Here is a 922,746-nt window from a genome sequence, read left to right on the forward strand (position 1 = left end):
TGACCAATGCCAAACGCATTGACAAAGACGGAGAAAAACCAGTCGACCAATTTAACCGAAACGAAAACGGCACAATAACCGACAACCTGATTATTAAAGGCAACAACCTTTTAGCCTTGCACACGCTGAAAGAAGAATTTGCAGGAAAAGTAAAACTGATTTATATAGACCCGCCATATAACACAGGTAATGACAGTTTTCAATACAATGATTCATTCAATGAAAGCACTTGGTTAACCTTTATGAAAAATCGGCTTGAAATTGCAAGGGACTTGTTATCGAAAGATGGGAAAATGTTTATACAGTGTGATGATAATGAACAAGCATATCTTAAGATTTTGATGGACGAAGTCTTTAAACCACAGAATTTTGTGGAAACATTTGTTTGGAAGAATACTGATAATGCACCAGCTCTTTCAAAGAAGACACGTAAAAATCTTGAATTTATACATTGCTATGAAAAGGTTCTTGATACAAGTAAAGGATATGTTGGAAGAGATAGTGATAATGATGATGCACCATTGTTAAATAGTGGTAACCCAATAACTGTTTTGAAATTCGAACCAGAAATTATACAGTTTAGAATTCCCGATGGTAATTATCCCAAAGGAAGTTATGATAAAGTTGAGCTACTTGATGACTTGGTCGTTAAAAAAGGAAAAAACGAGGACACAATTAGATTGAAAGGTCGATTCAAATGGCAACAATCATTTTTGGATACCGAAGTTAGCAATGGAACGTATTTTTTAATCAAATCAAATAAATTTTCTATTAGGTATCAAAGGGAAATCGCTTCGAATATGGCACCTGATAAATTAATTGATGAGATTTATCTCTCAAAAGCCATAGGTGTAGAAACAAATGAAGATTCAAAAAAGCACATTGATTCTCTTAATCTTAATTTTAATTCTTATCCCAAGCCCGAATCTTTGATTGGCTTTTTAATAAAGGCAGTTACAGAAGAAGGAGACCTTATTTTGGACTATCATTTAGGAAGTGGAACTACGGCATCTACAGCCCACAAAATGAAACGCCAATATATAGGCATAGAGCAAATGGATTACATTGAAACAGTTGCAGTCGAAAGGCTTAAAAAGGTAATGGATGGAGAACAAGGCGGTATTTCAAAATCCGTCAATTGGCAAGGTGGTGGTTCATTCGTCTATCTCGAACTCAAGAAATACAATCAAAATTTCATTGAGCAGATTGAAGATGCCAAAGACACCAAAGCACTTTTGAATGTTTGGGAACAGATGAAAACCAAAAGTTTCTTGAATTACAATGTGGACATTAAGAAGCAAGACGAGCATTTGGAAGAATTTAAAGCCTTGAGCCTTGCTGAGCAGAAACAACACCTTTGCGAACTATTGGACAAAAACCAATTGTATGTAAATCTTACTTCGCTCAATGATACCGACTTTGCTTGTACCGAAGACGAAAAGAAAGTAACCAAAGATTTTTACCAAATTAAAAAGTAAGCAAATGGCATTTCTACACGAAATATTCAATAATCCATTTGCTAAAAGAGCTTTAGCACAGGTTGATTTACCCAATTGGATAAGTGACAATTTAAAACCCGGATTTGGTCAAAGACCATATCAGATTGAAGCTTTTAAGCGATACATATACTTAGACCAAGAAGATTTAGAAGAAAAGCCCAAAAGACCTTACCATTTGCTTTACAATATGGCAACGGGTAGCGGAAAGACTTTAATAATGGCAGGTTTGATGTTGCACCTTTACCAAAAAGGCTATCGCAACTTTTTGTTTTTCGTAAACAGCAATAATATCATTCAGAAAACCAAAGACAATTTTCTCAATCCGCAGGCTTCAAAATACTTGTTCAATAACAAAATTGTGATTGACGGAAAAGAAGTGCTAATCAAAGAGATTGACAACTTCGAAGAAGCCGACAATGAGAATATCAATTTGAAGTTTACCACCATTCAACAGCTTCATATTGACCTGAACAACACCAAAGAAAACAGCGTAACCTACGAAGATTTTAAGGACAAGAAATTGGTTTTAATTGCTGACGAAGCTCACCACTTGGTAGCAGGAACAAAATCGGGGAATATGTTCGGCAGTTGGGAAGACACCGTGAAGAAAATTCACGATTCTAATTTTGAAAATATCTTATTGGAGTTTACGGCAACCATTGACACTGACACGGCAGAATTAGTCAAACACTATCAAGATAAGGTAATTTTTAAATACGACCTTGCTCAATTCCGTATTGACAAATATTCCAAAGAAATTAACCTTATTCGTTCCTTATATAACGAACAAGATAGAATTATCCAAGCCGTAATTTTGAACTTGTATAGGCAAGAATTGGCTACTTCAAACAATATCAATTTGAAGCCAGTAATTCTATTCAAAGCCAAAAGAACTATTAAAGAATCGGAACAAAATAAAGAGAACTTTCACCAATTGATTGATGATTTTTCGGTGGCAATGGTAGAGAAAATTCAAAAGACTTCTACCGTTCCAATCGTTCAAAAGGCTTTCCGTTTTTTTGAATCCAAAGGGATTTCAGCCAACGAAATTGTTAAACGCATTCAAGCAAATTTCAGATTTGAAAATTGCCTAAGTGCAAACAATGACGCAGAAGCCGAGAAAAACCAAATTTTGCTCAACACATTGGAAGATGAAAACAATCCTATCCGTGCCGTTTTTGCCGTTCAAAAATTAAATGAAGGTTGGGACGTTTTGAATTTATTTGACATTGTTCGCCTTTATGAAGACCGAGACGGAAAAGATGGCAAACCAGGAAAGACAACACTTTCAGAAGCCCAGTTAATTGGTCGTGGTGCGAGATATTATCCGTTTGCCTTAGAAGAAGGACAAGACAAGTTTACCCGAAAATTTGATGATGATATTTCAAACGATTTAAAGGTGTTAGAAGAATTATATTACCATACCAAAGAAGATAGCCGTTACATTTCGGAATTGAAGAAAGCTCTTGTAGATTCGGGTATTTATGAAGATGAAGCAAATTTGGTTCAGCTCAATTTATTCTTAAAGCCTGATTTTAAGAAAACAGATTTTTACAAAGACGGACACGTTTTCTTCAATAAGAAAATTCCAAAGAGTTTTGACAATATTAAATCGTTTGCCGATTTAGGAGTTACGAAAACCAACTATCGTCACACATTATCTTCGGGAGTTGGCAGAATGTCAAGTGCCTTTTTTGAAATGGAGCCGACACAATCCAATGATGAAGTAATTAAAACCAAAGATGTTAAGCTGACTGAAATTCCGAAAAACACAATCCGTTTTGCATTAAGCCAAAACCCGTTTTTCTACTTTGACGGTTTAACACATTACTTTCCAAGCGTTGGTTCACTTTCAAACTTCATTGATAGCAATGACTTTTTAGCAGGTTTAGAAATCACCTTTAGCGGAACACCTGACCGACTAAAAGAAATTAGCCATTTTGACTATTTGCAAGCGTTAAACGGACTTTTGCAAAACATTGAAGCAGACATAAAAGGCAATTCAACAGAATATGAAGGTTCAGACTATATCAAAGAACCAATTCATAAAGTATTCAAAGACAAAGAAATCAAGGTTTATAAAGACAGCGAACGAGCAAACGGCCAAGAAACATTGGTAGCCAACGAGCCTTGGTACGTTTATAATGCCAATTATGGCACAAGTGAAGAAAAGAAATTTGTAGAACTGTTTTCCAGACGATTTGAAGGACTGAATCAAAAGTTTGAAAACATTTACCTAATCCGAAACGAAAGAGAAATTAAAATCTTCGACAAATTCGGAAGAGCTTTTGAGCCAGACTTTTTACTATTCTGTAAACAACGTGACGGAGAACAAATGACTTTTCAAGTTTTCATAGAGCCAAAAGGAGAACATTTAAAAGGATACGACAAATGGAAAGAAGACTTTTTGAATGAAATCAGAGCAGAACAAAAGACAGTCAAAATCCATACAGACACTTATTTGATAACAGCCGTTCCATTCTATAATTACAATAACGAAAATGAATTTAAGACAACATTAGAAAACACATTAAACGAATAGAAATGCCAACGCTAAAAGCCATACACATTTGCAATTCGCACCAGCCAACACACAAGCCAAAAATTGCAAAAGAGTATGTCTTTGCCAACGCTGACAGACGACCGAAAAAGAAGTACGACCGCACAACACTGTATAAGCGTAATGCGGGCTGAACAGCTAAAAATGAGCATTTTTGCTCCTAAGAAACTTTGCGGTGGGCGGACAGTGAATTGCTCCGAAATCCCGCACTACGCTTATACTTGACCGTTATCGGTCAGGCTAAAAACCAACACCAATATTATTACTAAGTAAAAGGGTTAAATTTTAGAATGAAAGTACAAATTTATAAAGTCAAAAATCCGATCAGTTGTGTTTCAGAAATCGTAGAAATAAACTCAGATCTAGCAACTGATACTTTGACACACTTTGTACCACCTTTTGGGAGCCCTGAAATTATTCTATTCATTGGGCATGAGCATCAAATAAAAAATGTTTCCATTACTAATGGACTAATCAAAGGATTGTACAACATTTCTCAAAAAATTGAATTTTCACCAAATTATCATTTTATTACTATTCGATTACAGCCCTATGGATTAAGGCAATTATTCAATATAAATACAACAGAGTTAAATAATTCAGTAATAGATATTCAAAGTCATCCAATTGGAGAAGTACTGTTAAATATCACAAAAGCAATAGACAAACTAGAAGTTTCTACAGCAAATAATTTAGTTAATATTATAGAGCAATTTTCTATCTATCCCGTGTCCACATCAACAAAAACATTTATCAAAAATACTTCTGAAACAATCTACACAACTGTAAAAGACATAATTTTTGAAAGCGGTATTGGTCTAAGAACCTTACAACGCAATTTTAAAAAAGAAGTGGGTTTGACACCAAAAGAATACTTGAGAATAAAACGTCTGAACGCAATAGAGCAAAAATTGTCGCAGAATGTAAATGTTTTTGAGATTATTTCCGATTTTGATTTTACAGACCAAGCCCATTTCATTAAAGATTTCAAGCAACTACGAAATATCACACCAGCAGAAATTGTAAAAAAGAAATTATTGCTTTCCGATCAACTCGCTATTCCTGATGTAATATCAATCTAACTTTGTCGCTTTTCTACAATGAAATGTCACTTCTTGCAAAGACCTTTGCAACAAAATATCATTATATTAATAGTATGAAAAGAATTCACGCTCTTGAATGGGAAGATTTGCAATGGTTTCCTGCAAATTGGAGAGATTTTGGCACAGACTTTTTAAAGTTTATAGCTACTAAGTTTAACATATACAAACCCATTTTACCTTTAATGCAAAAGTGTTTTGACAAAAGTGGACAAAATCATTGGGTTGACTTGGCATCAGGCGGTGGCAGTGGTCTGATAGGTTTAGCTCGGGATTTAAAACAAACCAATCCAAGCTTGAAAATCACATTGACAGACTTCTATCCAAATATAAAGGCGTTTGAAAGTTTAACAAAAGAAGATCCTAATACATTCTATTATGAAAAATCATCAGTTGATGCCACAATGGTGCCTAAGCATTTACAAAATTCAGTACAGACCCTATTTGGAGCATTTCATCATTTTCGCCCTGACAAAGCTAAACAAATTTTACAAAATGCGGTCAATTCTCATTCAACTATAGCCATCTTTGAACCCGTAGGAAGAAACTTCGGAAGTTGGTTTGCCATGTTTTTTACACCGCTAAACGTGTTACTATTCACCCCATTTATCCGTCCTATTCGTTGGAGTGTTTTACCTTTTATTTATCTGATTCCAATTGTACCTTTATACATTGTATGGGATGGAATTGCCTCTATTTTAAGAATGTACTCTAAAAATGAATTGAAAGAACTTGTTAGTTCATTAGAAAATGTCGACTCCTATGAATGGGAAATTGGCAAAACATCAGGGCAAATGCCCGTATATTATATTATTGGTTATAAACAAGACAAAAAATGAATTGGGCACAAGAAATTGATAAAATAACATTGGTTGCGGAAATGCTGTTTAGCGGACTAAGCAGTGAACAACTAAATTGGAAACCAAATTCAGAAACTTGGAGCATTGCACAAAATTTGGAACATTTGATAGTAGTTAATGAAACTTATTATCCTGTTTTGAGTTCTTTAAAAAAAGGAACTTACAAAAAGCCCTTTTTGGCAAATTTTGGTTTTATTGTTTCATTTTTTGGGAAAACAGTTTTAAATGCCGTTAAACCTGACAGAAAGAAAAAAATGAAAACTTTTTCAATTTGGGAGCCAGGACAAAGCAGGGTAGGTATTGATATAATATCTCGTTTTAAAAAACATCAGTCCGAACTACAAAAACAAATAAACGAAGCCAAGGAACTCCTTACTAATCGAATTGTAATTTCATCACCTGCGAGTAAAATTGTAGTTTACAGGTTAGAAATTGCATTTGACATTGTTGTAAATCACGAACAACGTCATTTGGAACAGGCTAAAGAAATCCTAAGGGAATTAAAAAAATGAAAAACAATTTATAAAAGCCCGAACCGATAACAGGCGTTTGGCTCAATGGCGGGTGACGTGGTTAATTGAACATTCTACCTCGCATCAACTTTTGTGGTGTATTGACAGTTTGGTGCTCCGAAGTCCGCCACTGCGCCAAGCGCCAAACCGTTGGCAGTAATAAAAATAAATGAAATACGTCGATACATATGAAACCAAAGACAAAGTGAAATTTGAAGCTGTTATAGACATCTTTGAATCTAAGAAAATACGTTACAAAAAGCTTCATGAATACAGATTAAAAGAAGAGAATGATTTTGGAGAAATATATGGCGGAGCAATAATAAGAGTAGCCCAAGACGATTTTTTGAATGCAAATCATCTATTAATTTCAAAAGGATTCAAAGAACAAATAGATTATGAAAGTGCAGAATTTAAATTAATAAGGAAGTTTAAAGAAGTCTCAAATAAAATTCCAATCTTAAATAAACTATCAAATCAAACTCAATTAATTTTGGTTGCTTTCATTTTGATATGTATATCGATTTTTTCTTTTGGAATTTTTGTTGTTAATAAATTGGAAACACCCCTAATTGGAGCAACATGGTGTGTGGGAAAAATCAAAACAGAAGAAAGAGAATTTTATCCGAACACAGATGAATTAATAATTTTTATTGGAGCTGGTTGTAAAGAAAATCTATTTTTTCATCTGGATGGTACTGTAGTATTACCTGGATTTAAAACTCCAAAAACTAAGGGCAATTGGGCATTTATTGACGATACAAAACAAGAAGTGAAGATATTTAATACTGATAAATTCGGAGATATTTATGAAGGTGTTTATAAGGTGAAAAAGAAAAAAATGAAACATGAAATCGAACTAATTTCAAAGCATTCTAAAATCATATTAAATAGATAAAACTACTGCCAACAATATGGATGTCGGTCATACTTTTTTGCCGCAGGCGCAACACAAAAAAGTACGCCGCATCCACTGGACGTTAGTAGAGATTTTCATAAAAATAACGCCGGCGCACTTGGAAGACCGAAAATTAGAGGAGTTTAAGATGTAGTAATCATGTAAAACAACAAGTTGCAAAGCATTATTTATTTCAAAGGGTTTCTTAATTTTCGTGTGGGAATATGGGAATAAGAGAATAAGAGTGTGTTAGCAGGGCTTCTCCCCTATTGGTGCAAATATCCTCAGAGGTCGTGTGGGGCTAAGAAGTTAAGGGTTAAGGGTGTGAAAAAACCTCTACTAACACTGGCTATAGGTAATAGCTGCTGAAATTGAAAGGCAAAGACATTAACTTTAAGCAACGGGATTGTTTACGGGAAGGAAGCTACCATTTGGCCGCTACTACCCATAGCCGAGACCGTTAGGGGCAATGAAAATGAAATAATAATTCATTAATCCATAAAAAGGATATTAAACTAGAATAATAATACAACTCAAAAAAAAAGTAATTGAAATCAATAATTGTTTTGTTTTTATGTTTTTTGACAATCGGGGGCAAAGGACAAGAAAGGTGTGATTTGTCAAAATTGGAAAAAGATTCAATTAGAATCCATGCAGAAACTCGAATAAATAAATATCTAGAAATTAAAAATAGCATTCAGGACCAATCAATGTATAATTTGATTTGTGGATATATTTTACGAAGTGAGAATTTTGACAAAATGCTTATTATAGATACATGTGGTCACATAACAGCAAATCAAACGTGTTATTCTGGAGATATGATTCTTTATAATTTAAACACTCAAGATTTAGTCAGAGCTAATGAATTGTTTTCAAAAGAATTGCAGCCAGGTATTTATGAACTATATTGGAGTGCTTGGCCTTCAGGAATAAATGAAAATATGGCTAAAATGAAAGAGGAGCCCTTATGGGTTCTTTTTATAGAATAATCTTGGAAAAATTAACCAAAGCCCCTAACAATGTGGATGTCGATCATACTTTTTTGCCGCAGGCGCAACACAAAAAAGTCCGCCGCATCCACTGAACGTTGGGCACAATATGAAAAAAATGAAAATGAAGAACTTAATCATAGGAATTCTATTTATCTCAACTTCTGCCGTTGGACAGGAGTTTAATTTTGACATTCACAATACGTCTCTCAATGAATATTTGAAAATGGAAGAAGAGATAAGAGGAGAAAGAATTCCAACAACCTCAAATCATGTATCTTTTGGAGGGAATGCGCAGCCAATCAAGTTCCGAAGAAAGGAGAAAATAATTCCTGATTTGACTGCCTTCTATTTCTTCAAAAAAGCAGACTCTACAATGTCATATATTCTTTACGAATGGGACGTTTCAAACTTTGAGAAAAAAGACAATAACCAAAAATCAGAAAAATTTCAAAAAACCTTAATCAAAAAATATAAAGAACTTAAGGCAGATATTACAGAGGATTTCGGAGAACCAAAAGTAAAAAAGAATTATTCGAATATTAGCCAATTAGATTCCATTAACACATTTGTCGAAAATTCAACTTGGATACCTGATGACAGCACCGAAATAGAACTGTATGTAACTGCATCAAATTATTTTGAGAAGAAAGGTGCAATGACAATTAATCCAGTTCATCGAATAAGGCTTTATATTAGAAATCAACCCAAAGAAAAAGAAATTCCAAAATTAGATAATAAAAGATTGGTTAAATTGGAGGAGATTAAAATCGACTTTTTTGAAGCATTAAAAGGAAGAGATTTGCCAAGGTCAAAAGAATTTTTATCAGACTTAATTCTTGAAAAGGTTACAGATGAGCAAATCAATATGCTAATCGGTAATATTAATTTTGAGAAAGAAAATGAATTGATTTATAGTGGAATTCAAATAGGATTTGGTGGGAATGTATTCACGCTTCTTCAATATAAATATTCGGACGACAAATCAAATCCCCCAATTGAAATAATAAAATTGATTTTTGACGACAAGGATAAAGTGGTAGGAATACAACCAATTAAATTGCAAAATAAAGGTATCGATTAAAAAAGAATACTGTGCCCAATATTAAAGGCTGAATAGTCTGGTGCAACCGACTATTCGGACTTTGTTGAACGAAGCGCAGCCGGAAGTGAAAGAAAAATTCTTTATGGGTTTTCGATTCAAGGCAGGAATTTTATAGAGGAAGGTTTATAGAGATTTATTGGGATTACTTGCCCTGTTGGGGTTAAAAAGAGTGGTTTATCATTAAATATTAGAGAAAGTTATTTACAAAATACAGCACTTTTTTAAGCCTTTTGCCTGTGATTTCTGCCAGGTAAACATAAAGATGCCAGGGCAGGTTAAGCTGCCAAAGTGAAAGAGGGTTGTTACTTTGAATGAGTAATGGCTGTATGGTAAACCGGCGGATCTTTATTTGCAATAAAAGCATAAACAAGGATCATTTTACCTTTTTGACAACAGGGACAACGATCCACTTTTTGACTAAAGAGTCGAAGTTTAGCCAGTACTTTTCGTTCGGCCCGTTGGAGTAATTGTTTGTGTTTTCGCCCCAGAGCCTTACGGGCTGCAGCTATGTCTTTGGTTTTAGAGGCATTGGCAAGAAAACCGTACTGCCGGACTTTTCGGAATCCCGGGGGAAGGATGTGGAGGCAAAACCTCTGGATAAAATCCTTTCCGGATAACGTCATCACTTTTTTCAGACCACGATCAGCATAGTCTTTGTAGTCGAATTGGACAGATTGCTGATCGATTTGTTTGATCCTGTGATTGGTGATGGCCACGCGGTGAGAATACCGGGCGAGGTATTTAACCACATGTTGAACTCCGGCAAAAGGCTTTTTGGTGTGTACCACCCAATCCTTAGCATAAAGGTTTTCTTTCCAGGGATGATAGCGGGCAGGCTTGGAAGGAAAGTCAGGGGGTAATATTAAAAGGCCCTGCTCAAGTGCCAATCGCATTTGTTTGAGGAAAAAAACTTTGAATACTTTTTTCAGGGCCTTTACCGGATAAAGGAATTTGGCATTGCCGCGTTTGGGGAGTTGCCACTCGTCCTTCGACGTAAGGCCACCATTGGGTACGATACAATGCACATGAGGATGAAGTACCAAAGTTTGTCCCCAGGTGTGCAAAACCATAGTGGCAGCAGATTTAGCGCCTAGCCATTTGGGATCCCTGGCAAAAGTGTTCAGGGTGTACCAGGAGGAACGTAGCAACAAATCATACATGAACCGGGGATTGTGTAAACACAATCCGTTGAGTTCATGTGGCAGTGTAAAAACGACATGGAAGTAGGTCGTTGGCAGGAGTTGATCCTCTTGTTGTATCGTCCACATTTCCTTGTTGAGGCCTTGACATTTTGGACAATGTCGATTGCGGCAACTGTTGTAACTTATACGCAAATGACCGCAGCTATCACAAGCATCGACATGCCCGCCCAGAGAAGCAGTTCGGCAAGCCTGAATAGCCTTAAGCGTGCGTCGGTGGTACTTCGTCAGTTTATGGTCAGGCAGTTGATGTAAAAAACGATCAATTACCTGAGCGACTTCCAGTTGGGGCCTCATTTTGTTTGCAATAAGTTGTCCAGCAAAGAAATAGCTGCCATTCCGGGAATATGAGCATACTTCAGATAGTGTAAAGTAGTGGTGATATGCTCATGTCCCAGCAGGCGTTGAAGCTGTGGCAACGTACCACTGAGGTTGAGATAATGCACCGCAAAAGTGTGGCGCAGGGTATGCGGATGAATGCGTTTTTTTAGCCCGCTGCGACGTACCGCTTCTTTGACAATGAATTGCACACCGCGAATCCTAAGTGGGGTGCCGGGTTCCTTAATACTTTCAATGATTGTGTTTGTGGGAACACTACCTCGAACGATGCAGTATTGACGCAAGGTATTCCGCAACTGATCACCATAAGGAACAGTCCTGGTTTTGCGACCTTTACTATTACGGATGGTGATGATACGCAGGTTTTTGTCGAAGTCGCTTACGCGAAGCCTGACCAGCTCCCGGGTACGAATACCGGTCTCGTAGATAAGTTGAAGGACCAGTAGTTGGCGCATATCGCGGCAGGCTCCAAAAAGTCGCTCCACTTCCTGAAAAGTCAGGACCTCGGTAAAATACTTTTGGAGGCGCGGGTTGGGAATTTTCACTACCAGGTCCAGTCGGCGAATGACTTCCCGGCAATAATACTTGACACCGCATACGCGAAGATTGACAGAAGAAGAACTGAGTTGTTGGTGATCGCGGGCAAAAACGAGGTAGGCTTTAATCTCATCGGCAGAGCAGTCTTCTGGTCGTTTGTCCAGGTGCAGCATTAAATCACGAAGACCACGAAGGTAATTTTGTCGGGTAGCCCAGGCATTATTGGCAAGAGCCATATGGTTATCCATGCGCTGGAGCGCGTCATCAAATTCAGTTACGCCCGTGGGCTTCCAGGTTTTTTTTAACAATCATAATTGATTACTTTAGTGAAACAATGAAAAGAAAATAGTAATTTAATCGGTGCAAAGCAAGTGGGGAGTTAGTTGCTCCGTAGGAGCTTTGTTCAACAAAGGCTAAAACGTTCATAGCCAGCAAAAGCTGGCTACGCCGTTTAGCCAGACCGTTACCACCTATTAAAAAGACAGTGCATAGTAAGAACAACATATTGACAATTCTTCTGACTTTATTTCTAAGCACAGCTTGGGGACAAACGGAAATGACTGTGAACTTCAGAAAAAATGATCACGTTTCTAAAACAGATGGTTTCCGTTTTTCAATTGTGACTCCAATGGACACCATAATTGTTTTCAATAGTCTTATGAATTCAGAAATGAAGAAGAATAGCCTCGAATTACTACTTACGAGCGATTCCCCTCAGGGTTTATTCGAATACAGAACAGGAATGGACAACTGGAAAACAGTGCAATATTCTTTTGACTCAGACACTACTGAATTAAAAAGAATCGAAATAGACTTATACTTCTCAGTTAACGATAGTAAGACAGAGTTTTTGCAAGATTTCACAGTCAATAAATACTATCAAACGAATTCAGTTTCACTAAAGAGCGGTAAATTAAAAGTTGGGTCTCAACCTGTCTTTATGTTAATAAGCAACTCGGACACGACATTTTATGGTGCAAGTCCTACCAATCATTTTTACGGTACAATTAAAACCAAGATAGAAAATGGTTGGTACGACTTCTCTGGTTCTTATTGTATGTCGACAGTTCCAGAGAAGCCATTAATCAAATCCGATACGGTTTATTCGTGGATTCCAAATTATAGTCCTGGAGACGAATACATTATTAAAAGACCTGGAACTTATAAATATGTTGTACCAATGGGACTGGAAAGGTATTCGGACGGAACTCCAACGAGATTGATTGACAACGGAGAAACAAGAATGAGAACTCGAACTTTTATAGAACTTGAAACTGAATTTAAAATAGAATAAAAAAAACAGGTGGTAACAACGCATATAGCTTATGGCGGGTAAACGGCTGCCAGCAAGGTTTTCGCTCCGTAGCCAAGTTTAGTTTCGGTGGACAGGAAAGTGCTTCTAAACCGCCACAAGCCATATGCAAACCGTTACTGGTCAGCTACAAAAAAGATGATCAGACATACAAGCAGAATCTTAGAATTCCAAAAAGCACTTTGACAAGAAATAAATCAGAAAAAAATCGATTCAGAAATCTGTAGTTTTTAGTTGCGAGATCCACAAATAGTATCTGGAATTTTGAGTTGCGACGTTGAACAAAGGTAAAAGTGATCAGAATTTTGTAACTGGATTTTTAGGTAGATATCCCAAAAAATAAGTAAATTGAATTTCTAAAATCATCCCAATATTTTTAGAAAGTAAACCTGGAACAAAAAACTATGTCTGGAAAACGATTTTCAAATAAGAAAAATACGAAGCGGGAGCTGAATCGAAAAAGCCGAACCAGTAACACTGGCTATAGGTAATAGCTGCTGAAATTGAAAGGCAAAGACATTAACTTTAAGCAACGGGATTGTTTACGGGAAGGAAGCTACCATTTGGCCGCTACTACCCATAGCCGAGACCGTTGGCGTGCATTAAAAAATGAAAGACCGCATTAACGATATAGATGATTTGTTTTCCATGTTTCACGACTTTGAAATCGTGGGACTGAACCTTGACGATAACATATTAACCATAGAAATCCTTCTTCCTTGGAGTGAAATGTGGGACATTGAAAATTATAAGATGACAATTCGTTTTCACGGGTGCCAGAATTTAAAATGCCATTATTGGAAGCGGACAAGTAATGAACTTAAAGAATGGGAAAAAGGAGTTTATTATCCAAGTGAAGAACATGAAACGACTGACCCGAATGAAATTGTTAACCTTGGGTTAGACGTTCAAAGCCATGACTTCAATGAACCTGACAATTTTATACTTCATTGCAACAGTTCAAGCTCTCATGGAAACCAAATCGGACAAATAGAATTCGGGAGAATAGAACTTAAAGCAACAGACTACCAAATATTTGACAACGAAATGAATGAAATGACCCTTGATAAAATGAAAAGTTGGGGAACGGAATGGTGGGACAGCATCCAGAAAATGTGGGACGAACAAAAGGAAAAAAAATAACGACACGCCAACATCGGCTATAGCAAATGCGGGCTGACTGCTTAAAAATGAAGATATTGCAACTAAATAACATTCGGTCTGGCGGACAAAGATTCGGTTTCAAAATCCCGCACTTGCCATAGCCAGGGCCGTTGGCTGCAATTAAAAATCATGCAAAAAAAATTTATTATATTATTGCTTCTACTATTTCTAGGCTATCAATTAGGATATACTCAAAACATTGGAGACACCTTAATAATTGAAGGCGAATTTTATAGTGGCTTTAATTTGTCATCAACAAATAGAATTAAGCCTACTGAACGCAATAACTGGTTAGAATCAATCAAACCAATTTCTAATAAACTAAATGAAATTGATCATTATTTGCATGCTTTGAATGAAGGGGATACTTTAACAGCGAATGAACTTGTTAGAAAGGATAGTTCTGTATTACAAATACGAAGTTTTGAAGGAAGTTATTATTATATTATGGCTAAGATGAATAACCTCAACATCTTATTTAAACCACTTCTACAGTGTGATTATTTTGATAGATCTGAAGGGTTTCATTTGCTTTCCAGTACTGAAAAGCAATTAACCTCTTTAGAAAAAAGCATGGCTAAAAATAAGCCCTTGAAAGTAAAAATTGTAAAAATAGATTACTGGGAAATGGATAAGACTCATGTATATAAACTCCTTGAAATATTAAAATAAAAAGCAGCCAACATCGCGTATATGCCATGGGCTGTGATTTATCTAAAAACTTTAAAGGTACAGCCCACGTCATATACGCTAAACGTTACCTGCAAGCTGAAAACAGACTATATAAAACGTAAAGACGAACCTAAATTGAAAAAATGGCAAAGTAACTTATGTTACAAACTGTAATAAAACACCAATATAACTTCACATAAATAACTTGAACAATAAAAATCATAAAAAATGGACAATACAAATCAAATCGGACTTGACAACAACAAAGCAAAACATTTAGCCGAAAAACTGAATGAGCTTTTGGCTAACTATTCAATCTTTTATCAAAATACTCGTGGGTATCATTGGAACATTAAGGGTGAAAAATTCTTTGAACTTCATTTGAAATTTGAAGAACTTTATAATGACCTAATCTTGAAAATAGATGAAGTTGCAGAAAGGATTTTAACCTTGGGACATACCCCAAAACACAACTATGCTGACTACCGCACTTCTTCTAAAATTAAGGAAAGTGTTCAAGTGAGTGATGGAATAAAAGCAGTAGAAGATATTCTGTTCTCATTTCAAACAATAATAGTACTACAACGAGAACTTCTGACGATTTCGGCAGACGCAGAAGACGAAGGAACTAATGCCTTAATGAGCGATTATATTCGCTTACAAGAAAAATTAGTTTGGATGTATTCTTCATTTTTAAACAAATAACTTTTAAACAATAAAATTATGAACGGTAAAAATAATATTGCAATCGGCTTTTTAACAATGGGCTTATTTATGGCTTATGGATTTTTATTAATCTACCTTCGAGACTTTGCACCAGGAAAAGAAGAATGGGTAAACTCTTATTCCTTTGGCAAACATTTTGAAACAAGATTAGCACACGTACACGGTAATTTATTTGCTTTCTTAAACATTCTTATTGGTTACTTGCTTTTAAGATTTAGCGATACATTGAGTAATGTTAAAACAATTTCTTGGTTAGCATTAATTGGGCTTCTTATGCCATTGGGCATTTTATCAGAAGTATATTTTGGACTTCCACCAATTTTTGTTTTGATAGGTGCTATCTCAATGACAGTTTCAGTTGTTTGGTTAGGAATTTCCTTTTGGAAAATGAAACAAATAAATACAAATTGAGATGGACATTAGAAAAGTACTTCGCTATCTATCAGCCATTATATTAGTTGGTTTTGGACTACTTACTTTGTTTTTGAGTACGTCTATAATATTTGACCTATTTGGCATACGAGCAAAAGAAGGTAATTATGTCTTATTTGTTGTTTGGTCAAATTTTGTCAGTAGCATTCTCTATTTGTGTTCGGCTTATGGATTTTTAAAATTCAAAAGTTGGACAACTATTATACTTTCAGTAGCTTCCGTAATTTTAATCATTTCGTTTGTTTCATTAAAAATCCATATAAGTAATGGCGGTATTTATGAAACCAAAACAGTTGGTGCAATGATTTTTAGAATAAGCTTGACAATTGCATTTACACTAATTGCATATTTTACCATAACGAACAATAAAGACAATGAACTTAAAAAGTAATCATTCAATCGACAAACCAGTTTCTGCAGTTCCATTCTTTAAAGGAGAAGGTATTGCAACGGCTCTTCAAATATTACAAAATCAGGAACTCAAAGAACACGTAACAAAAGTGCCGGCATTATTAATTTGTGTTGAAGGTGAGGTTGTTTTTGAAAACGAAAAAGGTATTAAAGAAACACTGAAAAGCGGAGAATATGTAAATATTGAACCACTCGTAAAACATTGGGTAATTAGTAAAGTAGACAGCCAGCTCTTACTGCTAAAATAGAAAGAAATGAAAAAAGCCAGCAGGTAACAATGTATATAAAAAATAGGCGAAACAGTAATAGATTCAAGGGTTTTGGCTCGTATCAAACTTTGTGCTTAACCGAAAATTTGGTGCTTCGTAGTCGCCTACTTTTCATATACTAACCGTTATGTATAAGGCCGGGTTAAGTCTAACATTGTCGTAATTGAGGATTATTAATTTTCTGGAAGGACGTCAAAAATGCGCTTACAAAAAATAGCATGTTCCACCCAGGTAGAAAAAATAGAGTTAGAATTAGAATTACGTCAAAAGATAAAAGATCAGAATTTGGACAAATTTATGTGGAATAAAACGATTTCCAAATTAACCGAATCCAAAAAAGAATCGAGCAGAAATTGAGAAGAATTAGATTTCCAAAATTAGGAATGAAATAGAAATTAGAAAAGCGCATTTTGACTTTTTCTAAACGGGACAGAAACCGACTTTTGGAATAAAAAATTACAGATACAGGTAGAAGATTGCTCTGAATCACGGCCCAAATACATAACACTGGCTATAGGTAATAGCTGCTGAAATTGTAAACGCAAAAAATATTAACTTTAAGCAACGGAATTGTTTACGGGAAGGAAGTTACCATTTGGCCGCTACTACCCATAGCCCGGACCGTTACTGGTCAGCTACAAAAAAGATGATCAGACATACAAGCAGAATCTTAGAATTCCAAAAAGCACTTTGACAAGAAATAAATCAGAAAAAAATCGATTCAGAAATCTGTAGTTTTTTAGTTGCGAGATCCACAAATAGTATCTGGAATTTTGAGTTGCGACGTTGAACAAAGGTAAAAGTGATCAGAATTTTGTAACTGGATTTTTAGGTAGATATCCCAAAAAATAAGTAAATTGAATTTCTAAAATCATCCCAATATTTTTAGAAAGTAAACCTGGAACAAAAAACTATGTCTGGAAAACGATTTTCAAATAAGAAAAATACGAAGCGGGAGCTGAATCGAAAAAGCCGAACCAGTAACACTGGCTATAGGTAATAGCTGCTGAAATTGAAAGGCAAAGACATTAACTTTAAGCAACGGGATTGTTTACGGGAAGGAAGCTACCATTTGGCCGCTACTACCCATAGCCGAGACCGTTACTGGTCAGCTACAAAAAAGATGATCAGACATACAAGCAGAATCTTAGAATTCCAAAAAGCACTTTGACAAGAAATAAATCAGAAAAAAATCGATTCAGAAATCTGTAGTTTTTAGTTGCGAGATCCACAAATAGTATCTGGAATTTTGAGTTGCGACGTTGAACAAAGGTAAAAGTGATCAGAATTTTGTAACTGGATTTTTAGGTAGATATCCCAAAAAATAAGTAAATTGAATTTCTAAAATCATCCCAATATTTTTAGAAAGTAAACCTGGAACAAAAAACTATGTCTGGAAAACGATTTTCAAATAAGAAAAATACGAAGCGGGAGCTGAATCGAAAAAGCCGAACCAGTAACACTGGCTATAGGTAATAGCTACTGAAATTGAAAGGCAAAATTATTAACTTTAAGCAACGGGATTACTTACGGGAAGGAAGTTACCATTTGGCCGCTACTACCCATAGCCCGGACCGTTATGTATAAGGCCGGGTTAAGTCTAACATTGTCGTAATTGAGGATTATTAATTTTCTGGAAGGACGTCAAAAATGCGCTTACAAAAAATAGCATGTTCCACCCAGGTAGAAAAAATAGAGTTAGAATTAGAATTACGTCAAAAGATAAAAGATCAGAATTTGGACAAATTTATGTGGAATAAAACGATTTCCAAATTAACCGAATCCAAAAAAGAATCGAGCAGAAATTGAGAAGAATTAGATTTCCAAAATTAGGAATGAAATAGAAATTAGAAAAGCGCATTTTGACTTTTTCTAAACGGGACAGAAACCGACTTTTGGAATAAAAAATTACAGATACAGGTAGAAGATTGCTCTGAATCACGGCCCAAATACATAACACTGGCTATAGGTAATAGCTGCTGAAATTGTAAACGCAAAAAATATTAACTTTAAGCAACGGAATTGTTTACGGGAAGGAAGTTACCATTTGGCCGCTACTACCCATAGCCCGGACCGTTATGGCCAATTATCATTGAGGAAATGAACAAAGAATCAAATACGAATTTTATGACCGGCAAATATTTTATACTTGCAATTTTGGTTATTGTTGCAGGGTATAATATTTATTCGGGATTGGGTGATTTAGTCAGCTCCAGAAATGAAAGGCAAAAGTGGACAGATGAAGAACGAAGTTTGCTAGTTAATAAGTGTATCCAAGAAATCGGAGAAAAAGGAGTTTTATTCCCAGAATTAACAAAAGTTTATTGTGAATGCTCGAATGACAAGATGTTTGCACATTTCACTAAATCTGAATACTTGAAGATATTAAAGAAGCCGAAAGAAGAAAAAATTAGAATTTCAAAACCTGTATTTCAAGAATGTTTGACAGAATATCAAAATTCTATAAAATCGAAAGCCTCAGAAGAATGGAGTGAAAATGAATATGCACTTATGTTAAAGAAATGCATGCAAAATTTAGGAGAAGATGGAGCTGATTATCCAGCTTTGTCAAAAACCTATTGTGAATGTTCATTAACCAAGCTCATTGAATCATACTCAAAGTCCGAATTTGCAGAGGTATTAGAAAAACCAAAAGAAGAATTGGAGGAATTTTCATCATCTTTAGTTCAAGATTGTTTGATCGAATTTAAGAGGGCAATTAAACAAAAAGAAAGGTAAAAAAGATGGAGGGATTTTATAGGACTTTTTCGGACATTATCCAAACTATTGAAGAAGCTTTAGAAAAGGAGCGAATAGTTCCATGTTTAATATTAATTTTTTCGGCTATTGACAGTTTTAGCTTTTTAGCAGAAAAATCTGATCGAACTGGAAGGAGTGTATTTAAATCATGGGTAAAAAAGTGGATGCTTACAAAATATCCTTTACCCTGCAATGAGAATGATATATATGCCGCAAGGTGTGGATTACTTCATCAACAAGTAAGTGAATCTAATTTATCCAAGGAAGGTAGAGCTAAGCAAATTTATTACTCCTGGGGTAATTCTAATCATGAAATCCTAGAAAGTGCGATAAGCAAATCAAACAAAAGAGCTAATGTTGTTGCAGTAAAAGTCGAAGATTTGTTTTGGTCATTCAGAAAAGGATTAACTGATTGTAAAATCGAAATAGGAAAAGATAAAAATTGGGAATGTATATTTAAAGAAAAAGCTAAGAAACTATTTATCAATGTTTCATCTTAAGATAGAAACTGGCCATAATATTAAAGGCTGAATAGTCTGGTGCAACCGACTATTCGGACTTTGTTGAACGAAGCGTAGCCGGAAGTGAAAGAAAAATTCTTTATGGGTTTTCGATTCAAGGCAGGAATTTTATAGAGGAAGGTTTATAAAGATTTATTGGGATTACTTGCCCTGTTGGGGTTAAAAAGAGTGGTTTATCCTTAAATATTAGAGAAAGTTATTTACAAAATACAGCACTTTTTTAAGCCTTTTGCCTGTGATTTCTGCCAGGTAAACATAAAGATGCCAGGGCAGGTTAAGCTGCCAAAGTGAAAGAGGGTTGTTACTTTGAATGAGTAATGGCTGTATGGTAAACCGGCGGATCTTTATTTGCAATAAAAGCATAAACAAGGATCATTTTACCTTTTTGACAACAGGGACAACGATCCACTTTTTGACTAAAGAGTCGAAGTTTAGCCAGTACTTTTCGTTCGGCCCGTTGGAGTAATTGTTTGTGTTTTCGCCCCAGAGCCTTACGGGCTGCAGCTATGTCTTTGGTTTTAGAGGCATTGGCAAGAAAACCGTACTGCCGGACTTTTCGGAATCCCGGGGGAAGGATGTGGAGGCAAAACCTCTGGATAAAATCCTTTCCGGATAACGTCATCACTTTTTTCAGACCACGATCAGCATAGTCTTTGTAGTCGAATTGGACAGATTGCTGATCGATTTGTTTGATCCTGTGATTGGTGATGGCCACGCGGTGAGAATACCGGGCGAGGTATTTAACCACATGTTGAACTCCGGCAAAAGGCTTTTTGGTGTGTACCACCCAATCCTTAGCATAAAGGTTTTCTTTCCAGGGATGATAGCGGGCAGGCTTGGAAGGAAAGTCAGGGGGTAATATTAAAAGGCCCTGCTCAAGTGCCAATCGCATTTGTTTGAGGAAAAAAACTTTGAATACTTTTTTCAGGGCCTTTACCGGATAAAGGAATTTGGCATTGCCGCGTTTGGGGAGTTGCCACTCGTCCTTCGACGTAAGGCCACCATTGGGTACGATACAATGCACATGAGGATGAAGTACCAAAGTTTGTCCCCAGGTGTGCAAAACCATAGTGGCAGCAGATTTAGCGCCTAGCCATTTGGGATCCCTGGCAAAAGTGTTCAGGGTGTACCAGGAGGAACGTAGCAACAAATCATACATGAACCGGGGATTGTGTAAACACAATCCGTTGAGTTCATGTGGCAGTGTAAAAACGACATGGAAGTAGGTCGTTGGCAGGAGTTGATCCTCTTGTTGTATCGTCCACATTTCCTTGTTGAGGCCTTGACATTTTGGACAATGTCGATTGCGGCAACTGTTGTAACTTATACGCAAATGACCGCAGCTATCACAAGCATCGACATGCCCGCCCAGAGAAGCAGTTCGGCAAGCCTGAATAGCCTTAAGCGTGCGTCGGTGGTACTTCGTCAGTTTATGGTCAGGCAGTTGATGTAAAAAACGATCAATTACCTGAGCGACTTCCAGTTGGGGCCTCATTTTGTTTGCAATAAGTTGTCCAGCAAAGAAATAGCTGCCATTCCGGGAATATGAGCATACTTCAGATAGTGTAAAGTAGTGGTGATATGCTCATGTCCCAGCAGGCGTTGAAGCTGTGGCAACGTACCACTGAGGTTGAGATAATGCACCGCAAAAGTGTGGCGCAGGGTATGCGGATGAATGCGTTTTTTTAGCCCGCTGCGACGTACCGCTTCTTTGACAATGAATTGCACACCGCGAATCCTAAGTGGGGTGCCGGGTTCCTTAATACTTTCAATGATTGTGTTTGTGGGAACACTACCTCGAACGATGCAGTATTGACGCAAGGTATTCCGCAACTGATCACCATAAGGAACAGTCCTGGTTTTGCGACCTTTACTATTACGGATGGTGATGATACGCAGGTTTTTGTCGAAGTCGCTTACGCGAAGCCTGACCAGCTCCCGGGTACGAATACCGGTCTCGTAGATAAGTTGAAGGACCAGTAGTTGGCGCATATCGCGGCAGGCTCCAAAAAGTCGCTCCACTTCCTGAAAAGTCAGGACCTCGGTAAAATACTTTTGGAGGCGCGGGTTGGGAATTTTCACTACCAGGTCCAGTCGGCGAATGACTTCCCGGCAATAATACTTGACACCGCATACGCGAAGATTGACAGAAGAAGAACTGAGTTGTTGGTGATCGCGGGCAAAAACGAGGTAGGCTTTAATCTCATCGGCAGAGCAGTCTTCTGGTCGTTTGTCCAGGTGCAGCATTAAATCACGAAGACCACGAAGGTAATTTTGTCGGGTAGCCCAGGCATTATTGGCAAGAGCCATATGGTTATCCATGCGCTGGAGCGCGTCATCAAATTCAGTTACGCCCGTGGGCTTCCAGGTTTTTTTTAACAATCATAATTGATTACTTTAGTGAAACAATGAAAAGAAAATAGTAATTTAATCGGTGCAAAGCAAGTGGGGAGGGATTAGTTGCTCCGTAGGAGCTTTGTTCAACAAAATGGATGTCGATCATACTTTTTTGCCGCGGGCGCAACACAAAAAAGTACGACGCATCCACTGACCGTTGTGTGTAAGTGAAAAAAACAGTAACTGCTCAATGAATAAAGAGATATTTGATAGAGAAATAGTTGAATTAGACAATGTAACTTATGAAGTTAAAGGTCTTCGAAAGGGTGAATATGATTCTCAAGCAATTCAATATGACAAATTAATAAGCAATTATTTTTAAGTAATTGTTCAAAATAAAATATAACTAAAAGGAGTATTTTGAAAAGTTTATGAACAAGGAACTACCGATTGCTGAACAAACTCTATTTACAGCATAGAATAAATCATCAGCAGAATGGTAATCGGAAGGTTTCAGCCATCCTTGTTTCATTTCTTTCCAAAGCCTTTCAATAATATTGAGATGTGGCGAGTATGGAGGTAAGTAAAAAATAAACAAACCTCTTTGCTGCCATACCTCGAAAAGTTGTTTGACTTTACGGGCAGTATGTATTCTTGCATTATCCAGGACCACAAAAGTAAACTTGGTTATACGCAAGGATAAGTTATCCAGGATTTCAATTACAAGATCTGAGTTGATATTTTGCGTTGTCATTTTGTAGATGAATTGATTGGTTCTTGAAAGCAATCCGAAGCAGTTCAGTGATTTGCCTTTGCATGCTTCAATAGCTACATCTTCATCATTAAATTGCCAGCCGTAAGGAACATAGCCTTGTTGAGAAAATTGCGTTTCATCAGCATAATACAGGTCAATGTTTCCAAGTTCAGCTTGCTGTTCTATCAAACTCAAAGATTCTTTTCGAACTTCATATAGTTCTTTATTAGGTTTTCCTTTGGGTCTTAAACGGATTCGTTTCCATCGGCACCCAAGTTTTTTAAAAATCGTTTTAGGGTTAAAACACTGAAGCTTTTTCCTAAATCTTTTTCTAAGTCTTCTTTCGCTAACTTAATTCGTTGCCGTTCATTTTTGATAGCTGCTTTTACTTTGGCTTCATCCTGTTCTTTGTTTAAAATGGGCTTTCTTCCCTGACCAGATTTTGTTTTCAAACCTTCGATCCCATCGGAAAGATACCTTTTGATCCAACTATTTACCGGTTGAAAAGTAACGCCAAAAATATCAGCAATCTGTTGTGAGGTCAACCCTTGATTCTTCAATAAAATCATGTGACATCGCTGGGAAAACACTTTTGATCCAGAATATTTGAATCCTTTTTCCAATTCAGCTTTCTCTGCCGCCGTTAAGTCTAGCTTCTTTGATTTTCGACCCATCTTTTTGGGTACAAATATAACTTATAAATAAATTTGAACAATTACTTACAATAAAATAATGTGGGGTAATTCCCCACAAGACTATTCCAATTTTTGTAAAAAGGGGATTAAACACAGTAGCAATGGAATAATTGTAGATATTGGCTGTGGAACACTTGGCTTTACAAGCAAAATATATGCAGAGACTATCTTACAAGACCTTTATCTTTGTGACCTTTCGTTAGAAATGTTACGACTTGGACGGATTAAACTTGAAAATAAATCAAAAGATATGTCTTCAGTAACTTTTATGCGCTCAGATGCTCTTCATATGCCATTTAAGGATAACATTGTTCAAACAGTTTTGAGTTTTGGTGTATTTCATATTTTTGATAACCCTTCGAGATTATTAGAAGAAATTGTAAGGATATTGAATCCTGATGGTAAATTGTTTATTTCAAGTTTATGTACAGACAGAAAATGGAGTGCTAAATATTTAAAGTTTCTTCATAAAAAAGGACACGTAGCAAAACCACTTAATTCATCTGAAATAATGATTATTGTTGAAAAAAGTGGAATAATTATAAATGAGAGCAAAGTGAAAGGCGGTATGATATATATATCAGGCACGAAAAACACCAACACACAATATTAAAGGCTGAATAGTCTGGTGCAACCGACTATTCGGACTTTGTTGAACGAAGCGTAGCCGGAAGTGAAAGAAAAATTCTTTATGGGTTTTCGATTCAAGGCAGGAATTTTATAGAGGAAGGTTTATAAAGATTTATTGGGATTACTTGCCCTGTTGGGGTTAAAAAGAGTGGTTTATCCTTAAATATTAGAGAAAGTTATTTACAAAATACAGCACTTTTTTAAGCCTTTTGCCTGTGATTTCTGCCAGGTAAACATAAAGATGCCAGGGCAGGTTAAGCTGCCAAAGTGAAAGAGGGTTGTTACTTTGAATGAGTAATGGCTGTATGGTAAACCGGCGGATCTTTATTTGCAATAAAAGCATAAACAAGGATCATTTTACCTTTTTGACAACAGGGACAACGATCCACTTTTTGACTAAAGAGTCGAAGTTTAGCCAGTACTTTTCGTTCGGCCCGTTGGAGTAATTGTTTGTGTTTTCGCCCCAGAGCCTTACGGGCTGCAGCTATGTCTTTGGTTTTAGAGGCATTGGCAAGAAAACCGTACTGCCGGACTTTTCGGAATCCCGGGGGAAGGATGTGGAGGCAAAACCTCTGGATAAAATCCTTTCCGGATAACGTCATCACTTTTTTCAGACCACGATCAGCATAGTCTTTGTAGTCGAATTGGACAGATTGCTGATCGATTTGTTTGATCCTGTGATTGGTGATGGCCACGCGGTGAGAATACCGGGCGAGGTATTTAACCACATGTTGAACTCCGGCAAAAGGCTTTTTGGTGTGTACCACCCAATCCTTAGCATAAAGGTTTTCTTTCCAGGGATGATAGCGGGCAGGCTTGGAAGGAAAGTCAGGGGGTAATATTAAAAGGCCCTGCTCAAGTGCCAATCGCATTTGTTTGAGGAAAAAAACTTTGAATACTTTTTTCAGGGCCTTTACCGGATAAAGGAATTTGGCATTGCCGCGTTTGGGGAGTTGCCACTCGTCCTTCGACGTAAGGCCACCATTGGGTACGATACAATGCACATGAGGATGAAGTACCAAAGTTTGTCCCCAGGTGTGCAAAACCATAGTGGCAGCAGATTTAGCGCCTAGCCATTTGGGATCCCTGGCAAAAGTGTTCAGGGTGTACCAGGAGGAACGTAGCAACAAATCATACATGAACCGGGGATTGTGTAAACACAATCCGTTGAGTTCATGTGGCAGTGTAAAAACGACATGGAAGTAGGTCGTTGGCAGGAGTTGATCCTCTTGTTGTATCGTCCACATTTCCTTGTTGAGGCCTTGACATTTTGGACAATGTCGATTGCGGCAACTGTTGTAACTTATACGCAAATGACCGCAGCTATCACAAGCATCGACATGCCCGCCCAGAGAAGCAGTTCGGCAAGCCTGAATAGCCTTAAGCGTGCGTCGGTGGTACTTCGTCAGTTTATGGTCAGGCAGTTGATGTAAAAAACGATCAATTACCTGAGCGACTTCCAGTTGGGGCCTCATTTTGTTTGCAATAAGTTGTCCAGCAAAGAAATAGCTGCCATTCCGGGAATATGAGCATACTTCAGATAGTGTAAAGTAGTGGTGATATGCTCATGTCCCAGCAGGCGTTGAAGCTGTGGCAACGTACCACTGAGGTTGAGATAATGCACCGCAAAAGTGTGGCGCAGGGTATGCGGATGAATGCGTTTTTTTAGCCCGCTGCGACGTACCGCTTCTTTGACAATGAATTGCACACCGCGAATCCTAAGTGGGGTGCCGGGTTCCTTAATACTTTCAATGATTGTGTTTGTGGGAACACTACCTCGAACGATGCAGTATTGACGCAAGGTATTCCGCAACTGATCACCATAAGGAACAGTCCTGGTTTTGCGACCTTTACTATTACGGATGGTGATGATACGCAGGTTTTTGTCGAAGTCGCTTACGCGAAGCCTGACCAGCTCCCGGGTACGAATACCGGTCTCGTAGATAAGTTGAAGGACCAGTAGTTGGCGCATATCGCGGCAGGCTCCAAAAAGTCGCTCCACTTCCTGAAAAGTCAGGACCTCGGTAAAATACTTTTGGAGGCGCGGGTTGGGAATTTTCACTACCAGGTCCAGTCGGCGAATGACTTCCCGGCAATAATACTTGACACCGCATACGCGAAGATTGACAGAAGAAGAACTGAGTTGTTGGTGATCGCGGGCAAAAACGAGGTAGGCTTTAATCTCATCGGCAGAGCAGTCTTCTGGTCGTTTGTCCAGGTGCAGCATTAAATCACGAAGACCACGAAGGTAATTTTGTCGGGTAGCCCAGGCATTATTGGCAAGAGCCATATGGTTATCCATGCGCTGGAGCGCGTCATCAAATTCAGTTACGCCCGTGGGCTTCCAGGTTTTTTTTAACAATCATAATTGATTACTTTAGTGAAACAATGAAAAGAAAATAGTAATTTAATCGGTGCAAAGCAAGTGGGGAGGGATTAGTTGCTCCGTAGGAGCTTTGTTCAACAATGTATATGCGATAATGCTCCCTAGGCGGTCGCACTACGCATATACTGACCGTTGGCACCAATAACTAATTATACAACCTACTTCTTTCCAATTATCTTGGTTGAAGAAATAGACAGCATTTATGCTGAGAGAAGAAGAATTTTGCTAACCAAATCATACCATCTTTCTTTTATGCCATTCAAAAATAACTACTTTATGAACCGAATAACTCAACTATTTATATTTCTAGTACTTGGTTTCTTGTTCATCCCCACCGGGATGCAGGCACAGCCCTTATCCTGTCCCATAAATCATGGCGGTTTAGTTTTCAGCATATAACCTAATTTCATGGCTCGTAGTAATTTTAAACTTTGCCATAATAATTTTTCTCCAGGCAAAGGTTGAACTTTTGATTTTGCAAAACCTGATAAAGAACCTAAGGCTAAAATAAAATCTGTTACTGTTTTTATTTTTACTCCAGTATATTGTTTCAAAATTTCAATTTCAATTGTATCAAAGACCTCTGCTGCTATTGCATTGGGCTTAGCTTTCCCTATATATGCTAACCACAATAGCTGCCAGGCGACTAAAGAACAAACTTCTAAAGCATGTTTTAACCTAATGAAAACATCAAATTGCAAACGCTCCACTTTTAACCCTGATTTGAGTACTAAATGAAACCGTTCGATAGGCCAGCGTAAAACATAAAAATGTAATACTTCATATGCCTCATCAAAATTATTTACTTCTAAAGTCGTCAATAAATACCATTCAACAGGTGATTTTATTCCTTCCTTTTCTATTTCTTTAACATGGACTAATGTTAAGGAATGGGTTTTACCTTTTTTATGATAAGCAGGGGGATATTCTATTTTTGCTACTCGAAGGGATAACTGCGCCTTCCTTTTTTTTCTGTTTTTTTGACGAGGAATGGTTACTTCTAGCTTCCCTAATTCTTCTACCAATTCTGGGATTTTTGATACTTTAGTTTTATTTCCCTTATAAAAAATATTGCGATTAAGGTGTTGTGCTCGAATTAAAAGTTCAATCGACTGTTTTCGTGACCATGAAAAATGTTCATAAAAATCAGCCTCCCTGTCTCCAACTACAATTACCTGGCCGTGATAGTCCTCAAACCATTCATTAACCCAGTTTTTTGTTCGAATCCATTTGAAACTTTCCTTTTCTTGTATTGAATAGTTATGGTTTTTCTTCTTTCTCCCTGAAGCTCTAGGAGCCCAAATATATTGACCAATCAATCCTAATGGCTCTGCTTCTGTAGTCAGAACCATCGCAGAATGAATATTTAGCCCTTTTGTATTTTTTCCACCAAGACCACCAAGACCTTTAGTGCTTTTGTGGCTACTATAATTCAAATCAGCTGTATCCTCAATTACTAAAATCCGGTTGTGATTTTTACACCGCTCTAGCGTTTTGTGCCGATGCCCAAGTTGAATATCAATTGATTCTTCTTTTGAAAAAAGACGATGTGCTGATTTTCTCACGACTTCTCCACATGCAGATGAAAAAGAATGTTCTGGCTTCTCTTGCAAAGAATGGCACATCTTTACCAAGTTTGATCGAAAACGTTCATCAGGTAATTTTGAATACTCGAGTTCTTCGCTCCAAAATTCTAAACTAGCCGTATTTTTATGCATAATAAACACTTGTATTTGACATAAAAATAAACTTTTTTAAATTTATGGGACAGGATAAGGGCACAGCCTTGTATGGAACTGATCTGGTCCGATGAATTTGACGGCATGGCCCTGGACACCACCCGGTGGAGTCAGCAAATCGGAAACGGCTGTCCGGAACTCTGTGGTTGGGGGAATAATGAACAGCAGTACTATACAGACGCTCCCGAAAATATCAAGGTAGAAAATGGCCTGCTGGTCATTACCGGACGGGAGGATAGCGTGGGAGGAGAGGACTATTCTTCCGCCAGAATCAAAAGCCAGGGAAAAGCCGACTTCCGGTACGGCCGCTTTGAAGCCCGAATGAGGTTTCCCACGACACAGGGGGTTTGGCCCGCCTTCTGGATGCTCCCGACGGAATCCGTCTACGGCGTATGGCCCGGAAGCGGGGAAATAGATATCGCAGAGATGATTGGGAGCAATCCTGGTCAGGCCGTCGGAACCGTACACACCGGCATGCCTTATGACTACAATTCCGGGTATTATGATTTGCCTCCGGGCGAAACCTTCGCCGACGACTTTCACGTGTTTGCCATGGAATGGGAACCCGATTCCATCACCTGGTTTGTGGATGGCATCCAATACCATCAATTGACTGCGGATGATATTGGCCCCTGGGAACCTTTCCAAGAAGACTTTTATCTCATCTTGAATCTGGCCTTGGGGGGGAATTGGCCAGGAGATGTGGACGCCACCACCGTACTGCCTCAGACCCTGGAGGTGGATTACGTACGGGTGTATAACCGGCCGGATAGACTCCCTATAAGGGGTGTTCAACCCGTGGTGGAGGCGGTTGGCCTTCAATACCGCACCTTTGACATTGCTGGAGCCAATTATATCTGGACGGTCCCTCCTGATGCTGAGATTACCTCCGGACAGGGCACCCATGAAATTACAGTGGACTGGGGCTGTACCCCCGGAAATATTTCCCTCGAATTACAAACCGCTTGCGATACTGCGACCCTTTCCTACGATGTGCCCAGCTTTGCGCTTCCGACCCTCTCTGGTCCGGGCACCGTCACAGGAAATCAAGCCGGCATCACCTATAGCCTTTCACAGGCAAGCTCGGGCTCCTTGACATGGGAAGTGCCGAATGGGGCCAGTATTGTCTCGGGACAAGGCACCAACCAAATTGAAGTGGACTGGGGATGTGAATACGGTGATGTGATCGTCACTTACGCCGGCTCCTGCGGCTCCTCTTTTAGTGATACCCTGTCGGTAGCTATCCAAACATATACCATTAGCGGTCAGCCATCCATACCCCCCAATACTACAAACCGCACCTATTCCATTGGTGAGGTACCTAATGCCACCTATATCTGGTCTGTTCCCTCCGATGTTAGTATCATTTCAGGACAAGGTACCTCTACCATAGAGGTCGACTTCGGAACTATGGACGGGGTCATCAGCGTAATAGTTGAGACGACTTGCGGGACGAACAGCTACGATTTCCCTTTTGCGGTTGAAGCATCTTTTCTGTATGCAGATTTTGATGTCGTGGATTTGGAATTCATACCCTATGAAGGTGTAGTATTCGAAGAGGTCGACAACCCTTCACCTTCCGGGATCAATACGAGCAATCGCGTAGGCCGTGTAAACAAAACGTTTGGATCCGCCCCGTTTGCGGGAATTGAAGCAGATGTGTATGAAATAGCCTTTGACCTCAGACCCGTTATGAGTCAAAAAGTATTTTCCAGTGCAACCGGCGTGGTTCGATTCATGCTGGACGACGAGACAACGGGAATGGAAAGAATCAAGGTAGAGCTAGACTACGGCCCCAACGATGTCAATCAATGGGTCCAACTCGTCTATGACTTCACAGGAATACCCTCCGAAGTCTATGACCAACTAAGATTGACTTATAATCACGGGAGTACAACCACAGAATTCTGGTACTTTGATGATGTGATGGGGCACACTGAGGCGATTTTAAGCACCAGTTTGGTCGAATCAATCACAAAGACGATAAAGGTCTATCCCAACCCCTCCTCAGATCTGTTTTTTGTGGATACAAAAGACATTTTCCCAGTGGGCAGCAACTACGATCTCGAGATTCTGGATACACAGGGAAGACTTGTATTAAGGCAACAAGATATTGCTCAGGGGCAACCGGTAGCCTTTGATCTCGGTGCACAACCAACAGGCATGTACTTCCTGCACTTGAGCGGTCAATCACTGCACTATGTCAAGGCCATCGTGAAAAAGGAATAATCGGATTCACCATCTGAGGGCACCCTCTTATGGGAGCTGGGATTACAGTGGTTCCTTTTATTGGAAGAAAATTGACGTTACTTACAATTTTGAAATTGAAAATAGAATTTTAAAAAGGAATATTAAGAACAAACAATCAATGGAAGATTCTACTTATAGTGAAATTGACCAATTCACAGTGGAGTTAGGACTATTAAGGTTTCAAAGAACGGATGGTCAAATTTCAGGCTTTAAGTTTGACTCTGATAGGCTGAAAAATTTAACGTTCCGAAAAATAACTGGTGCCAACAATGTGGATAATGTCCAGTGCCTCCACAAGGTCGGCACCCTCATATCCACCCACGTTATGTATAAGGCCGGGTTAAGTCTAACATTGTCGTAATTGAGGATTATTAATTTTCTGGAAGGACGTCAAAAATGCGCTTACAAAAAATAGCATGTTCCACCCAGGTAGAAAAAATAGAGTTAGAATTAGAATTACGTCAAAAGATAAAAGATCAGAATTTGGACAAAATTATGTGGAATAAAACGATTTCCAAATTAACCGAATCCAAAAAAGAATCGAGCAGAAATTGAGAAGAATTAGATTTCCAAAATTAGGAATGAAATAGAAATTAGAAAAGCGCATTTTGACTTTTTCTAAACGGGACAGAAACCGACTTTTGGAATAAAAAATTACAGATGCAGGTAGAAGATTGCTCTGAATCACGGCCCAAATACATAACACTGGCTATAGGTAATAGCTGCTGAAATTGAAAAGGCAAAGACATTAACTTTAAGCAACGGAATTGTTTACGGGAAGGAAGCTACCATTTGGCCGCTACTACCCATAGCCCGGACCGTTACCAGCCATTGAAATGAAGAGCAGATTCAAAATATTGACACTTTTATTTCTATTTGTAATTGGTTGTAATTCCAAGCAGAATAACAATACCTCTGTCATTGAGAAAACTGACGACGATTCTGTGACTTTTGAAAAATTAACTAAGAATAACAATTCTGCAATTGACTCTAACATTAGTAAAGTTCTTGACTCTCTGAAAATTGATACCGAAATTAAAAGTGCCAAATATTTTATTTACGCTTGTGAGCATTTATTTGACTTTAACTCATTGCAATTTGAATTCAACAATTTATCAACAGGATTTTTAAAGGACAACATAAAAATCAAATCTTATAATAGTGATTTTCTAATTACAATAAATTATGAACAATGGTCAACTAATGGAAATTCAATCAAACTATTTCTTTATAACAATAATTTAAAGGAATTAGGGAATGGAGAATTAATGGGTTGTCACTATCATAATGATGTAATAAAAATTTATGATTGGAACAATGATTCAATTGATGAGATTCAATATAGAATAGATTGGCCGACACAGTCAGTAGCATACATTGAGCATATTGAAGAAATTTATAGATTTACTGAATCATTTGATTTTGAGAATATATTTTGCATTTCTTTGGAAACAAGAGATTGTAGTCCCACGAGAGAAGAAAAAGGTGAAGTTGTAGAAAGGCACTATAAATTTATGAATCAGAAAGAGATAAAAGTAACAGAACTCGTTTTCTCCTTTGACTGTGAAAACTTTGAATGGCACGATAGAATTAATAAGAAGAAAAAAGTAAATTCCAATGAATATTTAATGAAATGGAATGAGAATAAAAAAACATTTGAAAAACAACAGGCTGGTAACAAAGGCTATACCCAATAAGGGTTTTAGTAGTAAACTGAAATTAAGCGCAAGTAATGAACATTAGTAATAAATTGAAACGGAAGCGCTTCGTAATCCCTTACTGGGCATAGCCAAACCGTTAGCAAACATTATAAAAAATTACTCATTAAACTGTAACATTTTACTTCGTCTTGTATCTAAAGGATATAAACACAAAAAACAAGAAAATGTGCACTAAAAGAAAATCAAAATGGTTTCCATTAATTTCAATAGGACTATTAATGGTGGTACTTCCAAATTTCATTGAGCGGATAAGTTCTTTGCATATTACGGATTTCTATAAAAACATATTGATGATAAGCGGAATAATTGTTGAACTTATTGGCGTAATATTAATGAGTAAAGAAAAAAGACAAGCTAAACATCAATAAATAGTTTTAGCAGTATTTTATTAAAACTACGTTATGGATTTTGACGAAATATATAAAAGCTATTCATCAAAAATATTTCGTATTTGTCTAGGATTTTTTAATGACTTTGAATTAGCAAAAGACATAACACAAGAAACATTCATTGCAGTTTGGGTGAATTTGAAAAAATTTGAAAACCGCTCTTCCATTGGAACTTGGATTTATAGAATAGCTACTAATAAATGTCTACGTCAAATTCAAAAAGAAAATTCTCATCCAACTGTAGAACTTCCTGCAAATTTAAAGAATATAGCACCAAGTTTTGAAGAAGATGAAAAACTATCAAGATTACACCAATACATTTCTGAACTTCCAGAATTGGAAAGAATAATTATCACGTTATCATTAGAAGACGTTCCGCAAGAAAAAATTGCAGAAATTATTGGGATTTCACACGCTAATATTCGAGTGAAATTTCATAGAATTAAAGCAAAACTCACAAAAAAATTCAAAGAGAATGGACAATTTTGAAGACATTAAACAACTTTGGAATTCCAAAAACACTTTGGATATTCCTAATTTAGAACATATACAAAATGTTGTAAAAAAATACCAACGCAAGAGAAAACGTAATGCTTTTTTAGTAACTTCTTTATTTGTTTTATGTGGTATAGCTTTTATTTTGATTATTATTCTTCACAAGCCATTACATTGGTCAACCAGTTTAGGAGAAATTCTAATTGCAATAGGATTTTTATCAGGATTAGTTCTGAAGTTAAAATCATTAAAAAATATTTCAAAAAACGAATTGAAATCTAATAGCGATTTCCTTAAAGATTTAATCAAAGACTTCAATAAAAAAAAATCAAAAGCAAATTGGCATTTAATATTTTCAGTTCTTTTGTTAGCAATTGGATATGGATTTTTCATCTATGAAGAGATTAAGGATAACCAACTTGAATTAATTTTAAGTTACCTTGGAATTACACTTTTTGCAGTTGGAATGTATTTTATTTTCAGACCTTTTATGAAAAGAAAATCAAAAAAGAAAATTCAAATAATAATTGATGAAATAGAAAAAACGTTTGCTAACAATGTATATAAAAAATAGGCGAAACAGTAATAAATTCAAAGACAGTATCCTATTAAGTGTGTAAATAAAAAATAGAGGGCTTCGCCCGAATTTTTAGATTTTGACTCTTTCGTCAAAAATAGCAATAAATTGGTTAAGAATAATGGGCCAGTTGCGAATCGGCATGGTCCATTTTTTCGTTATTTCAAAAATCGCTAGATAAACCGACTTTTTCAATGCATTATCCGTTGGAAAAGACATTTTGTTTTTGGTGTATTTTCTGATTTTTCCGTTGAGATTTTCAATCAAATTTGTGGTATAAATGATCGTTCTAATTTCAAGAGGGAAGTCAAAAAAAGTGGTCAGCTCATCCCAGTTATTATACCATGATTTAATAGCGTAAGGATACTTGTGATTCCATTTTTCATCAAAGTCCTTTAGAGCTGCCTGGGCGGCTTCTTTGGTCGGTGCTCCATAAATGGTTTTCATGTCTTTGGCAAAAACCTTACGATCTTTCCAGACAACGTATTTGGAAGCATTCCTGATTTGGTGCACGACACAAATTTGAGTGCTCGTTTCAGGAAAAACACTTTTAATAGTCTGGGTAAAACCGTTGAGATTATCCGTCACGGTAATTAAGATATCTTCTACGCCCCGAGCTTTGATATCGGTCAGTACGCCCATCCAAAAACTGGCGGCTTCACTTTTACCCAACCACATGCCCAAAACCTCTTTCCTCCCGTCTTTCTTGAGTCCTACGGCCAAATAGACTGTTTTATTGGTCACTCTGGAGTTCTCACGGACTTTAAAAACAATCCCATCCATCCACACGATTAGATACTGAGATTCCAGGGGGCGATTTTGCCAGGCAATGATATCCTCGGTCACCTTATCGGTGATTTTGGAGATGGTAGACGTAGAGATGTTGAAGTCATACAAATCCCGAATTTGTTCCTCAATATCGGCATTGCTCATCCCTTTGGCATAAAGTGAAATTACGATCGATTCAATGCCTTTAGCCAGCCTGGATCGTTTAGGAACAATCTGAGGTGTAAAACTTCCATCCCGGTCTCTGGGCACCTCGATTTCAGATTCGCCATAGGAGGTTTTGATTACTTTTTTAGAATTGCCGTTCCGGGCATTTGGATTGTCGCTCCTCTGGTGTTTGGCATAATCCAGATGGGCATCAATTTCTCCTTCCAGCATTTTTTCAATGCCGCGTTTGTGAAGCTCACTGAGGAAAGATTCTAACTCATCCCCAGTCTTAAATTGCTTCAGGAAATCATCGTTTAATAGATCTTCTTTTTTCATCATCAGTAAAGTATGTTTTAAAATTACAAAAAATTAAAATAGGGGGCCATGGCCCCCTATTTTAAAACTTACACACTTTACTGGATACTACCAATTCAAAGCTTGTTGCTCGTATCAAACTTTCTGCTTAACCGAAAGTTTCGTGCTTAATAACCGCCTACTTTTCATATACTAACCGTTAGCCACCATTAAAATAGAAGAATCCTGATCTCAATAATCAATCACAACCATCATTGAAGAAAGAAAAGCATAGCATACTGTAATTTTAGGACCGTATCTTAAAACTTCCATTCCACACCCATATTCAAGTTGAACTGATGTACCCCTACTTTTAAATCATCATCGCTGAATAACTGGTTGTTGCTCCAATTCCATTGAGGGCGAAAAGCAAGTTTGATATGTTCTGATAAATGATAATTAATAAATGGGCTCATTCTAAGACTTAGGCCAAACTTTTCAAAAATAGCAGCTGGATCAGATTGTGAAAAATTGATAACTGAAGATTGGTCATCCAATGTTTTGCCAGACTGATAAATACGGAAATTAAATGCCACTCCACCTGAAATACCATAACTCCATTTATTATTATGTTGAATAAATCCAACCTCCACCGGAATGCTTAATAAGCGGTATTTATTGTAATGTTCTATTTGTCGTATAATTCTAGCACCAACTATTGTATCGCCAAACTGCTCACTGACCGTATTCCCTAAACTGTCAATGAACACAGCTAACAAGGCCTGGGGTTTGAATATTTGACTGTCCCTTTGGGTGCTATATGTGAATTTAGAGTGCAATTGGTGATATTCCAATCCGCTGGAAACCTGCCATTTTTTATTGATGCTCAGGGCGGTAAGAAGTCCGATACTATACCCGGTTTTTCCTTTTTCTGTTTTTTCTTTTAAGGTTGCTGTTTCGTCTTGAGAATGAAAATAAAAATATGGTTGATTAAATCCACTAATAACAGTAAAGCTCCAAGAAAGAGGGATGCCGGAAGAAAGGCCATCCGGCAATAATTTATCCTTGGGTAGCAGCTCCAGGTTGGGAAGGGGGCTTTCCTTTAATAGCGAATATGGCTTTAAAGGCAGTGTTGCCAATTCCAAAGTGTCGCTCAAGGAACGAATGTTTCCATTCAAAACTATGCCGTCATCTGGCAATTTGTCTGTCGCTTCGTTTGGAATACTAAGTTGTGTTTCTTTATTTGTTTGATTATTAGCATTATCTGTAGTTGCTGATATGACTGCGTCATTTACTGCCTGATTTATGTAGTCTTTATTATCTTCGAGTGATGATTTTTTTTTGGTTTGCGATAAAGAGTTTGATGTTTTTTCTTCGCTATTATTTAAATCGGATGGTGAGGAAAATAAAGTCTCTCTTTCCTGGTTATCATGTATACGTAAAGCATTTTTTTTACCTGAAAAATTCTCATTCCTCGTCCTGCTTAATTCATGCGAATTAGATTTTTCGATGTCGATTGGAGCGTTTGGAGAATTAACTTTATTTTCTTTTCCGATTACTTTTGTAGTTTCAGTAATATCATGAGCGTGGTTATTTTCATTGAAGGAAAGGGAGTCCGCAGGTTTAATTTCCGTTATACCATCAATGGACAGTTCATCATTCTGATTGGTTAAGACTGTACTATTTTCAATCTCACCAGGATTTTGTTTAATATGATAGACCACAAGGATGGAAACAGGCACTAACAATAAAAGCAGTAAGCCATGTTTCCAATTAAACGACCACCAACCAGTTTTTCTACCAGTATCATCCAACTCTGAGGCAATCTCCCCCCAAAGACCTTCTACATCAAAGTCATCGCCAGGTAATTCCTGGTTGTTAAATCTATTGGTATATTCTTCTTCTAGATTTTCCATGTTTTAAATATTTAGAAGTACAGGGTACTCATGCCCCGATCTGATTTATTTTAATTGTCTATTAACATTGGTTTGGCTTTTTGAAACCATGCTTTTGCCCTTGAAAGGTTCTTTCTGGACAATGCCTCGCTGATCCCAAGAAAAGAAGCAATTTCCTTATGATTGTAACCTTCAATAACAAAAAGGTTGAAGACTTCAAAATAACCTTTCGGCATCTTTTTTAAAATAGCCAACAATTTGTCATCTGTTACTTGTTCAAGTGCAGTCGGCCTTTGCGTTCCTTCGTGGTTGACAACCAGGAGCTCTTCCGTCGGTGCACCTATAACCCTCTCGTTATAATTAAGGCAAGTATTGATAATTATCCGGCTTGCCCAACTTTTTAAGGGTGCTTTCTTAGAGTCGTAGGTATTTATACTCTTAAAAATTTTGACAAAGCTTTCTTGCAGTACATCTTTCTCATAAGAAGTGTTTCGCAAATACCTATTCGCAACAGCTCTCAGATAAGGAAGAAGTATTAAATACAATTCCTTTTGATCCTTTCGGTTATTAGAAATGCAGCCTTCTAATATGCCTGGAGCTAATTCCATCTATAGCTATGTTAGTTTTTTGAAATCGTTGAAACAACTCTAGTAAACAATTATTTTATGAATTAAGGAGTCCATCAAAGGATGACTAATTTTTGCAAAGTATATTCCTCTTGCCCAGTTGGATACATCTATTTGAAAAACACCTTTATTGTTTAACTTATGAGTATTGACCAATTTCCCAAGTTCATCAAAAATATTCAATAGATAAGTATCGGCAACACTTGTATTTTCTTCAATGTTTATATTCAAAATTGTTGAAACTGGATTAGGGAACACCTTAAATGTGGTAGTTATAATCTGAGCTTCGGAATTGCCGGTAGAAATCATTTTATTGGTTGCGTTGGGAGTAGGAATTTGAAAAACAACCCAATCCAAACCACCATCAGGTAGTCTGCCATAAGAGGTGTTTTGGGACAATAGCGAAAATTCTATGGCATCAATTTCGGAAATCTCATCTGTTTGATTTTTATAAAATAACCCGACAACTTCCCCTTGCGCCTTTAATTTGAAATTCAAATGCAATACTCCCTGCTCTGGATCATCATCAGCAAAAAAAGTAATATACTCCCCAGGCAGCAGATTGGTTTTATCTGGTTCCGAACTGGGTATCTCCCATTTTAGGGGATCATCCAAATCATCAGTTAAATATAATTCTGCAAGGTTGACAGGAGTATCTCCTCCATTATAGATTTCAATCCAGTCTTCAAAGGCACCTGAATCATCAGGGTACAAGCTATTATTGGAAGCCATGATTTCATTAATATATAATGATGGAAGTTGAGTACTTTCATCCGGTCCAAATACTGCCTGTAACATTATATCTTCTGTTAAGGCCAAGGTCAAAGAAGGGTCGTCCGAATTAATATCCCCTTCCCAGTATAAAAATTGAAATCCCGGTTTGGCTATAGCTGTTACGTTAATTTCAAAACCCTCATAATATTTACCATTCCAAGGGTATGGTCGTTTTTGCCAGCCCAGAGTGTTTTCATCAATAATTATCGTATTAATCTTAATATTTCCTGCCTGAGTATCAGAGACATTTAATTCGATGTCATGAAGGGTTGGATTTAGGTCAAATTCACTGGCAATATGGACCCTATTGTAATATTGACGTTGCTCCAAAAAGTTTCTCGTATGATCTAAATCCGTATTCCATTGACTAACAGAACTTCCCCATCTGGAAAATTGTTTTTGCATATCAGACTCGATGGAACTGGCCAAATAATCAAATTGATAGAGGGTGTATTCTGGTTGGAAAGTGGTATTTAAGAGGTCTAAAAATCGAGTGATAAATTGTCTTTTAAAATCTTCATTCTCTACAATATTGCGAAACATCCACGTCCAATCATCATTTCCCCAACCTCCCCAACTGGTAACCATATGCATAAAGTCAAAGTCAGGATGTCCAACTGGATAATTTTTCTGAGTACCTAAAGCATAATCGGTATCCCAAAGTACCCATTTCCATTTTCCTGACGGTGTTTTTGGCCTCCAAAATTTAGTATTATTGTTTATCCAATCCTGATTGCCTATGAAAATTTCAAAAATTTGATAATCAATATAGTTATCAACATCTATCCAGTCTTCAACAACCTGGTAATTTTGGCTGACACTTAAATCTTTTTCCACCACGTAAGCATTTAATGCGTTCCAGTCATTCCAATCCCCGCAAACTGTTTTCATTCGACCGGGTTCAGCGTAATCATACTCCAGAAAATCAACCTCATCTTTAGCATATCCAAAATTGGATTCAATGTAGTGCTCGTCCTGCCGTTCTCTTAAATTATAAACCCCCCAATAATTGCCGTTTATGTAAACATGAACGGGTTGATAAGCAGCTATCCCGTATTCTATATCTTGCAATTGATAAACTCGATGAGTAAATGCATCTCTGATGTGTGTTTTTTGTGATTGGGCTCCATCATTTCCTCCGTTTCTCAACACTAAGGTTTTAAAACTGTCAATATCCTTATCTTCAAAAATTTTGTAATTGATGATCTTTGTACCATAACTTTCCCGTGCATATAATCGCAGTGATTTTTGCTGAAGACTACTTGGTGAATGAATTTTTACGCCAAGATCAATTTTAAATCCCAGAGATTGATCTAACTCATAGTACTCTAAATGAATTGGACGTTCTTCCCCAGAATTGTAGTTTTGATAAATGCCATTGCTTCCAAATAAATTATCAGGATCGGTCGCAAGACTTATCACCCTCAAATTCAGATCATTGTCGAAAAGGTAGCTATTGGTTGTTATTCTGCTTGGCAATGCGTCTTGACGATATGCTTTTACTCTCAAAACGGTATTTGTACTTATCGTGATAGGGCTGGAATAAAGCGGTGAACTTTCGTTGGGGGAAGAACCATCAATAGTATACCTGAGTTGATCATCAGGATGATTGGGGTTGAGGGTAATGGTAACTGACGTAGTGTAAATTCCCCCCTCTTGAGATAATCCTGGCACCTTTGCTCTATCAGAAAAATGATTAGTATTATTTTCACTTTCAGGAGTTGGGACATTAAAATAATACCAATTAATTAGATCCGAAGGAATTCTACCGATAGATATATCCGGGGCCAATTGGATGGAAGGACTTTCATCTAATAATTCCCTTGACGGGGAGAATAGAAAAAGTGATTCTCCTGTTGATTTAATTTTAAAATTACAATGAATTTCTCCAGATGTAGTTACTGTGTTTTTACCACTTGCCCAAATAAGTAAATATCCATTAGCGGGGATTTCCACATCTGGAAAGATCCATTTGTCTGGATATTCCAAATCATCCGATAAGGAGTAATTGGATAATAATATTTCAGTGTTTTGATTGTTGAATAATTCTATCCAATCGGAATATTCATTTTCAAAATCAGTTATCGTATTTGCATTGGAAGACATATACTCATTAATTATAAGGCTGGATTGAGCGAAATTATAACCAACGCAGAAATGTACCAGTATTCCTATTATGATTTTATTCATTTATTTAAGTTTTTAAAATTTACTTAACAAGCCCTTCATTACGTGCTTATCTAAGCACGGCAAACTTCTTGACAAGTCGTTCTTCGTTGTGTAATGTTGTAAGAAGATATAACCCCGAGGGGAGTTCTGAAATATCAGCAACAATGTTGTTCTCCCCAGCATGGTAATAAGTCGTACCAAATGATTTGATTATTTGCCCGGTTAGGTTAGAAATAGCCAATTCCAAACTAACAGGATGGGCGAGGTGGAAATCTACAATGAGCTCTTCACCAATTGCCGGGTTCGGATAAATAGACAATGAATTAAGGTTTAGAAAATGACCAGTACTGGTAGTAGGTTCAGCAACGGCATGGAAAGGGTTGGACTCGATTGCGCCAAAATGGCCGCCCTCAAAAATTACGTTTCCACTGATATCCCTCACCTTGTAATAACCTACACCGAGTTCACAACACATCCCGTCACCATAATAATCAGTAATAACAAAATCGTAGCAACCTTCGTGGGGGAGCACTACCTGAATATTGTATTGTTCAGTAAATGAGTAAGCATTGGGGTCAGCGGGAGGCGGGGAGGTGTTGGTGCCAATATTGGTCAAACCAACTCCATGATTCCCCCCTTCTGCAACGACCGTGTTGCCATTGTCCACATCCAATATGGCCCAGTACGTTTCCCGGCCCGCCTGGTCGGTCATGATTTCAATGTCCAATGTGAGCATTTCTATATAATGACTGACTTTTCTTGTGGTCAGGTTGTTGGCAGGGCTCTCATCCCCTGCAGCCACAATATTGAAAGTTATTTCTGTCCCCGTTGAAATCGGTAAAGGTTCGAAGCTTAGGGTTTCTTCCTCAAAAGTTGCCAAATTGCCTGTCCACTCCATTGAAGAGACTATGTTTCCATTTACCAAAGCCTCGATTGTTGCCGATGTAAGCGGTTGTGTGCCTGCATTGAATATTTCAAGGTCGAACTTGGCTTCTGAATCGGGGCAAGAAAAACCGGATACCTCTCGACAGCCGAAGGACGCATCTTTTGTTTTTGAAGGAACTGTACATTGGTCATTAAGCAAAGCTGCTTTTACGGTTTCAAATGGCACGATTCCCAATTCATAGATGGTCTTGTCAATTGGACAGATTTTATAAATTGTCGGATAAAAATTGATTTGCAGAACCGAAGCTAAAGAGGCATTATCAACAAAAGGGTAAGGGGTCTCCGCCAACCAATCCCCCCTGGTGGTTCCTGTGTTGCCCATCAGATCGTCAAGGGTAGTTCCAGGGTCAACTTCAATGGCAAACACCATGACATTTCCTGTTCCTTCTGGGCCATAGCAATTATAAATATCCCTGAGTATATGTGAATTATGAAAGGCCCAACAAGGTCCACACCAAGTGGTGAAGACATCGAGTATAACGCCTCTACCTGAGTCAAGAACTTCATATAAATCATAATTATTCCCATTTATATCAGTCAAGGTCATATTAGGCACCACACTTCCGTCAGGAAGCTGAGATGCTGCCTTTTCCACAAAACCAGAAAAAAATAAAACAACCAAAAAAATATGGATGAAGATATTACTACTACTTTTCATTTTGTATCTGTATTATATTAGGGAGTAAGAGAAACCGACCAAAGGGTTTACCTGCCTAAGAAACAGCCCCTATAGCTAAAAAATATTGGTTATCAAAAAGTAACAACCATTTTTGAATCAATTTTCGACAATAATACTCCGGTAAGAATTTAGGCCTGAACCTTCACCGAAGTATTGATTACTTAAACATTATTTTATAAACAAAATAACCATTTTCATCTTGAATTTTAACAAAATAAATTCCTGTCGCAATGCCATATTTTTGCATATCGACATTAAGGTTATTTCCATTTGCTTTAATTTTATCAATAACTCGCCCAGATGGAGAAATAATGGTTATATCCGCTTTATCAGAAATAATATCTGAAATGTATATTATCCCACTGGTCGGGTTTGGATAAATTTTTATATTATTGGAAGTGTTGAGATCAGCTACATCAGTAGTACCTCCACCAGCGACAAATTGATAAACACCATCCGGCGCAACAAATGGCTTTGAAATAGTCTTAAGGTTATTATCTGTCGCAGCGATGTAATAATAGATCGTTGTATTTGCGGACTGGTGTGGGATATCTGCAACATACTTATCACCAGACGTATAACTCATAGCAACATCCTGATACGGACCATTGGGATCTGTACTCCAAAACATGCTTACATTACTTAGCCCTAAGTTGGACATTACCGTAGCTTCGACCGGGTAGTCTCCACCGATGTACACCGTGTCTTCATACCAAGCATGTTTTATATAGATCGGATCATTAGCATATATCTCCTTCGTCATGCAATGGATAGTACCGGCGCTTTCCTGGAATTGACGACAGTTGACACCAACAATGTTGTATCCGGGCATTGCCGCTTCATAAGCATCGAGTGCAAGTTGGTCATAGGGCTGAGAGAGATATTGAGGTACCAGCACCGTTTTATTGATGATCAGAGAGTTGGTGTAAGTGGCAAAGTTGGTAAGCGTTGTTACATTAAGAGGGATGCTATTGTCACTCGGAGCATTTTGAATCGGTATAATCTCAAAGTCCCTTCCAAATGCGCTTTGCAAATGGTTGCCGATCATGCTCATTGTTGTGTCAATTTTATGCTGCCACGCTTCCAACTCTCCAGGGACCGGATTAACATCCGGGTGAGCATTGGACGGAGGTATGTAGCTTACAACAAGAGTCTCCTCGTCAAGCAGTTTCAAGTAATAGTCAATATGCCAATCCATTCCAAGTACATTTAGAGTTTGTGATACTCCTAAATAATTTGATTGGGGTATGGAATTGTTGATCATTCCCAATGGGGTATTGTTGTCAATGATATCAAGTTCGTGTACTGCGGCAATATTAAAAGTGCCGTGACCATCAGACAGCCAATTTCCCCCATCATAGTAAAATTCCGAATTGTTGGCTGTATAGGGCATTTGCGCCAGTGGAAGATTCAGCCTGCTACTAATTGAATCACCATAACTGTTGTCATCAGCATACTTGTACAAATGCAGATCTCCTACTTGATTTTCATAAACGCTGAACATACCGTGGTCTCTTAACCAAGGATTAACATCATAATCCACTTCGATAATTTCAACTAATGGCGAATTAATTCCCCTATTCGAGAACACCGTATCAAGAATTATATCTCCAACCCCATATAGCTCATCATTACCATCGAAAATGTAGAATTTGATGTTTTCATTTATGCATGCCTCTGCAACTTTTACGAAGGGGTCAACACTTTCATCCCACGGTAGATCGGGATGTGAGCTTACTGGAACGAATCCCATGACTATTGCTTGTTGTTCTTCCCATTCAGCAGGTGAACGAGGATTAGAAACCTGAGCTTGACTCAAAATGGTCATACTCATGAGAACGAAAAATATGATTGCTGTCTTTTTCATTAAAATTTAGTTTTAAATTCAAAATCTATAATACACTGTTTTCGATTTTTTGGCTTATGAAGGTTTTGAGTGAAAAAGAATAAAAGCCTGAGTGAATTCACAATTTGCATATCATTGGTTTAGGCTTATTGCTTTATCAACATTTCGGCAACACCCCCCTCACCCATCCATGTTTTCAGGACATATGTCCCCTTTGCCAGTAGGACCGTAGGGGTTAGGACAATGGCTTCCCCTGCATTCACGTGTTTTCTTTTTTCGGAAAAAACCAATCTTCCGCTTACATCGAAAAGCTGAAACTCAAGTCCTCTCTTCAAACTTGCATCGCCGTTTAATCGCAAAGCAATCTGCTCAGAAAAAGGGTTGTTGACTACGTTGATGAAATTTTCGGAAGCAATGACCTCCCTTGAAGAAGTAGGGGAAATGGGGAACTTATACAATCGGTATTCACCAAAACCAGTTCTTCCGAGTACCCAAATCCCTTTGCCTGGCACATAAGAATTCGCAACATAATATCCGAATGCGCCTGTAGCCGGGCTTTCAAAATCAACTGGTTCCCATGTTTGTCCTCTATCTTCTGTTTTATAACTTGTGGAATTAGCTTGTAAACTCCAGCCCCTGTTTTCGTCAATAAAAAATGGGGCGTATGCATTGTTCGGCAGGCTCAGATCAGACCAGGTCTGTCCACCGTCATTTGTAATTTTCATGTGATCACTACTATTGGCAGAAGCCCACCCAAAATCCCCGAAAATCTGAATATTTGCAAAAGAAAAGGCATCGTCAGTCACTATGTTTTCCCAGGTCTGTCCACCGTCTGTTGAGCGGGCAACGAAACCGCCGTCATTGCCTGAAACCGAATTTCCACATACCCATACTTCCTGGGCGCTCTTTAAAAAAATATCCTGGCCAACTAAGTAATCAGTCCCTGATGGGAATATCGCCGTATAATCCCAATCAGCACCTGAGTTCTGACTTTGGTAGACCCTGGCCTCCGGAGTGGACTCCGTAGCAAAAACAGTGGAGCCATCATAAGATTTGACCGCTCCCACAAGGCCGTCATTATCCATATTGTCGTAAGGGCTGACATCCGTCCAAGTCGCCCCCCCATCGCTGGTCTTGTATAACACTCCGTTTTCACCACCTGCCCAGCCGGTCATTTCATCATAGAAAAACAATTCAGATAAAGTGCTTGGATAAGGTGACGCTATGGGCAATGGTGATATATCCGTCCATGTTAGTCCCCCGTCCGTTGTTTTCCACACGGCAGAACGAGGTTCTCCCAAAGGATTATTTTTCAAGCCAGATACCCAGCCTATATTTTCGTCGAGCATTTGAAGCGCAACCACTTCAAATGTCTCTGATGACGGCAGGTCGGCAACCACTTCAAATGTATCCTGTGCCGAAACGGGAGCGGTGGAAAACAGGTAAAAGCTCAAAAGAGCCATCATTGAATAGTCTAATAAACATTTTTTCATGATCAAGAATTTTAAGGTCATGTCAAAAACTGAATCGGCATAACCTGTAGTTAAAAAATATGGATTTTCTATGTCAGTACCAGGTTGGGGTGTCCTGCCCCTTCCGGTCGCCCTATTCAAGTCGAAGTACCAGCGGTTCGTTTTCGCTGAACCTTTAGCGCACCACCGTTATCCCGCCTTTCAATTCCTTTGCAACAAAGTTTTCGGGGCCACTGCCAATGTTGAATACAAGGTGATAGACATACAGCCCTGGCACTACTGCCTTACCTTTCCAAGAGCCGTCCCAGCCAGTGCTGATGTCGTATGTCTCAAAAACATGGCCGCCCCAACGGTCAAAAACCGATAAGTGGAAGCTGGACAGATTGCAGTCGCTGGAGAGATAAGCCTGGAAAGTATCATTGAACCCATCACCGTTGGGGGAGAAGGCATTTGGAACATAGATGCAGGAGGGGCAATCCTGTGCATTTTTCTCACGGATGTTCAAGCTGTCTACTTGGTGGCAGCCCTGATAGGTCAACTCAACAGCATACACGCCCGGTGCGAACACCTCGATGACAGGGTCTTCTGCCCCGGTGTTCCACTTGTAGCTACTGGCCCCTGGGAAATGGGCGTCCAACTGCAGGGAATATCCCGGACACAAGGTCGTGTCCGAAAGTAAATCGTCAAAGAATCGGAACTCCGTTACCTCCACTGAACCTTCGGTGGTACAGCCCTTATCGTCAGTTACTACCAGGCTATACGAACCTTTTGCTGCGTTTTCCAAAAAGGGCTGGTCAGATTGGTTGCTCCACAGGTACTGATATGGAGGGGTGCCCCCGTTGACTTGTGCAGTTGCCCCGCCGCCGCCGTTACAATTGGCAGGCACGAGGTCAGAAATGGAAAGTTCAGGCCATTCGGCCACTGGTATGCTAAAGGTATCCGAAATGGCACAACCGTTTGGGTATTCAATCTTCACCTGATAAACGTCGTTGACGTCGTAGCTGTCGAAATTGCCCAGGGTGCTTCCCGTTTCGCCCGGGACGGCCACCCCGTTTTTGTACCATTGGAAACTTGCCCCCGACACCTCGACCGAGAAGGCAACGTCATTGGTGCACGGGTACCCTGTAGTGTAGGAGTTAGTGTCTTTCCCGTACAGCTTGAGGTCGTCCAAAAACATATAAGTCTTGTTTGATGAAGCGGGGGCAAGGGGGCAAGCAGGCCCGATAGCAAAACCAAAGATGTCTATGCCTGGGGTGAAGGATATGCTTCCTTCCACCCACCCTTCCGAACCGGCAATGGTGTCGAGGCCCAACTGTACCCAATTGGGGTTTGCGGTCGGACAAACACCGGGGCTGGTCACTTCGAAAGGGATTTCCCCACAATCTGAAGTACCGAAAATGCCGACCACATAGGGGGACGGTGACTGGTTGGGAGTCATGGGATCCACACAATTCCAATCGTTGGCGAACCCAAGTTGAAAAGTAAGGTTGTATTCATTGCCGGCTTCCAATATTCCGTTCAAACAAACTGCAGCATATTCCTTTTGTACAGGAGAAGAAATGTCGGGGTCATTTACGTCATGAAAACCGATATATCCATTCCCATCGGGTAGTGAACCGCTGGGGAACAAGCAGTTGTAATTTAGCCCGTCGGTGTGGAAATAATCTGTCGTGCCGGGAGCAGGTTGTTCCCAATCGGTCACGCAGAACAGTTGGGACAGAGAATTGGGGGTGCAAAGTTTTTCCTCAAATGATGGATTGGGAATGTTGTCCAGCAAGGTCCATATTTCCTGCCCACAGGAACAGTCCGGGTCGTTCAGATCAACCAACCCATCACTGTCATCGTCTATGCCGTTGTCGCAGATTTCTTGGCTGAAGCAGTGTGCAACCCCCATGATAAGAAAAGCAAGTGTAAAAAGGGAATTTTGAATATGCATGCTTATTCTTTGCAGAAACACAGAAGATTTTTTAATTGGTTGAGAATGTATTTGAATAGAGTACCCGGAGGACAGCCACATTGTGACACTGACTCCTCTGTTTTTTTTACAGTGTAATTACTTCCTCGTCCGTACAGCCCTCGTTATCCGTCACCGTCACCGAATAGGTATCGGACACATCGGTCACTAAGGTCTCTACGGTCGAGCCTTCCGACCATAAATAATAGAAGGGAGCAGTGCCCCCCATCAACTGAGGAGTTAGGGAGTAGGTAGTTGGGAAACTATCCGTTACCACCTGAATAGAAGTGATCTGGAATCCAGCACAAGGGTCAGGTGATTCGTAGTCAAAATCGGCGGTGGAGGTACATTGGTTATTGTCGGTTACAGTAACCGAATACGTACCATTGGCAATGACAAGCAAAGTATCAGCTTTAGTACTATCCGACCAGAGATAATTAAAAGGGGCAGTCCCGCCTTGCAAATCCACCCATAGAAAAGGCATATCCATGCTGTCTTCCTCTTGAAAAATAGTTACCAAAAGGTCACAAAGGATAGTATCCACCGGAACCTCTTCCTCGATTATTGTCATATCTATATTTTCCTTTGTGCAGGCTTGGCACAAGGCCAAGAGCATGAACACGAATGAACCAAAAATTAATAGTTTATTTTCTTTCATTATCTTTTGATATTTTAGGAAGGTTTCAGAAATAATACCCACATTTTTTGCTGAATGTGACACAACGCTAAAAAAATGCTAAAAAAAGTAGTAAATTATGAACGAGGCCGAATTAAAATGACAATACAAGTTATAAAAGGTCATTATCTTGGTCTGGCCAAAGCCTTTTTATCTTTCAAATACCAAATCTGGGTTTCCCACTATTTTGACTATAAAGAATAATGGAATGCATATAAACTAAATCTATAAAATTGAATGAAGACAAGTAAAACGGTGGCTAACAATGTGGATAATGTCCAGTGCCTCCACAAGGTCGGCACCGTCATATCCACTCACGTTGTGTGCCATGCTAAATGAAACTCAAACTAACATTTTGAAGGAATGAAAAAATCGACTAAAATTCTTATTGCTATCTTAATATGTGGAATTATTTATTCGGTAGTATCCAGTAAAGTGTGTAAGTTTTAAAATAGGGGGCCATGGCCCCCTATTTTAATTTTTTGTAATTTTAAAACATACTTTACTGATGATGAAAAAAGAAGATCTATTAAACGATGATTTCCTGAAGCAATTTAAGACTGGGGATGAGTTAGAATCTTTCCTCAGTGAGCTTCACAAACGCGGCATTGAAAAAATGCTGGAAGGAGAAATTGATGCCCATCTGGATTATGCCAAACACCAGAGGAGCGACAATCCAAATGCCCGGAACGGCAATTCTAAAAAAGTAATCAAAACCTCCTATGGCGAATCTGAAATCGAGGTGCCCAGAGACCGGGATGGAAGTTTTACACCTCAGATTGTTCCTAAACGATCCAGGCTGGCTAAAGGCATTGAATCGATCGTAATTTCACTTTATGCCAAAGGGATGAGCAATGCCGATATTGAGGAACAAATTCGGGATTTGTATGACTTCAACATCTCTACGTCTACCATCTCCAAAATCACCGATAAGGTGACCGAGGATATCATTGCCTGGCAAAATCGCCCCCTGGAATCTCAGTATCTAATCGTGTGGATGGATGGGATTGTTTTTAAAGTCCGTGAGAACTCCAGAGTGACCAATAAAACAGTCTATTTGGCCGTAGGACTCAAGAAAGACGGGAGGAAAGAGGTTTTGGGCATGTGGTTGGGTAAAAGTGAAGCCGCCAGTTTTTGGATGGGCGTACTGACCGATATCAAAGCTCGGGGCGTAGAAGATATCTTAATTACCGTGACGGATAATCTCAACGGTTTTACCCAGACTATTAAAAGTGTTTTTCCTGAAACGAGCACTCAAATTTGTGTCGTGCACCAAATCAGGAATGCTTCCAAATACGTTGTCTGGAAAGATCGTAAGGTTTTTGCCAAAGACATGAAAACCATTTATGGAGCACCGACCAAAGAAGCCGCCCAGGCAGCTCTAAAGGACTTTGATGAAAAATGGAATCACAAGTATCCTTACGCTATTAAATCATGGTATAATAACTGGGATGAGCTGACCACTTTTTTTGACTTCCCTCTTGAAATTAGAACGATCATTTATACCACAAATTTGATTGAAAATCTCAACGGAAAAATCAGAAAATACACCAAAAACAAAATGTCTTTTCCAACGGATAATGCATTGAAAAAGTCGGTTTATCTGGCGATTTTTGAAATAACGAAAAAATGGACCATGCCGATTCGCAACTGGCCCATTATTCTTAACCAATTTATTGCTATTTTTGACGAAAGAGTCAAAATCTAAAAATTCGGGCGAAGCCCTCTATTTTTTATTTACACACTTAATAGGATACTGTCAATTAAACCTACCTCCTGGTATTTACTTTTTAAATCTGAAAAGTAAGAGTAAAATTCATTCTGTCCATAAATTAGTTAAAATGTAACCCTGCTGCCAATGTATATGAAATCATAGCACCCTTCAGATGCTACGCTTTATATACTCACCGTTCGCGGGCATTGTGAGAAAGATAACTGCAAAACAAAGACGACCTATTCCAAACGAAACATTATTTGGAATTACAAATCTGAAATCAAATAAATGATAATCAATTAATTACAGGAACATACTAATGTAGTTCAGTAAATATTTTTTTAACATCAATAAATATTTATTGTTTATCAATAAATAAATTTTATCTTTGCGACATCAATTTTAACTCATTAATAGATATGTCAAAAAGAAACAACTTCATTTGGAAAGGAATTCAGGTCATTTGTTGGCTGATTTTCTTCGGTTACTGCATCCAAACAGGTGCATTGTTATTCAACTACGTTTTTAGTTTGTTTAAACCCATTGCAACTCATAATCTTCATCTTGGGCTTGACCTTTCGGAACTCTATTTAAAAAGTAAGTCAATCTACACATTGGTATTTGCTCTAATTGTAGCAATTTCAGCATTAAAAGCTTACCTCTTCTTTGTTGTACTCAAGCTTTTCAAAACACTAAACATTACAAAGCCATTTAGTGAGAATGTAAGTGGAGTTATCACAAAAATCACTTACTACACTCTTTCAATTGGAATAATCAGCATCATAGCACAAGAAGTTGTCAGCCAACTATCTGATAAAGGCTATAATGTTGGAATTGTTGAAAGATATTGGAATGACGGTGGAGCTTATTTGCTAATGACGGCAATACTATTTGTGATTGCTTTCATATTCAAGAAAGGTATTGAATTACAAAACGAAAACGACTTAACCGTATAAGCTATGCCAATCATTGTAAACCTTGATGTAATGATGGCAAAGCGAAAAATGTCGCTTAATGAGCTATCCGATAAAGTAGGGTTAACCCTATCAAACCTTTCCATTTTAAAAACAGGAAAAGCAAAAGCTATTCGCTTTAGCACTTTAGAAGCCATTTGTAAAGTTTTAGACTGCCAGCCTGCTGACATTCTTGAATATGTTGAAGAATCCGAAAATTAAAACAATTATGAAAACAATATTTATATATGGCAAGATGGAAAAATCCACTGCCAGAAAATGAGCGAATTGAATGGAAGGAGATTTCTGTTAAAAGTAAAGCAGGTGCAAATATTAAATTAAATTTAGGATTGTGAATTTAAATAAACATTGTAAATTGAAAGTTAGGTGCATTAAATATAAGTTATCGGAAAAGTAATACACCCGGACAGCTACAGTGCAACCAAAAATATATAAATATGAAACGAAATTTAGCTTTAACAATCACTTTATTTCTTTGTGCAACCATCCTTGGGTATTCACAAACAAAAATTGAAATAAAAGACAACTGGTACTATCTTGAAGGAGAAAAGTTCTTTATAAAAGCTATCGGTTATGAAATAGGGGCACGTCCAGGACAACATCCTTATGAGGACGAAAAACAAGATTACCTGGAATTAATGAAATTCGATCTGGAAAACATTAAAGAGGGTGGCTACAACGCCATTAGAACCTGGAGTCAATATTCTGAAGCTCAATTGAAACTTGTTCAAGAATCGGGTTTAAAACTTATTATGGGTTTAGAGGTAAATCCGAAAGGAGATTACGGTGATCCTGAATTTTTAAATCGTATTAAAAAAGACATGAAAAAACTCATGACGTATGCTCCAAAATACGATTGTATAATATCCTACCTGGTTATCAATGAACCACAAACAGACCATATCCACCACGTTTCAGGAAAAGCATTTGTAAATTTTATGCAACTCCTTAAAGATATTATTCATGAAAAACATCCTGGAGTTCCGGTAACGCTTTCGGCAAATGCTATGATTAGTGATTACATGGATCAAAGTATCTTTGATGTATACGCATACAATTGTTACGACCATATCGAGGGTCAAACAGCAACAATGGGATTTAGAGATTATATTAAAGGCTTGAATGAATTAAACGGATTAGATAAGCCTTTTATAACGACCGAATTTGGATATTCCGTATCACCAAAAGGTGGTTCTGGTCGATACGGCAGCAATACACTACAAGAACAAAGTGATGGTCTAATTGCTAACTATAGAGACCTTCTTGATGCTGGTGCTGTTGGTATGTGTCCATTTTATTATGCCGACGGATGGTGGAAAGGCGGTGAAAAAAGTGTTCACAATATAACTCAACCAGAAGAGTGGTTTGGGTTTTGGGGGTATAGCGATTTAAACGACCATTATGGTTCGCCTCGTCCGGTTTGGTTTGCTATGAGAGATTATATGAAAGGCTTGATTTTAAGTCCAAAGAACAAATCGATACATACCAATACTAAAATACCTTTAGAACTCTATAATAACGAAGATGTAAAAAAAGTGGTTGTAAAATACCGTGATAAAGTTATCTATGAAAAAAACATAATAAGCAAAGGCTATTTTGCGGATGAATTGACAATTAATCCAGATGGAATTGAGGATATAGAACTTGCTTTTGAGTTTTACGATAAGGACAATACCATTGTTAAAACTGAATCTATCTTTATTTTAGCTTCAAAAACACCTTTCGAATTACCTAAATTGAGCATTGAAGTTACTCCTGAAAAAGATCTGAATAAAGGAAAAATCGGAAGCATCAAAACTAAAATAGAGCCCAACGAAAATTTTAAATTGGTCGGGGATTTAGTAGTGAGCTATAACACGCACCTAGGGTGGGATGTTGGACCACAAATATCAGTTTCTATAAAAGACCAATTGAATAATGACGTAATTACATCTGAAAATTTCTTTCATATCCCTGATAATTGTTGGATTGTAAATGCATCTGCCGGAATTTCAGTTCAGTATGGTAAGTTTATTTTTAAAATTCACGACCAAAAAATAGTTTATAGAGGTGATTGGGCTAAGGAAGTTGGTCGAAAATAAGGCTGCTCACTCATGGTATAGATAAGCCAGGAGGCTGTTTTGACAGCCATACCTTTAACCCCATTACCCCCTGTAAAAAAGGACATCAGGGAAGTGAAAGAAATATCCATTGACCGGAAGCCCATCGGATCAGGAATAGAAAATCCGGTGGCATCCCAAAACGTCGATATGGAAAAGGCAAAAACCAAAGAAAAACCATTGATCCTGCTTGTTGAGGACAACCCTGATGTCGTGGCCTATGTGGCCTCCTGCCTTGGGGGCTACAGGCTGGCCGTCGCCAAAAATGGGCAGGAAGGGTATGACATTGCCACCGAGATCATTCCCGACCTGATCATCAGCGATGTGATGATGCCCGTGATGGACGGGTTTGAATTTTGCCGGAAAGTCAAGTCCGATGAACGAACGGATCACATCCCCGTGATCATGCTCACCGCACGTGCCGACATGGACAGTAAAATAGAAGGGCTGGAACTGGGAGCCAACGCCTATCTGCCCAAACCTTACGAAAAGCAGGAATTGTTGCTGACCATCAGGAACCTGTTCGAGCTGAGAGATAATATGCGGAGGCGCCATCAAAATATTGCCGGTTTGGTTGATGCATCTGAACCAAAAAATATGAAGGAAGCAGCCATCGAAGATCCATTTGTTGCCAGAGTCCGGGAGATGATTGAAGAACACATAACCGATTTCAATCTGAATGTCGATCAGCTGGCCAAAGAGCTGTACCTCAGCCCTTCCCAGTTCCGGCGAAAGCTGGATGCATTGACCGGTTTTTCTCCCAACAGCTTCATCCGTTTCCTGAGGTTGAAAAAAGCAAAAACATTGTTGCAGGATCCGGAATTGAGCATCACCGCCGTTGCTTTTGACAGTGGATTTAGTGATCCCAGTTATTTTACCAGGGTGTTTAAGCAGGAGTTTGGGAAGACGCCAGTGGATTGGCGGATGGAAAATCCAAGCGAGGCGTTACCTTGACAAGGTGACACACTGGATTAAAGTACTTACCTTTGACATATGAAAAAACCACTGAGGTACCGCAACGGCATCCCATTCTTTTACGATAAAACTGCAACAGATTTTAAAAAGGATATCTACGAACGGTATGATGATATGGTGGTTCGGCAAACGGCCCTTCATCTCGCCGATGCTTTATGGGGGCACTATCCGATACAGGCCGTTTTGGATTTCGCTGAAGAACACTATCAAAATTACCCGGAACACAATATCCTGGAGGTCGGGTGTGGTGTAGGGCGCTGGATTGGCAGTCTGGCAAAGAGCTTTCCAAAATCAAAATGCCATGGAATTGATTACAGTTACCAGATGCTGAAGCGGGCGCGTGAATTTTGGGTGGACGGTAAAGAATTGATCATTGACTTGAGAAGTAAGGGGTTTTCGGACCGGCTGAAGATACAGGGGCATCAACTGGAGAATTTACAATTGGGTTTAGCGAAAGCATCAGATCTGCCCTTTGCAAAGGAGAGCCAGGATCTGGTACTGAGCAGTTTTTTATTGGACAGACTGGAAAACCCGGGAGAAGGTTTGCTGGAAATGCATCGTGTTCTAAAACCCAATGGCCTGCTCATTTTAATCACCCCGCTCAATTTCAAACAGGCTGAACACTGGGCGGCCTATTATCCTCCTGTTAAACTTGTCGAATTATTGACGAAAATCGGCTTTGCCATAATAGACTGGCAGGAAGAAATCATCATCCGGGAGCCCATTGATTTCCGGGACAATGCGGTGACCTGGAAATGTTTAGGGGTTATTGCGAGTAAAGCGAAATGATTACTTATTACGGTGTAACAAAAGATTCATTATAGTTTTTCAATAGGGGGATTTTACAGATTTTTCCTGGGAATTAAATTTCAATTAGCGAAGGAAACACAAAAACCAACACTACAAGGCTTTTAGCCCTTTTTTATGGTCGTTTTTTGGAGGCCTAAAGGCCTGGGGTTTGATGATATTTTTTACCCAGCGCTAAAGCACTGGGCAATCAAAATTTTATTTAAAGACATTATTTTTGTTATACGGCCATAAGTAGTTCGTCTGGAATAAGGAATGAACACCCTGAATGTTAATTTCTGCCTCACCAGGTTCATTTTTACCATCCCATAAAATAATACCTGCCCGTTTTTCATTATGTCTTTAGGTTAAAGTAATAAAGCTAAACATCCCAGGGAAAATTAATCCAACTTCTTTCAAAAACACCTAAATGTTATCCCGAAAATGATTAGACTTTATTTATCTACTTGTTTTATTGTATTTACTTTTCTTCAGGCAAATGCCAGTTTTTTTACTACATTTTATTCCAAAAACACCCCTGCAAGGCAACTTTCAGGAACGAAAGCCCCATGGGTGAAAAATGCCGGGCAGTGGGATGGGGACATTTTGTATGTAGCCCATACCTTTTCAGGAAATATCATCATTAATAAGGCAGGTGAAATCCTTTACGCCTTGCCCGTGGATAGTACCTCAGGTTATGTATTGAAAGAAAGATTTGCAGGAAATACAACAAAATATTCCCGGAAGATGCCCTCCGGCGAGCAAAAAGCGCTTTCAGTTTTCAACTATTTCATCGGCAATGACCCATCGTCCTGGAAAACGAATATACCCAGCTATGAGATGCTGAACCTGGGGGAGATCTGGCCGGGTGTTGACCTCAAACTCAACGCTTATAACGATAATGTGGAGAAGCTGTTTTATGTAAAACCCAACATTGATCCACGATCCATTCAAATGGCCATTGACGGGGCGGATAAACTGGAAATATCCCCCAACGGCAATTTGATCGTGTTCACACCCGCCGGGAAATTATCATATTCTGCTCCTGTGGCCTACCAGTGGATCAATGGCAGGAAACGTTTCGCGAAAGCGCAATATAAAATAGAGGAAACGGAAAAAAATACCTATGCTTTCCTGGTGGAAGATTATGATCCGAATTACGAACTGATCATCGATCCATTATTGGCTTCTACCTTTATGGGGGATGGCGGCAATGACTGGGGCAATGCCCTGACCGTGGACGAAAGTGGAAACGTTTTTATTACCGGCTACTCCTGGTCCGATAACTTTCCCACTACGGCGGGGAGTTTCGACGAAAGTTTTAATGGCGTAAAGGAGGCCTTTGTGTCGAAATTCAACAATGATCTTTCCACTTTACTGGTTTCCACTTTTATTGGGGGCAGCAGCTGGGACAACGGACTTTCAGTGATTGTGGAAGCAACGGGGGAGGTGATCATTTCCGGAGCGACCGGCTCCTCCAATTTCCCGATGGCGGGGGCCTCTTACGATAATAGTTATAATGGGGGCAGCAATGATGTTTTTGTCTGCAAACTCGACAATGACCTTTCTACCCTCATCGTCTCCACTTTTATCGGCGGCGGGGATGATGATTACGGTTATGACCTGACCCTTGATAATGCGGGAAATATTTTTGTGACAGGGAGAACAGAATCGACTGATTATCCTGCCAATGGCGGATTTGACAATACTTTTAACGGCGGTTTTGAAGATGTATTTGTTTCAAAACTGAACAATGGGCTCTCTGCCTTACTGGCTTCCACCTACATTGGCGGGAGCACAGATGAAGGAGCCGATGCGATCATTACCGATAATGCCGGCAATGTTTTTATTTCGGGATTTACCTACTCTGGTGATTTTCCCTTCGCCGGAATGCCTTATGATTCCACCCACAATGGTTCGGGAGATATTTTTGTAGCGAAATTTGACAATGATCTTTCTATGCTTTCCGCCGCCACTTTTATAGGTGGAAGCAATTTTGAGGAGAGCCATGCCATTACGCTGGATTCGGCGCAAAATGTGTTTATAGCAGGTTATACAGGTTCTCCGGAGTTTCCGACGACTACCGGGGTTTACGACGCTACTTTTAATGGCAACCACGATGCAATCATTACGAAACTGGATAATGATCTGTCCGGCATCATTGCTTCCACTTTCATTGGCGGAGCAGACGATGATGACTGTTACGGGCTGGTCATTGAAGGAGCGGAAAATGTTTTCATCACAGGGATCAGTTTTTCAACCGATTATCCGGTGACCGCCAATGCGTTTGATCAGACGCACAATGGCGACAGGGATATTTTTGTCTCGCGTTTTTCTTTCGATCTTTCAGCACTACTGGAATCGACCTACATTGGAGGCGCTGACAATGACTGGGCCCTGGATCTCGCCATCGACGAAACAGGAAGTGTTTTTGTCGGCGGTGGAACGTATTCCAGTGATTTCCCCATTGAAGGCAGTCCGTATGATGATTCCTATAACGGCGGAGAGGATGTTATCATCGCCAAAATAGTGGGTTGCGGAGTCAATGACCTTTGTAATCCGGATAATTCATTCGGCTCCATATTTTTGGATATCAAACGGGATACGATCTGCAGCATGGGATGCAGTGCCTCAGCCACGCCCGGCCCGACAAATATAGGAGGATGTTTTGATTTTCAATATGCAACGGTCTGGTACACTTTTACCCCCGAGGTGGACAGGGATTGTATAAAGATCACGATCGACAGTGAAGATCTGCCCCAGCCTCAAATGGCTGTTTTCCAGGGGGATTGTCCCGGTATTACTTCTTCTATTCCGTTCACTTGTGATACGGGTTCCGGCGGCGAATTATCGATCCATATGGGCGTGGAAGCCAATACTACCTATTTTATTGCCGTCTCGGATGCTACAGGAGCAGAAGGGTATTTTGACATTTGCATAGAAAACAGCCCTGAAGATGCGATTGCGTTGGATGTTGTCGCCAGCGACCTCCACTGTTTTGAAAGTAATGACGGAAGCATTCAAATTACGGTAAATAATGGAACGGGGTTTATTGATTATGACTGGAATGAAGATGCTTTGGATGGGATGGAGGATCAAAATACTTTATCAATCGGAGCTTACCTCGTTACGGTTACTGACGAGAACAATTGCACGGCTCAGAGCGACTCGATCATCATTTCGCAGCCAGACCAGATCTTTGTCGACCTGGCATTGCAAGCCGAGGATAATGTAATCCTGTATGGTGATACAGTATTGGCCATTGCGTTGCCATCTATCGATGAAGAGGCTATTGCAAATACAATCTGGTCGCCTCAACAAATTTTGACGAATCCAACCTCAGGAGATTTCTTTGAGCAATATGTTTCTCCACTTTCGAGAACCGAACTGATGGTTATGATTGAGGACACATCGGGTTGTTTTGCGATGGATTCTATCCTGATCGCGGTGAGTAAGGATTTTCCTTTTTACATTCCCAATGCGTTCGCTCCCCAAAGTGCCAATGCACCAAATGCCATCTTCCGTCCTTTTGTTACCAATAAAGTAAAGGTCATAAACTTTTTTAGAATCTTTAATCGCTGGGGCGACCTGGTTTATGAAAGAACTAATTTCCCCATAGGCGATACATCCGCCGGTTGGGATGGTACCTTTAACGGGAAATTACTCAACTCCGGTGTTTTCCTGTTTTTCCTGGAAGCGGAATTTATTGACGGATCTGTTGAATCTTTTTCGGGGGATGTAACGCTTGTTAGGTGATTGAGGGTTCATTGGCTTTGTTTCATGGGGTTTGACTTTATTTGAAGGTTTGAAATGGTTTAATTGAACAGTCAAATCCAACAAGATATGCAAAAAAAGCAGAACCGCAGAATAATGGATAACCAATAACGAATTTCGAAGTTTGCCCTATTTTAAACTTCTGTGTTCGATATTCAGTATTCGATATTCTGCGGTTCTAGCTTGATGCTCATTATTCCAATTTCATTTTTTTTTGCATCATTCCACCTTCACAATCTTAACCCTCCTGACCAGATCAAGTTGCTGTAAACTCAAAATATAACTTCCTGCCACGATCGGCAATGAACTGATGTCCAGTTCCACCTCATTGGATACCGGGGTGATCTCCCCGCTTTTTATTGTTTTACCTGAAATGTCCCGGATGGAATAATAGATCGTAGCATTACTGCAATGGGAGGAAATAATAGCTTTTGAGGCTTCCGTGACCGGATTGGGAAATATACTGGCGGAAAGACAGCCGGGATCAACCGGTTCGTCAACACCTACAATGGGGGCATCCGCCACATCAATTCTTATTTCGCTCAACCCAAAGCAGGAACCGCCGTGATTGCTCAGCCCGGTGATCAGGACATACTGAGCGCTTGCTCCTTCAAAGTCAAAAAGATCCAGTCCTTCATAAATGGAAGTCCCGTCGGCCATCGGAATCTGAAACACCCCTGCTTCCGTCCAGCTAACGCCATCATTCGAAATATCAATCACGATGTTATTCATCCCGTCGGTCAAATACTCCGGTGCATTCGCATTCCAGATATGCATTTGAAACAATTCATACGCGTCATTCAAATTATACATTATCCAATGCGACTCCCCCCGGACAGGATTCGGATTCATCGACGCAGTACACGAGATCCATGAATCAAACCAGGTCGTATTATGCCTGTCGAGAAAACATTGGGCTGAAATATTCGCGCCAGCAAAAGCGAAAAACAGGGCTATTAATATAGATTTATTCATTTGTTTAAAAATTTACTAATGTTTTGAAAATAGTGAGCTAAAATAACCTCAAATTCATTTCAACATTCAAGCATATTGTCATTCCAGTTCAGTGATAGCATAATAATTCAGCTACATCGGAATAGCACCTTTTCAATGCACATGATCGATAGGTGCCGTTCAGGTGGAACTAGGATATAAGGTTGTCTTTTTCCGGAGACTATGTCTCACGGAAAAAAGGTTTCATGCCTACGGCATTAAGTGAGACTGTTCAAAAAAGTGTATCAAAGTAAATAGTTAAACTCTTTAATTGCTTGATAATCAAACCTTTGCGTTAAATGCGTAATTTTGAACACCCTCCATCAAGTAAAGAAAATCTTAATTCCCGACTACCCTCACCAAAGCAGGGATCTTTAAACGCGCAAAGCCCACAAAAAACGCTGCTTATCTCCCTATGTCCTTTATCTCCTTTATCTCCTTATCTCCTTATCTCCTTTTTCCCTTAAAGGTTCATAAACCCCATAGGCCCCGCCGAAGACCCCGTATCGTAAAAATTGCCGATATTCGGAAACAGCGTACTTAAATCCGACGGACTAACACCAAACCACAAAGCCAGTTCAGCGAAATATTCATCATTGGAGGTAGTGGGGATCAGTACGCCATTATGAATTTCATACGGTCCTCCCAGCGCCAATGAAGGATAGGTCCCATACATATCCCCTCCCTTGATATCACCGCCCATCACCAATGCGTTGCCGCCCCAGGCATGATCACTTCCGTTGCCGTTGGAGGTTAACGTTCTTGCAAAATCTGATATCGTAAAGGTCGTCACCCCATCGAACATACCTATTTCATTCAATCCATTGGAAAATTCAAATAAAGCCTTATCAACAATCTTAAGGTTCCTTTCGTGGGAATCAATTAATTCTCCATGCATATCCCAACCACCCATTTGCACGAAAAATATCTGTCGTTTAAAGCCGAGAATATCCCGGGCCATGATCACCTCGGTGATTCGCTTGAAGCTTTGTGAAATACGGTTGTCGGAAAAGAAGGTATTCAAATTGCCGATCTGCTCCATGGCGGCCCTGAATTCAATACTGCCGTCAAGGCTTCTTTTCAGAATATCGGTGTATGACTTTTTAAACATATCGGGATGATCTACTCCGAGCAAAAGATCGATTCCTTCGGTCCTTTTTGCATTAAAACCTGTCGACAATGGATCATACCCGTCAATTCCAGGACTTCCGTCATACGGGTCAATGGCAAATTCAACCAGCGTCTCTCCGTATTGAAAAATATTCGTACCAGAGAGGGAAATATTCATCGACACATTTTGATTCGTATTCATGGAGTTGAGCAAATCCGCCATTCTCCCTCCCCAACCGATATGGGTTCTGACATGGGGCAAACCCGTCTGACAGTTCTTCAACTGATCCGAATGGGAAAACAACCCCAGGGGTATGGGCGCACTATTATTTTGATAGGTAATTTTTGTGGTCGGCTCTATCAATGGACCCACATTATTGATAAAGGAGACTTTGCCTGTGTTGAACAATTGATGGATGTTGGTCATCGCAGGATTCAGACCATACTGTTTTCCATCGCTGGTAACCGGGGTGATCGGCAGCAGTTCATTTTGGGAAATGGCCAGGTCAGAGCGTGTCACGGCGTATTCGTCGTATTCCGGATTGCCACGGGGAACCACCATATTAAAAGAGTCGTTTCCGCCATTGAGAAAGAAACAGACTATCGCTTTATAATCGCCATATGGATTGTAAACCAGGTTATTAAGATAAGCGGCATTAATGGCTTTAAGTTGAGTAATGGTCGAAGCAGTGGTCACACCCAACGCCCCTAAACCGAATTGTCTTATAAATTTTCTTCTTGAGTTCATTATTATTAGAGTGTTTTTCTTTATGTTAGGAGAAAATTCCGTAGAAGGATTTACCTTGAACTTTGAAAGGATTATTTGCGAACTCTGCGCCTTCTCCCGACCTATCGGTACGGGATGTGCCATTTGCGCCCTTGCGGTTAAAAAAGACTTCCATTTTTCGTTAGCTCCGGGAGCCTATCCTTCTAAATCCAATCTCCACCTTTATTTCAGAATATTATAATCAGAGCTGATTACCATCAGGTAAATAGTCAATTTCACTTTTTCAAACATATCTTCTATCGGGTCTACAATGGTCGTTATGATTTGTCGCGTATCGTCTTTGAGCATGCCATTGGTCAGTAGAATATCCAGCTCATTGATCAGGATCTCGGTGTCTTCCGCATAGGTCAGCAGATCATCCAGATTGGTGTAAACAATATTATCAGGATTCTCCCTTGTTCTTAAAAGGGTTTCGTTAACGGCCCATTCATTGACAAAATTCACAAATCCGATGCTGGTCCTTGAATTGTAAACCTGGAATTCGGGTGCAAAAAACCCCTGGTCGCCAATAGGTCCAATGGGCTGAAAATCAGGCCAGTAAAAGTTAAAAACCGAATAGGAATACATGGGATGCTGTCCGGCATCGTCGTTGTAATCAAAGCCGTAATTCCAGAAATTTCCGTTCTCACTGAAACCGCCGAGTGCCCTGGCAAAATGGGTGTATCGGATAATCGGCTCTTTAAGTTTCCCCTGAACAGGGTCATTGTACCATTCACAAGTTCGCGCTTCTTCATCCAGCAAAACAGCCTTGATAACTGCTTTCATATCGCCTCTGACGCCGGCACCATTATCATTGAATGCCGCAGCCACCCGTGAGACATATGCAGGCGATGGATTTGATTTCACCAATCGCTGTATCAGTTGTTTTCCAATGAAAGGCCCTGTATTAGGATGATTGAACAGATGATCGATGGCAGCATTTATGTCTTCCATACCTGTTTGACCGGCGGGCACTACAAAACCGTTTAACAAGTATTTGGGGCCGGGTTCGTGGTAATTTTCATACATCACCATCGGTTCCGCCATATCTATTATTTGGATGCCCCTGCCAAACGCAGGCACGATTACCGTATCCGGCAGCGAAATGGTAGCTCCGCCTCCAAGCCCGGTATATATTTTGGCAAACTCCTTGATATCATCATTATCATAAGTCGGAATATCGTGACCTTGATTGTCCTGCACCCTTGTGCCATCCTGGTTCAGTTCATACAACCCTATGGTCATCAACTGCATCATCTCTCTCGCAAAATTTTCATCGGGATGAATGTAATGGGCGGGATCGGATTTAGGATTATTCAGGTGTGTCAGGTAAAATCCCATACACGGATGCAGGGTCACATCGGTCAGAATATCCTTAAAATTCCCAAAGGCATTTTCAATCAGCATGTCGTAATAACTCGCCACGCCTTCGCCGTACTTGTCCAGTTCTGAATAAAACGAGATCACAAAAATTTCGCTCAGGGCAAAAGCGATCCTTTGCCTTAACAGATCCTCATTCGTCATGTTGGCTTGCCACCAGGCGTAGTCAAAATGCACATTGGAAGGGATTTGCGGATAATCCATGGTATCCCCTCCGGCCGCGAGAAAGCGTTGAAAGGTCGTATCATAAATTTCCTGGATAAGTGGTCGGACAAACGTCGGTGGCAAAGCATACTGTTGATTGATCCAGGCTCCAAAGTCCATTTTCGCAACGGAATCGATGGTACTTCTGTTGGCTCCCAAAGTGGCCTGGGCCAAAAAGCGGCCGGCATCGATAAGCTTTCCCGTAAGTCCTGAAATGGTCAGCGTGTTGGAGCCTTCTGCAATCTCTTCCCATCCCGGAGGCTGGAAATCACTACTCGTGGTCACGGTAATATTCTGATCATGACCGCCACCGATGTAGTCCCCATAGGTTTGGGAGCTTAGCAGAATGGAATAGCATAAAAAGGGTAATAGGAATAATACTCTCATAAGGATAATGCTTGGAAAATGTAAAACGCAAAATGTAAAAACCGGGGAATGAAGCAAAAATTGGGGAACAGTTTAGAAGGGGCCTAATTGTAATGGAGTTGAAACATTTATTTTTTGCTTCCTCCTTATTAATGTTTTATTTTGGGAATTTATTTTATGAAGGTGTTTTTATTTGCCTGCTTACGCGAAAAACAGGGATTTTTGACGAAGTCAGATCGATGTGGAAAATTTGGATTTTCGAAATAATATTGATTTGTGTATTTGCGGTAGACGCCGCAGGAAGGCAGGCTAAAGCACTGAGCAATCGAAATTTTATTTAAAGCGATTATTTTTGTTGCGCGGTACTAATAATAAATACGATGGAATTGAAATCCCAATTAATAAAGTGACCCTGATCTTCAAAGCATTCCGTCAAAAAACAAAAAAAGCCGTGGTCAACGCTTCCGTTGTAATTTTAAAAATCGGAGCTATTCCGTTTGATTCATCTCCTTTTGGGGAAATATTTTCTGTTCGATATACTTTCCGATTGATTTAATCGCATCTGGATTTTGAGTGACAAGTTTGGTAAGTCCAAACTGTAAAATATATCCAAAAAGTTTTTTGAGTTTAGTATTTGACTTGCCTTTGGCGGCTTTTTGAGCAATATACCTGGTAGTCAGACCAATGAAAGTGATCAATATATTATTGACCAGGTAGGGAGATGAGGCAACTTCTTTCAAGGCGCTCTCGATGAGTCTCGCAGGTTTTAAACTCTCGTAGGAAAGGAAAAACTGTTCTCTCAAATTTTGCAAATGAATAACCTGCTCTGTTTCTAATAACAGCACCGCATTTTTAAGATCGGCAGGTGTGGTAATATTTCCCATAACCTTTTAATTAAATATCTGTTTGACCATATAATTGTAAATTTTCTGTTTAAGCCATTTATGAATAAACAAGTGAATCAAAAGTGCTGCAACGCCATAAAAAGCAGCCACCACAAAAAAACCCAAAAAGAGATTTTCAGTAATTTCTCCAAGCCAGAAAGCCAATCCCAAATTAAAAAAAAGCGTAAACAAAACAATGATGACAAAAACAACAGCATGAGGAATTAAAGTGGACAGCACATCCGATGTTTTGTCCAGGGTCTTTAGTCTTATCAGCTCGTAGCTTGTTTTACCATATTTTCCAGCGCTTTCCAGCATTGATTCGATTAACTTAACATTGTCTTCCAAAGTTTCTGACATGATAATAATGGTTTACGAAAGTTCCTTCAAATTTCTATAGGTGAATCTCCATTTGTGAGGGTTATCAGGAACTCGGTTCCTAATGCTTCTTTAGGCGGAAGCATATATGTTCATTCATTGCATCCTCGTAAAAAATGGTTAGTGCAATCTGTCTATCTGGCCCGTTCATTTTGTCGTAGGGATTGATTTTCAATGGTCCTGTGAACATGATGAACTGATTGCACTAACCTGAAACATTTTTACACTTCAGCTTTTTTTCCGTTTTTTGCAGCTACTTCCGGGTTAGACAGTGTTTTTTCAGCGTAGCCGGCCATTTCTTCTTTTACTTTTTCAAATTGCCCGGTAACTTCATCGAGTAATTCATCAAATTTTCCCTTTAACGCATCGACGTAATTCTCCCCTTTCTTTAATATCCTTTTCCTTGTTTTTGTTCCTTTTGCAGGGGCAAACAATATTCCTGCCAATGCACCTGCGGCAACGCCGGCGAGCAATCCTAATACCACTTTTCCTGATTTCATAATTTTATTATTTAAATGTTTGTTGATAAATTTAACTGATTAAAAGGTCAGCCTTCCTTTGGCAATTTTTAATACACCAATACAAATTCTCAAAAGGATTTTAACTGAAAATCAAAAAATTGAGGGTTGTAATTTGTAGTTTGAACTTTCCCCAGGTTGCATCGCATCTTGGGTTAAATAGTAATGCTCTTTAAACTATCCAACACGCCAAATACATTCAGCAGCCAAATTACAAGAATGATTATGACCACTGCATTGAGAATTTTTTTAACTGAACCTTGCATTGGAATAAAATTGTTTATCAACCAGAGGATAACTCCGACGACAATTATCGCGATAAGAATATTTAAGATTGGCATGATGATAATTTTTAATTTGTACTAAATTATACGATGTAAAGATCGGGCTCCCTGGCCAACAAAGTGTTACATTATTCCTTTTAAGAGTTGCATCATTCACACATTCAAACGATTAATTTCCTCCTTTTGAAATCAACTTCTCCCTGCCTGATGAATCGAGAAAAGATAGGAAGGGAATGGGCACAAAACAAAACAGGCAGATGAAGATCATCTGCCTGATATGGTTTTTTGTGAGGAGGTAATTCCTTGATTTGTTTTTCAACGCATGGATTCCCCTCATTTTGTTTCAATGAGAACTGAAAGGGAAAAATTCAATGGATTAAACCAAAAGGATAATTAAGATAATAATCAAAATCAGTGCGCCACTTCCAATATAAATGGCTCCACTTTGGCTAGCCAAATTCTTGTCAATTCCTCTGGCTTCTTTCTTAAGCTCACGTTTCTCTCTAATAGTCATGTTTGTTTTATCCATATTATGGATTTCTTCAGAGCGATTTTCTAAACGGCTTAATTCTACTTCAGAAAGCTTATTCTCAGTGGGTTCTGGAACTGTAGGAAGCTCTGAATTCGATTTTCTATCACCATTATTTGCAAAGGCAAAAGTCGAGCTCAAAGTGAAAATCATCACGATAACAAAAACAATAGTCTTTTTCATTTTCTTTCTTTTTAAAATTTAAAATCAGATTAAAGTAATTCAATAATTTTGTGTAACTCTTCTTTTGTTTTACCAAGTTTTATTTGAAGTTTACCATACATTTCATCTTTTTTGCCTTCTTCAAACAAAAGATCACTGTCTGTTAAGATTGCAAATTTCTGTTTGAGCAGACCTTTATGCTCATCCCAGTTTCCTTTTACTTCTGTAATGTTCATTACGTTTAATAATTTATTTCCTCAACTGGAGGACCAGGTGTGAAATAATTTTCACGATGTAAATTTCATACCTTAATTGCTGCAACGAATTACACCATTCCTTAAAAATAAGTCATCATTAATGCATTGAGCAACGCCAACCCGATTTCCTGTAATGGCTACGAGAGAGCCTTTTTCTTATCAAGTACAATTACAATAATGCCCCCGACAATTAACACCAACCCAACCAGCGGCGGCCATTGTACAGTGTGATTTTTTTCTGCATTTATTTCAATCGGACCTATATCAACTACTTTTTCAGTGGTTACATAATTGAATCCGGTATAGGCCATCATAATTATTCCGATAGCGAGCAGCACAAATCCAAAAGTTTTTTTCATCCTATTTTTTTTTAGTGAACTAAATATCAAAGTAGTTAAAACCGGTACCCAATTGAAATTCCATAACCTGTATTTTTAAGCGTTGAACTATCATCGGGGGTGAGATAATGATCGGGCTTTATATTGATCATGCCGAGTTGTGCATTCAGCAGCACAAACAACCCGCCTGCCATTTCATATCCGAAGAAGATATTACCCCCGGCATCAAATGGTTTAATATATGTTGTAGTTAAAGGATCGCCGGACACCACCTCTTTTTTGAATTTAATATCAGACTCAGAAGATACAGAACCATCTTCATAAAGAGCTTTGCCCACTATACCGTATCCCACATAAGGCCCTAATCCTATCATAAAATAACCAGAGCCCAACAGGCCTTTATACACAAAATTCAGAGGCAGTTCAATATAAGAAAGCCTGGTTGTATTGGTTAAAGTGCTAATGGTGCTTTTCGCCCCCTTTGTTGAGAACAGTAAACCTGGCTGAAAGTAAAACTCGGGCGCAACGGGAATCTGAGCATTTACCCCAAAGTGATAGCCGATAATTAAATCGTTTTCGAGTTTGTCACCACTCAAATTTTCCCCGTTTAAATTTTGAAAGTTAACACCTCCCAGAATGGCAATGGATGTTTTTCCATTTCCAACGGTTTGGGCTATTGCAGCAGAAACAAAAAGTGCAAAAACCAGAATCAAAGAAATTTTTCTTGCTTTCATAATAAATATTTTAAGTAGTGGCAATTAATTTTGGGCATCCTTTTCCGCATCTGCTTTCATTTTTTCGTTGGCAGTGATCAAAAACTCTACCCTGCGGTTTTGGGCGCGGCCACTATCTGTTTTATTCTCGTATTTGGGCAAAGTTTCGCCAAATCCTTTTACAGCAAGCCGGCTTCCCCTTATCCCTTTATCTGTTAAATAATAAGAAACCTGGCGAGCCCGTTGAACAGATAAGTCCTGGTTGTATGCTTCGCTCCCTTTGCTGTCGGTATGTCCCTGTATTTCAATATCTGTGTCCGCATAACTATTCAACACAACAACTAATTTATCGAGGTTTGTTTTTGCGTCCGCTGAAAGGTTCGATTTATCGAAACCAAATAATATACTACTGTTAAATTCAACAACAATGCCTTCACCAACACGTTCCACTTTTGCACCGGGAACAGTTTTCTCAATTTCCTCAGCTTGTTTGTCCATTTGACGGCCAATTACAGCGCCCGAAGCCCCCCCCACAGCTGCACCAATAATGGTGCCCAGGGCAGTATTGCCCGAAGCCCTGCCGATAACGGCGCCAGCTGCGCTGCCGGCTGCTGTTCCAATAACAGCCCCCTTCTGGGTTTTACTCCATGAAGCACAGCTCGGAAAAATTAAAGCAGTCCCTAAAAATATCAGTAAAATCATTCTTAAATTATTCATAGTAAATGTTTTTAAAATTTGAACAAAGGTCGGCTTAATTAAATAGAGAAGTGTTACACAACTTTCGATAAGGTTTGTATTATTCACACATTTTCAGCTTTGATTTTGTTTCAAAAAAAGAGCCATCACAAATTTTGGGTGACACCAAAATTTGTGATGGCTTCTGTTAACAAGTAAATACTTGCGGGCTAAGAATATGAATACTTATCAGAGATTACATCCGATCCATATACCAACTTAACTCTTTCTCCATTTTGTTGAAGCGCAAAACGTTGGTAATAATTTTTTGAAGGCGGATAAAAGCGGTTTCACTTTTTACCACATAATCGACAGCTTTATGATGCATACAATTTATTGCCACATCAATTTTATCCTGGGCAGATAACACTATAACCGGTATATCTTGATTAAAGGCTTTTATTTTATCCAGCGTTTCAATTCCGTTCATCGCGTTTTTATCAACGCTGTCAAGATGATAATCCAGGATGACTATATCAGGTTGATGAGATAAATTCGCAATACAAAGTTCTCCTGTGATAAAGGTTTCAATGTCAAAATCGGCCTGTTGCAAAAAATCAATTTCCAGTGATTTTAAAAACAATTCATCGTCATCCACCAGGAAAAGTTTTATCTTATTTTTATTGTTCAATTTTTGGCGTTTTTAATGGTGATGAGTTCTTCTTTCAATTCTTCTAATGACTGTGTAAAAACCCCTTCGAGTTGTTGAATCATTTCCGATATTCCTGCTGATTGCTGCTGGTTTTTGGCATAATCCTGTACTTTATGGGCCATTTTTTCGAAATCGGAGCTAATGCCCATAATGGAAAATGAGGGAATCATTTTATGGAGGGCGGTATGCAACCTGCTCCAATTTTTATCTTTAAACCCTTGTTTCATTTCCGAAACTAAAACTGGGGTTTGTTCTAAAAAAAGCGAAATCATTTCCATCATTAAAATTGGATTCGATTTGGTACGCGTGTTTAAATAATCGAGGTTGGTACATTTGATTTTAATTTCTTGAGGTTGAACATCCAAATGAGGTTCAATAACTGCTGATGTTTTTTTCACCGACCCAATTATTTTACTGTACAACACTCTTTCATCCACTGGTTTTGCAATGTAATCATTCATGCCAACGACCGTACATTTGGCCAGATCAACCGTAGTGACATCGGCCGTTAAGGCAATAATGGGGATATTGGATTTCATTTTATTCCGAATAAAATCGGTAGCCTCAAAGCCGTTCATTTCGGGCATTTGCAAATCCATTAAAATAACATCGTACTCTTGTGTTTGTAATTTCTCAATGGCTATTCTCCCGTTATCGGCAATATCACATTCAAATCCAAAATCCTCTAAAAGTGTTCTCATCAGTAATTGATTGAGTATAATGTCTTCCACAACCAAAACCTTAATATCCGTTATATCTGTATCTATTTCTATTGATTCAGTTTCAAAATCAACTTCAGCATTTGTCTTCTGAAATTTTAACACAAAACTGAAAGTTGAGCCTTCGTTCAGTTTACTGTATACTTGAATGCTGCCGCCTTGTGGTTCTACTAAATTTTTAACAATCGAAAGACCTAATCCTGTTCCCCCGTACAATCGGGAAGTGCCGCTTGATGCCTGCTGGAAATTTTCGAAAATCTGTTCTAATTTAGATTCCGCGATGCCAATTCCTGTATCTTTTACGGCAAATTCAATGCTTGCTTCATTATCATCTTCTTCCAATAATTTTATACTCACTATAATTTCCCCCTTCGTAGTAAATTTTAGTGCATTACTCACCAGGTTTATAATGATTTGATGCAATCGAACCGGGTCGCCAAGCAACACCTCCGGTATTCTATCGTCGTATTCCTTAATTAATTTCAAATTCTTTTCCTGAATTTTGGGCTCGAACAAATGAAGGATAGCTGATATCGATAAAACCAATTTGAAGGGTATTTGCTCAAATACCATTTTCCCGGCTTCAACTTTTGCCAGGTCCAGAATATCGTTGATGAGTACGATTAATGCATTGCCACTTAATTTTATGGCTTGTAAATATTCTTTTTGTTGTGCCGACAAATTTGTTTTTAACAACACTTTGGTAAATCCGATAATCGCATTCATTGGGGTGCGAATTTCGTGGCTCATGTTCGATAGAAATTGCTGCTTTGCTTTCACGGCATCTGTTGCAATAATGGTTGCACTTTCAGCTTTAAGTTTCGCTTCTTCGGCAATCAAAGTGGCCATTTCCGCAAAAACGATGGCCTCTGTCAGTTCCATTTCAATTCTTTTTTGATCCGTAACATCGCGGGCAACAATTACGACTCCTTGTACATTTTCCAGATCATCTTTATATACCGAACCGTTAAATAATACATCAGTCAGTTTACCATCAATATGCCTCAGCGTAAGGGGTGAGTCCGTGACAGAACCCATTGCAAATACTTTCTGATAAACATCCCGGGCTTTTTGTGGTTCGGTAAAATAATCGAAGAAATCAGTTCCGGTGAGTTTTTCGCGTGTTACCCCCGTAATATTAACGGTGGCTTCATTCATGTCTGTTATCTTACCTTCAGCGCTTATGGTTACCAGCGGATCTAAACTGGCTTCAATTAAACTTCGGGCATACTGAGAATCTCCCGTTTTTTCTGATTCCAATATTTCTATGGGAAAAATATCAGGAGATTCGGAAGCAATATGATTGTCCGTCCGTTTTCCAATTTCTTCAATTGGGCTGCGCCTTTTGTCTTTTAGCCGCTTAAAATGAGAAGGGGAAAGACCTGTAATTTTTTTAAACTGATTGGATAAATGGGAAACACTTGAATAATTCATTTTCCAGGCTATTTCCGAAATAGATAATTCATCATAAATCATCAATTCCTTTATCCGTTCTATTTTATGCAAAATCATAAAATGCTCAATGGTAGTTCCCTGGACTTCTGAAAATAAATTTGACAGATAGGTGTACTGGTGATGGAGTTTTTCGCTTAGAAAATCGGAGAAGTTTGTTTTAAGTACACCGTCGGTATGGTGAATTGTTTCAACAATCGCTGTCTTGATTTTTTCAATCAAAACAGCTTTTTTATCATCAATCAGTTCAAGCCCGGATTCCAGTAAATTCATTTTTAACTGCTCCCGCTGTTCGGTAGAAATATTTTCCATTATTTCAACCTCGCCCAAATCAACCACAATAAAATGCAGCCCGAGTTTTTTCAACTCTTCTTTTACTGCAATTTTACAGCGGTTACTTACCATATTTTTAATAAATACTTTCAAATTTAAATTTTTAAGTTCAGTGTAAAGATCATCACTTATGAAGTATAAATTCTTATATAATTTTAGGAATTAGTTGCATAATTCACACATTTTCAGATAATTCCCTGTCCATAATAGCGGCAATGATAACCTTGGTTAGACTTTTATTGGCTAGGGCATTCGATAACAGGTTGCCCTGCAGTGTCTCTATTTTTTCGGGATCAAAATCCAATTCCAGAGTGCCGGGCCAATCCATGAGCTGAATCCGGCTGTTTTGCCTTTCCGCCAAACGATGATAAGGTTCAAAGAAATATAAAAGGCAGGGGACGATATCGCCCATCTGATGTCCGAAGGTTACCGAAAAAAAAGCCGATGGTTATCGTTTAAAGATTTGACTGAAATAGGCTTTTAAGGCTTTCTGCCTGTTCTATAATTTCACCCCGGCACGTCCGTTACAAGCTTATACCCTATGCCCCGGATATTTACGATTTTTACACTTGTATCGGCTTCGAGCTTCTTGCGTAATTTTGAAATATAAACATCCAAAGTCCTCCCCACATAATCCCCTTCGTCTCCCCATACGTTTTGGAGTATAACCTCCCGCGCTACGGGCGTATTCGCAGCGGTACAAAGTAAATAAAGCAGTTCAGCTTCCTTATTGGATAATTCAACGCTATTATTTTCAAAAGATAGTGCCCTGTTTTTTTGATCAAACTTAGACGCACCGATCATGATCAAACTCGGGTCCTGATCTGCAGCGTTCTTTTTCCAGATAAAGAAACCTGCAAAACCAATGAGGGCAAGCAATAAAAAGATTAAAAAAGCAGGTTTAAAAGGATTTGCTTTTTTACCCTCCGGAGCGGTTAAAGACGAAGCCGACAAACTCGCAATAGGCCCGGCATTCTCAAAAAGAGTAACCCAAAGGCTATAACAATCCCTGGGCAGCGGTCTCCCTTCACATGGAATCAGGTCGGGATTCGCCGCATAACGCCGAATCTCAAAGCTGTACACCACGTCTTTCGTTTCACATTGCTGCACTTCAACCAGGTAGTCGGAAGCAATGCTGTTTTCCATCATAACCCGACCAATGGTGGAGACGATATCATCCGGATCAAACCCAAACTCAGATTCAAAAGAGATCTTGTATTGTCCACCGACCTTCTCAATCGGCAGGATACGCGACTCCCTATCCCCCAAACACAACAAAACCTCATGTCCGATCATTCTCATCGCCACCCCGATACGCTTTTCACCTATCCCCTCCTCCACAGTGCTATTTGCAACGAATGGAAGCATACAGGCAAAAACAAAAAAAATGGATTTTTGATACACTTGTATGAATGGTCTGAAAGTCATGCCACAAATCTATTGGATTATTACACTATTTGACCTTTTTTGCAATCATTTTGCACACAATTTACACTAATTTACATTCATTAAGGCGGTAAACAGGGGTGCTGACTTACCTTTAACCCGTGACAGGAGGTCGGTGTATTTCCCATTTTTACAACATTAATAAATTTTTAAACAAATGAAAAATAACTTCGCGACGTTGATTTTACTACTCCTGGCTTTTTCCGGCTTTTCCCAGGAAATGGGCTATGACGTTTTTGGCACTAAAACAAACCCCTATGCAGGTCCGTATTCCATATTAACGCTGGATACCCTGAAAGAGGCGAAAACACTCAGTGATATCAATGCAAAGTATCGGTCATCCTGGGTCGCCAGGTATATTTCTGTCGAAGTTTCTTCGATCTGCGAGGAAGTGATCAAAAAGGCAGTAAGCCAAAACGACACCCTGACCCATGAACAGATGGGCCTTTTGAAAAAGGCTGAAGAGGGCTGCCTAATCAGTGTCGAAGTGGATTACATCCCTTTGAACAACCTGAAATATAATCCTCCCAGGAAGATGGATTTTACATTGACGACGATTCCCATATTCGAAGCCAAATACCCTGGTGGTTACGGAAATTTGAAGGCATACCTTAAGGAAAATATCATGGATAAAATTCCCGAAACATCTCCTGGATCTGTAAAATTTGCAAAAGTAAAATTCAATATTACCGGAAAAGGTCAGGTATCCGACGCTCAAATTTCCAGGACATCCGAAAATGATAAAGTGGATAAATTAATCCTTGAAGCCATTGGCAATATGCCCAAATGGATCCCGGCCCAAGATTCAAAAGGCATGAAAATTACCCAGGCATTTGAGTTTAGCATGGGGACCGACCTGCTTAGGTGCGATTATCAATATTAACATTTCGTATTGCACTCCAACAGATCATTTTCCTCCTCCTGCCAATGATATTAAAAAGGGGTTGTTAGCTATGGCTAATGAAAGCCAAGGAGAGCGTCCCACCCAAAACCATACCTGCCGGGAATTTGCTTCCGAATAGAATGGTTGAAGCTAAACTCCATTCTGATTGGGGTTTGGTTTATACAGGCGTTGAGGGAGCGAGGATACCTCTGAATGCAGACTACGGCAGTTCAATTGATCTACAATTTGGGATGAAACAAAGTAGAACCTATCCTTTTTTACAGCCTAAATTCGATTCCGGAATTATTTTTTTTTTAAAACTTTGCCATTTCTTACCTAACTTTCCGGCTTTTAAATATGCTTGTGATAAAGAGAACCTACCTTTGTTTCCATTTAAAATTCAAGCCAGCTTAACCTGATATTAATGCAAAAATTTTTAAACCTCCCCCTGATCTGTATTTTAATGTCAACGATCATCCCTTCGAAAATAAATTCGCAGGTGGTCATCAACGAATTCATGGCAGCTAATTCCTCTGCCATATACGACCCTGAAAATGGAGAAAGCGCAGACTGGATAGAACTTTACAACACCGCCGACAGCACCGTTGACCTAAGCGGGTATTACCTGACCGATAACCTGAGTGACGAGACCAAATGGCCCATCCCCGCAGGTACGATCATTCCTGCGAATGGTTTCCTGATTTTCTGGGCCGACGGAACCGATTCGGGAATGCATACCCTTTACAAACTGAGCAGTGCGGGAGAAGAAATCGGGCTCTACGATCATGATCTCAACCTGGTGGATGGATTCGTTTATGCATTGCAGGAAACCAATATCAGTTATGGCCGGGAGACTGACGGCAGTCTAAACTGGGCCTGGTTTTCCGAATCAACCCCAAATGCTTCCAATAGCAGCTCAACACCCTATGCCGGGATCACCTATAATGAACCTTACTTTTCCGTTAAAGGAGGATTTTACCAATCGCCTCAATCGGTAGCGCTCTCCACTCTCGACGGTGAAATCCATTATACCTTAGACGGCCGAACCCCTACCATCAATGATCCCATTTACACTGCGCCTATCAGCTTTAACGAATCCACCTTTATCAGGGCGAGGGTCTTTATTCCCGGTTTTATTCCGGGGCCAACGAAAACACATTCTTACTTTTTTGAGGCCACGTTCGCGGAACGAGGCCTTCCTGTGGTTTCCCTGGTCACCGATCCTGATCTGTTTTGGGATCCGGTTATTGGCATTTATGTCCAGAATTTCAAACCCGATTGGGAACAACCGGTGAATATAGAATTCTTTGAAAATGACGGCAACAACCGGGCCGTTTTCAACGAAAGAGCCGGGGTAAAAATCAACGGCCAAAACAGCTGGGAACTGCCGCAGAAAATGCTGGGCATTTATTTTAGAGGAGAATACGGTGTAGGAAAACTGGACTACCCGCTATTCCATGACAGGTCGCGGTCGTCATTCGATGATATTATCCTGCGCGCGGGAGGAAGTGACTGGTCATTCACCCTCATGCGGGATGCCCTCTGCCAATCCCTAACCCAGGAAAATGCCCCGATCGCCTACCAGGGATTCAGACAAAGCATCATGTTTCTGAATGGAGAATATATGGGCATTCACAATTTGAGATCCAGGACAAATGATGGGTTTATTGAAGAAAATTATGGTCTGGAATCAGGAACTTACGACCTGATCGCCAACGACGGACAGGTGGAAGAAGGATCAGACGCTCAATACCACCTCATGGATTCACTTTTTAATCTGGACTTGAGTATCCAAAGCAATTTCGATTCCCTTAGCAACATAGTAGACGTCCAGAATTATACCGACTACTGGATCAGTGAAATATGGAGCAGCAACAGCAGCTGGGGACATAATGTGAAACTTTGGAAACCCAAAAACGGAGGCAAATGGCAGTTCATTTTCGGAGATCTCGATCGGGGATTTTCCGGAAGCACCAACGACCCCATTGAAGGATTTTCAAACCCGGTAGGAAACAGCAGTTATGATTACGCCCGGATATGGCTGCAACACATGTTGGCCAACCAGGCGTATGCCGCCTACTTTGCCCAAAGATTCAATGACCATGTTTATACCTCTTTTCACCCGGTAAGGGTCAATCAGGTTATTGATGCTTTTGTCAGCCCGTTATTGCCGGAAATAGCTTATCACGTCGACAGATGGAGCGGTACCACTTCCAATTACGGGAACGGCATCTCTTCGGTATCTTTTTGGGAACAGGAAGTGCTTAAATTGCGTGATTTCGCGAACCAGCGCCAGGGATTCATCATGTCCAATATCCAGTCCAGGTTCGGACTCGGTCAGTTGGCTACCCTTGGAGCAAACAGTACTCCCATTGAAGGGGGCGGAATAAAAATCAATACCTTTAAAATTCCGGAACTTCCATGGAGCGGCCCCTATTTCGAGGACATGCCCCTTACATTCACAGCCGTTCCCAATCCGGGGTACGAATTTACTGGCTGGTCGGCAAACGAGTTTCAGCAAATCATCTCCCTGGAAGAAGCCTGGAAATACAATGATCTCGGCGAGGATCTTGGTACTTCCTGGACAGGGTTGGGCTACAACGACAGCTCATGGTCGGAAGGAAATGCTGAATTAGGATACGGCGATGGGGATGAAACGACCGTCGTCTCTTATGGCAGCAACTCCAACAACAAACAGATCACCACCTATTTCAGAAAGGCTTTCGAATATAGCGGTACGGAGGAAACTCTTCCCTCTCTGCTTAAAATTCGTCGGGATGACGGAGCCGTAATTTACCTTAATGGAACCGAAATTGCCAGGACCAATATGCCCTCAGGATCTGTAACCTATAACACACAAGCGACCACAGCCGTTAGCGGAACCGATGAATCCAACTTACAGGAATTTCTTGTGGAAGTGCCCCTTTTGAATGGTACCAATGTGATTGCTGTCGAAATTCATCAAGCCAATGGCCAAAGTTCAGACATCAGTTTTGACCTCTCCTTTTCCCTCCAAACCCCTACAACCAATATCATTTCCACCAACTTAACCCTACCCATCAACCTAACGGGAAATGCTTCCTATACGGCTCATTACGAAACTACCGGAGCATGCCTGCTGCCCGCACAAATTACCCAAAACACCACGCTAACCATTGATTGCTCCCCTTATTTGACCAGTGGTGATGTGGTGGTAATGCCGGAAGTTTCTCTAAATATAGATCCGGGGGTCGAAATATGGTTCCCGGAAAAGGCACGCCTCATCATCCGGGGAGCCCTCCAGGTGAATGGAACGGAAGACCTGGGCGTCCTATTAAAAGAGAATGCCGAATACGGAGCATCTTCCTGGGGCAACATCACCTTCCAAAATGCCACCGGCGCCAGCCATCTCAATTACCTCGAAGTGCGCAATGCCACCCAGGGAATACACCCGGTGCATAACCATGCCGCAATAACCGGATGGTACAGTGAAGTGGTTATGGATCACGTGACATTGGTAAATAATTTCAGCAATCCTATTTTTGCCGAGTATTCCGACATTACGCTGACCAATAGCACTCTACATTCCGACGTGATCGGTGACCTGATCAACGTCAAGTATGGGGATGCTTATGTCAGTGATTGTACTTTCACCGGAAATGACCGACCCGATACCGATGCGGTGGACTACGATGAAGTGGTGGACGGGGTCATCAGAAATTCATCCATTGAAGGATTTTATGGTTTCAATAGCGACGGTGTGGACCTGGGAGAGGAAAGTCAAAATATATTGATTGAAAATTGTTTCATCAATGATTGCACCGACAAAGGCATTTCGATAGGGCAACGCTCTGATGCCGTGATTCAAAACAACACCATTGTCAATTGCAACCTCGGGATCGGCATCAAAGACCTGGGAGCGGCAGTGGTGGACCATACTACTTTTTATTCCAATGTCAGGGCCTTATCAGCTTTCGAAAAAAATCCAGGCTTTGGGGGAGGGTACGTTTCCGTAAAAAATTCCATCCTGTCGAACTCCAGCGATTCGCCCATGTTTGTGGATGACAAGTCGACCGGAACGGCTGAAAACAACTTATACGATACAGACATATTATTCGGTACCAACAATACCTGGGCAGATCCAATATTCGAAGCTCCTACCAATTACCATTTTCAATTACAGCCTACCTCCCCTGCCCTGTCGGCCGGGTTGGACGGAGAAAATGTGGGCACCCTCGATTTCCGTTTTTATGCTTCCCCGAAAATAATGATCTCCGATATTCAGTATTTCCATCCCGAGGATGCCGACAAGGAATTCATCAGGATTCTGAATTCCGGTTCAGAATTTACGGATATCGGAGGTTATATGATCTCCGTGGGCATCTATTTCATTTTTCCGGAAGGAACCATGATCGCCCCCGGTGAAAAGGTAACCCTGGTCCGTGACCTTAATCTTTTCCCCGATCTGGCAGGTCAGGTTTTTGAATGGACTTCCGGGCAGCTGGCCAACGAAGGAGAGTTGCTTTTGTTGAGCGATAACTATGGTATCATTTTGGATCATGTTTACTTCAGTCCGATAGCCCCGTGGCCATCGTCCACTTTTCCTGACGAATATATTACCCTCAAATCGCCCTTGCTGGACAACCACTTTGGCACAAGCTGGAAGCTGGAAAGTCCAATAGTAAGCCTTGAAGAACCCGAAAATTCCACCGTGAACATTTCCCCCAACCCGGTTAGTACCTGGTTAACCTGTTCTGCAACAGAAAGGATCAGGGAGATCAAAGTCTACAATAGCCTGGGGCAATTGATCATGGAACGGAAATCAAATTCAATGGTGCTGGAATTGAACGTCAGTGCGTTGAGCCCTGGCCTGTTTACGATTCTGATCAATGGGCAGGTTACCTCAAGGTTCGTTAAATATTAAGGGTCAAAATTCATTCGGGAAAATCATGGATAAAACCTTATATTGCTCAAAATTTTTAAATTAAATACCTTTTTGTTATGACAAAAAACAACAAATTTCCTTTTAGCAGATACCATTTTATTTTCCTGATGGTTATCGCCGTTATTTCGCCTTTTTGTAAAACAGCCCAAAAAGCTGTTAGTACGACGACGACTCCGACGCTCTCCTTTGAGCAAAATATTTTGCCTATTATGACTCAAAGTTGCACCCCTTGCCATTTCCCTGAAACGGGACGCAAAAAAATGCTCGACACCTATGATGCAGTAAAAGATAATATCGTCGATATTATGGCCCGTGTTCAGCTCCCGCAGGATGATCCAAAGTTTATGCCTTTCAAAGGGAAAAAACCGGCTTTAACAGAAGCGGAAATCAACCAGTTTAAAGAATGGGTGGCTCAGGGTATGCCGAAATAGAAGCAACCTAGGTAAATCTGACTTTGCTTTGAGCCTGTCTCAATAGTCATTTAGAAGAATGGTGATCAAATGTCAATTCATCAATGCGTTTCCAACGGTTGAATCAGTTGGGATAGCGTTCCATTTTTATTGAAATTGAATAATATTTTAAGCTATTTTTCACTAAGCTACTTTTGAGACGGTCTCAAAGGCTATTTCCTTTGGGATGGTTAACCAACCTGCTTGAAAAAAGAAAAACCGGCTTGAATTTAGTTCACTTCAATTTTTCTTTCTAATTGCAAGGTATAACATTCATTGGAAACCCTTTGTATAATCAGGTACGATCCATTTTCATTGTAGACATGTTTGGGATCCGTTTCCTCGGTGGTATCCCCATCTCCAAAATGCCATTGAATTGACCGATAATTTTGGGCTCTGTTGACCAATTCCAGTGCCTTATTTTGGAGAATCAAATCAAAACCCGTTTGCATTTCAGGGTATATGGGGGCCCACCTCCATTTATTCAAATTATTCAGAACCACCTGTGAGGCACTCAGCTCAATTACCCTTCTTTCTTCATCAGGTAACTGCATTTTAAGCGGACAATTCATCGGGCTAACCCCAAAAATACTGGCATAAAATGTACAGGCTGATAAATAGGAACCTAACAAGGAAGGATGATGAAGATCCGCATTGTATAAATTAAGCCCTGGGTTTTTAAAAAAAACGTCTTCCCAAACCATTCCTACAGGAGCAATACTCGCCGAAAAAATATCTGAAAACCGAAGGTATTCTTTTTCAATCACTTCCTGCATCAATTGATAAGAAGAGATAGGTTGCCAACGAGGATTACCATTCTTATACCCCCAGGTCATATAAAAAATAATTTTTGCACATGGGTTATTGTCCATAATGCTGTCAATGATCTGTCTTGCGAAAGGCAACGTCTTTTGGTTAATCACAGACTCAGGTTGAGCAAATTCATCACTATGGCCCTGGATAACCACAAAGTCCCATTTTCGTGATTTTATTTTGTCGTAAGTGCCTTTTTGACGGGCATGATAAGATAGATTTTGCCCCTGCTTAACCAGTGTGTCGACAAAGACTTTTTTTCCAAATGAATCGGAAATGTCTCTGAATATAAAGGGCATATCATTGAAAAAAGTAAAACTGTTTCCGATAAATAAAACCGATTTTTCATGCTGATTTTGCCCAAATCCAAAGGTCAGAAAAGTCAGGAAAAAAATAGTAAACACATACCTCATAAGTGGATAATAATCGTAAAATAAAATGAAATTATTCTAAATCTGATCATAATAAGGGAAAAGGTAAACAAAAAAAGGCCAATGTTTTAGTCGTATTTAATCAGCCCAAAAAATAATTTCTTTAAGACTCCCGGGCCACCTTTATTTTCCTTGAATGTACCCACACAGGTACAAAAACGAGGAAAAACATAAAAAGGCAGATCAGCTCACAAATCAGCAGGTACCAGGGCCACGGTCCAAGAAAATCGAGCAAAGAGGCCGTTGGAGGTTTGCCCAATACATATACATAATTCGATCCGATCAACAGGTTGATAATAAGAATGAATACGACATACCCCTGAAGCGCCAAAAAGGCTCTCCAAATGCTGCGGAAGGTGGGTTTAAGATCAAAAACGACCGTGGTGTAAACGGCAAAGACCACCAGCCCCGCATGAACAAACCAATATTTAAAAAAGATGAAATTGGGAAAACCGTTATACAGATAAGGTGTGATAATGGCCTGAACGGTCCCTGCCAAAATCCAGAAGTAAAGTACCTCATGGATTTTCCGGGTAGGGTTCCACATCAAAAAAGGAAGCAAAAAAGCCGTAATATTACATATATCCAGCGGCAGGTCCGTTTTGTAATTGAAATCTCCCAGCCACCACAGGATAACAGTAGAAAGTAATACCCAAAACGAAATCGTTATAGCCATGGCTCTCGACAACATGAGCTGCTGAGGGGCATTGATAAATCGTTTGGCAAACCAGGGAAGGATGACCGCCAAAGAGATCATCAGTAAAATCACCGCAAGGTGTTGCGGGCCAAAAAGCGAAAAATCCTGGTTGTATGCAATGAAATCAGTGTGCTCCATTTCTGAAGTTTTTACAATTCCAGAACAAAATAGTAAATAAATCGAAAAAAGTCTGCTTTGCATGGCAAAACAGCCCCGGCCAATAAAATAACTTGTATTTTGAACCCGAATCAGGAAAGGACCTTTTAACCTTTCACTAATACAATACAATACAATACAATACAATACAATACAATATGTACAGGACAGGAGCCATCGGGGCACTACTTGATATATACCAACAATCTATTTCATCCCTAAAAGAGGTCATCTCTGCCATTCCCGATGAGGAATTAACCATTGTTTACGATCCTCACACCGCCGATGAAGATTGCAGGTCGATCCAGACCATTTTAACCCATGTGGTATATTCGGGATTGGGCTATGCCACCAGCATCAGTAACCATAAAGGAGACGCCCATTCCAGGCCGGAAAAAGCCTTCCATTTGAGTGTAAAGGAATATTTGGATGATTTGGATCAGGTTTTTCAATTTACCGAAAAAGTTTTCAGTAGATTACATGACAATGAACTGGAACAGGCGGATCCCTCCCAAAAGATCAAAACCGGTTGGGGGCAATTCTACGATATTGAACAATTAACAGAACACGCCATCGTACATATTTTACGCCACAAGAGACAAATTGAGCGTTTTTTAATTAAATAAATAATAATATTGTCCCCACCCTAGTGGAAATCCAGAGACATTTTTATTTCTTGTGCTTTATTGGTTGACTGTGCACACTTTTCTGAACCAATACCCCTAAATAAAACCTTTTTTAAGCTTTTCAATTATCCTAAATACCATGATCAAAATTTATGAAATTAACCATAGGTAGAGTTGACAAGGCCGATTTTCCTGAATTACATCTAACTGAAATAGATATAAAAGTGGATACCGGCGCCTATACTTCTGCCATACACTGTAACCAAATTGAAGAGGTGGAAGGAGAAAATGGAGATAAATACATCAAATTTACACTTTTAGACCCCTCACATTCCCACTATAATGAAAAAGAATTCATTGTAAAAAAGTACAAAAAGAAAAAAGTAAAAAGTTCCTTTGGCACTTCTGAACAGCGATTTGTCATAAGCACTGAAATTCAGCTTTTTAATGAAACCTTTCCAATTGAACTAACCCTAAGCGAAAGAGGTGAAATGAAGTATCCTGTTTTACTCGGAAGAAAGCTTTTGGCGAGAAAATTTATTGTTGATCCATCAAAAAGAAATCTTTCCTTTAAATCGAAAAATAAAAAGACATGAAAATTGCGATTTTATCCAGAAATCCAAATTTGTATTCGACCAGGAGGCTTTTGGAAGCAGCCGAAAAAAGAGGCCATGAAGCAATTGTCGTGGATCACCTGAAATGTATCATAGAAATCGAAAAAAAAAGCCCGAAAGTTTACTATAAAGGTGCCTACCTGGATGATATTGATGCCATTGTCCCAAGAATAGGCGCCTCTGTTACTTTTTACGGAACAGCAGTAGTTCGTCAATTTGAAATGATGAAGGTATTTTCTGCGGTTGAATCCCAGGCCCTGGTAAGGTCCAGAGATAAACTTCGTAGTTTACAGATATTGGCCCGGGCAGGAGTAGGTTTACCTAAAACCGTATTCACCAATTATAGCAAAGAGGTCGACCACCTGGTGGACTCTGTTGGTGGAGTACCCATCGTTTTAAAGCTTTTGGAAGGAACACAGGGGTTAGGCGTTGTTTTAGCAGAAACACAAAATGCAGCCACTTCTATTCTGGAAGCATTTAATGGGCTGAACGCCAGAGTTATCGCCCAGGAGTTTATAAAAGAAGCCGGAGGAGCTGATATTAGGGTATTTATTGTTGATGGCAAAATAGTAGGCGCCATGAAACGCCAGGGAAAAAAAGGAGAATTCCGCTCGAATCTTCACAGGGGAGGCAGTGCTTCCATTATTGAACTAACCGATGAAGAAGAGAAAGCGGCCCTCAAAGCAGCCAAAGCGATGGGCTTAGGCATTGCAGGCGTGGATATGTTGCAATCGTCACATGGGCCCCTGATCCTCGAGGTCAATTCATCTCCAGGTTTAGAAGGGATTGAAACGGCCACCAAAACCGATATTGCCAAGGAAATAATCCGGTATTTAGAATTAAATGTAGAATAAGATGTTCAAAATACTGGGGAAAGAAATTAAAAGAGGAACCAGCACAGTAATTGATTTAGAAGTAGCCAAACTCCATACTCGCACCCCTTTAAAAATACCGGTCATTGTAGAACGAGCTAAAAAAGACGGACCCGTTTTACTTTTAATAGCCGGCATTCATGGGGACGAAGTTAACGGAGTTGGAATTATTCGGGAAATTATTCGCAAAAAATACAATAAACCTTCCCGGGGCATTGTGATTTGTATTCCCGTGTTTAACATTTTCGGTTATCTTATCCAAACGCGCGAATTTCCGGATGGAAGAGACTTAAACAGGGTATTTCCCGGTACAGAATCCGGATCTTTGGCAAGCCAGTTCGCTTATGCGTTCTCAAAAGAAATAGCTCCCCTGGTAGATTATGTAATTGATTTTCACACCGGAGGAGCTGACAGAGAAAATGCCCCCCAGGTGAGGTGTGTACTTTCCGAAACAAAAGCATTTGAACTGGCTAAAATATTTGGTGCCCCCTTTATCATACAATCCAATTATATTGCCAAATCTGTTAGAGAAATGGTCAATAAATTAGGGAAAACCTCTTTGCTTTTTGAAGGAGGTAAATCAAAGGAATTAGATGATAAAATCATTAGTTGTGGCGTTAATGGCACCTACAATGTGATGAAATACCTGGGTATGCATGAAGGCAAGCTGACTGTTCCTTTAGATTCTATTATTGTGTCCAAATCAAAATGGATCAGAGCCCCTTTTTCCGGGATGTTCAAATTAAAGGTGGCTAATGGAAGCAGAGTCCATAAGAAGGATGTTTTGGGAGTGATCCAGGATCCATTCGGATCATTTGAAAAAAACGTCAAAGCTCCTTTTGATTGTTTTGTCTTTTGTGTTAACACCTCACCCGTAATCAATAAAGGAGATGCCCTATTTCATGTGAGTGTCGAGAGTGAATCAAAAGTATCAGCAGATGAATAAAAAACTATCCCCTCAGTACTGTCACCGACCCTGAGAATTGTCTTTCTTTGCCATCGTCCATAACGATACGGACCACATAAACAAACACGCCCGGATTCACAACTACTCCTCTGTTTTTGCCATCCCAGGCAGTGCCGTTGAAGATTTTTGCCCCCCATCTGTCATAAATGGTGAGGTCAAGGGATTCAATTTCTCCGAGCGGACCATTTACCGTAAACAGGTCATTAATGCCGTCATCATTCGGTGAAAATACATTTGGTATGAAAATATTGTAAAATTCAAGTTGCAAAAGCACCAGGCTGTCACACCCAAAATAAGAAACCAGGGTAGCCCAATGATCCCCTTCCTGATCAAAATTATAATGATCCAGTTGATAACTTTCTCCTTCAAATATTTTGGCACTGATGGTGTCTGAAAGGGCCTCCAGCACTGAAAGGTCCAATGAAACAATGCTGTCGCAATTGTCGGCCGTTTTCAGGGTATCAATATAAAAGCCACTCTCAGTGAGTTGTTTGTTGCCAAAGGTGTAGAACTCTTCGTTACAGATCGTTTCGGTAAGGTGTTCCGTAAACACGGGGATATCGTGCAGGTAAGCCTTGGTTACGCGGCACAAGCCATCCTCATCTTCAATTTTGACCTGGTAAGTGCCTTCTCCATACATTTGGGTGATTTGTGGAAAGGTCTCACCGATCAGGGCGATTCCGTCTTTAAACCATTGGTAAGAAAGTTCCGGGTTATCCGGAACCTCCAACAGGAATGTCTCCGAGCAAGGATGGGCGATTTCATTTATTTTAAATTCAAATGACCGGATGTCTGCCAATATCAAATGATCAAAAAAGTAATAGGTACTAACAGGATTATTCACCGCGGGGCAGGCAGGTCCAATGGCAATTGCGGCAATATCTTCATTTGGCGTAACTTCAATAAAAGTCTTGACCCATTTGTTTCCCGTGCCGCCATTAACGTAAACAGCCCCCAATTTCACCCAATCAGGTCCATTGGTCGGGCATCCAAAAGCATCATTTCCTGTTCCAAAAGGAAGGTAGTCACAACTGCCGGTTCCAAAAAAAGTAATATCAATAGGGGGCGAAATAGCGGCATTGACGAAACCTACATAAAATTCAAACCGATAAGAGGTTCCTGCTTCCAGCGGCCCAAGCAGGCAGGCTCCAGCGTATTCCTTCCAGTTTCGTTCAGGCGTGTTATCATTTCTCACCCTCCCGTCCCGAAACCCCATAGCTCCCTCCCCGTCCGGGAAAGGAAGCGGCGGCGGAAATTCATCCCACCCCATCCAACCGCACGTATGCAGATAATCGGTAGTAGGTTCAGATGCCTGGATCCAGCCTGTGGCACAATCCAACTGGCTGCGGTCGTGCGGGCAACAATCCATCTCTTCAAAAGAAGGGTTGGGAATCAGGGATACAGGTTCAATCTCCTGGCATTCACAATCTGGATCATTCAGGTCGATCAGGCCATCCCCATCATCATCGATCGCATTATCGCAGATTTCTTCCACAAATGGTTTTAGGCCTGCATCCATTGAGATGAAACCCCAATAGCTAAAAGCCAACAAGGTGATCAGGACTTTTATGCCCGGGCTGGTGTTTTGTGGAAAATTCATTATTCAATTTACGAAAAATTTGATGAAACGAAAAAATATATTTTATCCCTATATCGGGTTGCCGACTGATTTCAAGGAAAAGACTTGATCACTCAACCCTTGTCAATAGAGTTAGGATTAACAATTATTGGAAAAATGAAAAGTGAACTATTGAAAATTAAGTGTAATTTGAACCTGAATCCCGTGAAGTCCCATGAAACTCATCCCGTTCAAAAGTTTCAAATCACACAAACGTTAAAAAAATAAACTGATGAAACGCAGAAATTTTCTTTCCGGGGCAATGGCATTGTACCACATCTCCATTTTTACAAAAATAAAAACAGCTATCTTTATGAGAACAGACAAAGGATTTAAAGTAAAGGCAGGCGAAGCAAGATTCGGCGAGCACTATAAAATGAAGGGCGTCACCCTGAATACACTGGACATAAAAATATCCACTGAGGATACTGAAGGTGATCTGGCTGTTTTTGAACAAACGGGATTAACCCCCAATGGTGGACCGCCTTTGCACATTCACCCTTTTCAGGACGAATGGTTTTATGTTATTGAAGGAGAATATTTGTTCCAGGTGGGTGAGGATAGATACGAAATGAAAGCAGGAGACACCATTTTTTTGCCAAGAAACGTTCAACATGCCTTTCTTCAATTGACAGAGACCGGTAAAATGATCGTTTCATACCTGCCCGCCGGAAAAATGGAAGCTTTTTTTCAGACCACAGACCAATGGAATACGCCACCTTCAAGGGAGGAAATTGCACAAGTATTTCTGGACCATGATATGAAAGTGGTAGGGCCACCATTAAAAATGAATTAAGTTTTGATCAGATATTATTGCACAAAAGACAGGGAGGAACTTATTGAACTGATGCAGCTCAACATTCCACATTATTTTGCCCTTTCCGAATTAGAAGATTTCATCACCTATCTGGATAAAAACGTGGAAGATTATTTTGTGGTCGAAGACTCAGCAAAGATTATCGCCTGCGGAGGAATCAACTATTTTCCGGATCAAAGGCAGGCCCGTTTTTCCTGGGATGTTGTCCATCCCGACCAACATGGGAAAGGTATTGGGAAAAAGCTGGCCCGGCATCGTATGGACCATATCCGGCAAAAAACCGGTATTGACCTCGCAGTGGTAAGAACCTCCCAAATGGCTTATGGATTTTATCAAAAAATGGGCTTTGAGCTAAAAAAAATTGAAAAAAATTATTGGGAGGAAGGGTTTGACTTGTATCTGATGACCCAAGAGGTAAATAAAAAACCATTATCAAAAAAATAAATATGTTTCTTTTATATTGAAAATATTAAGAAAATAATAGAAAAAGTTAGCTATAATGCTTAATTTTCAGAATTAAATATGTTATTTTTTCACAAAATCAATTAAAAATGAATACCAACAAAATTCTTTTGGCGGGGCTCGTCGGCGGAGTCGCTGCATTTTTACTTGGATGGCTAGTATGGGGCATACTACTAAGTGGTTTTTATGCTAACAATGCAGGACCTGCCGCTGAAGCTGCGATGAGAGGTGATAAGGACATGCTTTGGATTCCCCTGATCCTGGGAAATCTGGCATGGGGTTATTTCTTTGCCGTTATCTTTGGCCGCTGGGCCAACATCAGTACGTTTGTCACCGGCGCCAAAGCAGGTGCAGTTTTGGGCCTTTTGGTTGCCCTCTTTTATGACCTGATGAACCTGGGAACAACCTACCTGATGACCACCACGGGAGCTATTGTTGACATCATCGCTTCGGCGCTTGTTTCAGCTATTATCGGAGGTGTAGTAGGCTGGATGTTGGGAAGAAACGGCGGAAAATAACTTTTACCATTCTTGAGCGGTAATTGATTTAATTCTTTTCTTTAACCAACGAAAATCGAAACAACATCGTGGGCTAAGCTCATAAATTTCCTTGTTTCCGAGCTTAGCCCATTTTTTTGATCCACTTTAAGACAAAACAACGAAGGATCTCCCCCCCCTAATAAATATTTTTCATTAAGGTAGCACTAAATTCCTTTTTGCCCTTGTCGAAATTACAATCAGATGAAGATTTTCAGATTTGTTTACTTTGCAAGAATACTTACCAACATCAATATCTTTTTTGCATTTTTGACTTCCATACCGGCTTATGTATGGTGGGCAATTTCGGTTCCGCAGAACGGATGGATTACACCATCATAGGAGAAGCTGTAAACATGGCTTCCCGACTGGAGTCCAATTCCCATCCCGGAAAAATCCAGATCTCCCAAAACACTTATGATTTGGTAAAAGATAAAATGTGAACCCAGAGGACTGGTCAAAGTCAAAGGATTTGACCGGGAGATCATGACTTATTGGGTTTGAAAATAAAATAAAAATAAAATATGCGAGAATCGAATATCAAAACCCCGGGAGTGTACATTACCGAAGTCAATGCATTTCCAAGTTCGGTAGTTCCGGTGGCCACTGCCGTCCCTGCCTTTTTCGGCTATACTCCGCAGGCTTCATACGAAGGCAAAACTTTGACCAATGTACCTCAAAAGATAACTTCTTTTGCAGAATTTCAGGCTATTTATTGCTTCCCTGATCCTCCCCCCCCTTCAGATCCGGCTAAACAATATTCCCCACAATATTACCTGGTAAAAGAAAATGGTCAACCCGAAAAAGGCAATTTTCTGCTTATAGAGGGTAGCTATTATTCCGTTGTACCGGACCCAAATACCATTTATTACCTCTACAACAGCATCCGGCTTTTTTATCAAAATGGAGGAGGCGATGCCTATATAGTTTCTGTTGGAGGGTATGGTCCGCCTTCCGGCAACCCTATGGTTCCAGGTGCTCAAATTGTAAATCCGAATGTTAAACTCAATGACTTGCTGGCAGGCCTTGCCCTTTTGAAAAAAGAGGAAGAACCTACCATGTATATTTGCCCGGAGGCCACCTTACTTTCTGTGGATAATAATGCTACCTTAATGCAGGCCATGCTGCTACAGAATACGGAAATGCAAACGGCCATCAGTATTTTTGATGTCATTGGTGGAAGAAACCCGGATCCCATTCTTTTTTACAACGACATAGAAACCTTTAGAAACAATACCGGATCTATAGGTTTGAATTATGGCACCGTTTATTACCCGTTTGTGGGAACGACTATCATGCAAAAGTCAGCTATTGATTATACCAACTTGTTTGGAGGAGACCTCAAACAACTGGAGTCTGTATTAAATCCACCTGACCATCCAAATCCAAGCGTGGCCGATATTATCGCCAACATACTGGATGCTTCCTCAAAATTGACCATAGCGCAAAATAACAACGCTCTGCTTATTGCCAGTAATACCTATGGTACAATCATTCAATACGTTTTGGAAGATGCCAATATGCTGCCGGCAAGTGGAGGGATGGCAGGAATAATTACCACAGTCGATAATCTGCAAGGCGTTTGGAAGGCCCCGGCCAATACTTCCATGAGCGGAGTGGCCCGTTTGCCCATCCATTTGTCTGAAAGCCAGCAAGGCCCTTTGAATATGGATGCCGTATCCGGGAAATCGATTAATGCAATTCGGCCTTTCCCCGGGTTAGGCATTTTGATTTGGGGCGCCCGGACGCTGGATGGCAATAGCCAGGACTGGAAGTACCTGTCGGTGAGAAGGACGATGATATTTTTGGAGCAGTCTGTTAAAATGGCTGCCCATGCCTATGTTTTTAATCCAAACGATAAGAACACCTGGGAGGCAGTAAAATCCATGATCAGTAGTTTTTTAACTACCTTTTGGAAACAAGGTGGCCTATGTGGGGCAAGTGCAGCGGATGCCTTTTCAGTGGAATGCGGATTGGGAACGACCATGACAGGAGAGGATATTTTGAATGGAATGATGAGGGTCTCGGTTAAAGTGGCCGTAGCACATCCGGCAGAATTTATTGTGATCACTTTTGAACAGGCTATGGCAACTTCAAGTTAATTAATGAACAAATGATGGTTTTATGAAAATGATATTGGCGATAATATTGGTCTTATTCCTGGTTTTCTATTGGCTTTTTGCCCAATCAGACAGGCATTTAAACAGGAACAAACACAACCAATTGCCGAAAGGCAGATTGAAGCATCTCCAGGACAATTATTACGAGGATGAGGTCGGGTTGATTTGGGAATTACAACCCCAAATAAAAAATAAATTTCACCAGCCCGACCATGAAGTTGAAATAATAAATAACCATTATCCTAATGTTGACGGGACATTTTCCCTGGATCCCAAAAATCCAAATTTTAAATTTTTATCCAAAAACAATAATAGGGGATCATTTGAAGCTATCTTACAACCTGATGGAACTTACCTTACCGAAGGCCTTAAGCAGGGAACCTATAATTATGGTCACCCCGATGGACTTTGGGGCAGCATTAAACATGTATTCCTGGATGTAATTCCTCACTTTTTCAATTCAAATTACAAAAGTTAAAAGGTTACTATGATTCATAAAATATTACCAACAATAGTTGAAGAACTCAATGCTTATATTTCAAGAGTTTATGGATTTCACGCTACGGAAAAGAAAGTACTCCTCGGCAATTTGATCGACCAAAACGGACGTCCGAACGGACAGGGAATGGACAAAGTTATCTGCTCCCTCGTCAATATCCAAAAAGAACAATCGATTCAAAATATAGGAAGGATGCCCTCTCCTTCTCCCCCACATTTAAATATCAGCGTTTTGTTTGCTGCCAATTTCAATGATTATATAACAGGATTAAAATTGATCAGCGGCATATTAGCCTATTTTGAAGGCAAGCCTGTTTTTACCGATCAAAATACTCCAGGCCTGCCCCTGAACACCCAAAAGGTTACCGCTGAAATGGTCAACCTGAATACAGAAGAACTCAGCGATTTATGGTCTGTTTTAGGGGGAAAATACTTACCAGGCATCCTCTATCAATTCAGATTTTCCTATTCATCGGATGAGTTGACACTGGAAGAATTACCCCAGGTGGTCACATTGGTATCCCCTCCTGTTAATGGTTAAATGAGGTGATTTTTTTTGCTTAAATTTTTAAAATGCCATTATGAAAAAATTGAGAATCTTATTTTTCATTGCCCTCCTGTTAGGTTGGGCAAGCTGTAATGATCAAAAATCCGACAACGAATCAGGCCCTACAGGGGATAAAACGGCCTATCTCGATTATTCAAAAAATGACGATAAGCTAACGGGAGGAGTGAAAATGATTCCGGTTACAACTCCTGCAGGCACCTTCAACGTTTGGACAAAACGAGTGGGTAACAACCCAAAAATGAAGGTACTTTTATTGCATGGAGGCCCCGGTGCTACTCATGAATACTTTGAATGTTTCGATTCCTATTTCCCCAATGCCGGGATTGAATATTATTATTACGACCAACTGGAATCAGCTTATAGCGACCAGCCATCCGACAGCAGTCTTTGGGAAGTGGACAGATTTGTAGAGGAGGTGGAACAGGTCCGAAAAGCACTTAACCTGGACAGCAGTAATTTCTATTTGCTCGGGCATTCGTGGGGAGGAATACTGGCTATGGAATACGCGCTGAAATACCAGGACAACCTCAAAGGACTGATCATTTCCAACATGATGTCCTCGATTCCTGAATACATCACCTATGCCAATGAAGTATTGGGGCCTCAACTTGACCCCGAAGTCCTGGCCGAAATCAGGGCGCTTGAAGCGGCCGGGGATTATGCCAATTCAAGATACAGCGAACTCATTTACACCCACTATTACCCGGAACATGTGCTCCGTATGCCGCTCGACCAATGGCCGAACCCGGTCAACAGGGCCTTTGCACACATCAATGGCGATATGTATGTCACCATGCAGGGACCCAGTGAATTTGGGGTCGTCGGAGATGCCAAATTAAAAAACTGGGACAGGAAGGCCGATCTGGCAAAAATAACCGTCCCTACCCTGACCATCGGGGGCGCTTACGATACCATGGATCCTAAACATATGGAATGGATGGCCACAGCAGTGCAAAAAGGAAGGTATGTACATTGCCCGACAGGTAGCCATTTTTCCATGTATGATGGCCAGGAAGATTATTTTGATGGACTGATAAAATTTGTCCGGGATGTGGATGCAGGAGATTTCCAATAAACCATTCCATTGGAACTATTTGCCCGCACCCGATAAATTTCATTAAACATGAATCATCCCGAATTTTTTAATTCAAATGGATGCTGAAAATATATTAACAATATTTATCTGCAATATATTCAACTCCTTCAAACCTGTCTTCCGGCGACGCCAGGTAGAGTTGAGATTGTTTTTGTTTGATTTCCAATGGATTACATCCATTGCCATTAATACCTGCCGGCAGGCAGGTTAATTCCCTTCGGGAAATGGATTAAGAATAGAGTTAATTTTTAAAAAGAAGATTAAATTTATCCCCGAATGGGGATAAATATCAATATCGCAGTATGAAATACTGCCAAAAAAGGGACAAAACCCAACTCTGAAAGGGTTGAATGTAACCTGTTTCAAATTAAAAAAAAACTTAAAAAGTTATAATTATCTGACAATCAATTTATTGAAAAAAATCCAGGCAAGGAGGAAGGCGTTAAATCGCCTCCAAGTCCAGTAATTCGAGTTTCTCAAATTTTTCGTATCCAGGAAACTGATCTCTGCCTTGCTGCAGGGTTTCTACAAAGTGAACATCATCTCTCAGCTGGTAATGGCAAAGCGCCTGGTTATAAAAAATATCTGCCTTAGGGCCGAATAATTTAGCGGAATGCCCGAAATAAAGCAGGGCATCCCCGTAAAAGCCAAGATCGTAAAAGATTCCCCCTATTTCATAAGCAAGGTCAAAGGATTCATATATGGTAAAATACATCTCCCATGTTTGATGCATCGTTTGGGCCAGGCGGGTTCGTTCGTTGAAGGTAACCTGTTTACATATCTTCTTCAGCCATGGAAGCAGATTTTTAAATATGGTAGAATCATACCCGAATAATCTCAGGATGGCAATCAGTTCCATCAGGTTCATTTGCCTGAAATTCTGATAAGTAAAACGTTTCAATCCATTGAGATCGTCCGGGCCAAAATCATTCACGAACCGCTGGTAGGCTGCACCAGTCTCCCTGTAGGTTTCGCCATCAGGCAAAAATTGCAGGCACCCTAATTGCAGATACAGTGAAGCAAATGCCGGGAACATCGCATTACCACCTTGTTTTTTGCAAAAAGCCCCGAGGGCATGATAATTGACCCAGACAGAAAAACTTCCATGGGTGATGATCTCCGGCTTATCGGAACCTTCCAGATCATGCACTTCTGCATATCCTTTATCCATAGTAAGCAGCATCAGCCCTTTGGAGGAAAGTCCCTGTAGGTTCTTGATGCATTGAAGGCCTTTTTCCGGGAACAGGATATAGGATTCCTGAACCAACTCCTTGTAATCCCCGAGGATCTCGTCGATCACCGGATCTTCGTAAAAAGGGATATTCAGGGGAGCTTTATCATACACCAATTCCAGGTTTTTGAGCAGGGTGGCTTCATCCATTCCTTCCGGATCAAGAGCTGATTCAAGTGCTATGGAACAATTGTAAATTTCACCATCCTTAACCTGAAAAAGAGCATTGGGCAGAGAATCAAAAAAGTAATTGGCAATGGCAATCAGTGGCTGATCCAGCTGCTGCGGCAGGAGGATGGTTTTTGAATGACGCAATAACAACTCTTTGCTCTCCAAACCGTCAAAATAGGCCATATCCAACAGTCCCTTTGAGAACCACTCCTGAAATTGTGGGTGAGCATGAAAAAAGTCGAGATTGGATTCTACTATATCGCTCAGCACATAACAAAAATCAGGAAGCACCGTATCCACCATTCCAATCAGTCGTTGCAGGTGTTTGATAACGTGAAAGGACAGCCGGCCATGTCCCGCGCCCAATTCAAGGATGTAAATTTTTTCACGGGTTACGCCTTTAGAAGCCAGATCTTTAAGAAACCCAAAGATCAACTCAGCATAAGCCCTGCCTACCATGACATTGCTCGTCAAATGGTGGGGAACGTCATTGTCCCGCCAGGCATTCAATCCGGCTTTTTGATAATATCCCCGATTAATCTCCCAGATCATGCTTTCTGAAAAGGGCTTCGAAGATTCGACCTGGTATTTTTTTTGCTCCATAGGACAAGCTTATTATGTGAATAAAACCATCCTATAACTCGGCCAGCTTATACTAAATAAGGAGTGAAGTAGAAACAAACGAAGATTCAAATGTTAGGTAAAGATACGTTTTCTTACGCAACAACCTTGCGTCCCCCTAAAAACCCCCACAATTTCCTGACTTTAGCAAAATTGTAGCCGATTCCATTTCCGCAGCGGTCCCTTTCTTGATAATCATTTAAAGCTGACTTCAACTGCTTCTCCCCGGTAAACAATACTCAGGCCTGTTTTTAACTCCGGATCAAAACCCATGGGTGTTTCCTGGCTGATGTAAACAATATTAAACCGTTGCTCCGCAGGCATTCCGTCATAACGACCTTCCCGCTGCCCGATCTTCAGCATGCCGTTTTTTTCATCGTAGGAAATGATGACTTTGGAACAGGAACCATTTTCATAGTTATAGTTGATTCCTTCATCGTTATACAACATAAAAACAGCATCGTCACCCGCATACACAAACAAGGTGATCAGGGTATCCGGTTTTTGATTGGTAAACTGAATCTCCTGTCCTGCCGGAATGATCGAACCGGCTTTGACAAAAAGTGGAATCCGGGTATAATCAGCTTGGGCTTCAACAGTTTGCCCTCCTTCCAGGTAGGCACCGGTATAAAAATCATACCACCCCTGCCCTGCCGGCAGATAAACGTCCCTTTTCCTGGCACCGTATTCCGTTACGGGATTTACCAGTAAGGAAGGACCAAACATGAACTGGTTATCGATATTTAGGACCTTTTTATCATTCGGAAAGTCCATTACCAATCCGCGCATGATGGTATAGTCATCAAAATAAGTTTTAGCGGCGATAGCATAAATATAAGGCATCAGGCGATAGCGTAATTTGTTGTAATAAAGCATAGACTGGTAGGCCGGATGATCTTCCTGCGCTATGTTAAAGACTTCCCTGTAGGGAAACTGCCCATGAACCCTGAAAACAGGGCAAAAGCTTCCAAATTGAAACCATCTGGTATTCAATTCTCTCCATTCATCCAGGTTTTCTTTTGTAGGCGTATCTCCATAAGCACCATACCTTGTTTCCAGCGCAAATCCCCCGATATCCATTGTCCAGTATGGAATTCCGGAGAGGCAAAAATTCACTCCTGCTGAAATCTGATCCCGCATATCACTCCACCTTGAGACAATGTCTCCGCTCCAGGTAACGGCTCCGTAGCGCTGCTGGCCCGCATAAGCCGAACGGGTGAGAATGAAGGCCCGCTGATTCGGAGCGGCCTGCCGTTGCGATTCATAAATACCCCTGGAGTTCATCAGGGAAAATCCATTGAAAAATAGTTCTCCCGGGCCAAGGGCGGTAGGGTTCATGTTGAGTTTGCGCTCGGCAATACTTATATTGGAATGCATATCGGGTTCTGTTGCGTCCAGCCACCAGGCATCAAAGCCTTTGCTGAACAACTGCTCATTGATCTGGCTCCAGAACATATCTCTCGCTCCAGCATTGAAAGCATCGTAAAATGTACTCTCATAACCGGGGCCTACCCAGTCTTTGCGCGCTTTTTCGATGTTGCGCCGGTACAAATATCCTTTTTCATTCATTTCATTGAAGTGATCCGTCCCCTTGTAATATTTGGGCCATACCGAAATCATGATGTGGGCATTAAGGTCATCATGTAACGTCTGTGTCATAGCTGCCGCATCAGGGAAGCGAGAAAGATCCATCTCATGCGACCCCCATTGGTCTTCGGGCCAGTAAAACCAATCGAGCACTATATTGTCAATAGGAATCTGCTTTTGTCTGAAGGTGCGCACCACATCCAGTAATTCTTCCTGGGTTTTATACCGCTCCCGGCTCTGCCAGAAACCCAGTGCCCATTTCGGCAAAATGGGGGCTTTGCCCGTCACTTTACGGTAACCGCTGACAACCTCATCAGCATTATTGCCATGAATAAAATAATAGTCGATCTCCCGACCGGATTCCGAAGCAAGGGAAAGCTGGTTTTGTTCATTACCTTCCATCGGATCGAGGTGGGTCAAACTCATGTAACCCGCATCAGGTATCCATTCCACTTTTACCTGGTGCTGCTCGCCATTTTTTATATTGATCTCAAAGGGATTTGACCACGGATTCCAGTTTTGCCGCCACTTATCCATAACCAGTTTACCATCAACCCACAATTTAAAATAACTGGAGGCGTACAGCAGGAATTTGTGAAGCCCTTCTTCCTCAGCAGCAATGGCGCCTTCCCAAACAATTTTGGTGGCCTCTTTAGGCAATTGCTCATAACTTTCCGTCTCCAGAAACCGGAAGTCGATTTTATTTTCAACCTGTTTTTTCATTATCTTTTCACCTTGGAAATAAGTAGTGGTAAATCCACCGGGGTGGCCTTCAGCATCAAATAATAGCATATCCGATATCTGTCGATAATCCCTTGGATCTCCGAATTTGGTGATGGAATAATTGTCCCAAAGAATACCGTAATTTTTACTGGAATAAAGAAATGGCACGACGGAAACGATATTGTGCTGGGCAAGATCCACGTCTTTGCCTTTGTAATTCATATAACCGTGCTGGTGCTGCCCCAATCCGTAAAAAGCTTCATCGTCCGGAGCATTAAACATTTGTCTAACCCTGAACAGCCCGTCATTGATCCCGGAAGGAGTAAAAGTTTTTCCTCCCTCCGAAAGTTCTTCGAGCAGCACATTCCCATCCTGGTCTTCAAAAATGATGGCTCCGGTAGCCGTGGAGATTTTAGCCTTAATAGAAGGCGTGGACAGAACGACCATACCTTCCTTTTCCTCCGCCTTCCAGTCGTTGTAGTCGCTTTCCGGTAAAACAGACATCAGGCTTTCCACTTCCGAAAAAGCGGAAACGGGGCTGGCGGTCACCCTGATGATGTTTTCGTCGATCACGTTGAGGCGAAGTTTTTGAGCCTGGTTTTCAACCCCAAAGTCTATGGTCACGCCGTTCCCGGATTTTTGAAAGGAGGGCTGATGCAACGAACAACTGCAAAGGGATATCATTATTATGATAGCTGAAAAGAAAACATTCAAGTTGGTTTTCATGATAATGTAATACGTTGGTTAAAAAATGGTGCTATTTTATCGTCAGTCAGGAGTAAGGGATTTGAATTTGTAACTTTAATAAACGAAACAACTTTACAATAATCCCGGGCTGTCGTTCTAGGAAAACAACTTCGGAAAAAATGGCAACCCGGTAAATCAAGTCAGATCAACGCTTCAAAAAATTGTGTTTGAAATTTGAGCTAAAATAACAAAATGAATTCGAAACGAAAAACCATGCCTCATCCCGCATTTTTTAATTTAGCAAATTACTGAAAGTATTTAAAGTATATTGATCTCCAATTTGAATGCTTCCGGATTTAGAAGAAAAAAATAATGCCCTCCAAATCATTTTTATATTTGATAATTCTAAAAGTCAAGCTACATTTGCTGTGCAAAACGAAAAAACCTTGCTCCTACCCAAGAACATTCATTTAAACCGGGCAACTCCAGATCTTTATTCAATATTTTTTCCGGGCAGACCATTTTCCTTTAAAACCTCTGTGGATTTAAAGTTAAAAAGTCGACTCACCATGTAAAACAACAAAATTAAAGCACATTAGAAATGACGAGAAAAATTTTGATCTTGATGTTATCCTTCGGCTTATGGACCAGTTCCGTTGACGCTCAGGATTTTCCTTTGAAATTAAAAAACGGAGACATCCCTTTACGCCAGCTCGTAAACCCCAAATTACAGGAAAACCTGGAAAAAACCTTAGGCGGTCACGATCATTGGAAAACACTCATCAGCCAGAAAAAAATGGCCGTTGGCGTGGTGGATCTAAGGGACCTGAACAACATTAAGTTTGCAAGCATCAACGGCAATGAAATGATGTATGCCGCCAGCTTGCCCAAAATTGCTGTTTTACTGGCCGCCATGGATGCCATGGATAAGGGCGAGCTCGCCGAAACACCCGAGATAAAAACCGATCTCAAACTGATGATCAGCAAATCCGACAACCAGGCGACCACCAGAATGATCGACCGATTGGGATACCAAAAAATCGAAGACGTCCTCACTAGTGAACGTTATGCCCTATACGACGAAAATTACGGGGGCGGACTCTGGGTAGGAAAACGTTATGCAGCAGGAGGCCCCACCAACCGAGAGCCAATGAAAAACCTGAGCCACGCCGCTACCGTGACACAAGTTTGCCGTTTTTATTATCTCATGTTCCAGGGCAAATTGGTGAATGAGAAACGATCCAAACAAATGATGAGCATCATGGAAAACCCTGCACTGCATCATAAGTTCGTCAATACCCTCGACCAGATTGCGCCCCAGGCAAGATTATACCGCAAATCGGGTTCATGGAAAACCTATCATTCCGATTCTATTCTCGTGTGGGGGAATTCCCCAAACAGGAGATACATCCTTGTGGCCCTTATCGATGCCCCTGATGGTGAACAGATCATAAGAGATTTGGTGATCCCCATAGAAAAAGTACTCAATACCAGCAATTAGGCTAAAAAAGCCTACCTTTAAGACCTAAGGATTTTTTAAGCATTACCTCTAAACCTCATGTAAAACTTATGTAGCCAGGAAGTTTTACCGCTTCTACAGGGGTCAAGCGGCACCAAATTAGCTGTCATCGATGATTAGAAATACGGTCAAAAAGTTGTTCGATATCAGGGACGGGGAGTTAAGAATTACCTTTCTGATGCTGACCTATATCTTTTTGATTATAGCCACCTTGCTGATCATTAAGCCAACCGTAAATTCATTATTCGTCTCTGAACTGGGGGCTGACAGCCTTCCTTTCGGATATTTACTCGTGGCCGTAAGTGCCGTATTTTCTTCCTATTTCTATACCCGGGCCACCGAATATTTTTCCCTGTATTACATCATTCGTTTTTTCCTGGGATTTACCATTATTTCCCTGATATTTTTGGGTGTTTTCCTGCACCTCGGAAAAATGCAGGGATGGGTGCTTTATGTATTTTATGTGGGCGTTGCCATTTACGCGGTATTAGTCACCTCCCAGTTTTGGGTACTGGCCAACCTTGTTTTTAACGTAAGAGAAGCCAAAAGACTCTTTGGCTTTATTGGGGCAGGAGCCATAACCGGTGGCATTTTTGGCGGGTACCTTACGACGATTCTGGCCCCCCTGATCGGCAATGAAAACCTGGTATTTTTGGCGGCTTTGCTCATTCTATTGTGTTTTCCCATCCTAAAAATTATATGGCATGAAAAAGTGGGGGACCTCAACAGTTTCAAGCAGAGAAAAAGGATGCCTGAAAAAACGGAGTACCCCTTCAAGCTCATCCGGAATTCAAAACACCTCAGTTACCTCGCCGGGATCATCGGAATAGGAGTCATTACCGCCAGGTTGATCGACTACCAATTCAGCGATATTGCCGTACAAAAAATACCCGATAGTGATGAACTTACTTCCTTTTTCGCCTTCTGGTTATCCACTTTCAATGTCATTTCATTATTGATCCAACTCTTTATCACCCGGAGGATCGTTGGTGTTTGGGGAGTGGGATTTTCCCTGTTATTACTACCCGCTGCTATTTTTCTGGGGGTTTTACTATTTTTTGTTTTTCCTGAATTATGGGTGGTCATTTTGCTTAAAGCAGCTGACGGAAGCCTCAAACAATCAATCAATAAATCCGCTGTGGAATTATTGGTACTGCCATTGCCTTTTCAACTAAAAAACAAAACCAAATCTTTCATTGATGTGGTGGTTGACAGCGTGGCCACGGGGATTGCAGGGTTCCTGCTCATATTTTTCATTAAAGGACTAGAGGTGCCCACTTTTTATATAACTGCTTTAATTTTACTGCTCTCTCTCGTCTGGGGTTACTTTGTCATGAAAGCCAGGAAGGAATACTTCGTCTCTTTTAGAAAAAACCTGGACAACCTTTCTTCCAGGGTGGTCAAAAAAACCAAACAAGTCTCCAAAGAATCCTTTCTCAACGGCATGATCAATGTTTTTAATAACGGAACCGAAAGAGAAATCCTTTTCATGTTGGGCAAAACCCAGGAAATTAACGATAAACGGTTCACGGATACCATCACAAAATTGTTGCATCATCCCTCTAACGCCGTGAAGGCCGAGGCCCTGCGCAACCTTTATTTCCTGAATGATCAAAGCATAGTCATGGAGGTACAGGAACTCCTTTTTATCCAGGATGAGGAAGTTGTCCTGGCCGCTTTGGAGTATTTATTACTGCATGCGGTTAAAAACGAAGATGTGGTCTTTGACGCTTATCTCGATCATCCCAACCCTTACATTTCAGGGGCGGCGTTGTTTTGCCTGGCCAAAGAAACACGCGGCAACAACACCTTAAAAAAGAAATACAAGCTAAAAAAACGGCTGAAAGAAAAGGCGCTTGAATTAGAAAAATTACCCGAGGAAGAAAAACTTACTTCCTTGAAAAACCTAATTTCAATGGTGGGGTTCGCCGATCAAAAGGAAGGTTATTCCTATATTTTTGATGGATTGGATCACCCGGATTCTGGAGTAAGGGCCGCAGCTATACAGGCTGCAGGAAACACCCTGAACCCCATTTTTATCGACAAATTACTTTTACTGCTTGAAAATAAAAAATTTAGGGTAGAGGCGACTTCTGCTTTAACATTTTACGGAAAAGAAATGTTGAATGTGCTGAGTGATAAGGTACTGAATAATGAAGTATCCATGGAAGTCAGCAGATTGATCCCCCCCGTAATAGCCAAATTTAAAAATCAGGAAGCCATCAAAATGCTCCTTTCCATGCTCATTCACGCTGAAGATCTAACCGTGCGACTGGAATGTCTTCGCGCTTTGACCGGTTTGAAAAAGGAAGCACCCGCTCTTCACTTTGACAAAAAACAAATTGCCAAAACCATCCTGGAAGAATGTCAGCTTTATAATAAGACATTGAATGCCATGCATACTCAAATCATTGTTTATTACCTGAAACAAAAAAAACTTAAAAAAGCCTTTTACGGCAAGGAAATGGAAGCAAGAGAAAGCCTGCTGGAACTCCTGGAACGCCGACTCGACGCAGGACTCGAGCGAATTTTTAAACTTTTGGAATTACAGTACACTCCCAGGGATGTACAAATGGCTTACAATGGGATATTAAGCAGCGAACAGGAAAAAAGAACCCAGGCCATAGAATTTTTGGACAACCTGCTCAACCCAAACTTAAAAAGCATCCTCATTCCCATTATCGAATCCAGCGTGCTCGACACCTCCTCTGAAGAAGTGATAGAAATGATCCGCAAAAACAGGCATTCCGAATTTGAGTGTCTCCAGGATATTTTAAACGGAAGAGACCAGAAACTTAAATTGGCTGTCTTATTCCTTATTGAACAAAAAGCGGATCCTAAATATACCCGGCTAATCGAAAGCCTTCTCACGAATGATGACCCAAAGATCCGTAGTTTTGCCCAAAAAGCTTACGAGGCTTTGAATCCCACCACTTAATATTCAGTAGTCAGGAACAGGTTTTCAATACCCTTTGCTTCAGGTAAAGCAGGGTGGCTAATTCCCGTCACTTTTTGTTTCTGATGATTTTATCGATATTTCCCGCCAGGGACATGTGATCATTTGCCGAATTCTTACCTAATACATTGGTCATCAGGCAAACCATGTATTTCGTTCCGTCAGGATGCTCGACGATGGCTACGGAATTCATATAATTATACACGTTTCCCTGGTATTTGCCGCAATCGGGATTCTTGGTCTTGTCACATTTGTACAGGCTCCCCGACTTAAAATACACGGCCGCTTCCTTGAGTTGAGGGGCCTGAGCATACCGGATTCTCCTGTCAGTCATATACATCAGTCGCTTCATCTCAAGGCTTGACGCTTCGTCCACAATTTTGCCTTGCTCCAGTTGCACCAGCCATTTCATCAACCCGAAAGGGGTACCGATACTGCCACCTTTATCTCCTACGTAGTTGTTGGCCCCTTTTGTAAAAAAGCTACCCAGGCGCCATTCGTTTTCCGTGATACCCAGGTCACGAAGCGGAAGGTTTACTACATCATTGGCCAGGTCGGTGAGTTCCTTTCTTGGAGTTGTCTTAAAATAAGCATCCGCCTCACTTTCCGTAAGTTCCTCATAACGTTCCCCAAACGCTGCCATCAGCAGGACCTCGCGCCAAACCACACTGGCTGCCCCGTTATTGCTAACGGACAACATATGATCCACCCATTCATAAAGGGTGAACACATCGCTGGCCACCACCTGGCGTTTCACCAGTTTGTTGGTCTTAATGTCAAAAACAGGTACCGTATGCTCATCCGTCAGGGCCCATTGGCCTGCCCGGACTGATTTTGATTTCAAAATTTCGGTGCGATCCCTAAAGGAATCAGGACATATTTTTTCCAGCTGAACAAATAATCCCGTGAGCACGGCCAGTTTGCCGACACTTCCAGGCTGATATCCCCTTGTTTCATTTTGCTGGGCATAAAGCAGGGTATCCGGACGGGTCATATCGAGGACGGTTATCGAGTAACTTTTGTCCAGCCTTGGAAATAAAGCCTCAATTTTCTTTTGGAAGGCAGCATCCTTCACCAAAATGTATTGGAGCGAATCCTCGCTTCTTGAGGTGAGCTGGAGCTTGATGTCATTGATTGATTTAAAGGCTCCCTTGGGTAATCCGGCATCCGGCAGATCACCGGAGACGGAAAGCTGTAAGCGTTTCAGCCTTCTGATCCCGGTACTTTCGTAGCCATCAATGGGGTAATCAGTCGGTATGGAAAAGGCCATACAAACAAGCGCAAGGACCGCTATTTTTATTATTTTAGTAATCATGGTTATAATTTACCGGATAATTGAATTTCTTTCGATTTGTCCACTTTTGGCGTAATGGATTCGAGATATTCCGAGCCCAATGCCTTTTTATTCTCCACAAAAGGACGAATCTGGAACAACCACAATTTGTCCTCTTTAAAACCCAGTTCCACATCATAGGCTCCTGCATAGGAGGAACCCGTTCGTTCGGCATAAGTTCTCCTGATTTCGCCGGCAAATTCCTGGATTTCCTGGATATTTTTTTCACTGAGAATAGGTTTTTCAAAAGTGGAAAGTTTCTTAGCTGTTCCGCCTTTTTCGGGAAGTCGGTTGTGATAAGGTTCCCTGGCCGGAGCAATCAGTTGAAAACCACCACTTTCTTTTACCAGGTAAGATTCTGCCGCCTGACCGTCAACGGCTCCGCCAGCTCCCCGGCTGAAGGCAATGGTCAGGTCATTATCATTTCCCGATACAATACCTTTTGTGATCATAACCCCTGAAAAATCGACATCCACAGAAGGAATAACGAGGATTGACGGAAATACGTTTTCAGGATTCAACAGGTATTTTTGTCTCCATTTAAAACTGCGTTCCGTATAAGGAGAAGCCCAGACATCTTTAATGCCCTGTAAGATTTTTTCTTTTTCAACGACATTGAATATCGTTAAATTGAGCCCGGCTCCGGTAAAATCCTTCAGGTCCTCCATATTGGTATCACTTCGGAGAAAAACGGGTACTGTTCCTAAAGGTTTTCCGAAGATGGATTGAAAATCCTTTTCTATTTCAGCCATAAAGTCCGGATTTAAAGGCATTTTTTTAATGGCTGCCCGTAAAATTTCCAGTTGCCCCAGTTGAAAAAGCTCTATTTCATTTTCTGCAATGCCCTGGTTACTTTGTGCATCAGCCTCAATGAACATATCGCTTAAGAACTGCCAGTAGGATTTATCCTGACCCGGCATAATCTGATCCATATGTTCCCTGAATATCCCGAAAGGAATGACAAAACCTTCGACCACTTTGTCCGGGAACATTTGCTTTAATTGCCCGAGGTTGGCCGCTTTGGGTCCGCAAAGTTTTCCTGAGTCTTTCGCATTCACCTCGCGCAGGTTCAAGGTCTTTTTTTGATCGAGCCGGATGGCTTCTACGGGCACGGCGATCTTTTCTTCCTTTCTCGATTGTTTGGCAAACAAGGACAATTCCTCCGGGGACATTTCCGTAGCCGGTTTTAGGATCACATTACCTTTATTGGACACTGCATAGAAAACTTTTGTCCCGTTAAAAGCCATTAAATCCTTAAGATTTTCATCAGACAATGCCGCGTTGGGAATGCCAAGATTCCGGGCCAACAGCTGCACATGGGAAACAATATTTCCCTCGGCCACCGTGGCAATGCCTGCTACCGGTTTTAAGTCCGAAGGGGGACGTTCAAATACGTAAATTTTATCCCCGTCGATTTTCACGCCTTCGGGAGAACCATTCACCACTACCAGTTCGCCATAGGCGTAACCAGGGTTTAGCCCCCGGAAAGAACTCTGGTTCCCCAGGTCCATCACTTTGTTGGTCAGGGAGGACTCCCTGGCAATAAAAGCCCCCAGTTCGCCGACACTTTTCCCCAATTGCAGAGAGACCGTAGAGCGAATGCGATCATCAATAAAACTATAGGCCTTTGGTTCAAAGCCGGTATACGTATTGACTTCCTCCTGATAAACGGCCTTTACCATACCAGTGCTCCATTCCACAAGACTCCTGGCTGCTTCGAGTTTATCGGTCAGTTCACCAAGTGTAAGACTCTCGGTGGAAGAGGGTTTTAAAACTCCTTTCACCTGGTCCCATTCCCAAAATTCAATGGATCCAGATCCCGTAGCGGCCATACTTAAAGCATAGATTTTTTCCAATTGCTGACGTACGGTGGTCGGATTCCACAAGGCAGCCTGTTTAAAGACAATGGTCTCCAGCTGCGTTGCAATATCAAGTATCCGTAACCGCTGAACAGTATTTTTTTCATTGGGGAGTTGCTGGCGAATCTGAAAAAGTAAGCCCCCTGTTGCCGTAGTGAGCGAAGCAGGGGTTGTGTTTTCGCTATACTCTTGAACATAGGATTTAAGGGTTTCCACAAGGGGTGTTTTAACCCTGAGAGCATTGACCTTTTTTCCGATGGATTTAAGATCAACAGGTTGGTGAAACTTCGTCATGGTCGCCACCAGCTCATCCATTTTTTTGGAAATATCGGTGTTCAACCTCGATTCATGCTCTTTCCTGAACTGGATAACCTTCTCAATATCAACCGCCTCGGGATTGTTGTGGATCTTTACCCTGAGGTCCATAAATTTGGGATAAAGATCTGAGATCACTTTGGATTGTGCCCGCATCAATTGGGAGGTATTATCATCTGCCTGGTGTGGAATATCCTTAAGGGATTGCATGACCATAAAATATTCACTCCGGATCACCTCATCTTTGGCCAGCAACCAGGAAAAAAAGTTCATTCCCCACTCCTGTTCATCTTCAATCTGCACCGCACCCCGGTAAAATTGTCCTTTTTGATTGACCCAGCCATCATCTATGGAGGCCAGGTATTTACCCAGTTGATATTGTTTCAACCTTGAATGGTTATTGGAAGCATCCCAGAATGCCTCCTTTTCCGTAGGGGTCAGAATTTGTCCTAAAAAAATATGGTTGCTTTTCCAAAGAGAAGTCACCTCATCCTTGTAGGTAGCGTGCTGAACACCTCCCCCCAGCGAATCAGGACAGGGATCTTTTGGCTGCCGGATGCTGCCGTCTTTGCAGAACCACCTAATGCTTTTGTAGGTTCCGCGAGTATCGAGTTTATAAGCCGCGATCCGCGCTGCGATCTTTTCATTGGTTACAGGAGTCTGTCCGTTGATGACGTTTGAAAATCCAGGGGCAAAACCTGCAATTAAAAGGAATAATAGTATTTTTCTCATGGTATATTTTTTATCCACTTATAAGACTCCACTTATGGTCCACAGTAACCTTAAATAGAATTTATTATTTTCCAGGGATTGCTTCCAGGAAAGAAACCTTTGAACGCACCCGGCGATCAAGGCTTTTTTGTGATCAGTAAAAATTCATCCCTCGCCTCCTTCCGAATGCCGGGGAGGACGTCATGTGATTTTTGTTGATCCCTAGTTTGACTGCAAAAAATCGGATTAAGAGGTATCGTCTTAATTAAGCAACACTACGATGCCCGTAACCCCGAATTTTGGGCAAGTATCCCTCAAATAGTTGTTGGCCTCGTACTGGGTTTTGAAGGGCCCCAAAAACATCCTTGTGACCGATTCATTCGGGCGGGTGGATCCTTTTTGCAGGTAAAGGTATTTCATGCCCTTCCTTTGAAGGTCCACAAGGGTCCGCTGCGCATTGGATTCCAAAGTATAGGCGCCCAATTGGATAAAATAGCCTGTTTGTCCCAAGGGTAAATATTTTACGGCTTCAGTCTCCTGTGTGGTGGCAACATTATTTACCGCAGGCGGGGCCGAATAAGTTCTAGGGCTTTCTTTTGGCACCTGTTGGGCTTGCCGGGGCTGTGGTGTTACCTGGGTATTAGCCGGCGAAGTTTCCCCCTTGGCTACGAGTTTATCCCGGGGGGTAGCAATAATCTTACGGGGGGCATTATCATAACTAACCGGATCACGTCCCGTAACATCTGACCAGGTACTCAATACTTTTGGGTTGGTTCGGGAAAACCCCACCACCTGAACATTAACCATCTTTTTTCCCGCTTTGATCAGGTCTAACCTTTCTGCCGCAATCCTGGAAATATCCACTACACAACCTTCACAGAAAGTACCCCGGTCGTTGACCCGAACAATTACAGACATATCGTTATCCTGTCGGGTGACCTTTAACAAGGTGCCAAAGGGATGCGTCTTATGAGCACAGGTAAGTTCCTGCTGGCTGAAGACCTCGCCGGAGGCTGTTTGCCGGCCATTGAGATAATCAGCATAATAAATGGCATAGCCTGTTTCGTAATTGGATTGTGCGGTAAGGTTATAAAAAAACACCCCCGCCAAAAGAAAAGAAAAAAAATATTTCATAGATCGGTAATTGAAGTAATGTTCTTACATAGTTTAACAGGATGGCAAACCTGAATTTTATATAAAACCAGAATCGGCAGCCTTTTAGCTACACATAAGGTAAGCCCCTGACTTACAAAGTTACACAATAAGCATTCAAGATGCAAAACAAGAATTATCTTTAGGCTTTTTACCGAAATAAAGATTGATCAGAAAAGAATAAATGCTCGAATTTACGCCGAATATTATAGATCACATTCTCATTTTCATTATTGGCATTCTTCTGCCTTTAAGGTCTGTGAAGGCCCAGGATATGTTGAAAAAAATAACCTTCACCCCCATAATGAAAAGCAGATTGTACCTGGGTAATAGCCTGAGTTTATGGATCATGGCAGGCATTCTGGCGGGCATCAACTGGTTTATGGGCCGGCCTCCCGTCGATTTTGGTTTACACTGGCCGCCAGCGTCCTTGAATTCCTATGCTTTCTGGGCCCTTGGAGGATTTGTCCTTTTATACGGTTTTGACCTGGTTTATGAAACGAGCTTCCCGAAAACACGAAAAAAAACCATAACCGAGTGGCAGGAAAATATTCCTTTTTTGCCGGTTTCATTCGGGGAATTCAAGCAATTCATCCCGTTGGCGCTCACGGCCGGAATTTGCGAGGAATTTATCTTCCGAGGTTATTTTATTACCTATTTTTATAATCTGGTCGGCCAGAATTTCGCCTATCTCGCCATTATCATCCCTACCCTCATTTTTGCGCTGGTGCACCAATACCAGGGCAAAAAAGCCATGATCAAAATATTTTTTATGGCCATTTTTTTTGGACTGATCTACTATTTTACAGGCTCATTGTGGCAAGTGATGCTCCTCCATTTTTTCGTCGATCTGATCGGTGGTTTTTTAGCTTGGCAACTGCTGAAAAATGCTCCCGCACCTTCGAAACCCGTCATGGACGATGAAGGATTCCAGGAATATCCTCCCGAAATTTCCGATGAAAACTCCGGATTCCCGGAAAATGAGGAAGACTAAAAAAGGTTTCCACATGCCAGGAGGAAAAGAAAACCACATTTTAGTTCATATTCCATTTCATCCTTGTGTCCTGCTATCCTTTCACTCCTTCCAAAATTTCGCTTCAATTTTCTCAGCCAATACCCGCGCATGCCCTTCCCTGGATTCAAAAGACCATCCCCCGATATGGGGCGAAAGCACCACGTTCTCCGCCTGTTGCAGATAATGAAAAGGGGCAGGCAAATGATCAAAGTCCAGGAATTCGAAGGAAGTTTCCTCATACTCCAGCACATCCAGTGCGGCTCCCCTCACCTTACCGGTTTTCAGGTGCTCCACCAAAGCGGCCGTATCTAACACCAAGCCACGAGCGGTATTCACCAGGAAAATGGGTTTTTTAAAATTATGCAAAAAAGCATCATCCACAAAATGGTGATTGGAGGGCATATACGGAATGTGAAGGCTCAGTATATCACTTTTTTCAAAGAGCGTCTCCAGGCTTACCTCTCGAGCATTTTCGTCCCCATAACCGGTAAGATACTTATCGTAAGCGATCACCTCAGCTTCGAATCCTTTCAATCGCCGGGCAAAGGCGCGGCCCATATTTCCGTAACCCAAAATGCCAACGGTTTTGCCCTTGATCTCCCAGGCCCGGTTGGCTTCACGGAACCAATGACCTTCCCGAATCTGCCGGTCCCCCCTGGCCAGGTTGGCCATTAAAGCGATCAGCAAACCAATAGTATGTTCCCCTACCGCATCGCGGCTGCCCTCAGGAGAAGTGATCACCGTAATCCCCTTTTCCGCAGCGTATTCCAGGTCGATATGTTCGGTACCGACTCCTTCGCGGGCGACAAAGGAAAGATTTTTGGCTTGTTCCAGAAGAGACCTGTCCACCGCTACCCTGCTGCGGATCACAATACCGAAATAGGCATTTATTTTGGCTTCGAGCTCGGTTTTTGAACTTTCCTCATCCAGTTCACATTCAAAGCCCAGCTGGGTGAGTCTTTGCTCCAGGTAAGGATGGGCCTTATTGATAAACAGCACTTTACGCTTCATATTCATTTTTTTCATAAAAGGAAGTCAAGGTTTTTTTTGTCCAAATTTTCAAACAGTAATCCGGCTGTTCATCACTATTTAATTTCAAACCTGTCATTGTTAACAAAAAAATAACATCACTATTGGAGAATAAAATTATTAAAGTGTATATTTGTTTTCACCTTTTAAAAGATAAGGTTTTTTTACCAATGCAATATTTTGGAAATTAACTTTATCCCACAGCAACTTATCTCAATGGAAAACTTCATTTTGCGTGGATCAATCTCTGATTGAAGCGACACTCATAAATGCAAGTACCTGCTTATCTCCAAAACGATTACCCACAGTTTTCGGCGTATGCAAATATGCCCGTAATCATAATTAATCTGAAATAAAAACACGCCTTATTTTTTAATGTTTTAAAAAATAAGATTATGAGGTTGTTTTACACCATTATTCCAATTGTTTGCCTATTGGCCAACGTCGCTTTTTCACAAAACAATGACTGCATCAATGCCGAAGTTATTTGCAGCAGCAGTCAGATCGCCTACAATCCTGCCGGTCCCGGTGTGGATGATTTTGCTGACCCTGACAATGATTCCGGTTGTCTCATCGCGGATGAACACCAAAGTGCCTGGTACTATTTTGAATTCCGGTCGGACATGCCGCCCAACAGTATCCTCGAGTTTGTCATCAGCCCTTTAGCCGGAGCCGGTGAAGATTATGATTTCGCCATTTATGGCCCCGACCCGCATTGTGATAACCTGGGCGCGCCGGTTCGTTGTTCTTTTGCCAACAGCTTTTGTTTCTACTGTCCTGTGACCGGCCTCGGTAATGGCACCGTTGACGTCAGCGAACCACCCTCAGGAGATGGTTTTGTTGCACCTCTGGTCGTCCAGCCCGGCGAGGGGTATTACCTACTAGTGGATAATTACGACAACAGTTCCGAGGGATTTGAACTCACCTGGGGCGGTGGAGCCTCCGTTTATCTCGACTGTACCGCTACTCCGGAATGTAACATCCAGTTGTCACAGGAAGGGCCGCTCGATCTTTGCCCCTCACCTGCCGATGTAGCCATGCCCGTTTCCATCAGCGGGCTGGATGGCAATGAAACCTATCTATGGACCGCCACTGGCGGCGGATCGGCCTTTCTCTCGGCCACCAATGTGGGTGTACCTATGCTCAGTATTCCTCCCGGAACTTCAGGAAGTTTTGTTTATACGCTGACCGTTTCCAATCCGGCGTGCCAGAAGAGCATCGATATTACCGTCAACGTCACCGCATCCATTGGAATTACCATTACCGGTGATACGGAAGCCTGTGCCGGCGAACAAATATCACTATCCGTTCCCGGAACCTTTTCTTCCTACAATTGGTCATCCGGAGGGGCCGGATCAGGCATCAACGTCAACACTTCGGGTAGTTATTCGGTGCAGGTGACTGATGCCGCCGGTTGCGTGGGTTCCCAGTCGGTTACTGTCGTTTTCCACCCCTTGCCGACGCCACAAATTACTGGGGATCAGACCATTTGTGAAGGAGAGGTCGCTGCTTTCGATGCGGGCCCCGGGTATTCAGGGTATTCCTGGAGCAGCGGAGGCAACCAGCAAACCCTCTCTACCTCCGCGCCGGGGAACTTTTCGGTCACCGTCACAGATGACAACGGATGCCAGGGAAGTGATGCCATTTCCCTTCAGGTTTCCCCTCCACCGGCGGTGACCATAAGTGGAGACGCCTTCCTTTGCAAAGGGGAAAGCACGTCCCTTACCGCGACCCCGGGGATGGCGGCCTATTTATGGAGCACAGGAGCACAAACCCCCTCCATTGCCGTAACGAATGGAGGAACCTATGAGGTTGAAGTGACTGATCCAAACGGATGTTCAGGCAGTGGAGAAGTTGTGGTACAAATCTCAGACATCCAGGTGGAACTCACCAGGGAAGACCCTACCTGTTACGGGGATGCAAATGGTTTTATCCGCATCGATGATGTAAAAGGAGGTTTTCCTCCTTATCAGTATAGCTGGGATGGAGGATTATTCGGCCATACAAACATGTTGTCATCTCTTGGTTCCGGGGTTTACGCCCTTAACGTGGTAGATGCCGCCGGTTGTGAAGTGGAGCAGGACATCAACATTTTTGAAGGATTTGATCTTATCCTCGACCTTGGAGAAGACCGCTTTATCAAACTTGGAGAGGAAGTACACGTCAGTGCCCAGCTCAACATCCAGGAAGCAGAAATTTCAACCCTCACCTGGTCACCGGAAGGTCTTTTTGACTGCACAGGTTGTCTCGAGTTCGATTATTTTCCCCTGGGCACCACCACCATCAATGCTTTTGTGGAAGACCTTAGGGGCTGTAAAACCGAACACGAGGTCACTATTTTTGTAGACAAAGAGCGGGAAGTTTTTATTCCCAACGCCTTTTCCCCCAATGACGACGGGGTGAATGATATACTTATGATCTATGCAGGTAAGGATGTAGCCGAGATCAAAAGTTTTCGCATCTTCAACCGCTGGGGCAGCCCTGTTTTCGACCTCACAGGATTCCAGCCCAACGATCCGGCTTACGGCTGGAACGGAAAAACGACGGCAGAAATGAACTCCGCCACTTTCATCTACGCCGCTGAAGTGGAATTCATCGACGGAGCCACTAAGTTGTTTACCGGGGATTTTGTGTTGTTGCGGTAAACTGTATCCCAGACATTTGCCTGACTAAAACCGCGGAAGCTTAACACATAGTCACATAGTGCACATAGCCTTATAACAAAAACTATATGCACTATGTGACTATGTGTTTTGAATACCCCCCTACCTTGCCGATATTCGCAACATGTCAGAAAGAAAATTCGTTGGTTACGGGGGATTTTGTGTTGTTGCAGTAAAATCTATCCCAGGCATTTGCCTGACTAAAACCGCGGAAGCTTAACACATAGGCACATAGTGCACATAGCCTTATAACAAAAACTATATGCACTATGTGACTATGTGTTTTGAATCCTTCCCTACATTTCCGATATTCGCAACATGTCAGAAAGAAAATTTTATGCCCTGGGTACTGCGCCACAGGTACCCACGCGAAAACGAAACCAGAACGGTTACTTCCTGAGATGGGATGATCAGGGTTTTCTGTTTGATCCGGGAGAAGGCACCCAGCGACAGATGATCTATGCCAGTATTTCTGCCCATGAAATCACCAAAATTTTCATCACCCATTTTCATGGAGATCATTGCCTGGGGTTGCCCGGCATATTGCAACGCATTTCCCTGGATAATGTATCCCACCCGGTGGAAGTATATTTTCCGGCTTCCGGGATGGAATATTTCAACCGGATGAGGCAGGCCTCTATTTTCCACGACCGGGCCGACATCCGGCCGATGCCTTTTAAAGAAGCCGGGGTTCTTTTTGAAAATGAAAAAATTTCCATCACTACCCTACCCCTGGATCATACGGTGGATTGCTGGGGTTATAGGTTACAGGAACGTGACGGGATTAGCTTTGTTCCCGAAAAGTTGAAGGCACTGGGGCTGGAAGGACCGATAGTCGGACAACTAAAAAAAGAGGGCAGCATTACAGTGAGCGGAAAGCAGATATCGCTGGAAGCCGTGAGTGTGCCAAAGCCTGGTCAATCCTTTGCCTTTATACTCGACACCAGGGTTTGTGACAATGCCGTGCGTTTGGCGCAGAATGTCGACCTAATGGTCTGCGAAGCCACTTTTTTGAACGAACACCGACAGGAGGCACATGATTTCGGGCACCTTACCGCAGCACAAGCCGCAAAGATCGCCGCGAATGCCGGAGCCCGGTGGCTGACGCTCACCCATTTTTCACAACGGTACCAGGATGAGGAAGCTTTTGCCAGGGAAGCCAAACCATTATTCGAGCATGTTGTTTGTATGAAGGACGGCGATATCGTTGAAATGCCCAAAAGAAAAACATGAAGGATATGATCAGAAAATATATTTTAGTCTCAGTCTTTATGATGGCCGTATCCATGGCTATCGGGCAATACGATTTTTCCATCAACGGAAAATCCATCCTGGATCTGCAAAATGAATCTTCGGCTCCTTTAAAAATTACCCTCCCCATTTTTCATGCCATGCCTTTATTGGAGGACGATCCTCAGCGGGTTGATTTCCCCGGATTGGAACAACAGTTACTGGCGCCTTATAATATCGATGAAATTCCTTTTTTCTGCCGGTTGGAAGTCAAAATTGAAAAGAGACTTCGTGTTCCATTTAAATTCAGGCTCGGCGAGGTGCATTATACCGAAAGTATGGAAGGAAAATACTGATTTTCATCCTTAGCTGAAAAAATTATTTTTTTTATTATTTTATTTTTTACTGCAAATTTTCATTAAAAACGCTACATTTGACTTCAAATTTAGGTTCAACTTTAGATTTTTGACCTGTTTTTTCGAAATTACCGTGTAAAAATCGATAATTTCTTAAAAATTAAAAAAAACTAATATGTTGTTCTTTTGCATCTAACCAATCATAAACCGGCTTCCAGGTCACGATGAAATAAGACCATCTTTTTTTACAATTTTGAATTAATCAACCCCTTAATTTCCATTTTCGAGGATAAGTTTTCGAATATTTCCAGTTTTTCCTGACCAAATTAACCGTAAAAAAAATGAGGTTGTTAAGCCACCTCGTATAAGGTTTCATTTTTCATTTACTTCAATCAACATTCAAACATCAATGAGTCATTCAAGATTTAGTGCAATTGAAAACATTCTCACCAGGACGGAGGATGATTTCGTTCAGATCAACGATCCTAAAGAAAAAATTTCTTCTTATTTCGGCAGTCTTGTTTTTAATGACGCTAAAATGAAGGAATATCTTACAGAAAAATCATACAAAAACGTAAAACAGGCCATTGATTCGGGAGCAAAGATTTCCCGAAAAGATGCCGACATTGTGGCGGAAGCCATGAAACGTTGGGCTATGGATCATGGAGCTACCCACTTTACCCACTGGTTTCAGCCCCTTACCGGAAGGACCGCTGAAAAACACGATTCCTTTTTTACGCTAAAGCCTGACGGCAGCTTTTTGGAAACCTTCAGCGGGGACAGGCTGGCTCAGCAGGAACCTGACGGCTCGAGTTTCCCGGGCGGTGGACTGCGTTCCACTTTTGAGGCGCGCGGTTATACGGCATGGGATCCTTCTTCTCCTGCCTTTATCATTGAAATGAGTGACGGGAAAACGCTGTGTATCCCCACCATATTTGTAACCTACAGCGGGGAAGCCCTCGATTACAAACTTCCACTGCTCAAATCCCAGGCCTTCCTGGAACAGGCTGCTGTTCCTGTATGTAAATTATTCGATCGAAAAGTAGATAAGGTCTTTGTTACCCTGGGATGGGAGCAGGAATACTTCCTGGTAGATGAAGCTTTGTACCACGCCCGACCCGACCTCGTCATGACCGGCCGCACCCTGCTGGGCAAACACAGCCCGAAAGGACAGCAGCTCGATGATCATTATTTTGGAACCATTCCACAGCGGGCCTACGCTTTCATGCGCGACCTGGAGATCGAATGTCACAAACTGGCCATTCCGATCACTACCCGGCACAATGAAGTAGGTCCCGGCCAGTACGAGTTTGCTCCGATTTTCGAGGATGTCAATGTTGCCGTAGACCACAACCAGCTGCTGATGGATTTGATGGACCGGGTGGCCCAGCGTCATAGGCTGAGGGTATTGTTGCACGAAAAGCCATTCGCCGGAGTGAACGGTTCCGGGAAACACAACAACTGGTCAATGGCCACGAATACAGGTAAGAACCTCTTGTCTCCTGGAGAAATCCCTGGCAAAAACCTGATGTTCCTGACATTCTTTGTCAATACCATCATGGCTGTTTACAAACATGCCAATCTACTCAGGGCCAGTGTAGCTTCAGCTTCCAACGACCATCGTCTTGGAGCCAATGAAGCGCCTCCTGCGATCATTTCTGTTTTCCTTGGAGAAACTTTGACCAGGGTATTGAATGACGTTTTGAAAGGAGGGGCAGTAGACTCTGCCGATGTTAAAAAAGTACTCGATTTACTGAGCAAGGTGCCGAGCCTGGAAAAAGATAATACGGACCGTAACAGAACTTCTCCATTTGCGTTCACCGGTAATAAATTTGAGATCAGGATGGTCGGTTCTTCCATGAACTGCGCCGCCCCGATGACGATCATGAATACCATCGTTGGTAAACAACTGGAGGAATTCTATGCCGATGTACAGTCTATTGTGGATAAGGAGGGTGTCAAAGTGAACACAGCTGCCCTTAAAGTCATCAAAAAATACATCAAAGAATTCCAGCCCATTCTTTTTGAAGGGGACGGTTACAGCGATGAGTGGAAAAAAGAAGCTGCCAAACGCGGCCTCGCCAACACACCAAACACCCCTGACGCCCTCGAAGCTTATATGTCTGAAAGTTCAAAGGCATTGTTTAAACACAGCCAGGTTTTTTCCGAAAAGGAACTGGAAGCTCACTATGATGTGATGTGTGAAAACTATACGCTTAAGGTACAGATTGAAGCCAGGGTCATGGGAGAACTGACGTTAAACCATATTGTACCTGCTGCTGTGAAGTACCAAAACGTACTCCTTGATAATGTACTCAGTATGAAGGAACTCGGCTTACCGGAAGCTGATTATGCGGGCCAGCTGGATGATATCAAGCGCATTTCACATCACGTCAGAGAAATCAGAAAAGAGGTGGAAGCCATGATCAACGAGCGTAAGAAAGCGAACAAAATCGAACATGCTCCTGAAATGGCAAAGGCTTACTGCAATAAGGTGAAACCTTACATGGAAACGATTCGTTACAACGCTGACAAATTAGAATATATCATTGACGATCAGGATTGGCCAATGGTTAAGTACCGTGAGTTGATGTTTGTGAAATAAATTCCCCTTCTCTCATTAACGTGAAACGACCCGAATTTTGCCTAAAAGTAAAGTCCGGGTCGTTTTTTTTCTGTTCCGGGGTTGAAGGAATGTGGACTTTGCCAATTTTACCGCTTTAAAATGGCATTTAATCCGGCATAGCCTCCGGCATTATAAACCTCTACCCCTCTGCGCTTTAGTAAATTGGTCGCCATTTCACTTCTCCGCCCGCTACGGCAATAGGCCAGCACCACCTTTTTTTGTTTTTTTATGTCCTCAGCCACCTCGTTGATCATTCCCAAAGGGATATTTACGGCACCGAGAATGTGGCCCGATTCAAACTCCTGTTCTGTACGAACATCCAGGATCAATGCCCCTTTTTTTACTTTGGCTCTGATCGACTCGGCAGATTCGATTTCAGGGCCGCCAAATAATTTTTTCAGAAAACTCATTGGTGTTAATTTTTTGTGCTGCAAAGTTCATCATTCTACAACTGAACTCCGGTGACCTTTGTCACATGGTCAACAATTGATGGAACGATAATGCCGTACTGCAGGTCGGGTTGTTCAAAGTAGTTCAAATGGTTCCAGGTGTTCAAGTTGAGCGAAGCAGTATCCCTTACCGGTGGTCTGGAAAGTTCAATCTTTCTAATCCCCTTTCGCTGACTCAAAGCAATTAAATGGTTGTAATACCGGCTGTTCAGAGCAGTCAAAAAATTGGTATTTGTGACAATTATCACCGATTTAAGGTTAAAAATGCCTGTTTTTTGCCTTTGAACTTATTCCGAAAAGAAAAACGATTTCATAAAAAAGAATACAATGGGTTACGTCGTACATTTAACATTAGGATTTGGAATGGCATTTTTGGGGCTGGTGCCTCCGGGTATGCTCAATATGACAGCTGTGAGGACCAGCATTGAAAAAGGAATGAAATGCGGACTTCGGTTTTCTGCTGGGGCCGCTTCAATAGTGATCATACAGGCATTTACGGCCCTTACCTTTGCGAAATACCTCAATGCACACCCCGAAATATTTGATGTACTGAAAAAAGTCGCCACAGGCATTTTCATCCTGCTGGCTGTTTTTTTCTTTACCCAGGCAAGAAAACAATTCAAGGCTCAGGGCAAGCAAAAAAAAGGCAACAGTTTTTACACCGGCATGCTGATGTCATCTTTGAATGCACTGGCCATTCCCTTTTATTTTGGTTACAGCTCGATCATGGAAGCCAAAGGGCTGATCATTTTGCAACACCCCTATATTACCGTTTTTGTATTAGGAGCTGTGATCGGGGCCTTCGCGCTTTTTGCTACTTATGCCAAATTCGCTGAAGTCATTGTAAAACGTGCCCAATTCATTGCCAAAAACATCAATTATATCCTTAGTGCCTTGTTTGTTGCTTTAGCGGTAATTCAAGCAATCAGCTTTTTTTGATAATTTTTTTTAAAAAATATACAAATTCCTTGCATTACGTTTATTTAATCCATACGTTTGCAACAGCGAAACAAAAATAATTTTGATGAAAGCTCATTTGAACAATAACTATTTTTTTGGTTTTTACTTTTACGCTCAACCGTAAGGGACTACCAAATTTTGTTCATCTGAGAAAAGATATAAAATAGGAAGTCCCGTTCAACCGGGACTTTTTTTTTGTGCTCAAATCAATTAAAACCATGCTTAAAAAATCAAGTTTTTTTAATTATTTCTTTTTTTACTTTTTTAGCAATGCGTAGCAGGGCTTGATTTGCTGTACAATTAACACAAATAAAGGCCCCGCACATGGGGCTTTTTTTTTATCTAAAAATAAACAAAATGGTAAGGCCGGAACAAGACATTGAGATCATAACAAAAACAAAGCCCTCCCTAAGGGTAGCCATCCAGGGTTATGCCGGGGCATTTCACGACATCGCCTCCAGGCTTTGTTTCAAAGACCACGATATTGATGTGGTGCCGGCACATACCTTTGAAGAGCTGGTGGAAAAGCTGGAAACAGACACCACCATTGATGCCGCCCTGATGGCCATCGAAAATACCCTGGCAGGAAGCCTTATGCACAATTACTCTTTGCTCAATGAATCGCAACTGACCATCTCCGGGGAAGTTTTCCTACGCATCAAACAAAACCTCATGGTGCTGCCAGGTGTCAAACTCGAAGACCTCAAGGAAGTGCACTCCCACCCGGTAGCCATTGAGCAATGTCGCAAATTTTTCATACAACACCCTCACATCCGACTCGTCGAAACCGTGGATACCGCCCTGAGCGCCAAAAACATCCTGGACCATAACCTCACCGATACAGGAGCCATTGCCAGCACCCTGGCGGCCGATCTATACGGTATGGAAATCATCGCGGAAAGTATTGAAACGCATCATAAAAATCATACCCGTTTTTTGGTTCTCAGGCGTAACAGCCATTTCATGGAAGATCAAAAAGCCAATAAAGTTTCCATCAGTTTTTCTCTCACTCACGAAGTGGGAAGCCTGCATAGCGTTTTAGCCCTGATGGCTGCCTATAATCTTAACCTGACCAAAATCCAGTCCACTCCCATAATAGGTAAACCCTGGGAATACATGTTTTTCGTGGATTTTGTAATGGGCGGGAAGATCAGTTTTGAACAAGGGATCGGAGCCATTCGCCCCATCACCCAAAATTTAAAGGTCCTCGGTGCTTATCCTATTGGTCAGCATCATGATTATTGACCCTGCATAATCAACCAGAAAAATCATAAGATAATACCACTAAAATTTATCAAACCATGACTCAACCGAATCTGCATATTTTGCCCCCCATACCTGAAATTAAAACAGCAAGCCGGCTAGGAGAAGTGAAAGAATACTATTTTTCCCAAAAATTACGCCAGATCGCACAAATGAGGGGAGAAGGGAAAAACATACTCAACTTAGGCATTGGCAGTCCGGACCTGTCTCCTGCGCCGGAAGTGATCGATGAATTTACAACCCGGATCAGGCAGGAGGATAATCACGGATACCAAAGTTATAATGGCATCCCGGAATTGAGGCATGCCTTTTCCAGTTGGTACGCCCAATGGTTCAGTGTGCAGCTCGATCCTGAAAATGAAATCCTGCCTTTGATCGGTTCCAAGGAAGGTATCATGCATATTGCCATGACTTTCCTGGAAGCGGGCGATGAAACTTTGGTACCCAATCCGGGATACCCGTCCTACAGCGCCGTTTCGAAACTTGCCGGGGCCACCCTCCGCGAATACAAACTCGAAGAGCACAATGGATGGATGCCCGATCTCGATGCCCTGGAGCAGCAAGACCTGAGCAAAGTAAAAATCATGTGGGTCAGTTACCCGAATATGCCTACCGGGGCAAATGCCGACGATGATTTTTTCACCAGGCTGATCCGGATCGCCCGAAAAAATGCTTTCCTGATCGTCAATGACAATCCCTATGCTTTCATTCTCAATGAAAATCAAAAAAGCATACTGAGTATTCCCGGCGCCAAGGATGTATGCCTGGAACTGAACTCTTTGAGTAAATCCCACAACATGGCAGGATGGCGTATTGGAATGCTGGCCGGCAAAGCCTCCTTTCTCAGCAATATTATGAGATTTAAAAGCAATATGGATTCCGGAATGTTCAAACCGGCGCAGCTGGCGGCGGCCAAAGCACTGACCAGCCCAGCCTCATGGTACCGGGAACTGAACGAAATTTACAAAGAAAGAAGGGGCATCGTATTTGAATTGCTGGATCAGCTCAACTGCACCTACGATACGAAACAGGTAGGAATGTTCGTATGGGCCAGAATTCCTGAAAAATACAGAAGTTCCTACGAACTTTCTGATGAAGTCCTGGACAAGGCTCATGTATTTATCACTCCCGGGGGCATCTTCGGTTCACAAGGCGAATCATTTGTGCGTATTGCCCTGTGCAGCAAAAAAGAAGTATTCAGGGAAGCCATCAACCGAATACAAACAAGCAACAAGTAAAAGCAACATGACCATTACCATAATAGGCATAGGATTAATCGGAGGTTCGCTCGCCATTACCTTGAAAGAGAATGGTTTTGCACAACACATTATCGGAGTTGACATCAATCCTGAAAATATTAACAAAGCCTACCGAAGACGTTTGATCGATGAAGATCTGCCCATGAAAGAAGCGATTGACAAATCTGACATTGTCGTACTGTCAACGCCGGTTGACATCATGCTCCATTTACTGCCCACCGTACTGGATATGGTTGAGCACCAGGTGGTCATGGATGTGGGATCGACAAAGGAGAAGTTACATGCTGTGGTGGCCCATCACCCTAAAAGGGGCAATTTTGTTTCCACCCACCCTATGGCGGGAACCGAATATTCAGGACCAGAGGCTGCCGTGCCGAACTTGTTCGACAACAAGTGCTGCGTGATCTGTGAACCCGAAAAAAGCAACCCCGTGGCATTGGATAAGGTGTATAGCCTGTATGGCTCTATTCCGATGACAAAAATATACCTCGACCCCAAACCACACGATGTCCATGCAGCCTATGTTTCCCATATTTCGCACATAAGTTCTTTTGCCCTGGCCCTGACGGTTTTGGCCAAAGAAAAAGACGAAGACAGGATTTTCGAACTGGCCAGCGGTGGTTTTGCCTCAACGGTACGCCTGGCCAAAAGTTCTCCGGATATGTGGATTCCCATTTTCCGACAAAACCGGGACAATGTGCTGGATGTTTTAGATGAACACATTAACCAACTGGCCCATTTTCGCAGTTTATTGATCAAAAAAGACTTTGATGCCTTTTACGAACAGATCAAAGCGTCGAATGAGATTAGAAGGATCATAAAATAAGAGGACGGTGGAAGGGTCACTTACAACAAAATAAAGCCTCCCGACCTACGGATGAATACATTGAATTATTGAATACTGGATCATATGATCCCTTTAATGAAAAAATAAACTATAAAATACCATGCAAATTGAATCCATTTTAGACACGCCACATAAACGTCCTATCATCATTGCAGGACCTTGTAGTGCCGAAACAGAAGAACAGGTCCTCGAAACAGCCCGCGGACTGGTCAATATGAACGTTGATTTTTTTCGTGCGGGCATCTGGAAGCCACGTACCCGGCCGGGAAGTTTTGAAGGATCAGGACGCCCGGGACTGGAATGGCTCCGGAAAGTCAAAGAAGAGACAGGACTGAAAGTGACCACGGAAGTCGCCAACAGTAACCACGTATTTGAAGCCATCAAACATGGGATCGATGCCTTATGGATCGGAGCCAGAACCACCGTCAATCCGTTTGCCGTACAGGAGATCGCCGATGCCCTGGCCGGCATTGATATTCCTGTTATGATCAAAAATCCTGTCAACCCGGATCTCAGCCTTTGGATCGGGGCCATAGAACGTATTTATAAGGCAGGGATCCATAGGATTGCCGTCATCCATCGTGGTTTTTCCTATCATGGAGAAACAAAGTTCAGAAATATCCCCCACTGGCAGATTCCTATTGAACTGAAGCGCAAGTTTCCCAATATTGAGATCATCTGCGACAACAGCCATATTTGCGGGGAGCGGACGATGCTTCAGGAGGTTGCACAAATTGCCATGGACCTTAGCTTCGACGGTCTGATGACCGAGGTTCACCCAAACCCTGACGAGGCATGGAGCGATGCCAAACAACAAATTACGCCCGTTATTTTTGAAAACCTGGTCAAAACCCTCGTTTTAAGGCAACCTTCCACTGATGACGTGGAATACCTGGATACTATTGAGCAACTCAGAAGTCAGATCGATGAAGTGGATGGGGAATTGCTCAATCTACTAGGCAAAAGGATGCAACTCGCTGAAAATATCGGGCGGTATAAAAAACGTAACAATATCGCAATTCTTCAGGCAGAACGCTGGAATGAGATCCTTGAAAAAACTCAGGCATTAGGACAAATGAGGGGGCTGAGTCCAGAGTTTATACGCACCTTTCTTCGTGCCGTGCACCAGGAGTCAATCAACCACCAGGAGAGTATTATGAACGAGGTGGAGGCTAAATAAAAATTTTGTTTTCATTCCGCTCTTCTGAAGGAAAGGAAAAAGTAATTCTAGTTAATGCCGTAAAATCCATAAAAACAAGGGGCCGGATGTAATTACATCTAGCCCCTTTGTTATTATTTGAATTTATATTTCTATAAATTCTGTAGTGGTATTGTATTCAATTTATTTTACCAAATTATAGGACAGACCAACAGAAAAATCCCTTCCCGGTCTGTAACTCTGGAACAAATAAGTATTGCCTGCAAATTCACTGGAGCGATCAAAAGTATCATCCAGGATATTCTTAACGGCAAAGCTTACTTTGAACTGTTTGCTGGTTCCGAATTGCTGAGACACTTTAAAGTTCAGTGAATGGAAAGGCTGCTCGTAAACATCCGGTTGCGCACCGATCTCCACAAGGTATAATTTTTCACCCAGCACATTGTAGCTCAGGTTAGCCTGCGTACCGATCTGATTTTGGTAATTGATAAAGGCATTGATGATGTACGGCGACTGGCTGTATAAAGGTCTTACATCAGAAGCGTTGGGATACACCGCACGGATGTCCTGCAACTCCGATGGTTTGATGGCAGCCTCAGATTTGATCAAAGTGACGTTTGACCCAACCGTGAAATTTTTCAGCGGTGCTATAAAGTCAAGTTGTTTGCGAAACTCGAATTCTATCCCGTAAACATTGGCTCTTGCTACATTTTCAAAGACCCATTCCCCGTTTTTGGCTTGTGGATTGTTGGTCAGCTCAATAGGATCCTTGAAGTTTTTGTAAAACAGGCTGAATGAAATCAACTCTCCTGGTTTCATGAAGTATTCCCAACGCAAATCGAGGTTATCAACAGTGGTACGATTCAGGTCAGGGTTCCCCAAAAGGAAGCTGTTGTTCAGAAATTCAAAGAATACCACCGGCGCCAGCTCTTTGAAAGTAGGCCGGGCAATGGTACGGTTATATGACATACGGATGTTCATCTTATCTTTTACCGGCTCATAGATCAATCCAAAAGCAGGCAGGAGATCAGCATTGTCCAGCAATTTGATATCATTGAAATCGATATTGGTAAAATTCACGGTTCCCAATTCGAAACGGGCTCCGAAAACAGACTTCAACCGGTTCGTCAAAGGCATTTCAACCATCGAATAGGCACTGATCACATTCGAACTTGCATCGTACTGATTGCCGCTAAGGGTAGCTTCATCCAGGAATACCCCGTTAGAATTTTCGCTGCTGATGATATTGCTGTCCGCAAAATAATCGTCAAAATTTCCCGGGAACACATTACTGTTTGAGTTGAACTGGTAGATCTGCTCTCCAAAGGAACGGGATTTGTAATTGTAGGCTCCTCCCGCACTAACGGTAGTGTTTTTGGAAGTCCAGTTCTGGAAAGTATACCCCAGGTCAATCTTACCGTTGAAGGTGATTTCATCCAGGTTTCTCCAGTAGCGGGTAGGAATCAATCCGATAGAAGGCTGGATCGAATATTCTTTGTCTCCGTTGCTGTTTATTTCATAGGCATTGTTCAAAAATCTGAGGTCAGGTTGTTCCATGTGGGCAAAACTCAGGGCACCGGCCCAATCCACACTAAACTTACCGTTTTCTCCTAAAGCATGCTTTCCGTTAATTTGGGTAACGTCCAGCCTGCGCTGCATGTAAGCAAGCGTTTTTTCCTGGTAGCCAATAGCCTCGAGGTAACGGGGGCCTTCCTGGAAACGTGTTTCTTTCATCCCTGACTGGTTATGCAGGTAGGAAATACTGATCTTGTTGGCATTGTCTAGTTTCAAAGTTGCGGCAGCAATGGCTGACCACAATACTTCATCTTCGCTTTTATTGTCTTTGAAAATACGGTCTAGTTTCAGGCTGTCCGAATCCGCAGAAATGAACTGGTAGCGGCCGGTAACCCCGTTTTCGTAGAAGTTATAGCTGTGCTTGTAAGTCATCCCTGCAATAAATCCAAGGCTCTTGCCAAACAGATCTACCTGGTTTCCCACGGATAAAGAAATTCCGTGATCCAGAGGTGCAGGCGAATTTTGGGTCTCCACCACTTTATTAAACGCTTTAGTCAGTTCTGCGCTTGCATTAGGGTTGGTGGCGGCTAACACAAAATCAGGATGAATGCTGCTATTTTCAATAGAGGCAGGAATGGTTCTTGAACCATCGTCATACCCGAGCCAGTCGGTTTTACTCCCCTGGTGGGTGATAAAGTTGGAATTCAAATTGACATTAGGATTCATACCAACACTAACACTGGCATTAAAGGTCATCGTTTCAGGAAAATCTTTTGTGCTGATGTCAACCAATCCTCCGGTAAAAGTACCGGGTAGATTTGGCGTAAATGTTTTGTAAACGATGATATTTTCGATCAGGTTGGTCGGGAAAATGTCCATTTGCACGCTGTTCCGGTCAGGGTCAAGACCAGGGATTTCCAGGCCATTCAAAGTCGTCTTGGAATAACGGCCTCCCAACCCGCGGACGAAAACGTATTTTCCTCCGTCAACGGAAACACCTGTTACTCTCTTCATGGCTGCTCCCGCATCGCTGTCCCCGGTATTGGTGAACGCCTGGCTGGAAATACCGTCGATGGCGCCAATGCTTTTACGTTTAAGCGTCTGAACAGAGTTTTCTGTATTTTGAAGTGCTTTGGCGGACACGATAACGCTTCCCAGCTCCACGGCTGCGGAAGTCATCTTGATGTCGCCCAACACAACGGTTTCGTCACCAACAACTACATCGGAAATGGTTTGTGTAGTGTAGGAAAGATAAGAAATGACGATGGAATAGGTACCTTTTTCGAGATTAAGCAACTCAAAACGACCGTCGAAGTCGGTCACGGTACCGGTTCCGGTAGCTTCAATCATTACGTTGGCCCCGAATACTTCCAGGCCATCTTCATCAATGACACGCCCTTTTATGACCCCAGCCAGGGCATTGAGCGAAAAGGAAGATCCAAGAATAAAAATAAAAAGAAGTTTTAAAATTGTTTGTTTTGTATACATTACCACTGTGATTTAAAAAATTCAAAAAGGTGTCAGGGGATTTTTTTTATCATCACCTGACACCTGGTTAATAAAGTTCAAAAGAGCACGTTAATCAATCGTATCAATGAAGTTTAAAAGGCTTTGATTACAATTTGGAAATCAAAGTCCAGCCATCGGTCCAGCGTGGTGCGCCAGGTGCAAAAGCTCCTTTGTAGTTGGTTGTTTCGAAGAAAGAATCTGATGGAGTTGAAGCCGTTCCAATAGTGTTAGAAGGAACATAATTAGCATCCAGTCCCGGATCCTGGTCAGCAATGTTACCGGCAGCTGTCAATTCTGATTCAACGGTCAAAGCCTCAGCAGTGAAAGGGGCCGCAACATTCCAAAGGATATTGTTTTCCAGCACCATGCGACCAGCATTGTATTGTGCCAGTGTTTCAGCATCCAGAATTTCAAGTCCTTTTGCATAGTTGGTAAAAATACTATTGTAGTAAGATCCTGCAGAATTTTCACGGAGACGCACAGCCCTGTTGCTGCCATTTCCGACGAAGGTTGCATTGTAAGTTACCCATGCAGCGAAAGGCTCGCAGAGAAGACAGTCACTTGGACCACCATCATTCTCAGAACCATTGTCACCGGCATCGTCCTGAATAGCAAACCAGAACTGGTTTTTTCCACGGTATCCTTCGTCAGTGTCGAAACAGTCGTCACCACAGTAAGCTACAGCGATGTGTTTTGTATTTACAGTACCGCCGAAGAACTCAACACCGTCGTCTTTGTTGGCGATGATCTCTACGTAATCGATGGTAGTACCACTACCTACTGCACCGAGAGTCAAACCGTTGATCTCGTTGTTGGCACCGATATTGGATCCACCGTGACGGATGGAAACATACTTTACGATTCCTGAATTGTCGGTATCATTAGTCCCTCCATAAAGGCCTCTTGGTTCCGTAGTCGGAATACCTTCAATAGCCAACTCTGCCTGAGGAGCATTGGTCGCAGCATTACCCAAAAGGATTAAACCACCCCAAAGACCACGGAAAGAAGGCTCAAGGTTCCCGCCTGCACAATTGAGCGATCCGTTTTCATCACGGGCGATTTCATCAGCAGCTGAAGTGAATACAATAGGATTAGCAGCCGTTCCTTCTGCTTTGATCTGACCGCCTCTTGCAACGATCAATGCCGCAGCATTTTCTGCCTGTCCTGCTGCACCTTTAATAATCGTACCTGCCTCGATGGTCAACACCTGGCCATCATTTACAAAAACGCGACCATTCAGGATGTAGGTTTTGTTTTTTGTCCAGGTAATGGTTCCTGTTCCTTCCCCTCTGTCCGTAACGGATACCAGGTCATAATTCTCAATAGTTCCATCGCCATCACAATCGTTAGTGATCCTTTGCTCCTCATACAGGGTAGAAGTTGTATCCGGAGGAGTAACCACGGGATCTTCATTACAGCCCGAAAAGACAAATACCAAAACCATTGAAGCGAATAAGACCAGATTCTGAATTTTCATAATTTTTTAAATTTCTATTAGATAAAATAGTGTGTTAAAAGTTCTGATTTAGCTGGATTTATAAAACCCTGTTTAAAATTTCACTGCAAAGGAACCGATCAAGCTTAAAGTGAAATCGATTTTCAGATTAACTTTAGGTTAAAAAAATATGAGTATGTTAACTCATTGTAAACAAGTGTCGAATAACCCTTTATTTATCAAAGAATTAGCCTCGTGAAAACTTATTGATAATGGAAAATAACCGGAAGAAAAAAGTAGATCCTATTTTTTAACAAGGAAAATTCTAAGGTCTGATGTCCTGATTTTGTGGTTGGCAAATATTGAAAGGTTAAAACTTAAATTCCTGTTGCATCTTTTTTCCATTTTTCGTACCTTGCGAAGGATATCACGCAAGTATCAAAAAGTTCTGACTCAACATTATAAACTTTAGAGTATGACTCAAAGTGACTAGGGCGGGCCTCAATCTTCAGTACTGGGGATTTTCCGAAAGGAACAAGGGGATTACCGATCCACAATGGCGACTCTAACCATGTCTTCAGGGGCCAGAACTCCCTGATACTTGTGTGATTTTTTTTGGTTTCTTTTGAGAAACCCGAAGTTTTAATATTACTTTTCTACTGGAATTTTTTTCTTTTCACTTTTGTATTATTCTGTAAGCAATTACCGTTATATATCTGTTTAGAAAAAAAGTCCTCTGCCTTCCGAGTTATTACAGTTATATCTTAACTTTATGGTTATTCCCTGTCCGTTTTTTTGTTCAGTGCCCCCCGAGCAGACGAACGAATTCCGGGATGACTCCTTTTTTAATTATTCTCAAAATTAACGACCCTATGTCATTCATTAAAAAAATCAACTTAACTGCCGTGCTCCTGCTCGCCGGCCTGATGTTTTTTGTCACCAATTGCAAGAAAAAGGACAACAGGGCTGCAGAAATGTCTCAAAGTGTAAGCGCTTATGTTTATGGCTATACTTCGGGCATCATCTCAAAAGCTTCTCCCATCCGGGTACAATTTACCAGCACCATAGCCGCCCCGGAAATGGTGGGTGAAGCTGCAGAGAAGGGAATACTCAGCTTTAGTCCATCTGTAAGCGGCACCCTGGTTTGGGAAAACGAGCAGACGCTGCGTTTCGATCCGGATCCCTCCTTTGAGTCCGGAACGACCTATATTGGGACCGTCAACCTAAAAAAACTCATTTCCAATGTACCGGCAGAAGCCAATAGTTTTGAATTTGACTTTCGTACCCGAGACCAGTTCCTCGAAGTGAGTTTTAAGGGATTTTCTACAGAAGACCCCAATTCACTTATAAAACAGCGTCTGGCCGGAGAGATCAGGCTGGCTGATATTGCCGACGCTGAAAAAATCGAACAACTGCTTACCGCCAACCAGAAAGGAAACAACCTCAACATTACATGGAACCACGACCCGGGCCAGATGACCAGTGAATTTTGGGTGGAAGGCATCAACCGGGGCGATAACCCCTCTGAAATGGAAGTCAAATGGAACGGTAACTCCCTGGATGTTGATTTAAAAGACAAAAGGACTTTTGAAATCCCCTCGCTTTCCGATTTCAAAGTAACCGATGTAAATATTGTCAATGATGCTGAAAAATACATCCTGCTCAATTTTTCCGATCCTTTACTTGAAACTCAAAACCTTGACGGGTTGATTACGATTTCGGATTTTTCGGGCAATTTGCGCTACCTTATCGAAGGAAACTTCGTCCGCGTTTATCCGGCCGGCTACCTGGTAGGCGAGCACAGGATTAATATTTCCACCGGCATTAAAAATATTCAGAACAGGAAGATGAAAACCCCGGGCAACTGGGTATTTACCTTCGAATCGGCCAAACCTGAAGTGCAACTTGTCGGGAATGGTGTCATACTGCCCAATTCGGACGGCCTGATCTTTCCTTTCCAGGCCATCGGCCTCAATGCCGTGGATGTGGAAGTTTTTAAAATTTTCAATAATAATATTCTCCAGTTTTTACAAAGCAACAACATTGATTATGGCCAGGGTGACCTTTATATGGTTGGCCGTATCGTTATGCGCAAACAGGTTTCCCTCCAACACCTGAATGCGGATGCCACTTCGGATGGCTGGTCAAATTACGCCCTGGACCTAAGCAAATTAGTCGCCCAGGACAACCAGGCCATTTACCAGATTCGGATCGGTTTCAAACCGGAATACGCAACCTATTTTTGTAACAATGACAAAGAAAAAGAAAACCTTACCGTTGTAGGCGAGGAAGAGGATCTGGAAAATAGTATCATGGATAACTGGTACGGTCCTGAAGGATGGTACCCGGATTATTCCTGGGCGGACCGCGAAGATCCGTGCAAACCAGCCTATTACAACGCCGATCGTTTTGTGAGTCGCAATGTAATTGCCTCCAACCTTGGGATAATCGTTAAAGGCAATAATGATAAAACGTATTTCACCGTGGTCACCGACCTGCGGGATGCGAAGCCGGTCTCCGGCGTTACCGTTCAGTTTTTCGACTTCCAGCAGCAGCCTATCGGCCTGGGCCAGACGGATGCAAAAGGAATGGCCACTGTCAGGCTTGAACGTGAGCCTTTTGTAGTGGTGGCAAAAAGTGGCGGCGACCAGGGGTATTTGAAACTCCAGGAAGGATACACCCTTTCTATGAGCAGGTTTGATGTTTCCGGCGCACAGGCACAGAAAGGCCTTAAAGGGTTCATCTACGGGGAACGCGGTGTTTGGCGGCCCGGGGATTCCATCTACCTCAACTTTATCCTTGAAGATGAAAAAGGCGCCCTTCCGGCCAATTACCCAATCAGTATGGAAGTCACTGACCCCCGTGGACAGGTCATTGAAAAACGCAATACCTCCGGGAATGTCCGTGGCATTTATCCATTGTTTTTTGAAACTTCTCCCGATGCTCCCACCGGTAACTATGCCGTCAACATTAAGGCAGGTGGAGCCTATTTTCACAAAAATCTTAAAATAGAAACCGTAAAACCCAACAGGCTTAAGATCGACCTGGATTTCGGCTCCGAAGTGTTACGTTCCTCCAACGAGCCCCTGCAAGGTACCATTCAGGCAAGATGGCTCCACGGAGCCCCGGCTTCCGACCTGAAGGCCATCGTTGAGGTTGAGGTGCGCTCCACAAAAACTACCTTTGAAAAATATGCCGATTTTGTTTTTGATGATCCTGCCCGTCGCCTCAACATGGAAGCCCGCACCATTTTTGACGGTCCCCTCAATGGCGAAGGAAAAGCCACCATCAATACAACATTACTCAACAACAAACTCGTTCCCGGAAAATTAAGCGCCTCCTTCAAATCCAGGGTTTTTGAAAAAGGCGGCGATTTCAGTACCGACAATTTCTCACTCCCCTACTCTCCTTTTGAGGTTTATGCGGGGATTGCCATTCCTGAAGATACCTACGGAGGCAAGGAACTGGAATTGAAAAAAGACGAGTCTCTGTCTTTTGTTGCCGTGGATGAACAAGGTAAACCCAAAGCCAACAGGAAACTGGAAGTTGGCCTGTACCGCATCAATTGGCGTTGGTGGTGGGATTATGGCTACGACGATGTATCTCGCTATAATTCAGGCAGCCACTATGATGCCAATGAAAAGGCTACCCTCACCACCAATAGTAAAGGGGAAGCCAAATGGACGGTCAATGTCAAGGAATGGGGAAGATACCTCGTCCGCGTCTGTGATCCGGAAAGCGGCCACTGCTCCGGAGACTTTTTTTATGCAGGTTACCCATACGGAGAAGATGAAGGCCAAAACAAGGAGGCTGCCGCCATGTTGAATTTCAGCTCCGACAAATCAAAATACAACATTGGAGAGAAGGTAAAACTGACCATTCCAATGGGCAAGACCGGAAGAGCACTGATCACCATCGAAAACGGTTCAAAAGTATTGCAATCGTTCTGGGCTGAAGCCAAAGAAGGAGAAAATGTATTCTACTTTGAAACCACTTCCGAAATGGCGCCCAATGTTTATGCTCATGTGGCCTTGTTGCAGGAGCACGCCCAGGTGAACAATGACCTTCCTATCCGTCTTTATGGCATCATTCCGATCTTGGTCGAAGATAAAAATACCCACCTGATGCCCAAATTGAAGATCGCCGATGAATTGCGGCCGGAAGAAAAATTTGAAATGGAGGTTAGCGAATCCAATGGCAAGGAAATGGCCTATACCATTGATATTGTTGATGAAGGGCTGCTGGGACTCACCCGCTACAAGACCCCCGATCCATGGAATACTTTTTATGCCAAGGAAGCCCTGGGCATTCGCACCTGGGATATGTACAACTATGTGCTTGGTGCTTATGGCGGCAAACTCGAACAAATACTGAGTATAGGGGGAGACGGAGAAGTGATCAATCCGGATGTGGAAGAATCCGCCAACCGTTTCAAACCTGTTGTGATGCACCTCGGGCCCTTTACCCTCAAAAAAGGCAAAAAGGCCAAACATACACTCATTATGCCAAACTATGTTGGCGCAGTCAGGGCGATGGTCGTGGCCGCCAATACAGAAAAGGCTTACGGAAGTTTCGAGAAAACCATACCTGTTAAGAAACCGCTGATGGTGCTGGCCACCTTACCGAGGGTGCTTAGCCCCGGGGAGGAAGTACTGCTTCCTGTCAATGTTTTTGCCATGGACAAAAAAGTGAGCAAGGCCACCATCACGGTAGAAGAATCCAGCGGACTCGCACTTCTGGAAGGTGGCAATAGCCAGTCGATATCCTTCTCAAAGCCGGGAGACAAACTGGTCACCTTCCGCATCAGGATGAAAGAAAGTGTTGGTGTGGCCAAATTTAAAATATCAGCTAGCGGCGGTGGCGAACAAACTTCACAGGAAATTGAAATCCAGGTGAGGAACCCTAATCCTTATTCCACCCAGGTGTACAATAAAGTGCTGGCCGCCGGAGAAAGCTGGAAAGTGAGCTTCGATCCCGTGGGTATGACCGGTACCAATGAAGGCGTTTTGGAGGTTTCCAGCATTCCTCCGATCAACCTTGGGGAGCGACTGGAATACCTGTTGCAATATCCCTACGGTTGTATTGAACAAACCCTCTCAGGAGGTTTCCCACAGTTGTACGTCAATAAACTCCTTGAGCTGGATGGCGATCAGAAAGAAAGCGTTCCGAAACACATAAAAGCTACCATCGACAGGCTGAAACTCTTCCAGACTTCCACCGGAGGATTTGCCTACTGGCCGGGCAATTCCAGCCCCGACCACTGGTCTACCAGTTATGCAGGTCATTTCCTTTTGGAAGCCAAAGCCCTTGGTTATACTGTACCTAACGGACTTCTTGACAACTGGGTGAAATTCCAGAAAAAGGTGGCAAAAATGTGGCGCGTGGATGAAAAGGATTATGGTTTTTACAATTACCAGAGCAATGAGTTGAGCCAGGCCTATCGTCTTTATACCCTGGCGCTTTATGGCGAACCGGATCTCGGAGCGATGAACCGACTACGGGAATCCAAAAACCTGGGACTTCAGGCACGCTGGAGACTCGCCGCTGCCTACGCCCTGAGCGGCAAAAAAGACATTGCCAAACAACTCGTCAATAAAGCCAGTACGGAAGTGGCAGATTACCAGGAGTTGTCTTACACCTATGGCTCGGGCATCCGCGACCGTGCGATGATCCTGGAAACCCTGGTGCTGTTGGATGATCAGGTAAAAGCTGCCACGGTGGTGAAATACCTGTCGGAACAATTGAGCAACTCACGCTGGCAAAGTACGCAAACCATTGCTTTTTCCCTTTTGGCCATCGGTAAATACGTTGGCGAAGGCGATATACCTAAAAACCTGAATTTTGCCTATAAGGTGGCCAATGGCAAAATGACCAATACCGGAAGCAAAAGCCCGGTCATGCAAATTGGCCTCAATATTGATCAAGGTGATCACAGTGCAGAGGTGAAGAATCCGGGCAATTCCCCATTGTTTGCAAGGGTGATCCTGAGAGGACAACCGGTTTCCGGTCAGGAACAGGCCCTTTCCAATGATCTGAAGATTACCGTGAATTATTCCACAATGGAAGGCAAAACGCTCAACCCGGAAAGCATTGCACAGGGAACGGACTTCATCGCTGAGGTGCGCATTTCCCACCCGGACAGCCGGCCAATTGATTTTGACGAGCTGGCCCTGAGCCAGGTATTCCCCTCAGGATGGGAGATCACCAATACACGGATGGATGGCCTTCAGGCCTTCAATCCCGGTGACGCGTCCGATTATCAGGACTTCCGGGATGATCGGGTGAACACTTTCTTTGATATCGGAAGAGGCAAAACAAAGATTTATCGCGTACAACTGAATGCCGCCTACCAGGGTAAATTTTATCTCCCGGCGGTATCGTGTGAAGCCATGTACGATCATTCCATCAATGCCAATACTCAGGGCATGTGGGTGGAAGTAGGCGTGCCGAAGACGATATAACCGGTTGCTGGTTAATCTTTGCTCGTTGCTGGTTTTTTAGCTGGCAACGAGCATTTTTTTTAAGTATTGAGGTATTTCGACGCCGTTTAAAAATCTACACAATTATGAAAATTTACACATCGGAAGAAATAACAAACCAATTAACAAGTTTACCCGGGTGGGCATTCAGGGAAAATGCCATTGAGAAAAACTTTCAGTTCGTCAGCTTCATCGAAGCCTTTGCTTTTATGACCAAAGTGGCGTTTTGGTCAGAAAAAATGAACCACCATCCCGACTGGAGTAATGTTTACAATAAGGTCAGCATCCGTTTAAACACGCATGACGTGGGCAGTGTAACGGAGAAAGATTTTGAGTTGGCGAAAAAAATTGAGGGCGTGCGCTAACCCATGATTGGTGATTTAGGCGAATCAGGATTTGGAAAAAATGGGTGACCGTCCAGTTTCTATGAAATTAATCCAAGTTGCGATGCATTAGGATGATCAAATCAATAAATTCCAGGTTATCGAAACAAGTTATTTGCAACGCAAGGAAGTCAGGCAGGGAAGTATATCGCAACTAACGTTAATTAATTTTTCCATCCTAAATCATATAATTTACAATTGCTCATTCACCCAATCCAGGGTAAATTCAAAAACCTCCTGTTGTTGTTTTTCATTGTGGATTTCATGGAACATCCCGTCCCATTTTTTAAAGGTCGTTCGGGGGCCCATTTTAAAAGCGAAAGCCTGGGTAGAAGCACAGGAAGTGATCTGGTCGGCCCCGCCATGCATCAGCAGGATTGGCACCGGAGGATCGCCCTTAAAATCGTGGAGCCAGACGCCTGCCTCTAACAATCCTATCCCCAAAGAAGCCGAAACTTTATTGTGAACGAGTGGGTCTGCTATATATTTTTTGACCTCTTCAGGATCCCTGGAAATGTGGTTGGGATCCAGTCCGTTGGGCTGGGTGAGTTTAGGATAAATATTTCTCATAAACTTACCCAAGCCAACCACGAAAGGAGAAGGATTATTGTCCAGAATGATAGGTGGCGCAGAGGCTATGGTGCCAGCGATAGCAGATTTTCTTCTAAGGGTATGGTTGAGTACTATTGTAGCGCCCATACTATGCCCGTATAAAAAAACGGGTACGCCTTTGTATTTTCCATGAATGTCTTCCAGCAGCACATCAACGTCATTCATCATCATGTCAATACTTGGACTATGACCACGCTTTCCACCAGACTGCCCGTGTCCCCTGTGGTCAAAACCTACAATGGCAATGCCGTTTTTATTAAAAAATTCCGCCAGGTGATCATAACGATTGATATGCTCGCCAAGACCATGAACCAAAGCAAAAACAGCTCTTGGTTTTTCGACAGACCATTCTTTTGCGTAAAGCTTTAATCCGTCTTTTGCCTGAAGTGAATAGGATGTGGTCATGCTGGTTACTGGTTACTGGTTTGCTGGTTGCTGGTTTGCTGGTTTGCTGGTTGCTGTTTGTCAAATGCCCGAAATATATTGCCAAAAAATTGGGATTAGAGGTACCGTTCATTGATTATTTTAAAATGGTGTATTTCATGCCCGGCAATGATATAGGCCATGGCCAGGGACGTGACGGAAGTACCACTGGCCAGTCCGTGTCTCAGCCACATTTTTTCACTGAAATTTCTAAACAGACAAATGGTGGACCGTCGAACAGCCTCGTATTCCTCGATAATGGATTCTATGGTACGATCGGCAGCATTCATGTAAGGAGCATAGGCATTTTGATCAAAACCTGGAAGCGGAGTTCTGTCATGCCTGGCAATACGAAGGGCCCTGTTGCTAAAAATACGCTCTCCATCTATAATGTGAATGAGAATTTCCTTGATATTCCATTTATCCTCCGCATATTTATAATCCCATTTTTCACGTGGAATGGATTTTAAAAAGCCAAGATTTAATGGCAAGGATTGTTCCAAAGTGGAAACAATATCATTACTGGTGATCTTACTGACGTAAGGTTCGTAAAAAGCAGCATAATCGCCTGACGCAGGTCGTGAATTTTTCATAGATACCCTAATATGTGATTTAACAATATGGTCTAAAATTTATTTCGTAAATTTGTTATTCTTCCGTTTTTCAATTCAATAGCGGAAGCGGTTGAAAAATACGCAAAAGTTATATTATGAACAAATCATTTCACCTCTTAATTGCTTTTATTTTTATCCTGCCAATAGGGATACATGCACAACCCCCCACTCCTCCTAAAGATACCTTGCGGAGTTTGAATGTAGGTGACCTTGAAGATGAATTTGCCTCTTCCCTGGAAAGGTCTAAAAAGGTTATCATCGTGGATCAGAAGGATCTTTTGGTTCCAAAGGAGTACGTCCAAAAGGAAAAGCGCTTTTTTTACGAGCAGGTTCCTGTAATGGAAAACGAAAACTTTGCGATTGTAGATTTACCCAAAGGATACACCGGCTTCAGGGTAGAATTGATAAAAGTACATGACGAACCATTGGCTGACAATGACATTATCTTTTTCCGTCACGGAAATGTGGTCGAGGAAACGATTGGAGAAAAAGAATACGCCTATTCCATCGGGGATTTTAAAACCGAAGCCGAAGCCAACGAATTCATGGAGACTTTTATCCTCGAACTTTATCCGGCAGCCAGGGTCATTCCCTACCAGGACGGCATGAGATATTAGTGCCTGCAAAAAGTAACCAGCAATACGCAACAACATGAACACCTACGAAAAAAATGCACGGAACACCATTAAGCGCGTTCCAAAAAGAGGAGATTACGATAAAGAAACCGTTTATAAAATCCTGGATGCTACCTATGTGTGTCAGGTGGCTTTTGTGGTGGACGGACAACCCTTTATCATTCCCACCGTTTTCGGAAGAAAGGATGATACCATTTTTCTTCACGGATCGGTCAAAAGCAGGATGATGACCAGCCTCGAAGAAGGCATTCCTGTCTGTATTAATGTGACTTTTACCGACGGAATCGTGCTGGCGAGAAGCGCCTTTCACCATTCCCTGAATTACCGGTCTGTGAGTATCTTCGGAAAAGCCAGGGCCGTTGCACATGAACAAAAAAACGAAGCCTTCCAGGTCATCATGGACCAAATTTTAAAAGGCCGGTGGGAGGAAGCCCGGAAGCCATCCGAAAAAGAACTGCAAGTCACCTCCGTACTTGCCATTGAGATCGAAGATGCGGCTGCCAAGATTCGGACCGGACCGCCGGTGGATGATAAAGAAGACCTGGAGTTGCCCATCTGGGGCGGTGTAGTCCCATTGGTTACCCAGATCGGGAATCCCATTCCGGATGAATATACGCCCGAGGACATGGGATTGCCGGCAAGCATTCTCCACTTGATTCGGTCGTAATTAAATGAATGAAGTGACAAAACAAATTGAAGCATTAGGGGGCAGACTCCTCTTTTAGGTTGGGGCAAGTTCAGGCAATTATTCAATTTATTTTTGTGTCATTACTAAGTTCAAACCATGAAATATTTAAAAATCGCGTTCTCCATATTTATCCTTACAACCACTACCTGGTCGTGCAATCCAAAATTGCAAAGCTGGTATTATTCCGTTGAAGGAAACGGTGTCGAAGTTCCTGAGTCGTATGAAGGAAGACCCGGATCTCGCCCGGGAAAATCACTTTGTCGCGACCAACTCAACTATATCCCGGACACTACCCGGATGGACGAATTCCCGATGCGATACGTAAGGGTAAATTTTCATTGGATGAACTCTGCCGATACAGCCTTTTCCTTCACGCCAGGCAAAGATTTCAGCGAAAAAGATGCCATAAAGTTTACGGAAGGTTTTATGCATGCCTGCAATTACGATCTTACAAAAAATCGAAAATTATGGCTCCCTCATGTCAACGATATTCCCGTGCTGCCTATCAATTACAGGCTCGTTCTCACCGGCCGGCCGGAAGACCCGAGCGATAATGGGATTTACTTCCACTACGATGATGAACTTTATTATTACGTCGACAGGGGAAAAAATGCCAATTTATACAAACAGGATGTCTTCAAAACCTATGCGGTGCAGCCCGATACAGTACTGAATATTTTTGTCATGCCGCATCATCCGGATAGTGTCGCTTCCAAAACCTATCCTGTAAATCGGGTGGGCATTGCCCTGGGTACTTTTATCAAAATCAGCGGCATTTTTGGAAAAAAGGGCAGTTTCTGGGATTACCGCGGGTTGATCAATCACGAGGTTGGTCACATTTTCAGCCTGTCCCACACCTGGAAATACAACGACGGCTGCGATGATACGGTCATGCACCCGGGAAATTGCTACAGCCCGGATTCCGGCCCGGGTTGCGATACCCTTACCTCCAACAATATGATGGATTACGGTTATCTGCAACATGCCCTCTCCCCATGCCAGATCGGCAAAGTGCACAATACAATGTCCAATATCCAATCAAAGAAAAGGAAACTGCTTATCCCGGTATGGTGCGAATTAAAAGAGGACAGTACCGTTATCATCCGCGACAGCATCGACTGGAAATGCGATAAGGATATCGAAGGACACATCATCCTGGAACAGGGGGCCATTCTGACCCTGCATTGTCGGCTGGCGATGCCTTCAGGAGCAAAAATCGTTGTTAAACCGGGGGCCAAACTGGTACTGGACAATTGTCGGTTGCATAATGATTGTGGCGAAAAATGGCAAGGGATAGAATTACAACAACGGGGAGAACTCAAAGGGGAAGTGATCCGTATAGGCAACACGATCCTGGAGGACGTTGAAAAGGGAGGATGGGGTGAATGATGCGGGTACCGGGAGGACACCTTTTGCTTTCCCGCACTATCTTACCTGCGAAGATGTCACCTCTCTGTATAATAAAATTTCTCAGCGCCCATTGCGTCAACTTTGCCTCCATTGCTGTTAAATCTTTTGAAATAAACTACCCTACCTCACTCGGGGGCACCCCAAAATGATCGCGGTAACATTTGGAAAAATAAGCCAGGCTGTTGAAGCCCACCATGAAAGCGATCTCTGAAGCATTACCCGCCTTTTTCTCCAGCAATTCCTTTGCCCGAAGTAGCCGCATAACCCGGATGATCTCGTTGGGGGATTGATTGGTCATCGCTTTCAGTTTTCGGTGCAGTTGACTACGGCTCATGCCTACCGACTGGCTTAAATCTTCCACGCTGAAAGTTTCGTCGTCCAGGTTTTCCTCAATGGTCGATTTGACTTTTAACAAGAACGTTTCATCCACCGAACTTACCTCCACTGATTCCGGGTGGAACGTAAATTCGGTCCCAAAACTCTTTTGCAACCGCCTTCGCTGTTCGATGAGATTTTGTATGCGTACATTGAGTTCCCGGGCGTCAAAGGGCTTCATCAGGTAATCATCCGCTCCTAATTGCAGCCCTTCTATCTTGTCTTCCTGCTCCGCCTTCGCAGTCAGCATGATGATCGGGATATGGCTCGTTTTGTCGTTGGCTTTGAGGGTTTTACAAAGTTCCATCCCGTTCATTTTAGGCATCATCACATCCGAAATGATCAGATCAGGAATGAGCTGAATGGCTTTTTCCACCCCTGCTTCTCCGTCTTTTGCCTCTACGACATTATATTGCCCTTCCAGTTGTTCCTTCACATACGTTCTCACATCTGCATTATCTTCTACCAGGAGCACCATGGGTTGATCCTTCCGGGTTTTCCCGCCAGTTTCCACCGTTTCATCACCTGGATGATATTCACCCGTTTGCACCAGGATATTTTTTCCCGGTTGGGCAGAACCACTTTCAAGGACGGCTTTTCCGACGGGCAATTCAATGATAAAAACAGTGCCCTTATCCACTTCGCTCTCCACCAGAATCGTTCCATTATGCAGCTCTACCAATTCTTTTGAAAGAGCCAGCCCAATTCCGCTGCCCGCCTGCATTTCAGAAACATTGGTCGTTTGGAAAAATCTTTCAAAAATCATGGGCAGCTGATCCTGCGGAATCCCCATTCCTGTATCTTTCACCCTGATGACAGCTATGTTTTCGCCCTCTTTCTGTCCGTTGTCCCTTAGCTCAAATTCAAGGCAGACCGTTCCCCTTTCCGGGGTATACTTAAAAGCATTGGACAACAGGTTGATCATCACTTTTTCCAACTTGTCTTTATCGAACCACGCCGTTATCCGGGCATCCGGAATATTGACCTCCAGATTTATTTCCTGGCGCTCGGCCAGGGATTCGAAAGCATAAACCATGGCCTTCAATGTCTTAACCAAATCCCCCTGCTCCAAATTGAGGGACATTTTGCCGCCTTCGAGTTTTGAAAGATCGAGCAGTTGGTTTACCAGGTTCATCAAACGCTCCCCGTTCCGGATCATGATGTCCATGTATTTGGTGGTATTCCCTTTGAAAGAGCCTTCGCGCATTTGCCTGAGAGGGCCGAGTATAAGGGTAAGCGGCGTCCGGAATTCATGGCTGATATTAGTGAAAAAGTTCGATTTTATGCGATCCATATCCCGCAGTTTTTCTGCCTGTGCCTTTTCAAGCTGAAGGTTCAGCTCAGCCTGCTGGCGGCGCAGTTGCAGGCGGTAGCGAAGAAAGAGAAATACGCTGATCAACAGCAAAACCACAATGATACCCCCCAACAATATCCGGTATTTCTGCCGGGATTGTCTTTCCAATTCAAATCGATTTCTTGCCAGGTCAGTTTCTTTCTTTTGGGTTTGATATTTTATGTTCAGTTCAGCAACCTTCTCATTATTCACCTGATCGTTTATACTGTCGGCAATTACCCGGGCCTGGTTCAAAAAATCAAATGCTTTTTTGTAATCGTTTAGGTTTTTATAGATCGAGGAATAAGTTTCAGCCACATCTTTCTTCAAATCAAGCGCGCTTGTTTTTTCAACAAAAGGCCTGGATTGATCCAGGTAAAAGAGTGCCTTTTGATATTGCCCGGAAAAATCAGCTACAGTGCCAAGATTGATATATAAAGTAATAAGATAATCGTTGTAGGGCGAATCTTTAAGTATATCAAGGGCTTTCAAATAGTAACTTTCTGCCTGATAATAATGTTCCAGCTTTCTGTGAGAATACCCCATATTGACATACTGGATGGCCTCGCTGATATGATCTTCATATTTTATAGCTACCTGAACAGCCAGGTTCGCATAATAAAAGGACGAATCATATTTTCCCATATCATCGAAAACATTGGAAAGATTGGAATAGCTATAATAGAATTTGTCCTCGGTACTGTATTTTTTCCGAATATAGAATCCTTTTTTAAAGTAATCCAGTGCTTCCTTAAAACGTCCCTGCTCCCGCAGTACCGCTCCGATATCATTGTAAATGGACCCAATGTTATCATGTGAATCATATCTTTCGTAAATCTTTAAAGCACTGAAATAATCCTCCATAGCTTTATCAGGGTACCCCCACTCACTGTACTCCTGGCCTTTTTGCTGAAGGACCATCCCGGCAGTGAGAGTATCCTTCATTCGCATCTGAATATCATAATGCATTTGATGTGCCTCCACGGCAAGTTCATATTCGCCTTTGTTATGTTTGGACTGGGAGATAATTTCCTGGGCAAAGGCCTCTCCTTTTAAAAACCCAATCTTCCTTGATGCACGGATGATCAATTCGGCATGGTAAATGGCAGAATCGGGATAACTTCTAATGAAAGCCTTTGCGAAAGTAAAATGGTGCCGAATGCTTTGTTCGGAATCTGACTGTTGCTGATAGATTGTCCGCAGGCTATCAATAAGAGGTGTCTGAGCTGATATTTCGAGATTTACCAGAATCAGAATAAGACATAAAACATGCTTTTTCATACAAGTGGATGTTCAAAACACAAAACCCTATGTGGGTAAAAATAGTATTTATTTTGAACAAAACGGATAGAATTATTCCTCTTTTCCAACCTAATAATAAGCCCTAACAATTAATTATTTTGCCCAAAGTGAAAATCAAATGTGCTTCAATCACAAAATACCAATTAGCGATCCTCACTCGGGGGCACCCCAAAATGATCGCGGTAACATTTGGAAAAATAAGCCAGGCTGTTGAAGCCCACCATGAAAGCGATCTCTGAAGCATTACCAGCCTTTTTCTCCAGCAATTCCTTTGCCCGAAGTAGCCGCATAACCCGGATGATCTCGTTGGGGGATTGATTGGTCATCGCTTTCAGTTTTCGGTGCAGTTGACTACGGCTCATGCCTACCGACTGGCTTAAATCTTCCACGCTGAAAGTTTCGTCGTCCAGGTTTTCCTCAATGGTCGATTTGACTTTTAACAAGAACGTTTCATCCACCGAACTTACCTCCACTGATTCCGGGTGGAACGTAAATTCGGTCCCAAAACTCTTTTGCAACCGCCTTCGCTGTTCGATGAGATTTTGTATGCGTACATTGAGTTCCCGGGCGTCAAAGGGCTTCATCAGGTAATCATCCGCTCCCAATTGCAGCCCTTCTATCTTGTCTTCCTGCTCCGCCTTCGCAGTCAGCATGATGATCGGGATATGGCTCGTTTTGTCGTTGGCTTTGAGGGTTTTACAAAGTTCCATCCCGTTCATTTTAGGCATCATCACATCCGAAATGATCAGATCAGGAATGAGCTGAATGGCTTTTTCCACCCCTGCTTCTCCGTCTTCTGCCTCTACGACATTATATTGCCCTTCCAGTTGTTCCTTCACATACATTCTCACATCTGCATTATCTTCTACCAGGAGCACCATGGGTTGATCCTTCCGGGTTTTCCCGCCAGTTTCCACCGTTTCATCACCTGGATGATATTCACCCGTTTGCACCAGGATATTTTTTCCCGGTTGGGCAGAACCACTTTCAAGGACGGCTTTTCCGACGGGCAGTTCAATGATAAAAACAGTGCCCTTATCCACTTCGCTCTCCACCAGAATCGTTCCATTATGCAGCTCTACCAATTCTTTTGAAAGAGCCAGCCCAATTCCGCTGCCCGCCTGCATTTCAGAAACATTGGTCGTTTGGAAAAATCTTTCAAAAATCATGGGCAGCTGATCCTGCGGAATCCCCATTCCTGTATCTTTCACCCTGATGACAGCTATGTTTTCGCCCTCTTTCTGTCCGTTGTCCCTTAGCTCAAATTCAAGGCAGACCGTTCCCCTTTCCGGGGTAAACTTAAAAGCATTGGACAACAGGTTGATCATCACTTTTTCCAACTTGTCTTTATCGAACCACGCCGTTATCCGGGCATCCGGAATATTGACCTCCAGATTTATTTCCTGGCGCTCGGCCAGGGATTCGAAAGCATAAACCATGGCCTTCAATGTCTTAACCAAATCCCCCTGCTCCAAATTGAGGGACATTTTGCCGCCTTCGAGTTTTGAAAGATCGAGCAGTTGGTTTACCAGGTTCATCAAACGCTCCCCGTTCCGGATCATGATGTCCATGTATTTGGTGGTATTCCCTTTGAAAGAGCCTTCGCGCATTTGCCTGAGAGGGCCGAGTATAAGGGTAAGCGGCGTCCGGAATTCATGGCTGATATTAGTGAAAAAGTTCGATTTTATGCGATCCATATCCCGCAGTTTTTCTGCCTGTGCCTTTTCAAGCTGAAGGTTCAGCTCAGCCTGCTGGCGGCGCAGTTGCAGGCGGTAGCGAAGAAAGAGAAATACGCTGATCAACAGCAAAACCACAATGATACCCCCCAACAATATCCGGTATTTCTGCCGGGATTGTTTTTCCAATTCCAGCTCTTTTTGGGTAAGCTCCTTTTCTTTTAACTCTGTTTGGTACCTTGTTTCACTTTCTGCCAATTCCTTAGCCTTGGATTCATTGAACAGGCTATCTTTAACTTCAGCGGCGAGTTTGAAATATACAAGGGCCTCCTGCGGGTTGTTATTGGTCTCCAGCAAATGAGCATATTGTTCATAAGCATCTTTCAGAAAGGTTTTATGATCGATCTCTTTTGCCAGGGAAATCGATTTTTCAAACCAGGATACGGCGGCGGCCCTGTCCCCAAAGGCTCCATATACTATTCCAAGGTTCATATAAACGCTCACCAATCCGGGCTTGTAATAATGGGACTCATCCTCAAAAATTTGGCGCGCCCTCTCCAGGTTAGGCAAGGCTTTTTGATAATCCCCAAGCTTCCTGTATTCCGTTCCCAGGTTATTGCTCACATGCCCAAGGCCGTCCAAATACTGCTCCTTTTCAAATATTTCCAGTGCCTTATTTAGTAAAACAATCGAAGAATCAGGCGATTCGGTAATCTCCGATAAGTTATTGTAAAGGAAAGCAGCATAAAACAAATCTTTTTCAGCCAGAAAAATGGCTAATGCTTTGGAATAGTAGGATTTGGCTTTTTGTATTTCCCCGTTCTCCATATAAACCTGCCCGATATTACTGTAGGTGGTAGCCAGTCGATCCTGGTTGTCATAGGTTTCAGCAATTTTGGCGGATTCAAACAAATGAAACAAGGCTTTATCTACATCATTCATTTTTTTGTAGATATTGCCCAGCAGGTTATGACAATCCATCATGCCATTTTGGTCTAAGAGTTTATTCTCGGCTATTTCAAGGGCTTTTTCCACATGATAAACGGCCTGGGCTTCCTCACTTGAAAGCAAATGTCCGACGCCGAGAAAATAATGGGCCCTCATTTCATGTTTTGCATCGCCCAGCTTTTGTGCGAGAGAAAGTGCTTCGGTAGAATAAGTGATGGTTTTAGGAAAATCCGATTGGTAAATAAGGTTAGCTATTTCATCCAACAATCTGAGTCTCGTGGTGTCGGCCTTCGTTTGCTCAAGAAGCTGCTCCAGGCTATCGACAGTGGAGTGCTGCCCAAAAATGGGAATACATAGCGTTAGCAAAGAACAGAACAAAATTAGCTTTCTCATACAATTGGATGTTCAAAAGACAAAAGGCTATCCTTGTAAAAATACTAATTTCTGTGAAAAAGCCTCAAAGAATTTAATGGCACCCTGGAAATTAGTTCCCTGAGTGCCATCAAATGTTATGGAGCGAATTGCATTTTATGCCGGTACTTAGTCTACAATTTTATCGGTTTTTCGTAATAACACAATCCCCGTCAGGAAAAACCAAAGGACCACCAAAGGATAACCTATGGCAGCAAACGCGAAAACGGGAATGAAATACATAAGCAGTACAATGGTTACCAGTGCCCCGGCAACAACACCCCACCAGCACAGCCATTTTGGCAATTTTCCTGTTTTTAGCCATGCAAGCCCTGCTAAACCGTTGCCTATTCCTATCAGGCAGGTAGCGATATCGTCACTCGCTAAAAAACCTCGCATGCCCATCGTAGCAGAGATTATCAAATCTTTACTTTCATAACTTTGAGCCTTTAAGAGATCAGCGATGCCCCACGTAAATCCATAGGCAAAAAGAAAAGCCGTTAAAGCCAGGGTGATGCCCAAAATATGCGCTGCCAAGGCAGCGGTGCTGAACCAGTCATTTTTGGGATGTGCCCGGTACAACGTCAGGGCAACGCCAAAAAAAGCAATGATTGCCACAATAAACAGCCCTATGCCCGCCAGGGATAAGGAAGGGTTTACCGACAGGTTTTCCAACCACTTTTCCATGGTGCCAGGCTGAAAATCGTAATCCGGGAACCAACCCGTTGTTTGTTGCAGGATTATGGCTGGCATGAAAATGATCGTAACGATTCCGGAAATTCCGCCAAACCGGATCAGTGCCGGTGAAACGTTATTGTTTGAATTCATTTTATTTCGTATTTAATTTTTTAAAAAACCTTATAAAAACAATAGACAAAAGGCTGCAGCCAAAAGAAATCCAGCCTCACCTTTTGTCTGAAAACAACCACCGTTTTGGAATATGATTATTCCGTTTCGTACATGCGCTTCACATCATGACTCACTGCTGGAAGCGTTTGCAGGTATGCCCACAGGGACGAAGCTTCTTCGTCGGTGAGTTGAGCGAATGGCGGCATTGGGGAACGTGCGCTGGTACCATCTGGTTTTCTGCCGAATTTGACCATTTGTATGAATTGATCTTCCGTCCAGCTGCCAATTCCGGTCGCTTCATCTGGCGTCAGGTTTGCAGAATAAACAATGCCTGATTCCTCCTCAAACTTATTCCCTCCGCTAAAATACCCGGGTGTTTTCTCTGGTTCGAGGATGTTCTGGGTTTTAAAATCAGGACTGTGACAACCGAAACAGTCAATCTTGGCGGTGGCCAGGTATCTACCGTAAGCCACTTTATCCGTGATCGGCGGTGCACTGATCGGTTTTCCGTCATAAGGCAGAGGTTTAAAGGCTACGCGCACCAATAATTTGGTCAGAAACGTCGGTTCATTTGCCGGTTGTGACTTGTCGGACGGTTGTACCTCCTCGCTATCGGAACGCAGATAGGCAATGATATTATTGAGATCCTGGTCCGATAAATGGGGGAATTTGGGCATCCACGGTGGTGCATAACCCCCATTTCTTTTGATGCCTGTACGCAATAACCAGGCTAGTTCTCCATCGGTGTATTGCCCAATGCCATGTTCCTTATCCTGGGTAATATTGGGCGCCCAGATGTTCCCAAATGGGGTATCTTCCTCCATGATCTTCCCTTCCAGTTGATTGCCATTCATGTGACACTGGAAACAAACCATTTGGGCCATTCGTCGGCCCTCGGCTACAGAAGCGCTATCTGTGGTAACCGAAATCTGCGGGGCTTTCACTTCGTAAGTCGGCATGGGGGAAAAATTAATATAAGCGGCTGCAATAGCCAGTATGAGCACAATGGAACCAATGATGATTCCAACAATTTTCAAGACTTTTTTCATGATCAATAATTTTAAAGGTTTTGGTTGTTTACGCTTTATTCGTTCGGGAATATCAATTTTGTTTTTTACGCAGCAAAGTATAGATCCATCCTATGATAGTGAGGCTGAGCAAACCATACCCTGCAGAAGGAAATGGGGAAGTCGAAAGCACTTCCTGTCCCATGAAAATCATGGCTGCCGCAATGGCAAAAGGTATTGAAGCCAATGAACCCGTGATCCGAACAAACAGCGGGTATCCCTTAGGAAGAGAGATCATTAAAAGAGCAGGTACATAAAGCGCCATGCCTGCACCAAAGGAAGATTGTGCACCACTACTTATTGAATCAGTAGCAGCGCCCCCACTCATGACCGCTTCGCCAATCGCCAGGATCAAAAAACCGGCAGACAACAGGTCCGCATTTTCTTTGGCAAATTTCCATGCCATTAATACCGCAGCCACTGTTAATCCAATACTGCTGATTTCGTAAAAAACAACTTGTGTCACCGGGTCTTTTACTGCAGATCCGGCCATTCCAAATAATACGCCTAAGGCGAATCCTACGACAGAAATGTAGGTCTTGATTTTTGCATTTTGGTTGTTTTCCATAATAACGTTTATTTTTTTTGTGATAAAAATTTTGAACGCTACAAAGGTGAGGGAAAACAGAAAGGCGGGTTTTCAATTATGTCGCAAAGGTTTTTAAATTTGTCGCAAAGAGCATAAATAATTGATTTTCAAGTTAATTACAGGTGGATTTGTTAATAAAAAGATGGTTAAACCATATACAAAGTGATAATTTTCAGCATTGCCCCCCAGGCTGTTGTTTGACGTGAAGCTTATTTTTACGCTTTCTTATTAATGGATGTTCTCCGCCAAATATATTCCAAATAAAAAGGGGCGAGTATTTAATAAAGGGCTGTGGAACGTCATGTCAAAGTATCCGTTTGGGATTATTCAAATAAAAACCTGTTCAAAAAATCAATTATTCTTATATTCGTTGACGTTTCCCATACCCATGATAAAATATTTTCATTAAACCACCCTTTGATATGCTGCAAAAACTACACAAAACATTTGCCTTTGCTATTGTATTTTTTATCCTGTTGCCGGGCCTTTCTGGGTCCCTTGAGGCTCAAAATACGCCTTGTACAGCTGTCAGCCTTTTATCCAATATGCCCGATTTCCAAACCTATTCCACCAGCGGGCTGACCAATTCCGGGGTTCCAGCACCGGAATGTGGTGGATCTCCCGGCGCAGACATTTGGTTCCAGACGACCATTTCGGCCACCGGCTACATCAATATCGTTACCCTGCCCGGCACCATGACCAATGCGGCGATGGCCATTTATACCGGGACCTGCAACAATCTCCAGGAATTTGCCTGCACAGAATCAGACAATTGCGGGAATTCGATCATGCCCATCTGGGACTGGGGTAACCTGGCTCCCGGTACCGTAGTTTATATAAGACTTTGGATACAAAGCGGTACCAACGGAACTTTTGACATCCAGGTGACCAATGTGTTTTCCCCTCCGGGAGCTACTCCGCTGGTGCCAACGGGCGATGCCTTTACCCTCAGCCCCGATTGTATCCAATTGACAACAAACGTAGCCAGCCAACAGGGTTGTGCCTGGTTGCCGACACAGATTGATTTCACCCAGCCCTTTTCTAACAATGTCATGCTCAACTTTGGAACCATCGATGCCAATGGAGCGGACGGAATTTGTATGGTGTACCACCTGGATCCGGCAGGCATGGCAGCCTGCGGCATTGGCGGGGGACAGATTGGTGGCGGAGGCATACAAAATTCCTTTATCATTGAATTTGACACCTGGGACAATGGCCCCACTTTCAGCGACATTCCCGCTGATCACGTTTCTGTGAACGTCAACGGCGATATGATGAACGCCATCAATGGCCCTTTTGGATTGGGAAATATTGAAAACGGGTTGGACCATGAAGTGCTTTTTACATGGGATCCGGCCACCAATTTTTACCAGATTTTTTTCGATGGAAACCTGACCTTATCGGGCAATTATGACATCATCAACAATTGCTTTGGAGGCCAGACCAGTGCCTGGTGCGGGTTTACAGCTTCTACAGGTGGGTCTTCCAATAACCAGACTGTATGCAACATCACGCCCGATGTTTATCCTTCCGGTGACCAAAGCGTAGTGGAAGTCGAAATTTGTGAAGGCGACAGTTATTTTGCCGGCGGCGCCAACCAGACCACGAGTGGAAATTATTCCGACACCTTTGCCGCTTACAATGGATGCGACAGTATTGTGGTCACCAAATTGACGGTCAACCCGGCCCCTCAAAATACCATCAACAAATCAATCTGTGACGGCGAGAGTTATTTCGCCGGGGGCGCCAACCAGACCTCCAGCGGCACCTATATGGATACCTTCATGACACCGGCAGGGTGTGACAGCATCGTCATCACCAACCTGACGGTCAATCCCAATATCCAAAACACATTGAACGAAGCGATCTGCCAGGGGGATAGTTTCTTCGCCGGCGGCGCCAACCAAACCACCAGCGGCACCTACACCGACACCTACGTCGCCGCCAACGGATGCGACAGTGTGGTGGTGACCAATCTGACCGTGAATCCGGGCAGTCTGTTTACCCAAAATGAATCCATTTGTGACGGAGAAAGTTTCTTCGCCGGGGGCGCCAATCAAACGTCCAGCGGCACCTATACCGATACCTTTACAGCAGCCAATGGATGTGACAGCGTGGTGACTACCGTCCTGACGGTCAATCCCAATTTTGAGTTTACCTTTAACCAAGCCATTTGCGAAGGAGAAAGCCTTTTTGTCGGTGGAGCCCTTCAAACCACCAGTGGCACCTATACCGACATCTACATGTCATCAGGGGGCTGTGACAGTACCGTGATCACTAACCTGACCGTCAATCCTAATGTACAAAACACCCTTTTTGAGACCATTTGCGAGGGAGAAAGTTTTTTCGTCGGCGGTGCACTGCAGACGACCTCGGGTACTTATAATGATCTATACAGCACCTCACACGGGTGTGATAGCCTGGTAATCACCAACCTGACGGTCAACCCGAATGTGCAGAACACTTTATTCGAAACCATCTGTGATGGGGAAAGCTTCTTCGCCGGCGGAGCCCAACAAACCAACAGTGGTACCTATACAGATGTGTATGTTGCTTACAATGGTTGCGACAGCACTGTGATCACCAACCTCACTGTGAATCCCAATATTGAAGTGACACAGAACCCGGCTATTTGCCAGGGAGATGTATTTTACGCAGGAGGCGCTTTCCAGACCACCAGCGGTACCTATACCGATGTGTACACCGCTTATAATGGTTGTGACAGTACCGTGATTACCAACCTCACTGTAAACCCAAACCCGGTAACTGTTTTGAATGAAACCATTTGCCTGGGTGACTGCTACTTTGTCGATAACATCCCTTTCTGTTCTACCGGTACTCACCAGGTGGTGTTGCAAAGTTACTTCAACTGCGACAGCACCGTGCAGTTGCATTTAACAGTAGTCGACCCGCAGGTCAATATAGCAGAACCTTTGATCATTACCTGTGATCATCCAACGGTAACCCTTGATGGAAGCAACTCAGCTTCAGGTCCGGGCATCACCTATCTTTGGACCGGATCTGATCCGAATTGTTTTGTGGGCAATATAAATAACCCGGTCATCAATGTAAGTTGTCCGGACCTTTATACCCTACTGGTGTTCCAGGACATCGGTGGACAGCAATGTATAGGATTGCAGGAAGTAGTCGTTCAGGAATATACAGAAATTCCAAATGCCGTTATCAATCCGCCCCAGGAACTTAATTGCTCGGATCCGTGTACCACACTGGATGCAAGTTCGTCGGATAACGGGCCGCCGTATGTTCCTGTCTGGACCAACCAAAATGGAATTGTATCCAACCAGCTGAACCCAACCGTCTGCCAGCCGGGAACTTACGTCCTCACCGTAACAAACGAAGACAATGGCTGCTTTTCAACGGCCAGTGTTACCATTGACCTGGACTCATCGGCCTCTTTAGCCGATGCCGGCCCCGATGCCCTGATCGACTGCCTGCATACAATGGTAACCCTGGACGGAAGTAATTCCTCAGTAGGTCCTGATTACCAGCTCCAATGGGAGGACGTGAACCATGTCGTCCTGGGCAACAATGCCCTGCTTACAGTCGATGAACCAGGCACTTACATTCTCTTGGTGTCCAACCAGTCCAACGGTTGCATGTCCTCGGATACGGTAATCGTCACCATCGATACGACCCTTCCGGTAGCCGACATCGGCTCTTCGGGTGTTCTGGACTGTGCCAATACTTCGTTGTCACTTGATGGTACAGGCTCCATGCCTGTCTCAAACTACGGATTTTCCTGGCAAAGTCCCCTGGGAACGGAAATTGGAACCGGCGATCTTTTGGATGTCAATACCCCCGGAACTTACTTTCTGGTGGTCAATAATACACTGAACGGGTGTTCCGATACCACTTCCACTGTTATTATGGAGAATATGACCCTGCCCGTAGCAGATGCTGGACCGGATCAAAGCATCGATTGTTCTGTAGGTACTGTAACTTTTGATGCTTCGGGTTCAATGGGAGTAGGAACGCTTGAGTTTGAATGGCTAAATGAAAGCGATGCTGTTATCGGTACCAATTCAAGCCTACAGGCCAATACCCCGGGCACCTATTTCTTAATCGTTACGGATGCAAGCAATAGCTGTACCGATACCACGAGTGTAATACTGACCAGTGCTTCCACCTATCCGCTGGCATTTGCCGGAACGGACACCCTGATCAATTGCACCAACCCCTCCATCGGACTAAGTGCTTCCGGATCAGACAGTGGGCCTAACTACCAGTACGAATGGCTGGATGAAAACGGCAATTCCATTGGTGTCGATTCGCTGGTCAGTGTGAGCAATTCTGGATTTTATACCCTACTGGTAACGGATACCGATAACGGTTGTTTCTCTTCAGACATGGTTTCTGTAGGAACCGATTTTATACCGCCGTTTTCCGATGCCGGAGCGGATCAGGTGCTGGATTGCCTCAGCAATAGTGTTACGCTGGATGGAAGCAATTCCCAGCAAGGAGCAAATATCAGCTATTCCTGGCTGGATAGCAGCAACAATCCCATCGGGACAGGGATTACCCTTGCAGTGAATGCCGCCGATACTTACACCCTGGAAGTTACGGACATGAATAACGGATGTTCATCCACATCCACAACACAGGTCACCCAACAGATCGACGCCCCGGTGGCCGACGCGGGGCCAGACCTGATACTCAACTGCATGACCAACATGGTAACGCTCGATGGAAGCAATTCCACCACAGGCCCGGACATCACGGTGGAATGGATCAACCAGGCCGGTAATTCCTTGGGAAATACGCTTCAATTGCAAACTTCTACCCCCGGTATTTATGGCCTGATCCTGCAGGACATATCCAACGGGTGTACCTCGGTATCCAATGCGCTGGTGTCAATAGATACGATCAGCCCTGCCCTATCCCCGCTGAACGATGTTATCATAAACTGTTTTTCACCGGAAACGACCCTGGGGGAATCTTTGTCCGGCTCCCACCCCGCATGGGCGTTTTCCTGGACAGATCAAAACGGATTGCCGGTGGCCGCTACCGACACCCTGCATGTTGACACCGGGGGCACTTATACGCTTTTGGTTTCAAATAACACCAATTTTTGCGAGACTACAGTTTCCGCTGTGGTATCAGAAGATTTTACGATTCCGGTCGCCGATGCCGGCAATGATGCCACCCTGGACTGTGTGACTTCAAATATTCTACTCGATGGCAGTAATTCTCAGCAAGGTCCGGGTATTACCTACCAGTGGGAAGACACCAACCAGGCGATCATTGGAAATAACATAAACGTTTCCGTCAATATGGCTGGTACCTATACCTTGTCAGTTACCAATCAGGGAAATGGCTGTAGCGATGAAGACAGTGTAACCATTGACCAGCAGCTGGATGCTCCGGTCGCCGATGCCGGTGCCGACCTCATTCTCAATTGTACCGATACCCAGGTTACCCTCGACGGCAGCAATTCTTCTTCCGGGCCTTCCCTCTCCGCGGAATGGACGGATCAGAACGGAGACCCTGTTGGAAATAGCCTCCAACTGCAGGTTTCGGTTCCTGGAAACTATACCCTTAGCATTTCAGATGCTTCCAACGGCTGTATTTCGGTTTCAAATGCGATGGTCAGTATAGATACTATCGCTCCATCCGTCAACCCGTTGAACGACCTGGTCCTAAACTGTTTTGCTCCTACAAACACTTTAGGCTCTCCGCTTGCAACGGGCAATCCCGGGTGGGTTTTTGCCTGGGAAGATCAAACCGGCACATTGATAGGCGTAACAGATACCCTACCGGTGACGACTGCCGGCACCTATTCCCTCACCGTGTCAAACCCGGTCAACAATTGTGAAACAACCGTTGCGGCCACCGTCACAGAAGATTTTGTCGCTCCGGTAGCTGATGCAGGAAACGATGCAACCCTGACCTGTAGCACCCTATCCGTGTTGCTGGACGGAAGCAATTCAGACAATGGTCCCGGATATTCAACAACATGGCAGAATTCACAAAATAACGTCATAGCACAAACCCCTAATATTTCCGTCACCACCGTGGACACTTATTCGCTTTTTGTGACCAATCTGACCAACGGTTGTATGGCTTCAGATCAGGTAACCGTGGCTATTGATACCCTTTCCCCTGTGGCTGATGCGGGCGCTGGGGGAATCATTACCTGTACTACACAGGATATTTTGCTGGATGGAAACGGGTCAACCTTTAGCGGGAACGCTACCTTTTCCTGGACCGATGAAAGCAACGTCCAGATCGGAACGGGACTCACCCAAAGTGTAAATGCCCCAGGTACCTACTATTTCACCATTTTTTATCCGGACAATGGCTGTGAAGATGTTGGCAGTGTTGACGTTTTGGAAAATACGACGCTCCCTGTAGCCGATGCGGGGGAAGATATTGAACTGAATTGTTACACCCCCACGGCTTCCCTTGACGGAAGCAATTCAAGCAGCGGTACCAATATCATTTTCGAATGGCAGGATCAGGCGCTACAGCCCGTGGGGAACAATACCAATCTCCCGGTAAATGCGCCACAGGTGTACACCTTCATTGTCACCGATACAGAAAACGGATGTATGGCGAGCGACATGGTGGAGGTTACCGAAAATTTTGTAATGCCTGTAGCTGATGCAGGAGCAGACCTCGTACTGGATTGTCAGAATCTGGATGCACAGCTCAGCGGGAATGCCACCTCGGTGGGTCCAACGATCTCATACCAATGGACCGATGGTACCGGGCAGGTGATCGGAACAGGAATAAGCCAGTTTGTGGATCAGGCCGGTACATTTGACTTCATTGTTTTTGATAATGAAAATGGATGTGCGGATACCAGTATGGTTGTTGTGACCATTGACCAGGACTACCCTGTCGCAGCGGGTGTAGTAAACGAAATATTGACCTGTGTACAACTGACAGCAACCCTTGATGCCACGGGCACCTCGGTTGGAGGGGAGTTTTCTTATAACTGGTCCTCTATTTCCGGAGGAGTGATCACGCCGGGACCGGATAACCTGACGCCTTATGTCGGGGCTCCCGGAGTGTACCAAATGACGGTGACCAATAGTAATAATAATTGTGCCTCGACGGTAATGTTTGAAGTATTCCAGGATATTGAACCTCCCGTGGCCAATGCCGGACAGGGATTTGAATTGAACTGTCATGCACCGATCAGTAACCTGAACGGAAGTTTATCTATCCCTGTAGGAGTACTCGAATACCAGTGGAGCAGTTCGAATGGCCAATTCGAATCAGCCACCGACATTCCGCAACCCTCCATCTCGTTTCCGGGCAATTACCTGCTTACAGTTGTAAACACCCAAAACGGATGTACTGATACCGACCAGGTGACCATCACTTCGAATTTTATCACCGGCATGGAAGTGGAAACGGTTGATCCCCTTTGTTTTGACGAAACCGGAACGCTTGTCGTTCAACAGGTGAGTGGCGGGGTACCGCCCTTTCAATATTCCATCAACGGGGGCACTACCTTTAGCCAGTCAAATGTGTTCAGCAACATTCCGGCAGGCCAGTACGATGTCGTGGTCATTGATGCCAATGATTGTGAGCTGGAAGCGACTGCCCTGATCGTGGCGCCCGATGAAATATTGCTGACCCTGGACGCCGATGCCACTATTTTACTGGGAGATCATTTCCAGTTGTTCGCACTCACGAATTTGCCGCTGACCCAAATTGATACCATCCTCTGGTCGCCGGCAGATTTTTTGAGTTGTACAGGCTGCCTTTCTCCTTTTGCCACTCCACTGGAAAGCATTGAATATACCGTCGAAGTCATTGATACGAACGGTTGTAACGCCCTTGCTACACAGGCAATATTCGTGGACAGAAGATCAAATGTATTCATTCCGAATGTCTTTTCGCCTAATGGTGACGGGAACAACGATGTATTCCTTATATTTTCCGACTTAAAAAGCGTGGCCAGTGTACATTCCTTCCAGATCTATAATCGGTGGGGAGAGGCTGTTTTTCAGGCCTTTGATTTCCCTACCAATGATCCTGCTTACGGCTGGGATGGCATCTTCAGAGGCAAACCAATGAATCCGGCGGTGTTTGTGTGGTATGCAGAAGTGGAATTTATTGACGGAAGGGTGGAATTATTTAAAGGAGATGTAGCCTTGGTGAGGTGATTAAATGGGCCCAGAGGAGATCCATCAAAGTCATTCCTAAGGACAATATGCCTTTTGAATACTTTGAAGCTCCCCTCTGGGCACGATCCTGCTATGACCGGCTCGAAAATATTGTTTTCTTAGAACAATTGGAATGAGCCTAAAATGCTAAAAATTATTTCAAGAGCATTAATTTTAATGTTTGTACCCCTGCCTGGGATTTGATCGTCAGAAAATAAATGCCATCAGGTAGCCGCCGGCCATTTTTATCGGAAGCATCCCAAAACCATTCCATTTTCCCCAGATCTGCTAAGGTTTTTGTGTCGATGGTGGTTATTAATTTGCCAAAAGCATCAAAAATTTCGGCGTCAATAACCTCACCATTGTAATCGCCACTCCATTCAAAATTGATCCGGCATCCGTCAGAGCATGGGTTTGGGTTGGCCTGAGCCAGGATTTTAAATTCATCAGCGGTTTCGGATTCTTCCGTGTCAACCGTTAACCATATCTCTCCCCAACAATCCAGACAGGGTTCCCCGCCGTTTTCAATATCCAATGCCAGAAATGCAGTCAATTTGGAAAGCACTCTTTCCTTTTTACTCAAATTTATTATTTCAATGTCGTCATTGTTTCCCACCGCTAACCCTTCCAATTGTTTTAGGTAGTGCCCAGTCCAAATCTCCCTTGACAAGGTATCCATGGTAAGAATTTGATCCTCATTTAAAGACCTGGTATCAGCAATAAATTCTCCACCGGATCCTCCAATAAAATTAACCGTCATTGGAAACTGGCCAATGAATTTGCCCACCTGGAGGATGGGTTTTCCGGGGTTTACTGATTGTCCGTAATAATGTTGATTAAACCGGTTATAGGTCAATCCATTACCCAATGAAACATTGAAGTCGAAATAATAATCTTCCGGGCTGATCTCTGAAAAGGCCAAAGCCATGCCTTCCCAAACATTAAAAGTCCCTGAGGTAACACTGTAAAAAGCACCCGTGGTTTCATAAGTCAGCTGCTCATATAAACGCCGGTGGTTGTATTCAACAGTGTATTGTCCGGACCACCACCAATTGGAATAAGTATTTAAGGTTTGATAATTAACAATATTGATCCTGATAGCATCCTGCCCGATCTGGTTCAAAATTTCTTCCGTCAAAGTACTCCATTGATTGTAACCGAGATTATTGGTGTTGGCTATCAGCACGATATCCCCCTCGCCCCCATGCTCCTTAATAAAAGAAATTCCGTCATGCAATAGACTAATCAAATTGGAAAAATCATTGATAGGATCAGCCACCTGGGAAAAGGCTGCATTAATTGATGCTTCGTCCCCTGAGATCCAATCATTTGACAACAACTGATTGCCACTTGGCTTTGAAAATATTACATTAAAACTGTCCTGGTCGTTTAGATTTTCCCTCAGAGCTTCCTTTGCTGTTTCAAACAATCCCATTTTATTTACATGTGCGTTGTCTGGATTGTGATCAAACAAAACGACTACATTTTTACTTTCTTCCGCTTGTTCCAATTCGGGTGGGAAGTAAGCTATTTGATAAAACTGATCTGCGCCATCAATGAGTTTTCCTGCAAAAATCCCCGCTTCAGATATTGGTGAATCCACTGAAAATTTAAAAGGCATTTCAAATAATTCATTCGGAATTTCAGCACTCAGCACTTCACCAAAATTGGGGTCAGTATAACTTTCAAATGTAATATTTTCAGAGCTTTTAAGCAAAGGCCCTTCCCACAACGTATCTGGAAGGGTAAGAATCCTGACGGAAGGCAAAGGATCATTCGAACTATTCAATATTTGAAGCGGCAGCCAGGTTTCAACAGAATTTCCTGACCAGATGGTGGGTGACAGATAAGATATTCTTACTTTCCTGCTGCCTTCCCCCTCCAGGGGGAAAATTCTGAGCTGATATCCTCCGTTTTCCTTTCTAAATAACATGGAAGGATCATGAGCCCTTTCCACAATAGTCTCATACGCCAAATAGGCAGCCCTTATATCATAGACATCCGCTTTTACAATGGTCGTATCATCCGGTAACCATAACCAGGAATCATGGACGATGGCCCCCGAAGGAAGATTAAAATCAAGTACTATCTCTAGATTATTCTCCCCTTCATATCCTGAACCAAGGGCATTAAAAGTCAAATACATATTGACTTCCATATAAATACCTTTAGGTTCCACTGAAAATACAGCTTCCTCAATGGAACCGGAGTGTAAACCACCTCCTCCCCAAACATCGGTCTCGATAATGGTTAAAGAATTTTGTGAAAAAAGAGAAGTCATCCCAAAAAAAGACAGGACCAAAAGTGTGGTAAGTTGTGTTTTCATTTTCTTTGTTTTTTTTATTTAGATAAGCCTGCCTTAATTTACTTAAAAACAACAAAGCACACAAGCAAATAACATCGAATTGTAGTTTCCCTTGCAAAGAATGACGGGTTGCTTTAGCCCAGGCCATCCTGTCGTTTATTTCCAAGGGAATCCACTGCAAATTCCCAAAGATCTTCATATGGGATGATTTCCACCTCATGAGCCTGGTTGGCGAAATCCAGTGGCACCTCTTCCAGTTTTTCACGGATTTTTTTGGCGTTTCGCAGGGTCGCCGTTTTGTGAAAACCTGAAATGGGCATTTGCATCAGCATTTTTATAAAACAGTTGCTCCGAAAGGTTTCGTCCTTTTTTAAATATCGTGAACAATATTTTTCTGTCGTTTCGAGCCGTTCAAAGGCAGCGTCGTAATTGCCCTGATCGATCAGGAACAGGAAGTGAATAATCAAAATCGGCACATTAAGCCCCCTTTTATCTTTGGAATATTCCGGAACATCATTCAAAAAGCGGGCGAGCCTGAATTTCGAGAATTCCTTTTCCCCGGCCACCGGTATTATTTTGCCTAAATTAATCAGGTAGTGCACATATGCCCCAAAAAGGGCCCAGTTTTCCCGGATGTTTGAGGGCATAAATTTAAAATGAGTATCATGCGTAGACTCCCTGTAGATCAAATATGCCTCCTGGTAATGTTTGGTATGCATGGCCAGCATAAACCCGTGAATTTGTCGGGTGTACCAGTTGAAATTGCCTTTTTGGGTGAGTTTCTTGGCTTTTTCGATGGCTTTCCGTCCCTGTTCATATTGTTTTAGCTGGATGTGACAGGTAACTTTCTGATTGAGAAAAGCACCGATGGCAATGTTATTCACTTCCTGCTTTTTCTCGAAAAAATCGATGGCATCTTCGCAGACCTTCAGGGTTTCCCTGTATTGATTGAGGATCAGGTAATGGATCAATAATATAAACCAGCCATAAAGATGGATGGTTCCGTTGTCGAATTTTTTAAGCAACGGTTTTAGTTTTTTGTAATATTCAAGGGCCGACCGGCTTATTTCTTCATTAGGACTCTGCACCTTCAATTTATACATTACCCATCCATAATACTCAAAAGCGGTGTCCTTGGCCAGTTTTATTTCAATGTGCTCATGGTAAAGGTTATTGTAAAATTCAAGTTGTTTCAAATCCGCTTCCCACGTGCTGTAATGTTCCCTCAGATACAAACTAATGTCAGCCACTATATCGGAAAACTCGTGTTTTAGAGCAATTTTCAACACCTGCTTACTCAAAGCTACAGCGGTAGAACGAGCCTGCCGCAAATACAGAATTTTAATAGCCGTCCAGTTTCTGAAACATTCCTGGAATGCATTATCGCGTTCATCAAAATGTTTAGGATCAAGAAAATAAAGCGTATTGAGCATTTCTTTTTTAAGATAGCTCTTCAGCTTTCGATAGTTGCCGGTATTGCTGGATTGGAAACCGAGGGCCCTGGCCGCATCTTCATCGGTAGTTAACTCCTCGTTGGAAAGCATTTCATAAAACCGTTCAAGTTTGCTTTGTTTGGAGGGCGACCCATTACAACTGGGATTCCCTAATACCCGGATGTAGTCCTGGCGGTATTTTTTCAGAATAAGCGCGAGTTCTTTAAGTTTGTTCATACTAATTTACCCAACAACGGGGGGTTTGCTGTTAAAAAATAGTACGGGTGAATTTAAACCTTCAAAAATGTTAAGACAGACCTTGTCTTTTTATTTTAAGTGTTATTCCCAAATATAATCAACTCCCTCTTAAATTCTGAAGATAGCGGTAAAATCTTTAAAGAAAACTTAAAATAAAAGTACCCATCACAGCAATAATAATAACTATTTATTTTGAAAAACCAATTACATGAAGCTTAAAAGACTGGAATATTAAAATAATACAAAAATTAATTCCCCCAAAAACAGTTTTTATGATATAAAAAAATAAATCATTTCGGAAGCGTTTATATAAAATTGTTGTTTGCATAATTTATTAATAATCAACAACTTAACAAAATGACTTTATTTTAAATTAATTGTTTTTAATTAAGCGTTTGGCGTGAAGCTGTCCGTGCCCACCCCCATTTCTGCCTGTAAGTTTGTAATCGTAAAGCAAAACAATTCACCACTTAAACTTACATCATCATGGGAACCATTATCAGTATTTTCATCAGCTTGTTTTTAACTTTTTCTCCAGCAGACTTTAACGGAAAATCAAACAAACCAGTTATTCAGTCGGGGCATGAAAAAAACGAAATTATTATTACTGAGCTTACCGGCGGGTAAAATTTTTACTGCTACTATCCGCAAAAAATACCGCCAGGATAAAATCCAAGAACAAAAAAATAAAGATTTAAACAAAACTAAAAACTTGATTATCAAATAATTAATTTTTAAAATCCATAAAAAACCTACAATTAGCAGATAAGCGTTTTTAGTATTTTTGTCCTGTTTGTGCGCCATTTTTCAGTGTAATTTTACCGTATCAAAAGAAAAACAAGAATCATGACAATGACAACGAAACATAAAATAGGCGATAAAACGATCGCCATCAAGCGACCTTCCAAACGGACGGAATTTATGGCAGGCATAGAGTTTGGAATGTTGAGTAAAGGATGTAAAAATTTTGGTATATGTCGCATCCAGGTCATCAACAGAACAGACTTACTGGCTATAAACAAAAAGTTTGAAGATTTTGATGGAATCGCACTTATTTATGTTGAACCAAGCGGAAATGTCGAGATGTTTTTCTTATACAAGGGAATGGACGAAAAGATCAAGAAACTCTACTTTGGACAAAAGCATTTTATCGTAGGAGAAGACGTAATGGTCAATGCTCCTTCAGGGTGTAAAAACGAACTGTCTCCCAAGGGTATAATACGAAAAGGAGCCTATCCTTTTGAAAAACGCCCCTGGGGCTATTGGGTCAGATTTTACTGACAGCAACAAACGCTCCGCAACACCAACGCATCAAAACAAAACATAACAATCGAATTCACCTTTTACTAATTTCAAAAAAATTAATTATGGAATATCGCAAATATTCTGATTACGACCTTATTGGCATGGCCGTAAAAGGCAGAGAGTATGCCTATTCTGAAATATACCGTCGCCATAAATCTTACGTTTCCAATGTGGTGGGCAAATTTATCGATGATCCGGAAGACAGGACAGAAATAGTCCAGGACGTATTCCTCAAAGCTTTTATAAACCTGGATAAATTCCAGTTCTCCAGCAAATTCACTACCTGGATCTATACCATCGCTTCCAGAGAAAGCCTCAATTACCTGTCCGACAAAAAAAGATACATACGGCTAAAAAAGGAACTGGAGGGACATTTGATCTCCAACAAATTGACCACCTATGCTCAAAATACTGACAGAGTGCTTGATAATCAGGCTATTAAAATGATCTTAAGCGAAGAAGTAGATCAGGATAATGCCACTTTGCTGAACCTTTTTTACCTCCAGGACAAAACGATTGAGATGATCTCCAACCTGACCGGCTTTACCTTGTCAAATGTAAAAGTAAAGTTATGTAGGGCAAGAAAAGAGTTTAAAACCGTCCTGACGAACCGTTTTGGAACAGAAGTGGAAACATTACGTTACATCAATTGAATATCCAGGTTATGATAAATCAAGTTAACACCGCCATCGTAAAGGCCGAAGAAGTGACCAGATATATTCCACACAGGCCTCCCCTTGTAATGGTCGATTCCTTATACATGTGTTCGGAAAAGGCCGGAATCGCCGGCCTCACCATCCGATCTAACAACGTATTTGTGACGGAGAATGAATTGCAGGAACCCGGATTGATCGAACACATGGCACAGTCCATGGCGCTCAAAATGGCTTATGAACAATCCCTGAAAAGTTCCCGGAAATTTATGGGTTTTTTAGTGGTGGTCAGGGACCTGGATATCATCAGCCTGCCCAGGGTAGGCCAGGAAGTGATCACCAGGGCTGAAGCGGTCTCAGACCATGGAGGACTGAGTGTGGCGAAGTTCCGGGCATTCGTTTCAGGCAAAAAAATCGCCGAGTGCGAGATGAGGTTACTGATGGTGTGATTTTTTTGTACTTTTTTGTAACCAACCGCCCGGCTCGTCCTGTCATACAGGGGCAAAAATGTAACCAGACTATTCTGATATTTTCGAAATAAAACAATCATGAAATCAATAAAATTATTACTCACAATAACCTGTTTGTTCCTGACCACCGTAATTTTTGGACAATCCGACCCTCAAAATCATGTTGTCATTTCCGGAAAAGTCCATGAACCGAAAGGAGACCCCGCCATCAGTGTCAGTCTGCAGATAGAAAATACCTACGAAGGGACTTACACGGATATCGATGGAGCATTCGTCTTCCATTCCTTCCAAAGAGACAGCCAGGTGCTTGTAGTTTATTCGCTGGAATATAAAAGACAGGAAATTCCGATTTTCATCGGGGATAAGGATTCACTCTATTTTGATATCCAGGTAGAAAAAGGCGCGGTAAGCATTGATGATGTGATGGTGCTCGGAATTAAAAATTTCAAAACTAGTGACAAACAAAAAACCAACGTACTGAATCAGCTGGAAATCCTGACCATTGCCACGGATGCAAACGTCATGAGTGCATTCAGGGCTTTGCCGGGAGTCCAGCCGATCGGTGAGAGCAGCGGATTATTCATCAGGGGTGGAACCAACAATGAAACCCAGACCTTTATCGATGGGCTGAGAGTGGACAAATTTTCCAACAGCAGTCCAAAGAATATGGCTTCATCGAGCCGGTTTTCCCCCAATATGTTCCAGGGATCATTCTTTAGTTCGGGAGGATATTCAGCCCTCTACGGGCAAGCCACTTCGGGGGCGTTGATCCTCGAGACAACAGACCTTCCGGTAAAAAGCAGTGCAGATCTTGGAATAAGCCCGCTGTTCTTACAAGGAGGAGCCCAGCTGCTCAGCAATGACGCCAAAAGTACCTATGGGGCCACCTTTAATTACCTCAATCTGGGATTGGTTTTTGATGTACTTCCGTTAAACACAGACTTCATCAAAGCCCCGGAAATGCTGGACATTACCTTCAACTACAAACGTAAAACAGGGCCAGCCGGCATGCTGAAATACTACGGAAGTGTTGGCGCCAACAGGATGGCCATACAAAACCATGACCTCGATAATACAGGACTGCTGAACCAGACAACCCTTCAAAATAAGTATTTATTCTCCCAGGCAACCTATACCAATGTTTTTCCATCGGACTGGAAGATATACCTGGGGGCCGGCTTTTCAGCCAATTATGACAACTTTGGGTTTACCTCCATCATTGAGGATAATGAGCATGATACCGTCTCCGATATTTCAATAGGCCAGGATGCTGCGCTACTGCAATTGCGGACGGTTTTATCACGGAATTTCAAAAAATCAAAACTGGATTTCGGAGGCGATTACCAGCAGTCCCTGAATACTGAAGAGGAAGAAAGTAATTCCGATAGGTTGCAGGACCGATACGCCTCGCTTTTTGCAGAATATGAACAACTCGTCGGATCACGATGGAGCTTCAGGGCAGGGGCTCGTGCAGAACACTTTTCGCTAAATGACCAGATAACCTTAGCGCCAAGATTCACCACTACCTATATGCTCAACAAAAATGAACAGGTGTACGGTTCGTATGGTATTTTTTACCAAAAGCCGGAATATAAATACCTCTACCTCAAGAAGGATCTGGACCTGTACAAGAGTGCTCATTATATTCTTGGGTATAAAAAAGGAACGAACTATCGCTACTTCCGCCTGGAAGCTTTCCGCAAAGACTATGAAAACCTCGTAAAGTACACGCCGGAAATCAACAGCACGGGAGACGGATACGCCCAGGGAGTGGAATTGTATTGGAAAGACAAAAAAACACTGAAGGTCATCGAATACTGGCTGTCCTATTCATACCTCGACACCAAAAGGGACTACCTCAACTACCCCATTGCCGCTCAACCGACTTTTGCGAGCAACCATGTGGTTTCGTTGACCCTGAAGAAGTATTTTCCAAAACAATCCGTGAATTTCGGAATGACCTACACTTACGCCAACGGACGACCCTACTTCAACCCCAACCAACCGGATGAATTTTTCCTGTCAGACAGGACTAAAGATTATCACAACATTAACTTAAACTTAGCCTACCTGCCCAAAATAGGCAACAGCTTTTCGGTAATTGTACTGACGGTTTCGAACTTACTGGGAACAGAACAGGTGTTTGGTTATGAATACAGTTCAACAGACTACTCAAAACGAAGGGCTATCCTGCCCACCAACGATACTTTCGTTTTCCTGGGCTTCTTCATGAACTTCGGGATAGACAGAACACATGATATCATCGACAGAGAATTAAATTAATTATTTTACTTTAAAACTTTAGAAAAATGAACGCTTTTAAACTTTTCGCAGGATTTGTCATCATCACCGTAATGATCTCCTGTTCAACCACAAGTAATTCAATCCTTTCAAATGAAACCATCCGTACGGACACACAAGCTGTCAATACGAGCGGGCCTTCAGCGGATTATTTCTCCGTCATGGAAGAAAATATCAAAAAACTCGAAAATTCAGATCGTGTTGCTGAAAATTTTAAAAACTTCAGTGCTACTTTCGAGAGAATCGCCAATACTGAAAAGGACCAATGGCAGCCTTTGTATTACGCAAGCCTCTCCTATACTTACCTTGCTTATGTGGAAAGTGATTTAAATAAAGTAGACGAATGGGGCGATAAGGCAGAACTGACCCTGGCTAAAATGCTGGAGCGCAACCCTGTTCAATCCGAAGTATTGGTACTCAAGGCCATGATCGCTTATTCACGGATTAAAGTAAACTTTATGGAGCGTGGAATGGAATACTCCATCAAAGCCAAAGAATATCTCGAAGAGGCCGAAGCACTGAAAGATGACAACCCGAGAGCATATGTCTTACTGGCTCAGAGTTATTTCAAAGCACCACCACAATTTGGCCGAGATGTTAAAAAAGGTTGCGAGTACAATCAAAGAGCATTAGAATTGCTGGAGGCAGAACAAAAAGCCGAAGAAGCCTCCGGTAAATACAACATCAATCCTCACTGGGGCTCGGATGACGCAAAGAGAAATATGAAATATTGCAAGTAATACAGCAATGAGCATAAAAACTTTAAGTGCAACGGCAGAAGTAGCGGTCAGATTCAATGAAGTGGATTCCTACGAGATCGTCTGGCATGGAAATTATGCCATCTATTTCGAAGAAGGAAGAACTTATTTTGGCAAAAAATTCAACATAGATTATGCGGACTTTTTGGCGCAGGACATTTTTGTGCCCATTACCAAAATGGAAGTAGAATACCTGCGCCCGCTAGTCTATGGCCAAAAGATCCTGGTGGAAACCACCTTTGAGGATTCCAAAGCTGCCAAAGTGATCTTCAACTACAAGATCCGGGATGCCGCCAACAAGCAATTGCTCAGCAGAGGCCGCACCGAACAGGCAATGTTGAATGAACGACGCGAACTTTATTACACGATTCCACCTTTTTTTAAAACCTGGAAGGAAAAATGGCTACATTAAATCAAGACAAAGCGACTATACTTTTGGGAGACTGCATTATTAGTCCCCTGGGATTTTCCTCGGAGAAGAATTTCGAAAACATTTTAAAAGGGGTTTCCGCTTTAAAAGCACACCGTTTTCCTTTCTCCAACCAGGAATATTGGGCGGGAGTCATTGCTGAAACCCGGGTGGACAATGCCTTTAAGAAAATCGGAGTTCCCTCAAAGTATAGCAAACTTGAAAAAATGAGCATTCTTGCCATCCGGGAGGCCGCGCAAAAAAGTGACCTGGACCTGACCGATCACGACACCCTTTTGATCTACTGCACCACCAAAGGCAATATTGATCTGTTGGATAAAAATAAAGAAAGTGACCTTCCTTCAGAAAGGGTGTTGTTGCCGGAACTGGCCAGGTCTATAGCGGATTTTTTCAATATGCAACACCGGCCAATAGTGGTTTCAAGTGCCTGTATTTCTGGATTATTGGGGGTAATTATCGCGGACAGGTTTTTAAAACAGGGCAGATGGAAAAATATAGTGGTGGCAGCAGGTGACCTGGTTTCTCAATTCACACTCTCGGGCTTTGATTCTTTCAATGCCCTGGATGAAGAAACGTGCAAACCATTTGGCAAAGACAGGAAAGGCATCAACATAGGGGAAGCAGCAGCAGCGCTGGTACTCACCCTGGCCGAACAAGATGATAAACAAAAAATCCAGGTGGTAAAGGGAGCTGTTTCCAACGATGCCAACCATATTTCAGCTCCTTCAAGGACGGGAAACGGATTGTTTCAATGCATTGAAAAAGTGTTGCAATCCGAAACCGACGAGGTCAATACCCCTGATTTTATCTCTGCTCACGGAACGGCAACATTGTATAACGATGCCATGGAATCCTGGGCAATCCACCGGTCTGAGTTGAGCGAAGTGCCCATGCACAGTTTGAAACCTTACTTCGGTCATACCCTGGGCGCTAGCGGATTACTGGAATCCATCCTGGCCGTTTATTCACTCAGACACAACCAACTGATTCCGATCAAAGGATTCACCGAAAGCGATGTTCCCCAAAAGATCACGCCCATTCGGGAAGTCACGGAAAAACCATTGTACAGTTGCCTCAAAACATCCTCCGGATTTGGGGGGTGCAATGCAGCCGTACTTTTTCAAAAGATGACATAATGGAAAATTTAACAAATATATCTCATTGCAGGATCACCAGGTCTTCCATTTTACTCGATGGAAAAACGGTTTTTAAAGCAGAAAGATCATTTTCTGACCTCAGTGAATTCTTTAAATCGGTTTACCGGGCACTCGGGATGGACTACAAAAAATTTTTTAAGATGGATACATTAAGCCAGGCCGCCATTATTGGCACAGAATATTTGAATAATACCACAGGGTTTAATCAAAGATACAAGGAGGATGAAATCGGCATTGTTTTCGGTAACAGAAGCTCCAGCCTTACTACTGATGTGAACTATCAGTCAACCATCTCTGATTTTCCAAGCCCGGGATTGTTTGTTTATACCCTGCCCAATATTTCCATCGGGGAAGTAGCCATCAGGCACAGGATATCAGGGGAGAACGTGTTCTTTGTGCTGGACAATTATGACGACGAACTCTTTGAACAATACGTGGATATCCTCATGAGCAACCAATCCCTGAAATGCTGCATTGCCGGCTGGATTGAGACAAATGAAAAAGATCCGGATATTCATTTCACCCTGGTGGAAAAACAGGGCGATTCATAAAAAAACACACTTTAAATCATCAATTTTTTCTCAACCTTAAAATTATTAAACAATGACTAATTTAATCGAAAATCTGAAATCTCAAATTATTGAAGAATTATGCCTTGATGTAAACCCATCAGAAATTAACCCTACCGATCCTTTGTTTGGAGAAGGACTGGGACTGGATTCCATCGATGGCCTGGAAATGGTGGTACTCGTAGAAAAATACTACGGCATTAAAATCGAGAGCAATGAAAATATGCAGGATATTTTTGCCAGCGTACAATCCCTGGCGCAGTTCATCCAGAGCCATACCACTGCCGAAGCATAAAATCTACCACTGTTGTAGCCGGCTAAATTTATTAATCAACTAAAAAATCAGTTTCATGGCAAAAAAAGTGTTTATAACAGGCATGGGTGTCGTTTGTTCGCTGGGAATGAATAAACACGAACTCAGAGAAGCTTTGTTACAAGGAAAATCAGGGGTGAGCCATATGGAGATCCTCAGTACCAAACATAGAGGTACCTTCCCCGTCGGCGAGATCAAATGGACCGACGAGGAGCTGTCCAGGCTGACCGGGACTAAACGCAAGGACATCAACCGGACCAGCCTGCTGGGATTAATCGCCGCCAGGGAGGCGGTGGAGAAAATCCATATTCCTACAGATAATTTCAGGCTGGGGCTGATTTCCGGAACAACAGTTGGAGGAATGGATTTTACGGAAAAGTATTATTCCGATTTCATGCGGCATAAAAAGACCAAAAATTTCATTCAGAAAAATGATTGCGGCTTCGGAACCGAATTTATCGCAGGAGAACTGGGAAATGTTGACTTTTTCACCACAGTGACCACCGCCTGTTCCTCCTCCCTCAATTCAATGATCATGGGAGCCAATATGATCCAGAGCGGAAAGCTGGATGCTGCCATCGTTGGGGGGACTGACGCGCTTTCCAAATTCACCATCAACGGCTTCAATTCCCTGTTGCTGCTCGACAGAGAAGTATGCCGGCCTTTTGACGATTCGCGGAACGGCATCAACCTGGGAGAAGGTGCAGCCTTCCTGGTCATAGAATCCGAGGCGTCTTTGCAAAAGACGGGCAACAGGCCCATCGCCGTATTCGACGGTTTTGGTAATGCCAATGACGCCTACCATCCAGGAGCTATCTCCGACAATGGTTATGGCATCCAGCTGTCCATGCAAAAAGCCATCCACAGTACCGGATTGCCTGCCGATCAGATTGATTATGTGCTGACACACGGTACTGCCACCAAAAACAATGATGTGACGGAAGGAGCAGCCATCAAGGCTGTATTTGGAGAAAACACTCCTGCATTTTGTTCCCTGAAATCCAGCATCGGACATACACTCGGTGCTTCCGGGGCAATCAATGCCGCCATCAGTCTGCTGGCGATGGAAACGAAGAGTGTTTTTCCCAATCGCAACTTCACCACCCTGATTCCCGAACTGGGCATCAAACCGGTGGAATCCCTCACCCGGCTCCCGCATCTGGATCACGTACTGGTCAATGCAGTGGGCATGGGAGGATTTTGCAGCAGTGTGGTTATTTCATCTATTTCCTAACCTTCAAACGCGAAAATTATGCTGGCCTATATCAACGGAGTAGATTGTATTTCTGCTCAACTGGAAAATAATACCCTGGTCCCCCTGGAAAAAGGACAGGTTTGCGTGACCGCGCATGAACCCCTTTACACCGAATTCATTCCTTCCGGCAAGATCAGGCGCATGGATAAATTGTCAAAAATGGGATTGTATTCTTCTAAAGTCTGCATGAAAGATGCCGGGGTGGAAGAAGTAGACGGCATCGTAGTGGGAGTCGGACAAACGTTTTCCGACAACCCCGCGGTGATCCTGGAAAAACTCATCGATAATGATGAAGGACTCATCAACCCGGGGATGTTTATGAACTCACTCCTCAGTTCTGCCTCAGGGCAAATTGCTTTGGAACTTAAATGTTACGGGTACAACAATACACTCACCCAAAGAGGGTTCAGTTTTGAAAGTGCCCTGCTCGACGGTATCATGCAAATGGAGATCGGTGAATGTGAGAACATACTTGTTGGAGGTCTTGATGTGGTGACGGATACGTATCTCGAACTAGCCCACGAATACGGATATGTCAACAGCAGCGGGTTTGATTCAGGTGCTTATTTTTCCAATGAGGATAATGAACGGACGGTAGGCGAAGGATCAGGTTTTTTCATGCTCTCCAGCCATCCCAATCAACAGAGTTACGCGGCGCTGAAAGGACTAAAATGCCTTTATTTGCCTGAACCTGGTCGACAACTGACGGATAAACTGGCTGCTTTTTTACAGGAAAATCATATTGTCAATACCAACATCGACCTGGTATTGAGTGGCAAAGGCTTTGATCATCTTTTCGAGGAGCCCTACCTGAAAACAGAGGAAAACCTGTTTAGGGGCGTACCTCACCTCTATTTCAAAAGATACTGCGGGGAATACCCTACTGCCACCACCTTTGGGTTATGGATGGGAGCTCAGATTTTGAAAAACCAGGCCTTACCGGAAAATGATCCCGTCAATGCAACGGTCAAAGGCAATATCGAAACCATATTGTTGATCAACAGCTTTGCCGGCAATTATTTCACCTTTTTATTATTGCAAAAACCTTGATCATGGCAAAATTTTTATTCCTCGACAACCTGTTTTACATCATTAAAAATGAAGTGACCCCCGACGCTTTCAAAGCCCGCATTTCCCTGGATGCCTCCCATGACATCTACAAGGGGCATTTTCCCGACAACCCGATCACTCCAGGGGTATGTATTCTTCAGATGGTCAAGGAAACCATTATGAATACCTATAATATTCCCCTTGAACTGGAGCAACTGAAACATTCTAAATTTCTTGCTTTTATCAACCCCAACCTACAGCCTAATGTAGATCTTGATGTGGACATCCAGGAAAAGGATGAAACCGGATGGCAGGTGGCAGCGGTAGTAAAAAGCGAAGATGGTGTTCATGTAAAATTTAGCGGACGATATAAAATCAATTGACATGAAGATTCCCGAAATCGAAAGACAGTCAACGGATAAGATTCGAGTTTTTCAGACACAGCAGCTGAAAAACCTGTTGGTCTATCTCAAAGAACGTTCCCCTTTCTACGGCAGGTTGTTCGATCATTACGGGATCGATGAACATTCGGTTCAAACCCTGGATGATTTGAATAACCTGCCTTTCACCACCAAGGAAGACCTCCAGGCGTTCAACAAAGATTTTTATTGTGTGCCGCGTGAACAAATAATTGATTACGCCTGCACTTCGGGCACCTCAGGCCAGCCGGTCACGGTGGTGCTTACGGAAAAAGATATGGATCGACTGGCTTATAATGAAGCCGTTTCCCTGGCATGCACCGGCGGAGATGAACACGAACTTTACCAACTATGCACCACCATAGACAAACGGTTCATGGCCGGGCTGGCCTACGCCATGGGCACCCGAAAACTCGGGGCCGGGCTCATTCGCATGGGCAGCGCCAACCCCGCCATGCAGTGGAATGCCATACTCAGTGAGGAGCCGACCGCCCTCATCATCGTACCGTCCTTTTTGCTAAAACTAATAGAATACGCCGAACTCCATAACATAGATTACCAAAACTCATCCGTAAAAAAAGCGATATGCATCGGAGAAAGCATTCGGGATCTGGGCTTCGAATACAATGCCCTGGGCCGGCGCATCAAAGAAAAATGGAATATAGAACTCTATTCCACCTACGCCTCTACGGAGATGGGAGCCGCATTCACGGAGTGTGAAGCCCAGAAGGGCGGTCACCACCACCCGGAATTACTCATCATGGAGGTGGTGGATAAAGCAGGCCATCCCGTTCCCGACGGTGCTCCGGGTGAGCTGGTCATCACCACCCTGGGGCTGGAGGGCATGCCATTGCTAAGGTTTAAAACCGGCGACGTCTGTGTAGCCTATAGCGAGCCCTGCTCTTGTGGCAGGAACACCAAAAGACTCAGCCCCATCATCGGGCGCAAACAGCAGATGCTCAAATTCAGGGGCACCACCCTGTTCGTCCCGGCCATTTACAACACCCTGAATGCCATACCCGGTGTAAAAAACTACCAGGTTGAAGTCAAAAGTAATGCTGAAGGAATTGATGATGTATTGATTCTCATTGGTACAGATGACCGGGACGAGGAGATCCGTCATGAAATCATCGAATGTCTGCGGACCAACCTCAGGGTCACCCCAAATATCCTGATTAAACCGAAGAAGGAAGTGCATAACCTGCTCTTCCCCAACGGTAACCGCAAACCCATAGTCTTTGTCGACAAAAGGAATATTTCTTATAGTCTGGTTTAATAGCGTTGAGAAGGTGGCCGCCCCGGCCACCTTTTTTTATACATGGATCTAACTAATTATACCACAATCTCATAATTCCCATCTTCTACTTTTCTCAATGCATAAGGCAGATGCCGGCAATAGCGCAGCGCAGAATCCCGGACTCCTATGATTTTATCCGGGGAAGCATACCATAACTCCCGGAATTCCGGGGTTGCAATTACCTCTTTCAAGTCCAAATCATTGATATTCCCAAAGGATGGTTGGAGCATGAGGTCATTTTTGATATTGCCCAGGTGATCGATGGCGACCTTGCGGTTGTAATAAGGATTGAATTGCAGGGCCTCCATGAAATAAGTAATGTTGACGATGTATTTTTCTTTAAACCCGGCTTCGCTTTCAAAAGGAAAATCCTCAATGGGCCGGCTGGAAAACAGGGCTTTTCCATTGCATCCGGGCACTTCCCTTGTTTCAGGGCTGTTAAAAAGGAGAACAAATCCCAGGTTGGGAATTTCATTATAAAGGGTTGCCACCTTTTCTGCGGTCATCGAAGCATTATATTTCAAAAACAGGGTGACATTTCTAAAGACTTTTCCATTCAGCAGGGTCAGTTGGGCCGTCAGTTCATCTATAGGTTGTTCTCCCGGCAGGATACGAAGCTCTATCTGGCGACAAAGCAGTTCATCCAATTTCAAAATAACCCGGGAAAGTTCAAAAGGAGAATCAACCCTATGCTCCACGATGCCATTTTGAATGTGGTGGGGCTGCTCCCAGGAGGTATCCAGTTCGCCAAACAGGCGAGGTTCATGGGTCGTAAAACCAAGATTTTTGTTCAAAATAAACTGAACATACTGGTCAAAAACTTCGGGTTCATCAGGGGCATATTGTTTTTGAATCGCCTCAATGGAATGTTCCGGTAAATCATTCAGGATATCATAAAAAATATTGGGGATCAGCACCACATCATTATTGTGGAGGTCATAAATACAGCTTTTATCCTTTCCTCTGACCAATTTATTATGTGCAAACAATTTGAGATACATATCAAACTTTTTTCAAAAAATCAAACAATCCGGGATAATCCCATTGAGAAGTAGGCTTATAAAGTTCATAGCCGGGAATTCCACTGCTTTGATGTTTCTCACTGCTGATCAGCCGAATGTTCTTTCGCAACTCCGGCACCGCCTTTTGTTCCATTTTATTGAGACAGAAATACTGGATGGGAATTTGTTCCTTTTCCACGTTTGGGAACAGCTCGGAAGTATAATCTTTAATCATAAAGCTTTGTCTTTTTGAATGAGGTGCTCGGCGATCAGTCGGTCGAGCTGGAAATTACATTTTTGGGAAGGAGCGAGATACTGTCCTGCCGGGTTCACTTCGATGAAATGGTACTGCCCGTCTGTATCCCTCATAATATCAACGCTGCCGGTATTGAGCCCGATGCGTTTCATGAAAACATCAATGCGCTGCTCTATATCCAGGGGCAGGTTAAAAGGCACAAAATGAGTGGTTTTCAGGTTCTGAATCAGTTTTATATCAGAAGTGGCTGTCAACGCCTCCTGGTTAAGGGAAACCTCCGTATAACACCTTCCTTCAAGGTAAAAAATGCGCAACTCATAGGCTCCCCTGATCTTTTCCTGGACCAGGCTTGGAAAAAACTGTTCCGGCAGCGCATTCAGGGTTTCTTCATCCGGCTGATGCGTGAAGGAGGTAAAAACAGCATCATCCTTAAAATAATACTGACAGTAATTGATCGGCTTTATGATGATCTGGTGGTCAAATTGTTTCATCAGGGCCTTCAGGTCCGATTTGGAACGGATGATATAGGCTTCCGGTACATTAAACCCACATTCCCGGGCCTCATTCAGGATGACGAGTTTATTGCCTGAGAAAGCGGTGGCCTGATACCCGGGCAGCCAGTATTTGTCTTTTAAAGTATAGTAAAAATAATCGATGAGGTATTGATTCTCTTTGGACAGCTCGCGTTGGAGATCCTGCTCACGGGGGAGCGTAGCCGATTTTCCCAGATGCACTTTTTTGCCAAAACGCCGGAAAAAGACGGCATTGACCTCTTTTTGAAAACTAATGTTGTCATCCAGGATCAGGTCGTTTTGGTGTAAATCCATTTTCCATCGACGTTGGGTGGTATGGAAAAAATCACCATTGATACGAATAAAATCGGCACCGTAATACAGCAGCCAGTCTATGACCGGATCAGTGCCTTGTTCAAATTGATCAAACGAAAGTATGAGAATCATTCAATTGTAGTTTCGGTGCCTTTGCCCGCCCAATAGGGGGATAAAATAAGAAACGCGGACTTTAAAAAACACCCGCGCAAGGCAAATTTAATAATTCCTGTAACTATTTGTAACCAAATTCCGGCTCATTCTGTCTAATCAGGCAAATTCAAAAAAATTAGCAAAAAAATGCAAGCGATACAATTACAACAGCAAACGGAAGAGCAGTTTATTTTAGGTACGGCACAGTATTACAAAGGAGTAGAAACAATCAATTTATTTACTTCTTCCCTTTTGCTAAACGCTTTTCAGCAAGCTGGATTTTTTAACCACGCCGGCGAAAAAATAGAGATCGCCGAATTTAGGGGCCGCATTTTAAAATCTGAAAGGCACTTGCGTTTATTTTTTGCTTTGCTGGACATCCTGGAACGTCACGAATACTTGGAGGTTGACCAGAATATACTAAAGGTTACTCCAAAAGCCACCGCAGCAACTACAAAAAGCCAAATTGAACGACTGTTAAATGTGGAACAACATGACCTCACGGAAGACCCGCTAATCAATGACCATCTTTGGCCGATAGCGAGCTTCACCAGGGAAATTCTCGGTAACATTTTCGAAGTAATCACCGAGCAAAAAGTATACCTCGAAGTTTTGTTTCCCAACAATGATTTTTCAAAAGTCGAAAGAATTTACCGCGACAATGTTCAGACCTACCAGAACCTCAAACTTGCTGAAGCGGTCCGGGACAAGGTAGAAAAACTGATCACCCTCAACCCCGGGAAAAAGATCAAACTGCTGGAAGTCGGTTCGGGTACCGGTATGGGAACCCTGAAAGTACTTGAGTATATAAAACCATTCGGCGAACACCTGGAATTCTGGTTCACCGATATAAGCACCGGGTTTACCCGGAGAGCCAAAAAGAAATTTTCGAACGATTATCCTTTCATGCAATTTGGTGGATTAGACATCAGCAAACCCATTGCAGATCAAGGATTTAATAAAGAAGACATCGATATTCTATTCTGTACCAATGTGGTGCATGCGACCCCGTATATCATGGACGTATTCACCAACCTGGAGTACCTTTTAAAAGATGGTGGCTGGCTCTTTGTCAACGATCTCTCAAAAAGACTCGACTGGACGACGGTGATCTTCGGACTTACGGAAGGCTGGTGGTTTTTCAAAGACCCCGAATACCGGATTGCTCACTCCCCGATCTTGTCAAGGGAAAAATTTGAAGAAATTTTCGAACAATTCGGTTTCGAACAGATCAGCTCCACTGGACTGGATATTATCGACCGGTCAGATTACCCGCAGAGTATCATCTCGGGGGTTTTGAACCGCAAAAAATGACCCATTAGGAATACTCAATTTGAAAAAGAAATAAAAATTAGGCTTAACACGTAAACATGAGATTATGGTATTAGCAGCAAACGGGACCACCCAACAGACAGCCGTAACAATAGGCAATGGGTTTTTAAGGATTGATGACATTGAACGACTGGTACTTGACGGCTCCCCCCTTTCGCTTTCGGCACAAGGCCTTGAAAAGGTGGAAAAATGTTTCCAGTTTTTATCAGACTTTTCCAGGTCCAAAGTCATCTACGGGATCAATACGGGATTCGGACCTATGGCTCAATATAAAATAGAGGATGATGACCTTGTGGAGCTCCAGTACAATCTTGTCAGAAGCCATTGTTCCGGGTCGGGTCAGGTAGTCAGACCAGCGTTTATAAAAGCGTTGATGATCATCAGGCTCAACACGATGATGAAAGGACATTCTGGTGTGCATCCCGATTTGTTGCATTTGTTAACCGAACTCATCAACAACGATGTTTTGCCTAATATCTACGAGCATGGCGGACTGGGAGCCAGCGGCGACCTTGTACAACTTGCCCACCTGGGATTGTGCCTGATCGGCGAAGGTAAGGTAAGGATAAACGGGAAAGAAAAACAAGCTAAAGAAGCTTTTGAAACCCTTGGATTAAAGCCTGCACAATTTCACATCAGGGAAGGATTATCCATCCTCAACGGCACCTCCGCGATGACCGGCTACGGAGCCATCAACCTGATCGAAAGCAGAAACCTGCTGAAATGGGCGACCCTGGCTTCGGCCATGATCATAGAGATCGTGCAATCCTACGACGACTATTATTCACACGAACTAAACGGAGTGAAACACCACCCCGGACAACAGGATATTGCCACGAACCTCAGGAAAATCCTGGAAGACAGCCAGCTCCTGAAAAAACGGGAAGTTCATCTCTACCAGGGAGAAACCAAGGAAAAGATTTTTGAAGAAAAGGTCCAGGAGTACTATTCTATCCGATGTGTACCCCAGATACTGGGCCCCATCCTAGAAACCATTGAAGAAGCCGTGAGGATAGTGGAAAACGAGATGAATTCAGCCAGCGATAACCCCATCATTGATGCGGAAAGACAAAATGTTTTCCATGGCGGAAATTTCCATGGGGATTATGTTTCCCTGGAAATGGACAAGCTCAAAATTGCGGTCTCAAAGATGTCCATGCTTATCGAAAGGCAATTGAATTTTTTGCTGAACGATCAGCTCAACAAAATACTGCCGCCATTCGCCAACCTGGGAATACTGGGATTAAACCTGGGCATGCAAGGGGCACAATTTGTGGCCACATCGACCACAGCAGAGAACCAAACCCTAAGTTACCCCATGTACCTCCACAGTATCCCCAGCAACAAAGACAACCAGGATATTGTGAGCATGGGAGCCAATGCAGCCCTGATTACGCAGAAAGTGATCCAAAACACCTACGAAATAGCGGCGGTGTTATTTGGCACCATCATACAATCGATCGATTACCTGAATATACAGGACAAGATGTCGGCCTGCACCAGGAGTTTGTATGAAGACCTAAGAAAAACCATACCCGCTTTTGAAGACGACATCATCATGTACGAATTCACCCACAAGGTGGCTGAATTCCTTAAAGAACAGGACGTGGATGCATACCTTCCTGCATAGAGAAGGTAGCTTAACTGAACATAAAAAAAACAATCATGAAAAGAGATACACCTTCAATGAGGTTTGCCCTGGTAACCGGCGGATCGAGAGGTATCGGCAGGGCAACCTGCCTGGAACTTGCAGAACAAGGTTATAATATCATCCTCAACTACCGGTCGAATGAAGAGGCAGCCCTGGAAGCCAAGGCGCTGGTGGAAAAGAAGAATGTAAGGGTGGATCTGTTGAAATTTGACATCTCAGACCCATCCCAGGTAGACGAAAAACTCATGAATTGGATGGACAACAATACGGATTGCAGCATTGATGTCCTCATCAATAATGCCGGAACCCGAAAAGACAACCTTTTCATTTGGATCGATAAGAATGAATGGGACCATGTGATCAATACCAATGTAACCGGATTTTACAATGTATCCCGCCATGTGCTCAAGAAGATGGTACTCCAGCGAAGAGGGCGAATCATTAACATCGTATCCAACTCGGCCCACCATGGCATGAAAGGGCAAACCCACTATTCAGCCTCAAAAGCCGCCCTCATTGCTGCGACCAAAGCATTGTCGAAAGAAGTGGGAAAACGAAACATTACCGTAAATGCCATTTCCCCCGGATACATACAGACCGAAATGATCCAGGATCTGGACGAAGAAAAAATAAAAAATTTCATCCCCCTGAATCGATTTGGTCAACCCGAAGAAGTTGCCGACCTGATAGGGTTCCTGGTTTCAGACAAGGCCAGTTATATTACCGGACAGGTCTTGTCGGTGGACGGAGGTGGAATTGACTTTTAACCTAATTGTTTAATTATAAAAATATTCAAAATGATCAAAGGACTAATTTTAGCCGCCCTGGGTAGTTTTTTACTCCCCCTCAATTTTAACAGCGATTATTCGGCAGAAATGTTGAATAAAACCACCGGGACGCTCAATCTGGAAATCAAAAATATCAAAAATAAGAAAGGTAAAATCCGCATTACTGTTTTTGATAATCAAAAGGATTTCCTGAAAAAAGGGGATGAAATTCCGGTAAAAGTTAACAATACAGGAAGTATTAAAGTGAATCTTGACGACCTGCCATTCGGAACCTATGCCATAAGTATTTTTCACGATTTGAATAATAATGGCAAACTGGACGTGAATTTCTTCGGCATCCCGGAAGAACCCTACGGATTCTCCAACAATATAAGGCCGAGATTCAGAGCGCCTAAATACAATGAATCCGAATTCACTTTCAACCGCGAAGGGCAGTCGGTGGATATCAAACTGGGAAGTGCCTTTTAAGGAAAAATAAAAAAAGAACGGAAATACTGACCATGAGCCTTCACGGCTAATGCCGAAGGCTCACGGGTCAGAAAGTTCATCAGAATGTAAGCAATACCAATTTAAGGGAAATAACGGAATATCCAAAATAAAAGGAAAAATTAAAAAACATGAATATTCAATACGCATTATTTGAAAAGGTGGATCTGCCGCCCACAGAAAATGGAAAATACGTGGCTGTAGTGAACGGCAATTACTTTTACATCGGGGATATCCTTTATTTTATCCTTCAAAAGTTAAAAGAAAAAAGCGGTGCAGAAGAAATCAAGAGCTACCTGCGCCTCAAAAAAGAGATCAATGTCGAAGATGATGTCCTGGAATCCATACTGGAAGAAGCCGTTGAAAAGCTAAAACTGGACAAAAACCCCGAAGACATCGTATCCACAGGAAGATCACGATACATCTACCTGAATGCAGAGATCATCAAAGAGAATTTACTCCAAAAAATTACCAATCCTTTTACCTTTTTGTTTAAAGGAAAATTGTTCCTGGTGCTTTTACTGTCTTCTTTTTTCATCACCGGTTACCATATTTTCAATGTAGCCACTTTTGGAGACAATGCAGGGAGAGTACTGCTCTCCGCCGGAAACCTGGGCATCATTTACCTGGTAATCGGATTGATACTCTTTGCCCATGAAATGGGCCACGCGACGGCATGTAAAAGGTATGACGTCTCTCCCAAAAACATAAGTTTTGGCTTTTACCTGATCTTCCCCGTGTTTTTCACTGATGTGACCAAAGCATGGGTGTTGACCAAAAAAAATCGAATAGTCATCAACTGTGGAGGCATTTACTTCCAATTGCTGATCAACACGCTTCTGATTGCTTTTTATGCCCTGACGCCCAATAAATCAGAGACGGCATCGATCATGCTAAATGCCATAATATTTACCAATACCTCCGTAGTTATTTATTCCCTGATCCCTTTTATGCGCTATGACGGCTACTGGATCTATTCTGACTTCTTTGATCTGCCGAACCTGATGAAAAGATCTTTTAAATACCCCTTTGCCTTGTTTGACAAAACCAATAAAACCGAAGGAGATAAAATTAACTGGCCTTTGTTGGCATACTCTTTATCCAACTATGTGTTATTGATCTTCTTTTTCATCGTGATGACAAAGTTTTATCAGAACTCGATCGTCTACTTTAAGGACTACCTGGAGTCAGGCAATTTATCAAGCCTCTTCACCCGGGAAAATTTTAAAGGAATATTCAGAATGATCATATTCGCAGGAATGACCATAGTGGTACTCTACAGGTTCATCAAAGCCGGAAGAAACTTTATCAATCAAATATAAATTCATCTTACTCTTTATTAACCATTAAAATTCTGTCAATTATGAAAAGTGTAAACACAACCGAAGACTTGAAACAAGGTTTGAACATTCTCGAACTCGAAGAACGCCTGGAAATGGTAAACCTCTCTGCCATCGCAGCTGAAACTTCCTGGAGATGTGATGACAACGGTGACCCGGCTCCAACAGAAGACGTGATCGCTGCCTAACAACGGATTTTAAAACCATATTTATATTTTTTTAACCATTAAATTTTATTAATCATGAAGAATGTAAGCAAAACTGAAGATTTGAAAAATGGATTGAACGTACTCGAACTCGAAGAGCGTCTGGAAATGGTGAACCTCACAGCTGTTGCTGCGGAAAGTTCATGGAGATGCGATGACAATGATGTAGAGGTGGACAAAGATGTTTTAATGGCTTAATTCAAACAACTTCTTAGTGCACTGACCGTCACCAACAGGGTCCCAATAATAACAATTCCCTTTTCCGTCGGTCAAAAGCTCACATAGCAATCCTTAGATCCTTTCGGGATTATGTTCCCGGAATTCCATACCACTAAAAGAAATGTGCGATATTCCCAAATACGCAAACAGACCCGGAAGTGATCTAAGTGTTGCAATGATTAATAACAATGGTAAAAAAGTACCCTGATCATGAGTAAAAGAATCCTGATAATGCCGGATGGCAACTGGTTGTCACACACTTCCCGTGCATTGGAAATAGCAAAAGTACTTAGGGAAACCGGTCATGAAGTCATATTCGCAATAGATGGACCTTACACCAGACTTGCACAGGAAAATGGCTTTGAGATCATCACGATCCAAACGATCGACCCAGAAAGGATATTGGCTTGCTCCAGGGATAGCAGAACCAACTGGTACGAATACGATTTCATCAAAACTTCTGTCGAAGCAGAACTCAAGTTATTCGATGAACTCCGGCCCAACCTGGTTTTGATGGACTTCAGACTCACGCTCAGCATTTCATGTGAACTGGCAAATATTCCGTTAGCCGTAATCCTCAATACCTCCTGGACCAACTTTTACACAGTAAACCACGGAGCTCCGGAATCACATGGTCTTTCAAAAATCTTTGACAAAAGCATTACAGACCAATATGCCTCGCTGCTGAGGAAAAAGATTCTGGAAAGAGATAACAGGCCATTCAACAAATTCCGCAAGGAAGTCGGGCTGCCACCCCGCGAGAACATTCTCGACACCTGGCGTGGCGATCTGAACTTGTTGGCTGACCTTCCAGAATACGGGCCCACAGAAAACCTGCCGGGTCACTACAAATACATCGGCCCCATTGTTTGGGAGCCTGAGATTGAGCTACCGGATTGGTATGAATCCCTTGATCCGCAAAAACCGACCCTCTATTTTTCGATGGGCAGCACCGGATTCAAGCGTTTCTTTGACCAGGCGGTAGAGATCTTTAAAAATTCTGACTACCAATGCATAATGACCACCGCCGGGATGGTAAAAATCCCGGATGTACCCGATAACTTCTTTGTGGTGGATTATGCCCCGGGCAGCAAAATTATGGAGATCAGCGACGTGGTGATTTGTCATGGTGGAAACGGAACGGTTTACCAGGCAATGATCCAGGGAACACCCATCATCGGGATTCCTACCATGCACGACCAGGAATTCAACCTGGACAGGGTAGAAAGTTTAGGAATAGGCATCCGGTTAAGTGAAGTGAATTATCAACCCGAACACCTGGAAGCCGCAGTTAAAAAAGTATTGGCCGAAAAGCATTTCAAAGAAAATGCTTTGAGATTTAAAAATATGCTTAAGGACTTTAACGGTCCGCTCGCCGGAGCCCAATTAATCGATGCCTTTTTACACGGGAATCCATTACCGGATACAAAAGTCATCAAAGCAAGAAAGGCCTCCGTCGCCACTGTTTGATCAGCCGATAAATACATAAAAGAATTATTATTAACCACTTTTTTTAATTTCTAAATTTATTTTATCATGAAGAATGTAAGCAAAACTAACGATTTGAAGCAAGGATTAGACGTACTCGAACTCGAAGAGCGTCTGGAAATGGTGAACCTCACAGCTGTGGCTGCTGAAAGTTCATGGAGATGTGATGACAATGATGTTGACGTTGACAAAGCTGCTTTATCAGCTTAATATTGGATATTTCCCTCCATTTTCTTCTCCACTCAGGCATATCAATCTAAAGTTTATTAAACGCGATTTGATTCGCCAGAGTAAGATTTTCTTTGAAACGGGGCCCCTCAGGCTTTCCTCAGGGGACCCGTTCATTTCGTTTTAGTGTTGATTTTAGAAAACGAATGATCTTTTCAAATGCTTTTATTATGATTACTACCATTTCAGATTATACGCTCCAGGCCGAAAAGTTGAATCACCATATCCGGCAGGAAAACATCCTGGATATCTCCAATATTCACCACAAAGACTATCTGTTCACGACGGCCAACTGGCGTCATTTTTTCGGGGAAGAAAATCCTGAAAAAATGGATTCCTTTTTCAGGGATTACGTTTTTCAAAAAAAATTGATGGAGCTGGATTTTCAGACTAACCTCGACTGGCTCATGGATAATTTTGAATTAAAGGGAGATCTCAGCTTTTTGAAAAAGGCCCAGACACAGCCTTTCATTTTTGCGAGTTTTCACTTTGGGCCCTACAATATGCAAGGCCTGGTGTTATCGGAAATGCTAAAGATTAAATACGCTGTACTGGCTAACAGTGCCCTGTACCTCGATCAATTCACCCAATTCCTAACGGACAAATACAACGACCCCAAAGCTAAAGGAAAAGAAATAATATTGAGCAAGGAAGACGTAGTCAACCCCGATTCGCTCAATGCCCTCATGGAAATGAGAGCAAAAGTCAACAGCGGAAAAAGCCTTCTTGTTTACCTCGACGGCATGGAAGGGATGACCGGCTACCTCGACCGCACCAAAATGCTCGATATAGAATTTTGTGGAAAAAAGATGTTTGTCAGAAAAGGCATTGCCCGGATTGCACACTTTTTGAAAACCCCAATTATTCCCATGATATCGAGAAGAACGTCACTGGGTACCTCTGAGGTCATTTTTGCGCCTCCGGTAGATCCCGCCTCCACCAGCAAATGGCAGGATTTCGTGCCCTCTTTCATGCAGGAATCCTACCGGTTTTTCGAGCCTTATTTTGTTGAAACTCCGGAACAATGGGAGGTTTTCGACCACTTGCATATGTATGTTTACGAGAATGCTCCCGAGTACAAAGATCCCCCAGAGGTCATAAGCCCTGACACCCAATTCATCATTTTCAACGAGGATCGGTTTGGTGTTTTTGAAGAGCACAATACATTCTATTTATTTGATAACACCACCTACGGTTTGTTTAAAATCAGTGCAGCCATGGCAAAGTTCCTGGCAGGATTCGGAAAGCAAAAAACCACGGCGATCAAAAACGCCATGAAGCCTGAATTATTCAACGATTTATACAAAAAAGAGATTTTAATAGGTTCCGCGATTTAATTCATAAAAAATATTATCCGTGAAGAAACATCTTGTATTATCGGCCAGATTAAGTGAGGAACTCCTTCGGGAGTCCCCTCATCTTTATCTTCACTTCCTGCCCCGACAATTCAGGAAGGATGTGCTAAAGTACAACAGGAAACGGAAGCAATGGCTCAGCTTTGTCGGGAAACTATTGCTGGCCCAGGGATTGGCCATTGTGGAGAAGAAAAAATTGATGGAACAGCCCATTCAATATACTCCAAAAAGGCGTCCTTTCCTTGACAATACCCTGGATTTCAATATCTCTCATTCCAATAAAAGAGTGATATGCGTCATTGCCCCCGAAAACCGCATTGGCGTGGATATCCAGGAAAAAGGAGATTATAGAATTGAAGAGACATCCCGGTTTTATTTTAACGATGAAACCCGGGAAGAAATCAAAACAGGAACCCTAAACCTGGTGAACCTGTGGTGCAGAACAGAGGCTTTTTCCAAAGCTATTGGTACAGGGCTTGATGAAAATATTAAAAAATACAGCGTTCTGGAAGCCTCCGTCATCCATGAAGATACCCGGTGGAACTTCCTGAAAATACCCGTCGATCCTGCTTTTGAGTGTATATTGGTAACCGATGCCATACATCCCAAAATCGATTTCTATGAATACCGGCTTCAACTTGAAGCGCTCCGACAGGCAAACTTATAAAAGCAACTGTGATGACCAAAAACAGAATCACTGCCCTGCAGAAGTCTTCTTTTGTCCACATCAAAAAAGAAGCCCAGGGTTTTAAAATTATCAACAAGATAACCGGAAAGCAATTCCTCGTGGATCAAAACACCATTGAGGTAATCAATCAGTTTGAGCAGCCTACAACACTTGAGCAATGTGGATTCAATGAAGGCATAGAGGCTTCTATCCATTACCTTGTCGACCATGGGATACTGGTTCCTTTCACCCACAAAGCTGCGGCACTAAACAAGAGGCAGCTCGTCTCCCAAAAATTGTTCGGAGTCAGGGAGTACAATGAAAAAATTAAAGAGAATAATATCGTTTTCCTGGGTATCCCTTTTGGTTCAGGGAATCCGGTAAGTGCTGACAGTTGGAAATTCCCTGATTATCTTCGGATGTTCCTCGAAAAAAAAATAAACCTGAGCGGGACAAGAAAGATCAATCCTAAAATCCTGGGCAGCGGTATTCCAATGGACAAACTCAACCGGTTAATCGCCCAAAATTCAATGAGCGATGCGGGAAATGTTTACGTGCACGGTTTTGAAACACGGAAAGCCATTTATGAAAAAATAACGTTTCTCTATGACGAGATAGTCTCAATGGGACACCTTCCTTTTACCCTTGGCGGAGATCACTCCATCACTTACCCCATCCTTCGCAGTGTTGCCAAAACCCATGAGTCTTTTAACGTCCTGCATTTTGATGCCCATACGGACATTTACAGTTCTTCGTTTGATGAAATCCTGGCCTTGAACGGCCTGCACCATCACGGCAATTTTGTTTCCCATTGTGTAAAATTACCCCAGCTGAAAAAATATTATCAATTTGGCATTCGGGGATTTTCAAATGCCTACACTGAAAATATTCCGGAAAAAGTAGAAAGTTACTGGACGCAGGATGTAAAAGAACTGATCCGTGGAACCCAAGACATCCACCTTCCAGAAGATGAAAAATATTACATCACCTTTGACATTGACGTGCTGGATCCCCTTATCGCACCGGCGACGGGCACCCCCGAACCCAACGGACTCCAGGTTGATGATATCATCAACCTGTTCAAAAAACTTGACCTGGGCAACAAAAATATCATAGGAGTAGACTTTGTTGAGGTAAACCCTTCAAGAGACCTTAACAACACCACTACCCTACTCGCTACCCAGCTCATCCTCAATCTCCTGAATTTTCTGGAGGTTTGAAACGCACCAAATGGTCGGCCGGGGAAAAAATTTCGATTTGATCAAAACAATATCCCCCCTGCAAAACTATTTGGGCCCGGTATTGGTTTCCCTTTGTTGTAGTGTTGAAATTACTGCACAACAAACGAAATATTACCAAAACCTGAAACCCTTAGCCGTCCATAAAACAATGGAAACAACCAGGGTTTTGAAAAAAGTCAGCAAATGAGCAAATCTAAAGTAACCATAACCCAGGTATTCAAACAGATCATCTGGCCTCACCGATACCTGGTACTCGTTGGTTTAATATTGATCATTATAAGCAGGGCCGCCAGTCTGGTAACTCCATGGGCAAGCAAATATTTAATGGATGATGTTATTGTCAACGGGGACATTCAAATGTTGAAAAAGCTGATCCTGTATATCGTTATTGCTATTATCATTCAATCGGTAACGTCCTTCGCTCTAACCAGGTTATTGAGTGTACAGGCCCAGCACCTGATCTCCAGGCTGAGGGTGCAGGTGCAGCAAAAAGTACTTTCCCTACCGATCAATTTTTTTGACAATAATAAATCCGGAGCTTTGGTATCCAGGATCATGAGTGACGTGGAAGGCGTGAGAAACCTCATAGGCACCGGGCTCGTACAGTTGTTTGGTGGCGTGTTGACCGCTGTGGCTTCCCTGGTTTTATTGATACAAATAAGCCCGAAAATGACCCTTTATGTGTTGGTTCCCGTAATCATTTTTGGAATTATTTCACTCAAAGCATTCAGCTACATCCGCCCTATTTTCAGATCGAGGAGTATCATCAATTCACAAGTTACGGGCCGCCTGACCGAGACCCTGAACGGAGTCAGAGTGATCAAAGGTTTTAACGCAGAAAAACAGGAATCCACCACTTTTGAAGAAGGTGTGGAAAAACTCTTTTTAAACGTCAAAAAGAGTCTCACTTCCACCGCATTGGTCACCAGTGCCGCAACGCTTTTATTAGGGCTGGCTTCAGCAGGAATAATGGGCATTGGCGGTTATATGATTGTCCAAAATGAGCTGACCATCGGGGAATTCCTATCCTTCACATTATACCTCGGATTTATGATTAGCCCAATTGTTCAGATGAGTAATATCGGCAGTCAGCTCACCGAAGCTTTTGCCGGACTGGATCGAACCGAAGAACTGATGAACATGTCGTCAGAAGATGACAATCCGGAAAGGACCCTTCAGATGGAAAAAATCCATGGGGATATCCTTTTCGATAATGTTTCCTTTGCCTATGAAAAAGGGAGTGAGGTATTGCACAACATTAGTTTTTCAGCACCATCAGGCAGTGTCACGGCCCTGGTAGGCACTTCCGGCTCCGGCAAGTCTACCATTGCAGGACTGGTGGCTACATTTTTGACACCTCAGCAAGGAACGATTTCGGTCGATGGGGTCGATCTGTCTAAAATGGTACTCAACAACTATCGCAATCATCTTGGGGTGGTATTGCAGGATGATTTTTTATTTGAAGGAACGATCAGGGAAAATATCCTTTTTCCGCGCCCGGATGCTTCGGAGCAGGACTTATTACATGCCGTAAAAACAGCCCATGTGAATGAATTTACCGATCGCTTTGAAGAAGGGTTGGACACGCTCATCGGCGAGCGCGGGGTAAAACTCTCTGGCGGTCAGCGCCAGCGCATCGCTATTGCCCGGGCCGTTTTGGCCGACCCGAAAATACTGATTCTCGACGAGGCCACTTCCAACCTGGACACGGAAAGTGAAGCTTTTATCCAGGCCAGTCTCTCTGAATTGATGGAAGGCAGAACCACCTTCGTGATCGCTCACCGACTGAGTACCATCCGAAAAGCGGATCAGATCCTGGTCATTGAACAAGGAAAAATTGCCGAACAGGGAACGCACGATGAACTGATTGCACGTCAGGGCAGGTATTACGAACTGTTTACCTACCAGGCGCGGATTTAATCCTAAAAATTTAAGTTCGTTTTTATCCGTGTTCCATACTGCCCATATGGAACACGGATAGAACGAATTTGACCGATTAAAACGGGTTTTGTTTTTATAGCGTATTCCATGAGATCAGCACTTTATCGTCCAACCCGGGGCGAATCCTGTTGCTGCGCACCTTAAAAAATTTTCGCCTGGGTACATTGATTTGTTTGATCAACGCCTCTTCCTCCACAATATACGTCAAAGCCAAATCAACCGCCTTTTTTCAATTTCCCCGATCAGATACTTCAAAATAATGGATAAAGATCTTTGAGGTCGAACGGATAATATTTCAAATTAGGAGTTGAGGGAGTCTCGTAGCTCCTCATAAAGTAATTTTGTATTCCTGATGGTATTTTTGATATTGAAATTTGTATCAATCTGTTTCCGGGCATTTTTGGCAAAAAGCCTGCGCTTTTCCGGATCGTGATACACCGTTAAAATGGCCTCAGCGATGGCTTTTGGATCTTTTGAAGGGAACACCAGGCCGCATTCCTCATGGATGACCAGTCCTTTGTTACCCGGAATATCCGTGATCAGTGGACAGATGCCGAGGCTCATGGCTTCAATGACCGCTTTGGTCGTAGCTTCCCCGTACAAAGAAGACAACACAAAAGCATCACTGGCCTTTACCACATTAAGCACATCTTTGCGAAAACCAAGAAAATGAATCTTGTCCCGGTTGGGGCTTCCCGAAATGATCTTTCTGTTTTCCGGGGTATCCAGATTCCTGCCCACAAGTAAATAATGGATGGGCAAATCAGCGGAAATATGGCTTGCAGACCTAAGCAAATAGGAAATGCCCTTCATGGGTCTGGCATTACAGACGTTGGTAACAATAAAAGCATCGTTGGGCAGGTTCAATTCGGAAAGTCCGGCAGGTTCTATGCCATCATACCACTCCAGGTTGTGCCCTTTGGTGATGGTAACTGGTTTATCTTTACCGAATAACCGGTTGCGTTTGATCAGGTCCCGGGTAGCGTCGGCGATACAGAATATTTTGTCCACCCTGGGACTGAGATATTTAAAATAGGCCGTTGGGTCGTACCAATGGATATTCCCGGTATAACCGCGGTAAAGCACCACTTTAACGTTCAGCTTCCTCGCCGCCCGAAGGCCTGAGACTATGGCCTTCCCGTTAAAAAGGTGCATCACGTGATACCCTCCAGTGGTGAGTTCATGTCGAATAAACCGAATCTCCTCTTTATCAAATTTATGTCTGGGATGGAAATCGATAACTTTTATACCGGCAGACCGGAAAGCCTCGACATAAACGGCTTCACCATAAGTCATTACGGTCACTTCTACCCCTTCCCGGGCCAGGCCGATAAACAATTCCGCTTCCGGACGCACCGAAACCGTATCCCTGTAATCACTGATTACCAATACTTTTAAATTCACATCAATGGCATTTGTGCAAAAAAACGACAAATAAATTGAAATGAATGACTCTCCAGGGAACTTTTCCCCTCATTCATTTTGTTGATAAGTCCGTATGAGGTTAAATTAAGGTTATTTAATTATTAAACAACCCGTTTTAACGAAGACTATTTTTGCATTTAAGCAAATTAGCCATATTTTTATTACTATAATAAATTTTATCATTATCATCGATTTGCCATGAAATGGAGAAGACTTAACGGACAACGCATTGAAAAACCTATTCTCAAAGTAGTTGAAGAGACTCTTCAAAAAGAGATCGCCCTGGGCCACAAAATGAAAGTTTGTATCGGAACAGATTCCCAGGTAAGAGGAAAGGTGGTAGAATTTGCGACGGTGATCGTGTTCCTTAGAGAGAAAAAAGGAGGGTTCATGTTTATCAGCAACGAAAGTTTAACCCAAAAAATGGGCATTAAAGAACGAATGATTTCCGAAGTGGCACGGTCCATTGAAGTGGCTTATTCCCTCTGCGATCTCCTCGACCGGTTCCATATAGAACTGGAAGTCCATGCCGATATCAATACCGACCCGCACTTCGAGTCCAATGTGGCGCTCAAAGAAGCCATGGGATATATCCTGGGAATGGGATTTGTTTTCAAGGCAAAACCAGATGCTTTTGCGAGTTCTTCCTGCGCGGATAAAGTGGTCTGAGGATTTGTAATTCATTCAGGATTACTTGTTTCTTTAAAAAGTTCCTTGAATGAATTAAGTATGCTCAGGACTTAAAATTAGTACATTGTACTATATTGAGTTTCAAAGAAAAAACGCTTAAACTTTTATTTAGTTACGTTAGTTAAGAAGCCATTCGTGGTCCAAACCGCGGGTGGCTTTTGTGCAAAATCAGGGGTTTCCTAAAGCCGGCCAAACAAATCTACCAAAGCCATTACCATCTTATCCCACATAAACAGCCCTTTATTTTCCCGAACCCCTTGCGTCATTTTATCGAGGTTTTCCTTTTCGAAAAAATCCAGCACGGCTTCCGCTACGGCCGCAGCATTTACCTCCACGACATACCCCACCTTTCCATTTTCCACGATTTCCGGCAATCCGCCGACCCTGGTGACCACCATTGGCGTTTCAAAATGGTAAGCCAGTTGGGAAATACCGCTTTGAGTAGCAGATTTATAGGGTTGCACCACCAGGTCGGAGGCACCAAAATAGTATTTTACCTGTTCGTTGGGAATAAAGTGGTTGTGCAAAACAACCTTATCCTGAAGGTCAAATTTTTGGATCAGCTGCAAATATTTTTCTTTATCGCCGTAAAATTCCCCGGCAATAATCAATTTTACGGGAAGGGCCTTAATCCGCTCATCTCTAATGGCTTCCAGCAAAAGATCCAGTCCTTTATAGTCCCTGATAAATCCAAAAAAAAGAAGATACCGAACCTCCTTTGAAAGTTGTAACTGTTCAAGTGCTTCCTTTCTGGAAACGATGGGCCCGTAATTATCAAAAATGGGATGAGGGGAATAAACCACAGGTTTTTGGGGAGCAAACCTCCCTGCATCCTCTCCAACAGACCGGGACATCACGAGAAAACCATTTACACTTTTACAAAAATATCTTGTAAACAAGACATCTCCGGGTCTCTTTTCATGGGGAATGATATTATCGGCCAGGGCAATGACTTTGGTCTTTTTATTGGAACGGGCAATCCGTGCCACGGTTCCCAGGGAAGGGCCCATAAAGGGCAACCAGTACCTGATGATGAGCAGGTCAGGGCACAATTTTTTCAAATACAACCCGGTCATCAGCCAGTTGAACGGATTAACCGAATTCAAACGGGTTTCGATCCTGACATTTTCAGGGGGTGGGTCATCCGTAAATTGAGTGGCTCCCGGGAAGAGAAAATTCGGATACTGCAAGCGGAAAGAGACCACCACCACTTCATATCCAAGGTGGTTGAGTTCCAGAGCCAGACGCTCGGAGGAAGCAGCAATGCCTCCACGAAGCGGGTGTGCCGGAGTTAACAGTACTATCTTTTTTAATTCCATGCAGTAAATTTGGTTTCCAAAAGGCCGTTAATGAACTTTAACCTTTAGTTTTTTGCCTTTCTCCAATACGTTTGGCCACCAGGTAGTTATTTCGGTCCGGGGCGTTTCTTATCACCAGTTCGGCAAGAAATCCGGTCACAAACAACTGGGTTCCGATGATCAGCATCACAATGCCAAAGAAAAACAAAGGACGATCTGCCATCCCGTATTCGTTGTAAAAAAACTTTTCGAAAGACAGGTAAATGAGTATTAAAAACCCAAGAAAAAAGGACAATGTGCCCAGGGTGCCAAAAAAATGCATGGGTCGTTTTCCGAATTTGCCCACGAACATCAGGGACAACAAATCCAGGAAACCGGTAATGATCCGCGACACTCCATATTTACTATAGCCGTATTTCCGGGCGCGATGATCGACCACCTTCTCTCCTATTTTGGTAAATCCTGCCCATTTGGCAAGGATAGGAATCTGGCGATGCATCTCTCCGGAAACTTCAATACTTTTGACCACATCGTTTTTGTAAGCCTTCAACCCGCAGTTGAAATCGTGCAGGTAAATACCACTCGCCTTGCGCATCACATAATTAAACAATTTAGAAGGCAAAGTCTTTGAAATAGGATCATGGCGTGTTTTTTTCCAGCCGGATACCATATCAAACCCTTCTTCCATGATCATCTTGTACAATCCGGGAATCTCATCCGGGCTATCCTGCAAATCCGCATCCATGGTGATGACGACATTACCTTCGGCCACTTTGAAGCCTGTATTTAACGCAGGAGACTTCCCATAATTTCTTCGAAACTGAATCCCTTTTACACATGGATTTTTAGCCGCCAGATCTTCCACAATGCTCCATGAACCATCCTTACTGCCATCATCAACCAGAACGATCTCATAAGAATAATGATTCTCTTCCATTACCCGACGAATCCAGGCTTCCAGCTCCGGCAAAGACTCTTCTTCATTAAACAAAGGAATAACTAATGAAATATCCATGGAATAGTGAATTAATTGAAGTAAGTAAGGACAAATTGGATTTAAACCCTGTTCAAAAACGCAGACAATCCAAGCGCAAGTATAAATCCTCCCAACAAGCTGTATGCATAGCTAAAAATAATATTCCTTACCGTAACGGCCGTATCGATGGCCGCTTTCTGCTCATTGGTATAGATATCACTTTGTTGCATCAGGTCAGCTTGTAATGGTGCCAGTTCAGGAGCAAAGGTCGTAAATTGGAAATAATAAAATACATAAAAGACCAGATTAGCGACGGCAAAAACGCCGAAAGCTTCTCTCAATCCTAATCGGACACCAATTTTTGCAGGCTCCCTGGCCACGCGGTACATGGCCCAGATATAAATAATCAGTGACCCCCACCACAACCCCGGGGAAAGCATCCATGCAGGCTCTGAAAAATAAAATAGCAGGAACAACACCACGGTGCTGATTCCTGCTATTATTCCGTATTTTAATTTTGAATCCATCAGCAGTTCTTTTGCGCAAAGATGGCAGTCTGCCCGCTAAACTTCAAACCTTTTGGAAAGTTTTGAAAGGTATTAACGCAAAAATGAAATCCTACGGAGCCCAAAACCATACAAAACGAGATAGATTACATGGTTTCAGGAACACTTTTCTTCATGATTAACCCTACAATCGCCGCTACTACAGCATTGATTCCCAGGGCCATCGGCAAAGCACCCACAAGGCTCTTTTGTTTGTCCATCTGATCTCCGGCTTTGGACATGGCTTCTTCTATGGTCGCTTCATCCATGCCCATCTTTTCATACATTTCCCGGATACAATCCATAGAATTTGACAATAATTCCGAATCGATATAGTTGAAATAGACATAGTTGAAAATCTGACCAATGATAGTCATTATTATGGCAATCAAAAATCCAACCAGAAAAGCTCTTCCGAAGGAAATATATCCTCCGAGTTCATCATCCCGGTGTTTCCGGATACCATAAACCAAAACCCCGATATAAATCACGATGGATACCAGGCCAAAAATGGCCGTCATGGCAATACCATTACATGGACTTGAAAGGCCGGTCAAATTTCCAATAAGGCCGAAGATAATGGTGATCATAGCACCGATAACACCGTAACGAAGCACGGTCTGCATGTAAGAAACGGAGGAAGGATCCGTAGATGGAGGTGTATCTAATACATTACTCATAATGATAAAAGTTGGTTAAATAAAATACTTATTTCCCTCTCAAGATGCGACAATTTCTGTGGAGTGCCAATTTTTTTCGACGAAATAGTTCAAAAGGTTAAAGACTAAAGGTTAAAGGCTAAAGTGACGTATAGAATTCCCTGGAACAATTTGAACCACAGTTTATGCTCCTATTTCCACTTTTTGGCCATTGATAATCCCCAGCACCCGGCCCTGGAGTTTTTTTCCGACAAACGGAGTATTTCCGGAACGGGAAAAAATATCCTTTTCTGCTACTTCCCACTCTACATCGGGCAGAAATAAACTCAAATTGGCTGTTTCGCCCACCTCGATTTTGATGGCCGGCAGGTTTAATAATTTACGGGGAGCAATGCTGAGCTTTTGGATCAATTCATCCAAGGTAAATTTTCCCTTTAAGGCCGACCAGGCCACTGAAAAGGCTGTTTCCAACCCAATAGCCCCAAATTTAGCGTAAGGAAATTCCAGTTTTTTCACTTCTTCTTCCAAAGGAACATGGTTGGAAGTGATCATATCGATGGTGCCCTCTTTCAATCCTTTCTTTAAAGCGGATAGGTCGGCCGAACTTCTCAAAGGCGGCAGGACTTTTAAATTGGAATCAAATTCAAAAAGGGCTGAGTCATCGAGCAATAAATTGATGGCCGCAACTGAAGCAGTGATTTTCAACCCGTCAGCTTTCGCTTTTTTGATCTTTTTGACGGAATCTGCCGTAGAAATATTGGAAATATGCACCTTGGAATCGGAATAGGCGGCCAGTTCAATATCGCGCTGCACCATGATTTCTTCTGCAATGGAAGGAATACCTCTCAATCCCAGTGAGGTGCTGATGATGCCTTCGTGCATTTGTCCATTGCCGGCCAGGGTATTATCGTGCGGATGATTGATCACCAGGCCATCAAAGGCTCTTACATACATCAGAGCGCGCAGCATCAATCCTGCATGCTGAATCGGTTTATTCCCATCTGTAAAAGCATAGGCTCCTGCCTTGTACATGTCGATCAACTCGGAGATATCCTTTCCTTCGCATCCATCGGAAACTGCACCAAGCGGCAGGCAATCCACCATTAAGTCGCGGCTGTTTTGCTGAAGATAATAAATGCCGGATTTGGAGTCTGTCACCGGGAAAGTATTGGGAAAACAGGCAATGGCCGTAAATCCGCCTGCCGCCGCCGCCCGGGTAACTGTTTGAAGGTTTTCGCGGTGCTCCAGTCCCGGATCACCCGTCTGCACCCCAAGGTCAAGCCATCCCGGAGAAACATGCAGCCCTTCCGCTAGGATCACTCTTGCCTTATCTGCCTGAAGATTGTGGCCTATTTGGGCAATTTTTCCCTTCGAAATTAAAATATCCATCTGTTTGCCATTCAAAGAGGCATGGGGATCAACTATCTGTGCTTTTTTGATGAGTATATCCATAGCGCAAAATTAGGTAATTGGATTTTCAATTTCGAATTATGTATTGGCAATTATAAGCCGAAATTTGTATTTTTTTGTTTTAATCATAGAATACCCACCGCATCATTACTCTTCAAACCACCGGTCGTTCTCCACGTACCAGTTGTCCTTCCTGAAAAGAATATTTTTGCCTTCCGGCCGGATCAGTAATTCATCCAGGTAAACCGGTTTTTGGGCGAATCTCCGTTTCTCATGCTGGAGTTTTATTTTAAACCGGCTGTTTTCTGTGGTTACTTCCATGGGCATCTCCACCAGCCCCCAGCCGTCTTCTCCAATGACGGCAACGTGGTGGTGAACCGGTTTTACCTCTTTTTTAATCACCGCTCCGTTCAGCGGGTTGTATTCTTCCAGGATAATCTCGGTACGGGCATAAAGATCCTGTTGGAGAAACATCCAGAAAGACAGGGTATATTTTCCGGGCGGAACAGCTTCTTCCATCACATCCTTTTGGTCACCAAACTGTCCCTCGTAGCCGCCCTGGCCTTTATAGCTTTTTTCGGCGGAAAGGTCGTTCCAGTCATTGTGGTAATAAAAAGAAAGGGTATCCATACTGAAAAACTCCATCCGGTTAACGGTGGAATCCGACAAAAGGCCATTCCAGGGCAATGGTCTGAGATCACCTGATCCAAACTTTTGGAAGATGGATTGACGTCTTGCTTCGATTTTTTGATCAAAAGTCTCCAGGGGAAGCCGGAAAAGCTGCAAAGGGTAATTTTCATAAACCATCTCCAGTCCTTCTTTGAGATGATCATATTTTGGCGAAAATTCCCGGGCACGGGTGGCATCCCAAAGCAGAAGGAAGGGACGGTCATCCTTTAAGTCTTTTAAAAGCTTAGGCGAGCGGTAAGGCTCCGCCACCAGTTCAAGCTGGTTGAAGGTCTGGGAAAGCGAACTGCGGGTCAGCATGGCGGCGGTCAGCGGAATCCCCGTCTGCATGGACAATGTCTGGGACTTTTGCCCTACAAAACCCTTGACGTCGATCCAGAAATTCCCGGAACCTATGTTGTAATAGGGAATAGGAATGACCGCCTGGTAATCTGAAATGTGCAGACTCTTAATATCATTAAACGTTTTGCCTGCTTCAAATTCATCCACAGCATCCAACTTAAGGTTATAGGACCGGGTATGGTTCCATCCTTCAAATAACAGCAGGGCCACTGGCAGGATCAACCAGGCTTTCCTGCGGCCGGCCTTCTGGTAAAGCCAGTAAAAGGCAACGAGGTTGAATCCGTAATAAGATACCCAGGCAAACCTGCCCACCGAACGAAACTGCTCAATGGGTTTGACATATTCCAGCAGGTATTCCCAACCGGGAATGGTAAATGGCAGGCCAAAAGAAAACAACAAAACCACCAGTGAGGTGAAGAAAAGGTTATTGAGAAAAAAATCATTTTCGCTTTTGGTGCTGACCGGAGCTTTTAGGAATAACTTCCTCAAAAAGACAAGCATCAACACAGCCCCGGTAAGGATGGCCACCGCACCGAGATAAGCCTTGTTTTCCACCGCCCATTGCTTCAGGCCCCATCCTTGAAAATAAGGCTGTGCAGAAGAAGTGAAAATCCCTTCTATTTCAGCATGGTAATACAAATACCCCCAGGGTTCGGAACAACGGTCCAGCACCGGATCATTCCAATAGATCCAATAGATAAAAAACAGGAGGGGCAATAATAATTGAATGGAAAAATGTTTGAAATTATGAAGGATCACTTTTATAGAAAAGTCCTTATCGCGTAAAGTGGTAAAACAAAAATAAATCCCGATCGTGAAGGCCAGGATGGCAAAATAGTAAAAATGTATCAGAGAAAAAGCCCAAACCGCAAGCGCCACTGCAAAACTCCATTTCAACTGCCGGCTCTGTTCGAATCTCAACAGGAAATAAAATACGACAGGGATCACTTCGGGATGAGCGAGGCCGTAATGCGAGCCCATGCGCTGCATTTGCGGATTGAGAAATGCCAAGCCAATGGCTACTAAGCCACTGTAAACAGTAGGTAATCCAAGCCTTTTGAAAATCAAAAAACAGAAGACAGCACAAAATAACAGGCCCAAAATCATAGACCAGTGGACAATACCGATGGTATAATCGGAAATGTCGAAAAAATGCCGGCTAATAAACCGAATGGAATTGGAAACTATAGGCTGGGTCGCTCCCGGAACGGCATGATCCCCGTAAGGATAATTCATACCTTCAAAATGAGCATACGTACTGTCGTATTTGGCGTGGTTCACAATGGCCATATAGGCCTTGTACCCGTCACCCCAGGGCTCAACGACCTTGCTGTTCGGAGATTGAAAAAAATCAGGAAAACGGAAATACAATAACACCAGCATGATCGCCGTGAGCGCAAGTATTCCTGTTATGCTGTTTTTTTTCATGAAATAAACCTTTGATGCCCCTTTGACAAAATGATCACTTGAACCATTTGAACCATTTGAACCATTTAAACCACTTAAACCATTTGAACAACTTGAACCCTCCCGACCTAAGGTACGGTTTGTCCCTGCGCTCCATTTGAACCTGCCCCCTATTTCTCTTCCACCAATTCCCCGAAAAGATCGTAATCGGTAGAGTCGATGATTTTTATATTCGCAAAATCCCCGATCCTCAGGTAATATTTTTGGGCATCTACTAAAACCTCATTATCCACTTCAGGCGAATCGCTTTCTGTTCTGCCTACAAAGTAACCGCCTTCTTTTCTGTCCACCAATACCCGGAATATTTGTCCGACTTTAGCCTGGTTTTTTTCAAAAGATATTTCCTGCTGGATCTCCATGATACGGTTGGCGCGTTCGGCCTTCACTTCCGCAGGAATGTTGTCCTCCAGTTCATAAGCCCGGGTATCTTCTTCATGGGAATACTGGAAAACGCCCAGCCTTTCGAATTTCATTTCCGCTACAAAGTCACAAAGGTCCTGAAAATCTTCTTCCGTTTCTCCGGGAAAACCAACGAGCATGGTCGTTCTGATGGCTATGCCAGGCACTTTTTCCCTGGCCAATGAGATGAGTTGCCTGGTTTCTTCCTGGGTGATCTGGCGGCGCATGGCCTGCAAGACATTATTGCTCGCGTGCTGGAGCGGGATGTCCAGATAATTGCAAACTTCCTTTCTTCTCGCCATGACCTCGAATATTGCTTCCGGAAATTTGGAAGGATAAGCATAATGCAGCCTGATCCATTCAATTCCTTCCACGTCGGCCAAGGCGTCCAACAATTCGGGGAGTCTGCGTTCTTTATAAAGGTCCAGTCCGTAATAAGTCAGCTCCTGGGCGATGAGCAGCAACTCCTTCACCCCGCGACGGGCCAATGTAGCTGCCTCGGCCACCAGGTCTTCGATGGGACGGGAAACGTGTCCTCCACGCATCAGCGGGATAGCACAAAAGGAGCAGGTACGGTTGCAGCCTTCGGCTATTTTCAGGTAGGCATAATGCATGGGCGTCGTGATGGCCCTTTCCCCGATCAGCTCGTGTTTATAGTCGGCATTCAGGATAGACAACAATCCGGGAAGTTCCAGGGTGCCGAAAAAGGCATCTACTTCGGGAATGTTCTCTTCCAGGTCATCTTTGTATCGCTGCGATAAACAACCGGTGACGTATAATTTATCGATGCCGCCGTCATTTTTCACTTTGGCGTATTGTAAAATGGTATTGACGGACTCTTCCTTGGCCAGGTCGATAAACCCACAGGTATTGATGATAATGATGTTGGGATCCTCTTCATCGGAATCGTGCACCACATCAAAGTCATTGCCCTGCAACTGGGTAATGAGGTTTTCGGAATCCACCAGGTTCTTTGAACATCCCAGTGTAATCACGTTTACCTTATCCTTTTTTAATGTTTTTGTTTTCATGAAGAGCAAAAGTAAGTAAAATGATAAATTTAAAATGGTAAATTTAGAATTATAAAAAGTGCCCCCCCTTTCAGAATGCTTGAGGAAGGGAATGAATATTTTGAAACAATCTCTCGAAAAATGCTAACTTGTTTTTCGAATTCCCCGAAAAAACCATTCCTAACGAATAAAGAGTTATGACTTTAGACAAGCCATTATTGGAAAAATTTGAGCTGCAACTCAATCCGCAAAATCTCCGGGCGTCAGCATTCCCGTCCACCCTGTTGGGGTACGGAGAAATTTCTTCCATTTTCCGACTGGACCAAATGCCGGAGATCGCCCTTAAAAGAATGCCGCTGTTTTCCGACTTGGAGCAGGCACGGGCCTATGAAGCCAGTTATTATGAATATTGTACCGCCTTGACCCAAGCTGGTCTCAGGCTGCCCGGACACGACACCCATATCATTAAAAAATCAGCCGGTCTTTTTGTTTTATATATTGCCCAGGAAAGTTTTAAGCCTGAAAATTTTGGTCATAAGTTAATCCATTCCCGGGATGAAATATTCTCCGCCGATCTGATATTGCGGATCGTCAAAGCACTAAAAATGGTATGGTCCTTTAATGAAACGGCCGCTCCCGGTTTGGAACTCGCCATTGACGGACAGATCAGCAACTGGGTTTTAAACGAAACAGATGAACTGGTTTACGTGGACACCAGTACCCCCATTTTCAAAAAAGACGGGGTGGAGCAGATGAAACCGGAACTCATCCTCAAGAGTGCGCCTTCTTTTTTGAGAGCTGTCATCAAAGTATTTTTCCTCAAAGACGTCATGGATCGTTATTACCAAAAACGAGCCGTGCTGACCGATCTGGTCGCCAACCTGTACAAGGAACAAAAAACGGAACTCATCCCGATGGCCCTGGATGTGATCAACGAAAAAATCACCGACCAGACTCCCCTTACCCCCAAAGAGATCAAAAGTTATTACAAAGAAGACAAATTTATCTGGTCATTGTTCCTCTTCGCCCGCCGCGTGGACCGATGGATCACCACCAGGATCAAAAAAAAGTCCTACGAATTCATTTTGCCCGGGAGAATCAAACGATAGCCTAATGTCTTTTTTTACCGAGTTTCCCGAAAACAAATGGAACAGTCCCGACCTGTCGGTACGGGATTTCGCTTCGCTCAACCTGGAACAATCCGGAACAAAAATAACCAACCTACCATGTGTGATACCTTTGTAGTCCTTCCAAAATCCTCCGCCGACCAATCGGTGATCTTCGGCAAAAACAGCGACCGGGAGCCCAACGAGATGCAATCGCTGGAATACCATGCCGGGCGGCAATATTCCAAAGGCGCCGTTTTACCCTGTACCTACCTGACCATTCCGCAGGTGGAAGCAACCCGTTCGATCATCATCGGCCGTCCCTTTTGGATGTGGGGAGCCGAGTTTGGCGTGAACGACAAGGGCGTGGTCATTGGCAATGAAGCCGTCTGGACCAAAATGAAGGCCAGCAAAAATGGTGGGCTCACCGGTATGGATCTGCTTCGCCTGGGACTGGAACGAGGGGATTCCGCCCTTCATGCCCTGGAAATCATCACTGAACTGCTGGCACCATTCGGGCAGGGTGGCATTTGCGGCTACCACGACAAATCCATGACCTACCACAACAGTTACCTCATTGCCGATGCAACGGAAGCCTGGGTACTGGAAACTTCCGGGCCCCTCTGGGCCGCAAAAAAAGTGGAAACCCACTACGCCATCAGCAACCGCTTGTCCATTGGGTCGGATATTGACCTGCAGCATGAGGACCTGATCGATTATGCCCGTAAAAAGGGCTGGTTGAAAAAAGGCCGCGACTTCCATTTTGCCGATTGTTACAGTGACTGGCTGTTCAGCACTTTTTCAGGTTCCGGATCCCGGGCCACTCAGTCTACCTGTTATCTGGATGACCATTACAAGGCGATGTCAGTCGAAAAGGCCATGCAGCTTTTACGCAGTCACCCGGCCCAGGATTACGAACCGGACAAGTCCCTGCTGGGCAATTCTATCTGTGCCCATGCCGCCAACCCCGTTACCCGCAATGCCACTCAAACGACGGGTTCCATGATCGTTCATTTGAAGGATGGGCAGGCCACCCATTGGTTTACAGGAACTTCAGCGCCCTGCCTGAGTATTTTTAAGCCGGTATGGTTTGGAGCGCAGGTGTTGCCTGAATTGGGGCCTCCCGGACCGTTATTTTCAACCGATAATTTCTGGTGGAGACACGAACAACTCCACCGGCTCACCCTTCCCGATTTCCTTAGGAGGAAAGCCCTGTATTCGGAAGCGCTCCAGGATTTCCAAAGCGGGCTGATCCACAAAACCCAAAAACCGGCAACAGGAAATTCCTTATTCGATCTGACATATGCGGCATTTGAGGAAGAGGACAAAAGGAGGATTTCCTGGCTGGAGAAAGTCGGGAATTTTCCTGTTGGTAAAGAAAATTCGTGGTTCTACCGCCGCTACTGGTCGAAGCAAAACAAAAATGCCAAAATACCCGTTCGGTGAGCCTTTCTTTCCCGGTGCTTCGTTTACGGCATTGCCAGTCCAAACACCTATTAAAAAAAATGTATTTGTTTGGGAAACTCACTAATTAGCAGGATATTGGGATATCAAAACCACTTTAATTTATACCCGTGTGAGCCGCCGTATTATGTGGAAAGTTAAAAGTCCGTTGGAAGATTTAGGGTTGGGAGATGAAAAAGGCATGAGGAAAGGTGGGGATCGTCACTGCGCCAATTACTCCCACTGCCAGCGTGGGCAAAAACCTAAGAATTCAAAAATACACACTTTGATAATCAGTGCTTAATAATGATAAAATGGTGTATTTTTGAGGTTTTTGCCCAGACTGCAGTTCTGCACAACTAAACAAAAAACATATGAAACTATTAACTGTAATTATATTTTTGCTCATCAATATTGTATCCTATGGACAACAACAAAAGCAAGTGTGTTTTTCATTTGATGACTTACCTGTTGTGAATTATGGGATAAAAGATTCAACGTATCAAAAAGATTTGTTTAATAAAATTGTCTTGTCTTTACAAACAAACAACGTTCCTGCTATTGGATTTGTAAACGAGAAAAAACTTTATGACGATAAGGGTATCATTCAATATCAGGTCGACCTTTTGCGAAAATGGAGTACAAGCGAACTCGAATTAGGAAATCATACATTTTCTCATCCTGATTACAATAAAGTGTCCTTTCAGTATTATACAGACGATATTTTAAAAGGCGAAATCATAGTAAAAGGCATCCTTAATGAACAAGACAAACAAATTAAATATTTCAGACATCCATTTCTCCATGTTGGCAATACTAAAGCAAGAGCAGATTCTTTAAATGCTTTTTTGATTAAGCACAACTATTTGGTAGCTCCCGTTACAATCGATAATGCAGATTATTTATTCGCTTTAGCCTACAAAAGGACAAAAGAGAAAAATGATACTGCTTTAATGAATACTATTGGCCATGACTATATTGATTATATGGAGAAAAAGCTCAAATATTTTGAAATGCAATCAAATAATATGTTTGGGAGGGATATTAGTCAAATACTTTTGTTACATGCAAGTATGCTTAATTCAGATTATTTAGATTCTCTCATTGCATTGTATAAAGCTAATAATTATGTTTTTGTCAGCATGGACGAAGCCCTGAAAGACACTGCCTACAAAACAGAGATTACCGTTTATGGAAACTGGGGCATTTCCTGGATTGATAAATGGGCTCTTTCGGCAGGAAAAAAGGGTGAATTTTTTGAAGAAGACCCAGAAACTCCTGACTATATAAAAAAATTGGCAGAGTGATCAATGAATAAAACAGCAGTGCATAAAAAAATGCTCAAGCTAATTTGCTCGAGCATGATTCTATTCGAATAATTCATTTAGATTTATCACTCCATGATTATCGGCAAACTTACACGACTTTTTTGAGTGCTGATTTCTAAAGTGTAAAATCCGGGGGCATCGGGGGCATAATGCTCCGGGGAGAACTGAATAGTACACTTTCCTGCTTGAAAATGACCCATATTTTGTATGTTCTTAATCGGTCTGCCAGTGAGATCAAAAAGTTGAGCATGAATATCTGTACTGGATGCCAGTTCCATTTCAATAGTAAGCATACTTCCGTGGGGCAGAGGATTAGGATAAGGAGCTTGTGAGAAGGTGATTCCAGCCATTACTTCGCTCACCGAATTAGTCATTTCCTTATCCAGGTAGAATGGTTCCCTGCCTATCAAAGCATCACTAGCCGCAAAATAAAGTCTATTACCAAATTCAAAGAAGTATCCGGGATTGCTTCCACCAGAACCAACCACCTGATCACTTATTATGTGAGTGCCTGCTTCGGTTCCATCACTGACAAAAAGTTCAAAGACGAATTCGCCCACGGCATTCAAGCCATCAGAACCTGCGAAATAAACTAAAGAATCGCGGCACATGTAAAAACTTTCACCCACAGCACCCGTTTCGAAAACCCCATTCATTGCTCCCGGGTATAGATCAATGATTCTATAGGTGCCCTCAATAGTTCCATTCGATCTCCAAAGCTCGCGCCCTGAATCGTCCTCCGCATTAAAAATAACTTCTCCATCACCAAATGGCATGATAGCCCTTGGGAAGATGTCACCTTCTGCTATTTCGATGTGAAAAGGATCGCCCACATGGTCATACACAAACAAATCATAACCCGCTACATCATCTCCTTCAGCAGCATAATACAGTCTTCCATCTGAATCAACAAAGTCTCTGGGATTGCTGGAATCAGTAGTACCTCCCATTTCACCGATCAGTTCGATATTTCCTTCTTCGCCATTGGTTCTCCTCACCTCAACACCTGAGTCGGTGCCCAATCCGGAAAAATAAATATATCCACCAGATTTAGTGAATCCCGAAGGAAAAGCATTGGCCGTTCCCTCGTTTAAATCAGTGATCATATACGTTCCTTCCGCAGTGCCATCACTTCTCCAGGCCTCAATGCCAAATTCTTCCGTAAACCCTGCAAAATATGCGATATCGTCAATAACAGCCAGCTCACCCGAATAACCGCTTAATCCACCGGCAGCTATATCGGCAATTCGATAGGTTCCTTCTGAAGTTCCGTCACTGCGATATAATTCATAACCACTATCATTTGTTTGACCAGAAAAGTAAAAGAGATTGTCACCAGCTACAATATCTTCGATGCCCAGTGACAGTCCGCCTGGCTCGAGATCATAAAAGAAGGTTGTGCCTTCAACAGTACCGTCTGAAATGTAGAGAGAGCTGCAGCTGTCAGCGCTGGTAAAAATGTCACATCCTCCAAAAAAGGCGTGATTACCTAGCCGAATGATGTCGGTATCCACCAAATATCCACCTAAACCTATAGTTCCATTCTCTGTACCATCACTTGCGTATAAATAATTCGTTTCAAGAATATTATTGGCTTGAAAAATGAAGATTTCATCGGTAACAGCGCACCAGTTGGAAGGAGATGAACTGCCATTTCCACCCAAGGTTTCAATGTCTTTCAATAAAGTTTGTGCAGTCATGGTAGAGGCACAAAAAATTAGGATGAAATAAAATAATAGTTTGGTTTTCATTGCGCTTGTTTTTTTATAATTGAATGAGTAAATCAAGTGATTGAGCATTTAAAACTGAGGACTGACTAGTTAATAGATATAAGGCGTGAGCCTGGTTTTTCCTGTGAAAATTTAAAATGACTCATTTCAAATTTATTAATTTTTTCTTACATACCAAAATACTCGTTCGTTGAGTCTTCCTTTTCCGATGCTTCGTTTGTGGAATTACATGGTCAAACACGTATTAAAAAAAAGTGCATTTGTTTGGGAAACTCACTAATTATCAGGATATTCGGATAATAGAACCACTTTAATTTATGCCTATGACAGCCGCCGGATCATCCGAAATCTAAAAAGTGTGCTGGAGGATTTAGGGCTGGGAGATGAAAAAGTATTTGGAAAGGTGGGGATGTTTCTTTGTAACTTATCTTGATGTCCATTTTAGTGAGGAACTCCATAGAGCATGAAACAAATTCATCCTTATTTTTTAAGCTCCCAGACAGCTTTTTAGGCTATTATAAGTGCCTTTTTAAGAGGACACACCCAAAGATCAGCAATAATTTTTTTAGAATAAACCTGCTGAGGTTGCAAGTGTGAGTTTAGTCGGGTATTTTTAGGGGCATTTAACCGAGAGTTGTGGTTTTTTGCCTAGACTTCGGTTTGCTTCCATAAAGAAAAACCAAAGATAGATGACAAAAAATATTCGTGATTTAATTTCAAAAGCGGAAACGAAGAAAGCAATAGAAACAGCAGTTCACTATGGAAATGAAAAGGGCTGTTTTAACCTTGATGAATTGGTAATTTTATCGAGTAGATACCATAAATGGGATAAAGATTTTCAATTGGGAATTGAAGATAGTAGTAAAGAATTGAATAAAATAAATTACGCAATACTCAAAATTCTATCTAATTGGGAAAAAGGAATATCAGAAAATGTTTTAGAATTAGAGGAATTCAAAAATACTAAATGTAGATTGATAATCAATAGAGAGAAAGAAATCGGAAACTTCTTTTTGGGAAAGCCATTTTACAGAAGTCCCTTGAACGATACCCCGATAGAAATTAGCATAAATGGAGAAAGCATTTCGCAGATTAAAGGAGGAGGAAGAAAAATAATAAAAGTTGATGAAGGTACACTGACATTGGAATTTAAATGCAATTATTCAGTATATGTTGCAAGTAGCAGGCGCGGAGACATGCAAAATTTTGTTGAAAAATCTGTACCGATAAGCCTTGATATATCGGATGGGGAGACCGTTAATTATGATGTCAAAATGAAAGGTGGTGCATCGGGTTATTTTAAATTGCAGTATAGCAGAAGATGAATACGGCAGCCAACAATCCATAAAATGTCAAGTTTCTCTATGCGTTGAGGCCCGCATTTATGCGGAACGTTGAGCATGTGAAATTAAACAAGGTATTGTATCAAACCCGGCAAGTTATTGTGGGACATCCCTACGGAACGATCAAAAGGGGCTAGGGCTACGATTTTACTTTAATGAAAATGACAGAAAAGATCCTTGGAGAATTTACTTTGATCTTCAACTGTTACTATCTAAGGAGAGCTAAGACCGTTTTAACAATAGAGGAGTTGCTCAGTCGGTTAAAAGTTACCCACAAATGCTGAAACACGAATTAATAAATATTCAAAGAGCATGTTAGCAAACCCAAAGCCTTCAGTATGCCGAAAAAAGTAAAAAACCCGACAGCTAAAGTGCAAAACGGCAATATTCCCTAAATTCGCCTACATTCTTTTTGCAAAACCGTTACCTTCCATAAAACAAAAGTAAATGACAGACCAAGTAAATTGGGCATTGATAAATACCTTGATAAGTGCTTCTGTTGGAGCTTTAGTTGCTTTAATAACAATATTCGTTGATGGAAGAAGAAAAAGAAATGAACGAAAAAGGGTTGAATATGATACATATAAACGATATTCCAAACCAATAATGTTTGCTGCGGAAACCCTAGCTTGGAGATTAAGGGAAGTTTTAATGTTCAAAGGAGCTTTTTTGCTTCCTGATGCTCCAATGAATGGATTTTTCAAATATAAATTTGAAAGTACAGTCTATCGACTATGTGTATTAATTGGTTGGATAAGAGCAGCCAAGAAAGAACATTCATATATTGAAGGATTCGAGGATGCAAAGAGTTCTGAGATTAGAGATGCAATTAATAATTTCCAAAGAGTTCTTGCAGATGGCTCCCACGTTGAAGTTTCTATTTTCGAGGAATTAAGCAAATCGTACGGTTTAGAAATTAAACAAATCACTCCGCAAACAAGACAGGAAATTGGAGTAGAATTAGAAAGAATCGTATTCAAATATATACCTAACCAAATAAAGAAAAATGTCTCGAATCTGGAAAGAGGGAAACAATTGGAAATGGTTAAATCCATAATGGATTTCATATGTTATAAGACCAACCAACAAATACTTGAAGAATCCAAAATAAAAGAAAAAATAGAGGTTTCAATTGATGAAATTGCAAGAGAATTTTGTTGGATTTATAGAGATTGGCAGAATGCCATTGGAGATGAAATGCTAACTCAGCTTGAAGATAGTTACCGTCATTTTGATGTAATTGGATTTGGAGAATTTATTACTAAACACGAGAAAAGTGATTGGTTAAAAAAAGTTGATAATCTCTTTTCCAATTTAGATGTATCAATTGACAACAGATTTGACACAAGAGTGAGTCAAGTAAAACGAATTTATATTACACTTGTCAAACTTATAGATGAGTTGAATAAAGCAATTGAGGATGAACAAGCAATTTCAAAGAAAGAATTAAAAATATTAATAGAATACCAAAAAAAATTAAAAGAGGAAATAGAAAATATGGAAGCTAATCGATTAGCCCGCTCCACCCCAGTTAACTAAAGCAAAGTGCGCCACACACACACCCGATAAAATCCATAGGGACAGGCAGTGCATCACTTTTGCTCCAAATAATGTAAATTAGTGCAAAATTTTAAAAAATCAGATCAAAGGAGTTCCCTATAAGATCGTTTTCAGGCAGCCCGACAACGGGTTCGTCTGAAGACAGCTCCAACTGAAATCAGAGATTCGACAAAGTCAAATGTCTACGCAGGAGGTTGTGCAGGGAGAATGAAGTCAGGCGAGAAGAATAGACATTCCTTAGAGTTGGCAACCATTTAATTAAAACATGTTTGATGATTTCGAAACATACTTCGTTGAAAATATAATCCTTCCTTATGGGGAATATCTAAAATATAAAAGGTCAATTAAGGCTGGTAATAGTTTGTTATTAAGGGCTACTACTGATTATTGTCAAAAATTATATCATCTTAGAGAACATGTACCTGAGTTCAGCACATTTGATTTAAACTATCTTTTTAGTATCTGCCCTGATTATAAGCTTGTAAAGGATGTTTCAAATGTTATAAAACACAAAAAAATAACAAAATATGTACCTCAGATTTCTTCAGCTGAGAAAATCTTTGAAATTACAATAAACACTATTTATGAAGATAACCAAGGAGAATTTAACCACATTGAAAATGCTGTTTTCGCTGAATTAAAAGATGGAATAGAGAAAGATCTTCACATCGTTATAATAAATGTTCTAAATATGTGGATAACAGAGCTTACTAAAAGAAATCTAATAAGGTCTGGCTACAAAAAAAGACGTATTTCAAATCAAATGCCAAAACGAACAAAGAATTCCGGAAGGCATAACATTGTAGTAACTAAAGGAATAAGAATTAATAAAAAAATGAAATTTCAGCGCTACAATTATGAACGTAAAATCATAGAACCTGTAGATTTGTCAGGCGCATCGGTTAATTTACGGATATATAAACAATTATATGATGTAACACTTTCACTTAAAAACCATGAGAATGGAGATAAAAAAGAGTTTACAATAAAGGTGGATGAAAAAACTAAAAGATTTTTTGATAAAGAAACCGTTGATCAAGAGATCATTGACAAATTCATGAAAATAGCAAAGGAACAAGGTGTTATATAATTCAAAAAAACGGGTAGTATCCAGTAAAGTGTGTAAGTTTTAAAATAGGGGGCCATGGCCCCCTATTTTAATTTTTTGTAATTTTAAAACATACTTTACTGATGATGAAAAAAGAAGATCTATTAAACGATGATTTCCTGAAGCAATTTAAGACTGGGGATGAGTTAGAATCTTTCCTCAGTGAGCTTCACAAACGCGGCATTGAAAAAATGCTGGAAGGAGAAATTGATGCCCATCTGGATTATGCCAAACACCAGAGGAGCGACAATCCAAATGCCCGGAACGGCAATTCTAAAAAAGTAATCAAAACCTCCTATGGCGAATCTGAAATCGAGGTGCCCAGAGACCGGGATGGAAGTTTTACACCTCAGATTGTTCCTAAACGATCCAGGCTGGCTAAAGGCATTGAATCGATCGTAATTTCACTTTATGCCAAAGGGATGAGCAATGCCGATATTGAGGAACAAATTCGGGATTTGTATGACTTCAACATCTCTACGTCTACCATCTCCAAAATCACCGATAAGGTGACCGAGGATATCATTGCCTGGCAAAATCGCCCCCTGGAATCTCAGTATCTAATCGTGTGGATGGATGGGATTGTTTTTAAAGTCCGTGAGAACTCCAGAGTGACCAATAAAACAGTCTATTTGGCCGTAGGACTCAAGAAAGACGGGAGGAAAGAGGTTTTGGGCATGTGGTTGGGTAAAAGTGAAGCCGCCAGTTTTTGGATGGGCGTACTGACCGATATCAAAGCTCGGGGCGTAGAAGATATCTTAATTACCGTGACGGATAATCTCAACGGTTTTACCCAGACTATTAAAAGTGTTTTTCCTGAAACGAGCACTCAAATTTGTGTCGTGCACCAAATCAGGAATGCTTCCAAATACGTTGTCTGGAAAGATCGTAAGGTTTTTGCCAAAGACATGAAAACCATTTATGGAGCACCGACCAAAGAAGCCGCCCAGGCAGCTCTAAAGGACTTTGATGAAAAATGGAATCACAAGTATCCTTACGCTATTAAATCATGGTATAATAACTGGGATGAGCTGACCACTTTTTTTGACTTCCCTCTTGAAATTAGAACGATCATTTATACCACAAATTTGATTGAAAATCTCAACGGAAAAATCAGAAAATACACCAAAAACAAAATGTCTTTTCCAACGGATAATGCATTGAAAAAGTCGGTTTATCTGGCGATTTTTGAAATAACGAAAAAATGGACCATGCCGATTCGCAACTGGCCCATTATTCTTAACCAATTTATTGCTATTTTTGACGAAAGAGTCAAAATCTAAAAATTCGGGCGAAGCCCTCTATTTTTTATTTACACACTTAATAGGATACTGTCAAAAAACGGTTGCCAATATTAAACTCTAAAACCACTGAAACAACCTTAATTTCAGCCATTATCAACCAACCCCTCCCCCACCAACATTCGAAAAATCAAAACCAAAAGCGCAGAGAAATTTTCTATACTTTCGATTAAGGTAAACTTAGTATCTCGTTTCTTCCATTGACAGATATAAATTTAACGTATGATCCCTCTTAAATTCTTTTTCTTTGCTGCCCTGGCTGCCGTATTTTATACAACCGAGCTACAGGCGACCACTTATTATGTTTGTGACTGTGCCGCTGGCGCTGATCCGAATTGTATCGTTGGAAATGATGCCAATAATGGCACCAGCAGCAGCACGCCCTGGCAAACCACCACAAAAGTGAGTGCTGTTTTTAATTCGTTGCAGGCCGGAGACCATGTTTTATTTGCAAAAGGGGGCGCCTGGTTTGACGCCTCGCTTGCCCAGGTTTATAATTACAATGCTTCCGCTTCCAACCCAATTGTATTTGACAGTTATGCCCCTTCGTGGGGAGGGACGGCTAAACCGATCCTTACAGAATCCAGAACGGGGACCAACCTTTTCAATTTTGTCGACGGGGGAAATGCGGATCACGACGAAGGTTATATTGTCCGGAATCTGGACTTGAGAGGCGGAGGTAGCGGGCAGTGGGCAGTATTTGCCTATAACGATGCCGACTATATTACGCTGGAGAATCTGGATATTTCCGGTTTTGGCATTGGTGTGCATTGTGCCGGCGCGAATGCACTTAATGCCGGAGCTGATGGCCAAAATCAGCATATGAAATTGTTGAATTCTACTATTACCGATTGTTATGCCCAGGGGTTTCTGGGAGGTGGTGACTATCTGCAAATTGAAGATTGTTATTTTGAAAACAACGGGTTTGCTGCGGCTATTTACAATCACAACATTTATGTAAGCAAGGGCGACAAAGTAATTATTCGACACAATGAACTTTACAAGTCCGCGGTGATCAATGGCCAGGCAGATGGCGTTTCGATGGTGGTGCATGGCTTGCATGACAGTCTTTTGATAGAAGGGAATTACGTTCATGAAGACCCAGGAATGGTCGGCGGAAATGCATGGGGCATTGCGGTGGACCCCGGGGGATATGGTGTTCCGGAAGGGGCCACAGGACTAATCATCAGGGGGAATTTACTCGTAAACACCTTCAACACAGGTATCGCAATAACTTCCTGCCCGCATGCCTTTATCGAAAACAATGTGATCATCCAGGAAAATGCCGGTGACTTTAATGCCATTTTAGGGCCCGATCGTATGAGAGATAATGATGATCTGCCGATGACCAACGTAACCATTCGCAACAATTCCATCTACTTGCGTAACGCCAACGTTAATACAAGGGCTATCTCACTCGGAGATGAAGGGGCCGGCCACGTTGTGGTGAGTAATGTGGTTTCAACTGATGGTGGAAATGGGTTTAACATGAACCTTGCCAACAGCAACTACCTGAGTGTTGATTACAATATGATGCAACTTTTAAACAGTGCCTACTGGGGCGGAGGGCAAACGTTGAGTGCCTGGTCTGCGTCAAGAGGATTTGATCTTCACTCGATCGCCGGCGACCCATTATTTACTGCTCCGGGATCTCCCGGTTATGATCTTATGCCTTTGGGACCATCCCCTGTCATCGACGCCGGCCATCCGACCATGAGCTCGGCTATTGATTATACAGGTATGCTGCGTTTGGGCATTGCCGATATCGGGGCCTTTGAAAGTTTAGGGACGCTCCCGATAACATTAGTCTTTTTTGAAGGAAGACAGTCAGAAGAGAACGTCTTATTAAACTGGGTCACCGCATCAGAACACAATAATCTCGGATTTGAAATTGAGGAAAGTCAAAACAGGGAGCATTTTCAAAAGATTGGAAAAATACAAGGCAATGGAACGGCTTTCGAGCAAAACCATTACACCTTCAACGTTAAAAATCCTGCAATAGGCATTAATTACTACCGTTTGAAGCAAATAGATTTTGAAGGTCAATTTGACTATAGCCCGGTGATAAGTGTTCATTTTAAAGAAAGAAATGGAAATATTGGAGCGTTTTATCCCAACCCAAGCCATTCAGGGGTAGTAACGCTGGCATACACTCCCCAAAATGAGGATGAAATCTCCGTTTCTGTTTTTGATATGACCGGAAAGTTAGTTTTCAGTCAGGTACAATTTATGGCTAACGGCGAGAACCATTTCAATTTTTCGGCCTTAAAAAAAGGGTTTTACCTGGTTAAATTGGGTTTTGAAAAAAGTAATATCTACCGAAAGCTAATCATCGAATAAAGAAGGTAGCTCACAAATGCATATAATTCTCATTCGACATATCATAAAACTTCAGCAACACCTTGCATTTGAAATTATAAAAACATTAAATTAGATTGATTTTAGATCCTATAAGCCAGATTTAGAATGAATAAAATACGTTCAGCGGCTAATCGACATATCGGCCATACTTGCTAACGCTTTGTACGGCGCATGTGGATGAACATGGTGAGCAATCTTAAAGAACCGCCACCGGATATAAAATGAGACAGAAAGAAACCAGAGCATAAATGAATTTTAACTTAAAACTATTTTTTAGAATTACATTTTTGATTAGCCTAACAGGGCTCATTGCTATAATTTCAGACTTCGGATTTTCGCAATCTGCCATGTATCAACGACTGTTAGATATTTTTTTCTTTATCGTTCTTGGAATTGGCCTTATTTCAACTTTAATCCGGTATATAAAAAAGGCCGGTTCATTCAACAGGAAAGTAATTGTTTTTGACTTCCTTTCTGTTTCCTTTACCTTATGGGTATTTTATATGTATCTGTTTGTTGGTGTTCCCTTTGAAACTGACTTACTTCTTGAAAATCCCATTTGGATTCAAATAGCCGTGGTTTTCAGTTTCATACGTGAGTTTTCTGAAGTTCGAATAAACTTCAATAGAACCGTTTTAAATCCGGCACAACTCTTCATCCTAAGTTTTTTCGCCATCATTTTTATTGGCTCCTGTTTATTGATTTTGCCCAAAGCCACTTATGACGACATTTCCTATTTAGATGCCTTATTCACTTCCACAAGTGCTGTTTGTGTAACGGGATTAATCGTTGTTGACACGGGTACACATTTTACCTTGTTTGGTCAAACAATCATAATGTTATTAATTCAGGTGGGTGGCTTGGGCATATTAACTTTTACGAGTTATTCCAGTTACTTTTTTAAAGGGGTAACGACTTATGAAAATCAACTAGCATTAAGCGATATGACGAATTCCAAGAAATTGGGAGAGGTCTTTTCAACTTTAAAATTCATCATACTCATCACATTTGGCATAGAACTATTTGCTGGAATTTTAATTTACACAAGTATAGATTCGAGCAACTTTGGTAGTCAATCAGAAAAACTTTTTTTCTCGGCTTTTCATTCCATTTCCGCATTTTGCAACGCCGGATTTTCGACATTAACCAATAGTTTGTACGAGACAGGGTTTAAATTTAATTATTACCTCCAATTGATTATTATTCTCACGTTCGTACTTGGTGGATTGGGCTTTCCAATAGTGGTGAACATTCTTAAATACCTTAAATATAAAATTGTTACTTTGTTTTCTTTCAAACAAACCAAATATAAACCTTGGGTACTGAACCTAAACAGCCGAATTACTTTGTTTACTACTCTTTCCATTTCATTGGTGGCTTTTATTGCATTCTATTTTCTTGAATACAACAACACTTTAGCCGAGCACAACGGATTTGGGAAAGTAGTTACAGCGCTATTTGGAGCTACAACACCTAGAACAGCAGGCTTTAATACCATAGACACAGCTGCAATGACATTCCCGACACTGATGATGGTTTTTCTTTTGATGTGGATTGGAGCATCGCCCCAATCTACAGGTGGTGGTATTAAAACGAGTACTTTTGCCATTGCAACACTCAATATTTTGAGTTTGGCAAAAGGAAAGTCCAGGATAGAAATTTTTAGAAGAGAAATAGATGATATTTCGGTCCGAAAAGCATTTGCCGTAATATCCTTATCGTTGGTGGTAATTGGTTTTGCCATAATACTCATCACCATGTTTGACCCCAAAAAGCCACTATTAGACATCGCATTTGAGTGTTTTTCAGCATACAGTACCGTTGGGTTGAGTTTAGGAATTACAGGCGACCTGAGTAGTGCCAGTAAGGTGGTCATTATAGTGGTAATGTTTGTAGGTCGTATCAGTACGTTGTCATTGGTCATTGCTGTTTTTAGAAAAGTGAAACAAATAAACTACAGTTACCCAAAAGAAGAAATCACAATAAATTAAAAACATTTAGAAATGAAATACATAATAATAGGACTTGGAAACTTTGGGGCATCACTAGCCCAAAAACTAACCGAGCAAGGGAATGAAGTGATTGGAATTGATACAAATATGTCAAAAGTAGATACGTATAAGGAAAAAATCACACATACTATTTGTATGGATGCCACAGATGAGTTAACCGTTTCAGGGCTTCCATTGAAAGATACAGATGTAGTGCTTGTTGCCATTGGAGAAGACCAGGGAGCAAATATTATGACAACAGCACTTTTGAAAAATTTTGAAGTAACACGTTTAATAAGCCGTGCCATAAATCCATTGCACGAAAAAGTATTGCGGGCTATTGGAGTAGATGAAATTGTACACCCCGAAGAAGAAACAGCCGAACGCTGGGCCAAAAAATTATGCTTGAATAATGTAGTAGATTCTTTTGAATTAAATCAGGATTACAGCATTTTCGAAGCAAAAGTTCCTGCTGATTATGTTGGCAAAACAGTTCAGGGAGTAAAATTTCGAAGTGAATTTAATTTATTGGTGCTGACCATTATCAAAAAGGTAGAAGTAAAAAGTATTTTAGGAAAAACCAAAATCGAATCACAAATTCAAGGCGTAGCTGCAGCAGAGGACATCCTCGAACCAAACGACGTTTTAGTGCTGTACGGTTCAAACAAAGATTTACAAATCTTCCTAAAACAAAAATTGAGATAAAATTTACCTTCACAATACATTCTCTGCAAACGGTGATGGCATCATTGATTGATTCAGCCTTTTTGTTCCTGCTAATATGAAATTCAAACCATACAAAAAAATTGTTACACAGTGCGGAGTGCACTTCACTACAAAATAAACATGATGAATCCTAAAGTTGATTGGTTTTTTGACAAAGCCTCAAAGTGGCAGGAAGAATATGGAGCCTTGAGAAGCCTCGTTCTGGACTGTATGCTGATTGAAGAATTGAAGTGGGGCTGCCCCTGTTACACCTTTCAGAAAAAAAACATCGTTCTGATTCATGGATTTAAAGAATATTGTGCTCTTTTGTTTGTCAAAGGAGCCTTGTTAAATGATGCCAAAGGTATTCTTATCCAGCAAACGGAGAATGTACAGGCGGCCCGCCAGGTCCGGTTCACCAATGTTAAGGAAATAGCGGAGATGGAACCTCTCTTGAAAACCTATATTTACGAAGCCATTGAAGTGGAAAAAGCCGGTTTGAAAGTGAATTTAAAAAAACATACAGCACTCATCTTTCCAGAAGAATTTCAACAGAAGTTAGACGAAAGCCCTGCCTTAAAAGCTGCTTTTGAAGCTTTGACGCCAGGGCGGCAAAGAGCTTATAATCTTTATTTCACCGCCGCCAAACAATCCAAAACACGGGCAGCGAGGGTTGAAAAATACACGCAGCATATACTCAATGGAAAGGGATTAAATGATGTGTAAACCTGTGCATCATTTGAATATTATTTTGTGTCTTTGGAACAGAATTTCCAACCTATGAACCTAAAGAAATGAAATTTGTCTCCTGGCTTTATCAACAAATTCCAGTATTGGCTGAATTATAATTCAGCAATATTCATCTTTCCCCAAACGGATGGTACCTTTGTACGATCCGATCCGAGGATGCGGTTTACCCTTCGAAAATTATTTGGTAAAATAGTTTAAGCCACGTTAACCTTCACCAGGGAATGTTTTAAAACAGCGTAATGACCGGGAATGAAATATTGAAAGACAGAAGATTGTATGTGATATTCAGTGTTACCCTTATCGCGGTAATGGGGGTCGCCAGTATTACCCCGGCATTACCCAAAATAGCGGGTACCTTAAACCTGACCAAACCCCAGGTGGCTTTGCTGATCAGCGCCTTTACTTTTCCGGGCATATTTTTAACCCCGGTTGCAGGAGTCCTGGCCGATCGCTGGGGAAGGAAAAGAGTATTGGTGCCGGCCTTGTTTATTTTTGCATTGGCAGGGTCAGCCATCTTCTTTTTTCATAACTTCTATCACATTATTTTACTGCGAATATTACAGGGGATGGGCGCAGCTCCCCTAGGTTCCATTAATACGACCCTTATTGGGGATTATTTCAAGAGGCAGCAACTCCCGAAAGCAATGGGCTACAATGCCAGCGTATTAAGTTTGTCCACAGCAACCTATCCTTTGATCGGCGGATTGCTGGCAGGAGTGGTTCTTCAAAAATTTCATTTAACCCCATTTAATTTAACTTTAAGTATAAAAAATTAGCCTGCTTCCGTACCTTTGCGTTTTCGTAAATATTCCGTTAAATCTTCCAGCAAAAATATGGCTGTTAAAAAGATCAAATCAGCATTGATTTCCGTCTTTCACAAAGACGGGCTTGAACCTATTATTAAGGCATTGCACGACTTGGGCGTAATCATTTATTCTACAGGAGGTACCCAGGCATTTCTGGAACAGCATGGAATACCCGTCCAAACCGTTGAAGGACTCACTTCTTACCCCTCTATCCTGGATGGCCGCGTTAAAACGCTACACCCAAAAGTTTTCGGGGGCATCCTGGCGCGCAGAGAAGCTGACCATCTAGAACAGTTGGGGCAATATGAAATTCCCGAAATCGATCTGGTTATCGTTGATCTGTACCCATTTGAAGAAACAGTAGCCCAAACCAACGATGAAAATGCCATCATTGAAAAAATCGACATCGGGGGCATTTCCCTGATCCGGGCCGCCGCCAAAAATTTTAAAGACGTGGTAGTGGTTCCTTCACGTGAGGAATATCCCATTTTACTGGAACTCTTGCAGGAAAAAGAAGGTACCACTTCTTTGGAAGACAGGAAGAACCTTGCCCGAAGAGCATTCGGCGTGTCCTCCCACTACGACACCCATATTTTCAATTATTTCGACGACAACCAAAACAGTTCTTTTAAACAGAGCCTTAACCATTCGGAAACATTGCGTTATGGGGAGAATCCGCACCAAAATGCAGTCTTTTTTGGAAACCTTGAAGATATCTTTGAAAACCTTGGCGGAAAAGCCGTTTCATACAATAATCTCGTGGACATTGATGCGGCGGTAAATCTGATGGCTGAATTTGAACACAACCCGCCCACTTTTGCCATCCTCAAACACACCAACTCTTGTGGCCTGGCCACTTGTGATACCATACTTGACGCGTGGAAAGCTGCCCTGGCAGGAGATAACATTTCCGCATTCGGGGGCATTCTCATCAGTAATACAACCATTGACCTGACCACAGCAAAAGAGATTGACCAAATCTTTTACGAAGTTCTCATCGCCCCCGGTTTCGAGGCCAACGCCCTGGAATATCTGCAAAAAAAGAAAAACCGGATCCTGCTAAAAATTAAAACCTTTCATCGGAATCAACATTCATTCAAAAGCCTGCTGAACGGAGTTATCCAACAAGATACAGACCTCAAACAGGATGGTCGGGAAGACCTCACAACAGCCACCCGAAAAGCGCCGTCCGAGCAGGAAATTGAAGACCTGCTTTTTGCCAGTATTGCCGTTAAGCATTTAAAATCGAATGGGATCGCTTTAGTAAAAAACAAACAATTAATCGGTATGGGGTGCGGACAGACTTCCCGCGTGGATGCCTTGAATCAGGCCATTAAAAAAGCAGCCCAGTTCGGATTTGATATACAAGGCGCCGTAATGGCCTCCGATGCCTTTTTCCCGTTTCCCGATTGTGTGGAAATTGCCGACCTGGCCGGAGTCCGGGCGGTCATTCAGCCGGGGGGGTCCATCAAGGATCAACTCAGCATTGATTACTGTGACGCCCACGACATGGCAATGCTCATGACGGGCACCAGGCATTTTAAACACTAATTGGTTGCTGGTTGCTGGTAAAAACCAAGAAACGAGTAACGAGTAACGAGTAACAAGTAACGAGTAACGAGTAACCAGCAACGAGTAACGAGTAACCAGCAACGAGTAACGAGTAACGAGTAACAAGAAACTTTAACAACTTATTAATATACACTTGAGGAGGAAAGCCGTCTTAAAGTTAAAAGAAAGGGGGAAAATTGAATTTAGCAATTGACATAGGTAATACAAGGATGAAGATTGGCGTTTTTGATGGGGATCAGCTCGTAATGAAAACCGTCTGTGAAACCGTTGAGCCGGAAAAAATAATTGAACTGGCAACCAACCATAACGTTGAAAACATCATCTTATCTACAGTTGCAAAAGGTTTGAATAAAACCCTTATTAAGATCCTTAAAGAAAAATATTTTTTTCTTGAGTTGGATGAACATACTCCATTACCTGTCAAAAATCTGTATAAAACGCCTGCTACCCTTGGGAAAGATCGCTTGGCGGCTATCGTCGGTGCTCAAAGTCTTTCTCCGGGAAAAAATTGTCTGGTCATCGATGCAGGAAGTTGTATCACTTATGACATCCTGATGGCAGACGGAAGATTTTTGGGAGGAAATATCAGCCCCGGGGTAAAAATGCGGTTAAAAGCAATGCACACGTTTACGGAGAATTTGCCTTTACCCACAGACACAGACACCGATTTTAACTGGGGCAACAGTACGGAAACCGCTCTTTTAAACGGGGCCAGGCTTGGAACATTACTTGAAATGCAGGGATTTATTGATCTTTGCGCTAACGAATTCGGAAAAACAAACGTCTTTTTAACAGGGGGTGATGCAGAATCTTTTGCAAATAAGTTTAAAAAAAAGATATTTGTGCATTCAAATTTAGTCCTTATTGGGCTAAATAAAATTTTGAACCATAATGTTGAAAAAAAATAACAGAATATTATTCATTGTCTTTTGTGCACTGGCACTGAGTTCCGTCTTGTCTGCCCAGGTCAGCTCACAAAATATCCGCCCCAAAATCAACTCTCCCATTTCACGATTCGGTCTTGGCAATCTAAGCCATTCTTATTTTACTGCCCAGGGGTCAATGGGCGGTTATTCCGCAGCCTTTATAGATCCCTTTCATTTAAACATGGAAAACCCGGCGTCTTTATCCTTTCTGAGATCTACTGCTTTTGAAGTCGGGCTGAATACCAAAGTAAGCGTTCTGGAAGACAGTAATAAAAATAAAGACAATTTCCTTGAAGGGAACCTCAACTACCTGGCCATTGGTTTTCCGATTAAAAACCCACTCAACCAGGCCCTTGACAGACTGAATTCTCCCTGGCAATTCGGTATGGCGATTAACCTCACTCCTTATTCCAATGTAGGATATGATATCAATACTTATTCCGGGGATGAAAATACCGGTTCTGTGCTGAATGTCCTGAAAGGTACAGGTGGCACCTATCGTTTTAACTGGGGCGGAGGAGCAAGGTATAAGAATTTCGCAGCTGGAGTAAACCTGGGGTATCAATTTGGACAAATCATCAACTCCAGGTTGGTGGCTTTTGACACTTTGGCCTATTCCTACTTTACGGAATTCAGGGAGGACATGACCGTTAACGCTTTCGTATGGAGGGCAGGCGTTCAATATGTCCACGAATTTAAATCGGACAATGACGAAGGTAAAAAGGAGTTTAATGGCAAGCGTTTCATTGTCGGTGCTTATGGCAATAGCCAGCAAAACTTCAAAACCACCAACGCAAGTTTTATCAAGCGCGACAATGTTTTCAATACGCTGTCTACCACAGACACCATTGCCTATGAAACAGGTATTGAAGGTACCGGAGTGCTGCCTACCGAACTGACCTTTGGAATTTCCTACGAGCAAGCCAATAAATTGAGGTTAGGGGTCGATTACAGCATAAGCAACTGGAGCCAATATAGAAATAGTATAAAACCGGATGCCCTCATGGATACCTGGAAGCTGAGTATTGGTGGAGAATACATCCCTGATATTATCTCGTACAATAACTACTTTCAGCGGATACGTTACCGCGCCGGATTTAACACAGGCACGGATCCCCGAAGCATCCAGGGCGAACAAGTGAAATCCACCGCCATCACATTGGGTTTTGGACTACCCATCATCATGCCTCGTCAGATGGTTTCCTTCGTGGATTTCGGATTTGAATTCGGACAATACGGTGTGAAAAATATTTTGACAGAGCAATATTTTAATTTTACCCTTGGATTGACATTAAATGACAATTCATGGTTTTTCAAAAGAAAATTTAATTAAAAAGTTATGAAAAAACTACTTTATTTAACGGCAGTTTTATTGTTCACAACCCTTGCAGTTTCAACCCTCAATGCACAATGTGGGAACTGGGAAGATTCGCCAAGGAAAAGTGAAGCAGAGGATGCACACGTTGTTTACCGCAGTCTAATGAAAGGTAAACAAGTAGCCGAGTTGGACAATATGGGTCCTGAAGAGTTTAAAACTACTTTTGATCACTGGAAATTAGCCTACGACATCGCTCCCGCAGCAGATGGCAAACGTGCTTCCCATTACTCTGACGGACGCCTCCTGATGATGTCTAAATTCAATCGGGAAAAGGATGAAACAGTAAAGAAAGAATATGCTCAGACGATCCTGCGTTTATATGACGAACAGATTCAGTGTTATGCAAACGAAGCCTACCTTTTAGGCAGAAAAGGATTTGACATGTTCTACATTTTGGGCAATGGGTATTCAATGGATACTTACAACACGCTTAAAAGTTCACTGGAAAAAGGAGGGAACACCACGGAATACATCGTATTTGACCCCCTGGCCAAAATAATGGTCTATCTTTATAAATCAAACCAAATCACTCGTGATGAGGTTATTGGGGTGTACGATAAGATAGAAAGTTCCATCAATTTCAATATCGAAAACAACAAAGATTATGGTCAGTACTATAAAGACGTACAGGCCATCGTCACCGACGATTTCAAAGAGGTGGCCGGTGAGATTTTTGATTGTAATTATTTTAAAAAGCGTCTGTTGCCTAAATACCATGAAAATCCTGAAAATATCGACGTGATCAGGTATGTATATGGTACACTTTCTAACCAGAATTGTGATGAAAATGATCCTGAAATGCTGGAGCTCAAGGCTAAGTACGAAGTTATCGCCAAAGCGATCAATGACTCTCTCGAGTTAGTGCGTCGCCAGGAAAATCCGATTTATGATGCTTCGCAGCTGCAGCAGGAAGGAAAATACAGAGAAGCCATCGATCGTTACCAGGAAGGCATTGAATCTACGGATGATAACGAATCCAAGGCTCAGGCTTATTACAGTATCGCATTTATCCAGACCTGGCAGTTTGAGCAATTCCAGTCTGCTCGTTCCAATGCCCAAAAAGCCGCCAATTTAAAATCAGGATGGGGCAAGCCATACATCCTCATTGGTGACATGTATGCAAAATCCAGCAGAAGCTGTGGCGACGATTGGGATGCACGCTTGGCTATTCTTGCAGCCCTCGCAAAATATCGCTACGCACGCTCTATTGATCCAGAATCTGCCGATGATGCCAACAAACGAATCGGAAATTATTCAGCCGCAAGACCTGAAAAACAGGAAGGCTTCATGCGCGGGGTTTCTGAAGGACAAAAAGCCAGAGTAGGTTGCTGGATTGACGAAGTCGTCACCATTGAATTTAACGACTAAATTGTATTTCTTTAATTTGTCTGAGAAAAGAGACCTTAGATACGGAAATCTTTAAAAGCCTTCCTTATCTCAGGTCTCTTTTCGTTTATGCCATAAAAAATAGATTATGAAACTGAGTAAATATTTGTCCCTTCTTCTGATTTTTAGCATTGTTTGGGGATGTACTCCCAAAACTGCCCAGGAGATAACGAAGCCCGACAAACCCAAACCTGTTGCTCCTCCTAAGATTGACGAAGAACTGAGTCCTTGCGCCAAATTTTCTGATGCCCCGTCCCCTGAGGATGCAGAAACCAATTATGTCTTATATCGTGATTTCCTGCGTACCAATGAAATCCCAACTGCCTTCAATTATTGGCAAAAAGTGTATAAAAACGCTCCGGCAGCCAATGGAAAGGTGCATTATGTTTATACAGATGGAATTTATTTTTATGAGCAATTCCTGAGTACAGAAACAGATTCCCTCAAAAGGGACTCTTTTATTAATATTATTTTCGAGTTGTACGATGAACTGGAACGTTGTTTCCCAAACAAAACCAATTATGTAAAGGCCCGGAAAGGGTTTGATTATTATTATACCTACAAAAACAGGGTACCGAAAGAAGAAGTATTCCAACTTTTTAAAGACGTCATTGACGAGGAAGGCAATGATGCCCCCTATTTCATCATCAACCCTTTCACTGCACTTCTTGTAGACATGTATGCCGAAGAAAAAATAGATCAGGAAGAAGCCAGGGTGTATTATGATAAAATTATGGCAATCACCGATCACGGGTTGGCCACCTGTGAGGGTCAATATTGCGAAGCATGGGAGATCATTAAAGAATATGCCCCGGTGAGGCTGGAGTATTTTGAAACGGTGAAAGGATTCTTCGATTGTGAGTATTTTATGAATAAATACTACCACTTATTTGAAGAAAGTCCTGAAGATTGTGAAGTGATGGAAGAAATTTACAGCCGACTGAGCTGGGCAGATTGTGATAGAGAGGATGAGAGGTTCAAAAAATTAAGAATCGCTGCCAATGAGTTTTGTAAGGAAGAGGGCACCCTTGAATTGGCCTGGAACGCTTTGAGGGAGGCAAAGTACAGGGAATCTATTGATCTGTTCAAACAGGCCCTTACGGAAAAAGAATATGCTGAAAAAAGAGGTGAAATCAACCTTACCATCGCCAAAATTTATTACGCCCACTTGAAGAACTTCTCCCAGGCAAGGCAATTTGCCCGGGAGGCAGCAGCTGTCAAACCAAACTGGGGTGCACCGTATATCCTGATCGGAACGCTTTATGCCTCCAGCGGCCCACTCTGTGGCCCCGGCCGCGGCTGGGACAGCCAGATCGTGGTTTGGCCGGCTATTGACAAATGGACCTACGCCAAAAACATTGATCCGTCATCTGCTTCAGAAGCACAAAAACTGATCAACAGGTATGCCCAGTATATGCCCAATAAAGAGGCCGTACACCAACATCTTTTCGCTCCTGGCCAAACATTCAAAGTGGGATGCTGGATTCAGGAAACCACTACCATTAGGACTTCTGATTAAATGATATTCCTGTAAAAAAGAAAAGCCTTTCCGGATGCGGGAAGGCTTTTCTTTTTTAGAACCAATCTATTAAAGTATGCCATTCCTGCCCGAAGGAGCATCAGGCTTAGGAGCTGGTTCTGCTTTGATGGCAGGAGCGGGCGGTGCCGGAACCTTCATCACAGGAGAAGGAGGTGACGGAGGCGCTGGTGGTGCAGGAACCTTCATCACCGGAGAGGGCGGTGCAGGAGGCACCGGCAAAGCTTCCGGAGTAGGTGGTGTCGGCGGAGTAGGCGGTGACGGCGGAACGGGAATGATGACTGCAGCTTCTTTTTGTCCATTCTTCTCCTTTTTAGGCGGGTTTTCTTTCTTTGCGGGAGATTCATTGGACTGCCCGCTAGCCGGAACACTCAGGAAAAAGACCATCAGGACCATCAGGGGCAGTAGCATCAATTGTTTTAACGTTGCCGTGTAGGGTGATTTCTGTTTTGACATCATAATCAATCGTTTTTTTGTGAATGAAGAATTAAAAGTGCTCACCAATCGATCTTCCGGATTCTGGAAAACCTGGCGTACTAAATATTTTTTATATTTTAAATCGTCCGTAAAAAGGCGTAGAACGTTTCCATCGGCAAGATATTCGTGATTCAGTTTTATGGCTTTACCAAACAAACGGAACAACGGATTGAACCAAAAAATCACTTGCAAGACCTCAATAAAAAGAATATCCAGAGAATGGTGTTGTTGGATATGGATCTCTTCGTGTACCATAACCTCTTCCGGAATATTGCCTTCCCTGAATTGTTTTTTATTTACATATATTTTACCCAGGAAAGAATGCGGAGCGGTAGCTGCATCCAATAAAATAAGGTTCCTGCCTTTCCATATTACGGCCTCTCCCCTACTGCCCTGAATTAAAAGATGGCCCAATCCCAGGAAAAATTTGATACCCATTATTGTCAAGCCTGCCAGGTAAACTGTCCATCCAAAAGTCTTAACCCACGAATGTCCGAACAGGCCAGGAGCAAAATATTGAACAGAATCATTAACCTGCGCAAGGTCGTGCACTGCAGGTGGCTGCGTCTCAAATCCATATCCAATTGGGATCAACGGTACCACCAGGGAGAACCCAACGGCCGCTAAAAGAAAAAATCTGTTGAAGACAAAAGTCTTTTCCTTTTCAAGAAACCCATAATAAAAGGCAATCAACAATGCCAGCCCAATGGAGGATTTAATGATATAAAGCATCATGATTTTTTCTTTTTAATTTCTTCGGCAATTATTTTTTGCAAGGCCTCCAATTCTTCAATGGACAAATTAGATTCGGTGGTAAAAAAAGAAGCAAACTGGGCGGAGGAATTGTTGAAGAAGTTTTTGACCATTCCCTTCATTTGCTTTGAGAAATAGTCTGACTTACTCACCAGTGGATAATATTCTCTCAAGCGGCCATATTCATGGTATCCGACCATTTCTTTTTCCGACATTCTTTTGAGCAGGGTAGCCACCGTGGTTTTGGCGGGCCGGGGTTCAGGGAATGCCTCCAGCAAGTCCTTTAAAAAGGCTTTTTTCAATTTCCAAAGGATTTTCATCAACTTTTCTTCCGCTTTGGTCAACTGCATTGTTCTATATTCGTAGTTTTAGTTCTACAAATATAGAACTAAAATAATTAAAGCGCAAGCCCCCGGGAATAATTGTTATTCCAAAACAAAACCATAAAAAGAAAGCTTCCCTGATTCCAGATCAGGGAAGCCTCCATTTTACCATAATAATGTATCAACCATTAACTTATTTTAAACAAATTCTATTTATTCCACACATTAGAATTCAACAAGAATCATTTTTTTGGTGTCGCTAAAATGCTCCGTACCAACGGTATAATAAAGAATTCCGGTAGCACCAAGTGATGCAGATTGAAGCATTACGGCATTATAGCCTTTTTGTCCATTGCTATGGATTACCTTCAAAACCTTTCCTGTGACGTCCTGAACCGTAATGGTAACCAATTCATCCTCAGGGAGGTTAAACCCTATCCTTGTTTCGGTATCGAACGGATTGGGCGTATTTTGGTATACTTGAAACGATGCGTTCTGTTCGGACTTGTTGAAATCCAGGGAAACATCCAGTAAATCATTTTCCGAATTGTAGGCCTCGGCCCTCGTTATCCTTGATCCAATACTGACCAGGTCACTAAGGTCTGCTTCCGTTTTCGCGGTAAAGTTAACCGTAAATAACGGAGTATCCTTGGTCACGGCTTGATTACCAGGCAGGTTCCAGCTGGTGGTGATCATGCCTTCACCTACGTAGGTCAATCCAAAATTTTCCTGCGCAGCCACCCCATACTCAATGCCCTCAAAATCCAGGGCCATACGATCAAAATTCAACGTGAACTGGTATCCCTGCATCCTGGCCAGATCTTCGGCGGTAAAAGTTACACTGTATTGATTACCGGGCGTAACCGTTACATCCTCTGCATGAAGGGCAAATACACCCCTCACATTCCGTTCTTCGACGCTTGTTACGTTTGGTATCGCACTACTGTTCACATCCCCTATCTTGGCTCCGATGAAATTTTCAGCCAACATATCCACCAACAGAATGCTGATATTCCTGAATTCAGGAAATTCTTCAACCCATGGGTTAGCTGGATCAGGGAAAACGTAATCCGCATCCACAAACCTCCAGCTCGTATTGTTTGGATACTCAGTATTAATCCCCAGGATCAATTTGCGAATTTGTATCATATCTGCAGTAGTAATCAATCCAGATGAGTTAGCGTCAGCAGCAATCATTTTATAAGGACTGTCGAGCAGTTCTGTGCCCAAAATGTGCCTGGTTATGAGTACGAGGTCATAGGTTGTTACACCGTTTAAAGGATTCGTATTCAAATGCGGAGTTACGGTATAATTAAATCCGGTTTCCAGTACATCAAAAATATAACTTCCGTTAGAGATCGTATATTCCTGCTGGGATGCGTTACCGCTGAGCATTACCTCGACATCCTCTATTCCTTCGGATTCCTCCGTTTGGATCACCCCGGAGATCATGGATAACCCTGGAGGTACGCAATCCTCATGCGCCTGCACAAGAACGTATGTCTCACAGTAATCATAATTAGGCCCACCCAATGTGCCGTCCGGTTGTAGTGCATAGGGATTGTAGGCGCTGTCCCAGGCGTAAATCAAAATGACCACTTCCGAATCATCGTTACAATCCAAAACCAGACCTGTACTTCCCGGAGCCGGAATATCTGATCCGTCAGCTACATTCTCGGCTTTGTGGATAGAGTATTGAACCGGTTCTGAACAATCCACGACATCACTGGCAATAAAATCGCTTGCCCAAATAGCCATGGCACAACAACCGTCGGGCTGTGGCATAAGGGTTACGGTAAGGCCATTAATACAAACGGGAGTCGGAGCTTTACAATCGACTACCTCAAAAGGAATTTCCAGCCAGGTAATATTGTGGCATCCGTCTTCGATGTGCACTCCAAAAGTGTGTGCCCCTAAAGGATAATTACCGCCGATCTCGTAGGTAATGGTATGGGCCACTTCATCCCTTGAGATTTCCGTGATCGCCGCACTTCCGTCCTGGACACCATCCGAATAAGCATCAATAAATCCTTCAACAGTTACCACATCAAGATCACACAATTCTTCCACAGTGAAAGAGATTACAACATCGCCGTTGCAATCTGCAGTTTCGCTACAGAAAACATCGTAATCACTGACTTCAGCCGTAGGTGCCACAAAGTCGTAAACTTTGATCACCTGGGTGTACTGCCAGTGCCCAACGCTAGTGAGTTCCTCATTGATCGTACTGTTTGCCCAGTGACCGTTTGGTTTTGGCAAATTCGTACAGCGGCTCGTTCCAATAAATGGATTGGTATTGGTTTCAACATAGTCTCTGTCTACATATGAGGTAAAGACTGGATTGTCTCCGTTCCACTCTGTACGCACCAACACCCAAACATCTTCATCTCCTGGGTTGTTGTCACAGTCTTCATCTCTTCCAATGACAATCGGATCTGACTCACCATCCCATTCGCACCAGTTGATCACCTTATAGGTCCGTAGAATCTTATAACATTCGTCACTGGTGGCTTCATAGGTAACATCTGTAACGTTGACCGTAATCAAATCGCATCCTATTGTATTATAAGCTATAGAATCAGGATTCGGCACCCCACATTCTTCTGATGCATCTTTTGGAAATTTGATTGCATAATTATGAACTTCATAAACGGTAATGACCTGCTGGCATACATTGTTGGAGATATTCCCCCAATCATCCGTTGCCCGGAATGTACGCACCACAGTACCCCATCCACAATCATTAAGGTTGTTATTGATGGAAGTCTGTACAGCCGTTGCATTACAGTTATCTTCAGCCCAGGCTTCGCCAAATACTTCGTTTAATTGATCTACATCAGTCCAGTCGATATGAAGCAGTTCTTCATCATCACAGTGACGTGATTCATCATGAGGAGCGTGGCAATACGGAATGATCTTATCTTCGATCAGTACTTCCAGCCAACAGATATTGCTATTGCCCGAAGCATCCCATACCTGCAATTCGATGGTAACATAATTGTTTACATCGTCACAATCAAAATCAACATATGGTCCCCAAACTCCGCCGTTACGACGAACTTCAATGGTCACGGCACTACAATTATCATGACTTCCTTCATCTACATCTTCAGCATATACACGGGCAAAACCTTCCCCACCAATCGATATATTCAGTTGGTCGTCGCAAATCGCTACCGGGGCAATATTATCTACCACAGCAAATTCACATTGGTAAGTTGAAGTATTGCCGCAGGCATCCGTTGCTGTATATAGGAAGAAATGATTTCCGAAAGTACTCATAGGAACGCCTGTTGCATATGGACCGGATTGTGAAGAGGCAAATGGTCCATAAGTACTCAATGTCTGTTCGACAATCTCCGTACCTATCACCTGTCCCCATTGATCCAATACATCTTGTTCTTCATGGATCACCACATCAACGGTCCATACATAATCGTTACAATTATCCGTCACAATAGGAGCTGGGATAGGAAATACTGCATTACAGTCAAAGGGCCCTGTTGAGTAAACAGGCATATCCAATTCACCATCCCAATTCGTATCCTGCAAATTACAGGTAATGACCGGTGGTTGAGTATCTCCTACCTTAATAACCTGGGTAAAATTGGTTACCGGAACCGGATTACACCAGTCCACGATAGTCCATACTCTGATTATCTTATAACTATTAGCACAAAGACCTATTGGAGGACTATCTTCAAAAGCAGCCCCAATGTTACAATAAGTATCGTCAAGATCATAAGTTCCGTATGCAGTGGTTACCGCAGGGAAACCGGTCTCACTTGGGTGTGGGTAGCCATCTGCTGTCAGTGCCACCTCATCGCTGCATTCCAGTTCTACTACTGCCAGAGGCATGGCCACATCTCCCATATTAGGTTTGCGCACGCGAATTTGCTGGGTACAGCTTGCTGTCATCGGCGCACCGGTACAATCAGAATTGTAACGGTCCGCTACCTGGAAGTGTCTGGTGATCACATCGTAACCACAATCGCTTTCGGTTACCTGATCCCATACAGAGACCCGAATCTGACCGCAGTTATCGCCCACTTGGGGAACACCTGTCTGACTCAGTATCCAGCTCAGAGTTGAACTCATTGATCCTTCAACAGTTGTACCGTCCGCATAAGCTGTGTAGTACTGTGTTCCATTGATCAAGATACTTTCAATATCCGTACAGATGAACTCTTCTCCGCTGGTCAGTGAAACATCGGTTGGTGCCGGGCATTCGATGGTCGGAGCAGTTTTATCTTCTGCTGTAACTTCACCCCAACATACGGTAAAGTTTCCTGTCACACCTTCAGCCAGAGCAATGGTATAACTGAATATACCACAGCCGTCGATGATTGGGCCGTTATCCGGATTACCATCAATTACTGTGACCACAAAGTCGTCTTCAGTGAGACAGCCCCATGTACCGTTAAGTACGGTAGAAGCCAGCAGTTCTGCACTGCAATCTGTACCTAATGTTACATTGACAAAGGCTGTGCAAGCCAGGTTGTCTTCAGGAACTTCTTCCTGGGTGATGACTATATGGAAGGCCTCTGTTCTTGTATTGCCGGCATCATCTGTTGCTTCAAGCACTACTTCGTAATCACCTGCTGCCAGGTCAACGCAATACAGATTTCCAAATTCATCCGGTAATGTCGGAATGTCAACTCCTCCTATGCTTACATGACAATCGACCACGCCTGAGCAATTATCTGTTGCTGTAGCAGGGAAACATATCTGGGTAAGCGGTTCATCACAAGCGCCTAGTTCAATGTTGATATCCTGTGAAGGATAAACGATGATTGGTGCCCAGTTATCGGGCTGCTGAGTGACCGTAATAAGAGGATCAATAACAGTGGTTTGCCCATCAGCATCTGTATAAGAAGCCCCGAGATAAGCGCCGTCACTTTCTGCAGTCAGCGTAACTGTCCATGCAAAAAGTCCGCCACTAATGGTAGCGTCTGCCACCTCAAGGATAGCCCCGTCAAAAATTACCTCAACATTATCAGGATTAATCGCATCATCACAGTCATCACTAAACTGAACGGCAATAGTTGCTTCTATTGACTGCTCACAAACAGGTATTATAAAATTCAAATTACCAGGAAGTGTTACAACAGGAGCCTGATTTTGCTGCTGATTGACCACTAACTGTGGCTGAACAAGTTGCCCGTCATATTCAATATCCAATATATAAGACCCTGCCGCTACAACCCCGCAAATTTCAAAGAATCCTGTTTGGGTCTGGCTGTTGATATCAATATAAAAATCATTCAGGATATCTTCCGAGAGTCCGGATCCTCCTGAACCAAAAGTCAACAACGCCGGATTTACCGGAGCACAATCATCGTAAACCTGGAAAGCATAACACAATTGTGTTTCCGCTTCGCAGTAAGGGATGGTCAGGTTTTCATTTGCTGCCAAAATAACGGCAGGTTCATCCTCTACGGCCTGTACTACATTTATCTGAATATCAGCATATCCCGTATTGCCAAATGCATCCGTGAATTGGGCCGACCATATTGTTCCATCATCCGCAAGGGTTACTGTTACAATAAACTCGGCATACCCTGCTTCGTCATCATCAAAATTCTGGTAATTCAGCACCTCTGTGCCGTTAGCCACAAAATTTCCTGAACTAAAGATATTACCGGCAGCCTCGCAAAGGTCAGAAACATAAACCGTTACAATTACGTCCCTTGAGTCAGCACATTGTGGAATAGTGATATTGTTCGCCCCGACGATCACTACTTCTGGATCATTAAATTCTCTCACAAATCTTCTTATCCTCACACAAGGTGCATTCCCTGCATTGTCGGACAAACATACAGTGACCTCAGTCTGATCAGCATCCCAATTGACATCAATCCGATAAAAACCAAATCCATCTTCAGTCACAATTATTTGAGTGCCCGGATTTGAGTCTTCAAGGAAAAGACTGGCAGCGGAGGCTGAAACAGCATTCACATTGGTAATATTTCCATCACAATTATCCACCCCATATACAAACCATTGTTCCTGGTAATTACAGGATCCTTCCGGAAGGTTGTAATCCGCTAAATCAACATCGTCACTTTCAGGAGTGGACGGATCATTATCTGCAATAATATTGCCCAATATATCGGTTACGTAGAAAACAGGGTCTTCAACATCCACGCCTTCTTCCACTGTTACATTTATAGTAACCGGATCATTTACAGGCAGACAAATGGAAGTTTCCGTTATCTGAACCGTATAAACACCGGGGCCCGCCTCATTGAAGACATAAGTTCCTGCTCCGACTCCTGCATAACCAGCAGGATTGGTAGCAAAAGGCCCGGCAATAACTATTACATCATAGGTTCCTGTACAGGTCGGGCTATCTCCAATGGTAACAGAGAAAGAACCGTCTGGCACAAACCCTGGGCTGGTTGACGGACAGGAAGCCGGCACATCTGCCCAGTTGACAGTATATGGATCATCGAAAGTTTGGAATGGTCCGAATAAGGCATCGCTGCAATCCCATGGGTTTGGCGTTAAGAATCCATCACATGTTTCAAATATCGCCCATTCATAAACCGTTCCCGGCTGCAAGCCGTCAACATGTATGGAAACAACCCCCGTTGCTGCGTTCACGTTAATCTGACCGGCAGGAACCAAGGGATTATTGGAGGTAGGAATATCGTTAATAAAACAGATGGTCGCTGCGATAAACTCTTCATTTTCATCACAATCAAAACCTTCATTGCCAATGTAAAAATTCCAGCAATGATCATTTACAGGTGTGTTTACCGAAGTCCATGTAAAAGTGGCCGACGTACCCATAATATTGGAAACCAATCCATTAACCGGAGGATCACATGCTTCCGGGATGGCAAAAATTATGGAAATATAAACCGTCGCGAGATCACAAGCCTGCGGCATTGCATCATTACAAATTTCATAAACAAACTGATCATTTCCTATAAAGTCAGGGCCTGGGGTATAAACAAATGTCCCATCCGGGTTGAGTGAAAGCATTCCGTTTGTTACCCCTGATACCAACGTTACTTGTTGGCCATTCCCTCCAAAGTCGTAATCATTTTCAGTTACGTCTCCTGAAATTTGCTGATTTTGTTCTGTAATCCAGGCATCGTCATTTGCAATAGTATTATTTGGGCTGGTTTCGGATAGCACATCAATGGTAACTAATACATCATGGCACATTTGAGGTGTCCCATCGTCACAAACTTTATATTTAAAATTATCAGTACCTACGAAACCGGGGTTAGGCGTATAGGTAAATGTTCCGTCAGGGTTAAATATTACCATACCATTCACTGGATTAATAACCAGACTAGTCGCAATCGTTAAAACACCTCCTTCCGGATCACTATCATTAATTAACAAATTACCCATCACGGGAGTGTTTAATCCCGTTTGAATATGGTCAGAAATTCCAACCGGTGGATTATTGTTTGGGTCATTTGTTCCAAATACAGATATGACCACTATCGCCTGGTCGCACATTGGGATAGGAGCATTATTACAAATTTGATACTCAAAAATATCCTCTCCTGTAAATCCAGGGTCTGGAGTATAAGTATAAGTGCCATTACTATTTAAAGTGAGCACGCCATTTGTAGGCCCAAATAAAGCCATTGTATTAACCGTTAGATCATACCCATCCGGATCTTCATCATTTGTCAAAACATTTCCCATTACGGAAGTACCCTCAGCTGTTTGGTTTACATCGTTTTTAGCGATTGGGTTATTCAAAATAACCACCAAAAAACTTTCTTCATCGCTACAATTTGGCACGGAGCCCGTCTCGTCATAAATCCAAACAGTCATCGTACTGGTGATCGGCCCTGCTATTGGCTGTCCGCCATTGGCCTGGCTGTCATCATAATAGGCTTCATTACCCGTAAGGTTAGAACCTGCGATGACAGGAAGCACATAACTTCCACTTACATTTTGGGTTCCCGGGTTGGTAATATTGGGACTTGTATTGATGGTTACGGCAAAACTGGTTTCATCACTGCAATTTGGCATGGTGCCAGTCTCATCATAAATCCAGACGGTCATCGTATTGGTGATCGGCCCTGCTATCGGCTGTCCGCCGTTGGCCTGGCTGTCATCGTAATAAGCTTCGTTGCCTGTAAGGTTTGTTCCAGTGATTGTTGGAAGAGCGTAACTTTCACAGGCTACTACATTCTGTACGGCATCTAATTGCGGATTAGGAATGCCAATCACTACAACATCGGCACTGACTGCCGGACATTCTCCCGTGGCAGCATGTGTATAAGTATAGGTCCCCGCGCCCGCTAAGGCTGGGCTCCACGTACCGCCTGCATCTGGCATCCCTGTCAGCGAAGCAACGAGTTCTGCTTCGGTAAACGTTGCACCTTCACAAATTGTCAGCGTTCCGTTGCCTCCTGCATCAAGGGTTGGTTGTTCCGTGACAACCACTTCTGCGCTGACCGCCGGGCATTCTCCAACGGCAGCATGTGTATAAGTATACGTATCGGCTCCGCCAAGTGCCGGACTCCAGGTTCCGCCTGCATCGGGTGTGCCCGTTAACGAAGCAAAAAGTTCTGCTTCTGTTACAGTCTCTCCTTCGCAGATCGTCAAAGTGCCGTTACCCCCAGCATCAAGCGCTGGTTGTTCCGTTACGACCACTTCTGCACTGACCGCCGGGCATTCTCCAACGGCAGCATGCGTATAGGTATAAGTCCCAGCGCCGCCAAGCGCAGGGCTCCAGGTTCCACCTGCATCGGGTGTACCTGTTAAGGAAGCAAAAAGTTCTGCTTCGGTAACCGTCTCTCCTTCGCAGATGGTTAAAGTACCGTTGCCGCCGGCATCAAGCGCTGGTTGTTCCGATACGACCACTTCTGCACTGACTTCTAAACAGTTCCCTGCTGCAGGATGAGTATAAGTATACGTGCCGGCCCCACCAAGCGCAGGGCTCCAGGTTCCACCTGCATCGGGTGTACCCGTTAAGGAAGCAAAAAGTTCTGCAGTGGTGACTATTTCCCCCTCGCAAATCGTTAAGGTACCATTGCCTCCGGCATCAAGGGCTGGCTGTTCTGTAACCACCACTTCTGCGCTGACCGCAGGGCATTCCCCAACGGCAGCATGCGTATAGGTATAGGTTCCCGCACCAGCCAATGCGGGACTCCAGGTTCCGCCTGCATCAGGTGTACCCGTTAAAGCTAAGAATAAGGCAGCTTCTGTTACAGTCTCTCCTTCGCAGATGGCCAAAGTGCCGTTGCCTCCAGCATCAAGCGCTGGTTGTTCTGTAACTACTACTTCTGCACTGACCGCCGGGCATTCTCCAACGGCAGTATGTGTATAAGTATACGTATCGGCTCCGCCAAGTGCCGGACTCCAGGTTCCGCCTGCATCTGGTGTGCCCGTTAACGAAGCAAAAAGTTCTGCTTCTGTTACAGTCTCTCCTTCGCAGATCGTCAAAGTGCCGTTACCCCCAGCATCAAGCCCTGGTTGTTCCGTTACGACCACTTCTGCACTGACTTCTAAACAGTTCCCTGCTGCAGGATGAGTATAAGTATACGTGCCGGCCCCACCAAGCGCAGGACTCCAGGTTCCACCTGCATCGGGTGTACCTGTTAAAGAAGCAAAAAGTTCTGCAGTGGTGACTGTCTCCCCTTCACAAATCGTCAAGGTACCGTTTCCGCCGGCATCAAGGGCTGGCTGTTCTGTAACCACCACTTCTGCGCTGACCGCAGGGCATTCTCCAACGGCGGCATGCGTATAGGTATATGTTCCCGCACCAGCTAAGGCCGGACTCCAGGTTCCACCTGCATCCGGTGTTCCCGTTAAAGCTAAGAATAAGGCGGTTTCTGTTACAATCTCGCCATCGCAGATCGTCAGCATACCATTTCCACCTGCATTAAGCGCAGGCTGTTCTGTGACCACTACATCGGCACTAACGGCGGGGCATACTCCTGTGGAAGCGTGAGTATAAGTATATGTTCCCGCACCAGCTAAGGCCGGGCTCCAGGTTCCGCCTGCATCGGGTGTTCCCGTTAAAGAAGCAAAAAGTTCTGCTTCTGTTACGGTCTCTCCTTCGCAGATCGTTAAAGTACCGTTTCCTCCTGCATCAAGCGCTGATTGTTCCGTTACAACCACATCGGCACTGACCGCCGGGCATTCTCCAACGGCGGCATGTGTATAGGTATAAGTCCCAGCGCCGCCAAGCGCAGGGCTCCAGGTTCCACCTGCATCGGGTGTACCTGTTAAGGAAGCAAAAAGTTCTGCTTCGGTAACCGTCTCTCCTTCGCAGATGGTTAAAGTACCGTTGCCGCCGGCATCAAGCGCTGGTTGTTCCGATACGACCACTTCTGCACTGACTTCTAAACAGTTCCCTGCTGCAGGATGAGTATAAGTATACGTGCCGGCCCCACCAAGCGCAGGGCTCCAGGTTCCACCTGCATCGGGTGTACCCGTTAAGGAAGCAAAAAGTTCTGCAGTGGTGACTATTTCCCCCTCGCAAATCGTTAAGGTACCATTTCCTCCGGCATCAAGGGCTGGCTGTTCTGTAACCACCACTTCTGCGCTGACCGCAGGGCATTCTCCAACGGCAGCATGCGTATAGGTATAGGTTCCCGCACCAGCTAATGCGGGACTCCAGGTTCCGCCTGCATCAGGTGTACCCGTTAAAGCTAAGAATAAGGCAGCTTCTGTTACAGTCTCTCCTTCGCAAATCGTCAGTGTGCCATTACCTCCTGCATCAAGTGCAGGCTGGGCTGTGACCACCACATCGGCACTGACTGCCGGGCATTCTCCAACGGCGGCATGCGTATAGGTATAAGTCCCAGCTCCGCCAAGCGCAGGGCTCCAGGTTCCGCCTGCATCCGGTGTGCCCGTTAAGGAAGCAAAAAGTTCTGCTTCTGTTACAGTCTCTCCTTCGCAGATGGTTAAAGTGCCGTTGCCGCCTGCATCAAGCGCTGGTTGTTCCGATACGACCACTTCTGCACTGACTTCTAAACAGTTCCCTGCTGCAGGATGAGTATAAGTATACGTGCCGGCCCCAACAAGCGCAGGGCTCCAGGTTCCACCTGCATCGGGTGTACCCGTTAAAGCTAAGAATAAGGCAGCTTCTGTTACAGTCTCTCCTTCGCAAATCGTCAGTGTGCCATTACCTCCTGCATCAAGTGCAGGCTGGGCTGTGACCACCACATCGGCACTGACTGCCGGGCATTCTCCAACGGCGGCATGCGTATAGGTATAAGTCCCAGCTCCGCCAAGCGCAGGGCTCCAGGTTCCGCCTGCATCCGGTGTGCCCGTTAAGGAAGCAAAAAGTTCTGCTTCTGTTACAGTCTCTCCTTCGCAGATGGTTAAAGTGCCGTTGCCGCCTGCATCAAGCGCTGGTTGTTCCGATACGACCACTTCTGCACTGACTTCTAAACAGTTCCCTGCTGCAGGATGAGTATAAGTATACGTGCCGGCCCCAACAAGCGCAGGGCTCCAGGTTCCACCTGCATCGGGTGTACCCGTTAAAGCTAAGAATAAGGCAGCTTCTGTTACAGTCTCTCCTTCGCAAATCGTCAGTGTGCCATTACCTCCTGCATCAAGGGCAGGCTGGGCTGTGACCACCACATCGGCACTGACTGCCGGGCATTCTCCAACAGCGGCATGCGTATAGGTATATGTATCAGCTCCGCCAAGTGCAGGGCTCCACGTTCCGCCTGCATCTGGTGTGCCCGTTAAGGAAGCAAAAAGTTCTGCAGTGGTGACTATTTCTCCTTCGCAGATGGTTAAAGTGCCGTTACCCCCTGCATCAAGCGCTGGTTGTTCCGTTACGACCACTTCTGCACTGACCGCAGGGCATTCTCCAACGGCAGCATGTGTATAAGTATAAGTCCCGGCCCCACCAAGCGCAGGGCTCCAGGTTCCACCTGCATCTGGTGTGCCCGTTAAGGAAGCAAAAAGTTCTGCAGTGGTGACTATTTCTCCTTCGCAGATGGTTAAAGTGCCGTTACCCCCTGCATCAAGCGCTGGTTGTTCCGTTACGACCACTTCTGCACTGACCGCAGGGCATTCTCCAACGGCAGCATGTGTATAAGTATAAGTCCCAGGGCCGCCAAGCGCAGGGCTCCAGGTTCCGCCTGCATCTGGTGTGCCCGTTAAAGAAGCAAAAAGTTCTGCTTCTGTTACAGTCTCTCCTTCGCAGATGGTTAAGGTGCCGTTGCCTCCGGCATCAAGCGCTGGTTGGACTGTAATCGTTACCTGATCCATTGCTTCACAACCATTAATATCCATACCTGTTACAGTATAGGTCGTTGTGCCGAGAGGTACAAAAGCAACTCCGTCCGTCACCCCATTATCCCAGGTATAACTTAATGCACCAGAACCTGACAGAGTAACACTCGAACCTTCACATACCGTTTGGGGCACACCCGCATCAACGGTCAAATTACAAATATTAACTATGGCTCCATCCCCGTCATCTTCATCGTCAAGGTCATCTTCAACATTCATATCCCCATCTGTATCCACACCATTATTGACAAAGGAATCTCCATCCTGGCCATTAGCGGCGATAACTTCTGCAAGGTTGGTGTAAATACCCGAACCATTAACAGTCGCCGAAATGGTTAAGGTAACCGTTTCATTTACACCAATGGTTCCAATAGTCCATTCTCCAGTTCCGGAAACATAAGACCCACTAGCAGTAAAATCTCCGGTATAGGCAAAACCAGAGGGCAGAAGATCAGATACCACCACGCCTGTGGCAGGATCCGGTCCTATGTTCTCAACTTGAATGGTAAAGGTAACTGGATCACCAGGGTCTGCCCAGGAAGGTGATACTGATTTATCCAAAGCTAAGTCATAACACCTTGTGGAGATACAGGAAGTTTCAACTGGAGCACCAAAAGGTGCCATCGTTGCACCAAAATCATAAGCCCAATTAAACTGAATTACATTTTCAATAGAAGGAATTGCATTATTTGAATCATTTGGATCCACAAGATTGACAATAAGACCATCATCAACATAACCTAAATCTGCTGGATCCGCCTCCAAATCCAATACTATGCTTGGACAAAAATTATCATCTGGAGTTGGTGCTACCACGTCAAAACAAACTTCGACTAATTTAGCCCAACCACTTGTCGGAAGATCAATGGCGTTAATAGTATTATTTACTTGAATTATACCATGCAACCAGGTTGTGGATCCTGCAAAATTAAAGGCATTAATCATAATTGGAGACTCCACTGGAGGGCTCGGAATAATTGGCCCATATCCAGTAGCATAATTTTGAAAACCAGTGAAATCCAACAGGCTTTCATCGTAATAAAAACTTACGTTTATGTCGAATAATTTCTGGCCAATCGTATTTGATTGCAACTCAATATCAACACAATACTGATTATTATCACAATCATATTTTGGATTTGAAAGTTGGGTTGTAATAACTGGATTTGAGCAAAGGGTAGAGATACAATTGGTTTCTACAGGATTACCGTAGGGAGGACTTCCTAAACCGCTATCATAAGCCCAGTTATACTGATTCACATTTTCGATTGAAGGAATCGCGTTATTAGAATTATTGGGATCTACAAGATTGACAATAAGCCCATCATCAATATATCCAAGATCCGCAGGATCCTCCTCTAAATCCCAAACTACACTTGGACAAAAATTGGAACTATTAGGAGCAATTACATCAAAACATACTTCCACAAATTTCGCAAAACCATTTGTTGGCAAAGCCAAAGCCATATTTGGATCATTCACTTGAATAATACCATGCAACCAGGTTGTGGCCCCACCAAAATTAAAGGCATTAATCATAATTGGGGACTCCACTGGAGGGCTTGGAATAATTGGCCCATATCCAGCTGCATAATTTTGAAAACCAGTAAAATCTAACTGACTTTCATCATAATAAAAACTTACGTTCATATCGAATAATTCCTGCCCAGCTGTGTTTGATTGTAATTCAATATCCAAACAATATTGATCGGTATCACAATCATATTGAGGGTTGGCAAATTGAACAGTAACAACAGGGTCTCCTGGAGGCATTCCACAAACAGTAGAAATACAGGAAGTCTCAATGGGATTTCCATAAGGGGTGCCAGTAATTCCATCATAATCCCAATTTAGATGTTCCACACTCTCTACTGCTTCCGATCCAACTAAATTATAATACAAAACACCTCCACCCAGAAATCCTCCATCCATCGGATCTTCCTGTAGATCCCAAATTACACTAGGGCAAAAATTAGGATCCTCTAAGGGGGCTTCAACATCAAAACAAACTTCAAAAAGCATGGTCCAATCAGTAGTTGAAATTTGAATTGCAGGTGCTCCAAAATCTACAAGATCTACTGCAGCCACAACTCTTTCCGCAGGGCCTGGCACATTAAAGAAAAGAGAACCAGCCCCGGGATAAGTATCAATTATTGGAGGTATGGGTGCTATTTGCTGATATCCGCCCTGAAAATTCCCCAGATGAGAATATTCCAAAACATCATCGTCATACCAAAAGCGAACGTTCATCCCTGACAATTGCTGGCCAGCCGTATTTGAATGAAACTCAACATCCAAGCAATATTTAGCTGTATTGCAATCATAATTAGGATTAGCAAATCGAACTGTGACAATGGGTTGCGCAAGCCCTTGAATTGAAAGGAACAAAAGCAACAACAAAAACAAGAAAGGCCGGGCTAAAAAGCTTTTACTTTCAAGCCAATTACTTTTCAATTTAGTAGGTAGAGAATTTTTCATATGGATTACAATCTGTTATTACATTGATAAAACCAGAAACTTCTAAAACGAAGCCTGGCCATTTTTTTCGGTTAAATAAATATTATTTCAAAGGCATATCTTTGAGGCTTTTCATAGGTCAATTTATTACCTCAATGCCAATTATCTATAACAAAATTTTCAAATACTTAAAGTTCCTCAATTTTATTCTGTGAATACAACCGGACAGTTTTTTTATAAAAGAAGAACCATCCGGTTGTAACATTATTTAATTCCTAGGTACCGCCGATGACTTTCCGTTATTGAATCCCCATAAAATCCGATCCAGGTTATTGGGAGATCCGTTCATATTATAATCACCATTACGATATCGTAAAACTTGTCCGTATTGAGACTTCAAATAAAATTCATCTCCCAGATTAATATCAGTATCCGCCTGAGGATCAGGTGCCTGGCCTCCATTTCCGGCATGCATAGCAAATACTCCTGGCAGAATTTCCTTTTGGCCAAAGCCGTTGGGGCTGCCAAAGGCAATCTGAATGTAACTTTGCTGAGATCTGAAGTCATAAGAAATCTTTCCGTTAACAATAGAAACTGGTTCATGCGAAGCCACCAAAAGGTGATTACGATGCTCGATAACTATGTAATACGATTCTGAAACGTTTAATTCGCAACATTCAAAGCCATCAATAAATTCAATAGAACCATCCATGTGCAATAATGCGGCGGCAGTGCATATTGGTGTTTCAGTAGGTTTATAACCTCCATTGAGATTAAAAATATCTACTTCCTTATCACGTAGAGAAACCAAAACCCAATCTACCACCGTCGAAGGATATCCGGCATCCGCCATAGAAATCATTTCTTCAGAATCATACCCGAGTCCTTCATTCCCTGAATAATTCCATGGGGCAACATCATAAGGCTGGTCAGAGGGTGTATAAAAATTACCAAGTAGTCCATTTTGAAGATACTGCCCTGGTAAAATCCGCAGATCATTCAAAGTTGTTCTCATTGGAATTGAATAATTTGAAGACCCGTCAGGTGCGACTGCAGCCCCTTCCAGATAAACCCAAGCCTCAATCGGAACACATGAGGTGTATTCAACAGTCACAAGGGCCTGGTTGGACTCATTCATTTCATCATCTAAAACGGTGTAATATATAGGTGTTGGATTTCCAGTGAACCCAACCTCAGGATCAAATGTAATAGCTCCAGTTATTCCATTTACACTCCATGTACCTTCTCCCAACACCATTAATGACATCCCCGGGCTGGCTGTCCCCACGATTTGAACCGTCATAGGATCAACCAAATCACCAGCCGTATCATTGCTCAATACATCCACCTCTACCGGACCGGCATTATTGTTATTGCTGAGGTCATCCATGGCTACAGGAACATAATCGATCGCAATGGTTGCGGTATTCGATGTAAAGGAAGAACCATCGCCAACCGTATAGGTAATTGGAGTAGGATCAAGTGTAAAGCCTACTTCAGGGGTAAAAGTTACTTCTCCTATTGCATTTACATCCCATACTCCTTCTCCAGGTACGGTAAGCATTATTTGCTGTCCCATCATTGATGGGTTCAGATCGACTGTTGAAACATCGATATTATTATCACAGTCGGTATCGTTGTTTACTACGTTTAGCGTAACAGATCCTGGCAAACTTGGAAGACTTACATCATCCACTGCAACAGGTACACTGGTTACCGTCACCATAATGGTGCAGGTCGAACTATTGGTCGCGCCATCAGTAGCTGTAAACTCCAGGGTAGTTGTACCTAAAGGAAAAACAGAACCACTTGACAATCCAGTGGCATCCGTTTGAGTAGTAGTTACCGAGGAACAGTTATCTGTTCCTACAGGAGCCACAAAGGTTACGGTAGCTTCACATAACCCGGGATCTGCCGGCATTGAAATATTTGCAGGGCAGGTAATGGAAGGGTCGTGATCATCCAAAACAATTACATCAAAAATACAGGTTGCATCACTTGAATATGGAGAACCATCCGTGGCGGTGTAGGTTACTGTAGTTGTTCCAACCGGGAAGGCTGCACCCGGAGTGTAATCACCTGAAACCGTAAACCCACCACCTAAACCACAATTATCCGAAAAAATAGGCGCTAACCAGGTCGCATTCGCCATACAATCCCCATCCGTATCACTTACTGTAATATTACCCGGACAAGTACCATTTTGTAAAGCAGGAGCCTGTGTATCCTGAACCACTACATTGAAAACACAGGTCGATGGATTTCCACCGGCATCTGTTGCCGTAACCGTAACTTCAGTCGTTCCTACGGAAAAATTACCCGCAACCGTATATAAAGAACTAAGAGGATTCACTATTGGAGGAATAATAGAAGCCGGTGCGGTAGCCACAACAGATGTCAAATCGCAATTGTCTGTTATATTTACGGATTGTGTAATAAATTTACCACAGAAATTTGGATCGGCAACCACTACCACATCGCTTGCAGGGCAATTTGTAATGATCGGTGCTTCATCATCATTCAATTCAATGGTCACCTGACAATCTGTTGAATTGCCATGAGCATCTTCCACAGAAACAGTTACTGTCAATGTAGTTCCATCTGCGCCCGAAACTGGATCTCCTATAGCAGGTAACTGGGTAATGATCAAATCCATTGGATCTGTACAGTTATCCATTGAAGCAGATCTAACCAATTGTGTCACATCCGGAATCAATCCTGTACAATCCCCTGAACCCCCTACGGAAGTATTTACTATTTGCATAGGAATGCTCATACAGTCGATTACCGGTCCTACCCCATCATTATCAATATTTATAGTGGCAGAATTGTATATATAATCATTCCCCCCTAGCTGTGCCAGGTTCTCTATGGTAAATACATAATCATTATTCCCTAATCCTACCCCGGACAAAGTGAATACCCAGGTTGCGGAAAGGCCATTATCCGTAACAATAGGATAAGGTGTATTCTGAACAATGTCACTCAGGTATAAGGTGGTTGTACCTGCAACAACAGTAAAAGGCACTCCCGGAATTCCATTATAACTCCACGCTATCGTTCCTGCCGGCAAAGCAACATCGGAGGTAATCTTCGCATTATTAACCACCACTCCTGTGCCATTATCCACATTGACAATGGCTGGATAAGTGATATCAGCCGTAAACGTGACTTCATCATCGCATATCAATGCCGGATCAGGAGCCAGACTATAGGCCACTAAATCAGCAAATGTCAAATTGAAAGAGGAGGAGGAGCCTATCACTGAAATACAATTAATAGCAGGATCGTATGCGACCGGAGTGATTGTTATCGGATAAGTTTGTTCCGCATCAAAGCCACTAAGGGTAAACGTCCAGTCTACCGTGAGGCCTGCATGCCCATTCAAAGGAGAGGCCGAACCTAAGACGTAACTAAGGTATAGTGAATTCAGCCCGCCAATATTATAGTTTACAGGCCATGAGAAGACGTTTCCGTTATTATCGTCATAGGTGATCGTTTCTATTATTGCGCCGGCAGGGAAAGCAACCGGAGTAGAAATTTCTGCATCGGTTACCACACTTGACAACGTCGTAATTGTAGCCGGATAAGTAACCGACTGATGAATCACCACTGGTGTATTGGTAATAGTGCTAACATCAGCAATGGAAGACAATGTTACCACCGGTAAACCTTTTATCGAAATATTTTCAGTGGCATAAACATAATCCACTCCTTCCAGCTGCGCTATTCCATCAATTTGCAAATCGTAATCAAATTCGTCAAGGTTTGGTCCGCTCAACATAAAGGTCCATGTCCTTGCCGCATTGTTTTCGTTAACCAAAGGATTAGGACCTAATCCGAGGATTTCAGAAAGGTAAATACTACTGGTTGCTGCTGGCAGCAGGTAAGATCCGGAACCAAATGTAGTGCTCCAATCAATGGTTGTTCCGGCAGGAATCGGATCGCCAGAAGTCACCGTGATCATTGCATTGGAAAGTACTAAGGCATCCACATTTGCAATCGCCGGGTAATCCTCCTCAAAAGTAAAGGTTACTTTATCACAAATAACCTGCGCCGGTGAAGTTGCAATAGCAAAAATATCCATATCTGCAAAAGTCAGACTGAAGCTCGCCGGTGTTCCAATGGCCGATTCGCATTCATTAGGATCTCCTGAAATGTATGTTACGGGCGTTATCGTTATTGGATAGGTAGCTTCATCGCCAAAACCTGCAAGCGTGAAGATCCATTCCACGGTAAGGCCCGAATGGTCGTTCAATGGATAAGCTCCACCAAGAACATCACTTAGGTATACTTCTGTAAGTCCTCCTAAGTTTCCATCAACAATGGTTGGGAAACTGTTTATTATACCATCATTATATTCAATTTTGATTATTTCCGCACCAGCAGGGAAAGCTACTCCACTGTTAAATACAGCATCTGTCAAATAGGACGGATCAAGTGTAAATACTGGATAGGTCACTGTCTGGGTAATAATTACCGGGGTATTTGTAATTGTACTGATATCATTAATCGGTGACAGTACCACTGTTGGCAGTGGTGTTGTACTAATCATTGCCGTAGCCATTGCCGTACACCCATTTGCATCCATTACATTGTAGGTGTAGGTGCCAGTAGTTAAATCATCCACTGGTGGGTTGCCTGGGTCGTAGGTGTATGGTTCGGTGCCGCCTGTTGTTTCTAATAGTACTGATCCGAGGTCTCCGGCGCAATCAGGGTTGATTGGGGTGGCGGTGAGGGTGAGTAGATCAGGCTCCGTGATCGTCACACTCGCTGTCGCGGTGCAATCACCATCATTATTGCCATTCGGTGCCGTTGCGGTGATTACATAAGTGCCAGGACCAAAGGTGGTTTGCCCACTCAAGTCTGCTCCTAGACCATCTAATTGTATCATCGTGGTCGCTCCGGCACTTACTCCAAAGACGGTGATCGTCCCATCTGCTTCACCATTACAACTTACATTCGTCGAACTGGCATCTACCGTAACTTCTATCGGTTCGGTGATCGTTACACTCGCTGTCGCGGTGCAATCACCATCATTATTGCCATTCGGTGCCGTTGCGGTGATTACATAAGTGCCAGGACCAAAGGTGGTTTGCCCACTCAAGTCTGCTCCTAGACCATCTAATTGTATCATCGTAGTCGCTCCGGCACTTACTCCAAAGACGGTGATCGTCCCATTTGCTTCACCATTGCAACTTACATTCGTCGAACTGGCATCTACCGTAACTTCTATCGGTTCGGTGATCGTCACACTCGCTGTCGCGGTGCAATCACCATCATTATTGCCATTCGGTGCCGTTGCGGTGATTACATAAGTGCCAGGACCAAAGGTGGTTTGCCCACTCAAGTCTGCTCCTAGACCATCTAATTGTATCATCGTGGTCGCTCCGGCACTTACTCCAAAGACGGTGATCGTCCCATCTGCTTCACCATTACAACTTACATTCGTCGAACTGGCATCTACCGTAACTTCTATCGGTTCGGTGATCGTTACACTCGCTGTCGCGGTGCAATCACCATCATTATTGCCATTCGGTGCCGTTGCGGTGATTACATAAGTGCCAGGACCAAAGGTGGTTTGCCCACTCAAGTCTGCTCCTAGACCATCTAATTGTATCATCGTAGTCGCTCCGGCACTTACTCCAAAGACGGTGATCGTCCCATTTGCTTCACCATTGCAACTTACATTCGTCGAACTGGCATCTACCGTAACTTCTATCGGTTCGGTGATCGTCACACTCGCTGTCGCGGTGCAATCACCATCATTATTGCCATTCGGTGCCGTTGCGGTGATTACATAAGTGCCAGGACCAAAGGTGGTTTGCCCACTCAAGTCTGCTCCTAGACCATCTAATTGTATCATCGTAGTCGCTCCGGCACTTACTCCAAAGACGGTGATCGTCCCATTTGCTTCACCATTGCAACTTACATTCGTCGAACTGGCATCTACCGTAACTTCTATCGGTTCGGTGATCGTCACACTCGCTGTCGCGGTGCAATCACCATCATTATTGCCATTCGGTGCCGTTGCGGTGATTACATAAGTGCCAGGACCAAAGGTGGTTTGCCCACTCAAGTCTGCTCCTAGACCATCTAATTGTATCATCGTAGTCGCTCCGGCACTTACTCCAAAGACGGTGATCGTCCCATTTGCTTCACCATTGCAACTTACATTCGTCGAACTGGCATCTACCGTAACTTCTATCGGTTCGGTGATCGTCACACTCGCTGTCGCGGTGCAATCACCATCATTATTGCCATTCGGTGCCGTTGCGGTGATTACATAAGTGCCAGGACCAAAGGTGGTTTGCCCACTCAAGTCTGCTCCTAGACCATCTAATTGTATCATCGTGGTCGCTCCGGCACTTACTCCAAAGACGGTGATCGTCCCATTTGCTTCACCATTACAACTTACATTCGTCGAACTGGCATCTACCGTAACTTCTATCGGTTCGGTGATCGTCACACTCGCTGTCGCGGTGCAATCACCATCATTATTGCCATTCGGTGCCGTTGCGGTGATTACATAAGTGCCAGGACCAAAGGTGGTTTGCCCACTCAAGTCTGCTCCTAGACCATCTAATTGTATCATCGTGGTCGCTCCGGCACTTACTCCAAAGACGGTGATCGTCCCATCTGCTTCACCATTACAACTTACATTCGTCGAACTGGCATCTACCGTAACTTCTATCGGTTCGGTGATCGTTACACTCGCTGTCGCGGTGCAATCACCATCATTATTGCCATTCGGTGCCGTTGCGGTGATTACATAAGTGCCAGGACCAAAGGTGGTTTGCCCACTCAAGTCTGCTCCTAGACCATCTAATTGTATCATCGTGGTCGCTCCGGCACTTACTCCAAAGACGGTGATCGTCCCATTTGCTTCACCATTACAACTTACATTCGTCGAACTGGCATCTACCGTAACTTCTATCGGTTCGGTGATCGTCACACTCGCTGTCGCGGTGCAATCACCATCATTATTGCCATTCGGTGCCGTTGCGGTGATTACATAAGTGCCAGGACCAAAGGTGGTTTGCCCACTCAAGTCTGCTCCTAGACCATCTAATTGTATCATCGTAGTCGCTCCGGCACTTACTCCAAAGACGGTGATCGTCCCATTTGCTTCACCATTACAACTTACATTCGTCGAACTGGCATCTACCGTAACTTCTATCGGTTCGGTGATCGTCACACTCGCTGTCGCGGTGCAATCACCATCATTATTGCCATTCGGTGCCGTTGCGGTGATTACATAAGTGCCAGGACCAAAGGTGGTTTGCCCACTCAAGTCTGCTCCTAGACCATCTAATTGTATCATCGTGGTCGCTCCGGCACTTACTCCAAAGACGGTGATCGTCCCATTTGCTTCACCATTACAACTTACATTCGTCGAACTGGCATCTACCGTAACTTCTATCGGTTCGGTGATCGTCACACTCGCTGTCGCGGTGCAATCACCATCATTATTGCCATTCGGTGCCGTTGCGGTGATTACATAAGTGCCAGGACCAAAGGTGGTTTGCCCACTCAAGTCTGCTCCTAGACCATCTAATTGTATCATCGTGGTCGCTCCGGCACTTACTCCAAAGACGGTGATCGTCCCATTTGCTTCACCATTACAACTTACATTCGTCGAACTGGCATCTACCGTAACTTCTATCGGTTCGGTGATCGTCACACTCGCTGTCGCGGTGCAATCACCATCATTATTGCCATTCGGTGCCGTTGCGGTGATTACATAAGTGCCAGGACCAAAGGTGGTTTGCCCACTCAAGTCTGCTCCTAGACCATCTAATTGTATCATCGTAGTCGCTCCGGCACTTACTCCAAAGACGGTGATCGTCCCATTTGCTTCACCATTGCAACTTACATTCGTCGAACTGGCATCTACCGTAACTTCTATCGGTTCGGTGATCGTCACACTCGCTGTCGCGGTGCAATCACCATCATTATTGCCATTCGGTGCCGTTGCGGTGATTACATAAGTGCCAGGACCAAAGGTGGTTTGCCCACTCAAGTCTGCTCCTAGACCATCTAATTGTATCATCGTGGTCGCTCCGGCACTTACTCCAAAGACGGTGATCGTCCCATCTGCTTCACCATTACAACTTACATTCGTCGAACTGGCATCTACCGTAACTTCTATCGGTTCGGTGATCGTTACACTCGCTGTCGCGGTGCAATCACCATCATTATTGCCATTCGGTGCCGTTGCGGTGATTACATAAGTGCCAGGACCAAAGGTGGTTTGCCCACTCAAGTCTGCTCCTAGACCATCTAATTGTATCATCGTAGTCGCTCCGGCACTTACTCCAAAGACGGTGATCGTCCCATTTGCTTCACCATTGCAACTTACATTCGTCGAACTGGCATCTACCGTAACTTCTATCGGTTCGGTGATCGTCACACTCGCTGTCGCGGTGCAATCACCATCATTATTGCCATTCGGTGCCGTTGCGGTGATTACATAAGTGCCAGGACCAAAGGTGGTTTGCCCACTCAAGTCTGCTCCTAGACCATCTAATTGTATCATCGTAGTCGCTCCGGCACTTACTCCAAAGACGGTGATCGTCCCATTTGCTTCACCATTGCAACTTACATTCGTCGAACTGGCATCTACCGTAACTTCTATCGGTTCGGTGATCGTCACACTCGCTGTCGCGGTGCAATCACCATCATTATTGCCATTCGGTGCCGTTGCGGTGATTACATAAGTGCCAGGACCAAAGGTGGTTTGCCCACTCAAGTCTGCTCCTAGACCATCTAATTGTATCATCGTGGTCGCTCCGGCACTTACTCCAAAGACGGTGATCGTCCCATTTGCTTCACCATTACAACTTACATTCGTCGAACTGGCATCTACCGTAACTTCTATCGGTTCGGTGATCGTCACACTCGCTGTCGCGGTGCAATCACCATCATTATTGCCATTCGGTGCCGTTGCGGTGATTACATAAGTGCCAGGACCAAAGGTGGTTTGCCCACTCAAGTCTGCTCCTAGACCATCTAATTGTATCATCGTGGTCGCTCCGGCACTTACTCCAAAGACGGTGATCGTCCCATCTGCTTCACCATTACAACTTACATTCGTCGAACTGGCATCTACCGTAACTTCTATCGGTTCGGTGATCGTTACACTCGCTGTCGCGGTGCAATCACCATCATTATTGCCATTCGGTGCCGTTGCGGTGATTACATAAGTGCCAGGACCAAAGGTGGTTTGCCCACTCAAGTCTGCTCCTAGACCATCTAATTGTATCATCGTGGTCGCTCCGGCACTTACTCCAAAGACGGTGATCGTCCCATCTGCTTCACCATTACAACTTACATTCGTCGAACTGGCATCTACCGTAACTTCTATCGGTTCGGTGATCGTTACACTCGCTGTCGCGGTGCAATCACCATCATTATTGCCATTCGGTGCCGTTGCGGTGATTACATAAGTGCCAGGACCAAAGGTGGTTTGCCCACTCAAGTCTGCTCCTAGACCATCTAATTGTATCATCGTAGTCGCTCCGGCACTTACTCCAAAGACGGTGATCGTCCCATTTGCTTCACCATTACAACTTACATTCGTCGAACTGGCATCTACCGTAACTTCTATCGGTTCGGTGATCGTCACACTCGCTGTCGCGGTGCAATCACCATCATTATTGCCATTCGGTGCCGTTGCGGTGATTACATAAGTGCCAGGACCAAAGGTGGTTTGCCCACTCAAGTCTGCTCCTAGACCATCTAATTGTATCATCGTGGTCGCTCCGGCACTTACTCCAAAGACGGTGATCGTCCCATTTGCTTCACCATTACAACTTACATTCGTCGAACTGGCATCTACCGTAACTTCTATCGGTTCGGTGATCGTCACACTCGCTGTCGCGGTGCAATCACCATCATTATTGCCATTCGGTGCCGTTGCGGTGATTACATAAGTGCCAGGACCAAAGGTGGTTTGCCCACTCAAGTCTGCTCCTAGACCATCTAATTGTATCATCGTGGTCGCTCCGGCACTTACTCCAAAGACGGTGATCGTCCCATTTGCTTCACCATTGCAACTTACATTCGTCGAACTGGCATCTACCGTAACTTCTATCGGTTCGGTGATCGTCACACTCGCTGTCGCGGTGCAATCACCATCATTATTGCCATTCGGTGCCGTTGCGGTGATTACATAAGTGCCAGGACCAAAGGTGGTTTGCCCACTCAAGTCTGCTCCTAGACCATCTAATTGTATCATCGTAGTCGCTCCGGCACTTACTCCAAAGACGGTGATCGTCCCATTTGCTTCACCATTGCAACTTACATTCGTCGAACTGGCATCTACCGTAACTTCTATCGGTTCGGTGATCGTCACACTCGCTGTCGCGGTGCAATCACCATCATTATTGCCATTCGGTGCCGTTGCGGTGATTACATAAGTGCCAGGACCAAAGGTGGTTTGCCCACTCAAGTCTGCTCCTAGACCATCTAATTGTATCATCGTGGTCGCTCCGGCACTTACTCCAAAGACGGTGATCGTCCCATTTGCTTCACCATTGCAACTTACATTCGTCGAACTGGCATCTACCGTAACTTCTATCGGTTCGGTGATCGTCACACTCGCTGTCGCGGTGCAATCACCATCATTATTGCCATTCGGTGCCGTTGCGGTGATTACATAAGTGCCAGGACCAAAGGTGGTTTGCCCACTCAAGTCTGCTCCTAGACCATCTAATTGTATCATCGTGGTCGCTCCGGCACTTACTCCAAAGACGGTGATCGTCCCATCTGCTTCACCATTACAACTTACATTCGTCGAACTGGCATCTACCGTAACTTCTATCGGTTCGGTGATCGTTACACTCGCTGTCGCGGTGCAATCACCATCATTATTGCCATTCGGTGCCGTTGCGGTGATTACATAAGTGCCAGGACCAAAGGTGGTTTGCCCACTCAAGTCTGCTCCTAGACCATCTAATTGTATCATCGTGGTCGCTCCGGCACTTACTCCAAAGACGGTGATCGTCCCATCTGCTTCACCATTACAACTTACATTCGTCGAACTGGCATCTACCGTAACTTCTATCGGTTCGGTGATCGTTACACTCGCTGTCGCGGTGCAATCGCCATCATTATTGCCATTCGGTGCCGTAGCTGTGATTACATAAGTGCCAGGACCATAGGTGGCTTGGCCACTCAGGTCTGCTCCTACACCATCCAGTTGTATCATCGTGGTCGCTCCGGTACTTACTCCAAAGACGGTGATCGTCCCATCTGCTTCTCCATTACAACTTACATTCGTTGAACTGGCATCTACCGTAACTTCTATCGGTTCCGTGATCGTCACATCTACCGCCGTCTCACACCCATAATTATCTGTAACTGTAAATGTATATCCCCCAGCCGTTAGACCTGTTTGAGCAGGAGTAATGGTATAAGGACCTGCACCACCAGAAGGTGTAATCAGTATTGATCCATCGGCTTCTCCAAAGCAAGAGACATTAACCTGATCACTTGCGGTGGCAGTAAGGGCTGCAATACATGACGTCACTACCGGCTCGCCCCAAGGAGCTGCCACAGCACCTGGAAAATACGCCCAGTTAAACTGTACGACATTCTCTGTGGAAGGAATAGCATTACTGGAAATAGGATCTACCACATTAATGACCATACCATCTGCAATAAATCCCAGGTCTGCTGGATCCTCTTCCAAATCCCATACGACACTTGGGCAAAAACTATCATCAGGGGTTCCTGCTACTATATTAAAACAAACCTCAACCAATTTTGCCCCTCCACTTGTAGGTAAATCAAGAGCCATCAATGAATTGACTACCTGGATATTTCCATGCAACCACCTGGTCGAACCAGGGAAATTGAAAAGATTTGTTACGATAGGTGCTTCTATCGGGGGGCTCGGAACTACGGGGCCATAACCTGTGGCATAATTTTGAAATCCTGCAAAGGTCATGACATCACTATCAAAGAAAAAACTGACCTCCATATCATACAACTCCTGGTCTGGAATATCTGAATGCAATTCTATATCCAAACAATATTTATTATCATCGCAATAATATTGCGGGTTTGTGAATTCAGCGGTAATTACAGGATCTACACAAATGGTTGAAATACAATTTGTCGGAACCAGCTCCGGCGCTCCCCAGGGAGCTGCCACTGCACCAGGGAAATAATCCCAGTTGTACTGAACGACATTCTCCGTGGAAGGAATGGCAAGATCTGTATTTTGATCTACCACATTAATGATAACTCCCTGAGCAAAGAATCCTTCGTTTACAGGGTCTTCCATAAGATCCCATACGAGGTTCGGGCAAAAGTCGGCTTCTCCCGGACTTACAACATCAAAACAAACCTCAACCAATTTAGTCCATCCGGTCGTTGATATACCTAATGCTGTAATGGAAGGGTTATTCACCTGGATATTCCCATGCAACCACCTGGTCGAACCAGGGAAATTGAAAAGATTTGTTCCAATTGGTGATTCTGCCGGAGGACTCGGAACTACGGGACCATAACCTGTAGCATAATTTTGAAATCCTGCAAAGGTCATGATATCACTATCAAAGAAAAAGCTGACCTCCATATCAAATAACTCCTGACCTGGAATATCTGACTGCAATTCTATATCTACACAATATTGATCCGTAACACAATCGAACAGAGGATTTGCAAATTGAGCTGTAATTACCGGATCGCCACAAATAGTTGAAATACAATTTGTCGGAGCTATCTCCGGTGCTCCCCAGGGAGCTGCCACTGCACCAGGAAAATAATCCCAGTTGTACTGAACTACATTCTCCGTGGAAGGAATGGCAAGATCTGTATTTTGATCTACCACATTAATGATAACTCCCTGAGCAAAGAATCCTTCGTTAACAGGGTCTTCCATAAGATCCCATACGAGGTTCGGGCAAAAGTCCGCTTCTCCCGGACTTACAACATCAAAACAAACCTCTACTAATTTAGTCCATCCGATCGTTGATATAGCTAATGCCGTAATGGATGGGTTAGCCACCTGGATATTCCCATGCAACCACCTGGTCGAACCAGGGAAATTAAAAAGATTTGTTACAATTGGTGATTCTGCCGGGGGATTCGGGACAACCGTTCCATATCCGGCGGCATAATTTTGAAATCCTGCAAAGGTCATGATATCACTATCAAAGAAAAAACTGACCTCCATATCAAATAACTCCTGGCTTGCTGTATTGGATTGTAATTCTATATCCACACAATACTGGCTATTATCACAATCAAATTGAGGGTTGGCAAATTGAGCTGTTATTACCGGTTCCCCAACAGGACCGCAAATGGTTGAAGTACAGGAAGTTTGCACCGGAGCCCCGTAAGGAGTAGTGGCAGGAGATCCATCATATTGCCAATTAAATTGTTCTACCGCTTTAACAATAGTAGAACCACCAACCACAGTAAAATCTAAGGTTCCTCCCAAAAAGCCACCAGTACTCGGAGGTTCCTGTAAGTCCCATATTACACTTGGACAAAAAGTATCATCTTCTAAAGGAGCATCAACATCAAAGCAAACCTCATATAACATCGTCCAACCTGTTGTTTCAATTTTAATTGGAGTTGCCATTGTATTAACTAAATCTACGTTTCCACTAAACCTTTCAGCAATTGGACCAAAACCAAAAAATGATGTTCCGGCTCCATTATAAGCTTGTAACTCTGGAGCAGGAGTTATTTCACCGTATCCCCCCTGAAAATTATCGAAATGGGAAAATTCAAGAACATCATCATCGTACCAAAAACGCACATTCATTCCCTGCAATTCCAAATTAGGTGTATCCGAATGAAACTCTACATCCAAACAATATTTTGACGTATTACAATCATAATCCGGGTTAGCAAATCGTACTGTGACAACAGGATCTTGTGCCATCCCTTGAAAACCAAAAGACAGGAATAGTATAATAAAAAAAGAAATTCGAGATGAAAAACTAAAATTTTCATTTCGATTACTTTTCGTTTCCGTAGATAGAGGCTTTTTCATATGGACTTTTATCTTGTTAATTCAAAAATAAATCCAGGTTTAAACCCAGTTCAAACCCAGCCTTTATTTTTAGATGGTTTTAGGTTCATTTGAGGCAATTTTCAAAAGGCTTTTTACTTACCTCAAAAAGATCATCTTTTTGAATACTGATTTATGAGCTGGAGTTTCAAGGCGATAAAAAAGTACGGTTGAAACCTCATGAAAATCCTTACTTTTAACTTTTACTACATTCATCCCGGCTGCATAATCCCCCTCAATAAGTTTGATGGATTTACCGGTTCCGTCAAAAAAGGTCAACTTGGCAGCGGAAGCCTCAGGAAGGGTAAATCTGATTTCTGTAAATTCATCAAAAGGATTTGGTTGGTTCTGGAACAACTCAAATTTTTTCGCATCTGTAGATTCAATTCCCGTTACGCTTCCAGTGAGAGAGATACAATTTTCCTGGATTGGCACTCCAAATGGAGGGGTACCCTGATCAGCATATCCTTCCCAGTTAAAATGCTGTGAAGCCGTAATTCTTTTACCATCTTTAATGGAGGGGTTATTGCCATAAGTGGTTATAACAACACCTCCACTACCTGTTAAAAAACCTCCTTTTCCAGAAGCTGTTTTCAAATCCCAGATCACACTTGGACAAAAATCTTCATTAACGGGAATTGACTCCTTTACTTCAAAACAAACCTCAAAAAATTTCATCCATCCATCCGTTGGAATGGTTACGTAATTATCAGGGTTTATTACCTGGACAGCACCATTAACAGCATTTGCTGAAGATTCCAAATTAAATAAATAATACCCCCATGCGGCTCCTTCCGTTACTCTGGCCGGATTAGGATTAACAGGGCCGACACCTTCATGAAAATTGGCAATATTCAAAAAATCCATTTTTGTAGCATCATAAAAAAATCGCACATTCATCCCATCAAAGCGTTGCCCCTGGACATTTGACTGCAAATCAACATCCAGACAATAGGTCCGCTGCGTTTGATCATATTGAGGGTTTGAAAAACGGACACTAACCATACCCGTATTCTGAGCTGAAACAGAAAAACCCAAGGCTAATAAAATGCTGAGTGCAATTATGATAATATTTGGAGTCTGTAATTTTTTCATTTTTCTATTTTTTAATTTTTCCTATTACTTTATTTAACAAGAACAACCGAATAGCCAGCATTAACTGGCTATCCGGTTGCAGATTCATTAATTTCTCGGTACAGCTGATGACTTACCGTTGTTGAAGCCCCAAAGAATTCGATCAAGGCTATTTGGAGAGCCGTTCATATTATAATCTCCATTTAGATAGCGAAGTACTTGTCCGTATTCAGATTTCAAAAATGCTTCATCACCAAATCCAATAAAGGTATCTGCTGTAGGATCAGGTGCCTGATCTCCATTACCTGCATGCATTACAAATACACCTGGACTTACTTCTTTTTGGCCTGATCCATTAGGACTACCAAAAGCTATTTGAATATAACTTTGTTGAGACCTGAAGTCATAAGAAATCACTCCATTGATTATGGGCACCGGTTCATGCGAACTCACAAGTAAGTGATTGCGGTGTTCTATGACCAGGTAATATGTTTCTGAAACATCTAATTCACAACAGGTAAATCCGTCAATAAACTCAATGGAACCATCTGTATGTAACAATGCTGCAGCAGTACAAATCGGAGTTAAATCAGGCTTATAATCTCCTAAAAGGTTAAATGGATCAACCACTTTATCTCTCAAGGAAACCAATACCCAATCGACAACATCGGAAGGATAACCCGCATCTGCGTTTCCAACCATTTCATCTGAGTCATAACCATATCCTTCTGTTCCCATATAATTCCATGGTGCTACACTGTAAGGCTGGCCAGGAGGAGAATAGTAATTTCCAAGAGGGCTACTTGAATACTGTCCAGGCAGCAATCTCTTATCATTCAACTCTGATCTCATCGGAATGGAATAATTTGACGAACCGTTTGGTGCAATTGCTGAACCTTCCAGATACACCCATGCTTCAATTTCAACACAAAGTGTGTATTCTATTGTAACAAGCGCCTGATTTGATGGATTTCCTTCATGATCATTCACCGTATAATTAATTGGAGTCGGATCCCCTACCAATGCTACATGAGGAGTAAATGTGATGGCACCTGTGGCACCATTCACACTCCATGTACCTTCGCCCGGTATATCCATACTTGTAACGTCGCCATTTCCATCAGTTACCACATTCGTAGCTCCAACAGGCGTCACAAGACTTACTGTCGTCGGATCAACGTAATCACCATCCAGGTCATTTGCCAAAACATCAACTTCAACTGATCCTGCATTGTTATTATCGCTAAGGTCATCACTAGCAATCGGTAAATAGTCTGCTGTTATAGTTGCCACATTTGAAGTATTGCCCGAACCATCTTTAACCACGTAAGTAATAGGAGTAGGATCAATGGTAAAACCAGCCTCAGGAGAGAAGGTAACCTCTCCGTTTGCATCAACGGTCCACTCCCCTTCTCCAAGTACCGTCATAATTGTTTGCTGTCCAGCAATGCCCGGTGCAAAGTCTACAGTTGAGGCATCGATATTGGTATCGCAATCCATATCATTCGTAACTACGTTGACTACAGCATCCGATCCAGGTGAAACGGCAGGGCTGTTTACGTCATCCACAGCCATGGGAGTACTTGTGACAATAACATCAAAGGTACATACAGTCGAATTTGTTCCGTCTGTTGCCGTGTAGGTAACCGTAGTAACCCCGGCCAGGAAAGAAGCTCCCGGATTGTAATCACTTGAGACCATAAAGCTTCCAGTAAAACTACAATTATCCGAGAAAATAGGTGCCACCCAGGTGGCATTTTCAGAACAATCTCCATTCGTATCGTTTACCGTAATATTCGCAGGGCAGGTTCCTGGCTGCAATACCGGTGGCTGAGCATCATTGATGGTCACGGTAAAGAAACAAGTTGCCGGATTACCGCTGGCATCTGTAGCCGTATAAGTTACCGTATTCACTCCTACCCCAAACGTATAATTGACGCCGTTACCAGCCATTAGACCTGTCTGGTGAGAAACCAAGGTATTGTTTTTGTCAAAAATATCCCACTCTAAAGCAGGTGTAGCTGTACAATTATCCGTTGCTGTAGGATTGGTCCAGAATTCTGTATTTCCACAAATACTTGGATTAGAGTTGGAAACAATATTCGCAGGACAAGCCAATGTCGGAATTTCATTATCTTCTACCAGCACATCAAAGCTACAGGTTGCGGAACTCGTCGGTGTACCGCTATTGGTCACCGTCCAAGTTACTGTAGTGGTACCCTTGTAGAATATTAGTCCTGCCAGGGAGTTTGCTGTTGTAACTCCTGTAGCTGTTGCCCCCGTTAATTCATAGGTCACAACAAGAGGTGTACAACTACCTGTTATTACAGGATCAAATTCTGTTCCATCAACGGTATAAGTACATGTTGCCGGATCTGTATCCCTGGTCTGGTTCATTATACAAGTGATAGTTGGTGCAGGCTGTACAGTCAACGTAAAAGTAATGGTCTCTCCAACTACATCTCCTGCAGTCAGTGTCCCACTTCCATCTACATCATAATATGGTGTAGATACAAATACGATATCCTTCGCTACGCCGTCATGATTTTCAGGTGTGATTGAAGTGGATCCAAAATCCGGACCAACTGGTCCATCAACCGTTTGAGTAGCAGGTAGCGTACTGATGTCGGTAGTAATGACAGCCTGTACCCATAATGGTCCACAAGAGCCTGGATCTACCGAAGTAGAGGTGGCATCACTTGTCGTCACTTCTTCACCTGAACATATCGTCAAAGCATAAGCATTACCTGAGGTCATGAACTGGCTGTAAGCACCAGGTCCCGTAACCGTTGCTGATACTATCGGCGTAGGCTGTACAGTCAACGTAAAAGTAATGGTCTCTCCAACTACATCTCCTGCAGTCAGGGTTCCACTTCCATCTACATCATAATATGGTGTAGATACAAATACGATATCCTTCGCTACGCCGTCATGATTTTCAGGAGTGATCGAGGTTGATGGCAAAGCAGAACCGACTGGTGCATCATATGTTTGAGTAGGAAGCAACGTACTTATATCAGTAGTATAAACCGTCTGTACCCATAATGGTCCACAAGAACCTGGATCTACCGAAGTAGAGGTGGCATCACTTGTCGTCACTTCTTCACCTGAACATATCGTCAAAGCATATGAATTACCTGAGGTCATCAACTGGCTGTAAGCGCCAGGACCGGTAACCGTTGCTTCTACTATTGGTGTCGGCTGTACGGTCAAGGTAAAAGTAACCGGATCTCCTGCTACATCGCCCGCAGTCAGGGTCATTGATCCATCTACATCATAATATGGTGTAGATACAAATACGATATCCTTCGCTACGCCGTCATGATTTTCAGGTGTGATCGAGGTTGCTGGATAAGCCGTAGCAACATCAGCATTGAAGGTTTGAGTAGAAGGCAACGTACTTATATTAGTAGTATAAACCGTCTCTACCCATAATGGTCCACAGGAGCCTGGATCTACCGAAGTAGAGATCGCATCACTTGTAGTCACTTCTTCACCTGAACATATCGTCAAAGCATATGAATTACCTGAGGTCATCAACTGGCTATAAGCGCCAGGACCAGTAACTGTTGCTTCTACTATTGGTGTAGGCTGTACTTCCACATAATAAACCTCCGTCAAAGAACAACCATCGTCATTCGTTACGGTCAATTCGTAAGTGCCTACATCAGCTTCTGTAGCATTGAAAGTTACTGCCGGATCATTCACATTACCAGAAGAAACCGGGTTTCCATCAAGGGTCAATGTGTAGGTATCTAAACTATTTGGACCTGTAATTTCGAATTCGACCAGTTCTCCATAGCAATAAGTTGCAGTATCAAAATGCTGGAGATCAACACCATTGGCAGCCATATCAAAATCGACCGGTGAGGCTGTTTGGTTATTCCAGTAAATATCATAAGTTACACCGGCCGTAGTATTATGCCCTTGTAAAATGATATTTTTGAAATGAGTAGATCCATTGACTCCATGCAGCATCGTATTATAAATCAGGTCTCCTTGTGCCGTTTTTACGGTATATCTGAATTCTCCGCCTGCCAGCACTTGCAACCTCAAAGTCACCCATTGGTCATAGGCAAAACCAGGAGGCAAGCCCATATCGTACCAGGAACCATCCCCTTCATATCCTCTAAATCTCGGGGTACCTCCATCGGAAGTAAACTCAATGATCGGATAACCGGATAAGGCATTTGTTGCATCAAAAGCTTCCCCCCAAAGACCTGCCATTCGTCTGCCAGTTGTGGCCCAATCAGCAGGAACATATAATTCTATTTCGGTTTCAATACTGGATGGATGCAATGCATATCGTCTTCCCTGGGTATTGTAAAAACCAGCTGCCTGACCATCAGCCGCATCAATGCCATGATGTAATGTATTTATGGTTCCGTCTGGTGCGGTAGCCGGAGATTCGAAAATTTCTGGTTCATACCGATCCACCGACCATAAACCCACTCCTTCTGAACCATTTGGAGCCAAGGCTATTGGATTGTAAAAATCAGGGCTGCTACAAGGATCCAACACGATGACCGTTGCCATAGCTGAAGATGAACAAGTATTTCCATCTGTAACGGTGACAGACAATTCTACTGTTCCCGCATTTCCGGATGTAAAGGAAATGGAACTGGTACCATCACCTGAATCAATGACTCCGTTCGTAATACTCCAGGAATAGGTTGCTCCTCCCCCGGCATCTGGCACACTTGCTGAATTTCCTGATATGTTATCCCAGGTGGCATAATCTGCCGTGATATCAAAATCAGGAAGAGGGTTAATGGTAACTGTAAAACTACACGTTCCGTTCACCAGATTTCCGGCAGCATCAGAAGCGGTATAGGTTACGGTTGTGATTCCTTCGTTAAAGGTTTCTGTTCCCATCGTTGAGCCATCAAACTCAGCAACAGTTGTTGCAGTTTGGGTGGTGGCTCCAGATAAGGTATAGGATAATGAACCTCCAGAAAGGTCACAGTTGTCAGTTAATTTTACATGCGTCCAGGAAAGTGTAGCAGCATCTGCACAACTAGCTATAGGTGCAGGACAATCGGCAAATTCAGGTTTTTCTGTATCATTGACAGTTACATTGAAGGTACAGGTTTCTGTATTTCCGCAAGGACTTGTTGCTGTATAGGTTACAAGCGTAGTTCCGACGGGGAATACATCTCCAGGTTCATGGTCACAAACTATAGCCACATTGTTCTCTAATATGACATTATCAATCGATAAATTCTCCGCCTCAATAAATGTAAACCACATGTAGCGGTTACCTCCGACAACGGTACTAATCAAATTTGTAGGAGTACTTCTCGTTTCTGTCCACAAAATAGTGCCCCCATCATCCACCAAATTAAGGTCAACGGCTAAAACTCCCGCTCCGTCATCTCTAAAAACCCATTGGAAGGTATACCAGGCGGAGGAAGTAATTTCAAAGTGATTTAAAGAGGCCAAATCATTCCTCCTGGTAAAGTTTGTATTATTGCTACCACCCACTAAAATATGCCCGGCATCGTTAGACGCTGTATGGAAAATGAAGTCCTGCAGGTGATTTCCAGATTGATTGCTGGAAGCTACAGATAAATCCCAGCCATAGGTATCCGCAGGAGCAGCTGTAACCGCAGGATCGTTTAAATCCATATACACATCAACAGAGACGACATAACCCGTTCCGAATTCTGAAGAATATCCTCCAAGCCTTGTATAAGGATCACCTGCTACCAGAGCATGAGCACCTCCTGAAGAGGAAGCAATTCCATCGGTACCGGTAGGAACTCTTACTACATCCCCCTGCCAATCTCCATAGAAATCACCTGACATAAATCCTGCAGCTTCAAACCCCTGATCATAACCAGCTCTAGAGGCAGTAGGTGGCGTCCAGGTGACTTCAGCACCACAAAGACCCGCATCATTAGATACTGTAATATCGACCGGGCAGTCAGCAATTGTTGGGACATTATCTACAACAGTTACCATTACACTACAGGTTGATGATTGTGGAGCCCCGTCAGTAGCTGTCAAAGTAACTGTGACAGGAGACCCTAAAACATCACTACAACCAAAACTTGATTGACTCAAAGTTAACGTCGGTGTTTCACAAGGATCGTAACTGCCGTTATCCACATCAGCAACACTAATAGTGGCCATGCCATTGGCATCAAGCACTACGGAGAAAGGATCTTTACAAAGTGCCACAGGTGTGACATCAACAGGCATTCCAGGTACTGTAAAACTGGCGTCCAGCCATTGACAAATATCTACATTGTCGGAAACTGGGTTACCACTTCCATCTGGGTTTGCTGTTGGGTGTTGTGGTCCGCTGGCATCGCCCCACCAGTTACTTGTCGCGTCTACCTGTGGTGCGGTTGACGTTACGCCATAATCATTGCCAAAAATATCATTGTATTGGATGGTTGCGACACTTGTATCGCTCACATCATACCCCACAGCAACTCCTGTGGTGTTATTTGTAAGTACATTATTTGTTATGGCAGCTGTCGTTCCTCCACCATAATAAGTGCTTACTAATATCGCAGCTGAGGTCGAGCCGTCTGAACTCGCAACACCCCTGTTGCCGCTTATGGTATTTCCACTCACATTAACCACTGCTCCTGCACTAATATCCAAAGCATAATCCAGCCAATCGCCTGGGCCTTTTCCTGTGTATGTATTACCTGTAAAATTGGAACCTGTTATCACCGTTCCAAAGTATAATACCCCGACTCTGCCTATTTCATCAAACATGCTATTGGTCACATGAACATCTCCTGTTCCAAAAGCTGCCATCGCCACACCGCCATAACCCGGGTATTTAATCTCCGTAAAGTAAACATTATTCACACTTCCAAATCCCTTCTGGCGAATTCCCTGATATACATTAAAACCCGTTCCGTTCATTGTCAAATCACTCAAGTGGAATTCAATGCCGTCCTGGACGAGAATAAAACCTCTCGCATCACCACCACTTCCGGTATGCATTCCCGGACGCAAAGTTGTAACTAATTTGCCCTGCCCGTGTAATGAAATGGATTTGTGTACATCAATCTGGCCAGGTTCTGTATAGTCTGTTGGCAAAATTTCGATCTCATCCAATGCCATCGTATTGGCATCATCGATAGCATCCTGGATGCTAGCGAAATAGATGTCCCGTGTCACGTTATGGATGGGGAATTCCCCATCACAGGTTCCTGTTGGCTGGAAACCGATAGTAGCTGGAGCACTATCCGTTCCACTCGTCAGGAATGGACTGACTGTTACCAGACCTACGTACTTACCAGAAAGCATTCCGAGGTCTGTTGTTTCCCACCAGTTACAAGTTGCATTTACTGTAATTCCTGTTACATTTCTCACGCCTGCCTCGACCCCAACAAAACTATTGTTATTGATCATTACACTTGCTGCAGAAGCATTACCTTCTACCATTATGGCAGCCGCATCTAATTCAACCTTATTATCTGTCAGGTTGCTGATCGCATTATTTTGTACATTGGCCATAGGAGTATCTCCCTCCAAGCCTATACCATGTGACCATAATCCTGCTAATTGATCTATTTTATTCTCCAAAATCTGCGGAGATAAAACCTTTCCTGATCCTGTATATCCTACATTTAATATGATACCATAGGCTCCTTTTCCTCCATCATCCCATCCATCAGCACTTGCGCTTACATTGGTTATACAGTTTCTTTGAATTACTACACCTGCAATATCATTATTGGAATCAGACCATCCAATACCTATGGCCGAACCACTTTTATTGTTGGCTTTAGCTGCTGCTCCTGTTAATGCAGGATTCTCGCCTCCATGAATATCCGTTATCCGGTTATCCTCAATAATTACTCCTGTTATAGCTGCAGCATTCGACGAAACAGCTATAGCATGGGTGTTTCCCGTAAGGGCATCATTACCCACTGAAGTGATAATATTATTTTTAATAGTAAGTCCGCCAAAACCACTTGAATATATGGCGTTATTCCCATCGGGATTGGTGATCGTAAATCCATCGATCGTAACACCGTTGGCTAAAATGGCAACAGGTGTGGTTCCATCAGCAGTTTCTATCACGGCTTCTTCATTAACGCGCACGCCTGAACAGTTTGGTGCTACCCCTACATTCGGCCCCTGAATGGTTACTCCTTTGTTAACCACAAGCGCTTCTGTATAAGTTCCTGAACTTACCGTTATGACATCTCCGGAACCTGTATCCCCATCATCTATTGCTCCCTGGATACTACAGAAATATTCACCCGTAGTAGTATTGTGTACAGGTCCAACCGGTAGACCGGTAGCGAATACAGCATCCAACCATGGACAGTAATCCACAAACTCGGATACAGAATTCCCTGAGCCAGGACCTTCGCCAGATGGTCCGCTTGCATCTCCCCACCAGTTGGAAGTAGCATCTATCTGATTGCCAGACAGGTTGTTAACACCAAAGGTAGCATTGGAAGTAATGTTGTTGTAATTAATGGTAGCTGTGGCATCAGCCCCTTCGATCAATACCCCAACAACACTGTTATTAATGGCACAGTGATTGACGGTAAGGTCAATTGTCGCATTATTAGTATTATCAGGACTATCAAGGACATAAACACCTGCTATGGCTGAGCCGTCGATATTAATTCCATCAATACCAACTGCCCCACTATTTGCATCCGAATTATATCCTTCAAAATTATTGGCAAAAACACCGTATTGAGCATTGGTAATCGTTCCTCCATTGGCTGTAACAACAGCACTGGAAGTACAATTCCAAAATTCGATACCGGCATTGGTGTTGCTTATATCATTATCTAAAATATTAACATCAACTGTCCCGCCAATACTTGAAACCAAAATACCGTCATTATTGGTTGCTCCTATGGTAGAAGATATTGTATTATTGTTAATATTAAAGGTAGCAGAGCCGGAATAAGCCAGGTTATGGAAAATTCCAAGTCTTTCTGAAACGATAGTGTTATTTGAAATATTTGGTTGCAAATTATCCGGATGTGCCTGGTAAAAATTACCGGTTTGAACACCAATACGCACATTCTCCATACAGTTATTCGTAATATCGGTGTAGGCGTTATTGTAGATTAACACACCTATTCCATATAAACTTGGCAGAATATTTTCAAATTTGTTGTGGCTTACAATATTACCTTTGGTGGCAGCCCCACCATTGGTGTAATTGTAGAAATCTATGGCTGCGTAATTGAGGTTTTGGAAGATATTATTCTTAACCTGAACATCTGAAATTCCATCATAAGCTGACATGGCCTCTACCGCATCAACATCTGCTCCTCCAAATTCAACTCCACTCATAAGATCAGGATTGTCTCCTTCAAAAGTAAACCCTTCAACGACCACATCCGAACGATGCCCGTCAAAATACATCAGGTAAACCCCTGTAGGGCTATTCGGATCAGGATTTGATCGGGGAGCCATAATGACAGACTCGTCTGATCGCGCCCCACTACATGGATCAATACCATAATTATTTCCTCTCAGTTCAAAATGATCTTTGGAAATAACCAATTCCTCTCTATACACCCCGTCCGGAACAATGATTATATCTCTGGCTCCTTCTGAACCATTTGAATTATCAATCGCATCCTGGATGGTACAGTGATAAGTATCCTGTGTTTGATTGTGAATGGCTCCGATTACTTTAGTCGTTATGTAAGCAATATCATCGGAAAATTCAGTATCAGTTACCAGACGAACATCGGTTCCGTTTGGAGCACCCGCATCATAAGTGTTTACACCTAAAGTCGTTTCGCAGATTTTAGGTGAATTACCCCGCCCAAAATAATTTGGTGATTGACCTGCTTCCTGGTCACCATCTCCAGCCGGATAATTGGCATTATCATGGCCGCCTCCTTGTAACTGAATACCAATATCATTTCCAATTAAAGTATTACCACTGACAATATGATCTACTCCTTCCACAACAATACCAAATCCTTCAGCTACTGGGCCAGCATGGGTATAACCAGTTACTATATTTCCTGTTAAGGTAACTCCAAAAGGAATATCAGGGCCAGAAGTCCCGCCTAAAACGCCTCTTCTGAAAACAGCGATACCTGCATAATCTCTATTATTGGCCGCACCTGTATTGGTAACATGATTATTGGTTACACTCACATTTCCATTTGGATTTTTGATCTCGATTCCAAAACGTCCAACTCCGGTGACCGTGTTATTGTCCACTAATGCATTACTCATTCCAGTCAATCCCATACCACTGTCTCCTGCGGTAACATCCACACTGTTACCAGTAATGGTAACCATATCGGCCGTTCCATCCTGTAATTCTATACCGCAACAGTTGTTGTTGGACAACATATTATCAGTAATAATGATGTGCTTTTTTAAACCGTTCCAGATAACTATACCTCTTGCATCTGACGTGTGACCGCTTATCATACTATTAGTAACGGTTACTCCATCTACAGGACCATTCGCGTAAAAACCGGAACCACCAACATTATTCAATAAGGCTACATTGCTGACCATAAGGCCATTATTGCCTCCATTGGCATATATTCCGGCATCCACATTACCATTTGCTCCGGAATTATTCTGAACAGTCAGGTTTTGAATGGTAATGCCCGTAAAATTGGACTGAATAAAAATTCCATCTCCATTGCCTAAGCTTGTACCATCAATAATGTACAATGTCTTATCGGCAGTAACACCTTGTAGCGTAATATCAGAAACATCAATAATTACTCTCTGGTTATACGTTCCATTCTGCAAATTAATGATATCATTGGCATCAGCATATAATACTGAATTTTGAATGACATCAATTTTACCGGATATATTATTCACATATTGATTACCCGCCCGATAAATAACTTTCCCTTTTCTACCAGAGAAGTTTTTATGATACATGTGTGTTTCAACTTCAAATAATACGGCATCAGATACACTATTTAAAGGAGCTCCATCATAAGAAGAAGAAGTAATATCCAATCTAAATGCAGGATCAACATTACTCAGGTTGATAAAGGCATCTACCAAAGAATTGAAATTATTTGAACCAAATACAAATGATCCATTTGTTGGAGCTGTGCCGCCGAAAGCAATATGCGTTCCATTTGTTTCAAAGGAATTCCCCGAAACCACTATATTGGATTGATAATCATCCAGATTTAAGGCTGTCCTCGAATTGGAAATTTTATTATTTGTAATATTTACGGTACTGGCTCCACCATTGATATAAATGGCATTATTCCAGGTCGTATGACCACTAAACACGCCATTGGTGACATCGCCTGTAAAGAGGTTGTTGGTGATATTTTTAACCCCTGCACCACTACTGGTTAGAATGGCTCTGATATTTGTTCCCGGAGCGCTACCATTCCTTTCAAAAATCGTATTAGTTACCGTTGCTTCAGCGCTTCCCCCAAGCGAAACTACATCACCAGCAACTGCATCATCTCTTTCGACTTTAAATCCATCAATTATAACTGCCTCAGAGGTAGTAACAGTTATTTTGCTATTTAAAAGAATCGATTCAGGATCACGTACAGCTGTACCAGCAACACCTGCATTTGCACCTTTTATTGTGAGTCCTTTATTAATGTTTATGGTAAGTGGCTCGGTATAAGTCCCTGCACAAACCTCGATTATATCACTTGAACTGGCTGCAGCAATAGCTTCACTAATTGTTGCGTAATAAGTTGGTCCATTTGTATTTTTTACCGATAAATATTCAATTACAATACCCGTTGTCGTTGAGAATGAACCTACTGCTTCAACGGTCACTTCATAAGTACCTGCATCCAGATCGGGGATAATAAACCCACTGGAAACGTTTGTTGCAGTACCGACCTCGGGACCTGTCCAGCTTACATCAAATGGTCCAGTGCCATCTTCCCACTCAACCATTATCGTTCCAAGTACCCCACACAATTCATCCGTTGGAGTTACTGAAGTTATATTCACAGGTAATTCAGCACATGCATTCGGTGTTTCTGGCTGGAAGCCAATCATAGATCCTGTTCCGGCATCTTCCGTTGCTACTATAAGGTAGGGCTGGAAAGTCGTCTCACATCCTGGCTTATTTAATATCTTACCCGTAATTGTTCCATTATCAATATCGCTAAAAACATTCGTTCCATGCCAGTTACAGCTGGTAGATGCTGGCCCGGTTGTTCCTGCTGAACTCGTGATTGGCCCTGGATAAGTAATTTCTGGGTAAGCAACTCCTACAGGAACATAATTGGCTATCGCATAGCCCAACCCAACAGTAGTAGGCATTGGAACAGCAACCGTCGCATGCTCAAAGGTTTCCGTTGCAAAACTGTTGTTGATTACTGTACAAGTTGAAACATATCTATTGGCTTCAAATTTAAGACCTTGTAAGTCATATCCACCTCCTGCCTGATCACTTAGTTTATAACCTTTTAATGTAGTTACTAAATTGTTCTCAACAACCGCATTTTCTGTATTACCTTCTAAGGCAATACCTGTGGAAATAAATCCTTCAAGGTTCGTTATCTCATTATGTTTAATATCCGCATCTACAACCTTTCCATTCGTAAGGTAACTTGAATTACCTCCTACATTTATTTGTATTCCGTAGGCTATTCTTCCTCCATCGCCCCACTCTGCTATTTTGGCATTAACATCGTTTATTAAATTCCTTTCAATTTTCAAGGTAGTGAGTATACCTGTTGAGGTCGATTGTAATACTCCAATTGCACTAGCACTATACCCAGAGAGTGTAGGATTGCTAATTGCATCAAAACAGTTATCTGAAATCGTTACATTACTGGTATTAGAGGCGTTGGCTACAGTATAAACTACTGCATGTACGTTTCCACTTGTTACTGTTGTTCCTAAATCATGAATATTGTTGAATATAACGTCAGTATTGGACGTTCCTCCACAATTAACTGCATAGTTCGAACTTGGGGCCGTTATCTCAAATCCATTGATCGTAACTCCATCTGCTGTGACCGTAAACGGTACACCACTTGCCGGAGCAATAACAGATTCACCTCCTGTACGACTTCCACAAGGCATATTTGCTTGGGCGCCTGTTAATGTCAAAGGTTTATTTATAGTAACATTTTCAGGATAATTGCCTGCCGTTACAGTCAACACCTCTCCAATACCTCCAGTTGCAGCATCTATCGCCTCCTGAATCGTACAATAGGATTCACCGGTGAACGAGTTTGTAACTTGTTCCGCAGTATTACATGGAATCAATGGAATGACCAATCCCAAAGCAGGGTCGTCTGCTTTGTGTAATACTTTGGCTTCAATGGCCAGACGGGTGGTGGCATTGATCAGATTGCCATCAAAAGTTACTGCGGTACCATCCACATCAAATGCGTTATTGATCAACTTTATGTAATCACTGGTCTGTCCGTCGAGAGCAAGATCATTAGCATCTGTATAACCATCTGCTGTTGGTACATCAACCAAAGCTGCATTGGCATTTTCTATGACCAAACCATCTGTTCCACCTGTTACAGTAACGCCTGTTCCCATTTCAAGGCGCACATCAGCGTGGGTGGTACTGGAAGGGCTATCCAATAAACGAATACCCGTACCTGTTGAATTTGGGTTTATAGATAACCCTGAAACCACTGCGTGAGCTCCATTGCCTGCATCGGAATTATACCCTTCATAGTTGTCAAGGAAAAGACCGATATCCACGTTGCTGATTGTACCTCCGCTTATGGAAACAGGAGCATTATCCTTGACGTTCCAGACTTCAATACCTTCTGAAGGAATGGTTATTCCTAAACCATTTATCACATTACCGGAAACCACGCCAACGGCATCCGACAAAGAGGACAAAAGGATACCATCCCAATTGGTTACCTCATTTGCATCAGCCAATGCTGTTATCGTATTATTTGAGATTGTTAAAGGAGAAGGGTTTCCCGTATGAAGATTATAAAAGATACCTCTTTTTCTAGCTTGAATGGTATTCCCGTCAATGACCTGATACGTGGCGGCACCTGGGTTTTGACGATGAAAATTCCCCGTTTGAACGCCTAATCTAACGTTAGTCATCGTATTATTGGCAATACGTGTGTACTGATCGTTATAGATCAGTACACCACCTCCCCATAGATTTATATCATTATTAGGATCGAGGTATGTTCCCAGGTCCTGAAACTTATTACATTCAACCAGGTGTTCTGATGTTACCGGAGCACTATAAGAGGCACCAAAAATGGTTACTCCAAAATAGGTGAGGTTTTGAATAATATTATTCTGGACGGTCAGCTTATTGACGTTATCGACGTAAACAGTGACAGCTTCTGCGGCATCAAGATCTGCACCATTGGTTCCAACGATACCACTTGTCAGAGCAGGATTATCCCCGTCGATCAAAAATCCATCGATGGTAACATTACTGGCCTGAACTTTTATTATTTCCCCAAATGGTGAAGAAGTCATTGGGTGTATGACGGCTTCAGTCGCACGTGAGCCTGTACCACAAACTCCATTATTAGGACCTAAGATTGTTAATTCTTTATGCACCACAATATCTTCGTAATAAGTTCCAGGGCCTACTACTACAGTATTCCCATCCACGGTCATCGGATCATCTATTGCCGCTTGAATAGAACAGAATGTATTGGCTCCAACTGTAACTACATTTGTTCCATCAGGACAAACACAATTACCACTTGGTTGGAATCCTGCATTCGGGCTACTATCAATACTTGAGTCCAAAAATTCATTATGAACAATTTGACCCGGGCTATAATTTACCATCGTGGTTATAATCATTCCTAAGTCAGTTGAACCAAGCCAGTTACAATCAAGAGTCACCTTTCCTCCTGTACGGTTTATTATGGATTTATTGGAAACAGAAGACAAATCACATTGGGTTATACTTACGTTCGTCGGTGTTGCATTTGATTGTCCTGGTTCTCCAAAGCGGATACCATTATTGGGTCCACTTATGATACAATTTGAAATAGATACTTCATCCAGAGTTGCGGGATTTGGACCATAAGTCCCTCCATCATCACGTGCCTTAATGGCTATTGCGCAGGTGTTTTCAGGATCTGTTGCTGCTCCGTTAACGCCTGAGTTCGTAAATGTAGAGTTACTAATTACTATATTCGAATAATCACCAAATTTCAAATTAATATCGATTCCTGCATTAAATCCGTACGCTGGATCCGTACCATTATTGTCCATAATTAAATTGTCAAACAAAGCATTGCTCAGTTTTTCAACATATATCCCCTTAATTAGGTTATCCGAAATTTCGGAATTTTTAAACGTGATATCATTGAAAACAGCTGGTGTAGAACTATTTTGGGCAACAAATACACCTTGGTAATTACCAATGATTGTTCCACCATCAAATGTGAGGTTATTAACACCATCTGCAGTTCCTGCCCGTATGCCCACTTGCGTCGTAAGAGGCTCATTTTCAAGGAAAATGTCTGAATTCAGCAGTTCAATATTTTCATTAAAACCACTTAAGCTTAATCCACGGCTACAATAATCTACTAATGCCAGATCTTCTAATTGTGTTCCATCTGTACTATTGGCTTGCATAGCAGTCTGGAATCCTTCAATGCGGATACCTGATATGTGAACATCATTAGCTCCGATGGTAATACCTGTACCCGTACAGGCAACACTTGCTGCTAAAATGGTATTATTAAGTGGATCATCTCCTTTTCCTGTACCTGTTATGGTTAGTGGGGTATTGATGACTAAAGACTCGGTAAAGGTACCCTCAAAAACCAATAATTCTTCACTAGGATTCGCATCATCAATAGCTTCCTGGATGGAACAATAGAATACACCAGATGTCATATTTTGAACAGAAAGTCCATTTACACATCCGGAGCAACTATTAGGTACTTCCTGGAAACCAAAACTTCCTAAATCATTATCTGTACCGTCTACTAAATACGTTTCGTAATCTATATTACTTGAACCAGCCCCTAAAATCTCTGGTTCAGCAACCATAGGGGAAACTGCAGTTCCTCCGTAAACAACTGGGATCTGTGCCGCATAACCTGGTTCTTGACTATCTGTTACAACAACAGTAATTGAAGTTGTTCCATACCAGTTACAATTAAAATCTTTCGTATTTGCTGTAACTCCTCCTTGTCTGTCTACAACTTGACCGTACCAGTTTCCAGATAGGACATTATTGTTAAAGGAACTGTTAATGGCAGATTGAACAGGAATATTACCCGCACCATTATTTGCATCTAAGAATAAAATACCTACAGTCCAGTTGTTTGTTACAAAATTGTTTTCAAACACTGTATTTTCTGTTTGATTTCTAAAAATCAAACCTGTACGGTTATTATCGATTAGGTTATTGTGTATGTTATTGTCATCACTATTGTTTACATCAATGCCTGTTCTATTGCCAAATATATGACAATCAAAAATCTCACAATCAACAGCTTGTCCTTGAATGGCAATTCCACCACCATTGTTTAAAGTTGGATCATTCCAATCAGCAACCGTATTACCTTCACGAGTAATACCAAAATCCTGTACAATAACTCCAGACGCTGAAATCCTAACAGTTGATCCTTGTCCACCCTTAGGTCCACTAATAATAGTATTTGAGTTACTTGATCCTTTTAGTGTGATATCTTTATCAATTAACACATCTTCCTTATAGGTTCCCGGAGAAACAACAATTACATCGTTCGCAGTTACTGATGCATCTATGGCATCTTGGATCGTACAATGATATGTGTTTTGAGTTTGATTATAAACGGGTAAATTCGCTAATACGCCTACGCCAACTACATTATCTAACCACGGGCAGTAGTCCACGTTTTCGCTTACTGCATCACCACTTCCTGGAGCTACTCCTGATGGTCCATTTGCGTTGCCCCACCAGTTACCGGTAGCGTCTACATCTACAGTAGTTGTGTTATCCACACCATAGTTGACATTATCAAATATGTTGTTGTTGTTTGCCGTTCCTGTTCCATTGATTTGGAACTTGATACCGGTATTATTCAGTTTAATTGTATTATTTGTAATTGTAGCTGTTCCTGCATCTACAAGAATACCAATATCATTTCCGCTAATAGTAGTAAGATTGTCATGGATGTTAGCAGAAGCATTTGTACCTGCAATCTCTATACCTGTACTTGTAGTACTGAATCCGTTTATATCCGAATTTTTAATTTCCGCATTAACAGGAGCATGTTCCACGGTACAAGACCCAGGATTTGCTGCATTGGCACATATAGCATCATCGCTGTCCAATACTTTTATCCCCGTTCCATTTTCCTTTGCATTGATTGTTATTCCATCAATAATTGTATGTGCGCCGTTGGTTCCATATTGATTATAACCTTCATAATTATTTACAAATACACCGATATCTACATTGCTCACCGTTCCTCCTGAAATTAATGCAGGAGAATCTTCATGAACATTCCAGACTTCATAACCCTGACTTGGTATGCTCACCCCTGATCCATCAATGACATTATCATTGGCTATGCCTGAGGCATTTGACAAAGAAGACATTAAAATACCGCCCCATTCGTTGGTTTCTTGCGCATGTGAAAGCGCCGTGATTGTATTATTTGAAACGGTTAAAGGTGAAACATTAGATCCCGTATGAAGATTATAAAAGATACCTCTTTTTCTAGCTTGAATGGTATTCCCGTCAATGACCTGATACGTGGCGGCACCTGGGTTTTGACGATGAAAATTCCCCGTTTGAACGCCTAATCTAACGTTAGTCATCGTATTATTGGCAATACGTGTGTACTGATCGTTATAGATCAGTATACCACCTCCCCATAGATTTATATCATTATTAGGATCGAGGTATGTTCCCAGGTCCTGAAACTTATTACATTCAACCAGGTGTTCTGATGTTACCGGAGCACTATAAGAGGCACCAAAAATGGTTACTCCAAAATAGGTGAGGTTTTTAATAATATTATTCTGAACAGTCAGCTTATTGACATTATCGACGTAAACAGTGACAGCTTCTGCGGCATCAAGATCTGCACCATTGGTTCCAACGATACCACTTGTCAGAGCAGGATTATCCCCGTCGATCAAAAATCCATCGATGGTAACATTACTGGCCTGAACTTTTATTATTTCCCCAAATGGTGAAGAAGTCATTGGGTGTATGACGGCTTCAGTCGCACGTGAGCCTGTACCACAAACTCCATTATTAGGACCTAAGATTGTTAATTCTTTATGCACCACAATATCTTCGTAATAAGTTCCAGGGCCTACTACTACAGTATTCCCATCCACGGTCATCGGATCATCTATTGCCGCTTGAATAGAACAGAATGTATTGGCTCCAACTGTAACTACATTTGTTCCATCAGGACAAACACAATTACCACTTGGTTGGAATCCTGCATTCGGGCTACTATCAATACTTGAGTCCAAAAATTCATTATGAACAATTTGACCCGGGCTATAATTTACCATCGTGGTTATAATCATTCCTAAGTCAGTTGAACCAAGCCAGTTACAATCAAGAGTCACCTTTCCTCCTGTACGGTTTATTATGGATTTATTGGAAACAGAAGACAAATCACATTGGGTTATACTTACGTTCGTCGGTGTTGCATTTGATTGTCCTGGTTCTCCAAAGCGGATACCATTATTGGGTCCACTTATGATACAATTTGAAATAGATACTTCATCCAGAGTTGCGGGATTTGGACCATAAGTCCCTCCATCATCACGTGCCTTAATGGCTATTGCGCAGGTGTTTTCAGGATCTGTTGCTGCTCCGTTAACACCTGAGTTCGTAAATGTAGAGTTACTAATTACTATATTTGAATAATCACCAAATTTCAAATTAATATCGATTCCTGCATTAAATCCGTACGCTGGATCCGTACCATTATTGTCCATAATTAAATTGTCAAACAAAGCATTGCTCAGTTTTTCAACATATATCCCCTTAATTAGGTTATCCGAAATTTCGGAATTTTTAAACGTGATATCATTGAAAACAGCTGGTGTAGAACTATTTTGGGCAACAAATACACCTTGGTAATTACCAATGATTGTTCCACCATCAAATGTGAGGTTATTAACACCATCTGCAGTTCCTGCCCGTATGCCCACTTGCGTCGTAAGAGGCTCATTTTCAAGGAAAATGTCTGAATTCAGCAGTTCAATATTTTCATTAAAACCACTTAAGCTTAATCCACGGCTACAATAATCTACTAATGCCAGATCTTCTAATTGTGTTCCATCTGTACTATTGGCTTGCATAGCAGTCTGGAATCCTTCAATGCGGATACCTGATATGTGAACATCATTAGCTCCGATGGTAATACCTGTACCCGTACAGGCAACACTTGCTGCTAAAATGGTATTATTAAGTGGATCATCTCCTTTTCCTGTACCTGTTATGGTTAGTGGGGTATTGATGACTAAAGACTCGGTAAAGGTGCCAGCAGAAACCAAAATTACATCATTTGGGCTAGCAGCATCGATAGCTTCCTGGATGGAACAATAGAACACCCCTGTGTTATCGTTTTCTATACCAGGGTTTATATTCGTTTTAATTTCCATTTCATCCACACTTAGGAATCCATTTTCCACTAATCTGAGGTTGATTCCATTTGATGCGTATACATTGACACCAAGATTAATTGCACATACAACTGGCGAATTACCTCTTCCAAAATAATTATCACTTAAGTTACTTTGATCTCCTTCATCCCCAACTCCGCCTACGCCTGTATAAGGGATATGTCCCGACTGAAATTGTATGCCAATATCATTATTGTTTAATGTATTATTCTCTACCGTATGATTTGTGCCTTCTACTACAATTCCAAATCCTTCAGAAGCGGAAGGCTGACTGTATCTAGTTATTGTATTATTTCTAACCACAACACCTTGGGGAACATCTGGGTTTCCATTTGAAAACTCAGGTGCTCTTCTAAAAACACCAATACCCACCAAATCTCTCAGATCGCCTATAATATATGCAAGTGTGAAATAAACAGTGTTATTTTCTACCACAATGGAACCATCACCTGAAGTTGCTCCTGTTCCATTTGGGTTTTTAACTTCTATTCCAAAACGGCCATTGTCTTCAAGTAGGTTTCCACTAATTACATTAGGTCCAGCTCCAGAAGTTAATCCGATCACCCCGATTCCATTGTCCCCATTGTTAAATAATATATTATCCATAATGGTAACTCCAGAAGCAGAACCATCCTGAAGCTCTATACCACAACAATTGTTATTGCTTACGGTATTATCCGTAATAGTAATATGCGTTTTCAGGCCATTCCAAATGACAATTCCTCTTGCACCTGTTGTATGCCCGCTAACCATACAATCATTGATCGTTACACCATCCACTGGTCCATTAGCGTAAAATCCAGAGCCGCCAACATTGTCTAAAATGGCAACATTAAGAACTGATAAATTATCGTTTTGACCATTGGCATAAATTCCAGCATCAACATTACCATTGGCTCCTGCAAAATTTTGAACGGTAAGGTTTTTTATAGTTACGTTTTCTACGCCTGTGTTAATATGGATACCATCTCCTTTCTCTAATGGAGGTAAAGTACTTCCGTCAATTATATATAGTGTCTTATTTGTTGTCTCTCCCTGCAGTGTCAACGGTTTGTCGATTACAACTCTTTCGTTGTATGTTCCTGGATCTACCACAATAGCATTGCCCGATGATGATGCATCTACAGCATCTTGTATAGTGAAATGTGAGCTTATGAGGCTGGCTAATGTATTGTCCATATATACTTTTACGGGTCCCGCGCCATCACAAGAATAATTATCCATATTATCCCAGGGATATGTTGAGCCACCCACGTTGTCGACGATCAGGAATGGCAGGAATTGCACATCACCACTTACCGCTATGGCCAAAGGATCTTCTGTTCCCCACCAGTTACAGGTGGCATCGATTTGTTGTCCGCTATAATGTGCGATAGAGGTACCGTTACTTACAAAAGAATTATTATTTGCTACCACATTAGCACCTACTGTACTAGTCCCCCAGCCTTCCAAAGTATGGTTTGAGATCTTATTATCCGTTAAGCTAAGATTGCTTTGACCATCACTACCAATTCCAACACCTACTCCATTATTAGCATCAATCAAATTACCTTGAAAACTATGGCCATCTCCCGGATTCAAATATATTCCTCGCCAGTTATTTTGGATGGTGTTATTGAGCAGTGTCAAATTATCAGAACCACCTGTCGTTGATACACCATCACTTTGAGCGGGTGATAAAACATCTTTTATGACATTATTTTTTATAATAATATCATCTGCTGTTACTGCAATTCCAACCTTTAGACTCCCTGACACTCTCCCCCCCACAATATCAAATCCATTGATAACAATACCGTTGGCATTTGCACTAAATCCGCCATTTAAGGTAGTAGGAGAGACTCTTGTCCCAGGGCTAACCCCTGCGGCAACATCAACATTCGCACCATTTATTGTAATAAGTGCTGTATTAATTGTAACATCTTCTGTATATGTACCTGCATCTACAACAATAGCATTGCCCGACGATGCTGCATTGACTGCATCTTGAATAGTGACATGAGAGCTTATGAGGCTGGCTAATGTATTGTCTGTATATAGGCTTACTGGATCCACCACTTCCAAGGAATAATCATCCACATTATCCCAGGGATATGCCGAAATAAATGAACTAATCCCTACCATAGCTCCTGAATACACTCCGGCAGGAGCATCCATTGTCTCCAAATTGTTCAACTGAACATAGTTTTCATTTTGTAAACTACTTCCGGAATTATTATAAACTACCTGAAGCTCGGTAAAAAGTTTCGTCCAATACCAGGTATCGTTACCGGCATTGAGTAATGCTGTCTCGGGGCCATCTTCAGGTCCTGAAATATTATCATTATTATTCGCCTGACCTAAGAAAAAAGTAGTCAACAATAATAATCCAACAAATAATGTTTTAAGGGAAAAAAGGGTACCTGATTGTAAAGTTGGCATTTTCATAAACGTTATGTTTTAGTATAATTTTTTGAGTAACAACACCATGCGCAAACCGATAAAAACCTGTTTGCATTAAAAAATATATAATTGCTATTAAAATATTTTGACAATGGACTATCGAAATTTGTAGGAGGGAAAAAAAGGGCATGAGAAAAAATAACAGACCAACCCAGGGAGAGGATTGATAATAAAGGAAGGGCAGGTAAAGTAATTGGGTAAATTACTAACTTCTTCATGAATTATAATTTGCTATTTCCTACAGTTTCCAAATAAAATGAGGTTGATATAATTTCAAAATAAAATCATATCATACAGATTTAGGTCTTATACTTCGTAAAGTAGGGATAAATATTGTGCAAAAATGGACTTCCTTTTGTATGGTGGGTATTTCCTTTTAAAGCCCTGTTTTTTCGACTTAAAGAAAAGTAAAAGGATTAAAATTCAGGTGATTAGCTGAATTCTGGATTATTTGGACTTTAAAATTTTTATTTTGTCAAAGACATTTTTTCGATAACTGTCGCTGATGGGAATTTCCATCGGTTTGTCATGGTTTTTTACATAAATGGAGGAATGATCAAAACTCAAAATGGCATATAAATTGACCGCAAAGGATCGATGACATTGAAAGATGGTATCAATGTCTATTTGGCTGATCACGTCCCCTAAATGAGAGGAGACCACATATTTGCTATTAGGCAAAAATAGCTCTGTCTGGCTACCGGCACCTTTTAAATATATTATTTCATTTGAAGGTATTCGGATATACCTACCGTTTTGTTTAACAAAGAAAAAATTCATCAGACTATCCGAAAAACGGTTTCCCTCATTATTAAGGTAATCATGATGATTATTTTCCATAAAAGTGAACCAGGCAAAATCTATGGCTACATCCAACTTATTCGATGTGGTGGGACGAGCAAGTAAATAATTGGGTCTTATGGATTTGGCCCGATCAAGGGTAGACTTGTTTTCTTTGTGAGAAAGGAAAATTACGGGTAGATCACGCTCCCGCTTAAAAGCCTGAACTATTTCAACGCCGTCCAGGGGGCTGTCTTTAAGATTTAAGGCAGAAATAACCAGATCTGGCACCTTTTCTTTGAATCCTTCAATGGCTGTTGAGCTTTCTACAAAAGGTCCAATAACATCAACGCCCAATTTTCGAAGTTCTTTTTCCAAAATTTTGGCATGCTCAACATCGTCCTCTATTAAAATAATTTTCATTTTATCCCTGGTATTTCATTTGTGTAATTAAAACCATTTTGGGGGGTGATCTACTTATTTATTAATTTATTAGATTTCTCCATAAATTTAAAAAAGCACTTTTAACCAACCTCCTAAACACCAATGTTTATGGAATGGATCAAAAATAAATTATGATTTTTAAAACTATAAGAATCTAAAAAATAAGCGGAAAATAAATAAGTCATTTGGGATTAAAAAGCTGCAAATAATCTTAATTGACATTAGCTGTTTTCACTAATAAAAGGGGGAATTACTTATGCAAACTTTTTTCAGTCATGATCAAATTTAAAGATACGAATATTTGTTAACAATAAACCCTATCCTTTTAAATTGATTAATTTTCCTTTTAAATAGACTTATTTTCACAATAAAATATTCACGCTTGAAATCAGAATATTAAAGTGAATCAGCTAAATCTTCTGACTGGCCTGAAATTTATTCCCCTGAAAAAATTACGGTAGGTATTTTGAATGTCCGGCCGTAAACGAGAAAAAAATCATAAAAATATGGTCTGAAGCAGTTAACCCATTCCGGTATTTTTATCGCTTCTTCCCCAACAACATCTTCACCCAAAAAAAAGGCTTAACCAACTGACCTCGCAGATCGAAATCATTGTACATTTTGGAAAGGACTTCCAGGAAACGTTGGTTTCCGGCAATGACAGACCCTAAAAAATTGACAACGGGCACCACGCGCATCAGTTGCTGCAAACGGTAACTCAATTTCATCTCGGAGCCCAACACCCGTGCAACGCGTACATCGTAAGCTTTCATAAATTCAGCGGAAAATTCATTGGCAGCCAGACAATCTCTCGCCTGTTCGGCCGCGATGAAACCACTATAAAAAGCGTGGCCTATCCCCTCCCCCGTCAGCGGATCGATCAGGTGGCCGGCATCTCCCACCAGCATAAAGTGGTCGCCTGAGATAACCCTGGATTTAGACCCCAGCGGCAATCCGTACCCTTCGAGTTTACCCACCATTTCCGCATTTTTAAAACGCTCTTTAAATGTTGGATGGTTTTCGACGATCTCAAAAAAGGATTTCTTTAGGTTCAAGGATCTTTTGCTGATAAAATCACTGCGCATTCCCAATCCCACATTGGCATGACCATCAGGCAAGGGAAATACCCAAAAATATCCGGGGGTGAGTTCCTTTAAAAAGTGAAGCTCAATGAAATTATCCTTTTGAAGGTCTCCTACATTTTTATAATAAGCTCTGACGGCTCCGGCATGATGGGCATTATCCTTTTCGATCCCTGCAATCTTACGGGTAAAGGAAGAATGGGCTCCATTGGCCACGACGAGTATTTGCGCTTCTACTTCCAGACTATTGTCCTCGCTTTTTACGGACCATCCTTCCGAAATACGGGTGTATTGTTCCACCGATTGCCCTTCAAAAAACCGGATATTGTCCCTTCGCCTGACTTCTTCCACCATAAAATTATCAAAATCCATCCTTTTACAAATATACCCCGGAGCATTTTTTTTATCCCTGACATAATTGGGTTGAAAGGGAATATTTAATGCTTTTCCATTCGGCACTACAAACGTAATCCCCCAAACATCCGTATGGGTGGGCTGACCTGCAAATCGCTCCAGTATATCCGGATCCAGGCGATTGAGCAAGGTGGTTACCTTTCCGCTGATGGCATCCCCGCAAACCTTATCCCGTGGAAAAACGGCTTTATCGATCAAAACGCTTTCAATCCCCAGGTAACTCAACTTGAGGGCCGTGGCTACTCCCCCCGGGCCGGCCCCGATAATACATACTTTGGTTTGGATCATTGGATAAACAATTTGCCCGCAAAATAGAATTTATTTTTGAGGTTGCTGGTTACTTGTTGCTGGTTTGTTGCTTGTTGCTGGTTGCTGGTTGCTGGTTGCTGGTTGCTGGTTTGTCAATGCCTAAAATAGCTTGACCAATTTTAATTAATTATAAATCAAATTGTAATTCAAGTTGCATTGGATTATCTAACATTTTGTTTATTGTAAAGACTTCCATTTCGGGTCTTTCTTTTTCCTTTAGGTCTTTGATATATGTTTCATAAACCATTGGTGTCATCTTTAAAGAATTGTGTAAACGGTTGTTGTAGTTTTCAACAGCCATGGCTACTCGTTTCTTTAACTGTCCAAAATTTTGGATACTCCACCTTTTGAGGTATTCATTTTTTATGGTTCCATTTGCCCGCTCGCAATGTGCATTTTCAAGTACGTTAGTACACATACTGATCCTTATGCCATAGGATTTAAGTAAGTTCGTATAATCAGTACTCGTATATTGCGAACCTCTGTCAGAATGATGAATCAACTCATTATTATAATCATCAATGCCTCTGAGGTTGAGTGCCATTGTTAATGCAGCAATATTATTCTCTGACCGCATATTGTCAGAAACCGAATATCCTATGATCCGTCGAGAATAAACATCCATTATTAATACAACGTAATAATGCTGTCCCCCTAATGGAAAATAAAAAAGGTCACTAACCCATAATTGGTTGACATTTGTAAACCTCTTTCCTATCAGTACATTACCATATTGACTTCCCTTATCGCTGTAAGTAGTCTTATAGGGACTTTCTAAGGCCCGTAAACGATAGCCTTCGCGTAAACCTAATATTATAAAAGCATCCCGTCCAATGCCTTCTGGTTCGAACTGTTCATATATCTTGCGCAGGCCCATCCCCGGATGCATCTCCCTAATCTCCTCAATAAAACCTATGTAAAGGGGAGCTTTTAATAATTGCTCTCGTTCCCGTTTCAGGGCATCCATATGCCCTTGTTTGCTGATCCCCGATAAACTGTATAATGTCTTCATTTTATATCCGTGTTCGTCAGGGTGTTTTCGGAACCATTCCAGGGTTGGAGTACGTACTTTTTTTTTACATCATAACCCAGATCTTCACTCGCAAACTCGTACCCCTTCTCCAAGAGATCTATTGTCATCTGTTTTTGTCCGATTATGCGTTCATATTCGGACAATCGTTGCATTAATATTTTCGTCTTTTGTGCTTCACTTTCCATTTGTACTACTGTCTTTACTTCTTTTGTACTGTCAGAATACAAATATATCCATTTATATACACTTGTTCGTGATACTTCATATAGCTCACATATATCTCGTACCTTTATTCGTCTTGAAACCAGGTCTTTAACTTTGCTCCTTTTAAAGGATTCACTGAAAGTCCTATTGCTATTTGGTTGTTTTTGAAACTTTTTGTTATTTTTGTTTGCCATGTTTAGTTGACTTTTTTGGTCAAGCTATTTTAGGCAATGACATTATCAGGGACCAAACAATCCTGTTAATCCAATAATCCTGTAAATCCTGATCCTGACAAAAATTGAAATTTTTTTTCACTCGTTTCCAACTATTATAAAATACCGGCATCTTTATACCAACATCAGAACAATAACGGACAATTTGAAAAACCTTATTTCACCTGAAGAACTGCAGCTGATCGACAAGTGCCTGGCCGGGGAAGGCAAGAGCCAGAAGTTGTTGTATCAAAAGTATGTCAATGCCATGTACCATACTGTGGTGCGTATGGTTGGCAATTCAGAGGATGCAAGGGATATCATCCAGGATACTTTTATTAAAGTTTTTCACCACCTGGGGTCTTTCCGAAAAGATTCTACCCTCGGTGCCTGGATCAAGCGCATTGCCGTGAATACGGCACTAAATTTTTTAAGGACGGAAAAGAATCTTCAAACGATGCCTTTTGAAGAGCACTTAAATGAAAGGCCAATGGAAGAAGAAGAGGTAAAAACCGTAAACATGAAAGCCATACACCATGCCATAAAATCCCTTCCGGAAGGTTCTAGAGTGGTGTTGACCCTCTTCCTGCTGGAAGGATATCAGCACCAGGAGATCGCTCAAATCCTTGATATCACTGAGTCCACCTCAAAAACGCAATACCGGAGAGGGAAACTTATGCTACAGGAAAAATTGAAAGAACAATGGAAGGGATAAAAGGACGAAAGGATCTGGGAACAGGAAAACTATACGGCCCCTCTCGACCTGCGGTACGATTTCGCTGCGCTCAACTTGACCCCCTGAAACAAAAACAATAACATGGAACCATTAGAAAGACATATTATCAAAAACAGGAAAGCCCTGGACGCGGTGGAGACGCCCGACATAGAAGCAATGTGGACCTTCATTGAAAAGGAGATTCCTAAAGCCAGTGTAAAAAGAAGTGCCTTGATCGTAGGATTGCGCAAAATTGCGGTGGCGGCCTCCTTTATGCTCATCGGTGGCGTTGCGGTATGGCTTTATCTAAGTCCACAGCAAAAAACGCCCACAACTCTGGCGGGTTATTATCCGGAATTGGCCGAAAAGGAAAAGGGATACATTCAAACCATCGCACAAAAAGAGGCCAATATCCCCTTCGACAGCCTGGATCAGTTCATTTTTGAAGACATTCTGGAAGAACTGAGTACCCTGGAAGATATGAAAGCCACCACCCTGAAAGACCTTCCCCGATACACCGAAAATGAAAGGGTGGTGAATGCGCTCATGCGCTATTATGAACGAAAAATTCAAATTTTAGAACGATTATCAAACGAATATCAAAAAAACAAACATCATGAAAGAAAACGTGAAATTCAAATTTAAATTCATCGCGGTCCTTTCCTTCCTTTTGATTTGCCAGGCAGGTGTTTTTGCCAAGGAATATAAATCCAAAACCATCAGCAAAACCCTGGAGGCAAAACCCAACATTAATGTGTTGCACAAATACGGTCCATTACAAATAGAGGCCTCTCAGGATGGTAAAGTACATTTTGAAGCCGTGCTCACTTTTGAGGCAAAAAGCGAATCTGAGGCCAATGCTGTTTTTGAACACTTCGACATTAGTGTAGGAGAAACCGGGAATGAAATCGTGCTGGAAACAAAATTCGATGTAAAAAACTGGAACGAATCATTCGGTACCATTAACATTAGATTCAATGATGGCAGTAAGGTAAAAAACATCAGCAAGCTGAAAATCAATATGGTGGTGAAAATACCTAAAATTGAATACCTGAAATTAAAGAACAAATACGACAAGATTAAAATACTGAACAGCATTGATCACGATCTCGAGGTGGAACTGTATGAAGGCCAGCTCGACACCAAAAACGTTAACGGAAAGCTGACCCTTGCCTTGAAATACAGTAAGGCAGAGGTGGGGAATTTTGATCAGGCGCAATTGGATCTTTATGAATGTACGGTAAGCCTGGGCAACGGGAAAAAAGCCAGTATCAACAGTAAATATAGCAAATGGACGGTGGGAAGTGTCCTGAGTCTCATCGTCGATGCCTATGAAGGCACGGGCGAAGCCGGGATCATCAAAGGGAACCTGGAGTTAAAAAGTAAATATTACCGTTTTAAAGCAATAACATTTGAAACCGCCAATATCAGCATGTATGAAGGGTGTTTTACCGCTGAGCAGGGAAAATCCATTACCGGCGAAAATAAATACGGCTGTATCAATATTACCGATATTGGAAAAATGGATCTCGAAAGTTGTTATGAAACTGACGTCAATGTCTCCAAAATGGGATCATTATCCATCAAAGACGGTAAATACAGCAGTTTTAAAATCGAAAAACTCAATGGAGGCATTAAGGCCAGCACCTATGAAGGCAGCATAAAAGTCGGCATGGTGGGAGAAGGATTTTCGGGCATCGATTTTGAAAGCAAATATACCAACCTGGAAGTGGTATTTCCCTCCTCTGTAAAATACCGACTGGAAGGTGAGCTGCAATATGCGGACCTCGATTACCCAAAAGACAGGTTCGACACCAGGACCTATATCGAAAAGAATGAAAAAATTTCCGTAAGCGGAAAAATTACCGGTGCCACCGACAGCAGTCCCCTGATCAGATTAAAATCCTATGAAGGCAATATTGACTTAAAATAGAAAATCACAGAAGAAATCACCCTGTAAAAAACATGAGTCATCCCGAATTTTCAAAAACTGTCTGAAATAGAAATTTTTTGATTATTTGAAGTATTTTTTAAATGTAAAATGTAAAACAAGGAATTTAAAATGTAAAAGTGAGTGGGCAAAAGGTTTGGGTTTTGGAAAAAAGTCATTTTTTGTCGCAAAACACCTAACCCACGACCCAAACACTTCTAAATTTTGCGGTTACTTGTTTTAAATTTTGCGGTTTATTTCTTTTGTAAAAGAAAAATCCCGAATTTCATCTAATCAGATAAAATTCGGGATGGTTCATGTCAATTTGAAAACAATTGCCTTAATTCTTAAAAACCCTCTGCCTGCCAATTTTATTGTCCATGATCAGGCTCACCATATAAACCCCGTTAGGCAATTGCTTATCCAGGTTAAATTCCACCGTATTCATGCCTTCATTGACATCGACCGTTTTTTCTTCCAGCAAAACCCCTTTCAGGTCGGTCACCTGCAATATCACCTCTCCTGCTCTTTCCGCGGAGAAATTGATAAACAATTTTTCGGTAACCGGGTTTGGGTAGGCTGTTATTTCCACCGGAGTTTCCTCTGCCGTATTATACAGAGCGGTCACCCCGTGTGGAGACATGAGGAACACATTGTCCTGCATGGTTTCGACTCCTGTATTTCTCATGATGATATCCTTGAACCTCGTGCTCTTTAAGGCTTGCTTTTCCGCTTCGGTAAAATCGGGATCGTTTTCATAATAAAAACGGTCTCCATCCCGGAGCGACCTGAACTGGCGTTTCATGATCGTCATCACGGTTTCTCCAAACAATGCATTAGACATATGGTCCTCTGCCAGGAATCCCACCCAAGGGTCAATTTTATTGACATTGCCATACACTCCTTCAATAATCTGGTTTTGCCACGGATTAGTACTCAGCTCGTTGAAATTCTGAATAGCCGGCAATCCGAAATTGGTGCGGATGGTATTGTAATCTGCCAGGCCTCTTTCACGTCCCCTGGTGATATTGAGCACAGCCAGGTCGAGACCTCCTGAACCCGGAGAGCCGAAAAGGAAATTCCTGAGATCATGGATCATTTTACAATCAAAATCCTGTTCCACCTGGGTCGCCATACCGATGAGGAAGGGATCAACTCCACCACTTTCCACCAGAATAACCGGATTGAAAAAGGCATTGCGCAACAGGATATTTCCTTGCGGAATAATATTACCCGCGTTATTCATTCTGACAATGGTACTGTTGATCACCGAATGGCCATAACGGTAGGCGGCCACCGAGAAAACATTCATAATACCCGGGTTGACCAAAGCATCATACCCATTGTATTCGGGAAGGTGGACACCCAGGGTAGGAAGCCATTCTTCGAATACGATGGCCTGTATTTCAGCCCCGACAATTTTCCTGGCTCTCTGGTAAATCTGCTCATCCGTCCAGCTTGGATTTTCTGCCAGCAATTCATCACAAATCTTATTGTGCTCACGCACCCAAAGGGTATGAAATACGGTCAAATTCACATTTTCATTGGCTCGAATGTCTCCTGCTACGAACCACCGTGTCATGAGCGGGTTAGGCATGGCCATACCCGGAGCATTGGGATCGACAGGGCTGCCGGCCTCATTTTCAGTGGTGTTGTAAGGAAGCAGGTTTCCTGCCGAAGTTTTTAACTTTCCATGCTCAAAAGTCCGAAGCCAGTTGGCACGCGCTTCATCAGAACCATAAACTCCGGATCCATCAATAAAGGCAGAAATGCCATTGGGAAAAGCCCGTGGGTTCCCGGGATCGGTACCGGAATCTTCCGTATAAACAGAACGCTTAACCCTGATCGTGACAATTCCCGTACTCAAAGGATCGAAATAAGGATCACCGGTAGGCATGGGCACTTCAATGATTTCTTCTTCTGCTTCCATTACCAGTGTTATGTCGTGATCGATGAACTGCCCCCAAATGAAAGCATAATCGCTCAATTCAAGCACATCCGGTAAAATGCCGTCCTGGTTGAAAATCGAATTGCTGATATGCCTGGCATTGGGACGGTCATACCCTCCCGGTTCCGAAACCTGATCGGCAAAACCATTGGAGGTAAGGTGTAATTGTGGCGTACCTACAGCTCCCCATTCCGGGTGCTGGAAATTATTGCCGGTTCCGTCAAAAGTTCGGATTTCCTGAGCATAAGCAGTGGTCAGGCCCAGGTACAAAATCAACATCAAAGAAATTGGTAACTTTTTTTTCATAGGATAAAAATTTGAATGTCAATAAAATATAACGATTGCAGGCATTCCGGCAATCGAACGTAAATGGATCTTTCAAATGAAATATGAAAATAGACAGATAAGCAGGTGGAAACAACCAACCGCTTTTTTGTAAAACGGTAGAATAGAAAATCTCAAAGCCTGTGAAAGTATATTTCGCAGGGTACAAAGAAATGCAAAAAGATGATTAATTCAATATTTTAAAATATGTTGTACAACACAACTTTGATGGGTGATGGAAGATGGTGGATTATTTAAAGAAGGAATTACCCTAGCTGACTGATCTTCTGAAGCCGCTCCAATTGAAGAATCTTAATTTCCCGCTTCTCGATCTCCAACAGGTTTTCTTTAGAGAAATCGGATAAAATACGGATGGCATTGGCCTGAGTCATATTGGCCAGGGCAGCCATATCGGCACGCTTCATCTGGATGTCCAGTGTCTTATTATCGGAAGTGGTCCCATAACGATTGAGTAACAGCAATAAAGCGTCAGCCATGCGGCCGCGAAGATGTTTTTGGGTAAGATCGACCATCCGCTGATCAGCCTCCTCCAATTCTTTGGAAAGCAACTGCATTACTTTCAGGGAAAGATCATTATTGTTTTGGACGACCTGGAGAAAATGGTCTCTTTCGATCAGGCAGATGGAACAAGGTTCGAGGGCAATCGCCGTCGAAGCATGATTTTTTTCGAGCACCAGGGCTTTTAGTCCGATAAAATCGACCGGTTTTTTGAGGGCCACAATAGGGTCGTTTTCCAACAATCCGGACCTCACAATTTTAACTTTCCCGGTTTTCAAACAATACAAGCCCCTGGATGTTGTTCCTTCCTCAAAGATTTTTTCTCCTGGCGCAAAAAGTTCCATCCTTCTGTCTATGTTGATCAGTTCGAGTTCCTCAAAAGTCAGATCTTTGAGCAAAGAAAGCGCTTTAACCCCGCAATTCATGCATGAATTTTCTCCGGATTCCGGATGAAGATCACACTTTTGAGCTATTGGCATAATCAAATTTTGATTAAAGAAAAATACATCGTTCCTTGCGGTTTATTAAAGCCCAAAAATAAACAAAAGAAATCAAACCCGGAAGGGAACTATTCCCAAAGGATGTTGTTGTAGGTAATTCTAATAAAAAACACCAATATCATGATTGCCCGAACCATACGATTGTACCAAAATTCTTTTTCAGGACTCTCCAGGGACGTATGGATTCTCACCTTAATATTTTTCATTAACCGATCCGGCACCATGGTGTTGCCTTTTTTAACCATTGTAATGACCAGTTCCAAGGGATTCAGTCTTCAGGAAGCAGGTTTTATGATGAGTGCTTTCGGCATGGGCTCTATTGTCGGAGCCAACCTGGGAGGCAGAATTACCGATAGAACAAGTCCGTACCCGGTGATGTTTTGGGCCCTCTTTTTAAGTGGTCTCGTTTTTTTCATGCTGCTTTTTGTCGACAGCCTTTTGGGATACTGCGGGGTATTGTTCCTGCTCAGCAGTATAGCGGACACCTACCGTCCTGCCAATAATGCAGCCCTGGCTTTTTACAGTAAGCCTGAGAATTACACCCGCTCTTTTGGTTTGATCAGGCTGGCCGCTAACCTGGGATTTGCCGCCGGGCCTGGTCTGGGCGGCATAATCATTGCCCATTTCAGCTATGACGCCCTGTTCATTGTGGACGGGCTGACCTGTATTCTGGCCTCATTTGCCATTTTGATCTTTCTCGACCGCAATAAAATTAAAGAAAGTAAAGCCCAAAAACACAGGGATGAACAAAGCCTGGGCATCAAGATTGACCGACGGCCAGGCCGGGACAAGGTCTTCCTCGTTTTCGTCTTGCTGAATTTTTTGACGGCACTCGGATTTTTGCAATTGTTTTCGACCATCCCCGTATTTTTTAAAAACGTCATTACCTATTCCGAAACACAGGTAGGGCTGGTCATGGGGTTCAACGGATTATTGATCGCCCTCATTGAAATGCCCATGGTGTATTCCATTGAGAACAAATATGAAAAAATGAAACTCGTGGGGATCGGGGCCATCATATTTGGGCTGGCTTACCTTCCTTTTCAAATGGGCGGATTACTCTGGATGGCTCCTTGGATGTTCGTCTTTTTACTCACTATAGGGGAAATACTGAACATGCCTTTCGCCAATGCATGGGTAAGCGAACGAGCCTCAGCCAAAACACAAGGCAGGTATATGGGCATTTTCTCCATGGGATGGGCCTCGGCATTTATCATTGGCCCCACCTTGAGTATGTACATTGCCGAACATTACGATTTTCCGACCTTATGGATACTGACCTCTGTTATTTGTATCGGGGCAGGGTTGGGATTTTTGGCGCTGAGAAAGAAAATTGCCCTCAGTGAGTAAAACCAGGGGAATTTTTATCAATATGTAAAATAAATGAAGTACTTTGGGAAGTTGAGAAATCATTATTTTCCAATCAAAAGTTCGCATTATCATGTTGAAAAAATCTATCCATCTTCCCTCCGATCGCCGAAGCATATTCAAAAAAAGCAAAAAAGTCGATGGTCGCAGCTTTCAGCCTTATCCTGTCCCATAAATTTAAAAAAGTTTATTTTTATGTCAAATACAAGTGTTTATTATGCATAAAAATACGGCTAGTTTAGAATTTTGGAGCGAAGAACTCGAGTATTCAAAATTACCTGATGAACGTTTTCGATCAAACTTGGTAAAGATGTGCCATTCTTTGAGAAGCCAGAACATTCTTTTTCATCTGCATGTGGAGAAGTCGTGAGGGAAAATCAGCACATCGTCTTTTTTTCAAAAGAAGAATCAATTGATATTCAACTTGGGCATCGGCACAAAACGCTAGAGCGGTGTAAAAATCACAACCGGATTTTAGTAATTGAGGATACAGCTGATTTGAATTATAGTAGCCACAAAAGCACTAAAGGTCTTGGTGGTCTTGGTGGGAAAAAAAAATACAAAGGGCTAAATATTCATTCTGCGATGGTTCTGACTACAGAAGCAGAGCCATTAGGATTGATTGGTCAATATATTTGGGCTCCTAGAGCTTCTTCAGGGGAGAAAGAAGAAAACCATAACTATTCAATACAAGAAAAGGAAAGTTTCAAATGGATTCGAACAAAAAAACTGGGTTAATGAATGGTTTGAGGACTATCACTGGCCAGGTAATTGTAGTTGGAGACAGGGAGGCTGATTTTTTATGAACATTTTCATGGTCACGAAAACAGTCGATTGCCATTTTTAATTCGAGCACAACACCTTAATCGCAATATTTTTTATAAGGAAATAAAACTAAAGTATCAAAAATCCCAGAATTGGTAGAAGAATTAGGGAAGCTAGAAGTAACCATTCCTCGTCAAAAAACAGAAAAAAAAGGAAGGCGCAGTTATCCTTCGAGTAGCAAAAATAGAATATCCCTGCTTATCATAAAAAGGTAAAACCCATTCCTTAACATTAGTCCATGTTAAAGAAATAGAAAAAGGAAGGAATAAAATCACCTGTTGAATGGTATTTATTGACGACTTTAGAAGTAAATAATTTTGATGAGGCATATGAAGTATTACATTTTATGTTTTACGCTGGCCTATCGAACGGTTTCATTTAGTATTCAAATCAGGGTTAAAAGTGGAGCGTTTGAAAATTTGATGTTTTCATTAGGTTAAAACATGCTTTAGAAGTTTGTTCTTTAGTCGCCTGGCAGCTATTGTGGTTAGCATATATAGGAAAGCTAAGCCCAATGCAATAGCAACAGAGGTCTTTGATACAATTGAAATTGAAATTTTGAAACAATATACTGGAGTAAAATAAAAACAGTAACAGATTTTATTTTAGCCTTAGGTTCTTTATCAGGTTTTGCAAAATCAAAAGTTCAACCTTTGCCTGGAGAAAAATTATTATGGCAAAGTTTAAAATTACTACGAGCCATGAAATTAGGTTATATGCTGAAAACTAAACCGCCATGATTTATGGGACAGGATAAGGCTTTCAGCTTCGACCCAATACGCTCATCATATCACCCGATCAAAAATAACCAATTCCCATTCACAAATCAATATATCCAATATTATTTCGAAAATCCAAAATTTCCACCTCTATCAGCCCTTGCTGTCCGAGGTAATTCCGAGCGCTGGAATAAAGATAATGTTCCGGCAATTCAACAGGCTGCAAGCCTTACAGGCATATTCCGGTCAAAGCTTTAAGCCTTGACCATCGACCTTTTTTATTTTTTGGTCGATATGCTTCCGCCATCAGGTTGTATACCATCGACTTTTATTTTTTTTGAGGTATGCTTCGAATATCAGGGGTATGCAGTCACACTGCCTTTTGAAGGATAGAAGTTATTTGGTTTTTATGATAATAAAGTGTATTAAAATAATATATATACCAAATAATGACAATGCTGATTAAACAAATAATAAACTCAATTGGAATTCGGTAAGGAAAACTAAAAATGTCTATAAATATTGAATAGAACCCATAAAAAGCTAAGAGTATGGAATTGTAAACCAAGGACTTTTCAAGAGGCATCTCCAGTAAACCAGTCACAAAGTTATATCCTTTAAGCTTGTTGGATACCCCCCCGATCGCCGAAGCATATTCAAAAAAAGCAAAAAAGTCGATGGTCGCAGCTTTCAGCTTCGACCCAATACGCTCATCATATCACCCGATCAAAAATAACCAATTCCCATTCACAAATCAATATATCCAATATTATTTCGAAAATCCAAAATTTCCACCTCTATCAGCCCTTGCTGTCCGAGGTAATTCCGAGCGCTGGAATAAAGATAATGTTCCGGCAATTCAACAGGCTGCAAGCCTTACAAGCATATTCCGGTCAAAGCTTTAAGCCTTGACCATCGACCTTTTTTATTTTTTGGTCGATATGCTTCCGCCATCAGGTTGTATACCATCGACTTTTATTTTTTTTGAGATATGCTTCGAATATCAGGGTGCAACTACTGTCATACTAGGATTTAATCTATTATCCTTCTCAAGGACATCTATTATCTTACGCCTCCATCCAATTTTCATCTCGCCAGAGGGTGGTGTAGGTCCAGCCAGGAATACACCTAACTTTGGAAATATAGTTGTATGTTCTCTAGAGTATAGAGTTCGAATCATCAGAATTAATATTTTGTAAATTAGAAAAATCTCCTTTTAATTCTTCTTTTAAATATTCTTGAATAAATAACACACGCTCTCTAAGTTTAGTAATCAGTATGGTTTCCTTTGATTTATCATATTCAACATCCATAACCTTCTTAATAATCATTAATTTATAAAATGGATATCTTACTTTCTTTTTAAGGTCTTCTAATACCATTATTACTGTTTCATCATATTCATTTAATATAAACTCAATTTTACAAAAAGAATTTTCCAAAAAGAATTGATTCACTCCGTTCCATCTAATAATCATATTATTTTCCTTTTGAAGTCCCGAAAGTATTGATACTATTTCCTCTTGCATTTATTACATATTTACGAACCATTAATTAATCCCATGATCTACATCTGCCTCATTTGTTAATCTTGGTAAATCAGGTGCTTCATTTGCAGGTAGCATACTCCGACTAGATGGATTATAGCGATAATTATAAATCCACTCTAACCGATGTATCTCCTTTCCAAATCCCGTTAATTTTGTTGGAGTCTCATATATATACTCGCTTACATTGGAAGCGACTAGTATTTTTTGGTTTTGTGCAACTGCTGCATCTACCCAAGGACCATTAACAAATGTAAAAAATGCACCTGCCTCCGATCGCCGAAGCATATTCAAAAAAAGCAAAAAAGTCGATGGTCGCAGCTTTCAGCTTCGACCCAATACGCTCATCATATCACCCGATCAAAAATAACCAATTCCCATTCACAAATCAATATATCCAATATTATTTCGAAAATCCAAAATTTCCACCTCTATCAGCCCTTGCTGTCCAACATAATTCCTGGCGCTGGAATACAAATAATGCTCCGGCAATTCGACAATTCCGGCTTCCCCGGATGGAGAGAAAAATATTTCGATGTCTCTTTCTGGAAAAGTATCCAGCCTTCCTATAACAGTAACCATTAGAAAATTCAGGCTGTTCTGGTTTTTTATTTTGCCTCCCATAGCTTTTTAAATTTAGTCCTTCCAATTTTCAGGTAGTTTAACCTATGGATGGACTTTTTTGTAAGAATTTTAGTATTTTGGAGCTTCGTGATCCGCCTATTTTCAAACCAAAATCAAGAAGTTTATGTTTCTCCATTTTGAAGCGCTTTCCCATCCTTATTTTTCAGTAAAATCAATGGTTAAACCAATATTGCTCCTTTTGCTTTTCATTTCACCTTTGTCGGCCCAACCCCCGAAGGGTCAGGTTTATGTCGATAAAAAAGGAGTCATGCGGTGGGAAAAAACAGAGGAAGAAGTGAAAGGCTTCGGGGTAAATTACACGGTGCCTTTTGCTCATGCGTTCCGCTCCGCAAAAAGAATGGGCGTTGACCTCAAAGCGGCCATCGACCACGATGTGTATCATTTTTCAAGACTTGGATTTGACCTGTACCGGGTGCACGTTTGGGATACAGAAATCAGCGACACCCTGGGCAACCTGATCGAAAACGAACACCTCGACCTGTTTGATTACCTTTTGAAAACGCTGAATGAGAAGGGGATCAATGCGGTGCTAACCCCCATAGCGTTCTGGGGCAATGGCTGGCCGGAGCCCGATGAACCCACCCCGGGCTTTTCTCATAAATACGGGAAGGGCGACTGCCTGACCAATCCTGATGCCATAAAAGCGCAGCAGAATTACCTTTTCCAGTTTTTGAACCATGTAAATCCATATACCGGCCTAGCCTACAAGGACGATCCCAATATCATTGCTTTTGAAATAAGTAATGAACCCCACCACCGGCAAGCCCCGGAGAATGTTACGGAATTCATCAAAGGCATGGTGGAGGCTATGAGAAAAACAGGCACTAAAAAACCGATTTTTTACAATATCAGTCATGCCGTCCACCTGGCCGATGCCTACTTCCAGGCAGGCATCCAGGGGGGAACTTTTCAATGGTATCCGACTGGATTGGGGTATCACCGGGAGCTGCCCGGCAATATGCTGCCCAATGTGAATGATTACTATATCCCCTTTGATGAAACGATCCGGAAATACCATGGGGCCAAACTGGTTTACGAATTCGATGCAGCAGACATTGGCCGCTCCTATATTTATCCGGCCATTGCCCGAAGTTTCCGGGAAGCAGGCATTCAGATCGCCACCCATTTTGCCTACGACCCTACCTTTCTGGCTTATGCCAATACAGAGTACAACACCCATTACATGAACCTGGCCTACACCCCTCAAAAGGCCTTAAGCCTTATGATTTGTTCGGAAATTTTCCATCAGCTTCCCATGTATAAAAACTATGGAAGATACCCCGACAATCTTCAATTTGAACAATTTAGCGTGGATTATGGAAAGGACCTGGCAGCATACAATTCCCCGGAAAAATTCATTTATACCAATAACACCTCCTCCAAACCTGTGGAGGAAAAAAGGTTGAAAAAAATAGCCGGTTTTGGCAATTCAGCCCTGGTAAAGTATGACGGTTCAGGGGCTTACTTCCTCGACAAAATCTCGGAAGGTGTCTGGCGCCTGGAAGTCATGCCCGATGCCCATTGGGTGGACAATCCTTTTGGCACGAACAGCCCAAAAAAAACGGTAGGGGTTGTCCAATGGCAGGAGCACCCAATGAAGGTAATCCTCCAAAACCTTGGAAGTGATTTTAGCATGGAAGCCATCAATAGCGGCAATACTTATGGCTCTACCGTGGAGGGGAATGCCTTTTCCATCCAACCGGGCACTTATATATTGAGTAAAAAAGGGATTGACAAAACCTGGTCTCCCTATGCAAATTGGGGAGTGAACAAACTCAATGATTTCTACGCTCCCGAAACCACCGTCAAAAAAGCCTGGTTCAAACATACTGCCGATGGGGAGGTTTCAGAAAACACCCCATTGGAAATTTCCGCCGATTTTATTGCGCCCGTCACGCCCCTTGGGCTTCAGGTGGTCGGGTATTCAGATGCCGGCAGAATAGCCATCGATATGGAAAGAAAAAATGGTTTTACTTATTCCGCCACCATTCCCGCAGACAAACTGACTGCCGGGTATTTGAGGTATTATATCGTCGTGAAACAAAAAGAAGATCAATACATCAGTTATCCTGCCGCACAGGAGGGCATGCCTTTTGAATGGGATTTTTACGCGCGCACGCCTTACCTGGTGCGAGTGGTGCCTCAAAAATATCCGATTTATCTTTTTAATGCCGAAAATGACCTTGATGTGCTCGTCCGTCAATGGCGCCGATCCTTTAAGCTTGTCCCTTCAGCAAAGCAGGGAAAAGCCGAGTATCAAATGAATCTTGACAAATTATTTCGGCCGGATAATGAAAATATGACGGCCGAACCGATTTACGATTATAGTTTCAAGCATTTTATCCTCGATGCCGTTTCCGGGAGAAAAGCCGACCTGGCCTCAAAAAAACACCTTGTTTTTGAAGGCAGGGCCTTAAATGATAAGCCCTGTAAGCTTCAAATTGCTTTTGTGACGAACGATGGCTCTGCTTTTGGTAAAATCATTGAGATCGGAACAACAACGGGAGAATACAAGCTGGCCTTGGCAGATCTTATCCCGGTGCAAACGGTTACCTTGCCACGCCCCTACCCTTCTTTTTTGCCGTATTACCTGGATCATGGAATCCACAAGTCGTTTGATATCAGCCAGGTGGAGAGCCTGCAATTTTCAATCGGTCCCGGCATTCCGGAAGGAGAAAGGGAGGAGGCTCATGGGGTTGGGATGATGGGTGTGTGGCTGGAATAAACTTCCAAAAAGCGATTATGTTTTCATAGCCTTTACAGACTTGGAATTAACCTTCTTTAATTTTTTTCCTGATCACAAAAAAACCAGTAAAGATCACAAGAGGTATCAGGAAATACCCCCATGGATTGGACGGCGATTCCAATTCAATGGTTTCGTTATTGCCCATTAGGGTAAAGGCTGCCCAGTCATAGGGTGTTTTAATATGACCGCTTTCGTCCAATTTGCTGATATATTCCAATTTTGCGGCCCGCAAGGCAGAAGCCTTGGTTGATCCCTGTCGCAGTTTGTCATAAAAAACAGGGAATATTTTTCCGGTGGAGGCCGCATTTACGTTCCACAAACTGGCAATAATGCTGTGGGCTCCTGCATAAGTAAAACCTCTGGATAAGCTAAAGATTCCCTCACCTGATTTCACTTCTCCAATATTGGTTTCGCAGGCACTCAATACGACCAGATCGGAAGGTATTTTCATGCCGTACAATTCCTGTAAGGTTAAAACAGTATCGGCAAAAACGATGATTGGTTGTCCGCCAGCCTCATTGGCTTCGGCATGCGTCGACAAATGGACTACCGAAAAGTGTCCTGTTTCCTGCATAAATAGCTCTTTTGTGGCCTTAGATCCGGTAAAATATGCTCCAGCGACTTTCTTCTCAATGGTGGATAGCTCATCTTTACTATAAGATAAAGCGGGATAATTACCAATCCCTTGCCCGGCGGAGAAGGGCGCGAATCCCAGCAATGTATGTTTGTCTCCCGGGTTTGCACCTTGTTTTCCCAAAATGGTAGCCGAAAAACTGAGCCTAATACTGTAATCATTGATTAGATAAGGCAAGCGTGACAGTTCATAGTCCTCAACAGGTTTGGTAACCAATGCCTCAAATGGCACGAACCCTAAAACCCCATCGGGAACAATGATTAGTTCGTCCACCCCGGATAATCCTGCGGGAGCCACCAGGTAATTGAACAACGCCCGGGCCGAAGCTATATAACCTTCCGGATCATTGGCGATGGCATAGGAATTTTTAAAAAAGGCTAAATACTCACCGACCAGCTGTTCCGTTTCCACAGTGGGTCCCAGATCTTTGAAAACAGGCTCTGCATCGCCTGTCAAGGCAAGGAGCCAGCTTTTTTCCTGACCCAAAAAGTAATGTAGCAAAGCCGTATGATTGCCCAGAAGTTGATTCGACCTGAAAGTGGAAAGGGCATCTACTTTTGTTTCAAATTTGGCTTTATGGTAATTGGGGTATTTTTTGCTAACCGTTGAAGTAAAGGTCTCAAATTCGATATTTAGCTGCCTGAGGTTTTCCAGGGCAATGATTCTGTTCTCCTTATTTGAGGTTTCCAATTGTTCACGCGCTTTGAGTAAAGCCTGGGTAAGTCGCTGTTCCTCCCTGATCAGGGTTGCATCTCCAATGGAATGAATGGCTTCCGCGTTGATCATAGCATCGAGCAAAAGAACCGACCTGCTTTTTTCAAAAAACAAAAAGGCACTGGAATAATCGCCTGCGATATAACTGGCCTCAATCGCCTTTTCATAAATAGGCATTACGTTTTCCCTCCAGAAAAGTTTCGTGCTTTGTTCCGTATGCTCCCGGCGCAGAAGGCCGACGAGAAAATCGCAGCGTTTATAGGTTTGAAGAGCCTGGGTCAAAAAAACCGGATCCCCGCTTTTTTGGTGTAACAACATCAATGCCTTTGCTTTGTCAGACAGATAAATCAACAAGTCGGCCTTGGAAGGCATGAGTTCAATATCCTTTTCCGACGGATTTTCCAGAACATTTAAATCCATTGCGCCATTCACCTCTTTCATGACGGCATTATGGTAACATTTTAAGGCTTGGTCAGGCGCCCCCATTCTGATGTAATACTCTGCCAGGTTATCCTGACTTTGTGCCACCAGAGTTCTCATATCAAATTGCTTCCCCAGCGCATCTCCCTTAAGGAAACATTTCCTGGCTTCTTCCAATTGGTTTAATTTGAGGTGAGCCAGGCCGACATTATTGTAAGCCGCTCCAAGGTCTTTTTTAATCTTGAATTGAGTGAGCTCCTTAATGGCCAGATCTCCGTAATAAATACAATTGTCATAATCTTTCAGACTGTAATAACTTCTGCACAGGTTGTTGTAACAAAATGCCCTTACATCTGAGGGTGCTCCGTTTTGAAAATATGCACTGACCAGGAGAAGACTGTCAATGGCTCTTTGATATAGTCCTTTTTCGTGTAAAACATACCCGAATTCAAGCCGGCCTTTCACCATTCTAATGTTATCATTAAATTTGTTCGCATTATTGATGGCAAGGTCAAAAGCTTGTATGGCCCGATCAAAATCACCAAGTTCCCGGTAAATGCCCCCCAGTTCGAGAAGGGATCTGGAGACCCTGTCATTCCCCGTTGCGCTAAAAATACGGATGGCCGATTGTAAATTTTTTTCAGCCATCTCAAATTTTTCGATTTTTCTGTAAAATGCCCCCAAATTATGATAAGACTTCCCCAGGTCTTCCTGGAAAGGATACAGGACAATTTGCCTGATGGCTACTGCTTTTTCGGTATAAAAAATGGCTTTTTCATAATGTTTTTTATTATATTCAAACACCCCTCTGTTGTGAAATAAATCAGCCAATTCCTGTTGGCTATCCCAAGAATTCTTCAAAAGATCCGTCATGCTCAGAAAGGTATCCTCTTCTCCGGCCACAACAGCCTTTGGATTCAACACCAATGGGTATTGTGCCAATAAAAATGCTGGCATCCCCCAAAGAGAGCATGCCAGACAGAAAAATAATTTTTTCAATATCATTTTCCTAATTTTTTCGATACCTGAAAAGCGTTTTTGTCCTTCCCCAGCAAACGGACATATAAATCAAAAGGAAAAGGCCAACGGCCAAAACAGGCCATCTGAATCTATCCCACCAATTATCACATTTGAATCCATAATCCAGGACCCGCCCCTTTTCTGAATCTTTTCCCGCCATTTTCGGCTCTTCCCGAGTACAGGACAACAGGGCGTTTTTAATTGCATTCACCTTTCCCCGTTTACCGCAAAAATAAGCTACATAAGCCGCCGTTACAGCCGGAGTTGCCATGGAAGTTCCTGATTTTTCCCGCCTCAAATTCCCGGGAAAAGCACTAACCACCTGATCCCCCAGGGCCAGAAGGTCTACCTGACTGGGTGAATAATTGGAGAACCATGATCTTTGGTAGTTACCGTTTACGACAATATCATGGGAACCAACGGTAACAATATTGTCCAACGTATCACAGGCTGGAAATTGTGGGGTTATTCCCAGATTTAATGAATCATTCCCAGCTGCAGATACAATAAGAATATTATGATTTTCTGCATTTTCCATAGCAGTTTTTAAAATACGGCTCGAGTTACCGTAAAAGCCCCAGCTATCATTGATAATATCCACACCAACATCAATGCTGTAATAGGTGGCGCAGGTCACATCAAACAAATTCCCAACTCCGTTGGCATTATGAGTTTTTAGCGGGATTAACCTGTAATCGCAGGATTCCGTGCATTGTTTTTTCAGATTTTGAACGATAATGCCGGCTACATGGGTACCATGACTATGATCATCCATTGGATTGTTATTGTCATGCACAAAATTCCAACCGATAAAATCGTCCTGCATACTACAGCTATCAGGCCATGAAAGATTTGGGTTTTGCCAGATATGGTCTGTTAAATCAATGTGATTATAATCAATCCCCGTATCCAAAACAGCGATCAAAACAGCACCTTTTGGTGTTTTGGTAAGACCTGATGGAGGCACTTTTAGCGGATGTACAGGTGGAGGAATTGTATCGAATAAATGGTTGAAATTGTACTTATTCAATTCGATATCATCAATATCGGAACCACTGCCGGAGCCTTCGGTTTTTTCCTGAATCCCGATTATATCCAAATCCATAGCGTCTCCGTCTTCCACCCATAATTCGATATCACTGCTGCAATGACAACTCATAATTTTTCTAAAACCAAAAGAATCGCGAAGTTCCTGCTTCCGGCTTTCCGGCACATTAGGTGCGAAATCCACTACCACCTGGTAGGGAACATAAGGCCAGCCATCATCACCAATATCGTAGGGAATGTTATAATTTTTTAGGCTATCACCCAAATAAGGAATGGGCAAGGTCTCTCCAACACTCGCAGGTTCATAGAGCTTTATATCATCAATGATCCATACGGCTTGTGAGGTATTGGCCATAAAACTCACCAGGACATTGTTTTGACCTGCTGCGATGGCTGTAATATCAATATCCTGCAAGTCCCAGGAGTTAGTGGTCCCGTTCCAGTTGGAGTTCAGGTTTAATGGAAAGTCGGATTCTTCGATATCGGATTTTACCCTGACAAACACATTTTCATTTGTATTTTCAAGGTGCAGCAACTGGTTAAACCTTAAGCGTACGTTATTGTACAAAGAAAAGTCAAAAGCCTCGGAAATCAGCGTGTTAGAATTAACAACCACTGAAGTATCCTGTAACACCGCAGTACCGGCACCCGATGGAGCGCTTATCGTATAAACCTGTCCCAATAAAATGGCCTGATCCCCCCAGGTCCAAAAAATAGACCCCGGGCTAACCCAACCATTTAAAGTGGAATCAAAGGGCTCATAATATTGAACGACCTGTGCTGAGGTATTAAAATAAAAGAAGGCGGAAAACAAAAAGAACAGAATAAGAATTTTACTTTTCATTTTGAAGGGTTTTGATCCTTTTATTTAGGTAAATGGTTATGAAAGTTACGATTGTATACTTTAAAATTGGGTAGAAACCAGAGGGCGCAGTCTGAATAAATGTAGACTGTTGGTCTAAAATAATAAAATTTAATCGTAAACAAATAAATTTTTTTAAAATATTTAGTCAAAATTTACAAATAATTCAAAATTTACAAGAACAGTTCATTTTAAAATAGTTGGAGACAAAACGTATTTGCCTCCAACATGTATGGTTTTTTGGTGTTGGTTCTTACTCTACCTTACCCCAAGCATGCCAAGGCTAGAGTCAAAAATATCTTTTCGGTGACCAGCAAAACAATTTATGCTTTGCACGAAGGTTTCCATGGATGAATTAGCAAGCTTACTTGTCCCAACGGCTATTCCAGGGCTTATTACTCCCGTAAACGGACTCGAAGGCGCAGCGCGCCAATGGTCCGGGTTAGATCCGGTCTGGATGCCATTAATTGGTCTCTTAAATTAATTGAGGTGGTTTCTGGATTCTTTTTTGGTTCTGCCATTTTTGGTTTTTAAAAAAAGTTATTGCCTACTCTTACCAGTTTTCGGCTTCCCTGTTCTTTTTTGTCTGTAAGAGGTATTCTCAAAAACTATCTTAAATTCCTCCCAACACCCTTATATCGCTCCACAACTTTTTTCTTACCTTTGAAGAGGATAAAATTATCACCTACCCTATTTTGGCATCGATGAAAAAACACGAAGACCACCAATACATAGAAGCCCTTGCAAAAGGAGACAGACAAGTACTGGAGATGATCTACCAGCAACACCTGGCTCCGGTTAAAAATTGGGTAATAAAAAACAATGGTACTCCTGCGGATGCAAAGGACATTTTCCAGGAATCCATTCTCGCCATATATACCAAAGCCATGGACCCTGATTTCAATTTAACCTGTCCGCTGGGCGCATTTGTTTTTCATATTTGTAGAAACAAATGGATCAGCCAGCTCAGAAAAAATAAAAGGATGGAAGGGGTAATAAAGGAAGAACAGGAGCGATATGAAAACAACTGGGACATGGCCCAACTGATTGTACAAGTCGAAGAAGAAGAGATCAGACAATCCAAACTTGATAAGGCCTTTTCGCAATTAAGCGAGTTATGTCAAAAATTATTGCAACTCGTAAGTGACGGAATAGCTGCTGAAGATATTAGCAGCCAACTGGAAATGGCTAAAGTAAGTACCTTTTACCGTCGAAAGAACGCCTGTATCGACAGATGGCGAGATTTGTATAGCAATGAAAATTCAGGCTTATGAAAGACGATTACAAATGGATAGATGAATACCTCAACGGGAATTTAAGTGAGGAAGAACGTACAAATTTTCAGGAGCGCCTGAAAAATGATCCTCTTTTTAAGGAATCTTACGAGGTGAGAAAAAGCATGGATATTTTTCTCAAAAACAGGAAAGGAAAAGCATCTTTGATCAAAGACCTCGACAGTCTTGGAAATCAATATTTTCAAGAATCAGAAAACGACAAGTCAAAGGGTAAAGTTACAAAAATGATACCCCGGTGGGCTCGGTATGCTTCAGCTGCAGCGGCAATTATGCTCCTGGTTATTGCCATCCGTAATTTCCTGCCACAGAATATCCTTTATAATCAATATGCCGATATAGGTAAAATGAATTTGGAGGAAAAAGGCCCTGAAACTTTTACTGGTAAAGCGGAAATAGCGTTTAACGCACAGGATTATATCTCCGCATATTACTTTCTGACCCAGCATCTGGAACGGGAGCCGGAAGATATCCAGGCTATTTATTATCTTGGACTTTCGGCTCTGGAATCAGGAAAATATGAAGAAGCTTTAAATATTTTTGAAAATTTAAACAAAGGAGCTACAGCTTATCAAAAATCCGGTAAATGGTGGCAGGCGATGACCTATTTAAAAATGAAAAATTTTAATCAATGCAGGAAAGCTTTGAAAGAAATTCCGGAGTCCAATGAAGCCTTTTATGAGAAAGCACAGGAGTTGTTGGTGAAAATTGATAAAAGATAGGAAGTACCGGAAATCAGCCTATCAAATCTAGAATGTAAGAGTGAAGCGGAACCTCAATTCCAAAAAAATTAACATTCTACATTTCACGGTTTTGCATTTTAAATTTCACATTTCAAAACAACGGCCCTTCCCGCGTTAACGAAAAGGGCCGTACAAAAATTTGGATATGTATGGGGATAATTTTTCATCCCTAAATCGGACTTAGTTTTACCTCAGTTGAAAACCGTGAATGCTTTGGCGTTTGGTTTGGGGATTGTTTACCAATTCTACATCCAGTGTACAGTTTTCAAACTGCAAGGCATGTTTTTCCATCTGATGGCTTGCATTCAGGGCCATTTGACCTTTCAGCTGTGAGCCAATGAATGCTCCGGTTTCCTTAAGGTTGAGCATTAATTCTTTGATCAGATCTAATCCGTTGGTTGAATTTCTTTTATTCAATAAACCAACTGAAAGTGCGAGATTAATTTTTTGGTTGTTCATTTCAAATATGTTTTAGGATGTCAGTTCTTGTCAATTGTTGTGGTTAAAACCTTTCTTAGAGGCGATATGTTGCTTGTCAAATTTTAAATAATTGTTAAAAGTTGTTATCATGTATTAAAATGTCGCCGAAACATCTCTTTTGATGCCTTCCACCACTATATCCCCTAACTTGGGTAAATGTTACCCTGATTTAATTATTTTTTCAAAATAGTTTAAAACCATTTACTTTAATGACGGCTGGATCCCAAAAAAGTTACGGGTTACGGAATCATTAAGCATCCCGTAACCCGCAAGTTTATATCTTCAATAAAAAATTACTTCTTAAAAAGGAGGAGCCACTGGTTTATTGTCCAGAATCACTTCAATTTGTTGCGCCACCTCCGGCGTGATCTTATCCACAACCTCGAGGGCTTTTAGGTTTTCCTCCAAATGATGCACTTTTGAAGCGCCCAGGATAACTGTACTTACGTCAGGATTTTTCAGGCACCAGGCCAGGGCCAGTTGAGGCAGTTTGGTCCCGAGCTCTTTAGCCAGGCCATTCAGGCTCCTTGCCTTCTCTATGCGACTTTCGGTCAGGGCATTGTCCTTCAACCACTCCAGGCCTTCCATGCCCAGCCGGGTATCCTTTGGAAAACCATCCAGGTATTTATCCGTCAACACTCCGGAAGCCAGGGGAGACCAAATAGTGGTGCCAAGCCCTACCGTTTTAAAAATCTGGCTGTACTCGACTTCAACTTTATCCCGATGAAACATATTGTATTGAGGCTGCTCCATCGTCGGGCCGATCAATCGCAAATCACGGGCAACCATGTGGGCTTCCATAATCTCCTGGGCAGACCATTCTGAAGTGCCCCAATAGAGCACTTTCCCTTGTTGAATGAGGTGGTTCATGGCCCATACGGTTTCTTCGATGGGCGTATTTTTATCCGGCCTGTGGCAGAAGAACAGATCGAGGTAATCGACCTGCAAGCGCTTTAGGGCCGCATCACAGGCTTCGAAAATATGTTTCCTGCTCAACCCCGTTTGATTGGGCAACCGACGTCCGTCCCCAAAAAACACTTTGCTGGAGACGAGGAAAGAGGTTCTGTCCCAGCCCAGTTTTTTGAGGATTTTCCCCATGACGATTTCCGACTGCCCGCGTGCATAAATTTCAGCGTTGTCAAAAAAATTCACCCCGTTGTCGTAGGCTTTGATCATGAGTTCCTCAGCAACCTCGTCACTGATCTGTTTTCCAAAGGTAAGCCATGACCCCAGGGATAAGGCACTCACCTGAAGGCCTGATTTGCCAAGTCTGTTGTATTGCATTATATTTTGTTTTTGAATTTTAGTTATTCTAATAACAGCCAATACATTACCTTGTTCAACGCCAAAGCACTATATCTCCCGTGATGGTCTTTTCATTGCCGTCTCTCAGTTTCACTTTAACCAGGAATACAAAAACACCGCTGTTCAAAGGTTTCCCGTCCAGGTTGCCGTCCCAACCCATTCCCTCGGTATTGGGCAGGAAATTTTTGGCCTCGTGCATCATCCCACCCCAGCGGTTGAAAACCTGGAACAAAAGCACTTTCGTCACGTGTTTTTCACTAAAATAAGGCATGAAAAAATCATTTACCATATCTCCGTCGGGGGTAAAGATGGTAGGAATATAATAATCGATCTCTTCCTTGATGGTAACTTCTATACTTGAAAAAGACTTGCAACCAAATACATCCGTAACCTGCACAAAATAGAGTCCCCCGGCCAATGCCGTATGAATGGGGTTCAGACAATCCGTGCAACTTAGATTCGTCGAGGGAGCCCAGATTACCGAAGCCAGGAGGGATTCCGGGAAATTGAGCTGCAACATCAATTCATGTTGTTCATTCGGAAGCACCTCAACGGTCTCCGGCAACTCAAACATGCGTTCATATAATGTGGGCATGATAAATTCCTGCTCCAACTGACAGCCATTTGCATCTTCAATGGCCAGCGCGTAATGCTCTCCGACATTCAGGGTTTCAAATAAAGAAGCATCCTGAAAATTGCCGCCGTTCACGGAATACAGGTAGGGAGGCGTTCCACCATTTGCAGAGAGTATTAGTTCGCTTTCCATCAACCCGTCACAATCCACCGTCACGCCACTTAACGGAGCTGGTTCCGAAAGCATAATGGCATATTGCTCGGCACAGCCAACCGTATCCAGCACCGAAAGCCAGTACATGCCTGCCGCCAGGCTATCGATAAAAGAAAGACTTCCGAGATTATCACTCCAATTCAATAAAAATGGAGGATTGGCCCCGGTAATGGCCACTTTAATGGAACCATTTGAAAAACCGGAGCAACTGATATCCACCGAGGTTATATCGGCGTCAATTTCCATAATATCAAGGGTTGCCGCCCCAAGGAAATCCCCACTACAAACCTGATCCGACATATAAATCAATTCATAGGTACCTTCTTCAACAGCCGGCAACAAAAAAGATTGGCTCATGATGTCGGTAACAGGATTTTGTTCCACCCCATCGATGGTATAGCTGAAATCAAAGGGTGGAATGCCCGAAAAGTTTATTTGAAAATAGGCGGTATCCCCTTCACAAACGCGTTCGTCTCCCTCCAACATACCAAAAGGCACTTCAGTGATTTGAATCAAACAGGTATCAACGGCAAAATGGCCGCAGTCATCAAAAACCGTGACCGAATAATGGGTATTCCCGATTCCGGCAATATTTATTCCCGGGGTCCCTTCCCCCGTACTCCAAAGATAGGTGTAAGGTGGATTGCCTCCGGATACCACAGGAGTATGCTGTACACTTTCTCCACTGCAAACGTAAATATCCTGCAGATCCACCTCAACGGGTACGGGATCAACGATCAGCATAACTGCTGAATCTGCATAACAGGCACATGGAATATCGAGAATCACGGCCAGTGATTCTCCTGATTCCGGCAACCCGTCATTCAAGGCCTCCACCGGAACAGAAATGGAAGAAGCCCCTGCAGGGATAACAGCCGTTAGTGGAATAGCCGCAAAATCAACCCCTTCGGTAGCTGTATTTTGATTGGACAGGTAATAATTTACCGTCAGGGGAAATTCGGTGGAAGCATCCTGCTGCCGCTCAAAAAGAAAATAGGCATCATCACAACCTTCCGTTAATAACTGCTGACCGCTCACCGGATTACCAACCGAACTTACCTTGATCCGGCCGCCCAGGTTGAAACTTCCTGCTTCCAGGAATACGGCAGAATCATAAAAATTATCGTTTACATCTCCTATCACCATCCTGATATGGTAGACATCACATGGATTAACCTTAAGCGTAGCGGTCAAAACGGTAGTAAATCCGTCGTATTCAATATTACTCTGTTGGGAAGGGATGAAAGACACCCCACATTCATCAGCATTGTCCTGCCTTTCATTTCCTGTAAAAAAGGCAGCATTGGTATTTCTATTCACAGAATTTATGGCCACAAAATCCGTTGTCCCCGGAATCAGGGCAACATTTTCTGCATCCCCCGTGAACCCGCCGGAAACGCCCGGGCCGCTGACAAAAAAACCAAAAACATCATTGTACTCACTTCCGACGAATTCGCAATATTCCTCGGAAGCAAAAACATACCGGAACGTCACAAAAGAATCAAGGGGCACAAAATCAAAGGTGATGCCCACCGCATCATAAACGCCTTCAATAGCAATTAAATTGAGGTCCATATCCCCGGAGTTGTCAAAAAAGTTCCCACTTACGTCAGAAGCACTGTTGGGGCCTTCAGCATTGGAAATGTCGCCTGTGGCAAGGATAATGCCATCTTCCAGCCCGATAATGTCTGTTCCGCTTGAAAAATAACCGATACCGTTACCATTCCCCACCGACTGAACATTGGTAATCGTCTCACAGACTCCATCAGCAAATACATCCTTAACCAATTCTTCCACCGAATATGCCTTATTGGTATTGATTCCGCTGAAAACGGCTTCATTAACTATTTCCACAGTCTGATGATTTCTCTCATTATCGGGGGAAACGAGAAAAAGAGAAAATATAGTCGTGAAAAATGCAACAAAATGAAGTCTCATAAAGTATAACAATACTGTACCATTTTAAGTATTCATATTATAAAAAGCCGGCAAGTTTTGTTATCCTATTTAATCCGGAACTCACCATAGCCAGTAATTGACGTCTTCTAAATTCAGCCCCTGATTTATTGAACATTTATTAAAAAAAAAGAGACAAATATCAAATTTAACTTATTCCTAATGTGTAAGGCTTTATGAACTGGAAAGCGTTTCAAATTTAAAAAAATATTCGGAGATTGTCTGACAAATAGTGAAAATTATAATATCTTCGCTTAAGAATCACATCAACAATCACACCGGTTTTTCAAAAGACCAAGGCTTTACCTCAGGTAATTTTATCCTTTTATTTCAAATAATCAAATTACGGTTATTGTCATGCTTATGTTTATAAATTATTACGGTTATCTAAATCAAAAAAAAATGATCCCTATGTTCATTAAAAGATTAATTCCAATTGTTTTTTTCTTTGCTTTCACTGGTGCCAACTTATTGCATGCGGAGGAATATCCATGCCTTCAGGACGTTACCATTTCGACTTCCTCGGGAGCCACTTCCTTAATGTCCTGCCAGGGTGATATCGTGAATGGACTGGTCAAGTTCAAAACCAGTACTCAAGGCATGCCTTTTGCTTATGTAGTAGTTGATGAAGACGGTACCATTTTGTTGGTTTCGCTGAACAGTACCCTAAATTTAAGCCCTTTCCAGAACGGAGCTTATCGGGTTTATGCATTTTCTTTCATGGGATCCCTGTTGGCGGAAGTGGGCGACAACATTTTTACGGATGACCTTGCGTCCTACTGTTATGAACTTACGGTAAATTACATTACGCTCAACAGCGGGGCTCCAGAAGCAGGAGCCATTGCCACAGACAGTCCTACGCTTGTTTGTGTCGGGGATGGAAATCCAGATCTCGTCAACCTCACCAATACAGGCGGTGGAGACAGTTATGCCTATTTTGTAACCGATCAGGATAACACTATTGTAGCCATTTCCATAGATGGAGTTTTTGATATGGATACTTACCAGGAGGGAACCTACTTTCTATGGGGATTTTCCCATTTCGGTAACCTGACGGCCCAGGTGGGCATGAACATCACAGAAGACGAACTGGCTGATGGCTGTAGCAGCTTTTCCGAAGGATTCATTGCCATTACCGCCTCCAATCCTGATGGTGGAATGGTTTCTCTTGACGATGGAAGTGATTCCTATGATATCTGCGACGGAACGAATGCTGATATTCTGACCTTTAATTTTACAACTTCATCCCAGGCCGGGTACACTTTGGTTCAGGTAGATGAGAACGGCATCATCCTTGCCGTTTTAAACAACAATACACTGCCCGCAAGCGAGGTGCCTTTTGGAACGACCTACGTGCGCGGAATCTCCTTTACAGGAAACGGAACCATAACAGCCGGGCAGGATATCTACAGCTCCCTGAGTGATGATTGTTATGAAATTTCTACAAACGCCGTAACCTTGTTCAAAGAGGTTTATCAGGGCGGAATCGTTAGCCTCGATAACGGAGATACTGAAATTACCCTTTGTGTAGCCAATGGAGAACCGGACTTGCTGAATTTCGTCTCCACCGGTGTTTCCGGCGGAAGTTCTTTCACTTTTGTGATCACTGATGACCAGCACAATATCCTCGATTTTTCCACCAACGGAAGCTATGACTTCGATACGGCTCCACAGGGAACATGCCTGATTTGGGCACTCACCTATGATGGCAACCTGCTTGTAGAAATAGGGGACAACTTGGACGGAACCGAGCTGGCCGATGCCTGTTACGGGCTGAGCAGCAACTTCATTACGGTCAATAGGCAGGCAGTCAATGGAGGTACCATTGCTTTTGAGATCAATGGAGAAGATTATTATGAATATTGCAGCACAGATGGCAACGTGGAATTTTATTTTACCAATACAAGTGCCATTGGAGATAATTTCCGCTATGTCGTTACCGATGCGGCAGGCAATATCACAGGAATTCACCCCATAGGGACTTCAGTCAGTCCTACGGGTGTTTTTTCTTATACACGTTATATTTACTGGCTTTCCTTCAGCGGTCCTGATTTCACAGGAGATGAGATCGCTGCACTCTCCGGCCAAAACCTCGAAACGGCTGTGTTAAGGGATGGATGTTATCAATTATCGTCCAACCGTGCCACGCTGGAGGTTTCTTACGTTGACGGAGGAAGCATTCAACTGGAAGGCGGACAAACCTCTGCTGTCGTTTGTGGCAGCGATATTAACAACGGACTCCTTACCTTTGAAACCACTACCAATTCTATTGAAAATCAAGCGCTTCTCCTGACAGATGCCAATAACAATATCATCACTTTCCTCACTGGAAACACCGTGAATTTTAACGCTGCAGCGCTTGGAGATTACAAAGTATGGAATGTTTCCTACACAGGTGACCTGACTGGTGAGATCAACGATCCCGCCGCCGAGGTGGCTCTTTCGGATGGTTGTTATGACTTGTCTGACAATTTCGTGGAAATTTTAGTTGCCGAAGTGAACGGAGGCACGGTATCTACCCTTGACGGAGATACTTTCCTCATGCTTTGCCCCGATGGAGAAGTTCCTGAAAGCCTTAATTTCACGAACCAGAATGCCATTGGAAATGGCTATGCCTACATATTGACAGATGAAACGGGAACCATCATTTCCCAAATTGACGGCAACACTTTTGAGTTCATTTCCCTTCCTATCGCAGGTATCCTGCAGTTCTGGGGGGTAGCCTATACCGGCACGCTTGAGGTGCCCTTTGGAGAGTCTATTTCTACTGCTGTATTTTCAGATGAATGTTATGAACTTTCTGAAAACCATGTAGAAATTATTTATGAAAACGCCCAGGCGGGCACCCTTACCGTTAATGGCGGTCAGACCGAATTGTCGATTTGTGTGGGCGACGGGAATCCAGACCTCATCCAATTTGAAGTATTAGATGCCACACATCTCAATTACGTTTATGTGGTGACGGATGTAGAGGACTATATCATCGGCGTATTGCTTCAAGACAGTTTTGATTTTGACAATGCCGTGGGTGGTCCTGCCAGAATATACGGTCTTTCTTATTCAGGGAATCTAAACCTCTTTCCAGGGGATAATATCAATGATTTTCCAGCCAGTGATGATTGCTGGGATTACACGGATGAATTTGTGCTGTTGAACAAAAACGCAGTAGATGGCGGCGTCGTTTATACCGATTTCACAGAAGAGGTGATCTATGTTTGCGCCGGCGATGATAATCCCGATGTGATCACTTTCCACAACAGCAGCAATGCCGACGAGGCAGGTTATCAATACGTGCTTACTACAGCTGACAATCTGATCCTCTCGTTTTTAACCGGAAATGAACAGGACTTTGAAAATACAGGATTCACGACCCTCAGGGTTTGGGGCGTTTCCTATACAGGCAACTTTAATATGGCCTTTGGATCCTTCATCGACCAGGTCGAATTATCCGATGAATGTTATACCCTTTCCGACAACTTTATTACCATTGTCAGAGATTTACCCGAAGGTGGTGACGTTTCGACAACTGATGGGGAAACGGTGCTCCAGGTTTGCATTGGTGCCGGATCAGGTATTGTGGAAATGGCCACAACAAGCACCTCTGTTTCAGGATATGTTTACCTTTTATTGGACGAAACGGGAGTGATCCTGGAGGTCAACCAAAACGGAAATATAGACTTCAACCCATTGGCTCCCGGATTATACCGCATTTACGGCCTTTCTTATACCGGAGAACTGTATGCCGCCCCGGGAATGCTGGCTACCCAGGTGGTACTCGCAGGAAGTTGTTATTATTTGTCCAACAACTTTGTTGAAGTCACCCGCTCAGAACCAGTAGACGGAGGTACGATAGCTGTAATAGGCAGCGATGAAACGACTTTCTACACCTGCCCGGACGACGGCATTTCCGACCTGATTATACTTACCACCACCAGTACGATTCCTGGTTACCGTTATATCATTACGGATGCCAATAACATTGTCACCATTCCACAAATTATAGGCCCTGCGATCGATTTCAATTCGTCAGATTCTGGTGAATTCCGTATTTACGGTATTTCATTCAATGGAAATAGCCTGGTAAGTTTTGGAATGAACATTCTTGAAGATCCAATTTCCGATAACTGTTATACCACTTCAGCAAACTATATTACCATGATCGTGGGTGAGCCTGTTGGGGGCACCGTGACCTCCGATCAGGGAGATGAGGTTACCCTTGTGGTGGGAGATGGAGAACCTGATGTGCTCACTTTCAGCAATTCAGAAGCTTCAACAACTCCTTATGTCTATGTCATTACAGATGAGGGCAATGCCATCCTTGGTTTTGTGGATGGTGACACCCACGATTTTGAAGGGGCAAGTCCGGGCATTTGCAGGATTTGGGGCGTTGCTTATACAGGAGGAATATTGGCTGCCGTCGGAGATACCCTTACCCAGGTAAGTTTTTCTGATGACTGTTATAGTCTGTCTGACAATTATGTAACCCTCAACAGGACCGACAATACCGAAGGAGCCACAGGAGCAAAAAGCGCATCGAATACTCAAAATGCCTTTATCAACCTGACTACTTATCCGAACCCGGCAACTGAGGTATTTACCGCCAGTTTCAAAATGGAGGATGAAGTACCCGGCAGGGCTGAGATCCTGATCGTGAATCTTAACGGCCAGATTGTTCATAAGATGCCGGTTACCACAATGCCCGGACAGAATGAAATACAGGTAAATATTGGCGATTTACGCCCGGGGTTATATATGCTCCATATCAGAAATGATAGAGAACACCAAAGCATAAGGTTCTCCAAACAATAATTTTTGTTTTGGATCCGAATAATAGTTCGGAAAGCTGAATAGAAAGGGCCGCGAAGGGATATATTTAATCATCCACCTTTCGCGGCCTTTTTATTTTTTTTGCGTTATGCATAGAATTTCCTATTTTGAGGCCGAGCAAAATTACTAACTGTGCTAAAAATATTTCGTACAAATCATTTGGTGTCGGGATTCCTGCTGATCTTTTATGCAGCCTTGATCCGTTCAGCTGTTTTTATCCTCCATCCGATTGAGGCCGTTCCTGATAATAGTGGCGTATTAAGCCAGTTGCTCTATCAATTTACTCAAACAAACGGATGGGTCCCTGACTTGATTTCCCTGGGAATTATTTTTATAAATGCCCTGATTATCAACTATCTCGTGGCTCAAAATTTTTTGGCGCAGGAGATAAATCTTTTTCCGGGGCTTTTTTATATCATTGTGGCCAGCTGCGTTCCTGATTTCCTTGGACTGTCCGCTTTACACCTTGCCAATACTTTTTTAATTATTGGCTGTTTCAGCATTTTTGAAATTTACAACAAACCCTCCCCTGCAAAATATATTTTCAATGCAGGGCTTCTGATTGGGATCAGTACGCTTTTTAATTTATCTTATGGGGTCTTTTTTGTCTGGGTTTTGATCGCTATCAATACGCTTCAAACCCTGAAATTTAAAAATTTTTTCGTAGCCCTTTCGGGATTCGCCCTGCCATGGATTTATACTTTTCTCTATTATTACTGGAATGGAATTTTGGGTGTTTTGATGGAAAACCACCTTCAAAACCAATTTAAATTTTTAACATTTGGCTCGGGAATAAAATTTTTCGATTTTATTCCCATGAGTATTTTAATCCTCTTGGGAATAGTGGTTTTGACCGGTTATAACAACCACATTCTCAAAAAGAAATTTGAAATAAAAAAGAAAATATCGCTGATTTATTGGATGTTTTTTTTCGGCCTGTTGTTTTTGCTGACCGGAACAGCGGCCCTTCCAGAGCAGCTGATCGTTTTTACTGTACCGGTTGGCATATTATTGTCCCTCAGTTTTACAAAAATGACACCACCCTTTGATGGACTTTACCATATTCTTTTGCTGTTTATTGTCATGCTCATGCATTACTTAACATTACTAGGCGTCATTTAAGAAGTAATAATTACCTTTGCAGCGCAAAAAGTCAGGGATTATTGAACCTCCTTAATTTTGTTGCGTTTTTAAAAGGTAAAATCTAGTTTTTCGCTTAATAATTGAACCAAACCAATCCATTTCCCTATCGTTTAAAATGTTTTTGTAAAAAGTCTAATTCATGAGTATGAAACGCCTGTTTTTTGTTTTCAGTTTAGTTGTTTTGGTTACAGGGCTCCAGGCCCAGAAGATATTCGAACCTGTCACTTGGGAAACCTCCTATAAACAAGTTAGTGACAACGAATTTGATCTCGTTTTTACCGCTACCATTGAGAAAAACTGGGTCATTTATTCCCAATACCTGCCGGAAGCTGATGTGCGCCCGATTCCAACCGGTTTTTACTTTGACAAAGGAGATCATTATGAAACGGTTGGAAAAGTAAAAGAAGGGGGGAACAAAAAAACGAAATACGATAAGGTTTTTGACATGGATCTTACCAAGTTCTACGAAACCGGAATTTTCACCCAAAGGATAAAAATCAGCGACCTCAGCCAGCCCGTCACCGGATACCTTGAGTTTATGTGCTGTGATGATGAACGATGCCTGCCGCCTACCGAGGTCGATTTCAGCTTTAAACTCGAAGCAGCCAAAAAACAACCCGTAACGCCAAAAGCGGAAACAGCTCCTGCCCTTCCCGGGCAAAAAGAAAAATCTGCGCCGACAACGCTTGAAAAAGAAAACAAATCAAGTGGGGATCAGGGCTCATTAATTGAACAACAACATCCCACTGACGAGTCAGTAGAAAACCCCACAATGTTTAATCCTGCTGACCAGGGACCAGCCAGCCAAATGGTTCAACCTGTAAGATGGGACCTCAAAATCGAAAAATCCGCCGACGGTAATTACCAGCTGGTCTATACAGCAAATATCGATGAAGGCTGGGGTATTTATTCCCAGGATTCAGATATTAAAGGACCTGTGCCTACCGGCTTCAATTTTGAAAATGGAGCTCATTTTGAATTAATGGATAAAGTCATTGAAAAAGGAGACAGGAAAGAAGAAACCGACCCGCTCTTTGATAATGCCCTGGTGGTAAAATATCCCCACGGTCCTGTTACTTTTACTCAGGTCATAAAAATTACTGATTCCAAAACTCCAGTCACAGGTTACATCGAATATATGTCCTGTGATGATGAAAAATGTGTAGGCCCGTTTGATGTGGAATTTTCTGCTGATTTTAGCAACTTCACGACAAGTATAGGCAAGGAGGAAATCCCTGACATCCGGGAAACAATTAATGCCGATGGAGGCTACGATCCTTTAAATCCAGGACTTAACAGCACTTATATCAACCCGCTTGGTAATTGCGGGGAAGAATCTATCGTCAAAGACAAAAACCTGCTGCTCACTTTTGTCTTCGGTTTTTTAGGTGGGTTACTCGCGTTACTCACTCCTTGTGTATTCCCAATGATTCCCCTTACGGTGAGTTTTTTCACCAAAAGAAGTAAGGATCGGGCCAGCGGTATTCGCAATGCCTTGATTTACGGGTTGTCCATCATTGTCATTTATGTGACGATTGGCCTTTTAATCACAGGAGTTTTCGGCGTTACTGCCCTTCAGAACCTGTCCACGGATGCCATTGCCAATACTATTTTCTTTGTCGTTTTTGTCGTTTTTGCCTTATCCTTTTTCGGTTATTATGAAATAACTTTGCCGAGTTCCTGGTCGACAAAAAGTGATAAAATGGCGGAAAGAGGTGGACTTATCGGGACTTTTTTCATGGCATTTACGCTGGCAATCGTTTCCTTTTCCTGTACCGGTCCAATCATCGGATCCGCGCTGGTGCAGTCTGCAACCAGTTCACTGGGACCATTTGTGGTCATGCTGGGATTCTCCACTGCCCTGGCAGTGCCTTTTGCCTTGTTTGCGGCCTTCCCCGGTTGGCTCAACAGTTTACCAAGATCAGGTGGTTGGATGAATTCGGTGAAGGTAGTCCTCGGATTCCTGGAACTGGCCCTGGCGCTGAAGTTCCTTTCCGTAGCCGATATGACCAGCCATTGGAATCTATTACCTTACGAGGTATTTATGGGATTGTGGATCCTTATTTTCGGAGCCATGACCTTATACCTGTTTGGTATCATCAAATTCCCACACGACACTAAAGGAAAACTTAAGATCAAACCGGTTCGCTGGGGTTTCATTGCCCTGTCACTGGCCGCCACTATTTATTTACTGACGGGCTTCAGGTACAATGACCAGACAAAATCCTACTCTCCGTTGAGTTTGTTGAGTGGGCTGGCTCCCCCTACCCAATACAACGTTTTTCTTGCGGATCCCAAGACGGACGTGGATCCTGTCATCCAGGCCCGTTTCCCTTCTTACACCAAATGCGCCAACAATCTGGATTGCTTTAAAGTTTATGAAGAAGGCGTTCAATATGCGAAGGAAGTGAACAAGCCCATCCTCCTGGACTTTACCGGTTACGGCTGTGTCAACTGTCGGAAGACGGAAGAAAACATCTGGATCGTAGATAAAGTGTGGAAGCAAATTCAGGATGATTACGTTCTGATCTCTTTGTACACGGATGACCGGAAGAAACTTGAAACGCCGCTGATCTCAGTGAGGGATGGCTCAAAACTCAGGACGACCGGCAGCCTCTGGCAGGAGTTCCAGATTGTCAATTTCGAACAAAATTCACAACCATTGTACGTGCTGATTACCCCTGATGAAAAGGTAATGGCTGCGCCGAGAGGTTACAACTCCGATGTCAACAAATATTCCCTGTTCCTGGAATGTGGTCTGGAAGTATTTAAGGATAATTATTCCCAACTAGGGATGGAGAAATAAACTCAGGAAAATGTAAAACCTGCCTGCAGACGCAGGAAAGCAGGTGTAGAACAAGGAATTTAAAACCTGCCTGCTGACGCAGGAAGGCAGGTGTAAAAGTGCTGGTTTTCAGCGATTTACAAGATTAAGAATGTCAAACATTATTTGACTATCAGCATATAAACATGAGACATCCCAAATTTTGCCGGTCGGCAAAGTTTGGGATGTTTTTTCAATAAATTGATTGTCAGTTTGAAACAGGTTACATTCAACTCTTTCAGAGTTGGCTTTTGTCCCTTTTTTGGCAGTATTTCATACTGCGTTATTGATATTTATCCCCATTCGGGGATAAATTTAATCTTCTTTTTAAAAATTAACTCTATTCTTAATCCATTTCCCGAAGGGAATTAACCTGCCTTCCTGCCTGCCGGCAGGTATTAATGGCAATGGATGTAATCCATTGGAAATCAAACAAAACCAATCTCAACTCTACCTGGCGTCGCCGGAAGACAGGTCTGAAGGAGTTGAATATATTGCAGATAAATATTGTTAATATATTTTCAGCATCCATTTGAATTAAAAAATTCGGGATGACTCATGTTTTTTGAAATGTCTTAACCGGACATTATTACTTTTTCGCCTCTACCTCCACCGGGCTCACACTCCTGATCATTTCCAGCAGATCCCTTGCGTCTATGACTTCCAGTGCTCCTTCAGGAGTTCTGACCGGGCATTTTTTCAACTGCTTGTCCAGATCATCCATGGGCACGTTTCGGACTACGTTCATCACCCATGCCGGATCGTGGCGATCATACATACCTTCGAAGGCTGAAGCCGTTCCGCCTGCCCCTTTGATGGTATGGCATGATTTGCATTTGGCATCAAACACCCGTGTTCCTTTTTGCACCATAAATTCACTTACTTCAGGAGCAAAATTGACTTTTTTTACCGCAAATACTCCATCGGGAATATTGGCATTGGGCTTAAGCTTTTCCAGCTGTTCCTGGGTGACCTGGGTACCTGGAATGGGAGAACTTGAATTTTCCGGTGTGGCCGCCTTTGCCGCTTCATCCGTTCCTGTGTTTACTCCATTATTATTGCAAGCGGATAAGGTGGCTGCAATAACTAAAAAGAAAAATACTAATTGCTTCATTATTAATTTCTGTTTTGATATCCGGCTACAACCTCATCACCAGGGACAAAACTGCAGCAGGATTTGGATTACAATTTATCACGAATGTCGAATTAAAACCTTATTGGCGGGAACCCGACCTTCTGCATAGACCTCATCGTCTATTCACGACAAAAAAATCAAGACGGCCCCTATTCTTCCCCTCTGGAAGCCGCCAAAGGATCAGGCAGGCGGAGCACACGGAGCGCCTCTTTAATCATCATATCCCGTTCAAACAAAATACTGTAAAACCCTTCTTCTTTAAACAACTGCCGTGCTATCTGAGCCTTAAGTCTGTTTTTGATATCCTCTTTACAATGAGCGAGGGACGTATCGTCAATCGGGGTACCATCTTCTTTTACAAAAGATACATAATTGTTGAACAAGGCATCACTTATCTGGAAATCTTTTTTGAAAGTTTTTAAGGTATATTCAGAAAGATCAATTCCCGGGTTTTCCATATAACGATACACAAACCGATTGAGCTCCTGCCGCAAAGCAGCATAAGTATCTGAATAAAGAGAAGTATCCAATGGCACATAAACATCCGGAATAATCCCGCCGCCGCCATAAACCACGTGTCCGTTGCTCGTGTGATATTGGGTGGAATCAGACACTATGATGTGGGATACGTCCGACAATTCCCCTGATTCCATCCGATCGATAAAATCATGGGCATAACCTTCCTTATCATCATAGGGCTTCTGGATAGATCGTCCGGAGGGGGTATAATACCTGGCCACGGTCAACCGGAGGGCAGAACCGTCTGATAATTCATATTGTTCCTGCACCAGTCCCTTGCCAAAAGAACGCCGCCCCACAATGATGCCACGATCCCGATCCTGAATGGCCCCCGCAACAATTTCACTGGCCGAAGCAGACCCTTCATCGATCAATACGACAATATTGTTGATGTCATAAAACGGCATGCCCGAGGTATTGTATTCATTTTTGCCTGTCTTGCGACCTTCTGTAAAGACGAGCAGCGCCTGTTTATCCTTGAACAACTGGCTCAATATCCTGGTGGCCTGCTGGAGATAACCTCCCGGATTGCCCCTAAGGTCGATCACCAGGTCTTTCATTTTATGCTCTTCGATCAGCGGTTCCATAGCTTTCATGAATTCCTCATACGTTTTGGCGCTGAACCTGCTGAGCCTGATGTAACCGGTTTTGTCATCCAGCATCATGGCCACATCCACACTGTTCATCGGAATAGCATCCCTGGTAATGGTAAAATTCATGATATCTTTCTGGTGACCTCTCAATACGCCTACTTTAACCTGGGTACCTTTTTCTCCACGCAGCATCCCCGTGATTTGCCTCACATTTTTGTCCTTACCAGCCACGATTGAATCTTCTATCGTTACAATCTTGTCTCCCGCCAGAATTCCTGCGGTTTCTGAAGGTCCACCAGCCAGCGGTGAAACCACCAGCAAAGTATCATCCAAAATAAAAAACTCAACCCCGATACCGTCGAAATCTCCATCCAGTTGATCGTTGACTTCCTGCAATTCTTTGGCAGGAATATAACTAGAATGGGGATCGAGCTGGTCAATAATGCTTTGAATGGCGATGTCTGTCAATTTGTCTTTATCCACCTCATCCACATAACGGGCTTCAATGTACCGGATCAATTCTTCAACACGACCGGAACTCCCGCCAAGCGATTGTCCGGCCTCATCATTATTCAACACCATAACCGGACTGGGGCGCTGTAATCTCAATCCAATCAGCAATCCTCCCACCAAAGCTGCTGCCAATAATAGTGGCATCCATATTTTGAGTCCCCGGTTGTTGTCGTTTCCTGATAACTTTTCCATCTGTATTTTTTATTAATAAGCGCGGAAAGATACAAACTTCCTTTTATTAAATCCCAATGTAACAACTCATTAACGATTTCAAACAAATTTAGATTGACCAAACCTGCCTTAAATTTTAAAAGCTTGGAATAATTGATTTAAAAACTTACAGCCCCCTTTTAAAATCAATTAACAAAAGAAGAAAAACATCAAAAAAAATAATGTTTGCTGTCAAAATATTAAAAAAAAGAAAACAAAAAACTACTTTTGATTAATTTTTTTTAAAATCCCTCTCAAACCTCAAACTTCAGCAACTGTTATGCAAAAAGAAAAAATTCTGGACGATCTGGATAAAAAAATTTTGTCTATCCTCATGGAAAACGCCAAAAAAGCCTATAGCGAAATCGGCCAACAGCTTTTCGTATCGGGGGGCACCATTCATGTCAGGATGAAGAAAATGGAGGAATTAGGGCTGGTGAAAGGGTACAACCTCGTGATCGATCACAATAAACTGGGATATGATATTGTAGCTTTTCTTGGTATTTATCTGGATAAAAGTTCTCTTTTTGACCAGGTTTCCAATGAATTGAAAAAAATACCCGAAGTGGTGGGCGCTCATTACACTACCGGGCAATATGGTATTTTCGCCAAGATCATTTGCCGCGACACCAATCACCTCAAGGATCTTTTGCATGACAAAATTCAAAAAATAAACGGCATTCAACGTACGGAAACCTTTATTTCACTGGAAGAATCCATCGACAGGCCCATTCAACTGATCGAAGAGGATGAGTAACCCCGGTTCTCCTTAAAAGTCTTTAAAAAAATTCACCCCTTCTCAAAAAAGCATCGACCCGTTATGGCAAAAAATCCTTACGATCCGGATAATCCGAAAACCAAAAAGCAACTAAAAGAGCTTAGAACCCCATGGAAATTATGGCTCTATTTCTTCAAACACCTGCCTTCTGTCCTGTTCTTTGGGGTCAGGTTAAAATCACTGACCCCCTATAAAACAGAGGTCACTGTTCCATTTAAATGGCGAACCCAGAATCCCTTCCGCTCCATTTATGCCGGTGCACAATTTGCAGCAGCCGAGTTGTCCGCCGGACTTATGGCCGGACACATCATTTATGGAAGAGGCCCAATGGCCATGCTTATCACTAAGGTGGAAATAGAATACATTAAAAAAGCAACCGGGCTGACGACCTTTACCTGTGAGGAAGGTCAGAAAATATTAGATGCCGTCCAAAGGACTATTGACAGCAATGCACCACAGGAGGTAACCGTTTTGACCACCGGAACACAACTCGACGGGCAGGTCGTTTCCCGAATGAAATTCACCTGGTCGTTTAAGGTGAGAGCCTAAAATCCCAGCGCAAATTAGTCCTTATTCCCTGAAAATTAATAAAACCAGGCCTGTTTACCGGAAAAGTAATGGTGATTCCCGGCAGTTATTTTAAGCCCCGTGATTCACATATTTTTCGTGTAAAGTCTCAATATCCGTATGCTTATCCCGCTGATGGATATGCTGGTGAAAAAAAGTCAGTTTGTTAAAAATAGCCAGTGCTTCCATCAATTCGTGTTTCTTTAGATCCCCGATAATGATCTCGGAAACCTTATGCATATCATTAAAAGCCATAAAAACCTCCCGTTGCCCCTTAACCGTTAGGGATACCCGCTTGGCACGCCGATCGTGCTCATCGGGATATTCATAGATCAGCCCGTTTTTTACAAGTCGTTTAATGATTTCACTGCCGCTGGACATTTCGAGCAAATGCTCGTTAATGAGTTCATTTTTTAGTAAACTGTGATCCCTGAGTAAGGTGGCCAAAAAGCCAAATTCGTCAATGGTTTTAAAGGCCGTTTGGGTAAAAGCCTTTTTTAGGTAATGTTTGGCAAATCGGTACAAACCGGTGAGTAAGGTCGAAAATTCAACTTCAGGATAAGTTTTGAAGTTTCTGAAATCCTGCTGATCGAATGTTTTTTCCGGCTCCCTTGGTGCTTCGGGCTCCATCACTTTGCCCCTCAAAAAAATCGAAAACGCCTTTATCCCGCCTTGCTTCCCCTCCTTTTCATATTCCTCCACATAATCCAGAAGCTCTTTGATCAATTTGGTTTGTTCCGACATCGTTATATTTTTTTTGAAAATTTAATACAAAAATATAGTATTTATTACAAAAACGCATTACTTTTGTCTAACAATTTAAATAAAAAGTTAAACAATGTTAATAATAAATATAATGAGCATCATGAAAAGATCATTCATTTTAACTTTTTCGGTCTTATTTTTTTCAACGATGGCTTTTTCCCAAAATGGAAGAGTCTCCGGAAAAATCACGGACTCGAACAACAATGAGCCCATTGCTTTTGCCAATATCCTGGTAGAAGGCACCGATTTAGGAACGACTACTGATCTCGACGGAAACTTTTCCCTCACCGAACTTGATCCTGGATTTATCAACCTAAAAGTCACCTACATCGGTTATAATACAAAAATCAGCCAGGATATTATGGTGAGTAATAATAACTCCCCTTTTATTGAGATCAAACTGGAACCTGCCCAGGAAGTCCTCGATGAGGTGGTGGTCACTGTCGACCGGTTTCAAAAACGGGATGAAGCGCCCATTGCCATGCAAAGTATAGGTATCAAGGAAATTGAAAGCAATCCCGGCAGTAACCGGGACATTTCGAGGGTGATACAATCTTTCCCGGGAGTGGGATCTACCCCTGCTTTCCGAAATGACGTACTCATCAGGGGCGGCGGCCCGAGTGAAAACCGTTTTTTCCTCGATGGCATTGAAATCCCGGTATTGAACCATTTTTCCACGCAGGGCGCTTCAGGTGGCCCTGTCGGCATTATCAATGCCGATTTTATTCAATCCGTCGATTTTTATTCCGGTTCTTTCCCTGCCGCCAAATACAATGCCCTGAGCGGGGTTTTCGATTTCACCCAAAAAGAAGGAAGCAAGGACAAAACAAATATTCAGGCTACCCTGGGAGCCAGCGAAGCCGCTTTCACACTAGATGGCCCGGTAGGAGATAAAACCAGTTATATTTTTTCTGTGAGGAAGTCATACCTGCAATTCCTTTTTGCGGCACTGGAACTTCCGTTTCTCCCTACCTTCAATGATTACCAGCTAAAAGTAAAAACCAATTTTGACCAGAAAAACCAGTTGACCATCATCAGTTTAGGTTCACTGGATCACCTTGAACTCAATAAAAATATCGAGAACCCGGATGTGTCACAAGAATTCATTTTGACACAAATCCCGATCAATAACCAGTGGAGTTATACCATTGGAGCAAACTACAAACACTTTTTTAACAATGGATTTCACAGCTTTGTCGTGAGCCGGAATATGCTTAACAATGAATTTTATAAATACCCTGATAATGACGAAAGTCGCGACAGGAGCTTTGACTACAATTCCCAGGAAATTGAGAACAAACTGAGGTATGAATTGACCGTTAAGCATAATGATATTAGATACAACATCGGGGCCAATCTTGAAAAGGCCAAATACTTCAATACAACCGCCCAGCAATTGATCGTAAACGACTCACTTACCCGTTTCGATTACAATTCATCTTTTGAAATGATTAAATACGGTATTTCCGGCCAGGCATCCAAACGATTCTTTGACAGCCGATTCCTGGTTTCACTGGGTGTCAGGATGGATGCCAACAATTACAATGACAACATGGCCAACTTGCTGAACCAGTTTTCACCCCGGTTGGCACTCTCCTATTCCCTGACCGAAAAAACTACGATCAATGCGGGAGTAGGCAGATATTTTCAGCAACCGGCTTACACCACACTTGGCATTCGAAACAATGAAGACCAGCTAGACAACCAGGCAACGGCAAAATACATTGGCGCCAATCATTACAACCTTGGCATGGAATACCGTTTTTCCAAGGCTGCCTTTATTTCTGTTGAGGGCTTTTATAAGGATTATTTTCAATACCCGATTGATTTGATCAGCGGAGCCAGCCTGGCCAACCAGGGAGCGGACTACAGCAGCATTGCCGGAGCTACGCCCGCCATTTTCAACGGAACAGGAAAGGCGGTGGGTTTTGAAATATTAAACCGGGTCAACCTCAAAACTTTCTCTTTAATCGCTTCCTACACCTACTTCATAAGCCAGTTTACGGATATTAACGACAACCTGATCGCCTCCTCCTGGGATAGTAGGCATTTACTTACCCTTACCGGCACGAAAGACTTAAAAAAGAACTGGAGACTTGGCTTCAAGTGGCGTTTTGTGGGAGGGCTACCTTTTACCCCTTACGATCTGGAAACTTCGGCAAACATTCAGGCATGGAATGCAAGAGGACAAGCCTACCCTGATTTTAAACGGTTGAATTCAGAAAGAATTGATCCTTTTCACCAGCTTGATCTCAGGGTGGACAAAAATTTCTTCTTCAAAAAATGGTCATTCATGCTGTATTTTGACCTGCAAAATGTTTACAATTTTAAAAGTACCGGTCAGGATTACATCATCAGGGAGAAAAACCCGGATGGCACTTATCTGACCACTAATAATGGTACTCAATATGTTTTAAAAGCCGTACCCAACAAATCCGGAACCATTTTACCTACTTTGGGACTGATGTTTAAGTTTTAACCTATTACGCGTTTTTTAATGCCGTGGCTGCTTTTTCCAGCAGCCACTCCCGATCGGCAAGCAAGGTGGTGTTTTTGATCTTCTCTTCGATCTGCTGGACCTTGCCGCGAATGATGAGAAAAAGGAGATCACAGAAATTGAGGCATGTTTTCCTGATGGATTCCGATATTTTTTTGTTTCGCTTAAGAAACATTACAAAGGAACTCATCAGGGAAAGCAATGCCTCTTTTTCGTTGAGCTCGTAATAGATCTTTGAAAGCATGATCCTCGACCCCAGATGATAACTCAGGTCGGAGAATTCTACTTTGAACAATAAGGACAGGGCTTTGTCAAAATCCTTTTTATAGCAATACAACTCGGCCAGGTTGTATTGCATGGCATTTTCCTGAAATTCAGGTACCAAATGATACTTATGTTCCTCAATGAAATGCTCGATCCATTCGTATCGCTCCAGCCGGAGTGCCAGTTTGACCACATTCCCAAAGGTCCAGGGCGACAAAAAACCGTTTTCCATCAGGATCTTTTCCCGGATGCCTTTCACATAAAAATGAAGAGCCGTTTCAATGTACTGATCTTCTCCCTTCCTCATTTTACGGGCACAGTAATTGATGGCATATAAAAGTAATTCCTTGGAATCATCCTTCGAAATGCCAGAAATTTCTGCATCCAGCAATTCTTTCAGTTTTTCAAAATAGGCTGGTTCCCCTTCATTTTCCAGGGAAAGAAACACCATGGCATACATTTTTATTATTTTTTCCCCCCAATAATGATTCGCTATCAGCCAATCCATCCAGTTTTCAGGAAGATCCAGTTGGTACGCACCTTTCAGCAGTGACTGCCTGTCCAGCATTCCGCAGGCATACTTTAATTTTTTGAGGACAAAATAACGATTCAGGAAATCCGATCCGTGCTGAATATTATCATCAAACTGACGCAGTTGCTGCCGGGAAAAATGTTTTTGCTCCAGGTCGGCTATTTTCATTTTTTCATAAAAATGTTCGAGCCCAATTTCAAGATCATTATCAAGATCAACTGATATCCTGTTTCTCGTTTGAACGTAATGTTTTTCGAGATTTCTTTCTATGAACTCATCCAAAAGCAAGAGATCAGCTTCATGGGCCTCCTCCTCAATTTTCCGAACCATTAAAAACTTATACCCAAGTTTCAACAGAGCACTCAGCAGATAACGGATTTGTTTATCGTCAAATACCTTATCGGGATATAATGTTTTAAATACTTTTTGCTTGGAGAAACGCTCCGAATTAAATTCAGGATATTCTTTTTTAATAATTTCAAACACCTTCACCAGCGCTTCATTCTTATTAAAAAAAGGAGAAACCACAAAGGATTCAAAGGCCAAAAGCTCCTTTTGGGAAAATGTTTTGATTAATGTTATTATTTTACTGTTTACCATCGGTCAAAATTATTATTATTTTCGACAAATCAATACAAACATATTATAATTATTTAAATTTAAAATACAGGAAAATTAAACGTAAATATCATTTAACATCGTTAATCGCACTCAACATATTTTCATTTGACCTTAATTTTAGCGCGGCGAGGAAGCTGAAATATTATCCCTAACCTCAGATATTATGAAGGGTCAAAAAAAACCAAAAACCTTTATTAATCTATGTTTTGGCATTTTTTTCACAAAAGAACCGAGCCAGTTAAGCGTTCCTTAAAATTTAAATTATCAATAAAAATAGTGAAATTTATTTTTTCAAAAACCATTATAAATTTTAAAATTCAGCCTTGTTTTTTTGCTAACCGGAATAAAGTATTTTAAATATTAATAAATTTATTTTTTCTTTTTTTGTGAATTTTGTTTCGACAAATTTAAAAAAATGTTTTTGTCCAATCCATACTATTTCACCATATTTGAAACGTTAAAAGGTAAATCATTGAACGAAGCATGTTAAGGAACACCACGCGACTCATTATTTCCGGGTTCTTTTTGAGCCTTTCCTTTATGTCGACCGCCCAAATAATCTGGCCGGGAGACGTAAACAACAATGGTGTTGTAAATGGTATCGATGTTTTATTCGCCGGGATTGCCTATGGAAGTGATGGGCCAGAAAGACCGGACGGCAGTTCCGACTGGGAAGGACAGCCTGCAGGAGATTCGTGGAGCGATAATTTTCCCGGTGGCCTCAACTTTGCCTATGCAGACTGTGATGGCAACGGTGAGGTGGAAGAAGATGACATTGAAGTGACCATAAAAAATAATTTTTTTCTGACACACGGTACCCTTGTTCCCGATGAGTATAGTAATGGCATACCGGGACAAGCCCCCCCCGTGCGGCTGATGCCCCAAAACACAAATGTATCAACAGGCCAGTCAATTCTTTTTGACCTCTGGCTTGGAGACGAGGAGCACCCTGTTCAGGATTTTTACGGCATAGCCATTTCGATGAAATACAATCCGGATTTCATCCTGGGAGGAAGCTGGGATTTTGACGAGACGAATAACGCCTGGTTCGACCCTTCTGAGGACCACTCCAGATATTTGCTGGCCGTGGATGAATCAGCAGGTAAAATTGAACTGGCCATAACAAGAACCGACCAGCACACCACCACCGGCTCAGGAAAGGTCGGGGAATTGTCCATCGTGATCGAAGACATTGTCTTTGGCCTCCAGGATACCTTAAACATCCAAATTGAAAACATACGGATGATCGATAAGGACTTTAACAACTTATCAGTTGTCCCTGACAGCACCTTTGTCATCATATCGACTCCCAATCAAATCGAAGAAACCGTACAACAAGCTGAAGTAACCGTTTTCCCCAATCCGGGCAACGGCCACTACCAAATAACATCCAATCAAACCATCACCAGGCTTGAACTGACAGACCTCACGGGAAGAAGCATTCCCTTTTCGGCTACAATTCAACCCGGTAACCTTAAAACAAACCTCACAATCAACGGGTATTATCCCGAATCCCAGTTATATCTCCTAAAAATCGTTACGGAAAAGGAGATTATTGTAAAAAGAATTATACAATCTGACAAATAAACACAAGTACTCACTCAAACCATTGAAAATGTGTTTTCGGAGAGGGATTTTCCCTCTCCGAATAATTGAATGAATTAAAAGACAAAGTTGATGACCCAAAGAGCAATCATCTTATTAATAATTACCTCGGCAGCAGGGCTGCTGTCTAGTTCAAACAAGCCCGTTTGGACCAGTCAGCGTAATGTATATGATGTATTGTGGGCAGCCGGGGTAGAAAAGCCGGGCCATTGGATCGATTTCAACGAAAAAATGGTTAAACGGGGGGAAGAAATCGTTAAAACGGGCCGGACCACAGGTCCCGGCGGCCTAAAAAGCCAATATGTCAGCCAATATTATACCTGTCTGGCGTGCCACAATATTGAACAGGAAGACCCTGACCTGAGAGAAAGTAACCCTGATACAAGATTGCCTTATGTAAAAGAAAAAGACATTCCCTTTTTACAGGGCACCACCTTCAAAGGGATCGTAAACCGTGAAAGTTGGTACAATGATGATTACCTCAAAAAATACGGGGAGGAAATGGTTCAGAAAGCACATAATAGTCTACGTGAGTCCATTCAGCTTTGTGCCGAACAGTGTTCTCAGGGACGCAAAATGAAACCATGGGAACTCGATGCCGTTTTAGCCTACTTCTGGTCGCTTCAATACAACCTTGAAGATCTTGGTTTTACGGAGAAAGATTATGAAAAACTGGCCATGCTGGAAAAAAATCCTAAGGAAACGAAGGAAGAACTGGTCCAATGGATCAGGAGCTTTTACAGCCAGAAATCTCCAGCTCATTTTTTTGATGCCCCGGACGATTTGGATAAAGGTTACAGCATGAAAGGCAATGCTGACACTGGAGAAACCATTTACGACCAGAGTTGTATGCACTGCCACTCCTCAAACAATGTTACACGTTTTATCATCGATGAAGAAAAAACCAACTTTAATTTCCTCAAAAACAACATGGTCAACAAAGACTCTGGTTTTTCCCTTTACCATATCATCCCGTACGGCACTTATGCCACGCCGGAACACAAGCCCTACATGCCCCTTTACCCACTGGAACGAATGAGCAAACAACAAGTGGAAGACCTGAGAGCCTACATTGAAAAAATGGCCCAATGAGGGCTCAAAAACAATAGCAACAAAACCTATGGGTTTCTTTAAAAAAATAGGATTTATCACCACCGCGGGAATGCTCCTTTTGCATGCCCTGGTTCCTCATTTCCACCAGGAACAATTGTCCTATGAAGCCCATCAAAGCCTACATAAAGCAGCCAATGACCATCTTGTCGATTTTCTAAAATTTACCTTCCACGAAAATGCAGGCGGTACCGAATTTTGGTCAATGGGAGAAAACCCGACCGAAGTTCATTTTGACTTGGAGGGCGTTGCAACCCTGGGGAAAGCCTCCTTGGCACCATATGAAATAAAGAAAGGAAAAGGTGGCATCAAAATGTATTCCGGATTAGGAATACCCAAAACTGATTTTATTTTCACTACTGGCGGGTTGAGGGCTCCTCCCGCCATTCATGATTTTTACCAGGTTTCAAATTTTATTTAACTAAAAAACTATGTAAAATCATGGATGCAACACATTTTCATCTGGCGTTGACGCACTTCCCAATAGTGGGAACCCTCATTGGAGCCGGCATTTTGGGTTTTGGACTATTTTTCAAAAATGATGCGCTGAAAAAATCGGCCTTGATCCTGTTCATATTAATGGGAATAATCACCATCCCGGTATTCCTCACGGGAGAAGGAGCCGAGGAAACGGTTGAAAATTTTGCCGGAATTTCGGAAAACATCATTGAAACCCACGAGAACCTGGCCAAAATAACCATTTGGTTCATGGGTGCTTTAGGAATTATTTCAATGATTAGTCTTTTTGCCATGGTAAAAAAATTGTCCATGTCCAGGATTCTGGTGCTGCTGACCTTTATCGTATCCCTGGCCACGATGGGTTTATTCTTAAAAGTAGGCAATACGGGCGGACAAATTCGCCATGCTGAAATCAGAAGTAATACAACCGTCCAGCAGGGGGAAGGCAACAATGGAGCTAAGGAATCGCGCGATATGGATGATGACGATTGAATTTTAAATGATCTTTAATTATAAAAGTAACAGCCGTTTTAACCGACGGTTGTTACTTTCACTCCAATTTTCCATAAACAAAAAAACAGAAAAAATCCTAAACGTTAGGCAAGGCTATATTAGAATTATTATAATTAACGGATTCGTTTTTATTCGATATATTTCAATGTTACCTTTATAGTCACATTGGAAAAATTGGAAAAGGAAGCTTGTTATGAACAAAACAGTACATAGAATTTACATCAGCGTAATGGTATTGATTATCATTGCTGCCACCATTTATCTCATTTATACGGGCATCAATTATTACAATACACCGCTGGAAGAAAGGTTTTACCATCCGCGACACGATTGGTTTAAGCCCAGCGGAGCTTATGGCCATGGTTTGGGTATTATCGGCACCCTGATGATCCTGTTCGGTGTAGTGATTTACATTGCCCGGAAACGATATAATTTCATGTCTAAAGTAATTCGACTTAAGTACCTGCTTGAGTTCCACATTTTCCTTTGTACCTTAGGACCGATCCTCGTTCTTTTTCACACCGCCTTCAAATTTGGAGGTATTGTTTCCATTGCATTCTGGAGCATGGTGGCCGTTGTAGCCAGCGGAGTGGTCGGGAGATTCATCTACATCCAGATACCACGCACCATTGAGGGAAGGGCACTAAGCCTAAACGAAGTTAAAAGCATGAAGACTGATTTTACCAATTCGTTCAATGAAGCCTTCAATCTGGATATGAAAACGAAGCTACTTATTGTCAACACAACCCGGGAAGTAAGTGATGACAAAAGCAATGCTTCCCTGGTGGCCAATTATTTTAATGGCAGAAGAACCATAAAAACAATAAACACGGCACTTAAAGAGGTCCAATTGCCCAAAAAAGACCGTATTTCTATTCTCAAAATGGTGAAAAATGAAATTTCCCTGTCGGGAAGGATCGCCAGATTGCAGACGATGCAAAATCTCTTCAAATACTGGCACGTTGCTCACCTTCCATTTGCCCTGATTATGCTCATCATCGTGATTATTCACGTGGGCATTACCCTGGCCTTTGGATACAAATGGATTTTCTAATGGAAGTGCTGATTGAACAAATATTGATTTACGGGCTGGCGATAATTGTTTGCGCCATTACCGTTTTTTATTATTTAAAAAAACAGAAAAAAACCTCGGTTATTACCGAAAAGAAGGTGGCCATCGCCAAGGAAGAAGGCCTATTTGAACCGGTTTCCCTGCATCCTTACATTGATCTAAACACCTGCATTGGAAGTGCCGCCTGTATTGAGGACTGCCCTGAAAAAGACATTTTGGGCATCATTAACGGCAAAGCAACGGTAATCAAGGCCTCCAACTGTATAGGGCACGGCGCCTGCTTCCACGCCTGCCCCGTAGAAGCCATATCCCTTCGGATCGGAACAGAAACAAGGGGAGTCGACCTGCCGCACGTCAATGAAACGTTTGAGACCAATATCAAAGGCATTTATATCGCCGGCGAACTCGGTGGAATGGGGCTGATCAAAAACAGTGTGGAACAAGGGCATCAGGCGCTGGGTTATATTGCCAAAAACAAAAAGGAAGCCCGGCCTGGGGTAATCGATGTAGTCATTGTAGGGGCCGGACCTGCAGGAATTTCGGCTACCCTTGCCGCAAAGCAGCACGGGATGACCAGTCTCACCCTGGAACAGGATTCTCTCGGCGGAACGGTATATACCTTTCCAAGGGCAAAAATTGTCATGACCTCGCCCATGGATCTTCCGCTTTACGGCAAGGTAAAACTCTTTGACACCAACAAAGATGAATTGCTTAATCTCTGGCTCGAAGTGATCTCTAAACACAACCTGAAAATAAACGAACACACTAAAGTAGAGGCCATCATACCCCAAGCCGACGGTACTTTCAAAGTGGTAACCGACAAAGGAGAAACATATATTTGCAACAATGTATTGCTCGCTATTGGACGCAGAGGAACTCCCAGAAAATTGAATGTCCCGGGAGAAAATCTGCAAAAGGTGGCTTACCGTCTTTTAGAGCCGGAACGCATTAAAGGAAAAAAGATCATTGTAGTAGGTGGTGGCGATTCGGCTATAGAATCTGCGCTGTTGCTGAAAGATGAAAACGAAGTTATCCTGTCTTACCGGAGCGACAAATTTTCCCGGTTAAAACCCAAAAACAAAGCAAAAGTGTCGGAAGCTTTGGCAGATCAATCGCTCAAGATCATGTTCAATTCCAATTTAACGGAAATTGAGCCTAAAACGGTAAAGATCAAAGTGGATGGCAACCAGCAATCTTTGGAAAATGACCTGGTTTACATATTCGCAGGCGGAGAATTGCCCACAAAATTCCTGGAGAATGCAGGGGTAAAGATCTCAAAGCGTTTTGGGTACATTATGAAAAAACACAAATAAGGAAAAGTGAAACGATATCCAATATATCATATCATCCTGATCAGTTTTTTGTCCCTAACAGGGTTGAAGGCACAAATTTCACCAGGCGACCTATCCCAGGCCCATGCCGACCTGGAAGGGATGAGCAATTGTACGTTATGCCACGACCTGGGCAAAAAAGTATCCAATGCAAAATGCCTGGATTGCCATAAGGAAATTAAATCCCTCATCAATCAGAAAAGCGGCTACCACGCCAGCAAGGAGGTATCTGGTAAGGATTGTTTTGAATGCCATAGTGACCACCACGGCAGGAAATTTGATATGGTGCGATTCGATGAAGACAACTTCAACCACAACCTTACCGGTTACAAACTCGAAGGACAACATGAAGTGATAGATTGCAGAAAATGTCATGTGCCTGATAATATTCATGACCGGGATCTGAAAAAGCGTAAGGATACTTTCCTGGGCATGGACGACAAATGCCTTTCATGCCACGATGATTACCATCAAAAAACGATGTCGGATGATTGTGCCAAATGCCATAATATCGAAGCTTTCCGGCCTGCCCCTAAATTTGATCACGATGAGGCCAAATTCAAACTCGTCGGAAAACACAAGGAGGTGGACTGTAAAGAGTGTCATGAGATGACCACTAAAAATGGTAAGGAATTTCAGCTTTTCACAGGGATCGAATTTGCCGACTGCGTGGCCTGTCATGAAGATCCTCACAGCGATAAATTCGATAGCAAGTGCTCCAGTTGTCACACAGAAAGTGCTTTTTCCACCTTTATTGGAAAAAGAAATTTCAACCATAATACAACCGATTTCACCCTGAAAGGCAAACATAAATCTACGGATTGTTTCAGTTGCCACGACAGAAACCGGGACGCAAAAACGATCTTCCAGGATAAAAAAGGCATTAATGAAAATCAGTGCATCAAGTGTCATGAAGACTTCCATAAAGGCAAATTCGGCAACGATTGTGCCAAATGCCACCAGGAAAGCAGCTTTACTTCAATGAAAACGATGGACTTCTTCGATCATAATCTAACCGATTACCACCTTGAAGGCAATCACGTTGGGGTGGATTGCAAAAACTGCCACAAAAAAAATTATTCAGATCCCATTGATTTTTCAGCTTGTAAAAACTGCCACGAAGATTATCACAAGGGTGAATTCCTCAAAAACGGAACCGCCCCCGATTGTGTGGAGTGCCACTCGCTGATAGAAGGATTCGAGTTTAGTCTTTACACTACCGAACAACACCAAACCAATGCATTCCCACTGGATGGAGGGCATTTGGCTACTCCGTGTTTTGCCTGCCACGTGAGTGAAGACCGATGGACTTTCAGGAATATCGGAACGGAATGTATTGACTGTCATAATAACATTCACGAAGGGTTTATGGAGGCGAAGTTTTTGCCGGATAACAAATGTGAAAGCTGCCACATTACAGCATCCTGGGCTACCGTGGATTTTGATCACAACCGCACTTCCTGGCCACTCGAAGGCAAACATAGTAATGTGAGTTGCGGCGAATGTCATTTCAAGGAGGTGCCCGGCAAGGAGGAAAAGAATCAGGTTTTTAAAGACTTGGATCAGGAATGTTTCAAGTGCCATGAAAATATTCACGAGCAACAATTTGAAGAAAACGGCATAACCGACTGTAAGCGATGTCACGATTCTGCTGACTGGTTTCCCCGTCAATTCGATCACGATAAAACCGAATTCCCCCTGGAGGGTAAACATGCCGAAGTGGAATGCAAAGAATGCCATAAGCCATCCATAGTAGATGGCAAATCATTTGTGGATTACAAAATAGAAAAATTTGAATGTATAGATTGTCATCAATAATTGTGTTCCTGTTGGGTATTACCTGGGTGCAGGCCCAGTCCCCACACGGTCCCTCTTTTGAGGTAGATTGTGGCGCATGCCATAATTCCAATGGATGGGACATCAATATTGATACCTTCCAATACAACCACGATACGCTGAGTTTCCGGCTGGAAGGCATTCACCTCGTCACCGATTGTAAAGAATGCCATGCTTCCCTGGTTTTTGACCAGGCGCCGTCTGATTGTGCTTCCTGCCACAATGATATTCACAACATGACTGTCGGTAATGATTGTGTAAGATGCCATACGCCACAATCCTGGCTGGTGGACAATATTCCGGAACTGCACGAAGAAAACGGCTTTCCCCTTATTGGTATTCATGGGAACCTAAGTTGTGTGGATTGTCATATCTCTGAGACGAACCAAAGGTTTGACCGATTAGGAAATGACTGTATCAATTGTCATATGCAGGATTATTTGAACACCACAGCCCCTAATCACCAGGAAATCGGCTACTCTGCCGAAAACTGTATGGATTGCCATGACCTCTTTTCCAGCGCATGGGAAGATGCTGTCATCAGGCATTTTTTCTTCCCCCTCACACTGGGGCACAACACCCAGGAATGCCAGGAATGCCATTTGACCGCAAAATATTCAGATACCTCACCCGAGTGTGTGAGCTGCCATTTGACAGATTTTAATAATACCACAGAACCCGACCACCAGGCAGGCTTTTTTCCGATGGATTGTACTTTATGCCACACCACTGACCCGGGTTGGATGCCCGCGGGATTCCCGGACCATGACAATGAGTTCTTTCCCATTTATTCAGGTAAACATAAAGGGGAATGGGACTCGTGTATAGATTGCCATACCAACAGTAATGATTTTAGTTCCTTCAGTTGCATTGATTGCCATGCACACAACAATCAATCAAAGGTAAATAACCAGCATGATGAGGTAAACAATTTCGTTTATCAAAGCAGCGCCTGTTATTCATGCCACCCGACAGGTGAGGCAGATTAGGAAGGAAACATGGACATATGCAGAAACGAATCAGATTATTTATAAACCAAAAAAATAATAAACCAACAAGTAACAAGTAACAAAAACTAACACCCAGCAATAAGAAACAAGAAACTACTAAAAATATGCAAAGATCGATATGTATCCTTCTGATTCTGATGGGCTTCAGTCAGGTTTATGGCCAGTCTCCACATGGAGAAAGTTATAAAACCGACTGCGCACTTTGTCACAATCCTTCGGGCTGGGTCATCGACATTGATACCTTTCAGTTCAAACACGACACCACCAGTTTTATCCTGGAGGGTACTCATTTGTCGGTGGACTGCAAAGCCTGTCATACATCACTCGTTTTCGGTGAGGCGCCTTCTGACTGTATTTCCTGTCATACAGATGTCCACAGCATGTCCGTTGGAAATGATTGTGCCCGGTGTCATACGGCCAAATCCTGGCTGGTGGATAACATTCCTGAGCTACACGAAGAAAACGGTTTTCCGCTGGTGGGAAGCCACAGTAACCTGAGTTGTGTGGATTGTCACTTTTCAGAAACAAACCTGAGATTTGACCGCATCGGAAACGATTGTATCAATTGTCACCTTCAAGATTACCTGAATGCCGAAAATCCTGAACACAATATGGCCGGATTTTCGACAGATTGTTTTAATTGCCACACTCCGGAACAGGGCTGGCAATCCTCCAATGCCCCGAACCATGACGCAGAACATTTTCCCATATACTCAGGAACACATGAAGGGGTATGGACGGCATGTACTGATTGCCACATAAACCCCAGTGATTATTCACAATTTTCCTGTACGGTTTGCCATATAAATCCAGAAACGGATAATACGCATAACGGTATCAGCGGATACGCATATGAAGATCAGGCGTGTTATGCCTGTCACCCTACCGGAGAAGGCCTGGGTAACTTTGATCATAATTTGACCCATTTTCCGCTGACGGGATCCCATATTGGGGTTGAATGCATCCAATGTCATGCTGCCGGATATGCAGGTACCCCAACGGAGTGTGTTGCCTGCCATACAGAAGATTTTAATAATACCACCAACCCGAATCATACGGAATTGAATTTCCCGATGGACTGTGCCCAATGCCACACCACCGATCCGGGCTGGATGCCTGCTACCTTTGACATTCACGATCAGTATCACCCGCTAAACGGAGCACATGCCGCCATTGCCAACAATTGTGCCGAATGCCACAATGGCGATTACAATAATACACCAAACACATGCGTAGGGTGTCATTTGGACGATTTTAACAATACGACCAATCCCGATCACGAAGCAGCGAATTACTCGACAGATTGTGCACAGTGTCACAGTGAAACCTCCTGGACACCCTCGACTTTTGATCACGATACGTTTTTCCCTTTAGTCGGACAACATACCACCGTTGATTGTAATGCCTGTCATATCGATGGCAATTTCAGTAATACACCAACGACCTGTGTAGGATGCCACATGGACGATTATAATGACACCAATAATCCCAACCATGCACAATCACAGTTCCCGACGGATTGTACTCAATGTCATAACGAATCGGGATGGACACCGACTACTTTCGATCACGACGATATGTATTTCCCGATTTATAGCGGCAACCATAAAAATGAATGGGACACCTGTTCTGAATGTCATACCAACAGCAGTGATTATTCTGTATTCAGCTGTATCGATTGCCATGAGCATGACAACCCGACCACCCTGGCAAATAAACACAACGAAGAAGGGGTGACCGGATACGTATATCAAAGCGCTGCCTGTTATAATTGTCACCCAAACGGACACTAAGAAAATATTATGCAACTAAAACACTTTTTGACAATAAACTTATTGCTTTTTTCCGCGACCTTCCTGATCGCCCAGGACGATAGTGGAATCATCACAGGGAATGTATCTTTTGTCACGTCAAAAACCGTTTACGTGAAATTTAAAGATACTGATCCTATCCAGATAGGAGATACCCTGCACATAACGGAAGGGGCAATGTTGAAACCATGCCTGCTCGTTACCCAAAAATCTTCCACTTCCTGTGTTTGCACTGCTCTTTCCGGATGTGAATTTAAAAAAGACGACCTGGTTGTTTTTAAACAGGTAAATTCCCCTAATCTAAATAAAGAAGAGGAAATTTCAGAAGAAGAGGAATTGTCCAAACCTGAAGGGGAAAAACCTGAACCGAAGGTAAAACCTCTTTACGAAGGAAGACTTCGGGGACGCCTTTCTGCGGCAAGTTATAGCAGCCTGCCTGCCGACGGTAACAATAAACACCGGACGATGTATCGCTTATCCTTCAATGGCGACCACATCAACAATTCTAAATTTTCGGTAGAATCCTATCTCAACTATCGTCAGAATTTTATTCCTGATGCTGAGCTGACGGGCCAGCAAACAAAATTCTTCAGGGTGTATAACCTGGCAGTAAAATACGATATCGACTCTACCCTATCGCTTACCGTGGGCCGAAAGATCAACAACAAAGCTTCTTCCCTTGGCGCTATTGACGGAATCCAGGGAGAAAAATTCTTTGGCAAAAATTACGCGGGAATCATTGCCGGTTTCAGGCCTGACATTTTCGATTATGGTTTCAATTTCGACCTTCTAGAATACGGTGCTTACCTGGGGAGAAAAACCACCAACAAAAGATTTTATTCCCAAACCACCCTGGGACTGCTGGAACAAAGGAATAAAGGGCAGATCGACCGACGATACGCCTACTTTCAACACTCCAGCACGATTGGCCGGAAATTAAATTTTTTCGGTTCCTTTGAACTCGACTTGTACAAAAAGGTCCTGGAAGTCACCTCAGTAGAACCCAGGTTAACCAATTTTTATGTATCGGGCAGGTATCGGATCACCAGGAGAATAGACTTTACCGTTTCGTATGACTCCAGGAAGCGTATTGTTTTTTATGAAACCTTAAAAACGGAAGTCGAACAACTGCTCGACGACGACATTGCGAGACAAGGCATTAGGGCAAGGATTAATGTAAAACCGATAAAGTACGTCAATACAGGAGTCAGCTACAGCAGACGTTTTCAGATTGACAATCAAAATAAATCAGATAACATAAATGGTTATGTCAGTCTGTCGAAAATTCCTGTCATCAACGGAAGTTTCTCGGTCAATTTCAACATGAATAGATCGAGGTACCTTGAAAGCCAGATTTTATCCTTCAGACATTCCAGATCCATGTTAAATAATAAATTAAGTACAGACTTATATTTTAGAATGGTTAATTATAAATATTTGAACAGCGAGCTTAAATTTGGTCAGCAGTACTATGGCGCAAATTTTACTTATCGCATTACCAACAAGCTGTCTTTCAGTATCTTAGGCGAGATGAATGCCAAATCTTCTGTGAACGATTTTAGAGTGAACACCAAAATTATTAAACGTTTTGACAACAAAAGATAATAACAAAACTATGAAGCGAGTATTAAAATCTTTTTTTAGCCTGGTCCTGTTTTCCATCTTGATCATGGGGTGTGGAGGCAAACCCAAAGTCATATCCGGTGGAGCAGAAAACAATGCTGCCGGGGGCAGTACCGGTATTTTTTCAGACGGCGGCACCATGAATTCACCCAACCAGTCCCCCATTCCCTCCATGAGTCCTGATTTGCATAATGTTGTAGTTGAAGATGCATTAAATACTACAAAATATGTTTACCTGAACGTTAAGGAAAACGGGAAAAAATTCTGGATCGCCACACTGAAACAAGAAGTGGAGATCGGGGGATCCTATTTTTATCGGGGCGGTTTATTAAAAACGAACTTTGAGAGCAAAGAACATAACCGCACCTTCGATACCATTTACCTGGTATCCAATATTACACCGGCCAATCACGGTAATACTGAAACCATATCGGATGGCGGAAATATCCCCACCGAAACGGATAAAAAGACCGGCCCTCGAAAAATTGATGTCGAAGGATCAGTGAAAATTTCAGAAATCGTGGCCAACCCACAAAAGTATGCCGGAAAAACCATTCAAATAAGCGGAGAATGCACCAAGATCAATCCGAATATCATGGGCGTCAACTGGATACACCTGAAAGACGGGAGCCGGGACGATTATGACCTCGTCATTACTTCTGATGTGGCGGTGCCTGAAGGACATGTAGTGACCATGACGGGCACAGTAGCCCTGGACAAGGATTTTGGTGCTGGATACCGATATGAGATCATCCTGGAAGGAGGAAAGATGGTGAGATAATATTACAGCTGTAAACAAGTGGTTTTCTGGAAGAAAACAAACACCTAAATTTAAAAAAATGCCTAAAGTCAACCCAACTTCAAAACTTTATTATGAATAAACTGTCGCCTATTTTGCTTTTTATTGGACTGACAGTTAATTTATTCGGCCAGTCCCCCCATGGCACTGAGTTTAAGATGGATTGCGCGGCATGCCATACCTCAGACAGTTGGGAAATCCCGATGAGTTCCTGGCATTTCACAGAATTCCCAAAAATCAGGGTTTCTGATATGACGGGCTGGGTTTTAGGTACCGACTCTACCGGTTTTAACCACTTTAATACAGCATTTGCCCTGCGTGGTTCGCACAATAATGTGGATTGCAGGCTTTGCCATCCTTCCCTTGTTTTTTCAGAAGCAGCAACGGAATGTATCTCCTGCCATACCGATATGCACAGTCAATCGGTTGGCAATGATTGTGTGCGCTGTCATACGGCCAACAACTGGCTGGTGGACAATATTCAGGAACTCCATGAAGAAAATGGTTTTCCACTGATCGCTCCTCATGATAACCAAAGTTGCGTGGATTGCCATACTTCCGCGTCAACGCTGATTTTCGAACGGATTGGCAACGAATGCATCAATTGCCACCAGGAAGATTTTAATAAAACCCAGCATCCGAACCATAACGAGCTGGGGTTTTCCACCGATTGCATCAGTTGCCACTTACCCAACGGAGACTGGCAGCCGGCCGGTTTTCCGGATCACGATCTGCAATTTTTTCCCATTTTCTCCGGGGCCCACGAAGGACAGTGGACAGACTGCATCGATTGCCATACCAATTCCAATAATTTCACAGAAGTAAGTTGTGTGGTTTGTCATGTTAACCCTGAAACAGATAATGCCCATGGTAGCGTAAACGGGTATATTTATAATGACGCCGCCTGTCTGGCTTGTCACCCCACCGGTGATGCAGATCTGGTTTTTGACCATAATGAAACCAATTTCCCGCTGACGGGAGCGCATTTAACCACCCTTTGCCTGGAATGCCATGCCACGGGATTCCAGGGAACCTCCACCCAATGTGTGGATTGCCATACCCAGGATTTTACATCCACGGTAAACCCGGATCATGAAGTGCTCAATTTATCAACGGATTGTGCCTCCTGCCATACGACGGACCCCGACTGGGTGCCCGCGACTTTTGCAATTCACGACGATTTCTACCCGCTTAATGGGGCGCATGCACTCATTGCCAATGAATGCGTACAGTGTCACAATGGAGATTATCAGAATACGCCCAATACTTGTGTGGGCTGTCACCTGGACGATTTTAACAATACGGTCGATCCGGATCACGAACAGGCCCAGTTCTCTACTGATTGTGCGACCTGTCATACAGAAACGTCCTGGATCCCATCCAATTTCGATCATGATGGTCAATACTTCCCTATCTACTCGGGAGCGCATGAAGGGCAATGGTCAGCATGTGTGGACTGCCATACCAACCCTGATAATTATGCTGATGTCAGTTGCGTAGTCTGCCATATCAATCCTGAAACAGATGATGTACATACCGGGGTGAATGGCTATGTTTACAATGATCAGGCTTGTCTGGCTTGTCACCCTACCGGGGATGCTGACATGCCATTTGATCACAATGCCACAAACTTCCCGCTGACAGGAGGTCATATCGGGGTGGATTGTATAGCATGCCACGAAAATGGATTTGAAGGTACTTCTACCAATTGTGTAGATTGCCACACCATGGATTTCAATGAAACCGTCAACCCGGATCACCAGACCCTCAACCTGCCAACCGATTGTGTCACGTGCCATACTACGGAACCTGGCTGGATGCCTGCCACTTTTGCGATGCATGATGATTTCTATCCGCTGAATGGTGCCCATGCACTGATTGCCAATGATTGTGTCCAATGCCACAACGGTAATTACAATAACACGCCTAATACTTGTGTAGGCTGTCACCTGGACGATTTCAATAATACCACCAATCCAAACCATAGCGAAAATAACTTTTCTTCTGATTGTACTACGTGTCATGGAGAACAAACCTGGACACCCTCTACTTTTGACCATGATGCCGTTTATCCCCTTTTAGGGGCACATGCCCTGATCGCCAATGATTGCGTTCAGTGTCACAACGGTGACTATGTGAATACGCCAAATACTTGTGTGGGTTGCCACCTGGAGGACTTCAATAATACCACCAACCCGAATCACCAACAGGCTCAATTCAATAATGATTGTGCGACCTGTCATGGTGAAAATGCCTGGGTTCCTTCCAATTTTGACCATGATGGTCAATATTTCCCGATCTACTCGGGAGCCCATGAAGGTCAATGGTCCGCATGTATAGATTGCCATACCAATCCGGACAACTATGCTGATGTAAGCTGTGTTGTTTGTCATGTCAATCCCGAAACGGATGATGTACATACAGGTGTAAACGGGTACGTTTTCAATGATGTCGCCTGCCTCGCCTGCCACCCTACCGGCGATGCCGATATGGTTTTTGACCACAATACCACCAACTTCCCACTTACCGGTGCCCACATTGGGGTGGAATGCCTGGAATGTCATGAAAATGGTTTTGCGGGTACTTCAACGAATTGTGTGGATTGTCACACCATGGATTTCAGTGGAACTGCCAACCCCAACCACCAGGAACTCAACCTTTCGACCGATTGTGCCATGTGTCACACTACGGAACCTGACTGGATGCCCGCGACTTTTGCGATGCACGATGATTTTTATCCGCTCAATGGGGCGCATGCTTTGATCGCCAATGATTGTGTTCAGTGTCATAACGGTGATTACGTCAATACGCCAAATACCTGTGTGGGTTGCCATTTGGATGACTTTAACAATACCACCAACCCGAATCACCAACAGGCACAATTCAGTACGGATTGTACCACCTGCCATGCTGAGAATAATTGGATGCCGGCAACTTTTGACCACGACGGTCAATATTTCCCGATCTATTCAGGGGCTCATGAAGGGCAATGGTCCGCATGTGTGGATTGCCATACCAATCCGGACAATTATGCTGATGTAAGCTGTGTCGTTTGTCATGTCAATCCCGAAACGGATGATGTACATACAGGTGTAAACGGGTACGTTTTCAATGACGTCGCCTGCCTCGCCTGCCACCCTACCGGCGATGCCGATATGGTTTTTGACCACAATACCACCAACTTCCCGCTGACGGGGGGGCATATCGGTGTGGAATGCCTGGAATGTCATGAAAATGGTTTTGCGGGTACTTCAACGAATTGTGTGGATTGTCACACCATGGATTTCAGTGGAACTGCCAACCCCAACCACCAGGAACTCAACCTTTCGACCGATTGTGCCATGTGTCACACTACGGAACCTGACTGGATGCCCGCGACTTTTGCGATGCACGATGATTTTTATCCGCTCAATGGGGCGCATGCACTGATCGCCAATGATTGTGTTCAGTGTCATAACGGTGATTACGTCAATACTCCGAATACCTGTGTGGGTTGCCATTTGGATGACTTTAACAATACCACCAATCCTAATCACCAACAGGCACAATTCAGTACGGATTGTACCACCTGCCATGCTGAGAATAATTGGATGCCGGCGACTTTTGACCACGACGGCCAATATTTTCCGATCTATTCAGGGGCTCATGAAGGGCAATGGTCCGCATGTGTGGATTGCCATACCAATCCGGACAACTATGCTGATGTAAGCTGTGTCGTTTGTCATGTCAATCCTGAAACGGATGATGTACATACAGGTGTAAACGGGTACGTTTTCAATGATGTAGCCTGCCTCGCCTGCCACCCTACCGGCAATGCCGATATGATTTTTGATCATAATGCGACCAACTTCCCGCTGACGGGGGCACATATCGGAGTGGAATGCCTGGAATGTCATGAAAATGGTTTTGCGGGTACTCCAATGAATTGTGTGGATTGTCACGCCATGGACTTTTCCGGCACGGTAAACCCAGATCACCAGGAACTCGGGTTTACCCCGAACTGTATCACATGTCATACCACCGAGCCCGACTGGATGCCTGCGACTTTTGACATCCATGACGATTATTATCCTTTGAATGGAGCCCATGCACTTATTGCCAACGAATGTGCAACTTGTCATAACGGAAATTATAACAATACACCGAATACCTGTGCCGGCTGTCATTTGGATGACTACAATGGTGCAATGAATCCAAATCACCAGGAGGGCAATTTCCCGATGGATTGTACTCAATGCCATGGGGAATCATCATGGACGCCGTCCAGTTTTGACCACAATGATGTTTACCCGCTCCTGGGCGCACATGCCTTGATCGCCAATGATTGCGTTCAGTGCCATAACGGGGATTACAATAATACACCGAACACCTGCGTGGGCTGTCACCTCGATGATTTCAATGGCACTACCAATCCGAATCACCAACAGGCGCAATTCAATACTGATTGTGCCATGTGTCATACCGAAAGTGGCTGGATGCCAGCTAATTTTGACCACGACGGACAGTATTTCCCTATTTATTCCGGAGCCCACAACGGGCAATGGTCAGCATGTGTAGATTGTCATTCCAATCCGAATAATTATGCAGAGGTGAGTTGCGTAAATTGCCACATGAACCCTGAAACAGATAATGCTCATGGGGGCGTGAACGGTTATGTGTTTAATGACGCAGCCTGTCTCGCCTGCCACCCTACCGGTGATGCTGATAATACTTTTGATCACAATGCCACCAACTTCCCCCTGACAGGAGGACATATTGGGGTGGATTGTATAGAATGCCATGCAAGCGGTTTTGCCGGTACTCCAACGGATTGTAACTTCTGCCATAATCTCGAATACAGCAATACAACCAATCCTAACCACTCTGCTTTGGGTATCCCGCTGGATTGTGCCTCATGTCATACTACCGAACCCGGATGGGCTCCTGCAGCTTTCGAAATTCATGACAATTATTACGCCCTGAATGATGCTCATGCCATCATCTCCAATGAATGCATCCAATGTCATAACGGAGATTATAATAATACACCGAACACCTGTGCCGGTTGTCACATACAGGACTATAGCGGCACCACCAATCCTGATCACCAGGAAGCTAACTTTTCAACGGATTGTATTCAATGTCACAGTGAAGTAGCATGGGTGCCTTCTAACTTCGACCATGACGCGTTTTATCCTCTTGTAGGTGCTCATGCCTTGATCGCCAATGAATGTGCAACTTGCCATAACGGGGATTACAACAATACACCGAACACTTGCGTGGGCTGTCACCTCGATGATTTCAATGGCACTACCAATCCAAATCACCAACAGGCTCAATTCAATACTGATTGTGCCATGTGCCATACCGAAAATGGCTGGATACCCTCTAATTTTGACCACGACGGACAGTATTTCCCTATTTACTCCGGGGCCCACGACGGGCAATGGTCAGCATGTGTAGATTGCCATACCAACCCGGACAACTATGCAGATGTAAGCTGTGTCGTTTGTCATGTCAATCCCGAAACGGATAATGCCCATGGTGGCGTAAACGGGTATATTTATAATGATGCGGCCTGCCTGGCGTGTCACCCTACCGGTGATGCTGATAATACTTTTGACCACAATGCCACCAACTTCCCGCTGACGGGAGGTCATATTGGGGTCGATTGTATAGAATGCCATGAAAGTGGTTTTGCCGGCACGCCAACGGATTGTAACTCCTGCCATAACCTCGATTACAGCAGTACAACCAATCCTAACCACTCTGCTTTGGGTATCCCGCTGGATTGTGCCTCATGCCATACCACCGAGCCCGGATGGGCTCCTGCAGCTTTCGAAATTCATGACAATTACTATCCTCTAACGGGTGAACATATGACGGTAGCCAATGATTGTGTGCTCTGCCATAATGGAGATTATAATAATACACCAAACACTTGCGTGGGCTGTCACCTCGATGATTTCAATGGCACCACCAATCCAAATCACCAACAGGTGCAATTCAATACTGATTGTGCCATGTGCCATACCGAAAGTGGCTGGATGCCTGCTAATTTTGACCACGACGGACAGTATTTCCCTATTTACTCCGGAGCCCACAACGGGCAATGGTCAGAATGTGTGGATTGCCATACCAACCCGAATAATTATGCAGAAGTGAGTTGCGTAAATTGCCACATGAATCCTGAAACGGATAATGCCCATGGGGGCGTGAACGGATATATTTATAATGATGCGGCTTGTCTGGCCTGCCACCCTACCGGTGATGCTGATAATACTTTTGATCACAATGCCACCAACTTCCCCCTGACAGGAGGACATATTGGGGTGGATTGTATAGAATGCCATGCAAGCGGTTTTGCCGGCACGCCAACGGATTGTAACTTCTGCCATAACCTCGATTACAGCAGTACAACCAATCCCAACCACTCTGTTTTGGGTATCCCGCTGGATTGTGCTATGTGCCATACCACCGAACCCGGTTGGGCTCCGGCAGCTTTTGAAATTCATGACAATTATTACCCGCTGAATGATGCCCATGCCATCATTGCCAACGAATGTGCGACTTGTCATAACGGAGATTATAATAATACACCAAACACTTGCGCCGGTTGTCATATAGAGGACTATAGCAGCACTACAAATCCGAATCACGCTCAATTGAACTTTTCAACCGATTGTACTCAATGTCACGGTGAAGTAGCCTGGGTGCCTTCTAACTTTGACCACGACGAAGTTTATCCGCTCGTGGGCGCTCATGCCTTGATCGCCAATGATTGTAATAGCTGCCATAACGGGGATTACAACAATACACCCAATACTTGTGTCGGTTGCCATATCGATGACTTTAACAGTACCACCAATCCGAATCACCAACAGGCCCAGTTTAATACCGAATGTGCCATGTGTCATACCGAAAACGGATGGATGCCCGCTAATTTTGACCACGACGGACAGTATTTCCCCATTTATTCCGGGGCTCACAACGGCCAATGGTCAGCATGTGTGGATTGCCATACCAACCCGAATAACTATGCGGAGGTAAGTTGTGTCGTTTGTCATGTCAATCCCGAAACGAATAATGCCCATGGTGGTGTGAACGGTTATGTTTATAATGACGCGGCTTGTCTGGCATGCCACCCTACCGGTGATGCTGATAATACTTTTGACCACAATGCCACAAACTTCCCGCTGACAGGAGGTCACATTGGGGTGGATTGTATAGAATGCCATGAAAGCGGTTTTGCCGGTACTCCAACGGATTGTAACTTCTGCCATAATCTCGAATACAGCAATACAACAAATCCTAACCACTCTGCTTTGGGTATCCCGCTGGATTGTGCCATGTGCCATACAACCGAACCGGGATGGGCTCCTGCAACTTTCGAAATTCATGACAATTATTATCCACTGACGGGTGAACATATGACTGTAGCCAATGATTGTGTGCTTTGCCATAATGGAAATTATATCAATACGCCAAATACCTGCGCCGGTTGTCATCAATCGGATTATAATAACACGAGCAATCCTGATCACCAGGCGCTCAACATCCCGACGAATTGCGACCAATGCCACACTACTGACCCTGACTGGATGCCGGCTACTTTCGACATTCATGATGATTATTATGCCCTCAATGGTGCCCATGCGCTCATTGCCAATGACTGTGCCCAATGCCATAACGGGAATTACAACAATACACCGAATACCTGTATCGGATGTCATACGGCTGATTACAACAGTACGAGCAATCCAAACCATACGGCCGTAAACTTCTCAACTGATTGTACCACCTGCCATACCGAATCAGCGTGGATACCTTCTACTTTTGACCACGATGTATATTATCCGTTGTTGGGAGCGCATGCATTGATCGCAAGTGATTGTAATACCTGTCATAATGGAGATTACAACAATACACCAAATACTTGCGTAGGCTGCCATTTGGATAATTACAACAGTACGACCAGTCCTAATCATACGGATGTAAATTTCTCCACCGATTGCGCATCCTGTCATACGGAATCATCATGGATACCTTCCACTTTTGATCATGATGCCATCTATCCTTTGTTAGGGGCTCATGCACTGATCGCTACGGATTGTAATGCCTGTCATACGACTAGTGATTACTCCAACACGCCTAACACCTGTGTCGGTTGCCATTTGGCTGATTATAACAGTGCCAATTCCCCCAACCACTCACAGGCTCAATTTCCTACAGATTGCACAATGTGCCATAATCAATCTGCCTGGGATCCATCCTCATTCAATCACGACGGACAGTATTTCCCTATTTATAGCGGAAAACATAATCATGAATGGGATCAATGCATTGAATGTCACCTGAATCCTAATGATTATTCTTCATTCAGTTGTATCGATTGCCATGAGCATAACAATCAGAATCATGTAAACAATGACCACTCAGATGTAAACGGTTATGTTTATGAAAGCAACGCATGTTATGCCTGCCATCCTGATGGAAATGATTGATCCACGTAGCGCCGGTCAGACCTCCGGGGTTTTAAAACCCCGGAGGTCTGACCCCCCCCTGCCCCCCTGGCTAAAAAAGCCTCGAAGTTTAGAAACGTGACATTTTTTGGAAACTTTTTTAAGGGTTTTCTCCATTTTTAGTGGATCAAAGCCATGGCGTGGCAAAAAAAATCCCGGATTTTACCTCAATCGGTAAAACCCGGGATTTTTTTCATCTTTGTTTTGAATCCTGTCGCAAATTTATTGCCTAATAAACATAAGGACTTCAAACAAAATATTACTGCTTATCAACTAATGATTTTAAACTTTCGTTTTCTCCAATAAGCGAGTACACTGATGGCAAACAATGAACCAGCAACGATATAAACCCATTGTGGTACCGGTACCGGATCTCCTGCAGCATAAGAATGTAATCCTGATAAGTAATAATTGACTCCGTAATAAGTCATGATCACCGTTGCCCAGCCGAAAAGAGAAGCCAGATTGTAGGCGAACAGCCCTCCCAATTTGGGGATGATCCGCATATGAAGTATAAATGCATAAACCAGTATCGTCACCAGGGCCCAGGTTTCTTTGGCATCCCAGCCCCAGTACCTTCCCCAGGATTCATTGGCCCAAACTCCACCAAGATAGGTGCCTATGCTTACCATGAACAAGCCTCCGATAAGGGTCATCTCGCTCATAAAAGTCATTTCCTGAATGATATCCTTTATCCTGTCTTTATTTTTTTCAGTTAAAAAGATCATCAGTACCAGGTTGATCAGTCCAATGATGGCTCCCAGCATCAGGAAACCGTAACTTCCTGCCTCAAGAGATACGTGGATGGTCAGCCAATAGGATTTGAGTACAGGCACCAAAGGAGTAATCTCCGGATCGAGGTAACTCAGACTGGCTACCAAAAGAACCGTGGCGGCCAGTACCATTGTGGCGGCTAACCCTCCAAATGACTTGCGGGTAAATATTACCCCGGCAAGGGTCGTCGTCCAGGCAATATAGATCATAGATTCGTAACCATTACTCCATGGTGCCCGACCGGAAACATACCATCGTAACCCCAAACCGAGGGTGTGAAAAAAGAATCCCAGCACGACCAACCCGAATAATATCCGGTAAACTGTTTTTAATTTTGTTTTCGGTCTGAACACGGATAAAAACAGGAAAAATAAAAAGGATAATCCTAAAAGGAAATAAACAACGGCCAAACGACTGAATACATTCAGTTTATTGAGTATGATCTCGGCGTTGATCTTTGAAGCCGTAGGGGTCATCCCTCCGCCCGCTGTTTTTTGATAGTTCCCCAATTCATCAATCAGCTTATCTACAAAAGAATAATCCTGTGTCTGCATGGCTTCCTGAAGTGCCGGAACATAAGCAGCAAAAAAGCGCTCTGCCACCGGTTGGTTAACAGGCTCCTGGCCATGTTCGTCGAGATTATTGGAGACCCATGTATTATTAGGGTCACCGGGAACAGGGATAATCTTAAAGATCCTTCCCGAATAAACCATACTGGCGACATTGACTTTTTCGTCAATTTTCATCAGCTCTTTTTCATATACCCCCCTGTCTATAGGTTGTAATCCATAGGCTCTACGCACTTCTTCCTTCAGTAGGTACTCCCCGCTTGGCGCAAAAAAGTCATTATAAGAGGCCATGTTGCCGGTTACTCCAAGTTTTTCACGGATAGTTTCATGTTTTCCCAATTTAATCATAGGCACCGTGTGCCACTCCCGACTGTTCACGAACATCCCCAATACCACCTGCTCTGCTGAAAGTCCGTTGATACTTTCCTTCCGGGCCAGTTTGCGCAAAATTTCGCGTGACATAGTGTGGACCGGCTTCATTCGTCCTTTATAATCCTGGACAATGAGTTTGCTGAATTTGTCAGCATGGTGAATGTCGACAACATATTGCATACTGGCAGGGGTAATCACTTTTTGTGCCGGCAAAAAAGTGGCCGTCGACAAAAGGATTAACAGGGTCATGAATGCACCTCTTTTTTCCCTGATTTTTTTAATATTTTCTGAGACTTTGTAAAACCTGCTTTTTTTGCTAAGCAAGGAAAACATCATCCCAAGAGTCAGTAGAATATAGCCCAAATAAGAAATCCAGGTTCCCCAAAAATCATGATTGACACTCAGGTAAGTGCCCAACTCATCATTATCAAAGGAAGATTGGAAAAAACGATATCCTCCATAAGTAAGAATATGGTTCATATAGATACGCTGGTCCCGTTTCAGGTCTTTCCGATTATCGATCAGCTGCACTTCACTGGCATAAGAAGATGCGTTATCCGTTCCCGGATATTTTTCCATGATGAAATCATATAATTTTATGGCAAAAGGTAAACTGATTTCTTTAGCGCCATAGGATATGGCAAAGCTCAATTTTCCAGCGTCTATTACTGTTGGCCGTCCAGGCATTCCTTTTTTTCCGTAAACCAATTTTTCCTGAGTCTCTCCATTGATCGTTACATCCATGACCAGCGCGGTCATGCTTTCATTTTTCACTTTTGCATTTTCCGACTTAATCAGGACCGTAGCCTGTTTATTAAAATCACCAAAGACAAAACTATTCATGCCATCGGAATACATGGACCTCAACCTCAGGGGATAATAATTCGGCCCGGGGTACAGGGTATCTACCTGCTGGGTTGCCATGACCATTTGGCTCATCACCCTGTTGGTTTTGATGAGCAGGGAATCATTTTTGAAATCAATGTTTACCGCTTCGGGCAAGGGTTCTGTTTTGAAATTAAAAAGCACATTCCTGATCCGTCGGGTTTCTCCCTGGCTTACGTAATATTCTTCCCGTCCACCTTGCCCGGCCATCACTATTTTGATGGTCGGAAGTCCACTGAGGCTTTCTTCCATCACCTCTGAGGGGTTAGGAATAAAATCCTTTACTTTTACTTCAATTAGATCGCTACCGATAAGGTAGGATTCTTCCCATTTGTTATTGCCAAGGGTTGCAAAAAGGACTGGTTCATCAAATTTATAGGAATTCCCGTCTTTCAATACCTCAAAATTCAAATATGTTTCGGCGGAAAGAAAGGTATTGGAAGTATCATTTTCCCGAATATGCATAATCCCTTCAGAACCAAAATACCGGGTAACGCCAGCGCCAAACAAAATGACGATCATCGCGGCATGAAAAGTCAGTAAGGCCCACTTTTTTTGAGGGATCATTCTGAATTTAATTATGTTCACGATGAGGGTTATCCCAAAGAGCAGCAGCAACAATTCAAACCAAGAAGATTTGAAGATCACTTTTTGGGCGGAACTGGTTCCAAAATCATTTTCAATGAAGGTGGCCACTCCGATTGAAGCGGCAAAAAGCAGCATATAAATTCCGGCTGCGCGGGTATTAAAAAAAGGGGAAAGGTACTTTTTTGCAAAAGTAATGGTGGTGTTCAAATCCATGGTCAAATTGTTTTTTTGTGTTTGTGTTTGGAAGCACTAATTTACCATTTCTGCCCAATAATAACGCTCCTAATTTGAACTAAATCATAACTTTAACTCAATAAACACCGTTTTTGAATCTGGCACCCCACATCCACAAATCTGCACATCCATTTATCCACACATCTTAATTCCCTTCTTCCCGCTCATTCATCCAATCCCTCAGTTCCAGGAAGGAATCCACATAACCCTGCATTTCGGATTCAGGGATGCCAAAACCTTCGCATTTCTTTTTGAAGACATCCAGCTCGTCTAGATCGTCGAGTTCGACGGTTTCCTCCAGTCCAAATTCAAGGGAGGTTTGAGTACGTTGAATTTTGACCCGCAAAATTTCGAGGTTCATCTCTTTGGCAAACTCCCGGATATCCATATCCAGGCGTGGAGTGATCTCATCGGATTCGACGATGACTTCTACCCAGGAAGGAAGAATTTCTGCCGTTTCCTGGTCTAATTTTCGCAGTTGTTCTCTGATCTTTTTCAGGTCTCCTTTAATGCTTTTTAGCGCTCTGAAAAGCGGAATATTCACCACCTCCGTCTGCTGGAGTTTATTTCCTGCAAAGGTGAGCATCACCACACTTTTTTGGTCTTTGATCTCAGAAAAACTCAAAGGAATGATGGAACCAGAATACCGGATGGGAATTTGTTTGCCAATATGCTGTGGACGGTGTATGTGTCCCAGGGCGATGTAATCAAAAACCGGAGGAAATTCAGTGGCGCCTATATTTTCAATATTTCCGATATAAATATTGTCCTGTTTGGCAGAAGCCGTAGCGCCGGCGGCATAAAGATGTCCGGTCGCCAACAATGGAACGTTTTCCTTTTTGTAAGGCTCCACCAGTTGCCCCAGCGCCTGATAATGCTCAACGATGGCCTTACGTAAATGACGGGCCTGCTCTACCCCACTCTCTCCCGCAATGCTGTAATGAAGGTCACGTTCCCGCAAAAAAGGAACCGCAGCCACGACCATCTCAAGTTTGCCGTCCTCACGCCTCAATTCGATGATCTCATCCTTAAGATCTCCCGTGGCGGCCCCGATAACATGAATATTGAAGGCTTTCAGCAATTCAGCCGGGGCATTGAGCATCGAGGGCGAATCGTGATTGCCCCCGGTAATAATGATGTGGCGACAGGAAGTTTTGATCAGTTTTCTCAGGAAATCGTAATACAACCGACGAGCGTAACTCGGCGGATTGCCAATGTCAAAAACATCCCCGGCCAGGATAAATGCATCTACTTTTTCGTGGGTGATAAAGTCAATCATCCAGTCCAATGCAAGCTGGTGTTCCGATTCCCGGTCGTTATTCATAAAATTTTGCCCGAGGTGCCAATCCGAGGTGTGGAGCATTTTCATCGATCCCTTTTTTGTGAAGGTGAAAATAGAAAAAAATTGGGCATTCTTCACCTTTTTTGGAAGAACGCATTTATTGAAAAAGGGTAAATTGGAGTTCCCCTCTAAATGTACTTTTTCAATTCAGTTTGCGGATGGGACACATTCAACTCATTGTAAAATTCAATCCTGTCCAACATTTCTCCTATTGCAAAAATAAAAACAGGAACCCATCCTTCCTCCCAAAAACCGGTAAAGATGGCAACGACCAAAATCATGGGCCTCAACCAGGTGAAAACAAACCTCAATTCGCTTACCGACCTCTTTCTATAAAGATACAAAAAAATACGCCCCAGGCCAATAACCGCAAAGGCTTCAAGCTGCCCGACAAGCAAAAAATACAAGGACAATCCTATGAAGATAACCTGTGCGCTGTGGATCTTTATTTTCCATCCCCAGGTAGCCACCCTGTACAACATATCGATGCTCATCAATAACCCGATTCCCAATATAATTACGACGAGGTCCGGCACGTCAACCATCAATAAATCGACGAAAACGCCCCCGATGAACAATCCAAAAAACAGGATTTCTCTGCTCAGCCAGGAATTGCGTACATTCAAAATGGCCCGCCAGGCCCGCCATTTTTTACCAAGGTGCAAAGTGCTGAAAAAAGCAGCCAGCACCCCGAAGGAGATAAAAACAAGTTTTTCCTCCAACGTAAACTGCCTGGTCAACCCAGCACTGTAAACACTCACCATAACAGTGACGAGTAAGGTGAAAATCAAAAGCGGCCATTCTTTTTTCGCCGATATTTTAGGCACCACTACTTCGGCAACTGCCGGCTCAAAACCATTCTCAAAAAATAAAGACGTATCCAAAACAGGGCCTTCCTTTTTTTGAAGCGGAATGATTTTAATCCTGGACCCTACGTCCACCGGTACCGGACTGGACAGGCGTGATGCTTCCCGTGTAAAGTCAACCTGCTCAAAATCCAGGGCACCCACCGGGCACAATTCAGCACAGGCGGGTTTTAATCCTTCCTTTATCCGGTGGTTGCAAAAGGTACATTTTTCTACAACACCCTTTTCCGGACTGTATTTAGGCGCATCAAAAGGACAAGTCCAGGTGCAATACTGGCAACCGATGCATTTGTCGGCATGGTGAAGCACGGCTCCCGTAATATCATCCCTGGAATAGGCCAGTGCAGGACATCCCTTCATGCAAGGGGCATCATCACAATGATTGCAGGACATGGATAGATAAAACAACGGAAGGTCAGGCTGCTTCCCGGAACCGGGATAGATATTCCGCCAGGGGATGGAAGATTCCCCGGCATTTTCATTGATGCAGGCTACAGAGCAGGCGCTGCACCCCACACATTTATTTTGGTCAAATACGAAAATGTTCTTGGTCATGGGGCAACGGTTTTTTCATATTCCACCATATTATCGTGAAAGGCGGTTCCAAAACCCATATCTGTTTCCCGCCCTTTGGACAGGCTGTTCGGGCACGCATTTTCCTGGTGCCAGTAACCGTTGTAAATCACGATGCAACCCGGCCTCAACCGGGGAGCGATCTTTGTTTTAATGACCAGGGATCCGCGGTCATTAAAAACCTTTATCCAGTCGCCCTCCCGCAACCCTTTTTTCAGGGCATCCGTCAGGCTTATGGTCGCATAAGGTTCAGGGGCAATGGCCCGGATCACCTGCAGGTTCCCGAATTGCGAATGAATGCGGTTTTTTGTATTGGGCGACAGCAGGTTATAGGAATATTTTTGCGGACTTTTTTGTTGGCCCTCGATCAGCGGTTCGTAGGTGGGCAAAGGCGAAACCCTCCATTGGGCAGCAGCCCTTTCCGAATACAATTCAATTTTCCCCGAAGGCGTATTGAATTTAAAATCCTCAAAGGCGATTTCCTGTAACCCGGGAGCCAAAACGGGCCCCTCTTTCAGTTGATCAAGCGAGAGTCCGGGAAAAGGTTTTAATTGTTCGGTAAGCCAGGCTTCAATGGCTTCATCCTCCGGTTTCGGAAGGTGTTTTTCGATGGCTTCCTCCGGAAAACCCATTTTTTTAGCCAACAGGTAATAAATTTCTGTCTCCGGTTTCACCTCTCCCAGGGGTTCGATCACTTTGGGTCTTAACTGTATGTATGGATTCCAATAAGAAGAAATAATGTCCGTTTGTTCAAACATGGTCTTCGCCGGCAGGATGATGTCCGCTTCCCGGGCTGTGTCTGTCAAAAACTGTTCCACTACCACGCGAAATTCCAGCTGGCGGAAAGCCTCTATAATTTTATGGCTGTCGGGATTTTGGGTCAAAGGATTCCCCCTTTCCACCCAGGCCATTTTAAGTTGCGGGGCCTCTAATTTCATCATATCCTCTCCCAGCCTTGCCGTAGAAACGGTCCGCCTGAAAATACCATCGGGTTTATCGGGAGGATAATAACTTTCCGGTTCCTTTACCTGGCTGAAAATATCTCCCTGGAGGTCGGCGTAATGCCAGCAGGCACCGGGTTTACCAATGTTTCCCGTGATCACGGAAAGTGCTAACAAACACCGGATGGTCTGTCCCCCATTGCTATAGCGTTGCATTCCGTATCCTACCACGAGGGTCATTGGGCCGGCATGGGCTATTTCGTCGGCTATTTGTTCCATGAAAGCAACGGGCACACCGCAAATCCGGGAAGCTTCCTCAAGGTTTACCTTAGACACTTCCTCCCTGAACAACTCGAAACCCAAAACGTATTTTTCAATAAATAGGACATCCACCTGGTCCTTTTCGATCAATATTTTTGCCAGGGCGAGTGCCAGCAGCGCATCGGTTCCGGGGATGGGTTGTACCAAAAGATCCGCCTGTTGGGCCGAAGGGGTGAACCGGGGATCGATGACGATGAGTTTGGCGCCCTTTTCCTGCGCCTTGCGGATGGGCATCATTTGCTGGATGTTGGTTTCCGCAGGGTTTTTTCCCCAAAGGATAATGAGTCCGGCATGCTCTATGTCCCAGGGGGCATTGTGCTTATTTTCTCCCAGCGTCAGGCGCGTAGCCTCAAGCCCTGCCGGCCAGCATAAGTTGCCATAAACCGTCGTGGCGCCTCCGTACATTTTCCAAAATTCGGAGCCCACTGCATTCAAGAGGCCCGACATGCCGCTGGAAGCATAAAACAGTACACTTTGAGGGCCGTAATGTTTTTTGAAAAATTCAAGCTTTTCGGCAATAACTGACAAGGCTTCCTCCCAGCTGGTCCGAATAAAACCAGCTTCCGTTCTTTTTAAAGGATGAAGTATCCTTTCAGCAGAATTGACTCTTTCTACATAACTCAATCCCTTGATACACGGGCCTTCGGGGGTGGCACGGTTGAGGGGCTGAGGATCGATTTTAACGACCCTGCCTTTATCCGTCCAAACTTTGAAGGAACAGGTACTATAACAATTTCTCGGGCAGGCGGTGTGTCTGACTTCCATACTTTCAGAGCATTAAATCATGGTTTCTCCTCCTCAAAGTCGTAGTATTTTTTCAGGTGCCATTTTACATAAAAAAAACGACTCGCTCCAATGACAAGAAGCAGCGGGGCTATGATCAAAAGCAGGAATCCAATGGCTCTGATTTCCTGTAAAAGCTCCATTTTAAGAATAGCAAATCCCGAACTCAAAAAAACGATAAAGGTTCTGAAATAAGCGAGAAAGGTACGTTCGTTGGCCAGTTTGGTTCGTTCGATGGCCAAAAGATCCGTTCGGCTCATTATTGATTTATTCATGATGAGTGTGCTATTTTGGTTGTTCTCACAATATAGGGGATTATTTATGGAATGGCAATTAATTCGAAAAACCTCATTGCCTGAAAACTTTCGTTCTCTCCCGCGTACCATCTTCAAACTGCACTTCGACCACATAAACCCCTGCCGGCAAACCAGACAGGTCAAATTGTAGGTTATGCTGGTTGCCGGCCATTAAAACCCTGGATTCAAGGTCAAAAAGGCGGATATTTATAGCTTCTTCAGACACTACATTGAGGCATTGTCCAGCAGGATTTGGATATACCATCCATTTTTTTTCTCTTTCTGTAATATTTAATGCAGTGATTACCTGCAATGGGTTTTCGCTACAGGAGGAAAATATTTCATGTACGGTAAAAATGATCGCTGTATTAGAGAATCGGATAAAACAGTACAAGGTATCCAGCCCGTTTTTTCGAAAGGAAAGGTATTTTTCAGCGATATGTTCATGACCGTAATTTCCCAATTCCCCCGTTCCGAAAATAAAATCCAGCTGTCCGGTCCAAAGCGCATCATCAAAAAGAACAGTATCCCCTTCGGCGATGGGGGTCACTGCTCCTATGCCTGAATTAAGCACCTCAACATGATCCGCCATAAAAAGGGAAAGTCGATCCCATGGCCAGGCCACATTGGTGCCTAAAGAAGAACTGAAGCCAAAATCTGTTATTCCATCACAATCAATATCAAATGTCACTTCAGAATCAGGGACAAAGGTTTGATTTATAACGATTTGGGTAAGGCCGGTGGTATCTCCGGCAATCCAAAACTGGGCCTTGAGGAAAAGCACATTTAGCAGGAAAATAAGCGTAATGATAGCTTTCATAAAGCTAAAACCGGATTTGCGAAAAAAAATCAAACAAAAGATTTCCTCTGAACAAGAGGAGTCATCTTACTCCTCTTCCCCTAATTCATAAAATTCAAAGGAAGCTCTTTCCGGAGAAAGTGAAGCGGTGGCGTTCCCTTCTGCAACAATATAATACTGAAGATTTTTGCCACTTTCTACGGTAGCCCCCCAGATGTTATCTCCCATGACCTGGTCATTGTGTCCTCCATCATCGAACATTTCGATTCTTTTGAAATTACTGAAGGTACCGTGACGATAATACAGCCAGGCTTTTTCCGTATGCTGAATGTTGGCGGAAACAGCCACAAAGTCCTTGAAATCGAGGGCCGTCACTTCGCTGATCAAAGGCTGGGGCAGGTTGAGCATACCGTGATTTTCGAGGTATTGCACCCTGGGGGCCATTAATTCGGCGATACCAATGATCATTGATTTTTCCGCTTTCGCAGAAACCATGAGGTTGGTCTCAAACCCTTCAAGGGTATATAATTTATTGGCTTCAGCCTTTACATGTTCACTGATCAATGCCTGTATTTCCCTTCCACGATCCAAATAAGCCCCATTGGAAAAATTTTCTTCCAGCATAGTCTTCAAATGGGCTGCATAGATTTTACGATAGAGGTTGTCGGTCAATAATTGGGTGATGAGGGGACGTTTTTCATTCTGCTCCTTATAGTGAACAAACGGACTCATGGTCTGCATTTTGTCGTTGGATAACGGAGCGCCAGTTCCTAGGTAACGAAAACCGCCAAAACACAAATTCATATCCCACATCAAGGGATGGAAAATGCCTAAAGTATCCCTGTAAAGATAATAATTGTGGCACAACCGCCCTAAATAACTGTCCAGATTCACGGTCAGGTTATTGAAAGCGTGCATCCATAATGTTTGGTCAACATCCAGAATGTCCTCTATTTTTTCCGGTGAATTATTCAGGATATCTGCAAGGTAAATAATGTCTTTCCAACCATTTTTATCCTTCAATTCATAAAGGTGCATATAACAGGTAGAATCCTGTCCAAGGTACATCAGCGAAGCATTATCACCAGGAGGACAGGAGGATTGAACTTTACCATGCCAGTTCGGATCACATTTGATCAGGTTTCCGTCATCCTCACTGTAATAGGTCTTTAGAAATTTTTCGTCAATAGATTCCGTATTATTGTATATCCCCAAGTATTCATCGTTCACATAGACCTTTGCAAAATTAGCTTTAGGAGCCGGCATGTATTTACCCACAATTTCATAGGCCAACACTTCGCGAATGTAGCTGGGATCCCTGAAAATATTAGATAATTTAAGGGTGGTGTATCCTCCTGGCAATTCTTGTCCTTTCTCCACAAAATCCACCTTAATATTTAAAGGTAATTTCGGAGACCCCGTCTGACGAACATTAAAATAAGAACTGTTGCCCTTATAACGAATGCCGGCTTTTTCGTAGCGTTTTCCATTGATCACGGCCGTTCCCACCAGCCTATGATCATTTCCAGCCTGTTTCAGGGAGTCGAGCAGAACATCCCAGTTGCCTTCCGCAAAATACAATTTGACTTCCTGGATGGTTTTTACATCGTAAATATCCTGAGCACAAAGGCTCGTTGTCCAGCAAATAGCAAATAGTAAGAAAGCCCTCTTTATCATAATGAACCTATTGATTTAACTCAGAAAGTGAACTAGAGTGCAATTCCCGAGTATAATTCTGGGGGCTGAAACTTAAAGCTTTTGCATTTTCTGCTTTAATATAAAATTCTATACCATCCACTCCGTTTTTCGGAGAGATCACCACACCGTATATGTGATCATTGGCGACACCGTCATCACTTTTTCCATCATCAGCCATTTCCACCATCTTCCATTCGTCCTTTTCATTAAACCTGTAATACAGGAAGACTTTTTTGGTATACTGATCCAGCACCGCCTGTATTCTAAAATCCGTCACTCGCTTTTGTGAAAATTTCTCCCTACCCGAAAGGGTCACATCGCCGATAGCAGGTGGAAGAATGGTGAAATTAGGATTGCTCTTCAAAAATGTCACCCGATCTTCCATAATATTGGCCACACCAGGAATGCGGCTTCTCTTTCCTATGGTAGCGTCTATGCTTTTGGAAAAATCACCCGTGCTGTAATAACGGTTGCGGTCGTTGACCAGGTCAGTAAAAATAAATTTCTGAAGATCTTTCACCCGTTTTCTGAATAAAGATTTATCCAGATGATCCTCGATTATGGCGCGACAATGCGAAAAATACAATTTTTTATTTTCCTCATTGGCAAGCAAGGAACTAATAAGTGGTTTCATCTGGGAATCGACGTGCAACAGAGGGTCCAGGTTCATCAATTCCAGCGTAGTGAGATCTGAGCCCACTCCTGTATTTTTAAAACTCCCGAAGGCCAGGTTCATATCCCCCAAAACCGGAACAAAACGATCTTTAGCATTTTTCACCAGGTAATAATTGGGACTTCCTTTTCCTGTATAACTGTAAAGATTCAACAGAACGTTATTGAAAGCCAGCATCCATAAGGTCTGATCAACATCCAGTAAACCGGCAATATTTTCTTTCTTATTGTTCAAAACATCGGTCAACATATACAAATCACTCCAATTACCGAAAATTTTAACAAAATTCTGGTCAAAACAATCAGCATTATTGTCATGGCGCAGGGTACCAAAATATTTGCTCTGACAGCCATCGGTTTCTTTTTCGCCTGCATTGGGATCACTGTAAAAAAGTCCTTTTGCATTAGGCCCAAAGTGATTTTCCACAAAAGTGGCATCGACTACTTCAACGTTGACGAAAAGGCCATAATACTCATCATTGATATTCACTTTTGCATAATTGGCCTGAGGTGCGATCATATAATCCCTTGCGATTTCATAACCTGCCACCTCGCGAACCATACTGGGATCTCTCAATGCACTGGATAAATCCAATGCTTTTACACCTTCGTAAGTAAGGTTTTTATCGACGGTAGAAAGTTGGACAAACAGCCCGTTACGCCGGCCTCCTGGCGTAAATGATCTGGCATCACGATACCGAACGCCAGCCTGTTTGTAAACTTTCCCGTTAATATTAAGATCTGCAGGCAACAACTCTTCCCCGTTGTATCGAAGGGAATCGAGGATGTACCTCCAGTTTGATGCTTTAAAGCTAATGCTCACATTCTGGATTTCGTCAACATTATAAAAATTCGACTGGCCAGAAGCGGTATTAAAAAACCAAATGCTTAAGTTGAAAATAACCAGGTGTAAAAAAAATCTTTTCATAAGGAGTGTAATGTGATATAATTTTTATAGATAGTCCAGTTGTAAAAATATCAGTCTTTATACGGAACCAATTCCCTGCAATATTAAGAAAATAATTCCATAAAATGGTTTTGATTTATGAAACGTCCTCTAAATTTTATGGCCGGCCGCTGGCACTTTTTAAACGTTACCGGGCTATTGGTTAAACTTAATAATTAAGATTTCCTCCCTATCCACTTCATTATTATTACAATAGAATCCCCTCAGGCAACGGGCTTTAAACGGTAGCCTTTTTGTTTTAACAACCGTAAGACCCCCTGTTCACCTCCCAGATGTCCGGCTCCAATGGCACAAAAAACGGTATTTTGTTGCCGGATCAATTCATCGATCCTGTCGGCCATAATCCGGTTGCGACTGAAAACCATTACTTCCTTTCGGTTTCCGGCTCCCTTGAGGGCTGATTTATGAAGGAGTTTCAGGTTCCCCTTTTCATAATAATCGAGCAACTTCAACAAGCTTTTCCTAAACCGGGAATAGTTTTTGGCGATCTTCTTAAGGTTTTCCAGGTGATCCTCAAGGGGCAGTTGTTGCATAATGTTGATTTGTTCCTCTATGGTCTCAATGCCAAACCGTTTTTTATCCACGGAGGTGGCGTATTGCCACAATTGGTCGTCCAGGAAAACAGGCATTTCATTGGAAAGGATAGCTTCCGAAATGATATTCATGATTATCATCGGATGCATGAAGGTCAATCGTTCCAGTTCCAGTTTCAGGGCCTTTTTCAGAATACGTCTTAATTTTTGGTAAACCTTAACAGGAAGGAGGAGGATAAGCGGAAGAACAGGTTGTAATTGAATCGGGGCTGTTCCTCCGCTTCTCATTTCATCTAGATTGAGTTCCGTGGCAAAGGCTTCACATTGGTCAATTTTCTGATACAGGGTATCCAGCAAACCAAAAGCTTTGGCATCTTTGATGTGCATCGTACCGAAAAGCCAGGAAGGCCCGGGCAAGTCCGATTCGATTCGCCACAGCAAACAATTCTTTTTTTTCAAATTCCGTTTATTCGTACTTGAATGGCAAAATTTTACTGTTCTTCACAGTAGACAGCGTCATTAAGGTTTTTAAACGTTCAATTTCTTCAATTTGAGAAAGCGTTTTGAAAAGCAATTTTTCGTAGGTCGGAATATCCGCACATACAATTTTGATCAAAAAGTCGGCCTCCCCGGTAATGATGTAACATTCTGTTATTTCATCAATCTCTTTGATCTTTTCAAGAAAATGATTTAAGGCATTTTCTTTTTGCCAGGCAAGAGAAACGAGAACAAAAGTCATCACGCTCAAACCGATGCTGTTGGGGCTGACAACGGCGTGGTAGCTGTCGATAACACCTGATTGTTCTAGCTTTCTGACACGTTCAAGGGTTGGTGCAGGAGATAACCCGATTTTCTTGGAAAGATCCAGGTTTGTTATCTTGCTGCTTTCCTGCAGAATCTTAAGTATTCTGAGATCAGTCTCATCTAATTTGTTGCTCATTTGTCGTAGTTATATCGTCAAAAATTTAAGCCCGCAAGATAACCGTAAATAAAACAAAAATCAAGCTTTTAAAGTAGAAACATCGTATAAATTTCGCATACATATTATTAAGAGTAATCTTTTGCAAGAAGATTCTTTTGGAGTCGGAAAATGGGGGGAAATTACCCTTGAGTTTAATACCTTTGCCTTTTATAATTTTTACAACAATGATCAACAACCATATAATCGCCCCAAAGAGTATCGTCGTGGTAGGGGGCTCCAACCATTTACACAAACCCGGAGGCAGAATCATTCAAAATCTGCTCGACGGAAAATTCAAGGGAACCCTGCATGTCGTCAACCCCAAAAGCAGAATTGTGCAGGGGGTTGAGGCAGTTCCTTCCATTGAAGATTTGCCGGATGTGGACCTGGCTATTTTGTCGGTTCCTGCCAAATTCTGCCTGGAAACCGTCACCTTCCTGGCCAGGAACAGAAATACAAAGGCCTTTATTATCATTTCCGCCGGTTTTGGCGAAGTGTATCCCGAAGGCAAGATTGTGGAAAAACAACTTGCCGAGGTGGTCAATGAAACCGGGGGGTGTCTCTTTGGTCCCAATTGTATAGGGGTCATCACCGAAAATTATTCAGGCGTTTTCACCCCGCCTATTCCTGTTTTTCACCGGGACGGCTGTGACTTCATCTCTGCTTCCGGTTCCACCGCACTTTTTATCATCGAGGCCGGCATTCCCCGCGGGCTTCGTTTTGCCAACGTATTCACCGTTGGGAATTCGGCTCACACCAATGTCGAAGATGTCCTTGAATATATGGATGATAATTTTGATCCCGAAAGTAGTTCACGGATCAAACTTTTGTACCTGGAAAATATCTCCAACCCGGCTAAATTGCTAAAACATGCCATCTCACTGGTGAGCAAGGGATGTAAAATCGCTGCCATCAAATCCGGTGCGACGGATGACGGGAAAAGAGCTACGGCCTCCCATACCGGTGCCATGGCCAACTCTGATGTTGCCGTCCGGGCCTTGTTCCGCAAGGCAGGCGTGGTGTATTGCAGCAGCCGGGAAGAATTGATTACGGTAGCTTCCATTTTTTCCTACAAAAAACTGGAAGGCAAAAATATCGCCGTCATCACCCATGCCGGAGGATCGGCCGTCATGCTGACAGATGCCCTTTCCCAGGGCGGACTGAAGGTGCCCCTGATCGAAGGCCCGCATGCAGAGGAACTAAAAACCTACCTGGCTCCCGGTTCATCCGTTAGCAATCCTATAGATTTCCTCGCTACCGGCAATGCCGAGCAGTTGGGCATCATTATTGATTATTGCGAACACCTTTTCGAACATATTGATGCGATGATCGTGTTGTTTGGCAGCGCCGGCCTTTTTGATGTGGAGAATGTTTACAAGGTGTTGAATGTTAAACTCGCTGTATGCAAAAAACCGATCTATCCCATCCTGCCTTCCCTCATTAATGCCAAAAATGAAATCCAATATTTCCTTTCCAAAGGACACGTCAACTTCCCGGACGAAGTTTCCCTGGGCAGGGCTTTGGCGGAAGTTTTTTACACCCCGTCCCCTTTGGTGGCGCCTGAAATAAGTATTGAGATCGATGAAAAGCATATCCGCAAAATAATCGATGAGGTGAGTGATGGGTTTATGCCCCTTGACAAAGTAAAAGAATTGCTTCAAACTATAAATATCCATGTCGCACCGGAGTATCTGGTCACTACCGAAGCAGAAACGATAAAAGCAGTGAAGGCTCTTGGATTTCCGCTGGCAATTAAAGTGATAGGTCCTATTCACAAATCAGATACGGGAGGCGTGGCGCTAAATATTTATACAGAAGAATTGGCGGTGAAGGAATTTCACCACATGATAAATATTGAAGGAGCTACCGGGGTGCAGATTCAGCCCATGCTCACCGGGGTGGAACTGTTTATCGGGGCAAAACACGAATCGTCTTTTGGCCATATTATCCTTTTTGGCATTGGGGGCATATTTGTGGAAATTTTCAAAGACGTCAAAGCGGGCCTTGCCCCGATCGGCAGGGCAACGGCCAAAAGGATGGTTCACAAACTGAAAGGCTATCCCCTGATCAAAGGCGTCAGAGGAAAAACGGGCGTCAATGAAGAAGCCATTATGGATATTATCCAGGGGGTGTCGGCTCTCGTGCATACCGCTCCGGAAATCGTTGAAATGGATATCAACCCCATTATTGGCAAAGGGGATGATCTGACGGCTGTGGATGCCCGCATTAAAATTGAAAAACTCATTTCCTAAATCTTTTGAATTTCGGGATTTTGTCAGAGTATAATATTCCTTTAATCCGCATATTTTGTACCTTTCGGGGCAAATAAAAAACAAGAAAAAAATGACACGAAAACACATCGTCGCCGGTAACTGGAAAATGAATAATTCCTTCAAAGAAGGAAAGGAATTGGCTAAAGCAGTCAAAAAACTAAAACGTTCCAAAGATGTAATCACCATTTTAGGAACACCTTTTATTCATTTGAGGGCTGTTGGCAAGATCATCAAAAAGGACAAAACCCTTAAACTGGCTGCTCAAAATTGCCACAACGAAAAAAGTGGAGCTTTTACAGGGGAAATTTCCATCCCCATGCTGGCTTCGGTTGGGGTAAAATACGTTATCATAGGCCATTCGGAAAGAAGAGAATATTTCGGTGAAGACGATGCTTTCCTGGCCAAAAAGGTAGATGCCTGTCTGGAAGGTGGTCTAACCCCCATCTTTTGCTGCGGTGAAAATAAGGCCATTCGCGAAGCGGGAACCCACGAAAGTTATGTAGCCAAACAATTGGAAAACAGCCTCTTCCATTTATCCGAAAAAGAATTCTCAAAACTTGTCATCGCCTACGAGCCGATATGGGCTATTGGAACAGGACTGACCGCTTCCTCCCAGCAGGCTCAGGATATGCACCATGCCATCCGCAAGCTCATTGCCGACCAATACGGAGCTGCCATTGCCGAGGCCACCAGCATTCTTTATGGAGGCAGTTGTAAGCCTTCCAACGCCAAAGAACTGTTCAGTCAACCGGATGTGGACGGCGGACTTATCGGTGGTGCAGCACTGAATGCGGAAGATTTTGTAGCCATTGTAAATAGTTTTTAAAGGACAGTAGCTGAGAGACGGAAGAAATTACTTAACTTAGGTTAACATTCTTCCGTCTTCCGCTATAAATCAGACCATTCCTTGGCAACTTATCACTTATTTGAATAAATTAACGCAACAAGGTTACGGAATAAAAATCAATTGCTTATCTTTGTAAGCAATCATCACAAAACCAACGAGTATATGAATAGTATTGTCACCCAACGGTTTATTAAGTGCCACAACAAACTCAGGGAGGACAATCGTATCAAATCGAGCCGTCAGTTTGCTATCATGCTGGATTATCTGCCTCAAAGTTTAAGCGAAATAATGAAAGGCAGGCGTGATGTGACGATTGAATTACTCCGCAAGGCTATCGTGCTTTACAAGATCAATCCTATTTATTTATTTACCGGAGAGGGGCCTTTGTTCATGAGTGAAGAGAGCCATAAGGATTTTCGCGTACTCACCATCGTCACCGACAGCAATGACGACGAAAAGATTTTGCATGTGCCTATTCCTGCCCAGCCGGGATATGCCAATGAACCGGGTGATCCGGCTTTTACCAAAGACCTTCCCACTTTTTCTCTTCCCGATTACAAATACAAAGTAGGAACTCACCGCTCTTTTGATGTGGCCGGTGACCATATGGAACCTACACTTTTTGAAGGAGATAAAGTGGTTTGCAGTTTCCTCGATCCAACCCTTTGGGTTTCTTCCATTAAAACCAATTACGTTTATGTCATCATTACCCGGGCAGAGGTGATGGTGAGGCGCATTAAATCGGTGATGAAAGACGAGAACCAGGTCGTTTTGTGTTCCGACAATAATTTTTATCCTGAACATACCCTAAACTTAGGAGAGATTCGAGAGATATGGTACGTCCGGGCCAAAATAAGCCCGTTTTTACCCTCACCCAATAACATCAATAACTACCTGGCTGAAGAGATGTTTATGCTAAAACAAACCCTGACCAACCAGTCCAGATTAATTTCAGGGTTCGAAGATAAACTCAACCAAATCCTACCACCTGACAAAAACAATCCGACATGAAAGCGCTCCATATTAAAGGCGAAGTAGTTTACCAAAATATCGGCACCGGTTTTTGGGGCATCGTTGATGACAAAGGCAACGAATGGCGCCCGGTCAACATGCCGAACCAACTCAAAACTGAAGGCAAGAAAGTTCATATTACGGCGAAAAAGGCTAAAGAAGGCATGTCCATCTTTATGTGGGGCGAAGCTATTGAGGTCCTTACTTTTGAAACCTGAATTGTGACATAGTTGCCATCGCCTTACCCCGGCTTGAAATGCAGTGTCTTCCCAAAAACAGGTCAATTTGTTTAAAGAATCTTTTGTTAAACGGCGATAGATATCTAAACCTTCTCCGCCTTCAGTGCTGAAATGAAGCGGATCAGCAACCGCCCGGTCAAACCACCCAGACCGGCAAACATCCCTCCGAACAAAGCGGTAAAGGCTAAAATCCCCGTTGCTCCGATGCCTCCAAAAAGCTGCCCGATCCGTGCCGCCAAAATGCCTTCGTTTCCGGAATTGATCCATAAGGACATACCTCCCCACAGGAATAGTCCTCCAAGAAAAGCCGCCAGGAAAATTTCAAAAGGCTTGCTTTTTATGATTAGCCCGGATAGGAAACCGGCCAGGACAATGGCCCACCAGGGAAGAAATTGATGCAGGATGAAGGCGAAGACCATTGTGATGATTAGTGCTGTGGCAAAACGCATTGTTTTATTTTTTTTTAGCTTAGTATTTTTTTTGGAATTTGCTGCCTATTCAGGTACTTTCTCTATTTTCATTTTCCATAAAACAGGTTGTCCCAGGTCTTCTTTATTTTTCATAAAAAAGAGCTCTTTATAGTTACCTTCTGCCCAGGAAAGGATCATATTGTCATAATATTTGCTGCCGGGATTCCCGGACTGCCCCCCGGGAAAAACACCCCAGGCTTTGGGATAGTCACCCAATTGAACGATCATCCGCCACGAAGGACCAAAATCGTCCTGAACGGCATTGATGGCGTCCCGATAACCCCCTACGGGTACATCGTAAACCCCAAAAGCAGGGATATTCGCCATGTGCCCGATAAAAGTTCCTTTGTATTGCTGCCAGCTATAGCCCGGTGTTTCGTATGCTGATCCGATGGCTTCCAAGGTGGCCTTCAGGGCCATTTGAACCACTGCTGCTGCATCTTCCTTTGCTTCTGTGGCAACGACATCAAAAATATCATTCTCCGGATCATTGGCAAGTAAATCGATCAGGCGCCATTGGGCCGGATACAATACGTCCATTGAATCACTGAGGCTATAAACCTCATCAAAAGTATTGCGATAGATGAGGGAAAACCATTTGTCAAAGGCAGCAGGAGCCTTCAGTCCTTTTTCAAACCGATAATCCCAGTCGGCGAGGTCCTTCAACATGGATTTCGCCACTGGAGCCTCTTCTTCCCCACCATTTAAAGCCAACATGAGAGGCAGGGCCTCTTCCGCTTTGATGCTAAAGGTATTATTCTGCATTTCCATCATTTTTTCCGGCGTAATGTTCTCCATGCGGGTGAGCATCCTGTTGATGCTACGACCCCGGTATTGGTCAAAACCTCCATTGTAGTAATAAGGATAATCAGGGGCCGTTGACCGCTGATTAGAGGAAGTCACATATCCTCTTTCAGGATTCACGATCTGCGGCACCTGGTCCATGGGGATAAATCCTTTCCAGGCGTTTTGGGAATTGCTCCCATCGAGGATGAACCGGCCTTGCTGATCTGACTTTAAAGGGAGTTTGCCATTCACCGTCATGGCGATGTCCCCTTCATTGCTGGCAAAGACAAAATTCTGAGGCGGATAATCATAACAACGCATGGCGTGGACATAATCATCGTAATTTTTGGCCTTCATCAATTCTACAAAAGTACTCAACGAAGACCTGCTATCATTGCTGAAAGCATAATGCAGCACCCATTGCATGGCCATATCGTGGTAAGGGGAGGTGTCATCAGTATAGGCAATTGGACCCCAAAGGGTGTATTTTACCTTTTCGATATAAGGCTCCTGTCCTTTTATTTTGATTTCTTCTTCCACTAATTTTACTTCCAGCTTGTCCTCCCCTACCCAATAGGTTTCCTTGGCTTCATCTGCCCATTTGATTGTGTACCAATCGACCAGGTCATGCCCAAGGTTGGTCTCTCCCCAGGCAATGTTTTCATTGAAGCCGATGGCAATGCCCGGCATACCTGGCAGAGAAACGCCATAGGCATTCATGTCCGGTGTGGACAACTGGATCTCGAACCAGATAGAGGGCAGTTTCAGCGACAAATGTGGATCATTGCAGAGGATGGGTAAACCCGTTGTGGTTTTTTTTCCGGAAACGGCCCAGTTATTGCTACCTATGAATTCCGGCGGATTTTCAAAAACCTGCCGGGCGGGGACTTCCTGGCTCAGGGCATTGGCAAGAGTGTCTTTCCAAACAGGTTCAAAGTCGTATTTTTTTTCACCAGGAATAACTGGCATTTGTTTGGGGTTGTATTCGGGGTACAAAAACTCAAACATTTCAGGTCCGAAAGCTTCCATAGCGTTGCTGGCTCTCAGATCCTCGTTGCGGGAAGATAAGGTTTCCACCATTCCGCAAAGGAAAATAGCCGATTTTAAATTCGTCCAGGGTTCGGGTTCATACCCAAGAAGTTTGAATTCAATCGGGTACTGCCGGGGGGAGAGGGTGGCCAGGTAGGCATTGGCTCCTTTTGTATAAGCATCGATCCATTTGATCTCTCCTGTTTTGGTCCAGTTTTTAACAATATTCTCAGCCGCCCAGCGCATACCCTTCCGACGTTGTCCCAGGTCTCTTTCCTTTAGGTTTGGCCCAAGGATCTCGGCCAGGTAACCGCCTGTGGCTCGGGTGGAGACATCCATTTGCCAAAGCCTGTACTGAGCCGTCAGGTAGCCCTGAGCAAAAAAAGCATCTTCCAGGCTGGAAGCAAAAATGTGAGGCACGAGGCGCTCATCAAAAACAACGTTGACCTCCTCCCCGATCGCAGCAAAATTGAGTTTCCTTTCTCCGGGCAAGGCTGTACTTTCTGCGTTTTGCCAAAAGCCGTCAAAGGGACTCAAAAAACGCCCCATGGCCGGCAGTGAACTCCCGAAGGGATGGTGGGTATTTGCCACCCAAATCAAAAAGAAGGAAAAAATGAAGGCCAGGAAAAATTTAACCGGTTTCATGTTGATGATTTTGAAGCAATATAGTGAGAATTGAAGTTTTATCCATCAAAACCCTATGTAAGTAGAATTTAAAAAATAACCCGGTAGGCAATTAAACAATTAACCGGTCAATAGGCTTATCTTTACGGGATAAAAAAAAAAGACATTATGATTTATCTGGCAGCATTGACCGCATTGGTGGCAGCAGGTGGCGTAGGATTACTTTCGGTCGTACTGAAAAACCGCTGGCCCGGGAAAAATAAGATATCAAAGGCACTTGATGCGCTGAAAAAGGAAACTTTACAGATCGCAGGAGAACTCGTACCCATCGAAAAGGAAGAACTCGAAGAATTTTCTTCCAGGCAGACCAACAAATCTTTCAAAAAAGGGGTGGTTACTTCTGCTAAGGGGGTATTTACCACCATCTTTCATGAACCTGTCATGGCCTACAATTATAAAAAATATCTTGGCGGTGGCATTCGCGACAATGCGTTATTGTATATCATGACCGCCAAAAATGAATTCACCTACTGGTTGCAAAAGTCCGGAACAGAGATTTTTATCGACGGCCACCGGGTCGGCACTTTTAAAAATGATAATGTTTTATACGGTGCTCAAAAGAAAAAACCGCTTGCCAAAATAGGCCCGATGATGAATGACATGAATCCTGTTTTCATTTATGAAAAGGAAATGGGCAGTATCACTAATAAAACTATAGAAGGAAAGGAACTAAGCACCCGGGCATTCCAGTTTCTGAAGGATGATTTTTCAAGGGAAGAGAAACTTTTGTTTTTAGCAATTTGCGGTTTCGAGCTGGTGATCAGAGGAATGGATAAATAATCCGGGATCATTTGGATATCGTAAAAAATCATAAAATATTTTATTCATTTTCAGAACATTAACAGACTTTCTTTGTTAATGTAAGCTATATTCTTTTAATTTGTGCAGGCCAAAAGCCGCCACCCAAACATTCAGGCACTTAAATGTAGTAAAATGAATTTAAAAGAGAAAGCTAATCTGATCATTTACAGGTTCAGGGAAAAAGGATTGGAGATTTTTTTGATCAACGATGAAGAGCAATGGGAAATTCCCAATGGGAAATTACCCAGCAAAGCCCCCGAAGACCTCGTTAATGAGGATAAACTCATCGAACTGGATCCTGTGACCCAGGCCAATGGAGACACGGAAGAAGCGTGGGCGGTTGAAGGGGACTGGCACGAAATTCCTTCCCTCAAGAAAATGCTCTACGAAGATGCTTTACAACTGAAAGATAAATTAAAAAGCATGGATAACGGCTCCTTTTTTGCCGTTAAAGAGGCCCTGAAAAAGGTAATGCCTCACCAGTACGCTTTTTTAAAAGAACTGAAGGATACGCTCATCGAGCGCAATTCCACCAAAGATATGTAATTGGTTTTTAAGTCTTCAAATGTCTAAAAAGCAAAAAAGCCCGGCAACTTTGTCGGGCTTTTTTTTGAAGTTTATTCAACCTAAAATAGGTGCAAATTTTCTATAAATATTATATTTGGGTGTGCCGAAAAAAGGCATATGAAAGAATCCATTTAAAATAGCTTTTTCCAATCAAAAATATCCACCTATGTCTACCTCAACCTTAGCTCCCGAAATACTCAACAGGATCAATAAATGGCTCAACGGAAATTATGACGAGGCCACCAAAGCCGAAATTCGCCAGTTGATGGATGCCAGTGAAACCACGGAACTGACCGATGCCTTTTATAAGGACCTTGAGTTCGGAACGGGCGGCCTTCGCGGGATTATGGGAGCAGGTTCCAACCGGGTGAACAAATACACATTGGGCATGGCCACACAGGGCTTTAGCAACTACCTGCTAAAAATTTACCCAGGAGAGCAGGTTAAAGTTGCCGTAGCGCATGACAATAGAAACAATTCGGATATTTTTGCCCAGGTGACGGCCGACGTTTTTTCTGCCAATGGCATTTATGTGTACTTCTTTGAAGCATTACGCCCCACGCCTGAACTGTCTTATGCCATTCGTGAGCTGGGCTGCCAGGGAGGGGTGATGTTAACGGCTTCTCATAATCCCAAGGAATACAACGGTTACAAGGCCTACGGTGCCAACGGAGGTCAACTGGTGGATCCTCATGATGTCAATGTAATGGAAGAGGTTAGAAAAATAACAGACATTTCTGCCATTAAATTTGATCGGAACGAGCACAATATTGAAATGATCGGGCACGACCTGGACCAACGTTATTTGCAGGCCCTTGAGGACCTGTCCATTTCGAAAGAGGCCATCCGCAGGCAAAAAGACATGAAGATCGTATTCTCTCCCATCCACGGAACAGGTGGCGTAATGGTCCCGCCGGCCCTGAAGCTCTATGGTTTTGAAAACGTGATTCTGGTGGAGGAACAAATGGTGGTTGACGGCAATTTCCCAACGGTCATCTACCCCAACCCGGAAGAGAAGGAAGCCCTGACCATGGCCCTCAACAAAGCAAAAGAAACGGATGCCGAGCTGGTCATGGCCACCGACCCCGATGCGGATAGGGTGGGCATTGCAGTTAAGGATGATCGGGGCGAATGGGTATTGCTCAACGGCAACCAGACCGCTACCCTGCTGGTGCACTATATGCTGACGGCCTGGGAAAAGAACGGCAAACTAACCGGTAAGGAATACATTGTAAAAACCATTGTAACCTCCTACCTGCTGGATAAAATTGCCGCCTCGAAAAATGTCGAATGTTTCAACACCCTGACCGGCTTCAAATACATTGGCGAGATCATGACCAAACTGGAAGGTCAAAAGACCTTCATCGTGGGAGGAGAAGAGAGCTACGGCTATTTGGTAGGAGAACATGCCCGCGATAAGGATGCCATCGTTTCCTGCACCATGATCGCCGAAATGGCCGCTTACTACAAAGACCAGGGGAGCAGCCTGTATGAAGCCCTGATCGATTTGTACTTAGAATATGGTTTCTACAGGGAAAAGCTCATTTCCGTTACCAAAAAAGGCAAAACGGGGGCCGAAGAGATCCAGGCCCTGATGGAAAAATACAGAAGTCATCCGCCTACAAGCCTTGGAGGATCAAAAATCGAAACCATCAAGGATTACGAAAAAAGCATTTCCAAAAATATGCTGACGGGAGCCACGGAAAAAATAGACCTGCCCTCTTCGAATGTACTTCAGTTTTTCACCGAAGACGGCAGCATCATTTCTGCCCGGCCTTCCGGAACGGAGCCCAAGATCAAATTCTATTGTAGTGTCAATGACAAGCTGAAAGACAAGGCTTCCTTCCCGGCGGTAGAAGCCAAACTGGATGCAAAACTGGATGTTATTTTGAGGGATTTAGGGGTTTAGTGGATAAAAGATCTGGGTTTGTAACGAGCAATGTTTTTTTATAAAATCTTGTCAGTTGTCTTTTGATTCTTGAAAATTGAGAGGCACGAGCCTGATCCTGACCATCCTAAAATCCACCTGACAATCCTGATCCTGGCAAGTTGGGACATAAATGTCGCGGATATGATAATTCAGGAGAAGCCAAGAAAAACCGTACTGATGAAAATCAATAAAAAAAAGCCCTTGAACGTTGATATTCAAGGGCTTAAGTATTGGGTATTGAGTAGTCCGTACGGGCTTGGAAATAAACACATAAAAAGTTAAAAATCAGACAATTACAATCGCCAAAAAACAACATAAAGAAATAATTAAGAAGTTACTCCTCTATTTCTTGAGTTTTCTGAACTTTTGCAATAGTCGCAGGTTCCGTTTTTAAACCAGTTTTTTCAGAGCACGCACGAAAGCCATAAGCAAATTAAACTTTTCCTTTTCATTTGCATTATTGGCTTTGAGTTTACGGGATTTGATGCGCTTGGCCTCCTTAGCGCTTTTGTTTTTCATAGTACATCGTTCATCGGTTATAAATAAGATGAACGGTAAATATAAAACAAAATGTTTTTATAATTAAACAAATAAAACATTTATTGATTTAATTATAACTTAACCCCAAAATACAACCCTATGGAAATATCCATTCCCTTTCCTGGCATCCGAAAACACTCAAAGTTGTTTCTTTTATGGTTGGATATAGAATATAACCGCTCACTTGTTCTACTTGTGCATTATGCTGGCCTTCTGTTAGATCCAGTTCCCTGAAGGTATTCCCGGACAATCTAAATTGATAGGTTCCATCAACCCATAAGTCGTATGGATTGCTTGAAGTATTCGTAAATCGAACAGTTCCTGTTAGGCAATTGTCTATACTGTCCTTACTACAGGAAAAAAACATTACACTCGAAAGGATTAAACTCATAAGAATGAGCCTATTCAAATTTTTCATCTTGTTTGATATTTAGGTTATAAAATAAATTTGTTTTCAAAACTATCATTTTTTTTTGGAAAGGCAGGATCTTTGTTATATCTCCTCACCTAATTCCCTTAACATAGCAATCGTATCAAAACAAAGTACTTCAAGATGTTCACAGGCCTCTGGAATAAAAACTTTGCTCTTTTTTTGCCAGTTCATTTTTTCATAAGTTATAACAGTGCAATTATTTTTATGACCATAGGCCACGAGCCATGGATCTGCAATGTCAGCCTCCAAAAATTCGTTGAGGGCCCTTGGGGTATATTGGGAATTCATTGAATTTGCCCAATTAACAACCGTAGAGTATGAATTTATACAATCATCAGAGCTTTTAAAAAAGCCGTCCGGTAAATTAGCTACACACCACTCAGTCAGGGAATCCTCATTTCGGTAAATTTCATCTTTTACCTTATCAATGCTAATGATTTTATTTTCATTGGCCAGGCTTTTTATCTTAGTCCAAAAACTTTTGAAGACATCAAATGGATAATAAAACCTGTGTGCCTGAATGAAAAAATTTGCGTCAAGTACATAAATTTTCATAAGGGGGTGATTAAAAATGTTCAGAAATAAATTTGTCGTATGTTTTTCCTTTTAAGCCGGTTAGCCTGAATGCATCCCTATATAATAGTTGGTTTTGTTTTACAGCTTGATTAATATGAGCTGCAAATAATAAGCCTATTCTTTTTTTACTATTACTGTAAAAGCTGCCGCCGGAACTTTTAGGTTTTGGTATATTTGCAATTTCTTTGATATAATTATTGTAGAATTCAAAGAAGTCAGATTTACTAATTTCCCCAAAATCTAATGCACGCCTCCCTATAACAATTGGGCTTACCTTAAATTTAGTTGCCATCCGCTCAATATCCTCCGGAGTTTCCCACATCTTATTGAAAAGATTATGCGGAACCAGGAATTCAGCTGCTACTTTGTCACAAAGTAGCTCAATAGGGTCATCAGCAGGCATAAAATCCCTAAAATCAAATCCGGCACTTTGGCCTATCCAAACATGCGCTAATTCATGGATCAAAGTAAATAATTGAGCAGATTTAGTGTCTCCGGAATTAACAAAAAGGAAAGGTGCAATTTGATTAACTAAAACAAAACCTCTACAATCATTGACATTGATTGGTCGATAAGGATTATTTTCTACAATACTATTGAAAGAAACTACAATACCGAGATTTTCGATTTTCTGGGTGATATAGTTAAGAGTTTCATATTTTGTCTTAAATCTGAAAGCCCATTTTGGGTTAATATCTAAGTATTCCCTTATATTTTCAGCAATCTTTTTAGCATCAAACTCACTTTTGTAACTGCCTACATAATCTAAGGGCGGAAAATCATTTTCTAATAAATAATCCGTAAGCCATTCCTGTCTATTTTGAAGAAGTAAAATTGTATCATAAACATTCAGGCTAACAGTATCAGTTTTCCCTTTACCAGTACGAAAAAAAGGAATTGGAAGTTCTTCTACCGGAGGCTCAGCAAGAAAGAAATAGCCAAAAGGAAGATGAACCTTGTTAGAAAAAGTTTCTAACTGCTTAACTGTTGGTTTCTTTCTTTGATCGATCCAATCTTTTATCATAGGGGTGTTTTGAATGAATTCATGCAATTCAAATCCAGCCCTTTGTATAGACCAGGGAATCATGTTAACATTTATATCAACTCGATTTGCCATAACTATTTTTATTCGGTTTTTATCGCAATATAAGGGATTTTCCGCTCACCCAACTCACCCCTATCACTCATCCAACTCACCTGGAGCACAAAAACTACTCATCTGACTCATCTCTAGCCACAAAACCACTCATCTTCATTGCCAGGCGCCTTAAAACGCCTTATCTTTAAAAATTTTGTCTTCCCCCTACTCCAAATCTCCCGCCAATTCAAGTTTGATCCAAGCATAGCCAGTTTAAAACAGAGCCTTAAACTATCGGGGAATAGATATTTATTATTTGGAATTTTGTATACATTATTCGGTCTTTTTGAAGGTTTTTGTTTACACAAATAAAATGATTTTTTTTAATCATCATTCTCAGTATTCCATTTGCCAGAACCATTACATTTAATGCAAGTTGTGACTGGTATCCCTCCACATTTATCGCAAAGGATTTCATTATCATAATTATCCTTAATTAATCCTCTGTCACAATATTTACACCGAACCTTTCCTGTACCACTACATCCATCACATTTAACTTCCATCTCGTTTGATTTAAGGTTATAAAATAAATTTGTTTCAAAAAATTCCTACTCTATCCCCAACTCCCCAGCCAAATCAGTATCCTTCCACGATATACAACCCTATGGAAATATCCATTCCCTTTCCTGGCATCCGAAAACACTCAAAGTTGTTTCTTTTATGGTTGGATATAGAATATAACCGCTCACTTGTTCTACTTGTGCATTATGCTGGCCTTCTGTTAGATCCAGCTCCCTAAATGTATTGCCGGATAATCTAAATTGATAAGTCCCATCAACCCATAAATCGTATGGATTGCTTGAAGTATTCGTAAATCGAACAGTTCCTGTTAGGCAATTGTCTATACTGTCCTTGCTACAGGAAAAAAACATTACACTTGAAAGGATTAAACTCATCATAATGAGCCTGTTAAAATTTTTCATCACGTTTGTTTATAGGTTATAAAATAAGTTTGTTCCAAATATAAAAATTAACTCCCAATTTATCCGCCAAATCCAAACTCCTCCCCTTATTCTCCCGCTCCAAGCATACCAAGTTTAAGAAAAATCCTTTTTCATTTTTTTAAATACCTATTGCCTCAATACATCTGCTGAAGCCAATTCAACAGAATAACTTTTTGATTTCCATGGAACCTGCACTTTTAGTTCGAAATCATTATATTCAAGGGGAGACATTCTTTTGCCTAAGTTTACTTGTTCTTGCATAAAAAAGTTATCATTCCTATCATAAAAATTTACTGCCAGAATTATGTTTACGTATGTTGTATGACTGGATTTGTTTTCTATGGTTCCTGTTATTGAACTTTTGCCAATAATCCTCATTTTTTGCCCATGATTGTACAGAACCAAATACCTCTCAGGCGAATGGTATTCCCTGGATTTTTCAAGGCTTTCCACTCTGTCTTTTTTATTATTTTGAATTGCATTAAAGGCGAAAATGGCCAGAACAACCATAAGAAGGGTTGAAATCCAGAATATCCAGCTTTTTGATTCGCTATTTGGACTGGGAGTTGAAAAAAATATTGGTCCGTTGGCGGAGTTTCTTGCTTCAGGAAATTCCTTGTAGTAATCATTAATTCCTTTACCATTATTATCCTTTTTCCAATCTTGAAAACTCGGTATGGACATTTCGTTTTGATTTTAATTGGTAATGTAAATATGTTTCAATCCATCAATTTACTCTATCCCCAACTCCCCAGCCAAATCCGGATCCTTCCGCTTGATCTCCCGCTCCAGCTCAGCCACACGCTGCTCCAGGAGCTTGTTCATCCGTTTATACACTTCTTCCTCGTCCTGCTTGTCCAAATCCACCATGCCCATACTCTCTTCCTCCCCGGGATCCAGCCACATTTTGCCCTCGCCCAGGAGTAGCCATAAGGGGTTGAGCTTTGGATTGTCGTAGAGTTTTAGGATGGATACTATGGTGGAGGACTTAATACCTGAGTCCCTTTTTAACATACTGGCGAGGCCTGGTTGACTTAATCCAATCTTTTTCGCAAAAGTGGTTAAATTTTTTTCCTCTTTAATTAATACATTAATCCTATGAGCAATAGACATCTATATATAATTGAAAATAAAATATAAATTTTGCATTAAAATTTCATTGCAAAATCTTGTTTTTATCGCAAAAGTTATAATATATTTGCGTCGAACACAAACACATAGTTTAACTAAAACACAATCAAGCGTTTAAGTTAGTCGCAAGCGTACGCAAGCGAAACAAAAACGCCGTGTTTGTTTCAAAGATAATACAAACTTTTGGTAAATGACAAAGGCAGGTTTGCCTTTTTGACAAAGGGGGGATTGGTTTAGGGTAGTACATTTTGCTTAAGGTTTTTGATTGATTGTATGTAACACTTACAAATATATGATTATGAACGAATTAATGAAATTTTTAGGCGATAATTTAACTAAATCCCAGTTTGATAATCTCCCGATTACGCTCCAGGTTACGCCAAACTTTCTCACTATGGCCTTAAAAGATCCGGGCCGTTTCGAACTCAATCAGATTCGAAAAATTGCGGAGCTCACTGGTACGGATGCCTACAAACTTGTTTTTGACTTTAAGCTGGGGTACAGCCGTTTCACCGGCCCCGATCTCGATGCCATCGCCAGGGAAGCGGGTTATACTTTAGGTTTAATCCAGGAAGCCGCTTAAAATGGACGGTCAAGCCATCACATACGAGCAAATGCAAAAACTACTGGACCAGAACGCCCAGATAGTTAAGACAATGGCGGCTATGCTTGACCAATTGGCAATGAATACCAAACAATGGTACACGCCGGACGAAGCATTGAAGGTTTTGGGATACTCCCCTACCCCAAATGCACGCCGTAGATTAAAATACTTAAGAGACAAAAATTTTCTGACCAGTTTCGGCAGTCAGTCCCCTTACACTTATGATGCACAACAGGTAAAAAAAGTGGCCGATCTCATTCGTTCCGGTGAACTTCATGTACCTCTCAGAACTTAACAAAATTTTAATCATGGAAACAGTAGCCACCACCAACGCAAAATGTATTCACACCGGGATTCCCTTAAGGTATGCCCCGACGAAGATCACGAAAAAGGCAAAACAGATCCTCAGGGAATATGTGGAAGAATTTGGAGTCGTTGGCCGATCCCTGGGGATTACCCTGGAATACGCCTACCGGAAGTTTAAGGACCAATCATTTCCGCCGCACAATCAAACGATTATGACAGCTGAATGTCAGAAATGGTCTCAGTCCGAACATCGGGATCCTCAATTGCCGTTTTCCAGGTACAGTTCGGGCCATTTTATGGGCATCAATCACTCCTGGGGGTCCGTGTTCACCTATGGCCCTGCAGATTACACCAAAGCCGATCCTTTGGAGATCATAGATACCATTCCAACGCACTAACAGATAAGTGTCAGTACAGCTATAATCTTTTTCATGGATTATAATTTGTTGGTTTCAGGCCTCCCAAAAGAGGGAGGCCGCTTTTTAAAAAATGTTTTCATTTGGTTTTTTTGGGGTGATATACGAGGCTGGCCCTACTGCTGTGGCCAGCCTCCTTTTTCCCTTAACCAAAAGTGAAGTAATGGTTTTCAGGTGGTTCGATTCCCCTGCTTCACCGAAACGGGCAATAGCTCATGTTATTAATTTAATTGAAGGCGGGTATCGAAAGGTACCCGCCAAAATTTACACAAATGGGGATAATAGCGATGAATCAGGCGGTTTATACCGTCAGACTTGGACAATCGAAGGCGCTCACAGACGGATTTTTTGAGCGATACAACCAGGACAAGACCCTGGGCGACAGACTGAGAGGCCAACACAAAAATCTGGCCGGCATTTTGATCTATTATTTTTCAAAAGAAATAAAGAAGGCCCAGGCGTTCGGTGATGGTGTCCGCGAAGGGGCATCCTTGCCGACGCTGCGCACGAACAACAGCCAACTGGCCCGCAAGCTTGGCACTTGCGAGAAAACCGTCAGAAACCTCCGCAAACGGCTCGAAACGGCCAAAATAATCATTAAAACAGTCTTTCACGGCTCAAATTCCAGCTACGAGCTGACCCTGAGCCCGGCCATCCTGCATATTTCAAAGCAGGGCGACAGCGAAAACCGGATCCTCTATTTTTCAAAAGCCCACGCCGCCACGGACTCTTTTTTTGACCCCACACGGAAAAATTTACCGCATACGGTAACCAGAACAGTTCAGGATACCAATAAATTAAATAAATTAGAAGGCGTCGATTTTCAACAAAAGCCTGAAAGTCAATCAGTTGAAGGTAAAAAAGATGTGGATAAGTTGTTGATTGGCAGTGGAAAAATGCCCGAAACGGTTGAAAATCAACAACTTGAACCTATTCAGGCTACGCAGGAACCAAATTCAGGTTACGAAACGAGCAAAAACCGGCAGGAAACCGCCCCCCCTGTTGCGGCGCACCCCCCCAAAGTGGCCCCGAACACCGTGGCGGAAGCCGTGGCGCACCAACCCCGGGAGATCCGGGACAAAATTCAGCGCCATGTCGATCGATTGTTTTCCATCGCCCTGATCAATTTGTACGATGGCCGGTGGCTCACCGACGACGAAAAGGAAAAAGGCAAGGCCCGCCTGGCGGAATACTTCGCTTATTCGGACCCTGACCGCTACACTTCCGGAGCCAATGAGATCACGACCAGGATCATTTTAGCAAAAAGATATGTTGAAAAACTCAATAGCAAGGGCCAAATTTTGTGGACCACCCCCATCCCTTCAGCTTATTTTGATTTTAGAATGGAAAAAGGATTTTCAAAAACAAAATCCTGGTATAAAAGCCACAAGAAAAAAAGGCTTGAGATAACGCTTAATACAACCCTCACCAAAGCCGTGAACTTTTACACGCGTTCCCTCGACGACGGCGCTAAAATAGGTCCCGCAGAAGCCTATCGGATTGTAACACAAAATTTAGGGAAAAAAAGTAAAGAATTGGTCCGATTATTTAACGAGCAAATCAGTGGATTAAAACAAACCGCTTGATTTTTTAACTAAAAAATTATTTCAAATGGAAGTATTAGAAGATGGTTATGTGTACGAGTTGTACCACCAAGAAAATCCAGGTGCCGAATATCTGAAATTCTTTCATAGAGGGATCGTCCCCAATCAAGATGGAATATTTGAAATTATATCTGAGGGTATTAGTAATGAAGATGTTATTGAAGTGCTTATTCACCGCATGCATTTTTTACAAAAACAGTTGCCTTGCAAGGAGAATACTAAAGTCATTTCAAAACTTACAGAATGTTTGGATTTGCTTGACGAGCGAACAAAAGACAGGCAGGATAGAGGTGTTTGGGGGAAATTATTGCCTTAAGAAATACCAATAAGGGCTTTGCTGCCGCGTTCAACGCCTGAATGGCTCGGTTTGTCCGTAGGACGGTAAGATTTGAATGAAAGAAGCCAAATAATTATACCCGGTGAGCAGCCACCAATTTTAAAAATACAAAAGCCTCTTAAGATGATGAATTCAAGGGATAGATTTTTGTTTGACAATAGGCAAACTGCTGGAAAGTATCACATCCTCAAAACCTGGCCAAAAGAATTCAGATCACTGGCCAAAGGGGAAAAAACCTTTGAGGTAAGGAAGAATGATCGAGGCTTTAATGTTGGTGATATTTTGATCCTCAGAGAATGGTGTCCTAAAACCAAAAAATATTCCGGATCAATTTGCGAACGACAGGTCATTCACATTTTGGAAGGTGGCCAGTTCGGGATAGAAAAGGAATATGTGGTTATGAGTCTGATTGTATTTTAACTGCTTAAGCAATTTGAACACTTTAAACAATAAATCCTATGAGTAATAAGCCAGATCGCCCCAAACCTTTCAAACTCGGAATCCGATGGATCAACAACCCGACAAAGATCTTCTATTTCAATTTTGAGAACATGGGCCGCCTTAAGAAAGTCCTGCACGGAAACAAATGGACAGGAAAATACGAATGGGCCGGAATATACCAAAACACGATTTTACTGGAAGAATTTAAAATGGATACCGGATGGCAAAGCGCACAAACAACATAAGGACCCTTAAGGGTGGAAAGGTGGTCATCAAACTAACGAAGCCCGTAAGAACCATTCTGCAAAGCGCGATTTGGTGGAGGTTGACTCACCTGGGGGATACAGATGAACTCAGAAGCACGATCCTTAAGGAAATTCAAAAGCAACTGCAGACTGACACCGAAAGATTAAAACTGCTGAATTATGAATATTTATGCCTGTTTGAGGACGAATTGGTTAATGAAATTCCCGATACTTTACAGGCTTTGATTTTCGCTACCATCAACCCCGACCTAAGACCTATTGAACTGAAATAAAAAACCCCGTCCGGCCATTTTGCGACACCCGAACGGAGTTATTTCTTAATAGAAACGATTCAAAATTATGAAAATCAGATTAAACTTACCACAATTGGGAGAAGTATTTTCACACGACGCACCGCTTTACAAAATTATCAAGATTGCGCTCCCTGCCTTTATCCTGATTTCATCCTTAACGGTTTTCGCTGGAGTGCGTACCCACATAGGGGAATATCTGGCCCAATATGCCTGGTGGATCACTATACCTGGGTACTCTTTCGCTTATGTGTTATTTTCCCTTTCCCCGGATGTTTTGAACGCTGTCCTGGTAGCCTACTTTGTGCGGTCCATCCTTAAGAAAAGATTTGAAGGCACCGACATTGTTTTGAACCTCTTTGCCCTGGGACTGATCATTTTCCTGACAAAGTATTCCTACAACATGAGCCAGTTTTCTGCCGGTTCCATGAGTAACGAAATGGGCAAAGAAATAGAGGTGATTGACTTAAGCAATATCAATGCAGATTACAGCACGGAAAAGAAAGAAATTCAGGCTCTTTTCAACACTGATAAGCAAGATGCACAGAACCATTACAACGAACAGGTAACACTACTGAACCAGCGTTATGAAAACCAGTTCATTCCCTTAAGGGAAAAGATCAAATCTTATGAGAAAAACAGAAGACCCGACAACACGAGCTGGACGGATAAGAAGATCAAAGAGCAACAAAACAAGATAACAGCCCTGGAAAAGGACAAACTCACGGAAGCAGACAATTTCCTTAAGGAAAAAGACCAAAAAATCGAAGATTTGAAGCAATCCCGGGACAATGATCTAAAGTCGTTGGGACAGGACAAAAAAACCGACCGGAATAACGCCCAATCCCTTAAGGAAAAAACGAACCAGGAAAAGGCCCAGGCGAATGATTTTTTGAAGAAGGAATTTGAAAAGATTGCAGGCGTGGCCATTTTCATTGTTTTGATCCTCGCATCCCTTAAGGAAATTATTCATTTCCGCAATGAAATAGATCCCCAGCCGATTATCAGCGAACTGGACTTCCAGTTTGACTGGTTAACGGAAATACTATCCTACCCTTTTGTTTATATCCAACGTCATTCCGTTAACAGGGTCCGGCAGTGGTACAAGAATCTTCCGGCCCTGGAAGAACCGCCAGAGGAAGCGGAGGAAATAATCGACTACAAAGCTTCGCAAAAGATCATTCCCCTCACACACGAAACACACGAAGAGCCGGAAGAGGATTCTACGTTTTTCAGACGCGGAATTCGTGCTTCCACAACCGCGAAAACTGGTGAGCCCTTTATAGCACACGAAAGTACCGCGAAAACACACGAAAAAACTGGTGGATATGCACACACGAAACCACCAAAATCCACACACGAAACCACGGAAATGCGAGCCGCGAAACAGCGCCTGAAAATGTACAAAAAGAAGCTCGGCACACAAAAGCAAAAAGCACGAATCCAGGAACGGGAAAAGGGAGAAATTACCCTTCGCACTCAGCAGGCCATTGATAATAATTTGGCCTGGATAGAGCATTGGGAGGATGTTTTGAATGGGGGATCAGGGACGAGGAAATAAAATGATAAATTAAATAAAATAATGTGGATTATACCGAAAAACATAACGAGCAGCGAATCCTTTCATTGTGTACAGGTTCAAGAGGAATTGAAAAAGGAATTGAAAAAGTTATTCCCGGACTTAGAACAGTCACTTATGTGGAGATCGAAGCTTTCATCATTTTCAACCTGGTGGCTGAGATGGAAGCGGGTTTGGTGGATTCGGCACCTATTTGGTCGAATCTTAAGACCTTCGATCCAAAACCATATTATGGGAAAATACACGGAATCACTGCCGGGTATCCTTGCCAACCATTCAGCCAAGCAGGAAAACGCCTTGGAAAAGACGATCCAAGACACCTTTGGCCGAATATACGAGAGGTTATACGAACAGTTAGACCTCTTTGGGCCTTCTTTGAAAACGTCGAAGGACATCTTAGCATGGGATTCAAGGAGGTACATCAAAGCTTACGAGATCTGGGTTATACGGTTGAGGCTGGCGCACCACATCAGCGGAAGCGATTATTCATCCTTGCATGTTCCGACGTTAACGAGCTCAGGAGATGTATGGCCGACACCTGCTACGAATATGGGAGCATATCAAAAAAGCCCTGGAACAGGAATAATAAGACTACAGCTTCCAAATGCCGTAAAAATGTGGAGTACTCCAATAGTTCCGAAAAGCAGGGAATCGGAATCCGAAATGAAAAGGAACTCGCCTACAATAGAAGCGCAGGTATTAATGTGGCCGACACCATGCGCATCGGAGGCAGAGAAGGCATGGAGCGGAGGGAATCAAGACAGTTTAACAAAAATGGCAGCGAATGGCCGGCTAAACCCGGCCAGCGACAATTTGAATGGGAAGAAAAAAGAACAGTTAAATCCGGCTTGGGTTGCACAGTTAATGGGTACAACTTTAGAACGGACCTTTTACGCATGTATGGTAACGGAGTAGTGGAGCAGGTGGCAGAGAAGGCTTTTTATCAATTGCTGGTTAAGCAGATTGAAAATTTTGATAAACTTAAAACATAAATCTTATGAAAAATCAGGGAATACTCTATCGCGATTTAGAAGAAAAAAAATTGCAATACAGAAAACAATTAATCATTGAAAATTTATTGATTGCAGCAGGAATTTATGGCGTTGGAATCATAGGAATTATATGTTCATCGCGAATCATAGAATTATTTCAAAAGTATTCATCGAAATGGCCAGAATTTCCGCTCAGTTTCAACCTTGAAGAAATTCAATGGAATTACTCAACCCTCATTTTTTTGATTATTCCTTATTCATTTTTCTGGCTTTCATTAATGTGGTTAAGGAAATGAGCGGGAATAAAAAAAATTTTCTCAGGAAAGTTCCGTTACATTTTCCGCAAAAAAAAACAATAACCAACGCTTATTTTTTTTAACATAAATATTTAACAAATGAATGAAATTAATGATTTAAATGTTGATTTAGTAAAATTAAAAGAGGTTGACAAGCTATTATTATCATTAAAAAATGCTGCGGACCTTGTTGATTTGAGTCCAAGGACTTTATCTAGATTTAACATCACAGGCAATTTGAGACTTTATAAATTAGGAGGAAAAGTGTATGTAAAACTTAATGAGTTTAAGGAAGATATATACAATATGCTAGAGCCTGTATAACATCATTCGAAAAAAAGTTCCGTTACATTTTAGGGCAATATATACCATATTTGCCCTTTTTTATTTAAGGCCTAAAGCCCATAAAGGCTATTTTCCTTCCTTAAATTTGTTAATTATTTGTAAGAAATTGCAAAATAAAGCAATTAAGTGGTAAATTTAGAAACAAATTATGATACATTCGCGTTACAAAAGCACACAACAACAACAGCAATCGACAACCTTTTAATATCATGAAAAGCCTAATCACTTCTACTTTTTCAATTTTTAAATTGATTAAACAAATCCTGTTTTTTGATACCAATACTTCTAAAAAAAATCTTAAAGGATTTCAAAATAGAAGCACAAAAAGTAATATTATGTCTGACTGGGAAGCAGTAGGGGGTGATTTATTTAGCGGTCTTCAAAAAATAATAAATGGCTAAAAGTAATCATCCCTCCCGAAGACGTAATACTAACCTTAAGGCTGCTAAGAATAAGAATGGTGCAATGATCGAAATCACTCAAGATTCCTTTGAGGGTATAATGCCGCATCCTGATATTTTGAATGAGTATAAGGCTATCCATCCGGATTTACCAGAGAGGTTATTAGCTATGGCTGAAAAGGAGGGTGATCATAGAAGGCTTTGTGATCGCAAACTAATACGAAATGCTTTTTGGACAGATTTACTAAATAACCTCTTCGCATTGTTGAGTGTAGGAGTAGTTGTTTTTCTATGTTATTTACTCATCAAAAATGATAATGCAGAGGAAGCTGCATCTGTTGCTAAAGTTGTTATTGTTTCCCTGGCCAGTGTTTTTGTTTTTAGGCGGATTATTACTAAGCCTAAAGAAAAATCTTAGTTTTCTTTTAAGCCATCAAAAATCTAATAAATTCATATTCTAAATAAAAAAGTTCCGTTACATTTTAGGGCATTACCTTACGTATATGCCCTTTTTTATTTAAGGCCTCACCTTCACAAATAACCCATAATGACTATTATCACCCTTCGCCAAAGCCTTCCGAAAAGCAGCATTCACCTTTTTCTGCGCTGCAATAATTCTTTCCGCTGAATCCGTCTGAATCCTGCTCTTCGGAAATATGGCATCCGTGGCACCAATGAAAGCCGTCCGGTAAAACGCCCAGATCCTGGGAGGCACATCAGTCGGCGCATGAAATACAAAAAACAGATCCAGCATTTTGTGGCGGAAGTCGATCAGGAGCCTCTTAAGGTAAATATCACTGTCCACGTTGCTGGTCAGATAACCCCGGCAGTCATCAAAAACAATAATCCCGTCCCTGAAATATTTGTGAATGTATTTCATGGTATCCTTCTCCTGGCGCATATAGTACACCTGTTTGATGCCCTTTTTGAATTTCCAGCTTTCTTTTTTGGTAATATCAATTTCCTCATACTGCCGCCAGATGGCGGGAGCGCCATTTAGGGTAATTACAATGACCCTTTCCTTCATCGCTTTGATGATGGTATGCGCCAAATAACTTTTGCCGGTCCCGTTGCGCCCCATGACCATGGTCACCTGTGCGTCTCTGTGCATTGATTATGATTTTATCGGTTGTACAGTCTGTTTTTTGGCTTCCACTTCCTTGCGGTCCTTCATGGCCTTATTCATCATCGGGGCATAACCAATCACCATGGCAGAAATAAACATCCATTCCAAGCTGAGGCGCATTTGATACTTTTTGACCAGGGCAGCCCCAAGCTCCACCTCATAATCATTCCCCTGGATCTTCTCTTTCCGGCGCCGGTATCGGTCGCTATCCATGCCGGAGATCATTCCAAAAGAAAAAGCAAATACTTTATCTATCTGGATCAACAGAAACTCCGCCGTGAATTTGTGTTCTTCGGTATAATCCAAATGGTCCGCCATTTGCTCGTCGGATTCTCCCGGGAGATCATCGTCCGGGTTATCTGGATCCATTTCGTCCTGATCATCCGATTCAAAGGCCGGAGGCGGGTCGATCTTCTCCCTGGGAGCTTTCATTTCTTTTATAAATGAATCTACGTCACCCGTTGCCTGTTTGGCCGTAAAAAAATCATCGGCATTGGTGGCGGTTTGTTCCTCGATAACTTCCGCTGGTTTGATTTCCTCAACCGGTTGGGTCGGGTTTTCTTTTTCTGCTTGTTTGGCCATTTTATTTTGCGTTTAAAAGTTCACTTAGGGGAAAAGAAGAAAAGGGGGCACTCATGGTCATGGTCCCGTTTTCGTCCCGTTTAAGGGCATGCACGGATAAATTCAACTGTCCGTTAATAGCCACCACGCTATAAGCGATTTTATCCCAACCTTCCGGTAGTTTGCCGCCTTCGCTTTCCGGCCTTTCCATACCTTCCAATTTTTCGACAAATTGTTTTTCCAGTCCGGGAAGCATATTGGCGGCCATGCCCACCATTGCCGATTGAGGATTAAAATGTTCTTTAAAGCCCTTGAGCTTGTCCAATAGATTTTTGTCCGCCATTGATCTTGTATTTAGTTACGAAAATATTTTTTTGCCCCATCCGGTGAGGCTCCAGGGAAATAATTTTGTTTTCGAGTAGTTTGATGATCGAAGCCCGGACCCGCCTTTCCAGGTTGTATTGTTCCCGCCTGGTTTCATAGATGTGAATGAGCAGAGCCAGCTCCCTTACTGATAGTGCTTTGTTGGCCGTTTGCAGCTTTTTTTTGATTAAATAGCTTAAGTAGGTTCCGTACAATTCCATCAAAATAGTTATATTTGTACAAATATAAACAAATTAGTTGTAATAATCATGGGTTTAAACATTTCGAATAAAGTAGTATCACCCACTGGCAAAAGAATAGACTGCCGGGTAAAAGTCTCCGGTTTATTCGTCGAACCGTATGAAATCGATTTGAGGATTCTCAGCCGTGAGGTAATAAATGAAAACCAGATTGAGGATCTGATCGACCAGGTGATCGATCGAAAAAAGAATTGGAAACAAGGCAAGAAAAATCTGTCATTGAATCTAAATGGAATCAATGCCAATGCTTATATAACCAAAATCAAAAGCGATGCAGATAACAGCTAAAGACACGGCCGATTTTTACAACAGCCTGTTTTTTGATGAAGAAAAGAACCTGGTGGAGCCCCATGTTTCCCTTTTCATCAAAAGCGGGGAAAATCAACTGGTTATCCCAGACATAAAAATTACTGCCAAAAAAGAATTTCACCAGATCATTCTTGATTTCCACAACCGACTGTTAAAAAATGGGCCATTGGTATTGGAAGAGGCTGCAGAGCCTCCGAAGTCGGAAACGCCCCTGATCGACTTCAAAAGGGTGGAATACCGCGACAACGCCTATTTTGTGGAACAGCTCGATCTGGAGACGTTCAGGATCCTCAATGAAGAAAGGACTAAAGAGATCAGTTTGAAGAGTCCAACGGCAAAGGCCATCATCAAAAGATTTAAAGAAGCATTTTAAAAAGGTTGATTGATTTACAAGGCCCTCACCGCCCGGTGATGGGCCTTTTTTCGTTTTTATACCCATCATTCGCCCCGTGTCGGTTTATCGCCTTCTATCGCTTTGCCCGAGGATGTAATTTAACATTGTGTTTTATTACGCAAACGATTTTTCATAAAATACAATTCGTATGTACAATCAAAGAGTTGCAAGGCGAGTAAATAAAGTTCCTGCAAATATTCAAATGATCAACAGCCCGACGGTCGTACCCGTCTCTAAGGAGGTTGGTCCTTCCGTACCTGCCGATCCTTATATCTCCCTGACGGTAGATACTACCGATGCCGGTATTTTGGCCCCTGTGACTGTTGTTTTGTTTGATGCCTCAATGGGCTATCAACTGGCCAATAGTTTTGCCATGAACCCACTCATCAAGATCGTAGGGAATACCGCGGTTTATCAGTTCATCCTGAACGACCTTGGATCAAGCAACGGAAGTTACTTCGACACCATCCAGCAAAGGATTGATGATGAAAACGTGGCCATGACCCAATTCGGTCACCCAATCGAGATCCACGAATCCACCAAGGGCAGTCGTCCGAGGTTGCTTCAAACCATCCATCCGGGAATGGGTATCCACGAAGGGCAGTATCAGAAGGGTATCAATACCTTTTCTTTCCCTTTCACCGTAGGCAACAGGACCGCATTTGTATATGTCCAGGAACCTGGTATCAAGATCACCTGGGGATTCTACCAAAAGGCAGAACTGGGACGTATCAAGTAATCCGATTGCATAAATCGAAAAAAAAGCGATATGCTTTTACAAAATAATCCAACCTACTCAGGGTATTACAACCCGTGGGAAGGTCAAGGCGATACAATTGACACAGGTGGCGGATTTTCTTCCCCTGCGGATGCTCCTTCCGGTTTTTGGGACTGGTGGGGGGACCATGGAGATGAAGCAACAGATTTCGGCAAAAGTATTTTATGTATGATAAAACCGGAAACTTGCCGTCAAAATAGCGGCTATCCGCCATCTGGTCAACCAGCGCAAAACAATACCATTATGTATGTCTTGCTGGGGATTGTAGTCGTTTTGTTGATTGTTTTCATGTTCAAAAAGTAATAGAATGAACAATAATCTTTCTGTAAAAAACTCAGCGATCAGGCAGTTAAATGCCAATAAAGGATATGCAGCCACCTCAGAGGTTCCTGGTAAGGAAACCGTTGAAGCCATTGCAGCCGGATCACAAATCGAAAACAATCAGGGCTGGGACTGGAAGAAATTTGTCAACGGCACCACGGAGAAACGCACCTATTGGATTGCGGCAGGGATTTCCCTGGCATTGATCGTGTTGTTTATCCTGGCCGTCAAATACCGTTTTATCAAACTTTAAGGGCATGAGAATAACGCTAAACTGGTATATCATTGGCATTATTGCCATTATTCTAATAATCTTCATCCGGGCCTTTGATGTAGATCAGCTACTCGGTAGGGATTCGGATTAAAAAAATTTATACAATGAAAAATTTGCATTGGGCAGTACAGTTCATCCTTTTGTTTGCAGTCATTACAGCGGCCTTTTACGCTGGTGATGTCCTTCTCGAAAAGAGATATGCCAAAAACCTGCCGGCAGGGGAATAACATTCATTCAAAAAAAGAATAGATCATGTTGGAAGACTTATTCACCATCGAAAACGGCAAGGTAAAATTCACCGTAAATGTGGCCTTCGATCCGGTCAGTGCCTTATGGCTCGCAGGTGCCATTTTTGTCGGTCTGGTGCTGGCTCTTTTGATTTATTCCAAAATTCGCTAAACGATGAAAAGCATTTTTGTCGGTGGAATAGGTGTTTTAGGGCTTGGTTTACTGCTTTGGTATTTTTTGAAACCTCAGAAAGAAGGCAGCGACGACGCCGGAAATACCTGCATTAAAGTGAACCGCGAAAAGTTCAAGGTCAGGTGGATGGAAGACAACATTCCGGGCGGAATAATCGGGAATATTGCAAAAAGTATCTTCGGTTCTTCCGATCCAAAATTTGGCAATATAGTCAGCGGATTTTTTAAGTCTATCGATGTATATCCGTCGGAAGGAGCTGGAAAGTATTACAAAAACCAGATCACAGCCTATTACAATAGCCCTAACGGACTTCCCAGGTGGGAGGTGGTACAGGGGGAGCTGGCTTGTGATTCATTTTAAAAAATTATCATTATGGCAATCGAAAAATTTGGTTCCGGTGCTTATCAGGATTATTTCAAAATCAAAGGAAGCGGAACAACGCAGTCCATTGCCGCATTCGTCCAGGACATCGACGATGGCGGAACCGATGCGATTGAAGAAATTTACCAGGGAGCTAACCAGGGCATGGTCCTGACTTCCGGTGGAAATGTAGTGTCAATCACCGAATTCGTAAAATATGCGGAACTCGGCGGAACGGATACCATAACGGGCCAACTAATCGGTGCCGGGTCAAATGTAATTGTGGACGGAGGAGTGATGAAGAACCTGGTAGAAAAACAATCCGGCAATATCCAGGTACTCGAAGAAGGTCCTGAGATCAGCCTTTTAGAAACAGATGAACCCAGCGGCGACCTATCAGGAGGCGAGGATCCAGAAGCCAGCGATGAGCCGGAGTAGTTGAGGGGCCAAGATGCCCCTTAATTGATTTTTTTTCAAAAGTAAAATTTAAACTGTCATGAGTTTATCAAATTTGACAAGTAATAAAGTGGTCCAGGTGCTTTTTGTTATCGCTGCAGTATTAAGCATAATTGTGGCAGTAAAAACCCTGAGTAAAAAGAAATGCAGTTGCAATGATGACCAAGACCTAACTCCAATTGAAACTTAATCCGAAAATATTATTCTTTGTCCTGGTCATTGTCTTACTGTCGGTCGTGGTGTACTACAACCTTGGAATTGGTATCAAAAATATCACCAAATTCCTGCCAAAACACCCGACAAAACAATTTGACAAAAGGAGTTTAACTGTGATAACGGAGGCCGTGGTTCATCACACGGGCACAGATAGCAAAAGTACAACGATTGAAAGCATTGCAAAATATCACGTTGAACCCGGCAATCATATTTGTGACGATGGATGCCCCGGAATTTCTTATCATTTTATGATAAAACCAAACGGGACCATTTACCAGGTAAACGAATTGGAAACGGTAAGTTATCAGTGTGGCGGTTGTAATTACAATACTATCGGCATTTGCCTGATTGGCAACTTTAACGAAGAGGTGCCGACTGAAAAGGCCCTGAAAGCAGTGGCCAAAACAATAAAATACGTAAACAGGAGATTAGGCCGGAGTTTGGCCATTTCCGCCCATTACGATCATAAAAGTACATCATGTCCGGGCGACAACACCAACATGGACAAAATCATTGAAATGGTGTATCCTATGGCATGACCAAAAAAGTATGGAATCATGCAAAATATAGAAGTTTGGGTTATCAATGATGTATCAGTCCTTCAAGGTAACAGTAGTTGCCAAAATCCTACCTATTCATCAATATGTAATAAAATTACATCTGCTTATCAATCAGCTCAAACAAATGTAAATTTAGTTGATGCCTTTGCCCTGCCTGGCAGAAGCCAGGAAATAAGTCCAGTCGTAGAATATTTCAAATTAAAACATTTTCCCGCCCTTGTATTTTATGATCCAGATGGTGGATTGGGCTTTTACGCTATTGACGGCAATAAGATTACTGAAAAAAGGATAAAAAAAGCCTTTGAAATGGCTGAAAATTACACCTGGGATAACGCAACTGGAGGGTATATCAATGCTGATGGTGACAATGCAAACATAACGGATGATATGGAAACAAAAATAGGCGGATTAATGGGAGGAGATTGGGGTCTTCCCCTCGGTGGAATGTGGGGCGATTGTAAATCATATCTACCTGATTCCATGGACAAGGTTTGCGACATTCCTGTATGGCTTTATGCCTTGATCCTTTTATTGATCCTTATTTTATTAATCAAAATTGTGAGCTGATGGGATTTTGTTTAGGCGGAAAATGGTGCAGAACACAGGACTGCAAAGAACGTTGCAAAGGATGGTTTGGAGCTCAACCCGACATTGAAAGGTCATGTAAAAATGCCTGCAAGGCAAATTCTGGCTTAACCAAAGATGATTTTTTGTGCTCGGGTAACTGGATAGATCAGCAGATCATTTTTGCGGCTTATGGATACGATCCATGCACTGGAGACAATACTACGATTGAAGATTATTTCGATCCGCTGGATGACCGGGCAAGGGAAGACGCAAAACCTGAAAAATACAAAGATTTAATCATCATAGTAGCTGCCATCTTACTATTGGCATTGGCCGCTTTGATTTATATAAAAATGAAGTAAATGGAACCCGTTAGCGCGATAGCAAATGCAGTATCTGATATTTTCGGAGGAGTCGTGGCCCTCATTGAAGGAAGGCGGGAATCTAAATTTGGGAGGCTCCCGGACTGGCTCAGTCCCCGGGACTTCCAGCGCAATGACTACACCGTTGATATCATTATCGGCGCCATGCTTTTGGTGTTGATTATTGTGATCATCGGCATAACGAGAGCAAAATAAACGATAGAGGCGATGTTGAAGAATTATTTCGCAGAAAGGGCCACATTATTAGGATACAGTGGCTCGGCAACTTATTGGATCATGGAGCATTTTGAAACTGCAGCCGGAATTGTGCTTTCCGTGGCGATGATCGTTGCCTCGATCGTGCTACACGGAATAAAAATCAGGACGGCATTGAACCGTGAAAAACGTGAACAGGAAATACACGAATTGAAAATTAAAAAGGAACGAAATGGCTGATTTAAGCGGCATCACAGATTTGAACTTTATTGGCCTCATGCGCGGAGCTTATAAAGATCCTGTTTTTGGTCTGGAAGGAGTGGACGAGCTGGCCACTCTCGTGGAGATTCTTGAATGGCTTGGCAATAACGTCGGAGGCGGAGGCGGAGGCAGTGCAGGACCCTATGATGTTTATGACGATGATGCGGCGGCCGCATCCGGAGGGGTGCCCATCGGCGGTATTTATGTCCGATCGGCAGCAAGCGGTTTTAGCGGATTATTGGCTCAAAGATTAATTTAAATTCAACATGACTATAAAAATGAACTTCTTTAAAGATAGCGACAAATGGCTTTGGATAGCCATTTTCCTGTTGTTCTCCTGGGCAGCTTCATCCCAAACGATCATCAAAGGAACGGGCATAATTTATTTTGCGGACACCACCCAAATGAATGCCTTTGTGCCGAATATAGCCTATGCGGCGGAAATGGCCGTGGTGGTGAATAATGGCCGGCCATATACCTGGGACAGAATCCAAAGCAAATGGGTATTGATCGATAACGGAGGCACGGACGATCAAATTTTGTCTTTCGCCGGGACTACCTTATCCATCGAGAACGGCAACAGCGTCAATCTTTCCTCCCTGCAGGATGGAACCGGGACCGATGACCAGGTGCTAAGCCTGGCCGGAACGACCCTGACCCTTGAAAACGGGGGAAGCGTCAATCTTTCGGTCCTGCAGGATGGGACCGGGACCGATGACCAGGTGCTAAGCCTGGCCGGAACGACCCTAACCCTTGAAAACGGGGGAAGCGTCAATCTTTCGGTCTTGCAGGATGGAACCGGTACGGATGATCAGACCCTCAACCTGGTCGGTACAACCCTTTCCATCGAGAATGGCAACAGCGTCAATCTATCTTCTGTACAAGATGGCACTGGCACCGATGACCAGACCCTTGGGCTTACCGGTACAACCCTCAGTATCGAGAATGGCAACAGCGTTAATCTGTCCTTTATTCAGGATGGAACCGGCACGGATGATCAGACTATTAATCTGGTGGGCGATACATTGAGTATCGAAAACGGTAACAGCGTAATCCTGTCTGGATTCTTGAATACGGACGATCAGACCCTGAGCCTGGCCGGAACGACTCTGTCTATTGAAGACGGCAATAGTGTGGATCTGTCCGGATTGCAGGACGGTACCGGTACCGATAACCAGACCATCAACCTGGTCGGCACAACCTTATCCATCGAAGATGGCAACAGCGTGGATCTATCCGGATTGCAAGATGGCACCGGGACGGATGATCAAACCCTCAACCTGGTGGGCACAACCTTATCCATCGAGGACGGCAATAGCGTGGATCTGTCTGGATTACAGGATGGCACCGGAACGGATGACCAGACTCTGGGTCTGGCAGGAACAACCCTTTCCATCGAGGACGGCAACAGCGTGGACCTATCCGGATTGCAGGATGGTACAGGAACCGACGACCAGCAGCTGAGCCTGGCCAGCAATATCCTGACACTTGAAGACGGCGGAAGCGTAAATCTTAGCGGATACCTGGACAATACCGATGACCAAACCCTCAACCTGGTCGGCACAACTTTATCCATAGAAGACGGCAACAGTGTAGATCTTTCAGGACTCCAGGATGGCACCGGCACGGATGACCAAACCCTCAACCTGGTCGGCACAACTTTATCCATAGAAGACGGAAACAGCGTGGATCTTTCAGGACTCCAGGATGGCACCGGCACCGATGATCAAACCCTGAATCTAGTCGGCACAACTTTATCAATAGAAGACGGAAACAGCGTGGATCTTTCAGGACTCCAGGATGGCAATACTAATATTTATAATGCCAATGGCAGCTTACCGGCAGCAACGATAAGAAGCATTCAATTCGGCAGCAACGCCAGCCGTTTCAGATACCTGGATCCTGATAACGCGGATCAGTATTTTGAACTTTTTAATAACTCTACGCTCTCAGGAAAAGCCGGAATGTACATCCTTGATGATGACCTGGGATCAAATGGAAATATTGGCGAAATTGGCCCTTCTGTTTATGGGGTTCTGACGGCGGCCACCGCCAGTGTAAAAGGAGGTTTTGCCTCCCTGATCAATACTCCCGGAACGACATTTTTTGCAGTGGATGGTTCAAATATAGCCAGGATTCAGTCTTCCGCAGCTGATTATCGAATAGGGAACCCGGGAACTTCTGCAACCCTATTGCAAACTTCAACACAAAGCTGGGTAGTTACCTATGATGATCATACTGGAAATTTATATAAACAAGCATTTCCAACCCCTACAACTTTAACACATTATCACGCACAACTGGATAAGGGTAATACCTCTACCGGCGATAGTTTCACGGGTGGTTCATATAAATTTTTAGTTGGTGGATATGGTTTAAATGCGTCAGAATTAAATGGTTTTTCTTATAATTCTGGAACCGGAGAACTTACATACACAGGCGCAAGTGGAAAAAATTTTCTTATTAATATTTCTATGAATATTAAAACTTCTTCTAAATTGACAGAAGTAGTTTTTGATCTATGGCAGGGTGGTACAATCTCTACCACCACTGGAGAATTTGTAATTTCTCCAAACACAGAAAGTTCCTGGCAAACTCTAAGTTTCAATAAAGTAGTACGTAATTTATCTACCAGTACAATATTTAAGTTTTCTCTTAAATCAACATATTCTGAAACATTAGAGTATAAAAATATACACATATCTTTTACTGAATTTTAATTAAAAAACAATTATGAAACGCTTTTTGATCATTTTGATGACCGTGCTTTTTACGGTTCAGTTATTTTCCCAGGAAATCGAAATTCCCCGAAGTTACGAACGTCAAATTAAACGCCAGTCCAAAAAGGTGGAACGCCTTGAGGAAAAGCATGACGTAGTATTAGACCCGGAGGCTACCATCCCGCTTTTACAAACCTTTGATAATGATCCGACAGCCATTGAAAACTGGGGGATAAAATACCTGGAATTTGACCAATACAGGGACAAAATCAAGGCAAAAAAAGATAAAAGGAAGGTCCTGATCGTCATCTTTGACACCGCCGGGGAATTGACGCATCCCTCACTTTTAAAGGCAGCCCTGAAAGGATATTCATACACGGGTGAACCCCTGGCGGATGAGCATGGCCACGCCACCCATGTAGCGGGAATTATGGCTTCCGATTTTACCAATATCGGGCTTTTGCAGGTTTTGATCGATGAAGGTTATGTGAAACTTCTCCCGGCCAAAATATTGCACAACCAGGGATGGGGCGATAAACCCGAAATCATTGCAGGTGTAAAGGATATTCTCAATAAAGTCCAGGTATATGTGGACAATGGATGGCTGGTGATTTTCAACAACTCCTGGGGATGATCGCAGCTGATTGAGGAATTGGTTCCCCTTTATGCGGAAGCCGAAAAAAAGGGTATTATCGTATGCGCCGCTTCCGGAAATAATGGCAGCAGTCAGGTATCCAATCCGGCCTCCATCAAAAATGTTATTGCCGTCGGGGCCTTGCAACAGAATGAAAAGGGGGAAGTGAGCCGGGCACCTTATTCCCAATACGGGGAAGCGTTGGAATTCGTGGCCCCGGGTTCTAATATTTACAGCACCTATAAAAATGGCAGTTTTGCCTTTCTTTCCGGTACCTCGATGGCAACACCGGAAGAAGTCGCTTGTCTGGCCATAACAGGGTCATACCACAGTCAAAACACCCCTTTGGAAATTGTTTCTCATGTAAGAAAAAACGCCAATGATCTTCCCCCTGCAGGTAAGGATATTTTTACAGGCTACGGAAGTACCCCCATTGGCAACCTACTCGATAATATTCCTGAAAAAATTGGTGATGAACCCGACGACCCGGAAGATCCAGGCCAGGATAGCATTGTGATTAAAAAGGAACGCATCATTACCCTTCCGGTTAATGATCTGAAAATGGTTTGGGGTATTGGTTCCTTCAACGATCAGCGCCCTATCATGGTGGATCTGGTTTTAAATATCACTTCCAACCGCTTGGCAGAATTAACCTATGATGAGGCCGTTAATCTTGCGAATACCTTTTTCGGACGAACGGGATTGACGTTCTCAGACAAGAAGGCCGACGTTTACGACGCAGCAGAATGGACCGCAAGGTTTTACCACCGACACGCCAACGAAAAACAGGATGTTTATAAAGTAGGCATCAAACAGATTACCGTGACGGATGAAAAAGGCCGCACATTTACCCGGTTTGGAGAAGATCTAAAGATTTCCGAAAATGTAAGATTTGAAGATATTCCGATCCTGACGCAATTGAAGTAAATCGATTTATAAAATTCAAAACCACTCACACTATGTTCACTAAAGATAAAAACACAACAATCGCCGGGATACTGGCCTTTGTTTCCTTGCTGGCCGGCCAGCTTCAATCAATGTTTGATGCAGATCCTTTGACCAATCCGGAATGGTCCTTAATTGTTTCAGCGCTTTTTGTGTTGATCGGATTGCTTAGGGCCAAAGATTCTGTAAAAGAAAATCCGGAAACAAAAGAATTGAACCGAAGAAACGCTTAATCAAAAGGGCGGTACATTAGTTTTCATAAGTTTACAATAAGCAGCGGGTAATTCACCTTTGGGTGGACTGCCCGTTTTTTGCTTAAACCTAAATCAATATGCCATACAATTTTTCAAAATCGGATATTCCTTACCAAACGGCTTATGAGGCCCATAGAGGCACCTCTTTTTCTCCTGAACGGCGGGCGAAGAGTGATCAGGAAAGTTATTATCAGGATTTAAAAAATGCGTATGATGAACTTCATGCCCTGGCGGTCAAATGGGATGCCGTAGATAAGTTTGAAAAGCGGTTTGGCTATTTTGTGGATGGGTATAAAAAGAGGTACCTCGATTATTTGTACAGCCAACACGGCTGGGTAAGTACCATGATTGCGGGACCATCCAATTTCCCTGCGGCCCGGATGAATAAAAAAGGGGACCAGGTGCATAAGAAATTGAATGAACTGTTGTCTTATTACAACCTGCAGCTCAAAAAGATCAAACAGTACCTTAAACCCGCCCACCTCAAGCCGGTCAAGACCGGTCAGGATGGAGCCATCGACATCCTTCAAAAACAACTGGATGACCGCCTGGCTACGCAGGAAGCCATGAAGGCCGTCAATAAGATCGCCAAATCAAAGACCTTGAGTCGGGAGAAAAAGATCGAAAAGCTAAAAACCGATCTCAAATTATCTGATAAGCAGATCGTCGAGGTTATGACCCCGGATTATGCCGGACGCATCGGATATCCGGGTTACCTGCTCACCAATAACAACGCCAACATCAAAAGGCTCAAAGGCCGGATCAGCGAAGAAAAGAAGCTGGCCGTTCAAAAAGACCAGGGCAACAAAGAACATACATTCGACGGCGGCATGGTGATCGAAAACTTTGAGCAAAACCGCCTGCAGATCAAACACGATGAAAAGCCCTCCAGGGAGATTATCCAGAAACTCAAAGCCCGTGGTTTTCGCTGGTCACCCTATTACGGAGTTTGGCAGCGTAATTTGAATACTACTCCGATGTTTTATGCCACCAATATTGTTGGGGAATTGACCCCGGTTGCAAAAGAACCGGAACCAGCCGAAAACGTAGAAGATATTGAACTTTCCAAATCCGAGCAGGAAGCCATTGAAAAGCAGGTCAAAAAGCGGATGGAAGAAGTTGAAGAAGAGCCCATAAAGCCAGCAAAAAAAGAACCAGGGCAAAAAGAAAAAAATTCAACTTTAGCGGAAGAAGCAAAGATTGTCAGGGATTTCATAAAAAAGAAATGGCCCACTTCTTCCAAAAAAATAAAAGTCCTGAGCAAGGTGGATAAAAATTTATCTGCGAGAACGCATGTATTGATCGATTCCGGCAATACCCCACTGGACTATAAACTAAAAAACTGGTTTTTCAAAGTCCTGGGAGAACCAAAGGAACCCAATAATGTGGTAAAAGCTTATGGCATTGTTTTATACAGGCCCGAGCTGGTTGTCATTGTAAAGGCTATTCAAAAAGAAAATGAAAAATCAGAGCCGGCCGAGGAAAAAGAAGAATGTTCTCGAAACTTTTACATCAATAAGATCCACACCGACCCGGCACGTTTCCAAAACCGGGAAAAACTTAACAAGGAGATCATCAACGAGATTGCGGAGAACTTCGATGCCAACCAGTTCGACCCAGTGGTGATCTGGTATGATAAGCAAAAAGAAAACTGGTTTTTATTAGCTGGCCACCACCGACTGAAAGGAGCCGAAAAAGCAGGCCGCAAGATGGTTAAAACCCGCTGCTTTGAGGGAAGTGAGGCCGAAGCCGTCAAATACGCTAAGGAACTGTCAAACGCCAACAGAACGCTGGAAACGCCAATGGAGCGGGCAAAAATATACAGGGCTGACATTCCAGGAATGCACAAAAAGAAACTGGAAAATAAAGCTAAACGCCTGGAAGGTAAAAACTGGAATTTCATTCTTAACCTCGCATATTTAAAGCCGATAGGAAAGGTTTTAACGGCCCTGGCTGCCCTCGATCATAACAGCGACAAAACAACCCAGCAAAACCTGGAAAAGATTGCAGACTGGACGGGAGAAGCCCGCAGGATGTTTTCACAGCTCACCGATGCCCATGAAAATGAAATGTATGACTTCCTTTTGTCCAACTTTGCTAAAACTAAAAGTATTTCCCGAAAAACGGACTGGATCACCAAAATAAATGCCATGGTCCACCGCCTGGACTTCAATCCGGACGAACCGTTAAACCTCAAAAGGATTGCCTACAAAACGCAAGGAGAAAGCGAATACGAGGCGCAGATGTTTGCCATAGACGAAGAGATCAAAGCCGTTGAGAAAAGCAAACAGGCGTTAAAGGATCGTTTTAATGATCCAAAGGTTCCTGGGTATGTTCACCCGGATCTTCCGAGTTACGAGCAAATGCAAAAAGAGGCGGAAGTTATTTCGGAAAAACTGGATCAGAAACTTAAGGCGCTGAGAAAGAAGAAACTCGACCTCATGCAGCAAAAGGGCCGAATGATAAAAGGAGGCCTGGACCAGGGAAATTTATTTGCCCAGGTAATAAACAAAGTAGATTCAAAGGTCATTGAGATCAGGAAGGAGCAAAATAGACCGTCTGGCCAGTCTTACGACCTTTTACATAAAGAAATCCACATTCTATTCAGGAAAAAAGAGGATGAACCGAATGGCTTTATTTTTGTACGGCAAAATCTGAAATACATTAAAAACATTTTAGAAGTTGCCAAAAATGATAAGGTTGAATTTTCGACATCGGATGTTATAAAATTGGGCGTGATCATTCAGCCAATTTTGCAAGGAGATGAAGCAATAAAAAATGATGTAGGACGCTCAAATAAAAGAACGCTGGCCCCCACGTTTAATAATCTGCTCCGCTGGACAGGAAACCCCGGCAGATACGATTTAATTGGCGTAGATACCTTTAAAAATGAAAAACCGACCATCCTTGCCCGGAAGGTCAAAAAAGCACGAATATTTAATCTTTTAGGAATAAAATAAATTTGAATTATGGAGAATGAAATTTCAACCACGCAGGTAATTATATCTTATTTAATTTTTGCAATGGTGATCGCTTTGGGTGTCACTGTTGGGATAGCTGTTAGCAATAAGCTTTTATAGAAAAAAGTCAAAATCTTTTGCCACTGCAGCCGAATCCAGACCGGAGGCTCTCAAATAACTCCTTAAGGTTCTAATGTCCGTCCATCCCCCCAGGTCGGCAATTATTTTAATATTCATATTTTGCATGGCCAAATTTGTTGCTGCACTGCGCCTCGCTGTATGTGTAGTAACAAATTTCCATTTGGGGCCGCTTTCTTCTCCCTGCTTCACCTGAGCATCCACCTTCGCCAAAGCACACACCGTTTTAATATTTCTATTGCTTTGTGCATTGCTCCCAAAATCCATATCAAAGCCTCTTTTTTCCAGTATTTCCCAGGCTTCTGATTTTACCGGCACTATACATTCGTGACCGGTCTTTTGCTGTTTGTATTTCAAATAACGTTGTCCTGATTTTTCGAAAAAACTTTCCCGTTTTATGTTCCTGGAATCCTCAAACCGCATAAGGAAATAATAACTCACCAAAAACCGATCCCTTTCCTTTTCCAGCCAGACATCACTTTCCAGATTGACGTTTTTAATCGCTTCTATTTCATCCTCGTTAAGATATATCTTGTTTGATGGTTTACTTTGATGGACTTTGAATCTGTGGTGCTTATAAATCTCATTAGAATGCAATTCTTTATCCTCGGCAATCCTCATGACCGTTTTAATCACTTTGATGTGTTTTCCAAATCCGGGCAACCCACACCCTACCCCACCCAAAAGGAAGTTTCTGAAATTATCATAAAATTCCAGATCAATATCGTTAAAAGAAATATCCTTAAGTTTCTTTTCATCTTTGAACTGATTGATGCGAGTGATCAGGGATTTATAACTTTTTGCGGTATTAGGTTTGTGATCAGTAAACCCGTTTTGGATATCGTTGTAATAAGAGTTGAGAAAGTCGATAAAACTGGTTTGCTTGGTTTTACCGATCAAATTAATATCACCGGATTCAATTAATTGGGTTTCAATTATCCGTTTTTGTTCTCCAATTTTTGCATTGATCCGAACATGGTTAGGATGAGTTTTTTTGACAAGTCCTTTTTTATTGTCAAACTCGGAAGGTAAGACGTGAAATTTGGTTTTTATGTATTTTTTTTCACCATTTGCATTAACATACAGCTTTATGTTACAACTGCCATCAGCTCGGGGTACATAGGTCCAAAGAATAGGTTTTACTTGCATCTTTGAAAAATTAAGAATTCTTTGAGGAAATAAGAAATAATTAAGAATAATTAGGCCAAATATACCCCAAAAAGACCAAAAAAACCCAAATACAACCCAAAAAAATAGATGTCATAAACACCTGATAATCAATAAAAAAAGCCCTTGAACGTTGATATTCAAGGGCTTATGTCTTGGGTATTGAGTAGTCCGTACGGGAATCGAACCCGTGTTACCAGGATGAAAACCTGGCGTCCTAACCCCTAGACGAACGGACCATTTAAGTGGGCTTTTCTTCAAAAGCGATGCAAATATAAATGCTTTAGAAATAAAACTCCAAACTTTTTGATTTTTTTTTTCAGGTTTTATCTATAACCACTTTTTCAAAGGTTTAGTTCCTCTCTAATTCGTTGAAAGTCAGCGTTATCTAAAAAAACACAAAAAGGGAGTTAGGGAATTTACTTTTTAAAGAACAAACCGGAGCGATAGATGCTCCGGTTCGTTTCTTAAAAGTGCTTCGATTTTTTAGCGTTGTACCTTGACCATTTTTTTCATGATCACATGACCTCCCATATTTATTTTCAAGGCATAAAGCCCTGCAGGAAGCTCACTCACTGAAATCTGATTCGTATTGTATTGGATGGTGCCAAACTGGACCCCTGACATATCGTAAACCGCCACTGATTCCACCGCAATGTATTGCTTGTTCATGATCGTAATAAGATCACTTGCCGGGTTGGGATGAATCCAGGTGTCACGCATGAGGCTGATAAACCCGGCGTCCTCGTCTCTAAGTTTGGTGATTACGCTTGTCTTGTAAGGATTGTTCAGCGGAATGGGGCTTTGCGACAAGTCAATGGCATTGATCCCTGTTGCCCGTAAATCCATTTCTCCATGAATGCCCGCAATATCATCTATGATCCCGTGCAGGATGACGATGGGCCCGTGGCCGGAAACATTATTCTGGTCGGTACGACTGATGGCAATATCAATGCTGTTGGTTTCCAGGTTAAGCCTGCTAAAGGTTATGGTATTCACCTCTGGCTCTCCCATCCAGCTTACCGGGAAAGAAACCGTCAGGTCGGCTACATTGATAATCTCCGGATCCAGTTCAATGCTGAAAGCGATGCCGTAAATATCATTCACCGGCTCCCCTTCGGTTCCCAGCATCACAGGAATTTCAAATGGATTGCCAGTAGTAAGATTCTCGGGAACATCCATGTACACAGGCGGATCGATATCCGTTCCTTCCAGCGGAGTGAAATTCTCCACTTCACCATGCGTAAGATTGTAATTTTGCTGGATAGCAGCAATATCTGCATTATTTACCACGCCATCCCCATTGGTATCCGCATGTTTATAATTGTTATTGTCTTCAAAGAAATGAGTCCAATTATAAGCTGACATGGCATTCCAGTCCGTAGTGGCTTCCGGACGCTGCGGGCCTTCCGATCCAAAGGCGATACCAATGTTGAGCAGGTCAAAATGATTGGCAATATTGTCGGTATTGGTATCTCCGGGCCAGACATCCTCATCGCACTCAAAGGTACCGAATTCATAATAGGTGTAACAGGCAGGATTACCAATATCGAGGATGAGAAAATCATACTCGGTACTGCCATCTCCTTCAAATGGACCAATAGTCACAAAGGGCAAAGCATAGCTGAATGGACCAAAAATATCCCCATTGGCAAAAATGTAGTATCCCAGCGGACCGTTATTGGTTGTATGGAACGCGACATCCACACTAAAAATATCATTATTGCAATCCGTTATATGAGGTTCTACCACCACATCCCAGAAATTGCATCCCCCCGGGTTACAGGCCGGTGTTTCTACTAAGAAATCAGTACAGCAGTCCGGGTGGTCATTATCACAGATCCTGACATGGAAGTTTTCTCCTTCAAAAGGACCCACACCTTCTATAAACTGGGTCAGATTATCATAGGCATAAGAGCCTTGGAATTCATTATTGATAAAAAGCTGGTAATAATTGTTGATCGTATTGACGGGGATGAAGTTCAAAGCGAAGTTATAAGAACCATTGTCATTACAACCCTCGAAGTTCATGGTGATGTCATGGAAGCCACAGCCCTCTGGAGAACAATCAATAGGTCCAATAATATCATAGTTCTGGCAGTCAGGGAATTGGTTGTCGGTGACCACAAATTCGTAAACCGTCTCTCCGTTGCCGGCAAAGGGTCCCAGGGTAATGAAAGGCAACTCATAACTGAAATTGCCATAATTGTTGCCGTTGCCATTAACATGGAATCCTTCATTGCCGTGGTTGGGTGCTACGACTTCAAGGTCAACGAAGAAAAAACCGTCTTCGTTGCAGTCATGCGCTTCCACGATGACATGGTTGATGGCACAGTCTCCACCGCCGCAGTTCGGCGTTTCCACATTGTGGTCCCAGCAACAATCGGGATTGTCATTGTCGCATATCCGAATATTGAAATGGTTGTCGTTGAAAGGTCCTATATTTTCCAGGAAAATCGGCAGATCAGCATAAGAATAATATCCATAGAACTCATTATTGAGGTAGAAATCGAAATGGGTATTCGTGGTATTCACCGGAGTGAAGTTCAGAATGTAGTTGTACCCGCCGTTGTCATGGCAGCCTTCAAAGTTGAAGGTCACCTCTTGAAAACCGCAATCATTGGGGAAGCAATCGATCGGGCCAACAAGTCCGTAATTCTGACAATCCGGAAATTCCAGGTCAGTGACGATGAATTCATAAACAGTTGTGCCATTGCCTTGAAGAGGTCCTATGGTAACAAACTCAGGCTCATAGCTGAAGTTGCCGTACTCATGACCGTTGCCGTGAACGCTGAAGCCCTGGGTGCCCAGATTAGCGCCCTGTACCGAAAGGAATACATAAAACAGTCCATCCGCATTACATTCACCGGCCTGCACCGCAACATTTTCGATTACACAATTATCAGAAACCGGGCAGTTCGGCGTTTCCACATTGTGGTCCCAGCAACAATCAGCATTGTCATTGTCGCATATCCGAATATTGAAATGGTTGTCGTTGAAAGGTCCTATATTTTCCAGGAAAATCGGCAGATCAGCATAGGAATAATATCCATAGAACTCATTATTGAGGTAGAAATCGAAATGGGTATTCGTGGTATTCACCGGAGTGAAGTTCAGAATATAATTGTAACCACCATTATCGTGACAGCCTTCAAAATTGAAGGTCACCTCTTGAAAACCACAATCGAGAGGAGGGCAAACCGGAGTTGGCACTTCAACTGAAGCACAGCAATCTGTAAGGGCATTGTCGCAAATGGTAAGGGTAAAAAAATCTGTATTGAGTGGCCCAAAAGAAACCAGGTGAACCGGAAGGTTTTCATAAGCATAAGTGCCAAGAAATTGCTCTCCTAAAAATACATCGAATCCATCGAAACCCGTATTGGTATAATTAAAATTCAATAAATAATTATAGGCACCAATCGTTCCCTCACTGGTACATGACTGAAAATCAAGCACCACATCATAAATATTACATTGCGGAGGGGCGCAATCGACTGTACCGATTTCCACAAAATTGGAGCATTCTCCAAATTGGTTATCAATAACCACAAACTCATAAGAAGTGGTACCATTGCCTTCCAGGGGGCCGATAGTGATGAAGTTGGGTTCATAACTGAAATCCCCGTAATCATGGCCGTTTCCAAGTACACTAAATCCTTCGCCACCGTGATTGGTCGCCTGGACATGAAGGAACACGTTAAAAAAGCCGTCCACACAATCAGATTGCTCTACAAGGATATTATCTATGGAGCAATCCTGGGCATGATTCAAAAAGGGTACCCATAAAAATATTAACAGGAAAAATAACTTTGAAAATTTGAACATAGCGGGATGTTTTTCTTTTAGGATTTTTTGATGATACAAAAATGTAACCTGGCACACCAAATTAAAACTACATTTCAATACATTTTTTGTAAAAAACAAGTAATATTGCGATACATATTTTGACTTAAAAAATTGATTTACAATTTATTATAACAAATATAAATTTGTAAAAAATTATGATAAATCATAAAATATTTGAAGTACTTTCCACCTTTTCAAGGAAAGAAATGAGCCGATTCGAAGCTTTTGTTCATTCTCCCTATTTCAACAAGCATAAAGGCGTAAGTATTCTGGTCGCTTATCTGAGTAAAATTTACCCGGATTTCCATGCCGGGAATTGCTCTAAAGAGACGCTGATCAGGAAGGGTTACACTCCCAAAGGTACGGATTTTAAACAACTGGCTCTTATTTTCACTTACACGAAGCGCCTGCTCGATCAATTTATGATCACCGAAGCTCATAATAAACAGACCTTTGAAGGGAGGCTTTTGTTGCTTAAGGAATTGCGCCAGCGTAAATGCATGAAGGTTTACAGAAAAACCCTCGTCAAATTACAGGAGGAAATGGAGCAGGAAGATAAAAAAGACAGCGCTGCCCTCCAAAATCAATATGCCCTGGCAAAGGAGGCTGATAACTTTTACCTCCAGACCGATGGCCGAAAAAGCGACCCCAGCCTGGAACTTAAAATGCGTAAACTCGACTATTTCTATATGACAGAAAAACTGAAGGATGCAGTAGAAGTACACAACCGTACTAATATTTTGCGGGGCAATTATTCCAACAGGATGCTCGATGGTGTGCTGAAGGAGATCTCCGACAATTTAAAGGAATACGAAAGCGTACCGGTCGTATTTATTTATTATAAAATTTTTCAACTGGTTTTCAATGACGAGGAACGATTCTATTTCGAGGCGCTGGAATTTATGCGAAAAAACGAACAATATTTAAGAACCGAAGAACGCATTGTCATCTATAATTATTTTCAAAATTACTGCATCAAACAAATCAATCGCAACCAACTTCCTTTCCTTTCCGAACTTTTCCAGTTGTATCAATTACAGTTGAAGGAAGAATTGATCTTTGATGACCAGTATCTTTCGGAATGGCATTATAAAAACATCGTCACCACAGCCATCCGGCTCGACGAAACGGAATGGGTCCGTCAATTCATCTACGAATACAAAGAAAGATTAAGACCCGAATCGGTGGAAAACGCCTTTAGGTTTAACCTGGCTTCATACTACCATGCCATCGGGGAATACGGGAAAGTACTTGAATTATTGTTGCGCCTGGAATACAGTGATCTCCGCTACAACCTTGGCGCCAAAGCCCTCCTGCTGAGAACCTATTACGAAATGGAAGAATTTGAAGCCCTGAATTCCCTTACCGCTTCATTCTATCAATACCTCCAAAGGAACCAACTGATGGCCGATACCCGCAAGGATGCCTATTACGATCTTTTTCGGTTCACCAAAAGAGTGGCCCAACTGCGGTTTGACCTCCCTTATACCAATACAGACAAACTGAGGCAAACCCTGACCAAACTGCAAAAGGATATCAAAAATGCTCCCATTATTTTTAACCAGGGCTGGCTGGAAAAGAAGGTTCAGGAACTTGATGGTAAAATATTTTAATGCGAGGATGTGAGGATGTGAGGATGTGAGGATGTGAGGATGTGAGGATGTGAGGATGCGGGAATGAAAAAAACTCCCCAATCCTGAATATCCAAAAATCCTGAAAATCCTGATCCTGACAAGAGAAAAATTGAAGATGAATAAATGCGAGGAAGAAGCGATTTGAGCGTACCAAAAGCTGTTTTCTCAACGGTAAATAGAAAAATCGTAATCCCAAAACGGTAAATAGCCATTTTTAATTCATAATTGTCGCTCCTTTTTTATATTTGCAGCGAATAAAAAATCAAATTAAGTTATGGGACGTGCATTTGAATTTCGTAAAGAAAGAAAGATGAAACGCTGGGCCAATATGGCCAGGGTTTTTACCAAAATTGGCAGAGAGATAGCCATTGCCGTAAAAGAAGGTGGAGTAGATCCTAATTATAATTCCAGGTTGCGCATTGCTATACAGAATGCCAAGGCAGCCAACATGCCAAAAACCAATATTGAAAGCGCCATCAAAAAAGCGAGTTCAAAAGATGCAGAGGATTATAAAGAAGTAGTATTTGAAGGATATGCCCCTCATGGCATCGCCGTAATTGTTGAAACCGCCACAGATAATAATAAACGAACTGTCGCTAATGTGCGGATGATTTTCTCCAAATACGGAGGTTCACTGGGCACTTCAGGTTCTGTCGATTATATGTTTACCCGCAGAGGTGTCTTTAAACTCGACCCGGAAGGACTGGATCCCGAAGAACTAGAACTGGATCTGATCGATTTTGGTTTGGAGGAACTCAAAATTGACGAAGACGGTGTCATTGAATTATTTACCGCTTTTGAAGATTACGGCAAACTGCAAAAAGCACTCGAGGAAAAAAATATTGAAGTCAAAGAATCAGAATTGATTCGCGTCCCGGGACATACGACTTCCCTCTCCGACGAGGAAGTGGAAGAAGTCATCAGGCTCATCGATAAAATGGAAGAAGACGAAGATGTGCTCAATGTGTTCCATAATATGGATATGGAGTAGGATATTCAGCCACGATTGTACGATAAAAATAGGCGTGCAATCGTGGCTAACCCTCTTCTATTCCGCAAAAAACAATTCAATACCTTCCATCCCATCGGGTGTAGCAAAAATCGCCAGTTGCTGGCTAAGGGTCCACAGGTATTTTTCAACCACTGCTTCCCGTGAAAGATTTTCATAACTCAAAAAGGCCTCCTGTATCCAAAATCTTGAAAAAAGCGAGATGAACGAAACCATAAAATCACTCCCTTTTTCATTCAACGTCAACTCCCCTGCTTTGGTCAGTCTTTGAAAAATATCTTTTTGCATCGCTTTTCGCTCCTTTTCAACCTTTTCGTAATCAAACAAATTCTGATAGATCTTCTTAATGTCCAGTGGAGAGATGACCACTCCCCGAAAATTGTATTGATTGAGAAAGACACCCCGCATAAGGGTTAAATAAGCAAACAATGTTGGTTCACCTGAAAAAAAGATCTCGTATTGAACCGTATTTCGGGCCCGGAGGTGCACCAATATTTCTGCTACAATATCTTCTTTCCGGGGAAAATGATAAGATAAGTTCCCCACGCTAATCGACAATGAACGCGCAATTTCCCGGACTCCTACGTTATGGATACCGGATTCATTAAACATTTTCAAGGCAGTGAGTATGATTTCGTCTCTTCTTTTCATATGACAAAGATATGTTTTTCATTCAAAAAATAGTACATCGTACTAAAATAATTTGCATTAATTAGTACAATGTACTATTTTTGTACAGCATATTAATTCATCAAAAAAATAAATCATGAAAATTGAATATCCAGTTACGATTGAAAATTATGGTGAGCGCCTGAGCTTCCTGGAAATTATTAAGGAAAAAGATGGCGACAAAGTCATCGTGGAAGCTTCAACAACTCCCGGCAATGGTCCGGCCATGCACACCCATTTACTTCAGGATGAATGCTTAACCGTAGAGAGCGGAAAAATGGGCTACCAAATACCCGGGGAAGAAGAAAAATTCATCGGCCCGGGAGAAACGGTCCTGTTCAAAAGAGGGGTTCCCCATAAATTTTGGAACGCCGGGGAAAGCGAACTTAAAATGAAGGGGTGGATCAAACCTGCTGATAACATAGCTTTTTTTCTGTCCGGTGTTTATCAGGCCCAGAATAAAACCGGTGGCCCGCAGCCCGAAATCTTTGATGCTTCATATCTGCTGACCAGGTATTCCAAAGAATACGATATGCCTGAAATCCCTGTGTTTGTCAAAAAAGTAATCATGCCCATAATCGTATTCATCGGCAAACTTCTCGGCAAATACAAACATTTTGAGGGTGCACCTGCTCCGATCAAAGGCTAACCAAAGTTGCAGACAACAAGTTTCGGGGGGTGTAAACGTAAGTAACTCATGTTACACGCTAAATCTATGCAAATTGAAAAATTGCCTGAATTCCTTCAAAAGAAATCTCTCAAAAGCTCGTGTCAATACGTCAAAGTACCGATATTCGTCTAAAAAAGTAGATTGCTGTACATTTTTCAGGCACTTTTAAGTTCAGCCAGGCAGTATTCTTAACGTAAATCCTTGTAACAACCGATTTCCTGGTTTCAAAAAAACAATAAAATGAGAGATAGAAGTTCCCGCAGAAGCAACAGAAGATCCCGCGAATTCAACCCGGCAGAGGAAAAGGTGAAATTTTACCGGCACCTGTCCTCTTACGTCATCGTCAACGTAATGATGATGGCGGTCAATGCCCTTTCCGGCACCTATCGCAACTGGCTGCCTGTCATCTTCTTCTGGGGAATCGGACTGGCCTTCCATTATGTAAAAGCCTTTGGTTTTGGCCGACAAGGGGTAGGCAGTAAAGAATGGGAAAATAAAATGCTCAACAAAGGAGGAAAAACTACTGAAAAGGAGGAATACCTCGATCTGAAAGAGCTGGAAAAAGACCCCCAGAAAAACTGGAGTGAGGAAGACCTGGTTTAGAAAAGGGAAAAGATTAAAGATTAAAGGTTAAAGGTTAAAGACTAAATTAAAAGAATATCCATTGGAAAACCGTCCTGTATTCCCATTGCTCAACGGAATTAATTTTCAACTTAAAGTTAAAGTGTGAATATTAAAAAATAATCTATCTTTGAACCGTTATACTGGTCATTGATTAGTTTACCAATTTTTTCAAAACTATTTTTCCAGGTCCGATCCTGTCAGGACGGCAGGTGACCAGATTGCGAGGGAATTTTAGAAATCCCGGGTGATCAAGTAAAATTGTTATTAAATCCAACAACTTTGTCTGATAGCCTTGTCATAATACCTACCTATAACGAAAAAGAAAATATCGTTTCTATCATTGAAGCCGTATTTTCCCTTCCGAAAAAATTCCATGTACTGGTAGTGGACGATGATTCTCCAGATGGCACGGCCGACCTGGTAAAAGCATTACAAAAAATATATTCAGACCGCCTTTTCCTGGTGGAACGACAGGGAAAACTTGGGCTGGGAACGGCTTATATCGCCGGTTTTCGCTGGGGGCTTGAACGGGATTATGATTTTTTTATTGAAATGGATGCCGATTTTTCCCACAATCCCAGCGATCTCAGCCGGCTTTACCTTGCTTGTATGGAACAAAACGGTGACGTGGCAGTAGGCTCCAGGTATATACACGGCGGTAAAGTTAAAAATTGGCCATTCAAAAGAATTTTCCTCTCCTTCGGAGCCTCGTTATATGTCAGATTGCTTACCTGGATGCCGGTGAAAGACCCTACTGCAGGGTTTGTCTGCTACCGCCGGAAAGTATTGCAGGCCATTAATTTGGATAAGATCAAATTTATCGGTTATGCTTTCCAGATCGAAATGAAATTTGCCTCCCGGATGCTGGGTTTTAAGATTGTTGAAGTGCCTATTACATTCACTGACCGGGTGGAAGGAATCTCCAAAATGACCAAAGGCATCGTCAAAGAAGCCATCTTTGGGGTACTCGAAATGCGCTGGCGCAGCTTTTTTGCCAGTTACCGCTAAACCTTTTCTGACCTGATTTAATATGGAATTCCTGACCAACAAAAATTTTGATCAAAAAGTACTTCATAATGAAAAACCGGTGCTCGTTGAGATTATGACTTCCTCTTGTCCCAATTGCGCCGCTTTTGATCCTATCTATAAAGCAACCGAACAAGCCAATGCCGAAAAGGCCGATTTCTTTCAATTAAATGCTGAAGATTATCTAAGTATTGCCAAAAGATATAAAGTTTTTGGAGTCCCTACCCTGCTCTATTTTCGTCATGGAATTCTCGTCAAAAAAAAATCAGGCATCCAAAGCCAGGAAAAAATGGAAAAATCCATTTCCCTAATTATCGGTTTTTCCCCGGAAGAAGCCGCAGCCCATGAACACAAAAGCCTTATTCAAAAGCTTTTTGGAAAATAACTTTCCTCGTTTTCTTCTCTGACAAAGCCAAATTCCTTTGGCCTGTTCTCCCGTATATGCTAGTTTTCTACCCTACTTTCATTCGATAGAAAAGCCCGCCTGCAAAAAAAATAATTATTTTTTTTCTTTAGATGTTGCAACATTTATTGTTTAGACTTATATTTGCATCATAAATTTTTACACCAAACAAAAAAACGATATCATGAAAGGAATTAACTTGTTTATCATCGCGCTCTTTTTTACCATTTCGGCTGGTGCGCAGACTACTTCCTGGTCTTTTGACAAAGCACACACCAATGTAAGATTTTCAGTAGATCACATGGTCATTTCAGAAGTGGAAGGAAATTTCAACCAGTTTGATGGTACTGTATGGGCCACTAAAGAGGATTTTTCTGACTTAAAAGCACAATTCACCATCCAGACAGCAAGTGTGGACACCGATCAGGAAAAACGTGACGGTCACCTCAAAAGCGCCGATTTCTTTGATGTTGAAAAATATCCAACGATCACTTTTAAAAGTAAGGCAGTCAAAAAAATGGGGAATAACACCTTCAAACTCATTGGAGATTTTACCATGATCGGAGTCACCAAAGAGGTTGAATTGGAGGTTAAACACCTGGGAACCATTCAGGATCCATGGGGAAATACAAAAGCAGGGTTTAAAATTACAGGCACCCTCAATAGAAATGACTGGGGATTGAAATACAACTCCGTAATGGACAATGGCGGCATGCTGATCGGGGAAGAAGTGAATATCACATGTAATGTGGAGCTGGCTAAGGAAAAAACGAACCTTCTGGAAAACAAAAAATAACGGATGTACCGTTTTTTAATACAAGAATAATAAACCACCCAAACAATCTTCATTCTTAATCACTCGAATTGACTACATATTTTTGTGTTTGAAAATTTAAGAGGTGTTCCGGGGGTTGCCCCCGGACACCTTTTTTTTGATCTGAATTTTGGATGTTTTACAAATAGGTACATTTCATATTTTTATCTATATTTATGGCTCAAATTTTGCCTGACAATGAAAATTGAAGAAGAATTAAAAACCAGCTTCCGAAACGAATATCATAAAGCATTTGTCAATTTACATTATACAAATGCACAACTTCACGGAAAATTGGCCGATTTGGTCAGTGAATATGACCTGACTGGAACCCAATTTAATGCACTTCGAATTTTGAGGGGTCAGTATCCCAAGGCCATTTGTCTTCGTGTACTAAAAGAAAGAATGATTGAAAAAAATTCCGATGTGAGCCGCATTGTTGATCGCCTGTATCACAAACAATTGATTGACAGAACCGAGAGTGCTGCGGACCGAAGGCATAAAGACGTAAAAATCAATCAAAAAGGATTGGATCTTTTAGGGCAAATGGATCACTGTATTGAGCAATTGGATTTGTTGCTCTCCAATTTAGACGAATCAGAAATACTTCAATTCAACCATTTACTGAATAAGATCAGAGAATAAGGCTTACACTATCTATTCTTTCTTTTTTCCTTTCCCCATCATCGGAATTTTCCCTATTTACAAAAACTAAAATATCCGCTATTCCCATGGTCATTTTTCACCTTTATCCTTTCATTCTCTAAAAATACAACCCACTTAAAATCAATATTTTATACTCTACAGAGCGCTCCTTTTACGCTTAAAGAGACATAATGCCCAAAATCACTATGAAACACTGACTTTCATTAGTTTTTTTCATTCTTTTTTTATCGAAAATTGTGCCCGGAACGCAAAGGCGTACAGGTGGAAATTTAATGACCCGGAAGGCACTGTAACAAAGAAAAAGAAGCGAGCGTCCTGCCTTTAATAGTGATTCAGAGGATTTTCATTTACCCTAAATTAATTAATTTACCAAAAGTTGAATTGTCCGAAAAAGCCATGCCTGCCTAAACCCGACAGTCATAAGAACCGGACATTTCCTCTCTAACCGTAAAACAAAAAAGTCTGACTAATGAACAAAGAAGGTCTAAAAAATGCAGCACTTCAATACCACGAGCAAAATCGCCCGGGCAAAATAGAAGTCATTTCCTCAAAACCCTGCCTCTCCCAGCACGATTTATCCCTTGCCTACACCCCGGGGGTAGCAGCCCCATGTCTGGAGATCGAGCGCGATCCCGCCAATGCCTTAAAATATACCGCCAAGGGGAACCTGGTAGCCGTGATCAGTAACGGTACCGCTGTGTTGGGATTAGGCAACATTGGCGCCCTCGCCTCTAAACCGGTTATGGAGGGTAAAGGTGTTTTATTCAAAAGATTCGCGGACATCGATGTCTTTGATATCGAAATTCAAAGCCTTGATCCCGATGTGGTGATCAATACCGTAGAACAAATTGCCCCGACTTTTGGAGGCATTAACCTGGAAGACATCAAGGCTCCTGAATGTTTTTATATTGAGGAAACGCTAAAGAAAAGACTGGACATCCCTGTCTTCCATGATGACCAGCACGGAACTGCAATTATTTCAGGGGCTGCCCTGATCAATGCCGTTGAAATTGCAGAAAAGAAAATGGAAGACATCAAAGTTGTTTTCAGTGGAGCCGGAGCAGCCGGTATTGCCTGCGCCAATTTTTACATTTCCCTGGGAGTAAAACCTGAAAATGTCTTAATGACCGATAGTAAGGGAGTGCTGTGGAAAGGAAGAGGCGATGAAGGCACCAACAAATACAAAGACAAATTCTTCAGGACTACTGAAACCAGAACACTAGAGGATGCCATGAAGGGGGCTGATGCGTTTTGTGGTGTTTCTGCCAAAGATGTATTGAGTAAGGATATGGTTAAAACCATGGCTAAAAATCCGATCGTTTTTGCCATGGCCAATCCAGACCCGGAAATCTCCTATCCCGATGCCGTAGAAGCCCGGCCGGATGTCATTATGGCCACCGGACGCAGTGATTATCCTAACCAGGTCAACAATGTTTTGGGATTTCCATACATTTTCAGAGGAACCCTCGATGTACAGGCGACCAATATCAATGAAGAGATGAAACTGGCCGCGGCGCACGCCCTGGCAAAACTGGCTAAAGAAGATGTTCCGGAGGGAGTTCGGCAAGCCTATGGAGATAAGGAAATGAACTATGGCCGCGAATATATTATCCCTAAACCTTTTGATCCAAGGGTTTTGGTCTGGACAGCCTCCGCTGTGGCAGAAGCAGCCATGAAAACCGGGGTAGCTAAAAAGCCCATTGATATTGAAGAATACCGGGAAGAACTTCGCAAAAAAATCGACTGGTCCCGACAGGTCATGCGCAAGATTTTCATCCAGGCAAAAAAAGACCCGAAACGCATTGTTTTTCCGGAAGGTACCAACTCAAAAATCATGTGGGCCGCAGCAGAGGTAGCCGCAGAGGGCATCGCTAAGCCTATTTTATTGGGAAGGAGCAGGCAGGAAATTTTGGACCTGTTTGAAGAAAACAAACACAGTACAGATGGAATCGAAATCATTGAGCCGAAAAATGCAGCTTTTAGAAGTGACCTGACAAATGCCTATTTCAAACTCCGTCAAAGGAAAGGGATAACCATGAACCAGGCTGCGCAGGATATGAAAAATTATTACCATTTCGGCACCATGATGGTCAAAGAAGGATATGCGGATGGTATGGTTGCGGGAGTAGACTCAAGCTTCCCGGATGTACTGAGACCCGCCCTACAGATCATTGGTCGTCAGAAAGAAGGACCGCTGGTCGCAGGATTGTATATGGTTCAGCATGGCAACAGACAATATTTCTTTGGAGATTGCGCGGTTAACATCAACCCTAGTGCTACCGACCTGGCTGAGATTACACTGATGGGGGCCAGAGAAATGGAACGCCTGGGCATTAAACCCAATGTAGCGATGCTTTCCTTCTCCAACTTCGGATCCGTTCGGGTCCCTGAAACGCAAAAAATAATCGATGCCATCAAAATTGTCAACGAAAAGCGGCCGGATTTGAATATTGATGGTCCGGTACAGGCGGGAATGGCTCTTGACCCGACCCTTTTGCAGAAAACATTCCCGTTTTCCAGCATTGACACAAGGCCAAACCTGTTAATATTCCCGAACCTTGATGCAGCCAATATCGGTTTGTTTATGCTTAGGGCGATGAGTAACATTCATTCCATAGGACCTATCATGGTGGGCTTCTCTCAGCCTATTCACCTGATTACGCGCAGTACTCCTGTTAATAATATCGTTAATTTGACGGGCATCGCCTGTGTGGATGCACAAAAGTCATAACTGGCCCATTAGCTGGTTAAACTGATTTTTTTCTCATCATGTTAAATGCCTGGAAAAGTAAACAGATGCTTTTCCGGGCATTTTTTATCGGCCAACTGTTTTTTATGCAAAAAGAATTTCTGCCAACTCAACTTTCCACTTTAGCCATTTTGCTGCTGATATAATTCCGGCATTTTCTTACATTTGCCTTTCGTAGGAGTTGTCTCGATCGACGGGTGGATAAAAACCCATCCTGACAGTAAACAAGCGGTAAGTATATAACGTTTCCTAATAGTCAGTGAATAACCATTTTGCGATCCACGTTTTATGAAGCCTTACGATCTGATTTTGTAGGGTACAGGGCCAATAATAGAAAATATGCAATTTTTATATCCGACATTTTTATTTGCACTGGCCGCACTGGCCATTCCGATAATCATTCACCTTTTTTACTTTCGCAGGTTTAAGAAAGTTTACTTTACGAATGTACGATTCCTGAAAGAGGTGAAAGAGGAGACGAGCGCCCGCTCAAAACTGAGAAACCTCCTGGTACTCTTAATGCGTTTGCTGGCTATCGCTTTTTTGGTTTTTGCTTTTGCACAACCTTTCCTCCCCGCCAAAAATGCCGCAGTCAAAAAAGGATCTAAAGCCGTGAGTGTGTTTATTGACAACTCCTTCAGTATGAAAGCGCTCAGCAGCGATGTGCCGCTGATAGAAAAAGCGAAGCAGCGTGCCCGGGAAATCGTGGAAGCCTACCCCGTCGATGCAAGGTTCCAGGTGCTGACCAATGATTTTGAAGGCCGTCACCAGAGACTTTACAGCAAGGATGAAGCCCTCAATCTGGTGGAAGAAATTAAAATTTCTCCTGCAGTAAAAAAGCTGTCTTCGGTATTGGGCCGCCAAAAGCAAACTTTAAATTCAGGGGATGCCGACAACCGGACCATTTACCTGCTCTCCGATTTTCAAAGAAATATTACCGATCTGGAGAACGAAGCAGATACCACCATTGAAATAAATTTGTTGCCGCTCCAGGCCGTCCGGGAAAATAATGTTGGCATCGATTCGGCCTGGTTTGAAGCACCTGTACAAATGCTCAATCAACTGAATACCCTACTGGTCAGGGTGAGGAATTATACCAATGAAGATGCTGAAAATATCCGGTTATCCATGCTTTACACCGGGGAAAATAAACCCGTTGGCACCATGAATATTCCTGCCAAATCCTTCGTGATTGATACCATAAATTTAACGGTTCTAAAGCCGGGTTGGCAAAATGTCACCCTCAATATCACAGATTATCCTATTCAATTCGATGATAAATACTTCCTGTCCTTCCTCGTGGCGGAACAGATCAATGTTTTAGCGATTAACGATTTAGCGGCCAATCCGAACATGGAGGCTGCCTTCAGAGGTTTTGGCAATTACGTACTGACCAATGCGACTTCCAATCAATTGGACTATTCCAAAATGTCAGGTTATCAGCTGATCGTACTCAACGAATTGACTTCCATTTCTACAGGTTTGGCCTTTGAACTGCAGCAATTTGTTAAAAACGGAGGAAATTTACTGGTGTTTCCCAACAAAAATGCAACCATAGCCTCCTACAGGAGTTTCCTTAGCGGTTTTCCGGCAGATGAACTGGAACGTTTTGAGGAAACCGCTAAAAAAGTAAGTTATATCAATACCGATGAATTCATTTTCCACGATGTCTATGAAAATAAATCGGCCAATTTCAATTTACCTTCCACCACGGGAAGTTTCAGGTTATCCAGCTATCAAAGCAGGAAGGCGGAACCCCTGCTCACTTTCCGCGACGGAGAACCTTATCTGTCAAAATACCAGGTTGAACAGGGTAATCTCTACCTCTGCGCTTCGCCCCTCAACACAAATTTTAATGACCTGGTGCGCAACGGAGAGATCTTTGTTCCGCTTTTGTATAAGACCGCTATTTCTTCCGGGCAGACAAGGCCCGTAGCATATACCATAGGCAAGGACGAACAGGTAAGTTATCCCATCACCCAGGCCATTGGCAATGAAACGGTTTACAAACTGAAAGGCAAAGCAGAAGAATTTATTCCGGAACAACGCATCATTGGAGCTCGGGCCATTTTGGGCGTACACCAACAAATCCCGGATGCAGGTTTTTATGAATTGTTTCTTACTCCTGAGGAAAAACTGTATCAATATGCCTTCAATTACGACCGCCAGGAATCAGACCTGGAATACTATTCGGGGGAAGACCTGGAAAATATCGCGGGGCCAACCACCAGCGTCATCGATATTACAGATGAAGCCTATTTGACCCAAACCATTGCCGAACGGAGCCAGGGCATTGTGCTTTGGCGCTGGTGTATCATTGCCGTATTGATTTTCCTCGGACTTGAAGTGCTGTTGCTGAGATTTTGGAAAGTTTAAATTCACTTTCCAAAATCTTTGTTCAATGTTTCCTTTTACCCTCAGTTTGCTTCTTCCAGTTTGAAGAACGCCCTGACCGCATTTTGTTGAGCATCAGAAGAAAAATTAAAAGAAAGTAAGGTTTTCTTTTTCTGCTTCATTTTGATCATTTCCAAAATACCGGAGAAAGCTTCAATAGGATAATTGGCCACAATTTGCCGGGTAGTTTTGTCAAAAGCAGGCTTTTGATTTAACCGCTGATCGCCGGAATCAAAAAAATTGATCTCTGCCGAAATAACAGTTGATCCGCTTGTCGCTGGTTCCCCTTTCAATACGATGGTAATTCCATGGATCGGGTTGTTGCCACTTTTTACAAAGGCAAACATTTCATTGGTGATGCTGTAATTCCTGACCAGCAAAGATTCATTGGTAACGACAGCCATTCCACCGGCATCCTGGCCGAAAAGCCCCTGGGAGGCCAAAAACCCCAGTAATAAAAATAAATGCTTCATCTTCTTTTTGAGCGCAAGTTTACAATTTATCCGGAAGAATTAATTCAAAATGAATATTAAAATTCCCCCTTGCTTCCCGCGGTGCCTGTAACGGGTAGCTGTTTTTTTGTTGGTTATTATTGCAAAATTATCTTTTCAACGATCACGCCTTCCTTCTTTTGCACTTTAAGAAAATAAAGCCCTTTTGTCAACCCTGATAAATTCAAATGATCCGGATTAACTTCCGTCCTGAATACAACTTTGCCCTGGATATCGATGATTTCGACCGCACGTAAATCCGGGGTTTCAATCCTCAAAACACCACTGGTCGGATTGGGATAAATATTACAATCAATATTTTCATTCGTATTTTCTACCATAGTGGTTCCATCTGTCACTTTAACCACCCAAAAATCGGCACCTCCATGGTTGTCCGCCACAATTTGGCCATCCTGTGTACAGCTATAACCGGCCACCAGGTAATTGTTATTGCCCATGGGAACCAAAGAAGTCGCCACCTCTCTGCCCAGACTGTCTCCCAAACACAATTCCCAAAGAATATTGTATTGATGATCAAAATCGACGATCCAGAAATCTCCAAAATCATCCTCATTTTTGAGATCCCCGTTGTCAGATTCCGCCACACCGACCATGATAAACTCCGTATTGTTTTTGGGGATCACATCATAGGCAGTTTCCGGATCACTTCCCCCAAAACAATGGCTGGAAACCAGTTCCCCATCCTCGTCGATCATAACCGCCCAATAATCAAAAGAACCATGGTTGCCCAAAACATAACCATCCTGGGAAGCGGTAGAACCGACCACAATATATCCCCCACCATACGTAGGTTTAATAGAATGGGGATAATCGTTCAGACTGCCTCCGTATTCTTTTTGCCAAAGCATATTGCCGTTTTCATCGAGTTTGACAATGAGATAATTGCTATTACTCTCACAAACATCTGCGGTAAAAACAACCCCGTTGTCGGGTGTCAGTAGCGCTGAGCCAAAATTCACACAATCACTAATGAAAAAACTTTTTTCCCAAAGTAGATTTCCCAGCTGATCAATTTTAATGATCCAGGCCGCCCACTTGTTGGGATCATTACCGGTCACATCTCCATCATGGGAGTTGGTCACTCCTGAAATAATGAAACCATTATCAATGGTCTTCATGATATTGGAAGGAATGTCAAATGAACTGCCTCCATAACTTTTTTGCCAGATTACTCCTCCGAAATCGTTGATCTTAACGATCCAGAAATCGGTATTCATTGGATCTCCCCCCACCATGTTTTTCCGACCTGCGATGATATAATTCCCGTCCTGGGTTCCGGTGATAGACGAGGCACTTTCGTAAACTTCAGTACCATAGGTTTCTTCCCAAAGAATCTCCCCGTTGTCATCTATTTTTATGACCCAAAAGTCGCTGCTTCCGTGGTTCATAGAAATATCTCCGTCATCCGACCGGGTATTCCCTGCAATGAGGAAACCTCCATTGTGGGATTGGATGATCGCGTAGGCCATATCATCATCGCTTCCCCCAAAACATTTGTTCCACTCCATATGTTGTGCGAAGGCAAAAAATGGCCACAACACCAATACTAATAACTTGATTATCTTTTTCATAATGTAAAAGTTTTAAGTTAGTACCTGTAGGGTGTTCCTTCCAAAATCGGACCATAAAAAAAGTTGCATAAAAAGAACTGATTGGCAAAACATGCGGCACTTTCAGCTGTGTCTGCCAGGAAAATTCCTAAAGTTTTTCTGTGTCAAAACGGGTTAGAGAATAGCGGGTTATGAATAAAAGCAGTATCTGTCAGCGTTTTCAGGAAAGCGACCATATCACTCTTTTCCTGATCAGTCAGACGCACCCCTCCCTGGTGTACGTTCTTCATCAAAGGATCTACTGTATCGGAAAACTTTAGCCCGTCGCTATAAAAATCCACCACGTCCTCCAGGGTGGCATAACGTCCGTCGTGCATATAAGGGGCTGTCAGTTCAATATTCCTTAAGGTTGGCGTTTTAAAGCGTCCCATATCCGTATTTTTCCCGGTGATGGCGGCGTAACCAATGTCTTCGAATGTTTCATCCAGCCCGTTGTTGTGGAACAAATTATCCGTCAACAACACGCCTCCGTGACAATGAAAACAGTCCCCTTCTTCTGTAAAGAATAACTCGTAACCGTGTAATTCCTCATCGGTAAAAAATTCGGTGTTCTGGTAAACCACACGGTCAAATTTGGAATTGCTGCACACCAGGGTTCTTTCAAATTGGGCAAGGGCCTTTGCAGCCAGTTCATGCGTAATGGTTTTGGTACCAAATGCTTCGAAAAAGAGATCCGGGTATAAAGGATCATGGTTCAATTTATCCAGGTCTGTCGCAAAAAAAGAGGCTACCTCAAAGAACATGATATCCTCAAGGGTACCGCTTATTTTACCATTCCAAAGGAAATTATTGTACCAGCCGAAATTCATGTGAGGCAGGACTGTAGGATCACTGGTAAAGGATTTTGACTGTAAGTGACAATCGGCACAGGAGTGGGTCTCGTTGCTGTGTAATTTTTTATCATAAAAAAGCATGCGTCCCAGTTCCACCCCTTCAACCGTCATGGGATTGTCTTCCGGGATTTCAAGGATAGGCATATGAGCAGGAACCACCATATCATAAGCCGTAGGATTGAACACTGCATCAGGAACAGGAGGGGTTTCCTCTCCGCAGGAACCGATCAAAACCATTGAAGCAATTAGGACTGAAAGTATATATTTATTTACAAACATAACCCTGATTTTTTTAGATTACCGCACAATGGTAAAATACCACTATTTGGCCTTTTTATCAAGGGTGGAAGTCACACAAAGCAACCATAATTTGGCTAAATAATATGTTTTACAGCATAGTCTTCACAAATTTTTTCCAATACGCCAGACGGAAGCATTTTATCCTAATCCCCTTCCTCCAGTTCAAAAATATCATTTACAGTTTTGGCAAATACCTTTGCGATTTTCAGGGCCAGTACCGTGGAGGGAACATACCTGTTCTTTTCAATGGAATTGATCGTCTGACGCGATACCCCAACCAGTTGAGCCAAATCCTCCTGGGTGAGATCCTTTATGGCCCGCTCTATTTTTATTTTATTTTGCATTACCTCATCCGCTTTAAAAGTTCAAAAAAACCTATCTGAATAAGGAGCATAAAAATCAGCACCTGGAAACCCCCTAACTCCTCGAAACCAATTTCCTGTCCTTTCAGGTAAACCCTCACCAGGTAATTTACATACGGCTGGATCACCGCATAGATCACTCCGCAAATAAACGCCATGGAATAAGACTGGGATCTCAGCTTTAGGGTAAGTTCGTCCTCCGTTTTATCCCTGGACAACGAAACCAATATCAGCCCGATCAACAACAGTTTACGGAATGCAGTTCTTATGATTTCCTGCTCCGGTTCCATTTTGGAAGTGAAAATCAAGGCTAAAAAACCAAGGCCAAACAGGACAATTCCGATCTGCTTGAAGTAATTGGGTAATTTAAAGGCACTAAGTTTGTCCAGGCGGCTTTGCTCCGCTTCGCAAAATTGATTCTTATTCATGTTAATTAAGATTTGATTAATGGATCAAAAAGACAAAAAAACTGTTCTTTAAGACAAATTATTTTTACTAAAAGACAAATATACTTTACATTTTTATTTAAATCAAGCCTTATTCAATAATTCTTCAAATTTTGTCTACCATGACTTATTTGGTTACTTTTGACAAATAAGTCTAATTCCTCAAATCCTCGGCACATGAGCACAAAATCAGGGATCATTGAAGATTTCAAAACCCACGTTTCCTCCGGGAAAGCAGCCTTTTTTAGCAAATACAAAATGGATTTTGTGATGGGAGAAAGATCCGGCATTTTTTTGTCGGACATGGATGGTGAAAAACAATTGCTGAATCTGCATTCAAACGGAGGGGTTTTCAACCTGGGACACCGTAATCCTGCCCTCATTGAAGTCTTGAAAAACAGCCTTGACCACCTTGATATCGGCAACCACCACCTCATGAGCAGGCATCGCTCGAAACTGGCAAAATTGTTGTCGCAAACCATGCCCGGCGACCTCAACTATGTCGTTTTCGGAGTAGGTGGAGGGGAAGCCGTGGACCTGGCCATAAAAGTGGCCAGAGCATTTACCGGACGACAAAAGATCATTTCTGCCAACGGAGGATATCACGGCCATACCGGGCTGGCACTGGCTACGGGCGATCCAAAATACCGTGACCCTTTCGGACCTCCTTCTGCAGATTTTGAACAAATCCCTTTCGGGGATGCGTTGGCCATGGAAAATTCCGTCACCCCCGATACAGCTGCGGTCATTTTGGAAACCATTCCAGCAACGTTGGGCATGCTTATTCCATCGACTGAATACCTGCAACAGGTGAGATCAGTTTGCGATAAAAATGGCGCCCTGCTGATCCTCGACGAGGTACAGTCCGGTTTGGGCAGGACAGGTAAGCTCTGGGCCTTCGAGCATTTCGAAGTGGTTCCGGATATTGTGGTCATTGGCAAGGGATTGTCCGGGGGCCTCTACCCTATTTCTGCCACGGTCCTCCGCCAGCCGCTGGAGACTGTTTTTCACGAGGATCCTTTCATTCATATCTCCACCTTTGGAGGAGCGGAGCTGGGATGCCTGGTCGCCCAAAAAGTATTGGAAATTTCCTCGGATCCGGAATTTCTGGATCATGTAAACCATATGGCTGCCCTGTTTGCAGAGCGAACCGAAATCCTGAAAAAGAAACACAAGGGATTCCTCGTAGGCCTGCGTCAAAAAGGCCTGATGATGGGACTGGAACTCAGCCACGAACTGGCTGGTCCTATCCTGACCAAAACGGCTTTTGATAATAACCTGTTGATGGTTTACGCCAATAATGACACACGGATATGCCAGTTTTTACCGCCATTGATCATAGCCAAAAACCAACTGGATGACTTATTTGTAAAACTGGATAAGGCACTGAAAGAAGCACGAAAACTTATGCCTCTTGTTAAAGCACAACGTTTTGTGAAAGGGATTTTCAGGTAGGGGTTTCTAATTCGTGGATCAGCTTAATTCTTTGTTGATCCGACAGCCCATAAGCAGGGGTATGCCAATTCAAGGAATCGTAATATTTTCGGCACACCGTCATACTATCTTTTAAGTTTGTGAGCCGTAGGTCAAAATTTTCCTGAAGTCGTTGGTTGCTGTACGTGAAATAGTCGTTATCAATCCAAAGCGGCATATCGGTCCACTCGCTGATTCCGGAAGCTTTTAAAAATTCGGGACCGGCATTGATCCAATCCACTTTTTTTCCCAATTCCCCCGCAGCAGCATTTACTATTTCACGAATGGAGGTTTGCGGGCTGGAAATAATGTTATAAACGCCGCCGGACACACCTGGATTTAAAGCCCGAATAATAGCTTCGGCAAGATCTTCCACGTAGGTGACCGAAAAAGAACGGTCCCCGTTATCCGGCAACAATAGAAGATCATTGAACTTTACCTGGTGCATCCAGTAATAAAACCGATCAGTATGGTCAAACGGACCATAAACAAGCGCGGGTCGAAAAATGACATTATCTAACCCTGATTTAATTAAAATACGTTCACATTCTGCTTTCCTGTTCCCATAGGACTGTGGAGAAAGATCCGTCATTTCTTCCCGCGAACATCCCAATACGGGAGTTTCCTCGGCCCTCATTTTTCCCTGGTATTTTTGATTATCATAAACGGAACAGGTGGAAATAAAGATATAGCGTTTGACCGAATCCGATAATTGCTCAAGCCCCCCTTTCATATCCTCCGGAAAATAACACGACAGGTCGATGATAAAATCCCAGTCTTTCCCGGCAATTTGTTGGATATCGTCGGTGCTCCTGTCTCCTTTAATTTTTTGAACGTCCTGAAACAACTCAGCTCCGGTCATTTGACGGTTGAACAACGTAAGTTCAAAATCATCTTCCTTCTGCAATCGCTCGACCAGGTTGCGGCCAATGAATTGAGTCCCTCCGAGGATAAGTAATTTTTTCATTATATATTCTTCTTGAAGACCTTTGACAAGGTTTTAAACCCCAGTTTATTTAAAAACTGGTGAGCGGGTTCGTTATGCAGGTTACTCTCGGCAAATAATTGTGGTATGTTATTTTCCTTCAGGTGATTGAAAATCCAATGAACTATTTGCTCTCCGATGTTTAATTTCCGATAGGTCTTATCCACAGCAATATCTGAAAGCGTGGCGTACCATCCATTTGGGTTTTCATCGTATTCAACCAATGCAAGTCCGACAAGCTTTCCATCATAGTAGGCTCCAATCAATCTTGAAGGGCCAAAGGGGGATTTTTTTAGGGCATCTTTAAATTCCGTAGCCATACGGGCCGCTATATCCTGGATCCATTCTTTTTCGTTGATGGCCCGGCCTACCTGGATTTCTCCGTGAGAAATATAGTTCTTTTTTGAATTTTCAACAAACAGCTTTACCATGGCCTGCACTTCAGAATCATCCGTCACCCACCAGATGGCCAGTTGGGTCATATCGAGCTCTTTCCCTTTGTTACGGTTGTGTTTTGGGTTGTTCCTTCTCCAGAAATCATCAAAAGGAGTATCTTCTGAAGCATCCGTCCAGCCAGCCACCACATCACATTTAAAAACATGGGAAACGTACTCATAAAACCGGCTTTCCATGACCTCTTCATCCGGCTCTTCCTCGATCAGGTGTAAACCGGAATTCATGATATTCCTCAGTTGAGGAAGATAATCCCACTTCTGATCCTCCCAAAAAACAGGAAATCCCGGCGCCGTGACCAGATCGTGGAACCAGGCCACCCAGGACCCAAAGACATCAGGGGGCAAAATTTTATCTTCCCGAAATTTGATGGCCAGTTCGAACAGGTTCAGCATCTGGCACACATAATTGGAGGTTGCCTTGAATTCCGCAGTGCCTTGCGCTGGTATCGGTTCATCTTTTTCCCATACTGGTCTGATCAGATCCAGATTCGTAGCCTCAAAGCGGAATAGATCAATGGATGCCAGTTCGAGTTTTTGATAGGTATCCCGGTTAGCGATCCGCCTATCTCTTTTTTTCTCAATAGCTCTGGCGATAATAAATGTCGCTAAGGCAATAAATAAAGAAATGATTTGAAGGAGGGTATCGTTTTCGATAATCAATAATATTTTACCCATTGATTTTTATTTTTTTATCCCAACCAAAATATTCAAATACGAAAATGTGAAATTTTAATGAATTTCAGCGGAAATCAGATGTTTTTCAATCTCCTCCAGACTCTTGTTCTTTGTTTCCGGAATAAAGAACCTGACAAAGAAAAACGCCACCAGAGTGATCCCCGCAAAAACGACAAAGGCGCCCCACTCTGACCAGGCGTTCATCCTTGGGAAAACCTGGGCAATTAAAACGTTGGTCAACCAAAGCGATAAAGTCGCAATGGACATGGCCGTTCCTCTTACTTTTGTTGGATAAATTTCGGAAATAATGATCCAGGTCACCGGCCCGTAGGAAAATGCAAAACAGGCGATGAAGGCGGTAATGAAAATAATGATAAGAAAGGGTTGTTCCATTCCGTAAAAAAAGTAACTGCCGCACATCACCAAAGAAAGGAATACGCCGATAATGCCGGAAAGCAGCAATGGTTTTCTGCCCCAGGCATCAATTTTCCAAATGGCCAGAAAGGTGAACAAAACATTCACCATCCCAATGGTGACCTGCCCTCCAAGGGAATCACTCAGGGTAAGGCCGGCATTGCTCAGGATATCAGGACCATAATAAATGATGGCATTGATTCCGCTCAACTGTGAAAAAGAAGCTAACAGGGCACCGATCAGCAACAACCAAAGCAGGGATCTGTTTTTCATGATGTCCCAGAAACGGCTCTTTTCCAACTGTTCCTCCTCTGAAAACCGGATCTGGTCCGCCGCTTCCCCGGCCGGAAGGTATTGATTCAGGATGACCCTGGCTTTTTCAATTTTATTTTTGGACAACAGCCACCGGGGGCTTTCCGGAATATAAAACAACATGAACAGGAAAAGAAGCGCAGGCGCGGCCTCCATGCCGAACATCCATCGCCAGGTTTCTTTGCTTTCCGCACCTATGATTTGTACGATGGCAGCATTGGATAAATAAGCCGAAAGAATACCTATGGTGATGGCCAACTGGTATAAAGCGACCAGCCGTCCCCTTAATTTTGAGGGAGACAATTCAGCGATGTACAAAGGAGAAAGAATAGAGGCAATTCCAATACCTGTGCCCCCAATAATTCTATAAAAGACCAATGAAGAAACCAAACCGGCCAGTGCACTACCCACCGCAGAGACCAGGAAAAATATGGCAGAGGCCAATAAAACCTTCTTTCTGCCGAAAGCATCGCTGGCCATCCCGGAGAGGGAAACGCCGATCATACACCCGACTAAAGCTGAACTTACAAACCATCCTTCCATATCCACCCCCAGCAAAAAATGGTCCCTAACCGGGGCAATAGTCCCTGAAATGACGGCGGTATCAAAGCCGAACAACAATCCACCCAAAGCGGAGATCACGCTTATCAGAACGACGTTTCTATTTTCCATAATCCGGATTTTATGCTTTTACAAAAGCTTTGATCACTTTACAAATGCCCATTCCTTCATTGATCATCTTATATTTTCTACAGGCTGCGGGAACCACAAAAGTCTCTGCAAAATTGAATCTTTGTGTTAATCCTCCGGCGGTTTCCAAAAGGATGGATTCCCCTTCCACCAAAGATAATACATGGCATTGATTTTGGGTATCCACCTCCACAAGGGAATGAAATTCCATCCGGTGAACGTCATAAAAATGGTCCTTATGGGTGGGCAGGTGGAATAATACCCAGTCTTCCCCTTTTTCCATCAACTCAGGCCTGGCAATGTGTTCCCGGTCAATGACCTCCCCTTTTCGGGCAAAGTTCAGGTTTAAAAACCCCCGATCCAGGTTCAGTGGCCTTGGCTGTCCGTCCAGGTCAAGGCGCAGCCAGTCATAAAGTTTGAAGGTAAAAATATATGGGGTTGCGCTAATTTCAAGTACCAGGTTATTTTTTCCCGAGCTGTGGATCGTGCCTGCAGGGATCAGGAATAAATCATGTTTCCGTACTTTTACCTTATTAACATATTTTTCAATATCTACTTCAGTCGTATTTTTGAGACTGCTTTCCAATTCAACACGGAACAAAGAAGGATCAATATCTCCCTTAAATCCGAGGAATACTTCTGAGTCTTCCTTGGTATCGAGCATATAATAACACTCATCCTGGGTAAAATTTTCCCCGAAGGCTTCTTTAATAAAATCTTCCCGCGGATGTACCTGGACGGATAAATTCCCGCCGTCAAAGGTATCGAGGAAATCAAAACGTATGGGAAACTCGACGCCAAAACGGTCAGCCGCGGCTCCCAGCACGTTTTCATGGGCCTGGAACATGAGGAAATCAAAAGAGCATTCCAAAACTTTGCCGTTGTCTACCAGTAAAAGCCCGTTTTCAGGAACGATTAATTCAAAGGACCATGCGTAATTGGGAACCTCCCTGCTCAATTGCGTAATATGATTTTTCATCCAACTACCGCCCCAGGCGCCAGGCTCAAACCAGGGTCTGACCCTGAAAAAATTGACACTCATTGCTTCGAGGCTGCTTCGCAGGCATTCTCCTGTCGTCCAGAAAGGCTTTTCCGGTCTTTGGTCATCGACCAGGAGGTCAATACGGGGCAATAATTGTTGTTTATGAAGATTCAGCACCACCCAATCCACAAAATAAAACCTTTTGTACATGGATTTGGGCGAGGTACATTCGACCGCACCCAGGTTGGTGGTCGCCCCGGCGCGCATTCTGAATTGCAGTTCATTTTTAGGCAGATCGACATAACAAACCAATCCCTCCCATTGACACAGGGCCGCACCCGGCCCATAAACGATATTGATATCTGCCGTCGGGTCCGGGATCATTTTTTCAATTTGCCCAATATCATAAAAATCAATGAGGGTGAGGGTAGTTTTTTTTCCAAAAACCGGATCGTCCCCTCCCAGAAAAGGCGCAATGATGGTTTCAACCTCTCCGACCGGTTTAAAGGCACTGGCCATCTTTTGCCATTTGACCTTCAGCCCCCGTTCCTGTAAATGAGCATCTATGCCGTTGCGCAAATCCTCCCAGAAAACGCCCACGTAACCTTCTAAAATGACGTGTTGGTGTTTTTCGAAAACACCAGCCAAAGATTCATAACCTGCCTGGATTGAATGATCCGGCACTTTAAATCCAGGATAAATATCATAACTGCCCGGAGCTGTCGGAACAACTGATTCGGGGATTAGCCATTGAGTGGTTTTTCTTTTGTTGGATTTCATTGTTCCCATTAAATAAACGACAACTGCCTACTAAGGCTAAACAACCTCCACCAGGTGATCTCCCTGATCGGTAATTACCCCGAATGCTTCCAATTCAAATCCGTTCAGGTTCATGGTATGCACGAACTCCTGTTCATGTTCAGGGGATACCGCTACGAGTAACCCACCGCTGGTTTGCGGATCGCATAACAAGTATTTTTGCTGATCGGAAAGGGGGCCAATTTTATGTCCGTAAGACGCCCAGTTGCGTTGGGTGCCTCCCGGGATACAACCCATTTCCAGGTAATTGTCGAGGACGGCTTTGTTTATAAAGGGCACTTTTTCAAAATCAACACGGGCGCTTGCGCCACTCGCCTCACACATTTCCGCAAGGTGCCCCAGCAAGCCAAAACCTGTAACATCGGTCATCGCCTTGACGTAAGGCAAGGTTCCGAGCATTTCACCGATGCTGTTCAACTGGACCATGCTGTTCCGTGCCAGCATATCGTGCTCAGGCAATCGTTTTTTTTGCTTTTGTGCCGTCGTCAGAATCCCCACGCCAATAGGCTTGGTGAGAAATAATTTACACCCGAGATCCGCACCTCCGTTCTTTTTCAGGTTTTTTATATCCACCCTTCCTGTGACCGCCAGGCCAAAAATGGGTTCCGGGCTGTCGATACTATGCCCGCCCGCCAGAGGGATTCCGGCTTCTTTGCAGGCGTTCCTTGCACCATTGATCACCTCGTTGGCCAACTCAGCGGGCAGTTTGTCAATCGGCCACCCCAGGATAGCGATCGCGAGGATGGGTTTACCTCCCATGGCATAAACATCACTGATGGCATTCACGGAAGCAATACGACCAAAATCGGCAGGATCATCCACAATGGGCATAAAAAAATCGGTCGTGCTTATTATTGCAGTGCCGTCCCCCAGGTCCATGACCGCCGCATCATCGCGTTCGTCATTCCCTACCAGCAGGGCTTCAAAAATCTGGTGATGCCCGTTGTTTGTCAGTATTGCGTCCAGTACCTTCGGCGCAATTTTGCAGCCACAGCCGGCACCATGGCTGTATTCTGTCAGTTTAATATCCTTTAACAAATCCATTCTTTACGAAATTTATAAGTTGTTTTGCAATAGCTTCCGGACTTTCCTCTGCAGTCTCAAAGGGAATGACCTCACAAGTCTCCGCCCGTCGGCCCAGCGCGTTTGAATAAGCTTTATCGTAATAATTAAGGGCAATTTCGGCAGCCTTACCATAATCCTTCGCCTCTATTGCTTCCAATGCAGCATTGAGATGTTGTCCCCCCAACCGTTTTTTGATCTTTTCAAATGAATGAGTCAGCTCTTCAGGAGAATAACAAGCGTACCCCTTTACCAAATGATCCACCCGGTGCGACAACTTTCTTTTTAAAAAGATCACGGGCCGTTTGCGCATGGTTTCCCAAAATAGTTGAGGCACATAAACCCTTCCGATGGACCGGCTTTCATCCTCAACCCAGAACCGGGTGGCGGGATCAATGCCTTGAAAAGCTTTATACAGGTTATTCTCAAACTGCTCCACATGGGGTTGCTCTTCCTGCCCGAGGGCACCAAAGGCAGAACCCTTATGATGAGCAATGCCTTCAAGGTCCAGGAATTGTTCTCCAAGCCCTTTCATCGCATGCAAAATTTCTGTTTTAGCCGACCCTGTAAAACCTCCCAGGATCAGCATATTTGAAAAGTCCTGCGATAACTGTTCATGAATATAATTCCTGTAGGATTTATACCCTCCATCCAGTACGTTTACCTCATAACCCGCCGTGTCGAGTAACCAGGCCATACTACCGCTTCTTTTCCCGCCACGCCAACAATGCACCGTCACCTTTTTTCCCGGTGCCATTTTTTCCGCTGCTTCTACGAAATGCCTCATTTTTCCTCCCACAAAATCAAGCCCTTTGAGCAGAGCTACCTGCGGGTTTTCCTGCTTATAGGCCGTACCGACCACTACCCTCTCTTCATCGGAAAACAAAGGAAGATTTAGGGCTCCCGGAATATGGCCTTTTTCAAACTCTGCCGGAGTCCGGACATCCAACAGCACCCTGTCTGTCAGGTCCTCCAAAAGCGTTTCTATTTGAATTTTTTTTACCATAACTTTGAAACGGGTATAAGCTTTTATCAGTTTTATTAGCCGAAACAACAAAGCTAAATATTATTTTTACAATTACGGTAACACCAAAATTGAAAATACCCTCTCCTCATTTTTGCATCTTGCAAAAAAAATATCAGGTCAAATCAAATTATCCCCGTTTTATTTTTTATGTTGTGGGCTATTTTATATATTGGTGATATTAATTTTCATTCTACTTCTTAACTTTCAAAACGTAAAATTCCTACAACTATGATGAATGAGCCCATCTCTTCGATTATGACTAAAGACGTGATCACGATTTCACCGGATGCCACGTTTAATGAGGTGAAAAAAATCCTTTTCACCAATAGGATTCATCATTTACCCGTTGTTGAAAAAACCAAACTGGTAGGTATTATAACCTCTTACGACCTCGTGAAAATAGATGAAGATTTTTCTAAAATCCAGGGCAATAGTATCCGCTCTTTTATGACAAAGAAGATCGCCAAACTGGAGCCTGAGGATAAAATTGGTACCGCTGCCGAGGTATTTCTTGAAAATATGTTCCACGGGATTCCTATCGTTGACAGCAATAATGTTTTAAAAGGAATTGTCACCACTCATGATGTGCTGATGTTTCTCTTTGACAGAGAGTATCCTGATCATAAAATTAACTGGAGGGGCGGCAAATAGTCGCCGCTTTATACATCAGGTCAGCAGCTTTTTCAGAGGCACCATTTTCACCCAGAATCTTTTTCAGTTCATGGTAAGATTCGTGAATAAGGGTTGCATTTTTTTTATCCAAAATAAAAGAAAGTTCCTTGCGAAGGTTACTCCTGTTGAATTCCCCCTGAATCAGTTCTTTCAAAAACGACCGGTTGAGGATGAGATTGACCAAAGAGATATAGGGAACCTTTATCATTGCCCTGATCAAATAATAGGTAATATAACTCCCCCGGTAACAGACTACCTGGGGTACATTAAACAAAGCAGTTTCAAGCGTAGCAGTCCCTGAAGTAACAAGGGCTGCCCTGGCTTCAGACAATAAATCATAGGTCTGTGCGAAAACCACCGATACCGGCCGTTTTCCAATAATTGCCTCATAAATATCCGGGGGTATCGATGGAGCCCCCGCCACCACGAATTGGTGATCGGGAAAATCCACCACCACCTTAAGCATCTCACTCAAGATAGCATTGATTTCCTGTTTCCTGCTGCCTGGCAGCAACGCGATCACAGGTCGGTCATCCAATTGATTTTTAACCCGAAAATCCGGATCCTGTCGATAATTTGAAATGACATCCAACAGGGGATGCCCTACAAAATCAACTTCATAATCATATTTTTTATAAAAATCCTTTTCAAAAGGCAGAATGACATACATGCGGTTCACATGCTCCCTGATCTCGTGTACCCTTTTTTCTTTCCAGGCCCAAATCTGGGGCGAAATGTAATAAAATACGCAGATACCGTGCGATTTAGCCCATTTGGCAATGCGAAGGTTGAACCCCGGATAATCTACCAGGATGATCACATCGGGCTTCCATTGCAGGATATCGGATTTGCAAAACTTCATATTCCGCAAAATGGTACGAATATTTTTGGCCACCTCCCAAAAACCCATAAAAGCGAGTTCCCGGAAATGTTTTACCAAGTCCCCTCCTGCTGCCTGCATAAGATCACCGCCCCAGCATCTGAACTGAGCTTCAGGATCTTTTCGCGTCAGGCTTTTCATGAGATTGGAAGCGTGTAAATCGCCGGAAGCTTCCCCTGCTATGATGTAATACCGCATTGTAAATTTTTAATCAAAGGGAACAAGGAAATAAGAACACAAGGACGAAAGGAGCCCATGAACATTTATTTCCCGAAATCAATGTAGCCTTCATTCAATTTTCCATTGCATCATGCCTACCTGAACAGATAATGAGAAAAGTACCACACCCAAAAAATGGCGTATCCAATGGTAGGCAAAACCAACCCACGGGTAGCCGTATCGAATTTTCTTTTTTGGAAAATATTCAACGGGATCAGGTTGAGGGCAATGGCCAGAATGCCACTGGTACGCTGCCGGAAAAGAGGAGACACATCGCTTGCTCCACCGATCAGGTCTGCAGCTTCCAAAGCGTCAAAAATACTAAGGAAAACTGCATATCCAACGAAAGGCAATACCAACCCCGTCACCAATCCGAACCAGATCTTATTTTTTATCATTATTTATTGTTATTCAAATGCTTCAGTAATTCATAATTAGTCAAATCGTGCATGGAAGGTACCACGGAAATAAATCCATCCTCCAAAGCGGCGATATCTGATCCAACTTCCTTATCACGGTGTACAAATTTTCCGGTCATCCAGTAGTATTTTTGTCCACGAGGGTCAGTAGCTTCCACAAATTCTTCCTCCCAGCGTGCATCGCCCTGCCGGCAATATTTTATTCCTTTTAAATCTTCAGCCGGCAAATTGGGAATATTGACATTCAACAAGGCCCCTTTACCAAACTTTCCATCCAGGGCATCCTGTATCAGCGTTTTAATAAAAGGTTTTGCCGGATCAAAATTGGCATCAAAGCTGTAATCGAGCAAAGAAAATCCAATCGCTGTGGTTCCTTCGAGAGAGGCTTCCATGGCTGCAGAAACGGTTCCTGAGTACAGGATGTTTATCGAAGCATTGGACCCGTGGTTAATCCCCGAAACGCATAAATCAGGTCTTCTTTTTTTGAGCACAACATCCATGGCCAGTTTTACGCAATCCACAGGCGTACCCGTACATTCCCATGCTTCAACGTCCGAAAAAACCGACACCTTATGGAGCCGAAGAGGAGTAGAGAGGGTCACAGCATGTCCTTTCCCCGATTGAGGTGAGTCAGGAGCCACCACCACTACATCTGCCAGTTCCCTTGCGACCTCCACCAAATTGCGTATCCCCGGGGCTGCAATGCCATCATCATTTGTAACCAGTATTAATTTACGTCCCATGGTATTTTTTTTTGAAGCAACAAAGTTCTACTTTTGGAGATTAAAATTATAATTATACGGTGACATTCGAACAAATAGTTGGCAGCATAAAGAAAAAAGAGTACCATCCGGTTTATTTCCTTCACGGAACAGAACCCTATTTCATTGATGTCATTTCCGATTTGATTGAAAAAAGCGTACTCACAGAAAGCGAGCGCGCCTTCAACCAGGTAATGTTATATGGAAAAGACTCCGATCACCTTGCCGTCATTGACCAGGCGAGACGCTACCCGATGATGTCTCAGTACCAGGTGGTCATTATCAAAGAGGCCCAGGAGATGAAGAGCCTCAAGGAATTGCAAAATTATGTGGATCACCCAACGCCCTCTACCCTCCTTGTCATTTGCCACAAACACAAAAAGCTGAATATGAGTACGACTTTGGGCAAAAAGCTCAAAGCCAAGGCTGTCGTTTTTGAATCCAGCCCCCTTTATGACAACCAGGTTCCTGAATGGATTATCAAATACCTCGGCAAAAAAAAGTTAAGCATCTCCGCCCAGGCCGCCGGTATTATCGCCGAATACCTGGGAACCGATCTGTCCAAAATTGTCAATGAACTGGACAAACTGGCCATAAACCTGGCTCCCGGCAGTGAAGTGACCCTGGCAAATATAGAAACCTATATCGGCATCAGTAAGGATTATAATATTTTCGAATTGCAGCGTGCCCTTGCCGAACGTAATGTCTTAAAAGCCAACCGCATCGTCAATTATTTTGCCGACAACCCCAAAAAAGGACCAATGCCCATGGTGATCAGCTCGCTTTACACCTTTTTTAGTAAAGTTTATATGCTCCATTTCCTGCGCAACCTGTCCGAACAGGAAGTGCTGCAGGCCTTACAGCTGCGCTCCGCCTGGTTCCTTAAAGAATTCCGCCTGGCGGCCAGGAATTTCAACCTGATCAAAACAGAACAGGTCATTGATATATTAAAAACGTACGACCTTAAATCAAAAGGAGTGGGTTATAACAGTACAGGAAAACCAGAAGGTGATCTGTTGAAAGAAATGATCTGGAAATTATTGCACTGACCCAAAAATATTTTTTTTAATTTTAGGCAGGTTTTATAATTTGTACATTTTATATTCGTTCTTTACAGCATATTAAAAAACATCTAATAAATCAAGGATTCATGTTTTTCAAAACAATTTTGCTTTTCCAGACCGCCGATATCGAGAGAGATATGGCTACTCAAAGCTTTTGGGATACGATCATCCAAAGTGGAGCCATGGGGATTATTATCATGGCGATATTACTATTCCTCTCCATCCTCGGCGTTTACATTTTTGTAGAAAGATACCTGACCATCAAGCGCGCAGCGCGCATTGATCAAAGTTTCATGAACAACATCCGCGCCAATGTATCTGCCGGAAACATTCAAGGGGCTATTGCCCTTTGCCAGTCGACAGACTCTCCTATCGCACGAATGGTGGAAAAAGGACTCCGACGCATTGGAAAACCGCTGCGTGACATTGATGCCGCCATTGAAAATGTGGGCAACCTGGAGGTCTTTAAACTTGAAAAGAACCTTTCCACCCTGGCCAGCGTCGCCGGGGCTGCCCCGATGATCGGCTTTTTCGGAACGGTTACCGGTATGATCCTCGCCTTTATGAAAATGGCAACAGAACAAAACGTTACCCCAAGTGTACTGGCCGGAGGGATTTACCAGGCGTTGTTGACCACGGCTTTCGGGCTTTTTGTCGGCATCTTAGCCTTTGTTGGCTATAATATCCTCGTGGCTAATGTCGAAAAAGTAGTCTTCAAAATGGAACGATCTACCGTTGATTTTATGGATTTACTGCAGGAACCAACGTCCTAGAATTGGTTTGATGATTTGATATTATGATACTACGATATTATGATACTAGGATTCCGGGAGGGTCTGATGTAGTAATCTAAATTTGAAGATTGAGGATTGTTGATTATTTTTTTGAAAAAAAATTACCGTGGGACTCAAAAAAAGAAATAAAGTAAGTGCCGAATTCAGTATGTCGTCGTTGACGGACATTATTTTCCTGTTGTTGATCTTCTTCATGTTGACTTCAACCCTGGCCAATACGCCTCCATTCCAACTGCCTCAATCGGACTCCAAAACAGTGGCTCCGACTTCGGTCAATGTGGCCATCAGGACAGACGGAACCTTCATCCTCGACAATGTGGAGGTGGATGAACGGGCATTGGAAAAAGTACTGCGGCAAAAGATCCGGATCATGGATAACCAGGAGGGAGTATCCATTACCATCGTGGCAGAAGTTGGCACCTCCTTTGACCAGGTCGTTAAAGTGATGAAAATCGCGGGAATACTTAAAGTAAAGGCCATTATTGCTACCCAACCAAAAACCTGATCCGCAATAGCTATAGACTAAATACAATAAGTTAAAGTTAAGTTTTTAGGGGATTAAGGATTGAAATTGTTATGAAAAATGGGAATTAAAAAAAGAAATAAAGTTAGTGCCGCTTTCAGCATGTCCTCTTTGACGGATATCATCTTTTTGTTGCTGATCTTCTTCATGCTGACTTCCTCTCTGGTTGCTCCTAACGGATTAAACCTGAAATTACCGGGGACTTCCAAAACAAAGGTGGTCACCACTTCCAAAATGGATAAAATCAGGATGATGCGCAACGGCGATTATTATCTCAACGGAAAAAGCATTACCCTCGATATGATGGAAAGCGTGCTGGCGAGTAAGGCCCGGAAGGCATCCCCAAAACTGGATGTAATTCTTGCGCCGGACAAAGATACTCCCGTTGAATACGTAGTGGCGGTTATGGATATCGTTATGCGCCTGAACATCAACGGCATCTATTCCGCGGAAGAATAGGGATCAAAAAAGGGAAACAACGCATTATCTACCTGGGCAACCATTTTGATTTACCTTTAACATTTGTTAAAAAAAAATCAAAATATTAAAATGATTTGCCCTTTATGGTTAAAACTATCATAATTGTATAGGCAGGCAGGTTACTAACAATAATTTTTACGTTCTTAATGAGAAAATACTCAGATGGATACCATAATCACACCAAAAGAAAAAGAAGATAAGAAACGCGGGTTACGAACTAGTATCTTTGTACATATTGGTTTGATCCTGCTGGCCCTTTTGCCCCTTACCCGTTATGAGGATCCTCCTCCGGGACAGGAAGGTATTCTGGTAAATCTTGGCATTCCTGATGTGGGTGAGGGAGACGAAAATGCCGCTGCTGCGTCGGAATCCCAGCAGGAAGAAGCTGTCGTCGAGGAAAATCAGCCGGATGAGGTACAACCGGAAGAAGTGGTAGAGAAAACCAAGCCTGACCCGGAACCCGTTGAAAAGAAAATTGTCACTACAGAAGATCCTGACGCTATAGCCTTAAAAAAGAAAAAGGAACAAGACGCCAAAGCCCAGCAGGAAAAAGATGCCGAGGCTAAAAAGAAAGCCCAGGCAGCCGCCGAGGCAAAAGCTAAAGCCGACGCCGAGGCAAAAGCCAAAGCTGATGCCGAAGCCAAAGCCAAAGCTGATGCCGAAGCCAAAGCCAAAGCTGAAGCCGACAAGTTAAAAGAAGGCCTGGGCCTTGGAGGACTCGGAAAAGGCAAGGGCAATACAGGAAAAGACGGCAACCAGGGAGATCCGGGAGGAGATCCTAATTCCGATATTTTAACCGGTGTAAGCACCGGATCCGGTACCGTTGGTGGAGGACTTGGCTCAAGAGGACGGGTAAATTCGCCCCCCGTTAAAGAAAATTCCCAGGCGTCAGGTATAGTGGTCCTAAACGTATGTGTCGATAGTGAGGGAAACGTAGTCAGTGCTACTTACACTCAAAAAGGCTCTACCACCGGGGACATTAACCTCAAAAATGCCGCGATAAAAAATGCCAACCAGTGGAAATTTTCCAAAGGCGGACCTGATAAACAGTGCGGAACGATAACCTATAATTTTAAGGTGCAGTAAAATCTGGCTGCTGGTTACTCGTTTTTTTTCAATACCTTTTATTTTCCGATTGGATGCGGATAAGCTGCTCAACGCAACTTATCCGCACAGGAAAACCTTTATTTACTCCAAAAATTAGAATTATGAAATCCCGGATATATTTTTTTGGACAACTCATGTTAATTCTGCTTTCTGTTTTACCTTTGATCCGTAGTAAAGCCGAGACTCCCGAAAAAAAATTCGAGGTTTCCGCTTACCAGGCCATTGAAGATAATCAAACTGCAGCGTTTACATTTAATGAAAAATCAGTACGAGCAAACCCTTGAATATTTATTCACCCAACTCCCGATGTTCCAACGGATCGGGCCCAAGGCCTTTAAAAAGGATCTGACTAATATCATTAAACTGGCCGAAGCACTCGGGTATCCCCAAGAAAAATTCCCTTCCATACATATTGCCGGCACCAACGGCAAAGGATCTACCGCCTTCGCACTTTCCGCCATCTTCCAGGCCCACGGGTATAAAACAGGGCTTTATGTTTCTCCACATTATAAAGATTTCAGGGAACGCATCCGGATAAACGGCCAATATGTTTCCAGGCGTTTTGTAATAGATTTCGTTGCCCAAAACAAATCTTTATTTACAACCATCAAACCCTCCTTTTTTGAAATCACCGTAGCCATGGCCTTCGCTTATTTTGCCGCTCAAAAAGTGGATATTGCCATCATAGAAACCGGTCTTGGCGGTCGGCTGGACTCCACCAATATCCTGCATCCGCTTTTGAGCATCATTACCAATATCAGTTATGATCACCAAAATTTCCTCGGAGAAACGCTTCCGGAAATTGCGGGCGAAAAAGCAGGCATCATCAAAAAAAATACCCCGGTAGTCATCGGGGAAACACAACCGGAAACACAACCTGTTTTTGAACGCGTTGCCCGGGAGAATAATGCGCCCATCTCTTTTGCCGATCAAACCCATAAACTTAAAGAAAAAGAGCAAACCCTGGAATTTACGAATTATGACATCTGGAAAAATGAAAAACCGTATTTGAATGATCTGAAAGTAAATATGCACGGCCCTTTCCAACGAAAGAACCTGCTGACTGTTTTGGAAAGCCTCTCCGTTCTTGAACAGTACCACCCGCAATATCATTTTACAGAAGATAATGTAAGAACAGGATTGTTTAATCTCAAAAAACTGACCCGTTATATTGGAAGATGGCAGGTGTTGCAGCAAAATCCGACGATTTTATGTGACAGCGCCCACAATGAAGGCGGCCTCGAAATGACCATCGGACAATTGAAGCAATTAGACTATTCCACCCTGCATTGTGTGCTGGGATTTGTCAATGATAAAAATATAGACAAACCTTTGTCCTTTTTCCCGAAAAATGCACGTTATTACTTCGCAAAAGCAGACATCCCCAGGGGGCTGGATGCCCAATTGCTTCAAAAGACGGCCCTTAACCACCAATTGCATGGAAGAACCTACACTTCTGTTAAAAATGCACTGAGGGCGGCTAAAAGAGCAGCCGATCCGGATGATCTTATTTTTGTGGGAGGCAGTGTTTTTACGGTTGCGGAAGTGGTGTAAGCCAGGGAAGTTCGTCAGGAAGAAAATAAAAAACTTATGAAAGAATTAGAAATCCTATTTGAAAACGGTGATTTCATCATCATCAATAAACCTGCCGGGCTGATCACGGAGGTGAATCCCTTTGAACCGGTTAATGTTGAATCCTTAGTGCTGGATTATATTTCCAAAAGCAAAAGAAAAGCTTTTGTCGGCGTGGTTCACCGGCTGGACCGGGTGACGAGCGGCGTGATGGTCTTCGCCAAAAAGAAAAGCATTTTAAAGCAAATCAATGCCTCCTTTGAGCACAAGCAGGTACAAAAAAACTATTGGACCATCGTCGGACAAAAACCACCTGAAGCCTCGGGAACGCTTAAACATTTTTTAATAAAAGATCAGCAGAATAAACGAGCGGAAATATTCCCTACAAAAAGAAAGGACAGCAAACCCTGTAGCCTGCGTTACAAAATAATTGATCAAAAAGATGGATTTTATCTCCTAGAAGTGAGTCCTGAGGGGGGAAAATACCATCAGATCCGGGCACAATTATCCTTCATCGGGTGCCCCATCATCGGGGATGAAAAATATGGATCCAAAAAGAAGTACAAACCACTGTCCATCTGTCTTCATGCCAGGACACTCTCTTTCCCGGATCCTTTAAACCCGCAAAATAAACTATCCTACACTGCCGATCACCCCATTGACACGCCCTGGAATTTATTTAAGGTGTAGGTTTTTTGCCGTAACATGGAACATCCCGAATTTCATCTAATCAGGTAAAATTCGGGATGGTTAATTCCATTACAATTCTTTCCCGTCAATATCCACCTGCTCCCCAATTTCCACTTTTCCTCTATCACTTCGGGAAACCGTAATACAGGATACTGTGGGGTCATGTTCAAAAAACAAATAATCATCATTGGCCAATGCTTCCGTTAGCAATTGGTCTTTTTCTTTAATGGTTTCCAGTGGTCTAAGGTCATAACTCATCACATAAGGAGCCCCCAGGTGGCCTGAAGAAGGCAGCAGGTCGGCACAATACACCAGGGTTTTATTTTTTCCTTTCAAAATGGGCAGCATCATAGCCTCCGTGTGCCCGTAAACAAACCGAATATCAATACCGGGAATCCATTCGGTATCTTCCTCCGTTACATCTATATATTTCAGCACACCGGCCTCCTGCAATGGAACGAAATTTTCTTTGAGGAAGGAGGCACTTTCCCTGGGATTAGGAGTGAACGCCCAGTCGTAATGTTTTTGGTTAGACCAGTAAGTGGCATGAGGAAAAGTAGGAACCAGGTGATCATTCTCATCCTTTTTCACCGCTCCACCGACATGATCAAAGTGTAAATGGGTGAGCAAAACATCCGTAATATCTTCGGGAGCAAATCCCTTTTGGTTCAGGCTCCGCAAAAGCGTATGTTCACCATGAGGATGAAAGTGAGAACGGAATTTAGCATCCTGCTTGTCTCCCATGCCGGTGTCGATCAGGATTTTGCGGTCCCCTGTTTCGACAAGCAAACATCGCAGCGACCAGGTACATAAATTACCCTCATCAGGTGGGTTGATCCGCTGCCATAATTTTTTGGGTACGACGCCAAACATGGCTCCGCCGTCCAGTTTAAAAAAGCCTGTTTCTATGATATGTACGCGCATGAATTAAGCATTTAACCGCCATGGACGCAAAGAAGGCGCGATGTGTACAGAGCAATCTATGCGTACTTACCGGAATTTTTTTAATATATCTTTAAACTCTTGTTTTCGTAATTTCCTATTCCCTACCGTACACTTTTGTAAAAAGCCCTGGAAAATCATGTTAGGTTCTCGCAGAAAACGCAGATAAACGCAGATGGAATGAAATAACATTCCGTACTTTAGTCGGCAAAACAAGACAAAATAACCGAAAATGATCAGCGAAAATCAGCGTGACACAAAAAAGTGTACGGTAACGAAATTTCCTAAAAACCCATTTTAGTTTTAGCTCCCGAAAGCTCCCCTTTCAAAGAAGCCATGCGAATGGCCGTAACGGCTGCTTCGGTTCCTTTATTGCCGTATTTACCTCCAGACCTGTCTTTTGCCTGTTGCTCATCATTAGGCGTCAACACCCCGTAGATACAGGGCATTCCGGAAGCAACACTCAGCGTCATCAATCCCATCGCTACGGCATTATTGATATAATCATTGTGCCTGGTTTCTCCCTGGATGACACAGCCAATACAAATAACGGCATCCAGTTTTTGGCTTGAAGCCAGTATTTTAGCTCCGGTCGGCAATTCAAAAGCGCCAGGGACCTGCAGGGTCGTAATATTTCCCTCCGGCGCACCGTGTTTTACAAGCGTGTCAAAACACCCCTGATAAAGCGCATGGGTTATTTCGGCGTGCCAGTCGGCCACCACAATACCAAACTTCATGTTGGAAATATCAGGAATACTGCTTTCGTCATAAGACGATAAATTTTTTAATGCACTTGCCATGTTGATTGTTTTTAGTTTTTCCGGACCTCCGAGGTTTCCCCCCCGGAGGTCTGGAAAACGGAAGGATGTTAGATTAACAAAAAAAGGTAAGACCTTGTTGAAGACCTTACCTTTTTTTAGGCATAAAAACCCGCTGTCCGACTATTCTTTCACTGCTTGGCGTTTTTAATAGTCTTATTATCCTTTTTTACCGTTTGCGCGAATGATAAACTTATCAATATCGGCACCATAAGGTGTTTTAGGAAATTCTTTTTTGATTCTTTCGTAAGCGGATAAAGCTTCCTGGATATTCCCCTGCTGCTCGTTCAGCATACCCAATTTTTTAAGGTAATAAGCGGTGAGGAAATCATTACTGCTGGTATTGATGGCTTTTTTGTAAAATTTAAGCGCATTGTCCATATCCAGCAATTCGGAATAAGCATCGCCCATGGCGCCAAATTTCATCACCGGAGTGACGTCACCTTTAGGGTTATAATCCTTTAGGTAATCGAGTGCTGCTTCAAATTTACCCAAATTCAAATAGGCAATCCCTGCATAATAGAGCGACATATTTGCCGCTGGCGTACCGCCATAATTATCAATGATGTCAAGAAAACCACTGTATCCTCCTCCCGGGTTGGTCAGGGATAATGCAAATGAATCTCGCTCAAATTGTTGTTGAGCCATAAACATTTGCTCTACAGCTTCAGCTTGTTTTGGCATTTGGTACAGGTGTCTGTAACCAAACCAACCACCAAATAATACGATAGCTCCCACTACCACACCAATGATGATATTCTTATTATCTTCGAAAAAATCCCCCGCTGTTGCTCTCACCTCAACAATATCAACCAGCGTTGCGTCGTCCTTTTTTTTATTTTTTAATCTTCTTGCCATTATGTATAAATTAGGTAATATTTAAAAAAGCCCCGCAAAAGTAAATGTTTTTTACTAAACTAAGTACTTTTAATAAAAGGTTTTTTGTAATCCCATTCGTCCCGGAAGCCACAGGCATCATGTAATAAACGGATAGTCCTGCTGAACGTAATTATCTGTGTACAAATCAGCCCCATCCGGATAAGGGGATTCTTCCGCAAATTTTACCGCATCCTCAATTTCTTCCTTGATCCTTTGCTTGATCTCGAGGATTTCCTTTTCCGTGGCGATCTTTTCCTTTAAAAGTTTCAATTCCATCACCTTAACAGGATCCCTGTCCTTGTAAGACTCTACTTCTTCCTTGGTGCGATATTTCGCCGGGTCGGAAACGGAGTGTCCTTTGTAACGGTAAGTCCTGATTTCCAGGAAGTAAGGTCCTTTGCCTGAGCGAATATATTCCGCAGCTTTCTGAACGGCTTCATACACCGCTTCCTGATCCATGCCATCCACCGGCTCACTTGGGATATCATAAGCTTCTCCCAGTTTGTAAATCTCTGTCACATTACTGGTGCGCTTTACGGAAGTTCCCATCGCATAACCGTTGTTTTCACAAATGTAGAGTACAGGCAATTTCCAGGTCATGGCCATATTGAAAGACTCGTGTAAAATACCCTGGCGCGCCGCACCGTCTCCGAACATGGTTACGCATAAATTTTTGGTTCCTTTGTACTGTTCGGCAAAAGCAATACCGGTTCCAATACCGATTTGCGCTCCTACAATGCCGTTGCCGCCAAAATATTTGTGTTCAGCAGAGAAAAAGTGCATTGATCCTCCTTTGCCCTTTACAATCCCGGTACTTTTTCCATAGAGTTCTGCCATAGCTTCCCGGGGTGTAATCCCTCTTGCAATAGCCGTTCCATGCTGACGGTAACCTGTGATGACGCCGTCATCTTTGGTGATCGCCGTTTCTATGCCGGCAGCAAGGGCTTCCTGTCCAATATAAACATGACAGAATCCGCGAATTTTTTGCTGGCCGTAAGCCATCAGTGCGCTTTCCTCGAAACGGCGCACCCGCAACATTAATTCATACCATTTAAGATTTTGCTCCTTTGAGTATTTGGATTTTGTCGCTGTTTTGGTCGATGTTTTTTTTGCCATTTTTATCTTTTATACTGAATGTTCTTGAATAAGGGTAAAAAAAAAAGAGTATTTCCACTTTAAATAACACCTTTACACCATACTCTTGTTCAAATCCGATGCAAAGTAAAAGCTTTTCATTAAGTTATTAAAAAAATTACCCCAAAATCATAATTTTGCAAAAACAGATGCTTTGTATCTATCCAAGCTCATACTGACCAACTTCAAGAATTACCCTTACCAGGAATTCGATTTGTCCCCTGCCATCAACTGCTTCACGGGCAATAATGGCATGGGAAAAACCAATATCCTTGATGCCATTTATTATTTGTGCATGAGCAAAAGTTACTTTCTGGTTTCCGACAAAAATATCGCCAGGCTCGGAGAGGATTTTTTCAGGCTGGAAGGCCGGTTCGAGGTGGAAGGCAAAAAAGAAAAGATCGTGGCCAAGGTAATCCCTGGCAAAAAGAAGGAGTTGGAAATAAATGATAATCCTTACCTGAAATTTTCTGATCATATCGGTTTTCTTCCGGTCGTCATCATTACCCCTGACGATACGGACATCATTTCAGAAGGCAGCGAAACCAGGCGTCGATTGATCGACAACACCCTTTCTCAATTGAACAAAAAGTATCTTGATGACCTTATTCTGTACAATAAAATCATCAGGCAACGGAATGCCGCCCTGAAACAATTTGCTGAAAAAGGGGGATACAACAGGAATCTTCTCGACATCTACAACCGGCAACTGCTGGAACCCGCACGTTATATTCACGAGCAAAGACAAACTTTTCTTCAACATTTCATCCCCATCCTGCGAGGGGTTCACCTGGAAATTTCCGGAAATTCGGAAGAGGTAGATTGCGAATACAAATCCCAGCTCAATGAAATGGCCTTCGAGCTCCTTTTAGACCGAACCAGCGAAAAAGACCGTATCCTCCAAAGAACCACTGCAGGCATCCATCGCGACGACCTGATTTTTACCCTTTCGGGCAACGCTCTCAAGCGTTTTGCTTCCCAGGGACAGTTAAAAACTTTTACCCTTGCCCTCAAAATTGCCCAGTACCAAATGTTAAAATTTGAAAAAAAGAAACCTCCTTTATTACTTCTCGATGATATTTTTGATAAATTGGATAGCCAAAGAGTAAAATTCCTGCTTCAATTACTCATCAGGCAGGACTTTGGGCAGATATTCATTACTGATACGCACCCCAACAGGGTAACACAAATCATAGAAAAGACTGGAGCCGACTTCAGGAAATTCAATATTTCCAAGGGTACGGCGACCCCGATTTAGGTTTTCCCTTTTTGTAAGGTTAAAAAGTTGACCGCGAAAGTTTGAAATAAGCAACACAACCTTAATACCCCGGATAAAAATCGGCCAACTGGCACTGAAAGCTGCATACTAAACAAGCAATATTACTTATAAACAAAACCAATCCTTATTATGACACATGCAGACGAACAAAGCCTGAAACACGCCCTATTACAAATGGTTGACCATTACCGTATGCGTTCCCGCCTCACCCAGGTCAAAGTCAACAAATGCTGGGGCACTGTGATGGGACCTACCATAGCCCAATACACGACAGAGATCAAAGTCAGGAAAAACAAACTTTACGTCACCATTAATTCCGCTGCCCTCAAGCAGGAGTTGTCCTACGGGAAAGAAAAAATCCTCCGCAATCTGAATGATGAATTGGGAGAGGAACTGATCACAGCTATTGAGATCAGGTAAGTGTTATTGCCAAAAGGTCAACCTTTTTTTATTGTCCACTTTACTAAACATAAAATACGCTCTTAATCTACCCCAAAACATTCCGCTTCACCGCACGGCCGATAAATCGTATTTTCTCTGCCAGCGGAAATCTCCTCAGGTTGGTTTTGACCACTCCTTTGGTGAGCATTGTCTTTTGGGTATAATCTATCTTCACATCCACGATGACCGGCACATTTTCCGTCGCCAGTTGTTTGGCTTTTTTTATGACCTCATCAATCTCATTGTCATTGTTCATCGCCAGGTAACGGGCTCCCGTGGCGATGGCGACTCCTTCGACTTTCAAATCGCCCAAAGTGGTGCACGTCTTTCTGTTGAGCGGAATTTTCTGGAACTGTGATATTTGCCCCAATTCCCCGTCATGGAAAACAAAAACGATAATGCCTAATCCATAGGTCGTGGCGGTGATCAATTCCATACATGTCATCTGGAAAGCTCCGTCGCCTACGATGGTCACCACTGTCTTATCCGGGTTCCCGAATTTAGCCCCGATGGAAGCTGGAATGGCATAACCCATACAATTAAAATCGGTGGGAGAAATGAGATGTCCGGCCGTATGCACAGGGAATAATTCTGCCGTCAGGAAGGTATGTTTACCGTCATCCACCACCATCAGTACATCATCAGGCATTTGTTGCCGCAAGGACTGAAAGAAAAATCCGGGAGAAACCATATCGTCCTGGGGGGCCTTCATCCAGGTGGCGCGGTAGGCTTCTTTTTCAGAAGCGATCATTTGCTTCAAAGCATCATTGTCGTTATGAGCCTGGACACTTTCTTCTTCAAACTCTTTTTCGAGTGCCGTTAAAATAGCATGGGCATCTCCTTCAATGGATAAAGTAGCCGGGTAGTTTTTATGAAAAACCTGGGGATTGATGTCAATATGGATAAGCTGTTCTGGCACATTCATGCCATAGCTGCCTGTGGCCAGTTCAGAAAACCTAACACCTATGGCCAGCAGACAATCACAATCGACAAAAGCTTTCCTTGCCGCCGGCAAGGCTGAAGCGCCAAACCCTACGCCCGTATGCATCGGGTGAATAGCGCGAAATGCACTTAACCCTGAAAAAGTGGTAGACACCGGAGCGTTTAATCTTTCTGCCAGTTTTTCCAGTTCTTCCAACGATCCCAATCCACCCCAACCGACATAAATGCCTGGTTTTTTAGCTTCATTCAACAACCTGGCCGCTTCTTTAATCTGTTCATCGGACCATGTTTTTTCTGCTTGCACAGGATGGTATTCCGGCAGCCCATCCACTTCTCCTCTAAAAAGCTGGAGCTCAACAGGTATTTCTATGAACACAGGACCCGGCTCCCCGCTAATAGCCATTTCATAGGCCTTGTAAATAGTAGGGATGATGTCTTCGTGCTTTTCTACCAGGTAATATTGTTTGACAATGGCACCTACCAATTCCCCAAGGTCCAGTTGGTGTAGCTGGTAGTGTTTCCCGGTATCCCTGCGTGTGCCCCCGGAAATGACCATCATGGGAATTCCATCGAGGAAAGCCTCTCCTATCCCGCTCATGGCATGCGTGGTTCCGGCAGCAGGCACGATCACCACTGTACCGATGGAATCAGTGGTCCGTGAAATACCGTCGGCCATAAAACTTGCTCCGCCCTCATGAGTCACCAGAACAGGTTCAATAATAGAGGAATTATTGAGTTCATCGTAAATCTCGGTATTGTGTACACCGGGAATGCCAAAAGTATATTTCACCCCGATCTGTTCCAATGCATAAACCGTGAGAAAGGATCCTGTTTTTTTCATTATAAGTCTATTTAGATTGGTCTTTGTAAAAATACATTGAACCCTTTCAGGGTTCTCTTATTTTCGTTTTCAGTCTTCCGATTTCATCGGAAGTTATTCAAATTTTATCCCTTTGGGATAATGGGTACTTTCTAACAAAAGTAAAAAGAGAAACTTCCAAAATCGGCGCCTGTCTGACGGCAAAGGCAGGTTCTTTTTTTCAATTCTTTTATTGAATGGTGGATATTGATTTAGGGGTGATTGCTTTTCTTTTTATACTTTTCATTAACGATTGTTGCATGCGCAATACGGGTTTTGGAGCGAAAACGGTCAAACCGTTACTATGTTTATCTGTTGCATTCATTTTCAATTTACCATACCGTCCTGCATTTGCATACGACTGGATGCTGTATGTGTTTTCTATTCATTACATCCATAATCCACTTCCAAAAATGTTTCACTTCCATTTTTATAAAGTCTTACATTATTTTCACCTGTTCGTTTTGATATCAAGTCGCCTATCTCGATTAATTCAAAGTTTCCATTTTGGAATATTACCCAATTTTGAATTTTCTCAATCTTATTATCATATTGAATTTCAATTGTTTTGTAATTGTGATTCGGGGTATCTCGGTATTTCTTTACTACAATTCCACTCCATTCTGATTGTTTAAAGTATCTAGCATTTTCACATGGGTCTGATTGCATCAATGATGGAACAATAATAAAAAATGAAGCTATAAAAATTATTGTACCAATTGGTAATCCAACTGCCATCAAAAAGTATCTTGTTCTCAGAGTTGGGTTGTTGGTATTTTTCGCAAGTTTCCACATGTTTGGTATATCTTTGACGTGATTCCAAAACCAACTAACCTCATATCCGTTTTGTTTTAATGTGGATTTAACCCAGTACCATAATCCATTAAGTCCAATAACTAGCATCATCATTATTGGAAAAATCTTATCCATTTTATCCATAATTTTATAATAATCATGCGGCATTCTCCAATTAGAAATCAATAGAAAAACTAATTTAATAACACCTGTTTTTAATCTCCTTACATTGTATCATTAAGGCAGTTTTTTTGTTAAATTACACAAAATGGAGTTCCACACATCTTTTACAAAAATTAAATAATTTCATCCTCATCCCTTTGACAAAACCACGAAATGGTTCAATCTCCATAACGGGGTTGTGTAAAAACTCAATTTTTCCAAAATATCTTGGAAAATGGAATATATAAAGCATGAAAAAACGACTTTTTACACATTGAATAATCATGTGATTTAAAAGATTTCTAGACTTTTTACACAACCCCAAAACCACGAAGTGGTTCAATCTCCATAACCGCCGATAAAATCGGCGGAGCCAACAAACCCTAAATTCCGAACCCTGAAAGGGTTCAATCCTTTCATTTCGTTTTCACAATATCCGCTGCTGCCAGCCGGGCATTAATGATACATCCGGAGAGAAAAGTTCCCTCAAGCGCCCGTTTGCCATGTACTCCACCGCCGCCGAATCCAGCGGCTTCCCCCACCGCATAAAGTCCCGGAATGGGCTGCTGTTTTTGTGGATCGGGATGATTGTCCAGTACCCTGCTTTGCAGATCCGTTTGAATCCCCCCTAAACTTTTGCGCGACAATATCCTGAGTTTGATGGCAATCAGCGGCATGGCCTTTGCATCGACGATCTTCTGAAATTTGCAGGTTCTCACCTTATCCCCACGATACTGACGGGCATGAGCGATACGACGCAACTGTTCGTCATTGTGGTATTTTTGGCCACGGTCGATCATCTGGTCGTAGGTGTGGACAGACTCCCGGAGCAAAGTCCCGGAAAATTCCTGGTGCTCCGGCGAAGCCTGGTGGATCTTATCGGTCAGTTCTTCCAGGGAGTTGGCCACAATAAAATCGGGGCAAGTGTTCAGCATTTCCTCCACCAGGGCCTTATTTCCCAAAAGAATGTTTTTCAGAAAAGCAAACAGCTTTTTATCCCTCACCGCAGGATTGTGTTCGGAACCGGAGATCGCAAATTCCTTGTAGGCGATCTTCCTGTTCATAACCTGCCAGGAATATTTTACAGGCTCTTCACAAATCCTTTTTACCAGGAACCGGGTATCGTAACCGGTAATCAAAGGCATTGGCCCCATTCTTTCCCCCTTGTGATTCAGCCACAATGCCGATTTACAGGGGACCAGGCTGAGTCCGTGGTTCGGGAACAACGGTTTGGGGTGTTGTACCCCTGCTGCGTAATTCCACATCCTGTCGAGATGGGTAATATTCCCCTTTTGAGCACTCACCGCATCGTGCATATCGCCGATGGCGTACTTGTGGGAACCATTGAGGATTTCTTCGGGAGGGTTTCCCCAATGTTGGGGCCAGTTTTGTTTTACCCGTTGTATGCTGCCATTGACGCCACCGCTGGCTACGACCACCGCGTCACCTGTAGCTTCAAAATCTTCATTGCTCAGCTCATCCTTTCCACTCAATCCCACTACCCTGCCATTTTGCACCGTCAGGTTAGTCACGCGGTGTCTGAACATGAGTTTGAGGTTTCCTTTGTGCTGGTGGTTTTCCAGGTGGAAAATCAACTGCTGAGTCAACCCATATCCCGTACCCCAGACGAGGTGGAAACGAGGCACAGAGTTTCCGGGCTGCAGCAATCCCCTTTCGACCCAGTGTACGACCGGAAAATACTTTATCCCGCGATTGCGCAGCCATTCGAAGGACCAGCCGTCAGAAAGTTCTACATATTGCCTCGCCCAGGCTTTGGTCCAGTATTCCTCTTCCCCGAATTCGGCGAAGGAAAACCAGTCTTTGGTCGCGAGATCTACATTATCTTTAATGCCGGCTTTTTGCTGAACGGGGCTGTTGACAAAAAACATACCGCCAAATGACCAGTTGGCCAGTCCGCCGAATTTATCGGCTTCATCCCGGTCGAAGAGGATCACTTTTTTTCCACTATCCAGCAATTCCAGTGCGGTAGTAATGCCTGCCAGGCCGCCGCCGGCGATAAGCACATCAGCCTGGTATTTTTGTTTTGACATAATTTCAGCAGTTATTTGGTGGGCGCCCTCCGGGGGTTATTCCCGGTATCGTAAATATCTGAAATTTTGTTCAAAAATTTTAGTGATTCAGCACATTCTCCGGTAGTTTTGTGAACATGAAAGCATTAATTTTAAAAGAAATCAATCAGGCGGTAACATTTGATCATTTTGACACACCCGAAGCCGGCGAAAATGAGGTTTTGGTAGAATTAAAAGCGGCGGCACTTAACCACCGGGATGTTTGGATCACCAAAGGCATGTATCCGAATATTGTCACGCCCATTATCATGGGTTCAGACGGTGCCGGTTTGGCTGGCGAGGAAGAAGTGATCATCAATCCTTCCATCAATTGGGGGGAAACCCCTGCTTTCCCCGGAAAAAATTACCAGATTCTCGGACTGCCCGCCCACGGCACTTTTGCTGAATTGGTTAAGGTAGAAAGAAAACAATTGTTTCCCAAACCAGCCCATTTAAGCTGGGAAGAGGCGGCGGCCCTTCCTTTAGCCGGGCTCACCGCTTATCGGGCGCTTTTCACTAAAGGACAACTCAGGAAAGGAGAAAACGTGCTCATTTCGGGTGTCGGAGGAGGCGTAGCGCTTTTTGCCTGCCAATTTGCACTGGCCGCCGGGGCCAATGTTTTTGTGACTTCCGGCTCGTCAGAAAAAATTGACCGGGCCATCGCCATGGGTGCGAAAGGCGGGGTTAATTACAAAGAAGAAAACTGGGACAAATCCATAAAAACCATATCGGGTGGTTTTGACGTGATCATTGACAGCGCAGGGGGAGACGGTTTTGCCCAACTCGTTAAATGTTGTAACCCCGGCGCCAGGGTCTGTTTTTATGGCGGCAGTCGAGGAGCCATCAACAACCTGAGTCCGCAGATCCTTTTTTGGAAACAAATTTCCCTGCTCGGCACTTCCATGGGAACTGACCAGGAGTTTGAAGATATGCTTCATTTTGTCACCCAACACAAAATCAAACCTGTGGTGGACAGCGTTTATCGCCTCAGGGACGGTCAGGCAGCCCTGGACAGGATGGCCTCAGGGAAACATTTTGGAAAAATAGTTTTTTCCATTTAAAGAACCCCTGGAGGAGCCCGCCCCAAGCGCAGCGTAACCAGGCTCAAAGAAATAAAAAAGAAGATTCAACGAGAAACAAGTAACAAGAAACAAGAAACAAGAAACAAGAAACAAGCAACAAGTAACCAGCAACAAGTAACCAGCAACAAGCAACAAGCAACCAGCACATGAGAATCGGCTTATTATCAGACACCCACGGATATTTGGATGAAAAAGTGTTCCAGTACTTTGAGCAATGCGATGAAATATGGCATGCCGGGGATATCGGCCATATGGAAGTCGTGGACAAACTGGAGGCTTTCCGTCCCTTGCGAGCCGTTTATGGCAATATTGACGATCACCTGATGCGCCGCAGGTTCCCGGAAGATGACCGCTTTGTGTGCGAAGGGGTGGATGTTTTCTTAACCCACATCGGAGGGTATCCCGGGAGATACAATGTGAGGGTGAGGGAAATATTAAAAAACCATCCACCGAAATTATTCATCTGTGGTCATTCACACATTCTTAAAGTAATGCCCGACAAAAAACTTGGATTATTGCATATCAATCCGGGCGCTTGCGGAATCCATGGGTTTCACATCGTGAGGACGATTGTTCGCTTTACGCTGGAAGCTGGAAATATTAAAGATTTAGAGGTAGTGGAACTAGGATTGAGGGGAGAGGTGAAGAATGGGTGAATGCGAGAATGCGTAGGACTCCTAGCATCCAATCCTGCAAATCCTAAAATCCTCAAAATCCTGATCCTGACAAGGGTGGATGCAAGAATGCTCCGAACTCCTGGCCCACCAATCCTGCAAATCCAAAATCCCGAAAATCCTGATCCTGACAAGGTGACAATAAAATCCCCCCCCCTGGCAAAAACCTATTTCTCCTTGGGTACAAAATCCAGCGACACAGAATTCAGGCAATAGCGCAAACCTGTTGGTTTGGGACCATCCTCAAACACATGGCCGAGGTGTCCGCCACAACGTGCGCAAACCACTTCTACCCTTCTCATTCCGTAACTGGTATCGACGATCTCTTTTACATTTTCCTTTTTGATGGGTTGATAATAACTGGGCCAGCCGGTACCGGACTTGAATTTTGTGGCTGAATCAAATAATGGCAAACCACATGCAGCACAAGTATAAATACCTTTCTTTTTGTTATCCCAGAACTCCCCGGTGAAGGCGCGTTCTGTTCCGGCTTCGCGCAAAACATTGAATTCCGCATCCGTCAGTTGGGCTCGCCATTCCTTTTCCGTTTGCACCACCGGATAAAGGGTATCTCCCGTAATGGAGAGAAAAATCTGGTCCGAAGCGGTATCCTGTTTTAACTCAGGAACGGTTGAAGTCGATTGAAGGGATTCCTGCTGGGCGTGGTTACAGGCAGGCAATAAAAAAATAAAAACGAGAGCCAGTACCGGGTTTAAAATCCTGTTGTTCATGATGTTATTATTTTAATAAATGATGAATCCGGCAAGGCCAAGGCCACTTTACACTTTTTATCTTTTACGCTGCCTGGGGTGATGCCATTCTTCTTTTTCTGCATATTCTACGATGTTTCTGACAAAAGACATAATGCCGAGAAATATCATAAAACCAACGGTGAGTACGAGGTAAATCCATTTGAAAGTCCCTACCTCACCAATGGTTTTGGAAGTTAACAGCCAGGAGACCAGGATTGTTGTGGTGCCGAGCCCCAAATAGCAGTAAATGACGCGGCCAAGATATTTTGACACATTTTCGGCCTTTACGATGAACAAACTTCCGAACATGGCAAAGATGAAAAGCGAAGCCCCGCCGGCCATATAGGGAAATTTGACCGAGGGTTCAATCATATGAGTCCATTCGAGCAATTTTGACCCAACAGCCATTATAAGATATCCCGCCCCAACGATCAGGAGCAACCGCACCGGGTTAAAGGGTTTGTCGTAAAAGGTGGTCGATTCTTGCATAAACAGCTTTTTTTGTTTCCAATCATTAGTAAAGGTAGTGATAAAGTGGGAAACGATTATTGTAAAAAAAAGTTGGGGGTTACGGGTTATTCCGCACCCCACAACCCCCAACCTATATCCTTTTATGGACGGATTCAGTCTTTTTATTATTTCTCCATCAGTCCCTGCTGAATGGCATCTTCTGTTGCGCCATGCAGCTGAATGGGATCCAGACGTTTCTTACGGAATCGCATATTTAGGAATTCCACAAACAAGGAAAAGGTAATGGCAAAATAAAGATATCCTTTGGGTACACTTCCTACATGCCCTCCGAAAACATCCAGGTCAGCCAGGTGGGCTCCTTCAGCAATCAGGGTAAATCCTATCAGGATCAGGAAAGAAAGACCCAACATTTGAATGGAAGGGTGACGGTTTACAAAATTGGCAACCGTTACGGCAAAAAGCATCATAATACCCACAGAAAGGACCACTGCAATGATCATGATGAGCAGCGCTCCCGCTAACCCGTTGGTCATGCCCACTGCGGTAAGGATGGAATCAAAAGAAAAAACGATATTGATGACCACCAATTCCAGAATGACCTGTGCCACGCCTGATTTTTTCCTGGGAGTAGTTTCAGCACCCGGCTCATCGTGTGCTTCCAGTTTATGATGAATTTCGGTAGTACTTTTATACAGAAGGAATATGCCTCCGGCAATCAGAATCAGGCTTTGCCCGGAAAAGGCAGCATGAATCCAGGAACGGTCAAAACTGATCCAGGGAGTTTCCATGGCCACCAGCCAGGAAATACCGAACAACAAGGCAATACGCAACACCATGGCCAACACCAAACCTATATTGGAAGCCCTGGGGCGATCGGCTTCGTCCAGTTTGTTGGTGGCAATCGAAATGAAAATGATATTATCGATACCGAGTACAATCTCCAGAAAGGTAAGCGTCAGCAAACTCATCCAGACGGCTCCACTGCCGAAATCAGGTAAGGCGAATTCCATAATTTTTCAGTTGTATTTTATGATAGAAATTCTTACTCGAAAATATTCAACAAAAGAATATGCAATTTTACAAAAAATAAAATTTGCGACAGGAGAATTAAAAAAGAGAATTTAGGTTTTTGATCACCTGAAAATGCTCCAGTTGATAATAATCTTTTACCGCTTCCAGCAATTCCTCCCTGACGACCATCAGTAAGGCTCCGGAAGTTTTCGAAGTTTTGTAATAAGCCAGCACCTGTTTTAAGGCCGGCTCCAGGCCAAGGCCCATGAGTTCAAGTTTACCCACTTCGTCAATGATGATCCAATCAGGATTCAGATCCGGATCATTCAAAAGGGTTTGATGGGCAATCCCAAAGGCCGTGGAGAGAAAATTGAATTTTGAAATGGTTACCAATTGTGACTCTGGCATCGTTTTCGCTAAGGCATCAGCAACCTGAAAATCATGCCACTTCCTGTCATACAAGGTAAAAAGGTAGCGCAATTCACCCTTATCCGGGGTAAGAAAACCGCCAATATTGGATCTTTTTCCGACCCAATTCATCAAGGCGGTGGTCTTGCCTGATCTAATGGGCCCGGTGAAAATAAATATCCGAATTGGCCTCATGGATTGTTTTCATTAGAAACATAAACCAAGGCATAGGTAATGGTTCGAATTACCAAAGCTTTCCATCTGCGCCATCCACTTAATGCCCGGGTATCCCGCCAGGCCGTTCGGGTTAATTCCCTGAAAACGGGTTGCAAACTCAACGCTGCAGCCACCTCCTGCCGGTAATCCGATGCTTTTTTATTTAAAAACCGTTGCAATAATCTCATGACCAGAGGCGCCAAAACGAAATACCACAATACTAATAACCCTGCCACCCGAAGCAATATCCAAATTGGATCCATGAAATTCCTGTAGGAGGGCACCAGCAGGTAAGCTAATGAAAAAACAACCAGAGCCAAGGCGCCCAACCGGAAGGAAGAGCGTTTCCAAAGTGGCCGGGATTTACTGTGCCTGGTTGCCTCAGAAGGAGTGCTTAATTCCTGAAAATTTAAGACTAATTTTTCAGAAGCCACCCTTACCTCGGCAGGCAATCGCCCGGCCAGGTAGCCGACCAATAACCCGGAGACCAAATAAAGCCCCAAATACAATGAGACCACCCACCAACTTCCCTGGGCACTTACCCCTTCGGCAAGCATCCCGAATTTTTTAAAAACATAATCGATGAAAGCATCCAAAGATTCCCACAGGGATAGTCCGAACAGCAAGGTAAGGGTCAGCAATTTCTGGAGGGCAGATTCCATCAAGGCAAGTACTCCCAGCAACAGGGCTGCTGCCCTGAAAGAGGGAATGAATCGAAACAACAGAGCTCCCATCAGTCCCTGAAAACCAACCGCTATATAGGCCGTAACCGGGGAATGCGGACTGACCATCGCCTTGATGATGAGCACCACCAACAGGGCCCTTGGTATGTCCACCATCGGCTTATCCGTCATGCTGGCGATCAGCGCAATAAGCATTACAGCTACCCCTCCGACAAAAATTCCGGTAAAAGGAAGGCTGAACAAATGCATCACGCCACCCATGGCGGCTTCGCTTAGCGCCCATAGTGCCGTGAGTCGGATTATGGCGGTTTGATCCTCCTGCCGTAGACTGGTTTTTTTCTGAAAATTCATGCTTTTCTGTTGGTTGAAAAAAGAAATCAGCATGGTTTTGGTCAGCTTGTTATGGAGCATATTTTTTCGATATGCATAACCATTCACATCGGCACAAAGGTAATGTCTTGCCCTGAAATTTGCACTAAAAAATGAAATACTTCCCTATTTTTGCCCCTTGAAACAAAAAAAGCCTATTCACACAACATGAAATACCGACTGCTCACCAAAGAAGAACTCGAAACCCTAGAACCGGAATTCATCCGATTCCTCGCCGCCAATACCGTCACCGCTGACGATTGGGTAAAGATCAAAAAGGTTACTCCCGAAAAAGCGGACGACCTGATCGAAATGTTCAGCGATATTGTCATCGGGCAAACATTAGAGCGCATTAAGTACCTCGATCTTAAACGCCCTAAGGATATTAGGAGTTTCTTGTGTGATAAGGATAAGATTTTCCTGAAAGGTATTTTTATTGAAGGGGAAAATGATTTTGTTTTCGACCTTGACGAGCTGCCGGAAAAAATGCTTTCCAACTTCAATGACTCCGATGCGGAACTTAAACTCTATAAATCCGAACGTGACTACAAAGATTCCCGGGAGATGGAACTCTTTCGATTGATCGAACAGGGAGCCCTCATCTCCAAAGACGGTCACCTCTATAACCTCTTATCCCAACTATACTAACTGCCGGGGAGTGTTCGACGTTCCTGATTTAAGGTTAAAATGTTATTGATAATTAACGGGAGATTGCTCCCTTTATGACTTTGTGGTAAAACTATGTGACTATGTGGTAAAACAACTATGTGAACTATGTGGTAAAATAACTATGTGAACTATGTGACTATGTGGTAAAATAGCTATGTGAACTATGTGGTAAACCAAATTAAGTATAAAAATTCAACCATGACTAAAAAAACCCTGCTTTTCATCCTCCTGCTGACAACTTGTTTATCCATTATCTCAGCCCAGGAATCCCTTAACGTAAGTCTGTACGCCCAATACAACCGGGGAGAACAGCGATACTCAGGATCCTGGTATTACACCGCGGAAGACGGCACGGAATATGCCCTTTTGGGTGCCCATGACGGAACCGCCATTTACCGGATTATGGAAGCAGGCCAGCTGGAGGAAGTCGCTTATATCCCCGGGCCGCAAACCAACTGGCGGGAGATCACCGTTGTAGAAAACCATGCCTATGTCGTGACGGATGTTTCAGGCATTGATAACGGCATGCAGGTCATCCGGCTGGATCAATTGCCGGAGCAGGCAACGCTGGTGACCAACTATAACCTGACTTTTACCAAAGGACACATCATTCAAAAAGATATTTTCAGCGATGCTCCATACGTTTATATTGCCGGAACTACAACGACCCAAGGCATTCACATTATGGATGTTTCCGACCCGGAAAACCCGACAGAAGCCGGGCTTTACGCCCCCGGCTACTACATTCACGACTGCCATATCCGTGGCGACACCATGTTTGCTTCTGCTTTTTATGAAGGCACCATTGATTTTGTAGATATTTCCGACAAAAGCCATCCGACTTTAATCACCAGGATGGACATTCCCGATGGCAAAGTCCACAGCTCCTCCATGACCATGGATGGTAAATTCCTGTTTGTAGCGCCGGAACAGGATGGACTTCCTGCAAGACTATTCAATATCGAAGACTTTTCTGATCCTGTGGAAGTAGCTTCCTACACCGCCAACCCGATCAGCCTGGTTCACAACCCCTACATCCTCGGAGATTTTGCCTTCATCACGCACAATACCGAAGGACTCCGGGTGGTTGACATAACGGATCCGACCACCCCGGTAGAAGTGGGCTTTTATGATACCTGGCCCGGCGAAAGTGGTGGCTTCAACGGCTTGTGGTCGGGCTGCCCGTATTTGCCCTCAGGCAAGATCATCGGCGGCAACCGGGAAGATGGATTGTATGTGTGGGAATTCAACCAGACCAAAGCCGGCCGGCTTTATGGAACCGTGGTGGACTCCATAACCAACCTGCCCATCTCCAATGCTGAAATCCGCCTTTTGGAAAATGATCATGTGGTATATAGCTCTGCCCTTGGCGAATTTCGAACAGGGGCTGTTCCAGGCACCTACACCTTGAAGGTAACAGCCCAGGGATACCCGGAAAAAGAAATCACCATTGATTTTGATGAAGAAAGCTCAGCAGAAGTCATCCTTAAACTTTCCAATGAAATAACGGCAATAGGATTAGCTCAAGCAGGGGAGGAATTTAATATTTTCCCCAATCCCTTTTGTCAAAAAACGATGATTGAAACCCGTTTGGACACAAAAATCAAGACCATTAAAATCATGGACGGTTCGGGAAAGACCATTGAGATTTTCCACCCGGGACAAACGCCTTATGAACTGAACATGGAAGCCTTGCCTATGGGCACATATTTTTTAAAAGCCATGGATAAAAACGGGGAATCCGTTGCCGTGCGAAGCCTGATCAAAAATTGAGCTGGATTAATCTTCTTCGTCCAACAGGTCAGGGCGCCTTTCCTGAGTTCGCTTAAGCGCCTGCTCAAAACGCCATTCCTCGATGTTTTTAAAATTTCCGGAGAGCAAAACTTCGGGTACTTTGGCCCCTCTGAAATCAGCGGGCCGGGTATAAACGGGAGGAGCGAGCAAATTATCCTGGAAAGAATCAAAAAGCGCAGAAGTTTCGTCGCCCAGTACGCCCGGCAACAGCCGGCCTATGGCATCTACCAAAACCGCAGCGCCCAATTCTCCTCCTGAAAGGACATAATCGCCAATGGAAATTTCTTTGGTAATGAATTGTTCGCGAATGCGCTCATCAATGCCTTTGTAATGGCCACAGAGGATGAGTAAATTGCCTTTTAAAGAAAGGTGGTTACAGGTTTTTTGATCCAGCCGTACTCCGTCCGGAGTCATGAAGATAATCTCGTCGTAAGTCCGAAGAGACTGTAAGTGTTCTATACAATTGGCGAGGGGTTCGGCCATCATAACCATTCCGGCTCCACCTCCAAACTGGTAATCGTCCAGCTGCTGGTTCCTGCCCAGCCCCCAGGGACGAAGATCATGCACATTGACTTCCAGCAGGCCTTTTTCCTGGGCCCGTTTCATAATGGAATGCTGAAAAGGACTGACCAGCAAATCAGGTTGTACCGACAGGATATCAATGTGCATGCAAAAAAATTATTTTACAATATCAAGTAATTCTACTTCGAAAATGAGGGTAGAGAAAGGTCCGATCTGTCCTCCTGCACCACGTGAACCATAGGCCAGGTCATAAGGAATGAACAATTTCCATTTTGATCCTACCGGCATCAGTTGGAGGGCTTCCACCCAGCCGCTGATGACCTGAGTAACACCAAAAGTGGCAGGTTCTCCACGATCCACAGAGCTGTCAAATACAGTACCATTGAGCAATGTGCCGTGATAATGTACCTTCACCTTATCCGCAGCCGTTGGAATAGGTCCCGTACCTTTAGTCATAATCTCATATTGGAGGCCACTTTCCAGGGTCACAACGCCGGGGCGTTTGCCATTTTCCTCCAGGAATTTTTTACCCACAGCAATGACTTCTTCATGTTTTTTGGCATCCTGAGCTGTCAGAAAATCCTGTACTTGTTGATTGGCGGTCTGCACGTCTATTTTCAATGCACTGTCTTTCAATACATCATCAATAGCCTGAGCCATTGAAGCTCCGTCCAAATTCTCAAAACCCTGTCCTTTTAAATTCTGGGCAACAAGCACTCCCAAACTGTAACTCAATGTATCCATTTTTTGTTGAGCATTTATACTGGTGATAAAAAATAGTGTCGCGATAAAAGAATAAAATACCTTTTTCATAAAATAAATTTAATTTTTTTTTAAAAACCCCACAAAAGTAATGGAAAATAGGAAATTGCCTACTTTACGGGACTAATTATTGAATTTGTTACAATCCTCTTTACCCCAAAATCACGAAGATTCACTCCATCGGTAAGTATCCAGATCAAACCCGGCCAGGTCCAAAACCCTGTCTGTTACCGTAGCAGCCAGTTCCTCGAATGTTTTTGGCTTGCTGTAGAACGACGGACTGGCGGGACAAATTATGCCGCCGGCCAATGTTATGGTTTCCATATTCCGGATATGAATCAGGTTGTAGGGCGTATCACGAGGTACCAGGATAAGTTTTCTCCTTTCCTTGAGCATCACATCGGCGGCCCGCCCGACCAGGTCAGTGGAGAGCCCGGCCGCGATCCTCCCCATCTGCCCCATCGAACAGGGACAAATGATCATGGTATCGTATTGGGCAGAACCGGAGGCGAAAGGAGCCATAAAATCATTAGGCTCATAACGATCGAAGGGGTAGTTTTCAAAGGAGCGATCTCCTAATTCAAATTCCCAGTTAAAACAAGCATTCTTACTCATCACTACCCCGACAGCCTCCCACTGTTTCCTGAGTTCTTTCAATTTATCCAATAAAACTTTTGCGTATATTGCACCACTTGACCCCCCCACGGCTACTACTATTTTCTTCATTTTTGTTAGCTTTAAGCCTGTTAAGATAAACATAAGATCACAACATTATTTTGGGTTTATTGTTTGAATTCCTAATTTTGATAAAAATTGTCCCCTCGTTATGATCCGTTTCACTAAAAATTTAAACATGAAAAAATTTATCGTTGGATTTTCCGTCATTGCTTTTTCAGCTGTATTGTTCGCCTTTACGCCTGAAAAAAATGCCCCTGAACCCATTACTCCAATCGCCAATGAAACCGCTCAGGTAAAATGGTACACCTGGGACGAAGCCATCAAAGCAGCAGAAAAAAGCCCCAAAAAGGTCTTTGTTGATGTTTACACTCAATGGTGCGGCTGGTGCAAAAAAATGGATCAAACCACCTTTGCCGATCCTAAGGTAGCTGCTTACCTCAACAAAAATTTCTACCCTGTCAAATTTGATGCCGAACAAAAAGAATCGATCAACTATAAAAACAATGTCCTGAAATACAGAGCCGATGTAGGCCGCAGAGGCCTGCACGAACTGGCCTATGCACTTTTGGACGGCCGTACCAGTTATCCGAGTTACGTTTACCTCGATGAAAAACAGGACAGGATTACCATCTCTCCCGGCTACAAGGAGGCGGGCCCTTTTCTCAAGGAGCTGAAGTTCATTTCAGAAGAACATTATAAAACAACCACTTATGACGATTACGTCAAAAAGGGTAAATAATTTTCCTGCCGTCACGGGGGTACTCAAAATTCCCGTGACGGTTTTCCTTTAATTTTCTTTCCTGCTTTCCACCAAATCATCCAGGTCCAGAAATTCCCAGTCGAGGCTTTTTTTGCGCACATCCCTGTGAAAAATCAGTATCTTATCCTTATCAAAACTGGTAACATAATCCGGCGCGGTGGCAAACTCAAGACTGTTGTTGATGCCCGACCCCAAAAAGACAATGCTGTCCGGTGTCTGGAATTCATATTCCTTGGCCCGCATCCCAAAATCTCCTCCCACCAGGATAACCTTCACCCCCCTGGAACGCACCTGCTTTAACTTTGGATACAAAAAATCAGTGAGGTAAAAAGCGGAATCGCAGCTGGCCTGGATGCCCGGATAGTTCGTATTAAACACCTCAGGGATCTGCCCGCTGGAATCCCTCCTGAGTTCACTCATGATGGCATGATGGTGCAGGATGACCAGGTGGGAAGACTCAGAAATGGTATCCGTTATGTTTTTGATAAGCTCAAGCTGTTCCGCTCTTTGATCACAATCATCCTGCAATTGTTTTGGAGGAAAATAACGGAACAAATTCGTATTCAGCACCAAGAGGCAAATACCGTCGAAAGTACGGGTGTAAAAGGTATTCCTTCCCGTCCTTTTGGTTATAAAATCAATATTCCCGTACTTGATGTCGTGGTTACCAAGGGTCCATTGCAGCTTTTCAGAAGAAAGGTCAAAAATACTGTCGAGATAATCCAGGGTAGATTCCTTAAAAGTAAGGCGGGAACAAACATCCCCTCCCAGCCACACCTGGTCATAAGAAGAAAAATCCAGGGACTCCAATCGCGGATCTATTCCGTACCAGTCCTGCCAATCGTAAGGATGTCCGAGGAAAATATACCGTTTATCCTTTTCCTCCTGTTGAGTGCAGCCCTGTACTAAAAGAACCGCACCCAAATAAAACAACCACATAAATCCTCTTTTTTTATTCATATTCCAGGTCGATTTTCCAAAAAAAATTACAAAACAAGACAAAGGTCAGAATTTTTCAATAAAAATCAACCCCCTGCAACCGTGTTGCTGTTACTATAAGTGCCCGGAAAAAAGAGTGCCCCTGCATCCTTAACTTCTACATTCTGCGGTTGGATATTGGTTATTCCCCTTGATGGCCGAAGCATGTCGCTCTAATCGATGTGAATAATGAAAGTTATAAGGATCGGATTTGTGTGCCCGGAATTATCCGGGGCAGCAAGGGCTGATAGAGGTGGAAATTTTGGATTTTCGAAATAATATTGGATATATTGATTTGTGATTGGGAATGGGCTATTTTTGATCGGAAGGTATGACGAGCGTATTGGGTCGAAGCTAAAAGCCTCCCTTCGGCGTCAGCAGACAGGCTGCGACCATCGACTCTATCATGGCCTGTAGCATCTCGCTAAATACACTTCCCTGACCAAATAAGGGGCCGCCACTGTAGAGCTGTTTGCTGACACGTTCCCGTAATTCCGGATCAGGTATCAGTTCCTCCAATGTTTTACGTTTCTTTTTACTCATACGTCAAAGTTCTTATTTTTTTTTAAGTTAACTTTGACACAGTTATTTGAACACCCTCTATCTGGATTGAGTAAGTTAGTTATTCATCTTCTGTACTTTCTTCTTTAGAAAACTTTTTCAGTCCAACTATTTGAACAATGGTGACTAAAAGGGCAATAATAATGGACCCAAGAATATTTTTTTTGATAAGTAGTACAATGTTTTCTTCTATGTCTTTGTCAAAGTAATCAAATAAAAAAAGTGTTAGAAATAAAACGATAAAGAAAAGAAAAAAAGTTTTTAAAAATGCAGTCCAAAGGCGATACCAACTACCATCTTTTGACCACTTTTGGAAATAGTAATAAACTGTATTCCAGCTAATTGAGAATCGACCAAAAAATTCTCGTAAGGGAAGTTCTCGCCATTGAGAACCTGATTTCAGTTTATACAATATGGCTTGGATTATTCGCCATAGACCAAATTTACACTTTGGGCCTCGTTTGCCTTTGCTTAAGTGAGGAACCAATTTTTCGTTAATCAACTTTTTGCTTAACTTGACCATCGTTGCAGGGGGGGTGTGAGTTAAGTAGGATTTTCAAACTTAACTCTCTGCAACGCTTTATCCTAAAATCCAAAAAACTTTAAACAACTTCCTTAAATAAGCTCTGGGCATTGGTAAAAACTATAAATTCTCTTTTCAGGTAAATTTAGAGAACTTCATTGAACAAAATCAATTTAGAATTCCCTATCTTGGATCCTCTTTTTATAAAGAGGTTGTTTTAAAATATAGCTTTATGATCATTGAAAAAAATGTTGTCGTCAACCTGAATTACAAGCTACAGGAAAATAATGCAGAGGGAAGTGTAATTGAAGATACGGGGGACTCCCCACTGGTTTTTTTGTTTGGTGTAGAGCAAATGCTGCCTTCCTTTGAAGAGAATCTTGAAGGGAAAAAGGCGGGAGATTCCTTTGCCTTTGGATTGGAAAGCCACGATGCGTATGGTGCTTACGAGCCGGAATACGTTATCCCTGTTCCCAAAGATAGCTTTACAGTTAATGGCATAATACAGGAAGACCTGCTGGTTGTCGGTAATACCATTCCTTTGCAAGATCAGAGTGGCAATCAAATGATGGGTACAGTGGTGGAAGTTAAGGAGGAAGAAGTTGTGCTGGATTTTAACCACCCATTAGCTGGGGTCAATTTGTACTTTACCGTTCAGATAGAAAGTATCCGACAAGCCACTGAAGAAGAGCTTGAACACGGCCATGTACACGGCGTTGGGGGACATCCCCATGATGGCCGAAGCATGTCGCTCTAATCGATGTGAATAATGAAAGTTATAAGGATCGGATTTGTGTGCCCGGAATTATCCGGGGCAGCAAGGGCTGATAGAGGTGGAAATTTCACCGATCGCCAAAGCATATCCCAAAAAATAAAAAAACATGAATCATCCCGAATTTCATCTAATCAGATTAAATTCGGGATTTTTCTTTTACAAAAGAAATAAACCGCAAAACCTGCCTTCCGTCGCGGCAGCAGGCAAAGTTTAAAACAAGTAACCGCAAAATTTAGAAGTGTTTGGGTCGTGGGTTAGGTGTTTTGCGACAAAAAATGACTTTTTTCCAAAACCCAAACCTTTTGCCCACTCACTTTTACACCTGCCTTCCTGCGTCAGCAGGCAGGTTTTAAATTACTTGTTTTACATTTTACATTTAAAAAATACTTCAAATAATCAAAAAATTTCTATTTCAGATAGTTTTTGAAAATTCGGAATGACTCATGTTTTTTGTGGAATGCTTTGAACATCTGCTGACATCGACTTGAGCAATAAGCTTCGGACATCAGGAGAATTTGTTGCACTCAATTTTGGAACTTATCCTTTCTTTTGGTTTCAATTCCTTACTTTTGTTCATGAAAATTCACACCATGAATAAAGCTGTACTCGCTGAACTGTTTTATAAGGAACTGCAAAAAATCGCCTTTAACGATCTTTTGTCTCCGACGGAACAAGTCAGGTCTCTCCAGCAGCTTTTGAATATTATTTTTGTTGAAATTACCCAAAAGGAACAACTTCAGTTTTCTACCCTGTTTACCCGGTTTGCCTACGTCGGCAACAAATACCAGATTCCTAAACAACTACAGTTTTTTCTCCATCGGTTTCGAAATATTCATCCTGAAAAAGATGCCAATGATTCTTTTACGCCCGAAAATATTTTTGACTTTGGGTTGAAGGTTCTCACGGAAGTCATTGAATTTATTTTTGAAGTAAAACCAACTCCCGACCTATTAAATCTGGTGCCCCCCTCATGGCCTGATATTTTTCGGCCTGTCGGCATTAAGGCATTCAAAAAAAGTGCCCGGGTAGTGATTTTGGATCATAACCCCGAACATGAGTACCTGCTAGGCAAGGACGAAGCGATTCCCGAAGAGATCATAAAAATCAGGTACAACATTCCTGAAAGAAATGAAAATTTTAATCCGACGATCAAATCGCTGGCCGTTTTGTTCGAATTTCCTTATGTCCTGAGCCTGATCGATATAGAGATTGATGAATCCGGTATTTACCATCCCCGGGCTTTTGTGGTGGAGCCTGATTTTTTGGTAGATGTGTCCTCCATTGCCGAATGTTTCAGTGGCAATAACAGTATTCCGTGGACTTACCTGTTAAAAAAATTCCTTCCTTTTGAGACCACCACCTACCTGATGATCGGAAATATTGCCAACTTTTTCCTGGATGAACTGATGAATAATCCAAAGATCTCTTTCCAGGAACTCAAAACAAAATTATTTGCGCTGAATCCTTTGGGATTTTGCCTGTTTACGGATCGGCAGGTCAAGGAAGTTGTCCAATCGGTACAGCGTCATTATTTAACCTTAAAAATGATGGTGACCTCCGGTTTTGGGGCGGAAGACATTCAACCCCAATATGCTTACCTGGAACCATCTTTTTATTCTGATCAATACGGACTCCAGGGGCGACTGGACATTTTTCACTACGATCCGGAAGGAAAGGGCAAAACAGCGATCGTCGAATTAAAAAGTGGTAAAGCCTTTATGCCAAATGTATATGGTATCAGTCCCAACCATTTCATGCAAACCCTGCTGTATGACCTGATGATCAAAGATGTTTTCCAAGACAAGGTAAACCCCGTCAATTACATCCTTTATTCAGGCCAGGAAATGAATCCATTGAGATTCGCCCCGGCTTCCAAACACCACCAGTTTGACGGATTGCAGATGAGGAACCTCCTGGTCAGCATTGAAAAAATGATATCCCTGTTGGGAACAGATCAAAACGTGCCTTTGCTGGAGCAGGGGGCCAAAATTTTTGGCCGGTTGAAGCCCGGCAATTTTCCCACCCTTAAAGGATTCACCCGGGATGAAATTATCCTCTTCGAAGACGTGTACCAACGGATGAGTGACCTGGAGAGAAAATATTTCATCTCTTTTTCAGGCTTTATTGCCCGGGAACAGCTCATGGCCAAGACAGGGGTTCAGGGTATAGACCGGATGAATGGGCAAGCCTCCCTTTGGCGGGACCGACAGCAGGAAAAACTGGACAACTATGCCATTTTGAGCCATTTGAACCTGGTACATAATGCTGCGGGGGAAGAAGAAGCCTTACTGTCCTTTGTAAAAACTGAATCTACCAACCCCCTCGCCAATTTCCGTAAGGGAGATATTGCCGTTTTATACCCGGAACAGGAGGGCCAAACCCCACTTTCCAGCCAGCTGTTCAAATGCACCATTGTTGAACTGACATCCAGCCAGGTCGTGCTGCGGCTGAGAGCCAAACAATTTAACAATGCCTTTTTCTCCCAATTTGATTTTTGGAATATAGAACATGACCTGCTGGATAGCAGCTTTACGGGGATGTACCGCCAATTGTTTGACTTTGCGAAAAGTTCAAAAGATAAAAGGGAGCTTTTGCTGGCACAACAACCTCCCAAACTCCTGCCATTAGACCAACAAATATTAGAGGATGACCCTCAAATGACGGAGGAACAGAATGAAATTTTCATGAAAGTCCACAATGCCCGTGACTATTTCCTCCTCTGGGGCCCGCCGGGAACGGGAAAAACGAGTGTTATGCTGCGAAAAATAGTGGCCCACATTTTTCAACATACCGGTGAAAACATCCTTTTGCTGGCCTATACCAACAGGGCCGTCGACGAAATATGCGAAGCCATTGACAGCATTGGCCCTGAGATGCAACAACAATATTTCCGCATCGGCTCCCGGTATTCAACAGGAGAAAAATGGCAAAAACAACTCCTCAATGTCAAAATAGAAGACCTATCCTCCAGACAGGCACTGAAGGATCTCATAGACCGACACCGCATTGTAGTGGGTACAATTTCTTCTGTTGTGGGAAAAACAGAACTATTTAAATTAAAAAATTTCGACCAGGTAATAATTGACGAAGCTTCTCAAATCCCTGAACCCATGCTTGTGGGAATATTGCCTTTATTTAAGAAATTTGTGCTCATTGGAGATCACCGGCAATTGCCGGCAGTGGTAGCCCAAAGTGAAGAAGCCACTTTGGTGACGGATAAAGAGTTACAATCTATAGGGCTGAACAATCTGAGGAACAGCCTTTTTGAACGGCTTTATTTGCAATGCATCCAAAACGATTGGAACCATGCCTTTGCCCAGCTGAGCCACCAGGGCCGCATGCATAGCGAGATCATGGAATTCCCCAATCATTTCTTTTATGGCAATAGCCTTAAAGTGCTCCCCGAAAACCTCGACAAAACCCAAAAGCAAATTCGGGGATTGAAAAAATTAACGAGTCCTGCCAATGAAATGGAATCCCTGATTGTTAACAACCGAACCGTTTTTATCCCCACCAGAGCCGACGAATCCAGCATAATCAATAAAACCAATCACCACGAAGCCATCCTGGCTGCCGAAGTGGCCAATATTTTCAGAAAACTTTTCGCCGCCGAAAACAGTCTTACCCCGGAGTGCATTGGCATTATTACCCCTTACCGTGCCCAGATTGCCCTGATCAAGCAAGCATTATTTCAACTAGACATAGAGGAAGGCCTCATAACGGTTGATACGGTTGAACGTTACCAGGGAGGCGCACGAAGGGTCATCATCATATCCCTTTGCGTTAACGAACTTAGTCAACTCAATACGCTGGTAAGCCTTTCTTCCGAAGGCGTGGATCGCAAACTAAACGTAGCGATGACCCGTGCCCGGGAGCATCTTATCCTGCTGGGCAACGAAGGCATTTTAAGAAAAAATCATCTTTATAATGAAATGATCGAACGCTTTACCAGTATTTGATCTTTTTCACAGAATCACTGCGTCACACTCGCCCGCAATGCCCTGTTTTCAATGATCATTACCTCGTATAATTCAGGATAGGCAATCACAGAATCCAACAAATCAGTACTTCCCAATCCATAAAATTGCGGATAGCGTTTGCCGAAAACTTCATACTTCTCATCTTTTGACATCCCGGAATAAATATAATCCGGTGCCTTATAGTCTGCCGGAATTGGCTTGTCCAAAACCTGCGACAAGTAGGCACGAGCCTCATCATAACTTCTCAAAACAATCTTGGGAGTATTATCTTTTTCTTGAGAAGCCCCTCCATCACATGATACCATGGCGGTAATGACCACAAACAACACTAAACTTAAAAAAGTGATTTTTTTCAAACTATTCATTTTATCCATTTTGAGCTTTTAATTATTTCTACGTAAATATATGAGTTTTCGAAAATTTAAATAAAAAATGTCAATTTAATAAAACTGGACCTACCTATTCACCACCACCCTTTTCACAGTCATACGATCTCCCGTCACAATCTTTAACAGGTACACTCCTTCCGAAAAAACCCTCATGTCCACTTCCACCTCATCCACTTCGGCCCTTTTCTCTGTTTGCCACAGCTGGTGGCCGTTGATGTCCAACAGGTTGAGGGTGGCCTTTTCTTTTTTTGGTAAATCGAACTGTACCCTGAGAATATTAGACGTCGGGTTGGGCGACAACACAATGGACTGGTCCAGGGCTATATTGCCTGTTCCGGTGATATTTTCCACCTCCACACATTCCCCCGCAATACAGCCATCCTCATCAAATACCCACAAGCAATAATTCCCAGCCGGTATGCCGTCCAAATCCTCTCCCGTGGCAAATAAGTTCCCCATCTCATCGCGCCATTCGAATCCGTATGTCCCTGATCCGCCGGTCACCGTGGCATCAATCGCGCCATTCCACTCCATATCTGTTGAAGCAGTGGCGATCAGGGTTATGCTGATCGTATCCGGTATGGTGGCCGTTATCTCACCACTTTGTTCACAGCCCTGGCTGTCCGTGACCGTCCAGCTCCACGGACCCGGTGCGGCGAGGATTGTTTCCTGGCTTGTACTGCTATCATTCCACAAATAGCTGTATTCCGCTGTGCCGCCTGTGGCGGTTAGTGTTGCGGTAAACGGGTACACCGGATCACAGCTGTATGCGCTAAAAGTCGATTCAACTTCAAGGGTGTTTTCCACCGTTACGGTAAAACTACAGGTGGCGGTATTGCCTGATGCATCGCTGACCTGATAGACGATCGGTGTAACGCCCTCCACAAATGTTGAGCCTGTTGACAGTCCTTCGGTTTGGGTCATCGTTTCAATCCCGCAATTATCCTCCGCCTCAGGTAATTCATATTCCACGGCCAGGCAGTTCATCGACACCACATTCTCCGGACAAAAGATAAACACCGGGGCGATCGTATCCAGCACCGTGATCATTACGGTTGTGCTGTCGGAGTTGCCGTTTTCATCCCACAGTTTTACGGCGTATTCCTGACTGCCCGTGTTCGTGCAGTTAAGCGCTGTATTATTGAGTTCAAAACTCACGGCTGAGCAGTTGTCGCTGCTGCCCCCGTCGATCATTGCTGCCGTTAATTCAGCCGTCCCGTTTTCATCGAGGTACACCGTGATGTCCTGGGTGATCAGTGTCGGGGCGATCGTATCTTCTTCCGTCACATCGAAGGGAAGAATCACCTCGCAATTGTTCGCATCCGTAATCGTCGTCGAATAATGCCCTCCTGCCAGGCTTCCTATACTTATCGCGCTGCTCCCCGTCGACCAAAGGATGTTGTATGGAGCAGTGCCTCCCGTTATTTCATCTATGCTGAGGCTGCCCGAACTGCTGCCCGGGCAGATGTAGTTGTTTGCTGTCGTCTGCGTTGTTATGCTCTGGCAGTCAAAACTGTTCACCCTGGCTGAATCTATTTTCATACACCCGTTGCTGTCTGTGACACTCAGATGATACAATGCCGGAGAGAGGTTCTCTATCGTTGAGCCAGTACCGCCCGTGCTCCACAGGTATTCGTATCCTGGCGTGCCGCCGCTCACCGTCGCGGTAATACTTCCGTCATTGGCACTGCTGCCGGTCTCTGCCGTCGCTGACAATACCAGTACGATCGCCGGAGGATCCGTAACCTGTATCGATAATGATACCTCGCAGCTGTTGCCATCTGTCAGGGTTACCGTGTACATTCCGGCCGACAGATCGCCTATGGTCGCCCCCGTTGCTCCATTCGACCAGGCGTAACTATAAGTGTCTGCCCCTCCTGTGCCTTCTACTGTAATGCTGCCTGTGGCGCCATCCGGGCACTCGACATGCGTGAGGTTTTGTAATGCCAGTTCCGGCAGCTCCGCTTCCGTCACCGTCAGCTCATCCTGCGATACACAACCGTTCTCACTGTTCAACACCGTCAGCAAATAAGTGCCCGGTGCTGATAATTCGGGTATCAGGGTCATCCCTCCGTTGAGGATCGTGCCCCCTGTGGTGGTCCACTGGTAGCTGTACCCGGTGCCCTGGGAAGAGGCGGTGCCATTGGCCAGGGCGGTGGATTGGGCGCACGTTAGTTCAAGGTCTGTTCCTGCATCTGCTGTCGGCACGGCGGTATTTATGTTGATTTCCACCTCATCTGAGGTACTGCAACCCAGGGCCGTGTTGGTGGCCGTCAGCACATAGGTGCCCGCTTCGTTTATCGTCTGTTGAGGAGTATTTATGTCGTTCGACCAGCTGTAAGCGATGCCGTCTTCGGGAAGATTTTGACCTATGGTCACTTCCGTCACCGAGCATGTCAGCGTCTGGTCAGCGCCTGCATTAGCTGTCGGCGGTGCTGTTACCTCAATGGTAAAGGTCACGCTCGTCGTGCAACCGTTCCCGTCCAGCGCTTCTATCGTATAAGTGCCCGCCTCACAAAATGTAAGCCCGGAGGTCGTTTCTTCTTCGATTACAAAAGCCATCAACTCAAAGGTCGATGCCGCATAATCCACACAGTCTCCTTCACAAAGTTCGTGGCTCACCGCAAGGGGCGAGGTCGGGTCATAAACGGTGAGGGTTAACTCATCCAGGGCCGTACAGCCGTTTTCATCCGTAGCTGTTACTGTGTAAGTAGTTGTTTGGTTCGGGCAAACCGTCGTTTCATTGCCGTTCCAGGCGTAGGTATAACTGCCACTGCCCCCTGTCGCACTCGCACTCAGGGTGTAGCAGTCGCCCGGGCACAGGGACGCGTCCGATGCAGCAACCGTTGCCAGTGGCGGAAGTACAGACAGTGTCAGGTCGTCCGTCGCCGTGCAGCCATTCGCATCCGTGAGCGTTACCGTATAAGTGCTCGTTTGGGAGGGACACACCGTGCTCTCATTTCCGCTCCAGGCGTAAGTATAAGGTTCGGCACCTTCGGAGCCGGTAGGATTAAAAGTATAGCAATCTCCCGGACACAGCGTCACATCGGCTCCGGCAAAGGCTTCAGGCAAAGGCGAGACGAAAACCGTCAAACCATCCATCACGCTGCAGCCGTTGCCGTCCGTTACCGTTACCGTATAGGTCGTGGTTTGGATAGGACATACTTCTGTTGTAACGCTGCTCCAGCTATAGTTATAACTGCCGGAACCGCCGCTTGACGTTGGGCTGAAAGTGTAACACGAGCCTTCACAGATCACCACATCCGATCCTGCATCAAGTGAAGGAAGACTGTGGACCGTCACCTGGATATTATCCTGGGTGCTGCAGCCGTTGGTATCCGTTACCGTCAGGATGTAGGTCGTCGTCTGCGAAGGACATACCGTGGTGGAGCCGTCTCCGCTCCAGCTGAAGTTGTAGGGAGGACTGCCGCCCCCCGCCACAGGTTCGAAGGTATAACAATCGCCCACACAAAGAGCCACGTCATTTCCTGCGTTGGCCGAAGGAGGCATCGTTACACTGATCATTATTTCATCCGTAGCCGTGCAGCCGTTGGCATCCGTTACGGTCACCGTATAGGTCGTCGTTCCGGCAGGGCAGACCGTGGCCTGGCCACTGCTCCAAGCATAACTGTAATTTCCGGAACCTCCAAAAGCAGAAGGACTGAACGTATAACAATCTCCGGCGCATATACTAGCATCATCCCCTGCATTCACTGTCGGAAGATCGAATACATTCACGGTGATCTGGTCGGTGCTGCTACAGCCGTTGCCATCGGTTACCGTGACGGTGTAACTTGTCGTCTGGGTGGGACACACTTCAGTGGTGCCGCTGCTCCAGGCGTAGCTGTAACTGCCCGTACCACCGCTTGTGGTTGGGGCGAAGGTATAACACGCTCCCTGGCAAAGATTTATATCGGCTCCTGCATCTACTGTCGGCACCTCCCAAACTGTGATCATCAGTTCATCAGTATCTGCACAGCCATTGCTGTCCGTGACCGTCAGGGTATAATTCGTCGTTTGTGTCGGGCATACTTCTGTGGTGCCACTGCTCCAGGCGTAGCTGTAACCACCAGAACCTCCCGTCGCTGTCGGGAAAAAGGTATAACATCCTCCCTCGCAAAAACTCTGGTCCGATCCTGCACTGGCCTGCGGCAGGGAGAACACTTCGATGGTGATTTCATCCGTTGAAGTGCAGCCGTTGCCGTCGGTGATCGTCACCGTGTAGGTCGTCGTGATTTCGGGACAGACCGTCGTCTGGCCGCCGCTCCAGGCGTAACTGTAGGTGCCTGAACCGCCACTGCCTGATGGGGTAAAAGTATAACAGGCCCCCAGGCAGAGACTCACATCATCCCCGGCATTCACCGTCGGAAGATCGAATACATTTAGGGTGATCTGGTCGGTGCTGCTGCACCCGTTGCCATCGGTGACGGTTACCGTGTAGGGGGTGGTTTGTGTCGGGCATACTTCTGTCGTGCCACTGCTCCAGGCGTAGCCGTAGCTGCCCGTGCCACCGCTTGCCGTTGGCGCAAAGGTATAACACGCTCCCTGGCAAAGGTTCTCATCCGTTCCTGCATCAACCTGGGGAAGATCCACTACCGTCAGCGTCAGGTCATCCGTGGCACTGCAGCCGTTGTTGCCCGTCACCGTCAGGGTGTAGGTGGTCGTTTCAGCAGGACAAACCTCCGTTTGCTGCACTCCGCTCCACTGAAAAGTGTAGGGCATCTCCCCTCCACTTGCCGAAGGCGCAAAAGTATAACAGTCCCCGGCGCATACATTCCCATCCATGCCCGCATTCGCAACCGGAGTGGGCAGTACATTGATCATTTGTTCGTCCGTATCCTCGCAGCCGTGATTATCCGTTACCGTTACCGTATAAACAGTGGTGGTGGTCGGGCATACCTGTGCGCTGCCGCCACTCCAGCTGTAACTGTAGGGAGAGGTGCCGCCGCTGGCAGAAGCCCCAAGGGTCGTGCATACTCCGGAACAGATCGTCCCATCTGCTGAGGCCATCACCGTCGGCAATTCATAAACCACGGCCGTCACTACATCCGTGCCGGTGCAGCCGTTGCCGTCCGTCACCGTCACCGTATAACTCGTATGCGTCGGGGGCGCTACTGTAAGCTGAGCCGTATTACTCAGCCCGTTGGGCCAGGCAAAACTGTAGTTCCCGTCACCGCCAGCCGCTACCGCCGTAAACGTCACCGGCGTCCCCTGGCACGCAAATTCGTTCAACCCCCCATTCACCGTCGGGTTCTCGTGGATGGTTAGTGTCACCGCTGTTCGGGTAGCGCTCTTGCAGCCCGTCGAAGGATCCTGGGTTTCCGCGTAAAAAGTGCCGGCTCCTGTCGGAGTGTAGGTCGTGGAACTTTGGGCCAGCAGTGGTCCACCCGTGGGATTACCGTACCAGCTCACTTCATAACCCGGCTCTGCCGTGGCCGTCAGGATCGGAAAAGGTTCAGCTTCGCAGATTTCAGCATTCGATGACACCGGTGGAAGGATGTTTACATTATCACAATTGATGAGTGGAGAGGAACCTTCCACTATGGTTAAAATGTCGTTGGCTGACACATCATAAAGAATATCCTCATTACCGCTCAGCCACCGGACGATGAGTGAATCCACCATGGTATTGGGTCCAAGACCAAAATGTTCAATGGTTGAATTTTGTGCGAGGTAGGCAATTCCACAATGTTTATAGCGGACGTACTTATTCCCATTGATATAAATTTCTATCCAGCTGCCTATGCCTTCCCGGTTACTCTCTGTGCCTATCAGGTTGACTTTTAACCAATGGTTGGAATTGTTCGTCGTATTTTGCCAAAGGTGAAAATTGTTCTGCGGTGCCCCCAAAGGCGTTGCATTATTGACCACAATGTCCGGCCATCCGTCATTATTAAAATCTCCAATTGCGTTTGAAAAACTATTCATAGTATCACCGACCATACCAGGTAGGTTTGCTTCGGTAAAAGAAGCACCATTATTGTTATTTAGAAATAATTCACTTGCGTGGTCAATTCCCATATGCTGGGTTGAAACATACAAATCAAGATCAAGATCATTATCTGCATCGAAAAAATTCCCTCCCCAGTTTTCCCTGTCAACGGTTACCCCCACCCCAGGAGCAACGTCGGTGAAAGTCTCATTACCATTATTTCTCAGCAATTGGTTACCACCTGCATAAGCATTATTGGTAACATAAATGTCTAAATCGCCATCATTATCGTAATCCCCTACTCCGACATTCATAGCATCTATACCAATATCTGTATTTGAACTACTACTAATGTCCTGAAAAGTACCATCTCCATTATTTTTAAACATGGAATTTATAGACCATGGGCGATCCTGGGAATTGTACAAATCCTGTAAGCCATTGTTATTAATATCCAAAAATGCGGAACAAAAAGTCAGTTTATATCCATCTGCAACTCCGGCCACATCGGTAACATCCGTAAAGGTTCTGTCTCCGTTGTTTTTATATAAACGGTTAGAATAAATCCCCTGGTAGGACCAATTATCAATGTAAAGATCCAGCAATCCGTCATTATTGTAATCCCCGAAAACAGCACCATAAGTAGGTGCATTATTGATAGGCAACCCCGCATTAGCTGTAATATCCGCGAAATTAAAATTGCCAATATTTTCATATAAACGGGTAGGGCTTTCAAAACTAGTCACCAGCAAGTCCCGGTCTCCATCATTGTCAAAATCCACCCAGATGATTTGTTCGTTTAAGCCTGTGTTGGTTATGGGAGCAGTAATTTGGATAAATCCACTTCCTGTATTTTGATAAAACAAAACATTGGACCCTTGTTGTGTCGCAAAAGTAAGGTCATCCAAACCGTCTCCATTAAAATCAACAAAACTCACCCCACTCCCCAAAGAACATAAACCGCATGTAGAATTTATTCCATTAGCGGCTGCCACCTCTATGAAATTTTGTGCATTTCCAATTTGACTTGCCCAAAAAAGGACCATTCCTAAAGTAAAAAATTTTTTCATAGTTGTTGTGCTTTCCTGAAAAATTTCATCAGAAACGTTTATCGATCCTACTCGTAATTTTCAAAATCAGAAATATTTTCACTTGTTCACCACCACCCTTTTCACTATCATACCGTTCTCCGTCACAATCTTTAAGAGGTACACTCCTTCCGAAAAAACCCTCATGTCCACTTCCACCTCATCCACTTCGGCCCTTTTCTCTGTTTGCCACAGCTGGTGGCCGTTGATGTCCAACAGGTTGAGGGTGGCCTTTTCTTTTTTTGGTAAATCGAACTGTACCCTGAGAATATTAGACGTCGGGTTGGGCGACAACACAATGGACTGGTCCAGGGCTATATTGCCTGTTCCGGTGATATTTTCCACCTCCACACATTCCCCCGCAATACAGCCATCCTCATCAAATACCCACAAGCAATAATTCCCAGCCGGTATGCCGTCCAAATCCTCTCCCGTGGCAAATAAGTTCCCCATCTCATCGCGCCATTCGAATCCGTATGTCCCTGATCCGCCGGTCACCGTGGCATCAATCGCGCCATTCCACTCCATATCTGTTGAAGCAGTGGCGATCAGGGTTATGCTGATCGTATCCGGTATGGTGGCCGTTATCTCACCACTTTGTTCACAGCCCTGGCTGTCCGTGACCGTCCAGCTCCACGGACCCGGTGCGGCGAGGATTGTTTCCTGGCTTGTACTGCTATCATTCCACAAATAGCTGTATTCCGCTGTGCCGCCTGTGGCGGTTAGTGTTGCGGTAAACGGGTACACCGGATCACAGCTGTATGCGCTAAAAGTCGATTCAACTTCAAGGGTGTTTTCCACCGTTACGGTAAAACTACAGGTGGCGGTATTGCCTGATGCATCGCTGACCTGATAGACGATCGGTGTAACGCCCTCCACAAATGTTGAGCCTGTTGACAGTCCTTCGGTTTGGGTCATCGTTTCAATCCCGCAATTATCCTCCGCCTCAGGTAATTCATATTCCACGGCCAGGCAGTTCATCGACACCACATTCTCCGGACAAAAGATAAACACCGGGGCGATCGTATCCAGCACCGTGATCATTACGGTTGTGCTGTCGGAGTTGCCGTTTTCATCCCACAGTTTTACGGCGTATTCCTGACTGCCCGTGTTCGTGCAGTTAAGCGCTGTATTATTGAGTTCAAAACTCACGGCTGAGCAGTTGTCGCTGCTGCCCCCGTCGATCATTGCTGCCGTTAATTCAGCCGTCCCGTTTTCATCGAGGTACACCGTGATGTCCTGGGTGATCAGTGTCGGGGCGATCGTATCTTCTTCCGTCACATCGAAGGGAAGAATCACCTCGCAATTGTTCGCATCCGTAATCGTCGTCGAATAATGCCCTCCTGCCAGGCTTCCTATACTTATCGCGCTGCTCCCCGTCGACCAAAGGATGTTGTATGGAGCAGTGCCTCCCGTTATTTCATCTATGCTGAGGCTGCCCGAACTGCTGCCCGGGCAGATGTAGTTGTTTGCTGTCGTCTGCGTTGTTATGCTCTGGCAGTCAAAACTGTTCACCCTGGCTGAATCTATTTTCATACACCCGTTGCTGTCTGTGACACTCAGATGATACAATGCCGGAGAGAGGTTCTCTATCGTTGAGCCAGTACCGCCCGTGCTCCACAGGTATTCGTATCCTGGCGTGCCGCCGCTCACCGTCGCGGTAATACTTCCGTCATTGGCACTGCTGCCGGTCTCTGCCGTCGCTGACAATACCAGTACGATCGCCGGAGGATCCGTAACCTGGATCGATAATGACACCTCGCAGCTGTTGCCATCCGTCAGGGTTACCGTGTACATTCCGGCCGACAGATCGCCTATGGTCGCCCCCGTTGCTCCATTCGACCAGGCGTAACTATAAGTGTCTGCCCCGCCTGTGCCCCCTACCGTGATGCTGCCTGTGGCGCCATCCGGGCACTCGACATGCGTGAGGTTTTGTAATGCCAGTTCCGGCAGCTCCGCTTCCGTCACCGTCAGTTCATCCTGCGACACACAACCGTTCTCACTGTTCAACACCGTCAGCAAATAAGTGCCCGGAGCTGATAATTCGGGCATCAGGGTCATCCCTCCGTTGAGGATCGTGCCCTCTGTGGTGGTCCACTGGTAGCTGTACCCGGTGCCCTGGGAAGAGGAGTTGCCATTGGCCAGGGCGGTGGGGTGGGCGCAGGTCAGTTCAAGGTCTGTTCCTGCATCTGCTGTCGGTGGGGTCGTGTTCATTGTTATTTCCACCTCATCCGTGGTACTGCAGCCCAGGGCCGTGTTGGTGGCCGTCAGTACATAGGTGCCCGCTTCGTTTATTGTTTGTTGAGGAGTATTTATGCCGTTCGACCAGCTGTAAGCGATGCCGTCTTCGGGAAGATTTTGACCTATGGTCACTTCCGTCACCGAGCATGTCAGCGTCTGGTCAGCGCCTGCATTAGCTGTCGGCGGTGCTGTTACCTCAATGGTAAAGGTCACGCTCGTCGTGCAACCGTTCCCGTCCAGCGCTTCTATCGTATAAGTGCCCGCCTCACAAAATGTAAGCCCGGAGGTCGTTTCTCCTTCGATTACAAAAGCCATCAACTCAAAGGTCGATGCCGCATAATCCACACAGTCTCCTTCGCATAGTTCCTTACTCACCGCAAGGGGCGAGGTCGGGTCATAAACCGTCAGGGTTAACTCATCCTGGGCTGTGCAGCCGTTGCTGTCCGTAGCCGTTACCGTGTAAGTAGTTGTCTGGTTCGGGCAAACCGTCGTTTCATTGCCGCTCCAGGCGTAGGTATAACTGCCACTGCCCCCTGTCGCAGTCGCACTCAGGGTGTAGCAGTCGCCCGGGCACAGGGACGCGTCCGATGCAGCAACCGTTGCCAGTGGCGGAAGCACAGACAGTGTCAGGTCGTCCGTCGCCGTGCAGCCATTCGCATCCGTGAGCGTTACCGTATAAGTGCTCGTTTGGGAGGGACACACCGTGCTCTCATTTCCGCTCCAGGCGTAAGTATAAGGTTCGGCACCTTCGGAGCCGGTAGGATTAAAAGTATAGCAATCTCCCGGACACAGCGTCACATCGGCTCCGGCAAAGGCTTCAGGCAAAGGCGAGACGAAAACCGTCAAACCATCCATCACGCTGCAGCCGTTGCCGTCCGTTACCGTTACCGTATAGGTCGTGGTTTGGATAGGACATACTTCTGTTGTAACGCTGCTCCAGCTATAGCTATAACTGCCCGAGCCGCCGCTCGCCGTTGGAGCAAAGGTGTAACACGATCCTTCACAGATCACCACATCCGATCCTGCATCAAGTGAAGGAAGACTGTGGACCGTCACCTGGATATTATCCTGGGCGCTGCAGCCGTTGGTATCCGTTACCGTCAGGATGTAGGTCGTCGTCTGCGAAGGACATACCGTGGTGGAGCCGTCTCCGCTCCAGCTGAAGTTGTAGGGAGGACTGCCGCCCCCCGCCACAGGTTCGAAGGTATAACAATCGCCCACACAAAGAGCCACGTCATTTCCTGCGTTGGCCGAAGGAGGCATCGTTACACTGATCATTATTTCATCCGTAGCCGTGCAGCCGTTGGCATCCGTTACGGTCACCGTATAGGTCGTCGTTCCGGCAGGGCAGACCGTGGCCTGGCCACTGCTCCAAGCATAACTGTAATTTCCGGAGCCTCCAAAAGCAGAAGGACTGAACGTATAACAATCTCCGGCGCATATACTCGCATCATCCCCTGCATTCACTGTCGGAAGATCGAATACATTCACGGTGATCTGGTCGGTGCTGCTACAGCCGTTGCCATCGGTTACCGTTACCGTGTAACTTGTCGTCTGGGTGGGACACACTTCAGTGGTGCCGCTGCTCCAGGCGTAGCTGTAACTGCCCGTGCCACCGCTTGTGGTTGGGGCAAAGGTATAACACGCTCCCTGGCAAAGATTTATATCGGCTCCTGCATCTACTGTCGGCACCTCCCAAACTGTAATCATCAGTTCATCGGTGGCTGCACAGCCATTGCTGTCCGTGACCGTCAGGGTATAATTCGTCGTTTGTGTCGGGCATACTTCTGTGGTGCCACTGCTCCAGGCGTAGCTGTAACCGCCAGAACCTCCCGTCGCTGTCGGGAAAAAGGTATAACATCCTCCCTCGCAAAAACTCTGGTCCGATCCTGCACTGGCCTGCGGCAGGGAGAACACTTCGATGGTGATTTCATCCGTTGAAGTGCAGCCGTTGCCGTCGGTGATCGTCACCGTGTAGCTCATCGTGCTTTCCGGACAGACCGTCGTCTGGCCACCGCTCCAGGCGTAACTGTAGGTGCCTGAACCGCCACTACCTGAGGGGGTAAAAGTATAACAGGCCCCCAGGCAGAGGCTCACATCATCCCCGGCATTCACCGTCGGAAGATCGAATACATTTAGGGTGATCTGGTCGGTGCTGCTGCACCCGTTGCCATCGGTGACGGTTACCGTGTAGGGGGTGGTTTGTGTCGGGCATACTTCTGTCGTGCCACTGCTCCAGGCGTAGCCGTAGCTGCCCGTGCCACCGCTTGCCGTTGGCGCAAAGGTATAACACGCTCCCTGGCAAAGGTTCTCATCCGTTCCTGCATCAACCTGGGGAAGATCCACTACCGTCAGCGTCAGGTCATCCGTGGCACTGCAGCCGTTGTTGCCCGTCACCGTCAGGGTGTAGGTGGTCGTTTCAGCAGGACAAACCTCCGTTTGCTGCACTCCGCTCCACTGAAAAGTGTAGGGCATCTCCCCTCCACTTGCCGAAGGCGCAAAAGTATAACAGTCCCCGGCGCATACATTCCCATCCATGCCCGCATTCGCAACCGGAGTGGGCAGTACATTGATCATTTGTTCGTCCGTATCCTCGCAGCCGTGATTATCCGTTACCGTTACCGTATAAACAGTGGTGGTGGTCGGGCATACCTGTGCGCTGCCGCCACTCCAGCTGTAACTGTAGGGAGAGGTGCCGCCGCTGGCAGAAGCCCCAAGGGTCGTGCATACTCCGGAACAGATCGTCCCATCTGCTGAGGCCATCACCGTCGGCAATTCATAAACCACGGCCGTCACTACATCCGTGCCGGTGCAGCCGTTGCCGTCCGTCACCGTCACCGTATAACTCGTATGCGTCGGGGGCGCTACTGTAAGCTGAGCCGTATTACTCAGCCCGTTGGGCCAGGCAAAACTGTAGTTCCCGTCACCGCCAGCCGCTACCGCCGTAAACGTCACCGGCGTCCCCTGGCACGCAAATTCGTTCAACCCCCCATTCACCGTCGGGTTCTCGTGGATGATTAGTGTCACCGCTGTTCGGGTAGCGCTCTTGCAGCCCGTCGAAGGATCCTGGGTTTCGGCGTAAAAAGTGCCCGCTCCTGTCGGAGTGTAGGTCGTGGAACTTTGGGCCAGTAAGGATCCATCAGTGGGACTATTGTACCAATTCACCTCCAGTCCGGGTTCTGCAATGGCCATCAAAGCGGGAAAGGCTTCGCCCTGGCAGGCTTCCGCATTAACTGCCTCAGGTGCCGATATGGAAACATTAACACATGGATCATCAGACTCAACTGCCGTTATATATTGATCGGCGCTGATATTTTCGATAACCTGAATGATCCCGGAAGGCCAGGTGATTTCAAGAGAAGTCACCTGGGTATTGCTGCCCAAACCAAAATAAGCGTCTATAGCGTCCCCGCCGCCAAGACTGGAACCGCTACGTGTTTCAAAATATTGGCTCATTCCGTCCGATGTGGTTAGCTTAAGGTAAGAACCAATTCCATCTGAATTACTCACCGTTCCGATCAAATGGACTTTCAAAAAATGATTGCCATTTGAATTGTTATTTCGCATTAAAAGGACGGGTTCTCCGTAATTAACAATAAACATATCCGGATCCCCGTCATTGTCATAATCTCCATAAACGGCGGTACGGGCGCGTCCTTCGTCGTTCATATTCATGGCTGCTGATACATCCGTAAAATTAATCCCGTTCCCCTTATTATGAAACAACATATTGGGTTTTGGCTCTTCAGAAGCCGGGTAATGATGGGATCCCAATACCAAAAAAAGGTCCGGCCAGCCATCCAGATCATAATCAAAAAAACAGTTTCCCCAGGAGAAATCCGGCCAAACCTGATCTCCCACTCCCGCAGTATTCGTCACATTGGAAAAGGTGCCATTAATATTTTGGAACAAATTGGCCGGTCCGATGTCTGAATAAAAGACATCCATCCATCCGTCTTTGTTATAATCGCCCACCGAGATCCCCATTCCATTGGCACAATCATCAACGCCCACCGAGATACTTACTTCGGTAAATTTCCAGCTGAGCGTCGGATGAGTATCCCCGTCATTCCTAAAAATTTTCATTGAAATAAGATTGGTTGACAAACAATCATTCACCAAAAAGAGGTCCGGGTCACCATCCCTGTCGAAGTCGGTCCAGCCACCAATAAAACCAAACCCTGTAATTATTCCAGATGCCGAAAGGACTTCTGAAACGTCTGTAAAAGTCTCATTGCCATTATTATGATACAACCTGTCCTGAGTGGAACCATTGGAGTACCCGGGCACCATATTGTGATTGGCCACATAAAGATCCAGGAAACCGTCCTGGTCATAATCTGCCCAGGAGGCAGAAGCCCCCCGGGATTGATCCGTCGTACTGATCCCTGCACTTGCTGTTATATTGGTAAAAGAGGTTCCGTTATTGTTTTTGAAAAGAACATCCTGGTTTCCGTTGGCCAGAAACAGATCCTGCCAGCCGTCATTATTGAAATCAGCCGCCGCAGCCCCTGATCCGTCATGTCCTGCGTCTGCCACCCCCAGCATGGAAGCAACATCGGTAAAAGTTCCGTCTCCATTGTTTCTGTATAATTTATTCCCTTCCAGTCGCATCGTGACATACAGATCGAGATAACCGTCATTGTTGTAATCAAACCAAACTGCTCCACTGCCAATAGACTGAATATCCCCCGGGATGCCGGTTCCATCATGGATCAAAGCAATGCCCGTAACGGCCGTCTCGTCAGAAAAGGCCTGTCCCCATGCCACACTGCTAAAAGAAGCCAATGCAAACATGCCCCAAAAGAGCCTGCCATAAAGGAACTGAAGTAAAGGGTAATTTAGACTATTCATTAATCGGGGATTTTTATCTATTCAAAAAAGAAAAAAGTTTTGGAAAAAAGTTTTCACCCTTGGTTATTCCGCTCCAACGGTTTTGATCACCATTATCGGAACCTTTCGACCGGTTGTTACTTTCCGCGCCTGTAATGAAAACTGAATTCATCTCTTAATCCGGTGATCATAAAAAACCAGACTGGACAGGGCTACAAAAATGCAAGGCAAATATTAAGTTCCCTTGCGTTTAAATACAAAAATTATATTTCGAAGAGTATCATCCTTCAAAACAGTACACTTAAATTTACGTAAAGATTGAGAATTTGTTACAAAATTTCCAAGTAATGATTTTGCAATTTTGGAAAAAAGAGACATAGAAGTCAAGAGAAAAAAAACGTGCCGTAATTTTTCGATTTTAGAGCACTCTTTGGGGTTCCCCGGAGATTTTTCCGTAAGGTATTTAACAAAAAATCATTTAGCGATACCCAAGGTTTTTTTTATAAATCTGGACATTCCTGTTATGCGCTTCCAGGGTTTTGGCAAAATTATGCAATCCGGAACCATCTCCACGGGCACAGAAAAATATATAATCATGTTGTTCTGCATTGAGGACGGCATCAATACTTTCGATAGAGGCCATGGAGATGGGGCCAGGAGGCAATCCGGCATAAATATAAGTATTATAGGGAGAATCGAAATTGATGTGGTAATTCAACACCCTTTTGGTATCAAAATCACGGGTAGCAAAAACTGCCGTAGGATCTGCCTGGAGTCTGATCCCTTTTTCCAGCCGATTGAGATAAACCCCCGCCATTCTCTTTTTTTCACTTTTTTGCTGGGTTTCCCTTTCTAAAATAGAGGCCAGGGTGTATACCTCCGCGGGAGTCATTTCGAGTGCCTTCGCCTTTTTGAGCCTGTTTTTCTTACTCCAAAAATTATCGTGTTCTTTAATCATCCTGTCCATGAACTGCTCCGGAGTGGTATCCCAGTAAAATTCATAGGTATTCGGAATGAACAAACTCATCAGGGTTTCTTTAGAATAATTTATTTTTCGCAAATAGTCCGGATCGGAAAAAAGCGTTTTAAGGGTTAAAGAATCCGGTTCAATAAAACGGGCTACCTTGCCCGCCACTTCATCCGTCAGTCGCGCATTATTGATGACCACATCAACAGGAGACTGTTTGCCGTTGCGCAGGTGACGAATGAGGTCTATGGTGTTCCAGCCCGGGGAAATTTCAAATCTTCCACTACGCATGGGAGAACGTTTATAATTCATTTTAACCGCCAGCCGGGTAAAAATTTCCTTATTCTGGACCAGACCTTTGGTATTAAGAATTTCGAGAACTTTGTCAAATTCGGAATGGGTGGGAATTTCGATAAAATAACTGTCCAACCCTTCCGGAACCGCAGGCCCTCCAATGAATTTTTTATAAAAATAACCTGCAAAAATAACTGCTGCCAATAAAATCACTACAGCATACCTGATCAACTTTGTCATCACAATAAATTAAATATCAATAAATTATATCATGGATTCGAAAAGAAACCGTCAAAAACCTGGCGAAAAGCATTGACGTAAACAGACCGGGGCAAATCACTTGTCGGTATTTAATGATCAATAACTGTACCACCGGAATTAATATTGTTCTTTTTCGTTTGGAAAATCAAGTGCCTTAACATCCCGAATGTAATGTTGAACGGCTCCTTTAATTTCATCAAAGAGGTTTAGGTACCGCCTTAAAAAACGAGGTTTAAAATCTTTGTTTAAACCAAGTAAATCATGCAGCACAAGTACTTGTCCGTCTGTATCAGGGCCAGCACCGATACCAATGGTAGGAATACTTAGAGATTCCGAAACTTTTTTAGCCAAATTGGCAGGTATTTTTTCCAGCACAATAGCGAAACACCCCATTTTTTCCAACAATAAGGCATCATTGATCAACTTTTCAGCTTCTTCTCCTTCTTTTGCCCGAACGGTGTAGGTTCCGAATTTATATATGGACTGTGGCGTCAATCCCAGGTGTCCCATTACCGGAACTCCGGCAGATAATATCCTTTTTATAGAAGTTTTGATTTCGGCACCTCCTTCGAGTTTAACCGCATGGGCACCGGATTCTTTCATAATACGGATGGCCGAGGCAAGCGCTTTCTTGGAATTGCCCTGATAAGCCCCGAAAGGCAGATCCACCACAACCAAAGATCGTTTGATGGCTCTTATGACGGAGGAAGCGTGATAAATCATCTGATCGAGGGTAATGGGCAATGTGGTTTCATGGCCCGCCATTACATTGGAGGCAGAATCACCAACCAAAATAACATCAATACCGGCTTCATCGACAATTTTCGCGAGCGAATAGTCGTATGCGGTCAACATGCTTATTTTTTCACCATTGTCTTTCATGGAGCGTAAGACATGCGTCGTTATCCGTTTAACTTCTTTACTTACAGACATAATTTATATTTTAAGGGCACAATATATGCAGCAGGATTCATTTCTACCCATTCGGGGTCCCGGATTTTATTGGAAATATGATTAAATACTAAGTAATCCATACGTCATACACGCGTCATACAAGGTTGATTTAAAATTGTTGGAGAGAAAAAATTGGCTTACCTTTGCCGACCGAAATAAGCCGTGCCTTTTCAGTGTTAATTCCATGAGGAGGTTCAAAGGGTTAAAGTTGAGCGCAGCTAAATTTCGTCACTTTATGCCGAAAGCAGATTCCCGGACTGAAAAGCCGGAAAGATTTAGTGGGATACTTTTTTTTTAATCATTAACCTTTTTCTTTCTTTTTGAAGAAGCTTTTTTCGGAAAAATATAGGCTCTTAAAAAATATGATATTCATGAAAAACTTTAGTTATTTGTTGTTAGTCACCTTGTTTTTCTCTGCCTGCACGACAGATTTTCAGCTGGAGGGTGAATGGAAAGACATTCCTGTAGTTTACGGATTCATTTCCGTTACCGATACTGCCCACTATGTACGTGTGGAAAAGGCCTTTCTAGAACCAGGGGGTGATGCCAATCAAATTGCTCAAATTCCCGATTCATTGTATTATGACAATGCAACCGTGCAGATCAAAAATATTGACACGGGCGAAGTATTTGACCTGGAAAAAGTGGATGGTAACCTGGAAGGATACCAAAGAGATGCCGGTGTTTTTGCCGACGCTCCCAATTATCTTTACAAAATAAAGGCTGAAGAAGCAGGATTTGAAGGAGGGGAAAACATTCAGATCATCGTCAATACCGGGAATGATGAAAAACTCATCAAAGGAACAACCAAAGTGCTGGAACCTATGATTCCAAGCGAAAACCTGCCCAACCAGTCGCTGGCCCTTGATGATTATAACAGGATCATCACCATACGCTGGGATCATGGAGAGGAAACCAAGATTTTTGACCTCCGCCTGATCATCAGGTACAAGGAATCCGTACCCAACACGAGTGACTATGTGGATAAAAGCGTCGAGTGGTTACTTGATCGAAGGTTGCTCAACGATGAAAAAAGAACCAAATCTACTTTTAAATTCGCCGCTGAAGAATTTTACAAATTTTTAGGCCAGGCTATTGAAGAAAATCCTGCCGTTGAAAGAAAAAATCTCCGGGTGGATATCAACATTGTAGGAGGTGGTGCTGAATTTTTAGAGTACCTGACTATTTCAGATGCGAATCTGGGCATTACGAGTTCTAACCAGGTTCCTGTGTATACAAACCTATCTGAAGGTTATGGCATTTTTACCTCCAAAGGTTATGCGGTAAGAGAAGGATTGTACTTAAATGTAATTGCACAGGATAGTCTGGAAAGCGGAATTTATACCAAACTACTGAATTTCAATTAATTAAAAAGTCTTTGCTATGTCTACTGAAAAACTGCTGTTATTATGAATTCGATTGCTGTTTATTGTGGTTCAAATAAAGGGAAGGATACTGCCTATGCCGAAGCTGCCCATCAATTGGGAACGTACCTGGCTCAAAATAATATTGAAATAATATACGGTGCCGGCAATATCGGTTTAATGGGCATCCTGGCTGATGCTGCTTTGACCAACGGCGGCGTGGTAACCGGTGTAATTCCTCATTTTTTAAAGGAAAAAGAAGTGTGTCACCTCGGGCTCACCCATCTTTTCCTGGTCGACAGCATGCACCAGAGAAAAGTGGAAATGACCAAACTCTCCGATGGGGCCATCATTTTACCTGGAGGATTCGGCACCCTCGACGAAATGTTCGAGATCATCACCCTTGTCCAACTTGGACAAACGCAACAGCCTATCGGTATGTTGAATGTTAATGGATATTACGACCACCTTATCGCTCACCTGGATAAAATGACGGAAGAAGGGTTTGTAATTCCCGAACACCGGGAATTAATTTATGCTTCGACGGATATCGACTACCTGGTTACCAAAATGAATACCCATCAATTCAAGGAAGCCAATAAATGGATCAGTTAAAATGGTCGCTCGTTCATTCCCCCCGGGTGATGCAGGGGTCTTCCGAAAATTTCATTTTGAGGAGGAGTACAAACTACCGGGCAAGGTACTCTTTTGAGCCTTTGGCGCCTTTTCATCCAGGCCCAGATCAATGTGATGAATAATAATGTCATGGTCTTAAAACTAATTGATAATTAAGTAAATCGGGGTTATTTTTCCTTTTTTCAAATCGTTGTCTGCCGTAAACTTTGAAATCGTTGTGTTCCCCCAAACGGTAGTAGAACGCGAATTTCAATGACCTGTTTCACGGTTTACATTTTTTTGGACGTAAAATTTTCAAAAGGCCACATTTTGAGGTAAAAAACCAGGCTAAATTTACGTTCTTAAAGAAAAAAGACAGCCAACCGTTTTTTTAAGTGTACAACTGGACAAAAAAATTTGTTTGATTAAAACAATTATTCCGTGAAAAACCTAATAAGCCTTATCCTACTTCTGGGCAGCATCAACTGCTTTGCTCAGCATGATTTTTATCAACACGCGCCTTATGAATTTACCCATGCAGATACCTTACGAGGCATGTTGCGCCCGGAGCGAACTTGTTTCGATGTCACCTTTTATGATCTGAACCTAAAAATCGATCCGGAAAAAAGGAGTATCAACGGTTATGTAAAAATGGTTTACCGTACCCTGGAAGATTTCAAAACCCTACAGGTGGATCTATTCCAGAACATGGATATTTTAAAGATTAAACACGGAGAAGAAACCTTGAATTATCGCAGGGAAGAGAATGCTGTTTTTGTGGATTTCCCCCGGACTCAGAAAAAAGGGAAAACAGATAATATTCAAATTTATTATTTCGGCATTCCACAGCCGGCTTTTAACCCTCCGTGGGACGGTGGTTTTGTGTGGAGCGCGGACCGGAAGGGAGATCCCTGGATCGGGGTGGCCTGCGAAGGCGATGGAGCGAGCCTCTGGTGGCCAAATAAAGATCACCTTTCCGACGAACCCGACAGCATGGGCATTAATATTACCATTCCTCCCGGCCTTACCTGCGTGGCCAATGGTAACCTGCGTTCAGTTGAGCCACAAAAAAACGGCAATACGTTCCATTGGTTCGTATCTTACCCCATCAACAATTACAACGTTACCCTCAACATCGCGGATTACGCCCATTTTTCAGAAACCTACACTTCCTTTGACGGCGCCCCTCTTGACCTGGATTATTATGTGCTGAGTTACAATTTGGAAAAGGCTAAAGAGCATTTCAAACAGGTGCATAAAGTTTTAGCCTGTTATGAGCGCTTTTTTGGAAAATATCCTTTTTGGAACGACGGCTTCGGCATGGTCGAAACGCCCTACCTGGGGATGGAACACCAGGGAGCCATCGCTTATGGCAATGCCTATAAAAGGGGGTATCTCGGAGGCATGATCCCCAGGGATATGAATTGGGACTATATCATCGTGCATGAAACCGCACATGAGTATTTCGGCAACAGCGTTAGTTGCAGGGATCTGAGTGAAATGTGGATCCACGAGTCTTTTGCCACTTATATGGAGGCGCTTTACGTAGAATGTATTTACAGTTATGAGGATGCTGTCCGGTATATGCAGACCAAGCGGCTCTTTTTAGGAAATGTGGAACCGATCCTGGGGCCAAAAGATGTCAATTGGGAAAACTGGCAGGTTAGCGACCATTATAACAAAGGCGCCTGGGTACTCCATACCCTCCGCCACACCATCAATGATGATGTCAAATGGTTTGACCTGCTCCATGGGTTTTATCAGCAATTTGAACTCCAAAATATCACTACCCAGGATTTTGTCGATTATGTCAACAACTGCACGCAAAAGGATTATACGGCTTTTTTCGACCAGTATCTAGAATACCCGGGGCTCCCGGTACTCCAATACCAAATCACCAAAAAAGACAACGACCTGGAAGTCAAATACAAATGGGAAGCAGATGTACCCGGTTTCAATATGCCTGTTATGCTCGGACAAAAAGGAGCTTACCAAATGGTGAGTCCAAACACCAAAAGCTGGCAAACCATTATCCTGAAAGGACTTTCCAAAAAGGATTTTGCGATTGCTGAAGATCTGTTTTTGATCGAGGTAAAAAAGGTGAAGTGATATACAGGGGGTGTTCAAAAAATGGTATCATTTGCCGGCGCACGCCATGGCCCTCGTGGAAGCAGCCCGTCTGGCATACTTTTCTGAACAATCTCGAAAATGAATGAATTTAAACTTCATTACCTGCCGGCGTGCCTTGGCAGGTGTAGAAGTTTTTGCCCAAGGGTTTGAATAATGGCACAACATAGGACTGCGAACATGGAAAAGACCTGAAAATTACAGGCTATTTTTTTCTACCAGGACCAGGGTTACCTTAAAAATTGAATCCACCCAATCCTGCCATCCTGAAATCAGGATCTGATAAAAAAACATCCCGAACCTTGCCTTGACAAAGTTCGGGATGAATGGTGTTTTAGATTTTTTGCTTACACCAATGCTATTCCGCTTTCAAAATACGCACCACACCCAATTCTGCTGCAGTGGTCAAATGGATAAAATAAGCTCCTGCAGCTAAACCACCCAGGTTTAATTCAACCTTTTGAGGTCCCTGTCCGTAGGTTTCCGTCGTGTGGAATTGAAGTTTTCCGGTAAGATCGTAAACGCTTATTGCTGCGGCGGCGCCCTCGGTCAGGTCAAATTCAACGGTGACCTTCTCGCTGAAAGGATTGGGGGACACTTTCAAAGGCAGGTCTGCCGTTGTCGCCTCTTCCGTGGCGGTAAAATCACGTTCACCGCGGGCGAACCATACGCCCCAGTTGGCTCCGCCGGTAATAAAGGACTCGGGATCGCCGGCAGGAGTGATCTTATCACTGTTTAAATTGACGATGCCTATGATCTCATCATTCGTCTGGGAAAGGGCATCAAATATCAAAGCGTCATCCTGGATGGAATAATTAGGCCTGCCCAATATGTCGTTATCGTAAATATAGCCCACCTCACCTGCTTCAATATCAACGCCCAATATGGTAAAGTCGGAAAAATTTTCAGCATCCCCGATAAAATCAAGGGCAATGATATTCGGACTGTTTTTAGAGAAACTGGGATCCCCTACCCCGGTATTGTCCGGCAGTCCGTTAAATATCTTAAATACATACCCGTCCCCGAAATCATTGGAGGCATTATTCCATACCTGTATCAATCCGATATCCCAGTAGTCGCTGGTATTTCCGAAATCATCGTCCAGCACATTATAAGCATCATACAGTAAATATTCTCCCGAATAATCCCATTCGATAAAATCAGCATATTGAACATCGTTGGTAAAAACACCCTGCTGCGTCGTCGGATTTAAAATTTCGATATAAGTAGCCTGCTGGCTATCAAAATCATAAACAAAAATGTAATTATCCCAATCTGTAGTCAAGGCTGCCAGTTTTGAACCATCCTTTGAAATGGCCACATTCCTCCAGATATGCTCAGGGTTATTCTGCAGGTAGGACTCATCGTATTGGCCGGTGCCCGTATTGTACCACAACAATTTGAGATCGTTATTATCATCTACAAATACAATCGCCGATCCGTCGTCGGTAATACTTGGCCGGCTCAGGATACCTGAATTGGAAACTATGGGAAAATTGGCACCATCAAAAAGATAAAGCGCGTCGAAATCAGTATTGGTTAACAGGATGAAATCTTCTCCCGTGTTGGACTCAATATCCTCTGTTCCGCCGGAACCGGTCGTACCGGTAATGCCCACCTGGTCAAAAGCACTTCCTGCTGCTGTCACCTTATTCGATCCTGCTCCAAACAAATCGGTAGCCGCCTGCAAAACGGCAAGCCTGCAGTCGATAAACTGCGCCTGGTTGGTCAGATAAGTGGTCAAGGCGCGATAATACACCTTTCTTGCATCACTGTTGCCAACGGCAGTAGCATACAAATAAAAAGCCCGGTTGGGAATACCACTGTTTACATGTACCCCTCCGTTATCTCCTGCATTGGTAAAGGGCAGATCCTGGTACTCATTCATGTGGGCTGGTTGCCATCCAGGGGAACCCAGACCCGTTCCTCCCTGGTGGGGATTGGAAAGATCCCGCAAAGCACCGGAAGGAAAGACACTTGGATTGACGATATCCTCCCCGACTTTCCAGTCATCAGGCTCGATCATCACCCCGAAAACATCTGCAAAACTTTCGTTCAAAGCTCCTGCCTGCCCCTGGTAAATCAATCCCGCTGAACTTCCGACAACGCCATGGGTCATCTCGTGCCCGCCGGTATCCAGGGATTTTTGCAGCGGACTGCTGAAAGCCTGGTCGCCATTCCCGTAAAACATGGCTGCACCATTCCAAAAAGCATTGTCCATATCCGATCCGTCCGATTCTGCCACATTGATAAAAGCGACAATATTCCCCCCGGATGAGTTGATTGAATTCCGAGAATGGATCCCTCGATAGTATTCATAACTTTCTGCAGCATTGAAATGTGCGCTTACTGCTTTGGGATTGTTCCAAGTGTTGTTACTGTTCCCAAAAATGTAATTGGCATTGAAATTATCATTGGATGGGTTGGTATTTACGGCATCAAGCGTCAGGACAACCCCGCTCATATTGTCCGGAATATCTGAACCCGTATCATACATTGCCCTCCCCACATCCAACAAAACATAATCACCGGCATCCTCAAACACATTTATGCTTCGGGTAATGCCTTTGAGGTCAACGGCATTTGCCGTGGTCCCGCCAAGAAAGGTGCCAGAACCGAAAAGAGGAGCTGATGTTCCTGTTCCAATTCCTTCATGGTGGAATGCTTCATTTTTTCCCCTGAGCAGATTCGGGTAAAAGGTACAACTGTTGTTAATTTTTGAAACAACGGCTCCGGTTTTCGCATCGATAAAATAATCCCAATTCTCAAGCATGTTGGGCACTATCGTAATTTTCCAGCACAACAATTCTTTTGAAGCATCTGCCTCCTGGTGAAAAACAATTAGTTCGGGAGCGGCATCGGCATTCAGGACATATTGCTTTTCAAAATCGGAAAGATTTTTCAGCGTTGTGAAAGTAGCCAGGTCGGTTCTGGCAATGTTCATGGCCTGGCTTCCAGAAAGATCCGGAGTAATGGTCTTCAACCGAGGCGTCGGGTAAAACCGGCCATTTAAGCTATGAATATTGCCTTCCGCATTGGTGTGAAGGATCACCTGGCCACCGTAAACCGGAATATCCTGGTAGTATTGTTGCATTCGGAAATGGGTTTGTCCCAACTCATCGGTTTCCGTTTTGCTCAAAACAAATTCCTCTTCCGGGTGCTCTATCTGCATAAGAAATTTAGCCGCATACAGGTATTCCGTTACCTGCTCTTCAAAAGGAAGGTTGCGTTTTTCAATACCGAGCTGCCCGGATATGAATAAAGGGAGTCCCTTATCTTTTGCTTCCACTTTTAATTTGGCTCCCCCCCCTGAAAGATCTGCCGGAATGGCCGCCTGCTTAAACTGGGCCCTCAAAGGAAGTACCCTTTCGGCACGGGGAATCCCCTGTAACATTTTATCATTGGGCTGGAAGTTTTCGGGTTGAAAATTTGTTGGTTGTTTATGTGCCGGAGCGACAGGTTTTCCGCTTTGAGCAGGCAATAAAGTCGCATAGCAAAACACATAAATGAAAATCAGGATGGCATTAATTTTTTTCATCAACATAAAATTGTAATTGCACAAATGCAATTTTGCAGGTTTTTAAAATAAGAATACTTGGTTTACGACTTGTTCTGGTTTGTATTTCGCTTTTAACTAAGGAAAATCGATGGTTTAGATTTAAGAAACCAATTCTCCCCTTTGGCAACCGGGCATCTCATTATCGCCCTATTTACCTTTTTAATATGGTCGTCAGTCAGCCATTTTTTGCGCTAAATGAGGTCATTACCTATTTTTTAGGTCGAACCGTTTCCATCAGAGATTTATAAAAGTCCATCATTTCGACTTCAGGTAATGGCCTTTCGTCACTCCAACTGAGATAATTTTCATTTTCTCCGTTGACCATCCTGATAAAATAATAAATATTTCCTGGTTGATTGAACATCAAATTGTCTAATCCCAAAGAATCGTATTGGGCGTATAAGCTTTCTGCTTTTTTCTTTTTTATCCTGTCCAGTTCTTCATAAACCTCCGGAGCAGGATGTTTGTACAGTTGTCCGTTATCCAGCAACAAATACTCTGTTACCATGCCCGTAAATCCACCACCGCTGCCAAAGAAAAGTTGTTTCTCAGGAAAACTTTCCGTGGTATAAGTGGTTCTGCAGGAGGCAAAAAACAAACCAGTCAACAAGCTGGCGAATAACAACAGGAAAAGATTCTTCATATTTTAAGGTTTTCGGATTGAAAAATATTTAGTAAATATAGCAAAAAAGTTGATGCTGCGATGCTGCGAGAATGCTGTAATATGCTAATAGCCCGGCATACACTGTTTATTAACGCCCAACACATATTTTTCCACTACCCCGATCTTTTGTGCCGTTTCTGATCCGAGAAAACCCGTAATATTTTCATCCTTGAGTTCAAGGCGGGCCAGTTCCGTCAGTTGTTTTGCAAGTGGAAAGTAAGACCAGTGCCACTGCTCTTCTTCATAACCGTCAGGGCGCTCGGGCCCTTTCGGAGAATACGGCTGGCAAAAACCGAAATTTCCTGCGTTGGCGGTCAGCCATTGGTAAATTCTGGCCCCTTCCCCGCTTTGGAAATATTCGGGATTCAGATTATTGAGATCAAAATCCGTTCCCCAGTGATGTCGAGAAGTGCCGGGCATGGAACTGTAAAGCAATATTTTGAGCGCCCTTGTTTTGGGATCCGGATATTGTTTTGCGGCGCTCACTCCCTCTTCGATCAGTCGGGCTCCTGTCCACTTTGCTTCCCAAATGCCTTTTTGATCTTCAAAATTCCGGGCCGCCGATTTGATAAAAAGTTTGATCCCCTCCCCTGCTGCTGCATCGGCCATTTTTTTAAAAGCTCCCCATGCTTCCTTATGTAAATAATAATCCCTCGCATGATCGGTATAGGCGGGGTCAACTTTTACAAAATCCGGATGTTTAGAAGGAATGAAATGGCCCCGTAAGTAGTCCAGGGTAAATGAGGTATCAATGGCCATAGCATTTTTTCCCGATGCAGAAGGGTCACCCACTTTGGCTTCCATGGTTTCGACGCCAATATTTTTACAGGAAAAGAGTAAAGGAAAGAGTAGCAAAAAGAACGTTTTCAACAAGTGCATATTTAATCGGTTTATACCAGAAATGAGCGTAAGAAGACAAATTTATAATAAACATTAAAACAAACGCCCTAACTTTGCGGTCGTTAACAATAATTTAGGGAATGTGAGAATGTGAGGATGCGAGGATGCGAGAATGGGAGGATGCGAGAATGGGAGGATGCGAGAATGTGAGGATGCGAGAATGCGAGAATGGGAGGATGCGAGGATGAGGGAATCATTTTTTTTAGAAAAGAAAATTTAGAGCCAAAAGAATTTATTTATGTTTCCGGAATACGATGTCATAGTAGTAGGAGCAGGTCATGCAGGATGTGAAGCAGCGGTGGCGGCAGGCAATATGGGGGCGAAGGTGTTGCTCGTTACCATGAACATGAATACCATTGCCCAGATGTCATGCAACCCGGCAATGGGCGGTGTGGCCAAAGGGCAGATCGTCAGAGAGGTGGACGCATTGGGAGGATATTCAGGCATCGTTACCGATCATACCATGATTCAGTTTAGAATGCTGAATTTGTCCAAAGGGCCAGCCATGTGGAGCCCTCGCGCTCAAAGCGACCGGATGCGTTTTGCAGAAAAGTGGCGTCTGATGCTGGAAGCTCATCCCAATATTGATTTTTGGCAGGAAATGGTGAATGGCCTCATAGTAAAAGACGGCCGGGTAAAGGGTGTCATTACAGGACTGGGCATTGAAATTCCTGCCAAAACAGTGGTTCTCACCAACGGCACCTTCCTCAATGGGATTATTCATATAGGCGAAAAGCAGTTTAGTGGAGGCAGAGCCGGGGAAAAGGCGGCCCGTGGCATCACCGGCCAGTTGGTGGAGCTTGGTTTTGAAGCCGGAAGGATGAAAACCGGCACCCCGCCACGTATCGACGGACGTTCCCTGGATTGGAGCAAAATGGAAGAACAACCGGGCGACGAAAACCCCGGAAAATTTTCCTACACGGATACCCCCAAACTCAAAAAACAAATTCCTTGTCATATTACCTACACCAACAATACGGTTCACGAAATTCTAAAAACGGGGTTTGATCGCTCTCCCATGTTTAACGGTCGCATCCGGGGAGTTGGCCCGAGGTATTGTCCGTCGATCGAAGATAAAATCGATCGTTTTTCCAGCCGTGACCGCCACCAGTTGTTTGTAGAACCCGAAGGGGAAAACACGGTAGAGATTTACGTCAACGGTTTTTCCTCTTCCCTGCCTGAAGATGTTCAATACAAAGCGTTGCGGATGATCCCGGGGTTTGAAAATGCCAAGATGTTCCGCCCTGGATATGCCATTGAATATGATTATTTTCCGCCGACGCAGCTTAAAATCAGCCTGGAGACCCATTTGGTAAAAAACCTGTTTTTTGCCGGACAGATCAATGGAACCACAGGTTATGAGGAAGCGGCCAGCCAGGGTCTCATGGCCGGAATCAATGCTGTTTTGAATATTCGCGAAGAAGAGCCTTTCGTACTGAAACGTTCGGAAGCCTATATCGGGGTCCTCATCGATGACCTCGTCAATAAAGGTACCAACGAACCCTACCGCATGTTTACCTCCCGCGCCGAATACCGCATCCTGCTCCGCCAGGATAATGCCGATATTCGCCTGACCCCCCTTGCGCAAAAGTTAGGCATCAGCGGGGCAGAGGAACGCATGGAACACGTGACCGAAAAGGTGGAAGCGTCCCGGCAAATCCAAAATTTCATCCGGGAAATGAGCGTTTCCCCGGATCAACTCAACGGATTCCTCGAAGGCAAAGATTCCGCCGCGTTAAAGCAAAAAGTAAAATTGCACAGTGTGCTGTCCCGTCCGCACATAAACCTTACTGACATCCGGAAGGCACTGCCTGAAGTGGATACTTTTTTGGATCAATTCGATCAGGAAAAAATCGAGCTGGCAGAAATATACCTCAAATACGAAGGGTACATTCAGAAGGAACAGGAAATGGTAGACAAGATGAGCCGGCTCGAGACGGTAGCCATCCGCGAGGATTTTGATTTCCACAGCCTGGCTTCCCTCTCCATTGAAGCCCGTGAAAAACTGACCAAACAAAGGCCACAAACCATTGGCCAGGCCAGCCGCATCAGTGGAGTTTCGCCTTCAGACATCTCTGTATTACTCGTCCATATGGGCAGATGATAATCCTGGGTCATCGCCTGGTTTTTCAAATTGGGGGAATTTTTATGTCCGATTTGAAACAGAAATTTAAAACCTGCCGGTGTGCCTTGGCAGGCGGGTTCTACATTTTGCGTTTTGCATTTTACATTTATTACTTCCTCATCGCTTCCACAGGATCCATATTGGAGGCCTGCAGCGCAGGGATAAACCCGGAGATGATTCCCACAAATATCGACGCGCCCAGTCCCATTAAAATATTGGTTATATCCATATAGAGTTCAAATTCCAACACTTTAGTCAGGATCATTGTCGCCACCTGTATGATGATAAGCCCCATTATACCGCCGATGACACATAAAATGGTGGATTCGATCAAAAATTCAAGCAGAATGATGCGCTTTTTAGCACCCAATGCTTTTTTGACTCCGATGATCGACGTTCTTTCCTTTACGGATACGAACATGATATTGGCCACGCTCACCCCTCCAATCAGGAAAGAAAAGATGCCAATAACGATTCCGAGGATATTCAATACCACAAAAAAGTTATCCAGCAGCGCTGCCAGCATGGACATCTGGTTGAGGGAAAAATCTTCCTCGGCGCGTGGTTTCAACCGGTGACTGGCCCGTACGACGCCTTTGATCTCATCTTTGAGATCTTCCAGGTTAACCCCGGGTTTTGCCTTCACGGCGATAGTCGTTCCAAAGTTTCGGGAAGATTTTAAATTGGCGAGTTTGGCGGCGGTTGGGTAACTCACTAAAATAGCCTCGTCATAGTCCATTATTTTCAACAAAGCATCTCCGGATTTTTCAATAACCCCGATCACCTCGTATTTTTTACCTTCCATTTTAATCTCCCGCCCTATAGGATCGATAGGGCCAAAAAGATTGGTTGCAATGTTACTGCCCAGTATCACCTTATTGGCTCCTCTCAGGTACTCGTTAGAAGAAAAGTATCGCCCTTTTTCAAATTCGAGGCTGAACAATTCTCCATATTCATTGGAAATTCCCACCAAAAAGGCACCATCTACACTGCTCGATCCATGTTTTAGGGTTTTTCTCCCCAAGCCCACACTGTAACTGGTCAGTTCTGCAAGGTTAACCTTGTTGTCTATCACCTCATAATCCGTAAAGGTAGGTTCGGGACGTTTCATGTATTTCCACCAGTCGCCGCTCATATCTGCCCAGGGCCACTTTGATACATAAACTACGTCATTCCCCAATTTATCAAGGCTCCCTTTGACGTTATCTTCCAGCGAATCCACGGCCGCCAGTACCCCAATGATACTAAAGATTCCTATGGAAATCCCCAGTAAAGAGAGAAAGGAACGAAGCTTGTTTGCACTCAACTGCTGGAAGGCCTGCAGGACCGCTTCTCTAATAATTTTTAAAATTGTACCCATAATTAAACTTTTGGAGGTTGAGCGAAGTTAATATGATTACGAAAAAAGGGTCAAATGATTAGATGAAATGTCCTTTTTTATCTGCCAATTTTTATCTTTGCACATCATTTTCTAAAAAAAATAAGTAATGCGGACAAAACTGTCACAATTTAACTTTAATCTTCCCCAGAAATTAATTGCCCAATATCCTTCAGATAATCGTGATGAAGCCCGTATGATGGTCGTCCACAAAGATACGGGAGTTATTGAGCATAAAATATTCAAAGACATGCTGGAATATTTTGACGAAGGAGACGTCATGGTATTCAACAACACCAAAGTTTATCCTGCCAGGCTATTTGGAAGGAAAGAAAAAACAGGGGCCCAGATCGAAGTTTTCCTGCTTCGCGAACTCAACAAGGAAGCCCGTCTGTGGGATGTGCTGGTCGATCCGGCCAGAAAAATCAGGGTAGGAAACAAGCTTTACTTTACGGACAAGGACGATAACGACATCCTCGTTGCTGAAGTAGTGGACAATACTACCTCAAGAGGTCGGACCATTCGGTTTTTGTACGATAACTCTGAAGAAGAGTTTCGCAATGATCTGGATCTTCTGGGTAATACTCCACTGCCAAAATACATCACCCGTCCTGTAGAGGCTATTGACAAAGAGCGTTACCAAACCGTATATGCCAAAGAAACGGGTGCAGTGGCGGCCCCTACTGCCGGACTGCATTTCAGCAGGGAACTGATGAAACGACTGGAGATCAAAGGCGTTGACTTTGCTGAAATTACACTTCATATCGGTCTGGGCACTTTCCGCTCCATCGAGGTGGAAGATCTTTCCAAACACAAAATGGATGCCGAATACTTCCAGATCACCGAAGAGGCCGCAAATGTTGTAAACAAAGCTAAAGCGGGAAACCACAGGGTATGCTCCGTTGGCACCACTTCCATGCGTTCTATCGAAACGGCCATTTCTGCCAATTCAAGGCTTAAAACGGCGGAAGGGTGGACCAATAAATTTATTTATCCACCTTATGATTTTACCATCGCCGACAGTATGATCACCAATTTCCATCTTCCAAAATCGAGTTTATTTATCATGATCTCAGCATTTGGAGGTACAGAAGTGATCCGGGAAGCCTACCACGAAGCAATTAAAGAAAAATACAGATTTTACAGCTACGGAGATTCCATGTTAATTTTGTAGTCGCTAATTTGACATCCGGAATAATAAAAATACAAATTAAAGCGTATCTTAACTATGTTTGTTGGGATGCGCTTTTTTAATTTTAATGTTAAACCCGTGAAAAATAAGATTATCCTCAGTTTATCGGTCATTTTATTGACAGTGGTTCCTGCGATGTCAGTCATCTCTTCTGACGCCATCCAATCCACCGAAACGCCCGCCATAGAAAAGGTGATCGTTGAATTTTATGGGGAACAAATCCCCTTGCTCTTTCACAGCGACATGAATATAAGGTTTACAGGTGCCGTGGAAGAAGAAAATATGGTGGATTATTACAAAAGGCTGGAAAAATCCTCTTTTTACATCATTCTGGATGAACTCGATAAATTTCAAAAAGAATACAATCTCAACGACTGGCTGTATTACAAACTCATGAAAGCTGCTGTCAGTGGGTTCTACCCTGCCGGATCCGATACACAGGTGGAACTTACTACCTGGTTTTTATTGTCCAAAAAAGGCTGGAATACCCGATTGGCGTATAGCGGCGACAATGTTTTTGTTTACGTATTTACAGTAGACGAATTATTTGAAATCCCCATGATAGATGATGATGGAAAAACCTTCGTCAACCTCTCCGGTATCGGGTTGAAAAAGAAACTGAAACAAGGGATTTATATGTTGAATTTCACTCCCGGTCCAAAGGGTCATTCCTTTAATTTTTATCTCGAGAGCCTTCCCCGCTTTCATCCCAATCAGGAGACGCGGAGTTTCAGTTTTGGTTTTAAGGGGCAACAATATCAGATCAATGTAAAGGTGGACAAACGCATCAAGCAATTGATGGACGACTACCCTATTTTTGCCGAAAACGAATATCTGGAGGTTCCCTTCTCCGAAACCGTAGAAAATTCTCTCATCCCCCAGTTGAAAGTATTCCTGAAAGGAAAAAGCGAAACCGAATCCCTGGAATTTCTCGTCGCGTTTACCCGATCCTCTTTTAGGTATAAAAAAGACCAGGAATATTTCGGAGACAGCAAACCCATGATCGCTGAGGAAGTCTTTCACTACCCATTCTCCGATTGTGAAGATCGTTCCGCTTTATTCTACCGTTTGGTTAAAGAATTACTCGACCTGCCAATGCTCATTATTGCTTACCCGGAACACCTGACCATAGCCGTGTCTTTTTCTCCTGAAGAGGGTGGCGATGCCATTCAATTCAAAGGAAAGAACTATTATATCTGCGATCCAACCGGACCGGTCAATTCTATCGAAATCGGTTGGATACCCCGCGAATTCAGGAATTCAAAATTTGAAATAATCGGTAGTTATAAATAAATAGCCCCCTGTTTCATCCTATTCCTTTATTTTTAAAAGAACAAAATAAAAAAAGCAATCATTTTATTTCAAAAAATAATCATAAACACCTCATTTTCAACTCATTAAAAAAATATTTTTTTAGGGGTTGACTTAATGGTACAAATTGCTTAGTTTTGCCGAAAATTCAAAAAATTTATTAAATATTCAGATATATTATTATGTATTGGACATTAGAACTTGCTTATAACCTTGAAGATGCACCATGGCCTGCAACGAGGGATGAATTGATCGATTACGCCATTCGTTCCGGGGCGCCATTAGAAGTCATTGAAAATCTTCAGGAAATGGAAGATGAAGGAGAAATTTACGAAAATATGGAAGATATCTGGCCGGATTACCCGCGTAAAGATGACTTCCTGTTCAATGAAGATGAATACTAAAATTTAAACTTCCCTTTTCCTTTTGGTTTTAGGGTTAAAAAAGCTTTACAGGATTTAGTTTCTGTAAAGCTTTTTTTATGGGTGATTCAAAAATGTAGCGTCACAATTTTGGAGTTTTCATAAAAAAGCTTGAACTTGACAGTTCATTCCATCAACCGAATTTTATAACAAAGAACAAACCAATCTCACCTTTTCGGTAGTTGTCTTCAGCTGCCATTAATGTTAATTGTGTAAACCCGGTTAGATGAAAAAGTTAATAGAGCTATCTAAAATCGTTACGCGGAAGAAGGTAGTCAAACTTGAAGTGCTCGATGAATATGTTTTGAATAAACAGAGCAAAATCAATGAATTCTTCGAAGGCATCACAGGAAGCAAATTCAAAAATGACAGGGATGCTGCATTCTACCTTTATGAAAGCTCGCCCCAGGATCCCAAGTACCGCAAATTAAAAAGTCGTTTCCGGCAACGCCTGCTGAATACCATTTTCCTGATTGAACCCAACCAGCCCGTAACTTCAGGGTACGACCGGGCTTATTTTAATTGTCAAAAAGAATGGGCTCAGGTTAAAATATTGATGGCAAACGATGCCTTCCTTATCGCTGAATCACTCACCAGGCAATTGTTGAACATTTCCCTTAAATTTAAATTTACAGACATTTCGCTCAACTGCATGAGAGATCTTCGGGGTCATGCAGCCCGTAATAAGAATGAAAAAGAATTTGAAAAATACGTGGCATTGGAAAAAGAATATAGTTCAATTTCAGAAAAAGAAAACAGATCGATTGAACTATACCAAAAAGCGTATTTGCTTTCCGGTAAAATCTACTCCAAACCCGAGAAATTGCCGGACCACCTTGAGGATATTTGCCATGAACTGGTGCGGCTTTCCGAAATCAATGATTCGCCCACCATTTTCCGGAATATGTTTAACGTCTGGATAATCCGATACGAACTGGAAGCAGATTATGATTCCATGATCGAAGTCTGCATTCAGGCTGAACAATACCTGCTGAATCATAGCCAATATTTCCCACAAAAAGACATATACCTGTATTATGTAAAAAAAATAACCGCTTTCCTGCATCTGCAGGATTATTCAAGGGGAAAAAACCATATGGAGGAATGGCTTCCCAAGCTTCCAAATGACGTACAGGAATGGTTTGACTTTATGGAAATCTACCTGCTTCTCGCCATTCATTCGAGAAACTATTTCCAGGCTTTTGCCATTTTCAATAATATCATTTCCAACCCGGCTTTCAAAAAGCTGGATGCCGATAACAAAGAAAAATGGAAACTTTTCAATGCTTATATGCAATATATACTGGAAGTTAAACAGTTTGACCCTATTTTACTCAAATCGGTCAATCAAACCAGTTACCACCTGGAAACCTATCTGGCCGACAAAACTGCATTTCCCAAAAAACTGAGAACCTTCGAAATTTTAAAAAAGATTCTCACTGCTTTATTTTTCATCCGGCAGCACAAATATGAAAGTGCCAATGAGCTCATTACCCACCTCAATTATATGGCAAACCACCAGCTGGAAAAAGAGCATTTTCACAGGCCGGTTCAATTGATCAAGTTGTTAACCATCTTAAAAAAAGCAACCTATAGGATGGATGATCTCAGGCTCGCCGACAAATACTATTCGAGGTTGAGAAACCAGCCTTTTTATTACCGATCCAACCATCACGGACTGGAAATTTTGCCTTTTGAGACCCTTTGGGAAATGGTGTTGGAGGATTTGAATTAAGCTCCATTCAAAATATACTTTGGTCCATTAGAAATTTAATTTGAGTGAAGTTATCTTTACCCCGGAAAATAATAATAATGCAGAAAATCATCATCGCCATTGATGGCCATTCCTCGTGTGGCAAAACGACACTCTCCAAGGAACTCGCCATGAAACTGGGTTATACCTACATCAGCTCAGGGGCCATGTACCGGGCTATAACCCTTTATTTTATTCAACATGGCATAGACATCAATAACCCTGAAGCCGTAGAAAAAGCCCTTAAACATATCACTATTCAATTCGATACCAGCGGCCAAGAAAACCGTACGCTCCTCAATGGAACCGACGTGGAAGACGAAATCAAAGAAATGTATGTCTCCCAAAAGGTAAGTCCTGTTTCAGCCATTTCCGCCGTAAGACGTTTCCTCGTGCTGCAACAAAGAGCCATCGGAGCAGCCAAAGGAATTGTAATGGACGGCAGGGATATCGGCACCGTGGTATTTCCTGATGCTGAACTCAAAATATTTCTCACGGCCTCAGTGGAGGAGCGGGTACGCCGCCGTTTTGAAGAACTCAAAATGAAAGGCATAGAAGCGTCCCCAGAATCTGTACGCGAGAACCTGATCTCACGTGATCATATCGATTCGACCAGGGAAGACAGCCCTTTAAAAAAAGCAGACGATGCCATTGTCATTGACAATACTTTCCTGACCCCTGAAGAGCAACTTGACAAGGCCTACCATTTAGCCCTGGAAATCATCAAAACAATGGATGAATAATTTTTCCATTCACCTCCCAAACCTGATTTTAATGACCAAAACAAAATGGTTAACCCTGTTCCTCCTGTTTTTACTGAGTTCCTCCTGCAAGGAAAGCAATAAACTAAAGAAGATCCTGGTCAATTACCACACCGATTTGAATACGGCCTTCCCGGGCTGGGAAAATCCCGGTCCTATGAAAATAAATCAGGGAGATTCCATTGAACAGCACATTGCCTTTCTGGAGCAATTCACGAAAAAACTGGCAAATATCGATTCCACAAAACTCGAAACGACTGAATTTGAAATCTGGAAAACGGAGCTGGAAAATATCCAGGCTAAAAAACAATTCTGGGAAAATTACTTCAGTGACCCTTCCGCTTTTGACCTTACCCCTTTTTTTATCAATCTCACCGGTGCTTCTCCTGACACCTTAAAAAACCTGCGTCTCATCTCGGTGGAACTGGCGAAAGTCCCCCAGCATTTTGAGACAGCAAAAAAATTACTCGACGCTCCTGACCCCGGCAAAAGTGCCATTGCAGTACAAAAGCAGATCTTTTTCCTCAGGTTTCTGCAAATCGATTTACCGGACATCCTTAAAACCAGCCGTCTGCCCCGGGCGGAACAAAAAAAACTGGAAGAAAATATACAAAAGGCAAAAATAGCTTCCAAAGATTATATCGGTTTTTGTGAAAGTCTGATTTTTGAACATTTTGATTCCACCATAGTACGTCCACAGGAAGAATAATTCGCTATATTTGGCAATCATAAAAAACCCGAAATTATGCGCTTAAAATCACTTGACGTTTTTCGGGGAGCCACCATTGCGGGGATGATCCTCGTCAATACTCCCGGCAGCTGGTCCGCTGTTTATCCACCACTGAGGCATGCCGACTGGCATGGTTGTACTCCTACTGACCTGGTTTTTCCTTTTTTCCTTTTTATCGTCGGGGTCTCCGTCTGGTTTGCTTTTTCCAAATTTGACCACGAACTGAACAAGTCATCGGCCGGAAAAATCATTAAACGGACCATTCTCATTTTTTTGATAGGTTTCTTACTTCACTATTTCCCGTTTTACAATAAGCCCATCGATCACCTTCGTATCATGGGCGTATTGCCGCGCATCGCCCTGGCTTACGGACTGGGAAGTTTAATTTGCCTTTCTGTAAAAGATTTTAAAAAGCTGGCAGGACTGGGCATTTTAATGCTCCTGGGCTATTGGGCACTTTTGAGATGGGGCGTTGATTCCGGTTATTACACCCTGGAAGACAACCTGGTCAGAAAGGTCGATCTCTTCCTCTTCGGAGCAAACCACCTGTGGCAAGGCAAAGGCATAGCTTTTGACCCTGAAGGATTGCTGAGTACCCTACCTGCTGTGGTCACCGTCATGATGGGCTATTTGACCGGGGCCATCCTCCAAAAGTCAGCCACTCAAAACCTTGCCGTTCAACGAATGGTTTTGGGAGGAGTATCCTCCATTATTCTGGCCCTGATCTGGAGCTTTTGGTTCCCGATAAATAAATCGCTTTGGACGAGCTCCTTTGTATTGTATACCGGAGGCATCGCCATGCTGGTTCTCGCCCTGTGTTATTGGATCATCGATATAAAAAAATGGCAGGGATGGACCTTTCCTTTTGTGGTTTTCGGCAGCAATGCCCTGTTCGTTTACCTTTTGTCCATCCTGTGGGTGAAAATATATTTCCTGATAAAAATCCCGGGGGATGACGGAACTCCCCAAAATGCATACAACTTTATTTATTCAGAATGGTTTAAACCTGTATTCGGAGCTATGAACGGATCGTTACTTTTTGCCCTGGCTCACATTGCCGTTTTTTGGCTCATCTTACTCTTTTTATACAAGCGAAAGATTTTTATTAAAGTTTGATAAACTTAAGAATTGAACATGCTGAACCAAGGACACACAAGTTTAAGGGCTTGCGTAAAAGATCTTGAAAAACACGGTAAACTGATCAGGATAACCACTGAACTCGATCCAGACCTGGAAATGGCAGAGGTCCATCGCAGGATATTCGATGTTCAGGGGCCCGCCATTTTATTCGAGAAGGTCAAGGGAAGTCCGTTTCCGGCAGTTTCCAACCTATACGGTACCAATGAACGTACCGATTTTATTTTCAGACACACTCTTGAAAAAGTCAAACGGCTGATCGAGTTAAAAGTCGATCCGACGCGTTTTTTAAAAAAGCCCTTTCGTTATGCGGGCACTCCTTTTACGGCCCTCAACTCCCTTCCGCGCAAACGACGACGTCTCGGCGCGCCTATAATGCAAGGCATAACCACTATAGACCAATTGCCGCAGGTGAAATCATGGCCGGATGATGGTGGCGCATTCATCACCTTGCCCCAGGTTTTTACCCAGCCCCCTGGCAGTACCAAAATAATGGATTCCAATATAGGAATGTACCGCATTCAACTTTCGGGAAATGAGTACATTCCCAATGAAGAGATCGGTTTGCATTACCAGCTGCATAGAGGGATCGGCAACCATCATACCCAATATTTAAACAGTGATCAACCTTTCCGGGCCTCCATATTTGTAGGGGGGCCTCCAGCTCATACTTTTTCAGCCATAATGCCTTTACCAGAAGACTTGTCCGAAGTCATTTTTGCAGGATTGCTTGGCGGCAAACGTTTTGGTTATGTGGAGAGAGGCGGGCATGTCCTTTCCGCTGACGCTGATTTCGTAATCACGGGCACGATAGACAAAATGATGAAAAAGCCGGAAGGCCCGTTTGGGGATCACCTGGGCTATTACAGCCTCACCCACGATTTTCCGGTCATGAAGGTGGATAAAGTTTATCACCGAAAGGATGCTATTTGGCATTTTACGGTAGTCGGAAGGCCTCCGGCTGAAGATACGGGCTTCGGCTACCTGATTCACAAACTCGTCGAAGAGCTGGGTCCGCAAGAGTTCCCCGGCGTAAAAGAAATTCATGCCGTGGACGCGGCAGGGGTACACCCGCTTTTGTTGGCTATTGGCAGTGAACGATACATGCCATTCCGTGGCGGGGAAGCAGTTCCTGAGGAAATCCTCACCCAGGCAAACCGCATCCTCGGCAGCGGACAAACCTCCCTGGCAAAATTCCTCTTCATCGCCGCCACAGACACGGAAGTACCGAATTTAACCACCCACGATATTCCTGCGTTTCTGAGTCATGTCCTGGAAAGAGTGGACTGGCGCAGGGATCTTCATTTTCAAACCAAAACCACCATTGACACCCTGGATTACTCAGGCAGCGGATGGAACGCAGGATCCAAGGTCGTCATTGCCGCCGCCGGACCAAAAAAACGGGATTTAAAGGCCGTTTTACCGGATGACTTTATCCTAAGAGAAGGTTTTGGTAAACCCCGTTTTGTCCAGCCGGGTATTTTGTGCGTCCAGGGACCGGAATATACAAAGCAAAATGTTCCCCATGACATCCATAAATTAAGCTCTCAGCTGAACGGATATGACCTAAGCCACATTCCCCTCATTATTTTGGTGGATGACAGTAGCTTTGTTTCCAATCAACTCAATAATTTCCTGTGGGCCACCTTTACCCGGGCCAATCCTGCAGAGGACATCCATGGAATTTCTCCATTTACCCGACACAAACACTGGGGCTGCCTGGGATCACTCATCATTGACTCCCGCACCAAACCCCATCATGCGCCTCCCCTGATCCCGGACAATGGCGTTTCCGAAAAAGTGGATCGTCTGTTTGCCAAAAGCGGCCCTTTATACGAATTTTCAAAAAAAATATTCTGATTTATGTGTTTTCGGCTCGAAACGGGATAAATTAGAGCCTTAAAAAATTCAAGCGATCCGTTGAACTAAAAAATATTTTTTAGTTCCTTAACACTCCATTGACGGCATTTGGACACGCCCGGTGAACGTTCTTTCCGTTTTTGTTGTTGGAGGATTATTCGTAGAAAATTTTATACAGAAATTCATGTTTGGAGAGAAACGGTATCCTGAAAGTCTATCCCCCGAAGAATTGGACATTTACCTCGCTAATGGCTGGTATCGCATGGGACAAAGTATCTTCACCACTCATTTTCTTTGCTTCCACGACCAGTTTTTTTCGGCACTCTGGGTGAGGCTCTCTCTAAAGAATTACGAATTCAGCAAAAGCCTGCGCAAGATCATCCGCCGGAATTACAGTGCCTTTGACATCAGGTTTCAGCCGGTCCAAATTACTCCTGAAAAAGAAGCCCTTTACCAAAAATACAAACAGAGTTTCCCCGGGCAACTGGCCCCGACACTGGAAGACTCCCTTCACGAAGGTTTCGACGGCAATATCTACAACACCTTTGAAACCCTGGTGTACGACGGCGACAAACTCATCGCTTTCAGCTTTTTTGACCTGGGTGAAAAAAGTGCCGCCAGCATCCTTGGCGTTTACGACCACGACTACCACAAACATAGCCTCGGTCTTTTTACCGTTTTGCTGGAGATCATTTTTTGCATAAAAAACGATTTTGATTTTTTCTACCCTGGTTATGTCGTTCCGGGCAATACTCGTTTTGACTATAAACTGAGGATCGGCCCGGTCGATTATTATAACCTAAAAACCAATCAATGGATCGAATTCAATGGATTGGATGAGGCAGAGATTCCACTTTTCAAAATGGAACAAAAACTCAAAAAAATCCAACAGCTGTTTTTAGCCCACGATCTGAAGGCGACCCATTATTATTACCCACTTTTCGAGGCCAATCTCTTCGGATACTGGAATGCACCGTATTTTGATTACCCAAACCTGTTAATGCTGGAATACCAGGGGGAGAAAAAAAACTACCTCGCCGTGGTTTTTGACCCCAGGGAAGATACTTACCAACTGCTCCGATGCACGGAATTTGACAACGTTTTTTTCTATTTCAACAGTGAATTCGTCAATACCTTTGATCAAAAAAAGTATTTCACTGAGCTCATCACCACCGACAAACTGATAGCAGAAAGTGAGGATGAACAGGAAATTTTTGAGATTGCCAGGGAGATGATCCTGACAAGGGTGGAGAAGAAATGAAGGGAAGTTTAAAAGGTTAAAGACTGAAGGTTAAAGGTTAAAGGACGGATGGAGCGAGATTGAGCGAGATTGAAGCCCCTTTGAACCCTCCCGACCTACGGTACGATTTCGCTGCGCTCAACTTGAACCATTTGAACCATTTGAACCATCCCGACCTACGGTACGGGATTTCGCTGCGCTCAATTTGAACCTGGAACTTTGAACATTCCCTTTTTAGTATATAGAAACTTCAACCCATTTTAAAAATTAAACATCAAAAATCCTTACCTATTGAGTAATTCAACCAACATTGTCATTCTCGACGGATATACGCTTAATCCCGGTGATCTGAACTGGGGTGATTTTGATGCCCTGGGGGCTATCACCATTTATGACAGAACGCCTGAAGACCAGGTATTGGAAAGGGCAAAAGAAGCGGAAATACTTATCGTCAATAAGGTGATGATCACGGTCGGAATGTTGGAACAGCTGCCGCAGCTGAAATGCATTTGTGTAACAGCAACCGGTTATAATAACATCGATATCGATGCTACCCGGCAAAAAAATATTCCCGTGTGTAATGTCAAGGGGTATTCCTCAGAAAGTGTAGCCCAGCATGTTTTTGCGATGATGCTGGATTTTACCAACCAGGTGGCTGCCCATCACCAAAGCGTAAACAACGGGGGCTGGAGCCGCTGCCCCGATTTTTCTTACACCTTAAATCCTGTATCAGAACTCTCCGGAAAAACCATGGGCATTTACGGTTTTGGAAGGATCGGACAGGCAGTGGCCAAAATAGCGCTCGCTTTTGGCATGAAAGTCATTGCCAAACACAAACACCCGGAAAGGGATAAAATGCAAGGCGTCACTTTTGTGGACACAGAAAATCTTTTCAGGGAGAGTGATTTCCTCAGTCTGCACGCTCCCTTAACGGAAGAAAATGCCGGACTGATCCGCAAAACTACCCTGCAATTAATGAAACCTTCCGCCATACTCATCAATACCGCCCGCGGAGGGTTCGTCGTGGAAAACGACCTGAAGGAAGCCCTGAAAAACGGCACCATCGCGGGGGCTGCATTGGATGTTTTGTCAACGGAACCCCCTGCCGGGAATCACATTTTGATTGGGGTGAAAAATTGCCTCCTCACCCCCCACCTTGCCTGGGCCAGCCGGGAAGCACGCCAGCGACTGATGGCAGAAACTGTACACAATGTCGAATCTTTCCTGAAAGGAGAATTCAGCAACGTGGTGAATTTTTAAAAGTTTTATTTTCGGATGAGCAACACTTCGCCCTGGTGGCTAAAATAAACTCCCTTTGTATTTTCCAGTATGGCTTTGAAGACAAAAACAGCCTGAATCAAAGGTTTTCCTTTAAAGGTTCCGTCCCACCCTTCGGACGCCTGGTTGGGGGTTAAATCTTCTCCGCGGAAAACCAAATTTCCCCAGCGATCGAAAATGTCCATCCTTTTGATCAAAACGATTTCCTCGGAGGCAAAAAGGATAAAATGATCGTTTACCCCATCTCCATTAGGCGAAAAAGCCGTCGGTGCATAAACATCCGGGATTTGATCGACAAAAACGGTGATCTCCTTTTTGATCATACAACTGTCAAGGGTTTGCATTTGCACCGAAAAGATAGTCGATGTCTCCGGAAAAGCAAAAGGATCAGGGCAATCCAGGCAAGTTAGAAAAGGGGAATCTTCCCATTTTATAGAACCGGGTTCAAAATTGGGCACCACTTTGAGCTGAACGGAATCACCCAACGCCACGAAATAATAATCCGCAGACGATTCCAGGCTCAAAAAGCTGTCTATTTGAATGTCCGGAAGCACAAACCGACATCCATTGACATCCTCAATGATCATAGTCTGTACCGAAGCGGCAGGGATCATAAATTGGGATTCCAACTGAAATTTTTCTTCCTCCAAAGCAAAAAGATAAGGCTCAACCCCACCATAAACGGTATCTACGGTCAATAAAGCTACCTCTGGCGTTTGGCACTGAATGGCTGAATGTACCGTAGCATCAATCGGGTCCGGCTGAGCGAGGACAATAGATGCACTGACCTTGCACCCAAAAGTATCTGTGGCACAAAGGCTGTAGGTGCCAGCCGGAATATTTTCCAAAAACAGATCCGTTGCTCCGTTATTCCATATCAATGTCACAGGTCCGGTATTTCCGAAAATGTCGGCTTCAATGACCCCGGAAGCCTCTCCAAAACATAAAACAGGTTCCTTTTCTCTTATTTCAACCTGTAAATCCGAAAACTCAAGTTCCTTCACCACAATACTGTCACACCCGAAAATATTGGACAAGGTATCCCTGGAAATATAGGGATCAAACTGCCACTGCCCATCGAGATAAATACTGTCGCCCCGGCAAAGTTCATATTTTTGATGCTCCACTACCGGCGTCCTCACCTCAATGTTTATCACAAAAATACTATCCGGAAGATATTCCACCTCACTGAAGAGGGTGTCCAAAAAAGTCCCCGAATACGTGTAAGAAAGCCCATTAAAAAGAACTTCTTCCCCTTCACACAAATAAAAATAAAGGGTGTCCGAAACGGAAAAATATTCTTGTACCTCAAGGATTAACACTAGAATAGAATCACAGGAAGTGACAAGTGTACTCAACGTATCGGAATAAATGCCTGGGTTGGTAAGTAATTGATTCCCAAATGGGAAATGATCGCCTTCGGTAATGACCACGAAAAGGGTATCCAAAACCGGCGGCAACACTTCCAGCTCCAATACCAAAATGCTGTCACAACCATTGGTGGAAGCATTAAAAAGGGTATCAAAATAGGTTCCGGTCTGACTGATGAAATCACCGTTGAACAACCATGTTTCGCCAGCACAAATGGTTTGTTCGGTAAACGAAGAGGAAGGCAATTGTTCCGACACAAAAACAGTATCACTGCCAACACAACCATGATCATCTGTTACGGTAACACCATACCACCCCTGAGCATCCGCCTGCAAAAAGGCGTTAATACCACCATCCGACCAGGAATATTGTTCATAATCATTGGACAAATAAAGGGTGGTAAAACTTTGAGAACAAAATGACTGCTCCCCCATAATTTGTGGAGCCACGGGAGGATAATCTCCCACCACCAGTGAAGCTTCTCCTGTACAATTATTCCCATCATCAACGGTCACTGAATAGATTCCCGGCGCCGTGATCACTATTGAATTAGTGGAATCCCCATTTGACCAAAGGTAGGAACTAAACCCGTAACCAGTGGCCAGCACAACAGAATCCCCGGGGCAAATGCCTTCCTCCCCGAAAATGACCGGGCTCAGGGAGGTTGCTACCTCTACCATTACGGAATCTACTGACATACAGCCATTTATATCATTTACTATGACACTGAATGTGCCGGGCGTTTCAACCATTAAGGTAGATTCCTCCGAACCGTCGAACCATAAGTAAGAAGCGTAAGGCTGTGTTAACCCAAGCCATGTAGTTCCTTCCTCACAAATGCTCAGGGAACCGGTAATATTCGCCGGAGGAATATCATTCTGATAAACATTAACGCTCGTGTGGCCGATACACCCATTTTGATCCAGGACGGTAACGCTAACCGTTCCCGGAGTCAGAACTTCAAAAGCGGAACCAGAAGTTCCGTCTGACCAAATCACTTCCTCGAAATTTTCATTCAGGGTGAGCAGGCTGGTCTCGCCGGGGCATAAAATGTTATCCCCGATAATTTGCACCACTGGCTCCGGAATTTCTTCTACCCAAAAGTCAGCAAAACTCAAACAACCGTTTTCATCCACTATGGTAACTTCATAATGCCCACCTTCCACTATTACTGTTAAGTTCCCTTGCGCACCGGTGCTCCAGTAATATTGATCACTACCGATAATACTAAGTTCTTGGGTAGTTCCTGTGCACATCTGAGCGTTTCCTGTGATCTCCGGTGCCGGCCATTCCGGTTCCGTGAGTAGGGCTTCCAGCGTTACCACGCAACCACTTTCATCCATTACGGAAATGACATAGGTGCCAGCACTTAATTCCGAAAAGACATTTACTTCCTGGTAGGCATTTCCATTTAAACTGTAAACCGGTTGTCCCAACGCTCCGGCGGTCACCACTTCGATCACTCCTTCGGGTACTCCCGGGCAGGTTGAAGGGGTAAGAATCAGTGAGGTTAAAAAGGGTGGCGATGAGACCAGATCAATCATAAAAACCTCCTGACAACCTTGAGTGTCCGATACTTCGAGTGTATAATACCCGGCAGGCAAATCAGCAAATAAAGGATCATTTTGTAATACTCCCTCATCCAGACGATACCTGTAATCTCCCGACCCGCCGGTGGCATTCACCAGTATATAGCCGTCATGCATTCCAAGGCAAACAGGTGATTCATATTCCACAGAAACGGCTAATAATGCCGGTTCATCAATAAACACAAAACCATCGATTTGACAATCATGGGCATCTTTGAGGTGGATTTCGTAACCTCCGGCGGTCAAATTTCCAAAGGTTGGCTCATTTTGAAATGCAATATCATTTATACTGTAAGAATAGGGCGGATCGCCACCCGAAGGCAGAATGGTAAGGGAACCGTCATTGGCACCAAAACAGCTTATTGATTGAACGGCAAAGTCCACTTCAAGAGGGGAAGGCGCTTCAATAATAAAAGTCTCTTCGATCATACATCCCCCGGCATCCATAACAGAAACAGGATAGTTCCCTGCAGGAAGATCAGTTTGGATCCAAACATTGCCCGCCCCATTGCTCCAGTCCACAACATACGGGGGATCGCCTCCTGAAATTTCAAGGGTTATACTCCCCGCGTTTTGACCAAAACAAAAATTATCTGCCACCGAGGCCGACATCGCAAGATCGTTAATCGTAACGGTTCCGGTTCCACTTACTGAACCTGAACAGCCATTGTATTCAATATGGTCCAAAGTATAAATTCCAGGTTCCGCCCCTTGAAAATAAAACGGACTGTTCTGCAAAGTAATGACCGGTTGAAGCACTTCATCAATACGGTAAGACAGCTCCCAGGGTCCTTCTCCTGTGACTTCAACGCTAAGCGATCCGGTTGATTGCTCCCCGCAATATTCAACCCCACCACTCAGTATTGCTATGGGTGGTTCGGTAAATGAGATTTCCGAAAGCAATTCCAGGCTACTTCCACAGGCATCTGTCACCAGCAGGGTTATCGTTTCTGAATGGGTTGGAACAAACGTTATTTGAGAAGAAGATTCTCCGGTGCTCCAGGCATATTCATAAGGTTCTATTCCTCCTTCCAATGCTGGTTGCATCACAATCGTTTCACTGCCGCAAAGGCCAATAGACGCTAAATTGCCGTCAAGCGGCGAACCGTCTTCAATAATAAATTCGGCAAAAGTGGTAAAACAGGAACAGGCAGATTCAAGCTCTATCCCCAAAGACTCCTGCCCTTCCACCATATCATCCGAAAATATTTGAAGCGGCAAAGTAACACTTGAGACTCCCTGGGGGAAAGTTACCGACAAAGGGATGGGCTCGTAATCTACCCCTGGAACAGCCGTTGAATTGGCAGCTATTACAAAATCAACCGTCAGGGGCACATTGAGGTCAGTGCCAAAGCGTTGAAATAAAAAATAAGCATCTCCGCACCCTTCAAAAATAAGGTTGGAGCCGGTAGCCGGGGAAATAGCCTCTACCACCACTGTTTCTCCCGCTTCAAAACTATTGGCTCCCAGGAAAACCGCCGAATCGTATTGCCCGTCGGTGACATCCCCAATCACCAGTTTGATGTGGTAAGTTTCACAAGGAATCACCGGAGACGAGGCGGTAAGGACTTGTGTAAATCCGTCAAATTCAATGGCATTTACGGCTGCGCCACTTGAATTGGGATACCCGCCCGGACAGCTGCTCACCTGCGGATCGTCGAGGGGAACATTATCAATGTAATAGGAAGCATTCGTCAGATGATTGATATTGTTGATGGCCACAAAATCTGCGGTACCCGGAACCAATGCTATATTTTCAGCATTGTTGGAAAAAGATCCGTTTATTCCGGGCCCGCTGATAAAAAACCCAAATACATCATTATATAAAGTATTGACAAAATCACAGTATTCCTCGGAGGCAAACACATACTCAAAGGTTACGTAATCCGATGTAGGCGTAAAGTCAAACTCCAAAATGGCTACATCCATAAGGGGAATAACAGGATTGTCGATTATCTGCTCAAGGTCAGGGTCAGCATTATTGTTGTTAAAATTGGTGGTGTAATTGGTCTGGGTATTGGGACCCGAAGCATTCAGCACACTTCCGGTTGATAAAATAATCCCCGAGGAAATGCCTATGGAATTTTCCCCGTTTGAAAAAGTGCCCACGGCTCCAAATCCTCCCGAGACAGCAGCATTGGAAACGTCAAAGCAGCCGCCGGCAATGAATACTTCTTCAGTCAGGTAAACGGGATCTCCGTTAATTTGAGGCAAAATGGATTGAGCATAAATCCCTGACCCGATAGCCATATAAAGGAGGCTCATGATTGCGGACAGCGTTTTTAGTTTTTCTCGTTTCATTGCATTTTGGGTTAAATATTAATTGGCACTCCTGTTTTATCTGTTTCAGGTTGTTTCAGGTGTTCCAGGTGTTTCATGTTGTTTCAGATTGTTCCAGGTTGTTTGATGTTGTTTCAGGCGTTTCATGCGATCCCGGCACTACGTGCACGAGGATCTCCCTCCGGTCAATTTCAGGTAGAAGTGTTCAAAAATGTGTCCAGTTATTTAAGGAGTTAGAGAAACCATCTGAAACCATTTTACAAAAACAACCATTCAACATAATCAAAACAAATTAACCAAGTCATTACAATCTTATGGTATTCAAATCATTGCAGGACAAAATTGATGTATTGCCACGCTGTTTCGGTTTGTAAAACCACCGTATAAACGCCTGGCTGAAGGCCTCCGAAATGGAATGATTCCTGGAAATAATAATCGCTGCCCAAAACTCTGTGATCGAATTGGTATCCATTTTGATCAATCACCCAAAGTTCTGCCTGTTGGGGTTGCTCCAGGAGAATACTGACCTGAAAAGTTCCGTTATTCGGATTGGGGGACAGATGGAATTCGAGCACATTGGAAGGGTTTTCCTGCGAAAAATCATGGGTCAGTTCTTCCGGGGAGGAGAAAATGGTGATCTCCTTTTCCAAAAGGCCATAACACTCGCCACTATGGGCTTTCATGCCAAAAACATAAGTCCCAGGACTGTCCATTAAAACAATCTGCTGGTCCTCATCACTTTGTTGGAGTGCGACATTTTCCTCATCAAAAAACCAGGAAATGCTATCCGGCACAGGCCAGGAAATATCGATCATCACGATAGGGGTATTAATGACTCCTTCCTCCGGCAGTAGAAAATCGGCATCAAAAAAAGCATCGCGGTAAATGACCTGGATGGTATCGGAAGCGGTGCATCCCGATTCATTTTCTACCGTCAGCCAATACAGGCCGGCTTCGTTAAAGATCACTGACGGGTCTGAGCTTACAAAGCCGTTTTCACTTCCCCATTGGTAGTGATCATTTGTGGCTTCAAAGCTGTATTTAACACTTTGTCCCAGGCAAATGGTGGTATCGATATCGGTTCCGAGAGAAATTTGAAACGGTTCCGGTTGTTTCATTTTGAAGCGAAAAACCTCCATACAACCCCGCGCGTCAAAAACACTCAATTCATAGATTCCTGCCTTTAATTCATTCAATTCAGGGCTGGTTTCTCCATGAGACCAAAAATAATTATAAGGTGGAATGCCTCCGGTGGCCTGAACATGAATGATGCCGTTAGATTCTCCAAAACATAAAGGTTCCGAAAATTCAAGGATTTCGATATCCAATGGCGCTAAAGGGATCAGCCCCAATACCTGCTGATAGGTGATTTCACATTGCTCACCGGGAATCCTGACTTTTATGGTGTAAATATCTTCCGTAAGATACTGAAAATCAGGGTTACTACTCCAATCAAGCCCTCCATTTATGCTGTATTCGTAAGGTACGTCCGCAGCTTCTGTAAGGATAGTCAGACGACCATCCGTTCCTTCGCAATTTTGGGGATTCTCAGTCAACACGTCCAAAATTTGAGGAAGGGAAAACCCTTTGATGGTGACGGGGCGTTCGACGTATGCACAAGTACCGTCTTCGTTTCTCGACCAGACAATGACCTCGCCTGGCGGTAATTGATCAAAAAAGGAATCATTCGTCCAGGTTATGCCACCGTCAATACTGTATTCGCTGGTGGTTTCCGGATTCACCGGGACGATCGTCAGGCTTCCATCCTGCGACCAGCAATCTGACACCGGATAGGTAATGATGGAATCGATCTCCGGGGATGAAGGAGACGTTATTTCTACGGTGCCATATTCCAGTATGCAGGTAGTGTCTGCGCTACGGACCCGGACTGGATAATAGCCCTCGGCCAGCATTCCAAAAGCAGGAAAATTTTGCCAGGATTGTCCTCCATTGATACTGAATTCATAGCCCTCCTCGACTTCACCTTCAAGCAGAATATTGCCATCAGTCAACCCACAATCAGAAACCGGGGTCACGACAATATTTTCGACCTGGGGCAGTTGAGGGCCAGCCAGTTCTACCCACTCCGAATTTAGCACCTCACAGGTTCCGTCAGCATTCCTGATGGCCAACCCATAATTTCCATATCCAAGATTTGAAAAAGTGCCTTCATGCTGCCAGGTCACGCCGCCGTCGATGCTGTATTGAAAATCACCAAAGTTCCCTTGCGCCAGAATGGTAATGGTTCCGTTCGACACATTACATTCGGTAGGATCCTGGCTGGATATTTGAATGATGGTTGGGGCTTCGGGCCCTTCAAGCTCAATGGTCCCTACTTCTTCCGTACAGCCTCCTTCCTGGAGCCGCAAAAGTCCGGAAAAGGAACCTTCACCTAGTCCGACAAAAAACGGTTCATCAAACCAGGTTGCGCCTCCGTCGATGCTGTATTCAAAGGGACCACCCGGCCCTTCTACCACCCATTCTATTTTCCCGTCAGTCGCCCCACAGTCAGAAGGATTGGAAGTGGCAAAACCGACATTAAGTTCACTAAAAGGATCCCGAATTTCAATAGCCGCGGCCATTACCGGACAAGTACCGGAAGCATTGCGAACCATTGGAACATAACTGCCCGTACTCAATCCTGAGAAAAAGCCTTCATTCTGCCAATTTATTCCTCCGTTTATACTGTATTCATAATCTCCCGAACTCTCTATCACGATCTCAATGGTTCCTGTCCCCGGCTCACAATCTGAGAAATCAGTTTGGATAATTTCGGAAATAACAGGTCCTTGAGGGGCAAGCAATTCAACACTCCCCCACGCTTCCGAACAGGTTCCTGACTGGTTGCTTATCCATATTGAATAAACCCCTGAACCTAATTGGGCAAAATCACTTTCAGCCTGCCAACTTTCCCCGTTATCAATACTTACTAAAAAAGAATTTTCCGAATGAGTAAAAATAATTTTTATTTGACCATCCCACTGATCACAGTCTGAAGGAGGAATAACTACTACATTTTCAATCTGAGGCCATTCAGGTCCTGTCAATTCCACCGAACCGCCTGTTACCAGGCACGTTTCATCCGGATTGCGGACAAAAATGTTATAAACTCCCGATGAAAGGTGATCAAAAAAACCATTTCCCTGCCAGGTCAGTCCATCATTAATACTGTATTGGAAATTTCCAGTCTCATTTTCCAATAAAACAGCAATGGTTCCGTCTTGAACAACACAGTCTGAAGGGGCGGTCGTCTGTATGGTTTGAATATTGGCCTGCTGGGGGGCGGCAAGCACAATATTCCCAAGATCAACATGACAGCCTCCTTCTTCCTTTCTAACCAGGAGATGGTACTGCCCGGCGGTCAAATTTTGATAAAATCCATTGCTTTGCCAGGAGATTCCACCGTTTACACTAAATTCATAATTTCCCGCTTCAGCCAAAATATAGATTTGTCCGTCCGATGCCCCGCAATCGGTGGGATCGAGAACGACAATTTCCTGGATGGCCGGGGGCTGAAATGCTTCAAAAACCAGGGACTCTCCAGTAGAAAAACAAGTCCCATCCAGGTTTCTAACGGCAATAGCATAAACACCCGCGCCCAATCCTGAAAAGGAGTTGGCCGTCTGCCAGGTGATCCCATTATCGATACTGTATTCAATCAGCGCGCTATTTGAACTTGCCAATATTTTTATGTAGCCGTCAGCGGATCCGCAAACGGTAGGCAGCGAAAATTCAGTCCCCAAAATAACCGGAGCCTCGGGATCGGAAAGGCTTGATCCTGACGGTGCATATGATTCACAAGTACCGTTTTGGTTTCTTACGGCAGTGAAAAATGTTCCGGCACCTAAGGCAGAAAACAAAGGGGATGATTGCCAGGAATACCCGCTATTGATGCTGTATTCCAAACTGCCCGTTCCTCCGGAAACTAAAATCTGCAGGCTTCCGTCCAGGGCTCCGCAATCTGATGGATCAGTGATCTCTACATAATCGATCACAGGCTTGGGCGGGTCAACCAGATTTATCGGGACACCAGTTACCATACAAGTCCCCTCCTGGTTCCGGAGCCGCGGAAGGTAATTTCCAGCCGGCAAATTTTCAAAAAAAGAAGCATTTTGCCAGCTCAGACCGCCATCAATGCTGTATTCCAGCATGCCAAAGCCACCGGTCGCCAGGACATTAATGCTCCCGTTGGCGGCCAAACAATCGGAGGGATCGGTCCATTCCAACCCTAAAAATTCCGGCTCCGGAGGGTCGAAAAGAACCAGGTTGCCGCCTTCCACCGTCGGACAAGTACCATCTGCATTTTTGACCAAAACCTCGTAGGTGCCAGCCATTAAGTTCAAAAATACCTCTTCCGATTGCCAGGTAAGGCCTCCATCGATCGTATAGACCAACCCGGAAGAAATGCCGGTGGCCTGTACGGTAATTTGCCCGTCTGCAAGCTGACAGTCCGTGGGATTAGTCCCGCCAATCGACAAGATTTCAGGGGAAGATGGTCCGGTGAGCATAAGGGGTTCCCCTTCAAGCAGACAGGTACCCTCGGCATTTTTTATCATGGGATGATAACTTCCTTCCGCTAAATTGAGGAAGAAAGGAGAAGCCTGCCATGTATTACCATGGTCAATCGAGTAACTCAACAGCCCTTGCCCGGTGGCCTCGATGAAAATATTTCCATCTTCAAGGTCACAATCCGTAGGAGCCATGCCATTAACATTCAGAAAAACAGGCATCACCGGCCCTTCCAGTTCGATCGGAATGACGTAAGCGGTTGGACAGGTACCGTCGGCATTTTTGACCATTGCGGTGTAAATTCCGGGAGGCAAGCCCATAAAAACATTGGAAGTCCCCCAGGAAATCCCGCCATCCACACTGTAAAAATAAGGTCCTGTTCCCCCCTCTGCTGTGATCACCACCACTCCGTCATCAACCCCACAATCAGTTGGATCAGTAGCTGACACCTCAATAAACCGGGGAGAATCAGGACCCATAAGTTCTACCTGGAACGGATAAAAAAAGGGGCAGGAGCCATCGGCATTTCTCACGCCCACGCCATATGCCCCTGCCGGAATGTCCAGGAAAATATTTTGTTGCTGCCAGTTGACGCCTCCATTAATGGTGTATTCAAAGGTACCTGTCCCCCCTGAAGCCACGATCTCCAGGGAACCGTCATTGATGCCACAATCTGAAGGGTCAGTGATATTGACCTCATCGATGGAAGGCTCGCAAAAGGGTAAGCTTTTGGCAAAAAGAGTATTGAAAAAATTTGAGGTGATACCCATCATCATCATGCAGATGATCGTCCGTGCAGATCGTTTCATTTGTTTTAAATTTTGGAGGTTGTTATCGCTTTAACAAAGCGTAAATCGAAAAATCGATACTTTGTTCCTATACCTATAAAAGCCGCGAGATGGGCAAACGTGACATTTTTCGGGCAACTTTTTAAAAAAAACAATACAAGCAAGATGGATAAGGTATTCCTGAGGAGCCCTAAATTTTATTTTTATGAGAGGCTATGGGCTTTTGGTTTAAATCCAATTCAAGAAAATACTCTCCTGATTTTATTTCATTGGTTAAAAATCCTCTTTTTTGGAGCATGGCCAACATCACCAGGTTGGATTGTAAAACGTAGGCCACAATTTTCCCAATGGCCATATCTTTGGCGATTTCGAAGATAAAATCCGTCATCTGCTGACCCAGTCCATTGCCTTGCCAGGGATCTGCGACCACAATGGCGAACTCCGCAGTTTCCTTCCAGGCATCGCAGACAATGCGCACAACCCCTGCCATCTTTTTTCCTTCATCGGTGTCTATTTCTGCAATAATGGCCATTTCCCTATCGTAATCAATTTGGGTAAACCGGGTTAAAAAGTCATGGTTGACCTCCGGGACATAGCCAAAAAACCGGTAATAAATAGATTGTTTGGACAGTGTCTTGAACATTTCCGCTTCCATGGGTTCATCTTCAGGTCGGATAGGCCGCAGCAAAACTTCTTTTCCATTTTTCAGCTGGACCTTTTTGACATACTGTCCCATATACGGGGAGATAACCAGATGTTGGTAAGGAAGTCCTTTTACCTCAGGCAGGTTTTTTTCCAGGACAATGTGTGCATCGAGGGCAAAACCACCCATTTCATCCACCGCGAAGGGGTTGATATCAATTTCTTTGATTTCCGGAAAATCCATCAGCAGGTAAGAAAATTTGACGAGCAAAAACTGGATGACTTCCATGTTCACTTTGGGCATTCCACGATAACCTTCCAGCAACTGGAAAGCCTTGGTTTTCTCCATGATCCGTTTGGCCAGGGCCATATTTAAAGGAGGCAATCCCATATTGGTATCTTTCAACAATTCCACCAACACCCCTCCCATCCCAAAAACGATGACCGGTCCGAAAATGGGATCTTTTTTTGCCCCAATGAGCAGTTCATAACGCTTATCTATCATTTTCTCCACCAGAACGCCCATCACCAGGGCAGAAGGTTGGTGTTCTTTTACCTGTGTAATCAGAGAAGAATAGACCTCCGCTGCGTTTTTTGAAGATTTTATATTGAGATGCACCCCGCCGGCCTCTGTTTTATGGCCAATATCGGGTGAAACAATTTTCATCACGACCGGAAAACCAATTTCAGCTGCGGCTCTTGCTGCTGCTGTTGGCGAATGAACCACTTGATAAGGCGCCGTTGGAATATTGTAAATTTGCAATAATTGTTTGGCTTCAAACTCCATGAGCTGATAGCGGCCTTCGTCTAAAATGGAATGGATTAACTGGCTGGCGTTGGTTTTATCCGGTTGGAAATACGTGGGCATTGCGGAAGGCGTTTCCTGCAGTAATTTCAAATTATGGGAATAATGGTACATTTTCATAAAAACGTCCACCGCACTTTCCGGGTAACGAAAATGTGGAATATGGGCTAATTCCAGCAATTCTCTTCCTGCCTGAACATCCTGCTCTCCCATCCAGCAGGCAAAAATGGTTTTAGAATGGGCCGGCACCATAGTAACCAGTGCTTTGGCCACCTCGGTTGGGTCAGTAACGCCCTGAGTAGTAAAAATGGCCAATACAGCATCCGTGTTTTCATCTAAAAGACAAGCCTTGACGGCTTCCTTGTAAGTTTCGGCATTAGCGTCTCCAAGCACATCTACCGGGTTATTATGACTCCAGTGAGCAGGCAGGAGTTTATCCAGGGTTAAAAGCGTTTCACTGGAAAGTGAAGCTATTTTACCCCCATTATTCACTAAAAAATCAGTAGCCAGCACGCCGGGGCCTCCGGCGTTGGTCACGATCGCCAGCCTATTGCCTTCAGGACGGGGCTGCATCGACAATGCCTGGGCACAGTGAAACAATTGAGAAATCCGCTCTACCCGAATGATCCCGGCTCTCCTGAATGCAGCATCAAAAACCGCATCGTTTCCCGCCAGTGAACCGGTATGAGAAAGAGCAGCTTTAGCCCCTTCCCCGCTTTTCCCAGCCTTCAAAACGATGATGGGTTTGTACCGGGAAAAGGCACGGGCGGCACTCATGAACTTCCTGGCATTGGTGAGGCTTTCCATGTAAATGAGAATACACGAAGTTCGGTTGTCTGTGCCAAAGTAGTCGATCAAATCCGCGAAATCCACATCAATCATAGATCCTACCGATACAAAATGACTAAACCCAACATTTTGATCGACCGACCAATCGAGAATAGAAGCGTTGAGGGCTCCACTTTGGGAAATAAAAGCAATTTTGCCAGGTAATGCCATTCTCGACAAGAAACTGGCATTGATACCCAGCGAGGGGTTAATAAATCCTACACAGTTGGGACCAATGATCCGGATTCTGTTTTTACGGGCCGTCTTTAAAATTTGTTGATACAACTCATTCCCTTTTTCTCCGGCTTCTTTGAACCCGGCAGAAAGGATAACTACCCCGCTGATCTTCACTTTCCCGCATTCTGCCAACACTTTCGAAACCGTAATGGCAGGAGTAGCTATTATAGCCATATCAACGGGCTGCTTAATTTTCAACACAGATTTATAACAAGCAATACCCTGGATATGGTTATGTTTAAGGTTGACGGGAAAAATTTCACCTTTAAACCCTCCGTTCAGCAGGTTTTTCATCAATGCATACCCTACGCTTCCTTCTTTATTGGACGCCCCTATTACCGCAATAGACCTGGGTTGAAATATCTTATCTAATTGTGGTTTCATAGGACTAAATTGAAGGAATGACTATTTATATTTTCCAGAATTTGCTCAAATTGGTATGCACCATACTCTTGTTCATCTCATAAGTTTGCCAAACCAGGATGGTGGATGAGGACTCTTTTTCCTCAAAAGGCATAGGCTCGCCATTGATGCCTGCAAGGAAATTCAATACACCTCTGTACAGATCCATTACACTGTACCCGCCTTCAAGCGTTGCAAAAACATTATCAAAATTTTCGCGAAGGAGTTTCCCAATTTTATAGAAACTCCCGACAGACACATGTAAATCCAATAAAGGATCAAAACGGTGGGCATCAAAACCGGCAGAGATCGCCACCACATCGGGTTCGAATTGTTTGGCAACAGGTAAAAAGTCTCTTACGGCATCCATGAAAATATCGTCTCCACTATAAGGCGGTAAAGGAACATTGATGGTAAATCCCTTACCGGCTCCCTCTCCTATCTCTCCTACAAATCCGTGGCCAGGGAAGGCCGGATATTGATGTTGTGACCAATACATCACTTTGTCGGTATCATAAAAAATGTGAGAAGTGCCATCGCCCAAATGCCCGTCAAAGTCAAAAATAAGGACTTTTTTTCCTTCGTTCACCAGTTTTTGAGTGGCAATAGCGATATTATTGAACAGGCAGAAACCGCTTGATCTTTCGGGATAAGCATGGTGTCCGGGAGGGCGCACCAGGGCAAAGTCATTTTGCTCAGCCGCCATGAGAGTAGCCCCCACTGCAAAAAGCGCTGCCTCCCAACTGCCCGGGGAAGTGGCCGTATCCTCGTCCAGACGAATTCCTTCCTTACAAGATTTTTCAACCCGACGGATATATTCACTGGTGTGAATCAGTTCAAGATAGGATTCCCCACTTTTTACGGGGGTTGAAATCAAACCCTGAAAAGGTTCTAAACGCTTATGGCTTTCCGGGTGCATCCCGGTATCGTGCTCGAAAAAAATATCGTTATAAATTAATTTCATCGCTTTGGCTTTACTTAGACAAGAAAAAAAAATCGAACGGGAATGTTGTCTATACTATCAACATCAAAACACCAAAATACAAGCTATTCTACTGAGTAAATGTGACCAAAATCATCCCCTGACCTGATATTTGTCAGTAGAACAGGAGGCTTGTTTTACGCTTTTTTAAGGAACGGTGGGTAGTCCGCAAAGCTACAAATATGTTGGGTTTTATTTGCAGGAATATTTTTTTTTTCAAATGAAAACGCATGGGTATTTGGGTAGGAAAATGAGCTGTTGTGGAATGACATTACGCGAATTTGATCCAGTATTAATAACGCATGAAAATAACAATTTTAATGCAGGACAGGAGTCCTGCACCTTGGTCCGCGTACGACATTCATGTCGTAGCGAGCCCATTATGATTTTGTGTAACTATTGTATTCAGCTGGTGATGAATTTATGATCGTTTATAAACAACAGTGTAGCTCGTTACGACATTTTTGTCGTACAAAAAAAACCAGTAGCTCGTTACGACATTTTTATCGTACAAAAAAACCAGTAGCTCGTTACGACATTTTTGCCGTACAAAAAAAACCAGTAGCTCGTTACGACATTTTTATCGTACAAAAAAAACCAGTAGCTCGTTACGACATTTTTGTCGTACACGGACATAGGTGCAGGACTCCCGTCCTGCAAAACAATAAATTACATTCCTGTATTAATATATCCAATATCATTCCAAATGTCTTCAAAAATGATCACATCCAGGAGTCCCTTTCCAGAAAAATAATTTGACGCACTACTATACCTATAATGCTCCGGAAACGACACGACGCCGGACCTGACAGGATTTAAATGAATGTAGTCGAGCTTTTGACGAATAACCTTAGGACTATACAAAGCAATGGGATGATTATCGCCCTGCCAAAGATTATGATGACTGTTGGTGCTATTTTTTCGGGCATTAAATGCAAAATGATTCAGTAGCCATTCCCTGCGGCTTTCCGGGTTTTTTGGATCATGGAGGTAATCCAGAAATTGATTAGAGGTATAGGTTTAAAAGACTGTAAGATCTAAAGCACCCCCTCCCCTTTTTGGGGGTAAAAAAAGTCAAGAAAGTGTCGCAATCAGCCCAAAAAACAAGGGCCCTTCCGGTAATCCGGAAGGGTCCTGTATTATTATTAAGATTAGTACAAATCAAAAAAAAGGAGGATATGGTTCAATCAGTTTTGAACCATATCCTAATATTAATAACCTGTATTCTGAACCATATTGGAATTGGCGTTCAATTCTACTTCCGGAATCGGGAAAGCGTAATTGTAACTGCCATAAGTTGGTCCTCCATGAGTTTGCTTGAAGGCATCCACCAAAGGAATGTCCTTACCGGAACGCGCCAGGTCATCGAAACGGAAACCTTCGAAACAAAGCTCTCTTCTTCTTTCCTTAAGGATATTCTCCTTTGTTGCCGAAGCATAAGGAAGCGCACCTCTTTTTGCAGTAATAGAATTGAGCTGAATCAATGCATCCGCTGGGCTACTTTCAAGCAGCGCTTCTGCATAATTCAACACCACTTCCTCATACCTGAAAATATTGATGTTATCGGAATAATCATTGGAAGGATATTTTCCCATATTTCTCAATACTCCGGTACCATCACCCATTCCGATCATAGCTTCATCAGCACGAACATCCCCCGGATCAAAGATGGTCAACAGATCATCAAGTACTTCAATATCTCCGTAAGCAGCTCCTCTGTATATTTGCTGGATACCGTTGATATTTTCGTTGTCTGTGGAGCTGAAAGCCAACTCAAAAATAGAGTTTGCAGCCGCATCTACCTGCCAGGAGCCGATATAATCAGCTGCTTCGAGAATCTGGTATTCGCCAGAATTAATGATCGCTTCGGAAGCTGTTTTTACCGCAGCCCAATCTCCAAAATAGGTGCCAACTCTGGACTTAAGTGCCTGAACACCATAGGTAGTAAGTAATTGTTTAGAACCATCATTTCCTCCTGCTTTCATCAGTGATAATGCTGTGGCTATATCAGCCTCAATAGCAGCACGCACTTCAGCAACAGAATTCCTTGAAGGGGTGAGGTTTTCACCTTTATACTCTGTAATGTAAGGTACGCCCAAAGTTCCACCTGCATGTTGCTCACCAAATAATTTCAGCAGGTCAAAGTGAGCCAAAGCACGGATGGCATAGGCCTGACCAATCATCTGGTTGATCTCATCAGCATCTCCTTCTAAATTAGCCGCATCAAGACCAATAATGATATTGGCAGAAGCAACCACAGCATACATAGCCGTCCAGGTATCCCTGGCATAAGCATCACTTTCCCCCATATCCATAGCAGAAGGCGTCAGGAATCTTCCTGAATTACCATTGGAAAAAGCGTTATCAGAACGTATTTCATTAAAAATGATCAGATCCCTGCCATAATAAGCAGAAGTGGTAAGTCTGTTGTAAGCCCCGTATAGAACACCCTCAACGTCTTCGGCTGTCGTGATACTTCCCTCAACGACTTTATCCTGTGCCAGCGTGGGATCCAAAACATCCTTGTTACAGGAGGTCATAAAGCCGACAATCAGGGCTGAAAGGAATAATGTATTAATGTATTTTTTCATTTTCTTAGAATTTTAAGTTTAAACCAAAAGTGATTGACTTAACAGGAGGAGTGGTCATATAGGTAAAACCATCAGCCCTAACCTCTGGATCGTACTTCAAATTTTTATCTTTTACCCAGGTAAACAGATTGGTACCCCGCACATAAACCTGGATATTTTCCATCTTAACCTTTGAAGCAATGGTTTCAGGGAAGTTGTATCCCAGAACCAGGTCTTTTACCCGTGCATAATCCCCGTCAAACAAAAATCTCGTAGAAGTTCTGGAGGCATTATTTCCAACATTATTATGTAATTGAATAGGCACATCGGTAATATCTCCAGGCTTCTGCCATCTTCTCATCAAATCCGCAACTCCCTGGTAGTATTCAGTCGTATAACGTCCTGAATGCCAGGTGTAGAATGACCAGTCCTCAAAAACCTGGTGGCCACCGGCATAATAAGCGCTGATATCAAAATACAGGCCTTTAAAATCTATATGAAGATTTGCTCCTCCAGTCAATTTAGGAATGGCGGAAGTATTGGTATGCACTTTTTCCGCAGCATAATAATCCTCAGTCAATTCGTCTCCTTCATCGCTGTTGAGGTACCATTGAGGTGCTCCGGTATCAGGATTCACTCCTGCGTATTCCTGCATGTGCCATGCGTAAATAGGATATCCGACTTCAATGATCCTGCTGCCTGTTTCAATATTGATGTCTTCACCATTGGCGTCCTTTGCCAGTTGGGTTACCTCATTGCTAAGGGTTGCAAAATTGACTGAAAAATCAATATTGAAATCCTTCTTTCTGACGATACCAAAATTCAAAATGGCTTCAAAACCTTTATTCACAACGGTTCCGATGTTTTGAGTGATGCTGGTGTGGCCGGAAGTTCTGGTAAGAGGCACTGCCTGCAAAAGATCATAGGTTTCTTTGTTGAAGTATGATAAAGCACCATCGATCCGGTTATCCAAAATTCCAAAGTCAATCCCGACATCGTAATTTTTGTTCTTTTCCCAGGTCAGGTTTGAGTTACCGTATTCACTTGGATAAACGGCCCCCTGGTTGGCATAATCGGCATCATAGGACAACAAAGCCTGATACTGATTTATACCTACAGAAGAGTTTCCACTGACCCCGTAAGTACCCCTCAACCTAAGGATGTCGATAAGGTTCATACCAGCCATAAATGCTTCCTCGCTTATATTCCAGGCAGCACCTACAGACCAGAAGTTACCAAAACGAAGATCCGGAGCGAACCTTGAAGAACCTTCTCTTCTAAACGTGAAATCAACGATGTATTTACCTTTGAAGTTATAATTGACCATTCCGAGGTAAGACAAATTGATCCAGTCCGTAAAGTTTGAACCAGCATCCTGGTTGGCACCGGACTGGTCAATATTGGTCAATCCGTCTGTGGAGAAGTTCTCTCCGTATCCCCATAACCAGTTATTATTGTTTTTCTGAAATTCCATCAATCCTTTAAGGTCAATGCGGTGACCGCCTGAGAGCTTGATAGAGTAATCCAGAGAGTTTTGGGTCACAACATTGAAATTCCTTTGGATCGAAGCATAAGAAGTACCATTTTCCTGTTGAGAATCGCCATATTTACGGTTTTGGTAATTCTTATAATCTACAATATTAAAATCAATACCAACGAGGGTTTTAAATTCAAGATTATCGATAATTTCCCAGGTCAAATAGGAATTCGTCCTGATACGATTGAGGTTATTATACACTACATCATTATCTTTGAGATACAGGTAGTTATAAATAGAGGAAGTCAGGTTTAAATTTGGATCTCCATTTTCATCATAAGGCTGATCGATCGGAGGCTGGAACCATTTGCCCATGTATGGATTGGCAAAATAGGCACTATTCTCCAGGAGCAAACCATCCTGCAATACTCTGGTGTAACTATTCGCTGTTGAAAATTTCACACGGCGACCAAGATCCCTGTTATAGTTTAGGGCCCCTGCAATCCGGGAGAACTTACTTCCAACAACAGTGAACTCCGTTTCATTGTATCCGAGAGAAGCATAAAATGAAGATACTTCATCTCCTCCAGAGGCAGAAAGGTTAACATTGGTAATAGGAGCATTCTCATTTTTAAATGCTGCTTCCCAATTTCCTTCCTTTCTTCCGTTATCACGCCAATCCTGGTAAACAGCAATACCGCCGAAACCCTGATCCTTGGCCCAATCGAATGTACCTTCTTTGGTAAATACGGTTCCACCTTCGGAATATGTATTGTAAATACCTTCAAGGTAAAGTTCTTCTCTTTGAGCACCCGTTAATACATCACGACCAGAAGTTGCATCATTTTGAAAACCGCGGGAAGTACTCAGGTTGAAACTGGTTTTACCGGATTTTCCCCTTTTAGTAGTGATAACGATAACTCCATTGGAACCCCGTGCACCATAAGCAGAAGTAGCAGATGCATCCTTCAATACAGTGATGGATTCAATATCGTTGCTATTGATTCCCGCCAATGCATTTAAGGAAGTTCTCGCCGTTCCATCAGTAAAATTGGTATTGATAATAGGAACCCCGTCAATTACAAATAAAGGATCATTACCAGCAGAAATGGAACCAACCCCTCTGATTCTTATATCCTGAGAGGCTCCCGGAGAACCAGATTGGGAAGAGATCACCAGTCCGGCTACTTTTCCCTGTAGTGCCTGGTCAACAGATACTACGGGAATATCTTTCAATGTTTCCCCGGTTACGGAAACGGTGGATCCGGTTATTTGATTTTTTTCCCGGCTACCGTACCCCAGCACAACAACTTCGCCAAGTAAACTGGCAGAAGTTTCAAGGGTTAAATTCAATACATCAGATGTACCGATCTCAACTTCCTGTGTTTCGAAACCGGTGTAACTAAAAACCAACACCTTGCCGTCAGCAGGAACGTTAATGGAATACATACCGTTAAAATCGGTAACCGTACCCGATGACGTTCCCTGGACCAAAACGGTTGCTCCGATCAGAGTTTCCCCGTCTTTGTCAACCACCTTTCCAGTAATTGTCCTTTGCGCCATTAGAGTGCCTGAAAAAAGTACAAGCAATCCAAAAATAAAGCAGAGTTTTTTCATGTTAAATTAATTTTGTGAACGAAAAAAAATTACCCAATTTACCAAATATCAAATTCAACAAAATGAATGTCCAAAATATCAATAGTAAATTCTAATTGTTCAAAATCAACAGAAATACCAGAGTACTTAGAAAACCGCTGGTTCGTTCATGGGAAAGAATAACAAAAAACATCCCCTTATCCAGGGATATCCAAGATAATAAATATTGGAAAAGAAAATTTGTAGTTGGAATGCTTAACAGGTTGAAGATAGTTTGTTTCTACAATTTGCCAAAAAAAAATGGAATGAATTTCGTCTATTAAATTTTATGTTTAAATCAATTACAAGTGTTTCAACCACATTAATCAATTGATTCTATGCTATTTAAATGAATTTGAGGCAAAAAATAAAATTTTATATCAAAGGATAATATTGAAAAAATAATAAAAGTGGAATGGATTACGGCTTAGGAAGCGCTTTTTTAAATAATACAGAGGACAGGAGTCCTGCACCTTGGTCCGCGTACGACATTCATGTCGTAGCGAGCCTATTATGATTTTGTGTAACTATTGTATTCAGCGGGTGATGAATTTATGATCGTTTATAAACAACAGTATAGCTCGTTACGACATTTTGTCGTACAAAAAAAACCAGTAGCTCGTTACGACATTTTTGTCGTACAAAAAAAACCAGTAGCTCGTTACGACATTTTTGTCGTACACGGACATAGGTGCAGGACTCCCGTCCTGCAAAACAATAAATTACATTCCTGTATTAATATATCCAATATCATTCCAAATGTCTTCAAAAATGATCACATCCAGGAGTCCCTTTCCAGAAAAATAATTTGACGCACTACTATACCTATAATGCTCCGGAAACGACACGACGCCGGACCTGACAGGATTTAAATGAATGTAGTCGAGCTTTTGACGAATAACCTTAGGACTATACAAAGCAATGGGATGATTATCGCCCTGCCAAAGATTATGATGACTGTTGGTGCTATTTTTTCGGGCATTAAATGCAAAATGATTCAATAGCCATTCCCTGCGGCTTTCCGGGTTTTTTGGATCATGGAGGTAATCCAGAAATTGATTAGAGGTATAGGTTTTAAAAGATTGTAAGACCCTCGACAAGCCCGTTTTGTTTTCTGTTCTTACAATGAGATGTAAATGATTGGACATGATGACATAAGAAAAAAGGAGTAGCCCTTTTTTTTCCTGGCAAAAGCGCAGACTGTCCAGAACGATATTACAATAAACGGGCCTCGTGAACAGATCAATCCATTCCACTACTGTTAATGTTAAAAAGTTGAGGCCATTTTGATCTAATATTTTATAACGCATAAAAATAACAATTTTAATGCAGGACAGGAGTCCTGCTCCTTGGTCCGCGTACGACATTCATGTCGTAGCGAGCCCATTATGATTTTGTATAATTATTGTATCCGCGTACGACATTCATGTCGTAGCGAGCCCATTATGATTTTGTATAATTATTGTATCCGCGTACGACAATCATGTCGTAGCGAGCCTACTATGATTTTTTTTATAACTATTGTATTCAGCTCGTGATGAATTTATGATCGTTTTCTTTGTACAACATATTTATCATACACGGACAAAACCAGTAGCTCGTTGTAGCATTTTTGTCGTACATATAAAGCATCGCTCGCTACAACATTTTTGCCGTACACAAACAAAAGTATAGCTCGTTACGACATTTTTGTCGTACAAAAAAACCAGTAGCTCGTTACGACATTTTTGTCGTACACGGACATAGGTGCAGGACTCCCGTCCTGCCCTACCTCGGAATAGTAATTTCCAATTTTTCCGAAACCGGCGACCGCGTTCCATCCTCGCAGGCGGCCTGCAAATAATAGAAATAGCGTTGTCCACGACTCACCTGTGCATCTTCAAATTCATTCAAGTCGCCTGAAACGGTTTGCATCAGGCTCGCCCGTGCAGCATCGGAACCTTTGTAAACTTTGAATTGGCACGAAGGTGAAACCTCATATTGCCAGTTGATTCTTACCTTATGTTCATCGGGAAGATAATTCATTACAATATCTTCCATCGACGGTTGCAATTTATAATCCACCGCCTTACCGATAGCCACCTGGGCCGGTTCGGAATTTAGCCCGTCATCATCGATGGCCACAAGGGTGTAAGCATAAGTTTTTCCTGTTTCAACATTTTTATCCATGTAACGGGTAGCCGGATTTACGGAAGTATATTCTTCCAAAAGTACCCAGTCATCATCGGCCTCAACAATTTTGCGGAAAAGTCGGTGTGAAATGACATCTTTACTGCCGCTCTTGTGCCATTTTACCTCTATGCGGTCCGCAAAATTATTGATCGCATAGATATGCGGCTCCACAGGAGGAAACCTGTCCACCTTTTTGATTTCGAAAATTTCGGTAAAAGGAGAACGATTATTCACTTTATCCACGGCCTGGAGTTTATAATATACCAATTCATTACCTGAAAACATGTTAACGGTATCGACAAAAAACGTTTCTTTAACCGGCTTTGGAGTAATCCTGGCAAAACCGGAATCTTTTACATAAGACTTATAGAGAATATAGCCATCGAGATCCTCCTCCCTGTTGGCATCCCAGGAAAACCTGGCAATTCCGGAGGAATCTATGGAGCCCTGAAAATTAATGGGCATAAGGGGCGGCGTTTCGTCAATGCCCATCACAAGGGTTGGGAAAGAAGATATCTTAGGCCCCCGGTGAGGTACGGCCACTATCCGGTAATAATTGGTGAGCTCAGCCATTTTTACCTCCACCGATCGTTCCAGATTCCCGATGCCGGTGAGCACAGGCCGGTAAATACCGTCCATGCTGTCAGAACGGAACACCTGGAATTCCTGGATCAAAGGTTCGTATTCCTTGAGCAATTTCCATTCAATATAAGCGTAATTGCTGTCCGCCTGAATGGTTTTGATGATCGAAGGACTGAAAGAAACGGGCTCGTAACCTTCGCCGGAACAAACGGCAAAATGCTCGCTCATTCCCCCGAAGTAATCCGCTCCCTGTAACCGAAACCAATAGGTGGTATCCTTTTTCGGCAACTTCCATTTATGATAAAAATTGTCAAAAACATCCAGGGTATCCATGTGATCGTAAATATTAAAAAAAGGACCGTCTGTTAGAGATTCAAAATGGATGCCGTCAACGGACTGACTCAGGGTATAACCGTAATAGTCATCCAAATGGTCCCGGGTATTCCAGGCGAATGCCACTTCGTCACTACCAAAATCACATTGTAATTCCGGTAAAGTCCCTTCTTTGTAATTTGCCGGATCAACGATCAGAACAGCCGCATCTTCAGGACTTTCTGTAGATAAATAAATTTTATAAACATACTGCTCTCCTGTTTTGATGTTTTCATCCAGAAAAGCTAACCCGGCGCGCAGGCTATATTCAAAATCGGAATTTTGAATAAAATTGGAAAACAGGAAACGGCTTCTGTCTCGCTTCGTTTTGGTATAAACCTCCGAAGGGTAATGCTCCGAAACCCAGGTTTCTTCTTTGTTATCAGTATAAAGCAGATCTCGTAACAGGGCCAGTTGTTCGTTTTGATCAGAAGCCTTCCAATTTGGGTAAGCCATTGGTAAAATGGGTTCCCTGGTTTTAAAGACCAATTGCAAATTGCCTGCTTCCGATCCGTCTATGAGATATTTTTCAATAAAATACCCTTCGCTCATGCCTCGCTCCCACTGGGAAACATTGCCCGGCATCCACCTGAGCATGACCTTTCCCTCCTGAACTTTATGATAAAGGGTTAACCTACTGGTGTCCCTGTTGCAATCGCTTGCAAAAATTTGAAATCCTCCGAAAAAACAGAAAAGGATTCCCAAAACTATTTTTGAAAAAGAAAAATGCATAGCGTTAATTTTTAATTTCGTTCAAAAAAAAGCGGGAAAAAGCCCAAAAAAGGCAAATCAGCACTTTAGTCTTTAATCTTTAGCCTTTCTCTGCCTTTTCCCCGTGATTGCGTTAAAAGTTATTGTTTCCGCCGGCCACGGCACCACACTCTGTGCCTATGTCTTTTTGCAGATGCAAATCAAATATGCCGAAATCCAGGAAAGCATCGATATGAAAAGACGAAGGCCGAGGACCATCACCGGCGAGCATCACTCCGAGAGCTGTATTAAAATTCACGCCCCACCATTTTCCATAAGCCGCCAGGTAAGCCCAGATGTTGCCCGAAGCGCGCCAGTATTTCAACCCATGGGGGCTCGTTCCCGACAAGGAACAAACGGAACCTTCATTGTACTTGAGCAGGGCAAAATCAAATCCTGCGCCTCCTTCCAGGGTCAAATAGCGTTTGGCCGCTTTCTGGTAAAAAATATGGAAATGCACGTTGGCGCCGAAGGCAAAACCCGTTCCCAAAGCCGCACTGTCGCCAAGATCATCCCGATTATCCTGTATGCCAAAAACAGCAGCGGCGGCGGGATCCAGCGGCGGCGGGCCGGGAATATCATTGCCCATCATAAAATAAGCTGAAGCCTGCACCACGATGTCATCACTTGAAGTATTGGGATCGTTCTCATAGGTGATCGTTACCTGCACAGGATAAATGCTCACTTCATCTTCCTGATCCATCACAGGGATAGTCACGGCTCCATTGCTGTATCCGCCGATATACAGGTGCCAGCGATCTTCCGGTACTGAAAAGAAAATATCGACTACACCGTTTCCGACAAGAAAATGGTCTGCCACATCGATCTGAGCCTCAAAGGTGGCCTGAAATTCCAGCCCTGATTCAAAGTTCATACGCATGACAAAAGCCCCCGCAAGGATATCTTCCCCGGTCTCTCCAATTTCCTGTTCCGTTTGGGCCTCGGTTTCTTCGCGGGTAAGGTTCAACTGACCCAGTTTGTTCTTGATCCGATCCACCCCGTCGGCTATAGCCTCAGGTACGACAAAATCCATTCTGCCGTAAAAAAGGATTTCCAGCAGGTTCATATTCTGGCCAAAAATGATCTCAAAAGTGACCACCCCGTCCATAGAACCGCCGGTAGAAGTCAGAGCCATCATGGCTTTCAGCCCCAGTTTAACCCCCTGGTCGGGAACGTACTGAGCACCCGTCAGGGAAACACCCTGGTTGGAAGGAGGTACCGGACTGATGCCGGCCATCCTCATATTGTGATAAGCACCCCCGCCAAAACCATTGGCTTCAATAGGGCCGAAAAGAGGAATGCCCCATTCATCGGATTCGAGCAATGCATCAAAATTCCAATAACTGAATTGTCCTGTATTGCCAAAAATGGTACTCGCTTCGATGGTGAATTTATTGATGACATCCACCGTGAGATTGCCCTGGAATCCTTTGCCGTAAACCAGGTCATTATGGAAAATTTCCACATAGCCATCAATGGTAAGTTTGTCGGAAAACTGCATATGAATCTCAGCAGCATTGAACTGGAGGTGGTCAAAAACCCATACGTCCACAGGCTCCGAATCCGTGCCAGCAATGTCTTCTTCAATGCGACAGATGATAGCAAAATTTGTCGTTGCCGCAAAACCACCATCTTCTTCGCCCATAAAATTCACATTAACACTAAAATCCAATGCCATATTATCCGGTTGCCCGGGAACGGCCACCAGCATAATATCCGAAATAGATACCGGTAAGTTGGCCAGTTTCAAGCCGGAAGTCAGGGCAATACTCCCACCATTGGCATCGATGCTTAATTTAGGTGCTTCCGTGCGGACCAGCAATTTGGTAAACTCAACTCCAACGACTTCGATCATGGAATCCTCATCATCGTCCGAAAGGTCGAATTTGGCATTAATGGACATACTGCCGGTAAGTTCCGCCGTTGGAATAAAAGCATCCGGGGTGACCACCACGTTAAGTTTTGAGCTGGAATCAATGGCAACGTCCACTGCCTGCAAAAAGGAAAATTCCATATCCGACCGCATGATCAGGGAAAAGGAATACGTATCGTTCTCAATATTCCGGAAAGCCGCATACCCAAAAGGCTTGTTCTGCGTGGCAACAGGAATGCCGACCTCCCCGGCAAAACCAAAAGCCATGATTTCATTGACGACAATATCAATCTCGATATGGTCGAGGGAAAATTTCCAGCTTTCCATTTTACCGTCATCCAGGCTAAATACATTTTCAGCATAAAAATACCCGCTTACCCCCAGTTCATCGATCAACAAATCCTCTGTTCCAAAGGCAAAACGGCAGGATTCTCCCGGACCGGGTGACAGGCAGTTCCGTTTTGAAAACTGGCGGGGGAGCATGACATCCAGATTTTTAATGTACACGCCCCGCCAGAGGTTTGGATTGCCCGGCAGTAACTCCTGCACAGCATAAGTCTGCGGGAAAACCATGTTATGGGAATTGCGAAAATCACTAAAATCGAGCACGGCATTTTGAAGATTGAAGGCCACATCCGGCATCTTGCTCAACACGAAGTCGGGCAGCGATATATCCATCAGCATATCATTCCAGTCATTTACGATGGTTTGAAGGTGAGCCGTCACCCTTCCCTGGCTGAGGGGATCTCCGTTCGCATCGGCCGGGATGACCCAATCGCGACTCAGGATAAAATCGGCTTCCATCCCCATCTCCACGAAACCGTCGCAGTCGACCACGACATAAGTTCCCGAATCCGTCGAATTTTCACCGGTTCCGTTTTGCTGCCACCTGTTGAGGATAAGCGCCGCTTTATCCTGCCCGAAAACGATGGGCAGGTCGGCATAAAGCCCTAATTTAACTTCCCCGACAAAACCGCCTGTTTTGGTGAATTTGATGTTAGGAGAACCAAAAAATATTTCCCTGTTTTGGGAAGGCACCCAGATACGAACCATCACCTCCAATTCCGTATAAGTCGGATAAAGTTCCATCTTATTGAAGATGACGCTGTAAATATTGTTGCTGATGGTATCGCTGAGCACCAGGGGGAAACTGACCATGTCATCGCCGGTCAGTTTTTTGATAAAATTGCCGAGGCTGATGGCTTTATCGAGTACTTTTCGTGCTTTTTTTACCTGGTCACTGGCGTTGTAAGCATTTAACTTGACCATAAGTTCAGCGGCAAATTCGGTATCCGGTGTTGATCCGAATGCACCGGGCAAAGCAGCTGACTTTTCAAATTCAGCAGCGAGCCGGGCATCCAGATCGGGGAAGCTGTACCTTTCAAGAGGTAAAACTGCCACACCGGAACCTTGAAGAAGCGCTTGATCTTTGGCTGATTTTATGACGTCAGATCGGGAAAACCCATTACTCAATCGCTTTGCGAAAGCAGGAATATTTTCCAATAATTGCTTTTGAAGATCGAGGGAGTCGGGCCGGCCGTACGCCAATGCCTGGTTTTTTGGAATTGCCAACAGTAAAACTGTCGATACAAAGAGGCCATATAAAAGTCTTTTCATTGGACTTGAATTTTCATTTGTTTAAAAATAATTTTGGGGGCTGCAGGAATTACAATTGTTCCTAATCAATTAATTACCAAAAATCACTATTGCTTTTGAGCAATGTAACTGCCGTAGGGTTTAGAGGTGCCTGCTTCGAAAAAGAAGATTTTCAGCAGATTTCCCTCCAGGGTACCCTCTCCTTCAAGACTGTCGCCGTCCAGGTCAAAAGGGTTTACGGTAAAAGCCGTTTTCGACTGCATTTCCGCCGTAAATGGCACGGTGAATACCCCGGGGACAAGTTCCATTTCCATTCCAAAAGTGTTGTCAGAATTTCTTGAAGCCGTGGCAACGACATTACTCACGATTACGGTAAAATTTTCGTCCCCTTCCCGGTATTCACCGTTGTAGGCACCGGTAATATCCACCGTAAGATCATTGGAAGGCACTTCTTTCTGACAGGCGTTGAAACCGATGAGAAAAAGGGCGATAAGCATGGAGAAAAAACCAATTCTTGTGTCTAAAATTTTCATGTCCTGGTGTTTAAATTAAATAATCGAATCATCCTATATATAATCCGCGAGATTGGCCAATGTGACTTTTTTTAGCTATGTTTTTTTATAAAAAAGAAAAACATAAAACATAAAACATTGATTAACAACAAAATATACAAATAAAAAAAATACGCCCGTTTCACTGCGAAACAGGCGTATTTTAAAGCTTCTTTAAATAGCGGAAAGCGAACTAAGGGGAAAATTCAAGAAATTTAGACATCAGGTATCATTCATGAAAAACCAACACCGGCTTTTTGGTATGGAAGGTCATCTTCCTGGAAAAACTGGTGTGGAAGAGTCTTTCCCAAAGCCGCCGGCGAGGCACGAATAAGGATAGCCAATTGATCTCTTTTTCCTCTATGTAAAGTTCAAGTCCATCCAAAATAGAAGGATTGTTGACCACTGAAAAGTCGGAGTATTCAAAGGGGTAATCTTCAATTTCAATGGTATCCCCCATTTTGCCCAGGTCGGCATTGGTCTCGACATGTACGAACAAGGTTTCTGCCTTAAGTTCTTTGGCCATTTCAATCAATTTCCTGACTGAATGGGAATCATTGAGACTGAAGTCTGTAGCATAGGCAATCTTCGTCACAGGTTCAAAAACGGCCTCTGCAGGAACCGCCAATACCGGACAAGGGGATTGCAACATGGTATGGGTGGTAATACTACCCATGAGTTTTTCCATGATATTGTGAGCCCCTTTGGTTCCCATGATAATGAGATCATGATGCTGGTGCCTGGCATAACACGTAATTTCCTGGGGTACGAACATTCCATAAACCACATCTATTTTAGCGACCAGTCCTTTGTCCGCCTCTTTGGTAAAATCCAGCATTTTTTCGTTCAGGACATCTTCCTGCTCTTCGATAAGGCGCGGATAATAATCAGGGGGGAGATCGGCCACATCAGAAGCCGGCAGGTGAAAAACAGTAATAACATCAACCTTCGCATTCACCGTTTTGGCTAATGCGCAGGCATATTTAAATGCATTGGCTGAAGGCAATGAAAAATCAGTAGGGAATAATATCTTTTTCATTTGTACAATGTTTTGTGATCATTAAAAGTGAAGTTTTTACGCGGACAACCCGCATCATCACCTCGTTACTCTCTGCCTGTTTGACTACGAACCGGCAAGCCAAACAGGCAGACAGCTTCCCTTTATTTATTTAACAACCAATACAGGAATATTTTCATTGATTGATAAGATCTTTTCGGTAACACTACCGAGCAGGAGCAACTCCACTTTTGAGTGCCCTTTTGCGCCCATCACGATAAGATCCACATCGTTATTTTTAGCAAAATCCATTATGTAGTGTCCTGTTCCGGGCCCCATCCTCGGGATCAGTTCAATTTTAACCTCTGCCCGATCATCCTTGACGTTCGAGTTTATGAAATTCGTAGCTCCTTCCACCCTGTTGGCATGCAACATGGCGTGGAACTGCTCGGGGGTTCTGCTGATTTTATAGGTACTAAAATTGGGCATATCGTACACATTCAGGGCGATGACTTCTGTTTGTTTGCCCAGTTCGGCGGCCATGGCAACCGCCTTTCTGAGTGCCATGACGGAGAAAGGTGAAAAATCTATAGGCACCAGTATTTTGGTGATCTTTGGCTCCGCTTCATCGGGTACCACCCAGGCATTACAAGACACTTTTCTTACGAGGTTTTTGGGGAGTATGCCGTGAGAATTGGTATCGGTATTTTGCCCGAGAAGAATCAAATCCGGCTCGAGAATGGCTGTTTCCTGAAGCAATTGTTCCAACGGCTCCCCTTCCTTAACATCAAAAACGATATCCATTTCCGACTGTTCGGCAAATTTACCCATAATCTTGGCCCTCATCTCCTCAATGACCTCTTCATTGAGCTTATAATCCCCTAAAACATCGGGATCGGCATCATACTCAAACGATTTATCAAAAAGGGTAATTTTAGGAATTACGTGCAAAATAGCCACTTCCCTGACCTTAAATGTTTTGGTTAAAAATTTGAGATAATTCAGGTTGGAAGCATCGGTTTTGCCCAGTTCAAAAGCCACCAGAACGCCGCCGATTTGGAAAGGGGTATGTTTTTTTGATCGAACTTTTTCCTCGGTTTTCATAACACTCATTTTTAGGTTTAAAAAATAGCCCAAAATCAGTCCACTCATTTCACATAAACTTGGGATTTTTCCTGCTAAAAAGAAGTGATTAAAGTCAGATGAGGAACATGATATTTGTCAGCGGCAGTATAATATATTCAGGCAGACCGGTAAGTCAGGTACTTAGCGGCCCCATAAATCAACAGGAAAACAGCACCAACCAAAGATATCCATTTCATGGAAGTGCAAAAAGAAGCGAATTGTACCAGCGCCACATGTGACACTGGAAAAGAAATCAATAAATAAGCGATAGAACCATTTTCCAGAAGATCAAACAGCGCAGCCAGAATCGGCAAAAAAGCAAGCGTTTTTAAAAAGCGGCTCTCTGTAAATGAAACAGATAATACGAAGATAAGAATGAGCATGAACGAAATTCCATAAACAACAGCATAAGGATTATCTACCACCAGGGCCATTTTCCAGTAAAGCGTTCTCCCTTCCGCGCCATAACTGTCGATCAGCGCGTAAGTTTCTGCTGCATTATAACTGAATTTTAGATCCAGTAGTCGGCCGGAAAGGGTATTGTTTTCGAGAAACCGCGCCGGGGGCAAAGGAAAAAAGACCGTATTAAACAAAATGATCAAAACGATACCCGGCCAGATGTATCTTCCTTTGGCTACGGGAATGAATCGGGTATAGAACTTTTCAAACATGTCTGCTGAGTGCGTTAATAAAAAAACCAACCGAAAAATAACTTTCACATGATCGTAACCATGTGCCATATCTGACGGGCAAACACTCCTACTGTCACTTATAAAAACACGTTTTTCTCTATTGACAAAAATAATATTTTATCACGAAAAATGATTATATATTAATAAATAGTTTTACAAAATAATTTTTTCACAAAATAAAAACATAAAAGAATCGCTTTTTTTCAACACATAGCCTGTAAATCTAATACAGTCAACCTAAGGACTCGCCAACAACAAGCAACAAGTAATAAGTAACAAGCAACAAGTAATAAGTAACAAGTAACAAGCATCAATACCGCTCATCCTGCACATAAGGCAGCCGTTCCATACTGATCACCTCCACTGAAGGAAAACCGAATTCTACCGTCACCTTGCCCTTGATAAAATAAATGCCTTTACCCCTGAAAGGATGACGTTTCAGAAAATCCGGAAAATGAGTCGTATCAAAAAAATGACCGTCGCGATCAATCCACGTACCGAAAGCCATCAGTTTTGTATTGGAAGTCTGCACCTTTTTCTGGCACACGTAATAGCCCAGTATCCATACGATCCTCCCGGTATATTTTTTCAGGGAAGGCGCTGTAATACAATCGTAATACTCATCTTTCAGCAACAAATCAAAAGGGGAACAAAGCGGAAACCCCAGCAATTCTATCTCATTGAAAGTCTGGTCGTAACGGCCTTCTTCCAAAACGGGTAACTCAAATTTTCCCACCTCATCATCGAAAAGATTCAGGCTGGATTCAAAATCAGCTTTTGGATCAAAAACGGCATTTTTTTCCCACATCAATTCATATTTATTTTTTCCTGTAAATGAAAAAGCACCAATCCGGATCAAAATATCAAACTGTTCCGATGATATTCCCACCCGGTCCACAAAATCCTTCATACTGCAAAAGACTCCTCCCTGCGCCCGCTGGTGCATGATCTCATGAGCCATCCTGCGCTCAAAACTGTGCAAATGAATGAATCCGATATAGATGTCCTTACCGGAAATAGTGGTCAGGTAATTGCTGTGATTCACACAAGGCGGATGGATATTGGCGCCGGCCATACGCGCCTCATGGAAGTAGTATTCCGTAGAGTAAAAGCCGCCAAAGTTATTGATGACCGCCACCATGAATTCCAGCGGAAAATAAGCTTTCAGGTACAGGCTTTGGAAACTCTCCATCGCATAACTCGCCGAATGAGCCTTACAAAATGAATACCCGGAAAAGCTCTCCACCTGACGCCACACCTCATCCGCAAGCGTCTTCGGGTAGCCCCGCTGACGGCAATTGGTATCATATTTATTTTTCAATCGATCAAAAGTATCCCCCTGGTACTTTTTGCCCGACATGATGCGGCGCAACACATCACTTTCATCCAACTCCAGCCCTGCGAAATGATGCACGATCTTCATCACATCCTCCTGGTAAACCATCACCCCAAAAGTCTCCCCGAGATGCTCCTCAAAAACAGGATGCAGGTATTTGAAAGATTCCGGGTCGTGAAACCGCCGGATATACTCCTTCATCATCCCCGACTTGGCCACCCCCGGCCGAATGATGGAACTCACCGCTACCAGGTGTATATAAGTATCACAATGCAGTTTTTGCAGCAATCCCCGCATGGCCGGCGATTCGATGTAAAAACACCCCATACAGTTTCCGGAACGCAACTGGGCCTTCACCTGAAAATCTTCCTTGATCACTTCCAGGTCGTAAATATCCACGGAACGCCCCTGGTTCAGCCGTATCAGCTCAATGGCATCCTTGATATGTCCCAATCCCCGCTGACTCAGGATGTCAAACTTATGAAACCCCCAATCCTCGGCGTGATACATATCAAAATGAACGATGGGAAACCCTTTAGGCATCAATTGCTGAGCCGCATAATAAGGCAGGGGTTTTTCAGAGATGATCACGCCCCCCGCATGGATAGACAAATAATTGGGCATCCCCTGCATACGCCGGCCCAACGTAATGATCTTCAGTACGACAGGGTTAGCTTTAGCCGCCTCCACCGGGTCGGCTACCATCGCATCGATCTCTGATTTGGGCAACCCGTAAACCTTACCCAACTCACGAAGAATGGAACGCCCCTTGAACGTATTGTAAGTCGCCAGCAGCGCCACATGCTCCCGTCCGTACCGCTTGAAAATGTAATCCGTCACATCATCCCGCTCATCCCAGGAAAAGTCGATATCAAAATCCGGGGGCGACGTCCGGTGCGGATTGATGAACCGCTCAAAATACAGCCCCAGCTCCATCGGATCGACATCCGTGATGTAAAGACAAAAAGCTACGATGGAGTTGGCGCCACTCCCCCGCCCCACATGATGATACCCCATAGAGTGCGCATACTTCACTACATCCCAGGCGATGAGAAAATAAGCACAAAAATCCTGCTGACGAATCACCTTCATTTCCCGTTGCAGCCGCAACAGCGCCTCCCGGTTCTTTTCCCCGTAACGGCGTTTGCAGCCACGGACAGCCAGCTTTTCCAACAATACATAATCCCCTTCCTTACTACCCGAAAAGTTTCTGCGATTATTTTGCAGCCCTGTCTCCACCTCAACATGACAGGAATCGATGACCTTTTGCGTATTGAGCACAATCGTCGGACAAAGTTTATAAAAATCGCGCAGGGTCTCCGGAGGCACGAAATATTCCGTCTTTTTCGCCGTATCCCGCGGCGTGAGTTTGGTGATGAGCGTATTTTTATCGATGGCCCGCAACATACAGTGTAATTCAAAACCCGCCTCATCCAGGAAAGTGACCGGGCTCAATACCACCATCTTGTGCTGATGGCGCTTCAGTTCGTGCGAAAAGAGGCGGTTGACATGCTCCGGTCGGATGCCCAACAGTTCATTTTCCTTAAACTGCTCAATCGGTTTCAACAACCTCGGGTAGATCATCCAGCAGTTGGCCAGCGGGGGCGCATTCATCGGCAACGGTTTCCCTGAAAAAGAACGGTTCGTCAGCACTTCGTTCAGTTCCCGCCACCCTTCCATATTCTTCGCCAGGCCGATATACCTGAAGACGCCCTCTTCCCTGAATTCCACCCCCAGCAACGGTTTGACATTCGCCTTCCCGCACCGCTGCACAAACTCTAGCGCAGCACTCGTATTGTTCACATCCGTCAGCGCCAATACCTTCACCCCCCAGCGCGCCGCCGTATCGACCAGCTGTTCAGGAGACAATGTCCCATAGCGTAAGCTGAAATATGTGTGGCTGTTCAGGTACAAAATCGGTTTTGGATTAAAATAATTCAATTTAGCGGGGCATCCCCTGCGGGTCGCTACGTTTCGGGGTTCGCTGTTCGCTCAGCCTGCTCCCGAATAACTCGGGATTGTCCGGTGCCTTGCACCGCCCCTCCACATCGCTATGCCGGGCATCAACCATTGCCAGGATCAGGATTTGCAGGATTCCAGGATTTACAGAATTTACATTCGGCGCATTCTCGCATCCTCGCATCAAAAACTCCCCCGCTTCACTGCCCCCATCCCAAATCGTTTCCGCAGGTCATCCATCACTTTCAACAGCCGCCCATCTTCCTCCATATCCGTAAACAGTTCCATCTGCTGATGACCATACACCAGCTTACTGAAGCGCACCCCGATGAGCCTCACCAACTGCCGACGATTATAAAGACTGTCAAACAGCTCCTGGGCAAAACGGATCAGGGCCTGGTCACTGGCAGTATAGGGAATATGCTTTTGTTTAGAATAGGTATTAAAGTCGGAATATCTGATCTTAACGGCGATGCAGGCGGTGAGCCGGGAAGACTGCCGGAGTTCATAAGCAAGGTTCATGACCAGGGCAGTCAGTTTACTCTTCAAAAACCGAACATCAATAGTGTCCTCGTGAAAGGTGCGTTCCGATGAAATGGATTTCTTTTCCCGGTAAGGGATGACGGGGCTATTATCTATCCCGTTGGCTTTTTTCCAGAGCGAAAGCCCGTGCTGGCCAAACTCTCTTTGCAGTAATGCCTGCGGAATATGCCTCAGGGTACGAATATCCTTCACGCCCATAAAGCGCAGTTTTTTGTAAGTCACCTGGCCGATGGAAGGAATTTTACGGATGCTCAGGGGATCCAGGAAATGCTTTTCGGTACCCAATTCGATAAGTTTTGTACCGTTGGGTTTAGCCTCTCCTGTGCTGATTTTGGAGACGAGTTTGTTGGCCGAAAGCCCGGAAGACATGGGCAGCCCTGTCTCCCTGATGAGTTTTTCACGGAGTTCTTTCGACCATTTCCAGCATCCTACATAACGATCCATTCCCGTAAGGTCCAGATAAAATTCATCGATGGAAGATTTCTCAAAAAGCGGGGCTTCTTCTTTGATGATCTCCGTGACCATTTTGGAATGCTGATTATAGGCATCCATATCCCCACGGAGGACAAGCGCTTCCGGGCACAGCCGCAACGCCATCTTTACCGGCATGGCCGATCGCACCCCAAAAGTGCGGGCTTCATAACTACATGAAGCCACCACGGCCCGGTCCGAGTGCCCGCCGATGATGATGGGTTTGCCCAATAGCGCACTGTTTCTCAGTCGCTCCACCGAGACAAAAAAAGTATCCATGTCCAGGTGTAAAATGGATCTTTCAAACATTTTCGCCTTATTTTTTTCTCATAGTACCGCCTTGCGCGCGTAACCCTCCGGGGTTTTTAAAACCCACGGAAGTCTTGCCTTCACGCGTTGCATTGGACAAATTTATAAACTTTTTGTTTATAAAATAATTTAATCTAAACTTTTATTAATTAAATTAATCTCTTTATCTTTAGAATCAATTACAAAAAAGATGTTCCATGTCCTTGCCCAAATTACCGTTTGCTTTAAAAGATGGTGTGCTCACAGAAATCAACGAAGTCGATCCCGGTCGCTTAGCGACGGCTTACAGGCATCGTTCAGGCCGGAGCGTATAGCGCAGGGCGCCGCAGGAACGAGGAGTACAAGGGATAGGAGCGCAGCGGATAGCCCGGTGCCCAGCGTAGCGCAGGCATGGACCCTGACAGTTTGGGGCTGTTCCAGGTTCAAAGAGTATCCCTTCAAAACGTAGGGAGAGATTCAAACGGTTTAGTTAACCCCTTTGGGGTTGTCCTTATTTTTAGGGGCTGACATCGGATTTCATCCGATGTTACTAAGAATAAAATCCCTTCGGGATTGTTTTGCCGGGAAAAAGTTCCGCCTTATTTTAAGGAGATACTCCCAAGATACACATCACAGCAGCATGGCATTGCAACATTACAGTATCATAACATTATAGTATCAAACACATCAAAACAAGGCCCTCACCTGCGCACGTCCGGTATGGATCACCTGGGCGGTGCCTGTTTTTCTGCCCTCATACCCAATACTGAGCTGGATGCTGCTGGAGAGCTGACGGCGGAGGTCGATATTCCACAGGAGGTTTTTGCCGTTTTGCAGGCCGTTGAGGATGGCAAAACCGACGGGCGTAGCGGGCTGGCCGACAAAGTTGACATCGACATAGGAAAAGTTGAGCTGGAAAGATGATTTGGCTGTTTTGCGGAAAGTGGCTTCGAGGGATAAGTCTTTTTGGGAAGCCGAAGCGCCACCTGTTTCGAGTACATCTTCATCGGTACGGTAACGGATGGCCAGTTTAAACCGAAAAACTTTGGACGGCAGCCAGGTGAGTTCTGGTTCCAGCTCCAGGAAAGCCAGATCGTAATCCTTTTCATTAAAAAATTCGGAATTGCTGCCTTTATTGCCTTTTGAAGCGGACAGATTGATGCTCCACTGCGGGTTGATGTTCCAACGGCTTTTGAAGAAATACTCCTGCAGCGTCCGGGCCTCGAAGCCGGAAGTCTGCACGAAACGACGGCTCGTTTCATTTTGGCCGAGCTGAAAGTTAAAAACTGTACTCGACTGGTTAAAAAATAAGGTATTGCGAATGATGGAACTCACCGACACCAGGGCCGAATCGGGCAATTCGAGCTGAAACGGATTGGCCGCCTGCACAGCCGGCGAATCCTGGGTTTTCCGGTCGATACGCAAACTGGAACGGGTGGCAAACCGGCTGATAAATTTCTTTACACCTTCCTCTGAAAACCAGACGGCCTTGGGGCTGAGTTCAAGACTCTGATCAAGTCCTACGTTATCCGTACGGATATATTCATCGGTAAAGGTACGGATGAGCACATAATTGGCCTGATCCCGGAACGGGGCGATCTCCATCTCATTGGGCTGAATGACCCCGTCGTTATTGTACAGGGAATCCAGCCAGATGTGTGTTCCTGATCCGGCAGGCACCTCCGTATAGGTAAACTCCTGCTTGGGTTCCTGCCCCGACCCCAGTTCATAAACAGCATTCATCCTTACGGCTCCTTTGAGTTTTCGGGGGGTGTACAGTAAATTGATCCTCCCGAGGGAAGTTTCTGCAGGTTTTTGGGTGTTGATCTCCGGCCGGAGAATATCCAGTTTCCGGTAGTTTAGATTTCCGCTGATTCTGAGTGTTTTCCTCCAGTCCCACTGCCCATTGAGGGACCAGTCCTCCGCCTCTGCCGTTCCGGCAAAGGCATTGCTTTGGGGCACATAATCTTTGCGTTTGCTGTATTTTGCATTGAAGCCAAAGTTTTCATTTTGAGTGCTTTCGAGAAAAAAGCCATAGCGGTCAAAATAAAAACTCGACGACATCAGGCTGTCCGTCTGTAGTTCAAAACGTTCGCTTTTTTCCCTTTGCCCAAAAGTACCAACGGTCCATCCCCCGTTTTTGGTCAGCGCTTTGCTGAGTTGAAAATCGGGTCTTGAAAAGCGCGTCTTCCGGTCCGACTCTTCGGTAGTCAATAAATCGCTTTGCCCTTCCAATGCCCATCCATTACGGCGGAGGTTCAGTTTCCCGGAATGCCTGCGTCCACTGTAGAGGCTGACCCTTTCAAAGCCGCTGAAACCGTATTCCAGGCTCCCCCACCCTTTTTTGGAGACTAGCAATCCGCCCTTAAGGAGTTGTTCCGCTGCGGCTTCGATTTCTCCGACACCTTGCTGGTTGACCAGGTTCCAGTCGCGGGAAAATTCCGCTGCCCGGTAGGGATTCAAGGCCTTAAAATCGGCTTCGACCCATTCCGCGGAAAGCGTCGTCGTGATTTTCCAGCCACTGCTGTCTTTACCGGGTAAAAAATCCTTCCTCAAAGTAGCAAAACCAGCCAATCCTTTATCATCCCCTGAGTCGAGTGCCGAAAAACGGTTCAGGTCATTATTGCTCAGGGCCATTTCCACCTCCAGTGAGGCATTTTTGGCAAAAGCATACTGAGCGCCAAGGGTCATTAACTGTTGCTGCTGTGGAGCGACCAGCGAGCCTACCGGTTCGAAATTCCCCCGAAGCACACAGGTTTCCTGATCGGGTTTTACCCAGCGATAGACACGTTCATTGGCCGCTTGATGAGGATCGAGAATATAATTCCCATTGCCCTGCCCGACCTCCTGGAAACGGGCCGTCAGCAGTGTGCTGTCCGGGTTGACTGAATACACCAGGTAACGCACCATGCTGTCCTGCCCGTTACAGGAAATAACCGCCTCTGTCAGCCGGTAGCTCACCCGCTCCGGTGAAGGGCTTTCCAGGGTGTCGAGGGTCGAAGCCACCGCTTTGGCGGGGTCGTCTCCTGCCAGACTTAACAATTGTTTTTCATCATTGGTGAGGGAGAGGTCTCCCGTTGAAGTACGGCTGTCCTGCTGGCTGAGAAAATTAAAATAAAGGTCCAGGTTTTTTCTTTTATAGCCGGTGTTTAGCGCATATAATGAGCGGAGGTAACGCTGATCTGCATATTCAAACTCAATGATAATCCGGCTGTCTTTGTTGATGATGCGCCTGCTGGTAAAAGTGATCTCCCCCTGGTTGTAATCAATGATGTAATCGTCCTCCAGCCCCCGGTTCAAGAGCCTTCCGTCGAGCCAGACTTTTTCCGTCCCGGAGAGTACAATGATAAACCTTTCGCCTTCTTTGCCTCTCAACTTATAGGGCCCCTGGTTTCCTTCCTGCGGGGTGATGGTATTGCGCACAAATTGCCCCCTGGAAACAGCAATGCTGGCTGCTGTCCGGATTAACGATTCATCGGGTAATTCAAACCCCGTTTCAAAAGTGGCCCCCTGCAACTTTTTGTAATAATTCATAAAATACCCGGGCGGGCGATTCAATTCATAATCTCCGGCAACCAGTCGACTTTTATTTTTCCGAAGCTGGATAAACACCTTATCAAACTCTTTCAACTGACGTGTATTCCCCTCTGCCTGGATAGGAAGATTTTCATCCGTAATGGCTGCCGTTATTTCGATACCATCGCCCAACATACCGGCCATACGCAGGTTAAACCGTGAATCCAGAACCAGGTCCTGGCTGTTGCCAAACGACAATCCTCGTGAAAAACTGCCCTGGTAATTCAGCCCTCCTGCCTGGATAAGCCCTTCATCGGGAGTATCATAAGGATTGTATCCTATGGGTACATCTCCTGTTTCAGATATTTCGAGTTTGGTACTATCCAGATGAGAATAGGTTTGGGAAAAAACAGGGTCCATGACCCTGTATCGAACGATCACGGGCTCTCCGATCACTTTCAGCCAGTGGATAAAGCGCCCCTCTACCCGGTAAAAGGAAGGATCCAGCAAGGTACTGTCCTGCATTTTTTTTACCACTACGGATGAAACAAAGACCAAAAGACTATCCATTTCATGCCTTCCTTCAGGAACTTCAATGATAATTTCCCTCAGGTTGGAACTATTTTCCACCTGGGCAGTAACCATTTTGCCTGACAAAAGAAAGAGTAATATGTATAGTAGTTTTTTCAACATTCTTTATTCAAACGCAAAAAACGGATGTAAAATATTCAATTAAGTTATTCAATACGTAATGAAACGGCGGGTTAATATAAAAAAAACGTTTAATGCGTAGATAAACACGATTGTATGACAACTATAGCCTTGTATCAGATGTTTATATATAAACGTATTGTTCCCGAATATTAGAATTTATAATCTGTTTTCGAAACAAAATCAATTTATTATCGTAAACCATTTCTAATTATCATGGGACACAATGTTTTTGCTTCTTTCGATGAAAACATGTAAATTTGTATTCATTAATACCTCCTTGCTGAAATAAAGAAAACACTACTCTATGGCTATGCACAATGTTTGTATGGTTTGTATGGATAAGCGTTTTTGAAAATTCCCCCCTTTATTTCAAAGACCCTTTCGTCTTTACGTTTATTATTTTTTACCATGACTGATTAAATTGACTTTTAATTTTTAGGCTCTTTTATTGAACAACACCTTATTATTTAACCTGAAATTCAGGGATTAATCCCGTGTAATTCGCAAACACTATTTACTATGAGAAATTCACTCCTTATTCTTTTGATCTTTTTCTTTATCCCTCCAATGCTCCATAGTCAAATGACTGAAATTACCTGCACGAACGGAGGTGAATTCTGCGTAGGTTTTTCTGCCGAAAACTATGCACAGGTACAGATCACGACACCCCCTCCCATTCCTCTGCCCAGCAATTCCACTTTCACTTATATCTGGACGGTAAGGCACCAAAATGGCACCACCTGGATCTGGCATACAAACCTGGATTGCAAAGCCATTCCAATCCCATGGGAAGGAGAATATACGATTCGGGTAAAAATTCTTTATGTAAAAAAATATCAAAACTATCCTTTTGCTGCCTTTTGGTCCAACACGATTAAAGTTTATGGAAAACAATGCCAGCTTGACGGAGTAGACGCCCATAAAGGCAATTGATTTCACCCGTGGCGGGCTCCGGAATTTTTCAGGAATCCCGAAGCCCGCCTTCTGTCTTTCATCTGCAACATTTGTCTTCCTTTCTTGTTGGGTCAACCCCTGTTACCGAAGCTGTTCTTTACCGTTACCGGGAAGCCTTGCTTTCTTTATCCCATCTGCTTCAGGATATCCTGCCTTAGGCCCCTAAATAAATATAATTCATTAATTTACAAAACATTATACATTTCAATCATTTACTGCCGCCCCGGCATCCCCTTTGGGTTTAACTCATTCCTGGCGGAGCCTACCCGGGAGAAAATTATTTCACCCTCGTATATTGGCTTCTGTTTCGGCAATCGTCCATAATGAATAATTTTATTTTTCCTTTCCTTTTTATTTCTGAATTAATGCTTCTTAATTTATTTTACCGAACAAATAAGGTTTGACCTGATATACCGTAATTTTATGCCGGAAGTCTTTGGGTCAACCTCCCGGACCCGTTGTTTTCTAAACCAAATTCAATCGATAATCCATGGCCTCCTCCTCTTACGTTCTTTGGACCAGCATTTTAATTTCTATCTACGGATTAATCATTTTATTTTTTGTCGTAAGGGGCGCCAGGAAGACCCGTTCGATGAATGATTATGCCGTGGGAAGCATCAACTTTTCCCCCACTGTAGTGGGATTATCCCTTGCCGCCTCCATGACGAGCGCGGCTACTTTCATCATCAATCCCGGCTTCATTTCGTTATACGGCATCAGTGGCATTTTAGCCTTTGCCGTGGTTTTACCACTAGCCATTTTTCTTTCATTGATCGTATTGACCAAAAGTTTCAGGAAACACGGTGCCAGCGTCAAAGCGCTCACCATGGCCCAGTGGATTGGTAAACGGTACGACAGCAAGGGATTCGCCCTGCTTTTTGGAGTGCTTTCCCTCTTACTTATTACCTTCATCGTTCTGATCTGTGTGGGGATGACGAAAGTATTGGCCGAAGCCCTCAATGTGAAGGAATTGTATGTTTTGATCGGACTTGTGGTTTTTGTTTTTGGTTATATGATGTTCGGAGGAGCCAATTCTATGGTTTACACCAATGCGATCCAGGCGGGTATGATGCTCGTTGTGGCCGTTATCCTGCTGACTTCGGGGTATGAACACTTCAGCAACGGGGTACACGGATTCCTGGATAAACTCGCCACCATAGATCCTAATCTCATCACCCCTACCAATCCAAACAGCCTGCTTTTCCGGGATTATTTTGAGATCATCTTCTGCAATTTCGTAGTTGGTATCGCCATTGTGTGCCAGCCCCATATCATTACCAAATCACTATTGCTCAAAAACGAATCGGATGTCAACCGCTACCTCACTGTTGCCATTTTGGCGGAAGTCCTCTTTTTTGCTGTCGTCTTTGTAGGGCTATATGCAAGACTTTCCTTCCCTGATTTTATGGTTGATGGCAAAACCATCAACATGGATGGCATGGTTTCCGCTTATGTCGTAAGGGAATTCCCGGTATATGTCGGCCTCATTGTCATCCTGGGATTGCTTTCTGCCGGGTTATCTACCCTCGAAGGGTTGATCCAAAGTGTTCCCACCAGTATTACTTCCGACATCATAGAACCGCTTGCGGGAAATGCACTTGGCACCGGCGAACAGAAACAAAAACGCCTCATATTCATCAACAAAATGGTCATTGTGCTGGTCGGACTGGTCTCCATTTTCCTTTCCTATGATCAATTGAACCATCCCAGTCTGAGTGTGGGTATTTTCGCCCAAAACGGGGTCTATGCTTATTTTTCCGCTGCCTTTGTTCCCGTGCTTCTGGGCATTTTCTTCGATAAGATTCCAAAGATCGCTCCCTTTGCCGCATCGGTCGTAGCCATCCTGGTCCATTTTTCCATTTATTACGGACATCTTACCCCTTACACTCAGCCCCCTGTTGGCAATCCCGCCGTGGCGAGTACCTTTGCTATTGTGGCTTCGGCGATCGTAGGATTTGGATTGTATTTCCTGTTCCGTCAACCGGCAGACTCTAAAAGAGCTGTTTCCCGGGAAGCCTGATCTCCTGCCTTTTTTAACCAATGGCTTCATGGAAAAAATCAAATATCCCTACCCAACAAAAAAAATCCATCTGGGCAAAACCGTCCGGATCGCCTATGTCGATGAAGGGAAAGGAGACTACACTCTTTTGATGATCCACGGCCTGGGCAGCTATTTGCCTGCCTGGCAAAAAAATATTGAAGGACTGAAAAATCATTTCAGGTGTGTGGCCGTTGACCTGCCCAATTACGGCAAATCTTCCCGGGGGGACTACCCTTTTACCATGAATTTTTTCGCCCGGACCATCGTTGATTTCATAGAAAGGCTTCAGCTTAAAAATGTCGTATTGGTCGGTCATTCCATGGGAGCACAAATAGCTATGACGACCGTTCTGAAAACCAGGGCCTCCATTCAAAAACTGGTCCTACTGGCCCCTGCAGGTTTTGAGGTTTTTTCAGCAGAGGAAAAAGGCTTTTTTTATAAATCTGTCACCCCGGAAACGATAAAAAAGACTTCAACTACACAGATCGAACAGAACTTTGCCCTTAATTTTTTCAACAATGAATTACCGCATGACGCCCGGTTCATGTTCGAAGACCGGCTGAGGATGCGGGCCGACCCAATCGAATACGACCACTATTGCCGGATGATCCCCAAATGCGTAAAAGGCATGCTTGAAGCACCTGTTTTTGACCACCTTCAGAACATCAATATTCCAACGCTTATTCTTTTTGGGAAAGGGGACCTGCTCATTCCCAATAAGTTATTGCACCCTGATCTGGATTCTTTCCAGGTAGCTCAATCCGGTCAGCAAAAAATTCATAAAAGCAACCTCCATATGTTATCCGGATGTGGTCATTTTATACTCTGGGAACGCCCTGGGATCGTCAATGATCATATCTCAAATTTTGTTGTAAACTAAAATTATTCCCCTCCCCGGGAAGTGATCTTCCTGGCTCTTTTTTTGTTCTGGGTAAGATCAGGTCACACTATTAAATAAGAACACATAAATATTTAATAATCAATTAGTTGAAATTGTTTTTTCGAAAATAAACACAAAAGTCAACCCTTATTTTCTATAAAACGCCCCACCTTCCTTTTCGGCCAATTCCTATCTTTGAGGAAAGAACGGATTTATTTTATAGGGCAAAGAAAAAGCAAAAGAATATTCCTTTTATTTTTCACAGAACTCTATTTAACCCCAACTAAATTATGAAATACAAAATCACCTAAGCAATGGCAAAACAATAAAATCCAGGTTTTAGGATCGCTCCCTTTTCGTTCTTTGGATGAAAAAATCCTGGTTGGAAAAAGCGGTTTAAATCAGGAAAATCAGGGATAAGCCATTTCAAAAAAGTGCATGGTCATGGCAAAGCCTGTAAGCACCAGGTTTTCCGATAATAAGCCCGGCTACCATTGTTTTTACCTAACGAAAATGAAGGAAATGATTTTCCTTTTTTGACAAAATAGAACCAAACAAAAATGCGCAACGCCGTTATACTTTCGACAGGAAGTTACGTTCCTGAAAATGTTATCCCTAACAGCTACTTTGACGAATTACTCGGGCAGGATGTCAGCACCTGGCTCAGCGAGAATGTTCAGATTTACGAACGTCGCTGGTGCACGGAACAAGAAAGCACTGCCGACCTGTGTGAAAAAGCAGCCCTTCAGGCCCTGGAAAGAGGGTCTCTGACCGCAGACGCGATTGATCTGATCATCATTGCAACGGATACCCCGGAATTTATTTCTCCTTCCACGGCATCTGTGGTCCAGGACAGGATCGGTGCCGTCAATGCCGGAACCTTCGACCTCAATACCGCCTGTGCAGGATTTGTCACCGCCCTTGATGTAGCTTCCAAATATATACGTTCCGATGAAAACTACCGGAACATTCTCGTGATCGGCGCTTATGCCATGAGCAAATACCTCAATATGCAGGATAAAAAGACCGTCACCTTATTCGCCGATGGTGCCGGGGCGGTCATCCTGAAGGCCGAAGAAAATTCAGACAGGGGGTTCATTGGGAGCCAGCTGATCTCCAAAGGACAATACAACGAATGGATGGGAATTTACGCCGGCGGCACCCATGAACCCATTACGGAGGAGGTCATCCAAAACCACGACCATCAACTGAAGTTTGTGAAAAAGTTTCCTCCTGAACTCAACCCCGATATCTGGTCAGAAATGGCCCGAACCTTATGTAAAAGACACGACTTAAACCTTGAGGACGTCGATAACTTTTTTATCACCCAGATCAATATCAACAGCATTTTCGAAACGATGGACAAACTGGATCAGCCCCGTAAAAAAGCCCATACGGTTATGCATCATTATGGTTATACGGGGTCTGCATGCATTCCGATGGCGTTGAATGACGCCGTCGAAAAAGGCATTGTCCAAAGAGGTAATCTCATGTTTTTCATCGGATCAGGCGGGGGCCTGGCTTTTGCCAGTGCAGCTTTTAGATTTTGACGATAGCCGTTCTCCTTTACTTTAATTTTTAACCTGAAATCATTAAATTATGAACCTCCCAATCAAACGTTTTTTCATGCTGCTTTACCTTGGCGCTTTCACTTTTGCCTGTCAAAAAGAAAGTACGCCTGAAAAGCAAGGCCCTGAACTCGATCAAACCATCCAATATGAGGCAGAGCCGGTGTTGGACCATTACGACATTTCACAACTCGTATCCCAACCCTCCCAGGACCGCAATGTCCCAAATGACGCGACGCTCACAGTACATTTTCAAAACTGGCTCAATGCCAATGGTTATGGCGGCTATAATTTTTCGCGCAGTGATATCAATGGAGACAGCTACGGTGGGAAGGTCAACAACAGCACCCCGGTAAATAAACAACCGGTGATTTTTATCCATGGCAACAGCGATAAGGCTGTCGGAAACGTTTATGGACAAAGCGGCTGGACCAACTCCCTGAATTATTTTCTTGCCCACGGGTACACCCAATCTGAATTGTATGCTATTACCTGGGGAGACGCCAATCCGTTTAGTTCGGCCAATAATTACCACTCGAAAGAAAACGTGACCAAAATTCGCGCTTTCATCGAAGCTGTACTCGATTATACGGGGGCTTCAAAAGTGGATATTATTTCCCATTCCATGGGAGTGACCCTTTGCCGGAAGGCCGTTAAAGGCGGATATGGCTACGATCCAAATGACGGAGGCTCCTATTATATCGGGCCTTCCATTACAGGATCGATTGATGTCTTTGTTGGCATAGCAGGAGCCAACCAGGGACTCACCAATTGCTATTACGCCAGCTCGACACCTACTTGTGATGATGTAAACGGATTTTACCCGGGTTACCTGTGGGGTTGGTATGGCCCCTATGGCGTTTCGGATTACCTCGTAGACCTGAATGCCACCTCGGGTTTTGAAGGCGCCTATCGTTACAGTATTTGGTCGAGTGTGGATCAGATTGTAGGATACAATTGCATCGTTTACGGGAAAAATACCTGTAAGCTTCCCGGACAAACAGGACAAAAAGCATATAACTCAACACCCTACGGACATTTTAACCTCAAAGACCTGACGGAAGCCGTACAATACGAAATGGTACTTAATCACACTATATTATGATGGTTCAAAATCAGGATTGGATAAATCAGTGGGCCATATACAGCCCGGACAAAATTGCTGTTAAAGAATACGAAACGGGGAGGGCCCTAAGTTACGGAGACCTCAACCGGATGAGCAATCGTCTTGCTCATCATCTTCAATCCCATTTTGGTATTGCCAAAGGTGATCGCATCGCTATTCTGGCAGAAAACTGTCTTGAATATATCCTCCTGTTTGGCGCTGCCCAAAAAAACGGCTGCACCCTGGTTCCACTCAATTATCGTTTAACGTCTGCCGAAATTGATTATCTTTTGGAAGACTCCTCCCCAAAAATGGTAATCAGTGAGACAAAATTCCAGCACCTGCTCGAAGGTGCTGAAAAATACAATACCATTCCCGGAAAATGGTCAATCGAATCCCTTATGGACCTTTGCAATCCTCTGTCAACCCAAACAAAAGAGGTTGCTTTCGAAATGGTTCCTCTGGAGGAAGATCACCCCATTTTCATCCTTTATACTGCCGGCACCACCGGCTTCCCGAAAGGAGCCATCTACTCGCATAAAATGCTGTTCTGGAACAGCATCAACACGGCCATGAGTCTGATCGTCAATTCAGAAAGCCGTACCGTCAACGTCATGCCCCCTTTTCATACCGGTGGATGGAACGTATTGCTGACGCCTTTTTTACATCATGGCGGTTATACCTGCCTGGTTAAAAAATTCGACCCTGATGTGGTGCTGGAATTGCTGGAAAGTGAAAAGACCACCATTTTCATGGCCGTCCCTACCATGCTGAAGATGATCGCTGAATCGCCGGGGTTTGACCAGGCAGATTTCAGCGCAATGTATTACCTGATCGTAGGGGGTGAACCCATGCCTATTCCCCTCATAGAAAAATGGCAGGCCAAAGGCGTTCCTGTACGTCAGGGATACGGTATGACCGAAGTGGGTCCCAACCTGACTTCTCTGCATCAGGATGACGCCGTAAGGAAAAAAGGTTCCATTGGAAGAGCCAATTTTTATGTCCGCATAAAAATTGTGGATGACCGAGGAAAGCAAGTGTCCGCGAATGAAGCCGGAGAGCTGCTGCTCAAAGGGCCAATGGTAACGCCCGGGTATTGGAACCATCCGGAAGCTACCGCCAAAACCATTGAAAACGGCTGGTTTCATACCGGGGATATGGTTCGCCAGGATGAGGAAGGTTATCTGTATGTGGTGGACAGGATCAAGAATATGTACATCTCCGGTGGGGAAAACGTATATCCCGCTGAAGTGGAACGGATCATCCTGGAAATGCCGGAAGTGTCGGCCGTTGCCGTAATCGGAATCTCTGATCCGCGATGGGGGGAAACGGGTAAAGCCTTTATTGTAAAACACAAAGGCGCTCAGATTCAGCCGGAAGAAGTAATCGCTTATTGCAAAAAAAAACTTGCAAGATTCAAAGTACCTAAATCCGTGGACTTTCTGGATGAGCTACCCAAAAACGATGCCGGCAAACTGGATAAAAGGGCATTGAAAACATGGGCTGAAAATGGCCCCATGACAACGAAATAACTTTAATAACTGAATAATATATATTTAACTTCCTAAACTTGATAATCATGAAAAATTTTAAAATTTTCTTGCTTTTATTTGCCCTCGCGGGCACTGTGATGGTTACTTCCACCAGCTGTGATAAAGACGATGGTGCCACCTGTTCTGATGGTATTCAAAACGGAAATGAAACTGGTGTTGACTGCGGTGGTGATTGTGCTGCCTGTCCTACCTGTGATGACGGTATTATGAACGGTGATGAAACGGGCGTTGATTGCGGAGGTTCCTGCGATCCTTGTCCGGAGGGCGTTCAGAAAACAAAATGGCAATCTTCAGGCGCCAACATAGCGCTCTTACTGGCAGGTGCTCCGTTCAATGTCGATTCCATTTACGTTGAATTTGACCTGATTACTTACCGTGTTGAACAATTTTCAGGAGGGGTGATGACCGTATTGGAGGGCAATTACACCCAATCCAAATCCGGATTCGGCAATATCTGGGATATCATCCTGAACCAATCCACACCGAGTTCGCTGACGGCCACCGGCATCTACGAAATCTCTGTAGATGGCAACCTGATGACTTACGAAGTTTTGCAAACCGAACCGGACCTGGGTTATACACCACCTACCGCAGCGGCAGGTTTCGGTAGTACCAACGGAGGCACTTTCTCTACCTGGAATGTTCAGAAATACGAAAAAATTGATTAAATGATTTTACTGCGCCATGGCCTTTCGGATCTCCGTCCCCCGGGAGATTCGAAGGGCTAAGGCACGGTATTTTTTGCCTGCTGAATTTCGCTTTCCTTCCGGACAAAACATAAAATTGCTAACCCATGAAGAGGCTTTTATTACTTCCCGTCCTGTTTTTATTCATCTTCCACCTCAACGCCCAGGAAGGTGGAGAATTTCTTGAAACCTTTGACAAAGAGCTGCCTCAAAAAGCCAACAAAGAATTTCAATTCCTCGCCTTTTTCTTTACCAAAGGGGTGGCGAATAACATATACCCCAAAAACGACCTGCTCAAAGGACAGATCGTTGGGCGACTTTTTGGTTCCAATACCACAACCACTTCCGACAGCCTGCATCCACGGTACGCGGAGCAGCGTATTTTGCCTTTTTTTATTTACCAGCCCAAACTCTTCAACGGTAAGGCTATCTTCAGGGCTTCCCTTGAGATCGACTGGACCTGGGGAGATGTTTCCTATGGCACCGGGGGCAATGGAGGATCGGCTTTTTCTGCCGACCAGGTGAATATTCAAACCCAAAACATAGAACTGGAACTCATCCCAAAATCCGGCTGGGCAGTCAACCTGGGCCTCATGCGCCTTTTCGACTCCCCTCATAACCCTTACCGCACTTATTTTGACAAAATGCTGGTCACCGGTTACCGCCTCTCCTACTGGGGATCCGATGCCGTCGGGGTAAATGTGCGCCGGGATGCTGATTTCTACAAATGGAAAGCCGGATTTTACCAGTTGTACGAAAACAACACCAATGAAAATGACGATGTCATCCTCGGTGAATTTTCGTACCAGCATCAGCTGGGGTTACGCTGGAATCTCGGAGGATCCCTTTATTATGTCAGGGATCGTGCCAATGGCGAAGGCGGGCCTTCTATCCTCGGACAGGGGTTGAACGCCACCCTCAATGCCTACAACGGAACCTATCGTTTCCCATTTGCCGGTTCCGCGTACAAGGCAGACGTTCTTTGGCTGGGCACCTATTTCAGTTTCAATGAGGATTATATGATGCACCGCTTTTTTGCCAATGGATTTGCCAATGCCAATTTTGGAGCCATCCAACTGGACAAGGGCAGTGGTTTTAACAAAGGGCCTTCGATCGCAGGACTGGCGACGAACTTCCGGTTTGGTTACCGCCATGGACAGACCATTGATGATATCGCCTGGATCGATGCGATTTATACCACAGGGGATAAAAACGGGATCACAGATGACAAATACTCCGGCGTGATCACCGGCAATACCTGGGGTACCCCGGGAGCTATTTTCATCGGTCATGGTGCTTACCTGATCTTTCCCCACGGCAACGTAATCAACCGATACTGGGCGCTGGTGCCGGACCTTTCCAATATGGGATATGGCGTGCTGGGCGGAACGGCAAATTACAGCAAGGCGATCATTCCCCATAAATTCAGTTTCAAAGTGGGCGGCGCCTGGGCGATGAGCGTAGCCAATCCTATTGGAGGAGGCAAATCTATCGGGCTCGAAGCCAATGCCCGCCTGAGTTATCAATTGGGTCCTTTTATGACCCTGGAATGGCATTCGGCCTATGCGTGGCTGGGTGATTTTTATGACAGCTCCCTGGTCAATGGCGGCAATTCCGAAAGGCCCATCAATCCATGGACCAGTTTTATTGGTTTCAAATGGCTCATGTTTTAATGCGAAAAATCTAATCAGATGCAAAAAATATCTTTTATCCTGTTTATCGGACTCCTCGTTAGCTCCTGTGGATTTCAGCAATCCATTGTCCCTCTGAAATCTTTTGATGAACTCAACTATCCATACGAGGTAAAAAAGGTGCGGCTTAAGGGGGATATAGAAGTAGCCTATGCCGATGAAGGCAAAGGAGCCCAAACCATTATTTTCGTGCACGGCCTGGGCAGTTATATGCCTGCCTGGAAGAAAAATATCAGCGTTTTGAAAAATGATTTTCGCTGTATAGCCATCGACCTGCCGGGATATGGCAAATCCAGCAAGGCCAAATACGACGGTAGCATGCAGTTTTACGCCAGGGTTCTGGCTGATTTCATCGACGCCCTTGAACTCCACAATGTGGTGGTCGCCGGGCATTCCATGGGCGGGCAGATCGGTGTGGTTGCAGCCCTGGCTTATCCCGACAAAATCGACAAACTCATCCTCGCGGCTCCTGCAGGCTTTGAACGCTTCAACAAAGGACAAAGACAATGGTTCAGGGAAGTTTTCACCCCTGATCTCGTCAAACTTACTCCTGTTGAGGCGATCAAATCAAACCTCGCCTTTAATTTTTACGATATGCCTGCCGATGCCGAGTTTATGATCAAAGACCGGATCGAAATGCGGTCGGCGGAAGACTTTGGCTGGTATTGTTATATCATCCCGGAAAATGTAAAAGGCATGGTCGACGCTCCCGTTTTTGATCACCTTAAAGAAATCAAACAACCGGTGCTGACCCTTTTTGGAAAACAGGACAATCTCATCCCAAACCGTTATCTCAACGGAGGGGCCACTGAAAAATATGCCAAAGAAGGAGCAGAACAAATCCCGGACTGCCAACTCATCATGGTTGACAAAGCAGGACATTTTGTGCAATTTGAACAACCCGAAATATTCAACCAGGCGGTAAAGGATTTTTTGAAAGGATAACAGAGCGAAAAGGAATATTTTTTTATCAAAAAAAATCGTTTCTTTAGGGTGGACAATTTCATTTTTAAACCATCCAAAAATAATGCCGGGCGGACCCATTGACGCGCTATGAGAAGCAAGCTTAAAAAATTTACAGAATTTGCCAATACCCTGTTGCCGCACGAGACTGCTTTTTTATTGAGCAGCCAGCAGTTTGTGGATGAAGAAAAACTGGCCATTCTCAAGCAAGTGGATTACAATTGCCGCAACATTGACCAGTTTACGCCCTACGACGACACCATCGACAAGCGAAAGTTTTCCAACCTGAAAAACTGGATCACTGACCGTTTAAATGCTATTGATGTGGATGCCTTTTTTGAATGGATCATTGAGATGGAACGCAAGATCATGACAGATTCCATCCACCTCAAAGAAGAAAAACAACTGCTTAAGGCGATCAGGAATCACCGGCATCCCATTGCCTATTTCACCAAGTTTTATGAATTGGTTCGTTCCTACGATCATTTTCTCCTCATCCGTCTCCGGTATGAGGATCATGCGATTACGGACCATTTTCTCACCGAACACAAAGACCAATACCTTCGTGTGGTGGCCGTGAATGAACAAATGCACCAGGCCACCCAGGATATCGTTCAGCAATATTCCAACAGCGTTGCCGAATCCAAACAATGGGAAGAATGGCTCAACCAGGTTTTTTCAGACGAATCCATGGATGGACTCAACCGTTACATGGCCCTGATCAGGTTGAGTTTTATTGGTTTTAATTACAACAAATTTGGCCTGCTCCTGGAAAAATTCAATTACCTCGACGAAAAATTCACCCAGGGTTTTTTTTATTCCAAACGCATTTTACTGAATTATTACAACAACCGTCTGCTGCTGCACAGCCGCTTCAATGAATATGACCTGGCCATCTATTACGGTTATCTTTCCATCCGGAAAAAGAATCATGATTACATTTTTTATGTAAACAATTTATGCGCCGTATTGCTTCGCCAGCACCGAAACGAAGAAGCCTTGAAACTGATGCGCAAAGCGGCGCCGGAGATGAAAGTGACCAAAAATTTTCATAACAAGATCGGTTATGTCGCTTTTTACATCAAAGCGCTTAACAGCAACAATCTTTCCAAAAATGCGGAAAATTATGCCGATACTTTTTTGAAAGCCTATGAGAAAGAAGTGCTCCGCTTCCGGTGGCACCTTTTCTTTAGCGTTTACCTGGAGACCCTGTTGTTTCGAAAGAATCACATGAAACTGCTCAATTTGGCCAGAAAATACAAATTGCCGGAGAAAGACAAAATCTACCAGGCGCGCGCCAATTACCTTCCGGTCATTCCGTGGCTCATCGGGTTAGCCAATTACCGGTCCGAGCTTATCACCAAAAAAGAACTCATCCTTACCTTGAAAGAGTCGACAGAACAATTATCCGATGCTCAAAAAAGCCTGCCTTCCTTCAAAAACCTGGTGGAAGACTTTAAGGTTTTTATTCCGGAGATTACGAATTTGTTGATTGTTTAAATGGAGTGAAGCGAAATTCCACTTACTTCCCTAAAACAAACTGCCCTGCCGGGCAAAACTCATGGGATTTTCCAGTTCCAGCAGCCTGCGCTTCATGTCGAGGCCGTAAAAGTAGCCCTGGAGGTCGCCGCTTTTACCAATGACCCGATGACAGGGTACGATGATGGCGATCGGGTTGTTGCGGTTGGCCAGGCCCACGGCACGTACTGCCTTTGGATTTTTTAGCGTTTCCGCAATGGCCGAATAGGATGTGGTATGGCCGTAAGGGATCTTCAGGAGTTCTTTCCAGACGGAAATATTGAATTCAGTAGCCCCGCCCCAATCAAGCTTGAGGTCAAATTCCTGCAATTGCCTTTTAAAATACAGATCCAGCTGCACCACACATTCCCTTAATTCTTCAGGGATCGGCCCTGCCGGACATGGTTTTTTATCGGACAAGCGTACCGATTGAATACCGAGTTCGCTGCCCTTGATTTCAAAACATCCGAAAGAAGAAAAGTAATGCGTTTTTGCTAACATGTTGCTCGGTACTGGTTGCTGGTTTGTCAATTGTCAATGCCTAAAATAGCTTGAACCAAATGGTATATAATCGTTTATCAAAGATACGGCTTTGTTTTAATAGAAACCACTACCAATGCAAATCGAAATAGATTTTGAAAAACAAATTTACACTCCCTTATTTATCCATTTGGACCCAACAAAAGAAAACCAGACATCAACCAGTAACGAGTAACCAGCAACAAGCAACCAGCATCAAGCTCACACCCAATGGTCTTCCAACAGCACCCCTAGGCGTTCATCGCTCAATTTCCGTTCGAGTTTTCCGCCGAAGGCGAAGGAGATGCTCCCGGTTTCTTCGGAGACGACAAAAACCGCTACCCCGGCCCGTTCGGTGATGCCCACGGCGGCGCGGTGACGCAAGCCGACGCTTTTAGGCAATCGCGAGCTTTCTGAGACGGGCAGTACACAACTGGCCATTTCAATTTTATTGTTATTGATGATCACTGCCCCGTCGTGCAGGGGACTTTCTTTACTAAAAATACTTTCGATCAATGGTTCTGAAATGATGGCATCCAGTGGTGCACCGGCGGTGATGATACCTTCCAGGAAGAGGTTTCTTCTCAAGACGATGAGGGCCCCCGTTTTTTGGCGGCTCATCCGCTTGATGGCAGCCTTTAGCGTATTGATAAAAGTGATATCCTGCTCCCCGTTCTGAAAATTGCGGTTGATGAACCGATCCACAAATTTAAACCTGCCTTTGATGGTGCTGTCGCCCAGGAAGAGCAGGAAGCGCCGCACCTCCGGCTGAAAAATGATGATGATGACAATCACCCCGACATTCATCACGGTGCCGAGGATGGCAGAGAGCATATCCATTTTCAGCTCTGTCACCAGCCACCCGATGACGTAAAGCATCAATACACCGATAAAAATATTAAAGGCAATGTTCCCCCGCAGCAGTTTGTACAACTGGTACAGCAGGTAACCTACGATAAGAATATCGAGGACATCCCAGATGCGGATCGGTAAAAAGCCTATGTCGAAGAGAAAGATCATGCGTGTTTGTTAGGGCGCAAAAATAGGGGAAATTGGGAGATTTTTATTAGAATAACCATTTTTAAAGATAAGTGTTTTGAGGAACTTATGCAATTCATTTTATGAACTTGGTCATTGTTCAAAATATTAGTTGCTCCGGCGACTTTAATAAATAGTCATATTTAAATCAGGAAAACTTCGACATTCGTTACCTGCCTGCAGACGCAGGAGGCAGGTTCTGTGGTTCTGGGTACCGCAAAAGGCAAGCTAAAGCATGCGCTACGTATTTTTTTCTCTCGGTCTATATAATAGGCCCCTATCAACATCCCTAAAATATCAGTAAGCTGATTTTGTATCCTATCAGCTAATACAAACTTCTGTGCCCTGGGAAATTTGACTAATTGTGGTACAATATACTTCAACAACCATCGATCTTTTTTATATTAAAAAAAGTTTGGGAGATCAAGGCTGCTTTCGCAAGGCTATGTGTTCTATGTTGCTATGTGTTAAAAAGAACCACATAGGCACAAAGTACACAAAGACACTGCTTTCCAAAGGCTATGTGTTCTATGTTGCTATGTGTTAAAAAGAACCACATAGGCACAAAGTACACAAAGACACTGCTTTCCAAAGGCTATGTGTTCTATGTTGTGGCATAGTAAAATACCCAAAAGGAATTTTATTTAGAGAAAAACTCCTGAAAATGTAACGGTCAATACGGTTTCACCCTCAAATTATAATACATAAATGACAAAATATCCGCCCCTTCGTTGATCTTCTTGGTGGTTGGTTTACCGGCACCATGACCTGAACTGCTGTCTATGCGGATGAGGACGGGGGCGTCTCCTTTTTGTTTATTTTGCATGGCCGCGGCGAACTTAAAGGAATGCGCCGGTGCCACCCGGTCATCATGGTCGGCAGTGGTGATGTAGGTGGCCGGGTAAGCGACCGTATCCACATTGTGTAAAGGGGAATAGGAATACAAATAGTCGAATAGATCTTCGTCTGAGGCAGAGCCGTATTCAGCAGCCCAGGCCCAGCCGATGGAGAATTTTTCGTAACGTAACATATCCATTACGCCCACCGCAGGGATGGCCACTTTGTACAGGTCAGGACGCTGGGTGAGGCAGGCGCCTACCAGCAGTCCGCCGTTGGAGCGACCGTAGATGGCCAGCTTTCCGGAAGAAGTGTATTTTTGGGCGATGAGGTATTCTGCTGCCGTCTGGAAGTCGTCGAAGACGGTTTGTTTGCGCTTGAGCATCCCAGCCTTGTGCCATCGTTCCCCGAATTCGCCTCCCCCGCGAAGGCTGGCCACCGCACAAACGCCATTGTTTTCCAGCACCACGGAAAATAAATTCAGCCGCGTGACATTGTACATCGGCAGGATGGGAATGTTGAACCCTCCGTAACCATACAGCAATGTTGGCGCATCTCCATTTGGCTTGAAGTCTTTTTTATGCACAATAAAGATCGGAATTTTCTCCCGGTCATAACTTTGGTACCACTCTTGCTTGATGACGTAATCTTCGCTGTTGAAGCTCGTCTTCGGTGCTTTGTACAATTCGTTTTTGTAATCCTTCAGGTCCAGGTGATAAATAGATTCGGGCTGCACCAGGGTGGAAAAACTGTAAAACACTTCGTCGTTATCTGTTCCCATGGTGATGTCCGTTACGGTTCCGATGCCGCTGAGGGCGACGGTATTCAGCAAAACTCCCTTTGCATCAAATATCTTGAGCTGGGAAGAGGCATTGTGCAGGTAGGAGACGATAATTTTATCCCCTGCCTGTTTGACATCAAGCATCATATCATCCGATTGGGGAATCACTTCTTCCCAATATCCCGGTTCCGGATGTGCGGTGCTTACGAGTATCAACCTGGAGTTGGCAGCACTATGATTTGTTTTCACCAATAGTTTTTCGCCCATGTTCCCCACGACCTCAAAATCATGATCAAAATCCTCCACGATGGGTTCAAAATAGACCTCATCGGAATTCAACCGCTGAAAATACAGGGCATTGCCATTGGTGGATTCCACTACCGAGAGATACAGGAATCGCTCATCCTTAGTCGTTCCGGCATAAACGTTACGTTTGGCATTGAAGCGGTCGGCAAATATTAGTTCATCTTCTTTCTGGGGGGTGCCGACCTTGTGATAGAATAACTGGTGGAACTCATTCACCGCCGTCAGGGCATTCCCCCCTTCCACCGCCGGATACCGACTGTAGTAAAATCCATCATTAAACCAGGAAATTCCTGAAAATTTAACCCACCTGATCGTATCGGTGAGCATTTTTTTGATCCGCATATCCATCACCCGGATGGTTCGCCAGTCAGAGCCGCTTTCGGTTACCTGGAATGCCAGGAGAGAACCGTCCTTTGAAAAACTGTACTCCCCCATGGCCACCGTTCCGTCGGTAGAAAAAATATTGGGATCCAGGACCAATTCAGGCGCATCGAAAATATCTTTCATCCGGTAGAGGGCGTCCTGATTTTGGAGTCCGTCATTTTTAAAGGCGTAATAATAATCCCCGTGCTTCTCCGGGGAAGAGAACCTTTCATAGTTCCACAATTCAGCCAGCCGTCGCGCAATGGTATCCCTGAAAGGAATCTTTTTCAGGTAACTCGCCTCCAGTTTTCTTTGCTGATTGATCCAGTTATCGGTCGACGGAGAGTTATATTCCAGCCATCTGAATGGATCCATTACCTTCATACCGAAAAAGTCATCCACAATACTCGTATCTTTGTAGGTATCCGGATATTGAATGTCTAACTTTTTGAAATAAGTCTCAGGATCAAAAGCAGTCTGGTTTCTTTTATCCTTACAGGAAAAAAAGAAAAATATGGCTATAAAAAAGACTGGAATAAAATATCGATTAGTCATTTATGGTTATTTTTGTGATTAAGGTCTTCCGGCACCGCACCATTTTTCGGGATTTCTCAAGATGCCTTCCGGGATCAAATATATAAAATGCAATATATGAAATTTTCACGTCAACTTCTATTAAGCCTTCTGCTAAGTCTCATTTTTAGCCCCATTTTCGGTCAGGAAATGCGGGAAAACGACCAGGGGGAGAAGATCATTGTCTGGCCGGATGGCTCATGGCAGTATTTTTCTGATTTTGGCAGTGAGGATCCGGGGTCCTTGCACGGCCGGCAAAATGCAGGATCAGAACAATCTTTCCCCATTTATGACGGCACCATTGCTCCTTTGGAAGGCTACGTATCCATCACGGAAAATGATATTCTCAAAATTGCCGTTCGAAAATCACAATTGGCAAAAGATGCCGCCGACATTGCGTCCGAAAGATCCAAACAAGCCAAAGAGGTACGCCTGAACATCGAAAAAGAACTGGCGAATGCCATGGCCGATGCGGGGCCCGACCAGGAAGAGATCCGGCGAATCAGGATCCGGCTGGAGGCTGCCAAAAAAACAGAATTGTCCACCGATCTGGAAGCCCGGGAAGCCATGGAAGGCGCCCAACGAGCTAAGGAAATGACCGCAAAAGGGGCTTATGTAGAAGCCTACCTCGAAAACCAGGATACTAAAAAAAGGCAATCCCTGTTGTCCACGGAACAGCGCCAAATTTCCGGCCAGAACTACCAGAATATCCTCCCCCTAACAGAGAGTTATACGGGCGATTCAAAAAAGGACGACCTGATCTTAAATCCACCGCCACCACCCTGCAGCATTGTTTTTGAAGGGAATGACGAACGTACAGGGCGTCCGCGCAGAGACGTGCAGCAGCAGGTATTATTCACCTATACCGACGAACGATTGCGTCCTTACCTGAAAGATAAAGAATATCTTCGCTGTGAAGGATTCCTCACTTCCATCGGGGGCGGTTTCCGGTATTTGACGCTGGTTTTCACCTTTGCTTATCCCAATGCCAGGGAAGCCTACGGGTTTATTGAGAAAGGAAGTGTGCTCACCATCAAAATGCTCAACGGGAACTTTGTGAATCTTTTCTCCGGCAAAATGGACCGGGGAAGTTATAATACGAAAACTCAACTCCTCACCTACCGGGTTCATTATCCTATTGACAGGGGGCAGTTGGGTCTGTTGGAAAAAGATGAGGTGGATGCTTTCCGGGTGTTCTGGAGCAGTGGTTATGAAGAATACGAGGTCTTTCAACTCGATTTTTTCCAAAGCCAGCTGGATTGCCTGGAGCAGGATTGAAAAATTATAGTCCTACGATACTTTGATAATGGGATGATAAGCCTTAAAACATGAGGTTGAGATGATTTTCAAGGCACATGATTAAAGAACAAATGTAACACATGAAAGAAGTAAAAATGCTAGGCCTCAAGCTTCCCACCGACCCCCGGTGGGTAAACCTGGCCGAGATGGAACTGGAAGAAGTTTTAACCGATCACGCCTACTGTGAACAAAAGGCGGCCACCTATTGCATTTCGCTCATTCAACTCTATCCGGACCGCAAAGAGCTCGTCGCTGAGCTGGCCCCGGTGGTAACAGAAGAATGGGGGCATTTCAGATCGGTCCTGCATGAACTGGAAAAGCGCAACCTGCAACTGGGCAAGCAACGCAAAGACGAATATGTCAAGCAACTCCTGGCCTTCCAGGAAAAGGGCGGTAACCGCGACAACAGCCTCCTGGAAAGGCTGCTCACCTGTGCCTTGATCGAGGCCAGAAGCTGCGAACGCTTCCGTCTGCTCTCCATTGGACTGGAGGATGAAGAGTTAAGACAGTTTTACCACAAATTCATGATTGCCGAGGCAGGCCATTACCACCTTTTTATCGAACTGGCCAGAAAGTATTTTGGCCGCGAAAGAACCGACAAACGCTGGAATGAATACCTTGAAAAAGAAGCCGAGATACTAAAATCACTTGAACTACGGGGCGACAGGATGCATTAGGAAAATTTAAAATGATAAATTTAAAATTTAAAATTTAAAATTATAAAGTAATGATTTTAAATGACTTACAAGATTAAACATGACAATTTGTTTTTTTCGTTCCGTAAGTAGTTCACGAAAATTGTTAAACAATGGAAAATTTGATCTGCTAAGGTTTGGGGCGAACAAGTATTTTTACCTGCCTGATCTTTTTTTTCCAGGTATTTTCACCTCCATTAATTTCCCGTATTAATACGCTTTTTCTCCACCACATATTTGCTGACCTTTGTCACATCAAGGTAATAAACACCCGTGGATTTTTTTCAAAAGAATCGGACGTTTTTGCTGGCTTAGCTAAATTGGATTCACTCTTGTTTAACCTATAAACTATTTGAATCATAGGGTCATCGGGAACTGACATTCGATTTTCAGCGTCCCGGTGGCTTTTTTGTCTTTCTCCTCCCCGTAATCATCTCATACATCAACATTAAAGACTCTCGAAGCAATCGTACATATTATTTATATCTACAATATAATATACCGGCATTTCGAATTAAACCAATCAAAAACGAACAATTGTTGGTGAAAAACAAAAAATAAGACTGAATTATTTTTACATATTGTTTTATTTCATAAATAATAATTATACCTTTGCATGGCATACAAAAAAAAACATCATCCAAAACTTTGAGTATGCTGACGAACAAACTCACCGATTAAAATAATACTGCACTTTATTATTTCTTTGAAGGCTATCTCTTAAATAGATAAAAAATTGTTTTAGGCGTTTTTATTGTCTATACACTCCAGTGTAAGAGAAGTTTCTCACAGTTCCCTTTAGTGAGTGATCTCCTTCACATGAAACAAATTTACATTACATAAGACAACCTAAAACAAAGTTATTATTCAGTGAAGTCGGTGCCTTTTGGTGTCGACTTTTTTTATTTTGAGTCCTGCAGTGCGTATACGAGCATATACGCTTCTTTTTCAATTCGATAAACGATAGAGAACCGCATCTCCAGGTCATCTTTCCTAACCATACCGCTACAGGTACCGCCTTCTTTTTTATAGGTAAAGGGATCAATCATGATATGCTTTCTGAAGTCGAGTTGTTTCCGGCCGTAAGCCTTATACAGGCATTCTTTGGCCCCCCAAAGGACGTGCAGATGTTCCAGATAGGTGTCTGGGACTATACTGGCCAATTCTTCTGGATTCATCACTCTTCTGGCCACAGCAACCAGTTTGCCAACTATCTTCTGGATATCCACCCCGTTGTTGACGAGAGAGGCCACAGCCGCTGCCATCCCTTCCGAATGACTGATAGAAATATGATGGTCCGAATGCTCGAGATATGGTTTGCCGAATTCATCTTTGAGAAAAGCGCCTCTTTTTATTCTTCCCGACATTTCATGAACGAGATGCCTTACCCCCAGCCATTCAAGCCTTTTGGGGCCTTTGATTAAGCTCAATTGTCTCAACTCCCCCGGGTAAAGCAATAGCTCATTGAGGAACCAGCTTTCGTCTTCGTTTATTTCCCAGACTCCGAGTTCTATTCCCGGATCAATATATTCGTGAAACAATAATGGCATGACTGAGCAGCACTGCTTTTTTATTAATCGTTAAAGTTAATTTTAAAAGCATGTTTATCAAAGAATTTAAGGAAAGGATGAGTGGATTTTTGTACTTTTTCTTAATTTGGACAAGCACATTAAAATTTAAAATCACTACCATGGAGGAAGTTAAAAAAAAAGGCATGAGTTTTGGGAAATTCCTGCTCATCATCATCGTTTTCATTATAGCTTTAATCGTTTTGCAGAAAATGGGGGTCAAGGTCGTAAAAACAACGGAAAAGTCTGAAATGACTGATCATCCTCATCCGGGTTACTGACATTCAGTACACACAGGTTCCTTTTTAGGCGATTAAGATTATCCAATAGTCCGAAAAATAAAATCCCAAATTTTGCTGTAAAACAAAATTTGGGATTTTATGGATCTGTATTTAGAGAAAAAACGGTTATTCTCTCAAAAACACCAACTCATCTTCCTCTGATAAGGTAATCACAACAGAAGGTTCGCCGGGAGTTTTATCATCCTGTCGGTACCTGCTCACGTAATCCACGGCCTGGATGACTTCAGAACTTATCGCCCCGAAGGTGGTCGGCAAATATTTTTCATCAAAACTGGCAAAACAAGTTGCGAGAGGGCCGCCAAAAGCTGCGATCAATTCCCGGCAGTAATCATCCTGACAAATCCTGAACGCAATGTCGGTATCACTACTTAATATGTGAGAAGCCATTCCTACCGGCTCCCCGAATTTTATACTCAACGGACGGGTATGGTAAAGCAGGAGTGTTTCAATACGAGGATGCAAATGCTTAATGTATTGTTTCAACATAGGAATAGAATCCACAATAATCTCAACGGTAGCTTTTGAGTCGATCAAACTCAACACTTTTTCTACCGCTTCCTCATGGGTGGCATCACATCCAATACTCCAAAGCGTATCCGTTGGATATAAAATTAACCCTCCCCTCCTTAAAGTATTCAATGCATCGTTTAGCTCATAGTTTGGAAACATAAGAGTAGTTCGCTTTGTAAAAGTCGTCATTAACTGTGGGTTTAAAAATCATAAAAAGTCTAACTTAACTTGAACACCATTTTCATTATTCTATTGCCATATTAATCCGGAATTTTGATAAACGATTTTGAAAAGTAAATTATTGTTAGCCAAAGGCATTAAAACAATCATCTTAAAAAATTAACCCAAAATGCAACTTCATCAAGTATTTCCCCTTCAAACAATACCTATTTTCGATGCCGATCAAATAGTTGCCCATTTGCCATAAAACCAACTTAAAGGAGCCTTGTAAGGAGGTGAATTTCAAATTTTTTATCGGTAATACCGTTTAATTTATCTAAAACCAATGACCTTATTTTGTAAAAAAACCAATAGGCAACTATTTTTACAGGGATTTTTATTTTACAGGTTTAAAGCCTAAATAACCTTTAATTCAATTTTTTAGCACTAAATTCGTACCTCCTAAGCGTTTGTTTGTATGCACAGAGCAATTCTATTGATGTCAAAACAACAACCTGACTTTCTGCAAACACGGGTTTAAAAGGGGATAAAATGCAATCAAACCATATTGATTATGCCTGGATCAGAGAAAAAAGGAATCTTAAAAAAAGGAGCCAAACTGGTTAAAAATTTAGATCGTGGACACTTTTCACCTTTATCTTTACAAAAGCGTACTCTGCAACAACTGCTGCGGCAGGCTGGTAACACCGCTTTTGGGAAACATTATGATTTCCCTGAAATAAACGGGTCTAAAGATGTTATTGCTGCATTTCAACATACCGTGCCTATTCATGATTATGAGAAAATATTCAATGAATGGTGGCATCACAGCCTAAAAGGAGAAAAGGATATTGCATGGAGAGGCACTGTTAAATATTTTGGCCTCAGTTCCGGTACTACAGGAGCTGCCAGCAAATACATTCCCATTACCACCGATATGACCCGGGCCATGCGTCAAACGGCCTTCCGGCTTTTCGCCTGCTTACCTAAGTACGGTCTCCCTGCCAGCTTTTATCTCAAAAACTGGTTCATGATCGGAGGCAGTGCCAGTCTCCGCCCTGAAGGAAATTGTTTTGTAGGGGATCTGAGTGGCATAAACGCCAAGCACCCTCCTATTTGGATCAGACCTTATTTCAAACCAGGCATTGAGATCGCTCATTATAAAGACTGGGATCAACGTATTCTGGCCATCGCTCAAAATGCGCCCAAATGGGATATTGGCATCGTGACGGGTATTCCTTCATGGGTGCAACTTTCATTAGAATACATTATCGATTACCATAAGCTGGATACCATACATGATATTTGGCCCAACCTATCCGTTTTCGTAACGGGTGGAACAGCTTTTGCTCCCTATAAGAAAAGTTTTGAAAAACTTTTGGCCAAACCTTTGATCTACCAGGACTCCTACCTGGCATCTGAAGGTTTTGTGGCATACCAGGCCAGGCCGGAAACCAGCGCCATGAAGATGTCTCTGAACAGTGGTATCTTTTTCGAATTTGTTCCGTTTAATTCAGAAAACTTCGATTCTGAAGGCAACATTTTACCTTCGGCCATAGCCCTCCATATCGATGAAGTAAAAGAACATCAGGACTATGCTTTGCTGATGAGTACCTGTGCAGGAGCCTGGAGATACCTCATTGGGGATACCGTTCGGTTTACGGATGTCGAACGCAAAGAGATTATCATTACCGGAAGAACCAAACATTTTCTGAGCATTTGTGGAGAGCACCTTTCCATTGACAATATGAACCAGGCTATTCGCAAAACAGAGGAATTATTGGATATCTCTATTGGAGAATTTACTGTTTCCGGTGTTAAGTCAGGAAGTCATTTTGCTCACAAATGGTATATTGGCAGTAAAAATAAAATTGAAGCCGCCCATTTGACCAAAATACTTGATGAACAACTTATGCTGGTGAATGATGATTATCGCGCAGAGCGTAACGCCATGCTACAAAAACCGCAGATGAAGATTATACCCAATGAGCTCTTCATGCATTGGCAACGTTCCATCGGCAAACTAAACGGCCAGAGTAAAATTCCCCGGGTGATGAAGTCCGATCAATTCGCTGAATGGGAAAGTTTTGTTGAAAAGGAAATGCAATCCTCGTGAATTTAATCTGGCAGGGTATCTTACTTGGACTGGGACTCAGCGTTTTGGTGGGCCCATTGATTTTTCTCTATATCCAGGTAGGAATTCAATTTGGATTTCGATCCGCTTTTTTCCTGGGACTCGGTGCCTGGATGAGCGACCTGATGTTTATCCTAATCATTTATTTTGGAATTTCTTTTGTGCTACAGGTAACTGGCAGTCATGGCTTTGTCTTGTGGATGGGAATAATTGGCGGAGTAATTCTCATATTTATCGGAGCCGGGCTGTTATTACACCGCCCCAAAGAACAAGTTAAGGAAGACCAATCGCTCACCCCTAACTCCTCTCTTTTAGGTTTTTGGTTGAAGGGATTTCTGATCAATACTTTTAATCCATTCGCCGTCTTTTTCTGGATTAGCATTATGACTGGATTCTCCGCCAATAAATATTCCGGGCCAGATATTTCCATCTTATTTGCCAGCATCCTTGGCACCATCATAGCAACCGACATTTTGAAAATCCTTTTGGCCAGACCGCTGAAAAGGATAATGAGCGGAGACGCTCTACTTTTTTTGCAAAAAATAGTGGGAACGGCCCTGGTATTACTGGGTTTGATATTGGTATACCGGGTTTTTTAGCCCTCCAATCTAGCGCAGAGACAATTAAATATGTCAGCCATCTCTGCTTATCTAAACCGTATAAACGGAAAAACCTCCCCTGCCTTAAAATCCTCTCTCCCTTCCGGAATTTCCAAAAACGCATCCGCTGTGGCCAGGTTAGCATGGTCGCCGGACCCGTTACCGGTTTGCGGATAGGCCAGAATCCGGCCATCCGTTGTATATTCGAGTTTTACCTGCAGATAATAGGTAAGATCAGGTTTGAATGTATAATCTTCGGCTAAAACAGCATAAGGGAGCCCCGTGTTTAAGCCCAGGCTTTTGTCGAGCCAGCTTTGCACATATTTGTGGGCACACATAAATGTAGAAACCGGATTGCCAGGCAAAGCAAAAACTCTTGCCCCCAGGGGACTCACTCCAAACCAAAAAGGTTTCCCCGGGCGCTGTTTAACCGTGTGAAACAATTTTTTCACTCCCAGTTTTTCGAGAGTTCCCGGAATGTAATCGAATTTTCCTTTTGAAACTCCCCCACTCATCACGACGATCTTAAAGGAGGAAAGCAATCCCTGCAGTTTCTGAAATATCTCTTCTTCCTCATCGGCCAAATGGGCCAGATGAACCTTAATACCCCATTGTTCCATGGTGGCTTTCAACTGATGGGAATTAGACATGCGAATCTGGTAATCCAATGGCGTCTGGTCCACGTCTACCAATTCATCCCCGGTGGAAATGATCACCGCCTCCGGAATATCGGCGACAACAAGGTGTGTTTTCCCAATGGTTGCGGCAATTCCGATCTCGGCGGGGCTTATCCTGGTTCCCGACTTCACCAGCACGGCCCCTGCAAAACAGTCTTCTCCTTTCCGGTGTACATTTTTGCCTTGTTTGAGTTCGTCGATAGACAAGGTTGCCACCCCGTCCTTTATTTCGACATCTTCGTAACGGATCACCGTGTCGGTTCCTTTGGGCAGAATCGCCCCGGTCATGATCTCGATACAATGCTCAGGGGCCTTAAGCATTTGCTGGGGAGCACCCGCCGGACCTGTCGATTCAATCATAAACACCCTTCTTCCGGAAGCAAAAGCGCTGAAATCAATCGCAATACCATCCATGGTCACCCTGTCAAATGGAGGAAAATCTCTGTCTGCCAAAAGGTCTTCACGTAAAATTGCTCCCATAGACTCAGCAAGGGGAACGATTTTTTCTTCAAATTCAAAAGCATGATCCAGTATTATTCTACTGGCTTCGGCCACACTAATCATAGGTATTTTTTATCGGCAAGAATAGCTATTTATCCGGTTGATTGGAAAAAAATTGAAAAAAAATGAACTTTTTTTATTTTTTTTTGAAAAAAAATGAGAAAAAAAAAGGTAAAAAACCAACCGATAAATCAAGATTTAAAATAAAAAATAATGCTAAATTATTGATTTACAAACATATAAGTAAATATTAATGCTTTAAAAAAATACAGTAATTGACCAAATTGTACTAATTTAAAAAAGCAAATGATACCATATTTGTATTGTCAAAAGAAATGACCTGTTATTGAAATATAAAGAGAGGCTAAAAAACGTACCACTAATAACAAATTATATCTCATTTAACACAGACCTGCTAAACAAGTATAATCCACGAATACGAACCTGGCTACAGAAATTGCCAGGCAGATTATAATCTCACGAATTTTTTCCGAAGGATATTAAAGAATATCCTTTTGGTATGTAGATAGCCTCTCAAAGTTTTTTTGAAGCCGATTGATTTTCAGTCGGCTTTTTTTATTTGTGTTATACGGTACGCCATTTTTTTTTGTTTCATTTTTTATCCTAAATTTTTAACTTTTTTTTTCGAAGTTAAAAACGGGTTGGATTCGCTAGTAAAAGAGAATGAATGAACCAAAGAAGGTTTTTTTGAAAAAAATCAGTCAATTAGACAAATAAATCATACGTTTTTAATCAAAAAAACGAAAAACAAACACTAACATTAAACGATAAATAACTTACAATCAATTGTTTAGTGAAAATAAATTTACAATAAAAACTACAGTATTCAATCAAATTGTACTAATATTAGACGTGATAAGGTGCGATATTTGTATCATCAAAAGAAACGACCTAATTAAAATAGTAAAGAGAGGCTAAATAACGTACCCTAATAACAAATTATAATCTTTTTACACAGACTTACACAACAACAAGAATAATCCACGAATACGATTCTGCCTCATGACATCATCAGGCAGTTTATAATCTCATGATTTTTTTCCGAAGGATATTAAAGAATATCCTTTTGGTATGTAGATAGCCTCTCAAAGTTTTTTTGAAGCCGATTGATTTTCAGTCGGCTTTTTTTATTTACATATTGTTTTACGGACAGGTTTAATTTTTGTTTCATATAATGAATCATTATTATCAAAAAAATTACAATCTTTTGGTTCAGCCTCCCAAGGGAAGGAAAACTTGTTTCTATCACCGGTAACATTTTTTCCATTTTAAAGCCTAATTTTGCCTCATGCTCGTCAAAACACAAGGAATCGTTCTCAAATCCATCAAATACGGTGAGACCAGCCTTATTGTGGACATTTTCACGGAAGCTCTTGGGCTCCGTAAGTACATCGTCAGTGGTGTTCGTAAAAAAAATGCCAGGATAGGCGCTTCGCTATTACAGGTGATGTCCCACGTGGAGATCGTTGCATATGAAAGAGAGGGGAAAGACCTCAACCGACTGACTGAAATCCGATCCTCTGTGGTTTACCAGTCCATTCCATTGGATATCCACAAGGGGGCTGTGGGGTTATTTATGGCTGAAATTGCCCAGAAGACCCTTAGGGAGGCCGAGGCCAACCAACCTTTATTTCAATTCCTGAGCAGTAGTTTCGCGCACCTGGACCGTCACACGGGCAATGTCGCTAACCTGCCGCTTTCTTTCCTTTTGGAATTCAGCGGATTCCTGGGTTTTTTACCCGAATCCGATCCCGATGAAAAAGAGTTGTTCTTTGACCTTAAAAATGGAGTTTTTTGCATCCACCAGCCCATGCACGCCTATTTTCTTGATATAACTTACAGCAAAATACTTTATTTATTGCTAAATGCCCAGTTCGAAGCCAGCCATACCATTCCCCTGAAAGTAGAACAAAGAAGATATCTACTGGCCAAGCTACTCGATTTTTACAGGCTGCACATCGAAAATTTCCCAACGATCAATTCACACCTTATTTTGCAGGAAATCCTGGGATAAAAAACATGAGTCATCTTACCTTAGGGGCAGGAAATTAAATTTGGTAAATTTGAAATGAAAAAATAAGGAAGCGGCATAAGACTATAATGAGTCATTTGTCATTAAGACAGTTCGGGATAGCCAGTCCCGCTTCCTTTTCTCTGTTTCACCTCGGACAGTTTGTTAGGCAAAAAGCCTGAGTAAGATAGATGAGGCATAACAGAAGTTATTTTATCAACACAAATTTACCGATTTAGTATGAAACAATCTGATCGTTTTGTAGGAATTGACATATCAAAAGATAGTTTTGATGTCTGCGTTTTATCACAAGGGGCTCTATTAGAAGAAAGCCGTTTTAATAATGATGCTCAAGGTTGGCAAAAGTTTGCTAAAAACCTTAGTGATCAGGACTTATGCATAATAGAAGCAACGGGATCTTATCATGTAGGGTTGGCATTATATTTAGTTGAGCATGATAAACGTGTTAGTGTAGTCAACCCTTTGCGTGTAAAGTATTTTTCTCGATTGAATCTCAAGAGGGCAAAAACAGATAGGGTAGATGCTTATGTTATTGCCCAGTATGGCCAAGTATTTAAGCCTGAAAGTTGGACAGCTCCACCGACACATTTAAGACAACTTCAACAGTTAATGACAGTTTCTGCACAATTAACAAAACAAAAGACGGCATTAATCAATCAACAAAAAAACTTTGAACTTGTACCAGACCCCAGTAAAGAAGCCCTTGAAATAATAAAGTGCCAAATAGTAAAATTAGAGAAACATTTACAAGAAATACAATGCCTTATCAATAATAGCATTAAAGAACATTACAAAGAATTAGAGGCTTCTTTACGATCAATTCCCGGTTTAGGTCCCAAAACGGTAGCCACCTTAATCCTAATAACTGGAGGCTTTACCAAGTTTGGATCATATAAAGCTTTGATAGCCTATGTGGGGTTAGCTCCTCGGACATACGAGTCAGGAGTAAGTGTTAAGGGAGCTTCACACATCTGCAAGTTAGGGTCATCCTATCTTCGAAAGTTACTTTATGAATGTGCTTTAAGTGCCAAAAGGTTTAACCCTGTATGTAAGGAACTATTTGAAAGACTCTATATTGCAAAGAAAAAACCATTTAAAGTAGCCATGATTGCGGTGGCCAATAAGTTGCTGAAAATCGCTTTCACTATAGCTATAACTGGACAAAAATTTGATCCGGAATACAGACTAAAACATTATTTTGCCAAATAAAATTTTCTGATTTTCCGAAAAAAATTTGGAGATGAACACAGTTCATCCCGAATTTTCAAAAACTGTCTGAAATAGAAATTTTTTGATTATTTGAAGTATTTTTTAAATGTAAAACCTGCCTGCTGACGCAGGAAGGCAGGTGTAAAAGTGAGTGGGCAAAAGGTTTGGGTTTTGGAAAAAAGTCATTTTTTGTTGCAAAACACCTAACCCACGACCCAAACACTTCTAAATTTTGCGGTTACTTGTTTTAAACCTTGCCTGCTGCCGCGACGGAAGGCAGGTTTTGCGGTTTATTTCTTTTGTAAAAGAAAAATCCCGAATTTAATCTGATTAGATGAAATTCGGGATGACTCATGTTTATACCTTCAATCAAATGATTGATTAGTCTTCCGGAAACGGAATAACAAGTTCCTGATCCGGGTGAATCATATTAGGATCTTTGAGAATATCCGTATTGGCATTAAAAATAGCCATGTAATGACCAGGCTTTCCATAATACTGCTTAGAGATTTTACCCAGAGTTTCTCCTTTTGCTACGGTGTGTTTGTGATAATAATCCGTATTTTCCACTTTGATGTCAGCCATCAAATCAGAAGGAGACTCTCCTCCGACTTTTTTGATTTCATCCCAAAGTAAATTTTTGTGATACTGGGTACTGGCCAAACCACGGATTTTCAGTTTGCCATCTGATTCTTCAACGGAACCCTCTTTTACTTCGAGTTCTTCACCCAGGTTCAATACTGACCTGTACTTATCCTGTAAAGACATATTTTGAATATTTAGTTAAAAAAATTAATTTTAATTTCTTAAATAGAATGCAATCATCATTCTGCTTTATCTGGCGAAGGCCCCGCGATTCTTTCTCTCCTGTCACTCCTTTTCTTTTCTTCAAGTTCCTTCTCTTTTTCGCTTTCCCGCTCATAGGCTTTGATGATTTCCTTCACCAATCGGTGTCGTACAACATCCTCTGCAGTTAAGTAGACGGAAGCAATACCCTTTAAGTCACCCAAAAGATTAATTGCTGTTTGCAAACCTGATTTTTGGTAATGCGGAAGATCCACCTGGGAGAGGTCCCCGGTAACGATACACTTGGCAGAAGGTCCCAGCCTGGTGAGAAACATTTTGATCTGCAAGGTCGTGCAGTTTTGCGCTTCATCCAGGATGATAAAAGCATTGTCGAGGGTACGCCCTCTCATAAAAGCCAGGGGGGCGATCTCGATGACTCTGGTATCCATGAACTGGGCGAGTTTATCCGCTGGCAACATATCATCCAGGGCATCATACAAAGGACGCAGATAGGGATCGATTTTTTCTTTGAGGTCTCCGGGAAGAAATCCAAGGCTTTCTCCCGCTTCCACTGCCGGACGCGTCAGGATGATTTTCCTGACCAGTTTACTCCGAAGTGCCTTCACGGCCAGGGCAACTGCGGTATAGGTTTTACCTGTACCCGCGGGCCCCACGGCAAAAACGATATCGTTTTCCTCAGAAGCCTCGATCAATTTTTTTTGATTAATCGTCCGTGCCTTGATCTGACGGCCGTTCCGGCCATGAACGATGGTTTTAGAATCTCCATTACTTATTTTAGAGGCAAATGGATTGTCGCCTTTAATCAGGTCTTCCACCACATGAACGCTCAGTTCTCCGTGCTCTTTGAGCATTCGAACCATCAGTTCAAATTTGGATTTTACCGTTTGAGTTTCTTTTTTATCCCCGGCAAGGCGAAGATTATCTCCGCGGGAGGTGATGGTTACATCGGGAAAAGCATCCCTCAGTAAATCTAATTTAACATTGTTTTCCCCGAAAAGGGCCAACGGATCAACTCCTACAATGTTTAATACTATTTCGCTCAATATCTTTTCTCCTTTTTAGTTTATAATTGTTTCAAAGATTCTATAGCACAAGATACATAAAAATAGTTCCCACTGCAAAACTTAATAAATGACTTCTGCCAATTCGGCAAAAGAATCGACCATAATATCGGGCTCCTCCCCGGCAAGTACTTCTTTGGATCTGTACCCATAAGTTACCGCGCAGGTTCTCATCCCAATTGATTTTGCAGCCATAATATCATGAGTGGAATCGCCCACCATCAGCGCCTTTGTCGCGGCAATATTAAGCTTTTGTAAAATTTTCCTCAAACCTTCCGGGCTGGGCTTTAGAGCATAAATTTCAGGCTTTGCCCCTTGTACCAGGTCAAAATACCCTTCATGATCCAGTTTGGCCATGATCCCTTCTGTAAATCGGTGGGGTTTGTTGCTCAACACCGCCATAGTTTTGCTTTTCAACTTACCCAGCGTCTCCCGCACCCCAGGGTAATAATCCGTTTTTACTGCATGGTTTTTTTCATAAAATTCATTAAAAAAACCAAGGGCTTCATCAATTTCTTCCGGAACCGAAGTTTCAAAAGCCTGGCTGATCAGGCTCCTGACCCCACCCCCAAGCATAGGAAGAATAACGCCATAAGGGAACTGGGGTTTGGCCATCCTGAAAAGGGCAAAATTTACCGCATCCGCCAGGTCATACTGTGAATCCACGAGGGTTCCGTCGAGATCAAAAATCAATAACTCTATTCCTTCTAATCGTTTCATTATGTTGTCTTGTTTTTAGGTTGGTTCGGGCCATTTATTCATTCCGGCCACAATATAAAAAATTTAAAGACTCCCTCCCCTAAAGCAAACGCACCATTCCCCTGCATGGTTCGTCGATAGGTAAATAACCCGTTTTTACGGGGTTCGGTTTTGTAAATTTGTGCTCTTAAGAAATAAAAAATATTTATCATTTTCACAAAAGTTATTACCATGAAATCCCTTCAACTCCTCTTTGTTTTATTATTGTTCTCTCTCAGTGCAACGGCTTCCAAAATTACTGAAAATCAACAGTTTCCGCCCAACGTTTACATCCCGAATGCGTTCAGTCCAAATGGAGACGGGGTGAATGATGTTTTCAAGGTAGAAACCGGCGACGTCCTCCTCTCCAACTTTACCCTTCGCGTATTCAACCGATGGGGCACTCTGTTATTTGAAACAGACGATTATACCAAAGGCTGGGACGGAAAATTCAAAAATGAAACCCTGTTTCCTGATGTTTTTGTCTATTCGGTTCAATACAAAGATGATAAAGGATTGGTTTACAGAAGTACCGGAACGGTAAATCTCCTGTTTTAAAAAACAGAATTTGAACGATATTTTCTGTTTTTCTCCTTACTGCTAAATAAAAAAACTTATTTTAGCCTTGTCCTTTAAGGAGATACCAAAACAAAATGGAAAAAATACTAATTATCGGTGCCGGCCCGGCAGGATTAGCCATGGCCGGCAGATTACGACACCAACAAATTCCTTTCGACATTTTCGAAGCACAGAACAGGGTGGCCTGGTCCTGGAGTCAGCACTATGATCGCCTGCATCTGCATACGATTAACGAAAAATCTGCCCTGCCGCATCTTCCATTCCCTGAAGATTTTCCGACATTCGTTTCCCGACAACAACTGCTCGAATACTATGAGGATTATGCCCACCATTTTGACATAAAACCTGTTTTCAACCAAACGATTGAAAGCATCCATAAAACCAGTGAAGGGCTTTGGGAAGTAAAAACCCAGGACAAAACATACTACTACAAATTTGTGGTGGTGGCCACCGGTGTCAACAGGGTGCCTTTTGAACCCCGATGGGAAAGTATTGAAGACTTTAACGGAACCATCATCCATAGCCGGGAATATAAAAACCCCGAGCCTTTTAAAGGCAGAAAGGTGCTCGTAGTGGGGATGGGCAATACCGGAGCTGAGATCGCCTTTGACCTGGCCAACGCAAACGTACAGGTTTTTCTTTCCGTGAGAGGACCGGTGAATATTGTCCCATTGGAATTACTCGGAAGACCTACCCAGGAAACTGCCTTAAAACTGGCAAAATTACCTGCCTGGATAGGAGATAAAATTTCAATACTGGCTCAACGACTCAGCATTGGCAAGCTTGATAAATACGGCATTAAAACGCCCAAAATGGCTCCTTCGGCCCAATTGCGACTGACCGGCAAAACGCCCGTCATCGACCTGGGGGCCGCCAAACTGATCCGTACTGGGAAGATCAAAGTGCTGCCGGATATCGATCATTTCGATCTGCAAACCATCATCTTTAAAAACGGTCGGGAAATCGAAATTCACGATGTCATTCTTTGTACCGGTTACCTCTCTAAATTAGAAGAATTCATCCCTGGCATCGCTCCGATGCTGGACCGGTACGACAACCCCTCCTCCCCTATCGGAAAGGGAACTTTTGAAAATATGTTCTTCCTTGGTTTCGATAATTTTAAACCAGGCGGCATCCTGGGTGCCATCCATAAGGATTCAAAAGTGATTTTGGAGGAGCTTGTTGCAGGGGTTCAAAAACATTAGGATCGTTAAACGAGAACAGTTTTTTGGTAAAAAATTGCCAAATAAATTCGTTTTACAAAACACTTTGTCTTGATGGCTTTCATGTTTTGAGCGGTAACGGGCCATTAATGCCAGGATAAAACAAACTGAAGCACATTGAATTACGAACAAAAAATATTGACCTACCTGGAAGGAAAGGAAACGGTGAAACAAAACAGTAAGGATTTGGGAATTGGGTTACTGGTGCTCGCCGCCGCTTTGAGTACATTAGGAAAAAAGTTTCTTGCCATTCCGGGTGGGAAAAATAAAATTATGGCCGCTATGGCCAAACATAGCCCATTTCAAATGCAGGCTGTTATGAACGAAAAAAATGATGAAAAAAGCCTTCCAGTTTGCCTGGAATACTGAAGACTTTTATTGATTAACAAAATGGTATCGGGTGGAAAATTATTTTTTCTACCCGATACAAACAACGAGTTACAAGCAACGAGCAACCAGTAACGAGCCATCACCTCAACAACGCCACCTCCCCTTTCATCACTTGGGAAGATCCGTCCACAAAAGCAATCTCGGCATAAAATACGAAGACAGCATTATTCATCGGCCGACCATTGAAACTTCCGTCCCAACCGTAATTTGGGTCATTGGGGTTGAAATTTTTTCCCTCAAAAACGAGATTGCCCCAACGGTCAAATATGCGAAATGATTTGATTTCCAAAACCTCAATTCCTGCATTGATGTAAAAGATATCGTTGATGCCGTCTGCATTCGGGCTAAAGGCATTGGGAATATAAACCCGCGGAGCCTTTTCCACAAGGATGAAAATATCATCAGTAGCCCGGCATCCGTTTTCATCGGTAACGGTTAAAGAATAAAGGGTGGAAACCCACGGTCCAGCCATAGGAACCAGGCAATTCGCACACGATAAACTTTCCCAGGGCAACCATTGATAAACCAGGTTCCCGACACCATTCGTGGAAGGCTGAATTTGGATTGAATCTCCCAGGTGCACGGTCATGTCTTCAGGCAGAGAAACCAGTAATTCAAAGGGTTCAATAAGTGTCACCGGGTACGTATTAACACACCCGTCGGCATTTTGCACATACAAAGAATAGGAGCCTGCCTGCAGGTTTTCAAATACATTGCCGGATTGAAAATTAATGCTGTCAAGACTATAAAGAAGGTTGGATTCGGAGGTAAGGACGGTTATCACCCCGTCAGTATCACCAAAACAATCTACATCTGCTGTTTCAACAGTAACAATGGCGGCATTGGTAGCTTCCACTTCGGCCTGGGCAAAGGTCATACAATTATTTCCATCCGTAATGGTCAGTTCATAAATTCCCGGTGCCAGGTTTTGAAGGGTATTGCCTGTCTGCCCGTTATTCCATTGAAGGGTGTATCCCGGCTGACCGCCCGATACAACAGCCGAAACATTACCATTATTATTACCCTGACAAGAAGGTTCTATGTCAAAATTGACGGTCAAAGGCGATAATACTTGCAGGTGAACCGTATGCGTGGAATCACAGGTATTGAATGCCGCAAATTGCTGGCTGTAATCTCCGTCAATGTTTTCATAATTCCCAAAGACCAACGCTGAATCCCCGGCACACAAGACTATGGTTTCTTCTGTTTCAGCTATAGGAAAAATCTCCAGACGGATCATATGCGTAGAATCACAAGTATTGGTTCCTGTAAACGTCATAAAATAATCCCCGGCCAAACTGGTGGGTGTCCCGAAAACATCTGCCGTTTCGTTGGAACAGATGGTTACCGTTTCTGAAGTCATCACGGAATCCAGGACAGTCAATTCCACCCAATGAATAGAATCACACCCCAGGGCCGACTGATACTGTTGGCTGTAAAGGCCTGAAGTAAAAACGGCTTGCCCAAACAACATTATGGTATCCGATTCGCAAATGGAAAAGGCTTCCGCTGTAGCAAAAGTGTCGCGTACCTCCAATTCCACACGATCTACCAGCACGCAACTGCCGCTGGTATCTATTTGCACAAATTGCCCGGAAGCATATTCAAAATTCCCGAAGATCATAGTCGAGTCCCCCTGACAAATGCTGACCAGCTGGTCCGTAACAAGCGTATCAATGGTATGCATTAAGGTGACAGTATGCGTGGAATCACAGCCATTAACAGCCGTAAAGGTCTGGGAATAATCTCCTTCCATGGTTTCCGGGATACTGAATATAAAAACGGTATCCCCGGCGCATACACTAATGGTGTCTTTGGTCAGTAAAGGCGGCAATACATTTATGGTGATGGTATCCACACTAAAACAACCCGGGGCATTTTCTCCCACCACTTCTATAATGGTCATTGAATCTATATTCACGACTACGGTGGCGCAGGTATCACAATCGATCTGCGCCTGCGGGAACCACTGGTATTTTTCAAAACCGCTGGCCGTCAGGGTCACTGTGCCCGGGCAAACCATAGTATCCTGGGTGACGTGCAATTCCGTTTCCGGCAATACAGTAATGGTCAGTGTATCCGCCTGAATGCCTCCACAGCTGTCGGTCACTTCCACCCAATAGGTACCGGGTTCCCAACTGGTATAGGTTTGCTCCATCGAACCGTTAAACCAGCGGTATTCATAAAAGCCGCTTCCGGCATCCATGGTGATGGTAGCATTATCGCACATGACCGTATCCGACCCCAGGTTGAGTATCGGAGGCATATAATCGAGTTCAAACGAACCAATATTATTGAGAAAATTACATTCTGAAACCTCCGTATTCGGAAAATCGGCTCCTTCCAGATCAAAAGGGGTCGTTGTACTTCCGTCATCATTCACTACCACAAAAACAGGCGCAAATACCGGTGTTGGCATGGTAAGCTGGAAAATGATACAACTATCCGTTTCGAGGTTTTGGGGAAGGATACCGGTTTGAATAACCGGAGCCACAGTGATTGTCGGGTCTCCTTCATAAAAGGTAATGGGCGTACCTTCCGGTAACAGACCATTGCCGGCATTACAGACTTCCAATGTGACGAGAATGCTATCGCCCTGGCAATCTCCTTCCAGCCCGACTAAAATGGCCTCAGGAAAGATAATACAGGTATCGAGCGCCTGACAAGGCACGTAACATTCAAGCGTTTCTTCCAGGTTAGTAATATTCGACTGGACAGGATTGTCCGGAAAATCCAGCAAAGGCTGATACGCATTCAATGGATGTAACCCATCGTAAGGATCGACGAATTCATTCTCGTTGATGGTCAGGTCAGCAATGGCCATACATTCCCCTGACAGGGAACCATCAAGTCTTAATTTGGCCAGGAAAAGGTCTTCGGGACCGCCAAGGCCATAACTCTCACTTTTACCGATGAGATAGATCAAGCCATTATTCCAGATCACATCATACCCATAATCATTCTGATTGCCCCCATATTTTTTGCTCCATTGAATTTCGCCTGCTTTGTTTGTTTTGGCCAAAAACATCTTGGTAACGGGCCCCTCTTCAAAATTTCCAAGCAATAAATAACCGTCGGGAAGGTTCAGTAACCTGATCAACCGCTGGTTGCTTACGCCAGGGATTAGATAATTTTTGGTCCAGGTTATATTCCCGGAATAATCAGTTTTGAACATCTGCATACTGATATCCGTAGCACTGGTACCGTCCACATCCCCGTGTCCTATGACGATAAGACCATTATCAGAAATCATATCCGTGGAATACAGTCGGGCATTATTCTGAACATTAACCAGGTATAACCTCGACCAGATTTCGTTTCCGGAAAGATCAAACTGACTGACCGCCTGCCGCATTTTATCCGTACCTCCGCCTGCGTAATTATACCGCCCGGTTCCGTAAAGGCTGTTGGCATGGAGAATCACTTTGGCCAGCCCCTCGCAGCTTCCCAAATTGTAATTTTGATACCAAACGGGATTCCCCGAATCCCTGGTGATCTCCATCAGGAAAGCATCACACCCGAGGCCGGGACTTGAATTTTGAGCGGTGCCTCCACCAATGATATAATTGGCTCCGGGACCCAGTTCCAGAATTGTGGCAAAAACAGAAGTGCTTTGATTCGAAAAATCGAGAATTTTCGACCACAAGAGCACATCATTCTGGTAATCGTATTTGAAGGCAAAACACTCCCTGTTATTGGCAATGAGGTCTGTCCCACCAACAGCAATAAGGTTATTATCGGAATCCAGACGCAAATCCACCAGGTACTCTCCCTGGTTCGTAAACTTAAAAGATCGTTCCCATATCATGACGCCCTCCCCGTCCAGCAGGACAAGTAAGGTGCTATCGCCCTTTGTAGCCCCGGCAATGAAACCTCCTCCCGGTTCGGTGATGATGATGCGCCCGGTTTCATTGTCCGTGGCCGTTCCCATCGTTTTGACAAAAGTCGTCTCGCAAGGCAATGTATCCTGCTGACAACCACAGCCATCCATTGGAGATTGCAGTTCGAATACGGGGCCCTCGTATGGATAATCCTCAATGGGGCTGTCATATTCAATCAAATCCACGTTGGTGGCGATCGGCTGCTGAATGTAATAGTCTTCCACGCCCAGTGATTCTGAACTGACACATTCTCCCGCCGTATTGCCATCCAGGTCCATCTTAACGAGAAGAATATCCGAATCTGTCCCGCCCGGCTGGGTGGTTTTGGCCGTGAGGTACAGAAATTGTCCGTCTACGATCATCTGGTTCAGTGGTTGAGTCTGAAAAAAGTCGTTACCGGAAAAAGAATAAGATTTCGCCCATTGAACCATCCCGTCTTTATTGGTTTTCATGACGTAAAACACATAAGGAGCTTCAACGGTACGGCCTGTAATGAAAAAACTGCTGGGTGTTGAAACCATCTCCTGGACATTGACTTTTCCGATGCCAAACAATTGAATTTTCCGAACCCACTGGAGGTTCCCCTGCAAATCAGTTTTGACCAGGAATGGATCTATATCAGTAAGGCTGGATCCGTTATCATCGCCATCCCCTGCCATGTAAATGGACTGGTTTTCAATGATAAAATCCCGGCTGTACAAACGTGCATTCTGGCTGATCGGAATGTGATAGAGTTTCGACCAAATTTCGTTGCCGGCCATATCCATTTTGGTCAGGCCAAAACGCATTTTCTCCGAATTGGTGCCAACAGGATGGGTATAACGCCCAATGGTATAAATTTCATTATTGTAAATGGCCGTCTCCGCGGAAGTCTGGGAAGTACCGAGGGAATAATTCAAGGGAGCAAAAATGGCCGTGCTTCCGGTATTGCGGTCCAGTTTCATATAAGTAAAATCGTCCGGGTTGCCGGGAGCAGGATTATAATGAGTCTCCGCAAAGAGCAGGTAATGATCCGAAACAGCCGATCCGGCATCCGGTTCCAGCAGTGAACGTGCAGCAGAAGCAGGCGCCAATCGCTTCATCCACAACAAACTATGTAAAACCGGGTCATATTTAAACACAAATCCCTCGTTGGTTTGTATTCCTCCACCAAATCCACAAACCACCAGCATACCTTCCGAATCCACGATCATATCGGTAATGATAACATTTACCACATTATCCGATCCGATGGGGATGTAATATTGCCAGAGCATCACCCCGCCTGGAGTCATTTTTAGCAAATACGGCTGGCCGTAATATGCGGCACCAATGTAAAAATTGCCATCCCCGGAGGGAATGATTACAGTCCCTTCTTCATTAATCCCCGGCTGACCAATGGTTTTTACAAAAGTAGAATCTTCACAGGTTCCTGAAGGTTCAAACACAAACAACGTCTGGCAATAAGTGTCTGTACAAAGTCCATTGGAGGCCTCCAGGCAAATATTGTAGATGCCGTTGGAAGGAAAAACATAAGTCAGGTCATCCGTGTTAGCCTGGGCCGTCCCGTTGATGGTCCAGGTATACCCGGAAGCATTAACACTGGCGTTGGTAAACGCTACAATCTCTCCCGGCAAGGGAAAAACATTACTCGAAGAGAATGCTGCTTCAACAGGACAAACAACGGTCACCGATATAGCATACTCATCATGACAGTTGGGATCTGCATTCGCCGCGTAAAGGGTGATCACAAAGGTGCCCAGGGTATTGAAAGTATAAGAAAAATCCGTTGTTATAGCGGTGGAAACGCCGTCGAGATGCCAGTCGTAAAGGCTTCCATTGGATGTCGTATTCACAAAATTGATCGTCGTTCCGATATTCACCGTCTGGTTGACATTCGGTGTAAAACCGGCTACAAGGTTTACGCTACATGGGTCGTTACAAGCTTCGGATTCGAGCAAACTTTCCCGCACGTTTTCAATAAACCAATGCATACGATCTGTTTGGCCCTGGGTAAAAGCGGAATAACAACTCCAGTTGCCATAATCCATATAATCCCAGAACATATCATTCTGATCGGTTGCAAACCCTGAATTGGTATCTGTCGAGCAGGAATTGGCCGAGCCGGCACAAGGTACGGCAACTGTTGAATTATCCGGCGGCGTATCACAAACCCTGTCACCATCCGTCATACAATCGTCATTGGTACATCCCCCCTGGAAGGTATGGTACAAGCCTAAATAATGTCCCATTTCATGGATCTGAACCCCTGAATTGGCATTGGAAGACCCAAACCAACGTGCCTCCTGAACGATACCATCCACACTGCTTCCGTGAGCCGAAGGCAGGTAGGCATATCCCGCTACGCCACAGCCGCTGGAGCCGGAGCAAATTTCAGCCACCAGCCAAAAATTTACATAATGCAATGGATCCCAGCGAATTAAATTCTTCAAGTCAAGATCCTCCGAATCCATATCCACGTTCGTAAGAGGCGAAACAACCCGGTTGATTCCTGTGGTAAAAGTGCCTTCAGGCGTCCGTTTGGCGAGGCAAAACTGGATTTGGGTATTAGCTCCAGTACCCTGGTCGTAATAATTGATATTGGCAAAAGCCTCGTTAAGATGATCGATGCCATCCAAAACCTGGGCATCCGTAATATTTTCAGGGCCGTTCTCATGGATAATATGGACCACCACGGGAATAATATACGGCGGAGGGCTGGCGAGTTTTTCATTTCCCTGCTCAAGTCTATCCTTATGAATCGCGTCTTCGATTTCCCAATGCCGCTTTTCCAGTTCCGGGTCTTTTTCAAAAGCCTTTTGCATCATTTCATCCGATGCGCAATAATGTTCGCCGGCCTCATAAGTTTTACTTATATTTTGAGGGAGCCAGGCTTTCAAAAGGAGAAGGGTAAATATTACGATAACAAAGGGTAAAAGGGTGTTTTTTATTGACATGACGAGGTGTTTTCAAAGAGATGAACTGCTAAAATATAAAAAAACAGACACCTTTGAAAGGGACGCCCCGTTTGAGCAGAAATTATTGCGGGTTTTGAATGGCTGATGGCTGTTTTTGGTTCAAAGCGTTCAAGTTGTTCAAATTGAAGGCAGGGAAATCGTGCCGCAAGGACCGGTAGGGAATGTTCAGGTTTAACGAAGGGATATCTCTTGCAAGTAGGTACCAGGGAAATTTCGCGGGTTTAATTTTACCCTAACACTTTCGTGTCGGAACTCCTTGAACTCCTTGAACCCTCCCGACCTAACGGTACGAGATTTCGCTGCGCTCAATTGGAACCATTCCTACCGATTGATCACATTCTTGAACTTAGGCCGTTTTGGCGGATTATCTCCCCATTTAGCCTTTTTCATTTCTTCATATTGAGTATAGTTGCCTTCGAAAAAGATCACTTCGGCTTCATCTTCAAACGATAAAATGTGTGTCGCCAATCTATCGATAAACCACCTGTCGTGGGAAATGACCAGGGCACAACCGGCGAAATTATCAACAGCATCTTCGAGGGCACGCAGAGTGTTTACGTCAATATCGTTGGTAGGCTCATCCAGCAGCAGTACGTTGCCCCCTTCTTTGAGGGTCATGGCCAATTGCACGCGGTTGCGTTCTCCTCCTGACAGAATATCCAATTTTTTTTGCTGGTCGCTGCCCCCGAAGTTGAATCGGCTTATATAAGCCCGCGCATTGACGGAAATACCGCCAATGTCAAGTATTTCAACCCCCTGAGAAACGATCTCGTACACGGTTTTTTGCTTGTCCTGTAATTGCTCATGCGACTGATCGACATAAGCCAACTGAACGGTATGCCCGATCTTTACCGTTCCGGTATCGGGCTTTTCCCGCCCCATGAGTATCTTAAAAAGGGTACTTTTTCCTACCCCATTCGGGCCGATGATCCCGACAATGGCATTTTTGGGAATGCTAAAGCTTAGATTTTCAAAAAGCATCCGGTCACCAAAAGATTTGGAAATATTTTCCACATCGATCACCTGGTCGCCCAGGCGCGGCCCCGGCGGAATGTACAATTCGAGTTTTTGTTCTTTTTCTTTGGCGCCTTCGTCAGCGAGTTTTTCGTAAGCGCTCAAACGGGCTTTACCTTTTGACTGACGAGCTTTGGGAGACATCCTGATCCAGTCCAATTCCCGCTGCAGCGTTTTGCGCTTTTTGCTTTCGGTCTTTTCCTCCTGCTCCAGCCTGGTAGCTTTCTGATCCAGCCAGGAAGAATAATTACCTTTCCAGGGAATACCCTCTCCCCTATCGAGTTCGAGAATCCAGCCCGCCACGTTATCGAGAAAATAACGATCGTGAGTCACAGCGATTACCGTTCCCGGGAAACTCTTCAAATATTGCTCCAGCCAGTCCACGGATTCCACATCCAGGTGGTTGGTAGGCTCATCCAGCAAAAGGATATCGGGATTGCTGAGTAACAGCCTGGCCAGGGCGATCCGGCGACGTTCCCCTCCTGAAAGTACTTTTACCGGTGCATCATCCGGCGGACAACGCAGAGCCTCCATGGCCGTATTGATCTTATTGTCGATCTCCCAGGCGTTGTGATGATCGAGTTTTTCCATCAAAACACCTTGTTTATCAATCAATTCCATCATCTCATCATTCTCCAGTGGTTCTCCGAGCCTGAGATTGATGGCTTCGTATTCTGCCATCACCTCCATGATTTCCTTTACCCCTTCTTCCACAATCTGACGAGCGGTTTTACTATCGTCCAACTCCGGTTCCTGTTCGAGATACCCGATTTTATAGGTGCCGTCAAAGCTAATATTGCCCTGGTAATTCTGATCCAGGCCGGCAATGATCTTGAGTAAAGTGGATTTTCCGGAGCCATTCAGACCCAGCACTCCGATCTTGGCACCGTAGAAAAAACTCAGCCAGATGTTTTTGAGGACTTGTTTATTGGGAGGGTAAACTTTGGATACGCCCTCCATCGAAAAGATGATTTTATAATCAGCCATTGGTTGTCGTTATTTTTGTGGCGAATTTACGAGAATTCTGGTTACTTGTTGCTTGTTGCTCGTTACTTGTTGCGTTACCGAGGTGACATCTTCGCCGAGCTGGCTCTAAGTGCTGGCTTAAGGTGTCGTCTCGGGCAAATTACTCGATTGCTGGTTACTTGTTGCTGGTTGCTCGTTACTTGTTGCGTTACCGAGGTGACATCTTCGCCGAGCTGGCTCTAAGTGCTGGCTTAAGGTGTCATCTCGGGCAAATTACTCGATTGCTGGTTACTTGTTGCTTGTTGCTCGTTACTTGTTGCGTTACCGAGGTGACATCTTCGCCGGGCTGGCTCAAGGGCTGACATAAGGTGTCCCCTCGGGTAAACTAATCACTCTCTGCCGAGAAAGGCTTCAACCCTTTGCTCCGCATTATGCTGTATATTAAAATAATAAAAATTAATATCCGCAGGATGGAAATTCGGGTTCCAATAAAGAAAGCTGCCCCTGAACTTTGGCTTTGTGGCCCACAAAACCCCATCATGAACCTGAGCATCGGCGAGATGAGGCAGTATCCTGTTGAAACCATAGAGAACGCCGCCGGCATTGGCAGATTTAGGCATGTACTGATCATCTGTTTTCCAACTCAATGGGTTGGTCACAACAATGGAATCACCTACAGGCCATTTTTTAGGCAAATACCCTTGCTTAAAGGTACGCCAGGAAATGAAACAGCCTGTTTCCGTACTATCCTGACAAGGGGTTATGGAATGAAAATGATCTTGGGTTACCGGCATGCCGAGCAAATAGGCCGCGACCAGTTGACTTTGCAGGGGTTTACCATCAAAAAATTCAGTCAACAGGGTAATGGCATGGGTGGAACCCTGGCTGTGACCGGCAATGATAATGGGGCGCCCGTTATTATAGTGTTCCATATAATATTCAAAAGCCTCTTTTACATCTTTGTAAGCAATGGCAAAAGCTTCCAGGGCCGCAGCTTTGTCCCCGGTGGTATAGCCGTAAATATGTGCCTGGCGGTATCGTGGGGCAAACACCCTGCCCACCTTATTGAACGCACTGGCCTGGTAGAGAATGGTACTCTCGTCAACCGATTTATTCATGGAAGCGTCATCCAGGGAAGCGTTCCATTTATGATCTCCTTTGAATTTGGTGTAAATGGTAGGGTGCAAAAAAAATACATCAACTGGCAAATCGGACTGATCGCTCAATGCCTCCTGGCCGGGTACGCTGTCGGCAGGATCCGTTTTATCGGGATGAGCCGCCCAGTGGTCTAAATTTGAATAATCGGTGGAAGGAACGGGCTGGTTTTCCGGGTATGTCGGGTAGAGCGTTTTACAGGAGGACATTCCCAGTCCAAGAACAATAATCAGGAAAAAATATGGTTTCTGCATCGGTACAATTAGGAATGAGAAATTATGAATCGCAAAATTAAGCTTTTTAGCTCAATCGTAATTCATAATTTCTCATTCTTAAATTCCGATCAGTCCTGTTTTGCAAAAACTTTTTTCAAAAGATCGGTTTTACGGTCCCCGACATTGGTACGGATGGAGGCTTCTTTCTTTTCCACCAGGTCGAACAGGCCCACCAATGCTTTCTGGGTCACATGGCTGTCCAGTTCTGGGTTTGTCTTGGTCACAAATGGAATTTTGTTGTACGCCCCGACGGCTGTACGCCAATATTCCCGCGCATTGACCTCATCCAGGGCCGATTGGATCACCGGCATAAATTCATTAAATAAGGATTGATAGGTCGTTTTGTGCAGGTAAGCGGTGGCCGCATTCTTTTCGCCCATCAGGATATTCATGGCATCCTTGAAAGTCATTTGTTTGATGGCACTGACGAAGATGGGTTTGGCCTTCTGCACGGCAATTTCAGCGGCCCGGTTCATTTTTTCTTCGAGGGTTTGCTCCACATTCGACCATCCCGGAACGGCACGCAGTTTTGCGGTGACTTTTTGGGCTTCCTCCGGAAGCAGGATTTTGTAAGCCGTTTTGTAATAACCGTCTTCAGCGGAGAGAAAATCCACGGCCTCTCCTACCCCTGCATCCAGGGCTTCTTTTAGACCGTTGCCAATTTCTTCCTGGGAAAGGGCACCTCCTCCGGAAAGGGTTTGCTCCACTTTATTTTTGGCCTTATCCAGAGCACCTTTAAACTGTGCATTGGCCTGAAAAAGAAAAGGCAACATCATCAGGGTAAACATAATTCTTTTTAACATCATGGTATTATTATTTTTAAAAATGAGCATCGTGATTCAAAGAAAAGGGATTTTTTGTTTGTTAGCTGGCAGGGAGGCTTGATTTAGGAAAACTTTAACGGAGGTAAGGGTTTATTTAACCTTTTCGGAAAAACAGGAATGCGCCTTTGCAAAAATTTGAACAATTTTTACCTGCCCCCCTAATGGCAGAAGCTGCTGTGAAATAAAAGTCATCCGTCTGGAAAATTCTGAACTTTTTTCAAACCGGATAAGATTTAAGTAATACCTTTGGAAAACTGGACAGGAAAGTTAATTAGATTTTTAATCTTTCAAATAACAGCAGGATCAGACCTGAGATGACCGATAATGTTATTTTTTTATAAAACATTGAAAATGAAATATTTACACAAAGAATCAACTGACAGCTATTTACTCTTTAATGCTCTGCCTCGCTTAAATCAGATACCATCTAGTATGTATTTTGCTTTAAAAACGATAAGGATTTTGAGTCTAATAACCTGTTGTACAACTTATTTAAGTGGGCAAGCTCCATTTTACCTAAATGGAAGTGCCATCGCCTCTAATGATAGTTGTTATCAACTCACTTCCGATGTAAATTGGCAGGTGGGGTCAATTTGGAATGGAGAAAAAGTAAACCTAAACGAATCCTTTTTAGTAGCAGTTAATTTGTTTTTAGGCTGTAAGGATGAAGATGGAGCGGATGGAATAGTATTTGGTTTGCAACCTTTAAACACTTCTATCGGTACAGCCGGAGGCGATATGGGTTTTGGCGATGTGGAACCATCATTAGGAGTAGAATTTGACAATTTTCAAAATGTAGATTATGGCGACCCTATCTTCGATCACATAGCAATTGTTCGTGATGGCAGAATGCAACACAATATTCCTGGTGGCACTCTGGCAGGCCCTGTCCAGGCTAATGTTAATAATCCTAATGTTGAGGATTGCGCGTATCATAAAATGGAGGTTGCCTGGGATGCTAACACGCAAACGTTGTCCGTTTTTTTTGATTGTGAGCTTCGGTTAAGTTACACAGGAGATATTGTAAATGAGATATTTAGTGGAGACCCTTTGGTTTTCTGGGGCTTCACATCTGCCACGGGAGGATTAAATAACATTCAGGAAATCTGCTTTTCCTATACTACATTTCTTGATGAATTAGCGGATCAGACGCTGTGTCCCGGATCAGCAATTCAATTGGAAGCCATTGGTGGAACATCCTATCAGTGGTCACCTTCTGAGGGTTTATCTGATCCAAATATTGCCAACCCAATCGCCTCCCCTGCGGAAACTACATTATATACGGTAGAAATTATGGACGATTGCGGTAACACTTTCTATGATGATGTTTTGATCACTATTGACAATGATCAGTTTGAAGTAGAAATAATAAACGCTTCAGGAAACATATCAGAAGTTCCATTAGGTGTCGAATCTACCTTAAGTGCAAATGTGGTTCCTGATGATGGTGGAAACTATACCTACCTGTGGTCTTCAACTTTGGGGAGTATTTCTTCCAGCCTCTCAGATAGTTCGGTAATCAGTACGCCTGATCAAATAGGGACCGAGACCATTACTGTTCAGGTTACGTCAGAAAATGGTTGTACTGGAGAAGCCAGTGTTAGCTTTGAAGTGGTAGGAATATTTTATGCAATACCCAATGTCTTCACTCCCAATGGAGACGAATTTAATGATGTATTCAAGGTTTACCATGTTGATGCAGGCATTAAGGTTTCCTCTATGAGCGTATATAATCGTTGGGGACAAAAGGTATTTGAAACATCAAACGATAGTGCCTGGGATGGTACCTATAAGGGCGAACCAGCCCAATCTGATGTTTATATTTATCATGCCGTTTTAGAATTAAACGGAGATTTGATTGAAGAATCAGGAGAGGTTACCCTCTTGAGATAATTATAATAGCCCTTCCTAAAAGGAAATAAAAACGGGAGAATTGAAACCTCAATCTCCCGTTTTTTTATCTGTAGGTATCTTTAATATTACCGCTTCTCCCAAATCTCGTCCTTCACGCCTCCTTTTTCGTCCATATTGTCGAAGTAGTAAGCCAGGTCGTTAGGCCTGAGCGAACGGTTGATCCACAGCGGACGACGCAGGCCATTCGGGCCGGGTGCCGGACGGGTCATGGCGAGCCATTCCTTGTAGTTTTCGAAGGATTTCTTCGTGTCTACGAAAATGTCCCCATATTTATCGTCTGGTCCGGGCACTTCAATCCTGATGCGCTGCAACCAGGCGTGGTGCCCGCTGATCGGATCGGGATGCACGGCGTGAGTGATGTTCTGATGTACACCACCATCGGTCCAGAAAACCCTTGAACTATCGTCATCAGCACTTTGGAACGGACGAATGCCCTGTAAGGTTTTCATCTTCCATCCGCCATTGCCGTCGTTTTCGATGCCCACGGTATTGGTGGCCCACCGGTTACCTACCTTATCTTGCGGTCTTCTCCACCGGCCGATATGGTGTGAACAGGCGACAATGCCCGGTTTGATGGACTGGGTTACCCAAACCTTATCCACGAAGAAACCGATATCCGTTACTATTTTTACCAGATCACCGGTTTTGAAACCAAATTTATTGGCTTCCTGCGGGTGCATCCAGATCGGGTTTCTATTGGAAATTTCCACCAGCCATTTTGCATTTCCGGAGCGGGAGTGGATCAAGGTCGGCAACCTGAAATTCGGCACCAGGCAATACTCGTTTTTCGACTTGTCGAGGTTGTCAGGGTGAATATGGCTCTTAATGTATTTAGGAATCGCATATTCGGGCCATTTCCAATCGACCATCGTTTGGGAGTAAAATTCATTTTTACGCGAAGGCGTTGGGAATCCGACATAAGGTGTTTCATTGATCATCACCCCGATATCTTTTCCTTTTTTGGAGATCACCCCTGTTTTTTCATCCGTAACGGATCCCGCGAGGTCCTCCGCAGAGAGGGTATGCTCATTCTTCATATAGGAGAACTTCTCGATTTCGAAGGCTCCCCACTTACGCATATATTCCAACTCGGCAAAGGCTCCGGAAAAACCATCTGCTTTAGCCGCTTCAGGCAAACCTTTGATGCGCTCAAAAATATACTGGTAATACTCGTCGATATTGATCTTTTCGCCTTCACGGTAAGGAGACATGAAGTGTTTACGAATGCCCAGGTCGCCGTCTTTATCGATACGCCATGACAATTCGATCCAGAATTCATCTTCTTCCCAAACTTCTCCCGGATTCACTTCATAGGTAAATTCAACTTTTTTGCCTTCCCTTCGGGCAGCTTCTCTCAATACCGGCTGTCTAAAGGCACACCACATCCCTCCGTGAGTTGCATAACTGTTGATGTCGTGCCTTTCGGCTGAATGACCCATCGGAAGTACGTAATCGGCAAAGAAAGCCGTTTCGTTCCAGGTAGGCGTCAGCGCAATATGGTTGGCAAACATATTTTCATCCATAAAGGCCTCCATCCAGGTAAATCCGTCGGGATAAGTCCATACCGGGTTGAATACGCGGCTGAAATAGACATCCATTTTACCGCGACCATCTTTCAGGAAGTGAGGCAAGAGGAAGCTCATTTCAAAGAATGACAGGGGGTATTCTTTAGGGAAATGCAGCTCGTTCCAGAATTTCTGTCCCGGAGGCACATCAAAGAATTGTGGTTTAAACTTACTCCAGGTATTAGGCGAGGTACCTCCAACGGCCCCCACACTGCCCATCACCACGTTGAGGAAGTGCAAAGCCCGGGAAACGGACCATCCGCCGAGGTTCCCGATAGAAGCAGAACGCCAGGTATGCGTAGAGAGCCGGCTACCGGCTTCACCGATTTTAATGGCCACTTCATTGATCATTTCAACCGTACATCCACTTTCTGAAGCGGCAAACTCAGGCGTAAATTCCTGGTATTCCTCGATCAGTTTTTCGATGAAAGTATCAAAAGTACGTTCCGCTTCAGGGTGTACATTTTCGAGGTATTCATCCCAATTGACCCATTTTTCCATATAGGCCCGGTTGTAATAACCTTCCACTAAAAGGATCTTTATCCATGCCAGCAAAATGGCCACTTCAGACCCCGGATAGGTAGGCATCCAGTAATCAGACATACTCGCTGTATTGGACAAACGAGGATCCATCGTCACCAGTTTGGCACCTTTCATTTTTCCTTCAATGATCCTTTGTGCGTGGGGGTTAAAATAGTGACCGCTTTCCAGGTGGGCAGAGATCAGCAGAATGACCTTGGCATTGGTATGATCCGGTGACGGACGATCGTGTCCGTACCACAACGCATAACCGGTCCGGGCGCCTGCTGAACAGATATTGGTATGGCTGTTGTGGCCATCTATTCCCCAGGCTTTCAGTACGCGGTCAGCATAGCCTTCGTGACCGGGACGGCCCACGTGGTAAGCCACCTGGTTCTGGCGTCCTTCCTGGAGTGCCTTGCGTATTTTGCCTGCAATTTCATCCAAAGCCTGATCCCATGTGATGCGTTCCCATTCTCCGTCCCCACGTTTTCCTTTGCGCTTCAGCGGGTAAAGGATACGGTCAGGATCGGTCAGCTGATTGATGGTTGCCGGCCCTTTCGCACAGTTCCGTCCTCTGCTGCCGGGATGATAAGGATTCCCCTCCAACTTCCTGATGGTATTGGTTTCCTTGTCAATAAATGCTGTCAGCCCACAGGCGGACTCACAGTTGAAGCAGGTCGTCGGCACGATGGAATAATGTTTCTTATCGCGTAACGGCCATGATTTGGCTTCGTACTCTACCCAATCGTTCCACTGCTCATGCGGCGGAAAATTGGTCAGATCTCCTTCCTCCGTCAGACGGTCGGCCGGTGTTCCCCAATCGCCGTGCAGATCGGGAATGATCTTAAGCTTTTCAGCTATTTTTTCTATAAATGAAGGTTTCTTGTGACCCATTGTAATTTTTTTTCAAAAAATTAAATAATCAAAATTCAATTTTCAATGCTCAAATTCATTTTGGGTTTTCTTCGAGTTTTAGGATCATTTTGGAGAAGATTTTTTTCAATTGATCTGCTTCATCCATAAGGTAATTCCAGTCATTCCAGAGGTCTTCTTCAAAATCATTGGATTCCTTAATAAGCCTGAACCAATAAAAACTCTCCTTTGACTCTTTGCGAACTATTTTCAACCGCATCAGCTTATCTTTTTGACTAAGCGACTCCACCGATTCAATGTAATTCGCACCTGCGGATCCTGAAGACCTTACCAGTTGTCTGGAATCCTCCTGGTTCGCAATGGTCGGACTTAATAGTTTCAAAATAAGCCTCACATTTTTAGCAAACTCAAAGGTTCTTTCCTCAAGATCAAAACTCGGTTGTTTTCTGTCAATCATCTTAGTTTCATTTGGTTATTAAAAATTGAATATTGTCAGTTGTTTTTTGGTAATTGAAAAGGCGCTTGCGCCGAACTTTCGCGTTTCGCTTAAGAAAGCGAAATGCGTTGTGGTGCTTCCACCCAAATTTTCTCTGTCAGGTAAATGCCGATCAGTACGATGATGCCTGCTATGGCCATAACCATTGGAGTGGCTTCAGCGAAAGACAGGATCAACAACGGAACGATATTACCAAAAACCATCACACCACCCCAGAACATGTTCTTGTACATGCCTTTGGTGATCATCTTAACGGTGCGCTTGGCGTCAGAAGTCGGATGCGTGATATTGATTTCTACAACGATAGTGAAGAAATTGATCAGGATACCGGCAATGAGGACCACTTTGAGGAATTCCATCCATGAAGCATTGTCATCAGCAAAAAGACTCAGGATGCTGAATGCTGCCGCACCGGCCATAAAACTGTGTACCAGCATGTGGATGACAAGCGAAGGGCTTTGCCAGAAATCGCGACCTTTTGCCTGGGCAAAAAGGAAAGCAGTGTAAATGGCAACGATCACGCCAATTGCCGCAGTGGCCCACATCAAAGGAGCCTGGAAAGCATCAACGGAGAAATATTTCAACACACCGAGCAGGGTGATTAACCCCCCGTAAATGGTGATGGAATATCCCCCTTTTACCAGCCATGATTTCCATTGAGGACGTAAAAGAACATTGAGGAAACGTTTAGGCTGATCGAGATCCATTACAAGCAATGCTCCGGTAGCGGTCAGGAAGAACAATGCCAGTCCAAGAGTCCACCAGTAGGTGGTATCACTTACCATATCAGCATTAAACAAAGTGGCGATAAAAAGCACCAGGAATGAACCGGCTGAAATCGCCTTGGTCCACACGTAACCGGAAACTTCCCAGCCCCACATAATCCCCTTGCTGGGCGCCTGGTAAGCTCTTCTTGGTTTTCCACGCATCACATCAAGTAAGGTACTTCCGCTATCGATGTTCTCTTCATTACTCTTTTGAATCGCATCGATCACATCAGGATTGGTAAAGGCCATTTTTTCGGCCTCTTTTGCATAATGCCCGACTCCGAGGGTCTGTGAACTCCACATGGATACGTCATCCGATGCAGCACTTGGCTGAAGGGAAGCCTGGTCTCCATCGATATAAAAGAGGTTCGGACTGGTTCCTTTTTCCCCCTTCCTGACAGAAACCTGCTGTCTGGCAAGTAATTGTGCAATTTCCGTTTCCGGGTTTTCCATATCGCCGGAAATGATGGCATGTTCCGGACATACATTTACACAGGCAGGCTCCAACCCGATATCCACCCGATGCGCACAGTAATTACACTTGGCCGCTGTTTCGGTTTTCGGATCGATGTAAAGCGCATCGTAAGGGCATGCCTGCATACAGGACTTACAGGCAATACATCTGCGGTTGTCAAAGTCAACAATTCCGTCAGGACGGATGAAAAGAGATTCCACGGGGCAAATCTCAACACAAGGTGCGTCTGTACAATGATTACACCGCATTACCGAAAACAATCGTCTGGAGTCCGGAAAAGTGCCTTTTTCAATGTACTTGACCCACGTTCTGTTTACACCCACCGCCACATCGTGCTCTGATTTGCAAGCGGTGGTACATGCATGACAACCAATGCATTTTCGATTGTCAATAACAAAACCGTACTTCATATTAATAAATATTTTGTGTTTGGTATTGCAGAAATTTTATGGTCTGATTTCAAACCAATACTTTGTTGGGTGTTCGTTGCCTGAAGCTGCAATACTTTTAAAAAAAAGCAACATATTAAAATATGAACAATTATACATATTTTTTATGTTTTAGGACATAATTTATTGGAAAACCGGAACTGTTTTTTGCTATTTATATTGGTTCTAAATAGAAAAGAACCGGCCCGCCAACCGCTTGCGTAATCCTTAGAAAAGCTTCTTTTCAAAAGGGTAACGCCAAGGGTCGCAGACCGGCCAAAAGAGCGAGTTAATACAGTTATATTTTGGGTGGACGGTGGGCAGGATGTCATAAAGCCATTGTTTAGCAACATCCATACGAGCTGACAATCAAAATCCCGCCAATCTGATCAATATTAATATCAAATCTTTCCGTCCTCTTATCCATAATTGCCTACGTCCAACGTTAGGCGAAAGCCATCTTCCTTCCTAATAGCAGTCGGGGAAATAAAAACTTGTTTCATAGTGTATCAATTCACCCCGGGATAAATCGGCAGATGAACTCATGAACAATTTCAATTCAGCATAAAACTCCCCGAAATAGAGCAGGTAATCATCTTTTCTGTCGCCATCGAGATCGGCACGACAAAGGATGCCGGAAGGAAATTCCTCCGAGGTATTGAGCGCCTGCTCCCGGCCGAAGCCGGAGACGATCAATTCAGTTTCCGACCAGGTGCCTTCCTCAAAGGATTCCCGGATCCTAAGGTTGTTTTCTTTTAGCAATCCCTCGTTGATAAAACTGCCGGCTTCACTCCAATTGAAGAAGCTGTTATTGTCTTCCGAATAAGTGTACATGGCGCCTTGAAGGGCTCCAACATTCATAGGCATCTTACTCCCTATCACAAGTTTCAGGTTTTTGTTGTCATCCGTGCTTGTGAAGAGCCAGGCGACATTGTCGAAATAGGTGATAAAGAAGCTGAGATCCACTTTTTTCAAAGACGGTTTGCCATTTTCATTGTACAACCCATACCAGTGCCACAAAGGATTGTAGTCCACCACATTATTGCATTCCTGCATTTCCGGGAGAACGATAGTATAGTCGGAAGTTTCCTTTGGATGGTCCTTCAATGTCCATCCAGGGCCCAGGAAGGAATTAAACATATAGCCTTTTTTTCCTCCATAACTAACTTTCACCCAATAACCAACGATGGGAATGTTGGAAATTTCCTCACTGCCTCCATAATAAAAAGCATGTTCACCAAGAGTATCTCTTCCGTAATACACGGTATCGATGATCTCAACCTTTTCTCCAAAGGGAACAGCAATCAGTTTTTTGGAGTGGAGATCCGGCTGCGAACGCATGTTGAGACCGTTGGTGGAAATGACCACATTATGACTGGTATCCACGGTCGTAAAATTGAATTGGGCAGAAATAATATTTCCGAAAAAAAGTGCGATGATAAAAAAAGTGGTTCTCATTGTGTTAAAATTTTATTGATTTCAGTTTGATTACACCACAAAGTTGGGGCTAAACCATCCGGAAGTCAGGGCCAAACGAGTATTCGTCAGGATTGGCTTATTATTCGTTGCCCCGGTGACGTTATGATGTTGCCATACTGCGATTTATGGATAAATGGAGAATGGATGACTGCACTTTGGTGAACGAAAATCTTTACACAACATTAAATGGAATGAATTAGGCTTCCGCTTCCGCTGCAATAGGGAAGGATAAAAAATCTTTGGTACAAATCGGGCAGAGTAAAAATTTTCTCCTTACTTTTAACTTTCGCATACATAAAACGAAAACTAATATTATGAAAATATTGACTGTTGTCCTGGGTGTAGTATTTATTCTGCTCGTATTGAGCCTGCTCGCAAGCACCATCATGGAGTTGATTGCAGCCTTTTTAGGCCTGCGAGGCAAAAACCTCAAAAAGGCCCTGGGTAATATGCTCATTGGGCTTAAGAAGGACGGTTCAACAGAGGATGGTACTTTCTTTAAAAAATTTCAGGAAAATGCCCTTTTCAAGCAATTATCATTCAAATACAGCAGTAAAACGACCAACCCACCTTCCTACCTGGATTCCAAATCTTTCCAATCCATTCTATTTGACATCATCCTCGGGGATGGCAAACTTTCCGAGACCGATATCATTGAGAAGATCAACGATATCGAAAACGCTGATCTCCGGAATGTACTCAACCAGCTGATCAGGGATGCCGACGGAAAAGTAGATGAATTTAAAAAGAAAGTTCAGGATTGGTATAATACCGTGATGGACAGGGCTTCGGGATGGTACACACGGATGGCAAAAAAAATCCTCATTTACGTAGGGTTGTCCATCGCCATTATCCTAAATGCAGATACACTGGCCATTTACGAAAGGCTGGAAAACGATCCGGAAACCCTTCAACAAATTGTTGCCATGGCACAAGACATCGCTTCCAAAGGAGATAGTGTAAATATCGTCAAACAAAATCTCAGTTTTGAAGAGGCGTCGGCTCAAATGAACTATATCATTGAAAACAATATCAACAGCATAAAATCACCCCTTGGCCTGGGATGGAAAAATGTAGATTTCGAAAAACTTACGTTCTATGACTGGTTGACCAAAGCAGTTGGCTGGATCATCACGGCACTGGCCATTTCCATGGGGGCACCATTCTGGTTTGATATTTTGAAAAAAATAGTAAGTATTCGTAACTCCGGGGCAAAACCTGAAAAGGAATAAGGGTGTCTCAACATTAAAACCACTGGTTGTTTTTTTTAAAGGAGAATTCCGTAACAGGAAACAGCAATTTTGTATGCTTTCTGAAGGCTTTCCTGTTACGTCTTTCTCCCCTTAATTATTATCCATACTATGAAAATCATTCAATTGACAGACCTGCATCTTGGCAAGGAAGGGGAAGACACCAACGGCATAGATGTCAGGGATAATTTTTTAAGGGCGCTTGAACTGGTAGAAGAGTGTCAGCCTGATTGTTTGGTCATTACGGGTGATCTGTGTTACAAGGCTCCTGAAAAAGAAATTTACGAATGGGCCAAATCCCATCTGGACAAGTTGTCCGTTCCCTTTGAGTTAATTGCCGGCAACCACGACGAACCCGTAATGATGTCAGAAGTATTCAATCTCAATGGGGACTTAAAGCCCGATGGGATTTATTATAGCCGTAAGATAGCCGGGGAAAAGATGCTGTTCCTGGATACCGCTCCTGCCAAAATTGCTCCCCCCCAAATGGAATGGATCAGGGAACAACTCAATAAACTTCAACAGGATCTCATCATTTTTATGCATCATCCGCCTCTGCTTTCTGACGTTCCGTTTATGGATAAAAATCATGCTTTCAAAAACCGGTCGGAAATCCAACAGCTCTTTTCTAATCATACCCACAATCTGACCATATTTACGGGGCATTACCATGTGGAAAGGACTTTAAGGCTGGGGAATATGGAAGTGAACATAACGCCTTCTACATTCTTCCAGATCAGTAGAAAATCACCCGCTTTTGAAGTTGATCATAAGGTCCCTGCCTTTCGGGTCATTGAAAAAAATGGAGGCAAACTGGGGCATAGTGTGGTATATTTTTGACCCTTGTTTTGTCCTACCCGTCAGGATCATCCCAGTTTTTCCAGCAACAGGGCATTGGTCGATTTAGGTTCCGCCTTGCCCTGGGACCGTTTCATGACTTCTCCCATAAAAAATCCGAGTAACCCTTTTTTTCCGCTTTGGTAAGCCGTCACCTTATCGGGGAAAGCAAGGATGACCTCATCCACGATTTTTTCGATGAATCCTTCATCACTGGTCTGGATCAATCCAAGTTGATTGGCCAGGTCAAGTGGAGTGTTCCCTGGTTTTTCCAACATCTCAGGCAACAGCCGTTGATAGGCCATAGCGTTGCTGATCTTATCCGTATCAATCAATTCTATCAATTCAGCCAATCCCGTCAATGATACCGGAAAGGCTTCGATGTCAATCTCCATATCTTTGCAGATCGGATTGATCCTGTTGATGATCAGATTGGCGGCTCCTTTGGTATTTTTGGTATGCTTGCACAATTCCAGGAAAAACAGGGCTACACTTTTTTCTTCAACCAAAATACCGGCATCATAAGCCGTGATGCCCATCGTTTCGGTAAAATGTACAAAATGCTGCTCCGGCAAAGTAGGCATTTCAGCTTTTATGCCCTCTATAATGGCTTCACTGGCTACGAAAGGAGGTAAATCAGGTTCCGGAAAATAACGGTAATCATGGGCATCCTCCTTATCGCGCAAAGGAGAAGTAGTTCCGGTAACAGGATCAAAATTTAATGTTTGTTGTTGCACTTTTCCACCACTTTCAATCAAGTCCACCTGTCTGGAAAACTCAAAATTAATCGCCCGCCGGGCAAATCGCATGGAGTTCATGTTTTTGATCTCACATCTTTCTCCGAAAGTTTCTTCGCCTTTTAACCGGACAGAGACATTACAATCGCAACGCATGGATCCCTGCTCCATATTCCCGTCGGAAATCTCAAGATAACGCACCAGGCGCCGCATATTGTTCATAAAAACATCCACCTCTTCCGCAGAGCGAAAATCGGGCTCCGTTACAATTTCCAGCAAAGGAACTCCTGCCCGGTTCAGGTCGATCAACGAATTGGTTTCATCCTGATCGTGGATGGATTTTCCGGCATCCTCCTCCATGTGGATATGGTGTATCCTGATCCTTCGTTCCGCTTCTCCTACCCTGACATCAATATGTCCGCCCACACAAACCGGTAGCCTGTCCTGGGTGATCTGGTACCCTTTGGGCAGGTCAGCATAGAAATAATTCTTGCGGTCAAAATAACTCACCGGGCTAATCCTGCTTTCCAGGGCCAGCCCCAGGCGGATGGCAAACTCGAATTGTTTTTTGTTCAACCGCGGCAAAGTGCCCGGGTGTCCCAGGGAGATCACGCTAATATGCGTATTGGGCTCCCCGCCAAAACTGGCATCGTCAGCGCAAAAAGCCTTGCTTTGAGTAGCCAATTGAACATGGACTTCCAGCCCGACGACTGTTTCGTATTTATCGTAATGATTTTTAGACATAATTGAATAACAATCCTGAAAATGAAAAAAAGTCCCCTCGCTTAAAACATAGCCAAACTAATCAAGGAAAACAAAACAAAAAAGATAATGGACAAAATCAAATAGGAAAATCCTAAAAATGAAAATTTGAAAAAAGTTTTTATTACCCCCTGATCATAAAAACGGCGCATCGCCACAAACAAATAAACGACTACGCCCAAAAACAGGGCCAGGTAGATGTTATAATTATCTAAATAGTGCCCGACCAGAATAAAAATGGTCGCCAGGAAAAAGGTAAAAGCATGAAAATGAAATAAGAAGGTCAGGTGTTCCACAAAATATCGTTTCCGCCTGATATACAAAAGCTTGAGCACCAGTGCTACTGCCGGCATCAGTAAAATCAACATCCAGATGAAATTGCCCAGCATATACCAGGTAAATCCGGACGGATCCTGCATGGTTTTGATCATTTGCCTGGCAAAAAACTGATTCCAGAATCCATCAATTTTGTATTTTTCGATGATTTCATCCCCTGATAAGGCAATCAAATCGTTGGAAGCTATCTTATAATTACCGTACGACCCGGCAAGATTTACCTTTAAAGTATCTGCATCCAGGACATTCAGCTCGGTTTTTATGGAATCGAATACGGCATTAACCGTGGCCTGATCCTTGAATTTAACGATAACGCTATCCTTAATCTCGGTCAGTTTCTTGTCTGCCTGAACCTTTTCTTTAATATTTCTCAGGCTGTTATTTTGGTTGATCTTCATGATGCTTTTTTTCACTCCTGAAAACCCAAGTACCGTAAAAAATAAAACGGAAACCAAAAAGAAAAGTCTGAAGGGCTGGTAATACTTTTTTCGAATACCTTTAAAGTAAACGATGGTAAGTTGCCCGGGAATAAAGATCGCTCTAAAGGTGCGTACTATTTTAGAGTCAATGTTGAGCACTGAATCAAAAAATTCAGCAAGGAGCTCTCCCAGCCGGGGTATCTTGCGCTGGACTTTTTGTCCGCATTTTGCGCAATATTTATCCGTGATGGCCATTTCAGCCTGGCAATTGGGGCAATTAGTGGTATTGGCGATTACATCAATTTCCATAGCTGGTTTATTATGGGTATAAATATAACCCGTTTTAAAGGAACCTTAAATACAAATCTTGATTTTTGAAAAAAATGATTTGTATTTAGGGTTCCTTTACCCAACAATAAGATTAGAAAATTCAGTTTTTTTTAGTGAATGAAATCACTTTTTCAGGAGGTTTCCCTCTTCATCGATGAGCAAGCTTGTTTCTGGAAAATCCTGGCGGGTGAGATTGCTCAGGGTTTTAATAGCTCTTTTTTGAGCGTCGATTTTAGGACCATGTGTTTTTTGCTGGTAAATGGGGATAATTCGACCGCCCAAAAAAGCTCCTTCAGGAGAAACTTCCAATTCAACGATGGGGGCAATACCTGCTTCTCCGCTCAAACTGAAGCGGCCATAGGTGCAAAAATTCCCCATACTATAAATGATAAACCGGTCCTTATACAATTCAGCCGCCCGGGTTACATGCGGGCCATGTCCGAAAACGACATCGGCGCCTGCATCTACCACGGCATGGGCAAATTCATACACATTGCCCCTGTTTTCTCCGTAATAATACTCTGTCTTGCGGGTCATGCGCTGGTGCTGACTGCCTTCTGCTCCTCCATGGAACGACACAATGACGATATCCGTTTCTTCGGCCAGACGGGAAACGATCTGTCTGGCTTTGGAAATATTTCGAATGTCAACGGTTCCTGAATTGGGTGCAAAAGCGCAAAAGCCATATTTTATGCCATTCTTTTCAAAAATGGCAAACTCATCCGTTCCGGCAAGCCCGGCAAATTGAATATTGGCCTTTTTAAGCACCTCTTTTGTCTTGGCCCGCCCCACAGCTCCAAAATCTCCCGAATGGTTATTGGCAATAGAAACCACATCAAAACCCGCATCAATGAAATGCTGGATATAACTTTCCGGAGAACGGAAAACGTAACAAACATCGGGATTCTTACAGCTCTTGGGGGTACCGCCACTGTCGAGGATGGCGCCTTCCATATTGCCAAAGGTAACATCTGCTGATTTCAGGATCTCCCTGACCTCCACGAGCAGGTCTTTACCTCCGTTTGGTGGCAGATAAGAGGTAGAAGGATAATTCGTACCCAACATCATGTCTCCCACTCCTATTATTTTAACCGACTTTTCAACAGGAAGTTCAGCAAGTAAGGTATCGTGGCTAATAGAATCCGGAGCCGCTACTGTAGCAGTTTCCCGATCGATAGTGGTGGATTGATGTTCCTGGCCACAGGCAGGAAATAGTGCTCCAAAGAAAAAAAGACTTCCAAAAAGGAAGTCTTTCAGTTTATCGTTAAATATCATTTTTAAAAAATATCTTATTAGTCTTAATCAAATGATTGATTTTCAGTAGCAGAAGCATTCACCAACTCCTGGTATTCTTCAGGGGTCAATCCATCCAGTACAAACTGAATGGGGTTAACTTTCTCTCCTTTAAGAATGACTTCGTAGTGACAGTGTGGAGCTGTAGAGGCTCCGGTATTTCCCACCAGGCCAATTTGTTCGCCACGAATCACCTTTTGTCCGACTTTAACATCGATACGTTGCATATGGCCATACAGGGTTTCATAACCGTAACCGTGATCAATGATCACGCGATTTCCGTAACCGCTACCCTGGCCCGCCTGAACGACAATTCCATTTCCGGTTGCCTGGATGGGAGTGCCACGAGGGGCTGTAAAATCAATCCCTGTGTGCATCTTGCGCACCTTATAGATCGGGTGCATGCGGTATCCAAAGCCTGAAAGCAATTTCACTGACCTGGCCAGTTTATCGCTACGAACAGGCTTAATAGAAGGTATGCTTGCCAGCATTTCTTCTTTTTCTTTAGCCAGTTCAATTACATCCGTCAGGGAGCTTGAATAGACATCCAACTTCTGCTTGACTTTGTCAATTTTTGTTTCAACTTCAGCCATTAGCTCTCCGGAATTTTTGAATTGGCGGAGATTTTTGTACTTGTCGTGCCCCCCGACACCACCTTCCCAAATACCGTCATCGATAGGATCCATGCCGTAAATGAGTCTGTGAGCGTAATCATGACGCTCCTTCACATCAGCCATAATGGCTGTAATTTCATCATAGGATTGACTCACGGCATTGAGCTCGCCTTTCAATACTTTGATCTCGCCCATCAGGGCTTTTTCATTAGGTGAAGGAAAATATTTATGTAAGACTAAAGTGAACAGTAACCCTGTGAAAAATACGGCACATGCAATGCCTAAAAACCTCAACAAGGTAGTCCTTAAAGGTTCTACAACTTTCTCATAACGTAACGTTTGAGTATTGTAGATGAATTTCTCTTTTCTCATGAAGTGTAATCTTAGCCAACAATCCCGGTTTTCATAAAAAAAACCAGCTTATCCCTATGAATTCTATGGCATTTTGAGGTTAATCGTATTTACGGATTTTTAATTACCGTAATACGAATTTTTAATATCTATATTGTCCCTCATTAATAGTTGCCAAAATTCCGCGGCTTCCCAAAATTAAAAGCGCCGTTGTGAATTACAAAACAAAAAGGTAATTATTATACAAAAGTGTAATCTAAAAAGTTCCAACTGTCTGTAAAATCACCAAATCAATTCAATTTACAAAGACTTTTTTAAAGTAATTGTTTAAAAACCAAACAATTTTTTCGTCCTGAAGGTAAATATCAGAAATCTATTGGAATGATTTTAACTTGTGCAAAAATTTAACAAAAAAAGTTATCCACATTCCGTAACGCTAAAAACACATTTTTGCTTTCCAGATGGTAAGTCTGTTTATTTTTGTTTCATTCCAAAGCCGTGCAAGTTCTGTCCGACGAACCCTTTTGGGAAAGTTTCCACCCCCGGAAAACCGAGTCGAATATCCCGTCCATCAGAAGGAATATAGGCTGTCCCAAACAGGTAATCCCAAACAGCCAGGGTCAATCCAAAATTAACGCCGTACCTTTTCTCCTGCGGCAAATCATGGGCGTGATGCCAGATATGCATCTCCGGGCTATTGAACAACATCCGCATCACCGGGCCCAAGAGAAAACTTCCACCTATTACAGCCCCTGCAAAAACACCCCATTTCGCTATGGTCGAAATATTTTCGAACAAATGTACATCCAACAGGCTGTTCGACAAGATGATGCCGATCAGTGCACCGACGACTGCTCCGGAAACGCGGCCATTCACCGTAATATTGGCATGGTTGAAATGGCCCCATGCAAGGGCAAAAATATGAATGATAAAAAAGTCATACAACCCGATTCCCAATAGCGCCAATGGAATGTACTCCAGCGTACGGTACACTATATTTTCCATCCAGTGATAACGAAGCTGTGCTGCAAACCCCATTTGCTCGACCGAATGGTGCACTTTATGATACTCCCACAACCAATCGACCCGGTGCAATAAACGATGGATCCACCATTGGGTAAAATCACGCACCACCATGCCCAAAAGCAGCACAGCCCAAAGGGGCCAACTCCGCATTGGATTCATCGATTGCAGATCCCACCCTGACAGGGCCTTAATGCCATCATTGAATAAATCCACCACGACCGATGAAGCAGCATTATAAATAATAAGGGAAAAAAGAAAAAAATTGAAAAACATGTAAAAAACATCCAACCAGAAATCTTTCCTCGGGACCGCCTGTTTTTTGCGCCAGGGCACCACGACTTCCAAAACAAAGAAAAACAGCGACACGATAATCAGCCAATAAAAATAATTGTGCCAGTCCGGATGTATAATCTCTTTCCAAAGATAGTTAGCATACCCTTTGTAAGCCTTCAGGAAAGTATCCCAGTATTGCATCATTCGTTTTAATTTTCGGTAAATTTAGTTCGACAAATGCAAAAATAAGCCAAGTGCTTCCAAATGAATGGTGACTATTATCACATAAATCAAGGTAGAAAGCAGGGCCATCCATCAAAAAATGGTAATATTCATAAAGAAATGACAAAAATCAGACTGAGTTCCTGATCTATATCATTTAAAATCAGCCCCTTAACCCCCAACTTAGCGTTGAAACAATATTAAGGAACAATTTATACAATCACCAAACATGGCTGAAGACCAAACCAATCTCTTCATTTTATTGAATACAATCTAAGTTTCCATATCAAAAATCCGGAGCGCGCAAGGTGATCCCTTCGTAAGTAATGTCTCCCAACTTGTAATGGATGCCAGCATAATTAAAAAATAAGTTAATGATTTTTCCATAAGGCTCCCATTCTTCGGATGGGAAGCCTTTTTTTTATTAGGCCACAACCTTGTGGAAGTCATGGGTTGAATGCTGGCATGCCCTGCATAAGAAAGAAATAAAGCCCGGCCTCATTTTACAAATGTTCATCATTTCTCAACTTTCCTCCAATAATCATTCTCAAACTTCCATTCTTCCCACATAAACCTTAGTTTTGCAAGCTAAATCAATTGACATGAATCCTGAGAAATGGGTGATCCTCTTCAGCACACCGATCTATGCGATTTTGATCGGTTTTGAATTTTTTTTCAGCTACTGGAAGGATCGAAAATTGTACACCGTTGCTGATACCACTACCAACGTATATCTCATGTTGCTAAACATGGGATTGGACGCCTTACTTAGAGTATTTTCGTTCTCTTTCCTGATGTATTTTTATCAATTCAGGATCGGAGAAATAACCAATCCTTTCCTTTACTGGTTTTTACTGTTTGTAGCCGAAGACTTTATTTTTTACTGGCTGCACCGCATTGATCACCACAGCCGATTATTTTGGGCCGTACACGTAACACATCATTCTTCGCCTCTCTTCAACCTGACCACCGGGTTCCGCTCTTCGGTCTTTCAGCCATTGTACCGGTTTTTCTATTTTATTCCGTTGTCTCTTGTAGGTTTTCAGGCCCTGGATATATTTTTAATGTATGCCATCACCCAGATATATGGCATTATTATTCATACGGAAACAGTAGGCAAGCTCGGTTTTTTGGAGAAAATACTGGTCACGCCTTCTCTCCATAGAGTGCATCACGCCACCAATATTCCTTACCTGGATAAAAACATGGGCATGTGTCTCATTATTTGGGATAAGTTATTCGGGACCTTCGCGGAGGAGGATGAAAGCATAACCACCCAATACGGCCTTTTTGAAAAAGAGATCAAAAGAGACCCGATCAATATAGTTTTCCACGAATGGAAAGATCTTTGGAAAATACTTAAAAGACCATTACCTGTTAAGACAAAATTTTTGTACCTTTTCAAGCCTCCGGGATGGAGCCATGACGGGAGTACGAAAACGTCGAAAGAGCTTCAGGAAGAATACTTTACAAATATTAATTCTACCAATTAAAAACTGAAAACAAATGAAACGTATTATTATTTTACTATTAGTATTAATTAGTTTAAATCTTTTTGGCCAGGAAAAAGCCCCCTTAGTTATTTTTAAAGGCAAAGATTACCCCACCCGTTTCCTAAATGAAAATGGAGAGGTACTTTTTACATTACCTCAAGGTGATTATCCACTGGGGAAAAATTACCTTGGAGGTATATTTGGCTATTTATCGAAAGTGTTTGGTGAACCTGGTTTGAGCTTATACCAAAATGGAATTTGTGTAATCAAAAATAAAAACGAGGAAGTTCATTGGCTAGATCAAAATGGGGAAACCATCAAATCTTTCGGCAACCAATATCATTACATGGGTACTTCCGGCAATTCCTTTTACCTTGCAAAAGAAACCAATGAATCATCTTATCTCACCTTTTTAAACTATGATGGTGAATCTGCTTTTGAAAATAATAAATTCTGGAATGCAACTCACTTCAGTGAAGGTTTGGCGGGTGTTCAATTTGAGGATAAAAACGGCCAATATGCGTATATTAACCAATATGGCGAAACAGTAATTTTTATTAATGAACTATTTGGAGATCATAATTTTAATCTATTTCCCTTTACGGACGGTTTAGCCAGAGTCAAACAAATGGTAAAATCCGGGACATATAGTACCAATGACTATTACTACTTTATCGACAAAAATGGTAAAATTATTCTAGATCTTTACAAATTATTCCCAGGAAAAAGTATTAGTGCTAACATCCCATTCAAAGATGGTGTAACGGCTATAAGTATTGCTACCCCAAATACTAGTTCAAGAGATCTTGTTTTCATAAATTCCTCAGGAGAAACTTTATTGGAATTTAAAAATGCAAACCTGGCTTCCGCATTCAATAAAGGTGTTGCCTTTATTTCTAAAAAATATGAGGAGAATGGTCTTTTGAAAAATAAAAAACTCTTAATTGATAAATCAGGTAAAATTTTAGACCTTGGAATTGATACAGAAAAAGAAGAAATTATGAGAACCTCTACTTCAAATAACTTCTACTTCTATATACAATCTTATCAATTCGAGGATCATCAATATGTTTCCAGATTGTATAGTTATGAAACGAAAAAGCCTGTGTTTGAAACCATTTCCAAGATAATAAGTTATAATGAAAACCTTGTTTTACTAGATATAAACGGATTAAAAAACTTTGAATTGGTTAATATTTTAACGGAAGAAACGATTTGGGCAAACCCTCCGGAGGAAGTTTGGTTTACATCAATTGAAAAAGCATTAGCGTATAAAGATAAAGTTAAAAACTTTATTTTTGATTTCAATTCTGGTGATTTTTCCAAGCTTTTTTATTTTAAAAATTTAACCCATTTAGAAATTAAGGTTTTCCAAAACGAATCCTGGTTAAAAGAAATCGCGAAAATGGAGAAACTTGAATATTTTTCAATTAACTACGTTAACAACATAAAATCCCTACCTCCTGAAATCGCCAACCTAAAGAATTTAAAAAAATTAACAATTTTAGATTGTACCAAATTGAGAAATATTGAACCCGTTATCCTTAAGTTGGAATCTTTAGAAGAACTGGAACTGTCCAACTATGTGTTAGAAAATGGCTTTAAAGAAAAAATAAAACTTATCAACCCGAAACTCAAAATAATTACATCTTTCTTTTATAATGACGAGGGAGAGGAGTTGTTCTATAAACCTGATCCAATAGATTAAAACCTATAATAATATGAACGATATAAGAAACCTGGAGCCCAAAGCACTTTGGAATCATTTTGCAGATTTGAATGAAGTGCCAAGGCCCTCCAAAAAAGAAGAAAGAGTCATTGAATTTATGAAAGCCTTTGGTGAAAAACTTGGACTGCCTACCATGGTAGATGAAGTGGGCAATGTGATCATCAAAAAAGGGGCAAGCCCCGGCATGGAAGGCCGTCAGACCCTGGTATTACAGAGCCACCTGGATATGGTCCATCAGAAAAACAGCAAAACGAATTTCGACTTCGACAAAGAAGGCATCAAAATGCTGATCGACGGCGACTGGGTGAAAGCCGATGGCACCACCCTTGGCGCAGATAACGGCATAGGTGTTGCCTCCATTATGACGCTCCTGGCTTCCGATGACATCCCCCACCCTCCTCTCGAAGCGCTTTTTACGATTGACGAAGAAACCGGTATGACGGGCGCCATGGGATTGAAAGGCGGGCTGCTCAGCGGCCATGTCCTGCTAAACCTCGACACGGAAGATGATGACGAACTGACCATCGGCTGTGCCGGAGGAGTGGATGTCAATATCAATGGCACTTATCGCGTAGAAGCATCAGGCGACCACTGCACGGCCTATAAACTCAGCGTAACCGGCCTCACCGGCGGGCACTCCGGTATGGACATTTACAAAGGCCGTGGCAATGCCAACAAAATCATCAACCGACTGCTTTTTGGAACGACAGACCCATTTACCCTGAGAATTGCGGAGATCGACGGCGGTGGATTGCGCAATGCCATTCCAAGAGAATCCTTTGCTATAGTAGTCGTTCCCAACGACCATTGTGCCGCTTTTGAGGCCCATATCCAATCGCTGGAACCGGTACTGAAAAACGAATACCTGACCACCGATCCCGATCTTCATGTCAATCTTGAAAAAACAACCGTTCCGCCTAAAGTCATGCCGGAAATGGATCAGAAAAAACTATTGCGTTCCATTTACGCCTGTCCAAACGGCATCTACCGCATGAGCCCCGACATCAAGGACCTGGTACAGACTTCCAACAACATTGCCCGGGTGCTCGTTAAAGACGGCATCGTGCAAATTCAATGTCTGACCCGGGGTTCTGTCGACAGTGAAAAGATGGATTTGGCCCAGGCCATTCAAAGTACTTTTGAATTATTCGGTGCAGAAGTTACCTTCACTGGGGGCTATCCAGGCTGGGCGCCCAAACCGGAAGCCGGCATCGTCAAACTGATGAGCGGCCTTTACAAGGAATTGTTCGATGGCGAAGCCAAAGTGGCCGCCTGTCACGCCGGACTGGAATGCGGCATCCTCGGCACCAATTACCCCGATATTGAAATGATCTCCTTCGGACCGAATATTCGCGGGGCACACTCTCCCGACGAGAAGGTGCAGATCAGCTCCGTGCAGAAGTACTGGGGCTTTTTGCTGGAGACCTTGAAGCGGGTGAATTAAGCAGGTACCCTCAGGTTCAGTGATTTGAAGTTGAGCGTAGCTTATCGTGAAAACAAAAGCTGAGCTATCATGATTTTTTATAAAATAGGGTGTAACTTGAAGTTACGCCCTATTTTTTTTCATACTTTCGTGTATTCGTAGCTCAAAACCAATGCTGATGCAAGCTGGAAGGCCTCTGATCGGATTATCTATTTTACTTAACTCGATATTTATTTCGTGCTCTGATGATCCGGAGCCCAAAACTATTTACAAGAACCTCGCCCCCGATGCCCAATACGTTGGTATGCAGGCCTGCCTCACCTGCCATTCGGAAGTGCACAAGACTTTTCAGTACACGGGAATGGGGCGTTCTTTTGCTCCCGCGCATCAGCGCAACAGCCAAGCTGTATTTGATGACAATGCCCTGGTTTATGATGAGGGATCCGATTTTTATTATTTTCCGTTTGTGAAGGACAGCCTGATGTATGTCAGAGAATTCCGGCTGGACGAAAAGGGCGATACCATTCATCAACGGGTAGAAAAGATCAGTTATATCGTCGGCTCCGGACATCATACCAATTCTCATATCATCGATATCAACGGTTATATTTTCCAGGCTCCGGTGACGTATTACACCCAGGACGGCAAATGGGATATGGCGCCCAGTTTTCGGGAGGAAGGAAACTTGCGTTTTGGGCGGGCTCTGGACTCAGAGTGCATTACCTGCCACAATCATTTTCCCACCCATGTTTCCGGCAGCCTCAATAAATTTACCGCCATGCCTTCGGGAATTGAATGCGAGCGCTGTCATGGCCCCGGAGGGCTGCATGTGGAATCCATCAACGCGGGCATTTTGGTCAATACGGAAAAAGAACCCGATTATACCATTGTGAACCCCGCTAAATTACCCCGGAATTTGCAGTTGGACCTGTGCCAAAGGTGTCACTTGCAAGGAATTGCGGTATTGGAGGAGGGAAAGACTTTTTACGATTTCAAACCCGGGATGCCCCTCAATGAGGTATTTAATGTGTTTCTGCCTCGTTTTGCAAATTCCGATAAGCAGTTCATCATGGCTTCCCAGGCCGACCGGCTCCGGCAAAGCCAATGTTTTCAAAAAACGGACATGACCTGCCTCTCCTGTCACAACCCACATGAAAGTGTCCAACAACTGGATCCCCAATATTTTGTCAATATATGCTTGAAGTGCCACCAGTCAGATGATCAAAAAAAATGCAGCGAAACTTTAGAAGAAAGGTCTAAAGTGGACAACCAATGCAGTACTTGCCATATGCCAAAATCGGGAAGCATCGACATTGCCCATGTGAGGATTACGGATCATAAAATTCAGCGGTCTCCTTCAAAGGAAAAAAATTTAAACGGAAATAAGTCTTTTTTCGGCCTGGAAATGCTCACCAAAACAAACCCGGGAAAACTGGATATGGCTCGTGGTTACCTGGCCTATTATGATAAATATGCCACCGTCCCGAATTTACTGGACTCCGTTAAATTTTACCTCGATCAATGTGCTCCCGATCAATCCGGCGTTTTTGATGCTGAAATTCACTTTTTGTTTAACAAAAAGGACTATCCTTCCATAATCCAAAAAGCAGAAGACCGGGATACCAGCCAGATCAGGGATGCCTGGACCGCCTACCGTATTGCCGAAGCATATTACCAGGCAGGCGATCCCATCCAGGCCATTTGGTTTATTGAAAAGGCTGCTAAAATGCAACCTTTAAACCTCGATTTTTTGGAAAAAGAAGCCATTATTCTCCTTGCGTTGAGACGCTACAAAGAAGCACGTTTGACTTTTGATTTTATCCTTTCGGAAAACCCCAAACGACCGGAAACCTTATGCAACCGTGGGTTTCTCCACGTTTTGCAGGGCAATCTGCCTTTAGGTGAATTATTGTACGACCAGGCCATTGCCCTCGATCCCGATTACGAACAGGCGCTGATCAATAAAGCCGCAGTCCGGAATGCTTCAAATGATAAGGAAGGGGCATTGAAACTCGTTAAACGAGTACTAATCATTAATCCGGATAATTTACAGGCTCAACAAGCATTGGGGCAATTAGGAATCAGGTGATTTTATGACCCTATCTGCTTTGCAATTCAATCTTCAACTCAAATTCCCCAGAAAGCACGTCCTTAGCTCCCGCTACACCTATGACGATGTTGTAAGACTTGTTCACAGAAATATACTCCACCGATTGTGGTTTGGCAGGTGCCCGTAGATTGGGGTTTCCGGCATACAATGGGTATGAAGTCTCACAACTAATGGCCCTGGAAATGTCCGGCGGCAGGTCGTAGTTATTTTCGCCCAGGCGTAAGGCATATACATTGATGCGATTCTTTTTGTCTTTTGGGATTACGGTAATCTTCAGCTCGGAATATGGTGGCATCACCATACGGTATAATACGTGATTACCCTGAAATTCTATGAATCGCGTACCCGGAAAGCAGGCGACCTGGCTGCTTTCTGCCCAACGAAGCGGCATCGTGGCGCCTGTCTCTAGATTTCCGTTTAGAACGGTAGTGTTCCCCGTCAATTCAATGTCTGTGACTTTTGTTTCCTCCTGGGCCATGATAAGTTGGGTTGTTGAGAGGATAAAAATAAGGAGAAATATTGTTTTTTGCATTATCGATGATTTTGATTGGCTATTCAATGAATAATTGTTACTGGCAGTTAAATTTTCAACCCCAATGATACATTTGGTCCCATGGGATTGATCACTCAATTTACCACAACCAGTTTATGGGTGTAAACTGTTTTGTTTTGAACATCGGTTATGGTAATAAAATAATTTCCCTGAACCAACTGCCCGGGCAATGGCACAATCGAAAAATCTGTATTTAAAGTCTTGGTGAAAATTTGCTGACCATAAACATTGTAACAGTTCAAATTTACTTCATCGGAAATGTTTTCAGGCCAATTGATCGTCAGGTGAAGTCCATCCGATGGATTTGGAAAAATGTCAATGGCCTGTTTGGTGAATGATCTATTGTTTGTGCCTACTACCATATTTGTCCAGTATTCCACCAGACCTCCGTCGCCGGAAGCCCATAGATGGTCAAACTCACCGTCAAAATAATATTCCAAATCATGTATGCCCAGGCTGGTGGAACGGATTAATTCCCATGTTTGTCCGGCATCTTCCGTTTTATAAATGCCTCCTGAAAAAGCAGCTGCGGCAGTAACATATCCCTTCGTTTCATTTAAGAAGCAAAAATTACGGTAAATAGCTGTTCCCGGCATACCTATCGTGGTCCAGTTCAAACCGCCGTCCTGTGTGTACAGCAGGCTGTCACTCCAGTTATCCAGGGCGACCAAACCTGTATTCGCATCAAAAAAGGCAATGTCCAGCAAATTTTTATCGGTTCCACTGTCCTGATTCCCCCAGCTTTCGCCACCATCTTCTGTTTTCAACAAGGTTCCGTCCCGTCCGGAAGCAAACCCGATAAAATCATCAATAAAGTATATGCTGTTGATCCAGTTGCTCCCTGTTCCCTCGTAACTTATGGTCCAATTTTGGCCTTCGTCCTGAGAACGATAGATATTGGTATTTTCTGAGGAAGCGAAAATGGTACCGCTAGGTGTTTGGACTAATTTGGACATATAATTCCCTATACCCGATAAAACCTCATCCCAATTGCTCCCACCATCCGTAGTTTTAAAAATGGTTCCTCTTCCGGCGACTAGGTAGCTTTGGTCGCTCAACAAAAGTGCATCTTTTAAATTTTCGAATTCATCATGTGGAAAAGTAATATCCTGCCAGGTCTGTCCCCCGTCAATGGTCTTTAACAGGGCCCAGTCGCCACCTCCGGCAAGGCCGGTTTGTCCATCAAAAAATTTTATAAAAAACAATTTATCCTTCACCCCATCCAACTGGTCTGCCCAGCTCTGAACAGGGTCTTCGGTATAAATGACGGCTCCGTAAGAACCACCCACCCAGGCACGGCCGTCCGGGAGAGTATGGATTTTTTCCATATTATAAGCATAGGAAACCCCGCCGGTGTATTCCCAGGTGACCCCGCCATCTGTTGAATAGTTGATCCGAAAACCTTTGGTGGCATACAGATTTGATTCTCCCCCTGCCTTAAAATCGTTAGGAAAGGACGAAAGCGCGTTTTCACTGATCAAGCTCCATGATTGCCCACCATCTTCAGAACGAAAAATATTTTTCCCTTCGCAGGCAAACCCCAAATTATTATTCACAAAAGATATTTGAACCTTGTCTGTAAATGGAAGGTTATCAATGGCAGCCCAATTGGCGCCCCCATCCGTTGAGGAATAAATGGTTCCGTCAGCAGAAGATGCCCAACCGGTTTGACCTATAGGGAAGGTCATAGAAGTCAGATTCGCTGGTGGTTCCAGCACCAAATTCCAGTTTTCACCATCATCCGTGGAACGTAAAATTTTATTGGAGCCCATAAGCAGTAATTCTCCTCCGGAAAATACCATCATTTCTTTCGTTGAAGTAGTATATTCGCCGAGCATTACAGCCGCCCAAGTGACTCCTGCATCATTGGTTCGGTAAAGGCTCCCCCCGTTGGAAAGAAAACCTTTTTGTCCCCCGGAACCTTCTACATAAAATATAAAATTCCAGTTGTACGGCGGAAGGCCAGCTTCTTGTTTTAGCCAGTTTTCGCCGGCATCAGAAGTGAAATAAACCATGCCGTTCCCGACAGCCCAGCCGTAATCATCTGTACCTACCGAAATATCGTTCATTTGTTTGATATCAAGGTTTGGATGTTGGCGGATCCACTCCTGGGAGTGAAGATTTATAACTAAAAAAGAAAAAAGAAAGGTAATAAAAGTTAATTTGAGATGCCTGGTCATTGTTCGAAATTTAGGGATGTGGGTTTCTGGTTTGATATTTAATTGCGAAATTAGCGGAATCAACAGAGCTTCACATCACCCCCGCGGGTGATATTGGGCAGTTATCAGAAATAATTGGACACCCATTAAGACTTCACTATGATTAGAAAACGTTCCGAATTTGCCACTGGCTTGCTCTTCACCCTATGCTGCATCATACTGGGTTTTCCTCTTTTTGCTCAACCAAAAGTGGATAGTCTCGAGCGTTTGATCGCCGGTACCGATAATGACACCCTCAAGCTCGAATGGTACAACCAGCTTCGCAGAGCATCTTCCTATAACGATCCGAAAAAGGCTAAAGGTTATATCCTTAAATACATCGCGCTGGCCGAAAAATTATCAGATGAACGCCAGGTAAATATCGGAAAAGTCTATCTAGGCAATACCTGTTATGCGCTGGGGGAATACAACAAAGCTTTGGAAATATTTCTAGAATCAGAAAAGTATTTTACGTCCCAAAAAGACACCACTGTCCTCGGCAATATTTACAACGGCATGGCCGCTGCCTCTGAAAACAGCGGCAGCGACACCATTACCTTAAAGTATTTCACCAAAGCCTATGACCTCTTTAATGCCCGGGGGGATAATCGTCGAAGTGCCATGGCTCTGAACAATATGGCGAATATCTATGTCAACAGGAAGGATTATCCCAAAGCCATTTCATTACTGGAAACTGCATTTCGGAAAATACAGGACGCCAAATTCCCGGAATATCAGTCCCTGATCGGGAATAACCTGGCCAATGCCTATAAGGAAGCCAATGAATTGGACCGGGCGGACAGTTTGTACCTTTGGGTGATCGGTCAGACCGATGAAACCGAAGATGCCTACAATTACCTCTATGCCAACAAAGGGCTTGGAGAAATTCAATTGCTGCGCAACAACTTCCCCGCGGCGATAAAATACCTGGAAAAGGCAAAAGAGCTTTCCCAACAGAACAATTTCCTGACCAACCGGGATGAAATTTATTACTCTCTTTACATGGTTTATAATCAAACCGGGCAGTTAGATCAAGCCATTAATGCTCTGCGGAATTACACCTCCTTGCGGGATTCCATTTTTACCATTGAAAAAGATAAAAACCTAGCAGAGGCATTGCAAAAATACGAGTCTGAAAAAAAGGACAAGGAACTCGCCCAAAACCAGTTGGATCTCGAACGACAATCGCTTCAAAAACGAAACTCATTAATCATTGCCATCGCTGCGATACTCATGGCGGCTATTGCTTTTTGGTTTTTGTATTTTAAATCAAAAACCAACCAGTTGCTCCAGAAGCAAAAAAATATCATCCAAAAAGCCCTGGATGAAAAGGAACTATTGCTCAAGGAAATTCACCATCGGGTCAAGAATAACCTCCAGGTGATTTCCAGTTTGCTCAACCTTCAATCACGCACCATTAAGGATCAGGAGGCTAAAAATGCCATCAGGGAAGGACAAAACCGGGTAAAATCCATGGCCCTGATTCATGAAAATCTATATCAAACGGAACACCTGACCAGTATGGAAGTGGGCGATTATATTGGCAAACTTGGAGAGAGTCTTTTCAATTCCTATAATGTCGATCCCGACAAAGTAAGCTTTAAAATGGATACAGAGCCGCTTCAACTGGATGTAGACACCCTGATTCCGCTGGGTCTCATACTCAACGAACTACTGAGTAACGCCCTGAAACACGCCTTCCCGGGAGACCGCAAAGGGGAGATCATCGTTACCTTTAAACGACAATCCGATGACCTCCTGCTAAGTGTCAAAGATAACGGAGTAGGATATTCGGCGACCAACCCAACCATGAAGAAAAAATCCTTCGGACTGACCCTGATTGACGCATTTTCTGAGAAATTGAATGCTGCCGTGGAAGTATTGGAGCAAAGCGGCACCTCCGTCAATATTTACATCAAAAACTACAATCTGGTCAACCATGAATGAAATAAAGGTATTGATCGTGGAGGATGAACCTCTCATCGCACAGGACATCGCTTCGATCCTGGAAGGCTATGATTACAGCATTGCCGGCATCGCAAATGCTCCGGCAAAGGCCATGGAATTCCTGTCCAATAATACCCCGGACATAGCCATTCTTGACGTAAACCTAAACGCTGAATCCGATGGCATTAGCCTTGGGGAATACATTCTGAAAAATCATAATTTTCCAATCGTTTACCTGACGGCTTACGCAGATAAAAATACCATCGAACGGGCCAAACACACCAAACCAATGGGCTATATTGTCAAGCCATTTGATGAAAAAGATATCTTTACTACCCTTGAGATCGCCTTGTTCAATTTTGCGAGCATGCGCAAACCTGTGATATTCGACAAAAACTTGATCAACAATCAGTTGCACAGTCCCCTGACCGATAAAGAATTCGATATTTTTAAAGATATCTATGAAGGGAAAACCAATCAACAACTTGCCGATCAACATTTCATCAGCATCAATACTGTAAAGACGCACGTAAAGAATCTTTATGACAAATTAGACGTCCGCTCGAGAACCGAAGCGATCGTTCTTTTGCGAAGTATACTGAAGCAGGGCTGACAGCTGAACATAAGAAGCAGCTTTATGAACTTTATGACTTTGTGGTTTTTTTCAACACATAGTAACATAGAACACATAGCATCGCCAAAGAAGCTCCTTTATGAACTTTGTGACTTTGTGGTTTTTTTCAACACATAGTAACATAGAACACATAGCATCGCTAAAGAAGCTCCTTTGTGCACTTTGTGACTTTGTGGTTTTTTTCAACACATAGTAACATAGAACACATAGCATCGCCAAAGAAGCTCCTTTATGAACTTTGTGACTTTGTGGTTTTTTTCAACACATAGTAACATAGAACACATAGCATCGCTAAAGAAGCTCCTTTGTGCACTTTGTGACTTTGTGGTTTTTTTCAACACATAGTAACATAGAACACATAGCATCGCCAAAGAAGCTCCTTTATGAACTTTGTGACTTTGTGGTTTTTTTCAACACATAGTAACATAGAACACATAGCATCGCTAAAGAAGCTCCTTTGTGCGCTTTGTGACTTTGTGGTTTTTTTCAACACATAGTAACATAGAACACATAGCATCGCTAAAGAAGCTCCTTTATGAACTTTGTGACTTTGTGGTTTTTTTCAACACATAGTAACATAGAACACATAGCATCGCCAAAGAAGCTCCTTTGTGCACTTTGTGACTTTGTGGTTTTTTTCAACACATAGTAACATAGAACACATAGCATCGCCAAAGAAGCTCCTTTATGAACTTTGTGACTTTGTGGTTTTTTTCAACACATAGTAACATAGAACACATAGCATCGCTAAAGAAGCTCCTTTATGAACTTTGTGACTTTGTGGTTTTTTTCAACACATAGTAACATAGAACACATAGCATCGCCAAAGAAGCTCCTTTATGAACTTTGTGACTTTGTGGTTAATTAAAAAAGACCGGCACCCAATACGGGTCCCGGCCTTTCTTTTTCTGATGAAAAATGTTAATTTATTTCAAAAAGCTATAGTCTTTGGCATATTCCAGCATTTGTGCCGTGAAGTCGTCCGGATATTCGACTTTGATATCGGTGATTTCGCCGTTGGCATCCGTTATGGGAACCAGTTTAGGGTTAATAAATCCACCGTATGGAGGAATATTCAATTTTTCGGCACGCTCCAGGACTTCTGCATGTAACGCCTGGTCCACTTTGACTCCATAATTTTCCACAAGAGCTCTTCCAGCTTCGTAATCCCCTTCGGATTTTATGCGTTGAATTTCGCGAAGCAAGTCTCCAAAGTAACCACGGAGTTTTTGATAATCATTGATTTTAAAATAGGTTTTGCCGTCTCTGGTTACCCGTTCGACTACATTGTCGGCTTTGCCTTTTTCAAAGGCCCATGAGGCTACAAGCTGTCGATTCCTCATATGAGATTCCTCTATGTCTTTTCCTGGTTGTATCCTTCTCAACTGCGTCATCATACCATTCATAATATAATCGTCATAAGCTGTTTTACCAACCTCCATATCTTCTACCAGGCCCAGTTCGATCAACTTTTCATCCATGAGAAAATACAATCCAACGAGGTCGGCACGGGCTTCTTCCAGTGTGGAAGCATAACTCTTCATGGTTTCTTTAGGCGTTCCCACACCCGGGTTGATCTGACCAGAGGCGTGACCGACAACTTCATGAAGTGCCGTATGCAATTTATCGGCAAGACTTCCGTATTTTTTGGCGCGCTCGATTTCAGCTTCATCATAAGCAAATTCTGCTAACATGCCTGGCCCGCTTGCTTTTTCATAAGCCTCGATAATATTGCCCAGGCTGACAGATTTGGAACCATGGTCTTTCCTGATCCAGTTGGCATTGGGCAGGTTTACCCCAATAGGCGTTGAAGGAGAGGCATCTCCGGCTTCACCGGCCACAGTAACCACCTTGTAGGTCACCCCTTTCACCTCCTTCTTTTTGTGTTCATCCATTATGGTGGAATTGTCTTCAAACCATTGAACATTATCGGCCACAACCTTCATCCTTTCCGAAGCATCAAAATCTGTGATCTCCACGACAGTTTCATAAGAACCGCGATAACCTTTGGGGTCGTTGTATACTTCAATGAACCCGTTGATATAATCCACGTCACCTTCTGTGGTTTCCACCCAGGCGATATTGTATTCATCCCATTTTTCAAGACTTCCTGTTTTGTAATAATCAATCAGTAAACCAAAGGCTTCTGCCTGTTTTTCATTTTCGGCCACTCCTTTGGCCTTTTCGAGCCAATAGATGATCTTTTCAATGGCTGCTCCGTACAATCCATCTACCTTATATACTTCTTCTCTGATTCCTCCATTTGAAGTTCTCACCATTTTTGAATTCAGTCCATAAGAAATCGGGGTGTCCGACTTCTTCATGATGCTGGCATAAAAAGCATCCACTTCGGACTCTGTAATATCCGGGTCATAAAAATTGACGGCAGAACCTTTTAAAAGCCCTTTATCAGGGTCGAGATTCACTTTTTTATTGTCAATCGCCGGATCAAACATAGCGGCCAAAGCTTCAGCCGAAAGATTGATCCCCAGTTCATTGGTTACACTTTCAAAATATTTCTGTGAAAATTCGGGAATGAATTTATCCGTAGAATAATGATGATGAATACCATTTGAGAACCAAACGTTCTTTGAGTACTCCACGAGTTTTTTCCAGTCTTCAGAATTTTTGTCTCCTTTATAATCTGCAGCGATCTTATCTAGCGCTTTACGGATTTCGAGGTTGTGGCGATAATTCATATCGTACATAATGTCCCTGCCCGAAAGCCCGGCCTGGGTCAGATAATATACCAGTTTCTTTTGCTGAAGGCTAAGTTTGTCAAAACCCGGAATCTGGTACCGGATGATCTTTTTATCTGAAAAATTTTCAGGATTCCAGTTGAAAGCAGTCTCGTCAGTGGCGCTGGTCTGCTCATCCCCTTCTTTTGTGGCAGGCTGGCAGGCTGATAAGACTACTAATAACAATGCCCCAAAAAATGCAAATGATTTGTTCATATTTTTAAATTTTATTTGATTAGAATTTCACTCCGCGAAGTTCGTAAAAAACAGGCAAAGGACATAATTACTTCATTGGGGAAGTGTATCTTTACCTTGATTAAATAATATAATAATGACAATAGAAAAAAAGTGTCTCGTTTGCGGAAGCACGAGTGAGGAAATGCCTCTTTTGACGTTTGAATTTAAACAGCAAAATCTTTATGTATGCTCACAGCATATTCCCATCATTATCCACCAGCCACACCAACTACAGGGGCTCATCCCCGAAATGCCGGATCGGGGGTCGGAACCTCATCACGAGGATTGATTGCCAGAAGGTGCTTCATTTTTTATTTTACAGGATCCTCATGCAACTATCCAGGAGGGTACTTTCCAGTGGCTAAAAAGATCTTCTGACTCTTAGGAATACCCCCCGGTTTTTTGTAACTTTAAACGTTTAAAAGTCTCTTTTTTTGGTTTTTAGAAATCAAATTCAATACCACGATGAAGATCTTTTTTTCATTGATCATACTGATCCACGGTCTCATTCACCTCATGGGTTTTGTTAAAGCATTTCACCTCGCCAATATTGAACAACTCCCTCAATCCATTACCAAACCTGTGGGATTATTATGGTTGCTAACGACCATTTTATTTTTGTTGGCCTTGTTATTTTTCCTGACCGACAAGGAATTCTGGTGGTGGTTTGGGCTGACAGCTGTGGTGTTTTCCCAGGCATTGATTGTCATGAGTTGGACAGATGCCAAAGCCGGGACCATAGCCAACGTCCTCATTCTTATCCCAGTTTTAATTGCCTTTCTTAATACCCGTCCGGATAGTTTTAAAAATATTTTTGAAACCACCGTTAAGGAACAACTGACTTCCAGGCTGGTTTCAGAAAACCTTTCACAGGAAGATCTGGTAAATTTGCCTGTAACCATTCAGCAATACCTGCGGTTTGTCGGAGCTGTAGGAAAACCAAAAATTCACCATTTCAAGGCAACCCTAACGGTAAAGATGAAAACGAAAATGAATGGCAAATGGCTGAAAATTGAGGCATGTCAATACAATTTTTATGATCCTCCTTCCAGGGCCTTTTACATTAAATCCAGTATGTTTGGCATCCCCTTCGATGGACTGCATATTTATCAAGGGAATGAGGCGACGATGAAAATTAAACTGGCTTCTCTTTTTTTAGTTGCCAATGCAAAAGGTGAAAAAATGACACAGGGAGAAACGGTCACCCTGTTTAATGATATGTGCCTGTTTGCCCCGTCGACACTGATCGACAAAAACATTCAATGGAGGGTGATAGATTCTTTGACTACCGAGGCTACTTTTACCAATGCTGGCCATACAATCAAAGCCAGGTTATTTTTTAACGAATCGGGCGCATTAACCAATTTCAGTTCCGATGACCGGTACGAATCATCCGATGGCAAGACCTACAACAATTATCGATGGACTACGCCCGTAAAAGAATACAGGGAAATTGACGGACGCAAAATCCCTACATTTGGGGAAGCCATCTGGCATACCCCAAACGGACCTTTTGTGTATGCTAATTTTGACATTGGGGAGGTGGAGTATAATGGTGAAATTTTTGAATAAATCAACGCTTATACACCATCGCATTAATATTCATCCCCGCACCCACCGATGCCATCAAAAGAACGTCCCCTTTGTCAATGGCATGGCCTTCAAGTTTTTGCTTCAGGATCAGGTCTAACAGGGTGGGAACGGTAGCCACCGAGCTATTGCCCAACCTGTCTATGCTCATCGGCATAATACCTTCCGGAACATTTGGAGTTTTATACAACCTGTAAAATCGTTTGATGATGGCGGCATCCATTTTCTCATTGGCCTGGTGGATGAGAATTTTTTTCACCTCTTCAATATCTACTCCGCTTTTTTCCAGGCAATGTTTCATGGCTGTCGGAACATGATTCAATGCAAATTCATAGATTTTTCGGCCATACATTTTGATGTAACGAACATCAGGCGTTTTTCCCGGTTTGAAGGACTTGTCAAAATACAGGAAATAGGCCTCATCATAAGTATGCGTTACGCTTGCTGTTGCCAGGATACCACGTGGTACGTCCTCCTCCGACTTCTCTACAATGCAGGCTCCGGCACCATCGGAATAAATCATAGAATCCCTGTCGTGCGGATCCACCACACGGGAAAGCGTTTCTGCGCCAATAACCAGGCATTTTTCAGCCATTCCGGCCTTGATAAAGGCATGAGCCTGAATCATTCCCTGTATCCAGCCCGGACAACCGAACAGGATATCGTAGGCCACGCAATCAGGCGATTTTATCCTTAATCCATGTTTGACCCTCGTTGCGAGGCTAGGCACGGTATCTGCCTGAACCTGTCCAAATTTTACATCCCCAAAATTGTGTGCTAAAATGATATAATCCAAGGTTTCCGGATCGATCCCGGAATCGTCAATGGCTCTTTGCGCCGCTAGCGTTGCGATATCAGAGGTCACCATATCTTTGGAAGCATACCGGCGGGCTCCGATTCCGGTAATATCCTTAAATTTCGAAACAATTACCTCGTTCGGTGCGGTCAGTTTTTCTCCTTTCTCATCGTAAAAAGATGTCTCAATAAAGTCTGAATTCTTTACCTCCCGGTCAGGAATAAAACATCCTGTGCCTGTTATAATGGAATTGGTCATTACAATTGATTTTGTTTTAGCTAACCCTCCAAATTTAATAATTTTTGGTGGGAACACTGCATTTTTCAATCGATCAAATTCAACCTTTTTACGTTTTCTAAATAAATATAAAAAACCCAATCCGGCACAAAGAATAATCAGGCTTATTAAAGTTATTATTCAAAAGTAATTGTAACTTAGAGATTTAGGAATACCGGGTTCAGACTAAAAGTCGACCTTACCTGAAATGATTTTTAGAAACCTTGCCCATTTCAAATAAAAATCGTACATTTTCTTTCTAAATTGTATAAGGATGGCACAAATACCTATTTTCGACGAACAGGATGAGGAATTAAAGAGATATTTTAGCATCAGCGAAATCGCCGAGATGTTCAATATTTCGACCTCCCAGATCAGGTTTTGGGAAAAAGAATTTGACATCCTCAAGCCTCATAAGAACAGTAAAGGAGAAAGACGTTTCACTCGCCAGAATATCCAACAACTTGAAACCATTCACAACTTGTTACGCGACAGGGGATTCACCCTGGAAGGAGCAAAAAAAGAACTCAAACGGCGGAAAAATGCAGGCAAGGAAAAACTCACCTATATTGAGAAATTAAAAGCCCTCCGTGAATTTATGGAGCACCTAAAAGAACAATTCTAGAACCTGTCTTTCATCCCTAAAAAAAATAATGCCGGAACTAAACTTAATCAGCACCGGCACTATCAATGACCCTCATGTAATAATAATTCGCAATTTTTATACGATGTTATTCTGAAGGGAGTGTTTGTCCGTTTTTAAGTGTATAAGTAGAAGGCTGCTTTCTTCCTAATTATAAACTTTTGCGAAAAAAAATGAGGGCGGAATGATCCCGCCCTCCTCTCCGTTTTCTCTGCAAAAATTAACGGTTTTTAAAATAAGGCGATTAGCCAACTTCAAATTGGCAATGTACTATAGAATATTAAATCTTTGTTTTCTCATAGTGTGGTTAGGATCTGGGGGTCACACCAAATGGCAGAGGATATCCAGCATCATGGATACTTATATTATTGAAAGAATTAGACCAATTTTTTAGATTTTATAAAACATGGAGCACCCCTGACTATAACCTACTGATTTACAACAAACAAGGCTTAAAATTTATTGTCATGATAAATTTAGGTTTCAAAATTATCGCCTTAAAAACGAAATTATTCCGTTTTTAAGCGAAAACCGATTTCGTCTTTCAGGAAAACGAAGTTTTAATTACGGATATAGCATTTGAAAATTGCGATAAAAACCTGCTCTATTAGTTAATTACCGCATCAGAATAACATCCCCCTTTACCTGTTCGATCCAGCCGTCAACAAATTCAATGCTCACATAATAGCCAAAAACAGCAGCATTCATCAATCGTCCGTCAAGGGTTCCATCCCATCCAAACGTCGGATCATTGGGTTGGAAATTTTCATGCTGATAAACCAGGTTCCCCCAACGGTCGTAAACCTGGAAAGTGAGGATTTCTTTAACCTCCGGTCCCCCGAATATCATGAAAATATCATTATTCCCATCATCGTTGGCCGGTGAGAATACATTGGGAATATAAAACTGCCTCGGTTTCACCAGGTTGATGAGGATCACGTCTGAATCCGTACAGCCGTTTTCATCCACTACGAAAACAGAATAGGCTGTCGTGACTTCAGGGTTCAGTACCTGAACAGGGTTCGAGGGATCGTCAAAAGCCTCAGCCGGCATCCAGTACAGGGTGTCATAGGTGGTTCGGTTGACCAGCGCTTCTACCCGGACGCTGTCTCCCAGCACAAGCTCAATGTCCGGTCCAAGGTCCACTACCAACTCTTCGGGTTCGAGCAAAATAATACTTTCCTGCCATTCACAACCATTAACGTCTCTTACCGCGAGTTCATAAACACCGGCGGTGAGGCCGGAAAAAACGGAAGTGGAAGTAAAGGAACTCCCGTTGAGGGAATATAAAAATAAAGGCGTTCCTCCCAAAACAGTATCCACGGTGATGCTGCCTCCTGAATAATTGAGACAACCAGGCTCTATTACGGTTACCTCCACCCCTGTCAAAGGCGTGGCAGCCTCAAGCACCGCCACAGTTCCTGATGAAGAACAACCATTTTGAGTATTCAAAATTTCCAGGGTATAATTTCCCGCTTCCCCCACAAAAGCCACGAGGGAATCCTGACCGGATAAAATAAGCCCGGGGTTGGCGGTCCACTGGGAAAAATACTGGCTTCCTGTGGATGAATTACCGGCATCGATTTTCACTTCACGGATCTCACAATCCAGCATTTCCGATACTGGTTGAATGATCACCGTTGGAGACAACGTATCTATATCAATAAAAATATCAACGGTCGATTCACAACCATTTTCTTCGTTCACAACTGTCATCATATAAACCCCGGGCTCAAATACGAGCAGCGACAAGGCATCTTCGAGAATAATCCCTTCCGCCTCAGTTGACCAGATAACCATCATTCCCGTCGTATCGGTGGCCGTTGCATCAATTACGACCTGCTCATTGGCACAATCCAGGTCCAATGGAGGTTCGTAAAGGATCGGCGGAAGTATCGTGTTTTCCCCCACAGTGAATTCAAGGGAGTCCAAACATCCATTTTCAGTATCTGTGACCAAAAGCAAAAAGAGCCCCGAAGCATCGACTCCAACGGAATCAGCCATCAAATCTCCGAAAAGGTGACCATCATCCACTACCTGCCATTGAAAAGCCAGTGAAGCCCCGGTAGTAGAAAAAGAACCCGCAGCCTCTACAATCAAACTATCTACAGTACAGGTAAGTTCCAACGCTCCAACCCCATTGATCACAGCAGTCGGTGCATCAATCATTTGATCTACTAAAAGGGAATCAATGGCTACGCACCCGTTTTGATTATCCAACACCGTGAGAAAATAAATCCCGGGCTGATCGATTTCGGGCGTTGATGTGCCATCGCCATTTAAGATATTGCCATCCGGAGTCGACCATAAAAAAGAAGCATTACCACTTGAAGTCTGGGCGCTTCCTTCAAGGATCAGGGTAGCCACCGAGCAGGTAAGCGTGGTATCCTGACCGGCTTCCGCGATGGGTATATTTACATCGAGACTGATCACAACACTGTCGATGGAGGTACAATTATTTGATGTGGAAGTCCCCTGCAGGTAATAAACTCCTGGGCCAAATATGACTGCCTGCAAATCTGTCGGATGATTGATGAGTTGCCCTCCATCGGCTGTCCACAAAACATCAATCATCGCCATATCTGGTCCGGCCATGCCTTGTAATACCAGGCTATCGGAATTACAAAGCAAGGTGGCGTCGATTCCTGCATCGACCATGGGAGGCACAGTATCCTGAGTAACCATTACGGTAAGTGCGTTGGAGCATCCTGAATTGTTATCCTTCACCTGAAACTGGTAACTTCCGGGGGCATTCGCCTGAAATTCAAGATTGTCCATACATTCCCCTGTTACCGGGTTGCCTGAAACATCCAGTGGGCACCAGGTTACTGAGTAAGAAGCTGCCGGCTGTGGCGTATTTCCCGTAAGGGTAATTAAATTCGTCTGACAATCCAGCACCCCCCCTGGAATGGGCTGAATTTCAGGAAGGTCGTCGGTAATGCCCACATGAACACTACTGGTATCGTTACAACCATTCAACATATTTGTCACGGTCAGCAGGTAAGTTCCTTCACAACTCACAATGGGATTCAGACTATTGAGGCCCATCAGGCAATTCGGAGCCGGAGCCTGCCAGCCGTATGAATAATTATTCCCTAAACTGGAACCGCTTCCGTCCAGGATGATAAGAGACACATCACAGGTTAGGAGCTGATCACTACCAGCATTGGCTATCGGCGGTAAAGTATCAATAACCACGGCGACCGTATCATAGTTGAGGCATCCGGTGAGGGTATTCTCCACTTCAAGCACAAAGGTGCCGGGGGCATAAGCCACGGCAAATCGCTGGTCAGTGGGGGCTATTAGCGAACCAGTTATGGAAGTCCAGGAGTAATTAAAATCAGGTCCGGAGGAAGTCATATTATCTCCCAGGGTAACCGAGGAGCTATCACAGGTGATCGTAGCATCCGCGCCGGCAAAAGCATCCGGCAGATCGAACTGGCCCGACACGATCACTGAAACTGTAGTGGAATACCCCAGGGTATCGGTGGCCGTGAAATTATAAATCCCCGGAGCGCCAACAACAGGGTTGAGAGAGGTGGTATCTGAAATGATTTCCCCGTTGGGAGTAGTCCATTCAATTTCACACCCCCCGCAGGGTTCACAAAACTGCCCCTGCAAAACAATGGATTCAACGTCACAGGTAAGCTCATCAGGAGGAAGGATTTCAAGACAGGGAATACATATTTGTTCAACGACATTGACCGTTCCCGTGGCCATACACCCACTCTGAGTATTCAATACTTCAAGCACATATTCTCCCGTAGAATCGATAAGCACCACGGATGAATCTGCGGATACAATACCTGGACCTGACCAGGTGTATTCATAAACACCGGTGGCAGGACTGACAAAAGCCTCCAAAGCAAAGGTGTCGCTTTCGCAAAGAAAAACCGAATTGCCAAAAACGATATTGGGTACGGTATTATTCAAAAAAACTTCCACCACGTCAAAAGCACTGCAATCATTCAGGGTATCCACCACTTCAAGGAAATAAATCCCGGGAGTATTCACGGCTATGAGGGGTTGAAACCCCAGGGTATCATCCGAAATGCTTGTCCACACATAGGCGATTGATAATCCGGTGGAGGATTCTGTCCCATCCAAAAAGACCGTTTGCTGGGTACAAGTCAGCGTATCCGAAGGCCCCGCCTCAGCGACCGGCACCCCTTCATTGGCAAAAACCTCTGCCGATAAGGTGTCGCTTATTCCAATGGCAGGATTGGTTACGATCAGGGTATAAAGACCAGCGCATATCACCTGAATATCCTGTGTGGTCGAATTGGTCAGGATACATCCGGGCGCAGGTCCTTCCCAGGCGTAAACATAATTCGGGTTGGGGGGCGTTACTTCAGTGTCTACAAAGGTAATAGATTCTCCACAGGTGATTGGTTGGGGCTCATAAGCCAGGCTTACTTCAAAATCACAATCCAATACGACTTGAATGCCGGCCGTATCGATGCACACCTGGTTAATACTTGAAACCACCAATTGATAAAATCCGGGTTGGGAAACCGTCGGCGAATTCCCGCTTAAAGCCACGGGCTGCCCGTCTAATAACCATTGGTAAATGGCCAGGGAAGACGCAGAGCCATCCAGTGTCACTGTCCCGGTTTCACAGGAGATAATAGCACTATCAGGCAAAATGGCAAACAGCGCTGCAGGATCCGTTGATACGACCACCGTATCCCTTGCCTGGCAGCCGGAATCTACATCCGTCAAGGCTAAATAATAGGTACCGGGGCAACTGATGGTTACCACCAAATCATCCGCCGGGGTTTCTATACAAGGGCCCGTCCATTGAACCGCCAGGTTTTGTGTAACATCAGAATTGGATCCGTCCAGGATAAGACTTTCATCACCACAGGTGAACTCCTGGTCCGGCCCCCCATCAACATAAGGAATCTGCTGGTCAGCCCCGAAAATAACCGTAGAAGTATCCCGGCAGCCATTGATCTCATTGATGACTTCCAACTGGTAAACGCCTGAAGAATCAGCAGCATTAAAAGGCCCGCCAGGAGGTTGGGTAAAGTGTCCATCTGAGGTGATCCATGTGTAGGTAAACTCCGCTCCCATGGACGTATTCGGTCCTCCCAAAGGCAATTCAGTAATATCACATGTGAGAATACCATCCTGGCCCGCATCCGCGACTGGACGAAGGGTATCTTTTACCACCGTGACCATGGTTGAATTTTCACAAAAATTGAACATATTGGTTACCGTTAGGGTATAAACACCTTGTAGATTGATCAGCGGATTGGCAATATCATTACTTCCAACTATTCCGGGCCCCGACCATTCAAAGAGCAGGCTGTCCTGCGGGGTTGAGCCGCTGCCGTCCAGCACCAGTTGATCCTGTAAACAATTGAGTGTATCGGGAGTGGCAATAATGGCGGAAGGCGATTCATGATTGCCTGTTACCAAAACGCTGTCCGTAGCCATGCAGCCATTTTCCTGATTTTCGACCTGGAAATAATACGTCCCGGCACAGGAAACGGTGATGTCCGGATCCGTCGGTAAGGTTTCAATACAAGGTCCGGTCCAGTTGGACGCATAAATGCTTCCGGTGGAAGACCCTGCTGAAGAAAGCGATCCATCCAGGGTCAGGCAGTTGATCACAAATCCATCGCCGGCTTCTGCAATTGGAGCAAGGGTGTCTATGGTAATGGTTACTGAAGATGTATCCCTGCACCCGTTTTCCAAATCTCTGACGACCAGAGTGTATGCCCCCGCTCCATCCACGACGGGCATTTTTATGTTTGAGGCGGAGACAAAATGTCCCGTGGGAGTTGTCCATTGATAACCTATCCCGGGCCCCATCGTAGTGGCCGGACCACCAAGAGTGACCGTAGGTTGTGCGCAGGTAATGGTATCCGGCAAACCGGCATCGGCCATCGGGGCGGCAAAAGATTCAATTACGATAACGGTATCCCTGTTAAAGCAGGTGGTCGTATTGAGCGTTGCTGAAACTTCCAGGAAAATCGTATCTGCCTGTTCCACCATCAAAAGTAAACCTGACCCCAGGAATTGTCCCTGAATATTGTACCAACCATAGGTAAGTTGTCCCTGTGGTTGAGAGCCGCTGCCATTCAAAAAAATGCCCTGGTTAAAACAATTGATGGTATCCGGTGCTGTGACCAGGGCAGTTACCTGCAATACATTCAATGTTAAATTCACGGTACTGTCACAACCGGCCGCAGAAGTCATCAATACCGAATAAACACCTTGTTCCGTAAAGGTACTATCCCCAACCGCAAAACTATCTCCGGCGCATATTGTAACATTTCTGTCAACAAAAACAGGCTGGAGTACCGTCAGGTTCAGATTTACAATACTATCGCAACCCAGGGCATAGGTTTGTAAAGTGTCGGAAAACAATCCCGAGTTGAAATAAACGGAAGGGCCAATCTGTACCGAATCTCCGAGACAAATGGTTGAATCCACTACAATTATGGGGGATTGTTCCAAATGCAGATTCACATTCACAATACTGTCACAACCGGCGTAATTAAGCAAAGTGATGGTATGCAACCCTTCTTCCATCAGCGTAGTATCGCCCACCATGATGGAATCTCCCGCGCATATCGTTTGTTCAAAACTTACAGGATCCGGAGTGGCAACAATATGGATGAGCATACAACTATCCGTAAGCTTGCCGCAAAACCAGGGCGTCAGGCTATTGAGTGAATCTCTGAAGACATCCAACCTAAGCGTTCCGTCGGCGACAGGAAGACTGTCCAGTTCGGTAAGGCGATAAGAAAGGCCACAGACTTCGTATTGACCTGCTGGATAATTCAGTAAATTGAGGGTAGTGTCATAGGCAATGAGCAAGCTATCCTCATATATTGTGTATTGGTAGCCATATTCGGAAGTATCGGCAGGCCCCGTGATAAAAAACATTTCCGGATCAAATATCAGGCTGGAATCCCCTTCACAGGTCAGCAGATCAGGCTCATTGATTTCTCCGGGCACGGCAAAACAACAATCCACGCCCCGCGAATCGCAAAAGATCAGCCGGATAAAAACGAATGCCCCGGGATAATTTGACGGATCATTATTGATGGTAAAAGTCCACTGTCCATTGACCGGACCGGTATTAAAATCTTCCAGGCAGCCGTTATAAGGATGATAAGAGCCGTCGTATTGTCCACCAGACACAAAATTATTGGGTTGATCATTATCCCATTGGGCCAGGTACCCCAGGTCAGGCATCGCCGTTTCGCTGCATTGAACGAAGGTGATTTTCCATTTGGTAAAAAAGGTAAAAGCAAAAGGATCGTCCGTATTCGGCCCGATCAGGTCCACCGTTTGACCGGCAGGAGAGGTCAGGGAAACTTCGAGGTTTTCCGAAAGCTGGTGGAAGAAATGCAGTTCTACTCCACACAACCCCTGCATGGGGTCGGAAAGGTCGTTGTTAAAATAATCTGTAAGGGTAAAATCAACAGTAGAGGTACTGTTTGTCTGAATAAGAATAGTATCCGCCAGGCCGCAGTTTTGCGTTTTGGCAGCAATGGGAATGATGAAAATAAAAAACAAAATGAGTAAACGATGCCTCATATATTAAAGTTCATGGGATGTGGGACAATGGTTTAATGCGTGAATGATTCAATGCGTGAAATACTCAATGTGAGAATGATTCAATGCGTGAATGATTCAGGGTTTTATGGGAATAAAGTTTTAACAATTCTTTCATTTGTTCTTGTAGCCTTTACTTAATTGTCACAAACCAGCAACCAGCTACAAAGATGCTTTTAGAACGCAATTCGCTGGTTGTATGTTTTGAGTTCGGGTAATCTTAATTACACACTCCCTGAATTTTCCCATTAAAATAATCCAGGCTTTCCTCAATAAGCTGCCGATTACACGTCCTGTTCACTGCCACCTCCCCTATTGCGGGAAGCAGGCTAAAATTGATCAACCCGTCTTCATTTTTTTTGTCCTGCTCCATCAAAGCGATGAAGGTCGGGTATAAGTTCTTGTCAAAAGGGTAAAGATCGTAAGTTTTGAGGAGGAAATCAGTGATCTCTTCCAGTGCCTCAGCCGATAGTCCCTCCTGCTTATAAGACAAATAGGCCTCGGCGATCATCCCGGCAGCGATGGCTTCCCCGTGTAAAAGGGGCCGGTCGGTTTCCAGGGCATAACCTTCCAGGGCATGGCCAATGGTATGTCCAAAATTCAGGGCTTTGCGAAGGCCTTTTTCAAGTGGATCTTCCTCCACGATGCGTTTTTTAACCTGTAAGGAAGGGAGGATAAATTCAACCCAATGGACCGCGTCCAAGGCTTTTACGGCTTTGATCTTTTCCCACTCCGTTTTATCGGCGATCAGTCCGTGTTTGATCAGTTCGGCAAAACCGCTTCGGGTTTCTTCGAAGGAAAGGGTTTTGATAAAGGCAGGATCGACAAAGACGGCCTGTGGGTTTTTGAACAGACCAATACTGTTTTTTACCTGCATAAAATCTATCCCGAGTTTTCCTCCGATAGAGGCATCCACCTGTGACAACAATGTTGTGGGCAGTTGGATGAAATCCATCCCACGTTTAAAGGTAGAAGCGCAAAATCCGCCCATATCCCCGATGACGCCACCGCCCAGGTTGATGAGTAATGAATGACGATCCGCCTGGCCGTTCATCATTTCCGACCAGATGGTCTGGCAGGTCCCAATATGTTTATGAATCTCCCCGGAAGGAATCCGGATGAGGTGGATGTCGAGATCCGGCAGACCATTTTTGAGCAAAGGCAAACAGTGCCGCTCGGTATTTTCGTCTACCAATACAAAGTGCCTGGAATATTTCCGGGCTTTCAGGAACGTTCCAAGTTCTTCCTCTAATTTTCCAACGTAAATATTGTAGCTCCCCAGTTGAATGATTTCCATTGAGATCAAATATTTTCAAATACCTCTTGCCGAATCCAGCCGATTTCGCCGTTGGGCAATTGTACTTTATGCCAGTCTCCGATTATATCTATCAGTTTTATTTTTGTTCCCGCCGGTATTTCGGTTAAATCCTGGTCTGATTCGGGGGCCGACTTCAGTGCTGTTCCTGACTGCAAAACGATGGCCGATTCATGCTGAGCGGCCATTTTCACCCGGCTGCTCGCCAGCAAAAAAGGCAAAATACAAACCGACAGAAAAAAGATTCCCAGGAAAAAGCCGAGTTTTCTGTTCCCTCGTTTTTTTCCTAGCAGCCAGACGATGCCGCCCGCCATTCCGGCCCATAATAAAAAGAGCCCCAAAATGCTCCAGCCAGTGGAAGGAATAAAATCGGCCAGGGTGCGCCACCAGTTGTTTAGAAAATATTCAGGAACTTCCTCTAAAGGTCTGATGATCCGTCCGTTGGCCAGGGACAGGTTGTATTGATAATCCTCATTGCGTGGATTTAATTTCAGTGCCTTTTCAAAAAAGAGAATGGCCTCCGGTATTTTGTTTAGGCGGTAATAGGTATTTCCCAGGTTGTAATAAAGTGCTGCAGTCTGATACCCTTCTTCTACGAGACCGGCATACAGGTCGGCAGCTTCCTGGTAATTCTCTTCGATATAAGCGTTATTGGCACGCTCAAACTTTTCTTCAACTTCCCGAGGCATTGCCAACACGGGAAAAAAAAGAAACAGAAAAAACAACATTTTTTTATTCAAAGACATCTTCATAAATGTTCAGTTATGAATTAAGCGCATAAAGCTACAAAAATGTTCAGGGGCAACTTAATTCACAATGTTTAATATTCCTTCTATAATTTTTGATTTCATCACTCCCAATTGTTCCGGAGTGGAAAGGTTTAAATTTTCCTTATGCCTGACATCCTGCCATTGGCTGCTCAGGAGAATGAGGTCCTTGAGTTCCTCCGGCGATTTTTCATTTTTTATAAGCAGGCTCAAGGCTTTTTCAACCTTCCCCTGTCCGATCATTTCTATGAAACCAGCTTTTTGGGCCTCGGAAGCCACCACCTCTGCAGGTTCTTTGATCACAGTAACATCCTTGCTTTTAACTTTCGAGGCCACCAACCGCTCGAGGTTGTAAATCTGCTCTTCTGTCTGGTCGCAAAATCGCACGTAAACAATGGCACTTGGGCCGGATTTGGAAGCCATCTTTTTGGCGTTCCGGACCACCTGTTTCAGTAATTTCAAATCCGCGATTTCATCATCGTCCCCCTTGAGCAGGTTGTAGGTACTGATGCCCAGTTTTGCCAGCACTTCAGAAAGAAACAAAGCCGTTTTGCATAGGAATAAAGAATTGTAAATATTGATATTCGACAAATCTCCCTCGCTTAAAAAAGTAATGGCTTGTTCCGATTCGATTTTGGTCTCATTATCTCCAAAAACAAACAGGTCGAAGTTGAACTTATTGAATTCGTTCATGCTGTAAAACAGGTGATACAAGGCCTTGTAAGCATGTCCCAATCCGTAAAAAGTATTGTATTGGATAGAGCCGTTTTCATAGTATTTCTTGGCCAGGGCTTTTGAGGATTCTGATGCTTTTTCGATGAGAATATCGCCATTGCTGTAATCGTACTGCATCATGGCCTGCACACCGCCAATGTAAAAGCTTTCGGGCTCAAAATGATCGATAAAAGTCTGATACTGGCTCCCGAATTTATCGGCTTTTTGCAGGGCTTCTTTGGCTTCTTGCAGTTTTGCCAGTCCTGCACTAATATTTTGTTGACGGATGTCGTTTACCGCCATGTAATACAACAACAGGCCATTGGCAATATTCCAGTTTTCCTGCAATCCCAATTGTTCAAAATTGCTCCGTGCCTGAGTCAATAATTCTATCGATTTCCCAATATTACCCGCCTGGGTAAATTCGAGCTGACTTTGAAAAAAACTCCAGAAAGATTCCAGTACAAACCGGACGGTAGGGTGAGCATCGGGGCCCAATTGGTGGTACATTTCCTGCAATCCCTTAACGGCCACATTAGGTTCGTACTCAAAAAAGGTGTCAATTAAATCGTAAACCGATTTTTGATCCTCTGGGTTAAGCTGTTGAACGGGTAAGATATCCTGACTCATGTGTATTAGGTTTTGGTAATCAGTGTACATTTTAAACTTTCCACGGAGCTATTTTATTTTATAAATGATTCATTCCGTAGCTTAAAAAAAAGTACCTTGGGAATTAAATCCCTTTTATTAATGTGCCTAATTCTTTTGCTTTATCTGTTGTTTTGCGGGCTTCTGTCCTGGCGGCGGTGCTCCACGACCTTCTTTTTCACCGGCTTCCGGATTTACCAAACCGACAGGTATTGTAATCAAATTACGGCCGGGTTTTTCACCAAAAAGGTCATTGAGAGATTTTGGCCGAATCTTCTGTTCCCAACTGAAGCCTTTCAATTTCAGGCTTTCATGGTCGGCCTGTTGCATGGGCTTAAGGTTTGACTGTGGCGAAGTGATGAATTTGATCCGCTCCACCTGGTTATTGCCAAAAGAAAGGATCATTTCACTGCATAAAGTTTTGTTTACACCAATATAAGCATCCGATTCGTCCCGTGCATAATAAACCGTCTCCGCATTGCCTTCCACATACATTTTATGGATCTCGCCGTCACGAAATTCAACCCTTATATCCTTGCCCTTGATCTGGTTGAAAAACAACTCGTCCGGCGAATTGAGAATCAGGGCATTATCCCTCATAAATATTTTGTCGATCTGGTTTTTGGACAGCTGCATGTCCAGGGTATCTGCAACAAACTGGGAAGTGTCGGACCACATGATCGGATTCCCGTAAAAATGAAAAATGGAATCCACACTGCTGTAAGCCATGGAATCACACAATGCCTGCAGATCGCTTTTATAAACCCTAACATCCCTGAATGCCAGCAAAATACGGGAACTGTCTCCCTCCGATGATATTTTCTCCAAAGACAACAAGGTATCGGCCGCCATGAATAAAGAATCTCCCTCAAGTACATTAATCAGGTAGGGACGGCCCAACTTCCCTCCGGTAGCTCTAAGATAACCCGACTCTTTTTTATAAGCCGCCGTATCGCAAACAATGGTCAATTGTTCGGCCGTATCCCTCCAAATGACCTCCCCGATGGCGATGCCCATCCCCGTTTCCTGCTCGTAATCTACCTGAGAAGCTTCCAGGATACGACCTTCATCCACAATAATGGATCGTCCGCGGGTGGAGTAGGTTTCATTTTTTCCGTCGTAAAATATTGAATTGGCTGTGATGTGACGGGTAGAATCCCTGAATTCAGCATTGCCCAGCAATGAAAGTTTATCGGTTGGCTCCTGGTATTTTATTCGCAAAGCCCTGGCATACTGGCTTTCATTTTCCATCTGGGCATGCCCTTTCAGGTTATACTCCTTCACCCTCCCGTCATAGGCGATGGTATCAGCTCTTGCCTTTCTGTTGGGGCCAAAATATTGGGCATTCTGCCGAAACTCGGCAAGATTATCTTCGGTTTCATAAAAACCGGATTCACAATAGATCCTGCTACTATCCATGGTAATCAAAGTAGGGCCGGCATAAGTTACGATCTTTGTCTCCGTATTGAAGATCAGGGCATCTGCTCTAAGCACAAAATTGGTATCCACCACCTCAACACTGTCTTTAAAATAGATCAGGTCTTCCTCAACGTAATAATACCCCAGTGCACTCCTCAGCTGAGTCTGCCCATTGGTCAATACCGCTCCATGAAGATAGGTGGCCGTTTTGGTGCTCAGATCATATTGAAGATGAGTGGTAAACAATCTTCGGTCGCCGGTCTGGAGAATTACGTTACCAGTGAGGTCCGCAATTTTCGTTTCAGCAGAATAAATCAGGGAATCGGAAAAAACAGTGACCGAATCTCCTTGTTGGATGATGATGTTGCCCAGGGCAAAAACATCCACTTCGTTTTCAATAATGGCCGTATCGCAATACATAAAAACACTGTCCTGGCTCAACTCAACGCTTCCTGTCAGTTTTTGTATCATCTTACCCTCAGCCCGCATATAATCAAAGTAATCAGCTGCGTCAATATTGACCTTTTGGGAAGTAGTATCCTTCTTAGTCTGCCCGATGAGTAATCCCGGAATTAAGGAAAAGACACCCAAAACCACCAAAAACTTCATCGTCCGCATCAATTTACTTTTCATATTTTTCATCCAATATCCGGAAGTGATGTTCTAGGTGATAAACGGTAAAAAACAACATACTGTGTATCATTTATTCAATTATTAAAAACCGGCAAAGCGTAAAAAAATTGTTTCTGAACCACTAAAGTTAAGACTTTCATTCCTAATGAATTCATTCTTCCCGGCTTCTGTTCCCTTGAAACAGGAAAAAACAAATACGTTGTCTGAATTTTAACGGTGAACCTGTATATTTGCCCACAAAAATAAAAACTATGATCCAAAGAATTCAATCTGTTTTTTTGCTGCTGGCGACAGGATCGGCATTTGGCCTGTTTGGGTTGCCTTTTGCGAAGACTGACGTGGCAGTGGCCGGTTCATCATTATTCAGTGACCAAATTTACAACATTCTGGACGATACCGTGGTACTTGCATTGTTTTGTGCGGCGGGAATCCTTGCATTTTTGGCTATTTTTCTTTTTAAAAATCGTAATTTACAAAGCAGGCTTGCCCTACTTTCCATTTTGGTCATGTTAGGCGGAATTGGCTGGGCCATTTACCAATTCTCTCTGGATGCTGCTGCAAAGGGTGCTGAAGTTATTCATTATTCTGCAGGCATAACACTTCCTTTTCTGGGAATTATTTTTGCTGCGCTTGCCGCTCGATTCATTAAAAAAGACGATAAGCTCGTAAAGTCGATGGATCGTTTGCGTTGATTTTCCATTTGAATAAATATACCCGCCGGAATAATTTTCCAGGGAAAGCAGGATTTCATAATGAGATCCCACAGCATTAACCCTTGATTAAGCACATAAAAAAAGGCTCCTGTAAATTACAGAAGCCTTTTTTTTAACTACGCTAAATTGCGATTAAATTAATAAGCACGCTTTTTAGCAGAGTAGTTTATGATCAACTGTCCAGATCTTCTCAACTGCGTTTTCACGTCCTGAACAATACCCATAGTCACTTTTCCGTCAACACGCAGGGAAGAAGTGATTTTTCCATGGCTTCTTTCAGGAACTTTAATTTTGTGTTTTTCAAGAAAAAGCGGAATATCATGGATTTCGGAAATTTTATCCCCTAATTGCAACCTGGGTTTAGTACCATAAACCTTCTCAAATTGCACGGTAGGTTTACCGATATACAGATAATTAACCAGAGATTTTTCCTCGAGTTTGTCCAACTGAGTTGCCTGTGGTGTATTGACCTGAACCTTCAATTCGGCGTTTCTCATTACGGTAGTTACCATAAAGAAGAAAAGCAACATGAAGATAATATCCGGCAATGAGGCCGTAGAGATTGCAGGAGATGTTTTACCTCTTTTTTTAGAAAATTTTGGCATAACTTTTATTTTTTACTTATCTCAAAAATTGATAAGCCCGTAAAGAAAAAACCGATAGCTTTTCGACAAAAATGATACGGTTATTCTTCACCAAATGCAGTAGGTTCAGCCTCTGAAAGCACCATCGGGATTTCAGCCTTAATGGCTTTTTTCTTGGCCTGATCCAGATCTTCACTATAATGAATGTTGTACTTCCTCATACTAAGTTCATCCCAAAGTTCATCATAAGCTCCTTTTAGCTCATTGTACACTTCGAGATAAGTTTTGTAATTGGTCCCCCTGTCATTTTTGAGAGAAATAATGGCACGTGTCGGCTTTTCGGCCAAATCTTCACGCTGGAGTGGATTAGAAATAAACTCCTTTGCATTACGTCTCAAATTGGTGATACTCATCGGTTCACCTCTGACAAGCAACTGATTCTGAGCATTCACCAACACAGAATAAACGTTCCGTTTTTTCAACTGTGTAATATCGGGCTCTTCCTCTGACCAGGGAGGCAACTTCACCCTGATTCCCTTGTCCTCCGCTATGGTGGTAGTTACAAGAAAAAAGATGAGCAACAGAAAGGCAATGTCCGCCATAGAGCCGGCATTCACCTCATTAGTCATCCTGGTTCTACTGGATTTACTCATAATTAGTTTTTATTTAAAGAAGCCTGAAACTTCCGAATATACAAATGACACGGCAGCAGCAAGGATCAACACACCAGCAGTTAAAATACCGGCACTGATTCCCTTAAGGGTATTTGCGGTAAATATTGCACCGCTATCCTTAAATTTGTCAATGGCACCCACCAGGCTACCTGTAGCATCCCCGGATGCAGTAGATTTGAGCACGAAGAATAAAACAATCAACGCGGCAAATGCAACAACCCCCTTAATAGAGCTTTTGAAATTGGTGGCGATCTGAACAACCCCAAAAATTAACATTGCCAGGGCAGCCACCGCGATCAACGCGATAGAAGCATACAAACCGAAGTTAAAGAAGTTCATCCCCACCCTGTCTTCTGCTTTTGTTTCAGATAAGGCCATTCCAAGCTGAGATTCCAGGGCTGACGCCTTAGGAAAGCCATTTATGATGAAAATCAGAATGATAACCAAACCGAGGCCAAAAGCCAGGGTCTGACCATGCTTATTTAGAAAATTATACATATCGTATGGTATTCTTATGATTTAAAAGTATTGTTTTCAGCCATGATATCGACCAATGCGATAGATGCTTCTTCCATTTTATTAACGATACCGTCAATCTTATTGATGATATAGTTGTAAAAAATTTGAAGAATAATGGCCACAACAAGACCAAATACTGTAGTCAAAAGGGCTACTTTGATACCCCCAGCAACAACGGTAGGAGAAATATCACCTACAGCTTCAATTTTGTCAAAGGCGCTAATCATACCAATTACCGTACCCATGAAACCAAGCATCGGGGCGATAGCGATGAAAAGAGAAATCCAAACCAGGCCTCTTTCGAGTAATCCCATTTGAACACCACCGTATCCTACAATGGCTTTTTCTACGGCTTCAGCACCGTCGTCTGAAGCTTTCAGCCCTTCGTACAATACACTGGCAGTCGGGCCGGGAGTTGATTTACAAATCTCCATGGCACCCTGAACGTCACCGCTCTTCAGACTGTCATCAATTTTACTGAGCAATTTGTCAGTATTGGTAGTTGCGATATTCAATGTGATGATACGCTCAATACAAAAAGCAAGACCGAGGATCAAACACAATAATACGAAACTCATGAAACGCCAGTCTCCATCAATGAAATACTTTTTCAATAATTGGAACGAAGTACCATCAGCAGTATCTGCAGTACTCTCATCGGCAGCTGCCGTTTCTGTTCCATCCTGGCTCTGAGCCTGGCCATAAACTACATTTCCGGAAAATACTGCAAGGCCTATTACCAGCAGCAATGCTATTAACTTTCGCATAGTCAACAAGGTTTAACGATTGTTTTAAAAGTTTAGATTAAATCAAAAAATTAATGCGGAGAGAGAGGGATTCGAACCCTCGGTACGCTTTTGACGCACACACGCTTTCCAGGCGTGCCTCTTCAGCCACTCGAGCACCTCTCCAAATCAAATTCGAGAACTACTCGTATTAGAAATAATAGCAAATTCTTTAATCCGCCATCAATGCTTTCTAATACGAACAAATATACTTATTAAGTCGAACTTAACAATACATCGGCCACAAAAATTCAAAAAAGATACAATAAAACAAAATTTTCCCGCCGATTAATATTTTTTATTATCAACCTCAATCAATCAAAGGCCCTAAACAAAAAGATTTCGGGCATTCTGAGTGGTCACTTTTGCCACCTCTGCTAAAGGAACTCCTTTTATTTCTGCCAGCTTTTCTGCCACCAATTTCACATAACTGCTTTCATTCCGCTTCCCACGAAAAGGAGCAGGCGTCAGGTAAGGTGCATCGGTTTCCAAAACCAGGTGTTTCATGTCCACCCCGGTTATTATTTTATCCAACCCCGAATTTTTGAAAGTCAGTACCCCTCCTATCCCGAGGTAAAATCCTAATTCAATGATCGCATTGGCCTGTTCGAGGTTGCCCGAGAAACAGTGAAAAATTCCAGCGGGCAGCGCCCCTTCCTTGCTCCTCAATAATTCGATGATCTCATCCGTGGCATCCCGTGAATGAATCACAATGGGCAGCTCAAATTCCAGGGCCCAGTTGATCTGTCTCAAAAAAGCATCCTTTTGTTGCTCAAAAAAACTCTTATCCCAATACAGGTCAATCCCGATCTCCCCCACCGCTGAAAAGGTTCGTTTATCCATCCACTCGCGGGCAATGCGCAACTCCTCCTCATAATCTTCCTTGATCGAACACGGATGTACCCCCATCATCGGAAAACAACGTCCCGGCCATTTAACCTCCATTTCCAACATTCCGTCGATGGTCCTGCTATCCACATTGGGCAAATACAATGCCTCCACTCCTTCCTCAAAAGCCCTGTTCACCACTTCCTCCCGATCCGCGTCAAACTCTTCGAGATATAAATGGGTGTGTGTATCGATTAATTTCATTCCTGTGGTATTCTTTTCGGGGCAAATGTAAGAAAAAAATCTGGTTGCTGGGTGCTGGGTGCTGTTTGCTGGTTACTTGTTGCTGGTTACTTGTTACTGGTTACTTGTTGCTGGTTACTTGTCGCTGGTTTGTTGCTGGTTTGACTTCTACATTTATTATTTTACATTTTACATTCATCTGTCCGTGCCCCTTCGGGTCGGGCTGCTGCGGGGTTCGCTATTCGCTCACCTGTCCTGCCATAAGGAAACCGATAGGTCGGGAGGCTTCGCCGCTGCGCGTCTTGTCCGGTGCCTTGCACCGCCCCTCCATATCCCTCACGCAGTCGCAAACGTTTACCTCTTTATATAAGGTATAGATTAGAAAAGTGGAAGCTTTGGTGTGTGGAGATCTTAAGAAGGTAGATAATTGAGAAAGCGTGACCTGAATAACACCCTCAATGGTTAGCGACGGAGCAAAGGAAACCATCAGAGGTAAAAACAAAAAACTTAGGTAAATAAGCGTAAATGATTCATTGAGTTTCATTTTTTTTAAACACTATGGATACAAATTTAAGGAAAATATTTTCAACCTATTTTTTTGCCCTAAATAACCAGGAATTAAGGGCTGGAGCCCTTTTAAATTTTACATTTTAAATTTTACATTTTAAATTTATCTCCACGTATCTTTGCACCATGGCAAAAAGCAATAAATATTACGTCGTGTGGGCGGGCAATACGCCTGGCATCTACGAATCCTGGACTGAATGTCAATTACAAATAAAAGGATACCCGAATGCCAAATACAAAGCATTCAAAACACTGGCGGAAGCCAAAGCGGCTTTTGATGGTTCCTATGTAGATCATTTTGAAAAAAAAGGCACTAAATCACCAGCAGCCCTGAGTCCTGAGGCCCGAAAGGAAATTGTCTGGGACAGTATCTCCGTTGATGCGGCCTGCAGCGGCAATCCCGGCCTGATGGAATACCAGGGCGTGGACACCAAAAATAAAACCCGGATCTTTTATCAGAAATTTGAACTGGGCACCAATAATATCGGAGAGTTTCTTGCCCTGGTTCACGCCCTGGCGATGTTCAAAAAAACAGGGCAGAATACACCTATATATACAGACTCCCGAACGGCCATGGCCTGGGTGAGGAATAAAAAAGCGAAAACATTACTCAAAAAAACCTCCCAAACAGCGAAATTATACGAGCTCATCGACCGGGCGGAAACCTGGCTCAAAACCAATACCTACAACAATCCCATAATGAAATGGAAAACCGAAGAATGGGGAGAAATCCCCGCTGATTTTGGAAGAAAATAGGCTTGATACTATGATGCTATAATACTATGATTATTTGATGCTAGGATACTGCGATGCTAGAATGGTTTGATAATTAGTTTAAAAATCAAAATTCAAAGCATCAAATAATCGTAGCATCGCAGTATTAAAGCATCGTAGTATTAAAGCATCAAGCCTCCCTGTTTTTCTTATCGAGCAACTGCTTCATGAAATACCCGCTCACCAAAGCTACTCCCGTGGCGATCAAGGCTCCCTGAATATTTCCATAAATCCAGAATCCAATGGCAAAGAGCGATCCGTAAACCAAAAACACTCCTGAAAACATGCCTGCGAGTTCGCCGGGCAATTTTCCTACGGTAATATCTTTCTTTGTGATGGTGTTCTCAGACAAAGCCCTGTCGATAACGGGTTTCCAGCCTCTGCTGTGCGGACGGATCAGTTTGTAGAAACTCAACAGTTTTGAATAATCATCCGGCTGGGTCAAAAAAGTGACCGTCAGCCAGCCAACCGTTGTGATGCCAACACCCATGAGTAATTTCCAATGATCGGGAACGGGGACAGGATGTATAAACTCAAAATAAATGGCGACCAAAAAGGAAATGACCATTGCGGCAATTTCACTGTAGGCGTTAATGCGCCACCAAAACCAGCGCAGGATGAAAATGAGTCCGGTACCGGCACCGATCTGTAAAAGTATATTAAAGGCCTGCAAGGCATTACTCAGGTACAAGGCCAATATGGCCGCTAAGGCCATTAAAATTACCGTAGAAATACGCCCAACGGATACCATCTTTTTTTCTGAAGCATCCTTATCCACAAAACGTTTATAAAAATCATTCACAATATACGATGACCCCCAATTCAAATGGGTGGAAATGGTCGACATAAAAGCAGCAATCAACGAAGCGATCACCAGACCGAGTAATCCGGCCGGCAGATAAGTCAACATGGCAGGATAAGCCAAATCATCATTGACTATCCCCGGATCAACATTCGGGAAAGCGAGTTTAAGGGAGGCTATGTCCGGAAACATAACCAACGATCCCAAAGCGATAAGAATCCACGGCCATGGACGCAAGGCATAATGGGCTATATTAAAAAACAAGGTTGCCCCCACCGCATTTTTTTCATCTTTTGCCGAGAGCATACGTTGGGCAATATACCCCCCGCCACCGGGTTCCGCCCCAGGATACCAAACACTCCACCATTGAACGGCCAGTGGTAAAATAAACAATGGAATCAATACTTCCATATTATTAAAATCGGGTAGCAGGTGGAGTTTGCCCGCTACATTTTCATGTTCCAACAGATTGGTCAGTCCTCCTACCTCCGGCATATTCAGCACCACATAGGCTGCCCAAACAGAACCCACCATCGCTATGATGAACTGGAAAAAATCGGTGAGAATCACCCCTTTCAATCCCCCAAGGGCAGAATAAAAAACCGTCACAATGGAGGCAATCAGAATGGTCTGTGTGGGGGTCAATCCCAATAGAATGCCGCCGATCTTGATGGCAGCCAGCGTTACGGTAGCCATGATCAGTACATTAAAAAACACGCCCAGGTATAAGGCCCGGAATCCGCGTAAAAAGGCTGCCCCCTTGCCGCTGTATCGCAATTCGTAAAACTCCAGGTCGGTCATCACCCCTGACCTTCTCCAAAGTCTGGCATAAACAAATACCGTGAGCATTCCCGTCAAAAGGAAAGCCCACCATACCCAGTTTCCACTCACCCCGTTCTTCCGAACAATATCGGTAACAAGGTTTGGGGTATCCGCAGAAAAAGTGGTGGCGACCATGGAAAATCCCAATAACCACCAGGGCATACTCCTGCCGGAAAGAAAGAAATCAGAGGAACTTTTACCAGATTGTTTGGAGACGAGGACTCCAATAGCCATGGAAATGACAAAAAAAGCAAAAATGATGGACCAGTCTAAAGTTGTTAGAGTCATGTGCGTTTTGGTTTAGGCTTTTCATTTAATGGGGGTAAATGTAAAAAAAAATAAAATAAGGTAGGAGAAAATTTCAACCGAACGACACGAATTAGGGAAATCGTGTTACATGATCTCCCACTGGTATAAAATCAATTTTTTGTTTTTTTAACCGCAATGGACGCAGAGAAGGCGCAATGAACGCAGAGAAATCTTTGCAATCACTGCGCCTTCTCTGCAAACTCAGCGGATAAATTCTTTCATTAAAATTTTATGAACACCCCTGGAATAATAAAGAAAGGAACAAGGGTAATCGCCTAAAGCAGGCTGTTCCACCCGGTATGAATGTTTATTTCCCTGCAAACTTCATTTTGTATTCTACGCTGATATTGCCTTTTTTGATATTATCCAGGCGCTTTTTCAACAGACGTTTTCGAATGGGTTTCAGTAACTCTGTGAAAAGAATGCCATCAATATGATCGTATTCGTGCTGGATAACCCGTGCATTCATCTCGCTAAACTCCCGTTCATGGGTCTCGAAATTTTCATCCTGAAAGCGGATCTTAATGGTAGGTTTTCGTTCCACATCACCGCGAACATCGGGAATACTAAGACAGCCTTCTTCATAAGTCCACTCTACTCCTGTTTCCTCTATCATCTCGGCATTGATAAAAACCTGCTTGATTCCTTTATCTTCCTCTCCTTCATCCATCACCTGGATGGTATCGACCACAAAAAGCCTGATGGATTTGCCAATTTGAGGTGCAGCAAGACCTACCCCCTGAGCGTAATACATGGTATCCCACATATCTTCGATCAACTTCGTCAAATCCGGATAATTTTCATCAATTGCCTCGCCTACTTTTCTCAATACAGGCAACCCGTATCCGTGAATTGGTAACAACATTTCCTTTTAATATTTCTCTGTTTGTATAACAAAACCAACGAATTGTCTATGCGAAACAACTCCGTTGGCAAAAAAATTCTTTTGTCAAACATCCTAAGATTGCCGGAAGTTCAATGGCTGATTGAATAACTAAAATTTTACTGCCGGTGCTCTTCCATATAATCCTGAAGGATCAATACTGCGCTTATTTTATCCACCAATCTTTTATCCCTCCTTTTTTTCTTATTCACGCCGCTCTGGAGAATGATCTTTTTAGCGTCTTCCGAGGTGTACCGCTCATCATGGGGAACCACCTCAATTTCCGGAAACATTTTGCGCAGTTTTCGGATAAACCCAAGCACCATATGAGCGATCTGCGAAGGATTGCCATCGGGATATTTGGGATCCCCCACCACAATGGTCTCCACTTCTTCTGCTGCGATATAATGCTGTAGATAGTCAAAAATATTTTTTGTATCAACAGTATCCAGCCCACTCGCGATGATCTGGAGTGGATCAGATACGGCTAAACCCGTTCTTTTTGTTCCGTAATCTATTGATAAAATTCTCGCCACGGCGCAAAGGTAGGGAAAAAGGTAAATTTAAAAGGTAAATTTAAAATCGATTAGCTATCGTGGAGGATTCTTTTTGGGAAAAACCTTGAAAATACCTCAGACTTTAAAGTGTAGAAAAAATTTAATTCTCGACTGGTCATCTTGAAGAAGGAGGTTTTAACCGGACGAAGCCCTTAAAGTTGCCAGCTGACGACCTGATAAGTGAGATCGCCCCTGACAACCGTTCCCCCTTACTTTATTCTTTGACAGGTAAAACCTGTAGTGCTAATTTTTGACGAATTTAAACAAAACCGCCAACAATCAATTCGAAAAGTGATAACTGGTGCGTTGAAGGTGACAAGCCTGCTTTTTGTAAATTTAACCGAGTATCCTAATTTGCTCCAAAAGATCCTTTTTAAAGCTTTTTCCAATGGGAATAATGCGTTCCGCCAAATGAATTTTGTTGTTTTGAACATCGATCTTTTCGATCTTATCAATACAGACCATATAATTTCTGTGTACCCTGATGAAAGTCCCGGAAGAAATGATCTCCCCGACCTGCCGCAAAGAAATTTTAGCAACGTGTTTACCTGACGAGGTAAAAAAAGTTGTATAGTTTCCTTCGGCAAAAATATACAGTACTTCATCTATTTTAATTTGCTTATAGACTTTACCTGATTTGATAAAAACTACTTCCGGTAAGTTAATTTCGGACATTCGTTGGTGTGTTTTTGTGTTTGCTTATTCGTCATTTCTGACGCATGGACAAACCAAAAGTAACGATTTTTAATAATATGTGCCGAAACAAAAAACATGGAGTCGTCCCTGTTTTCCGGGTGGGAAAGAATAAAAATGGAAAGTGGTTAAAGGCGGGCCATCAATCTGTTTCATGTCGCGGATTCCGGGTTAATTTACCCGAAACCCGCTACATGAAACTATGAAAATGATTTAATTTATTGAGATCCAACGAGAAGAAATAATGAAATTCGGGATGAAGTACATGCTCCCTCATTGTGTTGAATTTTACTCAAACGGCACCATCACGGTCGATCGCATTTGCATGCCTTTCGAACTGTAGATGGATCGCAGGTCATCATAGGCAGAAAAAAGTTGCCCGAAATCTCTTTTTAACATCATTTCAGCAGTAGAGGTTTTGACATTTTGTTGCCCGGTTAGTTGTTCTATTATAGCAGCAATAGCGGTCTTGGGCTTGGGGTACTCTACTGTTCGGTAGCTATCCAACCCTGCCATCGTTGCGGCAGATTTCAGAGCATCTTCCAGCCCTCCCATACGGTCGACCAACCCTAATTCAAGAGCATGACTGCCGGTCCAGACCCTTCCCTGTGCGACCTGGTTAACCGAATCAGTGGTAACCATTTTTCTTCCGTCGGCCACTCTTTGTAAAAAGGTCTGGTACAAAATATCCGTGGTGGATTGAAGGATATTTCGCTCAGCCTCTGACATTTTAAAGAACGGGGAAAGGGATATGGCCAAAGGAGCGGTTTTGACAGAATCAAAATTGATGCCCAGGTGCCGATTAAACAATTCCTGCACATTCGGCAACATTATAAATACTCCGATAGACCCTGTCAGTGTATTCGGTTCGGCAAAAATAGAATCGGCCGCGGTAGCAATATAATACCCTCCGGAGGCTGCGTAGGTGCCCATGGAGACAATCACAGGCTTGCCGCTTTCTTTCAGCAACATCAGCTCTCTCCAAATATTTTCCGAAGCCATTGCGCTACCTCCTCCAGAGTTCACCCTCAAAACAACGGCTTTCACCTTATCGTCCTTGCGTAATTTTTGAAAAATTTTGTTGTAATTTTCATCCCCGATGCTCCCCTCTGCCCCCGGGCCATCCACAATGGCTCCTTCAGCATAAACCACAGCAATTTTGTCTTTGATTTTTGTATTTAGTTTCTTGGGATTACTCTTGAAATAGTCCGCCAGTGAAACTAGCCGCAGGTTTTCATCCAACTCAATGCCAACACTGTCTTTCAATTCATTGATCACTTCATCACGGTAAACAATTCCATCTACCAGTTTTCGTTCCAGCGCTTTTTGCGGATCAGGAGAAATATATTCATTGGCAATATTTTTCAACTCGGACACCTCCAGTCCCCTGGTCTGACTAATGTCCTCTAAAAAGAGATCGTAATATTCCGTCAAAAATTCTCTCACCTGCTCTTTATTGTCTTCCGACATATTATTTCTTCGGAAAGGCTCTGTGGCACTTTTGTAATTACCTACCCAAATCACCTGCATTTCAATTCCGAGTCGATCCAGCATTTCTTTCACAAATGCTGTTTGGGAAGAAAATCCACGAAAATCAATCCACCCCAGCGGATTTACATAAACTTCATTGGCCACAGAGGCCAGGTAATAAGCTCCCTGACTGTAGAATTTCGAATGGGCAATGATGAATTTACCATTGGATTTGAAATCTGCGAGTGCATTTCGCAATATTCTTGCCGTGGCAAAGCCTCCCTGCATTTGGTCAACTTCCAGGAATATCCCTTTGATATTATCGTCTTTTCCTGCGGTTTCAAGCGTGTACAGGATGTCATTTAATCCTAAAACCTGTTGTGTATTAAAGGAGTAAATATCCCGTTCAACATTATCTGTCAATTCAGGGATAGCCTCATCCAGGGTGATGTGCAAAATGGTGTTTTCTTTTACTACATTACCTTTATTTTCCTCATTGGCGATTTGAGCAATAATAATAATGCCAAAAATAGCCATCAATGTACCGGCGATAAACACTCCCAGTGTCGATGCCAGTAAAAATTTAAAAAATTGCCTCATTTGTCCTTATTTTTTTCTGCCCCCGTTCATTTTTGTGTTATTTATGTTCAGTAATTATTGGGGAACCAGCATAATTTGAACAAAAATAATTTACCATGGACGAAGCAATACTATTTTTAGATTAACGGGCTATTTTTTCTACAAAAGCAGCATTCCTATAGATCGCCGGCTCTTCTTTTTTGTAAATGGGAGTACAAAATCTTTTAGATTTTAAGTCCTTTCCTTAAAGAATCTTATTTTTAAGCCGAAAAGAGAAAGCTTCCTTATATTTCCCCAATATTTTAACTACAAAATTCATTAACTTTTTCGCATAGCTTATGAGAAAAATCAACCATTTACTAAGAACTGCCCTTTTGATAATTTTTATTGTGCCAAATGTTCTTTGGGCGCAAATGGAAGTCACCAATGCGCCACCGATTACACCTGAAAATCTCATCACCAATATCTTTTTAGGGGACGGGGTTGAAGTAATCAGCGTCAATTACCAGGGTGCCGCAAATGCTGTAGGCTTTTTCAACCACGCACAGGATGTGATCGGAATGGAACGAGGCATTATCATGACCACAGGACGCGCAGTTTCCCAGGGCGCCAATTTTGGTTCAGAAGCTAACGGCAGCGATTTTGCCAGCAACTTTGCCGGCGGAGCAGTAAGTGACCCCGATGTTTCTTCCATAGCTTCTCCAAATAATACCCAGGATGTTGCGAAATACACCATTACCTTCGTTCCCATCTCTGACACCCTTCGGTTTAATTACGTTTGGGCTTCCGAGGAATACCCGGAATATGCCTGTAGTAGTTTTAATGATGTCTTCGGATTCTTCATTTCCGGCCCGGGCATCAATGGACCTTATCAAAACAATGGAGAAAATATAGCGCTGATCCCGGGAACGACGCTTCCGGTGACCATCAATAATGTGAACTCAGGTTCTGTCGGAGCCAACGGAACTTTAAGCAATTGTACGCCCCCAAATGGGAGCCTTGCCTTTTCAGCACTTTACAATAACAATAATAATTCCGGCAATCAACCCGTTTATGATGGTTTCACTACGGTACTCACCGCAGAGGTTGTCGTGATTCCATGTGAAACTTACACCATTAAGCTCGTTATTGCCGACGCCAGTGATTCTGCTTTTGACTCGGGTGTATTCCTTGAAGCCAAAAGTTTTGGAACCGGCTCGCTTGATATTGAGGTGGCTACGGTAAGTCTTGACGGCTCTGTCGCAGAAGGTTGTGAAAGCGGAACCATTACTTTTTCTTACCCTAATCCGGTGGAAGCGGATACTCCTATTGATTACACCATTCTGGGAACTGCAGAAAACGGTATCGATTACCAGTTTATTCCACCGGATCTGTTTATTCCCGCAGGGGAAAGTTCAGTCACCATCCCCATTACAGCTTTTGAAGACGGCCTCGTGGAAGGAGATGAAACTTTACTGATCGATATTCAAAAAGATCCCTGTACCCGGGATACCATTTCCATTCTAATTAGAGATAACCCGCTTGTGGAACCGGATCTTGGCAATGATCTCATCATCTGCCAGGGAGACAGCATACAGCTCGACGGCACACTGAATGTTCCCCTACCCGATCCGCCGACATTTACCAATAATACCCCCTTGACCGTACCATCGGCCAACATCCCGGTCTTTTCGAATATAAACGTTCAGAATGTCATTCCGCTGACCCTTGGGCCTGGAGTAATAGCTTCCGTCTGCATAGACAGCCTTGAGCACCGGTGGATTGATGACATGGATATATATCTCATCAGTCCGGACGGTCAATTCCTTGAACTGACCACCGACAATGGAGGGAACGGAGGAAACGGACTGGGCCTGGATTATTATTTACACACTTGTTTTACGGTGGATGCTTCCCAGCTCATCAGTGCTCCGGGGCCATTTGCTCCCCCCTCGGCCGTACCGTTCACAGGGGAATTCCTTCCGGAAGGCGTATGGTCAGATCTTTGGGATGGGGACCGGGCAACCAACGGGATATGGTCTCTCCAGTTGATAGATGACACACAAGGACTGGATGGAACCCTTTTTAGCTGGACCATTACATTTAACCCTGTATATGCGATTGAATACAGCTGGGAACCGACCACCGGACTGAGTTGCAGTGATTGTCCTAACCCTGTTGCGAGTCCTGCAACCACCACTACCTATGTCATGACGGCTACAGACACCTATGGTTGTTCCGTTATGGATTCAATAACCATCGAAGTAGAACCTGCGCTGGAACAACCCGTGCTGAGTTGCGGTTCCATTACTTCAAGCACCATCACTTTTGTGTGGAATGATGTGGCAGGTGCTATTGGGTACCTGGTAAATGTAAACGGCACCGGCTGGGTAACGCCTTCTGGCCCACTTTCCCATACGGTTACCGGGCTAACCTTCCTGGAAACAGTCACCCTTGAACTTCAGGCTATTGGGGATAATTGCCCAAGTGTAATCACTTCAACCCAGTGCACCACGCCGAATTGTGATCCTGCTACCTCCGAAGCTTTCCCGACCGGAACTTCATGCCCGGGTGGTGATGACGGTCTGGTACAAATAAATATCGTTGCCGGAACAGGGCCTTTTTCTTTCGACCTGGCGGGAAATGTCAATAACACAGGGCTCTTTACCGGCCTAACTCCAGGCAATTACACGGTATCCGTTACCGACGGAGTGGGCTGTCTGGGAACAATTGGCTTTACTGTCGACAACGCCCCCGCACCGACTGTCGATCCCATTGTACTGAGTCAGATCAGTTGCAACGGACTTTCTGACGGCCAGGCAACCGTCGAAATTTCCAATGGAAACGGTCCTTATGGTTTCGACTGGAGCAGCGGTTCAACAGATTCGATTGCAACCAATCTAAGTGCAGGGCAACAAACGTTATCCCTTACCGATAATGCCGGTTGTGTAACTCAGCATTCCTTTAACCTAACCGAACCTGAAATCCTGACCGCCACGACCGACAGTGTCGATGTGGCATGTTTTGGTCAGTCCACCGGAATTGCTACCGTTTTGGCCCAGGGTGGTACGGGATCCTACAATTTCGTTTGGGATTCAAATACCAACAACCAGACCGGTGATGTTGCCTCGGGTTTACCTGCAGGAAGTTATTCCGTTACGGTGACAGATATCAACAACTGCCAGGTCATTACGGCTGCCGAAATATTGGAACCCCCACTGCTTGAATTGCAGATCACCTCAGACAGCACGAGTTGTTTCGACTCCGCCGATGGAGTGGCCACCGTAGAAGCTACGGGCGGTACAACCAATTACGCCTTTGAATGGACTGAAGTGGGTTCTTCCGGTTTGGTCGGAACCAATGCCAGCGCCACGGGGCTTCCTGGTGGCGATTACCGCGTATTGGTCACCGATGCACTTGGATGTGTCGACAGTGCCTTTGTCCAGGTTCTGACACCGCAATCGTTAAACCTACAGGCGGTAAGCACCCCTGTCTTATGTTTTGGAGGAGCCGACGGAACGGTTTCCCTTGAAGTTTCCGGAGGAACAGCTCCCTTTGCCTATACATGGAGTGATAGTGGGTCCCCCTCGATGGTCAGAAATGACCTGACTGCTGCCACCTATACCATTACCGTAACGGATGACAACGACTGTGCCCTGGAAATTATGTCAACGGTAGATAGTCCGCAACCCATACAGGTCCAATATACCCTTTCCGATCCAAGTTGTTTTGAAGGAACCGATGGCACCATTGAAACAACGGTTTCGGGAGGTATTCCAACCTACAGCTACCAATGGAGCAATGGCCAGGTGACTTCCAACCCGACAAACCTGGAAGCTGGCGAAATCATGGTAACCATTACAGATAATAACGACTGTGTTTTCCTGGACACTGTAGTCCTCTCCGAACCGGCAGCACTGCAACTCACCCTTTCCGGGGATGACCCGAATTGTTTTGGTGATCCTACTGGTTCGGCCATGGCTACTGCCTCCGGAGGAACCGGACAGCTTTCTTATCTTTGGAATAACGGAGCTACCAATCCCAGCATCATCAACCTGCCTCAGGGACAATACAGTGTTTTGGTCACGGACGCAAATAACTGTACCATTGAAGACGCGATAATGCTGGATCAGCCCACCGCTTTGACGACTCAAACTTCTAACACCCTCGTGGGATGTTTCGGAGTGGATGATGGCACGGCCACCATAACACCTACGGGTGGTACCGCACCGTATAATTATTCCTGGAGTGATCCTCTGGGACAACAGACCTCAACGGCCAACGGACTGGCCGTTGGAGCGTATTCTGTAACCGTTACGGATGCCCAGGGTTGTACGGCCATAGAATCTGTGGATATTGCTTCGGTTTCATTGATGTCGGTTGATTTCACCTCAGATGATATTAGCTGTTTTGAAGGAAGTGACGGAGTGATCAGTGTTTCCGTTACCGGCGGCGGCGGCGGATATACCTATAACTGGAACCCTTCCACCCTCCCCCATTCCCCCAATGTTTCCAATCTTCCAGCAGGCAATTATGACGTGACCATCACCGATGCTTTAGGCTGTACGGAAATATTGAATTTCTCTCTTGCCCAACCTAACGCACTGGTGGTCCAGGGAAGCACCCAGGATGTTAGCTGCCACGACTTCACTGACGGTTCCGTCAATCTTAATGTCAATGGCGGTGTAGCCAACTACAACTATCTTTGGAGCAATGGATCAACAGCACAGAATGCTATTCAATTGGCCAGCGGCCCGATCAGTGTAAGTGTAACAGATGCCAATGGTTGTCTCACCGTTGAAAGCTTCCAGTTAAATGCCCCTGAAGCCCTGCGGATTGTTTTTGAACCGGTAGATGTGGGCTGTTATGGGGAATCTACAGGCGTAGTTACTACCACGGTAAGTGGCGGGATCCCGGGATATTCCTATTTGTGGAATAATGGTCTGTCCAATACTTCCATAGGCAATGTCCCAAGCGGAGTTTACACCCTTGAGATCACCGATCAAAATGGTTGTATTGAAAGGGATAGTGTATTGGTGGACCAGCCTGACGCACCACTTGCCGCGGATATTGCCATAGAAGACATCAGCTGTTATGGAGGAAGGGACGGATTGATCAGTTCTGCTACTACAGGAGGGACACCTCCCTACAGTTATAGTCTGGACAACCAGAACTTCAATGGCAGTGCCGCCCAGATAGGATTGATGGCCGGTACTTACAATCTCTTTATCAGGGATGCTCATGGCTGTATGATATTTGAATCGAACCTCAATATTACAGAGCCCGATCCGCTGGAAGTGGATCTTGGGCCGGATCAAACGATTACTTTTGGCCAAACCATTACCTTATACCCGGAATTCAGTGGTTCTTCCATGCCGGTACTTTTTCAATGGTGGCCTCAGGACACCAGCCTGCTGAGTTGTCTGGATTGTCCGAATCCTACAGTTACCACGGACCACCAGATCAGTTTGCAGCTGACCGTAAACGATGAAAATGGGTGTGAAGGAGATGACCTTATTACGATCCATGTTCAAAAAGATTTTGGAATCGTCGTCCCCACCGGATTTTCACCTAATGAGGATGGCTTAAACGACCTGCTTATCGTTCATGGAAAACCTGGTATTAACATCAATTTTTTCCGGGTATACGACCGCTGGGGCGAGTTGCTCTATGAAGACAGGAATTTCCCCACCAATGCCACCAACCGTGGATGGGACGGAACTTTCCGGACAAAATACATGAATGCCGGAATTTACATTTGGAACCTGGAAGCCACGCTACCTGACGGCAATATTGTTACTTCTAATGGAAGTACAACTTTGGTGAGGTAGTTTGCCTTCTGATCTGATATTCGAAAAAAATTAAGACAAAAAAAGCGGTCTCTCTTTCCAGAAGAGGACCGCTTTTTTTATTTCTACTCTAAAATTCAGTTTACATCATGCCTGGCATTCCGCCGCCCATACCGCCCATATGAGGAGCGGAACCTTCCGGTTCAGGCTTATCGCTGATCACACATTCTGTGGTCAGAATCATGGCGGCAATAGATGCTGCGTTTTCAAGTGCGATACGAGTTACTTTCGTAGGGTCAATGATTCCTGCTTTTTTCAGGTCTTCATATTTATCCTCACGGGCATTGTATCCGTAATCGCCTTTTTTAGACAATACGTGGTGAAGTACTACTGAACCCTCCACTCCGGCATTATTGGCGATGGAACGAAGGGGAGCCTCAATAGCTTTGGAAATGATCTGGATCCCTGTATTTTCATCATCGTTGGCACCTACCACTTTTTCCAGAACGATTCTGGCACGTACGAGCGCCACACCTCCACCGGTCACGATTCCTTCTTCTACCGCAGCACGGGTAGCATGGAGCGCATCATCAACACGATCTTTCTTTTCTTTCATTTCCACTTCGGTAGCGGCACCAACATACAATACGGCAACCCCTCCGGCGAGTTTAGCCAGACGTTCCTGCAGTTTCTCACGATCGTAATCAGAGGTAGTTGTTTCGATCTGGGCTTTGATCTGATTGATACGGGCCTTGATCTGGCTTTCTTCTCCCTTTCCGTTTACGATAGTGGTATTGTCTTTATCGATGGAAATTTTTTCGCATGATCCCAGGTGTTCAAGATCGGCACCTTCAAGGTTGTATCCTTTTTCTTCAGAGATTACCACCCCACCGGTAAGGATAGCAATATCCTCCAACATGGCTTTACGACGATCGCCAAAACCAGGAGCTTTGACCGCAACAACTTTCAGTCCACCACGAAGGCGGTTGACCACCAATACGCCAAGCGCCTGGCTTTCGAGATCCTCTGCAATAATGAGTAAAGGACGTCCTGAGCCGGCAGCTTTTTCCAAAATAGGAATCAGCGGCTGCATATTGGAAATTTTCTTGTCGTGGATAAGAATAAGAGGATTTTCATATTCTGTAACCATATTTTCAGCATCGGTTACAAAATAAGGAGAGAGGTATCCGCGGTCGAACTGCATACCGACCACTTCGTCCATATAAGTATCTGTACCGCGAGCTTCTTCAACTGTGATCACACCGTCTTTGCTCACGCGTTTCATGGCATCAGCAATAAGTCCCCCGATTTCCTGATCGTTGTTGGCAGAAATGGAAGCTACCTGCTTGATCTTTTCAAAATCGTCTCCGATGATTTCTGTATTGGCAGCAAGTTCTGCCACTACCGCTTTTACCGCTTTTTCCATTCCGCGTTTGAGATCCATTGGATTGGCTCCTGCGGCAACGTTCTTCAACCCTGCATTGACCATGGCCTGTGCCAAAACAGTAGCAGTGGTGGTTCCGTCTCCTGCAATATCAGCAGTCTTGGAAGCCACTTCTTTCATCATTTGAGCACCCATGTTTTCTACAGCGTCTTCCAGTTCAACTTCTTTGGCAACGGTCACCCCGTCTTTAGTGATCTGAGGTGCTCCGAAACTTTTCTGGATGATTACATTACGGCCTTTAGGGCCCAGGGTTACTTTAACGGCATTGGCAAGGGCATCAACACCAGCACGCAGTTTTTCACGTGCATCTCTATCAAAGCTAATATCTTTAGCCATAGCTGGATTTGTTTTTTTGTTTAAGAAATCAATTGGACTTAAAAGGAAAAGGCAGCTGTAAGAATCAATTGAATGAATAATAAGCTGCTATTGCTTCAAAAGTCCGGAAATAATAAAATTAAAAATTGGAATGAAAAATTAATCGAGAATAATGAGAATATCTTCTTCTCTCATGATGAGGTAATCATTTCCTTCATGCTGCAATTCCTGTCCTGCATATTTCCCATACAGGACGATATCGCCCACTTTTACGGTCATAGCAGTATCTCCTTTTCCAGGGCCTATTGCAATGACTTCTCCTCTTTGTGGTTTTTCCTTAATGGTATCCGGAATGATGATACCTCCACTGGTTTTTTCTTCTGCCGGAGCAGGTTTGATAACAACTCGGTCGTTAATTGGCCTCATAATAAAGCGAATATTATTTTAGGTTAATAATTAATGATTGAATCGCTCAGCTTTTCAGAATACAAAGGCTGAACATGTGCAATGAACGCACTATACACCATTAGCGAATTGTATGCCAACTGCAGGATACTGACAATTTTACCGCCCAAACAAAAATATCCGGCAAATAGCGGCAGTTAAAAGGAGCAGAGTTGACAAATTGACGGTAAAAACCAATAATGGCGACATTTGAGCATTCGCCTTGACAAAACACCAACCGGCACATTACAAAAAAGACCCGGCCGCCTGAGCAACCGGGTCTTTTTTGTAAGAAAAACCTTTTATTCTTAGAACAACATTCCCAATGATTCCGTAGCCGAACCAGATGAATCAACGATCAAAGTGGTGAGGATACAAAGTACGAACATCGCTATGGCAAGATACCATGTCAGTTTTTCAATAAAATCAGTAGATTTTGACGCACCGAACATTTGGTTGGCAGATGAACCTCCGAAAGTAGAATCAACTCCACCCCCTTTGGGATTTTGAACCAAAACTACAAGCATTAGCATCAAACATACAATGGCGGTCAAAACAGTTAATGTAGTCAGCATTTTATTATAAATTTTTTAGATTTTCAATTTTCGCTGCAAAGTAAGCGTTTTTTTCCGGAAAAGTCAAAATTAATTGCTCATACATTTTTATGGCCTGATCCGTCAGTCCTTGTTTTTCCAGAATTTGGGCCAGGGTCTCAGAGGCTACCCTGCTTTGCGATTTTATACTTTTAGAGGCGATTTCCGATACTTTTTGCTTCCCTGTTCTTTCTTTACGAGGTATTGAAGTCTCCTGGGGGCTATGTGTTTCAGGCGGAGGAGCGGTTTCTGACTCCTCTTCCAATACATGCTCCTGTCCCCCTGTTTCATCCAAAGTTGTTTCCTTATTTTCTTCTTCCTGCTCCGGAAGATAATGTTTGATAACCTCTGTCAGGCTGGATATTTCGAGGATTTCTTCCTGTGAAATATCTTCAGCATGCTCCTCGTGAGCAATGACGTCCTCAATTAGGGCATTGAGGGCATTCATCGTGGAAAGCAGTTCATCTTCAATGCCCTCAGAAGGCAATTCTTTTTCTGGGTCAACGGATGCTTCGGGATGTTTCACCTCATCGGAAGATACCTGCTCTCCATCCGAAACTTCTATCTCTTCCGCTTTTTCCATCTCTCTGTGGTCGCCTAAACCATTGATATTATCACCTATTGGCGTTTCCTCCTCTTCCAACAAAACCCATTCCTTTTCAAGGTTTTTTTCCAGACTGGCCAGGTCTTTAAGTTCTAAAATTTCGTCTTCTTTTAGCAGTTGCCCGGAATCCAGCTCCATGAGTTCAAGATTGTGCAGCAATTTATATAAATAAGACCTGTTAATACTATGACTGGCCGCCATGGCAAGGTTTTTTTCGTAATCCTTATGATTTTCCTGTTTACTTTTCAGAAGCAAAAGCATGTGTAAGTTCGCACTAAAGGGATATTGCAATACCATGGTTTTCAACTCCTCATAGGGAAGTTGATGCAGTAAAGAAGGTGTGTTGATATACTTTAAAAAACTGCCTGCGTTCATTACCTGCTGTTTATTAGTGGTGCAAGATACAAAAATTGATTGATTGATGCTATATGAATGCTACGATGCTACGATGCTACGATGCTACGATGCTGTGATGCTGCGATGCTACGATGCTGTGATATGGGGAGAGTGTGAGAGTGTCCCTTAACAATTTGAACCTGCCTCCTGATGTTGTCAGGCAGGCTTTGAACCTGGAACTTTGAACGGTACCTACCGGGATGTCAAAATTATTGAAGGCTTATTTTTAAGTCTGAATGGTTATCAAATAAAAAAAGAAACGAAATTGCCTATCTTTGCGGAAATTTTGAAATAACATAAACATGGATAAAAAATACGACATCTACGGCATCGGCAATGCCCTGGTGGATATGGAATTTGAGGTGACAAGTGATTTTTTCGAGACCCACGGCATTGAAAAAGGGTTAATGACGCTGGTGGAGGAAGATCGGCAGAATGAATTAATTCTTGCATTGCGTAAACATGTTACCAAAAAGCAAAGCGGAGGTTCCGCCGCCAACACCCTGATCGGGGCAAGTCAATTTGGCAGTAAATGTTTTTATTCCTGCAAAGTGGCAAAGGACGAGATGGGCGATTTTTATATGCATGATCTCGAAAAAGCCAATGTAAAAACAAACCTCAATGGCATGCCCCGGGCCGAAGGACTTACCGGAAAATGCCTGGTCATGATCACTCCTGATGCGGATCGTACCATGAATACTTTTTTGGGGATCACCAGCCAGTTTTCCGAAACAGAATTGGATGAGGAAGCGCTCAAGGATTCAAAATACCTTTATATTGAAGGATACCTGATCACTTCGGAAGGCGGACGACGGGCCATGAAACGCGCCAAAAAAGTAGCTGAGAAATACGGCGTAAAAACCGCCCTTACTTTTTCTGACCCCAATATGGTAAAATTTTTCAAAGATCAAATGGATGAGGTCATTGGTGCGAGTGTGGATTTGCTCTTCTGTAATGAAGATGAAGCCATGACTTACACAGGAACCAATGATATCAACGTAGCCTGTGAAGAGTTAAAAAAAGTAGCCAAACGTTTTGCCATCACCCAGGGTAAAAACGGTGCCCTGATCTTTGATGGTGACACCTTCATCGACATAAAACCTTACCCGGTCAAAGCGATCGACACCAATGGTGCCGGGGACATGTTTGCCGGAGCGTATCTTTACGCTATCACCCACGGACACAGTCATGCCGAAGCTGGAAAAATCGCCAGCCTGGCTTCTTCAAGGGTGGTTTCCCAATTCGGGCCAAGACTGGATAACGGTGCTGCCAGGAAAATTTTAGAAGAGTTGTACTTGTAACGAGAGGAAAAAATGAGCTGAAGATGCTCCTGGGTTGGGGGTTCATCCTTTCTGTTCTTATTGTTTGCCGGAGCGGAGCGGAGGGCGGCGAGGGACGAGCACAGCAAAGGATGGCAGCGGAAGCATGGAGCGAACAGCCTGGTGCCGAGTGGAACGCAGGCATGATGCCCAATAGCAGGAGAATTTAGAGTATCTTAAGCCTTAGTGGTGGAAAGGGACTCTCTTACCGCCAAAAACCATCCAAAAGGCAAAAATGATCAGCAATAAAAACTGCATCGTTATGCCAAGCGTAAAATAGGAAGTAATCAACGAACGATTGAAAAAAGCCATTGTCCCCAGTACAAGGGTCGCCAGGCTTAGAGCCAAATATATTTTTCCCAACCATCGCTTGTTGACCAGAAAAACCGACAACCCCGTCAAAGCCAGGGCCAGGCTGCCCCATTTCAGCCAGGTGAAAATCATCAAACGCCGCAAGGGGCCCGCAAAGGTCACGGCGTCCAGATGGGAAGCGATGTTGACCAGTTGAATGTTTTCCATTACGTCACTCAACCCGGCGATAATAGCCAAGGCGATTATCGTGTAAAAGAATTTATTTGCTGTTTTGCGAAAACAGTACCAGCCCCAGCTGGCTAAAAACAAACCATAAACTACTATATAAATATAATCGACCGCATGCCCCTTGTTCATCCCCGACACCCAGGCGTCCCGATCCGGGCTTTGCGGGCCGAATAATTGCAGCACTTCGCTATCCGTATGCAAAAACTCAAAAGCAAGGATAGGAGAATGAATTCCCTCCGGCAACCAGGCCATTTCGGACGGGAAAAACATTTTCAGGATATTGCTGACCACCATTATTCCAATGCCGGAAGCCAAAATCAAAAAAGCTAATTTACGATCGTTTTTTTGTTGCATGTGATTAATATTTATTATAATTCCTCAATCTTCTCCTTGTATTCAATTCCCCTTTCCTTCAAACGTTCCAGGATAAACTGTACACAATCCGGGTGCCTGCCGATAAACTCGGGAACGGACACCCCTTTTTGGTGATACCATCCCTCCGCAAGCATCCTGACGGCTGCCGTGGCGGCATATCCGGTGGTTCGGGCCATGGAATGTGTTTTTGTTTGCGGATCGTACTCATCGTAGAGATCATAGGTGTATCGCATCTTTTTGCCTTCTTTTATGCCCTCGATCATGACCTGCATGATGGTCAGTTCAGCTTCCTCAATGCCCAATTCCCATTTTGGAAAAAGCAATTTGGCTGTCAGGTCGATCGGGCGTATTTTTTGTCCTTTGACCTCAATGGATTCCTGGCTAAAAAATCCGGTGGCCCGGAAAGCTTTCATCAGTTCGGCATGCCCGGGATAACGGAGTGTTTTCTCCACCATATCCGGCGCATCGATGGTGTGTACCAACGAGCGCAAACCATCACTGTTAAAAGCTTCGAGTGTCCCTACTGGATCGAAGGACATCAATTCCACTTCCGACAGGGCTTCTTTGATGACTTCCTTCCCATGCTCGACCACCCGTGCGGGTCGGGTATATTCCTCGATGACATCAATAGGAGAAAAAGGTGCTTTATACTCAAAAGGCCAGGTACGTTTTTTGGGTAATCCACCTACGTATATCCTGACCTTCTCTGTTTTGTCCATCATTTCAGTAACATGCCCGATCAACACATTGCTCATGCCCGGTGCCACCCCCATATCGCAGATGGCCGTCACCCCGTTTTGTCGGGCCAGTTCATCCAGTAACATGACATCTTCGGGAGAAAATGCGATTTCCACTACGTCTTTCCCGGCTTCAATAATGGTTCGCAAAGTCTCAAATCCCATAAATCCGGGAACGGCGTTCACCACCAGGTCAAAATCTTTTAGCAGGGCAGACAATTCGTTTTTGTTTGAAAGATCCTGCTGAATGGTTTTGATACCATGTTCCTTCCCTATTTTATTGAGATTTTCCGCACTGATATCTGCCACGGTAACGTCAAAATCAGGAGCCAGGTCTATGGCCATCGGTTTACCAACGAGGCCGCAGCCGAGTACAATTATCTTCATAAGTTTGTTATTCTTTTTATTCTTTCACGAAAATAACAAAACTTTACCCTTTCCATTAAGTTGGCTGCCTTTTAAAGTTTAAAAGAAAGGAAATCAGGCTTTTGAAATTTCAAACCTTTCTCCTGCGCCATTGCGATTTGATAAAAATAAATTGACATATTTTCCGGGGTTTCAGCCTGTCTCTAAAGAGGAGTCTGCCCCAAAAAGTCTGAATTTATTTTTCAGGCAGTCCTTAGGCAGATTTATCCTTTATTATTTAACATTTCTTCGGGCTGCCTTCCTAATTTCTTCTTACTTTTGCCTCAAAATAAATACTATGCTAGTCAAAAAAATAGCCATCGGTTGCGACCACGCAGGATTTCCACATAAAGATGCTGTAAAAACCTTTTTGGAATCCCTGGGCATTGAAGTAACCGATTTCGGAACGAACTCTGCTGATTCCGTCGATTATCCTGATTTCATTCATCCTGTTGCTGAAAAAGTCGAGGCTGGCGAGGTGGATCTCGGGGTCATCATGTGTGGCAGTGGAAACGGAGCAGCCATGACAGCCAATAAACACCAGGGCATAAGAGCCGCGTTATGCTGGAAAAACGAAATCGCTTCTCTCGCCCGACAACACAACGATGCCAATGTGTTGGCCATTCCGGTCAGGTTTGTCAGTGAGGCCACTAGCTTACAAATGGTTCAAATTTTCATATCCACTGCATTTGAGGGCGGACGTCACCAAAGAAGAGTTGATAAAATTTGCCTTTAGTTGGCCAATATTGTTCTTAATATATCTATATTCGCCCTTCTGATTTTTGAACTATTTAATACCAATAAAACATCAATTTTAGCGCAAAATATCAACTGCTATGTATCTATTAATGATAATAATCTTCGTGATCGGTTATACAGCCATCGCGTTAGAACATCCAATAAAAATTAACAAGTCTGCTTCTGCCCTGCTTACCGGGGTTTTGGTATGGACAGCACTGGTTATTGGGAAAGAAACCATTTTAGGAGGAGGAAGCCACGGCTCCGAAGACCTGACTCATGTGATTGACGAGAATCTGCTCCATCATCTAAGTGAGATTGGAAGCATCCTCTTTTTTCTTTTAGGAGCGATGACCATCGTCGAACTCATCGATGCCCACCAGGGATTCAGCGTGGTCACCGACAAGATAAAGACGACCAACAAGGTCAAATTAATGTGGATTCTCTCGCTGATCACCTTCTTTTTTTCCGCAGCCCTCGATAACCTGACCACTTCCATTGTGATGGCGGCTGTTTTGAAAAAACTAATCAAAGACAAACATGACCTTTGGTTCTTTGCCGGAATGATTATCATTGCCGCGAATGCGGGGGGAGCCTGGTCGCCTATTGGTGACGTCACTACCATCATGTTGTGGATTGGAAAACAGATTACAGCAGGCAATGTGGTCAAGGTGGTTTTCCTTCCAAGTATAGCAGCCATTTTGGTGCCCCTGCTTATCATCACTTTTACTTACAAAGGAGATGTGACCCGGCCGGACGAAGATGAAAATAAGGACTCCTCGCCTGTTGCCAACTGGGAACGAAACCTGATCTTTTTCCTTGGCGTAGGAATGTTGCTATTTGTTCCTGTCTTCAAAACCCTTACCCATCTGCAGCCCTTTATGGGCATTTTGCTTGGGGTTGGTGTGTTGTGGCTCGTCACGGAAATCATCCACCGTTCAAAAAACGAGGAACATTATCATCACCTTACGGTAGTTGGCACCCTGCGGGAAGTTGACGTACCCAGTGTGTTGTTCTTCCTGGGAATACTTCTGGCGGTTGCCGGCCTTCAAACGGCAGGCCACCTTCAGCAACTATCTATGGCCATGGACAAGGCCTTTGGAAACATTTATATCATCAATATTTTGATTGGATTACTGTCGGCTGTGGTCGATAACGTACCGCTCGTTGCAGGAGCGATGGGAATGTACGACTTTTCCACCTATCCTACGGATCACAAGTTTTGGGAACTGCTGGCTTATTGTGCAGGAACCGGAGGTAGTGTACTCATCATTGGTTCAGCCGCCGGAGTTGCCGTAATGGGTATTTTGAAAATTGATTTCATCTGGTATTTAAAGCGCATATCTTTACTTGCTCTCATGGGGTATTTTGCCGGAATAGGGGTATATTACCTGATGAATGGATAATCTCTTTGCTGGTTGCTGGTTACTGGTTGCTCGTTAACCCATTAGCCAGTAACCAGCAACAAGTAACCAGTAACAAGTATGACAGGCGACATTCCTTCGAAAAAGAAAATCGGTTTTAAGGTAAACGATGACCTTATGGCCTATCTCAAACGGCACAACCGGTATTTAAAATTGCCCGTTGAATATCAGGATCTTGCCCGTTACATGAGTTCTTTGCCTCTGCTCGATGCTGATGGAAACGATACCTTGTGGGAAACGGTTTATTATCCGGAATCAGATATGTCGGATTTGAACCGGGCACTTACCGAAATTTATGCTTTTCTTAAAACCGATGGAGATATTAGAGTGCAGGAACTCTTATCTGTTGCCAGGATTGATTTTTGCACCTTTGGCAATACACATCCCTTCCGTGTGCGCATCGTCAATAAGCTCAATGATAATTACGACCACTTTTATGTAAAAAAAGCAGATGCCTCCAGGATTTACGGGCTTGAGCTTGAGAATTTGTTGTCTCCAAACTACATGGGATATCTGGTTTATAAAGATACCATGATCGAAGAACACGTGTCGGGCATCCCGGGAGATGATTTTATCAAACACAATCTGGACACTTCAGAATTCAACCAAATCCGTATTGCCAAAGAATTCATCAAATTCAATGAACGTTGTTTTGTCCGACTGCTGGGGGATATGCGATCATACAATTATGTGGTTGATATAACCCCCGACATCGATGGCAACCAATACCGCCTGCGGGCCATAGATTTTGACCAGCAAAGTTATGAAGGACGAAAGAGCTTTTATTTGCCGCAGTTCTTCAAAGAAAACAATCCCATCATTTTCCTGGGGATTAAACATATGTCCCCGGAAACGGTACGCCAATACCAACTGGAAGAACGCAGTCTTATCGCCTTCAGGATAAAAAATTCACAAAAACGTGTCAGGGCACTGCTCAATGTGATGGCGATGGATCATATTTCCTCTACTGAAAAAGTGGAACAACTTCGCTCTGAAATGGCTTATCACCACAAAACCGACCAGTTCGACTTCTGTGAAACCATGGGACAGATTCTCCTGGTCAATTTGCAATTACTTTTGAAAAAAGATTTCAGGCAAAGTATTGGGGAGATTGAGATTGGCAATGCCTGAAAAAAGATTAAAGGCTAAAGACTGAAGGCTAAAGTGAAATCAAACTATCTCAGTATCATCCAAAAAGCTTTTTCTCCACCAATTCACAAATGATATGTCCCACCATAATGTGGCATTCCTGGATACGAGGTGTGACCAAGGAAGGGATATTGATCAAAAAATCGCAATTTTCTTTGAGTTTTCCGCCGGTTTCTCCCGTCATGCCAACGACAATCATCCCGATTTTCTGTGCGTCGGCTGCCGTCCTGATAATATTCTCCGAATTACCGGAAGTGGACAAGGCAAATAGAATATCCCCGGGCCGGCCGGCCGCTCTTACCATGCGGGCGTAAGCTTCCTCAAAACTGTAATCGTTGGCCATTGCCGTCAAAAAGGACGTATTGACATGCAAAGCCTCTGCAAACAATGGCTCGCGATCGATAAAAAATCTGCCCGACAACTCCCCCGCTAAATGTTGTGCATCGGCGGCGCTGCCACCATTTCCGCAAAAAAGAATCTTGCCTTTTTGCTCGAAAGTAATGATACACTTCTTTACCACCTCTTCAATGACCTCCATTAATCCTTCATCAGCCAACACCTTTTGTTTGGCGGTAATGGATTCAGAAATAATGGATTTTATACTCAATTTCATGTTGTTTAATTTTACCGCTAAGATAGAACTATTCTCCTTTTTGCCGTTTATTCATCTTATTTGTGATGAATAATACATTAATAAAGAATCGGTCATATTATTTTTGGCCTAACTTTGGATCAAGTTATTTTTCCTTTCTTTTAAGAAGGTTTTAATAACCATTGCCATCAAAAAAACAAGCCCAACATGGAAGACGCGATTCTTTACGATCGTTTACAATTTGCATTTACCATTACTTTTCACTATTTATTTCCACAGCTCACGATGGGCCTGGCTCTAATCATTGTATGGTTCAAATGGAAATTCATCAGGACTGAAAACGAAACGTACAACCATGCTTCAAAGTTTTGGGCTAAGATTTTTGCGGTAAATTTTGTCATGGGAGTGGTGACAGGGATTCCCATGGAATTCCAATTTGGAACCAATTGGGGGCGGTTTTCGGAATTAACAGGAAATATTATCGGACAGACTTTGGCCATGGAGGGCATGTTTTCCTTTTTTATGGAATCTACTTTCCTGGGATTATTTCTTTTTGGGGAAAAGTTATTGGGTCGAAAATTACATTTTCTTGCCGCTTTTATGATTTTCCTCGGCTCATGGTTAAGCGGTTTCCTCATCATTGCCACCCATTCATGGATGCAGCATCCTGTAGGTCACGAGATTTTGGCCAACGGAGAGTTTGTCCTAAAAAACTTTTCGGCTCTCTTTTCCAATCCCTGGCTGATCCCTTCTTTTTTGCACAACCAGGCAGCATCACTTGTAACGGCTTCTTTTGTTGTGTCAGGAACCGGAGCATTTTATTTGCTGGCAGAAAACCACAAAGATTTTGGTAAACTTTTCGTCAAAACAGGGGTAGCCTTCGGCTTAGCAGCCGCTCTTTTGGTCGCCTTTCCATTTGGAGACTGGATCGCCAAAAACGTCACAAAGTATCAACCGATTACCCTTGCCGGCATGGAAGGATTATTTGACAGTGAATCAGGAGCCCCCATGGTACTCATCGGCCAACCCAATATGAAAGAACAAAAAATGGATAATGCCATTCAGGTTCCCAATGTGTTGAGTATGCTGACTTATAAGCGTTGGGATGCAGAAGTGAAAGGGTTGAATGATTTCCCTAAGGAAGAATGGCCCACAAATATTCCCGGGCTTTATTATTCCTACCACATCATGGTAGGTCTGGGCACCATTTTCATCGGGTTATTATTACTGGTGGCTTTCTTTTGGTGGCGCAAAACACTGTTCCCAAAACGATGGATCATGTGGATTTTAATGTTCATGATTCCCTTTCCATACATTGCCAATATTGCGGGTTGGTATACAGCTGAATTGGGCCGGCAACCATGGCTGGTGTACGGTTTATTGAAAATGGCTGATGGTGCCTCAGAAACCGTATCGTCCGGTAATGCTTTATTTACATTACTCGGATTTATAGCCCTGTATTTCCTGCTCGGACTATTGTTCCTGCTGCTTGTTGGCAAAGTGATTTACCAGGGACCTGAAAGTAAAGTAAGATTGAAAGCCCATTAAAAATTTAAAAAATGATTGAGCTCTGGTTTATATTATTGGTTTTCATGTTGTCGATGTTCGTCATTTTGGACGGATTTGATTTTGGTGCCGGAATCATACATCTGTTTGTCGCCAAAACCGAAAAAGAAAAACAGCAAGCCATCCGGGCCATCGGTCCTTTCTGGGACGCCAATGAGGTTTGGCTCATCGCAGGCGGAGGCGTTTTGTTCATGGCTTTCCCAAAATATTATGCTGCTTCTTTCAGTGGTTTTTACCTGTCGCTGATCATCGTATTGTGGCTGTTGATCCTGAGGGGAATAGGAATGGAGTTGCGCAATTTATTGTCGCATCAAATGTGGCATACCCTTTGGGACAAAGTCTTCGGTATGTCCAGCCTGCTCCTGGCATTATTTTTTGGTACGGCCATGGGCAATGTTATCCGCGGCGCGAACCTTGGTGGCGTCGCTGGAGGTATTTCAAAATACGAACCACACAACTTTTTCCTGCCGCTGTGGAACCATCAATTTTCCCCTTTACACCAGGATCCCGGCGTATTAGACTGGTTCACCATCTCTATAGGGTTTATAGCCGCGCTGACGTTAACCATCCATGGGGCTAACTGGATTCTTTACAAAACCGATGGAGATTTAAATATTAAATTACAAAAAATTGTACCAAAATTGCTGTTCGCATTAATTCCGCTATTGGTACTTTCCCTGATTGAAGTTTTCCTGATAAAAAATTACATATTTGAAAATTACGCCAAATATCCTGTTTTGTTTTTGTTTCCGATAGCCGGACTGGCAGGGCTGGCAGGCATTTTTTATTACAACAAAAAGAAAGCCCACGGTAAGGCTTTTATGAGTTCGGCCATTTTTATTATGTCGGGCCTGGCGAGTAATGCCGTCGGTTTGTTCCCTAAATTACTCCCATCGACCAATTCAATCAATGAAGCCCTGACCATTTACAACTCAGGTTCCACCCATTACGGACTGAGTGTTGCCATTGTCTGGTGGCTGGTGGCTGTCGTATTGGTCATCATTTATTTTACTTTCGTACACCGAATTTTCCGTGGAAAGATAGACGAAAGTATCCATTACGAGCATTAATCCGATTAGCCGTTACCCGTATTAAATTAAAAGCCTGAACCAGTAAACCCATTAAACCAGCATCCCTGCCACAGTGGCCGTCAGGAAACAGGCAATGGTTCCCCCGACCAAAGCTTTAACCCCCAGTTCGGTAAGGTTTTGCCGTTGTCCCGGGGCAATGGCACTTATGCCTCCAATTTGTATGCCTATGGAACCAAAATTGGCAAACCCACAAAGCGCATAAGTGGTAATGATGAGCGATTTAGGGCTCATGGCCGTTTTAAGCCCTTCTAGATTGGCATAAGCCACAAATTCATTGATTGTCGTTTTGGTTCCCAGCAATTGGCCAACCACCATCAAATCGGAACTTTCCACGCCTATCAGCCAGGCCACTGGCGCAAAAAGGACTCCCAGAATGAATTCGAGGTTAAACCCCTGGTACTGGCCGGAGGTAATTTCTGCCACCCAGCCATTTAAACCTGTCCATGCGCCAACCATGTCCTGAAGAAGATAATTGACTAAAGCTACAAATGCAATAAAAACGAGTAACATAGCCCCAACATTAGCGGCCAGCCTGACCCCATCCGAAGTACCTCTTGAGATGGCATCCAGTATATTATTTCCGGCATCCTGGCGTGGAATATCGAGTTTCTGATCTTCCAGGGCCACTTTTTTACTTTCCGGCAACAGCATTTTGGCCGCCACAATGGCTGCCGGAGCGGAAATGATGGAGGCTGTAAGAAGGTGAGTGGCGAACATCTGCTTGGCCACAGGATCATCCCCTCCCAGAAAACCTACATAAGCCGCAAATACACTCCCGGCAATGGTAGCCATCCCTCCTGTCATCAGACACAGTATTTCGGAGCGCGACATGCCTTCCAGATAGGGTTTTATCACTAGAGGGGCCTCCGTTTGCCCGATAAACACATTCGCGGCAGCGGCAAGGCTCTCCGCGCCGGTGAGCCCCATCAGGCGTGTCATCACCCAGGCAAAGCCTTTGATAATAAGTTGCAATATGCCCAGGTAATACAACAAAGACGTCAAGGCAGAAAAGAATATGATGGTTGGCAAGACTTTAAAGATAAAAACGTACCCTATGGTAAAGGGATCTCCCGTTATTCCATTGGTCACCTGTGCCACTGCCGGCCATTTTCCAAGAACAAATTCAGCTCCCGCATTGGTAAAATCAAGTACCACTACAAAAAAACGGGCAATGCCATCAAAAACCATTCTTACAACAGGAATCTTTAAAATAGCAAAAGCCAGCACAATTTGCATGGAGGTTCCTACCCACACCACTTTCCATTTAATATTTTTTCGGTCACTACTTAAAAGGTAACATACGCCCAGGAAAAAGATCATGCCAATTGTTCCACGCAGGATGCTCATTAATGTGTCCATTGCTGTTATTTTTTGTTTACCAACCATACCTCCCCGGCCAATACCAGCCAGGCGAATAAAAGGTAGGAATTCACGGCAGTAGATGAATAAAAATAAATAATTCCGGTTGAAACGGAATTCGTTGAATCTTATACAAGGGATAAAAGTAGTAAAATTTTGTAATTATTTTGCTTTGCTCAAATTTTCAAAGGAATAAGGGTTTTTTATAACTAACAATTTTAAAAGAATAATCATAACCGGAAAAAGGTTTGTTCTATATTTGACTCGTTATTTTACATTATCAAACGATACCAGTATTTGGATATGGACATAAAATATCACATGATTAATGGAGCGCTTGTTCCTACCGACGAGGCCAAGCTTCACATCTCAGACCTTGCTATATTGCGTGGGTTTGGCATCTTCGATTATTTTCGGATAAAACGAGGCAAAGTCATCTTTCTGGAAGATCACCTGGAACGATTTTTCCGATCCGCCAGAATCATGAACATGCAGGTTCCTTATTCGGCTGAAGAAATTAGCGACATGATCGATGAACTTATTGAAAAAAACGGCCTCGATAAATTCAGTGTTCGCCTTCAACTCACCGGGGGGTATGCTCCTGATGCCTTTTCTCCGGTGAACCCTAACCTGTTCTTAATGTCCCAGCCTTTCCCTGTGGTGCCGGAAAAAATCCTAAAGAATGGCTCCCATGTTTTGACCTACGAGTACCAAAGGGAAATCCCCGAAGCCAAAACGATCAATTACCTCACCGGCATCAGGATAGCTCCTTTGATGGCTGAACACGAGGCGGATGCCGTTCTTTACCACGACGGAACCCATATCCGGGAATCCGATCGCTCCAATTTTTTTATCGTGAACCAGGACGGGGTTTTGGTCACCCCAAAAGATAAAATACTCTGGGGCGTCACCCGCAAAATTACCCTGAAAATAGCCCCCGACATTGTTAAAACCGAAGAAAGAGAAGTGACCCTGGAAGAAATGCGCAATGCCAAAGAAATGTTCCTGAGCAGTTCCACCAAATCCATCCTTCCAGTCACCAAACTGGACGGAAAGATCGTTGGCGACGGAAAGCCGGGGGAGGTTACCCAAAAGCTGATGAAGAGATTTCAGGAATATCTGGAGGCGTATTTGGATTAGTGGCTGATAGTGACCTCTTCGCACGCAGGTCATGTACACAGTCAAAAGTGTCGACTAAAAAATCAAAAAAGGGACGGTTCAATCTTCCAGGTTCAAATGGAGTAAAATTGAACGCAGTGAAATTGAATACTGATAGGTAGGGGCGGAAATTATATGATTATTTGAAGTATTTTTTAAATGTAAAACCTGGCCTGCTGCCGCAACGGAAGGCAGGTTTTTCGGTTTATTTCTTTTTGTGAAATAAAAATCCCGAATTTCAGCTAATCAGATAAAATTCGGGATGATTCATGTTATATTTCAGGCGTTCCCCAAAGGAAACTTTAATCTTTAGCCTTTAGTCTTTAGCCTTTAATCTTTAACCTTTTTTTACCTCTGCTACCACAGCTTCCGCGGTAATGCCGAATTTTTCGTAAAGAATTTCGTAAGGGGCAGAGGCACCGAAGTGATCCAGACCGATAACCTTACCAGCCGTACCAACATATTTGTACCATGACATCCTGGCACCGGCCTCAATGGCCACCCGGTTGGTTACCGAAACGGGCAACACAGAAGCTTTGTAGGCTTCACTTTGAGCATCAAATACATCGGTGGACGGCATGGAAACAATTCTAACCTTTTTGCCTTCTGCATTGAGTTTTTCTTTTGCTGAAAGCGCAATTTCCACTTCAGAACCTGCAGAAATGATGATACTGTCAAAGCCTGCGTCTTCCGTCAGCACATAGCCCCCTTTACGGGTATTATCTACGCTGGCATATTGTCCTGAACTGCGATCTATTGTCTTGAGGTTTTGCCTGGTCAACACCAGGGTGGTTGGGCCATCTTTGCGCAACAGGGCCATTTTCCATGCTTCAGCCGTTTCATTGGCATCCATCGGACGAATGACTGACATATTGGGCATCACCCTCAGGGAAGAAAGATGCTCGATCGGCTGGTGAGTAGGTCCGTCTTCGCCGAGTCCGATACTATCGTGGGTCATCACATAAATAACCGGAATACCCATCAGAGCGGCAAGGCGCATTGGTGGACGCATATAATCGGTAAAGACGAAGAAAGTTGCCCCGTAATTGATCACGCCTCCATGCAGTTGCATTCCGTTCATGATGGCTCCCATACCGTGTTCACGCACACCGTAGTGGATATAACGCCCGGTTCTGTTCTGTGGACTGTATGAAGTTTCTCCTTTCGGATCTGTTTTATTGGAAGGCGTAAGGTCTGCGGAACCACCGATTAATGCAGGAATACGCGGAGCCAGATGATCAAGTATTTTTCCAGAAGCCGCGCGGGTAGCCATACTGGAGCCGGCTTCAAATTCAGGAATATTTAAAGCTTCCTCGGAAACCTCAAGGGAGAGACAAGCATTAAAAGCAGTTTTTTTATCAGTATTGGCCGCTTCCCATGCTGATCTTAATCCGTTCCAATCTGATTCAAGCTTAGCGCCTTTTTTACCGATTCCTCTTGTAAAGTCAGCTACCTCTTCCGAAACATAAAAAAACTGTTCGGGTGATAATCCCAGGCTTGTTTTAGACAAAGCCACCTCACCTGCGCCAAGGGGTTCCCCGTGGGCTTTGGAGGTACCTCCCCTGTTGGGGCTGCCAAATCCGATGATTGTTTTGCATGCAATGATCGAAGGTTTATCCGGCACCATCCGGGCAGATTCGATGGCCGCATGAATGGCGTTTACGTCATGGCCGTCAATCCTTTGTGTGTGCCAGTCGTAGGCTTCATATCTTTTTAATACATCTTCCGAAAAAGAAAGATCCGTTGAACCGTCGATGGTAATCCCGTTATCGTCATAAAGCAGGATGAGCTTTCCAAGTTTATTATGCCCGGCAAAAGCACAGGCTTCGTGGGATACCCCTTCCTGCAAGTCCCCGTCACCGGCAAAAACATAAGTATAATGATCCACCAGATTATGAGCATCGCTATTAAACCTGGCGGCAAGAGACGACTCTGCAAGGGCCATTCCTACGGCATTCCCTAATCCCTGTCCCAGCGGGCCGGTAGTCGTTTCCACCCCCGGGGTTTCATGGAATTCAGGATGGCCGGCCGTTTTACTACCCCACTGTCTGAAATTTTTCAATTCCTCCAACGGCAAATCAAAACCATAGAGATGCAACAGGCTATAAAGCAGCATACTGCCATGTCCCCCCGAAAGAACAAACCTGTCTCTATTGAACCAGCCGGGGTTTTCGGGATTAAATTTCAGGAAGTCTGACCATAACACGGTGGCGACATCAGCCATTCCCATCGGCAAACCCGGGTGCCCGGAATTGGCGGCTTGAACTCCATCCATGGAGAGACCACGGATGATATTGGCTGTTCTTTTTAAGATTTCTTTTTGCTCAGCTGAATACATAGTTATTGTGTTGTTGATTTCGGAATCTCTTACTCCACTTTCGTTTGAAAAGCGACAAATTCGGCGGTGCCCACCTTACCTTCTTTATTGAGAAAAGTTAACTTTACTTTAAACCCATCCGTTAATTTAGTATTGCCAATGGCCTCAAGCAGAACCCCATAAATCTTTCCCTTATCAATCTTATGGCCCGCCAGCGCATTTTTGACATGAATGTTAGAACGGTCATTGATTTCCAGTTTGGTAAGCGTAACTTCCTCTCCTGTATTTTGAATTTTAAGGAAAGCATCTCTACCCAGGGGAGCGATCTGGAAAGTATGTAATTGAAGGCCGTGAACTTTGGCGGCAATACCTTGAGAGGCTGCAACCTTTTTGGGGCGACGAGCGCGTTTGATGATCCACCGCAACAAAATGATAATGATTAATCCTCCGGCAACATAACCCCATTCTTCGATGGTCATTGTTTTGGCAAATTCGATCGCTTTGTCCAACCAAACCCCGGCTTTATCCAGAAATTCATCCATGTTTTACGTATTGAAACGACAAAATTAACATTTTGCCCAAGGAACTGAAGCACTGCCTTGAAAATTTATCTTTGAAATTTTATCTGCCCTCCTACAATGGTCATTAAAACCTGTGTTTCCAAAATTTCAGCCTCTGTACAATGAACCAGGTCATTGGACAAAACCACCAAATCTGCCCATTTGCCTTTTTCCAAGGAACCTTTCTCGTTTTCTTCAAAAGCCGCATAGGCACAGGCTTTAGTATATGAATAAATAGCTTCTTCCCGTGTCAGTGCCTGTTCAGGGTAAAATTCAAATCCCGTATCCACACGCTTTCTGGTTACAGAAGCATAAAAATTCTCCAGCGGGTTTACATCTTCTACGGGGGTATCCGTTCCATTGGAGACAACAGCACCGCTATCCAGCAGCGACCGCCAGGCATAGGCTCCTTTTTGGGCTCGTTCCTGACCCAGCCTTTTTTCAACAAAAGGAGCATCTGAAGTACAATGAATTCCCTGCATCGAAGCAATCATCCCCAGTTCCTTAAAACGGGGAATGTCCGTTGTGTCAAGATGCTGTGCATGCTCCATACGCCATCTAAGGTCCTTTTTATCCGGATTTTCTTTAAAAACACGCTCCATGATATCTAATACTTCCCGATTGCCACGGTCACCAATGGCATGTACGCACAACTGCATATTATGATCTATCGCGAGTTTTGCAATGTTTTCAACCTCTTCCACGGGAGTGGTATTTTGTCCTTTGAAATTGGGCTTATCCTGGTAGCTTTCCAACAACCAGGCGCCATAAGATCCTAGGGCTCCGTCGATTTCCGTTTTGATGGCCCGACAAGTAAAATAACCTTCTCCAACCCCAATGATCGGAAAACCGTCCATGTGATCTTTCATTTCATCATAAGAATGACGCAACATGGCCCACAATCGAAGGTCAAGTGCTCCATTTTCGGCCATCTCCCGGTATTTTTCGATCTCTTCATAAGAAGAACCGGCATCCTGGAAAGAAGTGACCCCTTTTTTTAGGCATTCTTCCTGGGCCAGGGAAATACCTTTATTCCAAATGGCATCTGTTTTTTCTTTACTCAGGGAATCGAGATATTCCCGGTAAGCGCTTTTTATGAGATCCATAGCCGTCTCTTCAAAGACGCCAATCGCTTCCCCCTGCTGGCCACGAACGATCTCTCCCCCAATAGGGTTCGGCGTCTCATGGCTAATTCCGGCCAATTCCATGGCTTTTTCGTTGGCAAAAAGGGAATGCCCGCTTGCATGGATCAACATCACCGGGTTGTCAGGAGAAATTTCGCTTAAATGATCGTGGTAAGGATACCCTAAAACCTCCTTTTCCAGGCGTTCGTTCCATTTTTCCTGGTGCCAGCCCCTGCCGATGATCCAGTCGCCGGATGGAGTATTTTTTACCTTTTCCGCTACCTGCGCTACAATCTCGTTCCAGTTTTTTGATTTCAAAAAATTGAGATTGATCAAACTTGCCCCCAGGCTTGAAAAATGGCCGTGTCCTTCAATAAAGCCGGGCATGACAAATTCACCCTTTAGCTGGATCAGTTGCGTGGAATCTGATTGAAATTTCACTATCTCCTCATCGGTTCCCACGGCTATGATCTTCCCGTTTTTTACCGCCACCGCCTGTGCCCATGGATTTTGACCATCCATGGTTAAAATATTACCTCCAAGAATGATCGTATCCGCCCAGACCGTTTCAGGAGGGTTTTGACAACCGGAAAGAAAAAAGAGAACCAGACTGAATAATAAATATCTTACTTTCATAATATGGGTTTTCCGTAAAGATAATCGCAATTTATTGATAGCCATTTTGATTTGATCAATAATTCTAAGTTTAGCGTTATCAGCACCTGATTGAGCAACGCATTTAGGAGCGGGATAAAATTAATGACAAAAATAAAAATCGAAGGCAAATCGGGAATTGAAATATTTTTGAAAAAAAACAGGAATTTCGATAGCCCTTAATCCTTTGACCAGGGCATTTATCCGGAGCCTCTTCAAATCCTGGTTTTGCCCTTCAAACCCCGTATTGGGCAACCTCAGAGTTTGTCTTTCCAATTTATTTATTATTTTGGGGGGTCGAATCGTTCAAAACATTACAGACCATGCACACAATACAAATCCGACTAGCTGTCCGCGAAGATCTCCCGGCCATCCATAACCTTGTTCGGCAACTGGCTATTTTTGAAGAAGCCGAGGCAGAATTCACGGCAACTATTGAGCAATACCGGGAAGATTTTGATTCCGCGGTATTCGAAGCTCTTGTTGCAGAAGTAGACGGCGAAATACGGGGAATGGCACTCTATTACCTGACTTATTCCACCTGGAAAGGCAAAATGCTGTACCTCGAGGATTTTGTGGTGGAGGAAGCCTACCGAAGTTTCGGAATAGGTCAGCTGCTTTTTGAGCAAGTGCTTGGACAAGGCCGTGAGAAAGGCTGCAAACTGTTAAAATGGCAGGTGTTGGACTGGAACAAGGACGCCATTCGTTTTTACGAAAAAAATAATGCCATTATAGAGCAAGAGTGGTGGAATGGTAAAATATTCCTGTAATTGGGGTACTTGCTATTGACAATATTTCCATAAAAACAGACATTTGCAAAAAGAATATTTGTAAAAACGGAAATAACTTAATAACTTTACCACAAAGGCCCGTAAATAATTCTCACAATTTAAAAAATCAACTCTGACCAGTAGAGTTGAATTATTTATTTCAGTTTTTATTTCATAAAATAACATTTTCCTCAATACCTAAGTTTGGGGATTTTAAGATATAGTGTTTCATAGTGTGAGGGGTAACCATTTCGGTGGTTGCTCCTTTTTCATTTGGAGTTCAGACCAGGATTAATGAATAAAATATCTTGTTTTAATGCCTTGAAAAACTAAATAAAAAAGCGCCGTTTCGGAATTCCGAAACGGCGCTTTTTTATTTATAAAACTTCCTTCCTAAAAAGGCAAATCAACCTGTTTTAATCAAAGAGATTATCGTAATTGCCTCCTGATTCGTTTGATTTGGTTTCCCTCAGCGCTTTAGGGCTGTCCAGGTCAAGGGTATCTGAAGCTCTGGAGGAAGGATCGCCCATCAGCAGCAGGGTACTTTCCTGTTCCCATTTTTCCAGCATCTGCAGCCCTTCTTCTTCAAAAACACCATTTTGGAGATCTATCGTTTGCATGAAATTGGCGGACATTTCCATGAATTGTTCCATTTCCCCCACTTTATTGGCTACATCATCGGTGATGGCCTCCATGGCAGAATCGAACATTGCACGCTTATCCGGATCACCAGAGATAACGCTCATGGCTGATTTCATGGCAGAATGTGAAGCACGGATGGCTTTACGCTCCTGTTCTTTTAACTGAACCTGGTCTTTGGTATCCTCCACAAGGATTTCAGAATTCTGATGCATTTTGGTAAGAATCCTGTACAGCACTTCCATCTTATTGTGCAGAATGGAATACTTTTCATTGCTTTCTCTGAGCCGGGCAGCCTTCCGGGTAGCGAGTACCACCTGGCTGTCGATTCCCTTGGCTTTGGCTGCGCTGGCCAGTTTCATGTTTTTATCGATTTCCTCGTTATTTTCCTGCATTAGGGTGGTCAGTTTACGCATTTGACCTTTTATTTTCCCGATCTGCTCTCTCATTTTAACGAGATTATCCTGGAGGTCTTCCACATAGGATTTCAAAATACCAATAGGATCGATCTGCACAAAAAGACCGGTTACCGAGCGCATGATACTTTTGTACATATACCAAACCAGATTTCTCATCTTAGGATCCAGGACCATATAGATCACGGCACCTAAAACAACCAGTAACCCGGCGAGGTAAAGCGTATTGGCAAAAAGCCCAACCAAAAATTCCAGGTTGGAAAAAATCAAATATCCTCCCCCCAGGACTAAACCCGAGAGAACAATCAATCCGGTTAGTCCTTCAGGGCGTTTCCAAAAAGACTTATTTTTTCCCGAATTCTCAAATTGAGGTGCTTCTGGCATAATTTATTTTTTTCTTATTAAACAGCATGTAAAAGTATCTAAACTCCCTTAATTCAGGAGAAAAATTAAATATATTTTTCGATATTTTCAATATCCTGGTCGATTGCATTCATCAGGCTCTTGAGCGTCGTCTCAAAATTTTCCCTGGTGCCTTCAATCTTTTCATTAGCCTCCCGGATATCGGCGTCCGCGCTGTCAATCACTTTTTGGGAACTTTCAATCTTTTCCTGAAGTTCGATGATCTTGGCGTTATAAGCTTCAATTTGCTTTTTGAGCCTGGCTGCTTCCGCAATTTTAGCACCTACCCGCTGTTGAATTTGTTTCTCCAGCGCCATGTCAAATTGTTTCTTCTCCGCATCAAGCACCTTTTTATAATGTACAGCGGTTTTTAACAATTTCTCCTTGGTTAATCCTACCGTAGAGGCTGTTGCGAAGGCAGATTTAAAAGCCATTTCTTCCGAAATATCCATATTAGACAGGGTCGAGATCGACTGCTTATATTCTATATAGTCAAAGCCGGGAAGGTTATTTTTTTCCAAAGCGGAGGTCAGGAATTGTACACTTTTTTCGTCTAATCCATGATGATCCCCAAAAATGGAATCGAGTTTTTTCTGCATGCTTTTTATGTATTTGAAGAGTCTCTTTGTTTTCGAAGTCCAAAGTAATGATTTTTACCTAAAACCAAGTCCAATTTTTCGATAATCTTTACTGTTTCATGGAGGAATGCAGGGCAAAAAGCCATATGTGACAAAGCAACCACACACATCCAGTCAATATATGCCCTGTCGGATTTTTGTGGGTTAGGCTCAATTTAGGTTACCGGACGATTTGAATGCGGCTCAGCCCATTCCCGGCTTTTTTTACCTGGATCTGGGTGCCAATACGCTCTTTTAAAGTATTCACATGAGAGATCAACCCGATGGTTTTGCCTGAAGACCGTAAATTTTCGAGGGTGGACAAAGCGAGATCCAGGCTGTTCTCGTCCAGGGAGCCAAATCCTTCATCAATAAAAAGTGACCTAATCTGTGCTTTGTTGCCGGCAAGGTCTGAAAGCCCCAGCGCCAGCGCCAGGCTAACGAGAAAGCTTTCCCCGCCTGATAAAGTGTGCATGGATCTGCGGTTGTCGGCCTGGAAAGTGTCGATAATCTCCAGGTTTAGGTTTTGGTCGTCGGGTTTGTAAATGTAGTAACGATCATTGAGACTCCGCAAGTGGGCATTGGCCAGGCTGACCAGCTTCCTGAGGGTAAGCCCCTGGGCAAATATCCGGAATTTTTTACCGTCAGCCTGCCCGATCAGTTCGTTAAGCCCGGCCCATCGGCTGCAAATTTTCTGCTGTTGTTCTATAGCCTTCAGCAAATCCTTCGACTCCGCTTTGCGGGCATCATGTTCTCTTATTTTTTCGTGGATGGCCCCCAATTCACGTTCCATAGATGAAAAGGCTGATTCTTTCACCGCAGTATCCTGCATCAATGTTTCGACGTTGGAAATCATGGCCAAAGCAGGGGTTAGGGTTTCAAGTTCTTTTGCCAGGTCCAACAAAGTCTGTTGGATGGCGGCCTGCTCTTCGTCCAGGATCTTCTTTTTGTTTTCGATCGCTTCAGCCTCTTTTTCTTCCATCATCTGTTCCCGCAATAAATCAATCGTTTCCAGTCCTTTTTCTGCCAACTGCTGTTCCAGGGCAGTCGTAGCTTTTTGGATCTGGTCGGTAAGAATATTTTGGGATTTTTCTTTTTCCGTTAAAAGATTTTCCCGTGTATCCAGCTCAATGGCATTTTTCCGGGACTCCTCCTGCAGGGCCAGTACCCCGGCTTCAGATTTTTCAATATTCGTTTCCAAAGCACTCCGCTCCAGTACCGGATCCATCTCCCCGAAAAGCTCCTCTCGCTCGATTTGAGCCTCTTTTAACAACCCGGCTGACCTTTCTACCTTATCCCCCAGGGCTTCCAGGTTTTTTTCTGTTGCCTTTAGCCGGGCTTTAATTTCTTTCAGGCTTCCCGCCAGAACCCCTGAACGCTCTGATGTTTGTTTGAATAATAACTGTTTCCCTTCGTATTCTTCTTTCCGTTTTTGGAGTGATCCGAACATCGCGGCGGCACTTTCGGTTTCAAAAATTTCGCCGTATTTCCGGAGCAATTTATTGATATCCGAAGTGGCCTGCGCATAACGGTCGTCCAACAGGTTGAATTGTTCTTCCCCATGGCTTAGGGTTTGCCGTCCGGCCAACAAAGTAGCCTCAACTTTCACGAAAGCTGCCTCAATGGCTGAGACGACTTTTTCATGCTCATTCAGTCCTTTGGCCATTTGTTGAAGGGTGGCCAGCGTTTTCTTTTCTTTTTCCACCGCTGATTTCAATTCCCCTAGTTTCCTGGAAAGCAGGCCCGATCTCGACATGGAAAACAGGTCAGCATCGAGGGTGGTGGCAAACACCGCCATTTTATCCTCAAATCCTTCTATCTTTTGTAGTTGCCGGGCCAGATGTCCGCCGGTTTCTTTCAGTTCGGTGCCTTTTAGCTGCTCTATTTTAGCGGCCAGATCGTTATGCCGGTTGATCAGCTTTTTATGGTGGTCGTAAATGAGTTCACGCTGCTGCCGGACGGTATCGAGTTCAGCTTTGGCTTCATCGACAAAAGGCACGATTTTCTTTTGACGGAAAGGATGTTTTGTTGAAAAACACAATGGACAAGGATCACCTTCTTTCAATCCAGAGCGGTCTTTGTCGTAATTGGCGATCAGTTGTTGCTGTTCGTAAATTTGCTGTTTGAATTCGAATTTTTTATCCATTTCCTCCAGCACCTCCGAAGAGGTCATCAGTTGTTTGGACACATCGAATTCTTCATGCTGAAGATTTTCGATCTGCTCTTCCCAATTGGACAATTCTTTGAGCAATTGCTCGTATTGCTCATTGATCTGATAAAGTTGGCGGAGGTCATTTTCCAGGTTTTGAAGCGAATCGATCTCTTTCCGGTGTTGTTCAATGAGCTCCTCCCTGTTTTTGGCGATCTTTTGAGGGGTGGCAGCCTCAAAAGCCGCCTTCATTTGTTCAAAAGCCGTAGTTTCTTTTTCCTTTTGGCGTGCCAGGGTTTCCAGCTCTCCTGTTATTTTCTCCAGCGATTTTCGATGCGTGTCATTTGACAATTCCACTTTTTTCTTTTCCAGGAAAATTTTTCTGAGTTCTTCCCTGTGCAATTCTATTTTCACCAGATCCGTGGCAAGGGCTTCATTGACAGCATTGGCCTCAAGCCATTTTTCAAGTTGGTTAATTTCTTCTGCTAACCGCTGTTGCTCTGCTTCCTCCTTTTCAATCCGGATATTAAGTTCATTGACCTCGGCCTGTTTTTCGGCCAGCTCTTTGCCCTGCTGCTCAAAAGTCTCCAATTTGCTGAGAATGACCAGATCCAGCTTGACCACCTGGTCAAATAACGGCTTCCGCGTGGCATATTCCTGTTTTAATTCTTTTAGTTCATTTTGCTTGTCCAATAATGATTCCCCTATCCTTTTTTTCTCTTCTCTCAAGGCAGGGAGTTCTTCCTTTAGCTGTTGAATGGCGGTAAGATTTTCCCGTTGCTGCTCAATTTGCTGATCCAGTCTGGATAAAGGAGCCTGAAGGGTACGTATTTTAAAAAATTGCGCCAGCCTTTCAAAATCCGTGGCATGAGCTGCTCTTTTGGATTTCAAAACCTCCAGGGCATGGGTGCGCTCCTCTTTTTTACCCTCAAGATCAAGGAACTGTTGTTGTTGCTGCTGTTGTTTTCTCAAAACATCGAGATCTTTTTTCAGCCCCGCGGATATTTCCTTTTTTTCTTTTAATTCAGCTTTCAATTGCCGGAGTTGGTCAGGCGTGATTATTTTCAGCCCCTCCAGCTGGAGGTGAAGTTTTTCCAGTTGTTCATTTTCAAGTTTATTTCGTTCAAAAGCGGCTTTTGACAATCTGGTATAAATTTCCCTCCCCGTGATCCGTTCCAGCAGATCACTGCGTTCTTTTTCTCCTGCTTTGAGAAAAGCGGCAAAATCTCCCTGCGACAATAAAACAGAGCGGCAAAAGCGGTCGTAATCCAGCCCGGAGGCTTCTTCCACCCCTTCATCCACTTCCCTTACTTTATCAGTGATGAATTTAAAAACATTTTCCTTGGGATCGAATTTTGCCAGGAACCGTTTGGACTGTAATTTTCCATCTTCCTTTTTATGGGCCCGCCACATTTTCCAGCTAGCCCGGTAAATACCGTTTTGGCTCTCAAACTCAACTTCTGCAAGGGATTCTGTCTCTCCGTAAGTCATCACCTCGGTAACATCCTTATTGCGGTGGATTCTCCCATAAAGTGCTAAGGTCAATGCATCCAGGATGGTGGTTTTTCCTGAGCCTGTGTCGCCGGTGATGGCAAATAATCCTGAATCTGCAAGGGGTGCAGCCGTAAAATCAATCTTTTGCTTTATACGCAGCGAATTGAGATTTTGCAGGGTAAGGTTGAGTATTTTCATCAAAACAAATATAATGCCTATTTTTATACTTTAACTTATTACAGGGGAGGAGTGTTCAAAGTTTCGGGTATAAAATCCAAGGTAAATATTTAACCCTAGTGATAAATGCCTATTTTCGTCCCTTCAAAATGATAAAACAAATCAATCATGATAGGAGCCATTGCAGGTGACGTTGTAGGATCCATCAGAGAATGGCAAAATGTAAAAACTACGGATTTTGTCCTCTTTGAAGAAAATTGCAGGTTTACGGATGATACGGTGTTGACCATTGCCGTTGCGGATTGTATTCTCAACAAAAAAGATTATGCCGAAACCATCAAAGAATATGGCAACCGATATCCTCATGCGGGGTATGGAGGGTCTTTCAGGAAGTGGCTCTCGGGAGAGATTGTGGGCCCCTACAACAGTTGGGGCAACGGGTCGGCTATGCGGGTCAGTCCTGTAGGGTTTGCCTATGATAATCTAGGGGATGTACTGATGGAAGCCGAGCGCAGTGCAGCCGTCACCCATAATCATCCTGAAGGCATCAAGGGGGCACAGGCTATTGCCTGCGCTGTTTTCCTGGCCAGAACAGGCAGGACGAAAAAAGAGATCCGGAATTTTATTACCAATGAGTTCAGTTATAATTTATACCGTACCATCGATGAAATTCGTCCTGGTTATGAATTTGATGTGAGTTGCCAGGGGTCGGTACCTGAAGCCATCATTGCCTTTCTGGAATCAGAGGATGTGGAGGATGCCATCAGGAAAGCCGTATCGCTTGGAGGCGACAGCGATACCATTGCCTGTATGGCCGGTGGCATTGCGCAGGCATATTACACCAAAATTCCTGAAAGCATAGTGCAGGAAACACGCAACAGGCTGCCTGAAGATTTACTTGCGGTGGTGAATGCTTTTGAAAAGGCATATATCCCAATCGTTTAATTCAAGCTCGTTAAAAAATTAAAGGAACCCAAATGCAGATAAACTTTCTAAACATTGGCAAGGCTTTCGATAAAAAAGTAGTCCTCAAAAATATCAACCTGGAGCTGAATCCCGGGAACACCTATTGTATCCTTGGAAAAAACGGAGCAGGAAAGACTACTTTAATGAACCTGTTATTACAGCTCAGTTCGCCTAGTGAGGGACACCTGCTTTATGATGGAGCCATTCAAAATGAACTGACCAAAAACCTGAAAAGACGAATCGGGGCGATGAGTGAAGACAATCCGTTGATCGAGGAATTGACGGCCATGCAGTATTTTAAGCTTCATGGAAAATTATATGGCATTGCCCGTTCAGACCTGAAACTTAGAGTAAAGGACCTGAGTACTTATTTTTTTGACGACCCTGAGGATCTGAACAAACGGTTGTCGGCCTTTTCCACTGGAATGAAAAAGAAGGTCGGGCTGATGGCCTCGGTTTTACATACGCCTGATCTGCTGGTACTGGACGAGCCTTTTTCGGGCCTGGACCCTGTCGCCGCTAAAATGACCATTGATTTTATCAGGACTTACCAAAATGGACATCGCACCATTTTCCTGTCTTCTCATGACCTGGCTTATGTGGCTAAAGTAGTTTCACACCTTGCCGTGCTCGATAATAGTGAGATTGTTTTTGCAGGGAGCCTGGAAACCTTCACCAACGAAGGTAAAAACGAGATCGACAGTGCCTTGCTAGAAGTTTTGAAACCGGACACGAGAAACCTGGATGGGATTGGTTGGTTTTGATACTGAGATAGTAAGAAAATTTGACATGACCATTAATACCTGAACGATGCTTCTTTTACATAATTTCTGGCTTAGATTAAGCTCCCTGTTCAACCCTAAAAAGCAATTGGGAAGATTCCTTGGTTTAGTCTTTGGGGTGATCTTCTCTGTATTATACGGGCTCTTGTTCGGCTATTTATTCTCAAGTGACGAATGGGAAGAAGTTGATCTTTCTTCCAAAGAAAATTTTTTGATCGGGTTTGCCGGCTTCCTCTTCTTCACGACCATTTTGAAAGGTTTTTACCCGTCTTACCAGCAACTGGGCACCTGGGTCAGGCCTTTTTTCCCATTGTCCAAAATACAAAGGTATAATCTCAAACTAAGTGCTGACTTCGCTTCGGTATTCTTCATTCCCACCATAACCTTTATTCTTTCATTTTGCTTCATGGCGAATGATGCCCTAGGCTGGCCGTATATTCTGAAATTTATCATAATTTTGATCATCGCCAATATCATCAGGAGGATGATCCAGGCATTGATCGAATTCAGGATGAACCGAAACGGTATGTTTTGGGCAGGGTTGATTTCAGCCATTACAGGAATGATTTCCCTGCAGGTTTTTCATCCCATTTACGGGCCATCTCCTGTATGGTCGGATATTATTACGATGTTATTAATTTACGGATGTGGCATTATCATGGAAGAGTTCCTTCCATTTGAAAGAAAACAAGCGGTTCAGCCGCAGAAAAAAAATAGCGGGATCATCACCAGTTTACTTTTTCAGAATAAAAAAATTCGTTCCTCTCTTATCGTTGGCGCCATGTTTAAGATGGGCATCCTGGGGGTGGATACCTATTTGTTTAATAAATCAGGGGATCACCTTTTTAATTCAGATTTTTTACTCTGGCTGTTTGCCTCCCCTGTTTTGATTTTCAATTACGTTTTCAACAACACCTGGGGATACAACAGGGCTCTTTGGCTAACACTGGACAAGTCGCCTGAGCCGGGCCGGGAATTACAATTTTTTTATTTGCGATTGATAGGGCTGCCCCTTTTTTTAGACTTTGTACTATCTGCGGTCTATTTTGCCTTTCGATCGGAATGGCTCGTCATTGGGCTGGTCTCCTGGGTAACCCTGGCCATCATTTGTCTCGTTTTCGGATTTTATTGGTCCATGGTAAAACCCAAACTCATCCTCAAAACGATTTCTACAAAGGGAAACACCTATATCTGGAGTAATCTACTGAGCATGCTCTTTGTAATGTTGTTATATGGAATGTTATTTACCAAATGGTTGTATTGGCTGGTACCAGTTTACCTGGTGGTATCGGGACTCGTTTTTTATTATGCCAAAAAAGAGTACCCGGAACTTAGAAAGGAAATTTTCCAGGAATTGTTTAAGGAATAGAAGACCAGGAATACATGGAAATAACTCCATGATACATATGCCCTTGTTTCCTTTTATTAATCCATTGAAAAGGCGTAATAATACTCCCCGGGATAATTTTCATACACGCCTTCAAGCATGACTTTCCCGGAGGCTGATTCGAGTATCTTCAGGAGTTTATCCGTGTTTTGAACTTTTTTGCTATTCACCTTGGTAATGATAAAATCCGGGTCCATGTTGGTTCTCATGATCTTGCTGCCCCGGTAAATACTGACTACCTTGACCCCTTCCACTTTAAGGCTCTGTTTTTCGTCCTTGGTCAGATTGCGCACCTCAAAGCCGATATCCTTCAATAATTTACTTTCCGAAGCGGAAACGAGCCCGGTATCATTGGTTTTGCTTTTGAGCATCACCTTTGCCATTTTTATTTTTCCTTCGCGGATGAATTCAACAGAGATACTGTTTCCGGGTCGGTAGCGGCCGACCTGTTCCTGCATTTCGGGCATGGTTTTGGTTTTTACTCCATTGATCCCAATAATAACATCGCCGGATTTCAGCCCAGCGTCATCGGCACCGCTGTTGTTGCTAACACGCTCCACCAAAACACCTTCCACCGCGGGTAACCCGAGCTCATCTGCCATTTGATTATCCACGGGAGCGATAAAAACGCCCAAAATTCCCCGTTGTACCACCCCATAATCCCGGATGTCGCGAATTACTTTTCTGACCAGGTTGGCAGGCACTGCAAAAGAGTACCCTTCATACCTGCCAGAATGGGTGATGATGGCCGTATTGATCCCGATCAATTCCCCGTTGGTATTGACGAGGGCTCCCCCGCTGTTGCCGGGATTCACCGCCGCATCCGTCTGGATAAAAGATTCTATCCTGTCTTGTCCTTCTAAAATATCGATACTTCTTCCCTTGGCACTTACGATCCCGGCGGTAACCGTGGACTCCAGGTTAAACGGATTACCAATGGCAATCACCCACTCCCCCACCTGCAAAGAATCTGAATTTCCAAAAGGCAGAAAGGGGAGTTTTTTCCCATCAATATGCAAAAGAGCGAGATCGGTAGAGGCATCAACACCAATGACTTCAGCCTCGAACTTACGGTTATCATTGAGAGTTACCTCAATTTCTGAACTCCCTTCCACCACGTGGCTGTTGGTGACGATATAACCGTCCTTGGAAATGATGACCCCGGAACCTGTAGAAGTACTGACCACACCTTTGTGCCAAAAATCTCCCGCTTCGCTCATCGTCTGAATGTTGACCACCGCGGGCGTTACCGCCCGGGCCGCAGAGGTGAAATCAGTCGGGGCCGAAGACAAAAAAGTCCTGGGCTGAATTTCATTCAGTGGATCCTCTGCCAGGCTGGCGTATTTTGCCGAAGCACCCTCATGGATGATCACCTCGCGAGGTTCTTCAAATTGGCGATACAAAAAAACAGCCAGTAACGAGCTCAAGAGCGAACTTAGAATTATTGGAAGTAATTTTTTCATAAATATTGAGTTGCCGGTTACTCATTGCCCTGGATAGGGTATTCTTATCATGAACGCCTTTCCTGTGGCCATTAAAGTATTTTTATTTTGCGACCATCCTGACGACGGGGCAAATAATTTCCTCAAGGGAAATCCCTCCGTGCTGGAAAGTGTTCTTGTAATAATTATGATAATGGTTATAATTATTGGGATAGAGGAAAAAATTATCCTCTTTGGCAAAAATGAATCTGGAACTGACGTTGGGACGCGGGAGTCCTGCTTTTTGAGGATCCGTAACTTCCAGCACATCCTTTTTATCGTAATTCAAATTCCGCCCCACTTTATACCTGAGGTTGGTGGTGGTCTCGCGATCCCCAACCACCTTGGAAGCATTGTTCACCCGGATCGTTCCGTGATCGGTGGTGATAATAAGACGAACCCCGCGCTCAGCGGCTTTTTGAAGGGCGGTCCACAAGGGTGAATTCAAAAACCAGGACCGCGTGAGAGACCGATAGGCTTTTTCATCCCCCGCCAGTTCTTTGAGCACTTCCATTTCCGTCCTCGCATGCGATAACATATCAATGAAGTTGTAAACGATAACCGTCAGGTCATTATGAAGGTAATTGAGAATATTGTCACTCAATTGCCTTGCCTTGTGTACACTGGTAACCTTCAGGTAATCAAACTTGATCTCCTTCCTGACAATTCTGCCTATCTGCTTTGCAAGCAACTGATCCTCAAAGTTGTTTTTCCCTCCTTCCTCATTATCATTGAACCATAAATCCGGATAATGTTTCTCAATGTCTGCCGGCATCAATCCGGCAAATATGGCATTCCGGCTATATTGGGTGGTGGTGGGCAGAATACTGTAATAAAAATCTTCTTCCTCCTGCCGATACAATTCCGAAATGATCGGCTTGAGAATACGCCACTGATCAAAACGAAGATTGTCGAGCAGTAACATAATCGTAGGCCGTTCTTCATCGACATGCGGAAAAATCTTTTCTCTCATCAGGGTATCCGATCTTATAGGGCCGGTGTGATCCCGCAACCAATCGAGGTAATTATTGGAAATAAACCTTGAAAAGGCATTATTGGCTTCTGCTTTTTGCATCCCCAGAATTTCAGCCATACCCACAGAATTCGATTGATCGATCTTAAGCTCCCAGTTTACAATCTTTTTATAAACGTCCACCCATTCTTCCGCATTGGGGTTATTATGGATATCCATAGAGATCTGGCGAAATTCCTGCTGGTAATCCGAAGAAGTCTTTTCCCTGACGAGACTCTTTGAGTCGATGATTTTTTTTAGGGTAAGTAATATCTGGTTCGGATTGACGGGTTTGATCAGGTAGTCGGTGATCTGACCACCAATGGCTTCTTCCATGATATGTTCCGCTTCGTTTTTGGTGATCATAACAATGGGTAAGCTGGGACGTTTTTCCTTTAATTTTGCCAGGGTTTCCAATCCGGAAATACCGGGCATACTTTCATCCAGGAACACTACATCAATATCCGGATGTTCATCGCACTCCTCCAGGGCATCATGCCCGTTGGTTACGGTGATGACATCATATCCTTTTTTATCCAGAAACATCAATTGAGGCTTAAGTAAATCGATCTCATCATCTGCCCACAAAATTTTAATTCTATCCTCCATGTAAATTATTAGGTTTTAATATTTCAAAACAAAGTTCTCGGGTTAAAGGTTGGCATTGGATAAACTATCCAGGATTCGGGGAAGAAAATTAAACCTGGACTGAAAAGAAAACGATCTGCCGATTCAGGTCACCGGTATCCTTCGCCGTTTTTTCAGGCCCAAAAGAACATTACAAAATCTCAATAGGAATTTTTAACCCCGAAAGATAATCCATAAACATTCTCTTAAATAATTTTTCGGGGTCAAATATTGTTTTCATGGCTGTCTAAAAACGGAAAACAGGTAAATAAATTCCGACAGGGGGAATTCCAGGAAGCTGTGGTGTGGCAAAATAAAAATGGCCCGCAACATACTTGAGCTGCAGGCCATTTATTTTTCCGGCACAAACCGGGTAAAATGATTCCGTTAACGAGAAGGAATATCCTAATAAAAGACCATGTTATTTCTTCTCATTCATTTTTTCAAACTGCTCGGCGGTCAACACTGCCTTCAATGAAGTCGTGTATGTTTCTTTCAAAGCATTTTTTGAAGCCTTCAATGCCGATCTGTCTTCTGTATTTTTCATTAATTGGTCCAACTGAGTGTAGTAATCAAGATTGATTTTTTGCACCTGAGGCACCTGCTCACGGGTTAATCCAAGTTCATCAACCAAACTATCTGTTTTTTTCTGGGCCTTTTGCTCGGTAGTGAAAGGTTCGCCATGTAATTCCCTTCTTTCCGGTGCAGTTCCTTTTTCCTTAGCTCTTTTTTCTGTGTCACGCTGTTCTTTTGCAGCACTCATGCTTTCCCTTTTTTTATCCTTAGCTTCCTGGTACTTTGCCAACTGCTCTTTAGTCATAACATCCTTCAATGCCTGCTCCTGATCCATCCTGATTTTGGATATTTTTTGATTGCGGTCCTTAGTGTCAGTTATTTTTTTGGCCTCCGCTTCTTTGTTACCGTATTTTATGTAAATACTTTTCACTTTCGCCACCTGCTTCTCGTTCAATTCAATTTTTTTGGCAAGATTATCCGTCTGTCTTTGAGCTTTTTGCTCAACATTAACCTCAGGAGCCATCAATTGCTCTTTGGTTTCAGTCTTTTGTGCCATCAAGGCCGGAGTACACAATGTGAGGATCAATACAAGTCCCAAAAGGGATTTAAATACTTTCATGGTTATAATATTTTTGTTATTAATTTAATGCTCTAAACGAAAAATTTGACGTTTGAGTTTGCAAAAGTAACTTATTTTAAAAATCAATGTTGAAATTAAGAAATGTTTAACTTGCCTTTTCAATCATATCCACGAGTTTTTTGGAAATAAAGTCGGTTCCGCTTTCTGAAGGATGGTCATCCTGTTTAATAAAAAAAGGATCATAAGCTTCTTTCGGCAATAACCGGATTTCTTTTTCCAGGTCCTGATAAGTACAATGATGCTCTTTAAAAAAAACTTCCAGATCATATTTTTTCAGCCTTTCATTCCCTATTTGTTCCCTTCGCGGGAAGCGCACTGTGATAAGGGAACGTCCTGAAGCTTTTTCCGATTCGATCATTTCCTGTAAAATGGCTTTTGACAAAGGAAGCGCTTTTTGAAATACTCCAACTTTATATAAACGATTGACTATCTGACTATTAAAGCAAAAAAAACTTTCCAGGTCATTCAATTGGCCATCTTCAGGATCTCTTAGTATCAATTCCCCCTTTTCCAGGGAATAGGCATTTTTTACTCCGGCGCCCCAATAAAAAGCCTCTACCAGTCGTGAAATATCATCGTCGATGTAAAATAAAAGGACAATATCCGGTTGAATCTGTTGCACATATTTGGAATAGGCCTGAAACATCTGATCCAGCCCCCATCCGGGAATCGACAAATTAAAGACCTCAAAATCGGCTCCAAGCTGTTGCTGAATTTTGGCCGAAATGGTTTGGTCATTCTCAAGAAAAATTCCAAAAAGGAACGAATCGCCTAACAGCAGGACGCGCTTTGCCCGGGGAAACGTGTCCATGGGGATGGTGAATTCCGGGCTACGGAAACCGTCCGAATTGATGGCATACGCCACATTGAAAAAATCAGGCTGATAAAATTTAAGATAGTCCTTTTGCCGGCACACCCAACCTAGTGTAGTATCTTTTTGCACCCAGTTGGTATCGAGCTTTTGCCAGGCCTTTTCATAAAAATCGGCCGCACAGGTGCGTTCATAATAGGCATAATCGGGTTCACTAATTCTAAACCCGACTTCGGCAAGGAAAAGCAGCCCCAGTAATATCGCTAAATTATAAATGATTAGTTTTGTAAATTGCATGAGATTCATTGCACCCTCAAGGGCATATTGACATAGTGAAAACAAAATTACATTAATAATCCAAAAAGCAAAATCAATGGAATTCATAAGAGATTTATGGCTTTTCATGAGGGAACGGAAAAAATTCTGGCTGGCTCCCATAATCATCGTATTACTCCTGCTCGGCATCATTATCGTATTCGGAGGAGGAACAGCCCTGAGTCCTTTTATTTATTCCCTTTTTTAATTAAGCTTGCACACCAACTTTAAACACATGATGATGAAAACGTTTGTTTTTATTTTTTTTGGCGTATTCCTGTTTGTTATGATAGGCATTATCGGTTATAACTTCTCCACGACACGAACCCACAGTCCACTGGAAGAAATTACCTTTAATTATGGAGATTTGGACATTAAGGTCACCTATTGCCGGCCATACAAAAAAGGAAGACTGATCTTTGGAGAAGAAAGGGATGATGCACTGGTTCCTTACGGCAAATACTGGAGGCTTGGAGCAAATGATGCCACAGAAATCACGTTTAGCCTGCCCGTTTATTTTGCCGGAACCCCTTTAAATGCTGGCAGCTACAGGATGTATGCCGTACCCGGTTCTGAAAGTTGGGAAATATCCCTCAACAGTGAACTGGGAAAGTTTGGCGCCTACCCGCCGGATTACAATTTTGATGTGTTGAAAGTGCACGTGCTTGTGCAAAAATCTGATTCAATGACCGAACAATTTACCATTGATTTCTCAAACGATTCTGTAAGGGTGAACATGACATTTGGCTGGGATCATACATGGGTGAATGTTCCGATTAGGCCGCAATAAAAATAAAAAATAAAACTCGCTCATCTTACCCTATTGTCCTGCCGCAGGAACAATCACTCCGTCAACGCCGAGATCAAGAATGCTTTTTGAGAAATCTTTGAAAAAAAAGTGGTCAACCTATATCAGTGAATGACAGTAGAAGTAAAAAGGGTGCTCGTCACGACATCCTGTCGGCTACGGAAAAAGTGCAGGACTCCCGTCCTGCAGATGGAATGACTACTCCGGGACCGCCGCGATCAATGCCCGCGTATATTGCTCCTTTGGATTAGCATAAATTTCATCTGATGGACCTGACTCAACGATTTGTCCGCTTTGCATAACCAGCATACGGTCGCTCATAAATTTGACAACGGAAAGATCGTGAGAAATGAAAATATAAGTAAGTCCCAGTTTTTCCTGGAGGTCCTTCAGTAGGTTCAGTACCTGAGCCTGGACGGACACGTCCAGGGCCGAGACCGGTTCATCGCAAATGATGAATTCGGGTTTCACGGCCAGGGCCCGGGCAATGCAAATACGCTGCCGCTGCCCTCCGGATAACTCATGAGGATAACGAGAGAAATGGAAAGACTCCATGCCCACCATTTCAAGGAGGTTCATTACTTTTTCCTTCATCACCTTTTCAGCCGTTTTCTCCTGGTGCAGCTTTAATACTTCCATGATGGCACTGCCCACCATTTTCCGTGGATTTAAAGAAGCGTAATGATCCTGAAAGATGATCTGAACGCCCTTGCGGTAGGTTTGCATTTCCCTCGAGGACAACCCGAAAACGTCCTTGCCTCCATAGTAGGCTCCTCCGGTTACCTCCGTATCGATGAGTCGTAAAATGGCGCGACTCAAGGTCGTCTTCCCACATCCGGATTCTCCCACCAGGCCCAAAGTCTCTCCGGGATACACCTCGAAGGAAACGTTTTTTACGGCTTCAACGGTTTCATGATTTTTCCTGAACAACCGTTTTTGCCCTCCGAAAGAAACGCCTAGATTTTCTACCTTTAGCAAAGGTTCTTTTTGGGACAGGTTCGAAAGCCTTGTTTTCATTTCATTCTCAGAAAGAATATTGTTTTTCAACCCATCTTCCGTAACGTCCCCGTTGAGAAAATCAGCAACGGTCGGCAGTCGTCTCAACCGCCGGCCCAATGGAGGGCGGCAGGCCAGTAATCCTTTAGTATAGGGATGCTGAGGGTTTTTGAATACCGCCTCCACCGCTCCCTGCTCAACGATAAGGCCATTTTGCATCACCACCACATCATCGGCGATCTGGCGGATCACGCCCAGGTCATGAGAAATAAAAATAATGGTAATGCCCAGCGACTCCTGCAGTTCTTTCATCAGGTTTAGAATGGATTGTTGCACCGTAACATCAAGGGCCGTGGTCGGTTCGTCAGCGATCAGTATCTGAGGGTCACAAGACAAGGCCATGGCGATCATCACCCGCTGTTTTTGCCCTCCCGACAATTGATGAGGGTAGGCATCAAAAATCCGTTCCGGTGTAGGTAATTTGACCCGTTCAAACCATCCGAGGACTTCCTGCCGGGCACTTTTTTTATCGATTCCTTTGTGTAAAAGGATCATTTCAGTGATCTGTTCTCCGCATCTCATCACGGGATTCAGGGAACTCATGGGTTCCTGGAAGATTATAGCGATCTCTTTCCCGCGTATCTTCCTGAAATCCTTCGCCGCACTTTTTACCAAATCCACTAACTGACCATCCGCCATCCTGTAATGAATCGTTCCGCCAACGATTTGGGTATTCGATGGATCCACGAGGCCCATGATAGAAAGTCCGGTCACCGTTTTACCTGACCCCGACTCCCCCACTATACCTAAGGTTTGCCCTGTCTTTACGTCAAAAGATATCCCGTCCACTGCTCTTACAACACCCCCATCTGATTCAAAATACGTTTTGAAATCAGTGAGCTGGAGTATGGTTTGCGGATCATTTTTTGTCATAATATCAACGTCAAAATCAGGATTCCATAATTAAAATGTTCCCTCCTTCCACTTTCATTTCCAATTCGTGGGGATGAAGCAACCAGTGAACCAGTTCTTCTCCCAACAGTTCTATTTTCCATTGACAAAGACTGAGGGATTCCCGGGTGGCGACATCGGATTTCATCTTTTTCAAGGCACTTTTTGCCAAAACCAGGACAGGAGAAACGTCGGCATCCAGGCATTTTTGACGAACCAGCAGGTGCAGCAATTCGATCATTATCTCTTCCTGGGGAAAAAGCTGTTCTTCCTTGCCAAACATTTTCAAAACGGCTATTTCTTCCTTAGTAGCAGGATCTGAATAAAATTTGCTGAATATTTGTCCGTACTTTTGAACCAGCTTATCAGGCAAATGCCGGTTGTTTTTTAATCCCTCATAACCTGAAGTTACAGAACGAACGATCTGTCCGATATTTTTACTCGGCAAAACCATTTCTTTAGAATGATCCCTGCGCTCGGCCGTTTCAGCCCTCCACATTATCAATCGCATCAGGAACAACTTACCATTTCGATCCAGAGAATTCATCAGGTTGCTTTTGAGTACCTCTGCGTATAAGTCTTTTTCGTAAAAAGCCGGATCTTCCCATCGCAAAAATTCTTCTTTTGCCCAATGCAACCGATTGATATTGTTTAATTTACCATTCAAAGACTGCCATAAATCGTACAGCGGCAATACGTCCAGGATGGCATATTCCAACTGCTTAGGCCCTAGAGGTCTTCCTTCCCAATCTGTGACAGCATATCCTTTTTTTAGACGTCGTCCCGTTTCGCCTTCCACTAATTTACCATACGACAACGGGTATTGATATCCCAAAAATCCTGCAGCAATTTGAGTGTCGAAAATATTCTGCGGAATGGTCCCGTACAGGGAATTCATCAGACGATAGTCATTGTCTCCTGCATGGGTAATTTTTAAAATAGCCGGATCTTCCAGCATCAGGTGGAAGGGATGTAAATCTTCCACTTTCAAGGGGTCAATGATGTAATTGCCGTGAGAAGTAGCCACCTGCAACAGGCACAACCTGGTAAAAAAACGCTTTTCTCCTACGAATTCGGTATCAAAACTAAGCCATGTTACCTCTTTATTTTTTTCATAAAAATCATAGAGTGCCCCATCCTTTTCAATAAGAAGGAAGTCTTTTTCGTTATGCTTCATAGGGGGTGATAAGTTAATAAATTCATAAATATTTAATCAATTTGTGTGCTATCTTTGCCTTGTGTCGTTCAGGCTTTTAAAATTTCCAAAAAAACGGGACTTTTAGGAATGAATCTCACAAAACTAACAAAAACTATCTAGCTGATCTCATATATAAAAAGAAATTCATCATGAAGCTTTTGAAACGCATTCTCTTTATTTTTTTCATATTTTTAGTAGTTCTTATCGGCCTGGCCGTAACCATACCTATTATCTACAAAGACCGCATTGTTGAAATGGCGAAAGAAGAAATCAACCGTACCGTTGATGCAAAGGTCGATTTTACAGAGGTAAACCTTTCCCTTTTCAGGCATTTTCCCGATTTATCCTTTTTGTTAAAAAACTTTGAGGTCACCGGGAAAGGTGATTTTGAAGGAACTTTGCTGGCCAAAGGCGAAGCGGCAGATTTCTCTTTTGACCTGCTTTCTCTTTTCTCAAAAACCTCCCCCATCACAATCAATTCAATTGGTTTACGAAAACCAGAGATAAATGTTTTGGTGCTCGAAAACGGGAAAGCCAATTACGATATTGCGATCGCCACAGACGAACGCATTGAGGAAACCAACGAGGAAACCGATTACAGCGGTTTTAAAGCTACCCTAAAATCCTACTCCATTGAAGAGGCAAAAATAACCTACGATGATCGCAGCGGTGATATGTTTCTCGAAATCGATAATCTGAACCATAAAGGTTCCGGGAATTTTACCATTGATGTTTTTGATCTCAAAACCAAAACGGACATTGAGGCCCTGACCTTTAGGATGGGAGGCATTTCCTATTTAAAAAAGGCTAAAATGAGCCTGGATGCTATTTTTAATATCGATCAAACCAACAGCAAATACACGCTTAAAGACAATCTGATCAAGGTCAATGCTCTTCAGCTGAAGGCAGACGGTTTTGTTCAGCTGGCAGAAGAAGACATCTTGATGGACCTGGCCTTCTCCTCTCCGCAAAATGATTTTAAAAGCCTGTGGTCCCTCATTCCCAATGCTTATATCGAAGGGTATGAGCAGGTGAAAATCGACGGACAATTCGATTTCTCCGGAAACGTCAAAGGCACTTACAATGAAACCTCCCTTCCCGGTTTCCGGATCAAAACCAATATTTCCAACGGGAACGTCAAATATCCTGACCTCCCATTGGGCATTACCGATATCAATGCCAAGGTGGATGTTAACAGCCCGGACAGCGACCTGGATCACTTGACCGTTGACATCCCAAGAATGGGCTTCCGGATCGGGGACAACCCCATGGACGGACGGGTCAAAATCTCCACGCCTATGTCCGACCCGGCCGTAGATGGCCTGCTCAATGGCGTGATCGACCTCGCCGACCTCGCCAAAGCCTTTCCTGTAGATGGCGTAGATGAAATGAGTGGACTGATCACCGCCAATGTAAAAATGAAAGCCCGGCTTTCTCAGATCGAGCGTGAAGACTATGAAGCCGTGGATATAAACGGAGAAGCTGAAATATCCCATCTGAAATACGACATGACCGGCTACCCCGCCGTGGTCATCGATCAGTCCAAAATGGCTTTCAGTCCTAAAATGGTGGACATCGCTTCCTTTACCGGCAAACTAGGAAAAAGTGATGTGACTGCCAGCGGTCATATTGACAATATCCTCGCTTATTTTTCTCCTAAAAAAACGATGACAGGCAATATGGTCCTTCGCTCTGATTACATTTTTGCAGATGAATGGATGGAAGAGGAACCCGCAACCGCAACCGCAACCACTGCCACCACTCAACAGGCCCTCGGTGCTGCACCGGAGACCGCTGCCAGCGAAGAAATTTTCGACCGTTTTGATTTTAGGGTCGATGCCAAGATCAATAAACTGGATTATTACGAATATCAATTAACCGACCTGGAAGCCAAAGGACAGATCGCGCCCAACCGTATGGATATCGATGAGTTTGCCATGAAAATCGGCGGCAGCGACCTGGAAGGTTCCGGAACGATTACCAATGCTTTTGAATATCTTTTTGACGAAGGCACTTTAGGGGGAAAACTCCGTTTGAAATCCAATAATTTTGACCTCAACCAGTTCATGACGGAAAGTGGGGAGATTCCTGAAAATTCAGGGGAAGCCTCCGTTAATACGGAAGCACTCGAACCTATCCTGGTGCCGGAAAATATTGATATGACCATTGATGCTGATTTCCGGAAGATCATTTATACCAATATGACGCTCAACAACCTGGATGGACAACTTGTCATAGCCCCTGATCGGTCTGTAACCATAAAGGACGCTACTGCCGAGACCCTGCAAGGTAAGGTGAAAATGACAGGTGGTTATTACACCGCCGACCCGGAAGATCCAAAATTCGACATGAACATTGATCTGGAAAAGATGGATTTCAAGGAAGCCTTCTCCACATTCAACAGTTTCGCGACCCTGGCGCCTATTGGCAAATTCATGACCGGAACATTCACGACCAACATGGCCATGACGGGAAGTCTGGGAAAAGATATGATGCCTGTTTACAGCAAACTCAATGTTGAAGGATTTTTGCATACCATTAATGGCCTGATTACCGAATTCAAACCCCTCAATGCCATTGGCAATGCCTTAAATATTGAAGAACTCAAAGGAAAAATGGCGGTCAAGGATTCTAAAAACTGGTTCACTATTGCCGATGGCAAAGTGGAAGTAAAAGAATTTGACTACGCCGTCAAAGACCTGAAAATGAAAATTGGCGGCTCCCACAGCCTGGAGAACGAGATGGATTACAATATAAAAACCGCCATTCCTCGCAAATGGCTGGATAAAGCAGGACTCGGCAACCTCGCCAGCAGCGGGTTAAAGTCCATCAGCGAACAGGCTTCCAAACTGGGGCTCAACATCGGGCAGAGCGAAACAGTCAACGTATTGATCAACCTCAAAGGGTCGATCACGAATCCGAAGGTCAAATTTTCCCTGCTGGGACTCGATGGAGAAACCTCCATTGTTGATGCTGCCAAGGAAACGGTAAAAGCTGCCGTGGACGATAAAAAAGAAGAGATCAAAGCAGGCCTCAGTGAAAAAGCACAAAAGATCATTGCTGATGCACAGGTACAGGCAGATAAATTAAAAGAGGAAGCCAAAAAATCGGCAGATAAATTGCGTGCTGAGGGCGAAACAGCCGCTGAGAAGATCAGGAGCGAAGGAAAGACCGCCGGAGATAAGTTACGTGCCGAAGGCCAGAAACAAGCGGACCAGGCCAAAAAAGCCGCCGAAGCTGAGGCTCAGAAACAACTAGCCAAAGCCACCAATCCAATCACCAAGGCTGCGGCCCAAAAGGTGGCGGATCGATTACTGGCCGAAGCCAATAAAAAGGCCGATTCTTTTGTAACCGAAGCGGATAAAAAAGCCGCTCAGCTGGAAGCGGAAGCGGAAAAACGAGCCCGACAGACTACAGATGCTGCCGAAACAAATGCTCAAAAAATAGAAAATGAGGCCGACGCAAAAGCAGATAAAATCATGGCGGATGCGCAAACACAAGCGGATAAGTTGAAGTAGCGGTTGTTAGCCAATATTTCGATTTAACACATAGCCACATAGCTCCCGGAGCAAACATTTTGCAAAACGCTTCTTTATGTTCTTTGTGACTTTGTGGTGCTTTTTAACACATAGCCACATAGCTCCCGGAGCATACATTTTGCAAAACGCTTCTTTATGTTCTTTGTGACTTTGTGGTGCTTTTTAACACATAGCCACATAGCTCCCGGAGCAAACATTTTGCAAAACACTTCTTTGTGTGCTTTGTGACTTTATGGTGCTTTTTAACACATAGCCACATAGCTCCCGGAGCATACATTTTGCAAAACGCTTCTTTGTGTGCTTTGTGACTTTGTGGTGCTTTTTAACACATAGCCACATAGCTCCCGGAGCATACATTTTGCAAAACGCTTCTTTATGTTCTTTGTGACTTTGTGGTGCTTTTTAACACATAGCCACATAGCTCCCGGAGCAAACATTTTGCAAAACACTTCTTTGTGTGCTTTGTGACTTTATGGTGCTTTTTAACACATAGCCACATAGCTCCCGGAGCATACATTTTGCAAAACGCTTCTTTGTGTGCTTTGTGACTTTGTGGTGCTTTTTAACACATAGCCACATAGCTCCCGGAGCATACATTTTGCAAAACACTTCTTTGTGTTCTTTGTGACTTTGTGGTGCTTTTTAACACATAGCCACATAGCTCCCGGAGCATACATTTTGCAAAACGCTTCTTTGTGTGCTTTGTGACTTTGTGGTGCTTTTTAACACATAGCCACATAGCTCCCGGAGCATACATTTTGCAAAACACTTCTTTGTGTTCTTTGTGACTTTGTGGTGCTTTTTAACACATAGCCACATAGCTCCCGGAGCATACATTTTGCAAAACGCTTCTTTGTGTGCTTTGTGACTTTGTGGTGCTTTTTAACACATAGCCACATAGCTCCCGGAGCATACATTTTACAAAACGCTTCTTTGTGTGCTTTGTGACTTTGTGGTGCTTTTTAACACATAGCCACATAGCTCCCGGAGCATACATTTTACAAAACGCTTCTTTGTGTGCTTTGTGACTTTGTGGTGCTTTTTAACACATAGCCACATAGCTCCCGGAGCATACATTTTACAAAACGCTTCTTTGTGTGCTTTGTGACTTTGTGGTGCTTTTTAACACATAGCCACATAGCTCCCGGAGCATACATTTTACAAAAACTTCTTTGTGTGCTTTTGTGACTTTGTGGTGCTTTTTAACACATAGCCACATAGCTCCTGGAGCATACATTTTGCAAAACCTTCTTTGTGTTCTTTGTGACTTTGTCGTGCTTTTTAACACATAGCCACATAGCTCCCGGAGCATACATTTTACAAAACGCTTCTTTGTGTGCTTTGTGACTTTGTCGTGCTTTTTAACACATAGCCACATAGCTCCCGGAGCAAACATTTTGTAAAACGCTTCTTTGTGTGCTTTGTGACTTTGTGGTGCTTTTTAACACATAGCCACATAGCTCCCGGAGCATACATTTTGCAAAACGCTTCTTTGTGTGCTTTGTGACTTTGTGGTGCTTTTTAACACATAGCCACATAGCTCCCGGAGCATACATTTTGCAAAACGCTTCTTTGTGTGCTTTGTGACTTTGTGGTGCTTTTTAACACATAGCCACATAGCTCCCGGAGCATACATTTTGCAAAACACTTCTTTGTGTGCTTTGTGACTTTGTCGTGCTTTTTAACACATAGATCCAAAAAAATTACCGGTTTTTATCGCACTTTAAATTCCATTTCTTTACAGACCTTTAATTATTTAATGATAATTACTGTTGTTTTTATTTTTCAGACAGCCCGCCAGATTTCTTTTTAAACAGATTTTATTGTCTGTTTTTACCCCCGAAAAATATATGTAAAACGATAGAAATTAACGACACCCCATCTATACAAACAATTGATTTTAAACTAATTAAATATAAATTTTGAACAAATAACACTTTTGTTCCAACAGTCAAAAACAGCCCCATATTTGACCTTAATACATTATAGATCATGCAACCAGGTTTTCATTAAACTGATAAAAATCATCCACCATGATTGACAAAACTCAAATAACCCCAAACTTAATCACCTTAATTTCGAGCCATAATTTTCAACAAAAACTTCATTTTTATGGATGCTATAAAATATGTTTACACCTTTGGAGGAGAATTCACAGAAGGAAATAGTAAGATGAAGGAACTCCTGGGTGGTAAAGGAGCCAACCTCGCAGAAATGAACCTGATTGGCGTTCCTGTCCCTCCGGGATTCACCGTAACGACCGAAGCCTGCAACAATTATTACAAGGCGGGAAAAGAAAAAACGATCCTCGCATTGACTGCCCAGGTGGAAAAAGGCGTGGCTATTGTTGAAAAGATTACGGGTAAAACACTTGGTGATCCCGAAAATCCTTTATTACTTTCCGTACGTTCAGGTGCCAGAGCTTCCATGCCAGGTATGATGGACACCGTTTTGAATCTCGGTATGAATGATAAAGTGGTGGAAGGTTTTGCCAAAAAATCCAACCCATGGTCTGCATGGGACTCTTACCGTCGTTTCATTCAAATGTATGGAGACGTGGTGATGGGCTTAAAACCCGAAACAAAAGACGACATCGATCCTTTCGAAAAGATCATGGATTATATTAAGGAAGAACGCGGCATTGAATCCGATACGGATTTTACTGTTGACGACCTAAAACTTATCTGCAATACTTTCAGAAACAAGATCAAGGAAAAAACCGGAAAAGATTTTCCTCAGGATCCCTGGGAACAACTTTGGGGTTCCATCACCGCCGTATTTGACAGCTGGATGAACAACAGGGCAATCACCTACCGTCGTTTAAATGGCATCCCTGCTGAATGGGGAACAGCCGTTAATGTACAGGCTATGGTATTTGGAAATATGGGTAACGACTCCGCTACCGGTGTGGCTTTTACCCGTGACCCTGCAACAGGAGAAAACATCTTCACCGGGGAATACCTCATCAATGCACAGGGAGAAGACGTTGTGGCCGGCACCCGTACGCCTCAGCAAATCACTCTGGAAGGTTCAAAAAGATGGGCAAAATTAGGGGGCATTGCAGAAACAGAGCGTAAGGAAAAATATCCTTCTCTGGAAGAAGTCATGCCTGAAATTTACCAGGAACTCAACGAGTACCAGGACAAACTCGAACAACACTACAAGGATATGCAGGACCTCGAGTTTACCATCCAGGAGGGTAAACTCTGGATTTTGCAAACCCGTAATGGAAAACGTACCGGCTTGTCAATGGTAAGAACCGGAATGGAAATGCTCAGGGAAGGCATGATTACTGAAAAGGAAGCCCTCATGCGTATGGATCCATACAAATTGGACGAATTGCTGCACCCTGTTTTTGATAAAGAATCCGCTGCAGAAGCAGTGGAATTGACCAAAGGTCTGCCTGCCTCTCCGGGAGCTGCCTCCGGCCAGATCGTTTTCTCCGCGGATGATGCCGTTGAATGGGCTGCCAAAGGAAAAACAGTGATCCTCGCAAGAATTGAAACTTCTCCTGAAGATATCCACGGACTCGAAGTGGCTGCAGGCATTCTAACCGCCAGAGGTGGTATGACCTCCCATGCTGCTGTAGTGGCTCGCGGCATGGGCAAATGCTGTGTCTCCGGTGCAGGGGAAGCGCATATGAACTATGCCGAAAAAACGCTGCATATCGGGGATCGTTATCTCAATGAAGGAGACTGGATTTCCCTCAACGGAACTACAGGACAGGTGTTCCTGGGCAAAATAAAAACAGAAGAAGCCAGCCTCGTGGAAGAATTTGGAGAATTGATGGATCTTTCCGATAAATACGCAAAACTTGCTGTTAGAACCAACGCTGATACTCCTCATGACGCAACGGTTGCAAGAAATTTCGGAGCCACAGGTATTGGACTTTGCAGAACGGAACATATGTTCTTCCAGGAAGAACGTATCCTTCCGATTCGGGAGATGATCGTCGCCGAAACCCTGGAAGAAAGGGAAAAAGCACTCAACAAGATTCTTCCTTTCCAGCGTGAAGATTTTGAAGGCATCTTCGAAGCTATGAACGGCCTGCCGGTAACCATCCGTTTGCTCGATCCTCCTTTGCATGAATTCCTGCCACAGACCAAGAAGGCCCGTATCGAAATGGCCAAGGATCTTGGCATTAGCGAAGAACGTGTAGAAGAACTCGTAGCCGACCACGAAGAATCCAACCCGATGTTCGGGCACAGAGGTTGCCGCTTGAGCAATACCTTCCCTTCCATCACCAAAATGCAAAGCCGTGCCATCATCGAGGCTGCCCTAAACCTTAAACAAAAAGGTATTTTGGTGTATCCTGAAATCATGGTACCGCTGGTAGGGATAAAAGCAGAGCTCGAATTGCAAAAAAACATCATCGTGTCAACGGTTGAAAAAGTATTCGAAGAGCGCAACGAACGCATCGACTACAAAGTAGGAACGATGATCGAAGTCCCCCGAGCTACTGTTGTTGCTAATGAGCTGGCAGAAATTTCAGACTTCTTCTCCTTCGGAACCAATGACCTTACACAGATGACCTTCGGATTTTCCCGCGATGACGTAGGACATTTCCTCCCGGTTTACATCCAAAAAGGCATTGTACCTAACGATCCTTTTGAATCCATTGATCAGAATGGAGTAGGCAGCCTGGTAAAACTTGGAGTTGACAAGGGCAGATCTGTAAAGGAAAATCTCAAGATTGGAGTTTGCGGTGAACATGGCGGAGATCCTGCTTCGGTAGAATTCTTCCATAGAAGCGGCCTCAATTATGTAAGTTGTTCTCCATTTCGCGTTCCCATTGCAAGGCTCTCCGCAGCCCAGGCAGCTATCAAATTTCCAAACAAGGAAGTGAAATTAGAAGAAGAACTTGCTTTCATGGTTTAATTGTTTTGTGATATAATAATTGAATACCAGACTTAGGGCGATATGTTGTCAGAAGTCTGGTATTTTTTTTGGAAATTTCTTATCTTAGCCAATACTAAATTAAACAACCCATGGCTACAACCGTCGAAAAAATAATGGCCTCCCCGGTCGTCACGACCACCCTGGATTCAACTACCGGTTACGTCAGGGAATTGATGGAAAGAAAGCATGTAAGTGCCATCCCTATCGTAGCCCTCGAGGATGAAACAATAAACCTGTTAGGCATTGTCACCAACAGGGATTTGAGGGGCGTAAAAGACGAAAGTACTGACGTGGAATTTATCATGTCGCGGCGCATCAAATCCGTGAGCAAAGAAACCACTCTACGTGAAGCCGCCAGGAAAATGATAGAAAGCGAAATGCACCATCTTGTGGTGATAGAAAAAGAAAAAGTGGTGGGGATCATTAGTTCCATGGATTTTGTAAAAGCAGTGGCTGACGGAATGATTTAAGGCCGGCACTACACATCAACTTCCTTTTGCTAAAAATATTCCCGGACAATAGCCTATCTCTGGAAAATCAGGGGTAACTTGAAGTTATCCCTTTGGGAATATTTTCTTTTGCTACAAACGATTTCTTCTTCACAAACCTAAAATTTTAAGAAAATTTAACCGAAAGAAAACGCGTCTTTTTTCTCACTTTCCCTATTTTCACACCTCATTTTCAGAAAACACCTATTCAACCATGCATAGAATATCCGCAGATTACGTATTCCCCGTCTCAAGCCCTCCCATAAAAGACGGAGTCCTCATTTTGGATAAAGACGGAAAGGTTCTGGAAGTCGGACACCAAAAGGACTATGATTCTGCCAGTCTCGATATACATATAGGGGTTTTGGTTCCCGGGTTTGTGAATACGCATTGCCACCTGGAGCTTTCCCACATGAAAGGAATAGTGAATACAGGTACAGGATTGCTTCCATTCCTGGTGGATGTAGTCACCCAAAGGGAGTTTCCAATGGAAGAAATTTTGGATGCCATAAGCAAGGCCGATGCTCAAATGGAAGAAGAAGGTATTGTCGCGGTAGGAGATATCTCCAACAAAGTGGATACGGCTAAAGCAAAGGAACAAAGCAATATACGCTATTACACCTTTGTGGAGATGTTCGATTTTTTGCAAAACGAAAGAGCACAAGCTACCTACGAACAATATAAAACGGTTTTTGACAATCAGAGCCGCAATAATGGTAACCGCATCAGTTATGTTCCGCATGCACCCTATACCGTTTCCAAAGCATTATTCAACATCATCCGCGAACAAAACAACCCTAATGCCACCCTCAGCATCCACAACCAGGAAACCGCTCACGAAGACAACCTCTTTCTGAAAAAAGAAGGAGGTTTCGTTGATTTTTTTGGCGGGTTTGGAGTCACCCTGGACGATTTTCAGCCAACCGGTCAAACAGCCATCCACTACGCCATGGATAATATGGATCCCAACCAAAGAACGCTTTTCGTTCACAATACCATGACAAGTGATGCAGACATCAAAGCCGCTCATAAGTGGAGCGACAAGGTCTACTGGGCCACCTGCGCCAACGCCAACCTGTATATCGAAAACCGCCTGCCCAACTACAAAACCTTCATCGACAACAACGCCCGCATGACCATCGGCACGGACAGCCTGACCTCCAACTGGCGGCTATCCATTCTCGATGAGATGAAAACCATCTCAAAATACCAGTCCTACGTGGATTTTGAAACCTTGCTGCGCTGGGCCACCCTGAATGGGGCCGAAGCCCTCGGTTTTGAAGACGAGCTGGGTAGCTTTGAAGTGGGCAAAAAACCGGGAGTCAATCTGCTGAATCTCAACAGCGATCTCAAAATTACCGATAAAACAAAGGTGGAGCGGTTGGTATAAATAGGAACTTAAGCCTTGAAAAAGTTTGAAGGTTGTCCTATGAACTTTGAACCTTGCGAGGCACGAGCTTAAACCTCCTTCATCGACAACTGCACCCGCCCGCGCGCTATATCCACATCCATAACCTTCACCATCACTTCCTGCTGGAGGCTCACCACATCTGCCGGATTTTTGACGAATTTGTTGGCTAATTGCGAGATATGCACCATTCCACCGGCTTTGATACCAATATCCACAAAGGCCCCAAAGTTGGTAATATTGTTGATGATGCCAGGGATCACCATGCCGATCTGGAGGTCTTCGATGGACTTAATGTTTTCGGCAAATTGAAAAGACCTTGCACTGCCACGCGGGTCAAGCCCAGGTTTGGCAAGCTCTGACAGGACATCTTTGAGCGTTGGAAGGCCTACGGTTTCTGTAATGTATCGTTTTAAATCAATCTGCTTGCGCAGGCTTTCGTCTTTGATGAGATCTTCTATGGTACACCCAAGATCCGCTGCCATTTTTTTGACTATGGGATAGGTTTCGGGGTGTACAGCGGTATTGTCCAAAGGGTTTTTACCCTCGCGAATACGGAGGAATCCGGCACATTGTTCAAAAGCTTTTTCGCCCATCCTGGGAACCTTTTTAAGTTCGGTACGGCTGGAAAACAAGCCATTCTCATTGCGGTAATCCACGATATTCTGTGCCAGGGTCGGCCCAAGCCCGGACACGTAGGTCAGGAGGTGTTTGCTTGCTGTGTTGAGATTTGTACCCACCGCATTCACACAACTCTCCACCACCCTGTCCAGGCTTTCTTTCAGCTGGGATTGATTGACATCGTGCTGGTACTGCCCTACCCCGATGGATTTAGCGTCGATTTTTACCAATTCAGCCAATGGATCCATCAATCGGCGGCCAATGGAAACGGCTCCCCTGACGGTAAGGTCCTGACTTGGAAATTCTTCCCTTGCCACGGCGGAAGCGGAATAAATGGAAGCGCCGCTTTCGTTGACCATAAAAACCTCCACAGGGCGATTGTAGTCAATGGAGCGACAAAGGGCCATGGTCTCCCTTCCCGCCGTTCCGTTCCCCACAGCAATGGCCTCAATATTGTACTTGTGCACCAGTTCCAACAAAGTTTCCTTTGCTCCGTAAACATCCTTCTGGGGCGGATGTGGATACATTACAGTATCGTACAAAAGTTGTCCGCCGGCATCCAGGCAAACGACCTTACATCCCGTTCTGAAACCGGGATCTACGCCCATGACCGCTTTTTGCCCCAACGGCGGACTCAGCATGAGCTGGCGCAGGTTTTCTGCAAACACATTGATGGCTTCCCCATCGGCCTTATCCTTGGAAATTTTCCGAAACTCCGTTTCAATGGCAGGCCCCAACAATCTCTTATAACAATCCTCAACGGCCTCTTTAACCTGACGGGAGGCGGCACCATTGCCTTTTACAAATTGCTTGTCCAGCAAAAAGACAGCATCCTCTTCCTCCGGCCCGATAGACACACGAAGAAACCCTTCTTCCTCCCCTCTCCTGATGGCCAGCATCCGGTGTGAAGGGCAATTATTCAGTCGCTCCGAATAATCAAAATAATCCCTGTATTTTGCGCCTTCTTCTTCTTTATTCCGGGCAACTTTTGCCTTGACAATGGATTCTTTTTTGAACAAAAAACGTACCCTGTTACGGGCCTTTTCATCCTCGTTTACCCATTCTGCGATAATATCACGGGCCCCCTGCAATGCCGCTTGCACGTCAGGCACCTCTTCGGTAATAAATTTTCCGGCAAGGATTTCCAAATGATCATTTTGCTGATCAAAAATGGATTGGGCCAGGGGCTCAAGTCCCTGCTCTTTGGCGATGGAAGCCCTTGTTTTTCTTTTCTTTTTATAAGGAAGGTAGAGGTCTTCAAGCGTGGTAGGATCCCAGGTATCGTTGATCCGGCGACGAAGATCATCGGTCAGTTGTCCCTGTTCTTCAATGGCTTTGAGAATGGTTTCCTTTCGTTTGTCAAGTTCTTCCAGTTTTTTGAGTTCGCTCTGGATATCAGCAATATTGACTTCATCCAAAGAACCGGTGGCTTCTTTTCGGTAACGGGCAATAAAAGGAATGGTGGCCCCTTCTCTTAATAAACCAATCGTACTGGAAACGCTTTGCTTGCTGAGATTTAAGGCTTCGGTAATGAGTTGAATGTGTATGTTGTCCATTGATACTTTTGACTTTCTGACGGGATTGAATTGAAATTACAAACAAATTATTTTCGGTATTCGGAAGGGCAAAGATAAAATTTCAACGCAAAAATCAGGTATAAAAAGAAAACAGGTTTGCCAATCTGCAAAAGATTGACAAACCTGTTTAATTAAAAGGAATCGGGAAATAATTACGACTTGTAAAGGAGATCGTAATATTGATCCAACATTCTTTTAACGGAGAATGCATCGCGTGTACTTTGAATGCTGTAACGCATCATTTCCACCCATTTATCATGGTTCTCATAATAAGTTGGGATGACTTCCTGAAGCAATACATTGTACAGTGCATTGCGATCATTTTCGTCAAGCAGCACTTCATTTTCACCTTCAGTAGCATTTCCAAATTGCCAGCCGTTGAACCCGTGATGACAGGCTTCGGGCCACCAACCATCGAGAATACTCAGGTTGAGAACGCCGTTCATCGCCGCTTTCATCCCTGAAGTACCGCTGGCCTCCAAAGGTCTGCGCGGATTGTTCAACCAAACGTCACAACCTCGGGTCAACATAGCTCCGATGGTCATATCATAGTTTTCGAGGAAAACCACGGCGTCAGGATATTCTCTTGCAATTTCTACGAGGCGGGCAACGGTAGCTTTTCCGTTGTCATCAAGTGGATGCGCCTTTCCCGAGAAAATGAATTGCACCTTATTTTCTTCCAGCAAAGGTCTGATCACGTCAGGACGACTAAAAACGAGGTCACTTCTCTTGTAAGGAACCGCGCGTCTTGAGAAACCGATCAACAACTTATTTTCATCCAGTTTTGCACCGGTGCGTTCTTTGACAAAAGCGATCAGTTTACGTTTATTGGCTTGATGGTGTTTCCAAACATCTTTTCCGGTTTCACCTGCTTTTAACATGGCTGAATCCACCCATGTGGGAAGATGTATCCCATTGGTGATGGCCACGATTTCAGAGGCACCTGTAACATTTTTCCACATCCTGTTGGCCGTAACGCCATGCAACTGGGCAACTGCATTGGATTTCCTGGACAATCTCAGGGCCCCAACAGTCATATTGAAAGGCGCGCCCCCCAATCTGGTGAGCTGATCCCTGTTCATCCCAAGATTGGCACTCATGTATTCCAGCCTGTCGATGGTGTGAGATTCATTTCCCTGTACCACGGGAGTATGAGTGGTAAAAACGATTTTTTGCCGGGTAATTCCCCATGCTTCATCAAAGGAATGCCCTTTGATCATTTCTTCTCTCATCAATTCAAAACCAGCCAATAACGCATGACCTTCATTAAAGTGATAAAGGTCAACGTGAATGCCTAATTTCCTCAGGGCACGTACACCACCGATTCCGAGGACAATTTCCTGCGCAACGCGGTCATCTTTGGTGCCCCCGTATAATTTATCGGTGATCCATTTGTCATCATTTTGAGGCAGATCGGTATCCAGGAGGTACAAAGGTGCACTACCGAATTTATCCATTTTCCAAACCTTGCAGGCCACATGTTTACCACGTACCGTCACATCAACCGTAACCCCCGTATCTTCAAGAAAATCGTATTTGTAATCTCTAAAAACATCATAGGGTTTGCCATTTTCATCAATCAATTGGTCGGAATAACCATTTTTCCATTTAAGACCTATTCCTACAATCGGATAGTTATGATCTTTTGCCCCTTTTAAATAATCTCCAGCCAAAATTCCAAGGCCTCCGGCATAAATCTTGAAATCGCTTTCCAGGCCGTATTCCATACAGAAATAGGCGACCTTTGGCTGTCTAACATTTGTTTCCATAAATCAATTTTATTAGTGGAAAAATTTTTAACCAAGGCGCAAAGAAACGACTAATCTTTGATTTATCCCAAACCAAAATTTTAAAATCGAATATTATTTTCAAAGGCCTTAGCCATTGTTCCCCTCTGATTTATGCTTCAACAATGAAAATTCAACCCGGTTCGGGTTTCCGCTGCCCTTCCCAATATACCTGTAAACCCAAGGGGATTAGTGTACTTATCACAAGAAGTATTTCGGAAAAGTCAAAATTCCACTCCAATACAACCGCTCAAAAAAGTACTTATAAAAAAAGTATGCTTTTGCTGAAAAAAAAAAAAGAAGAAGGTTGTTTTAACTCATTTTTTTTATTTCCCCACGGGTTGAAGACCGTTTTCTTTTATAAATTCCAAGGGAATAAAAACCCTTTTCATGACCGGTTATAGAAAAATGACAGGCATTACAAATCCTTTTAGTGCTTTTTGTTACCGGCTAAAAAAGTGGAGATAAAGGCCTTAAAACTTCATATAATATAGCAGATTTACTAACTTGCACCATGTTTTTATCATTATAGAATTGAACATAAATTTATTGTAATGTTGACAGAAAAAATGGAAGCTGCGCTGAATGCGCAATTGGTATTAGAAGCCTACGCCTCAAATTTGTATTTATCCATGGGTGCCTGGTGCGAACAAAAAGGAATGGAAGGTTGTGCCGAATTTATGTATCGCCAGTCTGAAGAGGAGCGCCAGCACATGCTTAAAATATTCAATTATATCAACGAAACCGATGGCCATGCCCTTGCTCCAGGCGTGAAACAACCTCCACATGATTTTGACTCTGTGCAAAATATGTTCGAGAAGGTTTACGAACACGAACAAGGGGTTACCAGATCGATCAATGATCTGGTCAGAATATCCTATGCTGAAAATGACCATGCTACGCTTCAATTTTTACAGTATTATGTTGAAGAACAAAGAGAAGAAGAAGCCTTAATGCGCACCATACTCGATAAGATCAAACTGATCGGTGACGGTCCCCAAAGTCTGTATTTCATCGATATGGAAGTTGCAAAGATCAATAACCAAATTCCGGGCGGAGGCTCAGGAAATGAAGCCTGAAAAAGACATTAATAAAATCGGCCTGACCAAGGATAGCGGCTATCAGGTAGGGGCAAGAAAAACCTATGCGGTTTCCATTGAGGAGGCCTGGGATTTTCTCGTTTCCGAGCGTGGCCTTAATCTTTGGTTGGGCACCATAAATCCGGAGGTTATTAAAGTCAAAAAAACGTTTGAAACGGCAGAAGCTGCACAGGGGAAAATGACCGTTTTCTCCCCTTATTCCCATCTAAGAATGAAATGGCAACCCGCCGGATGGCAGCATAATTCCACCTTGCAGATCAGGGTCATTCCATCAAAAGGAAAAACCACGATCAGTGTCCATCAGGACCACCTTTTAAACAGCGCCCAACGGGAAGAGATGAAGGCTCACTGGCAACAGGTATTAGAGATGTTTAAAAAAGAGCTTCCCTGCTGAACAATCCCTAAAATCATAATAAAATTCCTAAAGACCTTCCTTTCAAACTACCTTTTATTCATTTTCGGCCAGCCTGTTAATTTTTTCCAAATTTAGTTTTGAATTAACCCGTTAAATAGTGGCAAAAGTGCACTTAATTTCTTACATTTGTTACCAGCAGTGAGCACCCATTTGCTTGATAAAAATTCACTTTTATGAGCAAGATTAATTCACTGAACACAACGATAATCCGCAAAGTATTAATGGCTTTAACCGGGTTATTTTTAAGCTTTTTCCTGATTATTCACCTCGCGGGAAATCTTCAGTTACTCCTGCCAGAAGAAATTGCCCGAACGCAGTATAATGCTTATTCGCATTTATTGTCCGGTAATTTTATCATCAAGTTTGTTTCCTACGTTTTGTACCTGTCCATCATTGCACACGCCATCCTGGCATTGGTGCTTACTTTCTTAAACTGGAAAGCCGGCGGCAGTAAATACGCCGTTGACCGGCGCAAGGAAGTCAGCGGTTGGATCACCAGGAACATGGGGCTGCTGGGATCACTGATCTTCGTTTTCCTGGTCGTACACCTGGCCAATTTCTGGTATGTGTATAAGTTCGGGCACCCGGCCCTGGATGCAGCAGGCAATAAAGACCTTTATACAATCGTGGTCGAATTGTATAAGGAACCGTTGTATGTGGTCGTTTACGTGGTCGCCATGTTCATCCTGGGTTTCCACCTGTGGCACGGTTTCCAGAGCGCCTTCCGGACTTTAGGGCTTTACCACCTGAAATACAGTCAATGGGTGCGCTATTTCGGCTTTTTCTTCTCCATGGTTATGACCATTGGTTTTGCGATCATTCCGGTCATTTTGTATTTCAGATTTGCGACCTAGAGGAAACAGGAACCTTTTGATTCAATGTTTTCTGGCTTTGCTGAATTTTTTTAAGACTTTAAATTTTTCCAGATGTTAAATGCAAAAATTCCAGAAGGGAAACTTCAAGATAAATGGAACAATTACAAGGCTCATTGTAAGATCGTCAATCCTGCCAACAAGAAAAAACTGGATGTGATCATCGTTGGTGCCGGTCTCGCTGGTTCTTCCGCTGCGGCCACTTTAGGCGAACTGGGCTATAATGTAAAAGTATTTTTCTTCCAGGATTCGGCCCGGCGGGCCCACTCCGTTGCAGCCCAGGGCGGTGTCAACGCTGCCAAAAATTACCAATACGACGGCGACAATGTCTATAGAATGTTTTATGATACCATCAAAGGAGGGGACTTCCGGTCCCGTGAGGCCAATACTTATCGTTTGGCAGAATGTTCCGCCTCACTCATTGACCAGGCGGTAGCACAGGGGGTTCCGTTTGCCCGGGAATACGGAGGTTATTTGTCCAACCGGTCTTTTGGAGGAGTTCAGGTGAAAAGAACCTTTTATGCCCGTGGACAGACGGGTCAACAACTATTATTAGGTGCCTATTCCGCTATGATGCGACAAGTCAACACCGGAAGGGTTACCCTTTACAACCGCCACGAAATGCTGGATGTGGTGGTGATTGACGGAAAAGCGCGCGGGATCATTGCCCGGGATCTCAAAACAGGGAAGATCGAACGTCACGCCGCCCATACGGTTCTCCTGGCCACCGGCGGTTATGGAAAAATTTACTATCTCTCGACACTTGCCATTGGCAGCAATGGTTCCGCCGCCTGGCGAGCGCACAAAAAGGGAGCTTTTATGGCCGGAGTGAGCTGGGTACAGATCCACCCTACCTGCCTGCCCCAATCCGGCGACTACCAATCCAAGCTGACCCTCATGTCTGAATCACTGCGTAACGATGGCAGGATATGGGTTTCAAAAATTAAAGGGGATGACCGTCATCCCAATGATATTAACGCGGAAGAAAGAGATTATTACCTGGAAAGAAGGTATCCTGCCTTTGGCAACCTGGCCCCAAGAGATATTGCATCCCGTGCTGCCAAGGAACGGATCGATGCCGGACATGGAGTTGGTGCCAATAAAAATGCCGTTTACCTCGATTTTAAAACAGCTATTGGGGAATATGGAGAAGAGGTGATTAGGGAACGCTACGGCAATCTTTTCCGCATGTATGAAAAAATTACCGGCATAAATGCTTATAAGGAACCTATGAAAATATCACCTGCTGCTCACTTCACCATGGGGGGCTTGTGGGTCGATTATGAACTGATGACTACCGTCCCTGGATTATTCGCCCTCGGGGAATCCAATTTTTCCGATCACGGGGCCAACCGGCTTGGCGCCAATTCTCTTTTGCAGGCTTGTGTCGATGGATATTTCATTGCACCACTCACGGTAGGCAACTACCTCGCCGGCGAGATCAAATCAGGGAAAATATCAACAGATCACCCGGAATTCGAAAAAACAGAACAGGAGGCCGTAGCCTTTTTGGACAAATTGGTCAACATCAAAGGGAATAAGACCGCCGATCATTACCACAAGAAGCTGGGACGGATTTTGTGGGATAAGGTAGGCCTGGAAAGAAGTAAGGAGGGATTGGAAGAAGCTATTCGTCAAATTCGGGAGCTGAAAAATGATTTTTGGCATAATCTTATGGTGCCCGGCACCCAGGACGAAGTCAATTCAGAACTTGAAAAAGCAGGAAGAGTCGCCGACTATATCGAACTGGCTGAATTGATGGCCCATGACGCCCTCAACAGGGAAGAATCCTGCGGAGCCCACTTCAGAACCGAATATCAGACCGAAGACGGAGAGGCCATGCGGAACGACCAGGAATTTGCCTATGTTTCTTCATGGGAACACCAACCCGGCGACCAGGGCCCGAAATTGCATAAAGAGATGCTGGAATTTGAAATGGTTACGCCAAGTGTAAGGAGTTATAAATAAACGGTGGGAGATTGAGCGAGATTGTGGGAGATTGAACCATTGGAACTCATTGAACACCTGTAACCATTGAACTATTGAAACTATTTTCTAAAGAGATCAAACATTCTATTTCGACGTAAATTGGTTGAATACAAAAAATACTAACATGAAGATCACATTAAAAGTCTGGAGGCAAAAAGACGCACAATCAAAAGGTGCCTTTGAAACCTATCCGATGGACAATGTCAACACAGATATGTCTTTCCTGGAATTATTGGATATGCTGAATGAAAGTCTGACCGTCCAGGGAAAGATGCCCGTCGAATTCGATTCTGACTGCCGGGAAGGGATTTGCGGACAGTGCGGGATGGTCATCAATGGTCGTGCCAACGGCCATTTGGAAGGCACTACTACCTGTCAGCTGCACATGCGTTCTTTCAAAGATGGTGAAACCATTTACGTGGAACCTTTCCGAGCCACGGCCTTCCCCGTGATCAGGGATCTAAAGGTCAACCGGGAGGCCCTGGACCGCATCATCATTGCGGGCGGCTTTATTTCCTCCCATACAGGATCTGCCCCTGAAGCCAATTCCATTCCCATCGGTCATGAAACGGCAGAATCGGCCTTTGATTCCGCCGCCTGTATTGGCTGTGGAACCTGTGTGGCTACCTGTAAAAATTCCAGTGCATCGCTCTTTACCGCAGCCAAAATTACTCATCTGGCCAAATTACCTCAAGGGCAAATTGAAGCCAAAAAAAGAGCCTGGAATATGGTTCAACAAATGGATATAGAAGGATTCGGTGCTTGTACCAATACAGAAGCCTGCGAGGTAGAATGTCCTCAAAATATATCAGTAATGAATATTGCGCGAATGAACTGGGAGTTTCATAAGGCAGTTTTGTAATGAAGAAATTTATTGATTTTGGTACTTTTCAAAGTTTCAGGTTTATCAATTTGACTGAACATTAAAAACTAAACCAAATGGTTCCTGCGTTTTAAATAAAAAATTCCCGAAATGCTCAAAATTCCAATTCCCGCCTTGCTTTGTCTATTCCTGTCCTCGTGCGGGCAATCACAAAATGCAGCTCCAATGCCCCCCATCCACTATATTGAACAATCTTCCACCCCTCAGACAACATCGCTGATCGATACCCGTGGCAAAACGATTGGCACCCGATTCCTGCTTCCTGAAAATTTTGAAAGAACTGAGGTGGATCCCAATTCTTTTGCCAACTATTTAAGAAACCTTCCGCTGAAGCCAGCTGACGCTGAAGTGAATTATTATGATGGCAGGGTGAAGCATAAACGTGATGTATATGAAGCCGTAATTGACATGGACCTCGACAACCGGAACCTTCAACAATGCGCCGATGCTGTCATTCGTTTGAGAGCGGAATATCTTTACGGCAGCGGTCGGTATGATGAAATCAGCTTCCAGTTTACCAATGGGTTCAAAGCTGATTTCAATACATGGCGCAGCGGCCATAGGATCGTGGTCGATGGCAATAATGTAAGCTGGAGGCCGTCGACCGTTTCATCCGGGTCTTACAGTAGTTTCCGCAACTACCTCAACATGGTTTTCGCTTATGCAGGCACTTATTCCGTTGCCAGGGAAACCACGCCCGTTCCTGTCGAGGAGATCCAGCTCGGAGACATTTTTATCCGCGCAGGCAGCCCCGGCCACGCGGTGATCGTCGTGGATGTGGCCGATCACAAGGAAAATGGCGAAAAAATTTTTCTACTGGCTCAAAGTTATATGCCCGCCCAGGACATCCAGGTCTTACAAAACCCAAAAAACGGACCAGGCAATCCATGGTACGATATAGACTTCACACGACTTTACACGCCTGAATGGACTTTTTCCAGAGAAGAATTGAGGAGATTTTAATGCCTTTTTTTAATAAAAAATTCAATGATGAACAAATATCTCATTCCCCTCCTCACTGTTAGCCTTCTTTGGAGCTGTTTTCCACCGAAAGAAGATCCGTTCCCTGCCGTTTCCAGCGGTAAGATTGAAAGGATAGCAAAATTTCCTTCCCGGTTTATAACCGCCCGAAACGTAGACATCTGGTTGCCTGAAGGTTATAATCCGGGTGAAAAATATGCCGTGTTGTATATGCATGACGGACAGATGTTATACGACTCCAACACCACCTGGAACAAACAGGAATGGGGCGTTGATGAAGTACTAGGGAAACTGATCAGCGAAAATGCCATCCAACAATGCATTGTCGCAGGTATATGGAACTCCCCCAACCGACAAATGGATTATTTTCCCAAACGCCCGATGGAAGGCCTGACGGAAGAAGAATGGACCATTCTCGATGAGGAACTGAATAAAGAACGGCAGGACACCATCCGGGCAAACGATATTGATTCTGACAATTATCTAAAATTCATCGTGGAGGAACTTAAACCACATATCGATTCTGTTTATTCGACACTTCAAGATGCTGCCCATACCTTTATCGCAGGATCCAGTATGGGAGGCCTGATCTCCATGTACGCCATCTGCGAATACCCGGAAATTTTTGGGGGTGCAGCCTGTTTGTCAACCCACTGGATAGGCTTTGGAGATTTTGAGCACAATCCTGTTCCCAATGCTTTCACAAATTATATGAACGGGCATTTGCCGGACCCCTCCAACCACAAAATATATTTTGATTATGGCACCAAAACGCTGGATCATTATTATGAACCTTATCAAATACAGGTGGATACGGTAATGAAAAATAAAGGCTACACGGAGGTTAACTGGATAACAAAAAAGTTCCCGGGTGATGACCATTCGGAAAAATCCTGGCGAAAAAGGCTGGATATACCGGTGGTTTTTCTTTTGGGACAGTAAATCTCAATCAAATTACTATTGTAACGGGATAAGTCAGTCCATTTATCAAATCGAATATTTGCCTATTCACCAAGGTACTCATATCGAAGCATCCTTGGTTTTTATTGAATCGGCAATTAATTTCTGTATGGTTTTTATTTCTTTGGGGGTAAAATAACGCCATTTCCCCGGGGCGATTCCTTCCAGGCGAATACTCATTATACGAGTCCTCTGCAAGCGAATCACTTCATACCCCAGGTATTCACACATGCGGCGAATCTGCCTGTTTAGTCCCTGTACGAGCACGATTTTGAAAACGTAATTACTCTGTTTGGAAACGTAACATTTCTTAGTAACGGTATCCAGGATCGGAATACCATTGCCCATTTTCCGGATAAAATCATCGGTGATGGGTTTATTCACCGTTACAATATATTCTTTTTCGTGATGGTTCCCCGCCCGGAGTATTTTATTGACAATATCTCCGTCATTGGTGAGGAAAATCAGTCCTTCGGAAGGTTTATCCAAACGACCCACCGGGAAAATGCGTTTAGGATAATTGATAAAATCAATGATGTTGTCCTTGTCCTTTCTGTCGGTAGTCGAGGTGATGCCTACTGGTTTGTGGAAGGCGAGATAAATCGTTTTTTCCTTGCTGTGCAGGAGTTTTCCGTCAATGCTAACTTTATCCCCTTCTTCAACCCGGTTTCCCAAAACAGCCGTGACTCCGTTAATCTTTACTCTTCCCGCTTTGATCATCTTATCGGCTTCCCGGCGGGAGCAGATTCCTGTCTCGCTGATATGCTTATTTAAACTTTTTGAATCCTGATTCTCCGGTGACATTTTTTCCTTTAATATTTCGCCTCAAAGGTAAGGGAAAAGTGCTGTTGGCTTATTGTGATAGACATTAAAAACCAAAAAAAAAACCATAAAATGGGTTTCACCTCTGAAAATCAATTCTAAAGGAGTGAAAAAATTCTTCGATTTTCATTTCCCTTGTTTTTGTAACGACTTCACTGGCCGCAACGGCCGGAGCCATGGTAGCTTATTTTGTATCTTTCGCATTGTTTAGATCTTATGATTTTTTGATGGAGATACCATCAGCACGGGTCACGTATACGGAGCATCTTTGGCTTTCGCGGGTACGGAAAACTTCCACTTTCGATTTCTTTAAGCAAAGACATAGGAGGCGGTGATAGTTCCCGAAGCTTTTATATTGATTTATCCTACCCTATTGGAAATGCTTCTATTGGGGCGGAACGGGAAGATGGATGGCCTCCTTTTTTACAGCCTTAAAGAATAATCCTAGGCACAATTATCAACAAAAATTATTTGTTTTTATTTGGTTGGCGCTGTAGGCTTTCCGTTTTTCCGGAAGCCCGTTTTTTGTACTTAACCCCTTGATTATTTGAAAATAATACCTTTTTTAAAAAATTTCACCCTCGTATCAAAAATAAACACGGCGCTGAACATGACATTAAAAAATACAATAAAACCTTGATTATCATTCAATTACATTTAAAAAAATGGATTTGAACCTCTTATAATAAAAAAATAAGCCCATTGCCGGGAAGCGCATGGCATTTAACTTTGTGTCATAAATACAAAAAGAGTATTTTAAAATTTGGTATAGTTTATAAGAGACGAGTTGATTTCCCAAGATAAAATTCAAAGATACTGAATTTTCCAGGGAAGTCCCTTCTCTTTAAAAGTCATCCAGCAAAAATTCCGGTGACTGCCGGTAAAGATATAATTTGGTTTTATTTGGTTAGGGCTGCAGGCTTCCCGATTTTCGAGAAGCCTGCTTTTTTTTTGCCCTCAGCCATAAATCGTGGCTACTATTGGGGAATTAAAATTCAAGGATCAATTTCTTTTCGGATAACATTATTCCCGATAAGGAAATCTGCGGCTCATCGCTCTCGTCAAATTGTCAACCACTTCACGATGTGGCCGGTTCCAGTAGGTTGGTTCCACTTTGTGGGTCGTCCATACAGGCAATCCTTCCCTGCCATCGATCACTTCACAGGAGACAAAAACATCGCTGGTGCGGTTGGCGCCGAGAAACCATAATCCGCCGTTGGTAATGGCGCTTAAAATAGCTGCCCCCACTTCAATACCAAAAGATTCGAGATCGGTGAGATAAAATTCCTTTTCAACTGTAGAGTGCACCACTGCATCCACTCCGAGTATTTCAGCCAGTTGCTTTGGAGATTTTGTCCAGGAGTCGCGAAAGTTGATCCCCGCTTCCTCCAAAAGCCTGTTGGTTTCGGCATAATGCTGAAAACTGATGTGAATTTTTTCTCCTGACTTCCGGGCAATGTGACGGTAAAGGGCAATTTGAAAAGCCTTGCTCTCCGCTTCCTCGATTTCCTCGATATTTTCTTTGGTCAGCTCAGGAATACGCCCGGTAGTAATGGATTCTGCAGGGAGTACCGCGATCACTTTGTGTCCGGAAGCAAGTCGGTCGTAATCGGCTGTTTTGTATATTTCTCTATTACAGTTAAAAAATAAAACTGCCACCAATAATGCCAAAATAACCTTTTTCATAATGAGTTGTTTTAAGAGCTTGTCTAAAATTCCATCAATTGGCTGCAAGCGGCAAATTTCATCCTGCTCTGCGTTAAAAAGCCTCGCCTTACCTTCCAGGTATGCCTGCGTTTTTTGCCTTGATCAGAATAAAATTTGCTCACTTTCGCTCAATCATGGAAATTTAGACAAGCTCTAAGTGATTAATAAATATTCCGGTTTTAATCCTCTATTTTAAAACCGCGTTTGACCGGGTTTATTAATTGCCGGTTTTTAAGTATTTTCGCTAATATTTATGCTTCGTAAATCAACGGGCGGAAATGGGTTCTTTTTTTTAATAATTTTTTAACACATTTGCTTGGAAACGGAAAAGAATGAACGGGAATTGCAATGGCTCCATCACCAGCCGGAACGATTGATTGAAACCTATCAACCTGTTATTGAGATCATTGTAACCAGTTTTATCAAAAAAGGGGTTTTTCATCACAAAGACAAAATGGATCACATCCAGGAGATCAATCTTCAATTATTGGAAAAAAAGCTGGGAAAGATCAAGGAACATTTCAATCATTCAGTCCAATTGCGAACCTATTTTTCCAAAGTGGTATATAATGCCTGCCTGGAGATCTTCCGAAAACAACATGTATCACTGGTTTCCGAATCCGACGACTTTTTATCCAATACCCGGGACACCAACTTTGATCCTCATCAACAATTGGCTTTGAAAGAAGAAACTATCAGGCTCAGGGGCTGTCTCATGGCACTTCCAAAATTAAGGTTAAAAGCCACCTTGTGTTTAAAAGCCATCGCCAGGGTTCCTTTTGTCAATAAAGACATTGAATTTCTCGACACCCCAAAAACGGTAACCGAAATTGCCGGGATCAGAAACAACCTGTTTTCCGATTACGGTGACCTGCTGAATAAAGACATATTCGATCTGCTTGCCGCACTTTTTAATAAAATGGAACAAAAAGACATGGATGGTGACAGCCTCAGAAAGTGGACCAACCAACTGCTCGACCGGTTCATCTTCATTTTAAACGGCGATCCTCCTCATGCAGCTTATTCGCGAGAAACCTTAAAAACACTGTTGCAGTATTATTTTTCGGAAGAAAATTGTTAAAATTTGGGCCGAATATCCGCCGGAACCATTTTTAACCATAAGAACCAAACGTAAACCATTAAAACATGATCTATTTTGAATACCGTTGACAAAAAAACACATTTGACTGAAGAGGCCATCGCCAGGTATGCCGAAGCCATGCAATTGGATCAATTGGAAAACCTTGATATTTCATACATTGACCATGTGGAAAATTGCCCCGACTGCCATTTACAGGTGGTTGAGCTGTTTGTTTTGTTACAACAGATCGATGAGAAAGAAAAGGCAGATAAGACCGCTGCCAAAGCCCGAACAGCTATAATCAGGCCATTTTACAGACTGGCCCTTGTGGCCTCCGTCGCAGGGCTGGCCATTTTTTTATACTTTAATGACCAAAAACCACCCCATTTTGCTCCGGCGGATCCTGTGGCACAGGAAGATGCAGCCCCGATCCCTTCCGCTACCCAACCTCCTGCCATAAAGCCCCCCCTTACCAGGGAAACCTCTCCAGAAGCTACTATTCCTTCGACCAGCGAAAGCCGTAAAAGGCAACCCTCTTCAACCGTGGATCAATATGCCTCCCATTTCGTTCCTTCAGACGATTATGAGGCTCTTGTGGGCACCGACTTGCGATCAGTACCCCTGGAAATAATAAATCCAAAGCCCTCCAGCCACTTTATCCCCGGAGAAATGATCACCTTTAGTTGGGATATTAAAAATTCTGATTTACTTTACATTACTATTTTAAACAACAGAGAGGATAACATTACCCGGCAGGAAATAATCGATTCGACCTTCACCATCAGTTCCATAATGCAACCCGGATTGTATTATTGGAAATTGGAAAATGAAACCGAGATACTCCATGTCGGGAAGTTCTTTATCGATTAAAAAGCGAACCCGGAATTTTGCCATGAAGAGACTATTTATACTGATGATGGGGTTATGGATTATCGGCCATCCCGCTGTCAGCCAATCTGAAGATGTGCTTTTGAGTGCCGCAACTTATTCAGAGGAGGCCCGATTTGAAACTTCCAATAATTTATTGGATGAATTCATCGAAAATAACCCTTCCCGATTGTACGACCTGGCCAATGCCTACTTTCTTAAAAGTTACAATTTCATGCAAGTTGGAAATTACGGGGAGGCCCTCCGGTCCAACCAATACTCCATAGAGTTGAAAACTAAATTGTACGCGGAGGACATTGCCGTCAATTACATGCGGGAAGGAACAATCTACCTGCTCCAGGGCGATTATGAACGGGCACTCAATGTCCTGGTTGCCGCTACAGAATTCCCTTTTGAAGACCCCCAGTTATATGCCTTAAACTATGCCTATATCGCTTCCGCGGAGCAAGCACTTGGGGATTATGATAAAGCCCTGCAAAGGTTGAATGAATCTCTGGACATCCTGGAATTTGAACTTGGAGAGGATAACCCTGACTTTGCCACGGGCAACTATGATCTCGGAAGGTTATATTCGAAAATAGATGAACCAGACAAGGCCGAAGCAGCCTTTAAAAAAGCTTTGTCTGTGGCCGAAAAGCTGGAAAACAACACCTTGCTGAAAGCAAAAATTTATAATGCCATGGGGTTGCTCTACCAAAAAACCGACAACCAAAAGGCCCTGGATTTTTATCAAAAGTCGCTCCTTGAATCAAATAAAATATCCTCAAAACTCAACCAGGAGGCGGCCATTACCCTTCTCAATGTCGCCAGGGTAAGGATCGAACGATTTATAGAGCTAAAAACTAACCTTATTGAACCTTCTGAAATAATAAATTCAGGCACCCCCTCTCCCGCTCAGGCTGCCATTGAGCAGGCGATATCAAAAATAACCACTGCTGATGGCACCATTGTCAATCACCAAATTTATGCTGAATCCCTGGCATTGAAGGCGCTCGATGTACTAATCATGCAGGGCGAGGAAACCGGGCTTTTAACAGCAGCGCTTAGCGACTGTTTTGAAGCGGTTCGTCATCTCCATTTACAATTGGATCTATTAAGCAGTGATGCCGCCAAATTCAGTCTCCTGGAAGAAAGTCATTTTATTTTTGAAACAGGGCTCCAGGTAGCCATGTCTCTTTTTCAAAAAACCGGAAAAACTTCCTTTGCCTGGGATGCCTTCGTTCTCAGCGAACAGGCAAAAGCTATTGTCCTGCACAGCAACAAAACTATCATGACTTCTCCTGATAACGAGATGGTTAGGTTAAAAAGTGACATTCGGCAGGCAGAAGCCCAACTGATGCTTGACCCAGACAATATCTCTTTGCACAAAAAACTCACACAACAACGAAAAAAAATTGAGGATCACTTTTCATTGATTGAAAAACCCGTCCGTGAAAGTGCGGTCTCCTCCCCTAAACAGCCTGAGGTGCAGGCAAAAATCCCCGAAAAAAATGCGTTGTTGACCTATTTTGTCGGCCAGTCCTCCTACTTTATATTTGCCATCACTAACAATGATTTCAAGGCGGTAGAATTACCCCTTGATTTCACGGCAGAGCAACAAGGAAAAAAAATCAGGGTAATATCCAATTTATCGCAGCCACATAAAAGCACCCCGGGTGTTTACTCTCAACTCCATGATCTGACGGCCGTTTATACCTTGGAGCAGGCGGTAAGTGGATTGCTGGCTTCCATTAAAAAAATGGACAAGGAACACTACCCGTTGTATGGGTATGACCTTTTTAGCAAGCTCATCGCGCCTGTTGCCGAAACGCTTAAGGGGAAAAATAAGCTTATGGTGAGTCCCCACCAGGAATTGTTCAAAATCCCTTTTGAAGCACTCCTGTCCCAAAAAGAAGACACTGAAGGAAAGATAAAATTCAACAAATTAAAATACCTCATTGGAGATTACGCCATTAGTTATTCCTATACCGGGCTTTCTTTTTGGGAAAGCCAATCCCTTGTGGAAGACGAACGGAATGCTTCATTTCTCGGGTTGGCTCCAGTGTTCAATAGTGCAGGAACGGGAAATTTAATTCAATCTGCAACGGCCTATATTTTCGATACTACCCTGCAAACGGATGAGAACATCCGATCCGTATTGGAAAATAATAAAACCTTTGCCCCGCTGCAATACTCCGAAAATGAAATAACGGGGATCGGAGCTGTTTTTCAGTCAAAAAGTATTAAGTCACAGACGCTACTCCGTGCTGAAGCCAGCGAAGAGCATTTCAAAGCCCAATGTGGCCATGCAGGCTATATTCATCTGGCCACCCATAGTTTCGTGCATACAGGAAATCCCGGGCTTTCAGGAATCGCGTTTTTTCAGCCGAATGCAACAATGATCACCAATTCCGATGAGGATGGTATTTTATATGCTGCTGAAATAGCTGGATTGCCCTTACAAGCCCGACTGGTTGTTTTAAGTAGTTGCGAAAGCAGTGTAGGCCCCATTCGGTCAGGGGACGGCCCTTATTCCCTGGCACGCGGTTTTCTGGAAGCCGGAGCAGAAAAAGTAATTTCCAGTTTATGGAAAATCTATGATATTCACAGCCAGGAAATGATGATTGAATTTTACAAAATGCTGTTGAATGGTCAAACTGAAGAAGATGCCCTGAGGACGGCAAAGCTTAAAATGATCAAAAATAGCAAAACAGCCAATCCCGGAATCTGGTCCGCGTTTATTTTGATGGAGTGAAGGAAGGTAAATTCAGGCTTTTAAAATCTCAAAAAGAGAAAGCAGGGCATTTTGCAACGCGCTGACTTGTGGTTTCTCGTTTCGTTTTGAAAATAGTTTTCACATATAGGTTTTTCGTGAAAAATTCCTTTCCGGAATATTATTTTTCATCAAAATGGCAGGCCCAAAATGAAGGAGCATGGCATATTTATATGGTTGAGGCTAAACCTGAACACAGCAATAGTCTGTAAAAACTAAAACGGGTAATAAAGCGGGATGAGTGAAATGTAATTTTACTGGAACAAGATACAAATTCCCCTCTATTTTACAAAAACAGGAAAAATTAAATTTAAATTTTAATAAAAAAGCCACGAATACAACTTCAGAAATGCATTCGTGGCTTTTTTATTGAATGATAATTAACCGTCGTCAGAGTCTTTTCCGGACCCCCACTTTAATTCCCGTCAGGAAATATCTTTGATCGATAACAAAGTCAGCAGCTGAGAATGATTTTGGATAAAACCGGAAATAAGGCTCTATCCGGATTTGGGTTCCATGTTCGAGTTTGTAGGCAAATCCAAAACTGGTATACCAACCCAGGCCCAGTTTATCCCGGAAGGCGACAGAAAATTTTTCCGGTTCCCCGGTCGTCACGCCAACAGGCTGCATGGTCTCTTTAGCAATAAGGTTGCCTTTTTTGCTGAACTTCACATTAAGGAAGGGACCGCCATAAATGCTGAGGGAAAAATTTGAAAAATTATGTTCGTAACCGGCCAGTAAAGGAATATCAACCATTTGGTAGCGATTGTTTGCCCTGACTTTTAAATTTTTTATCTCCCAGGTGGTATCTGTTCCAATAATAGTGATGATCTCCACTTCGCCCTTGTCAAAATTAAAACTTTCATTGATCTGTGAGTAGTCCACCCCGGATTTTAAGGCAAAACCTTTTTCGGACAATGCCGTGACTTGTAACCCTGCACTAAAGGCAAAATAAGGAATTTCCGACTTTTCCCTTTCCAGCAGGTAACTTTCAAACTCGGGATCCCTGGCGATCATCGTCCGCTGAGCCAGGTCGATCGACGCATTCATATCCAAATAAATTCCTCCCGGCAACCCTGCGAAGGTGGGGCAGTCTGTTTTTCCTTTGGGAAAACCGGTACTGCCCGCTGCTTCTTTTGAGAGTAGTTTGTTTTTTATAGGCAGGGAATTTACCCCTCCTGATCTTTTGAGGGCATCGGCGGAATAAAATTGTTCACTGATTGCTGCTCCTGACTTTTCACGTGTTGGATTCGCTACGGAAGTTTCATTAATTACGGAGCCTTCCGCTCCCGGAAAATCAGAATGATCCGTTTGGGTAGCCTTCAGTCCGGAAGTTTCGGCCATTTCAAGAGTAATATTGGTTCCTGGAACCTCGCTTTCCCCCGGGTTTGTCTTTAACTGCTGAGTTTTAGCCGCAATAATCTGGTTCTTCCGCGAAGCGGGTTGATGCTTTTCAATATCCTGCCCGACATCATCAGAATGGATAGTTTTAGCATTTTGTAATGCCTCCACCTTTGGGCTTTGCGCCTGGGCAGCGTCCATGTTTTCCTTTTGCTCCAACGGAAGCTTTGCAGATTCTTTTGGAATATTGCCTTCGGCCATTCCAGTGGAAGTCTGTGGGGAAGGATTATCCCCTGTGGGATCCATTATATACAAAGTGGATACGGCCAGAGTCAAAATTATTCCGGCTATTATCAACAGAGGAATGGTTCTGGACCTATGGAACAGTATCTTCTTTCTGTTTCTTTGTTTATCAATATTTTCCCACAGCTGCATAGGTGGTTCGAAAGCATGGTTTTCCAGCTTTGCACGAAAGAGCTCATCTATGGGGTGCTGTTGACTCATACGGCGATATTTTGTAATTTCTGAATTTGTTTTTGGAGCATGCTCCTCGCTTTGGCCAGTTGGGATCGGGAAGTACTCTCCCCCACTCCAAGTATATCAGCGATCTCTTTATGACTATACCCATCAATGGCATAAAGGTTAAAAACGACGCGGTATCCTGTGGGCAAAGCCGCAATCAATTTCAACAATACTTCCTCACCAAGTTGGGCGAATACCTCTGGGTCAGCTGAATATTCCGGGAAATTTTCCAATCCGACCACTTCACTTTTGTAACTTTTTTTGCTATGTTTTTTAAGGGCTGTATTAATAACGATCCTGCGGATCCATCCCTCAAAAGAACCTTTGAATTCAAATTTATCAATATGATCAAAGACTTTTATAAAGGCATCCTGAAGATTATCTTCCGCTTCCATATAGTGCCTGGAATAACGCATACAAAGACTCAGCATCTTACCAGCATAAAGCCGGAAGACTTCCTGTTGGCAGTGCCTGTCTTCACGAATGCATCCTTTAATTAGTTCTTCTTCCGTCACTTTTCGGTGTTGCGGTATCAAATTAATTGCTCTCAAAACACGGCTGTTTGTCTGAAGACTACTCTTACAAAAAAAACGCTGCTTTGAGATTTTTTTCTAACATTGCACTAAAGTTAGTACTTTTTCCACAATTTTTCCTTCAGCCGGGGATTGGATAACCGGGAATCCCTGGCTGAAGGTTCAAACTTTAACATACACTACCATCATGACCGATCAGTTAAAAGCTTCTGCCATTGTTAAAATGATGTACGATAATGATGCCTTCAGCCAATGGCTGGGCATTGAAATCCTTGAAATCGCTCCCGGTAGTTGCCAACTGAGGATGGTCGTTCGCCCTGAAATGCTCAATGGGTTCGGCACATCACATGGAGGAATCACTTTTTCCTTTGCAGACTCTGCCCTGGCGTTTGCTTCCAATTCGCACGGCCAAAAAGCAGTGAGTATAGAGACCTCCATTTCTCACCTAAAACCTGTTATTGCGGGAGATATTCTGACCGCCAGGGTTGTGGAACAAAGCAAACAATACCGCATTGCCCTGTATGAAATTTTGGTGGAAAATCAGGCAGGAACATTAGTCGCTGTATTTCGTGGTACCGTTTATCGAAAAAGTGAACTTTGGGAAATGACCGAATAAAAAGAATACCAAAACAAGGCGATATGAAATTTTTAAATTATATTTGCCTTTACGGTATTGATTCATTCCTATCATCCTGTTTACACCTATTAACTATTTAACTTTTTCACCGCTTTTCCTCTGCAATGATATTTATTTACCCGTATAGTAAATAGCTAAAACCCTTTTTTTGTTATTTATTTTGTACCTGTTAACTTAAGATGGCCGGTTATACCAGTGTTGTATCTGGTATGCCGGCACACCTAAAGCCTTCTTAGACGGAATTTGCCATGGTTTAAATCCACCTTTTCAATTTGTCCATACCAGGGAAAGCCAATTTTTTTTTAACCGTTGTCGTTTGGTATAAAATGACTTTACTTATATCTTTGAACCGATCTAATTCAAATAAGATACCTTATGAAATCTATAGTCCTCTTTTTGTTAAGCTTTTTATTTTTGGGATCCCTGGCAGGACAGGAGTTCTCTGATCCTGTTCAGTATTTTGATTTTTTGAACAACCAGCACAACCAGCTGGCCGCCAAAAACCTGGAATACGTTCAATACTCCGTTCACAGCGATGATGTCCAGGAAGTAGAAACCAAGCGGGTTGAAGTCATCAATCAACTTGGCAAAGCGATTTTAAAGGTAGGTACACTCCCTCCCTATGAAAAGGATGATGGTATGCGGGCAGAATTGCTGACCGTTTTAAAAGTATACCTGGAATCTTTCGAGATAGAGTTCACAGAGATCAATATGCTTAAATCCAAAAGCAGCGATTCTTTCGAATCCATGCAGGAATACCTCAATGCCCAGGATGCCGCTGAAAAAAACCTCGCCAGGGCAGCCGACCAATATCAAAAATCACAGCGGGAATTTGCCGAAAGACACAACATCAAATTGCTGGAAGCAGAAGAGAATTCAGAGATCAACCAGATCAATAAAGTTAATGCTTATTACCGGGTGGTTTTTATGAAATACTTTAGGATTTCAAAACTCAACGCTGCATTCACCGATGCCATGAATGAAAAGGATTCCGAGAACATGGAAAAATCCCGGCTGAAACTCCTGCAGGCCTCCAGGGAAGAGCTTAAAAAGCTGCAACTCTTTCCCGATTTCAACGGGGACACCCAATTCAGGGATGCCGGGATAGCTCTCGTAACATTTTACAAAGACCTTGCTGAAGCAGAATATAAAAAAATGGTCAATATCATGGGAAAAGCTGAACTCACCCAGGAGGATGTGGATACCTACAACTCCGTTATCAACCTGATCAATTCCCAAACCGGCACCCTGACCAATGCCTACAACAATGCCCTCAATACTCTTTTGCGAAACAACGTACCCAAGCCGGCTATTGCCACACAGCGAATATGACCCCAAAGGTAGGGAGAATCAATATCCCTCCTACATCATCCCCTCATCGGCAAAACTCAAATACCCCGATTGCGTGACAATGAGGTGATCCAGTACCATAATATCCAGTTGCTTGCCTGCTTCCACCAGTTTTTTGGTAAGTGCCAGGTCGGCCTGGCTGGCGCGCAGGTTACCCGAAGGGTGGTTGTGGCAAAGAATCATGGAAGAAGCCTGTTTTTCCAGGGCAATCCTGAAAACGATCTTTGCATCCACTACGGTTCCGGCAGTGCCTCCCTTGCTGATTTGTTCTTTGCTGATGATGCGATTGGCCCTGTTGAGCAGTAATATCCAGAATTCCTCATGGACGAGGTCGATCAAAACAGGGCCAATTGTATCGTAGGCATCTCTGCTCGATCGCAATTGGGGTTTTTCCTTTACATCTGTTAGCTGTCGGCGACGGCCCAGCTCCATGACTGCCGCCAGCGTTACCGCTTTGGCCTCCCCTACCCCTTTGAAAGTCATCAATTCCTTTAACGTTAGCCGACTCAATTTTTCAAGGTTATTTTCTGCCGATCCCAACATCCGCTGAGCAAGCCCTACCGCCGTTTCATTTCTCGACCCTGATCCCAAAACGATAGCCAGTAATTCCGCGTCAGTAAGGTTTTGTTTTCCTTTCAACAACAATTTTTCCCTCGGACGATCCTCTTCCGCCCATGATTTAATACCTAATACAGATGATTTATAATTTTTCATTTGCGCTTTTAGTTTTATCCTTTCAATCTTATGTCCATATCTATAAAAGCCGCGAAATAGCCGAATGTGACAAATTGAGGGAAAGAATTTTTACCCGACTTATATAATTTGTATAAATTGCAGCAAACTAATTTACCTTGATGACAGATTTTCGGTTCAGACGAGAGGAGCGGCTAAAGAGTCGAAAAACCATCCAAAGCCTTTTTAGTGGCGCCAAGACGATTGGCCAATTTCCCCTATTGTTATTGTGGAAGGAAGTCACCGATCCCGAAAATCCGGAACCTGCAAGGCAAAAGTACCCGGTTCAATTTACGGCCAGTGCTTCGAAAAGAAACTTTAAAAAGGCCGTTGACCGGAATTTTCTAAAGAGACGTATCCGGGAGGCCTACCGTTTAAACAAACATCATTTATACCAGGGTTTAAATAATCAGGAACAAGCCTTTGCTTTCATGGTGATCTTTACCGGCAAAAACCTTTCCGATGCCCCCAAAATTGAACACGCCATAAAAAAGATCATTCAAAAATTTATCGATCAGCAGAATCGCCAAAAATGATGGGAGCCCAAACAACCTTTACCCGGTTTAAGAGTTCTATTATTACGACGATCCACCTCCCAAACCTTTACCTTCAAACCAATGCTTATGCGCACTTTTATTACGCTGACCTTAATTAGTTTTTTAGGATTCAACGGCCTGGCCCAAAAAATTCTACAAATAGAAACTTATGGCAAACCCAAAGCAGAGAAATTATACATTGGCCAGGGCATTACTTACCAACTCAAGGACAGCGAAGACTGGCATTATGTAATTATTGAGGACCTCATCATCGACCAGCAACTCATTCAAACGGTTCGTGGATACCTGAAGCTGTCGGATATTGGAGCGCTGAGGACGGAACGCGGCTGGTCGAAGGCAGCTAAAATATCCCTGATGACTTTCGGGGCTGCCTGGTCAGTATTCGGCGTCATTGGTTATGCTACAGACGGGAGACCGGAAACAAAATACAGCGCAGGGGATGCCATCGTTTCCGCCTCTACCCTCTCTGCAGGATGGATTATTGGCAAAGTATTCAAATACAAAAAAACCAGCCTGGGCAAAAGAAAAAACCTGCGCATGATCGAAATCCCTATTCTGGGGAGTTTTCCCAAACAATAATTTATCTGTTCCTGGGATGATATTTTCTCGGCTGGCCAAACAGGCACCTAAAGGATCTAGACCTTAATGCTTATATTTTTTTCATCATAGCGGTCCAGGAAATACCTTAAAGCCAATTCATACCCTGTAATGCCCATTCCAATGATGCACCCGGCACAATTAGGGCTCAGGTAGGAATGATGCCTGAAAGATTCCCGTGCATAAACATTGGAAATGTGGACTTCCACGACCGGTGTTTTGATGGCCTCAACGGCATCGGCCAGGGCAATGGAGGTGTGGGTGTAGGCTCCTGCGTTCAGGATGATCCCTTCAAAGGAAAAACCAACCTCATGTAATTTATCAATGAGGCTTCCTTCTGAGTTGGATTGAAAATAGTGTAACCCAACCTCCGGAAATTTTTTTTGCAATTCCAAAAAATAATCCTCAAAACGGCGACTCCCGTAAATTTCAGGCTCCCGCTTTCCCAGTAAATTGAGGTTGGGGCCATTGATGATCAGCATATCCATACTACACTAATTTGCCATATCCGAGAGAAATTTAATCCTCACCAGCTGGATTTCATCGATAGTAATATCGTCTTCCTGCAGTTCGCGGTAAGCTACATCCACGGAGTCTGTTTCGGATTCCATAAAATAATCATAGATATCCTCCCGTGCATACTCGTCGATATGTTCTTCAATATGATAATCGATGTTGACTTTTGTCCCGGAACTGACAATAGCATCCAATTCGTGGTACATTTCTTCCATCGTCATGTTATTCGTAGAGGCAAGTTCATCCAATGGGATTTTCCTGTCGATTCCCTGTATAATATTGATCTTGAGTTTGGATTTATTGGCCACCTGCTTGACAACGAAATCAGAAGGACGCATGATATCATTTTCCTCGACGTGTAACCTGATCATGTCGAGAAATGGTTTGGCATATCGAATGGCCTTTCCTTTACTGACCCCGGTGATCTTGGTCATATCATCCATTGTAATAGGATACTGGGTAGCCATGTCTTCCAAAGAGGGGTCCTGAAAAATGACAAAAGGAGGCACATTTTGTTTATGGGCTTCTTTCCGTCTGAGGTCTTTGAGCATGTCCATCAATAATTCATCCAGGACGGCCGTTTTTTGAACAGGTTCATTTAAGGCTGCGGTCTGGTCATCGTAATTGTGATTGATGGGGATCAAAAATGAATGAGGTTTCTTGAGGAAAGTCTTTCCCTTTTCGGTCATTTTGAGCAACCCATAGGTTTCGATATCTTTATAGATGTAATTGTTGAGCAGCGCGCTTCTCAATACCGAACTCCAAAAAGTAATATCTTTTTCCCTGCCTATACCAAACAATTCTTTCTGGTCAAACCGAAAATCTTTCATCTGTTTGGTTTCCTTGCCGGTAATAAATTCAAGGAGCGTTTTGATTCCGTAATTTTCATCCAGCTCCACAATGGTCTTCAGGCACAGTTCCAGGTCATCCTTGGCCTCGACCTTTTCTTTGGGATGTTTACAGTTGTCACACATATCTCCACAACCTTCATCCGGGTATTTTTCCCCGAAATAATGTAGCAAGAATCTCCTTCGGCATGAAGTGGTTTCGGCATAAGCCATCACTTCTGACAATAACTGAGCACCCATTTCACGTTCTGCTACGGGTTTGTCTCTCAAAAATTTTTCCAGTCTCAAAATATCGGCATAGGAATAATAGGCCACACATCGGCCATTCAGTCCGTCACGGCCGGCACGCCCCGTTTCCTGGTAATAATTTTCGATACTCTTGGGAATGTCGTAATGGATGACAAAACGCACATCCGGTTTATCGATTCCCATTCCGAAGGCAATAGTGGCCACGATCACATCAATGTCTTCCATCAGGAAACCATCCTGGGTCAGGCTTCGCGTTTTAGCATCAAGTCCTGCATGATAGGGAGCCGCCTTCACATCATTTACCAGAAGCACCTTGGCTATTTCCTCTGCTGATTTCCTGGCCTGCACATAAATGATTCCGGACTGTCCTTTGACGCTTTTCACGACCTGAACGATGCTTTTCATCGTCTGATCCTTTTTGCCTTTCGGACGCATTTCATAATACAGATTGGTCCTGTTAAAGGAAGAAATAAACGTATTATGTTCATTCATCCTGAGATTTTTAACAATATCGGACTGTACCTTTGGGGTGGCGGTAGCGGTTAGCGCGATCACAGGAATCTCTGGTCCGATTTCGTCGAGCATGGTCCGAATACGCCGGTATTCGGGGCGAAAATCATGCCCCCATTCTGAAATACAATGGGCTTCATCCACTGCGACAAAGGAGATATTAGTATCTTTAAAAAACAGGATATTTTCTACTTTGGTAAGCGTTTCCGGAGCGATGAAGAGTAATTTTGTTTTATGATCCTGGATATCCTGCTTAACCTGTTTCATCTGGGACTTGGTCAGGGAAGAATTCAGGAAATGAGCAATTTCATTTTGCTGGCTATGCCCCCGGATAGAATCTACCTGATTTTTCATCAAGGCAATGAGAGGAGAAATGATTAAAGCAGTCCCCTCCATCATCATGGCAGGCAATTGATAACAGAGGGATTTTCCCCCTCCTGTTGGCATAATTACAAAGGTATCTTTTCCTTCCAGTACGCTCTGGATAATATATTCCTGATTGGCTTTAAACTGTCCAAATCCGAAATACCGTTGAAGTGCTTCGTGCAAACTATCTTTCGTCATGGTCATGGCACTCATCTTTTTATTATTTTTGCGTTTTCAGAAAGGCTGTTAAATTAAAACACCTTTCAAAACAGGAATTACAATCACCGGTTATGGAATAAGCCGATGTTATTGACTTGTTTGGATTATTATAATTTAATTACTCCCTTAAATTTAATTTAATTTGTTGATTTAAACGAATTTTAGGCCTTTTATTCCATATTGCCAGCCCTGTTTAAATCAAAAGCCGACAAAAATACAAAAAATTTTATTGTGAAAGAGGAAAAAACCATTATTAATACGGCCCTGGAGACCATAAACATTGAGGCTGAAACCCTACTTGAGCTCAGGAACAGCATCGATGAAAATTTTGTTACCTGTATCAAGGCCATTTTCAATTCAAAAGGGAGACTGATCATTTCCGGCATTGGAAAAAGTGCCATTGTAGGACAAAAAATTGTCGCCACCCTTAATTCCACCGGTACGGCCTCCCTTTTTATGCATGCTGCCGATGCCATACATGGTGACCTGGGTATGATCCGGCCGAATGATATGTTACTGTGTATTTCGAAAAGCGGGGAAACGGCCGAAATAAAAGTTCTCGTCCCACTGCTCAAAAACATGGGCAACCAACTGATCGGAATGACAAGCAGACCAGAATCTTTCCTGGGCAAACAGTCGGATTTTCTCTTACATACGCCGATTCGCAAGGAAGCAGATCCTAACAACCTGGCTCCTACAGCCAGCACCACGGCCCAAATGGCTCTCGGAGATGCCCTGGCTACCGCGCTGCTGGCTTACCGGGGATTCTCAGCCAAAGATTTTGCCAAAGTCCATCCTGGGGGCGCTTTGGGCAAACAACTATACCTGCGGGTAAAAGATATTTATGAGCAAAATGAAAAACCTGTTGTTCATCCGGATACCAATCTCCAGCTCACCATTATGGAAATTTCATCCAACAGACTTGGTGCTACGGCGGTGGTGAATGACAAAGGCAAACTAGCAGGCATCATCACCGATGGGGATTTGAGGCGTATGTTATCTTCTCAACCCGACCTGCTTAAAGTGTACGCCAAAGATATCATGACCAAAAAACCCAAAACCATCGCCCGTGATGCCCTGGCCATTAAAGCACTGGATGTCATGTCAAAAAACAGCATTACCCAACTGGTGGTGGCAGAAGGCGGAAAATATTACGGTTTCATCCATCTGCACGATCTGCTTCGGGAAGGACTGGTGTAATAGATTCAATGAAACTATGGAATAGTTCCTCGTTTCAAAATGTTCATATCCTAAAATTTTTATTCCAAAAAGCAGATAAAAACGGCCCTTTTTTAGAAGGAAATAGTATAAATATACTGATAATCAATAACTTACATTTTTTCGTTCAACACTTTATCCACATTTAGATTACAAATTTTATAATTTTAATCGATTCATAATCAGCTATTTACGAACTTTTTCCACATTGTGTGAATAACTTTTTATGCCATTTAGTCATTTTTCTTTTAGTTTTGTAGCCGGACGACCATCTAATTATTTCCATCCGACCTAATACTGGTTTATTCGGTATAGTTCGGGTAAAATTTCCTCCAACAGCAGCATAATTTTGTTTAAGCAAAAAGCCTTTGCTTGAACTTAACATAAATTTGGTTTACCCCCTGTTTCCCTCAAAAAAGAAAGGCCACAGGGAAGTTTTCAATTGACATGAAAACAACATTGACAAAACATACTATAGAATAATTTATTAACCGATAACCAAACATCATTAAATCAATCGTACATGGAAGTTAAAAATGGCATCAAAATCGATGAAAAAGTGACAGGCAAAGAACAGAGTTACACTTTTGATGAAGCACTGCAAGCCTCAACGGATTACTTCAAGGGAGATTCTCTTGCGGCTAATGTATGGGTAAACAAATACGCACTGAAAGATTCCCAGGGAAGAATATACGAGCTGACACCGGATGATATGCACCGAAGACTCGCCAATGAAATTGCCCGTGTAGATGCCAAATACATCAATCCCTTGTCACCGGAAACATTTTATGACGCCTTTAAAGATTTCCAATACATCATCCCTCAGGGAAGTCCGATGGCCGGTATTGGCAATAAATACCAGGTTTCTTCCCTGTCGAATTGTTTCGTAATAGGCAACAACGCCGATTCTTATGGCGGCATCCTTAAGATAGACGAAGAACAGGCCCAGTTGATGAAACGTCGTGGAGGAGTAGGCCATGACTTATCCCACATACGCCCGACAGGCAGCGCCGTGATGAACAGCGCCCTGAGTTCCACGGGGATTGTGCCTTTTATGGAACGCTTTTCCAATAGTACAAGAGAGGTGGCACAGGATGGAAGGCGCGGCGCTTTGATGTTATCCGTTTCTGTCCAGCATCCGGATGCTGAATCCTTTATTGATGCCAAACTCGAGCAGGGAAAAATCACCGGTGCCAATGTTTCCGTTCGTATTACGGATGAATTCATGCGGGCTGCCTTAAATGGCGATACCTTCGTTCAGCAGTACCCTATTGGTTCTACCGAACCCACTTTTAAGAAGGAGATCAATGCAAAAGGATTATGGGAGAAGATCACTTTTAATGCATGGAAATCCGCTGAACCAGGCGTTTTGTTCTGGGATACCATCATCCGTGAATCTGTCCCGGATTGTTACGCTGATCTGGGTTACAAGACGATTTCCACCAATCCATGTGGTGAAATTCCGCTATGCCCTTACGACAGTTGCCGCCTGCTGGCCATCAACCTGTACAGTTTTGTCGAAGAGCCCTTTTCTAAAAAGGCTTATTTCAATTTTGAAAAATTCGGAACCTATGTACACCTGGCTCAAAGAATCATGGACAACATCATTGATCTTGAGCTGGAGAAGATCGACCAGATCATTGATAAAATTGACAAGGATCCCGAAGATGTTTCAGTAAAATCTACCGAAAGAAAACTTTGGGAAAAAATACGCAAGACCTGTGTGGAAGGACGCCGTACCGGAATTGGCATCACCGCTGAGGGAGATATGCTCGCAGCCCTGAATCTTCAATACGGTAGTAATGAAGCCATCGATTTTTCCGTTGAAGTACACAAAACGCTCGCCCTGAACGCATACAGATCTTCTGTTGACATTGCGGCAGAGCGTGGTGCTTTTTCCATTTACGATGCCAAGCGGGAAGCGAATAATCCGCTCATCAAAAGAATCAAAGAAGCCGATCCTGTTTTGTATAAGGATATGGTCAAATACGGTCGCCGCAATATTGCGCTGTTGACGATTGCCCCAACGGGAAGTGTCAGTCTTATGACCCAAACTTCATCAGGCATTGAACCATGCTTCCTGATTGCCTATAAAAGACGCAGGAAAGTCAATCCAAATGACCAGGCATCCACCATTACTTTTGTAGATGAGGTGGGCGACAGCTGGGAAGAGTACAATGTTTTTCACCATAAGTTCGTCACCTGGATGGAAGTCAACGGTTTTGACACCCGGGAAGTTCAGCTGTGGCCAAAGGAAAAACTGGATAAGCTTATTGCCCAATCCCCTTATCACAAGGCAACCGCCAATGATGTGGACTGGGTTCAAAAAGTAAAAATGCAGGGACAAATCCAGCAATGGGTGGATCACTCCATTAGTGTTACCGTTAATGTTCCCAATGAAACGCCTGTAAAAATGGTCCGGGAGATTTATAAAACCGCTTGGGAAAGCGGATGTAAAGGTTGTACTATTTACCGGGACGGTTCAAGAGCCGGTGTTTTAATTTCCAAAGAAACCAAACAAGACAACCAGGGATTCATGGAAAGTTCTGCTCCAAAACGTCCTGAAAAACTCGAAGCTAAAGTGGTACGTTTCAAAAACAGTGACGAAAACTGGATAGGCGTCGTTGGGCTTTTTGAAAACAAACCCTACGAGATCTTTACCGGAAAGGCGGAAGATACTTTCGGTCTGCCCACTTATGTAAATAACGGATGGATCATCAAGGCCAAGGAGGCGGACGGCAAGAACCGTTATGATTTCCAGTTCCAGGATAAATCAGGATACAGGGTGACCATTGAAGGGTTGTCCCGCTCTTTTGATAAGGAATACTGGAATTACGCCAAATTGATCTCCGGTGTGCTCCGCCACGGAATGCCCATCCAGTATGCGGTAGAATTAGTAGATGGTCTCAATGCTGAACAGGATTATATCAACACCTGGAAAAACGGAGTCGTGAGAGCTTTAAAACAATTCATTCCTGATGGAACGGTCGCCTCTAAGGAGGAATGTACCGAATGTGGTGAAGAAGGAGGCCTGGTTTATCGGGAAGGCTGTTTAATTTGCCACAATTGCGGTTTTTCTAAATGTGGATAAAACAAGAACGGAAAAATCATTAACAAAATCCGATCGGGGGAATCACCTCGTCTATGAGAAAATTTTAACGCCCGGGCAATTTTGTCCGGGCGTTTTTTATTTACCAAAAAAATATTTTACAGAAATACATTTATCATGAATATATCATTGGCTTTTTAGTTGCATTCAATTATTTTCTTTGTTAAAAAATTAAATTACAGTATATTACACTTTCTTAATAAGCAATACAACCAAACCTTATTTTTAACTAAAACCACAACATTATGAATGGGATTATTAACTTAGGTAAGTACATCTTTGCGCTTCCAATCGCTATTTTTGGCCTTTTTCATTTTATGAATGCAAAAGGAATGGCCACCATGGCTCCCTTTGGAGGTGAGATCATGATTTACATTACCGGAGCGGCATTAATTGCCGCAGCGGTGAGTATTTTCATTGGCAAGATGGACAAGCTGGCATCTTTATTACTCGCATTGTTGTTGCTCATCATTTTACTGTCGGTATGGCTACCGGGAGCTATAGATGGAGATCAGACCGCTACATCCATGGTGCTGAAAGATCTTGGACTTACGGGGGCTGCGCTCATGTATGCCGGTATGGCAAAGGACAAATCCGTTGTCGGGTAACTCTTTCGTTTGTTCATACTCAATTAAATACAAAAACGGTCAGGCATATGATGTGCCTGACCGTTTGTTATTTCCAACCGATTTTGGACCTGAAAAATAATCCTTTATTGCACTACCACGAACCGCTTCCATCCGAAATGTCCCTCTGAAATATTGACCTTCAGCCAATACAAACCACTTTCCAGGTGGCCAACCGGCCATGACAGTGTTCCGAAAATATCGAAAATTTCATGCCTGGTTACCCTTTGGCCTAAAGTATTAAAAACTTCAAAAGTGATTCCTTTTTCACTATCTGTTTTGTGAAAATCAAATTCGATAAACAAAATATCACTTGCCGGGTTCGGGTAAAGTCGAAGATTATTTTCCAAATCCACCTCTGTCGTTGCATTGGGAAATTCAAAAAAAACAGGAAAAGGTTCCGACAACTCAGGCCCGCACAAAACCGCGGGTACAATGGGCTGGAGGGGAGCAGGGCAATTGGCCACAGGGCTTGACCGGATCATTTCCACATGCTTTTGAATGGGAGCTTCCCCGAATAAACTCTTCCCTAAAAACCACAATACCTGTTCCTGGATACGCGGCCACCATTCAGGTTCAAATACATCGTGTCCAAAACCGGTACCGGTTAAAAGATAGCTGTCACCCCCTAAATTTTGCTGACGTTGAACCAAAGGACAAGCACCGAATACCGGAATCCCGTAAGTATTACAGCAGGGATAAACCGGCTCAGCTCCGTAGTACACCACCCCATCATCCGTTCCATGGATGGCCATGAGATCAATGTGAGTTTCTTCCGGGTCGATCCAGGTGGTATCATACATGGCTCCCGACAGGCTAAATACCGATTTGATCCCTGGGATATCCTCTAAATTACCCTCCAGGTAATCTGGCCAGGTACCGCAACCCGCGCAAATTTCATTGGCTTCTTCCTGGTCCATGTAGGCGACATTAAGGGCTGTGAAGGCTCCGGCGCTGTGCCCGCCCACTGCAATTTTGTCCGGGTCAATAGGATAAATATCACTATGATCTATCAGCCAGTTGATGGCATCCTGTACATCCACCGCGGCAACGTATGAGGAAGGAACCAGGGAATTGCCCCAGGAGACATTACAGGGAAAAGTCAGGGCTCCGGCTATCAGGCAATCATTTCTTTTACATAACCTGTATTGAACGGAAACCGCCACATATCCCAATTGGGCCAGCCATTCCGCTTCATCAAAAAAACTGGAAAAGTTGCCCCCTATGAATCCTCCTCCGTGAATCAGCACCACCAGGGGCCTTTTTTCGTCCGGTTCAAGATCAGCAGGATAATAAATTCTTAGGGCCAGGTTTTCCAAAATCCCCAATCCAATTTCATCGATCTGGTAGGCTGATTTATAAACAACCTGCTCATATTCGACGGGATGGAGGTACGGATAATATACTCCGTTTCCCTCCACGATGGCCTGTCCTTTGATACCCTTAAGGCAAACAAAAAAATGGATTAAAGTCAGCAGTATTATTTTTTTCGAATTCATTCCAATATTTTTTAACTCGGTAAAAGCGATTAAAGAACAACAAGTTTCTTACAGTACACTTGAAAAAGAAAAACCCTAAGCGTAAGTATAAGAAAATATAAGTTTCATTGTACGCTGTAAGAAATAAACAAAAGGTGTTATTCTTTAACCACGCTGACAGAGCCGGCCAGTTTCCCCGAAGACATGAATCGCAGCAGATATAAACCAGAAGGCAGGGTTTCCATATTGATCTCTTCAAATGAGTTGGAAAGGAACCGCTTGCTGATCAATTGACCCTGGGTCGTGAATATTTGCATTTCCACTCCATCGGTTACCCAGCCATCATTGATATCAATTTTGAGATACTGATTAAATGGATTGGGATAAACCTTAAATCGAATATCTTCTATCGTTTCAAATACGCTAACTACCTCCTCTGGCACCTCAAAGGTGAAGACCATAAAAGTGAGACATTCATCGGTTACCGTAACAGTATAAGTTCCTCCCACTAATCCCGTCAAAACCGGATCGTCGCTTCCGTTATCCCACAAATATTCATACGGAGGATTTCCTCCGGTCACCTGAAGGGAAACGGAACCATTGGCATTTCCTGTATTGGCAATAATGATAGTATCCTCAAGGATCATCTCACCGTATTCGTCCAATTCGACGATAACAGTACTATCACATCCGAGGTTATTAGGGATAAAAACAGTATAGGTACTGGCTCCCTGGACCATATTACCATCCGGAAGTTCGTAACTGTCTCCCTTACATACCTTTGCCATAAGCGTTGTTGTGCCCGGATCAGACACACTCAGGTTAGTGACAATGGTACTGTCACAACCGGAAACAGCCGTAAAATTAGTCTCATAAACTCCGGAAACCGTTACTTCCTGTCCATCGGGCAAGGTGTATATTTCTCCTGAACATATATAATCGAAGACGAACTCACTGGCAGACTCCAGAAAAGTAACTTGAGTAATAAAGGTACTGTCGCAACCAAGAGCATTGGTGGAAGTGGTTGAATAGGTTCCTGATTCATTCACAACCGTACCATCCGGCAGAGCATAGGATGCCCCCTGACAAAGCGTTACTTCTGTAGTGCCGCCAAAAACAGCGGATACCGTTATGCTTTGCGAATAGGTAAATTCATTTATGATGGCAGCATTGATCGAAAGTTGCATTCCCGTATTGATATCATTATAGGTTCCGCTTCCGCTAAATGCAACAGTTCCAAGATAATCATCCCCACCAAACAGGTCATATTCCCAAACGGCCAACGTGTAATTCTGCGGTTCCAGGATGGCATTCATTTGGAAAGTGTGGGGCACGCTAAAGTTATAATTGCCCGCTGGTGTAGAGCAAATGAAATTGCCCTGACTATCACGAATGACCAGATACAGGTCTGGCAGGGGATCGAACAATCCCTGCCCCCAAGTGCCCGGAATACTATTTACGGTAACATTGTTAATGACCAGCATTCCTGCCGCATCACTTGCCTGTAAGGTAATATTATAAACACCGGGTTCGGCATAGGTGACATTGCCAGGATTGATCTCCGTGCTGGTGCTGCCATTTCCGAAATCCCAAAAGTAGTCGTCGAAGGTCGCAAAAAGAGGATTAACGGTGATGGCTTCACCCCCACAAATTTCGGTGGAAGAAAGGGTAAATAATGGGGTATTTGCGCCTAATGGATTAATCAAAAAAATGAAAAAGAAAAGGCTTGAGAGTAGTGGATAAAGATTTTTCATGACGGTTGGTTTTATTAAAAAATGTGGCCGTAGCGGCTGTTCTTTTTGGAAAAAAGGTAAGCCCTCATTTTCTTATATTATCAGCCCTGCTGACCTGGTGATTGTTTATTTATCATCACATTTATCCAGGGTTTTATGTGAATTCCATCGCAAGTAGAGGAGACTTGCGGACAAAAAAAAGCAGCCGTTGAGTTTGATATTGAATTTGATGCAAACAGCCATTTTGTTTGAATCGGAACCGTTTACAACAATTTCCGCATCGTCTGCAACAAGCATTGGATTGTTGTTTATTTAATACTTAGTATTGAAAAAATCCGCAAAAAGAACGACCTTGTATGACAACTATGAGTAAAATGATCACCAAAAGGCAGGCACGCTTTTTTCAATTGATGAAAAAAGATATCGTACAACACCTGAGCTTTGGCCTGGGGGTATTTATTATTGTCTTTTGTATATTTTCCATCATTGCCTGGCAACAGGGAGCCATGGGAAGAAGTTCCATCATCGAGGCGTTCAATATTCCCAGCAAAATTGACATCTACTCCAAAATTTTTGTGGAGACCCTGTTTTACAACCTCATCCTGGCCATTCCCGTTTATTTCAATTTTTTCCTTGTTTTCAAAGGCCAGTTCCAACAAATATTTAAGATCAAACTCATCAACGAAGCCCAGCTTAAAGGGTGGGGATTTTATCTCTTTCTGGCAGCGAGTGCCTTTACCGCTTTTATTTTCGGCTGGAGCCTCACTCCGGGTTTTGACCTGGTGAGCAGAATAGTGGATCCCCAATGGTTTGTCAACTCCATCGTAATTTTATTACTTATTCTTTGCACTTCCGGCATTTCGTTTATTAAGGATTCCATGGAGCGTATGAGGGCAATAGAACGAAGGGAAAGAATTCAGACAAAACGTGAATTAAATTTCATAAAAAAGCAAATTCGTCCTCACTTTTTGTTCAATACCCTGGCCAACCTACAGATATTGGCCAAACAAAAATCAGAAGCCCTTCCTGACCTGATGGCCCAGTTGTCAAAACTCCTGAGATATTTGCTCTACGGCACCCATGAGGCTTTCGTGCCTGTAGAACAGGAAATAGATTTCATAAAAAGTTATGTCGCTCTCGAAAAACTTCAGCTGCCTTCCAAAACAGATTTTTCCCTTGAAATAACCGGCGACAATACCGTTGGTCAGGTCATTGCGCCCATGCTTTTGCTTACCTTTATTGAAAATTGCTTTAAACATTACAACAAAAAAGAAAGATCGGAAAAATTCATTCGGATATCCATCGGAATTGAAGCGAACTTACTCACCCTTTCTACCGCCAACACTTTTAAAGTCAATGCCCAAAACGAACATAACATTATTCAAAATCGTTACGGTGGATTAGGATTGAAAAATGCACGGGAGAACCTCAACCTCATCTATAAAGATCAATACGACCTGGAAATATTTTTGGAAGGAGACGTATATTTCACCAAATTAAAAGTTCCACTCCATGAAAAGTCATTTTAACTGCATCATCATAGAAGATGTGGCTATGCAAAGAGAAAACCTTGCCAATATGCTGTCCACACGGCTCGATCTGAAAGTCATTGAGCAATTTGAAAGCGCGGATACCGCCTACGAATTTCTCTGTTCGCAGGAAAATAATAGGCCTGATATAATGTTCCTCGATATCCAGCTTGCTGAATTCAACGGGCTTGACCTCCTCAAGGCCATCCAGAAACTGAATCAAAAGCCGAAGGTCATCATCACCACCGCCCATCCTCAATACGCCGTTCCAAGTTACGACTACAATGTCAGCGGTTATGTGTTGAAGCCCTTGGAAATGGATAAACTGAACCAGGCAATCGATAAGGTAATCGGGCAGCTTCAGCAGACCGGTGATTCAGGTATTTCGGCATCAATTTCACCAAAACAAGAGGTTCGGCCCTATATTCCCGTAAAGGAAGGCAATAAGATTATCAATGTTTTTTACGATGAGATCATTTACCTGGAAGGAGCCAATGTAAACGTAAATGTAATCACCCCGGTCGAGGTTCTTCTCACCCGGGACACGCTGAAAAACATGGCTGAATTGCTGAATCCATCCTCCTTCGTAAGGGTTCATGACAGTTTTATCATCAATATGGATTATTTAAAAAGTTATGCCAAAAACCTTTCATCACTTGATCTGCAATATCCCGGACAGGCGCAAAAACACCCCATCCCCATAGGGAAAAAATACAGAGAGATGTTTAGGGAACGAATTCTTAAAAATGAGTAAAACGGGTTGAATGCCTTTAGAGCATGTTTAAATTTCGTTTTAGGATGCAGTTTTGAAGATATTTTAATAAAATATCTACATCCGTCTTGTAAAAACGTAGATCACAAATCCAAAATTCCGTATCTTCGCGCCTCAAAATAATCAGCGATGACTTCACAGGAGATACGTAAGACTTTTTTAGACTTTTTTAAGAGCAAGGGACACAAGATCGTGCCCTCATCCCCCATTGTGAACAAGGATGACCCTACATTGATGTTTATCAATGCGGGCATGAACCAGTTTAAGGATTTTTTCCTCGGCAATCAAACTCCAGACGTGCCCCGGATAGCGGACACCCAAAAATGTCTCCGGGTATCCGGAAAGCATAACGACCTCGAAGAAGTAGGCCGGGACAGTTACCACCATACCATGTTTGAAATGCTGGGCAACTGGTCCTTTGGTGAATATTTCAAGAAAGAAGCCATTGCCTGGGCCTGGGAATTGCTCACCGAGGTTTATAAACTGGATAAAAATCGCCTTTACGTTTCTGTTTTTAAGGGCGAACCTTCCGAAAATCTGGAACCTGATGAAGAGGCTGCTGATATTTGGGCTCAATACGTTTCCCGGGATCGAATCCTGTACTTCGACAAAAAAGATAACTTTTGGGAAATGGGAGACAGCGGTCCTTGCGGCCCGTGTTCGGAGATCCATATCGACCTGAGGAGTGAGGAGGAAAGAGCCAGGATTGCGGGCAAGGACCTCGTCAATGCCGATGACCCGCTGGTGGTGGAAATATGGAACCTTGTATTCATACAATTCAACCGGAAGGCAGACGGCAGCCTCGAGGAACTCCCCGCCAAACACGTAGATACCGGAATGGGATTCGAGCGTCTTTGTATGGCCGTGCAAGGGAAAAAGTCAAATTACGAAACGGATGTTTTCACCCCTTTTATTGAATACATAGAAAAAGTATCCGGTAAAAAATATACCAACCGCTACGAAAACGCTGCCACTTCGGACATTGCCATGCGGGTGGTTTCTGACCATATCCGTGCCGTGGCTTTTGCCATTGCTGACGGTCAGTTGCCGTCCAATACGGGAGCCGGATACGTCATCCGGAGAATTCTCCGCCGCGCTGTACGATACTATTTTTCATTTCTCGATATAAACGAGCCGTTTTTACATACCCTCATTCCACTGCTCGCTGAGCGGTTTAAGGAAATTTTTCCGGAATTGATGGCCCAAAAAGACCAGGTCGCGAAAATCATTGAAGGGGAAGAAAAATCCTTCCTCAACACCTTGGCTAAAGGATTAAAACGTTTAGACTCCATTGACACCTCCGATGGGAAGATCAACGGTGAGGAGGCTTTTGAGTTGTACGATACTTTTGGATTCCCGATCGACCTCACCCGACTTATAGCTGAAGAAAAGGGGCTGACCATAGATGAAGCTGGTTTTGAAACGGCAATGGCTGCTCAGAAGGAACGCGCCAGAAGCGCTGCTCAAAAACAGGTAGGTGACTGGTACGTATTGGACGACGGAGAATCTTCAACTTTTGTCGGTTATGACCAATTGCAGGTACATAATGCCAGTGTCCTGAAATACAGAACCGTAAAACTAAAAAAAGGTAACCAATACCAGATCGTGCTGAACACCACTCCTTTTTATGCCGAAAGCGGAGGGCAGGCCGGTGATTCAGGTTGGCTGACTTTTGGTGATGAAAAGATAAAAGTAATTGACACACAAAGGGAAAACGATCTTAGCATTCATATAGTGGAAAAACTGCCGGCCGACCTGGAAGCAGAAGTTTTGGCCCAGGTGGATCCTGGGGTTCGCAATGCTACCGAAAACAACCATACAGCCACACACCTTATGCATGCTGCCCTGCATAGGATTTTGGGGAATAATGCCCTGCAAAAAGGACAAAGTGTTGACGCTGATAAATTACGCTTTGACTTTTCCCATTTCCAGAAAGTTACCGAAGAGGAACTCGCTGCCATTGAGCAAATGGTCAACGAAAAGATCCGTGAGGATATCAAACTGGAAGAAGAGAGAAACATGCCCATAGAGGAGGCGAAAGCTTTGGGGGCGATGATGTTATTTGGCGAAAAATATGGTGAAAATGTTCGCGTGATCACTTTTGACAAAAATTTCTCCAGGGAATTATGCGGTGGGACTCACGTTACTTCAACGGGTAAAATTGGACAGTTCAAGATATTGTCAGAAGGAGCCGTTGCCGCCGGGATTCGTCGAATAGAAGCCATTACAGCCGACAAAGCGGAAGCTTTTGTGAACGACGAATTAAATGAACTCAAAGCCGTCCGGGCTTTATTGAAAAGTTCGGGAGAAACAGCCAGGCACGTTGAGGCGTTACAGGAAGAAAACAAAAAGCTGAAAAAGGAACTGGAAAAACTTGTGGCGGCCCAGGCCAGCGGACTGAAGGATAATTTAAAGAGCATCATCGAAAAGGTGAACGGCATCAACTTCATCGCCGCCAAATTGCCCATCACGGATGCTAATGCCGTCAAGACCCTGGCCTTCCAACTGGAAAAAGAACTGGGCAACGCGGTTATCGCTTTTGGAGCTATAGTCAATGGCAACCCTCAGCTGACCCTGATGATCAGCAATGAAGTGGTAGCAAGCCACGGACTCGATGCCGGAAAGATGATTCGCGAGGCAGCAAAAGCCATCCAGGGCGGTGGCGGCGGCCAGCCACACTTTGCCACTGCCGGCGGAAAAAATCCTGAAGGGCTTGACGAAGCACTGGCCAAAACGAGAGAACTGCTGGGGTAAAACTCAGTCCGGAATGTTTATTACCATAAAAAGCCGCGTTTAACTCTCGTTGAACGCGGCTTTTTTACAAATTGAATGGAAGAAAATGAAGTACTTGTGGCCGTTAAAATGGATATAAATAAATTTTATCCTTTAGCATCTGAAATTTATTATTTCTCCAGGGAACGATGAAAAAACAAATTGACATTCTTAATCTTGTAAATCACAGAAAATCAGTGCTTTTAAACCAGCCTTCCTGCGGAGCTGGCAGGTTTATAATTTATCATTTTAAATTTTAAATTTTACATTTACCTGATGTACCTTTATATCCAATAATTGACCAAAAATCGAACAAACAATGAAACGTTTTCCACTCACCCTCCTGACCTTACTGTTTATTTTTCCTCTTTTTTCCCAGCTCGTATTAGAGCGTGACATCAACCAGGAACCTGCATGGTCCGATCCGGATTTTGTTGCCCAGCTGAACGAAGTACTCTATTTTCGGGCCAACGACGGCATTCACGGTGAGGAGCTTTTCCAATACGACCTCGTCTCGGAAACCGCCCAACTGGTAGCCAATATCCGACCATACGAGGACGATAGTGGAATCTCCGAAGTTATCGCTTTTGATGGCAGAATCTTTTTTAATGCAAGGGACGGAGTGGGTAGTGACCATTATTTATACGTTTACGACCCGGCGGATGGAAGTGCCCAGCGCCTGATCGGCAGCAATGGCGACGTAATCAGAGAACCCGGCAATTTTGCCGTATTCAACGGAAATCTTTTCTTCGCCGCCGAATTTACCAATAATGATTCCGAACTGGGGAAATATGATCCTGCGACGAATACTGTTGAATTGTTAGCCAATCTCAACCCAACAGGATCCAGTTACCCCGGATCGTTTAATGAGGTGGATGGAAAATTATGGTTTACCGCCAATGATGGGATAAGTGACAGCCGTTTGTGGCGATACGATCCCCAAACAGAAATGGTTGAAAACATCATTTACGAAAGCCCTCAAGGCGTTTATCCTTCCATGAATTTCATGCATTATTTTGACGGCAAGTTTTTCTTCAGAAGTTTTGTTCAGGGCAGCGGAGACGAACTGGGTGTTTACGACATCTCCACCAATACCTTGCTCGACGTTCCGGAAATTTATCCGGGGCCGGGCAGTAGTTCCCCTGCTGAATTCACCACTTATGACGGGAAACTATACTTTTCAGCCAGAACACAGGCGCATGGCAGAGAACTTAGGGTTTACGAACCCGGGACTTTTACTATATCATTAGTAGAAGATATTTACCCCGGCGGAAACGGTAATCCGGCCGGATTTATGATCCTTGACGGAAAAATGTATTTCGCCGCCAGCGTCAATGAAACAGACAGATATTTGTTTTCCTTCGCCTCGGGCGATGCATCTGTTACCCAGGAAGCAACCCTTGATAACGGAGGAGATCCCAATTACCTCAACACGCTTTTTACTACCGACGGCAGCATCTTTCTTACCGGGGTTTATCTCCCCACAGGACGGGAACTTTTCCGTTTCACCCCGGGCAATCCGACCATCGAACTGGCGGCCGACATCAATCAAACCACCGTCGGTTCGGATCCCTACGGATTTACCCCTTTTAACGGAAAATTGTATTTTTCAGCCAGTGAGTTTAACAGCGGCAATGAAATTTGGGTATATGATCCGGGTACGGGAATGGTGAATATCCTTTCGGATGCGCCGGGCAGCATTTCCCCTAACGGATTTACAAGCCTGGGAGGGAAATTATACTTTTCAGGGATTGATCCTAACGCGGGATACGGAATATTGTATTATGATGATATTACAAACCAGATCATCCCCACTTCCTACCTTACCCCCAGTGATGTTGGTCATATCACCGATATCACCTCTTACAACGGGCTGCTTTATTTCAGCCCCAACGACGATGTGGTAGGAAAGGAGTTGTTTGTTTACCATCCTTCAACCAATACCTATAATTTCGTTTCAGATCTTAACCCTTCAGGCGGTAGTAACCCTGAGAATTTGTTCGTTTTTGAGGGTGACCTTTACTTCAGTGCCAATGACGGAACATCCGGCAATGAACTATGGAAATACAATGATGCCACGGGCCAGGTCACCCTGGTAGCGGATATCAATCCGGGGGAAGATAGCAGCAATCCGCAGTGGTTTAGAGCTTATAATGGGGAATTGTATTTCAGTGCCTATAAACCTGACGCCTCCTACCAGCTTTTTAGTTATGACCCGGAAAATGATGTTCTAACCCAAAGAACCGAGATTTCAGGCAATCTCAATCCGGAATTCCTGGCGGTTTATCATGATAAATTATTTTTCAACGGCCGTTTTTCATCATCGGTAAATGCCGAATTGGTCTATTACGATGCAGCAACGGACGAAACGGTTTTAACGGGAGATCTTCATCCGAGTGCGAGTAATCCCTATTATTTAGTCGTTTTCAATGACAAGCTCTATTTCTCCACCCTCACTGAAGATTACGGTCGGGAATTATGGGAATACAATGATACTACGCTGGCCATCGTAGCTGACATCCGCCCCGGCATACCTGATGCTGATCCGGCTTACCTGACGCTTTTTAATGAAAAATTGTATTTCTCTGCCAATGACGGAATACGGGGCGCTGAAATATGGAGCCTGGCGGAATGCCTTAATGTTTTTGTGGATACCGAGCCGCAAATCGATGATATTCCCGGCAATATCGATCTGACCATACAGGGAGGATTGCCGCCTTATACCATTTCGTGGAATACAGGATCGGTAACAGAAGACATAGAGAACCTGGAACAAGGAACTTATACCGCAACCGTCACCGATGCCTCGGGTTGCTTATCGGTAATCACTGCAGAAGTAGGCTTTATTAATCACACAGAAGAAATCATTCCCGAAAGCCGGGTTATGCTTTATCCTAATCCAAATACCGGGTCTTTTACCTTGAAAATACCCGGGCTGAAAATGGAAGCCGTTGAGATTTTTGACATGAATGGACGATTGATCTATCAAAAACTGGCCAATGAAAATCCTGAAGAAACAGACATTCATTTGAGGTACGCGCCTTCCGGCATTTACTGGGTACGACTCCGTACAACAGAAGGGGTGGCTCGAAAGCGGTTTGTAAAAGAATAAACTTTAGGAGGCTGACGGCCGACGATCTAAAGCTAACAGGGGTGATGAGTCTGATTTTTTGGGGAAGAAAAGTCTAAAAATTGGATTCTTTGGAACACTTTAAAAATTGCCCCGCCTACTATGTTTAACGGTAATCTTCCCGCACCGGGTGAAAGACGTCGAGTAATTTGCTCTTTTCGAGGGCAAGCCCGGAATGTTTTACATTGGACGGGATAACGATCATATCTCCGGGTTGCAGGAGAATCGTCTTGCCTTCGAGGGTTAATTCAAATGCGCCCTCGATCAATTGGGTCACCTGTTCGTGAACGTGGTGATGCTCCGGAAGCATGGCCCCCTGTTCCACCTCCACCAGGGAAAAGGTCATATTGGCTGTATGAATCATGCTGGCCAGGAAGCCCGGAACGATCTCTTTTTGTGGCTGGTCAGCCAATTTTAATTTCTCCATGCAAAAATTTAAATTTAATCAATCCTATCAACCAGTAACGAGCACCAAGCAACCAGCAACCAGCAACCAGTAACAAGTAACCAGTAACAAGCAACCAGCATCGAGTAACCAGTATCGAGTAACCAGCCAAGCATCAGCCTACCACCCTCCGCCGGCACCGCCGCCGCCAAAACCACCGCCGCCGAAGCCGCCAAAACCACCGCCGCCACCACCGCCTGATCCACCGCCAAAGCCGCCGCCTGGGAAAATGAAAAATCCGCCGCCTCTTCTTCTTCTGTTTTGGTCTTCATAACGACCTCCACGATAATAACCTCCGTCGTCATCGTCATCTCCACCGCCGAAGTTGGAAAAAATGAAAATGATGATAATCAGGAAAATGATGATGTAAATTCCGGAGACCCCTCCTTTGGCTTTCCGTTTGCCTGCTTCAGGATTGACATACTCCCCACGCCCGAGATCCATGATGGCATCTGTGGCCTGGTCCAGTCCGCCGTAATAATTGCCTTGTTTGAATGCCGGGGTAATGATATTGTCTATGATCCTTTTGGACATGGCATCGGGAAGGTAACCTTCCGAGCCGTAACCGGTTTGAATTCTTACCCTGCGGTCCTGTTTGGCAACGTAAATGAGTACGCCGTTATCATTGCCAGCGGTGCCGATTCCCCAAGCCTGTGCCATTCGATTGGTATATTCGAATTCATCTTCCCCGTCCAGGGAATTTTCGGTCACAATCACAATAGCGGTGGAAGTCTCTTCCTGATATTGTCTGAGTTTGCGCTCCAGGCCAGCCTTTTCGGCAGAAGAAAGCATTCCGGCAAAATCATTTACCGCATTGGTCGTCCTTTGAGGAAGCTGTTTTTGTCCGATAAGGGCGGTTGTCAGTAACAAAAACAGGGGTAATATTCTAAGTTTAAGTTTCATATTATTATCTGTAAATCTTAACTGCTGTAGGAAATTTCATCCGGCAGTTCATTTTCATCGTCATCCTGATAAGGGAAATTGCTTTTAAGCTTTTCTCCTATCCGGCTGATAACGGCACAAACGCCATCGCAGAAAGCACCTCTTTTGAAGTGCTCCTGCATCAGGCTTTTCTCTTCGTCCCAAAAATTTTCGGGTACCACTCCATCAATCCCTTTATCACCGATAATGGCGAATTGCCGGTCATTGGGAGCAATTAAAATGAGTACTCCGTTACGGGCCTTTGTTTTATGCATTCCAAGGCGTTTGAAAACACGAACTGCCAGGTCTATAACCGGCCCTTTCAGTTTATCTTCCAAATGCACCCTGATTTCGCCGGAGGTATCTAACTCCGCTTTGCGAATGGATGAGATGATGGCCTCTTCTTCTTCTTTACTAAAAAAATGGATCATATTTTAAAATTCAACCTGTGGAGCATTTTCGGAACCTTCCTGGGCCTCGAACTGGGTCTTATCCCCGAATCCGAAAATGGAGGCAAAGAAACTGGCCGGAAATTTACGCACCTTTTTATTGTAGGCCGTCACTTCATCATTGTAACGATCCCTTTCCACTTTAATCCTGTTTTCTGTTCCTTCCAACTGCACCTGAAGCTCTTTAAAGTTGGAGTTGGCCTGCAACTGCGGATAATTTTCAGTGATGAGTAATAATTTACCCAAAGACTGTGACAATCCTGATTGGGCTTCCTGGAATGCTTTCATTTGTTCCGGGGTGGACTTTGAAGGATCAACGGTGATGCTTGTGGCTTTGGCACGTGCATTCACCACTGCTTCCAGGGTTTCCCTCTCGTGAGCTGCAGCTCCTTTAACCGTGTTTACCAGGTTGGGAATCAGATCCGCACGACGCTGGTAGGCGCTTTGTACTTTTCCCCAGGCATTTTCGACATTCTCTTCCATGTCGACGAATTTGTTGTAATTGTTACAACCGCTCATCAGCAGGATTAATCCTAAAACAACAATGACTACTGTTACAGTTAGTGATCTCATTTAATAATGTTTTGATTTATTAATTTGACAAAATTTAAAAACACAGATGGAATAAATACTGAAACACAGGATTTTAATTGCTGTGTTTTCAAAATTTGCCTTTTTGTTAATGGTAAACAAAAATGTTATTGAGTTAATTTTTTTTTCATTTTGAAATTTTGCAAGATCTCTCCGCGGCACGGAACCTGTTGTTCCTTCACGACGTAAAAGCCCTTGCGTTCAAAAAAAGGTCTCGCAGTGATGCTTATATCTGAAACGATGGTTTCATTCTTTTGTTCAATGGCCTTACGTTCCATTTCCGCATACAAAAATGAGGCTACCCCCATTCTTTGACAAGTTTTATCGACGAACATCGTATCCAGGTACCCTTTCGGGTCTATTGAACTGAATCCTGCCATTTTTTCATCGATTTCTGCAAAAACAAAATACTGGGTGGCAATCTTTTTTGCCCACCGTTCCTTATCTGCTGAACCGGCGGCCCATGCTTTTAACTGGTTTTCGTTGTAGTCTTTATCGTTCACATTTAAGATGGTTTCCCGGAATAGTTCGAGTATTTTGTCTAAGTGGTTTATGTTAGCTTGATATAGTATCATTTTAAAAGAAGTCCGTTTTTTTTTACCGCAGCGCGCGCGGAGAAGGCGCAAAGGACGCGGAGAAATCTTTGCGTCCTTCGCGGTTAAATTTTTATTTCGTTTTTTCTAAACATCTCTAATTAGAAATTATTTTTTTCATTAAACAAATCAAACAAGGTATCCCCTGCCTTAAAAGAAGAAACCTCCCCTTTCAATACCTGATCTTCAATTATTTTAATTTGCTTTTTCACTTTGGGATGATTAAAAAACCGGTCTTTCAGTTTGGCATTGATGTATTCAAACATCCAGTACCTGGCCTGGGAACGTCTGTTGCTTTCAAAAAGGTTTTTGGCTTTCATTTCCAGCTTAAACCGTTCAAGCTGCTCCGCAATCTGAATCACCCCTGTATTCTCAAGTGCCGAACAAAGCATAACCTTTACAGGCCATCCGTTTTCTTTGGCCGGAAAAAGATGCACGGCATTCTGATAGGCTTGTTTCGCCTGCTGGGCGGCCAACATCCTATCATTATCCGCCTTATTCACCGCAATGAGGTCGGCCATTTCCATCACTCCGCGTTTGATGCCCTGCAATTCATCGCCGGCACCGGGAAGCAATAACAACAGGAAAAAATCGACCATGGAATGCACTGCCGTTTCCGACTGGCCCACACCTACCGTTTCTATGATGATCATATCAAACCCGGCCGCTTCGCACAACAGGATAGTCTCCCTGGTTTTTCGGGCAACTCCGCCGAGAGAATCCCCTGCCGCTGAAGGTCGGATATATGCAGCGGCGGCTCTCGATAATTTTTCCATCCGCGTTTTATCTCCAAGGATACTCCCCCTGGTCACCCCACTGGACGGGTCTATGGCCAATACAGCGACTTTCCTACCTTTTTGAATCTGATCCAGGCCGAAAGATTCAATAAAGGTACTCTTTCCCACTCCCGGCGAACCGGTAATGCCGAGTCGGAACGAATTTCCGGAGTGTGGTAAGCATTTTTCCACCAATTCCCGTGCCAGTTGGCGATGAGATTCAAGGGTGCTTTCCAGGAGGGTTATGGCTCTGCTCAGGATAATCCGGTCGCCGGCCAAAATGCCGCTGACATACTCATCAAGCATGAGTTCCTTTCTTTGATAATTTCCTCCCCTGGGATTGATCACCGACTTTTTATTTTTTTCCTGATCTGGGTCCATTTGTCTTAAAAAACGCCGTTTAACAGTTCCTTAGTGAGTGTTAAAGTTAAAGTTTTAAAGGAGAGTGCATTTTAACATTTAAATTATCTCCTTCATATTCAATGACTTGCCACCAAAATATCCTTTAACACCTGTGTCCAAATTTACGCCTAAAAGTTAAACTCTCCTAATTTTTACACCAAAGGCTTCCGGTCACTTTTTACCTATTGCAGGAGTAATTTTTTTGTCTCTTCTTTGTGTCAACAACCCAAAAAAACAATCTGTTTTTCAGACGGCTTATTGATAATCCGTCACCCAAAATGCTGAAGGAAACCGAAAACCCTAAACCCAAAACGCGCTCTTGACACTATTAACTAACGCGGATGTAAAACAAACATCCGCCATTACATCGCCTAAAGAGGCTGTAAAGCTATGAAAACGGCCCATTGGCCACACTAAAAACCGCCACGAGCTCTGACCTGTAATTTTGTGTAAATCACGTAATTACTGTGGTTCTCTTCACTGTCATTGCTCTGGCGGTTTTTTATTTTTCCCCTGGATAATGGGCCTATTTTAACCAGCGGATTTTGAAATAGCACTCGAAAAAAAATTTAATTCAACATGGCTATCCCAAAAAACAATAAAATTAGCATGCCTGACAATAATAAAATATTCAAAGCCAGACCAATGGGCTTATAGTATTTGTGGCTTTCTTTTTTAACATAACCAAGGATACTGAAGATCAATCCCAAAACAGTAAAAACAGGAATGGGGAGCACCAATAGAATGATTGTCCAGGGCAGTCCTTCCCCGGATCTAAGAATGACGGGATCTCTTAGGAAAGAAAATAAGCACAGGAATAAAGTCAGGACAGCCAAACCAAACCCAAGTTTAGCAAAGAGCGCGTTGGTGCCCTGGGTATTTTGCTTGCTAAATTGTTCACTCATGGATTCGCAATTTCTTTTCAAACCGGCCTTTTATTTTGAACAACAACTACCCGATCACTCCCCCTTGAACAAAGGTTTCCGTTTTTCTAAAAAGGCCTGAACGCCTTCCTTGAAATCATAAGTCTGGCCGGCTTCCGACTGGAGGTGATCCTCTATATCGAGCTGATTATCCAGATCTTTTTCGGAAGAATAGTTTAGAGCACGTTTGATCAGTCCAAGGGCTTTGGTGGGCATTTGCGAAAGGGTTTCGGCCAGGGCCCAGCTTTCGGCCTCGAATTTTTTATCGGGAATGACTTTGTAGATCATGCCCATAGCTTCGGCTTCGGCAGCGGTGACCTTATCGCCCAACATCATTAAAGCAGCGGCTCGTTGGCGTCCGATCAACCTTGGAAGAAAATAGGTTCCTCCGCTATCGGGAATCAAGCCTATTTTTGAAAAGGCCTGGATAAAAACGGCAGAAGCTGCCGCCACAGTGATATCACATCCAATGGCAAAGTTTGCCCCAGCGCCTGCAGCTACCCCGTTGATAGCTCCTACAATAGGTTTTTCAATGCTCCTTAACTGTCGGACGATGGGATTGAAATGCTCTCCCAATATGGTTGACAAATCCGGAGGATTTTCTCCCGTTATTTCCTGAAGATCCTGACCCGCACAGAAAGCTTTACCGGACCCCGTCAAATAAATAGCCCTGACCTCCATGTCCTCTTCACATTCCTCCAGCACCCGCTGAAGTTCGAGGGACATTTCACGGTTAAAACTATTGTACACCTCAGGGCGGTTGAGGGTGATTTTGGCGACGTTGCCGATTTTTTCGAAAAGAATGGTGGACATGCTGGTTACTGGTTACTGGTTACTGGTTAATTTGGAGTGATTACAAAGAAATAGAATTTTTTGGATATAAAAAAGGTTAAAGACTAAAGTGAACTCTCAAAACTCATTGAACAACCCTGACCTCCGGTACAGGATGAACTGCGCTCAACTTGAACCCTTTGAACTCTCCCGACCTGCGGTACGGAGTCAGGGCCTAATTGCAATGCCAACCGTTTTTAGTGACACTTGAAATAATCAAAAGGCTCTTTGCATGCATTGCATTTGTAAAGGGATTTACAGGCCGTGGAGCCAAAAAGGCTGATCATGGTCGTATCTTCAGCCCCGCAACGCGGACATGCAACGGTCACCTCTTTGCCAAAAAGGATGGATTTATCCGGAGAACTTCCGACAGGAGGCGCGATGCCGTAAGCACGTAATTTCTCCTTGCCGGAGGAGCTGATCCAGTCCGTAGTCCAGGCAGGATGCAGCACAGTAGTAACTTTTACTTTATCGATTCCGGAATGTTGAAGCAGAGATTTGATGTTGACTTCAATAAAGTCCATAGCCGGGCAGCCGGAGTAAGTTGGCGTAATGATCACTTCCACTTCCCCTTCACTGACCTTGACGTCCCTGACGATTCCAAGATCAACAATAGAAAGGACGGGAATCTCCGGATCTTTTACTTCTTCCAGCAATTCCCTGAAATATTTTTCATTTTTTTCCATTACTAATCGACTTTTGTCATATCCAGGTTACGCACCATCATCAGGTACGACCGGGCAAACTCTGTCATGGAATCATAATTGAGGGCGGAGAGCGAAGGACTGAGTTTAGGAAAAACCCCTTCATTTTTATCGACTATTTTTTCAATAGCTTTTTTGATGGCTTTTTTATTGAGATTACCCGTTTCTTCTTCGGTGAATTTTAAGGTAAATCCAAGGTTTTTAAAATATTCCCTTTCCGTGATCTGGTAATACAAATGGAGAAAATCCCTGTCAGGACGTGGCGCGGCAAAATTAAACAGGCAATAACCAACGATGAAGCCTGGAATTGCCATGGCCACTTCCATGTACTTGTTCTCACAATACCAGTCCATGTGTTTCAATTCACCATCGATGAAACTCACCACCCGATCATGGGTCACGGACGGAGTAATGCCAAAAGTAGCTTTCACTCGGTACATTTCCTTGAAGAAGGCTTTCTTCTTACGATCCAGGAGTTTTTCCAGTTCCCGGGACAACAAACGATTTTTTTCAGCGATGCTTTTATCGTCAATAGCAAAATAAAGCCGGTTCATACGTTCCAGCGCTTCCATCATAAAACCCTCCGGTTTCACGAGGTAATCAAGCTTGTACACCAGGTTGAGCAATAAATACCCTATTCCTCCTGGATATTTGTCAGCGTCGAGCGCGCCTTCCTTTATTTCCAGCAGGACTTTATTGATTTCAGAAACAATAAAATTATACTTTACTTCTTTGACCGGTTCGGGAATTTCGATGAGATGGGAAACTTCCATAGGCTGAAGCATATCAAATTCATCGAGCAGGAGATCATCAAATTTATCTGCCTGGATCGCCATTTCCTTGAGGGCGAAATATAGTTTATAAGGGGATCCGTCGAGGGTATAAGAATCAAATACCACGAGCAATTCATTTTCATCCCCAAGAGCAAACCTGCCGAAGTTCATACTAAAATTCTTTTCCAGCAGTCTCCTTAGAAAACCAACATTGAGTTGATCTGTTTTGGCAATACTGGCCTTGGCCCGGAAATTTTTATCGTCGGCAAACCCGCTGATTTTTTTGGATCCCTGGAAAATTTCAAATCTTATCCCGCCATTTTCTTCCCACCAATGTACATTGTCTTCTTCTTCATCGCGGAGATAATTAAAAAAAGCCCGGTAAGAATCCAGGTATTGCGCTTCCTCAAATTTTTCCAGGGCGGCATCCCAGGCATCATAATTTGCCCCAACCTTATAGGAATCACTATACCGTCCAAACCGGATGTCCGGTTGTGCTATAGTTTCTTCCTTTGCACCAAAAATACGATCAAGAAAACTCATCGGCTATTTTCTATTATTTCAATATCAATTCAAGGCCGAAATTACTATTTTTAAATGGAAAAACGGAAGATAAAAGCAAGTAACTCCAGTTGCATTGCAACTTAAGCAAATTCCAGAAAACATTTTCAACCTCCCAATCCAAAAATCAGGCGCCTTTAATTCTATAGTGCATTATGTTTTGTAATTTAGTGATAGCCGGGTGGTTAACATCAGGGGGCCAATCTTTCGATAAGCCACTCCCCGTTTTCCTGTAAAGTATAATTAAACCGATCGTGCAGTCTGTTGGTCCGGCCCTGCCAGAATTCAATTTCCGTGGCCACGACCCGGTATCCACCCCAAAAAGCAGGAAGGGGCACCTCTTTGTCCTGGAACTTATTTTTCATTTCCTCAAATTTGGCATGAAGCAATGATCGGGTGGTGATCACGCTACTTTGGTTGGAACACCAGGCCCCTAGCTGGCTGCCCCGGGGACGACTCAGGAAATACTTCAATGACTGCGCCGTTGGGACTTTTTCTACATGGCCCAAAATCTTTACCTGCCGCTGAAGATCAAGCCAGGGGAACAAAAGAGCGACTTTTGGATTACCCTCTATATCTCTCGCTTTTTTACTCTCGTAATTGGTATAGAACACAAATCCGGAGGTGTCAAAAAATTTCAAAAGGACTGTCCTGACCGACGGTTGCCCCTTTTGATCAACGGTTGCCAAAGTCATGGCGTTGGGTTCGATAAGGCCACTGTCCTTGGCCTGGACGAACCATTTTTCAAATTGCATTACAGGATCCATTTCCAGGTCTTTGCGCTGCAAACCCGAAAGTGAAAACTCTTCTCTCATGTTACTTATATCCATGTTGCTTTTCGCTGTTTGTTCGGTTATTTGTCGCTGGTTTCCGGGTGGTTTTCTTTTTCAAAATCAAGGAGCCATTTTTTGCGTTCAAGCCCTCCTCCGTAACCGGTTAAATGGCCGTTTTTGCCAATGACACGGTGACAGGGAATGATGACAGAGATCCGGTTGAATCCATTTGCCGTTCCAACAGCTCTTACCGCTTTGGGGTTTCCTGTTTTAATGGCCATTTGTTCGTAAGATAACGTTTCTCCGTAAGGAATGGTTTGCAGAGTTTCCCAAACTTTGTTTTGGAAGGCTGTTCCCGGTGTATGCAGTGGAATACTGAAGTTTTTCCTGTTGCCCTCAAAATATTCTTTCAACTGTACTTCGGTTTGGTCAAGGTGAGTATTTTTACCTGGCAGGATAACAGCATTGAGCCTTTTGGAAAGGTCCTTAAATTCCGTTTCGAGCATTTTCCGGTTGGTAAATTCCAACAGACAGAGCCCCTTTTCGGTGGCACAGGCGAACATGGGCCCCAATGGAGTCGTAAACCTGATAATATTGATCATATTCTTTTCCCCGGATTGAGTGGCTGAAGCACCGAAAATATTTTGATAACTGCTGTTAAAGCCGCTCAGTGATTCAAAACCGGCATCATAAGCGGCCTGGGTTACTGATTTCCCTCCGGATATTTCTTTATAGGCCAGGTTGATGCGCAACATCCGTTGGTATCCGTGAAAAGTCATATCATAATGTTTCCGGAACCACCGGCGGATGGTATTGGGTTCAATGCCCCGAAGCACCAGGTCATAATCTTTTATTTTTTTGTAGGGATGCTCATTCAGCTCCTCCAAAATGTCCCGAATGTAATCCGGCATGGCTTCGGCGGGCTCCATGGGCCTGCAAATCTTGCACGGGCGGTAACCGTTGAGTATGGCCTCATTTATGCTATCATAAAAGACTACATTTTCTTTTTTAGGCTTCCTCGCCGTACACGCCGGACGACAGAAGATACCGGTCGTTTTTACCGCCGTTATAAAAACGCCCTCATAGGTGGCATCTTTATCGAGGATAGCCTGGTATTTTTCCTGAAAGGTCAGTTGTTTTTTCATGGCACGAAAATACAACCTCCTCTTTTATTTTGCTACCGAAAACCTGACAAGCTTTTTTAACAGGCGGTGGCCGGCGGAGGAAGGACTGTCTTACGCTCCACCTGAAACCATTTGACTCCATCTAAGTAAGCTAAAATTTTCAATACACGCCCGATGCCCGCTGTTATTATTGCAACATAGTTATGTACACCATTTTTTACTGCTTATCTTTGGGCTTCCTGATCAAAATCCATTTTCATGACCGACTTTCGCACAAAAGTAAAACTTCCGGAATTCGAGATTCGCATTGATCACTGGACTTCGGTTTTATGTGTGGGTTCCTGTTTTGCGGAACATATATACCGGAAACTAACCGATCACAAGTTTCGCGCCTTTTTAAACCCATTTGGCATCCTCTATAATCCGGCGGTCATCAGTGATGCCCTGGATATGTTGTCTTACGAAAAACCGATACCGGACATAGAGCTGTTTTTTTACCAGGAACTGTGGCACAGTTTTGCCCATCACGGGCATTTTTCCCATCCCGACAAAGAGCAGGCTTTGTTGGCCATCAAAAGTAAGTTGGAGGCCGGCAGGGATTTTTTAACCGAAACCACCACCCTGATCATTACTTTGGGAACAGCACATGTTTATGTCTTTAAAAAAACCGGAAAAATTGTGGCCAATTGCCATAAAATCCCGGCGGCAAGCTTTTCCCGACGGATGCTCACCGTCGATGAAATCGTGAAATCACTAGGAGCTTCCTTTGAAAAAATGAAACGCGAACAACCTCAACTGGACATCATCCTGGCCGTAAGTCCCGTGCGTCACCTTCGCGACGGACTGGTTACCAATCAGAGGAGCAAGGCTACCCTTGTCCTGGCCGCCGCCGCACTCTGTTCTAATCACGATTACGTCCATTATTTCCCTTCCTATGAAATCGTGCTCGACGAATTGCGCGACTACCGCTTTTACGAAGAAGATATGGCCCATCCCAACAAGATTGCGGTGGATTATATCTGGTCTGCTTTTTCCGAGGCATTTTTCACCCCCCCGACCCGTGCCCTGGCCAAAAGGATCGGAAACATCACCCAGGCTGCAAGGCACAAGCCCTTTCACCCTCATACACAGGCACACCAGCATTTTATCCGACAACAACTGCTCCAAATTGAAGCATTGGAAAAGGAATATCGTTTTATTAATTTTGATGAAGAAATTGCTAATTTTAAAAAATATTTGATCGAATAGATTTGATCTAAAAAATTCACTTCGCACCACTTTCAAAAAAATGACCATGAAAAAATCGTTCTGCTTTCTTTTATTGTTTTCATTTCTCTTTACTGCTTTTTCAGTACAGGCCCAGCAATTGATAAGCAGCCAGTATCTCGGGCACCGCACCCAAAACTATCTGCAAAACACCTTTACTCCTTTGATCCAAAATGCCGTTGACCTGTATAGAATTACTTATGAAACGCTGGATATCCACGGGGCCTTGGACACTGCTTCGGGACTTGTTGTGATTCCTGTCAGGAACACTTCTTTCGCTTATCCTCTTTTGTGTTACCAGCACGGCACGGTTGATGGCCCCAATGACGTTCCCTCCCACCTTTCAGGAGGAGCCGAGTTGGCCATTGTTTTTGGCGGCATGGGATATGTGACTGCTGCTCCTGATTATCTGGGACTCGGCGAGGCCCGCGGGTTCCATCCTTATGTGCATGCCAAATCAGAGGCCTCCGCCGCCATAGACATGCTTTTTGCCGTCCGGCAAATGGCGGAAGAAAGTGATGATATTTTTATCAATGACCAGCTTTTTATTTCGGGCTATTCGCAAGGAGGACACGCGGCGGCGGCGGTTCAAAAAGAAATCGAGGAATTTTACAGTGATGATTTTACGGTAACGGCCTCGGCACCGATGTCAGGACCGTATAATATTTCGGAGACGATGACTCCTTTTATCGTTAACGAATCGGTTTATTATTATCCCGGTTATGTGGCCTATACCATGTTGTCATACAACCTGGCTTCCAACCTGGGGTACGAAATTTCGGATTTATTTAAAGCTCCCTACGTTCCTGCCATCACCCAGTTTTACAATGGCGAGATCGTTTTGTCAACCCTTCAATCCAACCTGATTTCCCTACTGACCAGTAACGAAGGCGCTTCCATTCCTAAATTTATGGTACAAGACAGCATTTTGGACCAAATCACTACACAACCTGATCACCCGCTCAACCAGGCATTACGGGAAAACGATGTATTCGACTGGACGCCGCAGGCTCCTACGAGGCTTTTTTATTGTACTGCTGATGACCAGGTTTTGTATCTCAATTCCGTGGTGGCCGATTCCGTCATGAATGCCAATGGGGCGCTGGACGTCATGGCCGTTGATGTAGATCCGACCGCTGATCACGGAGGTTGCGTCAGTCCGGCTATGATACAAACCCTGCTTTTCTTTCTCTCCTACCAGGAACTTACTGTTGACAACGAGGAAGTGCTTTTTAATGAAAATTTAACCCTGACGCCCAACCCGGCAGAAGGTTATGTGAATGTGGAAAATATCCCTGACGGGGCTTTGGTAGAAATTTTTGATATAAAAGGCAGACTTCAGATGCAATTTGAATCGGAAAGTAATCATCCTGAGGTTGATTTAAGTGGCTTAGTGCCGGGCATTTATCTTTTTAAAGTCACCAAGGGGCCACAACGGTTTATTTCAAAACTGGTGAAAAAATAATTTTTTATCGGGTCGAATGTCAAAAGAGGAGAATTAAAGATACCTCAATACAAAAAAGGCATCACAACTCGTTAAAATACAAGGCAATATAAAGAATTTACCTCGCAATAACCAACCATCGTTATTGTCATTGATAAATGAAAAACATTAGTGTTCATACAATTTCGGAATATTCCATACCGTTAGTGAGAGCATCCTATATTTTGTAAAAATAAAAAAAACAATCATGACAAACAACACAGCAAGTGCGTCGAAAAAACAGCAGACTACTGCTATTGCAGCAGTAATCGCGGTCGTTCTTTTAGGTTTATGTACCTTTCTTTTGATAAGAAACTACAATCTTAAAAGTGAGAACCAACAACTTTCTTCCAACTATGATGAATCAGAACAGCTCAAGGCTGATCTGGAAAAACAGTATTACGAAGCGCTATCCGAACTGGAGGGCATGCGCGGCAGTAATGAAGAACTCAATGCATTGATCGAACAACAAAAAGTGGAGTTAACCTCCCAAAAGGACAAGATCGACGGATTGATCGCCAATAAAAGCCAACTCACTAAAGCCAAGCAAGAGTTGAGCCAATTGAGGGGCAAAGTCGATCAATACGTTGCTGAGATCAACCAGCTGAGGGGTGAGATCGAACAGCTCACAGGTGTGAACATTGAACTCAACGAAAAAAATCAAAACTTATCCACGACTCTTGAATCCGAAAGGATGACCACGGCTGACCTTAGCTCTCAGCGTGCTCTTTTGGTCAGTGAAAAAGAAGCGTTGGAAAAAAACAATTCTACCCTTTCGAAAAAAGTAAATATTGCTTCTGTTATTAAAGTCAATAACATTGAAGCAGAGGGGATCAAATTGAGAAGCAATGGAAAACCTGTTTCAAAAAGTTTCGCAAATAACGTTGAACAGCTGAGAGTATGCTTTGAAACTTCTAACAACTCAGTAGCGGATGAAGGCACCGAAGTTTACTACATCAGAATTCTTAATCCTAATGGAGAAACTATCGCCATCGAAAACTTAGGTTCAGGAGTATTTACCAATGGAGCCAGCGGCGAAGAGCTAAAATACACCATGGCCAAAGAATTTGAATACGACCATAAAGCGGGTAGTTTATGCGCTTCCTGGGCTCCTCAGCAGGCCTTTGCCAAAGGCACTTACGAAGTAGAGATTTACAACAAAGGATACCTGGCTGGAAGTACTTCCTTCAAACTGAAGTAGTATTCATAGGTTAACAAGGAGAAACAATGCATAATAAAATATAATTTTACCGGCTTAGCCCGGTTGAATGGATAAAAAACATGAGTCATCCCGAATTTCATCTAATCAGATTAAATTCGGGATTTTTCTTTTACAAAAGAAATAAACCGCAAAACCTGCCTTCCGTCGCGGCAGCAGGCAAGGTTTAAAACAAGTAACCGCAAAATTTAGAAGTGTTTGGGTCGTGGGTTAGGTGTTTTGCGACAAAAAATGACTTTTTTCCAAAACCCAAACCTTTTGCCCACTCACTTTTACACCTGCCTTCCTGCGTCTGCAGGCAGGTTTTAAATTCCTTGTTTTACACCTGCCTTCCTGCGTCTGCAGGCAGGTTTTACATTTAAAAAATAATTCAAATAATCAAAAAATTTCCAGTTCAGACAGTTTTTGAAAATTCGGGATGAACTCATGTTTTTTTAGAAGTTATAAGTAAAACCGATACGGATTACAAAGGGGCTTTCCAGGACATTACTGGGCAAGGTGGTATTATACAAAAGCAGGATCTCATAGCCAAATAAAGAACCTCCTGAACTACTGTATCCTAAACCGGCAAGGAAATTATTTCTTTGTCTTCGGACGGAAACGAGTTCATTTCCATTTACTACGGTAAACCCTTCCACTGCATTCTGAAACTGGTATTCGACTTGTGCAAAAATCACAGGAATGATCTTATACCGGGCAAAAACCCCTGCATCCCATGAAATCGGGTTAGCGGTCAAAACATCTCCTCCGTATTGAACTCTGTAATTGGTGTAAATAAAACTAACCCGCGGACCGGCAGAAAATTTGTCTGTAATCTTGTATCCAACCATTGGCGATATGCCTATCTGGAAAAAATTCTCAAAAGTACCTCCTGAATATCCCAGGGTGAAGCCTCCGCCATACCACAATTTGGTTTTAAGGCTTCCGCTTTCATCAAAATATTCATCCGTAGCTGATTTTTTCTTCTTCGACTTTTGTGCATAGGTGTCATTGGAAAATACAAACAAGAGCACCAATATCATCAGACCTAATTGAAATAATTTCTTCATTTATTTAATTTTTTGTACAAAGATAATTTTTGTGAAATTAACTATAGTCTAAACACTATAAATCATATAATAGCTGCTTTTATTTGCCGAATTAATAAAACCCTAACACTTTTTGGTAATTTATATTACCACCGCCCGATACTTTAAGGTAAAAAATCCAATTTTTCCTAAATTCGTGCTTTATAAATCCAATCTTGTTTAGTTTGGAGAAAATACTGCACAAAACATGATCAGATCGCTTTTTCCGATAATTTTCGTATTCACATTTCTTGCATTGGTTCCTCCTGCCCAATCCCAATCCTTTTTCGGGAAGGAAATGACGATAAAAGAGCAGGCTGATCTTTCCAAAATTTTAAAAAAACACCACATCTTCCAAATCGATGCGGCAGCCTTAGTTCATTTTGTAAGGCAATCCCCGGATCAGGCAGATATCCACCTGGAGTTGGGAGATGCCATCAACGGGGACTTCCGGTTATTTCCCAAAGATATCCGATCTGAGAATTATTTTCTGACTGAAGTTACTGCCGAAGGGCCTGTTTACCACCCTAAAGGTAAAAATAAGACATTTTCAGGATATGAATTAAATAACGGTGGGGGAGCTGTAAGCCTTACGTTGGATACGGCGTTCATTTACGGATTTTTTGAAACAGGAGGAGTCTCCTGGTTTATTGAACCCCTATGGCGATACATTCCCGAAAGTCAAAGAGATTTATTTCTCGTTTACCAATCATCTGATGTGCTTGAAACCGAAAACGGACATTGTGCCTTCAACGAAATGAATCTTTTCGTAGAAGAGGAACAGCCTTTAATCCCTTCCAAAAAATCAATAGAAAAGACAGCCGGGGGATGTTATGTAGTAGAAATCGCCATCGCTTCAGACTGGCTTCTTTCTGATTTCCTGGGCGGGGTGGATAATGTTGAAAATTTTGTCCTGGGCAACCTCAATAATGTACAAACCAATTTCGATGATGAGTTCAACGATGAAATACAATTTGAACTGGTTACCCAATTTGTCTCTACCTGCAGTTCCTGTGACCCCTGGAATCCGACTACGGATGTTTATACCTTGCTTGAAAGCTTCCGTTACTGGGGCAATTCCGGTGCTTTTGGGGTATCTTTTGACGTAGCTTCCTTGTGGAGCAACAGGAATTTTGACGGTTCGACCGTAGGCCTGGCCTGGCCGGGCACCCTTTGTGCCACCAATCGTTACAACATTTTACAACACTACACCTCAAATGCCGTCAACCTCCGGGTACTCCAGGCCCATGAGTTGGGGCATAATTTCAGCGCCCTCCACGATGAGCCCAATTCCCCGACCATTATGGCGCCCAGCGTTTCAACCTCCTACCAATGGTCTCCTGCCTCCCTGGAAGTCATTAACCCATACATTGAATACATTGCCAATGAATTCACTTGTTTAACCGATTGTCCTGCCCCCGCTCCGCCGGTAGCAGGTATTCTTGCGCCGGTGACCCATGTTTGCCCGGGTAGTGTAGTTCCTTTTATCAATAACTCCTCCAGTGGTATCAACACATGGTCCTGGCAGTTTGAAGGGAATACCCCCAGTGGTTCTACCGAAAAAAACCCGGTAATCCTCTTTGAATCTGAGGGGAGTTTCCCGGTGACCCTTGCCGTGACCAATGGCCAGAGTTTTGATGTGGTTACCCTGGATGAAAATATTCAGGTAGATGAAAATGGCACCAAATACCTTTTATATGAAACTTTCGAGACCCCGCCGGATCAATGGCAGGTTATCAATCCTGACAACAATCTACCCTGGTTATGGTACCAGACGGCAGGGCTTCCCTTTGGCCGGTACTCGATGATGATCGATAACTATAACAACAATACTTCCGGCCAAAAGGACGGCCTGGTCACTCCAGCTTTCAGCTTAGTCGGGGAAACGGGCGTGTTGCTGGAACTAGACTATGCCTACGCCCGCCGCAATGCAACGCACCTCGACACCTTGAGGATTCTCGCATCCATCGACGGGGGCAATAGTTTTCCCTTCCTCCTGTTTGAAGGAAACGAAAATTTTTCTACGGCACAGGATAATGCAAATTTCTTCACTCCTGCGGTGGCGGCAGACTGGTGCAACGCATCCGGTTGCCTGGCCGTCAGTCTGGATCAGTTCTCGGGAGAAAGCGATGTAAGGATAAAATTTGAAAATGAAAACGATACCGGCAACAACCTTTATATCGACAATGTGAGGGTTCGCAGCAGTTGTTCTTTTACGGCTCCTGCTGTTCCCGGATTTTCAACCCAGGTTGCCGAAGGCTGCGCCCCGTTTCATGTAAATTACCAGGATCAGTCCTCCGGAACGATAGAAAGCAGGATATGGCAATTCCAGGGCGGAATCCCTGGGTTTTCAACGGCAATCAATCCAAGTGTTTTATACATTACCCCCGGCATTTATAATGTAAGTTTGACGGTATTCAATGCCGCCGGCCAGGTTACCAAAACAGAGGAAGGCTACATTACGGTTAACCCGGCACCCGTTGCAGGGTTCTCTTTTGAAACGAATGGTCCGGATGTTTCCTTTAACAATGCTTCCCTCCATGGCAATACCTTTTCCTGGAATTTTGGAAACGGAGAAACCAGTCCTGCCCTTCATCCCGAAATTTCTTATGAAAGCCCTGGAAATTACCTCGTTTCCCTCATCACATCAAATGCTTGTGGAGCCGACACCGTAAGTCAGGAAGTGACTATTGTTTTCCCCCCGGAAGCCGCGTTTTATGCCTCCTCCCAACAAGACTGCGCTGAGTCTGCCATAACGTTTAACGGCCTGCCTGACGGGCAGAATCATTTTTACCAATGGTCTTTTCCTGGCGGATCGCCGGCGGTTTCCAACCTGAAGAATCCAATGGTCACCTATCTTCAAAGCGGGCAATATGATGTACAACTCATCGTATCCAATCCTGCGGGCACAGATACCCTTACCATAGAGAATTACATTACCATTGACGATATCCCGGCTACTGGTTTCTCCTTTTCGAACCTTTCGGGAAGTGGAGAAGTGACCTTTACCGATAATTCTTCCGGGGCAGAAAATTATACCTGGACCTTTGGAGATGGACAGACAAGTAGCGCTCAAAACCCCATACATACCTACGCATCGGAAGGCTTTTATTCGGTGATGCTAATCTCAGACAATCACTGTGGAGCCGATAGCACCACCCAGGAATTAAGCATTATTTTCGCACCCCAGGCAGCGTTTTCCGCTTCGGAAACTGAAGGATGTGCGCCGGCTGAGATTCAGTTTGCCAACCAGTCCGCCGGGTTGTTAAATGCCTATCAATGGATTTTCGAAGGGGGTGAGCCTCAGCAATCTACCGAGGCCCACCCTACTGTTACTTACGACCAGCCAGGAGCCTACAACGTTCAACTCATCGTTACCAATCCGGCAGGAACAGATACCCTGAATCTTGAGCAATACATTTCGATAAACACTGTGCCTCAAATCGATTTTGGATTTCAGCTCAGCGGTTTTACGGCTGACTTTGTCAACCAAAGCCAGAATGCAGAAACCTTACTGTGGCAATTTGGCGATGCGACAAGCAGTACAGCTTTGAATCCCGGACATACGTACCAGCAGGAGGGTAATTTTATCATCACCCTGACGGGAAGCAACCATTGTGGAGAGGCTTTTTCCCAGGATACTCTTGAGATCATCAGCATCCTGCCCGGGATTGATTTTTCGGTCGATCATGAAATAGGTTGTCCGCCCCTGACCATCCAGTTTACGAACCATTCTACCGAAGTAGATAGCCTTTACTGGAGTTTTGCCGGAGGCACGCCTGAAATTTCATATGAGCAGAACCCGGTAGTGGTTTATGAAGCCTCCGGAAGTTATGAAGTATCGCTGACTGGTTTCAACGTTTTTGGCAGCTCTACCCAAGTCCTTTCGGCCCCCATTACCGTGGATCCGCTTCCTTTAGCTGCTTTTGATTTTGAACTCAATGGTGCTGAAGTCCATTTTTTCAACCTTTCTGCTTATCACACTGAAAATACCTGGCACTTTGGAGATGACTCCTTATCCTACCAAGAAAACCCGGTTCATTTTTTTGAAAACAGCGGCCTGTATGAAGTGATGCTGGTGGTAGAAAATGAATGTGGCACCGATACGGTAAGCCATCAGGTAAATATTCTCCTGGACGGTATCAACACCCCTGCAGCATCAGCAGAATTTGTGATTTTCCCCAATCCGGCCTCGAGCTCAGTCATGGTAAAAATATTCCCGTCATCCAACCACTACCTTCCCTGCAATTTTTCATTATTTGACGCCCTGGGCAGAAAAATGCAAAATTTCACCCTGGTGACGCCTGTTACCGAATTATCCCTGGCGGAACTTTCGGAAGGTATATATTTTTATGAATTGTCGCGTGAAGGAGTATTTTGGGGTAAAGGGAAACTGGTATTACTGAGGTAAATCCCCCACTAACAGGACGGGGTGGTTTCAGATGGAGAGACCCTCTAAAAGTCGTCGTAGTCAAAAACCGGGACGAGGCTGTTTAAGGTTCAAACTCCTTTCGACCAAAATTCAGGGAAACCAACAACTGCTTTTGACTATTCATTATTTCCTGGTTTTATCGCTGAATAATTTTTCAACTTCCACCAAATCATTCCCGATTAAAAAAATACTTTCAAATTCACTGAGTCTCCCAAGAATATGTGCTAAAGTCAGTAATGATTCAAACGATATCTTTCCAGTTTGCTCAAATCGTTTGATACTTCCCAAAGAGACCCCTGACTTCTCAGCAAGCTGCAATTGGGACAATTTCAGCCCTTTTCTTAAAACTTAAAGTTTTTGAGCTGTTTCCAATTGAACATCCGACGGTAGCTTCGTTACACTGTATTTATTCATTTTAGCTAAAATATTAGCCAAATACACGTAAAAACATTAATAATGCTAAAATATTAGCCAACAAAATAAAACCCATTCGTTGGAAAATAAGATTCCATTGAAGATTGAAAAATGCCTTTTTAACACCGATACACAATGTCTCTTGCCCGAAGCCTAACTTTTTTCAATTATCTTCGTATAAACAAAACACATTATCAAAATTTCTTTATGAAAACCCCGCTTGCGTTATTCATTTTTGGGTGTTGCTTAATATTTTGCCCTTTCGAGGCATTCGGCAAAGGGTACCCGCTATTCCCATCAGGTATCCTGGATACACTTATTAATCCTCCCGTATTGGAAGCCGTTGTTTCAGGAGACCTTTGCCAGGAGGGAACCGCTACAGTTACCCTGACAGGAGCAGATGTTTACACCTGGGCGGACAATGGATCTACAGAAAATCCACGTGATTTCAACCTGCCCCCCGGAACCCATCAGATCGACGTTACCGGGACGGATACCCTAACACACTGTTCAACTACCTTGACGGTGAATCTAGTAATAACAGCAAAACCCACGCCCATCATCCTGCCAACAGACGGGTTGATCTGCCAGGGCAACTCAATAACCCTTACGGCCCTTGTTGACAATGGCAATACCTATCAATGGAGCACCGGTGCGGTAAATGCGCCAACCATTTCGGTTTCCCCGACAGTATCCACTTTTTATACGCTCGAGGAAACCAATAATGGGTGTACAGGGTTGTTCCAGGTACTGGTTTCTGTTCAAAACCCCTTGCCCGCCCCCGAAATAACTTGTGGCGAAAGCACACCGGAATCGGTAGAATTTTCCTGGGCCGAAATAACAAACGCCACGGGATACAATGTGATCGTTTTATCGGGACAAACCGGTGTAAAGGTTGATACGACCTTTACGGTTTCGAATTTGACTCCGGGAGAAGCCGTAACCATCGAAGTTACCTCTATGGGCACGTTATGCGGCGGACAATCCTCGTCTTTAACCTGTTACGCCCAGGATTGCCCCCTTATCGAAATGATGTTTACACAGGTGCCGGACATCTGTTTTGACAATAACCTCAATGCCATACCTCTTGAAGTCACTTTGTCTGATCCTTCCGTAAATGGCAACGGCTGGTGGACGGGCTCCGGTATAACCGATACATTAAACGGAATTTTTGATCCGGTAGTGGCCGGCATTGGCGCGCATGAAATAGTCTACCACTTCGAGGCATCCCAGTGTTTTTATAGTGACACCTTAACGGTCCACATTTTCGAAACGCCTGAATCGAATTTTATTTTATCCCGGGATACCATTTGCCTGACAGATTCCGTGATCGCTACCTTCACCGGATCGCTGACGGCCGGGAGTGTTTTCAACTGGAATTTTGGTACAGGATCCAGTAACCTTACTTCCGATGCCGGAGGTCCGCACCAAATTACCTTGAATACGACAGGGCTTCATTCGGTAAGTTTGCAGTTATCGGATGACCATTGTACTTCACCATTGACTACCCGGACGGTAGAAGTTTCCCCCCCGCTGGAATTACCTATTATCATTTGTGGCCCATCCACTACCCAATCCGTTTCTTTTACCTGGAATCCGGTGGCCAATGCCACGGGCTATCAAATTCTGGATCTGGACGGTCCGCCCGGAATATTGTCCGGAACCACTTATTCGGTTACCGGGTTAGCCCCTGAACAATCTTTAAGCATTGAAATAACAGCATTAAGTAATGGCATTTGCAGCAATACGGTCGCAACGGCGACCTGCCAGGTGGAAGCCTGCCCGGAGGTCACCGTTACCGTTATCGGGCCGGATACTATTTGCATGAATGACCTTGTAGGATTTGAGTTGGACATATCCGGGAGCAACGACGATTTTGAAATTAACTACACCCTGAATAACGGCACTCCCATAATGGCTGCAGGAAATACTATGCTTTCCCTCCCCCCCGTAACCTTAAATGAAACCACCACCTTAACCATTTCATCTTATACCAATATCAATGCCCCGGAATGCTCTTACTCAGGCAATGCCAGCTGGACAACTATCGTCAACGAGCCCCTATCCTCCGGTAGTGTTATAGATACCGCCATTATCTGCACGAATACTCCGACAACCGTTGTTTTGAAAGATCTTTTGACAGGTTTCTCCCCCGGAGGCAGTTGGTCAGAAACCTCTCTTTTTCCTTCCACAACTGGTGCCTTTGATCCTGCTACGGGGAATTTTAATACAGACGGACAATTATCAGGCACGTATAAGTTTACCTATCATATTGATGCCCCGGCACCCTGTCCGGATGAAACAACTGAAGTGACTATCATTCTGAACCCAGTACCGTCCGCGGATGCAGGAACAGACCAGGAAATCGCCTGTAACGAAGACCAGGTCACCCTTGACGGCTCCGGTTCCGATTCCGGAAATGGCATTTATTACCAATGGCTGCCTCCAGCGGGAGTAACCTTGTCTAACCCGATGACAGATATTATTGAAGTCGGACATCCTGGTTTTTATCGCCTGGAAGTGACCAATGAATTCGGCTGTTCTGCTACGGATGAGGTTTGGGTTTCTGAAAATGATAATATCCCTGAAGCGGCCTGGGAGGTTCAACCCATTTCCTGTTACCATGCTGGAGACGGAAGTATTGCAATACAAAACATAAACGGTGGAACCCCTCCTTATTCCTTTTCTTTCGAAGGCGGGATATTTTCTGATCAATTATCCTATTCAGAATTAGGTGCAGGCACGTATTCTTTAATTGTCAAGGATGCCAATGCCTGCTTCAGTGAATATAACATTGACCTGGAAGAACCTCAGGAATTAACGGTTGAAATAACTTCTTTCCCGGATCAAACCTCCACTATTGAGTATGGAGATACCATTCAACTAAAAGCCGTTTATCCCTCGGCGTTTCAAATAGATACCATTATTTGGAACACTGATATGCTTTGGGCAAATGATCAGACAGTGATAATGGTTGCCCCTTTGTTCACCACTCAATATGGCGTTCTTATCATTGATGAAAACGGATGTATTGCCGAAGATGAGTTCTTGCTTTTGGTCAGAAAAACACGCCCGGTTTACCTTCCGAATGCGTTTTCCCCGAACAATGACGGGGTCAATGATATTTTTTATATCCAGGGGGGAAGTGCTGTCACAGGAGTCCGATCCTTTTCTGTTTTTGACCGTTGGGGCAATAACGTTTTTAGCGCCCAAAACACAAAGCCCAATGACCCCGGATTCGGGTGGAACGGAAAGTATAAAGGCCAACCCCTGCCTCCGGCCGTTTATACCTATTATGCCGAAATTCAATTTAACGGAGAAGAAGTTATAATCTTCCAGGGGGATATCACGTTAATCAGGTAATTCAAAACCATTCAAATATGAAAAAAAGTCTTTCCCCCAAAAAATTCCGGCAATTTCTGATAACCCTAATGCTATTGCTTCCTGGTTTAACCTCTGTTGGACAGGTATCTGTAGAATGGCTAACGCCCATGTCCCATGATTTTGGGGATATAAAACAGGGCAAATCCGCATTTTATGAATTTAAGTTCCGTAATACGGGCAATGCCCCGATTACCCTTTCCAATGTAAGACCTTCCTGTGGCTGCACTGCGCCGGACTGGGAAGAAACCCCTATTTTGCCGGATTCTATTTCCAACATTGCCATTGAATTCGATGCCCGGGAAAGCGGATATTTCAAAAAAAGCATCAAAGTCTATTTCCAGGAACAGCGAAAAGGCTACAAACTCTATATTGAAGGAGTGGTGGAGGAATGAAGGTTAAGTCGATTTTTTTGAGGGCTTTCAGGCTTTGCGAAGCGAAATCCCGTACCGGAGGTCGGGGTTGTTCCAATTGTTCAAGTGGAGCGTAGCGACATCGCACCGTCAGGTCGGGAGGGTTCAAATGGTTTCAAGGCTGTTTCAGGTTGGTTCTGGTTTTAATGACTTCGAAACCTACCGGCATGCTTTGGCAGGCGGGTTCGATGTTGGATACCTTGCCTGCTGTCGCAGTAAGGCAGGTTCTGTTGTTCTGCGGTTGGGTTCTGCCTTTCGGACATTCAATCTTTTTGATTTCAGGAAGGAAAAAAGATTTAGGGTTAAAAGAGGCACAACATGCCGTAACCGCAGAATAATGAAATTAAGGCTTTATACCCCAATGTTCAATACAAATTTTGGTGATTTTAAGGACCAGCTTTCCTCTTGCACCAAATGGCCTTAGAAGGCTTGATATTCCCTGATAAAAGTTGACCAAAAGTGCTTTTCGTAGATAAAAAGGAGTGGCTGGTCTTCATTAACTTTTTTATAACAGTCAAAAGGCATTAAAATTAGTGGACTCCACGTATTTTCGGGGAACTGAACCAAACAGGACCTTTGGGGAAATTAAAAAAATGTTTCTCCCTCCACAAACCCAACCAATGATTTGGTATCGGTAAAAAAATTCAACTTTTAATTTATCTTTGCAGCGCAAAAAAAATCTATCATGACTTTTTTACTCATTTTATACATTGTTTTAAGCATCAGCCTTTACAAAATTTTTGAAAAAGCGGGTGTGGAAGGATGGAAAGCACTGATTCCCGGACTCAATTTCGTGGAATGGTGTAAACTCATTGGCCGGCCTTCATGGTGGGCATTATTGTTATTAATCCCGATCGTAAACATTTTCATATTGGCCGGAATGTGTGTCGATATGGTGCGTTCCTTTAAAAAATATAAACTTTGGCACAGTGCCCTGGCAGTGATCCTGCCCCCCTCTATTTTTTTCTGGTTGGGATTCGACAAAAAGGAAGCTTATGACGGCCCTACGCTGGACAAAGAAAAAGCTTATGCACAGGAAATTGCGGAAGCACAAAAATCAGAGAATTCAAGGTTGTTAAAAAAACTCATCGCCAACAGTCCCTATAAAAAATCAGCTCCCCGTGAATGGACAGAAGCGATCTTTTTTGCCGTATTTGCAGCAGCTTTCATCAGGATGTTTCTCATTGAGGCCTATGTGATTCCGACCCCTTCTATGGAAGGCTCATTACTCGTTGGGGACTTCTTGTTTGTCAGTAAGGTACACTATGGGGTAAGAATGCCTGAAACCGTTGCCATGATCCCGCTTTTGCACAACCGCATTCCGGGAATCAACCGGGAATCTTACTTAAAAAAACCACAACTGAATTACAAGAGGCTGCCCGCCCTGGAACCTATTGACAGAAATGATCCGGTAGTTTTTAATTTCCCGGAAGGTGACAGCGTGTATATTTTCCCGGAGCGCACCTGGAGTATAAATGATTACCGAAGAGGCGCCGTGGAAGATAGCGGATACAGACAACACCTTGCAGCGATCAAGAGTGGAAAAAAACCCCTTACCATCCGACCGATGGATAAAAAGGACCATTATGTGAAGCGGTGTATTGGAATTTCCGGTGACAGCCTTCAGATCATTGACCGGCAGGTTTACATTAACGGTAGTCCTGCGAAAAACCCTGAATTCATCCAGTTTTCTTACGAAGTGACTTCTTCCAACGGCAACCTTAATACACGGAACTTTTCGGACTGGGGCATTTCTTCCCAGGATGTGTACAAAACACCTTACCCCAACACCTGGCTCATGTTCCTTTCTGATGTTCAGAAAGAAAAGGTACAGGCGATGGACAGCGGCATCACCATCAGGCCCAGAGATTTTTCAAAAATAGACAATTCCTCTAAATTATTCCCACATGATCCGGTCCATTTCCCGGGGTGGAACATTGATAATTACGGCCCGGTTTATATTCCCAAAGCCGGTGCTACCGTTAAAATATCGCCGGAAAATATAGCGCTGTACAGCAGGGTCATTTCGGTATATGAAAAAAACGATCTGAAGATCAAAGACGGAAAGATATTTATCAACGGGGTAGAAACAGATGAATACACTTTTAAAATGAATTATTACTGGATGATGGGAGATAATCGCCACAATTCAGAAGATTCACGTTTCTGGGGATTCGTACCGGAAGACCATATAGTCGGCAAACCGTTATTCATCTGGTTTTCCACCAAAGAAGGAAGCATTCGTAACGGCATCAACTGGGATCGGATTTTTACTTCTGCCGATAAACAATAGTTGAATAGTATAAATAATAATTCTGACAATAAAAACCTAAAAATAATGCGTAAACTATTAATCTTGTTTGTGTTTGCTGCGATTACCTTATCCTCCTGCAAACAAGCCACAAATCAAAACCCAGCCGGGCTTACCATCGAGGAAATGACTGACATTCTGACCTCACAAAAATGGAGATATGACGTTGACCAGGTTCAAAAAGGACTTGACGAAGTAAAGTCAAAAATTCCTCCCGGACAATATGAAATCGTTTCCAAAGCCATTCAAAGAGTTCAGTTTGGTACTTTTGAATTTACCAAAGACAATACAATCTGGCTGGATCTGGCCAATGGAAGTTCGCCCTCACAAGGCACCTGGGTTTTTTCTCCTGAAGGAGATTACCTGGTCATTACTTTTTCTACCACAAAGGCAGTTCCTCACCCTATTGAAAAATTCAGCAAGGATGAGATTTACCTGGGAGCAAATTTAGAGGCAGGAGCCATTTATCCTAAGGTTTTCATTCCTTTGTCGGAAGGTTCCGGAATAATCACCAGGGATACTGTTGATACAACAAATACCTCAGAACAGTAATTTTAAATTCCGTCAATACTCTATTTATTTTAGTGCTTAAAAACCTGTAATACGTAAAGCATTACAGGTTTTTTTATGCCAAATTTTAATACATGAAAACATCTTCATGTATTTTGTATATTTTTGTAGAAAAAACAAATAAAAATCAATTTTATGCAAAATAAATTATTCTTCTCCCTAAGCTTTTTGCTCCCTTTTACTTTCCTGTTTTACGGGTATGTCAGCGAAGATACCATAGTAAAAGAAATCAATTACCATCCGGAAAATTTCCTGAGCACGGAATTGCCAAACGGGTTCAATGATCTTTTTGCCGGGTCTGGAGAATGTGCCTTTTGCCACCAGGATATAACCTCCAATACCGGCGAAAATGTAAGCATAGCAGACGACTGGCGTTCGACGATGATGGCGAATTCCGCAAAAGATCCCTTCTGGAGGGCAAAAGTCAGCCATGAAATCCTGGCTGTTCCCCAAAACCAGGAAATCATCGAAAGTACTTGTACCAAATGCCACGCTCCTGCCGGCAATAAAAATGCCCATTTCCTGGGGCAAATGGGATATACGCTGCAAGAAATGGAAAATGACCCCATTGCGCTCGACGGGGTTACCTGTACCGTCTGTCACCAGATTCCCCAGGAGTCCATGGGCAATTTCTCCGGCAATTTCCTCACCGGGGAAGACCGGCTAATGTGGGGACCCTACAGTTTTGAATTATTTGCCATGCCCATGGTAGAACACACAAACTATACCCCAACTTATGGCAGCCAGATCCACAATGCGAAATTATGCGCCTCCTGCCATACCCTCATTACCAACACCGTGGATCTTGAGGGCAATTTTACCGGAGGTACTTTCGTAGAACAGGCCATCTTCCACGAATGGCAAAACTCCTCCTATCCATCAATGGGGGTATCCTGCCAGACTTGCCACATTCCTCAAACAGACGACGGGGTGGTTATTTCCAGCCGTCCGCCATGGCTGGACACGGAGCGTTCCCCTTTTGGCAAACACGAACTGGCGGGAGCGAACGTTTTTATGCTCAACCTCCTCAAAAATAATGCTGAAGCTATCGGAGTCACGGCTACCGGGGCGCAATTTGATAATACCATCACCCGAACCCTGGCCATGCTGCAGCAAAAAACACTGGATGCCCAGCTGACCCAAACGGAAAGAACAGCAGATACGCTCTTCCTTGAACTGAGCCTGATGAATAAAGCGGGGCACAAATTTCCGTCGGGTTATCCCAGTCGCAGGGCTTTTGTCAGTCTCATGGTGATCAATGAAGCAAACGATACCCTTTTTCATAGTGGCCAAATGGATGATGCATTCCAGTTGCTGCATGAAAATGAAACTTACGAGCCCCACTATAATATGATCAACAACGAAGAACAGGTACAGATCTATGAAATGGTTATGGGCGATGTGGCCGGTAATGTGACTACTGTTTTGGAAAGAGCAAACACCCAAATTAAAGATAACCGCCTTCCCCCTGTTGGATTTAACACTACCCATTTTGGTTATGACACCGTACAGATTAAGGGCCATGCATTTGCAGATCCCGACTTTAATAAAAACGGCACGGAGCAAGGCACCGGGAAAGATAAGGTCCATTTCCACATTCCCTTGAATGGCGAATCGGGTGACCTCGCAGTGGTGGCCAGGGTATATTACCAGACCGTTTCTTCCAAATGGCTCAACGAAATGTTCAGCCATTCTTCCGACGAAATTGATACTTTCAAATCCTTTTATGAAGACGCCGATAAAACGCCGACAGTAGTAAGTGAAACGGCCATTGTCAGTTCACTCACTTCTGCAGATGACCCGGGATTGAGAAATTCCATCAATATTTTTCCCAATCCGGCTCAGGATTCTTTTGTTGTGGAAAGTACCCAATTCGATATTACCAACATAGAATTGTTCACACTCAATGGAAAATCAGTACCCTTTGAAATGACCCAAAATACAATTTCCAACAACTTTTTGATCAAGGTAACAGAAGCTAAGGGGCTATTCTTATTGAAGGTGCATTTGGATAAAAACAAATCCGTGATTTATAAAGTGGCGTTAGTGGAATAGCATTTTTATAAAAAGGCAGGATGGAGAGAAATCAAAATTTGGTGTATAGATCAGAATGAAGTATTTTTGTAAAAAGTGCTACGCATGATTATTACCAGTATCGATCAACTCAATCCTCAAAAAAAGTATTCGTATGCCGATTACTTAAAATGGCAATTTGATGAATTGGTCGAGCTCATTAATGGAAAATTATTCCGGATGAGCCCGGCTCCATCCAGGTTACATCAGAAGATTTCCTTTGCAATAAGCGGAAATTTCTACAATTTTTTTCAAGGAAAAAGTTGCGATGTTTACCATGCTCCTTTTGATGTGAGACTGCCTGACCCGAAAAAGTCTAGCGGTGACGAGAAGGTTTTTTCTGTGGTTCAACCCGATATTTGCATCATTTGCGATAAGGAAAAACTCGACGACAGAGGTTGTATCGGTGCTCCTGATCTCATCGTGGAAATTTTATCTCCGGCCACAAGAAAAAAGGACCTCAATGAAAAATTCGACCTCTACGAACAATCCGGTGTATTGGAATACTGGATCGTTCAACCGAATGATCAGACGATTACTGTTTTTGATCTGACGAACGATAAATACCTGCTCAGAAAAATTTACGGTGCGGAGGAAATGATCTCCGGAGGTGTTTTTCCTGAATTGGTGATTGATTTGACCAAGGTTTTTGAAATTCCTGAGCTATAAATAAATCTCACCTTTAAAAAAGGCCCGGTTGAAAGGTTCAACCGGGCCTTTTTTTATTCACACCCCATTACTTCTTTAGAAAGCGGGTCGTTGTTCGGGAAACAGTTCCCTGAAAGCACCGATTGGGGCACATATCTGTTAAGGTCCGGGTCGTGCAAACCATCGGACAGGAACGCCACCAATTGCTGTATTTCAACAGTGGACAGATTGAGCGGCTTAAAAAACGGAGAAATATTTTTATTCACCCTTTCGTTTTCAGGAACCGCATCATTAAAATATTCCACTACTCCCCACAAGGTGTGTTTGCTGCTACCATGGAAATAGTACGGAGAATCTTTCATGTTGTAAATAGAAGGCACCTTGAATTTGAAAAGGTCATTTTCATTCTGGGTAAATCCTCCTCTTCCGAAATTTCGCAGGTCATCCACACTGGTATTATACCCGTTGGAATCATACATATCTTTCACTCCCACAGCATGATATTCATTCGAGCTCAAAGAAGCACCTTTATGGCAACGGAAGCACCCTGCCTTACCATAGAACAACAGAGCGCCTTCTTTTTGCATATCGTTCATAGCGTCTCTCTCGCCCTTGAGCCATTGCTGGTAAGGAGCCCGGTTACTCAACAACGTACGGAGGTAGGCCGCCAAAGCGAAGGCTGTTGTTTTGGCAGAATAACGTTCTTCCACCGGATAATCTGGAAAAGCGGCATCGTACATGGCGCGATACCCCAATTCATCGAGTACATATTCATCGACTTTCATACGATGAAGTATCTGCCCTTCTATGAGCTGGGCTTCAATGCCGTCCAGTCCGGTATGATTGATTTTTGTATCGTCATAAATATCCCATACGGCTTCGGTTCCTGCATTGGTGAAATTTGCCCCGAACTTGCCCGTCCAGGTGGTATTGGTGACATAACTGACATTCAGCAGACTCAGTGCACGACCAGCCTGCGTATCCAGTTCAGATTCATCATAATCCTCATTGATACCGCGGTCATTCCCCATTCCCCATCCGCCATCTGCAATTCCCTGTTTTCTGCCCGGCATAAATCCGGTGGAGGGCATGTGGCAGGAAGAACAGGAATATGTGTAACGGGAAGATTCGTGTTTAGCATCCCCGGCAAGAGCCGTTTCATAAAAAAACATTTTTCCAAGAGCCACTTTTTCAGCGGTAAGAGGATTATCCGCCCCTGCTCTTATTGCGGCAAAATCATCACTTTCGGGAAGTACGAAATAATCGGCATCGCCCGTAGGAGACAGGCGTCTTAAAGCGTCATTCAATTCAATATCAAGCGGATCAGTCAGGCGGTCTTTAGAGCATCCAAAGGCAACGAACCCTATTATTGCCCAAAGTAAAATTCTTTTCATGGTTGTCAATTAGTAATAGTTCAGAGATTATGACTTAAAAATGAATAATGGTAACGATTTATGTTTACGGAAATAAACAAATTTTGTTTCGGGTAAATGCCACCTTATTAATCGATTTTTGTTTTATTGTCTGGAATGATTACCTGGTTCTCTTCGTTGGATCCGGGTAACGATTGTATGCAGTTTTTGAAGATAGCCTCTCAAAACAAACGAGAACCGCTTGTCGGATGCAAAAATAACCTTTTTATGATGTAATCCAAAATAATCTTCAGCCTCATTTCCCGATAAGGCATTAAATTTTTAATAAGGTTATAAACCGGAAGAAAAGTTTTTTTTCACCATAATTTAAAACCAATCTTCCCTGTATTTGGTTACCTAATCATTAATTTTGCACGGTGAAAAATTATCACCACAAAAACACATCATCCGGTTTCAAAATCGTTTACAATTCAACAGCTTCATCTTTCGGATCGAGAGGCTTTAAAAATCACTACCAAATTCAGTATGACTAATAATATCGACGATATACTCAAGGAAAGAATACTTGTTCTTGACGGGGCGATGGGTACTATGATCCAGCAATACAAACTGTCCGAAGAAGACTTTCGCGGCGATAGGTTTGCGGATGCCCCAAAAGACCTTCGGGGCAATAATGATATTTTATCCATCACCCAACCTCAAATCATTGAGGCCATTCACAGGGCTTACCTCGAAGCAGGTTCAGATATCATCGAGACCAATACTTTCGGAGCCACCCGCATTGCCCAGGCTGATTATCAAATGCAGGCGGCAGCTTACGATATCAATTACGCCTCGGCCAAAATCGCCAAAAAAGCAGCCGAAGCCTATACAGCCCTCACCCCCGATAAACCAAGATTCGTTGCCGGGGCAATGGGCCCGACCAATGTAACAGCCTCTCTTTCTCCTGATGTAAATGATCCCGGATACCGGGTGGTAGGCTTCGACCAACTGAAGGAAGCCTATTACGAACAAGCACGAGGCCTGGTGGATGGAGGCGCAGACCTTTTATTGGTGGAAACTATTTTTGATACCCTCAATGCCAAAGCGGCCTTGTTTGCCATCGACCAGCTTTTTGAGGATAGGGGGATTAAACTTCCTATCATGGTCTCGGGTACCATTACCGATGCCAGCGGCCGGACCTTATCCGGACAAACCGTGGAGGCTTTCTGGGCTTCCATTTCCCATATTGAGTTATTGAGTGTAGGGCTGAATTGTGCCCTGGGGGCGAAAGAAATGCGACCGTACATCGCCACCTTATCTAAAATCGCCAATTGTTATTTGAGCGCCTACCCCAACGCGGGCCTGCCCAACGAATTTGGTGAATACGATCAAACCCCGGAAATCATGGAAGGTTACATCCGCGATTTTGCCGGAAGCGGTTTTGTGAATATCATTGGCGGATGCTGCGGCACTACCCCTGATCATATTCGCGCCATGGCAGAAGGCGTGAAGGGTTTATCCCCCCGAGAGATCCCGGAAATCCCTCAATACACTACCCTTAGCGGGCTGGAACCCCTCGTCTTTCGTCCCGACACCAATTTTGTTAACATTGGAGAACGTACCAATGTGACCGGTTCCAAGAAATTTGCACGGCTCATTCTTTCGGATAATTATGCAGAGGCATTAAGTGTGGCCCAGCAGCAGGTGGAAGGCGGTGCCCAAATTATCGATGTCAACATGGACGAAGCCATGCTGGACTCCGAAGAGGCCATGAAAAACTTTCTCAACCTGGTGATGTCAGAACCTGAAATTGCCAAATTGCCGATCATGATCGATTCCTCCAAATGGAGCGTCATCGAAGCGGGTTTGAAATGCGTACAGGGCAAATGTATCGTCAACTCCATTTCCATGAAAGAAGGGGAAGCCGAGTTCATCCGTCAGGCCAAACTGGTAAGGCGTTATGGGGCTGCGGCGATCGTCATGGCTTTTGACGAACAAGGACAAGCCGATACCATCGAAAGAAAGGTGGACATTTGCGTGCGTGCCTATAAAATACTGACCCAACAAATAGGCTTCAAACCCCAGGACATTATTTTCGATCCCAATATTTTTGCCATCGCCACAGGAATTGAAGAACATAACGAATACGCCATCAACTTCATAGAAGCCACCCGGCAAATCAAAAAACTGTGTCCGGGGGCCAAGGTGAGCGGTGGGGTCAGTAACATCAGCTTCAGCTTCCGCGGAAACGACCCCATTCGGGAAGCCATGCACTCCGCCTTCCTCTACCACGCCATACAGGCCGGAATGGACATGGGCATCGTCAACGCAGGCATGATGGAAATTTATGCCAATATCCCGCAGGAGCTGCTCACCGGGGTGGAAGATGTACTTTTCAACAGAAGGCCCGATGCTACCGAAAATTTGGTCAAACTGGCCGAAGCGACCAAAGGAGCTGGTGGTAAACAATTGCAAAAAGATCTCTCCTGGCGGGAAGGCAGTGTAGCGGAACGACTTTCCCATGCACTGGTCAAAGGCATCACCGATTTTATTGAGGAAGATACTGAAGAAGCCCGCCAGCAATTTGAAGAACCTTTGAGTGTGATCGAAGGGCCGCTGATGGACGGGATGAATATCGTGGGAGACCTTTTTGGTTCAGGAAAAATGTTTTTACCCCAGGTGGTGAAAAGCGCCCGGGTGATGAAACGATCGGTAGCCTACCTGACGCCGTATATTGAAGCTTCCAAAAAATCTTCGGGAGCACGGACACGGGGCAAAGTTCTCATGGCCACCGTCAAAGGGGATGTTCATGATATCGGCAAAAATATCGTTGGCGTCGTTTTGGGTTGCAACAATTACGAGATCATCGACATGGGTGTCATGGTGCCCACAGACAAGATCATCAAAAAAGCCATTGAGGAAAACGTGGATATCATAGGTTTGAGTGGCCTGATCACGCCATCCCTGGAAGAAATGGTGAATGTCGCTTCAGAAATGGAACGTCAGAAACTGACCATTCCCCTCGTCATAGGAGGAGCCACTACCTCTAAAACACATACAGCGGTAAAAATTGCCCCCAATTATTCGGGGCCGGCCATTTATGTATTGGATGCTTCCCGGAGTGTGGGGGTTTTGAATTCCTTATTGAGCAATGATGACAATAAAACAGCCTTTGTGGCCTCCATTGATGAAGAATATCAACGAATCCGCAACAACCATACCAACCGGAAAGCCAATAAAGTTTACCTGCCGCTTGCAAAGGCCAGGGCCAATGGCGTGACAATCGACTGGGGAAATTACACCCCGCCAGTGCCTTCCCAACCGGGCATCCATGTTTTTGAGGATTATTCCATTGAAGAACTCGTACAATACATTGACTGGACTCCTTTTTTCACTACCTGGCAACTGGCCGGAAAATTCCCGGCAATACTCCAGGACAATATCGTCGGCGTGGAAGCACAAAAGCTGTATAACGATGCCAGGAGTATGCTAAGAAGGATCATCGACGAAAAATGGCTTAAGGCCAAAGCGGTATTCGGCTTGTTCCCGGCCAATCAGAATGAACCCGATAGTATCGACATTTACAGTGATGAAAGCCGGACCAGTAAACTGCTTACCGCACAACATTTGCGCCAGCAATTGAAAAAGGCACCCGGCCTGCCCAATTTCTGCCTGAGTGATTTTATCGCGCCCGCTTCTTCCGGCAAACAGGACTATATCGGCGCCTTTGCCGTCACGGCTGGTATTGGGATCGAAAAACATATCAAACGCTTCGAGGAAGATCACGATGACTATCACGCCATCCTGCTGAAAGCCCTGGCCGACCGATTGGCCGAATCATTAGCCGAAAGGCTACATGAACGCATCAGGAAAGAATATTGGGGGTATGCGGCAAATGAATCCCTGGATAATGATGCGTTGATCAAAGAAAAATACCAGGGTATTCGTCCGGCTCCCGGATATCCTGCCTGCCCGGAACATACCGAAAAAGAACTCCTCTGGCAATTACTGGACGTTGAAAACCGGACCGGTATTAAGCTCACGGAAAGTTTTGCCATGTATCCTGCGGCTTCGGTAAGCGGTTGGTATTTCTCCCACCCTGAATCCAAATATTTTGGGCTGGGGAAAATCGGTAAAGACCAGGTAGCGGATTATGCTGCCCGGAAAGGTATGACTTTGGAAGAGGCCGAACGCTGGATGGCGCCGGTGTTGAATTATTGATGTTTTGTTTTTTAACCGCAAGGCACGCAAGGAAGGTACAATGCACGCAAAGCCCCCATTGCGTGCATTGCGTTTAAATAAAAATAATACTGGCTAATGAAAAAGTGATGATTATTTTCCATCAATGGAATTGTTAATCTCAATCTGGTGTTATGATTTTCATTATAGAAATTTATTTTGTATTTTTCCAAAAAATAAACAGATGACAAACATAGGCAGCATTCTCTTTCTGGATGTAGAAACTGTATCAGGGAAGGCCACTCATGCGGAGTTGGATGAAACTTTTAAAGGATTGTGGAAACTCAAAGCCCGCAGCGTTTTGCGCAAATATGACGAAGAAGTCACCGATGAAGAAGCCGCCGATGCCTACAATGAGAGGGCCGGCATCTTTGCCGAATTCGGAAAAATCATCTGCATCTCGGTAGGGCTCGTTTACCGCGACAAGGACAATAAAAAACTGGCCGTTCGCCTCAAATCTTTTGCCGATGACGACGAAAGCAAAGTGTTGAAAGATTTTTGTGAATTGCTCAACCAGCATTACAACAACCCCATGAAACACAACCTCTGCGGCCACAACATCCGCGAATTCGACATCCCCTACATTTGCCGGCGCCTGCTCATCAATCAACTGCCCTTGCCCGCCATGATGGATATTGCCGGCAAAAAACCGTGGGAAACCAAACACCTGATCGACACCCTTGAATTCTGGAAATTTGGGGATTATAAAAATTATACATCCCTGAAATTACTGGCTGCCGTTTTCGGCTTCCCTTCTCCAAAGGACGATATCGACGGCAGTGAAGTGGGCCGCGTGTATTGGGAAGAAAAAGACCTGAAACGAATCGCCACCTATTGTGAAAAAGATGTGCTGGCTACGGTGCAACTTTATTTGAGGTATAACTTGATGCCGCTGCTGGAGGAGGAGAATATTTTGTTTGTTGAAGGCTAGTTGCTGGTTACTGGTTTTCCAGGTAACATTTTCACACGGAGCCAACCAACTTTCAAAAACGAGCAAGAAAACTGTTTTAAAATAATGCTCTACCCTGTCTTTTTTATTTCAGGCAGATTGCGCAGATAGAATGAAATGACATACCGACATTTCATGTGCGGCACAGGTTTCCGTGTCTCTGGCCGGAAATTTCACCTATATTTTTTTAGGCCTCCTTTTATTTCTGCGCTGTTCTCCTGATTCTGCGAGAGATAACTATGAATAATAAATATAAAGTTATGCGAATCAAGGGTTGAACCCACTTTCGGGGTTCTAGCGATATTTTTTTTAATTTCTACGGGTTACACCCGCAGTTATCAATATTTTATCCTTTCAGGATAGCTAAAATGTCTGAAAGACATTAATTTTAATAACCCAGGGCGAAGCTATGGGGTTGTCAAATAATGAAATCAACCCCGAAAGTGGGTTGAATATGTTGATTCAGAAATCAAAATATTCAACCCTTGATTCGCATAAGTTAAAAAAATAACCAGTAACGAGAAACTTAAAACTAGAAACCAGAAAATGAACATTTCCGAATTAAACCACGAACTACAAAACATCGACATCTACCTGCTCGACCAGATCATGAAGGGTCGTTACCTGCCCGGAGAAAAAATCCTCGATGCCGGCTGTGGCGGCGGGCGCAACCTGTTTTGGTTATTGAAAAACGGTTATGATGTGTACGGCGTAGATGCCAAAGGAGAGGCGCTGGCCTCCCTGGTACAAACTGCTAACTCCCTGGATATTTCCATAGATGCCAACAAACTCAAAGTCGGCGACCTGATATCCCTGGAATTTGATTCCGAAACCTTTGATCATATCATCTGCAGTGCGGTCCTTCATTTTGCGAAGAGCCATACAGCCTTCCGGCAAATGTTTGCAGAAATGATCCGCGTCTTAAAACCCGGCGGCACCCTCTTTATCCGCATGACTTCCGACATTGGTATCGAAAACCGGGTGCAGGAAATAGAAAACGGCGTGTACAACATTCCCGACGGTTCCATCCGGTACCTGCTCACCAGGGAAATGCTGGCAGCGATCATGACATTCCACCCCTTGTCTTTTGTGGAGCCTTTCAAAACGGTCAATGTGAATGATGAAAGGTGTATGAGTACGCTGGTGGTGCGGAAAGGGGTATAAACTCGGAGACTGTTCACTGGATTTCATGAGGAGACATCTTCGCGCAGGGCTTGAGAGAAAGCAAAAGGTGTCATCTCAATGCGGATTCCGGGTTCATTTCCCGCCGAGACGACACCTTTTGCTGCCCACTTTGCGCCGCACAAAGATGTCACCTCTGGCAAAGCAGTCGAAGTGGCTGGAAATGAAAAAACGGTGGATTGGTAGATCACTTTTGAACACTAACTAAATTCAGGCTTCACTGGGTATACAAAAGTCAGCAATAAAAAAGCATAAAACTCGAAAAAGCTCCCCCGGATCAACCGGAAGAGCTTTTTTACGACTATTTTATTTCGATCTATATGGCTTGATACACTTCCTGAAATACCGGCAAATCATAATATAAAGCCATAGCAAAAACAAAATTACTATGTGATTTTTGCTCCATTCGGCAGAGCGAAAACAAAATTCGCTCTGCTCTCTTTTGTCGCAAAAATTCGACCGCTTTAGTTCGACTGCGTCTCATGAATCTCCTTCGTCGATTTCGCGGTAATAAAATAGTTAAACCTGTCCCGACGAATCGTCGGGATAGATAAACCTGCCTGATTGCCACGGCAGGCAGGTAGTTAAAAAGCCCTGACTGCTCGAACACGACCGAAGTCGTTGTTCTTATTGCCGCTGCCCTGACTGCCATTGGGGAAGTACTGTACCCAAGCGTAGAAGCCGCCGTCCTCCGTAGAACTCCAGTAGTAGTTGCTATCAAAACCACCAAGCGCATTTTGGTGTAGATTAACATACATTAAATTCAGCTCATTCTTTGAGGGCAAAAACCAATCATCATATACTATTCCCCCTACCGTTACCGAATAATCAGCACAGATCCGGGCGGCGTCACCGGCAGAGCTGCAAGCCCCATTTACGATTAAAGTCGTATTTGACTGACCTGTACCCACTGCTGTACTCGTGCCTCCTATTAGCGTTCCATTACAACCCCATGGCCTCGTAAAATCTCCATTATAAGACTGATCAACCGGCGCTGCCACCAGACCATGCTGCCCACTCCCATCTAAATAAAATATGATACCTCCCGCATAAGAATCTCCTATAGCTAAAGGACATGGGCCCCACGTAGGTACCCCATCGCAGAAGGTTAGCGTCTGGCCCTGGCTGCCCGGTGCTACACTTACCCAACTACTTCCGTTCCAATAGTTCATCTCTCCGGCTTGTGTTCCATCTGGGAATGTTCCTTGTGGGCCTGTCGCGCCGTCTGCACCATCGGTTCCTGCCGGACCTTGTGGGCCTGTCGCGCCTTGTGGGCCTATTGGTCCGGCAGGTCCTTGGGGTCCTGTGGCACCTATTGGTCCGGCAGGTCCTGTGGCGCCTTGTGGGCCTATTGGCCCGGCAGGTCCTGTGGCGCCTGTGGCACCTATTGGTCCTGTGGCGCCTGTGGCACCTATTGGTCCGGCAGGTCCTGTGGCGCCTGTGGCACCTATTGGTCCTGTGGCGCCTTGTGGGCCTATTGGCCCGGCAGGTCCTGTAGCACCTGTAGCACCTATTGGTCCGGCAGGTCCTGTGGCGCCTTGTGGGCCGGGTACGCCCTGTGGTCCCTGTGGTCCCTGTGGTCCGGTATCAGGTTCTACCCAGGCATAATTACCCAGGCCATTCGTCGATAATACCTGGCCATTAGAGCCTCCTGCTGGCAATTCGATCTCGTTGGTCGGATCAAGGTCGTTATCTGCCAGGAGATGCGCGGCAAAGGCAGCGGTTGAGGCATTCAAATATCCTTTGGTCACAGCATCCTGCATATCCACAGGATCCGCGAGGTTTTTGATATTGTTCCCGCTCATCTGAAGATCACCGCCTGGCAGTAAGCGCATGCGCTCATGGTTGTTGGTTCTGAAAACCAATGCTTTGGCATCGGTGGTACCCAGGAACTGGTATTTGTCCAGAACACCATCATTGCCATTGGTTTTCCAATAAGGGCCTGCTGCTTTTTCAGTGCCATTACCGCCAGTCAACTCCCCTGCCGTGCCGGCGTGGAAAGCGTAGGGTACGGATAACAGGCGCGTTGTCGCTATCGAGATGTATTCATCATCTGTTTCCAGCGCCATATCCATCCACACTTCATGGCTACCCCAGGATATTTCAGTAAAATCCCCCAAGCCGGCCATGCCTTCGCCGATGATCACATTAAATAACCCCAACTGGCTGGTCACCACTTCATGGATTTCACTGTACATCGTTTTGCCCACAGGGCCATCTGCCAACAGGCTGATCTTTAAATGGATCACCTCGTTAGCTAATACCTTGCCGTTTACATCCCGGGCCACTGCCTGGTAATTCATGCCTTGGGGCACGCTTTGGGCCACAAGGCCCAGCGTGATGCCTAAAAACAGTACGATTAATAAAAGTCCTTTTTTCATTGTTTTTAATTTTTGTTTACGATTATTTTTTTTCGATCTATATGGCTTGATACACTTCCTTGAATACCGGTAAGTCATAATATAAGGCCATATTTCAAAATAAAATACTACGTGATTTTTGCTTCATTTGGCAAACCTAAAATGCGTTTTGCTTTGCACTCATTTGTCGCAAAAATTCGACCGCTTCGCGGTAAATAGTTAAATAGTTAAAAAGCCCTGACTGCCCGAACACGAGTGGCGCTGTCCTTAAGGATGTTGCCCTGACTGCCACTGGCGAAGCTCTGTAACCACGCGTTGCCGTAGTTGCCGCCCTCCGTAGAACTCCAGTAGTAGCCGCCAGCAAAACCACCAAGCGCATTCAAATGAAGATTTACATACATCATATCCAACTCATCCTTGGAAGGTAAATACCAATCTGTAAATCCCCCGTCACTTAGTCCTGCACACTGCTCAGCTGCAGAAGCATTTCCTGTCCCCATTCTATAAATTATCTTTTTAGTATTTTGTGCACCTCCATAGATTCCAGCCGCATAAGCATAAGTATCGCTATATGAGGTTGCCCATTGATAATATCCCGGTTCATCCGCAGCCTTTGCCACCAGGCCATGGCAGCCACTTCCGTCCAGGTAAAAAATAATCCCTCCTGCATAGGTATCCCCTATGGCTAAATTGCAGGTACTACTCCCCGATCCATTATCTACCCAGCTGTAGGTTCCGTTGCCATCCGTAGAAAGCACCTGTCCGTTGGTGCCGCCGGAAGGCAGCGTGGTGCCATCGGCTCCCGGAGGGCCTGGTGCACCATCATTTCCTGCCGGGCCTTGGGGACCTGTCGCTCCGGTAGCCCCAGTAGCTCCGGTTGCGCCTTGGGGGCCTGGTGCACCATCAGCACCATCAGTTCCTGCCGGGCCTTGGGGACCTGTCGCTCCGGTAGCCCCAGTAGCTCCGGTTGCGCCTTGGGGGCCTGATGCACCATCAGCACCATCAGTTCCTGCCGGGCCTTGGGGACCTGTCGCTCCGGTGGCCCCAGTAGCTCCCGTTGCGCCTTGGGGGCCTATTGGCCCGGCAGGTCCTGTAGCACCTATTGGTCCGGCAGGTCCTGTGGCGCCTTGTGGGCCGGGTACGCCCTGTGGTCCCTGTGGTCCCTGTGGTCCCTGTGGTCCCTGTGGTCCGGTATCAGGTTCTACCCAGGCATAATTACCCAGGCCATTCGTCGATAATACCTGGCCATTAGAGCCTCCTGCTGGCAATTCGATTTCGTTGGTCGGATCAAGGTCGTTATCTGCCAGGAGATGCGCGGCAAAGGCAGCGGTTGAGGCATTCAAATATCCTTTGGTCACAGCATCCTGCATATCCACAGGATCCGCGAGGTTTTTGATATTGTTCCCGCTCATCTGAAGATCACCGCCTGGCAGTAAGCGCATGCGCTCCTGGTTGTTGGTTCTGAAAACCAATGCTTTGGCATCGGTGGTACCCAGGAACTGGTATTTGTCCAGAACACCATCATTGCCATTGGTTTTCCAATAAGGGCCTGCTGCTTTTTCAGTGCCATTACCGCCAGTCAACTCCCCTGCCGTGCCGGCGTGGAAAGCGTAGGGTACGGATAACAGGCGCGTTGTCGCTATCGAGATGTATTCATCATCTGTTTCCAGCGCCATATCCATCCACACTTCATGGCTACCCCAGGATATTTCAGTAAAATCCCCCAAGCCGGCCATACCTTCACCGATGATCACATTAAATAACCCCAGCTGGCTGGTCACCACTTCATGGATCTCACTGTACATCGTTTTTCCGGATGGACCATCCGCCAACAGGCTGATCTTTAATTGGATCGCCTCGTTGGACAATACCTTTCCGTTTACATCCCGCGCTACTGCCTGGTAGTTCATGCCTTGTGGCACGCTTTGGGCCAAAAGGCCCAGCGTGATGCCTAAAAACAGTACGATTAATAAAAGTCCTTTTTTCATTTTTTTGTATTTTTTGTTTAAAGTGATTTAGTCAATTTTACTTATTTTATACGAGCGCAGCAGTAGCCCTTTGGCATCCCGCAGCGTAACACTGTAAATTCCGGAGGCGTAACCGCCCAGGTCCCATTCCAGCTGTGCTAAAGAAAGATCCACAGTAGCTCTTTGCAGACGCTGGCCCCGGGCATCCCACAAGGCTAGTTCGCCTTCGCCTTCCCATTCCGAATGGATGCGGATCGAAAGACTCGAAGACACAGGATTCGGCGCAAGGGTCATTTCAAGGTCTTTACCTCCTTGTTTTACAGGTGATTCCAGGATGGTTTCCACCCTTAACATCGGTTGGTGAAATCCTTCGGTAAGCAAACCGTTCGGTGTTTCAAGGCTGCTTACCGATAGTTCGCCCAGTGTCCAGTCCAGCGTCATCGCTGCTCCTTTCGCTGTACTGCCGCCAGCGGCGGCCATCACCGTTGGACTTTGTTCTTGGGCACTGGCTATCGTTACCAGTCCCATGCCTATTAGGCAGAGGAATACTTTTCTCATGCTTATGAGTTTTGTAGTTGATAAATATTTTAAAAAATAAAAAAGTCAGAACGGAACTCAGGCGCCTGACAAACCTGTTAAACCATTGCTGGTTTATGCTTTTAGTACAGCGTTGTTTGTCTCTTTTGGCAATGCTTTTTTATAGCCACCAAACAGTGAGAGAAAAAATAAAAATATAAAAGAGAAGAATACCTGGTTTTATCACAGGCAGGCTTTAGTAGTTTTCAACTTTTGATTTTACGCGGGTTTTTAAGAAAGGTTGCACGAAAGTAAAAAAAAAATTCGGTTCCGAGCAACGAGACGACACCTTTTTCCTGCCGCACTTTGCCCCGCGCTAAGAGGTCACCTCGAAAAACCAGTAACCAGCATCAAGTAACCAGCAACCAACAATTTTTTTATTGGAATTTATGCTGTCTAATTGAAAATTATTACAGAAATATAGCCATAATCATTGGAATTCCAGTCTGCATAATCGGAGGAACTGCCAACCATTCCGACGGTATAGGTCCCCGGGCTCAATCCGCTCAGGATATCATTAACGTTAACAATCTGTCGGGTGTATTGTGCACACCTTATGCCCCAAATTCCAGCACCACTTAATTGTAAACTACCTAATGCAGGCGCTGTCATTTGGTACCCGACATAAATTTTCAAATCCTCTGCACCTCCTACGGCCGCAGAACCAAGGCCTTTATTCGCCACCAACATTATTTTTTGGCCAGCAGTTATCGTCACGCTAACCGTTGGCCCAATAAATGCATAGGAGGCAGTGACAGCATTTCCCTCCATACTACTTCTGGCAAAGGAAACAATTCCTGTGGCTCCGGTGGCTCCTGTGGCTCCTGTTAAACCCTGTGGACCCTGCGGGCCTTGTGGGCCTTGCGGACCTTGCGGACCCTGTGAACCTTGCGGACCTTGTGGTCCTTCAGGTCCTGAATCAGGTTCCACCCAACTGTATACGCCCAACCCATTGGTCGACAATACCTGGCCATCTGTTCCTCCTGCGGGCAATTCGATCTCATTGGTTGGATCCAGGTCATCATCTGCTTCAACATGAGCATCAACATAACTTTTCGTCACTGCATCCTGCAGATCCACCGGATCCTTCAGATTTTTGATATTGTTTTTGCTCATCCATAAATCTCCTCCGGGCAACAAGCGCATCCGCTCCTGGTTATTTGTTTTGAAAACCAGGGCTCTGGCATCTGTCGTGCCCAGGAACTGGTATTGGTCAAAAACACCATCATTACCGTTGGTCTTCCAATACGGGCCCGCGGCTTTTTCCGTTCCATTGCCTCCCAGCAAGGCTCCTGCCGTGCCGGCATGGAAAGCATACGGAACGGATAACAGTCGCGTCGTCGCTATCGAAGTATAATCCTCCCCTGTTTTCAGGGCAATATCCATCCACACTTCACTGCTGCCCCAGGAAATTTCCGCAAAATCACCTAAGCCGGCCATGCCTTCGCCGATGATTACCGTAAATAACCCCAACTGGCTGGTCACCACTTCATGTATCTCACTGTACATCGTTTTTCCGGATGGACCATCCGCCAACAGGCTGATCTTTAAATGTATCGCCTCGTTGGACAATACCTTTCCGTTTACATCCCGCGCTACCGCCTGGTAATTCATGCCTTGTGGCACGCTTTGGGCCACCAGATTTATGGTCCAGGTAATAAATAAGACAATAATTAGTATTCCTTTTTTCATGGTTAAAAGATTTTAAAGGTGCAATTGTTGATTTTACTTATTTTTTCACGATCGTAATCGTAGTGTTATAACTTTTGAAGTTAAACCATAAACAGGGGCATCGGAGAAGATCTTTTTAATCCTCAGTGAATTAAAATATCCTTATCGGGGCATGAACGGTACTGAAGACAACCTGTTTTGATGATAATCATCCCCTAAAAAAACGAACAAAATTTCTATCCCCACCGAAAAGAGGTTTTTGTGAACGTTAATAAAAAAGCAATAAGTTTAAATGAAAAAAAAATTGAAGAACAGAATAAATAAAATAACCTTCTGTTAATTTTAATTACCCCCAACCAAAACACTGATATTTTACGAAAAAGACAAAAAAAGGTTTCAACAAAATTAAAAAATTACTATAATATTTTTTCAAAAATTCAACAATAAAAAAACTCCGATAGGCAGGTTTGTTTTAATATCGGATTGGCAGGATTAAAGTGGATGAAATGGTAAAATTATTGCGCATAAAAAAATCCCGAATCTTACCTGACGGAAAATTCGGGATTCACTACTTATTATGAAAAACCTATTTCTAGTTAATTTGTCTTCTTTGTTATGGCAAAAGAATAGCATCAATAACATGTACCACGCCATTCGCACCCTGTACATCGGTAAAGGTAATACCTACAGTTTGGTTACTTGTGGTTTTAATTTTTGGGCCATCAGTAAGGTCAATTGTAAATGTACCCCCTAAGGCAGTCACTTCCTGCTGATTCGTCAAATCTTTAGATTGTACGTTAGCGCCACTTACAACATGGTAGTTCAATACAGCTTCTAAAGTAGTCACCGGAATATCATCCAGACCATTCCAATCCGGGTTAGAGTCCAGTAATGCCTGGAATGCCTCGTTGGTTGGTGCAAATACGGTAAACGGACCATTACCTGACAAAATGGATACATAATCCGTAGTCAGATCACTTCTCGTCAGTGCCGCTACAAGGGTTGAAAACGCAGGATTATTTAAAGCAAGGTTTACTACTGACGGTGGCAACATAACTTCATTGATAATATGTACTGTACCATTGGTGGTTGCAACATCAACTGTTGCAGGTGTTGCTGAACCGTTGAATTTTACGCCACCGGTAACATCAACCTGCAAAACAACCTGCTCGTCATTGGGTCCTGCGGCCAATGTCGTTACATAGGAATCAGTGAGGTCTGTAGATTTCACATCAGCTGCGATAACATGAAATTTCAAGATGTTTGCCAGGGTTGCATTATCAATATCACTCAGTGAATTCCAGGCAGGATTTGAATCCAATAAAGCCTGAAACGCGGCATTGGTTGGTGCAAATACCGTAAAGGGGCCATCACCTTGCAAAGTTTCCACTAAGCCCGCCTGCACAACAGCATCAACTAACATGCTCAGATCATCAGTCGCCATAGCTGTTTCTACGATGTCTTTTGGTTCAGGAGTTGGAGTTGGATCATCAGTATCATCACATGAGGTGAATGTAAACAAGCTGAGTATTAAAAGTCCGGAAAATAAAAATTTTAAATTCTGCATTTCTTAAAAGGTTTTTTATGTTTAATAAAGATGAAAGTAAAACGCAGTAGTTTTTGTTTTGTTTAATTTTTTTAAAAATTACTTAAACAAAACATTCGTTCCGGTTGTTTCATGTACACGTACATGAACTTTTTTCTAATTTTTTTTTCTTTTTTTAATTTTTAGGAAAAATAAAACAGGATTACTGGTTTAATACACTTCAAACTACCAAAATCAGGTAAGCAACTTAGAAATAAGCAAGCATAAAAAAGCAATATTCCCATTTTGTAAATTGGGAAACGCTGCAAGATCTATATCAATATATTGATTGAAGAACAGTCCGATCTGACTCAATTGAGATCAACCACCATAAAATCCTCCGCAACCTTAAATCCTTTTTCAAGAACCCTTTCTTTCTCCCGAGTATTCCTCATAACCGGGTTGGTATGATTGAAATGAATAAAATGGACTTTGGCGCGTTCCGTTTCAGAAAGGACTTCAAAACGCGCCATGCTTTCTTCCATAAACGGATGCGGGATCTCGCTCATATCGCGGCCGGGGATTTCGCCGTTTTGGTAAAAAGTAGCATCGAGAAAGGCCAGGTCGACCTTTTTGATTTCTTCTACAATATCATTGTGCCAGACGTCCCATTTATTGATGTCGGGAATGAACAATACCCTTTTGCCGGGGCCTTCTATGGTATAACCCACCGTCTCCGAAAATTCATCCCGGTGCGGGACAAGGAAAGGGGTTACCTTGAAGTTTTTATTCAAAACAATGGTGGAATCCGCTTTTAGTGGTTGCAGGCTGATATTACTCAATTCCACCAGCTGGCTCCAGGGGCCATTGTGGGTAAGGAAGTCTGTCATTTTGGGCATAGCATAAACGGGTACGGCATTGGCTCCCATCACTTCTCTTCCCAGGTGCATCAACCCCGTGTAGTGGCCGATATGGGCGTGGGTCAGGAATATGCCGGCGAGTTCTTCCCCGTTTTGGAGCAGCTCCTGCATCTGGAATTTAAAATCCGGCGTGGCATCGAACACCCAGGCCTTTCCCGATCCTTTATCTACAATGCCCAGGCAACTGGTGTAACGGACGGCTTCCTTACCTTGCCAATAGGCTTTACAACATTCTTTTTCACATCCTGCCTGGGGGTAGCCGGCATCCTGGGCGGTGCCTAAAACGACTAAATAGTATTCGGGCAGTTGCTTATCCAATACCGTTTCTTCCTTTTCCTGAGGTACTCTTCCACAATGAAAAAACGTCATTACCATCAATAAAAAAAACGGCCATATTTTTATTGAATCAAATATGAAGTTGAAGTTTGATCTTTTAAATTTTAAATTTATCATTTTAAATTTCACATTTCCTCAATATTCCTTGACGATCAGGCCGTTTCTCATCCTTGGCTCGAACCAGGTAGATTTTGGAGGCAGCACCTTATCTTCATCAGCTATATGCATCAATTCTTCCAGGGTGAGCGGGTAAAGGCAAAAGCCCACCGAATGTTCATCCCGGTTCACCCGCTTGGTGATCGACCGGATGCCGCGAGGCCCTTCGATGTATTCGATGCGTTCATCCGTGCGAACGTCTTTCATTTCCAGGATATCCGTTAGCACCTTTTCATTCAGCAGCATGGTATCCAGGATTACGCCTTGCTTTTCATATTCCTCCAGCACATGAGGTCTCCAGCGCAACCGAAACCATTCCTGTCGCAGGTACATCGTCAGTTCGTGCTTTTCGGAAGGCTTGGCCTCCTGCTTCATGGGTTCGATATCAAACACTTTTGAGATCAAAGCCATAAAAGTGGCCATACTGATGTTTTCGAGGCTGTGAATCACCCGGTTGTAATCGTACACCTCCAGTTCACTCACCGGGAAAAAAGAACACAGAATCTTGTTGTGGGGAGTAAGCCTTGAATGATGTTGCGCCCGTTGGTGGAGTAAAGTGGTGGCCGAAATCCTGTGATGACCATCGGCGACATAGGAGTTGGGGATTTTCTCCAGGAAAAGATCCTGCAAAAAAGAAATATCCTGTGGTTCCCTGATCGCCCAATAACAATGGGTCTCTTTGGCATCTTCAAAGTGGATTTCAAATTCGGGGGATTTATCGGTAATATAAGTTTTCAACCACTGATCCAGGGTTTCGACATTTTTATAAATGAGCAATACTGGCTTTACTGCTGCATTCCTGCGCAGCAAAAGCTGCACCTGCATCTGCTCTTTGGAGGCAATGGTTTCTTCGTGTTTTTTGATCTTTCCCTCCAGGTAATCATCCACTTCCACGCAACAGGTCAGCCCGATAAAAGGATGGCGTTCCGTTTCGATCTGGTAAACATACATAGCGGAAGGTTTTTTGTCCTCGAAAAAACCACTTTGCACGTACTCGGGGTACTGCTCTCTTACCGTGGCAAAAAAAGAATCGGCGGAAGAAATGAAATCCCGATTGGGAAAGATGGCCGAAAAAGGGCGTATTTGCATGGGCAATTATTTTGGTCGAAAGATAGGGCTAAAAAGGTAAAAGACTAAAGATTAAAGGCTAAAGATTGAGAGAGATTGAGAGAGATTGAAGGGCGGGTATTAAAAAAAGAAAAGCGTGGAAGCCAACGGCCCCACACTTTTCGGAAATAAAACTAAACCCCAGTTATATTTTGAGACTACGTTAGTAGCTCTAATATTTTCGTTTTTACAAAAGTAATACCTTTTTTAAGATAATGCAAATCAAATTTTTGCAGAGCATTTTTCGAACTTAAGCGCCTCACGGTTGCTTTGGGTGTATTCTTTTGTTATGATATGTGAAAAAACGGCCCTTTTAGGATATTATTGCCACAAATGGAATTTTTTTGAAAAAAAATGAATTTAATAAGTGTGTATTCACGGCCCGACGCTGAGTCAGGCCGTGAATACGCACCCTTTTGCATGAAATTTATCCAGACTCAACTATAGGAGAGGCATTTTTTAACGTACCTTCGCGGTCGTAAAATTTACACAAAGAAAAATGAGTACAGCAAAAAAATACATGATCACCTCCGCCCTGCCCTATGCCAATGGGGCATTACACCTGGGGCATCTGGCAGGGGCTTACCTCCCTGCAGACATTTACGTGCGCTACCTGCGGCTGTTGGGCAAGGACGTAGTTTGGGTCTGTGGTTCTGATGAACACGGAGCAGCTATCACCATCCGGGCTAAAAAAGAAGGGATTGAACCGAAACAGATTATCGACAAATACCACGAACTCAACAAATCCACTTTTGAAAAACTGGGCATTTCCTTTGATTATTACCACCGTACAAGTTCGGATCTTCATAAAGAAACAGCACAGGAATTTTTCAAAAAACTGTATGATAAAGGAGATGAGTTTGATGAAAAAACAATAGAACAATATTACGACGAATCCTACGATCAGTTTTTGGCCGATCGGTACATCACGGGGACCTGCCCAAAATGCGGACACCCGGAAGCCTATGGCGACCAGTGTGAAAATTGCGGCTCTGACCTCTCCCCCACCGAACTCATTGACCCGATTTCTACCCTCAGTGGTAAAAAACCCGTTCTAAGGCCCACCAAACACTGGTACTTCAAACTCGACAAACACGAAGGCTGGCTCCGGGAATGGATCGACAAAGGTGTGCTCGATGGCAAATTACATCACGATCCCAAGTCCTGGAAAAACCATGTCGTGGGTCAGTGCCGTTCCTGGCTGGATCATGGGCTTCAACCCCGTTCTATTACCCGCGACCTTACCTGGGGAATCCCCGTACCCTTAGAAGGTGCGGAAGGAAAAGTACTGTATGTATGGTTCGATGCCCCCATCGGTTACATCTCCTCTACCCGTCAATGGGCCATTGAAAATGGGAAAAACTGGGAAGATTACTGGAAGGGAGAAGACGTTGAGTTGATTCACTTTATCGGTAAAGACAACATCGTTTTTCACTGCATCGTTTTTCCGTCCATGTTAAAAGCTTACGGGGATTTCGCCCTGCCGAAAAATGTACCGGCCAACCAGTTTCTCAATTTCGAGGGACGCAAATTTTCAAAATCAAAAGGCTGGGGTATTGAACAACACGAATACCTCGAAACCTTTAAGGACTTCCCCAACAAGGAAGATGCGCTGCGGTATGTGCTGTTGCGCAATATGCCTGAAAACCGTGATGCTGATTTCAAATGGGATGATTTCGTCGATTTTTACGATAAGGAACTTGCCGACAAACTGGGCAACTTCATCAACAGGGTGGTATCCCTGACCAACAAATACTACGAAGGTACCGTTCCTGAATCTACCCTTGACCTCAACGTTGCCTATGAGCCTCTGCGCAAATTGGTAAAGGAAATAACAGACAATCTGGATGCTTTTAGTTTTAAGGCGGCTTCGGGAGCTTTTATTGAAATAGCCTCCTATGGCAACATCTTTTTCCAGGAAAACGAACCCTGGAAATTGTGGAAAGAAGACCCGGAAAGCCAGGAGGTTAAAAATGCCATGTTCTTCAGCCTGCAGATCATGGGATTACTGGCAGTCCTGAGCGAACCTTTTATTCCGTTTACCGCTCCACGGATACGGAAATTACTGGGACAGGAAAATCTCAAAAACGGAGATTTAACCACGCTTTTGGAGCAGCTGGCGGCAGGGGAACCTTTCCTTCAAACCGGTCATCAGATCGGCGAACCTGAAATTTTGTTCCCCAAGATCAACGACCGCAAAGACAGCAGTCGCCTTGAGCTGGTGGAAGCCCAGAAAGAAAAGCTGGCAAGGATCCTCGAAGCCGAAAAGGCAGAGGAGCGCGAACCCATCAAACCTGAAACCACTTTTGATACTTTTTCAAAAACGGATCTCCGGACGGGCACGATCATAAAAGCAACCAAGGTACCCAAGGCTGATAAACTGCTGAACCTGACCATCGATCTGGGCAATGAAAAAAGGACCATTCTTTCCGGCATTGCTGAGTTTTACAAACCGGAAGAGATCATCGGTCAGCAAGTCATCGTCGTGGCGAACCTGGCACCAAGAACGATGAAAGGTATTGTGTCAGAAGGCATGATACTCATGGCCGAAAACAAGGAAGGTAAACTCGGGTTTGTGAATGCGGAAAAAGGGTTCGGAAACGGATTCGTAGTGCGGTAGTTTCTGATCTTTTCTTTTAATAAATAATGACCTGCCAAATGGGAAGAAGGCTCTGATGTTTTCTTCCCTTTTTCAATACCCAACCCTTTACGGGGAATTCAAAAATGAAAGTGTTCTTTGGAATCTCTCTTTTATTTCGTCACCTTTGTGTATTCTTCGAATTGACAAAATCTGTTTTATACCTATGAAATTACCTAATATCAGACTGGAAGTGATGAAAACCATTGAGAAATCAATGGGTGAACTGGTGGCCAAATACCTGAAACCTATAGAGGAAAACTGGCAGCCTTCCGACTTGCTTCCCGATGCACAAAATCCCGATTTTTTTGAAGAAGTCAGAGAAATTCAGGAACTCGCCAAAGAAATGGATTACGATCTGTTGGCTGTTTTAATTGGAGATACCATCACGGAAGAAGCCCTTCCTACCTACGAAACCTGGTTGATGGCCCTTGACGGAGTGGATCCTGAAGACCGGGAAAACGGCTGGACCAAATGGATCAGAGCCTGGACGGCGGAAGAAAACCGTCATGGAGACCTGCTCAACAAATACCTTTACCTGAGTGGTCGGGTGAATATGCGGGCCGTGGAAATTTCCACCCAGTATCTGATCAATGACGGATTTGATATTGGCACCAGCCATGATCCTTATAAAAATTTTGTGTACACGAGTTTCCAGGAAAAGGCCACCAATATTTCCCACAGGCGTGTTGCGGCCCTGGCCAAACAATACTCCAATCCGCAATTGGCCAAAATGTGTGGCGTTATTGCTTCAGATGAAGCGCGTCATGCCAATGCCTATATGGATTTTGTAACCCGCATTTTTGAATTTGATCCCAGTGAGATGATGATCGCCTTTGAAGATATGATGCGCAAGAAAATCGTGATGCCGGCTCACTTCCTAAGAGAAACCGGGGGCGCCATCGGGGAATTATTTACCCACTTTTCCGATGCCGCCCAGCGGATTCGGGTCTATACTGCTGAAGACTACGTAGATATTCTCAGCCATTTACTGGAAGTATGGGACATCTCCAACATAAAAGGGCTGAACGAGTCTGCTGAAAAAGCGAGGGATTACCTGATGGCGCTCCCCGCACGTTTACACAGAATATCGGAAAGGTTGAGAATTCCGGAAAAACAATACGAATTTTCCTGGATCGGGGGCTAGTCCACATTTAATCTACAGCATTCAGGGAGCAGTTTCAATGATTTGAAACTGCTCTTTGTTTTTCAGGGTGCTTTTAACGCAAATTAAGTAAAAGAACAATTTCAAACGAATCAAACCGACAGACTCAGCTACGCCGATCTTCAGGCCTCGGTTTTACTGATTACTTCTTATGCCCGGACCTGAAGGACGTGGTAGCTGACTATAATTCAATATTCGTTTAATTTTGTCCAGGTGCTCACCGGAATGCGTTTTTGATCAGCGAATCACCCGAAAAGCTGTGAAATGTTCCAGCGGTCCCTCTGTCACTTGTACTTCTGAAACGCGGGCCAGCATAGGTCCTTTTTTACACCAGGCCACGAATTCATTCAAGAGGTCTTCCGGGCCTTCGGCCTCTGCATAAACGGAGCCATCCGGTTCATTCCGGACAAAGCCTTTTAATCCCAGGCGCAACGCTTCATCACCGGTGGATTTTCGGAACCACACGCCTTGTACTTTTCCTGTTATTTTCAGGTTTAAATGTCCGATCATTGAGTTCTATATTTAATCAATTCCTCAAAGAGATTTAATGAAAATAAATTAACATATTTTTCGACGCTTCACTCCGTCCCTAAGAGGAGTCTTCCCAAAAATATGTCAATTTATTTTAAAGCGTTTCTAAGTTTTGAGGATTCTTCCTGTTATCCCAAAAATGCAATAAGTGAATTGCTTTGGGTTTAACTTTATAGATCAAAGAAAGATTACTCGTAATGACTGCTTTATGAATATTTTTTTTGACAGAAGTTGACGGGTACATTTTAGGGTGTCTTGAAATATGGTCAATAATTTCTTCAGTGCGATCAAGCAATTTTAGTGCTGAACCTTCCCCCCAGCCTTGTTCAATAAAGGACAATATTTCTGCATATTCACTCTTGGCCTCCGGCGACCACATAACTATAAAACTCATGCTTTGTACTTTTCTCTAAACTCCACCATGACATCATCATGAGAGATACCTTTCCCTTCTTCCAGCTGCCGGATAGCCAATTCAATTTTTTCTTTTTGCTCAGAAGTTAAATCATTCCAAAAGTCATCAGCTGATGTTGAACCTGTTTGATTTTTAAGCCCAAATTCCAACATTTTTTTCAACGCATTTAGCAAACCCTCATCAGTCACTTCAAGAATTTGCTGGATTAGAAGTATTTTTTCGGATTGAATATCTTTCATAATTTATTTTATTTATAAAATGAACTTTGAGGCTAAAAAGTTCATTCCATGCAATTTAACAAAAAATTAATTAAACACAAATCCTAAAACACCTGCATCCAAAAGGAATAATGATAATTCTGATATGGCAATTGGTAGGCCTGCATGGGTAATGCGCCCCAACTGTCGTTGCCGCCAACGCCCATTTGTTTCAGATCGACCTGCAGGCAAGTCAGGTCGCGTTCGGTCAATTCTCCAGCATGAGACTGACCCTTTTCATCCCCGTCATCCAGGTCTTCGGGAAGGTAATGCAGAGCCGAAATACTCAGAGGCATTTCCCCGCTGATCATGAGGCCATTTCCCGAACCGGAAGATAATTTCAACCAGCGAACATCTGTTTTATTCCCGGTTTCCTGAGGACGGATGTATGGATGAAACTGGGCGCTGACACTTGACTTGTAAATTCCGATCAGTGCCCCCGTTTTCCGATCCTCATAGGATTCCTGGGGCCCACGGCCATACCATTCCATTACATTCATTGTTTTGGGCAAATTCATTTTCATACCAAACTTCAGGAGCATGGGATAGTTCCCACCCAGCGCATTCAACTCATTTTCCACCTTGATGCGCCCGTCAGGATAAATGCTGTAAATGGTTTTCCATTGAGCATCTTCGTTCAATAAATCGGCTGTGATTTTGATCCTGACAATGGAACTTCCCTGTATTTTTTCTGCCGTGACCTGGGTATTTTGACGCTCCTGCCAGACCGTACGCCAGATTTTTAATTTTTTCTGTAAACCGGCTCCATAATCATTATCTGTGGGAGGTCGCCAAAAATCTGGTTCCGGACCGTCTGAAAGCACAGGAATTCCGCCGTGGTTCCACTTGGTCATTTTTCCGGTTGATTTGTCAAAAATCCATTCCGAACCAGCCGCTTTTACGTTGATCTCTCCCTCCATTTCCACGAGTAAAACCTTGCCGGGGGTGACAACTATGGCCGGAGGCAAAACCTTCGCACTGGCCAATGGCAGTTGTTCAAAAGCAACCTCGAAATCCTTTTCATAAAAATCCTTTTGATCCTTAAAACGATAAGAAAGGTTGAGAAAGGTTTCTTTTCCTGACGGATTCCATTGATAAGGAAGGGCAATTACCTTTTTAGCGGCTGCCTCAACGTCGAGTTCCTGAATGTTTCCACTTTCGGACACCAGACCGTTTTCCAATATTTCCCAATGCAGGTATAAATGACTTAAGTCGCTGAAACTGTAGTAATTTTGTATGCTGATGGTCTTTGACGCCGGATCATCCCAGTTAGTGTAAACGGGCTGATAGACTTTTTTGACTTCCAGCAAATGAGGATTGATACTACGGTCCGGCTGGATCAATCCGTTGCACAGGAAGTTGTTGTCGCTTGGCGTACCTTCCGGCCCAAAATCGCCTCCATAGGCAAAAATAATTTTTCCATCAGGTAATTTTTTGTAAAGCGCCTGATCGACCCAATCCCAAATAAACCCGCCCTGCATCCGTTCATTGGCATAAATATGATCCCAGTATTCCTGGAAATTGCCAACGCTGTTGCCCATGGCATGGGCATATTCACAAAGGATCAGGGGCCGTTCGGGATGGGCATTTACCAGGTGGGTCATTCCCTGAAGATCAGGGTACATGGGTGCCAGGATATCCGTATTCCACTCGATATAGGCATTGGCACCCCAGCCAATCTGTGTACGTTCATACTGAACCGGCCGGGAATCATCCCTGTTTTTGATCCACAGGTAATCCTGGTAAAAATTGTATCCATTCCCGGCCTCGTTGCCCAACGACCAGATGATGATGCTCGGATGATTTTTATCGCGTTCCACCATCCTGCGGGTTCTGGAAAGGTGAGCTTCCGCCCAATCGGGATTGTTGCCCAGGGTGCGGTCGAGCCGGTAACCGGTTCCGTGAGATTCTATATTAGCCTCATCCACCACATAAATCCCGTACTTGTCGCAAAGCTCATACCAGTAAGGGTCATTGGGATAATGGGAAGTTCTCACAGCATTGAGATTGTGGGTCTTCATCAGCTCAATATCTTTTAACATCAAAGCTTTGGAAACCACATGCCCGGTAGAAGGGTCATGTTCATGGCGGTTGGTTCCACGAATAAAAACCACTTTCCCATTGACCAGCAATTGTCCGTTTTTGATCTCGACGGTTCTGAAGCCCACCTTGGTGGAAAGGGTTTCCAGTTGGTTTCCCTCATGATCTTTTAATGTCAGTAACAAAGTATAAAGGTCGGGCGTTTCTGCAGTCCAGTGTTTTACATTTGGTAAGTTCCATGATTTGGCTTTCACAATGGTCGATGGTCCTTCCGGCATGATCGTTTGGACCCCTGATGAAACGAGGTTGCCCGCTGCATCAAATAAGGATCGCTCTATGGTCAGGGGATCTTTAACAGGATCTCCATAATTGACCATTTCACATTCCAGGTCAAGCACCCCGTTTTGGTAGTTGTCATCCAGACCGGCCTTTGCCCAATAATCCCGAATATGTATTTTGGGGGCCGCCCAAAGGTAAACGTCTCTTTCAATGCCACTGATGCGCCAAAAATCCTGCGCTTCCAGGTAACTCCCGTCGCACCATCGGTACACTTCAATCGCCAGAAGATTTTGTCCTGGCTGGAGGTATGCGGTAATATCAAACTCTGCCGGCAGCTTACTCCCCTGGCTATAACCCACTTTTTTTCCGTTGATCCAAAGATAAAAAGCCGATTTCACGGCCCCAAAATGAAGAAAAACCTGGCGTTTGGTCCATGAGCCGGGGATAGAGAAAGTCTTTCGGTAGGAACCTACAGGGTTATATCCATCAGGAATATATGGTGGAGTGGGATTTTTAGGTTGAAATTCGTTGGGTTGATTGACATAAATGGGAATGCCAAATCCATTGACTTCCCAGTTCCCGGGCACAGGGATGGTTCCCCAGGACTGGTCATTAAAATCCGTTTTATAAAAATCTGTAGGGCGATCAGCAGGATCGCTGACCCAATTGAATTTCCAGTTGCCATTGAGCAGCCGGAAGAATTCGGAATCCCCCAGGTTATTGGCGAGTGCCATTTTTTGACTTTCAAAAGGGAACAAAGTCGCATGAGGTGCTTCTTTGTTTATTTCGAAGATTTTTGGGTTTTCCCAGTCATTGATTTGTTGAGCGTTTACGGATTGGGTAACCACCCCAAAAGCGATAAATACAAGTAGTTTAAGATACCATTCGGGTTTTGCCATGACGCTGATTTTTGTCCGACAAAATAACCTTTTTACACCGAGACTCAAAGGCAGCGCGTAAAAAAATGATGCAATATATTTTTTCTGTTCAATCAAGGATCAGAACCCTGATCAAACTGGTTGAACAGGTGAAAACAGCTTTGCAAATTGTAATTTGGTGCATTATATAAATACTAATGCTCCGGAGCAATAGTATTTATACAATGCAGTAAATCAAAAATCCATTTTTAACCTCAGGTTAATCCTTCTGGACGTTAAATAATTTGGAATGGCATACTGCTGTTTAAAGACCGTTTTGATCCAGGTATTGCCTGCCTGGTTTTGCACCTGCAGCAGGTTAAACACTTCAAGGCTGATCCATGAGCTTCGGGTGAATCGCAGGAAATGATTGGGTTTTTTCTTTCTTTTGAACTCATCCCACAAGGCATAGGAAAATCCAATATCAACGCGGTGGTAAGCCGACATTCGGTAAGTATTCCTGAAATAACGATTATTATCCTTTAGCCCAAAAGGCAGCCCGGTACCCAGGTTAAAGTTGAAGTGCACCTTGAAATTTTTGTTGTTCCGCAAATAATCCTGGAAAAACATGGACAAATTGAGGAAGCGGTCCGTAGGGCGGGGCACATCTTTGACAAATGTGGTATCCGGCTGGCCGATATCCCTTTCCATGTGCTGGATGCCGTTGAGACTTTCCCTGGCCCGGAGCAATGAAAGATTGATCCAGGACTCAGCATCAGGAACGAACTCCCCATTCAGTCGAACATCCAATCCCGTAACATAACCAGTGGCGTCATTTTGTCCGGAATATTGGATGCGTACGTTATCGACTTCATAGGAAACGAGGTCCCACAATTTTTTGTAATAAATTTCAGTGATGAGTTTGAATTTTTTAGGATACACCTTGCCCAGGTAAAAATCCAGCGTCATGCCCCCAAGGATATGAGCAGACTTTTGGGCCAACAGACCGGTGTTGACGGTACCGTCAAAACCACGCATTTCCCTATAGAAGGGAGGCTGTACGTAAAGCCCACCTGCCAGGCGGAAAGCCACATCCCGCTGGATGCCCAATGGTTTGTACAGAAGCTGGGCGCGAGGCGAAATCGTCAGTTCACCGTTGATGTCCCGGTAATTGGCTCTCACCCCGGCAGAGGCCTTTATTTCCGCTACACTTTCTTTCCTCCAGCTGAAAGTATTCTGGACGTAAGCGGTGAATTTATTGATCTGGAGATTGTTCCTCGTTTTCAGTACAGACAATAACCGGACATCGTTCGTATCGTATTCCAATGAATAACCTGCTGAATCAAGTCTTTCCCATTCATTGATCCAGTCGTTCATGCTTTCATTTTGATATTTTGCTCCCCATTGGACGAAATTACTCGCTGTAGTTTCCACGTCTTTAGGAAACAATTGTAATTCTACACCTCCTTTGTGTTCCAAATTGTAAATAGTAACATCCAGGGCATTACGGACAAACTCATGCTGGGTGCCCGTACCCAATTCCGCAATGACCTCGCCGAAAGCCTGGCTGCCCAACCCCGTTTCGATCTCACTAAGGCTGTAACGGCCGATGATATCGATTCGCTCATTTTCATAACTCTGGAAAGCTGAGGTGAGAAACTTGAGGTAAAATGGATTATGGTCGCGTTTAGGAAGATAAGTCAATGACAATCCCCCCATGCTGGTGGTAAAATCATCCACTTCCTGCCCGTCGAACACACTGTACAGCTGAAGGGCAAAATTGATCAACCCCAGGGCCGTATTCCGGCTTTGTGGCGTAAACTGGAAAACACTGCGATTGTAGTTTCCCATAAGGCCGATTTGCCAGTTATAATTAAGATCGTAGGTGAGGTAAGCCTGGATATCGGTAAAATTAGGCTGGTATTCTCCGTCAACGTCCAGGGTTCCTAAAAGATAACGCGTTGTTTTGTAACGGGCGCCGGCCAGATATCTGAATCTGCGGTAATTACTGCCCCCAAGTTTTTTGCTGCCTTCCACATGAGCCGACCCACCGAGAAAGCTGACCCCGGCTGAAGCCTTAAGACTATCAGGGCGTTTGTATTTAATATCCAGTACCGAAGACAATTTATCCCCGTACCTCGATTCAAAAGCCCCCGAGGAAAAAGTCAGATCCTTGATAAGGTCGACGTTGGCGAAAGTGAGTCCTTCCTGCTGCCCGGCCCGGATAAGCTGAGGGCGATAAATCTCAAAATCATTGACGTAAACGAGATTTTCATCGTAGTTCCCTCCTCTCACATTGTATTGAGAACTAAGTTCACCACCGGAACCGCTATTGGTTCCCAGGGCAATGTGTGGCAAAACGCTTTCCAGGTTCCCTGTAGTGGTGGGTAATAATTTCAATTGGCTGACATCCTCCCTCACTACCCCTGAATCTTCAATTTTACTTTGCCTGACGACCACCTCGAGCCCCGAATCGGAAAGTGCCAGAATAACATCCACCTGACGGGAACGCTGGGACGGAATGGGTTCAATGATACTGGACACCTCAATATATCCAATTCTAGAAAAAACGAGTTCAAAAGATTCGTTGGCCGGCACCTCAATAGAATAACGCCCGTTTTCAGCTGATTCAGAAACTTTCGAGGTCCCTTTTATATATACGGTCACCAATTCAACAGGTTGCCCTGATGAAGCATCGGTAATGATCCCGGTAACTTTTGCCTTCCCTGACTGTCCATATAGAAAAGAAGAAAAGAACATCAGAAAAAGCAGGGCAATCAGGTATCGTTGCATTATTATTATTTTTTAAGACTTAATACTAGAAAATTTTCTGCAAGAAAGAACAAATTTATCGGATTTGGAAGTCAAATCTTCACGGAAATTGTAAAAACAAAGGCCAATTTAACAGAAAAAGGCCTCAAGGATCGTAAAAACGTTAGGAAATTGCAAAGGAACGGTAAAGTCTTTTTGAAATTCAATTTTATTTTTATATCTTTGCTTTCATTAAGAGGCAAAATAAAAAAACCGGCTCATTTGAACCGGTTTCAAAAAAACTTTGAGAGGCTATCTACATACCAAAATGGATATCCTTTGACATCCCTTTGATTCTTTTATCAGAGGATTATGCTCCTGTTCATATAATTAATATGAACAGGATTTCTTTTTTAGGCTAAGTCTTAGCTGCGTGGCGTTCATCAATCTTTTCTTTCCGCCACCCTTCTTTTTTCAACTTCATCCCTTTCATACCTCAAATATCGGTTTAAATTCAAATGTGTTATAGTACAAATTACGCTTTTACTGTATAAAAAGTACTTAATAAAATAGCCACAAGAACCTAATTTTCAATTATTTATAATTTTTTTAACGTTTATTTTTTAAAAAAAACATAAATACACTTTCAGGAAGATTTAAATAAAGTTGGTTTATTTATTAAAAAAACAGCTGTGGATATCAAAAAAAATGAATAAAAAGAAGGCTAAGGTTAACTTCACTAAGGAACAGTTCAAAAATAAATTGACAATTTTAATCATGTAAATCACTAAAAATCAACACTTTTACATTTTTAATTTATTATTCTAAATTTTACATTTCCCTAAGGTAACCTCTATCTTATGCCCACAGATAAAAAAGCCTTGTTTAGAAATATCTCCCCGAGGAAACCCAGACTTAGGGGCATAAAAAAACCGGCTCATTTGAACCGGTTTCAAAAAAACTTTGAGAGGCTATCTACATACCAAATAGGATATCCTTTGATATCCCTTTGAATTTTTTATGAGATTATGTTGCATCGCTCATGGGAATAGAACATGCATTTGCTTGGTAGAAAGCCCTCGTTTAGGTCTGTTTATGATTTGTTATTAGTGGGCCTTTTGCCCTCATTTTAATTGTTGATACAAATATCGTTTTATTCTTATCGTAAGTATAGTACAAATTATCTATTTACTGTATTTTTAAAAACCAATAGAAAAAATACAAACAATTGATAATCAATTAAATCTATTAAATATCGTCTGAATCATTTTTATCTTTTCACATTTTAGACTGTTTATTTTTTTTTCTTTTATTTAAAAAAATCAATTCACTGAAAGAAAAAGGATGGATATCTTAAAAAAACAGGGTGCCAAACTTACAGTATGGCACCCTTTTGTTTTATCACACAGAAAAATTTAACTCTCAAACGCTAAACTGAACCTGGATACTACGAAAAAAATATTCTATAATAATTTCATTCCTATAGTACAAAGCAATGCCTGAAATTTTCAAGCTTATGTAGAATGGGATCACATTGCCGATAATAAGTCAAGGTTCAGTAGAAAATTAAATCCTCAAAGTTCTGTAATGATTTGAATGAATAGTGTTTCATTGTGAGTCACGGTACAAATATGGGACAAAAAAAAAATCCTCAATAGTACATTTTAATAAGTTTCTGATGTAACTTTATCATTCTTGTTTCGTATAAAAAACTGATTACAAGCTTATTAATAGTAAAATAAAGCATTCGATCTGTTGAAAAAAAATAAAAAATTAAATCTTTAATGGAGGAAAGTCGACTAATAAAACATATTGAAGCCCTTGGGATAAGAGAAAGAGAACGATTTCGTTTATTTGTACAATCCCCTTACTTTAACAGACATGAAAAAACGATCCAGTTACTTGAAATCATTTTAAAGGGCATAGATTCAAAGCGCATTAAACTGACAATGGAGTACGTATTTTCACAACTTTTCCCCGGGGAAAAGTTTGAAGAACAACAGCTTCACAATGTGATGTCTTATTTAAAAAAACTCTATTTCCGTTTTTTATCCATAAAATACATTGAAGAGCAGGATTTTATGGAACCCTTATTCACCATAGAATCGGCCTACGAAAACAATCAATTCGACCTTTTAAAAAACAGGGGAAAACAGGTAGAGAAAAATTTAAAGAAAACGCCACACCAGAATAACGACTACCATTATGCCCAATACCGCTTAAATTATTTATTGGGTTATTATGCTGCCCAATACGAAGACAGGACCAAATCGGTGCTTTTTCAGAAAATGCTTAACAGCCTCGATCGGTTCTATATCATCGAGAAATTGAGAAACAGCTGTCACCTGACGGCCAATATGATCATGTTGAATACCAACTACGATTTTCATTTTCTCAAAGAATTGATGCAATACCTTCAGGACCATATGGAGGATTATAGAGAGGACCTGTCCATCATTATGTATTACACCATTCTTAAGAGCCTCCAGGAAGAAGACAATCCGGACCATTACAAAAAACTCATTGACATTCTTTCACACGACGTGAGCAGATTGTCCTCAGAGGAACAAAGTGATCTTTATTCCTTTGCCAACAATTATTGTATTCGACAAATCAATAATGGTGACAGCAACTACCAGAGAGAATTGTTCCAGCTATATGAGCAAGGCCTTAAAACCGGTCTTATTCTCGACAACGGGATTCTTTCCGAATGGAATTATAAGAACATCACTTCCCTGGCCTGCAGTCTGAAGGAATTCGAATGGGCTGAAAATTTCATTCAGACCTATAAAGACAAACTGAATGCCCCGAGAAGGGAGAATGCCTATAATTATAACCTGGCCCACTTGTATTATAATAAGAAAATGTACAGCGAAGCCTTATCTGTTTTATTATTGGTACAATTCACAGACATCAAATACCACCTCAATACAACCTTCCTTTTATTGCGTACTTATTTCGCATTGAAGGATACCGAAGCCGTGCTTTCCCTTATTGAAACGTTTAGAATTTACGTCATCCGGAACCAAAAAATGACCCTTGAACTCAAAAGAGGTTATACCAATTTCCTGAAATTTGCCAAGCAACTCGTGTTGCTTAAACACCATGCAAGTACCTATCCGAAAACTAAACTGAGGGAAAAGCTGGATGGACTTAAAACAAAAATTGAATCGACCAACAACCTCATCAACCGTTATTGGCTGCTGGAAGAATGTGATATGTAGGAAGTGTGGATTTTTTGATGTGCGGATGAGGAGATGAAAATGAGGAGATTTGCTTTATGGCAGAACGAAAAGGTATGCAAAAAAGTGTTTTCTTCTGGAATTATGCGAAAATGGAGGATGAATTGGTAAATTTGGCCCAAGCTTTTTGGCAATGAATTTGAAAAAATATCTACTATGAAAAAGGTACTAAAAACCGATACATTCTCCTTTGGGAAACTACCATTGCTGATCATTGCACTCCTGCTGCCTTTTTTATTAAATGCGCAAAAAGCACTGAATCACCCACAAAAGCGCGAATTCCGGGGCGTCTGGATAGCCACCGTAGCTAACATCGATTTCCCGAAGAGCAAAACCACTGATCGGATCGCCATCCAGGAGCAGTTCAAAAACCTGCTGGATAAATACGAAGTTTTAGGATTCAATGCTATCCTTTTCCAGGTACGCCCTGCGGCGGATGCTTTTTACCCTTCCAAGCTGGCCCCCTGGTCCGCTTTCCTTACCGGAGAGCAGGGCCGCAGCCCCCAGGATGAATTTGACCCCCTGAAATTCATGATCGAAGAAACCCATAAAAGAGGCATGGAATTCCATGCCTGGCTCAACCCGTACCGGGCGACCATGAACCTCGACAGCAGCCAGCTTTCCCTTCAGCACGTGTTTTTTCAACACCCTGACTGGATGGTGGAATACGGCAGGCGTTTTTATCTCAATCCAGCCATGCCCGAGGTGCGTACCCACCTGGTGAACGTGGTGGCGGAAGTGGTGGAAAATTATGACGTAGACGGCATCCATTTTGATGACTATTTTTACCCTTACCCGCAAAAAGGGGAAGTATATCCTGATAGCCTGGATTTTAGATTTTACGGAGCTTTTTACAACGATATCGGAAATTGGCGCCGGGATAATGTCAACAAACTCATTGAAAGTGTTTCACAGCGCATCAAAGAACTAAAGCCACATGTAAAATTCGGTATCAGCCCATTTGGAGTATGGCGCAACAGGGCAAATGATCCGTTTGGGTCTGACACCAGGGCCAGCGTCACCTGCTATGATGACCTTTATGCCGACGTTATTCACTGGATGAGAAACGGATGGGTCGATTATGTCGCACCTCAAATATACTGGCACATCGGTTATCCCCCTGCCGATTATGCTACCCTTGCAGACTGGTGGGCCATACAGGCCGGCAATTGCAATCTTTATATCGGGCAAGCTGCCTATAAAGTCGGGGACAACCCGGAACTTCCCTGGCTAGATGGAAACGAAATTCCCAAACAGATCTTTTTTAACCGCAGCAATACCAAAATACTGGGCAGCATTTATTTCAGTGCAAGATCCATACTCAAAAACCCCATCGGTTTAAAAGATTCTCTGGAAATCTACTATTCAAAACCGGCCTTGCTACCGGAAACCAATAGCCTGGAGCTGCGTAGACAGGCCCCGCCGAATTTCCGCCGAATTCGCCGCCATGCAGAAGACGTTCGACTGAAATGGAAACCCGCCAAAAATGATGCGGAACACCTCCCGTTTTATTACGTGATCTATCGATTCGAGGGGGTTGTAGAAGAAGAACTGGATTTCGATAACCCTAGGAATATTCTAAAAATAATGCCCTTTGGATCTGTTGATAAAAAATTCATCTATATCGACGATACAGCTGAAACAGGGAAAATATACACCTACGCGGTAGTAGCAGTTAACCGCCAAAACACAGAAAGTAACCCCAGTGAAAAAAGGCGCATTGTCAAAAAGGAAAGCGGTATTAAACGGATTAAATAACGAAAGACGATAAACGGCCAACGATAGTCGATTTGTCGTTTCGGAGTGGAGATACCAGACCGGAATAAACACAAGGAAGGTGCAAGCCTCCCTCAACCGTCTATCGTCAACCGTCTACCGGCATTTTATCTATTCAATTACAAAAATATTCTTCTCCCGGCAAATTTCTTTGAGTTTTTCCGGCCAAACGGTACAACTCACTTCGCCGATATGTGCTTTTTTGAGCAATAACTGATAAACCCTTGACTGTCCGATACCGCCGCCGATACTCAATGGCAATTCTTTATTGATGATCGCTTTGTGATACGGCAATTTCAGAAAATCGAGTTGCCCGGTAATTTCGAGCTGCTGCTTCAGGGTTTTCTCATTTACGCGAATCCCCATGGAGGATAGTTCGTGCCGACGCCGGGTCACAGGATTCCAAACGAGAATATCTCCGTTGAGCCCATGCATGGGGCGACCGTCTTTCGAAAGCGTGGGTGTTACCCAATCATCATAATCAGGAGCTCTCATTTCATGCGGGTAGCCGTCAGCCAGCGTCCAGCCTATCCCGTAAATAAAAACGGCAGGATATTTTTGAAGGATTTCGGTTTCTCTTTGCTTCCTTGGCAGGTCAGGAAACATTTCAAGGATTTCCTCTGCGTGGAGGAAGACAAGTTCTTCCGGCAGGTTCGGATATTTGTCGTCTTTCAACTGTGGAAACAATTCCTGGGCATGGCGTTGTGCCCCAACTAGTACCTTCCATATTTTTTTTACAATATCCGTCAGGAAGTTTAGGTTGCGTTGTTCTGAGGTGATCACTCTTTCCCAGTCCCACTGATCAACGTAGGCACTATGATCATGATCCAGGAAATAATCTTTTCGAATGGCGCGCATATCGGTATTGATTCCTTCGCCCACTGTCAGTCCAAACTGCTTCAAGGCTATCCTTTTCCATTTGGTGGCAGCCTGTACCACCTGCGCATCAATCGGGTTTTTACCGTGATCATTTTTGATATGAAATTCTACCGGTGTCCGGGAGCCATCTCTGTCGAGGTAGTCATTCACCCCACTGTTTCTATCCACGATGAGCGGTACCGTCACCATCATCAGATTGAGTTCTTTGGCCAGGTTATCTTCGATGTAATCCTTTACCGCCTTGATCGCAATCTGCGTTTCTTTAGGTGTCAGTAAAGATCGGTAATTTTTTGGAAGTACTTTTTCCACTTCTTCATAGGTGCCGATACCGGGACCTGCGAGATCCATAACTTTTGTGTTCATAACTACTTAATTTGGTTAGATAAACTCGATGAGAAGGTAACGTATTGGCGGAAAAATTCCTATGATTTTTGTCAGGCAAGGGGTTAAATTTTATTTTATTTACAAAAAAATAAGCCTATTTTGATTTTATTGCGAATTTTTACCCACAAAAGTTTCTTTTTTTTGAAAATTTTTAAAAATCTGCTCGACACAAGCTTCAATAACTCAATTGAAAAAGAAAAAACGGACGCCCCTACTCTATCACTTCGACCATAAAACCTCCGCGATTATTGAAATCATCCAACCGCATTGAGTAGTCAGGGTCATCCGGAGTTAAGCTTAATAGTTTAAAATTATTATCCTCAAGATCCGAGGACGTTCGGAAAGTAAGATAAATCGTACATGGGCAATCGGCCCCTGAAAAGGTTGCCTTCCGGGAAAAATAATTGATGCTATTTGGATCAGTAGAGTAAATGGTGTATTTATAAAATGCGGAATAAAAATTATAAGAATATATACCAGGACGTTTAGCTATCAAACCTATCTTTATCGTATTTCCACCTGCGTTTACTGCATAAAACAACTGTCCCCATGGAGGATAAAGCACTATTTCGCCAAGGACCGCCACAAAATCAAAATAGACCGATTCATTTCCTTCAACAGGAAGGGTATCTAATTTCACAGGAAATCCCAGGCTTGTACCCATATCAAAATTTCCAACATCAACCAGCTTATTCGTATTTAGGTCCAAAAGGCTAAAGTCATAAGTCGATTCGAGCCATAACGTGTCTCCGACATTCATGGGTTCAGCCGTCAACGAAACAGCAAAAGGGATTTCAAACCAATATCGGGGGATAAAACACTCCTTGTGGCAGGAGCTAGGCAGGAGAAAGGCACAACACAGCAAAAAAAACGACGCCCTTAATGAGGTTTTCATAATCAATTATCATATAAAATTAAGGGTTTTTGTGATCAGATTCAATCTAAATTCCACCAGGTTCTGCCTTTCATTTGGTGATGCTGACTAACAATGAGTGACTCATGGTTCCAGGCATTGAAAACATCAAAAAAACAATTCCAATATTTATATAATCTCCAGTTCAGGTAGTTTTTGAAATGCCGGCAAGACTCATGTTCAGTGGGAATGTCTAAAATCCAACAAATCCGTTTCCCCCAAAACACCGATCCCAAACAAGGCATAATCGTACTTGCCAGGATCTTCCGGATCAAAAGAACGCAGTACTTCCATGAGTTCCATCAAGGCTTTCCAGTCGGTTTGTTTTCGGTGCAGTAGCCCCAGTTTACGAGCCACCCTATCGACATGAACATCCAACGGGATCAGCAACTGACCAGGTCTGATCTGTTTCCATAACCCAAAATCGACTCCCTTATCGTCCTGGCGCACCATCCACCGCAGAAACATATTTAACCGCTTGCAGGCAGAATTCCTTTCGGGCGTTGAAACGTGCTTCCGGGTACGCTGAGGAGCAACAGGCAGACTGAAAAACAATTCATGAAACCCGGTCAAGGCCGGGCCAACATGGGGGTCTTCCGGAGTCAGGAAACGGGCGAAGGCATCTTCCAGGCTTTGATTTTCCCTATAGTAATTTTGAAAAAATTCGAGAAAATAAAGGGTATCTGTATATTGAAAGGTTCTATGTTTGAAGTGTTCAAACCGGACGCGGTCTTTTTCTTCATGATTAAGGATAAAATCGTAAGGCGCCCCATCCATCAAATCGAACAACTCCCGGGATTTATTGATAATAATACTGCGTTTCCCCCAGGCGAGCATGGCGGTCCAAAAGGCAGTGATCTCGATATCCTGCAATTTTTCATAACTGTGAGGAATACTAATCGGATCGTCAGCGATGTAATCAGGAATATTTACCGCCTCCACTTTTTTATCGAGAAAGAAAACAATGTCAGGTATCATGTAAATTAATTGTATAAAAATCCACTAAAAGATAAAATCCTGCGTTAAATAGCCAAGACTTTAAACAAAACAGGACTAGACTATGCCAGCAACAATTACTTATACCCTCATCCTCGCACTTATTTACCTGGGAAAAAAAGCCCTTTCCACTCAATAAGATTTCGGACTTTTATACAATTTGAATTTTGCCAATCCTAATTTTTGTAAAAAATGAGAAAAGGATACGCGAATAACCCCTAAACCATACTTTGCACTTCTTGACAGGTTGATGGAAGAGGCCTCCTCGAAATATTTTGTGGGACAGGTTACTTCTCCTATGTGAAATCCCGCATAAATGATCTGTGATAACATTTCATTATCAAAAACGAAATCGTCGGAATTTTCATTATAATTGATGGCCCGGAGCACTTCGCTGCTGAACGCCCGGTATCCCGTATGGTATTCGGAGAGTTTATAATTGATCAGAATATTTTGAAAAAGGGTTAAAAAACGATTGGCAATGTATTTATAAACAGGCATCCCCCCCGCCAAAGCCCCTTTTCCCAGGATGCGTGACCCCAGCACTACCGGGTACAGATCATCACCAATGATATTGACCATAGCAGGAATCAATTTGGGGGTGTACTGATAATCCGGGTGCAGCATAATGACAATATCTCCCCCCAATTCCAGCGCTTTATTGTATAAAGATTTTTGGTTGCCCCCATACCCTTTATTGGTCTCATGAACGATGACATGTCCAACCCCGATGGCTTTTGCCAGTTCGGCGGTATCGTCTTTACTCGCATCATCGCACAATATTACCTCATCCACCAGGTCAAGCGGAATTTCATTATAAGTTTTTTCCAGGGTTTGCGCAGCATTGTAAGCAGGCAAGACCACGATCACTTTTTTATTATTGTACATTTGATTAAAATTATGGCGCAAAGATAGGCTTTGATACTATATATTAAGTACCCGGGAATAGTTTTTTGCCCCAGGCCGCCAAAGGATGATAAAAGGATTAGGTATAGTGCGTCACGGTGAGGGGCCGTTAGTAAAGACTAAAGGTTTAAGACTAAAGGTTTAAGTAAATTATACTGCGCTAAAGGCGGCACGAAAGTTCCCCGAAAAATTACTTAGCCTTATGAAAGCCCTTGATCCTTTGTCAATCAGTGTAACAATTCTCTCAATTCTTTCTTTACAAAAGCGCCCAGTTCCTGGATATACTCCCTTGAGAAATTAAAGGCAATCCCTGCGGTTTCATAAATTTCACCGATAGGTTTGGTATAGCCCATTTTGAGAGCGTTGATGTAGGCCTCAATAGTGGCCTCAGGGTTTTCCCTGTAATTTTTCCAGATGGCAATGGCACCGAGTTGGGCCATTCCATATTCAATATAATAAAAAGGCACCTCAAAAATATGTAATTGTTTGTGCCAGATGTATTCTGAATAATGTTCCAGATCTGTTTTATCTATTTCTTTGGAACTAAAAGCGTCCATGGTTCTCATCCACGCTTCCTTTCTTTCTTGTCGGCTATGGTTGGGATTGGTATACAACCAATGCTGGAACTTATCAATGGTGGCTACCCATGGCAGCACCTTCAAAACCGTTTCCAACTGATTGATCTTTGCCCTACGGAGATCATCTTCATTTTCAAAAAATACGTCCCAATGATCCATGGTAAGCAGTTCCATGGTCATGGCGGCCAGTTCGGCCACTTCTGAAGGAACTCTTTTTGCCGCATTCAACTCCAGCTTTGCGGTGAGAAAAGCATGAACGGCATGGCCACTTTCATGCAATAAAGTACGAAGATCGTTAAGCGTATTGGTGGCATTCATAAAAATGAAAGGCACCCCGGTAAGATGTAAAGGCATATTATACCCTCCCGGTCTTTTCCCTTTACGTGAAGCCAAATCCAGATGCTTCATTTCCCGCATCGTGGCAATATTTTCTCCGAAGGAAGGATTGAGCCTGTTGAGGCAATCAATGGTTTTCTCAACCAGTTCTTCTTCAGTTTCAAACGGACGGAGCGGCTGCTTGGCGTTGGTATCCACATGAATATCCCAGGGCCTCAACACATCAAGCCCCAGCTTATCCCGGCGATAACGATTCAAATTGTCCAGTAACGGAAGGATTTCATATTGAATGGAATCGTGAAAATCGAGACAATCCTGAACGGAATAGTCAAATCGACCCAGTGCAGCAAATTTATAATCACGGAAATTTTCAAAACCGGCATTAAGGGCCATGTGATGCCGTTTTTCCAACAGATCATCAAAAAGGTTTTCCAGCGGTTCTGTATCCTGTAATATTCTTTGATTGATTTTATGATAAATACTTTCTCTGTAAACGCGATCGGTTTCTTCAAGCAGTGATCCTGCTTTCTGGAGGGTCATCTGAACCCCGTGAACCCCTATTGTCATTTCGGAAAAAATCTTTCCATGTTCCTTTGACTTGAGCTGTACTTCAGTGGAGATGGAAATATTGTTTTCGTTGAAAAGATCTACTGCGTTTTTTACATTCCGGCAATAGATAAAAAACTTATCTTTATCAAGAGATTCAAAAAAGGGAGAATCTACTAATTTTTTATCGAGCAGGTTTTCGTAGGCATATATTTGCGGGGATAATTCCTGAACAGCGTGCTGATATCTTGATGCAGCCTCTTCATCCGCACTATCTCTGGTAATATTAATATATCGCCAGCCAAAAGCCTCACCAACAACCGCCTCTAAATGACTCCTGTCATATATCCATTTCTCTAAATCCTTAACTGAAGACACTAGCCTGCCGGCAAGGTCATCGTAGTAAGGCTTTAACGTTTCCCAGGAATTAACCTCAAAATAGCCTGGTATGAAGTTGTCTCCCTGTCGAATAGATTCGTCAGTAGCTCTCATAATATAATTTTTTCCACCAGATAAACAGTTAAACTGTCTAGCGGCTTAGGTCGTCAAGGTTCGCATTAAAAAATGCTATGCCTCAGGATTATTTTTTGTATTGTCGTCGGCATCTTCCAGAGTTAACATATTCCCCTCTTTAAGGAAGATAAACCATTTTATTACTTTTTTAATATCAGCCGTTTTTACCCTGTCAGAATCATAACTAGGTAAAACATCACTGAAATATTCATGCAAAGCTTCAGCGGGGCTATTCACATCAATGGGCGGATTGTCTTCATATTGGTCCTCCATATTGCGAAATACCTTTTTCAATTCCATTGTATCCCCATCTTCGGTATAAATCCCAATAGATGCCAATGGCGTAAACTGATGCTTTCTTGCAGAAGCAAATCGTCGTTTTCCAGAACCCAGTTCTTCAACGATTAAACCATTACTTCGGTTCGCAACCATACGGTAAAGACCTCCAAGGCCGGTTACCGCGATAATCTCATCAAAATTCATATTATACTATTTCCTTTTTGTTTGGGGCACAAATGTACAAACAAAAGGAAATATTTAAGACTGTGGATTGAAATTGTAGATGCCTATTTTGAAATTGGTGGGGATAACAGCTCAAAAAGTTCCCGACAAATATACAAGATTTTTATATCTGGTCAAAGTAATTAGAAGAACTTTTTCAGCATACCGTGCTCCTTTTGAGCTCATTACAAAACCTCTCTTTTGCATATACTTCCTTAAAACGCAATATACACCTCTTTGAATTTGCTTCAATAAAACACTGATTATTAACTTTATGCAAAATTCTTTTTATCTGTTTTTTTTCCAGTACCATACTAAGATTGGTTTTAAAAACAAATTTTTTCCAATACCGTTCCCCGTGTAAAATATTGTGGGAAACGGTATTTTTTTTCAGGAAAGCGGTTACAATCGTCAATCCGGTTTCTAATTTTTGAGCAAGAAAAATTTAAAAAAAAATATTTCCTTGTACAGGTTTTACCCCCCATTACCTTTTTCACTCCTTCTGACCGATCGCCTCCAATAATTTGTCTGCATATTTATGTCGGTTGATGGCTTCAAAAAAAGCAGCTTCTGGGATCACCCCGCTGGTGGCCACCCAATGCTGTACGGCTTTTAGAGCAGCTCCTTTTTTGCCGGATATTTTTTGAAAAGGATGGAAGACGGCATCATCCAGTCCGGCAGGTTCCAGACTGCTGTCTATAAACACCCGGGAATGGGCTGCTATCCGGCCTTTTACTTTTTGAAGTCCTTCACTCGTCACGATTAAAATAGCTTCAGGGGCTTCCAAACCTGTATAATTTATTGGATGCCTGGACAAAATCACCTCCGCCACGGAGAACCCTGTACCTACCGTAATGGGATATTCTCCTTTCATGGTAGCATGCAACCCCGATAGGATGCCCGCGTTCGCCAAAAGCATCGCAGCAGACTGAATCCCCCCTCCGGCAGAACCGGCAATGACTACGCCAACCCTATCCTGTAAAGGAGATTCGAATAATTGGGACAGCACCTCTTCTTCGTCGAAAAGGGTGGCGCATTCCCGGAATTCATACCGGGGAGCTTCCCGAATATTTAATAAACTCGCAGGGGGTTCAATGACCTCCTGAAAATCACTCCATTTTTTGAAGGCATAAGAGGTACACATACTCGACACTTCCACAATGGAAAACCCTTTGTAGGCAAAAGCTTCCGTAAGCTTCTCCTGGAAATCTTTCGGATCCGTAACCCTGGCGGCAAACCCCGCCCCGGCCTGATGGGCCAATCGGATGATATCAAAAGGAGGTGCCTCATCAGGAAAATGTTTGAAGTCCTTAAAGTCGTTGGTCGATAATCCGCTCATCTGTCCCCCGGTCATGCCGTATAGCTGATTATTAAGTACAACAAGAGTCAGATCTGCATTCCTTCTTGCCGCTTCCAGAACATGCTGCAAGCCAATGGTTACCCCTCCGTCGCCCTGTATGACGAGCACTTTCTTTCCAGGGGCTGACAATCCTATGGAAATGCCTAACCCCAGGGCAGGAGCACGCCCGTGTAATCCGTGAATGGTATGGGTTGCAAACAAAGGGTCAACCAATCCGCTGCACCCAATATCACTTACCACTACTACATCCAGCGGGTTATAGCCCAGTCCCGTCAATGCCTTTGAAATATTTTTCACTGCCACCCCATGTCCGCAACCGGGACAGAAAGGGAATTTTTGCTCGGTTAATATATTTTGAGTCATGAATTGCCATTTTGATTTGAAAGATTTTCGATCACTTTTGCTACAATTTCGGAAGGATCGATCATACTGCCAATTTTGTTCACCGATCGGATCCTGCCGTGCTGCTGTTGCCCGAAAATGATCTCCCGGTACAGGCCTGTCAAATTCTCTTCCACAAAAGTGACCCGCTCATAACGATTGATCAACTGTACTATTTCAGCGGCCACCGGCAGGAGGGTGTTTACGGTGAGCAATGCTACCTTTTTTCCATTTTTACGCAATTGCAACAACGCATCCCTTGAGGCATCCGCTGAGATTCCATACGTGACGATAAGGTCCCGCGCGCCGGGTTCATCCTCCAGGCTGTAAAAGGTGATTTCAGGCAAATGCTTTTCAATTTTTGCCCTAAGACGCCTTGTATTGTCCAAAGATTCAGGCGTTCCTTTTCGGATCATCCCTTCATTGTCATGGGTGGAAGAATTGATGCGAACCTGGTGATCGGTATGACCTAACGGCACAAAAGGCGGCACGAGGTCCTGCCCGGCAAGATAGGATTTGTAGGGATCCTGGCCACTGTAAACCGGCTGTTCTATTTTTTCAATATCCGGCAAGGTAGAAAGGTCAAAACTCCTCTGTGTCATCACCATTTCTTTGGAGGTAAGCAGGATGACAGGAGTTCTTAATTTAATGGCCGTCCCGATCGCCTTATGCGCCAGGCTCCATCCCTCCTCATAGGTGGAGGGACAAAAGACGGGTACGGGATATCCTCCTGAAATGATGCCGTTCAACAATTTCAGATCGCCCTGTGCCCCGGTGGTCGCAGACCCTGTGCTGGGACCGAGCCGTTGCACAATGATGAGGAGCATGGGCATTTCCATCATGTAGGCCATGTTGAGACTTTCCACCATGAGGGCAAGGCCCGGAAAGGAGGTTGCTGTCACCGGGAATTTACCCGCTGCACTGAACCCCGTCATCCACTGGATCACCGAAATTTCATCGGGGCCCGCCATGAATAGTGGAAACGCTTGCTGACTGTAGCGATAAAATAAATTGGAAGGCGTGATCGGGTATCCTACAAATACATCGGCACCGGACCTGACACAGGCTTCTGCGATAATCCTGGAACCGTCGATCAGGACATTTTTTGATTTTTGTTTTACCATTTGCACAAGATTTTGCGCAAGCGGATATTTTGTCAAACCGTGGTGTTCTTACCCGGTAAATTTACACTTTTTTATTGGATTATGCGCTGTTTTTTATTAATACTGCATAAGTCTTTGCAATTGGTTTTTTAGCCGTTCCACCGGCAGGAATTGTTTTTCCAGGCTTGCCGCAAATGGTATTGGCGTATCGATAGAAGCCACCCGGATTACGGGGCCGTCAAGATACTCAAAAAGGTGTTCGGATATGTAAGCCGAAATCTCTCCGCCAAATCCCCCCGTCAGGGTGGCCTCGTGTAAAACGAGTACTTTCCCGGTTTTTTTCACCACTTCGTCAATAGACTGATAATCAAGTGGTAATAAGGTACGAAGATCCAGAATTTCGGCATCGATATTCAAATTTTTTACCGCTTCCAGGGCCCAGTGAACACCCATTCCATACGTAATTATGGATAAGTCGTTTCCTTCCTGAACCACTTTAGCCTTTCCGATTGCTACGGTGTAAAAACCCTCAGGGACTTCTCCTTTATTACTACGGTATAAGGCTTTATGTTCAAAAAACATAACCGGGTTCGGGTCCTCAAAACTGGCCAGCAGCAACCCCTTGGCATCATGTGGATTGGATGGATAAACGACCTTGAGTCCGGGGGTATGGGTAAACCATGCTTCTGTAGTCTGGGAATGAAAAGGCCCTGCTCCTACCCCACCGCCTGAAGGCATCCGGATGACCACATCCGCATTTTGTCCCCATCGATAATACAACTTAGCTAAATTGTTGACGATCTGATTGAAACCAACCGAGACGAAATCGGAAAACTGCATCTCCATCATGGTCTTATGGCCGCGAATACTCATTCCCAGGCAAATGCCCAGGATGGCGCTTTCACAAAGCGGGGTATTTCTCACCCTGTCGGTGCCGTATTTTTTTACAAAGCCATCGGTGATTTTAAAAGCCCCGCCGTATTCCGCAATATCCTGCCCCATCAGCACCAGGTCGCCGTGTCTTTTCATCGCTTCATCAAGTCCTTCGGAAATGGCATCGACAAACCGAAGTTCCTTATGTTCCTCTCCGGGAGTGATAGAGGTGCCATCAAATGGAGCATAAACATCCCCGATTTCTTTTTCCAAAGAAAGGCTGACCGGAGGTTCCTCAAAGGCAATTTTCAATCTCGCATTGATATCCGCTTTCATCTCTTCCCGGATGGATTCGACCTCTTCTTCCGTTATCAATCCTTCGCTTTTCAGGTAAAGTTCGTAGTTGTTGACAGGGTCGCGTTTGCCCCAATAGTCAAAAAGATGTTGAGGAACATATTTCGTGCCGGAAGCCTCTTCGTGTCCGTGCATACGAAAAGTCATACATTCCACCATCACGGGTTCCGGCTTTTCACGCAATTCTTTCGCCAGTTTGCTGATGGTCTGGTACACTTCAAGCACATTATTGCCATCGATGATAACGGATCTCATGCCGTACCCAACGGCCCTGTCGGAAAGGTTTTCGCAACGAAACTGCTCGGCATTGGGCGTTGAAAGACCGTAACCATTGTTTTCAATCACAAAAATGACCGGCAACTGCCAAACGGCCGCTACGTTCATCGCCTCATGGAATTCCCCCTGGCTGGTGGCTCCGTCCCCGGTAAAAGCCAATGAAACGCGCCCTTCCTGCCTCATTTTATGGGATAAAGCAACCCCTGCAGCCATGGACAACTGGGGGCCAAGGTGAGAGATCATCCCGATGATATGGTAATCGGGGGCTCCGAAATGGAAGGAACGATCCCTGCCGTTGGTAAATCCCAGGTTTTTTCCCTGCCACTGGGCGGCAAGCCTTTCCAAAGGTACTTCACGGACAGTAAAAACACCCAGCGTCCGGTGCATGGAAAATATATATTCATCTTCCCTCAATGCCGCCGCACATCCTACCGAAATGGCTTCCTGGCCAATGCCACAAAACCACTTTCCAATCTTTCCCTGTCGCAATAAAATGAGCATTTTCTCCTCCACCAGTCGTGGCATGAGAAGCTTTTTGTAAAGATCTAAAAGGGTGCTTTTTGAAAGACGTCCCTTTTTATATTGGATGATGGATTGGCTTACTTTTGTCATGGTTTTTTTATTTCAAATCAGGTCAGCAAAGGTAAGCCAGGGAAATGATAAATTTGATATAATACCCTAATTTCCCATACAGGTATTTTGAGAAACAAAAGAATCAAAAGACAGAAGGGTCAAAGAACTTGGGAAATACAGGTGAAAGTAATTTTTTGAACAAGCCTGAAACCATTTAGGTGGGCAAAAACAGATTTAAACTGAAACAAACTGTAACCTCCATACAAAGCTGCCGAGGGCAGACCATGTTGGCAGGTTTTATGAAATAGTCGTCAAAATCAATAATGGAGATGTGGCAACAATTTCTTAATTTTGGGTTTGTAACAACGCATACCATTTATCAAAAACCTTATAAGCCATGATCAAAAAAATTAGCCTTCCGGTGTTCTTTAGTTTAATCCTTGCCTTATCTGCCTGTACCAACGATGGATCCAAAACGGCTGACCAGGGAGGAGAAAAGGAAGGAATGACCCAGTTTGCGGATGATAAATCATTCCAGGGCAAACATGAACTGCCGGAAGCAATTGTTTACCAGGGAATCGGAAAAATGGTTACCCTACAAGGAAGTGATGGCCAGGCAGTCAATGCCTACGTGGTCGTTCCTCAGCAATACACGGGAAAGGCACTACTCGTTTTCCATGAATGGTGGGGATTGAATGATCAAATCAAGCGGGAAGCCGACCGTTTATTTGACAGCCTCGGAAATGTGATGGTAATCGCTCCGGATATGTACGACGGGAAGGTGGCCACCACCAGGGAAGATGCTGCCAAATACATGAAAGCATTCAATATGGACAGGGGGCGCACCATCATTTTTGATGCCACCAGACTTGCGGGTGACGCCACACAAATCGCCACCATTGGCTGGTGTTTCGGTGGAGGTTTGTCGCTAAAAGCTTCTATTCTGATGGGTTCCGAGGCTGCCGGTTGTGTGATGTATTATGGTATGCCAGTAGAAAATGCCAAAGATCTGGCTCCACTCAAAACAGATATACTGGGCATCTTTGCAGAACAGGATCAGTCTATCAATGCTAAGGTGGTTCAAAATTTCAGGGACATAGCCAGAACTGCCGGCAAAAACCTGACGGTACATACCTATGACGCCGACCATGCATTTGCCAATCCGAGCAGCCCGCGTTACAATGAGAAAGCGGCTACAGAGGCGAATGAGGTGGCATTGAAATTTTTGAGGGAGAAGTTAAAATAGGGTAAACTAAAGGAATTTACGTTTCACCTTGCCCCAGTTTTCCTTCACCAATTGAGTGATATCCGGAGACAGGTCAAGGTAAAGGGTAAGGCTCCCGTAAACAGCAAGGAGTACGGCAGACCTGACCACCATATTCAGCAATGGAAAAGGAGTAACCGGAATGACAAAAACAAGTAGATAACATCCCGTGGCGAGGGCCAGCGCCCATAAGGTTTTTTGGCTAAACGGTTGCATTTTAAATTTAAAATGCAGGTACGCCAGCTTCAGAAAATTATACACACTGAGAGAAATCATGGTGGCAATAGCCGCACCGGTAATGGGATAGCGGGGAATTAAAATGAGGTTCAGTGTTATGTTTAACACACTCAATATGACAATAGCGTAAAAATTGAATCTGAAGTATTTGGAATAGTTGATGATAAAGTTGTTGATCCCGGTGAGCTGGTCGATCAGTTTCGCCATCGCAATAAAAAAGACGACATACTTTCCCTCCCTTAGGATATCTCCTTTCGGTAAAATCGCAAAAAGGTCATCCAGGTTTAACCAGATGATCAAAAAGAAAAAAGCGCCTATCACAAAGAGGTTGATCGAAGATTTAGTGTACAGATTTTGAATTTCCTTGAGGTTATTATCCTTCCAGGCTTTGGAGACAATGGGGGCTGCAATACTAAAAAGTGCCCTGGAGGGAACATCAATCGTATTGGCAATGAACAACGACATGGTATAGATTCCTGTAGCATACATGGTCTGAATACTTCCGACCATGAACACATCTATCTGAAATGCCAGCACTCCTCCCACACTTCCCAGCATGCTGTAAAGCCCAAAACTCCTCATTTGTCTAAAAAGATCGCCTTTCAGCAACCCGGTAAAATTAAAATTCACCTTCAACTCTCCCAGATAGGCCAGATATGCCCAACTCATTAGTACAATAATCAAATAAACGATCATCAATCCCCAAACCATGCCGTTCAACCCTATCCACTCCCCTACCAGCAGAAGGATCAATACGGGGAAGGCAATTTTCAAAAACAACTCATTGATGATGAACGGAATGACCACACGATGGAAATTGGACGTATAGAATTTAAGCAATTGATTGATCGCAAGCATCAGTACCAGGGGAATGACAAAAGGAATATACCTGATGTAAACATCTTCAGTCTTCTTGCTGTAAAAATCAAATATGACCTCCCTGAATGTAAAGGCAATGGCCAGGAAAACCAAAAAACCGCAAAAAACTATTGTCAGTCCAAGTCCAAGGAGTCCATTGTGGCCGTTTTTTTTATTTTCAAATTCAGGAAAAAACCGGACGGTAAGGCTGTTCACCCCCAGACTGACAAAAGGAAGGGCCAGGGTGGCCGTAGCAACGATAAATCGCAACAACCCGTTGGCTTCTACCGCCAGGGGAAAAATGAACAAAGTACTGATGGCCCCGAGGATCACCCCGAAATAATTGGCCAGACTTTGTTTGATGCTTTGTCGTTTGATTACGCCCATGATGCAAAACTAACTTTTTTTTATATTTACCTCATGATGAACCTATCTTCGGTCATTTTTATCATTAAAAAATTTTGAACCGCCTTAACCAAACGGCTTTCTTTTTAACCCTGATTTTTTTCTATCTTTGACACAGCGGAAAAAACTTTGGTTATCGAGCCTTTCAAAGCATAAAGTTTTTCTTAGTTTCGCTTTTATTATCCGGCACCCTGTTTTAAGTCCGGTCGTTTACTAAAATTTAAAAGTTTCCAACATATGAACCCGTTTTTGCGCAAAGCCTGGCCTCATATCATTGCTATATTGATTTTTATCGGCCTCACGGCAGCCTATTTCTCTCCCCAACTCAGCGGCAAAGTCATCCTCCAAAGTGATATGATGCAATACAAAGGGATGTCGGAAGAAATTCGGAATTTCAAAGAGAAAACCGGCGAAACCACCCTTTGGACCAATGCCATGTTTGGAGGGATGCCAACCTACCAGATCAATACGGTGAATGCCGGAAACAATTTTTATTACCTCACCCGCCTCTATCGTCTTGGCCTTCCTCGTCCGATCGGGCGTTTTTTTGCTGCAATGCTCGGATTTTACCTGCTGATGCTCTCCCTGGGAGCCAACTCCAGGATCAGTATAGTCGCAGCCATAGGTTATGGTTTTATGACCAACAATCTGATATTGTTTGAAGCAGGGCACATCAGCAAGGTACAGGTCCTGAGTTACCTTCCACTGTTGTTGGCTGGATTGGTTTTGGCATTCAAACGAAAATACCTGTTGGGCGGATCCATATTTGCCCTGGGGGCAGGCATGGTACTCTATGGCAATCACCCCCAGATGGCCTATTATTTATTTCTCACCCTCATCATTTACGGTATTGCGCAATTTATTCATGATTTCAAAAAAGGGGAGCTACCTGAATTCGCCAAATCTGTGGCCGTTTTATTGGCCGGCGGACTTTTAGCCATTGGGGCTTCCTTTTCGAATCTGTGGGTTACCTCCGAGTACGTGAGTGATACCATGCGTGGCAAACCCATCCTCGAAATATCCGATAACGGACAGCCTAAATCGAGCAGTGAAACCGACGGTCTCGACTGGGAATACGCCATGCAATGGAGCAACGGAACGCTTGATTGTTTCGCCTCTTTTATTCCCGGCCTGGTCGGGGGGGGCTCACAGGAACCTGTTGATGCTTCTTCCGCTTCATTTAAATCTTTGCGCAACCAGGGCTACAACGTTCGCGAACCTTTTTCGGCACCGCTCTACTGGGGCAAACTACCTTTCACCAGCGGGCCGGCCTATCTGGGTGCTGCCATGATATTTTTGTTTTTCATGGGCATGATTTTGGTCAAAGGTCCCGTAAAATGGTGGCTGGTATTGGGCACCTTCCTGACTTTCCTGCTTTCCATGGGAAAAAACCTGGAAGTTTTTAATGAATTCTTTTTCAACTACGTGCCCCTTTTTAATAAGTTCCGAACCCCGAACTCTGTATTGAGTATCACCTCTTTGTTGGTCCCTATCATGGCGTTCATTACAGTGGACCATATCGTTAAAGAAAAGTCTTCCAAAAAGGAAGTCCTGACCAGCCTTTATTTTGCTCTGGGAATTACTGGCGCTATTTGCCTGTACTTCCTGTTGCTGGGATCATCGTCTTACGACTTTGTACATCCTTCCGATGCCGGCCGTGCGCCTTTTGACCCCGCGGCGCTGGTAAAAGACCGGCAAGCACTGATGCAATCCGATAGTTTAAGAACCCTTATCATTGTACTGCTGAGCGGAGGACTGATCTGGGCTTTTGTACAGGGCAAAATAAAACAGCTTTTCCTGATTGCCGGACTTGGCGTTATTGTCCTGTTTGACCTCTGGACGGTAGGCAAACGCTACCTGAATGAAGATGATTTTGTAAAAAAATCAAAATACGAGGCCAACTTTGAACCTCGTCCTGCCGATACACAAATATTGAAGGACACGGATCCCAACTACCGGGTTTACGATGCATCGGAATCCACCTTCCAATCCACCAAGGCTTCTTTTTTCCACAAATCCATAGGCGGATATCATGCTGCCAAATTGCAGCGTTTCCAGGATCTGATCGATCACCACATTACCCAGGGCAACCAGAAGGTGCTGGATATGTTGAACACAAAATATTTTATCCTGCCGGCTCAGGAACAGGGAGCTCCGGCAAGGGCCCAGCAGAACCCGGGCGCGCTGGGTAACGCCTGGTTTGTCAGTAGCATTCTAATGGTTCCTAATGCCAACGCAGAGATCGATTCCCTCAAGGACTTCAATCCGGCTGAGGTAGCTGTTGTGCACCAGGAATTTGCGAATTATATCGGAGGATTAAATCCTCAGAAAAACGGAAGTATAACACTCAGCGAATACCGTCCGAACCAACTCACTTACCGCTCCACCACAAGCAGCGAACAGTTTGCGGTATTCTCGGAGATATGGTACGGCCCCGACAAGGGATGGACTGCCACCATTGACGGAAAACCGACTGAATTTATTCGTACCAACTACGCGCTTCGTGGGATGAAGGTACCCGCCGGTGACCATACTATCGTTTTTCGGTTTGATCCAAAATCTTACGAAATAGGAAAAATCGTTTCCTTTATCTTTTCGTCATTGATCATCCTGGCCCTGATTTATGTAGGGTACCAGAAAAGAGCAGAATTGTTTTCAAATGCTGAAACCCCGGCAAAACCTGCAACAAAAAAAATAAACAAAAAAAAGTAAGCCCAAATATTAAATGAATACTTTAAGGCTGAACACTTTTATATTTTATTACTATAGTTGATTAACTAATTCAAATCAAATGAAAAATTTAACCGGCTTTTTATCAAGTGTCTTGGGTGTTTTTATTTGCTTAAACTCCATGGCCCAAACAAATACGAATTCACTTCAGTTCAATGGCGTAAGTGACTATGTAAATCTTGCTTCAAGCAGCCTGTATAATATGGGCACCAATAGTTTTACATATCAATTCTATTTTAAAATTAATAACGTTTCAAACCTTACAACAACTCACTATCAGATGTTATGGGCTAAGGGTGCATCAATGGAAATTAATCACAATGGTTACTTTATGGATGCAAGGAATAATTCAGGAAATAATATAGCGCACGTTGTAATTGGTTCAAATAATATTAAAGTTCATGCAAACTCATCCACTATTATTCAAGACAGTATTTGGTATAACATGGCCGTAGTGGTGGACAGACAATCGAACGAATTAAAATTATATATAAACGGAATCCTTGAGCAATCCCTATCCATTACCAATATCGGCAGCTTAGATAATGATTGGCCCGTGCAAATCGGCCGATATAAATGGGAGGGCTCTGGTAATATTGATCATTATTTAAATGGTAATATTGATGAGATTGCTACCTGGAATTACGCCTTAACAACACAAGAGATACAACAATATATGCTCTGTCCTCCTGATGCAAACGAATCCGGATTAATTGGTTTCTGGAATATGGAAGAAGGAACGGGAGTTACCACAACAGATCAATCAAGCAATAATACCGGATATTTATTTGGGTCTAACTGGAGTACGGATACTCCACCCTACTATTGCTGCACCTCCAATTTAATTACCACTGAACCTGACGATGAAACTGTTATGGTTGGCGATGATGCACATTTTGGGGTTAGCACTTCTAATGCCAACGTTAGCTACCAATGGCAGGGAGATTCCGGTTTTGGATTTACTAACCTGACTAATGCAGGCCAATTTTCCGGTGTAAATACAGATTACTTAACCGTTTCTTCTATCACATCGAGTCAAAATAACTGGCTATTCAGATGTCTTATTTCTGAAAACCCTTACTGCATAGATACAAGTAAGCAAGCTAAACTTTTTGTTAATACAACCTCAACCGGAAATATAAATTCAGGTACTTTAGTGCAAATCTCCCCAAATCCATCAAGTGACTACATTACAATAAGTTTTGACAAAATATTTAATGGCAGGATCTTAATCAGTGATGTTATTGGAAGAATTCTAATGGACAGGGGGTACAAATCGAATAAAATAATTATTGATTTGAAGCAATTACTTGTAAATGGAGTCTATACCATTACAATATTCGATTTCGACACAAATACCATAAGCTATCATAACATTATCTACCAAAAGTAATATTATTGGCAAGGTGGCTCGAGTCCGGAGTAGAACCTAAATCTCTCTTTCAATTGCCCTTCCTCGAATAAAAGGTTTGGGACCAAAGTGAAATTTTCAGATTTAAAGAATCCTAAAAGATTTTATTGTACCATTTCATCCAGTAATCCGGCGATCTGCCCGGTAAGTTTTTGAATGGAATACTTACTGATATCGCCTGTTAAAGGCTGTTTTATCCCGCCATTGAGAAACAACTCATAATAACGGGAAATCTCCTGTTTGATCATCGCATGGTCAAAATACTCCACCGTTACGCCGCTATCACTTTCAGCGACTATACCTGCCACATCACTCTCCAGCGGCCCCAATACGAAAACAGGCCGGCGGGCGGCAAGGTATTCGAATAGTTTCCCCGGAATGCGTCCTTTAGCGTTGTCCTGCTGGTTTAACAATAAGAGTAATAGGTTGCTGTTTGCCGTCATCTTCAGCGCCTTTTCCCTTGAAACGGATCCTACGAGATTGACCACCGCCTCAATGCCGGCCTCGCGGTAAGCTTCCCGAACACTGTAGTCCACTTGTCCAACCAGTTTTATTTCGACATGTTTACCAAAATCGGGCAGCTCGGCCATCAATTCCCCAACCACCTGGAAAAAGACTTCGGGGTTTCGATCGTATCCCATGATCCCAAGATGAGTGATGGTAAATTTTTCATCAACAGGCATTTCCTGCAGATCAAAATCCTGTGGATCAAAACCCCACGGAATGACCGATATATTGTCGGCTCCCAGGTATTCGAGATCTTGCTTCCAGGTAGGACTCACGATAGTGATTTTATCAGCTGCCCGGAAGGCCTCCTGTTCCAGACGCCGGTGTTTTCGGTCGCCCCATTTGGACAGCCGGAGCAGTTGGTAATAATCGACTTGCGTCCACGGATCCTGAAAATCAGCCAGCCAGGGAATACCCGTTTTTTGTTTTACAAGCGTGGCAATGCGGGTATTGCTATGGGGTGGCCCGTCAGAAAATATGGCATCCACCGGGTTTTCTTTGAGGTATTTTACCAGGAAACGGACCGAAGGACGAATCCAGGAAGCCCGGGCATCGGGAATAAAAAAGTTACTGCGTATCCAGACAGACAGTTTATGGGAAAAGCTCATTTTGGTGTCCTTGACGTAAAAAACGTTATTGACATTGGCGTCCTTCTTTTGCCCGGTGATGAATTTGTAAATGTGGTAGGGTTCCCAGATTTTTTGTTTCAGAATGGTAATGCCTTGGGGAATATCTTTATCGTTGCTATGGTCGATGGAAGGATAATGGGCATTTTTTGCCGTAAACACAACGGGTTCCCAACCATAATCCCGCAAATATTTGGCGATCTTCAAACACCTTAACACTCCAATGCCCCCACAGGGTGGCCAGTAATACGAGATGATTAATACTTTTTTCCGAGGATGCTCGTCCATTTTTTTGCTCAATATTTATTTCAAAACATTTTCTCCTTTCAATTTTCCGATATCCGAAATTTTGAATCCCCTGCCACGTACCAGTTTGTTCATTTGTATCCATTTAGGAATGTTGCCCACAAATTTAAACAAATACGCTACCGTTTCAGGATAAAAGCGCTTCATTTTCAACCCCTTATAATGGCTATTGAATTTACCGTTCCACTTAAAATGTTCCAGTTTTTCTCCCCTTGAACTGACGTAATACGCATATTTATAGGTATTCCGACGCTCTTTGGGCGGTAAATCTTTTTCCAAAATCAATTTTGTCAACGCCTCAAAAGATTGGGGAACATAAACGCAATCCAGTCCCATATAAAAGGCCTTGCCATAGAGAATGGAAGGCTTGCCCCAAAAGGTAGCCTCCACCACCGTACTCGACCCAAAACCAACGGTTTTATCGGCCGCACGCATCAAAGCATAAGTATCCACATCATCGAATGCCGGGATAACGGTAAGGTTCGGGTAATCCATTTCCTCAATGCCTCTCGTCTGCATATTATTCACCTTTCCTAGATTAGGATGAACCCTGAGGTAAAAATGAATATCGGGATTATCCTGGAAGTGTTCGACCATTTGTTTGATGGCGTCATTCTGATGGTAAAACAGTGCGTTTTGCCATTCCCGGATGGCCTTGAATTCGTCTTCCGAAGAATTGAAAATGGCAATATTTGTTTTGGAACGATCAAAATCATCAGGAAGTTTTCCCTTTTCCATTTTATCGAGGTAGGACTTGTCATTTTTGTGAGTGCCCTTGATCTTGTCATAAAACCAGGCCTCGGCAGTAGCTACCTTTTCCTTTTCATCCGCTTTATTCCAGTAGTAATCAATATTTACCTGCCGTGTTTTGATGCTATGAGGCAGGCAATTGTCATAAACTTCGTAAGTGTGATAAGTCGCTCCTTTTTCAAAAGTTCTGAATGGAATTCCTTTTTGCTGGGCCAGTTCGATGAGGGCATGGGTTTCGGCAAAGCGCCCGTTAAAAAGATAAATATAATCGGGTTTGAACTGATCGGCGAACTGTTCAAAATTGAGGTACACGTTGATGGCGCTGCGCAGTAACTGTTCGATCAGCTCCCCAAAGGTATGGCTGTTCACATCGTAATTTCGCTGTAAGGAAATTATGGAAGAAGCCACCCCCAGCCCGAGGTTGGCCCCTTTGTAATTGTATTCAAAAAGATCGTTGAGCTGCTCAAAAAACGGCGCTTTAAACGTCCGGGCTTCCTCGTACCATTTCATCCGAAAGATGCGATCCTGATCCAACCCGATCTCCCGGTAAAAAACATCACTCCGGGCTTCGCAAATGGCACATCCCGGCAAATTATAGGCAGGATTGAAGTAACAGGCATTCACTTTGCTGTTGCATTTTACAATATCCACCTCGTGGCCTTGCTGCTTCAATCCCTCCAAAATCTCGAGTTCGATACCAAGATGGGGAACGCTTAATCCCTGATTTGAAAACAATAATACGCGCATCTGAATGTTTATCGGTTATCTGCCTAAAATTTACGCTTTTTCCTCCAGCCCTTCCCTGCAAAGATCCCAAATAAGCTTCGCACTGTTTCTGCCGACAAGGTTTTTGGTATTGAGGTGCATTTCCATCAGTTCCCGGCGTTCGTAATAAACATTTTCGATGGATTTGTTCACCAGCGCCAGACTCTCTTCCTCATTGATATCTCCTTTATAAACGCAGACTTTATGATCAATGAGCTCTTGTATTAAATATTGTTTGGATGGATCCTGAAGCAAATTGATCGTAGGCAGTCCTGCATAAGCCGCTTCATACGTCGTGATCCCCCCCGGCAAAATGGCCAGGATGCAATTTCGTAGAATCTGCCACATGCTCCTGTTGGTCTTCGCCAGGATGATCTCGTGGTCGCTGTCTTTTTTGAGTACTTTGATGAGGTCGTCATAAGAATGCTGGTAACCTTCTCCAAGCATGACCCAAAAGGTGGCCGGCACTTTGCAATTTCTCAAAGAACGCAGGAAGGCCAATGTTTTATTCGCGGCATCTCCCCCACCCATACTGATCGCCACCGGAAACTGGTCGAGGTCAAGGTTATCTTCATAAATGGAAGTTCTGATCTTTTTACAATCTTCCTGGATGATGGTGTATTTAAGGCCTGCATAAATTTTTCCAGGCATTTCCTCCGGCTGAAGGTTATGGTATTTTGTACGGTTAAACAAAATATCCACTTTAGCCATCTGGTTGAAAATCGGTGATAAACTGATGGTCAGTAATGCATTGTTTTTTAACCTTTTAAAAAAGGCATCAGAACCTTCCATCATATCAAAAAAACAAAGTTCGTAAGTCTCTTTCAACTCGACCTCTTCCTCTTGCCTGACAATGTCAACAGGATAAGTCACCTGGGTCAACAACCGACTCACCAACGCCTCCCCCACCACCTTAAAATCGATGTCGAGGTGAGGATTCAATTCCAGGAACTGGTTGGCAAGGGAGCGGCTGCGAATGAGGTGCCCCAATCCAATACTGGTCGATGCCTTACAAACAAAAAGTATTCTCATCTGAGCCTTTTTTATACGTGCCCGAGTGAAAAAGCCTGGTATTGCTTTAAATCCGTTTTCAGTTTTTGACCTATCAGCAAATCAATCTGATCGGCATCCATGATGCCTTCGGGACGAACGATCAGCACATCTTCGTCCGAGAGGATGCTTCCTGCCTTAATATCCCTGGCCGCATAAAGCGATCTTCGGGCACGCTTTCTCGTGTATCGCTCCGCATCGCTGATCTTTTGTTCAGGAATTTGCAACGCCTTTTCCGCATCGCGAAGGTCTTTTACATATTGTGTCATCCCTTCTTCCTCCATGGCATAAGCGTGGTCAAAACCTTCCTGGGTACGGTCTGCCGTAAAGTGCTTCTCAAACCATTCGGCACCATTGGTCAAGGCCATCGCTGCCGCAATGCTGTTACCGGTATGGTCAGAATACCCGACGGGGAAACCGAATGTATCCTTGAGTGTTTTGATGAACCCGACGTTGGCTTTATCTAGAAATGCCGGGTAAACAGACACACAATGCAGCAAAACAATATCATTGAAATTGGCTTTCGCCAGCTCATTCAACGACTTTTCAATGTCCTGCATGGTGGACATACCGGTGGAAATAATCATGCGCTTTCCGCGTTCGGCCACCTGGCGGAGGAAACGAATGTTGTTGAGATCACAACTCGCCATTTTTACATAAGGCGGATTGAATTTCAGCAACAGATCCAATCCGCGTTCATCAAAAACGGAAGCCGTAAAAGCAATGCCTTTTTCCTGGCAATAAGCGGCCAGTTGATCGTATTCCTCATCCTTAAGCATTCCGTCTTCGCGGATCTTGATCACTTTTTTGATATCGTAATGTCCATATTCATAATCCCCCGGCAGGTAAAGGCCCCAGGGATAGATAATCTGGAACTTTACAGAATCCGCCCCGGCAGTATGAGCAATATCGACCAGTTCAATGGCCTTTGCCAGATTGCCGTTATGATTGGTGCCTGCTTCGGCTATGATATGTATTTTAGAATTATCCATTTTATAATTTTTCATAAACGAGGGCTGCAAAGTCCTCGCAGTACTCCACAATGGTTTCCCGGTTATCTGCCCACAAATCGTTTCTCAGATTGGATTTAATGGCATTGAGATCTCCCATATTGTCCAAACGGTGTTCCACTTCTTTCAACAGATCATCCTTCACCAGGTTGATGTTCCATTCATCCATTCCAATGGTCTCCAGCATACTGATCGCCCGCTGATCATAACTGATCTTAATGGTCGGGATGTCGTATGCCAGGCATGGAATAAAACTGTGCAAACGGAAGGTGAGGTTGAGTTTTGTATTCTTAAGATAAGTCAGATAAGTGTAAACATCTTCTGTGTAAAGGTAATCCACTTCCTTGAAAGAAGCCGCAAAAGGAATGTCCCGGTGATCATGACAAAAGATTTTAATATTGCTGTACCCTTTCCTTTTGAGTAAATCGATCATCTGCAACATCTGATCCCGCAGTTCATACTGGTAAGAAACCGGAATGCTCATCAGTGTCGGGGTACGGATGGAAATGAGGACGTCCGTCTGATCCTTTTCGGAAATGGGAACGAGGTGCTGGGGCATTTCATTGATGAACAACGTCGGGCATCCGCCTACAATATTGTCCGTGTATCCCAGGCTGTCAATATGTGCTTTGGTGGCAATATCCCGCGACAGAGAGATGTCAGCATGTTTATTAAGCAAAGCAATATTGGCATCAGTCATCACATCAGTTCTGTCGACTAACTCGAGGTCTTTATTGTAAACCTTGCCCCTGGAAACACTGAAGATCATCATAGGTCTTTCCAATGCTTTTAGGGCTGTGGCGTTTACCTCCAGTTCACCGTTTTCATACAAATTTCCTCCCCCGACAATAACTCCATGACCAAACTGGTTGATCTCATAGATGGTTTGGGAACTGAGCCCTGCCTTTTTATGGCTTTCGTATTTACTGGTGGCCGGCAAAGAAATGACGTTGAAATTTTCTTTGAAAGCGTTCCTGATGAAATGATTGATGCCCAGATAAATGACATCGTTTCCGATGTTGAAACCTTTAGGCCGAATGGAATATAAGTTTATCATTTTTCTTTTATTTCTGTTTGCTTGTATAAGTTTATCAAATCCCGCAATGGAAGCGTATGAAAATCAACACCAGGATTTTGTGACACCATGACATTGAGTTTTTCCAGGTCTTCGGCCGTATCGACTACCAGCCTTATGTCATGGTCATTTATTGATGGGTCAATTATTTTATATAACCTGAATTGATCCGTATTATTATAAAACCATGAGGTAATGTGTTCCTGAAAAGAAAGCGTATTGATTTCGGGATAATGTTTTTTAAACAAATCGCTCCTCATCACTTCCACACTCATTCCGTAAGGAAAATGCCTGGGAAAAAGATTGGTCACAAAATCGTATTGCTCCGATGATTCCAAAATACGAATTCCTTCCCGCAATAACTTTTTACTGAGAAAAGGACTGTCCCCGTTTAACCGCGCAAAAATATCAATATTGTAGTAATTAATGCAATCAAATGTCCGCTTCGCCACATTATGTGTGTCGCCCCTGAAAAACCGGATCCCGTTTGTGAGGGCGATTTCGACCAACGGATCATCCACAGACCTGTCTGTGGTGAGCAAAATAGGTTCGACGCCTTCCAAAACAATGGCTCCGTCAATAGCCCATTGTATCAGTTTTTTGGTCCCCAAAAGTTTTAAGGCCTTTTGCGGCAAACGCTGCGAATCCATCCTTGAATAAATCAAAGCTGCTGTCATATCGGAACCCCAAATTTTTCACAAAGATTGACATTTTTCTCCTTTTAAAAGAATGAGCAATCTATTTCTTTCGGATTTTACCCGGCCGCTTAACCAAATATTATTATTATATTTGCCCTATTCATTCACCAAACTTTAATCACCCATGTTAGCTGACTATTGTGTTTACCTCGACGCCGGCCACGGAGCCATTGATGAAAATGGAAAATATGTCACTGCTCCCAATAAACAATTCGAACATTCCAAAGGTACCTTTCATAATGGCAAATGGTTTTATGAAGGTGTCTGGAACCGAAAACTGACCAACAGGGTTGCCGCGAAATTAAAAAATCTCGGCATCAGCCACCTGATCGTCAGCCATGAATACCTGGACTTATCGCTGGCCTACCGGGTGGATGTGGCCAACTGGCATCACAAAAATTACAAAAAAGGCATTTTCATTTCCAATCATGCCAATGCCTCCGGTGCCCATTCCGCCAGAGGATTCGAGGTTTACACCACTCCCGGAACCACCAAATCTGATGCCCTCGCTGAAATGCACTGGAAAAACGTAGACAGCCTGCTGGGAGATAAGATCAAAATGCGCCCGGGCACTTCGGACGGCGACCAGGACAAAGAGGCCAATTTTTACGTCATCAAATATACTTCCATGCCGGCGATGCTGGTCGAACATTTATTCTTTGACAATTACGATGATGCTATGTTGCTGATGGATGATGAAATTCTCGAAAAATTTGCTGAAGCACAAGTCAGAACGATCATCGATTATTTTAACAGTTTATCATAAATTCGAACTAAGTAACCTCGATCACAGCATTAAATTCATAATACTTTTATATTTGCGTAAATTTTCAATGAAAGTCGCTTGAAGTCTATCGCAAAAATAATGGCCCTTTATTTTTTATTGGGGAGTGCTTTCCCCAATACGGATTTTAGTCAGATCACTAGAATCCTAAACCTGCGCGATCATTTCAACCAACATAAGCAAGAGAAAAATTCACAAAATCAGCCATTTTCATTTACCGAATTTTTGACCTCCCATTACACCCAACCCAATCAACACCAGCATCCTAACGGCCATTGCCATCAAAATCTTCCTTTGCACCAATTGGGTCACTCGGCAGATTTTGTAGCGATTCATATTCCGGCCATTAAATCAGTAAAAATAGCTACCCGCCTGCCCAGGCATATCGTAGATACGCTGATGAATGCCAACGATTACATCCAGGCCGTTTTTCAGCCTCCCGTGGCTTAATTTCTTTTCTTTTTTTATCTATTTGATTCATGACAGAACTATCGGCATCCGGGCATTGTCCTGCCCGTATTGCTGATTATCCAAAAAATAATTCATTAAAATGATTGAACGCATCATTCACCTCTCTGTGCGCAATAAACTGGTCGTCGGGTTACTCGTCATCGGCCTTATCGCCGGAGGTATTTTTTCATTGCAACAATTGCCCATAGATGCCGTACCGGATATTACCAACAACCAGGTACAGGTAGTCACGGTAACGCCGTCACTCGCCCCACAGGAAGTGGAACAATTCATCACCTATCCTGTGGAAATGGCGATGTCCAACATTCCAAATGTAACGGAAATCAGGTCCATTTCCCGATTTGGGCTTTCCGTAGTGACCATTGTATTTAAGGATAATGTGCCCATCCTGGAGGCGCGCCAGTTCGTGAAAGAACAAATCGGCATGGCCCAGGGTGAGATTCCCGATGGGCTGGGCACTCCGGAACTGATGCCCATCACCACCGGGCTGGGTGAAATTTACCAGTACGTTCTCAAGGTAAAACCCGGGTATGAAGACCGGTACGATGCCATGGAACTCCGGACCATACAGGACTGGATCGTAAAACGGCAACTGGCCGGCACCCCTGGCATCATCGAGATCAGCAGTTTTGGAGGGCTTCTAAAACAATATGAAATCGCCCTCAACCCACTCTTGCTGGAAAGTATGGAAGTCAGCATTTCCGAAGTATTCGAGGCGCTGGCCAAAAACAACCAGAACAGTGGGGGAAGTTATATTGAAAAAGAATCCAATGCCTATTACATACGCTCGGAAGGTGTGTTAAAAAGCGAGGATGACATCAAAAATATAGTCATAAAAACCCGAAACGGCATGCCGGTTTTGATCAAGGATGTTGGAAAAGTGGGCTTGGGCAGTCCCAAACGATTTGGCGCCATGACCATGGATGGTCAGGGAGAAGCCGTCGGCGGCATCACCCTGATGTTAAAAGGAGCTAATTCTTCAGATGCTATTGCCAATGTTCACACCCGGATTGAAGCCGTTAAAAAATCTTTGCCGGAGGGCATCGAAATATACCCTTACCTGGATCGTTCCGACCTCGTGGGCAATGCCATAAAAACGGTAAAAACCAACTTATTGGAAGGAGGGATCATTGTGATTTTTGTCCTCGTGCTGCTGCTGGGAGATATCCGCGCCGGGTTGATCGTAGCTTCGCTGATCCCGCTTTCGCTGTTGTTCGCCATTATCCTGATGAATTATTTTGGCATTTCCGCCAATTTAATGTCTCTGGGCGCCATTGACTTCGGGATCGTCGTAGATGGTGCAGTGATCATTGTGGAAGGAGTATTGCATACCATCTTCACCTATCATGTCGGAAAAAAGTTATCCCAATCCCAAATGGATGGAATCATCACGGAAGCCTCTGCCAAATTGTTTCGGTCGGCCGTTTTTGGCGTATTCATCATCCTGGTGGTTTTCATTCCCATCATGACCCTCACCGGTATTGAAGGTAAGATGTTCCGCCCCATGGCGATGACTTTCAGTTTTGCTGTTTTGGGGGCGATGCTTTTGTCCCTTACCTACGTTCCTATGATGGCGGCATTGATCCTCAAAAAGAATATCCGGGAGCATCATTCTTTTGCAGACAAACTCGTGGGTTTCATGAGAAGGTTGTACCGGCCCACCCTGAATTTTATATTAAAAATTCCTTCCCTGGTCATCGGAGCTTCCGTTATCGCCTTAGTGATGGCTGCTTTGGTTTTCAGATCCATGGGAGCAGAATTTATTCCTACCCTGGAAGAAGGGGACCTGGCCATGCAGATGACCATCCAGCCGGGAAGTTCTTTGACCGAAAGTGTAAAATCTTCCAGCAGGGCAGAAAAAATATTATTGGATAATTTTCCGGAAGTAGAACATGTTGTTTCCAAAATCGGAACGGCCGAAGTCCCCACGGATCCCATGGCCATTGAAGACGCAGACATCATGATCGTGCTCAAGGAAAAAGGCGAGTGGACCAGTGCGAAAACAAGGGAAGAACTCGCTGATAAAATGAAAGAAAAGCTGGCCGTGATCCCGGGCGTTTCTTTTGAGTTTACCCAACCCATTCAACTGCGTTTTAACGAATTGATGACCGGTGCCAAAACCGATATTGCCGTCAAAATTTTCGGGGAGAACAACGAAACCCTGAAACGTATTGCTGAAGAAGCCGCGGCTTATATTGTAAATATCCAGGGAGCCGGCGACGTAAAAGTGGAACAAACTGATGGTTTACCACAGTTAGTCGTACAGTTTGATCGCCAAAAGATTGCCCAATACGGGCTGAATATTGAAGCCCTCAATACGTTGATCAGAACGGCTTATGCCGGAGCCGCAGCAGGAGTCATTTTTGAGAACGAGCGAAAATTCGACCTGGTGGTACGACTCAATAAAGCGGGCAGGGAAGAGCTCAACCTCAACCAGCTGTTCATCGACCTCGAAAACGGCCGCAGTATTCCCCTGAGTGAGGTCGCCAAAGTGGAATATATCGAAGGACCGGCCCTCATCAGCCGGGAAGATGCCAAACGAAGGATCAATATAGGGATCAACGTGCGAAATCGTGATGTGGCCAGCCTGGTGGCTGATATAGAGCAAACACTGGCCGACAAGATAACGCTTCCTGCCGGGTACACCATCAAGTACGGTGGGCAGTTCGAAAATCTCGAAAAAGCCAAAAAACGACTCGGAATGGCGGTACCTGTGGCATTGTTAATGATCTTTGGCTTGTTGTATTTCACCTTTGAAAAAATAAAATACGCCCTGCTTATATTCACGGCCGTTCCACTTTCTGCGATTGGAGGAGTGATGGCACTTTGGTTGCGGGATATGCCTTTCAGTATTTCAGCAGGAGTAGGGTTTATCGCCCTTTTCGGGGTGGCTGTTTTAAACGGGATCGTGATGATCAGTTATTTCAACAGGCTGAGATACGAAGATGGCATGACTGACATTCGGGAAGTAGTGCTCGAAGGAAGCCTGGTCCGCCTGCGGCCGGTTATCATGACCGCGACGGTAGCGGCTTTAGGATTTCTCCCCATGGCCTTATCCACCGGTAATGGAGCAGAAGTGCAAAAGCCCCTGGCTACGGTAGTTATCGGAGGGCTGATCACCTCTACCATGCTTACCTTGCTGCTGCTGCCCGTACTGTATAATCTAGTCAACAAAAACGTAAAAAGACCCAAAATAGGAAAAGCTGCCATGATCGTCTTGCTGGTCGTCGGAGTCGGAACCCTCCGGGCACAGTCGCCTGTAATCACCCTGGAGACGGCACTGGAAAATGCCATGCAGCAGCATCCTGACCTGCAAAATGCAACGCTCAGTATCCAAAAGAACCAGTTGTCTCTGCAATCGGCCCGGCAAATCCCGGCTACGGATTTCATTCTGGAAACAGGGCAGATCAACACGAACCTTTTTGATTACCGGTTTGGCATCAACCAGTCAATAGGCAATCCTGCGGCAAACAAAAGCAGGAAAACCCTGGCACAAGCCAATATAGGGCTGGCGGAGAAAGAATTGGTAACTATCCGCCGTAATATTTCGGTAGAAGTCAAACAGGCCTGGTACAATTGGCAGCACAAGAACCAGAAAGTAAAATTACTGGCAGAACAGCTTGCCCTGATGAAGGAATTTGTCGATAAAGCGGCTGTGCAATTCCAGGCAGGTGAATCGGGCAAACTTGAAAAAACACTGGCGGAAAATGAATTACTGAAAATTCAAAGAGGCCTTCTTTACGCTGAAGCCGAAAAAGAACAGGCTTACACTCAATTGGCCCAGGCAGCTTTTTTTGGGGAAAGTTTCCAAATTGCGGAGGAACAACTCACGATCATGGAACTCCCCGGTTTTTCCGAATCCCCGGGTAATTCCTTTACCGCACCATTTGCACAGCGCATTGAAGTGGCCAGGCAGGAAACATTACTGCAGCAAAAAATGGCCAGACCTGAATTTTCAATAGGTTATTTCAACCAGAGCATACGTCCCGATTACAGCTTCCAGGGCGTGCAGGCCGGGGTGAGCATCCCCTTGTGGAAAAAAGCCCAGGGTGCCCGCATCCAGCAAGCGCAAATTGCAGAGGCCCAGGCCATGAATACCCTCACTCACCAGGAGCAGATCATCGGAGAACAATTTTCTTATTTCCGAAATAAGACCGCTCTCCTGTTTGAGGAGCTGAATACTTCTGGTCAGGATATCCAGCAAAAATCCGCTACGCTTCGAACCCTTGCAAAGCTACAGTTTCAGCAGGGGGACATCAATTATTTCGATTATGTACAAAGTCTGAACGTAGCGCTGAGTAATGACCTGGATTACCTCGATCTGCTCTTTAATTATAACCAGTCGGCTCTCTACCTCGAATATCTTAGCGGAGAGTAGGAAGGTCTTTTTTTATAAAAATCTAAAGCAAAAAAAAATGCAAAATATAAAATCAATTCTTTTATTACTGGCCCTCGGGGCTTTTGCCTCTTCCTGCCATTCGGGAAAGGAGGAAGCTAATATATCTGATGAAGTAACCCAGGAAATGGGACAAACAAATGGTACCATCCACCTTTCCGAAGAACAAATAAACATGGCCGGAATAACCTACGGAATGCCGGAAAAACGTAAGGTATCCTCTTACATTGAATGTACCGGAAAGGTAGAGGTACCGCCAAATAGCCTCGCCTCCGTTTATTCTTCTGTGAGCGGGTTCATCGGGGAAGTACGGCAATTGCCGGGTGATTATGTCAAAAAAGGAACTTTATTGACGACCATCAAACACCCTGACATTATCAAGCTTCAGACCAGTTACCTGGAAAGCAAAAGCCGGCTGGAATTTGCCGAGCAGGATTTTTTGCGAAAAAAGACCCTGATTGCGGAGGATGCCACCTCCCAAAAAACGTTCCAGGAAGCTAAATTGAACTATGAAACCGAGCAGGCTTCCTTCAAAGGCCTGAAAGCCGAACTGGACCTTATCGGGCTTTCCGTCAGTCAAATTGAAGCAGGGAATATTCAGCCTTACGTACAAATTTACGCTCCCATCAACGGGTTCGTGGCGACGGTAAATATTAACAAGGGTAAACTGATAGGTCCCAGCGATCTGCTTTATGAAATCGTAGACGACAGCCACATGCACCTGGAATTGCAAATTTTCGCCAAAGACATTCCAAAAGTCAAAAAAGGGCAGTATATTGAAGCCTTTGTTCCCGGGTTGGAAGATAAAATTGGAGCAGAGGTTCATTTGGTGGGCCATGTAATCGATATGGAAACCAAAACGACCATGGTTCACGGGCATTTTGAAGACAAACCCGCAACCCTGACCGCCGGAACTTATTTACATGCACGGATCTTTGATGAAGGGAAAGAGGTGCTTGCCGTTCCAACTACAGCTATCGTTAGGAGCGGGGAGACATCCTCTGTTTTCGTTTTACGAAATGGAAATTTTGTCAAAATAGACGTAAAAGTTGGAAATTCTGATGAAGAATTTACCGCAATAGAAGAACTGCAACTTTCCGAAGGCGATAAACTGGTTACGAAGGGATCCTATTACATCAACGGCTCATCAGGCGAAGATGAAGGAGCGCATAGTCATTGAAAATGTTTAATGGAATAAGGTTTCACATAATCATTATCTAAAATGTTATTTATGAAAAAGAAAATTTTATGGGGTGTTCTCGCCCTGCTTGTTATCATCCAGTTTTTCCGGATCGACAAAACCAATCCGACATCTGATCCGGCAAAGGATTTTATTGCGATGACCAATCCGCCGGCTGAGGTAGCAGGGATGATCAAGGCCAGTTGCTACGATTGTCACTCCAATCAATCGGTTTATCCCTGGTACACCAACGTGGCCCCCGTTTCCTGGTTTATCAAAAAACACATCAATGAAGGTCGGAAGCATCTCAACTTTTCAGAATGGGGTAACTACGAAGAACGCCGCAGGAATCACAAACTTGAAGAATTTTACGGAGAGGTGAACCAGCGCGAAATGCCTTTGCAGTCGTACCTGATCATCCATTCCGAATCCAGGTTGACCGACGAACAGGTCAAAAAAATGACCGACTGGATTGTGGAGATCGGCGGCGAAGGAGTGAAAGGAGAAGGGGAAGAGGAGTAACTGATTGCTCGTTACTCGTTGCTCGTTACTCGTTAAAAAACTTCGACATTCGGTGCCTGCCTGCTACTGCGCCACGCGGCAGGCAGGTTCCGTGTTCGCTATTTGATATTCCGTTAGTTTTGAGTTCCAAATAGTTTCAGTTGGTTTCAAATTGAGCGCAGCGAAATCGTACAGCAGGTCAGGAGTGTTCCAGATTGCTTCTGATGGTTGCTCGCTGATCATGAAACAATAAGGTTCATTCCTGATAATCCCTTAATCCTGAAAATCCTGATCCTGACAGGTGTTATTCGTTGCGCTGTGTTAAAAAACCAGCAACCAGCAACGGAACCCAGTAACAAGCAACTAGTACCCCGCCCCCTTTTTAAACACATCCCAAACCACCACACCGATACACACCGAAATATTGAGGGAATGTTTGGTGCCAAATTGAGGCACTTCAATACATTCATCCACCATTTCCATGGCTTCTTCACTTACACCCGTCACTTCATTGCCGAAGATGAGGGCTGTTTTTTTATTTCCGGGAAGCACAAAATCCTGCAAAAGGGTACTGTTTTCGGCCTGCTCAACCGCCACAATATGGTAACCTTCCTTTTTCAAAGTGGCAATAGCCTCTGTGGTTTTTTCCACGTACGACCAATCCATGGAAGAGGTGGCACCAATAGCTGTTTTGAGAATCTCCCGGTGAGGAGGCTGTGCTGTGATCCCGCACAGGATCACCTTTTCCAAGGCAAAAGCATCTGCTGTTCGGAATGCAGAGCCTACGTTGAGACCGGATCGGATATTGTCGAGCACAATAACGACAGGCGTTTTTTCCAATTTCTTAAAGGATTCAACATCAAGCCTATTGAGTTCCTGAAGTTTTAATTTTCGCATAATTTAGATGGTTGTCACAAATTTCGGAAATTTACCTTACTTTTTGACGAATTATCATTTTTCATGCCACCATGACTAAAATAAAACCCGTGCAGGAATCTACCCAATTCAACAGCTCCCCCTTTTCGCTCCTCCTCCAGGCAGGGTTGCTTTACCTTGTTTTGCTCGCTGCCCATGGTTACATTTTTGGGCACCAGGACCTGATCGAGATCCAGGGATACCTCAACTTCCTGGAAGATCCAACCTGCTATGCCAACGACTTTTATCTCCAAAACATCACCGCCCGGGTGCCCAATGAAAGATGGATGTTCGTCGAGTTCCTTCATTTTTTCAACATCAGTACTCCCTGGAGTTTTTTGATTTCTCATTTTATCGTCTCTATGTTCCTGATGACCGGGATGTTAAAAACAGCTCAGGAATTGGTCAGGGATGAATTCTTTGCCTTTTTGGCCGTTTTTGCGACCGTTATCGTTTTTTACAAGATCAACCTGGGGGGCAATGAACTTTATTACAATACGTTATCCTCAAGCCTGGTTGCCAAAAGCATAGGCATCTGGAGTTTTTATTTCTTCCTGAAAAAGGCACCCACCACGGCCGTCCTTCTCCTGATTCCCGCAACGCTGATTCACCCTATCGCAGGGGTCCAATTGTTTCTTATTTGCTCCGGCATCATTGTAGTGACCCTGATCAAAACCGGCGTTTCTTCCGATAAACTCCGGTTATACTGGAGTATTCCCGTTTATTTGCTCACCGCCGGGTTATGGCTTTTTTTCCTGGAAAAACAATTTTCGGGAGGAAGCCTGGGCAATGAAGGGTTCTTTGAAATCATACGTTTCCGGCTCGCCCACCATTTTATTCCTTCGGCTTTCGGATTGAAAAATTATATCATCCTCCTTCCCATTTTCCTGTTTGCCTGGAATCACTTCCGAAAGCAAAATGATACCCTGTTCTGGTTCTTCAACTTTGCAATACTGGGGCTCGTCGTTTACACCCTTGGAGTGGAAGTGCTTCACGGCTCCGTTTTTCTTTCCACCCAATGGTTTAAAACGACCATCTGGCTCAAGTTCTTTTCGATGATCGCGATAAGTACGGGGGTGGCTGATCTTTTGAAGAAACATTTCCCAACGCTCAAAAAAAGTCTTTTTTTCCTGTTTGCTCTGGCATTAGGTGCCCTGACGACCTACCTGTATTGGAAAATCCCGCAAAGGCATCCCTCCTCTTTCGACATGCCGTGGCGAGGGGATTACAATGATGAAATAGCCATTGCGCAATTGGCCAAAAGGCTCACGCCCCGCGATGCTCTTTTCATTACCCCCACTTATTATACTCATTTGAAATATTACGGAAAACGAAGCACTTATGTGGATTACAAGGCGATGGTGCACCACAAATCAGTCCTGCAGGAATGGTATCGCAGGGTGAAAGAAATCTATCAATTCAGGGAAGATCAGAATTCCACGCAAAGGCTCTCCGGCACCCCGCTCCGGCTGCCGGCCTCCCCGGAGGGCATCGAAAGATTGAAGTCTCTCGGCATCACCCACATGATTACCGACGCTCCGCTGACAGGTTATGCAAAATTGCTCGGCCAGCGAGGGAAATATTATTTGTATGAAATTGACCCGGGACTAAAAAATTAAGGTATTTTTTTATTTTTTAACCGCAATGAACGCAAATGACAATCCGTACCGGCAGGTCGGGATGTTCCATTTGCGCCTTCCTTGCGACCTCAGCGGTTAAATGATCCCGTTTAAATCCTCCCCCACTAAAATCCCTAATTCTTGCTAATTCCTTTGTCTCCGGTAAGCCATAACCGCCTTCACAAAGGAGACAAAAAGCGGATGCGGATTCTCTACGGTACTTTTTAACTCGGGATGAAACTGAACGCCCACAAACCACGGATGATTCTTCAATTCGACAATCTCCACCAGACCTGTCTCCGGATTGATGCCCGTGGCTTTCAACCCGGCATCTTCCATCTGCTTTCTGTAAGCATCATTAAATTCATACCTATGACGGTGACGCTCCATAATCTCCGAGGCCCCGTAAGCCTTGTAAGCCAAAGAACCCGCCTCAAGAGTACAGGCATAAGCTCCCAAACGCATGGTGCCGCCCATCATGGTTACTTTTTTCTGATCCTCCATCATATCAATGACCGGATAGGGCGTATCCTGATCCACCTCAACGGAAGCAGCACCTTTAAGTCCCAAAACGTTGTTGGCAAATTCCACCACGGCACATTGCATGCCCAGGCAAATACCAAAGAAAGGTTTTTTCTCTTCACGGAGATATTGGATGGCTTTTATCTTTCCTTCAATGCCCCGGTGTCCGAACCCGGGCGCCACCAACACCCCGTCAAAAGCATCCAGCCGCCTGGCAACGGTAGCAAAATCATCTTCCAGCATCTCCGAATGCACCGGCTCCACGATCACGCGACACTCATTGACCGCCCCGGCATGAATAAACGACTCATAGATCGATTTATAAGCATCCTGCAATTCATTGTACTTGCCTACCAGCCCGATCTTGACCTCGTAAGTTGGATTTTTCAACTTGCCCAAAAAGGTTTTCCATCCCCTTAGTTTAGGACTGCTGGTATCCGGCAATTTCAATTTTTGAATCACCGTGGCATCCAGCTTTTCTTTGAGCATCAGCAAGGGCACATCATAGATAGACTCCGCATCGATAGACTCTACCACGGAACCAATATCTACATTACAAAACAACGCCAGCTTTTCACGAATTTCATTGTTCAAAGGATATTCCGTCCGGCAAACCAGGATGTCGGGCTGGATTCCGGTATTGAGCAATTCCTTTACCGAGTGTTGGGTAGGTTTTGTTTTCAATTCTTTGGCAGCCCGAAGGTAAGGGATCAATGTCAGGTGGATCACCAGGCAATTTTCACTCCCCAACTCTCTTTTCAACTGGCGCACCGTTTCCAGGTACGGCAATGATTCAATGTCTCCTACCGTACCGCCAAGTTCAGTAATCACAATCTCAAAATCACCCGATTGGCCCAGCAGAAGCATACGCCTTTTAATCTCATTGGTGATGTGTGGAATGATCTGAACGGTTTTGCCAAGGTAATCCCCGGCCCGTTCCTTATTGATCACCGTTTGATAAATACGGCCCGTAGTGACGTTGTTGGCCTGGGAAGTCGGTGTATTCAAAAACCTTTCATAATGCCCGAGATCCAGGTCCGTTTCCGCCCCGTCATCTGTAACATAACATTCGCCATGTTCATAAGGGTTCAAAGTACCCGGATCGACATTAATATAAGGATCGAATTTTTGGATGGTAACCGTAAAGCCACGTGCCTGAAGTAATTTGGCCAGTGATGCAGAGATGATTCCTTTTCCGAGAGATGAAGTTACGCCGCCCGTAACAAAGATGTATTTCGCCATTAGAATTTGTATGTTTTGCTACGGAATGCAAAGGTAAACAATAAAAAGTTTAAAGTTTAAAGACTAAAGGCTAAAGTTTGAAAGGAAATTCAGGCTTATCCCTTTTTCTTTCGTCCTGGCCTTTTTTAACATTCCCGGGGGCCCCACTGCGCTACGCTGGTGGCCGGGCTATCCGCTGTCGCTCCTATCCCTGGCCCTGCTCGTCCCTGCGCCGCCCTTCGCTAAAACGCTCCGGCAAATTAACCAGGCAAGGCTAATCAAGACTGCAATTTCCAGTACTAAATCTTTCAATTATTTGTAAATCAAATCTTTGCACCTTCCACATATCTCTATTTATCCCAAACCATCTCAACATAAGTGAAGGAACAAAAATAAATTGAACCATTTTGCGGTAGACTCCCTTTTAGGGTCGGGGCGAGCGGGGCAATGGTTCAATTTATTTTGTCCACCTCCTTATCTCTATTTATCCCAAACCACCCCAATCCAACATTTTTACAACAATCCCAACCCTTGAAGCGTTTTTTATTTATCTTGCAAAATAACCATTCAGCTATGAAAAAAACGTTTGCCCTACTCGCCATAATTGCCATGACAATCGTCACCGCCTGTACTTTTACCCAAAAAATCCGGGACGGCAAAACAGCCTTTGAACGCAAACAATACGCCGTGGCGGAAAAATTGCTCAAAAAAGAATACGACAAGGCAGAGAGCCGTGTAGAAAAAGGCAAAATTGCCTTCCTGCTCGGAGAATCCTACAAATACCAGAACAAAAGTGACGCCTCCATCACCTGGTATGAAACAGCCTACAACAATCAGTTTGGATATGAGGCACAAAGGGAATTTGCCTATGCCCTCAAAAAAGCAGAACGCTACGGGGAGGCCGCCATCGCCTTCAAGGATCTCGGTTTGGAGATCGGCAGTCCTTATGAGTACCGAAGGGAAATATCCGCCTGCCAGATCGCCGAAGGGTGGAAAAAGATCAAAAACCCGGAATACAAAATTTCCCTTCCGGATTTCAATTCAGGAGGGGCCGATTATGCGCCCGCTTTTTACGGCGACAATACCCTTGTTTTTACCTCCGACCGCAAAACGAGCACCGGAGAAGATACCTACAACTGGACCGGCAACGAGTTTTCCGACCTCTTCAAAGTGGATCTTTCCACCAATACGGTGACCAACTTCGATCCTCTTTTGAATTCTGAACACAATGAAGGCACCATTACCTTCAACGGAGATTTTACCGAAGCCGTTTTCAGCCGTTGTTACGGCGAAAAATTCGAGGATGACTATTGTAAATTGATGTTCACGACCCGCCAGAACGGCGCCTGGTCGGAACCCTTGCCCCTGCCTTTCCAGGAACCTTCCATCAATTACGGGCAGCCCAGCCTTTCCAAAGACGGCAAAACCCTGCTGTTTGTAGCGGAACATCCCGACGGGTGGGGAGGCACAGATATCTGGATCACCGAAAAAAATGACCTCGGCGAATGGGGCGAACCCAGCCTCATGTCGCGCAGCATCAATACCATTGGCAACGAAGCCTTCCCCTATCTCGATGAAGATACCCTCTATTTTTCCTCTGACTTCCACCAGGGCATGGGCGGACTCGACATTTTCAAGACTTACAAACTCAACACCGGCGGCTGGTCGCCTGCATTCAACCTGAAACCACCGATCAATTCCGGCTACGATGATTTCGGCTTCATCGTCGATTATACTTCCGCCCGGCCGAAGGATGTACTCCAGACCGGTTATTTCACGTCCACCCGACCCGACCTCGGGATCGGCGGAGATGATATTTTTAAATTTGAAAAACGAAAGCAGGAAGAAATAATCGCGGTAGTGCCCGAAGAGGTGGATTACAAAATGTCGCTGGACGTTTATGTATTGGAAAAAATCTATGCCGAAACGGGCAACCCCAACAGTGCGGTACTGGGTCGAAAGCCGCTTGACGGGGCCACCCTTAAAATCACCATCGGCCAGCGCAAACAAAACATCACCATCGATGAAAGCGGATTGTACTCCCTGGACCTGGCCGATGATACCGATTACCAGTTCCTCGCCGAAAAGCAAGGGTTCCTGAGCAGTCAATCCCGCTTCACCACCAAAGGCATCGGCAAAGACCCCAACAACCCGGTAAGAAAATTCGAACTGGAAATCGTGCTCGACAAAGTATACGCCAATACCGAAATCGTCCTCGAAAACATCTACTACGATTTCGACAAATGGAACCTCCGCACCAGCGCCAAAGCCACCCTCGATGTCCTGGCCCAAACGCTGAGCCTCAACCCGCGCATCACCATCGAACTCGGCTCCCATACCGACTGCCGTGGCAATCCGCGTTACAACCAGGAACTCTCCCAACGCCGGGCCCAGGCCGCCGTGGATTACCTCATCTCCAAAGGCATCGACGGCTCCCGCCTCATCGCCACCGGTTTCGGAGAAAACAAACTGGCCATCGACTGTGTCTGCAGCCAATGCACCGAAGAAGAGCACCAAATCAACCGCCGCACGACGTTCAAGGTGATTGAGTAGAATGCTGGTTTTACTGGTTGCTCGTTTCAGAACACTCATAAATCTGGCGAAAAACCTACCCCGCTTGCGGGGTCAAATTTGACGGCAACTTAATTCCAGTTTAGAAATACCATCATGTCAAATTTGGGGGTGTCTACGCTTGCGGGGTCAAATTTGACGGCAACTTAATTCCAGTTTAGAAAAATCACTCATGTCAAATTTGGGGGTGTCTACCCTTGCGGGGTCAAATTTGACGGCAGATAAAATACCTGTTTGAAAAGGCTCCAACGTCAAATTTGGGGGTGTCTACGCAAGTGCTAGTTCCTCGCTGTTCCAGATGGTTCCATGTTGAGTGCAGCGAAATCCCGTACCGCAGGTCGGGAGTGTTCCAGATGGTTCCAAATTGTTCCAGATGGTTGCGCATTGATCATAGAACCAAAAGATCCAATCCTGCAAATCCTATAATCCCAAAAATCCTGATCCTGACAGGTGGCTCGTTCCTCGCTGTTCCAGATGGTTCCAGGTGTTTCAGGGGTTTTCTTCCGACTACCTAATAATTCAAACCGTCCCCGTCTATCGTTCACCAATTCTGCTTAACTACAGCCTTCCTGACAAAAAAATGCCTTTCCAGCGGCTAACACACAGTGAAAAGGCATTCCCTATAAAATTGTTCAAACTACCCTGATATCATCTCATCAAAACATCGTAGCATTTCAGCATCGTAGCATCGTAGCATCACAGTATCGCAGCATTGAAGAAATCATCGAAGTATCGTAGTATCATTGAATCATCGTATCATTGAATCATCGCATCATTGAATCATCGTATCATTGAATCATCGTATCATTGAATCATCGTATCATTGAATCATAGTATCATTGAATCATCGCATCAATCCTTCAGCTCAAAATAATTCGGGAAATAACCAGGTAGCATAGGCGAAGCATCCCAGTTGAAACGTTTGTGTACGATGACGCGACTCACGGGCACGATGAGATAAATTTCGGGTTGCTCATCATAGATGATGTCCTCGAGTTGCCAGTACAATTTTTTCTTGGCTTCCTTATCGGTCGTTTTGACGATCTCATCAATCAGGGCATCCGTTTCCGCATTGCCGAACCCTACACGACCTGCGCCTCCGGTGTGCCAGTTTTGTTTAGGATTCCAGCTTACCGGAGGCCAGCTCCTTCCACCCGGAGCGATGTCATAATCTCCGGTTTTGGTATTCTGCAACAATACGGCATAGTCGAGGGCTTTGGGTTCAATGGCAAAACCAGCTTTTTTGGCAGTCTGCTGGATCAAAAGAGCCAGTGTTTTTTGGCGCTCACTCTGCCCGGTGTACTGGAATTCCAGCTCCATTTCCACTCTTTCTCCATCAATGTCCTTATCCACTACGCCATCGTTGTTGGTATCTTCCCAGCCGGCTTCTTTGAGCATTTTTTTCGCCAGATCAATATCGTAAGCAGGGGGCTGAAGATCGCTCTTGTAATAGGTAGCGGAAGGATGCACCGGTACGGCAAAACGAACCGCCAGCCCGGCGTAAACGGTTTCTATGATCTGGTCCACGTCAATGGCATGAGCCAGGGCTTTGCGGACTCTTTTATCGGAGAGTTTATCCGACCTTCCATTGAGGAACAGCATATAATACCCGAGGAATGGCGGTGTCTCAAAATTGTAGATAGAATTTAAAAGAGAATCCTCCCTGAGTTCCTTAAAATCATTGGGGTCAATATTGGCCATGGCATCCAGTTCCTCAGACTTCAGAGCTGAAATGGCGGTCACATTATCCACAATGGGTTTGTAGATCAACTTGTCTGGTTTAGCGGATAAGCTGGGGTATTTTCCCGCAAGAGCCGTGCCCCACCAGTTCTCTTTTTTTATCAAAACCACTTCCTTGCCGGTTTCCCAGCTTTCAATACGATAAGGGCCGCTTCCCGATATAGAATTTACATCATGGGAAAATTTGGGAGAGCTGAATTCCTCGGCAAACTGCCCGATCCGCTCATTGCTTTGTGACAAGCCTTCCATTTTTTGTTCATCCAGGAAATCGGTGAGGGGAATTTCAGCCAAAAAATTCTGTGCATCGTAAATATGGGCTGGCATCACAAACATGGTGTTGGAAATGGTCTCAACCACATTGTCTGTTTTTTCGGTGTAAACAGTAAAACGTTTGGGGTTCTTTCCATCCACCTCAATGTCTTTGATCATTGAAAAATAGGGCCTTACCCGCTGGGTAGGCAATTGGGGTACAAAAACAGTCTTTACCGTAAAGACGTAATCATTCCCGGTAACGGGCGTTCCGTCGTCCCAAACAGCTTCCTCGAAAATTTCAAAAGTATTGGCCATTTGGCCCGCATGAGGGCCTTCGGTCATTTCCTTTTCCTCGGGCCATGCCTTGGCCAACTGGGGAATGAATTCAAGTGTCTTGGGGTCAATAGATAACAGGTAAGAAAAAACCTGCATATTCACCTCGGTGGCATAAGCCGTTGTAGCCAGCATGGGATTCAGCCGGTCAGGGCTTTCATCCAGGCGAAGAATCACTTCATTGGTCGTCCGTTTCCAGTTGACCGATTCATCTTGTTTAGGGTCAGTCTTACAGGAAGAAAGTATTATTAATCCAAACAGGAGAAAATAGATACGTTTCATGATTGTTTGATTTTAGATTTATGATTGTATGCTTTAGATTCAATTTAATATTTCAAAAGTATTTACAAGGAACCCCGGCTTCAAAATGGAAGGGGCTCCTTTCAGTCGTTTACTGATGGCAATTTTTTCCCGGGGGGAGAAAAGCAGGATTACAGGTTGTTCCTCATAAAACAGTTCCTGGAATTTTTTGTACAAAACCGCCCTTTCGTCAACATCCAAAGTGGTACGGATGGCATCGATCAAAGCATCGGATTCGGCATTGCCAAATCCAAAACGATTCGATCCATCGGGGGTATCGCTGCTGGTATGCCACAACTGTTTGGGATCGTCCGGCAGTGGATCAAGCCCGTATGCCCTGGAAGTCAACTCGTAATCCCTTTTTTGCATGTCTTCCGAAATAGCGCGAAATTCTTTGGTGACAATATTGATTTTCACCCCTGCCTTTTTGGCGTTGTCCTGAAACATCAGGGCCAGGTTGGCTCCAAAATCCGAAGATTTCGTGGCCAGGTAATCGAGGGACATATCCACCCGCTGACCATCGATCATCTTATCGGCAATTCCATCATTATTACTGTCTTTCCATCCCGCTTCTTCCAGCAGGGCGATTGCTTTTTTTACATTAAAATCGATCAGAGGGAGTTCATGATGGTAGTAAGGGCGAATCTTTGGAAAAGGCCCAACCAACCTTTCGGCAAAGCCGTCATAAAGATGCTCAATGGCACTGTTGACATCCACGAGATGTGCCAATGCCCGGCGCACCTTTTTGTCTTCGAGTTTTTGATTTTTGTTGTTTATGGCAATGTAATAAACATTTGCCGTAGTCGGAGTATATAAGTCAAACCGCTCCAGTACCAATTTGTTGTCCAGGAGGGCGGAAAAATCTTTGGAGTCGATCTGACCGGCAGCATCCAGTTCTTCTGCCTTTAGGGCGGATACCGCTGTAGTCTGATCCGGGATGATCCTGTAAACGACTTCTTCCGGAAAAGCAGTCAGGCTTGAATTTTTATCGGCAACCTTGTCGGCCCACCATTCTGCTTTGCGCTTAAGTACAATTTTCTGCCCGTCTTCCCAGGCCTCCAGCGTGTAGGGGCCCGCCCCGACAATAAATGCTTTTTCGCGGGCATATTTATTGGAATTAAAAGCTTCTGCAAATTGAGCGATTGCCGGTTCGCTTTGAGCCATGTTGTCGGCTTTTTCAGGTTGAACCAGGTCAGCAAAAGCAATGTCGTTCATTGAACCTTCCGGGTCATAAATATGAGCAGGCAGTACCACCATATTGCTGATGGCTGGTTCGGCAAGGATATATTTTCGGTTGGTCACAACGGAAAATTTGCGCAGATCGTCGGGATATTGCTTTATGTCTTCCAGAAAGTCAAAATAACCGCGATAGGGAGCTGAATTCACCAGCGGGTTGAACATTGCTTTAAAGGTAAACACTACATCGGAAACGGTAACCGGGCGGCCGTCGGTCCAGGTAGCTTCTTTCCTCAGCCGGTAGGTGTATTCTATCTTACCATCCTCCCGTTCTGTAACAGTAGGGGCACTTTCCACCAATTGAGGAACGAGTTCAAGGCTGACCGGGTCAAAAGCCATAAGGCCGGCAAAAAGCTGGTCGATCACGGCGCGACTGTAGGTATTTACCGTTGTCAGGGGATTCAGGCGATCCGGTTCATTGGCCAATCGAACATAAATGGGGTTTCCTTCGTTAATAAAGTCAATGGCAGGTTGTTTATCCGTAGATTCCCCTGAACATGAACTAAAAAGATAAATGATCATGGCAAGGGGGAGCCATTGCAAACTTTTTTTCATCAAACTGGAAATTTTAAAATCACCTGAAAGTAAATCTTTTACGAAGTTTTCACTTCCCTAAAATCCATTTACTTTCCAATGAACCATTCTTAACCATTTAAAGTTAAAAGGCTTAAAAAAAAGTTCACCGTCAATCCATCAAAAATAATGAATCGAAAGCAGTAAGCAGATAACATTTTCTCAAAATTTGCCCTAATTTAAGCCTTTTTGAATTAAAGATGGGAGCTTGGTCAGAATTTTAAACCTAAGGAATCAATAAATTGTATTTATAGACAACATACAAACCATGAAACGCTGGAAGAAAGCAGTTTTTGAATATCGAAAGACTGATTTGATTAACCTCATTTTTTTAAAGATACGGAGTTAAAATAACATAAGCTTTATGCAAAAAAATGTACTGATCGCCGGGGGAAGCGGCCTGGTGGGAAAAAGACTGAGTGAACTATTGAGCCAAAAAGGTTACTCGGTCAACTGGCTCAGCAGAACCAAAAACAGCGCAGCAAAATATCCGGCCTACGAATGGGATCTGGAAAAAGGTTTCATAGAGGACGAAGCTATCCAAAAGGCCGATTATGTGATCAACCTTTCGGGAGCGTCCATTGCCGACAAACCCTGGACCGCAAAAAGAAAACAGGAAATCATTGCCAGCCGTACCGAAAGCATACGCCTTTTAAACCGTTATTTTAAAAAAATAAAATTCCCTGAAGTTTACTGTTCGGCTACGGCAGTAGGTTATTACGGGAATGCCGGCAACCAGCTGGTCGATGAAACCACTCCCCCTGGTCAAGAAGGTTTTCTCCCGGAAAGCTGTATCCTTTGGGAAGAAGCTTTTCACGAGGTGAAAGAACCCGGGTTACGTACCGTTGCTCTCAGGTTAGGAATAGTGCTCTCGGACAAAGGCGGGGCATTGGAAAAACTGGCCATGCCGTTTAAATTTTTCATGGGCAACTGGCTCGGCAGCGGCGACCAGTGGTATTCCTGGATCCATATCGACGACCTCTGCCGAATGTTCATCCATGCCCTCGAAAATGACAACATTCAGGGTATTTATAATGCGGTAGCCCCAAATCCGGTAACCAACAAAGCCCTGACCTACACCTTGAAAAAAGTGATCGGCAAGCCGGCCATAATGATGCCCGTTCCGGAATTTGCCCTGCGTATCGGCATGGGCGAAATGGCCGACATGGTACTTGATAGCGCCAAAATTTCTTCCAAAAAGATAGAAAAAACAGGTTTTGATTTTTTGTACCCCGATTTGGAGCAGGCCCTGCAAGATTTGATCACCTGATTATTTGAGCATGAAATCATCAAAAATAATCGGATAAATCCTGTAAATGCTAAAATCCTGATCCTTATATTTACCGCATGAATTTTTCGTCAAAATTAATAGAGGAGGCGGTAGAAGCTTTTGCCAGCCTTCCCGGAATAGGAAAAAAAACAGCATTGCGCCTGGTGCTCCATCTCATCAAACAGGATGCAGAGAAAAGTGAGGAATTTGCCAACGCCATTGTCAATATGCGCAAGCATATCAAAACCTGCCAGCAGTGCCATAATATTTCCGATGATGACATTTGTAGTATTTGCAGCAATTCACGCCGCGACCGATCCGTCATTTGTGTGGTGGAAAATATTCGCGACCTGATGGCGATAGAAGATACCGGACAATTTCGCGGATTGTATCACGTACTTGGCGGCATCATCTCCCCCATTGAAGGCGTAAGCCCTTCCGACCTGACGATTGATGGCCTTTTATCGAGGGTGGACAAAGGCGAAGTCAAAGAGATCATCATGGCCATCAGTCCTACCATTGAAGGAGATACCACCATTTTTTACATCACCAAACAACTGAAAAACAAAGGGGTAAAAGTCAGCACCATCGCCCGGGGTGTTTCCTTTGGCGGAGAACTGGAATATGCCGATGAGCTCACCCTGGGGCGCTCCATTTTGACCCGGACGCCTTATCAGACAGACTAGTTGCTGGTTGCTGGTTCGTTTGACTTAATTTTAAAAATGTGATCTATGCAAAGCTATTTTGACAATTTTGAAGGGTTGAACAGCTATATTCAAAATAATGTCAAAGGCAGCATCCTGGTTTCTTATCGTAATTGTGCAGATTACGAAGGAATGGTTTTGGGCATCATGATCGTTTTTGATGGCAGAGAACCCAAATACGAACTGGATTTGCAATGGATGTCGATGGGCCTTGATCTTTATGGGGATACTTTACAGGAAAGTTATGTGTACCAATTCGTCAGTCTCGAAGCATTACTGGAGTATCTCTTGTTAAAATACCATATCAACATCAGTGATATTCCCTTGAAATATCAATTTGACCTCAGTCAATTTCCCAACCCAATTAAAGATGAAGCCAAAAAACCGCTTTTTGAAGCTGCCTGGCAAAAGTTTCAGGTTGATTTTGAAAACGGGGCATTCCTGGACCCTTCCCTGAAACTGGTATACGATTCTCTTGACCGCTAATAAATATCAAGGATCAGGATTCTCAGGATTATTGGATTTTCAGGATTGTTTATTCCCTGGTAATCATAAACCTTTTAACTATTGGAATAACCAGAAACGAGTAACGAGTAAGAAGCATTTTTGTCAGGATCAGGATTCTCAGGATTATTGGATTTTCAGGATTGTTTATCCCCTGGTAATCATAAACCTTTTAACTATTGGAATAACCAGAAACGAGTAACTAGCAACGAGTAACCAGTAACAAGCATCCCCCCTACACTTCCACCTCTTCCACAAGGCCTGTAGCATGCTCAATTTTAACATACCTGAGAATGACCAGTCCCAACAAAAAATACACTCCCAACACCAATACACTCATCCGCATATTGCCGGTTATATTGGTGATCAAACCGAAACTAAAGGTGCCTAAAATGATGGAAATTTTATCCACCACCTCATAGAAGCTGAAAAAGGAAGCCGTATCTTTCAAATCTTCGGGAAGTAATTTTGCATAGGTAGATCTCGAAAGCGACTGAATCCCTCCCATCACAATGCCCACCCCGGCGGCCAGGGCATAAAAATCGAGTTTTCCTGAAACGATATAAGCCAGGAAACAAATGACGATCCAGATGACAAGCATCACCATAATGGAAAACTTGTTGCCTTTGGCATCCGACAACTTTGCAAAAATATAGGCCCCGCCAATAGCCACGATCTGTAATATCAACACCACAATGATCAATTCACTGGTTTCAAAATGTAATTCCTGCTTGGCAAAAAGGGATGCCAGGTAAAGCACCGTCTGCACTCCTGCATTGTAACAGAAAAAAGCCGCCAGGAAAATCTTGATCTGCCGCTGTTGCTGGATAAATTTCCACACTTTTACCAACTCTCGAAATCCACGGGTGATGAGGCCTTTATTCTTATTTTTTTTATCCCTGGGCAATCGGCTGAAAGGGATGATTGCAAAACCTATCCACCACAACCCTACCATAATAAAAGATATTCGAACCGCGGTGGTGCCGGTATTGTGTATGCCGAACCATTCCGGTTTTTGAATCATGAGCAAATTCACAATCAACAAGATAACACTTCCAACATAACCGAAAGTAAACCCTCTTGCACTCACCCTGTCGTACTGGTCTTCCGAGGCGATCTGCGGCAGATAGGAATTGTAAAAAACCTGTCCCCCGGCAAAACCGACCATCCCTAATACAAAACCCAACACCCCGATATACACTTGTGAAGTATCCCGGAACCAAAACAGGGAAATGCAGGCCAAAGAACCAATAATGGTAAAAAATCGCATGAATACCATCTTCTTGCCTCCATAATCGGCAATGCCGGACAAAATCGGGGACAAAATGGCAATCAGGATATAAGCCGCAGAAATGGAATAAGCATAAAGGGCATTATTGGACATTTCAAATCCTAAAAACTTGACCTCCGCGGCCGTCACTTCCGTGAAATAAGTGGGAAAAATAGCTACTGTGATGACAAGTGCAAAAGCAGAATTCGCCCAGTCGAAAAAAGCCCATCCGTTGATAGTACGACGGTTATTGAGTTCTATCGCGGGAAGTTTTGTTACGTTGGTGTTCATTGAAGCGGGTTTTATTCCATGCAAGATAGGAAAAAATTTAACTTACTTGCAATTACACTTCTCCTGGCACTCCTCCAGCGTTTTAAAAGGCACCACCCCATTGCAACCTCCCCAAATAAAGGATTTGCAGGTTTTTTCTTCCTGGTCGAAATAGTACATTTTGAAGGCTGCCTTGCATGGACCCGGCTCTGGCTTTAGCAGGCAATTGGCATCGAGCTCCACTTCGTTGTTTTGTGCATTTTTGCGGTTGCAATTTTCCATAGTCAGGAGGACCGTGGCTAAAAATAAAACAGGTAAAATATTTTTTAATAATTTCATTATTGATTGGTTTTAAAACAATGATTTATTTCTTCACCACTTTTATTATTTTATGGATCTGAGGATCATTAAATACTAGGAAGTATATTCCTGAAGGTTGTGATAAAATCGAAAATTCTCCAGTCATGGTTTCGTTGTATCGAACGAGGTAATTGTGCTGAATGATCCGTCCTAAGGCATCTCTTACAGTAAAATCAAGCCGGTCCATTCCGTTTAAACCGTCTATGTTCATTTTGAACACCCCATTTGTCGGATTCGGGAACAATTCTATTTTATGTCCGTCTGCCAGCCAATCCGTCGCTACCATAATATCAATCACCACATTTTCAAGGGCCACCTGGCAATCATCTGCATCCTGAACCATCACCTGGTAAATTCCGGGCAGCAAATTTGCAAACAAAGGATTGTTTTGGAAAGTACTGCCTCCGTCGATGCTGTATTCGAGATCGTCTCCACCATTTGTCGCATTGACGATTATCGTACCGTCGGTATGGGTTTCTCCTGTAGCGGGTGTCAGGCTGACGGTTGCCTCAAGGGTACATTCAAAAGTGGCACAAAATTCATGCATTTCCTGGAATCCGAAATTGGTATTCATCAGGGAAGCCAACTCGTGTCCTTCGGCATCTTCAATGACAAAATTTCCGTACGGCACGTTCACCCCATCTCCATAACTATCATAAATGGTAAAGATATAACAGGCATCCGGATCGAGGCACCATTCCTCTTTATACAGGAAAAGACCATTGGTATAATCTCCTCCTTCGTAAACGATATTGCCGTCAAGGTCCGTCAATTTCCAGCTGACCTCTTCGGGATGGTTGTCCGGCCTGATTTTAAAATAAAGGGTCACTCCATCAGCAATAGCCAAAAAAGTTCTTGAAAACAAATCGTTTTCCAGGGTCTGATCAGTTTCACCATTAGGGCTTTGGGTATAAGCACTTACCAAATTGGAGCCATTAACCAACGGGCCAAAAACGACGGGCACATTAGCCCATTCACCCGATTCGAGGCTACCCGCCCAGTGGATCGTATCCACAACGGTTCCATTAAGGTCTATAAAAATGATTACATTAGTCATCGTATCCACTCCATAATTATAGAGTTTCAGGATCACCTCAGCAGTCTCGGAACAAATGGCCTCTTCCAAACCGGTAATGTTGCCAATTCCCGCATCAAAACGGGGCAGCTTGGCAACGCTCATCCTCAACGTATCATTATAAAGCGCCTGGTCATCGTCTAAATCGGTAAAAAGCCTCAATTGATACGGGCGGATTTCATTCATATCCACAGTTTGGGTAAAGGTATGAACATAAGTACTGTCAGGGGCGAGGAGAAAATTCACGGTATCCACCACAGCAGGTTCATCATCGATGATGTACCCCACATGGAAAACACTTTGGGTGTCCAGGCCATAATTTTTCACTTCAATTTCCACCACTTCCGTGGCGGTCAGGTTCTCTGACGACTGAGGTGTATTCAACGCCACCACCCCAATATCGATGCTATCCCGCTGAAGTTCGAAACCTACGATCTTGGTTCCCCAATTACTGCCGTTTCTCATGTATTCTCCTGTGTACCAAAAGGTTCTTTCATTGACAGGGTCCACCGACATGGAGGCGTAATCTCCAAAACGATCCGTTTGAGAATGGCTGAGGCCGTGGGCAAATTCGAATTCTTCTACGGTCATTTCTCCAAGAGGATCCACCACCCTGCGCCCGGTAAACCTGAGGGAAGGATAAGTGTCCTCCCCGGAAACCGAAAAAGCCAGTCCTATATTTCCCAGGGCATCCATGGCGATGCCTCCTAAAAACCGATGGTCGCCGTCATTCGGGGCGTAAGTACCCTCCTGGTAAACCGACCAGTTTTCTCCCGGCATCTTTCTCAATTCTATCCAGCGTATCCCGGCAATGTTGCTGCCCGGGGCGGCGTCCACCAGGAAATTCAAAACGATGGATTCATGTGTACCGAAATTGCGGTAAGGCATTCTATGCATCAATACCTGCGGAATGGCATCGATGCCCCCGCCTGCAGGTTGGGGCACGCAGGCAAAACCTCCTGTTTCCATGGAGCAGGGGTAACTGTCGAAAGCAGCGGTAGGAATGTTAAAAGGTCCGTTGGCCCCGGAATTATTGGGCACTTCCCAGTCGATGTCAAAGGTCCACATTTGGATGGCATCCTGGTTGACTCCATTCCAGGAATCATCCAATATGCGCAATACCATCGGCGGGCTGTCGGCGTTTGGCGGTGTTTGTCCGTCCCAATCAACGGGAGTCGGGACATAAAAGCCCGGGCCGCTGCCATTGGGTATGGTAATGCGCTGCATATCCACGTTCTCGTCTCCGTTGATCATGGCTTCCCTGTTGAAAAAATAGATGGGCGTCTGATTTTCGTTTGTGGTCAGGTAATAACAATTGTTCCAGATGCCATATTTGGGGTAGTCCGGAAAACTTGGCGTGGTAAATTCATAGGCCATCCAGCTTCCCAGAGGGTCTCCGGTCTCAGAAACCGCGATCAGCAGTTTATTTTGTCCGAAAGGAGGCGCAAACTCCGTCAGCAACCAACGATCAGCCGCCTGGTCGTACAAAATGATGGGGTCGCCGCCCGATGAAGCGCCGAATTGCTGCCAAAGGCTATTGACCGAGGTGGGCCCTCCAACGGCATTTCCCTCCTTATCAAAAACCCTGAATAAAGTAGCATTGACCATCTGAACGTAATAATTGGCTCCGATATCCCCACAAGGATCAGGGGGCGTCGCACCGCTATTGGACTGATTCATTCCTTCAATGATCACCTTAGGTTCCACGGGTACACCTTCCACATTTCTGGCTGCCTCGAATTGACGTACAGGATCCTCTCCAATGGGCAAGGCATTGTGATTGGGTTCATATTCCCCGGTCCTGCCGATAAAATTAGGAACGACATGAGGATTGTTCTGTTTTGATTGTTTTAATTTTTCCAGGGAAGTTCCGGGGGCGCTCATCAGGTCCCGCAAAGGAGTGGATTTACCAAGAAAACGGGCTTTGGTAACCTGTACCTCTGATTTGGCAACTGGGTTTTGCGCACTCAATCCATGGCTCAATGCAAAGGCCAGGAAAAATGCCCAAAAGGTGTTGATAACATTTTTCATACTATTGGTTTTGTCTGTTAAGATCGTCCTTAAAGAATATTTACCTTCTAAAAGGCACAATAATACAATATTAACCCAATTGCCTAAACCAATACTCTTCCAATTTGTCAGGTAGACTTCAAAGAGTTCCCGATAATACGCTTTAAAATAAGTAAAGCCGATAACGAGATTATCGTTATCGGCTTTCTTTAAATCCCCTTTCAATATTTTAAAAAACCGCCGGCGTACTAAAAAATCGAATGTCAGTGTCCGGCGGTCATGCATTTCTATTCCTGATCAAAAAGTCATTGTATTTGCATTGAACCATTTCAACAATTTTTCAAAACCAAATTTAGAGACCTTTGAGTACATGGGCGTACCAACTTAGGGACACGAACGTACCAAATCCGGAAAAATACAACACTTGCCGGCATTCTTGCGACATTTTAGCCTACAGCATTTTTTTACTTCAACACAAAGATCATGGAATTAATTTTTTCAAAAAAGCGTAGAAATACCTGTTTTAGGGTCAAAGTTTTTACTCGTAGAGTAGCTTATCGATGGGATCAGGTTTTGCTGAATCCTAAAATTATCCTCCTCATCGGGTAACATTCCAATGCGGCTTTTGATATCAAACTGTTCGTACAAAATGAAGGCATATTTTCCATCAGACCTTCCATACTTTAATTAGAAAACTTAATTGATTATGAAAGTTTTAAAAGAAATCCAAAAAGAAAAAAAGTTAACCCATCTAAAAATGACAGCTAACCGGTTGTTATTGACCCTTGGGTTGATCCTGATGATTTTTACTGCCAAATCCCAGGGAACCTTGCCTGTAAAGGCCCTGGCACAAAGTCCTTCTTTTGAAATAGGGGGGCGATTCGGTTATGATTTGCCTCTTTTTAATACGCCCTACAATGAATTGAAGTACAAAGGAGGCAGGAACATCAGTGCTGTTGCTGACTACCATTTTCCCTCCAACTTAGGGATTCGATTGGAATATGCCAACATCCTCACCAGGCCTTTTATCAGAATACCGGATTCAGTGTATTATGCCAAAATAGCGGCGGCTGTCCTAAAGAAGGATTTGCCCGTTCGCCGACATTTCATCGGGATTGGGCCCAGTTATTTGTATCGTCCCGGGGGTGCTAAATTCGGCGTACTGATCGCCCCCATGGCCGGGTATTCGTGGATCTCCGGGGGCGATGCCTATGCCGAAAGCCACGGACCTGAATCGTCCACCCTTCCAGATGTGCAACTGATCAATACCGGATTTAAAAGTTCAAACCCAGCCGCAAAGGTGGATATTGAGTTTTCCTATGCCATCACCGACAACCTCAGTCTTGACCTTGGCTTTTATTACATCAGGCATTTCGGGGTTCGTTTTGACCCCGCTATGGACATCACTCCTCCTGGTGGAAATCCTGGTGTGATCCATGGAGAAAACATATACGATCATACGGTAAATCCATATACATTGACAGACGAATCGCCCTGGGTGATCCGGCAGGACGTGGAAAAACCATGCTGCATGGATCTGGCTTCAGCAGGGGTCAATATGGGTTTAAAATATAAGCTGCATGCTCCTAAACCTCCCGCCTGTAACATCTGCGGATGCCCCAATGATAGCCATAAAGTGGTAGTTACCGTCCGGGACGATCTTTCCAAAAAAGTAATTCCCAATGCCGACGTTGCCATTAAGGATATCAACGGACTTATCATCGCCACAGGCACCACCAATGCCTTTGGGGTAGTCGATTTCGGACAGGTGCCTCATGACAACTACGTTGTGACAGGCATTGTATATGACATTGAAACCACGACAGCCTCTATTTTTGATGAAGAGTTCCTGCCGGATGCCGTGATCAGAAAAGAGGTATTGTACACTGACCTTAGATTCATCCTGAAGGGTAGAACGGTCAACAAAAGCACCCGAGCACCAGAACCCAATGTGGTTGCCTCCCTCACCAACAGGGGAACCGGCGAGGTAAAACAGGACAATTCCGATGGCCTGGGTCAGTTTGCCTTCCGGCTTGAAAAAAATTCAAGCTATGAAGTAGTTGGAATCAAGGAAAACCGGTTGTCAGACATCGAACAGGTTTCCACCCTGGGGTTGTCGAGAAGTACCACCCTGTTTGTAGACCTCGAACTGGGAGTTGATAATTTTGACTGCGGTACCGGTACCGTACTTGATATCAAATATTGCAATGATTGTGATAATCTGAATACGCAAGCCAAAATCGAACTCGACAGGCTGGTCAGGTATATGAAAGACCACCAGATTGGCCGAGTGGAACTCGCATCCCATACCTCAAGCGTAGGGGATTGGGATTACAACATGGGCCTTTCAAGAAGACGGGCTGAAAACGCAGTGGCCTACATCGTTTCCAGGGGAATTCCAAGAGACCGGATCATTGCCAAAGGTTACGGTGAATCCCAATTGAAGAACCGTTGTGCCGATGGCATTGACTGTACCGAAGAGGAACATAGAATAAACAGAAGAACAGAGGCCAAACTGCTTTGTAACTAATTTCATTAATTCTTAAAAATGCAACCCATGAAAAAGATATTTTCATTGACTACAACAATTGCATTGGTAAGCTTCATGAGCTGCCAAAAATGTGAAGAGGTGATCTTTGAACCCTGCCAGGAGATCATTCCCAATTCCGAACACTGCGGCTGGACCGTAGCAACCCATTACTCAGCCGAACAAAATGGAAATGTTGGAGTGATTTACGATACCCGGTTCAATTCCCAGGCCCCAAAAGGCGATGATTGGGGAACAACGACCTCTGCGCCACAGGTCACCGCGTTTCACCCTTCTAACTGGACGGGGAACCAAATCGGACAGGTGTTCGGCATCGCCATTGACGACCAGGAGAACATTTACCTGGCCTCCTCCGATATTTATTATTTTGACGGCGGATTCTCAGGTCCTTTGGTATCTGCCAATATAGGCAGGCCTTTTTCTGCCGGACAGATATTCAAATGTGCTCCACCGACATGGAACGCGGTCCCTTTTGCCGTACTGCCTAATTTTGCCACTTCTGTTTTTCCAGCGGAGCCCTTGAACGGAACGGGCAATATTGCTTTTGACAAATGGAACCGTCAGCTGTTTGCCACGAACCTGGAAGATGGCAAGATTTATAGAATCGCCATGGACGGCACCATCGTGGAAACCTATGATCCGTGGAATGCAGATACCGGATTGCCGGGCATCGTTAGCCAGCCCGACTGGGTTTGGGCCATTGGCGTCAACCTGGAGGAAGGAGTAATAAAGGTCTATTTCCCCAGAATTACGCCGGAAGAACGAAGCATTTATTCCGTGACTCTTGTAGATGGGGCTTTCCCGCCAGCGGGTTCAGAAATACTGGAAATATCAAATGTTAGAGGGGACCAGGCGATTATTTCAGACCTCGCATTTTCTTCAGATAACCAGGAAATGCTGGTGTCCGAAAGAGGAGATCCCCACTCAGCCGAAGTGTTTAGTTATAGCCGTTCCGGCAGCGCCTGGAGTTTCAATCAAAACTATTTTGTTGGCAGGAATAACGGAGAGAATTCGGCAGGAGGCATTGACTTTGCCTATACGGAAATGGACGGCAACGTCAGTGCTGCCTGCGACGAATATTTCTGGGCTTCCGGCAACTATATGGGGGCGAGTAAATCCAGCCTGGGTTATATATACGGTCTGGAAGGTATTTCCTATGCCGGCAATAATAATTATTTTGCCCCAACGCCAACCGCCAACAAGGACACAGACTTATTCATCGATTTTGACGGGCTCGATGGTACAGGAACGAAACGCTCTGTCGGAGATGTGGAAGTCTTTGATTGTTATAATTGCATGGATCCCTGCGACCTGGGTGATTTTATGGGTGGATGATGCACCTCCCCTCCATTCAAACATTTGAATTTATTAAGACCAAATACAGAACACTTTCAGAGTGCACTGGCAAGATAAAGTCCGGGCAATATTCCTACTGTTTGGGAAACATTGCCTGGATTTTTTGTCCAACTTAATTTACAGGCTCAGCCGACCTGGATATGTCAAGGCTGCGGAGGGCAATCAAATACTGCGCCGCCAGATAAGTCACCATAATAAACACTCTCCCATTCGGAATACTGATCCCTTGAGGATTGAATTTATTGATGGCAATCATACTATCGGATAGCACGAAAAGCAAAACGCCAAGAAATAACATAGTGAACAATTGGGAAGGAATTTTACCACTCAGGTTAGCAGCGGTAGCGGCCATCGTCACTATAGCTATGCTGTAAACGGTCACCGGGATTTTTAAATCAGCAGGTATGCCCGGCCAGAGGAAAGCGGTGTTGCCAATCAGGAATACCAAAAAGAAAATGGCCACCCAGGGGTTGCGTTGTAAAAGTCCTTTTTCCTTTGACTTATATTTTAAAAATCCGGTGGCATAGGCCACATGGGCCAATAAAAAACAGATGAGCCCGTAAATAAAATAATTAGGCCCCTTTTCAACAAACATCAGAAAAGTATCCCCGCCAATGGAAAAGATCAAACCGAATAAAACAAAACGGGAGAAAGCGGTTGGCTGATCCTTTGTATTTAGCCATAACCAAACGGACAGCAAAGTCAGCAGAAGCGGTTTGGTAATATAAATCAGCAAGACATTTTCAACTCCTGTTGCATAGATATGAATAAGAGATAAAAGCAGATAGCCCCAAACCAGGTATCTGTACGAATGGCCGGAAGTCTTGTTCATGATAATAGGTTTTTCCGGCTACAATATAAGCAAGTGACGGTAGAATCAAAAGGATGATGTCTTGGATTTTTGGCAGCACGAAGAATGGGAACATCGATCTCACATTCTCGCATTCAAGCATTAAGGTATTCAAGCATTAACTTTTGCCCTTTCTACCTTTTACTGCTATCCGCATCTTCATCAATATCGAAAATGGTATCGGAACTCTTTTTTTCCACGCCCCCACCCTTTTCAATACGGTCCATGAAGTTGATGGAATATTCCCAAAATTCTTTAAATACGGGTTTGAGTTTTTGGCTCACCCCCATAAGCTTATCAGGCATTGCTTCAAGAACGCCATAGGTCAGCGATTCTTTTTTTGTGGTATCATCAATGATGTGAGCCCGTTCGCCGAAGAGTACAAAAACACTAAAAAGAGAAACCAGTAAAAAAGCCATTATTGCCCCTCCTGCGGCCTGATTGATAATATTTACATTTCCTGTTTTGAGAATTCCTTCAAGGCTGTTGGCCAAAATCCGAATCAGGAGCCAGGTCAATCCGAATACCACCAAAGTACCCGCTATAAACATCAAACCGTGATGATAATTTAAGATCGATTCCAAAAAATCCGTCATCATTGGGCTAAACTTAGCCGCCGCAATAACTCCAAAAACAATTGAAATTAATGTGAATACGGTCTTTATTATTCCCTTGGAAAAACCCAGGTAAAAGCCGTACGCCGCAAAGATCAAACATATTATATCTATTACCATACTCCAAAATTAAGGGTTATGCAGCAATTTTATCCTATTTTCAGATGTTATGTTACAGATAATCGACGAAATGCAGCCTGTTGATAACAAAATAGCCCGTGGTCAATGATATCACGATCACCTGATCTTTGTTAGTTAAGGCGAAAAGGCAGAAGAATGATAGACTCATTTTACCCTTCCATCATTCTGCCATTGTAAAAACTTAAAAATCAACATTTTAAAATTTATCATTTATCATTTTAAATTTATCATTTTACCTACCTTTGTCTAAAACCGTTAAAAATTACACTTATGAAATTTATTTATTCCCTATTCATCCTCTGCTTGTTTGCCGGGAGTTCTTTTGCTCAGGAAACTGAAATTCCAAAAGTTTTTGTGCTCGGAGAACAGGAAAAATCCTACGAACAACTCAATCAAACCTACAGCCAGACCCTTCTTGAAGCTTCAGGAAACGATATAAAGCTAGCTTTTGACAATTGGCTGGACATGATGGAAGCCATGGACAAATACGCTGATAAAATCCATTACGACCTGAAAGGCATCCGTTTATGGTTACATGTTTTTTGGGCTGAAGACGGAACGGTTGACCACATTGGTTATCTGCTCCGGCCGGATTCCCGTAATGCCAATGAAGCGGAATTAAATGCTTTTTTCTCCACTTTCATTAAGAAATATAAGTTTCCGATAAAAAGTGAAAAAAAATTCAATCACTATACCGGGGCCACTTTCCCTACTTTCATACAGCGAGCGAATTAATTTCCAAATCTTATATTTGAAAACAAAAAGTAGCCAAAATGACTCAAGTTCGTCGTTTTGGCTACTTTTTTTGTTGATCTAAAATGAAGTAATTTTGTCTTTTTATAATAAACAGAAACACCTTCCAATGATTAAAATTCTCGCAAATGACGGCATTCACCCGGATGGAAAAATGCTGCTCGAAGAAGCTGGTTATACGGTTGATACAACAAAAGTAGCCCAGGAAGACCTCAAAGATGTCTTGCCGGAATACGATGTCATTATCGTACGCAGCGCCACCAAGGTGCGTAAGGACCTGATAGATGCCTGCCCTAAATTGAAAATAATTGCCCGTGGAGGTGTTGGCCTCGATAACGTTGACCACCAGTACGCCCGGGAAAAAGGTATTGAGGTGATCAATACTCCCGCCGCTTCTTCCCAGGCCGTAGCTGAGCTCTCCTTCGGACATATGTTCTCTCTGGCCCGCCATTTACAAAATGCCAATTGGGAAATGCGTAACATGGATGCAGCCAAGTTTAATAAACTTAAAAAAGATTATTCCAACGGTTTCCAGCTGAGAGGAAAAACCCTTGGGGTGATCGGTTTTGGCCGAATTGGAGTGGAAACAGCGAGAATTGGCCTGGGCCTGGGGATGAATGTACTCCCCTACGACATTATTCCTGATCTCAAAATTGCTATTGATGTGAATATTTATCAAAGCGAAACGGCCAAACTGACCATCAAACTCAAAACAGTGGAGATGGACGAACTGCTCGCCAAGAGTGACTTCATCAGTATCCATGTTCCATTTAGCGACGGACCAGTGATCGGGAAAACAGAAATGCAAAAATTGAAAGACGGGGTGATCCTCGTAAACACGTCACGCGGTGGAATGATCGACGAAGAAGCCCTGCTCGAAGGACTTGAAAGCGGAAAAATCGGAGGAGCAGCACTTGATGTATTCAATAATGAGCCTACTCCTCGTGAAGCCATCCTCCACCATCCAAAAATTTCATTGAGCCCTCATATCGGCGGCTCTACCATAGAAGCTCAGACTAACATCGGGCTGGAACTCGCTGATAAGATCATCGCATTTTTTGGTGATGATAAATAATTTACTCGTTGCTGGTGGCTCGTTGCTCACTAATGTTTCGGGCAACCAGTCACCAGCGATAAGGTTCTAGTAATTATCATAAATTTGTATGGGCTGATCAATAAGTTGTTTCACCATCAATTGAATGCGAAGCATTTTGTAATGATCCATTTCATACATTCTGACATTCTTTTCCTTAGATATTTTCACAATACCAACCTCCTGCAAAGCGTCAATCTGCTTTTGAAGGATAATCGGTGGTAAATTTGTTTCATGTTGAAGCTGGATAAAATCGACTGAATCGTTCGATCTCAAAAACCTTAAAATGGGAATACTCCATTCATGGCTGATAATTTCCAGGTTTTGAATAGCATAGCTTAGCCTGGCTAAACTGCCTTTTATAGTGTTGTTAGTGTACATAAGTGTTTAAAAAATTACAAACTGGTATTAAAAATTTACTGGCTGGAAGCAGTTTCCCGCTGCCATCATACATATCCTTTCAAAAAAGTCCGAAGACATAATCCAGCATGAAGAAAGCCATTTAATCATGCTTTAGATATGATACGGGCTATTCGCTTTTGTGTTTCAAATTTTTAGAAAAAAATTCCTATTTTTTTTCATCCCATCTTTTCAAAAAAAATCTTTCAAAAATCAATCCCCTCTATCCATAATAAAAAAGAGTGTATCCTTTTTATTCGCTATCCCCCCTTGAGGCAAAAATATGCGCTAAGAAATCATTATATAAATCAGGTTTCTAAATTTGCAATTGTTTTTTAATAACAAAACATTAATGCTAAATTTGTAGCCAACCTTACACTTTAGAATCCTATGGCCAAAACGCCCAGCACGAAACTTTATGAATTGATCCATTCCCTGACTGGATCGGAAAAGCGGTATTTTAAATTATATGTGAATGAGCATGGCAAAAAAAACAGCAAATACATGCAGCTTTTTCATGCCCTGGAATCAATGGAGACCTTTGACGAGGAACAACTAAAAAACAACATCTACAAAGGCAGGGCCATCGAAAGCAGGAAATATTCGGAACTCAAATCCTACCTCTACGACCTGGTCCTTAAATGTCTCCAATCCTACGATGAAAAAAGATCAGTTGATTATAAACTCAAAAGTATTTTAAAGAGTATCCATTCCCTCTACAGAAGATCCTTGTTTGAGGATTGTAAGGTGCTCATCGACAAGGCTATGAAACCAGCTCTTAAATACGAGCAATTTAAAGTCATCCTCGAATTGCAGGATTGGAAGAAACAAATTTATTATGCGCTGGCCGATATTGGTCACCTGGATAAAGAATTGCCCCGGATCAATGCTATTGAAAATAAAACCATCCGACAGTTGCAGAACCTGCTGGAATACAAAGAAATATTTTATCGGCTGCTCATCAACATGAGGAAAGATCCTTCCGGAAAATCCAAACCGAAAAAGGAAGTTGCCCCGGATTTTATCAACCACCCCCTGCTCAAAAAAGAAAACCAGGCTCTATCTCACCAGGCCCTCGTCACTTATCACCGGATATGGACCATTCACCATTTTTCCAAAGGTGAATTCCCTGAATTTTTCACGGGCAGTAAAAAACTGATCCGCATCATGGAGTCCAAACCCTACTTTTTAAAAGAAGACCTTTCAGAATATATTTCGGCACTAAGCAACTATGCCATCAGTAGTTCACTGGTAAAAGCCTATGATGACACCCTGGAATGTCTTGAAAAATTAAGAGCATTAAAGCCCGTTACTACTGACGATGCCACCAAAATTCACCGGCAATATTTTACCATGAAATTTCATCTGTGTATCATCTCCGGTGAATTTGAAGAAGGCGTAAAGGCATTGGAAGAACACCTGCACCAGGTCGGTAAATTTGACAGTAACCTTTTTGAGCGTGACAGCTTTCTCTTCCAATATTTTTATATCCATTTTGGGGCCGGAAACTATGATTCCGCCCTCGAATACCTCAACCGATGGTTGAGCCTGCCAAAAAGAGTAGAACGTCAGGATATGTGGATTACTTCACGAATCGTAAACCTCATCCTGCATTACGAAATGGGAAATATGCTGTTGCTGGAATCCCTCATACGATCCACCTACCGGTACCTGAGCAAGAGCGATAGCCTTTCCCCCTACGAAAGCAAAGTACTCGGATTTTTCAGAGAGTCCCTGAAATTCCAGGACAAAACACAACAAAGAAAAGCTTTTGAGGAATTGAGGTCAGTATTGCAGCAAAGCGAATACCAAAAGATGAGGCCAAGATTGTTTAACATCGAGGCCTGGTTTGAAGCAAAAATTCAAAACAAAAAATTCAGCGATATCATCAAAGAAAATTTTGAAAAAGAAAAGAGTTCGTTTAACCCGGGTTAGCCCATTTCTAACCTCTTCTGATGGCTCTGAATGATTTTCCTTTGAAAGGACCCTGACCTTCAGGGTTGGTGCCGCGAATATCTACCTCGATCCATTTTCTCACTATCGGATCAAGAGTATGCCCTGAAAATTGATTGCCGCCCTTGATCTCCTTTTGCTCTCTTTCAGAAAGAGATTTCGCTTTAAGGGAAAATTGGGCCAGGCTGAGTTTTTTATTTTTCATACCAAATAATTTATGACAATTCGTTTTTTCAAATTTACCTTAATTAACAGGTAACCCCAAACACAAAAATTATTAAAGTCAGGTCTCTGATTTTATTTGATCCACTTTTTCAAATCAAAAGAAAACAAATACCCAGCAGTGCCCCCTTCCCCTTCGGAGGAAATAATAATTCCTCCTTGCCCGTCAAAACAAATGCCTTCCGTTTGCTTTTCAACACCAATATCAATCCGCCTGGAACGGCCAGAAAAAAAATCCGCACCCTCAAAATCAGTGAGCAACCAAACGAAAGGTTTGTTGTGCCAGGAACCCCATTTTTGGTAAACATTATACCCCAACAACGCCAGCACGCCCGTTTCCTCGTCGATGTCAGCAGCCGTGATCAATCCTTTGGTATCCATTTCTGCTTTCAATACGGCTGCATAAGTCCCCGGAGTTTTAGGCAAACTGTATAACCGACATTGCTGATTCTGGTGATTTTTGGAAAACAAATAAAGACTGTCCCCCACACTGACCATGGCTTCACAATCAAAATTATGCTGGTAATTTTTATTGTTGAATGCCGTCTGGTCAGGATAATAAAAAGAAATTTTCTCCGCGGTGACCGAAGCAGAGTCAGGGCTTTCGAGGGAGGCCCGGAGTATTTTATAGATGATAAGATCTTTTCGGTTGCCTTTATTGTTTCCGAAGTCTCCGATATAAAGATATTCATCATCCTGGGTGAGTTCTTCCCAATCTTTGGCATGAGCATCGGCGACTTTAACTGTCCGAAGCACCTTCGGTTCAGTAAGACTCACCTGGTACAATTTCGATCCGTCACCGCTATCATTATGGGTCCAGATATGATCGTTAAAAAAAGAAAGCCCGGAGCTTTCATCTACCTTGGAGGGCAAAACCGTTAGGACAGGAAGGCTGTTTTCTACCGGAAACGTGGAAGGAGCGTTTTCTTCCCCACCGGATTTAGGGGTACAATACATCATCGACACGACCCCGGCAAGGAGAACTGTTTTTATTAATTTTCTCATGGAGTAAAAATAAGTTTTTCCTCCGCCACGTATGCTTTGCAGGACAATTTTTTTTTGACCTGTCACTAATTTTCATCCTAAGCGATCTCTCCTCCGCAACTTGATCCCGCTCCTGCAGTACAACCGTAGCAATGCTGATTTAGGATGATGTCCCTGTTCAAAAGAGTCTCGGCATCAAAATCGCGAATGTGCTGCGTATTTTTGGGCGCGACCTTCAATTCAAGCATCTGGTTGAAATCACAATCGTAAATATAACCATCCCAACTGACGGATACCATATTGCGGCACATCACTCCATTTACCGTAGTGGGATTGAAGGCTTCGGAAAGGGTTTCCATATAAGATTCGTAATTATCCGTTTCCAGCAGGTATTCCAAAAACCGGCTGATGGGCAGGTTGGTAATGGCAAACAGGTTATTGAAAACAATACCATAACGGCGATCTAGCTGACGCTTGAATTCAGGTTCCAGTGTCTCCTGTCCGGCCGGCAAAAAAGCACCCGTTGGATTGTACACGAGATCCAGGATGAGTCCGGTTCCTTCTTTCCCATAACCTGCTTCATTCAACATCTTTAAAGCTTTGATGGAATCCTCAAAAACACCGTCGCCACGTTGGCTGTCCGTCCTGGTTTTGCTAAAATAAGGCAGTGATGAAATGATTTGAACCTCGTGATCCCTGAAAAATTCGGGCAGGTCATGGTATTTTTTATTGGAAAGAATTACGGTGAGATTACACCGGTTCATTACTTTTTTTCCGAGTTTGCGGCACTCCTGGACGAACCATTTAAACTCAGGGTGCAATTCCGGTGCGCCGCCGGTAATATCCACCGTGGTAATGCCGGGAGTTGTTTTGATGATATGGAGACAAACCTCAAGGTTCTCCCTGGACATATTTTCCCGGGTTTTATCGGGGCCGGCATCTACATGGCAATGGCGGCAAACCTGGTTGCATAACTTTCCAATATTGAGCTGAAAAACCTCAATTCCAACCGGTTTAAGGGGAAACGCACCCAATTCCTTCAACCTGGAGGTAAACGACGGAATATTCACCTCCGCTTGCTCCTGGCCGTTCAGGACTTTAAGCTGAAAAAAAGTATTTGCCAGATCGCTGTTCCTGTAACTGAGCGATTTTATCCTTTGCTTTTCTACCATAATATTAAATTGCCAATTCGGGTATCAAAAGTATACCGGATTTATATTTGGGTTAAAAATTGATCTTATCAAGGGTCAATATTACATCATCGTTTTCTTCACCTGGTTCATCATCTGCACGCTAAAAACCAGGGAAGCCCCACTGCGAATGGCAGCCGAAACATGGACAGCTTCCATCATCTGTTCTTCATCCGCCCCCTGCTTCAAACAATCGGAAGTATAGGCATCAATACAATAAGGACATTGAACCGTATGGGCAACGGCCAGGGCAATCAGTGCTTTTTCTCTTACCGTAAGGGCTCCTTCCTTAAAGACTTCCCCATAATAATCGAAAAATTTCTTGCCCATTTTTTCCTGGAATTCGGTGATGTTCCCAAATTTTTTTAGATCTGCCGGATCGAAATAACTATTTTGTGACATAAATATTCGTTTGGTTCTCAAAACAACAAAAGTAAGACTTTAAATGTTTTTCAAAGTCTGTTTAACGACATGTGTTCATAAATTTTTACTTTACCAAAAATCCTTTGATATATCCAATCCTGGTAGATAGAGAAATGGAAGAATAAGGGGATTCGTGAACAGCCTGGCAGGTCCTCAAAACGGCAACAGCCAACAAATCCTCTTGTCAGACAGCTTACAAATAGGAACCTCAGACACCCCAGGTGAAGTAATATTAAAGAAGAAACGTATTTTTGGACGTTACAAACCATCCTTTTTTGCAACTTTAAACAAATGCTGGTCATTATGCGGAATTTTACCCTCTACTTATCCTTATTCCTTTTTCCCGTTTTTTTATCCGCACAGGATACATTAACCGTTCAAACTTTCACCTGGGATTCTGACACCCGTTCAGGTAATTTTATTTTCCCTGACGCCAGCGAAGGGCCCTTTGAAAAAGTGCTCATGCGCTACAATATGCGCTGCCACGATGCACAGGTAGGCAGCGGCAGCGTGGGTTGCCGGGAATGGGATTACAGTTGCAATACTTTTGTCACCGTGCCTGAAATGACAGATTCTATCCTGCAATCTCACCCGTCCCATATCATTTCCGATTTTGACGGGGATCTTTTTGAATATTCAAATACTCCGGTTTACACCTACATCCAGTTTGATCAGTTTGAAACCACCTACACCAATACAATAACTGAAAACACAGCACAAGTGGGTTCAGGAGAAGGCTTGGCCAACCTGACCAACAATGCTCCTGTAGCCAAAACGCAATGGCTCTTCACTGTCGATGAGCTTACCAGCGCAGGATTAACCGCAGGCAATATTTCAGGCTTGCGACTCGAGATAAACAACGCCAATCAGCCATTAAATTTCCTTAGAATAAAATTAAAACATACAGTACAAACGGCCTTATCGGCTGAATCTCCCGAGCTAGACGGCTTTACAGAAGTGTATTTCCAGAATACCGATCTTACCAATGGCAGCTGGCACCCATTCCATTTTCACAGTCCTTTTGAATGGGACGGCAGCAGTAACCTCCTGGTAGAGATGAGCTATTTCCATTCAGAAGCCCTCGGCAATATATCGGCCACGGCCACCGGTACTACCAATACCTCCGTATTGACGGGTGCGGGCCCTTATTATTCCCTTGAGTTTAATGGAGCAGGCAATATCGACATCAATACCGCTGCATTGTCAGCCATTTCCAATGAAATTACCGTCTCCCTCTGGGCCAGGGGAAATCCCGATGTGATGCCTGCCAATTCCGCAATTTTTGAAGGCACGGACGCCGATAACAACCGACAGGTAAATGTTCACCTGCCCTGGAGCAACGGCCGAGTATATTGGGATTGCGGCAATGACGGCAGTGGCTACGACCGAATCGACCAGGCAGCTAACGACAGCGATTTCGAAGGCAAATGGAATCATTGGGCTTTTACCAAAAATGCGGTAACCGGCGATATGAAAATCTACCTCAACGGCAGCCTCTGGCATTCCGGAACAGGTAAAACAAAACCCATTGACATCCAAAATTTCACCCTGGGGTCTTCGGTGAATGGTTCACTCAGGTATTTTGGAAAGATAAGTGAATTCCGCGTTTTCAATAAAGCTTTGGATGAAAATACCATTGCCGAATGGATGCATAAACCCCTCAACAACAGTCACCCTGATTTTGCCAACCTGATTTCCTATTATCCGCTGAATGAAGGAAATGGCATATATATCGACAATCCTTTTTTACCGGCCATTCCCGGACAGATCAATGGAGCCCCAGGATGGAGAGAGGTGCGTGGAAAAGATATTTTTAAATACTTCTCAGAAAGCAATATGCGCCCCAATGTCGTTTTCGTGCAGGGAACTTACCAGCAATCCACGGAAACCGTAGCTGTGCTCGACTCCATACTCAACATACAAAATGAAGTCGTCGAGTATGCTATTGATCAATATAATAACCTCGTTGTGGCCAATACCGGCTATTACTGGGCAGGCAGCGTAACTGTTGTGTATGACGAACAGGGTAACCTGATCGACATCCTGGATGTTCCCGTGGACGGAGAAATCGAAATCACCACCCTGGAATACCATACCAAAAGAGCCGCAAAAATGGAATTATTGTCGATGGTGACGCCTTACGGCAATGGGCTGGATCTCGGTTTTGAAGGAAAGACTTTCACCTTTGACGTGACCGACTTTTTACCTGTCTTGCACGGGGAGCGATTTATCTCCGTCGAGATGGGAGGCCAATGGCAGGAAGATCTGGACATCCGGTTTTTATTCATAAAAGGCACCCCTCCCCGGGAAGTACTGGGCATTCAAAACATCTGGGCCTTTGAAAGTGGTTGGTATCAGTCCATTCTCGACAACGCCAAATTCGAGCCCAGAACCATGCATTTCGATGCCGACGGGGCGGCCTTCAAATTGCGTTCTTCTGTTACAGGCCACGGGCAAAATGGGGAATTCGTGCCAAGAAACCACTACCTGAATGTCAACGGCGGGAACCAGGAGTTCATCTACCAGGTCTGGAAAGAATGTGGTTACAACCCCATTTATCCCCAGGGAGGCACCTGGATCTTCGACCGGGCGGGATGGTGCCCCGGTATGGCGACCGATGTGCACGAATTCGACATCACGGATCTCGTTACCCCGGGAGGGTCCGCCGAAATAGACTACGGAGTCAACGGAGCCTTATTGAGCGAAGCCAATTACCTGGTTTCCAACCAGATGGTCACTTATGGAGCCCCTAATTTCACCACTGATGCTTCCATTGAAGCCATCAAACGCCCCAGCCAGCGGGTGGAATATGAACGGCTAAACCCTGCCTGCAATCTGCCACAGATCATCATCAAAAATACGGGTTCCCAAACCCTCACAAGCCTCCATATCAACTATGGAGTGCAGGGCGGCATGAGTGGTTCCTTTGAATGGTCGGGAAGCCTGGACTTCCTCGAAACAGCGGAAGTCACCCTTCCTGTGGATGATATCCACTTTTGGTCCACCGATCAATCGGACAAAATTTTCGAGGTGACCATCAGCCAGCCCAATGGCGGACAAGACCAGTATGCCAACAACAATTATATGACTTCCTCTTTCGCCGAAGCAGCTATACTGGACGATCCTGACCTGATCCTGCAGACCAGGACCAATAACCGGGGATCGGAAAACAGGTACACCATAAAAGATTATAACGGTGAGGTGGTTTTGGAACGAAACAACATGTCCAATGGCACCACTTATAGCGATGAGATCAGTCTGCCCGCCGGATGTTATTCACTGGATTTTGAAGATGACGGTGATGACGGTCTGGAATTTTGGTATTGGGCTGTCGTGGGGGAGAATGTCGGTGTAGGGGCGCTATCCTTCAGGAGGGTGATCACGCCCACGGCTTCCATTGCCGTAAAGACCTTTGATCCCGATTTCGGTGGTGGACTGAAATTCGACTTTGTCATCCCTCAATCCGAAGCGGCCGACGAAATAGAAATGCCCCGTCGATTCAGCGTGTATCCCAATCCCGCCAGTGACGAGGTGTCCATCGAACTACAAGGTTTTCCAAACCAGACCTTCCACGTTCAGCTTTCGGACCTTACCGGTATGGTGATCAAAGAAAGCATCATCGACCATCGTTTTGATACCCAGGTGCATCCATTCCGGTTGCCCGATGTAGCCGGTGGCATGTACTATCTCAAAATATGGAATGGCAAAGAAGTAAGGGTGAGGGAGATCGTAATTTTGGATTAAAAAAATAATTCAGGAATTTTAAAGTAATTTCCCCCTTCCTTCGTCTTCTCCTCAAAGTAGACGATAATGTCAACAGTAATAATGGCAGAACAAAGAAGGCAAAATGTCGTGGGCGTAGTGGAACAATACGGGAGGCGTTTGTTTAATTTTATCCGGGGACGGGTGAAAAGCGACGCTGATGCCGAAGATATTTTGCAGGAAGTCTGGTACCAGTTCAGCAGGGTGGTCAATACGGAGCCCATTGAGCAACTGAGCGGCTGGTTATTTCGCGTTGCCCGCAATAAAGTGACCGATAACTACCGCAAGCAAAAGCCGCTTTCGCTGGGCAGTTTGGTTTATGAGGATGAAGAGGGTGAGATAAATTTTAACGATATCCTATTCGCCGATGAAACCACTCCCGAAATGGAAGACCTGAAAAAGGTATTTTGGGAGGAATTATTCGAGGCACTTGAGGATTTGCCGGAAAACCAGCGCCAGGTTTTTATCTGGAACGAACTGGAAGACCAGACATTTCAGGAAATTGCCGACCGTACCGGCGAGAACATCAAAACATTGATATCGAGAAAAGGTTATGCGGTGAAACATTTGAGAACAAGGTTACAGGATTTATATGACGAATTTTTAAATTATTAAACATGTACCGAGATCAAAAATACAGAGAGATGCGCGGAAAAGGGAAGTTTTTCTTTTTCCCAATGGTCATTATGGCTATGCTGGGACTGGGGCTGGTAGTGATGCTTTTATGGAATGCTATACTGCCTTCTGTTACCGGTGCCGGGAAACTCTCCTATTGGCAGGCCATAGGGTTGTTTTTATTGTCCCGTATCCTTTTTGGCGGTTTCTGGCCTGGCCGAAAAGGACACCATGACCCGAAGAAGGGCCATATGTGGCGTAAAAAGTGGATGGGAATGAGCGAGGAAGAACGATTAAAGTTCCGCCAGGAATGGAAGCACCGGTGTGGGCCGAAAGGAAAAGAGGAACAGGAAAATGATGCGTAATGGAGTTGAAAAAAAGCCAAAAGCAGGGCTAAGTGCCCCAAAACCGGGAAACAGTAAATTTTTAAAAAAAAACTTCAATAATTTAAAGTAATTCTTTTCAACATTCGTCTTCCTTATTGTAAGACATTCTTACTAAACCAATGATCAGGCAGTTAAAGCCTGTGTTGGTGAAATCACCTTAAAAATTTCAACAATGAGACCCGTTAGATTCTTTTTCGGCCTATTACTGGGCCTGGCCGCGCTATTCCTTGTTACCAAGTTATTGTTCATGGTTTTTATCGGCCTGGCAGGATTAGCCTTAGTGGCTTTTGTAGGCAAAGGCCTGGCCCGACTGGCCATGACCGCAGGGATAAATCACGGCCGTGGATATGGTTATCCCGGCCATCAAATGGAAGGTAATTCAAGATATTTTGATGCATTACCCATTGATCCTTATGCAAATATACGCAGTGAACTTTATGTATCACACAGGAGCATCGAGGTCCTTTAAAAAAGGGATTGACCTTAACCTTCCGATTTTTTTCATTAAAAAAACAACAAACAATGTATTACAGAAATCATTCGCATGCCCATAGAGGGCCCTGGGGCCAACAAGGTTCCTGTCACAAATCATCTCACGCTTGTGGCGCCAACCATTTTCAAAAACATTTTGCACACGGATACGGAAAAAGCCTTTTCAGCTTGCCCGTCAATATTGAAGAGCTGGATGCCAGTTACGAGTTATACCTTTTTGCCCCCGGACTCTCCAAAGCTGATTTCAAAATCAGTCAATCCGACGACTTGCTGACCATTTCCTATCAAAAACCGGAACTGGTACCCGATGAATCAGAAAAATGGTTGCACAAAGAATACAAACGTCGTTCTTTCGAGCGTAGTTTTTTGCTCAACGATAAGGTTGATGTTGAAAATATCAGCGCCAAATACGAACAAGGTGTTTTACAGGTCACCCTGCCCAAACTTCCAGGCATGGAATCCACAACCAAGGATATTTTCGTAGATTAATTCACCCTGGTTTTTATTGAAAATTTGATAAAAACCCAGCCCATCCCGGATTTTGTCTCTATGGACGAATTCCGGGATTTTTATTTGTAAAAGAAATCGTCGTTTAAAGCTGTACGCTTACTTTCTTTAAACCGGAACGGGATCAAGGGCAATCTAATCAGAATCCCCTTTAAAAATTCGGGATGGCTAATGTTATTTTGTAATATTGCTGGTAGAATACTTCATTAATCCTGTTTCCTCTTAGACTACCTGAACAATGAGAAAATCATTTTTGCCTTTATTCCTTTTTTTTGTGTTCGCAGCAAATGCTCAACCATCAGAAACCGTTGACTTACGCTGGAAAATCACCGATACCCTAACCTACAAAACGGTGATGAAAGATAAAAAGGTTGAACAGGAAAAAGCCTCGGAAGAAGTGGATACTCTTGCTGAGAAAGCCAATGCCTTTTTTAAGGCATTACAGGCTCAGAATGTCAACCTAAACTACAAAACCAGACTTTTTCCTGACAAAAACAACAACATAGATATTGAGATGCTTCTTTGTACAGCCGAGGCGGATACGACCTTAAATATTTTTTCAGCAACGGCGGCAATGAATGGCAATGTTGTTTTGAGAGGAAAAATAAGCCGGGAAGGGGAATTATTGAGTTTTTATTATAAAAGTGCTCAAAACAACCTGATCTCAGTATTATTCGTGCTTCCGGCAAAGCCCGTAAAAGTGGGCGACACCTGGCCCCTTCAAGTCGATATGATTAACATGGATTCAGGTTTTATCGCGGACTCCCTTTCAAAGAAAAATGAAGTTCTGTTTGAGAAAATAGTAGAAAGAAACGGAGATAAGCTTGCTGTATTAAAGTATGATATCGAAGAATACGTGTCCGGGGATTTTGGCAATGGAATTATGAACATGTTCAATGGAAAAAACAATAACCAAATCTATATGAAAATTTCACATCAGGCAACTGGATTATTTTCTATTGAAAAAGGTATGTGGATGGAATATGATGGAAAAATGGAGATAGATACCAATTTTTCGATGTTGGGAATGGGTGGAAAAACCCAGACTGAATTCAAGCTGGTACCTGAATAAACAACTGGATTAAAAATATTTACCTGGGGTGGGTAACAGCACTGTGATTTTCGCGCATAGGAATGCCTAAAAAATAAATCCAGACTTTTTGGGGCGGACTCCACTTTTAGGGCTGAGGGGAGAGGAGATGCAAAAGTCTGAATTTATTTTACCAAATTACAAAGCGATAAAAACAAATGAAATTTTCAACAATCATCAAATACTTTCCTGCTTTCCTTATTTTAATCCTCCCGGGCAGCCATACAAACGCCCAGGATCGGTTCAGCCGTGTACAACTGGAAATCGGAACGGGAGTGATCACTTCCGGCAATGAGTGGCTTGCCCCGGCCATACCCTTTAATATAGAATTAAAAACCAAAAAAGGGGTGGTTGACTTTGCCCTGAAATACCAGCGTTCTATCGGAGGTTTTGGGGTTGACCATCCCAATACCTCCCTTTTCCCCGAGCATAAGACACTCTATTCCACGCTTGCCCCGATCGACCCCGACAACCTCAATCGCCTGGCCCATTTTGAATCCCTGCAAGCTATTGGCGAAATTCATCTGAATTTCGAATATTTCAAACCTATAATCGGTTTTGGGTTTAGCCTGAACAGGTTCAGAAGTTACAAGCAAAAAGTCTTCCGTACCAACCTGCCGACGGATGTTTTCCTCATTGAGCCGCCTGTATTTTACGGTTGGATGATCCGTATGGGGCACAAAATCGATCGGATGCGATTTTATGTTGAATACCATCACAATTCAATATTCGGATTAAAGCCGATGCTGCAATTGGGCACGGCCGTAAATTTCGGCCTGACTGAAAAATCGGAAAAAGAGGTGCGTTTTTACAACCCCGAATACAGTGAAAGCCGCTTTGAAAACCTGATCTTCCGGATAGAATTTAACGGGGGAATTATGGCTTCTCTCGACCATGATAAATTTTCGGGGGCACAGCTACTCGGTGCGGACCTGCACCTGAGGTTGGACGGGCATCACTTTGTCGGTTTTGGAGCAGGCTTTATCACCCGTTTTGCCGGGTATGACCGCGGCACCCAGGCCTATATTAACGGTAAGGATTTGTTGCTCACCAACGCCACTGATCAAACCCGGTTTATTTCCGTGTATTATATGTACAACTACCAGATTACCATTACCAAAGCCTTTTATTTCGGGGGTGGCCCCGGGTTGTATACCGTACCCGGCGAGTTGCGTCCCCTACCGGAAACTATCGACCGGCTCATCCTTCCTTACGAATTTGAAACCAGCCGAAAACTGGGGCTAAATATCTTTGCCGGCCTGCGTTCCGGCCTGCTCTCCAATACCCTGCGACTGCATTTCCCTGCAGGAGATATCCCTGTTTTGATCGAATACAAACTCGGCCTAGGGCTAAATTTTCATAAATAGTTGCTGTTTTTTTGTCACGTTTTGCACGCTCGCGGCTTTTATATATAGGAAAGGGATTTAACCGCAAGGGGCGCAAAGGAAGCGCAAAGGGCGCAAAGACGAATTTTTCATCTCCAAAAAAGAAAACAAAATCATGACAGAAAATGAAATAGCTAAAATTGTATTTGATTGTGCCTTAAAGGTACACAAATCCGTAGGTCCCGGATTGTTGGAAAGTGCCTACGAAGAATGCCTTTTTTATGAATTAAATCAAAGGGGTGTAAAAGTGGTAAAACAAAAACCATTGCCATTGATCTACAAAGACGTAAATTTTGAAATAGGATATAGAGCAGATTTAATCGTAGAAGATAAAGTAATTCTGGAAATTAAATCGGTCGAGGCACTTAATGAAGTTCACTTTGCTCAGATTTTAACCTATTTAAAATTGGCAGACTGCAAATTAGGGATGCTCATCAATTTTAACGTCAACCTGATAAAAACCGGAATAAAACGCATAGTAAATAATTTATAAACTCCTTGCGTTCCTTGCGCCTTCCTTGCGCACCTTGCGGTTAAGTAATCCCTAACACTCCCTTATTTAAAAACCAAATATTATAAAAATGTTCAACTGGAGGCCCATTCCTTTCGTACGATTGTTACTCCCCCTGATGCTTGGTATCGTCGTGCAGGAAACCCTGCAATGGAAAACCGGCATTTGGGGCATCGCAGGAACATTGGTGGTACTCCTCCTCCTTTCATCCCAATACGCTTTCAGGCGAACAGCAAGAAAACACAGATGGATTTTTGGGGCGCTTTCCAATCTCGTCCTGATTTCCGTGGGCATGCTGCTCCATTTTTTCTACCAGGAAAACAACAGTCCGGAGCACTTTAGTCCTTTTGCCAGGCAGGAATGTTCCTTCCGTGCCACGGTGATGGAATTAAATCCTAAAGGAGATAATTACCAGCTGGTGTTAAAGGTAAACTACATGGGGCAAGACACGCTGTTTTCCTCCAACGGACGCTTACTGGCTTATTTACCGCAAGATTCAAATAGCTTACAACTGGACATCGGCGACCAGATTCATGCCCGTTCCAACCTTTCAAAAGCTTCCGGGCCATTGAATCCCAAAGGATTCGATTTCGCAAAATATCTCCATACCCAAAACATCCATTACCGCACTTTCATCCGGGGCGACCACTGGCAAAAAATTCCCGGAGTGTCTACTTTTTCTGTGCTCAAAATGGCCCACGAGCTCCAAAAACAATGTCTTTTCATTTTGGAGCAACATTTGCCCACCAGTAAGGAACGGGCCGTAGCCTCGGCGCTGATCCTTGGATATAAACCCGGCCTCGACGAGGAAGTGAAATCCGCCTATGCCGATACCGGTGCCATGCATGTACTGGCCGTTTCCGGTTTGCACACCGGTTTTATTTTCGTTTTGGTCCAATGGCTGTTGCAAAAAATACCATTTCGAAACAAGACCTGGAAAATCATAAAAACCGTTCTCCTCGTATGGTGCTTGTGGGGATTCGCACTCATAACAGGAGCCTCACCTTCCGTCCTTCGATCGGCCACCATGTTCAGCTTTATAGCGGTCGGACAAGCGATAACCCGGGAATCCAGTATTTACAATACCCTGGCCGCTTCGGCCTTTTGCCTGTTGCTTACCAATCCTTTTTTGTTATTCTCCCCCGGTTTTCAGTTGTCCTACCTTGCGGTAGCCGGAATTGTCTATTTTCAACCCCTGATCTACAAACTGGTTTATCTGAAAAATAAGTTGTCGGATTACCTGTGGAAACTCTTTGGCGTCTCCTGTGCGGCCCAGTTGAGTACCTTCCCGCTGAGCTTGTATTATTTCCACAAGGTTCCCCTTTATTTTTGGCTATCCGGAATGATCGTAGTGCCGGCGGCGGCTTTAATTCTGCCTTTGGGACTGATGTTATTTGCTTTTGATAAGGTTCCTTTTTTAGGCTGGCTGATTGGAAAATTGCTCTATTTTTCAGTCAGGACTATGAATTTCCTGATCTTCCACCTGCAGGAACTCCCCGGCACCTTGTGGTCTGATGTATGGATCGGAACTTTTGCTTTTTTGCTTATAGCCCTGGCCATTTCAGGGGTCATTTTTATCATCGAAACAAAGCAGGTGCGATGGGTTTTCGCGACTTTGATATGCCTGCTGATGCTTTCCGGTTGGAATATTACGCGTGAATGGGAAACAACGCATCAAAAAGAAGTGGTCATTTATCATCAAAAAGGACAAACCCTGATCGATCTTTTTGACGGAACAAATAGTTACACCTTTTCGACGGCTCTACCGGAAGACAAAGGCATTTCATTTTCTGCAGGGTATTACCGACAGTATAAAAAAGCAAAACTGCAAGGTTTTTTTCCTTTGGATACGGCTCTTATCAAAGGAGACCATTTCCGCTATCAAAACGGAATCTTTCAGTTTTACGATTTAAGCTTTTTTATCCTCCGTAACCACTCAATTTTGCCCGACCAAAAAGTCGCTTTAGACTTTCTGCTAATTACCCAAAACTCAAAAATTGATATTACGGCCTTAAAGCAGTCGTTTGACTTCAACACCCTGGTACTCGATGGATCCAATTCCAACCAAACCATCCGAAAATGGATGGAAATTTGTACCCGGGAAAACATTAATTGCCATAACATCAATGAAGCCGGAGCTTTTATTCGGAGTCAATAAGTTTAAAAAACATGGAACCTCCCGATTTTTATCTAATCGGGTAAAATTCGGGAGGTCTCATATTTGAGGCGATGATCGTTTTGAAAAAAATTACTTTACCTTGATCAATTGTTTTGAAACGAAATAGCCATTTTCCAGGTCAATGACCTTAACCACGTACGTTCCGGCAGGCAATGCCATAACCTCAATTGGTTTTTGAATGCTTACTGTATTAAAATCTGTAAAATCATAAACCTGCGTACCCTGGGCGTTGATGACTTCCACCTTGATATCAGAAGACTCCGAAAACTGAAGTTGCAAAGTCGCTCCCTGGTTCGTAATGACAGGATTAGGAAATAACCTGAATGCAGTAAGATTCGGAATATTTGTCGTAGAAACCACCCCGGCCAATACTGTGGCACAAGTGGTTGAGCTACATCCATTGGCATCTGTTACCGAAAGGCAATACGTTCCATCCTCCAGGGATTCGAGGTCCTCCGAGGATGCACCATTATCCCAGGCATAAGTATAACCGGGTGTTCCTCCTGAAATGGTGACGTCCACAGCTCCATCGGCCAGCCCCTCAATGGTTTCATCAGAAACCACAACGGAAACGTCGATGGCCGGAGGTTCAGAAACGATAAAAGTATCTGATTCTAATAAAACACCGGCGGCGTCAATAACAATACAGGAATAGGTCCCTGCTGTCAGGCCCGTAATTTCGGAGGACATGGCATCGTTGGACCAGATATAAATATAAGGAGCCACTCCCCCTGTAACAGAAAGCGCTATAGAGCCATTACTTTCCCCATTACACGATACATTTGTAATGGCCATACTCACGCTTAAAGGAGCCGGAGCCAGCTTTCGGAGAATGGTTCCTCCTGTTGCCCCGGAACCAGAAACAAACAGGTGTCCGCTTTCGGTCATAATGATCTTATAATAAGAAGGATTGAAATCCGTTTCCGTTTCCTGGGTCCAGTTCACTCCTCCATTGATGCTTTTATAAACCGTTCCGGGAGTCCCCGTGGCATACATGACATTTTCATCGACCACCAGGGCACCACGCATAAGACCATTCTGATTAGGGACTACATAACCGGTCCAGTTTTCGCCCCCATCGGTAGTCACAAAAATATTTCCCTCCTCACTGGTAACCAACCCATGGCTGACATCTGAAAAATCTACCCCGATATTGACATTTCCGGAATTATTACCGGTAAAATTAGTCGTCCAGGTATACCCGCCATCCGTTGATTTGTATATTTTCTGCTGATTTCCGACGGCAAATAAGACTTGTTCGTCGGCATAGGTGATTGAATAGGCAGGCCCGGTAAGATCAGTAGTGGCCGGTGCCCAGGTACTTCCACCATCTTCCGTGACATAAACGCCTTCCCAGCCTGTTAAAAGAACGCCCCTGTTTTCATCATAAAATACAATCGCACGGATTTCACCCTGATCGACATTTGGGTCAAGATCCGAAGAAGTCCAATTTGCTCCTCCGTCTATGGTCGTCATAATATTCCCGGCCTGGGTGCCGGCAAACCCTTTTTGTAAGTCGAGAAAATTAATGGAGGACACCCCGGTTCCATTTACATTACTTTGGTAAATAACATTCCAGGTGGCGCCTTTGTCTTCCGTTTTCATAATGGTTCCGTGACCATTATAAGTCAAATGGGCACCACCGGTAAAACCGACCTCGTCCTGACCTTTGGGAAAGGAAATATCATATAAAATGAGATTGGAATTTATAGGTGTCGTAATGCTCTCCCAATCCTGGGCAGAGGCATTAACCCCCCAAAAAAGAAAAAGGCAAAGAGCAATGCCTCCGCGTTTTGTAAAAATAATGTTGTTCATATTATAAATAGTTTTGTTGTTCAATATTACCCCTACACCAAGTGCCCTCAAAAGCTAAAAAAGGATCCTCCCGTAGATCAGGCATTGGCCCCAAAGACCAATTTCATGCAAAAAAAAAAGCACACAATTAGCAGGTAATGCTAAGTGGTGTGCTTTATTAATTAAAACCGGGAAAATCAAAAAATAGAATTTCTCTCGTTTTAAGATGGTAAAGTTAAAAATAATTTTCAAATCCTTCTATTTATAAAAACACCGAATTAAATCAAGTCTTATACGGCTGGTTACCAATAATCTATCTATTGTTATTATATGGCTCCCCCTTGATTTGCGGCTTAAAAACCCTTATATTGCCTGATACTAAATCATGGTTTTTTGACCACCCACCCTATAAGCCCTAACCTGGATAAATTCCTGAAGCCCATTCATGAATCTCAACATTAAAACTAGCCAAAAGCAGTCAAAACATCAGACCACTCTTTAGACAACTTAGAATACACTCACGCTTACAAAGATGTTGTTATGAAAAATTTACATGTTAACCTCGCCTCTATCAAAAAAAAAGCTGTCTTCCTGATCCTAATAATTGAATTATTATCCCTTCTTACCCTAACCGCACAAGATGAGACAGCATTGGCCATCAATGCTCCCAGGCCCCTGGTATTAACTACCCAGATAGAGAACCTTAGTACCAGGATAGAGAACCTTTGCAGGGTTCCGGTCTCTGATGGTCTGATGATGCAGCCGCTGCAGGGTGCCCAAAAAGTATTTGATGCAAAAGTCATCAACAACCCGGGATCTATCTATGACCCCGTCAGGATCGAAATTGAATTAAAGGAAAGCAGGTTTGTCGATGTCCGGGTCTTTGATATGCAGGGGAAAGAGATTTTAAAAAAGAGACTCGGTTACTTGATACCGGGAAAGCAACGGTATGAACTGAATTCAGAAGGATTAAATACAGTTGGTAACTATATCCTGATACTCTTTGCTGAAGATCAGACTTCAACGATGATTTTTGTGAGAATGTAAGCTGGTTGCTCGGTACTTGTTGCTCGTTGCTGGTTACTTGTTGTCTTGTCACAAATTAGCTTGACCTGATTATTCCAGCCACTCTGGATGATCGGTGATGATGCCATCCACACCAAGAGATAGTAAGCTATCAATCGTATTTTTATCATTGACCGTCCACACATTTATTTTTTTGCCCAACGCATGAATTTTGGCTATCACATTTCTATTGGCAAAACGATAATAAATGCTGTATTCATCCACAAACGGGTAATCTTCAAACTTAAAAAGTTCTGTCCCGTTTTCGATCATAATGGGAGTAAAGCGCAGTTGGGCATAAAAGAGTTTGTGGAGCCGAATCCCTGGATCTTTTTCGTGAATGCTTTTGATCACTTCCGAACTAAAAGAATGAATGATACACCAATCCCGGGCGTTGAATTGGTCAATGGTGTGAAGAACGTTTTCTTCTATGCCCGGGTAGTAATCATTTCCTTCCTTGATCTCGATGAGCAAAGTGGCCCGCCCATTGATCTCTTCCATCACTTCTTCCAGGGTGGGGACTTTTTCATCGGCAAATTCAGGAGCAAACCACTTCCCGGCACTCAACATGCGGATTTCCCTAAGGGTATGATCCTTAATGTTTCCCTTCCCGTTTGTGGTTCGGTCAAGCGTATTATCATGCATGACGATCACTTGTCCGTCTTTGGTTTGCTGTACATCAATTTCGATCCTGTCTGCATTATGTTGCAATCCTTTTTTTACGGCGGCGAGCGTATTTTCGGGGGCGAGTCCTGCCGCTCCGCGATGGGCCACTTTGGTGTAAGTCATTTCGGTAGTTGTTGTTGTGTTATTGAAAAACATAACAGGGGAACAGGTCGATATAATTGAGATCAGGAAAAATAGCATGATCCCCGAAAAATATTTCAAAATTTTTTTAATGATTTTCATGGACGCGTTGCTGGTTGCTCGGTGTAATGCCTTTTATTTATTGACAAAAAAACTTACTCATTTGGGACGGATACCACCCTTTAGGGGGCAGGAGGGCAATGAGTAAGTTTTTTTATTTTTATTTAAAATGAATAATTTACATTAAAACTAACATTTATTCCGGGTTCATCAGCAAAGTACCTGAATCGATTTAAATAATCGCGGTAAGATTGATTGAGCAGGTTTTCTGCCTTAACCGATACCTTCATCATGGAGTCCTTTATTTTGAAATGCGTTCCCAATGAAGCTCCCAGTAAAAAGTAGGCTTCCGGAGCAGGCATAAAGTCCTGTTCAGGTAAAATATTGTTTTGCTTGAAAATATATCTTCCATTCAGAGAAATTTGCGCGTTTTTGAAGAACTTCCCGTCTTTCAACGAAAAGGTGGCCTGGGAGAACAGGTTGTCGGAAGGCATATTGATCAAAAACAGGTCATTCGTGCGATCCTTACCTCGGACGATAGCATATCGCAACAATAAATCCAACGATTCCACAGGAGCGTATTTCAGCATCACATCAGCCCCGTAAATGGTTGCATCCGTTTGTTTGTAAACGAATACCGGGAAAGCGCCCCGGATGGTCAGCCTGTAATCACTCTGGGGCTGCAGATAGATGTAATCCCTGATGAGTTGATAATATCCCAGCACCTGGAAGAACAATTTCTCCCGGATCTCGAGGTCATTGGACCAAACGAATTTCAAAGAATTTTCAGGTTTCAGGGTCCGGGTGCCTTCTTCAATACCGCTCACCCCCTGGTGCAATCCAAAGCTGTACAATTCATTGACTTCAGGCGCGCGAAGCATATACCCCACGTTCAGGTTTGTTTTAAAATGCGGGGAGAGTTTTGCCCTCACTCCCCCGGAAAAGGAATAATTATGAAAAACATGATCAAATCGTTCAATGATGTGGGGCAAGGTCTGGGTGATGGTCACGACATAAAGTTGTTTCAGGTCATACCTGGCGCCCAATTCATAAAGCAACCGGTCCTTGTCGTGCTGAGCAATGAAAAAAGCCGAGGAATGAAAGGAACGATAATCGGGAATCAGCGGTAAAATCCCTGTTTCTGAATTGTTGGTATTGTCGGTGAAATTGAATTGAAGCCCCGTTTTGATAAAAAAATGACGGGCCAGTGAAGCATCAAATTCGCCCTCTGCAAAGTGAGTCTGCTGGTCGAGGCTCAGAGCAGGAATGTCACTTCGTTCATTTCTCCGGACATCAAATTCCTTGCGTTGATTGAGTTGGCCGCCGTATTTAAATTTTAACACCCTGGCGTCATCAATGATGTATTTAGCCTCCAGTTTGAGCAGGTGATGACCCACCTTTTGGCGCGGAGCTTCAATGGCATAGGAAAAAGCATCCTTGGTGTAAAAGGGTACTTCTCGCACCAGCGCCTCTTCGAGATCCGTCAGATTGCCCACATGGGATCCACGCAAAATACCGATCTCTGTATTAAAAAGACTGTAATAAAGTTCAGTGGACCATTTAGTGCCGAATCTCTTTTCCACCTGCAGAGCCAGGTTGGCCTCGCTTTTGCCTGTATTGGTCAGAAAGTAATCAGGTGTTTTTAAATCCCCGATCTTTTTAAAGGTCCCCGTCAATCGCCAGGCTGCCCAACGTTCATTTTTCTCCACCACGGCATTCAGGGTATTTCCCAGGCCATTAGACTGAAAAACGTAATTGGCTTCCCCGTGAAGATGCGGATCTTTTTTGATCGCGTCGGTTTCCACCAAAACCACACTGCCTAGTGAGGTGCCGCTGTAGGCCAGAGCACTCGCTCCTTTGACGATAGAAAGGTGATCTGCCACAAAAGGGTCAATTTCAGGAGCGTGATCATTGCCCCATTGCTGTCCGGCCTGAACGATACCATTGTTGAGGATGGAGATCCTGTTGCCATACAATCCATGGATGATGGGCTTGGATATTCCGGATCCGCTGCGAAGGACACTTACCCCGGCCACCTGTTCGAGAATATCTGACAGGTTCTTATTGCTCTCAGAAGAAATATTTTCACGATTGACCGTGTTGCTCTGTTGGGAGGAATTATCTTCCCTGCTGGCATGCACCACCACTTCGTCGAGCAACTCAGAATGATGGTTCATTAAAATTTCCAGGGAGGTATCCCTCATTATCCTGTAAAAGGCCTGATCGGGATCACAGCCTATATGACTCAATTTAAAATGATAATCGCCCGGGCATAAATTTCCAATGGCAAAATACCCGGTTGAATCTGAAACAGCACCAGTCTCAGTTTCTTCGATAAAAATACTTACAAACTCAAGAGGGATGCCGGTTCCCCTGTCTTTTACGTGACCGGAAACCGTGAGATTACAATTTTGAGCTGACGATAAGAAAGGCAGGAAGATTAACCCCCATTTTAAAATTCGGATTTTCATATTTATGATTTTTACCCGAAAGCAAGCAGGAACAAAACTGGGATTTCGACCATTTATTTCCGACAAAAAGGGCCCGACAGTTTATCAGAACCAGATGTCTTTGACGTATTATCCTTTTCATCCCTGCTTACTTCTAAGGCACAGGAGTTTTTTAATTGCTGATTTCAACGTCAAAGATAACTTCAATATCGGTTTCCCCACCGGCGTTTGTGATATCTCCATCTGCAACTCCTGCGGCGGATTTATCAGGCTGGTGTCTCAGGATAACGGACAACTGCCCAAGGGACGCATTGCCGGTGGTTACGGTCGTTTCCAACCCTACCGGGTGGCCCTCACTATCCGTGTCAGTATAATCCACTCCTACGTCCAAACCGCCTAAAGCCTGAAAGAAAAACTGGTGTGCTTCATCCTCTCCTTTGATTTCGGCACCGACATCTCCGGCTGGAGACTCCGTTTCATTCAACAAAGAAAGTGTACCGGTATAGACCGTATTCGAGGAAAGGGTGCCGCCGGTGATCACAGGATCATTGCCTCCGTCACCATCAAGATCTTTAAAGGTAAGCACCACAACATCCCCTGCGTTCACTGGCGTAAGGGTATAAGTAAGGGTGGTAATGATCTCTTCCTCATTGGGAATTACAGGATCTTTTTTTTCACAAGCGCTGAATAGGGCGGAAGCTACGATTCCCGCCATGAGAATATATTTATAATTCGTCTGCATTATTATTAGGTTAAAAGTTAACAGAAAAACATACATAACACAGGCGGTATGGCTGTGGAATGTATTCAATGATTTTTAAAACCCAGGCTCAGGACCTGGAAAAGTCAGACGATTGAAGGGGGGCCTCTTAAGGAAATGCAAGGAAATGAAGCAGGGCGTTTAAACTGATCTTCATTGAAAAAAGTATCTGGAAAATTAATGCATAGATCTTCCCGAAAAACCAATGGTTCAGGCAGATAATGTGGCGAAACTATAGCCTTGAACAGGTCTTTTTTATGCTTAGGAGGATGGAGGTGTTCCTTATGATCACAGCCGGCTATAATATCATTGTGGAAGACCCGCCTGTGACAGGAATCTTTTTCCAGTTCAGGCGTACAAATTTCGTTTGGGTGAGCCGGTTGGGGTAATATTTCCTCCAGGTTGTGAAGGACAAAAAAAGCAAAATACACTCCTAGCATTGCCAGGGCGGCAAGGCTTTTCCATAGAGGAAGAAAATGTATTTTGCTTTTCATTGGCCCGAAGGTACTTTTTTTTATTAACAACCAATATGTATCCTGGTTGTATAAATTAGCTCTGACGCTTATGATTTGATGAACTTTTTCGTTTGAACAAAACTTCCATTTTCATACATCTGCAAAAAATATATCCCCGGTGACAGGTGAGAAAGTTCCAGAGCATTAGCCACAGGGGTTACTCTGTTAACCACTGCTTTTCCTGCCAGGTCGGTAACCTGAAAAGTTTTATTCTCCAATCTTTCTGTCTTCACAAACAGTTCATTTTCCACCACGGTCGGAAAAATTTCCAGCGAGGCCATGGCTGTTTCAGGATTTGAAACCGCATTAATCACCGTGGGAGCAAAACGATAAACGATACCTTCTGCAGGCGGAGCAGAAAGAGATGGAGGAAGCTGGTCTAGCGGAAATTCAGTAATGGCCTGCATTTGAGGCTTGGCCGGATCGCCACTCAGCACCAGGGCCAATGCAAAACTTTCGGCATTCTCATCCAATCGGTTGAACAACCCGATTAGTGGACCTGTTGCGTCATCGAAAAGATAATCTAATGGGAGGGTAATAGTGGAGGGCCCTATGTGGATTTCAATGGCTCCGTCTTCCTCATAAAACCAATATTGGAAATTGACGAAATCATCCCCTATATCATCGTTATAAAAACCCACGTCCTTCCATTGTCCTTTAAAAATCCGATGACCTTCCTCCCCTTCTGCCAAATGGGAAATGGATGACAAAACATTGCCGGAAGCATCCACCCTGGAAATGAGGTCAACTAAATAGGGTACCACAAAATTCAAATCCCCGTTTGCATAAGCGAGTCCGTATAGGATCTCAGAAAAATCACCTCCCAAATTTAAACTGGTGAGGGGCTGATCGAATAACATGAATTCAAATCCCACAGGAATTTCAAACTGCTCCCCGTCAAAATCATCCCAGAATGAATTGGTGGTAATCTCAGGATCCACCAGGTCGGCATAGGATTGCTCCAAAACGGAAAATTCATAGGGCGGATCGCCCTGGGCGTCCGTCAAGGGAAGAAAAGCAACAAAAAAAAGGGTAAAAGTGGTCAAAATGATTTTCATAAAAATTTTTTACTAATTAAAAATGGTGATTGTCCGGACGAAAATAATCAGCAAAAAGGAATCGGCTGATGAAGTAGAATCAGGGCTATTTATTTTTGCGTGTGAAATAAATGATACACAAATTTCGGTAATAAATCAGTCAATATTTGTTATCGAAGGGTTAAAAAATATTTAATGCGCGAGACGCTCCAAAATAAGAGCCATATCTTTGATGGCTTTTTCATACCCAATCTCATAAGCTTCCTTGATCTGACGCTGGCTGAGCAGATTGACGGTATCCAGGTTTTCAATTTCCAGAACCACATCGCACAGGTGATATTTTTGCCGTACAGCCGCATACAACACTAGTGACATGGAGCGGGTTGAAATCTGGGTGGTTGTTTTCAGATCCTTTTTTCCAAGGGGTTTGATGGGGGAAACGTAACTCCCGATGATCTTATCACAAATATCCGTAAGCGGTTCTACGGGAAAGTTATTGAGAATTCCTCCATCGGCATGCAGTTTGTCGTTGATTTCAACAGGAGAGAAAATGGGCGGTAAGGAAGCCGAAGCCACCAATGGGAGCAAAAGTTCTCCTGAACTATGAATGACGGACTTACCTTCCTCCAGGTCGGTCGTAGAGATGAAAAGTTTCTTTTTAAGGGCCTCAAAGCTATTTTCAGGAATGTAATCTTTGTAATAATCCTGGTATTTAGAGGAATTGAAGATCCCTATCCCTCCGATATTGTAATACGAAAAATTAAACAGGGAATGTTCTTCATAAAATTTTAAAATATCCTGGGGAGACATCCCCGCAGCATAAAGGGTGCCGACCAGGGCGCCGGCACTGGCGCCGGAAATGGCACTGATCTCAATATCGTTTTCCTCCAATGCCTGGAGCAAACCAATATGCGCCATTCCCCTGACTCCTCCTCCTGAAAGAACCAATCCTATCTTCTTCATGTGGTTTTATTAGAATTAATTGAGTGTTATGTTAAAATCCATCTGCCCCAAAGGGCAATTCAGGATAATTTACGAAATTTTCAGGATTTCGCAAAGTACAACTCGGCATAACGGGCAATATATTTGCCAATGATGTCAAATTCCAAATTGACCGTGGTTCCTTTTTTAATATCCTGGAAATTGGTATGCTCAAAAGTAAACGGAATGATGGCCACAGTAAAAAGATCTTCATGTGGACTGACGACGGTAAGGCTGACGCCATTGACGCACACAGACCCTTTGTCTACAAGGATATGCTCCCGCCCGGGCAGATAACGAAACGTGTATTCCCAGCTTCCGTTTTGAGGAACAACTTCCACGCATTGAGCGGTCATATCCACGTGTCCCTGAACCATGTGCCCATCGAGTCTGCCGCCGGCTTTCATGGCCCTTTCGATATTGACATTCGTACCCACTTCCCAGAAGCCGAGATTGGTTCTGTCCAGGGTTTCTTTGATCGCAGTTACGGTATGGGTTCCTGATCCCAAAGCTACTACGGTCAGGCAGACACCGTCATGAGCAACGCTCTGATCCACTTTGAGTTCCGATGAAACCGAAGAGGCGATGGTGATGTGAATATTGGTGCCTTCGCGTTCTATTTTTTCGATCTTTCCCAGTGTTTCAATGATTCCTGTAAACATAAAATTGCTGTTTTTGAATGGAACCGCAAGGTACGAAGATTTTGAACGAAGATGGTTGAATGAAGATTGCTGATTATTCACAAAATCAACAATCTTCATTCCCCACCATCATTCCACGATCAATCGGCCGTTTTTCATGAATGCGTCGCCCTTGACCAGGAAAAAATAGGCTCCGGCCGGAAGATCCTTTAAACCGACGGTCCCGTTGCCATTTTCTATCACAGCTGATCTGACACGCTTGCCGGAAGCATCGAACATTTCAAAATTCACCGGCGTGTTAAAGACACTTTTTATATTCAGCACCCGGCTGTCGCTTACCGGGTTGGGATAGACCATAATCTGTTCGGGCAGGGCATTGAGCACGATGCTCCTGATCGGCGACCAGGCAAAGCGACCATCTACATCCACCATTTTGAGCCTGTAGTAGGTGGTACCCTTGAATGGATCAGGGTCTTCCATTGAATATATTGCCCCTTCATTTGGGTTGCCCAGGGCCATTACGGTAGTCATGTATTGAAACTGCTGCCCGTCGCGGCTTCGTTCTACTTCAAAATGAGTGGTATTAATCTCGCTGGCGGTCTGCCAATTTAACAAAGCCGACTTTTCATCTTTTTTGGTAACGGTGAACCCGATCAGTTCCACGGGCAAAACAGCCGAAGCCTTATTGATCGCCAACTGGCCGAAGCTGCTGATGCTGTTGTCCTGTCCAAAAATCAGGCTGGTGGAAGTTGCGGCATCTGCATAGTCCAGTTCACTGCTCCAGGTATTGCCATGAGCGGTGGAAGCTCTTTTGTGTAATTTGTATTCACTGCCGCTGTTGGCTGTTGTAATACCGGAAAGTCCGTCAAATTTCAAACTTGTCAATGCGGAAAAAGTGGTATTGGTCCCGTAATTATTGACAATCCAGTATCGCTTTTCCGGGGTCGGTTGAATTCCCGGAGTTTGATCAGGAACTACTTCGAGCTTGCTGACTACAAGTTCCCCATTGGGATAAATTCCTGAAGGGGGGAATTCCAGGGTCAGGTCCGTGTTGGGAAATACTTTTACCCCCCCATTGGTAACGCTCATACGGTAGCTGCGTCCTCCGCCCACGGGTGCTGTGGAAAGGGTGCGGACCGCTCCGCTGGCCAGGGTAGCATGTAAATTTCCTGCCCGATCCGTAACAATGCCTGAGGCCCGGTTGAACTGGTAATAATGAATCAGGCTGGCATCGGCTGAAGGCACCTTGGTCAGGTGCATCAGCTCCCGGATTTCATCCTGGCTCAGCGCCCTGTCGTAAATGCATACTTCATCCATATCCCCGTTAAAGTTTCTTCCGCCCCAGCCTTTGTAACTGCCGAGCTTCATGGTGCCGAAATCGACTACCCCTGCCGAAAAATTATGGGTGGCCCCCACCCCGTTGACATAAAGGGTGATTCCTGATGGTGTAGCGACCAAAGCCACATATGACCATTCATTGTCAGGAACAACCAACCCGGAATTCCACCACCATGCACCGTTGGGCCAGTGGTAGGCCAGTTTTCCTTCGCGGAAGTTCATGCCGGCGGTCGTGCCGTCATTCATCACGATTCCCGAGTAATCGGGCTGGATGCCGTTGGGTTTGACCCAGGCGGTAAACGTTATCGTATTGGTCGTCAAATTCATATTGGGCACGTTGGCATAATCGCCATCGTTGGAACACTGCATTGCATTCCCGGGCACTTTGTCTGCATCACACTCTGCGGTGATGGTCACCATATTGGTCACCGTTTTCGCATCGGAACCGCCCCCTGCATTGGTCACCGTCATGGTCACCGTAAAGGAGCCCACCGCCCCAAAGACGACCTTTGGATTGCGAACGGTAGTAGAACTCACCCACAAAGGGGCCGGTGAAAAAGACCAGGTCCAGCTGGCTCCGGCCCTGCGTATAGAATAATCTTCAAAATAAAAGGTATCTCTTGTGCAAAAACCTTCCGCCTTATCCACCATGGGTTGCGCCACCAGGGAAGAAGGTTCGTAGAAATCACTTTCCCAAAGGCCTTTGTTTTCGGTAGCCAGGCGTATCTTTTCGTCGCGATAAAAGGGCAAAAAGCCTTCATAATTGATCTTGGCCGGCAATCCGTCAGAATACAATTTCCAGCCGGAGATGTTGTTGCGATAATAAACTTTTTTGGTGGTTACCAGGTAAAGACCACCATTGGTGCCGTCCTGCACATGGATAGCTTTGGGCCATTCCCCATTAAAAATAGAGTTTGAAATATTGGCCCATGAACTGCCTCCGTTGGTGGAACGGAACACTTTATTGGCGTTTGAATACCCGTTATCCAGGGCGAGATATATTTCATTCTCATCTTCGGCGCTGACGGAAATATACATTTCAGTGGTGGTTGACGGAAGGGTCAGCTCTGTCCAGTTGGTTCCCCCATTGAGGGTCTTCCATACTTTCCCTCCGCCCGAAATACGCTGAACCGCATAAATCACATCGGGGTTGTTCCTGGAAATTTCGATCCCGAGCACCTTATCGGAATCGGAGGTACCAAAGGAGCCTATCACATTGAAAGAGCTTCCCCCATCCACGCTTTTCCATACTTTATTGCCATTACCGAGATACAATATGTTCCAGGAACGCGGATCCGTGACGATCTCACTTTTTGTGTTGGGCACATAACTTTCGTTGGGAAACAAACTATAATTCGTAATGTCAGAAACTCCGCCGGTTATAGTGGCAGGCAACAATTTCCCGCTGATGTCACTATGGTAAACCTTTCTGTTTTCTCCCTGGCTGACATAACCGGAAGCCGCCTCCCCTCCACCCAGAGCAAGAAACTGACCTGCAGGATATCCCTCGTAATGTGCCCCGTTGCCGTTGTGATAACGGCCGCCCGTCACGACATCTTCATTCCACCCCTGGCCCAGCCCCCAATAAGCAGAACCGTTGATGCCTTTGGTGCGGGAGGATATAAAATTCAGGTTACTATCGTAATAATCTATGCCTCCATCGGACGTCACCCAGACATCGGCGCCGTTGATCTCAATTTCCTGGATATCCGGATGGCGATAACCCGATCCACAACTTTGGCACTGGTATCCGCCCCAGGCAGTGTAGCTTACCCCGCCGTCATCAGATTTGAATAAGTTGAGCGAACCTACGAGAAATTTATCAGGATCGGTATCGGAGACATCAATGGCGAGGTCGTAAAAACCCTGGTTGTATCCCGTTGTGGTCAACCCAAAATGGGTAAAACACCAGTGGTCATCACTATAGGGACCGCCCGGCTCATTATCCGGGTTGCCGTCGCCATTGCCATCGTAAGGAGTGTGCCAGCTCTCCCCTGCGTCATCGCTTCTGTAAATGCCGATGTAATTGTTATCATCCACCGCATCATTCTCTTCTCCGATAAGGATCACGTAGATCCGGTTGGGATCGGCATTCGTCACGCCAATGCGGGCACCTCCCGTTGAAGCGGCCACTCCGCCGATCGGGTTGAACCACCCTGTGGTTTTGGCGAAAAAAGTTTGCCCATTATCCGTTGATTTCCAAATCTCGGTGCGCACCATGGCCGGATTCGTTTTGGCCACGAAGACTGTATTCGGATCATCGGTTTTCAACTCAATATCCCAGCATTTGTCTGACAAAATGGTCACCCAGCTCAGGCCACCGTCGATGCTGCGTTTCAGTCCTTTTTCTCCTGCCGTCAATACGACATTGGAATTGGAGGGATTGATGGAAATATCGGTTATTTTTAAATTGGTGATATCGTCTAGTATGGTCCATGAGCTACCACCGTTGACGGTTTTATACAACCGGTTTCCCTGGGCCATAAAAACAATATTTTCATTATTGGGATCCACCTCAATGGCCCCGATGCCTCCAAGATCCATCTCTTCGGAGATGGCCGTCCAGTTTACGCCTTTGTCGATGGTTTTAAAGAGTCCACCACCTTCTGACCCGGCGTACATGACATTCGGGTTGGAAGTTGCCTGGTCAATGGCATATACATTTACCTGTGAAGATTTATAAGTGATTCCATCGGTGGCGAAAGTCTCAAATGGGCCAATGGCTGACCAGTTGCCCAAACGGGATTCGAGGCCCTGCCTTTCCAGGATGGCTTCGTATTTTTCCTTAAAAAAGGCCTCCTGCGCCTGAATTTCCTCGGCATTGGGAATATAAATCGTTCCGTCGGCTGCATAATAATGTTCCCCGGATACGATCCTGTTAAAATACCGGTAATTTTGGGTATGAGTATTTTTGACAAAATCATGGCTGGCATAATAAATATTGTAAGCCTCGATAATGTCAAAATAATTCGGTGATTCGCTGTACATCAGTTTCACCCATTCCGGGCTGGCATCATTGATAAGGGGAATGGTTTTAAATAATTCAGGATACTTTGGTTGAGGAAGATAACTTTCCGACCTTTGCGTAAGTAGCTGCTCCACAACAGTAGTCTGGGCGTAAAAAGATCCTGGCCCAACGATAAAAATGCAAAATGCCACAAGGCTAATATGCCTAAGTAAACCCATGAGAATTTAAATTTTTGTTTCGATAAGAATAACATTGGTAAGCGGGGGATTTTTAAAAATTGGTGATCATTCCGGGAACGATAATTGGGATGGAGCTCAAAATTTCTCTACCGTACACTTTTTTGTGTCACGCTGATTTTCGCTGATCATTTTGGGTTATTTTGCCTTATTTTCAGCGCTTATCTGCGTTTATCTGCGAGAACCAAACATAAATTTTCGGGACTTTCCCAAAAAGTGTACGGTAGAGAACTCAAAATTAACCAATACCGGAAATAATTCATCGCCAAATAAAAAAATGGTTGAAAAATGACAAAAAATTTAATATTCCAGGTCGATGCTTTCACCGGCCAATTATTTAAAGGTAATCCTGCTGCGGTGGTTCCTCTTGAATCCTGGCTGCCAGATGAGGTGATGCAATCGATAGCCGCTGAGAACAATTTATCCGAAACGGCTTTTTTTGTAAAAAACGGCAGCACCTTTGGGCTTCGATGGTTTACCCCAACGATAGAAGTGGATTTTTGCGGACACGCCACCCTGGCTACCTCTCATATTTTATTTACCGAATGGGGGGGTACAGAAGCGACCCTCGAATTCAATACCAGGATAGGTAAACTAAAGGTTTCCCAGGCAGGCAAAAACACCTATCTGATGGATTTTCCAGCGGACGAACTATCTCTGATGAAGGCCTCTCCCGAACTCGAAAAAGCGATTGGCATTCCCGCACTCGAAGCATTCAGTGGCAGGGAAGACATCATTTATGTTGTAGCCTCGCAGGAGTTGGTCGAACAGGTTTCTCCGGATTTCCGGGCACTCGGCCTGGTCAGTGGCCGCGGGGTGCTCGTGACGGCTGCAGGAAAAGACTGTGACTTTGTTTCCCGATGTTTTTTCCCAAACGCCGGGGTGGATGAGGATCCTGTGACAGGTTCTGCCCACACAACGCTGACCCCTTATTGGGCCAAAAAACTCAATAAATCAAAACTCACGGCAAGGCAAATTTCGAAACGGGGCGGATTCCTGGAATGTGAGTTGTCTGAAGATAAAAAAAAGGTACTGATCACCGGGATGGCGGTCACTTACCTGAAAGGGGAATATTATTTATAAACAGGGCTAAGCTGCATTTTCAGATTTTTTAAATAATAGCCTTCATCATTGATACATATCTTACCTTTAAATCAAATTCATTTGCGGGTATCATTGAATAGGTTTCGGTGTGCTGCACCTTCCTTTTAGGCGGGGCATTCAGTAACAAATATTTCGGTGCTCCGCACCTGTTTTTTAGGGTTAGGGTTGTTTCAGAGATACCATTTTTAGCTGATGCCAACTAACTTAAGGTACAGCGTACCGCAACCTGTTTTTTTGCCCGCTTGCTGATGGCTACTCCCTTGAAATGAAAAAACTAAAAGTACTCCCGTTATCCGAAGTCACCTCGATTTTCCCGTTGTGCATTTCTACAATTTTCTTACAAATGGCGAGTCCCGTGCCATTGCCTCCATATTTATCAGCAGGATGTAATTGCTGAAAAAGTTCGAAAATCCGGTCGTAGCTGTTATCGGGAATACCGATGCCGTTGTCTGATATTTCAAAGTACCAGCCCGCTTCCTGCTCCTTCCCTCGAATGAAAATAACGGGTGTTTCCCCATCCTTCCGAAACTTAATGGCATTGCCCAGCAGGTGGAAAAAAAGTTGTTTGAGCAGCTCTTTGGAACCTTCCATGGTTTCCGGAATCTCCTCAGCGGTAATCTGCGCCCCGGAGGATTCTATTTCATTACGCAGCCCGTATTTGACCACTTCGATTAGGTTAGCCACTTTAATGGGGTGGTATGTCACCTCGGAATGCATCACCCTGGAATAAGCCAGCAAGTCGCGCAGATAATCTTCCATTTTTTTGACACCATCAACAGCCAAACCGATATATTCTTTCAACTCATTATCCTCGCTGTCGGCCAATTGACGCTGGATGATTTTTACATAACCGTTGACAATGCGCAACGGAGCCTGCAGATCATGTGATACGGCATAGGCAAATCGTTTGAGCTCTTTTTTTATTTCGAGCAGTTCGGTATTCTCCAGGGCTTCATTTTTATCCATATTCCCAAAGGTACGTATTTTTCAAAATTCAAAAAAACCATTATCTAACCTATAAAATCAGGATATAAAAAAGCCCGAAACAGGACCTGTTCCGGGCTTTTTTATAAAATTTATTTTTTCGATCAATCTTCCAGGTATTTCACAGGAGAATTGGTATTGTAGAAAAAGAAAGAATAGAGGTCAGCCTGTTCTTCGATGACTTTTGCGATCGGTTTACCGGCACCGTGGCCCGCTTTGGTCTCAATGCGGATCAACACCGGGTTATCGCCGGCCTGAGCCTGTTGCAGTCTTGCCGCAAATTTAAAGGAGTGAGCCGGCACCACGCGGTCATCGTGATCTGCAGTGGTGATCATGGTAGCCGGGTATTCGACTCCGTCCTTCAGGTTTTGCAAAGGAGAATAGGACAGCAAATTGGCAAATTGTTCAGGGTCATCACTGGAGCCGTATTCCGGGATCCATCCTTTTCCTACAGTAAACAGGTGATACCTGAGCATATCCATCACCCCAACAGCCGGAAAGGCCACAGCAAAAAGATCAGGCCGCTGCGTCATGGCTGCCCCCACCAGTAATCCTCCATTGGAGCCTCCGGCGATCGCCAGTTTTTCTTTGGAAGTATAACCCTGGTCAATGAGGTATTCACCCGCAGCGATGAAATCATCGAATACATTTTGTTTGTTGAGCAGCATACCGGCCTTGTGCCATTCCTCGCCATACTCTCCCCCACCGCGTAAATTGGCCATGGCATACACCCCGCCGTTCTCTAGCAATACCATTCGCATTGCACTAAAAGATGGTGAAAGACTGATATTGAACCCTCCGTAGCCGTAAAGATAGGCAGGGTTCTGTCCATCCATTTTTAACCCTTTTTTATGGACGATGAACATGGATACATCGGTGCCGTCTTTGCTTTTGTAAAATACCTGCTTTTCAACATAGTCTTCCGGATTGAATTCCAGCTCGGCTTTGTAGAATTGTTCTGACTTTCCGGTAGCAATATCGTATTTGAAAATGGTATTTGGATAAGTAAATGAGGTAAAACTGTAAAATAGAATTTTATCGTCTTCCTTGCCTCCGAATCCGCCGGCACTTCCCAAACCAGGTAATTTAATTTCCTTCATGCCGCTGCCATCGTATTCATATTGGTAGAAAAAGTCAGTGGCATTTTTCAGGTAATTGGCAAATATCTTGCCCCCACCGGTATTGACGCCCTGCAGAAGGTTTTCACCTTCCGGAATGACCTCCACCCAGTTTTCTTTGGCAGGATTGGCAGGGTCCACAGCCACCAGTTTGTAGTTGGGCGCGTCAATGTCGGTCCTTACGAGGAATTTTCCATTGACATGATGCACGACAGAGCTTTTGTTGGAATATCCTTCAAACAAGGTCTTAAATTTTCCGTCATTTTCCAGGTCTTTGAACATTACCGCAAAACCGTCTGTTCCCGGCTGCTGGTAGAGAATGAAATATTTTTCGTCTTCCGTTACGCCGCCGAAATGGTAGTAATCAGGATTGTTACGGTCTTCAAAAACCAGTTTGTCTTTGGACTGATCAGTGCCCAGTTCGTGGTAATAAACAGAGTGGTACTGGTTGTTTCCGGAAAGTTCCATGCCTTTGGCAGGAGCGGGATAACGGCTGTAGAAGAAACCGTTTTTATACCAGGAAGCCCCGGAGAATTTAACCCAGTTGAGCACGTCGGGCATTTCTTTTTTGGTCTCGATTTCCATAACGTGAAGCGTACTCCAGTCGGAACCGCCTTCCGAACGGGAATAGGCGGCGTATTTGTCATCCGAAGAAAAACCTACGAGACTGATGGAAACCGTTCCATCTGCAGAAAGTGCATTGGGATCGATAAATACTTCTGGGGTGCCTTCCAGTCCTTTTTGGAAATAAATGACCGATTGGTTTTGCAACCCGTCATTTTTATTAAAAAAATAATACTCTCCGACTTTATAGGGGGAGCTCAGTCTAGGGTAATTAATAAGTTCCGTGAGGCGTTTTTCGATGGCCTTGCGGAAAGGAATTTGCTCCAGGTATCCCTGGGTCACGGCGTTTTCAGCGTCAACCCATTTCTTTACATTGGCGGCGGTATCGATTTCCAGCCAGCGAAAAGGATCTTTCACTTCTGTGCCATGGTAGTCGTCGGTCTGATCGACCATTGCTGTTTCTGGATAATTCACTTTGATAATTGTGTTTTGAATGGCTTCTGATTCCGGTTTTTGTTCGGCGCAACTATTCAGCAGGGCAACGAACAAGAATACGATTAATAAGTGTTTTTGCATGATGGTACTATTAAGCCTGGCGTCAGCCAGATGAGTAATTAAGTCGAGTAATGAAATAAGTCAATGAAGTGTAGATTTATCTTTGAAAATTAATGATGAGATGGCTGCTGCTTTCAGAATTCATACCAAACGGTCCAAAAGTATGGCTACAAAATTAGTAAATTTGCAGCAATTTCAACCAAAAAGAAAGATTTAATGATAAGAGCTGGACTCGTTTTTTGTATACTTTTTTTCGCCCTGTCAACCGCCAGAACACAAATTATCAATATTGAAGATTCACGAAAAAAAATTGATTCCGTCGGGTTGTTCGGCCAGCTGGACCTGACCTTCAGCCTGGTACAATCCTCCAAGCAATTGCTCACTTTCAAAGGCACCTCTCGTGCCGACTGGATACGGCCAAAAGGAGCCTGGATGGGCATTTTGGATTACCGGGTGATCATCAATGAAAAGGATAATCTTCAGGATGACGGATTCTTCCACTTGCGGTACGGTCGTTTGCTGAATAAACGGTTCACCTGGGAAGCTTTTAGCCAGCTTCAGCACAACAGGCAATTGCGTATCGACCTGCGGTGGCTGGCGGGTACCGGACCTCGTTTCCTGTTATACAACAAACCCAGGCAAAAAGCCTATCTAGGTGTCTTGTATATGTTTGAATACGATGAAATCGTTGCTTCCAATACCATTTGGCGCGACCACCGTTTGAGCAGTTACCTGTCGGTGCATCTGCAGTTGACACCCAACCTGGATTTTGCCAGCACCTCCTACTACCAGCCCTTGATCGGTAATTTTGCAGAGTCGAGGGTTTCTTCTGTCAATTCCCTGAGTTTCAAGTTCACGGATCACCTACAGTTCCGCATCCAGTTCAACATCAGCTACGATGGCCGCCTCGCCAAAGAAACGGAGAATGTTCCCGCCACGGTGTATAATTTCACTAACGGGTTGAGATGGGCGTTTTGATGTGTGGATGTGTGGATGTGCGGATGTGCGGATGTGCGGATGTGCGGATGTGCGGATGTGCGGATGTGCGGATGTGCGGATGTTTGGATAATTAGGCATGCAATTTTACCCGAAAAAAACAATCCTGAAAATCCAATAATCCTAAAAATCCTGATCCTGACAAAGAGTAGATTTGTAATGTTAGCATTGAAACAAAAAATGGGCCCCGGGAATCAAAATTCCAAAGGCCCATTACAGTTAATTTTTTCACTTTCCTGATTAAAAATAATATTCTACCACCAGTGTAACCCCAAGTCCCCCTGCGTAAAGTTCTATCTCTTCCGGGAAACCATTGGTATCATGATACGGCCTGAATTCAATCCCCGCCATATAATCATCATCGCCGATCTCGTCATAATCGTATAAAACGATGGCATAATAATCATTGGGCTCGGTCAGGTCGAATTCCATTTCAAATTCGTAGATATCACCAGGATAGGCATCTATAAAATAAGCGGAAGATTCAAAGATCAACTCATCGTCTTTGTAAATAGTCGGATAAATGTCCGGATCGCTGCCGGCGTCCCAGGAATAACCATTGTCATCACCCGGGAAATCGGTCACAATAATTGATTTTATAACGATCTTTTGAGGCGTGACCTGGAAACCGCAATCTTCGCCAATATAACCAAGGGGACACTCGCAGGTACCATCAACGCAGTAGCCGTCATTATAACAAAATACATTATCACAGGGATCGTCCTTACAACTTAATACAGTGAGCAGAGGGAGCAGCAGGAAAAATAATTTTTTCATCTTACGGGTTTGTTTATGATTGAAATCTTTGGTTTAATACACTTCAATAAGACAATTGACTCAACGTTTCTACTTTTTCCTTTCTGCGGCCAACCGTCTGATTATATGATGCTTAAAGTTCCGACAAACCACTATGAAAAACAACTAAGGTTTTGTTAAAGGGGGTTAAAACTTGTTATGGTTGCTGTACACACGAGGTGACATCTTCGCCGGGCGGCATGGCGCGAAGGCAAAAGGTGTCATCTCGATGCTACGCACTACTACGCTACTTCCTCGTCAGGATCAGTTTTTGCACGCCTTTCTCTTCGAAACCGCCAGGGCGTTTGGTGACCAAATCATTGTTGATGCCTATGACGAGTTTGCCTTTTTCCGTGAACTGGTAGATGGCCCTCAGTGTATTGGTATCCACGGTGGAGTTGAGATTGAGGTGGTGAGGCGTTTTGGAATCATCCGTACTGTAGAACATATCCTGCGCAGTTCCGCCCTTGGTGGAAACGGCTTTCCCCATCCCATCAAAGAACCAACCAATATCCTGGCCGGAATGGTTTTTACCGCGCCATTCTCCTACGATGGTTTCCTCTTTTTGACCACAGGCCAATAACAAAATAACAAATAAAAAAATTATCCCAAAATGCTTAATGCTCATATTATAAAACATTTTCTTTTAATTCATTCGACACGGATAAAACAGTTGTTTCAATGGAATGCAGCAAAGGCATGAGATAATCCGGAGGATTGGCCATGATTTTACATTTTATTTAGGGGGCAAAATAAGAAAAATGAGGCAATTTTTTTGAGTGACGGATTGTTTTTTTTAAATTCAGGATGATTCAATTTTGGGCTCTTACTGTAACGCCAGCAAACGATCCAAAGTGATTTCCAGGTCTTTCGCATCCAGGTCGCGGGCAATGATCTTTCCTTTGTGGTTGAGCAGGAAATTGGAAGGCACCTTGGTGATATTGCATTCGATACAAACAGGGGAATCCCACCCTTTCAGGTCGGACACATGAATCCAGGGCAGGTGATTTTCTTCAATGCCGTTGACCCAGGCGTTGATGTCCTCGTCCACCGAAATAGCGTAAATTTCGAAACCGTGATCCTTGTACTTTTCATAGGCTGGCAGGTAGTAATAACAATTTTCCTCCGTACAGATAGCATTACCGGAGGCCCAGAACTGTACCAGGGTGAATTTGTTTTGAGCAGGATCCAGCCTTACGGGTTCTCCTTGCGGAGAATGCAGAACGATTTGGTCAAATTTCGCCTGTTGTCCTCGCCAGTTCAACAACCAAACGGAAGTCACTCCCAGCAACAAGACCAATGCAGCGGCCAGCTTTAATAAAGAACGCCGGTGGACTGGCCGGTGGATATGTTTTTCCACGTCGGATTCATTGCCTTTGTCCACAGCCTCTTTGATCGTGGTCCATGAATTACTCCGGGGCTCCAGACGATCAAATGCCTCCTTGTGGGATTTGAATAATTGATCCAATTCATCCATGATGCTGAAAATTTTGGGTTAACGATATTATTTTTTTCTTTGCCCTTGACAGTTGCGAAATGGAGGTTGACACCTCGATCTTCAGAATTTCTGAAATTTCATTATGGTCGTAACCTTCCAGCATATACAGCGAAAAAACCGTGCGATAACCGTCAGGTAATGCGTGTAAAGCTTTGTATAAAAGATTCAGTTTTTGGTCCAGGTCATCTGTATCTTCGGAAGAAAAGGCTGACCCCATTTCCTCCCCGGCCGCAGAAGCTTCCGTCAGGAAGACGTTCTGATGTTTCTTTTTAAGGGCATCTATGCTTTTATTGATCACGATCCTTTTCACCCAGGCCCCAAACGTCGATTGATAATTGTACTGGCTCAGCCGGGAAAATACATTGATGAAAGCTTCCTGCAAAACGTCCTCGGCATCTTCCGGATGATTGAGGATCCTGTATGCCGTATTCAGCATAGCTTTGGCGTATAGCACATAAAGGCGATGCATGGCCTGCTGGTCGCCTCGTTTTGCCTGTTCGATCACGTCTTTTAATGGCTCAATAAATGAACGCTGCTCTGGCACGTTAGAATTGTTTACTGACATTCGGGTTACTCGTTGCTCGTTGCTGGTTACTCGTTACTCGTTGCTGGTTACTCGTTTGTATTGTCGCAAAAAAGTTAAAAGGCTTTTGATTAACAGGGAACAACCTATCCTGAAAATCCTATAATCCAGAAAATCCTGATCCAGACAAAAATGCTCGTTGCTCGTTGCTGGTTACTCGTTGCTGGTTACTCGTTGTATTGTCGCAAAAAAGTTAAAAGGCTTTTGATTAACAGAGAACAACCTATCCTGAAAATCCTATAATCTTGAAAATCCTGATCCAGACAAAAATGCTCGATGATCGTTTAGTGTTGATGAGGTGACATCTTCGCCATGCAGGCCAAAGAGCGATGGCTTAAGGTGTCACCTCGAAACACTTACTGCAACTTCTTCAACGCTTCCCTTAAACGATCGCCATGCAAATTTGTTGAGATGATCTCCCCTTTTGCGTTCAGCAACACATTGGAAGGAATACTGTTGACCCCATAAGTCCTTGCCGCCTCAGATTGCCAGCCTTTCAGGTCAGATACATGGTTTTTCCAGGTCAGTCCATCCTTTTTGATAGCGTCTACCCAGGCCTCTTTGTATTTGTCCAGGGAAACGCTGTAGATCTGAAACCCTTTGGCTCCTTTAAATTTGGCGCTCTTAAATTCATTGTAAACGCTCACCAGTTCTGGGTGTTTGACACGGCAGGGCCTGCACCAGGAGGCCCAGAAGTCGACCAAAACGACGTTGCCTTTCAGATCGGATAATTTCATCTCCACGCCATCCGGATTTTTCAGCGCAATTTCCGGGGCAACTTTTTCATCGCCGGGTGTCACAAAAGCCGCAAAGCCTACAAAAGCGGTCAGTAAAATAACAGTCAGGAACTTCATAGAAAGTAAAATTTTAGGTGGTTAAAAAATAATTCACTTTCTAAAGACTACTCGTTTTTGAGAATAATGCATGGGGAGGTTAAAAAAATTTAACCGCAGAGGACGCGGGGATAAGGCTGTGTTGCTTGGGGTTGAATTTTTGAAATGCCTCGAATGGTCAAAAAATATAGAGAGGTTACAGGTAAACAGTAATCATTCCCTACTCCTTCACCATTTCCGCCCGCAACTTTTTGGGGTGCTTTAATAATTTAAAAAATTCGGCGAGGTAGGCTTTATTTTCCTGGATGGTTTTAGGATTCATATACGTAGCCTGATCGCAAAGAGCATACACTTCTTCTTCAATGGAAAGGAAATAGGCCACTGCCCGGTAAAACTCTTTTTCCGATATCGGGTAAGAAAAAAAGTATCTTTCATGGACGCTCTTTATGGGAAGGGATTCATGAGGAACAGCGTATTCGTGGCCGACAAATCCCGAATAATCAAAATCATACGCAATAGCCGTAGCCCTTTCCATTTCCGGGAGTTTGACCAATTCCAGGTTATGCCGGGTGCGGAGGAACCAATCGGTATTGGAAATCATGTATTGAAAAAATTCCATATTGACGAAGGATTCCCGATCCATGCCGGAGGCATTTATTTGGGCATTATCCAAAATTCTGGCACTTTTCCTCCTGGCATATTCTTCTTCGTCTTCTATCAGGAAACCTGTAATCTGAAAATTTTTCTTCTCCTCATCGGTAAGCGTCACCTCTACAAGCTTAGCCCTTAATCCGTTGGAATCTATGAGGGCGTAAAGATCGTAGCAAAAAAATTCTTTGTAAAGCATTTCCTGTTCGTCTTTATTTTCGCCGCAGGGAAAGACCAGTTTCAATTTATCAAGGGTTTGAAATCCAAGTGAATCCAACAGTGGTTTCTCAAAATCGAGTTTCACAGGAGGAAAACGGCACACCAGTTTACGCGTATTGCCCCTGGCGCGCATCCTTGCCGGAAGACTCAGCAACTCGGCCCCGTTGTGGTCGGATAATTTTACGCCGGCTTCAAAATATTCTTCTGTTTTACTCTTCCTCAACCATTGGCCTACATCCGTTTTAATATCCAGTCTTGGCAAATAATCAAGGCCGTAGATATAATCAAACAGGCTCTGCCTTACAGGCTTGGGAACATAGGCCATCGCTTTCCTGTTCCCCTCCATATTCCCGATAAAAATTTTATCCTTTTCCATGATGAGCAGCTGGCCGCTTTTTCCCAGTTTAATACTGCAATCAATACCAATTATTTTTCCGCCAAAAAGGGTAGTGATACTGTCCAGACTGGTGTGCCCGATAATAATGGTCTCCTGATCCAGGCCTTTTAAAATATAATTCACACTATCCAGATTGACCCTGGTGCTGTCAAAATAGCCCCTGTACCATACCGGCCCATCTCCTTTATACAACATGGTCAGATCCCTGTCATTCAAAATATCCGCTGCCGGCTGCCGGAGAATCTTTGTGCTGAAGGTCTTGTTGACCTTTTTCATGGAGTACCCCATTCTCAAAAAAGAAGGAGAAACCCCTGCATGAACAAATAATTTATGATTGATCGACATGATGACCTTTTGACTGGCAATCCAATCTCCCAGGATGGATCCCTTGCGAAAAAACTGGTCGTATGGAACGGTAAAAGCTGCCGAAGTATAATAGTATTTCTTGTTGACATACCTCAGGTCGCCGTTCAACACCATAATCTCGTGATTGCCGAGTAAAGTATGCACCTTGCCTCCCGCCGCTTCCGCTTCTTTTTGGAGAAAAAACAAAAACCAAAGGATGTCCAGCACCCTGTCGCCCCGGTCAAAATTGTCCCCATTGACCACAAGGTGTCCTTTTCCAAAAGCCCAATGCATCTCATTATCGATCACGCCATGTGCTTTTAATAGCCGGATCAGAATGTCGTATTGACCATGCACATCACTGACGGCAACGACTTTGTCCACCTCATCATAAGAAGTTTTGTTGTCCGTTTTAAATCCCAGGTCGCTGAGATCCACCACCGGAAGACTATCCCTTTTAAAAAGCCCGGCCTCCTTTTTGGCGATTAAGGAATCGTGCGGCACCCCGCGTTCTATCCATTGCAGGTGAAGGCTGTCTTTTTGGTCAAAGATATAAGGGCCGTCAAAATAGCTGGCATTTTTTTGGGCTGGCAATAAGACAGAGGAAAAAAGAAAAATCAACAGTGGGACTATTGATGCTGGTGCCGGCATTTGATGGCGTGTGTTCATTTTCTATAGTTTTTGCTAATCTTACTCTAAAATACATTATTTGAAGCAAAAGGGTTGAGTGCTCGCCAATAAAACAGGCTAAAGCCTTCGAGACAAAAGAGTATAGAAAAGAAAATACTGCCCCGGCAATGCACCGAAGTCTTTCTTTCATGCAAAAAACTAAGCGCATGCTTAAAATCAAAATATTACGGGTTGCGGGTTCATGAATCCGCAACCCGTAACAAAAATTCAGGTCATTCCTTCTCCTCCATCTTCCTCAGCATGTTCCTTGCATTATCGCCCATTTTCCCGTCAGGATTCAGGGAAATGGCCTTATTGTAATAAGCTTTTGCTTTTTCAAGGTCTCCGGCTTTCCAGTAAGCTTCTGCGAGGCTGTCCCAGGCGTTGGGAGATTCAGGGAAAAACTGTGTGACAAAAGTAAAAATGGCAATGGCTGTTCCGATATCGCCGCCCTTTAGTACATTGTAGCCCGCTTTGTTGAATTCTCCTTCAAAGTCGAAAAACCGGTACATCGGATCATGGATAATACGTGCCGCATCCGCTTGCAATTGCTCCATTTTTCCAGTCGTATATAGGTTGGTAAGGTGCTGCATAGGGTCAAGGATGAATTGATCGGCAGAAAAATCCAGCGCTGCCTGTAATACCGGGTCATAGTTGGTGCGGTAATCTTCGGAACTCACCTCCACAGCAATGTGAGGAGCCGTCCATGGGCCGTTTTCCCATTGCGGTTTATCCTGCCACCACGCGTAAGACAAGCGCACAGGAATATTGCTGTTGGGCAAGACCACCTCGCGGTTGTCTCCGTAAAAATTGATATTCTCTCCCGTGGGTTCGCCAACAAAAATGGCTTCCGTATAATTGCTCAGCTCATTGACCAGGTTCTGGCAGGCAGAAAAGGTGCGCCGCCCGGTGATGACAAATAACTTCCCGGGTTGATTAATCTTTTCCGTCCGGATGATGCCGGTCACCACTGGTTTGTTTTTGTAGTTGTTGCCTCCACCGTTGAGGCGTACGTCCAGCAGCAGCTTTTCCACATCATGTTCCTCTATGAACTTAAAAACTTTATCATAAAAGGTTGGAATATCTTCTGAAGGATCATCCTGGATCTGGCTTTGGCGGACGTAAACGGTTTTGTATTCCGGAAGGTATTCGTAGAAATAGATTTTTTCAAGATCTTTCAGATACAAGGGCAAATCCCCTTCCTCCCGGGCATCCAGCCATTCCTCCGATCCCTGAACATAACCGTAATGGCCGGGGAACTTATCCATCGCAATCGCTTTATAGGTCTGCCTAAAGGTAAAGCCTCCTTTTTTAAGCGTCAGCGTCACTTCCGGTTTCAACTCTTTCATGACTTTTTGGGCATGCAACACTTCCGGGATGCGCAGGTAGTTCAGCCCATAAGCTTTAAAGAACTGGTCATTCTCTGACGGGAAAGCTGGTTTAACCATTTCCAACACCTCCTCAATGGGTATTCCTTCCACCTCCAGCACCTGTGCTCCGAGGCCGTTATAATAATCCTTTTCCACTCCCTGGAGGTAGATGCCGTCGCTGAAAGCCATCATATTGAAAGGCACCTGGTGAAATTTAAATCGGTCCTGATCTCCGAAGGAGTATAACCACAGAGCGGTATGGCCGTAACCGAACAGGGAAACGATCCTTGCAAAGCCCACGATGATCTCATGTTCCTGCATGTCCGGAATTTCCTTGTACAATTTTTCCACTCCGGCATCGAAATCGTCAGCCGTCACCTTCTTAAACAAAAAGGAATAATCCTTATGAACCGTATGCTGCAGGAAACGCAGATCCTCTTGCCATTTGTCGGCGGAGATATTGACCTGGGCGAAAGAAATAGTGGTTGAAAAGAGTAAAAATAAGAGTAGGGTAAGGTTTTTCATAAGTCAGTTTTTCAGGTAAAGATAGGTTTTAAGGGAAAAAGTTGCAATGTAACATCAAATCAGAGCAAGAGTAAAATACTTCAAACCAATGCAAAATCTTCAAAGATAATGCCCCGGCAAGGTTTTCCATTTGAGGCAATTCCCCGTTAAGGGTGGTCAACAGCCCGACGGAATGAAAGGAGATGTTGGGAAATCTTTTAAACAGCTTTATAAAGGATCACGGATAAGGAATCCTATGGAGAAAAAAGGGTTTAAATAGGTTTATGGTTATACAGCCTCATAAACCTTTTTTACTGTTCATGCTGTTATTTATCATTAAGGTCGAAAGCCCAATGATGCATAACTGCGGTTATATTATCCATGGTCAAATATAACCCAGAAAAGAATTTTTCACTTCATTACATAACAAATAGAGCGTAAAATGTCTAGCCTAAACAAAATTAAGATTCCTCAATTAGCCCTTATTTTACTAGTCACCTGTTCGGCTTGGTCTGCTTGTTCTGAGAAGCAAGAGGATCCCATAGTACCCACAGAACCTATCGATACAGAGGAGCCTATCGACGAGCCTGTTGACACTATGACCACAGATACCTTTACCTATCTGGCATTGGGTGATTCTTATACCATCGGACAAAGTGTTGAGGCTGAATTGCGGTGGCCCGTTCAACTGAGCAACCGGCTTGGGGAAAATGGCAAATTCATCAGTGAACTCAAAATCATTGCCCAAACCGGATGGACGACGGGAAATCTGTTGAATGCCATTGCCAGCCAGAACCCCAAAAATTATGACCTGGTTTCCCTTTTAATCGGGGTCAATAACCAGTACCAGGGATTGTCTTTCAGTCAATTCCAGACCGAATTTGATTCCCTGCTGAATATATCCCAGGCCCTTGCCAACGGGGAAGACAGGTTTTTTGTGGTCTCTATCCCGGATTACGGCGTAACACCTTACGGGGCCGGGAATAGTCAGCAAATCGGGGAAGAACTGGACATGTATAATAATTATATGTCGCAAAAATGTTATGCCCAAAACATTCCTTTTATCAATATTACGGACATCTCCAGGGCGCTGGGAAGTTCAAACGGTGCACTGGCCTTTGATAACCTTCACCCAAGTGGCAGCCAGTATGGTGCATGGGTAAATAAAATATTACCGGTAGTGATTGATTTGATCGGGGAATAATAGAAGTTGTTTGGAGTATTCAATTTTCAAAAATTGACATTTTAAATTGTCCGGTTTCTTTATAACTAAAACACTACCTTTGGAAAGGTATCCTGTTTTTGATCGATGCCATTTTTTGAACTACACAAACCAATTAAAATGGTATTCAGGAAGATCAAGGCATTATTTAACCCGGAGCGCTACCACGGATGGGGCAAAGAGAAAAAATATTTTGAGGGGTGGTATTACAAGGTTATATCTGCTGATGAAAAACATGCCTTTGCTTTTATCCCCGGGATTGCCATGGACAAGGCGGGAAATAAGCAGGCCTTTATCCAAATACTGGATGGCAACAAACGGACGGCTGAGTATATAAAAATCCCGGCAGAAAATTTCACTTCCCGGTCCGATATGTTTAAAACGGAAATTGGGGACAACATTTTTGAAAAAGACTTTATCAAACTCAATTTGCCCGTCGCCAAAGGAGCATTACATTTTAAAAACCAGGTGCCCTGGCCAAAACAATGGTACTCCCCGGGCATCATGGGTCCCTATTCGTTTGTCCCTTTTATGGAATGTTACCACGGAATCCTGAGCATGGACCATGAAATTCAAGGATGGCTGGAAATCAACCAAAAAAAGATAGATTTCAGCGGTGGCCGCGGTTATATGGAAAAAGATTGGGGGCACTCCTTCCCCAGCGCCTATTTTTGGATGCAATCCAACCATTTCAGTGAAAAAGGGATTTCCCTAAAAGCTTCCGTGGCCAAGATCCCGTGGCTCGGCAGCTCCTTTGTCGGGTTCATTGCGGGGCTTTATTTCGACGGCCGGCTCATACAATTCACCACCTACAACGGTACCCGCCTGGTCCGTTCCTATGCGGATGAAAAAACGGTGGAACTCACCATGGAAAATAAAAAATACAGACTCGAAATTGTGGCACATCGAAATGACGCCACGGAACTGGCCTCCCCGATTGCCGGATTTATGGATGGCCGCATCAGCGAAAGCATGACTTCCTCCATAACCGCAAAACTGGTCCGCAAAAAAGACAGCCAAACCCTCTTTTCCGATACAGGAAACCATGCCGGGTTGGAAGTGGCAGGGTTGATAGAGGAAATTATGGTGGGTTAGGCAGTGAATATTTTCCACTAAAGCACAAAATGCAATCTAATTGTTAAACCTTCAGGTCATTTACCTAACCTCACTGCATCATACCTTTCAAATGATCCGCCAAACGCAAAGACAAGGCCACCAGAGTAAGCGTAGGATTAGCTGCTCCTGAGGTAGTAAAACAGCCGGATCCTGTCGTGCCCACAATAATTCTTCTACAAGTAATTTTGATTTACTGGTTTGAAATAGCCGGAATAAAAGAATATTATATTTAAAAAAAACAATTGAAAGACATTGGATTCCTTTGGATAACAATATAAGCGTAATCCGTTTTAGAGGAAATTTTTGTGACCATAATTTGTAAGGCTGTATGGTGACAAAAGACAGGGAGAAATCAATAAAATATAAAGGAATAAGGAAGACACAAAAAATAAGGGATTTCTATGTCTTCCCGATTCAGTGAACCTGATCGCTCAAATTTATAACCCTTTAATAAACACTCCCAATAATAGGAATACAAAACCCGCTAACAAAAACCATTCACTATTTCCTGCAATCGCAGGGCTAATAGATGTGCCAAAAAGTCCTAAAAGAACAAGTACGATACTTATAATAACGGTACTGTTTTTTGGAGCCTGTGCTCGTAATTTACTCATAATTGTTTTTTATAGTGAATAGATGGCATTAAAGTTATAGAATAAGTTTGATGTTTTTGAGTTTTCTTGATTTTATTCAAAATCAAATAAGGAAGTTCCAATTTTTTGTTGCACGGCACTAAAGTTTTTAAAAAATACCGAAAACAGGTAATTTTCAGACTATAACGATCATTTATCCAACTTTTTAGATAATTTTTTTCTAAATTTTCCTTAAAAGGAAAACCGTTGAGGCATAAATTTGCAGTAGAAACCTGATAACAATCCGCACAATTTTTTAAAAAAAACGCGAATTAAGTTAATTTTAGGGTTGTGCCCCAGTTCACATTATCATAAATTTTGGATAACCGTTCCCCTTCACGCTAAGCCAACATTTCAAAACAGCATAAAAACGAAATAATCATGAGAACTTTAACAAGTATTTTAAGTCTGCTATTCTTCTTCTTTTCTACCAGCTCCTTTGCTCAAAATCCTACCCAATCCATATTTGGGACAGTCAAAGACAAAGACACAAAAGAACTACTCATCGGAGCTACTGTTTCGATTATAGGCAGTGACCCGATCATTGGAACCACCGTTGATTTTGACGGCAAGTTTGAACTTCAGGATATTCCTGTCGGCAGAGTACAAATAAAATGTTCTTACGTCGGTTACCAGGACTACCTTTCAGATCCTTTTTTATTGAATTCTGCCAAAGCAGCTGAATTATCCATTGAATTAATTCAGTCTGCGGTAACGATAGAGGGAGCGGTGGTTGTAGCCAAAAAATTTGGTAATGAACCCTTAAATGAAGTATCCATTCTTTCTGCCCGCTCTTTTTCAGTGGAAGAAACACAGCGGTACGCAGCCAGTGCCAACGACCCGGGCAGAATGGTTCAGGGTTTTCCGGGGGTACAGCCCTCCCGGGATAACCGGAGTGACATTATCATCCGGGGTAACTCAGGAATAGGTATGTTATGGCGTCTGGAAGGCGTTGACATCCCGAATCCCAACCATTTTGCCCGAAAGGGAAATTCAGGTGGGGGGATTACGATCTTCAGTGTCAGTATGTTGAGCAATTCCGATTTTTCCACAGCAGCATTCCCTTCCGAATACGGGAATGCCACCAGTGGCGTTTTTGACATTAAATTCCGGAAAGGAGCTACACGACAAAGCCACCATACTTTTCGGGCAGGGCTGCTAGGGTTAGACTATAGTACAGAAGGCCCCATTAACAAAAACACCGAGTCCAGTTACCTCGTCAATTATCGTTATTCCACTTTGGGCATTTTAAATAAAATGGGATTACATCTGGTCGGCCCCCGGGTAGATAATACTTTCCAGGATTTGTCTTTCAATTTGAATTTTCCCTCAAAAGATAAAAAGAATCTCTTAACCATCTGGGGAATGGGTGGATTGAGTGTTGAACAGGTCAACCCGGTGGAAGATCAGCAAGAATGGAAATCATTTGATGATTATTATACCCGCTATTTCACTTCAGATATGGGAACGGTAGGAATGACCTATTCCCTGCCCGCAGGAAAAGACGCATTCTGGAAAACCAATGTGGCTTTCATGGGACAAAAAATATTATACCAAAATGACACCCTTGACAGTTCGCTCAAAGAATTTTTGGTAAACGACGAGCTTTACAAAGAAAGCAGGATCGTTATTTCTTCTTATTGGAATAAAAGATTCACGCCAAAAATCGGTTTGAAAACGGGGATTATTTTTAGCCAAATCAACTACGATCTTTTCAGGGAAACCTTAGGAGACAATACTTTGATCAACTCCACTGGCGGCACCCAACTGGCGCAGGCTTATGTCCAGTTTCGGTTTCGCCCAAGTGACCGGCTCACCATTAATGCCGGCGGACACGCCACCTATCTCACTCTGAACAAAAAAAGTGCGCTGGAACCACGATTGGGGGTAAAATATCAAATTACGAAACAACACGCCCTCATGGCGGCCTGGGGCATGCACAGCAAAATGTTGCCCATCGGGAACTATTTCACCCAAATAAACGGTCAGTTGCCAAATATTGATGCCAATTTTTTACGGTCGAATCAGTTGGTGATTGGTTATAATTACCTCCCGGGCAACAACTGGAAAATTAACATCGAAGCCTATAGGCAAAAAATGACGGATGTGCCGGTTGCCAAAACCGCGGGCAGTTCCTGGAGTATTTTGAATACCATCGACGGGTTTGCAAAATATGAGTTAGTCAACACCGGTACAGGCAAAAACATAGGGCTTGATTTGTCGGTTGAAAAAGCCTTTGACAATGGTACCTTTATTTTGGTTTCCGGTTCTGTTTTCGATTCAAAATATACCGATGCCTCCGGAAGGGAATTCTCTACGATTTTTGACAGCGGGTATGCGGCAACAGGCATGGGAGGTAAGGAATGGACTACCTCAAAAGGGAATATCTGGGCTTTAAGTGTCAAGGGACTTTACAATGGAGGGCAAAGATTAACCCCTCTTTTAGCAGGAGGTACTGTTTCCCGCTATTCACAAGACCCCGAATTGGATGAATCCAAAGCTTTCACCGAACAGGTTCAGGATTATGTCCGGGCTGATTTGAGATTCTCCTTCCGGAAAAATAACCCGAATTCCGCCTGGTCCCTGGCACTGGATGTTCAAAACTTCATCAACCACAAAAATATTGATGCGCTCAACAGGAATTACGATCCCGACTTAAACGCATGGGTTTATCGCGAACAGGCTGGACTGACACCTATATTGAGTTTCCAGATTGATTTTTAACCTTGGGAAATGCTGAGGATACGAAAATAAACAGCGAAGGCAGATAAGAAAGGGGTTGTGTAAAAAGTATAAAAATCTTTTAAATTACATGATTATTTAATAATGCTGTTTATGAAGCAAGAGCCCCCTTGATGGTCGAAGCATGCCTGGTGACGCAGGAGACAGGCTTTTAGCTTCGACCGAATGCGCTCATCCCATCCCCAATCAAAAATAACCCATTTCCCCGCAAAACGCAAAACATGAGTCATCTTACCTTAGGGGCAGGAAATTAAATTTGGTAAATTTGAAATGAAAAAATAAGGAAGCGGCATAAGACTATAATGAGTCATTTGTCATTAAGACAGTTCGGGATAGCCAGTCCCGCTTCCTTTTCTCTGTTTCACCTCGGACAGTTTGTTAGGCAAAAAGCCTGAGTAAGATAGATGAGGCATAACAGAAGTTATTTTATCAACACAAATTTACCGATTTAGTATGAAACAATCTGATCGTTTTGTAGGAATTGACATATCAAAAGATAGTTTTGATGTCTGCGTTTTATCACAAGGGGCTCTATTAGAAGAAAGCCGTTTTAATAATGATGCTCAAGGTTGGCAAAAGTTTGCTAAAAACCTTAGTGATCAGGACTTATGCATAATAGAAGCAACGGGATCTTATCATGTAGGGTTGGCATTATATTTAGTTGAGCATGATAAACGTGTTAGTGTAGTCAACCCTTTGCGTGTAAAGTATTTTTCTCGATTGAATCTCAAGAGGGCAAAAACAGATAGGGTAGATGCTTATGTTATTGCCCAGTATGGCCAAGTATTTAAGCCTGAAAGTTGGACAGCTCCACCGACACATTTAAGACAACTTCAACAGTTAATGACAGTTTCTGCACAATTAACAAAACAAAAGACGGCATTAATCAATCAACAAAAAAACTTTGAACTTGTACCAGACCCCAGTAAAGAAGCCCTTGAAATAATAAAGTGCCAAATAGTAAAATTAGAGAAACATTTACAAGAAATACAATGCCTTATCAATAATAGCATTAAAGAACATTACAAAGAATTAGAGGCTTCTTTACGATCAATTCCCGGTTTAGGTCCCAAAACGGTAGCCACCTTAATCCTAATAACTGGAGGCTTTACCAAGTTTGGATCATATAAAGCTTTGATAGCCTATGTGGGGTTAGCTCCTCGGACATACGAGTCAGGAGTAAGTGTTAAGGGAGCTTCACACATCTGCAAGTTAGGGTCATCCTATCTTCGAAAGTTACTTTATGAATGTGCTTTAAGTGCCAAAAGGTTTAACCCTGTATGTAAGGAACTATTTGAAAGACTCTATATTGCAAAGAAAAAACCATTTAAAGTAGCCATGATTGCGGTGGCCAATAAGTTGCTGAAAATCGCTTTCACTATAGCTATAACTGGACAAAAATTTGATCCGGAATACAGACTAAAACATTATTTTGCCAAATAAAATTTTCTGATTTTCCGAAAAAAATTTGGAGATGAACACAGTTCATCCCGAATTTCATCTAATCAGATTAAATTCGGGATTTTTCTTTTACAAAAGAAATAAACCGCAAAACCTGCCTTCCGTCGCGGCAGCAGGCAAGGTTTAAAACAAGTAACCGCAAAATTTAGAAGTGTTTGGGTCGTGGGTTAGGTG

At 43.5% G+C, this 922,746-nt stretch carries 660 protein-coding genes, 2 tRNA genes and 3 pseudogenes (1 of these 665 running past the window's edge); 341 read left to right on the forward strand and 324 right to left on the reverse strand.

All coding sequences use genetic code 11. The features are described 5' to 3' along the window. From H6571_17895 to H6571_17930, 8 genes are all read left to right on the forward strand, one after another. Window positions 1-1,478: the 3' portion of a site-specific DNA-methyltransferase gene (locus H6571_17895; protein ID MCB9325616.1), read on the forward strand. Its footprint begins 448 nt before the window's first position; only the last 1,478 of its 1,926 coding nucleotides appear in the window; its start codon lies off the left edge, out of view; the stop codon is at window positions 1,476-1,478. A gap of 4 nt (window positions 1,479-1,482) precedes the next feature. Next, on the forward strand, window positions 1,483-4,041 hold the full coding sequence (locus tag H6571_17900) for a DEAD/DEAH box helicase family protein (GenBank protein ID MCB9325617.1): 2,559 nt from the start codon (window positions 1,483-1,485) through the stop codon (window positions 4,039-4,041). Between the two features lie 308 nt (window positions 4,042-4,349). Continuing rightward, complete coding sequence (locus tag H6571_17905) at window positions 4,350-5,141, forward strand: helix-turn-helix transcriptional regulator (GenBank protein ID MCB9325618.1); 792 nt, start codon at window positions 4,350-4,352, stop codon at window positions 5,139-5,141. A 74-nt stretch (window positions 5,142-5,215) separates the two neighbouring features. Continuing rightward, complete coding sequence (locus H6571_17910) at window positions 5,216-5,998, forward strand: hypothetical protein (protein MCB9325619.1); 783 nt, start codon at window positions 5,216-5,218, stop codon at window positions 5,996-5,998. Continuing rightward, a complete protein-coding gene (locus H6571_17915; GenBank protein MCB9325620.1) occupies window positions 5,995-6,531 on the forward strand; it encodes a DinB family protein in 537 nt (178 codons plus the stop codon). The genes H6571_17910 and H6571_17915 overlap by 4 nt, the downstream gene beginning before the upstream one ends. A gap of 169 nt (window positions 6,532-6,700) precedes the next feature. Continuing rightward, on the forward strand, window positions 6,701-7,429 hold the full coding sequence (locus H6571_17920; protein ID MCB9325621.1) for a hypothetical protein: 729 nt from the start codon (window positions 6,701-6,703) through the stop codon (window positions 7,427-7,429). Between the two features lie 548 nt (window positions 7,430-7,977). Continuing rightward, on the forward strand, window positions 7,978-8,421 hold the full coding sequence (locus H6571_17925; protein ID MCB9325622.1) for a hypothetical protein: 444 nt from the start codon (window positions 7,978-7,980) through the stop codon (window positions 8,419-8,421). A 124-nt stretch (window positions 8,422-8,545) separates the two neighbouring features. Next, complete coding sequence (locus tag H6571_17930; GenBank protein MCB9325623.1) at window positions 8,546-9,505, forward strand: hypothetical protein; 960 nt, start codon at window positions 8,546-8,548, stop codon at window positions 9,503-9,505. Window positions 9,506-9,828: 323 nt separating this feature from the next. Here the strand turns inward: H6571_17930 and H6571_17935 are convergent, their stop codons facing one another. Then, the gene (locus H6571_17935) at window positions 9,829-11,022 is read right to left on the reverse strand and encodes an IS91 family transposase (protein MCB9325624.1); all 1,194 of its coding nucleotides are present in this window, start codon (window positions 11,020-11,022) and stop codon (window positions 9,829-9,831) included. Beyond that, window positions 11,019-11,909, reverse strand: coding sequence for a tyrosine-type recombinase/integrase (locus H6571_17940; GenBank protein MCB9325625.1), 891 nt, complete (start codon window positions 11,907-11,909; stop codon window positions 11,019-11,021). The genes H6571_17935 and H6571_17940 overlap by 4 nt, the downstream gene beginning before the upstream one ends. Window positions 11,910-12,163: 254 nt before the next feature. Here H6571_17940 and H6571_17945 point away from each other — a divergent pair, with 254 nt between their 5' ends. From H6571_17945 to H6571_17985, 9 genes are all read left to right on the forward strand, one after another. Further along, the gene (locus H6571_17945; protein MCB9325626.1) at window positions 12,164-12,895 is read left to right on the forward strand and encodes a hypothetical protein; all 732 of its coding nucleotides are present in this window, start codon (window positions 12,164-12,166) and stop codon (window positions 12,893-12,895) included. 627 nt (window positions 12,896-13,522) lie between these two features. Further along, complete coding sequence (locus H6571_17950) at window positions 13,523-14,056, forward strand: hypothetical protein (protein MCB9325627.1); 534 nt, start codon at window positions 13,523-13,525, stop codon at window positions 14,054-14,056. A gap of 150 nt (window positions 14,057-14,206) precedes the next feature. Further along, window positions 14,207-14,749 (forward strand): hypothetical protein, encoded by a 543-nt coding sequence (locus tag H6571_17955; GenBank protein ID MCB9325628.1) that lies wholly within the window; start codon window positions 14,207-14,209, stop codon window positions 14,747-14,749. A 228-nt stretch (window positions 14,750-14,977) separates the two neighbouring features. Next, window positions 14,978-15,454: a DNA starvation/stationary phase protection protein gene (locus H6571_17960; protein ID MCB9325629.1), complete on the forward strand. Its 477-nt coding sequence runs from the start codon at window positions 14,978-14,980 to the stop codon at window positions 15,452-15,454. An 18-nt stretch (window positions 15,455-15,472) separates the two neighbouring features. Then, window positions 15,473-15,886, forward strand: a complete 414-nt coding sequence (locus tag H6571_17965) for a hypothetical protein (GenBank protein ID MCB9325630.1) — start codon at window positions 15,473-15,475, stop codon at window positions 15,884-15,886. Window positions 15,887-15,893: 7 nt separating this feature from the next. After that, window positions 15,894-16,298, forward strand: a complete 405-nt coding sequence (locus H6571_17970; GenBank protein ID MCB9325631.1) for a hypothetical protein — start codon at window positions 15,894-15,896, stop codon at window positions 16,296-16,298. After that, on the forward strand, window positions 16,282-16,566 hold the full coding sequence (locus H6571_17975) for a hypothetical protein (GenBank protein ID MCB9325632.1): 285 nt from the start codon (window positions 16,282-16,284) through the stop codon (window positions 16,564-16,566). Before H6571_17970 ends, H6571_17975 begins: the two co-directional genes overlap by 17 nt. Before the next feature lie 2,148 nt (window positions 16,567-18,714). Continuing rightward, window positions 18,715-19,326 carry a hypothetical protein gene (locus tag H6571_17980; GenBank protein MCB9325633.1) on the forward strand — a complete coding sequence of 204 codons (612 nt, stop codon included), beginning with the start codon at window positions 18,715-18,717 and terminating at the stop codon, window positions 19,324-19,326. Window positions 19,327-19,331: 5 nt separating this feature from the next. Continuing rightward, window positions 19,332-19,847: a hypothetical protein gene (locus tag H6571_17985; protein MCB9325634.1), complete on the forward strand. Its 516-nt coding sequence runs from the start codon at window positions 19,332-19,334 to the stop codon at window positions 19,845-19,847. Window positions 19,848-20,169: 322 nt separating this feature from the next. On the opposite strand, the gene H6571_17990 is transcribed toward H6571_17985, so the two are convergent. The 4 genes and pseudogenes from H6571_17990 to H6571_18005 form a co-directional block, all read right to left on the reverse strand. Further along, window positions 20,170-21,363 carry an IS91 family transposase gene (locus H6571_17990; protein ID MCB9325635.1) on the reverse strand — a complete coding sequence of 398 codons (1,194 nt, stop codon included), beginning with the start codon at window positions 21,361-21,363 and terminating at the stop codon, window positions 20,170-20,172. Then, on the reverse strand, window positions 21,360-22,250 hold the full coding sequence (locus H6571_17995) for a tyrosine-type recombinase/integrase (GenBank protein ID MCB9325636.1): 891 nt from the start codon (window positions 22,248-22,250) through the stop codon (window positions 21,360-21,362). The genes H6571_17990 and H6571_17995 overlap by 4 nt, the downstream gene beginning before the upstream one ends. Window positions 22,251-22,611: 361 nt before the next feature. Next, window positions 22,612-23,070: pseudogene (locus H6571_18000) on the reverse strand (transposase). Between the two features lie 134 nt (window positions 23,071-23,204). Continuing rightward, complete coding sequence (locus H6571_18005; protein ID MCB9325637.1) at window positions 23,205-23,633, reverse strand: helix-turn-helix domain-containing protein; 429 nt, start codon at window positions 23,631-23,633, stop codon at window positions 23,205-23,207. Between the two features lie 58 nt (window positions 23,634-23,691). Here H6571_18005 and H6571_18010 point away from each other — a divergent pair, with 58 nt between their 5' ends. Beyond that, a complete protein-coding gene (locus H6571_18010) occupies window positions 23,692-24,267 on the forward strand; it encodes a methyltransferase domain-containing protein (protein ID MCB9325638.1) in 576 nt (191 codons plus the stop codon). A 298-nt stretch (window positions 24,268-24,565) separates the two neighbouring features. Here the strand turns inward: H6571_18010 and H6571_18015 are convergent, their stop codons facing one another. The 3 genes from H6571_18015 to H6571_18025 all read right to left on the reverse strand — a co-directional run bounded on the left by H6571_18015 (window position 24,566) and on the right by H6571_18025 (window position 28,388). Beyond that, window positions 24,566-25,759 carry an IS91 family transposase gene (locus H6571_18015; protein MCB9325639.1) on the reverse strand — a complete coding sequence of 398 codons (1,194 nt, stop codon included), beginning with the start codon at window positions 25,757-25,759 and terminating at the stop codon, window positions 24,566-24,568. Further along, a complete protein-coding gene (locus tag H6571_18020) occupies window positions 25,756-26,646 on the reverse strand; it encodes a tyrosine-type recombinase/integrase (protein ID MCB9325640.1) in 891 nt (296 codons plus the stop codon). The genes H6571_18015 and H6571_18020 overlap by 4 nt, the downstream gene beginning before the upstream one ends. Window positions 26,647-27,041: 395 nt before the next feature. Then, a complete protein-coding gene (locus H6571_18025; GenBank protein MCB9325641.1) occupies window positions 27,042-28,388 on the reverse strand; it encodes an IS4 family transposase in 1,347 nt (448 codons plus the stop codon). Between the two features lie 72 nt (window positions 28,389-28,460). On the opposite strand from H6571_18025, the gene H6571_18030 reads away from it, so the two are divergent. The 4 genes from H6571_18030 (at window position 28,461) to H6571_18045 (ending at window position 33,838) form a co-directional block, all read left to right on the forward strand. Next, complete coding sequence (locus H6571_18030) at window positions 28,461-30,638, forward strand: family 16 glycosylhydrolase (protein MCB9325642.1); 2,178 nt, start codon at window positions 28,461-28,463, stop codon at window positions 30,636-30,638. A gap of 878 nt (window positions 30,639-31,516) precedes the next feature. Next, window positions 31,517-32,356: a hypothetical protein gene (locus H6571_18035; protein ID MCB9325643.1), complete on the forward strand. Its 840-nt coding sequence runs from the start codon at window positions 31,517-31,519 to the stop codon at window positions 32,354-32,356. A gap of 425 nt (window positions 32,357-32,781) precedes the next feature. After that, on the forward strand, window positions 32,782-33,258 hold the full coding sequence (locus H6571_18040) for a sigma-70 family RNA polymerase sigma factor (GenBank protein MCB9325644.1): 477 nt from the start codon (window positions 32,782-32,784) through the stop codon (window positions 33,256-33,258). After that, window positions 33,245-33,838, forward strand: a complete 594-nt coding sequence (locus H6571_18045; GenBank protein ID MCB9325645.1) for a hypothetical protein — start codon at window positions 33,245-33,247, stop codon at window positions 33,836-33,838. Before H6571_18040 ends, H6571_18045 begins: the two co-directional genes overlap by 14 nt. A gap of 75 nt (window positions 33,839-33,913) precedes the next feature. On the opposite strand, the gene H6571_18050 is transcribed toward H6571_18045, so the two are convergent. From H6571_18050 to H6571_18090, 9 genes are all read right to left on the reverse strand, one after another. Further along, complete coding sequence (locus H6571_18050) at window positions 33,914-35,110, reverse strand: IS256 family transposase (protein ID MCB9325646.1); 1,197 nt, start codon at window positions 35,108-35,110, stop codon at window positions 33,914-33,916. 278 nt (window positions 35,111-35,388) lie between these two features. Then, entirely contained in the window at window positions 35,389-36,984 is a 1,596-nt protein-coding gene (locus H6571_18055; GenBank protein MCB9325647.1) for a hypothetical protein, read from the reverse strand. A gap of 50 nt (window positions 36,985-37,034) precedes the next feature. Further along, window positions 37,035-37,571 (reverse strand): sigma-70 family RNA polymerase sigma factor, encoded by a 537-nt coding sequence (locus H6571_18060; GenBank protein MCB9325648.1) that lies wholly within the window; start codon window positions 37,569-37,571, stop codon window positions 37,035-37,037. A 39-nt stretch (window positions 37,572-37,610) separates the two neighbouring features. After that, window positions 37,611-40,553, reverse strand: coding sequence for a CotH kinase family protein (locus H6571_18065; GenBank protein MCB9325649.1), 2,943 nt, complete (start codon window positions 40,551-40,553; stop codon window positions 37,611-37,613). A gap of 46 nt (window positions 40,554-40,599) precedes the next feature. Continuing rightward, a complete protein-coding gene (locus tag H6571_18070) occupies window positions 40,600-42,135 on the reverse strand; it encodes a T9SS type A sorting domain-containing protein (GenBank protein MCB9325650.1) in 1,536 nt (511 codons plus the stop codon). Window positions 42,136-42,313: 178 nt separating this feature from the next. Continuing rightward, window positions 42,314-44,023, reverse strand: coding sequence for an agmatine deiminase family protein (locus H6571_18075; GenBank protein ID MCB9325651.1), 1,710 nt, complete (start codon window positions 44,021-44,023; stop codon window positions 42,314-42,316). A 125-nt stretch (window positions 44,024-44,148) separates the two neighbouring features. After that, window positions 44,149-45,495 carry a hypothetical protein gene (locus H6571_18080; protein MCB9325652.1) on the reverse strand — a complete coding sequence of 449 codons (1,347 nt, stop codon included), beginning with the start codon at window positions 45,493-45,495 and terminating at the stop codon, window positions 44,149-44,151. A 154-nt stretch (window positions 45,496-45,649) separates the two neighbouring features. Then, complete coding sequence (locus H6571_18085) at window positions 45,650-47,410, reverse strand: gliding motility-associated C-terminal domain-containing protein (protein MCB9325653.1); 1,761 nt, start codon at window positions 47,408-47,410, stop codon at window positions 45,650-45,652. Between the two features lie 106 nt (window positions 47,411-47,516). Then, on the reverse strand, window positions 47,517-47,999 hold the full coding sequence (locus H6571_18090; GenBank protein MCB9325654.1) for a hypothetical protein: 483 nt from the start codon (window positions 47,997-47,999) through the stop codon (window positions 47,517-47,519). A gap of 616 nt (window positions 48,000-48,615) precedes the next feature. On the opposite strand from H6571_18090, the gene H6571_18095 reads away from it, so the two are divergent. The 7 genes from H6571_18095 to H6571_18125 all read left to right on the forward strand — a co-directional run bounded on the left by H6571_18095 (window position 48,616) and on the right by H6571_18125 (window position 58,408). Further along, window positions 48,616-49,812 carry an IS256 family transposase gene (locus H6571_18095; GenBank protein MCB9325655.1) on the forward strand — a complete coding sequence of 399 codons (1,197 nt, stop codon included), beginning with the start codon at window positions 48,616-48,618 and terminating at the stop codon, window positions 49,810-49,812. Window positions 49,813-50,237: 425 nt separating this feature from the next. After that, window positions 50,238-50,774 carry a DUF2975 domain-containing protein gene (locus H6571_18100; GenBank protein ID MCB9325656.1) on the forward strand — a complete coding sequence of 179 codons (537 nt, stop codon included), beginning with the start codon at window positions 50,238-50,240 and terminating at the stop codon, window positions 50,772-50,774. 3 nt (window positions 50,775-50,777) lie between these two features. Then, window positions 50,778-50,993, forward strand: coding sequence for a helix-turn-helix transcriptional regulator (locus H6571_18105; GenBank protein ID MCB9325657.1), 216 nt, complete (start codon window positions 50,778-50,780; stop codon window positions 50,991-50,993). 236 nt (window positions 50,994-51,229) lie between these two features. Beyond that, complete coding sequence (locus tag H6571_18110; protein MCB9325658.1) at window positions 51,230-52,873, forward strand: hypothetical protein; 1,644 nt, start codon at window positions 51,230-51,232, stop codon at window positions 52,871-52,873. 93 nt (window positions 52,874-52,966) lie between these two features. Next, window positions 52,967-53,845 (forward strand): DNA-binding response regulator, encoded by an 879-nt coding sequence (locus tag H6571_18115; GenBank protein MCB9325659.1) that lies wholly within the window; start codon window positions 52,967-52,969, stop codon window positions 53,843-53,845. Between the two features lie 39 nt (window positions 53,846-53,884). Next, window positions 53,885-54,655 (forward strand): class I SAM-dependent methyltransferase, encoded by a 771-nt coding sequence (locus H6571_18120; GenBank protein MCB9325660.1) that lies wholly within the window; start codon window positions 53,885-53,887, stop codon window positions 54,653-54,655. A gap of 441 nt (window positions 54,656-55,096) precedes the next feature. Further along, complete coding sequence (locus tag H6571_18125) at window positions 55,097-58,408, forward strand: SBBP repeat-containing protein (protein ID MCB9325661.1); 3,312 nt, start codon at window positions 55,097-55,099, stop codon at window positions 58,406-58,408. Window positions 58,409-58,645: 237 nt separating this feature from the next. Here the strand turns inward: H6571_18125 and H6571_18130 are convergent, their stop codons facing one another. The 15 genes from H6571_18130 to H6571_18200 form a co-directional block, all read right to left on the reverse strand. Then, entirely contained in the window at window positions 58,646-59,401 is a 756-nt protein-coding gene (locus tag H6571_18130) for a T9SS type A sorting domain-containing protein (protein MCB9325662.1), read from the reverse strand. A gap of 481 nt (window positions 59,402-59,882) precedes the next feature. Further along, window positions 59,883-61,277 (reverse strand): DUF1501 domain-containing protein, encoded by a 1,395-nt coding sequence (locus H6571_18135; GenBank protein ID MCB9325663.1) that lies wholly within the window; start codon window positions 61,275-61,277, stop codon window positions 59,883-59,885. A 201-nt stretch (window positions 61,278-61,478) separates the two neighbouring features. Continuing rightward, on the reverse strand, window positions 61,479-63,266 hold the full coding sequence (locus tag H6571_18140; protein ID MCB9325664.1) for a DUF1800 domain-containing protein: 1,788 nt from the start codon (window positions 63,264-63,266) through the stop codon (window positions 61,479-61,481). Window positions 63,267-63,733: 467 nt separating this feature from the next. Beyond that, on the reverse strand, window positions 63,734-64,129 hold the full coding sequence (locus H6571_18145) for a hypothetical protein (protein ID MCB9325665.1): 396 nt from the start codon (window positions 64,127-64,129) through the stop codon (window positions 63,734-63,736). A gap of 6 nt (window positions 64,130-64,135) precedes the next feature. Next, window positions 64,136-64,489: a hypothetical protein gene (locus H6571_18150; protein ID MCB9325666.1), complete on the reverse strand. Its 354-nt coding sequence runs from the start codon at window positions 64,487-64,489 to the stop codon at window positions 64,136-64,138. Window positions 64,490-64,728: 239 nt separating this feature from the next. Continuing rightward, a complete protein-coding gene (locus H6571_18155; protein MCB9325667.1) occupies window positions 64,729-65,007 on the reverse strand; it encodes a YtxH domain-containing protein in 279 nt (92 codons plus the stop codon). A gap of 678 nt (window positions 65,008-65,685) precedes the next feature. After that, the gene (locus H6571_18160) at window positions 65,686-66,021 is read right to left on the reverse strand and encodes a hypothetical protein (protein MCB9325668.1); all 336 of its coding nucleotides are present in this window, start codon (window positions 66,019-66,021) and stop codon (window positions 65,686-65,688) included. Window positions 66,022-66,050: 29 nt separating this feature from the next. Then, a complete protein-coding gene (locus H6571_18165; GenBank protein ID MCB9325669.1) occupies window positions 66,051-66,236 on the reverse strand; it encodes a CsbD family protein in 186 nt (61 codons plus the stop codon). A gap of 158 nt (window positions 66,237-66,394) precedes the next feature. Beyond that, window positions 66,395-66,616 carry a hypothetical protein gene (locus H6571_18170; GenBank protein ID MCB9325670.1) on the reverse strand — a complete coding sequence of 74 codons (222 nt, stop codon included), beginning with the start codon at window positions 66,614-66,616 and terminating at the stop codon, window positions 66,395-66,397. Between the two features lie 35 nt (window positions 66,617-66,651). Further along, window positions 66,652-67,329 carry a PorT family protein gene (locus H6571_18175; protein MCB9325671.1) on the reverse strand — a complete coding sequence of 226 codons (678 nt, stop codon included), beginning with the start codon at window positions 67,327-67,329 and terminating at the stop codon, window positions 66,652-66,654. A 24-nt stretch (window positions 67,330-67,353) separates the two neighbouring features. Continuing rightward, window positions 67,354-68,025: an OmpA family protein gene (locus H6571_18180; protein MCB9325672.1), complete on the reverse strand. Its 672-nt coding sequence runs from the start codon at window positions 68,023-68,025 to the stop codon at window positions 67,354-67,356. Window positions 68,026-68,239: 214 nt separating this feature from the next. Beyond that, complete coding sequence (locus H6571_18185) at window positions 68,240-68,674, reverse strand: response regulator (protein MCB9325673.1); 435 nt, start codon at window positions 68,672-68,674, stop codon at window positions 68,240-68,242. Next, window positions 68,671-70,848 (reverse strand): response regulator, encoded by a 2,178-nt coding sequence (locus tag H6571_18190; GenBank protein MCB9325674.1) that lies wholly within the window; start codon window positions 70,846-70,848, stop codon window positions 68,671-68,673. Before H6571_18190 ends, H6571_18185 begins: the two co-directional genes overlap by 4 nt. A 526-nt stretch (window positions 70,849-71,374) precedes the next feature. After that, window positions 71,375-71,611 carry a hypothetical protein gene (locus H6571_18195; protein ID MCB9325675.1) on the reverse strand — a complete coding sequence of 79 codons (237 nt, stop codon included), beginning with the start codon at window positions 71,609-71,611 and terminating at the stop codon, window positions 71,375-71,377. A gap of 95 nt (window positions 71,612-71,706) precedes the next feature. After that, window positions 71,707-72,495, reverse strand: a complete 789-nt coding sequence (locus tag H6571_18200) for a winged helix-turn-helix transcriptional regulator (protein ID MCB9325676.1) — start codon at window positions 72,493-72,495, stop codon at window positions 71,707-71,709. Window positions 72,496-72,802: 307 nt separating this feature from the next. Between H6571_18200 and H6571_18205 the strand changes: the two genes are divergently transcribed. From H6571_18205 to H6571_18220, 4 genes are all read left to right on the forward strand, one after another. Further along, the gene (locus H6571_18205; GenBank protein MCB9325677.1) at window positions 72,803-73,528 is read left to right on the forward strand and encodes a TonB family protein; all 726 of its coding nucleotides are present in this window, start codon (window positions 72,803-72,805) and stop codon (window positions 73,526-73,528) included. A gap of 77 nt (window positions 73,529-73,605) precedes the next feature. Continuing rightward, window positions 73,606-73,947 carry a hypothetical protein gene (locus tag H6571_18210; protein MCB9325678.1) on the forward strand — a complete coding sequence of 114 codons (342 nt, stop codon included), beginning with the start codon at window positions 73,606-73,608 and terminating at the stop codon, window positions 73,945-73,947. Between the two features lie 5 nt (window positions 73,948-73,952). Beyond that, window positions 73,953-78,431, forward strand: a complete 4,479-nt coding sequence (locus tag H6571_18215; GenBank protein MCB9325679.1) for a CotH kinase family protein — start codon at window positions 73,953-73,955, stop codon at window positions 78,429-78,431. A 77-nt stretch (window positions 78,432-78,508) separates the two neighbouring features. Next, entirely contained in the window at window positions 78,509-78,883 is a 375-nt protein-coding gene (locus H6571_18220) for a hypothetical protein (protein ID MCB9325680.1), read from the forward strand. 248 nt (window positions 78,884-79,131) lie between these two features. Here the strand turns inward: H6571_18220 and H6571_18225 are convergent, their stop codons facing one another. Both H6571_18225 and H6571_18230 read right to left on the reverse strand, forming a co-directional pair. Beyond that, window positions 79,132-80,127, reverse strand: coding sequence for a hypothetical protein (locus H6571_18225; protein MCB9325681.1), 996 nt, complete (start codon window positions 80,125-80,127; stop codon window positions 79,132-79,134). A gap of 121 nt (window positions 80,128-80,248) precedes the next feature. After that, window positions 80,249-80,980 (reverse strand): TIGR02206 family membrane protein, encoded by a 732-nt coding sequence (locus tag H6571_18230; GenBank protein MCB9325682.1) that lies wholly within the window; start codon window positions 80,978-80,980, stop codon window positions 80,249-80,251. 176 nt (window positions 80,981-81,156) lie between these two features. Here H6571_18230 and H6571_18235 point away from each other — a divergent pair, with 176 nt between their 5' ends. The 4 genes from H6571_18235 (at window position 81,157) to H6571_18250 (ending at window position 84,056) form a co-directional block, all read left to right on the forward strand. Then, window positions 81,157-81,624: a DinB family protein gene (locus tag H6571_18235; GenBank protein MCB9325683.1), complete on the forward strand. Its 468-nt coding sequence runs from the start codon at window positions 81,157-81,159 to the stop codon at window positions 81,622-81,624. Between the two features lie 152 nt (window positions 81,625-81,776). Further along, window positions 81,777-82,220, forward strand: a complete 444-nt coding sequence (locus tag H6571_18240) for an ATP-dependent zinc protease (protein MCB9325684.1) — start codon at window positions 81,777-81,779, stop codon at window positions 82,218-82,220. Beyond that, window positions 82,217-83,092 (forward strand): 30S ribosomal protein S6--L-glutamate ligase, encoded by an 876-nt coding sequence (gene rimK, locus H6571_18245; protein MCB9325685.1) that lies wholly within the window; start codon window positions 82,217-82,219, stop codon window positions 83,090-83,092. The genes H6571_18240 and rimK overlap by 4 nt, the downstream gene beginning before the upstream one ends. A 1-nt stretch (window position 83,093) precedes the next feature. Then, complete coding sequence (locus H6571_18250; GenBank protein MCB9325686.1) at window positions 83,094-84,056, forward strand: succinylglutamate desuccinylase/aspartoacylase family protein; 963 nt, start codon at window positions 83,094-83,096, stop codon at window positions 84,054-84,056. A gap of 4 nt (window positions 84,057-84,060) precedes the next feature. On the opposite strand, the gene H6571_18255 is transcribed toward H6571_18250, so the two are convergent. After that, window positions 84,061-85,677 (reverse strand): gliding motility-associated C-terminal domain-containing protein, encoded by a 1,617-nt coding sequence (locus tag H6571_18255; protein ID MCB9325687.1) that lies wholly within the window; start codon window positions 85,675-85,677, stop codon window positions 84,061-84,063. Window positions 85,678-85,927: 250 nt separating this feature from the next. Here H6571_18255 and H6571_18260 point away from each other — a divergent pair, with 250 nt between their 5' ends. The 8 genes and pseudogenes from H6571_18260 (at window position 85,928) to H6571_18295 (ending at window position 91,771) form a co-directional block, all read left to right on the forward strand. Beyond that, a complete protein-coding gene (locus H6571_18260) occupies window positions 85,928-86,491 on the forward strand; it encodes a cupin domain-containing protein (protein MCB9325688.1) in 564 nt (187 codons plus the stop codon). A gap of 51 nt (window positions 86,492-86,542) precedes the next feature. Beyond that, window positions 86,543-86,956, forward strand: a complete 414-nt coding sequence (locus H6571_18265) for a GNAT family N-acetyltransferase (GenBank protein MCB9325689.1) — start codon at window positions 86,543-86,545, stop codon at window positions 86,954-86,956. Between the two features lie 107 nt (window positions 86,957-87,063). Further along, window positions 87,064-87,492, forward strand: coding sequence for a hypothetical protein (locus tag H6571_18270; GenBank protein ID MCB9325690.1), 429 nt, complete (start codon window positions 87,064-87,066; stop codon window positions 87,490-87,492). A gap of 311 nt (window positions 87,493-87,803) precedes the next feature. Further along, window positions 87,804-88,014 (forward strand): annotated as a pseudogene (locus tag H6571_18275) (adenylate/guanylate cyclase domain-containing protein). 20 nt (window positions 88,015-88,034) lie between these two features. Beyond that, on the forward strand, window positions 88,035-89,612 hold the full coding sequence (locus tag H6571_18280) for a phage tail sheath family protein (GenBank protein MCB9325691.1): 1,578 nt from the start codon (window positions 88,035-88,037) through the stop codon (window positions 89,610-89,612). Between the two features lie 22 nt (window positions 89,613-89,634). After that, a complete protein-coding gene (locus tag H6571_18285) occupies window positions 89,635-90,108 on the forward strand; it encodes a hypothetical protein (GenBank protein ID MCB9325692.1) in 474 nt (157 codons plus the stop codon). Window positions 90,109-90,117: 9 nt separating this feature from the next. Continuing rightward, window positions 90,118-90,669, forward strand: coding sequence for a DUF4255 domain-containing protein (locus tag H6571_18290; protein MCB9325693.1), 552 nt, complete (start codon window positions 90,118-90,120; stop codon window positions 90,667-90,669). A 40-nt stretch (window positions 90,670-90,709) separates the two neighbouring features. Then, entirely contained in the window at window positions 90,710-91,771 is a 1,062-nt protein-coding gene (locus H6571_18295) for a proline iminopeptidase-family hydrolase (GenBank protein MCB9325694.1), read from the forward strand. 463 nt (window positions 91,772-92,234) lie between these two features. On the opposite strand, the gene H6571_18300 is transcribed toward H6571_18295, so the two are convergent. Then, window positions 92,235-93,797 carry an SAM-dependent methyltransferase gene (locus tag H6571_18300; GenBank protein ID MCB9325695.1) on the reverse strand — a complete coding sequence of 521 codons (1,563 nt, stop codon included), beginning with the start codon at window positions 93,795-93,797 and terminating at the stop codon, window positions 92,235-92,237. Between the two features lie 213 nt (window positions 93,798-94,010). Further along, the gene (locus H6571_18305) at window positions 94,011-96,851 is read right to left on the reverse strand and encodes a DUF4968 domain-containing protein (protein ID MCB9325696.1); all 2,841 of its coding nucleotides are present in this window, start codon (window positions 96,849-96,851) and stop codon (window positions 94,011-94,013) included. A 562-nt stretch (window positions 96,852-97,413) separates the two neighbouring features. On the opposite strand from H6571_18305, the gene H6571_18310 reads away from it, so the two are divergent. Then, the gene (locus tag H6571_18310) at window positions 97,414-98,313 is read left to right on the forward strand and encodes a serine hydrolase (protein MCB9325697.1); all 900 of its coding nucleotides are present in this window, start codon (window positions 97,414-97,416) and stop codon (window positions 98,311-98,313) included. A gap of 130 nt (window positions 98,314-98,443) precedes the next feature. Then, window positions 98,444-101,269 (forward strand): hypothetical protein, encoded by a 2,826-nt coding sequence (locus H6571_18315; protein MCB9325698.1) that lies wholly within the window; start codon window positions 98,444-98,446, stop codon window positions 101,267-101,269. Window positions 101,270-101,336: 67 nt separating this feature from the next. Here H6571_18315 and H6571_18320 read toward each other — a convergent pair whose 3' ends face one another. From H6571_18320 to H6571_18330, 3 genes are all read right to left on the reverse strand, one after another. Next, complete coding sequence (locus H6571_18320) at window positions 101,337-102,602, reverse strand: serine hydrolase (GenBank protein ID MCB9325699.1); 1,266 nt, start codon at window positions 102,600-102,602, stop codon at window positions 101,337-101,339. Between the two features lie 2 nt (window positions 102,603-102,604). After that, the gene (locus H6571_18325) at window positions 102,605-105,526 is read right to left on the reverse strand and encodes a phosphoenolpyruvate synthase (protein MCB9325700.1); all 2,922 of its coding nucleotides are present in this window, start codon (window positions 105,524-105,526) and stop codon (window positions 102,605-102,607) included. 240 nt (window positions 105,527-105,766) lie between these two features. Further along, window positions 105,767-106,639: a septal ring lytic transglycosylase RlpA family protein gene (locus H6571_18330; protein MCB9325701.1), complete on the reverse strand. Its 873-nt coding sequence runs from the start codon at window positions 106,637-106,639 to the stop codon at window positions 105,767-105,769. Window positions 106,640-106,841: 202 nt separating this feature from the next. On the opposite strand from H6571_18330, the gene H6571_18335 reads away from it, so the two are divergent. Further along, window positions 106,842-107,651 (forward strand): CPBP family intramembrane metalloprotease, encoded by an 810-nt coding sequence (locus H6571_18335; GenBank protein MCB9325702.1) that lies wholly within the window; start codon window positions 106,842-106,844, stop codon window positions 107,649-107,651. A gap of 81 nt (window positions 107,652-107,732) precedes the next feature. On the opposite strand, the gene H6571_18340 is transcribed toward H6571_18335, so the two are convergent. Continuing rightward, window positions 107,733-108,683 (reverse strand): hydroxyacid dehydrogenase, encoded by a 951-nt coding sequence (locus H6571_18340; protein MCB9325703.1) that lies wholly within the window; start codon window positions 108,681-108,683, stop codon window positions 107,733-107,735. Between the two features lie 413 nt (window positions 108,684-109,096). Between H6571_18340 and H6571_18345 the strand changes: the two genes are divergently transcribed. The 4 genes from H6571_18345 (at window position 109,097) to H6571_18360 (ending at window position 115,555) form a co-directional block, all read left to right on the forward strand. Then, window positions 109,097-111,346 carry a gliding motility-associated C-terminal domain-containing protein gene (locus tag H6571_18345; GenBank protein MCB9325704.1) on the forward strand — a complete coding sequence of 750 codons (2,250 nt, stop codon included), beginning with the start codon at window positions 109,097-109,099 and terminating at the stop codon, window positions 111,344-111,346. Between the two features lie 336 nt (window positions 111,347-111,682). Next, complete coding sequence (locus tag H6571_18350) at window positions 111,683-112,597, forward strand: ribonuclease Z (GenBank protein ID MCB9325705.1); 915 nt, start codon at window positions 111,683-111,685, stop codon at window positions 112,595-112,597. A gap of 5 nt (window positions 112,598-112,602) precedes the next feature. Then, window positions 112,603-112,950, forward strand: a complete 348-nt coding sequence (locus H6571_18355; GenBank protein MCB9325706.1) for a hypothetical protein — start codon at window positions 112,603-112,605, stop codon at window positions 112,948-112,950. A 409-nt stretch (window positions 112,951-113,359) separates the two neighbouring features. Next, window positions 113,360-115,555, forward strand: coding sequence for a glutamine synthetase III (locus H6571_18360; GenBank protein ID MCB9325707.1), 2,196 nt, complete (start codon window positions 113,360-113,362; stop codon window positions 115,553-115,555). A gap of 107 nt (window positions 115,556-115,662) precedes the next feature. Here the strand turns inward: H6571_18360 and H6571_18365 are convergent, their stop codons facing one another. Both H6571_18365 and H6571_18370 read right to left on the reverse strand, forming a co-directional pair. Next, window positions 115,663-115,986: a rhodanese-like domain-containing protein gene (locus H6571_18365; protein MCB9325708.1), complete on the reverse strand. Its 324-nt coding sequence runs from the start codon at window positions 115,984-115,986 to the stop codon at window positions 115,663-115,665. A gap of 35 nt (window positions 115,987-116,021) precedes the next feature. Beyond that, entirely contained in the window at window positions 116,022-116,246 is a 225-nt protein-coding gene (locus tag H6571_18370) for a hypothetical protein (GenBank protein ID MCB9325709.1), read from the reverse strand. A gap of 106 nt (window positions 116,247-116,352) precedes the next feature. On the opposite strand from H6571_18370, the gene H6571_18375 reads away from it, so the two are divergent. The 5 genes and pseudogenes from H6571_18375 (at window position 116,353) to H6571_18395 (ending at window position 121,534) form a co-directional block, all read left to right on the forward strand. Beyond that, window positions 116,353-116,964: a LysE family transporter gene (locus H6571_18375; GenBank protein ID MCB9325710.1), complete on the forward strand. Its 612-nt coding sequence runs from the start codon at window positions 116,353-116,355 to the stop codon at window positions 116,962-116,964. Window positions 116,965-117,342: 378 nt separating this feature from the next. Further along, window positions 117,343-118,230 carry a prephenate dehydratase gene (locus H6571_18380; protein ID MCB9325711.1) on the forward strand — a complete coding sequence of 296 codons (888 nt, stop codon included), beginning with the start codon at window positions 117,343-117,345 and terminating at the stop codon, window positions 118,228-118,230. Between the two features lie 56 nt (window positions 118,231-118,286). Further along, window positions 118,287-119,471, forward strand: a pseudogene (locus H6571_18385) (aminotransferase class I/II-fold pyridoxal phosphate-dependent enzyme). Beyond that, window positions 119,362-120,333 carry a prephenate dehydrogenase gene (locus H6571_18390; GenBank protein ID MCB9325712.1) on the forward strand — a complete coding sequence of 324 codons (972 nt, stop codon included), beginning with the start codon at window positions 119,362-119,364 and terminating at the stop codon, window positions 120,331-120,333. The pseudogene H6571_18385 and the gene H6571_18390 overlap by 110 nt, the downstream one beginning before the upstream one ends. A 121-nt stretch (window positions 120,334-120,454) precedes the next feature. Continuing rightward, a complete protein-coding gene (locus H6571_18395) occupies window positions 120,455-121,534 on the forward strand; it encodes a bifunctional 3-deoxy-7-phosphoheptulonate synthase/chorismate mutase type II (GenBank protein MCB9325713.1) in 1,080 nt (359 codons plus the stop codon). 162 nt (window positions 121,535-121,696) lie between these two features. On the opposite strand, the gene H6571_18400 is transcribed toward H6571_18395, so the two are convergent. Both H6571_18400 and H6571_18405 read right to left on the reverse strand, forming a co-directional pair. Continuing rightward, window positions 121,697-124,516: a carboxypeptidase-like regulatory domain-containing protein gene (locus tag H6571_18400; GenBank protein MCB9325714.1), complete on the reverse strand. Its 2,820-nt coding sequence runs from the start codon at window positions 124,514-124,516 to the stop codon at window positions 121,697-121,699. 127 nt (window positions 124,517-124,643) lie between these two features. Next, complete coding sequence (locus H6571_18405; GenBank protein MCB9325715.1) at window positions 124,644-126,014, reverse strand: hypothetical protein; 1,371 nt, start codon at window positions 126,012-126,014, stop codon at window positions 124,644-124,646. Between the two features lie 830 nt (window positions 126,015-126,844). Here H6571_18405 and H6571_18410 point away from each other — a divergent pair. Further along, window positions 126,845-132,433 carry a hypothetical protein gene (locus H6571_18410; GenBank protein ID MCB9325716.1) on the forward strand — a complete coding sequence of 1,863 codons (5,589 nt, stop codon included), beginning with the start codon at window positions 126,845-126,847 and terminating at the stop codon, window positions 132,431-132,433. Window positions 132,434-132,537: 104 nt separating this feature from the next. Beyond that, complete coding sequence (locus H6571_18415; GenBank protein ID MCB9325717.1) at window positions 132,538-132,816, forward strand: 4a-hydroxytetrahydrobiopterin dehydratase; 279 nt, start codon at window positions 132,538-132,540, stop codon at window positions 132,814-132,816. A 210-nt stretch (window positions 132,817-133,026) separates the two neighbouring features. On the opposite strand, the gene H6571_18420 is transcribed toward H6571_18415, so the two are convergent. Then, entirely contained in the window at window positions 133,027-133,851 is an 825-nt protein-coding gene (locus H6571_18420; GenBank protein MCB9325718.1) for a lysophospholipase, read from the reverse strand. A gap of 95 nt (window positions 133,852-133,946) precedes the next feature. Continuing rightward, window positions 133,947-134,462 (reverse strand): DinB family protein, encoded by a 516-nt coding sequence (locus tag H6571_18425; protein MCB9325719.1) that lies wholly within the window; start codon window positions 134,460-134,462, stop codon window positions 133,947-133,949. 116 nt (window positions 134,463-134,578) lie between these two features. Between H6571_18425 and H6571_18430 the strand changes: the two genes are divergently transcribed. The 3 genes from H6571_18430 (at window position 134,579) to H6571_18440 (ending at window position 137,195) form a co-directional block, all read left to right on the forward strand. Next, a complete protein-coding gene (locus H6571_18430) occupies window positions 134,579-135,100 on the forward strand; it encodes a hypothetical protein (GenBank protein MCB9325720.1) in 522 nt (173 codons plus the stop codon). Window positions 135,101-135,134: 34 nt separating this feature from the next. Beyond that, window positions 135,135-135,785, forward strand: coding sequence for a pyridoxamine 5'-phosphate oxidase family protein (locus H6571_18435; protein ID MCB9325721.1), 651 nt, complete (start codon window positions 135,135-135,137; stop codon window positions 135,783-135,785). 117 nt (window positions 135,786-135,902) lie between these two features. Next, complete coding sequence (locus H6571_18440) at window positions 135,903-137,195, forward strand: hypothetical protein (protein MCB9325722.1); 1,293 nt, start codon at window positions 135,903-135,905, stop codon at window positions 137,193-137,195. A gap of 136 nt (window positions 137,196-137,331) precedes the next feature. Here H6571_18440 and H6571_18445 read toward each other — a convergent pair whose 3' ends face one another. The 5 genes from H6571_18445 to H6571_18465 all read right to left on the reverse strand — a co-directional run bounded on the left by H6571_18445 (window position 137,332) and on the right by H6571_18465 (window position 145,745). Beyond that, window positions 137,332-140,205 (reverse strand): response regulator, encoded by a 2,874-nt coding sequence (locus H6571_18445; GenBank protein MCB9325723.1) that lies wholly within the window; start codon window positions 140,203-140,205, stop codon window positions 137,332-137,334. A 164-nt stretch (window positions 140,206-140,369) separates the two neighbouring features. Beyond that, window positions 140,370-143,243 carry a tetratricopeptide repeat protein gene (locus H6571_18450; protein MCB9325724.1) on the reverse strand — a complete coding sequence of 958 codons (2,874 nt, stop codon included), beginning with the start codon at window positions 143,241-143,243 and terminating at the stop codon, window positions 140,370-140,372. Between the two features lie 147 nt (window positions 143,244-143,390). Continuing rightward, a complete protein-coding gene (locus tag H6571_18455; protein ID MCB9325725.1) occupies window positions 143,391-144,089 on the reverse strand; it encodes a DUF4386 family protein in 699 nt (232 codons plus the stop codon). Between the two features lie 116 nt (window positions 144,090-144,205). Then, a complete protein-coding gene (locus H6571_18460; protein MCB9325726.1) occupies window positions 144,206-145,159 on the reverse strand; it encodes a cytochrome c in 954 nt (317 codons plus the stop codon). Between the two features lie 52 nt (window positions 145,160-145,211). Further along, window positions 145,212-145,745 carry a hypothetical protein gene (locus H6571_18465; protein MCB9325727.1) on the reverse strand — a complete coding sequence of 178 codons (534 nt, stop codon included), beginning with the start codon at window positions 145,743-145,745 and terminating at the stop codon, window positions 145,212-145,214. Between the two features lie 443 nt (window positions 145,746-146,188). On the opposite strand from H6571_18465, the gene H6571_18470 reads away from it, so the two are divergent. After that, the gene (locus H6571_18470; GenBank protein ID MCB9325728.1) at window positions 146,189-153,904 is read left to right on the forward strand and encodes a gliding motility-associated C-terminal domain-containing protein; all 7,716 of its coding nucleotides are present in this window, start codon (window positions 146,189-146,191) and stop codon (window positions 153,902-153,904) included. Between the two features lie 154 nt (window positions 153,905-154,058). Here the strand turns inward: H6571_18470 and H6571_18475 are convergent, their stop codons facing one another. Both H6571_18475 and H6571_18480 read right to left on the reverse strand, forming a co-directional pair. Further along, window positions 154,059-156,230 carry a hypothetical protein gene (locus H6571_18475; protein MCB9325729.1) on the reverse strand — a complete coding sequence of 724 codons (2,172 nt, stop codon included), beginning with the start codon at window positions 156,228-156,230 and terminating at the stop codon, window positions 154,059-154,061. 113 nt (window positions 156,231-156,343) lie between these two features. After that, window positions 156,344-157,879: a hypothetical protein gene (locus H6571_18480; protein MCB9325730.1), complete on the reverse strand. Its 1,536-nt coding sequence runs from the start codon at window positions 157,877-157,879 to the stop codon at window positions 156,344-156,346. 507 nt (window positions 157,880-158,386) lie between these two features. On the opposite strand from H6571_18480, the gene H6571_18485 reads away from it, so the two are divergent. From H6571_18485 to H6571_18550, 14 genes are all read left to right on the forward strand, one after another. Next, window positions 158,387-158,527, forward strand: coding sequence for a hypothetical protein (locus H6571_18485; GenBank protein ID MCB9325731.1), 141 nt, complete (start codon window positions 158,387-158,389; stop codon window positions 158,525-158,527). 219 nt (window positions 158,528-158,746) lie between these two features. After that, window positions 158,747-159,181 carry a hypothetical protein gene (locus H6571_18490; GenBank protein MCB9325732.1) on the forward strand — a complete coding sequence of 145 codons (435 nt, stop codon included), beginning with the start codon at window positions 158,747-158,749 and terminating at the stop codon, window positions 159,179-159,181. Window positions 159,182-159,267: 86 nt separating this feature from the next. Then, complete coding sequence (locus H6571_18495; GenBank protein ID MCB9325733.1) at window positions 159,268-159,858, forward strand: sigma-70 family RNA polymerase sigma factor; 591 nt, start codon at window positions 159,268-159,270, stop codon at window positions 159,856-159,858. Between the two features lie 11 nt (window positions 159,859-159,869). Continuing rightward, on the forward strand, window positions 159,870-160,307 hold the full coding sequence (locus H6571_18500; GenBank protein MCB9325734.1) for a hypothetical protein: 438 nt from the start codon (window positions 159,870-159,872) through the stop codon (window positions 160,305-160,307). Between the two features lie 99 nt (window positions 160,308-160,406). Next, on the forward strand, window positions 160,407-162,611 hold the full coding sequence (locus tag H6571_18505; GenBank protein ID MCB9325735.1) for a carboxypeptidase-like regulatory domain-containing protein: 2,205 nt from the start codon (window positions 160,407-160,409) through the stop codon (window positions 162,609-162,611). 26 nt (window positions 162,612-162,637) lie between these two features. Beyond that, window positions 162,638-163,369, forward strand: a complete 732-nt coding sequence (locus H6571_18510; GenBank protein ID MCB9325736.1) for a hypothetical protein — start codon at window positions 162,638-162,640, stop codon at window positions 163,367-163,369. A 7-nt stretch (window positions 163,370-163,376) separates the two neighbouring features. Then, window positions 163,377-163,799 carry an acyl-CoA thioesterase gene (locus H6571_18515; protein MCB9325737.1) on the forward strand — a complete coding sequence of 141 codons (423 nt, stop codon included), beginning with the start codon at window positions 163,377-163,379 and terminating at the stop codon, window positions 163,797-163,799. Then, a complete protein-coding gene (locus H6571_18520) occupies window positions 163,787-164,953 on the forward strand; it encodes a beta-ketoacyl synthase (protein ID MCB9325738.1) in 1,167 nt (388 codons plus the stop codon). Before H6571_18515 ends, H6571_18520 begins: the two co-directional genes overlap by 13 nt. Beyond that, window positions 164,953-165,525, forward strand: a complete 573-nt coding sequence (locus H6571_18525; protein MCB9325739.1) for a 3-oxoacyl-ACP synthase — start codon at window positions 164,953-164,955, stop codon at window positions 165,523-165,525. The genes H6571_18520 and H6571_18525 overlap by 1 nt, the downstream gene beginning before the upstream one ends. A 52-nt stretch (window positions 165,526-165,577) precedes the next feature. Next, window positions 165,578-165,838, forward strand: coding sequence for an acyl carrier protein (locus H6571_18530; GenBank protein ID MCB9325740.1), 261 nt, complete (start codon window positions 165,578-165,580; stop codon window positions 165,836-165,838). Between the two features lie 55 nt (window positions 165,839-165,893). After that, on the forward strand, window positions 165,894-167,090 hold the full coding sequence (locus tag H6571_18535) for a beta-ketoacyl-[acyl-carrier-protein] synthase family protein (protein MCB9325741.1): 1,197 nt from the start codon (window positions 165,894-165,896) through the stop codon (window positions 167,088-167,090). An 18-nt stretch (window positions 167,091-167,108) separates the two neighbouring features. Then, window positions 167,109-168,161, forward strand: a complete 1,053-nt coding sequence (locus H6571_18540) for a hypothetical protein (protein MCB9325742.1) — start codon at window positions 167,109-167,111, stop codon at window positions 168,159-168,161. A 2-nt stretch (window positions 168,162-168,163) separates the two neighbouring features. Next, entirely contained in the window at window positions 168,164-168,544 is a 381-nt protein-coding gene (locus tag H6571_18545) for a hypothetical protein (GenBank protein ID MCB9325743.1), read from the forward strand. A 1-nt stretch (window position 168,545) separates the two neighbouring features. Next, window positions 168,546-169,856, forward strand: a complete 1,311-nt coding sequence (locus H6571_18550) for an AMP-binding protein (GenBank protein ID MCB9325744.1) — start codon at window positions 168,546-168,548, stop codon at window positions 169,854-169,856. Window positions 169,857-169,912: 56 nt separating this feature from the next. Here H6571_18550 and H6571_18555 read toward each other — a convergent pair whose 3' ends face one another. The 3 genes from H6571_18555 to H6571_18565 are packed head-to-tail and all read right to left on the reverse strand — an operon-like array spanning window position 169,913 to window position 172,093. Next, window positions 169,913-170,878: a hypothetical protein gene (locus H6571_18555; GenBank protein MCB9325745.1), complete on the reverse strand. Its 966-nt coding sequence runs from the start codon at window positions 170,876-170,878 to the stop codon at window positions 169,913-169,915. A gap of 1 nt (window position 170,879) precedes the next feature. Further along, the gene (locus H6571_18560; protein ID MCB9325746.1) at window positions 170,880-171,113 is read right to left on the reverse strand and encodes a hypothetical protein; all 234 of its coding nucleotides are present in this window, start codon (window positions 171,111-171,113) and stop codon (window positions 170,880-170,882) included. Further along, complete coding sequence (locus H6571_18565) at window positions 171,110-172,093, reverse strand: hypothetical protein (GenBank protein MCB9325747.1); 984 nt, start codon at window positions 172,091-172,093, stop codon at window positions 171,110-171,112. Before H6571_18565 ends, H6571_18560 begins: the two co-directional genes overlap by 4 nt. Before the next feature lie 168 nt (window positions 172,094-172,261). On the opposite strand from H6571_18565, the gene H6571_18570 reads away from it, so the two are divergent. From H6571_18570 to H6571_18630, 13 genes are all read left to right on the forward strand, one after another. Next, the gene (locus H6571_18570) at window positions 172,262-173,428 is read left to right on the forward strand and encodes a class I SAM-dependent methyltransferase (GenBank protein MCB9325748.1); all 1,167 of its coding nucleotides are present in this window, start codon (window positions 172,262-172,264) and stop codon (window positions 173,426-173,428) included. 64 nt (window positions 173,429-173,492) lie between these two features. Continuing rightward, window positions 173,493-175,076 carry an aromatic amino acid lyase gene (locus H6571_18575; protein MCB9325749.1) on the forward strand — a complete coding sequence of 528 codons (1,584 nt, stop codon included), beginning with the start codon at window positions 173,493-173,495 and terminating at the stop codon, window positions 175,074-175,076. Window positions 175,077-175,132: 56 nt separating this feature from the next. After that, window positions 175,133-175,864 (forward strand): SDR family oxidoreductase, encoded by a 732-nt coding sequence (locus H6571_18580; GenBank protein ID MCB9325750.1) that lies wholly within the window; start codon window positions 175,133-175,135, stop codon window positions 175,862-175,864. Between the two features lie 30 nt (window positions 175,865-175,894). Next, window positions 175,895-176,353, forward strand: coding sequence for a DUF2141 domain-containing protein (locus H6571_18585; GenBank protein MCB9325751.1), 459 nt, complete (start codon window positions 175,895-175,897; stop codon window positions 176,351-176,353). Window positions 176,354-176,502: 149 nt separating this feature from the next. Continuing rightward, complete coding sequence (locus H6571_18590) at window positions 176,503-177,693, forward strand: hypothetical protein (GenBank protein ID MCB9325752.1); 1,191 nt, start codon at window positions 176,503-176,505, stop codon at window positions 177,691-177,693. Window positions 177,694-177,734: 41 nt separating this feature from the next. Continuing rightward, on the forward strand, window positions 177,735-177,899 hold the full coding sequence (locus H6571_18595) for a hypothetical protein (GenBank protein MCB9325753.1): 165 nt from the start codon (window positions 177,735-177,737) through the stop codon (window positions 177,897-177,899). A gap of 54 nt (window positions 177,900-177,953) precedes the next feature. After that, a complete protein-coding gene (locus tag H6571_18600; protein MCB9325754.1) occupies window positions 177,954-178,115 on the forward strand; it encodes a hypothetical protein in 162 nt (53 codons plus the stop codon). A gap of 231 nt (window positions 178,116-178,346) precedes the next feature. Then, window positions 178,347-179,606, forward strand: coding sequence for a glycosyltransferase (locus H6571_18605; GenBank protein MCB9325755.1), 1,260 nt, complete (start codon window positions 178,347-178,349; stop codon window positions 179,604-179,606). Between the two features lie 66 nt (window positions 179,607-179,672). Next, window positions 179,673-179,834: a hypothetical protein gene (locus H6571_18610; GenBank protein ID MCB9325756.1), complete on the forward strand. Its 162-nt coding sequence runs from the start codon at window positions 179,673-179,675 to the stop codon at window positions 179,832-179,834. Between the two features lie 188 nt (window positions 179,835-180,022). Continuing rightward, entirely contained in the window at window positions 180,023-181,189 is a 1,167-nt protein-coding gene (locus tag H6571_18615; protein MCB9325757.1) for a hypothetical protein, read from the forward strand. Between the two features lie 19 nt (window positions 181,190-181,208). Then, on the forward strand, window positions 181,209-181,874 hold the full coding sequence (locus H6571_18620; protein MCB9325758.1) for a 4'-phosphopantetheinyl transferase superfamily protein: 666 nt from the start codon (window positions 181,209-181,211) through the stop codon (window positions 181,872-181,874). A gap of 11 nt (window positions 181,875-181,885) precedes the next feature. Beyond that, window positions 181,886-183,094, forward strand: coding sequence for an arginase family protein (locus H6571_18625; protein MCB9325759.1), 1,209 nt, complete (start codon window positions 181,886-181,888; stop codon window positions 183,092-183,094). 204 nt (window positions 183,095-183,298) lie between these two features. Further along, window positions 183,299-185,035, forward strand: a complete 1,737-nt coding sequence (locus H6571_18630; protein MCB9325760.1) for an ABC transporter ATP-binding protein — start codon at window positions 183,299-183,301, stop codon at window positions 185,033-185,035. 94 nt (window positions 185,036-185,129) lie between these two features. On the opposite strand, the gene H6571_18635 is transcribed toward H6571_18630, so the two are convergent. Further along, window positions 185,130-185,270, reverse strand: coding sequence for a hypothetical protein (locus tag H6571_18635; GenBank protein MCB9325761.1), 141 nt, complete (start codon window positions 185,268-185,270; stop codon window positions 185,130-185,132). Between the two features lie 86 nt (window positions 185,271-185,356). Next, window positions 185,357-186,460 carry a glycosyltransferase family 4 protein gene (locus H6571_18640; GenBank protein MCB9325762.1) on the reverse strand — a complete coding sequence of 368 codons (1,104 nt, stop codon included), beginning with the start codon at window positions 186,458-186,460 and terminating at the stop codon, window positions 185,357-185,359. Window positions 186,461-186,679: 219 nt separating this feature from the next. Here H6571_18640 and H6571_18645 point away from each other — a divergent pair, with 219 nt between their 5' ends. Next, window positions 186,680-187,150, forward strand: a complete 471-nt coding sequence (locus H6571_18645) for a hypothetical protein (GenBank protein MCB9325763.1) — start codon at window positions 186,680-186,682, stop codon at window positions 187,148-187,150. Between the two features lie 200 nt (window positions 187,151-187,350). Here the strand turns inward: H6571_18645 and H6571_18650 are convergent, their stop codons facing one another. From H6571_18650 to rimO, 7 genes are all read right to left on the reverse strand, one after another. Beyond that, window positions 187,351-188,490, reverse strand: a complete 1,140-nt coding sequence (locus tag H6571_18650) for a glycosyltransferase (GenBank protein ID MCB9325764.1) — start codon at window positions 188,488-188,490, stop codon at window positions 187,351-187,353. A 37-nt stretch (window positions 188,491-188,527) separates the two neighbouring features. Next, a complete protein-coding gene (locus H6571_18655; protein ID MCB9325765.1) occupies window positions 188,528-189,484 on the reverse strand; it encodes a glycosyltransferase family 2 protein in 957 nt (318 codons plus the stop codon). A 41-nt stretch (window positions 189,485-189,525) separates the two neighbouring features. Beyond that, complete coding sequence (locus H6571_18660; protein MCB9325766.1) at window positions 189,526-189,972, reverse strand: DUF4199 domain-containing protein; 447 nt, start codon at window positions 189,970-189,972, stop codon at window positions 189,526-189,528. A gap of 125 nt (window positions 189,973-190,097) precedes the next feature. Then, on the reverse strand, window positions 190,098-190,670 hold the full coding sequence (locus H6571_18665; GenBank protein ID MCB9325767.1) for a DUF4199 domain-containing protein: 573 nt from the start codon (window positions 190,668-190,670) through the stop codon (window positions 190,098-190,100). Window positions 190,671-190,832: 162 nt separating this feature from the next. Beyond that, complete coding sequence (locus H6571_18670; protein MCB9325768.1) at window positions 190,833-192,101, reverse strand: dihydroorotase; 1,269 nt, start codon at window positions 192,099-192,101, stop codon at window positions 190,833-190,835. 105 nt (window positions 192,102-192,206) lie between these two features. Next, window positions 192,207-194,516 carry a hypothetical protein gene (locus tag H6571_18675; protein ID MCB9325769.1) on the reverse strand — a complete coding sequence of 770 codons (2,310 nt, stop codon included), beginning with the start codon at window positions 194,514-194,516 and terminating at the stop codon, window positions 192,207-192,209. Between the two features lie 149 nt (window positions 194,517-194,665). Next, window positions 194,666-195,985, reverse strand: a complete 1,320-nt coding sequence (rimO, locus tag H6571_18680; GenBank protein MCB9325770.1) for a 30S ribosomal protein S12 methylthiotransferase RimO — start codon at window positions 195,983-195,985, stop codon at window positions 194,666-194,668. A 176-nt stretch (window positions 195,986-196,161) separates the two neighbouring features. Between rimO and H6571_18685 the strand changes: the two genes are divergently transcribed. The 3 genes from H6571_18685 to H6571_18695 all read left to right on the forward strand — a co-directional run bounded on the left by H6571_18685 (window position 196,162) and on the right by H6571_18695 (window position 199,820). Continuing rightward, window positions 196,162-197,073, forward strand: a complete 912-nt coding sequence (locus tag H6571_18685; GenBank protein MCB9325771.1) for a hypothetical protein — start codon at window positions 196,162-196,164, stop codon at window positions 197,071-197,073. A 117-nt stretch (window positions 197,074-197,190) separates the two neighbouring features. Next, on the forward strand, window positions 197,191-198,516 hold the full coding sequence (locus H6571_18690) for a C69 family dipeptidase (GenBank protein MCB9325772.1): 1,326 nt from the start codon (window positions 197,191-197,193) through the stop codon (window positions 198,514-198,516). Window positions 198,517-198,887: 371 nt separating this feature from the next. Then, window positions 198,888-199,820 (forward strand): polysaccharide deacetylase family protein, encoded by a 933-nt coding sequence (locus H6571_18695; protein ID MCB9325773.1) that lies wholly within the window; start codon window positions 198,888-198,890, stop codon window positions 199,818-199,820. Between the two features lie 86 nt (window positions 199,821-199,906). Here H6571_18695 and H6571_18700 read toward each other — a convergent pair whose 3' ends face one another. Next, window positions 199,907-201,592, reverse strand: a complete 1,686-nt coding sequence (locus H6571_18700; GenBank protein ID MCB9325774.1) for a hypothetical protein — start codon at window positions 201,590-201,592, stop codon at window positions 199,907-199,909. Between the two features lie 668 nt (window positions 201,593-202,260). On the opposite strand from H6571_18700, the gene H6571_18705 reads away from it, so the two are divergent. The 14 genes from H6571_18705 to H6571_18770 all read left to right on the forward strand — a co-directional run bounded on the left by H6571_18705 (window position 202,261) and on the right by H6571_18770 (window position 220,277). Next, window positions 202,261-202,896, forward strand: coding sequence for a hypothetical protein (locus H6571_18705; GenBank protein ID MCB9325775.1), 636 nt, complete (start codon window positions 202,261-202,263; stop codon window positions 202,894-202,896). A 465-nt stretch (window positions 202,897-203,361) separates the two neighbouring features. Continuing rightward, window positions 203,362-204,453: a hypothetical protein gene (locus tag H6571_18710; protein MCB9325776.1), complete on the forward strand. Its 1,092-nt coding sequence runs from the start codon at window positions 203,362-203,364 to the stop codon at window positions 204,451-204,453. A 286-nt stretch (window positions 204,454-204,739) separates the two neighbouring features. Beyond that, a complete protein-coding gene (locus H6571_18715) occupies window positions 204,740-205,564 on the forward strand; it encodes a hypothetical protein (protein MCB9325777.1) in 825 nt (274 codons plus the stop codon). Window positions 205,565-205,668: 104 nt separating this feature from the next. Continuing rightward, window positions 205,669-206,865: an IS256 family transposase gene (locus H6571_18720; protein ID MCB9325778.1), complete on the forward strand. Its 1,197-nt coding sequence runs from the start codon at window positions 205,669-205,671 to the stop codon at window positions 206,863-206,865. Between the two features lie 240 nt (window positions 206,866-207,105). Beyond that, window positions 207,106-209,223, forward strand: coding sequence for a T9SS type A sorting domain-containing protein (locus tag H6571_18725; GenBank protein ID MCB9325779.1), 2,118 nt, complete (start codon window positions 207,106-207,108; stop codon window positions 209,221-209,223). A 269-nt stretch (window positions 209,224-209,492) separates the two neighbouring features. Continuing rightward, complete coding sequence (locus H6571_18730; protein ID MCB9325780.1) at window positions 209,493-211,235, forward strand: ATPase; 1,743 nt, start codon at window positions 209,493-209,495, stop codon at window positions 211,233-211,235. A 12-nt stretch (window positions 211,236-211,247) separates the two neighbouring features. Continuing rightward, window positions 211,248-211,940, forward strand: a complete 693-nt coding sequence (locus H6571_18735) for a TrkA family potassium uptake protein (protein ID MCB9325781.1) — start codon at window positions 211,248-211,250, stop codon at window positions 211,938-211,940. A gap of 144 nt (window positions 211,941-212,084) precedes the next feature. After that, entirely contained in the window at window positions 212,085-212,666 is a 582-nt protein-coding gene (locus tag H6571_18740) for a YdeI/OmpD-associated family protein (protein MCB9325782.1), read from the forward strand. 263 nt (window positions 212,667-212,929) lie between these two features. Next, window positions 212,930-213,466, forward strand: coding sequence for an MFS transporter (locus H6571_18745; GenBank protein MCB9325783.1), 537 nt, complete (start codon window positions 212,930-212,932; stop codon window positions 213,464-213,466). A gap of 57 nt (window positions 213,467-213,523) precedes the next feature. Next, window positions 213,524-215,047 carry a bifunctional phosphoribosylaminoimidazolecarboxamide formyltransferase/IMP cyclohydrolase gene (purH, locus tag H6571_18750; protein ID MCB9325784.1) on the forward strand — a complete coding sequence of 508 codons (1,524 nt, stop codon included), beginning with the start codon at window positions 213,524-213,526 and terminating at the stop codon, window positions 215,045-215,047. A gap of 197 nt (window positions 215,048-215,244) precedes the next feature. Continuing rightward, complete coding sequence (locus H6571_18755) at window positions 215,245-215,976, forward strand: type III pantothenate kinase (protein ID MCB9325785.1); 732 nt, start codon at window positions 215,245-215,247, stop codon at window positions 215,974-215,976. After that, the gene (locus H6571_18760; protein ID MCB9325786.1) at window positions 215,960-217,327 is read left to right on the forward strand and encodes a hypothetical protein; all 1,368 of its coding nucleotides are present in this window, start codon (window positions 215,960-215,962) and stop codon (window positions 217,325-217,327) included. The genes H6571_18755 and H6571_18760 overlap by 17 nt, the downstream gene beginning before the upstream one ends. A gap of 6 nt (window positions 217,328-217,333) precedes the next feature. Beyond that, the gene (locus H6571_18765) at window positions 217,334-218,740 is read left to right on the forward strand and encodes a hypothetical protein (GenBank protein MCB9325787.1); all 1,407 of its coding nucleotides are present in this window, start codon (window positions 217,334-217,336) and stop codon (window positions 218,738-218,740) included. Window positions 218,741-218,846: 106 nt separating this feature from the next. Continuing rightward, a complete protein-coding gene (locus tag H6571_18770) occupies window positions 218,847-220,277 on the forward strand; it encodes a hypothetical protein (protein MCB9325788.1) in 1,431 nt (476 codons plus the stop codon). Between the two features lie 69 nt (window positions 220,278-220,346). On the opposite strand, the gene H6571_18775 is transcribed toward H6571_18770, so the two are convergent. The 10 genes from H6571_18775 to H6571_18820 all read right to left on the reverse strand — a co-directional run bounded on the left by H6571_18775 (window position 220,347) and on the right by H6571_18820 (window position 278,080). Next, complete coding sequence (locus H6571_18775) at window positions 220,347-221,507, reverse strand: hypothetical protein (protein ID MCB9325789.1); 1,161 nt, start codon at window positions 221,505-221,507, stop codon at window positions 220,347-220,349. Continuing rightward, window positions 221,504-221,875, reverse strand: a complete 372-nt coding sequence (locus H6571_18780; protein ID MCB9325790.1) for a BlaI/MecI/CopY family transcriptional regulator — start codon at window positions 221,873-221,875, stop codon at window positions 221,504-221,506. The genes H6571_18775 and H6571_18780 overlap by 4 nt, the downstream gene beginning before the upstream one ends. A 198-nt stretch (window positions 221,876-222,073) precedes the next feature. Next, window positions 222,074-236,332, reverse strand: a complete 14,259-nt coding sequence (locus H6571_18785; protein MCB9325791.1) for a tandem-95 repeat protein — start codon at window positions 236,330-236,332, stop codon at window positions 222,074-222,076. A 475-nt stretch (window positions 236,333-236,807) separates the two neighbouring features. Then, on the reverse strand, window positions 236,808-250,370 hold the full coding sequence (locus H6571_18790; protein MCB9325792.1) for an HYR domain-containing protein: 13,563 nt from the start codon (window positions 250,368-250,370) through the stop codon (window positions 236,808-236,810). 300 nt (window positions 250,371-250,670) lie between these two features. Further along, a complete protein-coding gene (locus tag H6571_18795; protein MCB9325793.1) occupies window positions 250,671-251,666 on the reverse strand; it encodes a hypothetical protein in 996 nt (331 codons plus the stop codon). A gap of 87 nt (window positions 251,667-251,753) precedes the next feature. Further along, complete coding sequence (locus H6571_18800; GenBank protein MCB9325794.1) at window positions 251,754-273,605, reverse strand: right-handed parallel beta-helix repeat-containing protein; 21,852 nt, start codon at window positions 273,603-273,605, stop codon at window positions 251,754-251,756. A gap of 462 nt (window positions 273,606-274,067) precedes the next feature. Continuing rightward, window positions 274,068-274,823, reverse strand: coding sequence for a response regulator transcription factor (locus H6571_18805; GenBank protein ID MCB9325795.1), 756 nt, complete (start codon window positions 274,821-274,823; stop codon window positions 274,068-274,070). A 560-nt stretch (window positions 274,824-275,383) separates the two neighbouring features. Continuing rightward, window positions 275,384-276,628: an NAD(P)/FAD-dependent oxidoreductase gene (locus tag H6571_18810; protein MCB9325796.1), complete on the reverse strand. Its 1,245-nt coding sequence runs from the start codon at window positions 276,626-276,628 to the stop codon at window positions 275,384-275,386. A gap of 148 nt (window positions 276,629-276,776) precedes the next feature. Beyond that, window positions 276,777-277,661 carry a DDE-type integrase/transposase/recombinase gene (locus tag H6571_18815; protein ID MCB9325797.1) on the reverse strand — a complete coding sequence of 295 codons (885 nt, stop codon included), beginning with the start codon at window positions 277,659-277,661 and terminating at the stop codon, window positions 276,777-276,779. Continuing rightward, complete coding sequence (locus H6571_18820; GenBank protein ID MCB9325798.1) at window positions 277,658-278,080, reverse strand: transposase; 423 nt, start codon at window positions 278,078-278,080, stop codon at window positions 277,658-277,660. The genes H6571_18815 and H6571_18820 overlap by 4 nt, the downstream gene beginning before the upstream one ends. 184 nt (window positions 278,081-278,264) lie before the next feature. Between H6571_18820 and H6571_18825 the strand changes: the two genes are divergently transcribed. From H6571_18825 to H6571_18835, 3 genes are all read left to right on the forward strand, one after another. Further along, entirely contained in the window at window positions 278,265-278,813 is a 549-nt protein-coding gene (locus tag H6571_18825; GenBank protein ID MCB9325799.1) for a sigma-70 family RNA polymerase sigma factor, read from the forward strand. Between the two features lie 102 nt (window positions 278,814-278,915). Then, window positions 278,916-279,458: a hypothetical protein gene (locus H6571_18830; GenBank protein ID MCB9325800.1), complete on the forward strand. Its 543-nt coding sequence runs from the start codon at window positions 278,916-278,918 to the stop codon at window positions 279,456-279,458. Further along, on the forward strand, window positions 279,430-280,746 hold the full coding sequence (locus H6571_18835; GenBank protein ID MCB9325801.1) for a hypothetical protein: 1,317 nt from the start codon (window positions 279,430-279,432) through the stop codon (window positions 280,744-280,746). The genes H6571_18830 and H6571_18835 overlap by 29 nt, the downstream gene beginning before the upstream one ends. 337 nt (window positions 280,747-281,083) lie before the next feature. Here the strand turns inward: H6571_18835 and H6571_18840 are convergent, their stop codons facing one another. Next, window positions 281,084-282,997, reverse strand: a complete 1,914-nt coding sequence (locus H6571_18840; protein ID MCB9325802.1) for a T9SS type A sorting domain-containing protein — start codon at window positions 282,995-282,997, stop codon at window positions 281,084-281,086. 284 nt (window positions 282,998-283,281) lie between these two features. Continuing rightward, window positions 283,282-284,013 (reverse strand): Crp/Fnr family transcriptional regulator, encoded by a 732-nt coding sequence (locus H6571_18845; GenBank protein ID MCB9325803.1) that lies wholly within the window; start codon window positions 284,011-284,013, stop codon window positions 283,282-283,284. Between the two features lie 141 nt (window positions 284,014-284,154). On the opposite strand from H6571_18845, the gene H6571_18850 reads away from it, so the two are divergent. Both H6571_18850 and H6571_18855 read left to right on the forward strand, forming a co-directional pair. Further along, window positions 284,155-285,384 carry an MFS transporter gene (locus H6571_18850; GenBank protein ID MCB9325804.1) on the forward strand — a complete coding sequence of 410 codons (1,230 nt, stop codon included), beginning with the start codon at window positions 284,155-284,157 and terminating at the stop codon, window positions 285,382-285,384. A gap of 330 nt (window positions 285,385-285,714) precedes the next feature. Then, window positions 285,715-286,140, forward strand: coding sequence for a hypothetical protein (locus H6571_18855; protein MCB9325805.1), 426 nt, complete (start codon window positions 285,715-285,717; stop codon window positions 286,138-286,140). A gap of 1,963 nt (window positions 286,141-288,103) precedes the next feature. Here H6571_18855 and H6571_18860 read toward each other — a convergent pair. Together H6571_18860 and H6571_18865 are read right to left on the reverse strand one after the other, a co-directional pair. Beyond that, window positions 288,104-288,475, reverse strand: a complete 372-nt coding sequence (locus tag H6571_18860) for a hypothetical protein (GenBank protein ID MCB9325806.1) — start codon at window positions 288,473-288,475, stop codon at window positions 288,104-288,106. A gap of 399 nt (window positions 288,476-288,874) precedes the next feature. Further along, entirely contained in the window at window positions 288,875-289,117 is a 243-nt protein-coding gene (locus H6571_18865; GenBank protein MCB9325807.1) for a hypothetical protein, read from the reverse strand. 268 nt (window positions 289,118-289,385) lie between these two features. On the opposite strand from H6571_18865, the gene H6571_18870 reads away from it, so the two are divergent. Next, window positions 289,386-291,863, forward strand: coding sequence for a hypothetical protein (locus H6571_18870; protein MCB9325808.1), 2,478 nt, complete (start codon window positions 289,386-289,388; stop codon window positions 291,861-291,863). 46 nt (window positions 291,864-291,909) lie between these two features. Here the strand turns inward: H6571_18870 and H6571_18875 are convergent, their stop codons facing one another. Together H6571_18875 and H6571_18880 are read right to left on the reverse strand one after the other, a co-directional pair. Next, window positions 291,910-294,657, reverse strand: a complete 2,748-nt coding sequence (locus tag H6571_18875) for a CHAT domain-containing protein (protein MCB9325809.1) — start codon at window positions 294,655-294,657, stop codon at window positions 291,910-291,912. A 4-nt stretch (window positions 294,658-294,661) separates the two neighbouring features. Further along, a complete protein-coding gene (locus tag H6571_18880; GenBank protein ID MCB9325810.1) occupies window positions 294,662-296,563 on the reverse strand; it encodes a S8 family serine peptidase in 1,902 nt (633 codons plus the stop codon). 722 nt (window positions 296,564-297,285) lie between these two features. On the opposite strand from H6571_18880, the gene H6571_18885 reads away from it, so the two are divergent. Beyond that, window positions 297,286-297,855, forward strand: coding sequence for a sigma-70 family RNA polymerase sigma factor (locus H6571_18885; GenBank protein ID MCB9325811.1), 570 nt, complete (start codon window positions 297,286-297,288; stop codon window positions 297,853-297,855). After that, window positions 297,852-298,595 carry a tetratricopeptide repeat protein gene (locus H6571_18890; protein ID MCB9325812.1) on the forward strand — a complete coding sequence of 248 codons (744 nt, stop codon included), beginning with the start codon at window positions 297,852-297,854 and terminating at the stop codon, window positions 298,593-298,595. Before H6571_18885 ends, H6571_18890 begins: the two co-directional genes overlap by 4 nt. 207 nt (window positions 298,596-298,802) lie before the next feature. On the opposite strand, the gene H6571_18895 is transcribed toward H6571_18890, so the two are convergent. The 3 genes from H6571_18895 to H6571_18905 form a co-directional block, all read right to left on the reverse strand. Continuing rightward, a complete protein-coding gene (locus tag H6571_18895; protein ID MCB9325813.1) occupies window positions 298,803-299,075 on the reverse strand; it encodes a hypothetical protein in 273 nt (90 codons plus the stop codon). 321 nt (window positions 299,076-299,396) lie between these two features. Further along, entirely contained in the window at window positions 299,397-300,380 is a 984-nt protein-coding gene (locus tag H6571_18900) for an aldo/keto reductase (protein ID MCB9325814.1), read from the reverse strand. A 55-nt stretch (window positions 300,381-300,435) separates the two neighbouring features. Continuing rightward, a complete protein-coding gene (locus tag H6571_18905) occupies window positions 300,436-303,042 on the reverse strand; it encodes a choice-of-anchor L domain-containing protein (protein ID MCB9325815.1) in 2,607 nt (868 codons plus the stop codon). Between the two features lie 513 nt (window positions 303,043-303,555). Here H6571_18905 and H6571_18910 point away from each other — a divergent pair. From H6571_18910 to H6571_18920, 3 genes are all read left to right on the forward strand, one after another. Continuing rightward, entirely contained in the window at window positions 303,556-307,953 is a 4,398-nt protein-coding gene (locus H6571_18910) for a T9SS type A sorting domain-containing protein (GenBank protein ID MCB9325816.1), read from the forward strand. 150 nt (window positions 307,954-308,103) lie between these two features. After that, window positions 308,104-309,093 (forward strand): hypothetical protein, encoded by a 990-nt coding sequence (locus H6571_18915; GenBank protein ID MCB9325817.1) that lies wholly within the window; start codon window positions 308,104-308,106, stop codon window positions 309,091-309,093. A 160-nt stretch (window positions 309,094-309,253) separates the two neighbouring features. Beyond that, entirely contained in the window at window positions 309,254-311,920 is a 2,667-nt protein-coding gene (locus H6571_18920) for a thioredoxin family protein (protein ID MCB9325818.1), read from the forward strand. 607 nt (window positions 311,921-312,527) lie between these two features. Here the strand turns inward: H6571_18920 and H6571_18925 are convergent. After that, on the reverse strand, window positions 312,528-313,052 hold the full coding sequence (locus H6571_18925; GenBank protein ID MCB9325819.1) for a c-type cytochrome: 525 nt from the start codon (window positions 313,050-313,052) through the stop codon (window positions 312,528-312,530). A gap of 170 nt (window positions 313,053-313,222) precedes the next feature. Then, complete coding sequence (locus tag H6571_18930; protein ID MCB9325820.1) at window positions 313,223-314,890, reverse strand: PDZ domain-containing protein; 1,668 nt, start codon at window positions 314,888-314,890, stop codon at window positions 313,223-313,225. Window positions 314,891-315,188: 298 nt separating this feature from the next. On the opposite strand from H6571_18930, the gene H6571_18935 reads away from it, so the two are divergent. Then, window positions 315,189-315,665 carry an Lrp/AsnC ligand binding domain-containing protein gene (locus H6571_18935; GenBank protein MCB9325821.1) on the forward strand — a complete coding sequence of 159 codons (477 nt, stop codon included), beginning with the start codon at window positions 315,189-315,191 and terminating at the stop codon, window positions 315,663-315,665. 63 nt (window positions 315,666-315,728) lie between these two features. Beyond that, on the forward strand, window positions 315,729-316,235 hold the full coding sequence (locus tag H6571_18940; protein ID MCB9325822.1) for a DUF4442 domain-containing protein: 507 nt from the start codon (window positions 315,729-315,731) through the stop codon (window positions 316,233-316,235). 90 nt (window positions 316,236-316,325) lie between these two features. Here H6571_18940 and H6571_18945 read toward each other — a convergent pair whose 3' ends face one another. Next, window positions 316,326-316,997 (reverse strand): winged helix-turn-helix transcriptional regulator, encoded by a 672-nt coding sequence (locus tag H6571_18945; GenBank protein ID MCB9325823.1) that lies wholly within the window; start codon window positions 316,995-316,997, stop codon window positions 316,326-316,328. Between the two features lie 121 nt (window positions 316,998-317,118). Here H6571_18945 and H6571_18950 point away from each other — a divergent pair, with 121 nt between their 5' ends. Next, window positions 317,119-319,497, forward strand: coding sequence for a TonB-dependent receptor (locus tag H6571_18950; GenBank protein ID MCB9325824.1), 2,379 nt, complete (start codon window positions 317,119-317,121; stop codon window positions 319,495-319,497). Between the two features lie 4 nt (window positions 319,498-319,501). Here H6571_18950 and H6571_18955 read toward each other — a convergent pair whose 3' ends face one another. Continuing rightward, the gene (locus H6571_18955; GenBank protein MCB9325825.1) at window positions 319,502-320,911 is read right to left on the reverse strand and encodes a hypothetical protein; all 1,410 of its coding nucleotides are present in this window, start codon (window positions 320,909-320,911) and stop codon (window positions 319,502-319,504) included. Between the two features lie 504 nt (window positions 320,912-321,415). Here H6571_18955 and H6571_18960 point away from each other — a divergent pair. The 12 genes from H6571_18960 (at window position 321,416) to H6571_19015 (ending at window position 342,584) form a co-directional block, all read left to right on the forward strand. Then, window positions 321,416-322,519, forward strand: a complete 1,104-nt coding sequence (locus tag H6571_18960; GenBank protein ID MCB9325826.1) for a T9SS type A sorting domain-containing protein — start codon at window positions 321,416-321,418, stop codon at window positions 322,517-322,519. 90 nt (window positions 322,520-322,609) lie between these two features. Further along, the gene (locus tag H6571_18965; GenBank protein ID MCB9325827.1) at window positions 322,610-323,629 is read left to right on the forward strand and encodes a cytochrome c; all 1,020 of its coding nucleotides are present in this window, start codon (window positions 322,610-322,612) and stop codon (window positions 323,627-323,629) included. A 28-nt stretch (window positions 323,630-323,657) separates the two neighbouring features. Then, window positions 323,658-324,068, forward strand: a complete 411-nt coding sequence (locus H6571_18970; protein ID MCB9325828.1) for a hypothetical protein — start codon at window positions 323,658-323,660, stop codon at window positions 324,066-324,068. 20 nt (window positions 324,069-324,088) lie between these two features. Then, window positions 324,089-324,598, forward strand: a complete 510-nt coding sequence (locus tag H6571_18975) for a hypothetical protein (GenBank protein MCB9325829.1) — start codon at window positions 324,089-324,091, stop codon at window positions 324,596-324,598. A gap of 250 nt (window positions 324,599-324,848) precedes the next feature. Further along, window positions 324,849-325,673, forward strand: a complete 825-nt coding sequence (locus H6571_18980; protein ID MCB9325830.1) for a hypothetical protein — start codon at window positions 324,849-324,851, stop codon at window positions 325,671-325,673. Then, a complete protein-coding gene (locus tag H6571_18985; protein MCB9325831.1) occupies window positions 325,673-327,004 on the forward strand; it encodes an NAD(P)-binding domain-containing protein in 1,332 nt (443 codons plus the stop codon). The genes H6571_18980 and H6571_18985 overlap by 1 nt, the downstream gene beginning before the upstream one ends. A gap of 6 nt (window positions 327,005-327,010) precedes the next feature. Then, window positions 327,011-328,840 (forward strand): cytochrome c family protein, encoded by a 1,830-nt coding sequence (locus H6571_18990; GenBank protein ID MCB9325832.1) that lies wholly within the window; start codon window positions 327,011-327,013, stop codon window positions 328,838-328,840. After that, complete coding sequence (locus H6571_18995) at window positions 328,828-329,847, forward strand: hypothetical protein (protein MCB9325833.1); 1,020 nt, start codon at window positions 328,828-328,830, stop codon at window positions 329,845-329,847. Before H6571_18990 ends, H6571_18995 begins: the two co-directional genes overlap by 13 nt. Window positions 329,848-329,972: 125 nt before the next feature. Continuing rightward, complete coding sequence (locus tag H6571_19000; GenBank protein ID MCB9325834.1) at window positions 329,973-331,661, forward strand: hypothetical protein; 1,689 nt, start codon at window positions 329,973-329,975, stop codon at window positions 331,659-331,661. Window positions 331,662-331,670: 9 nt separating this feature from the next. Beyond that, window positions 331,671-333,284, forward strand: a complete 1,614-nt coding sequence (locus H6571_19005; protein MCB9325835.1) for a hypothetical protein — start codon at window positions 331,671-331,673, stop codon at window positions 333,282-333,284. A 10-nt stretch (window positions 333,285-333,294) separates the two neighbouring features. Beyond that, complete coding sequence (locus H6571_19010) at window positions 333,295-334,083, forward strand: hypothetical protein (GenBank protein ID MCB9325836.1); 789 nt, start codon at window positions 333,295-333,297, stop codon at window positions 334,081-334,083. Window positions 334,084-334,175: 92 nt separating this feature from the next. Next, window positions 334,176-342,584, forward strand: coding sequence for a hypothetical protein (locus tag H6571_19015; protein MCB9325837.1), 8,409 nt, complete (start codon window positions 334,176-334,178; stop codon window positions 342,582-342,584). A 287-nt stretch (window positions 342,585-342,871) separates the two neighbouring features. On the opposite strand, the gene ccsA is transcribed toward H6571_19015, so the two are convergent. The 10 genes from ccsA to H6571_19065 form a co-directional block, all read right to left on the reverse strand. Continuing rightward, window positions 342,872-346,003: a cytochrome c biogenesis protein CcsA gene (gene ccsA, locus H6571_19020; protein MCB9325838.1), complete on the reverse strand. Its 3,132-nt coding sequence runs from the start codon at window positions 346,001-346,003 to the stop codon at window positions 342,872-342,874. Window positions 346,004-346,169: 166 nt separating this feature from the next. Next, a complete protein-coding gene (locus tag H6571_19025; protein MCB9325839.1) occupies window positions 346,170-347,393 on the reverse strand; it encodes an exonuclease SbcCD subunit D C-terminal domain-containing protein in 1,224 nt (407 codons plus the stop codon). Between the two features lie 101 nt (window positions 347,394-347,494). Further along, window positions 347,495-348,787 carry a 4Fe-4S binding protein gene (locus H6571_19030; GenBank protein MCB9325840.1) on the reverse strand — a complete coding sequence of 431 codons (1,293 nt, stop codon included), beginning with the start codon at window positions 348,785-348,787 and terminating at the stop codon, window positions 347,495-347,497. Next, window positions 348,784-350,832: a molybdopterin-dependent oxidoreductase gene (locus tag H6571_19035; protein MCB9325841.1), complete on the reverse strand. Its 2,049-nt coding sequence runs from the start codon at window positions 350,830-350,832 to the stop codon at window positions 348,784-348,786. Before H6571_19035 ends, H6571_19030 begins: the two co-directional genes overlap by 4 nt. Before the next feature lie 17 nt (window positions 350,833-350,849). Then, window positions 350,850-351,125 carry a DUF202 domain-containing protein gene (locus H6571_19040; protein ID MCB9325842.1) on the reverse strand — a complete coding sequence of 92 codons (276 nt, stop codon included), beginning with the start codon at window positions 351,123-351,125 and terminating at the stop codon, window positions 350,850-350,852. A 73-nt stretch (window positions 351,126-351,198) separates the two neighbouring features. Beyond that, complete coding sequence (locus tag H6571_19045; protein MCB9325843.1) at window positions 351,199-351,966, reverse strand: T9SS type A sorting domain-containing protein; 768 nt, start codon at window positions 351,964-351,966, stop codon at window positions 351,199-351,201. Between the two features lie 66 nt (window positions 351,967-352,032). Beyond that, a complete protein-coding gene (locus H6571_19050; GenBank protein MCB9325844.1) occupies window positions 352,033-353,622 on the reverse strand; it encodes a CotH kinase family protein in 1,590 nt (529 codons plus the stop codon). Window positions 353,623-353,629: 7 nt separating this feature from the next. After that, window positions 353,630-355,243, reverse strand: a complete 1,614-nt coding sequence (locus tag H6571_19055; protein MCB9325845.1) for a CotH kinase family protein — start codon at window positions 355,241-355,243, stop codon at window positions 353,630-353,632. Window positions 355,244-355,485: 242 nt separating this feature from the next. Next, entirely contained in the window at window positions 355,486-356,256 is a 771-nt protein-coding gene (locus H6571_19060) for a TraB/GumN family protein (protein ID MCB9325846.1), read from the reverse strand. 25 nt (window positions 356,257-356,281) lie between these two features. Continuing rightward, window positions 356,282-356,755: an Lrp/AsnC family transcriptional regulator gene (locus H6571_19065; GenBank protein MCB9325847.1), complete on the reverse strand. Its 474-nt coding sequence runs from the start codon at window positions 356,753-356,755 to the stop codon at window positions 356,282-356,284. 206 nt (window positions 356,756-356,961) lie between these two features. Here H6571_19065 and H6571_19070 point away from each other — a divergent pair, with 206 nt between their 5' ends. The 4 genes from H6571_19070 to H6571_19085 all read left to right on the forward strand — a co-directional run bounded on the left by H6571_19070 (window position 356,962) and on the right by H6571_19085 (window position 361,125). Further along, complete coding sequence (locus H6571_19070) at window positions 356,962-359,028, forward strand: acetate--CoA ligase family protein (protein ID MCB9325848.1); 2,067 nt, start codon at window positions 356,962-356,964, stop codon at window positions 359,026-359,028. 91 nt (window positions 359,029-359,119) lie between these two features. Beyond that, window positions 359,120-359,875 (forward strand): triose-phosphate isomerase, encoded by a 756-nt coding sequence (locus tag H6571_19075; GenBank protein ID MCB9325849.1) that lies wholly within the window; start codon window positions 359,120-359,122, stop codon window positions 359,873-359,875. A gap of 183 nt (window positions 359,876-360,058) precedes the next feature. Continuing rightward, window positions 360,059-360,907: a peptidase S24 gene (locus H6571_19080; protein MCB9325850.1), complete on the forward strand. Its 849-nt coding sequence runs from the start codon at window positions 360,059-360,061 to the stop codon at window positions 360,905-360,907. After that, window positions 360,904-361,125, forward strand: coding sequence for a hypothetical protein (locus H6571_19085; protein ID MCB9325851.1), 222 nt, complete (start codon window positions 360,904-360,906; stop codon window positions 361,123-361,125). The genes H6571_19080 and H6571_19085 overlap by 4 nt, the downstream gene beginning before the upstream one ends. Window positions 361,126-361,229: 104 nt before the next feature. Here the strand turns inward: H6571_19085 and H6571_19090 are convergent, their stop codons facing one another. Next, window positions 361,230-361,595 (reverse strand): hypothetical protein, encoded by a 366-nt coding sequence (locus H6571_19090; protein ID MCB9325852.1) that lies wholly within the window; start codon window positions 361,593-361,595, stop codon window positions 361,230-361,232. 45 nt (window positions 361,596-361,640) lie between these two features. Continuing rightward, the gene (locus H6571_19095; GenBank protein ID MCB9325853.1) at window positions 361,641-364,076 is read right to left on the reverse strand and encodes a penicillin acylase family protein; all 2,436 of its coding nucleotides are present in this window, start codon (window positions 364,074-364,076) and stop codon (window positions 361,641-361,643) included. A 147-nt stretch (window positions 364,077-364,223) separates the two neighbouring features. On the opposite strand from H6571_19095, the gene H6571_19100 reads away from it, so the two are divergent. The 3 genes from H6571_19100 to H6571_19110 all read left to right on the forward strand — a co-directional run bounded on the left by H6571_19100 (window position 364,224) and on the right by H6571_19110 (window position 367,392). Then, entirely contained in the window at window positions 364,224-364,895 is a 672-nt protein-coding gene (locus H6571_19100; GenBank protein ID MCB9325854.1) for a hypothetical protein, read from the forward strand. Window positions 364,896-365,048: 153 nt separating this feature from the next. Further along, on the forward strand, window positions 365,049-365,462 hold the full coding sequence (locus tag H6571_19105; GenBank protein ID MCB9325855.1) for a hypothetical protein: 414 nt from the start codon (window positions 365,049-365,051) through the stop codon (window positions 365,460-365,462). A 187-nt stretch (window positions 365,463-365,649) separates the two neighbouring features. After that, window positions 365,650-367,392, forward strand: a complete 1,743-nt coding sequence (locus H6571_19110) for a phospho-sugar mutase (GenBank protein ID MCB9325856.1) — start codon at window positions 365,650-365,652, stop codon at window positions 367,390-367,392. 658 nt (window positions 367,393-368,050) lie between these two features. Here H6571_19110 and H6571_19115 read toward each other — a convergent pair. The 6 genes from H6571_19115 to H6571_19140 form a co-directional block, all read right to left on the reverse strand. Then, a complete protein-coding gene (locus tag H6571_19115; GenBank protein ID MCB9325857.1) occupies window positions 368,051-368,371 on the reverse strand; it encodes a hypothetical protein in 321 nt (106 codons plus the stop codon). A 75-nt stretch (window positions 368,372-368,446) separates the two neighbouring features. Then, the gene (locus H6571_19120) at window positions 368,447-368,941 is read right to left on the reverse strand and encodes a DUF4411 family protein (protein ID MCB9325858.1); all 495 of its coding nucleotides are present in this window, start codon (window positions 368,939-368,941) and stop codon (window positions 368,447-368,449) included. Between the two features lie 10 nt (window positions 368,942-368,951). After that, the gene (locus H6571_19125; protein ID MCB9325859.1) at window positions 368,952-370,079 is read right to left on the reverse strand and encodes an ImmA/IrrE family metallo-endopeptidase; all 1,128 of its coding nucleotides are present in this window, start codon (window positions 370,077-370,079) and stop codon (window positions 368,952-368,954) included. Between the two features lie 626 nt (window positions 370,080-370,705). Then, window positions 370,706-371,002 (reverse strand): hypothetical protein, encoded by a 297-nt coding sequence (locus H6571_19130; GenBank protein ID MCB9325860.1) that lies wholly within the window; start codon window positions 371,000-371,002, stop codon window positions 370,706-370,708. A gap of 171 nt (window positions 371,003-371,173) precedes the next feature. Next, complete coding sequence (locus tag H6571_19135; protein ID MCB9325861.1) at window positions 371,174-371,731, reverse strand: hypothetical protein; 558 nt, start codon at window positions 371,729-371,731, stop codon at window positions 371,174-371,176. 48 nt (window positions 371,732-371,779) lie between these two features. After that, window positions 371,780-372,061 carry a hypothetical protein gene (locus H6571_19140; protein ID MCB9325862.1) on the reverse strand — a complete coding sequence of 94 codons (282 nt, stop codon included), beginning with the start codon at window positions 372,059-372,061 and terminating at the stop codon, window positions 371,780-371,782. A gap of 415 nt (window positions 372,062-372,476) precedes the next feature. On the opposite strand from H6571_19140, the gene H6571_19145 reads away from it, so the two are divergent. From H6571_19145 to H6571_19210, 14 genes are all read left to right on the forward strand, one after another. Continuing rightward, window positions 372,477-372,761, forward strand: coding sequence for a hypothetical protein (locus H6571_19145; GenBank protein ID MCB9325863.1), 285 nt, complete (start codon window positions 372,477-372,479; stop codon window positions 372,759-372,761). Window positions 372,762-372,792: 31 nt separating this feature from the next. Then, window positions 372,793-373,077 carry a hypothetical protein gene (locus H6571_19150; protein MCB9325864.1) on the forward strand — a complete coding sequence of 95 codons (285 nt, stop codon included), beginning with the start codon at window positions 372,793-372,795 and terminating at the stop codon, window positions 373,075-373,077. A 13-nt stretch (window positions 373,078-373,090) separates the two neighbouring features. Continuing rightward, the gene (locus tag H6571_19155) at window positions 373,091-373,486 is read left to right on the forward strand and encodes a hypothetical protein (GenBank protein MCB9325865.1); all 396 of its coding nucleotides are present in this window, start codon (window positions 373,091-373,093) and stop codon (window positions 373,484-373,486) included. 290 nt (window positions 373,487-373,776) lie between these two features. After that, entirely contained in the window at window positions 373,777-375,090 is a 1,314-nt protein-coding gene (locus H6571_19160; protein ID MCB9325866.1) for a hypothetical protein, read from the forward strand. A gap of 25 nt (window positions 375,091-375,115) precedes the next feature. Continuing rightward, a complete protein-coding gene (locus tag H6571_19165) occupies window positions 375,116-375,424 on the forward strand; it encodes a hypothetical protein (GenBank protein MCB9325867.1) in 309 nt (102 codons plus the stop codon). Between the two features lie 147 nt (window positions 375,425-375,571). Next, window positions 375,572-375,865: a DUF3850 domain-containing protein gene (locus H6571_19170; GenBank protein ID MCB9325868.1), complete on the forward strand. Its 294-nt coding sequence runs from the start codon at window positions 375,572-375,574 to the stop codon at window positions 375,863-375,865. Window positions 375,866-375,903: 38 nt separating this feature from the next. Further along, window positions 375,904-376,131 carry a hypothetical protein gene (locus H6571_19175; GenBank protein ID MCB9325869.1) on the forward strand — a complete coding sequence of 76 codons (228 nt, stop codon included), beginning with the start codon at window positions 375,904-375,906 and terminating at the stop codon, window positions 376,129-376,131. Continuing rightward, window positions 376,107-376,424, forward strand: a complete 318-nt coding sequence (locus tag H6571_19180; protein ID MCB9325870.1) for a hypothetical protein — start codon at window positions 376,107-376,109, stop codon at window positions 376,422-376,424. The genes H6571_19175 and H6571_19180 overlap by 25 nt, the downstream gene beginning before the upstream one ends. Window positions 376,425-376,491: 67 nt before the next feature. Continuing rightward, window positions 376,492-378,003, forward strand: a complete 1,512-nt coding sequence (locus H6571_19185; protein MCB9325871.1) for a hypothetical protein — start codon at window positions 376,492-376,494, stop codon at window positions 378,001-378,003. 23 nt (window positions 378,004-378,026) lie between these two features. Then, the gene (locus tag H6571_19190; GenBank protein MCB9325872.1) at window positions 378,027-379,013 is read left to right on the forward strand and encodes a DNA cytosine methyltransferase; all 987 of its coding nucleotides are present in this window, start codon (window positions 378,027-378,029) and stop codon (window positions 379,011-379,013) included. Window positions 379,014-379,018: 5 nt separating this feature from the next. Further along, the gene (locus tag H6571_19195) at window positions 379,019-379,309 is read left to right on the forward strand and encodes a hypothetical protein (GenBank protein MCB9325873.1); all 291 of its coding nucleotides are present in this window, start codon (window positions 379,019-379,021) and stop codon (window positions 379,307-379,309) included. Window positions 379,310-379,408: 99 nt separating this feature from the next. Beyond that, window positions 379,409-379,633 (forward strand): hypothetical protein, encoded by a 225-nt coding sequence (locus H6571_19200; protein ID MCB9325874.1) that lies wholly within the window; start codon window positions 379,409-379,411, stop codon window positions 379,631-379,633. A gap of 230 nt (window positions 379,634-379,863) precedes the next feature. Next, window positions 379,864-380,055, forward strand: a complete 192-nt coding sequence (locus H6571_19205) for a hypothetical protein (GenBank protein ID MCB9325875.1) — start codon at window positions 379,864-379,866, stop codon at window positions 380,053-380,055. Further along, window positions 380,048-380,473, forward strand: a complete 426-nt coding sequence (locus H6571_19210; GenBank protein ID MCB9325876.1) for a DUF2335 domain-containing protein — start codon at window positions 380,048-380,050, stop codon at window positions 380,471-380,473. Before H6571_19205 ends, H6571_19210 begins: the two co-directional genes overlap by 8 nt. Before the next feature lie 99 nt (window positions 380,474-380,572). Here the strand turns inward: H6571_19210 and H6571_19215 are convergent, their stop codons facing one another. The 4 genes from H6571_19215 to H6571_19230 are packed head-to-tail and all read right to left on the reverse strand — an operon-like array spanning window position 380,573 to window position 382,326. After that, window positions 380,573-381,166 carry an ATP-binding protein gene (locus tag H6571_19215; protein MCB9325877.1) on the reverse strand — a complete coding sequence of 198 codons (594 nt, stop codon included), beginning with the start codon at window positions 381,164-381,166 and terminating at the stop codon, window positions 380,573-380,575. A gap of 3 nt (window positions 381,167-381,169) precedes the next feature. Beyond that, window positions 381,170-381,763, reverse strand: a complete 594-nt coding sequence (locus H6571_19220) for a hypothetical protein (GenBank protein MCB9325878.1) — start codon at window positions 381,761-381,763, stop codon at window positions 381,170-381,172. A gap of 1 nt (window position 381,764) precedes the next feature. After that, a complete protein-coding gene (locus tag H6571_19225; GenBank protein ID MCB9325879.1) occupies window positions 381,765-382,085 on the reverse strand; it encodes a hypothetical protein in 321 nt (106 codons plus the stop codon). Further along, window positions 382,045-382,326 (reverse strand): hypothetical protein, encoded by a 282-nt coding sequence (locus tag H6571_19230; protein ID MCB9325880.1) that lies wholly within the window; start codon window positions 382,324-382,326, stop codon window positions 382,045-382,047. The genes H6571_19225 and H6571_19230 overlap by 41 nt, the downstream gene beginning before the upstream one ends. 48 nt (window positions 382,327-382,374) lie before the next feature. On the opposite strand from H6571_19230, the gene H6571_19235 reads away from it, so the two are divergent. From H6571_19235 to H6571_19325, 19 genes are all read left to right on the forward strand, one after another. Then, the gene (locus H6571_19235; protein ID MCB9325881.1) at window positions 382,375-382,653 is read left to right on the forward strand and encodes a hypothetical protein; all 279 of its coding nucleotides are present in this window, start codon (window positions 382,375-382,377) and stop codon (window positions 382,651-382,653) included. Beyond that, window positions 382,637-383,047 (forward strand): hypothetical protein, encoded by a 411-nt coding sequence (locus tag H6571_19240; protein ID MCB9325882.1) that lies wholly within the window; start codon window positions 382,637-382,639, stop codon window positions 383,045-383,047. The genes H6571_19235 and H6571_19240 overlap by 17 nt, the downstream gene beginning before the upstream one ends. Before the next feature lie 169 nt (window positions 383,048-383,216). Further along, on the forward strand, window positions 383,217-383,807 hold the full coding sequence (locus H6571_19245) for a hypothetical protein (GenBank protein MCB9325883.1): 591 nt from the start codon (window positions 383,217-383,219) through the stop codon (window positions 383,805-383,807). Window positions 383,808-383,837: 30 nt separating this feature from the next. After that, window positions 383,838-384,149, forward strand: coding sequence for a hypothetical protein (locus H6571_19250; GenBank protein MCB9325884.1), 312 nt, complete (start codon window positions 383,838-383,840; stop codon window positions 384,147-384,149). Window positions 384,150-384,153: 4 nt separating this feature from the next. Beyond that, the gene (locus H6571_19255; protein ID MCB9325885.1) at window positions 384,154-384,420 is read left to right on the forward strand and encodes a hypothetical protein; all 267 of its coding nucleotides are present in this window, start codon (window positions 384,154-384,156) and stop codon (window positions 384,418-384,420) included. Window positions 384,421-384,693: 273 nt separating this feature from the next. Beyond that, window positions 384,694-384,840 carry a hypothetical protein gene (locus H6571_19260; protein MCB9325886.1) on the forward strand — a complete coding sequence of 49 codons (147 nt, stop codon included), beginning with the start codon at window positions 384,694-384,696 and terminating at the stop codon, window positions 384,838-384,840. Between the two features lie 3 nt (window positions 384,841-384,843). Next, window positions 384,844-385,221: a hypothetical protein gene (locus H6571_19265; protein MCB9325887.1), complete on the forward strand. Its 378-nt coding sequence runs from the start codon at window positions 384,844-384,846 to the stop codon at window positions 385,219-385,221. A 12-nt stretch (window positions 385,222-385,233) separates the two neighbouring features. Next, a complete protein-coding gene (locus tag H6571_19270) occupies window positions 385,234-385,659 on the forward strand; it encodes a hypothetical protein (GenBank protein MCB9325888.1) in 426 nt (141 codons plus the stop codon). A 197-nt stretch (window positions 385,660-385,856) separates the two neighbouring features. Further along, on the forward strand, window positions 385,857-386,432 hold the full coding sequence (locus H6571_19275; GenBank protein ID MCB9325889.1) for an N-acetylmuramoyl-L-alanine amidase: 576 nt from the start codon (window positions 385,857-385,859) through the stop codon (window positions 386,430-386,432). Window positions 386,433-386,450: 18 nt separating this feature from the next. Continuing rightward, a complete protein-coding gene (locus H6571_19280; protein ID MCB9325890.1) occupies window positions 386,451-387,020 on the forward strand; it encodes a hypothetical protein in 570 nt (189 codons plus the stop codon). Beyond that, a complete protein-coding gene (locus H6571_19285; protein MCB9325891.1) occupies window positions 387,020-387,382 on the forward strand; it encodes a hypothetical protein in 363 nt (120 codons plus the stop codon). Before H6571_19280 ends, H6571_19285 begins: the two co-directional genes overlap by 1 nt. Further along, on the forward strand, window positions 387,383-387,598 hold the full coding sequence (locus H6571_19290) for a hypothetical protein (protein ID MCB9325892.1): 216 nt from the start codon (window positions 387,383-387,385) through the stop codon (window positions 387,596-387,598). Between the two features lie 12 nt (window positions 387,599-387,610). Beyond that, complete coding sequence (locus H6571_19295) at window positions 387,611-387,838, forward strand: hypothetical protein (GenBank protein MCB9325893.1); 228 nt, start codon at window positions 387,611-387,613, stop codon at window positions 387,836-387,838. Continuing rightward, window positions 387,831-388,118, forward strand: a complete 288-nt coding sequence (locus tag H6571_19300) for a hypothetical protein (protein ID MCB9325894.1) — start codon at window positions 387,831-387,833, stop codon at window positions 388,116-388,118. The genes H6571_19295 and H6571_19300 overlap by 8 nt, the downstream gene beginning before the upstream one ends. Before the next feature lie 19 nt (window positions 388,119-388,137). Further along, window positions 388,138-390,579 carry a hypothetical protein gene (locus H6571_19305; GenBank protein ID MCB9325895.1) on the forward strand — a complete coding sequence of 814 codons (2,442 nt, stop codon included), beginning with the start codon at window positions 388,138-388,140 and terminating at the stop codon, window positions 390,577-390,579. Between the two features lie 13 nt (window positions 390,580-390,592). Further along, window positions 390,593-391,213, forward strand: coding sequence for a hypothetical protein (locus tag H6571_19310; protein ID MCB9325896.1), 621 nt, complete (start codon window positions 390,593-390,595; stop codon window positions 391,211-391,213). 18 nt (window positions 391,214-391,231) lie between these two features. Continuing rightward, window positions 391,232-392,140 (forward strand): S8 family serine peptidase, encoded by a 909-nt coding sequence (locus H6571_19315; GenBank protein MCB9325897.1) that lies wholly within the window; start codon window positions 391,232-391,234, stop codon window positions 392,138-392,140. A 32-nt stretch (window positions 392,141-392,172) separates the two neighbouring features. After that, the gene (locus H6571_19320; protein MCB9325898.1) at window positions 392,173-392,391 is read left to right on the forward strand and encodes a hypothetical protein; all 219 of its coding nucleotides are present in this window, start codon (window positions 392,173-392,175) and stop codon (window positions 392,389-392,391) included. A 98-nt stretch (window positions 392,392-392,489) separates the two neighbouring features. Then, window positions 392,490-395,372: a ParB N-terminal domain-containing protein gene (locus H6571_19325; GenBank protein MCB9325899.1), complete on the forward strand. Its 2,883-nt coding sequence runs from the start codon at window positions 392,490-392,492 to the stop codon at window positions 395,370-395,372. Window positions 395,373-395,486: 114 nt separating this feature from the next. Here H6571_19325 and H6571_19330 read toward each other — a convergent pair whose 3' ends face one another. From H6571_19330 to H6571_19340, 3 genes are all read right to left on the reverse strand, one after another. Continuing rightward, window positions 395,487-396,659: a tyrosine-type recombinase/integrase gene (locus H6571_19330; GenBank protein ID MCB9325900.1), complete on the reverse strand. Its 1,173-nt coding sequence runs from the start codon at window positions 396,657-396,659 to the stop codon at window positions 395,487-395,489. 185 nt (window positions 396,660-396,844) lie between these two features. Next, window positions 396,845-396,916: transfer RNA gene (locus H6571_19335), tRNA-Glu, on the reverse strand. Window positions 396,917-397,163: 247 nt separating this feature from the next. After that, window positions 397,164-400,502, reverse strand: coding sequence for a T9SS type A sorting domain-containing protein (locus H6571_19340; protein MCB9325901.1), 3,339 nt, complete (start codon window positions 400,500-400,502; stop codon window positions 397,164-397,166). Window positions 400,503-400,678: 176 nt separating this feature from the next. Between H6571_19340 and H6571_19345 the strand changes: the two genes are divergently transcribed. Both H6571_19345 and H6571_19350 read left to right on the forward strand, forming a co-directional pair. Beyond that, the gene (locus H6571_19345) at window positions 400,679-402,136 is read left to right on the forward strand and encodes a hypothetical protein (GenBank protein MCB9325902.1); all 1,458 of its coding nucleotides are present in this window, start codon (window positions 400,679-400,681) and stop codon (window positions 402,134-402,136) included. 295 nt (window positions 402,137-402,431) lie between these two features. Further along, a complete protein-coding gene (locus tag H6571_19350) occupies window positions 402,432-403,148 on the forward strand; it encodes a YebC/PmpR family DNA-binding transcriptional regulator (GenBank protein MCB9325903.1) in 717 nt (238 codons plus the stop codon). A gap of 57 nt (window positions 403,149-403,205) precedes the next feature. Here the strand turns inward: H6571_19350 and H6571_19355 are convergent, their stop codons facing one another. Next, window positions 403,206-403,817, reverse strand: coding sequence for a TetR/AcrR family transcriptional regulator (locus H6571_19355; protein ID MCB9325904.1), 612 nt, complete (start codon window positions 403,815-403,817; stop codon window positions 403,206-403,208). Between the two features lie 115 nt (window positions 403,818-403,932). Here H6571_19355 and H6571_19360 point away from each other — a divergent pair, with 115 nt between their 5' ends. The 8 genes from H6571_19360 (at window position 403,933) to H6571_19395 (ending at window position 413,163) form a co-directional block, all read left to right on the forward strand. Then, complete coding sequence (locus H6571_19360) at window positions 403,933-404,484, forward strand: cupin domain-containing protein (protein ID MCB9325905.1); 552 nt, start codon at window positions 403,933-403,935, stop codon at window positions 404,482-404,484. Window positions 404,485-404,745: 261 nt separating this feature from the next. Next, the gene (locus tag H6571_19365; protein MCB9325906.1) at window positions 404,746-405,108 is read left to right on the forward strand and encodes a 2TM domain-containing protein; all 363 of its coding nucleotides are present in this window, start codon (window positions 404,746-404,748) and stop codon (window positions 405,106-405,108) included. Window positions 405,109-405,408: 300 nt separating this feature from the next. After that, on the forward strand, window positions 405,409-406,137 hold the full coding sequence (locus H6571_19370) for a polyprenol monophosphomannose synthase (protein ID MCB9325907.1): 729 nt from the start codon (window positions 405,409-405,411) through the stop codon (window positions 406,135-406,137). A gap of 22 nt (window positions 406,138-406,159) precedes the next feature. Then, window positions 406,160-406,540, forward strand: a complete 381-nt coding sequence (locus tag H6571_19375) for a thioredoxin family protein (GenBank protein MCB9325908.1) — start codon at window positions 406,160-406,162, stop codon at window positions 406,538-406,540. Window positions 406,541-406,742: 202 nt separating this feature from the next. After that, the gene (locus H6571_19380; protein MCB9325909.1) at window positions 406,743-407,354 is read left to right on the forward strand and encodes a YceI family protein; all 612 of its coding nucleotides are present in this window, start codon (window positions 406,743-406,745) and stop codon (window positions 407,352-407,354) included. A 216-nt stretch (window positions 407,355-407,570) separates the two neighbouring features. Beyond that, a complete protein-coding gene (locus H6571_19385; protein MCB9325910.1) occupies window positions 407,571-408,017 on the forward strand; it encodes a MarR family transcriptional regulator in 447 nt (148 codons plus the stop codon). A 490-nt stretch (window positions 408,018-408,507) separates the two neighbouring features. Beyond that, window positions 408,508-410,769 (forward strand): NADP-dependent malic enzyme, encoded by a 2,262-nt coding sequence (locus H6571_19390; protein ID MCB9325911.1) that lies wholly within the window; start codon window positions 408,508-408,510, stop codon window positions 410,767-410,769. A gap of 357 nt (window positions 410,770-411,126) precedes the next feature. Continuing rightward, complete coding sequence (locus tag H6571_19395; GenBank protein ID MCB9325912.1) at window positions 411,127-413,163, forward strand: BatA domain-containing protein; 2,037 nt, start codon at window positions 411,127-411,129, stop codon at window positions 413,161-413,163. 41 nt (window positions 413,164-413,204) lie between these two features. Here H6571_19395 and H6571_19400 read toward each other — a convergent pair whose 3' ends face one another. The 5 genes from H6571_19400 to H6571_19420 all read right to left on the reverse strand — a co-directional run bounded on the left by H6571_19400 (window position 413,205) and on the right by H6571_19420 (window position 417,226). Continuing rightward, window positions 413,205-413,654 carry a hypothetical protein gene (locus tag H6571_19400; GenBank protein ID MCB9325913.1) on the reverse strand — a complete coding sequence of 150 codons (450 nt, stop codon included), beginning with the start codon at window positions 413,652-413,654 and terminating at the stop codon, window positions 413,205-413,207. Window positions 413,655-413,770: 116 nt separating this feature from the next. After that, window positions 413,771-415,264 carry a T9SS type A sorting domain-containing protein gene (locus tag H6571_19405; GenBank protein MCB9325914.1) on the reverse strand — a complete coding sequence of 498 codons (1,494 nt, stop codon included), beginning with the start codon at window positions 415,262-415,264 and terminating at the stop codon, window positions 413,771-413,773. Window positions 415,265-415,407: 143 nt separating this feature from the next. Continuing rightward, on the reverse strand, window positions 415,408-416,373 hold the full coding sequence (locus H6571_19410; protein MCB9325915.1) for a c-type cytochrome: 966 nt from the start codon (window positions 416,371-416,373) through the stop codon (window positions 415,408-415,410). Window positions 416,374-416,579: 206 nt separating this feature from the next. Continuing rightward, the gene (locus H6571_19415; GenBank protein MCB9325916.1) at window positions 416,580-416,780 is read right to left on the reverse strand and encodes a helix-turn-helix transcriptional regulator; all 201 of its coding nucleotides are present in this window, start codon (window positions 416,778-416,780) and stop codon (window positions 416,580-416,582) included. Continuing rightward, window positions 416,780-417,226, reverse strand: a complete 447-nt coding sequence (locus tag H6571_19420; GenBank protein ID MCB9325917.1) for a hypothetical protein — start codon at window positions 417,224-417,226, stop codon at window positions 416,780-416,782. The genes H6571_19415 and H6571_19420 overlap by 1 nt, the downstream gene beginning before the upstream one ends. A 195-nt stretch (window positions 417,227-417,421) precedes the next feature. Between H6571_19420 and H6571_19425 the strand changes: the two genes are divergently transcribed. Continuing rightward, window positions 417,422-418,699: an aspartate aminotransferase family protein gene (locus H6571_19425; GenBank protein MCB9325918.1), complete on the forward strand. Its 1,278-nt coding sequence runs from the start codon at window positions 417,422-417,424 to the stop codon at window positions 418,697-418,699. Here the strand turns inward: H6571_19425 and H6571_19430 are convergent. The 6 genes from H6571_19430 to mnmH are packed head-to-tail and all read right to left on the reverse strand — an operon-like array spanning window position 418,692 to window position 426,117. Continuing rightward, window positions 418,692-419,684 carry an NAD-dependent epimerase/dehydratase family protein gene (locus H6571_19430; GenBank protein ID MCB9325919.1) on the reverse strand — a complete coding sequence of 331 codons (993 nt, stop codon included), beginning with the start codon at window positions 419,682-419,684 and terminating at the stop codon, window positions 418,692-418,694. The genes H6571_19425 and H6571_19430 overlap by 8 nt on opposite strands. Beyond that, window positions 419,684-420,832: a GNAT family N-acetyltransferase gene (locus tag H6571_19435; protein ID MCB9325920.1), complete on the reverse strand. Its 1,149-nt coding sequence runs from the start codon at window positions 420,830-420,832 to the stop codon at window positions 419,684-419,686. Before H6571_19435 ends, H6571_19430 begins: the two co-directional genes overlap by 1 nt. A gap of 54 nt (window positions 420,833-420,886) precedes the next feature. Continuing rightward, the gene (locus H6571_19440) at window positions 420,887-422,230 is read right to left on the reverse strand and encodes a sugar porter family MFS transporter (protein ID MCB9325921.1); all 1,344 of its coding nucleotides are present in this window, start codon (window positions 422,228-422,230) and stop codon (window positions 420,887-420,889) included. Between the two features lie 10 nt (window positions 422,231-422,240). Beyond that, window positions 422,241-424,019, reverse strand: a complete 1,779-nt coding sequence (locus H6571_19445) for a hypothetical protein (GenBank protein MCB9325922.1) — start codon at window positions 424,017-424,019, stop codon at window positions 422,241-422,243. Window positions 424,020-424,046: 27 nt separating this feature from the next. Further along, on the reverse strand, window positions 424,047-425,093 hold the full coding sequence (gene selD / locus H6571_19450) for a selenide, water dikinase SelD (protein MCB9325923.1): 1,047 nt from the start codon (window positions 425,091-425,093) through the stop codon (window positions 424,047-424,049). Continuing rightward, on the reverse strand, window positions 425,071-426,117 hold the full coding sequence (gene mnmH, locus H6571_19455; GenBank protein ID MCB9325924.1) for a tRNA 2-selenouridine(34) synthase MnmH: 1,047 nt from the start codon (window positions 426,115-426,117) through the stop codon (window positions 425,071-425,073). The genes selD and mnmH overlap by 23 nt, the downstream gene beginning before the upstream one ends. A gap of 249 nt (window positions 426,118-426,366) precedes the next feature. Here mnmH and H6571_19460 point away from each other — a divergent pair, with 249 nt between their 5' ends. After that, window positions 426,367-426,789 carry a CBS domain-containing protein gene (locus tag H6571_19460; GenBank protein ID MCB9325925.1) on the forward strand — a complete coding sequence of 141 codons (423 nt, stop codon included), beginning with the start codon at window positions 426,367-426,369 and terminating at the stop codon, window positions 426,787-426,789. On the opposite strand, the gene lpxB is transcribed toward H6571_19460, so the two are convergent. The 3 genes from lpxB to surE form a co-directional block, all read right to left on the reverse strand. Further along, on the reverse strand, window positions 426,767-427,888 hold the full coding sequence (lpxB, locus tag H6571_19465; GenBank protein ID MCB9325926.1) for a lipid-A-disaccharide synthase: 1,122 nt from the start codon (window positions 427,886-427,888) through the stop codon (window positions 426,767-426,769). The genes H6571_19460 and lpxB overlap by 23 nt on opposite strands. A gap of 116 nt (window positions 427,889-428,004) precedes the next feature. Then, window positions 428,005-428,307, reverse strand: a complete 303-nt coding sequence (locus H6571_19470; GenBank protein ID MCB9325927.1) for a hypothetical protein — start codon at window positions 428,305-428,307, stop codon at window positions 428,005-428,007. Beyond that, window positions 428,307-429,071: a 5'/3'-nucleotidase SurE gene (gene surE, locus H6571_19475; GenBank protein ID MCB9325928.1), complete on the reverse strand. Its 765-nt coding sequence runs from the start codon at window positions 429,069-429,071 to the stop codon at window positions 428,307-428,309. The genes H6571_19470 and surE overlap by 1 nt, the downstream gene beginning before the upstream one ends. 59 nt (window positions 429,072-429,130) lie before the next feature. Between surE and holA the strand changes: the two genes are divergently transcribed. The 7 genes from holA to H6571_19510 all read left to right on the forward strand — a co-directional run bounded on the left by holA (window position 429,131) and on the right by H6571_19510 (window position 435,319). Next, on the forward strand, window positions 429,131-430,138 hold the full coding sequence (holA, locus tag H6571_19480) for a DNA polymerase III subunit delta (protein MCB9325929.1): 1,008 nt from the start codon (window positions 429,131-429,133) through the stop codon (window positions 430,136-430,138). 101 nt (window positions 430,139-430,239) lie between these two features. Beyond that, window positions 430,240-430,926, forward strand: a complete 687-nt coding sequence (locus H6571_19485) for a MotA/TolQ/ExbB proton channel family protein (protein MCB9325930.1) — start codon at window positions 430,240-430,242, stop codon at window positions 430,924-430,926. 127 nt (window positions 430,927-431,053) lie between these two features. Next, window positions 431,054-431,452 (forward strand): biopolymer transporter ExbD, encoded by a 399-nt coding sequence (locus H6571_19490; protein ID MCB9325931.1) that lies wholly within the window; start codon window positions 431,054-431,056, stop codon window positions 431,450-431,452. Window positions 431,453-431,530: 78 nt separating this feature from the next. After that, window positions 431,531-431,929, forward strand: coding sequence for a biopolymer transporter ExbD (locus H6571_19495; GenBank protein ID MCB9325932.1), 399 nt, complete (start codon window positions 431,531-431,533; stop codon window positions 431,927-431,929). A 183-nt stretch (window positions 431,930-432,112) separates the two neighbouring features. Continuing rightward, on the forward strand, window positions 432,113-433,036 hold the full coding sequence (locus H6571_19500; protein ID MCB9325933.1) for an energy transducer TonB: 924 nt from the start codon (window positions 432,113-432,115) through the stop codon (window positions 433,034-433,036). A 276-nt stretch (window positions 433,037-433,312) separates the two neighbouring features. Next, window positions 433,313-434,611 carry a bifunctional folylpolyglutamate synthase/dihydrofolate synthase gene (locus H6571_19505; GenBank protein ID MCB9325934.1) on the forward strand — a complete coding sequence of 433 codons (1,299 nt, stop codon included), beginning with the start codon at window positions 433,313-433,315 and terminating at the stop codon, window positions 434,609-434,611. A gap of 36 nt (window positions 434,612-434,647) precedes the next feature. Further along, window positions 434,648-435,319 (forward strand): RNA pseudouridine synthase, encoded by a 672-nt coding sequence (locus H6571_19510; GenBank protein MCB9325935.1) that lies wholly within the window; start codon window positions 434,648-434,650, stop codon window positions 435,317-435,319. Window positions 435,320-435,388: 69 nt separating this feature from the next. On the opposite strand, the gene H6571_19515 is transcribed toward H6571_19510, so the two are convergent. The 4 genes from H6571_19515 to pdhA form a co-directional block, all read right to left on the reverse strand. After that, window positions 435,389-436,243, reverse strand: coding sequence for an MBL fold metallo-hydrolase (locus tag H6571_19515; GenBank protein MCB9325936.1), 855 nt, complete (start codon window positions 436,241-436,243; stop codon window positions 435,389-435,391). Between the two features lie 302 nt (window positions 436,244-436,545). After that, the gene (locus H6571_19520) at window positions 436,546-437,061 is read right to left on the reverse strand and encodes a 6,7-dimethyl-8-ribityllumazine synthase (GenBank protein ID MCB9325937.1); all 516 of its coding nucleotides are present in this window, start codon (window positions 437,059-437,061) and stop codon (window positions 436,546-436,548) included. Between the two features lie 177 nt (window positions 437,062-437,238). Continuing rightward, on the reverse strand, window positions 437,239-437,937 hold the full coding sequence (locus H6571_19525) for a tetratricopeptide repeat protein (GenBank protein ID MCB9325938.1): 699 nt from the start codon (window positions 437,935-437,937) through the stop codon (window positions 437,239-437,241). Window positions 437,938-438,054: 117 nt separating this feature from the next. Next, entirely contained in the window at window positions 438,055-439,074 is a 1,020-nt protein-coding gene (gene pdhA / locus H6571_19530) for a pyruvate dehydrogenase (acetyl-transferring) E1 component subunit alpha (protein ID MCB9325939.1), read from the reverse strand. A gap of 172 nt (window positions 439,075-439,246) precedes the next feature. On the opposite strand from pdhA, the gene recF reads away from it, so the two are divergent. Both recF and H6571_19540 read left to right on the forward strand, forming a co-directional pair. Next, a complete protein-coding gene (gene recF / locus H6571_19535; GenBank protein ID MCB9325940.1) occupies window positions 439,247-440,350 on the forward strand; it encodes a DNA replication and repair protein RecF in 1,104 nt (367 codons plus the stop codon). A gap of 150 nt (window positions 440,351-440,500) precedes the next feature. Then, a complete protein-coding gene (locus H6571_19540) occupies window positions 440,501-440,791 on the forward strand; it encodes a DUF721 domain-containing protein (GenBank protein ID MCB9325941.1) in 291 nt (96 codons plus the stop codon). 67 nt (window positions 440,792-440,858) lie between these two features. On the opposite strand, the gene H6571_19545 is transcribed toward H6571_19540, so the two are convergent. The 3 genes from H6571_19545 to H6571_19555 all read right to left on the reverse strand — a co-directional run bounded on the left by H6571_19545 (window position 440,859) and on the right by H6571_19555 (window position 445,621). After that, window positions 440,859-442,595 carry a thiamine pyrophosphate-binding protein gene (locus tag H6571_19545; GenBank protein MCB9325942.1) on the reverse strand — a complete coding sequence of 579 codons (1,737 nt, stop codon included), beginning with the start codon at window positions 442,593-442,595 and terminating at the stop codon, window positions 440,859-440,861. 399 nt (window positions 442,596-442,994) lie between these two features. Continuing rightward, entirely contained in the window at window positions 442,995-443,543 is a 549-nt protein-coding gene (locus H6571_19550) for a hypothetical protein (protein MCB9325943.1), read from the reverse strand. 443 nt (window positions 443,544-443,986) lie between these two features. After that, a complete protein-coding gene (locus H6571_19555) occupies window positions 443,987-445,621 on the reverse strand; it encodes an FAD-binding dehydrogenase (protein ID MCB9325944.1) in 1,635 nt (544 codons plus the stop codon). Between the two features lie 116 nt (window positions 445,622-445,737). Here H6571_19555 and H6571_19560 point away from each other — a divergent pair, with 116 nt between their 5' ends. After that, window positions 445,738-446,700 carry a zinc-binding dehydrogenase gene (locus H6571_19560; protein ID MCB9325945.1) on the forward strand — a complete coding sequence of 321 codons (963 nt, stop codon included), beginning with the start codon at window positions 445,738-445,740 and terminating at the stop codon, window positions 446,698-446,700. A 167-nt stretch (window positions 446,701-446,867) separates the two neighbouring features. Continuing rightward, on the forward strand, window positions 446,868-447,377 hold the full coding sequence (locus H6571_19565) for a metallophosphoesterase family protein (protein MCB9325946.1): 510 nt from the start codon (window positions 446,868-446,870) through the stop codon (window positions 447,375-447,377). A gap of 185 nt (window positions 447,378-447,562) precedes the next feature. Here the strand turns inward: H6571_19565 and msrB are convergent, their stop codons facing one another. The 5 genes from msrB to H6571_19590 all read right to left on the reverse strand — a co-directional run bounded on the left by msrB (window position 447,563) and on the right by H6571_19590 (window position 451,347). Continuing rightward, window positions 447,563-448,126, reverse strand: coding sequence for a peptide-methionine (R)-S-oxide reductase MsrB (gene msrB / locus H6571_19570; protein ID MCB9325947.1), 564 nt, complete (start codon window positions 448,124-448,126; stop codon window positions 447,563-447,565). A 57-nt stretch (window positions 448,127-448,183) separates the two neighbouring features. Next, the gene (locus H6571_19575) at window positions 448,184-448,636 is read right to left on the reverse strand and encodes a hypothetical protein (GenBank protein MCB9325948.1); all 453 of its coding nucleotides are present in this window, start codon (window positions 448,634-448,636) and stop codon (window positions 448,184-448,186) included. 146 nt (window positions 448,637-448,782) lie between these two features. Then, a complete protein-coding gene (locus H6571_19580; protein MCB9325949.1) occupies window positions 448,783-449,628 on the reverse strand; it encodes a TerC family protein in 846 nt (281 codons plus the stop codon). Between the two features lie 97 nt (window positions 449,629-449,725). Continuing rightward, complete coding sequence (locus tag H6571_19585; GenBank protein MCB9325950.1) at window positions 449,726-450,232, reverse strand: hypothetical protein; 507 nt, start codon at window positions 450,230-450,232, stop codon at window positions 449,726-449,728. After that, window positions 450,229-451,347 carry a hypothetical protein gene (locus tag H6571_19590; protein ID MCB9325951.1) on the reverse strand — a complete coding sequence of 373 codons (1,119 nt, stop codon included), beginning with the start codon at window positions 451,345-451,347 and terminating at the stop codon, window positions 450,229-450,231. The genes H6571_19585 and H6571_19590 overlap by 4 nt, the downstream gene beginning before the upstream one ends. A 126-nt stretch (window positions 451,348-451,473) precedes the next feature. On the opposite strand from H6571_19590, the gene H6571_19595 reads away from it, so the two are divergent. Together H6571_19595 and H6571_19600 are read left to right on the forward strand one after the other, a co-directional pair. Continuing rightward, the gene (locus tag H6571_19595) at window positions 451,474-451,953 is read left to right on the forward strand and encodes a hypothetical protein (GenBank protein MCB9325952.1); all 480 of its coding nucleotides are present in this window, start codon (window positions 451,474-451,476) and stop codon (window positions 451,951-451,953) included. A 219-nt stretch (window positions 451,954-452,172) separates the two neighbouring features. Continuing rightward, complete coding sequence (locus H6571_19600) at window positions 452,173-453,747, forward strand: choice-of-anchor B family protein (GenBank protein ID MCB9325953.1); 1,575 nt, start codon at window positions 452,173-452,175, stop codon at window positions 453,745-453,747. A 6-nt stretch (window positions 453,748-453,753) separates the two neighbouring features. On the opposite strand, the gene trmD is transcribed toward H6571_19600, so the two are convergent. The 3 genes from trmD to H6571_19615 all read right to left on the reverse strand — a co-directional run bounded on the left by trmD (window position 453,754) and on the right by H6571_19615 (window position 455,778). Beyond that, entirely contained in the window at window positions 453,754-454,437 is a 684-nt protein-coding gene (gene trmD, locus H6571_19605; protein ID MCB9325954.1) for a tRNA (guanosine(37)-N1)-methyltransferase TrmD, read from the reverse strand. 9 nt (window positions 454,438-454,446) lie between these two features. Then, window positions 454,447-455,034, reverse strand: a complete 588-nt coding sequence (locus H6571_19610) for an FKBP-type peptidyl-prolyl cis-trans isomerase (GenBank protein ID MCB9325955.1) — start codon at window positions 455,032-455,034, stop codon at window positions 454,447-454,449. Window positions 455,035-455,214: 180 nt separating this feature from the next. Beyond that, window positions 455,215-455,778 carry a UbiX family flavin prenyltransferase gene (locus tag H6571_19615; GenBank protein ID MCB9325956.1) on the reverse strand — a complete coding sequence of 188 codons (564 nt, stop codon included), beginning with the start codon at window positions 455,776-455,778 and terminating at the stop codon, window positions 455,215-455,217. A gap of 127 nt (window positions 455,779-455,905) precedes the next feature. On the opposite strand from H6571_19615, the gene H6571_19620 reads away from it, so the two are divergent. Continuing rightward, on the forward strand, window positions 455,906-456,469 hold the full coding sequence (locus H6571_19620) for a DUF255 domain-containing protein (protein MCB9325957.1): 564 nt from the start codon (window positions 455,906-455,908) through the stop codon (window positions 456,467-456,469). 48 nt (window positions 456,470-456,517) lie between these two features. Here H6571_19620 and H6571_19625 read toward each other — a convergent pair whose 3' ends face one another. From H6571_19625 to H6571_19635, 3 genes are all read right to left on the reverse strand, one after another. Then, window positions 456,518-457,450 carry a hypothetical protein gene (locus H6571_19625; protein ID MCB9325958.1) on the reverse strand — a complete coding sequence of 311 codons (933 nt, stop codon included), beginning with the start codon at window positions 457,448-457,450 and terminating at the stop codon, window positions 456,518-456,520. 372 nt (window positions 457,451-457,822) lie between these two features. Next, window positions 457,823-458,011, reverse strand: a complete 189-nt coding sequence (locus H6571_19630) for a hypothetical protein (protein ID MCB9325959.1) — start codon at window positions 458,009-458,011, stop codon at window positions 457,823-457,825. Between the two features lie 79 nt (window positions 458,012-458,090). Beyond that, complete coding sequence (locus tag H6571_19635; protein ID MCB9325960.1) at window positions 458,091-458,531, reverse strand: transposase; 441 nt, start codon at window positions 458,529-458,531, stop codon at window positions 458,091-458,093. Window positions 458,532-458,784: 253 nt separating this feature from the next. Between H6571_19635 and H6571_19640 the strand changes: the two genes are divergently transcribed. Both H6571_19640 and H6571_19645 read left to right on the forward strand, forming a co-directional pair. Continuing rightward, window positions 458,785-459,309 carry an FKBP-type peptidyl-prolyl cis-trans isomerase gene (locus H6571_19640; GenBank protein ID MCB9325961.1) on the forward strand — a complete coding sequence of 175 codons (525 nt, stop codon included), beginning with the start codon at window positions 458,785-458,787 and terminating at the stop codon, window positions 459,307-459,309. Window positions 459,310-459,917: 608 nt separating this feature from the next. Then, window positions 459,918-463,286 (forward strand): AAA family ATPase, encoded by a 3,369-nt coding sequence (locus tag H6571_19645; protein ID MCB9325962.1) that lies wholly within the window; start codon window positions 459,918-459,920, stop codon window positions 463,284-463,286. Between the two features lie 14 nt (window positions 463,287-463,300). Here H6571_19645 and H6571_19650 read toward each other — a convergent pair whose 3' ends face one another. The 5 genes from H6571_19650 to panB all read right to left on the reverse strand — a co-directional run bounded on the left by H6571_19650 (window position 463,301) and on the right by panB (window position 480,245). After that, on the reverse strand, window positions 463,301-463,672 hold the full coding sequence (locus H6571_19650; protein MCB9325963.1) for a hypothetical protein: 372 nt from the start codon (window positions 463,670-463,672) through the stop codon (window positions 463,301-463,303). A gap of 90 nt (window positions 463,673-463,762) precedes the next feature. Beyond that, window positions 463,763-470,698 (reverse strand): VCBS repeat-containing protein, encoded by a 6,936-nt coding sequence (locus tag H6571_19655; protein ID MCB9325964.1) that lies wholly within the window; start codon window positions 470,696-470,698, stop codon window positions 463,763-463,765. Window positions 470,699-470,776: 78 nt separating this feature from the next. Next, the gene (locus tag H6571_19660; protein ID MCB9325965.1) at window positions 470,777-477,811 is read right to left on the reverse strand and encodes a VCBS repeat-containing protein; all 7,035 of its coding nucleotides are present in this window, start codon (window positions 477,809-477,811) and stop codon (window positions 470,777-470,779) included. A 457-nt stretch (window positions 477,812-478,268) separates the two neighbouring features. Beyond that, the gene (mltG, locus tag H6571_19665; GenBank protein MCB9325966.1) at window positions 478,269-479,291 is read right to left on the reverse strand and encodes an endolytic transglycosylase MltG; all 1,023 of its coding nucleotides are present in this window, start codon (window positions 479,289-479,291) and stop codon (window positions 478,269-478,271) included. A 138-nt stretch (window positions 479,292-479,429) separates the two neighbouring features. Continuing rightward, window positions 479,430-480,245, reverse strand: coding sequence for a 3-methyl-2-oxobutanoate hydroxymethyltransferase (panB, locus tag H6571_19670; GenBank protein MCB9325967.1), 816 nt, complete (start codon window positions 480,243-480,245; stop codon window positions 479,430-479,432). Between the two features lie 392 nt (window positions 480,246-480,637). Between panB and H6571_19675 the strand changes: the two genes are divergently transcribed. From H6571_19675 to H6571_19685, 3 genes are all read left to right on the forward strand, one after another. Beyond that, on the forward strand, window positions 480,638-481,633 hold the full coding sequence (locus H6571_19675; GenBank protein MCB9325968.1) for a DUF4249 family protein: 996 nt from the start codon (window positions 480,638-480,640) through the stop codon (window positions 481,631-481,633). A gap of 42 nt (window positions 481,634-481,675) precedes the next feature. Beyond that, window positions 481,676-482,245 carry a TIGR00730 family Rossman fold protein gene (locus H6571_19680; GenBank protein MCB9325969.1) on the forward strand — a complete coding sequence of 190 codons (570 nt, stop codon included), beginning with the start codon at window positions 481,676-481,678 and terminating at the stop codon, window positions 482,243-482,245. Window positions 482,246-482,686: 441 nt separating this feature from the next. Next, on the forward strand, window positions 482,687-484,354 hold the full coding sequence (locus H6571_19685; GenBank protein MCB9325970.1) for a M1 family metallopeptidase: 1,668 nt from the start codon (window positions 482,687-482,689) through the stop codon (window positions 484,352-484,354). Window positions 484,355-484,730: 376 nt separating this feature from the next. On the opposite strand, the gene H6571_19690 is transcribed toward H6571_19685, so the two are convergent. From H6571_19690 to H6571_19700, 3 genes are all read right to left on the reverse strand, one after another. Continuing rightward, window positions 484,731-487,910, reverse strand: a complete 3,180-nt coding sequence (locus tag H6571_19690) for a M4 family metallopeptidase (GenBank protein MCB9325971.1) — start codon at window positions 487,908-487,910, stop codon at window positions 484,731-484,733. Window positions 487,911-488,139: 229 nt separating this feature from the next. Further along, window positions 488,140-488,574, reverse strand: coding sequence for a hypothetical protein (locus H6571_19695; GenBank protein ID MCB9325972.1), 435 nt, complete (start codon window positions 488,572-488,574; stop codon window positions 488,140-488,142). A gap of 84 nt (window positions 488,575-488,658) precedes the next feature. After that, a complete protein-coding gene (locus H6571_19700) occupies window positions 488,659-489,474 on the reverse strand; it encodes a M15 family metallopeptidase (protein ID MCB9325973.1) in 816 nt (271 codons plus the stop codon). A 259-nt stretch (window positions 489,475-489,733) separates the two neighbouring features. On the opposite strand from H6571_19700, the gene mnmG reads away from it, so the two are divergent. Then, window positions 489,734-491,599 carry a tRNA uridine-5-carboxymethylaminomethyl(34) synthesis enzyme MnmG gene (gene mnmG, locus H6571_19705; GenBank protein MCB9325974.1) on the forward strand — a complete coding sequence of 622 codons (1,866 nt, stop codon included), beginning with the start codon at window positions 489,734-489,736 and terminating at the stop codon, window positions 491,597-491,599. Window positions 491,600-491,729: 130 nt separating this feature from the next. On the opposite strand, the gene H6571_19710 is transcribed toward mnmG, so the two are convergent. After that, window positions 491,730-492,980, reverse strand: coding sequence for an ABC transporter permease (locus H6571_19710; protein MCB9325975.1), 1,251 nt, complete (start codon window positions 492,978-492,980; stop codon window positions 491,730-491,732). Window positions 492,981-493,107: 127 nt separating this feature from the next. Between H6571_19710 and queA the strand changes: the two genes are divergently transcribed. The 10 genes from queA to H6571_19760 all read left to right on the forward strand — a co-directional run bounded on the left by queA (window position 493,108) and on the right by H6571_19760 (window position 504,664). After that, a complete protein-coding gene (queA, locus tag H6571_19715; GenBank protein MCB9325976.1) occupies window positions 493,108-494,172 on the forward strand; it encodes a tRNA preQ1(34) S-adenosylmethionine ribosyltransferase-isomerase QueA in 1,065 nt (354 codons plus the stop codon). A 96-nt stretch (window positions 494,173-494,268) separates the two neighbouring features. After that, a complete protein-coding gene (locus tag H6571_19720; protein MCB9325977.1) occupies window positions 494,269-495,483 on the forward strand; it encodes a hypothetical protein in 1,215 nt (404 codons plus the stop codon). A gap of 200 nt (window positions 495,484-495,683) precedes the next feature. Then, a complete protein-coding gene (locus H6571_19725; GenBank protein MCB9325978.1) occupies window positions 495,684-495,905 on the forward strand; it encodes a DUF2795 domain-containing protein in 222 nt (73 codons plus the stop codon). Between the two features lie 244 nt (window positions 495,906-496,149). After that, window positions 496,150-497,658, forward strand: a complete 1,509-nt coding sequence (locus tag H6571_19730; protein MCB9325979.1) for a hypothetical protein — start codon at window positions 496,150-496,152, stop codon at window positions 497,656-497,658. A gap of 77 nt (window positions 497,659-497,735) precedes the next feature. Next, window positions 497,736-498,419, forward strand: a complete 684-nt coding sequence (locus H6571_19735; GenBank protein ID MCB9325980.1) for a (d)CMP kinase — start codon at window positions 497,736-497,738, stop codon at window positions 498,417-498,419. 31 nt (window positions 498,420-498,450) lie between these two features. Next, complete coding sequence (locus H6571_19740; GenBank protein ID MCB9325981.1) at window positions 498,451-499,146, forward strand: hypothetical protein; 696 nt, start codon at window positions 498,451-498,453, stop codon at window positions 499,144-499,146. Window positions 499,147-499,182: 36 nt separating this feature from the next. Further along, a complete protein-coding gene (locus H6571_19745; protein MCB9325982.1) occupies window positions 499,183-500,283 on the forward strand; it encodes a DUF5009 domain-containing protein in 1,101 nt (366 codons plus the stop codon). 18 nt (window positions 500,284-500,301) lie between these two features. Continuing rightward, window positions 500,302-502,164 carry a UbiD family decarboxylase gene (locus H6571_19750; GenBank protein MCB9325983.1) on the forward strand — a complete coding sequence of 621 codons (1,863 nt, stop codon included), beginning with the start codon at window positions 500,302-500,304 and terminating at the stop codon, window positions 502,162-502,164. A 184-nt stretch (window positions 502,165-502,348) separates the two neighbouring features. Further along, window positions 502,349-503,425, forward strand: coding sequence for an arginine-tRNA-protein transferase (locus tag H6571_19755; GenBank protein MCB9325984.1), 1,077 nt, complete (start codon window positions 502,349-502,351; stop codon window positions 503,423-503,425). A gap of 270 nt (window positions 503,426-503,695) precedes the next feature. Further along, window positions 503,696-504,664 (forward strand): D-2-hydroxyacid dehydrogenase, encoded by a 969-nt coding sequence (locus H6571_19760; GenBank protein ID MCB9325985.1) that lies wholly within the window; start codon window positions 503,696-503,698, stop codon window positions 504,662-504,664. A 5-nt stretch (window positions 504,665-504,669) separates the two neighbouring features. On the opposite strand, the gene H6571_19765 is transcribed toward H6571_19760, so the two are convergent. The 16 genes from H6571_19765 to H6571_19840 form a co-directional block, all read right to left on the reverse strand. Next, window positions 504,670-509,943, reverse strand: coding sequence for a choice-of-anchor L domain-containing protein (locus H6571_19765; protein MCB9325986.1), 5,274 nt, complete (start codon window positions 509,941-509,943; stop codon window positions 504,670-504,672). A 305-nt stretch (window positions 509,944-510,248) separates the two neighbouring features. Beyond that, window positions 510,249-515,240 (reverse strand): hypothetical protein, encoded by a 4,992-nt coding sequence (locus tag H6571_19770; GenBank protein ID MCB9325987.1) that lies wholly within the window; start codon window positions 515,238-515,240, stop codon window positions 510,249-510,251. A 169-nt stretch (window positions 515,241-515,409) separates the two neighbouring features. Continuing rightward, window positions 515,410-518,115 (reverse strand): bifunctional acetate--CoA ligase family protein/GNAT family N-acetyltransferase, encoded by a 2,706-nt coding sequence (locus tag H6571_19775; GenBank protein MCB9325988.1) that lies wholly within the window; start codon window positions 518,113-518,115, stop codon window positions 515,410-515,412. Window positions 518,116-518,140: 25 nt separating this feature from the next. Continuing rightward, on the reverse strand, window positions 518,141-519,052 hold the full coding sequence (locus H6571_19780; GenBank protein ID MCB9325989.1) for a histone deacetylase: 912 nt from the start codon (window positions 519,050-519,052) through the stop codon (window positions 518,141-518,143). A gap of 1,274 nt (window positions 519,053-520,326) precedes the next feature. Continuing rightward, window positions 520,327-521,706, reverse strand: coding sequence for a RagB/SusD family nutrient uptake outer membrane protein (locus H6571_19785; GenBank protein ID MCB9325990.1), 1,380 nt, complete (start codon window positions 521,704-521,706; stop codon window positions 520,327-520,329). 4 nt (window positions 521,707-521,710) lie between these two features. After that, window positions 521,711-524,779: a TonB-dependent receptor gene (locus tag H6571_19790; GenBank protein ID MCB9325991.1), complete on the reverse strand. Its 3,069-nt coding sequence runs from the start codon at window positions 524,777-524,779 to the stop codon at window positions 521,711-521,713. Between the two features lie 740 nt (window positions 524,780-525,519). Continuing rightward, entirely contained in the window at window positions 525,520-526,113 is a 594-nt protein-coding gene (locus tag H6571_19795) for a transposase (GenBank protein MCB9325992.1), read from the reverse strand. 451 nt (window positions 526,114-526,564) lie between these two features. Then, a complete protein-coding gene (locus tag H6571_19800; GenBank protein ID MCB9325993.1) occupies window positions 526,565-528,655 on the reverse strand; it encodes a hypothetical protein in 2,091 nt (696 codons plus the stop codon). 112 nt (window positions 528,656-528,767) lie between these two features. Beyond that, on the reverse strand, window positions 528,768-532,163 hold the full coding sequence (locus H6571_19805; GenBank protein MCB9325994.1) for a hypothetical protein: 3,396 nt from the start codon (window positions 532,161-532,163) through the stop codon (window positions 528,768-528,770). An 86-nt stretch (window positions 532,164-532,249) separates the two neighbouring features. Beyond that, window positions 532,250-532,675, reverse strand: coding sequence for a hypothetical protein (locus H6571_19810; protein MCB9325995.1), 426 nt, complete (start codon window positions 532,673-532,675; stop codon window positions 532,250-532,252). Window positions 532,676-532,922: 247 nt separating this feature from the next. Next, window positions 532,923-533,732, reverse strand: coding sequence for a universal stress protein (locus tag H6571_19815; GenBank protein MCB9325996.1), 810 nt, complete (start codon window positions 533,730-533,732; stop codon window positions 532,923-532,925). A gap of 126 nt (window positions 533,733-533,858) precedes the next feature. Further along, complete coding sequence (locus tag H6571_19820; GenBank protein MCB9325997.1) at window positions 533,859-534,794, reverse strand: universal stress protein; 936 nt, start codon at window positions 534,792-534,794, stop codon at window positions 533,859-533,861. 137 nt (window positions 534,795-534,931) lie between these two features. Further along, window positions 534,932-535,486: a hypothetical protein gene (locus H6571_19825; GenBank protein ID MCB9325998.1), complete on the reverse strand. Its 555-nt coding sequence runs from the start codon at window positions 535,484-535,486 to the stop codon at window positions 534,932-534,934. Between the two features lie 331 nt (window positions 535,487-535,817). Next, entirely contained in the window at window positions 535,818-538,757 is a 2,940-nt protein-coding gene (locus H6571_19830) for a DNA polymerase III subunit alpha (protein ID MCB9325999.1), read from the reverse strand. Window positions 538,758-538,985: 228 nt separating this feature from the next. Beyond that, entirely contained in the window at window positions 538,986-540,125 is a 1,140-nt protein-coding gene (gene dinB, locus H6571_19835; protein MCB9326000.1) for a DNA polymerase IV, read from the reverse strand. A 666-nt stretch (window positions 540,126-540,791) separates the two neighbouring features. After that, window positions 540,792-544,313, reverse strand: a complete 3,522-nt coding sequence (locus tag H6571_19840) for a hypothetical protein (protein MCB9326001.1) — start codon at window positions 544,311-544,313, stop codon at window positions 540,792-540,794. Window positions 544,314-544,853: 540 nt separating this feature from the next. Here H6571_19840 and H6571_19845 point away from each other — a divergent pair. The 10 genes from H6571_19845 (at window position 544,854) to H6571_19890 (ending at window position 557,275) form a co-directional block, all read left to right on the forward strand. Then, window positions 544,854-545,267, forward strand: coding sequence for a hypothetical protein (locus tag H6571_19845; GenBank protein MCB9326002.1), 414 nt, complete (start codon window positions 544,854-544,856; stop codon window positions 545,265-545,267). Between the two features lie 511 nt (window positions 545,268-545,778). Further along, complete coding sequence (locus H6571_19850) at window positions 545,779-547,308, forward strand: sodium:solute symporter (GenBank protein ID MCB9326003.1); 1,530 nt, start codon at window positions 545,779-545,781, stop codon at window positions 547,306-547,308. Window positions 547,309-547,336: 28 nt separating this feature from the next. After that, window positions 547,337-548,209, forward strand: a complete 873-nt coding sequence (locus H6571_19855; protein MCB9326004.1) for an alpha/beta hydrolase — start codon at window positions 547,337-547,339, stop codon at window positions 548,207-548,209. 560 nt (window positions 548,210-548,769) lie between these two features. Then, window positions 548,770-549,759 (forward strand): ketoacyl-ACP synthase III, encoded by a 990-nt coding sequence (locus H6571_19860; protein MCB9326005.1) that lies wholly within the window; start codon window positions 548,770-548,772, stop codon window positions 549,757-549,759. 76 nt (window positions 549,760-549,835) lie between these two features. Next, window positions 549,836-550,882, forward strand: a complete 1,047-nt coding sequence (locus tag H6571_19865; protein ID MCB9326006.1) for a lipase — start codon at window positions 549,836-549,838, stop codon at window positions 550,880-550,882. Further along, entirely contained in the window at window positions 550,882-552,414 is a 1,533-nt protein-coding gene (locus H6571_19870) for a long-chain fatty acid--CoA ligase (GenBank protein ID MCB9326007.1), read from the forward strand. The genes H6571_19865 and H6571_19870 overlap by 1 nt, the downstream gene beginning before the upstream one ends. Before the next feature lie 47 nt (window positions 552,415-552,461). Continuing rightward, the gene (locus H6571_19875; GenBank protein MCB9326008.1) at window positions 552,462-553,103 is read left to right on the forward strand and encodes a hypothetical protein; all 642 of its coding nucleotides are present in this window, start codon (window positions 552,462-552,464) and stop codon (window positions 553,101-553,103) included. A gap of 125 nt (window positions 553,104-553,228) precedes the next feature. Beyond that, window positions 553,229-554,794 (forward strand): hypothetical protein, encoded by a 1,566-nt coding sequence (locus tag H6571_19880; GenBank protein ID MCB9326009.1) that lies wholly within the window; start codon window positions 553,229-553,231, stop codon window positions 554,792-554,794. A gap of 18 nt (window positions 554,795-554,812) precedes the next feature. Further along, window positions 554,813-555,757 carry an alpha/beta fold hydrolase gene (locus tag H6571_19885; protein MCB9326010.1) on the forward strand — a complete coding sequence of 315 codons (945 nt, stop codon included), beginning with the start codon at window positions 554,813-554,815 and terminating at the stop codon, window positions 555,755-555,757. Window positions 555,758-555,865: 108 nt separating this feature from the next. Beyond that, window positions 555,866-557,275 carry a hypothetical protein gene (locus H6571_19890; GenBank protein MCB9326011.1) on the forward strand — a complete coding sequence of 470 codons (1,410 nt, stop codon included), beginning with the start codon at window positions 555,866-555,868 and terminating at the stop codon, window positions 557,273-557,275. A gap of 30 nt (window positions 557,276-557,305) precedes the next feature. Here the strand turns inward: H6571_19890 and H6571_19895 are convergent, their stop codons facing one another. The 3 genes from H6571_19895 to H6571_19905 all read right to left on the reverse strand — a co-directional run bounded on the left by H6571_19895 (window position 557,306) and on the right by H6571_19905 (window position 561,692). Continuing rightward, entirely contained in the window at window positions 557,306-557,794 is a 489-nt protein-coding gene (locus H6571_19895) for a methylated-DNA--[protein]-cysteine S-methyltransferase (protein MCB9326012.1), read from the reverse strand. 240 nt (window positions 557,795-558,034) lie between these two features. Continuing rightward, window positions 558,035-558,832, reverse strand: a complete 798-nt coding sequence (locus H6571_19900) for a TIGR00159 family protein (protein MCB9326013.1) — start codon at window positions 558,830-558,832, stop codon at window positions 558,035-558,037. A 691-nt stretch (window positions 558,833-559,523) separates the two neighbouring features. Beyond that, window positions 559,524-561,692: a S9 family peptidase gene (locus tag H6571_19905; GenBank protein MCB9326014.1), complete on the reverse strand. Its 2,169-nt coding sequence runs from the start codon at window positions 561,690-561,692 to the stop codon at window positions 559,524-559,526. 96 nt (window positions 561,693-561,788) lie between these two features. Here H6571_19905 and H6571_19910 point away from each other — a divergent pair, with 96 nt between their 5' ends. Together H6571_19910 and H6571_19915 are read left to right on the forward strand one after the other, a co-directional pair. Next, on the forward strand, window positions 561,789-562,988 hold the full coding sequence (locus H6571_19910) for a hypothetical protein (protein ID MCB9326015.1): 1,200 nt from the start codon (window positions 561,789-561,791) through the stop codon (window positions 562,986-562,988). A 101-nt stretch (window positions 562,989-563,089) separates the two neighbouring features. After that, window positions 563,090-563,686 carry a tRNA-(ms[2]io[6]A)-hydroxylase gene (locus H6571_19915; GenBank protein ID MCB9326016.1) on the forward strand — a complete coding sequence of 199 codons (597 nt, stop codon included), beginning with the start codon at window positions 563,090-563,092 and terminating at the stop codon, window positions 563,684-563,686. A 920-nt stretch (window positions 563,687-564,606) separates the two neighbouring features. Here H6571_19915 and H6571_19920 read toward each other — a convergent pair. Next, entirely contained in the window at window positions 564,607-565,254 is a 648-nt protein-coding gene (locus tag H6571_19920; GenBank protein MCB9326017.1) for a 4'-phosphopantetheinyl transferase superfamily protein, read from the reverse strand. A 140-nt stretch (window positions 565,255-565,394) separates the two neighbouring features. Here H6571_19920 and H6571_19925 point away from each other — a divergent pair, with 140 nt between their 5' ends. Beyond that, window positions 565,395-565,553 (forward strand): hypothetical protein, encoded by a 159-nt coding sequence (locus H6571_19925; protein MCB9326018.1) that lies wholly within the window; start codon window positions 565,395-565,397, stop codon window positions 565,551-565,553. A 126-nt stretch (window positions 565,554-565,679) separates the two neighbouring features. Here the strand turns inward: H6571_19925 and H6571_19930 are convergent, their stop codons facing one another. Beyond that, on the reverse strand, window positions 565,680-566,273 hold the full coding sequence (locus H6571_19930) for a Sua5/YciO/YrdC/YwlC family protein (GenBank protein MCB9326019.1): 594 nt from the start codon (window positions 566,271-566,273) through the stop codon (window positions 565,680-565,682). A 544-nt stretch (window positions 566,274-566,817) separates the two neighbouring features. On the opposite strand from H6571_19930, the gene H6571_19935 reads away from it, so the two are divergent. After that, window positions 566,818-568,359 carry a GH3 auxin-responsive promoter family protein gene (locus H6571_19935; protein MCB9326020.1) on the forward strand — a complete coding sequence of 514 codons (1,542 nt, stop codon included), beginning with the start codon at window positions 566,818-566,820 and terminating at the stop codon, window positions 568,357-568,359. Further along, complete coding sequence (locus tag H6571_19940) at window positions 568,356-568,976, forward strand: LysE family transporter (protein ID MCB9326021.1); 621 nt, start codon at window positions 568,356-568,358, stop codon at window positions 568,974-568,976. The genes H6571_19935 and H6571_19940 overlap by 4 nt, the downstream gene beginning before the upstream one ends. Before the next feature lie 47 nt (window positions 568,977-569,023). On the opposite strand, the gene H6571_19945 is transcribed toward H6571_19940, so the two are convergent. Beyond that, on the reverse strand, window positions 569,024-570,217 hold the full coding sequence (locus H6571_19945; GenBank protein ID MCB9326022.1) for a molybdopterin molybdotransferase MoeA: 1,194 nt from the start codon (window positions 570,215-570,217) through the stop codon (window positions 569,024-569,026). A gap of 1,246 nt (window positions 570,218-571,463) precedes the next feature. On the opposite strand from H6571_19945, the gene recO reads away from it, so the two are divergent. After that, window positions 571,464-572,189: a DNA repair protein RecO gene (gene recO, locus H6571_19950; GenBank protein ID MCB9326023.1), complete on the forward strand. Its 726-nt coding sequence runs from the start codon at window positions 571,464-571,466 to the stop codon at window positions 572,187-572,189. Between the two features lie 237 nt (window positions 572,190-572,426). Then, window positions 572,427-573,416, forward strand: coding sequence for an IS110 family transposase (locus H6571_19955; protein ID MCB9326024.1), 990 nt, complete (start codon window positions 572,427-572,429; stop codon window positions 573,414-573,416). Window positions 573,417-573,797: 381 nt separating this feature from the next. Here H6571_19955 and H6571_19960 read toward each other — a convergent pair whose 3' ends face one another. The 3 genes from H6571_19960 to H6571_19970 all read right to left on the reverse strand — a co-directional run bounded on the left by H6571_19960 (window position 573,798) and on the right by H6571_19970 (window position 576,004). After that, complete coding sequence (locus tag H6571_19960) at window positions 573,798-574,184, reverse strand: LysM peptidoglycan-binding domain-containing protein (protein ID MCB9326025.1); 387 nt, start codon at window positions 574,182-574,184, stop codon at window positions 573,798-573,800. A 56-nt stretch (window positions 574,185-574,240) separates the two neighbouring features. After that, window positions 574,241-575,266 carry a PhoH family protein gene (locus tag H6571_19965; GenBank protein ID MCB9326026.1) on the reverse strand — a complete coding sequence of 342 codons (1,026 nt, stop codon included), beginning with the start codon at window positions 575,264-575,266 and terminating at the stop codon, window positions 574,241-574,243. Window positions 575,267-575,347: 81 nt separating this feature from the next. After that, a complete protein-coding gene (locus H6571_19970) occupies window positions 575,348-576,004 on the reverse strand; it encodes an HAD-IA family hydrolase (protein MCB9326027.1) in 657 nt (218 codons plus the stop codon). A gap of 210 nt (window positions 576,005-576,214) precedes the next feature. Between H6571_19970 and H6571_19975 the strand changes: the two genes are divergently transcribed. From H6571_19975 to H6571_19985, 3 genes are all read left to right on the forward strand, one after another. Continuing rightward, window positions 576,215-576,580: a gliding motility-associated C-terminal domain-containing protein gene (locus H6571_19975; protein MCB9326028.1), complete on the forward strand. Its 366-nt coding sequence runs from the start codon at window positions 576,215-576,217 to the stop codon at window positions 576,578-576,580. 95 nt (window positions 576,581-576,675) lie between these two features. After that, complete coding sequence (locus H6571_19980) at window positions 576,676-577,806, forward strand: NAD(P)/FAD-dependent oxidoreductase (protein ID MCB9326029.1); 1,131 nt, start codon at window positions 576,676-576,678, stop codon at window positions 577,804-577,806. 135 nt (window positions 577,807-577,941) lie between these two features. Continuing rightward, window positions 577,942-578,193 carry a hypothetical protein gene (locus H6571_19985; protein ID MCB9326030.1) on the forward strand — a complete coding sequence of 84 codons (252 nt, stop codon included), beginning with the start codon at window positions 577,942-577,944 and terminating at the stop codon, window positions 578,191-578,193. 100 nt (window positions 578,194-578,293) lie between these two features. Here H6571_19985 and H6571_19990 read toward each other — a convergent pair whose 3' ends face one another. The 4 genes from H6571_19990 to H6571_20005 all read right to left on the reverse strand — a co-directional run bounded on the left by H6571_19990 (window position 578,294) and on the right by H6571_20005 (window position 589,268). Continuing rightward, the gene (locus H6571_19990) at window positions 578,294-585,031 is read right to left on the reverse strand and encodes a gliding motility-associated C-terminal domain-containing protein (GenBank protein MCB9326031.1); all 6,738 of its coding nucleotides are present in this window, start codon (window positions 585,029-585,031) and stop codon (window positions 578,294-578,296) included. Between the two features lie 342 nt (window positions 585,032-585,373). Then, complete coding sequence (ettA, locus tag H6571_19995; protein MCB9326032.1) at window positions 585,374-587,053, reverse strand: energy-dependent translational throttle protein EttA; 1,680 nt, start codon at window positions 587,051-587,053, stop codon at window positions 585,374-585,376. A gap of 368 nt (window positions 587,054-587,421) precedes the next feature. After that, window positions 587,422-588,441, reverse strand: a complete 1,020-nt coding sequence (locus tag H6571_20000) for a DUF3089 domain-containing protein (GenBank protein MCB9326033.1) — start codon at window positions 588,439-588,441, stop codon at window positions 587,422-587,424. 89 nt (window positions 588,442-588,530) lie between these two features. Continuing rightward, window positions 588,531-589,268: a DUF4197 domain-containing protein gene (locus H6571_20005; protein ID MCB9326034.1), complete on the reverse strand. Its 738-nt coding sequence runs from the start codon at window positions 589,266-589,268 to the stop codon at window positions 588,531-588,533. A 369-nt stretch (window positions 589,269-589,637) separates the two neighbouring features. On the opposite strand from H6571_20005, the gene H6571_20010 reads away from it, so the two are divergent. Beyond that, entirely contained in the window at window positions 589,638-591,179 is a 1,542-nt protein-coding gene (locus H6571_20010) for a gliding motility-associated C-terminal domain-containing protein (protein ID MCB9326035.1), read from the forward strand. 86 nt (window positions 591,180-591,265) lie between these two features. Here the strand turns inward: H6571_20010 and H6571_20015 are convergent, their stop codons facing one another. The 4 genes from H6571_20015 to H6571_20030 all read right to left on the reverse strand — a co-directional run bounded on the left by H6571_20015 (window position 591,266) and on the right by H6571_20030 (window position 597,784). Continuing rightward, window positions 591,266-594,181 (reverse strand): molybdopterin-dependent oxidoreductase, encoded by a 2,916-nt coding sequence (locus tag H6571_20015; GenBank protein MCB9326036.1) that lies wholly within the window; start codon window positions 594,179-594,181, stop codon window positions 591,266-591,268. A 55-nt stretch (window positions 594,182-594,236) separates the two neighbouring features. Beyond that, a complete protein-coding gene (locus H6571_20020) occupies window positions 594,237-594,617 on the reverse strand; it encodes a four helix bundle protein (protein MCB9326037.1) in 381 nt (126 codons plus the stop codon). A gap of 89 nt (window positions 594,618-594,706) precedes the next feature. Further along, the gene (gene nrfD / locus H6571_20025; protein ID MCB9326038.1) at window positions 594,707-596,308 is read right to left on the reverse strand and encodes a polysulfide reductase NrfD; all 1,602 of its coding nucleotides are present in this window, start codon (window positions 596,306-596,308) and stop codon (window positions 594,707-594,709) included. Window positions 596,309-596,794: 486 nt separating this feature from the next. Next, window positions 596,795-597,784 carry an SH3 domain-containing protein gene (locus H6571_20030; GenBank protein MCB9326039.1) on the reverse strand — a complete coding sequence of 330 codons (990 nt, stop codon included), beginning with the start codon at window positions 597,782-597,784 and terminating at the stop codon, window positions 596,795-596,797. A 335-nt stretch (window positions 597,785-598,119) separates the two neighbouring features. On the opposite strand from H6571_20030, the gene H6571_20035 reads away from it, so the two are divergent. Together H6571_20035 and H6571_20040 are read left to right on the forward strand one after the other, a co-directional pair. Continuing rightward, window positions 598,120-599,037 (forward strand): hypothetical protein, encoded by a 918-nt coding sequence (locus H6571_20035; protein ID MCB9326040.1) that lies wholly within the window; start codon window positions 598,120-598,122, stop codon window positions 599,035-599,037. Between the two features lie 129 nt (window positions 599,038-599,166). Then, a complete protein-coding gene (locus H6571_20040) occupies window positions 599,167-599,895 on the forward strand; it encodes a metallophosphoesterase (GenBank protein ID MCB9326041.1) in 729 nt (242 codons plus the stop codon). Window positions 599,896-599,921: 26 nt separating this feature from the next. Here the strand turns inward: H6571_20040 and gatB are convergent, their stop codons facing one another. The 5 genes from gatB to H6571_20065 form a co-directional block, all read right to left on the reverse strand. After that, window positions 599,922-601,373 (reverse strand): Asp-tRNA(Asn)/Glu-tRNA(Gln) amidotransferase subunit GatB, encoded by a 1,452-nt coding sequence (gene gatB, locus H6571_20045; GenBank protein ID MCB9326042.1) that lies wholly within the window; start codon window positions 601,371-601,373, stop codon window positions 599,922-599,924. Between the two features lie 41 nt (window positions 601,374-601,414). Further along, window positions 601,415-602,455 carry a DUF3667 domain-containing protein gene (locus tag H6571_20050; GenBank protein MCB9326043.1) on the reverse strand — a complete coding sequence of 347 codons (1,041 nt, stop codon included), beginning with the start codon at window positions 602,453-602,455 and terminating at the stop codon, window positions 601,415-601,417. 144 nt (window positions 602,456-602,599) lie between these two features. Further along, window positions 602,600-603,751, reverse strand: a complete 1,152-nt coding sequence (locus H6571_20055; protein MCB9326044.1) for a CapA family protein — start codon at window positions 603,749-603,751, stop codon at window positions 602,600-602,602. A 23-nt stretch (window positions 603,752-603,774) separates the two neighbouring features. Then, a complete protein-coding gene (locus H6571_20060; protein MCB9326045.1) occupies window positions 603,775-604,755 on the reverse strand; it encodes a M23 family metallopeptidase in 981 nt (326 codons plus the stop codon). Window positions 604,756-605,208: 453 nt separating this feature from the next. Further along, the gene (locus H6571_20065) at window positions 605,209-606,237 is read right to left on the reverse strand and encodes a sterol desaturase family protein (protein MCB9326046.1); all 1,029 of its coding nucleotides are present in this window, start codon (window positions 606,235-606,237) and stop codon (window positions 605,209-605,211) included. Between the two features lie 620 nt (window positions 606,238-606,857). Between H6571_20065 and H6571_20070 the strand changes: the two genes are divergently transcribed. The 4 genes from H6571_20070 to H6571_20085 all read left to right on the forward strand — a co-directional run bounded on the left by H6571_20070 (window position 606,858) and on the right by H6571_20085 (window position 612,989). Then, window positions 606,858-607,748 carry a sterol desaturase family protein gene (locus H6571_20070; protein ID MCB9326047.1) on the forward strand — a complete coding sequence of 297 codons (891 nt, stop codon included), beginning with the start codon at window positions 606,858-606,860 and terminating at the stop codon, window positions 607,746-607,748. Window positions 607,749-607,761: 13 nt separating this feature from the next. Further along, the gene (locus H6571_20075) at window positions 607,762-609,456 is read left to right on the forward strand and encodes a hypothetical protein (protein MCB9326048.1); all 1,695 of its coding nucleotides are present in this window, start codon (window positions 607,762-607,764) and stop codon (window positions 609,454-609,456) included. A gap of 13 nt (window positions 609,457-609,469) precedes the next feature. Continuing rightward, on the forward strand, window positions 609,470-610,921 hold the full coding sequence (locus H6571_20080; protein MCB9326049.1) for an aminoacyl-histidine dipeptidase: 1,452 nt from the start codon (window positions 609,470-609,472) through the stop codon (window positions 610,919-610,921). 157 nt (window positions 610,922-611,078) lie between these two features. Beyond that, the gene (locus H6571_20085; protein MCB9326050.1) at window positions 611,079-612,989 is read left to right on the forward strand and encodes a pilus assembly protein TadD; all 1,911 of its coding nucleotides are present in this window, start codon (window positions 611,079-611,081) and stop codon (window positions 612,987-612,989) included. Between the two features lie 10 nt (window positions 612,990-612,999). Here the strand turns inward: H6571_20085 and H6571_20090 are convergent, their stop codons facing one another. Both H6571_20090 and H6571_20095 read right to left on the reverse strand, forming a co-directional pair. Continuing rightward, complete coding sequence (locus H6571_20090; GenBank protein MCB9326051.1) at window positions 613,000-613,542, reverse strand: hypothetical protein; 543 nt, start codon at window positions 613,540-613,542, stop codon at window positions 613,000-613,002. Between the two features lie 95 nt (window positions 613,543-613,637). Then, on the reverse strand, window positions 613,638-615,632 hold the full coding sequence (locus tag H6571_20095; GenBank protein ID MCB9326052.1) for a T9SS type A sorting domain-containing protein: 1,995 nt from the start codon (window positions 615,630-615,632) through the stop codon (window positions 613,638-613,640). Window positions 615,633-615,881: 249 nt separating this feature from the next. Between H6571_20095 and H6571_20100 the strand changes: the two genes are divergently transcribed. Together H6571_20100 and H6571_20105 are read left to right on the forward strand one after the other, a co-directional pair. Then, the gene (locus H6571_20100) at window positions 615,882-617,708 is read left to right on the forward strand and encodes a tetratricopeptide repeat protein (protein ID MCB9326053.1); all 1,827 of its coding nucleotides are present in this window, start codon (window positions 615,882-615,884) and stop codon (window positions 617,706-617,708) included. Beyond that, entirely contained in the window at window positions 617,701-618,321 is a 621-nt protein-coding gene (locus H6571_20105) for a response regulator transcription factor (protein ID MCB9326054.1), read from the forward strand. The genes H6571_20100 and H6571_20105 overlap by 8 nt, the downstream gene beginning before the upstream one ends. Window positions 618,322-619,268: 947 nt before the next feature. On the opposite strand, the gene H6571_20110 is transcribed toward H6571_20105, so the two are convergent. Further along, window positions 619,269-621,296 (reverse strand): dihydrofolate reductase, encoded by a 2,028-nt coding sequence (locus tag H6571_20110; GenBank protein MCB9326055.1) that lies wholly within the window; start codon window positions 621,294-621,296, stop codon window positions 619,269-619,271. Window positions 621,297-621,411: 115 nt separating this feature from the next. Here H6571_20110 and H6571_20115 point away from each other — a divergent pair, with 115 nt between their 5' ends. After that, the gene (locus H6571_20115) at window positions 621,412-621,606 is read left to right on the forward strand and encodes a hypothetical protein (GenBank protein MCB9326056.1); all 195 of its coding nucleotides are present in this window, start codon (window positions 621,412-621,414) and stop codon (window positions 621,604-621,606) included. A 176-nt stretch (window positions 621,607-621,782) separates the two neighbouring features. Then, window positions 621,783-622,889 carry a hypothetical protein gene (locus H6571_20120; protein ID MCB9326057.1) on the forward strand — a complete coding sequence of 369 codons (1,107 nt, stop codon included), beginning with the start codon at window positions 621,783-621,785 and terminating at the stop codon, window positions 622,887-622,889. Window position 622,890: 1 nt separating this feature from the next. On the opposite strand, the gene H6571_20125 is transcribed toward H6571_20120, so the two are convergent. Next, window positions 622,891-623,961: a ketoacyl-ACP synthase III gene (locus H6571_20125; protein ID MCB9326058.1), complete on the reverse strand. Its 1,071-nt coding sequence runs from the start codon at window positions 623,959-623,961 to the stop codon at window positions 622,891-622,893. Between the two features lie 292 nt (window positions 623,962-624,253). On the opposite strand from H6571_20125, the gene H6571_20130 reads away from it, so the two are divergent. Continuing rightward, on the forward strand, window positions 624,254-624,604 hold the full coding sequence (locus tag H6571_20130) for a MerR family transcriptional regulator (protein MCB9326059.1): 351 nt from the start codon (window positions 624,254-624,256) through the stop codon (window positions 624,602-624,604). Between the two features lie 633 nt (window positions 624,605-625,237). Here the strand turns inward: H6571_20130 and H6571_20135 are convergent. The 5 genes from H6571_20135 to H6571_20155 form a co-directional block, all read right to left on the reverse strand. Beyond that, window positions 625,238-632,179, reverse strand: a complete 6,942-nt coding sequence (locus H6571_20135; protein MCB9326060.1) for a gliding motility-associated C-terminal domain-containing protein — start codon at window positions 632,177-632,179, stop codon at window positions 625,238-625,240. Between the two features lie 238 nt (window positions 632,180-632,417). Then, window positions 632,418-633,494 (reverse strand): 3-dehydroquinate synthase, encoded by a 1,077-nt coding sequence (aroB, locus tag H6571_20140; protein MCB9326061.1) that lies wholly within the window; start codon window positions 633,492-633,494, stop codon window positions 632,418-632,420. A gap of 5 nt (window positions 633,495-633,499) precedes the next feature. Continuing rightward, window positions 633,500-634,240 carry a tetratricopeptide repeat protein gene (locus tag H6571_20145; protein ID MCB9326062.1) on the reverse strand — a complete coding sequence of 247 codons (741 nt, stop codon included), beginning with the start codon at window positions 634,238-634,240 and terminating at the stop codon, window positions 633,500-633,502. A gap of 78 nt (window positions 634,241-634,318) precedes the next feature. Then, entirely contained in the window at window positions 634,319-635,623 is a 1,305-nt protein-coding gene (locus H6571_20150; GenBank protein ID MCB9326063.1) for a hypothetical protein, read from the reverse strand. A 126-nt stretch (window positions 635,624-635,749) separates the two neighbouring features. Next, window positions 635,750-637,693, reverse strand: a complete 1,944-nt coding sequence (locus tag H6571_20155) for a hypothetical protein (protein ID MCB9326064.1) — start codon at window positions 637,691-637,693, stop codon at window positions 635,750-635,752. Between the two features lie 251 nt (window positions 637,694-637,944). Between H6571_20155 and H6571_20160 the strand changes: the two genes are divergently transcribed. Continuing rightward, window positions 637,945-638,385 (forward strand): DUF4293 domain-containing protein, encoded by a 441-nt coding sequence (locus tag H6571_20160; GenBank protein MCB9326065.1) that lies wholly within the window; start codon window positions 637,945-637,947, stop codon window positions 638,383-638,385. 158 nt (window positions 638,386-638,543) lie between these two features. On the opposite strand, the gene H6571_20165 is transcribed toward H6571_20160, so the two are convergent. The 7 genes from H6571_20165 to H6571_20195 all read right to left on the reverse strand — a co-directional run bounded on the left by H6571_20165 (window position 638,544) and on the right by H6571_20195 (window position 642,583). Beyond that, on the reverse strand, window positions 638,544-639,011 hold the full coding sequence (locus H6571_20165; GenBank protein MCB9326066.1) for a biopolymer transporter ExbD: 468 nt from the start codon (window positions 639,009-639,011) through the stop codon (window positions 638,544-638,546). An 80-nt stretch (window positions 639,012-639,091) separates the two neighbouring features. After that, window positions 639,092-639,643: a biopolymer transporter ExbD gene (locus H6571_20170; protein ID MCB9326067.1), complete on the reverse strand. Its 552-nt coding sequence runs from the start codon at window positions 639,641-639,643 to the stop codon at window positions 639,092-639,094. A 9-nt stretch (window positions 639,644-639,652) separates the two neighbouring features. After that, window positions 639,653-640,162 carry a hypothetical protein gene (locus H6571_20175; GenBank protein MCB9326068.1) on the reverse strand — a complete coding sequence of 170 codons (510 nt, stop codon included), beginning with the start codon at window positions 640,160-640,162 and terminating at the stop codon, window positions 639,653-639,655. A gap of 14 nt (window positions 640,163-640,176) precedes the next feature. Then, window positions 640,177-640,950 carry a MotA/TolQ/ExbB proton channel family protein gene (locus H6571_20180; GenBank protein ID MCB9326069.1) on the reverse strand — a complete coding sequence of 258 codons (774 nt, stop codon included), beginning with the start codon at window positions 640,948-640,950 and terminating at the stop codon, window positions 640,177-640,179. 56 nt (window positions 640,951-641,006) lie between these two features. Beyond that, a tRNA-Ser gene (locus H6571_20185) sits at window positions 641,007-641,094 on the reverse strand. Window positions 641,095-641,295: 201 nt separating this feature from the next. After that, window positions 641,296-642,060, reverse strand: coding sequence for a TatD family hydrolase (locus H6571_20190; GenBank protein MCB9326070.1), 765 nt, complete (start codon window positions 642,058-642,060; stop codon window positions 641,296-641,298). Window positions 642,061-642,277: 217 nt separating this feature from the next. Continuing rightward, window positions 642,278-642,583 (reverse strand): hypothetical protein, encoded by a 306-nt coding sequence (locus H6571_20195; protein ID MCB9326071.1) that lies wholly within the window; start codon window positions 642,581-642,583, stop codon window positions 642,278-642,280. A 149-nt stretch (window positions 642,584-642,732) separates the two neighbouring features. Here H6571_20195 and H6571_20200 point away from each other — a divergent pair, with 149 nt between their 5' ends. Next, complete coding sequence (locus H6571_20200; protein MCB9326072.1) at window positions 642,733-643,362, forward strand: viroplasmin family protein; 630 nt, start codon at window positions 642,733-642,735, stop codon at window positions 643,360-643,362. A gap of 148 nt (window positions 643,363-643,510) precedes the next feature. On the opposite strand, the gene H6571_20205 is transcribed toward H6571_20200, so the two are convergent. The 5 genes from H6571_20205 to sppA all read right to left on the reverse strand — a co-directional run bounded on the left by H6571_20205 (window position 643,511) and on the right by sppA (window position 649,516). After that, a complete protein-coding gene (locus tag H6571_20205; GenBank protein MCB9326073.1) occupies window positions 643,511-645,292 on the reverse strand; it encodes a Na+:solute symporter in 1,782 nt (593 codons plus the stop codon). 328 nt (window positions 645,293-645,620) lie between these two features. Continuing rightward, window positions 645,621-646,178 (reverse strand): peptide deformylase, encoded by a 558-nt coding sequence (locus tag H6571_20210; GenBank protein MCB9326074.1) that lies wholly within the window; start codon window positions 646,176-646,178, stop codon window positions 645,621-645,623. 137 nt (window positions 646,179-646,315) lie between these two features. Then, on the reverse strand, window positions 646,316-646,732 hold the full coding sequence (gene ruvX, locus H6571_20215) for a Holliday junction resolvase RuvX (protein MCB9326075.1): 417 nt from the start codon (window positions 646,730-646,732) through the stop codon (window positions 646,316-646,318). A 357-nt stretch (window positions 646,733-647,089) separates the two neighbouring features. Next, the gene (locus H6571_20220) at window positions 647,090-647,428 is read right to left on the reverse strand and encodes a LytTR family transcriptional regulator (GenBank protein ID MCB9326076.1); all 339 of its coding nucleotides are present in this window, start codon (window positions 647,426-647,428) and stop codon (window positions 647,090-647,092) included. 306 nt (window positions 647,429-647,734) lie between these two features. Next, window positions 647,735-649,516 carry a signal peptide peptidase SppA gene (sppA, locus tag H6571_20225; protein MCB9326077.1) on the reverse strand — a complete coding sequence of 594 codons (1,782 nt, stop codon included), beginning with the start codon at window positions 649,514-649,516 and terminating at the stop codon, window positions 647,735-647,737. 353 nt (window positions 649,517-649,869) lie between these two features. Between sppA and H6571_20230 the strand changes: the two genes are divergently transcribed. Then, the gene (locus H6571_20230) at window positions 649,870-655,305 is read left to right on the forward strand and encodes a choice-of-anchor L domain-containing protein (protein ID MCB9326078.1); all 5,436 of its coding nucleotides are present in this window, start codon (window positions 649,870-649,872) and stop codon (window positions 655,303-655,305) included. Between the two features lie 100 nt (window positions 655,306-655,405). On the opposite strand, the gene groL is transcribed toward H6571_20230, so the two are convergent. The 4 genes from groL to H6571_20250 form a co-directional block, all read right to left on the reverse strand. Further along, the gene (groL, locus tag H6571_20235) at window positions 655,406-657,043 is read right to left on the reverse strand and encodes a chaperonin GroEL (protein MCB9326079.1); all 1,638 of its coding nucleotides are present in this window, start codon (window positions 657,041-657,043) and stop codon (window positions 655,406-655,408) included. Window positions 657,044-657,181: 138 nt separating this feature from the next. Further along, the gene (locus H6571_20240) at window positions 657,182-657,451 is read right to left on the reverse strand and encodes a co-chaperone GroES (protein MCB9326080.1); all 270 of its coding nucleotides are present in this window, start codon (window positions 657,449-657,451) and stop codon (window positions 657,182-657,184) included. 323 nt (window positions 657,452-657,774) lie between these two features. Then, on the reverse strand, window positions 657,775-658,041 hold the full coding sequence (gene secG / locus H6571_20245) for a preprotein translocase subunit SecG (protein ID MCB9326081.1): 267 nt from the start codon (window positions 658,039-658,041) through the stop codon (window positions 657,775-657,777). Window positions 658,042-658,045: 4 nt separating this feature from the next. Next, window positions 658,046-659,038 carry a hypothetical protein gene (locus H6571_20250; GenBank protein MCB9326082.1) on the reverse strand — a complete coding sequence of 331 codons (993 nt, stop codon included), beginning with the start codon at window positions 659,036-659,038 and terminating at the stop codon, window positions 658,046-658,048. A gap of 323 nt (window positions 659,039-659,361) precedes the next feature. On the opposite strand from H6571_20250, the gene H6571_20255 reads away from it, so the two are divergent. Both H6571_20255 and H6571_20260 read left to right on the forward strand, forming a co-directional pair. Beyond that, window positions 659,362-660,360, forward strand: a complete 999-nt coding sequence (locus H6571_20255; protein MCB9326083.1) for an adenosine kinase — start codon at window positions 659,362-659,364, stop codon at window positions 660,358-660,360. A 23-nt stretch (window positions 660,361-660,383) separates the two neighbouring features. Beyond that, window positions 660,384-660,548 carry a hypothetical protein gene (locus tag H6571_20260; protein ID MCB9326084.1) on the forward strand — a complete coding sequence of 55 codons (165 nt, stop codon included), beginning with the start codon at window positions 660,384-660,386 and terminating at the stop codon, window positions 660,546-660,548. Between the two features lie 13 nt (window positions 660,549-660,561). Here H6571_20260 and H6571_20265 read toward each other — a convergent pair whose 3' ends face one another. Then, window positions 660,562-661,272, reverse strand: a complete 711-nt coding sequence (locus H6571_20265) for a hypothetical protein (protein ID MCB9326085.1) — start codon at window positions 661,270-661,272, stop codon at window positions 660,562-660,564. Window positions 661,273-661,286: 14 nt separating this feature from the next. Further along, the gene (locus tag H6571_20270; GenBank protein MCB9326086.1) at window positions 661,287-662,417 is read right to left on the reverse strand and encodes a saccharopine dehydrogenase NADP-binding domain-containing protein; all 1,131 of its coding nucleotides are present in this window, start codon (window positions 662,415-662,417) and stop codon (window positions 661,287-661,289) included. A gap of 316 nt (window positions 662,418-662,733) precedes the next feature. Between H6571_20270 and rpiB the strand changes: the two genes are divergently transcribed. The 3 genes from rpiB to H6571_20285 all read left to right on the forward strand — a co-directional run bounded on the left by rpiB (window position 662,734) and on the right by H6571_20285 (window position 665,728). Then, window positions 662,734-663,171, forward strand: coding sequence for a ribose 5-phosphate isomerase B (gene rpiB / locus H6571_20275; protein ID MCB9326087.1), 438 nt, complete (start codon window positions 662,734-662,736; stop codon window positions 663,169-663,171). 100 nt (window positions 663,172-663,271) lie between these two features. Beyond that, a complete protein-coding gene (gene nhaD, locus H6571_20280) occupies window positions 663,272-664,579 on the forward strand; it encodes a sodium:proton antiporter NhaD (GenBank protein ID MCB9326088.1) in 1,308 nt (435 codons plus the stop codon). Window positions 664,580-664,657: 78 nt separating this feature from the next. Then, window positions 664,658-665,728 carry a hypothetical protein gene (locus H6571_20285; protein MCB9326089.1) on the forward strand — a complete coding sequence of 357 codons (1,071 nt, stop codon included), beginning with the start codon at window positions 664,658-664,660 and terminating at the stop codon, window positions 665,726-665,728. Window positions 665,729-665,783: 55 nt separating this feature from the next. Here the strand turns inward: H6571_20285 and H6571_20290 are convergent, their stop codons facing one another. Then, window positions 665,784-666,359, reverse strand: coding sequence for an SIS domain-containing protein (locus H6571_20290; protein ID MCB9326090.1), 576 nt, complete (start codon window positions 666,357-666,359; stop codon window positions 665,784-665,786). A 186-nt stretch (window positions 666,360-666,545) separates the two neighbouring features. On the opposite strand from H6571_20290, the gene H6571_20295 reads away from it, so the two are divergent. Both H6571_20295 and cydB read left to right on the forward strand, forming a co-directional pair. Then, window positions 666,546-667,886 carry a cytochrome ubiquinol oxidase subunit I gene (locus H6571_20295; GenBank protein ID MCB9326091.1) on the forward strand — a complete coding sequence of 447 codons (1,341 nt, stop codon included), beginning with the start codon at window positions 666,546-666,548 and terminating at the stop codon, window positions 667,884-667,886. 11 nt (window positions 667,887-667,897) lie between these two features. Further along, the gene (gene cydB, locus H6571_20300) at window positions 667,898-668,974 is read left to right on the forward strand and encodes a cytochrome d ubiquinol oxidase subunit II (GenBank protein MCB9326092.1); all 1,077 of its coding nucleotides are present in this window, start codon (window positions 667,898-667,900) and stop codon (window positions 668,972-668,974) included. A gap of 51 nt (window positions 668,975-669,025) precedes the next feature. Here cydB and H6571_20305 read toward each other — a convergent pair whose 3' ends face one another. Then, a complete protein-coding gene (locus H6571_20305) occupies window positions 669,026-670,354 on the reverse strand; it encodes a Na+ dependent nucleoside transporter (GenBank protein ID MCB9326093.1) in 1,329 nt (442 codons plus the stop codon). Window positions 670,355-670,675: 321 nt separating this feature from the next. On the opposite strand from H6571_20305, the gene H6571_20310 reads away from it, so the two are divergent. Further along, entirely contained in the window at window positions 670,676-671,494 is an 819-nt protein-coding gene (locus H6571_20310) for an aminotransferase class IV (GenBank protein ID MCB9326094.1), read from the forward strand. Window positions 671,495-671,849: 355 nt separating this feature from the next. On the opposite strand, the gene tkt is transcribed toward H6571_20310, so the two are convergent. From tkt to H6571_20325, 3 genes are all read right to left on the reverse strand, one after another. Continuing rightward, the gene (tkt, locus tag H6571_20315; GenBank protein MCB9326095.1) at window positions 671,850-673,850 is read right to left on the reverse strand and encodes a transketolase; all 2,001 of its coding nucleotides are present in this window, start codon (window positions 673,848-673,850) and stop codon (window positions 671,850-671,852) included. A 29-nt stretch (window positions 673,851-673,879) separates the two neighbouring features. Then, window positions 673,880-674,371, reverse strand: coding sequence for a hypothetical protein (locus H6571_20320; protein MCB9326096.1), 492 nt, complete (start codon window positions 674,369-674,371; stop codon window positions 673,880-673,882). A gap of 65 nt (window positions 674,372-674,436) precedes the next feature. Beyond that, window positions 674,437-676,149: an amidohydrolase gene (locus tag H6571_20325; protein MCB9326097.1), complete on the reverse strand. Its 1,713-nt coding sequence runs from the start codon at window positions 676,147-676,149 to the stop codon at window positions 674,437-674,439. 341 nt (window positions 676,150-676,490) lie between these two features. On the opposite strand from H6571_20325, the gene H6571_20330 reads away from it, so the two are divergent. Continuing rightward, window positions 676,491-676,937 carry a GNAT family N-acetyltransferase gene (locus H6571_20330; GenBank protein ID MCB9326098.1) on the forward strand — a complete coding sequence of 149 codons (447 nt, stop codon included), beginning with the start codon at window positions 676,491-676,493 and terminating at the stop codon, window positions 676,935-676,937. Window positions 676,938-677,353: 416 nt separating this feature from the next. Here H6571_20330 and H6571_20335 read toward each other — a convergent pair whose 3' ends face one another. The 3 genes from H6571_20335 to H6571_20345 form a co-directional block, all read right to left on the reverse strand. Beyond that, window positions 677,354-678,376, reverse strand: coding sequence for a hypothetical protein (locus H6571_20335; protein ID MCB9326099.1), 1,023 nt, complete (start codon window positions 678,374-678,376; stop codon window positions 677,354-677,356). 65 nt (window positions 678,377-678,441) lie between these two features. Next, window positions 678,442-678,993, reverse strand: coding sequence for a hypothetical protein (locus H6571_20340; GenBank protein MCB9326100.1), 552 nt, complete (start codon window positions 678,991-678,993; stop codon window positions 678,442-678,444). A 199-nt stretch (window positions 678,994-679,192) separates the two neighbouring features. After that, entirely contained in the window at window positions 679,193-682,852 is a 3,660-nt protein-coding gene (locus H6571_20345) for an AAA family ATPase (GenBank protein MCB9326101.1), read from the reverse strand. 147 nt (window positions 682,853-682,999) lie between these two features. On the opposite strand from H6571_20345, the gene H6571_20350 reads away from it, so the two are divergent. From H6571_20350 to H6571_20360, 3 genes are read left to right on the forward strand one after another with little or no spacing between them, the layout of a single operon-like run. Next, a complete protein-coding gene (locus H6571_20350) occupies window positions 683,000-683,776 on the forward strand; it encodes an ADP-ribosylglycohydrolase family protein (GenBank protein MCB9326102.1) in 777 nt (258 codons plus the stop codon). A 32-nt stretch (window positions 683,777-683,808) separates the two neighbouring features. Next, window positions 683,809-684,561, forward strand: a complete 753-nt coding sequence (locus H6571_20355; protein ID MCB9326103.1) for an ABC transporter ATP-binding protein — start codon at window positions 683,809-683,811, stop codon at window positions 684,559-684,561. 46 nt (window positions 684,562-684,607) lie between these two features. Beyond that, complete coding sequence (locus H6571_20360) at window positions 684,608-685,948, forward strand: hypothetical protein (protein ID MCB9326104.1); 1,341 nt, start codon at window positions 684,608-684,610, stop codon at window positions 685,946-685,948. A gap of 56 nt (window positions 685,949-686,004) precedes the next feature. On the opposite strand, the gene H6571_20365 is transcribed toward H6571_20360, so the two are convergent. The 4 genes from H6571_20365 to H6571_20380 all read right to left on the reverse strand — a co-directional run bounded on the left by H6571_20365 (window position 686,005) and on the right by H6571_20380 (window position 691,350). Then, a complete protein-coding gene (locus H6571_20365) occupies window positions 686,005-687,429 on the reverse strand; it encodes a Do family serine endopeptidase (GenBank protein MCB9326105.1) in 1,425 nt (474 codons plus the stop codon). 82 nt (window positions 687,430-687,511) lie between these two features. Next, window positions 687,512-689,068, reverse strand: coding sequence for a PglZ domain-containing protein (locus H6571_20370; protein MCB9326106.1), 1,557 nt, complete (start codon window positions 689,066-689,068; stop codon window positions 687,512-687,514). Window positions 689,069-689,507: 439 nt separating this feature from the next. After that, a complete protein-coding gene (locus H6571_20375) occupies window positions 689,508-690,221 on the reverse strand; it encodes a hypothetical protein (GenBank protein ID MCB9326107.1) in 714 nt (237 codons plus the stop codon). 106 nt (window positions 690,222-690,327) lie between these two features. After that, complete coding sequence (locus H6571_20380) at window positions 690,328-691,350, reverse strand: SGNH/GDSL hydrolase family protein (GenBank protein ID MCB9326108.1); 1,023 nt, start codon at window positions 691,348-691,350, stop codon at window positions 690,328-690,330. A 76-nt stretch (window positions 691,351-691,426) separates the two neighbouring features. Between H6571_20380 and H6571_20385 the strand changes: the two genes are divergently transcribed. Both H6571_20385 and H6571_20390 read left to right on the forward strand, forming a co-directional pair. Next, a complete protein-coding gene (locus tag H6571_20385; GenBank protein ID MCB9326109.1) occupies window positions 691,427-691,576 on the forward strand; it encodes a hypothetical protein in 150 nt (49 codons plus the stop codon). 27 nt (window positions 691,577-691,603) lie between these two features. Continuing rightward, window positions 691,604-692,158 (forward strand): DUF2911 domain-containing protein, encoded by a 555-nt coding sequence (locus H6571_20390; protein MCB9326110.1) that lies wholly within the window; start codon window positions 691,604-691,606, stop codon window positions 692,156-692,158. 216 nt (window positions 692,159-692,374) lie between these two features. Here H6571_20390 and H6571_20395 read toward each other — a convergent pair whose 3' ends face one another. Both H6571_20395 and H6571_20400 read right to left on the reverse strand, forming a co-directional pair. Then, a complete protein-coding gene (locus H6571_20395) occupies window positions 692,375-694,105 on the reverse strand; it encodes an ABC transporter ATP-binding protein (GenBank protein MCB9326111.1) in 1,731 nt (576 codons plus the stop codon). 16 nt (window positions 694,106-694,121) lie between these two features. Next, the gene (locus tag H6571_20400) at window positions 694,122-695,300 is read right to left on the reverse strand and encodes a ribonuclease D (GenBank protein MCB9326112.1); all 1,179 of its coding nucleotides are present in this window, start codon (window positions 695,298-695,300) and stop codon (window positions 694,122-694,124) included. A gap of 170 nt (window positions 695,301-695,470) precedes the next feature. Here H6571_20400 and H6571_20405 point away from each other — a divergent pair, with 170 nt between their 5' ends. The 4 genes from H6571_20405 (at window position 695,471) to H6571_20420 (ending at window position 705,637) form a co-directional block, all read left to right on the forward strand. Next, on the forward strand, window positions 695,471-698,839 hold the full coding sequence (locus tag H6571_20405; protein MCB9326113.1) for a hypothetical protein: 3,369 nt from the start codon (window positions 695,471-695,473) through the stop codon (window positions 698,837-698,839). A gap of 2,133 nt (window positions 698,840-700,972) precedes the next feature. After that, window positions 700,973-703,738: a pyruvate, phosphate dikinase gene (locus H6571_20410; protein MCB9326114.1), complete on the forward strand. Its 2,766-nt coding sequence runs from the start codon at window positions 700,973-700,975 to the stop codon at window positions 703,736-703,738. 110 nt (window positions 703,739-703,848) lie between these two features. Continuing rightward, the gene (locus tag H6571_20415; GenBank protein ID MCB9326115.1) at window positions 703,849-704,229 is read left to right on the forward strand and encodes a CBS domain-containing protein; all 381 of its coding nucleotides are present in this window, start codon (window positions 703,849-703,851) and stop codon (window positions 704,227-704,229) included. Between the two features lie 232 nt (window positions 704,230-704,461). Beyond that, window positions 704,462-705,637 carry an amidohydrolase family protein gene (locus H6571_20420; GenBank protein ID MCB9326116.1) on the forward strand — a complete coding sequence of 392 codons (1,176 nt, stop codon included), beginning with the start codon at window positions 704,462-704,464 and terminating at the stop codon, window positions 705,635-705,637. A 68-nt stretch (window positions 705,638-705,705) separates the two neighbouring features. On the opposite strand, the gene H6571_20425 is transcribed toward H6571_20420, so the two are convergent. Further along, window positions 705,706-707,832 carry an RNA-binding transcriptional accessory protein gene (locus H6571_20425; protein MCB9326117.1) on the reverse strand — a complete coding sequence of 709 codons (2,127 nt, stop codon included), beginning with the start codon at window positions 707,830-707,832 and terminating at the stop codon, window positions 705,706-705,708. Between the two features lie 173 nt (window positions 707,833-708,005). After that, the gene (gene glgP / locus H6571_20430; protein MCB9326118.1) at window positions 708,006-709,622 is read right to left on the reverse strand and encodes an alpha-glucan family phosphorylase; all 1,617 of its coding nucleotides are present in this window, start codon (window positions 709,620-709,622) and stop codon (window positions 708,006-708,008) included. Between the two features lie 572 nt (window positions 709,623-710,194). Between glgP and H6571_20435 the strand changes: the two genes are divergently transcribed. The 7 genes from H6571_20435 (at window position 710,195) to H6571_20465 (ending at window position 716,822) form a co-directional block, all read left to right on the forward strand. Next, entirely contained in the window at window positions 710,195-710,719 is a 525-nt protein-coding gene (locus H6571_20435) for a ferritin (protein ID MCB9326119.1), read from the forward strand. Beyond that, entirely contained in the window at window positions 710,709-711,134 is a 426-nt protein-coding gene (locus tag H6571_20440; GenBank protein ID MCB9326120.1) for an SRPBCC domain-containing protein, read from the forward strand. Before H6571_20435 ends, H6571_20440 begins: the two co-directional genes overlap by 11 nt. Window positions 711,135-711,328: 194 nt before the next feature. Beyond that, complete coding sequence (locus tag H6571_20445) at window positions 711,329-712,009, forward strand: succinate dehydrogenase cytochrome b subunit (GenBank protein MCB9326121.1); 681 nt, start codon at window positions 711,329-711,331, stop codon at window positions 712,007-712,009. A 72-nt stretch (window positions 712,010-712,081) separates the two neighbouring features. Then, window positions 712,082-713,995: a fumarate reductase/succinate dehydrogenase flavoprotein subunit gene (locus tag H6571_20450; protein ID MCB9326122.1), complete on the forward strand. Its 1,914-nt coding sequence runs from the start codon at window positions 712,082-712,084 to the stop codon at window positions 713,993-713,995. A 145-nt stretch (window positions 713,996-714,140) separates the two neighbouring features. Beyond that, window positions 714,141-714,878, forward strand: a complete 738-nt coding sequence (locus H6571_20455; GenBank protein ID MCB9326123.1) for a succinate dehydrogenase/fumarate reductase iron-sulfur subunit — start codon at window positions 714,141-714,143, stop codon at window positions 714,876-714,878. 111 nt (window positions 714,879-714,989) lie between these two features. After that, window positions 714,990-715,862 (forward strand): DUF4846 domain-containing protein, encoded by an 873-nt coding sequence (locus H6571_20460; protein MCB9326124.1) that lies wholly within the window; start codon window positions 714,990-714,992, stop codon window positions 715,860-715,862. 27 nt (window positions 715,863-715,889) lie between these two features. Continuing rightward, window positions 715,890-716,822, forward strand: a complete 933-nt coding sequence (locus H6571_20465) for an alpha/beta hydrolase (GenBank protein MCB9326125.1) — start codon at window positions 715,890-715,892, stop codon at window positions 716,820-716,822. 78 nt (window positions 716,823-716,900) lie between these two features. On the opposite strand, the gene rluF is transcribed toward H6571_20465, so the two are convergent. Further along, window positions 716,901-717,644: a 23S rRNA pseudouridine(2604) synthase RluF gene (gene rluF, locus H6571_20470; GenBank protein ID MCB9326126.1), complete on the reverse strand. Its 744-nt coding sequence runs from the start codon at window positions 717,642-717,644 to the stop codon at window positions 716,901-716,903. A gap of 1,041 nt (window positions 717,645-718,685) precedes the next feature. Next, complete coding sequence (locus H6571_20475; protein MCB9326127.1) at window positions 718,686-719,348, reverse strand: hypothetical protein; 663 nt, start codon at window positions 719,346-719,348, stop codon at window positions 718,686-718,688. A gap of 337 nt (window positions 719,349-719,685) precedes the next feature. Between H6571_20475 and H6571_20480 the strand changes: the two genes are divergently transcribed. From H6571_20480 to H6571_20490, 3 genes are all read left to right on the forward strand, one after another. After that, the gene (locus H6571_20480; protein MCB9326128.1) at window positions 719,686-720,450 is read left to right on the forward strand and encodes a sigma-70 family RNA polymerase sigma factor; all 765 of its coding nucleotides are present in this window, start codon (window positions 719,686-719,688) and stop codon (window positions 720,448-720,450) included. 75 nt (window positions 720,451-720,525) lie between these two features. Beyond that, window positions 720,526-721,320, forward strand: coding sequence for a hypothetical protein (locus H6571_20485; GenBank protein ID MCB9326129.1), 795 nt, complete (start codon window positions 720,526-720,528; stop codon window positions 721,318-721,320). Between the two features lie 22 nt (window positions 721,321-721,342). Next, the gene (locus tag H6571_20490) at window positions 721,343-724,072 is read left to right on the forward strand and encodes a CHAT domain-containing protein (GenBank protein MCB9326130.1); all 2,730 of its coding nucleotides are present in this window, start codon (window positions 721,343-721,345) and stop codon (window positions 724,070-724,072) included. Between the two features lie 408 nt (window positions 724,073-724,480). On the opposite strand, the gene H6571_20495 is transcribed toward H6571_20490, so the two are convergent. Both H6571_20495 and H6571_20500 read right to left on the reverse strand, forming a co-directional pair. Next, window positions 724,481-725,935: a PorT family protein gene (locus tag H6571_20495; GenBank protein ID MCB9326131.1), complete on the reverse strand. Its 1,455-nt coding sequence runs from the start codon at window positions 725,933-725,935 to the stop codon at window positions 724,481-724,483. After that, window positions 725,932-726,468, reverse strand: a complete 537-nt coding sequence (locus H6571_20500; GenBank protein ID MCB9326132.1) for a sigma-70 family RNA polymerase sigma factor — start codon at window positions 726,466-726,468, stop codon at window positions 725,932-725,934. The genes H6571_20495 and H6571_20500 overlap by 4 nt, the downstream gene beginning before the upstream one ends. Before the next feature lie 205 nt (window positions 726,469-726,673). Here H6571_20500 and paaI point away from each other — a divergent pair, with 205 nt between their 5' ends. Beyond that, entirely contained in the window at window positions 726,674-727,102 is a 429-nt protein-coding gene (gene paaI / locus H6571_20505) for a hydroxyphenylacetyl-CoA thioesterase PaaI (GenBank protein MCB9326133.1), read from the forward strand. Between the two features lie 396 nt (window positions 727,103-727,498). Beyond that, window positions 727,499-728,455, forward strand: a complete 957-nt coding sequence (locus H6571_20510; GenBank protein MCB9326134.1) for a hypothetical protein — start codon at window positions 727,499-727,501, stop codon at window positions 728,453-728,455. A 30-nt stretch (window positions 728,456-728,485) separates the two neighbouring features. On the opposite strand, the gene radC is transcribed toward H6571_20510, so the two are convergent. Next, window positions 728,486-729,187, reverse strand: a complete 702-nt coding sequence (gene radC / locus H6571_20515; GenBank protein ID MCB9326135.1) for a DNA repair protein RadC — start codon at window positions 729,185-729,187, stop codon at window positions 728,486-728,488. 137 nt (window positions 729,188-729,324) lie between these two features. Here radC and H6571_20520 point away from each other — a divergent pair, with 137 nt between their 5' ends. Together H6571_20520 and H6571_20525 are read left to right on the forward strand one after the other, a co-directional pair. After that, window positions 729,325-729,741, forward strand: coding sequence for a ribonuclease P protein component (locus H6571_20520; protein MCB9326136.1), 417 nt, complete (start codon window positions 729,325-729,327; stop codon window positions 729,739-729,741). Between the two features lie 87 nt (window positions 729,742-729,828). Further along, window positions 729,829-730,341, forward strand: a complete 513-nt coding sequence (locus tag H6571_20525; GenBank protein MCB9326137.1) for a hypothetical protein — start codon at window positions 729,829-729,831, stop codon at window positions 730,339-730,341. 56 nt (window positions 730,342-730,397) lie between these two features. Here H6571_20525 and aroQ read toward each other — a convergent pair whose 3' ends face one another. Together aroQ and H6571_20535 are read right to left on the reverse strand one after the other, a co-directional pair. After that, window positions 730,398-730,847 (reverse strand): type II 3-dehydroquinate dehydratase, encoded by a 450-nt coding sequence (aroQ, locus tag H6571_20530; GenBank protein MCB9326138.1) that lies wholly within the window; start codon window positions 730,845-730,847, stop codon window positions 730,398-730,400. Between the two features lie 6 nt (window positions 730,848-730,853). Next, window positions 730,854-733,052, reverse strand: coding sequence for a RecQ family ATP-dependent DNA helicase (locus H6571_20535; protein ID MCB9326139.1), 2,199 nt, complete (start codon window positions 733,050-733,052; stop codon window positions 730,854-730,856). 246 nt (window positions 733,053-733,298) lie between these two features. Between H6571_20535 and H6571_20540 the strand changes: the two genes are divergently transcribed. The 3 genes from H6571_20540 to H6571_20550 all read left to right on the forward strand — a co-directional run bounded on the left by H6571_20540 (window position 733,299) and on the right by H6571_20550 (window position 738,002). Next, window positions 733,299-734,267, forward strand: coding sequence for a KpsF/GutQ family sugar-phosphate isomerase (locus tag H6571_20540; protein MCB9326140.1), 969 nt, complete (start codon window positions 733,299-733,301; stop codon window positions 734,265-734,267). Window positions 734,268-734,808: 541 nt separating this feature from the next. Beyond that, complete coding sequence (locus H6571_20545; protein MCB9326141.1) at window positions 734,809-737,376, forward strand: adenosylcobalamin-dependent ribonucleoside-diphosphate reductase; 2,568 nt, start codon at window positions 734,809-734,811, stop codon at window positions 737,374-737,376. 272 nt (window positions 737,377-737,648) lie between these two features. Continuing rightward, window positions 737,649-738,002, forward strand: coding sequence for a DoxX family protein (locus H6571_20550; protein ID MCB9326142.1), 354 nt, complete (start codon window positions 737,649-737,651; stop codon window positions 738,000-738,002). Between the two features lie 104 nt (window positions 738,003-738,106). Here H6571_20550 and H6571_20555 read toward each other — a convergent pair whose 3' ends face one another. Both H6571_20555 and H6571_20560 read right to left on the reverse strand, forming a co-directional pair. Further along, window positions 738,107-739,519 (reverse strand): alpha/beta fold hydrolase, encoded by a 1,413-nt coding sequence (locus tag H6571_20555; GenBank protein ID MCB9326143.1) that lies wholly within the window; start codon window positions 739,517-739,519, stop codon window positions 738,107-738,109. Between the two features lie 137 nt (window positions 739,520-739,656). Beyond that, window positions 739,657-741,252: a T9SS type A sorting domain-containing protein gene (locus H6571_20560; protein MCB9326144.1), complete on the reverse strand. Its 1,596-nt coding sequence runs from the start codon at window positions 741,250-741,252 to the stop codon at window positions 739,657-739,659. Window positions 741,253-741,587: 335 nt separating this feature from the next. Here H6571_20560 and H6571_20565 point away from each other — a divergent pair, with 335 nt between their 5' ends. The 4 genes from H6571_20565 (at window position 741,588) to H6571_20580 (ending at window position 749,416) form a co-directional block, all read left to right on the forward strand. Continuing rightward, window positions 741,588-742,760 carry a histidine kinase gene (locus H6571_20565; protein ID MCB9326145.1) on the forward strand — a complete coding sequence of 391 codons (1,173 nt, stop codon included), beginning with the start codon at window positions 741,588-741,590 and terminating at the stop codon, window positions 742,758-742,760. Then, window positions 742,744-743,514: a response regulator transcription factor gene (locus H6571_20570; protein ID MCB9326146.1), complete on the forward strand. Its 771-nt coding sequence runs from the start codon at window positions 742,744-742,746 to the stop codon at window positions 743,512-743,514. Before H6571_20565 ends, H6571_20570 begins: the two co-directional genes overlap by 17 nt. Window positions 743,515-743,661: 147 nt before the next feature. Then, window positions 743,662-746,286, forward strand: coding sequence for an alanine--tRNA ligase (gene alaS, locus H6571_20575; protein MCB9326147.1), 2,625 nt, complete (start codon window positions 743,662-743,664; stop codon window positions 746,284-746,286). Window positions 746,287-746,623: 337 nt separating this feature from the next. Beyond that, window positions 746,624-749,416: a T9SS type A sorting domain-containing protein gene (locus H6571_20580; GenBank protein MCB9326148.1), complete on the forward strand. Its 2,793-nt coding sequence runs from the start codon at window positions 746,624-746,626 to the stop codon at window positions 749,414-749,416. A gap of 124 nt (window positions 749,417-749,540) precedes the next feature. Here H6571_20580 and H6571_20585 read toward each other — a convergent pair whose 3' ends face one another. From H6571_20585 to H6571_20640, 12 genes are all read right to left on the reverse strand, one after another. Then, window positions 749,541-749,861, reverse strand: coding sequence for a cupin domain-containing protein (locus tag H6571_20585; protein MCB9326149.1), 321 nt, complete (start codon window positions 749,859-749,861; stop codon window positions 749,541-749,543). A 138-nt stretch (window positions 749,862-749,999) separates the two neighbouring features. After that, a complete protein-coding gene (locus tag H6571_20590; GenBank protein ID MCB9326150.1) occupies window positions 750,000-750,782 on the reverse strand; it encodes a TPM domain-containing protein in 783 nt (260 codons plus the stop codon). Window positions 750,783-750,799: 17 nt separating this feature from the next. Next, window positions 750,800-751,231 carry a TPM domain-containing protein gene (locus H6571_20595; GenBank protein MCB9326151.1) on the reverse strand — a complete coding sequence of 144 codons (432 nt, stop codon included), beginning with the start codon at window positions 751,229-751,231 and terminating at the stop codon, window positions 750,800-750,802. 3 nt (window positions 751,232-751,234) lie between these two features. Beyond that, entirely contained in the window at window positions 751,235-751,822 is a 588-nt protein-coding gene (locus H6571_20600) for a LemA family protein (GenBank protein MCB9326152.1), read from the reverse strand. Between the two features lie 125 nt (window positions 751,823-751,947). Further along, a complete protein-coding gene (locus tag H6571_20605) occupies window positions 751,948-752,415 on the reverse strand; it encodes a GNAT family N-acetyltransferase (protein MCB9326153.1) in 468 nt (155 codons plus the stop codon). A gap of 119 nt (window positions 752,416-752,534) precedes the next feature. Further along, window positions 752,535-753,590 carry a methylmalonyl Co-A mutase-associated GTPase MeaB gene (gene meaB, locus H6571_20610; protein MCB9326154.1) on the reverse strand — a complete coding sequence of 352 codons (1,056 nt, stop codon included), beginning with the start codon at window positions 753,588-753,590 and terminating at the stop codon, window positions 752,535-752,537. 590 nt (window positions 753,591-754,180) lie between these two features. Further along, window positions 754,181-754,516 (reverse strand): hypothetical protein, encoded by a 336-nt coding sequence (locus tag H6571_20615; GenBank protein MCB9326155.1) that lies wholly within the window; start codon window positions 754,514-754,516, stop codon window positions 754,181-754,183. A 54-nt stretch (window positions 754,517-754,570) separates the two neighbouring features. Further along, on the reverse strand, window positions 754,571-755,347 hold the full coding sequence (locus H6571_20620; protein ID MCB9326156.1) for a 2-(1,2-epoxy-1,2-dihydrophenyl)acetyl-CoA isomerase: 777 nt from the start codon (window positions 755,345-755,347) through the stop codon (window positions 754,571-754,573). A gap of 215 nt (window positions 755,348-755,562) precedes the next feature. Continuing rightward, entirely contained in the window at window positions 755,563-756,051 is a 489-nt protein-coding gene (gene paaJ, locus H6571_20625; protein MCB9326157.1) for a phenylacetate-CoA oxygenase subunit PaaJ, read from the reverse strand. 2 nt (window positions 756,052-756,053) lie between these two features. Then, complete coding sequence (locus H6571_20630) at window positions 756,054-757,385, reverse strand: hypothetical protein (GenBank protein ID MCB9326158.1); 1,332 nt, start codon at window positions 757,383-757,385, stop codon at window positions 756,054-756,056. A gap of 209 nt (window positions 757,386-757,594) precedes the next feature. Beyond that, on the reverse strand, window positions 757,595-758,233 hold the full coding sequence (pdxH, locus tag H6571_20635) for a pyridoxamine 5'-phosphate oxidase (GenBank protein ID MCB9326159.1): 639 nt from the start codon (window positions 758,231-758,233) through the stop codon (window positions 757,595-757,597). A gap of 23 nt (window positions 758,234-758,256) precedes the next feature. Beyond that, a complete protein-coding gene (locus H6571_20640; GenBank protein ID MCB9326160.1) occupies window positions 758,257-759,321 on the reverse strand; it encodes a methylated-DNA--[protein]-cysteine S-methyltransferase in 1,065 nt (354 codons plus the stop codon). 237 nt (window positions 759,322-759,558) lie between these two features. Between H6571_20640 and H6571_20645 the strand changes: the two genes are divergently transcribed. The 3 genes from H6571_20645 to H6571_20655 all read left to right on the forward strand — a co-directional run bounded on the left by H6571_20645 (window position 759,559) and on the right by H6571_20655 (window position 763,250). Beyond that, the gene (locus H6571_20645) at window positions 759,559-760,548 is read left to right on the forward strand and encodes a GSCFA domain-containing protein (GenBank protein MCB9326161.1); all 990 of its coding nucleotides are present in this window, start codon (window positions 759,559-759,561) and stop codon (window positions 760,546-760,548) included. 46 nt (window positions 760,549-760,594) lie between these two features. Continuing rightward, window positions 760,595-762,031, forward strand: a complete 1,437-nt coding sequence (locus H6571_20650; protein MCB9326162.1) for a T9SS type A sorting domain-containing protein — start codon at window positions 760,595-760,597, stop codon at window positions 762,029-762,031. 226 nt (window positions 762,032-762,257) lie between these two features. Next, complete coding sequence (locus H6571_20655) at window positions 762,258-763,250, forward strand: hypothetical protein (protein MCB9326163.1); 993 nt, start codon at window positions 762,258-762,260, stop codon at window positions 763,248-763,250. Between the two features lie 452 nt (window positions 763,251-763,702). On the opposite strand, the gene H6571_20660 is transcribed toward H6571_20655, so the two are convergent. Further along, complete coding sequence (locus H6571_20660; protein ID MCB9326164.1) at window positions 763,703-764,317, reverse strand: hypothetical protein; 615 nt, start codon at window positions 764,315-764,317, stop codon at window positions 763,703-763,705. Between the two features lie 226 nt (window positions 764,318-764,543). Here H6571_20660 and H6571_20665 point away from each other — a divergent pair, with 226 nt between their 5' ends. Continuing rightward, window positions 764,544-768,746: a PKD domain-containing protein gene (locus tag H6571_20665; GenBank protein ID MCB9326165.1), complete on the forward strand. Its 4,203-nt coding sequence runs from the start codon at window positions 764,544-764,546 to the stop codon at window positions 768,744-768,746. Window positions 768,747-768,890: 144 nt separating this feature from the next. Here the strand turns inward: H6571_20665 and H6571_20670 are convergent, their stop codons facing one another. Continuing rightward, window positions 768,891-769,100, reverse strand: a complete 210-nt coding sequence (locus H6571_20670; protein MCB9326166.1) for a helix-turn-helix transcriptional regulator — start codon at window positions 769,098-769,100, stop codon at window positions 768,891-768,893. A gap of 288 nt (window positions 769,101-769,388) precedes the next feature. On the opposite strand from H6571_20670, the gene H6571_20675 reads away from it, so the two are divergent. The 6 genes from H6571_20675 (at window position 769,389) to H6571_20700 (ending at window position 778,598) form a co-directional block, all read left to right on the forward strand. After that, complete coding sequence (locus tag H6571_20675; GenBank protein ID MCB9326167.1) at window positions 769,389-772,544, forward strand: gliding motility-associated C-terminal domain-containing protein; 3,156 nt, start codon at window positions 769,389-769,391, stop codon at window positions 772,542-772,544. 17 nt (window positions 772,545-772,561) lie between these two features. Beyond that, entirely contained in the window at window positions 772,562-772,957 is a 396-nt protein-coding gene (locus H6571_20680; protein ID MCB9326168.1) for a DUF1573 domain-containing protein, read from the forward strand. A 700-nt stretch (window positions 772,958-773,657) separates the two neighbouring features. Next, window positions 773,658-775,268: a S26 family signal peptidase gene (locus H6571_20685; protein ID MCB9326169.1), complete on the forward strand. Its 1,611-nt coding sequence runs from the start codon at window positions 773,658-773,660 to the stop codon at window positions 775,266-775,268. Between the two features lie 45 nt (window positions 775,269-775,313). Next, complete coding sequence (locus tag H6571_20690; GenBank protein MCB9326170.1) at window positions 775,314-775,838, forward strand: hypothetical protein; 525 nt, start codon at window positions 775,314-775,316, stop codon at window positions 775,836-775,838. Between the two features lie 153 nt (window positions 775,839-775,991). Beyond that, window positions 775,992-777,911 carry a T9SS type A sorting domain-containing protein gene (locus H6571_20695; protein MCB9326171.1) on the forward strand — a complete coding sequence of 640 codons (1,920 nt, stop codon included), beginning with the start codon at window positions 775,992-775,994 and terminating at the stop codon, window positions 777,909-777,911. 87 nt (window positions 777,912-777,998) lie between these two features. Beyond that, window positions 777,999-778,598: a Uma2 family endonuclease gene (locus H6571_20700; GenBank protein MCB9326172.1), complete on the forward strand. Its 600-nt coding sequence runs from the start codon at window positions 777,999-778,001 to the stop codon at window positions 778,596-778,598. Window positions 778,599-778,651: 53 nt separating this feature from the next. Here H6571_20700 and H6571_20705 read toward each other — a convergent pair whose 3' ends face one another. Next, window positions 778,652-779,971 (reverse strand): hypothetical protein, encoded by a 1,320-nt coding sequence (locus H6571_20705; GenBank protein ID MCB9326173.1) that lies wholly within the window; start codon window positions 779,969-779,971, stop codon window positions 778,652-778,654. Between the two features lie 504 nt (window positions 779,972-780,475). Here H6571_20705 and metH point away from each other — a divergent pair. The 3 genes from metH (at window position 780,476) to H6571_20720 (ending at window position 786,284) form a co-directional block, all read left to right on the forward strand. After that, window positions 780,476-784,153, forward strand: coding sequence for a methionine synthase (metH, locus tag H6571_20710; GenBank protein MCB9326174.1), 3,678 nt, complete (start codon window positions 780,476-780,478; stop codon window positions 784,151-784,153). Window positions 784,154-784,355: 202 nt separating this feature from the next. Continuing rightward, window positions 784,356-785,102 (forward strand): 3'-5' exonuclease, encoded by a 747-nt coding sequence (locus H6571_20715; protein ID MCB9326175.1) that lies wholly within the window; start codon window positions 784,356-784,358, stop codon window positions 785,100-785,102. 564 nt (window positions 785,103-785,666) lie between these two features. After that, complete coding sequence (locus H6571_20720; GenBank protein ID MCB9326176.1) at window positions 785,667-786,284, forward strand: class I SAM-dependent methyltransferase; 618 nt, start codon at window positions 785,667-785,669, stop codon at window positions 786,282-786,284. A gap of 602 nt (window positions 786,285-786,886) precedes the next feature. On the opposite strand, the gene H6571_20725 is transcribed toward H6571_20720, so the two are convergent. From H6571_20725 to H6571_20755, 7 genes are all read right to left on the reverse strand, one after another. After that, the gene (locus tag H6571_20725) at window positions 786,887-788,431 is read right to left on the reverse strand and encodes a hypothetical protein (GenBank protein MCB9326177.1); all 1,545 of its coding nucleotides are present in this window, start codon (window positions 788,429-788,431) and stop codon (window positions 786,887-786,889) included. Window positions 788,432-788,889: 458 nt separating this feature from the next. Continuing rightward, window positions 788,890-790,650, reverse strand: coding sequence for a DUF1566 domain-containing protein (locus tag H6571_20730; protein ID MCB9326178.1), 1,761 nt, complete (start codon window positions 790,648-790,650; stop codon window positions 788,890-788,892). A 27-nt stretch (window positions 790,651-790,677) separates the two neighbouring features. After that, window positions 790,678-791,187, reverse strand: a complete 510-nt coding sequence (locus H6571_20735; protein MCB9326179.1) for a hypothetical protein — start codon at window positions 791,185-791,187, stop codon at window positions 790,678-790,680. 414 nt (window positions 791,188-791,601) lie between these two features. Next, window positions 791,602-792,897, reverse strand: coding sequence for a hypothetical protein (locus H6571_20740; protein ID MCB9326180.1), 1,296 nt, complete (start codon window positions 792,895-792,897; stop codon window positions 791,602-791,604). Between the two features lie 592 nt (window positions 792,898-793,489). Beyond that, on the reverse strand, window positions 793,490-794,443 hold the full coding sequence (locus tag H6571_20745; protein ID MCB9326181.1) for a fasciclin domain-containing protein: 954 nt from the start codon (window positions 794,441-794,443) through the stop codon (window positions 793,490-793,492). A 329-nt stretch (window positions 794,444-794,772) separates the two neighbouring features. After that, entirely contained in the window at window positions 794,773-795,696 is a 924-nt protein-coding gene (locus tag H6571_20750; GenBank protein ID MCB9326182.1) for a pyrroloquinoline quinone biosynthesis protein PqqB, read from the reverse strand. A gap of 96 nt (window positions 795,697-795,792) precedes the next feature. Next, a complete protein-coding gene (locus tag H6571_20755; GenBank protein ID MCB9326183.1) occupies window positions 795,793-796,902 on the reverse strand; it encodes a DUF1015 domain-containing protein in 1,110 nt (369 codons plus the stop codon). Between the two features lie 517 nt (window positions 796,903-797,419). Here H6571_20755 and metG point away from each other — a divergent pair. Both metG and H6571_20765 read left to right on the forward strand, forming a co-directional pair. Beyond that, window positions 797,420-799,540, forward strand: a complete 2,121-nt coding sequence (metG, locus tag H6571_20760) for a methionine--tRNA ligase (GenBank protein MCB9326184.1) — start codon at window positions 797,420-797,422, stop codon at window positions 799,538-799,540. Between the two features lie 184 nt (window positions 799,541-799,724). Further along, window positions 799,725-800,705 (forward strand): acyl-ACP desaturase, encoded by a 981-nt coding sequence (locus tag H6571_20765; GenBank protein MCB9326185.1) that lies wholly within the window; start codon window positions 799,725-799,727, stop codon window positions 800,703-800,705. 255 nt (window positions 800,706-800,960) lie between these two features. Here H6571_20765 and H6571_20770 read toward each other — a convergent pair whose 3' ends face one another. The 5 genes from H6571_20770 to H6571_20790 all read right to left on the reverse strand — a co-directional run bounded on the left by H6571_20770 (window position 800,961) and on the right by H6571_20790 (window position 807,895). Continuing rightward, a complete protein-coding gene (locus H6571_20770) occupies window positions 800,961-801,233 on the reverse strand; it encodes an acylphosphatase (GenBank protein MCB9326186.1) in 273 nt (90 codons plus the stop codon). 115 nt (window positions 801,234-801,348) lie between these two features. Further along, window positions 801,349-801,648, reverse strand: coding sequence for a type II toxin-antitoxin system RelE/ParE family toxin (locus tag H6571_20775; protein ID MCB9326187.1), 300 nt, complete (start codon window positions 801,646-801,648; stop codon window positions 801,349-801,351). Continuing rightward, on the reverse strand, window positions 801,645-801,908 hold the full coding sequence (locus H6571_20780) for a hypothetical protein (GenBank protein MCB9326188.1): 264 nt from the start codon (window positions 801,906-801,908) through the stop codon (window positions 801,645-801,647). The genes H6571_20775 and H6571_20780 overlap by 4 nt, the downstream gene beginning before the upstream one ends. An 83-nt stretch (window positions 801,909-801,991) precedes the next feature. After that, window positions 801,992-805,144, reverse strand: a complete 3,153-nt coding sequence (locus tag H6571_20785; GenBank protein ID MCB9326189.1) for a DUF4981 domain-containing protein — start codon at window positions 805,142-805,144, stop codon at window positions 801,992-801,994. 213 nt (window positions 805,145-805,357) lie between these two features. Next, the gene (locus tag H6571_20790) at window positions 805,358-807,895 is read right to left on the reverse strand and encodes a TonB-dependent receptor (protein ID MCB9326190.1); all 2,538 of its coding nucleotides are present in this window, start codon (window positions 807,893-807,895) and stop codon (window positions 805,358-805,360) included. A gap of 1,907 nt (window positions 807,896-809,802) precedes the next feature. Between H6571_20790 and H6571_20795 the strand changes: the two genes are divergently transcribed. Then, window positions 809,803-811,077 carry a hypothetical protein gene (locus H6571_20795; GenBank protein MCB9326191.1) on the forward strand — a complete coding sequence of 425 codons (1,275 nt, stop codon included), beginning with the start codon at window positions 809,803-809,805 and terminating at the stop codon, window positions 811,075-811,077. Window positions 811,078-811,251: 174 nt separating this feature from the next. Continuing rightward, window positions 811,252-812,853 (forward strand): family 10 glycosylhydrolase, encoded by a 1,602-nt coding sequence (locus H6571_20800; protein ID MCB9326192.1) that lies wholly within the window; start codon window positions 811,252-811,254, stop codon window positions 812,851-812,853. A 129-nt stretch (window positions 812,854-812,982) separates the two neighbouring features. Here H6571_20800 and H6571_20805 read toward each other — a convergent pair whose 3' ends face one another. From H6571_20805 to H6571_20845, 9 genes are all read right to left on the reverse strand, one after another. Beyond that, window positions 812,983-814,113 carry an aspartate--ammonia ligase gene (locus tag H6571_20805; GenBank protein MCB9326193.1) on the reverse strand — a complete coding sequence of 377 codons (1,131 nt, stop codon included), beginning with the start codon at window positions 814,111-814,113 and terminating at the stop codon, window positions 812,983-812,985. A 232-nt stretch (window positions 814,114-814,345) separates the two neighbouring features. Beyond that, window positions 814,346-814,894: a hypothetical protein gene (locus H6571_20810; protein ID MCB9326194.1), complete on the reverse strand. Its 549-nt coding sequence runs from the start codon at window positions 814,892-814,894 to the stop codon at window positions 814,346-814,348. A 333-nt stretch (window positions 814,895-815,227) separates the two neighbouring features. Then, window positions 815,228-816,025 carry a TIGR02757 family protein gene (locus tag H6571_20815; GenBank protein MCB9326195.1) on the reverse strand — a complete coding sequence of 266 codons (798 nt, stop codon included), beginning with the start codon at window positions 816,023-816,025 and terminating at the stop codon, window positions 815,228-815,230. Window positions 816,026-816,175: 150 nt separating this feature from the next. Then, on the reverse strand, window positions 816,176-816,931 hold the full coding sequence (locus tag H6571_20820) for a glycosyltransferase family 2 protein (protein ID MCB9326196.1): 756 nt from the start codon (window positions 816,929-816,931) through the stop codon (window positions 816,176-816,178). Window positions 816,932-817,176: 245 nt separating this feature from the next. Next, window positions 817,177-818,901, reverse strand: coding sequence for a M3 family oligoendopeptidase (locus H6571_20825; protein ID MCB9326197.1), 1,725 nt, complete (start codon window positions 818,899-818,901; stop codon window positions 817,177-817,179). 75 nt (window positions 818,902-818,976) lie between these two features. Continuing rightward, entirely contained in the window at window positions 818,977-819,405 is a 429-nt protein-coding gene (locus tag H6571_20830; GenBank protein ID MCB9326198.1) for a DUF5606 domain-containing protein, read from the reverse strand. Between the two features lie 511 nt (window positions 819,406-819,916). Beyond that, window positions 819,917-821,146 (reverse strand): 2-oxoacid:acceptor oxidoreductase family protein, encoded by a 1,230-nt coding sequence (locus tag H6571_20835; GenBank protein ID MCB9326199.1) that lies wholly within the window; start codon window positions 821,144-821,146, stop codon window positions 819,917-819,919. Then, window positions 821,143-822,288, reverse strand: coding sequence for a hypothetical protein (locus H6571_20840; protein MCB9326200.1), 1,146 nt, complete (start codon window positions 822,286-822,288; stop codon window positions 821,143-821,145). The genes H6571_20835 and H6571_20840 overlap by 4 nt, the downstream gene beginning before the upstream one ends. 96 nt (window positions 822,289-822,384) lie before the next feature. After that, window positions 822,385-824,382, reverse strand: coding sequence for a dehydrogenase (locus H6571_20845; protein ID MCB9326201.1), 1,998 nt, complete (start codon window positions 824,380-824,382; stop codon window positions 822,385-822,387). A gap of 358 nt (window positions 824,383-824,740) precedes the next feature. On the opposite strand from H6571_20845, the gene H6571_20850 reads away from it, so the two are divergent. Next, the gene (locus tag H6571_20850; GenBank protein MCB9326202.1) at window positions 824,741-825,589 is read left to right on the forward strand and encodes a dienelactone hydrolase family protein; all 849 of its coding nucleotides are present in this window, start codon (window positions 824,741-824,743) and stop codon (window positions 825,587-825,589) included. A gap of 6 nt (window positions 825,590-825,595) precedes the next feature. Here H6571_20850 and H6571_20855 read toward each other — a convergent pair whose 3' ends face one another. Beyond that, on the reverse strand, window positions 825,596-827,089 hold the full coding sequence (locus H6571_20855) for a polysaccharide biosynthesis C-terminal domain-containing protein (GenBank protein ID MCB9326203.1): 1,494 nt from the start codon (window positions 827,087-827,089) through the stop codon (window positions 825,596-825,598). A 255-nt stretch (window positions 827,090-827,344) separates the two neighbouring features. Between H6571_20855 and H6571_20860 the strand changes: the two genes are divergently transcribed. Further along, window positions 827,345-829,819 (forward strand): YfhO family protein, encoded by a 2,475-nt coding sequence (locus H6571_20860; protein MCB9326204.1) that lies wholly within the window; start codon window positions 827,345-827,347, stop codon window positions 829,817-829,819. Window positions 829,820-829,898: 79 nt separating this feature from the next. Then, window positions 829,899-831,230, forward strand: a complete 1,332-nt coding sequence (locus H6571_20865; protein MCB9326205.1) for a LamG domain-containing protein — start codon at window positions 829,899-829,901, stop codon at window positions 831,228-831,230. Window positions 831,231-831,352: 122 nt separating this feature from the next. On the opposite strand, the gene H6571_20870 is transcribed toward H6571_20865, so the two are convergent. From H6571_20870 to H6571_20895, 6 genes are read right to left on the reverse strand one after another with little or no spacing between them, the layout of a single operon-like run. Continuing rightward, a complete protein-coding gene (locus tag H6571_20870; protein ID MCB9326206.1) occupies window positions 831,353-832,669 on the reverse strand; it encodes a glycosyltransferase in 1,317 nt (438 codons plus the stop codon). 15 nt (window positions 832,670-832,684) lie between these two features. Next, window positions 832,685-834,184, reverse strand: a complete 1,500-nt coding sequence (locus H6571_20875) for a hypothetical protein (protein ID MCB9326207.1) — start codon at window positions 834,182-834,184, stop codon at window positions 832,685-832,687. Between the two features lie 30 nt (window positions 834,185-834,214). After that, window positions 834,215-835,234 (reverse strand): hypothetical protein, encoded by a 1,020-nt coding sequence (locus H6571_20880; GenBank protein MCB9326208.1) that lies wholly within the window; start codon window positions 835,232-835,234, stop codon window positions 834,215-834,217. Window positions 835,235-835,245: 11 nt separating this feature from the next. Continuing rightward, window positions 835,246-836,244, reverse strand: a complete 999-nt coding sequence (locus tag H6571_20885) for an N-acetylneuraminate synthase family protein (protein ID MCB9326209.1) — start codon at window positions 836,242-836,244, stop codon at window positions 835,246-835,248. Window position 836,245: 1 nt separating this feature from the next. Beyond that, entirely contained in the window at window positions 836,246-837,319 is a 1,074-nt protein-coding gene (locus H6571_20890) for a polysaccharide pyruvyl transferase family protein (GenBank protein MCB9326210.1), read from the reverse strand. Then, window positions 837,316-838,014 carry a hypothetical protein gene (locus H6571_20895; protein MCB9326211.1) on the reverse strand — a complete coding sequence of 233 codons (699 nt, stop codon included), beginning with the start codon at window positions 838,012-838,014 and terminating at the stop codon, window positions 837,316-837,318. Before H6571_20895 ends, H6571_20890 begins: the two co-directional genes overlap by 4 nt. 145 nt (window positions 838,015-838,159) lie before the next feature. Here H6571_20895 and H6571_20900 point away from each other — a divergent pair, with 145 nt between their 5' ends. The 5 genes from H6571_20900 (at window position 838,160) to H6571_20920 (ending at window position 845,388) form a co-directional block, all read left to right on the forward strand. Continuing rightward, a complete protein-coding gene (locus H6571_20900) occupies window positions 838,160-838,801 on the forward strand; it encodes an N-acetylmuramoyl-L-alanine amidase (protein MCB9326212.1) in 642 nt (213 codons plus the stop codon). Window positions 838,802-838,900: 99 nt separating this feature from the next. Next, a complete protein-coding gene (locus H6571_20905; GenBank protein MCB9326213.1) occupies window positions 838,901-839,269 on the forward strand; it encodes a hypothetical protein in 369 nt (122 codons plus the stop codon). Between the two features lie 100 nt (window positions 839,270-839,369). Beyond that, window positions 839,370-843,668 (forward strand): CusA/CzcA family heavy metal efflux RND transporter, encoded by a 4,299-nt coding sequence (locus tag H6571_20910; protein ID MCB9326214.1) that lies wholly within the window; start codon window positions 839,370-839,372, stop codon window positions 843,666-843,668. A gap of 37 nt (window positions 843,669-843,705) precedes the next feature. After that, the gene (locus H6571_20915) at window positions 843,706-844,866 is read left to right on the forward strand and encodes an efflux RND transporter periplasmic adaptor subunit (protein ID MCB9326215.1); all 1,161 of its coding nucleotides are present in this window, start codon (window positions 843,706-843,708) and stop codon (window positions 844,864-844,866) included. 51 nt (window positions 844,867-844,917) lie between these two features. Then, window positions 844,918-845,388, forward strand: a complete 471-nt coding sequence (locus tag H6571_20920) for a heme-binding domain-containing protein (GenBank protein ID MCB9326216.1) — start codon at window positions 844,918-844,920, stop codon at window positions 845,386-845,388. Window positions 845,389-845,730: 342 nt separating this feature from the next. On the opposite strand, the gene H6571_20925 is transcribed toward H6571_20920, so the two are convergent. After that, complete coding sequence (locus tag H6571_20925) at window positions 845,731-846,264, reverse strand: RNA methyltransferase (protein MCB9326217.1); 534 nt, start codon at window positions 846,262-846,264, stop codon at window positions 845,731-845,733. 71 nt (window positions 846,265-846,335) lie between these two features. Between H6571_20925 and H6571_20930 the strand changes: the two genes are divergently transcribed. Further along, a complete protein-coding gene (locus tag H6571_20930; GenBank protein ID MCB9326218.1) occupies window positions 846,336-847,901 on the forward strand; it encodes a hypothetical protein in 1,566 nt (521 codons plus the stop codon). Window positions 847,902-848,045: 144 nt separating this feature from the next. Here H6571_20930 and H6571_20935 read toward each other — a convergent pair whose 3' ends face one another. Continuing rightward, window positions 848,046-849,665 (reverse strand): CTP synthase, encoded by a 1,620-nt coding sequence (locus tag H6571_20935; protein MCB9326219.1) that lies wholly within the window; start codon window positions 849,663-849,665, stop codon window positions 848,046-848,048. A 552-nt stretch (window positions 849,666-850,217) separates the two neighbouring features. Here H6571_20935 and H6571_20940 point away from each other — a divergent pair. Then, window positions 850,218-852,197, forward strand: coding sequence for an OmpA family protein (locus H6571_20940; GenBank protein ID MCB9326220.1), 1,980 nt, complete (start codon window positions 850,218-850,220; stop codon window positions 852,195-852,197). 870 nt (window positions 852,198-853,067) lie between these two features. On the opposite strand, the gene H6571_20945 is transcribed toward H6571_20940, so the two are convergent. Further along, complete coding sequence (locus tag H6571_20945; GenBank protein ID MCB9326221.1) at window positions 853,068-854,822, reverse strand: hypothetical protein; 1,755 nt, start codon at window positions 854,820-854,822, stop codon at window positions 853,068-853,070. A 39-nt stretch (window positions 854,823-854,861) separates the two neighbouring features. Then, window positions 854,862-856,631 (reverse strand): hypothetical protein, encoded by a 1,770-nt coding sequence (locus H6571_20950; protein ID MCB9326222.1) that lies wholly within the window; start codon window positions 856,629-856,631, stop codon window positions 854,862-854,864. Between the two features lie 382 nt (window positions 856,632-857,013). Here H6571_20950 and H6571_20955 point away from each other — a divergent pair, with 382 nt between their 5' ends. The 3 genes from H6571_20955 to H6571_20965 all read left to right on the forward strand — a co-directional run bounded on the left by H6571_20955 (window position 857,014) and on the right by H6571_20965 (window position 859,109). Then, a complete protein-coding gene (locus tag H6571_20955; protein MCB9326223.1) occupies window positions 857,014-857,919 on the forward strand; it encodes a TIGR01777 family protein in 906 nt (301 codons plus the stop codon). Between the two features lie 77 nt (window positions 857,920-857,996). Then, window positions 857,997-858,605: a recombination protein RecR gene (recR, locus tag H6571_20960; GenBank protein MCB9326224.1), complete on the forward strand. Its 609-nt coding sequence runs from the start codon at window positions 857,997-857,999 to the stop codon at window positions 858,603-858,605. 45 nt (window positions 858,606-858,650) lie between these two features. After that, window positions 858,651-859,109 (forward strand): hypothetical protein, encoded by a 459-nt coding sequence (locus tag H6571_20965; GenBank protein ID MCB9326225.1) that lies wholly within the window; start codon window positions 858,651-858,653, stop codon window positions 859,107-859,109. Window positions 859,110-859,362: 253 nt separating this feature from the next. Here H6571_20965 and H6571_20970 read toward each other — a convergent pair whose 3' ends face one another. From H6571_20970 to H6571_20980, 3 genes are all read right to left on the reverse strand, one after another. After that, window positions 859,363-860,688, reverse strand: coding sequence for an MFS transporter (locus H6571_20970; GenBank protein ID MCB9326226.1), 1,326 nt, complete (start codon window positions 860,686-860,688; stop codon window positions 859,363-859,365). A gap of 42 nt (window positions 860,689-860,730) precedes the next feature. Further along, the gene (locus H6571_20975; GenBank protein ID MCB9326227.1) at window positions 860,731-860,949 is read right to left on the reverse strand and encodes a proteinase inhibitor I4 serpin; all 219 of its coding nucleotides are present in this window, start codon (window positions 860,947-860,949) and stop codon (window positions 860,731-860,733) included. Between the two features lie 82 nt (window positions 860,950-861,031). Next, entirely contained in the window at window positions 861,032-864,133 is a 3,102-nt protein-coding gene (locus H6571_20980; protein MCB9326228.1) for a T9SS type A sorting domain-containing protein, read from the reverse strand. Between the two features lie 685 nt (window positions 864,134-864,818). Between H6571_20980 and H6571_20985 the strand changes: the two genes are divergently transcribed. Beyond that, window positions 864,819-866,642: an OmpA family protein gene (locus H6571_20985; protein MCB9326229.1), complete on the forward strand. Its 1,824-nt coding sequence runs from the start codon at window positions 864,819-864,821 to the stop codon at window positions 866,640-866,642. 27 nt (window positions 866,643-866,669) lie between these two features. Continuing rightward, entirely contained in the window at window positions 866,670-867,995 is a 1,326-nt protein-coding gene (locus tag H6571_20990; protein ID MCB9326230.1) for a hypothetical protein, read from the forward strand. A 133-nt stretch (window positions 867,996-868,128) separates the two neighbouring features. Here the strand turns inward: H6571_20990 and H6571_20995 are convergent, their stop codons facing one another. Together H6571_20995 and H6571_21000 are read right to left on the reverse strand one after the other, a co-directional pair. Next, complete coding sequence (locus tag H6571_20995; protein MCB9326231.1) at window positions 868,129-868,848, reverse strand: lysoplasmalogenase; 720 nt, start codon at window positions 868,846-868,848, stop codon at window positions 868,129-868,131. Window positions 868,849-869,000: 152 nt separating this feature from the next. Then, on the reverse strand, window positions 869,001-869,600 hold the full coding sequence (locus H6571_21000) for a CvpA family protein (protein MCB9326232.1): 600 nt from the start codon (window positions 869,598-869,600) through the stop codon (window positions 869,001-869,003). A 291-nt stretch (window positions 869,601-869,891) separates the two neighbouring features. Here H6571_21000 and H6571_21005 point away from each other — a divergent pair, with 291 nt between their 5' ends. Both H6571_21005 and H6571_21010 read left to right on the forward strand, forming a co-directional pair. Next, entirely contained in the window at window positions 869,892-870,356 is a 465-nt protein-coding gene (locus H6571_21005) for a hypothetical protein (GenBank protein ID MCB9326233.1), read from the forward strand. 127 nt (window positions 870,357-870,483) lie between these two features. Continuing rightward, window positions 870,484-871,449, forward strand: a complete 966-nt coding sequence (locus H6571_21010) for a D-2-hydroxyacid dehydrogenase (GenBank protein MCB9326234.1) — start codon at window positions 870,484-870,486, stop codon at window positions 871,447-871,449. 66 nt (window positions 871,450-871,515) lie between these two features. Here the strand turns inward: H6571_21010 and H6571_21015 are convergent, their stop codons facing one another. Continuing rightward, a complete protein-coding gene (locus H6571_21015) occupies window positions 871,516-871,848 on the reverse strand; it encodes a hypothetical protein (GenBank protein MCB9326235.1) in 333 nt (110 codons plus the stop codon). 522 nt (window positions 871,849-872,370) lie between these two features. Here H6571_21015 and H6571_21020 point away from each other — a divergent pair. Next, a complete protein-coding gene (locus tag H6571_21020; GenBank protein ID MCB9326236.1) occupies window positions 872,371-873,801 on the forward strand; it encodes a hypothetical protein in 1,431 nt (476 codons plus the stop codon). 7 nt (window positions 873,802-873,808) lie between these two features. Here the strand turns inward: H6571_21020 and H6571_21025 are convergent, their stop codons facing one another. From H6571_21025 to H6571_21040, 4 genes are all read right to left on the reverse strand, one after another. After that, the gene (locus tag H6571_21025; GenBank protein ID MCB9326237.1) at window positions 873,809-874,024 is read right to left on the reverse strand and encodes a hypothetical protein; all 216 of its coding nucleotides are present in this window, start codon (window positions 874,022-874,024) and stop codon (window positions 873,809-873,811) included. Between the two features lie 92 nt (window positions 874,025-874,116). Continuing rightward, the gene (locus tag H6571_21030; protein MCB9326238.1) at window positions 874,117-875,046 is read right to left on the reverse strand and encodes a T9SS C-terminal target domain-containing protein; all 930 of its coding nucleotides are present in this window, start codon (window positions 875,044-875,046) and stop codon (window positions 874,117-874,119) included. Between the two features lie 77 nt (window positions 875,047-875,123). After that, window positions 875,124-876,197 (reverse strand): arsenosugar biosynthesis radical SAM protein ArsS, encoded by a 1,074-nt coding sequence (arsS, locus tag H6571_21035; protein MCB9326239.1) that lies wholly within the window; start codon window positions 876,195-876,197, stop codon window positions 875,124-875,126. Between the two features lie 81 nt (window positions 876,198-876,278). Then, window positions 876,279-876,617, reverse strand: a complete 339-nt coding sequence (locus H6571_21040) for a carboxymuconolactone decarboxylase family protein (GenBank protein ID MCB9326240.1) — start codon at window positions 876,615-876,617, stop codon at window positions 876,279-876,281. A gap of 324 nt (window positions 876,618-876,941) precedes the next feature. On the opposite strand from H6571_21040, the gene H6571_21045 reads away from it, so the two are divergent. From H6571_21045 to H6571_21085, 9 genes are all read left to right on the forward strand, one after another. Next, window positions 876,942-880,382, forward strand: a complete 3,441-nt coding sequence (locus H6571_21045; protein MCB9326241.1) for a T9SS type A sorting domain-containing protein — start codon at window positions 876,942-876,944, stop codon at window positions 880,380-880,382. Window positions 880,383-880,463: 81 nt separating this feature from the next. Continuing rightward, a complete protein-coding gene (locus H6571_21050) occupies window positions 880,464-881,015 on the forward strand; it encodes a sigma-70 family RNA polymerase sigma factor (GenBank protein ID MCB9326242.1) in 552 nt (183 codons plus the stop codon). 29 nt (window positions 881,016-881,044) lie between these two features. Then, complete coding sequence (locus H6571_21055) at window positions 881,045-881,380, forward strand: hypothetical protein (protein ID MCB9326243.1); 336 nt, start codon at window positions 881,045-881,047, stop codon at window positions 881,378-881,380. A 193-nt stretch (window positions 881,381-881,573) separates the two neighbouring features. Then, window positions 881,574-881,870 (forward strand): hypothetical protein, encoded by a 297-nt coding sequence (locus H6571_21060; protein ID MCB9326244.1) that lies wholly within the window; start codon window positions 881,574-881,576, stop codon window positions 881,868-881,870. A gap of 53 nt (window positions 881,871-881,923) precedes the next feature. Next, window positions 881,924-882,382, forward strand: coding sequence for an Hsp20/alpha crystallin family protein (locus H6571_21065; GenBank protein MCB9326245.1), 459 nt, complete (start codon window positions 881,924-881,926; stop codon window positions 882,380-882,382). A 256-nt stretch (window positions 882,383-882,638) separates the two neighbouring features. Further along, complete coding sequence (locus H6571_21070; protein MCB9326246.1) at window positions 882,639-883,472, forward strand: hypothetical protein; 834 nt, start codon at window positions 882,639-882,641, stop codon at window positions 883,470-883,472. A gap of 176 nt (window positions 883,473-883,648) precedes the next feature. Then, the gene (locus tag H6571_21075) at window positions 883,649-884,857 is read left to right on the forward strand and encodes a hypothetical protein (GenBank protein ID MCB9326247.1); all 1,209 of its coding nucleotides are present in this window, start codon (window positions 883,649-883,651) and stop codon (window positions 884,855-884,857) included. Window positions 884,858-884,990: 133 nt separating this feature from the next. Next, the gene (locus H6571_21080) at window positions 884,991-885,368 is read left to right on the forward strand and encodes a GxxExxY protein (GenBank protein MCB9326248.1); all 378 of its coding nucleotides are present in this window, start codon (window positions 884,991-884,993) and stop codon (window positions 885,366-885,368) included. Between the two features lie 88 nt (window positions 885,369-885,456). Further along, a complete protein-coding gene (locus H6571_21085) occupies window positions 885,457-887,544 on the forward strand; it encodes a ComEC family competence protein (protein MCB9326249.1) in 2,088 nt (695 codons plus the stop codon). Window positions 887,545-887,634: 90 nt separating this feature from the next. On the opposite strand, the gene H6571_21090 is transcribed toward H6571_21085, so the two are convergent. Then, window positions 887,635-889,380, reverse strand: coding sequence for a T9SS type A sorting domain-containing protein (locus H6571_21090; GenBank protein ID MCB9326250.1), 1,746 nt, complete (start codon window positions 889,378-889,380; stop codon window positions 887,635-887,637). A gap of 519 nt (window positions 889,381-889,899) precedes the next feature. On the opposite strand from H6571_21090, the gene H6571_21095 reads away from it, so the two are divergent. After that, window positions 889,900-890,406, forward strand: coding sequence for a hypothetical protein (locus tag H6571_21095; GenBank protein MCB9326251.1), 507 nt, complete (start codon window positions 889,900-889,902; stop codon window positions 890,404-890,406). 69 nt (window positions 890,407-890,475) lie between these two features. Here H6571_21095 and H6571_21100 read toward each other — a convergent pair whose 3' ends face one another. The 8 genes from H6571_21100 to H6571_21135 form a co-directional block, all read right to left on the reverse strand. Next, on the reverse strand, window positions 890,476-891,213 hold the full coding sequence (locus H6571_21100; GenBank protein MCB9326252.1) for a glycerophosphodiester phosphodiesterase: 738 nt from the start codon (window positions 891,211-891,213) through the stop codon (window positions 890,476-890,478). Between the two features lie 242 nt (window positions 891,214-891,455). Beyond that, a complete protein-coding gene (locus H6571_21105) occupies window positions 891,456-893,762 on the reverse strand; it encodes a TonB-dependent receptor (GenBank protein ID MCB9326253.1) in 2,307 nt (768 codons plus the stop codon). 151 nt (window positions 893,763-893,913) lie between these two features. Next, window positions 893,914-894,483, reverse strand: a complete 570-nt coding sequence (locus H6571_21110; protein MCB9326254.1) for a type 1 periplasmic binding fold superfamily protein — start codon at window positions 894,481-894,483, stop codon at window positions 893,914-893,916. A 104-nt stretch (window positions 894,484-894,587) separates the two neighbouring features. After that, window positions 894,588-894,995 (reverse strand): hypothetical protein, encoded by a 408-nt coding sequence (locus H6571_21115; protein MCB9326255.1) that lies wholly within the window; start codon window positions 894,993-894,995, stop codon window positions 894,588-894,590. A 68-nt stretch (window positions 894,996-895,063) separates the two neighbouring features. Further along, window positions 895,064-896,074: a T9SS type A sorting domain-containing protein gene (locus H6571_21120; GenBank protein ID MCB9326256.1), complete on the reverse strand. Its 1,011-nt coding sequence runs from the start codon at window positions 896,072-896,074 to the stop codon at window positions 895,064-895,066. Between the two features lie 171 nt (window positions 896,075-896,245). Further along, window positions 896,246-897,016 (reverse strand): patatin-like phospholipase family protein, encoded by a 771-nt coding sequence (locus tag H6571_21125; GenBank protein MCB9326257.1) that lies wholly within the window; start codon window positions 897,014-897,016, stop codon window positions 896,246-896,248. Window positions 897,017-897,096: 80 nt separating this feature from the next. Continuing rightward, window positions 897,097-897,696 (reverse strand): riboflavin synthase, encoded by a 600-nt coding sequence (locus H6571_21130; GenBank protein ID MCB9326258.1) that lies wholly within the window; start codon window positions 897,694-897,696, stop codon window positions 897,097-897,099. Between the two features lie 108 nt (window positions 897,697-897,804). Next, window positions 897,805-902,199 (reverse strand): T9SS type A sorting domain-containing protein, encoded by a 4,395-nt coding sequence (locus H6571_21135; protein ID MCB9326259.1) that lies wholly within the window; start codon window positions 902,197-902,199, stop codon window positions 897,805-897,807. A 306-nt stretch (window positions 902,200-902,505) separates the two neighbouring features. Here H6571_21135 and H6571_21140 point away from each other — a divergent pair, with 306 nt between their 5' ends. Beyond that, the gene (locus H6571_21140; protein ID MCB9326260.1) at window positions 902,506-903,300 is read left to right on the forward strand and encodes a PhzF family phenazine biosynthesis protein; all 795 of its coding nucleotides are present in this window, start codon (window positions 902,506-902,508) and stop codon (window positions 903,298-903,300) included. Window positions 903,301-903,573: 273 nt separating this feature from the next. Here the strand turns inward: H6571_21140 and H6571_21145 are convergent, their stop codons facing one another. Together H6571_21145 and H6571_21150 are read right to left on the reverse strand one after the other, a co-directional pair. Further along, a complete protein-coding gene (locus H6571_21145; protein MCB9326261.1) occupies window positions 903,574-904,287 on the reverse strand; it encodes a hypothetical protein in 714 nt (237 codons plus the stop codon). Between the two features lie 122 nt (window positions 904,288-904,409). Next, window positions 904,410-906,563, reverse strand: a complete 2,154-nt coding sequence (locus tag H6571_21150; GenBank protein ID MCB9326262.1) for a S9 family peptidase — start codon at window positions 906,561-906,563, stop codon at window positions 904,410-904,412. Between the two features lie 195 nt (window positions 906,564-906,758). On the opposite strand from H6571_21150, the gene H6571_21155 reads away from it, so the two are divergent. Beyond that, complete coding sequence (locus H6571_21155) at window positions 906,759-907,520, forward strand: DUF481 domain-containing protein (protein MCB9326263.1); 762 nt, start codon at window positions 906,759-906,761, stop codon at window positions 907,518-907,520. Between the two features lie 258 nt (window positions 907,521-907,778). On the opposite strand, the gene H6571_21160 is transcribed toward H6571_21155, so the two are convergent. The 7 genes from H6571_21160 to H6571_21190 all read right to left on the reverse strand — a co-directional run bounded on the left by H6571_21160 (window position 907,779) and on the right by H6571_21190 (window position 915,420). Then, the gene (locus H6571_21160) at window positions 907,779-908,315 is read right to left on the reverse strand and encodes a hypothetical protein (GenBank protein ID MCB9326264.1); all 537 of its coding nucleotides are present in this window, start codon (window positions 908,313-908,315) and stop codon (window positions 907,779-907,781) included. A 265-nt stretch (window positions 908,316-908,580) separates the two neighbouring features. Continuing rightward, window positions 908,581-908,961, reverse strand: a complete 381-nt coding sequence (locus H6571_21165) for a hypothetical protein (GenBank protein ID MCB9326265.1) — start codon at window positions 908,959-908,961, stop codon at window positions 908,581-908,583. Between the two features lie 198 nt (window positions 908,962-909,159). Next, on the reverse strand, window positions 909,160-909,810 hold the full coding sequence (locus H6571_21170) for a TlpA family protein disulfide reductase (GenBank protein ID MCB9326266.1): 651 nt from the start codon (window positions 909,808-909,810) through the stop codon (window positions 909,160-909,162). Then, window positions 909,803-910,396: an RNA polymerase sigma factor gene (locus H6571_21175; protein ID MCB9326267.1), complete on the reverse strand. Its 594-nt coding sequence runs from the start codon at window positions 910,394-910,396 to the stop codon at window positions 909,803-909,805. The genes H6571_21170 and H6571_21175 overlap by 8 nt, the downstream gene beginning before the upstream one ends. Before the next feature lie 374 nt (window positions 910,397-910,770). Next, window positions 910,771-911,268, reverse strand: a complete 498-nt coding sequence (locus H6571_21180; GenBank protein MCB9326268.1) for a TlpA family protein disulfide reductase — start codon at window positions 911,266-911,268, stop codon at window positions 910,771-910,773. 199 nt (window positions 911,269-911,467) lie between these two features. Then, window positions 911,468-913,525, reverse strand: coding sequence for a metallophosphoesterase (locus H6571_21185; protein ID MCB9326269.1), 2,058 nt, complete (start codon window positions 913,523-913,525; stop codon window positions 911,468-911,470). A 233-nt stretch (window positions 913,526-913,758) separates the two neighbouring features. Next, window positions 913,759-915,420, reverse strand: coding sequence for a tetratricopeptide repeat protein (locus tag H6571_21190; protein ID MCB9326270.1), 1,662 nt, complete (start codon window positions 915,418-915,420; stop codon window positions 913,759-913,761). A gap of 577 nt (window positions 915,421-915,997) precedes the next feature. On the opposite strand from H6571_21190, the gene H6571_21195 reads away from it, so the two are divergent. Both H6571_21195 and H6571_21200 read left to right on the forward strand, forming a co-directional pair. After that, on the forward strand, window positions 915,998-916,603 hold the full coding sequence (locus tag H6571_21195; GenBank protein ID MCB9326271.1) for an SGNH/GDSL hydrolase family protein: 606 nt from the start codon (window positions 915,998-916,000) through the stop codon (window positions 916,601-916,603). Between the two features lie 138 nt (window positions 916,604-916,741). Continuing rightward, a complete protein-coding gene (locus tag H6571_21200) occupies window positions 916,742-917,716 on the forward strand; it encodes a hypothetical protein (GenBank protein ID MCB9326272.1) in 975 nt (324 codons plus the stop codon). 458 nt (window positions 917,717-918,174) lie between these two features. On the opposite strand, the gene H6571_21205 is transcribed toward H6571_21200, so the two are convergent. Next, window positions 918,175-918,351: a hypothetical protein gene (locus tag H6571_21205; protein ID MCB9326273.1), complete on the reverse strand. Its 177-nt coding sequence runs from the start codon at window positions 918,349-918,351 to the stop codon at window positions 918,175-918,177. Window positions 918,352-918,750: 399 nt separating this feature from the next. Between H6571_21205 and H6571_21210 the strand changes: the two genes are divergently transcribed. Both H6571_21210 and H6571_21215 read left to right on the forward strand, forming a co-directional pair. Further along, on the forward strand, window positions 918,751-921,093 hold the full coding sequence (locus tag H6571_21210; GenBank protein ID MCB9326274.1) for a TonB-dependent receptor: 2,343 nt from the start codon (window positions 918,751-918,753) through the stop codon (window positions 921,091-921,093). 471 nt (window positions 921,094-921,564) lie between these two features. Then, complete coding sequence (locus H6571_21215; protein ID MCB9326275.1) at window positions 921,565-922,554, forward strand: IS110 family transposase; 990 nt, start codon at window positions 921,565-921,567, stop codon at window positions 922,552-922,554. Window positions 922,555-922,746 lie beyond the last annotated feature (192 nt).

This window comes from Lewinellaceae bacterium (genome assembly GCA_020636105.1).
Lineage (GTDB): Bacteria > Bacteroidota > Bacteroidia > Chitinophagales > Saprospiraceae > BCD1.

What these genes read in the sequence shown, in the direction of transcription:
- H6571_17900 (MCB9325617.1), top strand. Translation starts at nt 1,483, where the DNA reads ATGGCATTTCTACACGAAATATTCAATAATCCATTTGCTAAAAGAGCT.
- H6571_17905 (MCB9325618.1), top strand. Translation starts at nt 4,350, where the DNA reads ATGAAAGTACAAATTTATAAAGTCAAAAATCCGATCAGTTGTGTTTCA.
- H6571_17910 (MCB9325619.1), top strand. Translation starts at nt 5,216, where the DNA reads ATGAAAAGAATTCACGCTCTTGAATGGGAAGATTTGCAATGGTTTCCT.
- H6571_17915 (MCB9325620.1), top strand. Translation starts at nt 5,995, where the DNA reads ATGAATTGGGCACAAGAAATTGATAAAATAACATTGGTTGCGGAAATG.
- H6571_17920 (MCB9325621.1), top strand. Translation starts at nt 6,701, where the DNA reads ATGAAATACGTCGATACATATGAAACCAAAGACAAAGTGAAATTTGAA.
- H6571_17930 (MCB9325623.1), top strand. Translation starts at nt 8,546, where the DNA reads ATGAAGAACTTAATCATAGGAATTCTATTTATCTCAACTTCTGCCGTT.
- H6571_17935 (MCB9325624.1), bottom strand. Translation starts at nt 11,022, where the DNA reads ATGAGGCCCCAACTGGAAGTCGCTCAGGTAATTGATCGTTTTTTACAT.
- H6571_17950 (MCB9325627.1), top strand. Translation starts at nt 13,523, where the DNA reads ATGAAAGACCGCATTAACGATATAGATGATTTGTTTTCCATGTTTCAC.
- H6571_17955 (MCB9325628.1), top strand. Translation starts at nt 14,207, where the DNA reads ATGCAAAAAAAATTTATTATATTATTGCTTCTACTATTTCTAGGCTAT.
- H6571_17960 (MCB9325629.1), top strand. Translation starts at nt 14,978, where the DNA reads ATGGACAATACAAATCAAATCGGACTTGACAACAACAAAGCAAAACAT.
- H6571_17965 (MCB9325630.1), top strand. Translation starts at nt 15,473, where the DNA reads ATGAACGGTAAAAATAATATTGCAATCGGCTTTTTAACAATGGGCTTA.
- H6571_17975 (MCB9325632.1), top strand. Translation starts at nt 16,282, where the DNA reads ATGAACTTAAAAAGTAATCATTCAATCGACAAACCAGTTTCTGCAGTT.
- H6571_17980 (MCB9325633.1), top strand. Translation starts at nt 18,715, where the DNA reads ATGACCGGCAAATATTTTATACTTGCAATTTTGGTTATTGTTGCAGGG.
- H6571_17985 (MCB9325634.1), top strand. Translation starts at nt 19,332, where the DNA reads ATGGAGGGATTTTATAGGACTTTTTCGGACATTATCCAAACTATTGAA.
- H6571_17990 (MCB9325635.1), bottom strand. Translation starts at nt 21,363, where the DNA reads ATGAGGCCCCAACTGGAAGTCGCTCAGGTAATTGATCGTTTTTTACAT.
- H6571_18005 (MCB9325637.1), bottom strand. Translation starts at nt 23,633, where the DNA reads ATGGGTCGAAAATCAAAGAAGCTAGACTTAACGGCGGCAGAGAAAGCT.
- H6571_18010 (MCB9325638.1), top strand. Translation starts at nt 23,692, where the DNA reads ATGTGGGGTAATTCCCCACAAGACTATTCCAATTTTTGTAAAAAGGGG.
- H6571_18015 (MCB9325639.1), bottom strand. Translation starts at nt 25,759, where the DNA reads ATGAGGCCCCAACTGGAAGTCGCTCAGGTAATTGATCGTTTTTTACAT.
- H6571_18025 (MCB9325641.1), bottom strand. Translation starts at nt 28,388, where the DNA reads ATGCATAAAAATACGGCTAGTTTAGAATTTTGGAGCGAAGAACTCGAG.
- H6571_18030 (MCB9325642.1), top strand. Translation starts at nt 28,461, where the DNA reads ATGGAACTGATCTGGTCCGATGAATTTGACGGCATGGCCCTGGACACC.
- H6571_18040 (MCB9325644.1), top strand. Translation starts at nt 32,782, where the DNA reads ATGGATTTTGACGAAATATATAAAAGCTATTCATCAAAAATATTTCGT.
- H6571_18045 (MCB9325645.1), top strand. Translation starts at nt 33,245, where the DNA reads ATGGACAATTTTGAAGACATTAAACAACTTTGGAATTCCAAAAACACT.
- H6571_18050 (MCB9325646.1), bottom strand. Translation starts at nt 35,110, where the DNA reads ATGAAAAAAGAAGATCTATTAAACGATGATTTCCTGAAGCAATTTAAG.
- H6571_18055 (MCB9325647.1), bottom strand. Translation starts at nt 36,984, where the DNA reads ATGGAAAATCTAGAAGAAGAATATACCAATAGATTTAACAACCAGGAA.
- H6571_18060 (MCB9325648.1), bottom strand. Translation starts at nt 37,571, where the DNA reads ATGGAATTAGCTCCAGGCATATTAGAAGGCTGCATTTCTAATAACCGA.
- H6571_18065 (MCB9325649.1), bottom strand. Translation starts at nt 40,553, where the DNA reads ATGAATAAAATCATAATAGGAATACTGGTACATTTCTGCGTTGGTTAT.
- H6571_18070 (MCB9325650.1), bottom strand. Translation starts at nt 42,135, where the DNA reads ATGAAAAGTAGTAGTAATATCTTCATCCATATTTTTTTGGTTGTTTTA.
- H6571_18075 (MCB9325651.1), bottom strand. Translation starts at nt 44,023, where the DNA reads ATGAAAAAGACAGCAATCATATTTTTCGTTCTCATGAGTATGACCATT.
- H6571_18080 (MCB9325652.1), bottom strand. Translation starts at nt 45,495, where the DNA reads ATGAAAAAATGTTTATTAGACTATTCAATGATGGCTCTTTTGAGCTTT.
- H6571_18085 (MCB9325653.1), bottom strand. Translation starts at nt 47,410, where the DNA reads ATGCATATTCAAAATTCCCTTTTTACACTTGCTTTTCTTATCATGGGG.
- H6571_18090 (MCB9325654.1), bottom strand. Translation starts at nt 47,999, where the DNA reads ATGACAATAATCGAGGAAGAGGTTCCGGTGGATACTATCCTTTGTGAC.
- H6571_18095 (MCB9325655.1), top strand. Translation starts at nt 48,616, where the DNA reads ATGAAAAAAGAAGATCTATTAAACGATGATTTCCTGAAGCAATTTAAG.
- H6571_18100 (MCB9325656.1), top strand. Translation starts at nt 50,238, where the DNA reads ATGTCAAAAAGAAACAACTTCATTTGGAAAGGAATTCAGGTCATTTGT.
- H6571_18105 (MCB9325657.1), top strand. Translation starts at nt 50,778, where the DNA reads ATGCCAATCATTGTAAACCTTGATGTAATGATGGCAAAGCGAAAAATG.
- H6571_18110 (MCB9325658.1), top strand. Translation starts at nt 51,230, where the DNA reads ATGAAACGAAATTTAGCTTTAACAATCACTTTATTTCTTTGTGCAACC.
- H6571_18120 (MCB9325660.1), top strand. Translation starts at nt 53,885, where the DNA reads ATGAAAAAACCACTGAGGTACCGCAACGGCATCCCATTCTTTTACGAT.
- H6571_18125 (MCB9325661.1), top strand. Translation starts at nt 55,097, where the DNA reads ATGATTAGACTTTATTTATCTACTTGTTTTATTGTATTTACTTTTCTT.
- H6571_18130 (MCB9325662.1), bottom strand. Translation starts at nt 59,401, where the DNA reads ATGAATAAATCTATATTAATAGCCCTGTTTTTCGCTTTTGCTGGCGCG.
- H6571_18135 (MCB9325663.1), bottom strand. Translation starts at nt 61,277, where the DNA reads ATGAACTCAAGAAGAAAATTTATAAGACAATTCGGTTTAGGGGCGTTG.
- H6571_18140 (MCB9325664.1), bottom strand. Translation starts at nt 63,266, where the DNA reads ATGAGAGTATTATTCCTATTACCCTTTTTATGCTATTCCATTCTGCTA.
- H6571_18145 (MCB9325665.1), bottom strand. Translation starts at nt 64,129, where the DNA reads ATGGGAAATATTACCACACCTGCCGATCTTAAAAATGCGGTGCTGTTA.
- H6571_18150 (MCB9325666.1), bottom strand. Translation starts at nt 64,489, where the DNA reads ATGTCAGAAACTTTGGAAGACAATGTTAAGTTAATCGAATCAATGCTG.
- H6571_18155 (MCB9325667.1), bottom strand. Translation starts at nt 65,007, where the DNA reads ATGAAATCAGGAAAAGTGGTATTAGGATTGCTCGCCGGCGTTGCCGCA.
- H6571_18160 (MCB9325668.1), bottom strand. Translation starts at nt 66,021, where the DNA reads ATGAAAAAGACTATTGTTTTTGTTATCGTGATGATTTTCACTTTGAGC.
- H6571_18165 (MCB9325669.1), bottom strand. Translation starts at nt 66,236, where the DNA reads ATGAACATTACAGAAGTAAAAGGAAACTGGGATGAGCATAAAGGTCTG.
- H6571_18170 (MCB9325670.1), bottom strand. Translation starts at nt 66,616, where the DNA reads ATGAAAAAAACTTTTGGATTTGTGCTGCTCGCTATCGGAATAATTATG.
- H6571_18175 (MCB9325671.1), bottom strand. Translation starts at nt 67,329, where the DNA reads ATGAAAGCAAGAAAAATTTCTTTGATTCTGGTTTTTGCACTTTTTGTT.
- H6571_18180 (MCB9325672.1), bottom strand. Translation starts at nt 68,025, where the DNA reads ATGAATAATTTAAGAATGATTTTACTGATATTTTTAGGGACTGCTTTA.
- H6571_18190 (MCB9325674.1), bottom strand. Translation starts at nt 70,848, where the DNA reads ATGAATTATTCAAGTGTTTCCCATTTATCCAATCAGTTTAAAAAAATT.
- H6571_18195 (MCB9325675.1), bottom strand. Translation starts at nt 71,611, where the DNA reads ATGGGCGATATCGTCCCCTGCCTTTTATATTTCTTTGAACCTTATCAT.
- H6571_18200 (MCB9325676.1), bottom strand. Translation starts at nt 72,495, where the DNA reads ATGATCGGACATGAGGTTTTGTTGTGTTTGGGGGATAGGGAGTCGCGT.
- H6571_18205 (MCB9325677.1), top strand. Translation starts at nt 72,803, where the DNA reads ATGAAAAATAACTTCGCGACGTTGATTTTACTACTCCTGGCTTTTTCC.
- H6571_18210 (MCB9325678.1), top strand. Translation starts at nt 73,606, where the DNA reads ATGAAAGCCAAGGAGAGCGTCCCACCCAAAACCATACCTGCCGGGAAT.
- H6571_18215 (MCB9325679.1), top strand. Translation starts at nt 73,953, where the DNA reads ATGCAAAAATTTTTAAACCTCCCCCTGATCTGTATTTTAATGTCAACG.
- H6571_18220 (MCB9325680.1), top strand. Translation starts at nt 78,509, where the DNA reads ATGACAAAAAACAACAAATTTCCTTTTAGCAGATACCATTTTATTTTC.
- H6571_18225 (MCB9325681.1), bottom strand. Translation starts at nt 80,127, where the DNA reads ATGAGGTATGTGTTTACTATTTTTTTCCTGACTTTTCTGACCTTTGGA.
- H6571_18230 (MCB9325682.1), bottom strand. Translation starts at nt 80,980, where the DNA reads ATGGAGCACACTGATTTCATTGCATACAACCAGGATTTTTCGCTTTTT.
- H6571_18235 (MCB9325683.1), top strand. Translation starts at nt 81,157, where the DNA reads ATGTACAGGACAGGAGCCATCGGGGCACTACTTGATATATACCAACAA.
- H6571_18240 (MCB9325684.1), top strand. Translation starts at nt 81,777, where the DNA reads ATGAAATTAACCATAGGTAGAGTTGACAAGGCCGATTTTCCTGAATTA.
- rimK (MCB9325685.1), top strand. Translation starts at nt 82,217, where the DNA reads ATGAAAATTGCGATTTTATCCAGAAATCCAAATTTGTATTCGACCAGG.
- H6571_18250 (MCB9325686.1), top strand. Translation starts at nt 83,094, where the DNA reads ATGTTCAAAATACTGGGGAAAGAAATTAAAAGAGGAACCAGCACAGTA.
- H6571_18255 (MCB9325687.1), bottom strand. Translation starts at nt 85,677, where the DNA reads ATGAATTTTCCACAAAACACCAGCCCGGGCATAAAAGTCCTGATCACC.
- H6571_18260 (MCB9325688.1), top strand. Translation starts at nt 85,928, where the DNA reads ATGAAACGCAGAAATTTTCTTTCCGGGGCAATGGCATTGTACCACATC.
- H6571_18265 (MCB9325689.1), top strand. Translation starts at nt 86,543, where the DNA reads ATGCAGCTCAACATTCCACATTATTTTGCCCTTTCCGAATTAGAAGAT.
- H6571_18270 (MCB9325690.1), top strand. Translation starts at nt 87,064, where the DNA reads ATGAATACCAACAAAATTCTTTTGGCGGGGCTCGTCGGCGGAGTCGCT.
- H6571_18280 (MCB9325691.1), top strand. Translation starts at nt 88,035, where the DNA reads ATGCGAGAATCGAATATCAAAACCCCGGGAGTGTACATTACCGAAGTC.
- H6571_18285 (MCB9325692.1), top strand. Translation starts at nt 89,635, where the DNA reads ATGAAAATGATATTGGCGATAATATTGGTCTTATTCCTGGTTTTCTAT.
- H6571_18290 (MCB9325693.1), top strand. Translation starts at nt 90,118, where the DNA reads ATGATTCATAAAATATTACCAACAATAGTTGAAGAACTCAATGCTTAT.
- H6571_18295 (MCB9325694.1), top strand. Translation starts at nt 90,710, where the DNA reads ATGAAAAAATTGAGAATCTTATTTTTCATTGCCCTCCTGTTAGGTTGG.
- H6571_18300 (MCB9325695.1), bottom strand. Translation starts at nt 93,797, where the DNA reads ATGGAGCAAAAAAAATACCAGGTCGAATCTTCGAAGCCCTTTTCAGAA.
- H6571_18305 (MCB9325696.1), bottom strand. Translation starts at nt 96,851, where the DNA reads ATGAAAACCAACTTGAATGTTTTCTTTTCAGCTATCATAATAATGATA.
- H6571_18310 (MCB9325697.1), top strand. Translation starts at nt 97,414, where the DNA reads ATGACGAGAAAAATTTTGATCTTGATGTTATCCTTCGGCTTATGGACC.
- H6571_18315 (MCB9325698.1), top strand. Translation starts at nt 98,444, where the DNA reads ATGATTAGAAATACGGTCAAAAAGTTGTTCGATATCAGGGACGGGGAG.
- H6571_18320 (MCB9325699.1), bottom strand. Translation starts at nt 102,602, where the DNA reads ATGATTACTAAAATAATAAAAATAGCGGTCCTTGCGCTTGTTTGTATG.
- H6571_18325 (MCB9325700.1), bottom strand. Translation starts at nt 105,526, where the DNA reads ATGAGAAAAATACTATTATTCCTTTTAATTGCAGGTTTTGCCCCTGGA.
- H6571_18330 (MCB9325701.1), bottom strand. Translation starts at nt 106,639, where the DNA reads ATGAAATATTTTTTTTCTTTTCTTTTGGCGGGGGTGTTTTTTTATAAC.
- H6571_18335 (MCB9325702.1), top strand. Translation starts at nt 106,842, where the DNA reads ATGCTCGAATTTACGCCGAATATTATAGATCACATTCTCATTTTCATT.
- H6571_18340 (MCB9325703.1), bottom strand. Translation starts at nt 108,683, where the DNA reads ATGAAGCGTAAAGTGCTGTTTATCAATAAGGCCCATCCTTACCTGGAG.
- H6571_18345 (MCB9325704.1), top strand. Translation starts at nt 109,097, where the DNA reads ATGAGGTTGTTTTACACCATTATTCCAATTGTTTGCCTATTGGCCAAC.
- H6571_18350 (MCB9325705.1), top strand. Translation starts at nt 111,683, where the DNA reads ATGTCAGAAAGAAAATTTTATGCCCTGGGTACTGCGCCACAGGTACCC.
- H6571_18355 (MCB9325706.1), top strand. Translation starts at nt 112,603, where the DNA reads ATGATCAGAAAATATATTTTAGTCTCAGTCTTTATGATGGCCGTATCC.
- H6571_18360 (MCB9325707.1), top strand. Translation starts at nt 113,360, where the DNA reads ATGAGTCATTCAAGATTTAGTGCAATTGAAAACATTCTCACCAGGACG.
- H6571_18365 (MCB9325708.1), bottom strand. Translation starts at nt 115,986, where the DNA reads ATGAGTTTTCTGAAAAAATTATTTGGCGGCCCTGAAATCGAATCTGCC.
- H6571_18375 (MCB9325710.1), top strand. Translation starts at nt 116,353, where the DNA reads ATGGGTTACGTCGTACATTTAACATTAGGATTTGGAATGGCATTTTTG.
- H6571_18380 (MCB9325711.1), top strand. Translation starts at nt 117,343, where the DNA reads ATGGTAAGGCCGGAACAAGACATTGAGATCATAACAAAAACAAAGCCC.
- H6571_18390 (MCB9325712.1), top strand. Translation starts at nt 119,362, where the DNA reads ATGTATTTATCACTCCCGGGGGCATCTTCGGTTCACAAGGCGAATCAT.
- H6571_18395 (MCB9325713.1), top strand. Translation starts at nt 120,455, where the DNA reads ATGCAAATTGAATCCATTTTAGACACGCCACATAAACGTCCTATCATC.
- H6571_18400 (MCB9325714.1), bottom strand. Translation starts at nt 124,516, where the DNA reads ATGTATACAAAACAAACAATTTTAAAACTTCTTTTTATTTTTATTCTT.
- H6571_18405 (MCB9325715.1), bottom strand. Translation starts at nt 126,014, where the DNA reads ATGAAAATTCAGAATCTGGTCTTATTCGCTTCAATGGTTTTGGTATTT.
- H6571_18410 (MCB9325716.1), top strand. Translation starts at nt 126,845, where the DNA reads ATGTCATTCATTAAAAAAATCAACTTAACTGCCGTGCTCCTGCTCGCC.
- H6571_18415 (MCB9325717.1), top strand. Translation starts at nt 132,538, where the DNA reads ATGAAAATTTACACATCGGAAGAAATAACAAACCAATTAACAAGTTTA.
- H6571_18420 (MCB9325718.1), bottom strand. Translation starts at nt 133,851, where the DNA reads ATGACCACATCCTATTCACTTCAGGCAAAAGACGGATTAAAGCTTTAC.
- H6571_18425 (MCB9325719.1), bottom strand. Translation starts at nt 134,462, where the DNA reads ATGAAAAATTCACGACCTGCGTCAGGCGATTATGCTGCTTTTTACGAA.
- H6571_18430 (MCB9325720.1), top strand. Translation starts at nt 134,579, where the DNA reads ATGAACAAATCATTTCACCTCTTAATTGCTTTTATTTTTATCCTGCCA.
- H6571_18435 (MCB9325721.1), top strand. Translation starts at nt 135,135, where the DNA reads ATGAACACCTACGAAAAAAATGCACGGAACACCATTAAGCGCGTTCCA.
- H6571_18440 (MCB9325722.1), top strand. Translation starts at nt 135,903, where the DNA reads ATGAAATATTTAAAAATCGCGTTCTCCATATTTATCCTTACAACCACT.
- H6571_18445 (MCB9325723.1), bottom strand. Translation starts at nt 140,205, where the DNA reads ATGAAAAAGCATGTTTTATGTCTTATTCTGATTCTGGTAAATCTCGAA.
- H6571_18450 (MCB9325724.1), bottom strand. Translation starts at nt 143,243, where the DNA reads ATGAGAAAGCTAATTTTGTTCTGTTCTTTGCTAACGCTATGTATTCCC.
- H6571_18455 (MCB9325725.1), bottom strand. Translation starts at nt 144,089, where the DNA reads ATGAATTCAAACAATAACGTTTCACCGGCACTGATCCGGTTTGGCGGA.
- H6571_18460 (MCB9325726.1), bottom strand. Translation starts at nt 145,159, where the DNA reads ATGAAAAAAGTCTTGAAAATTGTTGGAATCATCATTGGTTCCATTGTG.
- H6571_18465 (MCB9325727.1), bottom strand. Translation starts at nt 145,745, where the DNA reads ATGGAAAACAACCAAAATGCAAAAATCAAGACCTACATTTCTGTCGTA.
- H6571_18470 (MCB9325728.1), top strand. Translation starts at nt 146,189, where the DNA reads ATGCTGCAAAAACTACACAAAACATTTGCCTTTGCTATTGTATTTTTT.
- H6571_18475 (MCB9325729.1), bottom strand. Translation starts at nt 156,230, where the DNA reads ATGAAAACACAACTTACCACACTTTTGGTCCTGTCTTTTTTTGGGATG.
- H6571_18480 (MCB9325730.1), bottom strand. Translation starts at nt 157,879, where the DNA reads ATGAACAAACTTAAAGAACTCGCGCTTATTCTGAAAAAATACCGCCAG.
- H6571_18485 (MCB9325731.1), top strand. Translation starts at nt 158,387, where the DNA reads ATGGGAACCATTATCAGTATTTTCATCAGCTTGTTTTTAACTTTTTCT.
- H6571_18490 (MCB9325732.1), top strand. Translation starts at nt 158,747, where the DNA reads ATGACAATGACAACGAAACATAAAATAGGCGATAAAACGATCGCCATC.
- H6571_18495 (MCB9325733.1), top strand. Translation starts at nt 159,268, where the DNA reads ATGGAATATCGCAAATATTCTGATTACGACCTTATTGGCATGGCCGTA.
- H6571_18500 (MCB9325734.1), top strand. Translation starts at nt 159,870, where the DNA reads ATGATAAATCAAGTTAACACCGCCATCGTAAAGGCCGAAGAAGTGACC.
- H6571_18505 (MCB9325735.1), top strand. Translation starts at nt 160,407, where the DNA reads ATGAAATCAATAAAATTATTACTCACAATAACCTGTTTGTTCCTGACC.
- H6571_18510 (MCB9325736.1), top strand. Translation starts at nt 162,638, where the DNA reads ATGAACGCTTTTAAACTTTTCGCAGGATTTGTCATCATCACCGTAATG.
- H6571_18515 (MCB9325737.1), top strand. Translation starts at nt 163,377, where the DNA reads ATGAGCATAAAAACTTTAAGTGCAACGGCAGAAGTAGCGGTCAGATTC.
- H6571_18520 (MCB9325738.1), top strand. Translation starts at nt 163,787, where the DNA reads ATGGCTACATTAAATCAAGACAAAGCGACTATACTTTTGGGAGACTGC.
- H6571_18525 (MCB9325739.1), top strand. Translation starts at nt 164,953, where the DNA reads ATGGAAAATTTAACAAATATATCTCATTGCAGGATCACCAGGTCTTCC.
- H6571_18530 (MCB9325740.1), top strand. Translation starts at nt 165,578, where the DNA reads ATGACTAATTTAATCGAAAATCTGAAATCTCAAATTATTGAAGAATTA.
- H6571_18535 (MCB9325741.1), top strand. Translation starts at nt 165,894, where the DNA reads ATGGCAAAAAAAGTGTTTATAACAGGCATGGGTGTCGTTTGTTCGCTG.
- H6571_18540 (MCB9325742.1), top strand. Translation starts at nt 167,109, where the DNA reads ATGCTGGCCTATATCAACGGAGTAGATTGTATTTCTGCTCAACTGGAA.
- H6571_18545 (MCB9325743.1), top strand. Translation starts at nt 168,164, where the DNA reads ATGGCAAAATTTTTATTCCTCGACAACCTGTTTTACATCATTAAAAAT.
- H6571_18550 (MCB9325744.1), top strand. Translation starts at nt 168,546, where the DNA reads ATGAAGATTCCCGAAATCGAAAGACAGTCAACGGATAAGATTCGAGTT.
- H6571_18555 (MCB9325745.1), bottom strand. Translation starts at nt 170,878, where the DNA reads ATGTATCTCAAATTGTTTGCACATAATAAATTGGTCAGAGGAAAGGAT.
- H6571_18560 (MCB9325746.1), bottom strand. Translation starts at nt 171,113, where the DNA reads ATGATTAAAGATTATACTTCCGAGCTGTTCCCAAACGTGGAAAAGGAA.
- H6571_18565 (MCB9325747.1), bottom strand. Translation starts at nt 172,093, where the DNA reads ATGATTCTCATACTTTCGTTTGATCAATTTGAACAAGGCACTGATCCG.
- H6571_18570 (MCB9325748.1), top strand. Translation starts at nt 172,262, where the DNA reads ATGCAAGCGATACAATTACAACAGCAAACGGAAGAGCAGTTTATTTTA.
- H6571_18575 (MCB9325749.1), top strand. Translation starts at nt 173,493, where the DNA reads ATGGTATTAGCAGCAAACGGGACCACCCAACAGACAGCCGTAACAATA.
- H6571_18580 (MCB9325750.1), top strand. Translation starts at nt 175,133, where the DNA reads ATGAGGTTTGCCCTGGTAACCGGCGGATCGAGAGGTATCGGCAGGGCA.
- H6571_18585 (MCB9325751.1), top strand. Translation starts at nt 175,895, where the DNA reads ATGATCAAAGGACTAATTTTAGCCGCCCTGGGTAGTTTTTTACTCCCC.
- H6571_18590 (MCB9325752.1), top strand. Translation starts at nt 176,503, where the DNA reads ATGAATATTCAATACGCATTATTTGAAAAGGTGGATCTGCCGCCCACA.
- H6571_18595 (MCB9325753.1), top strand. Translation starts at nt 177,735, where the DNA reads ATGAAAAGTGTAAACACAACCGAAGACTTGAAACAAGGTTTGAACATT.
- H6571_18600 (MCB9325754.1), top strand. Translation starts at nt 177,954, where the DNA reads ATGAAGAATGTAAGCAAAACTGAAGATTTGAAAAATGGATTGAACGTA.
- H6571_18605 (MCB9325755.1), top strand. Translation starts at nt 178,347, where the DNA reads ATGAGTAAAAGAATCCTGATAATGCCGGATGGCAACTGGTTGTCACAC.
- H6571_18610 (MCB9325756.1), top strand. Translation starts at nt 179,673, where the DNA reads ATGAAGAATGTAAGCAAAACTAACGATTTGAAGCAAGGATTAGACGTA.
- H6571_18615 (MCB9325757.1), top strand. Translation starts at nt 180,023, where the DNA reads ATGATTACTACCATTTCAGATTATACGCTCCAGGCCGAAAAGTTGAAT.
- H6571_18625 (MCB9325759.1), top strand. Translation starts at nt 181,886, where the DNA reads ATGACCAAAAACAGAATCACTGCCCTGCAGAAGTCTTCTTTTGTCCAC.
- H6571_18630 (MCB9325760.1), top strand. Translation starts at nt 183,299, where the DNA reads ATGAGCAAATCTAAAGTAACCATAACCCAGGTATTCAAACAGATCATC.
- H6571_18645 (MCB9325763.1), top strand. Translation starts at nt 186,680, where the DNA reads ATGAAATGGAGAAGACTTAACGGACAACGCATTGAAAAACCTATTCTC.
- H6571_18650 (MCB9325764.1), bottom strand. Translation starts at nt 188,490, where the DNA reads ATGGAATTAAAAAAGATAGTACTGTTAACTCCGGCACACCCGCTTCGT.
- H6571_18655 (MCB9325765.1), bottom strand. Translation starts at nt 189,484, where the DNA reads ATGGATATTTCATTAGTTATTCCTTTGTTTAATGAAGAAGAGTCTTTG.
- H6571_18660 (MCB9325766.1), bottom strand. Translation starts at nt 189,972, where the DNA reads ATGGATTCAAAATTAAAATACGGAATAATAGCAGGAATCAGCACCGTG.
- H6571_18665 (MCB9325767.1), bottom strand. Translation starts at nt 190,670, where the DNA reads ATGAGTAATGTATTAGATACACCTCCATCTACGGATCCTTCCTCCGTT.
- H6571_18670 (MCB9325768.1), bottom strand. Translation starts at nt 192,101, where the DNA reads ATGGATATACTCATCAAAAAAGCACAGATAGTTGATCCCCATGCCTCT.
- H6571_18675 (MCB9325769.1), bottom strand. Translation starts at nt 194,516, where the DNA reads ATGAAAAAAAACAGCATAACAGGAATACTTGCGCTCACGGCGATCATG.
- rimO (MCB9325770.1), bottom strand. Translation starts at nt 195,985, where the DNA reads ATGAAAACAAAAACATTAAAAAAGGATAAGGTAAACGTGATTACACTG.
- H6571_18685 (MCB9325771.1), top strand. Translation starts at nt 196,162, where the DNA reads ATGACTTTAGACAAGCCATTATTGGAAAAATTTGAGCTGCAACTCAAT.
- H6571_18690 (MCB9325772.1), top strand. Translation starts at nt 197,191, where the DNA reads ATGTGTGATACCTTTGTAGTCCTTCCAAAATCCTCCGCCGACCAATCG.
- H6571_18695 (MCB9325773.1), top strand. Translation starts at nt 198,888, where the DNA reads ATGAAACTATTAACTGTAATTATATTTTTGCTCATCAATATTGTATCC.
- H6571_18700 (MCB9325774.1), bottom strand. Translation starts at nt 201,592, where the DNA reads ATGAAAACCAAACTATTATTTTATTTCATCCTAATTTTTTGTGCCTCT.
- H6571_18705 (MCB9325775.1), top strand. Translation starts at nt 202,261, where the DNA reads ATGACAAAAAATATTCGTGATTTAATTTCAAAAGCGGAAACGAAGAAA.
- H6571_18710 (MCB9325776.1), top strand. Translation starts at nt 203,362, where the DNA reads ATGACAGACCAAGTAAATTGGGCATTGATAAATACCTTGATAAGTGCT.
- H6571_18715 (MCB9325777.1), top strand. Translation starts at nt 204,740, where the DNA reads ATGTTTGATGATTTCGAAACATACTTCGTTGAAAATATAATCCTTCCT.
- H6571_18720 (MCB9325778.1), top strand. Translation starts at nt 205,669, where the DNA reads ATGAAAAAAGAAGATCTATTAAACGATGATTTCCTGAAGCAATTTAAG.
- H6571_18725 (MCB9325779.1), top strand. Translation starts at nt 207,106, where the DNA reads ATGATCCCTCTTAAATTCTTTTTCTTTGCTGCCCTGGCTGCCGTATTT.
- H6571_18730 (MCB9325780.1), top strand. Translation starts at nt 209,493, where the DNA reads ATGAATTTTAACTTAAAACTATTTTTTAGAATTACATTTTTGATTAGC.
- H6571_18735 (MCB9325781.1), top strand. Translation starts at nt 211,248, where the DNA reads ATGAAATACATAATAATAGGACTTGGAAACTTTGGGGCATCACTAGCC.
- H6571_18740 (MCB9325782.1), top strand. Translation starts at nt 212,085, where the DNA reads ATGAATCCTAAAGTTGATTGGTTTTTTGACAAAGCCTCAAAGTGGCAG.
- H6571_18745 (MCB9325783.1), top strand. Translation starts at nt 212,930, where the DNA reads ATGACCGGGAATGAAATATTGAAAGACAGAAGATTGTATGTGATATTC.
- purH (MCB9325784.1), top strand. Translation starts at nt 213,524, where the DNA reads ATGGCTGTTAAAAAGATCAAATCAGCATTGATTTCCGTCTTTCACAAA.
- H6571_18760 (MCB9325786.1), top strand. Translation starts at nt 215,960, where the DNA reads ATGTTGAAAAAAAATAACAGAATATTATTCATTGTCTTTTGTGCACTG.
- H6571_18765 (MCB9325787.1), top strand. Translation starts at nt 217,334, where the DNA reads ATGAAAAAACTACTTTATTTAACGGCAGTTTTATTGTTCACAACCCTT.
- H6571_18770 (MCB9325788.1), top strand. Translation starts at nt 218,847, where the DNA reads ATGAAACTGAGTAAATATTTGTCCCTTCTTCTGATTTTTAGCATTGTT.
- H6571_18775 (MCB9325789.1), bottom strand. Translation starts at nt 221,507, where the DNA reads ATGATGCTTTATATCATTAAATCCTCCATTGGGCTGGCATTGTTGATT.
- H6571_18780 (MCB9325790.1), bottom strand. Translation starts at nt 221,875, where the DNA reads ATGCAGTTGACCAAAGCGGAAGAAAAGTTGATGAAAATCCTTTGGAAA.
- H6571_18785 (MCB9325791.1), bottom strand. Translation starts at nt 236,332, where the DNA reads ATGAACGTTCGCTTTTGGTATGACGATGATGTTTTGGAATATTCTCAT.
- H6571_18795 (MCB9325793.1), bottom strand. Translation starts at nt 251,666, where the DNA reads ATGAAAAAATTACAGACTCCAAATATTATCATAATTGCACTCAGCATT.
- H6571_18800 (MCB9325794.1), bottom strand. Translation starts at nt 273,605, where the DNA reads ATGAAAATGCCAACTTTACAATCAGGTACCCTTTTTTCCCTTAAAACA.
- H6571_18805 (MCB9325795.1), bottom strand. Translation starts at nt 274,823, where the DNA reads ATGAAAATTATTTTAATAGAGGACGATGTTGAGCATGCCAAAATTTTG.
- H6571_18810 (MCB9325796.1), bottom strand. Translation starts at nt 276,628, where the DNA reads ATGATCCAAACCAAAGTATGTATTATCGGGGCCGGCCCGGGGGGAGTA.
- H6571_18815 (MCB9325797.1), bottom strand. Translation starts at nt 277,661, where the DNA reads ATGAAGACATTATACAGTTTATCGGGGATCAGCAAACAAGGGCATATG.
- H6571_18820 (MCB9325798.1), bottom strand. Translation starts at nt 278,080, where the DNA reads ATGGCAAACAAAAATAACAAAAAGTTTCAAAAACAACCAAATAGCAAT.
- H6571_18830 (MCB9325800.1), top strand. Translation starts at nt 278,916, where the DNA reads ATGGAACCATTAGAAAGACATATTATCAAAAACAGGAAAGCCCTGGAC.
- H6571_18835 (MCB9325801.1), top strand. Translation starts at nt 279,430, where the DNA reads ATGAAAGAAAACGTGAAATTCAAATTTAAATTCATCGCGGTCCTTTCC.
- H6571_18840 (MCB9325802.1), bottom strand. Translation starts at nt 282,997, where the DNA reads ATGAAAAAAAAGTTACCAATTTCTTTGATGTTGATTTTGTACCTGGGC.
- H6571_18845 (MCB9325803.1), bottom strand. Translation starts at nt 284,013, where the DNA reads ATGCCAATAGCTCAAAAGTGTGATCTTCATCCGGAATCCGGAGAAAAT.
- H6571_18850 (MCB9325804.1), top strand. Translation starts at nt 284,155, where the DNA reads ATGATTGCCCGAACCATACGATTGTACCAAAATTCTTTTTCAGGACTC.
- H6571_18860 (MCB9325806.1), bottom strand. Translation starts at nt 288,475, where the DNA reads ATGCAAGAGGAAATAGTATCAATACTTTCGGGACTTCAAAAGGAAAAT.
- H6571_18865 (MCB9325807.1), bottom strand. Translation starts at nt 289,117, where the DNA reads ATGGGAGGCAAAATAAAAAACCAGAACAGCCTGAATTTTCTAATGGTT.
- H6571_18870 (MCB9325808.1), top strand. Translation starts at nt 289,386, where the DNA reads ATGCGGTGGGAAAAAACAGAGGAAGAAGTGAAAGGCTTCGGGGTAAAT.
- H6571_18875 (MCB9325809.1), bottom strand. Translation starts at nt 294,657, where the DNA reads ATGATATTGAAAAAATTATTTTTCTGTCTGGCATGCTCTCTTTGGGGG.
- H6571_18880 (MCB9325810.1), bottom strand. Translation starts at nt 296,563, where the DNA reads ATGAAAAGTAAAATTCTTATTCTGTTCTTTTTGTTTTCCGCCTTCTTT.
- H6571_18885 (MCB9325811.1), top strand. Translation starts at nt 297,286, where the DNA reads ATGAAAAAACACGAAGACCACCAATACATAGAAGCCCTTGCAAAAGGA.
- H6571_18890 (MCB9325812.1), top strand. Translation starts at nt 297,852, where the DNA reads ATGAAAGACGATTACAAATGGATAGATGAATACCTCAACGGGAATTTA.
- H6571_18895 (MCB9325813.1), bottom strand. Translation starts at nt 299,075, where the DNA reads ATGAACAACCAAAAAATTAATCTCGCACTTTCAGTTGGTTTATTGAAT.
- H6571_18900 (MCB9325814.1), bottom strand. Translation starts at nt 300,380, where the DNA reads ATGCAATACAACAGACTTGGCAAATCAGGCCTTCAGGTGAGTGCCTTA.
- H6571_18910 (MCB9325816.1), top strand. Translation starts at nt 303,556, where the DNA reads ATGTTCATTAAAAGATTAATTCCAATTGTTTTTTTCTTTGCTTTCACT.
- H6571_18920 (MCB9325818.1), top strand. Translation starts at nt 309,254, where the DNA reads ATGAGTATGAAACGCCTGTTTTTTGTTTTCAGTTTAGTTGTTTTGGTT.
- H6571_18925 (MCB9325819.1), bottom strand. Translation starts at nt 313,052, where the DNA reads ATGAAGCAATTAGTATTTTTCTTTTTAGTTATTGCAGCCACCTTATCC.
- H6571_18930 (MCB9325820.1), bottom strand. Translation starts at nt 314,890, where the DNA reads ATGGAAAAGTTATCAGGAAACGACAACAACCGGGGACTCAAAATATGG.
- H6571_18935 (MCB9325821.1), top strand. Translation starts at nt 315,189, where the DNA reads ATGCAAAAAGAAAAAATTCTGGACGATCTGGATAAAAAAATTTTGTCT.
- H6571_18940 (MCB9325822.1), top strand. Translation starts at nt 315,729, where the DNA reads ATGGCAAAAAATCCTTACGATCCGGATAATCCGAAAACCAAAAAGCAA.
- H6571_18945 (MCB9325823.1), bottom strand. Translation starts at nt 316,997, where the DNA reads ATGTCGGAACAAACCAAATTGATCAAAGAGCTTCTGGATTATGTGGAG.
- H6571_18950 (MCB9325824.1), top strand. Translation starts at nt 317,119, where the DNA reads ATGAAAAGATCATTCATTTTAACTTTTTCGGTCTTATTTTTTTCAACG.
- H6571_18955 (MCB9325825.1), bottom strand. Translation starts at nt 320,911, where the DNA reads ATGGTAAACAGTAAAATAATAACATTAATCAAAACATTTTCCCAAAAG.
- H6571_18960 (MCB9325826.1), top strand. Translation starts at nt 321,416, where the DNA reads ATGTTAAGGAACACCACGCGACTCATTATTTCCGGGTTCTTTTTGAGC.
- H6571_18965 (MCB9325827.1), top strand. Translation starts at nt 322,610, where the DNA reads ATGACCCAAAGAGCAATCATCTTATTAATAATTACCTCGGCAGCAGGG.
- H6571_18970 (MCB9325828.1), top strand. Translation starts at nt 323,658, where the DNA reads ATGGGTTTCTTTAAAAAAATAGGATTTATCACCACCGCGGGAATGCTC.
- H6571_18975 (MCB9325829.1), top strand. Translation starts at nt 324,089, where the DNA reads ATGGATGCAACACATTTTCATCTGGCGTTGACGCACTTCCCAATAGTG.
- H6571_18980 (MCB9325830.1), top strand. Translation starts at nt 324,849, where the DNA reads ATGGTATTGATTATCATTGCTGCCACCATTTATCTCATTTATACGGGC.
- H6571_18985 (MCB9325831.1), top strand. Translation starts at nt 325,673, where the DNA reads ATGGAAGTGCTGATTGAACAAATATTGATTTACGGGCTGGCGATAATT.
- H6571_19000 (MCB9325834.1), top strand. Translation starts at nt 329,973, where the DNA reads ATGCAAAGATCGATATGTATCCTTCTGATTCTGATGGGCTTCAGTCAG.
- H6571_19005 (MCB9325835.1), top strand. Translation starts at nt 331,671, where the DNA reads ATGCAACTAAAACACTTTTTGACAATAAACTTATTGCTTTTTTCCGCG.
- H6571_19010 (MCB9325836.1), top strand. Translation starts at nt 333,295, where the DNA reads ATGAAGCGAGTATTAAAATCTTTTTTTAGCCTGGTCCTGTTTTCCATC.
- H6571_19015 (MCB9325837.1), top strand. Translation starts at nt 334,176, where the DNA reads ATGAATAAACTGTCGCCTATTTTGCTTTTTATTGGACTGACAGTTAAT.
- ccsA (MCB9325838.1), bottom strand. Translation starts at nt 346,003, where the DNA reads ATGGATTTGAACACCACCATTACTTTTGCAAAAAAGTACCTTTCCCCT.
- H6571_19025 (MCB9325839.1), bottom strand. Translation starts at nt 347,393, where the DNA reads ATGAAAATGCTCCACACCTCGGATTGGCACCTCGGGCAAAATTTTATG.
- H6571_19030 (MCB9325840.1), bottom strand. Translation starts at nt 348,787, where the DNA reads ATGACCAAGAACATTTTCGTATTTGACCAAAATAAATGTGTGGGGTGC.
- H6571_19035 (MCB9325841.1), bottom strand. Translation starts at nt 350,832, where the DNA reads ATGGAAGTCAGACACACCGCCTGCCCGAGAAATTGTTATAGTACCTGT.
- H6571_19040 (MCB9325842.1), bottom strand. Translation starts at nt 351,125, where the DNA reads ATGAATAAATCAATAATGAGCCGAACGGATCTTTTGGCCATCGAACGA.
- H6571_19045 (MCB9325843.1), bottom strand. Translation starts at nt 351,966, where the DNA reads ATGAAAGCTATCATTACGCTTATTTTCCTGCTAAATGTGCTTTTCCTC.
- H6571_19050 (MCB9325844.1), bottom strand. Translation starts at nt 353,622, where the DNA reads ATGATAAAGAGGGCTTTCTTACTATTTGCTATTTGCTGGACAACGAGC.
- H6571_19055 (MCB9325845.1), bottom strand. Translation starts at nt 355,243, where the DNA reads ATGAAAAGATTTTTTTTACACCTGGTTATTTTCAACTTAAGCATTTGG.
- H6571_19065 (MCB9325847.1), bottom strand. Translation starts at nt 356,755, where the DNA reads ATGAGCAACAAATTAGATGAGACTGATCTCAGAATACTTAAGATTCTG.
- H6571_19070 (MCB9325848.1), top strand. Translation starts at nt 356,962, where the DNA reads ATGATCAACAACCATATAATCGCCCCAAAGAGTATCGTCGTGGTAGGG.
- H6571_19075 (MCB9325849.1), top strand. Translation starts at nt 359,120, where the DNA reads ATGACACGAAAACACATCGTCGCCGGTAACTGGAAAATGAATAATTCC.
- H6571_19080 (MCB9325850.1), top strand. Translation starts at nt 360,059, where the DNA reads ATGAATAGTATTGTCACCCAACGGTTTATTAAGTGCCACAACAAACTC.
- H6571_19085 (MCB9325851.1), top strand. Translation starts at nt 360,904, where the DNA reads ATGAAAGCGCTCCATATTAAAGGCGAAGTAGTTTACCAAAATATCGGC.
- H6571_19090 (MCB9325852.1), bottom strand. Translation starts at nt 361,595, where the DNA reads ATGCGTTTTGCCACAGCACTAATCATCACAATGGTCTTCGCCTTCATC.
- H6571_19095 (MCB9325853.1), bottom strand. Translation starts at nt 364,076, where the DNA reads ATGAAACCGGTTAAATTTTTCCTGGCCTTCATTTTTTCCTTCTTTTTG.
- H6571_19100 (MCB9325854.1), top strand. Translation starts at nt 364,224, where the DNA reads ATGATTTATCTGGCAGCATTGACCGCATTGGTGGCAGCAGGTGGCGTA.
- H6571_19105 (MCB9325855.1), top strand. Translation starts at nt 365,049, where the DNA reads ATGAATTTAAAAGAGAAAGCTAATCTGATCATTTACAGGTTCAGGGAA.
- H6571_19110 (MCB9325856.1), top strand. Translation starts at nt 365,650, where the DNA reads ATGTCTACCTCAACCTTAGCTCCCGAAATACTCAACAGGATCAATAAA.
- H6571_19115 (MCB9325857.1), bottom strand. Translation starts at nt 368,371, where the DNA reads ATGAAAAATTTGAATAGGCTCATTCTTATGAGTTTAATCCTTTCGAGT.
- H6571_19120 (MCB9325858.1), bottom strand. Translation starts at nt 368,941, where the DNA reads ATGAAAATTTATGTACTTGACGCAAATTTTTTCATTCAGGCACACAGG.
- H6571_19125 (MCB9325859.1), bottom strand. Translation starts at nt 370,079, where the DNA reads ATGGCAAATCGAGTTGATATAAATGTTAACATGATTCCCTGGTCTATA.
- H6571_19130 (MCB9325860.1), bottom strand. Translation starts at nt 371,002, where the DNA reads ATGATGAGTTTAATCCTTTCAAGTGTAATGTTTTTTTCCTGTAGCAAG.
- H6571_19135 (MCB9325861.1), bottom strand. Translation starts at nt 371,731, where the DNA reads ATGTCCATACCGAGTTTTCAAGATTGGAAAAAGGATAATAATGGTAAA.
- H6571_19140 (MCB9325862.1), bottom strand. Translation starts at nt 372,061, where the DNA reads ATGTTAAAAAGGGACTCAGGTATTAAGTCCTCCACCATAGTATCCATC.
- H6571_19145 (MCB9325863.1), top strand. Translation starts at nt 372,477, where the DNA reads ATGAACGAATTAATGAAATTTTTAGGCGATAATTTAACTAAATCCCAG.
- H6571_19150 (MCB9325864.1), top strand. Translation starts at nt 372,793, where the DNA reads ATGCAAAAACTACTGGACCAGAACGCCCAGATAGTTAAGACAATGGCG.
- H6571_19155 (MCB9325865.1), top strand. Translation starts at nt 373,091, where the DNA reads ATGGAAACAGTAGCCACCACCAACGCAAAATGTATTCACACCGGGATT.
- H6571_19160 (MCB9325866.1), top strand. Translation starts at nt 373,777, where the DNA reads ATGGGGATAATAGCGATGAATCAGGCGGTTTATACCGTCAGACTTGGA.
- H6571_19165 (MCB9325867.1), top strand. Translation starts at nt 375,116, where the DNA reads ATGGAAGTATTAGAAGATGGTTATGTGTACGAGTTGTACCACCAAGAA.
- H6571_19170 (MCB9325868.1), top strand. Translation starts at nt 375,572, where the DNA reads ATGAATTCAAGGGATAGATTTTTGTTTGACAATAGGCAAACTGCTGGA.
- H6571_19175 (MCB9325869.1), top strand. Translation starts at nt 375,904, where the DNA reads ATGAGTAATAAGCCAGATCGCCCCAAACCTTTCAAACTCGGAATCCGA.
- H6571_19180 (MCB9325870.1), top strand. Translation starts at nt 376,107, where the DNA reads ATGGCAAAGCGCACAAACAACATAAGGACCCTTAAGGGTGGAAAGGTG.
- H6571_19185 (MCB9325871.1), top strand. Translation starts at nt 376,492, where the DNA reads ATGAAAATCAGATTAAACTTACCACAATTGGGAGAAGTATTTTCACAC.
- H6571_19195 (MCB9325873.1), top strand. Translation starts at nt 379,019, where the DNA reads ATGAAAAATCAGGGAATACTCTATCGCGATTTAGAAGAAAAAAAATTG.
- H6571_19200 (MCB9325874.1), top strand. Translation starts at nt 379,409, where the DNA reads ATGAATGAAATTAATGATTTAAATGTTGATTTAGTAAAATTAAAAGAG.
- H6571_19205 (MCB9325875.1), top strand. Translation starts at nt 379,864, where the DNA reads ATGAAAAGCCTAATCACTTCTACTTTTTCAATTTTTAAATTGATTAAA.
- H6571_19210 (MCB9325876.1), top strand. Translation starts at nt 380,048, where the DNA reads ATGGCTAAAAGTAATCATCCCTCCCGAAGACGTAATACTAACCTTAAG.
- H6571_19215 (MCB9325877.1), bottom strand. Translation starts at nt 381,166, where the DNA reads ATGCACAGAGACGCACAGGTGACCATGGTCATGGGGCGCAACGGGACC.
- H6571_19220 (MCB9325878.1), bottom strand. Translation starts at nt 381,763, where the DNA reads ATGGCCAAACAAGCAGAAAAAGAAAACCCGACCCAACCGGTTGAGGAA.
- H6571_19225 (MCB9325879.1), bottom strand. Translation starts at nt 382,085, where the DNA reads ATGGCGGACAAAAATCTATTGGACAAGCTCAAGGGCTTTAAAGAACAT.
- H6571_19230 (MCB9325880.1), bottom strand. Translation starts at nt 382,326, where the DNA reads ATGGAATTGTACGGAACCTACTTAAGCTATTTAATCAAAAAAAAGCTG.
- H6571_19235 (MCB9325881.1), top strand. Translation starts at nt 382,375, where the DNA reads ATGGGTTTAAACATTTCGAATAAAGTAGTATCACCCACTGGCAAAAGA.
- H6571_19240 (MCB9325882.1), top strand. Translation starts at nt 382,637, where the DNA reads ATGCAGATAACAGCTAAAGACACGGCCGATTTTTACAACAGCCTGTTT.
- H6571_19245 (MCB9325883.1), top strand. Translation starts at nt 383,217, where the DNA reads ATGTACAATCAAAGAGTTGCAAGGCGAGTAAATAAAGTTCCTGCAAAT.
- H6571_19250 (MCB9325884.1), top strand. Translation starts at nt 383,838, where the DNA reads ATGCTTTTACAAAATAATCCAACCTACTCAGGGTATTACAACCCGTGG.
- H6571_19255 (MCB9325885.1), top strand. Translation starts at nt 384,154, where the DNA reads ATGAACAATAATCTTTCTGTAAAAAACTCAGCGATCAGGCAGTTAAAT.
- H6571_19260 (MCB9325886.1), top strand. Translation starts at nt 384,694, where the DNA reads ATGTTGGAAGACTTATTCACCATCGAAAACGGCAAGGTAAAATTCACC.
- H6571_19265 (MCB9325887.1), top strand. Translation starts at nt 384,844, where the DNA reads ATGAAAAGCATTTTTGTCGGTGGAATAGGTGTTTTAGGGCTTGGTTTA.
- H6571_19270 (MCB9325888.1), top strand. Translation starts at nt 385,234, where the DNA reads ATGGCAATCGAAAAATTTGGTTCCGGTGCTTATCAGGATTATTTCAAA.
- H6571_19280 (MCB9325890.1), top strand. Translation starts at nt 386,451, where the DNA reads ATGCAAAATATAGAAGTTTGGGTTATCAATGATGTATCAGTCCTTCAA.
- H6571_19285 (MCB9325891.1), top strand. Translation starts at nt 387,020, where the DNA reads ATGGGATTTTGTTTAGGCGGAAAATGGTGCAGAACACAGGACTGCAAA.
- H6571_19290 (MCB9325892.1), top strand. Translation starts at nt 387,383, where the DNA reads ATGGAACCCGTTAGCGCGATAGCAAATGCAGTATCTGATATTTTCGGA.
- H6571_19295 (MCB9325893.1), top strand. Translation starts at nt 387,611, where the DNA reads ATGTTGAAGAATTATTTCGCAGAAAGGGCCACATTATTAGGATACAGT.
- H6571_19300 (MCB9325894.1), top strand. Translation starts at nt 387,831, where the DNA reads ATGGCTGATTTAAGCGGCATCACAGATTTGAACTTTATTGGCCTCATG.
- H6571_19305 (MCB9325895.1), top strand. Translation starts at nt 388,138, where the DNA reads ATGAACTTCTTTAAAGATAGCGACAAATGGCTTTGGATAGCCATTTTC.
- H6571_19310 (MCB9325896.1), top strand. Translation starts at nt 390,593, where the DNA reads ATGAAACGCTTTTTGATCATTTTGATGACCGTGCTTTTTACGGTTCAG.
- H6571_19320 (MCB9325898.1), top strand. Translation starts at nt 392,173, where the DNA reads ATGTTCACTAAAGATAAAAACACAACAATCGCCGGGATACTGGCCTTT.
- H6571_19325 (MCB9325899.1), top strand. Translation starts at nt 392,490, where the DNA reads ATGCCATACAATTTTTCAAAATCGGATATTCCTTACCAAACGGCTTAT.
- H6571_19330 (MCB9325900.1), bottom strand. Translation starts at nt 396,659, where the DNA reads ATGCAAGTAAAACCTATTCTTTGGACCTATGTACCCCGAGCTGATGGC.
- H6571_19340 (MCB9325901.1), bottom strand. Translation starts at nt 400,502, where the DNA reads ATGTTCAAATTTTCAAAGTTATTTTTCCTGTTAATATTTTTATGGGTA.
- H6571_19345 (MCB9325902.1), top strand. Translation starts at nt 400,679, where the DNA reads ATGATAAATCATAAAATATTTGAAGTACTTTCCACCTTTTCAAGGAAA.
- H6571_19350 (MCB9325903.1), top strand. Translation starts at nt 402,432, where the DNA reads ATGGGACGTGCATTTGAATTTCGTAAAGAAAGAAAGATGAAACGCTGG.
- H6571_19355 (MCB9325904.1), bottom strand. Translation starts at nt 403,817, where the DNA reads ATGAAAAGAAGAGACGAAATCATACTCACTGCCTTGAAAATGTTTAAT.
- H6571_19360 (MCB9325905.1), top strand. Translation starts at nt 403,933, where the DNA reads ATGAAAATTGAATATCCAGTTACGATTGAAAATTATGGTGAGCGCCTG.
- H6571_19365 (MCB9325906.1), top strand. Translation starts at nt 404,746, where the DNA reads ATGAGAGATAGAAGTTCCCGCAGAAGCAACAGAAGATCCCGCGAATTC.
- H6571_19375 (MCB9325908.1), top strand. Translation starts at nt 406,160, where the DNA reads ATGGAATTCCTGACCAACAAAAATTTTGATCAAAAAGTACTTCATAAT.
- H6571_19380 (MCB9325909.1), top strand. Translation starts at nt 406,743, where the DNA reads ATGAAAGGAATTAACTTGTTTATCATCGCGCTCTTTTTTACCATTTCG.
- H6571_19385 (MCB9325910.1), top strand. Translation starts at nt 407,571, where the DNA reads ATGAAAATTGAAGAAGAATTAAAAACCAGCTTCCGAAACGAATATCAT.
- H6571_19390 (MCB9325911.1), top strand. Translation starts at nt 408,508, where the DNA reads ATGAACAAAGAAGGTCTAAAAAATGCAGCACTTCAATACCACGAGCAA.
- H6571_19395 (MCB9325912.1), top strand. Translation starts at nt 411,127, where the DNA reads ATGCAATTTTTATATCCGACATTTTTATTTGCACTGGCCGCACTGGCC.
- H6571_19400 (MCB9325913.1), bottom strand. Translation starts at nt 413,654, where the DNA reads ATGAAGCATTTATTTTTATTACTGGGGTTTTTGGCCTCCCAGGGGCTT.
- H6571_19405 (MCB9325914.1), bottom strand. Translation starts at nt 415,264, where the DNA reads ATGAAAAAGATAATCAAGTTATTAGTATTGGTGTTGTGGCCATTTTTT.
- H6571_19410 (MCB9325915.1), bottom strand. Translation starts at nt 416,373, where the DNA reads ATGGTTTTGATCGGTTCCTGCGGAGAGGAAACCCCTCCTGTTCCTGAT.
- H6571_19415 (MCB9325916.1), bottom strand. Translation starts at nt 416,780, where the DNA reads ATGCAAAATAAAATAAAAATAGAGCGGGCCATAAAGGATCTCACCCAG.
- H6571_19420 (MCB9325917.1), bottom strand. Translation starts at nt 417,226, where the DNA reads ATGAATAAGAATCAATTTTGCGAAGCGGAGCAAAGCCGCCTGGACAAA.
- H6571_19425 (MCB9325918.1), top strand. Translation starts at nt 417,422, where the DNA reads ATGAGCACAAAATCAGGGATCATTGAAGATTTCAAAACCCACGTTTCC.
- H6571_19430 (MCB9325919.1), bottom strand. Translation starts at nt 419,684, where the DNA reads ATGAAAAAATTACTTATCCTCGGAGGGACTCAATTCATTGGCCGCAAC.
- H6571_19435 (MCB9325920.1), bottom strand. Translation starts at nt 420,832, where the DNA reads ATGGGTAAAATATTATTGATTATCGAAAACGATACCCTCCTTCAAATC.
- H6571_19440 (MCB9325921.1), bottom strand. Translation starts at nt 422,230, where the DNA reads ATGGAAAATAGAAACGTCGTTCTGATAAGCGTGATCTCCGCTTTGGGT.
- H6571_19445 (MCB9325922.1), bottom strand. Translation starts at nt 424,019, where the DNA reads ATGGGAACAATGAAATCCAACAAAAGAAAAACCACTCAATGGCTAATC.
- selD (MCB9325923.1), bottom strand. Translation starts at nt 425,093, where the DNA reads ATGGATTTGTTAAAGGATATTAAACTGACAGAATACAGCCATGGTGCC.
- mnmH (MCB9325924.1), bottom strand. Translation starts at nt 426,117, where the DNA reads ATGGTAAAAAAAATTCAAATAGAAACGCTTTTGGAGGACCTGACAGAC.
- H6571_19460 (MCB9325925.1), top strand. Translation starts at nt 426,367, where the DNA reads ATGATGAATGAGCCCATCTCTTCGATTATGACTAAAGACGTGATCACG.
- lpxB (MCB9325926.1), bottom strand. Translation starts at nt 427,888, where the DNA reads ATGCGGTATTACATCATAGCAGGGGAAGCTTCCGGCGATTTACACGCT.
- H6571_19470 (MCB9325927.1), bottom strand. Translation starts at nt 428,307, where the DNA reads ATGATAAAAAATAAGATCTGGTTCGGATTGGTGACGGGGTTGGTATTG.
- surE (MCB9325928.1), bottom strand. Translation starts at nt 429,071, where the DNA reads ATGGGACGTAAATTAATACTGGTTACAAATGATGATGGCATTGCAGCC.
- H6571_19485 (MCB9325930.1), top strand. Translation starts at nt 430,240, where the DNA reads ATGTTTTTCAAAACAATTTTGCTTTTCCAGACCGCCGATATCGAGAGA.
- H6571_19495 (MCB9325932.1), top strand. Translation starts at nt 431,531, where the DNA reads ATGGGAATTAAAAAAAGAAATAAAGTTAGTGCCGCTTTCAGCATGTCC.
- H6571_19500 (MCB9325933.1), top strand. Translation starts at nt 432,113, where the DNA reads ATGGATACCATAATCACACCAAAAGAAAAAGAAGATAAGAAACGCGGG.
- H6571_19505 (MCB9325934.1), top strand. Translation starts at nt 433,313, where the DNA reads ATGAAAAATCAGTACGAGCAAACCCTTGAATATTTATTCACCCAACTC.
- H6571_19510 (MCB9325935.1), top strand. Translation starts at nt 434,648, where the DNA reads ATGAAAGAATTAGAAATCCTATTTGAAAACGGTGATTTCATCATCATC.
- H6571_19515 (MCB9325936.1), bottom strand. Translation starts at nt 436,243, where the DNA reads ATGCGCGTACATATCATAGAAACAGGCTTTTTTAAACTGGACGGCGGA.
- H6571_19520 (MCB9325937.1), bottom strand. Translation starts at nt 437,061, where the DNA reads ATGGCAAGTGCATTAAAAAATTTATCGTCTTATGACGAAAGCAGTATT.
- H6571_19525 (MCB9325938.1), bottom strand. Translation starts at nt 437,937, where the DNA reads ATGGCAAGAAGATTAAAAAATAAAAAAAAGGACGACGCAACGCTGGTT.
- pdhA (MCB9325939.1), bottom strand. Translation starts at nt 439,074, where the DNA reads ATGGCAAAAAAAACATCGACCAAAACAGCGACAAAATCCAAATACTCA.
- H6571_19540 (MCB9325941.1), top strand. Translation starts at nt 440,501, where the DNA reads ATGACACATGCAGACGAACAAAGCCTGAAACACGCCCTATTACAAATG.
- H6571_19545 (MCB9325942.1), bottom strand. Translation starts at nt 442,595, where the DNA reads ATGAAAAAAACAGGATCCTTTCTCACGGTTTATGCATTGGAACAGATC.
- H6571_19550 (MCB9325943.1), bottom strand. Translation starts at nt 443,543, where the DNA reads ATGGATAAGATTTTTCCAATAATGATGATGCTAGTTATTGGACTTAAT.
- H6571_19555 (MCB9325944.1), bottom strand. Translation starts at nt 445,621, where the DNA reads ATGTCAAAACAAAAATACCAGGCTGATGTGCTTATCGCCGGCGGCGGC.
- H6571_19560 (MCB9325945.1), top strand. Translation starts at nt 445,738, where the DNA reads ATGAAAGCATTAATTTTAAAAGAAATCAATCAGGCGGTAACATTTGAT.
- H6571_19565 (MCB9325946.1), top strand. Translation starts at nt 446,868, where the DNA reads ATGAGAATCGGCTTATTATCAGACACCCACGGATATTTGGATGAAAAA.
- msrB (MCB9325947.1), bottom strand. Translation starts at nt 448,126, where the DNA reads ATGAACAACAGGATTTTAAACCCGGTACTGGCTCTCGTTTTTATTTTT.
- H6571_19575 (MCB9325948.1), bottom strand. Translation starts at nt 448,636, where the DNA reads ATGCAAGAATCGACCACCTTTTACGACAAACCCTTTAACCCGGTGCGG.
- H6571_19580 (MCB9325949.1), bottom strand. Translation starts at nt 449,628, where the DNA reads ATGGAATTCGCCTTACCTGATTTCGGCAGTGGAGCCGTCTGGATGAGT.
- H6571_19585 (MCB9325950.1), bottom strand. Translation starts at nt 450,232, where the DNA reads ATGAGGCCAATTCGGATATTTATTTTCACCGGGCCCATTAGATCAGGC.
- H6571_19590 (MCB9325951.1), bottom strand. Translation starts at nt 451,347, where the DNA reads ATGCTCCATAACAAGCTGACCAAAACCATGCTGATTTCTTTTTTCAAC.
- H6571_19595 (MCB9325952.1), top strand. Translation starts at nt 451,474, where the DNA reads ATGAAATACCGACTGCTCACCAAAGAAGAACTCGAAACCCTAGAACCG.
- H6571_19600 (MCB9325953.1), top strand. Translation starts at nt 452,173, where the DNA reads ATGACTAAAAAAACCCTGCTTTTCATCCTCCTGCTGACAACTTGTTTA.
- trmD (MCB9325954.1), bottom strand. Translation starts at nt 454,437, where the DNA reads ATGCACATTGATATCCTGTCGGTACAACCTGATTTGCTGGTCAGTCCT.
- H6571_19610 (MCB9325955.1), bottom strand. Translation starts at nt 455,034, where the DNA reads ATGGATACATTGAGTTACAGTTTGGGAGTGCTTGTTGCCCAGAATTTA.
- H6571_19615 (MCB9325956.1), bottom strand. Translation starts at nt 455,778, where the DNA reads ATGAAGAAAATAGTAGTAGCCGTGGGGGGGTCAAGTGGTGCAATATAC.
- H6571_19620 (MCB9325957.1), top strand. Translation starts at nt 455,906, where the DNA reads ATGAAAAAATTTATCGTTGGATTTTCCGTCATTGCTTTTTCAGCTGTA.
- H6571_19625 (MCB9325958.1), bottom strand. Translation starts at nt 457,450, where the DNA reads ATGAATAAAAAAAGAGGATTTATGTGGTTGTTTTATTTGGGTGCGGTT.
- H6571_19630 (MCB9325959.1), bottom strand. Translation starts at nt 458,011, where the DNA reads ATGAGTAAAAAGAAACGTAAAACATTGGAGGAACTGATACCTGATCCG.
- H6571_19640 (MCB9325961.1), top strand. Translation starts at nt 458,785, where the DNA reads ATGATCATTGAAAAAAATGTTGTCGTCAACCTGAATTACAAGCTACAG.
- H6571_19645 (MCB9325962.1), top strand. Translation starts at nt 459,918, where the DNA reads ATGAATAAAGCTGTACTCGCTGAACTGTTTTATAAGGAACTGCAAAAA.
- H6571_19650 (MCB9325963.1), bottom strand. Translation starts at nt 463,672, where the DNA reads ATGAATAGTTTGAAAAAAATCACTTTTTTAAGTTTAGTGTTGTTTGTG.
- H6571_19655 (MCB9325964.1), bottom strand. Translation starts at nt 470,698, where the DNA reads ATGAAAAAATTTTTTACTTTAGGAATGGTCCTTTTTTGGGCAAGTCAA.
- H6571_19660 (MCB9325965.1), bottom strand. Translation starts at nt 477,811, where the DNA reads ATGAATAGTCTAAATTACCCTTTACTTCAGTTCCTTTATGGCAGGCTC.
- mltG (MCB9325966.1), bottom strand. Translation starts at nt 479,291, where the DNA reads ATGACAAAGTTGATCAGGTATGCTGTAGTGATTTTATTGGCAGCAGTT.
- panB (MCB9325967.1), bottom strand. Translation starts at nt 480,245, where the DNA reads ATGTCTGTAAGTAAAGAAGTTAAACGGATAACGACGCATGTCTTACGC.
- H6571_19675 (MCB9325968.1), top strand. Translation starts at nt 480,638, where the DNA reads ATGAAAAACTTTAGTTATTTGTTGTTAGTCACCTTGTTTTTCTCTGCC.
- H6571_19680 (MCB9325969.1), top strand. Translation starts at nt 481,676, where the DNA reads ATGAATTCGATTGCTGTTTATTGTGGTTCAAATAAAGGGAAGGATACT.
- H6571_19690 (MCB9325971.1), bottom strand. Translation starts at nt 487,910, where the DNA reads ATGAAAAAAATTAATGCCATCCTGATTTTCATTTATGTGTTTTGCTAT.
- H6571_19695 (MCB9325972.1), bottom strand. Translation starts at nt 488,574, where the DNA reads ATGAAGAATCTTTTCCTGTTGTTATTCGCCAGCTTGTTGACTGGTTTG.
- H6571_19700 (MCB9325973.1), bottom strand. Translation starts at nt 489,474, where the DNA reads ATGCACTTGTTGAAAACGTTCTTTTTGCTACTCTTTCCTTTACTCTTT.
- mnmG (MCB9325974.1), top strand. Translation starts at nt 489,734, where the DNA reads ATGTTTCCGGAATACGATGTCATAGTAGTAGGAGCAGGTCATGCAGGA.
- H6571_19710 (MCB9325975.1), bottom strand. Translation starts at nt 492,980, where the DNA reads ATGGGTACAATTTTAAAAATTATTAGAGAAGCGGTCCTGCAGGCCTTC.
- queA (MCB9325976.1), top strand. Translation starts at nt 493,108, where the DNA reads ATGCGGACAAAACTGTCACAATTTAACTTTAATCTTCCCCAGAAATTA.
- H6571_19725 (MCB9325978.1), top strand. Translation starts at nt 495,684, where the DNA reads ATGTATTGGACATTAGAACTTGCTTATAACCTTGAAGATGCACCATGG.
- H6571_19730 (MCB9325979.1), top strand. Translation starts at nt 496,150, where the DNA reads ATGAAAAAGTTAATAGAGCTATCTAAAATCGTTACGCGGAAGAAGGTA.
- H6571_19735 (MCB9325980.1), top strand. Translation starts at nt 497,736, where the DNA reads ATGCAGAAAATCATCATCGCCATTGATGGCCATTCCTCGTGTGGCAAA.
- H6571_19740 (MCB9325981.1), top strand. Translation starts at nt 498,451, where the DNA reads ATGACCAAAACAAAATGGTTAACCCTGTTCCTCCTGTTTTTACTGAGT.
- H6571_19745 (MCB9325982.1), top strand. Translation starts at nt 499,183, where the DNA reads ATGCGCTTAAAATCACTTGACGTTTTTCGGGGAGCCACCATTGCGGGG.
- H6571_19750 (MCB9325983.1), top strand. Translation starts at nt 500,302, where the DNA reads ATGCTGAACCAAGGACACACAAGTTTAAGGGCTTGCGTAAAAGATCTT.
- H6571_19755 (MCB9325984.1), top strand. Translation starts at nt 502,349, where the DNA reads ATGTTTGGAGAGAAACGGTATCCTGAAAGTCTATCCCCCGAAGAATTG.
- H6571_19765 (MCB9325986.1), bottom strand. Translation starts at nt 509,943, where the DNA reads ATGAAACGAGAAAAACTAAAAACGCTGTCCGCAATCATGAGCCTCCTT.
- H6571_19770 (MCB9325987.1), bottom strand. Translation starts at nt 515,240, where the DNA reads ATGAAACGATCTGCACGGACGATCATCTGCATGATGATGATGGGTATC.
- H6571_19775 (MCB9325988.1), bottom strand. Translation starts at nt 518,115, where the DNA reads ATGAAACCACAATTAGATAAGATATTTCAACCCAGGTCTATTGCGGTA.
- H6571_19780 (MCB9325989.1), bottom strand. Translation starts at nt 519,052, where the DNA reads ATGCACCCGGAAAGCCATAAGCGTTTAGAACCTTTTCAGGGTTTGATT.
- H6571_19785 (MCB9325990.1), bottom strand. Translation starts at nt 521,706, where the DNA reads ATGAAAAAATACATTAATACATTATTCCTTTCAGCCCTGATTGTCGGC.
- H6571_19790 (MCB9325991.1), bottom strand. Translation starts at nt 524,779, where the DNA reads ATGAAAAAACTCTGCTTTATTTTTGGATTGCTTGTACTTTTTTCAGGC.
- H6571_19800 (MCB9325993.1), bottom strand. Translation starts at nt 528,655, where the DNA reads ATGCATTTTTCTTTTTCAAAAATAGTTTTGGGAATCCTTTTCTGTTTT.
- H6571_19805 (MCB9325994.1), bottom strand. Translation starts at nt 532,163, where the DNA reads ATGAAAAGACTTTTATATGGCCTCTTTGTATCGACAGTTTTACTGTTG.
- H6571_19810 (MCB9325995.1), bottom strand. Translation starts at nt 532,675, where the DNA reads ATGAAAATTTTAGACACAAGAATTGGTTTTTTCTCCATGCTTATCGCC.
- H6571_19815 (MCB9325996.1), bottom strand. Translation starts at nt 533,732, where the DNA reads ATGAAAAAGATATTATTCCCTACTGATTTTTCATTGCCTTCAGCCAAT.
- H6571_19820 (MCB9325997.1), bottom strand. Translation starts at nt 534,794, where the DNA reads ATGAAAACCGAGGAAAAAGTTCGATCAAAAAAACATACCCCTTTCCAA.
- H6571_19825 (MCB9325998.1), bottom strand. Translation starts at nt 535,486, where the DNA reads ATGTTTGAAAAGTTCTATACCCGATTCATTCCCGTAGCCAAAGGAAGA.
- dinB (MCB9326000.1), bottom strand. Translation starts at nt 540,125, where the DNA reads ATGTTTGAAAGATCCATTTTACACCTGGACATGGATACTTTTTTTGTC.
- H6571_19840 (MCB9326001.1), bottom strand. Translation starts at nt 544,313, where the DNA reads ATGTTGAAAAAACTACTATACATATTACTCTTTCTTTTGTCAGGCAAA.
- H6571_19845 (MCB9326002.1), top strand. Translation starts at nt 544,854, where the DNA reads ATGAGAAATTCACTCCTTATTCTTTTGATCTTTTTCTTTATCCCTCCA.
- H6571_19850 (MCB9326003.1), top strand. Translation starts at nt 545,779, where the DNA reads ATGGCCTCCTCCTCTTACGTTCTTTGGACCAGCATTTTAATTTCTATC.
- H6571_19855 (MCB9326004.1), top strand. Translation starts at nt 547,337, where the DNA reads ATGGAAAAAATCAAATATCCCTACCCAACAAAAAAAATCCATCTGGGC.
- H6571_19860 (MCB9326005.1), top strand. Translation starts at nt 548,770, where the DNA reads ATGCGCAACGCCGTTATACTTTCGACAGGAAGTTACGTTCCTGAAAAT.
- H6571_19865 (MCB9326006.1), top strand. Translation starts at nt 549,836, where the DNA reads ATGCTGCTTTACCTTGGCGCTTTCACTTTTGCCTGTCAAAAAGAAAGT.
- H6571_19870 (MCB9326007.1), top strand. Translation starts at nt 550,882, where the DNA reads ATGGTTCAAAATCAGGATTGGATAAATCAGTGGGCCATATACAGCCCG.
- H6571_19875 (MCB9326008.1), top strand. Translation starts at nt 552,462, where the DNA reads ATGAAAAATTTTAAAATTTTCTTGCTTTTATTTGCCCTCGCGGGCACT.
- H6571_19880 (MCB9326009.1), top strand. Translation starts at nt 553,229, where the DNA reads ATGAAGAGGCTTTTATTACTTCCCGTCCTGTTTTTATTCATCTTCCAC.
- H6571_19885 (MCB9326010.1), top strand. Translation starts at nt 554,813, where the DNA reads ATGCAAAAAATATCTTTTATCCTGTTTATCGGACTCCTCGTTAGCTCC.
- H6571_19890 (MCB9326011.1), top strand. Translation starts at nt 555,866, where the DNA reads ATGAGAAGCAAGCTTAAAAAATTTACAGAATTTGCCAATACCCTGTTG.
- H6571_19895 (MCB9326012.1), bottom strand. Translation starts at nt 557,794, where the DNA reads ATGTTAGCAAAAACGCATTACTTTTCTTCTTTCGGATGTTTTGAAATC.
- H6571_19900 (MCB9326013.1), bottom strand. Translation starts at nt 558,832, where the DNA reads ATGATCTTTCTCTTCGACATAGGCTTTTTACCGATCCGCATCTGGGAT.
- H6571_19905 (MCB9326014.1), bottom strand. Translation starts at nt 561,692, where the DNA reads ATGACTAATCGATATTTTATTCCAGTCTTTTTTATAGCCATATTTTTC.
- H6571_19910 (MCB9326015.1), top strand. Translation starts at nt 561,789, where the DNA reads ATGAAATTTTCACGTCAACTTCTATTAAGCCTTCTGCTAAGTCTCATT.
- H6571_19915 (MCB9326016.1), top strand. Translation starts at nt 563,090, where the DNA reads ATGAAAGAAGTAAAAATGCTAGGCCTCAAGCTTCCCACCGACCCCCGG.
- H6571_19920 (MCB9326017.1), bottom strand. Translation starts at nt 565,254, where the DNA reads ATGCCATTATTGTTTCACGAATATATTGATCCGGGAATAGAACTCGGA.
- H6571_19925 (MCB9326018.1), top strand. Translation starts at nt 565,395, where the DNA reads ATGGAGGAAGTTAAAAAAAAAGGCATGAGTTTTGGGAAATTCCTGCTC.
- H6571_19930 (MCB9326019.1), bottom strand. Translation starts at nt 566,273, where the DNA reads ATGACGACTTTTACAAAGCGAACTACTCTTATGTTTCCAAACTATGAG.
- H6571_19935 (MCB9326020.1), top strand. Translation starts at nt 566,818, where the DNA reads ATGCCTGGATCAGAGAAAAAAGGAATCTTAAAAAAAGGAGCCAAACTG.
- H6571_19945 (MCB9326022.1), bottom strand. Translation starts at nt 570,217, where the DNA reads ATGATTAGTGTGGCCGAAGCCAGTAGAATAATACTGGATCATGCTTTT.
- recO (MCB9326023.1), top strand. Translation starts at nt 571,464, where the DNA reads ATGCTCGTCAAAACACAAGGAATCGTTCTCAAATCCATCAAATACGGT.
- H6571_19955 (MCB9326024.1), top strand. Translation starts at nt 572,427, where the DNA reads ATGAAACAATCTGATCGTTTTGTAGGAATTGACATATCAAAAGATAGT.
- H6571_19960 (MCB9326025.1), bottom strand. Translation starts at nt 574,184, where the DNA reads ATGTCTTTACAGGATAAGTACAGGTCAGTATTGAACCTGGGTGAAGAA.
- H6571_19970 (MCB9326027.1), bottom strand. Translation starts at nt 576,004, where the DNA reads ATGAAACGATTAGAAGGAATAGAGTTATTGATTTTTGATCTCGACGGA.
- H6571_19975 (MCB9326028.1), top strand. Translation starts at nt 576,215, where the DNA reads ATGAAATCCCTTCAACTCCTCTTTGTTTTATTATTGTTCTCTCTCAGT.
- H6571_19980 (MCB9326029.1), top strand. Translation starts at nt 576,676, where the DNA reads ATGGAAAAAATACTAATTATCGGTGCCGGCCCGGCAGGATTAGCCATG.
- H6571_19990 (MCB9326031.1), bottom strand. Translation starts at nt 585,031, where the DNA reads ATGTCAATAAAAAACACCCTTTTACCCTTTGTTATCGTAATATTTACC.
- ettA (MCB9326032.1), bottom strand. Translation starts at nt 587,053, where the DNA reads ATGGCTGATTATAAAATCATCTTTTCGATGGAGGGCGTATCCAAAGTT.
- H6571_20000 (MCB9326033.1), bottom strand. Translation starts at nt 588,441, where the DNA reads ATGCAGAAACCATATTTTTTCCTGATTATTGTTCTTGGACTGGGAATG.
- H6571_20005 (MCB9326034.1), bottom strand. Translation starts at nt 589,268, where the DNA reads ATGATGTTAAAAAGAATTATGTTTACCCTGATGATGTTGCCTTTTCTT.
- H6571_20010 (MCB9326035.1), top strand. Translation starts at nt 589,638, where the DNA reads ATGAAATATTTACACAAAGAATCAACTGACAGCTATTTACTCTTTAAT.
- H6571_20015 (MCB9326036.1), bottom strand. Translation starts at nt 594,181, where the DNA reads ATGGGTCACAAGAAACCTTCATTTATAGAAAAAATAGCTGAAAAGCTT.
- H6571_20020 (MCB9326037.1), bottom strand. Translation starts at nt 594,617, where the DNA reads ATGATTGACAGAAAACAACCGAGTTTTGATCTTGAGGAAAGAACCTTT.
- nrfD (MCB9326038.1), bottom strand. Translation starts at nt 596,308, where the DNA reads ATGAAGTACGGTTTTGTTATTGACAATCGAAAATGCATTGGTTGTCAT.
- H6571_20030 (MCB9326039.1), bottom strand. Translation starts at nt 597,784, where the DNA reads ATGAGAACCACTTTTTTTATCATCGCACTTTTTTTCGGAAATATTATT.
- H6571_20035 (MCB9326040.1), top strand. Translation starts at nt 598,120, where the DNA reads ATGAAAATATTGACTGTTGTCCTGGGTGTAGTATTTATTCTGCTCGTA.
- H6571_20040 (MCB9326041.1), top strand. Translation starts at nt 599,167, where the DNA reads ATGAAAATCATTCAATTGACAGACCTGCATCTTGGCAAGGAAGGGGAA.
- gatB (MCB9326042.1), bottom strand. Translation starts at nt 601,373, where the DNA reads ATGTCTAAAAATCATTACGATAAATACGAAACAGTCGTCGGGCTGGAA.
- H6571_20050 (MCB9326043.1), bottom strand. Translation starts at nt 602,455, where the DNA reads ATGGAAATTGATGTAATCGCCAATACCACTAATTGCCCCAATTGCCAG.
- H6571_20055 (MCB9326044.1), bottom strand. Translation starts at nt 603,751, where the DNA reads ATGATATTTAACGATAAACTGAAAGACTTCCTTTTTGGAAGTCTTTTT.
- H6571_20060 (MCB9326045.1), bottom strand. Translation starts at nt 604,755, where the DNA reads ATGAGAAAAGAGAAATTCATCTACAATACTCAAACGTTACGTTATGAG.
- H6571_20065 (MCB9326046.1), bottom strand. Translation starts at nt 606,237, where the DNA reads ATGATGCAATACTGGGATACTTTCCTGAAGGCTTACAAAGGGTATGCT.
- H6571_20070 (MCB9326047.1), top strand. Translation starts at nt 606,858, where the DNA reads ATGAATCCTGAGAAATGGGTGATCCTCTTCAGCACACCGATCTATGCG.
- H6571_20075 (MCB9326048.1), top strand. Translation starts at nt 607,762, where the DNA reads ATGAAACGTATTATTATTTTACTATTAGTATTAATTAGTTTAAATCTT.
- H6571_20080 (MCB9326049.1), top strand. Translation starts at nt 609,470, where the DNA reads ATGAACGATATAAGAAACCTGGAGCCCAAAGCACTTTGGAATCATTTT.
- H6571_20085 (MCB9326050.1), top strand. Translation starts at nt 611,079, where the DNA reads ATGCAAGCTGGAAGGCCTCTGATCGGATTATCTATTTTACTTAACTCG.
- H6571_20090 (MCB9326051.1), bottom strand. Translation starts at nt 613,542, where the DNA reads ATGCAAAAAACAATATTTCTCCTTATTTTTATCCTCTCAACAACCCAA.
- H6571_20095 (MCB9326052.1), bottom strand. Translation starts at nt 615,632, where the DNA reads ATGAACGATATTTCGGTAGGTACAGATGATTACGGCTGGGCTGTCGGG.
- H6571_20100 (MCB9326053.1), top strand. Translation starts at nt 615,882, where the DNA reads ATGATTAGAAAACGTTCCGAATTTGCCACTGGCTTGCTCTTCACCCTA.
- H6571_20105 (MCB9326054.1), top strand. Translation starts at nt 617,701, where the DNA reads ATGAATGAAATAAAGGTATTGATCGTGGAGGATGAACCTCTCATCGCA.
- H6571_20110 (MCB9326055.1), bottom strand. Translation starts at nt 621,296, where the DNA reads ATGAACAAATCATTTGCATTTTTTGGGGCATTGTTATTAGTAGTCTTA.
- H6571_20115 (MCB9326056.1), top strand. Translation starts at nt 621,412, where the DNA reads ATGACAATAGAAAAAAAGTGTCTCGTTTGCGGAAGCACGAGTGAGGAA.
- H6571_20120 (MCB9326057.1), top strand. Translation starts at nt 621,783, where the DNA reads ATGAAGATCTTTTTTTCATTGATCATACTGATCCACGGTCTCATTCAC.
- H6571_20125 (MCB9326058.1), bottom strand. Translation starts at nt 623,961, where the DNA reads ATGACCAATTCCATTATAACAGGCACAGGATGTTTTATTCCTGACCGG.
- H6571_20130 (MCB9326059.1), top strand. Translation starts at nt 624,254, where the DNA reads ATGGCACAAATACCTATTTTCGACGAACAGGATGAGGAATTAAAGAGA.
- H6571_20135 (MCB9326060.1), bottom strand. Translation starts at nt 632,179, where the DNA reads ATGAGGCATCGTTTACTCATTTTGTTTTTTATTTTCATCATTCCCATT.
- aroB (MCB9326061.1), bottom strand. Translation starts at nt 633,494, where the DNA reads ATGGAAATCATTCAACTGGGGAGCTACAATATTTACGTTGGAAAATTA.
- H6571_20145 (MCB9326062.1), bottom strand. Translation starts at nt 634,240, where the DNA reads ATGTTGTTTTTTCTGTTTCTTTTTTTTCCCGTGTTGGCAATGCCTCGG.
- H6571_20150 (MCB9326063.1), bottom strand. Translation starts at nt 635,623, where the DNA reads ATGAGTCAGGATATCTTACCCGTTCAACAGCTTAACCCAGAGGATCAA.
- H6571_20155 (MCB9326064.1), bottom strand. Translation starts at nt 637,693, where the DNA reads ATGAAAAGTAAATTGATGCGGACGATGAAGTTTTTGGTGGTTTTGGGT.
- H6571_20160 (MCB9326065.1), top strand. Translation starts at nt 637,945, where the DNA reads ATGATCCAAAGAATTCAATCTGTTTTTTTGCTGCTGGCGACAGGATCG.
- H6571_20165 (MCB9326066.1), bottom strand. Translation starts at nt 639,011, where the DNA reads ATGCCAAAATTTTCTAAAAAAAGAGGTAAAACATCTCCTGCAATCTCT.
- H6571_20170 (MCB9326067.1), bottom strand. Translation starts at nt 639,643, where the DNA reads ATGAGTAAATCCAGTAGAACCAGGATGACTAATGAGGTGAATGCCGGC.
- H6571_20175 (MCB9326068.1), bottom strand. Translation starts at nt 640,162, where the DNA reads ATGTATAATTTTCTAAATAAGCATGGTCAGACCCTGGCTTTTGGCCTC.
- H6571_20180 (MCB9326069.1), bottom strand. Translation starts at nt 640,950, where the DNA reads ATGCGAAAGTTAATAGCATTGCTGCTGGTAATAGGCCTTGCAGTATTT.
- H6571_20190 (MCB9326070.1), bottom strand. Translation starts at nt 642,060, where the DNA reads ATGAAATTAATCGATACACACACCCATTTATATCTCGAAGAGTTTGAC.
- H6571_20195 (MCB9326071.1), bottom strand. Translation starts at nt 642,583, where the DNA reads ATGAAACTCAATGAATCATTTACGCTTATTTACCTAAGTTTTTTGTTT.
- H6571_20200 (MCB9326072.1), top strand. Translation starts at nt 642,733, where the DNA reads ATGGCAAAAAGCAATAAATATTACGTCGTGTGGGCGGGCAATACGCCT.
- H6571_20205 (MCB9326073.1), bottom strand. Translation starts at nt 645,292, where the DNA reads ATGACTCTAACAACTTTAGACTGGTCCATCATTTTTGCTTTTTTTGTC.
- H6571_20210 (MCB9326074.1), bottom strand. Translation starts at nt 646,178, where the DNA reads ATGTTGTTACCAATTCACGGATACGGGTTGCCTGTATTGAGAAAAGTA.
- H6571_20220 (MCB9326076.1), bottom strand. Translation starts at nt 647,428, where the DNA reads ATGTCCGAAATTAACTTACCGGAAGTAGTTTTTATCAAATCAGGTAAA.
- sppA (MCB9326077.1), bottom strand. Translation starts at nt 649,516, where the DNA reads ATGAGGCAATTTTTTAAATTTTTACTGGCATCGACACTGGGAGTGTTT.
- groL (MCB9326079.1), bottom strand. Translation starts at nt 657,043, where the DNA reads ATGGCTAAAGATATTAGCTTTGATAGAGATGCACGTGAAAAACTGCGT.
- secG (MCB9326081.1), bottom strand. Translation starts at nt 658,041, where the DNA reads ATGCTGACTACATTAACTGTTTTGACCGCCATTGTATGTTTGATGCTA.
- H6571_20250 (MCB9326082.1), bottom strand. Translation starts at nt 659,038, where the DNA reads ATGAACGCAGGCAGTTTTTTAAAGTATATCAACACACCTTCTTTACTG.
- H6571_20255 (MCB9326083.1), top strand. Translation starts at nt 659,362, where the DNA reads ATGGATAAAAAATACGACATCTACGGCATCGGCAATGCCCTGGTGGAT.
- H6571_20260 (MCB9326084.1), top strand. Translation starts at nt 660,384, where the DNA reads ATGCTCCTGGGTTGGGGGTTCATCCTTTCTGTTCTTATTGTTTGCCGG.
- H6571_20265 (MCB9326085.1), bottom strand. Translation starts at nt 661,272, where the DNA reads ATGCAACAAAAAAACGATCGTAAATTAGCTTTTTTGATTTTGGCTTCC.
- H6571_20270 (MCB9326086.1), bottom strand. Translation starts at nt 662,417, where the DNA reads ATGAAGATAATTGTACTCGGCTGCGGCCTCGTTGGTAAACCGATGGCC.
- rpiB (MCB9326087.1), top strand. Translation starts at nt 662,734, where the DNA reads ATGCTAGTCAAAAAAATAGCCATCGGTTGCGACCACGCAGGATTTCCA.
- nhaD (MCB9326088.1), top strand. Translation starts at nt 663,272, where the DNA reads ATGTATCTATTAATGATAATAATCTTCGTGATCGGTTATACAGCCATC.
- H6571_20285 (MCB9326089.1), top strand. Translation starts at nt 664,658, where the DNA reads ATGACAGGCGACATTCCTTCGAAAAAGAAAATCGGTTTTAAGGTAAAC.
- H6571_20290 (MCB9326090.1), bottom strand. Translation starts at nt 666,359, where the DNA reads ATGAAATTGAGTATAAAATCCATTATTTCTGAATCCATTACCGCCAAA.
- H6571_20295 (MCB9326091.1), top strand. Translation starts at nt 666,546, where the DNA reads ATGGAAGACGCGATTCTTTACGATCGTTTACAATTTGCATTTACCATT.
- cydB (MCB9326092.1), top strand. Translation starts at nt 667,898, where the DNA reads ATGATTGAGCTCTGGTTTATATTATTGGTTTTCATGTTGTCGATGTTC.
- H6571_20305 (MCB9326093.1), bottom strand. Translation starts at nt 670,354, where the DNA reads ATGGACACATTAATGAGCATCCTGCGTGGAACAATTGGCATGATCTTT.
- H6571_20310 (MCB9326094.1), top strand. Translation starts at nt 670,676, where the DNA reads ATGATTAATGGAGCGCTTGTTCCTACCGACGAGGCCAAGCTTCACATC.
- tkt (MCB9326095.1), bottom strand. Translation starts at nt 673,850, where the DNA reads ATGTATTCAGCTGAGCAAAAAGAAATCTTAAAAAGAACAGCCAATATC.
- H6571_20320 (MCB9326096.1), bottom strand. Translation starts at nt 674,371, where the DNA reads ATGGATGAATTTCTGGATAAAGCCGGGGTTTGGTTGGACAAAGCGATC.
- H6571_20325 (MCB9326097.1), bottom strand. Translation starts at nt 676,149, where the DNA reads ATGAAAGTAAGATATTTATTATTCAGTCTGGTTCTCTTTTTTCTTTCC.
- H6571_20330 (MCB9326098.1), top strand. Translation starts at nt 676,491, where the DNA reads ATGCACACAATACAAATCCGACTAGCTGTCCGCGAAGATCTCCCGGCC.
- H6571_20335 (MCB9326099.1), bottom strand. Translation starts at nt 678,376, where the DNA reads ATGCCAGAAGCACCTCAATTTGAGAATTCGGGAAAAAATAAGTCTTTT.
- H6571_20340 (MCB9326100.1), bottom strand. Translation starts at nt 678,993, where the DNA reads ATGCAGAAAAAACTCGATTCCATTTTTGGGGATCATCATGGATTAGAC.
- H6571_20345 (MCB9326101.1), bottom strand. Translation starts at nt 682,852, where the DNA reads ATGAAAATACTCAACCTTACCCTGCAAAATCTCAATTCGCTGCGTATA.
- H6571_20350 (MCB9326102.1), top strand. Translation starts at nt 683,000, where the DNA reads ATGATAGGAGCCATTGCAGGTGACGTTGTAGGATCCATCAGAGAATGG.
- H6571_20355 (MCB9326103.1), top strand. Translation starts at nt 683,809, where the DNA reads ATGCAGATAAACTTTCTAAACATTGGCAAGGCTTTCGATAAAAAAGTA.
- H6571_20360 (MCB9326104.1), top strand. Translation starts at nt 684,608, where the DNA reads ATGCTTCTTTTACATAATTTCTGGCTTAGATTAAGCTCCCTGTTCAAC.
- H6571_20365 (MCB9326105.1), bottom strand. Translation starts at nt 687,429, where the DNA reads ATGAAAAAATTACTTCCAATAATTCTAAGTTCGCTCTTGAGCTCGTTA.
- H6571_20370 (MCB9326106.1), bottom strand. Translation starts at nt 689,068, where the DNA reads ATGGAGGATAGAATTAAAATTTTGTGGGCAGATGATGAGATCGATTTA.
- H6571_20375 (MCB9326107.1), bottom strand. Translation starts at nt 690,221, where the DNA reads ATGAAAGTATTTAAATCCCTTTTGGGACTTGTATTGATCCTCACATTG.
- H6571_20380 (MCB9326108.1), bottom strand. Translation starts at nt 691,350, where the DNA reads ATGCAATTTACAAAACTAATCATTTATAATTTAGCGATATTACTGGGG.
- H6571_20385 (MCB9326109.1), top strand. Translation starts at nt 691,427, where the DNA reads ATGGAATTCATAAGAGATTTATGGCTTTTCATGAGGGAACGGAAAAAA.
- H6571_20390 (MCB9326110.1), top strand. Translation starts at nt 691,604, where the DNA reads ATGATGATGAAAACGTTTGTTTTTATTTTTTTTGGCGTATTCCTGTTT.
- H6571_20395 (MCB9326111.1), bottom strand. Translation starts at nt 694,105, where the DNA reads ATGACAAAAAATGATCCGCAAACCATACTCCAGCTCACTGATTTCAAA.
- H6571_20400 (MCB9326112.1), bottom strand. Translation starts at nt 695,300, where the DNA reads ATGAAGCATAACGAAAAAGACTTCCTTCTTATTGAAAAGGATGGGGCA.
- H6571_20405 (MCB9326113.1), top strand. Translation starts at nt 695,471, where the DNA reads ATGAAGCTTTTGAAACGCATTCTCTTTATTTTTTTCATATTTTTAGTA.
- H6571_20410 (MCB9326114.1), top strand. Translation starts at nt 700,973, where the DNA reads ATGGATGCTATAAAATATGTTTACACCTTTGGAGGAGAATTCACAGAA.
- H6571_20415 (MCB9326115.1), top strand. Translation starts at nt 703,849, where the DNA reads ATGGCTACAACCGTCGAAAAAATAATGGCCTCCCCGGTCGTCACGACC.
- H6571_20420 (MCB9326116.1), top strand. Translation starts at nt 704,462, where the DNA reads ATGCATAGAATATCCGCAGATTACGTATTCCCCGTCTCAAGCCCTCCC.
- H6571_20425 (MCB9326117.1), bottom strand. Translation starts at nt 707,832, where the DNA reads ATGGACAACATACACATTCAACTCATTACCGAAGCCTTAAATCTCAGC.
- glgP (MCB9326118.1), bottom strand. Translation starts at nt 709,622, where the DNA reads ATGGAAACAAATGTTAGACAGCCAAAGGTCGCCTATTTCTGTATGGAA.
- H6571_20435 (MCB9326119.1), top strand. Translation starts at nt 710,195, where the DNA reads ATGTTGACAGAAAAAATGGAAGCTGCGCTGAATGCGCAATTGGTATTA.
- H6571_20440 (MCB9326120.1), top strand. Translation starts at nt 710,709, where the DNA reads ATGAAGCCTGAAAAAGACATTAATAAAATCGGCCTGACCAAGGATAGC.
- H6571_20445 (MCB9326121.1), top strand. Translation starts at nt 711,329, where the DNA reads ATGAGCAAGATTAATTCACTGAACACAACGATAATCCGCAAAGTATTA.
- H6571_20450 (MCB9326122.1), top strand. Translation starts at nt 712,082, where the DNA reads ATGTTAAATGCAAAAATTCCAGAAGGGAAACTTCAAGATAAATGGAAC.
- H6571_20455 (MCB9326123.1), top strand. Translation starts at nt 714,141, where the DNA reads ATGAAGATCACATTAAAAGTCTGGAGGCAAAAAGACGCACAATCAAAA.
- H6571_20460 (MCB9326124.1), top strand. Translation starts at nt 714,990, where the DNA reads ATGCTCAAAATTCCAATTCCCGCCTTGCTTTGTCTATTCCTGTCCTCG.
- H6571_20465 (MCB9326125.1), top strand. Translation starts at nt 715,890, where the DNA reads ATGAACAAATATCTCATTCCCCTCCTCACTGTTAGCCTTCTTTGGAGC.
- rluF (MCB9326126.1), bottom strand. Translation starts at nt 717,644, where the DNA reads ATGTCACCGGAGAATCAGGATTCAAAAAGTTTAAATAAGCATATCAGC.
- H6571_20475 (MCB9326127.1), bottom strand. Translation starts at nt 719,348, where the DNA reads ATGAAAAAGGTTATTTTGGCATTATTGGTGGCAGTTTTATTTTTTAAC.
- H6571_20490 (MCB9326130.1), top strand. Translation starts at nt 721,343, where the DNA reads ATGAAGAGACTATTTATACTGATGATGGGGTTATGGATTATCGGCCAT.
- H6571_20495 (MCB9326131.1), bottom strand. Translation starts at nt 725,935, where the DNA reads ATGAGTCAACAGCACCCCATAGATGAGCTCTTTCGTGCAAAGCTGGAA.
- paaI (MCB9326133.1), top strand. Translation starts at nt 726,674, where the DNA reads ATGACCGATCAGTTAAAAGCTTCTGCCATTGTTAAAATGATGTACGAT.
- H6571_20510 (MCB9326134.1), top strand. Translation starts at nt 727,499, where the DNA reads ATGAAATCTATAGTCCTCTTTTTGTTAAGCTTTTTATTTTTGGGATCC.
- radC (MCB9326135.1), bottom strand. Translation starts at nt 729,187, where the DNA reads ATGAAAAATTATAAATCATCTGTATTAGGTATTAAATCATGGGCGGAA.
- H6571_20525 (MCB9326137.1), top strand. Translation starts at nt 729,829, where the DNA reads ATGCGCACTTTTATTACGCTGACCTTAATTAGTTTTTTAGGATTCAAC.
- aroQ (MCB9326138.1), bottom strand. Translation starts at nt 730,847, where the DNA reads ATGGATATGCTGATCATCAATGGCCCCAACCTCAATTTACTGGGAAAG.
- H6571_20535 (MCB9326139.1), bottom strand. Translation starts at nt 733,052, where the DNA reads ATGACCATGACGAAAGATAGTTTGCACGAAGCACTTCAACGGTATTTC.
- H6571_20545 (MCB9326141.1), top strand. Translation starts at nt 734,809, where the DNA reads ATGGAAGTTAAAAATGGCATCAAAATCGATGAAAAAGTGACAGGCAAA.
- H6571_20555 (MCB9326143.1), bottom strand. Translation starts at nt 739,519, where the DNA reads ATGAATTCGAAAAAAATAATACTGCTGACTTTAATCCATTTTTTTGTT.
- H6571_20560 (MCB9326144.1), bottom strand. Translation starts at nt 741,252, where the DNA reads ATGAAAAATCTTTATCCACTACTCTCAAGCCTTTTCTTTTTCATTTTT.
- H6571_20565 (MCB9326145.1), top strand. Translation starts at nt 741,588, where the DNA reads ATGACAACTATGAGTAAAATGATCACCAAAAGGCAGGCACGCTTTTTT.
- H6571_20570 (MCB9326146.1), top strand. Translation starts at nt 742,744, where the DNA reads ATGAAAAGTCATTTTAACTGCATCATCATAGAAGATGTGGCTATGCAA.
- alaS (MCB9326147.1), top strand. Translation starts at nt 743,662, where the DNA reads ATGACTTCACAGGAGATACGTAAGACTTTTTTAGACTTTTTTAAGAGC.
- H6571_20580 (MCB9326148.1), top strand. Translation starts at nt 746,624, where the DNA reads ATGAAACGTTTTCCACTCACCCTCCTGACCTTACTGTTTATTTTTCCT.
- H6571_20585 (MCB9326149.1), bottom strand. Translation starts at nt 749,861, where the DNA reads ATGGAGAAATTAAAATTGGCTGACCAGCCACAAAAAGAGATCGTTCCG.
- H6571_20590 (MCB9326150.1), bottom strand. Translation starts at nt 750,782, where the DNA reads ATGAAACTTAAACTTAGAATATTACCCCTGTTTTTGTTACTGACAACC.
- H6571_20595 (MCB9326151.1), bottom strand. Translation starts at nt 751,231, where the DNA reads ATGATCCATTTTTTTAGTAAAGAAGAAGAAGAGGCCATCATCTCATCC.
- H6571_20600 (MCB9326152.1), bottom strand. Translation starts at nt 751,822, where the DNA reads ATGAGATCACTAACTGTAACAGTAGTCATTGTTGTTTTAGGATTAATC.
- H6571_20605 (MCB9326153.1), bottom strand. Translation starts at nt 752,415, where the DNA reads ATGATACTATATCAAGCTAACATAAACCACTTAGACAAAATACTCGAA.
- meaB (MCB9326154.1), bottom strand. Translation starts at nt 753,590, where the DNA reads ATGGACCCAGATCAGGAAAAAAATAAAAAGTCGGTGATCAATCCCAGG.
- H6571_20615 (MCB9326155.1), bottom strand. Translation starts at nt 754,516, where the DNA reads ATGAGTGAACAATTTAGCAAGCAAAATACCCAGGGCACCAACGCGCTC.
- H6571_20620 (MCB9326156.1), bottom strand. Translation starts at nt 755,347, where the DNA reads ATGTCCACCATTCTTTTCGAAAAAATCGGCAACGTCGCCAAAATCACC.
- paaJ (MCB9326157.1), bottom strand. Translation starts at nt 756,051, where the DNA reads ATGGAAAAAAATGAAAAATATTTCAGGGAATTGCTGGAAGAAGTAAAA.
- H6571_20630 (MCB9326158.1), bottom strand. Translation starts at nt 757,385, where the DNA reads ATGAGTTTTCTTGATCGTATTTTTGGTGCAAAGGAAGAAACTATAGCA.
- pdxH (MCB9326159.1), bottom strand. Translation starts at nt 758,233, where the DNA reads ATGGATATAAGTAACATGAGAGAAGAGTTTTCACTTTCGGGTTTGCAG.
- H6571_20640 (MCB9326160.1), bottom strand. Translation starts at nt 759,321, where the DNA reads ATGAAAAAACAACTGACCTTTCAGGAAAAATACCAGGCTATCCTCGAT.
- H6571_20645 (MCB9326161.1), top strand. Translation starts at nt 759,559, where the DNA reads ATGACCGACTTTCGCACAAAAGTAAAACTTCCGGAATTCGAGATTCGC.
- H6571_20650 (MCB9326162.1), top strand. Translation starts at nt 760,595, where the DNA reads ATGAAAAAATCGTTCTGCTTTCTTTTATTGTTTTCATTTCTCTTTACT.
- H6571_20655 (MCB9326163.1), top strand. Translation starts at nt 762,258, where the DNA reads ATGACAAACAACACAGCAAGTGCGTCGAAAAAACAGCAGACTACTGCT.
- H6571_20660 (MCB9326164.1), bottom strand. Translation starts at nt 764,317, where the DNA reads ATGAAGAAATTATTTCAATTAGGTCTGATGATATTGGTGCTCTTGTTT.
- H6571_20665 (MCB9326165.1), top strand. Translation starts at nt 764,544, where the DNA reads ATGATCAGATCGCTTTTTCCGATAATTTTCGTATTCACATTTCTTGCA.
- H6571_20675 (MCB9326167.1), top strand. Translation starts at nt 769,389, where the DNA reads ATGAAAACCCCGCTTGCGTTATTCATTTTTGGGTGTTGCTTAATATTT.
- H6571_20680 (MCB9326168.1), top strand. Translation starts at nt 772,562, where the DNA reads ATGAAAAAAAGTCTTTCCCCCAAAAAATTCCGGCAATTTCTGATAACC.
- H6571_20690 (MCB9326170.1), top strand. Translation starts at nt 775,314, where the DNA reads ATGCGTAAACTATTAATCTTGTTTGTGTTTGCTGCGATTACCTTATCC.
- H6571_20695 (MCB9326171.1), top strand. Translation starts at nt 775,992, where the DNA reads ATGCAAAATAAATTATTCTTCTCCCTAAGCTTTTTGCTCCCTTTTACT.
- H6571_20705 (MCB9326173.1), bottom strand. Translation starts at nt 779,971, where the DNA reads ATGAAAAGAATTTTACTTTGGGCAATAATAGGGTTCGTTGCCTTTGGA.
- metH (MCB9326174.1), top strand. Translation starts at nt 780,476, where the DNA reads ATGACTAATAATATCGACGATATACTCAAGGAAAGAATACTTGTTCTT.
- H6571_20715 (MCB9326175.1), top strand. Translation starts at nt 784,356, where the DNA reads ATGACAAACATAGGCAGCATTCTCTTTCTGGATGTAGAAACTGTATCA.
- H6571_20720 (MCB9326176.1), top strand. Translation starts at nt 785,667, where the DNA reads ATGAACATTTCCGAATTAAACCACGAACTACAAAACATCGACATCTAC.
- H6571_20725 (MCB9326177.1), bottom strand. Translation starts at nt 788,431, where the DNA reads ATGGCCGGCTTGGGGGATTTTACTGAAATATCCTGGGGTAGCCATGAA.
- H6571_20730 (MCB9326178.1), bottom strand. Translation starts at nt 790,650, where the DNA reads ATGAAAAAAGGACTTTTATTAATCGTACTGTTTTTAGGCATCACGCTG.
- H6571_20735 (MCB9326179.1), bottom strand. Translation starts at nt 791,187, where the DNA reads ATGAGAAAAGTATTCCTCTGCCTAATAGGCATGGGACTGGTAACGATA.
- H6571_20740 (MCB9326180.1), bottom strand. Translation starts at nt 792,897, where the DNA reads ATGAAAAAAGGAATACTAATTATTGTCTTATTTATTACCTGGACCATA.
- H6571_20745 (MCB9326181.1), bottom strand. Translation starts at nt 794,443, where the DNA reads ATGCAGAATTTAAAATTTTTATTTTCCGGACTTTTAATACTCAGCTTG.
- H6571_20750 (MCB9326182.1), bottom strand. Translation starts at nt 795,696, where the DNA reads ATGGTAATGACGTTTTTTCATTGTGGAAGAGTACCTCAGGAAAAGGAA.
- H6571_20755 (MCB9326183.1), bottom strand. Translation starts at nt 796,902, where the DNA reads ATGCAAATACGCCCTTTTTCGGCCATCTTTCCCAATCGGGATTTCATT.
- metG (MCB9326184.1), top strand. Translation starts at nt 797,420, where the DNA reads ATGAGTACAGCAAAAAAATACATGATCACCTCCGCCCTGCCCTATGCC.
- H6571_20765 (MCB9326185.1), top strand. Translation starts at nt 799,725, where the DNA reads ATGAAATTACCTAATATCAGACTGGAAGTGATGAAAACCATTGAGAAA.
- H6571_20770 (MCB9326186.1), bottom strand. Translation starts at nt 801,233, where the DNA reads ATGATCGGACATTTAAACCTGAAAATAACAGGAAAAGTACAAGGCGTG.
- H6571_20775 (MCB9326187.1), bottom strand. Translation starts at nt 801,648, where the DNA reads ATGAGTTTTATAGTTATGTGGTCGCCGGAGGCCAAGAGTGAATATGCA.
- H6571_20780 (MCB9326188.1), bottom strand. Translation starts at nt 801,908, where the DNA reads ATGAAAGATATTCAATCCGAAAAAATACTTCTAATCCAGCAAATTCTT.
- H6571_20785 (MCB9326189.1), bottom strand. Translation starts at nt 805,144, where the DNA reads ATGGCAAAACCCGAATGGTATCTTAAACTACTTGTATTTATCGCTTTT.
- H6571_20790 (MCB9326190.1), bottom strand. Translation starts at nt 807,895, where the DNA reads ATGCAACGATACCTGATTGCCCTGCTTTTTCTGATGTTCTTTTCTTCT.
- H6571_20795 (MCB9326191.1), top strand. Translation starts at nt 809,803, where the DNA reads ATGGAGTACGTATTTTCACAACTTTTCCCCGGGGAAAAGTTTGAAGAA.
- H6571_20800 (MCB9326192.1), top strand. Translation starts at nt 811,252, where the DNA reads ATGAAAAAGGTACTAAAAACCGATACATTCTCCTTTGGGAAACTACCA.
- H6571_20805 (MCB9326193.1), bottom strand. Translation starts at nt 814,113, where the DNA reads ATGAACACAAAAGTTATGGATCTCGCAGGTCCCGGTATCGGCACCTAT.
- H6571_20810 (MCB9326194.1), bottom strand. Translation starts at nt 814,894, where the DNA reads ATGAATGTCGGAGACACGTTATGGCTCGAATCGACTTATGACTTTAGC.
- H6571_20815 (MCB9326195.1), bottom strand. Translation starts at nt 816,025, where the DNA reads ATGATACCTGACATTGTTTTCTTTCTCGATAAAAAAGTGGAGGCGGTA.
- H6571_20820 (MCB9326196.1), bottom strand. Translation starts at nt 816,931, where the DNA reads ATGTACAATAATAAAAAAGTGATCGTGGTCTTGCCTGCTTACAATGCT.
- H6571_20825 (MCB9326197.1), bottom strand. Translation starts at nt 818,901, where the DNA reads ATGAGAGCTACTGACGAATCTATTCGACAGGGAGACAACTTCATACCA.
- H6571_20830 (MCB9326198.1), bottom strand. Translation starts at nt 819,405, where the DNA reads ATGAATTTTGATGAGATTATCGCGGTAACCGGCCTTGGAGGTCTTTAC.
- H6571_20835 (MCB9326199.1), bottom strand. Translation starts at nt 821,146, where the DNA reads ATGACTCAAAATATATTAACCGAGCAAAAATTCCCTTTCTGTCCCGGT.
- H6571_20840 (MCB9326200.1), bottom strand. Translation starts at nt 822,288, where the DNA reads ATGGTAAAACAAAAATCAAAAAATGTCCTGATCGACGGTTCCAGGATT.
- H6571_20845 (MCB9326201.1), bottom strand. Translation starts at nt 824,382, where the DNA reads ATGACAAAAGTAAGCCAATCCATCATCCAATATAAAAAGGGACGTCTT.
- H6571_20850 (MCB9326202.1), top strand. Translation starts at nt 824,741, where the DNA reads ATGATCAAAAAAATTAGCCTTCCGGTGTTCTTTAGTTTAATCCTTGCC.
- H6571_20855 (MCB9326203.1), bottom strand. Translation starts at nt 827,089, where the DNA reads ATGGGCGTAATCAAACGACAAAGCATCAAACAAAGTCTGGCCAATTAT.
- H6571_20860 (MCB9326204.1), top strand. Translation starts at nt 827,345, where the DNA reads ATGAACCCGTTTTTGCGCAAAGCCTGGCCTCATATCATTGCTATATTG.
- H6571_20865 (MCB9326205.1), top strand. Translation starts at nt 829,899, where the DNA reads ATGAAAAATTTAACCGGCTTTTTATCAAGTGTCTTGGGTGTTTTTATT.
- H6571_20870 (MCB9326206.1), bottom strand. Translation starts at nt 832,669, where the DNA reads ATGGACGAGCATCCTCGGAAAAAAGTATTAATCATCTCGTATTACTGG.
- H6571_20875 (MCB9326207.1), bottom strand. Translation starts at nt 834,184, where the DNA reads ATGCGCGTATTATTGTTTTCAAATCAGGGATTAAGCGTTCCCCATCTT.
- H6571_20880 (MCB9326208.1), bottom strand. Translation starts at nt 835,234, where the DNA reads ATGAGAATACTTTTTGTTTGTAAGGCATCGACCAGTATTGGATTGGGG.
- H6571_20885 (MCB9326209.1), bottom strand. Translation starts at nt 836,244, where the DNA reads ATGGATAATTCTAAAATACATATCATAGCCGAAGCAGGCACCAATCAT.
- H6571_20890 (MCB9326210.1), bottom strand. Translation starts at nt 837,319, where the DNA reads ATGATAAACTTATATTCCATTCGGCCTAAAGGTTTCAACATCGGAAAC.
- H6571_20895 (MCB9326211.1), bottom strand. Translation starts at nt 838,014, where the DNA reads ATGACAGCAGCTTTGATTTATTCAAGGATGGATTCGCAGCGTTTGCCG.
- H6571_20900 (MCB9326212.1), top strand. Translation starts at nt 838,160, where the DNA reads ATGTTAGCTGACTATTGTGTTTACCTCGACGCCGGCCACGGAGCCATT.
- H6571_20905 (MCB9326213.1), top strand. Translation starts at nt 838,901, where the DNA reads ATGGCCCTTTATTTTTTATTGGGGAGTGCTTTCCCCAATACGGATTTT.
- H6571_20910 (MCB9326214.1), top strand. Translation starts at nt 839,370, where the DNA reads ATGATTGAACGCATCATTCACCTCTCTGTGCGCAATAAACTGGTCGTC.
- H6571_20915 (MCB9326215.1), top strand. Translation starts at nt 843,706, where the DNA reads ATGCAAAATATAAAATCAATTCTTTTATTACTGGCCCTCGGGGCTTTT.
- H6571_20920 (MCB9326216.1), top strand. Translation starts at nt 844,918, where the DNA reads ATGAAAAAGAAAATTTTATGGGGTGTTCTCGCCCTGCTTGTTATCATC.
- H6571_20925 (MCB9326217.1), bottom strand. Translation starts at nt 846,264, where the DNA reads ATGCGAAAATTAAAACTTCAGGAACTCAATAGGCTTGATGTTGAATCC.
- H6571_20930 (MCB9326218.1), top strand. Translation starts at nt 846,336, where the DNA reads ATGACTAAAATAAAACCCGTGCAGGAATCTACCCAATTCAACAGCTCC.
- H6571_20935 (MCB9326219.1), bottom strand. Translation starts at nt 849,665, where the DNA reads ATGGCGAAATACATCTTTGTTACGGGCGGCGTAACTTCATCTCTCGGA.
- H6571_20940 (MCB9326220.1), top strand. Translation starts at nt 850,218, where the DNA reads ATGAAAAAAACGTTTGCCCTACTCGCCATAATTGCCATGACAATCGTC.
- H6571_20945 (MCB9326221.1), bottom strand. Translation starts at nt 854,822, where the DNA reads ATGAAACGTATCTATTTTCTCCTGTTTGGATTAATAATACTTTCTTCC.
- H6571_20950 (MCB9326222.1), bottom strand. Translation starts at nt 856,631, where the DNA reads ATGAAAAAAAGTTTGCAATGGCTCCCCCTTGCCATGATCATTTATCTT.
- H6571_20955 (MCB9326223.1), top strand. Translation starts at nt 857,014, where the DNA reads ATGCAAAAAAATGTACTGATCGCCGGGGGAAGCGGCCTGGTGGGAAAA.
- recR (MCB9326224.1), top strand. Translation starts at nt 857,997, where the DNA reads ATGAATTTTTCGTCAAAATTAATAGAGGAGGCGGTAGAAGCTTTTGCC.
- H6571_20965 (MCB9326225.1), top strand. Translation starts at nt 858,651, where the DNA reads ATGCAAAGCTATTTTGACAATTTTGAAGGGTTGAACAGCTATATTCAA.
- H6571_20970 (MCB9326226.1), bottom strand. Translation starts at nt 860,688, where the DNA reads ATGAACACCAACGTAACAAAACTTCCCGCGATAGAACTCAATAACCGT.
- H6571_20975 (MCB9326227.1), bottom strand. Translation starts at nt 860,949, where the DNA reads ATGGAAAATTGCAACCGCAAAAATGCACAAAACAACGAAGTGGAGCTC.
- H6571_20980 (MCB9326228.1), bottom strand. Translation starts at nt 864,133, where the DNA reads ATGAAAAATGTTATCAACACCTTTTGGGCATTTTTCCTGGCCTTTGCA.
- H6571_20985 (MCB9326229.1), top strand. Translation starts at nt 864,819, where the DNA reads ATGAAAGTTTTAAAAGAAATCCAAAAAGAAAAAAAGTTAACCCATCTA.
- H6571_20990 (MCB9326230.1), top strand. Translation starts at nt 866,670, where the DNA reads ATGAAAAAGATATTTTCATTGACTACAACAATTGCATTGGTAAGCTTC.
- H6571_20995 (MCB9326231.1), bottom strand. Translation starts at nt 868,848, where the DNA reads ATGAACAAGACTTCCGGCCATTCGTACAGATACCTGGTTTGGGGCTAT.
- H6571_21000 (MCB9326232.1), bottom strand. Translation starts at nt 869,600, where the DNA reads ATGGTAATAGATATAATATGTTTGATCTTTGCGGCGTACGGCTTTTAC.
- H6571_21005 (MCB9326233.1), top strand. Translation starts at nt 869,892, where the DNA reads ATGAAATTTATTTATTCCCTATTCATCCTCTGCTTGTTTGCCGGGAGT.
- H6571_21010 (MCB9326234.1), top strand. Translation starts at nt 870,484, where the DNA reads ATGATTAAAATTCTCGCAAATGACGGCATTCACCCGGATGGAAAAATG.
- H6571_21015 (MCB9326235.1), bottom strand. Translation starts at nt 871,848, where the DNA reads ATGTACACTAACAACACTATAAAAGGCAGTTTAGCCAGGCTAAGCTAT.
- H6571_21020 (MCB9326236.1), top strand. Translation starts at nt 872,371, where the DNA reads ATGCAGCTTTTTCATGCCCTGGAATCAATGGAGACCTTTGACGAGGAA.
- H6571_21025 (MCB9326237.1), bottom strand. Translation starts at nt 874,024, where the DNA reads ATGAAAAATAAAAAACTCAGCCTGGCCCAATTTTCCCTTAAAGCGAAA.
- H6571_21030 (MCB9326238.1), bottom strand. Translation starts at nt 875,046, where the DNA reads ATGAGAAAATTAATAAAAACAGTTCTCCTTGCCGGGGTCGTGTCGATG.
- arsS (MCB9326239.1), bottom strand. Translation starts at nt 876,197, where the DNA reads ATGGTAGAAAAGCAAAGGATAAAATCGCTCAGTTACAGGAACAGCGAT.
- H6571_21040 (MCB9326240.1), bottom strand. Translation starts at nt 876,617, where the DNA reads ATGTCACAAAATAGTTATTTCGATCCGGCAGATCTAAAAAAATTTGGG.
- H6571_21045 (MCB9326241.1), top strand. Translation starts at nt 876,942, where the DNA reads ATGCGGAATTTTACCCTCTACTTATCCTTATTCCTTTTTCCCGTTTTT.
- H6571_21050 (MCB9326242.1), top strand. Translation starts at nt 880,464, where the DNA reads ATGGCAGAACAAAGAAGGCAAAATGTCGTGGGCGTAGTGGAACAATAC.
- H6571_21055 (MCB9326243.1), top strand. Translation starts at nt 881,045, where the DNA reads ATGCGCGGAAAAGGGAAGTTTTTCTTTTTCCCAATGGTCATTATGGCT.
- H6571_21060 (MCB9326244.1), top strand. Translation starts at nt 881,574, where the DNA reads ATGAGACCCGTTAGATTCTTTTTCGGCCTATTACTGGGCCTGGCCGCG.
- H6571_21065 (MCB9326245.1), top strand. Translation starts at nt 881,924, where the DNA reads ATGTATTACAGAAATCATTCGCATGCCCATAGAGGGCCCTGGGGCCAA.
- H6571_21070 (MCB9326246.1), top strand. Translation starts at nt 882,639, where the DNA reads ATGAGAAAATCATTTTTGCCTTTATTCCTTTTTTTTGTGTTCGCAGCA.
- H6571_21075 (MCB9326247.1), top strand. Translation starts at nt 883,649, where the DNA reads ATGAAATTTTCAACAATCATCAAATACTTTCCTGCTTTCCTTATTTTA.
- H6571_21080 (MCB9326248.1), top strand. Translation starts at nt 884,991, where the DNA reads ATGACAGAAAATGAAATAGCTAAAATTGTATTTGATTGTGCCTTAAAG.
- H6571_21085 (MCB9326249.1), top strand. Translation starts at nt 885,457, where the DNA reads ATGTTCAACTGGAGGCCCATTCCTTTCGTACGATTGTTACTCCCCCTG.
- H6571_21090 (MCB9326250.1), bottom strand. Translation starts at nt 889,380, where the DNA reads ATGAACAACATTATTTTTACAAAACGCGGAGGCATTGCTCTTTGCCTT.
- H6571_21095 (MCB9326251.1), top strand. Translation starts at nt 889,900, where the DNA reads ATGAAAAATTTACATGTTAACCTCGCCTCTATCAAAAAAAAAGCTGTC.
- H6571_21100 (MCB9326252.1), bottom strand. Translation starts at nt 891,213, where the DNA reads ATGACTTACACCAAAGTGGCCCATCGCGGAGCGGCAGGACTCGCCCCC.
- H6571_21105 (MCB9326253.1), bottom strand. Translation starts at nt 893,762, where the DNA reads ATGAAAATCCGAATTTTAAAATGGGGGTTAATCTTCCTGCCTTTCTTA.
- H6571_21110 (MCB9326254.1), bottom strand. Translation starts at nt 894,483, where the DNA reads ATGCAGACGAATTATAAATATATTCTCATGGCGGGAATCGTAGCTTCC.
- H6571_21115 (MCB9326255.1), bottom strand. Translation starts at nt 894,995, where the DNA reads ATGAAAAGCAAAATACATTTTCTTCCTCTATGGAAAAGCCTTGCCGCC.
- H6571_21120 (MCB9326256.1), bottom strand. Translation starts at nt 896,074, where the DNA reads ATGAAAATCATTTTGACCACTTTTACCCTTTTTTTTGTTGCTTTTCTT.
- H6571_21125 (MCB9326257.1), bottom strand. Translation starts at nt 897,016, where the DNA reads ATGAAGAAGATAGGATTGGTTCTTTCAGGAGGAGGAGTCAGGGGAATG.
- H6571_21130 (MCB9326258.1), bottom strand. Translation starts at nt 897,696, where the DNA reads ATGTTTACAGGAATCATTGAAACACTGGGAAAGATCGAAAAAATAGAA.
- H6571_21135 (MCB9326259.1), bottom strand. Translation starts at nt 902,199, where the DNA reads ATGGGTTTACTTAGGCATATTAGCCTTGTGGCATTTTGCATTTTTATC.
- H6571_21140 (MCB9326260.1), top strand. Translation starts at nt 902,506, where the DNA reads ATGACAAAAAATTTAATATTCCAGGTCGATGCTTTCACCGGCCAATTA.
- H6571_21145 (MCB9326261.1), bottom strand. Translation starts at nt 904,287, where the DNA reads ATGGATAAAAATGAAGCCCTGGAGAATACCGAACTGCTCGAAATAAAA.
- H6571_21150 (MCB9326262.1), bottom strand. Translation starts at nt 906,563, where the DNA reads ATGCAAAAACACTTATTAATCGTATTCTTGTTCGTTGCCCTGCTGAAT.
- H6571_21155 (MCB9326263.1), top strand. Translation starts at nt 906,759, where the DNA reads ATGATAAGAGCTGGACTCGTTTTTTGTATACTTTTTTTCGCCCTGTCA.
- H6571_21160 (MCB9326264.1), bottom strand. Translation starts at nt 908,315, where the DNA reads ATGAAAAAATTATTTTTCCTGCTGCTCCCTCTGCTCACTGTATTAAGT.
- H6571_21165 (MCB9326265.1), bottom strand. Translation starts at nt 908,961, where the DNA reads ATGAGCATTAAGCATTTTGGGATAATTTTTTTATTTGTTATTTTGTTA.
- H6571_21170 (MCB9326266.1), bottom strand. Translation starts at nt 909,810, where the DNA reads ATGGATGAATTGGATCAATTATTCAAATCCCACAAGGAGGCATTTGAT.
- H6571_21175 (MCB9326267.1), bottom strand. Translation starts at nt 910,396, where the DNA reads ATGTCAGTAAACAATTCTAACGTGCCAGAGCAGCGTTCATTTATTGAG.
- H6571_21180 (MCB9326268.1), bottom strand. Translation starts at nt 911,268, where the DNA reads ATGAAGTTCCTGACTGTTATTTTACTGACCGCTTTTGTAGGCTTTGCG.
- H6571_21185 (MCB9326269.1), bottom strand. Translation starts at nt 913,525, where the DNA reads ATGAACACACGCCATCAAATGCCGGCACCAGCATCAATAGTCCCACTG.
- H6571_21190 (MCB9326270.1), bottom strand. Translation starts at nt 915,420, where the DNA reads ATGAAAAACCTTACCCTACTCTTATTTTTACTCTTTTCAACCACTATT.
- H6571_21195 (MCB9326271.1), top strand. Translation starts at nt 915,998, where the DNA reads ATGACCACAGATACCTTTACCTATCTGGCATTGGGTGATTCTTATACC.
- H6571_21200 (MCB9326272.1), top strand. Translation starts at nt 916,742, where the DNA reads ATGGTATTCAGGAAGATCAAGGCATTATTTAACCCGGAGCGCTACCAC.
- H6571_21205 (MCB9326273.1), bottom strand. Translation starts at nt 918,351, where the DNA reads ATGAGTAAATTACGAGCACAGGCTCCAAAAAACAGTACCGTTATTATA.
- H6571_21210 (MCB9326274.1), top strand. Translation starts at nt 918,751, where the DNA reads ATGAGAACTTTAACAAGTATTTTAAGTCTGCTATTCTTCTTCTTTTCT.
- H6571_21215 (MCB9326275.1), top strand. Translation starts at nt 921,565, where the DNA reads ATGAAACAATCTGATCGTTTTGTAGGAATTGACATATCAAAAGATAGT.